Here is a 922,746-nt window from a genome sequence, read left to right as displayed (position 1 = left end):
CGAGGTGACCTCCTGGCGGCGGCTCCCCATGAACGCCGTCGACCGGCGGCCCGGGGCCGTGTCCCTGGACGGCGACTGGCGTTTCCAGCTGCTGCCCGCGCCGGACGCCCCGGTGGGCGAGGACTGGTCTTCGGCGTACGTCCCCGGTGTCTGGACCATGCAGGGCACGGACGATCTGCCGCGGTACCTCAACGTCCGTATGCCGTTCGCCGAGTTCCCGCCGGACGCGCCCACCGCCAACCCGACGGGTGTGTACGAGCGTGCGGTCGACGTGCCGGCCGAGTGGGCCGGGCGGCGGATCGTGCTCCAGGTCGGGGCGGCGGAGAGCGTGCTGCTGGTGCACGTGGACGGGCGGCCGGTCGGGATCTCCAAGGACTCCCACCTCGCCGCCGAGTTCGATCTGACGGACGTGGTACGCCCCGGGGAGCGGGCCGCCCTGCGCCTGACCGTCGTGAAGTGGTCGGACGCCTCGCACATCGAGGACCAGGACCAGTGGTGGCACGGCGGGATCACCCGCTCGGTGCTGCTGTACGCGCGGGATCCGCTGCATCTCGCGGACGTGACCGTGCGGGCCCGGAGGGACGGTGACCTGCGCGTGGACTGCCTCTTGCGGGACTCGGGCGGGGCCCTGCCCGAGGGCTGGTACGTCAGCGGGGAGCTAGACGGGCAGTTGCTCACGCAGGACACGGAGTTCGACCGGGCCAACGCCGAGGACGAGCGCGTCTCCGGCTTCCTCGGCGAGGCCCGGCTGCGGTCCGCCGTCCCGGACGTGCGCGCCTGGACCGCCGAGACGCCCGAGCTGTACGGGCTGACCGTCCGCCTCCACCGGGCCGACGGTACGGTCGCCGACACCTCCCGGCACCGGATCGGCTTCCGTGACGTCGAGATCACCGGCCGGGACCTGCTGGTCAACGGCGAGCGCGTGTTCATCCGGGGCGTCAACCGGCACGACTTCCATCCGCTGACCGGGCGGACGGTGTCGTACGACGACATGCGCGCCGACCTCGTGCTGCTGAAGCGGTTCGGCTTCAACGCGATCCGCACCGCGCACTACCCGAACGACCCGGCCCTGTACGACCTGGCCGACGAGCTCGGCTTCTACGTCGTCGACGAGGCCGACATCGAGTCGCACGACCACGCGCACGAGATCGCCGACGACCCGCGCTACCTGGGCGCCTTCGTCGACCGGGTCGCGCGGATGGTGCTGCGCGACAAGAACCATCCGTCCGTCATCATCTGGTCGCTGGGCAACGAGTCCGACTACGGCGCGAACCACGACGCGGCCGCCGGCTGGGTACGCCGGCACGACCCGACCCGGCCGGTGCAGTACGAGGGCGCGGCCAAGCGCGGCTGGGCCGATCCGGACCTGGCCTCCGACATCGCCTGCCCGATGTACGCGCCGCTCCAGGACTGCCTGGCGCACGCCATGTCCGGGCGGCAGACCAAGCCGCTCATCCAGTGCGAGTACTCGCACGCCATGGGCAACAGCAACGGCACGCTCGCGGACCATTGGGAGGCCATCGAGGCCACCCCGGGTCTTCAGGGCGGGTTCATCTGGGAGTTCTGGGACCACGGCATCCTCCAGCGTGTGAACGACGGCAGACCGGCCGGGCGTGGGGGCGCCGGGCTCTATGACAACGGTGTCGCCGCGCCCGGCCATCGCTGGGCGTACGGCGGCGACTTCGGGGAGACCGACCACGACGGCGCCTTCATCGCCGACGGGGTCGTCTTCCCCGACCGCACCCCCAAACCCGTGATGTTCGAGCACCGGGAGATCGCCGCTCCGCTGCGCATCGAGTGCTTCCGGCACGAGGGCGTCGTCCTGGGCAACCACCAGCACTTCCGGGGGCTGGACTGGCTGTCCGGCGAGTGGGAGCTGTCCCTCGCCGACGGCGGCACCCTGACCGCCCCCGCCGAACTGCCCGCTCTGCGGCCGGGCGAGACGGCCGCCGTACCGCTGCCGTTCGAGCTGCCGGAGGACGGCGGCGAGGCATGGCTGACGCTGCGGGTCACGACGGCCCGGGACGAGCCGTGGGCGCCGCGCGGCACGGTGGTGTGCCTGCCGCAGGCACGGTTGCGGCACGCGCCCCCGGAGCGGCACGCCCCCGTCACGCACCGCCCCGTGGAGGTCGGCGAGGACGGGCTGCTGGTCCATCCGCTGCTGACGGCCGGGCCCACGCTGTCGCTGTGGCGGGCGCCCACCGACAACGACGAACTGGGCGGCATGGCGGCCCGCTGGCGCGAGTGGGGGCTCGACGCGCTCACCCGCGAGGTCGTCGCCGTACGCCGTGACCCGGGACGGGTGGCGGTGGTCTGCGACTACCTCGGCCCGGGCGGGACCGTCCGGCACGAGCAGGTGTTCACGGCGGTCGAGGGCGGGCTGCTGGTGGAGGAGTGCGCCGAGCTGCCCGAGGCGCTGGACGACGTGGCCAGGGTCGGGTCGGTCTTCGAGACGGCGGCCGGGCTGAACCTCCTCGAGTGGTTCGGGCAGGGCCCCTGGGAGTCGTATCCGGACCGGGGCGCGGGCGCGCCCGTCGGCCACCACTCGCTGCCGGTGGACGAGTTGTTCACCCCGTATCTGCGGCCCCAGGAGAGCGGCGGGCGGCACGGCGTACGGCGGTTCACGCTGTCCGCGCCGGACGCGACCGGGCTCGCGGTGCGGCTGGACCGGCCGCACCAGGTCTCCGTGACCCGCCATCGCGCGAACGACCTCGCCTCGGCCGCGCACCACGACGAACTGGTGCCGCGGGCCGGGTGCGTGGTGCACATCGATGCGGCGCACCGCGGTCTCGGCACGGCCTCCTGCGGGCCCGACACCTTCGCCACCTATCTCGTCCCGGCCGGCGTCCATCGCTGGAGCTGGACGCTGCGCGTTCTCTGAGTTCTCCCCCTCCCCTCCCTGTCGCCTTCGCCGAGTTCTCCGGCACTCCCTCCCCGTCACCCTTCATGGAGCCCCCGTGTGCACTTCACATGATCACGACCTGGGCGAGGCCCCCCAGGCCGATGCCGGAAGACGCGGTTTCCTGCGCGCCACCGCGCTGCTCGGCGCGACCGCCACGGCGGTGGCCGCGCTGCCGGCCGTCACCGCCCGGGCGGCACCGGCGAGTTGGCGACCCGACCCGCGCAGCCGCCGCTTCACGCTCGCCGTGATGCCGGACACCCAGTACCTCTTCGACGGGCCGAGCATCGACAAGGCGCCGGTCGAGGCGTCGCTGCGCTATCTGCTGGAGCACGGCGGGGAGGAGAACCTCGTCTTCCTGTCCCACCTGGGGGACCTCACGCAGAACGGCGCGAAGGAGGAGTTCGCGGCGATCGGCGAGGCGTTCTCGCTGCTGGACCGGCGGGGCGTCGGCTACAGCGTCCTGGCAGGCAACCACGACGTGAAGTCGTCGACGACCGACCAGCGCGGTGCCACGCCGTATCTGGACGTCTTCGGGCCGCAGCGGTTCAAGGGACAGCGGACCTTCGGCGGTGCCTCCCCGGACGGCTACAACACCTTCCACCTGTTCACCGCGGGCGGCCGGGAGTGGATGGTGCTCGCGCTGGACTGGCGGCTGTCGCCGCAGGGTTACGCGTGGGCGAAGGAGGTCATGGCGCGGCTTCCGAAGACGCCCGTCATCCTCACGACGCACGAACTGGTCGTCGAGGACGACTCGTTGTCGGACTACGGCCAGCAGCTCTGGGACCAGCTGGTCGAGCACCACGACCAGATCTTCCTCACCCTCAACGGCCACTACTGGCCCGCCGCCCGCGCGACGCGCAAGAACGCGGCCGGGCATGACGTCCATCTGCATCTGACGAACTACCAGAACCGCTATTTCGGCGGCGCGGCGATGATCCGCCTCTACCGGTTCGACCTGGACCGGAACGTCATCGACGTGGAGACGGTCTCCCCGTGGAACCTGGGCCGGGCCGGGAAGGGGCTCAACGAGCTGGAGCGGCAGGAGATGGAGCTGAGCGGCGACGCCGACCGGTTCTCCGTCGAGATCGACTTCGAGGAGCGCTTCTCCGGCTTCGCGCCCGTGCCCGCCCGTCCGGCGCGGCCCGCCTCGAAGATGCTTCTCCCGGGCACGGTGGCGTACTGGCGCTTCGAGAAGCCCGTGGCGGGAACGGTCCGGGACCTGTCCGGGCGCGGCAACGACCTCGCGCTCGTCACGGTGGGCGGCGGCGCGCTGGACTGGTCGGCGGACCACCACCCCGACCAGCCGGGCCACGGCAGCCTGGAGTTCCAGGGCTTCAAGTCCCCGCTGAAGGGCGCCTACCTGCGCACGGTCGACGGCGCCCCGCTCAACTCGGCCACGTTCAAGGACGGCTACACCATCGAGGCGTTCTACCGGCTGCCCGCCGACTGGGACCCGGACCACCACGCCTGGTCGGGCCTGGTCGGCCGCACGGGCACGGGCGGCGCCGCCGGGAAGACCGCCGACGACCCGGACGAGCCGCTGGCCACGCTGTCCCTGTCCAACGACCGCGAACCGCAGTGGGCGATGCGCCCGCTCAACCAGCAGGGCATCGCCACCAACTGGGGCCAGGAGACCCCGCTGGAGACCTGGTGGCACCTCGCGGTCGTCAACGACGGCAGGCACACCACGCTGTACGTCGAGGGCTGCCCGGTGCTCCGCAACCCCAAGGCGACCTCCGTCGGCATCACCTCCGTCGGACTGCCGTGGCTGCTCGGCGGCTACGAGTACGGCGGCAAGATCGACCAGATCTTCCACGGCCGGCTCGGCGATGTCCGGATCGTCGCGCGGGCGCTGCCCGTCACCTCCTTCATGAACCACTGAACTTCCAGGGAACCCTCATGACAGAGCAACAACTGCCCGCGTGGGCCGACCCGTCCGTCTCCCCCGCCGCCCTCGACCCCCAGGGCGTCTCCCGCCGCGGGCTCCTGCGCCGCGCGGGCCTGTTCGGCGCCGCGTTCGCCCTGGGCCCGGCGGCGACCCCGGCCCTGGCCGCCGGCGGCGACGACAGACGGCTGGGCGGCGAGGATCCCCGCCTCGCCTACCTCGTCGGTGACCATCACATCCACTCCGTCTACAGCCACGACGCCAAGTACACGTTCTCCCAGCTGGCCGCCGCGGGCGCGAAGTACGGCCTGGACTGGATGGTGTTCACCGAGCACTCCAATTTCGGGCACGCCGACTTCGGGGCAGCGCTGGAGCACAAGGAGATCCTCGAGGCACGCGCCGAGAACCCGCGTCAGCTGATCTTCCAGGGCCTGGAGTGGTACATCCCGGCGGCCGAGCACTGCACGGTGTTCACCGCGCCCGGACCGCACGAGGTCGACGTACTGACCCGGTTCGAGCGCGCCCACGACGGCAAACTCCTCGGCTACGACAAGGGCGGCCCCGCCGACGCGGACACCGCCCGCAACGAGGCGCACGCCGTCAAGGCGCTCAAGTGGCTGGCACAGCAGCGCCGTTCGGGTTACGTGGACGACGTGCTGGTCCTCGCCAACCACCCCCTGCGCCTGGGCATCGACTCCCCGCACGAGATGCGCAACTGGCGGGACGCGGCGCCCGGGATCATGATCGGCATGGAGGGCGCGCCGGGCGCCCAGGGCGCTGCCATCCCCGGCTGGCGCGGGGCGACCTCGATCCGCGGCGAGTACGAGAACAAGCCGTCCGCGCAGTCCTGGCCGGGCTACCCGGCGGACGCCTACCTGACGTACGGCGGCTTCGACTGGGCGACCGCCACCGTCGGCGGCCTGTGGGACTCGATGCTCGCCGAGGGCCGGCTGTTCTCGGTCACCACCAACTCCGACGCCCACCGGATCGTCTTCGACACCTGGAAGAACGGCGACTGGCAGCCCGGCCAGACCTTCGACGGCACCGGGAAGCTGCCCGACCCGGTGAACACGGACACCCCGCAGCCGGGCAGCGACTTCTGGCCCGGGCAGTTCAGCCGTACCCATGTGGGCGTGACCCGCTACGGCTACCGCGCGGTCATGGCGGGCCTGCGCGCGGGCCGGGTCTGGCTCGACCACGGGCATCTACTCGACGGGCTCGACGTGCGGCTGAAGGGGGACCTCGACCGGGGCCGGGGGGTGACGCTCGGCGGCCGGCTGCGGGTCCGCAAGGGCGAGAAGCTCACCCTGGACGTCACCGTGACGACCGCCTCACGGCCCAACCCGCAGGGCATCCTGCCCGAGTTGGCGCACGTGGACGTCATCCGCGGCGCGGTGCGCGGCCCGGTCGCCGACCGCGACACCTGGCAGGCCCCCGACACGCGCGTCGTCCGCTCGCAGGACGTCTCCGGCCGCACGGGCACCTACACCCTGCGCGTTCCGCTGACCGCGGGCGAGGAGTCCTTCTACGTCCGGCTGCGCGGCAGCGACGGCAACCGCAACGGCACCGGCTACCTCGGCGCCTCGGTCGATCCGCACGGGCCCGTTCCGCACGCGCCCGGGGACGGTGACCCGTGGGCCGATACGTGGTTCTATTCGAACCCGGTATTCGTCGACGTGGAAGGTGCCTGACCTGATGAGACGTCAACTGCTCGCCGCGACCGCGTTATTAGGCGCCTTCACGCTGGGCACCGGCACGGCCTCGGCCGCCGGTGCCCCGCAGTGGACCCAGACCGGCACGGCGTACACCGACACCCTCGGCGGCGGGCAGGGCCTGGCCAGCCGCGCGGACGGCTCCCTGCTGTACCGCGGGCTGGCCTCCATCCCGCTGGACCTGCGGGTCAAGGGCTGGAACCACATAGGCGACCCGGACATCGCGCGCGGGCATGTCTTCGACGCCTACCAGGGCGCGGACACGGCCACGTCCAAGATGTTCGCGGTCACCACCCCGGCCGGGAAGCGCTACGAGTACGTCCACCCGCTGAACCCCGGCGAGAAGCTGAACAACTCCTTCGCCACCGTCTCGCCCGACGGTCAGTGGCTGGTCTCGGGCGAGTGGGGCACGCAGAACCGGCTCCAGGTCTTCCCGGCTCCCCTGCTGAACCCCTCCACGCCGCCCGCCGGCGGTGAGCTGAAGGAGGCCGGGCAGATCACCCTGGACAAGCCGGTGCGTGACATCCAGGGCTGTGACTTCGTCACGGGCACCCGCCTGCTGTGCGCCTCGAACGACGCCTCGGGCACCCTCTTCCCGGAGATCCGGCCGCTGCTCCAGGTCGACCTGCCCCGCGAGCTGGACGGGCAGCCGGTCACCGGCACGGTGACGAGTCTCTTCGCGCTGCCGCAGCGCAGCGTGTGCACGGGCACCTTCGAGACGGAGGGCGTCGACTACGACACGAACAGCGGCACCCTGAGGACGCAGATGATCCCGCCGGGCGTGTGCGCGGTGACGACGGCCGTCCACGCGTACCAGCAGGTCACCGACTGATCGGGCGGAGGTACGGTGGGCCGCGTGACCGGTGAAGAGTCGCTGCGGCCCCAGTCCCTCATGCTGACGTTCCTGGGCGACCAGGTGCTCGGGCGCGACGTGTGCGTGTACTCGGGCAGCGTCATCGACGTGTTCGCCCGCGCCGGGATCGGCGAGCAGGCGACCCGTTCGACGCTGACCCGCATGGTGGGCCGTGACCTGCTGCGCCGCCAGCGCGAGGGCCGCCGGATGTACTTCGGGCTGACCGAGCGCTCGGAGGCCGTGCTGCGCGACGGCGAGCGGCGCATCTGGCAGACCGGTGCCGTCAACCGGCACTGGGACGGCACCTGGACCCTGCTCGGCTTCTCCCTGCCCGAGTCCTGGCAGCGCCAGCGCCACGACCTGCGCTCCCAGCTGACCTGGAGCGGCTTCGGCCCGCTGTTCAACGGCCTGTGGATCGCGCCGGGCGAGGTCGACGTGTCGGCGCTGGTGGCCGAGCTCGGCCTGTCCGCCCACGTGAAGGTCTTCCGCGCGCACGCCGACGCCGGGATGGACATCGGCCAGATGATCGAGGAGACGTGGGAGCTGTCCGACCTGGCCGGGCGCTACGAGGCGTTCGTACGGCGCTGGCAGCCGTGGGAGGACGAGCTGCCGCACCCCGACGACGGGCTCGTGCTGCGGCTGCGGCTGCAGACCGAGTGGCTGCGGATCGTCCGGCGCGATCCGCGCCTGCCCGTCAAGCACCTGCCGGACGACTGGCCGGCGGAGCAGGCCGAGAAGACGTTCCGGGCGGTGCACGACCGGCTCTCACCGCTCGCGCGTGACGCCTCGGAACGTCTGCTCGACCTGGTGCCCGCGCGGCCTCAGGCGTAGCACGCCGTCTCAGTGTGTTCAGGCGTAGAACCGCGACAGGCTCTGGAGCACCGCGGCCGGCTTGCCGCCGCCCTCGATCTCGACTGCGCCGTCGACCGTGATCTGCACGCCGCCCGGCACCTCCTCGACCTCGGCGAGCTTCGCCGTCAGCCGGATGCGGGAGCCGACCTTCACCGGGGAGGGGAAACGCACCTTGTTGAGGCCGTAGTTGACCTTCGTCGTCACGCCCTGGACGTCCAGGAGCTCGGTGAACAGCGGGATGAAGAGGGAGAGCGTGAGGTAGCCGTGCGCGATGGGGGCGCCGAAGGGACCCTCCTTGGCCTTCTCCGGGTCGACGTGGATCCACTGGTGGTCCCCGGTCGCGTCGGCGAAGGTGTCGATCCGCTCCTGCGTGACCTCGATCCACTCACTGGTGCCGAGGTCGCTGCCAGCGAGCTTCTTCAGTTCGTCGAGGCCGTTGACGGTGATGCTCATGGAGCCGTCCTTCACTGGGAGTCGGTGCCGTAGCGCTTGCGCACACGGGATTTCAGGAGCTTCCCGGAGGCGGTGCGGGGCAGTTCGTCCGCCACCACGACCGACTTCGGGATCTTGTACTTGGCGAGGCGGCCGGCGAGCGACGCGAGCACCTCGTCGGGGTCGAGCGCGGCGCCCTCGCGGGGCACGACGACCGCGCGGGGCACCTCGCCCCACTTGTCGTCCGGCACCCCGATCACCGCGCACTCGACGATGTCCGGGTGGGCGAGGAGCTGGTCCTCGATCTCGGCGGGGTAGATGTTCTCGCCGCCGGAGATGATCATGTCCTTGAGGCGGTCGACGATGTGGACGTAGCCGTCCTCGTCGACCTGGGCCGCGTCGCCGCTGCGAAACCAGCCGTCCGCGAAGGACGCGGCCGTCTCCTCGGGCAGCCCCCAGTAGCCGGGCATCACGTGCGGCCCGCGCACCACGACCTCGCCCACCTCGCCGACGTCGACCGGCGCGAGGTCGGGCCGTACGACGCGTACGTCGCTGAAGAAGTGCGGCACGCCCGCCGACCCCGCCTTGCTGACGGCGTGCTCGGCGTCCAGGAACAGCGTGCCGGGAGCGGCCTCGGTCATGCCGTAGCCCTGGAGGAAGGTCAGTCCGCGCCGCTGGTACGCCGCGATCAGCGGGGTCGGGACCGGGGAGCCGCCGCAGGTCAGGATGCGCAGCGACGACAGGTCGGCGTCCTGCCAGCGCGGGTGCCGGGCCACCTGGTCGAACATGGTGGGCACGCCGAACATGAAGGTGATCCGGTGCCGTTCGATCAGGTCGAAGGTGGCGTCCGGGTCGAAGGCCTCGACCAGGACGCACGTGCCGCCCTTCAGCAGGACCGGGAGCGTCAGCATGTTCAGGCCCGCGGTGTGGAACAGCGGGGCGGAGACCAGGGCGCGTTCGTCGGCGATCAGGTCGTGGTCGACGAGGACGTTGATCGCGTTCCAGGTGAGGTTGCCGTGGGTGAGCATCGCGCCCTTGGGGCGGCCGGTCGTCCCCGAGGTGTACATGATGATGCAGGTGTCGTCCGGGGTGACCGGTGTGTCGATGGGCTCCCGGGAGGCCGAAGCCAGCGCCTCCTCGTACTCGGCGCCCACTTCGACATACGTGCGGACGTCCGTGCTGCCCGGCAGTCCCGCGACCAGACCGGCGTGCGAGGGGCCGTAGACGAGGGCCTTGGCTCCGGAGTCGGCGAGCTGGTAGGCGATCTCGGGGCCGGCCAGCCGGATGTTGAGCGGGACGAAGACCGCGCCGAGGGTGCCGGCGGCGAACATGGTCTCCAGGTAGGCCGGGTGGTTCGGGCCGAGGTAGGCGACGCGGTCGCCGCGGCGGACGCCCCTCTCGCGCAGTGCGTGGGCGAGGCGGGTGGTGCGGTCGTACAGGCCGGCGTAGGTGCGGGTCGTGTCGCCGTGGATCAGGGCGGTGCGGTGCGGGGTCTTGCGGGCCCGGCGTGCGGGCCATGACCCCAGTCCCTCGTTGCGCATGTCACGCCCCTTACGGTTTCGTCAGCCCGAGCAGACGGGCGGCGTTCTCCTTGAGGATCTTCGGCCGGACCTCTTCCTTGATCGTCAGCTTGTCGAAGTCGGCGAGCCAGCGGTCGGGGGTGAGGACGGGGAAGTCGGAGCCGAAGAGGACCTTGTCCTTCAGCAGCGTGTTCGCGTACTGCACGAGCTGCGGCGGGAAGTACTTCGGCGACCAGCCGGACAGGTCGATGTGCACGCCCGGCTTGTGCGTGGCGACGGCCAGGGCCTCGTCCTGCCAGGGGAAGGACGGGTGCGCCAGAATGATCTTCAGGTGCGGGAAGTCGGCGGCCACGTCGTCCACGTGCAGCGGGTTGGAGTACTTGAGCCTGATCCCGCCCCCGCCGGGCACGCCGGCGCCGATGCCGGTCTGGCCGGTGTGGAACAGGGCGATCGTGCCGGTCTCCTCGATCACCTCGTACAGGTCGTAGGCCACCGACCGGTCGTTGGGGAAGAAGCCCTGGATGCTGGGGTGGAACTTGAAGCCCTTCACCCCGTACTCCTCGACCAGGCGCCGGGCCTGCTTCACCCCCGCCTTCCCGCGGAAGGGGTCGATGGAGGCGAAGGGGATGAGGACGTCTGCGTTGGCGGCGGCGGCCTCGGCGACCTCCTCGTTGGGGACGGGCGCCGTGCCGGTGGCGGACTCGGCGTCGACCGTGAAGATCACGGCGGCCATCTTCCGCTCGCGGTAGTACGCGGCGGTCTCCTCCAGGGTCGGCTTCCGCTTGCCCTCGACCTTGAAGTAGGCCGAGGAGGCGTCGTGCAGGTCGTCGTCCAGGGAGGAGTGGCCCTTGGAGGAGACCTCCGCGTGGGTGTGGACGTCGATCGCGACGAGGTCGTTGAGGTCCATCACGCCTCCGGGAACTTCGGCGCCGGGATGCCGACCGACTGGGGTTCGGCACCGACCGAGGTGGGCCAGGCGTCCGCCAGCGCGCCGGGGGTCCAGCCGCCGTCGGCGTACGCCGCCCTGATCTCCTGCGGGTGCGACCAGAGTGCCACCTTGTCACCGCCGATGCCGATGCACTGACCGGTCACGCCGCGCGCGGCCTCGGAGGCCAGGAACGGGACCAGGGCGGCACAGTCCTCGGGGGTGCCGAAGCCCTCGCCCTTGCGCAGGAAGTCCGGCAGCGGCTCGCCGCTGCGCATGGCCTCGATGTACGGGGCGAACGCCGGGATGGTCTCGGTCATCGCGGTCGCGGCGACCGGCACGATCGCGTTGACGGTGATGTTCGCGCGGCCCAGCTCCATGGACCAGGTGCGGGCCATCGCCGCGATGCCGGCCTTGGCGGCGGCGTAGTTCGTCTGGCCGAAGTTGCCGCGCTGGCCGGCCGGGGAGCCGACCAGGATCAGCGAGCCGCCCTCGCCCTGCTCGCGCATCCGGACGGCGGCGGCGCGGGCGCAGGTGAAGGTGCCCTTGAGATGGGTGGTGATCACCGCGTCGAAGTCCTCGTCGGTCATCTTCCACAGCACCTTGTCGCGGAGGATGCCCGCGTTGGTGACGAGGACGTCCAGCCGGCCGAACTCCTCGACCGCGCGGGCGACCAGCCGGTCCGCCGCCTCGGCCGTACCGACCGGGACGACCTCCGCCACGGCCTTGCCGCCCGCCTCGGTGATGGACTTCACGGCCGCCTCGGCCACCGCCTCGTCGACGTCGTTGACGACCACGGAGGCGCCGTGGGCGGCCAGGGCGTGGGCGTAGGCGAGGCCGAGGCCCCGGCCGCTTCCGGTGACGACGGCGGCCTTGCCGGTGAGATCGATGGTGGGCACGGGTGAGTCCCTTCGCATGGGTGCGGCTACGAGTCGCATGGGGTGGGGCTGCAAGTTGCACGGGGTGCGGCTACGAGATCGAAGCTAAGAGCAATAATTGTTGACGTCAATAGTTGTTGATGACCCACGGGTGCGAGATGCTGGAATCCTCAGGCAGCACCGAGCACAGGGAGCCCGTCATCACACGCCAGAACGTCACCCCGGAACCCATCGACGCCCAGGAGCCGTGGATGCGCGGGCTGCACGCCGACACGGGCTACCTGCTGTACCGCCTGGGCCTGCGCTCGGGACAGCTCTTCAACGCCTGCCTCCAGGAGTCGGGCCTGCGCCTGCGCCACTACGCGGTGCTGCGCTTCCTCGCCACCTCGGAGGGCGCCCTCCAGCGCGAGCTGAGCACCCGCCTCGGCTACGACCCGAGCGCGATCGTCGGCCTGGTCGACGACCTGGAGAAGCAGGGCTTCGCCGAGCGCCGCCCCTCCCCCGACGACCGCCGCAGCCGGATCGTCGTGCTGACCGAGAAGGGCCGCGCGTTCCTCCGCGACACCGACGAGGCCGGCCAGCGGGTGACGAACGAACTCCTGGGCCCGCTGGACCCTGCCGACCGGGAGGCGCTGCACGGGCTGCTGCTGCGGATCGCCGAGGACGGACTGAACTGATGTTGTGCAAATGATTGACGGCTGCACGATGGATGCATAACTTCATCGGCCAACCGAGACCCGTCCCCAGGGAGCTCCCGTGCAGCCATCCCCTTCTCCCGCTCAACCCGCCCCCGATTCGCGGCAGTTGCGCCGCGTGGCCGTCTCCGGCCTGCTCGGAACGGCCGTCGAGTTCTACGACTTCCTCGTCTACGGAACGGTCGCCGCGCTCGTCTTCGGCGAGCTGTTCTTCCCCCGGGCCGACCCGGCGGTCGGCACCATCGCGGCGTTCGGCACCTTCGCCGCCGGCTATCTCGCCCGCCCGCTCGGCGGCATCCTCTTCGGCCACTTCGGCGACCGGATCGGCCGCAAGTCGATGATGCTGCTGACCATGGTCCTGATGGGCTGCGGCAGCTTCCTCATCGGCCTGCTGCCGACGTACGACACGATCGGCGTCTGGGCCCCGATCCTGCTGGTCGCCCTGCGCGTGGTGCAGGGCATCGCGATCGGCGGCGAGTGGGGCGGCGCGATGCTCATGGTCGTCGAGCACGCCGAGCACACGCAGGGTTCCCGGCGCGGCCTGTGGTCCAGCTTCACCCAGCTCGGCGCCCCGCTCGGTTCCGTGCTGTCGGCCGGTGTCGTCACCATCGTCGCCGGCCTGCCCGACGACGAGTTCCGCTCCTGGGGCTGGCGGGTGCCCTTCCTGCTGAGCATCGTGCTGCTGGCCGTCGGGCTGTTCGTGCGCCTCAAGGTCGCCGAGAGCCCGCTGTTCGCCCAGGTCAAGCGGCAACCGGTGGACAAGCCGCCGATCGTCGAGGTGCTGCGCCGTCCGAAGCCCGTGCTGCTCGCCGCGTGCGTCGGCATCGGCGCCTTCACCGCCCAGTCGCTGCTGACCAGCTTCATGATCTCCTACGCCGTCGACGAGGGGTACACCCGCCCGCAGGTGCTGACCGCGGTGACCGTCGCCTCTTGCGTGGCCCTCGTCGTCCTGCCCGCCGCGTCCGCGCTGTCGGACCGGGTCGGCCGCCGGCCCGTCGTGCTCGCCGGAGCGGTCGCCTCGGCCGCGCTCGCCTTCCCCGTCCTGGCACTGGTCGACTCCGGCTCGCCCGGACTGCTGATCCTCGCCCTCGCCCTCGGTCACGGTGTCGCCCAGTCCACGATGTACGGCCCGCTCGGCGCCCTGCTCACCGAGATGTTCGGCACCCGCGTCCGCTACACCGGCGCATCCCTCGGCTACCAGGCGGCCACCCTGGTCGGTGCCGGGTTCTCCCCGCTCATCGCCGGCAGCCTCCTCGCCTCGTACGGGGGCGGGAGCACGCCCGTCTCGCTGCTGCTGTGCGCGGGCGCGGCGATCACCGCCGTCACCGTGTGGCGCCTGCGCGAGACGCACACCGACGCCCTGGACTCCCCCGCCACCACCACCCCCACCCTGGAAGGGACCCCGCGTTGAGGATCCGCCTCGCTTTACTGACCGCCTGCCTGTCCGTGGCGACCGCACTGCCGGCGCAGTCCGCCGCCACGGACACGCACCTGGAGGGCCGGCTCCCCTCCGGCGCCGCGTACGTGATGGACGTCCCCGCGTCCTGGAACGGCACGGTGCTGCTATACAGCCACGGCTACGCCCCGGCCGGAGCTCCCAACCCGGCCCAGAACACCCCGGGTGCGGCCGCCCGGGACAAGCTGCTGGCCGAGGGCTACGCCCTGATCGGCTCCTCGTACGCGACGAACGGCTGGGCCGTCACCGAGGCGGTGCCCGACCAGCTCGCCACGCTGGACCTGTTCACCGAGAAGTTCGGGGCGGCCCGGCGGACCCTCGCCTGGGGCACCTCGTACGGCGGCTTCGTCACCACGATGCTCGCCGAGCGGCACTCCGGCCGGTTCGACGGCTCGCTGTCGATGTGCGGGCTGGTGCAGGGCGGCGTCGCCAACTGGAACAGCACCCTGGACCCGGTGTTCGCGCTGCGCACGCTCCTCGCGCCGGACTCCGGGATCCGGCTCGCGGGCTTCGCCGGCCAGACGGAGGCGGTCGCCGCAGGGAAGGCGCTCACCTCGAAGGTCGACGCCGCCCAGCAGACCCCCGAGGGCCGGGCCCGGATCGCCCTCGCCGCCGCCCTGCACGACATCCCCGGTTACAACGACGCCTCGCAGACCGAGCCGGGCCCCACGGACTGGGAAACCCAGCAGGCCAACCAGTACACCGCCGTCCGGGGCCTGCTCCAGATGCCCGCGTTCAGCTGGCGGCAGGAGGCCGAGAGCCGGGCGGGCGGCAACCCGTCGTGGAACACCGGTGTCGACTACACCGCCATGCTCGGCCGCTCCCCGCTGTACAAAGAGGTGAAGGAGCTCTACAAGGAGGCGGGACTGTCCTTGCGTACCGACCTCTCGGCCCTGGGCCGGGCACCCCGGATATCCGCCGATCAGCCGGCCGTGCGGTGGATGCGGAACACCAGCGTGCTCTCCGGCCGGCTGGCCGACCCCCAGCTGAACATCCACACGACCGGCGACGCGCTGATACCGGTGCAGGCGGAGAGCGCCTACCGGCGGGCGGCCGGCGCGGCCGGCTCCGCACCGCTGTTCCGCCAGGCCTACGTCGACGCCCCCGGCCACTGCACGTTCACTCCCGGCGAGACGCTGGCCGCCCTGCGCACCCTGGAGAACCGCCTGGACACAGGCCGCTGGGACACCTCGCCCGCCGCCCTCAACGCCCGTGCGACAGCGGCCGAACCGACGGCCGAGCCCCGCTACGTCCGGTACCGGCCGGCCGCCTACCCCCGCCCCTACGACCTCGCCCACCCGGGAGACACCCGGCCATGACCGCTCTGCCCCGAGCCCTCGGCTCCACCGGCACAGGGGGCGCCCCCACCGCGACCGACCGGTTGCTGTCCGTCCTCGCGGCCTTCGACCACGAGCATCCGGCCCTGTGCCTGACGGACATCAGCCGGCGGGCCGGGCTGAGCCTGACCACCGCGCACCGGCTGGTGGGCGCGCTCACCGAGTGGGGTGCCCTGGAACGGGACGAGTCCGGCGTCTACCACGTCGGGCTCCGGCTGTGGGAGATCGCCGCGCTGGCGCCGCGCGGCCTCGCCCTGCGGCAGATCGCACTGCCGTACCTGGAGGACCTGTACGAGGCGACGCACGAGAACGTGCAGCTTGCGGTGCGGGACGGCTCGGACGTCGTCTACATCGAGTGGCTGTCGGGGCGCTCCGCGGTCGGCGTGCACATCCGCGTCGGCGCGCGCTGGCCACTGCACGCCACCGGGGTGGGGCTCGCCCTGCTGGCCCACGGGGACCCGGAGTTCCGGGAGGCGTACTGCGCGGGTGAACTCGCCTCCTTCACACCGCACACGATCACCGACCCGGCGCGACTGCGGCGGGAACTCGCCGAAGTGCGCCGGACCGGCGTCGCGGTGAGCGACCGTCAGATCACGGAGGACGCCCTGTCGGTGGCCGCGCCGGTGCGCACGGCGGACGGTTCGGTGGCCGCCGCCGTGTCCATCGTGGTGCCGCACGCCGACGCCCAGGTGCCGGTGCTGGTCCCGGCGGTACGGGTGGCGGCGCGCGGCATCTCGCGGGCCCTGGGGTGGCTGCCGGAGCGGGCCTGAGGCGGCGAACTCAGGGCGAGGAGAATTCCCCTAGCCCACGCAGAACTCGTTGCCCTCCGGGTCCCGCAGCACGACGCCGTAGTAGTCCATGTCCGGCTCGTCCATGACCCGAAGCACCGTCGCGCCGGCCGCGGTCAGCCGGTCCACCTTGCCCCTGACTCTCCGGGTGCGCTCCGGCAGGGGAACACCTCTCCCACCGCCGACCTTCAGGTCGAGATGCACCCGGTTCTTGACGGTCTTGCCCTCCGGCACCCGCTGGAACCAGACGCGGGGCCCCTGCCCGTCCGGGTCGACGATCGACTCGGGGGTCTCCCCCGCCCCCTCGGTCAGTTCCCCCTCGGGCACCCCCATGTCCGCCCAGTAGGCCCGCCAGGTGGGGTGCCCGCCCGGGGCCGGTTCGGGCACGTAGCCGAGGGCCTCGGTCCAGAAGGTCACGAGTTTCGCCGGGTCGGCACAGTCGATGGTCAGCTGCAAGGTGACGTCCATGCCGTGAGCATCGCAGGAGGGTCTGACAACGGCCCCCAACCCCCCGGTCGGCAGCGCCCGTTCAGAACCTGCACTCATCGGCCGCCCCGCACTTTTCCCGGTTTCACCTCTTGACGACCCGCGTGGCGTGGAGCACATTGACGGCACTTTGAGAGCGCTCTCAGGGGCGTCCTCACCCTCCCGCACCCGTACCCGAGAGGCATCCCCACATGAGTGACACCTCCGGCAGACTCCGCGCACGGCGCCCCTTGCGGCGGGCGTTCGTCGCCGTGGTCAGCACACTCGGCCTCGCCGCGGTCGCCGCCACCGCCGCGACTCCCTCCGCGAGCGCCTCCGCGCCGCCGCCCCCGTCGGGCTGGAACCAGGTCTTCCTCGACGACTTCAACGGCCCGGCCGGCAGCGGCGTCAACACGGCCGACTGGCAGTACGCGACAGGCAAGGGCTACCCCGGCGGCCCCGCCAACTGGGGCACCGGCGAGATCGAGACGATGACGAGCAGCACCGACAACGTCTCCCTCGACGGCAACGGCAACCTCCGCATCACCCCCCGGCGCGACGGCGCCGGCAACTGGACCTCCGGTCGTATCGAGACCAACCGCACCGACTTCCAGCCCCCGGCCGGCGGCAAGCTCCGCGTGGAGTCGCGCATCCAGGTGCCGAACGTCACCGGGGCCGCGGCCAAGGGCTACTGGCCCGCGTTCTGGATGCTCGGCGCCCCGTACCGCGGCAACTACTGGAACTGGCCGGGCGTCGGCGAGCTGGACATCATGGAGAACACCCAGGGCATGAACACGGTGTTCGCGACGATGCACTGCGGCACCTCGCCGGGCGGCCCCTGCAACGAGACCAGCGGCATCGGCAGTTCGACCACCTGCCAGGGCACCACCTGCCAGGCCGGCTTCCACACCTACCGGATGGAGTGGGACCGCTCGACGAGCGTCGAGGAGATCCGCTTCTACCTCGACGGCGTCAACTTCCACACGGTGCGCGCCAACCAGGTCGACGCGACGACCTGGCGGAACGCCACGGACCACGGCTTCTTCATCATCCTGAACGTCGCGATGGGCGGCGGCTTCCCGGACGCGTTCGGCGGCGGCCCGGACGCCGGGACGCAGCCCGGCCACCCGATGGTCGTCGACTACGTCCAGGTGCTGTCGTCCGGCGGTGGCACCACACCTCCCCCGACCGGCAACCGCGACGCCTACTCCACCATCCAGGCCGAGTCCTACGACGGCCAGTCCGGTGCGATGACCGAGACGACGTCCGACTCCGGCGGCGGTCAGAACGTCGGCTCGCTGGCCAACGGTGACTGGCTGCACTTCAAGGGCGTCGACTTCGGCTCCACGGCGGCCCGGCAGTTCAGCGCCCGGGTCGCGAGCGGTGCGGCGGGCGGCGTCAGCGGACTGGTCGAGGTGCGGCTGGACAGCCGGAGCAACGCGCCCGTCGGGAGTTTCGCGGTGGGCGGCACCGGCGGCTGGCAGTCGTGGCGGACCGTTCCGGCGAACATCAGCTCTGTGACGGGCACGCACGACGTGTATCTGACCTTCACCAGCGGACAGCCGGCGGACTTCGTGAACGTCAACTGGTTCACCTTCGGGCGCTGACCAACCTCGGCAGGGGGCTCCACGCGCGCGTGGAGCCCCCTTTCGCTGCCGGTTTTCACGGCCTCAGCGCAGTTCCGCCCGGAACGCCGCCGGTGTCAGGTCCGTGTGCTGGTGGAAGAACTTGGAGAAGTTCGCGGCGTCGGGGAAGCCGACCGCCGCGCCGACGCGGCCGATCGGCAGATCGGTGTGGGCGAGGAGGCGTTTGGCCTCCAGGACCACGCGCTTGTCGATGAAGGCCTTGGGGGTGTCGCCGGTCGCGGCGCGGACCGCGCGGACCAGGGTGCGGCGGGAGTAGCCGAGCGCGTCGGCGTAGGCGCTGACGCTGTGGTTGGTGGCGAAGTCCTTCTCCACGGCCTCCCGGAAGAGGGTGAAGGTGGAGTCGGACTGCTGTCGTACCGACTCCGCCGAACTGGCGGCGAGATGGGCGAGCCGGAGCAGGAACGCCGTCAGCGAGTGCTGGAGGACGGCGGTGTGCAGGCTCAGCGGCAGCGTGGCCGTGTCCTCGTACTCGCGTCGCAACTGGCCGAGCGCGTTGCGCAGACCGGTGAGTTGGGCCGCGTCGGGGCGCAGCAGCGGCGGCAGGTCGTAGCGGTAGAGGCCGGTGGCTTCCACGGTCGCGCGGGGCAGGAAGCCGGGCTGCATGGTGAGCACGGTTCCGCGGTACTCGCTCGTGCGGGAGAAGCGGTGGACCTGCCCCGGGCGGATCCACAGCAGGTCCCCGGCCGCGGCCTCGTACTCGGTGAAGTCGACCATGTGCCGGACCGGGCCCTCGCCGAACAGCAGCACGACGTGGAAGTCGATGCGGTGCACGCGCTCCAGGGGCGCGTCGGCGTGCCAGGTGCGGCCGGTGCCCATCGGGCCGACCTGCATGCCGACGCCGCCGACACTCAGCTCGACCGGGAAGGGGAACGTTCTGATCCCGTCGCCGCCTTGGATGGTTCTGTCCGCCATGTCCGCCTCGTACCGCCCCGTTCGTGTGCCGCGCTGCCGCCGCGTGTCCCAGTTTCACCACAGGCTGGCACACGGCGACCTTCCCTCGAAAAAGTCAGACTTTTAGTTTTGAACACGTCAGACCAGCCCACTCGCTCCTATCGAGGATTTCTTGAAGATGAGCACGCAGACAGCGGACCGCTTCGAATGGACCGAACTCGACCGGCGTGCCGTCGACACCGCCCGTCTGCTGGCGGCCGATGCCGTCCAGCGGGTCGGAAACGGCCATCCCGGCACCGCGATGAGTCTGGCGCCGGCCGCCTACACGATCTTTCAGAAGGTGATGCGGCACGACCCGGCCGATCCGGAGTGGACCGGACGTGACCGCTTCGTCCTGTCCCCCGGTCACACGTCGCTGACCCTCTACACCCAGCTGTACCTCGCGGGCTACGAGCTGGAGCTGGACGACCTGAAGGCGTTCCGCACGCACGGCTCGAAGACGCCCGGGCACCCCGAGTACGGGCACACCGCGGGTGTGGAGACCACCACCGGCCCGCTCGGCCAGGGCGTCGCGAACGCGGTCGGCATGGCGATGGCGGCCCGCTACGAGCGCGGCCTGTTCGACCCGGACGCCCCTGAGGGCGAGTCCCCCTTCGACCACACCGTCTGGGCCATCGTCTCCGACGGCGACCTCCAGGAGGGCGTCTCCGCCGAGGCCTCCTCGCTGGCCGGCCACCAGAAGCTCGGCAACCTGGTCTTCCTCTACGACGACAACCACATCTCCATCGAGGGCGACACCGCGACCGCGTTCTCCGAGGACGTGCTGAAGCGGTACGAGGCGTACGGCTGGCACGTGCAGCGGATCGAGCCGCGGGAGGACGGCGACGTCGACGTGCACGCGCTGTACGCGGCGCTGAAGGAGGCTCAGGCAGAGACCGGGCGCCCGTCGATCATCGCGATGCGCACCATCATCGCCTGGCCCGCCCCGAACGCGCGGAACACCGAGGCCTCCCACGGCTCGGCGCTCGGCGAGGACGAGGTCGCTGCCACCAAGCGCCTCCTCGGCTTCGACCCGGAGAAGACCTTCGAGGTCGCCGACGAGGTGCTGGCGCACACCCGCAAGGCCTTGGACCGGGGCGCCGAGGCGCACACCGCCTGGGACAAGCGGATCGCCGCCTGGCGCGGCGAGAACCCGGAGCGCGCCGCCACCTTCGACCGGGTCAGCAAGGGCGAGCTGCCCGCGGGATGGGAGGACACCCTGCCGGTGTTCGAGCCGGGCAAGGCGGTCGCCACCCGTGCCGCGTCCGGCAAGGTGCTCCAGGCCCTCGGCGCCGTCGTCCCCGAGCTGTGGGGCGGCTCGGCCGACCTGGCCGGCTCCAACAACACCACGATCGACAAGACGTCGTCCTTCCTGCCGCGGGGCAACCCGCTGCCGGAGGCCGACCCGTACGGCCGGACGATCCACTTCGGCATCCGCGAGTTCTCCATGGCCGCGGAGATGAACGGCATCGCCCTGCACGGCAACACGCGCATCTACGGCGGCACCTTCCTGGTGTTCTCCGACTACATGCGCAATGCCGTCCGGATGTCGGCCCTGATGCAGCTGCCCGTGACGTACGTGTGGACGCACGACTCCATCGGCCTCGGCGAGGACGGCCCGACCCACCAGCCGGTCGAGCACCTGGCCGCGCTGCGAGCCATCCCCGGCCTGAACGTCGTACGCCCGGCCGACGCCAACGAGACCGCGCTCGCCTGGGCCGAGATCCTCAGGCGGCACACGAGCGACCCGGCCCCGCACGGTCTCGCGCTCACCCGCCAGGGTGTCCCCACGTACGAGCCGAATCCGGACGTGGTGCGCGGCGGTTACGTGAGGGCCGAGGCGGAAGGCGGCGAGCCGCAGGTGATCCTCATCGCCACCGGCTCCGAGGTGCACATCGCCGTCGAGGCGCGTGAGCAGCTCCAGGCGGCGGGCGTGCCCACGCGGGTCGTGTCGATGCCGTCCGTGGAGTGGTTCGAGGAGCAGCCCCGCGCGTACCGCGACAGCGTCCTGCCGCCGTCCGTGAAGGCCCGGGTCGCGGTGGAGGCCGGTATCGGCCTGACCTGGCACCGGTTCGTGGGGGACGCGGGACGCATCGTCTCCCTGGAGCACTTCGGCGCCTCCGCCGACGCGAAGACGCTGTTCGCCGAGTACGGCTTCACCCCCGAGAACGTCGTCGCCGCAGCCCGCGAGTCCCTGACCGCGGCTCGTGGCTGATCCGACCGCCCGAAAGAAGATGATCATTGTGACCGAAGCGACCGCGAACGCGGGAGCACTCAAGCGCCTGTCCGACGAGGGCGTGTCGATCTGGCTGGACGACCTGTCCCGCCGGCGGATCGAGTCCGGCGACCTGGCCGGTCTCGTGGCGACGGGGAACGTCGTCGGCGTCACCACCAACCCGTCCATCTTCCAGGCCGCCATCGGCTCCGGCGAGGGTTACGAGGAACAGCTCGCCGACCTGGCGGTGCGGGGCGTCACCGTCGAGGAGGCCGTCCGGATGATGACGACGGCCGACGTCCGGGCCGCCGCCGACGTCCTGCGGCCGGTGTACGACGCCACCGGCGGGCGGGACGGCCGGGTGTCCATCGAGGTCGACCCGCGGCTGGCCCACGACACGGCGGCGACCGTCGCCGAGGCCCGGCAGCTCGCCTGGCTGGTGGACCGCCCCAACGTGATGATCAAGATCCCGGCGACGAAGGCCGGTCTGCCGGCGATCACCGAGGTGATCGGCGCGGGCATCAGCGTGAACGTCACGCTGATCTTCTCGCTCGAGCGCTACCGCGAGGTGATGGACGCCTACATCGCCGGCCTGGATGAGGCGCAGGCGGCCGGTCTCGACCTGTCGGCCATCCACTCGGTCGCGTCCTTCTTCGTCTCCCGTGTCGACTCCGAGATCGACAAGCGGCTGACGCTGCTGGGCACGGACGAGGCCCTCGCCCTGAAGGGCAGGGCGGCCCTGGCCAACGCGCGGCTGGCCTACGAGGCGTACGAACAGGTATTCGCCGGGCCGCGCTGGCAGGCCCTGGGCGGCGCCCGTGCGAACCGGCAGCGCCCCCTTTGGGCCTCCACCGGTGTGAAGGACCCCGCTTACAAGGACACCCTGTACGTGGACGAACTGGTCGCCCCCGGCACGGTCAACACCATGCCGGAGGCCACGCTGAACGCCGTCGCCGACCACGGTGACGTCCAGGGCGACACCGTCACCGGCGGTTACGCCCAGGCGCGCGCCGACCTGGCGGCCGTCGAGCGGCTCGGCATTTCGTACGACGAGGTGGTGCGGCAACTGGAGGACGAAGGCGTCGCCAAGTTCGAGGTGGCCTGGCAGGACCTGCTGGACGCGGTCACCAAGTCCTTGAACAGCAAGGGAGTTGACGCGGAATGACTGAGAGCATCCCCCAGACGGCCGAGCAGGAGACCATAGGAACCAAGGAGGACAAGGAGGCCCGGGCGGCGCAGGAGGCCGCCGGGGTCGAGCAGACGGGGGTGAGCGGCCGGGCCGCACCTCGTCCGGAGTACGCCGGCACCGACTTCGCCAACCCGCTGCGCGACCCGCGCGACCGCCGTCTGCCCAGGATCGCGGGCCCGTCCGGGCTCGTCATCTTCGGCGTGACCGGCGACCTGTCCCGCAAGAAGCTGATGCCGGCCGTGTACGACCTGGCCAACCGCGGCCTGCTGCCGCCGGGCTTCTCGCTGGTGGGTTTCGCCCGCCGGGACTGGGAGGACCAGGACTTCGCGCAGGTGGTGCACGACGCGGTCCGGGAGCACGCGCGCACCCCGTTCCGCGAGGAGGTCTGGCAGCAGCTCGCCGAGGGCATGCGGTTCATCCCGGGCGACTTCGACGACGACACTGCGTTCAAGCAGCTCCGCTCCGCCGTCGAGGAGCTGGACGCCTCCCGGGGCACCAGCGGCAACTACGCCTTCTACCTCTCGGTGCCGCCGAAGTTCTTTCCCAAGGTCGTCCAGCAGCTGAAGAAGCACAAGCTGGCCGACGCCCAGGAGGGTTCCTGGCGCCGCGCGGTCATCGAGAAGCCGTTCGGCCACGACCTCGACAGCGCCTGCGAGCTGAACGCGATCGTGCACGACGTGTTCGACCCGGAGCAGGTCTTCCGTATCGACCACTACCTCGGCAAGGAGACCGTCCAGAACATCCTGGCGCTGCGCTTCGCCAACCAGATGTTCGAGCCGATCTGGAACCGGTCGTACGTCGACCATGTGCAGATCACGATGGCCGAGGACATCGGCATCGGCGGCCGCGCGGGGTACTACGACGGCATCGGCGCCGCCCGTGACGTCATCCAGAACCACCTCCTGCAGCTGATGGCGCTCACCGCGATGGAGGAACCCGCCGCATTCGACGCGGCGTCACTGCTCACCGAGAAGCTGAAGGTGCTGCGGGCCGTGCGGCTGCCGGAGGACCTGGGCAGGCACACCGTGCGCGGGCAGTACGCGGCGGCCTGGCAGGGCGGCACGAAGGTCCGCGGCTATCTGGAGGAGGAGGGCATCGACCAGGCCTCCTCGACCGACACCTACGCCGCGATCAAGCTCCAGGTGGACAACCGCCGCTGGGCGGGTGTGCCGTTCTACCTGCGCACCGGCAAGCGGCTGGGCCGCCGGGTGACGGAGATCGCGGTGGTGTTCCAGCGGGCCCCGCACTCCCCCTTCGACTCCACCGCCACCGAGGAGCTGGGCTCCAACGCGATCGTCATCCGCGTCCAGCCGGACGAGGGCATGACGGTGCGGTTCGGCTCCAAGGTGCCGGGTACGTCGATGGAGATCCGGGACGTGACGATGGACTTCGCCTACGGCGAGTCGTTCACCGAATCGAGCCCCGAGGCGTACGAACGGCTGATCCTGGACGTCCTCCTGGGCGACGCCAACCTGTTCCCCCGTCACCAGGAAGTGGAAGAGTCCTGGAAGATCCTCGACCCGATCGAGCAGTACTGGGCCACGCACGGCCGGCCCGCGCAGTACGTCTCGGGCAGTTGGGGACCCGCGGAAGCCGACGAGATGCTCGCACGAGACGGACGGAGCTGGCGCAGGCCATGAAGATCGACCTGACCGACACCACGGCAAGCAAGATCAACAAGGCGCTGGTGCAGGGCCGCCGCGCCATCGGCACGCCCGCCGTGGGCATGGTCCTGACGATGGTGATCGTCACGGACGAGGAGAACGCCTACGACGCGATCAAGGCGGCCGAGGAGGCATCGCACGAGCACCCCTCGCGCACCCTGGTCGTCATCAAGCGGCACGCCCGCACCCCGCGCGACCGCACCCAGTCCCGGCTGGACGCCGAGGTCCGGGTCGGCGCCGACGCCGGCACCGGCGAGACGGTGATCCTGCGAACCTACGGCGAGGTGTCCGACCACGCCGACTCGGTGGTGCTGCCGCTGCTGCTGCCGGACGCGCCGGTGGTGGTGTGGTGGCCGATGGAGGCGCCGGAGGTGCCCTCGAAGGATCCGCTCGGGGCGCTGGCCCAGCGGCGCATCACCGACCTGTACGCGGTGGAGAACCCCCTGGAGATGCTGGAGAGCCGGGTCCGCTCCTACGCGCCCGGCGACACCGACCTCGCCTGGACCCGGCTGACGCCCTGGCGTTCGATGCTGGCGGCGGCGCTGGACCAGGCCCGGGCGAAGGTGATCTCCGCGGCCGTCGAGGCCGAGGCCGAGAACCCGGCCGCCGAGCTGCTGGCCCGCTGGCTGGAGGCGCGGCTGCACGTCCGGGTCGACCGGGTGGTCACCGCCGGGCCGGTGGTGACGGCGGTCCGCCTGGGCACGGAGAACGGCGAGATCGTCATCGACCGCCCCGAGGGACCGCTGGCCACGCTGACCCTGCCGGGCCAGCCCTCCCGCACCCTCGCCCTGAAGGTCCGTGCCACCTCCGAACTCATCGCCGAGGAGCTGCGGCGCCTCGACGCGGACGAGATGTACGCCATCGCCCTGAACGGCGAGGCAACCGAGGAGACCCCTGCTCATGTCTGACTCCCCCTCCGGCTCCCCCGGCCTCACGCGGCGGCCCGAATGGACCGCCCTGGAGGACCACCGCGCGGACGCCCTGCCGCAGCCGGACCTGCGCGAGCTGTTCGCGGCGGACCCGGGGCGCGCCGAGCGCTACGTCGTGCACGTCGGCGACCTGCGCATCGACTACTCCAAGCACCTGGTCACCGACGAGACGCTGGCCCTGCTCCAGGAGCTGGCCACCGCCACCGACGTGTTCGGGCAGCGCGACGCCATGTTCCGCGGCGAGAAGATCAACACCACCGAGAACCGGGCCGTGCTGCACACCGCGCTGCGCGCCCCCCGGGACGCGGTGGTCGAGGTCGGCGGCGAGAACGTCGTCCCGGGCGTGCACGCCGTGCTCGACAAGATGTCCGGCTTCGCGAACCGGGTGCGCTCCGGGGAGTGGACCGGACACACCGGCAAGCGGATCCGGAACGTCGTCAACATCGGCATCGGCGGCTCGGACCTGGGCCCGGCGATGGCCTACGACGCGCTGCGGCCGTTCACCGCCCGGGAGCTGACGTTCCGCTTCGTGTCGAACGTGGACGGCTCTGACCTCCACGAGGCCACCCGCGACCTGGACCCGGCCGAGACGCTGTTCATCGTCGCGTCCAAGACCTTCACCACGATCGAGACCATCACGAACGCGACCTCGGCGCGCTCCTGGCTGCTGGACGGCCTCGGAGGCGACGAAAAGGCGGTCGCCCGGCACTTCGTGGCGCTGTCCACGAACGCCGAGAAGGTCGCCGGCTTCGGTATCGACGTCGACAACATGTTCGAGTTCTGGGACTGGGTCGGCGGCCGCTACTCGTACGACTCCGCGATCGGCCTGTCCCTGATGATCGCGATCGGCCCGGACCGCTTCCGCGAGATGCTCGACGGCTTCCGCATCGTCGACGAGCACTTCCGCAACGCCCCCGCCGAGGCCAACGCCCCGCTCCTCATGGGCCTGCTCGGCATCTGGTACGGCAACTTCCACGACGCCCAGTCGCACGCCGTCCTGCCGTACAGCCACTACCTGTCGAAGTTCACCGCCTACCTCCAGCAGCTCGACATGGAGTCCAACGGCAAGTCGGTGGACCGCGACGGCCGTCCCGTGGAGTGGCAGACGGGGCCGGTGGTGTGGGGCACGCCCGGCACCAACGGGCAGCACGCCTACTACCAGTTGATCCACCAGGGCACCAAGCTCATCCCCGCCGACCTGATCGGCTTCGCGCGGCCCGTCGCCGAGCTGAGCGACGAACTGAAGGCGCAGCACGACCTGCTGATGGCCAACCTGTTCGCGCAGGGGCAGGCGCTCGCCTTCGGCAAGACCGCCGAGGAGGTGCGGGCCGAGGGCGTACCCGAGGAGCAGGTGCCGCACCGCACGTTCCAGGGAAACCACCCCACCACGACGATCCTGGCCACCGAACTGACCCCGTCGGTCCTCGGCCAGCTGGTCGCCCTCTACGAGCACAAGGTGTTCGTGCAGGGCGCGGTCTGGAACATCGACTCCTTCGACCAGTGGGGCGTCGAGCTCGGCAAGGTGCTCGCCAAGCGCGTCGAGCCCGCCCTGACCGAGGGCGCCGACGTCCCCGGTCTCGATCCGTCCACGGCCGCGCTGGTGGCCGCCTACCGCAATCTTCGGGAAGTGAACTGACATGCAGATCGGTCTTGTGGGTCTCGGCAAGATGGGCGGCAACATGCGCGAGCGCCTGCGCAACGCCGGCCACACCGTCATCGGCTACGACACCAACCCGGACAAGTCCGACGTCGCCAGCCTGGCCGACCTCGTCAACCAGCTCGAGGCGCCGCGCACGGTCTGGGTCATGGTCCCGGCCGGCGACCCCACCCAGCACGTCATCGACCGTCTGGCGGACCTCCTCAAGCCGTACGACACGGTGGTCGACGGCGGCAACTCCCGCTGGACGGACGACGAGAAGCACGCCGAGGAACTGAGCAAGCGCGGCATCGGCTTCGTCGACGCGGGCGTCTCCGGCGGCGTGTGGGGCCTGAAGAACGGCTACGCCCTGATGGTCGGCGGCGAGAAGGAGTACGTCGACCGGCTGCGGCCGATCTTCGAGGCGCTCAAGCCGGAGGGCCCGTACGGCTTCGTCCACGCGGGCAGTGTGGGCGCCGGGCACTTCGCCAAGATGGTCCACAACGGCATCGAGTACGCGATGATGCAGGCCTACGCCGAGGGCTGGGAGCTGCTGGAGGCCGTGGACTCGGTGGACAACGTCCGCGAGGTGTTCCGCTCCTGGCAGGACGGCACCGTCATCCGCTCCTGGCTGCTGGACCTCGCGGTCAACGCCCTCGACGAGGACGAGCACTTGGAGGGCCTGCGGGGCTACGCCCAGGACTCCGGCGAGGGACGCTGGACCGTGGAGGCCGCGATCGACAACTCCGTGCCGCTGCCGGCCATCACCGCCTCCCTGTTCTCCCGGTTCGCCTCCCGGCAGGACGACTCGCCGCAGATGAAGATGATCGCGGCGCTGCGCAACCAGTTCGGCGGCCACGCCGTCGAGTCCGCGAAGAAGGCGTAGGACGTGGGAGATCTGCTGCTGGTCCGCCACGGCGAGACGGAGTGGAGCCGGAGCGGACAGCACACCAGCTTCACCGACCTGCCCCTCACCCCGAACGGCGAGGAGCAGGCCAAGTCGCTGGCTCCGCTGCTGGCGGGCCGTTCCTTCGCACTGGTCCTCACCAGCCCGCTCGGCCGCGCGGTGCGCACCGCCGAACTCGCGGGCCTGACGGGGACCGAGCGGGACGCGGACCTGCACGAGTGGTACTACGGCGCCTACGAGGGCATCACCAGCGAGGAGATACACCGCACCCGCCCCGATTGGGACCTGTGGACCGACGGAGGTCCGCCCGGCCCCGACGGCAAGCCGGGCGAGTCCCCCGAAGAGGTCGGCGAGCGCGCCGACCGGGTGCTGTCCCGGGTGGCCGGCGCGCTGCCCGAGGGCGATGTGCTGCTGGTGGCGCACGGCCACTTCCTCCGCGTCCTGACGGCCCGCCGGCTGGGCCTGCCGCCCTCAATGGGTCGGCTGTTCCGGCTGGAGACGGGCACGGTCTGCCGGCTCTCGACCGAGCACGGGCGGCCCGTGATCGCGGAGTGGAACACCAGGGCGTGAACACCACCGTGTAACCGGCCCCGGCCGGAGGTGAGTTGACAGCCTCCGGCCGGGCCCGTCAGAGTCCCCGCTGATGGAGATCGAGGACATGACACCCGCCGAGGAGCGGGTGTGGCGCGCCTTTCCGCGTGGGGACGACGTGGACTTCCGGGGGTCGACGGACGAGGACCCGGCGCGGGGCGCGGACTGGGGACCCGAACGGACCGTGCGGGCGGCCGTGGTGCGGGCCCTGCTGCTGAGCGCCCCGCAGGAGGACGGGGAGACGGCCGCTCTCCGGCTGGCGGGCGCGCGGATCACGGGCGTGCTGGACCTCAAGTACGGAGAGGTCGACCGCGCCGTGCGTCTCAGCGGCTGCCACTTCGAGGATGTCCCCGTCCTGTACGGGGCGCGGCTGCGGCAGCTCAACCTGCGCGAATCCGCCCTGCCCGGGCTGGACGCCGCCACCCTCCGCGTGGACGGCGTGCTGCGCATGTCGGACTGCCTGTTCGAGGGGCCCGTCCGGCTCGGCGGGGCGCAGATCTCCGGGGCGCTCTTCATGGACAGGGCCGAGATCGACGAACGGCCCACCGATCAGCCCGCGCTCCAGCTCAACCACGTGACCATCGGCGACGGCCTGTCGGCGCAGGAACTCCGCACCCGCGGCGAGGTACGCCTGACGGGTGCCTCGGTCGCCGGGACGATCGACCTCAACCGGGCGCGGCTGGAGGCCGGTACCGGTGAGGCCGCCCTAGACGCGGAGACGCTCACGGTGGAGGGTGACGTGCTGCTGCGCGACATGGACGTCCTCGGCTGGATCGGCCTGCGCGGCGCCCGGATCGCGGGCCGCCTCGACCTCTCCCACGCCCGCCTGGCGAACCCCGGTGACACGGCACTGCGCGCCAGCAGCTGCACCGTCGGGGAACTCTGGCTGCGCAGGAGCCCGCCCATGACAGGCGCCCTCAACCTGCGCCGCGCCCAGCTGGACGTCCTGTTCCTCGAACCGGACGTGGTCCCCGGGGAGGTCCTGCTCAACAGCCTCGTCTACGCCTCCCTCACCCCGCACGAACCCGCCGAGCGGCGCCTGGCGATGCTGGAACGGGACCGCGAGGGCTACGTCCCGCACGCCTACGAGCAGTTGACCGCCGCCTACCGCCGGATCGGCGACGACGACGCCGCCCGCGTCGTCCAGCTCGCCAAGCAGCGCCGCCGCCGCGGCACCCTGCCGTGGTACGGCCGGTTGTGGGGCTACGTCCAGGACGCGGCCGTCGGCTACGGCTTCCGGCCCCTGCGCGCCGCCGGCTGGCTGGTGTCGCTGCTGGTGATCGGCTCTGTGGCCTACGCGCTGCACCACCCACAGCCGCTGAAGGCGGACGAGGCCCCGCAGTTCAACCCGGTCTTCTACACGCTCGACCTGCTGCTGCCGGTGATCTCCTTCGGCCAGGAGGGCGCGTTCGCCCCCACCGGCGGATACCAGTGGCTCTCCTACACCCTGGTGCTCACGGGCTGGATCCTGGCCACGACGGTCGTCACCGGCATCACCCGGTCGGTCAGCCGCCAGTGAGTGCCCGCACCGCGTGCTGTGCCGCCAGCCGGACGGGGGCGTTGGGGGCTCCGTAACCCCGGTAGCCGTCGTCGCGCTGGACCAGTTCGAAGAAGACGCGGCCGACGGTGCGGGTGTAGCAGTGGCGGAAGACGCCGTGGGCGTCGCGGTCGTAGAGGATGCCGAGGTCGCGGTAGGTCTCCAGCTCACCGTCGGCGAACTCGAAGCGGGCGGCGAGATCGTCGTAGTAGTTCGCCGGGACGGGCAGCAGACCGCCGCCGGCGTCCCGGAAGCGGCGGGCCGAGGCGACCACGTCGTCGGTGGCCAGGGCGATGTGCTGGGCGTGGACGGTGTCGTCCATGGGTGCGGGGCCGACGGTGAGGGCGATCCGGACGCTGCCGTCGGTGTTGGTGACGGCACGGCTGCGGAGCAGGCCGTAGGGGTCGGCGACGTCCACGCTCTCCTGGGCTTGGAGGCCGAGCACACCGCGGTGGAAGAGGGCTGCCTCGTCGAAGTGGTGCCAGGGCTGGACGAGGGCGAGATGGTCGATGCGGCGGACGGTCGCGGGGACGGGTGCCGAGTCGGTGTCCTCGAAGTCGGCCCGCCAGTCGGGCAGGCCAGGGCGGCCGGTGGCGCAGAAGAAGAGTTCCGTGCCGTCGGGGGCGGCGACCGCGTCGAGCGGGGCGTCCCCGGGTGCGCGGCGGCGCGGCAGGACGGGCGCCAGCAGCGCCTCCGCACGCCGGGCCGCCTCGGCAGGGTCCGGTGACTCCAGCCCGATGGCGGCGAGCTGGGTGCCGTCGCGGCGGACGGCCGGCCCGGTGTTGACGAGGATCCGGGCGTCCCCCTGCTCCCACAGGGCGACGGGCTTGCCGCGGTGGCGGGCGGTGCGGGCGAAGCCGAGGGCGCCGAGCAGGGCGGTGAGGGGTTCGGCGTCGGGCGTGACCAGCTCGGCGAAGGCGACGCCGGTGGGGACGACGGGCTCGGGCAGGGCGGCCCGGCCCACCGTCTCCTGGAGGACCAGCAGGGAACGCCGGGCGTCGACGGCGGTCGGACCTGCTTCGGCCTGCCGGAAGACGTCGTTGAAGACCTCCAGGGAGAGCGGTCCTTCGTAGCCGGTGCGCAGCACGTGGCGCACGAGGCCGGCGATGTCGAAGCCGCCCTGGCCGGGGAAGCAGCGGTAGTGGCGGCTCCACTGGAGGACGTCCATGGCGAGCAGCGGGGCGTCGGCGAGCTGGAGGAAGAAGATCTTCTCGCCGGGGATGTCCTCGATGCCCTTGGGGTCCGAGCCGCGCGAGAGGATGTGGAAGCTGTCGAGGCAGGTCCCGAGCGCCGGGTGCCCTGCCGCCTCGACGATGTGCCAGGCGTGGTCGTACGTACTGACGTGCCGCCCCCAGGCGAGCGCCTCGTAGGCCACCCGGATGCCGGAGTCCCGGGCGAGGTCTGCGAGCCGGCTCAGCTGTTCGGCGGCGAGGGCGTCGTCGTCCACCGCATGCGGGGAGACGCTGGAGCAGACGAGGACCGTGTCGGCGCCGAGCCTGCGCATCAGCTCGAACTTGTGGCGGGCCCGCCGCAGGTTGCGGGCGAACTCGTCCTCGGGGACGGCTTCGATGTCCCGCATCGGCTGGTACAGGTCGATGGAGAGGCCGAGGTCGGCGCAGCGGGCGCGGATCTCCTCGGGGGTGAGGGGGCTGGCCAGCAGGTCGTTCTCGAAGATCTCCACTCCGTCGAAGCCGGCCCGGGCGGCGGCCGTGAGCTTCTCGGTGAGGGATCCGCTGAGGGAGACGGTGGCGATGGACGTACGCACGTCGGTACCTCTCTTCAGTTCGATGCCCCTACGGCTCCGGCCAGTTCGGTCAGGTCCGCCAGCATCCGCGCGGCGTCGGGTTCCCGTCCGGTGAACAGGCGGAACGCGTCGGCGGCCTGGAAGGCGGCCATGCCGCCGCCGTCGAGGGTGGCGCAGCCCAGCGCGCGGGCGGTGCGCAGCAGTTCGGTCTCCAGCGGTCGGTAGACCACCTCGGCGACCCACAGCCCGGGGCGGAGCAGCTCGGCGGGCAGCGGCAGGCCGGGGTGGGCCGCCATGCCGGTGGGTGTGGCGTGGACGATGCCGTCGGCCTGCGCGAGCAGCCGCGCCTGCCGGTCCGGGGCCGCGGCGGCGGCACGGTCCTGGCCGAAGGCGCGGTTGAGGGATCCGGCCAGAGCGGCGGCCCGTTCGGGCAGGGCGTCGACGACGGTGACCCGCTCGGCGCCGAGGGTGAGCATGGCGTGCGCGACGGCCGCGCCCGCGCCACCGGCGCCCAGCTGCACGACCCGCTCCAGCGGCGCGTCGGGCAGTCCGCGCGCGAAGGACGCGGCGAAGCCGGTGACGTCCGTGTTGTGGCCGACGGCCCGGCCGTCCTCGAAGACGACGGTGTTGACCGCGCCCAGCGCCTCGGCCTGCGGCGCGAGCGCGTCCAGGTGCTCGATGACGAGCTGCTTGCAGGGGTGGGTGATGTTGAGCCCGTCGAACCCGAGGTCGCGGGCGGCCCGCACCAGATCGCCCACCGCCTCGGGCGGCACCCCGAGCGGGTCGATGTCGATCAGCCGGTACAGCAGGCGCAGGCCCTGCCGGTCGCCCTCCCGCTCGTGCAGTGCCGGGCTGAGCGACGGGCCGATACCGGAACCGATCAGTCCGACGAGATACGAGTCCTTGGGCACACGGGCCTCCCGAGCGGCTCACTAATGTACGAACTAGTACGTTAGCTATATCAGCCGAGCTCGACCACGGGAAGGCCCCGGTGGGATCCGGCCCCTGCTCCTAGAATCACCGGCACCGGCCCCTCCGCCCGAAGGAACCTGATGACCAGCGTCGAAGAACCGGCACGTCCTGGCGAGCGCGAGCGCGTCCGTGACGCCGCCCGCACCCAGGCCGAGATCCTCGACGTCGCCACGCAGGAGTTCGCCCGGGCCGGCTACGACGGGGCCCGCGTGGACGAGATCGCCGCCCGCACCCGCACCACCAAGCGGATGATCTACTACTACTTCGGCGGCAAGGAACAGCTGTTCACGGCCGTGCTGGAACGGGCCTACGGCGTGATCCGGGAGGCCGAGCAGCAGCTCGACGTCGAGCACCTGGACCCGGTGGCGGCCATCCGCCGCCTGGCCGAGGTGACCTTCGACCACCACGAGCAGCACCCGGACTTCATCCGTCTGGTCAGCATCGAGAACATCCACGAGGCGCAGCACATCGCCGCCTCCGGGAAGCTGGCGAGGATCGGCTCCCCCGCCCTGGACGTGATCGGTCGCATCCTGGAGGAAGGCCGCAGGTCAGGGCTGTTCACGGCGGACGTCGACGCCGTCGACCTGCACGCGATGATCTCTTCCTTCTGCTTCTTCCGGGTCTCCAACCGGCACACCTTCGGCGCGCTGTTCGGCCGCGACCTGGTCGCCCCGGCGCAGCGCGCGCACTACCGCGCCATGCTGGGCGACATGGTGATCGCGTACCTCACGGCGGAGCGCGCGGCGGACTGACCGTCCGGCGCCGAACACCGGGCGCACGACCCCTTGACACCGGCGGCACTCGGGCGCAGCATCCCTAGCCATCCCCTACTAACTACCCAGTGGGTTAATTAGCCGCGATCCGGCACTTCCCCCTTCGCTCGTCCTTCGCTCGTCCTTCTGTTCACTCCGCCTATGGTGGAGCCGCCAAAGGAGCCGCCGTGTCCGTCCCCGCCACGCCCCGAGGGGCCGCAGCCCCGCCCGGTCAGCCCAGGAAAGCCGCGACCGCCGCCTGGATCGGCAGCGCGCTGGAGTACTACGACTTCTTCATCTACGGCAGCGCCGCCGCGCTGATCTTTCCGGAGGTGTTCTTCGACGAGTCGGACCCGGCCACCGCGACCCTGCTGTCGCTGGCCACGTTCGGCGTCGCGTACGCCGCCCGCCCGGTCGGCGCGCTGGTCCTCGGCCACTTCGGCGACAAGCTCGGCCGCAAGAAGATCATGGTCTTCACGCTGATGCTGATGGGCCTGTCGACGTTCCTGATCGGCTGTCTGCCGACCCGGGACCAGGTCGGCACGCTCGCCCCGGTCCTGCTGGTGCTGTGCCGGGTGCTCCAGGGCATCTCGGCGGCGGGTGAGCAGGCCAGCGCCAACTCCATGACGCTGGAACACGCGCCGCCGGGCCGGCGCGGCTTCTTCACCAGCTTCACCCTCAGCGGCACGCAGGGCGGCCAGCTGCTGGCCACGCTGGTCTTCATCCCGGTCGCCGCGATGCCCGAGGACCAGTTGCTGTCCTGGGGCTGGCGGGTGCCGTTCTGGCTGAGCGTCGCGGTCGCCGTCGTCGGCTGGGTCATCCGCCGCAAGCTGGACGAGACCCCGGCCTTCGCCCAGCAGGCCGCCGAGCAGGGCGTCGTCAAAATGCCGCTGGTGGTGCTGCTGCGCGAGCACTGGGCGGATGTGCTGCGGGTGATCGGGGGCGCGCTCATCGCCTCGGTCAGCACCATCTTCACGGTGTGGGCGCTGGCGTACGCCACGAGCGACGCGGTCGGCATGTCGCGCACCGCCATGCTGTGGGTGGGCGCCCTGGCCAACCTCGTCGCACTCGCCGCGATCCCGCTCTGGGCCACCCTGTCCGACCGGATCGGCCGCCGCCCGGTGTACCTGATCGGTGCGGTCGGCAGCGCGGTGACGATGTTCCTGTACCTGTGGGCCGTGTCCACAGGCTCGTACCCGCTGACGTTCCTCCTCGGCATCCTCTGCTTCGGCGTGGTCTACAGCGCCGCGAACGGCGTGTGGCCCGCCTTCTACGGCGAGATGTTCACGACCCGGGTCCGGCTGTCCGGCGTGGCCATCGGGACGCAGATCGGTTTCGCGGCGGCCGGCTTCGCGGTGACGTTCGCCGCGCAGATCGCGGGGCCGGGCGGCGACGACTGGTCGGCGGTGGCCCTGTTCACGGCGGCCCTGTGCGTGCCGCCCGTCATCGCCGCGCTGTCGGCTCGCGAGACGCACCGGGTTCCGACGGAGGCGCTGGGCGTACGCCCGGCCCGGGCGACCACGGAGCCGGAGAAGGTGACGGCCTGAGCCCTTGACCGCTCCCGCCGGGTCCTCGCGGGCCCGGCGGGGTCTCGTCAGCCGTTGGACCAGGCCCGGCGGCACAGCACCAGGCGATAGCCGTCCGGGTCCTCGACGGTGACGCCCCACTCGTTCCAGTAGGGGTTGGGGGATTCGACCCGCTTGCCGCCGTGCCGCTCCAAGCGGGCGATCAGGTCCGCCGGGACCGGGCCGTCGGCGTAGACGACCAGCAGATCCTCCTCGGTGGGGCGGGGATCCACCGGCCGGGCGGACTCGTACACGAGCTCCAGATGCCAGTCGGCGTCCGGCCAGCCGAGCATCAGCAGGTCGTGGTGACCCGGTTCGGATCCGCCCTCGGACCGCCACACGACACTCAGCCCGAGCCCCTCACGCCAGAACCGCTCGGCCGCCGCGAGGTCGCGGGAGGGGCGGGCGATCCGGATGTGGCTGCGACCGTTCACGGGCATGGCGACCTCTTCTCGTGGCGTCCTGATCTGCGGCGGCGATGCGCCTCGCAGCCTAGGAGGCCGGCCGCCGCCTGACATCGGCCGTCGGTCCTGCGCCCCGGAACCTAGGACTTGGCGTGCAGAGCTGGATCAGGTTGCCGTTCTCGCGTGATCACGCATGGTTCCTGCACGAGGATGGGGTCTGAGGCGGTCCGGGCGGGGTATGCCGGATCTCACCTCGACGAGCGCGACGGAGGATGAGCGATGGCACAGCTGCGACAAGAGGTCGACCCGGATGAGGCCGGGCTGGATCCAAAGGCGCTGGGCCGCCTGGACCGGCACTTCGCCGGTCTCGTCGACGAGGGCCGGCTGCCGGGCTTCCTCGTGTCCGTCGCCCGCGCCGGACGCGTCGCCCACCTCACGACGCGCGGCCTGCGCGACATCGCGGCCGGGCGGCCCGTCGAGCCGGACACGCTGTGGCGGGTCTACTCCATGACGAAACCGGTCACCGCGGTCGCCGCGCTGCTGCTCGTGGAGGAGGGCCGGCTGTCGCTGGACGACCCGGTCGCCGACCACCTGCCGGCCTTCGCCGACCCGCGGGTCTACGTCGACGGCTCCGGTGCCGACATCAGAACCCGCCCGGCCACCGGCCCGATACTCGTCCGGCACCTGATGACCCACACCTCGGGCCTGACCTTCGGCTTCTACCACACCCACCCGGTGGACGCCCTGTACCGCGAGGCCGGCCTGGAGTCGTCGGTGCGGCCGGGCTCGGACCTGGCCGAGACGATCGAGGTGTACGCGAGTCTGCCGTTGCAGTTCGAGCCCGGCACGCAGTGGAACTACTCGGTGGCGAGCAACGTCCTGGGCCGGGTCGTCGAGGTCGTGTCGGGGCAGCCGCTCGACGTGTTCTGCGCCGAGCGGGTCTTCGGGCCGCTCGGCATGACGGACGCCGGGTTCCACGTCACGGACGAGCAGGCGCCACGGCTGTCCGAGATGTACGGGGAGAAGGAGGGCGGCGGCATCGAGCGGATCCCCGGACTGCCGCTGCGCGGCGGCCGGCCGCGGTTCCTGTCCGGCAGTGGCGGCATGGTGGCCTCCGCCCACGACTACCACCGCTTCATGGAGTTCCTGCGCCGCCGGGGCGAGCTCGACGGCGTCCGGCTGCTCGCCCCTCGGACGGTGGACCTGATGACCCGCAACCACCTGCCCGGCGGCGCGGATCTGCGGGCATTCGGCAGCCGCCCGGCCCATGACGAGTCCGGCAACGAGGGGGTCGGCTTCGGGCTCAACGTCTCCGTGGTGATCGACCCGTCCCGCACCCAGGCGCCGTCCGGGCTCGGTGCCTACGGCTGGAGCGGGGTGGCCACGACGACGTTCTGGGTCGACCCGGGACGCGACCTGACGGTGCAGTTCATGACGCAGGTGCGGCCCAAGACCTCGCACACGGTCTTCCGGGACCTCAAGAAGTTCGTCCACGAGGCCGTGTCGGGCTGACCCCCGCCACTGGTCGACGCGGAGTGTGAACCCGACGCCGTCCCGGGTGAGTTCACTCAGCCACTGCTCGGACCGTGCCGCTCGCCGGGACCAGGTCAGTGGTCAAGTTTCTCCCCCGTGCCGAGGCCGTGTTCGCGGCATGCCTGACGGAACCGGTCCAGACAGCGGCCCCAGGCCCCGGAGACACCGAAGTCGAGCAGGTGGGGCAGGAGGGCGGCGGAGAAGTCGGCGCTGGACTCCAGCGGCAGCAGGGAGGGCAGGTTGTCGATCGCGATCAGGTCGAGCGGGGGGTCTTCGCGCAGCCGGCGGACCGGCTCGTCCCAGTCGGTGGTCTCGTCGTACACCGGAAGGACGTTGAGCGGGGAGCCGACGTCGCACGTGACGTCGCACAGGGTGCGCAGGCGGCGCTCCGGGGTGTCGAGGTCCTGCTCGCGGAGGAAGGGCGGGACCGGGCTGGTGGCGAGTACCGCGTTCACCATCACGTCGTGCGCCAGCAGGGCGCGGCGGTCCAGGTCGCGGGTCTCGGCGAGGTCCCAGCACGTCGGGTCCGCACCGGCGGTGGCGAAGGCCGTGCGGGCACCGCGGCCGCTGCGTCCCAGGGCGCCGATGACCAGGCCGGTGAACTCGGTGTCGTCCGGGTCGGGCTTCAGCGTCTCGTCCAGGGCCTCCTTCGTCGTGGGCGTGAGCGGCGCCCGCAGCCGGCCGCGGTGCTGGAGCACCGCCAGGGCCGCGCCCAGGTAACCGGCCCAGAACCCGAAGGCGGCGAGGCGCCGCCCGGTGTCGTCCACCAGGTACTCCAGGTCGAACAGCGCCCCTCCCCCGGCGGCGAACCGGCGCAGGAGGCCGGCCGCTCCCGGCTGGCCCTTGTAGGCGTGGCCGAAGAAGATGTGCCGGTGCGTCAGTCCCGCCGTATCGTCGGGCAGTTCCTTCAGACCGAGCACGACGGCGTCCCGCGGGGCCGACACCCAGGAGCCCGCGGGGGCGACGCGGCAGCCGGCCGCCTCGTACTCCTCGGTCGGGAAGACCCGCTGCGGGGAGTCCTCGACGGTCAGTGCCACTCCGTGCTCGACGAGCCGCCGGGCGTCGTCGGGCACGACCGGTGTGCGTCGCTCGGTCGTTCGGGCCTCGTGGCGCAGCCACAGATGGAGCTCGGTCATACCAGGTGGGCCTCCGGACGTGAGGCGCCGGCCACGAAGGGCCGGCGCTCAAGGGTCGGACGTCCACGAAGCGTACGCGGCCCGCACGGGGGTCGCGCACGAATGCGCCCAGGTCACGTCGAGGGGCTCCGGATCTGCCCCGGCGTCGTCTCAGGAGGAGCTGACCACCGCGTCGAGGTGGGGCAGGTGGTGGTCGAGGCGCTCCCGCTTGGTCCGCAGATAGGTGATGTTGTTCTCGCACGGCGGGATCAGCAGCGGCACCTGCTCGGCGACCTCGATGCCGTGGTTCACCAGCGCCTCACGCTTGCGCGGGTTGTTGGACATCAGGCGGACGGACTTGACGCCCAGGTCGTCGAGGATCCGGGCGGCCACGCCGTAGTCGCGGGCGTCCACCGGCAGGCCGAGGGCGAGGTTGGCCTCGACGGTGTCCAGGCCCTCCGCCTGGAGGGCCATCGCGCGCAGCTTGGCGAGCAGGCCGATGCCACGGCCTTCATGCCCTCTGAGGTAGACCACGACACCGGCGCCCTCGGCGACGACCGCGCGCAGGGCGGCGTCGAGCTGGTCGCCGCACTCGCAGTGCTGGGAGCCGAAGGCGTCGCCGGTCAGGCACTCCGAGTGCAGCCGGATGAGCACGTCGTCGGTGCCGAGGTCGCCGTAGACCAGCGCCACCTGTTCGTCACCGCGGTCGTGGTCCAGGTAGCCGACCGCCTGGAATTTCCCGTACACAGTGGGCAAGGGCGCATTCACGACGCGTTCCACGCCGGTCCGCTGCGGTGACTTCTTGCCGAGTACGCCAATTTTTTCTGTCATGATTCTCGAGTTCCTAAGCAGAGACGAAAGGCCGTGACGTTATGAGTGACTTGGTGCCGGCGGACACCACGGAAGACGTACGGACGCGGGGCGCCGGTGTCTCACGGCAGGTCGCGGTGCTTCCCGTGGGGAGCTTCGAGCAGCACGGTCCGTATCTCCCGCTGGCGACCGACACGCTCGTCGCCTGTGCCGTCGCGCGGGAGATAGCCGGCGCGTACCCGGTGCACCTCCTTCCTCCGGTGACGATCTCGTGCTCGCACGAGCACGCGGCCTGGCCGGGGACCGTGAGCATCTCCTCGGTGACCCTTCATGCGGTGGTACGGGACATAGCGGCTTCGCTCCGCCGGTCGGGCGTCGACGCCCTGGTGGTGGTCAACGGGCACGGCGGAAACTACGTACTGGGCAACGTCGTTCAGGAATCCTCCGCCCGCGGCGAGCGGATGGCGCTGTTCCCGGCCCCGGAGGACTGGGAGGCGGCGCGGGAGCGGGCGGGTGTGGTCGCCTCGCTGCTCACCGACATGCACGCGGGGGAAATAGAGACCTCCATCCTTCTGCACGCTCATCCCGAAATGCTCCGACCCGGTTATGAGACTTCCGATTTTGTCGCTGACGACCGGCGTCATCTGCTCACCCTCGGCATGTCCGGTTATACCGATTCCGGTGTCATCGGCCGTCCTTCGCTGGGTTCGGCGGAAAAGGGGAAGGAACTCCTGGCGAGCCTGGCGGATTCCTTCGGGGCGTATTTCTCGCTGCTGACCTCCGACGCGTAGTCAGGCACGGTCGCGGGGCCGGGTCCGGGGGCCGGTGAGGCGGACTCGGACCCGGCGCGCAGGCCCGCGTACCAGCGGGCGACGAGCACGACCAGGCCGGGCAGGCTCGCCACGAGGCTCAGCACCCCGTAGACGACCGCGACGGCGAGTCCCCGGCCGGCGCCCAGGCCCGCGGCGCCGAACGCCCAGGCGGTGACGCCTTCCCTCGGTCCCCAGCCGCCGACGTTCAGCGGCAGGCCCATGGCCAGCAGCGCGAGTACGGCGAGCGGCACCAGTACGGCCACCGAGGCGGCGGCTCCGGCGACGCGGGCGGCGAGGACGAACATGGCGACGTAACCCGCCAGGACGACCACCGAGGAGACGACGACTCCGGGCCCGTTGCGGCGGGACAGCAGCCCCTCGCGTGCCTCGGTGAGCATGGCGCGCAGCGCCCGGCCCCGGCGGGAGGGTGCCGGGCGGTTCATGCGCAGGGCGAGGACGACGGCGAGTGCCCCGAGTGCGGCCAGGACCGCGAGCGGGGCGATGTGCCGGGCCTGGGCCAGCACCGGGGACGGCATGGTCAGCAGGACCACGGCCCCGAGGGCGAACAACGCGATCTGCCCGGCGGCCCGTTCGAGGACGACGGCCTTCACGCCCCGCCGCACGTCCCCCTCGCTCTGCCCGTGCCGCACCGCCCGGTGCACGTCGCCGAGCACACCGCCGGGCAGCGCCGCGTTCAGGAACAGCGCCCGGTAGTAGTCGGCGACGGCCGGCCCGAACGGCAGCCGGATCCTCAGGCTCCGGGCCACGAGCGCCCATCGCCACGCGCTGAACACGGTGGTGACGAGCCCGATCCCGAGCGCCAGCACCAGGGTCGTCGCGTCGATGCGGCGCAGCCCGTCCAGGAAGACCCCGGTGCCCAGCCGCCACAGCAGCACCCCGAGGATGACGACTCCGGCGAAGGTGCCGAGGTGGGTACGGACCTTGCGGGAGCCGAGCCGGGCGAGGGCGGAGCGGACGGGGCCGGGCCGGGAGGGCGCCGGGCCGGTCATGGGCGTCGGGGTCCCGGCGTCGGCGACGGGGTGTGCGGAGAGGGCCGGCTCGCCGGGTCGGCGCACGCCCGTGTCGTCGGCGACCGGGCACGGCACCTCCGGATCGGCCAGGGGCGCGACGGCGACCCCGGTCCCGGCGGGCGAACGCCGGCCGCTGCCGGTCACCGACGGCTCGGCCGCGGCCGAGGACGGCGCCGGAACTCCGGTTCCGTCGAGCCGGCCCCCGTCGGCGGTCTCGGCGCTCTCCGGCAGCCGGGCGGCGTCAGCGGGCTTCACCCGCACACGCGCCTCCGCCACCGCGCCCCGAGGCGCGACGTCCGTCCCCGCCCTCGGACTCATGACGCTCCGCCCTCCGGGCGGCACAGGGCCAGGAGGTCGGTGTGGTGGACGGTGACGCGCAACCGGCCGGCGGCGCAGTCGGCCAGGCGTTCGGCCAGGTAGGCGTCGGCACGGGCGCGCAGGTCGGGGCGCTGCTCGACGGCGGCGCCGACCCAGCCGCGCAGCCACTGCTCGGTGAGCGCGGCCTGCTCGGGGCCGAGCCGCCACGGGCTCGGATGCAGCCGTACCGTCGCGCCGTGCTCGGAGAACGCCTCGGCCGCCGCCGTCACCGCGTCGGGACCGAGCAGACCGTCGCGCCGCTGATGATCGTTGAACGCCTGGGCGATCTCCGAGTCCAGCGGATGGGACGGCGTCAGCTCCACGCGGCCGGCGACGGACAGCGTCAGCAGGGCGGGGCAGCCGGCTCCGGCGCAGGCGGCGGCGAGGGTCTCGATCTCCTCGCGGGTGAGGACGTCCAGCAGGGCGGACGCCGTCACCAGGGAGGCGCCGCGCAGGGCGTCCGCGGTGAGGCGGGCGACGTCACCGCGCCGCGTCTCCACGGTGACCCGGCTGCCGTCGGCGGCGGTGCGCGGGGAGGCGACGGCGGCGAAGTGCAGCAGATAGGGGTCGCGGTCGTGCAGGACCCAATGCTGCGCGCCGTCCAGACAAGGGGCGAGCCAGCGGCCCATCGAGCCGGTACCGCACCCGAGGTCGTGGATGACGACACCGCCCGGCTTGCCCGGCAGGTTGGCGAGCCGGATGCGCAACGGGTCGAGCAGATCGTGCGCCCGCGCGGCGGCGTCGGCCGGCTCCCGCAGCTCCAGCCACTCGGGCGCGTAACGGGGCGGATCCTCGGGATCGGCCTCACGCAGCTTCACGGTGGGCCGCGCGCCGGGTGTGCCGGAGGGGCCCGCGCCCGGGATGACGGCGTCCGCGGACTCCGCGGCCCGCCACGCCCCGGGACTCCCGCCCGGAATCAATCCGTCCATCGACTCGGCAGCCTCCCTCGGCCCGGGCTGGGCCGGTATCGTCCCGCTCTGCTGGGTCGTCACCGGGTTCGTCATGCGGCCCTCCGGGGGTCGTTCGGGAGCCGGCGCAGTACCGCCGCCAGGCTCTGTGCGGTCGCCGCCCAGCCGCCGAGGGCGGCGCGGCGGCTGCGGGCGGCGGCCTTGAGGCGACGGCGTACGTCCGCTTCACCGAACCAGCAGCGCAGTTCGGCGGCGATGGCGGCGGAGTTCTCCGGCGGGACGAGGATGCCGGGCACACCGCCGTCGGGAGCGCGGCCGACCGCCTCGGGGAGCCCGCCGACGTCCGTGGCCATGACCGGGATGCCGCGCGCCAGTGCCTCGGTCACGGCCATGCCGTACGTCTCGGCGTAGGAGGTGAGGACCATCAGGTCGGCGGTGGCGTAACTGGCGTCGAGCGCGGCGCCGGACTGCGCACCCGCCAGCTCCAGCCGGTCCTGGAGGCCGTGCTCGGCTATGAGGGATCGCAGATGGGCGACGTACTCCGGGTCCTGGGTGAGACTGCCGACGAAGACGCAGCTCCACGGCAGGTCGGTCACCGTGGCCAGTGCCTCCACCAGCCGGTGCTGTCCCTTGCGCGGGGTCACGGCGGCCACGCACAGGAGTCGTGAGACGCCGTCGGTGCCGGGCGCGAGCGGCGCGATGTCGGCGCCGGGCGCCGCGACGTGCACCCGCTCCGGGGGAAGGCCGTGGTGGGCGACCAGCCGGCGGACCGCCCAGTCGCTGGTGGCGATCACCGCCGGCACCGCCCGCAGCACCGCCCGTTCCTTGGCGTCGAGTTCGGCGGCCACGGCCGGGTCGAGCCCGGTCTCGTCGCCGAGCGGGAGGTGGACGAGGACGGCCATGCGCAGTCGATCCGCCTCCGGCACGACGATTTCCGGGACGCCGCAGGCGACCAGCCCGTCGAGCAGGACGACGGCACCGTCGGGCAAGCCGCTCAGGGCGCGGGCGAGTTCCGTACGGGCCGCCGCCCCCGGCCGGGGCCAGTCACCGGCCACGGCGTGCTTGGTCACCTGCCAGCCGAAGCCGGGCAGGTCCAGGCACACGCGCCGGTCGTAGGCGTTGCCGCCGCTGGGCGCGGCCGGGTCGTCGACGCCGCCCGGCAGCACGAAGTGCACGGTGCGCAGGGACATGGGGATGATCTCGGCGTTCTTCAGGGTGGCGTGCTGCACGGGAACGTAATTCAGCCGTGCGGGTACCGGTCCGCTCTGCCCGGGCCGTTCGATCGTCGTGTCGGTCACAGCGCACGCTCGTAACTCGCCCACGCGATGTGTGATTCATGCAGGGTGACGGTCAGGCCCGCGATGCCCTTGGCGCCTTCGCCCAGCGCGCCCTTGTGGATGCGCTCGGCGAGCCGGTCGGCGATGACCTTGGCGAGGAACTCCGTAGAGGTGTTGACACCGGCGAAGTCGGGCTCGTTGTCGAGGTTGCGGTAGTTCAGCTCGCTGACCACCGCCCCGAGTTCCTGGGTCGCCAGCCCGATGTCGACGACGATGTTGTCCTCGTCCAGCTGCTCGCGCCGGAACGTGGCGTCCACGAGGAACGTGGCCCCGTGCAGGCGCTGCGCCGGTCCGAAGACCTCGCCGCGGAAGCTGTGGGCGATCATGATGTGATCGCGGACGGTGATGCTGAACAACGGACGACCCTCCAGGTGCGGCGCGTCTGCTCCCCCGCCATGGCTGCCGGGGATGCCGTGTATTACGGCTCCTTGCCTTCCCCTGTTCAGTCTCCGGTACGTCTTTTCTCAGGTCAGGCGCTTTCGCCGTATCCACCCGGCACTGAAGTCGTACGGAAGCCGTACCGGATGGAACGATTCGTCAGTCGATGCGTCAATCGCTCTCGCCGTAGCGGACCCGGTGACACAGCGCGGGGATCTCGCCGGAGGCGAGCTTCGGCAGCACGTCCGGCAGGTCCTCGAAGGCGGATTCGCCGGTGACGAGGGCGTCGAGGGCCGGGTCGGCGAGCAGGTCGAGGGCGAGCGCGAGCCGGTCGGCGTAGGTGCGGTTCGGGCGGGCCGGGGAGACGGTGCCGACCTGGCTGGAGCGGATGACGAGCCGCCGGGAGTGGAAGGCCTCGCCGAGCGGCAGGCTCACCTGCCGGTCGCCGTACCAGCTCAGTTCGAGCACGGTCCCTTCGGCGGTGAGGAGTTCCAGGGACCGGGCCAGGCCCTGCTCGGTGGCGCTGGCGTGGACGACCAGGTCGCACTCGCCGAGGGCGTCCTCGGGGGACGCGAAGCCGACACCCAGGGCCTTGGCGATGCCGGCCCGGCCCGGGTCGGCGTCGACCAACTGGACGCGCACACCGGGGAACCGGGCGAGCAGGGCGGCCACCGAGCAGCCGACCATGCCCCCGCCGACCACGGCGATCCGGTCTCCGACCAGGGGCGCGGCGTCCCACAGGGCGTTGACGGCGGTCTCCACGGTCCCCGCGAGCACGGCCCGTTCGGCCGGGACGGTGCCGGGTACGGGTGTGACGGCGCTCACCGGGACGACGTACCGGGTCTGGTGCGGGTAGAGGCAGAACACCGTACGTCCGGCGAGCGCCTCGGGCCCCTCCTCCACCACGCCGACGTTGAGGTAGCCGTACTTCACCGGGCCCGGGAAGTCGCCTTCCTGGAACGGCGCCCGCATGGCCGTGTGCTGGCTGGCGGGCACACCGCCGCGGAAGACCAGCGTCTCCGTGCCGCGGCTGACGCCGGAGTACAGCGTGCGGACCAGCACTTCGCCCTCGCCGGGCTCCGGCAGGGCGACGTCCCGGATTCCACCCCGCCCAGGCGAGTCGATCCAGAACGCACGTCCGGTGTGCTTCATCGAAGTCCTCCTGAACGATCGGGAAGCTGCTTGCGTACCGAGGGGTGCACAGGCCGCGCACAAGGTAGCGGCGTTGATCGACTCTGTCACACGGCCGGAGGGTGTTCGGTGGCCCTGAACAACACTTACGACGCGAGGCTCCAGCAGGAGACCGCCCTGGGGGCGGGAGTGCAGATCCTGCTGCTGGCCCTGATCGGAACGGCGATCGGGATGGGGCCGGCGGGCTGGCTGACGGGCCTCGCGTTCGCGATCGCCACCTGGGCGGTGCTCTCCCGGGCCCTGCACCGTTCCCGGCTGCGCTCGTTCGGCGCGGCGAACCGGGTCACCCTCGGCCGGGCCACCCTCGTCGGCGGGGTCACCGCGCTGGTCGCGGACTCCTTCCAGAGCTCGCCGCCCGTGTCGCTGTTCGTCGGTCTGACGGCGGTGGCCCTGATCCTCGACGGTGTCGACGGCAAGGTGGCCCGCCGCACCGGCACCTCGACCCCGCTGGGCGCGCGCTTCGACATGGAGGTCGACGCGTTCCTGATCCTGGTGCTGAGCGTGTACGTGTCGATGCAACTGGGCCTGTGGGTGCTGCTGATCGGCGGGATGCGGTACGTCTTCGTCGGCGCCGCCCGCGTCTGGCCCTGGCTGACCGCCGCACTCCCGCCGAGCACGGCCCGCAAGACGGTCGCGGCGCTCCAGGGCGTGCTTCTGCTGCTGGCGGGTGCCGATCTGCTGCCGTACGCCGCCAACTTCGGGGTCGCTGCCCTGGCTCTGGGCCTGCTGGTCTGGTCGTTCGGACGTGATGTGCTGTGGCTGTACCGGACCTCGCGGGTCGAGAAGGCCCCGGCCCGGCGGCAGGTGCGGGAACTGGTCGCGAGCTGACGCCCCGGCCGGTCAGGCGTCGAACCGGTCGCGCGCCGACTCGATGTGCCCGAGGTACTCATGGGTCCAGCCGCAGATCAGGTCGACCGTGGCGCGCAGGGCCCGGCCCGGTTCGGTGAGGGTGTACTCGACCTTCGGCGGCACGGTGGGATGCACCTTCCGGTCGACCAGGCCGTTGCGCTCCAGCATCCGCAGGTTCTGCGTGAGCATCTTGTGGCTGACGCCCTCGACCTCGTCGCGCAACTCACTGAAGCGCAGGGTGCGTTCACCGAGGGCCTCGATGATGAGCAGCGCCCACTTGTTGGCCACGTCCGAGAAGATCTCCCGCGCCAGGGAGTCGGCCCGCCGCAGGTCCGCGTTCTCCGGCAGGTCCCTCAACTGCTTGGTCACCATCTGGTTCCCCAGTCACTGAAAAGTGCGTTCTTCCAGGTCGGTCCTCACTCTCCTACGGTTTCCGAGTAACCACAAGAGAGCGCGGTGCGCGCTCGACGGAAGGACGGGCACCATGACCACGATCGATGTCTACGACCACGCCATACCGGCCGAGACCCACTTCGGTTACGCGCAGGCGATCAGGTCCGGCGATCTGATCCATGTCTCCGGACAGCTCTCGTTCGACGAGGCGGGCGGCTTCCGCCCGGAGGACGACATCGCCGCTCAGCTGGAGGGGACCTACCGCAACATCGACAAGGTGCTGGCCCACTACGGCGTCACACGCAACCAGATCGTCTCGCAGACGCTGTACGTGGTGGACCTGGTGAAGAACGCCGACGTGATCGCGCAGGGCAACCGCGCGTACTTCGGTACCCACCGCCCGGTCAGCACGGCCCTGGGCGTCACCGAACTCACCTTCCCCGGGCAGGCGGTAGAGATCAGCTGCGTGATCGACACGAAGCTGCCGGCGTGATCCGGGGCGGCGGCCCCTGGCGGGAGCCGGTCAGCGGCGCGTCCCGGTGCCCACCAGGGCCCGCTCGTACGGGTCGAGGACGACGCCCCTGACCTTGGTGGAGACACCGGCGATGATCTGCTGATGGGCCAGCGGCACGACCGCGTCCGTGCCGAGGATCGCTGCCTCGGCGGCCATGGCCGCGTCCTGCCGCTCGCCCGTACCGTCGGTTCCGTCAGCCTTCTCGACGGCCCGGTCGACGTCCTTGTCGCACAGCAGGGCCAGGTTGTAGCCGCCGTCGCAGGTGTAGTCACCGGCGAGGATGCCGACGGGGTCGCCGGTGTCCAGCAGGCTGTTGCGGGCACCGATGAACGCGTCGAACTTCCCGGCCAGCGCATCGCTCTCCAGCCGGGAGTACTCGCGCACCTCCAGGTTCACCGTGAAGCCGGCCTTTTCGAGCTGCTGTTGCACGACCTGGGCGACCTCGGGCAGTTCGGGCCGGTTGTCGTAGGTGGCGAGGGTGATCCGCGTGCCGTCGGGCCGGGCGGCGTCCGCGCGTCCCGACGGCTTCTCGCGCTTGCTCTCGGCCCAGGTGACGGCGGGACCGTAGATGCCCGCGCCCGGGTCGGCGTATCCCTCGAAGACGCCCCTGACGATGACGGAGGAGTCGACCGCCGCGCGCGCGGCGGCGCGCAGCTTCGGGTCCTTGAAGGGACCGCGCCTGGTGTTGAGCTGGAGGCTGGTCGTCCGGGTGGTGCCGGCTTCCTTGAGAGTCGCCTTGTCGAGGGTGGCGGCCTGGGCGACGGGGATCGCCTCGGCGATGTCGACGTCGCCGGTGCGCACCGCGTTGGCGCGCGCGGTGCCGTCCTTGACGAAGCGCGCGTCGATGCCCGAGGCGTGGGCGCGTCCGCCCCAGTAGTCGTCGAAGCGGTCGAGCGTGGCGGAGCCGGAGCTGTTGACCTCCGTGATCTCGAAGGGCCCGGTGGCGGTGCCGACGGGCGTGGGGGTGCCCTTCTTCTCGTACGCCTTCGGGGAGAGGATCGCCAGGCTCGGGCTGGACAGGCGCATGGGCAGGACGGGGTCGGCGGCTGCGGTGGTGACACGGATGCCGCGGCTGCCGTCGGCCTCGGCGTCGAGGCCGACGCCGGCGAGGGCGGCGGGGACGGGCTTCGCCTTCGTGGCGCGGGTGAGCGCGTCGGCCACGGCGGACGGGGTGACGTCCGTGCCGTCCTGGAAGGTGGCCTCGCGCAGGGTGAACCGCCAGGTGCGGTCGCTCTCGCGGCGCCAGGACTCGGCGAGCGCGGGGGCCGCGGCACCGTTGGCGTCCAGGGCGGTCAGCCCCTCGGTGACCCCGAGCCGGCTGAGGAGCGTGGCGTCGGAGCCGTACGGCGAGAAGTTCTCCGCGGGCGGGAAGGCGAGGGCGACACGCAGCCGCGAGCCCGACGGCCCGCCGTCCGACGACGACTCCCCGCCGGGAGAGGCGAAGCAGCCCGCCAGGCCCGGGACGAGGACGAGGGCGGCGAGGAACCGGAACGAACTCTTGATGCTCACTTCACGCACTTGCACAGCATATGCATCAAGGTCGAAGTGCCGGCCGGCCGGGGGTGCGCCACCCGGACGCCACGCAAATCACGTACGGAGCAAGCGATTTGACAGCGGCGACGATCACTCCCTAAACCTAACCACATGACATTCATTTTCAAAACGGTGGAGCGGTCGTGAGGGTCGCGTTCGTCGGCAAGGGCGGCAGCGGCAAGACCACGCTGTCGGCCCTCTTCTCCCGCCACCTGGCGCGCTCCGGCGCCCCGGTCCTCGCCATCGACGGCGACATCAACCAGCACCTGGCCGAGGCGCTCTGCGAGGAGGAGCAGTCCGCCCCTCCCCTGGGTGAGCGCCTGGGGGAGATCAAGGACTTCCTGCGCGGCACGAACCCCCGCATCACCTCCCGCGAGGCGATGATCAAGACAACTCCCCCGGGACGCGGCTCCCGCCTCCTGCGCCCGCTCGGCGACGACGAACTGCACGCCCGGCACGTCGGCCGGGCGGGCGGCGTCCCGCTGATGGTCACGGGCGAGTTCGAGGAGTCCGACCTGGGCGTGGCCTGCTACCACTCCAAGCTGGGCGCGGTCGAGCTGTACCTCGGCCACCTGGCCGACGGCCCCGGCGAATACGTCGTGGTCGACATGACGGCGGGCGCGGACGCCTTCGCCTCCGGCCTGTTCACCCGCTTCGACATCACCTTCCTGGTGGCGGAACCCACCCGCAAGGGCGTCTCGGTCTACCGCCAGTACCGCGACCACGCGGAACAGTTCGGTATCCGCATCGCGGTCGTCGGCAACAAGGTGACCTGCGAGGACGACCTCCTCTTCCTCAAGGAACAGGTAGGCGACGACCTCCTGGCCTACCTGGTCCAGTCCCCCTGGGTCCGCGCGGCCGAACAGGGCCGTGCCGAGGGCGGCCTGGACGCGCTGGACTCCCTGGAACCGCACAACCGCCACGCCCTCACGATCCTCCGCGAGGCCGTCGACTCCCACCCCCGCGACTGGGACCGGCTCCACCGCCACGCCGTCGAGTTCCACCTGCGCAACGCCCGAGCGTGGGCGGACGCCCGCACGGGCGAGGACCTGGCCGCCCAGATCGACCCGGACTACGTCCCGGGCGGCACCTCGCTGAACACCTGACTCCTCCGCCCTCACCGCCAACCAGACAGGACGACACTCCCCCATGTCTCTCGACGTCTCCCCGAAGCTCCTCGCCGAAGCCGAGCAGGGTGACATCCGCGAGGAGGACTTCGTGGACACGGTCCGCACGTCCCTCCCCTACGCCTACGACCTGATCGCCTCCCTCGCCACCGAACTCCGCGACGGCCGAGCCGACTTCACCGACAACCAGACCCCTCCTCCGTCGGAACAGGAGCGCGGCCAACTCCTGCGCGCCCTCGCCAGCGACGCGATCCGCACCAGCCTGGAACGCCACTTCGGCATCACCCTGGCCTTCCAGAACTGCCACCGCGTGGCGGCGTTCCGCCCGGAGTCGCGGGACGGGGAGACGTACGCGCGCTTCACGTCCGTGCGGTCCCAGATCCTGAACCAGTCGCCGGAGTTCAGGGACTGCTGACCCACCGCACCGGCTACTCGATCCCCGTGGCGTCGAGTAGCCGGACCACGTCCTTGCGCCCGTATCCGAGCAGTCGGGCGCGGTCGGCGGCCATCAGCACCAAGTGCGCGACGATCTTCGCCGCGTATCCGTTCTTGTTGTCCGCGTCGAACCATTCCTGGGGCTTCTCGACACCCAGGCTGTTCATCACCAGCCCGTGTTGCCGGCGGACCTCCGCGACGGTACCGGCGACCGCGTCCATAAGCGTCTTCCCCGGCCGCTCGCACTCCAGGGCGAAGCACCCCCAGTCGGCCGGCACGCACCCCTCCGGCGGACGCGCCCGCAGCCCCGCATACCTCTCGTCCCCGAACCCGGAGGCCCGGAACTCGTCGTGCACCAAGGAGAACCGATGGAACCCGGGCGGAACCGGAGGCGGTGGAGGCGTGTACTCCCACCCGGCGTCCTCGTACAACTGCCGCTTCACCTCTTCTTCTTCGGCATGTGTCACGGTGAAGCCGTTGGCCTCGTTGCGCCCGGTCGTCGTGCCGTCGGGGTTGCGGTGGAAGTGCAGGCCCATGGTGTGCTCCCGCTGCTGTGATGACAATGGACGAGAAGGTCCCGTCACCAGCTCGAACGGCCCGCGAAGCCAGCCCGTGCCCGCTGCCCCGCAGCATCACCCGATCGCGTGGAAACAGGCGGCGTGGGAACTGGCCGACCAAGCGGGGTCGGCGGTTGTTACGCTCCCCCGGTGAGGATTCCGAGCCCCGCAGAGATCCAAGCGCTGCACGAGAAGCACGCCCCCACCGCCGAAGCGTTCACGCTCGTCCACACGCACTGCGAGATCGTCTGGGGAATCGCCGAGCAACTCCTCTCCGCGCCCCACCTCGCTCACCTCGATGCCGAACTGGTCCGCGCCGGCTGCCTCCTTCACGACATCGGCGTCTACCGCCTCTACGGGGACGACGGACGGCTGGACCACGAGAATTACATCCGACACGGACTACTCGGCCACGAGATCCTCGAAGCGGAGGGCTTCCCCAAAACCCTCCGCCGCTTCTGCTCCCACCACACCGGAGTGGGACTCACGCGGCACGACATCGTGAGCCAGGGGCTGCCCCTCCCGCCCGCCGACTACCTGGCGGTCACCGAGGAGGAAAGGCTGGTGATGTACGCGGACAAGTTCCACACCAAGTCCAGGCCGTCGGCGTACCTCTCCCCCGACGAGTACGCCACCCACGTCCGCCGCTTCGGCGAGGACAAGGTGACCGCCTTCCAGGACCTGCGTGCGGAGTTCGGCGACCCGGACCTCGACCGGCCGGTGCCGTGCGGCGGCAGCCGCATCCAGCGGGTGGCCGGTCCGTAGGTGACTCACGGCGCCGGCTGGGGCGAGCTGACCGAGGCCTGGTCCAGGAAGGCGGCCAGGGCCGTCACGAACCGCTTCGGATCGTCCTTCCACGGAAAGTGCCCGGCCCCGTACTGCACGACCAGTTCGGCGCCCGGGAACAGCCCCGCGTACTCCTTCATCACGCGCGCGGGCCCCGCCACGTCGTACTCCCCGGCGAGGACGAGGACCGGTGAGGGAAACGCGGCGAGGGAACTCCGGGTGACGTGGGGGTCGAAGGCACCGTCGGAGGCATAGAGAGCGGCGGCTTCCTCGTTGCGCTGTCGCTGCTCCGCCGCACGGAAGGCCCGGGCATCGTCGTCCCAGCGGGCGAACCAGAAGGGGGCGACGGCGTCCCAGTCTGCGGCCGTCGCCCGGCCGGCCGTGATGGCCTCCAGGGACGCGTACGCCGGGGCGAACCACGGTTCGTCCCGGCGCAGGCGTGCCGCCGCCAGGCGGTCCTCGGCGGCGATGTCGAGGCCGACGGCGAAGACGCTGGGCGTGATCAGGGCGAGCCGGCCCACGCGGTCCGGATGGCGGGCCGTGTACAGCGCGGCCAGGTTGGCACCGGCGCTGTGCGCGAGCAGTTCCAGCCGCTCCAGACCCAGCTCCTCGCGCAGCGCCTCTACATCGGCGACCTGCCGGTCACAGCGGTACGACGCCGTGTCCGTCGGCACAGCCGAACTGCCGGTGCCCCTGAGATCCAGCCGGATCAGGGTGCGGTGGGCGGTCAGACCGCCCAGGTCTCCCAGGTAGACCGAGTCCTGCATCGGGCCACCCGGGAGGCAGACCAGAGGCGGGCCGTCCCCCGTCGCATGGTAGGCGAGGGTGGTGCCGTCGGGGGCGGTGAAGGTGGGCATGGGCGCGAGGGTGGCAGGAGGCGGAGGCCGGGGCAATCGGATATCCGCCGGGTGTCAGTCGTCCGCAGTGGCGTGGCGTGGCGGTGGTGTCCTACCCGTCAGCGGGTCGGCCCCTCCTCTTCCGGGGAGGGGCCGACCGCCGTTCCGCTACCGCGCCGGCGTCGCGACCGGCGCCGGCGCGTAGCCGGTGGGCCGGGTCGTGAAGGTGCCGCGGCCCTGGGTGCGGCTGCGCAGGCGGGTCGCGTAGCCGAAGAGTTCGGCCAGCGGCACGGTGGCCGTGACGACCGCCGCGCCCGAGCGGGTGGCCGAGCCGGTGACGCGGCCGCGCCGGGCGGCGAGGTCGCCGAGCACGCCGCCCACCGCGTCCTCGGGCACGGTGACCGTGACCTCGACGACCGGCTCCAGCAGGACCATCGCGCAGGCGCGCAGGGCCTCGCGGAGGCCGAGGCGGCCGGCCGTGCGGAACGCCGTGTCCGAGGAGTCCTTCACATGGGTCGCCCCGTCGGTCAGCGTGACGCGCAGCCCGGTCACCGGGTGTCCGCCGAGCGGCCCTTCGGCGAGGGCGTCGCGGCAGCCCGCCTCGACCGCCCGGACGTACTCCTGCGGCACGCGCCCGCCGACGACGGCCGACCGGAAGGCGAACCCGCCCTCCTCGTACGGCTCCACGTCGAGGACGACATGGGCGAACTGGCCCGCTCCGCCGTCCTGTTTGACGTGCCGGTAGACGAGACCGGACACGCCCCGGGCGACCGTTTCGCGGTAACTGACCCTGGGGCGGCCGACGTTGACCTCCAGTCCCAGCTCGCGCCGGAGCTTCTCCACCGCCACCTCCAGGTGCAGTTCACCCATGCCCGACAGTACGGTCTGCCCGGTCTCCGGGTCGGTCCGCACGACGAGCGAGGGATCCTCCTCGGTCAGCCGGGCCAGCCCGGACGCCAGACGGTCGGTGTCGCCTGCCCTGCGGGACTCGACCGCGGCCGAGACCACCGGCTCGGGAACGCCCGGCGGTTCCAGGATGAGCGGGGCGTCCGGCGCGCACAGAGTCGAGCCGGCGCGGGCCGACTTGAGCCCGACGACGGCGACGATGTCCCCGGCGACCGCCCGGTCCAGCGGTGCGTGCCGGTCGGCCCGGACGCGCAGGATGCGGCCGATCCGCTCGGTGCGGCGCGCGCTCGCGTCCCACAGGGTGTCTCCCTTCTCGATCGTTCCGGAGTAGATCCGCAGGTAGGTCAGCCGTCCTGTCGGGGTGGCGTGCACCTTGAAGGCGAGGGCGGCCGGTGGTGCCGCCGGATCCGCGGGCCGCTCCTGTTCGTCACCGTCGTACGTGCCCCTGACCGGCGGCACGTCCAGCGGTGACGGCAGATAGGCCACGACCGCGTCGAGCAGCGGCTCGACACCGCGGTTGCGGTACGCGGAACCGCACAGCACGACCACGCCGTCACCGTCCCGGGTCAGGTCCCGCAGCGCCGCGGAAAGGGTCCGCTCGGTGAGCGTGCCCGTGTCGCAGAACTCCTCCAGGGCGCCCGGATGGAGTTCCGCCACGGCCTCCTCCAGCGCCCTGCGGCGTGCGAGGGCCTCGTCCCGGAGGTCGTCCGGTACCGGTGCCACCGCGAAGGCGTCGCCCTCGGCCCACCGCAGGGCGCGCATGCGTACGAGGTCGACGACGCCGGTGAAGGTGTCCTCCGAGCCGATCGGCCACTGCACGACCAGCGGGGCCGGGTGCAGCCGATCCCTGATCGACGCGACGGCCGCGTCCAGGTCGGCACCTGCGCGGTCCATCTTGTTGACGAACGCGATCCTCGGTACGCCGTGCCGGTCGGCCTGCCGCCACACCGACTCGCTCTGCGGTTCCACCCCGGCCACCGCGTCGAACACGGCCACCGCCCCGTCGAGGACCCGCAACGCGCGCTCCACCTCGTCGGCGAAGTCGACGTGCCCCGGGGTGTCGATCAGGTTGATCCGGTGACCGTCCCAGGCGCAGCTCACCGCCGCGGCGAAGATGGTGATGCCCCGGTCCCGCTCCTGCGGGTCGAAGTCGGTGACGGTCGTGCCGTCGTGGACCTCACCACGCTTGTGCGTGGTTCCGGTGGCGAACAGGATCCGTTCGGTGACGGTGGTCTTGCCGGCGTCGACGTGGGCGAGGATGCCGAGGTTGCGGACGACGGCGAGCGGGTTGTGGTTGATGCGCACGGCCCAGGGCCTTTCGAAAGGTTCAGGAAAGGGGCAGCGCGATTACCGGGCGAGGCGGAGGTGGCGACAAGCGTGCGCAGCCTGCCGACTTCACGTCGGCAAGCTGTGCGCGGGCCTTCTCAGACGTTCGTCCCGGTCATCCGGTGCCGCCGCGCAGCGGGCACCGGAGCGACGAGGACACGAGGATCACCTCGTAGCGCGGCAGGGGGACGGTGGCAGCGGTGCGGTCACGCATGGCCGTCTCCCTTCGTTCGTCACGTCGGTGCGCCGCCGCTCACGTCGTGGGCGGCGCCGGGTACTCGGTGAGTGTAGGGAGGGCGGAGGGGAGCGGGCCAGGGATTATTCCGGCGGGGTCGGGGTGTCGTGGGTCCGGTACATCGCCTGGACGTCCAGCTCCAGTTGCACCGTCGGACCGACGACCGCGATGCCCCGGGCCAGCATCGAACGCCAGTTGAGCGTGAAGTCCTCGCGGTGCAGCTCCGCCGTCGCCAGGGCCGCGCAGCGCAGTTCCTGCCCGTAGCCGCCGTTCACCGTGCCGAGGTACGTGGTGTCCAGCGAGATCGAGCGGCTGACGCCGTGCATCGTGAGGGAGCCCAGCAGCGTCCACTTGCTGCCGCCCCGGTAGGCGAAGCGGGCGCTGGTGAAGTCGATGTACGGGAAGCGTTCGACGTCCAGGAAGTCGGCGGACCGCAGGTGGTTGTCGCGGGTGGTGTTGCCGGTCGTGATGCTGGAGGCGTCGATGCGGACGTGCACCCGGGAGTCGGTCATGTCCGGGGCGATCCGGATCCCGCCCTCGAAGCGTTCGAAACGGCCGTGGACGTGGGCCATGCCGACGTGCTTGGCGATGAACCGGATCGCGGTGTGCGGCGGGTCGAAGAGCCAGGTCCCGGGCGTCGGCAGCTGGAGGGACTCGGCCGGACGCAGCCAGACCCGCTCGGTGGGCGTGGACGTGCCCACCTCGATCTCGATGGTCTCGCGGTGCGGCTGAAGGCCCTCAGCCGCGATGAGCAGGCTGTACCGGCCGGGCGGCAGCGCGGCGAGGAAGTAGCCGTACGGGTCGGTCGTCCCGCGGGCCGCCACCCGGTGGGTGTCCAGCGCGGTGACGGTGACGTCCGCGGCCGCCAGGGGCGAGCCCATCGGGTCGACGACCTCGCGGGCCACGGCACCCGCGCCGGCGGGTAGGGGGAGGGCGAGGCCCGCCGCTCGGGCGGAGGCGCCCTTGAGTCGCCGGCGCCGGAGCAGTGCGAGGGCCATGTGGTTCACCTTTCTTCGGGGTGGCACGGCCGTACGAGCGGCGGTTTCAGCGCACGCCGACGGCCGCACCATGCTGCGGTCACACCCCCTTGTCGATCTTGCGGGACCGGCCTCCGGGACGGGTGTCTCATTACGAGACAGCCGGAGACGGCCGGAAACAGCCTGCGGCGGCCGGAGACAGCCGGAGACGGCCGGAGACGGCTTGCGATGCCCGGAGACGGCCGCCCGGTGCCGCCTACGCCTTGAACGCGTCCGCGTGTTCCGCCGCCCACTGGGTGAAGGTGCGGGCCGGGCGGCCGGTGACCTTCTCGACGGTGCTCGCGACCGTGCGGCCCACCTCGGGAGTGTTGCCGTACGCCTCGAGCAGGAAGCCGACGACGTCCTCGGGGAGGCCCGCCGCCCGCCACTGCTCGACGGCCTGTTCCTCGGTCAGCTCGACCAGCGCGATCTCGCGGCCGACGGCGGCGGCGATCGTCGCCACCTTGTCGCCGACGGTGAGCAGTTCGGGGCCGGTGATGACGTACTCCTGGCCCGCGTGCCCCTCCTCCGTGAGCGCGACCGCGGCGACGGCGCCGATGTCGCCCTCGTGGACCATGGCACTCAACCGGGAGACGAACGGTTCCCGCACCTCACCCGAGGCCGCGATCCCGTCCGCCCACTCCAGGGCGTTGGCCATGAACTCGACCGGCATGAGCACGGTCCACTCCACACCGTCGCCGGCGCGCACCGCGTCCTCCAGCGGGGTGGGTCCGCCGCCGTGCAGCACGGTGATCCGGCGGACGCCGGCCGAGCGGGCCAGCTCCAGGATGCGCGGGCCGGTCTCCAGCGGGGTGAAGGCGGCCCCGCCGAAGGTGATCAGGTGGAGGCCGGTGATCCCCTCCAACGCCGGGGCCAGACCGTCGGGTTGCGTCAGGTCACCCTCTACCACCTCCACACCGGCCGGGAAAGCGGCCTTCGAGGCGTCCCGGGTGAGCGCGCGGACCTCGTGGCCCCGGGCGAGCAGTTCGGCGACGACCTGGCGGCCGACGGTTCCGGTGGCGCCGGTGACAAGGATCTTCTGCGTCTGTGTCATGGCACGACCGTAGAGAGCCTTGCGGTCACTTTCTGTCCGCAAGTGCGCGTCAAGTACGCGTCGTCAGAGGGGGGTTCCCTCGGCCGGCTCCGGCGGGCCTCCCTCGTACGCCGCTCGCAGCACGGCCCGGACCTCGTCCGCCGTCACCGGGCGCGGGTTGGCGTACGGCTCGCCCGCGACCCGGTCCGCCGCCGGTGTCACGTCGCCTTCCGCGAGGCCGAGTGCGGCGAGGGACCGCGGTGCACCGAGGCGGCCGGCCAGCTCCCACAGGGCGCGGGGCGCGTCGTCGGCGCCGAGGGCCCGTCGCAGTACGGCCAGCGCGTGCGGGGCGGCGGGGGCGTTGTGGGCGAGGACGTACGGGAGGACGACGGTGTGCGTCTCGGCGTGCGGCAGTTGGAAGGTGCCGCCCAGCACGTGGCACACCTTGTGGTGCAGCCCCATCGTGGTCGCGCCGAGACACGTGCCGCACAGCCACGCCGCGTACAGCGCCCGGCTGCGCGCGTCCAGGTCCTCCGGGTCGGCGGCCAGTCGCGGCAGTGCCTCGGCCATGGCCCGCACGCCCTCCTCGGCCATGACCGAGATCAGCGGCGAGGTGTCCGGGGCGTACAGCGCCTCGACGGCGTGCGCGAGCGCGTTGACGCCGCTGGTCACGGTCAGCGGCACGGGGAGGGAGAGGGTGAGCCGGGGGTCGTAGACGACGCTGCGGGGCTGGACGACCGGGTCGCGGCCGGTGCGCTTGGTGCCGTGCTCGGTCAGGCCCCACACGGGGGTCATCTCGGAACCCGAGTAGGTCGACGGCACGGCGATCAGCGGCAGTCCGGTGCGCAGGGCGATCGCCTTGCCGAGTCCGATCGCGGAGCCGCCGCCGACGGCCACGCAGCCGTCCGCCCCGGCCGCCCGTACCGCCGCGACGGCCCGGTCGGCGTCCTCGACGGGTACGTGCATCCGGGCCTCGGCGTGCACTCCCACGCAGGTGTCGCCGAGCGCGTCCGCGACCGCCCGGGCGACGGCTTCGCCCCGGCTGCCGCACACCACGAGCAGCCGCCGCAGGCCCAGCTGTGCGGCCTCGCCCGGGGTCGCGGTGACGGCCGCGCCGGGCCGGAACACGACCCGCACGGGCCGGGTCTCGTACGAGAACTCGTTCCGGAACGTCATGCGGCACACTCCAGGACGAGATCGAAGCGGGCGTGCCGGAACGGGTTCGCCACGCCGAACTCCCGCGCCAGGGACGGGTCGTCGGTCTCCGTGAAGTCCTGGACCAGGCTCTCCTTCACGGCGAAGACCGCGTCGGAGTCGAGGTAGTCGCCGCCGGCCACGAAGATGTGCGTGGTGACGGGCGCGTGTCCCTCGGCCGTGGCGATGAAGTGGATGTGCGCGGGGCGGTAGGGGTGCCGCCCGGTCGCGCGCAGCAGCCCGCCGACCGGGCCGTCGGTGGGGATCGGGTACGGCGCCGGGACGCAGGTGCGGAACCAGAAGCGGCCCTCGGAGTCGGCGGTGAACAGTCCGCGTCCGTTGCCCGCGGGCTGCACACCGGGCTGCTGGACGTCGTAGTAGCCCTTGTCGTCGGCCTGCCAGACGTCGACGACGGCGCCGGCCAGCGGTGTGCCGTCCTCGGACAGCACCCGGCCGCTGACCACGCACGGCTCACCGCCGGCTGCCAAGTCGATGTCGTCGCCGAGCGCGCGGACCGGCGACTCGGTCATGTGGAAGGGCCCGAGCACGGTCGACTCGGTGGCACCGGGCGCGCGGTGGCCGTGGACGGTCTCCACGAGCATGGACAGTCCGAGCACGTCCGACAGCAGGATGAACTCCTGCCGGGTGTCGGTGCAGGCCTGCCCGGTCGCCGTGAGAAAGGCGATCGCCCGCTCCCACTCCTGCTGGGTCAGCCGAGTCTCGCGCGCGAAGTCGTGCAGATGGCGGACGAGGCCGGTGAGCAGCTCGCGCAGCCGCGGGTCGGCGGCCCCCTGGAGGCTGGCGAGGGCCTGCTCGGTGACGCCGGTCCCGGTCGCGTCGGTGGTCATCCCGGCTCCTCGTCGTCGACGTTCACTGCTGCCCTTGCTTCCATGATTGCTCGCTCAGGCGTGTCCGAGGACGGTCCGCAACGCGTCCGTGAGCAGTTCGCCGGCGTCCGGTGCGGCGGACGCGTGCCGGAAGGCGACGAAACCGTCGGGGCGCACGAGCAGAGCGCCGTCGTCGGAGATCTCCCTCAGGCGCGCCCAGTCGCCGTACGGGTCCTCGTACTCCTGCCCGGGGCCGATCACCACCGTGGCGACCGGGAGGTCCTGGGCCGAGGCGGCCCGCAGCCAGTCCTCTCCCCCGATGCCGGTGAGCAGGGTGAAGCGGCCCCGGCCGACCGTGTCGAGGGTGGAGAGCGTGCGGGAGCCCGAGGTGATCCAGGCGTGCGGGAGCCGGGCGCCGGGGCGGGAGGACGGCTGGTGGTGCAGCTCGGGGTCGCGGGCGAAGCCGGGGTCGGGCGTGCCGTCCGGGACGATCGCGCCGGAGGCGTAGCGCTGGTTGAGGTCGACTCCGTGCGCGTTGAACTCGTACGCCTTGAAGGCGATCGCCTCGCGCAGTTCGGCGCGCTGCTTCCCGGCGGCCTCGGTGCTGTCCTTGCGGGCGGCGATGTTGGCCCACAGCTGCTCGGGGGTCTGGGGGGAGAGACCGTCGAGGGCCTGGAAGACCGGGGCGGTCTCGCGGATGGACTGGTTGGCGCGGGTGACGACCTGCCGGCCGATGGGCGCGCGTTCGGCGGTGTAGCTGTCGAGCAGCCTGGGGTGCGCGGTGCCGTCGAGGACGAGTTTGAGCTTCCAGGCCAGGTTGTAGGCGTCCTGGACGGAGGTGTTGGAGCCGAGGCCGTTGGACGGGGGATGCCGGTGCACGGCGTCGCCGGCGCAGAAGACGCGGCCGTTCGCGTAGCGCTCCGCGTACATCTCGTTGACGGTCCACGCGGAGGACGACTTGATGGTGACGGGGATGTCGTCGTCGCCGACGAGCTGGCGCACGACGGATTCGGCGTACTCGGTGGTCAGGTCGGGGGCGCCCGCGGTGACGTCGTAGCCCCACACGATCAGCCACTCGGTCCAGGGGCGGACGCAGCGCACCAGGCCCGCTCCGATGCCGCCGACCGTGGCGCCGGGCGCGAGGACCCAGTAGAGGGTGGAGGGGCGGTGCGCGGTGTACTTGGCCAGGTCCGCCTCGAAGACGATGTTGATGCTGCCTGCCACGCCCATCTGGCCGCCCATCGGCAGCCCGGCGTCCGCGGCGACCTTGGACCGTCCGCCGTCGGCGCCGATCAGGTACTCGGCGCGGATCTCGTAGGTGTCCCCGCGCAGCCGGTCGCGGACGGTGGCCGTGACGCCGTCGGCGTTCTGGGTGTGGGAGAGGTACTCGGTCTCGAAGCGCAACCGGGTGCCGCGGGCGACGGCCGCGTTCACGAGGACCGGTTCCATGAGGTGCTGCGGCATGTCGCACATGCGGGTGGGGCTGGCGAGTTCGTGTTCCGCCTGCACGAGCGGGTCGTTGCCCCAGGAGCGCACCCGGCCCAGTTCCTCGCCCGCCAGGCTGGTGCAGAACGTCGTGTTGCCCATCAGGTGCTGCGGGGTGGCCTGTGCGACGACCTCCTGTTCCACGCCGAGGTCGCGCAGCACCTCCATGGTGCGCTGGTTGGTGATGTGCGCGCGGGGCGTGTCGGCGAGGCTCGCGTAGCGGGTCACCACGATGTTGGGCACGCCGTAGGTGCTCAGGGCGAGCGCGGCCGAGGCTCCGGCGGGGCCGCTGCCCACGATCAGGACGTCGGTCTCGACGACGGTGGACACGGGGCTCTCCTACCGGGGCGGGGGACACGGGGGGCGGACATCGAGTGTCCAAGATCATGGAGCGGTCCGGCCGGTCGCGGGTGTCTCATTACGAGACACCGGGCGGGTCCGTGAGGGGGCGCCGGTCGGCGGGGGACGGCAGCTGCCGCCCGTTGTGGTCCGTTGTGGCCCGTTGTTGCTCGTTCAACCGAACCCGTTACGGTGGTGCGTGCCGTGACCACGACCAACTCCTCCCCCGCAGCCACCGCCCCGCCCTCGCTGCGTCTCGCCCGCGAGCGGTTCCTGTCGGGGCGTCCGCTGCCCTGCGGCGTTCCGGAGGAGGTCGTCGCGGCGTGGCGGCGGGCGCGGTTCTTCGGTGTGCCGCACGACTTGGAGGAGCCGGCCGTCGCTCCCCCGCGGCCAGTGGAGTCGGCGCTGCTCGGTGCGGCCCGGCCGGTGCTCGACCGGATCGTCCCGGCCCTGGGCGCCGACCGGTCGCTCCTCGTCCTGACCGACGAGCGGCTGCGCGTGCTGTGGACCGCGGGGAGCTTGCCCGGGCTCGATCCGTGTCCCGTCCTGTCGGAGCAGGAGGTCGGCAACAACAGCGCGGCCCTCGCCCTGCGCATGCGGCGCCGGGCCGAGGTGCACGGGCCCGAGCACTTCCTCGACCGGTGGCAGGACGTGTCCGCCGTGAGTGTCCCGGTGCTCGCCCCGGAGGGCGGCCGGGTCGTCGGCACGCTGACCGTCGCGTCCCCCGCGTCGCGGCTGGGCACCGCGCGCTCGCCGCACCCGCAGGCGGCACTCGCCGAGGCCGCCGCCGCGGCGGTCGAGACGGAGCTGCGCGCGCGGGCGGGGCGGGCTGAGCGGGTGCTGCTGGACGCGTATGTGCGGGCGGCGGGGGGATCGGGCCGGGCCGTGGCCGACGACGCTGCGGCCGACCGGGCCGTGGCCGACCGGGCCGTGGTGGCGCTGGACGGTCGTAACCGCCTGATCAGCGACTCCGCGCAGCAGTTGCTGACGCCCGAGGTGCTCGAGGCGCTGGAGCGTACGGCGGTGAGCGCGCGGCAGACGGATGCCGTGCGTGAGGTGGGGCAGCCCGAGGGCACGGGCGTGCCCGAGCCGCCCATGGTGCCCGAGCTGCCGGAGGGCGCCGGGTCGGTCGCGCGGATCGATCCGGTACGACTGGACGGCGTGGTCATCGGGATCGTCGCCGTCCTGGAGCCGCTCGCCGGACCCGTGCCGTCGGTCCCGGCCGTGCCGCGTCCGCCCTGTTCGCTGACCGGCTCGTCGGTCTCCTGGCGCCATGCCGTCGGGCGTGCCGTCGAACTGGCCCGCTCACCAGAGCCGTTGCTGCTGACCGGTGAACGCGGAACCGGCAAGTCCGCCCTGGCTCTGGAACTGCTCGGCACGGCGGCACGGGCGGCCGTCGAGATCGCCGACGCGGCGCAGGACCCCGGGCTCGAAAGGGCCCTGCCCACCTGGCCGGCCGGCCGCCCGCTCCTGCTCCGGCACGCCGAGCGCCTCGCGCAGCCCGGCGTGGCCGCCCTCAACTCCCTGCTCGACACGCACCCGGACACCCGGCTGCTGATCACCTACACCCCCGGCGCGCCGGTCGGCCCCTGCCTCCAGCGCCTGCTGGACAAACTGTCCGCCCGCTCGGTGCCCCTCCCCCCGCTGCGGGAACGCACCGAGGACATCCGGGAGCTGCTGCCGGCCCTGGCGCCGCGGCCGGCCCCCGGGCAGCCACCGCTGACCTGGACACTGGACGCCCTGCGCGCGCTCGAACGGTACCCGTGGCCCGGCAACGTCACCGAGCTGGCCCATGTCGTCCGGGCCCTAGCGGAGCACCGTCGGATGTCGGGGCCGGTCCGCCGGGCGGAGCTGCCGGACGCCGTGCGGGAAGGCCCGGCCGCGCGGCCCCTCAGCCCGATGGAGCATGCCGAGCGCGCCGCGATACTCGAGGCGCTGCGCCGCCACGGCGGCAACAAGGCGCGCGCGGCGGCGGCGCTGGGCATCGGCCGGGCGACGCTGTACCGCAAACTGCGGGGCTACCGAGTCTGAGGGCCGCACCACGCAGCGCCCTGCACGATCGGGGACGTGGAACACAGAAAAGGTGCCGACCAGAACTGGTCGGCACCTCTCGTGGAGCAAGTGTCCGAGGGGGGACTTGAACCCCCACGCCCGATAAAGGGCACTAGCACCTCAAGCTAGCGCGTCTGCCATTCCGCCACCCGGACCAGGTGTCTGCCGCCCTGCCGGGGCTCTGCCCGGCGGCGACATGGACAACCATACCAAGGTTTCGCAGTGCCTTTCACCTGCGTTTCCTTCCCCAGGGCGGGGGTCCGGGACCTCGCGCCCCGATGCCCCTAGGGTCACACCATGAGTGAGTGGATGGTTACGCAGGGCTCCACGGCGAGGCGTCGCGCCCGTCCGCTGTCGCCGCTCAGGGAGTATCTGCGGGACACGTTCTGGTTCGCCCCCATGGCCGCGATGGTGAGCGTCTTCGTAGTCTGGGTGGGGGCCCAGGCGCTGGACACGGCCATCGTCGAAGCGCTCCGGGACGAGGGTGACTACGACACGCTCGCCGAGCTGCTGCGGTTCGCGGAGGACGCGAAGGCGGTGGTGAGCGCGGTCGGCTCGGCGATGATGACGTTCATCGGTGTGGTCTTCAGCATCTCGCTGGTGGCCGTGCAGATGGCGAGCGGGCAGTTCACCCCGCGCGTGGTGCGGATCTTCGTCCGGAGCCGGATCACCAAGGCGACCTTCGCGGTCTTCCTGGCGACCTTCGTGCTGACCCTGCTGGTTCTGGCCTCCTTCGACAGCGTCGACGACCCGCGTGCCGTCACCACGGTGCCCCTGGTGCAGTCGGCCCTCACCCTCTGCATGGTCGCGCTGAGCCTGTTGCTCTTCGTGCTGTACGTGAACACCACCCTGCGGCTGATGCGGATCAGCCATGTGATCGCGCGGATCGCCACGGAGTCGTTCCGGGTGGCGGCCTCGATGCCCGTGTCGACGGGCGGGCAGGACGACGCCGCCCGCCTCGGTCCCGCGACCGCGTGGGTGCCGCACGAGGGCCGGGCGGGCGTCCTGCGGGACGTGCACATCGCGCGGCTGGTGCGCGTGGCTCGCAGGCACGGGGTCGTGCTGCGGCTGATCCCGCGGATCGGGGACTTCGTGGTGCCCGGGATGCCCGTGCTGGCCGTCCACGGCGGACCGGTACCGCCGCGCAGGGCGCTGCGTTACGCGGTCTCGGTGGGGGTGGAGCGGACCTACCACCAGGATCTCGGCTTCGGGCTGCGGCAGTTGTCCGACATCGCGCTGCGCGCCCTGTCGTCCGCGATCAACGATCCGACGACGGCTGTCCAGGCGCTGGACCGCGTCGTCCAGTTCCTGGCCGCGCTGAGCCGGCGACCGCTGGACGCCGCCCTGCACCGGGACCGGGGCGGGGCCGTGCGGCTGGTGCAACCCGTGCCGGGGTGGACCGAGCTGGTGGATCTGGGGTTCACCGAGGTGCGGATGTGCGCCATCGGGAGCCCGCAGGTCTGCCGGCGCATGCTGGCCGGACTGGACGACCTGCTCCTGCTCGCGCCGCCGGAACGGCGGCAGGCGCTGCTCCGCCATCGCGAACTGCTCCGGCAGGCGGTCGACCGGTCTGAGCCGGCCCCCGCAGACCGCGCGTTCGCGCTGCACCCGGACCGGCAGGGCATCGGCTGACCGATGCCCTGCCCTTACGGCAGCACCTGGCACTGGCGGTCCTCACGGCAGCAACCGGTACTCCGGGAAGTTCCCCGGCAGCCGCTCCCCCGCCGGCCCCCGTGTCACCGCGCGCACCAACAGCTCGCCGCCGACGAACGCGCCGTGCCAGGACGCGCCGAGCCCGCCGAACAGCTCGTCTCGGTCGCCACGGGAACGGGGCCGGCCGTGGCCGGTCTTGAACGCGCGGATCTGCGGGGCGAGCCGCTCATAGGTGGCCCGGTCGTCCGTGGACAGCGTGGCCACCAGCGCGCCGTTCGAGGCGTTCATCGCGGCCAGCAGCTCCGCCTCCGTGTCGACCAGGACGATCGTGTCGACCGGGCCGAACGGCTCCGCGTGGTGCAGCGGGGAGGACGGGGGCGGGTTGAGGAGCGTGACCGGCTGGACGTAGGCCGAGGTGTCCTGGCCGGGCAGGAAGCGGGCGTCGGACGGACTGCCGCGGTGCAGCGGCACGGCGCCCCGCTCGATCGCCTCGGCGACCTGGTCCTGGAGTTCCTTCGCCTTGGCCGCGTTGATGACCGGCCCGAAGTCCAGCTCGGGGTACGGGTCGTCCGGCTGCTCCACGGCGAGCGGGTGGCCGACCCTGAGCGTGCGGACCGCAGGGAGGTACGCCGCCAGGAACGCGTCGAACAGGTGCCGCTGGACGACGAAGCGCGGGTACGCCGTGCAGCGCTGCTTGCCGTAGTCGAAGAGCTTGGGGATGACCGCGGTGAGCGCGTCCCAGTCCGAGTAGTTCCAGATGCCCCAGGTGTTGAGTCCCTCCTGTTCGAGTACGTGTCGTTTGCCGAGGTCGGCGACGGCCGTGGCCACCGCGGCGCCGGTGTCGCGGCCGCCGACGAAGGAGACGCAGCCGATCTCGGGCGCGCGCACCAGCGCCTGGGACAGCTCGCCCCCGCTGCCGCTGACGAGGGTCACGGGGATCCCCTCACGCGCGGCGAGGGCGCAGGCCAGGGTCAGGCAGGCGACACCGCCGTCGGTCGGGGTCTTGGCGATGACCGCGTTGCCTGCCAGTGCCTGTACCAGCACCGCGTGAACGAGCACGCTCATCGGGTAGTTCCAGCTGGCGATGTTGGACACCGGGCCGTCCAGCGGGGCCCGGCCGTCGACCATCTCCTCGATGCCGTCGACGTACCAGCGGACCCCGTCGATGGCCCGGTCGACGTCCGCCAGGGCGAGCCGCCAGGGTTTGCCGATCTCCCAGACCAGCAGGAGGGCGAGCAGCCGGCGGTGTTCGGCGAGGGCGTCGAGGGTGGCCGCGACGCGGGCCCGGCGCTCGGGCAGGGGGAGGTGACGCCAGGCGCGGTGCTGGTCGAGGGCGGCGCGCACGGCCCGGCGGGCAGTGGCTTCGTCCAGGCGCGGCGGGCCGGCGATGGGGCTGCCGTCGACGGGGCTGACGGCGGGCAGGACCCGGCCGTCAGCCTGCCAGGCGGCGTTCCAGAGGTTGAGGACGCGGTCGTCACGGAAGGCCTCGGGCGCGGCGGTGAGGCAGCGCTGCCACGCGTCGGTCCAGGTCGTGCCGGATTTGAGGGTGAGGGTGGGTGGCATGGGGTTGCTCCGCTCTCGGTGCACGGTCGGGGGCGGGACCTGGCTCACTGCCGTTGTTCTCCGAGGCGCGCTTCGAGACGCGCCAGCACGAGCTTCGCCGTCTCGGTCGGGGTGCTGCCCACGCTCACCCCGGCCGCCTCCAGCGCCTGCTTCTTCGCCTGTGCCGTGCCGGACGAGCCGGACACGATGGCGCCCGCGTGCCCCATGGTCTTGCCCTCGGGTGCGGTGAACCCGGCGATGTAGCCGACGACCGGCTTGGTGACGTGCTCGCGGACGTAGGCCGCCGCCCGTTCCTCCGCGTCGCCGCCGATCTCGCCGATGAGGACGATGAGTTCGGTGTCGGGGTCGTCCTGGAAGGCGGCGAGGCAGTCGATGTGTGTGGTGCCGACGACCGGGTCGCCGCCGATGCCGACGCAGGTCGAGAAGCCGATGTCGCGGAGCTCGTACATGAGCTGGTACGTCAGCGTGCCCGATTTGGAGACCAGGCCGATGCGACCCGGTTTGGTGATGTCGGCCGGGATGATGCCCGCGTTGGACTGGCCGGGAGTGATGAGGCCCGGGCAGTTGGGGCCGACGACCCGTGTGCCCTTTTCCCTGGCGTACGTGGTGAAGGCGACGGAGTCGTGGACGGGGATGCCCTCGGTGATGACGACCGCGAGGCCGATGCCGGCGTCGGCGGCTTCGACGGCGGCCGCCTTGGCGAAGGCGGGCGGCACGAAGACGACGGTGACGTCCGCCCCGGTCGCGCGCATCCCGTCGGCGACCGTGCCGAAGACGGGTACGGCCATGGGGGCACCTCCCAGGCCCTTGAGGCACTGGGGGACGTCGAAGTCGACGGTGCGGCCCGCCTTGCGCGGGTTGACGCCGCCGACGACGTTCGTGCCGGCCGCCAGCATGCGCCGGGTGTGCTTCATGCCCTCGCTGCCGGTCATGCCCTGGACGAGGACCTTGCTCTCCTTGGTGAGGTAGATGGCCATGACGTCCCCTCAGGCTGTGGTGGCGAGTTCGGCGGCACGGCGGGCGGCGCCGTCCATGGTGGTGACCTGCTGGACCAGCGGATGCGCGTGCTCGTCGAGGATGGCGCGGCCCCGGGGCGCGTTGTTGCCGTCGAGGCGCACGACGAGCGGCTTGGTGAGGCGGACGGTGCCCAGGGCCTGGACGATGCCGTCGGCGACCGCGTCGCACGCGGTGATCCCGCCGAATACGTTGACGAGGACGGACTTCACGGCCGGGTCGGAGAGGATGACCGACAGTCCGTCCGCCATGATCCGCGCGCTCGCTCCGCCGCCGATGTCGAGGAAGTTGGCGGGGCGCGCGCCGCAGCCGGCGACCACGTCGAGTGTCGACATGACGAGGCCGGCGCCGTTGCCGATGATGCCGACCTCTCCGTCGAGCTTGACGTAGTCGATGCCCTTGGCGGCGGCCGCCGCCTCCAGCGGGTCGTCGTGCTCGGTGTCGTCGGCGCCCCAGCGTGCCTGCCGGAAGCGGGCGTTGTCGTCGAGGGTGATCTTGCCGTCGAGGGCGAGGATCTGCCCCTGTCCGGTGCGGACGAGCGGGTTCACTTCGACGAGGAGGGCGTCCTCGCGGACCAGGACGTCCCAGAGCCGTACGAGGACGTCGACGGTCTGCGGTGGCAGTCCGGCCGCCTCGGCGATCTCGCCGGCCTTCGCGGAGGTGACGCCCTCGGCGGGATCGACCGGGATGCGGGCCACGGCCTCGGGACGGGTGGCGGCCACCTCCTCGATCTCCATACCGCCTTCGGCCGAGGCGATCGCGAGGAAGCGGCCCGCCGCGCGGTCGAGTACGTAGGACATGTAGAACTCGGTTGCGATGTCCACGGGCTGGGCCAGCATCACCTTGCCGACCCGGTGGCCCTTGATGTCCATGCCGAGGATCTGACGGGCGGTGAGCTCGGCGGCGGCCGGGTCGGCGGCGAGCTTCACCCCGCCTGCCTTGCCGCGGCCACCGGTCTTCACCTGGGCCTTCACCACGACCCGGCCGCCGAGCCGGCGTGCGATCTCACGGGCCTCCTTGGGCGAGTCCGTCACCTCGGCCCGCGGCACCAAGATGCCGTGTTCTTCGAAGAGTTCCCTTGCCTGATGTTCGTACAGGTCCATTTCCGGCTCCTGCCTGCTGTGTCTTCTGGGGAGCGACCCCCAGACCCCCGAAAATGCCGCACGCCCCCTGGACACCACCCACCGGATGCGGGATAACAAGCTTCATACAGTATTCGTCGACTGTATGCAATGTACCGTGAGTCGTTCCAACCCCCTACGAAGGGACAGGACTTCGCCATGCCCGACGACACCCAGGACGTGATCTCCGGTGGTCATCTCGTAGCCAAGGCACTGAAGGCCGAGGGGGTCGAGCGCATCTACACGCTGTGCGGCGGCCACATCATCGACATATACGACGGCTGCGTCGACGAGGGCATCGAAGTCGTCGACGTACGCCACGAACAGGTCGCCGCCCACGCCGCCGACGGGTACGCGCGCATCACCGGCAAGCCCGGCTGCGCCGTGGTCACCGCCGGCCCGGGGACGACCGACGCCGTCACCGGTGTCGCCAACGCCTTCCGCGCGGAGTCCCCCATGCTGCTGATCGGCGGTCAGGGAGCCCTCACCCAGCACAAGATGGGGTCACTCCAGGACCTGCCGCACGTCGACATGATGAACCCCATCACCAAGTTCGCGGCGACCGTGCCGGACACGGCACGCGCGGCCGACATGGTCTCCATGGCGTTCCGCGAGTGCTTCCACGGCGCGCCGGGCCCCTCCTTCCTGGAGATCCCGCGCGACGTGCTGGACGCCAAGGTGCCGACCGCCAAGGCACGCGTGCCCCAGGCCGGTGCCTACCGCGCGTCGACCCGCTCGGCCGGCGACCCGGAGTCGATCGAGAAGCTCGCCGACCTGCTGGTGCACGCCGAGAAGCCGGCCATCCTGCTCGGCAGTCAGGTGTGGACGACCCGGGGCACCGAGGCGGCCACCGAGCTGGTGCGCACGCTGAACATCCCGGCATACATGAACGGCGCCGGCCGTGGCACCCTCCCGCCCGGCGACCCGCACCACTTCCAGCTCTCCCGGCGGTACGCCTTCTCCAACGCCGACGTCATCGTGATCGTCGGCACGCCCTTCGACTTCCGCATGGGCTACGGCAAGCGGCTGTCGCCGGACGCGACCGTCGTGCAGATCGACCTCGACTACCGCACGGTCGGCAAGAACCGCGACATCGACCTCGGCATCGTGGGCGACGCGGGGCTCGTGCTGAAGTCGGTGACCGAGGCGGCCTCCGGGCGCGTCAACGGCGGGGCGTCCATGCGCAAGGAGTGGCTGGACGAACTGCGGGCGGCCGAGCAGACCGCTCTGGAGAAGCGGCTGCCCAGCCTGAAGTCGGACGCCTCGCCCATCCACCCGTACCGGCTGGTCAGCGAGATCAACGACTTCCTCACCGAGGACTCGATCTACATCGGCGACGGCGGCGACATCGTCACCTTCTCCGGGCAGGTCGTGCAGCCCAAGTCGCCCGGGCACTGGATGGACCCGGGCCCCCTGGGCACGCTCGGCGTCGGCGTCCCCTTCGTGCTCGCGGCCAAGCAGGCACGGCCCGACAAGGAAGTGGTGGCCCTCTTCGGTGACGGCGCGTTCTCCCTCACCGGCTGGGACTTCGAGACTCTGGTCCGCTACGACCTCCCCTTCGTCGGCATCGTCGGCAACAACTCCTCCATGAACCAGATCCGCTACGGCCAGGCCGCCAAGTACGGCAAGGACCGCGAGCGGATCGGCAACACCCTCGGCGACGTCCACTACGACAAGTTCGCCCAGATGCTGGGCGGTTACGGCGAGGAGGTCCGCGACCCCGCCGACATCGGCCCGGCCCTGCGGCGCGCCCGCGAGTCCGGCAAGCCTTCCCTGATCAACGTCTGGGTCGACCCCGACGCGTACGCCCCCGGAACCATGAACCAGACCATGTACAAGTGAGGTGCCCCCGATGACTGCTCCGTCCACCAAGGCCCTCGAAGGCATCCGCGTCCTGGACATGACCCACGTCCAGTCCGGGCCCTCCGCGACCCAGCTGCTCGCCTGGCTCGGCGCGGACGTCGTCAAGCTGGAGGCGCCGACCGGCGACATCACGCGCAAGCAGCTGCGTGACCTGCCGGACGTCGACTCCCTCTACTTCACGATGCTCAACTGCAACAAGCGGAGCATCACCCTCAACACCAAGACCGAGCGCGGCAAGGAGATCCTCACCGAGCTGATCCGGCGCTCGGACGTCATGGTCGAGAACTTCGGACCGGGCGCGGTCGACCGGATGGGCTTCACCTGGGACCGCATCCAGGAGATCAATCCACGTATCGTCTACGCCTCCATCAAGGGGTTCGGCGAGGGCCCGTACACCAACTTCAAGGCGTACGAGGTCGTCGCGCAGGCCATGGGCGGGTCGATGTCGACCACCGGTTTCGAGGACGGGCCGCCGCTGGCGACGGGGGCCCAGATCGGGGACTCGGGGACGGGCGTGCACGCCGTGGCGGGCATCCTCGCCGCGCTCTACCAACGGGAGCGCACCGGGCGCGGGCAGCGGGTCAACGTGGCCATGCAGCACGCTGTACTGAACCTGTGCCGGGTGAAGCTGCGGGACCAGCAGCGCCTGGCACACGGGCCGCTCGCTGAATATCCCAACGAGGACTTCGGCGACGAGGTTCCCAGGTCCGGAAACGCGTCCGGCGGCGGCCAGCCCGGCTGGGCGGTCAAGTGCGCGCCGGGCGGCCCGAACGACTACGTGTACGTCATCGTGCAGCCCGTCGGCTGGCGGCCGATCAGCGAGCTCATCGGCCGGCCGGAGCTGGCCGACGACCCCGAGTGGGCGACGCCGGAGGCGCGGCTTCCCAAGCTCAACAAGATGTTCCAGCTGATCGAGGAGTGGTCCTCGACGCTGCCCAAGTGGGAGGTGCTGGAGCGGCTCAACGCGCACAACATCCCGTGCGGGCCGATCCTGTCCACCAGGGAGATCATCGAAGACCGGTCGCTGGTGGCCAACGAGATGGTCGTCACCGTCCCGCACCCGCAGCGCGGCGAGTTCGTCACCGTCGGCAGCCCGCTCAAGCTGTCCGACTCTCCCGTCGAGGTGACCGGCTCACCTCTCCTCGGCGAGCACAACGAAGAGGTCTACGTCGGCGAACTCGGCCTCGGCGACGAGGAAGTGCGCCTGCTCAAGTCGAACGGAGTGATCTGACGTGATGGCCGAAGACCGGGTCCTGCGGGTGCGCGGCCTCCTCGACTCCGTGCGGGCCGAGGGGCGGACCGCGCTCACCGCGCCCGAGGGCAAGGTGATCGCCGACGCGTACGGGATCGCCGTACCCGGCGAGGAACTGGCGACCGACGTCGACGAGGCCGTGGCGTTCGCGGCACGCTTCGGCGGGCCCGTCGTGATGAAGATCGTCTCACCGGACATCCTGCACAAGACCGACGCCGGCGGGGTGATCGTCGGCGTCGAGGGCGCGACCGACGTACGGGCCGCGTTCCGCACCATCGTCGACAACGCGCGTGCCTACGACCCGCAGGCCCGTATCTCGGGTGTGCAGGTGCAGGAGCTGCTGCCCAAGGGGCAGGAGGTCATCGTCGGGGCGGTCACGGACCCGACGTTCGGGAAGGTGGTCGCCTTCGGGCTCGGCGGGGTGCTCGTCGAGGTGCTGAAGGACGTCACCTTCCGGCTCGCACCGGTGGACGCGGACGAGGCGCTGTCGATGCTGGACTCGATCCGGTCGGCGGAGATCCTGCGCGGGGTGCGCGGCCAGGCGGGCGTGGACCGGTGGGCCGTCGCCGAGCAGATCCGTCGGGTGTCGGAACTCGTCGCCGACTTCCCGGAGATCGCGGAGGTCGACCTCAACCCGGTGATCGCCACCGCGGAGGGGGCGGTGGCGGCCGACATCCGGGTCATCCTCGCCGAGTCGCAGCCCGCACCGCGCCGGAAGTACTCGCGGGACGAGATCCTCACGTCGATGCGCCGTCTGATGCAGCCGGGTTCGGTCGCCGTCATCGGTGCCTCCAACGAACTGGGCAAGATCGGCAATTCCGTGATGCGCAACCTCGTCGACGGAGGTTTCGCGGGCGACATCCACCCGGTGAACCCCAAGGCCGATGACATTCTGGGCCGCAAGGCGTACAAGAGTGTCACCGACGTTCCCGGTGAGGTGGATGTGGCGGTCTTCGCGATCCCCGCCAAGTTCGTGGCCTCGGCCCTGGAGGAGGTGGGACGCAAGGGCATCCCGAACGCCGTACTGATCCCCTCCGGGTTCGCGGAGACCGGTGAACACGAACTCCAGGCGGAGATCGTCGCGATCGCCGAGCGGCACGGCGTCCGGCTGCTGGGGCCGAACATCTACGGCTACTACTCGACCTGGCACGACCTGTGCGCCACGTTCTGCACGCCGTACGACGTCAGGGGCGGGGTGGCGCTGACCTCGCAGTCGGGCGGCATCGGGATGGCCATCCTGGGTTTCGCCCGCACCACCAAGACGGGTGTGTCGGCGATCGTCGGGCTCGGCAACAAGTCGGACCTGGACGAGGACGACCTGCTGACCTGGTTCGGGGAGGACCCGCACACCGAGTGCATCGCGATGCACCTGGAGGACCTCAAGGACGGGCGCGCCTTCGTGGAGGCCGCGCGGGCCACCGTGCCGAAGAAGCCGGTGGTGGTGCTCAAGGCGGGCCGTACGGCGGCTGGCGCGAAGGCGGCCGGTTCGCACACCGGGGCCCTGGCGGGCGACGACGCCGTGTACGACGACATCCTGCGGCAGGCCGGCGTCATCCGGGCGCCGGGGCTGAACGACATGCTGGAGTACGCGCGCGCGTTGCCGGTGCTCCCCGCCCCCAAGGGCGACAACGTCGTGATCATCACGGGCGCCGGCGGCAGCGGTGTGCTGCTCTCGGACGCGGTGACGGACAACGGCCTGTCGCTGATGGAGATCCCGCCGGACCTGGACGAGGCGTTCCGGAAGTTCATCCCGCCCTTCGGGGCCGCCGGCAACCCGGTGGACATCACCGGGGGCGAGCCGCCGTCGACGTACGAGGCGACGATCCGGCTGGGGCTCGAGGATCCGCGCATCCACGCGCTGGTCCTCGGCTACTGGCACACCATCGTCACCCCTCCCATGGTCTTCGCGGAGCTCACCGCGCGCGTGGTGGCCGAGTTCCGGGAGCGCGGGATCGAGAAGCCGGTCGTGGCGTCGCTCGCGGGCGACGTGGAGGTCGAGGAGGCCTGCCAGTACCTCTTCGAGCGCGGGGTCGTCGCATACCCGTACACGACCGAGAAGCCGGTGGCCGTGCTCGGCGCGAAGTACCGCTGGGCGCGGGAGGCGGGGCTGCTGGGGGGCGGTACATGAGGTGAGGCAGCGGGGGGCCGGCCGACGGTGCGCGTCGGCCGGCCCCGGGACCCGCACGCGCACGAAAGGCATGGGACAGGGGGCGCTGGCCAGATCTTTCGACGCAAGGGGTGCGACACGACATGACAACGACCGATCTGCCCACCACGGTTCCCTACCGGGAGGTCACCGACGCGAACGGACGCGTCTACCGCCTCGGTGAGACCGACATCGACATCATGGGGCGCAAACGCAAGTGGATGGTGATCCTGCCCTGGATCGGCATGATGGGCATCTCCTCCGCCGAGTACGCGTTCGCGTCCGCCGAGGAGACCCTGCACACGGCACACGCGTGGGACAGCATGCACATCTTCTGGATGATGACCGTGTGGGTCTTCTTCCAGGCCGCGGTGGCCTTCCCCGCGGGCAAGCTGCGGGAGAGCGGAAGGCTTCCGGCCCGCTGGGCGATGTTGTGCGGCGCGGCGGGCACGCTGCTGGGCTATCTGTCGCTGGCCTTCGCACCGCACGTCGTCTTCGCCTACATCGGCTTCAGCATGTTCAGTGGCATGGGCGCGGGCATGGTGTACGCGACCTGCGTCAACATGGTCGGCAAGTGGTACCCGGAGCGCAAGGGCGGCAAGACCGGCTTCGTCAACGGCGGTTTCGCCTACGGCTCGGTGCCCTTCGTCTTCCTCTTCAACGGCTACATGGACCTGACCAACTTCCGCTGGGTGCTGGTCTCGGTGGGTGTGTTCCTGGCCGGGGTGGTCGCGTGTTCCGGCTACTTCTTCAAGGACCCGCCGAAGAACTGGTGGCCCGCCTCGATCGACCCGCTCAACCCGCCCGAGGACCCGCGCGCGGCCCGCTCCCTGCGCATGAACCCGCCGGCGGTGCGCCAGTACTCCCCCAAGGAGGCGTGGAAGACCGGCCGGGTGGCCCTGATGTGGTTCTGCCTGGCGTGCACGTCCGGCGTGAACATCTTCGGTATCGCCTTCCAGGTGGAGATCGGCGAGGAGGCCGGGTTCGCGGGCGGGATCGTCGCCACGGCCATGTCGCTGAAGGCGATCGTCAACGGTACCGGCCGCGGTGTCATCGGCTGGCTCTCCGACCTGTACGGCCGCAAACGGTGCCTGCTCGTCGTGTGCGTCATCCTGGGCCTCTCCCAGTACGGCATCCTCTGGTCGGCGGAGGCCGAGAACCTTCCGCTGTTCCTGATCTTCTCCTCGATCTCCGGCTTCGGCGGCGGTGCCATCTTCCCGATGTTCGCGGCCCTCACCGCCGACTACTTCGGTGAGAACAACAACGCGTCCAACTACGGCATGGTCTACAGCGCCAAGCTCGTCTCCGGTCTGGGCGCGGGCATGGGGGCCGTGGTCGTCGGTGCCTGGGGACACTCCGGCGCGTTCGTCCTGGCCGGCTCCATCTCGCTCTTCGCCGGCTGTGTGGCCGTGTTCCTCAGCCCGCCGGGACGCGACAAGGACACGCGCCGCATCGCTCCCAACCCGCAACCGCTCGGCGAGGACACCACCTGACAGGACCGCGGAGCCGTCCGCGGCAAGCAGCCCGCACGCACCGTCCGGCGCCGCACACCGTCCCCTCCGCGACAACGATGGTCGACCGTCCCACACGTGAGGAGGCCCCTCCCCGGCCGGGGAGGGGCCTCCTCACGTTCCTACGGCGTCAGCACTTCTCCCTCAGGGAGTGCAGGTGCGCGCTGGAGCGGCGCGCGAACGTGAAGGACTCGGCCGGGTTGTCGTGCTCGGCCTGCCAGTGGTGGGCCATGCGGTGGCCGCGCAGCCGGGTCACGGCGGAGATGAACCGCTGGTAGTCGATGTCGCCGTCGCCCACGTCTGTCATGCGGTAGCCGTACGGGTTCGACGGGTCGCTCTCCCCGTCCTTGACGTGGAACAGCGGGTAGCGGTCGGGCTGCCTGAGAACGTAGTTGAGCGGTTCGAACGGCGCGGGCGTGCCGTCGGGCCGCTTGGAGAAGCGGAACTGGCCGACGTACGCCCAGTAGATGTCCATCTCCAGGTAGACGAGGTCCGGGTCGGTCTCCTTGAGCAGGACGTCGTAGAGGCGGACCTTGGGGTTGTCGGTGGCGAAGGAGAACTCCTCGGAGTGGTTGTGCTGGTAGAACTTCATGCCCCTGGCCTTCGCCGCGGCGCCGTAGGTGTTGAAGTCCTCGGCGGCGCGCTTCCAGGCGTCGACGGTCGAGCCGTAGCGGAACGGGCCGGCGGCCGTGCCGACGTGCTTGAGGCCGAGGGCCTGGGCGTCGTCGAGGACCTTGGTGAGGTTCTGGGCGAAGGTGTAGGCGTTCGGGTCGCTGGAGTAGTAGCCGACGTGGCTGCCGATGGGGTTCAGGCCGTGGTTCCGGGCCAGCCGCTTGAGCTGGGCGAGCGTGATGGGGCCGGCCGAGCCCTGGGTGTAGCCGGCGAACTCGACCTCGTCGTAGCCGTACCTCTCCAGTTCGGCGAAGACGGGGCCGAAGCCGAGGGTGGAGACCTTGTCGCGGAGGCTGTAGAGCTGGATGCCGAGGCGGCCGGGCGGCAGGACGGGACGGCCTCGGCCCTTGGCGCCGGAGGCCGTGCCGGTGGTGGCGGCCGCGTTGCCGGTGGCGGCGGTCGCGGGGGCGGCGGCACCGAGCAGGGCGGCGGCGGTGGCGCCCGCGGCCACGCCGAGCATGCCTCGTCTGCTGAGGCGCTGGGTGAGTTCGGGGTCGGGCTGGGAGAAGCGGCTCATGCGTGGAACTCCTCGTGATCTCGGGGCGTTGTCAGTGGTGAGTGCTTCACTTGTGACCAGTCGGGACTGAGGGTCCGTCCTCAGCGAGACCGGCGAGTCGGAGCAGCAGTGACTTCACATCGGTGGCCGCGACGCGGTCGCCGACAGCGCGGGGGGTGGAGCAGATGAGGAGCGGACCGTCGTCGTCGCTCGCCGGGAGGCGGCCGTGGCTGCCGCGAATAGGTGAGGGGTCCAGCGGCACGACCGCCATGCGGTAGCGCATGCCGAGTTTCTTGCGCGCCAGCGCGGTGGCCGCCTTGACCTTGACGTAGGGGTCGAGGGGATCCATGAAGAGCTCGACCGGGTCGTAGCCGGGTTTGCGGTGGATCTCGACGAGCTGCGCGAAGTCGGGCGCGCGGGCGTCGTCGAGCCAGTAGTAGTACGTGAACCAGGCGTCGGGTTCCGCCACGGCGACGAGTTCACCGGCGCGCGGATGGTCGAGGTGGTGGGCCTTCTTGCCCTCGTCGTCGAGGAGTTGCTCGATGCCGGGCAGGCCGTCGAGGACGGCCCGGGTGGCGTCGAGATCCTCGGGGCGGCGGACATAGACGTGGGCGATCTGGTGGTCGGCGACCGCGAAGGCACGGGACGCCATCGGGTCGAGGTACTCCATGCCGTCCTGGGTGTGCACCTCCAGCAGGCCGGCGCGGCGCAGGGCGCGGTTGATGTCGACGGGGCGGTTCACCCGGGTGATGCCGTACTCGGACAGCGCGACGACCGTGCGGCCCTCGGCGCGGGCGTCGTCCAGGAGCGGTGCCATGGCGGCGTCCAGGTCGGCGGCTGCCTCCAGGGAGCGCGGGTCGTCGGGTCCGAAGCGCTGGAGGTCGTAGTCCAGGTGAGGGAGGTAGCAGAGCGCCAGGTCGGGGTGCCGGGTGCGGATGATGTGACGGGTCGCGTCGATGATCCACCGGCTGGAGACGAGATCCGCTCCCGGGCCCCAGAAGTGGAAGAGGGGGAACGTGCCGAGTTTGCCGGTGAGTTCGTCGTGAAGCGCGGCCGGCCTGGTGTAGCAGTCGGGTTCCTTGCGGCCGTCGGCGTAGTAGACCGGACGGGGGGTGACGGTGATGTCGGTGTCGGCGCCCATGGCGTACCACCAGCAGATGTTCGCCACGGTGTAGCCGGGGTGGGCGCGGCGGGCGGCGTCCCAGAGTTTGTCGCCGGCGACGAGGCCGTTGTGCTGGCGCCACAGGAGGACGTCGCCGAGTTCGCGGAAGTACCAGCCGTTGCCGACGATGCCGTGCTCTGAGGGCATGGTGCCGGTGAGGAAGGTGGACTGGGCGGCGCAGGTGACGGCGGGGAGCACGGTGCCCAGCGGGGCGCGGGAGCCGGACTGGCCGAGCGCCTTGAGGCGGGGCATGTGGTCGAGGAGACGGGGGGTGAGGCCGACGACGTCGAGGACGAGGAGCGGTGTGGGGCCTGTTCGGGCCGGGTGTGCGCCCGGGGCGGACGGGTGGGTGCTCACGGCAGCTCCTTCAGTCCGAGGTCCGTCAACAGGTCGCGGGCGAGGGTGAGTTCGGCGGCGATGCCCTCGGCGAGCTGGCTGCGGCCGCGCGGGCGCAGCTCGGGTGGGAGGGCCTGCCAGGTGTAGGTCTCGACCTCCAGGTGGCGGGTGAGCGGGGCCGGGCCGCCGACGAGCCGGGTGAGCGCGGTCTTCAGGACCGGGAGTGTGGAGGTGAGGGGTGCGGCGGGGGCCGCGTGCAGGGGGACGTGGAAGTGGGCGCGCCAGGGTGCGCCGTCGGGCAGAGCGTGGCCCGCGATGGCCTCGCCGAGGTCGTCGGTGGCGCGCAGGCCGGCGGCGGTGGCCGTGCGGGTCTGGTGCAGGAAACGGGGTTCGGCGAAGGCGGCGAGGGCCTCGCGGACCTCGGGCAGATGGGGGTGCTCGGCGTGCAGAGCGGCGGAGAGCTGGGATTTGACGACGGGGACGCGGGCCTCGGTGAGCGCGTCCAGGGCGGTGTGCGGATCTTCGAAGGAGGTGGCGAGGTGGCAGGTGTCGACGCAGATGCCGATGCGGTCGTGGCCGATCGCGGTGAGCGGGGCGATGGCGTCGCGGGTGGTCTCGACGACGCAGCCGGGTTCCGGTTCCAGCCCGACGCGGATGGAGCGCCCGGTCAGTTCCTCGATGGCGTCGAGGCGTTCGGCGAGGATGAGCAGGGCGGTGCGGGCGCTCTCCGCGCGTTCGTCGTCGTACGCGGTGCGCCAGGCGAGGGGCAGGGTGGAGATGGTGCCGTCGCCGACGTCGTCGGGGAGGAGCCCGGCGAGGACACGGGCCAGGGCGGTGGTGTGGTCGAGGCGTTCCGGGTCGGCCCAGTCCGGCTTGTAGACCCGGTACTTGACCTCTTCGGCGCCGAAGCCCTCGTACGGGAAGCCGTTGAGGGTGACGACCTCGAGGCCGCGCCGGTCGAGCTCGGTGCGCAGGCCGCGCAGCGCGGACGGGTCGGTGTCGAGGGCGAGGGCGGCGTCCCTGGCGAGCCACAGCCCGATGCCGAGCCGGTCGCGGCCCAGGCGGCGACGGACGGGTTCGCAGTGGTCGCGGAGCTGGGCGAGGACACCGTCGAGGGTTTCGGCGGGGTGGACGTTGGTGCAGTAGGCGAGGTGGACGGTGGAGCCGTCGGGGTGGCGGAAGCGCATGGTTCACGCCTCCGTGGCGGGGACGCGGGCCGGCTCGCCGCCGTCTCCCGGGCCGGGGTCCGGCTCGTGCGGGTCCTTCGGTACGCCGCGGAGGATGGAGTTGCCCTCGTGGGTGGCCTCCGTGCCGGTGACGTCGAGGTTCAGGCGGCCGCTGAGCCCGTAGAAGGCGACGGGGTTGCGCCACAGCACCTGGTCGACGTCCTCCTCGCCGAACCCCTCGGCCAGCATCAGGTCGCCGACCTTGCGGGTCTTCAGGGGGTCACTCTTCCCCCAGTCGGCGGCGGAGTTGACCAGGACCTGTTCGGTGCCGTAGGCGCGCAGGATCGCGATCATCCGCTCCTCGTCCATCTTGGTGTCCGGATAGACGGAGAAGCCCAGCCAGCAGCCGCTGTCCTTCGCCTCCTTGACGGTTGTCTCGTTGAGGTGGTCGACCAGGACGCGTTCCGGGGGCAGTGCGGACTCCCGGACGACGTCGATGGTGCGGCGCAGCCCGACGAGCTTGTCGCGGTGCGGGGTGTGTACGAGAGCGGGCAGGCCGTGGTCGGCGGCGAGCTGGAGCTGGGCGGCCAGGGCGGTGTCCTCGGCCGGGGTCATGGAGTCGTAGCCGATCTCGCCGACAGCTACGACGTTGTCCTTGACGAGATACCGGGGCAGCGCGTCGAGGACGGGCACACAGCGCGGGTCGTTCGCCTCCTTGGGGTTGAGCGCCAGCGTGCAGTGGTGGGCGATGCCGTACTGAGCGGCGCGGAACGGCTCCCAGCCGAGGAGCGAGTCGAAGTAGTCGAGGAAGGAGGCGGGCGAGGTGCGGGGCTGGCCGAGCCAGAAGGAGGGCTCGACGACGGCGCGGACACCGGCGGCGTACATGGCCTCGTAGTCGTCCGTGGTCCGGGACGTCATGTGGATGTGGGGGTCGAAGATGCGCATCAGGACTCCTTGCCGTGGGGGTGGTCCGTGCCGGGAGCCGGGCCGGCGGACTCGGTCAGGTCCAGGACGCGGTACAGGTCCTCGGGTACGGTGCGGCCGGCCGCGGTGCGTTCGGCGGCGTAGTCGCCCAGCATGCGGGCGAGTTCGCCGTCGCCGCGGGCCCGCCGGGGCAGGTCCGCCACTCGGTCGACGGGGACGCCGGTGAACAGGCACTTCAGTACGGCGTGGCGCCAGTCGTGGGGGGCCAGGTGCCGGGCGGCGTAAGGGCCGACGGCGGCGGTGAGGAGCCGGGTGTCGTTGGTGCGCAGGGCGTCCTCGACGAGCGGGAGGGCGCCGGGGCCGGACACGAGGTGGGGCAGGGCGTGCAGGACGGCGCGGCGCTCGTCGGCGGTGCCCTGGAAGTACACCCGCGTCAGGGCGTCGGTCCCGGCACGAGCCGCGTCGAGGATGAGGACGCGTGCGGCGTCGGCGTACGCGGCACCGCAGCGGCGGCCGGCCTCGGCGAGGCGCAGTTCCCACGGGGAGATGGGCCCGTGGATGCCGGGGTGGGCGGCGGCCTCGTCGAGGGCGTGCTCGAGCCAGGCGAGGGCGGCGGGATCGAGGTGGGTGGTCAGGTGGCGGCGGAGGCCGGCCGGCGAGGAGGTGAGGGCGGTGTCGAGGGTGGGTTGGGTGGTGTGGGTGGTGTGGGTGCTGGGGGTGTTGGGAGTGCTGGGGGTGTCCGTGGTCGCCAGGGGGTTGGCGTCTTCGGGAGCTTGGGCGTCCCGTGCGGCGGCGGACTCGGCGCCCTGGGCGTCCCGTGCGGCGGTGTCCCCGTGGGCTGGGGTGTCGTCCTGGGGGCCGTCGGTTCTCGCCGCCCGTGTGCTGCGGGGGTGGGTCATGGGGTGCTGCTCCCTTCAGGGGTGGTGGAGGGAGCGCCGTGGGGTGGCGCGGCCTGCTGGAGGGCCGGAGCAGGGGGCGGCGAGACGGTGGCCGCGGTCTGCTCGGCGTCGCGGAGGAACGGGAGGGAGTGTCCGGCGTAGCGGGGGCCGGCGTGGGAGTGGCGAGGCAGTTCGACGACGGTCAGTCCCTGGTAGCCGGTGGCGGCGAGGGCCGCCAGGACCGGCGGGAAGTCGATCTCCCCGTCCCCGAAGGGGAGGTGCTCGTGGACACCGCGTCGCATGTCCTCGATCTGGACATGGCGCAGCCAGGGTGCGGCGGCGCGCACGCAGTCGGCGGGAGGGAGGGGTTCGAGGCACTGACAGTGGCCGATGTCGAGGGTGAGACCGAGAGGTCCGGGGTCGGCGAGCATGCGGCGGAGGTGGTGGAAGTCGGCCAGGGTGGCGAGGAGGTGACCCGGTTCGGGCTCGACGGCGAGCGGAACGCCGGCGGACGCGGCGGCGTCCAGGACGGGCATGAGGGTCTCGGTGAGGCGCTTCCACGCGGTGTCCGTGTCGGTGCCGTCCGGGACGATCCCGCTGAAGCAGTGGACCGCGTGGGCGCCGAGGTCGGCCGCGACGCGTACGGCCCGGAGGAGGAGGTCGACGCGGCGGGCCCGGTCGCCGGGGTCCGGGTCCAGCAGGGACGGGCCGTGCTTGCGGCGCGGGTCGAGCACATAGCGGGCACCCGTCTCCACGGTGACACCCAGTCCGAGCGCGTCCAGCCGGTGCGCGACCCGGCGGGTGCGGGCGGCGAGGTCCGGGGCGAGCGGGTCGAGGTGCATGTGGTCGAGGGTCAGTCCGACGCCGTCGTATCCGAGGTCGGCGAGAAGGGAGAGCGCGTCGTCGAGCCGGAGGTCGGCGAGGCCGTTGGTGCCGTAGCCGAAGCGGAGGGGCCGGCGGGCGTCGAGGGGAGAGGTCCCTGCATTCACGTCACACTCACCTTCTTCGCGAACCGCGCTCCCAGCGGGGCCAGGGCCGCGATGAGGAGGGCCGTGGCCGTGCCCTTGGAGCGGGCGGTCAGGGTGGCCTGGAGGGGGATCGTGGCGCGGATGCCGGCACCGACGGCTCGTTGGGTGAGCGGAGGTGAGGGGTTGAGCGTGGCGTGGAAGTAGGGGCGGGCGGTGGCCGCGACGTAAGCGGCCGCGAGGGCGGTGGTGAGGTGTGCCGTGGGTTTCCGGCCGAGCGCAGCTCCTGGAGGCGGAGTCGCTCGTGGCCCGAGAAGGCCATGAGCGGCTGCCCCTCGGTGGTCCGACGGGCGGTGCGTGACCACGCGGGTCAGCAGGGCCGTCGTCGCAAGCGCCGCCAAGGGGGCCAGGGATGAGCCGCCCCGGGCCTCCTGACGGGAGACCGTCGTGACGGCCAGGGTGTGGGTGCCGAGGAGAGCGGCGGAGGACAGCGCCGGGCGGGTACGGCCGGTGGTGGCCGCGGCTCCCAGGAGCAGGTCCAGTCCGCGGGCGGCGCCCATGGCCACGGGCCCGGCCGGGGTGTGTTTCAGAGTGAGGTCGTACGCCCACACGGTCGCCGCCAGGGGCGCGGCGACGGCCAGGGCCGGGCGGCCGGCGCGGGCGGCCAGGGCCAGTCCGGCTCCGGTGAGGGCACAGGCCGCCGTGAGCGCGGCGGCGGGGCGGATGCGGCCGGAGGGCAGGGGGCGGTGCGGGCGTTCGACGGCGTCCACCTCGCGGTCCGCCCAGTCGTTGAGGGCCATGCCGGCCTCGTACAGGCAGAGGGAGGAGCCGATGGCGAGCAGAGTGCGGGCGTTGGGCGGCGCGCCGGCCGCGGCCGTGCCGGCGAGTGCGTCGCCGGGCACGCTGAACAGGGCCGGGAGACGGAGGAGTTCGGCCCAGGCGCGTCCCCGTGCGGGGCGGTCGGCGCGTCCGCAGGGCGGAGTGGACGACGCCGTGCCGCCGACATGCCCTTCGTTGCAGGTTTCACCCGTACCGCCCGAGCCTCCACAACGGCGCTCGCGCCGCCTCACCGGAGGTCCCCCATCCCGTTGGTCCGCTCCTCGAGGCCGAGCTCGCGGCCCTCTCCGGCGCCCTGCCGGAGGCCCGTGCCCTCCCCCGGCCCCGCCTCCCGAAGGCTCCGGGCGAAGCCGGTCAGTGCCTCGTACTGGTCGGCCAGGCCCGAGGGCGCGTCCCCCACCGGGTCCTTGAAGTAGAAGGCGAGGGCGTCGAGCGGGCCGGACAGGCCCGACTCGTGGGCACGGGCGGTCAGCCGGGCGAGGTCGAGGACGAGGGGTGCGGCCAGGGCGGAGTCGCAGCCCTGCCAGGTGGTCTGGAGGATCATGCGGGTGCCGAGGAAGCCGTCGAAGGCGATGTGGTCCCAGGCGGTCTTCCAGTCGCCGAGGGCGGGGACGTCGTCGATGTGGGTCTCGCCCTGGGGGGTGGTGCCGAGGGTGTCGGTGAGGACCCGTTCCTTGCCGGCGTTCTTGGCCGCCGCGGCGGCCGGGTCGGCCAGGGCGGCGCCGTCGCCGCCGCCGAGCAGGTTCGTGCCGGACCAGGCGCGGACGGTCAGCGCCCGCTGGGCGAACATGGGGCCGAGCACCGAGCGCAGGAGGGTCTGGCCGGTCTTGCCGTCGCGGCCGGCGTACGGCAGGCCGCTCCGTTCGGCCTCGCGGGCGGCGGCGGGGTGGTGCATGCCCTCGGAGGGGGTGAAGTTGACGTAGGGGCAGCCCGCGCGCAGGGCCGCCAGCGCGTACAGGGTGCTGGCCGGCAGCGGTGCGTCGGGCCCCTGGGAGGTGGGTTCGGTGGAGGCGACGTTCACCACCACGGCCCGTTCCAGCTCATGGCGGTGGACGAAGTCGCGGATGTCGTCGGCGAAGGCCGTGATCAGTTCGGCCTCGCTCCGGGTGTCCCCGGGAGTGGGGCCACCGGGCCTGATCTCCCGCTCGGCCGCGGCGAGTTCGGAGGCGACGGCCGTGGCGATGCCCGGCGGGAGGACGCCGCCGGCGGTCAGGGTCTCGGCGCGTTTGGGCAGGGGGCAGTCGACGGTGTCATGGCCGCCGAAGACGAGGTCGGACAGCGCGGGCAGACCGCTGTCGGTGAACGCCGGTGTCTCGGTCACCATGCCGGTGGGCGGGTGCAGTCCCGCGGCGACGGCGGCGCACCCCGTGACGACGGTGGTGGCGACGGAGCCGCGGGCTCCGATCAGCCACACCCCCACACGCGGTCGGGAGAGGGACGCGGACATGTGCAGCCTCCTGAACGTGCGCTAACCCCGGGGGGAGGGACAGGAGACGGCGGGCGGGGGTCCGGCGTCCCCCGCCCGCCGTCGTTCAGTCGCCCTTGACGGGCAGTTCCTTCAACTGGATGTTGCGGAAGGAGACCTGGTCATCGGCGCCATGGTTCTGGAGGCCGATGTAGCCGTCGGTCAGGCTCCGCTGGGGGTCCTTGTTGGTGAAGTCGTTGATCTTGACTCCGTTGAGGAACACCTGGAGGCGTTCGCCCTGGACCTTGATCTCGTAGGAGTTCCATTGGCCGGGCGGCCGCAGGACCTGGTCACGGGCCTTGATGTTCGCCGACTTGAACGAGTAGACGGAGCCCGTGGTGCGGTCGGCCGCGTCCGTGGCGTCGATCTGGATCTCGTAGCCCTTGTTCACCGCGGACCAGGGGTCGTCGGAGGCGGGGAAGCCCACGAAGATCCCGGAGTTGTCGTCGCCCCGCATCTTCCAGTCGAGCTTGAGCGAGTACGACTTCAGTTCCTTGGCCTGGTACCAGAGCAGACCCATGCCGCCCTCGGACTCCATCACGCCGTCCTTGACGGCGAACTTGCCGGGTCCGGCCTGCTTCCAGCCGTCCAGGGTCTGGCCGTTGAAGATCTTCCGGTAGTCCTTGCTCGGCTTGCAGTCCGCCTTCACCTGACCGGTGGCGTACTGCAGGCCGCCGAGCAGGTGGGCGCGGAAGGCCTCGTCGGCGTAGGACTCCTTGGTGTGGCCGCCGCCGGTGTAGAAGGACCGGCCGCCGCCGTAGCTCTGGCACCAGGCGATCGGGTGGTCGCCCTTCATGGTGCCGCCCTGGTAGGTGGTCTCGTCCAGGGTGGCGAGGACCTTGGCCTGCTCGCGCGGGTTGGTGCGGTAGTTGTACCACTCGTCGGTGCGCTCCCAGGCGTCGCCCAGGTGCGCGGTCGACGGGTGGTCGTGGTCCTCGACGCGGACGGTGGCCTTCTGGATGGCCGGGTGCGAGTCGAAGTAGGCGCCGACGAGGCCGCCGTAGAACTCCCAGTCGTACTCGGTGTCGGCGGCGGCGTGGATGCCCATGTAGCCGCCGCCGTTCTTCACGTAGTTCTCGAACGCCTTCTGCTGCTCGGCGTCGAGGACGTCACCGGTGGTGGACAGGAAGGCCACCGCGTCGTACTTGGCGAGGTTGGCCGTCGTGAACTGCTTCGCCTCCTCGGTGGCGTCGACCGTGATGCCGGCCGGTCCGCCGAGCTCCTTCAGCGCGGCGATGCCGGCCGGGATGGAGTCGTGGCGGAAGCCCGCGGTCCTGGAGAAGACCAGGACCTTCTTGCCGCCCTTGAACGGCTCCTTGGAGAACTCGAAGTCGTCCACGTCGTACAGCGCGCCCTCCCCGCCCTTGAAGACCAGGTAGATGTCCGTGGTCTTCTTGGGGAGCGACCGCAGCGGCACGTCGACGTTCTGGAAGGTCTCCCAGCCGCCGGTCGGCGGGATGTACGCCGATCCGTGCAGCGGACCGTCGGGCGAGCCGGTGCGCAGCTCGATGAAGCCGCCCGCGCCGCCGGAGGAGGCCCGCACGGTCATCTTCTTCTGTCCGTCGAACCGGTAGGGGCTGAAGGAGATCCAGTCGCCGTCGTTGATGTCACCGACGGTCTTGCCGCCGTTGGCGCCGGTCTTCTCGATCACCGACACGCCCGACTGGGTGGTGAAGTGCTCGCCCTGGCGGTGCAGCGGCTGGAGGACGGTGCGGGCGGTGCCGGTCAGGGCCTCCTGGCCGTTCGCCCCGCCGTCGGTGTAGCTGGCGCCGACGACGCCGTAGATGTCGGCGTTGGGGTCGTGGCCGCCGTCACCGGGGGGCGGCTTCAGGGTGCCCTCGCAGCCCATCTCGCTGGTCAGCTCGTGGGCGTGGGAGTCGTGGCCGAGGCTGTAGACGACCTTGACCTTGGAGCAGTCGATGGTCTCCTCAGGGTCGGTGACGGTCACCTTGAACGGGACTGGCTTGCCGAATTCGGCCAGGGTGCCGTTGCCGGGGACGTCGATCCGCACCTTGGGCTCGGTGTTGCCGACCACGATCCGGACGCTGGCGTTGCCGGTGTTGCCCTCGGGGTCCTTCGCGGTGAAGGTGGCGCTGTAGGTGCCGACCTTCTTGTACTTGTGGGTGGGGTTGAGGCCCTCGCCCTTGGTGCCGTCGCCGAAGTCCCAGCTGTAGGTGAGGTCCGGGGAGTCGGCGTCCTTGGCGGAGCCGGTGAACTTGACCTTCAGGCCGGCCGCCCCGGACGTCTTGTCGGCGCTCACCTCGGCGATCGGCGAGAAGCCGTCCTCGGCGTTCTCGATCCGGTACAGCGCGGAGTTCTCGTCGCCCTGGAACCAGGAGACGCCGTAGTCGAGGACGTAGAGCGCGCCGTCGGGGCCGAACTCCATGTCCATGATCTGGGTGCCGGTCCACGGGAAGTCGTTGATCTTCGCCACGGAGCCGTCGTCGTTCTGCTCGATCCGCTTGATCCAGCGGCGGCCGAACTCACCCGCGAAGAAGTCGCCGTCGTACGCCTCGGGGAACTTCACACTGGAGTCGAGCTCGGGGTCGTAGCGGTAGACCGGGCCGGCCATCGGGGACTCGGAGCCGTCGCCGAACTCGGGCAGGGAGCCGCCGTCGTACGGGATCCAGGCGGCCTGCGCGGGCGGCAGGTCGACCAGGCCCGTGTTGTACGGCGAGGTGTTCTTCGGGGCGTCACAGTCGAACTTCTCGCCGGATTCCTTGGTGGCGAAGTCGTAGTCGACGTAGGCGTCGTTGTTGCCCGTGCAGAACGGCCAGCCGAAGTTGGCCGCCTTGGTCACCTTGGCGAACTCGACCTGCCCTGCCGGGCCGCGCTTGGGGTCGGCGGCGCCCGCGTCGGGGCCGTAGTCGCCGACGTACACGATGCCGGTCTTGTCGTCGACGCTCATCCGGAACGGGTTGCGGAAGCCCATCGCGTAGATCTCGGGACGGGTCTTCTCGGTGCCGGGGGCGAAGAGGTTGCCCTCCGGGACGGTGTACGAGCCGTCCTCGGCGACCTTGATGCGGAGGATCTTGCCGCGCAGGTCGTTGGTGTTGGCGGAGCTGCGGCGGGCGTCGAAGGCCGGGTTGCGGCCCTCACGGTCGTCGATCGGCGTGTAGCCGTCGGAGGCGAAGGGGTTGGTGTCGTCGCCGGTCGACAGGTAGAGGTTCCCGTCCGCGTCGAAGTCGATGTCGCCGCCGACGTGGCAGCAGGTGCCGCGGGAGGCCGCTACGTCGAGGACCTTCTTCTCGCTGGCCATGTCCAGCGTGCCGTTGGCCTTGAGGACGAAGCGGGAGAGGCGGTTGACGCCGTCGAACTTCTTGAAGTCCTCGGCGGTGCCGGTCTCCGGGGCGTCGCCCGCGGGGGTGTCGAGCGGCGGGGCGTAGTAGAGGTAGATCGCCCGGTTGTTCTTGAAGTCCGGGTCGATGCCGACGCCCTGGAGGCCTTCCTCGTCGTGGCTGTAGACCGGGATCTTGCCGGCGACCTTGGTGACGCCGCCCTGGTCGGTGAGGCGCAGCGTGCCGTCGCGCGAGGTGTGCAGGACGCTGCGGTCCGGGAGCACGGCGAGCGACATCGGCTCGCCCGTCTCGGGTTCGCCCTTGGCGAGCGGCACCTGCTGGAACTGGCCTTCTGCGGCTGCCGGTTCGTCCTGTTCCGCTAGGCCGGGTTGGGCTCCGGCGACGGTGGCCGGGGTGCCCACGGCCAGGAGCAGGCCGGTGAACAGGGCGACGGCGGTGCGAAGCCTGGGGCCTCTGGGGGTGCGGGTGCTTCTTGGTCCGGTTCTGTGCACGAAGTCCCTCCGGGAACGGGATGGGCCGTACGGAATGGGTGCGAAGACGTGCGGTGCGGGCGCCGGGGTGCGCCGTCACCCCGGAGGTGCGTGTGTCCTGAACGCTTCAAGGAAGGTAACCACGTCCGTCCGGGGCGAACACCCCTTGTATCAGGATCGGTTGAGCTTTCTCCCAGCACAGGACAAAGCAGGATCCGGGCAGGTCGGAGAGGGGACCGGCCGGTGGAACCGGTCCCCGTCCCGACCAGCGCCGGGTGCCTGGTTCAGCTGTTGAACGCGGCGTCGAAGGACGCGCTGGGCGGCTCGAAGTCGAAGGCCTTGAGGCGGGTCAGCGCCTCGGGCGCCCCCTGGAGCCGGTCCATGCCGGCGTCCTCCCACTCGACGGAGATCGGGCCCTGGTAGTCGATGGAGCGCAGCATCCGGAAGACGTCCTCCCAGGGGACGTCCCCGTGCCCGGCGGAGACGAAGTCCCAGCCGCGCCGGGGGTCGCCCCAGGGCAGGTGGGAGCCGAGCCGGCCGTTGCGTCCGTCGAGGCGCTTGCGGGCCTCCTTGCAGTCGACGTGGTAGATCCGGTCGCGGAAGTCCCAGAGGAAGCCGACGGGGTCGAGGTCCTGCCACACGAAGTGGCTCGGGTCGAAGTTGAGGCCGAAGGCGGGGCGCCGGCCGACGGCTTCGAGGGCCCTCTGAGTGGTCCAGTAGTCGTAGGCGATCTCGCTGGGGTGGACCTCGTGCGCGAACCGCACGCCCTCCGCGTCGAAGACGTCCAGGATCGGGTTCCAGCGGTCGGCGAAGTCCTGGTAGCCGCGTTCGATCATGGCGTCGGGGGCGGGCGGGAACATGGCGACCAGGTGCCAGATGGCGGAGCCGGTGAAGCCGATGACGGTGTCGACGCCGAAGGCGGCCGCGGCGCGCGCGGTGTCCCTGACGCGGTCCGCCGCCCGCTGCCGGACCCCTTCCGGGTCTCCGTCGCCCCACACTTCTCCCGGCACGATCGCCTGGTGGCGTTCGTCGATGATGGCGTCGCAGACGGCCTGTCCGACCAGGTGGTTGGAGATGGCCCAGCACTTGAGGCCGTACTTGTCGAGCAGCGCCCGGCGGCCGTCGAGGTACCCCGGGTCGGAGAGCGCCTTGTCGACTTCGAAGTGGTCGCCCCAGCAGGCGAGTTCCAGCCCGTCGTAGCCGAAGTCGCGGGCGAGCCGGCAGACCTCTTCCAGCGGCAGGTCCGCCCACTGGCCGGTGAACAGCGTGAACGTACGCGGCATGCGCGTCAGCCTCCTCAGACCGCGATCGGCGTGTAGACGGAGTTCTTCTCGGCGCTCTCCTCCACCGCCGCGAGCACGCACTGCACCTGGAGCCCGTCGGCGAAGGAGGGTTCGGGGCGGCGGCCCTCGGCGATGGCGTGGACGAGGTCGCGGGCCTGGTGGACGAAGGTGTGCTCGTAGCCGAGACCGTGGCCCGGCGGCCACCAGGCGTCCAGGTAGGGGTGGTCGGGTTCGGTGACGAGGATGCGGCGGAAGCCCGCCTCCGCCCCGGGCGCGGTGCCGTCGTGGAAGGACAGCTCGTTGAGCCGCTCCAGGTCGAAGGCGAGCGACCCGCGCTCCCCGTTGAGTTCGATGCGCAGGGCGTTCTTGCGGCCGGTGGCGTAGCGGGTGGCCTCGAAGGAGGCGAGGGCGCCGGAGGGGAAGCGGGCCGTGAACAGGGCGGCGTCGTCCACGGTGACCTCCCCCGTGCCGGCGGCCGAGACGGCGGAGAGGCCGCTGGACGCGCCGGTGGGCAGGGGCCGCTGACGTACGAAGGTCTCCGTCAGTGCGGAGACGCCCGCCAGCCGCTCCCCGACCAGGTACTGCGCGAGGTCGATGATGTGCGCGCCCAGATCGCCGAGCGAGCCGGAGCCGGCCTGTTCCTTGCGCAGCCGCCAGGTCAGCGGGAACTCGGGGTCCACCAGCCAGTCCTGGAGGTATGTCACGCGGACGTGCCGGAGCCTGCCCAGGCGGCCCTCGGCGACCATGCGGCGGGCCAGGGCGGTGGCCGGCACCCGGCGGTAGTTGAAGCCGACCATCGCCACCTGGCCGCGCCGGTAGGCCTCTTCGGCGGCCCGCACCATCGTGGTGGCTTCCTCGACGGTGTTGGCGAGGGGCTTCTCGCACAGGACGTGCTTGCCGGCCGCGAGGGCGGCGAGGGCGATCTCGGCGTGGCTGTCGCCGGGGGTGCAGATGTCGACGAGGTCGACGTCGTCGCGTTCGACGAGGGCGCGCCAGTCGGTCTCGGTGGACGCCCAGCCGTGGCGGTCGGCCGCCGCCCGCACGGCGGTGGCGTCCCGGCCGCAGATCGCGGTCTGCACGGGGTTCAGCGGCAGGTCGAAGACACGGCCCGCGGTGCGCCAGCCCTGGGAGTGGGCGGCGCCCATGAAGGCGTAGCCCACCATCCCGACGCGCAGGGGTGGCTTGCCTGCCTCGGTCCCATCTGACTGCTGCTGCGGCTGTCCCATACGGGTGTCCTCCTCGTCCTGGTCGGGGTGGCGCACGTGGGGGGTGCGGGCGGAACCGGTCACCGGAAGCCGGTGGGCATGTACTGGTCGACGTTGGTCTTGTCGACGACGGCCGAGTAGAGCGTGATGGACGCCGGGATCTCGAACTCGGCCATGCCGCCGATGCCCTTGCCCTGGCCGAGGGCGCGGGCGAGGTCGATCGCGGAGGCGGCCATGGTCGGCGGGTAGAGGACGGTCGCCTTCAGCACGCCGTTGTCCTGCTTGATGGCCTGGAAGGCGGACAGGGCGCCCGCGCCGCCGACCATCAGGAAGTCGTCGCGCCCGGCCTGCTCGATGGCGCGCAGCGCGCCCACGCCCTGGTCGTCGTCGTGGTTCCACAGCGCGTCGAACTTCGACTGGGCCTGGAGCAGCTGGGCCATCTTGGCCTGCCCGGATTCGACGGTGAACTCGGCGGCCTGCCGGGCGACCTTCTTGATGTTGGGGTAGTTCTTCAGGGCGTCGTCGAAGCCCTGGGTGCGCTGCTTGGTCAGCTCCAGGTTGTCCAGGCCGGCGAGTTCGATGACGCGGGCGTTCGACTTGCCCTTGAGCTTCTCGCCGATGTAGTGGCCGGCGTTGAGGCCCATGCCGTAGTTGTCGCCGCCGATCCAGCAGCGGTACGCCTGCGGGGTGTTGAAGATGCGGTCGAGGTTGACGACCGGGATGCCCGCGCGCATCGCCTTCAGCCCGACCTGGGTGAGGGCCTTGCCGTCGGCGGGGAGCACGACCAGGACGTCGACCTTCTTGTTGATGAGGGTCTCGATCTGGCCGATCTGCTGGGCGGTGTCGTTGGAGCCCTCGGTGATCTCCAGGGTGACGTCGGAGTACTTCTCGGCCCGCTTCTTCGCGTTGTCGTTGATGGCGTTCAGCCAGCCGTGGTCGGCCTGCGGTCCGGCGAAGCCGATGGTGACCTGCTTGCCGGGCTTGTCGTCGGCGGCCGGCTGGTTGTCGCCCGCCGGCTCGTCCTTCGATTCGGACGGCTCGTTGCTCGTGCACCCCGTGAGGAGGGCACCGGCGGAGACGGCGGCGGCTCCGAAGAGCAGTCCTCTGCGGCTCGTGATCTCGGTCATGGCGGTGAACCCTTTCCTCAGGTCGTGCTCGCGGTACGGCGCTGGACCAGCACGGCGGCGACGATGATCGCGCCCTTGGCGATCTGCTGGACGTCGCTCTGCAGGTTGTTCAGGGCGAAGATGTTGGTGATCGTGAAGAAGATCAGGACGCCGAGGACGGAGCCTGTGATGGTGCCGCGGCCGCCGGTGAGCAGGGTGCCGCCGATGATCGCGGCGGCGATGGCGTCGAGTTCGTAGAGGTTGCCGTTGGTGTTCTGTCCGGAGCCGGACAGGACGATCAGCAGGAAGGCGGCGATGCCGCAGCACAGCCCGGACAGCAGGTAGAGGTAGAGCCGCTGGCGGCGGACGTCGATGCCGGCGAGGCGGGCGGCCTCCGGGTTGCCGCCGACGGCGACCGTGCGGCGGCCGAAGGTGGTGCGGTTGAGCACCAGCCAGCCGATGACGGTCACGACCGCGAAGACCAGGACCAGGGGCGGGATGCCGAGGACGTAGGCATCGCGTTCGCCCAGGTCGAGAACGGACGGCACGGTCACGATCTGCGTCTTGCCGTCGGTGATCTGGAGCGCGAGGCCGCGGGCGGAGGCCAGCATGGCGAGGGTGGCGATGAACGGCACCATCGCGCCGTAGGCGATGAGCACCCCGTTGACCAGGCCGCAGCCGACTCCGACGATCAGCGCCGTGAAGAGGATGCCGGCGAAGCCGTACTCCTGGGTGGCGACCGTGGTCGCCCACACCGAGGCGAGCGCGACGATCGCGCCGACCGACAGGTCGATGCCGCCGGAGATGATGACGAAGGTCATGCCGACGGTGACGACGCCGACCACGGAGGCCTGGGTGAGGACCAGTTGCAGGTTGCGGGTGTCGAGGAACTCGTCGGGCTTGGTGATGCCGCCGACGAGGATCAGCACGGCGAGCACGCCGAGCAGGGAGAGGGTGCGGACGTCGGCGCGGGCCATCAGGCCGCGCCAGGCGGGGGGCTGGGCCTCGGGCACCTTGTCGGTGCTGTCCCGCGGCGGGGAGACGGGCTGCGTCATGACGCCGGGCTTCCTTCCATGACCAGGTCGAGTACGCGGTGTTCGTCGAGTTCGCGCGCGGGTGCCGTGTGGACCACACGGCCCTCCCGCAGCACCAGGACGCGGTCGGCGAGGCCGAGCACCTCGGGCACCTCGCTGGAGACCAGCAGCACGGCCAGGCCTTCGTCGGCCAGCCGGCGGACGACCGCGTACAGTTCGGCGCGGGCGCCGACGTCGACGCCGCGGGTGGGTTCGTCGAGCAGCAGCACCCGGCAGCCGCGCAGCAGCCAGCGGGCCAGGACGGCCTTTTGCTGGTTGCCGCCGGACAGGGTGCGCACGGGTACCGACGGGTTGTCGGGCCTGAGCGACAACTCGCGGGTCGCGGCCCGGGCGGCGCCGAGTTCGGCGCCCCGGTCGATCCAGCCGCCGCGCGAGAAGCGGGACATGGAGGAGACCGACACGTTGCGGGTGACGGACTCCAGCATCAGCAGGGCCTGCGCCTTGCGTTCCTCGGGGGCGAGCCCCAGTCCGGCCCGGACGGCGGCCCGGACGCTGCCCGGCTTCAACGGCTTGCCGTCGACCAGCACCTGACCGGACGTCGGTTTCCTGGCTCCGTATACGGTCTCCAGGATCTCGGAGCGGCCCGAGCCGACGAGTCCGGCCAGGCCGACGATCTCGCCCGGCCGTACCTCCAGGTCGAGGGGTTCGAACTCCCCGGCGCGGGACAGGCCCCGGACGGTGAGCACCGGTTCGCCGGGCGGCGGGGAGACGGGCCGGTCGGGAAAGACGTACTCGACGTTGCGGCCCGTCATCAGCGCGACGACTTCGCGGGTGGGGGTCGTCTTCGCCGGCAGTCCGTTCGCCACGGCCCGACCGTCCTTGAGCACGGTCACCCGGTCGCCGATGCGCCGGATCTCCTCCAGGCGGTGCGAGATGTAGACGACGGCGACACCGGTGGCGGTCAGGTCGCCGACGATGCGGAAGAGGTTGTCGACTTCGTCCGGGTCGAGGGCGGCGGACGGTTCGTCCATCACGATGAGCCGCACGTCGTGGGAGAGTGCCCGGGCCATGGACACGATCTGCTGCTGGGCCGCGGACAGCTCCCCGACGAGCCGGGCCGGATCGATCTCCGCGTGCCCAAGTCGCTTGAGCAGGGCGGACGTCGACTCCTTCGCGGCCTTCCCCCGGACGACGAACCCGGCGGTGGTCGGCTCGTGGCCCAGGTGGACGTTCTCTGCGACCGACAGGTGCTCCACCAGGTCGAGTTCCTGGTAGATGGTGGCGATGCCGAGGCGCATGGCGGCGATCGGCGAGCGGAGTGTGACCGCCTCGCCGCGCCAGCGGATCTCGCCGGTGCCGGGCTGGTGGGCGCCGGCGAGCACCTTGATGAGGGTGGATTTCCCGGCGCCGTTCTGGCCGAGCAGGCAGTGCACCTCTCCGGCCTGGACGTCGAGGTCGACGCCGTCGAGGGCCCGGACTCCGGGGAACGACTTGGTGATGCCGGACATGCTGAGCAGCGGTGGTTCTGGTGCCATGCGGATTCCCCTTGGCGGGCGTGCGGGCCGGTTGCAGGGCGCTTTTCGGGCAGGCGTGTGCTAGGCAGGGCGGAGCAGGGAGCTGTGCTGGTGAGCCGTGCTGTGAGCCGTGCTGTCGAGAAGGACTACGCGGGTGAGAACAGATGGTCGCTGATGAGCCGGGCCGCGCCGATGACTCCGGCAGCGGGTCCCAACTCGCCCAGGACGATGGGCAGGTTGCCGGTCGCGAGGGGCAGCGACTGGCGGTAGACCTGGGTGCGGATCGCGGCGAGCAGGGTGTGGCCGAGGCCGGTCACCCCGCCGCCGATCACCACCAGGCCCGGGTTGAAGAAGCTGACCAGGCCGGCGATGACCTGGCCGGTGCGGTTGCCGCCCTCGCGGATCAGGTCGAGCGCGGTGGCGTCGCCGGCGGCGGCCGCGGCGGCGACGTCGACGGCGCTGAGGCCGCCGTTGGTCTCCAGCCGCGAGGCCAGTTCGGCGGAGAGCCCCTGCTGGGCGGCCTCCGTGGCGTCACGGGCGAGGGCCGCCCCGCTGAAGTGGGCCTCCAGGCAGCCCCGGTTGCCGCAGGCGCACGGACGGCCGTCGGGCACGGCCTGGATGTGCCCGATGTCGCCGGCGCTGCCCGTCGTACCGCGGTAGACCTCACCGCCGACGACGATGCCGCAGCCGATGCCCGTGCCGATCTTGACGCAGAGGAAGTCGGCGACGGTGCGGGCGACGCCCGCGTGCTGCTCCCCCATCGCCATGAGGTTCACGTCGTTGTCGACCATGACAGGGCAGCCGAGTTCCTGGCTGAGCGCCTCCCGCACGGGGAAGCCGTCCCAGCCCGGCATGATCGGCGGGGCCACCGGGATGCCCTCGGGGAAGCGGACCGGGCCCGGGACGCCGATGCCGGCGCCGTCGAATCCCTCCGCGAGCCCCGAGGCCTTCAGCTTGGCGGCCATGGCCAGGACCTGCTCGAAGACCGCGACCGGGCCCTCGCGCACGTCCATGGGGTGGTTGATGTGCCCGAGCGTCTCCAGTTCGGCGTTGGTGACGGCGACGTCGACCGAGGTCGCGCCGATGTCGACGCCGAGGAAGCGCAGCCCGGGGTTGAGCCGGATGTTGTGGGAGCGGCGGCCGCCGCGCGAGGCGGCGAGTCCGTCGGCCACGACCAGCCCCGTCTCCAGCAGCCGGTCCACCTCCACGGCGAGCTTGGACCGCGAGAGGTCGACCTGGTCGCCCAGCTGGGCACGGGAGTTGGGGCCGCCGTCGCGCAGCAGCTTGAGCAGTCGGGCCTGGTGGGCGTTCCCGGGTCGTGCGGTCATACGTCTCACGAGCCCCTCCCCGCCTCAATCGGCCTGTGCGCGCCGGTTTTCCGCCACATCAGTGGCTTGCTTTCGGAGGGAACGTAGCAGCGGCTGCCGAAGGTGGGAAGAAGTCGCGCAGGAATTGCCCCCTACTTTTTCCACTCAGAGGACAAAGGCGCGGTGCTGTCTGCCTTACCTCCCAGGTAATGGACCGTCAGAGCGGCCGGGGTCAGGCCGGCATCAGTCCTGGTCACCCCAGAGGGAGGTCCCGCATGACCGGCACCCCTGCTCCCGAAGCACTGCTGAAGGCGGTGCCCTTCGCCGACGGGCTGGGCATCGCGCTGACACGCCGTGCGGTCGGGCACCGTCCACGCCGAGGCACGACCCGTGCACGTGGGGCGCTCCCACATCGCCGTGCGGACGGACCTGCGTGAAGAGGACGGCACCCTGGTGGGTGAGACGACGCAGACCCAGGCGGTGCTGACGGCCGGCTGAGGCCTACGAACGCGCCCGCGCGTGGTACGAGCGCCTCGTGTGCTCCGTGTGTTCGCGCATCAGGCGGGTGGCCCGCTGTTCGTCGCGGTCGGTGATCGCGGCGATGAGCGCGCGGTGTTCGATCCAGGACTGGTGGCCCCGCTGTCGGGCGACCGGCGTGTAGTACCAGCGGACGCGGCGGTCGACCTGGGCGGCCAGTTCGGCGAGGACGGCGTTGCCGGCGAGCTCCATGACCTTCGCGTGGAAGCGGGCGTTCATGGCGACGGCCCCGTCGACGTCGTCCGCCTCGACGGCCTTCTCGCCCTCCGCGCACAGCGCTTCCAGCGCGGCGATGCCGGCGCTGTCCGCGCCCGCCGCGGCGAGCCGGGCCGCCTCGGCCTCCAGGAGCGTACGGACCGTGAGGAGCTGGTCGGCCTCCTCCTCCGTCGGCTCGTGCACGAACGCGCCCTGGGCGGGCCGCAGATCGACCCACCCCTCGGTGTTGAGGCGCTGCAACGCCTCGCGCACCGGCTGCCGGGAGACCCCCAGATGCCCCGCGAGTTCGCTCTCCACGAGGTGCTGGCCGGGCTGGAGGGCACGGGTGGTGATGAGTTCGAGCAGTGCCTCGTAGACGCGGTCGCGCAGCGGACCCGGGCGTTCCAGCTTGGGTACCGCCCCCTGGGGCAATCCTGTCGACAGCATCGCGGTCCCCCTCCTCGGCAGGGCCGTGCACAGCGCGGCGGAAGCCGGTGTCGCCACAGACTCAGTATCGATTGTCTTTCGTCTACAGTCTACGGCGCACAAGAGCCAGGGCTTCAGGGAGTTGACCGCGTCACACCGCAACGGGGCTCACGGGCAGCGGACGACCTGCCCGGCGTACGACAGGTTCCCGCCGAAGCCGAACAGCAGGACCGGGTCACCCGCGGCGACCGCACCCTGCTCGACCAGCTTGGACAGGGCGAGCGGGATGCTCGCGGCCGACGTGTTGCCGGACTCCGTGACATCGCGCGCGACGACCGCGTTCACGGCGCCGATCTTCTCCGCGAGGGGTTCGATGATGCGCAGGTTGGCCTGATGCAGTACGACCGCCGCGAGGTCGGCCGGCTCCAGCCCGGCCCGCTCGCACGCCCGCCGCGCGATGGGCGGCAGCTGGGTCGTCGCCCAGCGGTAGACGCTCTGCCCCTCCTGCGCGAAACGCGGCGGCGTGCCCTCGATCCGCACCGCGTTCCCCATCTCGGGCACCGAGCCCCACAGCACCGGCCCGATGCCGGGCTCGTCGGCGGCCTCCACGACCGCGGCCCCGGCCCCGTCGCCGACGAGCACGCAGGTCGTGCGGTCGCTCCAGTCGGTCACCTCGGACATCTTGTCGGCCCCGATGACCAGGGCCCGGCTCGAGCCCCCGGCGCGGACGGCGTGGTCGGCGGTGGCCAGGGCGTGGGTGAAGCCGGCGCACACGACGTTGAGGTCCATCGTGGCGGCCTGCGGGATGCCGAGGCGGGCCGCGACCCGGGCGGCCGTGTTGGGCGAGCGGTCGACGGCGGTGGAGGTGGCGACCAGCACCAGGTCGATGTCGGCGGGGGTCAGCCCGGCCGCCGCGAGGGCCTTGGCGGCGGCGTGGGCGGCCAGCTCGTCGACGGGTTCGTCGGGGCCGGCGATGTGGCGCGTGCTGATGCCCACCCGGCTCCTGATCCACTCGTCACTGGTGTCGACCATGCCCGCCAGGTCCTCGTTGGTGAGTACCTTGGCGGGCTGGTAGTGGCCGACGGCGGCGATGCGCGAGCCGTTCATGTGGGCGGTCCCCCTCGTGGAAACTTGGGTAGCGGGATCCACCAGTCTGATCAGTGACTCGCGGGTACGGCGGCAGCCAAGGCGACAGGAAACAGGTGCCCGCGTTGTCAGCTTCGGTCAGGACCTCGGACGACCGAGCACCTGTCACACGGCTAGCCGGTGAACAGCTGGGTCGCCTTGCGGACCAGCTCGTACAGCCCGTAGGCGAGCGGTACGCCCACCCACACCCAGGCGAAGGCGATCAGCCCCCGCCGGTCCGGGCTAGGCGGACTCTGACTGGTGCCGCTGGACATGCGCGGCCTCCTTCGGTGCCGGGACGTGATGACGCGGGTGGACGGGCCGCACGAGTTCGTTGGCGACGAAGCCGACGACGAGCAGCCCGATCATGATGACGAACGACATTCCGTACAGGGCCGCGCCGTGCCGGCCGGCCTCCTCCTGCCGGTCGGCGATCCAGTTCACGATCAGCGGTCCGAGCACTCCGGCCGTGGACCAGGCGGTGAGCAGCCGCCCGTGGATGGCGCCGACCTGGTACGTGCCGAACAGGTCCTTCAGATACGCCGGAACGGTCGCGAAGCCACCGCCGTAGAAGGACAGGATCACCAGTGCGCACAGGACGAACAGGGGCTTGGAGGAGTCGCCGAACAGGGCGATGAGCGCGTACATCAGCGCGCCGACGCCCAGGTAGACGCGGTAGATGTTCTTGCGGCCGATCAGGTCGGACGTCGAGGACCAGGCGATGCGTCCCGCCATGTTCGCCGCCGACAGCAGCGCGACGAAGCCGGCGGCGGCCGTCACCGACACGGGCGTGGAGGTGTCCGCGAAGAAGTCCGTGATCATCGGGGCGGCCTTCTCCAGGATCCCGATGCCGGCGGTGACGTTCATGCAGAGCACGATCCACAGGCACCAGAACTGCGGGGTGCGGATGGCCTGGTTCGCGGAGACCTGCGGGCCGGCGAGGACGCTCGGCCCGCTGTCCACCGGCTTCTCCGTGCGCGGCACCCGCACCAGCAGCACGCCGAGCAGCATGAAGACCGCGTACGTCAGCCCGTGCACCAGGAAGGCCAGTGCGATCCCGGAGCTGTCGGCGCCGAACGACTCCAGCATCTGCGCCGACCACGGCGAGGCGATGAGCGCACCGCCCCCGAAGCCCATGATGGCGATGCCGGTGGCCATGCCGGGCCGGTCCGGGAACCACTTGATCAGGGTGGAGACCGGCGAGATGTAGCCGATGCCGAGGCCGATACCGCCGACGAAGCCGTAGCCGAGGACGATCAGCCAGTACTGCTCGGTGGCCGCGCCCAGCGCGGAGAGCAGGAAGCCGGACGAGAAGCAGACCAGGGCGACGGTCATCGCCCAGCGCGGCCCGTTGCACTCGACGAGGGTGCCGCCGAACGCGGCGGACAGGCCCAGCATGACGATGCCGAGCTGGAAGGGCAGCGCGCTCTGCGTGCCGCTGAGGCCGAGCGCTGACTCGAGGGGCGGCTTGAACACGCTCCAGGCGTAGGCCTGGCCGATGGAGAGATGTACGGAGAGAGCGGCGGGCGGAACGAGCCAGCGGCTCCAGCCCGGGGGCGCGACTGGGGGACTCATGAACCCGGAACGGTAGGCAGTCGCAGGGGAGTTGAGAAGGCGGCGCGTCGACCGTATGCGATGAGCGGTATCCAGCATGCGCCGAACGGTCATCGCACGGACCCTTGCTGACCCAACGTCCATACTGTAGACAATATTCCGTCGACACGAGCTGACACCGGCCGTGAGCCGGCCACTCGGCAGTCACCTCCGCGGTATCCCTCAAACCGAACGGAGTGTTCCCGTGAAAGTCGCAGTTCTCGGCGCCGGGGCCATCGGCGCCTACGTCGGCGCCGCGCTCCACCGCGCGGGCGCCGATGTGCATCTCATCGCCCGTGGACCGCATCTGGCGGCCATGAGGCGGCACGGAGTCCGGGTGCGCAGCCCGCGCGGCGACTTCACCGCGCACCCCCACGCGACCGACGACCCGGCCGAAGTCGGCCCGGCCGATTACGTCTTCCTCGGCCTGAAGGCCAACGCGTACGCGGCGTGCGGGCCGCTGATCGCACCGCTGCTGGGCGACACGACGGCGGTCGTGGCCGCCCAGAACGGCATCCCCTGGTGGTACTTCCACCGGCACGGCGGCCCGTACGACGGCCACCGCGTCGAGAGCGTGGACCCGGACGGCGCGGTCAGTGCGGTGCTCGCGCCCGAACGGGCCGTCGGGTGTGTCGTCTACGCGGCGACCGAGCTCGAAGGGCCGGGCGTCATACGGCATTTGGAGGGCACCCGGTTCTCCGTCGGCGAGCCCGACCGGAGCGTGTCCACGCGGTGCGTGGCGTTCAGCGAGGCCATGCAGGCGGGCGGCCTGAAGTGCCCGGTCGAACCGGACGTCCGCAACGACATCTGGCTCAAGCTGCTGGGCAACATCTCCTTCAATCCGATCAGCGCGCTGGCCCGCGCGACCATGCGGCAGATGTGCCTGCACGGCGGCACACGCAAGGTCATCGAGATCATGATGACCGAGACGCTCGCGGTCGCGAACGCCCTCGGCTGCGAGGTCGGCGTCTCCATCGAGCGCCGGCTCGCGGGCGCCGAGCGGGTCGGCGACCACCGGACCTCCACGCTTCAGGACCTGGAGCGCGGCAAACCGCTCGAACTCGACGTACTCCTCGCGGCGGTCGTCGAGTTGGCGGACATCACCGGCGTGGAGGTGCCCACCCTGCGCACCGTGCACGCCATCTCGGACCTGCTCGCGCTGAGGAGCGCCGCATGAGCAAACGCGACCGAAGCCCGAAGACCTACACCCGGCTCACCCACCCCCTGGTCAGGGACTCGCGCGACGAGCCCTTCCGCCGGGCGAGCTGGGAGGAGGCCCTGGACCGGGCGGCCCGGGGCCTGGCCCGCAACCGCGGCGCGTTCGGCATGTTCTCCTGCGCCCGGGCGACGAACGAGATGAACTACGTGGCCCAGAAGTTCGCCCGGGTCGTCATGGGCACCAACAACGTCGATTCCTGCAACCGCACCTGCCATGCCCCGAGCGTGGCGGGCCTGTCGGCGGCGTTCGGCTCGGGCGGCGGGACGTCGTCGTACGAGGAGATCGAGCACACCGACGTCATCGTGATGTGGGGCTCCAACGCCCGCTTCGCGCACCCGATCTTCTTCCAGCACGTGCTGAAGGGGATCCGGAACGGCGCCCGGATGTACGCGGTCGATCCGCGCCGGACCTCGACCGCCGAGTGGGCGGAGAGCTGGCTGGGCCTCAACGTCGGCACCGACATCCCGATGGCGCACGCGATCGGCCGCGAGATCATCCACGCGGGCCTCGCGAACGAGGCGTTCATCGCGCGGGCGACCATCGGCTTCGAGGAGTACAAGGCGCTGGTCGAGCCGTGGACGCTGTCGCTCGCCGAGAAGGTGACGGGCGTGCCGGCCGCCGCCATCCGCGAGCTGGCGCACGCCTACGCCCGCGCCGAGCGTGCCCAGCTGTGCTGGACCCTCGGCATCACCGAGCACCACAACGGCACCGACAACGTGCGCGCCCTGATCAACCTGTCCCTGCTCACCGGGCACGTCGGCCGCTACGGCGCCGGCCTGCAACCCCTGCGCGGACAGAACAACGTGCAGGGCGGCGGCGACATGGGCGCGATCCCCAACCGCCTGCCCGGATTCCAGGACATCCTCGACCCGGACACCCGGCTGAAGTTCGAGTCCGCCTGGGACACCGTCATCCAGCCCCACTACGGGCTGAACCTCACGGAGATGTTCGAGGCCATGGAGGACGGCACCCTCAAGGCCGTCTACTGCATCGGCGAGAACCCGGCCCAGTCGGAGGCCGACAGCGAGCAGGCCGTACGGCGTCTGAAAGCCCTCGACTTCCTCGTCGTGCAGGACATCTTCCTCACGAAGACGGCCGAGCTCGCGGACGTCGTCCTGCCGGCCACGGCCGGCTGGGCGGAGACCGACGGCACGACCACCAACAGCGAGCGGCGCGTGCAGCGCGTCCGCAAGGCCGTCACGCCGCCCGGCGAGGCCCGCGAGGACATCGACATCATCTGCGACCTCGCGGCCCGCCTCGGCCACGACTGGAAGTACGCCGACGCCGAGACCGTGTGGAACGAGCTCAGGTCGGTCTCGCCCGACCACTACGGCATGACGTACGAGCGCCTGGAGGAGCACCAGGGCATCCAGTGGCCGTGCCCGGGCACGGACCGGCTCGAACCGACGTACCTGCACGGCCGGTTGTGGGAGCGGGAGCCCGAACGGCGCGGTCGCCCGGCGCCCTTCGGGATCGTGCAGCACGACCCGCCCGTGGACCTCACCGACGAGGAGTACCCGATCCGGCTCACCACCGGTCGGCGGCTCGACTCGTACAACACCGGTGTGCAGAGCGGCGGTTACGCCTCGCCGCTGCGGCGCGGCGAGTACATCGAACTGTGCCCGGAGGACGCCGAGCGCTACGGGGTGGTGGTCGGCGAGCAGGTCCAGGTCACCTCGCGGCGCGGGTCGGTGACCGCACCCGTGTGGGTGGACACCGCGCTGCGGCCCGGGCTCGCCTTCATGACCATGCACTTCCCGGACGAGGTGGACACCAACGCACTGACGATCGAGGCGAACTGCCCGATCGCGGGGACGGCGGAGTTCAAGGCGTCGGCGATCCGGATCGAGAAGCTGCCCGTCGCGACCATCGTGAGGTGACGTAAGTGGACCTGCACTTCGGCGACAGCAAACCGACGGACGACGAACGGGCGGCCGTCGACGCCCTGCTCGGGCCTCCGGAGTCCTCCTGGGAGGGCGCCGACCGCTCCGACGCGGATCTGAGGTGGGCCCGTGGCGGACGCGAGGCCCGGGACCGCCGCGACCTGCTGTTGCCGGGGCTGCACGCGATCAACGACCGGGTCGGCTGGATCAGCGACGGCGCCCTCGACTACCTGTGCCGGCGGCTGACGGTGCCGCCGGCGGAGGCGTACGGGGTCGCCACCTTCTACGCCATGTTCTCCGTCAAGCCGCGTCCGGCTACCGTGCTGCACGTCTGCACCGACCTGGCGTGCGCGGCGGCCGGGGCGCCGGAGCTGTGCTCGGGGATCGAGGAGCGGCTGGGCCCGGGCAGCGGGGTCGCGGTCGAGCGCAGCCCCTGCCTCGGCCTGTGCGAACGCGCCCCGGCCGCGCTCGCGATCAGGGCCGGGGACCCGGTGCGGACGGCGGTGTCCGCACCGGCGACCGTCGAGGAAGCCGTGCTCGCCGCGAGCGCCCCCGACTCGGCGCCGGAGGAGCCCCCGGCCGCGCTCGCGGTGCCCCAGGCCGGACAGGACGGCCTGATGCTGCTGCCCCGCGTCGGCGTGGTCGACCCGGCGTCCCTGGACGACTACCGCGCCCACGGCGGCTACACCGCCCTGCGCCGGGCCTTCGAGCTGGGCCCCGCCGGGGTCATCCGCGAGGTCACCGACTCGGGCCTGGCCGGGCGCGGCGGCGCCGCCTTCCCGACCGGCCGCAAGTGGCAGGCCACGGCGTCCCAGCCGGACCACCCGCACTACCTCGTCTGCAACGCCGACGAGTCCGAGCCGGGCACCTTCAAGGACCGCGTGCTCATGGAGGGCGACCCGTACGCACTGGTCGAGGCCATGACGATCGCCGGGTACGCGACGGGCGCCCACAAGGGCTACCTCTACCTGCGCGGCGAGTACCCGCGCTCCCTGCATCGCCTCGAACACGCGATCGCGCAGGCACGCGCGCGTGGACTGCTCGGCGACGACGTCCTCGGCCAGGGCCACGCCTTCGACATCGAGATCCGGCGCGGTGCGGGCGCCTACATCTGCGGCGAGGAGACGGCCCTGTTCAACTCCATCGAGGGCTACCGGGGCGAGCCCCGCTCGAAGCCGCCGTTCCCCGTGGAGAAGGGCCTGTTCGGCAAGCCGACGGTCGAGAACAACGTCGAGACGCTGGTCAATGTGCTGCCGATCCTCACCATGGGCGCTCCGGCGTACGCGGCGATCGGCACGGGCAGGTCCACCGGGCCGAAGCTGTTCTGCGTGTCCGGGAGTGTGGAGCGGCCGGGGGTTTACGAGCTGCCGTTCGGTGCAACGCTGGGCGACCTGCTCACCCTCGCCGGGGTGCGGGACGGGCTGCGGGCGGTGCTGCTCGGCGGGGCGGCGGGCGGCTTCGTACGGGCCGACGAGCTGGACATCCCCCTCACCTTCGAAGGGACACGGGAGGCGGGCACGACGCTCGGCTCGGGCGTCGTCATGGCCTTCGACGACAGCGTGCCCCTCCCCCGGCTCCTGCTGCGCATCGCGGAGTTCTTCCGCGACGAGTCGTGCGGGCAGTGCGTGCCCTGCCGGGTCGGGACCGTGCGGCAGGAGGAGGCGCTGCACCGGATCGTGGAGCGCACCGGCACCGACGCCGCCGGGGACATCGCCCTGCTGAGGGAGGTCGGCCGCGCGATGCGGGACGCCTCGATCTGCGGTCTGGGGCAGACCGCGTGGAACGCCGTGGAATCCGCCATCGACCGTCTGGGGGCGTACGAATGACCGTCACACCGCTGGGGATCCCGCGCCGCGTGCTGGAGCTCACGATCGACGGCGAGGAGGCCAGGGTCCCCGAGGGCTCGACGATCCTCGACGCCTGCCGGGCGGCCGGGAAGGACATCCCGACCCTGTGCGAGGGCGACACCCTGCGCCCGAAGAACGCCTGCCGGGTCTGCGTCGTCGAGGTCGAGGGGGCCCGCACCCTCGTCCCGGCCTGCTCCCGCAAGGCCGAGCCGGGCATGGAGGTCCGCACCGACACCGAGCGGGCCCGGCACAGCCGGAAGATCGTCCTCGAACTGCTCGCGTCGTCCGTCGATCTGTCGACGACACCCCGCGTCGCCGAGTGGCTCAAGGAGTACGAGGCGAAGCCGGACCGCTTCGGCCCGGACGCGGCCCGGCTCAACGAGGAGCCGAAGATCGACAACGACCTGTACGTGCGGGACTACGACAAGTGCATCCTCTGCTACAAGTGCGTCGACGCCTGCGGCGACCAGTGGCAGAACACCTTCGCGATCTCGGTCGCCGGGCGCGGTTTCGACGCCCGGATCGCCGTGGAGCACGACGCCCCGCTGACCGACTCGGCGTGCGTGTACTGCGGGAACTGCATCGAGGTGTGCCCGACGGGCGCACTGTCCTTCAAGTCCGAGTTCGACATGCGCGCGGCGGGTACGTGGGACGAGTCGCGGCAGACGGAGACGACCACGGTGTGCGCGTACTGCGGAGTGGGCTGCAACCTGACGCTGCACGTGCAGGACAATGAGATCGTGAAGGTCACCTCGCCGCACGACAACCCGGTGACCCACGGCAACCTCTGCATCAAGGGCCGCTTCGGCTACCAGCACGTACAGAACCGGGGCTGATCAGGACATGGGACGAGTCACGGAACGACGCAAGGTGCTCCGCATCCGCGACGGGGCGGTCTCCAGCCGCCCGGACACGCTCGTCGCCGAGGAGCCCCTGGAGATCCGGCTGAACGGCAGGCCCCTGGCGATCACCATGCGCACGCCGGGCGACGACTTCGCGCTGGCGGCGGGCTTCCTGGTGAGCGAGGGGGTGCTCGGCGGGCAGCGTGACCTGCGGAACATCGTCTACTGCGCGGGGGCCACGGCCGACGGGTCGAACACGTACAACGTGGTCGACGTGCAGACGGCCCCGGACGTGGTGATCCCCGACATCACGCTGGAACGGAACGTCTACACCACGTCCTCCTGCGGTCTGTGCGGCAAGGCCTCGCTGGACGCGGTGCGCACCACGGCCCGCTGGCCCATCGCCGACATGCCCCCGGTCCGGGTCACTCCCGAGCTGCTCGCGAGTCTGCCCGACCGGCTGCGCGCGGCCCAGCGGGTCTTCGACCGGACCGGGGGCCTGCACGCGGCGGCCCTCTTCTCGGAGGAGGGCGAGCTGCTGGACGTCCGGGAGGACGTGGGCCGGCACAACGCGGTCGACAAGCTGGTCGGCCGCGCCCTTCAGAACGGGGACCTGCCGCTGTCGCGGACGATCCTGCTCGTCTCGGGCCGGGCCTCCTTCGAGCTGGCGCAGAAGGCCGTGATGGCCGGCATGCCGGTCCTGGCGGCGGTGTCGGCCCCGTCCTCGCTGGCGGTGGACCTGGCCGCCGAGACGGGCCTGACGCTGGTGGGCTTCCTGCGGGGCAGCTCCATGAACGTGTACGCGGGTGAGGACCGTATCGCCCTGCGGGCCGCGGCCGCCCAGGGCTGAGCAGGTTCCCCCGCGACACGGCGGCGGGGCCCCGACCGGCGGGGAGCGCCCCCTGCGCCGCAGGGGCCCCGTCTCGGCCCGGCCCCGGCGGAGCAGCCGTCAGTCGCCCGTGCCGGATATGCGCCGCAGCATGCCCGTGAACTGCTCGCGTTCGGCCTCCGACAGCGGGGCGAGCAGCTCGTCGTTGGCCGCGCGGGCCGCCTTCTCGCAGCGCGTCAGCAGCCGGGCTCCCCGGGCGGTGAGGGACACCGCGTTCTTCCGCCGGTCCTTCGGGTCCGGCTCGCGCACCACCAGGCCCGCCGCCTGGAGGTCGTTCAGGATGCCGACCAGGTCCTTGGGGTCCAGCCCGACCCCGCGCCCGAGGTCGGCCTGGGCGACGGGGGCCAGGTCGCGGACGGCGGACAGCACCACGTGGTGCCACATCCGCATGTCCTGCTCGGCCAGCGCCTCGGCCACCAGGGCCCGGCCACGGGCGGCGGCACGGCCGAGCAGCCAGCTCGGCAGGGAGCGGATCGCGGGGAGGGGAGCTTCCGACATGGCCGCAGCCTAACCAAGAAATCGTTGGTTCTCCCTATGATCCTCCTATACCGTTGGGCGCCCCAACGATTTCGTGGGGATGTCCGACGACGTCCGGAGGTGCGATGCGCCGCGTCCGCTACGAATCCCGAGGCGGCCCCCTGTTCACGGAGGAGGCACCGGTCCCCGAGCCCGGCCCCGGAGAACTGCTCGTGCGCGCGGAGGCGATCGGCGTCACGCTCCCGGTCGTCCGCAAGGTCACCGAGGCCCCGGAGCCGGTCCCGCTCGGCGGCGAGATCGCCGGGGAGGTCACCGCCGTCGGCGAGGGCGTCACCCGCTTCGGCACCGGCGACCGCGTGACAGGGCTCTGCTTCGGCCATGGCTACGCCGACTTCGCGCTCCTGCACGAGGCCATGGCCTCCCCGGTCCCGGCGGACGCCGGCGCCGTCACAGCCGTCGCCCTGGTCCGCAGCGGCCTGGTCGCCCTCGGCGCCCTGGAGGCGGCGCGCCCCGAGCCGGGCGAGGCGGCCCTGCTCACCGCCGCGGCGAGCGGCGTCGGGCACCTGGCCGTGCAACTGGCCAGGACGCGGGGCGCCGGACGGGTCGTGGGAGCCGTCTCCGATCCGGCCAAGGCCGACTTCGTCCGCGGCCTCGGCGCCGACCACGTCGTCAGCTACGGCGACGGCACCTGGGGCGCTCCGGTCGACTACGCCCTGGACGCGGTCGGCGGCGAGCTCGGGCCCTCGCCGCACTCGCCCCGGAGGGACGGCTGGTGGCGTACAGCTCGGGCGGCGGCACCGTCCAGGCGTACGACCTGCTCGCCGGCGCCAAGTCGGTGATCGGGTTCCAGATGGCCCGCGTCGCGCGCGGGAAGCCGGAGGTGTACGAGCAGTGGCGCGAGGAACTGTGGCGGCTGTTCGCGGCCGGAACGGTCAGACCCGTCGTGCACGGGGAGTTCGCCCTTCAGGACGCGGCGAAGGCACACGGGGAGATCGAGGCGAGGGCCAACCTCGGCAAGGTCGTCCTGATCCCCTGACGCACGCTCCTTGTGGGGGGTCTGTGAAGCCAAGTACCGTCTGTGGCCCCAAACATGGGACGTGGGATGTCCGATTGACCGAATGTCCGTTCCCCGGATGTCCGTTCCCATGCCTCGGTGGTCCAGCCGACAGACGCATGAAGGGCAGGTCGCACCATGCCGTCAAGTCTTCGCGCACGTCTGAGATCCACCCTGACAGCCGTCCTCACCGCCGCGGCGCTGCTCGCGCCCGCGAGCCCGGCCCATGCCCAACCCTCCCCATCGTTATCGGAGTTCGACCAGCAGGTCCTCTTCAAGGCCTCCCAGGACCCCGGTTACGCGTGCTTCCGGATCCCGGCGATCGTGCGGACCACGGCCGGCACGCTGCTCGCCTTCGCCGAGGGCCGCGTCCTCAACTGCGGTGACGCGGCCGACATCGACATCGTCCTCAAACGCTCCACCGACGGCGGCCGCACCTGGGGACCGCTCCAGGTCGTCAACGAGGGCGCGGGCGACACGCACGGCAACCCGGCGCCCGTCGTGGACCGCAGGACCGGCCGGATCCTGCTGGCCGAGACGTACAACACGGGCCGTACGGACGCCGGCAACTGCACCGTCCCCTGCGACCGCACCCCGCACCTCCAGTACAGCGACGACGACGGCCGGACCTGGTCCGAGCCGCGCGACCTGAGCGACGAGATCCTGCCCGAGCACTGGAACTCCTGGTACGCCACCGGGCCCGTGCACGGCATCCAGCTCACCCGCGGCAAGCACGCCGGGCGGCTGGTGTTCGGCGTCAACACCGAGACGTGGGACGGCAGCAGGGTCACAGCGAACCACGCCGCGCTCATCGTCAGCGACGACGGCGGCGACCACTGGCGGATCGGCGCCACCGACTCCTGGCCGATACCGCAGGACGGCATGTTCCGGCAGAAGCCGTCCGAGGTGACGCTCACCGAACGGGCCGACGGGGCCGTCCTCGTCAGCGGCCGCGAACAGGACGGCACCGATCCGGGGCACCGCTCCCAGACCTTCAGCCTGGACGGCGGCGACAGCTTCGCCACGCCCTTCCGTGCTCTCCCGGACCTCTACACCCCGCAGGTCCAGGGCGCGACGCTGCGCCTCGGCGGCCGAATGCTGCTGTCCGCCCCGGCCGATCCCGACCGCCGCCGGACGATGATGGTCCGCTCCTCCTACGACGGCGGGCGCACCTGGGACAGCGTGGACCGGGGCACGGTCGTCACCACGGACTGGTCCGGCTACTCCGACATGGCGGCGGTCGACTCCTCGACGGTGGGCCTGCTGTACGAGGGCGGCGCGGTCGACGCCCGTGACGAGATCCGTTTCGCCCGTTTCACCGAGGACTGGCTGAAACCGCGCCGTGGCGCCGACCCGACCACCCGCGACGCGGCGCCGGGCGCGCGGCCCGCGGCCGTCCTCGGCGATGCCGGGCGGACTGCGGGTGTCCGCGGCGGCGCGCTGTCCTTCGACGGCATCGACGACGCCGTACGCCTGCCGTACCGGTCCCGACTGCAGCTCGGCGAGGGCGACTTCACGGCCTCTCTGTTCTTCCGCTACACCGCTACGACCGGCGAACAGCCCTTCCTGTGGATGGGCGGCATCGGCAGCACGCAGCCGCAGGTCTGGCTGCGCGGAGAGCCGGCGAGCGACCGGGTCCGGGCGCTCATCACCACCCGGTCGGGCGCGGCGACCGTCAGGACGGCCTCCGTGTGGACCGACGGCGCCCGCAACGACGGCCGCTGGCACCACCTGGTCCTGCGCCGGGGCGGTGGGCAACTGACCCTCTTCCTCGACGGCACGCCGATCAGCACCCCGGACGTGCCGGGCTCGGTCAGCCGCAACTCCCCGTTCGGCGTGCACATCGGCCAGCGCATGGACAGCCGGGCGTTCCTCACGGGGGCGGTCGACGACGTCCGCGTCTGGAACCGGGCCCTCACCGACAGGGAGTTGGGCGCCGGCACCAAGAGCGCGGCCGCCAGGGGCACGGTGCTGTGGCTCCCCATGGACCAGGTGAGCGGCAGCAACTAACGTCACGGCACGTGCCCGACGACGCAGAAACAGCACGAGCACGACAGCGCACGGGAACCGGGATCGGCCTGCTGCTGGTCCTGGTTCTCGGAGCCGCGCTGCTCATCGCCCTCCCGGACGACGAGAGCCCGGACGACGACACCGCCTGCCGGGCGCGCACCGTCCGCTCCTGGCAGGCGGACGACGGCCTCACCGCCGAGTTCGCCCGCTACGGCGACGACACGACCCGCACCGACGACTGGACGGGCGGCGACGGCACCCACTCGGTGCGGCTGCCGGACGGCCGGGTGCTGTGGCTGTTCTCGGACACCTACCTGGGCCGGGTGTACGGCCCGCCCAACCCGGCCGGCGAGTCCCACGCCTGGCGGGACACCACCGCGCCGCTGGTGCGCAACTCGGCCGTGCTGATGCGCGACGGCCGGCTGGAGACCACCCTCCCCGCCCCGCTGTTCGCCGACCCGGCTCCCAACCAGTGGCGCTGGCCGGTCGCCGCCCGCGTCGAACCCCGCTCCCCCGGCTCCTCGGAGCAGGTCGTCCGGGTGCTGCTGTGGGTGCGCACGGCCGGCCAGGCCCCGTGGATCTACGGCGTGCCCACCGCGACCGAGGTGGCCACGCTGTCGCTGCCCGATCTGCGCCTGGAGTCGGTCGTCAAGGTCCTCGACCAGCAACTGGTCCCGGACCCGTCCCGGCGGGTGCTGTTCGGCACGACGCTGGTCGAGGAGGACGGCTGGACGTACGTCTACGGCGGAGACGACGGCCAGGCCGCCTCCCGCCCGGCCTCGCACGCGTACGTGGCGCGGGTACCGGAGGGCAGGCTCGGGGATCCGGCGGCCTGGCGGTACTGGACCGGCTCGTCCTGGGCGGCCGCCGCCCGCCCCCGGCCGGTGCTCGGGGACGGGCAGCGCAGGGGGGTGGGCAGCGCGTTCTCGGTCGTCCGGGACGGCGGGACGTACGTGCTGTTCACGATGGCCGCGGGCACGAAGGGCCTGACCACCGTGGCGTCGTACTGGGCGTGCTCCCCGGCCGGGCCGTGGCACGGGCCCGCGAAGGAGTTCAGCCCGTCGCTGCCGCAGGGCCAGGTGGCCGCCTACAACCCGCAGGCGCACCCGGTGCTGAGCGGCGCCGGGCGTCTGGTGCTGAGCTACGACGTCAACTGGCTGGAGACGACGGGCGCCGCCGCCCAGCTCAGCCGGAACGTGTCCCTGTACCGACCGCGGTTCGTGACGCTGCGGCTGGCTCCGGCCCGGTGACCTCCGGGCGGGGGTCGTGCGAGCGGCGCTTGGCGATCACCGCGCAGACCATGAGCTGCATCTGGTGGAAGAGCATCAGCGGCAGCACGGCCAGCGAGGCCTGCGGGCCGAACAGGACGCTCGCCATGGGCAGTCCGGCGGCCAGGGACTTCTTCGAGCCGGCGAACTGGAGGGTGATCCGGTCCTCCCGGCCGAAGCCCAGCGCCTTGCCGCCGTACCAGGTCAGCAGCAGCATCGAGGCGAGGATCACGGCCTCGACGACGAGCAGCCCGCCCAGCCGTAGGGGGCTGACCTGGTGCCAGATGCCCTGGACCATGCCCTGGCTGAACGCGGTGTAGACGACGAGCAGGATCGAGCCGCGGTCCACCAGCGCGAGGACCTTCTTGTGGCGGGTGACGAAGCGGCCGATCCAGCGGCGCAGCAGCTGCCCGGCGAGGAACGGCACCAGCAGTTGCAGCACGATCTTCAGCAGCGAGTCGGCGGAGAACCCGCCCCCGCTGCCGCCGAGCAGCGAGGCCGCGAGCAGAGGGGTAGCGATGATGCCGACGAGCGAGGAGAAGGAGCCCGCGCAGATCGCGGCGGGCACGTTGCCGCGGGCCATCGAGGTGAAGGCGATCGAGGACTGCACGGTCGACGGGACGAGCGTGAGGAAGAGCAGGCCCTGGTACAGCGGGTGCGTCAGGATCACCGGCACCAGCCCGCGAGCCGCCAGACCGAGCAGCGGGAAGACGACGAAGGTGCAGGCCAGGACGGTGAGGTGGAGCCGCCAGTGGCGCAGTCCGTCCAGCGCCTCACGGGTGGACAGCCGGGCGCCGTAGAGGAAGAACAGCAGGGCGATCGCCGCGGTTGAGGCACCGGACGCGACATCGGCGACCGTCCCGCGCGCCGGGAACAGGGCGGCGACGCCCACCGTCGCGAGGAGGAGAAGGATGTACGGGTCGATCGGCATCCGACGCGGCCGGCGCAGGCGTTTCACGGTGCTCCACTTGCTAGGGACTTACGGGCGGTACATACGTGCGGTACTCACGTGCGGTACAGGGCCGGTACGGCCCCCTTCCATCCTGCTCCCCGCGTCGGCGATCGGGAATCCCGCATACCGCTCTCACTGTCATCACGTTCCGCGATAGCCTGACAGGCATGTACGACCCCTCCCATCTGCGCACCTTCCTCTCGGTGGCACAGACGCTGAGCTTCACGCAGGCCGCCCGGCGGCTCGGGCTGCGGCAGTCCACCGTCAGCCAGCACGTGCGGCGGCTGGAGGACGCCACCGGCCGGACGCTGTTCACCCGGGACACGCACTCGGTGGAGCTCACGGAGGACGGCGAGGCCATGCTCGGGTTCGCGCGCCGGATCCTGGAGGTGCACGAGCAGGCGACGGCGTTCTTCACGGGCACCCGGCTGCGCGGCCGGCTGCGCTTCGGCGCGTCGGAGGACTTCGTGCTGACCCGGCTGCCCGAGATCCTCGAGGGCTTCCGGCACGACCACCCGGAGGTCGACCTGGAGCTCACGGTCGAGCTGTCGGGCACGCTGCACGAGCAGCTCGCCGCCGGGAAGCTGGACCTCGTCCTGGCCAAGCGGCGGCCGGAGGACCCGCACGGCGAGCTGGTCCGGCACGACAGGCTGGTGTGGATCGGCGCGGAGCGCCTCCGGCTCGACCCGGACCGTCCCGTGCCGCTCATCGTCTATCCGCCGCCGGGCATCACCCGCGCGCTCGCCCTGGAGGCGCTGGAGCGGCAGGGCCGCGAGTGGCGCGTGGTGTGCACGAGCGGCTCTCTCAACGGCCTCGTCGCCGCGGCCCGGGCGGGGCTCGGCGTGATGGCCCACTCCCGCGGCCTCATCCCGCCCGGCCTGGTCCGCGTCCCGGACCGGGCGGGGCTGCCGGAACTCGGGCAGGTGGACTTCGTCGTGGTCCACGGCCGGCGGAGCCCCGCCGCCCGGGGCGCGGCGGATGCCCTGGCCGCGGCGATCCTGTCGGGCGGCGACCGACTGAACCGGAGTGACGAAATCCGCCCCCGGGGCGCTGACAGAAGAGACGGCCGGGCACCGCGCACAACGAGCCTCGGGCCGTAGGGGGTCGTACAGATTCGGTGGAGATTACGGCTCCGAAACTTACTCAACCGTCAGGATTCTGTCCGACCCTTCCCCATGTGAGCGCATTTTCCCGCCCTGACCAGTGCGGACAAGACCGCTGCTCGTCTTCGCCACCCCTCCCGCCCTCTGCCCGGTTGGGGTAGCTTTCACGGCGCTGTGCGGAGCGTCACTCGACAAGAGCGCTGAGGAGCGGGGAGCGGGGTTTGCGCGAGTTCACCAACCCTCCGTTGGCGTTGGCACCTCCGGTGGGCGGTCTGGCCGACGTGGTCTTCGAGCATGCCCAGGAGGACCCGCTGCACATCGCGCTGGGCCGCAAGGACGAGTCCGGGCAGTGGCGGGACGTCACCAGCGCCGAGTTCCGTGACGAGGTGCTCGCCCTGGCCAAGGGCCTGCTGGCGAGCGGCATCCGGTTCGGCGACCGCGTCGCGATCATGTCCCGTACGCGCTACGAGTGGACGCTGTTCGACTACGCGCTGTGGACCATCGGCGCCCAGGTCGTGCCGGTCTATCCGACGTCCTCGGCCGAGCAGTGCTTCTGGATGCTGTACGACGCCGAGGTGACGGCCGCGGTCGTGGAGCACGAGGACCACGCGATGACGATCGCCACCGTCATCGACCGGCTGCCGCAGCTTCGCCGCCTGTGGCAGCTCGACTCCGGCGCCGTGCACGAGCTGTACGACGCCGGCGCGAGCCTCGACGACGAGGTGGTGCACCGCCACCGGCAGGCCGTCACCCCCGACTCGGTCGCCACGATCATCTACACCTCGGGCACCACCGGCCGCCCCAAGGGCTGTGTCATCTCGCACGGCAACTTCATGTACGAGGCGGACACCGTCATCGAGCGCTGGGAGCCGGTGTTCCACTCCAAGCGGGGCGACGAGGCCGCCACCCTGCTGTTCCTGCCGCTCGCCCATGTCTTCGGGCGGATGGTCCAGGTCGCCGGGATCCGCGGCAAGGTGAAGTTCGGCCATCAGCCGCAGCTCAACGCGGCGGCCCTGCTGCCCGACCTGGCCGCGTTCAAGCCGACGTTCTTCCTGGCCGTGCCGTACATCTTCGAGAAGGTGTTCAACGCGGCCCGCCGCAAGGCCGAGAAGGAGGGGCGCTCCGGCCCGTTCGAGAAGGCCGTCGACATCGCCATCAAGTACGCGGACGCGATCGAGGCCAAGGCCTGGGGCATCGGCCCCGGCCCCTCCGCCGGCCTGCGCATGCAGCACCAGCTCTTCGACAAGCTCGTCTACGCCAAGATCCGCGCCGCGATGGGCGGGCGCATCAAGCACGCCATGTCGGGCGGTTCCGCCATGGACCGGCGGCTCGGCCTGTTCTTCGCCGGGGCGGGCGTGCACATCTACGAGGGCTACGGCCTGACCGAGTCCACGGCCGCCGCGACCGCCAACCCGCCCGGACGCACCCGGTTCGGCACGGTCGGGCAGCCCATCCCGGGCATGACCGTGCACATCGCGGACGACGGCGAGATCTGGCTGCACGGCCAGAACGTCTTCCAGGGCTACCTCAACAACCCCAAGGCCACCGACGAGACCCTGCACGACGGCTGGCTGGCCACCGGCGACCTCGGCGCGCTCGACGAGGACGGCTACCTCACCATCACCGGCCGCAAAAAGGAGATCCTGGTCACATCGGGCGGCAAGAGTGTTTCGCCCGGCGTGCTGGAGGAACGCGTCCGTGACCATCCACTGGTCAACCAGTGCATCCTCGTCGGCAACGACCGCCCGTACATCGCCGCCCTCGTGACCCTCGACCAGGAGGCCGTGGAGCACTGGCTGACGATGCGGGGCAAGCCGCGGATGTCCGCGGCGGAGCTGGTGCGGGACGCGGATCTGGAGACGGAGGTGCGGCGCGCGGTGGTCGCGGCCAACACCCTTGTCTCGCAGGCCGAGTCGATCCGCACCTTCCGCATCCTGGCCCAGCCGTTCACCGAGGAACACGGGTTGCTGACCCCGTCCCTGAAGCTGAAGCGCAAGGCGATCGAAAAGGCGTACGAGAAAGAGGTCGAGGCGCTGTACCGGGCGTGAATTGCCAGGTGACAGATGAATCGCGCGCCTGAATTCTCCCGTCAGGAATGCATCACGGCTCGTGATCGTTGACGATGGGACGTACACCTGACCACAAACCGAAGGATCGAGAGCTCGTGAGCAAGGTCCCCCCGATCATCCTGAACAACGGCGTCGAGATGCCCCAGCTGGGCTTCGGCGTCTGGCAGGTGCCGGACGACGAGGCCGCGTCGGCCGTCGCGACGGCGCTGGAGGCCGGGTACCGCAGCATCGACACCGCGGCGATCTACGGCAACGAGGAGGGCACGGGCAAGGCCATCGCCGAGTCCGGTCTTCCGCGCGAGGAGCTCTTCGTCACGACGAAGCTCTGGAACGCCGACCAGGGGTACGACTCCACGCTGCGCGCCTTCGACACGTCGCTGGAGAAGCTCGGCCTGGACTTCGTCGACCTGTACCTGATCCACTGGCCGCTGCCGGCCCGGGACACCTACGTCGACACGTACAAGGCGTTCGAGAAGCTGCACGCCGACGGCCGGATCCGGGCCATCGGTGTCTCCAACTTCCTTCCCGAGCACCTGGAGCGGCTGATCGGCGAGACGTCGGTCGTCCCGGCCGTGAACCAGATCGAGCTGCACCCGCACCTCCAGCAGAACGCCGCCCGTGAGTACCACGCGGAGCAGGGCATCGCCACGGAGGCCTGGTCGCCGCTCGGCCAGGGCAAGGGCCTGCTGGAGGTCCCGGCGATCGTGGCCATCGCCCGGAAGCACAACCGCACTCCGGCCCAGGTCGTCCTGCGCTGGCACATCCAGCTGGGCAACGTGGTCATCCCGAAGTCCGTGACGCCGGCACGGATCAAGGAGAACATCGAGGTCTTCGACTTCAGCCTGGACACGGAGGACCTGGCGGCCATCAGCGCCCTCAACGAGGACCGCCGCCTGGGCCCGGACCCGGCGACGTTCGACGGCGCCTGAGAGGTAACCCCCCTCACCTCTACGACTGCCCGCAGCTCACTTAGCTGCGGGCAGTCGTGCCTCCCCCAGTGCCTTAAGGGCGTGGGAGGTACCCCCCTCGTATCAACCGGCAGCCCCACTACCCCGCCCGCACCGCCGTGTGCACCGTATGCGCCTCCAGCACGAACACGTCCGCCCGCCGGTGCAGACTCGCCTCGTCGTCGGGGTCGAGCAGCCGATCAAGAGTCGCGAGATCCTCCACGTCGAGCACGCCCCCGAGCCTCTCGCGCATGTGTGACAGAGACGCCACGACATAGGCCCGGGCCCGCTCCGAGGCAGGCGCGGGCAGGTCGAGCAGGAACGTGTGCGTCCTGGTGTGCTTCAGCCCCGCGGCGGCCAGCAGCCCCGGCCAGTCCTCCGTCTCCGCGACATGGCCCGGCAGCTCCGCCCGCATCCGCGTGAACCACTCCGCCTCCACCGCGTCGATCCGCGCCTGGAGCCCGGGCCTGCCGATGCCGATGTCGCGCGGCAGGTACCGCGGGGGCAGACCGCCCTCCATCAGGGCCAGCGTGCCGCCGGGCGCAAGCCGCGCCGCGAAGGCGGTGAGCCCGGCCCTCTGGTCGCCGAGGTGGTGCAGGCTGCGGCTCGCCCAGAGCAGGTCGGCGGGGTAGTCCAACTCGTCCAGTACGTCGGGGAGTTCACCGACGATGGTGCTGAAACGGTCGGCGACCCCCAGCCGCTCGGCGCGTGCCCGCGCCCGTTCCAACAGCGACTCGGAGCCGTCCACCGCGACGATCCGCGCGCCCGGGAACGTCTCGGCGAACAGACACGACACGACGCCCGGCCCGCTGCCCGCGTCGACGATCAGGCCCGGCTCGGTCACCTCCCGCGCCAGCCAGGCCATGGCCCGCTCATACAGGGACGCGAACAGCTCCGCCTGTGACTCCAGCCTCGGGCCCATCTCGGCCCAGTCGATGTCCGTATGGCCGTGGTGGTGGCCGTGCGCGTGGTTGTGGTTGTGGTCGTGGTCGTGGTCGTGCGCCATGGTGGTCAGCCTCTCCCTCGGATGCCGCCAGCCTGCGCCGACGCACCGGGAGAAGGCCACTGCTCTTGCCGCTCCCGCAAAAGGGATCCGCCGGGGCCGGAGCCCCGGCGGATCCGTGGGGACGGGGTGTCAGCCGGTCAGGACAGCGGCGGGTACGCGTTCTGCATCAGCTGCCGGAACTGGGCGGAGAACCAGTGCCCGGACAGCGGCGCGTCCGGCAGAGCACCCGACGGGTTGTTGCCGTTGCGCGGGTTGCCCTCGTACGTCGGGTCGCACATCCGGTCGAAGCCCTTGCCCTCCGGGTTCGGGATCTCCTTGCTCGCCCCGTCGGACTCGCCCGGCGGCTTCATCCACACGTACGCGTCGATCCCGGCGGCCGGGCTGGCCTTCGGGCGTTCGCCGAGGCCGGCTCCGGACTGGTTGCACCAGTTGCCGGGGTTGATGCGGCGGTCGTAGCGGCCGCCGTCGACGTAGGTGTCGACGGTGGTCTGGGCGCCGGGGCCGGTGGGCCGGGCGGTGCCGCCCCAGCCATTGCGGGAGGTGTCGATCAGCATGCCGATGCCGGAGTTGAAGCCGACCGAGACCAGCTGGTTGCGGAAGGCCTGGGCGAAGGACAGCTCGTCGACGTAGCGGTTCCAGTCGACCCAATTCGACTCGCGGACGGACTTGCCGGCCACGTTGTCGTTGATGGAGAAGTGGTCCTCCTTCAGGGCGCTGTAGTTCGCCGTGTTGGTGATGAAGCCGTGGACGTCGTTGACGGTCGCGCCCTCGGCGGACGCCGCCTCCTTGAACAGGGTCGCGGAGGGAGCGAAGTTGTCGTCCCAGCCGATCCAGCCGTGGTGGCCGGCGTCGACGTAGTTGTAGACGTTCGGCACGTCGCCGAGCTTGTTCAGCGCGTAGCCGACGCCCTTGATGTAGTTGCCGTTGGCCTTCATCACGTCGCACTGCGGGGTGGCCGTCGGGCGGCTGCCGGTGTTGGTGACGAGGTTCGGCAGCGAGTCGATCTCGACGGTCGTGACGATCCGCAGCGAGGAGTACTTCGAGTCGGCGAGGATCGCCTTGATCGGGTCGATGTACTCCGTCTTGTACCGGCCGATCTCGTCGGGCTTCAACTCTCCGTTGGAGGCGAGGGCGGCGCAGTCACGGCCGGGCAGGTTGTAGATGACGAGCTGGACGACGAGCTCGCCGGAGCCCTTCTGGCGCAGCGCCTCGTCGAGGTGGGCGCGCAGGCCCATCTTGCCGCCGGTGCCGTTGATCGCCGCGATCCGGTCCAGCCAGACACCGGTCGGCTGGTTGGCGATACGGCTGCCGCCCGGCTCGGCGGCGGCGTTCGCGGACCACTCGGGGTTCACGTACACCTTGGCGCCGTCGTAGGGGTTGTTGACCCGGTTGGCGGGGCCGCCCGGGTCCGGCGGATCCGTGGGGCCGCCGGGACCGCCGCTGTCGACGTTGCAGGTCACGCCGTCGAGGGTGAAGGTGGCCGGGATCGCGTTGCTGCCGCTGTAGGAGCCCTGGAAGCCGAAGCTGACCGAACCGCCCGTCGCGAGCTGGGCGTTGTAGCTCTCGTTGGCCACGGTGACGTCGGCGCCGCTCTGGCTGATCTTGGCGTTCCAGCCGCTGGTGACCTTCTGGTTGCCGGCGTACGACCACTTCAGCGACCAGGACGACTTCGCGGCACTGTTGTTGGTGATGGTCACGGCGGCGGTGAAGCCGGTGTTCCACTGGTTCTGCACCTTGTAGTCGACGGTGCAGGGGACGGCGGCGGTGCCGATGCCGTCCGGGTCGACGGCGAACGCCGTGCCGGTCGCTCCGGCGACCAGGGCCATGGCGGCCAGTAACGCTGTTCTCGTACGGCTCATGAGTGCGGGTTTCCCTTTCGGTGGTGGGGGTGTCAGCCGTTCAGGGCGCGCTCCGACAAGGACATGAGGAACCCGGCACCGGCACTCGCGCAGCCGGGGACGACCGCGAGGGCGGCGGCTATAAGTACTGAACGCGAGGGGTGTCGCATGAGCGACTCCGTGCAGGTCGGGCCCGCCGTGACGGACGCGTCGACTGATGGAACCGCTCCCACTGGTGTCAAGGAAGGTAGCGCCAAGTGTCGGCAAAGAACAGGGGAGTCACTGACTTTCGCTCAACACACGGCGTCGAATCTTTTCGACTCTTCAAGGACCTTGACCGATACCAGACCCGTCCTCACTATGGGAGCGCTCCCACTGGTTCAAGCCTTGACTTCTCCGAGCCGCAAGGAGGAACCAGCACCATGCATCCCCCACCCCGGAAACGGAGAGCCGTGCGGCGTCTGTGGACCGCCGCGCTCGCGGCTCTCGCGCTTCCGTTGACGATGCTCTCCTCAGGGTCGACCACCGCGCAGGCGGCCGCACTTCAGTGCAGTGTCGATTACAAGACGAACGACTGGGGCTCCGGCTTCACCGCGGACCTGACCCTCACCAACCGCGGCACGGACGCCATCGACGGCTGGACGCTGACCTACGCCTACTCCGGCAACCAGAAGCTGGGCAACGGCTGGAACGGCACGTGGTCGCAGTCCGGCCAGAACATCACCGTCAAGAACGCCGCCCACAACGCGCGGGTCGCCGCGGGTGCCGCCGTCTCCACCGGTGCCCAGTTCAGCTACAGCGGCAACAACACCGCGCCCACGTCCTTCGCGGTCAACGGCACCCCCTGCACCGGCGCTCACCAGCCGCCGATCGCCGTGCTGACCAGCCCGGCCGCCGGCGCCGTCTACACCCAGGGCGAGGCGGTCCCGCTGGCGGCCACCGCGGCCGCCGCGGACAACGCCACGATCAGCAAGGTGGAGTTCTACGACGACACCAAGCTGCTGGGCACGGACACGAGTGCGCCCTACGCGCTGTCCGTCTCGAATCTGACCGTGGGCAGTCATTCCCTGGTGGCGAAGGCCTACGACAGCATGGGCGCCTCCGCCGATTCCACGCCGGTCGGCATCACCGTGGCCTCCGGCCCCACCGTCGTCGCCTCGCCGGTCCAACTGGGCGTCCAGTCGGGCAAGTCGGGCACGTACGAGGTGAAGCTGTCCAAGCAGCCGTCCTCCAATGTGACGGTGACGTCGGCCAGGGCGAGCGGCAACTCGGGCCTGTCGGTCACGGGCGGCGCCTCGCTCACCTTCACCCCGCAGAACTGGAACACCGCGCAGAAGGTGACCGTCAGCGCGGCCGACTCCGGCAGCGGCTCGGCCGTGTTCGAGTCGACGGCAGCGGGTCACGCCAAGGCCTCGGTCACCGTCACCCAGCTGGCGGCGAGCAAGGCGTACGACGCCCGCTTCCTCGAGCTGTACGGGAAGATCACCAACCCGGCGAACGGCTACTTCTCCCCCGAGGGCATTCCCTACCACTCGGTCGAGACGCTGATCGTCGAGGCGCCGGACCACGGCCACGAGACCACCTCGGAGGCGTACAGCTACCTCCTGTGGCTCCAGGCCATGTACGGCAAGGTGACGGGTGACTGGTCCAAGTTCAACGGCGCGTGGGATCTCATGGAGAAGTACATGATCCCCACCAAGGCCGACCAGCCGACCAACTCCTTCTACAACGCCTCCAAGCCGGCGACCTACGCGCCCGAGCTGGACACGCCGAACGAGTACCCGGCCAAGCTCGACACCGGCGTCTCGGTCGGCCCGGATCCGATCGCGGCCGAGCTGAAGAGCGCGTACGGCACGGACGACGTCTACGGCATGCACTGGCTCCAGGACGTCGACAACGTCTACGGCTACGGCAACTCGCCCGGCAAGTGCGAGGCGGGACCCTCGGACACCGGCCCGTCGTACATCAACACCTTCCAGCGCGGCTCGCAGGAGTCGGTGTGGGAGACGGTGCCGCAGCCGACCTGCGACGCCTTCAAGTACGGCGGCAAGAACGGCTATCTGGACCTGTTCACCGGTGACGCCTCCTACGCCAAGCAGTGGAAGTTCACCAACGCGCCGGACGCCGACGCGCGCGCCGTGCAGGCCGCCTACTGGGCGGACCTGTGGGCGAAGGAGCAGGGCAAGGGCGGGCAGGTCTCCGGGACCGTCGCCAAGGCGGCCAAGATGGGCGACTACCTGCGCTACTCCATGTTCGACAAGTACTTCAAGAAGATCGGCAACTGCGTCGGACCCTCCACCTGCCCGGCGGGCACCGGCAAGGACGCCTCGATGTACCTGATGTCCTGGTACTACGCCTGGGGCGGCGCCACCGACACCTCGGCCGGCTGGTCCTGGCGCATCGGCTCCAGCCACGCCCACGGCGGCTACCAGAACCCGCTGGCCGCCTACGCGCTGAGCAACTACGCCCCGCTGAAGCCCAAGTCGGCGACGGGCGCGGCCGACTGGGCCAAGTCCATGGACCGGCAGCTGGAGTTCTACCGCTGGCTCCAGTCGGACGAGGGCGCCATCGCCGGCGGCGCGACCAACAGCTGGGCGGGCCGGTACGCGACCCCGCCCGCCGGGAAGTCGACGTTCTACGGCATGTACTACGACGAGAAGCCCGTGTACCACGACCCGCCGTCCAACCAGTGGTTCGGCTTCCAGGCGTGGTCCATGGAGCGGGTCGCCGAGCTGTACCAGCAGACGGGGAACGCGCAGGCCAAGACGGTCCTCGACAAGTGGGTCGACTGGGCGCTGTCCAAGACCACGTTCAACCCGGACGGCACGTTCCGTATCCCGTCGACGCTCCAGTGGTCGGGCCAGCCCGACACCTGGAACGCCTCCAGCCCCGGCTCCAACAGCGGGCTGCACGTCACCGTCGCCGACTACACCAACGACGTCGGTGTGGCGGCCGCGTACGCCAAGACCCTGACGTACTACGCCGACCGCTCCGGTGACACGGAGGCCGCGGCGGCGGCGAAGAAGCTGCTGGACGGTATGTGGGCGAACCACCAGGACGACCTCGGGGTCGCCGTCCCGGAGAACCGCGCGGACTACAACCGGTTCGACGACCCGGTGCCCGTCCCCAGCGGCTGGACGGGGACGATGCCGAACGGTGACGCGATCAACTCGTCGTCGACGTTCGACTCGATCCGGTCCTTCTACGAGGACGATCCCGCCTGGTCGAAGATCGAGAGTTATCTCGCCGGCGGTGCGGTGCCGTCGTTCACGTACCACCGGTTCTGGGCTCAGGCGGATATCGCGCTGGCCATGGGCTCGTACGCGGAGCTTCTCGAATAGCCCCCGCCGGGCGCTCCGCGGGTGGCGCGGGGACTTCGGCTGCCGGTCCGTTGTGGCTGGTCGCGCAGTTCCCCGCGCCCCCGAACAGCGTCCGAAGCTCTGCGTACATGGCCCCGCACCTGACGCGGGGCCACGGTCGGGCGGCTCCACCCGCATGGGAGCCGCCCGGCCCTCGCACGTTCTCCCCCCTCACGGAAGGACCCCCACCGTGCGAAGAACCCGCATACTCACGGCCGTGCTGGCGCTGGCGGCCGGGCTGTTGTCGGGCGCTCCCGCCGCCCTGGCCGCCGATCCGCCGTCGGTGAAGATCGCTGCCGACACCTACTCCTGGAAGAACGCGCGGATCGACGGGGGCGGATTTGTCCCCGGGATCGTCTTCAACCGGTCCGAGAAGAACCTCGCCTACGCCCGTACCGACATCGGCGGTGCCTACCGGTGGCAGGAGGCCTCGAAGACCTGGACGCCGCTGCTGGACTCCGTCGGCTGGGACGACTGGGGGCACACGGGGGTCGTCAGCATCGCGTCCGACTCCGTCGATCCGGACAAGGTGTACGCGGCGGTCGGTACGTACACCAACAGCTGGGATCCGAAGAACGGTGCGGTCATGCGCTCCGCCAACCGGGGGGCGAGCTGGCAGAAGGCGAACCTGCCGTTCAAGCTGGGCGGCAACATGCCGGGGCGGGGCATGGGCGAGCGGCTGGCCGTCGACCCGAACCGCAACAGCGTGCTGTATCTGGGGGCTCCCAGCGGCAAGGGGCTGTGGCGGTCGACGGACTCGGGCGTGACCTGGTCGCAGGTGACGAACTTCCCCAACGTCGGCAACTACGTGCAGGACCCGAGTGACACCAGCGGCTACGCGTCCGACAACCAGGGCATCGTCTGGGTCACCTTCGACGAGTCCACGGGCACGTCGGGCAATGCCACGAAGACGATCTACGTGGGGGTCGCCGACAAGGACAACGCGGTGTACCGCTCGACGGACGCGGGCGCGACCTGGCAGCGGCTGGCCGGGCAGCCCACCGGCTACCTCGCTCACAAGGGCGTCCTGGACGCGAAGAACGGCCATCTCTACCTCGCCTACAGCGACAAGGGCGGCCCGTACGACGGCGGCAAGGGCCAGCTGTGGCGGTACGCGACCGGGACCGGTACCTGGACGGACATCAGCCCGGTGGCGGAGGCCGACACGTTCTACGGCTTCAGCGGGCTGACGGTGGACCGGCAGAAGCCCGGCACGGTGATGGCGACCGCGTACAGCGCCTGGTGGCCGGACACGCAGATCTTCCGCTCCACGGACAGCGGCGCGACCTGGACCAAGGCGTGGGACTACACGTCGTACCCCAACCGCGAGAACCGCTACACGATGGACGTCTCGTCCTCGCCGTGGCTGACCTGGGGCGCCAACCCGCAGCCGCCCGAGCAGACGCCGAAGCTGGGGTGGATGACGGAAGCCCTGGAGATCGACCCGTTCAACTCGAACCGCATGATGTACGGGACGGGCGCGACGATCTACGGCACCGAGAACCTCACGAACTGGGACGGCGGCGGGAAGTTCGCCGTCAAGCCGATGGTGCAGGGGCTGGAGGAGACGGCGGTCAACGACCTCGCCTCTCCCCCGTCCGGTGCCCCGCTGCTCAGCGCGCTCGGCGACGTCGGCGGTTTCCGCCACACGGATCTGACGAAGGTCCCGTCGATGATGTTCACGCAGCCGAACTTCACGACGACCACGAGCCTGGACTTCGCCGAGTCGAACCCGAACACGGTCGTCCGGGTCGGCAACCTCGACTCCGGTCCGCACATCTCGTTCTCGACGGACAACGGCGCCAACTGGTTCGCGGGGACCGACCCCTCGGGCGTGAGCGGCGGCGGCACGGTCGCGGCGGCGGCCGACGGCAGCCGGTTCGTGTGGAGCCCGCAGGGCGCCGGCGTGCACCACACGACGGGCTTCGGCACCTCGTGGCAGGCGTCCGGCGGGATCCCCGCCGGGGCGATCGTCGAGTCGGACCGCGTCGATCCGAAGACCTTCTACGGCTTCAAGTCGGGGAAGTTCTACGTCAGTACGGACGGCGGCGCGACGTTCAAGGAGTCACCGGCCACGGGCCTGCCCGGCGGTGACAGTGTCCGCTTCAAGGCGCTGCCCGGCGGGAAGGGCGACGTCTGGCTGGCGGGCGGCGCGAGCGACGGGGCGTACGGCCTGTGGCACTCGACGGACGGCGGCACGAGCTTCACGAAGCTGCCGAACGTAGAGCAGGCCGACACCATCGGGTTCGGCAAGGCGGCACCCGGGGCCTCCTACCAGACGCTCTACACCAGCGCGAAGATCGGCGGCGTGCGCGGCGTCTTCCGCTCCACGGACAAGGGCGCGAGCTGGACACGCATCAACGACGACGCCCACCAGTGGGGCTGGACGGGTGCGGCCATCACCGGTGACCCGAGGGTGTACGGCCGGGTGTACGTGGCGACCAACGGCCGTGGCGTCGTCTACGGCGACAGCTCCGACGGCGGCACCACGGGCCCCGGGCCCGGCCCCGACCCGGCCGGTGCCTGCAAGGTGACGTACAAGGTCACCAGCCAGTGGTCGGGCGGCTTCCAGGCGGACGTGCAGGTCACCAACACCGGCACCAGCCCGTGGAACGGCTGGTCCCTGGCCTGGTCCTTCACCGACGGCCAGAAGCTGACCCAGGCGTGGAACGCCGAGGCAGCGCAGTCGGGTTCGGCGGTGACGGCGAAGAACGTCGGCTGGAACGGCAACGTGGCGGCGGGCTCGTCCGTGAGCTTCGGCTTCACGGCGAACTCGTCGGGGACGAACGCGAAACCGACCGCGTTCAAGCTGGGTGACCAGAGCTGCACGGTGGCCTGACCCCGCTTCCGAGGGCGTATGCCGGAGACGGCATACGCCCTCGGCTTTCTCACGGGGTGTAGACGGTGGGGCGGGGAGCCGTCGGCATGTTGTTGCCGATGAAGAAGCTCGGGTGCGGGGGCTGGTTGTAGGCGGTGTTCTGCCATGAAAGGGCCGTGCGGTACTGCGTGTCGTGGAGCAGGGTCGTGATCTTCGTGCTGGTCTCGTGCGGGGTCGAGTAGATGCGCAGGGCCTTGTTGTCGCTGGTGCGCCAGACGACCTCCTCGCGCCAGTCGCCGAGGATGTCGCCGGAGAGCGCCGGTGTGGACTTGGTGCCGTTGTTGGAGGAGACGCCGGACCCGGTCAACAGGCGGGTGTCGCCGGAGGTGCCGTACTTGTCGATGCGGGTGCCGTCGAGGAGTTCGCGGACGGGGTCGCCGTCCCACCAGGACAGGAAGTTGATGCTGGACGGCTCCCGGCCGAGGGACGCGCCGGTCGCCGAGCGCAGGGTCGTGTCCGCGGCGGACCAGGCCTCGGCGCCCGCGCTGCCGGCGTAGACGTCGGCGGCGACTCCGCGGCCGTTGTCGGAGCCCGACGCCGTCTGCCACAGGACCTGGCCGGTGCGGGCGTCGGCCATCCAGGAGCCGGGTTTGCTGGAGTCCTCGGAGACCTTGAAGTACTCCAGACCCGCGCGGGACGGGTTGAGGTCCCCGACATGACCGGCGTCGCCGTGGCCCAGCTTCGTGGTCCACAGGCCGTTGCCGTTGTCGTCGACGGTCATGGCGCCGTAGACGATCTCGTCCTTGCCGTCGTTGTCGACGTCGGCGACGGACAGGCTGTGGTTGCCCTGGCCGTCGTAGCCCTTGCCGCTGTTGGTGGAGGAGCTGGTGTCGAAGGTCCAGCGGCGGGTGAAGGAGCCGTTGCGCCAGTCCCAGGCGGCGATCACCGTGCGGGTGTAGTAGCCGCGCGCCATGATCAGGGACGGGCGGGAGCCGTCGAGGTAGGCGGTGCCGGCGAGGAAGCGGTCGACGCGGTTGCCGTAGTTGTCGCCCCAGGAGGAGACGTTGCCCCGGGCCGGGACGTAGTCGACGCTCTGCATCGCCTTGCCGGTCTGGCCGTTGAACATGGTCAGGAACTCGGGGCCGGAGAGCACGTAGCCGCTGGAGTTGCGGTGGTCGGCCGTGGAGCTGCCGATGACCGCGCCGGTGCCGTCGCGGGTGCCGTCGGCGGTCTTCATGGCGACCTCGGCCTTGCCGTCGCCGTCGTAGTCGTAGACCTGGAACTGGGTGTAGTGGGCGCCGGAGCGGATGTTGCGGCCCAGGTCGATGCGCCACAGCCGGGTGCCGTCGAGCTTGATGCCGTCGACGATGGTGTTGCCGGTGTAGCCGGACTGGGAGTTGTCCTTGGCGTTGGTCGGCTGCCACTTCAGGACGATGTCCAGGGCGCCGTCGCCGTCCAGGTCACCCAGGGAGGCGTCGTTGGCCTCGTAGGTGTACGCCGAGTTGCCCGGGGCGGTGCCACCGGCCGGCGGGGAGAGGGGGACGTCCTTGTAGCCGGTGCGGAACTGGACCGCGTGCACCGAGTCGCCCTGCTCCACGCCGTTCACGATCGCGCGGACGGTGTAGTCGGCGTGCGAGGAGGCGCCGGAGTGGAAGTAGTTCGTGGAGCCGGTGACCGGGGTCGGGTTGACCTTCGTACCGGCCCGGTAGACGTTGAACGACACGTCGTTCGGGTCGGTTGCCAGCCAGCGCCAGCTCACCAGGTTGCCGCTGCCGGTGTGGACGCTGACCACACCCCGGTCCAGCTTCTCGACCTGGCGGGCGGTGGCGGCCGCGGCCGTGTCGTCGGTGGCGAACGTGGTCAGGCCTGCGCCGACGAGCGCCGCCGTGGCTGCGGCGACGGGGAGGAGCAGACGGCGTCTGCGGTGCCTGTGCGGGTGCTTCACGGGACGGACCTCCTGGAAGGACGGGCGGGTTCCGCCTCTCAGTCGCCGCCGGGTGCGCGGGAGTTGCCGTACCGCTGCGCCAGTTCGGCCACGGTCCGGGCGATCCTCGACCGCAGTTCGTCCGGAGCCAGCACCTCGATGGCCGTGCCCAGGCGCAGGAACTCGGCGTGGGCGTGGTCGACGGACTCGATGGGGACCGTGGCACGTGTCCAGCCGTCGTCGTCCGTACGTCCGTCGCGCCGTACGGCCTCCCCCGCCGGGCCGGTGAGCGTCGTTCCCGGGGCCAGCCGCACCACCGCCTCGCCGCGGTGGAGCCGGTCGTGGAAGCCGCGCTGGTACGCCGCCCAGTACGCGGCCAGGTCGAAGCCCTCGGGGCGGGCGAACACCTCTTCACGAGTGGTGAGTTCGAGAATCTGGTCGACCCGGTAGGTACGTGGTCCGGGCCCCGCGACGACGTACCAGCGGCCCGCCTTCAGCACCAGCCCGTACGGCTCCAGACGACGCTCCACATCGGTGGGCTCGCGCCAGCGGCGGTACAGGACGTGCAGCACGCGGCTGCTCCAGACGGCGTCCGCGACGGCCGGGAGGTGAGGGGCGTCGTCGGCGTCCGCGTACCAGCCGGGGGCGTCCAGGTGGAAGCGGCCACTGATCCGGTCGGCGTGCGCGCGCAGCTCCGCCGGCAGGGCGGCGCGCACCTTGAGCTGGGCCGCGGCGAGCACGGAGCCGAGACCGAGCTGGGCGGCGGGGCCGGGGGCGCCCGCGAGGAAGAGGGCCTCGGCCTCGTCGGCGGTGAGGCCCGTCAGCCGCGTGCGGTAGCCGTCGAGCAGGCGGTATCCGCCGGCGTGGCCCGCGTCGCCGTACAGCGGAACCCCGGCGGCACCGAGGGCCTCCACGTCCCGGTAGACGGTACGGACCGAGACCTCCAGCTCCTCGGCGAGCTGCGCGGCGGTCATCCGGCCGCGGGTCTGGAGCAGCAGGAGGATCGAGACGAGTCGGCTGGACTTCACTGACACAGGATGTCAGGGAAGCGGCTCTAACGTCCCGCCATGCCTTTCACGGAGAAACTGCTGACCGCGCCACCGCCGATCGAGGTGGCGGGCCGGTGGATCAAGCGCTACCACGTCACCGCCGATCCGGCGGGGATCGCGCCCGAGGTGGAGAAGGCGGCGTACGCGCTCCTGCCCGAGCTGCTGCCGGAGCCGGACGGCACCTCGCCGGCGACGTTCCTCGTGCTGCACCGGGGCGGTGACGACGGCGCCTATCTCAACGCGTACAGCTGGGTGTGGGACAACGTGCTGCACTTCGGCGGCGCGGCGGCGGGCCAGCCGGTCCTCGGCTGCCCGGACCGCGACCCCACGCACTTCGTCAGGCCCGGCCCGCCGTGGATCGGCTGCGTCTGGGAGCTGCCGCCGATCCTGCACGAACGCGACGCCTGGGTGCGGCACATGCTCACCCCGGACGTCCCCGACCTCGACGCCTATCTGGCCGACCGTCTGCCCGAGGGAACCACAGGAGACCGCTCATGAGCAGCCCGCACGACTTCGACTTCTTCCACGGCGCCTGGAACGTCCAGCACCGCCGCCGCACCGATTTCCTCGACCCCGGCAGCGACTGGGAGGAGTTCCCGGGCCGGAGCGAGTGCCGGCCGCTGTTCGACGGGGCCGCCAACATCGACGAGATCGACATGCCGCACCTGGGCGCGAAGGGGCTGACGCTGCGGCTGTTCGACCCGGTCCGTGAGGAGTGGTCGCTGAACTGGGCGTCCAGCCGCAGCGGGACCCTCTTCCCTCCGGTCTTCGGCCGTTTCAAGGGCCTTAGGGGCGAGTTCCAGGGCGACGACACCTACGACGGCAAGGACGTGCGGGTGCGATTCGTCTGGTCCGGGATCTCCCCGGCCACCGCCCGATGGGAACAGGCGTTCTCCGTGGACGGCGGAGAGACCTGGGTGACCAACTGGATCATGGAGTTCACCCGGGCTCGAGAGCCCCGCACGGCTTCCGGAACGCCCGGAGCGTGAAGAACGGGTCGGGGCGGGGTCTGTCCTGGTCGGGGAGTTCCGCCAGCCGGGCGGCGAAGCCGTCGGCGAACGGGTGGCCGGGCGGCAGGGTGACGAACCAGCCGCGGCGCAGGTCGGCGACCGTACGGCGCGGGCTGCGGCCCTGACCGTGGCCGCGGAAGCGGGCCTGCCCGGCCGGGACCAGGCCGTGGCCGGCGGCGTAGGACTCCACGTCCGCCGCCGCGTCCCGGACCGGGCTGGGCGGGCGCGAGGACAGGACGACATCGATGTCACTGCCCACGTTGTGGGAGGCGGCCTTGTCGACCGTGGTGACCCAGACGCCGCCGGGCCGCAGCACCCGCGCGCACTCGCCGACGATGGTCCGGACGTCGGCGGGCCCGGCGGCCAGGTGCAGCAGCCACACGCTGCACACGGCGTCGAACTCGCCGTCCCGGAAGGGCAACCGGCGGCTGTCGCCGAGCACCACGGCCCCCGGCAGCCGGGCGGTGGCCTGCCGGGCCATCGCCGGGGCGAGGTCCACGCCGGTCACCCGCATGCCCTCGCGCGCGGCCGCGAGCCGGCGGGTCACGATGCCGGTGCCGCAGGCGACGTCGAGCAGGCTGCGCGCGTCCGGCGGCACGAGGCTCAGCACCGCCGCCGCGGCGGCGGCCGCCCTGGGCTCGCCGCCGCGGGAGGCGTCGTACCGCTCCGCTTCCTTGTCGTAGTCGAGCACCCGGTCAGTGTGCCCCGTGCCCGGGCGCCAGGTCCTCCACCCTGCGGGCGAGCTCGAAGTCCTTCTCGGTGACGGCGCCGCCCGCGCTGTGCGTGTGCACGGCCAGGGACACCGAGTTGTAACCGAGCGTGAGGTCGGAGTGGTGGTCGAGCTCCTCCTGGACCTGGGCGATGTGCACGACCATCGCCGTCGCCGCGAAGTGCGAGCCGAGCCGGTAGGAGCGGGTCAGGCGGTCCCCGTCGAGCGACCAGCCCGGCAGCTCGGCCAGCCGGTCCTCGACCTCCTTCTGCGACAGCGGTTCGACGGGCATGGGCAGCGCTCCTTCCCTGGCTCCGGTGTCCTCTTCTCCCTCCTCAGCCTGCCACAGCGGGGCGTGCGAGGCCCTGGTCGGAGCGGTGTGCCTGTCCGGCGCCACCGGTTCTCGATTACGGTCCCGGCATGACCACTCATCCGTCCACCACCGACCAGGGCGTGGGGCCGCTGCTGCGGGCCTGGCGGGAGCAGCGCCGGGTCAGCCAGCTGGAGCTGGCGCTGCGCGCGGACTCCTCGGCCCGGCACATCAGCTTCATCGAGACCGGCCGCTCCCGGCCCAGCGAGGAGATGGTGCTGCGGCTGGCCGAGCACCTGGACGTGCCCATGCGCGAGCGCAACGCGCTGCTGCTGGCGGCCGGTTACGCCCCGCGCTATCCCGAGACGCCCCTGGGCGACCCGGCGCTGGGCGCGCTGCGTGAGGGCATCGAACGGCTGATCGGAGGCTACGAGCCGTATCCGGCGCTGGTGGTGGACGCGCTGTACGACGTCGTGGCGGCCAACCGGGGGATCATGACGCTGATCGACGGCGTCTGCGAGACGCTGCTCGAACCACCGCTGAACGCGATGCGGCTCGCCCTGCACCCGCGGGGCCTGGCGCCGCGCATCCGCAACCTGCGCGCCTGGCGCGGGCACCTGCTGGAGCAGATGGAGCGGCAGATCGCGCTGCACCGCTCCGAGCCGCTGCGGGCGCTGTACGAGGAGGTGGCGGCGTATCCGGTGCCCGCCGCGGATCCGGCGGAGGAGCCCTCGGAGCCGGTGCCGTACTTCGCGCTGCCGCTGCGGATCGAGCACGAGGGGCGGACGCTGTCGTTCATCTCCTCGATCTCCACGTTCAACACCCCGATGGACGTGACCGTCGCCGAGCTGGCCATCGAGACGCTTCTCCCGGCCGACCCGGCGACGGTCAAGTACCTTCAGTCGCTTCTGCCCTGACGGGCCCTCAGGGCCATGTACTGGAGGGCGGCGAACCCGGCCACGGTCAGGGACTGGAGCACCGTCCACACAGCGCCCGCCGTGCTCGGCGTCAGCCACAGCGCCAGGGCCACGAGGCTCACGGCCGTCCAGGCGAGGTTGGCCTCCACGACAGCCCGCACGCCGAGCGCCGGCGGCTGCCGGCGGGAGGCCAGCAGGCCCACGCCCGCCGCGTAGGCGGTGAGGAACGCGCCCAGTGCGAGCAGCAGCGTGGAGTCCACTCCGAGGAAACGGCCGAGCGGGCCGGAGAACGCGAGGTAGGCGAGCGCGTTGGCGCCGGTCACCACCGCGTCCAGGGCGAGGAAGCGGCGCAGCGCCGACTGCGGCGCACTGGTCCGGGCGAGTGTGGCGAGCTGGGTCGCGGACATGGTGAGTCACCCTCCGTCGGGTCGTGGTGCGCGAGCCGGTACCCGGGTCCCGGGCCGGAGTGCGCCGGCCCGGGACCCGGTGCGTTCACGATCCCGTCCCGGGCGCGCCCGGTCGATTACCCCCGGGGTAATGCCCCGGCGACACGTCCGTTTTCCCGCGATCTTCTCGCCCGCGGCCCTGTGAGACCGACGTCGGAACGTGACAGACTGATCGCAGGCTTGGGCACGTTGGGGAGGCGTGGCGTGAGTGAACGGCGGGCCGCACCGACCGTGGGCCAGGTGGTGCTGGGCAAGAGGTTGCAGGAGCTGCGCGAGGCCGCGGGCCTCAGTCGTGACGAGGCCGCCCGGGTGCTGCGCGTCGCCCCCGCGACGGTCCGGCGGATGGAGACCGCCGACGTGGCGCTCAAGATCCCGTACGTGCAGATCCTGCTGACCGCCTACGGCGTGCCCGAGGACGAGGTGACCGCGTTCGTCGAGCTCGCCGAGGAGGCGAACCGGCCGGGCTGGTGGCAGCGGTTCCACGACGTGCTGCCGGAGTGGTTCAGCCTGTACGTGAGCCTGGAGGGCGCCGCCCGGATCATCCGGTCCTACGAGCCGCACTTCGTGCCGGGGCTGTTGCAGACCGAGGGGTACGCGCGTGCGGTCCTGAAGGCCGGCACGATCGGCAACTCCGGGCCGGAGGCCGTGGAACGGCATGTGTCGCTGCGCATGGAGCGGCAGCGGCTGCTGGAGCGGCCCAACCCGCCGCACCTGTGGGTGATCATGGACGAAACGGTGCTGCGGCGCCCGGTGAGCGTCGACGGCCAGGTGATGCGGGACCAGCTCGACAAGCTGCTGGAGTACTCCGAGCGGGATCGCGTCACGCTCCAGATCGCCGAGTTCAAGGACGGCCCGCACCCGGGGACGTACGCGCCGTTCTCCCTGTTCCGCTTCGCCGAGCCCGAACTGCCCGACATGGTCTTCACCGAGTACCTGACCGGCGCGCTCTACCTCGACTCCCGCAAGGAGGTCTCCGCCCATCTGGAGGTCCTCGACCACATGACGGCGGGCGCCGCCTCCACGCAGCGCACCGACAAGCTCCTGCGGGAGTACCGCGAGACCTACTGAGCGAGGCCCCTCGCGCGCGGGCCGTGACCCGTACGGGCGTCGCCGACGGGTGCGCTCCCCCGCCCGCCCCTAGCGTCGTCTGCACGGGGCGCGGCACAGAGCGCACGCCAAGGAGGTCAGATGCCCGGCTTCGAGCTGCTGTACCAGGCGGCCGCGCTGTGCCTGACGTATCCCGGCGACGAGTTCCGCGCCCGGCTGCCGCTGCTGCGCGAAGCCGCCCCGCAGCTAAGGGAGTTCGCCGACCACGCGGCCGTCACCGAGCCGCGGGAACTGGCCGCCCACTACCTCCAGGTCTTCGAGAGCGCGGACGGCCACAGTCTGTACCTCAGCCGCTGGCGCGAGTTCTCACCGGCCCGCTTCCAGGAGCTCTACAGCTCCCACGGCCTGGAGCTCACCGGCGAGGAGCTGCCCGACTTCCTGCCCGCGGTACTGGAGTTCACCGCCCGCACCGGCAACACCGTCTTGCTGACGGAGCACCGGGCCGGACTGGAGCGACTGCGCTCCGGACTGGCCGACTCCGGCACTCCGTACGCGTCCGTCGTCGACGCCGTGTACGCGACGCTACCGCCCGCGCAAAACCGAGCCACGCCTGCGGGAAACTAGGCCGCCCCGCCCTTCTTGTCTCCCTGCTCCTTCTCCTCGTCCACGATCTCCGCGTCGACGACTCCCTCTTCCTCCCCTTCTTCGCGCCGGGCGCCGGAGGATTCCTCGGTGGGTGTCTGCTGGGCCTGGGCGTACATGGCCTGGCCCATCTTCTGGCTGACCGAGGCGAGTTTCTCGACGGCGGCGCGCAGGGCGGCGGTGTCCGCCTGCTGTTCGAGCTGTCCCTTCACCTCGGTGATGGCCGACTCGACCTCGCTCTTGGTGTCGGCCGGGATCTTGTCGCCGTTGTCGCGGAGGAACTTCTCGGTCTGGTAGACGAGTTGCTCGGCCTGGTTGCGGGTCTCGGCGGCCTCGCGGCGCTTGCGGTCCTCCTCCGCGTACTGCTCGGCCTCGCGCATCATGCGGTCGATGTCGTCCTTGGGCAGGGCCGAGCCGCCGGTGACGGTCATCTTCTGCTCTCGGCCGGTCGCCAGGTCCTTGGCGGAGACGTGCATGATGCCGTTGGCGTCGATGTCGAAGGCCACCTCGATCTGCGGCACGCCGCGCGGCGCCGGCGGCAGGCCCGTCAGGTCGAAGACGCCGAGCTTCTTGTTGTACGCGGCGATCTCCCGCTCGCCCTGGTAGACCTGGATGCCGACCGAGGGCTGGTTGTCGGCGGCGGTGGTGAAGATCTCCGAACGCCGCGTGGGAATCGTCGTGTTGCGTTCGATGAGCTTCGTCATGATGCCGCCCTTGGTCTCGATGCCCAGGGACAGCGGGGTGACGTCGAGCAGCAGCACGTCCTTGACGTCGCCGCGCATGACACCCGCCTGGAGCGCGGCACCGAGGGCCACGACCTCGTCCGGGTTGACGCCCTTGTGCGGTTCCTTGCCGGTGAGTTCCTTGACCAGGTCGGTCACCGCGGGCATCCGTGTGGAGCCGCCGACGAGGATCACGTGGTCGACCGCCGAGAGCTTCACACCGGCGTCCTGGACCGCCTGGTGGAAGGGCGCCTTGCAGCGGTCGAGCAGGTCGGCGGTGAGCTCCTGGAACTGGGCCCGGGTCAGCTTCTCGTCGAGGTGCAGCGGCCCCTCGGCGGAGGCCGTGATGTAGGGCAGGTTGATCGTCGTCTCGGTGGAACTGGACAGCTCGATCTTGGCCTTCTCGGCGCCCTCGCGCAGCCGCTGCACCGCCATCTTGTCGTTGCCCAGGTCGACGCCGTACTGCCCCTTGAAGCGCTTGACCAGGTACTCGACGACCCGCTGGTCCCAGTCGTCGCCGCCGAGGTGGGTGTCGCCGTTGGTGGCCTTCACCTCGATGACGCCCTCGCCCATCTCCAGCAGCGACACGTCGAAGGTGCCGCCGCCGAGGTCGAAGACGAGGACGGTCTGGTCGTTCTCCTTGTCCAGGCCGTAGGCCAGCGCCGCCGCCGTCGGCTCGTTGATGATCCGCAGCACCTTCAGGCCCGCGATCTCACCGGCCTCCTTGGTGGCCTGCCGCTGGTTGTCGTCGAAGTACGCCGGGACGGTGATCACCGCGTCGGTGACGTCCTCGCCGAGGTAGGACTCCGCGTCCCGCTTCAGTTTCTGGAGCACGCGCGCGGACAGCTCCTGCGCCCGGTAGCGGGTGCCGTCGATGTCGCCCTGGTCGGGGAAGCGCCAGTGCGCGTCACCCATGTGGCGCTTGACCGAGCGGGCGGTGCGATCCACGTTCGTCACGGCCTGCCGCTTGGCCACCTCCCCGACCAGCACCTCTCCGTTCTTGGCGAACGCCACGACCGAGGGTGTGGTTCTGGCTCCTTCCGCGTTGGCGATGACAGTGGGCTCGCCGCCTTCCAGCACGGCGACCACCGAGTTCGTGGTTCCGAGGTCGATCCCGACCGCACGTCCCATCGCTGTCCCCTTCCGCCAGGGCGCTCTCACAATCCAGCACAAAACTTGAGTGCGCTGTTGTCAATGGCGCGAGGGGGTGAGGGGCCCGCGGAGCGCCACGGCCCGCCGGGGCCGGTCGGTGACGAGGACGTCCACGCGCGGGTGGGTGAGGAAGGCCCGCATCAGGGTGTCGTCGTTGACGGTCCACACCATGGTGAACAGGCCGTGCCGGGTCGCCTCCCGCAGCACGGTGGTCCTGGCCAGCCGCTGGTGCACGGCGACGCCGTGGGCCCCGCAGGCCCGGATGCGCCGGGCCGGGAACAGCTCGCTCAGCCGGGTCCCGGGCAGCCGGGCCAGGGCCAGCTCCCTGCGGTCGCGCCCCAGGGACAGCGCGGTACGCACCCTGGGGAAGGCCTGCGTGACCGCGGCCACGGAACAGTCCTCCAGCGTCGTCACGACGAGCCCGTCCGCGCCGAGCAGGGCCACCGCCCGGTCGATCACCTCCCGCTCGTAGCCCACCTCCTTCAGGTCCAGGTGCGCCACGAGCTTCCCGGCGATCAGCGCCATGACCTCGTCCACCACCGGGACGTCGTATCCGGCCCGCTCGCTCAGCTCGGCGTGTGTGAGCGCGGCCAGCGGCGGCCCGGTGTGCCCGGCCCGGGCGTCGTGGTAGACGACGAGGACGCCGTCCCCCGTGCGGCGGATGTCGAACTCGACGTACTCCGCGCCGGACGCCAGCGCGTCCTCGTACGCCTGCCAGGTGGCGGGTCCGGCGCGCTCGGAGCCGCCCCGGTGGGCGGAGACGGCGGGGCGTGGCGTCATGGTCGTCGGCTCCCGGAGGGCGAGCGTGGCGGCGGGGGCGAAGCGGCCGTAGTCGTGGCGGTCGACGAGGGCGCCGAGGGGGTGTCCGTACAGTCCCGTCGTCCGCCCGGAGGGCGGGCCCGGCGGAGTGCCTGCCGGGCGTCGCCGGGCAGGCGGGACTGTGCGGACATCCCCTCGGGCGGTGTCGCGGGGGCACAGCCGGCCGGAGAGGCTGAACAGCAGGAGGACGCGGGTCCGGTCGCGGGTGGCGGAGTCGAGCACCGTCGCGCTGGTGGACGTTCCCGGCGGCATCGCGTTCCTTCCGGACCGACGGCGTCAGAGCGTCTGGTTCATACCCCCGGCGCGGTGGGCGAATCGACGACGTCGCGCGGGCCGCGCCCCTGGTGGGCGGGCCCGCGCGACGCGGGTGGGGCTGTTTCAGGCGAGCTTGGCGGTCAGGGTGATGGGCGTGGCCTTGAGGGCCTGGCTGACCGGGCAGCCGACCTTGGCCTCCTCGGCGGCGGCGAGGAAGGCCGCCTCGTCCATGCCGGGGACGGTGCCCTCGACGGTGAGGTGGATGCCGGTGATGCCCTCGCCGGGCTGGAAGGTGACGTCGGCGGAGGTCACCAGCTTGGTCGGCGGGGTGCCGGCCTTGTCGAGGATGTTGGAGAAGGCCATCGAGAAACAGCTGGAGTGGGCGGCGGCGATCAGCTCCTCCGGGCTGGTCTTCCCGCCCGGCTCCTCGGTACGGGCCGCCCAGGAGACCGGCTGCTCGGCGAGGATGCCGGAGGAGTCGAAGGTGACAACGCCGTTGCCCTTGAAGAGGTTGCCTTCCCAAACGGTGTGTGCGGAGCGCGTGGCTGCCATGTCGCATCCTTTCGATGAGTATCCGGAAACCGTGACCGGGTTCCTGGCCACTATCCGATCACACTCCGGTTCAACTCACGCGGAAGACCGGCCCTCTGGCACTGAACGGCAGCCGCGCCCCCTGGGGGATCAGGTACGCGTGCTCGCGCCGCACGCGCAGGACGTCGCACCAGCCGTCGGTGATGACCAGGATCGGTGCCCCGGGCGGGAAGTCGTCCGCGCGGTGCAGCAGGTCGATGCCGGGTTGCAGGACGGTGCCGCCGCGGCCGTGCACGCGCACCCGGCCGGCGATCTCGGTGACCGGCAGGTAGCCGGCGTCGTGCGGGGCCGCGTCGCAGAACACGACCCGGGCGGCCGGTACGTCCCGGGCCTCGGCGTAGGAGGCGATGGCGCCCAGTGCCTTGCCGAGCAGGACGCGGTCCATGGAGCCGGAGGTGTCCAGGACCACGCCGAAGGTGCAGCGGGCGACCTCCTCGGGCGGGAAGTACCGCCCGGCGCGCGGAATGCCGGGCGTGGCCGCCTGGCGGCGTGAGGGGCGGGCGAAGGACCGTACGGGCTCGGGGCGGGGCACGAACTCGTCGAACCAGCGGGCGAGCCGCGCGTCCCACGGCAGCGGCGGGTGGCTGAGCGTGCGGATCTCCTCGACCAGGCCGCCCGGCAGGAAGCCGCGCTCCTGCCGCTGGTGCAGGTCGAGGCCCTGGGCGAGGCCGCGGCGGTAGAAGCCGTCCAGGTCGACGTAGTCGCGGGGCGGGCCGAGCGGCGCGCCGAGGACGTCACCGACGCCCTTGCCGCGCGGGGTGGCCAGGCGGCGCATGCGGCGCAGGTCGCCGGCGATGCGGTCGTAGACCTCCTCGGCGGACAGGCCGGAGAGCTCCGGGTCGTGCAGCAGCCCCTCGGGCATGGTGCCGACCTGCATGTCGGTCAGCCAGCCGTTGATCACGTAGTCGCAGGCGATGTTGAACAGGTAGGGGTCGCGGGTGCCGCAGCGGTCGCCGTGGCGCAGGGCGGCGTGCAGCATCTCGTGGGCCAGGACGAACCGCCACTCCTCGTCGTCGAACTGCCGCAGCGGGTTGACGTAGATCTCGCCGGCCTCGGCGTTGACGGCGGCGATCGCGATGCCGTGGGCGCGGGCGAGTTCGGCGTCGGCGACCAGCTTGATGCCGGACGCGATGCCGCCGAGCAGCGGGTAGGAGGAGATGAACCAGCTCAGCGCCCGCTGCCAGGGCCGTAGCAGGGGCGCCTCGCCGTCCAGGCTGTCGCGGCGGCCGCCCGCCATGTCCATCGCGGCGGACACGGTCCGGGTCAGGGCGCCGGCGAAGGCCAGCTGCCAGTCGGGCGGCCGGGACCAGCCCACCCAGGGCACCAGCACCTGGTCGGGCGCGTCGCCGGCCGTACCGCAGCGCTCGTACACGGGGGGCAGTCCGTCGCGCCGCCAGCGGGCGGCGAGCTGCTCCTCGTCGCCGTCCGGGTAGGAGGCGGGCAGGTGCTCCGGGGTCTCGCCGACGGTGAAGCCGAGCAGGAAGCGGTTGACGACGACGCAGCGGGCGGCGAGGTCGTGGCGGTCGGGCTGGACGCGGTCGCCCTTCACCGCCGGGACGTGCCCGAAACCGAGGTGGAGGACGGCGTGGGCGAGCGCCCAGGCCCAGGCGGCGGGCTCGGCGAGCCGGTCCGGGTGGGCGTGCAGGTCGCCGTCGGAGTCGACGACCACGAGTCCGTGGCGGGACGCGAGGCGGCACTCCTCCTGGCGGCAGACGTCGAACTCCACGGCGGCGAGGGCGGGGTTGGTCCGCATCAGCCGCATTCCCTCGGCGAAGGCCTCGCCCGCGAGGTCCCGCTTCTTCTTGCGCTGGTCCTTGCCGCGGCCGCGGCTCACCGGCGGGCCTCCACCAGCCGGGGCATGTCGCGCGCCGCCTCGACGAGGAACCAGGAGGGCAGCACGGGGTTGCCGTCGTTGTCGGAGGCGATGACGGTCTGGGCGACCTCGACGGATATCTCGGCGAGCTGCACCAGCAGCGACTTGGCGCGGTAGGCGGTCTGGCGGCCGTTCGCGGACATGTGGTCCTTGCTCGCGGGCAGTTCCTTGATCAGGCGGCCGCGGAAGGAGTCGGCGAGATAGAAGAGCAGGTCGCGGTCCTCCGGGCGGTTCGGCCAGCGGGCGTCGCCCTTGAGGATCGCCTCGATGCCGAACCGGCTGCGCACGATCTTGACGTAGCCGCAGAAGGCCTGCGCGTGCGCGGGCGTCAGCGTGCCGTGCGCGAGGACCCGCAGCGTCTCCTCGTCGAGGTCGCGGCCGAAGGAGTGCAGGGCGTCGGAGAGCATGTGCCAGGAACGGGGCGTGGAGAACGGCTCCTCCGTCTTCGGCGGCTTGGACCACAGGTGGTCGGGCCGGTCGGTGAGGTGGTCCACGATCCAGGGGTGGATGCCGTTGCCGCCGGCCCAGGTCAGCCAGTCCTTGGCGGAGGCCTCCAGGTGCACGTGGGTGAGGCGGTTGACGAGCGCGGAGGCGATGGGCCGGGCGAGCGCGTTGTCGGTGGCACGGTTTCCGGCGCCGATGACGATCGAGCCCTTGGGCAGCTCGTAGGTGCCGATACGGCGGTCGAGGATCAGCGAGTAGAACGCCTTCTGCACGTCCGGCGTGGCCGCGTTGAGCTCGTCGAGGAAGAGGCAGTACGGCTCGTCCCGGGCGATCGCCTCCGGCGGGCAGAACACCGAGCGGCCGTCGCGGATCTGCGGTACGCCGATGAGGTCCTCGGGCGCCAGCTGGGTGCCGAGCAGGCTCACGCACTCCAGCCCGAGCGACTCGGCGAACGCCCGTACCAGGGAGGACTTCCCGATGCCCGGTGCGCCCCAGATGAAGACCGGCCGGACGGTGGCGAGACCGAGCAGCAGCTCCGGGATGCGGGCGGGAGTGACGGTGACGGCGGCCTGCAACGCAGGTTCTCCTCGAAAAGGGGTGCGGGAAGACGAACCGCACCAGTGTGTGCGTACGGCTCCCCGGACGCAGCCCAATTTCAGGCGGCGCGTTCCTCGCTGCTCTCCAGCGGCACCTGGGGGCCGTCCGACTCGCGCATCCAGCGGCGCAGTACGCGGTGGACGTGTTCGGCGCCGACGAGTTCCTCCCCCTCGTCGACCGGCGGGGAGAAGCCGAGCGGCGACAGCAGGAAGGGCTTGCCCTGTTCGCCGCCGAGGCCGCCGTGGGAGCCGATCTGCTCCTCGAAGGCGAGGACTTCGCCGTCGGCCGGGTCGTGGAAGGAGTTGACCATGATGTCGGCGGTGTGCGGGAAGGAGTGTGTACGGCGTACCGCGTCGGCGGCGCCCGGCCCGAACGCGGCGAGCGGGCCCGGGTTGTCGTCGAGGTCGGCCAGCGGTATCTCGGCGCCGTACGCGCCGAGGACGACCCCGCCGTGCTCGTCGCTGCGGACCAGCAGGAAGCCGATGCCGGGGTGGTTGGCGAGGGTCGGCAGCAGCGCGGGGTGGCGGGCGTCGATCTCCTCCTTGCTCATGCGGTGCGTGACGTCCGGGAAGGAGACCAGGCCGAGGTTGCCGGAGGCCAGCACGATGGGCTCCGAGCGGCGCGTGGGTCGGTGCCGCTCGCCGCTCTCCTCGACCGGGATGCGCAGGGCGGCGCGCACGGCGGCGCGGGCCTCCGCCCCGCTGCGGGTGCGCTCCGCCCGGCGCGGCACGGGCAGTCCGCAGCCGGCCCGCACCAGGTCGCCGAGGGTGAGGCCGTAGCGGGAGCGGAAGGTCTCACCGGGGCTCTGGCCGTGGTCGGACAGCACGACGATCCGGTACGGGCGCGGGGCGTGCTCGGCGACGTTCTCGATCAGGGCGAGGGAGCGGTCGAGGCGTTCGAGGACCTTCCGCGCGTCGCGGCTCGCCGGGCCGGAGTGGTGGGCGACCTCGTCGTAGGCCACGAGGTCGGCGTAGACGGCGGTGCGGCCGGCGAGCATGTCGCCCGTCACGGCGGCCACGACGACGTCCCGCTCGACGACGGTCGCGAAGGCCCTCACGAGCGGGTAGAGGCCGCCGCGGGAGACGCGCGGGCGTTGTTTGCCGAGGCGGGCCCGGGTGGACTGGCCGATCTCCCGGCCCACCTCGGCGACGAAGGACAGGGCCGTGCGCACGGCGTTGGCCGGGTCGGAGAAGTAGGCGAAGTAGCCCGCCCGGGAGCGGTTCTCCCGGCTGCGGCGGCCGGCGATGGACAGCACGAGGGCCTGTTGTCCGGCGCCGCCGCTGAACAGGTTGCCGCGGCTGGCGCCGTCGACGGCGAGCAGGCCGTCGTGCCCCGCGTATCCGGCGGCGCGGCGCTGGAGCTCGGCGGCGCTGGTCGGGCGGTTGCAGACGACGACCTCGCGGGTGTCCTTCTCGTACCAGCGGAACGCGGGGACGTCGTGGTTGCTGCCGTGCAGGATGCCGAGCTGGCTGGCGCCGGTCTGGCTGGACCAGTCGGTGCGCCACGGGGTGAGCCGGTGGGTGGGGCGGGCGCCGGCGCCGATGCCGAGCCAGCCGGCGACGGTGGGCATCAGGCCCTTGGCGACCGCGTCCAGCAGGACGTCGTGGCCGACTCCGTCGAGTTGCAGGAAGACCGTGCCGGGGGTGGACGGGCAGGGCGGTCCGGATCTGCGGCGGCGGTCCGAGAGGCGGTACAGCCTGCGGCGGTAGGCGTCGTCGTCGCGCACGGCCAGGGCGGCGCCGGTGGCGGACGCCACGGCGGACATCACGGCGGCGACCACGACGGCGGTCTCCGGGGCGGCGGTGCCGCGCTCCCCGGGGTCGAGGCGCAGGGCGAGCAGCAGCAGCGCGCCGTTGAGGAAGAACACCAGCAGCCCGAGCACGAGCGCCGGTACGAGGAGCAGGAGCCGGACGAGCAGGGGCCAGACCAGGGCCGACAGCAGACCGAAGGCGCCGGCGCCGAAGGCCGCCTTGACGGCGATGTCGGTCGCGCTGTCGCCGTCGGCCGAGCGGAGCCGGAAGTCGGGCAGGATCCCGGCGAGCACGAGCATGGTGAGGGTGGAGACCGCCCACACGGCGACGCTCCGCCCCACCTGACTGGCGACCCGCCGCCATCGCACGCCCCGCACGCCCAGCCACCTCACGTCCCGGCCCGTCGCGACCACGGACCCTCACCCACAGTGCCACAACGCACCGGGGACGCCCCGTGCCCCCGGACCGTCGCGTCAGCGCCCGTCGTAGCCGGCGGTCGGCATCGACAGCCTGCGGTGCACGCACGCCTTCATCGCCGCGTCGTACGCCGGCTCCGCGTGCCCCACCGTCTCGACCCGCACCCCGCGCCGCACGCACTCCGCGGTGAACTCCTCGACGGAGGAGAGCGCGCTCTCCAGCACTCTGCGGCTGGGTGCCACGAACAGGTCGAGGCCGGGCCGGACGCCGTCCCACAGCGCGCCGTGGTCGGGACGCAGCCCCCGGACCAGTAACTCGCGGCTGATCACATAGCCCCGCTCGGCGGCCCAGCGGGCGCACATCGCGTGCTGGCTGCGGGAGTCGACCAGGAACGGATCGTCGTCGAGCTCCTCCAGCGGCGTCAGACTCGCGATCGCCGTGACCCGGACCGGCACCATGGCGTCCCCCCTCACCTCCGGTTTTCGTCGCCGACCCTACTCCTGCACGTAGGCTTCGGGGAGTCGCGCGAAGGAGGCAAAGAAGTGCCGGTGGAGATCACCTGGTGGGGTCACGCCACTTGCACGGTCGAGGACTCGAACGTACGCGTGCTCACCGATCCGCTGTTCGCGCGCCGGCTCGCGCACCTGCGCCGCCGGCGCGGGGACCTGCCGCCCCCCGGCGCCCACCAGGCGGATGTCGCGCTGGTCTCGCACCTGCACGCCGACCACCTGCATGTGCCGTCGCTGATGCGGCTCGCTCCGGGCACGCGCCTGCTCGTGCCCCGGGGCGCACACCGGGCGGTGCCGGGACTGCGCCGGCTCGCGCACCTGCGGGTCAGCGAGGTGGCGCCCGGGGACGAGACCCCGGTCGGCGACATCGTCGTACGGGCCGTGCCCGCGCGGCACGACGGACGCCGGCTGCCGCTCGGACCGCACCGCTCCCCCGCGCTCGGCTACGTCGTCGCCGGTGAGGCCCGGACGTACTTCGCCGGGGACACCGGGCTGTTCGACGACATGGCCGAGGAGGTCGGGCCGGTCGAGGTGGCGCTGCTGCCGGTGGGCGGCTGGGGGCCGTACCTGGGCGAGGGACACCTGGACGCGGGCCGGGCGGCCCAGGCGCTGGCGCGGCTGGCGCCGCGCAGTGCGGTGCCGGTGCACTACGGCACGTACTGGCCGATCGGGATGGACGCCGTGCGCCCCCACGAATTCCACGCGCCGGGTGACGAGTTCGTGCGGCTCGCGGCGCGGCACGCGCCCGGCGTGGCGGTGCACCGGCTCGGGCACGGGGAGAGCGTGCGCCTCGAGGTCGCGCGGTGATCCCGACCGCGCCCGTGGCGCAGACCGCGATACCCCTGCTCGCGGCGTCGGCCGTCACCCCGGTGTCCATCGTGCCGGAGTCCACGCAGCAGGCGGTCGGCTATCCGTCGCTCTTCCTGCTGGTGCTGATCGGGGCGCTGGTGCCGGTGATCCCGACGGGCGCGCTGGTGAGTTCGGCGGCGGTGGTCGCCGTCCACCAGACCGCGCCGTTCTCGCTGGCGATGGTGTTCGTGACGGCGTCGCTGGCGGCGTTCCTCGGGGACGCGGCGCTGTACTGGCTGGGGCGGCGCGGGATGAAGTCGAAGAACGGCTCGCGCTGGCTGGCGGCGATCCGGGCGCGGGCCCCCGAGGACCGGCTGGAGCAGGCGCAGACGAAACTCGCCGAGCACGGTGTGGCGGTGCTGGTGCTGTCCCGGCTGGTGCCGGCGGGCCGTATCCCGGTGATGCTGGCCTGTCTGATGGCGAAGTGGCCGATGCGGCGCTTCTGGCGCGGGAACCTGCCGGCCTGTCTGGCCTGGGCGGTGACGTACCAGTTGATCGGGATCCTGGGCGGGTCGCTGTTCGATGAGCCGTGGGAGGGCGTGGTCGCGGCGATCGCGCTGACCTTGCTGATCAGCGCGGTGCCGAGTGTGGTGCGGCGGGTTCGGTAGCGCCGTACTGGATTGCGGTTGTTCCCGGGGTGCGGGTTGTGGGGGTTGATCGCGCAGTTCCCCGCGCCCCTTGTATACCTACAGCACCTTTGAAGCGCCGACCGGCATGTCCCAGAGGTTTTCTCGAGGGAGGCCTGTCTTCTCCCAGGCGGCGCGGACCCGCGTGAGGGGTTCCAGGACCGGCTCCGCCGACAGGACGAAGGTCGCCCAGTGCATGGGGGCCATCCTGGTCGCTCCCAGGTCCTGGGCCGCGCGGACCGCCTCCTCCGGGTCGCAGTGGACGTCGCTGAGCCACCAGCGGGGGTCGTAGGCGCCGATGGGGAGGAGGGCGAGGTCGATGCCCGGGTAGCGGCGGCCGATGCGGGAGAACCAGTGGCCGTAGCCGGTGTCGCCCGCGAAGTAGACGCGCTGCCCGTCCTGGTCGGTGAGGACCCAGCCGCCCCACAGGCTGCGGCAGGTGTCGGTGAGGGTGCGCTTGGACCAGTGGTGGGACGGGACGAAGTCGAAGCGGACGCCGTCGAGTTCGGCCGCCTCCCACCAGTCGAGCTCCGTGACCCGGGTGAAGCGGCGGCGGTGGAACCAGCGGGCGAGACCGGCCGGGACGAACACGGGCGTGTCGCGCGGGAGCCTGCGCAGCGTGGGGGCGTCCAGGTGGTCGTAGTGGTTGTGGCTGATGACGACGGCGTCGACGCGCGGCAGCGCCTCCCAGGGGACGCCCACGGGGGTGATGCGGGCTGGGGTGCCGAGGATCCGGCGGGACCAGACCGGGTCGGTGAGGACGGTCAGTCCGCCGATCCGCAGGACCCAACTGGCGTGGCCCGCCCAGGTGACGGCGACCGTGCGGGCGTCGACGCGGGGCAGCGGGCCGGGTGCGTAAGGGAGCCGGGGGATGTCGGCGAGGCCTTCCGGGCCCGGTCGCACGGCGCCCTCGCGGGCGAAGCGGGCCATGGCCCTCAGGCCGGGGAGCGGGGCGGTCAGCCGGTCGTGGAAGGTGCGCGGCCACACCCGGCGTTCGGCCAGCGGTCTCGGCTCGGCCGGCGGCGGGTACGGGGGCGCCAGGGGGGACGGGAGGGCCGCGTCGCCGGCTTCCCGAGTGGTCGTGCTCGCGGTCGACTCGGACTGCTGCGTCATCGAGGAGGCTCCCATCGCTGAGCTTCGTCGCGGAGATCGTCGAAGGCCGACTTCAGTTGGATCAACGAGCCTTGCACGTGCGGCAGTTCCAACGGCGTGGGTGAGGTGAGGCATTCCGCGCGTTCCGTGTCGGAGCCGGCCAGCAGTGCGCCGGTCGAAAGCCGCACGCGCGGGGCTTCGAGCTCGTCACCGAAGCGGTGGCCGCCCGGCGCGGGCATGCCGAGCCGGGCGGTGAGGAAGTCCTCCAGTTCCTGGGCGTCGCCGACGTCGTGCGCGGTCAGCGCGGGGCGCAGCGGCGAGAGGTCGACGTACAGATGGCGGCCGGCCTGCGGGGGCCGGGCGAGGGCGCCGGCCGCGACGACGGCGGCGTGCGCCTCGGCGGCCAGGCGCGCGTGCAGGCGCACGGCGGTGGCGACGCGCGCCGTGACCGCTTCCGGTTCCTCCAGGGCGTAAGCGGCCGCCGCGGCGATGGGAGCGGCGACCCGGGCGTCGAGCGCGGTGAGCACGTCGAGCACGCGCGCGTGGAGGCCGTCGGCGTCCTCGCCGGCCGGGAAGCGGACCGCCGCGGCCGGCCAGCCGGGCGGGAGCAGGGCACCGGCCAGGTCGGTCACGACGGTGACCCGGTCGGGCAGCATCTCGGCGGGGCTGAGCAGCACGGTGTCGTGCGGGTCGTGCAGGGTGTCGCGCCAGGTCTCGTCGCTGACCAGGTGCAGGCCCTCCCCCTGGGCGGCCTCGACGGTCTCGTGCAGCAGCTCGGGAGGGGCGACGGTGGCCGTGGGGTCGTCGGCGACGGACAGCACGAGCAGGCGGGGATCACCGCCTTCGGCGCGGACCCGGCGCACGGTCTCCAGCAGGGCGTACGGGTCGGGCACCCCGCCGCTCTCCGGCGGGGTCGGCACGTGGAAGGCGGGGCGTCCCAGCAGGCGGGCGTATGGCGCCCACCAGGCGGCGCAGGGTCTCGGCACCAGGACGTCACCGCCGAGGGCGGCGGTCAGGGCCAGCAGCAGCGCGGGCGCGCCGGGCCCGGCGGCCACCCGGCCGGGGTCGCAGTGCAGTCCGCGCCGGTCCCAGTAGCCGCAGGCGGCCTCTCGCAGGGCCGGTCCCCCGCCGACCGGCTCGTGGTCGCCCCGGGACGCCGCGGATGCGAGCACGGCGGACAGCTCCGGCAGCACGGGCAGTCCGTCGTCGGGGAGCGGCGGCCCGAACCGGACGGGGCCGTGACCTTCCGGGGCCGTCCGCCGCATCCGTACCTCCGCAGTGCCTGGTGCCATGTCCTGCCGGCCTCGCCCGTACCCTCGGCCACTGAGTACCCACGGTGCCGCCGCCCCATGGGCGCCCGGCCGGTTGTGACGGTCACAGCATGAGCGGGCCGGGCCGGGGAACATGGGGGCTTCCGAAGCGGTGGTGCGCGCCGGGCGTCAGCGGTACGGGTCGCTCTCCCGGTTGCGCAGGCGGTGCACGGCGGCGCCGAACGCGCCCGCGATCAGCACCCCGCCCGCGACCAGGGCGGGCACGGAGTCGGTGAAGGCACCGCCGTCGCCGGCGCGTACCCCGCGCGGTACGACCGCTTCGCCGCACTCGGTGTGGTGGTGGCGCGGTTCGTCGAGCGGTTCCTCGGGGCAGGGCTCGTGGGTGGGCCGGTGAGGGGGCTTGTGCGTCGGCTTGTGAGTGGGCTGGTGGTGGCCACCGCCGTGGGCCACCGTGAACGTCGCGCTCCACTCCTTGCCCTCCCCGCCGGGAGCGGCCGGGCAGGTGCCGTCGACGGTCCACGCCGAGTCCTCGCCGAGGGCGTCCGGATCGCCCTCGAAGTTCTCCGCGGGAGCGATACGGGCCGTCCCCCGGTAGGCCGGGCCGGACACCTCGTCGTCGTTGCCGGTCACCTTGCGCAGCGGGACCGTGCCCTCGTCGAAGGCCTGCGAGGTCGCGTCGATGCTGTCGGGCGGTGGCCCCCCGGTCGGATCACAGCTCACCGAGATGGTGAGCGTCCCCCCGGGCTCCACGGTGGCCGGGCTGACCTCGGCGGCGGGTTCGGCGGCCACGACCGGCGCGAAGGCCACCAGGGCGGAGCCGGCCAGGACGGCGAGGGAGAGTGCGTGGCGGGTGCGGCGCATGGAGCGAGCTCCTTCGGGCGACGGCAGAAAAGCCCTCCTGCCATCACAGCCAGTCCGCTACGACGCCGCGCGCGGCCGTGCCCCATTCGCGGGACAGTGCCACCCCATCAGGTGAATGGGAGCAACTCGGCGTTACGCCACATCCCGCATGACCTGTTCCCGGACCCGACCGCAGCACCGGCTGATCAGCCGGGACACATGCATCTGCGAGATCCCCAGCTCCTCGGCGATCCGGCTCTGCGTCATGTCCCCGAAGAACCGCATGTACAGGATCGCCCGCTCCCGCTCCGGCAGCGCCGCCAGCCGCGACTTCACCGCCTCACGGTCCACGACCGTGTCCAGCGCCGGATCCGGCGACCCGAGGGCGTCGCTCAGGGAGTACCCGTCCTCGCTGCCGGGCAGCTCCGCGTCCAGGGACAGGGCGGTGAAGCTCTCCAGGGCCTCCAGGCCGGTCTTGACGTCCTCCTCGCTCAGCTTCGCGTGCTCGGCGATCTCCGCCACGGTGGGCCGCCGGCCGGAGATGGTCTGGGACAGGTCCTGGGAGGCGAACCGGACACGGTTGCGCAGGTCCTGGACCCGGCGGGGTACGTGCAGGGTCCACATGTGGTCCCGGAAGTGGCGCTTGATCTCGCCGGTGATGGTGGGCACGGCGTAGCTCTCGAAGGCGTTGCCGAGCTCGGGGTCGTACCGGTCGACGGCCTTGACCAGGCCGAGGGCCGCGACCTGGCGCAGGTCCTCGAAGCTCTCGCCGCGGCTGCGGAAGCGTCCGGCGAGGCGGTCGGCCATGGGCAGCCAGGCCTCGACGATCTCGTCGCGGAGCGCGTCGCGCTCGGGTCCGGCGGGGAGTGTGGCGAGCCTGCGGAAGGCGTCGGCGGTGTCGGGGGCGTCGTCGTGGGGGTGCGGCTTCGCGCTGGTGTGGATCGGCATGATGCGTCGCAATTCCCTTGAAGGTGCTCTGGGTTGGACGGTCACCGTGGGAGCGCATCACCTGAGCGGACCAGGAGCGCCGGTGGCGGCGCGATCGGCCGCTCCCACGGACGTGCCTCCTGTCCGAAGCACTGGGGTGCGCCTGCCCCCGGCCCCCGCCCGCAAACCCGGAGAGGTTTTCCGCCGTCGCGCAGGGTGACTCGTACCGATGGCTCTGTCCCCATACGTCCGGGAGGTCGTACATGAGCACCAAGGTCTCCGACCACGTCCTCGAGCGGTTGCGCGAATGGGGGGTCGAGCAGGTCTTCGGCTATCCGGGCGACGGCATCAACGGCCTGCTCGCCGCATGGGGGCGGGCCGAGAACGAGCCCCGTTTCGTGCAGTCGCGGCACGAGGAGATGTCGGCGTTCCAGGCGGTCGGGTACGCCAAGTTCAGCGGCCGTCTCGGGGTGTGCACGGCCACGTCCGGGCCGGGCGCGATCCATCTCCTGAACGGCCTGTACGACGCGAAGCTGGACCATGTCCCGGTGCTGGCGATCGTCGGCCAGACGCACCGCACCGCGATGGGCGGCTCCTACCAGCAGGAAGTGGATCTGCACACGCTGTACAAGGACGTCGCCTCCGACTTCGTGGAGACGGTGACGGTGCCGGAGCAGCTGCCCAACGTGCTGGACCGGGCGATCCGCACCGCGTACGCGCGGCGCTGCCCCACCGCGATCATCATCCCCGGTGACGTGCAGGAACTCGACTACTCGCCGCCGACGCACGAGTTCAAGATGGTGCCCTCCAGCCTGGACCGCAGTTCGTGGACGGCGATTCCCTCAGACGACTCGGTGCGGCGGGCCGCCGAGATCCTCAACTCCGGTGACAAGGTGGCGATCCTGGCCGGCCAGGGCGCGGCCGGCGCGCGGGCCGAGGTGGAGCGGATCGCCGAACTGCTCGGCGCCGGTGTCGCCAAGGCGCTGCTCGGCAAGGACGTCCTCAGCGACGAACTGCCGTACGTCACCGGCTCGATCGGCCTGCTGGGCACGCGTCCGTCGTACGAGCTGATGCGGGACTGCGACACGCTGCTGACGATCGGGTCGTCGTTCCCGTACACCCAGTTCATGCCGGAGTTCGGCAAGGCGCGGGGCGTGCAGATCGACATCGATCCGCACATGGTCGGGATGCGCTACCCGTACGAGGTGAACCTGGTCGGCGACGCGAAGGCCACGCTGGAGCGGCTGATCCCGCTGATCGAGGAGGGCCGCGGGCGCGAGTGGTACGACACGGTGTGCGCCAACGTGACGCGGTGGCGGGACGTCATGGAGCGCCGGGCCGGACTCGACGCCGACCCGATCAACCCGGAGTACGTGGCCCGCGCTCTGGACCCGTTGCTTCCGGACAACGCGATCGTCGCCTCCGACTCGGGTTCGACGGCCAACTGGTACGCGCGGCACCTGACCATGCGGCCGGGCATGCGGGGCTCGCTCTCCGGCACGCTGGCGACGATGGGCTGCGGGGTGCCGTACGTGATCGGCGCGAAGTTCGCGCACCCGGACCGGCCCGCGATCGCGCTGGTGGGCGACGGGGCGATGCAGATGAACGGGATGGCGGAGCTGATCACGGCGGCGAAGTACCGCCATCAGTGGGAGGATCCGCGGCTGGTGGTCGCCGTGTGGAACAACCAGGACCTGAATCAGGTCACGTGGGAGATGCGGGCCATGGAGGGCGCGCCGCAGTTCCTGCCGTCGCAGCAGCTCCCGGACGTGCAGTACGCCGCGTTCGCGCGTTCCCTGGGGCTGACCGGGATCCGGGTGGAGAAGCCGGAGGACGTCGAGGCGGGCTGGCGTGCCGCGCTGGAGGCGGACGGCCCCGCGGTGGTCGAGTTCCTGACCGATCCGGCCGTCCCACCGATCCCGCCGCACGCCACCTGGGAGCAGATGGAGGCGACCGCCGCGTCGATCCTGAAGGGCGACTCGGACCGGGGATCGGTGGTCAAGCAGGGCTTCAAGGCGAAGATGCAGGAGTTCCTGCCGGGGCGTGAGAGGAAGTAGCGGTCGCCGCTGTTGAACCGCAGTGAGTAGTTCAGTTGCCCACGAAACAGTTCAGTGGGTAGTTCAGTAGCGCACTGAACTGTTCAGTGCCGTCTGTCGATTCTGTCCCTTCACATCGAACCGTGGCTTGCCGCACGGATCTGTGCACCGAGCTTGCGGTGCGAGGGCCGGGGCAAGTTCGAATGAGGCGGTGTCCCACCTTGGGGCGGCTCTTGCCTCAGTTTGCCCAATCAGCGGACATCGCCCCCGGTGGGGGCGCATAGACTCAACATCACGCCCCCACCTGCTTCCGCTGCGTGAGATGGTCGTGCCCATGCGAAAAGGTGCGGTGATCTCACTCCCTGCCTGTCAGTAGTGATCGCCATCGCGGGATATGACCAACCCGAAACTGACCACCGGCAGTATTTGGCGGCTCTACCCACGCTCGGGGGGCCGCATCCGAACATGCGTGTGGGCCGCTTGAGGTACTCGGACTTTGACGGGTGGAAGTAGAGGATCTGCCCGCGCACGGGGCTACATCTCGCATCAATGTGTCTTGGCACGTGCCCAGGACGGTGATGCCGTGGGCGGTGGCGACTTTGGTGATCGCGCTGAGCACTTCGCGGCGGTGTTCTTGACCCAAGGAGTCGCCTAGTTCTGGACCCCTTAGCATGTCGGGCTGCTTGGCGAGTGTCCGTTGACGGACTGCATCTGCGTTGCGATAGAACGCAGACGGTCGGCAAGTTCTGGCTGGTCGTACCGGGTGAAGATCTGGGCGAGGCTGTCGACGAGGTTTGTGCGGGCGGGCGTGTCGAGGTCCTGCACGAAGGTCTGGAGCAGGTGGGCGACTTGGACCCAAGCGGTGTGCGGGGCGTAGGTGGTGATTTCGCGCGTCAGCCGGCTCAGGGCTTCGATGGTGTTCGGGTCGGCGGCTTGTGGCTGGTGGATGAGCCAGTGGGCGAGAGCCAGTGTGGGTGTTGTGGACAAGGCGCGGTGCAGTTCCTCCGCCTGGTGCTGGCGTTGGCGGTTGGTTTGTTCGTTCAGTGCCTCGTCGTGTATCCGGCGTTGGAGGCAGACGACTGTCTCGATGTCTGTGATGTCAGCGGTCAGTTGTACTCGGGCCCATAGGAGGCGGACGGGAGCATCGACGAGGTCGTGTGAGGTGCCGAGTCGGCTGTTGATGTGGGCTTGAGCGGCCTGGTGTTCAGTAAGGGGATACAGGCGTGCCACGGCGCGGGCTGTTTCAAGAGCGTGGTGGGCGGCTGCCGTGCGGGGGTCGTGGTGTTGTCGGGCTGCGGGTGTTTCCTCCCAGCGTCCGATCAGGTGTGCGTGGAAGTTGTAGCCGAGGGCGTTGCTGGGCAGGGCGTACGTGGTGTCGTTGTCGGTGAGGTGGCCGGCCCGCGGGGCGGGCCAGCCGGCTCGGTCACGGTTGCGGCGCATGTGGGTCCGGGGGTGCGGCGGGGTCTTCGGCCCTCAGGCGGGTCAGGAGCTGGTCGCGCAGGTGGGTGGCGTCGCTGGGTACTTGCGAGGGCGGTGCGGGGGCCCAGCTGAAGAGGAGGTTCTGCATGGCGAGCAGTCGTGGCGCGCTGTAGTGGGGGTCGGTGGGGCGGTGTACGGCGTTCAGGAAGATCTGCTGAATGGTGGGGCTGAGGTCGGGTGTGTCGAGGGCGGTCTGCATCCAGTAGGCGAACGCCTGCGCTACGACCGGGGACCAGGTGGTCGTCGGCAGGGCGTTGCGCCACATGTCGGCCAGCCACGGGGTCGTGGTTCGCTTGTCTGTCAGGAGAGCGGGTCCGTTAGGCGTGCCGCGGGTGGCGAGGTGAGCGAACGTGCTTTGCGCTGCCGCCTGCTGGGCTTTGCGGTGGTCAGCAGCCCATTGGGTGAGCTGCTTGTGGATGGCTGATCGTTGGTCGTCCTGGTCCCACAGGGCGTTGAGGGCCTGGCTGATGGCAGCGGTGACTTTGTCACTGTGGACAGCGTTCTGCTGTGCAGGGGTGGCCAGTTCAGCGATTCTGCTCAGCATGCTGGTCGGGTAGATAGCGGCGAGACGCTGGACGGCCCGGATGAGGACGACTTTGAAGTCGGTGCTGAGCGTGTCCGTCTCGTTGGCCCATCGCCGGTAGGCGTTGCGGGCCAGTGCGCCGGCGTGGTCGTCGATTGCGGCGAGGACCAGCAGGTCGCATGCGGCGTCGGCGTGCGAGGAGGACCATTGCTCGGCCAGGGAGCGCAGGAGGCTCGTCCTGCGGTGGCGTGCGGTGTAGTGCACGGTCCAGTGGCTGACACGCTGGGCCAGTGGTGCGGTCAGGTCTGCTTCGCCCAGGGTGGTGACTTGGGCAGCGGTCCAGCGGGTGAACTCTTCGAGGAGGTGGGGTCGGTCGTCGAGGAAGTAGTCGACGACCGCTTCGGCGTAGTTGTGGTACCGGAAGCGGATGGTGCCGTCGGGCTGCAGATCGGCGTTGGCTGTGTGTGTCAGCGCGACGACGCCCAGCCCCTGTTGGCCACTGCGGGGCTCGGACTTCTCGTTGAGCGCCGTGGCCAGGCTGCCGGATGCCTTGTAGATCTTGTCCGAGCTCGCTCCCTCCAGTACAGCGGCCGCCAAGAGGTAGTTGCGGTAGGCGCTGTCGCTGTGGGTGTTGTGCCAGTTGAGAAGCTCGGTGCGCCAGTCTTCTGCAGCCTTGACTACTTCCCGGACCAGGGCTTTGAAGTAGTCAGTGTCGGGCGATCCGTCGGATGCGGGGCGGCCTTTGCGGCGTTCGATGTCCTCGGTGGTGATGATGGCGTTCGCCCAGGCGGCCACTTGCGCCGGCAGGAGGGAGGCGATGCCTCCGCTGATGGGCTCGGATGAGAGCCAGTCGTTGATGTCAATGGCGAAGGGCGCCTGTTTGAGTTGCCTGCCCAGGATGTCCTTGCGTGGTGGTCCTTCCAGGGGCCTGGCGATTTCCGCTGCTCCTCGTCCGCATGTGGCCCAGGCTGTGGTGCTCATCAGGACGACGAGACAGGATCCCTCTGGCAGCTTGTCTGCGTCCTCGACCAGTTCACGGCCGAAGCCGGCCGGGGGCTGTTCCGCGCGCAGGTCCAGGATCCATCCGGTATGGGGCTCTTGCAGTCCTGCCATGTCGAACGGCGCATCTGGTTCCCGGCGCACTTGGCGGATGGTGTCGCCAACGCGACGGCGCAGTACGTCCAGGGCGGTGCTGAAGCGGCCGGTGCCGTCTTGTCCCGTCAGGACGACGACCGGCCTTTGGTCCAGGATCTTGTGAATGGCCTGGTCGTCGTCTTCGTGGCGGACGTAGGTCTTCAACTGCGCGGCGACTTCCGCAGGGGGCAGTGGAATACCCCGTAGCCGGCGGAATCCTTGCTCGATGAGAGTGCCGATGACGGTGCCGCGGTTCGTGCCGATGCGTTGGCTGACCTGTCCGGCCCAGCCGGGCTCGGTGATCTCATCGTGGAGGTCGGCGTCCTGGGAACTGCCGTGGTCTTCAGGGGTTTCTTGTTCTGCGGGAGCGTCCGCTTCCTCCGGAGTGTGTGGTGTTGAGGCGTCATCAGGGAAGTCGGGGGTGGGCGGGGCTTCCCGCCAGCTGGGTTCGGGCGGGTTGGATGACGCCGTCGGTGCGTCGGAAGCGGGCTCCGTGAGGGGATGTGCTACGGGGGACGGGGCAGTGGTCGGGAGGGCGTCCGGTGTTTGCGGCGTTGGGGCGCTGGAGGTCACAGGCGGTCCTTCTTGAGGCTGTCGGGGCAGTGAGGTTCAGCGCTGGGGCCGCTTGGGCGGGCTGCCGATGTTCCGGGCGCGCATGCCGGTGACTGTGGCGCCTTCGGCGACAGTGGTGATGTCCTGGTCTGTCTCCGCGTGTCCGCTGATGGTGTCGTCGGCATGCATGCCGGTGACGTGGCCGCGCACAGTGCGGATCTTCTGTCGCGAGAAGGGACCGGAAGGCTGCCGGTCCTCCTCCCCCTGGAATGTCAGCCGCTGCCCATAGAGGTCCTCGAGCCTGCCGCGCAGCCGCCCCAGCATTCGTAGGAGCTCGGGATTGTCCGCGTCGACGGGTGCTGCACCGCGGTGGTACGCGCCAAGAGCGTCGCGCAGTAGCTCCAGCTCTCCCTGATGCGCCGCGAGTTGCTCCTCACCGACGGTCAGCGGCAGCGCCAACTCTCCCCGCAGCGGCACGGGTAACGCCAAGTCGGCTTCAGGAGCGCCTCGCCGTTCCAGCAGGTTCTCAAGGCGCTGGTAGAGAAACGTGAAGGTGGCCGGCAGCCCGGCACCGAGCAGTGCGGACAGAGCACTGAAGTCAGACATGAACTCCCCCTGGCTCGCGTCGATTCATGTCAGGAATTCTCACTCGCACACCGACTGCGAAATCACCCCATTGAAAACATGACCGAAAGGCATACATTCCCTTCTGTCGCACATGTTTCTCCTGTATCAGGGGCCACTTTCCGCGCACGGCTATGGCTTCACTTCTCGTATTCGCGGCCTGGTTCTGCGCCCGGTTGTCCGTGTACAGGTCCCGTGTCACGTCCGGCTTCTGGACCCTGTGGCGGGAGGTGTCCGTGGAGGCGGTAGACCAGCTCATCAGGGTGTCTGGCCAGGCGTTCTCGGCGCCATGCTGCATCGAAGGAAAGCTGGCCACGGCTCCTGGCTGCCGCCCAGGCGGCACGGCTGCTGGTGACAGGAGACAGCAGTAATCGCGCGAGAGTCAGACGCATACCGTTCAGCGTGACCGCTCAGATTCCGGTCGGCCGATGCTTTTCCCGCGCTCTTGGGACGCGGGACGTTCCGGCATCACGAACCAGACATAGCGATATTGGCGAGCAATGTCCTTTCCTCTTACCCCCCGCACTCTCCCGTTCGTTCGTGGCAGACTTGCAACCCCCAAAAACGCACCCGAAGCGAATGTCTGATCGGGCTTTCCGAGGGGCACAAGGGCGTATTTCGGCCCGTCCCGGCCCGCGAGGGCGGCGGCTCCGTGCCGTGGCCACCTGCCTGGCCTGGCGGTGCAGCAAGTAGTCCCTCAGTGGACGTGGATGTCGTGGACGGACCAGCCGCGAGCAGTGATCGCCTCGATGTACGGTTCGGCTCGTGTGCGGTGCGCGGCGAAGGCGAGCAGGTGGGTGGGTCGGGTGGCGCCCACGAAGACGAGTTGTGCCGCGCGCTGGATCGTGACCAAGGCTTTGGAGGCGTCCTGTTGCCGGCTCAGGAGTCCGAGGACCTCGTGTACGTCGTGCTTCTTGCCGCTGCGTTCCAGGCATTCGAGGATGAGTGTGGCCGCGTGGGTTTCGCCCTTGGCGCTCTGGATCGATCCTGCAACCGATGCCACTACACCGTGGTCGGCATCAGCCGAGGCATCGAGCACGGGCGCTGGCTGGGCGATGTACGGGATGTGGGCAAGGGGATCTGCGAGACGGGAGACACCTTTCATGGGGCTGTGAGTCAGGTCCGGCAGCAGCCGCAGAAGCCGGGCGGTGAGGACTGCCCATTCGACGTGGCTATTGAGAGGGCTCGTCAGCAGATCGTGCAGAAGCAGGCGTGCCCTGCCTCCGGCGGTGGCCGGGTCTCGGTCCAGTCGCCTCAGTGGGGGCAGACCGCCGACACTGGCGAGTCGGGCTACGTCACGGATTGCGTTCCACAGGAGTGTGATCGCTGCGTGGTTGTCGCCGGATTGCCGCTGGGCCTGGGCGGCGCGTGCCGTCGTGATGAGACTGCCGGTTGTCTGGACCGGTGTGCTGGTGAAGCCGGGTACGTAGCAGGAGAGGGATTGTGGAAAGGCCTTGGCGCTTCCCCGCGTGAGGCGGGCGCCCAGGACGCGGGGCGGGTTGTCCAGCAGCAGCTGGCGGGGGACCGCGGCCGCTGCCATCCGTTCGAAGGCCGGTACCACTTCCGCGACGGTGTCGTCGTCGAAGAGCAGGAGGGCGACGGTCCCGTCGTGGCCGGCGCCGTCGATGCGTTGGCGGCGGTGGACCGTGAGGTCGCTGGCGAGTGCTGCGATCTTGCTGCCGAACCTGCGGCTGACGGGGAGTTGGGCGGCGTGCGGCAGGGGGAACGACGAGGGCTGTGCGGCATCCGGTGCGTCGGCGAAGATGCGCTGGTTGATGTCACCCACGCGCTGGACGACCGTGCCCGGCGGGCCGAAGACCTTGTCGAGCAGGCGTTGCTGGAGGTCGCTGGTGTCCTGCATTTCGTCCAGGAGGACGAAGGGGAAGCGGTGGGCGGCGGCCAGCGCGAGCTGGGGGTGATGAAAGAGGTGGTGCTCGGCGAGGGCGAACATGTCGTGATAGCGGAAGACGCCTCGCTCGGTGAGCACTTCCTTGAGCGCGGCGAATTGTTGGCCGCTGTCACTGGATGCTTTGAAGGGAGGAGTGCCGTCAGGTCCTGTCGCGATCAGGTGTCCGCCGTCGCAGACGTAGCGGGCCTCAGCGACGAGTGCGGGGCCGTTCGTGCGGTGCCCGAGTGCGGTGCTGAGCTTCCGGAACCGCGGGTGACGTTCGAGAAGCCGGAGGGCTTCGTCCGCGTAGGCCTGGTCGTCGACGGTCTGGACTTCAATGCCCCGGGACCGTAGGGCGGGCAGGGCGAGGAAGGTGTTGGTGAAGGCCTGGATTGTGCCGATGAAGTGCGGGTACTGCAGCAGGCGGCGTCCCGCCGGTGTGGCGGTGAGCCGGTGGGTGATCTCGTCCTTGGCTGTGTTGGTGTGGGACAGGACGCAGATGCCGCGTGTGGGCGAAGCCCATGCCTGGCCCAGGAGGGCTAGCTTCAGACCGATCAGGCTGGTCTTTCCCGAGCCGGGAGCTGCCTGGAGGTCCAGGGATTCCAGGCTCTGGATGAAGTTCCACTGTCCCTGGTGGGGCAGGTCGAGGCCGAGTTGTTGAGCGAGGGCTTCGACCTTGTCCTTGATGAAGGCGTCGGGGGCGTAGAGGGATGTCATCGCTCAGACCTCGCTGCACAGGTATGTGAAGGCGGCCACGAGGTAGGGCGGCAGGTCTTCATCGGTCACGGGCGTGCTCTGCAGCAGCCGGGCCGCGTGATGGGCGGCGATCGGCTTACTGCCCCGACCCATGCGCAGCGGCTCATAAATGTCCAAGGCCGCCTTTTCCAGGGGAACGTTGCTCTCTCGCCACTTCTTGACCTCCTCCTGCGCCAGTCGGTCCAGGTCGGCGAGTCTGTCCGCGGTGGGCCAGGCAGTCTTGGAGGCGACAGCGGCACGAACGGCCTGGTGCATCAGGGTCGCCATGGCCCAGGAGCCGGCGGCCAGGTCGTACTCCAGCGTCCAGTGGTCGGAGACGAAGGTGCGTACGTGGCCGCTGTCCTCCTCTTTCAACCCTGCGACGTGCTTTTCGATCTCTTGCTTGGTCATCTCCACCGAGCACTTCAGCTTCTTGCGCATCTCCGCGGAGGTACCGGCGGGAACCAGGTCCCGGTCCCGGATGCAGGCCACGGCGACCGGTATCTGCTCGCCCTCGCGTTGGAAGATCCGGCTGTAGCGGAAGAGGCCGACGCCGCCGACATTGACGACGCTGACGCCGCATTCGCTGAACGACCGGCCGACCGCCTGTGCGAGAGCGGGCAGGACGATGGCTTCGGCGTCGCCCTCGACGATGGCGACGCTGCGGGCGAAGAACAGATTGGCCTTGGTCACGTCGAGGAAGCGGGTGAGGAAGGCGTAGTCGCCCTCATCGAGCTTGGTTAGTCCCGGTGCCAGGCGGAAGGTGGATCCGCGGGCGACGAGGGTGAGATGTTCGACCGGAATGGCCGAGGCCAGGTTGGGGCTGTGGGTAGTGAGGATGACCTGGACCGGCGGCGTCTCCACTGTGTTCGCGGTCTCGGCGCGATCCCGCAGGAGGTCCATGATGCGGGTCTGGAGCTGCGGGTGGAGGTGGGCTTCGGGTTCCTCGATCAGCAGCAGGGGCGCGATGACGCTGTTGCCGAGCAGGAGCAGTTCGGCCGCCATGAACAGGGCGTTTGTTGTAACCCAAACCGTGTCTGGTCCACTCCCCCGTACCCGCGAACAGCGTGAGCTCCAACCGCTCCAGCGCGCGGGCGAGCGTCGCATCACCCGCAACGCCGATCTCACCGCGCAGGACGTCGGAGCCGATGGAGAACTTCTGCAGGTAACCGGTGTTGATGTCGTCCCGGGCCGTCTTGATGGCCTCGTTGTCGCTGATGTGCCGTTCCGCGCGGCGCAGGATGCCGACCAACGTGGAGGCGCTGCCGCTCTCCTCGTCGAAGTCGTCCTCACCTTGTGCGCGCATGGCCGGGTAGCCGGCCAAGATTTGCGACAGCCGTGATCCGCGGCCGGAGCGCAACTCCGCCTCCGCGTCCCGCAGGGGCCGCAGGTAGGTGGCCTTCAGCAGTTCACGTGCGGCACCGTCCAGGGCTGGCCCCTCCCCATCGCGGCCGGTGCGGGTGGTCATCGCGACGCGGTGGGGACGCAGCGGGTCCATCAACTCCGCTTTGACGGTGACGTAGAGGGCGACGTTGCCCTCCTCGTCCGTGGTGAGCAACTCAAGGAAGACGGCCTGTTCTTCCGTTGTGAGGTCCTTGAACCCGCAGGTGATCTTGAAAGTGCCCGCGCGGCCGCCGGGTCCGACGTGGAAGTCGTCGCGTGTGATGCGGTAGAAGTCAGCCGCGGTCGTCAGCAGGCACAGGCGGATCGCGTCGATGATGGCCGTCTTGCCGCTGTCGTTCTCGCCGACGAGGACGTTCGTGGCGGGACCGAAGTCCAGGCTCAGGCTGGCATCCTTGTCGCCTTCCTTCTGCGGCGCCGCGCCGAAGATCCGGAAGTTCTCCGCAAACAGACAGGCAAGGTACACCGACATCCCCCGAGCGATGAGGCCCGCGCCCTCGACGACACAGGCGGCTGTAACCGCCTCAAGTACCCCACCCGCATGCGGTTCTGACGCATCATACGATTCACCGCGACACTGGTGCCTCGTTTGACGAATCCCTCCCCATGGCTGGAAATGGACACGTCAGGTCGCCCAACTTCAGACAGCAGTGCGCGACCGTCATTGCGGCACAGCGGCGGGGGGAGATGGACCCTCACGACTGGTAGGTGCCACAGCAGGGCGCCTCCTACGCACAGGGCGCGTCGACACCGCGCGGAGTGAGCGCCTCTGCGGGTTCGTGCGCACCTCCTGCGTGGGGCCGGCCCGATCAGCAAATCCGGCGGACCAGGCCAGGATGATCCGAAGACCGTCCAGGCGCTCTCACGGCACGCCCGCTTCACCGAAACATGGGATACCCATGCGCGCCCACCGAGGGCGACAGAAGGCCTGCGCGTAACCGCGTTCAGCGATGCCTTCCGCTCAATGCACCAGAGCGGGGGCCGAGTTGCAGCACGGTCACCAGTGTGCCGGAAGAACCCGGATTACCACGTCGACGCCGCTATGCGCGAGCTGATCGGCAAACGGCCCTGGCTGACGGTCTTCCGCTTCCCGACCTACACCCCGACCTCAATCCGGCCGGGGGTGGTCTGGGCGCACCGAAGAAGAGCCTGCGCCCAGACCACCGGACTGATTAGGCCGTAAGGCCCGGCGCCCTCTCACATGCGCTGGCTTTCCGCTTTCGAGTAGTTCAGGGTCACAGCCATTCCTGGTTGGCCGGTCGCACTTTGTCCAGTGCCTCGCGGATCTTCTGGCCGATTGTGATGAGGCGTGATTCCGGGAGGCGGCTGGTGGGCCCGGCGACGGCGATCGCGGCGCGTGGGGTGACCGCGACGGCGACACACGAGATGCCTGCCTGCTGGCTGTCGAGGTCGAGGGCGAAGCCGTGGTGCTTGGCGTCGGCGATTTCCTGTGCGTGGCGTTCCCATCGGTCCGGGTCTTCGGCGCGGACCAAGTGGGCGAGGTCGGCGTCGGCTGCGAGCAGGGCGTGGCCGAGCGCCTCGCCGATCAGTGACTTTCGCTCGCCGGGTCTGACTGCGAGGTGCAGGGGCTGGTCCGATTGCACGGCGTCCACGCACAGGTAGTCGGTGCCGGTGGCGAACGCGAGGAAGGTGGACTCGCCCGATGCCTGGCTCACGTTCTTGAGCACGGGCCTGATGCGGGCGCGGAGGGCGTGTTCTGCCTCGGCGTCCAGGCGCAGCAGGCGGTTGAGCTTGCCGGTCAGCCGGTAGGCGGCGCCCTTCTTGTCCTGGGTGATGTAGCCGAGCCCTTCGAGGGAGGCGAGCAGATTGTGTGCGGTGCTGCGGTTGAGGCCGGCGCCGTCGGCAAGTTCGCTCAATCGCGCGCCTTCGGGATGCGTCGCGATGCGTTCCAGCAGATCGAAGGCCCGCTGCACGGACTGGAGCACGCGGCCGGATGACGTCTCGGATTCCATAATGTTGAACTCTAGCAGATTTCTGGACCTGATTGTTTGACATTGTGCTCTCGCGGAACCAAGGTGGTGATCGAGGGCGCGTCCGTAGTGGGCGCCGCATCAGCGGCCGTACCGGCCGGCCCCCACCCAATACCCCCCGCCAGGAAAGAGACACAGTCATGTCACGCGTCATCCTCATCACCGGCGCGAACCGCGGCATCGGCCGCGAGCTCGCCGCCCAGTTCGCCGCGGACGGCGACACCGTGCTGCTCAGCGCCCGCAACGGCGATGCCGCAGTTCAGGCAGCCGCAGAGATCGGCGGCGACACCCACCCGGTCCAGCTCGACGCCTCGGACCCGGCGAGCGTCAAGGCCGCGGCGCAGAAGGTTGAGGCCGAGCACGGTCGTCTTGACGTGCTGGTCAACAACGTCGGCGGCATCTTCGACTACGCCCAGCAGGCGTCCACCGCCGATCTCGGTGTGGTGCAGGACGCGCTGGAGATCAACCTCTTCAGCACCTGGCGTGTCACTCAGGCCATGCTGCCGCTGCTGCGCAAGGCGCAGGGTGCCCGCATCGTCAACGTGTCCAGCGAGGCGGCGTCGCTGGCGCGCATGGGGGCGGCCACTCCTGCCTACGGTGCGTCCAAGGCGGCTCTGAACGCGCTGACCCGTTCGCTGGCCGCGGAGCTCGCCGAGGACGGGATCACCGTCCACGCCGCGAGCCCGGGCTGGACGGCCAGCGACCTCGGTGGTGAGGGCGGCCGTCCCCTCGCGGAGGGCGCGGCCAGCATCAAGCACGTCGTCAACCTGCCCGCCGATGCGGGCACCGGCGCCTTCTACCAGGACGAGCAGATCCTGCCCTGGTAACACCCGATGCGCAGGGTCAGCACCGAGAATGCGGTCCTGGCCCTGCCGCCCTTTCAAGGGCGGGGGCGCCGGCGGTTGGCGACCGGACAAGCCCCCGCCCGCACCCCGAAGGCGCGGAGACCATGACGGACAACTCACCCGCACATTCACACACGTCCAGCCAGAGCCCCGCGCTGGAGCTCTCCCGGCCACTGGTGCCGGTGTTGTGGCTCGTGCTCATGGCGTCGCCGGTGGCCGCCGCGAACAACGCGACGGTGCTCATCCTCGACGACATCGGCACCGCGCTGGACACGACCGCCGCGACCGCTTCCTGGCTCGCCACCGTGTTCGCGCTCGTCCTGGCGGTTTCGACACCGCTGCAAGCCGCGCTCATGAGGCATCGCGGCAGGCACACGGTGCTCTTCACGAGCGCCGCGCTCGTCGCCGCCGGCACGGTCATCGTCCTGTTCTCGACCTGGCTGCCCCTGGCCGTGGCCGGACGGGCCGCCCAGGCCGTCGGCGGAGCCGGCCTGAACGTGCTCGCCATCGCCCTGGCCGGCAGCGCCCGCAGGATCGGCGCCATCAGCGCCGGGATGGGGCTGTTCGGTGCGGTCAGTCCGCTGATCGGCACCCAGCTCACCGACGTCCTGTCGTGGCGCGTCGCGCTCTCCATGCTGGCGATCACGCTGATCGCCGTACCCGTCGTCAGCCGCCGCCTGGCACCAGACACAGCCGGCATCGGCCGTTTCGACGCCGGGGGCGCGCTGCTGGTCGCGGTGCTCTCCGGAAGCGTCGTGATGTTCGCCTCGAACCCGCTGCCGGCCCTGGCAGCGACGGCGATATCGATCACCCTGCTCATCATCCATACGCGCCGCCGCCCCGACGGTTATGTGCCGGTGGCCACGATCCGGTCGGCGAGGTTCCAGACCGCCACCTGCCTGACACTCGCTCTCTCCGCGGGGTACTTCACCCTGCTGTTCGTCATCCCCCAGCTGCTCATCACCCGCGCCCACTGGACCAAAGACACCGCCGCCACCGGACAGCTCATGGCGATGGTCCTGGCCTCGCTCACCACCCTCGGATTCACCTCCATCGCCGCCCGCCTCTCCCGCACGAACGTACGGATCGCCCTCGTCGCAGCCGGGACCGCCGCCGTACTCGCCGCGGTCCTCGCGAGTGCGCCGGTTCTCCTACTGGCCGGGATCTTCCTGGCGCTGTTCGCCGCGACCTCGGCCAACGCCACCCAGGTCATCGCGGCCACAGCCTCCATGCCCGAACAGGACAAGCCGACAGCGATCGGGCTGTTCACCCTGCTCTACCTCCTCGGCGGCGCGATCGGCCCCGCGCTCGCCTCCGCACTGGTGCTCTAACACGAACCGCAACCGACATTGCACGTCACGGGCCCGTCCGCCACGGCGCCGGCACACACACCCGATGCCACCCCGCAGGGGCGCATCCGCGCCCCACCTGACAGGTGGGGCCAGGCCTCACCCGAACTCACACGACAGGAAAATCGCATGCGCGCAATCCTCTGGAAGCGTTCGTCCGCCCGGGTCCTGAAGGGCGTACCCGTCACGTTCCTCGCAGCGGGACTGCTCGTCGCCGGTTCCCACACGGCAACCTCCGCTGTCGCCGCCACCGCCACCGCCCACCACTCGGCCGTACAGAACAAGGTGATCACGCTGCCCGGCGCCACTTCCGCCGAGGGCATCGCCGCAGGCAAGGGCACGACCTTCTACGCCGGCGACCTCTACGCCGGAGACATCTACCGCGGCGACATCCGCACCGGCACCGCCGAACGCTTCATCGACGCCCCCGCCGGCCGGGCAGCAGTGGGCATGAAGGCCGACACACGCCACGGCCTGCTCTTCGTCGCCGGCGACAAGAGCGGCCAGGCCTACGTGTACAGCACCTCCACCGGTGCGGAGGTCGCCACCCTCCAACTCGCCGTCCCCGGCACCACCAGCCTCATCAACGACGTGGTCCTCACCGCGGGCGGCGCCTGGTTCACCGACTCCGCGCAGGCCAAGCTCCACTTCGTGCCCGTCAGCAAGCAGGGCACCCTGGGACAGGTCCGCACCCTCGACGTCACCGGCCCGGCCGCCGAGCTCAGCGGCGAGTACAACCTCAACGGGATCGAGGCCACGCCCGACGGCAAGACGCTGATCGTCGGTCACTTCGCGAACCAGCGGATCTACACGGTCGACCCGGACACCGGGGCCTCCGCGGTGATCAAGGGCGTCAAGGCACCCAACGCCGACGGCCTCGTGCTCCACGGCCGAGACCTGTGGGTGGTGCAGGGCTTCGACAACAAGATCTCCCGCTTCAAGCTCAGCGGCGACCTGCGCAGCGGCACCCTCGAGAAGGAGATCACCAGCCCGGCCTACGGCGTCCCGGCCACGGCGGCGCGCTTCGGCCACCTGCTCGCCGCCGTGAACGCCCACTTCGACACCCGCCCCACGCCGCAGGACCCGCCCGCCTCACCCACCTACGAAGTGGTCGTCACCAAGTCCTGACCCCGACCACTGCACATGAGGCCGCCGCCGCGCAGCAGAGTGCCGCGCGGCGGCGACCGCCGCTGTCGGTCACCCGGTCGAACTTTCCCGCGACGCAATGACGGTGGAGCGGTCGACGCCGACAGCAGACCGGGAACCGCGTGCGGGAGATCGCGCTGCAGATGGGCAAGCCCAGCATCGGCCGATGCGAAACGGCGTCCCTCGGCACCGCCCACCACGGCTCCGCCAACTCGGCATCAGTCCTGGCCTCGCTCGCGACCCTCGGATCTACCTCCATGACCGCCCGGATCTCCGGCGGATCGTCCGCGTAGCAGCCCGGACCCTTGCGGTACTCGCCGAGACCTCCTCCAACGCCACCCAGGTCATCGGGGCCACAGCCTCTGTGCCCGAGCAGTGTTCACCCCTTTCTGCCCCCTCGGCACAGCGATCAGCCCCGCGTCGGCCTCCGCACTGGTGTTCTGCTCGCTGCACAGCCCGAAATCAGCGCCCTGAACTCACGGTGATCCCCGAAAGGAACTCAGCATGAAAGCAGCAGTCATCGTCCGCACCGGACCAGCGGACGAACTCACCTACGCCGACGTGGAGCTCCCGCAGACCGGGCCGCACGACATCCGGGTGAAGACGGCCTTCGCCGCGGTCAACCCGGTGGACATCTGGACTCGACGAGGCATCCCCGGACTCGATCTCACCTTCCCCGCCGTGCTCGGCTGGGATGTCGCGGGAACCGTCGACGCCGTCGGCTCAGAGGTTTCCCGGTTCCGGGTGGGCGACCGGGTGATGGGCATGGTCAAGCAGATGACCCGCCTCCACGGAACCTACGCGGAATTCGTCAGCGCACCGCAAGAGCTCTTCGCCCCGGTACCCGCCGGGCTCAGTCTGGAGACAGCGGCGGCAGCTCCCCTGACCGTGCTGACCTCGGCCAAGCTCCTGAGCAACCTGCACCTGCCTGAGCGGGCGAAGGTGCTCGTCGCGGGGGCCGCCGGCGCGGTGGGACGGGTCACCGTCCAGTGGCTCGTCCAGGCCGGGCACGAGGTCTCGGGCCTCGCCCGAGCCACGGACGAGGACGATCTCACCTCGCTCGGCGTTCGCACGGTGTATCCGCCCGGTGCAGACGTTCCTCAGCAGGCGTTCGACGCCGTCATCGACACCGCGGGGCTCCCGCAGACGATCTCGACCGTGCGCGACGGCGGCGAATTCCTCTCGATCACGGATAACGAACAGCCCGGCCCGCAGCGCGAGATCACGCCCCGCAAATGCTACGTCGAGGAGGACGGAGACCAACTGGCCGTGATCGCCGAGCAACTGGCCGACGGCACGCTGTCAGTGCCGCTCTGCCGCACCTACCCGCTGTCGAACGCCGCAGCGGCGCACACGGCGTTCGAGCAGGGAGGCTTGCGAGGAAAGCTTTTGCTGGCCCCGTAAGAACATGCGGGTCACTCCGACGACGTGTTGCGCCAGCACCACGTCCATGCCCAACGCTGCGGCGATGACGTTGGCTCCGTCGACGACCATCGACAGGAGAATGACGTCGCGCTGGTCTCCCTGGAACTGCTCGGGTGTGCCGACCAGGATGCTGTGACGTTCGCGGGCCGACACATCGATGCGCTGGTCAACGAGGTTCTGTACCAGTCGCGTCAGGTCGCCGTGGCGCGGGATGATCACGCCGATACTACGGTCCGCGTAGTCGGAGTCCTGGGTGAGGCGGTGCAGTTCGTGGACGACGGCCTCTGCCTCCGGCCGGATCACTTCGGTGAAGCGGGACTGCAGCAGTTCGCAGGTTGGACTAGGGATCGAAGCCTTCGCGCTGCCAGGGTTCGAGGCCGGCCATGCGCTCGTCAAAAAATCCGAGTGGTCCGGTCATGCCTACTGTCGCTGTAGAACGGGGCGCACTGGCGGTCGTCCCCGACGACGATGATGGGCCTCCTACGCACGCGGCACGACGATGCCGCGCGGAGTGGCGCCTCGACGGGTTCCTGCCCACCACACGGGACCGTACTTCTACCCCGACTCGAACTCGAAAGCGCAGTACGCGACTTGGTAACCTCGGCCGCATCCGACGGACTTCAGCAACGGCCAGAGTTCAGGCTCGTGCTCAATTCCCGTGAACCCAGTATTCCGAAGGACACGATCCGCACATGTTCCCGGCTCTGTGCCGTCAGCTGGTCATGCGGTTGAGTTTGCGGACGCTCTTGTCGAAGGCCCGGGCCGGGACGATGCGCCGCAGCACGCTCACGCGTGCGGCGATCGAGCCGGCGGGATAGCTCAGCTTCGGCTTCGGGTCGGTCGCTGCCGCGACGACCACCTTGGCGACGACGGCGGGATCGTCGCCACTTCTCATCTGCTCCTCCATCAACTCATCGAATACGGCCCGTTGCCGCGCGTATATCGGCAGGGGGGTGTCGGCCTGCATCATGTTGACGTCGAACGGAGTGTTGATGGGCCCCGGCTGGACGCGCAGGACTCGAATGCCCTGCTCACGGACCTCGTGGTCCACGGACTCGGAGTAGCCTTCCACCGCGTGCTTCGTCGCGACGTAGACGGCCATGAACGGGTTGGGCACGAATCCGATCACCGAGGAGATGTTGATGATGCGTCCCCTCCCCTGGCGGCGCATGTGTGGCAGGACGGCCTTGGTCATGCGCATCAGGCCGAAGACGTTCACCTCGAAGATGCGCTGTGCCTGGGCTGCGGAGATTTCCTCGGCGGCTCCGTTGGCACCGATCCCGGCGTTGTTGACCAGGACGTCGATACGCCCGAACTTCTCGATCACCTGCTGAACGACGCTCTCGACCGAGTCATCGCGGGTGACATCGAGACTCAGGAACGTCACGCCGCCGCGCGAATCTCCCGCGGTCACCTTGCGACTCGTCCCGACCACGTCGAACCCTGCCTCGGCGAGCGCGTGCGCTGTCGCCTTGCCGATACCTGAGGACGCGCCGGTCACGAGCGCAAGCGGTCTGTCTGCTGTCATGGCCAGCTCCCTGAACGTTTTGAATTACGATGATAATGCAATAGCAGGATGGTCGGCCCCGGACAATCTCCGATCGCGATCGCCGGCATCCCTGGCATCCGGAGGTGGGCGTGGTCTTCGTGCAGCCTTGACCGATGGCGCCTATGGAATCGGTCGACGTTGCGTGCCTTCTGCGAGCAGCCTCGCTGGCGACAAGCGCCCCTCTTCCAACCAGGGCGCGAGGGGCGCCCGAGCAGCTGGCGACGGTTACCGGCACCACTGCCACCCGGCCAAAGCCCTGCCCGATCAGAGACCGGCGAGGAAGGCGAGGAGCTCCCTGTTGACCTCCTCTGGCTGCTCCTGCTGGATCCAGTGCCCGCAGTCGGCCAGGATCACCGCTCCCCGCAGGTCTTTGACCTTCTCGCCGATCCGGGCGATCGCTTCCTGACTCCAGATCGTCGTCACGTCCCGGTCGCCCCCGATGAAGAGCGCGGGCACGGTCACCGGCCTGTCCTTGTACTCTCCAAGGGCTTCCCAGTTCAGATCAGTGGTCCGGTAATGGTTCAGTGGCCCAGTGAACCCCGTGTGCTCGAGCTCGGCCACGAGGAAGTCCACGTCACCCTGGTCGAGCCAGTCGGGCAGCTTCTCCGGCAGTTCCAGCCGTGCGCCGAAGCCTTCCGTCCGCGGTACGCACATGGCACTCCGCACGAAGTCCCGCAGGATGTCCGGCGGGAGCGCTGTGAGGTCGACGCCGACGAGCTCGGGCGGCAGGGGGTGGTCGGCGGAGAGGGTGTAGAGGCCGCTGATGAGCCACGACCGCACGTCCGCTTCGATCTCCTGCTCCGCAACGCCCCCCGGAAGGGAGAAGTACTCCTGATAGAACAGCATGTCGGGGCCCGCCAGCTCGCGGGCGACCTCACTCGGGCGCCGCTCGCCGAACGGGTTGCCCGGCAGCCCTGCCAGGCCTCGTCCCCCGAACGGCTGGCTCAGCGCCACGACACCGCTGAAGATGTCGGGCCTGGTCCATGCCGATACCCATGCCACCGGGGCCCCGTAGTCGTGGCCGACGATCACGGCACTCGACTCGCCCAGTGCCTCGACCACGCCGACACAGTCCGCGACCGACTCGGTGATCCGGTATGCGGCCACCTCTGCGGGCTTGGACGATCGGCCGTATCCCCGCAGGTCCATCGCCACGGCGCGATAGCCGGCACCGGACAGCGCGTCCATCTGGTGCCGCCACGAGTACCAGCACTGGGGGAAGCCGTGGACCATCAGGACCATGGGGCCGGATGTACCGGCGATCCGCAGGTGGATGCGCTGTCCGTCGACCCGGACGGTGCACTCTTCCCATTCGGAGAGGGGCATTGGCGGCCTCCATGTCGCTCTTGCGTGCGAAACACTTTCCTTCGGGGGCGACTCGGTCCCGTCGCACCGCCCCCGGGCGGAGGTGGTGCGCGGACGTCGGTCGCCGCTGTGGCTCGCTGCCCGCACCGCCGTGCCTTGTTACGCGTCGCTGAACTTCGCCGTGCCACCGGTCAGGTAGGTGATGGCGCCGAGGCCCTGGGCGCGTGCGCAGTCCTCGGTCAGCTTCCGGACGGTGACGGCGTCGAGGACCGAGTGGAACTGGCCCTCGTCGGTGAAGCCGACGTTGGCGCCGTACACGATGAACAGCACGACGGTGGGCTCGGTGGTCGTCTCCGGCACCTTGAAGGTGTGGACCGAGGAGGCCGGCTCGTAGAAATAGGACCCGGCGGTCTGCGGCTGGTCCGGGTACTCCTTGTAGATCCACTCTCCCTTCAGGGTGTAACCGTGCACCGGACCGGTGTGGAGGTGGATGGGCAGCTCCACACCGGGGGCGAAGGTGCCGATAATCACCCACACTCCGAGTTCGGGGTCGAGGAACAGCGGCTGGAAGTCGATGCCGGGGCCCAGGGAGTCCTTCAGGACGGGGATCTCGTTCACGTTGACCGTGAGCAGCTCGGTCTGCGGGAGTGAGAGGACGGGGACCTTGTGTGCGTTCAGTTCGGCGGTCATGACGGGTGCCTGCTTTCTTCTCAGGTGCCGCGGTCAGTCGGCGGGAGAGCGGCTCGGCTCGGATCAGGTCACGGAAGGACGATGATCTTGGCGTCCTTCTCGGGATCGGCCAGCCTCGCGAAGGCCTCGGGCACGTCGTCGAGTGCGACACGGCTGGTGATGAACGCCTCGACCTGCAGCTCCCCGGAGGAGATGTGCCCCAATGCCTGGGCGAACTCCTCGGGCGTATAGGAGAGGCAGAAGGCCAGGTCGATCTCCTTCATGATCGCGAAGCTCGGGTAGAAGGAGTCCTGCACCATGCACAGGCCCGCGACCACGACCTTGGAGCAGGCCGCGGCTCCGGCCAGGATCTGCTGGATGATGCCGGGGACACCGACGCACTCGAAGACGACGGACGGACGCAGACCCCCGCCGGGGAACATCGAGGTCTGGCGGCCCCACCGCGTCGCGTCGGAGGAGGCGGCGGCCTCCTGCCAGGACTCATAGGGCGACGTCTCACGCGGGTCGACCACGACGTCGGCGCCGAGGGCGGCGGCCATCGCCCTGCGCGACGGCGAGAAGTCCGACGCCACGATCGGCCCGATGCCCCGCATCTTCAGGACCGCGATCACCGCGAGACCGATGGGACCGCAGCCGATCACGACCGGCACGTCGTCGGGCCCCAAGCCGCCGCGGTTGACCGCGTGCAGGGCGACCGCGAGGGGTTCGGCGAGGGTGGCGATGTCGTCGGGGACGTGGTCCGGCACCTGAACCAGGAGGTCTTCCGACAGGAGCATGTACTCGGCGTACGCACCGGGAGTACCTGGTCCCCCGAAGCCGAGGGTGACGGGTTCCGGCCGCAGGAGGAACGGTACCGAGACGACGCGGCTGCCGGGGGCGAGTGTCTCCCGGCAGCCGGGGCCGTACTCAACGATCTCGGCGCAGAACTCGTGGCCGAGGACGACCGGTTCGTCCAGCTTGAACAGCTCGACTCCCGCTGCCTCCCTGGCGCTGTCCAGCAGCTGGGCGCCATGGGTGACGCAGTGCAGGTCACTGCCGCAGATTCCGGCCGCCAGGACCTTGACGAGGGCCTCGCCGGGGCCGGGCTGCGGGAGCGGCGCCTCGACGACCTCAAGGCCGCTGTTGACCATGACGACTGCCTTCATCGACATGAACTGCTCCTCGCGCCGGCGTCGCAGCGATCGCCGGCGACAAGGGTTTGTCCTGCATGAACGTGGTTTTGCATGGCTCTGTCTGCTTCCTCGAAGCCGGAGATCGTCACGCTGACGAGGTGACGTCGATGAGGATGCTGGCACCGAGCAAGACTCCAGAACTTGTCTTGATGCGACTATTAGTTGACACTTGGCGACTGTGGCCGACCTGATCCGTGGTCTCGCGCTCCTCAACGTCGCCGATCTGGTGTCCAGTCTCGGCGGCGACCCCGACGCCCTGATGCGCGCGCATGGCGTCGACCCCAGGGCCGCCGGTGACTACGACACGTTCCTCCCGTACTCCTCGGTTGCCGCCGTGATCGGGGACGCGGCCCAGGAACTCGGCTGCCCCGATTTCGGGATGCGCCTGGCCCGTAGGCAGGGCATCCAACTGCTGGGTCCCGTCGCGGTCATCATCCGCAACGCGGAAACTGTGGAGGCGGCCATCGACGGGGTCTCGCGCTGCCTGCATCACCTCGCGCCTCCCGACTCCACCGAGTTGATCCGCGAACCGGACGCGGCGATTTTCACGTTCTCGACGAACCTGCGACGACTCGCTCATCGCGACCAGATGATCGAGAAGGGCCTCGGTATCGCGATGGACGCGTTCCGGCTGATGCTCGGGGAGAGCTTCGTTCCGCTCCGGGTCACACTGCAGCACCGCCGTATAGCGCCCATGGCGAGCTATCGCGAGATGTTCGGATCTCCCGTCGAGTTCGAGCGGGAGGTGAACTCCATTCACCTGCCCCCTTACGCGTTGACCCAGTCGATCCGCGGCCGGGACGCGGCAGCACTGGCCCTGGCCGAGAACTACCTCGCCGGCATGCGGCCCGACCTGGCAGTCGCCGATCACGTGCGCGGTGTGACTCAGCGGCTTCTGGTCGTCAACCACGCCGACTTGGTCGCGGTCGCGAGGGCCATGTCCCTGCACCCGCGGGTGCTCCAGCGCAGGCTCGCCGAGTCGGGCACGTCCTTCGAGGAGATCCTCGACGACGTGCGGCGCGACATGGCCTGGGACCTCTCCGCCACCGGCATGCAGATCTCCCGGATCGCGACCATGCTCGGCTACTCGGAGACCAGCAGTTACACGCGGGCCTGCCGACGGTGGTACGGCGAATCCCCCCGGCAACTGCGTGCGCGACGTCGAAGCGCCTGATCAACCAGATCCGTCGAAGGACCGCACGGGATGATCCACTCGTGTGTGTGGGGCTTTCACTGAGTGCCTGGCACTGATCAACTACTGTTTACGGCACGCCGCGAGCCTGCTGATGTTCCTACGAATGCGCTGCGTTCCTCCGCCAGGCGCGCAACGGCCCTGTAGAGGGCAAGCCGGTCGGCCCCGGGGGCGGGCCCGTTCTGGCGCGCGGCCGCGGCCCCAGAGTCAAGACCATGGTTCTCGGTGCACACCTCCTTCCGGGCCGCCCGCAAGGAGAACCCGAAGGGAACACACGTCGGACACAACTGGCGTCGCCGTCAGGCGAGTTCACGCTTCAGGATCTTGCCGGTGGACGCCCCCGGCCACCGTGGCAGATGGCGCGGGCCAGGCCGTGGCAAGATTTTGCGGCGATGCATCGTCGCCACTGGGCCTCGTGGAAGCAGTCGCGGTTCGTTGTCGCTCAGCGCTCGTCCGCGCCCGGTTCGGTACTCCTCCAGTAAGGACGCCGTCCGCCCGAGGCGCCTGCACCAATTGGGCCGCTCTCGGACATGGTGGCGGCCTGGCCGAGGCGTCGGTGTGCTGCGCCTTCCTCGCTACGACACACGCCCCGCGGGGTGGGGGGTCGAGCTTGTACCCCCTATAAATGCGACCTGCCACGCCTGGCGCAGAAGCGGTTTCCTGAAATCGCGCCTCGGTCACGAGATCACCGACCGTTGCGCCCTTTCCTCCACCGATCGAGTATGAGGTCGCCTCCATGGAACGTCGTAAAGCGCTCGGACTGATCGCCTCTACCGGCGCCGCCACCGCCGCCGCCTCCGTCGCGGCTGTGCCCTCCTTCGGTGCGGAGACGAGCCGCGCCGCGGGCGCTACAGGACAGGGCAAGGCCACGGACAAGGGCGGCTACACCTTCGCGCTGGACAAGAACGTCAAGCGGTCCTCCGTGCGGTTCAAGAACCGCTACGGCATCGAGGTCGCTGCGGACCTCTACGTGCCGAAGAACGCCAGGGGCAAGCTGCCCGCCCTGGTGGTCAGCGGCCCGATCGGCGCGGTCAAGGAACAGTCCTCGGGGCTCTACGCCAACGAGTTCGCCCGTCGCGGCTACGTCGCCCTTGCCTTCGACCCCTCCTTCTCCGGGGAGAGCGGCGGCACGGTGCGCGACGTGGCCTCGCCAGACATCTACACCGAGGACTACAGCGCCGCCGTCGACTTCCTCGGCCTGCAGAAGATCGTCGACCGCAAGCGGATCGGCGCGCAGGCCGTCTGCGGCTTGAGTGCTATGGCGCTCACCGCGGCGGCTGCAGACAGCCGTATCAAGGCGGTCGCCACGGCCTCGATGTACGACATGTCGCGCAGCATGTCCCGCGGCCACAAGGACTACTACACACGTGAGCAGCGCCAGAAGGTCGTGGACCACCTCAGCCGGCAGCGCTGGATCGACGCCGAGAACGGCACCTACGCGCGACTCTCACACGAGGTCCCCTTCGACGACCACGGCAACGTCGCCCCCACAAACCGCGTCCTTCCCGAGACCCTCCCGGCAGACGCCGACCCGATCACGGCGATCTTCTTCGACTACTACCGCACCGAGCGCGGCTACCACCCGCGCTCGATCAACTCCACCACCGCATTCACCGGCACCACGCCGATGTCATTCTTCGCTTTCCAGCTGGCGACGAACCTCGACATGCTGGCACCCCGCAAGGCCCTCCTGGTGGCAGGCGCCGAGGCGCACTCCCGTTATTACTCCGAGGACATCCAGGCCAAGGCACCCGACAGCATCGACCTCGTAATCGTCCCAGGCGCGGACCACGTCGACCTGTACGACCGCAAAGACCTCATCCCCTTCGACAGGTTCGACGAGTTCTTCACCAAGAACCTCGCCTGACCGAAAGCGCCCCCGACAGGCCGGTACCACCACCGGCCTGTCGGATGAGCCCCCATGACGGAAGCGGCCCCTCGGAAACGGATACAGGGCCCCTGCCCATCGACCGGCCCGGGTGGAAGCGGTCGCGGGATCCCTCTCGGTGGTCCGGGCCTTCGCACCCCAGATCGTGGCGGGCGGCGGTGGCGCGATCCTGAACATCCTGTCCGGCCTGTCATGGGTCAGCTTCCCGGAGGCCGGCGCCTACTGCGCCGCCAAGTCCGCACAGTGGGTGCTCTCCGGAAGCGTCGTGATGGTCGCCTCGAACCCGCTGCCGGCCCTGACAGCAACGGCCATCTCGATCACCGTGCTCATCATCCATACGCGCCGCCGCCCCGACGGCTATGTGCCGATGACGACAATCCGGTCCACGCGGTTCCAGACCGCCACCTGCCTGACACTCGCTCTCTCCGCGGGGTACTTCACCCTGCTGTTCGTTATCCCCCAGCTGCTCATCACCCGCGCCCACTGGACCAAAGACACCGCCGCCACCGGACAGCTCATGGCGATGGTCCTGGCCTCGCTCACCACCCTCGGATTCACCTCCATCGCCGCCCGCCTCTCCCGCACGAACGTACGGATCGCCCTCGTCGCAGCCGGGACCGCCGCCGTACTCGCCGCGGTCCTCGCGAGTGCGCCGGTTCTCCTACTGGCCGGGATCTTCCTGGCGCTGTTCGCCGCGACCTCGGCCAACGCCACCCAGGTCATCGCGGCCACAGCCTCCATGCCCGAACAGGACAAGCCGACAGCGATCGGGCTGTTCACCCTGCTCTACCTCCTCGGCGGCGCGATCGGCCCCGCGCTCGCCTCCGCACTGGTGCTCTAACACGAACCGCAACCGACATTGCACGTCACGGGAGCGCGGTGACTCGCGCGGTGTTACGAGCGGTTCCGATCACCTCGAAGCCCGACACGACGAGGGCGCGGGCCGCCTCCTTGTCTTGCGGTCACCGGGTCTATAGAATTATGATCGTAATTTAATTGCTCGAGGGAGCCCATCAGCAGGCGCAGCCCATGCGCCGCCACAGCGCCCTTCCCACATCGCGAGGAGCTTTTCATGGACCTCTCCACCAGCACCGCCCTCGTCACCGGAGCCAACCGGGGCCTGGGCCGGGCCCTCGCCACCGAGTTGCTCAGCCGCGGCGCCACGGTCTACGCCGGCGCCCGCAACCCCGACCAAGTCGACCTGCCCGGCGCCAAGCCAATCGCGATCGACATCACCGACCCCGCCTCCGTCGCGGCCGCCGCCCAAGCCACCGGCGACGTGACCGTCCTGATCAACAACGCAGGGTCCTCCACCGGGGCCGATCTACTGGCCGCCGGCCTGAACGACATCCGCCTGGAGATGGACACCCACTACTTCGGCACTCTCTCGGTGGTCCGGGCCTTCGCACCCCAGATCGCAGCAAGCGGCGGTGGCGCGATCCTGAACATCCTCTCGGGCCTGTCCTGGTTCAGCTTCCCAGAGGCCGGCGCCTACTGCGCCGCCAAGTCCGCACAGTGGTCACTCACCAACACCCTGCGCCTCCAACTCGCCGACCAGGGCATCCGCGTCGCCGGCCTGCACGTCGGCTACATGGACACCGACATGGCCCGGGCCGTCGACGCGCCCAAGTCCGACCCCGCCGACATCGCCCGCATCGCCATCGACGGCATCGCCGCCGGCGCCTACGAGATCCTCGCGGACGACGCCGCCCACCAGGCACAGGCCGCACTGTCGGGGGGCGTCTCGACGCTCTACCCCCAGCTTCCCTGAAAACCAGCGGCCAGGAATCCACCCACTCCACTGAGCACCAGAACCAACGGCACAGACCGAGGGCGTGCACTCAAAGCAGGCCGGGCTCGCGGCGTGGTGACACCGCTACAAAATTTCCCAACCGTCCTCTTCGCCGTCCTGCCCACGCTCCCCAGCGACGCCTCGCCCCCTGGCAGCCCTCGCCGCCACGGCCCCTCTCCTGAAACACCGCACCAATGAGACACCGCACCAAGTAGTCCATCACTCAAGGGAATCACCGAAATGAACCGCTTCACCGGCAAGACCGTCCTCGTCACCGGCGCAGGCTCCGGCCTCGGCCGCGCGATCGCGCTCGCCTTCGCCGCCGAGGGCGCATCCGTGGTCGCCGCGGGACGCACCGCGGCGTCCCTGGACGAGACGGTCGGCCTCATCGAGGCCGCGCACGGCAAGGCCGCCGCCGTCACCGCCGATGTCACCGACTCCGGCCAGCTCCAGAACCTCGTACGCGAGAGCGTCACCCGCTTCGGTGGACTGGACATCGCGGTCAACAACGCCGGGATACTCCGCGGCACCGTACCCGTCGGCGAGGTCAGCGAGGAGGACTGGGAAGCGGTGCTGCGGACCAATGTCACCGGCGTCTGGCTGGCCATGAAGCACGAGATCGCCCACATGAAGGAGAACGGCGGCGGCGCCATCGTCAACATCTCCTCGATCCTGGGCGCCCACCTGCGGATCCCGAACGGCGCCGCGTACATCACCTCCAAGGCAGCGGTCTCCGCGCTGACCCGCGCCGCCGCTCTCGACCACATCCACCAGGGCATCCGCATCAACGCGGTCAGCCCCGGCGCCTCCGCCGCTCCCATGTCGCTGCTGCCCGGCGAGACCGAGGCCGACCGTGCCGAGCGGGTTAAGACAGGCAACCCGCTCGGCCGGGTCGCGGAGGCCGAAGAAGTGGCGGCCGCGGTGCTCTACCTCGCCTCGCCTGTGGCCGGCGCGGTAGTAGGCGCCGACCTGGTCATCGACAGCGGATCCTCGGCCTGACGACTCGTAGGTGTCTGCGGCCCCCTGCCCTGGCAAAACTCCGCCACGACAGGCTGAACGCGAGCCGCATCCCGACCAGAGCGGCCGCACCGCGGTGCCGCCGACGCCAACAGCGGCCTCTGGTCCTCATCGACGTCGACGAACCCGGCCTGGCCGACACCGCCACACGGCCGTCCGACACCGGAGCCAAGGCCACCGTCTTCCGCGCCGATCTGAGGAACGCCCGCTCTCTGGGCGACGTGGCCCGGCAGATCGCGCTGGCGGTCGGCCCTCCGGCAGTGCTTGCCAACGTCGCGGGCATCGGCCTCGCCGCCGACGTGCTGGAGACCAGCGACGAGAACGGGGACCGGATCATCGGCGTCAACCAGCGAACTATCCATGGTGGCCGCTGAGTTGGCATGAGCCGGAACTACATCGTGAGTCGCTCGTGGTGGGTGCGGCCTCTTGATACCCCGATGCGGCGCAGCGTGCGTTGGGTGGCCAGCACGGCCGGGTTGGGCCCGACGACGAAGAACGCCCCACGCGCGACCTCCTCCTCGGACAGGGCATGCGCCAGATCGTCTCGGGTGAACCGCCCGGTCCGGACAGTGACGGTGAGGCGACCGCCGCTGAGGTTTTCGTACTCCTTCAGAAGGGTGCCGTAGTAGGCGTCCTCGGGACGGCGGACCGACCAGAGCAGGTGGATGCGCCGATCCCCGCGATGGGCTGAGATCAGACCTAGCAGCGGTGCGACACCTGCGCCCATGCCCACGAGCACGAGCGGTGCACCCGCAGGGTGTTGCCGGACAGTCTGGTCGAACTGTCCGAACGGCCCTTCCAGGCGTACTGGTGTTCCGGGCGCGACGCCGCCGGCCTTGCGGGTGTAGTCGCCAGTCTGCCGGATCGTGAACGTCAGGGTGTCGTGACGGTCGTCGGTCGCGGAGAAGGGGTGCCATTCCCGGCCGATGCCCGCGTCCTCGAACCGGAGGAAGTAGAAGTCACCGGGCCGTGACGTCGTCGACGTACGGTCGAGTGTGACCGCCAGCCTGCGGGTCGCCCGGTTCAGTGCGACGTTGTCCTGCACTCTTCCCGTGAGATAGCTGTCTGGTGCGACCCACTTCTTCCAGACGTAGATACCGAGCACCGCCACCGTGCAAAAGTCGAAGAGGACCATGAACGCGAAGTGCTGGGCCACCCGGTCGATCAGGTGGACGTGCAGCCAGATCAGGAGGACGGCGGCCAGGTTGAGCCGATGTATCCAGACCGAGATCTGGTGCCGGAAGACAAGTTCGAGCCGGCTCTTCACCTTCAGCAGGAGAGGCGACCTGTCGGTCAGCCATCCGCTCATGAACAGGAGCGAATAGCACAGCACCGCGAACGCCGCCCAGAACGCCCAGTCACCGAGGTCCCTGGCCCAGGTGCTCGGGGCGAAAGTGTTTTCGCGGTGCAGATATGCCGGGATGAGGGCGAGGATGCCGAGCACACCGTGCAGCGCGTAGATGTGCCGCAGCCCTACGGCCCGGTCCAGCCAGGACGGGCGCACACTGAGCAGGATCGCCAGCAGCCACCAGCAGTACGCGACCAGCCCCAGGGATATGTAGAGCCGCATGCTCGTCACGTCCGTGAGCTGGGCGTTCAGCGTGAGCACGAGGGGCAGCGGGAACACCGCGGCAAGGCCCCACAGCAGTAGCGTCCTGGCCATCAGAACCCCAGTCCTTCCAGCCAGGAGTTGACCTGGGTCCGGGTGCCGTCAGGATCGCGGTAGACCTGCTGGCCCTGCCGGGCATAGCCGTCCAGGACGTCTGCCTGGGGGTAGTAGCGCTCGAGAATTTCGAGTGAGTTGCCGAACTGCGAGCCTTCGTGGGTGACGAAGGGCACGATCCTGGCGCCGTTCAGATTGTGATCCCGCATGAAGGTCTGCATCGCCATCGGCTGTTCGCCCCACCAGACCGGGAAGCCGAGGAAGACTGTGCCGTATTGGTCGGTGTCGGGTGTGCCGGGCTTGATGGGACGGTAGAGGCGCTCACTCGCCTCCCGTTGCGCCATCCTGTCGGTCTCGTCGTAGTCGGCCGGGTACGGCTCGGCCGGGACGACCTCGTATCTGTCCCCGCCGACCCGGTCGTGGATGAATCCGGCGACCTGGGCGGTGTTGCCGACTTCGAGGTTGAGGTCGGGGAAGTTCCTGCCGGTCTTGGAGTAGAAGACGACCAGGGTCTTGTCGCCCCGCCTTGGTGGTGTGCCCCCGGCGTTGACCGGGGAGATGCCCGGCCAGCCGGGTCCGGACGCGTTCTGCCAGTTCACGGCCAGGAGCCCCGCTGCGGCAGCGGAGCCGGCGGTGATCAGTCCCAGCAGTTTGCGGCGGCTGACGCCGTGCGGATTCATGGCCGACCCCCTCGACGACACCGACGTACTGGGTCCCATGGGGTGGGGCCGTCGATCACCTCGACGCCGCGGTTGGGCCAGAGGTTCGAGCCGCAGACGCAGGCGACGGTGGCCAGCGCGGTGGGACGAGCTTCGCGGCACCAACGGTTCTGCGCCTCCGCGATGTTCAGCATGGGTGGATTTCTCCGTGTGGGTCGAGGGGATCGGAGCGACAGGCGGGCCGCCGCCGCGCCCGACGAGGCGGGTACGCGACGGCAGCCCCCCGAGGAAGTCCGACAGCCGGACGGGGGACCGACTGCCGGACGAGCATGGAGCGCCCCGGGCGACCGGGCCGCTCCTCAGTGGCCCGGGGCGCTCCGGTTCAGAGCAACGCCTCGGCGGTGATGGGCAGTTCGCGGATTCGTCGGCCGGTGGCGTTGAAGACGGCGTTGGCGATGGCGGACGCTACCCCGACCTGGACGATCTCTCCGACTCCCTTGACGCCGAGCGGGTCGGCCTGCATGTCCTCGCCCTCCAGGTAGATCGCTTTGATCTCGGGGATGTCGGCGTTGACCGGGACCAGGTAGCCGGCAAGGTCGGCGTTGACGATCCGGCCGTCACGGTGGTCGGTGACCGTGTGCTCAAGGAGCGCCTGGCCGATGCCGCCGACCATGCCGCCCAGTGCCTGGCTGTCGGCAAGCTTGGGGCTGACGATGCGGCCGCAGTCGTACACGCCGAGCATCCGCCGCACCCGCACCAGGCCCAGCGCCGCGTCCACTCCGACCTCGGTGAAGACCGCGCCGTAGGAGTAATACGAGTGCCGCTCGGGATCCTGTGGCCCGGACCACGAGCCGTCGGCTTCGAGGTGGGTGAGGTTGTTGCGGGTCAGCAGCCGCTGGTAGGTCTCGCCGCGGGCCGGGTTGCCCTGCACGTGCAGGCGCCCGCTGCGCACGACGATGTCCTCGGCCTTGGCGCCGTACAGGGGTGATGCCTCGTCCTCGACGGCCAGTTTGATCGCTTGTCGGCGGATCTTGTTGCAGGCGTCGAGGTTGGCGGAGCCGACGCACATCATGGTCATGGAGCCGCCGTGCGGCGGGGTCTGCGGATACAGGGAGTCGCCGAGCCGGAAGGTCACCGCGCGCATGGTCAGCCCGAGGGCGTCGGCGGCGACCTGGGTCTGGGAGGTGTAGGTACCCGGGCCCATGTCGCTGGCGGCGGCCTCGACCACCGCGGTGCCGTCCGCGTTCAGGCGGGCCCGTGCGTGCGCCTCCATGTTGTTGGGGTCGTACACGGCCGCGGCCATGCCCAGACCGACCAGCCAGTCGCCGTCACGCCTCGCGCGGGGTTTCGGGTTGTGCCGGTGCCAGCCGAACTCCCGGGCGCCGACGGTGTAGCACTCGCGCAGCCGGCGGGTGGACCAGGGCAGGTTGTTCGACTCGTCCTCGGCCGGTTCGTTGCGCAGGCGCAGTTCGATCGGGTCGACGCGGAGGCGGTGCGCGAGTTCGTCCATGGCCGACTCGATGGCGAAGGAGGCGTTCGCGAAGCCCGGACCGCGCATCCAGATCGGGCTGTTCACATCCAGGGGCACCTTGCGGTACGCCTGGCTGACGTTCGGTGTGCTGTAGAACATCTGGCCGGCGAGCATGATGGCCTCTTCGAACGTCTCGTACGACGACGTCTCCGCGTCTATCTCGTGGACCGTGGCCTTCAGACGGCCCCGCCGGTCGCTGCCCAGGCTCAGCCGGTACTCGTACCTGGGCCTGAAGCCGGTGCCGAAGTACATCTGTTTGCGGGTCAGGACCACCTTGACCGGACGTTTCATCTCGCGGGCGGCCAGCGCGGCGACGACCGTGTGCGGCCAGCAGCGCAGTCCGCTGCCGAAGGCGCCGCCGACGAAGGGGTTGATGACCCGCACGGAGTCCAGCGGCACATCGAACACCGTGGAGAGTTCCGTCTGGGTGCCCACCACCCACTGGGTCTTGTCCCATACGGTGAGCTTGTTCCCGTCCCAGCGGGCGATGGTGGCGTGGGTCTCCATCGGGTTGTGGTGGTTGCGTGCCATGCGGTAGGTCAGGTCCATCCGCACCGCCGAGTCGCGCAGGCCGGCTTCGGCGTCACCGCGCGCGTACTCGGTCGGCTCGCCCGCCTTGGCCTCGGCCAGGTCGGTCGAGGGCTGCTCGGCTTCATAGCGGACCTTCACCAGGCTCGCGCCGTGCTGCGCGGCCTCCAGCGTGGTGGCCACCACGACGGCGACCGGCTGGCCGTGGAAGAGGACCTTGTCGTCCTGGAAGACCCGCAGTCTGCGGCCGGGAAGGTTGTTCGAACCGGGATTGTCGCGGTACGGCAGCTTCGGCGCGTTGCCGTGGTGGATCACGCGCAGCACGCCCGGATGGGCTTCGGCATCACGCGTGTCGACGCCGGTGATACGGCCGCGTCCGATGCTCGCGTCGACGATGACCGCGTGCACCACCCCGTCGACGTCGAACTCGGCGGCGTACCGCGCCTTGCCGGTGACCTTCAGCCGCCCGTCCACCCGGGACAGCGGCACACCCACGGCTGCCTGGGGCTGGGGGCTCACTTGGTACCTCCTACGATGCGCAGCTGACGTTCGACGGTCCGCTTGAGCAGCGCGACCTTGAACCGGTTGTGGTCAAGGGGACGTGCCCCGTCGGCGGCTCGCTCGGCGGCGGCTGCCCACAACGACTCCGAGGGACGCTCACCGACCAGGTGCTTCTCGACGGCGGGCAGCTTCCACGGCACCGTGCCCACGCCCCCGGCGGCGACCTTCGCCTCCCGGATCACCCCGCTGCGGATGTGCAGCGCCACGGCGGCGGAGGTGAGGGCGAACTCGTACGACTGCCGGTCACGCACCTTCAGGTAACCGGACTTCAACGGGCGCGGCAGGGCGGGGATCTCCACTGCCGTGATCAACTCACCCTTACGCAGGGCCTGTTCACGGTTGGGGGTGTTGCCGGGCCGCAGCAGGAAGTCGGCGAAAGGCACGGTGCGCTCCCCGTCCGGGCCCAGCAGGTGCACGGTCGCCTCCAGCGCCGCGAAGGCCACCGCCACGTCGGACGGGTGCGTGGCCACACACACGTCGGAGGCGCCCAGGATCGCGTGCATGCGGTTGAAGCCATGCAACGCTGCACAGCCCGAGCCGGGCTCACGCTTGTTGCAGTCGGCGGTCACGTCCCGGAAGTACGTGCAGCGGGTGCGCTGCATGATGTTGCCGCCGATGGTCGCCATGTTCCGCAGCTGGGCCGACGCGCTCAGCTCCAGTGCCTCGGAGACGACGGGAAAGAGGGAGCGCACTTTGGGGTGGGCGGCGCTCTCGGCCATGCTCACCAGGGCGCCGATGCGCAAGCCTCCGCGCTCGGTGACGCTGACCTCGCGCAGTGGCAGGTCGCTGATGTCGACCAGGGTTTCGGGCCGCTCGACGGTCTCGCGCATCAGGTCGACGAGGGTGGTGCCGCCGGCAATGTAACGGCCGCCTTTGCGGCCCGCGTTGAGGGCCTCGCGGGTGTTCGCGGCCTTCGTGAGGGAGAAGGGATGCATGTCAGCGGCTCCTTACTTCCTGGCGGCGGTCTGCTCGACTGCGCGCACGATCTTCACGTAGCAGCCGCAGCGGCAGATGTTGCCGCTCATCCACTCGCGGATCTCCTCCGGCGAGCCGGTGTGGCCCTCCTGGATGCAGCCCACCCCGGACATGATCTGTCCGGGCGTGCAATAGCCGCACTGGAAGGCGTCCTCGTCGACGAACGCCTGCTGGAGCGGGTGCAGTTCGTCGCCCTCGGCCAGGCCCTCGATCGTGGTGACCTCGGCGCCCTCCAACCGCACCGCCAGCGTCAGACAGGAGTTCACCCGACGCCCGTCGACGAAAACCGTGCACGCCCCACAAGCTCCGGCGTTGCACCCCTTCTTCGAGCCGGTCAGGCCGAACTGTTCGCGCAGTAGATCCAGCAGCGAGGTGCGGTTGTCCACGGTCACGGTCCGCCGGGTGCCGTTGACCGTAAGGGAGACGCGACTCTCAGGTGGGGCCCCGGCGGCGGCCACCTCGTCGTCGACGAGCAGAGTGCCTCCGATCACACCGCCCGCAACGACGGCACCGACCGCGGTGGTGGTGGCGATGAAGGTACGCCGGGTGGGGGCCGAGGAGGGCTCGTCGACTCCGGTGGGGGGAGGAACGGAGGACTGAGGGAGTTCAGTGGACATACGTACGCCTTCACATCACGGACGGATCAGCCGCGCACAGGGCGCCGCGGCAGGTCAAGCGGGAAGTCGTGCAGTACGGGATACGGGACGTGATTTGAGCTGCGGTGCTTCAGGAAACCGGCTCAGCCGCGCATGAGGAAGGTCGTGTCTATAGGGGGCACAAACTCAACCCCCCTCCTGAGCAGGCTCACGACTACCGTCTGGGGCTATGAAGCCGTGACCCCGGCGGCCAAGCCGACAACCACTCGGAGATGGCACGCGTACTGGCGTACCGGGTGCGACGCGGCCGACGTTGCGGGTGAAGTCGCGGTGCCACTCGTGCCCAATGCCGGCGGCTTCGAAGCGGAGGAAGTAGTAGTCGCCGTGGCGTGCGGCCGTCGCTGGCCGGTCGAGCGCCACGGACAGCCGACAAGTCACCTCGTTCAGGACGGTGTTGCCATACACGTGACCCGCGAGGTAGCTGTCCGGTGCGACCCACTACTTCCGTCGCGTGGAGCGCCGCCTCGGCAAGCACTCAACGCCCGGCTCACTTCATGGCAGCTCGTTCTCTCACGGCCGGCCGGTGGATCGGGCCGCTGGTCACCGACAGAGGCAGCCCGGTGCCCCGATTGGTGTGGGCGATGATCTCCGCTGTGATGGAGACGGCGGTCTCCTGCGGAGTGCGGGCGCCCAGGTCGAGACCGATGGGGGATCGCAGCCGGGCCAGTTGGTCCTCGGCCAGGCCGGCCTGCCTCAGCAGGTGCAGGCGCTTGTGGTGGGTGCGCCGCGAGCCCATCGCGCCGATGTAGGCGGCAGAAGTGCCGAGCGCCAGGCGTAGCAGAGGGATGTCGAACTTGGCGTCGTGGGTGAGGACACAGATGGCGGTGCGTTCGTCCACCTCGGTGCGTTCCAGATAGCGGTGAGGCCAGTCGGTCACGACCTCGTCCGCGTGCGGGAAGCGGGCCGCGGTGGCGAAGACGGGCCGGGCGTCGCACACGGTGACCCGGTAGCCGAGGAAGGCCCCGGCCTGGCTGAGGGCGGCGGCGAAGTCGACCGCTCCGAAGATCAGCATGCGCGGGCGGGCGGCGTGGACGTGCACCAGCACGGATAGCGGGCCGGGACAGTCGTCTCCCCCACCGCCGGCCGCCGCGCTTCCGGTGCGCCCCATTCGCATCAGGGCACGCGCCTGGTCCGCCACGGCCCGGTACGTCGGTCCGCTGTCCATGGTCCCGTGGGCGACGCGGTCGTCACCGAGGATGCTCACAGTCGCACCGAGGAGGCGGTCAGGGCCGTCCACGATCTGTGCCACCGCGGCCGGTCGGCCCTCGGCGACCTCGGCAAAGGCGGCGGTCAGGTGGGGCTGCCGTGTGGGGTCGATCCGCTGGACGAGGACATTGAGTTCGCCGCCGCAGGTCAGGCCGACGGCGAAGGCGTCGTCGTCGGAGTAGCCGAACCAGGCGCGTTGTGGGGCGCCCCGGTCGTGGAGCACCTGTTGGCACAGCTCGTACACCGCGCCCTCGACGCAGCCGCCGGAGATGCTGCCGACCGCGGTGCCGTCCTCGTCCACCGCGACCGACGTACCGATGGGCAGGGGTGCACTGCCGGTGACGTCGACGACGGTGGCCAGGGCGAAGGGGCGGGCTGTGCGGCACCAGCGGTGCAGTACGTCTGCGATGTTGAGCATGGACTGCCTCCGGCGTGTGCTTCTTCGTGTGGTGGGGCGGGCCGCCGCCGCACCCTCCGGGGAGTGGGAAGCGGCGGCGGCCCTGGATGGCCCGGCAGCCGGACGGGGGGGCGGCGGCCAGGCCGGCCTGGACGGTCCTTGACGGCTCCGGGGTCAGAGCAACACGTCGGCACGCGATGGGGGTGACAGAGCGGCTGAGGAGACGAGTTCCTCGGCCGGCGCTGTCTGCTGCGATGGTGTGGAGGAGCGGACAAGGACGCGAAATGCGGGTCAGAAGGTGAGGATCACCTTGGTGGCGCGCCGCTCGTCCATCGCCTTGTAGCCCTCGGGGGCCTGCTCCAGCGGCAGGGTGAGGTCGAAGACCTTCCCGGGGTCGATCTTGCGGTCCCAGATGAGCTGGATCAGGTCCGGCAGGAAGCGGCGCACGGGGGCCGGGCCGCCGAGGGTGTGGATACCGGCGAAGAACAGCTCGATCCCGGGGATCTTCACGTCGTAGTTGACGCCCACATAGCCCAGGTGCCCACCACCGCGCGTGGCGCCGACGGCCTGCATGAAGGACTCCTGGGTGCCGACCGCCTCGACCACCGAGTGCGCGCCGAGGCCGCCCGTGAGTTCCTTGATCTTCGCGACGCCCTCCTCGCCGCGTTCTTCGACGATGTCGGTGGCGCCGTAGTAGCGGGCCAGCTTCTGCCGCTCGGGGTGACGCGACATCGCGATGATGCGTTCCGCACCCAGCTGCTTGGCTGCGAGGACGGCCATCAGTCCGACCGCGCCGTCGCCGACGACCGCGACGGTCTTGCCGGGCCCGGCCTCGGCGGCGACGGCGGCGTACCAGCCGGTGCCGAGCACGTCGGAGGCGGCCAGCAGGGAAGGGATCAGCTCGGGGTCGGGCTGTCCCGGAGTGGCGACGAGAGTGCCGTCGGCGTGCGGAATGCGGGCCTTCTCGGCCTGGGTGCCGATCGTCTGCGCGACGAACTCGGCGTGCACGCACTTGGACTGGAAACCGGCCTGGCAGATCTCGCAGGTGTTGTCGGAGATGACGAACGACCCGACGACGAAGTCGCCGACCTTGACGTTCTTGACCTCGGAGCCGACCTCCTCGACGACGCCGACGTACTCGTGCCCCATGACCTGGTGATCGGCGGGCTCGATGCCGCGATACGGCCACAGGTCCGAGCCGCAGATACAGGTCGCGGTCAGCTTCACGATGGCGTCGGTCGGCTCGACGATCTTCGGATCGTCGCGCTCCTCCACCCGGACGTCGCCGGCCGTGTACATCACTACTCCACGCATGGTGGTACTCCTTGCTCTGTTGTGCTGGCGCCTACGGCGCCGGTTCGTGTTGCGGAAGGCACGGCAGTGCCGCGACCTGCTGGGTTGATGGGACTCATGTCGCCAAGCGACGGCGCTGGATGAGTGCGATGGCGATCGTGGGGATCAGGGTCAATGCGGCAATAACGGTGCCGATGACGGCGGGGCCCGTAGTGCCCAAGGAGGATTCGAGGGCGAGTCCGGCGATCCAGGACCCGATGGCGGTGCCGAGGTTGAACGCCGACACGGTCAGTGCTGACCCCAGGGTGGGCGCCTTCCCTGCGAAGCGCACGCCCAGGGAAATGAGGACCGGGTTGGCGCCCAGCCCGAAGAGTCCCAGCAGGGCGATCAGTGCGACCGTGGGCACGGCGTGGGTGGACAGCAGGCAGATCGCCAGCAGCAGGGCCGTGGTCACCGCGGGGGCCACGATCGTCGTCGCGTGCGGACGACGGTCCCCCAGGCGGCCTCCCACCAGGAAACCTGCCAGGGCACCGACGCCGAAGCCGACCAGCACCAGCGGCACGAGGCCGGCGGCCAGACCCGCCCGGTCGGTCAGCAGCGGTGAGATGTAGGTGTACGTCGACAGCACGCCGCCGGTGGTGGTCGTGCAGGCCGCGAGTGCCAGCCACAGGCGTCCCGAGCGCAGAGCGGACAGCTCGGAGCGCACGGAGATCGTCTGGCCGCCGTCGGTGTCGTGCGGAACCTGGCGAGCGATTAGTGCCATGGCGGCCGCTCCGAAAACGGCCAGGGCCCAGAACGGTCCCCGCCAGCCCATGAGCTGTCCGGCGAAAGCACCCAGCGGCACACCGACGACGTTGGCGAGCATCGCGCCGGCGCCCACGACACCCAGAGCGCGGGAACTCGCGGCAGGGCCGGCAGCGCGGGTGGCCACCACGTTGGCCACCGCCCAGAACGCCCCGGTCGCCAGCGCCGTCAGGAACCGGGCGCCCAGCAGCAGCGTGAAGCTGGAGCCGAGCGCGACGATGACGTGTCCGGCCGCGAAAACGCCCAGGGCGAGAATCAGCGTCAGCCGCTGGGGCAACCGCAGCGTCAGCATCCCCATCAACGGCGCGCCGACGATCATCCCGATGGCGAAGACCGTGATCAGCAGCCCGGCCCGGGCCACACTGACCTGCACATCACCCGCGATCTCCGGCAGCAGGCCCGCCACCACGAACTCGGTCGTACCCATCAGGAACGTGCCCAGCGCCAGCACATACACGACGAGCGGAAGCCGGGCAGGCGGACGCCCGCGGTCACCGGCGCTTACATCGGCAGGGGCGTGGAGGGCTCCTCCTCGCGTGGTCATGCATCATCTCCGCAGCGATCGAGATCGAGGTGCGCATGCCACGAAACCGCTCCTGCCGCCCTCGCGGGAGGCTGCGTTTATAGGGGGCACAAGCTCAACCCCCCTTGTCCCGATCGCGGGCCGTAGCGTGGGAAGCATGGAAAGCCGCTCCGACAACCGCGCCGACATCCGTGACTTCCTCGCTCGCCGACGCGCTCAGCTCACGCCCGAACAGGTCGGCCTGCCCACCAGCGGCCGGCGCCGCGTGCCCGGGCTGCGCCGGGAGGAGGTCGCCGTCCTCGCCGGGGTGAGCACCGAGTGGTACACACGGCTGGAGAAAGGCCACATCAGCGGCGTGTCCGAGGATGTCCTCGACGCGGTGGCCCGCACCCTGCAGCTGAGCGAGGACGAACGCATCTACCTGTTCGACCTCGCCAAAGCCGCCCACCCCAGCCCCGCACCCCGGCGCCGCCGCAAGGCCATCGACGTCCCACCCCGCGTCCAGTGGCTGCTCGACTCCATGACACTGTCCGCGGCCTTCGTCAGCAACGGCCGCCTGGACATCGTGGCCACCAACGCACTCGCCCGCGCCCTGTTCGCGCCGATGTTCGACAGTCGCACCAGCAGTGAGCGCGGCCTCCCCAACTTCGCCCGGTACTACTTCCTCGACGACACCGCCCACGACTTCGTCGACGACTGGGACCGCGCAGCCAACACCACCGTCGCCCTGCTGCGCGCCGAAGCCGGCCGCTATCCCCACGACAAGGCACTGCGCCAACTCGTCGGCGAGCTGTCCACCATCAGCACCGAATTCCGCACCCGGTGGGCCGCCCACAACGTGCGCATCCACCACGGCGGCGTCAAACACTTCCACCACCCCGACGCCGGCCCCCTGGAACTCACCTACCAGCCACTGGACCTGCCCATCTCCGCTCACGAGGCACATTCCCTGACCATCTACACCGCCCAGCCGGGCACCCCCGACGAAGAACGACTCAGACTCCTCGCCAGCTGGACGGCCACCCCCGGACCCGCCAGCTCGCTGCGCCGACGGCCGTGAGCCGGGCGAGCTGGAACCGCTGCGGTGCAGGAGTTCGGAGATGATGACGCCCGCCAGCCGTGAGATTGCGGTCGCGGGTCGGCCGTCAGCAGATCTGACTGCAGGGCGGCGGGCAGACGGCGAACGAGCTTGTGCTCGCTGAACCTGGCGATCGACTCGAAAGCCGCAGCACAGAGGGCGCAGGTGCGGCACTCGATCGGCAGCCCAGTGAGCAGAATTCCGTCGCCGCGGCGGCGCAGGTGAGGGTCATGGAGTTCTTCCGGCGTGCGGTCTACCCGAGGGAAAGTTGCTGTTCCATCCGCACCGGGAGAGCGGTCAGAAGACGGCTGCACGGTCAGCGCCGCACACGACAGGGCGGGAGGAAGGAGCTGACCATGCGCGTCGCCCCGTACGACGATGGTGCGTTCTATGTCCGAACTGCCCCCTCACCTGCCGCGGCGCCGGGTGAATCCTGCCCACCTAGACCGGTAAAGACATGGGCAGGGCGGCGCCCCGCTGCCTTCGTGTCGTGTGCACACAGCGCTGTGCGCTCCTGCCGCACGGTCGGTCAGCGGGTGGTGAGGCCGGTGAGCAGGAGGGCGAGCCATCGGGTGCGGGCGGTGGGCGGCTGGTCGGCGGGGAGGCTGGAGAGCATCAGGTACAGGTCGTCGAGGGTGAAGTCGGCGCGCAGGGCGCCCTGAGCCTGTGCGCTGCGGATGAGCCCGCCGAGGGCCTGGGTGACGCGGGTTTCCACGGCCTGCATGGCGGGGTGGGCGGTGTGGTCGGCGCTGAGCGCGTAAGCGGCTGCTTTGACGGCGCGGTTGCTGCCCGTGCCCGGCTCCCGGGTGGTCACCGTCAGCAGCGTCGGCCACCGCATCCGGGCCGACATCCACTTCGACGACCTGCAGTTCGACCGCTCCTACAACCGGGTTGTCGCCTACGGGCAGTCCAAGCTGGCCAACCTGATGTTCACCTACGAACTCCAGCGCCGCCTCGCCCCGCACCACAGCACCATCGCCGCCGCCGCACATCCCGGCACCGCGGACACCGAACTCTCGCAGAACCTGAGCGGCCTGATGCGCAAGGGAGCAGACCTGCTCCAGCCCCTGTTCAGCCAGCCGGCCTCCATGGGAGCGCTGCCCACCCTGATGGCGGCCACCGATCCCGCCGTCACCGGCGGCCAGTACTACGGGCCCGACGGCATGGGCGAAACCCGTGGATACCCCAAGGTGGTCGCCTCCAGCAAGAAGTCCCACGACACCGCCGTCCAGCAGCGCCTGTGGGCCGTGTCCCAGCAGCTCACCGACGTCACGTTCCCCGTCTGAGACCTCCACCCGCGATCCGGCCGACCAAGAGGAGGGAGCCGGCCTGCGCTGCTACTCGCGGACCCCGGATGACCTTGGCCGACTATGCCCCTGGCGGCATGGGCGCCGGGACGGCGGTAGGGCACACCGGTGACGGCAGGGTCAGCGGCGCGCGTCGCCGGGTGCGAGCAGGCTGGTGACCTCGGCGATCGCTTCCGCCGACGGGTGGAAGTAGCGCCGTACGTTCTCCGGCTTCTTGTGTCGGGACTTGGCCATCAGCATCGGCAGGCTGGCCCCGGCCTCGCCGAGGTGGGTGAGCCCGGAATGCCGGTATTCGTGCAGGTCCCAGCCCGTGCCCGGTACGCCGCCGATGGCCGTGTGCGCATCCAGCAGGGCGCGGGCCTGGCCGTACGACGGCCGAACCAGCCCGGTGTCCGGGCACACGTCACGCGGCGCGATGACCTTGCCGGGACCCGGCTTGCGGTGGGTGACGAACACCCGCCCCCGCGTACGGCCCTTGATCAGCCGGGGCAGCAGGCGGGCGGTGCCGGCGCCCGCGATCATCGCAGCCTGGCCCTGCTGGTCATGGTCACTCCCGCTGATGCCCAGGACTCCCTGGTCGCGCGGGAGTTGCTGTTCCGCCTCGCCCTGCTGCACCCCGAGATCGCCGTCGTCTGGGCCGATGCCGCCTACGCCAAGAACGGCCTCATCGAGTGGGCCAAGAAGTACCCCGACATCACCGTCAAGGTCGTACGACGCCCTCCGAAAACCAAGGGCTTCATCATCCTGCCGCGCCGCTGGGCAGTGGAACGATCTTGGTCGTGGATCATGCGGGCCCGCCGACACTGCCGTGATGACCACGAACGGCTCCCCGAGATGAGCGAAGCGCTCATCACCTGGCCCTGCATCACCCTGATGACCAGACGGCTCACCCGCCGCACCGCCGGTCCCGCCGAACGCCGCGATGTCGCCCACGGCTACCTGATGTCCGACGCCGCCTGACCTCGCGCACGACCGCAACCCAGCGCCTGACTCACGCAGGCCTCCCGCCCGGCCCTTCCTGCTCAAGACGTGTGCGCAAGGAGTCGACGCCGGCCGAGAGCTGTGACACGGACAACCCCGTCATCTCCCGCACATGCTGCCGCGTGAGGTACCCCTCCGGGTGTCCCAACACCGCGCCGGCGACGCGCCGGGTGTCAGCTCTCCGCCGGCCGGGACTGTGCGGTCAGCCCGGGGGTGACGAGGGCGAGCCAACGGGTGCGGGCGGCTGGCGGCAGGTCGGCGGGGGCGGTGGAGAACAGCAGGTAGATGTCGTTGACGGTGACGTCCGTGCGGATGTCACCGTCGACCTGCCCAGCGTGGATGAGGCCTGCGACGGCCGCGCCTGCACGGTCCTCGTCAGCACGGTTGCCCAGTGCTGCTCCGAGGGTCTGCGCGGCGGCCTTCACCGCGCGGTCGGTGGCGGACTGCTCGACGACGCGGCCGAGGAACGCGGTGAGCTCATCGAGGGCGCGGCCTTCGCCGTCGGCGACGCGGGCGAGCGCGGCCTCGGCGTCGTCCGCGACGCGGGCGAGGTACTCGGCGACGACGGCAGCGACCAGGTCGGTCTTGGTGGGGAAGTGTCGGTACAGGGTGCCTACGGCCACGCCCGCGGCGGCGGCCATCTCGTCCATCCCCACGTCGGGGCCGTAGACGGTGATCTGCTTGCCGGCGGCGGTGAGGATCTTCTTGCGGTTGCGGACCGCGTCTGCGCGCGGTGCCTTGGCCTGGGTCATGGAGGTGTCTGCGGCCTGGGTCATGGAGGTGTCTGCCCTTCCACTTGCATCAAGGTGAACTATGGTTCATGATAGATAGTGAACTTGAATTCATCTTAATCGTGAGGACCCCCCCATGCCCACCAAGACCGCCCTCGTCACCGGTGCCTCCTCCGGCATCGGTGAAGCCACCGCTCTCAAGCTGCAGAAACTCGGCTACACCGTCTACGGGGCCGCCCGCCGCACCGACCGCCTCGAAGGGCTCGCCGAGCACGACGTCCGCCCGCTGGCCATGGACGTCACGGATGAGGACTCCATGCGGGCCGGTATCGAGAAGATCGTTGCCGAGACCGGCCGGATCGACGTGCTCGTCAACAACGCCGGATACGGTTCCTACGGCGCCCTGGAAGACGTCTCCCTGGACGAGGCCCGCTACCAGTTCGAGGTCAACGTTTTCGGCGCGATCCGCCTGGCCCAGCTCGCCCTGCCCCACATGCGCACCCAGCGCGCCGGCACCGTCATCAACGTCACCTCCATGGGCGGCAAGATCTACACCCCGCTCGGCGGCTGGTACCACGGCACCAAGTTCGCCCTCGAAGCCCTCAGCGACTGCCTGCGCCTGGAGACCAAGTCCTTCGGCATCGACGTCGTCGTCATCGAGCCCGGCAGCATCGCCACCGAGTGGGGCGCCATCGCCGCCGACAAGCTGGAGAAGTCCTCCAACAGCGGTGCCTACACCGCGCACGCCGCAGCCGTCGTCTCCACCATCCGCTCGGAGGCCACCACCAAGCGCAGCTCCCCGCCCTCCGTCATCGCCGACGCCATCGGCAAGGCCGTCACCGCCCGCCGCCCCAAGACCCGCTACATCGCCGGCTCCGGAGCCCGCCCCCTGCTCGTCCTGCGCCGGATCCTGCCCGACCGCGCCTTCGACACCGTCATGTCCCGCGCCGTCGGCCTGCCCCGCTGAACCCCGCCCGGGAGGCGCAGGGTGCTGACGGCCTTCCTGAGCTGCTCGATCCGCCCCCAACCGCCAGGTGCCTCCCGCGCTCGCCCGCACGCGCTGTCCCAACCCGCGGTTCCAGCCAGAAAGCTACTACGAGGTCGGCCACTCACCGAATCAGCCTGCGCAGTCACCCGCCCCACTGGGCGTCGCGGTGTTCCCGAAGGACATCCGGCCCATCCGCGCTCTCGCGGAACGCTCCTCCAACATGGCGCTGGACCGAGTTCGACCGCGGCGGCCACTTCGCCGCCATGGAACAACCCGAACTTCTCGTCGGCGACATCCGCGCCTTCTTTCGCGAACTGACCCGCCAATAAGGCCGGAAGGCATAGTCCAACCGAAGGCTGCTCGTTTCCCTGCCTTCACGGGACAGCCGGGAACACGTTGGTAAACCAGTTTAGGTGATGCCACAAAGCTGACTGAAGACATTTTACACGAGTCGCCGATGTTCACGACGACGGAAGCAATCCCCTGAACCAGCGAAGGGGAAAGGTGTCAAGAAAACCGAACGGTACGTCAGAAACGCGTCAACGCACGGTCGGTGGCGCTTACCAGTGTCCTCGTGAACGGAGCGGGCCGCCAGGCCGGGAGCAGGGGGATGCGCCCCTGGCGGCTCATCGGGGAACAGAGCGCTGTGCACGCCGACCCCACCTGGAATTGTCCACGCCGAAATCGAGGTATGCGGCCAAATGAAGCTGCCCGGACTGACATTCACACCCGCGGAGGAAGATCCGTGCGATTGGCTGAACGCCATTCGTCAGCGGAATGACGATGGCACGTTGATGGCTGATCTCCGCGTCGATCAGACCGACCCGTTCTTTTTCGACCATCCGCTCGACCACGTTCCCGGCACCCTGCTGGTCTGCGCGATGGTGGAGTTGGCACGGCAGAGGATCAGGACCCCGCATGACCACCGGGTCAAGGGGGCGATGACCTTTCGTGCCATAGGCGAACTCAAACCGGCGCCGGTGCTGCATGTGGGCCCGCCGCAGGCGGGGCGGCGGAACATGTTCGTCACCCAGGAATCCTCGGTCGTGGCCGACGGCTGGTTCGAGTTCACCTCCGAGGCCGGGCCCGCATGGATACGTCAGGAGAGCGCTGACGAGCGGCTGCCCGCCCAGGCCGCGCTTGTGCACCGGACCCGTCCGGAGAACGTGATGATCGGCGAGCCGTCGCTGACCGACCGCCAGCTCACCGGCGGGGTGGTGTCACCACCGGACGGTCATGCGCTGAGCGGTCACCGTGCCGGCGTCCGTCCGATCGAGGCGGTCATCGAGGCGGGTCGGCAGTTGTCCACCTGGCTGTCGCACCGATTCGGCGGGTGGCCGCTGGATACCCAGATCTTGTGGGTCGGGGTGACCGCGGACCTGCCTGTCGCGCTGCCGCGCTCCCTTCCGGTTTCGTTGAGGTGGAAAACTGCGCCGATCTCGCCGAACAAGGCCAAGTTCCATTTCGACGTGGTCGCCGACGACGCACGGGAGTCCGTGCTCGGCTCTTTGGTCTATGCGAGCAAAGCGGTCAGGCCGGATGTGTACGCCCGCTTTCGCGCGAACCGAAGTGCGACATGAACCAGCGTGCCGTCGTTGCGTCCCTGCGCGCTCTGCTGCCGGCCACGGTCACAGCGGTACTGGCCGGGACCGTCCTGCTCGTCTCCTCGGGCCACCGGCCGACACACCTCGTCGCGGCGGGACTGGCCTGCGCGTATCTGGTCTGGATGCTGGCTGAGGCCCGGATCACCGTGCAACATCCGTCGCAGGCGGCCGCCGAGAACAACACGCTGCTGCCCTACGCGCTCAGCCGGGCCGGGACCGCCATCTCCGCGGTGCTGTGGCCGCTGAGTTGGGAGCGGTGGTCGGCGTGGATGATCGCGCCGATCGTGGTGTTCGCCGGCGCCGTCACGCTCCGGCTGGTGGCGATCCGGACGCTGGGCCGGTTCTACTCCCACCACGTGGTCCGCTATTCCGACCATTCGATCGTGGGCGACGGGCCGTACCGTTTCGTACGGCATCCGGCCTACTCCGGAATGGTGCTGGCCAACGCCGCCTTTGTGGCGTTCTTCCTCAATCCGTTGAGCGTGCTGTTCTTCGTTGTGTTGCTGTCGGTGGTGATATGGCGGATCCGCGTCGAGGAACGGGTGTTGTGGCTGATTCCCGCCTACCCGGCCTATGCCGGTGGTCGGGCACGTCTGATCCCGGGGGTCTGGTGACCATGGAACTCATTCTGGATGGACCCGAGCTGGGAGATCCGACGCTCGTTGGCCACAAGTTCGCCCGGCAGGACGTGATGCGCCGCGCCGGCCTGCCGGTGCCTGCGTTCTTCTGCCTGACCGGCGCCGCGTTCCAGGCGTCGGTGCCGGCCGTGACAGGGTTTCCCGGCGACGACGCGGGCTCCGCGGAGCTGATCGCATGGGCGAGCGCGGCCCGCGACAGCATCCGCGCCGGCTGTGTGCCGCCCTCGCTGGCGGACCGGGTGCTGACCGCGTTCGACGCACTGACGGATGCCGATGGCCTGGTCGCCGTGCGGGCGTGTGTCGTGGCGGACGCGGACGGCAGCGGCGAGGACGGTGCCGATGACCCCTTCGCCGGCTTGTCCGACAGTTTCCTGTACGTGGACCGTGACGCTGTACTGGCCAGGATCGTGGACTGCTGGGCCTCCGCATACAACCCCGAGGCCGTGCTCTACCGGGTACGTCGCGGAGTGGACGCGACCGCGGCCCGGATCGCGGTCGGGGTGCAGCGCATGGTGCCGGGTGTGCGGTCCTTCGTGGTGTTCACCAGGGACCCGCGCACTGGCGCCGACCGAAAGGTGATCGCCGCCGCGCACGGTATCGGGGAAGGGATCGTCCAGGAGAAGGCGGACATCGACCACTTCTTCGTGGAGGGCCGGACCGGCGCGATCGAAGTGGATCGCGTGTCCAAAACCTTGATGGTGGGCCTTGATCCGGCCCGGCCCGCAGCGGGCGTGACCACACTTCCGGTGCCCGCCGATCTCGCCGAGACACCGGTACTCACGGACGGGGAGGTAAGTCGCATCTGCGCTCTCGCCGCCAGGGCCGAGGATCTCCTGGGCGGGCCGCAGGACATCGAGGGCACCCTGACGGAAGACGGAACCGTCCACCTGGTGCAGGCCAGACCCGTGGTGGTGAGCAGGCCTGCGGCCACCGGTCCGGATGTGCCATGGACCAACCACAACCTCACCGAGAGCTTCCCAGGCCTGACCAGCGCGCTGACCTACTCCCAGGCGCAGGTCTTCTACCGGATGGGGTTCTCCGACTTCTACCGGCGGATGGGTGTGAGCGAACGCTCGCTCCGCCAGAACCGGCACCACCTGAGCCGGATGGTCGGCTACCTGGACGGCCGCGTGTACTACCGCCTGGACGCGTGGTTCACCCTGCACGGCAACATTCCCGGGTTCGAGCTCATGCGCCCGCTGTGGGAACGTTCGCTCGGGCTCACCGAACGAACAGGCATGCCCGGCGTGTCGCCTCGCCGGCCGCTGGCCCTGATGCGCAACATGCCACGACTGGCATGGATGTGCGCCAGGCAGCCACGACAGTTGCGCTTGTTCCTGCGCTGGTGGGACGCGCTGGTGGCCGATTCCGTGTCGATCGGGGACCGCCCGGCCGACGAGCTGATCGCCCGGTACCGCCACATGTGGGCCGAGGCCGAACAGCGCTGGGGCATCACGATGGTGACCAGCTATTTCGGGCTGGCCGGCCTTGCGGTCACCGGAGCTCTGCTGAAGCGCTGGGTTCCGGGGGGTGACGCGCTGCTGCCACGGTTGCTGGCCGGAGGCAGAACCAACCGCACGATCGAGTCGCTCCGGTCCGCGATCGCCTTGGCGGAGCTGGTCAATGAGCGGCCGTCGTTGCGCGAGGCCGTTCTGCGGGAACCGGAACGCCAGGTGTGGGACGAGATCTCCGCGGGCCGTCACGGCGCCGGTGTCGCCGGGGCCTTCAGCCGGCATGTGGCCACCTACGGCGACCGCGCTGTGCACGACCTGAAACTGGAAGTGCTCACCCCTCGCCAGCAGCCATGGATGATCCTGCCCACCCTGCGGCCGTTCATCGCCCAGCGCCTGACCGTGGCCGGCAACATGGCCGACGAGGCGCGCACCAGGGCGGAAGCACGGCGGGTCCTGCGCGACACCTGCCCGAACCCGCTGCGCAGAATTGTGCTGGGCGCGGCGCTGGCATTCCTGCGGTTCGCCGTCAAGGCCCGCGAGGACACCCGGTTCTGCCGCAGCCAGCTGTACGGCGTCTCACGCGAGGTGCTCTGGCAGCTCGCCGACCGGCTGGTCGCGTCGGGAATGCTGGACGACGCCGCCGACGTGGTGCATCTGCAGGTGGACGAGGTGCTGGGCGCCTTCGACGGTACGCTGCCCGGCCGTGACCTGCGCGCCCTGGTACGGGTGCGCAGGGAAGGGATGGCCCGGGCGGCCGACAGACCTGATCCCCCGGCGTACTTCACCACGCCGGCCGGCCCTCCGGTCCCCATCGCACTGGAGTCACGCCAGGACCCCGAGGTGCTCGCCGGTATGACGGAGGACGGCGTACTGCGCGGCCTGGCGTCCAGCAGCGGCAGGGTGCGGGCCCGCGCGAAGGTCGTTCAGGACACGTCCGTGTCCCCGGAGTCCTGCACGGACCGCATCCTCGTCGCGAAGGAGACCGACCCTGGCTGGTTGGCCCTGATGATGGCGGCCAAGGGCATCGTCGTCGAACGCGGCAGCCTGATCTCGCACACCGCGATCAGCGGGCGGCTGCTGGGAATCCCCACCGTGGTGGCGGTGCCGGGGGCCATGACCGTCATCCCGGACGGTGCCTGGCTGGAGATCGACGGGGACACCGGCCAAGTACGTCTGCTGTCCGAGCCCGAGTCCAAACAATCCGCGGAGTAGACGTGCGTGTGGAGAACCTGCATATAGCCGGGCTGAGCAGCTACCTGCCCGAGCCATTCCCAGCGGACCGCGCGGTCGCCTTGGGCCTGTACGACGAGCAGACGTGGAAGAAGGACGGCTGGACCAGTGCCGCAGTGGCCGGGGACATCTCCGCGCCCGAGATGGCCGTCGTCGCGGCGAACAGGGCTCTGGCCCGGTCGGGACACTCCAACGGCGAGGTCGGGCTGCTGCTGCACGCATCGACCTTCGACCAGGGACCGGAAGCGTGGACACCCCACCACTACATACTCCGGCACACCCTCGGCAGCCAGGTACCGGCCATGGAGGTGCGGCAAGGCTGCAATGGTGTCCTGGCCGCCATGGAACTCGCCCACGGCTATCTGAGCGTCGGCTCGGGCCGCGTCGCGGCACTGGTCACCGGCGCCGACAAGTTCGGTACACCACGTGTGGACCGCTGGCGGTACCAGGCGGGAGCCAACACCCCACGGGGCTCCATCCTCGGTGACGCGGCGACCGCGGCCGTCCTGTCCACTCGGGAGGGATTCGCCCGGGTCAAGGCGATCAACTCGGCGTCCCTGCCGGACCTGGAGGAGATGAACCGCCCTGAAGGCCCGCTGTTCCCACCCGCGATCACCTCCGACGGCCCGATAGAACTCGGCGCCAGGCTGGCCGACTTCGTCCGGCGATTCCCGGACAGGGCAGCAGCGGCCAATCGAGCGGTGTACCTCGCCCGTACCGAACTCGGTCTGCGCTCGATCGAGGAAGCCGACCTCACCCCGGCCGACATCAGCCGGGTCACCCATGTGTTCTCCGGCGGAGAGGCCTACCTCGGCACCATCATGCGGCCCCTGGGCATCGATCCCGCGCGCGGCATGCTCGAACTCGGCCGTCCGCTCGGTCATCTGACGGTCAATGACCACTTCGTCGCCCTGACACATCTGGTCGAGACCCGGCAACTGGCCGAGGGAGACCACGTACTGATGATCAGCAACGGGGTGGGCGTCTCCCTCACCGCCGCCGTCATCGAGATCACCCACCTACCTGCCTGGGCCACCGGACGCCCGCAGCCGTACGAGGAGAAGAAATGAACGTCCAGGATTGGATCGACCAGCTCCAGGCCCGGTGGAAGGAACGGGATCCGGAAGCGATCGCCGCACTGTTCACCGATGACGCGTCCTACCACCAGGGGCCGTTCGGCACACCTCATGTCGGCCACGACGCGATCGCCGAGCACTGGACGGCCACTTTGTCGCGCCAGAAGGACCCGGCCGTCTGGTTCGGCACCCCGATCGTGTCCGCCGATCGCGCCTCGGTGGAGTGGTGGTGCATTCTCTACGACCCCGCCACCGGGACCCCGCGAAGCGCCGCGGGCTGCCTCGCCCTGAGGTTCGCCGAGGACGGGCGCTGCGCGCAGTTCAAGGAGTACTGGCACCGGGCGCCTGAAGCCGCGCTCGAGCCGGCCGAAGGATGGCTGCGGTGACGGACATCAGCGATGCCGGCCCCCGAGGCGAGAAGGCCCCGGCGGCGACATGCCCGCATTTCCCCTTCGCCGACCGACCGGGCGTCAGCCTGGACTCCGGGTATCTGAACGTCTTCCGCGACCAGCCGCTGGTACCGGTCACCCTGAACGGCGGCCGGAGCGCGTTGCTGGTCACCCGGTACGCGGACGTCAGGACGGTGCTGTCCGATCCGCGTTTCAGCCGCGAGGCCTGGGCCAACGGAACGCTGTTCGCCCGGAAGTCCAGCGCGCTGGCCCTGGCCACCAGCGACGCGCCCGTCCACACCCGGCGCCGCAGCGCGGTCCAGTCCTGGTTCACCTACCGCAAGGCGGAGCAGGCCCGCCCCCACATCGCCGCCCTCGCCGAGCGGCTGCTGGACCGGATCGAAGCCACCGGTCCTCCCGTGGACCTGATCGCCGAGTTCAGCGCCCTCTTCCCCTATCAGGTGATCGGCGACATGCTCGGCCTCCCGGTTTCGGACCTGGACCCGTTGCGGCCCTGGATGACGGTGATGATGTCCGCCGGGCGGTTCTCCGCCGAGGAGGTCACCACCGCGCACGAGAGCATGTACGGATACTTCTTCGACCAGTTGGCGGACAGGCGACGCACAATAGCGGCCGGAGAGCCCGGTGACGACCTGCTCACCGCACTGCTGACCGCCCCGGAGGACGACCGCCTCAGCGACGAGGAGATCGCGGTCCTCGGATTCGGCCTGTTGATGGCCGGCGGCGAAACCACCGCCTCACATCTGGCGATGTGCGTCCTGCAAGTGCTGAGAACGCCAGGACTGGCCGAGTCGCTCCGTCAGGACCCCTCGGCGATCCCCACCGTGGTCGAGGAGCTGCTGCGCTGGGTGTGGTTCGCCGGGACCGGCGGCCAGCCTCATGTCACCGTCGAGGACGTGGAACTGGCCGGAACGCTCATACCCGCCGGACAGGTCGTCATCCCCCTCACCGACGCGGCCAACCGCGACGAGGAGGTGTTCACAGATCCCGACGAGTTCCGTCCCGGCCGCTTCGACAATCCGCACCTGGGGTTCGGACACGGTCGGCACATGTGCCTCGGTGCTGCCCACGCCCGCGTGGAACTCCAGGTCGGGCTGGCGGCGATCCTGCGCAGGCTGGACGGTCTGGAGCTGGCTGTGAACGAGACGTCACTGACGTGGCGTGACCAGATGTTCATACGCGGGGTGTGGACCCTGCCGGTGCGGTGGCGCGTGCGGGGAGACACGGCGTGATCGGTCGCTGGGCCCGTTTCGTGGCCGGAAGCTATCCGCCGCTTATCTCGGTACTGTTCGCGTGCGCCTGGGCCTACGGCGTGACCGGGCTGTTCGCCGCCATCCAGCCGCCATACGCTGCGGCCTGGCGGCCCGACACCGGTACGGCCGTGGCCGCAGTCACCCTCGTCATCACCCTGTTGCTGATGCGTGCGGTGGACGACATCCGGGACCTCGACTACGACCGTCGTCACAACCCGAAACGCCCCCTGGCAAGGGGAGCCGTGAGCATCCGGGACCTCCTCATGCTGTGCGCGTCGGGCTCCGTGGTGTTGCTGGCCATCAACGCGGACAGCCCGACGGCCCTGGCGGTTCTCGCCGGGCAGCTCGGCTACTGCCTGCTCGTCCTCGCCGTCCACCACTGGCTGCGCTGGCCGTCCGGCGACAAGCTCGTGCTCAGCCTGCTCGTCAGTTTCCCGGCCCAGTTGCTTCTGCACCTGTATCTGTACGCCAGATACCTGCACAGCACGTCGCTCGGCACGAGTGAAGACGCGGTGCTCGCCATCGTCATCGTCGTGCTCGCCTCGGTCCATCCGGAGCTGGCGAAGAAGATCACCCGTCGCCCGCAGCCGGGCGAGCGCAGCTATGTCGACGTCTTCGGCCTCGCCGGCACCACGGTCATCGCGCTGGCCGCTCCCGCCCTCTCGGCCGTGCTGCTCATCGCCGGCGCGCGGGCCACAGCGGTGCTGGTGCCGCTCGCCGTCCTTCCCCTGGCACTGCCGGCCCTCGCCGGCTGGCGCTTTCGGAGATCGGCGGCCCTCCGCTGGCCTGCGGCGGCACCAGCTCTGTACTTGCTGGTGACGTTCGCCGGCTACTTCGTGATCGGCCTGAGTTCCGGGTGAACGACCCAGCGGTGCGTCCGCCCGGTCCCGGCTCCGACCGGCGGCGTGCGTCACCGCACCACGCCGGCAGGCACTACTCACGTATCAAGGAAAAATTGTGATCATGGTGACGGGAGCCAGCGGGACGGTCGGCCGTGAGGTCGTGGCCAGACTTGTCCCGCTGGCATCGGTGCGGTTGCTCACCCGGTCGCCGGCGTGCCTGGCGCCACCGGCCCCGGGGGTCGAGGTGGTCGTCGGCGACTTCTCGGACCCTGTGCGGCTCGCGACCGCGTTCGCCGGGGTCCGAGCGGTCTTCGTCGTCACGGCCGATCCGCTCCGCCCCGACCACGACGCCAACATCATCGACGTGGCACTGGCCTGTGGAGTGCGGCACGTCGTCAAGCTCTCCGCTCTGGCGGTGGCCGACCCCGCGGCCGATGACCTGATCACCAGGTGGCAGCGGGCCAACGAGGAGCGGTTGCTGGCCTCCGGCCTGGACTGGACTCTGCTGAGGCCCCGGGCGTTCATGTCCAATACGCTCGCCTGGGCCGGACAGATCAGGGAGTCCGGAGTGGTCCGCGGCCTCGGTCGTGACGGCCGCAACAGCTGTGTCGATCCGCGGGACATCGCACAGGTCGCGGTGCGCGCTCTGACCCGGACGGGACACGAGGGGAAGACCTACGCGCTCACGGGGCCGCAGGGGCTCAGCCCGGCCGATCAAGTCGCCGAGATCAGCGCCGTGTTGGGCCGGGAGATCCGGTTCGAGGAAGTCTCCCAGGACCAGGCACGGCAGGCGCTGCTCGTGCGGTACCCCGCGCCGGTGGCCGACGCCCTGATGGAGAGCGCTCGCCGTACGGCCGCCGGTGCCAAGTCCGGGATCGAGTCGGGCGTGGCCGAGGTGCTCGGCCGGCCGGCGGGTACGTTCCGGCAGTGGGCCGAGGATCACCGGCATGCCTTCACCGGAGGACAGGCTGTCCTGCCGGGTGGCGCCTTGGGTAACAGAGTCGGTCCTGTGTAGGGGAATTGCGTACACCTGACGAGGACTTGCTCTGACGCGCGGGTTGTGTTCGACCCGTCAGTGACCAGGTGAGGGGAATGAGTGAAGGCCGACATTAACGACCCACGCCCACACAGGACACGGTCTTGGTTTGTCGCACCCAGGTCCTCGCGGATGCCCAGAAAAGCGGCGAGATCATCGCGAGCAACCCCGAGGACCTGAAGCTCGTCATGAGCTCCGCCCTCCACGGCATGGCCGCCTTCATCGCCAGCTGCATGCTGCCCCCGGAGCGGCCCTGGCAGGCGTGGACACCCTGGTCCACCACCTGCTCCACGGCATGAAACCCCGCTGACGCCTTTTCGCGAGGGGGCGGTACCGATCATCACGGATACCGGGCTTCCGGTCCCCGAGGTTGCGGAGGACCGGGGGATCAACGAGACGACCCGGGCCAACTGGGCCTCGCGCGACGCGGGCCGAGAGGGCCGCGCCGGAGGACCGGCATGTGTTGATCGCCCCGCTGATGACGGAGAACGCGCGAGCAAGACCAGCGGCAAGCTGATGGGCGTAGTCGCCGCGGAAGATGTCTCGCAGCCGGTCGGCCTCGGCTTCGATGCCGCGCTTGCGGCCGGCCGCCTGAGTGCGGCCTGGATCTGGGCTCGGGTCAGTCGCGCGGCCTTGGCAGGCGTCGGTGCGGACTTGAGCAGTTCCCGGGCCTCTGGTCGGCACAGGCCGTGGGCCCAGGTGGCGACGGCGTCCAGGGCTGCGGGGTAGAACTCCCGCAGGAGGGATCGGAGCTGGTTGGCGATCTGCTGCCGGTTCCAGGTGGCGTCCTGCTGGGCGCGCGCCAGGACGGCGATCGCGCGGGCCAGGTCGCTGTCTTCGGGCAACGGCCGGTGGGCGTGCATGTCGGTGCGCAGGATATTCGCGAGCACGAGTGCATCGCCGGGGTCGGACTTCTTGCGCGAGACGGCGTGCCGGTCGCGGTAGCGGGCGGCCGCCATCGGGTTGATCGCGAAGACCTTGCGCGTGCCGGTCCGCAGGACGGCGACCAGCAGGCCGAGGGAGGTCTCGATCGCTACCCGGATGGGATTCTCCTCGCTGTCGCCGTGCTCGGCGAGCAGGTCCAGGAGGATCTTGTAGCCGGACGCGTCGTCGGTAATGTGCCGCTTGGCGACGAGCTGGCCGGTGTCGTCGACCAGGGCGACGTCGTGTGTCTTCTCGGCCCAGTCGATACCGCAATAGATCAAGGGTGCCCTCCCAGGGGAACGGATGCTTGCGCTGGTCACGAGCGCATGCGGAGCCACGCGTCGCACTAATCCCAGGCCTCGACCAGGCGCGGGTCGGGCCGACACCTCACGAGCCGTTCGTGGCACCAGCGCACCGCGCGGGTCTCGGTCTGCGCAGGAGCTGAAAGGCTCGCGTGCTGAAAGAGATCACCGTGCGGTGGGCTCGTACCACAAGTGACAACGAGGATGCGGAAGTTGAGGTTCCATGGGTGGCGCCGGAGGTGCCGATCTACGTTTGGGCCCGACCGGCCGGTGACTCCAAAGGCATACCTCCGACGCCAGGGGCAGCCGGACGGGCGTGCAGATCCTGGCGGCCTTAACAACGGATTAGTGACTCAAGCAAGCGAAGTAGGTCAGGCCGGGCCAAGGCCACCGGGCACCCCCTTGGACCGAACTGGCAGTTCACCAGGACAGTTGCACGGTGGCCTGCCCCGTTCTCAGGGAGCGTTCACCGGCAGTCGATGCACGCGAGGGCACGGAAATGGCGCACTTCCCAGCCTCGCCCCGGGCACCCACCAGAGCCGTTCGCAAACCCTCCGGCCCCCACCCTGTCCGGCACCCATCCGACCGCAGGTTGACAGCAACCCGGCACTCGCAATATGGTTGACATTGTCACTGAGTGAGGATCTCAATGATTGACAATAGCGCCCATGTTGCGGAACTCGTCCCGGCGCTGATGCGGCTCGTGGCCGAGTTGACGAGAAAGACACGCGCACTCTTCGGGGCCGGCGGTCTGGATTTGACGCCGGATCAGTTCGCGGTGCTCCAAGCCCTCGCAGAGCACACCGACCTGATCACCCAGGCTCAGCTCGCCGCCGAGCTCGCCAGGGAGAAGACCGTCGTGCTGCGGCAGATCGACTCGCTCGAGAAGCGAGGACTACTCGAACGGGTTGCCGACCCGGACGACCGGCGCAAGAGAGGCCTGGTCCTGACCGATGAAGGCCGTCGCGTCCACGCCGCAGCCAAGATCATCGTCGAGCAGCTGATGACGGAGCTGGTCGGTGACATGCCGGCCGAAGAACTCAGGGGCGTAGTCAAGTCTCTCGACGAGATTCGCGCCAAAACCCAGTCGCTCTGAACCGAATCCCAATCGGCCAGTGCCGGCAACGGCGTCGCCGGGCTCGACTCCACCTTGCTCTGTTTCCAGGGAGGTTCACGATGGAAGGAACGCCGAACCATGCCAGAAAACTTAGTTGTGGTCGGGGCCGGACAGGCCGGCAGTGAACTCGCAACGACGTTGCGCCAGCGCGGCTGGAGCGGCGGCATCACCCTCGTCGGAGACGAGTTGAGCCCGCCGTACCAGCGCCCGCCACTCTCGAAGGGCTTCCTCCTCGGAAAACTCTCCCGGCAACAGCTTTACCTCAAGCCTGCCGCGACGTACGAACGCTTCAACATCGCACTGCGGCTGGGCACATGGGCGGAAGCGATCGACCGGGCGGTGAAAGAACTCGTCGTCAGCGACGGCAGTCGCCTGCCGTACGACAGACTCGTCCTGGCGACAGGAGGCCGCGCGCGGCGCCTGACACTGCCAGGCGTGGACATGGACCAGCTCGACAACCTCTTCACGCTGCGCCGGATCGACGACGTCGACGCGCTGCGTCCGCAGTTCGTCCCGGGCCGCAAGCTCGTCCTCATCGGCGGTGGCTACGTCGGCCTGGAGATCGCTGCGGTGGCCACACAGCTTGGCCTCGAAGTCACCGTCGTCGAGGCGGCTGAGCGGCTGCTGGCGCGCGTGACCGGGCAGGAGGTGAGCGGCTTTCTTGAGGACGTTCACCGCTCCCACGGTGTCCGCTTCCGACTCGCTGCCACGGTGACCGACGTGGCCGTGGACGCGTCAGGACGCCGGGTGACCGGGGTGGAGGTGTCGGCCTCCGGGGTCATGGACCGGCTCGACGCCGACCTCGTACTCGTGGGGATCGGCATGGAGCCGAACACCGGCCTGGCTTCCGCAGCAGGTCTGCAGGTCGACAACGGCATCGTCGTCGACGAGTTCGCACGTACGAGCGGCGCGGACATCCTCGCCATCGGCGACTGTGCCAACCAGCCCAGTGTCTACGCCGGCAGGCGCATCCGGCTGGAGTCGGCGCCCAATGCCATCGAGCACGCCAAGGTCGCCGCAGCGACCATCCTCGGCCAGCCACAGGCGTCCACGGCGACGCCGTGGTTCTGGTCGGAACAGTACGACCTGAAGCTCCAGATGGTGGGCCTGTCAGCCGGCCACGACCGGTGTATCACCCGCGGTGGTACGGGCACGACGTTGTCTGCCTTCTACCTCACGGGCGACAGGGTTGTCGCCGCCGACGTCATCAGCCGACCGGGCGACTTCGCCACCGCGCGGCAGCTCGTCACCAGTGGCCGTCCCGTCGACCCCGAGCGACTGGCCGACTGCGAGATCCCCCTGGCTCAGGCCGCACTCTGATCCCGGCCGCCCCCATGGGGCGGCGACTGCTCCTGGGCCCGCCGAGGCGGCCAAAAGGGCCGCCTGTTCATGAAACACACCCACGCGAGGAGGGGAGTTCACCATGCCCAAGATCACCTTCATCGAGGACGACGGCACCGAGCACGCCGTCGAGGCAGGCGCCGACGCGTCTGTCATGCAGGCCGCGATGGACAACCTCGTCCCCGGCATCGTCGCCGAGTGCGGCGGTTACGCCAACTGCGCCACCTGTCACGTCTACATCGACCCGGCATGGGCCGACAAGCTGCCTGCGCCCGAGGAGGCCGAGGAAGTCATGATCGAGGCCGCCTTCGACGTCCGGCCCACAAGCCGACTGTCCTGCCAGGTCCAGGTGACCGAGGACACCGACGGCCTGATCGTGAGGCTCCCTGCCTCCCAGACCGGCGCCTGACTCGCCCTTTCCGCCCAGCGCCCGACCACCCTGACGAGAGAGGTGACACGATGACCACAAGCTCCACGATGGACATCCCCGCGCACGTACCGGAAGACCGCGTCGTCGATTTCGACTACCTCCGGCCGGCAGGCATCAACGAGGACCTGCACGTGGCCTGGAAGAACGCGCAGGACACCCTGCCCGACATCTTCTGGACCCCCCGCAACGGCGGCCACTGGGTCGTCACACGCGCCGACGCCATCAAGGCGATCCAGCTCGACCACAAGCGCTTCTCGCACGCGCGCCTCTCGATCGGAGGCCCGTACGCGCGCGAGGGATCCGTCGTCCAGATGGACCCGCCACGGCACGGCTCGTACCGGATGCTCGTGTCCCCCACTTTCTCCCCCAAGGCCGTAGCGGCCCTGGAGCCGATCGTGCGGGAGACCACCGTTTCGATCGTCGAGGAGCTGCGCCCCAAGGGTGAGTGCGAGTTCGTCGGCGATTTCGCCCAGATCGTGCCCGTCGTCGTCTTCCTCGGCACCGTCGACCTTCCGGCGGAAGACCGCGACTACCTCCTGCCGCTCGCGGAGAAGGTCATTCGCCCGCGGGATCGGCAGGAGCATCATGAAGGCCACACCGCTCTGGACGAGTACGTCGCCCGAGCCCTGGCCGCACGTGCCAAGCAGCCGGGCAGCGACCTCCTGAGCAAGATCGTGACGGCGAGGATCGGTGGCGAGCCCATCGCCTTCGAGGCGGCCGTGGCGCTGTCCCAAGTCGTCCTGGCCGCCGGTCTGGACACCGTCGCCTCGATCCTCGGCTTCGTCGTACGGTTCCTCGCGCTGAACCCGGGACACCGGCAGCAGCTGATCGACGACGCCTCCCTCGTGCCCAACGCCGTCGAGGAACTCATCCGCCGCCACGGGCTCGTCAACAGCGCACGGCTGATCACGCAGGACACCGAGTTCCAGGGTATGCGACTCAAGGAGGGGGAGCAGATCCTCGTCCCCAACCACCTCTACGGCCTCGACGAGCGGCAGGTCGACAACCCGCTCGTCGTCGACTTCACCCGGCCCCATCCCGAGCAGCACTACGCGGCCTTCGGCAACGGCCCCCACCGGTGTCCTGGCTCCTTCCTCGCCAAGCTCGAACTCACGGTGTTTCTCCAGGAGTGGCTCGCCCGGATCCCGGACTTCGCCATCAAGCCCGGCACGACGCCCCGCATAGCATCCGGTCCCGTCAACACCATCCAAGAACTCCACCTCGCGTGGGACACCGATCCCCGCTGATCTACCCGCTCAGCGAACCCGGCCGGCAGGTCAGCACCATCACACCGGTCCTCCGGCGCCAAGACAGACCCAGAAGCATCCATGTCCCAGATCACCTTCACCGATCGTGTTGTCGCGATCACGGGCGCCGGCCGAGGACCGGGAACACGCCCTGGACTTCGCCCGCCGGGGAGCGGCGGTCGACTGGCCCCCGTAGAGCACCGCGCGCACCGCACCGGACACCACGACGGGCACGGCTACGACGGAGCGGATCCCCTCCCTCAGCACGGGGGCGGTCGTAGTCGTGCGTGATCGAGCGGGCCGACCTGTAGTCGGTCACCTTGGTCGGCCGCCCCGTGGTGAGAACCCGGCCGCCCAGCCCGGCCTCGGCGCGCACCCTGAGGCCGCGCAGACCCGCCGTCCGCACACCGATGAACTGCGACAGGCTCAGCCGTGTGTTCTCCACCTGTCCGCCGAACAGGACGGGGATGCCGGAGTGGCCGTGGAGCTGGCGAAGCACCTGCCGGAGCGCGTCGCCGTCGTCGGACCGCAGAGGCGCACAGGGCTGTGCGCTCCTGCCGCACGGTCGGTCAGCGTGCGGTGAGGCCGGTGAGCAGGAGGGCGAGCCATCGGGTGCGGGCGGTGGGCGGCTGGTCGGCGGGGAGGCTGGAGAGCATCAGGTACAGGTCGTCGAGGGTGAAGTCGGCGCGCAGGGCGCCCTGAGCCTGTGCGCTGCGGATGAGCCCGCCGAGGGCCTGGGTGACGCGGGTTTCCACGGCCTGCATGGCGGGGTGGGTGGTGTGGTCGGCGCTGAGCGCGTAAGCGGCTGCTTTGACGGCGCGATTGCGGGCGACGGTGTCCATCACACGGCTGAGGAAGCCGGTGAGCTCCGCCATGGCGGGTGAACCCTGGACCTCGCGTCGCAGGCACTCTTCGGCGTCATCGGCGAGCGTTTCGAACGAGGCGGCGACCACGGATGCGACCAGGTCGTTCTTGTTCGGGAAGTGCTTGTACAGGGTGCCCACCGCGACGCCCGCGGCAGCGGCGATCTGCTCCATCGACACCTCGGGCCCGTGCTCGGTGATCTGCTCATGCGCCGCCGTCATGATCCGGGCGCGGTTGCGCGCCGCGTCGGCACGCAGCGGTCGGGGTGAGGTCATGAGGGCGGCCCTCCGGCATCATTTGACGAAAGATGAATGATACTTCACCATACAACATGAAGCACCATTCACGTTATGGAGGTTGATCATCATGGCCAGCACGACCGACCGATGGACCGAACAGAACATCCCCGCCCAGGACGGCAGGGTCGCCGTCGTCACCGGCGCCAACAGCGGCATCGGGCTGCAGACCGCGCGGGCCCTGGCCGAGCACGGCGCGCACGTCGTCCTCGCCGTGCGCAACCTCGACAAGGGCAGCGAGGCCCTCGCCCGCATCAGGGAAAGCGCCCCGGGCGCCAAGCTCAGCCTCCAGCGCCTGGACCTCGCCAGCCTCAAGTCGGTACGCGCGGCCGCCGATGAGCTGCACACCACGCACCCGAAGATCGACCTGCTCATCAACAACGCGGGCGTGTGTTACACGCCCCGGCAGAAGACCGAGGACGGGTTCGACTTGCAGTTCGGGGTCAACCACCTCGGGCACTTCGCGCTCACCGGACTGTTGCTGGACCTGATGCTGCCCGTGCCCGGCTCCCGGGTGGTCACCGTCAGCAGCGTCGGCCACCGCATCCGGGCCGACATCCACTTCGACGACCTGCAGTTCGACCGCTCCTACAACCGGCTTGTCGCCTACGGGCAGTCCAAGCTGGCCAACCTGATGTTCACCTACGAACTCCAGCGCCGCCTCGCCCCGCACCACAGCACCATCGCCGCCGCCGCACATCCCGGCACCGCGGACACCGAACTCTCGCAGAACCTGAGCGGCCTGATGCGCAAGGGAGCAGACCTGCTCAACCCCCTGTTCAGCCAGCCGGCCTCCATGGGAGCGCTGCCCACCCTGAGGGCGGCCACCGATCCCGCCGTCACCGGCGGCCAGTACTACGGGCCCGACGGCAGGGGCGAAACCCGCGGATACCCCAAGGTGGTCACCTCCAGCAAGAAGTCCCACGACACCGCCGTCCAGCAGCGCCTGTGGGCCGTGTCCCAGCAGCTCACCGACGTCACGTTCCCCGTCTGAGACCTCCACCCGCGATCCGGCCGACCAAGCCGTATGACAGAACAGGATCACCGTGCGCATCATCATCTTCGGGGCCACCGGCGTGGTTGGCCAGGGGGCTCTGGAAGCCTGCCTACGTGACGAGGAGGTCACCGACGTCCTCGTCGTCGGCCGCACCCCCACCGACCGCACCCACCCCAAGCTCCACGAGCTCCGCCACGAGGACTTCACCGACTTCACCACCGTCCAAGACCGGCTGACCGGCTACGACGCCTGCTTCTACTGCCTGGGCACCTCGGCCATCGGCATGAGCCAGGCCGACTACCGGGTCGTCTCCTACGATTACCCGCTCGCCGCCGCCCGCGCCCTGCTGGCCGTCAGCCCCGGCCTCGCCTTCGCTTACGTCTCCGGCGTCGGCACCGACAGGACCGGCAAGAGCCGCATGATGTGGGCGCGTGTGAAGGGCGAGACGGAGAACGCCCTGCTGGAGCTGTCACCGCGGGCCCACATGTTCCGCCCTGCGTTCGTCCTGCCCCTGCCGGGTACCAAGGCGAAGGCCAGGGTCCACGTCCTGATGTACCGGCTGCTCACTCCGCTGTACCCGGTGCTGCGGCGCATCGCGCCGCGCTACGTCACCACCAGTGTGCAGCTGGGCCGGGCCATGATCCAGACGGCCCGTAGCGGCGGGAGGCGCCGCGTCCTGACCCCGGCCGACATCAACGAAGCAGCCGCAGCCGCAACGCCATGACCGCCAAGGACACGCGCGCCGCGACTACTCGCAGCGGGTGCGGGGCCGTTGAACTGAGGTCGGTGACCGGTTCGGCCCGAGTCGTCTGCAGGGGTCCCGCTCGCTCGTGTGGCCGACCCCCGGCCCGTCCATCGGACGCCTCGCACCTTCGAGGTCACGGCACCGGCGGCCGTGATCGCACTCGCCTGAAACCCTCACCGCCTGTCACCGGTACCAGTTAACAATGCCGGTGGGAATCAGTAGCCAGCGTTGCCCGACCGGTTCGAACCAGCGGCGCCCTGACGCACCGAGGAGGCCTGCGTCAGGGCGCCGAGCCGATCGAAGACACCCCGAGCGGCGTCCGCGTAGCTGAGCCCCGCAGCGGTGGCGTTGCGCTGGAAGAGACGGATCAGGGCCATTGTCGTGGAGCTCCACACCTTGGCGTCCAACTCGTCGAGGTCCGGGTACCGCACACGCAGAGCTTCGGCGAAGGCCACGGCCCCATCCCCCTGCACAAGATCGACGCCCAGGCGAAGCCCGTCTACGTCGTCACCGGCGAGTACGACCCCGCCAGCGACGACGACGTGAACGGCGGCCCGGCCGTCGAGAAAGTTCATCCTGGGCGCCAAGTTCGTCAAGGCCGAAGGGCTCGGGCACTTCGCCCCCTGCGACGACCCGATCGGGTTCGGCGACGCCATCGTCGCGATCCTCGACGAAGTGATCAACAAGGCCTCAGCCGTCACCTCCCGATGACGTCCCCGTACCGAACGGCCCGTGCGGCATAAGTGCCACCGACGACCTCGTCCGACGGTCGGTTACCGGCAGGCCGATCATCGAGTTCGATCACAAACTCACCCGCCTGTCGCGACACCTGGAAGGAACTCGCCGCTCGCTTCCACGCGATCGGCAACCCGATCGCCCGGACCGAACGCCACGACGGGTACTGGGTGGTCGCCTCCGGGGAGGAGGTGCAGCGCATCGGCTCCGACTGGGAGACCTTCACCCGAGGATCTTGCCCGCATCCCTCTCGTCCGACCTGCGCCGCGCCGATCCGTGGTCCCGCCGGCCACTACCTCGGCACCCAACTCCGGCGGACGGCTCAAGGGTCCGAACTGGTCGACGAGGTCTGCCGAGCCGAGAACCGTTCCACGACCTGACCGTGCTCCCTCCCCCGCAACCACCGTGGAGAAGACACCATGACCCCTCTCACGTCAGAGAAGGACCCCGCGCCCTGGCCGACCGACACCACCCCCGACCTGCTGGCCCGGATCAGCCAGGCACGGGCCAAAGGGGTGACCTGGCTGCGGGACCGTATCGCCGACGACGGCCGCCCCGAAGGCGCCGAGACGGCCAACTCGTGGTGGCGCGCCCCCTGGGCGCTGTGCGTCGGCGGAGCCCCGGAGGCCGCCGCGGCGATGATGGGCTGGGCGGAACGCGAGGCCCTCACCGACGAAGGCGACCTCCGCCCCGGCCCGCACGACGTCCCCGGCGGCAGCAGCCCGGTCTACCACCTGTCCGCCCTGGCGATCTGCGCCTGGCTGCTCGCCCGCTACGACACCGCGACCGCGATCGACACCACACTGCGTCGCTTCCAGAACCCCGACACCGGCGGAGCCTACGACCTGCGCGACTTCGCGGAGGATCCGCTGGAGGACAACCTCAAGACCGCCCAGCTGGGTTTCTCCGCGCTGGTCACCGGCGACCGTCACACGGCTGGCGGCGTCCACCGGTGGCTCAAGCGCAACCTCGCCGAGCAACCCGAACTGCCCAAGCGCCTGTTCACCGGCCGTCGCGGCCACACCCTGGTCACCGACTTCCCGCCGGAGACGGCCTTCCAACGAGTGGTCGACTTCCAGTCCCCCGGCAGGCGTACTTCCACCCCGGCATCGCCGCCGCATTCCTCGCCGGATACGCACAGCAGAACAGCGACCCGTCCGCGCTCCAACTCGGCCGCGACTACCTCGCCCTTAGGGCCAGCGGCGCCGAGGAGCAGTACGGCGACCCGACGTCGGTGCAGATCTGCAAGTTCGGCTGGGGCGCCGCCATGCTCTCCGCCGACCCGGACGGTGGACATCTCCCATGGGTGGCGAGGATGGGCGAGTGGTCCGTACGACGGCAGCGTCCCGACGGGGCATGGGCGCCGTCCTCGTTCGTAACACCGCAGCCCGGAATCCTCGACCTCTACTGGAAGACGGCCGAGCACACAATGGAACTGTCCTACGTGGAACAGGCTTTGGCGGCTCACGCCACCCGCTGACCGAGCCAGATCGAACGTCTACACAGCGCGCACGGCACTCCGCCAGGGCCGCGACCGCGAAGGCGGCGCCGACGCCGCGGCGGCTGTGATGTGCCCGGCGCCGACGTCCCGAGGCCAGCGTCTCGGACCCCGGCGCCGAAACACGCCGACACGTGGACGAGCGCACAAATTGCCTGACTGCCTAAGCGGCGAACTCGCGCGCCAAGCCTACAAATGTCGCCGCTCGCGCGCGGGTTGAAGTGGGAACACATCCGGGAACCCGCGAATCGCAGGGATACGAGGACGCCGAGGCCCAGCTCCTCGCGCTCCGAGCGCCGGTGCCGCGGGCCAACTGCTGGACGGCGCACGGTCACGCTCATCGATGCGGCGGACGCCTGGTGCCTACCGCGACCACCGGCTATGCCTTCACGGACCTGGACAGCGCGAGACACCGGTCACGGGGCCAGCCACCCGCCGAGGCCACCAGCCTGACCGTGCACGGCTCGGGTGTGTGAGAGCCACGACATCGAGCGCTCCCACCCGCGTCCTGCCGCTGGCGGGAGATCCCGAAGCGTCCTGGAGCTGGTCGTTGGCTCGCGAGGCTGACCGTCCACTCCTTCGGCATGTGCGCCCTCATAATCGTCGGCCTAGCCGTTGCGTGTGTTGCCACCCGAGCGCGACCCACGCCCGCCGACCCGGCCTCCGCGGCCAGGTGTAGGTCCGTCTCGCCTCGAAGGGGGGCGGCCTGCATCAGGCGCTGCAGGACCCCTCCCTCGCCCCATCAGCCTCAGTCCGTCCTCGGCGGTCCTTTCGGCCGCCAGCGCGGCCAGTTCTTCCAGCAGCTCGCTGGACTGCCCATTCGCGGATACCGGCATCGATTTCACGTCCGCACCCTCGACGCCCTCGGCGACACCGGCAAGCGACACGCCGCTCCCCGTCCCGATCAGGTGATCCGTCGTCGTTCTTATCAGGTGGACACCTACGTGGAGGCTCACATCTGATTCATGACACTCCCGCCGTGGGGTGCGGAGCGGGCACGCTCAGGCCTGGCGGGGAGGGCGTGTTACTTGATGCGGATCTCCGCCAACTGCAGGCGGTACTTGCTGGTCTCGTCGGAGGCGGGCCTGCCAAACCTGGTTGCGCGCAGGCGCAGGTAGCGGCCGTTGGCGGAGGTGAGGACGTAGGTCTGAGCGGCTCCGTTCGGGTTGGGCTCACCGGTGATGGTGCGGGCAGTGGTGTACGTGGTGCCGCCGTCGGTGCGGGTCTGGAAGGTGAAGTCGACGGGGAAGCCCGCCGAGCCGCCGCCGGCCCCGCCGACGTCGGTGCGCGGGTGAAGGGTGACAGAGCCGATGGCCCGGTCGGCGCCGAGGTCGATCTCGATCCACACGGGGGTGTCACTGACGTCGACGGAGGCGAAGTCGATGCTGGTGAAACCCTTGGCGCCGGCCACGCTGGTGGTGGTGCCGTCCAGGACCCGGGTCTTCCCCCAGTCACCGTTCTCCAGCGTGTAGTTGGCGGTGACGGTGGTCCCGGCGGTGGGGATGGTGAGCTCGGCCAACTGGAGGCGGTACTTGGTCGTCTCATCGGAGGCGGGCGTACCCAGGCGCGTGGCCTGCAGGCGGACGTAGCGGGCGGTGCTGGTCTTGAAGCCGTACGTCTGCACCAGCCCGTCGGGGTTCGCCTGCCCGGTGACGGTGCGGACGGTGGTGTAGGTGCTGGATCCGTCGGGCCGGGTCTGGATGGTGAAGTCGACGGGGAAGCCCGCCGTGCCGCCGCCGGCGGCGGGAGTGTCGGTGCGAGGGAAGAGGCGTACGGCGTCGAGGTCGGTGTCGGTGCCGAGATCGACCTCCACCCAGACGGGGGTGGCACTGACGTCGGCGGAGGCGAAGTCGTTACTGGTGTAGCCCTTGGCGCCGGTCACGCTGGTAAGCGTGCCGTCGGTCAGGCGGCTGCGGCCCCAGTTGCTGTTCTCCAGGCTGTTGTTGCTGGTGACCGGCCGGCCCAGGGCGAGGTTGTCGAGACGGCCCACGCCGGTCGCAGTGAAAGTCCATGTGCCAGGCTGAACGACCAAGTACACGTACGAGGAGTCCTTGCCGTCGTAGCTCAGTCCGCCGACACTGCCGGTGGGCGAACCGCCGGTGAAGACGGTGGTGTCGTTCGCCTTGATGACCGGCTGACCTCCGCCGTAGGTGGGCACGCCCACTCGCGCAGTCGTTCCGCTCGGGGAGGTGAGGGTCAGCGTCACCTTTGTTCCGTCGCGGCTGATACCGAAGCGGATGTCACCCTCGACGGTGGACGTCACGGTGTTGATCTTTGTGAGGGTGCCGGTCTGCGGGATCACCTCGTATGTCTGCCAGCCCGGCTTGGTCGGGCGGACACCGGCGGCGTAGGCGGACAGGGCGTACAGCGGGCCGCCGTTCCAGGCGTGGTTGTCGGTACCGTCCGCCTTGGTCCACAGCTCCCACAGCGTGTGGCAGGCGGGGTCGGCGACCTGGGCGGCGAAGCGGTTACGCATCCGCTCCTCGGCGACCGTGGCCGCGCCCATCAGATACAAGGCCTCCAGGACGTAGAACTCCATGTAGGGGCTGGCGTTGAGATGGGTGCGCAGCACCTCGGTGATCGCCCGGTACCGGGAAGCGGGGGCCAGGCCCGCGACGACGGCGAGGCCGTTGGCGCGGTCGTCGGTGTCGCGGGTGTAGCCGGGTGAGCGATACTCGTTCCGCGCGGAGTTCCACAGGACGCGGTCGAAGTTGGCCTTGATGCTGTCGCGCTGGGCCTTCCATCCGGCGACATCGCCGCTGTTACCGCTGAGGTCGGCGAGCTTTGCGGCGGTGTCCAGGGCCAGGTAGTACCAGCAGTTGTCCAGGACGCGGGCATCGATGTCGGAGCCCCAGTCCTCCCAGTCCCAGTCCCCGGCACGGTGGTTGACCAGGCCGTCGGCGTCCAGGCTCCACAGGTTCAGATACTTCTTCACCGCCGGATAGGCGCCCGTGACGGCATCCGCGTTGCCGGTGTAGAGGTAATACGTCCAGAACGACCACACCGAGGCGAGCATCTGGACAGGCAGTTCGTTGGTCCAGATGCTCGTGGGGATCGGGGAGTACAGCACCCCGCCGGACTCCTGCCAGGAGGTCAGCTGGGCGATGGCCTTCTTGCCCAGCGCGTGGGAGCGGGTGTCGAAGGTGTAGAAGCCTTCCTTCAGCTGGTTGACCACATCGCCCCACCACTGGGCCCGCTCGCGGGTGGGGCAGTCCATGTAGTTGTCCCGCATGTTGACGTACATGGTGCGGGCTGCCTTGGTCCACAGGGTGTCGAGAAAGGGATCGCTACTGCTGAAGGACCCGGCGAAGTCAGTGTCGTAGCCGGACTCGCGGTATTTCAGCTCCAGGATCGTCACGCCCGCCGGGATCGTGTACCGCACGGCCGTCCCGCTCATCCAGGCCAGCGACTCGAACTCCTGGACTCCGCCGGAGCAGACGTAGGTGGCGCGCATGTTGTACTGCGTTCCGGGCTCGATGCCCACCAGGCCCGCTCCGTCGTCGTAGTGGTCGGTCTGGATGCCGATCACCGCCCCGGCCGGGGCGTCCACCTTCAGGTACGGGGTCACTTGGAGGTTGGACGGCAGGGTGCCCGAGATCGCGGTGGAACCCCGCCCGGTGCTCGGCAGGGACGCGGCGTTGGTGTAGGACTTCAGACCGGAGTAGCGGAACTGCGGGATCGGCCGCTCGACCAGGGCGTTCCAAGGTGCCGCACCCGTGGCGCCGAAGTCGGTCGGTGCCGTCCAGCCACTGTCGTCGAACCCGGGGGACTGCCAGCCGGCCATACCCGTTGCGTTGCGGGCGTCGTAGTAGACGTTCGACTCCGGCAGCCGGAAGTTGACCTGTGTTCCGCTCGTGTTGTTCGAGTAGCCCGGGTGAACGATGTGCTTCCAACTGGTGTCGCTGACGAGCCGGCTCCCGGTGGAGCCGGTCGTGATGTCCGACTGGAACAGCAACCCACCCTTGCCACTGCTGTGGTGCGAGAAGCCCTGCTTGCCGAAGTACCACACCAGCAGCGCGACCGTGTTGCCACCGGCCTGCAGGTACGGGGCGAGGTCGATCTCGTCGTAGTAGGTGTCCGTACGGTTGGGGCCCCGCTTGAGCCCACCCTCGAACACCACCAGCGTGCCGTTCACCCACAGCCAGTACTTCGAGTCCGCGGCGATCTGTGTGACCGCCTTCGACGGAGCCGAACCCAAGGTGAACGATCTACGAAACGCCACCCACTGGTTCGTCGCGCTGGACGGCGCCCAGATCCACCTCGCCGACCAGGAAACCGCTGCGGACGCCGTGGACGCGAGCCCCGGAAGGGCAAGGGAACCCAGAGTGGGCGTGAGAGCCACGGCTATGGCCGAGCGCAGGGCGGACCGGCGCGATACATGGTTCATCGTGGGCTCCTGCTTTCGCTGTGCGGAGTGCAGTGTGAAGGGGGCGGCATCCGGCGCTGAACGGCACCCAAACGAACTGAATCGATTCAATCGGGTGTTCGTAGGCGAGATACTCGACGCTCTCGCCACGGGGTGTCAACACTCCCGCAACATGTGTTTGCACCTAGGAGGGGTCATGCCGCCGCGGGGAGCGACAGGGCTCCCCGCGGCGGCATGCGCTTCAGATCTCCGGATGTCAGAGTTTTCAGCCAGCTGAACGGCACACGATCGATGAACCAAGCCGGTCGGATTGATCATCAAGCGTGATTCGGAGACCGCAACCTCGGGCTTATCGTCAGTCAACGGCCGACGACGGGAGCGATCGCTACGGGGCCACCCGTTGTCGACAAGCTCTACGAACGGCTGGAGATCTCGGCCGGCGGGGGTCGCACTCCGCACAGTCCTGCAACTCTCCCATGAGGCAAAGAGACCCAGTTCAGGACCGGAGGCGCACCGACCGCCCTTCCGGTCTCCGACGACGAACGCCCGTGTGAGTGTGCGCTCCACCTCGAGTCAGAGCCACTCGACACCCGGCTTCCGACTGCCTCATGACCTCGACCATGGCACCACTGTTGGTGCAGAACATCACTTCGCCCGAACACTGACGAGACCGACCTTCGTCAAAATAGTGTCGACGCCGGTCAGCCGAGTCGGTGCGTCGGTGCGTCGGTGCGTCGGTGCGTCGGTGAACGCAACCCACCGGTGAGTTCATTCGGCAAGGAGCGGGCCGAAGCGGGAGGCGCAGCCCCTTCCCCGCCGTACTGGGGAGCAGTCCGGCGTATCCCAACGCCCCCCTGAAGGCACCATCGACGGCTGTCTCGATATGCCGAGCGAGCAATGCCACTCTTCCCGGCCCAGGCACGGCTCACCAGAGGACGCACCATCGGTGCTCAAATTCAGCCAGAGCAGGTCGACATGAGGACACCTCGCATATGTACTTCCGACGCATCAGAATCCGAGATGTCTGCTGCAGAGCGACCTAGGACCGCATTTGGCACCCTAAATGTCCGGTTATGCCACATGGGCAACAGACAGAAACGACGATACCTGCGGTTGAATTCGCCCCGGATTCGACCCCGAGGGTTTATTCAGCTAGCAAACATGGCCTCTGACCAGCAGAAAAGTGAAGCGGCAGACGAGTCGGGCTGTACGCCGGGTTCTGTACGGAGATGGATTCCTGCTTGCTGGTGGCAACCGCGTGGAGCCCTCCATCTGAATTGCGGGTCCGCCAATACGTCGGTTTGTCAGCCTCTACCAGCGGGAGCTGGTTGGCTCTCGATCCATGCGAGGCCCCCGAGGTCCAGTTGGTGACGGGCGCGAGTGACGGCGACGTAGGCGAGGCGGGCGTCTGTTTCGCTAACTGGTTCCGGGATTGGGCAGCCGTTATGGTCTAGTTGGCCGCTGTCCGGCGGCGGAGGAAAGTCGTCGGAGATTCTGACCCCGGGCCACTCGCGGCCTTTTGCCTTGTGAGCGGTGGAGACCGTGACCTCGGCCTTGTCTTCGTCGGTCAGAGCGTCAACAGCGGCGATGATGGCATCGGGTCCGTGGGTGTCGACGAGTTCGACGAACGGCTGGAGATCTCGGCCGGCGGGATCGAATTCCGCGTACTCCTGCAACTCGCCCCAGGAGGCGAAGAGAACCAGTTCGGGGTGGGATGTGCGTCGGCCGTCTTTGAGGTCTCGGGCGGCGAGCGCCAATGCGATGAGTGTCTGTCCGCCCCGAGTGAGCGCCACCCGGCGGCCCGCCTCCAGCAGTCTCATGACCTCAGTCATGGCGCCGATATTGGTGCGGCACAGCACCGCGTCTGGGCTTGCGACCAGGCCGACCTTCGTTGGAATGGTGTCGGAACCTGTCAGCCGGATCGGTGCGTCGGTGAACGCGAGCCACCGGTTGGCTTGTTCGGCGAGGAGCGGGCCGAAGCGGAAGGAGCAGGTCAAGGTGAGGTGGGTGGCGTCGAAGCCTGTCATCACGTCCCGGGCCCCGCGCCACCCGTAGATGGCTTGGGCGGAGTCGCCGACCATGACCAGCTGGGCGTGCCCACGTTGGGCGGCAAAGACCTGCTCCAGGACAGGGTTGGTGTCCTGAGCCTCGTCGAGGAGGAGGAAGTCGGCTTCGATCTTCGGCTCGGTCAGTGCCCACATCTTCAGGTAGTGGTCGTGCTCGAAGCGGACTACGCCGTCTTCAGGATCCTGTAGGTCCTTCCAAGCCTTTCCGACGAACGGCATGACGACGTCAGCGAGTTGAGCACGCTCGTTCGGCGTGACCAGCCTGCGCAGAGCTGGCACGTGGTGGGGAGCCGGGGTTTTGTCGGCGGACTGGCAGAAGCGGGTGACGGTGCGCAGCACCGTGTGGGACAGGGTCCGGTGGCTGATCTCGTGATCACCGATACGGACGGGTGATCCGATGCCCAGGGCGTGCCCGATCCGCCAGGCGGGTTGGCGCGGGCTGCTGAGCCGACGAGCGAACCGGTGGCCGACGGCTGCGTACGCCGTGGCGTGAGCCGTCCTGCACTGCACGGAGCGCGGGAACCGGCTGGCGGCGGCGTCGGCAATGTCCTTGTTGAACGCCAGGTAGCGGCCTCGGCGTCCAGTAGTGGCGGCCAGCAGAGCCAGTGTGCTGGTCTTGCCGGTACCGGCGCCGGCTTGCAGCACCAAGTGGTGGCCGTCCCGGAAGGTGTCGACGGCATGGGTCTGTTCGTCTGTGGGCGTATGCAACAACAGCTCCGCGGTGTTGAGGGGTCAGGGGGTCGTGTGCGCGGCGCTTCGGCGCTGGTCGTCGGCGACACCCGAGGGACCCGACGGTGGGCGCCGGTGGTCGAGCAGGACGCGTGCCGCGCAGGCGAGGACGTCTTCGGGAGTGTGCTCGGGGAGGAGGTCTTGCAGCTGCACGGTCAGTTGCCGGGTGCGAGTCCGTGCTGCCCGTTCAACTGCTTCCACGACGGCTCGGGCGAGAAAATCTGCGGGCCTCTGCCCCCGAGCTGCTGCGGCCTGGTCGAGTACAGAGCGCATGGCGCGGGTGAACGCGACGTTGAGCAGGACCTGGCCCGCGGTGTCGGGGTAGTGGGTCGTCAAGACGTCGATGGGCAGGAGCCGATCGAGTTCGTTGCGGAGGGATCGCAGCGCGCGTCCCGGTGACTTTGCCCCGTGCACGGCCATCAGGCGGGTGCGGTCCGTGTTCGTCGCCAGCGGCACCCTTCGACAGGCTCTGTGCAGCTCGGCCGAGGTTACCGGCCTGGTCAGGATGATCTCTACGGCGTGCTGTCTTCTCATCGCCGGACCGCTTTCTGCGCACCGCCGCCAGGATGCGGCCGACGGCTGCGGGTGGGGAGGCGTCGGTGTACGTAGGCATGATGGACGAGCGGGTCGAAGGGTTCCCAGTCCGTCAGGGCCAAGTCCGCAGCTGTGGGCGTGGCCGCGTGCTCAGGACAGCGCTGCGTTCGCCAGCGAACCTGTTCGGCGTACGGCACAGAGCTCAGGTCATACACGGCCATCACCTCGGCGGGCAGAGCCAGCTGTCCTTGGGTTGCCGTTGCGGGAACCAGTCTCCAGACACCCGCCGGGCCGTCGGAGGCGAGCATCCTGAAGGTGCATCGGTCACGTCGTCGGGTCTGGGCCACGCACTGGATCTCATCCAGAGGGCGTGCGGCGAGGTATCGGACGAACAGGATCTGGACGACGGGTCTGGCGGGTCGGCAGGGGGCCTCTGACTGCCGGGACGCTGGGTCCCCGGGTGCCGCTGGTGTGAAGCTTCCAGCGTCCACCAGGCGACGTGTGTTCACGGCCAACGCCCGACGGAGCCTCGTCAGTTCGGGGGCTGCAACGGTGTCGGCGTTGCGGGCCGGGCAGATGCTGGCGTGGGGTAGTCGGCACCAGGCGCTGCCGTCCCCGGAGGAATACGCAAGGCCGGAGCTGACGTGCCAGCGGTGGTGGGCGGGCACCGCGGCCGCGGACAACTCCTGGGGGTGCAGGCGGACGGGGCGGTCCCGGACTCGCTGGTACCACTCGACGGGATTGCCGCATTCGCGGCAGCGGTCGCGTTGGGCACAACGCAGAAGCCTGGTGGGGCTGTCAGGATCGACGCACAGTGAGCGTCGCGGGTGGGCAGGGGCCAAGCTGCTGTCCCGGCGTCGGGGTACGGGTGAGAGGCGCATGGGGGCGAAGGTGCCAGCCCACACGCCGTTGAGCGACGCCCGGGCCGTAGACGTCCACCGAACAGCCCCATCAAGCGCAACACACGTTTGAATTAACGCTCAGGTGTTCGCATTGAGATGCTCGATCGACTGAACAGTCGGCAGACCCCAGATGGCTCGTTAGCCGCTCATCGGTTGCGGGGGTTCATGCCCGTGACATAGGGCGCCGAAGAGTTCATCGAGCGGCGTGCCCAGTGCGTGAGCGAGCGCGTGCCATGACTTGAGGGTGCCGATCGTGCGGCCCTGCTCGATCTCGATGAGGGTCCTTCTGGCCAGGCCACTGCGGGCGGCAAGCTCGTCGTAGGTCCATCCCCGCTCCGCGCGCAGCCGGGCCAGCTCCAGACGCAGAGCCTCGAAGTCCGGGTCGGGCGGGAAGATCGTCACCCACCCATCGGAAGGTGCAGACACCTCCCCTGTCAGTGCAGACCTCTGCCCTATTTCGGCTCGTCAGGAACGAGAGCGAAGGGCAGAGGTCTGCACTAGCGTGTGCGCCTGACTCCAGTCCGGCAGAGAGCCGGCGCAGTGAACGACGGGAGAAAGACGCGCGCCATGAGGCTCTGCTTCGCACGTCCGGGAGTCCGGCGCACCTGGACAGTCGAACTGCGCCCGCAGCCCGGCGGGCCGTTCCTCGTGTGCCGACAGTGCCCGTACGGTGGGCGGCCGCTCGTCGGCTCCACCGCTCGAGCCGACCTCTTGGCCCACCTGGCCGCTCACGCTCGTCAAGAGCCTCTCCCTGCACACCTGCGGATCTGCCAGTGCCACGAGCGAGGCTGTCGCCAGCATCCCCGCCACCGCGGGTGCAACGGCCCGATCCGACTCCTCCTCGTCCGTGAACGCGGCGGACGCCGCTGGCGCCTCTCCGACGCCTGTACAGCGTGTGCGGCGGCCACTTCTCAGGCCGCTGTTGTCCCTGAAACAACCCTGCTCAGCACGACTACACCATCCGGACAGACGCGCGCTCGACGCCGACGATGCCCAAGAGGACCAGACAGTCAGACCCGGGTGCGCGAGATGCTCACCTATCTGGCCACAGCCTTGCCCGGGGAAATTGGAGCTGACGCCCGCATGATCGCCCTTCAGTGCGCACTACGCATGAACGACTCGGCTCAAGTCAGGCTGCCCTACGGGGTGCTACGGAGCCTTCGCCTCGAGTCTGCCGTAAGCGCCTGGCGCGAACTCGACCAGACAGGACTGATGCGCACATACCCAACTACCCGTCGAGCAGTGGCAGTTCAGCTCCTCGACGCCGGTCTGCTCACCCAGCACCCGGCGCGGCCCGACCGGCTCCGCGCCGCCGACTGGGCGTTGCGCGGCGCCTGTCCTGCTCACGCCTCTACTCCGCTGCTACGACTTGCCGCCCTGTCACTCGTCGTCCGCACTGCTCGTACTAGCGATCACCATGCGGCGGAGGCGGAGCATGTGGCGCGAGAGTGCGGGGTGCCTGCTGCGGCTCTTCCCTCGCTACTGGAGCAGTTGGTAACCGCAGGGGTTCTCCTGAACTGGCAAGCGGTACTGGACACAGGAGAAGTGTCATGGAGGCTGGGCCCTAACGCGCTGCGTCCCTATCCCACCATCGAGGACGCCAACTGAAACGCTCGGGCCCGTCTGATCCGCAGCTTGGGCCGCCCGAGGAAAAAGCATTGCCATCGGACCACACCACATAGTGCGGCGGCTCAAGGACGCCGGGGAGAGCCCGTCGGCTTTCGTCCAAGGCTCGCGGCAGGCGACTGCGGCATCAGGCGCCCTCCCCAGGTGCACTGCCCCCCAAGGCCTCAGGACGCCACCTCGCCACCCAGATGCTCGGATGGACGATCAGCGACTGCAGACGGGTGGAGAGAGCGTTTCAACTAGCCGATCGCCCCCGACGGGCGTTAGCACCGCTCATATTCATGCGCCAGGTCAGCATGCTCCTGCTGACTCCGTATTCGACCATCGCCATCTCAGGGCTGATCCCCTTCCTGGCGATGGACCACGCCGCCTCGTTGGTGATGAGGAGATTTCCCGCCAGCCAATCCGCTTCCCCTTCGATCTCACCGTCCCAGTGCCGACAACCGAGAACGTCAAGCGCCGGGCCGGGTGGATGCATCAAGAGCGCATGGGCGATCTCATGATCGGCTGAACTGTTCTGGCGTCCCGGATCATGGGAGTCGTTCACCCAGATCTCGCGGCGTGGTCCTGCGTGCACGGTCAGGGCACTCAAGGATTCCCGCTCGGTCGTGAGCAGTCGCTCAAGGCGAGCGTCATGCGCGATTGCCGAGCTGAAGGTCTTGATGGGGATCGCCAAGTGTTCAGCGAGTTGCGCAGGCGCAAGCGGTGCGGCGGGATGGAGCCCCAACTCCCTCCGCATCTGCACCGCCAAGCGGTTGGCTTCAGCCTTGAAGCCATGACGCAACGACATAGGGAGCTCCCCTACTCCGGCTGATCGGTCACCAACTGGTTGTAGGCGACGGTGATCAGAGCTTCGAGGGCTTCAGCGGCCTCAGGAGTGAGGTTGCGATCGCCCCGCAGATGCGTAGCCACTTTGGTCAATGTGTCTTGACTGCGCGGTTCGTCGGTCCGGCGAACAAAATCATCCGCGCTCAGATTGGCCCATGTGACAAGAGCCGCGAGCCCGTCCACGTCGGGCCGCCGCCCCTGAGCCAATCTCGTCAGCGTCGAGGCACTGACACCTGCCTGCTGGGCCACGTCTTTCCAGAGAAGGCTGCGCTCCTGACGCGTGCGATCCAGGGCTGTGTGAAACGCGACCGCATCAAACCGTCCTGCTGCAATCCGCTCGTTCACGATCTCCTCCTCTCTCTCCCGCGCATGGTTACACATCAGGTACCGCTTGCGAAAGTCGAACCGCACTCCTTACACTCCTGATTGCAAGATCGGTACTGATGTCGATCTTGCAATCGACTGGGCCTCAACGACGAAGGGTGGTGGCCATATGGCTACGAACACTGGCAAGGGATTCCGTCGCGGCAGTCTCTCCCGGCGGAGCCAGGTCCTCAATCCCCGGACCGCCACGTGGACAAAGCGAGGTGAGAACGGCCGCTTCATGGACGGGAAGACAGGGAGCATGCCGTTCAAGGGTGTCCGCCGCGAAAAGTAGGAACGTCTCGCGCTGGTGGGAGGCCGAAGTCTCGTCTCCCAGCGTGCAAGGAGGTATCGATGGTTCGCAAAGAGAACCTTGCGCAGCTCCTCGAGGAGGGGCGCCGCAAGATCCAGGTGACCGACGAGGAACTCGCCGAGGCCAAGCGCCGCCGCCAGCTACTGGCCGCGTCCGCACGCCGGGCTTTCCCCGGCTCCACCACCTACTACAACGGCAGCGTCGCCCACGGCGACGCCAACACCCCCCTCACCGACGTGGACCTCGGCGTCGTCCTCACCAATCAGGACGCCAAGCCGTACGGCCCGGACAAGAAGAGCGCCCTGGACCTCATGGAGAAGGTTCGCGAGGTGATCCACGAGGACCTCGACGACGAGTTCGACAAGCTCACCATCGAGGTCGAGGGCCGCCGCCGCGCCGTGCTCGTACGCTTCGGCGACCCGGTCACGCCGGGACAGGCCGACTTCACGGCGGACGTGATGACCGCGCTCCCGCACCCCTCGGGCCGCGGGCTGTACATCCCGAACACCAAGATCGCAGACCAATGGGACCGCGCCGACCCGATCACCCACACCCGGATGGTGCTCCAGGCCATCGAGGACACGAAGGTCGTCTTCGCGCGTACGGTCCGGCTCCTGAAGCACTGGAACTGCACGCACAGCAAGCCCATGTGCAGCTGGAACATCAAAGCCCTGTGCCTCGACTGCCTCGACGAGCCCATGCCGCTGATCAACGCGCTGCAGGTCTTCTTCACGTGCGCGGCGGACGAGATCGACAAGGGCCCGACGCCCGACCCGGCCGGTGTGGCCGGCCCGATCCCACTCAACATGCCGCGCCGCGAGGTGCGCAAGCGGCTGCGCACCGCCAAGGAGTACATCGACCTCGCGATCGAGCACGAGAAGGCCAGGCGCCCACGCAGCGCGCAGCACGCGCTGCACCAGGTCCTTCCGGAGCTCGTGGCGAACGCGGACGGCACGCAGGAGGAGGCCAGGCGCCTCGCACAGACCGTCCTCGCGGGCGGTACGGCCGCATCGGGACTCGGGCTCGCCACCCGGCTCGTCACGCCGACCATGCCCCGGGCCTGGGGAGACTGATACCCATGCCCCTCTGGTACGGGGCCCAGCCAGCATGGTGGGCCCCGCTCGAACGGGACGCCAGGCGGCACTTCGGCGACTCACTCCAACACACGTACGACCGAGGGACGTTGATCTACAGGCTCACCGGACTCGATGTCATAGGCGAGCCCGACCCCATCGACGTCCGGATCCGCTTCTATGCGGACCCGCCCTACTCCACCTACGGTCAGCGACCCGAGGACTTTCCGCGCGTCCACGCCAAGCCGGGAGTCCCGTCGAAGCACCGGTACAAGTTCGACGACGCCCTCTGCCTCTGGTACCCGCTCGACCCAGAAGAGCGACGCTGGACGAGTTCGAAAGGGCTGCTGGACCTCATCGAGATAGTCCGCACACACTTGTTCCTCGAACACTACTGGCGGCTCACCGGCGGTGAGCAAGGCGGCCAGTGGCTCGTAGAGGATGCGCCTCACGGCATACCGGAGAGTGGTGCGTGGCGGTCATCGCGGCGGCACAAACGACGGACGGCGGCTGGACCTGGGCCCAGACCGCCGCGCTGATCGTCCCCTGCATCGCTCTCTTCGGCGCCTATTTCACGTACACCCTCAACCAGCGGGCCGTACGCAGGGAACGCCGTGCCAAGACCTTCGCCGAAGCCCTGACGGCGGTCGAGGAGTACCTGGAGATGCCGTACCGCATACGGCGACGCCCCAAATCCTCCTCCGCCGTACGACAACAGCTCACCGACGAAGTCAGCGGCCTATTGGCCCAGATGGCCTTCCATCAGGCGTGGCTCCAGATCGAGGCATCCGCCGTCGCGGGCCCCTACGCGACGCTCGTGGCCACGGCCCGAGCGGAGGCCGGCGCGCAGATGAGCCTCGCCTGGGACCAGCCGCCGATCACCACCGACGGTGGCATGAATCTCGGTTCGCCGTATCCCCGAGATCGGTCAACAGCAGCCCGAGCCGATTGCATCGAGGTAATGCGGCGTCACTTGTGACAATCGATCTTGATGCCAGTCCTCTCAAGCCGCGCGGGTGGCAGAGGCACAACGCGGATTCAGAGATCTACTTGTCTGTGCGGTCGCGGAATGGTGATGACCATGGGGCGAAGGTGTACTGAATCCGTCTGAGAAAGACGCAGCGCCTGTCCTTTCAGATCAGACACCAGCGTGTCGAAGTCCAGCTTTTTCGCGCGTGCCCTTCGGTTGTCACTCGGATCGTCCCAGAGTTCGACCGGGTACCAGCCGACGAGGTAGATGCCGACGTCCGTCATTGCCTCCGGCAGGTACCTGCCTGCCAACTGCTCCTCCTGGGATGTTGCGACCCCCCGGTTCCAGGATCCCTTGACCTCGATTACGAGTTTCACATGTCCGTCCGCGGCGGTGCCGAACTCGTCGCTGGATGAAGGTGCGGCGTCGATCAGGATGTCAGTGCGATCGCCTGCGCCGTATGCGTCGGTGGGGTAGATCATCACCTCTCGGTTCACTGCGACGCGGTGGCCAGCCAGTCGCAGAGTCAGTTCGTGGGCGAGGTAGGCACACAGAGCAGCTTCAAGCTTGGGGCGCCAGGTTTCAGGGACAGACTCGGCAACCGTGGTCGAGGCGGACTTCGACCGAGGACGCCTACCTGGTGTTCGGTCCCACAAAAGCTCGCCATGCGGGGGAAGCTCGTTGCCCACGTGTTCCAGGACCTCATGCACGACGTCAAGAAGGTCCGTGCTCGTACGGATGACGCGCCGCGATGGGTCCTGCAGAACTCGTACCACGTCGTCTAGACCTACCCGGCTCCAGATCGCTGCGGCATGGTGCTTGGTTGCTGCACCGAGGGCCGCTGCCAGGGACAGCCGGTGGGGATACTGGTCCGACAGGCGGCGCAACTGGCGAACTGCTTCTGCAGTCGCTCGCCGGCTCAGCTCGCGAGGCAGGCCGTCTCTCCACTGGCATGCCTCTTCCGAGGCACTCACCCAGTGAACTCCGAGGCGCGGGCCCTCCGCTTCGTCGGGGTACAAGTCACTGAGCCACACATACAGATCAGCAAGCTGCGCCTCGTTCAATGCGCCCTGGATCTGACTGTGGATCTCGGTCTGGGTACAGGCTTCCGCCAATTGACGACCGAGATCCGCATCGGTTGCCGTGAGCGTCTTCACTCGGGACCAGTTCCGCTCGGCATCAATTCCCAGCAGGGCTTGGGCCGCGCGCACAAAGAGATTCGCGGCGCCCGGACTCTCTGAGCGCCCCCGGAGCGCGGCGTCGATGAGGCCATCCGCGATCTTGCTGCCGCTGGCCAGGAGAGACCTGAGCAAGTCGTACCAGGTACGCAGAGCCGCCTCACGCGCTTCGTCGCCATCGGGCAAAGTCCACGTTCCGCCCTCGCTCGCCCGTCTGCTCTGCCCTGCAGCATCCACCTCGATCTGCGCGAGCCCGAGGCAGGCCGAGAGTTGCATGGCCAGGGCCTCCATGGCTGTCTGCAGTTCTCTGGCCCAACGTGGGTCAAGCGGGTGGAGTTCGATCGGCTGGCGGGCGTGCGCAAGGGCATCCGGGACCAGCTGGGTGATACGTCGGCTTAGGGACTCGGGTGCGTGGCTGGCTGCCTGCCACAGCAAATCGCGGCGAGCGGCTTCGGTGTAGCTGGTCGAAGTGCCCAAATACTCGGTGAGGATGGCGGCGGTCCAAGAACTCCACGCCGGGCTGGGCAGCTCGCTGAGGTTGTGCTCGCTGTGAATCTCTAGCAGGAGGACGTACCCGGCCCAAGAGCGCTTGTCATGCCGGGACTGGGCGAGCCAGGAATCAGCATGGTCGTGTTCTGTGGTGAGATAGCGCAGTGCGAGTTCCGGCAGGTCTGCCAGATCGTCGGCGAGGGCTGTGGCACCCGGCCAGGACCTGATCGGGCCAGTCGGGCTTTCCAGCAGACCAGTTCGCGGATCGGCGCGCAGGCGCCATAGGAGTTGCCACAGGCTGTCGTTGTCGCCTTCTCTGGCAGCGGTGAGAAGCCGCACCTGCTCGACTGCGAACTCTGGTGCTTCCGGCCAACTCTTGTTCTTGACACGATGGCTGCGACGGAGCGCAGTGGCCAGTTCGCTGCGGAGGTCGATCGGGTCATAGTAGGGGCGCAGATACGGCCAGGCCGGGTGGTCCTCGTCGTAGGCCAACTCGAATGCCTCATGATCATTATGAGGGAACAACCGCGCGGCCAGTTCACCGTACGCGGCGACGAGACCTGTATCTCCGGACGCCGCTGCCCGGCTCGTCTGCTCCAGTGCCCAGGCAAAGTCCGCTCCGTCCACCAACTGGTGTCGGATGAGCGTGTCAGGAACCGAGGCGGCGTTCCATCGCAGCGACGCGGGTAGTTCCCAATCGTCGACGATGAGCCAGGCTGCTTCACGTGGATGGACTTCCAAGCGGACGGCCTCGCCGACCAACGCCTCGGTCAACAGCCGACGCGTTGACTGTGTGTCGGCCGGTTCATCGCCGTGCTCGTCGGGTTGCAGGCAATCTGGAATACGGACCTTGTTATGGCCGCGAAGGAGACAAAAGATGATCTTCGCCAGGGTTTCGAGATGCTGCGCCGAGTCCTGACTACCGAGGACCCGATCGATCAGAGAATCAATCAACCTCGTCTCAATACGATGGGATGCGAAGACGAAGCCCGATTTCGAGGATCGAGGCTGGAGGACGGTGGCCTGGGCCCAGGCCAAAACTTGCGGCAGCTGATCATCTGGGCACTCGACCGGCATCGTCCTCAAGAAATCGGCGTTCATGCCGTACAGATGAGGAGACGGAGGGCGCAGCGCGGCCAGCATTGTTGCCACGTCCAGGTACTGCGGCCACAGCAATGCCAGCACAGTCCCACGGAGATCGTGGTCGGCATCCACCCTCTTCGCGTAGGACGGCTGCGCCAGCGAGGCGAGAACTCGCTTGAGCACAGGTACTGCCCGATCGGCATCACATGCGAACGCCGCGCGCGCAGCCAAACGACGCTCGACCTGGTGCCAGGTGTCGTCCTCGACTAGTCCCAGGAGCTCTCCTGCCAGCCTGGAATTCGCCGAACCAGCTTCCTGGGCCAACCGGACAGCGAGGCGAACTCGTGCCCTGACCTGCCAATCAGTGGCGTTGTCGCTTGCAACGTTCTCCAGCACATCGGCGAGTTGATCCGCCAGCAGTGGATGCCGGAGGTCCCAACGGGAAAGCTCCCAGCGCGTGTCTCCGAGTTCCACCTCAGGCGCACGCTCGAGCAGCCTCGTCACGGTCAGACGGCGTACCTCGTCGGAGCGCACCAGTGCGCTGTGCACAGCAAGGCTCTCGGGGTCGGCGTCAGCCAACCATTCGGTGGCTGTGGGGTTCAGGGCCACCAGCCACGCGGCTGTCTCCCGCAACGGAGGCGGGATACTCGCCGCACCGCCTGCCGGTGCACCAACGAGGAAGAGATTTTCCAACTGCCGCTGTGTGGTGTCCCGATCGGTGAGATAGCGGGCGGCAAGGAACGCGGCTACTGAGGAGTGCCGGAACGCTGTCCGATTGTCGTCCGGTGCGGTGAACAGGGCTGTCGCGAGCGTCTCTTCCAGCACCTTGGGCGTGATCTCGTAGGATCCTGCGGCGGTTCGCTCTTCGCCACCCGCCAGAAGGCCGCCTGGCAGATCGAAGGCGCCGGCGCTGAAGGCGGGGCCTCGCCACACGCTGCGACGCCCAGAGAGCAACATCCAAGCGGCGATACGCCCCGCCGCCCGCAAACGCTGCGGAGGGGTGGTGAACACGGCTCCGTTGAGGCGATCAGGATCGGGGTCGTCCGCGAGCCACTCCACACCGCGGGCGAAGAGTTCCTCAGGCGTGCCGTGCAGTTGGCCGTCGGCCCTGTATGTGAGGACCAGCAGTTCCAAGGTCAGCGGAACGCTGGCCAGCACGGCAGCCCCCGCTGTCTCGGCCGCCGTCACCAGCTCCTCTCCGGGGACCTGGGCGCTGTCCGCCAATGCCACGGCCTCTCTCCGGCTCAACGGCGCAAGATCGACACATTGGCACACCCGAAAGGCTTCGGACAGCACAGGCGTCATGGCTCCTGGATAGTCAGCGGTGCGGCAGGCCATGAGAAGACGGATCCGACTTGTGTCCCGGTTGCGGAGCGACTTCTGCAACCGCCTCGGCAGGTACGGACGAAGTGAGCTCTCGTCGGTCTGGTCCAGGACCACCGTCAGCACGCCGGCATCGTCGGCGGCCTCCCCGGCCGACGGCAATGCGTCGAGATGGCGGCCCAGCTCGTCCTGGTAGGAGGCCTCCGTCAGGTCAGCGCCCGATACCCATAGGCAGGCGTCGGCGTTCCGTTCCCACGAGTCCAGGACCCTCGGCAGTCCGGTGGTGAGGGCCTCCAGCATGAAGGTCTTTCCGGCCCCCGGTTCGCCCAGCACGACCATTGCGCCAGCGGCCGCAACCGCGGAGGGCAGCGCCAGCACTCCCTCGCGCACAGCAGCAGGCTCCGTGATCACATCCTCGTCGTCGACGCGAAAGGCCTCGGTAGCCAACGGAATCAAATCCTCCGCGGTGGTGCTGGCGCCGCGGACTCTGCACACACGAGGTACATGGAACCCAAATACGTCACTCGACATGACGTGATTCTCTCAGCGCCCACTGCCAAGCGGCGTCTTGGACCGCGTTGGTTGACCGCCTCGCCCGCCACACCGAATCGTCTCCCTCAAAGGCGACGGCCACCGCGTGCGAGGCCAACAGCTCAGACGGGTTCTCGCCGGGAACATCGGGGAAGGAATAACGTCAAGTGGCCTACCGGGGTCGGCGTTCACTGACGAACGCTTTCGTCAGGAGAGATCGTCGAAAGTGCCTGAGACGGACGCGCAAATGGAGGGCGGCATTGGCGGCAGCGCACGTGCTTGCGAGACGCACGAACACACAAGTACCTGCGCAAAGTCCTGTTGTCGTACCCCGTGCCCGCCGGCTTCCTGTCGTGCCGAAGCCGGTTAGCGGCGAGGCTTTCTCCTCCTGGGTAGATCGTGTGGCGGGCACGCTGAACGTTCCTCCCGGCCGGGCTGCCCACGCACTGGGGTTGGAGTGTTCCGAAGGCGCGGCAATCACTCGGCCCGTGTTTTTCGGAGTCATTCTCACTGCTCAGAGCCTCAGCGGCCTGCGCGATGCGACAGGGTTGCCAGTCCGAACGCTTCAGGCCATGCAGCTCGCCCGGTATGACGGAACCGCACTCGACTTCGCGGGCCTGGAGCCGAGCGACCGGACGTCGATGCGGCTTGTCGCTCTTCGTGAATGGATGTTGACCACGTCAAGCCGTGCCTGCCCGTACTGCCTTGCGGAGACACCGGTATGGCCGCTGTGGTGGCGCCTTGGGATCGCGGCGGTGTGCCCCGTCCACCGTTGCCTGCTGATCGATCTCTGCCCCGCGTGCAGCATCCGGCTCAGGCGCGGCAACCACAGCAACCAACGTGGTCTGCTCTCGCGGCCTCCGCTGCCTGGTCCTGGTGAATGCGGCAATCGTCCGCCTGGCGGACCGTCAGCCCGTGGCGGCCGCCGCGGCGGACTGTGCCCGCAGCAGTACAAGGACATGCCGACAGTAGCCGTGAACGACTCCTTAGCTGTTCTCCAGCTGCAGGTTCTCGCCATCGCAGACGGAGCCGAGGGGTCCGTGGCGGGTACGTCTGTCTCCTCGAGCGATTGGTTTGCTTCCCTACGACTGCTGACAGCCATGGCCCGTCTCGCCTCTGATGAGACCGATGTCTCCGTCTTCCCGGGCTACATGGCCCAAGCGGTGGCTGAAGACCGTCAACGGCGCCAGGCCATCCGCAGTGGTAGCGCGAGTCACCTCGGAGCAATGCCTGCAACAGCCGCTCACGCCATGGCCTATTTGGCGCTCGCTTCCGCGGTCCTCGATGCCCCGAACTTCGAGAGCGGTGCACAAGTACTGGCTCCTTGGGCCCGGCGCCTGGCGGACCTGCAACGGGTCGCCGGTGTCGGAGACCGGCTTCGCAAGATGCGCCGCCCCGCTGTCATCGACGAAATGATGGCTGCCGTTGCTCCTCGTTCCTCACGTGTTGTCGGCGCCCTCGCAGCCGTCAGACCAGTGGGAATCAGCCCCTGTCACGTTCCTCATCTCGCTGATGCTGCGGACTACAGCGAGCTCGTTGCCGCGCATCTGCCCGGAACCAGTCCGTTGTGGGGAAGGCGGTTCACCGCCCTGGCCCTGGCCCGCCTGGCGGGCGCGTCCAGTTGGCCGCTCGCCGCCGAGGTATTGGGCATGGACGGAGGCAAGGCCATACGTGCCGCCACCAAGGTTGTCCGGCGAATCTCCGACGCGGACGCGTTCTGGGAGAGGGTGACGCTGGTGGCGGAACGTCTTCAGGAACGCGGGCTGGTCGATTATGCCGCCCGCAGAGCTGGTCTTGCCGACCTATGTGAGCTCCCTGAGGGCGCACTCGCGCCCGTCTTCCGCCCTCTTGGGATGTCCGTCACTCCTCAACGACGGCGCCACGCTGCGGCCTGGATCTGGCAGCGCTTCACCAGCGGTGATCCGCACGAGGCGCCCGCCTACGTGCAGGAGTGGGGCAACGCTACGGCGGAATCGATACGCGTGGGCTGGTGGCGCTTCCAGACCCGTCTGCCCGTGCCGGCCGCGGCTGCTCTCGATGCCTGGGGGACTGCCCACCTTTCCGGGAAAGGGATCTCATGAGCCCACCGCGAACACGCACGCTTCGACCGGTGCGCGCCGCTCGCGACCGAAATTTCCTCCAGTACTACGACCCCTGCGGGACGGAACGCCTCGTCCCTGCCTCTCAGGCTGCCGCAGTCACCTTCGAGAACGCACTCCCCGCCCGCAAGATCCCTTCTCACGCAGGACAGCACCACACCCCCGGTCACTACTGGTCGGCTACAACTGACCGGATGATCGACTACGAGTCGTACCTGGAGTCGAAATGGATGAAGCTGCTCGACTTCGACCCTGAGGTGGTTTCATTCAGCGCCCAGCCCTTCACCATTGACGGCCACGATACCGAGGGCGCCTGGCGACACACCCCAGATCTTTTCGCTCGTCGGCGCGATGGCTCGGTGCTGCTGCTGGACGTGAAGGAAGACGGGCGTATGACAGTGCCCGCCGTTATCTCCCAGGCCCGTCGCACGGCCGAGCTTTGCCAGTGGATCGGCTGGGACTACGCCATGGTGGGCGAACCCGATGCACTGCGCTGGGCCAACGTTTCCTGGCTCGCCGGATACCGCCGCCCCCTGTTAGCCGGAAAGACTCTCGTCGATCGCCTGCTAATGCTCGCCCAAAGAGCCGTGCCCATTGGCGACTTGGTGAGCTTCCAGCCCGTTCCCGAACTCGCGCGGTCCGTGATTTACCACCTCATGTGGCACCACCAGCTTGCCTTCGACCAGACCCGTCCTCTGCGAGATCACACCCATGTGCAAGCCGCAGACCCACGGAGTCCCGCATGAGCAGCCACCGGCTCGCCGTCACCGACTGGATCGAGTTCGAGGAGGAACGGCACCAGGTCGCCGGGCTCGACGGTGCCACCGTGCGCCTGCGCTCGGAGAACGGCCGCGTGCAGACCATCATGCTGTCGGTCCTGCTCGCCGACAGCAGCTTCCGTGCGGCGGTCGAACCGCCGCCCACGGCACTGATGGATTCCGATGCCCACCCCGATCCAGCCGGCGTCCTGGCAAGCCTGGACAAAGCTGTGAAGGACGCTGCGCTGAAACTAGAGGCCCATCTACTGGAGGCCATGACGGGCTACCGCTCCGGCGACCCGCTCAGCGCGGCCGCGGACGAGCCTCGCCCGCAATACGATCCTGCGCTCCCCCAAGTCGTCCGTGTTCAGGCCAAGGCACAGGAGCTGGGCGTGACGGAACGGTGGATGTGGAAGCTGTGGGCACGGCGCGCGGAGAACGGTCTGTGGGGGCTCGTGGACAAACGCAAGACCCGCGTGCCAAACCCCTTGAGAAACCTCGATCCACGTGTGGTCCAAGCCATCCGTGATCAGGCGGCCGCCGAACGCGCCGACAGCTCCGCGACCATCGGCAACCGCTTCTACCGGCGTACCCAGAACCGTCTCAATGCCGACCACGGCGCCGGTGCCGTTCCGCTGCCGAGCCGGGACATCTTCCGACGGGCGGTCACCCACTTGCTGGACATCAGCCCCTCTGCCCCGGCCTACCAGCGGTCTTCAGCCGCGAACCAGCCCGACCGGCCCTTCGGCAACGTCATCGCCACCCGCCCCGGCGAAGTGGTCATGCTCGACACCACCCCGCTCGACGTCCTCGCCTACGACCCCGGCACCACGAGCACGATCCGCGTGGAACTCACCATCGCCCTCGACGTGGCCACCCGCTCCCTCCTGGCTTGGCGGCTCACGCCCGAAGGGACCAAGGCCATCGACATCGGTCTGTTGCTGGCCGACGTCATGACGCCGGAGATGATGCGCCCCGGTTGGTCTGACGCCCTGCGCTACCAGATGCTCCGCGTTCCATACGAGCGGCTGCTGACCGTGGACGAGCGCCTGGCCGAGGCCGCCGCTCGGCCGGTCATCTACCCCGAGACGCTGCTCTACGACCACGGAAAGCCCTACAAGTCCGACGTAGTCTGGCGCGCCTGCACCCTCTGGAAGATCGACCTTCAGGACGCGCGCAAGCTCAAACCCACCGACAAGCCGCAGGTGGAAAGACTCTTCAAGACCATCCGCGAGCAATTCGCCGAACACGTCGCCGGCTACAAGGGCTTCAACGTCGCACACCGCGGCCGCACTGCCGAAGAGCAGGCCCGGTGGACCATCGACGAACTCACAGAGTTCTTTGCCGAGTACGTCATCGGTGTCTACCAGCGCAAACATCATCGCGGTCTTACTCTGCACGGATTCCCCGATCTGCGGGTCTCCCCGAACGAGGCATACGCCATGGCGCTCGGCTCGGCTGGCTACGTGGACTGCCCCCGCGAAACCAACGTGTACTTCGAGCTGCTGCCGATTGCCAAGCGCGTAATCCACCCCTACGGCGTTGAGCTGAACCACCTGACGTACAACGCCGACGTCCTGTACCGCTACCGCAAGGCCAAGGCTCCCTACCCCGACGAACTGTGGCCCATCCGCTATGACCCGCGGAACCTGCTGCACGCCTACTTTCTTGATCCCTCCGACGGTCGGTGGCACGTCCTGCGCTGGACGCATGCGCTCGGAGAGCACCAGCCGTTCACCGACATCACGCTGCGGGAGGCGAAACGGCTCATCACCCTGCGCGGCTGTGCACCCGAGGACCAAGAAGCGGTAGCTCAGGCTCTGACCGACCTACAGAACCGCACAGACGCACCTGAGACCTGGACCGCCGCCGACCGCAAGCGTCACACGCGGGACGAACACCGAGGTGCGGCGCAGAGCCGCGACATGCAGCGCAACGACGCACCCGTCAACAGCCACCCTCCGCTGACCGCCGTGCCCGACGCTACGGACGAGGAAACAGAGCCCGGCGAATGGGGCGACCTCGACTTGAGCAAGGTCAGGGCCGCAGAGGTCTGGGACCCCGACGCGATCTAGGAGCCCGTGTGAGCACCTTCCGACACCCCGGCCTGGCCGAACCCCGCAACAAGGAGGAATGGCGCCGCTACCGCGATAGTCGCGCGCCCGAGCAGCCCGTCATGCCGCCGTACGAGGAGTACTTGAAGCTGTCGGATGACGACAAGGACGACCTCAATGAGGATCGCGACAACTATCACAGCGCGCTCGCGATTATCGACACTTCCCAGGTCAAGCGTCTGCACTACCTGATGGAGCGCAGGATGAAGGCCAACGCCCGGCGGGCTGCGGGGGCCAGAGCCGGCCTTGTCTTCGACGGTCCTCCCACTGTCGGCAAGTCCACCCTCGTCAAGTTGTTTGCCGCCCGCTATGAAAGGCGGCTGCGCCGCAAGCACCCGGAGAGGTTTCAGGACGGCTATGAATCCAACGGAATGATCATCGACTACACACCCGTCGTCTACCTCAGCATTCCGGCCAGAGCCACGCCCAAGGACCTCTCGGTACTGCTGGCCGACTACCTCGGCATGGTGCAACGCGGCCGGGATACCCAGACCGACATCACCAACCACGTGCTCTCCGTCCTGTCGGACGTCGGCACGGAACTCGTGATCATTGATGATGTGCACTTCTTGGACATGTCCGCAAAAGAGGGCCGAGTCGTCAACGATCACTTGAAGTACATCGCCAACGAGACTGCGGCAACGTTCGTCTACACCGGCGTCGACCTCGAGAAATCCGGACTCTTTCTCGAAGGCCAGGCGGCCTCGCGGGCCACCCAAACCTCAGGACGAAACACCCGCTACCCGGTCCGCAAGTTCGGATGCAAAACTTCTCAGGAAAAACTCGAATGGGCGGAGACCGTCAAAGCGCTGGAGGACACCCTAGTGCTCTACAGGCACAGGCCCGGCAAACTCGTGAAGCTCTGTTCCTACTTCTACGACCGCACCGACGGCAGCATTTGCGCCCTTACCGATCTGTTCCGTGAATCCGCAATCGAAGCCGTCATGAGCGGGGAGGAAGCGATCACACGCAAGCTCATGGACCGCATCGAGATTAGCGAATACGCCCAGGCCACGTACCGGAAAGTCGTACAGCAGCGCCGCCAGAAATCCGCAGCAGGATCGAAGGTGGCGGCAAGTTAAACATGAGCAACGAGCACTTGGCGGAACCCACCGCTGCCCGACGGCGGGGCGTCGTCCACCCCCAGCTGTCAGCTCACGCAACGCGGCTCCGCCGCCTTCCCGTTGTGCCCGCCCCTGTGGAAGGCGAAGCGTTCCACTCCTGGGTGGAGCGCACTGCGATCAAATTGGACGTGCCGCTTGGTATCGCAGCCCGGGCACTGGGACTTGAATTCAGCTCGGCAGGAAAAATGAGGCGACCGCTGTTCTTCGGCGTCACCCTCACACCGGCCAGCCTGGCTGGCCTGCAGCTGACGACCGGGCTGACCACCAAAACACTGCGGCAGATGCAACTCGCTCGCTATGACGGAACTGCCCTCAATTTTTCGCGTCTTGACCTAAACGACGTAACAACCCTGCCTCGTCTGACTCGCCACCAGTGGTTCCTGGCCTACGACAGCCGCGCCTGCCCACATTGCCTTTCACGGAATGCGGTATGGCCGGTGTGGTGGCGCCTGGGCATCGCAGCCGTCTGTCCCGTCCATCGGCGCCTTCTCGTCGACAAATGCCCTGCCTGCGGCGTCAGACTGCGGCGCGGAGGCGGGAACAAGAAGCCTTCAGGTCTACCTACAGGGACCCACTACGCACGGGACCCGCAGGAATGCGGCAACCGCTCGCCGAACCCGGTGGCAGCGAGCCAGCCGGAAGTATGCCGACAGCGGATCACAGAGATCCCCACCCTCTCGGTCCCACATGCGTTGGTTGATCTGCAAGTGCGCGCGCTCGCCATTGCCGACGGCGGTACGGCCCGGCTGGCAGGCGAGCCTGTCTCCGGCGCCGAATGGTTCGATGCTCTGCGCTACCTGACGGCAGCTGCGCGGCTGGTCGTCCACGATGACGAACTCGCTGAACTTCCCGGGTTCGCCGCGGACGCGCTCGCCGCCGTCCGCACACAGCGCGCACTGAGCCCTCGCGCGGTACCTGGTGGGGCCGGCGTGATGCCGGGCACCGCGTCCGAAGCTGCCGCCGCCCTTGCAATCACGGAACCCATCCTGAATGCCTCCGACTGGGGTGCTGGCGCACGCCATCTTGCTCCTTGGGCGCGCAGGTTGGCCGCAGAACGGCAAACCAGGCACAGTGGCCGCAACCCGCTGCGCGGCATCCAGCACCCGGCGGGACTGCATCGCATGATGACGGCGATCGTTCCCCACCATTACCGAATCGCTGGCGCCGTTACCACTGGATCATCCGTCGCCCTGGAGTTCCGGCATATTCCGAATCTGATAGACGCTGATGACTACCGCAACGTCATGGCCATTCACCTTCCTGGAACCACACCTGTCGTCGGCAGGAACTTCTGCTCCCTCGCACTCGCTCGCCTGGCCGGGGCAGAGACTTGGGCCCAAGCCGAAGACTCGCTCGACACCCCACGGCGCCGCAAGGGAAATTGGGGGAAAACGACCCAGAGAATCCCCGACTCTCAGGCTTTCTGGAACGGCATTCGAACTTTGGCCGATCTATTGCAGAAACGAGGATCCATTGATTACGCCGCTCGCCGGAGAGCACTTTCCGAACTTCTCGAGGTCCCTTATGACAGCCTGTTCTCGATCTTCCGTCCGGTACGGATGGGCGTTACTCGCCAGCGGCAACGCCACGCCGCAGCGTGGATTTGGCAAGCCCTCACCGGCAGCCCAGCCCACGACTCCCCTGTCTACGCCGGAGGTTGGGAGGGACTGAGCGCGGCCTCGGTGACCGAAGCCCGGCGAAAGTTCCACGAACGCGTTCCGGAATCCGCCGCCAGGGCATTGACGCTGTGGGGGCTGGAATGGCTGTACGAGCAGGGCACTGGACCCCAGCCTGACTCGGGAGCCGCTGGTGCCGTGGGCGGCCCGGCGCGATCGTGGTCTGCGCACTGAACTGTTCCGCGCGAGGGTCGCTACTTCCTTCCATGCAGAGAAGAGTTCAGCACATAGTTCAGCAGCGCAGTGAACTGTTCAGCGACATACGGTACATCAGCTGATGTTACGAGGTGTAGACGAGTCCGCTGATGTTGCCTTTCCGCAGTAGGTCGATTCGGGTTTTGCGGAGCGCCTCGCCTACTGAGGCGTTCTCCGGGCCAGCGAACCTGCGGTAGAAGCCGAGTGCGACTTCCGCTGCTACTGCCTGTGAGACAGGGATTTCTGTTCCAACGACTCCGGCGGCGTGCAGGGAGGCGAAGCGCCCAGCGTCGTTGGGGTCGCAACTGGCTGTCCGGCAGGCGAGGTTGCCCCGGCCTGCCAAGGTTGCGGCAACTCAGTGCCGCGCTGGGTGCGCGGCGAGCGGGTTCACGGCCCGACCGTAGGCGGTGAGGCAGCCCAGGTTGTGGGTCTCTCGCTCGCTGGTCGTGGCCCTTGCCGGCTTGCACCAGGGCGACGGCTCGACGAGAGCGTGGCGCTCCTGAAAAAGACGGTCAGGCGGGGCGAGCGGCGAGGAGGCCTGGGCGGCGGCGTCGGCGCGGTCGGCGGCTGCCTTAACGCGCTCGACGGCACGGGGCGGGATGCTGCTCCAGTCCGCAAGGTCCGTCCCTGCAGCCGCCATGTGTCCAGTCACCACCCGCAGCATCACGCGATCAACGGGGACCGATCCCCCAACGACGCCGACCTGGCCGTCAGCCAGAGCAGAGCGGCGCCAGGCTGGCCAGGTCGATGGGTGCCACGATGGACAGAGGAGGCAGCCCGCCGCCGCTCCGTACGGAGCTGAGCAGTCCCGGACCAGGCTGTTGGAGCCACAGCAGGGAGAGCGCCGTCCCCGCGTCTGCTAGGAGAAGCAGACCTCCGCCGAGGTGAGCGCAGTGAAGCACGACAGCTTCCGGCGGACAACATGCCCCCTCTGAGCAATAAGGGCATCACATGAGTGATACTGGCAAAGAAGCAATAACCCCGAAGTTCGAGCGGACTAAGCCGCACGTCAACATCGGCACCATCGGTCACATCAACCACGGTAAGACGACCCTCACGGCCGCCATTACCAAGGTGCTGCACGACGCGTACCCGGACCTGAACGAGGCCTCGGCCTTCGACCAGATCGACAAGGCTCCTGAGGAGCGCCAGCGCGGTATCACGATCTCGATCGCGCACGTCGAGTACCAGACCGAGACGCGTCACTACGCCCACGTCGACTGCCCCGGTCACGCGGACTACATCAAGAACATGATCACGGGTGCGGCGCAGATGGACGGCGCCATCCTCGTTGTTGCCGCCACGGACGGCCCGATGCCGCAGACCAAGGAGCACGTGCTCCTGGCCCGCCAGGTCGGCGTTCCGTACATCGTCGTCGCGCTGAACAAGGCCGACATGGTGGACGACGAGGAGATCCTGGAGCTCGTCGAGCTCGAGGTTCGTGAGCTGCTCTCCGAGTACGAGTTCCCGGGCGACGACCTGCCGGTCGTCAAGGTCTCGGCGCTCAAGGCCCTTGAGGGCGACAGGGAGTGGGGCCAGTCCGTCCTCGACCTGATGAAGGCCGTCGACGAGTCGATCCCGCAGCCCGAGCGTGACGTCGACAAGCCGTTCCTGATGCCGATCGAGGACGTCTTCACGATCACCGGTCGTGGCACGGTCGTCACCGGTCGTATCGAGCGTGGTGTCCTCGAAGTCAACGAGACCGTTGACATCGTGGGCATCAAGCAGGAGAAGACCACCACGGTCACCGGCATCGAGATGTTCCGCAAGCTGCTCGACGAGGGCCAGGCCGGTGAGAACGTCGGTCTGCTCCTCCGTGGCATCAAGCGCGAGGACGTCGAGCGCGGCCAGGTCATCATCAAGCCGGGCTCGGTCACGCTGAACACCGAGTTCGAGGCCCAAGCCTACATCCTGTCGAAGGACGAGGGTGGCCGCCACACGCCGTTCTTCAACAACTACCGTCCGCAGTTCTACTTCCGTACGACTGACGTGACCGGTGTTGTGACCCTCCCCGAGGGCACGGAGATGGTCATGCCGGGCGACAACACTGAGATGAAGGTCAAGCTCATCCAGCCCGTCGCCATGGAGGAGGGCCTGAAGTTCGCCATTCGTGAGGGTGGCCGCACCGTCGGCGCCGGCCAAGTCACCAAAATCCTCGATGACGCAACTACTTTCGGCACGGAGGCGCGGCACGACGTCCGGCGCGGGATGTCGGACTCCCATGTCACGAGCCCGATAGTTCAGGGTCGCGACTTTGGCAACAGCGTGCTCGGCTGGACCGGAGATAGGGCAGTAGAGAACCCACCCGGACGTGGTACTTCCCGCGCTGGTGAAGGACATGGCGGAGGCGCGTTCGGGCCGCCTGAACCCCCGCCATTCCCCGAAGAGCCGCCTGCTCGTCACGGAAGTACATTTATCGGCGCCGCACCCTCGGACTTCGTGCAGCAACCGCTGACCGCGGCGCCGCGCGTGCTGAATGTCGCCCTGACAGACGATCGGCACAACACGCTGCCGGCATCCGATGCGCTGGTGACCAACACGGCGTACGCGGTGCGAATCGACATCGGACCGGTCCTCGAGGACACGGTCATCGTCACTCCCATGCCCATCCGCGAGGAGAACCTCCGCCCCTCGGGCGACGGCTACCCGTTCGAAGTGATCGTCAGCAGCCCGGACGTGCAGGTCGAACCCGAACTGCACCGAATGTGGCTCCCGCTGGTGGGCCGTAGCCAGAACTTGCACGTCCCGTTCCAGTCCGGCCATCGCAACGGGCCCGCGAGTTTGAGGGTCACGCTCTACCACCGCAACAACGTCATCCAGTCAGCCGTGGTGGACTTCACCGTCGGCACGACCGGGGCGGCAGGCATCCAGGGCCGAATCGACTACGCGCTGGCCGACGACGCAGCCCAAGCAGACCGCCTGCCAGAACGCCGAGCCAACATCCTCACGAACGAGGGACCAAGCGGCACACACAAGATCGTGGTCAACGACGGCAAACATCCGATCATCGCGAGCCTGAGCGACGCCAGAGCAGCCAAGGCGCTGACTGCGGCGCGCACACGCATGACCGTGCTCACTCTGGGATCGAGGGGAAAGCGGTCCCAGTACGACAGTCGGAACGCGAAGAAGACCTCGGCCTTCCGCCAGGACCTCAAAAAGCTGGCCTACAGCGGAACGGCGATGTGGCAAACGCTCGTCCCGGACGTCGCCGACCGCGATTACCTTCGCGCGCAACTCAGCGGGCAAGCGAAGATCCAGATCAGCCGCACCACAGCAGCGACGTTTCCCTGGAGCCTCGTCTACGACATCGAGCGTGACCCGGACGAGGACGCGACATTTTGCCCTCTGGTGAAGGACTGGGACACCAACCGGGGGCTGCTCGACAAGTACCCGCCGACATGCCCGTTCGATGACCAGAGCAAGCATCGATTGAACGTCCTTTGCCCATACGGTTTCTGGGGATTCCGTCACCTCATCGAACAGCCGTTGCCCGTGCGCAGTGGATTGCTCAGACAGGAAATCCGAGTCGCTCAGCAAGCACAGGCGGCCGCGTCCGGGTCCGGCACCCTCGCCGACCCCGCATTGGCGCAGAGGCACTTCACGGCACTGAACGAATGCCTCGCCGAACGCTTCAAGATGGTGCGCTGCGACACCAGACAGGCGCTAAAGCGGGCCTTCTCCGACCCGCACCTCCCATTGGCGTACTTCTACTGCCATGGCAAGTCGGAGCTTAAGGCCGACATACTGACGCCGTACCTGGAGATCGGCGACGGCGTCAAGATATCGCCCGGAGCGTTCGCAGCCTGGCACACAGCCGGCGGCTGGGGCCCCGAACACTGGCGCGACACGGCGCCGCTAATCTTCCTCAACGGCTGCGGGACGGCCGACCTCCTGCCGGCGGACATGCTGACCTTCGTCGACGCCTTCGCCGGCCTGCACGCCGCCGGAGTCGTTGGAACAGAAATCCCTGTTTCACAGGCAGTAGCAGCGGAAGTCGCACTCGGCTTCTACCGCAGGTTCGCTGGCCCGGAGAACGCCTCAGTAGGCGAGGCGCTCCGCAAAACTCGAATCGACCTACTGCGGAAAGGCAACATCAGCGGACTCGTCTACACCTCGTTCTGCTCCATGGATCTGGCCCTCGCACCGTAGTGAGAGGAGAACCGTCATGACGATCGAAGAGGTCGGCGCCCTCTGCTTCGGAATCGTGATCGGATGGATCACCTACCGCACGCTGATCCGCAAAGCCAGCGGAGCCGCAGTGTCAGACATCGCCAGCGTGATCGGAGCCGTCGGAGGAGCGGCGGTCACCGGGCTGTTCGCCAATCCGCGCGTCTTCGCGTGGTACTGCATCGGACTGGCCGCGGGGTTCCTGATGTACTTCATCCTCTATTGGATCCTCGCCGGCAACGAAGAGGTCGGCGATGTCATGGGCGACCATGAGAGCACCGATCCGGGGCGAGACGATTGACCTACTGCCAGCGGGCCCGCTCGCGGCCCAGGGTCTCGGCAAAGCGGTGGGATGCCCGTTGCGATCACGTGAGCCCGAAGAGGGCAAGCGGGCGCTTCGGGTCGCGGGCGTTGCGTCGCAAGGCGGCGACGATGCCGTGGATCCCTGCGAGGCTGATCGAGCCGATGGTGAGGTTGCGCCAGGTGGCCATCGCTCGGGGTGCGTGCCGGTGCGGAGCTGGGCGGCGTCCCCGTTGAAGGTCCCGTCGCGGATGTGGTGAAGTGCCTCGATGGACCAGTGGCCGCGGATCAGGGCGGCGAGCTGGGTGGGGGTGGCGCGGTCGGCGGGCAGGCTGGTGACCGCGTAGACCTTCTTGATCGTGACCTTGCCGGTTCTGCGGTTCACGCGGCGGTGTTTGATCTGGATCGCCTGGCGGACGTGTGAGAAGAGCAGGTTGTTCACGGTAGCGACCTTGACCCGGCGGATCTCGCCCCGTCCGTGACCGCTCTCGGGTGCGGCCCTGTAGCGGGATCTGCCGCCACGGAAGGGACTTGAGCTGCTGGCGGAGCTTCTTCTGGTTGCCCTTACGATCACGATGTAGTGCGCGGACCGGTCGGTGACCACGTAGTCGGCGTGCTCGCGCTGGGTGTGCATCGCGTCGCTGGTCACCACCGCGCCCGCGAGGCCGGCGATGGTGTCGAGCAGGGGCTGGAAGCAGCTGATCTCATTCGTCTTCTCTCCGACATCCAGCTGGGCGAGGACGCTGCTCGTGGTGTGGTCGAGGGCGGCGAGCAGGTGGATCTTCCAGCCGTTCGCGCGGGCGACGCAGCGCAGGCTCTTCCCGTCGACCGCGACCGCGCACCGTCCCTTGGCCGGGAGGGCCTTCGGCCGCCGGTCGGCGAGCCAGCGTCCCACCGCGCGGTCGAGCGCATCACCGTCGACCCGGGCCAGGACCCGGCGGATGATCGCTTCGTCCGCCGCCGGATGGCATCCGGCCAGCGGATCACGCCGGGCTCCGAGCGTGCCGAGGACATCGGGCGGAACGTCGGCGGCACACTCGCTGATCGCCAGCAGCGAGGTCGCTCCGGCCAGTACGGCGGTGGCAGCCAGGGCAAGCACGTACGACAGAGCGTGGCGCACCCCGCGCGGATCAGGAGGGTCGGGTACCTCGGTGAGTCGTTCCAGCAGGCCAGGGTGCTCGCCTGGCCCGGTCGGCGGCTGATCGCGGCATTGGTTAAGGGCGGGTGGGATCGGAGATGGTGCAGCGGCAGGCACGGTCTTTCAGCGGGATCACGGGGCGTAGAGAACTCCGTGATCGTGGAAGCGGTGCCCGCTTCACACCTGGACGGCCTGCACCGCAGAGCCGGACAAACCGGTCAAATCCAAACCTTGCCGAGGCCCTGTGTACGTACGGAGCACGAAGCCGGTGCCGTCCGCGTGGGCGGGATACCCCGGGATGGCCGGGTGCACCCCGAGCCGCTTCGCCTTCCAGGACCAGACCGGAACTTTCCACAGGCCGGATTGTCGGCTGCGCCCCGGAAAGCACCCACCAGGGTCTGCGCACTGAACAGATCAGTGCGTATTTCCCCGATTCCAGCTGCGCAGAAAAGAGTTCAGTGGCCAGGTCAGAGCCCCAGCCCCTGAACTCTTTTCTCTCGTCCGACAGCCGCGGCCGTGTGGGGCACGCCGGCCGGTTCGCGCCGGTCGGTGTCGTCCTGCGGCAGCAGCAGTTCCTCGTAACGGCCCAGCACCAGCACCACTCCGAGCATGAGCAGCGGAATGAGCACAGCGAGCAACGCCATGGCGTGTCCTTCCCCAGAGATGAGTGGGGGGTGTGATCCGGGTCTCCCGCAGGCCGTGGCGCAAACCAGTGTGCACGGCACCGATCCGGGGCGGCGAACCCGTGTCGGCTCCCGGTGTTCGGGTACGCGGTGCGGACCCCCGACCGTCTGGAGGGAGACATGCAGCGAGGCAGCGACCGGCTGAGCGTCCACCGAGACGACGAGATGAAGCACGAACTCCAGGGGCTGCTCAGGTCCGGGCACCCCACCCGCAGTGAGGAGTGGCACGACCCGGAGCCGGCCGCCGAGGACGACCCCGAGGTCGCGTACGGGCCGGTGACGCCGAGCCGTGCGCCGACGTCCCTGGAGTCGGTGCGCCTGGAGCTGGCCCGGATCCTGGGCCGCCGGGTGTTCCCCGCGAGCGCGCGCGACCTGGCCCGCGAGCTGCGCGGTCACCAGGCGCCCGACGCCCTCGTCGAGGCCCTGGAGCGGCTGCCGCGCCAGGAACGCTACGGCAATGTCCAGGAGCTGGCCCAGGCCCTGATCCGGGCCCGGGAGACCGGACCGGAGGAGTACGCGTAAGGACCGCACCGGGGGCGCCGCGGGCGGCAGGCCCGCCCGCGGCGCCCCCGCCGGAGGGGGAACAGAGGGAGGGCCTTCAGTGATGGCCGAGCTGGTGAAGGACGTGATGACCCCGGGTGTGGTCGCCGTACGCCCGGACGCCTCGCTCGTCGAGGCGGCGCAGTTGATGCGCACCCAGAACATCGGCGACGTGGTGGTCGCGGACGGGCAGGACGTGGTCGGCGTGCTCACCGACCGTGACATCACGGTGCGGGCGGTGGCCGACGGCGCCGACCCGATGACGGTGAGCGCGCAGTCGGTGTGCACGCCGGACCCGGTGACGGTGACGCCGGACGACCCGGTGACGACCGCGGTCACGCTGATGCGGGAGCACGCGGTGCGCCGGCTGCCGGTGGTGGAGAACGGACTGCCGGTGGGGATGGTGAGCCTCGGCGACCTGGCCGAGGCCGAGGACCCCGCGTCGGCGCTCGCCGACATCAGCCGCGCCGATCCGGACGCCCGGGGAGGTGCGTGAGCATCGACCGGGCGAAGGAGATCAGTGCCACCGGCGTCACCGGCGTCACCGTCGACGTCGGTGACGCCACGACCCGCTACCTGCTGTACGGGCTGCTGCCCAGCTGGTTCGTGCCCGGGGTGGCCGACTGGGTGATGCACCGGCGGACCCGTATCGAGGAGACCGCGGGCACCAAGGAGTCGTTGATCCACTCGCTGATGATGGCCGAGGTCGGCATCCCGATCGCGCTGACGCTGCGCTACGAGGTCAACCCGCTGCTGCTGAGCGTGCAGCTGGGCGGGGCCGCGGTGCACGAGGCGACGGCACTGTGGGACGTCCGTACGGCCGTCGAGAGCGAGCGGGAGGTCAAGCCCATAGAGCAGCACATCCACAGCTTTCTGGAGTCGCTGCCGTTCGCGGCGCTGGCCTCCCTGATGTGCCTGCACGCCGACCAGGTGAAGTCGCTGCTGCGCGGCGGCCGCGGGGACCCCGACGCGTGGCGGCTGGTGCCGCGCCGGCGGCCGCTGTCGCGCGGCTACCTGGCGGGCATCGCCGCGGCGATCGGCACCTGCGTGCTGCTGCCGTACGGCGAGGAGTTGCTGCGGTGCGTGCGCACGGGCCGCAGGAACCGCAAGAACGACAAGAACGCGAGGAGCGACGCGGCGCGCTGGAGCGCCGCGCGCTCCGGGAAAGGACGTTGAGCATCATGCGTATCGCATTTCTGGTGGCACCCGAGGGCGTCGAGCAGGTCGAGCTGACCGATCCGTGGCAGGCCGCGAAGGACGCCGGTCACGAGCCCGTGCTGGTGTCGACGAAGGAGGGGGAGATCCAGGCCTTCAACCACCTCGACAAGGCGGACACCTTCCCCGTGGACGAGGTCGTGGGCGAGAGCGCGCCGGGCTCGTTCGGCGCTCTGGTGCTGCCGGGCGGCGTGGCCAACCCGGACTTCCTGCGGATGGACGACAAGGCCGTCGCGTTCGTCCGGGACTTCTTCGAGCAGGGCCGCCCTGTCGCCGCGATCTGCCACGCGCCGTGGACGCTGGTCGAGGCCGACGTCGTACGCGGCCGGACGCTGACCTCGTGGCCGAGCCTTCAGACCGACATCCGCAACGCGGGCGGCACCTGGGTCGACGAGCAGGTGCAGGTCTGTGACCACGGCGCCAACAAGCTGGTGACCAGCCGTAAGCCGGACGACCTGAAGGCGTTCTGCGAGACCTTCCTCGACGTCTTCGCCGAGGAGGCCGCCTGATGGCCTCTCCCGCCGACCGGAAACAGGAACAGCGCGAAGCCTTCAAGGCGGACGATCCGGCCGGCGGGCCGCTCACCACCGACCAGGGAGTCGAGGTCGACCACACCGACGACTCCCTGGCCGCGGGCGAGCGCGGTCCGACGCTGATGGAGGACTTCCACTTCCGGGAGAAGCTCACCCGCTTCGACCACGAGCGGATCCCGGAGCGGGTGGTGCACGCGCGGGGCGCGGGCGCGTACGGCTATTTCGAACCGTACGAGTCCTGCGCGGAGTTCACCCGTGCGGCGTTCCTCCAGGACCCGGCCGTGCGCACGCCCGTGTTCGTACGGTTCTCGACCGTGCAGGGCCCGAAGGGCTCGGCGGACACCGTGCGGGACGTGCGCGGCTTCGCGACCAAGTTCTACACGTCGGAGGGGAACTACGACCTCGTCGGGAACAACTTCCCGGTCTTCTTCATCCAGGACGGCGTCAAGTTCCCCGACTTCGTGCACGCGGTGAAGCCGGAGCCGCACAACGACATCCCGACGGGCGCGTCCGCGCACGACACCCTGTGGGACTTCGTGTCGCTCCAGCCCGAGACGCTGCACGCGATCATGTGGCTGATGTCGGACCGGGCGATCCCGCGCAGCTACCGCATGATGCAGGGCTTCGGCGTGCACACCTTCCGGTTCGTCAACGCGGACGGCAAGGGCACGTTCGTGAAGTTCCACTGGAAGCCGCGGCTCGGCGTGCACTCGCTGGTGTGGGACGAGGCGCAGGAGTGCCAGGGCCGCGACCCGGACTTCAACCGGCGTGACCTGTGGGACGCGATCGAGGCGGGCGAGTACCCCGAGTGGGAGCTGGGCGTGCAACTCGTGCCGGAGGAGGACGAGTTCGCGTTCGACTTCGATCTGCTCGACCCGACGAAGATCATCCCGGAGGAGCAGGTGCCGGTGCGGCCGATCGGCCGGATGGTGCTGGACCGCAACCCGGAGAACTTCTTCGCGGAGACCGAGCAGGTCGCCTTCCACACGGCGAACGTCGTCCCCGGCATCGACTTCACCAACGACCCGCTGCTCCAGGCGCGGAACTTCTCCTACCTGGACACCCAGCTGATCCGGCTCGGCGGGCCCAACTTCTCGCAGCTGCCGGTGAACCGGCCGGTCGCGCCGGTGCGCAACAACCAGCGCGACGGCTATCACCAGAGCGCGATCCACTCCGGCACGAACTACTTCCCGAACTCGCTCGGCGGGGGCTGCCCGGCCCACGCGGGCGCCGGCACAGGCGCCTACACGCATTACGCCGAACGGGTGGACGGCCACAAGATCCGGCGCCGCAGTCCCAGTTTCCAGGACCACTACAGCCAGCCGGCGATGTTCTGGAACAGCATGGCCGACTGGGAGAAGCAGCACATCGTCGAGGCGTTCCGGTTCGAGCTCGGCAAGGTGGGCGCGAGGACCGTGCGGGCACGTACGGTCGAGCACCTGGCCAAGGTCGACGGGGAGCTGGCGACGCAGGTGGCACGGGGTGTCGGGGTGCCGGTGCCGTCCGCTGCGGAGGCGGCGTCCAAGTCGGCTGCCTCCCCCGCGCTCAGCCTGGAGTCGCTGCGCGGGGACGGTTCGATCCGGACCCGGCAGATCGCGGTGCTGGTCACGGACGGGGTGGACGCCGAGCAGATCACCTCCGTGCGGGAGCGGCTGGCCGCCGAGGGGGCGATCGTCGAGGCGCTGGCCGCGACGGACGGGACGATCACCGGGTCCGACGGCGAGACCTACGCCGTCGACCGTGCGCTGCCGACCGTGGCGTCCGTGCTGTACGACGCCGCGCTGCTGCCCGGCGGGCCCGTCGGCACCCCGCCGACGGCGGCCGACCCGGACGCGGTGCGGTTCGTGCGGGACGCCTTCCGGCACGGCAAGCCGGTGGGCGCGCTCGGCTCGGGCGTGGGCGTCCTGTCGGCGCTGGAGCCCGAGGGGCTGACGCTGTCGACGGAGTTCCAGCGCGTGGTCGCCGACCAGGGCGTGGTGACGGACACCTCGCCGGGTCCGGCGAGCGAGGAGTTCCTGACCGCGTTCGTGGACACGATCGCGGCGCACCGGCATTGGGGGCGGGGGCCGGTGCGGCACTGACCGGGGCCGGGGCCGGGGACTGGGCCGGGCCGCGCTTGTGGGGGCGCGGCCCGGCCTGCTTCGTGCCGCGCGGGGGCGTGTCGTGGTGTGCCGGGCGTGTCGTGGTGTGCCGGTCGGGGGCGGCTCGGGTTGTGCCGGTGCCGACCCGCTCGCGAACCGCCGGTGCGGGCCGGATCACGGCTGGTGCGGTGCAGGCCCGGCGTCTTGCGCTTGTGCGGTGCGGGCCGGGTCTCGCTGTGCCGGTGCGGACCCCCACGCGCGATGCGCCGGTACGGGGCGGGGCGCGCCTGTGCAGTGCGGACCAGGCCGGGTTGCGCCGGTGCCGGAGGGCTCGCGTTGTGCCGGGGCGGACCCGGTCGTGACGGCCGGTGGGACCCGTACGCGAGGCGTCGCCGGGGCCGGGCCACGTCTGAGTGGTGCGGATCAGGCCGGGTGGCGGCAGTGCGGAGCAGCTCGCCTCATGCCGACGCGAACCCGGTCGTGACGGGCGGTGACGGTCCGCGCGCGAAGCACCTGCGGGGCCGAGGCCGCTTGTGCGCTGCGGATCAGGCCGGGTGGCGGCAGTGCGGAGCAGCTCGCCTCATGCCGACGCGAACCCGGTCGTGACGGGCGATGCCGGCCCGCGCGGGAAGCGACTGGGGGGCCGGCCGGGGTCCGCTCGTGCGCTGCGGGCCAGGTCGGGCTGTGGCGGCGTGGGCCGGGATCCGGTGTGCCGGTGCCGGCCCGGGGCGCGTCATGCCGCTGCCGGCCGGGGCGCGTCGCTTCCGAGCTGGTCCGGCAGGGCTCAGGTGCCGGGGGTCGTGGGAGTCGTCGACTCCCCGCTCCCCCGCTCCCGGGCCCCTTCGCGTGTGCGGCCCGCGGCCACCGGGCGGCGCGGGTTGCGGCGCAGGAACTCGCCCTCGAGCTGCGCCATGCGTTCGTTGTGGGCCCGCAGCGCGTCGTTCGAGCCGTACAGCAGCGTGTCGTGGCGTGTGCGGTGGATGGTCTCCAGCTCTTTCATGAGCTGCTGGTCGTCCAGCCGGTCAGGGTCCACTCCGGTCATGGTGTTGCCCCGCTCGTCGTGTTCGTTCATGCGGTCCGGGTACCCGCCCCGGGAGCAACTGAGCACTACCCCCGAGCGGCATCCGGGAGGGAGCCATGGATCTCGCCTTTCTGCACCCACTCTACGAACACCCCGGGCCTTGGGCCTCGGTGTACGTCGACACCTCCCGGCATACGGAGGACACCCCCCACGAGCGTCAGCTCACGGCCCAGGCGATGGCCAGGCAGCTCTCCGAGCAGGGCGCGGACGAGGCGACCTGCCGGGCCGTACAGAGCGCCATCGAGGACCTGAAGCACTCCTCCGACCTGCACGGCCGGGCGCTGTTCGCCCACGCCGGCGAGGTGATCCTCGACCCGCCGCTGGCCCGTCCCCCGCAGGGGGGCGACTGGGCCGAATGGGCCCCGCTGCCGCGTGTCACGCCGCTGCTGGAGCTGGTCGGCGAGGACCCGGTGTGCGTGGTGGCGTACGTGGACCGCAAGGGCGCGGACTTCGAGCTGCGCAGCGGACTGGGCCGCGAGGGCGCCGGCAGCGTCACCGGGCGGCAGTGGCCGGTGCACCGGACGAGCTCCGTGGACTGGTCCGAGCGGCATTTCCAGCTCCGGGTGGAGAACACCTGGGAGCACAACGCCGCGGAGATCGCCGACGCGCTCGCCGTGTGCCAGGAGGAGACCCGCGCCGACCTGCTGATTCTCGTCGGTGACGACCGTGAGCGGCGGTCCGTGCACGAGCGGCTGCCCAAGCGGCTGCACGACCTCGTCGTCGAGGCGCCGCACGGCAGCGGCAGCCGGCTCCTCGACGCGGACGTGGAGCGGGCCCGCGCCGAGCATGTGGCGCGGCAGGCCGAGGCGGAGCTGGAGCGGTTCCGGGCTGCCCGGAACCCGGACGACGAGGGCCGGGCAGGCGCCGTGGAGGGCGTGCCCGCGCTGGTCGAGGCGGCACGTGAGCGCCGTATCGACGAGCTGCTGATCAGGCTGGACGGGCCGGACGCGCACCGCGAGGTGTGGATCGGCGAGGACCCGGACCAGCTGGCGGTGCGGCGTACGGACCTGAAGATCCTCGGCGAGCAGCACTCCTGGCCGGCCCGGGCGGACGACGCGCTGATCCGGTCGGCCGTGGCTACGGACGCGGCGGCACTGGCCGTTGCGGAGCGCGAGGTTCCGGTCGGCGGTCTCGGGGCGCTGCTCCGCTGGAAGTGAGCCGGGAGCCGGGCCCCTAACGGGCCCGTTCCACCCGGCGTTCGTCCCAGACCGGGTCCGGGGTCTCCCGGACCCGGCCGTCGCTGCCGAAGACGAGGTAGCGGTCGAAGGAGCGGGCGAACCAGCGGTCGTGCGTGACCGCGAGGACCGTGCCGTCGAAGGACTCCAGGCCCTCCTGGAGCGCCTCCGCGGAGTCCAGGTCCAGGTTGTCGGTCGGCTCGTCGAGCAGCAGCGCCGTCACGCCCTGGAGCTCCAGCAGGAGGATCTGGAAGCGGGCCTGCTGGCCGCCGGACAGGCGCTGGAACGTCTGCTCGGCCTGGTTCGTCAGCTCGTAGCGGCGCAGCCTCGACATCGCCGCGCCGCGGTCCTGTGCGTACTCCTTCCACAGGATGTCGAGCAGCGTGCGGTCCTCCAGCTCCGGGTGCGCGTGCGTCTGCGCGAAGTGGCCGGGTACGACCCGGGCCCCCAGCTTCCAGTTCCCCGTGTGCGCCACGTCGTCGCCGGCGAGCAGGCGCAGGAAGTGCGACTTGCCGGAGCCGTTGGAGCCGAGGACGGCGACGCGTTCGCCGTAGAAGACCTCCAGGTCGAAGGGCTTCATCAGGCCCGTCAGCTCCAGGCGCTCGCAGGTGACGGCCCGGACGCCGGTGCGGCCGCCCTTGATCCGCATCCTGATGTCCTGCTCGCGCGGCGGCTCCGGCGGCGGGCCGGCCTCCTCGAACTTGCGCAGACGGGTCTGTGCGGCGGCGTATCGCGAGGACATGTCATCACTGACGGCAGCGGCCTGACGGAGCGTCAGCACCAGCTTCTTCAACTGGGCGTGTTTCTCGTCCCAGCGCCTGCGCAGTTCCTCGAAGCGCTCGAACCGCTGCCGGCGGGCCTCGTGGTACGTGTCGAAACCGCCGCCGTGCACCCAGGCCTCGGCGCCTGCCGGCCCCGGCTCCACGCTCACGATCCTCTCGGCGGCGCGGGCCAGCAGCTCCCGGTCGTGCGACACGAACAGCACGGTCTTGCGCGTCTCCTTGAGCCGCTCCTCCAGCCAGCGCTTGCCGGGGACGTCGAGGTAGTTGTCCGGCTCGTCGAGCAGCAGCACCTCGTCGGTACCGCGCAGCAGCGCCTCCAGGACGAGCCGCTTCTGCTCACCGCCGGAGAGAGTGCGCACGAGTCGCCACTGCGCCTTGTCATACGGGATGCCCAGGGCGGCCGTGGTGCACATGTCCCACAGCGTCTCGGCCTCGTACCCGCGGGCCTCCGCCCAGTCGGCGAGGGCCTGGGCGTATTTCAGCTGGGCGGCCTCGTCGTCGACGGTCATGATGGCGTGCTCGGCGGTGTCCACGGCGTGGGCCGCCTCGCGGATGCGGGGGGTGGCGACGGAGACGAGCAGGTCCCGTACGGTCGTCTCGTCCCGTACGGATCCGACGAACTGCCGCATCACGCCGAGTCCACCGCCGACGGTGACGGTTCCGCCGTGCGGCTTGATCTCACCGGCGAGCATCCGGAGCAGGGTCGTCTTCCCGGCCCCGTTGGGTCCCACGAGGGCGACGACGGCCCCCTCCCCCACCCGGAACGAGACATCACCCAGCAGCGTCCTTCCGTCGGGCAGGTAGTACTCAAGGTGCGCGGCTTCGAGGTGACCCATGGGCGCGATTCTGTGGCCGCGAAGGCGCGCTGGGCAAACGCATTTCTGAGACGACGCCGCAGACGGGAAGCACCGGGCAGCGTCTCAGACCCGGTCCAGGGGCCGATGCGGACCGGTGGGGAGTTCCGCCTCGATCGTGTCCCCGGGGCGCACCACGCCCCCTTCCCGCACCACGCTCATGATCCCGGCCCTGCGGACGACGTTCCCCGCCTCGTCGCGGCCGACGACCCGCTTCAGCAGCCCGTCCTGGAAGTTGTCGATCTGGATGCAGGGATTGCGCAGACCGGTCACCTCCAGGACCGCCGTGCCGCCGATGCGCAGCAACGTGCCGGTCGGCAGACCGAGCAGGTCGATGCCCCGCGTGGTGATGTTCTCGCCGAGTTCGCCGGGCGCCACCTCGAACCCCTCTTCACCGACCTCGGCGAAGAGTTCCTCGTGCATGAGGTGCACCTGACGCAGGTTCGGCTGGGTGGGATCCTGTGCGACGCGCGAACGGTGTTTGACCGTCACACCGGCATGCACGTCGCCCTCCACCCCGAGACCTGCGAGCAGCGTGATGCTGTCCCGGTTCGGCTTGGTGAACGAGTACTCCCCGTTGCTGCTGACCGCCGTCACTACCCCGCTCATACCTCGGATCCCCCTCTTCGGTCACGATGATCAACCCGAGCCTGCCCGTGGACGGCCGGTGTGTCCACCCCCTTGGGGTACCCGCATCCCATGACGCCCGCCGTCCCGTACCCCGTCCTGCCCCGACTGAGCCGAAGCGCGAACCACGGCGTCCTGTGGTTCGCGGCCGCCGCCGCCCTCGCCTCGACCCGCACTCCCCGTGCCCGCCGCGCGGCGACCCGAGGGCTGGCCTCACTCGGCGTCGCCTCACTCACCGTCAACGCCCTCGGCAAGCGCACGCTCCGCCACGCCCGCCCGGCCCCGGTCCCGCTGATCGGGCGGCTGAAGCGGCGGCCGACCACCACCTCGTTCCCCTCCGGGCAGGCCGCGGCCGCCGCCGCCTTCGTGACCGGTGTCGCCCTGGAGTCCCCCACCTGGGGCACGGTCGTCGCCCCGGCGGCCGCCTCCGTCGCCCTCTCCCGCGGCCACAGCGGCGCGCGCCTCCCGAGCGACGTCCTGACGGGCGCCGCCCTGGGCGTGGGTGCCGCGTTCGCCGTGCGGGGCATGGTGCCGACGCGCGGCCAGGTCGCCCCGCCGGCCCGCCCCCGCGCCGAGGTCCCGGCGCTGCCGGACGGCGAGGGACTCGTGCTGGTCGCGAACACCGCCGCGGGGAGCGCGGAGCGTGCCCGCGCCCTGCGGGACGCCCTCCCCGGGGCCGAGGTCGTCGAGTGTGAGCCGGGGGACGTGCCCGCCGAGTTGGAGAAGGCGGCCGCCCGCGCCCGGGTCCTCGGCGTGTGCGGCGGCGACGGCACGGTGAACGCCGCCGCCCGCGTAGCGCTCCGCTTCCGCCTGCCCCTGGCGGTGCTGCCGGGCGGGACGCTGAACCACTTCGCCTACGACCTGGGCATCGAGGACGTACGCGATCTCGCCCGCGCATTGCGTGAGGGCGACGCCGTGCGGGTGGACGTGGGCCGGTACTCCTGCGGCGGGAAGCACGGCGTCTTCCTCAACACGTGCAGTGTCGGCGTCTACCCGGAGCTCGTGCGCGAGCGGGAGCGCTGGTCGCACCGGATCGGCGGCTGGCCCGCCGGCGTGCTCGCGGCCCTGCGCGTACTGCGGGCCGACCGGCACCCGCTGGAGGCCGAGTTCCAGGGCCGTACTCGGCCCCTCTGGCTGCTGTTCGCCGGGAACGGCACCTACCACCGCATGGGGCTGGCGTCCGGACGCCGGAAGGACCTCGCGGACGGGCAACTCGACGTGCGGGTCGTGCACGGTGGACGCCGGCCGGCGGTCCGGCTGCTCGCCGCCGCCCTCGCGGGGCCGCTGACCCGCTCCCCCGCCCACGCCGCCGTCCAGGTGGGGCGGCTGCGGCTGGACCACGTGGCGCCCGGCACGCTCCTCGCCTACGACGGTGAAGTCATCGAGGTGGAGGGCCTCGTGACCCTGGAGAAGCTGCCCGAGGCGCTGACCGTCTACCGGACGATCCGTTCCGACTGACGAACCGTCAGTCCATATAGCGGGAATAGGATCTCACCATTCGGCCGGACTGCGTACGGTGATCCCCTGCCGACCCGAACGGAAGAGGGGGAATCCGCCATGCCGGAACCACGGGAGACCGCTGTCTACACGCACGGGCACCACGAATCGGTGCTGCGTTCGCACACCTGGCGCACCGCCGCCAACTCGGCCGCGTATCTGGTGCCGTCGCTCCGCCCCCACATGAAGATCCTGGACGTCGGGTGCGGACCGGGCACCATCACCGCCGACCTGGCCGCGCTCGTGCCCGACGGACATGTCACCGGCGTCGACCGTGAGCCGGAGATCCTGGAGCGGGCGCGTGACACGGCTGCCGAACGGGAACTTGCCAACGTCGGCTTCGCGGTCGCCGACGTGCACGCCCTGGACTACCCGGACGACACGTTCTGCGTCGTGCACGCCCACCAGGTGCTTCAGCACGTGGGCGACCCGGTGCGGGCGCTGAGCGAGATGAGGCGGGTCGTGAAGCCCGGGGGCCTCGTCGCCGTGCGGGACGCCGACTACGAGGCCATGACCTGGTTCCCGGCATCCGAGGGGCTCGACGACTGGCTGGACCTCTATCGCCGGGTCGCCCGGGCCAACGGCGGTGAGCCGGACGCCGGGCGCCGGCTGAAGGCGTGGGCGCTGCGAGCCGGGTTCACCGACGTCACGGCGACCTCAGGCACCTGGACCTTCGCCACACGGGAGGAGCGGGCCTGGTGGAGCGGGCTGTGGGCCGACCGGACACTGGCGTCGGCGTACGCGGACCGGGCCCGGCTGGGCGGGCACGCGAGCGAGGCGCAGCTGCGGGCCGTGGCCGACGCCTGGCGGCAGTGGGGGGAGCGTGAGGACGGCTGGTTCAGCGTGCTGCACGGAGAAATTCTCTGCCGAAAGGACGCCTGAAATACGGATTCGGGGACACCCTGAAAGCAGGAGGTTCGAATTATGGTTCCCATCCTGCTGGTACTGCTTCTGGCTTTGATCCTTTTCGGTGCCGGATTCGCAGTAAAGGTACTCTGGTGGATCGCGTTGGCGGTTCTCGTTCTGTGGCTGCTGGGATTCTTCGTCCGTGGTACGTCGGCGACCGGAGGCAGGGGCCGGTGGTACAGGTGGTGAATTAGCCCCCGTCCCGGGGAAGCAGCGGTCCGAGCGGCCCGAGGTCCAGATTGAGGTCCTCGGGCCGCAGTCCGTAGCGGTCGCGCAGTTCCGCCATCCGCTCCTCCAGCAGCATGAGGGTGAGCCCGATCCGCTCCTCCTGGTCCTCGCTGAGGTCCCCCACGTCGAACCGGCGCAGCGCCTGGCGCTCCATGAGCTGGCGCAGCAGTTCCACCACCGTGAGCACGAGTTTGACCAGGTCACGCTCGACGGTGTCGGGTTCCAGATCCAGCCGGTTGCGGCGCGGCCGCGGATCCTGCTCGGGCTGGTCGGACGACGTCACAGCAACTCCTCGAACGGGGAGGGCACCTGGGCGTTCACCGAGCTGATGAGCGCGTTGAGGTCGATACGGACGAGGTCGACGTCGGCGATGCGCAGGGTGATGTCCCCCGTGATCACGACGCCGCCGGCGAGCAGCCGGTCGAGCAGGTCCACGAGGGCGACCTCACGGCGTTCCACTACGGTCACGGCTTCTTCCCGTCGGTCATGTGGCCTCCCCGGCGAATGAATAGGCCGCCCAGGGGCCGGTGAGTTCGACACGCATTCCGGGCACCTCGCCCTTCGTACGGTCCACCAATTCCACGAATTCCTCGGAATGCGCGCGCGGTACGAGATACGCGGCGTTCAGCACGTTCCGCCCGGTCGCTTTGGAAAGCGCCGGGTTCTGCGGGGGATGCAGCCGGGAATCCTCCGCGAAGGCGGAAAGCTCCTCGTGCAGCCGGTTCGAGAAGCTTTCCGCCTTCTGCCACATTTCCTCGTGCGACCTGGTCTGCATACGCCGCTGCCGCAGGTAGTCGCGGCCCGACGCGGCTTTCTGCGCGGGCCGGGCGCTCTCCTGCGGTTCGGACTCGGCGTACACCTTCACGCCCCACTCGACCCGGCCCTCCAGCCGTTCGAGGGTGCGCCGGAAGTCCTCCTCGCGGGCCTCGATCATCATCCGTACGCCGCTGTCGTCCCTGAAGACGGTGCCGAGCCGCAGCGGCAGCGGGGTCGTGACGGTGGTGAGCGCGTCGATGACCCCCTGGTGGGCGCGGGCGGTCTCGGTGAGCCAGTCGAGGTCCTCCAGATGGGCGCGGAGCGGTTCCTCGGCGAAGTCCCGCTCCGGCACGTGGCTGACCACGGCGACGAGGCCGTGGTGGTTCAGCGCTCTGGGCGGATCACCCGCCACCCCCGACAGCTGGGACTGGAGCGGCGTGCCGAAGGGGCGGCAGACGGCGTAGACGTACCGCAGTCCGGTCACGGTGCCTCCTTCTTCTGCGCACGGCCGGGCTCCAGTTCCTCCAGCCGGGCCAGCCTCTCGCGCAACTCGGCGTTCTCACGGGTCAGTTCATCACGGCGGGCCCGCGAGCTCAGTGCCGGGTCGGTCTCCCACCAGTCGATGCCCATCTCCTTCGCCTTGTCCACCGAGGCGACGATCAAACGCAGCTTGATGGTGAGGAGTTCGATGTCGAGCAGGTTGATGCGGATATCGCCAGCGATGACGATGCCCTTGTCGAGCACCCGTTCCAGGATGTCGGCGAGGTTGGCGCCGCTTCCATGGCCGTAGGGTTCGGGCATCCTGCTGGGCGTTGTCATCGACGGCTCCCGCCTTCGGCGTACTCGGCCTCGTCGGCCTCCGCCTCCTCGTACTCGCCTTCAGGCTCTTCTTCGGCTTCTTCCTCGGGCTCTTCCTCGTCGTACTCCGACTCGGCTTCGTCCTCGTACTCGCCCTCGGGTTCCTCCTCGTCTTCCTCTTCCTCGTCCTCGGCGTACTCGCCCTCGGGTTCCTCGTCCTCGGGTTCCTCGCCCTCGGGTTCCTCGCCCTCGGGGCGCTCCTCCTCGGACTCCTCCTCGGACTCCTCCTCGGCGAGCGCGTCCTCGTGGCTGCGGACGACCTCGCCGTCGCGGATCTCGCCGCGCCAGCCGTCCTCCGCCTCGCCCTTGATCGTGATGAAGCGGACGTAGTTCTTCAGGTCGAGCCGGGCGCGGCGGCCCTGGGCGCGCCAGATGTTGCCGGTCTTCTCGAACAGGCCCGTGGGGTAGTACTCGATGACGAGCAGGACCCGGGTGAGGTTGTCGGCGAGGCGATGGAAGGAGACCACGCCCTTCGTCGTGCCCTTGGCACCTTCCGACGTCCAGGCGATGCGGTCGTCGGGCACCTGCTCCGTCGTCTGCGCCTTCCAGCTCCGGTTGGACCAGAAGACCTTCAACTGCCAGTCCGAGGTGGTGTCGTCGGCCTTGCTCGCGGCCTTGACACCTTTCGCGAAGGTGCTGAAGTCCTGGTACTGGGTCCACTGGTCGTACGCCGTACGCAGCGGCACGCCGACGTCGATGTGCTCGATGATGACGGTCGGCTTGTTGCCGGAACGGCCCTTGCCCTTGCCCTTGCCGCCACCGAGGTTCTTGACGGCTCCTGTGACCTTGTCCTTGATGCGTGACCCGCCCGTCTCCAGTGCGGCGCGCACCGGGCCCTTGCCCTCGGCGAGCTTGCGACCGCCGTCGAGGGCGAGCTTGGCGAAGCCGGGGCTGTTGCCCTCGGCGATGTCGTTCAGCTTGCCGGTGGTCTCGCCGAGCTTGCGGCCCACACCGGTCAGCATGCGTGTGGCCTGAGCGGCGACGTACTCCTGCAGCTCGGCCTTCAGCCGGTCGGCGGCCTCGCTGTGGGCCACGTCGGTGAGCGGGTTCTTCTTCGCTCCGTTCGCGGCGGAGGTCGCTGATCCGAGGGTGTCGGTCATCACTCGCCGCCTCCCTTCGGCAGCCGGGCCCGGGCGCTGCCGCCTCTGTTCCCGGCCGTGGTCTTCTTCGCCGCCGCCTTCTTGCCCGCGGTCTTCTTGGCGGGGGCCTTCTTCGCCGGGGCCTTGCGCGCCGTCTTCCCGGGCGCCTTCTTGGCCGGGGCCTTCTTCGCCGCCTCCTTCGGGGCCGGCTCCGGTTCCTCGTCCTTCTCCGGCCCGGAGCCCTCGGGCTCCTCGTCCTCGGTGTCCTCGGGCTCCTCGTCCTCGGCGTCCTCGGCGTCGCCCTCAGGCCCTCCGGGAACCACGCCCGACAGCTGGTCGCGCACCTGTGCCGTACGGCCGTGCAGCCGGTCGGCGATGGCGTCGATCTGCCGCTCGACCATGGCGCCGGAGGCGGCCTTGCCGACACCGCGCAGGTCCTGCCGCAGCTGGTCCCCGATCTCCTTGAACTGCGGGTTGTTCCGCAGCTGCTGCTGAACCACGTCCGCGACCATGCGCGGGCTCAGGTTCATCTTCTTCCCGGCCACCAGGCCGCCGACGGCCACCGCCATCTTCAGTTTCTTGGTCCGTCCCAGGAGGTATCCGGCCCCCACGGCGAGACCCAGTCCCACTCGGTTCATTGTGTTGTCCCGTTGCCCGTTCCCGCGCTCCCGCGCGAAGCGATCTCCAACCGGTCGAGGAGTTCGTCCTCGAGGCTGTCGAACTCCTCCTCCGTGATCTCACCGGCCTCCAACTGCTCCTCCAGCCGGGCCAGTTCGGCCCGGATGGTGGCGGGGTCGTAGTAGATCCGCTCGGCCTCCTGGAGCACCTGTCTGATGGCCCAGGCGCTGCCGCGCACCGGTGCGAACGGCAGCAGCAGCACCTCTGAGATCAGGCCCACGTCGTCACCCCACTCCGGTGTCCGTGCCGCTCGCCACGGTGCCCGCCGGCTCGGTCGGACCGGGTTCGACGAAGCTGTACGGCGGCAGCGGCCCGTTGATCCGCACCTCCAGGTGCGGCAGTTCCTTGCGGGCCTCTTCCACGGCCGCCAGGAAGTTCTCGGCGGACTCCCGGTCCACCAGGAACGACACGTTGGCCAGCCAGCCGGTGGACTCGGGGCCCACGCTGACGGCATCGGCGGACGGTTCCAGGAGGCGCTGGAGCGCGGGGGCGTCCTCACTCTCCCGGGCCTTGACCGCGGCCGCGACCATCTCGCCCAGCCGGATCTTGTCGTCGTAACTGCCGCCGCCGGCCTGCCGGTTGGCCTCCGCGAGACCGCGGATGTCCGGGTTCTCGGCCATCACCTGGTGCAGTACGGCCTCTTCGACGTGGTTGGCCTTGACGTTGTACTCGACCCGGCCGTCCAGGGCCCGCAGGCGCTCCTTGTAGTGCTCGGCACGCTCGGCGAGGACCGCGGTGATCGAGTTGTCGTCCGGGGCGACGCTGCCGAACCGCATGGGCAGCACACACCCGGCCGCGCCCGCCTCGCTGAGCACGTTCTGGTGGGCGAGCAGGTCCTTGCGCTTGGGCCGCAGCCCTTCGGGCGCCTCGCTGACGACGGCCGCCAGGTCGCCCTCGCGCAGGATGCGCACCGGGCGTGGCGGATCGCCGACACCGCCCATACCCTCGGGGAGCCCGGGGTGCGAGCTCGCCGCGATGCCGTAGACGTAGGTGCTCACTCCTGCTCCTCCTTCCGGCGGGCGGACGTGCTCTTACGGGCTCGCGGACGGGACTCGGTCTCCTGCTCGGAGCCTTCGGAACGCGCCTGCTTGAAGGCGTCGGAGATGGTTTCGGCGGCGCCGGACAGCGCCCCCTTGGACTTGCCGCGCGCGCCGGACTCGGTCATCTCCCCGACCAGGTCGGGCAGGCCCGGGTCCTTGCGCGGCCCGGCCTCCAGGTCGAGCCGGTTGCACGCCTCGGCGAAGCGCAGATAGGTGTCGACGCTGGCGACGACGACGCGAACGTCGATCTTGAGGATCTCGATGCCGACCAGGGAGACTCGCACGAATGCGTCGATGACGAGCCCCCTGTCCAGAACAAGTTCAAGCACGTCGTAGAGACCGCTGCTGCCGCCTCCGCCGCCGGTCTGCTGTGCCGGTACGACTGTCATGCCGGATGTCCCTCCTTGTCTGTGGGTGCGGGTCCGGTCGGGCGGTCTAGTGACCGCCGGTCCTTCGCGGGTCGGACCGCCCCCGCTCGTAGCGGCGGACGCGGCGATAACCCGTGAGCTGTCCCTGGGCGTCGAGCTCCACCTGATAGCTCGCCATCAGGCTCATCGTGTCGGGCACGCGCTCGAGTTCGAGGACCTCGACCTCCAGCGCCCAGCCCTGGTCGGTCTGCTCGAAGGACGACACGGACTCGGCGGTCATGCCGGTGAGCTCCGCGAGCTGGCCGCGCGCCTGGCGCAGCACCTCCATGGGGCTCGGCCGGTCGGCCGCATTGTCAGTGGGTTTGCGTGAATTCTCAGAGGTTTGGGACTTCTGTGAATCCTGTGACTCTTGCGTGTTTCTTGTGTTCGACATGGCCACCTCCCCCTCCGTGTGGCCGCAAGAGTGTTCGCCAAACCTCTACGGGCGCATGCATCTGCCACCCGCCGGCGGCCACGGGGGGTGGCTCAGCCGCGCAGGGCGTTCAGCCGCCGCCGGGCCGGGCCCAGCGCCCGGCCGCGGTTCAGCAGGCCCGACCAGGGGTTGGTGCGGGCCTGTTCCACGGCGTCGGCGATGGTCCAGCGGCGGGCGTGCAGCTCCGGGTCGTCCAGCCGGTCCCAGGTGATCGGGGTCGCCACGGGGGCACCCGGCCGGGGCCGGACCGTGAAGGGCGCGACGGCGGTCTGCGCGTAGGCGTTGCGCTGCACGTCGAGGTAGAGCCGCTCCCCGCGGTCCTTCTTGCGGGCGGCGGTGGTCAGCCGGTCGGGGTGGGCGTCGGCGAGGGTGTCGGCCACGTCCCGGGCGAAGGAGCGCACCTCGTCGAAGTCGTGCCGGCCGTTCAACGGCACGATCACGTGCAGCCCGCGTGATCCGGTGGTCATCAGCGCCGAGGGCAGCTCCAGCTCGTCCAGCAGCTCCCCCAGCAGCCGGGCGGCCTCGCGCACGGCGTCGAAGTCGTCCTCCGCCGGATCCAGGTCGAAGACCAGCCGGTCGGGGTGGTCGACGCTGTCGGCGCGGGAGAGCCAGCGGTGCAGCGTGATGCCGGCCTGGTCGGCCAGATAGAGGAGGGTGGCGGTGTCGTCGCAGACGACGTGGCGGACGGTGCCGCCCTCCTTGGCCACCTCGACGCGGGTGATCCACTCCGGGTAGTGGTCCGGGGTGTTCTTCTGCATGAACCGCGGGCCGTCGAGCCCGTCCGGGTACCGCTCCAGCATCAGTGGACGGCCGCGCAGGTGCGGCAGCATGAAGGGCGCGACGGCCCGGTGGTAGTCCACCAGATCGCCCTTGGTGTACTCCTTGGCGTCCCCACCGCCGGGGAAGAGCACCTTGTCCGGCCGGTGGACCTCCACGGTGCGGCGGCCCGCCCGCACCCTGCGCGTGCCGTCGCCGCCGCTCACGGCACGACCGCCTCCTCCACCAGCAGCCGCCCGGCCGCCGCGATCGACTCGGCGTCGATGCCCGCGGCGTGCAGCTGCTCGTCCGGGGAGGCCGAGCCCGGCATGCTCCGCACGGCCAGCCGTACCAGGCGCGGTACGGGGCGTCCGTCGCCGAAGGCCTCCAGGACCGCGTCGCCGATGCCGCCCTCCGGGTGGTGGTCCTCCACAGTCACGAGGCAGCCGGTCTCCTCGGCGGCCTTGCGCAGGGCGGCCCGGTCGACGGGCTTGACCGAGTACAGGTCGATCACCCGGGCCCTGATGCCCTCCCGCTCCAGGGCGTCGGCGGCGGCCAGTGCCTCGTGCACCGTGACGCCCGCCGCGACGAGGGTCAGCCGGTCGCCGTCGGAGGAGCGCAGCACCTTGCTCCCGCCGACCGGGAAGTCCTCCTCCGGGCCGTAGATCACCGGACTCTCGCCGCGCGAGGTGCGCAGGTAGCGGACGCCCTCCAGACCGGCCATCGCGCCGACGAGACGCGCGGTCTGGTTGGCGTCGCAGGGATACAGCACGGTCGAGCCGTGCACCGCCCGCATCATCGCCAGATCCTCCAGGCCCATCTGGCTGGGCCCGTCCTCACCGATGGCGACGCCCGCGTGCGAGCCGACGAGGTTGATGCCGGAGCCGCTGACGGACGCCATCCGGACGAAGTCGTACGCCCGGGTCAGGAAGGCGGCGAAGGTGGCGGCGTACGGCACCCAGCCGCGGGCCGCGAGCCCGACCGCCGAGGCGACGAGCTGCTGCTCGGCGATGTAGCACTCGAAGTAGCGGTCGGGGTGCTCCTTGGCGAAGAACTCGGCACGGGTGGAGTCGCCGACCTCGCCGTCCAGGGCGACGATGTCGCCGCGGCCCGTGCCGAGCGCGGCCAGCGCCTGCCCGAAGGCGTTGCGGGTGGCGACCTCCTCGCCCTTGTCCCACGCCGGCAGGTCGAAGTTCCCGGTGTGGACCGAGTGCAGCATGCGGGCGGCGGGCGGCTCCTGCACCCGGACGCGGATGTCACGCGGCCCGCCGAGTTCGGCGATCGCCTCGTCGGCCTCGGGCAGCGGCTTGCCGTGCAGGCCCTCGCGGTCCTGGACGCCTTCGACGCCCTTGCCCTTGAGGGTGCGGGCCAGGATCGCGGTGGGCTGGCCCTTGGTGGACGCGGCCTCTCCGCAGGCGCGGTCGATCGCGTCCACGTCGTGCCCGTCGACCTCGATGGTGTGCCAGTCGAAGGCCTGGAAGCGGCGGGCGTAGGCGTCCAGGTCGTGGCCGTGCCGGGTCGGGCCGCGCTGGCCGAGCCGGTTGACGTCGACGATCACGGTCAGGTTGTCCAGGTGCTCGTACCCGGCGTGCTCGGCGGCCTCCCACACGGATCCCTCGGCCAGTTCGCTGTCGCCGCACAGCACCCACACGCGGTAGCCGGTGCGGTCCAGCCGCTTGCCGGCCAGCGCGATGCCGACACCGACCGGCAGGCCCTGCCCGAGCGAGCCGGTGGCCGTCTCGACCCAGGGCAGACGCTGGGGCGTGGGGTGCCCTTCGAGGCGGCTGCCCAGCTTGCGGAAGGTGAGCAGTTCCTCGTCGTCGATGGCGCCGGCCGCCTTGTACGCGGAGTACAGCAGCGGCGAGGCGTGTCCCTTGGAGAGGACGAAGCGGTCGTTGCCGGGGTGGGCGGGGCGGTCGAAGTCGTAGCGGAAGTGGCGCGCGAGGAAGACGGCCATCAGGTCCGCGGCGGACATGGAGGACGTCGGGTGCCCGGAGCCCGCGGCGGCGGCAGCGCGGACACTGTCCACGCGCAGCTGCTGTCCGAGGTCGGTGAGTTCACCGGTGTTCATGAGTCTCCTTTCGCGGAGTCGTCCGGGGCGTCGGATCGCTTGACGGGGCCGGGGGCGGTGTCGGGACCCGGGGGCGGCTGGCCGGGCGGGGGCTGCGGGGTGGACCCGGGCTGGTTCTTGGCGGGCTCGCCGCCGGGCTGGTTCCTGGCCGGTTCGCCGCCGGGCTGCCCCTTCGCGGGCTCACCGCCGGGCTGGTTCTTGGCGGACTCGCCGCCGGGTCGGTTCTTGGCTGCCGGCTCTCCACCGGGCTGGTTCCTGGCGGGTACGCCGCCGGGCTGCCCCTTCGCGGGCTCACCGCCGGGCTGGTTCTTGGCGGACTCGCCGCCGGGTCGGTTCTTGGCGGGCTCGCCGCCGGGTCGGTTCTTGGCTGCCGGTTCGCCACCGGGCTGCCCCTTCGCCGATTCACCCCCGGCCTGGCTCCTGGCCGATTCCCCACCGGAGCGCCCCTTCGCGGACTCACCACCCGGTTGCCCCTTCGCGGACCCGCCCCCGACCGGTCCCTTGGCAGGCTCGTCTGTCGGCCAGTTCCTGGCCGGTTCGGCGCCGGGGCGGCCCTTGGCCAGCTCCTCTTCCGATCGGCGCTGTGCGGTCCCGGATCCGGGCCGGTCCTGCGTCGCCCTGGATCCGGGGTGCCCCTTCGCGGGTTCTTCTCCGGCCCGGCCCTGCGAGGATCCGGCGCCGGTCCCCCCGTCGTGGGTGTCGGCCGCGATCGCCGCCCCGGGCCCCGACCGGGCGCTCTCCTCCTGCCGCCGCTCCGGCCCGCCCGGCACCCGGGCGAGTTCCGGCGAGGACGTGTCCAGCGGCACGGACCAGGACCGGACGAGTCCCAACTGCACGGCCTGGCGCGGCAGTACCGCGTCCAGCAGCCAGTCGGCGGCGACCCGGACGCGGTTGCCGGGCATCGCGGCGAGGTGGTAGCCCCGCGTCACCGCACCCGCCGGCACCCCGGACAGGGGCACGCCGAGCGGGTTGGCGGCGGCCTTCGCACCGCCCAGGTCGACGACGAAGCCCAGGTCGCGATGGCGGTAGGGCTTGCGCGCGCCGCCGAGGCCGAGGGAGGCGGCGACGTTCTCCGCCGCGACCTTGCCGTGCCGCCAGGCGTGCTGCGCGGTCATCGGCGTGTAGCTCCCGGGCTTGTCCAGATCCGGCACGGCGGCCACGTCACCGCAGGCGAACAGCTCGGGCCGGCCCGGCACCTGGAGGTGCGGGTCGACGAGCAGCCGCCCCTTCTCCATCGGCAGCCCGAGGGACTCGACCAGCGGGTCGGGCCGTACGCCCACGCACCACACCAGGGTCCGGGTCTCGACGAACTCGCCGTCGGTCAGTACGACCCCGTCGGGCGTGGCCTCCTTCACGGAGGTGCCCATCCGCACGTCCACGCCCCGCTGCCGCAGCACCCGGTCGGCGGTGGTGGACAGCTTCTCGTCCATCTCGGGCAGCACCCGCGGCGCCACGTCCAGCAGCATCCAGCGCGGCCGCATGCCCTGCCGCAACGGGTGCTTGCGGACCTGCGCGTCGGTGAACATCTGCCCGTGCGCGGCGACCTCGGTGCCGGTGTAGCCGGCGCCGACCACGACGAACGTGCACCGGGCGGCGCAGCTCTTGGGGTCGTCGGCGGCGGCTGCCAGCTCCACCTGCCGGGTCACGTGGTCGCGCAGGTACAGCGCCTCCGGCAGCCCCCGGAAGCCGTGCGCGTACTCGGCGACGCCGGGGATCGGCAGCAGCTTGTTGACGCTGCCGGCGGCGAGCACCAGCCGGTCGTAGGCGAGTGTGCCGCCCTCGCCCTCGGGGCCGGTGTAATGCAGGGTCTGTCCGTCGAGGTCGATCCGGTCGGCCTCGCCCAGCACCAGCCGTACATTCGGCAGCGTGTCCGAGAGGGAGACCGTGACCCGGCGCGGCTCCAGGACACCGGCGGCGACCTGGGGAAGCAGGGGCAGGTACAGGAAGTAGTCGGTCGGGTTCAGCAGGGTGATGTGCGCCCGGCCCCGGGTCGTCCGGGACAGGGTGCGTGCCGTGCGGTACCCGGCGAAGCCGGCACCGACGATCACGATGCGGGGTCGACTCACGGTTGGCTCGCCTCCGGCGCTGTCGCGTAGCTCGGGAGCCTTCCGCGTCCCCCTGGCCAGGGCACCCAAACGTGCGCCGGGGCCCTCTCGGCCCAACGCCGCCGGTTTCCGGACCCGCGCCCGGGTACCCGGTGCGGGATACGGACCGCCGATGTCGCGGAGGCACTCCCCCATGCCCGAGTACGGTTACTTCCTCTCGTGCGAGCAGTACGGACCCGCCGAGCTGATCGAGCAGGCGCGGATGGCCGAGCAGGCCGGATTCCAGGCGCTGTGGATCTCGGACCACTACCACCCGTGGAACGACGAGCAGGGCCAGAGCCCCTTCGTGTGGTCGGTGATCGGCGCGCTGTCCGAGGCGGTGTCCCTGCCGGTCGAGACGGCGGTGACCTGCCCGACCGTGCGGATGCACCCGGCGGTGGTGGCACAGGCCGCGGCGACCAGCGCGGTGATGACGGAGAACCGCTTCCGGCTGGGTGTCGGATCCGGCGAGGCGCTCAACGAGCACATCCTGGGTGACCACTGGCCGCCGGCCCACGTCCGTCTGGACATGCTGGAGGAGGCCATCCAGGTGATGCGCCGGCTGTTCACGGGCGAGGAGGTCAACCACCACGGCCCGCACTACACGGTGGAGAACGCCCGTCTGTACACGGTCCCGGACGAGCCGATCCCGATCGACATCTCCGGCTTCGGCCCGGCGGCCACGCAGCTCGCGTCCCGCGTCGGCGACGGCTACATCACCATCCAGCCGGACGAGGCGATGGTGGAGCAGTACCGCAAGGGCGGAGGCGGCGGAAAGCTCGTCAGCGGCGGGACCAAGGTCTGCTACGACACCGACAAGGACGCGGCCGTGAAGACCGTCCACCGGCTCTGGGCGAACGAGCAGCTGCCCGGCGAGCTGGGCCAGGTGCTGCCGTCCCCGAAGCACTTCGAGCAGGCGCAGCAGCTGGTCACCGAGGACATGGTGCGTGAGAACCGGGTGTGCGGCGACGACGTGGACGAGCACGTGGCCGAGCTGAAGCAGTTCGCCGACGCGGGCTTCGACCGGGTCTACGTCAACCAGATCGGCCCGGACCTGCGTGGCTTCTTCGACTTCTACCGCACGAAGGTGCTGCCGCAGCTCCAGCAGGCCGTCTGACGGAGGGCCGGTCAAGGCGTGGACACCCCCCCCCACTGCCCTAAGGCGTGGGGGGGGATTCCTACCGGCGGGCCTGCCCGGCCAGTTTGCGTGCGGCCAGGACCCCCGCCGCCCCCACGGTCAGGGCCGCGCCCATCCGCCGCCGGTTCCGTGAGACCCACTGCTGCGGGCTGTCGTGCACGGCCTCGTCGTCGAACCGGCCGTGCGCGCCGAAGTCGTGGCCCTGCGGCCCGTCCGCCGGAGCCCACAGGTTGGCTGGCTCATCGTGCCGCTCCTCGTCCTGCTGTGACGAGAAGCCCGTGCGCGCCAGGTAACGGTCCAGCAGCCCGGGGACGACGGCGTTGGCGAGGAGCGTGGCGGCCGTGGAGGCGCCCACCCAGTACTCGCGGCGCCCCGCATGCGACGCCGCGTACACGATCGCGCGGGCCGCGACCTCCGGCTGGTACACGGGCGCGACCGGCCGGGCCCGGCCCTTCATGCGGTTCAGCACCCACTCGAACTGCGGGGTGTTGACGGCGGGGAGCTGCACCATCGTCGTACACACCCCACTGCGCGCGTGCAGCAGTTCGCACCGCAGGGACTCGTTGAACCCCTGGATGGCGTGCTTGGCGCCGCAGTACGCCGACTGGAGCGGGATGCCCCGGTAGGCGAGCGCGGAGCCGACCTGCACGATCGTGCCGCGGTCGCGCGGCAGCATGTGGCGCAGGGCCGCCCGGGTGCCGAACACGTAACCCAGGTAGGTCACTTCGGTCACGCGGCGGAACTCGTCGGGGCCGATCTCCGTGAAGGGCGCGAAGACCCCGGTGAAGGCGTTGTTGACCCAGACGTCGATGGGCCCGAACGTGTCGACGACCTGCTGGGCGGCGTCGTCGACGGCCTTGGCGTCGGAGACGTCCACGCCGATGACGAGGGGCTCGCCGCCGGCGCTGCGCACCTCGTCGGCCGCGGCGGCGAGCCCTTCACTTCCCCGGGCCAGCAGGGCGACCCGGTCGCCCCCGGCGGCGAAGGCCCGGGCCGTGGCCCGTCCCACGCCGCCGCTGGCCCCGGTCACCACGACGACACGGCCGTGCGGTGTTGCTGTCGTGCTCACTTCGGATCACGCCCCGCGGGGAGGCACGTCGGGTTCGTCGGTCGGCCGCGGGGGCACCACGCCGGGGGCGGGCCCGCCGGCGGCTCCGGCGACCGGCCCGGCGGTGGGCGGGGCCGGCGGCACGGGCGGCACACCGCCGGGCACTCCGGTGCCCGGTGCGGTGGTGCTCTCCTGTCCCGGCGTCATACCGGCCGCGTGCGCGGGGCCCGGCGGGGACGCGGCCGGCCGGGCCATGCCGCGCAGCACGTACGCCGCGACACCCAGGATCGCGGCGGTGATCAGCGCGGCGGCCCAGTCGGGCAGGCCGAGGGCGAGGGCCAGTCCCACGGCGAGCGCGAGGGCCGCGCCCGCGTACAGGGCGAGGGCGCCGGACGCGGCGTACAGCGCGGCCTTGCGGCGCTGCTTGCGCGTCTGCTCGCGCAGTTCGTCCCGGACGGTCTCGCGCGCCACCTGTGCCAGCTCGTCGACCAGATGCTTGTCCAGATGCTCCAGGTGATCCAGCGGCTTCATGCCCGGCCGGGTACCCTCGCCCCCTCGCGCGTAACTAGGCTCCTCCCCATGGAGATTCTGGGTGCCACACTGCGCGTCTGCGTCGACGACCTCGAGACCGCGATTCCCTTCTACGAGCGGCTGGCGGGCGGCAGAGCCCAGCGCTTCGAACGGGGCGGTGTCCAGGTGGCCGCGATCGGCTGCTTCCTGCTGATGAGCGGGCCCCCGGCCGAACTGGAGGTGCTGCGCAAGGTGGCCGCGACGATCGCCGTGACGGACGTCGAGGAGACCCACAAGGTGCTGACCGAGGTGGGCGCCCACATCATCGCGGGCCCCATCGCCTCACCGGCCGGACGCAACCTGATCGCCCTGCATCCGGACGGATCGGTCTACGAGTACGTGGACCGCCAGGCGTGATCCGGGCCGGGGCCCGGCTCAGCGCCGCCGCCCCGGCTCTGTGACCATCTCGGCGGTGATCGCCCAGCGCTCGTGGTCGCGCCAGTCGCCGTCGACGAAGAGCATCCTCGGCGAGAAGCCCTCCAGGCGGAATCCGCAGCTGCGGGCCAGGGCGATCGACGCGGCGTTCAAGGGCTGGACGTTGATCTCCAGCCGGTGCAGCCGCATCGGGCCGAACGCGTACCGCACGACGAGGTCCAGCCCCTCGCGCATCAGCCCGCGCCCGGCGGCGTGCGCGAAGGCGCCGTAGCCCAGCGTCCCGGACTGGAAGCCGCCCTCGACGATGTTGTTGACGTTGATGAAGCCGCCGATGGCCCCGTCGCTCTTCTCGCAGACCAGGAACCCGGCCTTGGAGTGATCCTCGATCAGCCGCCCGGCGTACGCGGTGTACGCCGGGGTGGTGTCGGGCGGGAAGAGCCACGGGTGGTGCAGGTCCTTGCTCTCCCGCGCGCGGGCGGTGAACTCGGCGGCGTCCTCGTAGGTGAAGTGGCGTATGCCCACCCGGAGGCCTTCGGCGAGGTAGCGGGATGCGTGGTGCGGCATCCCGCCACAATAACCGCGCCGGCTGTGTCTCCTCAGGCCCCGGAGACAGGGCCCGGCGACAGGACCCGGCGACTCAGGACCCGGCGACCGGCAGCCGGAGCACCCCGGGCTCGCGCGGCCCGCCGACCACGGTCACCGGCTTGATCCCCCGGTTGCCGAAGTACGCGTCGTCGCTCGCCGCGATCACGAACCGCAGCCGGTGCCCGGTCTCGTACCGGTGCACGATGCCGGGCAGCGTGACGGTGAAGCTCTTCGTCACGTCCGGCACCCGGACCGGCGCGACCAGGCGGCGCACGAGGGTACGGGTGCCGTCGGGGGCGACGTCGTAGATCTTGGCGAAGAGGACCAGCTTGTCGGCCGCGTCCCCGGAGTTCTGCGTGCGTTCGGCCTTCGGGGAGTGCACCTTGAGCGTGGCGCGGGGTGCGCCCACGACGTCGAGGGGGTGGTCCAGCGGTTTGCTGGTCCAGTCGAGGTAGGTGCCCTTCGTGTCGTGTGGCGGTGAGTCCCGCAGCCCGATGAGTCCGGCCAGCGAGCTCTCCGAGTGGCTCGTGGGGATCAGCCGGTTGGTGTAACCGCGCGTGCCGCGGGCGACCTTGTTGCGGTTGTCGACGAGCTTGCCGTCCCCGGAGAGGTAGAGCGTGCGGTTGAGCGCGGGGAGGCGGTCGGCGGTGGCGTAGGTGCGGTTCGGGTCCGTCACCCAGTCGCGGTAGTAGGCGAAGGCCGGGCCGGTGTCGGCGTGCGTCCGCTTGCGCAGGTGGCGGTCGAACCAGGCGAGGACGCGCCGGCCGACATAGCTGGTCTCCAGGTTGCCCTTGGACAGGTCGAATTCACCGGTGGCGGGGCCGGTGGGCCCGCCGCTGTGACCCCAGGACTGCCAGATCATCTTCACGGGGGTGCCCTGGGCCCGGAGCGTCCGGTACGTCGCCGTGGCCTCGTTGAGGTTGAAGAGGGTGTCGGCCTGCCCCTGGACGAGCAGGGTGGGCGTCCTGACGCGGCGCAGGTACGACACCGGGGAGACGCGGCGGGCGAAGGCGAGCAGCTCGGCGGTCCGGTCGGCGGGGTAGGTGCCGGAGTTGAGGGTGTGGATGGTCCGGCAGGCCTGGGTGACGAAGTGCAGACAGGTCAGGGAGTTGATGCGGGAGGGGTCGAGGCTGGGCTGGAGCAGGGGCTGGCCTTCGCCGATGAGGTAGAAGCCGTTGGTCCACTGCCATTTGAAGACGCCGGGGACGCCGCTGCCGCCGACGGCGTTGTTGGGGTCCAGCGAGTACGCCAGGTCGTGCCAGGTGATCATGGGGACGAGCGCGTCGAGGCGGTGGTCGACGGCGGCCGTCGCGAGCTGGACTGCGCCGCCGTAGGAGCCGCCGATCATGCCGACGCGTGGGTCGCCGGGGCCGTCGAGGGTGACGAAGTCGGCGGTGGTGCCGTCGTCGGCGGCGCGCTTGCCGCCCAGGAAGTCGACGAGCTGCGCGGCGGCCGCGCCGTCGATGTCCGGGTCGTCGAGGGAGATCAGGCAGCCGCTGCGGCCGAAGCCGAGCCCGGAGTAGACGAGGGAGACGTAGCCGCGCTGGGCGAAGGCCTTGCCGATGCTGTCCGTCGAACCGTCCGACTTGCTGCCGCCGAAGCCGTTCGTGCCGAGCACGGCGGGTGCCGGGTGTTCCCGGTTCACGCCCGCGGGGCGGTACAGGTCGGCGTCGACCGTGCAGGAGCGGCCGCCGGCCTGGACGGTGAATTTCAGCGGGGTGACGGTGTAGGGGTCGGCCGCGGAGGCGGGTGGGCCGATGGCGAGGGGGGCGGCCAGGGCGGCGCCCAGAGCGAGAGCGAGGGGAGCGCGGGATCTGGGCACACGTCGGGACACACGGACCTCCACGGTGAGGGGCGACGACAACCTGGACAACCCGGATACCGACCAGTAGGCACAGGCCGGTAGCCATGTTGTGACACGTGTCAGGGCCCGTCAATCACCGAAACGAGTGTTCTTGACAGGGTTTCAGTAGCGGCGTGCTCAGCTCAGGGCCGGCGCGTCGAACGTCAACGTGCCCGTGGAGGCGTCCAGTTCGGCCGGGATCCCGAGGGGTATCGTCAGCGCGCCCTCGCAGTGCCCGAACCCGAACTCCTCCACGACCGGGACGCCGAGGCCGCCGAGCCGGTCGGCGAGCACCGCGCGCAGCTCCTCGTACGGGCCGCATGCCGCCCAGGACCCGAGCACGATCCCGGCGACCCCGTCCAGCCAGCCGGTGCGCAGGAGCTGGGTCAGATACCGGTCGACGCGGTACGGGCTCTCGCCCACGTCCTCGATCAGCAGCAGCCCGCCCCGGGCACCGGCGAGGGCGTGCGGGGTGCCGAGGTCGCTCGCGAGCAGGCTGAGGCAGCCGCCCAGCGTGACGCCACGGGCCCGTCCGGGCACCAGCGCGGAGCCGCCCGGGGTCAGGGCGGTGACGGTCCGCACGGACTGGGGCTCGAAGAGGGTCGCCCGGAGGTGTTCCTGCGTCCGGGCGTTCTTGATGAAGTCGACACCGGCCGCCGCCGGGCCGTACAGGGTGACCAGTCCCAGGCGGGTGGCGAACGCCTGGTGCAGGACGGTGATGTCGCTGAACCCGGCGAACACCTTGGGGCCCGCCGCCCGCATCGCCTCCCAGTCGAGCAGGTCGGCCATGCGCTGCGCCCCGTACCCGCCCCGGGCGCACAGCACCGCGGCGACGGCCGGGTCGCACCAGGCGTTCTGGAGGTCGGCGGCCCGCTGGGCGTCCGTGCCGGCCAGGTAGTCGAACTCCCGGTGGCGGCCGAGCACATGGGGCGCCACCACGGGGTCGAGGTCCCAGCCGCGCAGGACGTCGAGCCCGGCCTGGAGCCGCTCCTCGGGCACGGGCCCGCTGGGCGCGACGACGGCCACGCGGGCGCCGGGGGCGAGCCGGGGTGGTCGCAGCAGCGGTCTCACTTGGCGAGCTCCAGGATCGGGACGCCGGGCGGGTTCAGTCCGAACACCTGGGCGTACAGGGAGAACTCGGCTTCCAGGGCGCGCACCATGGTCTCCGCCCTCCGGAACCCGTGTCCCTCCCCCTCGAAGGCGAGGTAGGCGTGCGGCACCGGCCGGTCCCCGAGCCGGGCCAGGAACCGCTCGCACTGGACGGGCGGGCAGATCACGTCGTCCAGGCCTTGGAGCAGCAGGAACGGCACGTCGAGGCGGTCGGCGTGGGTGGCGGGTGAGCGCTCCGTGTAGCGCGCGGGCACGTCGGCGAGCGGCCCGATCAGGCTCTCCAGGTAGTGCGATTCAAAGTCGTGGGTCTCCCCCGTGCCCCAGCCGGTGAGGTCCAGGATGGGGTACTTGATCGTGCCGCAGGCGTAGACGTCGGTCGTGGTGAGCGAGGCGGCCGCGGTCCAGCCGCCCGCGCTGCCGCCCCGGACGGCGAGCCGGCCGCGGTCGGCGGTGCCCTCGTCGGCGAGGGCCAGGGCGACGGCGGCGCAGTCCTCGACGTCCACCACGCCCCACTGCTCGCGCAGCCGCTCGCGGTACGCGCGGCCGTATCCGGTGGAGCCGCCGTAGTCGACCTCGGCGACGCCGATGCCGCGCGAGGTGAAGTAGGCGATCTCCAGGTCGAGCACGAGCGGCGCGCGTCCGGTGGGCCCGCCGTGCGCCCAGACGACGTAGGGCGGCAGCTCGTCGCCGGGCGCGACGCAGCCGGGGTGGTGCGGCGGGTAGATGTGGGCGTGGATGTCGCGTCCGTCGGGGCCGGTGAAGGTGCGGATCTGTGGCTCGGGGTAGTACGCGGGATCCACGGCGTCGTCGTGCTCGGCGCCGATGACGCGGGCGTGGCCCGTGCGGGCGTCAAGCTCGACGACCTCGTAGGCGCTGCGCGGACTGGCGCCGACGGCGACGATCCGATCTCCGTGCGCCGCGAGGGTGGGGGCGAACTCGGTCCAGGGCCCGGCCGCGTCGACGACCTCACCGGTCTCGGGGTCCAGGATGCCGAGGGCGGTGGCGCCCCGGCCGTGGACGACGGCGATCAGGCCGCTGTCGAGCGGCGCGAACCATCGCATGCCCAGTTTCCACAGCGCCCCGCCGAACTCCTCCTCGCGCGGGCACAGGGGCTCCCCGTCGAGGTACAGGTTCCACCAGCCGCTGCGGTCGCTCGCGTGCAGCAGGCGGCCGTCCTGGGTCCAGTCGGCCTGGGCGACGGACTCGCCGGGCCCGCCGGCGACGGTCCGGGCGCCGTGCAGGGTGCCGTCGGGGCCGACGTCGGCGAGGAGCAGTTCGGTGCCGTCCCACGGCATGCGCGGATGGTCCCAGGCGAGCCAGGCCGCCCGCCGCCCGTCGGGCGACAGCCGCGCTCCGGTCACGAACCGGTGCCGGTCGTCGGTGAGTTCCCGTACGGCGTCCCGGTCCCGGGCGGCGGAGCCGTCCAGCGGTACGGCGGCCAGGACACGGCGCACATCGGTGGGCCCGGCGCCGGTGAACTCCTCCAGGACGCACCAGACCTCGCCCCGCTCGGGCCGCAGGTGCGGCTCGGCCCAGCGCAGTCCCGCGCCGACGTCGGACACGGGCGTGAGCGGACGCGGCTCGCCGCCCGGCTCGTACCGGTACAGCCGCTGGTCGGCGAAGTTCACGAACACCACCAGCGGGCCGTTCTCCTGTGGGAGGGCGGTCCAGGGATGTCCGCCGTACTCGATGACCCGGCTGCGCACGTTCCACGGCGCGGGCAGCAGCGACTCCTCCGTACCGTCGGCGTGCCGCCGCACCAGGGTGCGCCGGCCCGCCTCGGCGGGGCGCGGTTCGGTCCACCACACCTCGTCGCCGGCGAACCCCACGTAGTCCGGGTGCCCGTCGTGCGCGGCGGCCAGGGCCGCGTCGATGGGCGAGGGCCAGGCCCCGTACGCCAGTGTCCGCACCGTCTCCCCCGCTCGCCTAGGCCGTCCGCAGGAACCGGTCGAGCACGCGGACACCGAAGTGCAGCGCCTCGACCGGGACCCGCTCGTCGACGCCGTGGAACATGGCGTTGTAGTCGTAGCCCTCCGGCAGCTTCAGCGGTGTGAAGCCGTAGCCGGTGATGCCGAGGCGGGAGAACTGCTTGGCGTCCGTGCCGCCGGACATGCAGTACGGCACCACGTGTCCCTCCGGGGCGAACTCCTCGACGGCGGCCCGCATCCGGGCGAACGTCGCCGAGTCCACCGGCGCCTGGAGGGCCACCTCGTGGTGGTGGAACTCCCACTCCACGTCCGGCCCCGTGAGCAGGTCGAGGGTGTCGCGGAACTCGTCCTCCCCGCCGGGCAGATACCGGCCGTCCACGTGCGCCACGGCCTCACCGGGAATCACGTTGATCTTGTAACCGGCGTCCAGCATGGTCGGGTTGGCGCTGTTGCGGACGGTCGACTCGACGAGCCGGGCGGCCGGTCCGAGCTTGTCGAGCAGCCGGTCCACGTCGGTGAGGTCGGGCTCGATGCCGTACAGCGCGGCGAGTTCGGTGAGCGCGGCGCGCACGGTCGGGGTCAGCCGCGGCGGCCACTCGTGCTCGCCGATCCGGGTGATCGCGGCCGCGAGCCGGGTGACCGCGTTGTCCTTGTTCACCTTGGAGCCGTGCCCGGCCCGGCCGCGCGCGGTGAGCTTCAGCCAGGCGGTGCCCCGCTCACCGGCCGACAGGGGGTAGATCTGCCGTCCGGCGCCGTCGTGGAAGGTGAAGGCGCCCGACTCGCTGACGCCCTCGGTGCAGCCCTCGAACAGCGCGGCGTGCCGGTCGGCGAGGAACCCGGAGCCGTCCTCGGCGCTGGCCTCCTCGTCCGCGGTGAACGCGATGACGATGTCCCGCCGTGGGCGGACGCCCTGGCGCGCCCAGGCGCGGACCACGGCCAGGATCATCGCGTCCATGTTCTTCATGTCGACGGCGCCTCGCCCCCAGACGACCCCGTCGCGGATCTCCCCGGAGAACGGGTGCACGCTCCAGTCGGCGGCCGCGGCGGGTACGACGTCCAGGTGGCCGTGGAGCAGCAGCGCGTCGGCCGAAGGGTCGGTGCCCTCGATGCGGGCGACGACGTTGGTGCGGCCCTTGGTGCGCTCCAGGAGCGTCGGCTCGATGCCGGCCTCGGCGAGCCGCGCGGCGGCGTACTCGGCGGCGGGCCGCTCCTGGCAGTCGCCCCCGCCCCGGTTGGTGGTGTCGATCCGGATCAGGTCGGACGTGAACGTCACGACCTCGTCCAGCGCCTGCCCGTCCGCCTGCTCAGCCATACTGCTCCTCCACCGCGGCCGCGACGATCGTGGTGACCGCCTTGAAGGCGCGGATGCCCTCGTACATGTTCTCGCTCGTGTAGGCCACCTTCCGCTCCCCGATGCGGTCCACCCCCGGCACGACGGTGGCGGCCATGGCCAGGTGCTCGGCGTCGAACTCCACGGCGACGGTGAACGGGCCGCCGCGCACGGGTTCGTGACGCACCGCCAGCGACGCCGCCTCCTTGGCCGCCGCCCGGATGTCGGCCGCGGTCCTGGCGGGCGTACGGCACACGGCGGCGTACCGCGAGACGTGGTCCTTCACGGCGACCTTCAGCGCCTCGGGCGCGTACCCGAGCGCGTCCTCACAGGCGACGTCGTCCCCGGTGACCAGCACGACCGGAACCCCGAACTCGGCGACGACATGGGCGTTGAGCAGCCCCTCGCTCGCGGGTACGTCGTTCAGCCACACGCCCGTGATCTGGTTCGCGAGGTAGGTGTGCGCGAGGACGCCCTCCATGCCGGCGCCCGCGTGGTACCCGACGAACGCGATGCCGTCCACGTCGCCGTGCTGCACACCCTCCACCATGGACAGCGCCTTGTGCCGGCCGGTGAGCAGCTGGGCCCGTTCGTCCAGTTGCTCCAGCAGCAGGTTGCGCATGGTCGAGTGCGCCTCGTTGACGATCACCTCGTCCGCGCCGCCGTCGTAGAAGCCGAGCACGGCGGCGTTGACGTCCGAGGTGAAGAGCGAGCGGCAGCGCTCCCACTGCGAGGCGCCCGGCAGCACGTCGTCGGGCCAGGTGACGCCGGTGGCGCCCTCCATGTCGGCGCTGATGAGGATTCTCATGACGAGCCGTCCCCCCGGGTGGAGATCTTCATGGTTCGTCACGTTACGCGCTGCGGGCGTAACCGGCTACGACATGTCACCACCGTATCGGCAGGTCGGTGATGAACGCGGTGAGCCGGTCGGCGAGCAGGCGGTTGTCACGGGCCGAGTAGTGCCAGTGGCAGCCCGTGTGGTCCAGGCCCGTGTCGTCGACGCGCCAGTAGCGGACCCGGCGATCGCCGGCGGCGGTGCGTTCCTTGACTACCTGCTCGACGTGTCCGGCGAACGGCCCGGCGCCGACGGCCACCACGGTCGTCCCGGCTCCGTAGCGCGCCCGCAGCTTCTGGATGAAGTCGCCGTAAGCGCTCCGGTAGGCGGCGGCGAGGCTTTCGTCCGTCCATGGCTCGCCCGGGTTGACGGGCGTCGAGAAGTCGTTGGTGCCCAGGTGGACCACGACGAGCTTCGGCCGCCAGGTGCCCGGGTTCTGCCAGACGTCGCCGGGCACGTTCAGCAGCGCGCGATCGTAGAAGGTGCGGTAGTTCACCTCCGGCGTCCCGCCGTTGTAATTGCGCACCATGCCCAGGCCCGAATACGCGTTGATCTGGTAGTCGGCGCGCAGCCGCCGGGCGGTGAGGGCGCCGTAACTCACGTCGGCGTTGGTGGTGCGCTGGACCTGCTCGCCGGTGCAGTCGCGGGAGGTCGAGAGGTTGCCGTAGCCCGCCGTGAGGGAGTCGCCGACGAACTCGATCTGGCGGCTGCGCGCGGCCGGTCCGCCGAGGACGGCACCACCGGGCGCGGCGACGAAGCCGCCGAACGAGCTGGTGCTCCAGGGGGTGTCGTTGCGCTTGACGAGCCGGACGGTGTGCACCCCGTCGCGCAGACCGTCGATCCAGTGGGTGGTTCTTCCCGGCGTGACGAGGGTCGCGGCGGTGGTTCCGTCGATCTGGACGTCGTAGTCGGCGGCCGGGTCGTCGAGCACGACGCCCACGCCGGTGCCGCGGAACCGTCCCTCGAAGTACACGCCGGGCCAGCTGTACTGGAGCACGCCTCCGGCGTCCTTGACCCGCCCGGCGGTGTGCACGCTTGCGCGCACACCGTCCTGGTCCGGTGGGGCGGCGGTGGCGACCGCGGTCGGGCCGGCCAGTGCCATCGCCGCCGTCGACGCGACCAGCATCCGTAACCAGGGCATCGGCATGACTGTCCTCCGGGGGACGAGGCAGGTGCACGGAACGGGACGACATGACCGTACACCGACAAAAACCCCGCCCACCAGACCGCGTCGCGCTCAGCTCCGCAGCCGGTCGAAGCCGAAGGGCACGAGGGCCTCGGGCCGCCGCCCGGTGACGACGTACTCGGCGAGCCGGTGCCCGGTGACCGGGCCCAGGGTGACCCCGAGCATGCCGTGGCCGGTCGCCGCGAAGGCGTTGTCGTGCCCCGGGACGCGGTCGATCACCGGAAGCCCGTCGGGCAGGAACGGCCGCCCGCCGACCCAGGGGTCCCGGATCAGGCCGACCAGGTCGTCGGGGTCGTCGAACCAGCGGCCCAGGTAGTGCCGGCTCGCGAGGGCGACCGCGACGATACGGCGCCAGTCGAGACGGTTGTTGTTGCCGCTGAGCTCCATCGTGCCGCCGATCCGCGTGGTGCCGCCGATCGGTGAGGCGACGGCCCGGCGCTCGCCGAAGTACAGCGTGTGCCGGGGCGCCGGATCCAGGTCCACGGAGAAGCTGTAACCCTTGCCGGCCTGGAGGGGCAGATGGTGCCCCAGGAACCCGAGCAGATCCGGCGAGCGCATGCCGGCGGCGACGACGACCGCCGCACAGGGCAGTTCGGTGTCGGCGGTGCGCAGGGCGGTGACCCGGCCGCCCGCCGACCGGAACCCGGTGACCTCGGCGTTCTCGTGGATCTTCACACCCGCGGCGGCCAGCGCCTCGCCGAGGGCACGCGCGAACGCCTCCGGGTCGACGACCCCCTCCCCCGCCACGAGGTAGGCCGCGCGCACGGCCGGTGACAGCGCCTCGTCCAGCAGGTGCGCCTCGGTGCCCGTGACGATGTCGTCGGGCACGGGGTAGTGCCCGTCCGCCATCTCCCGCTGGAGCGCGAGGTGGTGCCGGGCCTCCGCCGGCGACAGGAAGGCGTGCACCATCCCGGGCCGGGTCAGCGTCGTGTCCACCCCGGCCTCGCGCATGCCGTCGAACAGGCCGAAGGTCTCGCGGTTCAGCTCGGCGACCGCCGCGTAGCCGCGCCTGAAGACGGCCGGTGTGCTGCTGCGCCAGAACCGCCACAGCCACCGTACGAACGCCGGGTCCGGAAGCGGCCGCAGATAGAGCGGGGAGTCCGGGCGGCCCAGCGAGCGCAGGGCGTAGCGCACCACGCCCGGGGCCGGCACCGGCGTCGAATGGCTGAGGCACACCCAGCCCGCGTTGCCCCGGGACGCCCCGGACCCGAGCCGGCGCCGCTCGACCACCTCCACCGGCAGCCCCGCGGCGGCCAGGTAGTAGGCCGTGCACAGCCCCACCACACCGCCGCCCACGACGACGACCGGGTCCGCCGTACCCGCCACGGCGCTCACGACGCGTTCCCGTACGACGCGAGGAACTCCCTGGTACGGGCCTCGGCGGGAGTGTCCAGGACGTCCTCGGGCCGGCCCTCCTCCACGATCCGGCCGCCGTCGACGAACACGACGTGGTCGGACACCTCCCGGGCGAAGGGCAGCTCGTGGGTGACGAGCAGCATCGTCATCCCGTCGGCGGCCAGTTCGCGCATCACGCTCAGCACCTCCCGGGTCGCCTCGGGGTCCAGGGAGGAGGTGGGCTCGTCGAAGAGCAGCACCTCGGGCCTCAGGGCGAGGGCCCGCGCGATGGCGACGCGCTGCTGCTCGCCGCCGGAGAGCTGCTCGGGCTGGGCGAGGGCGCGGTGGGCCACCCCGACCCGGCGCAGCAGCGCCACGGCCCGCTCCAGGGCCTGCGCTTCGGGCACTCCCGCCTTGCGCTGCGCGAGCACCACGTTCTCCACGGCGGTCAGGTGCGGGAACAGGTGGAACCGCTGGAAGACCATGCCGACCGTGCGGCGCAGCCGGGGCAGGTCGCGGCAGACCATGCGGCCGCCCTGGTGAACGGTCTCCCCGGCGACCTCGACGGTGCCCTGGTCCGGGCGTTCCAGCAGGTTCACGCAGCGCATCAGGGTCGTCTTCCCGCCCCCGCTCTGCCCGATGACGCTGACGATGCTGCCCCGGCCGACCTCCAGGTTCACCCGGTCGAGCACGAGCCGGCCGTCGAAGGACTTGCACAGCCCCTCGATCCGTATGACGGCCTGGGAGGAGCCCCGGGCGGCGGGCGTCGCCGAGGCCACTGACTCGGTCATGCGGAAACCTCCTTCACGGGAACGGCGGCGGCCGGCTCGGCGGCCAGCAGGGCGCGGGCCGCCCGCAGCCGCCGCCGTCGCCACGGCGACAGGGGCACTCCCGACCGGACCTTCCGCTCCAGGAGCAGCAGCAGCTGGGACAGCGGGTAGCACAGGGCGAAGTAGATCGCCGCGATGACCAGGTACACCTCCAGGGCCCGGAAGGTGGCCGAGGTGATGAGCCGCCCCTCGGACATCAGCTCCGCGGCGGAGACGGTGACCAGCAGCGAGGTGGACTTGAGCAGGTCGACGAGCATGGTGTTGGTGCCGGGCAGGGCCAGGCGGAGGGCCTGCGGGAGGACGATGTGGCCGAAGATGCCGGTCCTGCCGACACCCAGGGCCTCACCGGCCTCGGTCTGCCCGGCGTGCACGCCGCTGATCGCGGCGCGGAAGATCTCGGACAGGTAGGCGGCGTAGAAGACGACCAGGCTGAGGCAGCCGGCCGTGAAGACGTCCAGCCGGATCCCGGCCGAGGCGAGGCCGAAGTAGGTCAGGAAGATGATGGCGAGCAGCGGGACGTTCTTGAACACCTCGGTGTAGACGGCGGCGAGGGCGCGCGCCGGCCAGGCCCTGCTGAGCCGGAGCAGCGCCACGGCCAGGCCCAGCAGCACCGCTCCCGAGAAGCTGACGACGGTGTACGACACAGTGCGCCCGAGCGCGTCGATGAGATCGGGCCGGTAGTCGGACCAGGGGACCTCGAAGAGACCGGACATGGCGGCTGCTTTCACTGGGCGATGGACGGGGGCGTCCAGTCCTGGGGCCGGTCCACGCCGCGGCGGGCCGTGGCGACGTCGGCGGCGGGCACGAGGAACTGCTTCGGGTCGCCGCCGTACTTGCGGACGAGCTTGTCCAGCTCGCCGTTCTTGTACATGGCGTCGATCTGCGCGGAGATCGCCCGCTCCAGCTTCGTGGCCTTCTTCGGCAGGTAGAAGCCGGTCTGGTACGGCTGGAAATACGCGTAGGCGGGCTTGGCCTTCACCTGCGCGGCGGTCGGCGGCGTCAGGTACTGGGTGTCGATCTTCAGCTCCGGGCGCTGCTTCTGCGCCGCGATGATGATCAGCGGGTCGAGGAAGCCGACGTCGACCCGGCCCGCGCCCAGGTCGTCGAAGACACCGTTGGCGTCGGGGTAGGCGTGCAGCTTGCCACCCGGCACGGCCTGGATGGACTTGACCCAGACGTAGCCCTCGACGGTGCCCAGGTTCAGGCCCTCCAGGTCACCGACCGTCTTGTACGTCCTGCCGCTGCGGACGGCCATCGCCGGGGGCGAGTAGTAGGGCGGATCGGTGAACAGCCCCTGCTTCTGCCGGTCGGCGGACCAGGCGACGCCGCCGATGGTGATGTCGACCCGGCGGGACTGCACCCCGGCGAGCATGCCGGCGAAGTCCGCCACCTCGGGCTCGACCTTCAGGCCCAGCTTCTTGGCGGCGTAGGCGAGGATGTCGCCGTCGAGTCCGACGATTCTGCCGCCCTGGACGCTGGTGTAGGGCGCGTAGGGCTGGACGGCCACCTTGATGACGCCGGGCGTGAGCGTGCCCAGCGCGGCGGTCTCGGCGGACACGTTCTTCGGGGCGTCGTCCCCGCCCGAGCCGCAGGCGGTGGTGGACATCAGGAGCATCGCGGACAAAGCGAGAGCAAGCGAGCGCACACGGATCATCGGCTCGGGCCTTCCGTCTCGGTGCTGAAGGATCCCGCCGATTCACCGGGCACCGGTGCCCCCCGGCGGGGAGGTGATTGGGCCCATACGCTAGGCACAGGCCCGCCGCGCGTCACCGTTCACTTCGTACGAACTTGTCGCCGGAATCCCTGCCTCCCCTGTACGGTGCGTCCAACCCGGACCGCCCCTGGCGGGAGGAATCGCCCATGCTGAGCCCGTCACTCGCGCAGGAGATCGCCGGGGACACCTCCGCGGTCATCGGCTTCAACGTGCTGATCACCGACGCGGAGGGCATGGTCATCGGCAGCGGCGACAGCAGCCGCGTCGGCACCTTCCACGAGGCGTCCGTCGAGGTCGTCCGCACCAAGGAACCCGCCACGCACAACGCCTCTCAGGCCCAGTCGCTGCGCGGGGTCCGGCCCGGGATCACCCTGCCCCTGGTCACGGACGGGCGGGCGGTGGGAACCGTGGGGATCACCGGCACCCCCGCGCAGGTGGGCCGCTTCGGTCTGCTGGTGAAGCGGCAGACGGAGATCCTGATCCGGGAGTCCGTGATGCTGCGCTCCCGGCTGCTCGCCGAGCGTGCGGCCGAGAAACTGCTCACCGACATCGCCTCCTACGACCCGCTGGTCGTGGAGGGCGACCTCCTGCAGTTCCGGGCCGCCGACCTCGGCTTCGACCTGCGGCTGCGCCGGGTCGCGGTGGCGTTCGAGGTGACGGTGCCCGACCCTGGCGCCCGCCGCGGCACCCGGGCCCGGGACGTGGCGCTGGTCCGCTCCGAGCTGCTGCGTACGGTCCGGGACGTCTTCGCCGACCCGCAGGACATCGTCGCCGGGACGGCTCCCGGCTGGATCGGCGTCCTGCACCGGCTCCCGGCCCGGGCCCCGGCGGACGCGCCGGCCGCCGACTGCCGCCGGGTCACGGACGTCATCGCCGCCCAGGACGGGCTCACCGCCCGCGCGGGCATCGGCGAACCGGCCACGTCCGTCGGCGGCCTGCACGACTCCTACCAGGACGCGTGCGACGCGCTGCGCCTGGGCGCCCGGATGGACGGCGGCTCCACCGTCCACTCGATCGGCGATCTGCGGGTCCACCAGCTCCTGACGGCGGTGAGCCAGTCCGCCCGCACCCGGCTGCTCGACCTGACCGCCGCGCGGCTGCGGGAGCAGCCGGACTGGCCGGCCCTCCGGGACACGATCACCGCGTGGTGCGAGAGCGGATTCAACCTCGTACGGGCGTCCGCGGCGCTGCACATCCACCGCAATACCGTCGTCTACCGCATGAACAAGATCGAGCAGCTCACCGGCCGCCCGCTGCGCGAGCACCGGACGGCCATGGCGCTGTACCTGGCGTGTCTGGCCGACCGGCTGGGCGGCCCGGACCGCTGACCGTCCGTCTCGTCCCTCTCAAGGACCTCCAAGCCGTACGCCCCGCCACCAGCCATGTGGAGGGCAGCTCGATCCTCGTACCGTCGGGGTGGAACTCCGTGGTGACGAGGGGCGGTTCGCCGCTCGCCATGCGGCTTCAGTCCTCGTGTCCCAGCTGGAGGTCCCGCTCGGTGCGGCCGCCCCCGGCCACCTGGAGCACGGTGGCGACGGGCGGGTAACCGGCGGCGATGACGGTGTACTCGCCGGAGGACAGGTCGACGAACCGGAACGTGCCGTCGGGGCCGGTGGTGAGCGTGTCGACGACGTTGCCGGCGACGTCCAGCAGGGTGACGCGCGCGTCCTCGACGGGCCGGCCGCCGCCCGCCCGGACGGTGCCGCGCAGGACTGCGCCGCCGGCCAGTTCGATGTCCCGGCGGGTCTCGCGGGCGGCCTGGACGGTGACGGGGAGCGCGGCCGGGCGGAAGGCGGGGGCGCTGGCGGCGAGGGTGTACTCGCCGGCCACCAGATCGGTGATGACGTAACCGCCCTCGCGGCCGCTGCGGGTGGTGGCCACGACCTCGCCGTGCACATTGGTGAGCGTGACGCCGGCGTCCCGTACGGGGGTGCCGTCGGCGGTGACCACGCTGCCGACCAGGCTCCCCGCACCGCCCAGGACGATGTCCAGTTCGACGGGGCGTTCGCCGACGGTCACGGAGACCGCCTGCGGCTGGTGGCCGCCCGCGGCGGCGATCAGCACGTACGCGCCGGGGCCCGGGGTGGCCAGCGCGTAGCGCCCGTCCTCGCCGCTGGCGCCCCGCCCGGTCTGCTGACCGGTGACGTCGATGAGCGTGAGCGCCGCGCGGGGCACGACGGTCCCGTCGTGGTGCTGCACCGAGCCGCAGACGGGAACCCCGGCGCTGTGGGCAGCGCGGGCCTGCGGGATCGGGGTGCTCCCGGGCGCCGTGTCCGGGTCGGTGACGGATGCGTGGTGGGACACCAGGGGTTTCTCCTTGAGGAAGAGGGCGATGACCAGCCCGAGGGCCAGCACCGGCACCAGGTAGAGGAAGATCCGCGGCATGGCGTCGGCGTACGCCCCGATGTAGCCCTCGCGCAGCGCCGGGGGCAGGCCGTGCACGAGCTGCGGGGTGATGGACGCGGGGTCGGGGAGCCGGTCGTCCGCACGCGTGGGCAGGTCGCGGGCCAGGGCGTCGGCGAGCCGGCCGGCGAGGAGGGTGCCGAGGACGGCGGCTGACACGCTGCCGCCGATCTGCCGGAAGTAGTTGTTGGCGCTCGTGGCGGTGCCGAGGTCGGCCGGGCGCACCGAGTTCTGCACGGCGAGGATCAGTACCGGCATCACCATGCCGATGCCGGCACCGAGGACGGCCATCCAGATGCTGTAGTGCAGCCGGGGCGTGTCGGCGTCGAGGCGGGACAGCAGCCACATGCCGGCGACGGAGAGGGCGCCGCCGAGGATCGGGTAGGCCTTGTAGCGGCCGGTGTGGCTGATGAGCTGTCCGGCGATGATCGAGGCGCCGACGATGCCGGCCATCATGGGCAGCATGAGCAGGCCCGACTCGGTGGCGGAGGCCCCGTCGACCATCTGGAGGTAGGTCGGCAGATAGCTGGCGGCGCCGAACAGCCCGGCCCCGGCCACCAGGCCGATCAGACCGGTGACGTTGAAGACGGAGTCCCTGAACAGCCGCAGCGGGATGAGGGGTTCGGCCGCGAAGCGCTCGGCGACGAGGAAGAGGAGGATCGCCACGGCCGCTCCCGCGCCGAGACCGAGGATCATCCGCGAGTCCCAGGCGTACGTGGTGCCGCCCCAACTGGTCAGCAGGACCAGGCAGGTGGAGGCCGCGGTGAGCAGCAACGCGCCGAGGATGTCCAGCCGGGCCTTGCCGGCCGGTTTCGGGAGCTTCAGCGCGACGGCGACGACGACCAGCGTGGCCAGGCCGACGGGCACGTTGACGTAGAAGCACCAGCGCCAGGAGAGGTGGTCGGTGAAGTAGCCGCCGAGCAGGGGTCCGGCCACGGAGGCGAGTCCGAAGGCGGCGCCGATCAGGCCCATGTAGCGGCCGCGCCGCTGGGCGGGCACGATGTCCGCGATGATCGTCTGGACACCGATCATGAGCCCGCCCGCACCGACGCCTTGGAGGGCCCGGAAGGCGATCAACTGGTCCATGGTCTGCGCCCGGCCCGCGAGCGCCGATCCGGCCACGAAGACGACGATCGCGAACTGGAAGACGCCCTTGCGGCCGAGGAGGTCGCCCAGTTTGCCGTAGATCGGCAGTCCGACGGTGGCGGTGAGCAGGTAGGCGGTGATCGCCCAGGACATCCGGTCCAGGCCGTGCAGCTCACCGACGATCTTCGGGAGCGCCGTGGCGACGATCATCTGCTCCAGGGCGGCGAGGAGCAGGGCCGGCATGAGTGCGACGAAGACCAACCGCACCCTGCGCGGGCTCAGTTCGGCGGTCGGGGCCGGTGGCGGGGAGGGAGGTTCGGGAGGTGCCACCGCCGGTTCGTCCTGCGCCAGAGTGATCCCGCCCACCTACCGCTCCCCTCGTCGCGCTGCCGCACAATTCCCGCGTAAAAGCGACAACTACGAGCAAGCGCGACGAGTTACGGCACACGTCGGAGCCGAACGGAGATCACCCGAACCGGTGAGGGCCACAACGGCCCCTGGAAATTCCCGGTTTGAGGGAGGCTACTTCTCGACCTCGGCGGCGAGCCGGGCGAGCAGCGCGTCGTAGATCCGGCCGAGACCCTTGGGCGCGAAGGTCTTCTCGAAGAAGCCGCCGATACCCCCTGCGCCGGTCCAGGTGGTGGTCACGACGACCCGGGACTTGCCGTCACCGGCCGGGGTGACGCGCCAGGTGGTGACCATGGAGGAGTTGCGGTCCTTCTCGACCAGCTCGCCGTCGGTGGGCTCGCTGACCTCCAGGAGGCAGTCGCGCACGCGCTTGCTGGTGGCCTGGAGCTTCCAGTGGACGAGGGTGCCCTCGCCGTCACCGCCCTCCCGGACCTCGTACTCGCTGAACTGCTCGGGCAGCAGCTTCGCGCGCGTGCCGCTGTAGTCGGCGAGGGCGTCGAACACCGTCTCCGCGTCCGCCGCGACGATCCGCTCCGTAGTGGCCTCGACCTGCGCCATCGCTTTCCTCCAGGACATGGTTTCTCGGGGGTTGGGGGCAAGCCAACCACCCCGCTGCCCGGCCACCCAAATCGGGGTCGCCCAACCCGGTCGAACACGTTCGGAAAACACCCTCGCACGATCAAGGGAACATGTGTTCTATTCTGTGGGCAGTGCTACCGAGGAGGCGTCATGCGCTGGGACAACCTCACAGAGGACTCCGAACACAGCCGGGCCGACTCCGCGCTGTTCGGCGTGGACGCAGTCACAACAGTCCAGTTCGACACGCCTGAGTTCCGTGGAATCACCTTCCACGAGATCCGGGCCCGCTCGATCATCAACCGGGTGCCGGCGGTCTCCCGGATGTCGTTCCAGTGGACGGTCAATCCCTATCGCGGCTGCTCACACGCGTGTGTGTACTGCTTCGCGCGCAAGACGCACAGCTACCTCGACCTCGACACGGGCCTCGGCTTCGACTCCCAGATCGTGGTCAAGATCAACGCGCCGGAGCTGCTGCGCCGCCAGCTCGGCTCACGCCGCTGGCAGGGCGAGCACATCGCGATGGGAACGAACGTGGACTGCTACCAGCGTGCCGAGGGCCGCTACCGCCTGATGCCGGGCATCATCTCGGCCCTGCGCGATCACGCGAACCCCTTCTCGATCCTGACCAAGGGCACGCTCATCCTGCGCGACCTGGACCTGATCAAGCAGGCCGCGGAGGTGACCGACGTGGGCATCTCCGTCTCGGTCGGCTTCACCGACCAGGAGCTGTGGCGCACCGTCGAACCGGGCACGCCCGCGCCGGAGCGGCGCCTGGAGGTCGTACGGACCTTCGGCGAGCACGGCATCGGCTGCGGTGTGCTGATGGCGCCGGTGATCCCGTTCCTCAGCGACCAGCCGGCTCAACTCCGGGCGACCGTGCGGGCGATAGCGGCCTCCGGCGCCACGTCCGTCACCCCGCTGGTGCTGCATCTGCGGCCCGGTGCCCGCGAGTGGTTCATGACCTGGCTGGAACAGCACCATCCGCACCTGGTGGCGCGCTACCAGCGGCTCTACGCGGAGGGCTCCTACGCCCCGAAGTGGTACCAGCGCCGGATCACCCGTCAGGTGCACGAGCTGGCCGAGGAGTACGGCATCGGGCCCACGCGCGCGGGGATGCCGCGCCGGATCCGGCCCCCCGAGCCGGCCGGGGAGCCGCCGGTGTCCGGGCCGACTCAGCTCTCGCTCATCTAGGGCAGAGCGCCCGCACACCCCTGGAATTCTCCACGAGCCCCCCCGTGCGGCGGCTTGACCTTGCGCGTCGAAAACCGATCGGTTTACAGTGAGGCGAAACCGACCGGTTTCTCGCCCTGGAGGCGAGCCGCAACGAGGTCTACCAGGGAGTGGCGGATGACTACCGCGCGCGGCGTCGAGGGGCAGTCGGCGGAACTCAGGCTTCCGGCGAAGCTGGCCGCACATCCGTCGGTGCGGGCCCTGCTCGCCCGGCGTGCGGCCGGTGACGTCGCGCGCCCGCCGGCGGTGATCGACGCGGCCTGGCTGCGCGAACTGTGCCTGGCGGCCGGTGCGGACGACGCGGCCGCCGTCAGCCTGGACCACCCCGACCTGGCCGGCGAGCGCGAGCACGCGCAGTCCGCACTGCCCGGCACCCGCACCCTGATCGCGATGGCGTTCCGGATGAACCGCGACAACTGCCGCTCCCCCGCCCGCAGCGTGGCCAACCAGGAGTTCCACCAGACCGACGAACAGGCCAACCACGCCGCCCGCAGCGTGACCCAGGCACTCCAGGACGCCGGATACCGCGCGCTCAATCCCTCGGTCGGCTTCCCCCAGGAGATGGACCACTTCCCCAGCGAGCGGATCTGGGTGGTGGCGCACAAGACGGTCGCGGTGGCCGGGGGGCTCGGCGTGATGGGCCTGCACCGCAACGTCATCCACCCGAAGTTCGGCAACTTCATCCTGCTGGCGACCGTCCTGGTGGACGCCGAGGTGAGCGAGTACGGGCAGGCGCTGGACTACAACCCCTGCATCGACTGCAAGCTGTGCGTCGCCGCCTGCCCGGTCGGCGCCATCAGCAAGGACGGGGCGTTCGACGCGCTGGCCTGCACCACGCACAACTACCGCGAGTTCATGAGCGGGTTCACCGACTGGGCGCAGACCGTGGCCGACAGCGAGGACGCCGCCGACTACCGCTCCCGGGTCACCGACTCCGAGAGCGCCTCCATGTGGCAGAGCCTGACCTCGCCCCCCGGCTACAAGTCCGGCTACTGCATGGCGGTCTGCCCCGGCGGCGAGGACGTCCTGGGCCCGTACCTGGAGGACCGCAAGACGTTCATGGACACCGTGCTGCGACCGCTCCAGGACAAGAAGGAGACCCTCTACGTCCTGCCGGGCTCACCCGCTCAGGAATACGCCCAGCGCCGCTTCCCCCACAAGCCCGTCAAGGAAGTCACCGGCGGCTGGCAGCCCCCGGCGAAGCGAACGCCCTGATCCGCCGGAGTAAGTCATGAGCGGCATTCACCCCTTCCGCGTCCTGCGCGCCAGACCCCTTGGTCATGGCGGGCGCGATCGGCATCATGGGCATGCACGCCGCCCATCTGCCGCTGCTGTGGCTGTACTCGGTGTGCGCCATCGCGGTGTGCGGGATCGGCGCGCTCGCCCTCCTCGCCGTCTTCGGCACGCCCGGCATGCTGGTGGTCACGCTGGTCTTCATCGGGATGGCGGTGCCGACGGCCGGCGCCACCACCCCCATCGAGGCGCTCCCCGGCTTCTACCGCTTCCTCGCGGAGTTCGAGCCGCTGCGGCAGATCACCGGCGGCCTCCGCTCGATCCTCTACTACGACGCCCAGGCCGACGCGGGCCTGACCCGGGGCTGGGTGATGATGGGCGCCGGCCTCGCGGTGGCCGCACTGTTCGGTTTCGGCGTGACCGCCTGGTACGACCGCAAGGGGATGCACCGCATCCCGGTCGAGACCAAGCCCGCGAAGACCGCCGTCCCGGCCTAGGAGGCGTCCGCCCCGGCACACTGTGAAACCGATCGGTTTTCATTTCCTCCACATCGAGTTAACCTCGCAGCATGACCACCGAGGTGAAGGCAAGTACCAGAGAGCGGCTGCTGGAGGCGGCGGCCACGCTCACCTACCGGGACGGTGTCGGCATCGGCGTCGAGGCGCTGTGCAAGGCGGCGGGGGTGTCGAAGCGCTCCCTGTACCAGCTCTTCGAGAGCAAGGACGAGCTGCTGGCAGTGAGCCTGGAGGAGCGCGCCTCCGCCTTCGTGGCGACCCTCCTGCCCGCGGCGGACGACGGCCGGTCACCCCGCGAGCGGATCCTGCACGTCTTCGAGCAGGTCGAGTCGCAGGCGGGGACACCAGAGTTCCGAGGCTGCCCGTACCTGGCTGTTCAGATCGAGCTGAAGAACCAGAACCACCCCGCGAGCCGGGTGGCCCACCGGATCAAGGCGAACCTGACGGAGTTCTTCCGTTCCGAGGCCGAACTGGGCGGGGCGGGCGACGCCGACCTGCTGGCCCGGCAGCTCAGCCTGGTGTTCGACGGCGCCAGTGCCCGCGCGGGAATCGGGGCCGACAGGCTGGCCGGGCTCGTCGCGCCCACCGTGAACACCCTGCTCGACGCGGCAGGCATGCGCTGATCCACGCCGGAGGCCCACACGGCGACCCGGCACGACTTGCAGAAGGAAACCGATCGGTTTACGGTGGTGAAACCGATCGGTTTTCCATGTTCTGGAGGTAGTCGTGACAGCGATCAAGGGCGCCGTCGTCTTCGTCACCGGAGGCAGCCGGGGTATCGGCAAGGTGCTGGTCGAGGAGCTCTACGCGCGCGGTGCCGGCAAGGTCTACGCCACGGCCCGCGACCCGCGCTCGGTGACGCACCCCGACGCCGTCGCGCTGGCGCTCGACGTCACCGACCCGGCATCCGTGGCAGCCGCCGCCGAGCAGGCCCAGGACGTCACCATCCTGATCAACAACGCCGGCGCCTCCGTCGGCGCTTCGTACCTCGGCTCCCCGATGGACGAGGTGCGCCGGGACCTGGAGACCAACTTCTACGGCCCGTTGCTGGTCACCCGGGCCTTCGCGCCGGTCATCGAGCGCAGGGGCGGCGGTCACATCCTCAACGTCCACTCCGCCCTGTCATGGCTGGCCGACGGCACGCCCTACAGCGCCTCCAAGGCCGCCCTGTGGTCGCAGACCAACTCCCTGCGCCTGGAGTTGCAGCCGCGCGGCATCGCGGTGACCGGGCTCCATGTCGCCTACGTGGACACCGACATGACGTCGGGCATCGACGCGCCCAAGGCCGACCCCCGCGACGTCGCCGTGGCCGCGCTCGACGGCATCGAGGCAGGAGCGCACGAGGTACTGGCCGACGACACCTCCCGGTGGATCAAGTCGCAGCTGTCCGCAGACCTGGAAGCCATGTACGCCCAGCTGAAGCGCTAGGCCTTTGCAAGGAACCGGTCCCGGGAGCCGGCGGCGGCCGGTTCTGAGCACACACGTCGGTGCCATGGTCCACGATGGACCGATGAGTGAGCTGACCAGGATTCCCGCGCCCGACGGCGTCGCCGCCGCGGCCCAGTACAGCCATGTCGTCATGGGCACCGGCCGTTTCGTGGCGATCGCGGGGCAGCTCGCCCTCGACGAGCAGGGCCGGCCGGTCGGAGAGGGCGACCCGGTGGCGCAGGCCCGTCAGGTCTTCGAGAACCTCCGGCGCTGCCTGGCCGCCGCCGGGGCGACCTTCGACGACGTCGTCAAACTCACCTACTTCGTCACGGACATGGCCCATATGCCCGCCATCCGGGCGGCCCGTGCCGAGCACATACCCGACGACCGGCTGCCGGCCGCGTCGGCGGTGCGGGTCACTGGGCTGGTCCGGCCCGAATTCCTGCTGGAGGTCGAGGCTTTCGCGGTGGTGGCGGAGTGAACTCCTCGACAAGGGCGCTTCCGATACGGGAGATGACGCTCGCCGACTGCGACCGCGTCGCGGAGATCCGCATCCGCGGCTGGCAGACCGCGTACCGGGGGCTGATACCGCAGTCGTACCTGGACGGGCTCAGCGTCGAGGAGGACGCCGAGCGTCGTCGCGGGCGCCTGGCGCAGGCCGACGGCAGCGTGGTGAACCTGGTCGCCGAGGACACCGGCGGCGAGGTCGTGGGCTGGGCCTGCCACGGACCGTACCGGGGCGGCGAAGTCGTCACCGGCGACGCCGAGTTGTACGCCATCTACGTCCATCCGGAACACCTGGGACGGGGCACGGGGCAGGCCCTGCTCGCGGAGGCCGTCGCGCGCTGCGCCGCCGCGGGCCACGGCCGTCTGCTCCTGTGGGTCCTCAAGGAGAACGGCCGGGCCCGCCGGTTCTACGAACGGGCCGGCTTCGAGGCGGACGGCGCGGAGGAGCCCTTCGAGGTGGACGGTGTCACGGTCCCTGAGGTGCGGTACGCACGCGCACTCCCCCGCTGATCTCACCTCTGCTTCGGAATCCGCCCCAGTGCCCGCACCGCCGCCTCCGCCAGCACCGGATGCGCGAGGGCCTCGTTCAGCACGGGTCTGGCCCGGGTGTCGCCCAGCGTGCCGAGCCCGTCCACGCAGGCGAGGGCCACGCGGCGGTACGGGTCGTGCGGGCGCAGCCGTCGCTGGAGAGTGGTGATCAGGGCGGGCACCGCCTCCGGGGCGCGCAGTTCGACCAGCAGCCGGACGGGGTGGAGGGCGTAGGCGACGCGCAGTTCGTTGGTGGCGAGGGCGGCGGCCGCGCGGGCGGTACGCGGGTCGCCCAGGCGGGCGAGGGCGTAGGCGGCGGAAGCGCAGCGCGGCGGGTCACGGTGGTTGAGCAGCAGCACCAGGGACTCGAAGGCCCGCCGGTCCTCGGCGAGTCCCAGCCGGAAGGCGGCGAGCTCCCTCGCCCACAAGGGCTGCCCGGGTTCGGTCAGCACCGCGGCCAGGGCGTCGAGGTCGTCGGTCGCCACGAGCCGCTCGAAGGCGGGCGACGCCCCCGACTCCTGCCGTAAGCGCTCCGTGAGTGATCGCAACTCTTCGTCCATGACTGAGAGATTAGAGGCGCCGCGAGCTGCTCGGGACGTACATCACAAACACGAGGGCTGGCGCGCTCGTTACCCGCGAGTTAAGCTCAGACGAGCGAGTTACCCACTCGTATTCCTCGCGGCGGTCTGGTGACGCGGCCGTCGTGAGAGCAGTCGGTTCGGTACTTCAGGTACCGCAGTACGGCTCGGCCCCGGGACAGGGCCGGTCGGACCCGCCGTTCCCCGGGCGTGTGCACGCCCGCGGCGACGGCACCGGGCGTGTGCGCTCGCAGCCCGGCCAACACCCGCATTCCTCACGTACCCGGTGCGCCCGGGGCCCGGCTCACGCCGGTCCGTCTTCGGCGCACCCGGGCGCGTTCCGAAGTCGTCACCCTCATTCCAGGAGTCCCGCGATGGCCACTCCCCTTTCCGACCCGTCCCTGTCCCCGCTGCGCACCATCGCAGTCGTCGGCCTCGGCACGATGGGCACCGGCATCGCCGAGGTCCTCGCCAAGGCCGGCCGCGAGGTCGTCGGCATCGACATCAGCGAGGCCCAGGCGGCGAAGTGCGTCGCCGCCCTGGAGTCCTCCACCGCCCGTGGCGTCGAGCGCGGGCGGCTGACCGAGCAGGACCGCGCGGAGATCCTGGACCGCGTCCGCACCTCCACCGACCTGCGGGCCGCGGCCGACGCCGACCTCGTCATCGAGGTCGCGCCGGAGTCGTACGAGATCAAGCAGCAGATCTTCCGGGAGCTGGACGGGATCGTGCGGCCCGAGACGATCATGGCGACCGGCACCAACGCCCTGTCCGTCACGCGGCTCGCCGCCGACTCGGCCCGTCCGGAGCGGGTGCTGGGCCTGCACTTCTTCAACCCGGCCCCGGCGATGCGCCTGGTCGAGATCGTCTCCTCGGTGCTGACCGCGCCGGCGGCCGTCACGGCCGTCACCGATCTCGCCCTCGACCTGGGCAAGGAGCCCGTCGCGGTCGGCGACCGCCCCGGGTTCGTCGCCGACGGGCTGCTGTTCGGCTACCTCAACCAGGCCGCCGCGATGTACGAGGCGAAGTACGCCTCCCGCGAGGACATCGACGCCGCGATGCGGCTGGGCTGCGGCCTGCCCATGGGCCCGCTGGCACTGCTCGACATGATCGGGGTCGACACCGCGCGCACCGTCCTGGAGGCGATGTACGCCGCGTCCCGCGACCGGTTGCACGCCCCGGCGCCGATCCTCAAGCAGCTGAGCGAGGCGGGCCTGACCGGCCGCAAGGCGGGACGCGGGTTCTACACGTACGAGACGCCGGGCAGCGGCACCGTCGTCCGGGACGCGCTGACCCCGCTGGAGGGCGGCAACCCCGTCCCCGGCCGGGAGGTCCGTTCCGTCGGCGTCGCGGGCTCGGGCACCATGGCCTCCGGTATCGCCGAGGTCTTCGCCAAGGCCGGGTATGAGGTCGTCCTCGCCGCCCGCAGCGAGGAGAAGGCCCAGACCGCGAAGGCCCGCATCGGCAAGTCCCTGTCCCGCTCGGTCGACAAGGGCCGGATGACCGCCGAGGCCGCAGCGCAGACCCTGGACCGGATCACTCCGGCGGGCTCGTACGACGCCTTCGCCGACGTCGACCTGGCCGTGGAGGCCGTCGCCGAGGACCTGGAGGTCAAGCGGCAGCTGTTCGCCGCGCTGGACAAGGTCTGCAAGCCGGGCGCGGTGCTGGCCACCACCACCTCGTCCCTGCCGGTCGTGGCCTGCGCCCGGGCCACCTCGCGCCCGCAGGACGTGATCGGCATGCACTTCTTCAACCCGGCCCCGGCCATGAAGCTGGTCGAGGTCGTCCGCACGGTGCTGACGGCCGACGACGTCCACGCGACGGTCCGCGAGGTCTGCGGCCGGATCAGGAAGCACGCGGTCGACTGCGGAGACCGGGCGGGCTTCATCGTGAACGCGCTGCTCTTCCCGTACCTGAACAACGCGATCAAGATGGTGCAGGAGCACTACGCGTCGCTCGACGACATCGACGCGGCGATGAAGCTGGGCGGGGGTTACCCGATGGGCCCGTTCGAGCTGCTGGACGTCGTCGGGCTCGACGTCTCGCTCGCCATCGAGAAGGTCCTGCACCGCGAGTTCCGCGACCCGGGGCTCGCCCCGGCACCGCTCCTGGAGCACCTGGTGGCCGCGGGCTGCCTCGGCCGCAAGACGGGCCGTGGCTTCCGCGAATATGCCAAGCGCTGAGGGTCCCGGCGACTGGTTCCGGTCCGGCGCGGAGTGGGGCGGCCTGCTCGGCCCGGACCGGTTCCACGAACCAGGTCACGCGCAGCGAGCTGCGCACATGCAGTACGTTCAGGGCATGTCCCAGCCCGCCAAGTCCTCACGTACAACGGTTACGACCGACCCGCCGGAAAGTGCCGCAGGCTCTCGCGCCGCCGCCCAGCGGCTCAAGATGCGCCGGGAACTGGCGGCCGCCGCGATGGAGCTGTTCGCGACCAAGGGGTACGAGGCGACCACCGTCGACGAGATCGCGGCCGCGGCCGGGGTCGCCCGCCGCACGTTCTTCCGCCACTTCCGCTCCAAGGAAGAGGCGATCTTCCCCGACCACGACGACACCCTGGTCCGGGCCGAGGCGGTGCTCAACGCCGCGCCCGCGCACGAGCATCCGCTCGACACGGTGTGCCGCGGCATCAAGGAAGTCATGAAGATGTACGCGGCCCGTCCGGAGATCTCGGTCGCCCGCTACAAGCTGACGCGCGAGGTGCCCACCCTGCGCGAGGCGGAGATCGCGTCGGTGGCCCGCTACGAGCGCCTGTTCACCCGCTACCTCCTCGGCCACTTCGACGAGCGCGCGCACGCCGACGACGCCAACGACGACCCGCTGCTGGCGGAGGTCGCCGCGTCCGCCGTGGTCACCGCCCACAACCACGTCCTGCGGCGCTGGCTGCGGGCGGGCGGACAGGGGGACGTGGAGGCGCAGCTGGACCACGCCTTCGCGATCGTGCGCAAGACGTTCGGCACGGGCATCGGGGCCGGGCGCTCCACGGAGCCGCAGCCGGCCGCGGCCACGGCCTCGGCGCAGGGCGAGGTGCTGGTGACCGTCGCCCGTACCGACGCCCCGCTGGACGAGGTCATGCGGACGATCGAGCAGGCCCTCAAGGAGCGCTGAGTCCCCTTCTCCGTGTGATCTCCCTGTGATGACGGCCACCCCTCGGGGTGGCCGTTTTGGCATGCCAGGAGCCGTTTTGAGGGCCCTCTGGGATACCGTTCGATCGATCATCGCTCATTTGTCAAGTAAAGATTTCATCTGAGAGAAACTTCTGGCACTCAGTGCCTTGCGGGGTGACACGCGGTGTCATACGTTGAAGAGGTCCGGGCGATGTCCCAGCCGGCCCAGCGCCTGCCCGTCCGGACGCCTGCGTCACAGGCAACCTCCCGCGCCACCAGCGCTGCCGAACAGCACCACCGCCGAACCGACGGCACACCCTCGACCCTCAGCAGCACCGACGTAACCATCGGCGCCCCTCCCTCAGGGCGCTCACCGCCGGAGGCAACACCGTGACCGTTAAGGACATCCTGGCCGCGATCCAGTCGCCCGACTCCACGTCGGAGGACTTCGCCGCCCTCCCGCTCCCCGAGTCGTACCGCGCGATCACCGTGCACAAGGACGAGACGGAGATGTTCGCCGGGCTCGCCACGCGCGACAAGGATCCCCGCAAGTCGATCCACCTGGACGAGGTGCCGCTGCCCGAGCTGGGCCCGGGCGAGGCCCTGGTGGCCGTCATGGCCTCCTCGGTCAACTACAACTCGGTGTGGACATCGATCTTCGAGCCGCTGTCGACGTTCGGCTTCCTGGAGCGCTACGGCCGCACCAGCGAGCTCGCCAAGCGCCACGACCTGCCGTACCACATCATCGGCTCCGACCTCGCGGGCGTCGTCCTGCGCACCGGCCCGGGCGTCAACGCCTGGCAGCCCGGTGACGAGGTCGTGGCGCACTGCCTGTCCGTCGAGCTGGAGTCCAGCGACGGCCACAACGACACGATGCTCGACCCCGAGCAGCGCATCTGGGGCTTCGAGACCAACTTCGGCGGCCTCGCCGAGATCGCGCTGGTCAAGTCCAACCAGCTGATGCCGAAGCCGGACCACCTGAGCTGGGAGGAGGCCGCCGCCCCGGGCCTGGTGAACTCCACCGCCTACCGCCAGCTGGTCTCCCGCAACGGCGCCGGCATGAAGCAGGGCGACAACGTGCTCATCTGGGGCGCGAGCGGCGGACTCGGCAGTTACGCCACCCAGTTCGCGCTGGCCGGCGGCGCCAACCCGATCTGTGTCGTCTCCAGCGAGCAGAAGGCGAACATCTGCCGGTCCATGGGCGCCGAGGCGATCATCGACCGCAACGCCGAGGGCTACAAGTTCTGGAAGGACGAGCACACACAGGACCCGAAGGAGTGGAAGCGCTTCGGCAAGCGCATCCGCGAGCTCACCGGCGGGGAGGACATCGACATCGTCTTCGAGCACCCCGGCCGCGAGACCTTCGGCGCGAGCGTCTTCGTCACCCGTAAGGGAGGCACCATCACCACCTGTGCCTCCACCTCGGGCTACATGCACGAGTACGACAACCGCTACCTGTGGATGTCGCTGAAGCGCATCATCGGCTCGCACTTCGCCAACTACCGCGAGGCCTGGGAGGCCAACCGGCTCATCGCGAAGGGCAAGATCCACCCCACTCTGTCGAAGGTGTACTCCCTGGAGGACACCGGCCAGGCCGCCTTCGACGTGCACCGCAACCTGCACCAGGGCAAGGTCGGCGTGCTGTGCATGGCCCCCGAGGAGGGCCTGGGCGTGCGCGACCAGGAGAAGCGCGCCCAGCACATCGACGCCATCAACCGCTTCCGGAACATCTGAGGGCTGCTGGATGACAGAGCGTCAGAAGGACCGTCCGTGGCTCATGCGGACCTACGCCGGTCACTCCACGGCCGAGGCGTCCAACGAGCTGTACCGGCGCAACCTCGCCAAGGGCCAGACGGGTCTGTCGGTGGCGTTCGACCTGCCGACGCAGACCGGCTACGACTCCGACCACATCCTCGCCCGCGGCGAGGTCGGCCGGGTCGGTGTGCCGATCGCCCACGTCGGTGACATGCGCCGGCTGTTCCAGGACATCCCCCTGGAGCAGATGAACACCTCGATGACCATCAACGCCACGGCCATGTGGCTGCTGGCGCTCTACCAGGTCGTCGCCGAGGAGCAGGGTGCGGACATCACCAAGCTCCAGGGCACGACACAGAACGACATCGTCAAGGAGTACCTGTCCCGCGGCACGCACGTGTTCCCGCCGGTGCCGTCGCTCCGGCTGACGACGGACATGATCGCGTACACGGTCTCCCACATGCCGAAGTGGAACCCGATCAACATCTGCAGCTACCACTTGCAGGAGGCGGGCGCCACACCGGTCCAGGAGATCGCGTACGCGATGTCCACCGCGATCGCCGTCCTCGACGCCGTGCGCGACTCGGGACAGGTGCCCCAGGAGCGCATGGGCGACGTCGTCGGCCGGATCTCCTTCTTCGTGAACGCGGGCGTCCGCTTCATCGAGGAGATGTGCAAGATGCGCGCCTTCGGCCGCATCTGGGACAGGATCACCCGCGAGCGGTACGGCATCGAGAACCCCAAGCACCGCCGCTTCCGCTACGGCGTCCAGGTCAACTCCCTGGGCCTGACGGAGGCGCAGCCGGAGAACAACGTCCAGCGGATCGTGCTCGAGATGCTGGCCGTGACCCTCTCCAAGGACGCACGCGCGCGTGCAGTGCAGCTCCCCGCCTGGAACGAGGCGCTCGGCCTGCCCCGCCCCTGGGACCAGCAGTGGTCGCTGCGCATCCAGCAGGTGCTGGCGTACGAGAGCGATCTGCTGGAGTACGAGGACATCTTCGAGGGCTCGAAAGTCATCGAGGCGAAGGTGGACGAACTGGTCGAGGCCTCGCTCGCGGAGATCGACCGCATCCAGGAGATGGGCGGCGCGATGGCGGCCGTCGAGTCCGGCTACCTCAAGTCGCAGCTGGTCGCCTCGCACGCGGAACGCCGGGGCCGGATCGAGTCCGGCCAGGAGAAGATCATCGGTGTCAACGCCTTCGAGGGCACCGAGCCGAACCCGCTGACCGCCGACCTGGACACCGCGATCCAGACGGTCGACCCGGAGGTCGAGGCCCGCGTCATCGCCGCGCTTCAGCAGTGGCGCGACAGCCGCTACCAGCCGCCCTTCAACCACCCGCGGCCCTGCAAGGCGCTGGAGCGGCTGAAGGAGGCCGCCCGGGGCACCGAGAACCTCATGGAGGCCACCCTGGAGTGCGCCCGCGCCGGGGTCACGACCGGCGAGTGGGCCGGGGCCCTGCGCGAGGTGTTCGGCGAGTTCAGGGCGCCCACGGGTGTCTCCTCGGCGCCGGTGGCCGTGCCCGCCGAGGAGGGCAGCACGCTGGCCCTGGTCCGCCGCAAGGTGGATCTGACGGCCAAGGACCTGGAGGTGGGCAAGCTGCGCTTCCTGGTCGGCAAGCCGGGCCTGGACGGCCACTCCAACGGCGCCGAGCAGATCGCCGTGCGCGCGCGTGACGCCGGCTTCGAGGTGGTCTACCAGGGCATCCGGCTCACCCCCGAGCAGATCGTGGACGCGGCCCTCGCCGAGGACGTGCACGCGGTCGGCCTGTCCATCCTGTCCGGCTCGCACGCCCAGCTCGTGCCGGACGTGCTCGAACGGCTGCGTGTGGCCGGTGCCACAGACATCCCGGTGATCGCCGGTGGCATCATCCCGAACGGGGATGCCGAGCAGCTCAGGGAAGCCGGAGTGGCCGCGGTCTTCACCCCGAAGGACTTCGACATCACCGGAATCATCGGCCGCATCGTCGACGAGATCCGGAAAGCGAACAAGCTCGACCCCCTGGAGGTCTCCGCATGACCACGGTCAACCGCCTTCGCCCCCGGCGTTCCTGCCTGGCGGTACCGGGCTCGAACCCCCGCTTCCTGGAGAAGGCGCAGGGCCTCCCCGCCGACCAGGTCTTCCTCGACCTGGAGGACGCGTGCGCCCCGCTCGCCAAGCCCGAGGCGCGGCACACCATCGTCAAGTTCCTCAACGAGGGTGACTGGACGGGCAAGACGCGGGTCGTGCGCGTCAACGACTGGACGACCGAGTGGACGTACCGCGACGTCGTGACGGTGGTCGAGGGCGCCGGCCAGAACCTCGACTGCATCATGCTGCCGAAGGTCCAGGACGCCCAGCAGATCGTCGCCCTCGACCTGCTGCTGACCCAGATCGAGAAGACCATGGGCTTCGAGGTCGGCAAGATCGGCATCGAGGCGCAGATCGAGAACGCCCAGGGCCTGAACAACGTCAACGAGATCGCGCAGGCTTCCCAGCGCGTCGAGACGATCATCTTCGGCCCGGCCGACTTCATGGCGTCCATCAACATGAAGTCGCTGGTCGTGGGCGAGCAGCCGCCCGGTTACCCGGCGGACGCCTACCACTACATCCTGATGAAGATCCTGATGGCCGCCCGCGCCAACAACCTCCAGGCGATCGACGGCCCCTACCTCCAGATCCGCAACATCGACGGCTACCGCGAGGTCGCCCAGCGCGCCGCCGCCCTCGGCTTCGACGGCAAGTGGGTGCTGCACCCGGGCCAGGTCGAGGCGTCCAACGAGATCTTCTCGCCGTCCCAGGAGGACTACGACCACGCCGAGCTGATCCTGGACGCGTACGACTACTACACGTCCGAGGCGGGCGGCAAGAAGGGCTCCGCGATGCTCGGCGACGAGATGATCGACGAGGCCAGCCGCAAGATGGCCCTGGTCATCGCGGGCAAGGGACGCGCCGCCGGCATGCAGCGCACCAGCAAGTTCGAGATCCCGGAGGCCTGAGCGCGATGCAGTTCGGACGCACGTACGAGGAGTTCGAGGTCGGGGCGACGTACAAGCACTGGCCGGGCAAGACGGTCACGGAGTACGACGACCACCTGTTCTGTCTCCTCACCATGAACCACCACCCGCTCCACATGGACACGAACTATGCGGAGAAGACGACGGATTTCGGCAGGAACGTCGTCGTCGGGAACTACGTCTACTCGCTCCTGCTCGGCATGTCCGTGCCGGACATCTCCGGCAAGGCGATCGCCAACCTGGAGATCGAGTCGCTCAAGCACGTGGCGCCGACCTTCCACGGCGACACCATCTACGGCCAGACGACCGTGCTCGACAAGTGGCCGTCGAAGTCGAAGAACGACCGCGGCATCGTCCACGTCGAGACCAAGGGCTACAAGCAGGACGGCACGCTGGTCTGTGTGTTCCGCCGCAAGGTGATGGTGCCGACCGAGACGTACATCAAGGAGCGCGGCGGCGAGCAGCCCGGCCGCCCCGAGCTCAAGGAGCAGGAGAAGTAGCCATGGCGCGACTCGCCCAGACCGCCGGTCTGACGGACATCCAGCAGGAGATCCTGTCCACCGTCCGGGACTTCGTGGACAAGGAGATCATCCCGGTCGCGACCGAGCTGGAGCACCGCGACGAGTACCCCCAGCAGATCGTCGACGGTCTGAAGGAATTGGGCCTGTTCGGTCTGATGATCCCCGAGGAGTACGGGGGTCTGGGCGAGTCGCTCCTGACCTACGCGCTGTGCGTGGAGGAGATCGCCCGCGGGTGGATGTCGGTGTCCGGCATCATCAACACGCACTTCATCGTGGCGTACATGCTCAAGCAGCACGGCACGCAGGAGCAGAAGGACCACTTCCTGCCGAGGATGGCGGCCGGCGACATCCGCGGCGCCTTCTCGATGTCGGAGCCGGCCCTCGGCTCGGACGTGTCGGCGATCACGTCGAAGGCGGTGAAGGACGGCGACGAGTACGTCCTGAACGGCCAGAAGATGTGGCTGACCAACGGCGGGACGTCGTCTCTGGTGGCCGTTCTGGTGCGAAGTGACGAAGGTCACCCCGAGGGCACCGCGCCCCACAAGTCGATGACGACCTTCCTGGTCGAGAAGGAGCCCGGTTTCGGCGAGGTCCGCCCCGGCCTCACCATTCCCGGCAAGATCGACAAGATGGGCTACAAGGGGGTCGACACCACCGAGCTCATCATGGATGGCCTGCGCATTCCCGCCGACCGCGTGCTCGGCGGCGTCACCGGCCGGGGCTTCTACCAGATGATGGACGGCGTGGAGGTCGGCCGCGTCAACGTGGCGGCGCGTGGCTGCGGCGTCGCTCAGCGTGCGTTCGAACTGGGCGTCCAGTACGCGCAGCAGCGTCACACCTTCGGGAAGCCGATCGCCCAGCACCAGGCGATCCAGTTCAAGCTGGCCGAGATGGCTACCAAGGTCGAGGCCGCGCATGCGATGATGGTGAACGCGGCACGCAAAAAGGACTCCGGAGAACGAAACGACCTTGAGGCTGGGATGGCGAAGTACCTCGCCTCCGAGTACTGCAAGGAGGTCGTGGAGGACGCCTTCCGGATCCACGGCGGCTACGGCTTCTCCAAGGAGTACGAGATCGAGCGCCTCTATCGTGAGGCACCGATGCTGCTGATCGGTGAAGGTACCGCCGAGATCCAGAAAATGATCATCGGTCGGCGATTGCTCGAGGAGTATCGATTCCAGGGCTAGATGTCCGGATACGGGGTGTTTTCTTGGAGAAGAAGATCACACCCCGTCAGCACTCTTCGGACGCCGACTCGGCTGCCTGGCTTACCCAGTTAGGGCCCCGAGCCGCTACGATCGCCGGAAAGCCGCCGTCCCCCGTCAGAGTGCGGCATCATCCGCTACGAAGGTCATCCATGCCCCACAGCCAAACCTCTGCATCTCGCGACAGCCGGGCCGGCGTACGCCTCGCGCGCGGAGCATCGCCGTGGCTCCTTCCGACCGTCGCCACCGCAGCCCTCAGCCTGGCCCGTGCCCGCCGCTCCGGCGCCGCCAGGGCCGTCGCCGTTCCCGCCACCGCCCTCGCGGCGGGAATGCTGTGGTTCTTCCGCGACCCCGAGCGCGAGATCGGCCAGGGCCGGGTCATCTCGCCCGCCGACGGTGTGGTGCAGAGCATCATGCCGTGGAAGGACGGCCGCACTCGCGTCGCCATCTTCATGAGCCCGCTCAACGTACACGTCAACCGCGCGCCGCTGGCCGGCACGGTGACGTCGGTCGAGCACGTGCCCGGTGGCTTCGTTCCCGCCTTCAACAAGGAGAGCGAGAACAACGAGCGTGTGGTGTGGCACTTCGACACCGAGCTCGGTGACATCGAGATGGTGCAGATCGCCGGCGCGGTCGCGCGGCGGATCGTCCCGTACGTCCCGCAGGGCACCAAGGTCGAGCAGGGCGACCGCATCGGCCTGATCCGCTTCGGATCGCGCGTTGACATCTACCTTCCGGAAGGTGTCGACGTCGCTGTCGAGGTTGGTCAGACCACGACTGCGGGGGTGACTCGAATTGACCGTGATTGATCCCGACACACAGGCCACGAACTGGGTCGCCGAGGACGAGGACGACGCGGAGGAACTGCCGCTGTCTCTCCGGCTGTCGATAGCGGACACGCTCACGCTCGGTAACGCGACGTGCGGCTTCATGGCGGTGTACTTCACCACCACCGGCATCCTCATCCCGCACCTCTCCGGCGACAATTCGGGCATGGCTCGCAACAGCGCGGCCACGGCCGTGATACTGATGCTGTGCGCCGCGGTCTTCGACCTGTTCGACGGCCTCGTCGCCCGCAAGCTGCGGTCGTCGCCGATGGGTGCGGAGCTGGACAATCTCTCCGACCTGATCAGCTTCGGTCTGGCGCCCGCGTACTTCGTGCTCGTGTACGGCATGGTCGCGAGCGACGCGCACGAGCGGGTCGCGGCGGTGGGCGCGATCGTTGTGCTGTTGGCGGTGGTGCTGCGGCTTGCCCGCTTCTCGTGCGTCACCGTGAAGGACGGCACGTTCCAGGGCATGCCCTCACCGTTCGGTGCGCTCACGGTCGTCTCGATCGTGCTGCTCGAGCTGCCGTTCGAGGCGACGCTGCTGGCGGTCGTCGGTACGGCATGGCTGATGGTGAGCCGGGTCGAATACCCGAAGCCGCGGGGCATCCTCGCGGTGGCCGTGCTCGCCTGGATCGTGTCGGCCATGGGGATGCTGGCGGCGTGGGCGTTCGACGCGCCGGGCGGCCAGGTACTGCTGCAGATGGGCTGCGCGCTGCAGATCGTGATGGCGGCGACGATCCCGCTGTTCGCCACGGCGCGCCGGGTGAACACCTTCCGCGACAACCGGAGGGAAGCGCGGGCGGCGCAGCTGCCCTGATCTCGTCCCTCCACTGACGGGTGTGGCCCGAGCCTCCGAGGCTCGGGCCACACCCGTTTTGCGTTCAAGGGCATCCCCTGCATTGCCCTTGACTGGTCAACTACCTCTGCTTTGGGCCGATTTGCAGGAGAAACGCAGGAAGAGGAGGGTGGAACAGGGGGGTTGTCAGAGAGTTCCTCCCCTTCCAGACCGGGAGACTGCCATGCCCGCACCTACCCTCAAAGAGCACCGGGTCACGCTCAAGTCCAAGATCCCCGCGAACTTCGACGACACGGTGACGCTGCCCGTCCGGGAGTACGACGGCACCAAGCCGAGCCATACGCCCAAGCCGGTGCTGATGCTGCACGGCAGAAGCGTGCCGGCGCTGGCGGCGTTCGATCTCGCCCCGGTGCCCGGCGGCTCCGCCACCCGCTACAGCTGGGCACAGGAACTCGCGGACGACGGCTACGACGTCTTCCTCATGGACCTGCAGGGCTCCGGCCGGTCGCCACGCCCCAGGATGGACGATCCGTGCAACGCCAACCCCGCGCAGCAGCCGGCCCTCGTCCCCAACCCCCTCCAGGAGCCCTGCCCTCCCCCGCCCCCGTACCCGTACCAGCTCGGGAATTCGGAGAGTGAGTGGGCGGAGCTGGACGCGGTCGTCAAGTTCATCAAGGGCCTGCCCGGCAGGAACAAGCCGATCCGTTTCATCGGCTATTCCCTGGGCGCGGCCATCATGGGCTCCTACACCCTCCAGAACCCCGGCAACGTCGAGAGCCTGCTCCTGCTCGCCCCCGTCTTCCCTCCCAAGGGACGGTGGTCGGGCAACCCCGCCGCCCCCTTCGGACGCCCGGCCGAGGCCCAGACGCTGCCCGTGTCCACGCCGGCCCTCACCTGGGGCTTCCCGATGCACGTCGGCACCAAGACAGGGTTCAGGACGGGGCTGGACGGCAACCCCGCCCTGCGGGAGCCCGACATCGTGGACCTCGCCTGGGAGGCCTGCATGGAGAACGACCCTCTCGGCAGCAAGTGGGGCCCCGAAGTGGCACCGGGTGAGTACGAGGGCATCCTGCGGTACCGGAACACCTACTGGTGGGGCTGGAACAACGAGACGGTGCCGCACCAGAACCCGGCGGGCACACCCGTCCTCGGTGAACGGGTTCCCGTGCTCATCGTCTACGGGGAGCAGGACCGGACCGCCAACAGCCCCGCCACCCTCCCCGACCCCGTCCGCTTCTCGGTGCCGGCCCTCTACGCGGCCGTCCCGGGGCCCGAGAAGCTGATGTTCTGCCTCGCCGGCTCGGGCCACACCCTGGTGTGGGAGCTCAATGCCAAGGTCGTGCACCGCATGTCGAAGCAGTGGTTCAAGAACGGCCAGGTGGAGGGTCTCGGCAGCGGCAGCTACTTCAGGGAGCCGGACGGTGACCTGATCCCCCTTCCGTGACGGGTCAGGTCAGGAAGTCCCGCCCGATCCGCTCCGCCACCCGTTCCAGGATGGGCCCGGCCTCGGCGATGCACGTCGCCACGTCCGGCTCCGCGTCCGTCAGGGGGTAGGCCCGGCGGATTCCGGCCCGGCCCAGGGCTTCCGGGGGGAGGGCGAGGCGGCCGCAGACCGCCACGACCTCCTTGCCGGCCGCGCGGGCCGCCGCGGCGACGCCCGCCGGGGCCTTGCCGTGGAGGGTCTGCTCGTCGAGGGAGCCCTCGCCGGTGATCACCAGGCCGGCGCGGTCCAGGGCGGGGGCGAAGCCCAGGACGTCGAGCATGACCTCGATGCCGGGGCGGAAACGGGCGCCGAGGAGCAGCGCGCCGTAGCCGATGCCGCCCGCCGCGCCCGCGCCGGGCGAGGCGGCGTACCGGGCGGCCTTCGGTCCGGCCGACTCCTCCAGCACCTTCGCGAAGTGCGCGAGGGCGGCGTCCAGGGCCGCCACGTCGTCCGGCGAGGCGCCCTTCTGCGGGCCGTAGACCGCGGGCGCGCCCTTCGGGCCGGTCAGCGGGTTGTCGACATCGCTCGCGAGGACCAGTTCGACGCCGGCGAGGCGGGGGTCGAGGCCGGACAGGTCGGCGGTGGCCAGACCGGCCAGGCCGCCGCCGCCCGGGGGTACCGGTTCGCCGTCCGGGTCCAGGAAGCGCGCGCCCAGCGCGGACAGCATTCCGGCGCCGCCGTCCGTGGTGGCGCTGCCGCCGACCCCGAAGACGATCGTGCGGGCACCCGCGTCCAGCGCGGCCCGCAGCAGCTCGCCGGAGCCGTACGTGGACGCCGTGAGCGGTGCGAAGACGCCGGCGGGCAGCCGCTGGAGGCCGCTCGCCTCGGCCATCTCCACGACCGCGGTGCCGTCGCGCAGCGCGAAGGCCGCCGTCACCTCGTCGCCGAGCGGACCGGCGACCCGTGCCTCCCGGCGCTCGAACCCGGCGGCGACCGCCGCGGCGACCGTTCCGTCACCGCCGTCGGCCACGGGCAGCGCCTCGACCTCCACGCCCGGTACGGCCCGGCGCAGCCCGGCCGTCACCCGTTCGGCGACCTCCACGGCCGTCAGCGACCCTTTGAACTTGTCCGCGGCGACGAGCACCCGCTGTGTCTTCCAGGCATCGCTCACTGCTGCGTCCGCCACTTGCACTCCCCTTGCTCTCCGGGCCCTCACGCACGTCAAGGCCAGTCGCGCCGCTGCGACCTTAACCGGAGGACGCCCCGGCCGTCAGCCTCTGCCCAACCTCTGGAACGACGCCCCAAGGGGCGCGGGGCTGTGTCATACACGCGGCAGCCGCCGCGCGGGCGCGACCGGCCACGACGCACCGGCAGCCGCGAAACACACGACAGCGCCCACCCCGGAGCATCCCGCCGAAACGGGTAGACGATAACCATGACCCTTGCGCGCACGGCGACAGAGCTCACCGACCGCATCCTCGGCGGCTGGCAGGGCCGCATCGCGGGCAACATGCTCGGCAAACCGGTCGAGCAGGGCGAGGTCTGGACGCGCGACCGCATCGACCGCTACCTCCGGCAGGCCGCCGCCCTGCCGCTGACCGACTACCTCCCCGAGCCGATCAGTGAGAGTGACGGCTTCGAGCTGCGGCCCGAGTGGCGCCAGTGCGTGCGCGGCCACATCCACGGCAGTTGCCGTGACGACGACGTCGACTACGCGATCCTCGGCCTGGACCTGCTGGAGACCCACGGCTTCGGATTCAGCACCGAGCAGGTCGGAGACCTGTGGCTGCTGCGGCTGCCGTATCTCCAGACGTTCACCGCCGAGCGGGCCGCGTACCGCAACCTCGCGAACGGGCTCAAGCCGCCGCTGACGGCGACGTACGACAACCCGTACCAGGAGTGGATCGGGGCGCTGATCAGGGCCGACATCTTCGGCTGGACCTGCCCGGGCGCACCGCGCCGGGCCGCCTCACTGGCCCGGCGGGACGCGGTGCTGTCACACACCGGCAACGGGGTCTACGGGGCGATGTGGGCGGCGGCGCTGATCGCGGCGGCGTTCACGGCGCCCACGGTGCGGCACGCGGTCGACGAGGCCCTGGCCGTGATCCCGGCGAGCAGCCGCCTGGCCCGCACGGTGCGCCGGGTCGTCGCCCTGCACGACACCCGGATGTCCTGGGAGGACACGCTCACCACGGTCACCGAGGAGACCACCGGGATGGGCTGGATCCACACCGTCCCGAACGCCGCCGTCCTCACCGCCGGCCTGCTCTACGGCGACGGCGACTTCACCCGCACCATCACCCTGACCGTCCGCGGTGGCCTGGACACCGACTCCAACGGTGCGACGGCGGGGTCGGTGGCCGGGGTGTTCGGCGGGGCGGCCGGCATCGCGGACCAGTGGACGGTACCGCTGGAGGACACGGTCCGCAGCGCGGTGTTCGGCTTCGACGGGGTGCGGATCAGCGAGCTGGCCGAGCGGACGCTGCGGCTGACGGAACAGGAGGCCTGAAGGCCGGCTGCGTCGTCCCCCGCGGCTGAGCCGTCATCGGGTGGTTACCCTGCCCCAATGACCACCTCTTCTGACTTCGCCGCCTACATCGCGTCCCTGCCCCGGGTGCTGGCCGGCGCCGCCGCGCTGTTCCGGGACGGCGAGGGCCGGGTGCTGCTCGTCGAGCCCAACTACCGGGAGGGCTGGGCGCTGCCCGGCGGCACGATCGAGTCCGACGACGGCGAGACCCCGCGGCAGGGGGCACGGCGCGAGACGGCCGAGGAGATCGGGCTGGACCGGGAGCTCGGCCGGCTGCTGGCGGTGGACTGGGTGCACGGCACGGGGCGTCCGCCGCTGGTGGCGTATCTGTACGACGGCGGGGTGCTCGGCGAGGACGAGTTCAAGGCGATCCGCCTCCAGGAGGAGGAACTGCTGTCCTGGCGGCTGGTCCCGCGCGAGGAGCTGACCGAGTACCTGCCGGGCGCCCTCGGCCGCCGTGTCCTGGCCTGCCTGGACGTCCTGGCGGACGGCTCGGGCACGGCGGAGCTGGAGAACGGGCACCGGGTGTACTGACCGGCTCCGGCCGATCACCCGTCGACGTCCCGTTCGTTAACCGCTCGCCGCTGTCGTACGGCCCGGCCTACCCTCGGTGCCATGGCCAAGCCCCTCGTCGCGCTCCTCACCGGTGCCGGTATCAGCACGGACTCCGGGATCCCGGACTACCGCGGGCCGAACGGGCTCTGGCGGCGGGATCCGGAGGCCGAGAAGCTCGTCACGTACGAGTACTACATGGGCGACCCGGAGATCCGCCGCCGCTCCTGGCGGATGCGGCGCGAGACCCGGACGCTCCAGGCGGAGCCCAACGCCGCGCACCGGGCGGTGGCCGAACTGGAGCGGTCCGGGGTGCCCGTCCGGGTGATCACGCAGAACGTGGACGGGCTGCATCAGCTCGCCGGGATGCCCGCCCGCAAGGTCCTCGAACTGCACGGCACGGCACGGAGTTTCGTGTGCACCGGCTGCCACGCCCGCGGCTCGATGGAGGACGCGCTCGCACGGGTCGAGGCCGGGGAGGACGACCCGCCGTGCCTGGAGTGCGGCGGCGTCCTGAAGCCGGCGACGGTGATGTTCGGCGAGCGGCTGGACCCGGTCGTCCTCGGCGAGGCGGCCGCCATCAGCAAGGCCTGCCAGGTGTTCGTCGCCGTCGGTACGAGTCTCCAGGTCCAGCCCGCCGCCGGCCTCGCCGGTGTCGCCGCAGACCACGGGGCCCGGCTCGTCATCGTCAACGCCGAGCCGACGCCGTACGACGACCGTGCCGACGAGATCGTCCGCGAACCCATCGGCACGGCGCTGCCGGAGCTGTTGCGCGGCCTCACGGCCGAGACGACGCCAGCAGATCCTCCAGGCGCGTGAGCGTGTCGCGGGCCCGGTCGCGTTCGGCTTCCGTGAGGTCGAGCGCGGCGGCCCGGGCGAGGGCGGTCGCCGTCGTCTGCTCGTCGCCGAGCCGCCCCGCGATGTCCGCGCGCAGGACGAGGAGCTGAAGCAGCTGTACGCGCGTCGGCGTCTCGTCGGTCAGGCGCATCACCCGGTCGACGACCTTGGCGGCGCCCTCCGCGTCCCCCTTGGAGTCCGCCAGGAGGGACGCGTGGTGCAGGGCCCGCGCGAACGTCTCCTCGGGGGCGGGCCCGTGGTGCCGCTCTCCGCCCGTGCGCTGACCGACCCGGACGCAGTTGCCGCCCGGGTCGGTCATGAGGAACTGCCGCACGCCGTACGACATGTCCTTGAGCGGCCCCACGCGCGGCAGGCCCCGGGTGGGGATCCTGCCGTACGCCGCCTTGAGCCCGGCCCGGAACGCCCGGTACAGGCCGTCGACGTCGTCGATCAGGACGTAGCAGGTGCTGATCGAGCCGGTCGGCTCGTAGTGCTTCATCGCGAAGAACTGCAGCTCGATGCCGCCGTGTTCGACGACCGCGTACGGGTTGGGGCTGCGCTGCTGGTACGTCACCTCGAAGCCGAGGGCGGTGTAGAACTCGAGGACGGGTGGGAGGGTCTGGCACGGCAGGATCGGGATCGTCTTCTCCGGCATGCGCCCACTCTAGTCAAATTTGACCAACCGGGTGCCTGGAAGAGCGGTGCCTAGAAGAGTGCGGCCCCGCGCTCGAAGTCCAGCAGGCGCTGCTTGCGCTCCAGACCGCCCCCGTAGCCCGTCAGGCTCCCGTTCGCGCCGATCACGCGGTGGCAGGGGACGATGATGCCGATGGGGTTGCGGCCGTTGGCGAGGCCGACGGCGCGCGAGGCGGCCGGGGCGCCGAGGGCGTCGGCGAGCTCGCCGTAGGTGCGGGTCTCGCCGTACGGGATGCGGCGCAGCCGGTCCCAGACCCGGTTCTGGAACGGCGTGCCGGTCAGGCGGAGTTCGACGGTGAACTCCTTGAGCTCGCCCGCGAAGTAGGCCTTCAGTTGTTCCTCCGTCTCCGCGAACAGGGTGTCGTCGCGGGTGCCGAAGGTCTCCTCCGGCGGGCGGTGGCGCTGGTCGGTCATGTAGAGGCCGCACAGGACGCCGTCGTCGGCGACGAGGGTGAGGGGGCCGTAGGGGCTGTCGGTCACGGTGTGGTGCTTCATCGAACGTCCCTATACCGGTAGGAAGTTGATCGGGTGGCTGTCGGTCGCCCAGAGGTACTGGACGGCGTAGGCACGCCAGGGGCGCCAGGCCGCCGCGCGAGCGGTGAGCGCGGCGGGCGTGGAGGGCAGGCCGAGTTCCTTGGCGGCGCGGCGGATGCCGAGGTCGGTGGGGAGGAAGGCGTCGGGGTCGCCGAGGGCGCGCATGGCGATGACGTCGGCCGTCCAGGGGCCGAAGCCGGGCAGGGCGAGGAGCTGGGCACGGGTGCGCGGCCAGTCGCTCTCCACGCCGAGGCGGAGGTCGCCGTCGGCGAGGGCGCTGACCAGGGTGGTGAAGGTCGTGCGGCGGGTGCGGGGCATCGCCAGGGTCTCCGGGTCGAGCGCCGCGAGGGCCTCGGGGGCCGGGAAGAGGTGGGTGAGGCCGCCCTCGGGGTCGTCGACCGGTTCGCCGTGCGCGGTGACCAGGCGGGCCGCGTGGGTGCGGGCGGCGGCGGTGGAGACCTGCTGGCCGAGCACGGCCCGGACGGCGAACTCCGCCTCGTCCACCGTGCGCGGGACGCGCCGGCCGGGCGCCTTGTCGATCAGCGGCGCCAGGACCGGATCCGTGCGCAGCTGGTCGTCGATCGCGACCGGGTCGGCGTCCAGGTCGAGCAGGCGGCGGCAGCGGCTGCCGGCGACGGTCAGATCGCGCAGGTCGCTGAGGGTGAGGCGGCAGGCGATGTGGTCGGGGGTGGGGGTGAGGGCCACGATGCCGTGGCCGTAGGGCAGGCGGAGCGTGCGCCGGTAGGAGCCGTCGCGCCACTCCTCCACGCCGGGTACGGCCGTGGCGGCGAGGTGGCCGAAGAGGTAGTCGGGGTTGAGCGGGGCGCGGAACGGCAGCCGCAGGGACAGCGCGCCGGGGGTGCTCGCGCCCTGCCGCTTGGGGGCTCGGGCGCGCAGCTCGCTCGGGGAGAGGGCGAAGACCTCGCGGACGGTGTCGTTGAACGTGCGGATCGAGGCGAAGCCCGCGGCGAAGGCGATCTGCGCCATCGGCAGGGCGGTCGTCTCGATGAGCAGCCGGGCCGTCTGGGCGCGCTGGGCGCGGGCGAGCGCGAGCGGCCCCGCGCCCAGTTCGGCGAGCAGCTGACGCTCGACCTGCCGGGCGCTGTAGCCGAGCCGGGTGGCGAGGCCGGGCACGCCCTCGCGGTCCACGACGCCGTCGGCGATCAGCCGCATGGCGCGTGCCACCAGGTCGGCGCGCTGGTTCCACTCCGGGGAGCCCGGGGTGGTGTCGGGCCGGCAGCGCTTGCAGGCCCGGAACCCGGCCTGCTGGCAGGCCGCCGCGCTCGGGTGGAAGACCATGTTCTCCGGCTTGGGCGGCACGACCGGGCAACTGGGACGGCAGTAGATGCGGGTCGTCAGGACGGCCGTGAAGAACCATCCGTCGAACCGGGCGTCCTTGGACTGGACGGCGCGTACGCAGCGCTCGGTGTCGGTGTGCATCCCCATCTGCATGCGTTCAGCATCGGGCACCGGGCGGGGCGGGTCTGGCGAGAATCCGACATCGACGTGCCCGTGCGGCGCCCCGGGGCGGCCGGCGACGACGAGACAGATGAAGATTCATTCATGTGTTCGTGCGTGACCGGTACGATGAGGTCATGGGTCATGGAGCCGTCATTCCCGCGCAGGACGCCACCGAGCGCGTACGCCTGGACGCGGACAACGTCACGAAGGTCGCCACCACGCTTCAGGCCCTGTCCACGCCCTCCCGTCTGCTGATCCTGGCGCGACTGCGGGAAGGCCCGCTGCCGGCCACCGAGTTGGCCGCCGAGGTGGGCATGGAGCAGTCGGCCTGCTCGCACCAGCTGCGGCTGCTGCGCAATCTGGGCCTGGTGGTGGGCGAGCGGCGGGGCCGTTCGGTCGTCTACGCGCTGCACGACCACCATGTCGCCGAGCTGCTCGACCAGGCCGTCTACCACGTGGAGCACCTGCGTCTGGGCATCAGCGACGCCGCCGACTGAGGCGGCGCCGCTGACGTACCAGCCCGGCTATTCCGTGGCCGTCGGCCGTCGCGAGGCCGCCATCGCCTCGCTCACGCGCGTCAGCGGACGCAGCCGGTAGGTGTACGCGTAGTCGCGGTCGGCGAAGAGCTTGAACTCGTCGTGGGGGTGTGCGCCCCAGCTGTTGTCGCCGCCCACGCCCGTCTGGCGGTGGTTGACCCGGAGGACCACCGCGTCCCTGGGGTCGAGCTGGTAGTCGTGGCGGGCCCCGACCGACAGGTCCTCGGGGGTGAAGTGCGAGGCGTTGACCTCCAGCAGCGGCTCACCGGACACGAGCAGTCCGCGTCCGCTGCCGTCGGTCAGCGCGGCCCAGCGGACGTCGGTCTTGTTGCCGTTCTCCTGGGGGCGCAGGTAGGAGGTCCACTGCCCGGAGACGGTGCCGGAGTACAGGCCCACGTCGGTGGCGTTGTTGCGGTCCCACATGTTCTCCTCCGGGCCCCGGCCGTAGTAGTGCAGCCGGTCCAGGCGGCGGGGCAGGAACAGCAGGGTGCCGACCTCGGGGATGTACGGCAGGTTCGGCGCTCCCGGGTGCAGGGTGTTGTCGACCTTGATCTCGCCGTTGCCGAAGACCGTGTACGTCGTGCTGTACGTGGACTCCGTGCTGGTGGGCAGCGTGCCGGTGAACGTGACCTCGACGGCCCGGTCGTCCAGCGGCCGCACCTGTACGTCCGCCACCTTCCGCTTCGCTCCGGCGTCGCGCCACGTCTGGTTGCGGGTGTGGTGGCCGTTGCCCCGGTCGTTGTCGGTGGGCGCCCGCCAGAAGTTCGGGGCGGGGCCGGAGGTGATGAGCCGGGTGCCGCCCGCCTCGTACGACGTGATGGTGCCGGTGCTCTTGTCGACGGTGACCGAGAAGCCCTTGCCCCTGACCGTGACGTCCTCGTCCCGGTCGGTGTACCGCAGGGCGGGGACGCTGCGCAGGGGCAGCGGCGTCACAGCCGGGCTGTCCGTGTCGAGGGCGAGCTGCTGCTTGGCCACCTCGAAGCCGGACTTCGCCCACTGGGTGGACTCCCTGGTGGTGAAGGAGAGCTGGAGGAAGTACTCCGCGCCCGGGGCGGGCTTCGCCGGCAGCCGCACCGGCACCTTGATGTCCTTGCTGGTCAGCGGCGCGAGATTCAGCTGGTCGCGGGTCAGCCGGCCGCGCTGGACGACCTTGCCGTCGGCGACGAGGGACCAACGGCCGTCGAACTCGCGGAGGTTGGTGAACAGGTACTCGTTGGTGAGGGTGACGGCGCCGGGGCCGCCGGAGGCCGGGGCGGCGTTGATCGCCTGGTAGATCTGCTTGACCTCGGCGGACTTGCCCGTGAGGGTGCGGTCGGGCAGGACGATGCCGTCACCGGCGAAGGCGCCGTCGTTGGGGTTGTCGCCCCAGTCGCCGCCGTAGGCGTAGAACGTCTTGTCGCGCGGGCGCTTCTCGCTGAAGCCGACGGTGGCGGCGTCGAACCAGAACCGCACGCCCTCGTCGCCGGGGCCGCGGCTGTCCGAGGCCAGCTCCGCGGCGCTCAGGGCACGGGCGTAGACGCGGGCCCGCCGGATGGTTCCGCTGAACTCCCGGGTCGGGTTGTCGACGTCGGTGGCGAGCGTGAGGGACGCGGTGTTGTTGCCGGGGCGCCGCGTGGTGGTCCGGGTGCCGCGCGCCTGGCCGTCGACGTACAGGGTGAGCGTCCCCGCGTCCGCGTCGAAGACGCCGGCGACGTGGTGCTCCTTGCCCGTCCAGCCCTCGGGCAGCGCCCAGCTCGCGGTGACCCACTGACCGCCGCCGTGGATGAAGAACTCCAGGTTCTTGTCGGTCTGTTTGAGGGCGTACTGGGTGTCGCCCTTGGCGATGAGGGGCTGGTGCCCGCCGGTCACGTGCGGGGTGACCCAGGCCTCCAGCGTGAGGGAGCCGGTGAGGTCGAGGCGGGCGTCGCGGGGGAAGACGGTGCCGCCGGAGACGCCCTTCGCGCGGTCGAAGCCGGCGGCGGGTGCGATGACCTCGCCGCGCAGTGCCCCCGGGCCGGACTCGGTCAGCAGCTTGCGGGTCGGGACCGGCCAGCTCAGGGCCTGGTCGACGAAGTCCCAGATCCAGCCGCCCTGGAGGACGTCGTAACGGCGGACGATGTCCCAGTACTTCTTGAAGTTGCCGTTGGAGTTCCCCATGCCGTGGGAGTACTCGATCATCACGTACGGCCGGGTGTCACCGGTGTCCTTGGCGCGCTGCTCGACCCGCTGCGGGCTGTCGTACATCTCGGAGCGGATGTCGCTGATGCCGGGGCGGTCGTCGCCCTCGTACTGGATGACGCGGGTGGGGTCGTAGGAGCGGATCCAGTCGTACATGGCGTTGAACGTCGTGCCGCCGCCCGCCTCGTTGCCGAGGGACCAGATGACCACCGAGGCGTGGTTCTTGTCGCGGTGGACCATGTTCTGGGCGCGGACCACGCACGCCTCGGTCCACTCGGGATGGCCGCTGCCGGGGAACTTGTCGCGGATGCCGTGGGTTTCGAGGTTGGTCTCGTCCACGAGGTACAGGCCGTACTCGTCGGCGAGTTCCAGCCACAGCGGGTTGTTGGGGTAGTGCGAGGTGCGGACGCTGTTGATGTTGAGCCGCTTGATGATCTCGATGTCCTCGATCATCTGCGCCCGGGTGAGCGCCGAGCCGGTGACGGGATGCATCTCGTGCCGGTTGGTGCCGCGGAAGGAGACCGGCTTGCCGTTGATGCGCATCAGGCCGTCCTTGAGCGCGAACTCGCGGAAGCCGACCCGGTGCGAGAGCGTCTCGACGACCTTGCCGGACGGGTCGCGCAGTCGCAGCACGGCGGTGTAGAGGTTCGGGTGCTCGGCCGACCAGAGCTTCGGCGAGGGGACGGCTCTGGACGCCTCGGCGGTGGCCTCGTCGCCGTCCGGCACGTCGACCGGCTGGTTCAGGGGCCGCGGCCAGACGGCGTGGCCGCGCGCGTCGTAGAGCTGGGTCTCGACCGTGTAGCGGCCCGCGCCCTTGCCTCCGTAGTCGCGCACGTGCGCGGTGACCTTGAGCTCGGCCGAGGTGTAGTCGTCGCCGAGCGGGGTGTCCAGTTTGAAGTCGCGCAGGTGCACGTTCGGCGTGGAGTACAGGTGGACCGAGCGGAAGATGCCGCTCAGCCGGATCATGTCCTGGTCCTCCAGCCACTCGGCGTCCGAGTAGCGGTACACCTCGACGGCGATCTGGTTGGTGCCCGGCTTGAGGTGGGGGGTGATGTCGTACTCGGCGGAGGTGTAGGAGTCCTCGTGGTAGCCGGCCAGCTCGCCGTTGATCCACACGTAGTGGGCGGACTTGACGCCCTCGAAGTGCAGGAAGGTGCGGCGGCCCGACCAGTTCCGGGGGACGGTGAACGTACGGCGGTACTGGCCGACGGGGTTGTAGCGGGTCGGGGCGGCCGGCGGCTGGGCGTCCTCGCCGCCGCCGTTGGGGCCCCACCAGGGGTAGGTGATGTTGATGTAGATCGGGAAGTCGTAGCCGTGCAGCTGCCAGGCCGAGGGCACGGGGATGGTGTCCCAGCCGGAGTCGTCGACGTCGGTGCGGTAGAAGTCGGCGTCCCGGTCGTCGGGTCGGTCGGCGTAGGCGAACTTCCACGTGCCGTCGAGGCTCAGCCGGTACGGCGAGCGCTCGCGGTCGCCGGCCAGGGCCTGCCCGAGGTTCGCGTACGGCATGAGCGTGGTGTGCGGCGGCTCGGTGCCCACGCGGTACACGGCCAGGCCGTCGTTCCACTCCGGAGGACCGTCCGCCGCCGGGCGCCGGCCGGCCGCGTGCGCGACGGCGGGCGACGCGGACAGGGCGAGCGCGCCGAGCACGGCGGCGCCCCCTTCGAGCAGACGGCGACGGCTGACGACGGGCCGGTCGGCGGGGGACGAGAGCGGGTGCGGCATGACCGTGGCCTTCCTCGGTTCGACAGGGTGCTGCACGGACTGAGGGCACGTCAGATGTGATCCCCAACTGCCGCGATGGGCGTTTCTGTTGGGACCCGTGCAACTGACGGTGACGGAGCAACTGCTGAGCAGGCACACCCTAGGACTCGAACACAACCGAAGCAATGACCCCGTCGGACTTTGTGCGGTCCTGATGGTTCTCTCGTGTCAGGCGCCTTCAGGCTCCGAGGAAGGTGAGCACCTCGCTCGTCAGCCGGGCGGGGGCGTCCAGGGGGACGAGGTGGCCGGACTCCGGGACGGGCGCCAGCCGCGCGCCCGGGATCAGGGCGGCCAGCTCCTGCCCCTTGGCGAAGGGGATCCAGGTGTCCTCGGTGCCCCAGCAGACCGTCACGGGCAGGTCGAGGGTGGGATAGAGCGGCTGGATGTCGTCGGTGTAGCGCTGGTCAGCCTGCGCGATCTGCCGGTAGAAGGCGGCCTGGCCCCGCTCCCCCGTCCAGGGCCGCACGAGCGCGTCCAGCGCGCCGGGCGGCAGGCCGATGTGGCTCGCGGACGTGACGTACTCGCGCACCAGGGCCTCGTGCAGCGCGGCCGGGAGCTGCTCGAAGACGTGGCTGTGCTCGCCGACCAGCCGGAAGAAGGAGGTGCCCCAGGGTTCCAGGGCGACCGCGTCGACCAGGGCGAGCCGCCGGTAGCGGGCCCCGTGCAGCAGATGGGCGCGCAGGGCCACGCACCCGCCGAAGTCGTGCGCGACGACGGACGGCTCCTCCAGGCCCCAGTGCGCCAGCAGCTCGGTGAAGATCCGGCCCTGGGCCGCCAGTGAGACGTCCTGGTCCGGGTGCATGTCGGAGGTGCCGTAGCCCGCCATGTCCCACACGTGCACGTGGTGCCCGGCGGCGGCGAGCGCGGGAGCGATCCCGTGCCACACGTACGAGGAGAAGGGCGTCCCGTGCAGCAGCACGACCGGCTCGCCGCCGGGCTCCCCGAGCCGGTCCCAGCGCACGGTCCCCGACGTGGTGGCCAGGCTCTCCCGCAAGGTCCAGTCAGCCAAGATTCCCGCTCCCTCTCTCCGTGTTCCGACCCACGGGTATTTGTCATTTCGGCGCGACAGTGTCGCTTCTCCGACCGTAATGTGACCTCATCGGACAGCCTGCGCAACAGATCTTGGCCGGACCTTTTGCCGCGCCGGAAGGAGCGGCTCGGATGAACGGGTATGCGACCCCGGATCACGACGCCGTCACGGCCGCGCCCGGGGGGCTGCTGGACCTGCTGAAGGTCGCGGCCGTGGTCCTGGACGGCGGCGGGCACATCGCCCTGTGGAGCCCCGAGATCGAGCAGCTCCTCGGCTACACCGCCGAGGAGGCCCTGCGGCAGCGCGCCGACACACTCCTGATCGCGCCCGAGAACCGCCACCGGGGCAGGGAACTGTTCGCCCAGGTCAGATCGGGCGACCGCTGGGCCGGTGTCTTCCCGCTGCGGCACCGCGACGGCACGGAACGCGCCGTGGAGTTCCGCACGATGCGGCTCCTCGACAGCGAGGGGCAGCCCCATCTGCTGGGACTCGCCACGGACGCGACGACGGTACGGAAGGTGGAGCGGGACCTCGCCCTCTCCCACAGTCTCGTCCACCAGACCCCGCTCGGCATCGCCGTCTTCGACAACGACCTGCGCTGGGTCGGGGTCAATCCCGCGCTGGAGCGGATCAACGGCGTGCCCGAGGAGGCGGTGCTGGGCCGCCGGCTCGGCGAGGTGCTGCCCGGCCTGGACGTCGAGGTCATCGAGGCCCGGATGCGGCACGTCCTCAAGACCGGCAGACCCCTGCTCGACCAGCAGACCATCGGCCGCACCGCGGGGGACGAAGAGGATCGCGCCTACTCGGAGTCGTACCACCGCATCGAGGACACCGACGGCCGGGTGCTCGGTCTCGCGATGGCCGTGCTGGACGTCACCGAGCGCCAGCAGGCCGCGGCCGAGGTCGCGCAGGCACGCCAGCACCTGTCGGTGATCGCCGACGCCGGGGTGCGGATCGGCACCACGCTCGACCTTCAGCAGACCGCCCGGGAGCTGGCCGACGTGGTGGTGTCGCACCTCGCGGACCTGGCCGCCGTGGACGTCCTGGAGTCGGTCGTGGCCCACGGCACCATCGCGCCGGTGTCGGGCGGCGCGCCCGCCGAGTTCCGGGCGCTGGCCGTCGCGGCGGGCTATCCGACCGACGCCATCCACGCCGCCGACCCGGTCGGCGAGCTGGCCACCTACGGTTCCTCACGGATCATCACGCAGTGCGTCCGCAGGGCCCGCCCGGTCCTGGTCGAGCGCGTGGACACGAAGATGATGCGCCGCATCGCCCGGGACGCGCGGGCCGCCCAGACCCTGCGCGAGGCCGGCGCGCACTCCTACATGGCGGTGCCGCTGATGGCCCGGGGCAAGGTGCTCGGCACCCTCACCCTGTACCGCACGGTCGACGAACGCGCCTTCGACGACCGGGACCAGGTGCTCGCCTCCGAGCTCGCCGCGCGCGCCGCGATCTGCATCGACAACGCCCGCCTCTACGGCCGGGAACGCGGCACCGCCCTGACGCTCCAGCGCAGTTTGCTCCCGGCCACGCCCGCCGAGCGGGAGGGGCTCGACATCGCCGCCCGCTACCGCCCGGCGCTCAGCGAGGTCGGCGGCGACTGGTACGACGTGCTGCCGCTGGGCCCGGGGCGCACCGGGCTCGTGGTGGGCGACGTCATGGGCAAGGGCGTCCAGGCCGCGGCGATCATGGGGCAGCTGAGCACGGCGACGCGGGCGCTGGCCCGGCTGGACCTGCCGCCCGCCGAGCTGCTGCGGCACCTCGACGACATCGCCGGTTCGCTCGGCGACGCGATCGCCACGTGCGTGTACGCGGTGTGCGACCTGCGGGCCGGCATCTGCTCGCTGTCCAGCGCCGGTCATCTGCCGCCCGTGCTCGCCGGGCCGGACGGCGGCGCGACACTCGTCGACGTGCCCGGCGGCGTGCCGCTGGGGGTGGGCGGCGTGGAGTTCGGCACCGTGGAACTGGAGCTCGCGCCGGGCTCCCTGCTCGCCCTGTACACCGATGGGCTGGTCGAGAAGCGCGGAGAGCCGATCGACACCGGCCTCACCATGCTGACCCGCCTCCTGGGGAACGCGGGGCCCAGCCTGCAACGGACCAGTGACAGCCTCCTCGGCGCGCTGAGTCCGGAGCCCGACGACGACGTCGCGCTGCTGCTGGTCCGCACTCGTCCCTGAGCGCGCGGCGGCAATTGTTAGCATGTTTGTGTGAGTTACGTTCACTACATCTGATCCGGGCCACCGGCTCCGCCCCTCGCATGCCTTGACGACCACGGGCCGAGGCGCCGGGAGCCGCGACGTCGCCCACGGCCCGCCCTGTTCCGGGCCGGCCGTCCGTCGGATCTGAAGGCCCGCTCCCATCCCCGCCCGAACCGGGGGTGAAGTGTGCCTCCTCAACGAGGAAGAGAACGTGACCACCCTTGATCTGCCTGCCCGCGACCGGGCGCAGCTGAACTGTGCCCGCGTCCGCGTCGACCGCGGTGGCCGCACCGTGCTGCACGACGTCGAGATGAAGGTCTCCCCCGGATCGCGCTGGGGCGTCGTCGGCGAGAACGGACGCGGCAAGTCGACCCTGTTGCACGTCCTGGCCGGCCTGCTGACCCCGGACGAGGGGACCGTGCACCGCGTGGGCACCCTCGCCCTGGCCGAGCAGGAGATGCCGGCCGAGGACGAGCGCACGGTCGGCGACTTCATCGACGAGTACCTGGCCGACGCCCGGGCCGCCCTGCGGGATCTGGACACCGCCGCGAAAGCCCTCGCGGCGGAACGCCCCCGTGCCGAACAGGCCTACGCCGACGCCCTGGAGGCGGCTCAGGCGCTCGACGCCTGGGACGCCGACCGCCGGGTGGACGTGGCCCTGGACGGACTGGGTGCGGTCAGCGACCGGGCCCGTCCCCTGGCCACGCTGTCGGTCGGCCAGCGCTACCGGATCCGGCTGGCCTGCCTGCTGGGCGCCGAGCACGACTTCCTGCTCCTGGACGAGCCCACCAACCACCTGGACCTGGCGGGGCTGGAGTACCTCACCGCCAGGCTGCGCGCCCACGCCGGCGGTGTCGTGGTGGTCAGCCACGACCGGGCGCTGCTCGCGGACGTGGCCACCACGATCCTCGACCTCGACCCGACCCGCGACGGCCGGCCGGGCGTGTACGGCGGCGGCTACGCCGGCTACCGGGAGGGCCGCGAGGCCGAACTGGCGCGCTGGGAGGAGGAGTACGAGCAGCAGCTGACCGAGCACGTCCGTCTCCAGCAGGCCCTGTCGGAGGCGCAGAACCGGCTGAGCACCGGCTGGCGACCGCCCAAGGGCACCGGCAAGCACCAACGCGCCACCCGCGCCGGTGCCCTGGTGCGCTCCGTCCACCGGCGCCGGGACGATTTGGACCGGCACCAGGTCACCGCGCCGGTGCCGCCGCGGCGTTTCTCGATGCCCGGCCTGCCCGCACGGCCGGGCATCGTCCTGCTGCGGGCGGAGGAGGTGACGGTCGGCGGACGGCTGCACCACCCGACGAGCCTGTCGTTGACGTCCGGCGACAGGCTGGCCGTCACCGGTCCGAACGGCGCGGGCAAGTCCACGCTCCTGTCCGTCCTCGCCGGGCGGCTCGCCCCGGACACGGGCCGGGTGCACCGGGCCCGCGGGGTGCGGCTGCGTCTGCTCGGGCAGGAGTCGCCGCGGGCGACGCACCGGCGGGCCCGTGACCTGTACGAGGCCCACGCCGCGCGCCTGGTCACGGCGGGCGTGCTGAAGGAGGGCGAGGTGGTGGGGCTGGGCTCGCTGGGTCTGCTCACTTCACGCGACGCCGGCAAGCCGGTGGCCGAGCTGTCGATGGGTCAGCAGCGGCGCCTCGACCTGGCCTTGGCGCTGGCCGCCCGCCCGCACGTCCTGCTGCTGGACGAGCCCACCAACCACCTGTCCATCGCCCTGGTCGACGAGCTGACGGAAGCGCTGCACAGCACGGACGCGGCCGTCGTCGTGGCGACCCACGACCGCCGGCTGCGACGCGACATCAGCGGCTGGCCGCACCTCGCGCCGGCGCGGCGCCGGTCAGCGGAGCAGGGAGCGGGTGCGGCGGCACCCTGACGGGGCGCCGGGGCGCGGCGCGCCTGGCGTCTCCGGGCGGGTTCGGCCACCCGGCGTGTCGCCGCCGGTGTGCGACGCTCGCTATCGATGTGTGGCCAGGGGATCGAGGAACGTCAGTACCGAGGCGTCCTCCTCGATCAACGGGGTGAGGGCGGCGTTGAACGGGGCGCCGTACGGGGCGTCCAGGTGTGCCTTGAAGGCGTCCTCGTCCCGGTAGACCTCGAAGATCCAGTAGGCGCGCGGGTCGGCCGCCTTGGTGTAGACGTCGAAGGCCAGGTTGCCTTCCTCTTCGCGTACCTTCACGGCGTAGTCCCGGATCAGGGCGGCGACCTCGTCCTCCGCTCCCTCTCGGGCGGTGAACTCGGCGAGCAGGGTTTTCGTCATGGTTCCCTGTCCTTTCAGTGGGTGGAGTCGAGGTGCCGGACGAGGGCCTCGTCCGGCGCCAACCGCGCCGGCTGGTCGTGCCACGGCGGGTTCGGGCCGGCAACCGAGCAAGTGCGGGCCGCGACTCGCGTGGCGAACAGACAGGCTGCTTCGACATCGCCGAGACACAGGTCCGTCAGCCTGCCGCCGAGGAGTCCGCGGGTGCCGAGGTGGTGCAGCAGTCCGGCGGTGAAGGAGTCCCCCGCACCGACCGTGTCGACGACCTGCGTCTCCACCGCGGGCACCTGCACCCGTTCTCCGTCGAGTGAGGCGAGAGCACCGTCGGCGCCGCGCGTGATCACGACGAGCCGCGCCCCCGCCGCATGCCAGGTGTCACACGCCTGCTCGGGCGACGTCCCGGGCAGCAGGAGCTCCAGGTCGTCCTCGCTCAGTCGCAGCACATCCGCGAGGCCGCACCAGTGCGCCAGCCGGGCGCGGTAGGCCTCGGGGCGCACCAGGAGAGGGCGGACGTTGGGGTCGATGCTGATGGTCGCGCGGGGTGCGGCCGCTGCCAGGAAGTCCTCCACCACGCTTGCTCCGGGGTCCTTGACCAGGGCAAGTGACCCGGTGTGGACGCAGGCGGTGCCGTCCAGATCCACCCCGGCCAGTTCCGCGCTCGTCCACTGCCAGTCCGCGGTGGCCTGCGCGTGGAAGGAGAACGTGGCCTGCCCCTGGGCGTCCAGCTCGGCCACGGCCAGTGTGCTGGGCTCGGCGGCCTCGACGGCGTGCGACAGGTCCACACCGGATGCCTCGAGGTGGGCCCGGAAGAGGCGGCCGAACACGTCACCCGACAGCCGTGCGAGGAAGCGGGCCGGGGTGCCCAGCCGCGCCAGGGCCACCGCCGTGTTGGCTGGTCCGCCGCCCGGCAGGACGCGCAGGGCGAGTTCGTTCCGGGCTCCTGCGGATTCGGTGAACGCGTCGGCGACGCACTCCCCCAGGACGGTGATCCGACGAGGGCACATGGGCGGCTCTTCTCTTGGGACGCGCCGGCGAAACGGGCACGATGCGGGCGGTCCCTGGACCGGTTCGGGCGGATGGCGGCCACGGCGTTGCCGATTTGTGACGGGTGCAAGGCATTGACGTTGCCTGGAGGCGGAGTCCATCATCCTCGCCAAGCAGTGTCAACGCTGACATGAGTCAACGATGACACCTCGGGCGGCATGCGCCCGATGCCGGCCGCTCGTCCGCAATCCCGCAGGAGTCGTTCATGTCACGTATCTCTCGTCTGCCTTCCTCCTTGCTCAGAGCCGCCGCGTGCACGGGCATCGCGGCCCTCACCCTGACCGCCTGTGGATCCGGATCCGGATCGGGCACGGCGAACGCCGGATCGGGCAGCGTCAAGGTCGGTCTGATCACCAAGACCGACACCAACCCGTTCTTCGTGAAGATGAAGGAAGGCGCGGAGAAGGCCGCCAAGGAGAACGGTGTCGAACTGTCCACCGCGGCGGGCAAGTTCGACGGGGACAATGCCGGTCAGGTCACCGCCATCGAGAACATGGTCGCCGCCGGCGTGAAGGGCATCCTGATCACGCCGAGCGACTCCAAGGCGATCGTGCCGGCGATCGAGAAGGCCAAGGCCAAGGGCGTTCTGGTCATCGCCCTGGACACCCCGACCGACCCGGAAAGCGCGGTCGACGCCCTCTTCGCCACCGACAACCTCAAGGCGGGCGAGCTGATCGGCCAGTACGCCAAGGCCGCGATGAAGGGCAAGACCGCGAAGATAGCCGCCCTCGACCTCGCGCCGGGTGTGTCCGTCGGCGTTCAGCGGCACAACGGTTTCCTCAAGGGCTTCGGCGCCACCGACAAGGACGTCGCCTGTGCTCAGGACACCGGCGGCGACCAGTCCAAGGGCCAGACGGCAATGGAGAACTGTCTCCAGAAGGAACCCGGCATCAACGTCGTCTACACCATCAACGAACCCGCCGCGCTGGGCGCGTACACCGCGCTGAAGGCCAAGGGCCGGGAGAAGGACGTGCTGATCGTCTCCGTCGACGGCGGCTGCACGGGCACCCAGGCCGTCAAGGACGGCAAGATCGCCGCGACCTCGCAGCAGTACCCGCTCAAGATGGCCGCCGAGGGCGTCAAGGCAGTGGCGACGTACGCCAAGGACGGCAAGAAGGCGTCGGGTTACACCGACACCGGCGTCACCCTGGTCACCGACAAGGCGCAGGACGGGGTCACGTCCAAGGACACCGCCTACGGCCTGGACAACTGCTGGGGCTGAGCCGCCGACACCCGGCAGGCACCGTAGCTGCCGCCGTTCGAGACCCCTCAGCGGGGCGGCCGGCCCCTCCTCCCCGACCGGGGACGGCCGCCCCCTCGTCCTCCTGCCGTCCGACAAGGACCGACAAGGACTTCTGTCTTCCGACAAGGACCTCGCATGACCGCCACGTCCACGCCTCCGTCCACTCCACCTTCCACGTCAACGCCGTACGCCGAGCTCAAAGCGCCGACCACGGTCCGCAGACTGCTCACGCAACCGACCACCGGCCCGCTGGCCGCCCTCCTCCTGGCCTGTGTCTTCTTCTCCGTCTCGACCGACCAGTTCCTCACCGGCGGGAACTTCTCGCTGATCGTGCAGCAGGTCATGGTCGTCGGCACCCTGGCCATCGGCCAGACGCTGATCATCCTCACGGCGGGCATCGACCTGTCCTGCGGAGCCGTGATGGCGTTCGGCAGCATCGTGATCGCCAGGATGGCGGCCGAGGGCTCCCTGCCGCCGCTCGCCGCGATCGCGCTGGGCCTGGTCGTCTGCGGAAGCTTCGGCCTGCTCAACGGCGCGCTGGTGCAGAAGATCCCGCTGCCGCCGTTCATCGTCACCCTCGGCATGCTCAACGTGGCATTCGCGCTGACCCACATCTACTCCGAGGAGCAGACGGTCACCAACCTGCCGGGCCCGCTGACGGCTCTCGGGCAGACGTTCCCGCTCGGGAACACCGACATCACGTACGGCTCGTTGGTCACCATCGCCCTGTTCCTGCTCCTCGCCTACGCGCTGAGCAGCACCGGCTGGGGCCGGCACGTCTACGCCCTGGGCAACAGCCCGGAAGCGGCCCGGCTGAACGGCATCCGCACCTCCCGCCTGACCATCGGCGTCTACACCGCGGCCGGGATCCTCTACGGCATCGCCGCCCTGCTGCTCATCTCCCGCACCGGCGTGGGCGACCCGCAGGCCGGCCAGACCGACAACCTGGACAGCATCACGGCCGTGGTCCTCGGCGGAACCAGCCTCTTCGGCGGACGCGGCTCGGTCCTGGGCACGTTCATCGGCGTCCTCATCGTCGGCGTCTTCCGCAACGGCCTTCAGCTGATGGGCGTCGCCTCCATCTACCAGACCCTCATCACCGGAGTCCTGGTGATCCTCGCGGTGACCGTGGACCAGATCTCCCGGAAGAAGGCCCGATGACCACCACCACTGCGACCCCCGTTCTGCAGGCCCGCGGTCTGGTCAAGCGCTACGGCCACGTCACCGCGATCGACGGGGCCGACTTCGACCTGCTGCCCGGCGAGGTCCTCGCCGTCATCGGCGACAACGGCGCCGGCAAGACCAGCCTCATCAAGGCGCTCACCGGCGCGGTGGTCCCCGACGCGGGCGAGATACGCCTGAACGGCGAACCCATCACCTTCTCCGGCCCGCAGAGCGCACGCGCCCACGGCATCGAGACGGTCTATCAGGACCTGGCCGTGGCCGCCTCCATGGACATCGCCTCCAACATGTTCCTCGGCCGCGAACTGCGCCGTCCCGGCATCCTCGGCAGCGCCTTCCGCATGCTCGACAAGAAGCGCATGCGTCAGGAGGCCGCCGAACACATGGCCGACCTGAAGATCGGCCTGCGCTCGCTGACCCAGTCGGTCGAGACGCTCTCCGGCGGGCAGCGGCAGGCCGTCGCGGTCGCCCGCGCCGTCGCCTGGGCCCGCAGTGTCGTCGTCATGGACGAACCCACCGCCGCTCTCGGTGTCAAGGAATCCGGACAGGTCCTCGACCTCATCCGCCGCGTCCGCGACAAGGGCATGCCGGTCGTCCTGATCAGCCACAACATGCCCCATGTCTTCGAGATCGCCGACCGGATCCACGTCCACCGGCTGGGCCGGCGCGCCGCCGTGATCAAGCCCTCCGACTACTCCATGGCCGAGGTCGTCGCCATCATGACCGGCGCGCTCACCGTCGACGAGGCCGGAGATACTGTCGTAGCGGATTCTGCGGCAGCGAAAGCCGCCGGAGTCCAGGCCACCTGACAGCTCAACCCCGCTCTCGCATGTTCCGGCCGAGGCCGCGGCCGGAGACCGGGAGCACTCAGGAGACGGTTTCCTCCATGGCAGCGAGCCGCCGCCCCACCCTTGCCGATGTCGCACGAGAAGTCGGCGTCAGCGCCAAGACAGTCTCGCGCGTCCTCAACGAGGACGGTCCCGTCTCGGCGCAGACGCGGGAACACGTACTCGCCGCGGTTGCCAAGCTGGGCTTCCAGCCGAACCTCATGGCACGCAACATGCGCGTCGGCGGCCCGGACACCACCATCGGACTGGTCATCCCCGACCTCGCGAACCCCTTCTTCGGAGCCGTGGCCCGCGCCATCGAGGACACGGTCCGCGAACGCGGACTGACCCTGCTCATGGGCTCGTCCGCGGACGACCCCGACCGCGAGCGCGCCCTGACGGACAAGTTCCTCGCCCGTCGCGTCAGCATCCTCATCGTCGTGCCGTCCGTCGGCGCCGACCACTCCCACCTCACATCCCACCGCACGGCGGGGCTGCCCATCGTCTTCCTCGACCGCCCGGGAGTCGGCCTGCCCACGGACAGCATCGTCAGTTCCAACCGTGCGGGGGCCCAAGAAGGCGTCGCCCACCTCATCGCCCACGGCCACCGCCGCATCGGGTTCGTCGGCGACCTGCCCGTCAAGCTGTACACCCGCCGCGAACGCCTCGCCGGATACCGCGCGGCCCTGCGGGCAGCCGGCCTTCCTCACGACCGCTCGCTCGTCGCCGACGCCCACGACCAGCCAGGGGCCGAGGCCGCGACCGCCCAACTCCTCGAACTGGCCGATCCCCCCACTGCCCTGTTCGCCGGAAACAACATCATGGCGCTCGGCATAGTCGCCGAACTCGCCCGCAGCAAGCGCAAGGACGTGGCAGTCGTCGCCTTCGACGACGTCTCACTCGCCGAGGCACTCGAACCGGCTCTGACCGTCATCGCGCAGAACCCCGAAGAGCTCGGCCGCAACGCTGCGGTCACCGCCCTGGCCCGCCTCGACGGCGACTGTTCCCGGGCTCGCACCATCACCGTTCCCACTCGGCTGATCGTCCGGGGTTCGGGGGAGCAACCTGCGCCCAAGCCGTAGGGCCGTTGGCGTCAGCGCAGTTGCCGGGCGAACGTCTCGTACGCCCGCTCGTCGAAGAGGACGAACCTGACCTCCTCGACGTCCGTCCGCGCCGCGCGCACCGTGTCCACCGCGATGCGCGCGGCGTCCTCCAGCGGATAGCGGTAGACGCCGGTGGAGATCGCCGGGAAGGCGACGGTCCGGGCGCCGAGTTCGTCGGCGACGCGGAGGGACTCGCGGTAGCAGGAGGCGAGGAGGGCGGAGCGGTCCTCGGTCGCGCTGAAGACGGGGCCGACCGTGTGGATGACCCAGCGGGCGTCCAGGTCGCCCGCGGTGGTGGCGACCGCCTGACCGGTGCGCAGGCCCTTGCCGTATTGAGAGGCGCGCAGCTTCCTGCACTCCTCCAGGATCGCGGGGCCGCCACGCCGGTGGATCGCTCCGTCGACCCCTCCCCCGCCCAGCAGCGAGGAGTTGGCCGCGTTGACGATGGCGTCGACGCTCTCGCGTGTGATGTCGCCCTGGACCAGTTCGATGGTGGTCATGTCTGCCTCAGTCGCTTCCAGACGGCCTTCGCCGCGTTGTGCCCCGACATGCCGTGCACGCCGGGGCCCGGCGGGGTCGCCGACGAGCAGATGAAGACGGCCGGGTGGGGGGTGTGGTACGGGAACAGGGTCGGTTTGGGGCGCAGCAGGATCTGGAGGCCGGAGACCGCACCGGAGGCGATGTCTCCGCCGACGTAGTTGGCGTTGCGGGCGGCGAGTTGGGGTGGCCCTGCGGTGGCGCGGGCCAGGACGCGGTCGCGGAACCCCGGGGCGAACCGCTCCAGTTGGCGCTCGATGGCGTCGGTGAGGTCGCCGGTCCAGCCGTGCGGGACGTGGCCGTAGGCCCAGAAGACGTGCTTGCCGGCCGGGGCCCGGGTGGGGTCGACGACGCTCGGCTGGACCGTGATCAGGAACGGTTTGTCGGGGGCCCGGCCCTCCCTGGACGCCGCGCGCAGGGCCGTGCCGATCTCCGCGCTGCTGGCGCCGATCTGCACCGTGCCGGCGACACGGGCCTCCTTCGCGGTCCACGGCACGGGGCCGTCCAGCGCGTAGTCGATCTTGAAGGCGCCCGGTCCGTAGCGGTAGTCCGCGTAGTGGCTGCCGAAGCCGGCGATGCGGGCCAGCGCGGTGGGTGAGGTGTCGAAGACGTACGCGCGGGCCGGCGGCAGGTCGTCGAGGCGCTTGACCTCGTAGTCGGTGTGGACGCTGCCGCCGAGGTCGCGCAGGTAGGCGGCGAGGGCGTCGGAGATGGCCTGGGAGCCGCCGCGGGCGACGGGCCAGCCGCGGGCGTGTGCCGCCAGGGCGAAGACCAGGCCGATGGCGCTGGTGGCGAAGCCGCCGAGCGGTGCCATGACATGCGCGACGAGCCCGGCGAACAGCGTCCGGGCCGGTTCGTCGCGGAAGCGGCGCATCAGCAGGGTCGACGGAGGCAGGCCGACCAGGCCGAAGCGGGCGAGGGTGACCGGGTCGCGGGGCAGCGCGGTGAGCGGCAGGGACATGAAGTCGCGGACCAGCGCGTCCCACCTGGGCAGGAAGGGCTCGACGAGCCTGCGGTACGCCCCGGCGTCGCGCGGCCCGAAGGAGGCGGCCGTCTCGCCCACCGACCGGGCCAGTACGGCCGCCGAGCCGTCCGGGAAGGGGTGTGCCATGGGGAGCTCGGCGTGCAGCCATTCCAGGCCGTAGCGCTCCAGCGGCAGGGCGCGGAACGCGGGTGAGTTGATGGCGAGCGGGTGCGCCGCGGAGCACGGGTCGTGCCGGAAGCCCGGCAGGGTGAGCTCCTCGGTGCGGGCGCCGCCGCCCACCGTTCCCTGGGCCTCGAACACGGCGACGGAGAAGCCGCGGCGGGCCAGCTCCACGGCCGCGGTCAGTCCGTTCGGCCCCGCACCCACTACGACGGCATCGAGCATCGACGGCACCTTCGGACCCCTTCGTCAGCCGACGGCCACTGAGGATCAGGATAGGCCCGGGGACTGACAGTCACCGGCCGCGGGTGGATTCGCGCAGGAAGGACGACCGGAGTGCCACTTGGGCAACCGGACGCACACGGTCCGTGACGGTCAGGCTCCGCCCGCCAGCAGCGCCACCACCCGACGGGCCGTGGCCGCGTCGCGGGCCGCGGTGAAGGGCAGGGCGTTGCCGCCCGTGATGCGGAAGGGCTCGCCCGCGAGGGTCAGGTGGGCGCCGCCCGCCTCCTCGACCAGGAGCAGACCTGCCGCGTGATCCCATGCGGCCTCCCATGAGAAGGCGGTGGCGTCGGACTCGCCCTGTGCGATGGCGAGGTACTCCAGCCCGGCCGAGCCGCACGAGCGCGGGGCCACGCCGTCGGTGCGCAGGCCGAGCAGGGCGTGCTTCTGCTCGTCCGTCGTGTAGTCCGGGTGGGAGGTGGCCACGCGCAGGTCACGGCCGGGCTCGGGCACGCCGGCGAACAGCCGCTCCCCGTCGAGGTGGGCGCCCTTGCCCCGCTGTGCGGTGGCGAGCCGGTCAGTGGCGGCGGCGTAGGTCCAGGACGCGAGCAGGGTGCCGCCGTGGGCCAGGGCGACCAGGGTGCAGAAGCCCGGCTCGCCGCGCACGAACTGCCGTGTCCCGTCGACCGGGTCGACGATCCAGACCGGGGCGTCGCCGCGCAGCGCCTCGTAGGACGCCGGGTTCGCGTGGACCGCCTCCTCGCCGACCACGACCGAGCCGGGCAGCAGGGCGACCAGTGCCTCGGTCAGGTACAGCTCGGCCTTGCGGTCGGCGTCCGTGACCAGGTCGTGCGGGCCGGCCTTCTGGTCCACCTCGTGTGCGGCGAGCCGGCGCCAGCGGGGCATGATCTCGGTGGCGGCCGCCCTGCGGATCTCCTCCTCGACGTCGGAGGCGTGCCGTGCGAGAAACTCTTCGATGGTTTCGGTGCTGTCGATCACCCCTCCATCACAACACGCGGCACTGACAATCCCTACCCACCCGGTGCACTCCGTGTGGCAGGGCGATGAACAGCGACGGGTCCGTGCGGTGCGAGGGGGCTACGGCGGGATGCGCAGTCAGGGGGATGCGGCGGGATCACCGCCCGACCGCGTACCCCTGCATTCCGCGCGGGTTCGCCGCCGCCGACAGGACGCCCGTCTCCGGGTCCCTCGCGACCGCGCACAGCCGGCCCTCCGACCAGGGGCCGCCGACGGTCACCTCGTGGCCGCGCCGCCGCAGCTCCTCGACGACGGCCGGGTCCGTGCGGGACTCCACGGTGACGCTCCCCGGGCGCATGCCGCGCGGGTAGAAGGAGCCAGGGAAGCTGTCGTTGTGCCAGTTCAGGGCGTCGATCGCGCCCTGGAGGTCCAGGCCGCCGCGCACCCGCGCGCGCAGCGCGACCGCCAGGAGGAAGTGCAGCTGCCACTGGTCCTGCTGGTCGCCGCCCGGTGTGCCGAACGCCATGACGGGCACGCCCTCGCGCAGGGCGATCGAGGGTGTCAGCGTGGTGCGGGGGCGGCGGCCGGGGGTGAGGGAGTTCGGCAGGCCCTCCTCCAGCCAGGCCATCTGGAGCCGGGTGCCGAGCGGGAAGCCGAGTTCGGGCACGACGGGGTTGGACTGGAGCCAGCCGCCGCTGGGCGTGGCCGAGACCATGTTGCCCCAGCGGTCGACGACGTCGAGGTGGCAGGTGTCGCCGCGGGTGCTCCCGTCGGCGGTGACCTCCGGTTCGCCCGGCACGGGGGACGTGGGGCTCTTGGCGACCGTCGGCTCACCGACGCCCAGGGCGTCGAAGCCCTCCTGGGCGGCGGCCGCCACACGCGCGTGCGCGCACAGTCGCGGGGTGCGTCCGCCCGGGCTGCCGGGCCGCAGGTCGTGGCTCGCCTTGTCGCCGACGAGGGCGCGGCGGGCCGTGTTGTACCCGTCGGACAGCAGGTCGTCGAGCGGCACGTCGGCGGCGTCCCCGTACCAGGCCTCCCGGTCGGCCATGGCGAGTTTGCAGCCCTCGACCAGCAGGTGGACGTAGTCGGCCGAACCGTACCGGGGCAGCTCGGGCGGGAGGAGGGCGAGCTGCTGGAGGAGGACCGGGCCCTGGCTCCAGGGGCCCGGCTTGCACACGGTCCAGCCGTTCCAGTCGTACGACACCGGTGTCTCGTAGGTCGCGGACCAGGCGGCGAGGTCGGCGGCCGTGAGGGTGCCGGCGTGGTGTTCGCCGCTGGTGTCCAGGGTGGGCTGCCCGGCCTGCCGTACCAGGGCCTCGGCTATGAAGCCGGAGCGCCACACCTCCCGCGCGGCCTCGATCCGCGCCTCCCGGCCCCCGGCCCCGGCGGTCTCGGCGAGCAGGCGCTTCCAGGTGGCGGCGAGCGCGGGGTTGCGCAGCAGCTCGCCGGGGCGCGGGGCCTTTCCGCCGGGCAGGTAGACCTCCGCCGACGAGGTCCACTGCGTCTCGAACAGCTCGCGTACGGTCTCGACCGTCTCGCCGACGCGCTCCACGGGCGCGTGCCCGTGCTCGGCGTATCCGATGGCGTACTTCAGGACGTCGGCGAGGGACTTGGTGCCGTGGTCGCGCAGCAGCACCATCCAGGCGTCGAACGCCCCCGGCACGGCGGCGGCGAGCGGCCCGGTGCCCGGGACGAGGTCGAGGCCGAGGCCCCGGTAGTGGGCGACCGTCGCCCCGGCCGGTGCGACGCCCTGCCCGCACAGCACCCCTACCTCGCCGCCGGACGGGGCGAGCAGGATCGGCACCTCGCCGGCCGGGCCGTTGAGGTGCGGCTCGACGACATGCAGCACGAACGCGCCCGCCACGGCCGCGTCGTAGGCGTTGCCGCCGCCCTCCAGGACGGCCATCGCCGACTGCGAGGCGAGCCAGTGGGTGGAGGACACCATGCCGAAGGTGCCCTGGAGGGTGGGGCGGGTCGTGAACATAGGACCTCTCGTCTCGTTCACCTGTTTGCCGGTGATCCCCCTTCCCTACCCTGGCTGACGGAGCGGATAGCGGGATGCTGGTGACACCATGCGGATGTTCTGTGTCCTCGCCGTCCTGGTGGCCGCGAACCTGCTCAACAACTGGCTCGCGCCCGGCGCCTACGTACCCACCTGCGTGGCCGCGGCTGCCGCGCTGCTGCTGATCGCCCGGTGGGACGGTCTCACCCGCGCCGATCTCGGGCTCGACAAGGCGGCCCTGTACCGGGGGCTCCGGTGGTCATCGGTCCTGGTGGGCGCGGTTCTCGCCGTTTTCCTGGCCGGGCTCGCCCTGCCGGTCACCAGGGAGGCCTTCGAGGACGAACGCGCCGCCGGCCTGACCGTGGGGGAACTGCTGTGGCGGGTGCTGATCCGGGTGCCGGTCGGCACCGTGCTGCTGGAGGAGATCGCCTTCCGCGGCGTCCTGTGGGCCATGGTGCGGCGTCGGCGCGGTACCGCCTGGGCCACCGCGGTGTCGTCATCGCTGTTCGGGCTCTGGCATGTGCTTCCCTCGCGCGGGCTGAGCCGGGCCAACGAGGCCGTGGCGGTCCTCGGCACCGGACCGGCGGGCACCGCGCTGTCGGTCGCGGCCGCCGTGGTCGCCACGACCGCCGCCGGGGTCGTCCTGTGCGAGCTGCGGCGCCGGTCCGGCAGTCTGCTGGCGCCCGCGTCGCTGCACTGGGCCCTCAACGGCTTCGGCTACGTGCTGGCCTGGGCCCTACCTCGATGGAGGGGCGTGGGGGACGTGCCGTGACAGCCCCGCGTCAGCCGTGGGATGTCGTGCCGCCGAGTACCTGCTCGCGGAGGATGTCGGCGTGGCCGCAGTGCTGGGCCAGTTCGCGCAGCGTGTGGAGGTAGACCCAACGCAGCGGCAGCGGGCCCCGGCGGTTGCCCGGGAGGAGGTCGTCCAGGGTCAGCTCCGCCGTGGCGCGACGGGATGCCGCGCATGCCTGCCGGTAGGCGTGCTGGACCGAGGCGACCGTGTCGTCGTCGTGGAGGTCGAAGGACTCGTCGGGCGAGCCGGGAATGCCGATCTCGGCACGGGACCGGCAGGTGATCCCCTCGTCGAACCAGACCTTCTCGACGAACGTGGCGTGCTTGACCAGGCCGAGCAGCGTGGTCTTGGACGTGACCAGTGACCGGCGTGCCTGCTCCTCGGTCAGCCCGTTCAGACTGTCGTGCAGCGCGGAGCGGTGCTCATCGAGGAACGTCTCGAACTGCTCGCGGAGCGTTGCGTGGAAGACGGCGGGTTCCGTCGACGGCTGGAAGACCATGTCCGCAACGATAGGCCGCCCGGTTCCTGCGCGACCCGGGCGATGACAAACCGCCCAGTGAACGCCGAACCGACCGAAACCACGACCGTCGACAGTGAGTCACCGTCACCACGCAGCCACGGAGCGAGTTCACACTTTCGCACCACGGAGAGTCATGTGAAACTGTCGTCCCGTCCGCCGTGCGGACCTGATCCGCACCGTCCGTCCCCCACGAGAAGGGCGCCGTGCGTTCCCTACCTCTGCCCCTGGCCCTGACCGCACGCCTGTCCCCGGTGGCCGTGCTCGCCGCGGCGGGCTGGGCACTGTCGTCCGGCCCGCTCGCCGCGCCGCAGGCCGCCGAGCACAAGCCGGCCGACGAGAAGACCGAGACCCAGTCCGCGTCCGCCCCGTCGACGTCGACGGCGCCGAAGACCTACTCGGCCGCGCCCGCGCCCTGCGACAGCGTCGCCAAGAAGACGGTCGAGTCGCTGGTGCCGGGTGCCAAGACGGCGGGGAAGGAGATCCCGTCCACGGACTCGGAGCTGCGCCGCACCTGCTCCTGGAACGCGCTCAAGGGGTACAACTACCGCTGGCTCGACGTGTCCTTCGAGGTGATGGAGTCGGACGAGGCGGCGGAGAAGGCCTACAAGGGGCGCACCGAGGAGAAGAGCGGCGGAGGCGCCGTCCCCGGTCTGGGTGACACCGCGTACTCCATCGTCAACCTCACCACCGAGGACAAGCAGGAGACCCGCGAGGGCCAGGTGTTCGTCCGCGCGTCCAACGCGCTGGTGGTCATCACGTACAACGGCAGCGACTTCGAGTCGAAGAAGGCGCCGAGCACGGACACGATCAACAAGGGCGCCATCAAGGCCGCGAAGGAAGCGGTGGCCGCGCTGGAGGGCGGCAAGGACTGACCGCCCTCCAGCGTCCGCGATCAGACGACGGTCCGGTCCCTGCCCCGTGCCGCCATCAGCACCAGGTACAGCAGCATCGACGTGCCCAGGCCCACCGCCCAGCCGTAGTCGGCCAGATCGGCCAGTGCCGGGACGGGGCGGCCGTCGATCAGCGGCTTGAAGCTGGCGCCGCCGACGGCGAGGACACCACCGACCGCGAAGGCGACGACGGCCCGCCAGTTCCAGCCGCCCTCGTACCAGTAGCGCCCGCCCGTGCGGTACAGGTCGGTCAGATCGAGCTTGGCGCGGCGCAGGATCCAGTAGTCGGCGATGAGGATGCCCGCGACGGTGCCGAGCAGACCGCCGACCAGGCCGAGCCAGGTGAAGATGTAGCCCTGCGGGTCGGAGTACAGCTTCCACGGGAAGATCAGTACGCCGAGGACACAGGTGGCGAGGGCTCCGGCGCGGAAACTGATCTTCCGGGGCGCGATGTTGGAGAAGTCGAACGCGGGCGAGACCAGGTTGGCCGCGACGTTGACGGACAGCGTCGCCACCAGGACGGTGACGAGGGCGAACAGCAGGCCCACGGTGTTGTCGGTCTTGGCCGCGAGCTGTACCGGGTCCCAGATCGCCTCGCCGTAGACCGCCTGCGAGCCGGAGGTGACCATCACGGAGAGGAACGCGAAGAGCGTCATCGTCGTCGGCAGACCGAGGGCCTGACCCCACGTCTGCGCCTTCTGGCTCTTGCCGTAGCGGGTGAAGTCGGGGATGTTCAGCGACAGCGTGGACCAGAAACCGATCATGCCCATGAGCGCCGGAGCGAACAGCTTCCAGAAGTCCGGGCCCCAGCCGAGCTTCGACGGCTGGTCGAGCAGCGGGCCGAAGCCGCCCGCCTTGTCGCTCATCCACCACAGCATCACGAACGCGCCGACGAGCACGAAGGGCGCCGCCCAGTTCTCGAAGCGGCGGATGGTCTCCATGCCCCGGTAGATGATGACCACCTGGAGCGCCCAGAAGATCGCGAACGACAGCCACATGGTCCAGGCGTAACCGCCGACCTTCGCCGCGTCCGTCCAGCCGCTGCCGACGAGCTTGCCGGCCAGGAAGTAGATGGCCTCGCCGCCGATCCAGGTCTGGATGCCGAACCAGCCGCACGCCACCAGCGCCCGTACGACGGCGGGCAGGTTGGCCCCGCGGATGCCGAAGGAGGCACGGGCGAAGACCGGGAAGGGGATGCCGTACTTGGGTCCGGCGTGCCCGGTGAGCAGCATCGGTATCAGCACGATCACGTTGGCCAGGGCGATGGTGAGCACCGCCTGTTTCCAGTCCATGCCGACGGCTATGAGTCCGGAGGCGAGGGTCCAGGAGGCCGTGTTGTGGGCCATGCCGACCCACAGCGCGGAGAAGTTGTACGTGGTCCAGGTGCGCTTCTCGACAGGAACCGGCAGCAGGTCCTCGTTGGCGTAGGGACCGGTCGGTGCCGGGGCGCCCGGGGCGATCTCCACCCGGCCGTCGGCGAGGGTGACTTGGGTGGGCGGCGGTGGGGCCGTGGGAGCGGTATCGGTCATGGGCCAGGCCAATCAGGGGAGGTGGGACGGGAAAGGCCGTGCGGGTGATGCCGATGGGGGGTGCGCTCGGGAGCGTCCGGGCCCCCCTTCCCGGGCCGAGGGAAGGGGGAGATCCGAGGGGTGCCGCGAGGGGGGTCAGCCGTTGACGGCCGGGATCACCCGTGAGCCGTACGCGTCGATCACGGCTTCCTTCGCGTCGTGCATGTCGTAGACGGCGAACTGGTCCACGCCGAGCGCGCGCAGCGCGTTCAGCTTCTCGACGTGCTTCTCGACCGGGCCGATCAGGCAGAACCGGTCGACGATCTCGTCGGGCACGAACTGGGTGTCGGGGTTGTCGGCGCGGCCGTGGTGGGAGTAGTCGTAGCCCTCCCGCGCCTTGATGTAGTCGGTGAGCTCGTCGGGGACGGCGGCGGAGTGCTCCCCGTACTTGGACACCAGGTCGGCCACGTGGTTGCCGACCATCCCGCCGAACCACCGGCACTGTTCGCGCGCGTGGGCGAGCGCCTCGGGCGAGTCGTCCTCGGTGACGTAGGCGGGGGCGGCCACGCAGACGGTCACCTCGGACGGGTCCCGGCCGGCGGCGACGGCCGCGTCCTTCACGGCCTTGACCATGTACTCGGTCAGATACAGATCGGCCAGCTGGAGGATGAACCCGTCGGCCTCCTCGCCGGTCATCTTCAGGGCCTTGGGGCCGTACGCGGCCATCCACACGGGGAGTTCGGCGCCCGGCCTGATCCACGGGAACCGGACGACCGTGCCGCCGCCGAGGTCGGCCTCCCGGCCGCTGCCGAGGGCCCGGATGACTTTCATGGCCCCGCTGATCCGGGCCAGCGTGTTGGGCTTGCGGCCGGCCACACGCATCGCCGAGTCGCCGCGGCCGATGCCGCAGACCGTGCGGTTGCCGTACATGTCGTTGAGGGTGGCGAAGGTGGAGGCGGTGACCTCCCAGGTGCGGGTGCCCGGGTTGGTCACCATCGGACCGACCTTCAGTTTCGTGGTGTTGGCCAGGATCTGGCTGTAGATCACGAACGGCTCCTGCCACAGCACGGCGGAGTCGAAGGTCCAGCCGTAGGAGAATCCGTTCCGTTCCGCGCGTTTCATCAGGCTGATCACCCGCGAGGCCGGCGGGTCGGTCTGCAGGACGAGTCCGAAGTCCATCCGCACCACTCCTAGTTGAGGTACTGACAGGTGGAACGCGGGGTGAAGACGCCGTGCCCGGCGTGCCCGGTGTACTCCCGCTCGGTGATGACTGGTTCGCCGCGCGAGAGGACCGTCTCCACCCGGCCGGTGACGTGCTTGCCCTCGTACGCCGAGTAGTCGACGTTCATGTGGTGCTCTGAAGCCGACATGACCTGCTCGGCGTGCGGGTCGTAGATGACGACGTCGGCGTCGGCGCCCGGCGCGATGGTGCCCTTCTTCGGGTAGAGGCCGAACATCCGGGCCGGGGTGGCGCAGGCGATCTCGATCCAGCGGCGGCGGGAGATGTGCCCGTCGAGCACCGCCTGGTGGAGCAGGTCCATACGGTTCTCGACGCCCGGGAGGCCGTTGGGGATCTTGGAGAAGTCGCCGCGGCCGAGTTCCTTCTGGCCGGTGAAGCAGAAGGGGCAGTGGTCGGTGGAGACGACCTGGAGGTCGTTCGTGCGCAGCCCCTGCCACAGCTTGGCCTGGTGCTCGCGGGGCCTGAGCGGGGTGCTGCACACGTACTTCGCGCCCTCGAAGTCCGGCTCGGCGAGGTTGTCGGTGGACAGGAACAGGTACTGCGGGCAGGTCTCGCCGAAGACGGGCAGTCCCTCGTCGCGGGCCCGGGCCAGTTCGGCGACCGCCTCCATCGCCGAGACGTGCACGACGTACAGGGGCGCGCCCGCGACCTGCGCGAGCTTGATGGCGCGGTGGGTGGCCTCGGCCTCCAGCAGCGCCTTGCGCACCTCGCCGTGGTAGCGCGGGTCGGTCTCGCCCCGGGCCAGCGCCTGCTCGACCAGGACGTCGATCGCGATGCCGTTCTCGGCGTGCATCATGATCAGGCCGCCGTTCTCGGCGGAGCGCTGCATGGCGCGCAGGATCTGGCCGTCGTCGCTGTAGAAGACGCCCGGGTAGGCCATGAACTGCTTGAAGGAGGTGACGCCCTCCTCGATCAGCAGGTCCATCTCCTTGAGCGTCTCCTGGTTCACGTCGGAGACGATCATGTGGAAGCCGTAGTCGACGGCGCAGTTGCCCTCGGCCTTGGCGTGCCAGGCGTCCAGGCCTTCGCGCAGGCTGTGCCCGACGCTCTGCACGGCGAAGTCGACGATCGTGGTCGTGCCGCCCCAGGCGGCGGCGCGGGTGCCGGTCTCGAAGGTGTCGGAGGCGAAGGTGCCGCCGAAGGGCAGCTCCATGTGGGTGTGGGCGTCGACGCCGCCGGGGATGACGTACTTTCCGGTGGCGTCGATCGTCCGCTCCGCGGTGAAGGCCTCGGCGGCGGGTGTGCCGGTGGTTGCCAGGGCGGCGATTCGGCCGTCCTCGATCAGGACGTCGGCGTGGATCTCGTCGGATGCGGTGATGACGAGGCCGCCGCGGATGACTGTACGGCTCATGTCGTGGTCGCTCCTCGCAGTCGGTACGTGCCGGTTGTGGGTTGTTGCTCGCGCAGTTCCCCGCGCCCCTGAGGGCACGTCCCCCCCGGACGTCTCAAGGTGCTGTCAGTGGCCCATACGCGCCCGGCGCCCTGTCCCTGTAGAACTGCCAGCGGTCGCGGACCTCTCGGAGTTTGGCCATGTCCAGGTCGCGGACGACCAACTCGGGCTCCTTGTCGCTGGCCACCTCGCCGACGAACTGGGCCTCCGGGTCGACGAAGTACGACGTCCCGTAGAAGTCGTTGTCGCCGTACTCCTCGACTCCGACCCGGTTGATCGCGCCCACGAAGTACTCGTTGGCGACGGCCGCCGCCGGCTGCTCCAGTTGCCAGAGGTAGCCGGACAGGCCTCGGGACGTGGCCGAGGGGTTGAAGACGATCTCGGCGCCCGCGAGGCCGAGCGCCCGCCAGCCCTCGGGGAAGTGGCGGTCGTAGCAGATGTAGACGCCGACCTTGCCCACGGCGGTCTCGAAGATCGGCCAGCCGCTGTTGCCCGGACGGAAGTAGAACTTCTCCCAGAAGCCCCTGACCTGCGGGATGTGTGTCTTGCGGTACTTGCCGAGGTAGGAGCCGTCCGCGTCGATCACGGCGGCGGTGTTGTAGAGGACGCCGGGCTGTTCCTCCTCGTACATCGGCAGGACCAGGACGATGCCCAGTTCCTTGGCGAGGGCCTGGAAGCGGCGGACGATCGGGCCCTCGGGGATCTGCTCGGCGTACTCGTAGAAGGCCGGGTCCTGGACCTGGCAGAAGTACGGCCCGTAGAACAGCTCCTGGAAGCACAGGACTTGGGCACCCTGCGCGGCCGCGTCGCGGGCCGCCTGCTCGTGGACCTGGATCATCGACTCCTTGTCGCCGGTCCAGGCGGTCTGGAAGACGGCGGCGCGGATCACTCGGCTCATCGGGACCTCCGGTCGCTCGGTGTGCCGTGAGCCTAGGAAGCCGGGAGGTCCTCTTTGAGTTGCACCGTGTCACGTCTGCGGGCGTGCGGCGTGTCACCGTGTCACTCTGCCGTGAGCCCATGTTTCACCGCCGTTTTCCCAGGTGGTCGGGTGTTTCACTGCTGTTGCGCGTCGTGCGCGAGGAGTGCGATGTGCACGGAGGCGGCCTGCTCGAAGTCGTCGAGGTCCACTCCGAGGCGGACCTGTATGGATTCCAGGCGGCGGTAGAGGGCGGGCCGCGAGACGTGGTGGAGCTGGGCGGTCCGGGACTTGTTGCGGCCGGTGGCGAGGTAGGTGCGCAGCACGGACAGCAGGTCCTCCTCGGTCTCGCACAGCAGCCCGTCCAGCTCCCGCTCGGCGAAGGACTGCACGTGCGGGTCGTCGCGCAGCAGGCGGATCAGGCCGCGCAGGTGGACGTCCCGCAGGCGGACGACCGGCGGGAGGTCGAGGGCGGCGGCGGAGTCGGCGACGGCGTCCGCCACGTGCCGGGCCTCGCGCAGACCGGCGGGGACGTCGTCCCAGGCGACCCGGGGGTCGGCCGCGGCGACGACCGTGCGGGCCCGGCCGGACTCGGTGCGCAGCCGGGCCGCGAAGTGCGCGGCGAGGGCGCCCGCGTCCTGGTCGCGGGGGAGGCTGAGCAGCACGGCGGTGGCTCCGTCGGCCAGTTCGGCGACCAGCCCGGGCAGGCCCAGCAGGCGCAGTAGCCGGTCGAGTCGCGGGGTGTCGCCGTCGCGGACGACCAGCGGAACGAACGTCCGCCGGTTGACCGGCAGCCCGGCCGCGCGCGCCCGGGGCAGCAGCTGCCGTGCCGGTACGACGCCGCTGACCAGGTCGGTGAGCAGGCTCTGCGCGGACTGCTCCTCCCAGGAGCACGCAGCGCCGCCGCCGAGCATGCGGTGCAGGACGAGGGCCTCGGCGGCACGGTCGGCCAGCAGCCGTCCGGTGGCGGTGTCCCCGCGGTAGCCGCACAGCACGATAAGGCCCCAGCGCTCCCCGCGTCCGCCCAGCTCGGCCCTGATCCAGCCGTCGCCCTCGGTGCCTCCCCCAGTGCCTGAACGGCCTGGGCGGTGCCCCCATGCCTGGCGGGCGATGCGCTCCCAGTCGCGCAGCACGTCGTCCACCGCCGGCCGCTCCCCCGCCGTGCCGAGGACCCGGTGGGCGAGGTTGGTGACGACGACCGGGCAGGCGCTGTGCCGGGCGACCTCGTCGAGCAGACGTTGCAGCGGGGCGCCCGCGGTGATGAGGGCGGTGAGTTCGGTGCGGACGGCCTCGGAGAGGCTGACGGCGGCGAACTTGCGCCGGACGAGCCGTGACTGGACCTCCTCGGTCAGCTCGGCGAAGGGGAAGGGCCGGTGCAGGACGACCATCGGCAGCCCGCACCGCTCGGCCGCCCGGCGCATCACGGCCGGTGCGGCGGGGAAGGCGCGGCCGAGTCCGAGGACGACGGCGGCGGCGTCCGCGCGGTGCAGCGACCGGACGTATTCGGCCTGTTTCTCCTCGTCGCCGGCGAGCAGCACGCCGGTGGTGAGGACCATCTCGCCGCCGCTGAGCATCACGCCGACGTCGGCGGCCTCGGCGACGTGCACCCAGCGCACCGGCCGGTCGAGATGGCTCGCGCCGGCCACCACCTCGGGCTCCCCGGCGAGCACCCGCTCAAGGGTGAGGACCTGGCGGACCGACAGGGCCGGTTCCAGGGGCTCCCAGATGTCCGGGGTGGTGGTCATGGCGGACTTCCCTTGTCTCAGGTCACTGCTACTGGATGCTCCTCAGAGCGTTCTCGAGGATCGCGGCGCCCTCCTCGGCCTCCGCGACGTTGAGGGACAGCGGCGGGGCGACGCGCAGCGAGCTGGTGTTGTGGCCACCGCCCTTGCCGATCAGCAGACCGCCCTCGCGGGCCGCCTCCAGGACGGCCGCGGCGGCCTGCGGGTCGGCCTCGTCGGTCCCCGGTTTGGTGATCTCGATGCCGATCATCAGCCCGCGGCCGCGCACCTCCCGTACGGCCGGCACCTGCGCGGCGGCGGCCCGCAGCCGCTCGATGAGCAGGCCGCCGACGCGCCGGGAGTTGCCCTGGAGGTCGTGTTCCAGCAGGTAGTTGAGATTGGCCAGGCCCGCCGCCATGGTGATCTGGGTGCCGCCGAAGGTGGAGATGCTGTTGGAGTCCAGGCAGTTCATGATCTCGGAGCGGGCGACGACACCGCCGATGGACATGCCGTTGCCGATGCCCTTGGCGAAGGTCATGATGTCGGGCGGCCCGTTCCGCCCGTGGGCCTGCCAGCCCCAGAAGTGCTCGCCGGTGCGGCCCCAGCCGGTCTGCACCTCGTCGGCGATCCACAGGATGCCGCGCTCGTGCAGCACCTCGCGGAAGGCGGCGTACAGCCCGTCCGGCGGTGAGGTGAAGCCGCCGACGCCCTGGATGGGTTCGGCGATCAGCGCGGCCGGCGCGCGGGTGTGCCCGAGCAGGTCCACCAGGTCCTCGACGCAGGCCGCGATGAAGTCGTCGTCGCCGAGGGAGGCGTACGGGCCGCGGGTGCGCACCCCGCCGTGGACGTAGAGCGTCTGGAGCGGGGACAGCGAGGTCGGGGACCAGCCGCGGTTGCCGGTGATGCCGACCGAGCTGAAGGAGCGGCCGTGGTAGCTGTTGCGCATGGCCAGGATCGTGTTGCTGCGCCGGTAGGCCGTGGCCAGCAGCAGGGCGGTGTCGTTGGCCTCGGTCCCGGAGGTGGTGAAGAAGACGCGGGCGTCCGGGATGCCGCTCAACTTGGCCACCCGCTCGGCGAGTTCGACCATCGGCCGGTTGAGGTAGAGGGTCGAGGAGTGGACGATCCGCCCGGCCTGCTCGCTCACCGCCTTGGTCACCTCGGGCAGGGCGTGCGCGGTCATCGTGGTGAGGATGCCGCCGAAGAAGTCGAGGTACCGGTTGCCGTGGGCGTCCCAGACGTGGCGGCCCTCGCCGTGGGTGATCTCGAGCGGGTCCTCGTAGTAGAGGGCGAGCCAGTCGGGGAGCACGGCCCGGTGGCGGCCCAGCAGGTCGTCGGTCACGGCTGCACCAGTCCTTCGTAGGCGTCGGGGCGGCGGTCGCGGTAGAAGGCCCACGTCTGCCGCACTTCTTCGATGAGGTCGAGGTCCAGGTCCCGGATCACGAGCTCCTCCTGGCCGTCGCTGGCGAGGTCCCCCACGAACTGCCCGCGGGGGTCGACGAAGTAGCTCGTCCCGTAGAAGTCGTTCTCGCCGTACTCCTCTTGGCCTACGCGGTTGATCGCGGCGATGTAGTACGCGTTGGCGACGGCCGCCGCGGGCTGCTCCAGCCGCCACAGGTGGGACGACAGGCTCCGGTGGGTGGCGGAGGGGTTGTAGACCAGCTGGGCGCCGGCCAGGCCGAGCTCCCGCCAGCCCTCCGGGAAGTGGCGGTCGTAGCAGATGTAGACGCCGACCTTGCCGGCCGCCGTGTCGAAGACGGGCCAGCCGAGGTTGCCGGGCTTGAAGTAGAACTTCTCGCGGAAGCCCTTGAGCTGCGGGATGTGGTGCTTGCGGTACTTGCCGAGGTAGGTGCCGTCGGCGTCGATCACGGCCGCGGTGTTGTAGTAGAAGCCGGGCTGCTCCGCCTCGAACACCGGCGCGACGATCACCATGCCGGTCTCGCGCGCGAGGGCCCGCATGCGCCGTACGGTCGGCCCGTCGGGGACGGGCTCGGCCCAGCGGTAGTGTTCCGGCTCCTCGACCTGACAGAAGTAGGGGCTGTTGAAGACTTCCTGGAAACCGATGATCTTCGCGCCCCGGCGGGCCGCCTCGCGGGCGTGCTCCTCGTGTTTCGCCACCATGGACTCGGTGTCGCCGGTCCAGGTGGCCTGGACCAGGGCGGCACGTACGACGTTGGCCATGAGCTGCTCCTTCGACGCGACGTCAGCGCCTCTACGCCCGTAGAAGCGAGCCGTAGAGCCACGAACGTAAGCCTCCCGCACGGGCTTGCCAAGACCATCGTCGCCAACCCGCGGTGCCGGGCGCGATTCGCACTCCTGTGGGTGAGTCGCCGGGGGCACGGCCTCCCCGGTCAGGCGGGGAATCCGGCGACCCGGAGGGCGTGCAGGAGGTCCCAGCGGCGCTCGTCCGACACGCCCTGCGCGGCCTCCAGCAGGAGCGGTACGAGGGTCTGCGGGCCGGGCTCGGCGCTGCGGGCCGCCTCCTCGGGGGTGCGGGCTCTGACGTACGCGTCGAGCAGCGCCCGCACCTCGCGGTGACGCCCCTCGGCGACGAGTCCGAGGACGGCCTGGCCGATCTCGCCCGGGGGCCGGGCGACTCCCTGCCGCAGGATCTGCCGCCCGTCTGCCGCGCGGCCTGCCGCGCCCAGCGCGTCCGCCGCGGCGACCAGCCGCCCGGCGGGCAGCGAGGCGGCCTCCCAGAGCAGGGTCTGCCAGTCCGCACCCAGTCCGGCCCGCTCCAGCTCGTGCGCGAGCAGCGGAAACCGGGCCGGGGCCCAGGTCGCGGCCTCGACCAGCAGGGCGTGCGCCTCGCCGCTGCGCCCCTCCTTCCGCAGCCGCGCGAGCGCCTCGACGGCTTGCACGACGTCCCTCCGCTCCGCCCCACCGTCGGCCGCGACCCGCGGCTCCGTCCGCTCCTCCCGCACCTCTTCGGCGGCCCCGGCGAACCGCGCACCGCGCGGCTTACGGCGGCCGGTCACGGGGGCGGGTTCGGGGAGCGGCGGCACGGCAGCGGGCGGCACGGCGACGGGTGCGGCGTCCTCCTCGACCATCCCGGCGAACCGGGCACCGCCGCGGCGGCGCTTGCGCTGCTTGGGGGTGACGGGCTGGGGGGCCGTGGGTTCGGAACCGACTGGGGGCGGGGCGGCGGGCGAGTTTCCAGTGGCGGCTTCCCATGAGGTGCGGTCGGTATGACCAGGGCCGCCCTGGAGGGCGTCGGCGGCGTGGCCGACCGCGGCCGGCCGGGAGACGGCCCCGCCCGCCGGATACGCACGGTCCTGGGCCTCGGCCCGGCCGCCCGGAGCCGTCGCGAAACCACCGGACGCGCCACCGGCCCCGGCTTCCCCAGAGGCAGCCCGGCCCGCTGCATACTCACCGCCACGGGCATCCGCCCGCCCACCCGGAGCCGCGAAGCCACCGGACGTCTCTTCCCGGGACGTGGTCCCGCCCGCCTGATACGCACGGCCCTGGTCATCGGCCCGGCGTTCCGTCTCCGCGCTCGTGTCCGCGTGCCGGGGGTCGTGACGACCGGCGGAACCCGTCACGGCTGACGGCGGCTCCTCGCGGTGCCCCGGCGTGGCAGGTGCCCCGGGGTCGTACGGGCCGCCAGGGGCTGATCGCATACGGCCCCGGTCCGATACCGGGCCGCCACCCTCATGGCCGCGGGTGCTGTCCGACGCCGGGCCACCACCCTCATAGCCACGACCACCGCCAAACGCCGGACCAGCATCAGCATGCTCACGACCACCGCCCGATACCGGCCAGTCATCCGTATACGCACGACCCCCTGCCGGCCGACCACCATCCGCCGCCGCACCGGGACTCGCCCCCGTGCCGGGCCCTGGTCGCGCATCCCCGTCCGCCGCCGCGAAGCCTCCGCCGTTCGGCCTGCGCCATGCGCCCGACCACGTGCCGTCGTCGTCCGAAGAGCCGCCGCGCGGGCCGCGCCGTCCGCCTGGGGCCGCGTCCTTCGCCGCGCCCGCGCCGCCGGACACACCCGCGGCGGCCCCCGGCACGCCGGCGTCCCGTCCGTCCCCGGAACCCCACGCCGAGTGGGGCACGTCCCGCTCGCGGCGGTCCAAGTCGGCCATCCGCGCCCGGAGTTCCGCGCAGCGCGCTGTCGCGCGCTCGTGGTCGTCGTGGGCCCAGGCGAAGTCGAGGCGGAGGGCGTCGGCCTCCTCGCGGGTGGCGGCGGTGGCGAGGAGGCGGATCAGGTCCGCCTGGCGTTCGGCGGCGTATTTCTGCTCGCGGAGCATGACGTCGAGCCGGTCCCGGAGGGCGTCGCGGCCGCCGGGCCCGGCGTCGTACGCGGCGAGCGCGGCGGCATGCAGGGACCGGGCGCGTTCCGTCTCCGGGCCCGCGCCCCCCGGGCCGTACTGCCCGGCGAGGTCCTGCAACAGCGCCTCGACCACGTCCCAGGGCGGCATCTCACGCCCGTCGAGACAGGCCCGCATGCCCTCGGGGTCACGCTGCCAGAAGACCGCGCACCAACCCCCGGACGGGTCCAGGCGTGCCAGCAGACCGTCCAGGTAATGCGCGAACTCCCGTACTACATCCGGGAGCCGATCCGCCGCCATCGCTCAACTCCCGCTAGACCGGAGCACTCCGGTCAGTAGGCAACACCAGTCGTGTTACAGCGGTGCTACGGGGAGTTTTCACACGGGGCGCAGGAGCCTCATCGCCGTCAGACCGGCACCAGCACGCACTGCCCGGCCAGTTCGTCCATCGACAGCCCGAGCGTGCCCGCCAGCGCGGCCACCGTGAAGAAGGCCGGGGTCGGAGCCCGCCCGGTCTCGATCTTCCGGAGCGTCTCCGGGGAGATGCCCGCACGCGCGGCGACCTCCGCCATGCTCCGGTCGCCACGCGCCGCACGCAGGAGCCGGCCGAGCCGCTCGCCGCGTTCGCGCTCTTCGGGGGTGAGAGGGGTGCGCACCATGCCCCCATTCTAATACCGGTATAGTAATTGGCATGGTTGAGCTGAAGACAGACACCTCCATCGACGCGATGTACGAGGCGGGCCAGGTCGTCGCCCGCGCCCTGACGGCCGCACAGAAGGCCGCTGACGTGGGCGTCTCCCTGTTGGAGCTGGACGAGGTGGCGCATGACGTGCTGCGCGAGGCGGGAGCGACCTCGCCCTTCCTCGGCTACCGGCCGTCCTTCGCACCCACCCCCTTCCCCGCCGTCCTCTGCGTCTCGGTCAACGACGCGATCGTGCACGGCATCCCGACCCGCTACCGGCTGCGCGACGGCGACCTGGTCTCCATCGACTTCGGCGCGGAACTGGGCGGCTGGGTCGGCGACTCCGCGCTCAGCTTCGTCGTGGGCACCCCGCGCGAGGCCGACCTGCGCCTGATCGAGACCGCCGAGCGGGCCCTCGCGGCCGGCATCGAGGCCGCCGTCGTCGGCAACCGCATCGGCGACATCGCCCACGCGATCGGCACCGTCTGCCGTGCCGCGGGTTACGGCATCCCCGACGGTTTCGGCGGCCACGGCATCGGCCGCCGGATGCACGAGGACCCAGGGGTGCCGAACGAGGGCCGCCCGCGGCGCGGCATGCGCCTGAGGCACGGCATGGCGCTGGCGATCGAACCCATGGTCATCGCGGGCGGCATCGACACCTTTCACCCGGCCCCCGACGGCTGGACCCTGATGACGGACGACGGCTCCCGCGCGGCCCACGCGGAGCACACGGTGGCGATCACGGACGCGGGGCCGAGGATCCTGACCGCACGCTGATTCCTGACCGCGCGCTGATTCCTGACCGCGCGCTGATTCCTGACCGCACGCTGATTCCTGACCGCACGCTGATTCCTGACCGCACGCCGAGATCCGCCGGGATTGCCCAGCTACGCCCCGAAGGTGCCCCTTGTCCACGATCGTGCGAAGGTGTTCTACGAGCGCGCCCCAGGTGTAACCGGCTGCCACCCGGGTTACCCGACCCCGGCACGTCGACCAGCGAGGGCGTCCCCCGCCCGCGCGCCGGGGACGCCGGGAACGGAAGGCCCATGAGCAGCGGCTTCACCAGCCCGGAGGGCTACGGCTCGGATCCCTTCGGAGAATTCCTCGCACGCTTCTTCGGCGGACCGCGTCCGGGTCCCCGGCAGATCGACATCGGCCGGCTGCTCAGCCAGCCGGCCCGGGAGCTCGTCCGCGGCGCCGCCCAGTACGCCGCCGAGCACGGCAGCCGGGACCTCGACACGGAACACCTGCTGCGGGCGGCGCTGGCCACCGAGCCCACCAGGACTCTGCTGACCAAGGCCGGCGCGAACCCCGACTCGCTGGCGTCGCAGATCGACGAGCGGTCGGGCCCGGCCCAGCACACCCCGGACGACGCACCGCCGCCGACCGCGCTCTCCCTCACCCCGGCCGCCAAGCGCGCCCTGCTGGACGCGCACGACATGGCCCGGGCCCGCGGCTACGGCTACATCGGGCCGGAACACGTGCTCAGCGCCCTGGCCTCGAACCCCGACTCGGCCGCCGGGCACATCCTGAACGCGGCCCGCTTCGCCCCCTCCAACCCGCCCGAGGCGCCGGAGGCCCCCCAGGCCGAGCGGCCGCGCCCGACGAACACGCCGACCCTCGACAAGTACGGCCGTGACCTCACCGAACTGGCCCGGCAGGGCCGTATCGACCCGGTGATCGGCCGGGACGAGGAGATCGAGCAGACCGTCGAGGTGCTCTCCCGCCGCGGCAAGAACAACCCGGTGCTGATCGGTGACGCGGGCGTCGGCAAGACCGCCATCGTGGAGGGGCTGGCGCAGCGCATCTCCGAGGGGGACGTGCCCGATGTGCTGACCGGGCGCCGTGTGGTCGCCCTGGACCTGACGGGCGTGGTCGCGGGCACCCGCTACCGGGGTGACTTCGAGGAGCGGATGAACAACATCGTCGGCGAGATCCGCGCCCACTCCGAGCAGTTGATCATCTTCATCGACGAGCTGCACACGGTCGTGGGCGCCGGTGCCGGTGGCGGCGACGGCAGCTCCATGGACGCCGGGAACATCCTCAAGCCGGCCCTCGCCCGCGGCGAGCTGCACATCGTGGGCGCCACCACGCTGGAGGAGTACCGCCGGATCGAGAAGGACGCGGCGCTGGCCCGCCGCTTCCAGCCGATCATGGTGCCGGAACCGACCGCGGCGGACGCGATCGAGATCCTGCGCGGCCTCCAGGACCGCTACGAGGCCCACCACCAGGTCCGCTACACGGACGAGGCGCTGGTCGCCGCCGTGGAGCTGTCCGACCGCTACCTCACCGACCGGCGGCTGCCCGACAAGGCGATCGACCTGATCGACCAGGCCGGTGCCCGGGTCCGGCTGCGCGCCCGCACCAAGGGCACCGACGTACGGGGCATGGAGCGGGAGCTGGAGCAGCTGATCCGGGACAAGGACCAGGCGGTCGCGGACGAGAGTTACGAGCAGGCCACCCAGTTGCGCGACCGGATCATGGACCTGAAGCTGCGGATCACCCAGGCGGGCGGCGACCACGAGATCGACGAGGGCCAGGACCTGGTGGTCGAGGCCGAGGCGATCGCCGAGGTGGTGTCCCGGCAGACCGGCATCCCGGTCAGCAGCCTCACCCAGGAGGAGAAGGACCGCCTGCTGCGCCTGGAGGAGCATCTGCACGAGCGGGTGGTCGGCCAGGACGAGGCCGTGCGGGTCGTCTCGGACGCGGTGCTGCGATCCCGCGCCGGGCTCGCCAGCCCCGACCGGCCGATCGGCAGCTTCCTGTTCCTCGGCCCGACCGGCGTCGGCAAGACCGAGCTGGCCCGGGCGCTCGCCGAGGCCTTGTTCGGCAGCGAGGACCGCATGGTCCGCCTCGACATGAGCGAGTACCAGGAGCGGCACACGGTCAGCCGTCTGGTCGGCGCCCCGCCCGGCTACGTCGGCCACGAGGAGGCCGGTCAGCTCACCGAGGTCGTACGGCGGCACCCGTACTCGCTGCTCCTGCTGGACGAGGTGGAGAAGGCCCACCCGGACGTCTTCAACATCCTGCTCCAGGTCCTCGACGACGGCCGCCTCACCGACTCCCAGGGCCGCACGGTCGACTTCACCAACACCGTCATCGTGATGACCAGCAACCTCGGCTCCGAGGCGATCACCCGCCGCGGCGCCTCCGTGGGCTTCGCGTCGGGCGGCGCGGACGCGGACGAGGAGGCCCGGCGCGAACAGATCCTGCGCCCCCTGCGCGAGCACTTCCGCCCCGAGTTCCTCAACCGCATCGACGAGATCGTCGTCTTCCGCCAGCTCAGCACGGAACAGCTCCGCCGGATCACCGACCTCCTGCTGGACCGCACCAGGTCCCTCGTGCAGAGCAAGGGCATCTCGGTGACCTTCACCGACCGAGCGGTGGAATGGCTGGCCGACCACGGCTACCAGCCGGAGTACGGCGCCCGCCCGCTGCGCCGCACGATCCAGCGCGAGGTGGACAACGAACTGTCCCGGCTCTTGCTGGACGGCAGGGTCGCGGAGGGCGGCCGGGTGACGGTGGACGTGGAGGACGGCCACTTGAGTTTCCAAACGCAGGCGAGTGCAACGCCCTGACAGGGGCGCGGGGAACTGCGCGACCAGCCCCCACGCACCTGTCAGGCGGAACTCAACGCACAGGCCGCACCACCATGGCCGATCCACCACCCCGCCGCACGGTCTCGGCCGCGGCCAGCCACTTCCCACCTGGCAGCCGCTGAACCCCCGTAGCCGCACCGATCTCCGGGTTCGACTTGAAGGAGTGCCCGATGGCCTCCAACTGCTTCCTCAACCCGGCGTTGTCGTACAGCCCCGGTTCCAGCTCGGTCTGCGCAGCATTCCGCTGACTGGCCCGCGGCGCCGCGATCGCGTCGACGAGCGGCAACCCCCGGTCGAGGAACCCGGTGAGCGTCTGCAGAACCGTCGTGATGATGGTCGCCCCACCCGGCGACCCCAGCGCCACCACGGGCTTGTCGTGCCGGTCGAGAACGATCGTCGGCGACATGGACGACCGCGGCCGCTTCCCCGGCCCCGGCAGGTTCGGGTCGTGCACCGCGGGGTTCGCCGGGGTGAAGGAGAAGTCCGTCAACTCGTTGTTAAGGATGAACCCCCGCCCCGGCACGGTGATCCCGCTGCCACCGGTCTGCTCGATCGTGAGGGTGTAGGCGACGACGTTCCCCCACTTGTCGGCCACCGTCAGGTGCGTCGTGCTGTCGCCTTCGTACGTCGTCGGAGCGGCCGTACCACCGGAGCCGCACGCCTTCGGGTCGCGCGGATCACCCGGCGCCACAGGGCTCGTGAGCACCGCGTCGTCCTTGATCAGGCATTCGCGTGAGTCGGCGAACCGCTGGGACAGCAGTTCCCTCGTCGGTACGTCCTCGAAGGCCGGGTCGCCCACCCAGCGGCCCCGGTCCGCGAAGGCGATCCGGCTGGCCTCGATGTAGCGGTGCAGATACTTCGCCTGGCTCACCTTCGACAGGTCGGTCCGCTCCAGGATGTTGAGCGCCTCGCCGACCGTCGTACCGCCGGAGGAGGACGGTGCCATGGAGTAGACGCCGAGGCCGCGGTACGAGGATCTGGTGGGTGCCTGGAGCTTGGTGCGGTAAGCGGCCAGGTCCCTCTCGGACAGGTCGCCGGGGCGGGCGTTCCAGCCGGAGGAGGGGTCGACGGGCGGTTTGTTGACCGTGTCGACGACGTCCCGGCCGATGTCCCCGCGGTAGAGGGCGCCTACGCCCTTGCGGGCCAGCTCCGCGTAGGTGCGGGCGAGGTCGGGGTTCTTGAAGGTGGAGCCGACGACGGGGAGCCGCCCGCCGGGCAGGAACAGCTCGGCGGTGTCGGGGAAGTAGCGGAAGCGGGTCTCGTTGGACGCCGTCTGCGAGCGGAAGGTCTCGTCGACCGTGAAACCGTCCCGGGCGAGCCGCTCGGCCGGCTTCAGGACGCTCGCGAGCCGTTTGCTGCCCCACCGGTCGAGCGCCGTCTGCCAGGTGGCGGGCGTGCCCGGGGTGCCGACGCTCAGGCCGCTGCTGACGGCCTGGGCGAAGGGGACGGGCTTGCCGTTCTCGACGAACAGGTTCTTGTCGGCGGTCAGCGGGGCGGTCTCCCGGCCGTCGATGGTGCGGACCGTACGGGACTTGGCGTCGTAGTAGACGAAGTAGCCGCCTCCGCCGATGCCGGCCGAGTAGGGCTCGGTGACGCCGAGCGCGGCGGCCGTGGCGACGGCCGCGTCGACGGCGTTGCCGCCCTTGCGCAGGACCTCGATCCCGGCCGCGGAGGCGTCCCGGTCGACGCTGGAGACGGCGCCGCCGTAGCCGACGGCCAGGGGCGTTTTCTCACCGCCGGTGCTCTGTGCGGCGGGCGGCGCCGCCCCTCCCACCGACACCACCACGGCGGCAGAAACCGCCAGGACCGTCAGATTCCGTGCGACAGGGCGACGCATCCGCACCTCCAGTCAAAGGCCGTCCGCGCAGCTTAATTCATAGCCATGGCCGCGTCAGGAATGCCTCGAACACCGGTGCGTCGGGCCCGCTACCATGCGCGCCCATGAATGACGACGTGCGCAACATCGTCCTGGGTGTGGTCGCGGCGGGCATCAGCGCAGCGCTCGGCTGGGTGGCCCGCACCTACCTGTGGAAGCGCAAGCTCCGCCGGAAGCAGGCCTTCTTCGGACTGCCCGACAACTCGGAATCGCTGCTGGTGGTGAACCGGGGCGCCGCGGGGCCCGAGTTCGCCGTGATGCGCTACGACGTGTTCGCGCTGCTCGAACTCGCCGCGCTGATCAAGGACTGCAACGCCCACGCCCAGATCCTGCCGCACGACACGGCACGTCAGGGCTTCGGGGAGCGCACCGAGTTCTGTGTGGGCGGACCGGCGTCCAACCGCCGTATGGCGGCCCACCTGTCTTCCCTGCTGCCCGGTGTGCGGGTGAACGTCGACGCCGAACCGAGCCCGGACCGGGGCTCGTTCCTGATCGGCTCCGAGCGCTACCGCGTGGAGAACGGCAGGGAGGAGTACGCGCTGCTCGCCCGGCTCACCGCGGAGCGGAGCCCGCACACCCGTCCCGTCTTCCTCTTCTGCGGCCAGACGTCGATCACCAACCAGGCCACCACCCGCTACCTCGCCCGCAACCACGAGCGGCTGTCCCGCAAGTACGGCAACAACTCGTTCGTGCTGCTGCTGAAGGTGATCAACTCGCAGGCGTACGGGCCGGACGTCGTCGAACTGGTGGAGGACGTGACGCGCGCGGCACAGACGCCGCTGCCCGCGCAGGCTCCACGCAACAGCCACCGGGCCTCCTGAAGTCCTCCACTTCTCAACAATCGTTACTGGCACGTAACTTACCGACGGGTTACCCCGGGTAAGGGGGTGAGGTTACCGTCTGGTCACTTTGCACTGACACGAGTGAGGAGTGACCCGTGGGACTCCACCGCAAGGCCCTGCGCACCACCGCCGTAGGCGCCGTCTCGGCGACCCTGGTCGCCGGCACAGCCCTCGGACTCGCCCCCACCGCCCAGGCGACGCCGAACCCGATCCGGTTCGTCGACATCACCGGCGACGGCGGCACCGTCCTGAAGGCAAACGTCGTCACCCCGGCCGGAGCCGACGGCACGCACCGCTACCCGCTGCTCGTCATGCCCACGAGCTGGGGGCTGCCCCAGGTGGAGTATCTGGCCCAGGCCCAGAAGCTCGCCGACTCCGGGTACGTCGTCGTCACCTACAACGTGCGCGGTTTCTGGCAGTCGGGCGGCGAGATAGAAGTCGCGGGCCCGCCCGACGTGGCCGACGCCTCGAAGGTCATCGACTGGGCGCTCGCCAACACCCCCTCGGACGCCGGGCACATCGGCATGGCGGGCGTCTCCTACGGCGCCGGCATCAGCCTGCTCACCGCCGCGCACGACAAGCGGGTCCGCGCGGTCGCCTCGCTGAGCGGCTGGGCGGACCTGATCGACTCGATCTACGCCGGCCGCACCCAGCACGTCCAGGCGTCCGCCCTACTGGACGGCGCGAGCCTGGTGACGGGCCGCCAGAGCGCCGAACTCCGGCAGACCTTCGACGACTTCTACGCCTCCAACCTGGCGAAGGAGCCGGAGCTCATCGCCTGGGGGAAGAAACGTTCCGCTGCGACCTACGTCGACCGGATCAACAACAACGGCACGGCGGTCATGCTCGCCAACGCCTGGGGCGACACGATCTTCCCGCCCAACCAGTACGCCGACTTCTACGAGAAGCTGACCGGCCCGAAGCGGCTGGAGATGCGCCCCGGGGACCACGCCACCGCCGAGCTGACCGGCCTGTTCGGACTGCCCAACGACGTATGGAAGGACACCGAGCGCTGGTTCGACCACCACCTCAGGGGCGAGGACAACGGCATCGACCGGGAGCAGCCCGTCCAGCTCAAGTCCCGCTCCACGGGCGGCTACGAGGGCTACCCCGACTGGAAGTCGGTCGCCGCGACGAACCGGAAGATCGACCTCGCGGGCACGACCACGATCCGCACCAACGTGAACTCGGGGGCCGACGGCGGGGTCGTCTTCCTGTCCAGCATCCTCGACCAGGTGGCCCAGCTTCCCCCGATCGCCTCCATCCCGCTGCTCCCCCGCCGCTGGGCCGCCGTGTGGCAGTCGGAGAAGTACGCCACGGCCCAACGGGTCCGCGGGACGGTGAAGTTGCACACGACCCTCACCCCGACCAAGGAGAGCGGCACCCTCGTCGCCCACCTGTACGACGTGGGGCCGCTCGGCCTCGGCAAGCTGGTCTCCCACGCGCCGTACACCTTCCACGGGCGCACCCCCGGAAAGCCGTTCGGCGTCGACCTGGAGCTGTACTCCACGGCCTACGACGTCCCGGCCGAGCACCGCCTCGCCCTGGTCGTCGACACGGTCGACCCGCTCTACATCGAGCACAACCCGTCCGGCGCGCAGCTGACCTTCTCCTCGCCGGCGAACGACCCGTCGTACGTGTCGGTTCCGCTGCGCGAGCAGTGATCTCCGGCTGCTGCCGGACGGGCCTGGCCGATGTGAACCGCCGCCCCCGTGGCCGACAGGGCCGTGGGGGCCGCACCCGGCGGGAGTGGCCCGCGGAGCGGGCGGGCGGTCTGCTCACCCCGGGCGGGATCGGCGGAATTCGGCGAAGTCCCCCTCTCCGACAGGGATGAAGGGCACATCGTAGTCGAGGTCCGACGCGATGAGCCGTCCGGAGCCCCGCCGTTCAGTGCTTGAGGATCTTGGAGAGGAAGTCCTTGGCACGGTCGCTGGTGGGGTTGGTGAAGAACTCGTCGGGGGTGCGGTCCTCGACGATCCGGCCGTCGGCCATGAAGACGACGCGGTTGGCGGCCGAGCGGGCGAAGCCCATCTCGTGCGTGACGACGATCATGGTCATGCCGTCGCGGGCCAGCTGCTTCATGACCTCCAGCACCTCGTTGATCATCTCCGGGTCGAGGGCCGAGGTCGGCTCGTCGAAGAGCATCGCCTTGGGCTCCATGGCCAGTGCGCGGGCGATGGCCACGCGCTGCTGCTGGCCGCCGGAGAGCTGCGCCGGGTACTTGTCCGCCTGGTCGGCGACGCCGACCCGGTCGAGCAGTTCACGGGAGCGCTTGTCGGCGTCCTCCTTCTTGCGCCCGCGCACCTTGACCTGCCCCAGGGAGAGGTTCTGCAGGACGGTCTTGTGGGCGAAGAGGTTGAACGCCTGGAAGACCATCCCGACGTCGGCGCGCAGCCGCGCGAGGGGCTTGCCCTCCTCCGGCAGCGGCTGCCCGTCGAGGATGATCTGTCCGGACTCGATGGTCTCCAGACGGTTGATCGCCCGGCACAGTGTCGACTTTCCCGACCCCGACGGGCCGATGACCACGACCACCTCCCCCCGGCCGACGGTGAGGTTGATGTCCTGGAGGACATGCAGCTCCCCGAAGTGCTTGTTGACGTCACGCAGCTCGATCAGCGGATCGACGGCCATGCTCAGCCCTACTCACTCTCAGCTGTGTGGTGGTTGCCGCAACGTATCCAGGCAAGATCGGACTTGAACGGCGACACGCACTTTTCGATCATTAGCCGTATTTACGGCGGACTTTGGGCCAAAGGTTCTGAGGATCAGCGGTTCTGAGGATCAAGGGTTCTGAAGACCAGTCTCACGCCTCCGCGACTTCTGCGTACAGCTGGGACAGCTCGGGCACGCCGTTCGCGGCCCATTCGTGACCGGAGTCCACGACGTCGAACTCCCGGCCGGAGGCGAGCCGCACGACGGGCTGCCCGTCGGACCGGATCTCCCAGGCCGCTCCGGGCACGGTGCGCACGATGACGGTGCCCAGGTAGAGCCCGGCGTCGTTGCCGAGCCAGGTCAGGGTCTCCTCGTCGTCCCGCCAGAGTGGCACGAGCTGGTCCAGCGCCTCCAGCGAGGCCGCCGAGTCGTCCAGCCGGACACCCGCCCGGGACGCCTGGGAGCGGAGCAGTTCACACTCGGCAAGGAGTTCCGCGATGCCTGCCGGATCGGGAACCCCGAGCTTCCGGCGCCGGTTGCCCAGGAAAGGGATGTTCATAAGCCCAGCGTGTCATTCGTACCGCCGTACGCACCACAGGCGCGCGGGCCCGCCGGTACCTGACAAGTTCACGCCGAGTTCGCGCAGGGCTCGTTGACGTGCCTCTGCCGTCTCCCTAGTTTCACCGTGCGTCGTGCCTCGTCCGTCTCGGCTTTTGCCGTGTCTTCTGTTCCGTCCCTGCGTTTCGTCTTGTTGCGTCGTGTGTCGATGAGGGGGAGGAGTCGGCCGTGCGCCGATGTGTCCGGGGGATCCTGATCGTCCTGGCCCTGTGCGGGTCCCTGGTGCCGGCGGTGCCTGCGCAGGCCGTCGAGGAGCGGCGGGCCGCGCCGGTGCCGCTTGAGCGGCTGTTCGACAACGTCGCCGTCAGCGACGATGGACAGCCCGAGCAGGCCGACTTCGACGGTGCCGGTGCCTCCCTGTCGGCGCGGGACCTCGCGGCCGCGGGCTGGACGCCGGGCCGCGGCCTCACCGTTCAGGGAGCCCGGCTGACCTGGCCGCGGCGGCAGCCCGGCGAGCCGGACAACGTCCGCGCGGCCGGCCAGGACGTACGCGTCACGGGGCGCGGGGACGCCCTCGCCTTCCTGGTGGCGGGCACCTCCGGCAATGAAGTGGGCGGCCCGGGCGTGATCACGTACGCGAACGGCACCCGCTCCGGGTACCGGCTGACCGCGCCCGACTGGCGCACCGGGCCGCTCGCCACGAAGGCGGTGGCCCTGCCGCACATCAACACGCCCGGCGGGCAACTCGCCGAGCGGGCTCGCCTGTACGTCGTGACGGTGCCGCTGGTGCCGGGGCGCCCGGTCGCCTCGGTCCGGCTGCCGCGCGCGGCCGGACTGCACGTCTTCGCGGTGTCGGTCCGGACCGCGACGCGGGGCTGGACGGGCAGCTGGACGACGTCCACGTCCGGCTACACCGCCGTCGGGCCCTGGACGGACCGGACGCTGCGGCTCGTGGTGCACACGTCGGCCGGTGGTCCCCGGGTGCGGGTGCGGTTCGACAACACCTTCGCGGCGGCGCCGGTACGGATCGGCAGCGCGACGGTGGCGGTGCAGGCGGCGGGCGCGGCGGCACGCGGGACGCCGGTGCCGCTGTCCTTCGGAGGCGCGGGGGGCGTGGAGCTCCCGGCCGGGGCCCAGGCGTACAGCGATCCGCTGGGCTTCGCCGTCCCGGCGGGCGCCGACCTGCTGGTGAGCTTCCACCTGCCCGGCACGGTGGCGGCGGCGCCCGTGCACCGGCTCGCGCAGCAGCGGTCCTACGTCAGCGGGCCGGGCGACCACGCGGCGGACGGCTCCGCGGACGCGTACACATCGGTGATCACCGGCTGGCCGCTGCTCGCCGGGGTCGACGTGAGCGGCGGACCCGGGTCCGTCGTGCTGCTCGGGGACTCCATCACCGACGGCGACAAGTCCACGGTGGACGCGAACCGGCGGTGGCCGGACGTGCTGGCCGGCCGGCTGCTGAAGCAGACCGAGGTCCCGCGCTACGGCGTACTGAACCAGGGCATCTCGGGCAACCGCGTGGTCACCGACCGGTATCCCGGCGACGGGGTGTCCACGGACGCGGCCGGGGTGAGCGCCCTGCACCGGTTCGACCGGGACGTCCTCGCCCAGCCGTCGGCCCGTACGGCCGTCGTCTTCGAAGGCATCAACGACCTGCGGTGGGACACTTCGGCGGAGCAGGTGATCGCGGGTCTGCGCGAGCTGGCGGCACGCGGGCACGCCCGGGGCCTCAGGATGCTCGCGGCGACGATCCTGCCGTGCGAGGGCGAGGCGCGCTGCACGGCCACCGTCGACGCCGAGCGGGTCGCGGTGAACGAGTGGATCCGGGACGGCGGGGTCTTCGACGGCGTACTCGACTTCGACGCGGTGGTCCGGGACCCGCAGCGGCCGTCCCGGATGCTGCCCGCGTACGACAGCGGGGACCATCTGCATCCGGGCGACGCGGGGCTGGCGGCCCTGGCGGACTCGGTCGACCTGCGGCTGCTCTAGGGGATGTCGCGTGGGTCAGGTATCAGGCAGTTCTAGACGTCGAGGTCCACCACGACCGGCGCGTGGTCCGACGCGCCCTTGCCCTTGCGCTCCTCGCGGTCCACGTACGCGTCCTTGACGGCCTTCGTGAACGGCTGGTTGGCGTACACCAAGTCAATGCGCATGCCGCGGTTCTTCGGGAAGCAGAGCTGGCGGTAGTCCCAGTACGTGAACGGGTGCTCGTACTTGAGGGGCCGCGGGACCACGTCGGACAGACCGGCCTCGCGCAGGGAGGCGAGGGCCGCTCGCTCGGCCGGGGTGACGTGGGTGGAGCCCTCGAAGGCCGCGCGGTCGTAGACGTCGTCGTCCGTCGGTGCCACGTTGTAGTCGCCCATCACCGCGAAGGGGCGGCTGCCGGACGCGTCACCGGCGACGGCGGCCTTGAGGGCCTCGAACCACTGGAGCTTGTAGGCGTAGTGGGGGTGGTCCACCTCACGGCCGTTGGGCACGTAGACCGACCAGACGCGGAGCGGGCCGCACGTCGCCGAGATGGCGCGGGGCTCCACCGAGCCGTCGAAACCGGGGTCGCCGGGCAGGCCCTTGACGACGTCCTCGATGCCGACGCGGGACAGCACCGCCACGCCGTTCCACCGGCCCGTCGCGTGGACCGCCGCCTCGTAGCCCAGCTCGCGCAGCTGCTCCGTCGGGAACTGGTCCTCGGCGACCTTGGCCTCCTGGAGACACAGCACGTCCGTGCCGCTGCTCTCCAGCCAGGCCAGGAGCCTCGGCAGGCGGGCGGTGATCGAGTTCACGTTCCAGGTCGCGATGCGCATGTCCCACAACCTACCCGGCGGGTCTGACAACGCGGCCCGGTGCCCCGGAGCCTCAGACCTCGGCGGAGTCTCCCGGCGTCAGCCGCAGGTGCTCCGAGCCGCCGAGCTGCCCGATCTGGCGGTCGTAGATGGGGCGGGCCAGGTCGGTGAGCAGGGCGTCGTGGATGTCGTAGGCGCGCTGCGGCCTGACCTCGCGGACGTAGTCGATGACCTCGGAGATCTTGCTCCAGGGGGCCATCACCGGGAGCATCAGCGTCTCGACCCGGTGGCCGGGGACGGTGAGGGCGTCGCCGGGGTGGAAGACCTTGCCGCCGTCGACGAGGAAGCCGACGTTGGTGATCCGCGGGATGTCCGGGTGGATCACCGCGTGGAGCTCGCCGTGGACCTGGACCTCGAAGCCGGCGGCGGTGAAGGTGTCGCCGTGGCCGACGGTGTGCACGCGGCCGGGGAACGCCGAGGAGATCTTCTCGGCGACGGACCTCAGGGTCCAGATCTGCGCGGCCGGGTTGTCCTCCATCGCGGCGCGCAGCCGGAACTCGTCGAAGTGGTCGGGGTGCTCGTGGGTGACGAGGATCGCGTCCGCGCCGAGCGCGGCGTCCTCCTCGCTGAACCCGCCGGGGTCGAGGACGAGGGTGCGGCCGTCCTTCTCGAGGCGGACGCAGGAGTGCGACTTCTTCGTGAGCTTCATGGTTCCATCCTGCCTCCGCGCTCCCCCGCGGACTCACTCACTCCTGGGGCGTGGTCTCCTCGCGGATGACCTGTTGGGCGACCTTGAACGCGCTGTTCGCCGCCGGGACGCCGCAGTAGACGGCCGCCTGGAGCAGCACCTCCTTGATCTCGCCCGGGGTGAGTCCGTTGCGCAGCGCCGCTCTGGTGTGGAAGGCCAGCTCGTCCAGGTGGCCGCCGGCGACCAGGGCGGTGAGGGTGACGCAGCTGCGGGTGCGGCGGTCGAGGCCGGGGCGGTCCCAGATCTCGCCCCAGGCGTAGCGGGTGATGAATTCCTGGAAGTCCCCGGAGAACTCGTCGGCCTGCGCCAGCGCCCGGTCGACGTGCGCGTCGCCCAGCACTTCGCGGCGGACCTTGAGCCCGGCGTCGTAGGGGTCGGGCCGTCCCTGGGGCTGCTGCGGTACGACCGGGGCGATCTCGGCGACGGGCCCGGTCTGGACGGGCTGGGCGGGGGCGGCGGACAGGACCGGCTTGACGGCGGCCGCGGGCAGGGCGGTCTGGCCGGTGGAGGTCTCGAAGGCGGGCTGCCAGGCGGTGGAGAAGTGCCGCACCAGCAGGTCCGTGACGGCCGCGGGCTGCTCCACCGGAACCAGGTGGGAGGCGCCGGGGACGACGGCGAGGCGGGCGTCCGGGATGCCGGCGACCAGGGTGCGGGCTTCGGCGGGGCCGGTGACCTGGTCGTCCGATCCGACGAGGACCAGGGTGGGCACGCCCACGCGTCCGAGCTCGGCCCGGACGTCGAACGAGGCGAGCGCTTCGCAGGCGGCGATGTAGCAGCCGGGGTCGGTGGTGCGCACCATCTGCACGGCCCACTCGGTGATCGCGGGCTGCGCGGCGGCGAACCCGCCGGTGAACCAGCGGTCGGGGGCCGTGCGGGCGATGGGGTCGAGCCCGTTCGTCCGGACGATCACCCCTCTCTGCCGGAACTCGTCGGCCGTGCCGAAGCGGGGCGAGGCGGCGATCAGCGCGAGGGACGCGAGCCGCTCGGGGTGGCGCAGGGCCAGCTCGATGCCGACCGCGCCGCCGAGGGCGCAGCCCGCGTAGCCGAAGCGCTGCACGCCGAGCGCTTCGAGGGTGGTCAGCAGCCGTGTGGTGAGGTCCGTGACCGAGCCCGCCGGGTACGCCGGGGCGCCGCCGTGTCCCGGCATGTCGAACCGGAAGACGCGCCACTGCTTGATCAGCTCGGGGATCTGGCGGTCCCACATGTGCCATGTGGTACCCAGTGAGGGACCCAGGATCAGGACGGGAGCCTCTTCTGGCCCGTCAAAGCGGTATTGCAGGGTGTTCGGTGGTGTCTCACTCACGCCTCAGACCCTCTCACGTATCACGGACGCCCCTATAACGGGGGGACGCTCGATTCCTGACCGGGTTGAAGACCTCTTGGGGCGGCATTTCGCTTGAGGCATCGGATGATCTCACGGCGGGTCTCCCCTCCTGGGCGCAGCGTTCGTAGTACGCCTGGGTGCGGGGATCGAAGCGCAGCCGGGTGAACACGATGCGGTGCAGGGCGGCGTTGGCCTGCCGGTCGCCGCCGCGGTTGAGCGGACGCGAGCTCCGACGGCCGGAGGAGTACTCGATGGGACTGACTCCGCACAAAGCAGCGAAGGACGCCTCGGTGTTCAGCCGTTCGGGGTTGTCTCCCATGGTGATCAGGAGCGGCGCGCGCAGGCGCGGAACAGCTGACGGTTACCCAGGCTGGACAGCGGTGTCACCCCCTGCGCACGGCGACAGAGGCTGCCGCTGAGTCGCCTCTGCGGTGCACAACCTCGAAGCCGACCTCAGGAGATTTTCGTTTCAGGCAGCTCGTCATGCGGGCGGCCGGCCTTATCCAGCGCATCAGACCGAGGAAGTGTCACACCCCCCGGCAAGTAACGCTGATCACATCACTTTTAAGCCACAGTGCCATGGGGGCACGCAAAGCCGGGAGGTGCATGGTTCGCGCACTGCACCGCTCCCGACGGCCTGCTACCCGGAGCACCCGCTGTGATCCATCCGACGTTTGGCACTGCACACTCCACTGCTGCCAAGCGCGCCTCCGAGCATGGCAGTTGACGCACGCGTGTGTCCTGAAATCAGCTTCATCGATATTGATCTTCCTTCCTAGGGTCCTGCCCGTCTGCGCGGTCTCGCACAGGCGTTTGAGCTGACCTATCAGGAAGGACACGGCACTTCGTGTATCCATCCAGACAACCGACCACGCCAAGACGCAGACGACGCAACCGGCTCGCGGCGGCCGCCGCGCTGCTGCTCATCGCTGAGGCCGGCATCGCCGCCACAAGCCACGCCGCTGCGGCTCCCGCTGCGGAGGGCACCGGCGAACCAGCCAAGGTTTCTCAGCCGTCCAAGGCAGACATCCTCAAGGCCGACATGGAATGGGCCGCCCAGCACGCCAAGGGATCGAAGGCGTGGGCGATCCTCGAGGCGAAGAAGACCGGCAAGAAGGTCGTCGCCTACGACGAGACGACGGCCACCTCGTACACCGTCGCCAACCCCGACGGATCGCTGACCACCGAGCTGACGTCCGGACCTGAGCGGGTCTGGCGCGGCGGCAAGTGGCGCAAGGTCGACGTCACCCTGACCAGGGCCGGCGACGGCACCGTGAAGGCGAAGGAGCACCCCAACGGGCTGCGCCTGGCGGGTAAGGGCGGTACCGCGCCGCGCTCGTTGGCCGCCGCGCAGGACGCCGCCCCGCGCGATCTCGTCACTCTCGGCAGTGGCGATCAGGCTGTGACGCTGCAGTGGAAGGGCGGTCTTCCCGCGCCGGAGCTGGACGGCACCACGGCCCGCTATCGCGAGGCCGTTCCCGGCGCTGACGTCATCGTCGAGGCCACACGGACCGGCTTCGAGCAGTTCGTGGAGATTGACAAGAAGCCCTCCGGTTCCTACTCCTACACGCTGCCGGTCAAGGCCAAGGGCCTCAAAGCCAAGGCGAACAAGGACGGATCGCTGACATTCATCGATGCCAGGACCGGTGACCGGCGCGCGACGATGCCGGCGCCGGTCATGTGGGACGCCTCGGTGGACAAGCAGTCCGGCGAGCACACGCGTCGGGCCCGCGTCGACATGAAGGTCGTGAACAAGGGCACCGGTCGCATCGACTTGGTCGTCACGCCCAGCGCGGACTTCCTCGCCGACCCGAAGACGAAGTACCCGGTCACAGTTGACCCCTCCACCTCTGCGCTGGCGTCCACGTTCGACACCTACGTGCAGCGCGGCGAGACCGTCGACTGGTCTGCCGACACCGAGCTCGACTTCGGCAACCCGGGCACCACCAACGCCGACGGCACGACACGCGTGGCGCGGTCGTTCATCCACTGGAACACCACGCCGATCCAGGACGCGTTGATCATCGACACGAACCTGGCATTGTGGAACTTCCACTCCGGCAACACAGAATGCACCGCACAGTCGTGGACCATCTGGGACACCACCGCGGCGTCCACGTCGTCGCGGTGGACCAACCAGCCCACCTGGAACCAGCAGTACCACTCCTCGACGCAGACCCGCGGCAACCCGAGCTGTACCAGCACCCAGCCCGACGGGTGGATCAACGCCGACGTCGACACGCTCGTCCAGGCCTGGGCTTCGGCGAAGGTCACACGCGGCTTCATGGGCCTGCGCGCTGCCACGGACGACACCCGCGACTGGAAGCGCGTCAACTCCGGCAACGCCACATCGAACCAGCCGAAGCTGACCGTGAACTACAACTACCGTCCCTCGGACGGTACCGACCGCCAGGCCGGGGCACCTTTCAAGTCGTATGCCGGTGTATGGGCGGTGAACACTACGACCCCGACACTGCGGGACACCTTCACCGACCCCGACGGCGACACTGTGAACGGCACCTTCCAGGTCTACGACGCAGCCACCAACACGCCCATCACCACCCCGGCCGGCGAGGGCCTGATCGTCTCCGACTTCGTCGCCTCGGGCGCACCGGCCAGTGTCACCGTCCCCGCAGGTCAGCTCCAAGACGGCAAGACCTACAAGTTCCGGACCAACGCCTACGACGGCACCCACTACAACCTCGGTTGGTCACCGTGGACGCAGTTCGTCGTCGACACCACGGAGCCCGGGGAGCCGTCCCCCGTGACGTCCGCCCAGTACCCCGAAGGCAGCTACAGTGGCGGCGCCGGACAAGCTGGAACGTGGACGGCAACCACCGTCAATGATGCGAACCGGCTCGAGTACCGAGTGGACGGTGAGGACCCCGATCCCGACGCGGGTGCAACCGGAAGCGGTACATGGCGGACGGTCAACACCACCTCGACGACCTCCGGTACGACCGGCTCGTTCGCGGTGACGCCCGCCACCGACGGCGCCCATCACGTCGAGACCCGGGCCATCGACCGCGCCGACAACGTCGGGACGACCAACGAGTACGGGTTCCTTGCGGGTACTGCGCCTGCGACCCGGGCCCACAAGGTCGACATCACCCTGAACAAGCCAGACCCGGCCGCAGCCGACCCGGCCGACTGGAACAACCCCTACCCGGCGTTCGGCTGGGACGGCTGGAACACAGTCACCAGCTCGGGCACCGTCCAGCAGGACGCGCCCGCCCTGCTTTCCCCGAAGCAGAGGACGACCAAGGCCGGCGACGCCACCATCACCATCACACCGTTGAAGAAGCGCACCGCCAGGGCAGCTGAGGCGATCAAGAAGCAGAAGGCTCGCGAGCAGAAGGCCGACACCGGCAAGACCAGTACGCAGACCGTCACCCCAATGGGCGCCGCTGCATACACCGGCCCCATCCTTGACAGCTCCTGGTGCGACACGACCCTCACCGCCCAGAAGTCCTTCATCCGCCGCAGTGAGGCGTGCCTGCTGTTCTCCTGGAACGTCAAAGGCAACAACGGCACGAAGGACTACTACCAGGACTTCGAGCTGATGTGGCAGTTCAAGCTCGATCCTACGGGCAATACGATCAAGCACTGGCTTCAGATGACGCCGCTCCCCAGCGGGATAACGGACCAGTGGCCGTCATCTCCCAAGGCCCTGGCGTTCAACATCCTGGCCTCATGTGTCAACGGCGGCTGCGCGGACAGCGACACGGGCTTCGACTGGGAGACAGGCCGCACTCCCACATGGACGTCCGGCGCGGATTCCCACATCGCCCAGGGCAACGCCGAAACGACATGGGACGGCAGCGTGGCCAACGCCTCCGGCTCCAAGGACAAGGACCTGTCCCGGGAGATTCCGCAGCTCATTCAAGGGATATTGACCACGGACACGCCGAACATGGTGGTGACGGACAATCACGGCACCTCTCCGGCGGCCATCCCCGCGCGCTGCGACAAGGTGTACGGGGCCGGCGGCTGCGTGATCAAGAACTACAGCCCCGGCTACTCGATGAACTCCAAGAGGTACCCGTCCGCCGCAGCACACGCCTGGCTGATCCAGAACAAACTGACACCAGAGTTCTTCGGGCAGACGCCGGTCACGCCGCTGCACTACATGCCATCCAAGACCCGCAACACGGCCGGTGCCACCGGGACCGGGCGCAGCGAGACCGCCAACCGCTACCGCGTATGCCGTGGTGCCACGGCGAACAGGATGGTCTACCACCCCAGGACGGTGCTGCACCCCGCTCTGGCCTCGTCCAACAGTGACATCCGTTCCTGCGACGAGTACACGTTCAACTCCACGTACGAGTCAGCGGGCATGCCGACATCTGAGGGGGGCCTGAACCCCAAGCCGGTGTCCGACGCGCTGCAGGGACGCGAGTGTGTGCAGACGTACGAGACCGAGCCGACCGCCGGAACGTACAAGCTCTACGACGATGAACGGTTCGCCGCACCGACATGGGGGGAGACGTGCGGCCGATCATCGATGTCCCGCAATGTCAACTCCGGCTCCATGTCCCACTGGGGAACCTTCGCATCCACCTTCCGGGTGCTCGACAAGGACACCTACTGGGTCGACATCGACGGCTTCCAGGACTGCGATGCGGCCGCCGATGTAGTCAGGTGCGCGCAGCGACCGTGACCGCCTGCCGATCGTGAACATCCCAGGCCCCCGGCCCGATCCCACCATCCCGGGCCGGGGGCCTGCCCCCAGTCAACCAGCGACCGGCATCCAACCGTCTTCCTCGGGCATGACGTCCTCCTCGTACCAACCGAGTCCGTCACCCGTCGGCGACAGGTAGGGCCGCAGCCCCAGGACACGCGTGGGGCGCCCTTCGGCCAAGGCGGCAACAGCGTCCTCCAGCCAGTCGGCCAGCCCCACGCCTTGCGGGCTCAGCTCCTGCGCGTCCGCCCACGTCCCCAGCACACCGGTTGCCGGATCGAGATATGTGCCGCTCAGCATCGCGTCGTTGGCGCTCGCTGTCACTGGCACATAAGGCACGCGCCCCCCGGCCATGATCTCCAGCGGCCCGCCGTGCACGCTGATCACATGCCTCAGCGGAAGCCACGCCTGGCCGGTGGGCATGAAGTCGACCGCGTTCGCCTGCCGATACCACGGATCATCATCTCCGCGGGGCGAGATGGGCTGCTCGCCGAACTCCTCCAACTCGACGCCGCGCACGCCGTCATGGATCCGGTACAACGCCCGCAGTTCCGCCGGGAACCGCACGCCGATGGCCTGCTCGGCACTGTCGATCTGAGCATCTGCCGCACCTGGTCGCAGCAGGCCGCACGAAACCGGCGCATGCTCGCCCAGCCACGTGCTGAACCTTTCCCACGCCCGCTCGAGTCGGTCATGGCCTGAACGGTCACTCATTATCGCTCTCCGAATCGGAACACAGGGAGCTGACAGCCACGACTTCGAACTCCCGATCACCGGGTCGGGCTTCCGTGACGGCCTCTCTCCCTGCCTCTGGCGACGGATGACAGGACGGTGACGGGCTCTGCACCGGTTCGGTCCACTCAGCCGCCCCACCTGGGTCCACAGACTGTTCGTGGGTGCCGGCGTTCAGCACCTCCGTGGCCACTCCCCCTGCGACAGCGACCACTGTGGAGGCCGCCACGAGCCAGCGACGCGCCCGCCTCACCCGAGTCCGGCCCCGGGCGTTGTCGTCGGTCACGCCGGTACCCTCCCCATGCTTGGAATCATGCAACTCAACACCGTACAAGCGTCGGGGATTCTTTCCAGGTGGAGTGGAGTGCCCCCGAAGTTCCGACACCTGAACACCGGATGTTTCCTCCTCTCCGAGAAGTGATCAAGGGGTGGCGACGGGGAAGCACGGACAGGACGAGGAGTAGGCGTAGTCGGTGTCCGACAGATCGCGGCGCTGGGACGCGGACTCGGTACCTCCTGCATGCCGGCCACCATGCAGGCGAAGCCGGTGCCCCGCCAACCGGCACACCACGTCATTCCGAAGGAAGGCGAAACTCGAATTCGGGACGGTCCCACGGCACGGCAGGCGGGTTCGCAAACGCGGTCCCGGTCCGCACCGCACCAACACGGTGGTAGAAGTCCTCGGCAAGCGAATGCGACACGACATGGACACGGTCGAGCCCGGCGGCACGAGCCTCGGACTGCATGTGCGCCACGAGCAGCCGTCCAATACCCCGTCCTTGCGCTTCGTCGGCGACGAACAGCAGATCGAGCTCCGGTGGCGCGAGGACGAGCGAGTAGAACCCGAGAACGCGGCCTCCATGCTCGTCAGCGCCGACGGCCACAAAGACGCGGTGGGCCTCGATGTAATCAGGACCGACCCGGTAGCCCGCCACTGCGGCTGCGTACTTACCCGCGTAGGCGCCTGAGCCACGCACGAGCCGCGTGAGCCGTTTGGCATCCCGCGCGACGGCCCTCCGTATCGTGATCGGCTGACTGATCGGGGAAGTGCGTGAACCCATCGGGAGAGTATTTCGCACCGGGGAGTGCCTTCCTGCGGCGGGTCGGCTCCGCGCGGAGGTCCCCGTCGGAACGGTTCCTGGCGGGCCTCGCCGTGTCACAAGCGATCACAGGCGTGTCACCAACCCCGCAGACATGCTCACGCCACAAGGCCCTGACCTGGACCCGGCATCGGAGGAAGGGACGCTACTTCTTCGTGTCGGAGGCTGTGTGCAGACGGCTGCGGATGGCCTCTGCGGCCTCAAGTGCCGCGGCTCGAAAGCGGGTCGAGAGCGCGAAGAAGCTGAGATAGCCGTGGACGAGGTCGGCTTCGCGGTGCAGGACCACCTCCGTGCCCGCCTGCCGTAGTTTCTCCGCGTAATGCTCGCCCTCATCGCGGAGCGGGTCGAATCCGCCGGTGGCGATGTAGGCAGGCGCGATCGACGCGTCCACCTCACCCAGAAGGGGGGAAAGGCGCGGATCGGACCGGTCGGCTGCTTGGGCGTACTGGTCCTGGAACCAGTCGATTTCGCGGTCGGTGAGCAGGAACCCTTCGCCGAACAGGTCCCGCGAAGGATGGCGCCCGGTGAAGTCGGTGGCGGGGTAGAACAGGAACTGGTGTGAGGGGCGCGGGCCCTCCCGGCGGGCGGCGAGCTGGGCGAGTACGGCCGAGAGGTGAGCGCCGGCGCTGTCGCCCCCGACGGCGATGCGCGCCCGGTCGACACCCAGGGCATCGGCCTGTCGGTGAGCGTGCTCGAACGCGGCCAGCGCGTCGTCGAGGGCTGCCGGGAAGGGATGTTCCGGGGCCAGACGGTACTCGACCGACATGATCTTCACCTGCGCGTGGTGCGCGAGGAAGGACACAAGGGAGTCGTAGGAGGTTCGGCTGCCGATGACCCACCCTCCGCCATGGAAGAACACCAGCAAGGGGGCCGGCGTACTGAGGTGGCTCGGCGTGTAGAGCGTCGCGTGAAGGTCGCCACCGGTGGTGTCGATGGCGAGGTCTTCGCTGATGACGTCTTTGAAGCGGGGCCCCTCCAGCGCGTGTCGGCCGCTCTCGAGGGCTGCGCGGGACTCCCCCGGCGAATCGTTGACGACGAGTGAGACGCCGCCGCGCCGGCTCATCTCGGCCATCAGCTGGGCGTCGAGGGCGAGTGTCTGACCGTCGAGACGGACAACAGGGCCTGCTATGCGTCTCTTGACAGTCTCGGGAATCCGGAACATGAGCCGCATGACGGTCCTCTGGATCCGCGCCGAAAGGGTGGGGCCGCTCGCATCGGTTCGGGGTGGGGGCATCTGAGTGGCCTCTGGTTCTGGCAGCGGTGACAGTGCTACGGCGTCTGTGGGGCGGTGCCGGCCCGTGCCTGGGGGGTGGGGAGGCCACGCAGGGCGAGCATGCCGCCGATTCCGGGGATGACGGCGAGTGCGACGGCCGCGGTGGTGCGCTGTCTGTCGCGTATGACGGCGCCGATGCTGAACAGGTAGGCGCAGCCGTGGACGGGGCCGGTCAATGACGCGACGGCTGGTACGTGCACGGTGAACAAGTTGGTCAACAGGACGATCAGCGAGACGAGTTCCACGGTGGCTGCCACGCGCAGAGGGTGACGGGCGGTGTTGTTCGGCATGGTCACGCTCCCGTCGTCGAACCGGGTCGGACGATCATGAGGACGGTGACGGTGGCCCACAGCAGGTTGAACAGGCCGGTGTACATACCCAGTTGTGCCGTGTGACTGCGGTCGACCACCTGGTGGCTGCCGAGTTGGCCGAGAAGCGCCTCCTGGCGGGGGAGGACGAGGGCGACGAGGATGCCGGCGGCCGCCGCGGTCAGGACCATGGACGTGATGAGCCAGGCACTGCCGAGGACGCCCATGACGGCTGCTGTGGCCATGCCGAGAACCGGCACGGCCAGCCCGAGAGTGGCGTAGCGGCGGCAGATCCGGTGGAGCAACCGGACGGTGGTCGCGGAGGGTGCTTCGGCTGCGGATTCCTGCGCTGCCTTGCGTACCGCGGGCGGGAACATGCTCGCGGCCACGGTCACCGGCCCGATGGCGATGATGGCGGCCAGGACGTGCAGGACGAGGAGGACTTTACTCATGGAAGTGCCTTTGACGTGACGAGGTGCGGTCGGTGCGGTCGATGCGGTCGGGGCTCGACGGCCGCATGGGTTGCCGGCCGGCGCGGATGTGGAGGGGGTTCATCGGCCGGTACTGCTGTGACGGCCTGTGCTGGAGGCGGAGCCCGGGGCCGGCCGGCGCGAACTGGTCAAGTCGGTGGCGAAGTCCCACAGGGCGGCGCCGAGCTGGCGGGAGGGCAGCTGAGGCGACGCCTTGGCGGGCCGTGTGCGGGTGTAGTAGGTGCCCGCCAGGGGGCCGGTACGCGAGGCGAGGTGCACCAGGCGGGCGGCGCCCTGGTCCGGAGTGTCGGTGAAGGGACGTGCCAGCACCTTCGTGACGGCACCGCGCTTGCCCAGGGAGCGGCCGAAGCCGGAGGCGATGATGCCAGGGTGGAAGTCGCCGACATCGATGCCGCGGTGGCGGCGGCCGTATTCACGCAGGAGGATTCCGGCTGCCAGCTTGGAGCGGGCGTAGGCGCGGTGCCCGGACACTCCCTGGCGGCCGCGGGCCAGGTCCTCGAGAGAGTGCAGTCCGATGACGGCGTTCTTGTGAGCGCGGGAGTTGGTGGCCAGGATGCGCCCGCCCCGCAGGTGGTCCGCGAGCAGCAGCATCAGCAGCCACGGGCTGAGCACGTTGACCTGGAAGGTGGCGTCGATGCCGTCGGCGGTGTGCCGGTCCGGCATGACGGCACCGGCGTTGGCGGCCAGCACGTCGATGTGGTGCGTGGCACGCATGAGCTCGTCGGCCAGGCGGTGAACGTCCGCCAGTTCTTCGAAGTCGGCCGTGTACCAGGGGGCGTCGAGGGCCTCGGCCACCTGCCGGGTGCGCCGTTCGTCGCGCCCCACCAGATGGACAAGGGCGCCTTGCGCGCGCAGGCGGACGGCGGCTTGTGCTCCGATCCCGGAACTGGCGCCGGTCAGGACGACGGTCTTGCCTCGCAGGTTCACGCCGCACGCCCCGTCCGCGCGCCGCTGACAGTGGCAGGCCCCTTGCGGCCCGCCCGCCACGGCGGATCACCCAGCGCGCGGATCGCCGCACCCTGTCCCGCCACGGCGCGGGATCCCGATGACAGGTCGTCGCCGGCCGCGCCTTCCCCCGTGCTCAGGCCGGTCGTGGTGGCGTCCCACGCTTCGGCCCGGCGGGCCTTTGCCGTCACCTGACGGCCACGGGCCGGAGCCTGGCTGACGACCTGGTACTCCAGACCCCTGTCGGCTCCGGCTACGAGCAGTCGCATGACCCCGCACACCTCCACGTTGGAATGGGCGAACCTCTCGCTGCGTCCCGGCCGGCCACGAGGCAGCATCTGCCGGGACTGGATTCCTGCCAGAGGTCGAAGGCGGGGCTGGCGCCGGTGGGTGCCCAGACGGTCCTGCTGTGCCGCCGGCAGCGCGATGTTCATGATCCGTCCGTATCTATCAGTTTCAGTCTGACTGAAACGCGGGGCGGGCAGGGGGTATGACGAAAGGAGGAGGGATGGGCCGCCGCCCACGTCGGGCGGCGTCCTTCATGTTGAGACCACGGATGAGTTACAGTCAAGCTGAAACTTCCGTCCCTGGTGGATCCAAGGTCTGACGATGACGAACCACACCCCGAGAGCGGAGACCGGCCCCATGCCGCCGACCAGCCCTGCCTTTCTCCTGGCGGCGCTGGGGCGACACATCCGCGACGACGTCGAGCAATCACTGAAGCCCACCGGGTACACGCTGCGTCACCTGGCGGCTCTGGGGCACCTCCGGCGCGAGCCGGGGATCTCCTACAGTGAACTCGCCCGCCGAGCCGGAGTGACCGCCCAGAGCGCACAGGCCACCGTCCGCCAGCTCGAGCAGCGCGGAGCCGTCGAACGCAGAAGCTTCCCCGGCCGCGGCCACACCGCGGAGCTCCACATCACCGACAGAGGGTACGACCTGCTCGAGGCGGGCAAACGCGCCTATGCGTCAGCGGACGAAGAGCTGAGCCTCGTCCTCGGTAGCGAGCAACTCACCGTTCTGACCCGCTCCTTGCTGACCGCGCTCTCCGCGCACCAGCCAGGCTCGTAGCCCACGGTCCGGGGAGCGACCGACCCGCACGCTGCCTCACGCCAGACATATCCGTCTTTCACTGGCAGGCGACGCTGCCGTGGTCTGACGGTCCCGGATCCGCCGACGCGGGCGAAGGTGCCCCGGGTGTTATTGAATGAGGTGTGCGGTCAGGGATCCGAGGACCCTGTCGCACGGGTTCTGGCCGGGCCCCGGCGCCGTGCCGGGGTTGGCGAGCGAGCCGAGAGAGTCGCATGGACGCCACACCCTCACCCTCGTCTTCGTCGCCGTTCGACATGGTCAGCAGCGCCCTGGGGCAGTACATCCCGCGCGGCGCAGCGGCGGAGGCCGCCGGTTCTGCCGTCTCGCAGGGCGACCGCGCCGCCCGCCAGCACGTACCCGCCAACCCGGCGCCCGGCCGTCAGGAGCAGATTCTCGGCGCGGTCAACCTGGACCGGGATCTGAGGATCACCCGCTGCAATCTGGACGCCCCCGTCTTCGCGGGGCTGGACGCCGCGACCGGGTGCTCTTTCGTCGATCTTCTGCCTCCCGGGGACGTACCGACGGTCACACGGCGGTTGCGGCAGGTCCTCGAGACCGGTGAGCCGCACGTCGCCCGGGTCCAGCGCCTTCGGCGCGGCGACGGGTCGGAGCTGGTGGTCTCGATGAGCATCCTGGCCGCCGCGGCGCCCCAGGAGGGCCTGACCGTCACCCTGATCGCCATGGCCAGGAGGCTGCACCTGTACGCCGCCGAGACCGCGATCGGCACCTCGCTGGACATCGGCGAGACCGCGCAGTCGCTGGCGGAGTCCCTGCTGGCCTGGGGAGACGTGGCGGCCATCGACCTCGACTTCGCCGTGTGGACGGGCGAGGGGGTCGCCGGGCAGCGGCACGGGCGCGTCCGGCTGCGGCGGGCGGCCCTGGTGCCGGACCGGGTGTGGCCGGACGGCTATGTGACCCCGGGCGACGATCTTCCCGGCGATGCGAGTCGCCTGCTGTCGCTGGCGATACGGCGGGACGACGCGGCTCAGGCCATCGTCATCCCCGACCGGGAGGCGATCGAGCGGGTGCTCGGCAGTCCGAGGCTGGTCCGTGCCCTGGTGCCCGGTGACGGCGCGGCGGCCGTGGCGTGCATACCACTGGTCCTGGACGGCACGCCGCCCGTCGTTCTGGGGGTGGCGGAGGTGTGGCGGAGGGCGGACCGCCCCTTCGGCGACAGCGAGCTGCTCGACCTTCAGGAACTGGTGGCCCGGACCTCTCATCACGTCGACCTGGCCCGTCAGCACCAGCGCGAGCACACGCAGGTACTGGCGTTGCAGCGCCGGCTGCTGCCACGGACCGGCGGCGACACCATCGAGACCGCCAGCGTCTACCAGCCCGCCACCCCCGACAGCGCGGGCGTCGGCGGTGACTGGGTGAACAGCTTTCCGCTGCCGGACGGCCGTACCGCGCTCGTGGTCGGTGACGTCGTCGGGCACGGCCTGGGAGCCGCCGCGACCATGGGACAGCTGAGCATGGAGGCCCGTGCGCTGCTGTCCGCCGGGCTGGCGCCCGACGAGGTGCTGGAGCACCTGGACGAGACCGTGACGCTGCTGGACGACGCGGATTCCGGGCTGGCGGCCGGCTACAGCGCCCTCGGGTCGACCTGCTGCATCGCCGTTTACGACCCGGTCAGCCACCGCGTGGCGCTGTCCAGCGCCGGCCACCTCCCCCCGGTCCTGGTGCCCCCGGGCGGGCCCGCCGGCCCGCTCGCAGTCCGCCCCCACCCCGGCCTGGGTACCGAGTTCGCGCTGCGGGAGCCGTTCGACGTGCAGGCGTTCGCCGCTCCCCCGGGCTCGCTGCTCGCCCTCTACACCGACGGCCTGGTGGAGGATCCCTCCGTATCGATTGACGAGGGCATCGGCAGGCTGGCGGACGCCGTGTCCGCGGTGCACCCCTGGGACGCCCTGCCGCAGGCCGCGCGGGGCCTGGTCTCCGCGCTGGCGCCCGTGCGCCGGCGCGACGACGTGACCCTGCTGCTCGCGCGCATGATCGGCTACCGCAAGGGGGACACCGCGACCTGGCGTCTGCCCGCCCGCGACGACGCGGCCGCCCGGGCCCGCACAGTGGTCTCCGCGCTGCTGGGGCGATGGCACACCAGAGCCGACACCCGGGACAAGGTGGTGCTGGTGGTCGACGAGCTGGTCGCCAACGCGGTCCGCTTCGCCGGCGGCCCCCTCACGGTACGGCTGATCAGGACGGGTCACGGGCTGCTGTGCGAGGTGGGCGACACCGGCAACGGCAGGCCGCGGCTGGGCCGCAGCGAGCTCCTCGACGACAGTGGTCGTGGCCTGCAGGTCGTGCACAGACTCACCACCCGGTGGGGGGTGCGGTGGACGGAGACCGGCAAAGTGGTCTGGGCGGCATTCGGGACGTGACGCGGTCGCGGACGTGACGCGGTCGCGGACGTGTCGGGCGGCGTGCGCTTGTCAGGCGGCACCACCGGCCGTACGGCCGGCACACCGGTGGTGGGGGCGGCACAGCCGGTGGCAGGGGCGGCACAGCCGGTGGTACGGGCGACCGGGCGGCCTAACCGGTGGTACGGGTGGCCCGCCCCCTGACATGGGCGGCCCGCCCCCTGGTACGGGTGGCGCGAGCTCGCACTACAGCCACTCCCCCTGGAGGGCCGTGGCCGTGAGGCCCGGGGCCGCCGCGTACAGGACGGCGCGGTCGCCCGGTTTCTGCCCGGCGTCGTGCGCCCTCCGCAGGATGTCGAACACGGCGGCGCCTCCGCGGTTGCCGCTGGTGTAGCTGTCCCGGCTGTAGTCCAGCAGCCCCGACGGCCACCCATCGGGCATCGTCTGCTCCATGTACTCCAGTACCCGCGTCCCGCCGGGGTGCGCGAGCAGAACGTCGGGGTGCCAGGAGTCGGGGTCGTCCTGGTAGCGGAGGTGCAGCCACTCCCACATCGCGGTGACCGTCTCCTGTACGGCGCGCGGCCCGCGCCGGTCCATCACGAAGTGGGTGCCGTCCGCCCGTGTCTCCAGGCGGTGCAGGTCCTGGGTGCCGGGCAGAGTGTGGTGCCAGGCGGCGTCCAGCCGCAGCACCGACTCGGGCCTCGGGCGGCCCGTGACCACGGCGGCGACCGCGGTGTCCGCGAACAGCAACCGGACGATCAGGGACTCCAGGGTGTCGTCCGAGGGCTGGTAGGTCGTGCTCAGCGCCTCCGCGATCACGACCAGGACCACCCGGTCGGGGTCCGCGGCCACGAGATCCGCCGCCAGCGCCAGGGAGCGGGTCCCGGCGATGCAGGCCCACTGCGTGGCAGGCAGCAGCATCACGTCGTTGCGAAGCGGGAGTTGGTTGGCCAGGGCGATGTCCAGCCCCGGCAGCGCCGGAGTGGTGGAGTGGCTGGTGATCAGGCAGTCGACGTCTGCGGCGTCCAGCCCGGCGATCTGCAGGGCCCCGCGTGCCGCGCGCTCCCCGTAGGACTGCACGGCCGCCCAGGCCGGCGCGGTGCGCTCCTGGACGGTCTGCGGTGCGGGTATCGCCTCGAGGGCCGCGATCACGCGGTCCACGTCCTGCTCGGTGAACCCGTCGCGGGTCAGCGCCTCTCGGGCCGGCCCGATGCCGGCAGTCCGCAGGGCGCTCCCGTCGCCAGGCGCGACGGCGGTCTCCAGCGGCAGCATCCACCCGCGGGTCTCGATGCCCGTACTGGCCGCGATGCCTTCGATCCGCGGCGCCCACGCGGCGTCCGGGTGCCGGCCGCTCACTTCCGCCACGATCTGGCTGGTTTCCACGGCGTGCTCGCCGTGTATCACGGCAGGAGGGCAGAGGTAAGCGGCCATAATTGGCACCTTTCCAAGGGGGATTAAGGGGGATCAGGGGGGAACATCACGAGTGCTGTGTCATGGATCACTTCGGCACTTCACATCCAATTCGATGACGGTTCGCTCCACTTCGGGCGCCGACATCCGCGTCGAGCATGGACGCCAAATGGACATTTCCGCTGTGATGCACGCAACTTAGACAGTCATCGGAGTGCGTGACCTGACACACACTGTTGTCAGTGGCAGGTGGCAGCATCGGGCGTATGACGGACACCACGGCATTCGACTGGCGGTCGTTCCTGCTCAGGTGGAGCGGGGAGTGGGCGGATTCCCTGCCGGACGACGAGACGCGGGGCGAGGACGACGAGACCGCGCGGCGGGCGCGGTGGCTGGGGTTCGCGCCCGCGTCCGAAGAGCGCATCGCAGCCATGGAAGAGCGCCTCGGCCGCCGGATGCCCCCGTCCTACCGGGAGTTCCTGAAGGTCAGCGACGGGTGGCGGCACGCGGGCGGGTTCGTGTGGCTGCTGGCGGGGACCGAGGACGCGCACTGGCACAACAACGAGTCGGAGCTGGCGGACCTGTTCGAGGAGTACCTGGACGAGGACGCCGGGCCCGAGGAGCGGCGGGAGGCGGACATCTGGCGGCGCGGGCTGCAACTCGACGTCGAGTCCGACGTCACCCACGTCCTCATGGATCCCGAGGACGTGGACGAGGACGGGGAGTGGGCTGTCTATTCGTGGGCGAGCTGGCGGGCCGAGCCACCCGAGCGGCACGCCAACTTCGTCGAGTTCATGCGGGACATGTACCGGGAGTTCCACGGCCTGCGCGCACACGGCAGTGACGAGGAGCCGGTGTTCGTCAACGACACGACGGAAAAGCTGGACTCCCTCGTGCGGGAGGCCCGGCTGGAGGCGCTGCGCGGCGGCTGGGAGCGGGCCGGGAAGGCGCTGGACGAGGCCAAGGAGTACGGCAGACCGCGGGCCGCCGGGCTGGGCGACCAGATACGCCGCCTGCTCGGACAGACCTACATGGTGTACTTCGAGGACCTGGTGACGGACCCGCGGTACGCGCCCGATCTGCTGCCGCCGCTGGTCGCCGAGCACGCGGCGCACTCGTACCGGGACGACTCCACGCTGATGTTCCATCTGCGGGGCGCCGGCGACGACGTGGTGTCACTGGCTCACACGACGCTGGATCAGGTGCGGAACGGAACGTACCGGTACACGGCGGCGGGACCGTTCGGTGAGGCGGTCGAGCGGGCGCGGGAGTTGGCGCGGTGGGGAGACACCGACGGGGCGTGGCGGACACTGCGGAGCGCCGTACCCCTGTGGGAGCCGCTGGGACCGGACCACCTGGCGCCGCTCGGGTGGGTCGCCGACCCCGTGCTCGGGCCGCTGCTGACGCCGGAGCGGGGCCGCGAGTTGCTGTCCACGCCAAGGGGCGGGCAGGCGGGTGAGGCGCCGAGTCCGACGGCCGGGCTCGACCCGGGCGGCCTCGCGTGGCTCGCGGAGCCGGACCCGGGCAACAACCGCACGTCGTACCGGTTCGTCCTGGTGGAGGGGGTGGAGCCGGAGGAACTGCCCGGGCGTCTCGCGGACGGGGACGGCACCCTGCTGAACGAACCCATGACCTTCTGGGAGGCGCGCGACAGATCGCTGCGCGACCGAAGCGAGTTCTCGTCCTACGACGACAGGGCTCTCATGGCGGTCGGCCGGGCCGGCACCGGCTGGAGCTTCGCCTTCGACGGCGCCCCCGCCCCGTTCCACCGGCAGCGGTTCGTCTCGCCGGCCGGGGCTGCCAGCGCGGGCACCCGCGCGGTGGTGGTGTGGAGCGGCCTGAGGACATCGCACCGGGAGCCTTTCTTCCACCTTTCGGTAGCGCGAGACGGCACCGAGCAGTACGCGTTCACCTACGCGGACGGAGAGGTCCGGTCAAGCGGGGAGATACCCCGGGCACTCGATCCGAGCCGGTTCTTCGGTGACGTGGAGAACGGCGCCGGGGCGGAACGGCCGTTGCTGGAAGCGGTGGCCGGGGAGTTCCGCGTCTGTCTGCCGCGACATGCCCTCGTTGGCGGGCGGCTGCACACGTTCGTCACCCGTTCATGGACGCGGCCGCCCGCGGACGGAGAGACGTACATGGTGATCCGTATGCACCCTGGAGCCCCACGCCCGACGGGCGGTGAGTGGTCGGGAGGCGACGGGCCGCACTGACGCCGAAACCGGCTGTCACGGTGATGAACGCGCTCCGGGACCTGACGGATGACTGGTGGGCTCGGCGTTCTCGGTCGCGGCCCAGGAGGCCAGGAGTCGCAGGGCGTCGTGCTCGGGTGTGCCGGAGGCGGCGGTGTAAGCGGTGAGGGTCAGGCCGGGCTGGGCGGGCAGTTCCATGGCGTCGAAGTCGAAGGTGAGGACGCCGACGGCCGGGTGGCGGAAGGATTTCCGGCCGGTGTGGTGCAGGCGCACGTTGTGCTTGGCCCAGGCGGTGCGGAACTCCTCGCTGCGGGTGACGAGTTCGCCGATGAGTCCGGTGAGGTCACGGTCGTGCGGTGCCCGTCCCGCCTCGGTGCGCAGCAGGGCGACGGTGGTGTTCACCGACTGATCCCAGTCGGGAAAGAAGTCGCGGCCGTCGGGATCGAGGAACTGGAAGCGGGCGATATTGGCCGTCGCGGTGGCGGGGTCGGGAAAGAGCGGGGAGTACAGGGCGCGGCCGAGGCGGTTGGCGGCGAGGATGTCCAGGCGGCCGTTGCGGATAAAGGCCGGGGAGTCGGTCATGGAGTGCAGAACGCGCAGGACGCTGTCGGGCAGCGGGCCGCGGGCTCGTGTGCGCCGGGTGGGGCGTTTGGCGGCGGCGCGGGCCAGGTCGTGGAGGTGGGCGCGTTCGGCGTCGTCGAGCTGGAGGGCGTTCGCGACGGCGTCGAGGACCTCTTCCGAGGCACCCGCCAGGCGGCCGCGCTCCAGGCGGATGTAGTAGTCGATGCTGACGCCGGCGAGCATGGCGACCTCTTCGCGGCGCAGGCCCGGCACGCGCCGGTTGCCGCCGTAGGCGGGCAGGCCGGCCTGCTGGGGGGTGATCCTGGCGCGGCGGGTGGCCAGGAACTCGCGGATGTCGCCCTCGGTACTCACGCGGTCCAGGCTAGGGGGTGTCCGTAAAGTCCCGCCTGCCCCGCGGGCGGACGACGGGACTTTACGGACACCCCCTGGGCCGGACGGCGCAGGTGTGGGGGGTCCTGTCAGTACCGGTAACGGCAGACCCTTCTCCAGCCCATCGGGCTTCGGTTTCCTCGGTGATGAAGCGGTCGGCAAGACCCCCTACGCCCGAGAGAGACACCATGGAATTCGTCAAGCAGCAGGACACCGTCAAGGCCCCCACGGACTGGTTCACCGGCGACGTCTGGTTCGACGTGATCCACGCGGGCAAGGAGCCGTCCCGGATGCGTGCCAACCTGGTCCGCTTCTCCCCCGGCGCCCGTACCCACTGGCACTCGCACGTGCTGGGCCAGACCCTGCACGTCGTCTCCGGCACCGCCCTGATCGGCACCCGTGACGGCACGGTCTTCGAAGCGCACCCGGGCGAGACGGTCACCTGCCCTCCGAACGAGGAGCACTGGCACGGCGCCACCCCCGGTCGCTTCATGGAGCACATCGCCATGTGGGAGGGCAAGGGCGACGGCAGCGAGGAAACCACCTGGAACGAGCCGGTCACCGACGAGCAGTACAACCGCCCCCGCAGCCGCTGACCACACAGCATTAAGGACATACGATGACCGACCAGCCCCGGCAGATCGGCGGCGGACGCCGCACGATCGGCGACGTCGCTCCGAAGCTCGCCGAACTGACCGACGACGTCCTGTTCGAGGACGTGTGGAATCGCACCGAACTGGCCGCCCGCGACCGCAGCCTGATCACCGTGGCCGTCCTCATCGCGGGCGGCGACACCGACCAGTTGCGCTTCCACCTCGGACGAGCCAAGGAGAACGGCGTCACCGAGACCGAGCTCATCGAGGCCATCACGCACCTCGCCTTCTACGCCGGCTGGCCCAAGGCCATGACGGCGGTCACGGTCGCGAAGCAGGTCTTCTCGGACTGAGCACCGGGGAGAACCGAGCAGTCAGAAACGTTGGTGGCCGTCCCCGCACCGGCTCAGAGATCGCTCGCCATGCCCAGCCCCGTCAGGGCCCCGACCGGGTCCAGGTCGGGGGTGCCCCGGGGCCACCAGTCCTCCTGGCCCGGCTCGGACTCGTAGGCGTACCACAGGCCGTCGCGGCCCAGGCGGAGCTGGACGTGGCCGTGAGGGTGGGTGAGGTGGTTGCGCCAGGGGCGGAAGGCGGGCATGTCGGCGGCGAGGAGCAGCGGACGGGCCCGGTCGAACCGGCCGGCCGGCGGGTCCCACGGCTCCTCCAGTACGGCCAGGCCCTCCGGTCCGCCCTGGCGCCAGGCGGCGACCGCACGGGCCAGCTCGGACGGGGTGCGGCCCGCCGCGGTGGCCAGGGAGGAGTAGAGCGCCCGGGTGCCCGCGGTGAGTCCCGAGCCGGGGCGGGCCGCGGCCAGGCGGACCGCGTCTTCCCAGAGCGTCAGCTGCCCGACCGGGTCGCGGCCCGTCGTGAGCAGGGCGTGGGCCCGCGCGGCGGCGTCCGTGGCCAGCTGGTCCAGCGCGAACGGGTCCGGGCCGCCGGGGGACGCCGGGTAGGCCGGGGGCTGTTCGGGGTGCGGGGGCGGCGGCAGCGGTGCCGGCAGGGGCGGGAGGGCGCGCGGTGTGAGAACGTCACTGGCCCGCACTCCGGGGAGAGGCGCCGGCCCCTTGTCCTGGGCGGCGCGCGCCGCGCGGGTGGCACTCAGCCGGGACAGCGCGTCGAGCAGCTCGCGTTCGCCCCGGCCGCGCAGCAGGAGCAGGACGAAGGGGTCGGCGTCGAGCAGCCGCGCGGTCTGGTAGCAGAGGGCTGCGGCGTGCTTGCAGGGGTGGCCCCGGTCGGGGCAGCTGCACCGCGGCTCCAGATCGCCCGGGCCCGGCAGGAGGGGCACACCGCAGTCCGCGAGGGACTGGGGCATCTCCTTGTCGAGGAGTGCCGCGATGTGCCCGGGCCGGTCGGCGGCGGCGTCCAGGAACCGCTCCCAGTCCTGGTCGTCGAGCGTGCGCAGCCGCACCTGCACGCGGTACGGGCGCGGACGGCTGCCCCGCACGTACGCCAGCACGAGGCCGGGCGTCACGGTGATGGCGTCGACATGCCCCTGCCCGGCATAACCCCGCCCGCGCTCCAGCCGCTTGACGTCCAGCGCGCCCTGCTCCAGCGCGGTGACCCACGCGTTCCCCCACCAGCTCTCGGCGAAGCCCTTGTCGTCCGGCTCCCGGGGCGGGAAGGCCGGGAAGGTGCGGCGGAGTTCGTTGTCGCGGTTGGGAGCGGCCATGGAGTGGGGGGCCAGGGGGCTGTGGAGGCTGCCAGGAGCCCGGGGGACCGGGGGCGGGGTGGTGGAAGGGGCGGGGGCATGGGGAGGCGCGGTGGCTGGGGCGGCGTCGGGGATGCCGGGGCCCGGTGAGGGCGCGTCCTCATGGCCGGTCTCGTCCGGGGCCTCGGGTGTCCCGCCGGGGTCCGTCGCGGGCATCCGGAAGGCGTCGGACAGCACCTGCCGTACGTCACGCGCTTCCCCGCCGACGGCGTTTCCGCGCGCCCGCCGGAGGGCCGCCGCCCGCTCGTCCACACGGCTCTGCCGTGTCCCCCGCCTGCGCCGGGCCCCTTCGCTCTCCGTCTCCTTCCGTGCCCGCCGCGCGTCCTCCCGAGCGGCGCGCAGCGCCTCGCGTGCGACGTCCGCCGCGCGGGGGGCCGGCCGGTCGGTGCCGCCTGAGGGAGCGGTCACCGTGCTCTCGGGTGGGGCGGAAGACCGGTCCTGCTCGCCGCTGGGAGCACCGGCCGAGTCCGTCGGGGCCGGGGCCTCCCCGATCTCCCCCCGGTGGTCGGAGCCGCCCGGCCCCGCGGGTCCCGGCGTGCCCCGCGAGGTGTCTCCCGGCTGATCGGCGAGCGCCTCGGCATCTGCGTCCGGCAGCGCGCCCATGTCCCTCGCCGGGCCCGCGCCGCCCCGGTGTTCGGACACCGCCCTCCGCAGCGCCTCACGGGCGACGTCTGCCGGTTGGGGTGCCTCCTGCCCGACGGGGGCCGGGGCAGGAGAGGGCGCGGGACGGGAAGCCGGTGCCGGGTCGGACGCCGTCCGCTCGCGGGCCGCCCGCAGGGCCCGGCGCGCCTCGTCGGCCGGGCGGGGCGTCATGGCGTGCTCCGCAGGGAGACCAGGTCGGACAGCTCGCGGTCCGTCAGTTCGGTGAGGGCCGACTCGCCGGAGCCGAGGATCGCGTCGGCGAGGGCGCGCTTGGCCTGGAGCATCTCGGCGATGCGGTCCTCGATCGTGCCCTCGGTGATGAGGCGGTGGACCTGCACGGGCTGGGTCTGGCCGATGCGGTAGGCACGGTCGGTGGCCTGTTCCTCGACGGCCGGGTTCCACCAGCGGTCGAAGTGGACGACGTGACCCGCGCGGGTGAGGTTGAGGCCGGTGCCCGCCGCCTTGAGGGACAGCACCAGGACCGGGGTCGAGCCGGCCTGGAAGCGGTCCACCATGCGCTCCCGCTCCGGTACCGGCGTGCCGCCGTGGAGAAGGTCGACCGGGACCGCCCGGGTGGCCAGGTGGGAGGTGATCAGGCGGGCCATCCCGACGTACTGGGTGAAGACCAGAGCTGAGCCGTCTTCGGCGAGCAGGGTGTCCAACAGCTCGTCCAGCAGCGCGAGTTTGCCGGAGCGGGCGGCGAGCCGGTCGCCGCCGGCCCGGGGCTCCTCCTTCAGGTACAGCGCCGGGTGGTTGCAGATCTGCTTCAGCGACGTCAGGAGCTTCAGCACCAGGCCGCGGCGTGCCATGCCCTCGGCGGTCTCGATGGCGAGCATCGACTCGCGGACCACCGCCTCGTACAGCGCGCCCTGTTCACGGGTGAGCGGCACCGGGTGGTCGGTCTCCGTCTTGGGCGGCAGCTCGGGGACGATGCCCGGGTCGGACTTCTTCCGGCGCAGCAGGAAGGGCCGTACCAGGCGGGCCAGGCGCTCCACCGCTTCCTCGTCCTCGCCGGTCTCCACGGCACGGGCGTGCCGGGCGCGGAAGGACTTCAGCGGGCCGAGGAGGCCCGGGGTGGTCCAGTCGAGCAGCGCCCACAGCTCCGACAGGTTGTTCTCGACGGGCGTGCCGGTCAGGGCCACACGCGCGGGGGACGGGATCGTGCGCAGCGCCCTGGCGGTGGCCGAGTAGGGGTTCTTGACGTGCTGCGCCTCGTCGGCGACGACCATGCCCCACACCTGCCCGGCCAGCGCGGGGGCCGCGGAACGCATCGTGCCGTACGTGGTGAGGACGAAGCCGCCGTCCAGGTCGTCCAGGCTGCGGTCCGGGCCGTGGAAGCGGCGGACGGGGACGCCGGGTGCGAAGCGGGTGATCTCCCGCTGCCAGTTGCCCAGCAGCGAGGCCGGGCAGACCACCAGGGTCGGCTCGCGGCGGGCCCGCTTCAGGTGCAGGGCGATGAGGGTGACGGTCTTGCCGAGGCCCATGTCGTCGGCGAGGCAGCCGCCGAGGCCGAGGGAGGTCATCAGGTCGAGCCAGGCCAGGCCCCGGAGCTGGTAGTCCCGGAGGGTGGCGTGCAGGCCGGGCGGCGGTGCGGCCGGGCGTACTCCCGCGGTGAGGCGGTCGCGCAGGGCGGCCAGCGCGCCGGCCGGTACGGCCTCGACCGTCTCGCCGTCCACGTCGGCGGTGCCGGTGAGGGCGACGGACAGCGCGTCGACCGGGTCGAGCAGCCCCAGGTCCCGCTTGCGGGCCTTGCGGACGAGGGCCGGGTCGACCAGGACCCACTGGTCGCGCAGCCGGACGACCGGGCGGTGGGCCTCGGCGAGGGCGTCCATCTCGCTCTCGCTGAGCGGGTCACCGCCGAGCGCCAGCTGCCAGCGGAACTGGAGCAGGTCCTCGCTCTCGAAGAAGCCGGTGCCGTCGGTCGCCGAGCCGGGGGCCGGCCGGACCACCGCGGCGGCCGAGAGGTCCTGGGCCAGGTCCCTGGGCCAGTGCACGGCGACGCCGGCCGCGGCGAGCCGGGTGGCCGCGACGCCGAGCAGGTCGCTCAGCTCCTCCTCGGTCAGTGCCAGCACGTCGGGCACGTCCTGGTCGGAGAGCCGGTCGAGCGGAGGCCAGACCCGGGCCGCGCGGCGGACGGCGAGGGCCGCGTCCACCCGGGCGCGCGGGCCGAAGGCCTCGTCCGCCTCGCCCGCCCACAGCGCCGCCGCGTCGGCGACGAGGGTGGGGTCGGCGAGGCTGTGCACCTGGACGATCGCGGCGCCGGCGCCGCGCGCGCCGCCGTCGAAGGCGTTGTCGAACAGGTCGTACGCCGAGAGGTCCAGCCGGAGCGAGACCCGCACGCCGGCGTCCATGCCGGCGGCGACCTCGGCGGCCCAGTCGTGGGCGTCGGGCAGGTGCTGGGCTTCGCGGGCCGCGAAGGGCCTGCCGGTGGTGTGGGGTGCGGCCGGGGTGCGCGGCAGGGTGTCGGCGACCGCGTCGAGGAAGGCGCGTACCAGCGCTTCCGGTTCGGGCAGGCTGATCGGGCCCGGGCCGGGCAGCGGGACGGCGTGTCCCTCGTACGGCAGGGCGGCGGCGACCGCGCGCAGGTGCGCGATGTCGTCCGGGTCCAGCGGGCCGGCGCGCCAGGCGTCGTGGCCCGTGGGGGTCAGGCCGGGCAGCAGCCGGCCGCGCGCGGTCAGCCGCAGGGCGTGCAGGGCGGCGGCGCCCCAGCAGGCGGTGGCGGGATGGGCCGCGGGGTCGTGCCGGGCGCGCACCAGGAGCGGCAGGGCCTCGTCCAGCGGGAGGGTCAGCGCCGGGGCGGTCCGCCGGCGGACTCCGGCGCCGTGCCGCCGTACGACGGTGAGCTCGGTGTTCTCGGTGAGCTCTGTGGCCTCTGCGGGCAGGGGCTCCCCTTCGGGGTCCCAGAAGGCCATGCGCCCGTCGCGCGGGACAGGCGCGGGCAGGAAGACGGCCGGGAGCCGGACCGGGACCGTCCGCTCCCCCCGCTCGGCTGTCACAGCCGTGTCGCCCATACGTCCTGCCACCTCCCGCCCGCGTTTCGGATCAGCTGTCTCCGACTCTACGGGCGGGGTCTGACAATCGGCCCCGGCGGCCGCGCCGGCCGAGCCGGGCTTCGGATCAGGGCACCGTCCGGGACACCACGTACACCCAGGGGTACGCCGGGTTGGACAGGTCCACCACCACGTCGTGCGTGGGCGCGGGGTTCTTCTGCCGGTGGACGAAGCCGTACCACGAGTCGCCCTCGGGGAACTTCCAGCCGGTGACCTTGCGGTCGCGGGCGCCGATGGTGATGTGGTCCTTCTTCAGGTCCTTCCGGGTCACGCCCAGGCCCGTCAGATAGGCGTCCAGACCGGCCGCGTTGGTCTCGAACTGGGCGTACAGGCGGCTGGTCTTCCAGTTGTTGGTCTCGTAGTACGCCACGTGCCAGGCCGGGTGCGGGACGGGCACCTGGTAGATCCGGCGCTGGAGTTTGGAGGGCCAGCCCTCGGTCAGGCCGGTCGCCGAGTACTTCGCCTCCTTGTCCTTGCCGCTGTCCCGGCTCTGGTTCGCGGAGATCACCAGGTAGCCCGCCGGGATGCCGATGAGCAGCACGATGATCAGCAGGGTGAGCGCCCTGCGGCGGATCATGTGGCGGCGGTCCTCGGCCGGGCGTTCCTCGCCGTCCGGCCAGGAGCCCTGGTGCGGCAGGGATGCGGTCACAGCGTCTCCTGGGTACTGCGGAGCGACTGCGTGTACCGCTCGTAGCGCTCGTACCGCTCCACCCGGCGGCGCTTGGCGCGCCGGAAGCGGCGGGCGACCAGCCGGGCGAGGTCGGCGGCGCCGACCATGCCGGCCTCGGGGCCGAGCTGGGCCCGGGCGATACGGGCCTCGGGGCGGTAGCCGCGGCCGGTCAGATGCCTGCGGAACGCGTCCCTGGCGGGGCCGATCAGCAGGTCGTCGGCGGCCGAGACGCCGCCGCCGATGACGAAGCAGGAGGGGTCGAGGGCGGCCGCGAGGTTGGCGATGCCGACGCCGAGCCACTGGCCGATGTCCTGGAGCAGCTCGATGCACATGGCGTCACCCTCGCGGGCCAGCTCGGTGATCATCGGGCCGGTGATGTCGCCGATGTTGCCCTTGACGTGCTCGATGATCCCGTACGCCACCGGCGAGTCGGCCGCGGCCAGCTCGCGCGCCTCGCGGACCAGGGCGTTTCCGGAGCTGTACTGCTCCCAGCAGCCGCGGTTGCCGCACGGGCAGCGGTGGCCGCCGGGCACGACCTGCATGTGGCCGAACTCGCCGGCGACGCCGTACTTGCCGCGCTTGACCTGGCCGTCCTCCAGGATCGCGCCGCCGATGCCGGTGCCGAGCGTGATCATCACGAGGTGGTCCTCGCCGCGGCCGGCGCCGAAACGCCACTCGGCCCAGGCGGCGGTGTTGGCGTCGTTGTCCACGAGGACCGGCACGGAGAGCCGGCCCGAGAGGCGGTCGCGCAGCGGTTCGTTGCGCCAGGACAGGTGGGGGGCGAACAGCACGCGGTTGCGGTCGGCGTCGACCCAGCCGGCGGCGCCGATGCCGACGGCGTGCACGTCGTGCCGGTCCGAGAGGTCCAGGACCAGCTCGGCGATGGTGTCCTCCACGACCTTGGGGCTCTTGGACTTGTCCGGCGTCTCCGTGCGGACCTTCTCCAGGATGTTGCCGTCGGCGTCCACGACGCCCGCCATCACCTTCGTACCGCCGATGTCGATGCCGACCGTCGGCACGCGGGGTGCCGTCAGGTGTGAGCGGCGCTCCCGGGTGCCGACGGTGCGGAGCACGGTGGCACGGCGGGAGCCGATGGGGGCGGTGAAGTCGCGGTAGGTGCTCATCGCCGCCGATTCTGCCTCACGGGGAGGCAGGGTGCGGAGCAGAGGGGTGGTGCGGATCGTCGCCGAGTGCGGGTTCGTGGGGGCTGGTCGCGCAGTTCCCCGCGCCCCTTAAGTACGCACCAGCAACTGGAATTCGAAGGAATAGCGCGTCGGGCGGTACGTATGCGTGCCGTACTCGACCGCGCGGCCCGTGTCGTCGAACGTGACGCGTTGCATGGTGAGCAGCGGGGCCCCCGTCTCCTCCGCCAGCCGTTCCGCCTCCACCGTCGTCGCCGCGCGGGCGCCGATCGACTGGCGGGCGCTGTGCAGGGTGATGCCGGCCGCGCGCATCAGGCGGTACAGGCCCGTGGTCTCCAGTTGGCCGGTGTCGAGGTCGATGAGGCCGGGGGGCAGGAAGTTGCAGAGGTAGGCCATGGGCTCGCCGTGGGCGAGGCGGAGGCGTTCCACGCGGTGGACGTCGCTGTCCTCGGCGACGCCGAGTGCGGCGGCGACCTCGGCGGAGGCGGGGACGAGCGTGTTGACGAGGACCTTGGTGGCCGGGCGCTGGCCCGCCGCCTCCAGGTCGTCGTAGAGGCTGCTGAGCTCCAGCGGGCGCTTGACCTGGCTGTGCACGACCTGGGTGCCCACACCGCGGCGGCGTACGAGGAGGCCCTTGTCGACGAGCGACTGGATGGCCTGGCGGACGGTCGGCCGGGACAGGCCGAGCCGGGCGGCGAGCTCGATCTCGTTGCCCAGCAGGCTGCCGGGGGTCAGCGTGCCGTGCTCGATCGCGGCCTCCAGCTGCTGGGACAGCTGGAAGTACAACGGCACGGGAGAGCTGCGGTCCACGCTCAGCTCGAGCTGCACGGTCGGGTCCACTTCTGGTTTCGGCACGGGCCGAGCGTAGCTCCGTGCGTTGTTGACGGGAAGTTGTGTAGTCAGATTGTCCGGACATTCAGATTGACAGGGGCGGGCTGGGCACGCACTTTGTTTTCATGCGCATCGGCGTCATCGGAACGGGCCGTATCGGCACAATCCACGCGAACACCCTCAGCCGGCACCGCGACGTCGGCTCCCTGATCCTCACGGACGCGGACGTCTCGCGGGCCCAGGACCTGGCGCACCGGCTGGGTGAGACGGCCGCGCCCGGCGTGGAGGAGATCTTCCGGTGGGGGGTCGACGCCGTGGTGATCACGACGGCGACGTCGGCCCACGCCGAACTGATCGGTCGGGCAGCTCGCTCGGGCCTGCCGGTGTTCTGTGAGAAGCCCATCGCGCTGGATCTGCCGGGGACACTGAGCGCGATCGCCGAGGTGGAGACGGCCGGGACGGTGCTCCAGATGGGCTTCCAGCGCCGCTTCGACGCCGGATACACGGGCGCCCGCGAGGCCGTGCGCTCCGGCAGGCTGGGGCGGCTGCACACCGTGCGGGCGCTGACCAGTGACCAGACCCCGCCGCCCGCGGCGTGGCTGCCGCTGTCCGGCGGGCTGTACCGGGACACGCTGATCCACGACTTCGACGTGCTGCGCTGGGTGACGGGCCGGGAGGTGGCGGACGTGTACGCGGCCGGATCCGACGCCGGGCCCGCGATGTTCCGCGCGGCGGGCGACGTCGACACCGGTGCCGCGCTCCTCACCCTCGACGACGGCACGCTCGCCACCATCACCGGCGCCCGCCTGAACGGGGCCGGCTACGACGTGCGCATGGAGCTGGCCGGGGAGCTCGACCAGATCGTGGTCGGCCTGGACGACCGTACGCCGATCGCGTCCACCGAGCCGACCGGGCCGCCGGCCGCGGACAAGCCCTGGACGGGCTTCCTGGAGCGCTTCGGCCCCGCCTACGAGGCGGAGCTGAACGCGTTCGTCGAGGTCGTTCGGGGCGAGCGGGCCAACCCCTGCGACGGGCGCGAGGCGCTTCAGGCGCTGCGCGTCGCCGAGGCGTGCGAGCTGTCGCGCCGGGAGCGCAGGCCGGTGCACCTCGCGGAGATCCCCGGCGGGGCCGCCGCCCCCTTCGTGTGACGGCGGGCCCGCGAGGCGGTCAGTGGCCGTGGCCCTCCTGTTCCTCCTCCAGGAGTCCCGCGTCGTACGCCAGCAGGGCGATCTGCACCCGGTTGTTGAGGTCGAGCTTGGCCAGGATGCGGGAGACGTGCGTCTTGACCGTGGCGACGCTCATGAACAGGCCCGTGGCGATCTCGGCGTTGGACAGGCCCCGGCCGACCGCGACGGCGACCTCGCGCTCGCGGTCGTTGAGGGCGGCCATGCGTGCACGCGCGCGTGTGCGGCGGGTGTCGGCGGCGGTGCCGACCGCGTGCAGCATCAGCTGGCGGGTCACGGTGGGCGACAGGACCGGGTCGCCGGCCGCGACCCGGCGTACCGCCGCGAGGATCTCGGTGGGCGGGGTGTCCTTGAGGACGAATCCGGCGGCGCCCGCGCGCAGCGCCCGCAGGACCTGTTCGTCGGCGTGGAAGGTGGTGAGGACCACCACCTGGGGAGCGTCCTTGCGGGCGCGCAGCCGCTCCGTGGCCGTGAGACCGTCCACCGTCGGCATCCGGATGTCCATGAGCACGACGTCCGGGCGGGTGCGGTCGACGAGCGCCTCCACCTCGCCGCCGTCGGCCGCCTCGCCGACGATCTCGATGTCGTCGGCCCCGCCCATCATGAAGGACAGTCCGGCCCGCACCAGCGGATCGTCGTCGACGAGGAGCAGTCTGATCGCAGTCATGGGCCATACGTAATCACGGCCGGGGCGGATGCGGGGCCGGACGGGCGCCGGTCCGCGCCAACGCCCTGGCCGGAACGCGGTGTTGACCGGCCGTGTGCTCAGGCGCGCAGCGTCACCCCGAACAGGGCGCGCAGGCGGCTGATCTCCCACCAGACCACCGCCGTCACCGAGGCGGGACCGCCGATGACGGCGAGGGCCTGGATCATCGGCGGTCCGGGCGGCAGGCCGCCGGCGAGCAGGCTGATGGCGGTGAACTCCCACACCAGCGTGCCGGTCAGCAGGGCGGGGAGCGCGGCGTGCACGGCCGCGGTGTTGAAGCCGGTGCGGATGGCCGGACCGGTGGCGAACCCCACGAAGAACAGCAGCCAGGCCAGGGGCAGGGCGGTCGCGAGGATCAGCCAGGGGGCGGCGCCCGCCGAACCGGAGGAGGGCGTCTGGTTCCGGTGCAGCAGCATGATCGCCCCGCCGAGCAGCGGGACGGCCGTCACGGCTCCGATGTACCAGCCGGCCGACCGCAGGGCGGCCCGCACCCGCACCCGCATGGCCGACCTGGTCTCCGCCGACGCCCACCGGAACAGCACGGCGATCACGACGGGTGCGCTCAGGAGCAGCAGGGGCGGGGTGACCGCCAGCCGCATCATGTACTGCTCCTGGGCCTCGGCGACGTCCTCCGGCTTGCCGTACATGGCGAGCAGCAGCAGGGACATGGCGGCCGCGGTCCAGGCCCGTACCTTCTGCACGCGCGTCACGTGCCGGTCGTCGACGGCTCGGTGCGTGTGCGGGAACAGCCGGTGGGCGAGGTTGCGGGCCGAGCGCGCGAACGAGTAGCCCAGCACGAGCGGCAGGAACGCGAACCAGGTGCACGGAGCGAGCAGCACCAGCCACATGCAGCCGGAGACCCGCGGCTGCCCCTGCCGCAACAGCTCGCGGACCGACGGCCATTCGCCACCGCGCAGACCGCCCCGGCCCGGGCCGCGGGTGCCCGGCGGCGGCTGGGGGACGTACGGGTACGGCTGCGGGTGCGGGTACGGCTGGGGGACGTACGGGTACGGCTGTGGGTGCGTGTGCGGGTGCGGGGGGTACGGCTGAGGGTGCGGGTAGCCGTACGGCGCCGGGCCCGGCTGAGGCGGCACGTAATGCGGCGGCATGTAGGGGCCGTTGGCCGGAGGCGGCGGATACGGTCCGCCGTTCGGCGGCCCGGGCGGCTGGTACGGATTGGTGGGTCCCCCGAAACTCACGTGCAAGTCCCTTCCGTTACTCACGGTGCTGAAGACGGCACAAACATCAGCCATCGTCACAGCCAAGTCAACTCGCTTTGGGACCTGGGGTCATGGGGTCGGCATGCGCGCGATCCCGAAGTGCCGAGGAGTCAGCAGGCCCACGGCAGCCACGCCCGGACCTCGAACCCGCCCTGCGGGGTGTGGCCGTGCTCCAAGCGGCCGCCCGTGAGGGTCGCTCGTTCCGTCAGGCCGATCAGGCCCTGGCCGGAGCCGGGGACGGGCGGCACCTCGCCCTCGGGGGGCGGGTTGTGCACGGAGACGGTGAGGCCGTCGCCCGGTGCGCCGGTGACGGACACCGTGACCTCCGTGCCGGGGGCGTGCTTGCGGGCGTTGGTCAGGCCCTCCTGGACGATCCGGTACGCGGTGCGGCCGACGGAGGACGGGACGGTGCCGGCGTCGTCGACGCGGTGGTCGAGGGCCACCTTCATGCCGGCCTCACGCGACTCGGCGACAAGGGTGTCCAGCGCGCCGAGCGTCGGCTGCGGCCGGCCCGTGTCGTCGGGCTCCCCCGCCCGCAGGACTCCGATGATCTCGCGCAGGTCCTGGAGGGCCTCGTGCGCGCTCTCCCGGATCACCCCCGCCGCCCGCGCCGTCTCCGCCGGGGGTGCGTCGGGCCGGAACTCCAGGGCGCCCGCGTGCACGCTGAGCAGGGTCAGCCGGTGGGCCAGCACGTCGTGCATCTCCCGCGCGATGGCCTCACGGGCGAGCCGCTGCGCCTGCTCGGCCCGCAGCCGCGCCTCCGTCTCGGCCCGCCGGGCCCGGTCCCTGAGGCTCACCATGAGCTGCCGCTTGGACCGTACGAACATGCCCCAGCCGACGATCGCCAGGGTGAGCACCATGGCGAAGGGCACGCTCACCAGGTAGGGGACGTCCGCGTCGGGGCGCGCCCAGTAGTACAGCGGGGCCAGGGCCGCGTTGATGCCGCCCACCCAGGCCACGTAGCGGAAGGGACGGTGCACGGCGAGGGTGAACAGGGCGATCAGACCCGCCCCGCCCGCCGTCTCCGAGAGGAAGGTGATGGGGACCATCGCCACGGCGAGCCCCAGCGGCCAGCGGCGGCGCAGCCAGACGGCCGCGCAGGCCAGCGCCCCGGTCAGCTGGTCGACGACGGCCAGCCATTCCGGGACATGGGGGTTGTTGTTGAGCGCCTCGATGGCGGCCGCGCCCACCAGCACGGCCACCACGAAGCAGGAGAAGTCGACGACCCAGTCGCGGGCGGTGCGCCGGGGCCGTTGCCCGGCCCGTGCGGCGTCGGGGTCGAGCTCGTGCAGCAGGGCGGAGGGGACGAACCATCTGCGCCCGGTGAACAACGCAGGTGTCTCGCCCGTCAGCACCGGGGAGGCCTGCCCCGCGTTGTCACCACTCACGGTCGGCAAATCTACGCAGGTCCGGGCGCGTTCACCTCACTCTGGCCGGAATCGTCGACCAAAGTCACCGCATCGCAGACTTTCGGCGCGGCCGACGGGGTCCGGACGGGGACTTCCGTCCAACGGACGCTCGCCCCGCGGCCGATGTGCGTGGGGGGTCCGCGGGGCGAGGCTCGTGCCATGAAGCAGGTGCTGGAGATTCTCGGCTTCCTCGCCCTCGTACAGGGCGTGGCGGGCCTGGTACACGAGTTCACCGACTGGAACTGGGGCCTCGTGCAACGACTTGGGTTCCTCGACGGCTACGAGATCTACGCGAGCGTCGTCCTGCTCGTGCTGGGTGTCGCCCTGTTCGCGGCGGCCGGGAGCCGGAAGTCCGTCTGAGCACGCGGGCGGACTTCCGGCCGGCGTTCACGGAGGTGACCGCCCGGCTCAGCAGCCGTAGTCGACCAGGTCGAACGACTCGTAGTGGTCGGCCGTGTAGTAGTCCTCCCGGTTCTCCTCACCGGTGACGATGCGCCGCGCACCGCGGGTGGAGGAGCCGGGGGTGATGACCGTGTACTCGTGGTAGTAGCCGGACGACTGGCTCGGCAGGATGCCCTCCCGGTTCTGGAAGACGGTGCCGTCCTGCTCGAACGGGAAGGGGCCGCCCTGTTCGATCAGGTCGAGCGTGTCGTGGGCCTGGGACGGCAGGTCGCCGTAGCAGATGCTGCCGACGGCGGTGGGGGCCGCGTCGGCCGTGGTGGCGGAGACGGTACCGCCGACGAGGAGGGCGGACAGGAGGGCGGCTGCTGCGCCGAGCCGCGAGGCGCGTGGGGGGAAATTCATGCGCACATGATGACGCGCGTAGACAGTGGCATGTCAATGACAAGCCCGGAGATTTTCCCGTCAAGTCCGATGAGTTAGCGGGAAGTTAACCTCCGCCCGGCGCCCGCACGCGCTGTTCACCAGGGCCGGTGAGGACGCCGGGGCGGGGCGGCTACGCGTCCTCCGGCAGCGCGTACTCGCCGTACTCCGGACGGCCCGCCACCTCGTACGTCTGGATCGAGACGCCCGTGCTGGTGACGCTCCCTCCGGCGTGCCGGAAGGCGGTCGGTACGGCGCCCTCCGGGAACAGCCGGAACCCGGCGCCGAGCACGACCGGGAAGGTCAGCAGATGCAGCGAGTCGACGAGGCCGTGCGCCAGCAGGGACCGGACGAGGGCGCCGCTGCCGTGCACCTGGATCTCGCCGTCGGTGCGCTCCTTCAGGGCCGTGACCTCCTTGGCGAGGTCGCCGGTGAGCACGGTGGTGCCCGCCCACTCGGGGTCCTTGAGCGTCGAGGACGGGACGTACTTCGGCAGGGCGTTGAGTTTCGAGGCGACCGGATCGGCGGGGTCGGTCACCTTCGGCCAGAACGTGTTGAAGATGTCGTACGTGCGGCGCCCGAGCAGGAAGGCGTGCGGCCGTGCGAAGACCTCGTCGATGAAGCGGCCGAAGTCCTCGTCGGCGTACGGGAAGCTCCAGCCGCCGTGGGTGAAGCCGCCCCGGGTGTCCTCGTGAGGGCCGCCCGGGGCCTGGTAGACGCCGTCGAGGGTGACGAAGAGGGTGGAGACGAGCTTGCCCATGGCGGGTGCCCTTCTTCTCGGAAACGGTCGGGTCTGTTGTCATCGGTTCAGACCCCGTGGGCGTCCGCAACTCATCGCTCGGCCGTACGGCTCCCGCGGCGCGGGAACCCGAGGAGCCCACCTCGACGTCCGTTCACCGCCAGCCCCGGTGTCGGCCGGCCGGTGGGATGGACCCATGACTTCTCAAGGAACTCTCGGAAATCTCGGAACTCTCAACGGCAAGGCGGCGCTCGTGACCGGCGCGAGCCGTGGCATCGGCGCGGCGACGGCCCTGCGGCTGGCCCGGGAGGGCGCGGACGTGGCGGTCGGCTACGTGAACGGCAAGGAGGCGGCCGAGGACGTCGTACGGGCCGTGGAGGAGCTGGGGCGCCGGGCGGTGGCGGTGCGCGCGGACGCGGCGGACGCCGCCGAGGCGGCCGGTGCCGTGACCGCCGCGGCCGAGGCGCTGGGCGGCCTCGACATCCTGGTGAACAACGCGGGCGTGGGGGTGCTCGGGCCACTGGAGACCCTGTCGCTCGCCGACGTGGACCGCGTCCTCGCCGTCAACGTGCGCGGGGTCTTCCTGACCTCCCAGGCCGCCGCCGCGCGCATGCCCGAGGGCGGGCGGATCATCACGATCGGCAGTTGCATGGCGCAGCGCGTGCCGGGGCCCGGCGGCACGCTCTACGCCACGAGCAAGGCGGCCCTGGCCGGTATGACCAAGGCGCTGGCCAGGGAGCTGGGCGGGCGCGGGATCACGGCGAACCTCGTCCACCCGGGGCCGATCGACACCGACATGAATCCGGCGGACGGGCCGTACGCGGCCGGCCAGGCGGCGATGACGGCGCTGGGGCGGTTCGGGACGGCGGACGAGGTGGCGTCGATGGTGGCGTATCTGGCCGGGGCGACGTACGTCACCGGTGCGGAGTTCGCCGTGGACGGCGGGCACGCGGCGTGAGGAAGGGGGCGCACCGGTACTGAGACAGGGGGCGCACCGGTGCTGTCGGGCCGGTGCGCCCCCTGGGGTGGGGCCGGCTCAGCCGCCCAGTTCCTGGTGACGCGCCGCGAGGCGCCGCGCACCGTCCTCCGTCAGGGAGCCGAACAGCCGCAGCCGGGAGATGCCGCCGTCCGGGAAGATGTCGACGCGCGCGTGGGTGCCGACGGCCGGGACCGGGAGTACGAAGCGGTGGTCGGTGTCGGGCTGGAGGCGCGTGCGGGGCAGGATCTCCCGCCACTGGCCGTCCTCGCCGTCGCGCACGGATACCGAGGCCCAGCCGGCGCTGTTGCCCTTGAGGTACGCGGTGTCGATCTCCAGGGCGCGGATCCGGGACTGGGCGGCCAGCCGGTAGCGGATCCAGTCGTGGCCCTGGTCACGGCGGCGCCGGGTCTCCCAGCCGTCGTCCATCTTGCGGGAGCGTCCCGGCTGGATGGTGTTGGTGGCGGGCGAGTAGAAGAGGTCGGAGGCGTCCTCGACCCGGCCGCCGTTCTCCAGGGCGACGACGTCGAAGGTACCGAGCACCTCCAGCCAGGCGGGGTCCGGGACGACCTCGCCGTGCACGCGCAGGCGGGCGATGCCGCCGTCGGGGTGCTGGTTGACCCGCAGGTGGGTGAAGCGCTGCTCGACCGCGACGGGGAAGCCGTTCGCCGCGTGGCCGCCGACCGGGGTGCGCGGAACGAGGGTCGTCCACTTCACGTCGTCCCCGAGGAGCTCCTCCGGCGACGGGGAGCCCGGCACGCAGGTGCCCTCGACGGACACGGCCTGCGGGTAGTTGCCGCGGAAGTGCGCCGTGTCGACGACGATCCCCCGGACCACGCCCGGGGCACCGAGGCGGACCAGCGCCCAGTCGTGGTCCTCCGCGGTCGGCCAGGGGTGCTCGGCGGAGGCGCCCCGGCGGCGGCGCGTCTCCCAGCCGTCCATGATCTTGCCCTTGTGCCCGAAGTGCTCGGGGTCGAACTCGGCGCGCCCGGGCACCAGCAGGTTCTCGCGCTGGGCGAAGAACTCGTCGTTGGCGGCGATGACACCGGCGCCGAGGCGCCGGTCGGCGAGGTCGGCGTACTGGGTGAAGGGGAAGTCGGCGGTGCGGTAGTCCGCGTACGGGTCGCCGCCTCCGTAGGGGTTCGCGTCGCCGGTGAAGCTGGGAATCGCCGTCACGGTGATCAGGTGCCTTTCTCGTCCGGAATGGGGATCAGTCGGTTCGGGTGAGGAGTCGCCCCTTCGGTTCGGTGAACTCGCCGTCCGCGACGATGCGCTGCCCGCGCAGCCAGGTGGACTTCACGACGCCGTACAGGGTCCTGCCCGCGTAGGCCGTGACGTGGTTGCGGTGCTGGAGGGCCACGGGGTCGACGGTGAAGGTCTCGTCGGGGGCGAGGACGGCGAAGTCGGCGTCGCGGCCGGCCGCGATGGCGCCCTTGCGGTCGTCGAGCCCGACGAGTTCGGACGTCCGCGCGGACATCCAGCGGACCACGTCCTCCAGGCCGTGCCCGCGCCTGCGGGCCTCGGTCCACACCGCCGACAGGCTCAGCTGGAGCCCGGAGATGCCGCCCCAGGCCGTAGCGAAGTCGTCGGTCTTCAGGTCGGCGGTGGACGGGGAGTGGTCGGTGACGACGCAGTCGATGGTGCCGTCGGCCAGCGCCTGCCAGAGCAGGTCCTGGTTGGCGGCCTCGCGGATCGGCGGGCAGCACTTGAACTCGCTGGCTCCGTCGGGGACTTCCTCGGCGGTGAGGGTGAGGTAGTGGGGGCAGGTCTCCACGGTGACGCGGACGCCCTCCGCCCGCGCCTCGGCGATCATCGGCAGGGCGTCGCTGGAGGACAGGTGGAGCACGTGCACGCGCGCGTCGAGGGCCTTCGCCTCGCGGATGAGCCGGGCGATGGCGGTGTCCTCGGCGTCCCGGGGGCGGGAGGCGAGGAAGTCGGCGTATCTGGGGCCGGGCCGCTGCGGGGCGGAGGCGAGGAGGTGGGGGTCCTCGGCGTGCACGATGAGCAGGCCGTCGAAGGCGGCGATCTCGGTCATGGTGCGGGCGAGCGGGTCCCGTTCGAGGTGCGGGAACTCGTCGACTCCGGACGGCGACAGGAACGCCTTGAAGCCGAAGACGCCGGCCTCGTGCAGCGGGCGCAGGTCGGTGGTGTTGTCGGGCAGGGCGCCGCCCCAGAAGCCGACGTCGATGTGCGCCTTGTCGGCGGCGACCTGCTGCTTGGTCCGCAGGTGCGCGACGGTCGTGGTCGGCGGGAGGGAGTTGAGGGGCATGTCGACGAGGGTCGTGATGCCGCCGGCCGCGGCGGCGCGGGTGGCGGTCCAGAAGCCCTCCCACTCGGTGCGTCCGGGATCGTTGACGTGCACGTGGGTGTCGACCAGGCCGGGCAGCAGGACGTGGTCGCCCAGGTCCTCCAGGCGGGCGGTCTCCGGTACGGGTGCGTCGTACGGGAGGACGGCAGTGATCTTGCCCGCGGCGACCGCGACCGATGCGGCGCGCGTCCCCTCGGGAGTGATGACACGCGTCGAGCGAAGCACCAGTTCAGCGTCGGACACCCGGACCCCTTTCTTCAACGTTCTGTTGAAGGAGTCTTCACTCCCGTTCCGGCCCCGTCAAGGGCACACTGCTACAGGACACACCAGCACCCCTCCCCTGGACTTTTCCACGAAGCGGAATTAATATCCCGGGAAGCGAAATGCTACCCGAAAGGAACGCGCCGTGCCGACGTCCAGCGCCAGCACCACCGACTCCCCCCGGTCCTCCGCCAACGGCGGGGTCCAGTCCCTGGAGCGCGCCTTCGACCTGCTCGAACGGATGGCGGACGCGGGCGGCGAGGTCGGTCTGAGCGAGCTGTCCGCGAGCAGCGGGCTGCCCCTGCCGACCATCCACCGCCTGATGCGCACGCTGGTGGCCTGCGGGTACGTACGGCAGCAGAGCAACCGCCGGTACGCTCTCGGCCCGCGCCTGATCCGTCTCGGCGAGTCCGCCTCCCGGCTGCTGGGCACCTGGGCGCGGCCGTATCTCGCCCGGCTGGTCGAGGAGACCGGCGAGACGGCGAACATGGCGCTGCTGGACGGGGACGAGATCGTCTACGTGGCGCAGGTGCCGTCGAAGCACTCGATGCGCATGTTCACGGAGGTCGGCCGGCGCGTGCTGCCGCACTCCACGGGCGTGGGCAAGGCCCTGCTCGCCGGTTTCCCGCCGGAGGAGGTGCGCGCCCTGCTGAACCGTACGGGCATGCCCGCCGCGACGGAGAAGACCATCACGACGCCCGACGGGTTCCTCGCGGCGCTGGAGGACGTGCGCCGCCAGGGCTACGCGATCGACGACAACGAGCAGGAGATCGGCGTCCGCTGCCTGGCGGTCTCGGTGCCCGACTCCCCCACCGCCGCGGCCATTTCCATCTCCGGCCCGGCGGGCCGGGTCACGGAGGCGGCGACGGAGAAGATCGTGCCGGTCCTCCAGCAGGTCGCCGGCGAACTGTCCGAGGCCCTGGCGACCCAGAACCCCGCCTGACGGGTCACGACGACCCGGTCACGAGTCCGTGGGACCGGCGGGGGCGAAGGCCGTGGCGAGTCGGTCGAGCAGGAGCGCCGCGGTGGGATGCGGGTCGCGGCGGGGTGTGATCGTGTAGACGCCCCGGGTGGGGGGATCCAGCAGGCTCACCGTGGTGACGTCGGTGCGCAGTGCGCACGTCAGCACGCCGGGTATCAGCGCGATCGCGTGACCGGTCGCGACCAGGGCCAGCTTGCCGGGCAGATCGGCCGCGGCGAGGTCGATGCGGGCACTGACTCCGGCGCGGGCGGCGTGCCGGCGCAGGAGCGCCGCCGAGCCGTCGTTGTCCTCGACCCAGGTCTGTTCGGCCAGCGTCCGCATGTGCACCGGGCCGCGTCCGGCCTGCGGATGGCCGAGGGGCAGCGCGACGACCATCTCGTCCAGCCCGAGGAAGCGGCGCTCGACCCTCGGGTCGTGGGGCAGTCCCGGCGGTGCGTCCGTGACGACGGCGAGGTCGAGATCGCCGGTGATCACGCGCTGGTGCAGGTCGGGGCTCAGACCGGGAAGCAGGCTCCAGCGGACCGCCCGGTCGCGCTCCAGCAGGGCCCGGATGGCCTCGGGCACGATCCCCGCGGCCAGTGAGGGTGTCGCACCGACGGCCAGGGGGCTGACCGCCCCGTCACGGGCGTCACGTACGGCGCGGACAGCGCGGTCGGCCTCGTTGAGGGTGGCGAGGGCGTGGCGCCGGAAGACCTCGCCGGCCGGCGTCGGACGCACACCGCGCGCATGACGCTCCATCAGAGGCACGCCGAGCTGCCGCTCCAGCCCGGCGATCTGCCGGGAGACCGCCGACTGCGTGTGGTGGAGCTCGGCGGCCGCCGCGGACAGCGACCCGAGCCGGCACACCGTCACGAAGGTTCGCCACACCGTCAGGTCCATGATCACAGTATGACCAGCCGGTATGCGCACCCCGCAGGGCGGGGCTGCGAGATCTGCGCTGTTCGCAGCCGCCGAAGTCCACCACTCTGGCGCCATGACCACACCGCACACGATCGCCGTCCTCGGCCTGGGGCGCATGGGCGACGCGATCGCGACCCGACTGGCCGCTCAGGGCCGCACCGTCATCGGCTGGACACGGTCCGGACGCACCTCGGGCGCCGTCAGGACGACCGGCGACCCGCGCGACGCCGTGGCGGAGGCCGGCCTGGCACTCCTGGCGCTGTTCGACGGTCCGGCCTGCCGGCAGGTCCTCGACGACGTCCGTGGCGCGCTGCGAGCCGACACGATCGTGGTCAACACCAGCACCATCTCCCCCGCCGAAGCGTCGGAACTGGCCCGGCGGCTCGGCCCGTTCTACGTCCACGCGCCCGTGCTCGGCTCGGTTCCGGCCGCCTCCGCCGGTGCCCTGCGCATTCTCGCCGCCGCCGAGGGAGACACCTTGGACGGGGCCCGGCCGGTGCTGGAAACGCTGGGCTCGGTGCTGACCGTCGGGGATGCCGCCACCGCCGCCGCGCTCAAGCTGATCGCCAACAACGGCCTCGCCGGCGCGGTCCTCGCGCTGCGCGACTCACTGCGGCAGGGCGACGCCCTCGGCCTGCCCCGCGACCAGGTACTGGACGTACTCGAACTCGGCCGGCTCGGCGGGCTTGTGGCGCACAAGCGGGCTTTTCTCACCGGCGAGCCCGTCACCGCCGCGGCCGAGTTCACGATCGGCGCACTGGCCAAGGACATGGCTCTGCTGGCCGCCGCGTCGAACACGCCGTTGCGCAGCGCGGCCGGCCTGGCGGACGTCCCCGCCGGCCCCGAGGCGGACATCGCCACCGCGGCCACCGCCCCCGCCGCCGATGACGCGGTGCTCGAACCGCTCCGCGCCTACGTCCGCGGGCACGCCACCGGCGACCCCGCCCACTTCCGTGACGCGTTCCTGCCCACCGCCCACGTCGAGGGGATCCGGGACGGCGCGTTCGTCTCATGGCCCCTGGAGGAGTACTGCGCTCTCTTCACGGGCCGGCCGGCCGCGGACGAGCCGGCCCGCTCCCGCCGCATCGACACCGTCGACGTCCACGGCACCGTCGCGACGGCGACCATGACGCTCCTGCACGGCGCGGACACCTTCACCGACGTCTTCCTGCTGGTCCGCGTCGGCGACAGGTGGCGGATCGCCAACAAGGCTTACCACCGGCATGGTTGACCGGCTCCGGCGTACCCTTCCGCCTGATCCGAAGAGAGCCTCAGCCCTGCCCCCGCACCGGCCCGCCGAAGAGGTCCACGGCCCGGCGGACCTCCGCCAGTTCCGGGGCCAGCGCGCTCACCGAGCCGATCGCGCCCGCGATCAGCAGGAGGGAGCGGCGCAGCCGTGGGATCTCGGGGGTGCCGTCGGCCGCCATGGCGTCCAGGGCGGCGAGTTCCTCCTCGGCGATGGTCCGGTCGGCGAACTCGCCGGGATGGGCGGCGAGCCGGCGGCGCAGCCGGGCGACGGCGGAGCGCAGCTCCGTCACGCGCGGATCCTCGTCGCCGCCGGTCACAGGCCCCTGCCGCCTCTGCTCAACGCTCCGCAACACAGTCCTCCCCCTCGCACTCCGTCGTGCGCGTGCCCTTCCGACGCGAAGTCCCCCACACCGGGCGCCGGTCGGCCGCCCGGCCGGTCGGTGCGGGCGACAGTAAACGACGTGGGCCACCGGGCGCCAGTCCGTTGCGTCATCGACTTGCTCCGCTGCGTGACTTCCCGGCCCGAGCTCGTGCGGTATGCAGGATCCATGACGACACGTAAGACGACGAAAAGGACGCGTGCGGTTGCGGGGGTACTGCTCGCCGCCGGGGGCGGGCGGCGGCTCGGCGGGCGCCCCAAGGCGCTGCTCACCCACCGGGGGCGGCCGCTCGTGGAGCACGCGGTGCGGGTGTTGCGCGAGGGCGGCTGCGAGCGGGTCCACGTGGTGCTGGGCGCCCGGGCGGACGAGGTCCGGGCGCGAGCCGCACTGCCGGGATGCGTCCTGGTCGGCAACCCCGACTGGGAAGAGGGCATGGGCACGTCCCTGCGGGCCGGGCTGGACTCGCTCGCCGGCACGGGTGCGGCGGCCGCCCTGGTCTCGCTCGTCGACCAGCCCGGTATCGGCCCGGAGGCGGTGGCCCGGGTCCTCGGGGCGTACGAGGACGAGGAGTCTCTGGTGTCGGCCGCGTACGACGGAGTGCGCGGGCATCCGGTCCTGTTCGGTGCGGCTCACTGGGCGGGCATCGCCGCGACTGCGACCGGGGACCGGGGGGCACGCGCCTATCTGAAGGAGCACGAGCCGGGGATCAGGCTCGTCGAGTGCGGGGACGTGGCCCGGCCCTTCGACATCGACACGGAAGCCGATCTGGCCCACCTTGAGTGAAGGGAGTGGCACGGAGAGCCACCTTGCCTCGACTCGGAGAATCTCGACATCAACAGATGATTGAACTTCCACCATGAGGAAACTAGTATCCACTGTTCAGAAGCGCCCGATGCCCCCGCGGGCGCCGAACGCCGTATCCGGGAAGACTGGCACCCGGTGCCGAACCGCCGGTTCGTCTTCGTAGCTCGCTGAAGGAAGTGACAGTTCATGTCCGCACCAGCGCCGTCCCCGCTGGCCGTCGTCGACGCCGAACCCCTGCCGCGGCAGGAGGAGGTCCTCACCGAAGCGGCGCTCGCCTTCGTGGCCGAGCTGCACCGGCGGTTCACGCCCCGCCGTGACGAACTCCTCGCCCGCCGCGCCGAGCGCCGCGCCGAGATCGCCCGCACCTCCTCCCTCGACTTCCTCCCGGAGACCGCCGCGATCCGCGCCGACGACTCCTGGAAGGTCGCCCCGGCCCCCGACGCCCTGAACGACCGGCGGGTCGAGATCACCGGCCCCACCGACCGGAAGATGACCATCAACGCCCTCAACTCGGGCGCGAAGGTGTGGCTCGCGGACTTCGAGGACGCCTCCGCACCGACCTGGGAGAACGTGGTCCTCGGCCAGCTCAACCTGATCGACGCCTACACCCGGAACATCGACTTCACTGACCCGAAGTCGGGCAAGTCGTACGCCCTGAAGGCGAACGAGGAACTCGCCACGGTCGTCATGCGCCCGCGCGGCTGGCACCTGAACGAGCGCCACCTCGCCGACGCGGACGGCACCCCGGTGCCCGGCGCGCTCGTCGACTTCGGCCTGTACTTCTTCCACAACGCCAAGCGCCTGCTGGGCCTGGGCAAGGGCCCGTACTTCTACCTGCCGAAGACGGAGTCGCACCTGGAGGCCCGCCTCTGGAACGAGGTCTTCGTCTTCGCGCAGGACTACGTCGGCATCCCGCAGGGCACCGTGCGCGCCACGGTCCTGATCGAGACCATCACGGCCGCGTACGAGATGGAGGAGATCCTCTACGAGCTGCGCGACCACGCCTCCGGGCTGAACGCGGGCCGCTGGGACTACCTGTTCTCCATCGTCAAGAACTTCCGGGACGGCGGCGCCAGGTTCGTCCTGCCGGACCGCAACGCGGTGACGATGACGGCCCCGTTCATGCGCGCGTACACCGAACTCCTCGTCCGTACCTGCCACAAGCGCGGCGCGCACGCGATCGGCGGCATGGCGGCGTTCATCCCGTCCCGCCGGGACGCGGAGGTCAACAAGGTCGCGTTCGAGAAGGTCCGCGCCGACAAGGACCGCGAGGCGAACGACGGTTTCGACGGCTCCTGGGTCGCCCACCCCGACCTGGTGCCGATCGCCATGGAGTCCTTCGACAAGGTCCTCGGCGACAAGCCCCACCAGAAGGACCGGCTGCGCGAGGACGTCGACGTCAAGGCGGCCGACCTGATCGCGATCGACTCGCTGGACGCCAAGCCGACGTACGCGGGTCTGGTGAACGCCGTGCAGGTCGGCATCCGCTACATCGAGGCCTGGCTGCGCGGACTCGGCGCGGTTGCGATCTTCAACCTGATGGAGGACGCCGCCACCGCCGAGATCTCCCGCTCCCAGATCTGGCAGTGGATCAACGCGGGCGTCGTCCTCGACAACGGCGAGCCGGTCACGGCCGACCTGGCCCGCAAGGTCGCCGCCGAGGAGCTGGCGAACATCAAGGCCGAGGTCGGCGAGGAGGCCTTCGCGGCCGGCAACTGGCAGCAGGCGCACGACCTGCTGCTGACGGTCTCCCTCGACGAGGACTACGCCGACTTCCTGACGCTCCCGGCGTACGAGCAGCTCAAGGGCTGACTCAGTCCGCGGAGGGCTCGGCGGACGGCTTGTCCGAGTGGCCCAGGGGCTTCCCCGGGGCCACTCGGTCGCGCACGGCCCGCTTCACTGCCGTCGGCTCGGGGAAGCCCTGCTCGCGCCGGTCCCAGACGACCTCGTCGCCGACGCGGACGACGAACACCCCGCCCTTGCCGGGCTTCAGCGCCAGTTCCGTCAGCTCGGACTCGAACGTCGTGAGCAGCTCCTGCGCCAGCCAGGCCGCACGCGGCAGCCAGCGGCACTGGGTGCAGTATTCGATCTCGACACGGCCACTCATCCGAGGTGCACCGACCAATCCTGTTCGGCCGCGGGCTTGCCGTGCAGGTCGGGGACCTGCCGGAGCCACGCGGGGCGTCCTTGCCGGCTGCGCGCCGCCCGGCGGGCCTCCTCGGCGGCGAGCTGCTCCCGGCCGGGGAAGTCGGTGGGCAGCCAGGCCTCGGAAGCCCGCACGCGCGCGTGGAGGTACGACACGTACGCCTCGCGTGCCTCCCGCGCGGTGGCGAAGCCCGGCTCGTCCGCGAGCCAGGCGTCCGGGACCTCGGCGAGGATCCGGCGCAGCAGCTCCTCGGTCACCCTGGGAGCCAGCTCGGCGTCGGCGGCCCGGACGTCGGGTCCGTAGTGGCCGAGGGCGTGGTGCCGGAAGTCGTACACCTTGGCGGGGTCGGTGCCGTCCCAGCGGTGGTGGAACACGAGCGCGGCACCGTGGTCGATCAGCCACAGGCGCGGCGGCGCCACGCCCAGGGTGGGCCAGACCATCAGGTTGGAGCTGTGGACCGTGCGGTCGACGTTCACGGTCAGGGCGTCGAGCCAGACGATCCTCCCCGCCTCCAGGGGATCGACGGGGAAGACCCGCGCGATGTCCGGCGTGAAGTCCCGGGCGCCCGGCAGGTAGTCCATGCCGAGGTTCACGCCCTCGCTGGCCGCGTGCAGGCCCCGCACCTCCTGGTGCGGCTCGTCCCGCGCGATCACCGGGTCGAAGTGCACCAGCACCAGCTCGGGGAAGCGCAGCCCGAGGGCGCGGGCCAGCTCCCCCACGATCACCTCGGCGACCAGTGCCTTGCGGCCCTGTGCGGAGCCGGTGAACTTCACGACGTAGGTGCCCAGGTCGTCGGCCTCGACGACTCCGGGTACGGATCCGCCGGACGTCAGGGGTGCGACGTAGCGGGTCGCGGTGACCTCTCTCAGCATGTCCTCGGGCCTTGCCTCCCCGGCAGTCCGTCCATGGCGGTCCGCTCCTTGCTGCCGGCCTCCGCCGGCATGAAGCGAGCATAGTAAGCGAGAGTGATCGCCGGTACACGGCTGGACGCCGAGCGCCTCCCGAGGCGTCGCAGGGCGGGCGTAGGCTGTGGATCATGCCGGACGACTCCCCTCTCATACAGAGTCTGCGCACCGCCGTCGCCGCCGCTCCCGCGGACGTACCCCTGCGGTTGCACCTGGCCCAACTCCTGCTGGAGGCGGGCCGTTCGGAGGCCGCCGTCGCCGAGGCGGCCGTGGCCCTTCAGCACGCGCCGGGCGACGCCCAGGCCCGTGACCTGATGGCCCGGGCGATGGGCGCGCCGGCCCCGGCGCCGGCGCAACCCCCGGACCGGCGGCCGGGGTTCGACTGGCGGGCCGCCGAGGAGCAGGTGGGGGACGTGGTGCCGCCGCGGTTCGTCGAGGCGCCGGTCCGCGCGGACGGACAGGACGATCCCGGCGGCGCCGAGGCGTGGGACGTGGAGACGCCCGGCGGGGTGCGGCTGGCCGACGTCGGCGGCATGCAGGAGGTCAAGGACCGCCTGGAGGCGGCGTTCCTGGCGCCGCTGCGCAACCCCGAGCTGCGCAAGCTGTACGGCAAGAGCCTGCGCGGCGGGCTGCTGCTGTACGGGCCGCCCGGCTGCGGGAAGACGTTCATCGCCCGCGCGGTCGCCGGGGAACTCGGCGCCGCGTTCCTGTCGGTGTCGGTCAACGACGTGCTCGACATGTGGATCGGCAACTCCGAGCGCAACATGCACGAGGTGTTCGAGACCGCCCGCCGCCAGGCGCCCTGCGTGGTCTTCCTGGACGAGCTGGACGCGCTCGGCGCCAAGCGCAGCCGCACCGCGCACAGCGGCATGCGCAACACGGTGAACCAGCTCCTCACCGAGCTGGACGGCATCGACTCGGCGGCGAACGAGGGCGTGTTCGTGCTGGCCGCCACGAACGTGCCCTGGGACGTGGACAACGCCCTGCGCCGTCCCGGCCGGCTGGACCGGACGATCCTGGTCCTGCCTCCCGACGGTCCGGCCCGGGAGGCGATCCTCCGCTACCACCTGCGGGACCGGCCCATCGAGAACGTCGACCTGGGCAAGCTGGTCAAGGCCACGGACGGCCTGTCGGGCGCGGACCTGGCGCATGTCTGCGAGGCGGCGGCCGAGCGGGCGCTGCTGGACTCGGCGCGCACCGGGACGGTCCGGATGATCGGCATGAAGGACTTGCTGGCCGCCGCGAAGGAGGTCGTCCCGTCGGCCGAGCCGTGGTTCGCCTCCGCGCGGAACGTGGCGATGTTCGCCAACGAGGGCGGGATGTACGACGACCTGGTGGCCTACCTGAAGAAGAGGCGCAAGCTGTGACCGCCACCGTGCACCCCGCCGTGGAGCGGGCCGACCTGCTCATCGACCTCAAGCGGTACGAGGAGGCCCGCGAGCTGCTGGCGCGGCGGCTCGCGGAGGACCCCGACGACGTCCGGGCCTGGGTCAAGCTCGCCCGCAGCCATCTCATGGACGAGGAGGACGGGCCGAAGGCCCTGGAGGCGACGGAGCGGGCACTGGCGCTGGACTCCGAGGACATCGGGGCGCTCGTCATGCACGCGCACGCCCTGCGTGCCGCGGGCCGCTTCCTGGAGACCGAGGGCGTGCTGCGCGAGGTGATCCGCCTCGCCCCCGAGAACTGGTACGGCTACGCGCTGCTCGCCAACTGGCTCTGGCGCATCAGGGCGATCCGCTCCGGGCGGGCCAACGGCGGCCAGGTCCGGCGCGAGGACCAGGACGCCGCCCTGCGGGAGGCCGGCGAACTCGCCCAGGAGGCCATGAGGTTGGGCCCGGAGGAGGTGTTCGCCTACGAGGTGGCGTGGCTGATCGCCGACATGGCGGGCAACCGGACCGTCGCCGGCCAATTGGACGAGGCCATCCTCCGGCTCGACCCGCAGCACGAGCAGGCACTGGCCCGGCGGACGAAGAAGGCGGCGACCGCTCCCGGCGTCAAGGCGGCGGAGGCCGCGACCCTGTACGCCGACGCGCTGGCCACCGCCCCGGACTCCGCCCCGATGCGCAGCGGCCTGGACGACGCCTCCTACCGTCTGCTGCGCGGCATCCGCTGGCCGGCCCTGCTCTGCCTGGCTCTCGCCGGTGTGGGCATCGACCTGTTCGCGACCGAGGGCGAGACCCAGCGGGAGCTGCCGCTGCCGCTGGGCCAGCGGCTCTGGGACCTCGTCCCCATGGCCGTGGTCTGGGCCCTGGGCGCCCTGCTGAGGTACCGGAGGCTGCGCGCCGGCGTCCAGGTCAATCTGCGCTCGCTGCTCCACCGACGCACCTGGCCCCGTGTCGCCCTGGCCCAGGCGGCGTGGGCCATGGTCTGCGCCCTGCTGATCACCCAGATCCCGTGGACGGAACGCACGGTCCCGCAGGTGCTGTTCTGGGCCGGTCTGCTGCCGACGGTGGCGACGATGTGGTTCGACCGGGGCAAGGACGGCTGAACGGGCATCCGCGATCATGATCGGTACGGACACTCGTTTCCTTGGCATACCAGAGCTCGTCGAAGCCCCGTCGGTGGCGGTCGTGGTCGACGTGATGCGTGCTTTCACCGTGGCGGCTTGGGCGTTCGGCCAGGGAGCGGAGAAGATCGTTCTCGCTGAGTCGCTGGACGATGCCCTGGCCCTCAAGGCTCGCCACCCGGACTGGGCGGCGCTCAAGGACGGTCCGCCCGCGCCCGGGTTCGACCTGGTCAACTCGCCGGGACTGCTGCGGTCTGCCGACCTCGGCGGACGGACCGTCGTGCAGAAGACCACGGCAGGCACGGTCGGCGCCCTCGCGGTCAAGGAGGCGTCGCTGGTGCTGTGCGCCGGCTTCGTGGTGGCGGAGGCGACGGCCCGGGTCCTGCGGACGCGCGAGAGCGACGGCGTCACGTTCGTGGTCACCGGCGAAGACGGGCAGGCCGACGAGGATCTGGCGTGTGCTCAGTACATCGCTCGCAGGACCACGGAGGACGCGACGGACGCCGCCGGGTTCGTCCGCCGCGCCGCCGCGTCGCGTGCCGCCGCCGAGTTGGCGCAGGGGGTGCGTCAAGGAGTCCATTCCGATGACGTCGCACTCTGTCTCGAGGTCGACCGGTTCCCTTTCGCCATGGTGGCGGCCTTGGAAGGCTCGCTCATGGTCCTGAGGCCTGCGCACCCCGCCGGGTGACGGTGCGGAACGATCACCCGTCGCCTTCCAGGTCCCCCTCCGTCTCCAGGTACACCTGCCGCAGACCCTCCAGCACGGCCGGGTCCGGCTTCTCCCACATGCCGCGGGACTCCGCCTCCAGCAGGCGTTCGGCGATGCCGTGCAGGGCCCAGGGGTTGGCCTCCTGGAGGAACTCGCGGTTGGCCGGGTCCAGGACGTAGGTCTCGGTGAGCTTGTCGTACATCCAGTCGGCGATCACGCCGGTGGTGGCGTCGTAGCCGAAGAGGTAGTCGACGGTGGCGGCGAGTTCGAAGGCGCCCTTGTAGCCGTGGCGGCGCATCGCCTCGATCCACTTGGGGTTGACCACGCGGGCCCGGAAGACCCGGGAGGTCTCCTCGACGAGGGTGCGGGTGCGGACCGTCTCGGGGCGCGTGGAGTCGCCGATGTACGCCTCGGGAGCCGTGCCGCGCAGCGCCCGGACCGTCGCCACCATGCCGCCGTGGTACTGGAAGTAGTCGTCGGAGTCGGCGATGTCGTGCTCGCGCGTGTCCGTGTTCTTCGCGGCGACCTCGATGCGCTTGTACGCGGTCTCCATCTCCTCGCGGGCCGGGCGGCCGTCGAGTTCACGGCCGTAGGCGTAGCCGCCCCAGACCGTGTAGACCTCGGCGAGGTCGGCGTCGGTGCGCCAGTCGCGGGAGTCGATGAGCTGGAGCAGGCCGGCGCCGTAGGTGCCGGGGCGCGAGCCGAAGATGCGCGTGGTGGCGCGGCGTTCGTCGCCGTGGGACGCCACGTCCGCCTGGACGTGGGCCCGTACGTGGTTGGCCTCGGCCGGCTCGTCCAGCGAGGCGGCCAGGCGTACGGCGTCGTCCAGCAGGCCGATGGTGTGCGGGAAGGCGTCCCGGAAGAAGCCCGAGATGCGGAGGGTGACGTCGATACGGGGGCGGCCCAGCTCCTCGTACGGGACGGGCTCCAGGCCCGTCACCCGGCGGGAGGCGTCGTCCCAGACGGGGCGGATGCCGAGCAGGGCGAGGGCTTCCGCCACGTCGTCGCCCGCCGTGCGCATGGCGCTGGTACCCCACAGGGAGAGGCCGACGGAGGTGGGCCAGTCGCCGTTGTCGGCGCGGTAGCGCTCCAGGAGGGAGTCGGCGAGCGCCTGGCCGGTCTCCCAGGCGAGGCGGGAGGGGACCGCCTTGGGGTCGACCGAGTAGAAGTTGCGGCCCGTCGGGAGGACGTTGACCAGGCCCCGCAGGGGTGACCCCGAGGGGCCCGCCGGGACGAAGCCGCCCGCCAGCGCGTGCACGGTGTGGTCGACCTCGGCGGTGGTCGCGGCGAGGCGGGGCACGACCTCGCGGGCCGCGAACCGAAGGATGGCGGCGACCTGTTCACCGTGTTCGGTGGGGACCGCGGCCGGGTCCCAGCCCGCGTCCTCCATGGCCTGGACCAGGGCGCGGGCCTGCTCCTCGGCCTCGTCGGCGGTCGTGCGGGTCGCGGCGGACTCGTCCAGGCCGAGCGCCTCGCGCAGGCCGGGCAGGGCCGTGGCGCCGCCCCAGATCTGGCGGGCGCGGAGGATGGCGAGGACGAGGTTGACGCGGTCCGCGCCCTGGGGCGGATTGCCGAGGACGTGCAGGCCGTCGCGGATCTGGGCGTCCTTGACCTCGCAGAGCCAGCCGTCGACGTGCAGGAGGAAGTCGTCGAAGCCGTCGTCGTCCGGGCGGTCCTCCAGGCCGAGGTCGTGGTCGAGCCGGGCGGCCTGGATGAGGGTCCAGATCTGGGCGCGGATCGCCGGGAGCTTGGCGGGGTCCATGGAGGAGATCTGGGCGTACTCGTCGAGGAGTTGCTCCAGGCGCGCGATGTCGCCGTAGGAGTCGGCGCGGGCCATGGGCGGGACGAGGTGGTCGACGAGGGTGGCGTGGACGCGGCGCTTGGCCTGGGTGCCCTCGCCGGGGTCGTTGACCAGGAACGGGTAGATCAGGGGGAGGTCGCCGAGGGCGGCGTCGGGGCCGCAGGCGGCGGACAGGCCGGCGTTCTTGCCGGGCAGCCACTCCAGGTTGCCGTGCTTGCCGAGGTGGATCATCGCGTCGGCGCCGAAGCCGCCGTCCTCGGTCCGGGCGGCGATCCAGCGGTAGGCGGCCAGGTAGTGGTGGGAGGGCGGCAGGTCCGGGTCGTGGTAGATCGCGATCGGGTTCTCGCCGAAGCCGCGCGGGGGCTGGATGAGGATCAGCAGGTTGCCGAAGCGCAGGGCCGCGAGGACGATGTCGCCCTCCGGGTCACGGCTGCGGTCGACGAACATCTCGCCGGGGGCCGGGCCCCAGTGCTCCTCCACCGCCGTGCGCAGTTCCCCGGGGAGCGTGGCGAACCAGCGGCGGTAGTCGGCCGCCGGGATCCGCACCGGGTTGCGGGCCAGTTGCTCCTCGGTGAGCCAGTCCTGGTCGTGGCCGCCCGCCTCGATCAGCGCGCGGATCAGCTCGTCCCCGTCACCGGAGGCCAGGCCGGGCACCTCCGCGTCCGTTCCGAAGTCGTAGCCCTCGTCGCGGAGCCGGCGCAGCAGGGCGATGGCGCTGGCGGGGGTGTCCAGGCCGACCGCGTTGCCGATGCGGGAGTGCTTGGTCGGGTAGGCGGAGAGGACCAGCGCGAGGCGCTTGTCGGCGGGCCGGATGTGGCGGAGCCGGGCGTGGCGTACGGCGATTCCGGCGACCCGGGCGGCGCGCTCGGGGTCGGCGACGTAGGCCGGGAGGCCGTCGGCGTCGATCTCCTTGAAGGAGAACGGGACGGTGATGAGGCGGCCGTCGAACTCGGGGACGGCGATCTGGCTGGCCGCGTCGAGCGGGGAGACGCCCTCGTCGTTGTCCGCCCAGTCGGTCCGTGAGCCGGTGAGGCACAGGGCCTGGAGGATCGGTACGTCGAGGGCCGTGAGCGCGCCCGCGTCCCAGGACTCGTCGTCGCCGCCGGCCGACGCTTCGGCGGGCTTGGTGCCGCCGGCGGCGAGGACGGTGGTGACGATGGCGTCGGCGGCGCGGAGTTCCTCGATCAGCTCGGGCTCGGGGGCGCGCAGGGAGGCCACGTACAGGGGCAGGGGCCGGCCGCCCGCGTCCTCGATCGCGTCGCACAGGGCGCCGGCGAAGGCGGTGTTGCCGCTCATGTGGTGGGCCCGGTAGTAGAGCACGGCGACGGTCGGGCCGTCGGTGTCCCGGCCCTCCCGGGGCAGCGGGCCCCAGGTGGGGGCGGCTTCCGGGGCCTCGAAGCCGTGGCCGGTGAGCAGGACCGTGTCGGAGAGGAAGCGGGCGAGCTGCTCCAGGTTGGCCGGGCCGCCGTGCGCGAGGTAGGCGTGTGCCTCGGCGGCGATGCCGATGGGGACCGTGGAGGACGCCATCAGCTGGGCGTCGGGGGCCTGTTCGCCGGTGAGGACGACGACCGGGCGGCCGTCGGCGAGGAGCAGGTCGAGTCCGTCCTGCCAGGCCCGGATGCCGCCGAGGAGGCGTACGACGACCAGGCCGACGCCGTCGAGGAGCGCGGGGAGGTCGTCGAGGGCGAGGCGGGAGGGGTTGGCGAAGCGGTACGGGACCGGGCCGGCGGCCGCGCGGGCGCTGAGCAGGTCGGTGTCGGAGGTCGACAGGAGCAGGATGCGGGGGTTCGGGAGTCGTTCCCCGGATGAGTGCAGCATGCGGCGGCTGGCCTTCCTCGGGGTGTCCGCGCCCCGGGCGGGTGGTGGGACGGCGGGAGTTCCTGGCTCGCCCGGCCCGTGTGGGCCGGGCTCACAGTGGCGGGACCGCGCCGGACTCGCACCGGGCTTCCTCCCCTGTCGCCGTCGTGGCGTCGGCGGACCGGATGATCCACCGAGGAGCATAGTAAGGGTCGGGGGAAAAGGGCGGGGCATACACCGGGTGTGATGGTAGGTATGCTCGCCGCCATGTCCACGCCTGCCCTCCGTTCATCGCCCCAGGCCACAGCGGTCTCCCGGGACCGCGGTGACGCATGCCCGGGGACGCTGCGGCTGCACGCGGCGGACGACGGCGCGCTGGCCCGTGTCCGGGTCCCCGGCGGGGTCCTGACCGTGCGGCAGGCGCGGGCGCTCGCCGACGTGGCGGAGCGGCTGGGCGACGGTGACCTGCATCTGACCTCGCGCGGCAACGTGCAGCTCCGGGGTCTGGACGGCGGCTGCGCCGGGGAGTTGGCCGGGCTGCTGGACGCCGCCGGGCTGCTGCCCTCGCGCGGGCACGAGCGGGTGCGCAACATCGTGGCCTCGCCGCTGTCCGGTCTCGACGGGCGGGGCGCGCTGGACGTACGCCCCTGGCTGACGGCCCTCGACGCGGCGCTGTGCGCGAGCGAGGCGGCACAGGCCCTCTCGGGGCGTTTCCTGTTCGCGCTCGACGACGGACGCGGGGACGTGGCCGGTCTCGGTGCCGATGTGACGGTACGGGCGACGGCGGACGGCGGTGCGCGGCTCGGCCTCGGAGCGGCCGGCGATGCGCTGCACGTCACCGCCGGGGAGGCGGCGCGGGCCGCGCTGCTGGCCGCGGAGACCTTCCTGGAGGCGGCCCGGGCGAGCGGGGCACAGGTCTGGCGCGTGGAGGAACTCGCCCTTGCTGACGGCGAGTTGCTCGATGCGGTCGGCCGGCGCCTGACCGCCGAGGGCATCCGCCACGAGCGGCGGGGCCGGGAGACCGGCCGCGCGGACGGACCGCCCCCGGGAGTCGTCGGTGACGGCCTCTCCGTGCACGTACCGCTGGGCCGGCTCTCGGTGCGCCAATGGCGGGAACTGACGCATGTCGCCGCCGGTGAGCTGCGTCTGACGCCGTGGCGCGGTGTGGTTCTTCCCACACCGCGGACCCGCGCCGACGAGTCCCTCGCCCGCCTCGCCGCCACCGGCCTCGTCACCGACCCGGGCTCCCCCTGGCTGCGCGTCGGCGCCTGCGTCGGCAGGCCGGGATGCGCCAAGTCGCAGGCGGACGTACGGACCGACGCGGCCGGAACCCTCGGCGCGATCGCCCCGCACGGCCTGCCCCTGTACTGGTCCGGCTGCGAACGCCGCTGCGGGCACCCCCGGGGCGACCGCGTGGACGTGGTCGCCGCTCCGGACGGCGGCTACCGGCTCTCCACCGCCGTACGCGGCGAGGAGCCCCGGACCAGCACGATGAACGACCCCGCCCGACTCGCCGCCGCCCTGGCGGAGATCACCTCATGACCACCCCTACGACGACCGAGAGCAGCGAGAAGACCACCGTGACCACGTACGACTACGAGAAGGACGGCGCGGCCATCTACCGCCAGTCCTTCGCCACCATCCGCGCGGAGGCGGACCTCGCGGCCCTGCCCGCCGACGTCAGCCAGGTCGCGGTCCGGATGATCCACGCCTGCGGGATGGTCGACCTCGTACGGGACCTGGCCTACACGCCGGCCGTGGTGGCCCGGGCCCGTGCGGCCCTGCGCGCGGGCGCGCCCATCTTCACCGATGTGCAGATGGTGGCCAGCGGGGTGACGCGCAAGCGGCTGCCGGCCGGCAACGACGTGCTCTGCACGCTCTCCGACCCGTCCGTGCCGGAGCTGGCCGCGAAGCTGGGCACCACGCGCAGCGCCGCCGCGATGGAGCTGTGGCGGGACCGGCTGGAGGGCTCGGTGGTGGCCGTCGGCAACGCGCCGACCGCGCTGTTCCGGCTGCTGGAGATGATCGAGGAGGGGGCTCCGCGCCCGGCCGCCGTGATCGGTGTGCCGGTCGGCTTCGTCGGGGCCGCCGAGTCCAAGGACGCCCTGGCCGCGCATCCGTCCGGCCTGGAGCACCTGGTCGTGCGCGGCCGTCGCGGGGGCAGCGCCATCGCCGCCGCCGCGCTCAACGCGATCGCGAGTGAGGAAGAGTGAGCGGCAAGCAGTCCACAACGGGGCGGCTGTACGGGGTCGGGCTCGGCCCCGGTGACCCGTCCCTGATGACCGTACGGGCCGTGGAGGTCATCGCCGAGGCGGACGTGATCGCGTACCACAGCGCCCGGCACGGCCGTTCCATCGCCCGCTCGATCGCGGCGAAGCACATCCGCGCCGACCACATCGAGGAGCGGCTGGTCTACCCGGTCACGACCGAGACCACCGACCATCCCGGCGGCTACCAGGGTGCGATGGAGGAGTTCTACGCCGAGGCGTCGGCCCGGCTCGCCGCGCACCTGGACGCGGGGCGGACGGTCGCGGTCCTCGCCGAGGGGGATCCGCTCTTCTACGGCTCCTACATGCACATGCACAAGCGGCTGGCCCACCGCTACGACACCGAGGTGATCCCCGGCGTCACGTCCGTCTCCGCCGCCGCCGCGCGGCTGGGCACGCCGCTCGCCGAGGGCGAGGAGGTGCTGACGATCCTCCCGGGCACCCTGCCCGAGGAGGAGCTGACCGCACGGCTCGCCTCGACCGACGCGGCCGTGGTGATGAAACTGGGGCGGACCTTCACCAAGGTGCGCGGCGCGCTGGAGGCTTCGGGACGGCTGGGCGACGCCCGGTACGTCGAGCGGGCAACGATGGCCGGGGAGCGGCTCGCCGAACTGGCCGAGGTGGACGCGGAGTCGGTGCCCTACTTCTCGGTGGCCGTGCTGCCGAGCCAGGTGGACACCGAGCGGCCTCAGGCCCGGGAGCGGGGCGAGGTCGTCGTGGTCGGGACCGGGCCGGCCGGTCCGCTGTGGCTGACGCCCGAGACCCGGGGTGCGCTCGCCGCCGCCGACGACCTGATCGGCTACACGACCTACCTCGACCGGGTGCCGCGGCGGCCCGGGCAGGTCCGGCACGGCTCGGACAACCGGGTCGAGTCGGAGCGCGCCGAGTTCGCCCTCGACCTGGCCCGGCGCGGGCGGCGGGTCGCGGTCGTCTCCGGCGGCGACCCGGGCGTCTTCGCCATGGCGACGGCCGTCCTGGAGGCCGCGTCCCACGAGGAGTACGCGGACGTCCCGGTGCGGGTGCTGCCGGGCGTGACCGCCGCCAACGCGGCAGCGGCCCGCGCGGGCGCCCCGCTCGGCCACGACTACGCCACCATCTCGCTCTCCGACCGGCTCAAGCCCTGGGAGGTCATCGCCGAACGGCTGCACGCGGCGGCCTCGGCGGACCTGGTCCTCGCCCTGTACAACCCCGGCTCCCGCAGCCGCACCTGGCAGGTGGGCAAGGCACGCGAGCTGCTGCTGGAGCACCGGGCGCCGGACACCCCGGTCGTGGTGGCCCGGGACGTGGGCGGCACCGGCGAACGCGTCCGGATCGTACGGCTGGCCGATCTGGACCCGGCCGAGGTCGACATGCGCACGATCCTGCTGGTCGGCTCCTCCCAGACCCGGGCCGTACGGCGCGGGGACGGCGAGGAGATCGTGTGGACTCCGCGGCGCTATCCGGAGGCGTGAGGGGGCGCGGCGGCGGGCTCGCCGCCGGCTCGCAGAACGGGGCCGGTCACGGACCCGGCGCGAGGCGAGACCGCGTACCGGGCAACCGCGGCCGGACAGCCCTGGGCAGGGACGCGGCGGGAGGCAGGGCCGCGCAGCGGACGACCGCGGCCGGCCCGGCCCCGGACCACGCCGGTTCTCAGCCGCCGGCCGGCAACCCGCGCCCCTGGAACCACTCGCCGACCCACCGGGCCGCTTCCTCAGGACCGGTCACGACCGGGACGCCCTCGGGGACCGGGGGGCGGCGGATCACGAGGACCGGCAGGCCGGCCTCCCGGGCCGCCGTGAGTTTCGGTGCGGTGGCCGCTCCCCCGCTGTCCTTGGTCACCACGACGTCGACGCGGTGCCGGCGCAGCAGTTCGCGCTCGCCGTCGAGTGTGAAGGGGCCTCGGTCGAGCAGCACCTCCATGCGGGCCGGGTGCGGGGCCTCGGGCGCGTCCACGGACCGGACGAGGAACCACAGGTCGTCCAGCCCGGCGAACGCGGCCAGGCCCATACGGCCGGTCGTGAGGAACACGCGCCTGCCGAGCGCGGGCAGCAGCCTCGCGGCCTCTTCGAGGGAGCCGGCGTCGTGCCAGTCGTCGCCCTCGACGGGGACCCAGCCGGGGCGCCGCAGGGCGAGCAGGGGAACATGGGCGGTGGCGGCGGCCCGCGCCGCGTGGAAACTGATCGTCCCGGCGAAAGGGTGGGTGGCGTCGATGAGCACGTCCACCCGGTGCTCGCGCAGCCACGCGGCCAGCCCCTCCGCCCCGCCGAAACCGCCGATCCGGACCTCCCCCGGCGGCAGGCGGGGGCTGGCCACCCGCCCGGCGAGGGAACTGGTCAAGGTCAGGCCGGGCGTGTCGTGGAGCAGTTCGGCAAGACGGCGGGCTTCCGTGGTGCCGCCGAGAATCAGTACGCGCATGGAAGTCCAGGTCCGTTCATGAGCAGCGAAGTGAAGGGCGGCCGCAGGGCCCAGCTGGAGCACACCGGCCTGCGGCCCGGCTGGACCACCGGCGCCTGTGCGACGGCGGCCACGACGGCGGCGTACACCGCCCTGCTGACCGGCGAGTTTCCCGACCCCGTGACGATCACCCTGCCGAAGGGGCAGACGCCGTCGTTCGCGCTGGCCGTCGAGGAGCTGGGCGACGGGCACGCGATGGCGGGGGTCGTGAAGGACGCCGGAGACGACCCGGACGTCACGCACGGCGCGCTGGTCCGGGTCACGGTACGGCGGCTGCCCGCCGGAACCGGGGTCGTGTTCAAGGCAGGCCCCGGGGTCGGCACCGTCACCCGCCCGGGCCTGCCCCTGCCCGTCGGCGAACCGGCCGTCAATCCGGTCCCCCGCCAGATGATGCGCGACCACGTCGCCGAGGTCGCCGCCCGGCACGGCGGCCCGGGCGACGTCGAGATCACCGTCTCCGTCGACCACGGCGAGGAGATCGCCCGCTCCACCTGGAACCCCCGGCTCGGCATCCTGGGCGGCCTGTCCATCCTGGGCACGACCGGCATCGTCGTCCCGTACTCCTGCTCGGCGTGGATCGACTCCATCCGGCGGGGCGTGGACGTCGCGCGGGCGGCGGGGCGTACCCATGTCGCCGGGTGCACCGGGTCGACGTCGGAGAAGACGGTCGTGGCCGAGTACGGGCTGCCCGAGGACGCGCTGCTCGACATGGGCGACTTCGCGGGCGCCGTGCTGAAGTACATCCGCCGCCACCCCGTCGAACGCCTGACGATCTGCGGCGGTTTCGCCAAGCTCTCCAAGCTCGCCGCCGGGCACCTCGACCTGCACTCGGCCCGTTCCCAGGTCGACAAGGGCTTCCTCGCCGAGCTGGCTCGGCGCGGCGGCGCGGACGAGGTGCTGGCCGCACAGGTGGCGGATGCCAACACCGGGCTCGCCGCGCTCCAGTCGTGCCTGGCCGCCGGGGTGCCGCTCGGCGACCTGGTCGCCACGACCGCCCGCGACGAGGCCCTGACCGTGCTGCGCGGGGCGCCGGTCGTGGTCGACGTGATCTGCATCGACCGGGCGGGGACGGTGGTCGGGCGCAGCGCGCCGGCCTGACGGCGCGGGCCGTACACGTTCACCGCTGTCAGCACACGTGGCGTTCCCGCTCCGGCGAGTACAGGTGGCTGTCCCGGAACTGTTCCGCCCCGAGCGTCCGCCCCACCATGATCACGGCCGTGCGCAGCACACCGGCCTCCTTCGTCTTCCCCCCGATCTCGTCGAGGGTGCCGCGGATGATCAGCTCGTCCGGGCGGGAGGCGTAGGCGACGACCGCGGCGGGGCAGTCGGCGCCGTAGTGCGGGAGGAGTTCCTCCACCACGCGGTCCACGTACTTGGCGGCCAGGTGCAGCACGATCAGCGCGCCGCTGCGGCCGAGGGTGGCCAGGTCCTCGCCCTCGGGCATGGCGGTGGCCCGGTTGGCGACGCGGGTGAGGATCACGGTCTGGCCGACGGTCGGTACGGTCAGTTCCCGCTTCAGGGAAGCGGCCGCGGCGGCGAAGGCGGGGACGCCCGGGACGACCTCGTAGGGCACCCCGGCCGCGTCCAGCCGCCGCATCTGCTCGGCGACCGCGCTGAACACGGCGGGGTCCCCGGAGTGCAGCCGGGCCACGTCGTGCCCCTCCTCGTGGGCGCGCAGCAGCTCGGCGGTGATCTGGTCCAGGTCGAGCTGCGCGGTGTCCACCAGCCGGGCGTCCGGCGGGCATTCGGCGAGCAGTTCCCGCGGGACCAGGCTGCCCGCGTACAGACAGACCCGGCAGGCGGCGAGCGTGCGGGCGCCGCGCACCGTGATCAGGTCGGCGGCGCCGGGGCCGGCACCGATGAAGTACACGGTCATCTGTCTGCTCCTGAAGAAGGTCCTGAAGAGGTGTCGGGCGTTTTCCGTACGGCCCACTGGGTCACCGGCATCGCCTGCCGCCACCCGGTGAAGCCTCCCACCGGCACGGCATGTGCCACGGCGAGCCGCACCAGTTCGCCGCCGTGGCGCCGGTGGGCGTCGGCGAGCAGCGCCTCGGACTCCAGCGTCACGGTGTTGGCGACCAGCCGCCCGCCGCCGGGCAGCGCCTCCCAGCACGCGTCGAGGAGGCCGGGCGCGGTGAGACCGCCGCCGATGAACACGGCGTGGGGTGGCGGGAGTTCGGCGAGGACGGCGGGCGCGGCGCCGGTGACGACGCGCAGTCCGGGCACGCCGAGCCGGTCGGCGTTGCGGGTGATCCGCTCGGCGCGCGCCGGGTCCCGCTCCACGGTGACCGCGCGGCACGAGGGGTGGGTGCGCATCCACTCGACGGCGATCGAGCCGGAGCCGCCGCCGATGTCCCACAGCAGTTCGCCGGGCGCGGGGGCGAGCACACCGAGCGTGGCCGCGCGGATGTGCCGTTTGGTGAGCTGCCCGTCGTGCTCATAGGCCTCGTCCGGGAGCCCGGGCACGGCGCCGAGCCGCAGGGCGTCCGGGGCGCGGCGGCACTCCACGGCGACGATGTTCAGCGGATCACCGGGCTGCCGGCCCCCGGGCCAGTCGTCGGCGGTGGCCTCGTCGGTCGTGCGTTCCCTGTCGCCGCCGAGCTGTTCGAGGACGCGCATCCGGCTGGGCCCGAAGCCCCGGTCGCGCAGCAGGGCGGCGACCTCGCCGGGAGTGGTGGCGTCCGCGCTGAGGACGAGCAGCCGCCGGCCGTCGTGCAGGGCGGCGGCCAGGCGGGCGGCGGGCCGGCCGACGAGCGTGACGACCTCCACGTCCTCCAGCGGCCAGCCGAGCCGGGCGGCGGCGTAGGAGACGGAGGAGGGGTGCGGCAGGACGCGCAGGGCGCCGGTCTCCTCGGCGAGGGCGCGGCCGATGCCGTAGAACATGGGGTCCCCGCTGGCCAGTACGGCGATCCGGCGCCCGGCGTGCGCGGCGAGCAGGCCGGGGACGGCGGGGCGCAGCGGCGAGGGCCAGGCGAGGCGCTGCCCGGTGCACTCCGGGGGCAGCAGGTCCAGCTGCCGGGGTCCGCCGATCACGACCTCGGCCTCGCGCAGCGCGGTGCGGGAGGCGTCGGGCAGTCCGGCCCAGCCGTCGGCCCCGAGCCCGACGACGGTCACGGCGGCGGTCGGTGCGTCAGGTGCGGGGGTCACTGCGCGGTACCTCGGGGTTCGGGGGCAACAGAGGCGCACTCTACTGGGCGCTGACCAGCGCGCCTGTGCTCGGGTACGCCATCGCGCCCGGTCCCGGCTGCCCGCCCGGCTCCCCGTGCTCGTGTGCCGGACCGGTCATGACCCGCCCGGGCGCCGTCTGCCAGGGGCTCGGTCCCGACAGGTTCGGATACCGTTCGGGCGGAATCCGGCGAGGCGGGGGGCACGATGGGGTCGGGCGGATGGCAAGGGCCGGGGAACGTGACGTGGCTCCTGATGGGTGTCGCGACGCTCGTCGTCGGAGTGGCCATGACGCTGGAGGTCCGCGGGGCGCTGGACCGGGAGCGGGAGTTCCGTGCCGCGCCGGCCTGTGCCTCCGTCCCCGTGAAGGCGTCGGGGTGCCGGTGGGAGCAGGAGTTCACCGTCCGGAAGGCCGACCTGAACCGCGGGCGGCGGAACGGCTCGCCGGAGGCGGAGCTGCTGCTGCCCTCCGGCAAGCCCTGGTACGTGACGTTCCGGCAGACCGATCCGGTCGTGTCGGAGCTGGAGCCGGGCGAGAGGGTCGTCGGCCTGATCTGGCACGGGCAGGTCGTCGGGGTACGGGACGCCGACGGGCGGCGGCAGCAGACGTCCCACGGGCCCGTGGGCTGGTCCGAGGACCGCCTCGGCGGTGCGCTCGCCTGTTTCGCGTTCGGTCTGTCCGCCCTGGTCGGCGGGGCGTGGCCGCTGTTCGCGCGGGGTGACCGGCGGCACGCGACGGCAGGAGGCGTGGTGCGGTGGCACGGCGTCTGCATGGGCGTCGCGGCCCTCTTCACCCTGTGGGCGCAGTCCGCCAACGGCTGGCCGTTCTGGGCGGTCCCGGCGATCTGGGGACCGCTCGCGCTGCTCGGCCTGGCCTCCATGACGGCCTTCGTCATCGCCGCCCTGCGCGGGGACATGGACGACGAGGCCCCGTCCGCGCACGAGCCGAGCCCGACGGCGACGGCGTGAACTGCCCTCAGGCGCCGCGCAGCGGGTTGGGCAGCGGCAGGTAGCGCGCGTCCGCGCCGTCCGCGCCCGTCCAGCGGAGCAGCAGGTTCGTCTTGCCGGGGAGGGTGGGTGAGGCGAGCAGGGCGGGAATCTCAGGGACGTCGTGGCGGGCGAGTTCGCGGCGGGCGGCGGGCCAGGGGTCGAGGCCGGGGTGGCGTTCCGCGAGGGCGCCGGCGATCTCGCCGAGGTGGTTGACGACCAGGCAGTACACGAGCCGCTCCCAGCCGGCTTCCCGCTCCACGTCCGGCAGGAGTTTCACGCCCTCGGCGTCCCGGTACAGCGCCTGCACGGGTGTGCCTTCGGCGTCCACGGCGACCAGGGTGTTCTGGAGGTGCGCCTCGATGACGACACCATGGCGGGCGAAGGCAGTCATGGCCGGGGGCACCACCTGCGCCAGGTACGCGGACCACCACGCCCCGGGGTCGGCGGCCCGGTCGAGCGGGCTGCCGTCGAAGCCCTCGACGAGACCGGCGGCGAGCAGCGGGGTCGCACCGGGCAGGAGACGGCCTCCGAAGCCGTCCCGGACGAGGACGGCCAGGGCCTCGAAGGCGAAGTCGGCGGTGCGGTATCCCCGGTCGCTGAGCCAGGCCGGGGGGCCTTCGAACGTCTCGAAGGCGGCGCGCACGGCCGCGTCGGTCCGGCGCAGGGCGAGCAGGTCGTGACGCCACAGCCGGCGGATGTCGTTGGTGATGCGTACGTCCAGGCTGAACTTCAGGAAGAGGTCGGGCCCGGGCGCGTAGAGCGTGCGGATGGCGGCCGTCGGCCAGGTGCCGAAGGCGGTCGTGCCGAGCCGGACGAGTCTGCCGTCCGCGAAGGCGTCGGCGAGCTCCGGACCGGCCAGGTCGAGCTGCCAGGGGTGGGCGGGCAGCAGCCGGTAGCCGGGCGGGGCCGTACCGAGGGCGTCGAGGGGCGAGGTGTCGCCCTCCTCGACGACGGTGTCCTCGCGCAGCCCGAGCAGGGTCAGCGGGAAACGGGCGTACGCCTCGGGCGCGTACGGCAGCCAGCCGGCGGCGGGGCCGCCGCCGCGTGCCTTGGGGGCCGGGTGGTGGGTGTGGCCGGTGAGGAGGCACTGCTCGGAGCGCAGATAGGGGTCGTCGGGCGGGGTGGCCCGTGCGCGGGCGGCCAGCAGCGCGGCCACGGCGTCCCGGCTGTCGATCATCTCGGCGGGCAGTTCGTGGTTGGACAGCCCGGTGTGCCGGCGCAGTTCCTCGGCGACGAGTTTGACCAGCTCGGTGTGGCCGACCCGGTGCCAGCCGCCGGCTACACGGACCTCCGGCTGGGCGGGCCGCCGCGTGCCGCGCACACGCAGCAGGCGGTCCCCGCCGGGCAGGTGGTGCACCCGGTGCTCGCCCGTCTCGCTCACCGGCCGCGCCACCTCCCGCAGCAGGCAGTTCAGCAGCGGCACGGCGGCGTACGCGTCGGCCCGTTCGGCGAGGCCGTCGGTGACCGGGTCGTCCTGGGCGGAGACACCGTGTGCGGAGTCACCATGGGCACAGTCACCGTGGGCGGAGTCGTCGCCGTCGGGCGGGGGCATGAGGTCCACGCTTCCACTCGTTCCCTGCGGTCCTTGAAGGATTTCCGGACTTCCGGGCGGAGATGATCAGTATGCGTGCCGTCGTCATCCCGCCGTGACGCCCTATTCGTACCCGAGGAGCCCGCCCGTGCACCGTTCCCCCACCGCCGAGGCCGAGGTCGCCGACGAACTGGCCGTCGTACGGCCCGGTCTCCTGCCGCGGTACGAGGCGGAAGTGCCCGGTGCCCGGGCGGCCGTGCTGTCCCGTCTGTGGCGCGGTCTCGCCCACGATCCGCTGCCCTGGGTCACCCGCCGTGAGCAGGGCGGGGACGGGCTGACGCTGCACCTGTCCGACGGCCGCCGGCTGCACGGCCCGCGGCCGGATCCGTACGCGACCGGCGCGTACGTCACCGTCCTGCGGCTCGACGAGGCGGAGTACGACGATCCGGCCCGGCTGGTGACGGACCTCGCCGTACCGCACTCCGCGTCCTTCGCCGCCGAACTCGCGCACAGCGGCGCCTCGTTGGCGCTGTCGAGGGCGGGGCAGGAGGGGCGCGTCACGGACGGGTGGCCGGAGCACGACTGGGAGTGGGAGCAGCGGATCGTCGACGGGCATCCGTTCCACCCCACCTGCCGGTCCCGGCCCGGTTTCTCGGTGGCCGAGCAGCTCGCCTACGGGCCCGAGCACCGGCCGGTGGTGGAGCTGGGGCTGGTGCCGGTGCGGGCGGAGGAGTGCCTGGTGACGGGCGCGTGGCCGCGGGATCTGCGGGACGGGGGGCGGGTGGTGCTGCCGGTGCACCCGTGGCAGGCGGCGCACGTGCTGAAGCGGGTGTGCGAGGAGCGGCGCGCCGGGCATCCCCTGATGGCGCTGCGGACGCTGGCGCTGCCCGGGGGGTCGCACGTCAAGACCTCGCTCAGTGCCCGGCTGACGTCGTCGGTGCGGGACATCTCGCTGGCCTCGGTCGCGGCGTCCGCGGTGCTGTCGGAGTTCGCCGAGACGCCGGCGGCACACACCGACGGGCTTCTGCACGTGACCCGCACCCTGGGCGCGGCGGCGGCCGGCTCCCCCGACTTCGCGGCCGTTCTGCGGGAGCCGCCGGAGGCCTACGCGAGGGACGGCGAACGGGTCCTGCCCGTGGCGGCGCTCGCCACCACCGAACTGCCCCGCTCCCCCGCCTGGCTGGCGGGCTTCGCGCGCCTCGCCCTCACCGTCGGTCTGCGGCTGCTGGAGCTGGGCGTGGCCCTGGAGGCGCACGGCCAGAACCTCCTGGTGATCCTGTCGCCCGCGGGCGATCCGCTGCGGCTGGTCTACCGCGACCTGGCCGACATCCGCGTCAGCCCGGCCCGTCTCGCCCGGCACGGCATCGCGGTGCCCGACCTGCCCGCCCGCATGGTCACGGACGACGAACGCACGCTCCGGCGCAAGCTGTTCGGCTCGCTGGTGGCGGGAGCGCTGGCCGGCACGGCGGGGTCGGGGGCGGCGCTCACGGCGGCGCTGGAGACGGCCGTACGGGAGCTGCCCCGCACTCCGGGCCTCGCGGCGCTGCGCGCGGACCCGCTGCCCACCAAGGCGCTGACGCTGATGCGGCTCTCGCCGCAGACGGCCGGGGACCAGTGGGCGGAACTGCCCAACCCCCTTTCCTGAGGCCCAAGTGCCCGATATGCCATCAGAAGGCTCGCGTCACACGGGCCTTCTCTCATGCCTCGCGGAGCGCCTTCGCCAGCGTGCCCTCGCCGCTCACCTCGACCCGGCCCTCCCGCACGGCCCGGGCCAGGCTCAGCTCCCCCCGGCTGAGCGCCGTGCACGTGCCGGTGTCCAGGACCAGCCGGGCGTCCGGCTCCCCGGGGGCGGGCCCGTCGCCGTACACGGGCCCCTCCTCGGCACCGGCGTGCAGATGGAACAGCCCCTCCTCCAGGCGGACTTCGACGAGCCCCTCCCCGTCCAGCAGGCGCAGCAGCGGCAGGGCGAACCAGTGCGCCCGTACCGCGTCCGTCGGCCGCCGGTCCCCGAGTTCCGCCCGGCCCCACTCCCCCAGCGCCTGGAGCACGGGCAGCAACTCGCGTCCCCGGGTGGTGAGTTCGTACACGAAGGCCGCGCCGGGCGGGGGCAGCCGGCGGCGGGTCGCGAGGCCGTCGCGCTCCATGTCCTTCAGCCGCGAGGCGAGTACGTCCGTGCTGACACCGGGCAGGTCCGCGTGCAGGTCGGTGTAGCGGCGGGGACCGGCGAGGAGCTCCCGGACGATCAGCAGGGTCCAGCGGTCGCCGACGACGTCGAGGGCGCGGGCGGCGGAACAGTACTGGTCGTAGCTTCGGCGAGGTGGCATGCGACGCAGTCTAGACAAGTTGTTGGACTTTCCAAGCGGCTACTTGGTAAAACCAAGCAACACAAGTCGGCGAGGGGAAGCGGCGCATGGAGTTCCGGCAGTCGAGCAAACTGAGCGAGGTCTGTTACGAGATCCGCGGCCCGGTGATAGAGCACGCCAACGCGCTGGAGGAGGCCGGTCACAGCGTGCTGCGCCTGAACACCGGCAACCCCGCGCTCTTCGGGTTCGAGGCGCCGGAGGAGATCCTCCAGGACATGATCCGGATGCTGCCGCAGGCGCACGGCTACACGGACTCGCGCGGCATCCTCCCCGCCCGCCGCGCGGTCGCCCAGCGCTACCAGACACTGGGCCTGGAGGTCGGGGTCGACGACGTCTTCCTCGGCAACGGCGTGTCCGAACTGGTGTCGATGGCGGTCCAGGCACTGATCGAGGACGGCGACGAGATCCTCATCCCCGCCCCGGACTTCCCCCTCTGGACGGCCGTGACGACCCTCGCGGGCGGCAAGGCGGTCCACTACCTCTGCGACGAGCAGGCGGACTGGTACCCGGACCTGGACGACATGGCGTCGAAGATCACGGACCGCACGAAGGCCGTGGTCATCATCAACCCCAACAACCCCACCGGCGCGGTCTACCCGAAGGAGATCGTCGAGGGCATCCTGGACCTCGCCCGGCGGCACGGCCTGATGGTGTTCGCCGACGAGATCTACGACCAGATCCTCTACGACGACGCCGTGCACCACTCGGCCGCCGCGCTCGCCCCCGACCTGGTGGTGCTCACCTTCTGCGGCCTGTCCAAGACGTACCGCGTGGCGGGCTTCCGTTCGGGCTGGCTGGTGGTCACCGGTCCGAGGCAGCACGCGAAGGACTACCTGGAGGGCCTCACGATGCTGGCCTCCATGCGGCTGTGCGCCAATGCCCCCGCCCAGTACGCCATCCAGGCCGCGCTCGGCGGCCGGCAGTCCATCCGCGACCTCACCCTGCCGGGCGGCCGCCTGCGCGAACAGCGCGACGTGGCCTGGGAGAAGCTGAACGAGATTCCCGGCGTGACCTGCGTGAAGCCGAAGGGGGCGCTGTACGCCTTCCCGCGCCTCGACCCCAAGGTGCACAAGATCCACGACGACGAGAAGTTCGTCCTGGACCTGCTGCTGCGGGAGAAGATCCAGGTGGTGCAGGGCACGGGCTTCAACTGGCCGGCCCCCGATCACTTCCGCATCCTGACCCTTCCCCACGCCGATGACCTGGAGGCGGCGATCGGGCGCATCGGGCGGTTCCTGGGCGGATACCGGCAGTAGGGGCGGATGTCAGAGGCGGGTCGTAGCGTTGCAGTGGGCCGTCCGAGGGGACCGGACGGCCGGGCTCGGAAAGGAGCACGCCGTGACGCGACCGCCGACCGCCGCGCAGCGGCGGGTCATCGACGCCGCCGATCCGGTGACAGGCCGGCTGCGGGGTACGGAGTCACAGCTCGCGGCGCTGGTGAAGCGGGGGCTCGCCTTCCGGCACCCCCGGCCGCCGCACGACCACTTCCTGACGCCGGAAGGCCACCGGGTGCGGCAGGGCGTCATGCAGGTGCCCGAGCCCGCGGCCGAGGCCCCCGCCACCGCCGGTGTGTTCGCCGCGAGCGTCGGCGGCGAGGAGGCGGCGCAAGAGACAGGGCCCGCCCGGCGCCGTGAGGTGCACAGCGCCTGGCAGGGGCTGCTGGAGCTGCGCCGGATGACCAACCCGGACGGTGCCGTGGAGCGGCCGTGCGGCTGGGAGCGCACGCATCTCGTGCAGGCCGCCGCACTGGCGCTGGAGGCGGCCGGACACCGCCCGGCCGGGCGGGACGACGGGGGCTACCGGGTGCGGGAGACCCCGCAGCCGGAGGCCGTCGCCGTGTACGAGCCGGACGGCGAGGCGCTGCGGACCTGCGCGGCCACCTTGGAGGGGGCAGGCTGGCAGGTGAGCGAGCACAGCGAGCCGCGCACCGGGACCCGTTACCTCCTGGCCTCGCCGCGCCGAGCGTGATGGGCATGCCAAGATCAGTGGATCGTTGCGTACGCCACGAGTGTCCGGTGCGAGAAGGGAAGCCCATGAGCGAGCCGTTTTCCGTCCCGGTGACCGTCCGCGGTTACGAGACCGACGTGCAGGGTCATCTCAACCAGAGCGTGTATCTGAACTACGCGGAACACGCCCGCTGGTCGTTACTGCGGGCCGCGGGGATCAGCCAGTCCGCCCTCATCGGCAGCGGCGTGGGCCCGGTCGCCCTGGAGACCACCATCCGCTACAAACGCGAGCTGCTCGCGGGCGACGAGGTCGAGGTGACCTGTGCCTTCGCCTGGGGCGAGGGCAAGACGTTCCGCATCGAGCAGACGGTCCGCAAGTCCGACGGCACGGTGGCGGCCGAGATCACGGCGGTCGGCGGCCTGCTGGACCTGAAGGCCCGCAAGCTGGTCCCGGGCCCCCAGGAGTACTTCAGGAAGCTGGCGTCGGAGCCGGGGGTGTTGGGACTCTAGGCCGCCTTCTTCCAGATGGTCATGTCCACCATGAGGGAGGCTGGTCGCGGCCGGGGTCGGACGGGACGCTTCCGGTGTCCCGCCACCCGCCCCCGACGCAGGCCCGGATGCCGAGGGCGCCCCCGTCGACGACTCCGGCGCGGACGACCGTCCGGACTTCTCCGGGCCGGGCGTCGAGGGTGCGCCCGCCACCCAGTCGCGGAATCTGTCCCCCGCGTCCGCGACCGTCCACGCCAGGCCGGTCAGCACCAGCGCCCCCGCCGTCACGGCCGCGGCCGTGATCAGTGCGCCACGCCGTCTGCGCGCCCGTCTCTCCTCCGGCCCCGGCGGTTGCGTCTGTGGCCGCGTGACGACCAGTGGCTGCCTCTGCACCCGCGTCGGGTCGAGGGTCGCCGGGGAGACCCGGGTGGCGTCGAGGTCCGCCGGGGAGGGAACCGTCACCTCCGGCCCCATGACGTCCCGCCAGACGGCCGGGCCCGCCCCCGCGTCGGCGTCCGCGCCCAGCCGCTGCCGGCACCACTCGACGATCTCGGCCAAGTCCGCCCGCTCCCGCGGGTCGGCGGCCAGACACCGGGCCATCAACGGACGGAGCTGCTCGGGCAGCGCGGTCAGGTCGGGTTCGTCGTGCACGATCCGGTACAGCACCCCGACCGCGGAGCCGTCCCCGTACAGCGGTCGGCCCAGCGCCGCGAACGCCGCCGTCTGGCCCAGCGCGAAGACGTCGGTCGCCACCGTGACCTCACCCCGAGCCGGGCGGCCAGGCGGTATCCGGCCACCGTGGGCGGATCGTCCGCCTGCAACGGCCGGAACACCTCGGACGCGTGGTTCATCGGTCCGTCTCCCCCTCGTCCCCTGTCCCCTGTCCCCCGGTCAACGGTGAGTTGACCGAGGCAGAAGCCTAAGCGGAGTTGGGAGCTGTTCTGGCCGATCTCATGGTGCTGCCGGGGTCCGGGGGACGCCCGTGATCTCCTCGCCCGCCTCCATCGGGTGGGTCACGTCGTGGGCGTCCCGGTCGCGCGGGCCCAGGTGGTTGAAGACCAGGTTCAGCAGGACCGCCGCGACACAGCCCGTCGAGATGCCCGAGTCCAGGACGATCCGCGCCGTCTCCGGGAAGGCGTGGTAGAACTCCGGCGCCGTGATGGGGATGATGCCGACGGCCAGGGAGACGGCCACGATCAGGACGTTGTTGTCCTTCTCCAGGCCGGCCCGGACCAGGGTCTGGATGCCGCTGGCCGCGACCGAGCCGAACAGGACCACGCCCGCCCCGCCGAGCACCGGGCGCGGTACGACGGCGATCAGCGAGGCGGCCATCGGGCACAGGCCCATCAGCACCAGGAAGCCGCCGCCGGCCGCGACGACGTACCGGCTGCGGATCTTCGTCATCGCGACCAGGCCGATGTTCTGTGCGAAGGCGCTGCACATGAAGCCGTTGAAGAGCGGGCTGATCGCGGAGCCGAGGGTGTCGGCGCGCAGGCCGGCCGCGATGGTCTTCTCGTCGGCCGGGCGGTCGACGATCTCACCCAGCGCCAGCATGTCGGCGGTCGACTCGGTCATCGACACCACCATCACCACGCACAGGGAGAGGATCGCGGCGAGCTGGAACTGCGGGGCGCCGAAGTGGAAGGGGGTCGGGAAGCCGATGACCGCGGCGTCGGCGACCGGGCCGAAGTCCGTGGCGCCGAACGGGATCGCGATCAGTGTGCCCGCGACCAGGCCGAGCAGCACCGCGATCTGCTTGACGAAGCCCCGGGTGAAGCGCCGCAGCAGCAGGACGACGACGAGGGTGCCGGCGGCCAGCCCGAGGTTGGTCGCCGAACCGTAGTCGTGCGCCGCCGGGTCGGGGCCCTGCGCCCAGCCGAAGGCGACCGGGAGCAACGAGATGCCGATCAGGGTGATGACCGTGCCCGTCACCACCGGCGGGAAGAAGCGGACCGCCTTGCAGAAGACGGGGGCGGCTATGAAGCCGAGGAGCCCGGCGACGATGACGGCGCCGAAGATGACCGGCAGGGCGTCGGACTTGTCCTCGGTGGAGGCGACGATCGCGGTCATCGGGGCGACACCGGCGAAGGTGACGCCGTTGACGAACGGCAGCCGGGCGCCGATCTTCCAGACGCCGATGGTCTGCAGGAACGTGGCGAGGCCCGCGGTGAACAGGCAGGCGCCGGTGAGGAAGGTCAGGTCGGTGGCGGTCAGGCCGATGGCCGCGCCGACGATCAGGGGTGGGGCGACGACTCCCGCGTACATCGCGGCCACATGCTGGAGGCCGGTCGTCGCCATCTTGAGCGCGGGGAGTTTTTCGTCAACGGGGTGGTCGGCCACGGCGGCTTCCCTCCGGTCGGTTACACGGCTGCGCCGGATGACGGCCGTGGGTGTCAAGGAGGTGGTGCGGGTGGTCGTGCGGGACCGGACGTGCGGGACGGGGGTGGCCGTTCCGGGGCGCACGCGTGTACGCGCGCCCCGGAGACGACCGCCGTGGACCCCGCTCGGGTCCGCGGCCACCGACCGGGAGCCGTCCCTCCCGGCCGGAGTCATCCGGGTGTTCAGCCCTGCGCGGCGATCCTCGCCAGCCGCTGGGCCTCGTCCCGCGTGGAGCGGGCGATGGCGTCCTCGTCGGCCGTGAGCAGCCGCCCGTCCTCGACGATCTGCCGGCCGTCCACGAAGGAGGCGGTGACCGGGGCCGCCGCGCCGAAGACCAGGGCGGTCACCGGGTCGGCGATGGAGGCGTGGGCGAGCGTGTCCAGCTTCCACAGGACCAGGTCGGCGAGCTTGCCCGGCTCCAGGGAGCCGGTCTCCGCCGCCCGGCCCAGCACCTGGGCGCCGCCGTACGTGCCGAGGCGCAGCGCCTGGCGGGCGTTCAGGGCGGCCTCCTTGTGCGCGCCGAGTCGGTTGATGAGGAGGGCGTTGCGCAGCTCGGTGTGGAGTTCGCCGGACTCGTTGGAGGCGGTGCCGTCGACGCCGAGGCCGACCGGGACGCCGGCCGCGAGCATGTCGGGGACGCGGGCGATACCGGCCGCGAGGCGGGCGTTGGACGACGGGCAGTGCGCGACGCCGGTCCTCGTGCGGGCGAAGGCGGCGATGTCGGAGTCGTTCATGTGGACGCAGTGCGCCATCCACACGTCCTCGCCGAGCCAGCCGGTGGACTCGAAGTAGTCGGTCGGTCCCATGCCGAACAGTTCGTGGCAGAACTTCTCCTCCTCCACGGTCTCCGAGCCGTGGGTGTGGAGCCGTACGCCGAGGCGGCGGGCGAGCTGGGCGCCGTCCCGCATCAGTTCGGTGGAGACGGAGAAGGGCGAGCAGGGCGCGACGGCGACCTGGGTCATGGCGTCGAAGGAGGAGTCGTGGTGCCGCCGGACGGTGTCCTCGGTGGCGGCCAGCGCCCCGTCGAGGGTCTCGACGGCGAAGTCCGGGGGCAGGCCGCCGTCCTTCTCGCTGCGGTCCATGGAGCCGCGGGCGAGGGTGAAGCGGACGCCCATGTCGCGGGCGGCGCCGATGATCGCGCCGGACAGGTCGCCGGAGCCCTGCGGGAAGACGTAGTGGTGGTCCATGGCGGTGGTGACGCCGCCGCGGGCCATCATCGCGAGCGAGCCCCGGGCCGCCGCGCGCACCATCGGCTCGTCGATGCGGGCCCAGACGGGATACAGCGCGACCAGCCAGTCGAAGAGGTTGTGGTCCGTGGCCAGACCCCGGGTGATCCACTGGTAGAAGTGGTGGTGGGTGTTGATCAGTCCGGGGGTGACGAGGTGACCGGAGGCGTCGATACGGCGTACGACGTTCTCCAGGCCCTCGGGGGCTTTGCCCGCGCCGACCGACTCGATGCGGTTGCCGGCGAGGACGACGTGCCCGGAGGCGTACTCGGTGTCGTCGGCGTCGACGGTCGCGATCGCACAGTTCTCGATGACGATGCGCCGGGCTGCTGCCATGGTTCGTCCTTTGCGCTGGGTTGGAGGGGGCACGGCAGGACCCTGGGAGTTTGAGTGCCGTGGCCGAGGAGAAGGGTTCCCCGGCCACGGGTGCCGAAAGAGGGAACGTCGGGAGGGGCGTCAGAGGTTGGTCAGGTCCACGGGGATCCTCGCCTCGCAGCCGTCCCGCAGGATCGTCGCCTCGATCAGGCCGTAGGGGCGGTCGGCGGCGTAGTACACCTCGTTGTCGTTCTTCAGCCCGAACGGCTCCAGGTCGACCAGGAAGTGGTGCTTGTTCGGGAGGGAGAAGCGGACCTCGTCGATCTCGCTGCGGTTGTCGATGATCCGCGCGCCCATCTGGTACATCGTCTGCTGGAGCGAGAGCGAGTACGTCTCGGCGAAGGCCTGGAGCATGTGCTTCTTCGTCTGCTCGTAGGACTTCTCCCACTTGGGCATGCGCTGGTCGTCGTCGGTCCAGTTGAACCGCCAGCGGCCGGAGACCTGGGTGGCCAGGATGCGGTCGTAGGCCTCCTTCAGCGTCGTGTACTTGTCCTTGACGTAGCCCCAGAACTCGGAGTTGGTCGAGTTCATCACGACGAGGTCCTTCAGACCCGAGATCACCTCCCACGACGAGCCGTCGTAGGTGATCTGGGTGAGCCGGGTCTCCTGGCCCTTGCGTACGAAGGAGTGCTTGACCTCGTCGGCGCCGATGAACCGCGAGTTGGCGTCGGAGGCCTCGATCCGCTCCCAGGCGTACTCCTCGATGCGGATCCGGGCCCGGTGGATCGGCTCCTGGCTGGTGACGAAGTGACGGGCGAGGTGGATGCCGAACTGCTCGGCGGACTCGATGCCGTGCTCCTTGGCGAACGCGTACACCGTGTTCTTGGTGGTGTCGGTGGGCAGGACGTTGGCGTTCGAGCCGGAGTAGTGGACCTCTTCCATGTCGCCGCTCAGCGACACGGAGACGTTCAGGTCCTTGATGTGGTGGGTGGCGCCGTCCCGCGTGATCTTGACGACTCGGTTCTCGGCCTTGCCGTACTGGTTCTGTCCCAGAATGGTGGGCATGAGTAGCTAGCTCCCTCGGTATACGGAGTAGCCGAACGGGTTGAGCAGCAGCGGTACGTGGTAGTGCTCGCCCGGTACGACGGCGAACGTGATCGCCACCTCCGGGAAGAACACCCCGGCGCCGCTGTCCCGATTCGCGGGGGCGTCCTGCTGCGCATCGGCTTGCTTCTTCTCGAAGTACGGCTCCACCGCGAAGTCGAGCCGTACCTGGGTGGTCCCCTCCGGCAGGGCCGGGAGGTCCTTGCACCGGCCGTCCGCGTCGGTCGCGGAGCCGCCGAGCGCCTGCCAGTGGGCCGCGCGCCCGCTGCGGGCGGAGAGCTGGACGGCGACGCCCTCGGCGGGGCGGCCGGCGCTGGTGTCCAGGATGTGCGTGGACACGGACGCGGTGGCGGAGGTGCTCATGCTGCTGTCAGTCCTCTTCGACGAGTCGGGCCAGGCGGATGCGGTTGATCTTCCCCAGTTCGGTGCGGACGATCTCCCGCTCCCGCTCCGGCGTGTTGCCGATCCGCTCCCTGACCGCGTCCCGCATCTGCTCGCCGGTCCGGCCGGTGGCGCAGATCAGGAAGACGTGGCCGAACTTCTCCTGGTAGGCGAGGTTCAGCTCCAGCATCTCGGCCTTGAGTGCGTCGGAGGCGCCGGCCATGCCGCGCTGCTCCCTGGCCGAGGTCGGGTCGCCGGGTTTCGGGCGGCCGATGGGCGGGTGGCCGGCCATCGCCTCCGCGAGGTCCTGCGCCGTCAGCTCCGCCATGGCGGCGTCGCTCGCGGCGTACAGCGCCTCGGGGGTGGCGTAGGGACGGGCGGCGAGCAGCCGCTTCGCCCACGCCGTGGAGGCGCACGCCTCGTGGAGCGCGGTGAAGGCCGCGTGCTCCTCGAGGGCGTTGAACCGGGCCAGGCCCGGCGGCGTGGAAGTGGAAGTCACGGGAGCCTCCGTGGCCGGGTACGGCCTTCGTGCTGAACGGGCGTGCCGATAGCTAACGCCCTCCCGCGACAGCACGTCAACAGTTTGTTGAAAATTCCGTGTGTCGAAACCCGGCGAGGCGGCGAAACCGGGCATGAGCCCGGTCAGGGCATGGGCCCGGTCAGGTGCCCTTCTCGCGGTTGAGGTAGTTGTAGACGGTGAAGCGGCTGACGCCCAGGGCGCTCGCCACGGTCTCCACCCCGTGCCGTACGGAGAAGGCGCCGCGCGCCTCGAGTATCCGTACGACCTCCTGCTTGGCCTTGCGGTCCAGGTCGGCCAGCGGCATGCCCTTGCGGCGCTCCATGGCGGCGAGGATGTGGTCGAGGGAGTCGGCGAGCTGCGGCAGCCGTACGGCGACGGCGTCGGTGCCCTCCCAGGACAGGACGACGTCGTCGGGGCCTGCCTCGTCGGGCGGGATCATCTCGCCGCCCATGGCGTCGACCAGGGGCTTCACCGCCGCGATGAACGGCTCGTCCCCGGCGCCGCTCATGCCTCGCCCTCCTCGATCACGTTGACCTGGAGCGAGACCCGGGTGGCGCCCGCCTCCAGGGTCTTGCGGAGCAGGGCGTCCACGGCGGTGAGCACCGCGTCGGCGCCGCCCTCGGCGGTGTTGCCGAACGGGCCCACGTCCACTGCGTCCAGTTCGGCGGCCTCCACGACCTCGCGGGCGACCACCGCGTGCGCGGGCGCCTCATCGAGGTCGAAGGGCTCGGTGGTGAACTCCACTCTCAGTCGCATACTGCCCCCAGAACCGTTGTGACCTGTGCGACCCTAGCCGACCCCGGGGCGGACCGGACCGGCTGCGCGGGCACTCCGCGTTCCGCGCGCGGGCACCCGTCCTCCATCGGTCTCCATCGTCCTCCACCGCCGGGAGTCGTGGCCGGGAAGGGGAGGGCTGGGCACACGGCGCCCAGCGCCCACCGCGGGCGGCGATGGGCGCCGTGTGTGACCGTTACCGGCGGGGTGAGCCTCGCTCACCTGCGGTTTCAGCCCCAGATGTCGTACTGCTGGAAACCGGTGCCGACCGAGACCCGAGGAGCGAAGATCTCGGAGGTCGCCTTCCCGGTGCCCTTGTAGAGGTAGAGCGTGCCGCCGGGGGTGCGGGCCAGGAAGTCGGCGTTGCCGTCACCGCTGATGTCGCCGACCGCGTCGAAGGCGTTGTAGCCGGTCCAGGCGCTGCGCACCTTGATCCGGGAGGAGAGGGCCTCGGAGCCGGCCTTGCCGGTGGCCTTGTACAGGTACAGGTCGCCGGTGCTGGACTGGCGGGCGAGCAGATCGGCTCTGCCGTCACCGGTGAAGTCGCCGTGGCCGCGCACGGAGTTGTACTGGTTCCAGCCGGTGCGGACCGAGAAGCGCGAGCCGAAGGTGCCGTTGCCCTTGCCCGGGTAGATCCACATGGTCCCGCCGGAGTCCACCGACAGCAGGTCGGGCAGGTAGTCGCCGGTGACGTCGCCCGGCACGATGATCCGGGTACGGGTCTTCCAGCCGGTGGCGATCTTCGTGTCGGTCCACGAGCCGCCCGTGCGGGCGCTGTTGAGCACGAAGTGTTCCCAGTACACGTCACCGGTGGAGCTGACCCGGTAGATCAGGTCCTGGTAGCCGTCCCGGTTGAGGTCCGTCTGAAGGACCAGGTTGACGCCGCTCCAGTTGCCCCAGGAGGCGCGGGCGCCGAAGGAGCTGCCGTTGGAGTCCTTCTCGTAGCCGGTCTTCGTGGCGGACTCCCGGACGAAGATGTCGGCCTTTCCGTCGGCCCTGCCGTTGAAGGTGCTCAGGTTCGTGTCGTCGATCTGCCTGCAGGCGGAGCCGGCGTAGGCACTCACTCTGGTGAAGACGCTGTAGTAGCCCTTCTCCACGCAGTTCCTGCCCCAGGAGACCACTCCGGCGATCCTGCCGCCCACCACGAGCGGGCCGCCGGAGTCTCCGTTGCACGCCGCGCTGGTACCGGTGTCGCTCCCGCTCTGCGTGCCCGCGCAGACCATGCGCCCCGGGACGTAGGCCACGTCGTAGACGCCGGCGCAGGTGCTGTCGGAGCGCAGGGTCAGCGTGGCCGTCCGCAGCGTCTGGGACAGGTCCTGGCTGGTGGAGCTGGTACGGCCCCAGCCGTAGACCTTGGCCTGGGTGCCGGCGGCGTACGAGGCGGTGTCGCCGTGGGCGACCATGCGGATCGGGGTGGCCTTGACCGGGACGGCCAGGGTGAGCATGCCGAGGTCGCTCTCGTACCTCCCCACCTCCCTGTCCACCGGGTCGTACCCCGATTGCCACCACTGGCGCAGCACGGCCGTGGCCTGGCCGCCGTGCAGGTCGGTGGTGCCGGTGGAGTCGGTGGTGGGCAGTTGAGCGGTACCCGTGACGACGGCGCCGTGGGCCTGCCAGTCGTAGTTCCTGTTGTCGTGCCTGAGGCAGTGGGCGGCGGTAAGGATCTTCGTCGGTGCCACGACCGCGCCACCGCAGAAGAAGCTCACGTCGTCGTCGGCCTCGGGGGTGCTCCTGTCGTCGTGGTACCAGAGCTGGGCCATCCACGGGGCCGTGCTGATGGTGGTCTCGCTGCCACCGATGATCTTCGGGTCGATGCCCGACGTGCTCGTGCCGGAGCTGAGCGACGACTTCTCGGTCGTCCGCCCCGGGGTGTCGTCGCCGGCGAGGGCGCCCGCGATGCGCTTTTCCAGGGTGGGGAGCGAGGGCGAGCCGATGACCGGCTCGACCGTCGGGTTCGGCACGGCGGTGGCCGCACCGGCGGATGAGGTCATCAGCGCGGCGGCGACGGCCGCGGCGACGCCGGCGGCGACGACGGGCAGGGCGATGCGTATCCGGCGTCTGTGACGGCCGCCGGACGGTGTCGTGATCAAAGGAGTCCCCCCCAGAGGAACATGAGACAGGAGGGACGCGAGTCGCGTCCCTCCTGCTCAGCGCCGAAAGGCCGGCCTCCGTCACTCTCCCGCCGAGCCGCGACCTCGCGCCGCCCAGGACGGTGGACCTCACACATGTCCAGGCCACGGGATCACGACCCAACGCAGCTCCCGCCCCTTGACAAGCCACGACGCCCGGCGGCAGTCTTCCGGTAAGCAGAAAGCAACTTCCATAATGCGAAACTAGCGGAAGGGAGCGCGGCCCGATGGGATTCGCAGACCAGCGCTTCAACGTCAACCTGTCGATCCTCTTCACGGAACTCCCGCTCCTGGAGCGTCCCGCGGCCGCCGCCGCGGCCGGCTTCACGGCGGTCGAGCTGTGGTGGCCCTGGGTCGACTCGCCCACCCCTGAACAGTCGGAGCTCGACGCGCTGAAGAAGGCCGTCGAGGACGCCGGCGTCCAGCTCACGGGCCTCAACTTCTACGCCGGTCAACTGCCCGGCCCCGACCGTGGCGCCCTGTCGATCCCGGGCGAGGAGTCGGAGAGGTTCCGCGCCAACATCGACGTGGCGGCCGGCTTCGCCGCCTCCCTGGGCTGCACGGCGCTCAACGCCCTGTACGGCAACCGCGTCGAGGGCACGGACCCGGCCGAGCAGGACGCGCTCGCGCTGGAGAACCTGGCGCTCGCGGCCCGGGCCGCCGACCGGATCGGCGCGATCCTGCTGATCGAGGCGCTGAACCAGATCGAGTCGCCGGCGTATCCGCTGGTGTCGGCACCGGCCGCCGTCGGCGTCGTCGACAAGGTCAACGACACGACGGGACTGGGCAACGCCCGCTTCCTCATGGACCTCTACCACCTGTCCATGAACGGCGAGGACCTGCCGCAGGTGATCGAGCGGTACGCCGCGAAGACCGGCCACGTCCAGATCGCCGACAACCCCGGCCGCGGCGCCCCCGGGACGGGCTCGCTGCCCCTCGAAGACCTCCTCGACCGGCTGAACAAGGCGGGTTACGACGGCTGGGTCGGCCTCGAGTACAAGCCGGGCGACCGCCCCAGCGCCGAGGCCTTCGACTGGCTGCCCCGCTGACCCCCGCACCGAAAGGCACACCATGAGCAACCCACTGCCCAAGATCGCCTGGATCGGCCTCGGCATCATGGGCTCCCCCATGTCCGAGAACCTGATCAAGGCGGGCTACGACGTCACCGGATTCACCCTGGAGCGGGAGAAGCTGGACCGCCTCGCCGCCGCCGGTGGCACGGCCGCCGGTTCGATCGCCGAGGCCGTGCGGGACGCCGACGTCGTCATCACGATGGTGCCCGCCTCCCCGCAGGTCGAGGCCATCGCCTACGGCCCCGACGGCATCCTGGAGAACGCCGGGTCCGGCGCCCTCCTGATCGACATGTCCTCGATCACCCCGCAGACCTCGGTCGACCTGGCGAAGGCGGCGAAGGACAAGGGCATCCGCGTCCTGGACGCCCCGGTGTCCGGCGGTGAGGCCGGTGCGATCGAGGCCGTGCTGTCGATCATGGTCGGCGGCGAGCAGGCCGACTTCGACCAGGCCGAGCCGATCTTCGAGGTGCTGGGCAAGACCATCGTGCTGTGCGGCCCGCACGGCTCCGGCCAGACCGTGAAGGCCGCCAACCAGCTGATCGTCGCCGTGAACATCCAGGCGTGCGCCGAGGCCGTGGTCTTCCTGGAGAAGTCCGGCGTGGACCTGAAGGCGGCCCTGGACGTCCTGGGCGGCGGCCTCGCGGGCTCGACCGTACTGACCCGCAAGAAGGACAACTTCCTCGGCCGGGACTTCAAGCCGGGCTTCCGGATCGACCTGCACCACAAGGACATGGGCATCGTCACGGACGCCGCCCGCAACGTCGGCGCGGCCCTGCCCGTCGGCGCCGTGGTCGCCCAGCTGGTCGCGTCCCTGCGCGCGCAGGGCGACGGAGGCCTGGACCACTCGGCGCTGCTGCGGGCCGTGGAGCGGCTCTCCGGCGCCCGGATCTGACCGTCGCAGACCCTCGTCGGCCCTCATGGCCCGAGGGTCCCTCCTACCCCGGGCGGCGCCGCCGCTGACACCTGTCCTGTCGCGCCCAAAGGGGCGGCGCCGCCCGGACCCACCCATGCCCACCGCTTCAACAAACTGTTGACGCTCCGATCGCCCCGACCCTAGGCTCCACAAAGCGGAAAGGTTTTTCCGCTGCCCTCTCGTACGGAAGGTCACGATGTCGCAGCGCGTGCTCACCACCGAGTCCGGCGCCCCCGTCGCCGACAACCAGAACTCCGCCACCGCCGGCGTCGGCGGCCCGCTCCTGCTCCAGGACCAGCACCTGCTGGAGAAGCTCGCGCGCTTCAACCGCGAGCGCATCCCGGAGCGTGTGGTGCACGCCCGGGGGTCCGGCGCCTACGGCCACTTCGAGGTGACCGACGACGTCACCGCCTTCACCCAGGCCGACTTTCTCGGCCAGGTCGGCAAGCGGACCGAGGTCTTCCTGCGCTTCTCGACCGTGGCCGACAGCCTCGGCGGCGCGGACGCGGTGCGCGACCCGCGCGGTTTCGCGGTCAAGTTCTATACGGCCGAGGGTAATTACGACCTCGTCGGCAACAACACCCCGGTGTTCTTCATCAAGGACCCGGTCAAGTTCCCGGACTTCATCCACTCGCAGAAGCGCGACCCGTTCACCGGCCGTCAGGAACCGGACAACGTCTGGGACTTCTGGGCGCACTCCCCCGAGGCCACGCACCAGGTGACCTGGCTGATGGGCGACCGCGGCATCCCGGCCTCGTACCGGCACATGAACGGCTACGGCTCGCACACCTACCAGTGGACGAACAGCCGGGGCGAGGCCTTCTTCGTCAAGTACCACTTCAAGACCAACCAGGGCATCCGCTGCCTGAGCAGCGAGCAGGCCGCCGAGCTCGCGGGCAAGGACCCGAACTCCCACCAGACGGACCTGCTCCAGGCCATCGAGCGGGGCGTGCACCCGTCCTGGACGCTCTACGTCCAGCTGATGCCGGCGGCCGAAGCGTCCGACTACCGCTTCAACCCGTTCGACGTGACCAAGGTCTGGCCGCACCAGGACTACCCGCTGCGGCGCGTGGGCCGGCTGGTGCTGGACCGCAACCCGGACAACGTCTTCGCCGAGGTCGAGCAGGCCGCGTTCTCCCCGAACAACTTCGTGCCGGGCATCGGCCCCTCCCCCGACAAGATGCTCCAGGGCCGCCTGTTCGCCTACGCGGACGCCCACCGCTACCGCCTGGGCGTCAACCACACGCAGCTCGCCGTCAACGCGCCGAGGGCCACGACCGCCGAGAACTACGGCCGGGACGGCCTCATGGCGTCCAACCCCCAGGGCCGGTACGCCAAGAACTACGAGCCGAACTCCTACGACGGCCCGGTGGAGACCGGCCGCCCGCTGTCGGCCCCGCTGGCGGTGACCGGCCACACGGGCACCCACGCGGCCCCGCTCCACACCAAGGACGACGACTTCTTCCAGGCCAGTGAGCTGTACCGGCTGATGTCCGCCGAGGAGAGGTCCCGGCTGGTCGCGAACATCGCCGGCGGCCTCTCGCAGGTCTCCCGCGACGACGTGATCGAGAAGAACCTCGCGCACTTCCACGCCGCCGACCCCGACTACGGGCGTCGCGTGGAGGAGGCGGTCCGCGCCCTGCGCGAGGACTGAACTCCCTGACCGCGTCCGACCGCCCGGGGCGACCCGGATGAGGGGTGGTCGCCCCGGGCACGGACGCGGGCAGGGCGCGGACCGCGGCGGAGTGTGAGCCAGTGCGGTGGTCAAGGACCCGGACGGGCTTCTCGACCTGAGGGAAGCCCGTTCCGGACTCCGTCACACCCGCCGCGGTCCCAGTACCGGTACCACCCCACCCCGCAGACCCCGTCCGGCGGCGCGAACGTCCTGTCGCGCCCAGCCTCGCGCCGTCGGACGGCCGGCCTGTCCCCCGGGGTGCGGAACCGCCCTCGCGGCAGCAGCCTGAAGGCATGGCACATCCAACCGAGCATCCGCACGTCGTGGTCCACGCTCCCGCCCTGGACGGATCGCGGCGGGTCACGCTGGGCGACGAACCCCTGGGCATCGCCACGCACGTCGACGACGTGGCGGAGATTCTGCGGCTGGCCGACCTCTACGTCACCGACGTCGAGGACAACGACCTCGTCGAGTGGCAGGGCGGTGGCCCGGACGACTGGCCGGGACTCTCGGAGCACCACGGCACATGAGCGCGTACGGCACCGGTCGTACATCCCGTACGGAACCCTCAAATGAACCTCTGAACCCGGCCCCGGGGGCTTCAACCGCCCCCGGGGCCGGGCACATTCTCGACACACGGGACCCGCCGGCACGGGGGCGGCGGGCCCCGGCACGGGGGTGAAGCCATGGGCGACGGTACGGCGGTCCGGCTGGAGCCGCACGAGATCGCACTGCTGGGGGACGGCCCGCGGGCCGCCGTCACCGTCGCCGTGGTGGACCTGTATCTGCGGGGCCTGGTGGAGGCGGACCGGCCGGGGACGATACGGGCGGGCATCGCGGACGCCGTGAGCGCGGAGCGGGCGCCGTCCCCCCTGGCCCAGGCGGTGCACGCCAGTCTCCACGAGCCCGCCGGTCTCCGGACGTTGGCCAAGGACCCGGACGTACGGCTCGCGCTGGCTCTCCTGCGCATCCCGCTCGCGGACGCGGGCCTGCTGCGCTACCCGCTGCTCGGCCCCACGCGCGGCGCCCGCCGCCATGTGCGGGACCTGCGCCGGCGCCACCCGCTGCCCGCGAGCAGGCGCGGCCTGACCGACCACGACCGGCTGCTGGCCGTCGCGCTGCACGGCGAGGCGGCCCTGCGGCTGCTGGTGCCGCGCTTCGCGCTGCGGGCGGGACTGATCCGCCGGGCAGAGGTGGGCGGCAAGGGCCTCCTCAAGCACGCGCCGCGCGGTACGGGCGGAGGCGGCGGGGGCTATTCGTACTGCGGCGGAGGCGGGGGTGGAGGTGGCGGGGACTGACCGGGGGGCCACGCACGCGTGAGGGGCGGTCCGTCCTCCCGGACGGGCCGCCCCTCACCTGCCCGCGCGTCAGACCTTCAGTGTCCTGATCGACGTCGGCGCGTGGCCCGGCTCCGTGGCGAGTTCCTCGAACTCCACGACGTTGCCGATGTCGTTGGTCGTCGACATGGAGATGTTGGTGACGCGCTCCAGGATCGCCTCGACGACGACCGGGACCCGGTACTCGGCGGCGAGCTTCTTGGCCTGCTCGAAGGCGGCGCCGAGTTCGGCCGGGTCGGTGACGCGGATCGCCTTGCAGCCGAGGCCCTCGGCGACCCTGACGTGGTCGACGCCGTAGACGCCGAGCTCGGGCGCGTTGATGTTCTCGAACTCCAGATTGACCTGGAAGTCGATGTCGAACGCGCGCTGCGCCTGGCGGATCAGGCCCAGGTAGGAGTTGTTGACGAGGACGTGCACGTACGGGATCTTGTGCTGCGCGCCGACGGCCAGTTCCTCGATCATGAACTGGAAGTCGTAGTCGCCGGAGAGCGCGACGACGGACGCCTCCGGGTCGGCCTTGGCGACGCCGAGCGCGGCCGGGATGGTCCAGCCGAGCGGGCCGGCCTGACCGCAGTTGATCCAGTGGCGGGGCCGGTAGACGTGCAGCATCTGGGCGCCGGCGATCTGCGAGAGGCCGATGGTGGAGACGTACCGGGTCTCCGGGCCGAAGGCCTTGTTCATCTCCTCGTAGACCCGCTGCGGCTTGATCGGGATGTCGTCGAAGTGCGTACGGCGCTGGAGGGTCGCCTTCCGCTCCTGCGCCGAGGCCGCCCAGGCCGAGCGGTCGGGCAGCTCGCCGGCGGCCTTCAGCTCGCGCGCCACCTCGACGAACAGCTCCAGCGCGGCCTTGGCGTCGGAGGCGATGCCGTAGTCGGGGGCGAAGATCCTGCCGATCTGGGTGGGTTCGATGTCGACGTGGACGAACTTCCGTCCGGCGGTGTAGACGTCGAGTTTGCCGGTGTGCCGGTTGGCCCAGCGGTTGCCGATGCCGAGGACGAAGTCGGACTCCAGGAAGGTCGCGTTGCCGTAGCGGTGCGAGGTCTGGAGACCGACCATGCCGGCGTTCAGCTCGTGGTCGTCGGGCAGGACGCCCCAGCCCATGAGAGTGGGGACGACCGGGGTGCCGGTCAACTCGGCGAACTCGACGAGCAGTTCGGCGGCGTCGGCGTTGATGACACCGCCGCCCGCGACGATCAGCGGCCGCTCGGAGGCGTTCAGCATCCCGATCGCCTTCTCGATCTGGGCGCGGGTCGCGGCGGGCTTGTAGACCGGGAGCGGCTCGTACGTCTCCGGGTCGAACTCGATCTCCGTCATCTGGACGTCGATCGGCAGGTCGATCAGGACCGGGCCGGGGCGGGCGGAGCGCATCAGGTGGAAGGCCTGCTGGAAGACGCCGGGGACCTGCGCGGCCTCCAGCACGGTCACGGCCATCTTGGTGACCGGCTTGGCGATCGAGGCGATGTCGACGGCCTGGAAGTCCTCTTTGTGGATCACGGCGGTCGGCGCCTGGCCGGTGATGCACAGGATCGGGATGGAGTCGCCGGTCGCGGAGTACAGGCCCGTGATCATGTCGGTGCCGGCCGGGCCGGAGGTGCCGATGCAGACGCCGATGTTGCCCGGGTGGGTGCGGGTGTAGCCCTCGGCCATGTGTGAGGCGCCCTCCACGTGGCGGGCGAGGGTGTGGTGGATGCCGCCGGAGGCCTTGAGCGCCGCGTAGAAGGGGTTGATCGCCGCGCCCGGGACACCGAACGCGTCGGTGACGCCCTCGCGCTTGAGGATCTCAACTGCCGCGCGGGCAGCGGTCATTCGAGCCATCGAGTACTCCTGCTTCGGCTGTCGGATTCGCACTCCCGTCGCGCCCCGCGGTGAGCTCTTCCGTATTGCGGAAATAAACTTCTACGATCTGGAATGAATGTATGTGGGGCGGACGAAGGGCGTCAAGAGAGGGGGCAAGCGGCGGACAGGCAGGGCCTCCCTGGAGCACGATGGACGCGCTGTCCCGATGTGACGCCGTACTGGAGTGGCCATGGCCGAGAGCGTGCCGGTGCGCTGTCCGTCCTGCCGACGAGAGCACCGCTTCACGGCACCGACGTACCCGTGCGTGTGCGGAGCGGCCGTCGCCCCGCGGCTCGACCCGGACGGGACGGTGACACCCGTCGCCCATCGCGTCTGGCAGGACGACTGGGTGACGGTGCGGTGCGCGTCCTGCGGCCTACGCGGGGAGTGGCCGCGGCCGGAGGTGGGATGCCCGTGCGGGGTGGTGCTGCGGGTGCCGGTCGTGGAGGGGCGGGAGGTGGCCGGCCGGGACGGTTCGACGGGCCAGGACACGGCAGCCGACGACGGGCTCGGGCCTGACCGGGACATCACCGTCGGCGCGGACGCCGAGGCCGTCGGCCGGGACCGCGCGCCGGGCGCGGGCGGTACGACCGGTCCCCGCGACGCCGCGGCCGCCGCCGAGCGGGCCGCCGCTTCTGCGGACGCCGACGGGGCCCCGGCCCCTGCCGCCGCCGGAGCCGCTGCCGACGCCGGTGCTGTCGGTGCCGCCGACGCCGCCGCCGGTGCCGGCTCTTCCACCGGCACTGCCGACACTGCCGCCCGGCCGCCCTTCCGCTCCGTCACGATCCGTACCGCCCTCGACGCCGTCACGGCCGCAGCCCTCTATCTGCGCTGGCTCGGCTACCGGCGTGTCCGGCGGGCGGACCAGCGGCCGCCGTCCGGGATCGGCCTCGCCGCCCGCGGCGTCGTCGCGCTGGTCGACCCGGCCGTGCGCCCGGCGACCCTGCGGGACGTGGAGTGCCTGTGGCTGACGGCCATGACGGAGTCGGCCGAGTGCCTGTACTTCTCCCTCGTCGGGTACGCGGACGACGCCCGGGCCCGCGCCGACGCCCTCGGCATCCCGCTGTTCGTCCTCGACCTCACCGGCACACCACGGCCGGTGAACTCCCCGGCCGACGCACTGGACGCCACCGGCACACAGAACCGGGCGCCCTGACACGCGGGAACAGTTCGCCGCGGGCCGGTCAGTCGGTGCCGGGTCTGCTGAACTCCTCGATCAGCACGGGGTACTGCTTGCCGCCGTTTCCGGCGGCGATCGAGCGGTCCGCCATCGCCTTGAACAGCTTCGGCAGTTCGGCGTTGACACCCACCGCCTCGCTCTCCTCGATCAGGTGCGCCATGGCCCGCGCGTCGGTCTCCAGGGCCGACACCTCGGCCGGAAAGGAGCCGCTGTCGATCTGCTCGGCGTATCCGGGCAGCCATTCGGCCACACCGGCGGCGATCCGCCGCGCGAACGGCGCGTACGTCGCGGCGTCGACACCGGCCGTCCTGAGCAGTGCGGTGCCCTGGAGCCACGCGTTCAGGACGCTCCACATCATGGCCAGTCCGGCAACGTCGTACAGGGACGCCAGGCCATGGTCCGCACCGAGGTGGGTGACGGTGCCGAGCGCGTCGAGGGCCGGCTTGTGCGCGTCGAAGTCCGCCTGCGGGCCGCTGTGCAGAATCACCGCCTCCGGAGTGCCGATGGCCGGCGGGACGGCCATGACGGCGCCGTCCAGGTAGCGGGCGCCGCGCTGCTCGGCCCATCGAGCGGTCTTCCTGGCCTGGGCCGAGTCGCCCGAGGTCAGATTGACCAGCGTCGTGCCGTCGAGTTCGACGTCGCTCGTGCCGAGCAGTTCCCGCACGGCCTGGTAGTCGGTGACGCAGATGACCGTCAGGGAGCCGGCCCGGACCGCATCGCCGACTGTCGGGGCGAGCGTTGCGCCTCGGGCCACCAGCCCGTCGGCCTTGGATGCCGTGCGGTTCCACACGGTTGTGGGGTGCCCGGCTTTCAGGAAGGCGCCGGCGAGTGCCTGGCCCATCAGTCCGAGTCCGATGACTGTCACGGGTGTGTCGGTGTTGTTCATGGCAGCATCGTCAACGTTGATACCGGTGTGAAGGTCAAGTGAGGTTTCGATGCGTATCGGGGAACTGAGTCGCCGGACGGGCGTCAACGCCCATCAGTTGCGCTACTACGAGGCCCAGGGCCTGCTGGAGGCGGACCGCGGCACGAACGGATACCGCGAGTACGACGAGAACGCCGTACTGCGGGTGAGACAGATCCGCCACCTGCTCGGCGCCGGCTTATCGTCCGAGGACATCGCCTATCTGCTGCCCTGCGCGGTCGGAGAGGCCCCGGAGCTGCTCGGGTGTCCCGAACTGCTGGCCGCGATGCGGTCGCGGCTGCGCCGGCTGGACGATCAGATGGCCGCGCTCGCCCGGTCCCGGAACGCTCTCGCCGACTACATCGACGCGGCCGAGCGCGTGAGCGACCGGACCTACCCGCCCTTCGACGGTGCCGACCCGGAGCGCGTGCCCGCCTGACGAGTTCGTGGAACGAGTGGAGCGAGCGGAAGGACTACATCGCCCGCCGGACGAACCGGGAGTCCGTGAGCGCCGCGGCGGTGGCGCGGGCGAAGGCCTCCGGATTGTCCAGCATGATGTTGTGTCCGCAGTCCGGGACCGCGACGACGGACACCCCGGCTGCGGTGAGTGCGTCGGTGCCCGGGAGCGGGCCGTCGGCCTCGGGCAGCAGGAAGGTCCGGGGAATCTTCAGGTCCAGCAGGAGTTCACGCATGGTGGGGACGGTGCCGCGGACGAGGTGGACCGCGCTGCGGTGCAGGGCTTCCCGGCCGGCCAGACGCATCGTGGACCACCAGTGGGGGCCGACGCGGTCGCGGACCTCTTCCCACCCGCCCGCCAGGAACTGCTGCTCGGTGTAGGCGGCGATCCCGCTGCTGCCCGACGATCCGGTGGCGCGCGGTACCGGGTCGAGGTTGGCGTCGACCAGGACCAGGCGGGAGACCAGGTGGGGATGCCGGGCGGCCAGGACGATGGCCACGGAGCCGCCCATGCTGTGCGCGATCAGCTCCGCCCCGGTGACGCCCGCCGTGGTGAGCGCCGCGGCGAGCGCGTCGGCGTGTGCTTCCAGGGTGTAGTCGAAGCCCGTCGGCCGGTCGCTGATGCCGTGCCCGAGCAGGTCGATCAGCAGCGAACGGTGGCCGGCCAGCAGGGGATGGACCGCTATCTCCGTGAAGTAGGCGGGCGATGTGGCGCCCAGGCCGTGCACGTAGACGCGTGGCGGTTCCTGTCCCGGCAGTTCGACCCAGCGGATCCGGTCGCCCTCGGGCGTCACGGCGGCGTTGCGCACGGTCTGCTCCCTCTTGCGGTTCAAGTCGGTTTGGAGGGACGAGAGTAGCCACAGGGACCCCATACGCACCGCGTCGCATACTCACCCCATGCGTATCCGCCCCGCGACCGCCGCCGAACTCCCCGCCCTCCAGGACATCGAACGTGCCGCCGGACTCCCCTTCCGCGACCTCGGCATGCCGGAGATCGCCGACGACGAACCGCCCGCGCTCGACGAGCTGGAACGCTTCCGCGGGGCGGGCCGCTGCTGGGTCGCCGTGGACGAGCGGGAGGACCCGGTGGCGTACCTCGTCGCCGAACCCGTGGACGGCGCCCTGCACATCGAGCAGGTCTCGGTCCACCCGCGCGCCGCGCGCCGGGGCGTGGGCCGTGTCCTCCTCGCGTACGCCGCAGAACGGGCCCGCGAGGAGGGCCTGGCAGCCCTGACGCTCACCCTTCACGGAGGTTCCGTGGAACGCCCCTTACTACGCCCGTCTCGGCTTCCGCACCCTCACGGAGGCCGAGCTCACCCCCGGCCTGCGCGAGATCCGCGCGACGGAGGCCGCACACGGCCTCGACCGCCGGCCTCGCGTGTGCATGCGCGCACCGCTGTGACCCAGCCGCGGTAATCCGCGCGCGGCCCGGCCCGCACTGCTGCCACGATGCGCCCCATGGGCGACATCGAATCCGGCAGGCTCGTCGTGCGCCACGCCGAGCCGTCGGACCACACGGCACTGACCGGGACCGACCCGATCGCGGCGGCGGGAGACCGGGCGCGCCGCGCGAGCATCCGGCGCTGGTGCGAGCAGGGCCGGGCCCTGCTGGCCGAAGACGCGCGCGGCCCCGTGGGCTACGCCGTGCTGGAGTACACCTTCTTCGAGCAGGGCTTCCTCACCCTGCTGACGGTCGCGCCCGCCGCCCGCCGGCAGGGAGTGGCCACACGGCTTCTCACGGCCGTCGAAGCCGCGTGCACCACGCCCAAGCTGTTCACCTCGACCAACGTCTCCAACCAGCCCATGCAGCACCTGCTCCTGAGGGCCGGCTGGCAACCCGCCGGTCTGGTCCACGGCCTCGACGACGGCGACCCCGAGCTCTTCTATCTCTGCCCGCCCGCGAACCTCTCCCGCAGCTCCACCTTGCGTACCTTCCCGGACACCGTCATCGGGAAGGAGTCGAGGAGCTGAAGTCTGCTCGGGATCTTGTAGTGGGCGAGGCGGCCCCGGCAGAACGCGTGGAGTTCGTCCAGGGTGAGCGGGTCGGCGGGGTCGTGGGGGATGACGCAGGCGAGGACCTCCTCGCCGTAGTGCTCGTGCGGGACACCCACGACCTGGACGTCCTGGATCTTGGGGTGGGCGTAGAGGAACTCCTCGATCTCGCGGGGGTAGATGTTCTCCCCGCCCCTGATGATCATGTCCTTGATGCGGCCGACGATCTCGACATAACCGTCCTCGCGCATCACCGCGAGGTCGCCGGTGTGCATCCAGCGGCCCGCGTCGACGGCCTCGGCGGTCTTCTCCGGCTCGTTCCAGTAGCCGAGCATCACGCTGTAGCCGCGGGTGCACAACTCGCCCGCCCTGCCGCGCGGTTGGGTGACGCCCGTCGCCGGGTCGACGACCTTCACCTCGATGTGCGGCAGCACGCGGCCGACCGTGCCGGTGCGGTGTTCCAGGTCGTCGTCGCGCCGGGTCTGCGTGGACACGGGCGAGGTCTCCGTCATGCCGTAGCAGATGGACACCTCGGCCATGTTCATCTCGTTGACCACCCGCTTCATCACCTCCACCGGGCAGGGCGAGCCCGCCATGATGCCGGTGCGCAGGGAGGAGAGGTCGTACGACGCGAAGCCGGGGAGGTTCAGCTCCGCGATGAACATGGTCGGGACGCCGTAGAGCGAGGTGCAGCGCTCCTGCTGGACCGCGTCCAGGGTGGCCTTCGGGTCGAAGGACGGGGCCGGGATGACGATGCAGGCGCCGTGGGACGTGGCGGCGAGGTTGCCCATGACCATGCCGAAGCAGTGGTAGAAGGGCACCGGGATGCAGATCCGGTCCTGCTCCGTGTAGGCGATCATCTCGCCCACGAAATAGCCGTTGTTGAGGATGTTGTGGTGGGAGAGGGTGGCCCCCTTGGGGAAGCCCGTCGTGCCCGACGTGTACTGGATGTTGATCGGGTCGTCGCAGGACAGGCCGTCGTCGTCCAACCGGGCGCCGGGAGTCCCCCGCCCGAGCAGCGCGTCCCAGCTCGGATCGCCGAAGTACACGACCTCGCGCAACCCGGCGCAGCGGCCCCGCACCTGTTCGACCATCGCCCGGTAGTCGCTCGTCTTGTGGCCGAGGGAGGCGAAGAGCAGGGAGATCCCGGCCTGGTTGAGGACGTACTCGACCTCGTGGGTGCGGTAGGCCGGGTTGATGTTCACCATGATCGCGCCGATGCGGGCGGTCGCGTACTGGACCAGGACCCACTCGGGGCAGTTGACCGCCCAGATGCCCACCCGGTCGCCCTTGGCGACTCCGGAGGCGAGGAGGGCGGAGGCCAGCTCGTCGACGGCCGCGCCGAACCGCGCGTACGTCCAGCGCCGCCCGGACGGCACGTCGACCAGCGCCTCACGGTCCGGCCAGGTGGCCACGGCGCGGTCCAGGCTGGCCCCGATGGTGTCGCCGAGCAGAGCCGTTCCGCTGGTTCCGTGGCTGTACGAGCTCACCGGAAGTCCTCCTCGCGGTACTCGGCGTCCGACCCGGCCGCCGTGGCCTCGCGCAGTTCGATGCGGCGGATCTTGCCCGAGACGGTCTTGGGCAGGTCGCCGAACTCCAGGCGGCGGATGCGCTTGTAGGGGGCCAGAGCCTCCCGGGAGTGCTCGAAGAGCACCTTCGCGGTGTCGGGGCCGGGCTCCCAGCCGGCCGCCAGGACGACGTACGCCTTCGGCACCGCGAGCCGCAGCTCGTCCGGCGCGGGCACGACGGCCGCCTCGGCCACCGCCTCGTGCTCCAGCAGCGCGCTCTCCACCTCGAAGGGGCTGATCTTGTAGTCGGACGCCTTGAAGACGTCGTCCGCGCGGCCGACGTAGGTGATGTAGCCGTCCGCGTCGCGCGCGCCGATGTCGCCCGTGCGGTAGTACCCGCCGGCCATCGCCTCCGCCGTGCGGTCCGCGTCGCCGTGGTAGCCCGTCATCAGGCCGACGGGGCGGTGCGACAGATCGAGCGCGATCTCGCCCTCGCTCGCGCCCGGCGCGCCCGAGACGGGGTCCAGCAGCTCGACGCGGTAGCCGGGGCTCGGCCGGCCCATCGAGCCGGTCTTGAGGGGCTGGCCGGGGCTGTTGGCGACCTGCACGGCCGTCTCGGTCTGGCCGAAGCCGTCCCGGACGGTGACGCCCCAGGAGCGGCGGACCTGCTCGATGACCTCCGGGTTGAGCGGCTCACCGGCGGCGGCGACCTCCCGCGGCGGGGTGCGCAGCTGCGTCAGGTCGGCCTGGATGAGCATGCGCCAGACGGTGGGCGGAGCGCAGAAGGCGGTGACCTGGGCCCGGTCCATCTCGGCCATGAGGCGGGCCGCGTCGAAGCGCGTGTAGTTGTGCAGGAAGACGGTCGCCTCGGCGTTCCAGGGGGCGAAGAGGTTGGACCAGGCGTGCTTGGCCCAGCCGGGCGAGGAGATGTTCAGATGCACGTCACCGGGCTTGAGGCCGATCCAGTACATGGTCGACAGGTGCCCGATCGGATACGACGTGTGGGTGTGCTCGACGAGTTTGGGCCGGGCGGTGGTTCCCGAGGTGAAGTACAGCATCAGCGGGTCGTCGGCACGGGTCGGGGCGTCGGGGGTGAAGTCGGCGGGGGCACCGTAGGCGTCGTCCAGCGGCAGCCAGCCCCCGGGCACGGCCCCCGCGTCGGTCGCGGCGATGCGGGTGTAGTCGCCGGGGACCTCGGCGAACTTGCCGGTGTCCTCGGGGCGCGCGATGACGTGCCGGACCCGGCCGCGGTCGACGCGGTCGCGCAGGTCGGCGGGGCCGAGCAGCGGGGTGGCCGGGATGACGACGGCCCGCAGCTTCATCGCGGCGAGCGCGGTGATCCACAGTTCGGCCTGGTTGCCGAGCATCACGAGGATCCGGTCCTCGGCGCGCACGCCCCGGGCGCGCAGCCAGTTGGCGAACTGGGCCGAGCGTACGGACATCTCCCCGAAGGAGAGCTGTGTCTCGCGGCCGTCCTCCTCGACGATGTGCAGCGCGGTGCGGGCGTTGCCGTCCGCGATCTCGTCGAACCAGTCGAGCGCCCAGTTGAAGCGGTCGGGACGGGGCCAGCGGAAGCCCTCGTAGGCCGTGCCGTAGTCCTCGCGGTGTTCCAGCAGGAAGTCCCGCGCGCTGCGGAACACCTCCGTCGCCGATGCCATTCGTCCTCCTTGGTGCCGGACCATTGCCGGGCGGCTCCGAACCATCGTGTAATCCGTGATGCAGGTCTCACTACCCCCGAACGGGGGTGTGCGCCCGCACAGGCGCCGTAGTGAAGGGGCGAACAGGTGACAGCAGACGCGACCGACGCGGTCGCGATACGGAACGCGCTGCTCCGTCTGCGGCGCGCCACCGGCCTTCCGGTCGCCTTCGGCGGCCTGATGGAGGCCGGGCGGCAGATGCGCATCAGCGAACTGAGCGGCACGGCGACGCACGCCCTGCGTTCGCTGGTGGTGACGTCCGGGAACGGGCTGGGCGGCAAGACGGTGGTGCTGGCCCGGCCGTGCGTGGTGACGGACTACTCGGCGTCGCGGCAGATCAGCCACGAGTACGACGCCCCGGTGGCGGTGGAGGGACTGCGCTCGGTGCTGGCCGTGCCGGTGGTCGTACGGCACTCGGTGCGCGGGGTGCTGTACGGGGCGCTGCGCACGGCCCTGCCGCTGGGCGGGCGCATGCTGGACGAGGCCGTCGAGGCGGCGCGGGACGTGGAGCGGGCGCTGGTCGTGCGCGAGGAGGCCCGCTCGCTCGCCGCCGGGGGCGGGGCCGGCGTGGGACGTGAGCAGGTGCGGGAGGCGCACGCGGCGCTGCGGGCACTGGCCCCGAAGATCGCCGATCCTGAGCTGCGGGCCGAGCTGCTCGACGCGTGCGCCCTGCTGACGGCCGATTCCGTCCCGTCGGACCGGGTCCGGCTCGCGCCGCGGGAGGTGGACGTGCTGGCCTGTGTCGCCGCGGGGGCCACGAACGCGGTCGCGGCCGAGCGGCTGGGCGTGACGCCCGAGACCGTCAAGGGGTATCTGCGGTCGGCCATGCGGAGGCTGCGGGCCCGGACCCGGGGCGAGGCCGTGGTCGCCGCGCGCCGGGCGGGATGGTTGCCGTAGTTTCCGATGTTTTCCGATACTCTTGCCCGTTCGATATGCCGACGGGTTACCGGCCGGGCGCCACCGGCCTGTTCCGCCGCATTCGGGAGCCCCATGAATTCGCGCCCGGACCTGCGCTGTTATTTCCCTCACCACGCCGTCCGTCCGAAATTCAAAGAGCTGTTGCCTAATATTGGCCAGGACACGACACACGGAGGGGAGCGGTGACCGTGCGACGGGACTTCCAGGAGCCTCCCAGGAGCCGCCCCGACGTGGTCATCGGCCGGGAGGACCTGTTCACGTCGGCACGCGAACAGCTCGGCCGGGGCGGAAGTGTGCTGCTCCACGGCCCCGCGGGAATTGGAAAGTCCACGGTCCTGCGGGCACTGGCCGCGGATTACGCCGGCGCGGCCCGGACCGTGTTGCGCTGCTCGGCCACCGAGTCCGAATCCCACCTGCCCTTCCTGGCGCTGGCCGACCTGTTCGGCCTGGTCCTGGACGAGGTGTCCGGCGCGCTGCCCGCAGCCCAGCGCACCGCCCTGGAGTCCGCCCTCACCGGGCGCGGCGAGTCCACCCTCCAGCGCGACGGGCTCGCCCTGCGCCTCGCCGTGCTGTCGGCGCTGCGCGCCCTCGCCGCCAAGGGCCCGGTGCTGGTCGTCGCCGACGACCTCCAGTGGCTGGACGCGGCCAGCGCCGAGCTGCTCGGTTTCGCCGCCCGCCGGCTGGGCGACACGCCCGTGCAGATGCTGTGCGCGGTGCGGACCGAGGGCCAGGAGTACGACCGCCATCTACGCGCGTCCCCGCCCGACACGCTCGCCGTCCGGCTGGGCCCGCTGACCCGTACGCAGGTCTCCGCGCTGCTCGACCACCGCGGCTACACCCCCCTGTCCCGCTCCACGGTCCGCGACATCCACCGCACCAGCGGCGGTAACCCGCTCTTCGCGCTGGAGCTGGGCCGCGCCCTGGCCGAGAGCCCGGCCCGGCCCCGGCCCGGCGAGCCGCTGCCCGTGCCCACCTCGCTGCGGGCGCTGGTGCTGAGTCGGCTGGAGATGCTGTCCGACGAGGCGCGCCGCACCCTGCTCGTGGCCAGTGCCGGTGCCCGTCCCACGCTGGCGCTGCTGCACGCGGCCGGCCGGGAGCACGCCGAGGCCGAGACCGCCCAGGCCGCCGCCCTGGGACTGCTGGCGACGGAGCCGGAGGGCCCCGCCGTACGGTTCGCGCATCCGCTGATCTCGGCCGCGCTGTACGCGGAGGCCCCGGCGCGGGAGCGGCGGGCCGTGCACGCCGCGCTGTCCACGGCGGCCTCCGACCCGATCGAGCGGGCCCGGCACCTGGCCCTGGCGACCACCGGCACCGACCCGGACGTGGCGGCCCGGCTCGCGGAGGCCGGTGCGCTGGCCCGGGACCGCGGGGCGCCGTCCGTGGCCGCCTCGCTCGGGCTGCTCGCAGCCCGGCACACCCCGGCGGACAGCACGCCCGGCCCGGACGAGCGGCGGCTCCAGGCCGCGGAGGACGCCATCACCGCCGGTGAGGCCGACCTCGCCCGGGACATCGCCCGGGACGTGCTGACCCGGGCCAGCGTGCCCGCGGAGCGGGTGCGCGCCTGGATGGTGGTCATCGAGGCGGCCGGGCAGGCGCTCGGCGACGTCGACGCCGTCTTCCCACAGGTCCTGGCCGACGCGGGCGACGACCCGGGGCTGCTCGCCCTGGTCCACTACCAGCTCGCCTGGCGCGGTCTGGTCGTGGAGGGCGATTTCGCCGAAGCCCGGCAGGAGGCCGCGCACGCGGCGGAGCTGGCCGCCCGCGGGGAGGACCGGCGCACCGAGCTGATGGCGCTGTCCTTCCAGGCCTCCACCGAGACGCTGATGGGCCACCCGGGCGCCCCCGAGACCGTCAAACGGGCGCTGAGGGAGCCGCAGGACCCGTATGTGGCCTGCCACCACAACGGCGCCGGCTCGGCCCGCTTCCGCTGGCTGATCATGAGCGACCAGCTTCCCGAGGCGCGGGCGACCATCACCGCGCTGCTGCGCGAGGTGCGCAGGCGCGGCATGGTCGAGAGCGAGGTGCACTTCCTGCGCTTCCTCGCCGACACGGAACTGCGCTCCGGGCACTGCGGCCGGGCCCTGGACCTGGCCCGCGAGAGCCTGCGGCTCGCCCGGGACGCCGGGATCGGCGAGGGCGCCTCGGCCATGCTCGCCTCCCTCGCGGAGGCCTCCGCCGGGGACGTCGACCGGGCGCTGGTCCTCGCCCGTGAGGCGGCCGACCACGCCGAGGTCGACGGCGACCAGATGTACCTGTCCCGCGCCCTGGCGGCGCTGGGCTACGCCCAGTCGGTGGCCGGGGACCCGGCGGGCGCGGTCCGTTCGCTGCGCCGGGTGCGCGAGCTGGAGCAGGGCCTCGGCATCAACGACCCGGCGCGCGGCCGCTGGCACGGCGACCTCGCCGAGGCCCTGGTGCGTATCGGCGAACCGGGCGAGGCCCAGGACGTCATCGACACGGCACGGGTGCACGCGCTGCGGCTGGGCCGGGAGAGCGTGCTGGCCGTCCTCGACCGGGCCGAGGCGCTGGTGCGGGCGGCCCGCGGCGAACACGAGGCCGCCCTGGTGCGGCTGACGTCCGTTCAGGACCGGCTCGGCAGGCTGGGCTACGGCCTGGAGGAGGCGCGGGCCGCCTTCGCACTGGCCCGGCTGCGCGCCCAGACCGCCGCTTTCCCCCGTGGCGGCGGGACTCCCCTGCCGGGGCCGGCGTCGTACGACGAGGCCGCCCGGCTGTTCCGGCGCTGCCGGGCGCTGCCCTGGCTGCGGCAGGTCGACGCGGCCGCCGCGGCCGGTCCCGCGGCGCTGGAGCCGGCCTCACCGGCACCGCCCGTCGCGCTCGACGCGCTGGAGGGCCTCGCGTCGATGGAGCGTCAGGTCGCCTCGCTGGTGATGGAGGGCGCCACCAACCGGGAGATCGCGGCCCGGCTGTTCATCAGCGTGAAGACCGTCGAGGCGACCCTGACCCGGGTCTACCGGAAGCTGGGAATCCGTTCGCGGGTGGACATCGTCCGGCTGGCGGCGGGCCGCCGCTCTACCTGACCCCGCCTGCGTCCCACCAGGTTCGACAACGCCCCACCGAGGGTTTTCCCTGCCCAACTCCCTTAGGGGGTTCCCTCATTGGGAGCCCGGCCTGCCGGGCTCTAGCTTTGTCGCGTGCCGCTCGCCGGGCACACGGAGATCCGAACAACGGAGTCAGGGTCACCGTGCACCACCCACCCGCGCGACCCCCCACCGGCAACTCCCCGAGGAGACCCATGTTCGGGTTCAACCGTGTCAAGAAGGCCGCCGCCGTCGCCACGGCGACCGCTGCCGCCGCCGCGACCGCGCTGCTCTCCGCCCCCGCCGCCGTCGCCGCGCCCCAGCCGATCGTCGGCGGTACCACGACCACGACGACCGCGTACCCGTTCGTCATGCAGATCACGGACGCCTCGCAGAACCAGTTCTGCGGCGGCACGCTCGTCTCGCCCACCAAGGTCGTCACCGCCGCCCACTGCATGGTCGGCGAGAGCGCCGGCAGCGTTCGGGTCGTCGGCGGACGCACCTACCTCAACGGCACCAACGGCACGGTCGGCAGAGTCAGCAAGATCTGGATCCACCCGAACTACACCAGCGTCACCGACGGCGAGGACGTGGCCGTGCTGACGCTGTCGACGTCGATGCCGTACACGCCGGCGAAGTACGTCTCCGCCTCACAGACTTCGGTGTACGCGGCCGGCACCACCGCCCGCATCCTCGGCTGGGGCACCACCTCCTCGAACGGCAGCTCCTCCAACCAGCTGCGCACCGCGACCGTACCGACCGTGTCCGACTCCAGCTGCGGCAGCTCCTACGGCGCCGACTTCGTGCGGAGCGACATGGTGTGCGCCGGATACACCTCCGGCGGCGTGGACACCTGCCAGGGCGACAGCGGCGGTCCCCTGCTCATCGGGGGCGTCCTGGCAGGCATCACTTCCTGGGGCGAGGGCTGCGCCCAGGCCGGTTACCCGGGTGTCTACACCCGGCTGACCACCTTCTCCAACCTGGTCACGACGCAGCTCAACTCGTGACCCAGCAGAACTCCTGAGTACCCCTCAGGTGACATACCAGGGGGCGTTGCGGGCCTCCACGAGCGGCCCGCAACGCCCCCTCTCCATGCCTGGGGCCGGCCTCGCGGTCATGCGGCGCGTACGGCGCCGAAGCGGATGTCGTACGACGTCTCCGGGTGCATCGTCCGCAGCATCCGCTCCCCCTCGGCGACGACCTCGTCCCGCTGGGCCCCGGTGAGCCGGCCGAAGGGCTCGATCACGAGCGCGTGCTCCTCCAGTCGCCACAGGCCCGCGAGGAACCCGTCGACCAGGAGCGTGCAGTAGGCGAAGTTGCCCTGCCAGGAGCGGCCCCGGTACTCGGGCGGGACGACGCGGGTGCGGTCGGCGTGGGAGAGCAGCAGGTTGTCGAACTCGGGCAGGAAGCGCGGCGGGGCCGGGGTGTCCGGGTCGGGGCGGGGGGCGTCCGGCAGGTCGAAGAGCTCGACGCCGCCCTCGTCCCGGAAGGTGACGAGTCGCGGACGGAGACGTTCGAAGGCGTCGCGCAGGCGGGTCAGTCCGGCCCAGGCCTGCATGTCCCGCACGGAGGCCGGGCCGAAGGCGGCGAGGTAGCGCAGGACGACCGCGTCGGGCGTGGCGGGCGGTCCGGCGGGACGGCCGAGCCAGTGCTCGGCGGTGGTCAGAGTGACCTGCCCGCTCCGGCCCCACAGACCGCGCGGGGTCACCTGCACGAGCGGCAGCCGGCACCGGGCGGCGACGGACAGGGCCTGCGGGTCGGCGTCGGGCCACTCCCGGAGCAGGGCCTCGCGCAGTTGCTTCATGGTGCGGGGCTCGGTCTCGACGAGCTCGCGGGCGAGAGCGGCGAGCCGGTCCAGGTCGACACCGGCGAGTCCCTTGCGGAACTGCGTCAGCTCCCGGTCCCGGGCGGGCTGCACCAGCGGACGCAGCGTGAGGCAGTCGTCCGCGGTGTGGGTGTGGATGGTGGAGCGCATCGTGACGATCCGGACGACCTCGCGGTCGGCCATCAGCCGGGACAGCGCCTCGGGGGTGAATCCGTCGAGGCGGGCGGCGAGCGCGTAGTACGGGGGCTTGACGTTCTGCGCCTGGAGACCGACCAGGTGCCCGACGGCCGCGGCGGCGGAGATCCGGGCCGGGCGCAGGAGCAACTGGCGGTCCAGGGTGGCGCGGTTGAGGGCCCGGGTACCGAGGAGGGGTGCCGTGCCGGCGACGCTCCGCTTGGTGTTCGTCATATGGGCACGGTAGCGAGGGTTGCGGACAGGTTCTGGCCGCGACGGCCGGGGACTCCCGGAGCCGGCCGTATTCCGGGCGCGGCGGGGTAATGGATCGTCGATCAGCCCCCAGTTGAGAAGGAGCCGAGGATGACCGATGACGCCTACCTGTTCCTGCTTGACGACGCGTCCGCGCGGCTCGGCGTGGCCCCCGCCGCCGTCGGGGAGCTCGCCTGCATGGAGACCCCCGCGGTACGCGCGTGGCTGGACGCTCAGGGAAGCACGCCGGCCTCACCGCACCTGCGCCTGCTGCCGCCGGAGGAGACGGCCGCCATTCCCGAGGGAGCGGAACGGCTGCCCGTCCCGCTGAGCGACGAGGAACTGAGCCGGGTCCGCCACCGGATGGCACCGGAGCCGCTCGCCCGGGTCGAGGAGGAGCTGCTCGCCTACCGCGACTGCGCGGACGGGCGGGACGGCCTGATCGGACGCGCGCTGGCCGCCGGCGTGCCACCGCACCGCATCGTCGAACTGACCGGGGTGGACCCCGCTACGGTGACCGCGGCGGCGAGCGGCTGAGGACGCCGCGGCTGCTCGGCTGACGTCCGGGCTCACGCGCCGGGTCCCGGGTCCGGCTGGACGGCTGACTCGATGCCGGCGCGGGCCGCCTCCAGCTGGGCGGCGAACGCGATGCCGAGGAAGAGCGCGACCGCGGTGAGGTTCGCCCACAGCAGCAGGGCGATGAAGGCGGTGAGCGGCCCGTAGACGGCGCCGAAGGCACCGCTTTCCTCGACGTACAGCGCGAGCAGCCACGTGGCCGACACCCACAGCAGCAGATGCACGGCCGAGCCGAAGGCGAGCCACGTGTAGCCGGGCTGGACGCGGCGGGGCGACCAGCGGAAGATCACGGCGGAGGCCACCCAGGCCAGCGCGAGCCCCACGGGGATGTCGAGCACACCCCACCACCGCGACCCGCTGGCCTCCCAGCCCGCCGAGTCCGCCAGGGCGTCGCCCACGGCCTCGCCTGCGACGAGAACGACGAACCCCAGCCCCAGGGGCAGGCCGGCGGCGAGCGCGAGAACGATCGCCCGCCCGTACTTGCGCGGGAAGGGACGGTCGCGCTCGATGCCGTAGATGCGGTTGGCGCCGCGCTCGATCTGGCCCATGGCCGAGGCGAGGTTCAGCAGCGCGAAGCCCAGACCGAGCCACAGGGCGAGCGTGCCCCAGACATCGCCGTGCGCGGTGCGCCGCGTCCCTTCGAAGGCGTCCTCGACGATCTGCGCGCTGGCCCCCGGCACGATCCGGCCGAGCGTCTGCTCGATGACCCGGCCCACGCCCTCCGTGTGCACCGACGTGGCCAGCCCGACGAGCGCCACGGTGCACGGGACCAGCCCGAGCACCACCTGGAAGGCGAGGGCCCGCGCGTTGGTGAAGCCGTCCGCGTACCGGAACCGTGCGAAGGCGTCGGCCAGCAGCCGCAGCCCTCCGTAGTGGCGCAGGGCGGTGAACGCCTCGTCTCCGGAGAGCTCTTCTCCGATCATGTCCCGGGTCTGCGGGACGTGGACGGCGGTACCCATGGCGTGCACGCTCCTTGTCGTAGGGCGGCTCCCTGGCGGAGGCTGCTCCCTGTCCGGTCCGGTTACCTTGTGAACGTCTCCCCTCAAGGGAGATCGGGATCACAGAAACGGCGAGGGAAAGGTCACAGCCTCGTCCACTGCTGCTCCTCTGTGTCCGTGTCCTAGCATCCGAGCATGACGGTCCTGCCTGACGACGGGCTCGAGCTGGCCGGCGACTTCCCTGATGTGCCCCATGAGCAGTGGCAGCGCCTTGTGGCGGGTGTGCTGCGCAAGTCGGGCAAGGAAGTGGAGGGCGCCGAGGCCGAGGAAGCCCTGTCCACCGCGCTGGAGGACGGGTTGCGCACCCGGCCTCTCTACACCGCGCACGACACCGCGCCCGAGCCGGGCCTGCCCGGATTCGCTCCCTTCGTGCGGGGCGGCCGGGCCGAGGGGAACACGCTCGGCGGCTGGGACGTACGGCAGCGGCACGCGGTGGCCGACGGCGGCGCGGTGCTCGCGGATCTCGAGAACGGCGTCACCTCCCTGTGGCTGGCAGCGGGGAAAGGCGGCATCCCGGTGCCGGAGCTCGGCCGGGTCCTCGACGGTGTCCATCTCGACCTCGCCCCCGTCGTCCTCGACGCGGGGCGTGAGACCGAGCCCGCCGCGCGGGAGCTGCTGCGGCTGTACGCGGAGCGGGGCGTCGCCCCGGAGGCGGCGCGCGGCAATCTGGGCGCCGACCCGCTGGGCCAGGAGGCCCGCAGCGGGCAGGAGGGCGACGTCGCTCCGGCGGCGGAGCTCGCGCGGCTGTGTGCCGAGGGGTACCCGGGGCTGCGGGCGCTGACCGTGGACGCGCTGCCGTACCACGAGGCCGGCGGTTCGGCCGCCCAGGAGCTGGGTTGCTCGCTGGCCACGGGCGTGGCGTATCTGCGGAACCTCACCGAGGCGGGGCTGAGCGTCGAACAGGCCTGTGCGCAGCTTGAGTTCCGGTACGCGGCGACCGCCGACCAGTTCCTGACGATCGCCAAGCTGCGGGCCGCGCGCCGGCTGTGGGCGCGGGTGGCCGAGGTCTGCGGGGCGCCGCGCGCGGGAGCGCAGCTCCAGCACGTCGTGACGTCGCCGGTGATGATGACGCGCCGCGACCCGTGGGTGAACATGCTGCGCACCACCATCGCCACGCTGGCCGCCGGGGCGGGCGGGGCCGACTCGGTCACCGTGCTGCCCTTCGACCACGCCCTCGGCCTGCCCGACGCGTTCGCGCGCCGTATCGCCCGCAACACCTCGACCATCCTCATCGAGGAGTCGCATCTGTCCCGGGTGATCGACCCGGCGGGCGGCTCCTGGTACGTGGAGCGGCTCACCGACGAACTCGCCCACGCGGGCTGGGAGTTCTTCCGGAGGATCGAGCGGCTCGGCGGCCAGGCGGCGGCCCTGCGGTCGGGGGACCTCGCGCAGGACCTGGCCGACACCTGGCAGGCCCGCCGTACGAAGCTGGCGAAGCGGCGCGAACCCGTCACGGGCGTCAGCGAGTTCCCGTATCTCGCGGAGAAGCCGGTGGTCCGCGAGAGCGCGCCCGAGCCGCTGTCCGGCGGGCTGCCGCGGGTGCGCCGCGACGAGGAGTTCGAGGCGCTGCGCGCCCGCTCCGACGCCCACCTCGCCGCGACGGGTTCCCGGCCCCGGATCTTCCTCGCCGCGATCGGCCCAGCCGCCGCGCACACAGCGCGCCTCACCTTCGCCTCGAACCTCTTCCAGGCGGGCGGCATCGAGCCCGTCACGGACGGCACCTTCGAGGACAGCGGCGCCACGGAGGCTGTGCTGTGCTCCAGCGACGCGCTGTACGAGGAGCAGGCCGAGGCCACCGCCCGGGCTCTGAAGGCCTCCGGCGCGCGGCATGTGTTCCTCGCGGGCCGTCCCGGGCAGTACGCCGGTGTCGACGCGTACGTCTTCGCGGGCTGCGACGCCGTGGCCGTGCTCTCCGCGACCCTCGACCGCATGGGAGTGTCCTGATGACCGCCCCCTCCGACCGTTCCGTCCCCGACTTCTCCGGGATCGAGCTGGGGACCCCGGCCTCCGACGGCGGCTCCGACGAATGGCGTACGGCGGTCAAGAACGCCTCCGGCGGTGACGACCTGCTCTGGGAGACCCCGGAGGGCATCGCGGTCAAGCCGCTGTACACCGGGCGTGACCTGGAGGGCCTGGACTTCCTGGACACGTACCCGGGCACGGCTCCGTATCTGCGCGGCCCGTACCCGACGATGTACGTCAACCAGCCCTGGACGATCCGCCAGTACGCCGGTTTCTCCACGGCCGAGGAGTCCAACGCGTTCTACCGGCGCAACCTCGCGGCCGGGCAGAAGGGCCTGTCGGTCGCCTTCGACCTGCCCACGCACCGGGGCTACGACAGCGACCACCCGCGCGTGACCGGTGACGTCGGCATGGCGGGCGTGGCGATCGACTCGATCTACGACATGCGGCAGCTGTTCGACGGGATCCCGCTGGACAAGATGACGGTGTCGATGACGATGAACGGCGCCGTGCTGCCGGTGCTGGCGCTGTACATCGTGGCCGCGGAGGAGCAGGGCGTACCGCCGGAGAAGCTGGCGGGGACCATCCAGAACGACATCCTCAAGGAGTTCATGGTCCGCAACACCTACATCTATCCGCCGAAGCCGTCGATGCGGATCATCTCCGACATCTTCGCCTTCACCTCGCAGCGGATGCCGCGCTACAACTCCATCTCCATCTCCGGCTACCACATCCAGGAGGCGGGCGCGACGGCCGACCTGGAGCTGGCGTACACGCTCGCGGACGGCGTGGAGTACATCCGGGCGGGCCGTGAAGCCGGCCTGGACGTGGACGCGTTCGCGCCCCGGCTGTCGTTCTTCTGGGCGATCGGCATGAACTTCTTCATGGAGGTCGCCAAGCTGCGGGCGGCGCGGCTGCTGTGGGCGAAGCTGGTGAGGCAGTTCGACCCGAAGAACGCCAAGTCCCTGTCCCTGCGCACCCATTCGCAGACCTCCGGCTGGTCGCTGACCGCGCAGGACGTGTTCAACAACGTGACGCGCACCTGCGTCGAGGCGATGGCGGCGACGCAGGGGCACACGCAGTCGCTGCACACCAACGCCCTCGACGAGGCGCTGGCCCTGCCCACCGACTTCTCGGCGCGCATCGCCCGCAACACGCAGCTGCTGCTCCAGCAGGAGTCCGGCACGACCCGGGTCATCGACCCCTGGGGCGGCAGCGCCTACGTCGAGCGGCTGACGTACGACCTCGCCCGGCGGGCCTGGCAGCACATCCAGGAGGTCGAGGCCGCGGGCGGCATGGCCAAGGCCATCGACGCGGGCATTCCGAAGCTGCGCATCGAGGAGGCGGCGGCCCGCACGCAGGCCCGGATCGACTCCGGGCGGCAGCCGGTCATCGGCGTCAACAAGTACCGCGTCGAGACCGACGAGCAGATCGACGTCCTCAAGGTCGACAACTCCTCCGTGCGCGCCCAGCAGATCGAGAAGCTGCGGCGGCTGCGGGCGGAGCGGGACGAGAGGGCGTGCCAGGACGCGCTGGAGGCGCTGACCCGGGCCGCCGCGGGCGAGGGCAACCTGCTGGAGCTGGCGGTGCACGCGGCCCGTGCGAAGGCGACCGTCGGCGAGATCTCCGACGCCCTGGAGAAGGTGTACGGCCGGCACGCGAGCCAGATCCGTACGATCTCCGGCGTGTATCGCAACGAAGCAGGGGAGTCCCCGTCCGTGGACCGCACCCGCGCCCTGGTCTCCGACTTCGAGGAGGCCGAGGGCCGTCGCCCGCGCATCCTGGTCGCGAAGATGGGCCAGGACGGCCACGACCGCGGCCAGAAGGTGATCGCGACCGCCTTCGCCGACCTCGGCTTCGACGTGGACGTCGGCCCGCTGTTCCAGACCCCGGCCGAGGTGGCCCGGCAGGCCGTCGAGGCGGACGTGCACATCGTCGGCGTCTCGTCGCTGGCGGCCGGTCACCTCACCCTCGTCCCGGCGCTGCGCGAGGCGCTGGCCGAGGAGGGGCGCGAGGACATCATGATCGTGGTCGGCGGGGTGATCCCGCCGCAGGACGTGCCGACGCTGCTGGAGATGGGCGCGGCGGCGGTCTTCCCGCCGGGGACGGTGATCCCGGACGCGGCGTACGACCTGGTGAAGCGGCTGTCGGACGGACTCGGGCACGACCTGTGATCGATGTCGACGCGTATGTGAAGGGCGTACTCGACGGGAAGCGGGCGATCATCGCCCGGGCCATCACGCTCGTCGAGTCGACCCGCCCTCAGCACCGGGTGCTGGCCCAGGAGTTGCTGACCGAGCTGCTCCCGCACAGCGGGCGGGCCCGGCGGATCGGCGTCAGCGGGGTGCCGGGCGTGGGCAAGTCGACGTTCATCGACGCGTTCGGCTCGATGCTGACGGGGCTCGGGCACCGGGTGGCGGTGCTCGCCGTCGACCCGTCCTCCAGCCGTACCGGCGGCTCGATCCTGGGCGACAAGACGCGCATGGAACGGCTGGCCGTGGACCCGGCGGCGTTCGTCCGCCCCTCCCCCACCGCGGGCACGCTGGGCGGGGTCGCCAAGGCGACGCGTGAGTCGATCGTGGTGATGGAGGCGGCGGGCTACGACGTGGTCCTGGTGGAGACGGTCGGCGTCGGGCAGTCCGAGACCGCGGTCGCGAACATGGTCGACTCCTTCCTGCTGCTCACCCTCGCCCGCACGGGCGACCAGCTCCAGGGCATCAAGAAGGGCGTCCTGGAACTGGCCGACGTGATCGCCGTGAACAAGGCGGACGGGCCGCACGAGCGCGACGCCCGTGCCGCCGCCAGGGAGCTGGCGGGGGCGCTGCGGCTGATGCACGGCAAGGACGCGTTCTGGACGCCGCCGGTGCTGCACTGCAGCGCCCGCGAGTCGTCCGGCCTGGACACGGTGTGGGAGCGCCTGGAGCAGCACCGCACCCTGCTGGACTCCACGGGCCGCCTCGCCGCCAAGCGCCGTGACCAGCAGGTCGACTGGACCTGGAGCATGGTCCGCGACGAACTCCTCGGCCGGCTGCAGGCCGACCCGGCGGTACGGGCTCTGGCGCCCGTGCTGGAGCAGCGGGTCCGGGAGGGTGAGCTCACCCCGACGCTGGCCGCCGAGCAGATCCTCGGAGCGCTCGGCGGTGGCTCCGAGGCGGCGGATTCCTAGACCGGAAGCTACCGGAACGGCGATTTCGCATACCCGGCTTGCATGACTATGCAAAGTGATACATACTCTTTCTATGTCCAAGGTCCTCACCTCCCTGCCCGCCGGCGAGCGCGTCGGCATCGCCTTCTCGGGCGGTCTCGACACCTCCGTCGCGGTCGCGTGGATGCGCGACAAGGGCGCCGTCCCGTGCACCTACACCGCCGACATCGGCCAGTACGACGAGCCCGACATCGCGTCGGTGCCCGGCCGTGCGAAGACCTACGGTGCCGAGATCGCGCGCCTGGTCGACTGCCGTGCCGCGCTGGTCGAGGAGGGCCTGGCGGCGCTGACCTGCGGCGCGTTCCACATCCGCTCGGGCGGGCGGGCGTACTTCAACACCACGCCGCTCGGCCGTGCCGTCACCGGCACGCTGCTGGTGCGCGCGATGCTCGAGGACGACGTCCAGATCTGGGGCGACGGCTCGACCTTCAAGGGCAACGACATCGAGCGGTTCTACCGCTACGGCCTGCTCGCCAACCCGCACCTGCGGATCTACAAGCCCTGGCTGGACGCGGCGTTCGTGACCGAGCTCGGCGGCCGCAAGGAGATGTCCGAGTGGCTGCTCGCCCACGGGCTGCCCTACCGCGACAGCACGGAGAAGGCGTACTCCACCGACGCCAACATCTGGGGCGCCACACACGAGGCGAAGACCCTGGAGCACCTGGACACCGGCGTCGAGACCGTCGAGCCGATCATGGGCGTGAGGTTCTGGGACCCCGAGGTCGACATCGCCACCGAGGACGTGACGATCGGCTTCGAACAGGGCCGCCCCGTGACGATCAACGGCAAGGAGTTCTCCTCCCCCGTCGACCTGGTCATGGAGGCCAACGCCATCGGCGGGCGGCACGGCCTGGGCATGTCGGACCAGATCGAGAACCGGATCATCGAGGCCAAGAGCCGCGGCATCTACGAGGCCCCGGGCATGGCCCTGCTGCACGCCGCGTACGAGCGCCTGGTCAACGCGATCCACAACGAGGACACCCTCGCCCAGTACCACACCGAGGGACGGCGGCTCGGCCGGCTGATGTACGAGGGCCGCTGGCTGGACCCGCAGGCGCTGATGATCCGCGAGTCGCTCCAGCGGTGGGTCGGCGCGGCCGTCACCGGCGAGGTGACGCTGCGGCTGCGGCGCGGTGAGGACTACTCGATCCTCGACACGACCGGCCCGGCGTTCAGCTACCACCCGGACAAGCTGTCCATGGAGCGCACCGAGGACTCCGCGTTCGGCCCGGTGGACCGGATCGGCCAGCTCACCATGCGCAACCTGGACATCGCCGACTCCCGCGCCAAGCTGGAGCAGTACGCCGGCATCGGCCTGATCGGCACCGGCAGCCCGACCATCGGCGCCTCCCAGGCCGCCGCGACCGGGCTGATCGGCACCATGCCGGAGCTGCCCCAGGGCGGCGCCGAGGCCATCGCCTCCCGGGGCGCGGTCTCCGAGGAGGACGCGTGGCTGGACCGCGCCGCGATGGACTCCGGCACGGACTGATCGGTTCGGGTGCCCCGTGCGACGGGGGCATCGAAGACAAGGCCGGCCCGGCACCCACAGTGCCGGGCCGGCCCTTTGTCTGCCCCGGGCCCCGTACGTCACCGTCGCGAGACGGCGCGTTCAGGTCACTTGCCGGTCAGCTTCTCGACGCGGCGCTGCACGATGGTGATCGCGGTGCGCGCGGCCTCCAGTTTGATGCCCTGGTTACGGGCGAGCGCGGTGTAGGCGTCGCCCGAACCGGGGTTGGCGGCGATCTGTGCGGTGTAGTCCTGCGGGAACGCGTTGTCCAGGTAGCCATTGATCTCGGTCACGATGACGCCGAACCCGATCTTCGGGGAGCGGCCGTCCGCGATCGCGAGGAGGCTGACGAGGTCCGGCAGCTTGTCCAGCTCGGCCGTGACGCCGGTGACCGCGGTCTTGGTCGCGAGCCTGTTCAGCAGCACCAGCGCGCTGCCGGCCGCGTCATAGCCGGGGGTGAGCGTCTTGGTCCGTGTGTCGCGGCGGCGGAACAACACGACGAGCAGGATGCCGACGGCCGCGACGATGACCCCGACGGCGCTCCAGGTCAGCACGGGCGACAGCCCCGCGCCGGTGGCCTCGGCGGCCGCCGCGAGGACGAGCGGCCGAGATGTATTCGTGTTGTTCACCGGCGGGAAGGAACTAAAGCAGGGCAGCATGGTGTTGTCCTTAGTGAGGATGGTGCTCACCGGCGTGACCTTGCCAGGGTCCGGTGAGCATGGATTCCGGCACCGTTCAGGCGGTGCGTTCAGCTGCGGCCTCGGGCTTTGCAGAGCCCGGGGCCGCAGCATGATCAGGACCGGATGGTCTTCTTGGCCGGCCGGTCGGGAGGTCTGCTCAGTCGGCGGTCGTCGACGGGGTGGAGGCGGCAGTTGCGCAGCCGGTCACGATCGCTGTGGGGGCGCCTTGGCTGGTGGATGAAGTAGATCTGCATGGGGTCCGCCTGATCTGCGAGGTTGTCGGTCACTGCGAAGCACTCGGTCGGATCGAGGACGCTCGGCGGCTCCGCGGTCAAGGGTTCCGGGCCCGCTCGGTCCGCTCCTTTCATTCACGGTCCAACGGGTGCTGACGAAAGAAGAACGCGGTGACCCGGTGTCGCGTACGCCAGTCGGGGTCGTCCTCGGTGATGGAGATGCGCACGTCGCTCATGACGCCGTACGCGGCAGCCATGGCGCCACCGACCTGCAGCGCGATCGCCGATGAGGTGCCCACGCTGAAAGCGGTGATCAGCGTGGCGGCCGCCGCCATGACGAACGCTCCCATCGGCATCGCGAACCGGGGAATCCTGGCGATCCTGGCGTGTGTGCGGGCGCGCTGAGCCTGCCTGGCAGTGCGGCATGCATGCATCGCGGACTCCTCGAAGGCGTGGCTGCGCGAGGACGAGCCGGTCTCCTCGTAGGTGAAGAACTTCGCAGTCACGGTGCCCTCCCTCTCGTCGTCCGTGATGGCGGTGGTGCTGGGTGGTGTCATCCCACAGTCCTCCTCGTGGCGTTGGTCCTTCTCGGTTTCGCCGTTCTCCGGCGGGAGCACCGGGACGGCTGCGTGGTCCTGGACGGCCGTCCGCGATCAAACGCTCTCGTTCTCCTCGATGGCCCCGGCCGGGACCGGCATCTGGACGTTCCTCGGCATCTCCTCCTTGACGCTCCTGACGGCCTTGGTGGGGAAGGTGCCGCCGATCGACTCGACGAACCACCGCATGACCAGGGGGTTCGCCCGGTGCTTGGGCAGCTCGAGCCATCCCGAGCTCAGGTGCGAACCAGCGCACTTGACGCCCACGTTCATGGCGCGAGCAGCTGTCCTCCGATCCACGCCGATCAAGGACTCCAGGTGGATGGCCTCCCGCTGACGGCGAGTGAGTTTGGTGTCCGCGAGGTGCAGGCCACCCTTGATGACCGCGATCGTCTCCCTGCGGTCCCACTTCGCCGGGAAGTCCTCGCCGTTCACCAAGTCCTCGATGACTTCCGCCATCACGTCGACGGCGGGCAGGAGATGCAGACGGTAGTCGCCCTCGTCATCGGCCCACCGTGCCTCCCGCTCGGCGTAGGCGGCCTTGGTCGTGTGCTGCCGGAACAACTTGGCGGAGTTCGGTACGCGGCTCTGGACGGACTGCGCGAACTTCACCGCCTTGCGCTGGACCCAGTCCTCGATGTCCCACAGCGGGGGCCCTGGCGGTACACCGCCTGCACGACGGAGAACAACTTCCAGTCGGGCGTGGTCGTGTGGTGCGCCACTTGGTCCTCCTGTGCCAGGCCGGGCGGGTGCGAATTCCGTACCTGGAAGGCTACGGAGGGGCCATGGCTCGAGGATTAGACGAGGTGACGGGCGCTCACCGGCCCGGGGCGGCAGCGGCTGAGGGTGCGGATGTGCCCGCCCCCCAACGCACAGATGAGGCACCACCCGTGTGCGAACAGCACGGATGGTGCCTCATCTGCGATCGTCGCCCGGTCGGCTACGGGCGTCGCCCTTCAGCGCGTGCTGCCGGCCATCTCCCGGACAGGCGCGTCGAGGGCGTCCAGGCTGCGCAGGATGTCCTCCACGCGCTGCTTGGCGTCGCCGAAGAGCATCTGGCTGTTCTCCCGGAAGAACAGCGGGTTCTGCACACCGGCGTACCCGGCGGCCATCGACCGCTTGAAGACGACCACGTTGGCCGCCTCCCACACGTGCAGCACCGGCATACCCGCGATGGGGCTGGCCGGGTTGTCGGTGGCGGCCGGGTTGACGGTGTCGTTGGCGCCGATGACCAGGACGACCGAGGTGGCGGCGAAGTCGTCGTTGATCTCGTCCATTTCCAGGACGATGTCGTACGGCACGTTCGCCTCGGCGAGCAGCACGTTCATGTGCCCGGGCAGCCGGCCGGCGACGGGGTGGATGCCGAAGCGCACCTCGACGCCCCGCTCGCGCAGCTTGCGCGCCAGCTCGGCGACCGGGTACTGGGCCTGGGCGACGGCCATGCCGTAGCCGGGCGTGATGATCACCGAGGAGGCGTCGCGCAGGAGTTCCGCGGTCTCCTCGGCGCTGATCTCGCGGTGCTCGCCCTGCTCGCCCTCGTCGGCCGCCGCGGCCGGGGTGCCGAAGCCGCCGGCGATCACCGAGATGAAGGACCGGTTCATCGCCTTGCACATGATGTACGACAGGTAGGCACCGGAGGAGCCGACCAGCGCGCCGGTGACGATGAGCAGGTTGTTGGCGAGCAGGAAGCCCGAGGCGGCGGCGGCCCAGCCGGAGTAGCTGTTGAGCATGGAGACGACCACCGGCATGTCACCGCCGCCGATGGAGGCGACCAGGTGCGCGCCCAGGGCGAGGGCGATGACGGTGACCGCGATGAGCAGACCGATGTGGGGGCGTGCCACGAACGCGACGGTCAGCGCGACGAACGCGACCAGGGCGCCCACGTTGAGGACGTGCTTGCCGGGCAGCGTGAGCGGGCGGGAGTTGATGCGCGCCGAGAGCTTCAGGTACGCGACGACGGAACCCGTGAAGGTGACGGCACCGATGAACACCCCGATGAACACCTCGGCGTGGTGGATGCCGAGCAGCGAACCGGTGAGCTCCTCACCGCCGTGGCTCCCGGCGTCGACGTCGAGGTAGCCGTTCCAGCCGACGAACGCGGCGGCGAGACCGACGAGGCTGTGCATGATGGCGATCAGCTCCGGCATGCCGGTCATCTCGACCACCCGGGCCCGCCACAGTCCGATGCCCGCGCCGACGGCCGTGGCGACGGCGATCAGTACGAGTCCGGTGGCGGTGATGCTCTTCGAGGCGAGACCGACGGTGGCCGCCAGGGCGACGACCATGCCCGCGATGCCCCAGACGACTCCCGAGCGGGAGGTCCGGTGCTGCGAGAGCCCGGCGAGGCTGAGGATGAACAGCAACGCGGCGACGACGTAGGCGGCTTCTGAGGCCGTGACTGTGGTCATCCGTGATCAGCCCTTCGAGAACATGCCGAGCATCCGGCGGGTGACGGCGAATCCGCCGAAGATGTTGATGCTCGCCAGCAGGATCGCGGCGAACGACAGCACGTTGACGGCGGTGTTCCCGTGCCCGATCTGGAGCAGCGCGCCGACCACGACGATCCCGGAGATGGCGTTGGTGACCGACATCAGCGGGGTGTGCAGCGCGTGGTGCACGTTGCCGATGACGTAGAAGCCGATGACGATCGCCAGCACGAACACCGTGAAGTGGCCGATGAGCTGGCTCGGCGAGAAGGCCGTCACCAGGAACAGCGCGAGCGCCCCGGCACCGACCAGGGCGTACGGGGACCACGCGGGGCGGGCGGGCTTCGCCGGCGGCGTGGAGGGCGCCGCCGGTTCCGTACCGCCGGCGGGTGCGGGGGCGGGCGCGGCGGACACCTGGACCGGGGGCGGCGGCCAGGTCTTCTCGCCGTCGCGGACCACGGTCATCGACCGCTGCACCACGTCGTCGAAGTCGAGGACCAGACGGCCGTCCTTGCCCGGGGTCAGCAGCTTCATCAGGTTGACGACGTTGGTGCCGTAGAGCTGCGAGGCCTGGGCCGGGAGCCTGCCGGGCAGGTCGGTGTAGCCGATGATCGTCACGTCGTTGTCGGTGACGACGGCCTTCCCGGCGACCGTGCCCTCGACGTTGCCGCCCTGGGCAGCCGCCATGTCGACGATCACGCTGCCGGACTTCATCCGCGCCACGTCCTCGGCGGTGATCAGCCTCGGCGCGGGGCGGCCCGGGATGAGCGCGGTGGTGATGATGATGTCGACGTCGGCGGCCTGCTCGGCGTAGAGCTGCGCGGCGAGCCGGTCGTAGTCCTCCGAGGTGGCCCTGGCGTAGCCGTCGGTACTCACCTCCTGCTCGACGCCCACCGTCAGGAACTCCCCGCCCAGCGAGCGGACCTGCTCGGCGACCTCGGGCCGGGGGTCGGTGGCGCGGACCACGGCACCGAGGCTGCGGGCGGCGCCGATCGCGGCGAGTCCGGCCACACCGGCACCGGCCACCAGCACCTTGGCGGGCGGCACCTTTCCGGCGGCGGTCACCTGGCCGGTGAAGAACCGGCCGAAGGCGTGCGCGGCCTCGACCACGGCCCGGTATCCGGCGATGTTCGCCATCGAGCTGAGCACGTCCAGGGACTGGGCGCGCGAGATGCGCGGCACGGCGTCCATGGCGAGCACGGTGATCGGCCGCCGCGCCAGCTCGTCGACCAGTTCCGGGTGCAGCGCGGGGCCGATGAGCGCGATCAGCGTCGCCCCGTCCCTCAGCCGGCCGATCTCCTCGCTGGAGGGGCCGTTCACCTTGAGCACGATCTCCGCCTGCCACGGGTCGCCGAGCCGGGCACCCGCCTCCTCGTAGGCCGCGTCGGAGAAGCGGGACGAGGCTCCCGCCCCCGGTTCGACCACCACCTCGTAGCCGAGCGCGGCAAGTCTCCCCACGGTGGCCGGCGTCGCCGCCACCCTGGTCTCGCCCGCAGTGGACTCGGCGGGTATGCCGATCCGCTGGGGTTCCGGTTCCGCTGGGACCATCGTCTGCCTCTCCGTCGTTCGGGTGCCTGTCCTCCTTGGTGCCCGCATCCTGCACCCTCGACGCGGCATAGGTGGCGGGCCGTGGTCACATGGCCGAGGAGGCCGTCCTCACACCGCCGGGGGCTTGCCGTGAGGCGCTTTCGGGGGTAACGCTGGGCCGCCAGGGACGGAAGGAAACTCGCGGGGCAGAAGGGTCTTGTGATGCGTCACGCCGCGGCCGGGCGCGGACGCAGAAGGGTCTTGTGACGCGTCACGCCGCGGCCGGGCGCGGACTGAGTGGCCCTACGCGGCCCTGGCCGGGGCGGTATCGGGGTGTGATCCGTCAGGTGAACAGGTCGGTCGTGCGCTGCTGGATCTCCTCAGGGGACAGCTCCTCGATCGTCTGGGAGATCATCCAGAGATGGCCGAACGGATCGGCGAGACGGCCGCCGCGCTGCCCGTAGTGCTGGTCGGCGACCGGATACACCACGCTCGCCCCGCCCCGCAGCATGGCCTCGGCCACGGCGTCGGCGTCGGACACGTCCAGGGCCATGATCACCGGGCTGCCGCCGAGCGAGTCCGGCGCCGGGTCGCTCTCGTCGGCGTCCTTGACCGCGATCACCGCGCCGCCGAGTCGCAGCATGGCGTGCACGATCTTCCCGTCGGGGTCGGTGTACCGCTCGATCTCCTCGGCGCCGAACGCGGTCCGGTAGAAGTCGATCGCCCGGGGCCCGTCGGAGACCACGAGGCGGGCGTAGAGCCGGGTGAGGGACGGCTTGTCGTCTGTGTTCGTCATGCCTTCACGATGGCCGGTCCGGGCGGCCGTGGATTGTAGAAAACGGTCGGGCGGGCAGGACCCGTCACCCGCCGAGCAGAACGTGGTTGCGTTCCAGGGACGAGCGCGGCGCGTACGCGGTCGGGGTGATCCCGGCGAGCGCGCGGAACTCGTGGATCAGATGTGCCTGGTCGTGGTAGCCGCACGCGGCGGCGAGGACCGCCCAGTCCGGTTCCCCGGACCCGGCGTTCACACGGCCCAGCAGCCGCTGGAAGCGCCGTACCCGCGCATACCGTTTCGGCGGGAGGCCCAGCTGTTCGGCGCACCTGCGGGCCAGCCGCCGGGAGGTCCAGCCGAGCCGGTCGGCGACCTCACCCACCGGCGTTCCGCGGTCGAGCAGCACCGCGGCGAGACGGACCGCCGGGTCGGGCTCCAGGGGACGTTCCGACCGCCGGAGCAGGACCGTTTCCAGCTCCCGCAGGCATGCCTGCGGGCCGCCGGCGGCCATGGCCTCCAGCAGCCGCTCGCGCAGCACCGCACCGTCCGTGCCCCACAGCTCGTCGAGCCCGGCGAGCCGGTCGCGGAGCGCGTTGACCGGCACGGAGAGGAACGGATACGCCCCCGCGGGACGGAACGCCACCCACACGACGGCGCGCTGCTGTGCCGGGTCGATCACCGCCGGCCCCGTGTACGGCCCCTGGAGAGCCGCTCCCCGGGTCCGCCTGTCCGAAGAGCCCAGGGCGTCCCCGTCGAGGTTCACCAGCAACTGCGCCCCGCCCGTCGGCAGGGACAGCTCGGCGGAGTGCGCGAACCGCCCTTCGGCATAACCGAGCGCACCGATCAGCGGCGCGAGTGCCGGCGCCGACGGCCGGACCGTGAGCGAGACGGGAAGCTGCTCCGCCGTGCGAGCCATACGCCCAGCCTAGGATCCCCGCTACACCGCCAGCCACACCGCCTGGTCGGGCCCCAGCAGGCCGTCCTCGAGCCGGCCGCCGGCCAGGAGGAGCCCGGAGTGTGCGGGCAACTCGTACGGCTCGGTGGAGAGGTTGACCACGCACACGAATCCGGGGTCGCGGCTGAAGGCCAGCACCCCCTCGGGGGTGTCCAGCCACGCCATCGTGCCGTCGCCGAGGGCGGGGTGGTCGCGGCGGACGCGCAGGGCCGTGCGGTAGAGCTCCAGCATGGACGCCGGGTCACCGGTCTGGGTCTCGACGCTCAGTCCGGCCCAGTCGGCGGGCTGCGGCAGCCAGGGGTCGGCGGTCGCACCGGCGGGGCTGAAGCCGTAGGGGGCCTTCTGGCCCGACCAGGGGATCGGGACGCGGCAGCCGTCGCGGCCGCGGTCGGTGTGGCCGGAGCGCTCCCAGATCGGGTCCTGGAGGGCGGACTCGGGCAGGTCCTCGACCTCGGGGAGGCCGAGTTCCTCGCCCTGGTAGACGTAGGCGCCGCCGGGCAGGGCGAGCATCAGCAGGGCGGCGGCCCGGGCACGCCGGGTGCCGAGCTCCGGGTCGAGGGAGCCGTCGGGCTCGAACCGGGCGTTGGCCATCCAGCTCCGCGCGGCGGTACGGCCGTATCGGCTGGGGTGGCGCATGACGTCGTGGTTGGAGAGGACCCAGGTGGCGGGTGCGCCCACCGCGCCGAGCATGGCCAGGGAGTCGTCGATGACCGCGCGCAGGTCCTTGGCGTCCCAGCCGCACATGAGGAAGTCGAAGTTGAAGGCGGTGTGGAGGCCGTCCCGGCGGACGTACGCCGCGAGCCGTTCCGGTGTGTCGGCCCAGGCCTCGGCGACGAAGGAACGGTCTCCGGGGAACTCGTCGGCGACCTTGCGCCAGCCCCGGTATATCTCGTGCACCTCGTCCCGGTCCCAGTGCGGGTGGTCGAGGTGCTGCCGGATCTCGTCCCGGCGGGTGAGCGGGCCCGTCACCGCGGGTTCGGCGCGGGGCGGCAGGTCGGGCAGCTCGGGGTGTTTGACCAGGCCGTGGGCGACGTCGATGCGGAAGCCGTCGACGCCCCGGCTGAACCAGAACCGCAGGATCGACTCGAACTCGGTGCGAACCTCGGGGTGTTGCCAGTTGAGGTCGGGCTGCTCGGGTGCGAACAGGTGGAGATACCAGTCGCCGTCGGGCAGCCGGGTCCAGGCCGGGCCGCCGAAGCAGGACACCCAGTCGTTCGGGGGTTCGGCGCCGTCGGGTCCGCGGCCGGGGCGGAAGACGTAGCGCTCGCGTTCCGGGCTGCCCGGTCCGGCCGTCAACGCCGCCTGGAACCAGGGGTGCTGGTCGGAGGTGTGGTTGGGCACGATGTCGGGGATGACGCGGATCCCGTGCGCGTGCGCTTCGGTGATGAGCCGCTCGGCGTCGGCCAGGGTGCCGAAGCGCGGGTCGATGGCGCGGAAGTCGGCGACGTCGTAGCCGTGGTCGGCCATGGGGGACTTGTACCAGGGGTTGATCCAGATGGCGTCCACGCCGAGGGACTTCAGATACGGCAGCCGGGAGCGGATGCCGGCGATGTCGCCGATGCCGTCGCCGTTGTCGTCGGCGAAGCTGCGGATGTAGACCTGGTAGATGACGGCACTGCGCCACCAGGGTGCGGTGAAAGACACCTGCTGTGACTCCTTCTGTGGGGGCGTGTCTACTTCGCGGCGCCGGCCGTGAGCCCGGCGACGATGCGGCGCTGGAACAGCAGCACCATCACGACCAGCGGAATGGTCACCACGACGCCCGCGGCCATCTGGCTGCCGAACGGCGTCTGGTACGTCGTCGCCCCCGAGAACTTCGAGATGGCGACGGTCGCCGTCTGCATGCTGGGCTTGTTGGTCATCGACAGGGCGATGAGGAACTCGTTCCAGGCGGCGATGAACGTGATGATCGCGGTGGTGAAGATGCCCGGCGCGGCGAGCGGGACGATGACCTTGCGGAAGGCCTGGCCGCGGGTGCAGCCGTCGACCATGGCGGCGTGTTCCAGCTCGTCCGGCATCTGCCGGAAGAACGTGGTCAGGTTCCACACCGCCAGCGGCAGCGTGAAGGACATGCTGGGCACGATCATGGACTGGTAGGTGTTGATCCAGCCGATGTCGGTGAACAGCTTCAGCAGCGGGACGACGATCGACACCACCGGGAACATCGAGGTGGCGATGATCAGCGTGAGGATCAGCCGCTTGAAGCGGAACTCCAGCCGGGCCATCGCGTACGCGGTGAACGTGGCCAGCAGCAGCGACAGCGCGGTCGTGACGCCGGCGACGACCAGGCTGTTGAGCAGCGCCCTGGTGAAGCCCTGGCCCGGGCTGAACACCGACCGGTAGTTCTCGAACGACACCGAGGAGGGGAACAGGGAGGTGCTGAAGATGTCGCCGGTGCTGCGGAGGCTGGAGACCAGCATCCAGTAGAAGGGGGCCAGGCAGTAGGCCACCACCAGGGCGATGCCCAGATGGGGCAGCCACTGCCGCCACTTGGCCGTGAGGGTCATGCCGTCACCTCCCGGACGCGGCGGCGCGGCGTCCTGACCGCGCGGCTCTTGCGCTTCTTCGTCCCGCCGGCGCCCCCGATGAGGTCGGCGCCGAGCAGCCGGACGAAGGCGAGCGCGATGAGGAAGACGTAGAGGAAGAGGAGGACCGCGTACGCGGAGGCGGGTCCGAAGCGGACGTTGGACGCCTCGTTCTGCGCGAGCATCGACAGCGTCTCGACGGAGCCCTTCTGGGCGCCGATGAGGATGTAGGGCAGGTCGAACATCCGCAGCGCGTCCAGGCAGCGGAACAGCACCGCCACCATCAGCGCGGGTTTCACCAGCGGCAGGGTGATGCGCCAGAACTGCTGGAGGGCGCTCGCCCCGTCGAGCCGGGCCGCCTCGTAGACCTCCTTCGGGATCACCTGGAGGCCGGCCAGCACCAGCAGGCCGATGAAGGGGGCGGTCTTCCACACGTCGGCGATGACGACCGCGATCTTGGCGGAGAAGCCGTCGGCGGTCCACAGCACCTGGTGGCCGAGGACGACGTTGGCGATTCCGTTCGCGTTGAAGATCCATTTCCAGAGCAGTCCCGAGATGGCCGTGGGGATCGCCCAGGGCACGAGGATGCCGGCCCGCACCACGGACCGGCCCCGGAAGGCCCGGTGCATGACGATCGCCATGGCGACGCCGATCAGGGTCTCCAGCGACACCGTGACGACGGTGAAGAAGGTGGTGTTCCAGAAGGCGTTCCAGAAGCGGTCGCCGGCCTGGGTGAAGATGTCGGTGTAGTTCTTCAGCCCGACGAACGGCTCGGTGTCGCTGATGAATCCGGTCTTCGGGTCCAGCCCCTTCGGCCCGTACAGGGACTCGTCGAGTGCCATGAGCGTCGGGTAGAGCACGACGACCGTCAGCACCAGCAGCGTCGGGGAGACCAGGAGCGCGGCCAGGCGGCCGGTGCCCGCGGTGGCCCGGGAGGGTGCACGACGCCGGGGGCGTTCGGGGGCCGGGAGCCGCCCGGGGCGGCGGCGGGCCGCCGTCCCGGGCGCGTGCGGGGCGGTGTCGGGCGGGATCGCGGTGTCGGCCATGACCCGCGGCCTCACTGTGCCGTCAGCTTCTGAAGGTCCCCCTGGAGGTCCTTCAGCGCCTGTGCGCTGCTCTTCTTACCGGTGAGCGCGGCGTAGACCTCGTTCTGGATCGCGGCGGTCACGTCGCCGTACTGCACGACGCGCGGGCGCGGCACGGCCTTCGTGATCGACTGCTTGAGGTCGGGCAGGTACGGATACTGCTTGTCCAGGGCCGCGTTGTCGTAGAGGTCGGCGTAGGGCGGGGCGAGGGAGGCGTTCTTGAGGAAGTAGGTCGCGCTCTCCTCGCTGGTGAAGAACTTCATGAAGTCCAGCGCCGTGGCCTTGTTCTTGGCGAAGGACGACAGGGCCAGGTTGGAGCCGCCGAGGCTGGAGGCGCCGGGGCCGTTCAGGCCGGGCAGGGGTGCGACGGCGAACTTGCCCTGGATGGCGCTCTTCTGGGCGAGGGAGTACACGTAGGGCCAGTTGTTCAGGAAGATCAGCTTGCCTGCCTGGAACGCCTGGCGGCCGTCCTCCTCCTGGTAGGTGATGGCCTCCTTGGGGATCGTCCTGTCCTTGAAGGCGTCGACGAGGAAGTCCAGGCCCTTCTTGGCCTGCGGGGTGTCGACATCGGGCTTGCCGTCGGCGTCGACGATCTGGCCGCCGGCGGAGTTGACGGCCTCGGCGAAGTTCACCGTGAGGCCCTCGTACTTCTGGAACTGCCCTGCGTAGCAGGACATGTCCTTGGCTTCGGGCAGCTTCCTCACCTTGGCGCAGGCGGCGGTCATCTGGGCCCAGGTGGTGGGGGGCCGGGTGACGCCGGCCTTCTTCAGCAGGTCGGTGCGGTAGAACAGCAGGCCGCCGTTGGAGCTGGCGGGGACGGCGTAGAGCTTGCCGCGGTACTTGGCCGTCTCCACCACCGGCTGGAGCATCTTGCCGAGCGGGAACCGGTTCGCGGGCAGCGGCTCGATCCACTGGTGGGCGGCGAACTCCGACGTCCACACGACGTCGGTGGCGAGCACCGTGTAGGCGTCGGACTTCGTCTCCGCGTTCTGGATCATCTGCTGGCGCTGCGAGTCGGCGTCCGTCGGCAGCTGGATGAAGGTGACCTTCTCCTTGGGGTGCGCCTTGTTCCAGCGGCCGATGATCGTCTGGACCGTGCCGGTGGTGTCCTTGCCGGCGACGTACGTGATGGGGCCGCGGCCCTTGAACGACGCCGCCGCGGCCGGCTCGGACTGTCCGGAGCCGCTGCCGCCGGACGAGCCGCAGGCGGTGAGGAGGAGTCCGGCGGCGGTGAGCGCTGCGGAACACTGAATCGCTCTGGCGGTGCTGGTCTTCACTGTCTCTCCTGGTCGTGACGTACCGAAGTCGTGTCTGTTCCCCCGGAAGGGCTTTGGTCATGAGATTGCGTTGCCACGGCATTCCGCTGATAAAAACCGCAGTTCACAGCAGGTATGAGGCGTCCCTCCGGGGCGACTTCGAACCTGTCGAGACAACGCTTGCACGCTAGAAGTGCTCCGCCGGGAAGTCAATGCGTTACGCCGTGGTAAGAAGGCAAGAAGTTGGTGAGACAGCGCTGTCATCAACTGCCGGTCACGGCAGTGCTCCTGTTAGCGTCCGGCGCATGTCACCAGGTCAGCGGCACCCCACGATGGCTGACGTCGCCGAGCGGGCCGGGGTCTCCACGTCCACGGTCTCGCGCACCCTGCGCGGCCTGTCCACGGTCTCGCCCGAGGTGCGCGCCCGCGTCGAACGGGCCGCCCGGGAGCTGAACTTCGCGGTCTCGCGCCACGCCGCCAGCCTCGTGACGGGCAGGACGTGCAGCGTCGCGGTGCTCGTGCCCACGCTCAGTTCGTGGTTCGTGGGCTCGGCCCTGTCGGGCCTCGCGCTCGTACTGCGCGCGGCCGGCATGGAACTGACGGTCTATGTGATCCCCGGCATGGCCGAGCGCACGGCGTTCTTCGAGCATCTCCCCGCGCGGCGCAACGCCGACGCGCTGCTGGTGTTCTCCTTCGACCTCACCGAGGAGGAGACCGCCCGGCTGGACAGCCTCGGCATGCCGGTCGTGTACGTCAGCCAGCATGTCGACGGACGCCCGAGCGTCTACGTCGACGACGTGGCCGGCGCCCTGCGCGGCACCCGGCACCTGCTCAACCTCGGGCACCGCCGGATCGCCTACGTGCGGACGGTGGGCACCGGCGGCTTCTCCTTCAGCTCGCAGGAGCGGCTGGTCGGTTACCGGCAGGCGCTGACCGAGGCGGGCCTGCCCCTGGACGACGAGCTCGTGGTCGCCACCCCGGCGGGCGACAAGCGCGGCGCCGCCGAGGCGGTCGGCAGGCTGCTGGGGCTGCGGGAGCCGCCCACGGCGGTCTTCGCCGAGCAGGACGAGGTGGCCGTCGCCGTCATCTGGACGCTGCGCGCGACGCGCGTCGAGGTGCCCGGGCAGGTGTCCGTCGCCGGCTTCGACGACCAGCCGGTGGCCCAGTGGTTCGATCTGACCACCGTGGCCCAGTCGCCCTCGGCCATCGGCCGGGAGGCCGGCGCGCTCGCGCTGGCGCTCGTCAACGACCCCGGCGGGGACCGCCGACGGCACGTCGTGCTGCCCACCCATGTGATCCCCCGGACCACCACCGCCCCGCCTCCGGCTCCACGGAGCGCACCCGAGGAGCCGGCCCGACTGCCGTAGGCCTGACGGAAATCGCCGTGCCCGCCGGGGGCCCCGAACCTAGACTCGGCCGGAATGACGAGGGGGCGGTTGCGTATGACCACGGGAGAGAACACCGTCGGGGACGTCTTCAGCGCGGGAGCGCAGGAGTTCCACAGCTGGTCCCGGATGCTGTGGGACCCGGTCGGCGAGGCGACGGCGGACGTGGCCGCCCCGGCCGGCGGGGAGTCGGTGCTGGACGCCTGCTGCGGGGCCGGGGCGTCGGCGCTGCCGGCCGCGCGGGCCGTGGGGGCGGCGGGCCGGGTGGACGCCGTGGACCTCGCGGACGGGCTGCTGGCGATCGGGGAGCGCCGGGCGCGCGAGGAGGGCCTGGCGAACATCCGCTTCCACCGCCACGAGGTCACCTCGTGGCCCGTGCCCGGCCCCGGCTACGACGTGGTGCAGTGCGGGCTCGGGGTGTTCTTCTTCCCGGACATGGACCGGGACTCGGCCGCGCTGACGCGGATGCTGCGCCCCGGGGGCCGGTTCGTCGTGACGGTCTGGGAGAAGGGCGCGCTCGGCGGCTGGCAGTCGGCGCTCCGGGGCGCGGTCCTGACCGAGCGCGATCTGCCCCGCCCGCCGCAGATGGAGCAGCTGGCCCGGATCGACACGGCCGGCACCCTCGCGGCCTGGCTGACGGACCTGGGCGGGAGCGAACCCCGGGTCGTCCAGCGGCACTTCGAGGCCCCGCTGTCCCCGGAGACGGGCTGGGAACTCGCCACCGGCAGTGGGGCGCGCCGGATGCTGGACGGGCTGTCACCGGCCGCCGTCGAGCGGGTACGCGCCGAGTTCACCACCCGGCTCACCGCGGACCCGGTCACCGACCTCGACGTACGCGTCCTGACGGGCACGGCCCGCTTCCCCGGCTGACCGGCCGGACGGACGGGGCGGCGGACACGAGGCCGCCGTCGGCCCGCGCCCGCAAGGGCCGCAGACTCCGCTCAGTTCGAGGGTGTGCTCCAGTTCCGTGAAGCCCGTGATCTCGGCGAGCCGGGCGGCCCACTCCTCGACGGCCTCCGCGTCCACGGGACGGCTGCGGCCGCAGCGGCGGCAGATGAGGTAGTGGCGGTGCTCGCCGGCCGGCCGCCCCAGGTAGAGCCGCTCGCCACCCTCGTCGCGCACGACGTCGACCAACCCGGCGCGGTCCAGCTCGCGCAGGGTGCGGTAGACGGTGGTGAGCCCGACGGTGCTGCCGGAGTCGGCCAGCAGCGCGTGCAGTTCCTGCGCGGAGACGAACTCGCGGCAGCGGCCCAGTGTGCCGAGCACCGCCCGGCGCTGCCACGTACTGCGCAGGCCCGGGGTGTGGATGCGCTCCACGGCCGGGCTCTCCTCCGCTTCGCCCACCACTGGACTCCTTGCTCGACCGGCGCGTTGTCGGCCCCCCATGCTAGATGAACATGGTTTTCACGTCGATGACCGACCCGAGCCGCCTCACGAACTGCGTTCGAGATTACGGACGCAGACTCGGACAGAGGCGGCGGCGACGGCGCGCCGGGCCGGCCGACTCGGCGGGCGTCTCCTACGAGTCGTACAACTACCCGGGGCGATACGTCCGCCACTGGGAGTACCTGCTGAACGTGCAGGCGGTGAGCACGGCGACCGACCGTGCGGACGCCACCTTCTACGCCGAGTGACCATGGTGCGGTCGCCCGTAATGCCCTGATTGTCTTGCCGGTGGGCGGGCACTCAGGGCGTGTGCACACACAAGACGGCATGCGACCGCGCAAGGTTCTGCTGACCGGGTGGTTCAGCTTCCGGGACGGGGAGGCGACCGCCGGGGACGTGCTGGCCCTGCGCCGGGTCGAGGACGTACTGCTGGGCACGGGCATCCCCTACGACGTCGCCTGGAGTCCCGGTTTCCGTCCGGAGGCACTGCATCTGGACCGGCTGTGGCCGGAGGACTACTCCCACCTGGTGTTCGTCTGCGGTCCGCTGCACGGGCCGCAGATCGAGGAGCTGCACCGGCGGTTCGCGCACTGTGTGCGGATCGCCGTCGGCACGTCGGTGATCGATCCCGCCAGCCGGGCCGTGACCGGCTTCCACCGGGTGCTGCCGCGGGACGCGCCGGACAGCGAGCCGGTGGAGGACCTCGCGGCCCGCGCCCCGGACGCGCCGGCCCGGCCGGTCGTCGGGGTGATCCTGACGCACGGGCAGCACGAGTACGGGGAGCTGCGGCGGCACGGGCAGGTCGCCGAGGAGGTGACGCGCTGGCTGGCCGGGAAGGACTGCGGCCGGCTGGAGCTGGAGACGCGGCTCGACACACACGACTGGCATCTCAGTGCCACGCCCGCGCAGCTCCAGTCCGTGCTGGCCCGGCTGGACCTCGTCGTCACCGACCGGCTGCACGGGCTGGTCATCGCGCTGCGGGTCGGCACCCCGGTGCTGGCCGTCGACCCGGTCGAAGGCGGAGCGAAGATGACCGCGCAGGCCCGGGCCTGCGGCTGGCCCGCGCTGGTGCCCGCCGAGCGGCTGGACGTGCGGCAACTGGACCGCTGGTGGGACTGGTGTCTGACCGGCGGCCGGGTGACCGCACGGCAGATCCGGGACGGGTTCCGTGAAGGAACCGTGCCAGACAGCGCGGACCGGCTCGTCGAGGCGCTGGCGCGGCCGGTCCCCGGTTAACTCCGGGACTTCACGGGGCACCCGCCTGTACATCCCCGCTGTAGTCCTCCGCCGCACGTCCCCCTCGGGGCGCAAGACGGTCCGGCCGCCCGGAAGGAGAAAGCGCGTGTCCATCGGCCGACTTCCCGAGAACGAGCAGCGCATCCTCGACGAGATGGAACGCGCGCTGCGCCGCGACCGCCGCCTGGACCGCCGGCTGCGCACCCTGCGACTGAGCCGCCGTCCCGACCCCGCCCGGCTCCTGGCCCGCCTCGGCTCCTACCGCCCCCGCGTCTGGACCGTGGCGGTCCTGCTCGCGGTGTCGGTCGGGCTGATGGTGGCCGGAATGGTCACCTCCGAGCCGGGGGTGATCTGGGCGTTCGCCGCCATATGGCCGCCGACGCTGTTCGCCGTGTTCCGGCTGATGTGCCGGTGGTGCGGGGGCTGAGCGTCCGCCGCTGGTCCGACGACCGGAACCCGCACCGGCCGGTGCGGGTTCAGCCCGTGTAGCGACGGGCCTTCGAGGCGCGCTGGGCCGGTTCCAGCAGGCGCAGGCGGGACTCGACCTCGTGCGGCAGGACGCGGCGTTCGCGCAGGACCCAGGGGAGGGCGGCGGCGGCCTCGGCGAAGGCGCGCAGGGAGGCGGTGTCGCGCGGCACCGTGCGGGCCAGGTCCACGGTCCGGCGCAGGGCGGGGCCGGCCGGGCGGCGCAGCCAGGTGAACCACAGGGTGTTGCGGATGCCGTGGGAGCGGCGCAGGGTGGCGTCCCGGGCCACGGACGGGTGGTGGTGCACGACCAGGTGGTCGGCGTACGTCAGCCACCATCCGTCGGCCGCCAGGTCCGCGGCGAGCAGTTCCTCCTCGCCGCCCAGCCACAGCCGCGGATGGAAACCGCCCGCCGCCCGGAAGGCGTCGGTGCGCAGCACGGTCGCGGCGGCCAGGAACGAGCCGAGAGCCGGTCCGGGCAGCCAACCGGGCCCGGGGACGGGCGAGTCGCGCAGTTCCTCGACGATCGGGTCGTCCGTGCCGTCCGGTTCGACGACGATCCGGGCCGTGACCGAGCCCAGCGCCGGATACCGGTCGAGCAGGTCGGCGGCCCCCGTCAGCGATCCCGGTGCCCACCAGGAGTCGTCGTCGCAGAAGGCGACGTAGGGCGTGCCGACCTGCCGGATCGCCAGGTTGCGGCCGACTGCGCCGAGGTTGCGGCCGGGCCGCAGCAGCCGCACCCACGGGTGATGGCGGGCGACGGCGTCGGCGGTGCCGTCCGTGGAGCCGTTGTCGGTGACGATCACCGGTGGGTTCTCCGGCAGTTCGGCGAGATGGCCGAGCGTGCGCAGCAGCTCCCGGCGCCGGTTGTGGGTGATGACGACGACGGTCGTACGGCTGTCGGTCATGCGGCGGCTCCCTCCAGCAGGCGCGCGGCCCGCTCCACGTGCGGCGGCAGCGGTTTGCGTGCGCGCAGGGCGGCGGGCAGCCGGGCGAGCGTCCCGCGCAGGGCCTGCCGGGCGTGGTCGTCGTGCCGGGCCTCGGCGGCGAGGGCGCCGGTGCGGGCGAGCGCGTAGGGCACGGGGCGGCGCAGCCAGGCGGTGAGGAGTTCGTTGCGGCGCTGGACGACCGGGCGGCCGGTGCGGGGCGAGGGCGCGGGGTGGTGGTGGGCGACGACGTCCGGGCAGTGGGTGACGCCCCAGCCGCGGGCGGCCATGTCGTAGGCGAGGAGGGTCTCCTCACCGCCGAAGAACAGCAGCCGGTGGAAGCCGCCCGCGTCGAGATAGGCGCTGCGGCGCACGACGGAGGCGCAGGCGAGGAAGCCCAGGACCTGGGTGCCGGGCAGGTCGGCGGCCCGCCCGAGGGGCGAGGCGGCGAGCACCTCGTTGAGCGGGTCGGGATCCGCGGTGGGGCCGACGAAGGTGCGCGCGGCGATGAGGCCGAGCCGCGGATGCTCCTCGAACAGGCCGGCCGCCCTGGTCAGGGCGCCGGGCGCCCACCAGGAGTCGTCGTCGCTGAACGCCACGTAGGGGGTGTCCAGGGCACGGGCACCGTGGTTGCGCGCCAGGGCGCCGTGGTTGAACGGCAGTGCCAGCACCTGGACCTGTGGGAAGTCGCGGGCGAGCATGGCGCGCGTGTCGTCGGTGGAGGCGTTGTCCGCGACGAGGATCCGGGGTCGTTCGGGGAGGGCGACGAGGTGGTGCAGGGCCTCGGCGAGGGCGGCGGCGCGGTTGCGGGTGGCGATGACGATGCCGACGGGAGTGGTGTCCGGGTACGGGATGGTCATCGTGCGGTGCCCCTCAGAGGTGTCGGGTGCCGGGCAGTTCGTCGACGGCGCGCAGGACGTCGTCGGGGGTGATGCGCAGGAGCGCGGGGTCGGGGCGGCGGCCGTGCGGGTCGCCCTCCGGGCCGTACCACAGCGCGCGGTGGCGGGGGCCGGCCGGCGGGCCCCAGCGGCTCGGCGCGACCGGGCCGAAGAGGGTGACGGAGCGTGTGGCGTGGGCGACCGCGAGGTGGGCGATGCCGGTGTCGCCGCTGATCACGGCGTACGCGTCGGCGACGAGGGCGGCCAGCCGGCCGAACGGGAGGCCGCCGCCGAACACGTCGGTGTCGGGCAGGCCGGCCTGCTTGGCGAGCCGGGCGACGAGGTCGCTCTCGTCGGCGCCGCCGGTCACGACGACCCGCAGGCCACGGGCGCGCAGCCGGTCCGCGACGGCCGCGTACCGCTCGACGGGCCAGCAGCGGGCGGGTGACCCGGCGCCGGGGTGCAGCACGACCGCGCCGGGTGCCGGGGAGGCGGTGCGCGGGCGGGGCAGGTGCAGGTCGCCCGGGTCGGCGTCGATGCCGTACGCCTGGAGCAGCCGGCACCAGCGGTCGCGTTCGTGTTCCTCCGCGTACCAGGGCGGGCCGTCGATCTCGGGCGTGTCCGGGTGGGCGAAGGCGAGCAACTTCAGCGGGCGCAGCTCCATGAGCAGCCGGTGGCTGGGCGGTCCGTTGCCGTGCAGGTCGACGGCGACGTCCGGGGGCGGACCGCTCCAGTCGAGCGAGCGCGGCACGCCCCGCCCCGGCGCGGAGGCGGGCAGCAGCCGGTCCACGGCCCCCGTCGCCTCGGCGACCGGCTCCAGCTCGGCGGGGGCGGCCAGCACGAGCTCGTGGTTGGGGTAGGCCCGCCGGAGCGCACGCAGCGCGGGGACCCCGGCGAGGAGGTCGCCGAGGCCCAGGGCCCGGAGGACCAGGAGGCGGGGTGTCGTCGGCTCGGGTGCCGCGTCCGGTGTCATGCCAGCAGACTGCCTTGTGGCCTGCGCGTCCGCCCCCGCGGTCCCGCTCATCGGGTGCGTCATCGTGCTCCTTCCGCCGCCCGTTCCATGAGGGCCGTCGAGGAGCGGCCGTCGAGGTAGGGCAGGAGGACCGCCTGACCGCCCCACTCCTGGAGGAGGGCGGCTTCCGGCAGGTCGGCGGCCGCGTAGTCGCCGCCCTTGACCCAGACGTCGGGGCGCAGGTCGGCCAGGAGCCGTTCGGGGGTGTCCTCGTCGAAGACGGCGACCGCGTCGACGCAGGCCAGGGCGCGCAGGACCCGGACCCGGTCGGCGAGCGGGTTGACCGGGCGGCCACCGCCCTTGCGGCGCCGTACCGACTCGTCCGAGTTGACGCACACCACGAGGCAGTCGCCGAGCCGCCGGGCGGCCTGGAGCAGGCCGACGTGTCCGGCGTGCAGCAGGTCGAAGCAGCCGCCGGCGGCGACGACCGTGCCGTGGGCGGCGCGGGTCCGGGCGGCCAGCGCGTGCGGGTCGTCATCACCGGGCGGCGGTGCCGGTTCGGCGTCCGCGCTCGGTACGGCGGCCGCGCCGCCTTGTGCGACGAATCCGCTCGCCGCGGCGACGGCGCCCTCGACGGCCTCGGCGACCAGGACCCCGTCGGCGAGCAGCCCGGCGGCCGTCGCGGCGAACCGGTCGCCGGCCCCGCAGCTGTCGCCGGGGTGTGCGGCGGGCGCGGGGACGAGCAGCGGGTGCTCCCCGTAGGACAGCAGGGCACCGCGGGCGCCGAGGGTGACCGCGACGGCGGCGGCCCGCCAGTGCCGTACGAGGGCTGCGGCGCTGTGGGCGGCGGCGTGCAGGTCACGGCGCGCGGTGCCGTCCTGCGGGGCGAGGCCGTGGGCCTCCTTCTCGGCCGGTGTCACCAGCCGGGTGCCGGGCACGGGCGGACCGCCCCGCGGGTGCGGGTCCCAGACCAGCGGCGGGCGGGCGGCGAGGACGTCGCGGAGGGCGTCGGCGGTGCCGCGGCCGTAGTCGGAGACCAGGACGGCGGGCGCGGAGCGGACGGCTTCGCGGGCGGCGTCGGTGGCCTCGCGGGTGCGGCCCGCGCCGCGGTCCAGACGGACCACCGGGCGGTCCTGCGCGAGGACGCGGGTCTTCTCGGACAGGGGGCCGGTCAGGGGCAGCGGGACGAGGGTGAGCCAGGGTTCCAGGAGGCGGCGCAGTGCGCGGCTGGCCGGGTCGTCGCCCACTCCCGCCACCAGCGTGACGTCGCGGCCGTCGCGGGCCGCGAGGTAGGCGGCGAGTGCCGCGCCGCCGGGCCGGGTCCGCTCCCCGCAGTCGTCGACGACCGGCACGGGCGCGTCGGGCGCGAGCCGTTCGGCGCGGCCGGTCACGTCCCGGTCGAGCAGCGCGTCACCGACGACGACGAGCGGTGCCTTGCCGTTCATGTCACCTCCTGCCGTCGCCGTCGCGCCGTGCACCGCGTTCCACCGCCGCGTCGAACGCCGCGCACACCATGTGCACCGCCACCAGGTGGAGTTCCTGAACGGTGGCCCCGGTCGGCGCCTCGACGCACAGGGACTCGTCGCTGCCCGCCATCAGCGGGTTGGGCGCGGGGCCGGTGAGGGCCCACACCCGCATGCCGGCCGCGCGGGCGGCGTCCGCGGCGGACAGCAGGTTGGCGCTGGCGCCGGACGTGGACAGCAGCATCAGGAGGTCGCCGGGGCGGCCGTGGGCGCGCACCTGGCGGGCGAACACCTCGTCCACGCCGTAGTCGTTGGCGATGGCGGTGGTGCTGGAGGTGTCGGCGTGCAGGGCGAGCGCGGAGAAGGCGGGCCGGTCGTCGCGGTAGCGGCCGACGAGTTCGGCGGTCAGGTGCTGGGCCTGGGCCGCGCTGCCGCCGTTGCCCGCGGCCAGCAGCCGGCCGCCGCCGGTGAGCACGGCCGCCAGGCGCTCGCCCCACCGCTCGGTGATGTGGGCCGAGGCGCGGAACGCGGTCAGGGCGTCCTGGAGTTCGTCGCAGTGCCCGGTGACGGGCGGGTGCACGGTCATCACGCCACCTCCTTCTGCTGTGCGTGTCCGGCGAGGACCTGGCGGTGGACCTGCTCGACGCCGTCGGCGACGCGCCGCCAGGTGTAGTGGGCGAGGACGCGTTCGCGGCCTGCGCCGCCGTAGCGGCGGCGCAGCGCGTCGTCGGTGAGGAGTTCGCGTACGGCGGCCGCGACCGACTCGGAGTCCTGCGGCGGGACGAGCCGGCCCGTGGTGCCCTCGGCGACGCTGTCGCGGTGGCCGCCGACGTCGGTGGCGACGACGGGCACGCCGCAGGCCATCGCCTCCAGCGGCACGATGCCGAACGGCTCGTAGACCGGGGTGCACAGCACCAGGTCGGCGCTGCCGATCAGGGCGGGCATGGCGGCCGGGTCGACCGCGCCGAGCAACCGGACCCGGTCGGCCACGCCGACGCTCCGCGCGAGCCGCCGCAGCCGCCGCGCCTCGGGGTCGTCGGCGAGCCGGTCGGCGGCCGGTCCGCCCGCGATGAGGAGTTCGGCGTCCGGGATCCCGGCGAGGGCCCGTACGGCCTGGTCGTAGCCCTTGCGCGGGACGAGGCGGCCGCAGGCGAGCAGCCGGTGCCGCTCGCGGCGTGCCGGGACGCCGTCGGGCGGTACCCCGGGGCGGAACTGCTCGGCGTCCACGCCGCAGGGCACCACGGACACCTGGCGGCGCGGCACGCCCAGCTCGGCCAGTTCGTGCACCTCGTCAGTGCAGGTGGCCAGGACGCGGGCGCAGCCGCGGCCGATCTGCCGCTCGATGCCGACGCGTTCGGGCGGGCTGGTGTCGAGCCGGCCCTGATGACGGCGCTTGACGGTGCCCAGGGCGTGGAAGGTCTGCACGACGGGCACGCCGTGCGGGTGGGCGCCGATCCGCGCGGCCATGCCGGACATCCAGAAGTGGGCGTGCACCACGTCCGGCGGCTCGTCGGTCCAGGCGCGCGCCAGCCAGGCGCCGAAGCCGGGCATGTACGGGAACAGTTCGTCCTTGGGGACGGGCTCGGCCGGTCCGGCGGGCACGTGCTCGACGACGGCGCCGCCGGGCAGCGGCACCCGGTCGGGCAGGTCGGCCGCGTCGCGGCGGGTGTAGACCGTCACGTCGTGGCCGCGCCGGGCCAGTTCCTCGCTCAGGCGGGCCACGTACACGTTCTGGCCGCCTGCGTCGACGCCGCCGAGCGCGGCGAGGGGGCTCGCGTGCTCGGAGACCATGGCGATCCTCATCGGGCCACCTCCTTCAGCAGCCGCTCCCAGTCGTCCAGGAAGCGGGACAGCCCGTAGCGGGCGAGCGCAGCCGCCCGTGCTCCCTCGCCGACCATGCGCGCGTGCAGCGGGTCTGCGACGAAGTCCCGTACGGCGCGGGTCAGTTCGTCGATCCGGTTGGAGACCACTCCGGCGCCGGGCGGTACGGCCTCGGTGACCTCCGTGGTGGCGAGCGCGACCACGGGCATGCCCAGGTGCATCGCCTCCAGCAGGGACAGCCCGAGGGAGGTCCAGCGGACGGGGTGGACGTAGACGCGTCGCCGCGCCATGGCCGAGTGGAGTTCGTCCTGGGTGAGTTCATGGGAGCGGCAGCGGTCGGCGGGGATGCCGAGGTGGCCGGCGAGGCCCTCGGTGCCCATGCCGAAGACGTCCAGCGGGGCCGCTTCGGCGAAGTGCGGCAGCAGGTCGGTGCCGGTGGTACGGCCGCGCCGCAGCGGCTCGTTGACGGCGACGGCGGCGCGTTCGAGCTCACCGGTCCACAGCGGCCCGGGATCGACGATGCCGTGCTCGATGACGGTGCTCGGCGTCGGACCCGCGTCCCACATCAGGCGGTTGAAGTGCGTGACGTGAACGAGGGTGACGCCGGGGATGTCCGCGGCCGGGTGGCGGGTGTCGGGCACGTCGCCGTGCGGGGCGTTGTGCTCCAGGTACACCAGCGGCGGGCGGCGGCCCAGCCACCGGTCGACCAGGGCGAGTTCGTGCGGGCGTTGCACCACGACGACGTCGATCTCCTCGTCCCGCAGCCGCTCCGGCGGCACTTCGACGACCGAGTCGGGCCAGTCCCAGGTGCGGGCGCGGCCGAGTCCGTCGGGGCCCCGGTCGGGGGTGACGGGGAGGATGTAGGTGTGCGGGCCCTGCACGAAGGCGGTGGTCCACGACCCGTGCACGTGCCAGAGCAGGATCCTCATGCCGCCTCCCCCATCAGCTTCTCGACGGCGTTCACGACGTCGTGCGCGGTGACCGTGTCCAGGCAGGGATGGCCCGGGACGGGGCATTCCCGTGCCCTGCTGCCGGCGCACGGGGCGTCCTGGTCGCCGAGCAGCACGTACGGGACGCCGTAGGGCCGCCAGCGCTCGGCGGGGACGACCGGGGCGAACAGGGACACGACCGGGGTGCCGACGGCGGCGGCGAGATGGGCGGGGCCGGTGTTGCCGGTGACGACGGCGCCGGCGCCCGCGAGGACGCCGGCCAGTTCCACGGCCCCGGTGCGGCCGCCGAGGTCGAGGGCGTGCGAGCCGACGACGTACGAGGTCAGGTCCCTCTCCCCCGCGCCGCCGGTGACCACCACGCGGTGCCCGGCGGCGGCCAGGTCGCGCGCCGCCCCGGCGCAGCGGTCGGGGCTCCAGGCGCGGGCGGGGACGCTGGCGCCGGGGTGCAGGACGACGTACGGCTCCGGGCCGGTGAGCCCGGCGGTGTCGGGCGGCGGGAGCACCCGGGGCCGGCCGTCGTCGGCCGGCGGGAACCCGGCGGCCTCGGCGAGGTCGAGCGCGGCCTCGACCTCGTGGGCGTGCGGCGCGCGGTGGTGGCGGACGTCGAGGAGGGAGCCGGGGTAGTCCTCGCTGTCGGCGGCGATGAAGTCCACGCCGGCCAGGCGCAGCAGCAGGGCGGTCGGCAGGGGCGACTGGTGGAAGGAGGTGAGGACGAGTGCGCTGTCCGCGTCGATGGTGTCGATGAGCAGCTCGACCTCGCCGCGGCCGACGGGCGGGGGCGTGAAGCCCACCCAGGGCGCGTCCCACACGAGGACGTCGTCGACACCCGGCAGCAGCCGGGCGGCGGGCGCGCCGCGCGGTCCGCACAGCAGGGTGACGGTGTCGGCGCGGGCGGCGACCGCGCGGATCGCGGGTCCGGCGAGCAGGACGTCGCCGAAGCTGTCGAGTCGGGTGACGAGTGCCTTCACGCGTCCCTCCCCTGCCCCGAGTCGGCGGTGTAGGCCTCCTGGATCGGGCGTTCGTCGGCGAGGACGCGGCCCTTGGGCGGTCCGTCCAGGACGGCGCGGACGGCGGTCAGCAGGTCCGGGGCCACGTGGTCCGCGTCCGCGGTCTCCTCGGGCCGGGTCTGCCCGTTGGGGACGAGGATGCCGTGGGCTCCGGCGCGGCGGGCGGCCTCCACGTCGGCGCCGATGTCGCCGATGACGACGAGGTCGGCGGGGTTGGTGCAGATCCGCCCGGCCGCCCACAGCACCATGCCGGGCTGAGGCTTGCGGCAGTGGCAGCCGTCGTCGGGGCCGTGCGGGCAGACGGCGAACACGTCGAACGGGCCGAGGAGTTCGTCGACGCGGTGGTTGACGCGGCGGACGTCGGTGTCGGTGAGCAGCCCGCGCGCGACACCGGACTGGTTGGTGACGACGCCGGTGCGGATGCCGCGTGCGCGCAGCAGGGCGAGCGCCTCGCGGGCGCCCTCGACGGGGTGTACGCGGTCGGGGTCGGCGTTGTAGGGGACGTCGTGGACGAGGGTGCCGTCGCGGTCGAACAGCACTGCCTTGACCGGGCTCATCGTGCCACCTCCTGCCAGGAGGGGGCATGGCGGTGGCGCAAGGCGCCGGTCAGCCGGTGCCAGGTCGCGGCGGGCGGGATGAGCACGCTGGTCGCCAGCATGGTCGTCACCTCGTCGCGGGTGCGCGGGCCGGGCGCGATGCGGGCCCGGGCGAACTCCGCGGTGCCGGCCGCCCAGCCGAGCGCGCAGGCCGCGGCGGCCCGGCCGTGTCCGGTGGCGGCGAGGGCGCACGCGGCGACGCCCGCGGTGGTGATCGCCGCGTGCTTGCGGATCCGGCCGCGCGGCGCGACGGCCTTGTCCCACCAGTCGGGTCCGTGGAGCTGCCGCATGAGGGCGTCGTCGGCGTTGCCGCGCTGCTGGCGCACGGACACCCAGCGGGAGGCGGGGCGCACGGGGTGGCGGGTGGTGCGGCGGCCCTGCCGGATGCGCCAGCCCGCGTCGAGGAGGCGCAGCGCGAGGTCGGCGTCCTCGCGGAAGGCGCGCCGGAAGCGTTCGTCGAAGCCGCCGGCCTGCTTGAGCGCGTCGGTGCGGTAGGCCATGTCGGCGGTGATCCAGTGGGCGCGGGCGAGTCCGGCGGTGCCGCGTTCCCAGTCGGTGGGGCGGCGTTCGCCGGGCAGGGGGACGGTGATGTCGCCCTGGACGCCGGCGATGTCGGGCGTCGTCTCGGCGAGGTCCTCGGCCAGTTGGCCGGCCCAGTGCGGTCCGACCTGGACGTCGTCGTCGAGGAACACGGTCCACGGCGCGGTCACGGCCCGCAGCCCGGTGTTGCGGGCGGCGGCGGGCCCGCGTCCGCCGCCGGTCAGCACGGTGGTGCGTTCCCGCAGGTCGCCGAGGACGCTCAACGGGTGGTCCAGCGTTCCGGGTTCGGGCTCGGGCCGGTCGTCGACGAGGACGATCTGCTCGGGGCGCGGCCCGGTCGCGGCGGCGAGCGCGGCGAGACAGTCGGCGAGGGTGTCCCGTACGAGGGTGGGGATGACGACGGCGTACGAGGTCATGCCGCTGCCCTCCCCGCGTCGAACATCCGCCCCCGGCGGACCGCGTACGGGCCGATGGCCAGCAGGTCGACGGGCGCGGAGCCGAAGCACTCCAGGGCGTCGCGCGGGTCGTCGACCATGGGCCGCCCGGCGGTGTTGAGGCTGGTGTTGACGACGACGGGCAGTCCGGTGCGCTGCTCGAAGGCCCGCAGCATCCGCGCCACCAGCGGTTCGCGCCGTTCCTCGACGGTCTGGATCCGGGCGGTGCCGTCGACGTGCACGACGGCGGGGACGCGATCCCGCCACTCCTGGGCGACGTCGTGCACGAACAGCATGTACGGGCTGGGCAGCGGGCCGCCGGAGAACAGGTCGGCGGCGCGGTCGGCGAGCACCATCGGGGCGACGGGCCGGAACTCCTCGCGGCCCTTGACGTGGTTGAGGCGTTCCAGGTTCTCGGCGCGGCCGGGGTGGGCGAGCAGGGAGCGGTGCCCGAGGGCGCGCGGCCCGTACTCGCTGCGGCCCTGGAACCAGGCGACGACACCGTCGCGGGCCAGTTCCTCGGCCACGGTCTCGGCGATGTCGTCGGGCTTCTCGTAGGGGATCGCCGCCGTGTCGAGCCAGGCGCGCAGTTCGTCGTCGCTCCAGCCGCGGCCGAGGGCGGCGCCGGGCATGGGGTCGAGCTGTTCGGTCTCCGTCGCAGCGAGGTGCAGCGCGCCGCCGAGCGCGGTGCCGGCGTCCCCGGCGGCGGGCTGCACCCACACGTCCCGGTACGGGCCCTTGGCCACGATCTTCGAGTTGGCGACGCAGTTGAGGGCGACGCCCCCGGCCATCGTGAGTGCCTCGCCCCCGGCCTCGCGGTGCAGCCAGTGCACGAGCTCCAGCAGGACCTCTTCCAGGACGGCCTGGGTGCTCGCGGCGAGGTCGGCGTGGTCCTGGTTCCAGGGTTCGCCCTTGGCGCGGGGCGGGGCGAAGGACACCCAGTCGACGCCGTGGGCGCGGAATCCGCCCTGGCCGGTGGGGTGGACGTACTGCCGCAGCTGCGGCAGGAAGCGCGGGGTGCCGTAGGAGGCGAGGGCCATCACCTTGTACTCGTCGCTGCTGCGCAGGAAGCCGAGGTGTTCGGTGAGGTCCTCGTAGACCAGGCCGAGTGAGTCGGGCAGTGCCTGCGTGGCGAGGGTGTCGAGCTTGCCGTCGCGGTAGCGGCCGGCCAGGTGGGAGGCGGCCTCGCCGCGGCCGTCCAGGACGAGGACGGCGCTGTCGGAGTGCGGGGAGGCGGGCCCGGCGGAGGCGGCGTGCGCGACGTGGTGGGGGACGAAGACGACCCGTTCGGGGTCGAGGCCGGGCAGGGCCTCGGCGAGGAACTCGGGAGCGCGGCGCGCGTACTCCAGGCGCAGCGGGTCCCAGGGGTCGTTCAGGCCCATGTCGCGGGCGGGCCGGGCGAGCTTCGGGTCGAAGGAGTAGGTGACGGCGTCCAGGTCGCCGGGCCGCAGGCCCGCCTGCTCCAGGCACCAGCGGGCGGACAGCTCGGGCAGTTCCCACGCGGAGAACGGCAGCGGGCGCTTGCCGTGCTTGCGCCGGCTGAAGCGCTCCTCCTCCGCGGCCGCCACCGTGTGGCCGTCGACGACGAGAGCTGCGGCCGGGTCGTGAAACAGGGCGTTGATACCAAGGATGCGCATGTGCTCCGTCCCGAGCTGTGTGGCGTACTCCGGCGCCTCGCCGGGTGCCGCACGGGCGGTTGTCTCAAACACTTGGAGACAGCTCACCGCTCAGTGGGCTGACTTTTCACCGTATGCAGTGCTAAAACACCGCACTGTGATCGCGCTCAGGCAGCCACGGAGCGCGAGAACCAGCCAATGGTCTGTTCGAGTCCTTCACTCCAGCCGACGCGGGGCTGCCAGCCGAGCCGTTCCCGGGCCAGCCGGGTGTCGGGGCGGCGCCGGGCGGGGTCGTCGACGGGGCGGTCCACGAACCGGATGCGGGAGGCGGAGCCGGTGATCTCCACGATCCGGCGGGCCAGCTCCAGCATCGTGATCTCGTCGCCGCCGCCGATGTTCACGGGCCCGGTCTCGGCGGAGGCGGCCAGGGCGAGCACGCCGTCCACGGTGTCGTCGACGTAGGCCAGCGAGCGCGTCTGCCCGCCGTCGCCGGCCACGGTCAGGGGCGTGCCGTCCAGGGCCTGCGCGATGAAGGTGGGGACGGCGCGGCCGTCGCCGGTGCGCATGCGGGGCCCGTAGGTGTTGAAGATGCGGACGATGGCGGTGTCGGTGCCGTGCACGCCCCGGTGGGCGGTGACCAGGGCCTCCGCGAAGCGCTTGGACTCGTCGTAGACGCTGCGCGGGCCGATCGGGTTGACGTTGCCCCAGTAGCCCTCGCGCTGGGGGTGCTCCAGCGGGTCGCCGTAGACCTCGGAGGTGGAGGCGAGGACGAACCGGGCGCCGTCGGCGTGGGCCCGCTCCAGCGCGAGGCGGGTGCCGGTACTGCCGACGTCGAGGGTCTCCAGCGGCAGCCGCAGGTAGTCGGCGGGCGAGGCGGGACACGCGAAGTGCAGGACGAGGTCGAACCGGCCGGGCAGCGCCTGCCAGGCCGCCGGGTCGGTGGCGTCACCGCGGACGAAGCGGAAGCCGGGCCGCTGCTCCAGGTCGACCACGTTGGCGCGGGAGCCGGTGGCCAGGTTGTCCAGGCACACGACCTCCGCACCGGCGTCGGTCAGCCGTGCGCACAGATGGGACCCCACGAATCCGGCGCCGCCGGTCACCAGTGCCCGGCGCCAGGCACGTCCGCTCACGGGACTCTCCTTCCACTGGCATTCACTTGCGTGTCGGCGCGAGTAACCAGGCGAGGAGTCAGAACACTATAAACCGGACGTATACACGGTGTGTATAGTCCCGGCATGCCTTCTCTGACCAAGAAGATGAAGAAAACGGGGATCGCGTTCCGCACGGCCGGAACGCTCGCGGCGACCGCCGCCCTCACACTGACCCTGAGCGGCTGCTCAGGGCACGACACCACGGCTCCCAGCGCCGTCCGCGCACGGGCGGCGACGGACGTCCAGGCAGCCCGCTTCGGCACCGTCGACTGCCGTGAGGTGAAGTGCATCGCGCTCACCTTCGACGCGGGGCCGAGCGAGCACTCCGCACGCCTGCTGGACATCCTGAAGGAGAAGCAGGTCCCGGCGACCTTCTTCCTCCTGGGCAAGCGCCACATCGAGAAGTACCCGGAGCTGGTGCGGCGGATGGCGGACGAGGGCCACGAAGTGGCCAGCCACACCTGGGAGCACAAGATCCTGACCCGGCTCAGACCCGAGGAGATACGCGAGGAGCTGGAACGCCCCAACCAGGAGATAGAACGCCTCACCGGCCGGCGCCCGACCCTGATGCGCCCGCCGCAGGGCCGCACCGACGACACCGTCCACGAGATCTGCCGCGAGCTGGGCCTCGCCGAGGTGCTGTGGACCGTGACGGCGAAGGACTACACGACGACCGACTCGGACCTGATCACCCGCCGCGTCCTAGCCCAGGCCTCCCGGGACGGGATCATCCTGCTGCACGACATCTACGACGGCACGGTGCCGGCCGTGCCGGGGATCATCGACGCGCTCAAGGAACGGGGCTATGTGTTCGTGACGGTGCCGCAGCTACTGGCACCCGGCACGGCGGAGCCGGGCAAGGTGTACCGATAACGCCCGGTGAGTTCCCTACGATCGTGCCGTGGCGAACATCCTGCTCGAACGCACGGTCCCGCTTCCCCTCGACGAGGCGTGGCGGCGGATCACGCTGTGGCCGCGGCACGGTGAGGTGGTGCCGCTGACGGCGGTCAGGGTGGATCCGCCCGGGCCCACCCGCGTGGGCACGCTGGTCGTGGCCCGCTCGGGTGCCGGGGCGCTGGCCTTCGACGACCCGATGGAGGTCACGGTGTGGCAGCCGCCGGAGGACGGGGCGCCGGGGATGTGCCGGCTGGAGAAGCGGGGCCGGGTGGTGCTGGGCTGGGCGGAGCTGGAAGTGCGGCCGGGGCCCGGGGGGCGTACCCGTGTGGTCTGGCGGGAGGAGATCCGGGTCCGGCTGCTGCCGTCGCTCTTCGACGGCGTAGTGCGGCGCTCGGCGCGGTACGTGTTCGGCCGCGCGCTGAACCGTTTGCTCCGACGTCCGTGACGCCCCGGGCGGCCGCCGGGGGCGGAACTTTTGTCCAAGACAGGAGCGGCCGGGTCGGCGACCGTGGAGGCATGCGCGGTTACGAAGCGGAGAGCGAGCCCGGCTGGGACGTCGTCCTCCCTGCTGACGGTATGACACTCGGCGGTGTCCGGATGGCCGGGTTCCGTGAACGGGCCGCCGCAGGGCTGGACTTGCGGGTGCTTCCGCGGCCCGCGGTGGTCGTCGTGATCGGGCTCGGGGAGAGTCCGTTCACGGTGGAAGGTGCCCGCGGGCACCAGGAGCTGCCGAGCTTCGCCGCCGCACTGTCGCCCGGCCCGGCCCGGATCCGCGGTGCGGGCGTCGAGTGCGTCGAGATGCGTCTGTCACCCCGGGCCGCCTATGCCCTGCTGGGCGTCTCCCCGCGCGAGCTGGACGGGTCCGTCCAGGGGCTCGACGACCTCTGGGGGCGGGCCGGATCACGGCTGCGGGAGCGGCTGGCCGAGGCCCCGGCCTGGGAGCAGCGCCTCACGCTCGTGGACCGGTTCCTCGCCGAACGGGCCGCGCGGGCACCGGCGATGACGCCCGAGGTCGCCGCCGCCTGGGACACCATCGTGGCCCGCCGGGGCCGGGTACGGGTCGGCGAACTGGCCGAGGCCTGCGGCTGGAGCCGCAAACGGCTGTGGTCCCGGTTCAGCGACCAGATCGGCCTCACCCCGAAACGCGCCGCCATGCTGGTCCGCTTCGACCACGCCGCCCGCGCCCTCACCGCGGGCGAGAGCGCCGCCGACGTCGCCCTGGCCTGCGGCTACGTCGACCAGCCCCATCTCCATCGCGACGTACTGGCGTTCGCGGGCTGCACGCCCACCGCCCTGGCCGCCAGGGCCACGTCCGCCGGCTGACCGGAAGAAACAACGTAGGAGGGGAAGACCTGTGGCGAACATCCGTGCCCTGGCACCGGACATGACCGACCGCGAGCTGCTCGTGCGGCTCGTCTTCGGCGGCATGGCCGCGCAGACCGTACGCGCGGCCGTCCGGCTGAGGATCGTCGAGCTGATCGGCGACACACCGCGCCCGGCAGCCGACGTGGCCGCCGACGCCGGAGCCGAGCCCCAGCCCATGACCCGGCTGCTGCGCGCCCTGGCGGGCCTCGGCCTGCTGAGGGAACACGGCTTCGGCACCTTCGCGGTGGCACCGGCGGGTTTACTCCTCGCCCCGGGCCGCCCCGACTCGCTCACCTCCTTCGTGCGGATGTTCACCGAGCCGGCGATCATCCGCGCCTGGGAGCACCTGGACGACAGCGTCCGCACCGGCGACGTCGCGTTCGACACCGTCTTCGGCACGGACTTCTTCAGCCACCTCGCCCGGCAGCCCGAACTGTCTGGCGAGTTCAACGCGGCGATGAGCCAGGCCACCGCGGAGACCGCAGCCGCGCTGCCGCACGCCTTCGACTTCGGCCGGTTCGGCTCGGTCACGGACGTCGGCGGCGGGGACGGCACGCTCCTGGCCGGCGTGCTCGTCGCGTTCCCCGGCCTCACCGGTGTCGTCCACGACACGAGCGAGGGGCTGGCCCAGGCGCCGGAGAACCTGCGGCGGCACGGGCTCACGGAACGCTGCTCCCTGATAGCCGGGGACTTCTTCCGGTCGGTGCCCGAGGGCTCGGACCTCTACCTGATGAAGAGCATCCTGCACGACTGGCCGGACGACCGGGCGGTCAGGATCCTGCGCCACTGCCGCGCGGCGCTGCCGCCCGGCGGGCGCGTCCTGATCCTGGAACCGGTGCTGCCCGAGATCGTCAGGGCCGACGACGACGGGAGCACGTATCTCAGCGACCTCAACATGCTGGTGAACGTGGGCGGCAGGGAACGCACCCGCAAGGACTTCGAGGCACTGTGCGAGGCCGCCGGCCTGTCCCTCACCTCCGTCACCCCGCTCCCGGAGGCGGAACCCTTCTCGCTCCTGGAGGCCGTGGCCCGCTGACCGGACCTCAGGCCACCGACCCGATCCGCCCCACCGCCCGCGACCCCGGCTCGTGGTGGATCGGCGTGTGGGCCCCGGTCAGCGAGACCCCGCTGCCGCCGCGCCGGGCCGCGACGATCTCCGAGGCGATCGACAGGGCCGTCTCCTCGGGCGTACGGGCCCCGAGGTCCAGGCCGATCGGGGAGTGCAGCCGGCTCAACTCCAGCTCCGTGACGCCGACTTCACGCAAACGGGCGTTGCGGTCCAGGTGGGTGCGCCGGGAGCCCATGGCACCGACGTACGCCACCGGCAGGCGCAGCGCCAGCTCCAGCAGGGGCACGTCGAACTTGGCGTCGTGGGTCAGCACGCACAGGACCGTGCGGGCGTCGACGTCCGTGCGCTCCAGGTAGCGGTGGGGCCACTCCACGACGATCTCGTCGGCCTCCGGGAAGCGCGCCCGGGTCGCGAAGACGGGGCGCGCGTCGCACACCGTGACGTGGTAGCCGAGGAACTTGCCGACGCGGACCAGGGCCGAGGCGAAGTCGATCGCGCCGAACACGATCAGGCGGGGCGCCGGGACCGAGGACTCGACCAGGACCGTGAGCGGTGCTCCGCAGCGTGAGCCCTGCTCTCCGATCTCCAGGGTGCCGGTGCGGCCGGCGTCCAGGAGGGCGCCGGCCTCGGCGGCGACCGTGCGGTCCAGTTCCGGATGGCCGCCGAAGCCGCCGTCGCGGGAGCCGTCGGGACGGACCAGCAGGGCCCGGCCCGTCAGTTCGCGCGGTCCCGACACGATCCGTGCCACCGCCGCCGCCTCCCCGGACGCGGCGGCGGTGAGCGCGGACGCGACCACCGGGCGGACCGGATCGCCGGCCCGGACCGGGGTGACCAGGATGTCGATGACACCGCCGCAGGTCAGGCCCACGGCGAAGGCGTCGTCGTCGCTGTAGCCGAAGCGCTCCAGGACGGTTTCGCCGTCCCGCAGCGCCTGCTCGCACAGCTCGTAGACCGCGCCCTCCACGCAGCCGCCGGAGACCGAGCCGATCGCCGTGCCCTCGGCGTCCACCGCGAGCGCGGCGCCGGGCTGCCGGGGCGCGCTGCCGCCGACGGCCACCACGGTGGCCACGGCGAAGTCACGGCCCTGCTCGACCCACCGGTTCAGCTCCTCGGCGATGTCCAGCATCTGTCTCGGTCTCCTTACGACTGTGAGCGACGGGGCTGCGACGGGTGTCAGTGGACGCCCAGCCAGCTCTCGATCGGGTTGAGGGCGAAGTAGACGAGGAAGACCGCCGTCAGGATCCACATGAAGGCGCCGATCTCGCGCACCTTGCCCTGGGCGGTCTTGATGGCGACGTAGGAGATGACGCCCGCGGCGACACCGGTGGTGATGGTGTACGTGAACGGCATCAGGACGACCGTCAGGAACACCGGGACGGCGGTGGCCCGGTCGGCCCAGTCCACGTGCCGGGCGTTCATCAGCATCATCGCGCCGATGACGACGAGGGCGGCGGACGCGACCTCCTGCGGCACGATGGCCGTGAGCGGCGTGAAGAACAGGCAGGCCGCGAAGAACGCACCGGTGACGACCGAGGCGAGGCCGGTGCGCGCGCCCTCGCCGACGCCCGTGGCGGACTCGATGAACACGGTCTGGCCGGAGCCGCCGGACACACCGCCGATCGCACCGCCGGCGCCGTCGATGAACAGCGCCTTGGACAGGCCCGGCATCCGGCCCTTGTCGTCGGCGAGCTTCGCCTCGGTGCCGACGCCGATGATGGTCGCCATCGCGTCGAAGAACCCGGCCAGCACCAGCGTGAAGACGATCATGCCGACGGTCATCGCGCCGACCTCGCCCCAGCCGCCGAACTCCACGTCCCCGAAGAGCGAGAAGTCCGGCATGGAAACCGCGCCGCCGTGCAACTCGGGCGCGCCGGCCGCCCACTGCTTGGGGTCGATGACGCCCGCGGCGTTCAGGATCGCGGCGACGACCGTGCCGCTGACGATGCCGATGAGGATGGCGCCCGGGATGTTCCGGGCCTGGAGCATGAAGATCAGCAGCAGGGTGCCGGCGAAGAGCAGCACCGGCCAGCCGGCCAGTTCGCCCGCCGGGCCGAGCGTGACGGGAGTGGCCTCCCCCTGGTGCACGAAGCCGGACTTGTAGAAGCCGATGAGGGCGATGAACAGGCCGATGCCCATGGTGATGCCGTGCTTGAGCGCGAGCGGGATCGCGTTCATGATCATCTCGCGCAGGCCGGTGACGACCAGCAGCATGATGACCACGCCGTACATCACGCACATGCCCATCGCCTGCGGCCAGGTCATCTCGGGCGCGACCTGGGAGGCGAGGACTCCGGAGACGGAGAGACCCGCGGCGAGGGCGAGCGGCACCTTGCCGACGAGACCCATCAGCAGGGTGGTGAGGGCCGCCGCGAACGCGGTCGCGGTGATCAGGCCCTGCTGGGCGAGGGTGTTCCCCGCCGCGTCCTTGCCGGACAGGATCAGGGGGTTGAGCAGGAGGATGTACGCCATCGCCATGAAGGTGGTGACGCCGCCGCGCACTTCGCGCGCGACCGTGGACCCTCTGTGGGATATGTGGAAGTACCGGTCGAGCCAGGACCGTCCGGCCGGGACGCGGGTGCCTTCGCCCGCGTCGTCGGCTGTGGTCCTCGGCTCTACTGACTGCTGGGTCATGTGGGCCTACTCCCAAGTTTCATAGGGGGTTGGGATGCACGACCCGGGGGACGGCCCGAGACGAACGAAGGGGGTCCGGGGGACGTGGTCCCCCGGACGGAACTCTCCTGCTCAGGCGTCGGAGAGTGACGTACCCGTCAGGTGCTCGGGCCGTACCGGAGTCCGGTTCAGCTCGAGCCCGGTCGCGTTCCGGATGGCCGCGAGGACCGCCGGGGTCGACGACAGGGTGGGGGCCTCGCCCATGCCGCGCAGCCCGTACGGGGCGTGCGCGTCGGCGAGTTCGAGGACGTCGACCGGGATGGTCGGCGTGTCGAGGATGGTCGGGATCAGGTAGTCCGTGAAGGAGGGGTTCTTCACCTTCGCCGTCTTCGGGTCGACGATGATCTCCTCCATGACGGCCACGCCCAGGCCCTGTACGGTGCCGCCCTGGATCTGGCCGAGCACGGACAGCGGGTTGAGCGCCTTGCCGACGTCCTGGGCGCAGGCCAGCTCGATGACCTTCACCAGGCCGAGCTCGGTGTCGACCTCGACGACGGCGCGGTGCGCGGCGAAGGAGTACTGGACGTGCCCGTTGCCCTGACCGGTGCGCAGGTCGAAGGGCTCGGTCGGCCGGTGCCGCCACTCCTCCTCGACCTCGACGGCGTCCTCGCCGAGGACGTCCACCAGGCCGGCCAGCACCTCGCCGCCGTCGGTGACGACCTTGCCGCCCTCCAGGAGCAGTTCGGCCGTGGCCCAGGCCGGGTGGTACGACCCGAACTTGCGGCGGCCGGTCTCCAGCACCTTCTCGCGGACCAGCTCACAGGCGTTCTTCACGGCACCGCCGGTGACGTACGTCTGCCGGGAGGCCGAGGTGGAACCCGCCGACCCCACCCGGGTGTTGGCCGGGTGGATCGTCACCTGGGTGACACCCAGCTCGGTGCGGGCGATCTGCGCGTGGACCGTGACACCGCCCTGACCGACCTCGGCCATGGCGGTGTGGACGGTGGCCACGGGCTCCCCGCCGACCACCTCCATCCGTACCCGCGCGGTCGAGTAGTCGTCGAACCCCTCGGAGAAGCCCACGTTCTTGATGCCGACCGCGTAGCCGACGCCGCGTACGACGCCTTCCCCGTGCGTGGTGTTGGACAGACCGCCCGGCAGCTCCCGTAGGTCGGCGCCCTCGCTGGACTCCCACTGGCGCTCCGGCGGCATCGGCATCGCCTTGACGCGGCGCAGGAGTTCGGCGACCGGGGCCGGCGAGTCGACCGGCTGCCCGGTCGGCATGAGCGTGCCCTGCTCCATGGCGTTGAGCTGCCGGAACTCCACCGGGTCCATGCCGAGCCGCTTCGCCAGCTTGTCCATCTGCGCCTCGTAGGCGAAGCACGCCTGGACCGCGCCGAAGCCGCGCATGGCGCCGCAGGGCGGGTTGTTGGTGTAGAGGGCGATGGCCTCGATGTCCACGTCGTCGATCACGTACGGGCCGACCGACAGGGAGGAGGCGTTGCCGACGACCGCCGGGGAGGCGGAGGCGTAGGCGCCGCCGTCCAGGACGATCCGGCACTTCATGTGCGTGAGCTTGCCGTCCTTGGTGGCCCCGTGCTCGTAGTAGAGCTTCGCCGGGTGGCGGTGGACGTGCCCGAAGAAGGACTCGAACCGGTTGTAGACGATCTTGACCGGCTTGCCCGTGCGCAGCGCCAGCAGGCAGGCGTGGATCTGCATGGAGAGGTCCTCGCGGCCGCCGAACGCGCCGCCGACGCCGGACAGCGTCATCCGCACCTTGTCCTCGGGCAGGCCGAGCACGGGCGCGATCTGGCGCAGGTCGCTGTGCAGCCACTGGGTGGCGATGTAGAGGTGGACGCCGCCGTCCTCCTCCGGTACGGCGAGGCCGGACTCGGGGCCGAGGAAGGCCTGGTCCTGCATGCCGAAGGTGTACTCGCCCTCGACGATCACGTCCGCCCGCTCGCGGGCCTGGGCCACGTCCCCGCGGACGATCGGCTGGCGGTGGACGATGTTCGGGTGGGGGACGTGACCGGCGTGGTGGTCGTCGCGGTTCTCGTGGACCAGGATCGCGTCCGGCGCGGTGGCCGACGCCTCGTCGGTGATGACGGGCAGTTCGCGGTAGTCGACCCTGATCTTGGCGGCGGCGCGGCGCGCGGTCTCCGGGTGGTCGGCGGCGACGATCGCGACCGGCTCGCCGTGGTGGCGGACCTTGCCGTGGGCGAGGACCGGGGTGTCCTGGATCTCCAGCCCGTAGTTCTTCACGTCGGTCGGCAGGTCGTCGTACGTCAGCACGGCGTAGACGCCCGGCGTGGCCAGGGCCTCGCCGGTGTCGATGGACACGATCTCGGCGTGGGCGACGGTCGAGCGGAGGATCTGGCCCCAGAGCATGTCCTCGTGCCACATGTCGGACGAGTACGCGAACTCGCCGGTGACCTTGAGGGTGCCGTCCGGGCGCAGCGTGGACTCGCCGATGCCGCCCTTGGTCTGGGACCCCTGGGTGATCTTGGTGGGCGTTCCGTTGGGGGAAGACATGATCAGACCGCCTCTCCCTGCCGGGCGGCCGCCAGGCGGACCGCGTCCATGATCTTCTCGTAGCCGGTGCAGCGGCACAGGTTGCCCGACAGCGCCTCGCGGATGTCCGCGTCGGTTGGAGTCGGATTGCGCTCCAGCATCTCGTCGGCGGCGACCAGCAGACCGGGCGTGCAGAAGCCGCACTGGACGGCGCCGGCGTCGATGAACGCCTGCTGGACCGGGGAGAGTTCGGTGCCCTCGCCGGTGTGCGAGTCGCCCTTGGCCTGCCACTGCTGGGCGTTCTGCAACGACGTACCGCACGCGTCACTCGCGCAGGCGCGCTGCTTGGCGTAGTCGGCGAGGCCCTCGACGGTGACGACCTCGCGGCCCTCCACCTGTCCGGCGGCGACCAGACAGGAACACACCGGCACGCCGTCCAGTCGGACCGTGCACGAGCCGCACTCGCCCTGCTCACAGGCGTTCTTCGAGCCCGGCAGGCCGAGCCGCTCCCGCAGCACGTACAGCAGGGACTCGCCCTCCCAGACGTCGTCGGCTTCCTGCGGACGGCCGTTGACCGTGAAGTTGACGCGCATTACGCAGCTCCCTCGGTGGTGCGGCGGGTGCCGCGGTAGGACTCCCAGGTCCAGGTCAGCGTGCGGCGGGCCATGACGCCGACCGCGTGGCGGCGGTAGCTCGCGGTGCCCCGGACGTCGTCGATCGGGTTGCAGGAGGCGGAGCACAGGTCCGCGAACTGCTTGGCGACCGACGGGGTGATGATCTTCCCGTTCTCCCAGAAGCCGCCCTCCTCCAGAGCGGCGTTCAGGAACTCCTCGGCGGCCTTGGCCCGAACGGGGGTCGGGGCGGCCGAACCGATGCCGGTCCGCACGGTCCGCGTCGCGGGGTGCAGTGCCAGCCCGAAGGCGCACACGGCGATGACCATCGCGTTCCGGGTCCCCACCTTGGAGAACTGCTGCGGCCCGTCGGCCTTCTTCACGTGCACGGCGCGGATCAGCTCGTCGGGGGCCAGCGCGTTGCGCTTGACGCCCTTGTAGAACTCGTCGATCGGGATGCGCCGAGCCCCGCGCACCGACTCGACCTCGACCTCGGCGCCCGCGGCGAGCAGGGCGGGGTGGGCGTCGCCGGCCGGGGAGGCGGTGCCGAGGTTGCCGCCGACACCGCCGCGGTTGCGGATCTGCGGGGAGGCGACCGTGTGCGAGGCCAGGGCGAGCCCCGGCAGTTCGGCGCGCAGGTTCTCCATGATCGCCGTGTAGGGCACGGAGGCGCCCAGCCGCACGCTCTCCTCGCCGACCTCCCACTCGGAGAGATCGCCGATGCGGTTCAGGTCCATGAGGTACTCGGGCCGGCGGTGGTCGAAGTTGATCTCGACCATCACGTCGGTGCCACCCGCGATCGGCACAGCGGTGGGATGCTCGGCTTTCGCGGCGAGCGCCTCCTCCCAGCTGGCGGGGCGAAGGAAGTCCATGACCGGCTCTCTTCTTCGTCTTCGTGTGGGGCGTTCAGATTGAGCCAATCCGTGTGCGGCGGTCCCGGCTCGTTCATGTGCTGTTAACGCGTAGTGATCCCAGTACACAGCGCGGTGCTCCGGCGGGGTCAGTCACGGAAACCATGAAGGAGTTGGCTGGCCAGGACGGGCATCTTGTAGATTCGTATGAACGGAGGCCATCAGAAACCTCCTCGTTTTCCTGTGGAAACGCGCGACACAGCCGCGTGACCTGGGACACAACCGGGACACGCCCGGAGGGCGACGAACCTCGCCCACCAGCCCACCGAACAGACGTTCATCGCGAACCCCACCAAGATCCACCATAGATTTCGAGACAAAGAACGGCGGCGACGAGAATGCGGCTGCGCGCACTGCTGGACACCGACGCGCTGGGCCTCAAGCTGCTCGGCGGCGAGGACGAGCTGGACCGCACCGTGCGCGGTGTGATGACCACCGACCTGCGCGACCCCAGCCGCTACCTCTCGGGGGGCGAGCTGGTGCTCACGGGCCTGGCCTGGCGCCGGGACGCCGCGGACTCGGAGCCGTTCGTCCGGATCCTGGTGCAGGAGGGGGTCACGGCCCTGGCCGCGGGCGAGGCCGAGCTCGGGGACGTACCGGAGGACCTGGTCGCGGCCTGCGCCCGCCACCGCCTCCCGCTCTTCGCGGTGCACGAGTCGGTGGCGTTCGCGACGATCACCGAGCACGTCGTACGGCAGGTCTCCGGGGAGCGCGCCGGGGACCTCGCGGCCGTGGTCGACCGGCACCGCCGGATGATGACGTCGGGCCCGGCGGGCGGCGGCCCGGACGTCGTCCTGGACCTGCTGGGCTCCGACCTCGACCTGCGCGCCTGGGTCCTCTCCCCCACCGGCCGCCTGATCGCGGGCCCGAAGGCGTCGGGCCCCGCCCTCCCCGCCGAGGCCTGCGGCCGGCTGGCGGCGGAACACCTCACGGCCACCCGCACGGGCCGCCGCGCCCCGCACCGCGTGCTCCTGGGCGGCACCACCTACTCCCTCTTCCCGATCCGCTCGACGGGCCGCTCCCCGCAGACCGCCCGGGACGCCCGCGAGACCGTGCTGTCCGACTGGCTGCTGGCCGTCGAGGCGGACGCCGGGGACTGGGCGGAGGAGCGCCTCGACCTGCTCTACGGCGTCACCCAGCTGATCGCGGTCGAGCGGGACCGCCGAGAGGCCGCCCGCACGGTCCGCCGCCGCCTCGCCCAGGAGGTCCTGGAACTGGTCCAGACGGGCGCCGCCCCCGGCGAGATCGCCGCCCGCCTCCGGGTGGCCGCCCCGGTCCTGCTGCCCGGCCTCGGGGCCGCGCCGCACTGGCAGGTGATCGTGGCCCGCGTCGACTGGGACGGCGCGGAGATCGAGGGCGGCCCGGTCGCCCAGGCCCTGCTGGAGGAGATCCTCGTCGACCCCCTGTCGGCCGGCCCCGAGCCGTCCGACCGCATCGCCGTGGCCCACACGGGCGACGAGGCCATCGCCCTCGTCCCGCTCCCGGCCGTCTCGACGGAGCACGACGGCTCGGAGACCGGCGTCCTCGCGGACGCGCTCCTGGAGTCCGTACGGGACCCCCTGACGGCCGGTCTGAACGACGACGGCCGCCTCACGCTGGGCGTCAGCGCGGCCGTGCACTCGGCGGAGGGCCTGCGCGGCGCACTGGAGGAGGCCCGGCACGCCCGCCGGGTGGCGGCGGCCCGCCCCGGCCGGGTCTGCGCGGCGGGCCACCAGGAACTGGCCTCCCACGTCCTCCTGCTGCCCTTCGTCCCGGACGACGTCCGCCGCGCCTTCACGGCCCGCCTCCTGGACCCCCTCCGCGACTACGACCGCCGCCACAGAGCCGAACTGATCCCCACCCTGGAGGCCTTCCTGGACTGCGACGGCTCCTGGACCCGCTGCGCCGCCCGGCTCCACCTCCACGTCAACACGCTGCGCTACCGGGTCGGCCGGATCGAGCAGTTGACGAGCCGCGACCTGTCGCGCCTGGAGGACAAGCTCGACTTCTTCCTGGCGCTGCGGATGAGCTGAGACACGGGGCGCCCCGGCGCGAGCACGGGGCGCCCAGGAGTCCCACGACTTTGTGAAATCCTTCACCCACCCTCTTGGCCCCGCGCCGCGATTCGTGCTGAGATGCCGCCACCACTCAACAGCTCGATGGCGTGCTCGGGGAGGGCAACGTGGCGCATACCGCCATGTCTGGTAACGGAACGACCGCCGGTGACGATCCCCTCCAGACCGCGGTATGGCGGCTGCGCTCACGCGCGTGCTGGGCCGACGCGGCCGCCCTGCTGCTACCGGACACCCCCGCGGCGGCGCTGCAACGCGCGTCGCTGCTGGTGGAACGGTGTCTGTACACGGAGCAGGGCTGGGAGGAGGCCGAGGACGCCCTGCGCACCGCCGAGGCGCTGGCCCACAGCGACGACGAGCGGGGCGCGGCCGCTTGTGAACGCGGGTACTTGGCCTACGCCGCGACGGTGCTCGCGGTGCGCGACCGGGCCGACGAGGCGCGGGCGGCGCTGGGGCGGGCGGCGGCGCTGATCCCTCCGGGGGCTCCGCAGCGGGCCCTGCTGGACTTCCGTCGCGGGTTGGTCGCGGAGAACCTGGCGCGTTCCCCGCAGGCGGCGCGGGCCGCGTACCGCCGTGCGCACGCGGGGGCGACGGCGCAGTCCGACCCGTTGCTGCTGTCCTTCACGTGGCGGCATCTGGCCGGACTCGCGTTGTGGGACGGGGAGTTGGCGGAGGCCCGGCACGGGTTCACGGAGTCGCTGCGGATCCGTGAGGAGCTGGGTTATCTCGTCGGTACGGCGCCGGCGCTGGTGTCGCTCGCCGACACGGAGACCGAGCCGGAGGCGTCCCGGCTGCGGGAGGAGGCCCGGCGGTTGTTCCGGTTGCTCGGGGGCGTGCCGACGTGGCTGGCACGGCAGTTGGCTCCGCCGGCGGCGACGGCTTGACGGCGCTGAAGGGTACCCGGCGTTGTCGCTGAGGCCGGGTGGGTCCGCGGCTCGGCGCGACGAGGTGCCGCTGCGCCCACCCGTGCCGCCCCAAGCGGCACGACTGCCCGCAGCCAGGGAAGCGGTTGGCGCGTCAACGCCGTAGGCGCAAGCGGCGCGCACCCCACTCAGCCCGCACCCGCGAAGTGCTCCCCCACCAGCGCCCGCACGACATCCAGATCACGGGCGATCAACGCGTCCAGCAACGCCGTGTGTTCATGCGCGTCCGCCACCAGATCGGCCCTCCCCCGCATCCCCGGCCCGCTCCCCACCAGCGGCCACTGCGCCCGCCGGTGCAAATCCTCCGCGATCTGGACCAGCTGCTGGTTCCCGGAGAGGGACAGCACGGCCCGGTGGAACCCCCGGTCGGACTCCGCGTAGGTCGCGCGGCAGCCGGAGGACGCCGCGCGGACCGTCGCCTCGGCGAGGGGACGCAGCTCGGCCCAGCGCTCCGCCGGCACCGTCCGGGCCAGCCGCACCATGACCGGCACCTCGATCAGCGCCCGCACCTCGGCCAGCTCCGCCAGCTCCCGCGCCCCCCGCTCGACCACCCGGAACCCACGGTTCGGCACGACCTCGACGGCACCCTCGATGGCCAGCTGCTGCATCGCTTCCCGCACCGGTGTCGCGGAGACCCCGAACCGCTCGCCCAGCACCGGAGCCGAGTACACCTCCCCGGGCCTGAGGTCCCCGGCCACCAGCGCGGCCCGCAGCGCGTCCACGATCTGCCCGCGCACCGAGGACCGCTGAACGACGGACCGGCCCCGCGGAGCGGACGGCTGGGCGGACGGCGCGGCGGGCTCACTGTGCGTGTGCTCCCCCCGGACCACCTCGGAAGCCCCGCCGCCCCCGGGCCTCACCCGGCCCGCATCGGCCACCCCGGGCTGCTGCGGCACCCGCACCTGCCCACCCTGCCCACCCGGCGCCCCCGCCCGCGGCACCTCCGCCCCGGCGGAGCCCTGCGCGCCCTGCTTCACGGCTCGGCTCCTCCTCCGGACGTATCGGTACTTGGGGTCATTACGGCGGGTTGTTACTCGTCCGTCAAGCACCATAAGCGCACCGGCCGCCAGTTCAAATCCCGGCGATCTTGGGTAAGGTAAGGCTTACCTTCAAGCGACCCGTTCAACAGACCGTTCAACAGACGCGGACCGGTGATCCCATGCCCTTGCCCCCTTCGGCCCTCTCCGGCGCGTACGCCCGTCTGGCCGAGGTCCTCCCGGGGCTGGCCATCACCGAACTGACCGCCGGGGACGAGGCCCCCCGGGGCGGCAACTGGACCACCGCCGCCGCGCTCGCGGAAGCCGGCCCCGGCCTCGACGCCTTCCTATCCTGGGACGACGCCCAGATCCGCCGGGACTACGACCGGCAGGCACGCCCCGACGTGATCGCCAGCTTCGGCCTGCACCGCTACGCCTGGCCGGCCTGCCTCCTGATCACCGTCCCCTGGTTCCTGCACCGCCGCGTGCCCCGCTACCCCGTGACGCACGTCTCGTACGACCGCACGGCGCCCGACCACCCCGTCGGCCACCTGGCCGTCCGCCCGGCCGGGTTCGCCTGCCTGCCCGGCGACGAGGCCGCCGCGCTGCCCGGCGCCCGGGTCGTCCCGGACGAGGAGGCACTGCGGGCCGAGGTGCGGTCGGCGGTCGCCGAGCACATGGAGCCGGTCCTGGCCGGTTTTGGCCCCAGGATGCGGCGCCGCGGCCGGGCCCTGTGGGGTATGGCGACGGACGAGATCGTCGAGGGGCTCTGGTACGTCGCCCAGCTGCTCGGCGAGATCGAGGAGCGGCGTGCGATGCGCGAGCTGGAGCTGCTCCTGCCGGGCGCGACCAAGCCGTACGTGGGCACGGCGGCCTTCCGCGAGCTGACCGGCCCCGGCGGCGAGCCGCTGCGCACCCGGGACCGCGCGAGCTGCTGCATGTTCTACACCCTGCGCCCCGAGGACACCTGCGCCACCTGCCCGCGCACCTGCGACGCCGACCGGGTCAACAAGCTGCTGGCCACGGCCGGTTGAGGCACCCCGGGCAGACGCGGACAGAGCAGCCCGCCGCCACCCCGTAAGATCATCACGCAACCGGCCACCCACATGCGCGCAGCCGATTCACAACTTCCTCACGCGTCACGGGAAACTTCCGGAGAACCACCCGCACGGGTTGTCTTTTTCGAACTCAACTCTCGCCCTTCAAGCGGCAGTTCGAGCAGAAAGCCGCCCTGGGCAATCCCTTGCACTTCCTTGGCGGCCTCTTGCCCCGAAACCCCCTGAGGGCCGGTGGGATTGGGCCACTATGGCGGGCGTTACGCCCTATCCCAATGCAAGGGACCACCCAGATGAGACTGACCGACATATCGCTGAACTGGCTGCTTCCGGGCGCCGTGCTTCTCCTGGGCATGCTGGCGGCGGTGGCGGTGCTCGCGCGCGGCAAGCGCTCCTCGGTCAAGGACACGAGCGCGGACGATTCCTGGGAGCGCAGCGAGGAACGCCGCAGACGTAAGGAAGCCGTCTACGGCACCCTCTCCTACCTCCTCCTGTTCTGCTGTGCGGCCGTCGCCGCCCTGCTCTCCTTCCACGGCCTGGTCGGCTTCGGCGAGCAGAACCTCGGACTGTCCGGCGGCTGGCAGTACCTCGTCCCGTTCGGCCTGGACGGCGCGGCGATGTTCTGTTCCGTCCTCGCGGTGCGCGAGGCCAGCCACGGTGACGCCGCGCTCGGCTCGCGGATACTGGTCTGGACGTTCGCCTTCGCCGCGGCCTGGTTCAACTGGGTGCACGCGCCCAGGGGCGTCGGCCACGACGGCGCCCCCCACTTCTTCGCCGGCATGTCCCTCTCGGCGGCGGTCCTCTTCGACCGCGCGCTGAAGCAGACCCGCCGGGCCGCCCTGCGGGAGCAGGGCCTGGTGCCCCGCCCGCTGCCGCAGATCCGTATGGTGCGCTGGCTGCGGGCCCCCCGGGAGACCTACCGCGCCTGGTCGCTGATGCTCCTGGAGGGTGTACGCAGCCTGGACGAGGCCGTCGACGAGGTGCGCGACGACAAGCGCAAGAAGGAAGAGGCCCGGCAGCGGCGGCGCGACCAGCAGCGGGTGGAGCGGGCCCAGCTGAAGGCGATCAGCCGCGGCCACCGCGGCCACTTCGGCCGTGGCGGCGGACGCCAGCTGGAGGTGCAGGTGGAGCGCGGCTCCTCGCAGGTCACCGCGGAGCCTGCCATATCCGCGCCGGAGCCCCTGCCCGTGCGCTCGCGTCCCTCCCTTCAGCCGGTGCGCAAAGGAGCTGACCCGGTGACCGTCGACCTCACCGCGGAGGACGACACCATGGCGCTGCCGCGTCTGGACTCCCTGGAGCGCAAGCTCAAGGACCTGGAGCAGCAGTTCGGCTGACCGAGCCGCACAGAACCGAGGAGGGGGCGTGGCCTGCGGGCCGCGTCCCTTCTCCGTTCACGCCGCCTCGGCCTCCAGCTCGAACCAGACGGCCTTGCCCACACCGTGCGCCCTGACGCCCCAGGCGTCCGCCAGGGACTGCACCAGGAACAGGCCCCTGCCGTTCGTACCGTCGTCGGCGACCGGTACACGCAGCCGCGGTCTGCGGGCCACGAAGTCCCGTACCTCCACCCGTAGTCCACGGGGTCCGACGGTGGCCGTCAGGACCGCGTCGTGGTCGGTGTGGACGATCGCGTTGGTGACGAGTTCGCTGGTCAGCAATTCCGCCACGTCCGATCGCGCGGACCTCCCCCACTGCCCGAGCAGCTCCCGGAGGGCCCTGCGGGCCTCCGGCACGGCCCGCAGGTCCGCCCGCCCGAGTCTGCGCCTCAACTGAGGCGCCGGCACCTGCTCCGTGACGTCTTCGGTCTTGTCCTCCACCGTCTTCGCGGAGAACGCCCCGATCGTTATGGGACCGCCTCCTCGTGCCTGCCTCTCCATGACCCCCGCCCGCGCGCCGATGTCGGTTCCCCTCCTGCTCGAACACGTTCACGGGGATCCATGCCCCGTCGGGCACGCGGCAGTCATGTCGAATCGTCAACGACCGGATGTTCGGCCATGTGGCCGGGACCGGCGGGCCGGGCGGAGGGGCCCTGAGCAGTACGACGGCAAAGGGGAGGGGGACAAGAGGGTAGCCGGAAGACGTCCCGCGGCGGATCCTGACCGCCGGAGATCGGACGAACTGCCCATGGCCGGCTGCCGATCCTTCCGTACGCGGCGAAGGGGTGGGGCGGCTGGTCCCGGGGCGTGGCGGTCCGGTGAAGTTGGCCGAAGTACGACGGTCTCCCCCGGGTTCCCGGGCGGTACGGGGCCGTCCTCCCGACCCCCGTGGCGGGAGGACGGCCCCGGTCCTTCTCCGGTGGCCGTCCGGTCAGTACAGCTTGTTGACGGCGGTGGTCGTCGTCTTCTTGAAGGCGGCCACGGGCGCGTCGTCGAAGTCACCCATCTGGCCCCACGACACGACGGTGACGGTCCTGCCGTCCCGTCCGACGGACAGCAGCGAGATGTCCGTGGCGCCCCAGGACGTCTCGGTGTGCAGTCCGCGGACGCGGGCGCCCTCCTCAACGGGCAGTGAACCGTAGTCCCGGCCCTCGGCCTCGACGTCCGGGGAGGATTCCTCGATGCGGTCGGCGCAGGTGCGGATCAGGTCGTCGTAGTGCTTCGCCAGGGCCTTGGCCAGGGCGGGTGTGCCCGTCACGACGGTCAACTGCACGGCGCTGGTTTCCAGGTCGGTCCGGAACTCCCGGTGCCGGTACTCGTAGTCGAGCACGCCCTCCGTACTCACGCAGGAGCCGAGTCCCTCCGGGAACCCGTCGGTGACCGGGCCGGCCGTCCAGGCCGAGGTCGGGTGCGGCGGCAGCTGGGACGCCGACAGGAACTTCGGTGCGGCGGCCTTCGGCGCGGCACCGGCGGCCGGTGCCGTGAGGACCGTGCCCGCCGCGAGGGCGGCGACGGTCAGGGCGGTGAGAGCGCTTGCTCGGATGCGCATGGGCATGGGTGTTCCCCCGTGGACGAGTGCGTGGATGTGGATGCCGCGGCGAGGCCGGCTGGTCGGCCCGGGCCTCGTCGGTGCGGCACCAAGAGCATCAGCGGTCCCACCGTCCGGATGCAACAGCTCGCATCCGATCCGGCACGGTGGAACCATCCCAGCCCGTCTGACGTGCAGGTACATGGGGCGCCTGGGATGCCGTTCCGGGACGGGCCGAGCCGGAAGGACGGGGGGGACGGTGTCGGTACAGGACGACGTCGACGACGTCGGGGAGTTCGCGGCGCTGCTGAGGACGCTGAAGGAGCGCACGGACCGCAGTTACGGTTCACTGGCCCGGCGCCTGGCCATGAACACCTCGACCCTGCACCGCTACTGCGCGGGCGAGGCGGTCCCGCTCGACTTCGCGCCCGTGGAGCGCTTCGCCGCCCTGTGCGGGGCGTCAGCGGAGGAACGTCTGGAGCTGCACCGCCGCTGGCTCCTCGCGGTGGCGGCGCGGCAGCGTCATCGGCCGGCGAGCGCTGCCGGTACGGCGGAGACGGGCACGGACACGGATGCGGACACCGACACCGACACGGTGGACGGCCCTGTCGAAAGCCCTGCGGAAGCGGACTCGCTCCCCGGCCTCCCCTGGTACCGCCGCAGGCGCGTCGCGGTCGGACTGGCCGCCGCCTGCGCGGTGCTGGCGGCGCTCGGGAGCCTCGCCGCGCTGCCGGACGGGCGGCGTGCGTCCGCCGGCGACCGGCCCGGCACCGCCGCTCCGGCCCCGTCCGGTACGGCGAAGACGGAAGCCCCGGACGGGAAGAGCCCCTCCCCTACCCCGAGCGGCACCTCCCCCGCTCCGCGGCGGTCTTCACCCTCCGCCACTCCGAAGCGGCTGAAGCCCTCCCCGTCACCCTCCGTCCGCACCACCCCGCCCGCCGGCGGAACCGCCTCCACCCCACCTCTCACCTGGTCCGCCGACTCCCAGGCGTGGAAGCTGGGCTGCGGTCACGACTACGTCGTCGCCGCGCCGCCCGAGCAGGTGCCACCGCCACCGGTCCCCCAGGACGCCGGGGTCTGGGCCGCGTCGGAGAACGCGGTGCACGGCGGCGAGACGCTCGTGCGGCTGTCCGTGCAGGGGCGGACCGACACGGCCGTCGTGCTGGAGGCGCTGCGCGTACGCGTGGTGGGGCGCTCGGCACCCGCGCCGGGCAATGCCTATGCCATGAACCAGGGCTGCGGCGGTTCGATCACCCCGCGCTCCTTCGACGTGAACCTGGACAAGGACCGCCCCATCGCCCGCGCGGTGGCCGGGAGCGACACGGGTACGCCGATCCCGGCGGTGCGCATGCCCTACCGGGTCTCCGCCCGCGACCCCGAGGTGCTACTGGTCAACGCCAGGACCCAGGGGTGCGACTGCCGCTGGTACCTGGAGCTCGACTGGTCCTCCCAGGGCCGCACGGGCACGGTCCGGATCGACGACGCCGGCCGCCCGTTCCGGACCAGCGGCATCAAGGGCCTGCCCCGCTACACGTACGACACCTCCGAACGCCGATGGGCGCCCTACAGCTAGAGCCGGGGCACATTGCGCAGGTTGGAGCGGGCCATCTGCACCATCCGGCCGACCCCGCCGTCCAGCACCATCTTGGAGGCGGACAGGGCGAACCCGGTCACCATCTCCGCCTTGATCTTCGGCGGGATGGACAGGGCGTTGGGGTCGGTGACGACGTCGACGAGGGCCGGGCCCTTGTGCTTGAAGGCGTCCTTCAGGGCCCCGGCGAGGTCCTTCGGCTTCTCGACGCGTACGCCGTAGGCACCGCAGGCCTGGGCGACGGCGGCGAAGTCGGGGTTCTTGTTGGTGGTGCCGTAGGACGGGAGTCCGGCGACCAGCATCTCCAACTCGACCATGCCGAGGGAGGAGTTGTTGAAGAGGACGACCTTGACCGGGAGGTCGTACTGCACCAGCGTCAGGAAGTCGCCCATCAGCATGGAGAATCCGCCGTCGCCGGACATCGACACGACCTGCCGCTTCCGGTCGGTGAACTGCGCGCCGATCGCCATGGGCAGCGCGTTGGCCATGGAGCCGTGGGAGAAGGAACCGATGACGCGGCGGCGGCCGTTGGGCGAGATGTAGCGGGCGGCCCAGACGTTGCACATGCCGGTGTCGACGGTGAACACGGCGTCGTCGGAGGCGACTTCGTCGAGTACGGACGCCACGTACTCGGGGTGGATCGGCGTGTGCTTCTCGACCTTGCGGGTGTAGGCCTTCACCACCCCCTCCAGCGCGTCCGCGTGCTTCTTCAGCATCCGTTCGAGGAAGCGGCTGTTCTTCTTCTCCTGCACCCGTGGGATGAGGCAGCGCAGCGTCTCCCGCACGTCGCCCCACACCGCGAGGTCCAGTTTCGAGCGCCGGCCGAGGTGTTCGGGCCGGACGTCGACCTGGGCGATCTTCACGTCGTCGGGGAGGAAGGCGTTGTACGGGAAGTCGGTACCGAGCAGGATCAGCAGGTCGCACTCGTGGGTGGCCTCGTAGGCGGCGCCATAGCCGAGCAACCCGCTCATGCCGACGTCGAACGGGTTGTCGTACTGGATCCACTCCTTGCCCCGCAGCGCGTGCCCCACCGGTGACTTGATCTTCCCCGCGAACTCCATGACCTCGGCGTGCGCGCCGGCCGTGCCGCTGCCGCAGAACAGGGTCACTTTGTCGGCGTCGTCGATCATCTCGACGAGCCGGTCGATCTCGGCGTCGCCCGGACGGACCGTCGGCCGGGACGTGACGAGGGCGGTCTCGGCGGCCTTTTCGGGGGCGGGCTCGGCGGCGATGTCGCCGGGCAGGGAGACGACGCTGACGCCGGAGCGGCCGACCGCGTTCTGGATGGCGGTCTGGAGCAGCCGGGGCATCTGCTTCGGGCTGGAGATCAGCTCGCTGTAGTGGCTGCACTCGGCGAACAGCCGGTCGGGGTGGGTCTCCTGGAAGTAGCCGAGGCCGATCTCGCTGGACGGGATGTGCGAGGCGAGGGCGAGTACCGGGGCCATGGAGCGGTGGGCGTCGTAGAGGCCGTTGATGAGGTGGAGGTTGCCGGGCCCGCAGGAGCCGGCGCAGGCGGCGAGGTTGCCGGTGATCTGCGCCTCCGCCCCGGCGGCGAAGGCGGCGGTCTCCTCGTGCCGGACGTGGATCCAGTCGATGGCTGAGTTGCGGCGGACGGCGTCGACGACGGGGTTGAGGCTGTCGCCGACGACCCCGTAGAGGCGTTTGACTCCGGCGCGGGTCAGGATGTCGACGAACTGTTCCGCGACGTTCTGTTTGGCCATGTCTCTCGTCTGCCCCTTCGGTCTCCTGGGATCCCTCCGGGTTCCATCAAGTCACACGAGACGCCGTCACGCCTCCCAAACGGCCGCGGCCGTACGGTCGTCCGCATAACCCTTGACCCGTACTTGGGAGTCCGCGAGGAACGCGGCGAGGCCGGGCGGCTCGGGGCGCGACCACCGCTCGGCGAGGTAGTCGCCCAGTTCGGGCTCGCCGCGCAGCGGGTCGGCGAGGCCGGCGCTGCACACCAGGAGCGTGTCACCCGGGCGGGCGACGGAGGTACGGAAGCGGAAGGGTTCGCGGGGTGGTTCCGGGGCCGGTTCGTAGGGGCTGGGCGGGGTCGGGATGCCCAGGTCCATGGTGAGCCGGTCGCCGTCGGGCGTCTCGGAGGGCGGCGATCCGAAGCCCACGACGGGTTCGCCCTTGATCTCGGCGACGTGGGGTTCTATGTCCTGCCACTCGCCGTCCCGCAGCCGGAACAGCCCGCCGGGCCCGACACCGAAGAAGACGCGCGTACGGCACTCGGGATCGGCCGGCAGCAGCAGACAGCGCAGGCCGGCCGCGTACTCCTCCGGGTCGACGCCCTGTTCTGCGGCGCTGGCGCGGAGCTTGCCGAGGCTGCGGTCGGTGAGGCGGTGCAGTCCGGACTTCAGGTCGCCGCGCCGCCCCGCCCTTATGTCCTCCACGAGCCGCGCGTGACTGCGTCCGACGGCCCGCCCGATCCAGTGACAGGCCTCGGCGGCGGCCCGGTGCGCCCCCGGCGTGGCCCGGGTCCCGGTCGCCATCGCCACCAGCAGCAGCGCCTGCTCGCCTGTGCCGAACCGCGCGGTCAGCAGCGAGTCCCGCCGCGGCTCGCCCCGGTACCGCGCGGAGTCCCCCCGCACGGACACGGCCCGCAATGTGCAGGCCCCGTACCGGGCCCCGTCGAGCACGGTGTCCGCGACGAGGTCGTCCAGATCGTCGGGATCGGCGAGCGGAAGCGCCGTGGGCTCGGCGTCGTAGGTGGGCGGCCGCGAGCCGACGTGACCACGGGGCCCCGGGGAGGACGCGGGGCGCTCGAAGGCGGCTTCGGGTGGGTCGGGCGGAGGGTCCGCGGGCGGTGGGGGCGTGGGCGGAGAGTCGGCGGAGGGGGGTGGCGTGGGCGGGGGGCCGACCGGGCGTGGTGGTGCGGGCGGATCGGCTGGGAGTGGCGGTGCGGGCGGCGGATCGGCCGGGCCGGGGGATGCGGTACCGCCGGGCCCGGGCTCGGCGGTGGGACCCCTGGGCGGGGCGCCCGCCGTGGTGGAACGGGCCGCCTCGGGGCCCGGCCAGAAGGGAGGCGCCGGGGGTGGCGGGGGACCGTCGGTGGGGCGGGGGGCGTCCGCTCCGGCCCCTGCCGTTTCGCCGCGGCCGGGAACGTCACCGGGCCCGTGGGGCGCGCGGGCGGTGGCTCCCAGGGTGCGCGCTGCGGTGACGGGTCCGAGGCGGGTGGGTCGTCCATGACGTCGTCGGCCCCGGACCGAGGCGCGGGAACCACCGGATCCGGGACGGCCCCCTCCCCCGACCCGGGTCCCGGGACACCCCGGCCGCCCACCGCCCCGGCCGCCGAGGCGAAGCGGTCGTCGAGGGAATCGGGCACGGGTGCGGGGCCAGTGTCGCCGGTGGAGTCGTCGTACAACTGCCCCCACCAGTCGTCCTCGGGACCGGTGGGCCTTCCCCCCTGCTGGCTCATGCCCCTGATTGTCCACCGCGAGGGCCGGATGCAAACGGGGCTTGGGGAAAAACCGGCCTTCCACGCCCCCGTGAACGGCACGTCGAGTGAGCCGTAGAACGGTCATGCGATATGCGGGCTCATGAGGGCGTATCGGCGGCCACGACCGGCTGACCTGCGGGTCTGGACCGCGCCCACGCTTCTGACCTGCGCCTTCTCCCGTATTCCGGCAGTCTGGTCAGATGGGAGTGTGGGACCTCCTGCTGGTCGGGCTGGTCATCCTGCTCGGTCTGTACGGAGTGCTGCTGCCCGCGGTGCCCGGATCATTGCTGGTGTGGGCCGCGGTCATGTGGTGGGCGCTGCAGGACCCGCAGCCCGTCGCCTGGTGGGTGCTGGTGGGAGCCACGGTCCTGATGTTCGTCTCCCAGGGCGTGCGCTGGGCCCTGCCACCCCGGCGGCTGCGGGCGGGCGGCGCCACCCACCGCATGCTGTCCTACGCCGGAGCGGGATCCACCCTCGGCTTCGTCCTGCTCCCGGTGCTCGGCGCGATCCCCGGCTTTCTGGCCGGTATCTACCTCGCCGAACGCCTCCGCCTCGGCCGCCACGCCGAGGCCGTCGCGGCCCTGCGCACGGCGATGCGCGCGGGCGGCTCCAGCGTGCTGGTGGAACTGTTCACGTGCCAGTTGATCGCGGCGGCATGGGTGGGTGCCGTTTTCGGGGCGTGAGAACCCGCCCGGGAACACACCTTGGAAGACCCCCGGCGCACACCTCGGCGTCTACAGCACACCCTCGTGCGTCAGCAGCCGCACCTTGCGCTCCAGGCCGCCCGCGTAGCCGGTCAGTGTCCCGTCGGCGCCGATCACCCGGTGGCAGGGGCGGACGACCAGCAGCGGATTGGCGCCGATCGCCCCGCCCACGGCCCGTACGGCCGCCCTGGGCGCTCCGATGCGCGCGGCGATCTCGCCGTAGGTCACGGTCGAGCCGTACGGGATGTCGTCCAGCGCGGCCCAGACCTTCTCCCGGAAGACGGAGCCGTCGGTGCGCCACGTCAGCCGGAACTCCTTCAGTTCCCCGGCGAAGTAGGCGGCGAGCTGCTCCCCGGCCTCGCGGAAGGGCCCCGGGTCCTGCCGCCAGTCGTCCCGCACCACGCGTCCGCCCTTCTGCCCGGGCACGGACAGCGAGGTCAGCGCGCCGTCCGGGGCGGCGGTCAGGAGCAGCGGCCCGAGCGGGGAGGCCACGTCGGTCCAGTACGTCGAGGTCATCGGAACTCCCACTTCCCTGCTGCGCGCAGGTGGTTCAGGGCGTACGAGCGCCAGGGGCGCCAGCTGTCGGGGACGTCGGCGCCGGGTGGGGCCACGTCCGGGTCGCCGAGGGCGCGGGTGCGGATCTCGGCGATGGTGCGGGCGCCCAGGCCGGGCACGGCGCGCAGGGCGTCCTGCGCGTCGTCCCGGTCGGCGCCGGGGTCCAGGCGTACGGCGTGGTCGGCGAGGGCGGCGGTGAGCGCGCCGAGGGTGCCGCCGGGTTCGGCGCCGGCGAGGACGGCCGGCTCGGGGAAGAGGTGGGTGAGGCTGCCGCAGGGGGCGTCCAGGGCCTTGCCGTAGCGCCGCACGAGCTGTTCCGCCTCCGCCCGGCCGACCAGTGCGCGTACCGCGAGTTCCTCCGGGTCGGCGGTGCCCGGCGAGCGCAGGCCGGGCCGGGCGGCGACCAGGGGGGCGAGCACCGGGTCGGTACCGAGGCGCTCGTCGACGGCGTAGGGGTCGGCGTCGAGGTCGAACTGCCGACGCAGCCGCTGCACGGCGGTGGTGAGGTCGCGGGGGTCGGTGAGGTGCAGCCGGGCGTCGAGCCAGCCGCCCGGGTGGGCGCCGGATCCGGTCCGGGCGGTGCCGGGGCGTTCGTCGACGGCGACGATGCCGGTGCCGTACGGGAGGCGGAGCGTGCGCCGGTAGGTGCGCGCGCCGGGCGGGCCGCCCACCTCTTCGACGCCGGGCACGGCCTCGCGTTGCAGCAGGTCGAAGACGGGGCCGGCCTGGTACGGGCCGCGGTGGGCGAGCCGTAGCGGGATCCCGGCGTTCGGCGTGGCCGTACGACGGGCCCGGCCGCTCTTCGTCGCCGCGGCGGCGCGCAGCTCGCTCGGGGTCGAGGCGTACACGGCCCGGATGGTGTCGTTGAACTGCCGGACGCTGGCGAAGCCCGACGCGAACGCGATCTCGGTGATCGGCAGGTCGGTGGTCTGCACGAGGACGCGCGCGGTATGAGCGCGCTGGGCCCGGGCGAGGGCGACCGGCCCGGCTCCGAGCTCCGCGGTGAGCTGCCGCTGCACCTGCCGTGCGCTGTAGCCGAGCCGTCCGGCGAGCCCGGCGACGCCCTCCCGGTCGACCACGCCGTCGGCGATCAGCCGCATGGCCCGGCCCACCACGTCCGCGCGGACGTTCCACTCGGCGGAGCCGGGCACGGCGTCCGGGCGGCACCGCCGGCAGGCCCGGAAGCCCGAGCCCTGCGCGGCGGCGGCCGTGGCGAAGAACCGTACGTTGGCCCGCTTCGGGGTGACGGCGGGGCAGCTCGGCCGGCAGTAGATGCCGGTCGTCTCGACGGCGAAGAAGAAGGCGCCGTCGAAACGCCCGTCACGACTGCGTACGGCTTCGTACCGGGGGTCTTCCCCCGTGTCCTCGTCCCTTGTGTCGTCGTCCCTCACGCTGTCCAGTCTCCGCCGTCGGCGGGTCTGCCGCTGGCGGAAATCGGACACGGCGTTGCGCGCACGGTGCTTCGGCCACCGTACGGCTACGAGCGCCAGTGCGGTCCGCGCTTCGCCTCCATCGCGGCCTTTCCGATCGCGCCCTTGCGCTTCCAGTCCTTGCGGATCTCCGCCCGGAGCCGGGCGTCCGTCTTGGCGACGATGCGCTGGTTCTCCCGCAGGAGCTTGCGGTAGCTGAGCAGCCGCCGCTCCGGCAGGTCACCGCCCTCGACGGCGGCCAGCACGGCACACCCCGGCTCCGCCTCGTGGGCGCAGTCGTGGAAGCGGCACCGCTCGGCCAGTTCCTCGATCTCGGAGAACACCTGCCCGACGCCGCTCTCGGCGTCCCACAGCCCGACGCCCCGCAGTCCGGGCGTGTCGATCAGGACGCCCCCGCCGGGCAGCGCGAGCAGATTGCGGGTGGTCGTGGTGTGCCGGCCCTTGCCGTCGACGTCCCGGGTGGCCTGGACGGCCATGACGTCCTCGCCGAGGAGCGCGTTGGCGAGCGTCGACTTGCCCGCGCCGGACTGCCCGAGCAGCACGGACGTACCACCGCCGACGATCGCCGCGACCACGTCGAGACCGGCCCCGTCCACAGCGCTGACCGGCACCACCGGCACGCCGGGCGCGCTGGTCTCCACGTCCTGGACGAGGTGGGCGACGGTGACGGCGTCCGGCACGAGGTCGGCCTTGGTGAGGACGACGACGGGCTGCGCCCCGGATTCCCAGGCGAGCGCGAGGAACCGTTCGACGCGGCCGAGGTCGAGCTCGACGGCCAGGGGCACGGCGACGATGGCGTGGTCGACGTTGGCCGCGAGGATCTGTCCCTCGGACCGCTTGGAGGAGGTGGAACGGACGAAGGCGGTGCGGCGCGGCAGGTACGCGCGGACGTAGCGCGGGTTCCCGCCGGGTTCGACGGCGACCCAGTCGCCGGTGCAGACGACCCGCAGCGGGTCATGCGGGGTGACGAACGCCGTGTCGGCGCGCAGCACCCCGTCGGCGGTGACGACGTCGCACTGCCCGCGGTCGACCCGGATCACGCGTCCGGGCAGCAGTCCTTCGGTGGTGTAGGGGGCGAACTCGTCCGCCCATGCGTCGTCCCAGCCGTACGGGGCGAGCGCGGAGGAAACAGATGAGGCAGAGCTGGAAGTCAAGGGTGACCCTTCCCAGGTCGGCCCCGGCCCGACAGTCGGTCGGATCAGCCGGCGGCCATGGAGGTGGACTTGATGAACTGGATGCGGGCAGCGCTCATCGCAATGACAGCCATCGGTCAACACCTCCTCGATCCTCGACTCTTGGTGGTACTCGGCTCTCGGTGGAACCGCCGTCACGGTATCCCGTCACGGCCGAGGCGCGTCAACTGCTTTTCGCGCAGTCCTGGCCGTTCAGCGTGAAGTCGTACGGCGGGGAGTTCTTGCCGCGCCAGGAGGCGAGGAAGCCGAAGGCCAGGTGGCCGCCCGCGGGGACCGACTTGTTGTAGTCGGCGGCGGTCGCGGTGACGCGGGAGCCGTCCTGGGAGACGGCGGCGTCCCACATCTGGCCGACGTGCTGGCCGTCGCGGAAGGACCAGGACACGCGCCAGGAGTCGAGGGACTTGCTGCTGGTGACGGTGACGGTGGCCTGGAAGCCGTCGGGCCACTGGTTGACCAGGTCGTATTCCACCCGGCAGGCGGGGCTCTCGCTCTCGTCGCCCTTCGTGGGAGAGGAGGTGCCCTGCGGTTCGGTGTGGCGGCTGCTGCTCTCCGGTTTGGAGGGCTTCTCCGACTTGCTGGTGTCCTGGGTTGTCTTGCCGGCCGGCTTCGAGGTCGCGGGCGGCAGGGTGGGGGCGGACGGCAGGGGCGGGTCGGGGTTGGGGTCGGCCACCGGCTGCCGGCCCACGTCGCCGCGCGCCCCGAGGTCGTCGCCGGAGCCGCCGAACGGCATCATCGAGACGCCGAGCGCGAGGACGGAGACCAGGACGGCGGCGACGAGGAGGCCGTTGCGGGCGACGCGCGCCTTCTGCTCCGCGTCCTCCGGTCCGTCGTTCGCCTTGTCCGACGGGCCGGGGCGGCCGGCGCCGAGCCGGACCTCCGCGGCGCGGCGGCGGCGCTCCAGGTAGGCGAGGCCGCCCCAGCCGATCACTCCGCCGGCCAGGGCCCCGGGCAGTCCCCCGCCGTGCAGGCGCAGACAGGCCGCGGCCTCGGCGCACTGGACGCAGGTGGCGAGGTGCCGGGAGAGGTCACCCGGCGTGTCGGCGGCGGCGGAGCGGGTGACGGCGTCCAGCAGCCGGGCGTAGCTGCGGCACTGGGCGTCCATCGGGGTGTCGAGGTGGTTGCGGTGGCAGCGGTCCCGGAACAGGGTGCGCACCTGCTGGAGTTCGTCGGCGGCGGTGGCCGGGTCGAGGCCCAGGCGGCGGGCGACCACGGACAGCGGCAGCGCCTCGACCTCGGCCAGCCACAGCAGTTCCGCGTCGGCCTGCTGGAGGTCGCGCAGGCCGCGCAGCGCGAGCGGGCGCGTCAGGGGCGGGCCGGTGTAGCGGTCGGCCTTGTCCGAGTTGAGCCACAGCCGCAGGTCGGGGTCGAGTTTGTGGCCCTGCCCCTCCTCTTCCCAGGCCGCGGCCGTGGTGCGTACGGCGGTCAGCAGCAGGGGTATCCGGGGCAGCCGGGCCGCGCGGCGGCCGGCGCTGCGCACCGGGCCGGTTTCGGCCGCGCGGGCCTCACGTGTGCCGTGTGCGAACGCCTCGCGGCCCAGCTGTGCGGCAGCGGTGGAGCCGGACGTGCACAGGTCGGCGTAGGCGAGCACCGCGTCCCAGCACTCGGAGAACAGCGCGGCCTCGGCGGCGTCCTGAGGGGTCGGCAGGTCGGGCATGGGTCTCCTGCATCCACAAGCGAGGTCAACTCGCCGTATTGGCAATGGAGTTGGGGGGAACCTCGAAGGCAGGGCAAGAGCTTTTCACGCCACCCACACAACTGACAAGCGCCCTGTTCAGATAAGCACGACAGGGCGGCGTGCCCCCACGGCTCCGCGTCTGTATGCCGTACGGGTACAACCGCCCTGTGACTCAACGCCGTACCGCAATGATGCACGACGTCATCGAAGCGTTATCAAACAGCGGTGGGTTCGTCCGCCGGCAGGCTGTCCATGAAGGAGCTGACCGAGAAGACCGCGCGTCCGGCACCGGGGGGACCGTAGCCGGGGGGCGAGGAGAGACCGAAGTCCTCCATGGTCTGCCGGTACGCCTGGAGCAGCCGGATGTGGTACTCCAGGGGCGCGCCCTGGGGGTTGGCCTTGCCGAGCGGCGTCGTGGGCTCCGGGCACCAGGTGGTGAAGCGGGGCGTGATGCCGTGCGACATGAAGAAGCGCAGGCCCTCGGTGGTGGAGGCGATGGCCTCGTCGACCGTGGTGAAACCGAACGGCTCGGCCATCTCCACGCCCGCCACGAAGTTGGGGATGACGTTACGAGCGCCGAAGATGTCCGCCGAGTCGAGGATGCGCTTGTGCCACTCGTCGCGGCCGACGTAGCGCTCCTTGCCGGGGCAGTACATCTTGAACAGGTACTCGTCCCACACCTCGTAGTTGGGGTGGTAGATCTGCACGCCGTAGTCCTTGAACCGCTGGACGTCGTCGCGCGGCAGCGCCTGGGCCACGACCTTGCCGATCCAGCGGCCGGGGAAGCGTTCCTCGATGGCCTTGGCGTAGTGGCCGTAGAAGTCGGCCTCGTCGCGGCCGGAGACCGTCTTGGTGATGGCGCCGCCGGTGAGGGTGTAGGCGGTGGAGGCCTTCGCCGTGTCGTAACGGTCGATGATCTCCAGGGCCTCCAGGACCTCCTCGACGTCCTTCACCCCGGTGTACGGGCGCCCGGCGGCCTTGTGCTGGCGCCAGTTGTGGTTGATGTCGCAGTACTGGCACTCCTCCTTGGCGCCGAAGTACTGGCAGACCCGGAAGACGGTCAGATAGATCAGGTAGCCCCACTGGATGGTCGGGGCCACCTCCATGACCGACTTCCCGCTGGCGAGGGTGTGCCGGTAGTACTCGGGCATCGGCGGCACGCCGACGTCGGAGATCCGCTTGCCGTCGAGGTAGAGACCCAGCACACCGTCCTCGTTCGCGGCGACGCGGTACGGCGAGGCCGGGTTCACGCGCACCGAGACGACGGTCCGGCGCAGGTCGTACGGGCCGCCGGTGAGGATGATCTCCTCGGGCGGCCGGCGCAGCGCGGCCTCGCCCAGCTCGGGCAGGGTGCCGTGGTCGAAGGAGAAGATGAAGTACGACTTCGGCTTGACCTCGCCGCCCTCGTTGTCGCTGAGCGCGGACGGGTCGAAGGCCACGCCGCCGCGGAGCAGGTCCTCCTTGAAGACGGCCTCCCGCGGAACATGCGGGAATCGCTCCATCAGATCCTCGACCAGCGCGGTACGGCTGCCGCTGCTCATCCCGTCTCTCCTCCCGGCTCGGACGTACGACTCCTCACGGTATGCCCATGGGTGTGCGAGGCCGGTACCGGGTCCCCCTGACTCGAATGTATGTCCCTTATGTCCGCGCGTTACCACCGGCTCGCGATCAGCGGTGTGACGCCCTGTAACGTGCCGGCTCGCGGCGGATCACAGCCGCGGGCACGAAGGAGCGGGGATGCCAGGAATACGCAGCAGCAGGATCACACCACTGAACAGGATGGGCGGGCGGGCCGTCGACCCGTGGAAGTCGGTGCGGCGAACGGCCGGGCTGGTGGCGTTCGGGTGGGCGTCCGCAGCGGGCACCACCGGCCTCGCGTACCTGACCTTGGGCTTGGAGGTGGTCCCCATCGCGGTCGGGGTGCTCCTGTGCCTCACCTTCGCCGTGCTGATGCTCCTTCTCCACCGAGCCGTGTGGCTGACCGTACTGTCCGCGGTGCCCGCGTTGTTCGTCCTCGTAGGGTCCGTCCAGTACGCGCCCGAGGCAGCCCTGGAACAGCGCGGCGTGCGCGAGAGCGTGGTGATCGTGGCCGACACCGCGGCCGGCACCTCGAGCAACAACCATCGCTTCACCCTCCGGGGCACGGACGGAAAGGAGCTGGAGGAGAAGCTGGGGTTCGACGGCGACGCCTGGGCTCCGGAGGTGGGTGACCGGCTCGACGTCATCCGCGACCCCGAGGGCGCCGTCCCGATGGAACAAGCGGATGACGTCGACGCCGCGGGCCGGCTGGGCGGCCTGATCGGCGGCACGGTGGCGTGGACGCTGATGGCGGTGCTGGCGGGCTGGCGTGGCCACGTCCGCCGCCGCCGGGACAGCGACTCCCTGGTGTACCAGCTCCTGTGATCCCACGGTTGCCGGCGGAACGAGCGGCGCCGGCGGGCGTTCCGCCACCGGCAGGCCGACGGCCTCGGTACGGGCATGCAGAGCCGGACCGTTGCTGTTCCGTCCGTACGAACAGCCGTAGCGGGCCGTACTCTTCGGCGTCGGCGAACAGCGGGGGCACGGTGGCGTAGTACGGCCCCACCCCCTCAGGCCGCGCGCTCCAGCGCCGCCAGGTCGACCGCGTACGCCAGTTTCCCCCCGGCCAGCAGCCGTTCCGCCTCCTCGGCGACCGTCAGCCCGAGGCGGGCCAGCTCGTTGCCCTGGGAACCCGCGAGGTGTGGGGTGACGAAGGCTCCGGGCAGGTCGTAGAGGGGTGAGTCGGCGGGGAGCGGCTCGGGGTCGGTGACGTCGAGGATCGCGGTCAGGCGCCCGGCGCGCAGTTCCGCCACGAGGGCGTCGTGGTCGACCAGGGCGCCGCGCGCGGTGTTGATCAGCACCGCCCCGTCGGGCATCAGGGCCAGCTCGCGGCGGCCGATCATGTGGTGGGTCTCGGGCGTCTCGGGGGCGTGGACGGTGACGATCTCGGACGTGCGCAGCAGGTCGTCCAGCGGCAGCAGGGGGACGCCGAGCGCGGCGGCCTCCTCCTCGCCGACGTACGGGTCGGTGAGGGCGGGCCGCAGATCGAAGGGGCGGAGCAGTTCGAGGACGCGGCGGCCGATGCGGGAGGCTCCGACGACGCCGACGCGGCGGCCGTAGTTGCCGATGCCGGGGACGACGCCCCAGCCGGAGGAGGTGCGGGTGGCGCGCATCCGGTCGCGGGCGACGAGGACGTCCTTCCCCGCGAGCAGGATCATGGCGAGGGTGTACTCCGCGACCGGCAGCGCGTTGGCTGCCGCGGCCGACGAGACGGCGATGCCGCGCCGCCAGATCCCGGGGGTGGCGAAGGACTTGACCGAGCCGGCCGAGTGCAGCACGGCGCGCAGCCGGGGAGCCGCGTCGAGGACCGCCTCGTCGAGCCGGGGACAGCCCCAGCCGGTCACCAGGATCTCGGTCCGGGCCAGCGCCTCGCGCACGCCCGGGTCGGCGAAGTCCCGCGCCACGAGCGCCGGATCGATGTCCACCGACGCGCGCAGCCGCGCCAGCACCTCCGGCGGGAAGACCTGCGGCACGTTCTCGGCGGTCATGGCGAACAGTGCCTGGGGGCGCTGGCTCAAGGAGGTGACCTTCCGGCTCGGTGGCGCGCTGAGGGACGGGTCAGCGCGACACGCGTGGATGGCGGCCCGGGACAGAAACCGCTCTCTACAACTTCTCCACGGTAGGCCGAGCCGGGCGGCAGGAGCAATGGACGGCAGGGGCATGGAACGGCACGGCGAGGTAGGTTCCGGCCGGGGGGCTCTCCCGGTCCCCGCTGTCTCGGGGAAGGACGACGTGATGAACGGGACCGTGACCAACTGGGCGGGGAACATCACCTACGCGGTCAAGGAACTGCACCGGCCGGGCTCGCTCACCGCGCTGCGCGCGCTCGTCGCGGACAGCGACCGCGTGCGGGTCCTGGGCAGCGGACACTCGTTCAACGAGATCGCCGAGCCGGGCGCCGAGGGCGTCCTGCTGTCGCTGGCGGACCTGCCCCCGGAGGTGGACGTCGACACGGTGGCCCGCACGGTCCGGGTCGGTGGCGGCGTGCGCTACGCGGAGCTGGCCCGCCGGGTGCACACCGAGGGCCTGGCCCTGCCCAACATGGCGTCGCTGCCGCACATCTCGGTGGCCGGGTCGGTCGCGACCGGCACCCACGGCTCGGGCGTGCTCAACGGCCCGCTGTCGGCGGTCGTGCGCGAGGTGGAGCTGGTCACGGCGGACGGCTCGACGGTGACCATAGGCCGGGACGAGGAGCGGTTCGGCGGAGCCGTCACCTCGCTCGGGGCACTGGGTGTCGTCACCGCGCTCACCCTCGACCTGGAGCCGGCGTACGAGGTGGAGCAGCACGTGTTCACCGAACTGTCCTTCCAGGGGCTGGACTCGGGGACGTTCGAGACGGTGATGGCGACGGGATACAGCGTCAGCCTGTTCACCGACTGGGGTGCGCCGGGCTTCCGGCAGGTGTGGCTCAAGCGGCGCTCCGACCAGGCGCTGCCCGCCTTCCCCTGGGCCGCTCCCGCCACCGAGAAGATGCATCCCGTGCCGGGTATGCCCGCGGTCAACTGCACCGAGCAGTTCGGCGTGCCGGGGCCGTGGCACGAGCGGCTGCCGCACTTCCGGGCGGAGTTCGTCCCGAGCAGCGGGGCGGAGTTGCAGTCGGAGTACCTGCTGCCGCGCGGGCACGCCGTCGAGATGCTGCACGCGCTCGACGCGATCCGGGAGACCATCGCCCCGGTCCTCCAGACCTGCGAGGTGCGCACGGTCGCCGGCGACGACCAGTGGCTGAGCCCCTGCTACGGCCGGGACACCGTGGCGGCGCACTTCACCTGGGTCGAGGACACTCCGGCGGTGCTGCCGGTGGTGCGGCGGGTCGAGGAGGCGCTGGCCCCGTTCGCGGCGCGGCCGCACTGGGGGAAGGTGTTCACCGTGCCCGCGTCCACCCTGCGCGGGCTGTATCCGCGGCTCGGCGATTTCCGCGCGCTGGCGCGGGACTTGGACCCGCGGGGGACGTTCGCCAACGCCTTCGTGCGGGACGTGCTGACGGACGCGTAGCGGGAGGGGCCCGGCCGTCCGGCGGTGGCGGACGGCCGAAGGGTCAGGTCGTGGCGTGCGGCCGGCCGGGTCCGCCGGTGGACGTGGCGCGGTCGGCCTCGTCCTCGGCGAGCAGGGAGAGCAGCGACGCCACGGTCAGACCGGCCTCGGCGGGATGCCGCAGCACCTTGCCGGGGTCGATCCGGTACGTGTTGGTGCGGCCCTCCCGGGTGTGGGAGAGATAACCGTCCTGCTCCAGGTCGGCGATGATCTTCTGGACGGCGCGTTCGGTGAGCCGGCAGTGAGCCGCGATGTCCCGGATACGGGCGTTGTGGTTGTCGGCGATGGCTGCCAGCACTCGGGCATGGTTGGTGAGAAACGTCCATCCGGTGTGTGGCTCGGGCACTCCATCCATGCTCCAACTCTACCGACCAGGCGTACACGTATTCAAAAACACGTACTGCGTTTCATGTATTGGTTGACGGGTGTGGGGTAGAGGCGCAACGCTGGAAAGTGGTGGAACGGCGAACAGACAAGGGAGAACGGGGCCATGCCGGACCCTGCGCACTCGGTGGCGGCGATCCCGCCTTGCATGGCGACCATGGACGTCATGCCGGACGGCGACCGGATGACCGTCACCGTGTGGGGCGAACTCGACCTGGGCAGCCGGCGGCTGCTGCCGGATCTGCACGACATCCTCACGCTGTCGGGCAACGGCATCGACCTGCGTCTGGACGCGGTCGGATTCTGCGACTGCTCCGGGCTCAACATGCTGCTCGACCTGCGGCTGCGTGCCCTCGACGAGGGCAAGACGGTCACCGTCCTCTCCTGCGGCCCCGCGGTCGAACGCCTGCTCGATCTGACCGGCACCCGGGAGCTGTTCGCGACCCCGGGCCCGCACCACGACGCCGTACGCCCGGCCACCGACGGGCCCGGTCCGCCCACGGGCGACGAGGACCAGGACCTCCGCGCCGAAGTCACCCAGCTTCGGCGGGCCATGCAGACCCGGCCGACCATAGACCTGGCCCGCGGCATCCTGATGGCCTCCTTCGGCCTGAGCCCCGAGGGGGCCTGGAGCGTGCTGGTCAGGACCTCCCAGAACACCAACACCAAGCTGCACCATCTGGCCCGGGACCTGGTGGGCACCGTGCACGGCGGCACGCTGCCCGAGCCGGTGCAGCAGCAACTCGCGGCGGCCGTCGCGAGCACGGCCCCCCGGAGCGAGGCATCGGTGAGCCCCGCGACGGGGCCACCACGCGAGGCGTCACGGGACATCACCTGAGGTATCACGGGACATCCCTGAGGCATCATGAACAGGCCGCGACCGGCCACCGCCGGCCCTCACGTGCCCTCACCTGGAGCGCACTTTATAAAGCCCCTTTCCTAACCCCTTGTCGAAAGTCCCGGCAGCCCATAGCCTTGCGCCGCGCCGGTGCCGAAGTCGACCCGGCCCGAGCCGGCCTGGGAAGGGATGGGCACCCCGGTGAAGCGCACATCACGTGACATCCGCACCGCGAACCGCTACGAGGTGCTGCGCCAGATCATCGCCGAGTCACCGACCTCCCGGCAGGAGCTGGCGGCCGCCACAGGCCTCAGTCTCGCCACGGTCGCCACACTCGTCGGCGAGCTGCTCGACCTCCGCATGATCACGGAGGTCGGCTTCGAGGACTCGGCCGGCGGTCGCCCCCGGGGCCTGGTCGCGGTCAACAGCTCGGGGGGCGCGCTGATCGGCGTCGACATCGCCGAGACGTACGTCCACGTCGAGCTGTTCGACCTGGGGCTGAACGTCCTGGCGCGCGCCGAGGAGGACGTCCGCGCCGGCGAGAGCCTGCCGGAGCAGGTGGTGGGCCATGTGGCCGCCGCGGTCGGCTCGGTGGTCACCCAGGCCGGCATCGAGGGCGCCCGGGTGCTCGGGGTCGGGGTGAGCGTGCCGGGACAGGTGGACCGCGCCACCGGCACCTCGGAGTACGCGCCCAACTGGGACTGGCACGACGTACCGTTGCTCGACCTGCTCACCGAGCACATCGCCTATCCCCTGTACCTGGACAACCCGCTGCGCGCCAGCGCGGTGGCCGAGCTGTGGTTCGGGGCCGCGCGCGGGCGGGGGAACGCCGTGGTGGTCAACCTCGGGACCGGGGTGGGCGCCGGGCTCGTCCTGGGCGGCGGGCTGCACCGCGGGGTGAGCAACAGCGCCGGCGAGTGGGGCCACACCACGATGGTCCTGGACGGACGCCTGTGCCGCTGCGGCAACCACGGCTGCGTGGAGACGTACGTCGGCGCGCGCGGCATCATGCTGAACCTGCGCGAGATCGGCCCCGACAGCGCGCTGCTGCACCCGGACGACCAGACGGCGACCATCGACGCGCTGGCCCGCGGGCTCGCGGCGGACGACCCGGTGGCACGCCGGGCCGTCCATGAGACCGCGCGCTATCTGGGCGCCGGCGTCGCCGACCTGGTGAACCTGTTCAACCCCGAGATCGTCGTGCTGAGCAGCTGGGTCGCCCGCACACTGGGCGAACCGCTGCTGCACGAGGTGCGCGAGGCCGTCGCCCGGCACGCGCTGCCGCGGCCGCTGGCCGCCACCGAGATCGTCCTCTCCCCGATCCCCACCGACCCGGTGTGCCTGGGCGCGGCGACGTTCGCGCTCGAAGGGGCGCTCCAGACCGTCGGGCAGAAGAACGGCAAACGCAGCACCCCCGCGAGAAGCACCACCCCCGCGCGGAGCCGCACCACCGCTCCACCCTCCTAGCGGCGGAAGCAACTCCTCCGCCACCCCCGCATGTTCGAAATCGCGAACCGGACACAACGCTTCGAACAGACTTCGTCCAACCCCTTGCCGAAGCCTTAGCCGAAGCTCTAGCGTCCCGCACCGCACCTCTCTTTGAGCCATCTGGCGCGAGGCCCCCGGGCCGTGAGCCATCAGGCAGTGAGCCGAAGAGCCGCAGCCGCACTCGAGACAAGGACGTCAGCATGTCGGCATCGAGCAACATGAACTGGGACCGCCGAAACGTACTGCGGGCCGCGATGGGCCTGGCCGCCGCCGGCGGACTGGCCGCGTGCGGCAGCAACACCGGCCGGAGCGGCGGAGGTTCGGGCGACGGCCTCGTCCAGTACTTCCACGCGTACGGCGAGGCAGGCGTCGAGCAGGCCGTCAAGCGGTACGCGAAGGCCTACAAGGACGCCAACGTGACCACGCAGTGGATCACCGGCAACAACTACGAGCAGAAGCTCTTCGCCGCGCTGCTCACCAAGAACGCGCCCGACGTCTTCGAGTTCCACCCGCAGATCCAGATGGTCAAGAGCGGTCAGGTGGCGGACCTGACCGACATCCTCGGCCCGGTCAAGGACGACTTCAACCCGGCCGACATCAAGTCGCACACGGTCGACGGCAAGATATACGGCGTCCGCATGATCGACGACCCGCAGTTCCTGTTCTACCGGCCCTCGATGTTCGAGAAGGCGGGGGTCGAGGTGCCGACCACGCTGGAAGAGCTGATCGAGGCCGCCGACAAGCTGACCACCAGCAAGGTCAAGGGCATCTTCCTCGGTAACGACCTGACCTCGGTGGACCGCCCGCTGATCTGGTCGGCCGGCGCCGACACGCTCACCGCGGACAACAAGCCCGCCTTCAACACCGACGCCGTCGCCGAGGGCCTCAAGCAGCTGCGCGGTCTGTTCACCAGCGGCAACCTGCTCCTCGACGCCCCCGCCGACTCCTGGGACCCGTCGGCCTTCATCCAGGGCCTCACCGCGATCCAGTGGTGCGGCATGTGGGCCATGCCGGCCATGCAGAAGGCGCTCGGCGACGACATCGGCATCTTCCCCTTCCCGAAGGTCGGCTCGGCCGGCAAGCAGTCGGTCTACAACGGCGGCTGGTCGATGTTCGTCAACGCCAAGAGCAAGAACGTCGAGGCGGCCAAGGAATACGTCAAGTGGCTGTGGATCGACCAGAAGCAGTACCAGGAGGACTTCGCCACCTCCTACGGCTTCCACATCCCGCCGCGCACCTCGCTCGCCGCGTCCGCGACCAAGTTGAAGTCCGGCCTGCCCGCCGAGGGGGTCAAGCTCTTCAACGAGTTCGGTCACTTCGACAACATCGGCTGGACGCAGGCCATGATCGCCGCGTTCTGGGACGTGATCGCCAACACCGTTCGCAAGGACGGTGACCCCAAGGCCCAGCTCGACGCCTGTGAGAAGAAGGTCAACGCCGAACTCAAGAAGCTCTTCGGATAGACCACCGGACGGATCTCGACATGTCGACCACCACCACACGCGGGGTCGCCCAGCCCGCCCCGGCCAAGGTCTCCGAGACCCGGCCGCGGCGGGGCCTGCGGGCGAGCAGCACCTTCAACTTCTGGCTCTTCACCGGCCCGTTCCTGATCGGCCTGGTGATCTTCGTCTTCGTGCCCATCGGCTGGAGCATCTGGCTCAGCTTCTTCGAGGCACGCTTCACCGTCACGCCGAGCGAGTTCGTCGGCTTCGACAACTACAAGCAGATCCTGACGGACACGAACTTCCGGAACTCCCTCGTCACGTTCACTGTGTTCGCCGCGTTCATCGTGCCCGCCACCTGGGCCATGTCGCTGGGACTCGCCCTGCTGGTGAACCGGCTGCGGTTCATGCGGGCGTTCTTCCGTTCGGTGTTCTTCCTGCCGACCGCGGTCAGCTATGTCGCCGCCGCGCTGATCTGGAAGATGTCCATCTTCAACGGCGTCCGCTTCGGCCTGGCCAACACCGTCCTCGGCTGGTTCGGCATCGACAACGTCGCGTGGCTCGCCAACCCCGACCCGCCCTGGTACTGGCTGGTCATCGTGACCGTCCGTCTCTGGCTCCAGTCGGGCTTCTACATGATCCTCTTCATCGCGGCACTGCAGAACATCCCGCGGGAGCTGTACGAGGCCGCCTCCATCGACGGCGCCAAGCCGGGCTGGCAGACCTTCCGGTACATCACGCTGCCGCAGCTGAGGGCCACGTCCACCGCGGTGATCCTGCTGCTGCTGATCGCCGCCTACCAGGCCTTCGACGAGTTCTTCAACCTGCTCGGCAAGGCCACCTGGGGCCAGCCGCCGCTGGTGGAGCTCTACAAGATGGCCCTCGGCCAGAACCAGAACTACGGCGCGGGCAGCGCGGGCGCGGTCGTCCTGACCCTGCTCATCTGCGTCGTGACCCTCTTCCAGGGCAAGATCATGGGCTTCGGAAGGGGTGAGGAGACCAAGTGACCACCACAGCACCCGACGTCAGGAAGACCGCCGAGCCGGGCAAGGTCAAGCGCGGCGGAGTCATCGGCAACACCGGCCTGTACATCGCGACCGGAGTCGCGGGCCTGCTCTTCCTCATCCCCTTCTACCTGATCGTCCGCAACGCGCTGATGACCGACCCGGAGATCACGGGCGAGGAGTGGAAGTGGTTCCCCACCTCCATCCAGTGGAGCAACTTCAGCGAGCCGTTCGACGACGTCACCGTCGACTTCGCCCGCTCCCTGTGGAACTCGGTGGTCGTCGCCGTCCTGCACACCTCGGGCATCCTGCTGATCTGCTCGATGGCCGGGTACGGACTCGCCCGGATCCCGTACAAGCACGCCAACAAGGTGTTCTACGCCGTCCTGGTCACCCTGATGGTTCCCACCGCGGTCACCTTCGTGCCGAGCTTCGTGCTGGTCTCGTCCCTCGGCTGGGTGGACAGTTACCGGGGTCTCATCATCCCGGGCCTCTTCAGTGGTTTCACGTGCTTCCTGTTCCGGCAGTACTTCCTGGGGTTCCCCAAGGAGCTGGAGGAGGCAGCGCGCGTGGACGGGCTCGGCTACTGGGGCGCCTACTGGCGGATCGTCGTGCCGAACTCGCTGAACTTCTTCGCGGCCATCGCGACGATCACCTTCATCAACGGCTGGAACGCCTTCCTGTGGCCCCTGGTCATCGGACAGGATCCGAGTGCCTGGACAGTCCAGGTGGCGCTGTCGTCGTACATGACGAACCAGACCGTCAACTACCACCTGATCTTCATGGCCACGGCCATCTCGATCCTGCCCCTGATCTTCGTCTTCCTCTTCCTCCAGCGCTGGCTGGTGCAGGGGATCGCACAGACCGGCATCAAGGGCTGAGCTAGGAGACCGATGTCTTTCCGCACCACCGCCGACTACGTCGAGGACGTCTCCCCGGGCCGCGGGGCCCTGCCGCCCCGCGCCTGGTACGCGTCCTCGGACGCGCGGTCCCTGTCCCTGAACGGCAGCTGGCGCTTCCGGCTGTCCGCGACGATCGACGCCGAGGACGACTCGTTCGCCGAGGAGGGCTACGAGGCCGGGGACTGGGCCGAGGTCACGGTCCCCGGGCACTGGGTCCTCCAGGGCGACGGGGCGTTCGGGTCCCCGATCTACACCAACCACCTCTACCCCTTCCCGGTGGACCCGCCGCATGTCCCGACGGAGAACCCGACCGGTGACCACCTGCGCGTCTTCGACCTGCCGGCGGACTGGCCGTCGGACGGCGGGGCGGTGCTGCGGTTCGACGGTGTCGAGTCCTGCGCCCGGGTCTGGCTGAACGGCACCGAGCTCGGCGAGTTCAAGGGCTCCCGGCTGCCGCACGAGTTCGCCGTCGGGCACCTGCTGAAGCCGGGCGAGAACGTGCTGGCCGTGCGCGTGCACCAGTGGTCGGCCGGGTCGTACCTGGAGGACCAGGACCAGTGGTGGCTGCCGGGCATCTTCCGTGACGTGACGCTGCTGCACCGCCCGGCCGACAGCGTCGGCGACTTCTTCGTGCACGCCTCCTACGACCACACCACCGGCGAGGGCACCCTGCGCGTCGACTCCGACGTCGACGGGCGGGTGACCGTCCCTGACCTGGACATCGATGTCGCCACCGGCGAGTCGGCGACGGTCGCGGTCGAGCCGTGGACGGCGGAGACGCCGAAGCTCTACGACGGTGTGCTGGCCACCGAGGGCGAGCGGGTGCCGCTGCGGATCGGCTTCCGCACGGTCGTCCTCGAGGACGGGCTCATCAAGGTCAACGGCAGGGCCGTCCTCTTCAAGGGCGTCAACCGGCACGAGTGGCACCCCGAGCAGGGCCGCGCGCTCGACCTGGAGACCATGCGCGAGGACGTGCTGCTGATGAAGCGGCACAACCTCAACGCCGTGCGCACCTCGCACTACCCGCCGCACCCGGCCTTCCTCGACCTGTGCGACGAGTACGGCCTGTGGGTCATCGACGAGTGCGACCTGGAGACCCACGGCTTCACCGAGCAGGACTGGCGGGACAACCCGGTCGACGACGAGCGCTGGACCCCGGCCCTGCTGGACCGTGCCGCGCGGATGGTCGAGCGGGACAAGAACCACCCGTCGGTGGTGTTCTGGTCGCTGGGCAACGAGGCCGGGACCGGGCGCGGACTCACCGCCATGGCCGAGTGGATCCACGACCGCGACCCCGAGCGGCTGGTGCACTACGAGGGCGACTGGAACTGCCGCGACACGGACGTCTACTCGCGGATGTACGCCTTCCACGACGAGGTCGACAAGATCGGGCAGCGGCTCGACGGCGGCACCCGCAAGCGCCGCGAGCTGCCGTTCATCCAGTGCGAGTACGGGCACGCCATGGGCAACGGCCCGGGCGGCCTGGCCGACTACCAGGAGCTGTTCGAGAAGCACGAGCGGCTCCAGGGCGGGTTCATCTGGGAGTGGATCGACCACGGCGTCAAGCACCCCGAGCTGGGCTACGCCTACGGCGGTGACTTCGGGGAGGAGCTGCACGACGGCAACTTCGTCTGCGACGGGCTGGTCTTCCCGGACCGGACGCCCTCGCCGGGCCTCATCGAGTACAAGAAGGTCATCGAGCCGGTCCACATCGAGGGCGACGGCGCGAACGGCATCGTGCGGATCACCAACAAGCAGGACTTCGCCGACCTGTCCGCCCTGGCCTTCGAGTGGTCGTGCCAGGTGGACGGCGAGACCGTCGAGTCGGGTTCGCTGTCGGTGCCGGCGCTGGCACCGGGCGAGAGCGCCGAGGTGAAGCTGCCGGAGCCGCCCGTGGACGGCCGGGGCGGCGAACGCCAGTGGACCGTGCGGGCGCTGCTCGCCGACGACACCCTGTGGGCCGCGAAGGACCACGTCGTGGCCTGGGGACAGCTCGCCGCGGGGGCACGGCCGCTGCCGACCTTCCCCGCGACCGACCGGCCCGCGCTCGACGACGGCCGGATCACGCTCGGCCCGGCCCGGTTCGACGCCCGCACCGGCGCGCTCCTCTCGATCGGTGGGGTGGAGGTCACCGCCGCGCCCCGGCTGGACGTGTGGCGGGCACCGACCGACAACGACGACGGCGCGGAGTGGCAGACCGACACCCGCTACGGGGTGCTGTGGCGCACGCTCGGCCTGCACCGCATGCGGCACCGCCTGGTCTCGGTCGAGGCGGGCGACGACGCGCTGACGGTCCGCACCCGGGTGGCGCCCGCCGCCCGCGAGGTGGGCCTGGACACGGTGTACCGCTGGACGTCCGACGGCGAGCGGCTGCGGCTGACCGTGTCCGTGACGCCGGAAGGCGACTGGACGCTGCCGCTGCCCCGGCTCGGCGTCCGCTTCGGGCTGTCGGAGGCCGACCGGGTCGAGTGGTTCGGCGGCGGTCCGGGCGAGGCGTACCCGGACACCCGGACGGCGTCCATGGTGGGCCGCTGGCAGTCGACCGTGGACCGGCTCCAGACGCCGTACGTCCGCCCGCAGGAGAACGGCGCCCGCGCCGACGTCCGCTGGGTGGAGCTCGGCGGTCTGCGGATCGAGGGCGACCCGGAGTTCTGGTTCACCGCGCGGCGCTGGACCACCGAGGAGCTGGACGCGGCCCGGCACCGCACCGACCTCACGCCCGGCGACACGGTGTGGGTCAACCTCGACCACGGGCAGCACGGCATCGGCTCGCAGTCGTGCGGCCCGGGTCCGCTGCCGCAGTACTTCCTGAAGGCCGAGCCGGCTCAGTTCGCGTTCGTGTTCTCGACCACCAGGTAAGAAATCGATGTAAGAACTCGATTAATCGATTGACCCATTGATCGACATTCCGACAGGGTCGGGACGTCATCCGCGGCCGGTCGGCCCTCGAAGCCGACCGGCCGCACCTGCTTTCCCCGCAAGGAAGTCGGTGAGCCGTTTGAGTGCCGCCATCGAGGTCCGGGGGCTGTCCCGCACCTTCCACACCACCGTCCGCCGCCCCGGTTTCCTGGGCGCCGTCAGATCACTGGTCAATCCCGAACGGGTGGCCAAGCACGCCGTCACCGACATCACCTTCGACGTGTCCCCGGGCGAACTGCTCGCCCTGCTCGGCCCGAACGGCGCCGGCAAGTCCACCACCATCAAGATGCTGACCGGCATCCTCACGCCCACGTCCGGCGAGGCCCGGGTCGCGGGTGTGGTGCCGTACCGGGAGCGGGAGCGCAACGCCCGTAACGTCGGGGCGGTGTTCGGGCAGCGCACGCAGCTGTGGTGGGACCTGCCGGTACGCGAGTCGTTCGCGATCCTGCGGGACATCTACGAGGTGCCGAAGGCCGAACACGCCGCCCGGCTGAAGGAGTTCGACGACATCCTGGACCTGTCGTCGTTCTGGGACACCCGGGTCCGCCATCTCTCCCTCGGCCAGCGGGTGCGCAGCGATCTGGCCGCCGCCCTGCTGCACGACCCGCCGGTGGTGTTCCTGGACGAGCCGACGATCGGCATGGACGTGGTGGTCAAGGAGCAGGTGCGGGAGTTCCTGCGCCACCAGGTCGAACAGCGCGGCCGTACGGTGCTGCTGACCACGCACGACATGACCGAGGTCGAGCGGCTCGCCGAGCGGGTGGTGCTGGTCAACCACGGCCGGCTGGTCCTGGACGGCACCCTCGGCGAGATCCGCCGCAAGTTCGGCTCGACCTGGCAGGTGCGGGCCACGCTCGCCGACGCGCACGCCGAGGTCGTGCCGCCGCCCGGCATCACGCTGCTGCGGCACAGCGGCGCGCAGGTCGTCTTCGGCCCCGACGGGGCGGACGCGCCCACCGTCCACCAGGCGCTGAAGGCGGTGATCGAGCGGTTCGAGGTGACGGACATCGCCCTGGACGAGGCGGACCTGGAAGACGTGATGCGGGCCGCCTACGTGCACGCCGGGGAGGTCTGACGTGGCCGCTCTGCACGCCTGGCGCGCCGCCCGCGTCACCCCGCTCGGCGAGCTGAACGCCCCGCCCCGGATGACTGCCGTCGCGCTCCGGCTGGCCGTTCAGGTGGTGCTGGTCTGGTCGCTGTGGCGGGGCCTGTACGCGCAGACCGGCACGACCGCCGGCCTGAGCCGCGACCAGGCGGTCACGTACGCCGTGCTGGCCGTACTGGCGTCCCGGCTGCGGGAGCTGGACCAGTACGCGGGCCGGGACACCGTCCTCCAGCACATGCACTTCGGCACCATCGTCTACTGGTACCTGCGTCCGCTGCCGCCGCAGCGCTACTACGCCCTGCGGGCCGCCGGCGAGCAGCTGTACGGGCTCGCGTGGGCGCTGACGGGATACGTCATCTGCCTGGCGGCGGGGGTCGTCGAGCCGCCCGGTTCGGCCGCGGTGGCCGGGGTGTTCGTGCTGAGCATGCTGCTGGGCCAGTGGGTCCTGTACTACGTCATGCTCGTGCTCGACCAGTTGTGCTTCTGGACGGTCCGCAACACCGCCGCGATGCTCATCCTGCTGTTCGCGCAGAACCTGCTGTCCGGGGTGTACGCGCCGCTGTGGTTCTTCCCGGACTGGTTCGTGACGATGAGCGCCTTCCTGCCCTTCCAGGCGACGCTGAGCGTGCCGCTGTCGCTGTACGTGGGGCGGATCCCCCTGTCCGACGCGGCCTTCCAGCTCTCCGTCCAGGCCGCGTGGGTCGTGGTGCTGGCGCTGTTCACCCGGCTGCTGTGGCGGCGGGCCGCCCGGCGCGTGATCTCGCAGGGAGGCTGAGATGTCGGTGAAGGCTCTGCGGATCGTGTGGCGCGTCACGGCGCTCAACTTCCGCGCGCAGATGGAGTACCGCACCGAGTTCCTGCTGATGATCGCAATCGGGGCGATCTGGCAGGTGTCGGTGATCGTGTTCGCCACGGTGCTGCTGTCCCGGTTCGCCGGGATGGGCGGCTGGGACAGCTCGGACGTGCTGCTGATCCCGGCGACCCGCATGCTGGCGCACGGTCTGTTCGTGCTGTTCCTGGGGCGGATGCACTGGGCCGGCCGGCAGATCCAGGAAGGCCGGGTCGACATCTACCTGATGCGCCCGATGCCGGTCCACCGGCAGATGCAGCTGGCCTTCTTCCCCACCAACGCCATCGGGGACCTCACGGTCGCGGCGGGCCTGATGGTGGGCGCGCTGTCCCGCAGCGACCTGGACTGGACGGCGGGCCGTACCACCTATCTGATCGCGGCCGTGCTCGGCGGCATGCTGCTGGAGGCGGCCCTGTTCACGGTCGTGGCCAGCGCGGCCCTGCGCTTCCCGGCCGCCGACTACTGGGGCCGCTGGCTGGAGGAGCTCCTCGGCACGTTCGGCAGCTACCCGCTGAACGTCCTCCCCAAGGCGGTGGGCGGCCTCCTGACCTACGGACTCCCGCTCGCGTTCGTCGCCTACTTCCCGGCGGCGGTCCTCACGGGCCACGGCCACACCACCGGCGTGCCGTACTGGCTGGCGGCGGCGTCACCGCTGCTCGGGCTGCTGGCGTACCTGGGAGCGCGGCTGCTGTGGCGGTGGAGTCTGCGGCACTACAGCGGGGTCAACGGGTGACCGGCCGGACCCGCGGATCGGGGTGAACAGGGCGGTCACGGCGAGCAGGACGCAGGTGGCTCCGGCGGCCAGGGCCACCGGGGTCGTGCCCTGTTCCTCGGCGGCCCAGGTCAGCACGGCCGCGCCGATCGGTGCCGCCGCGTACTGAAGCGTCCAGAAGGCGGAGGTGACGCGGCCCAGGAGGTGCTCGGGGGTGACCTCCTGGCGCAGCGACATCGAGCAGGTGCCCGCCATGCCGGCGCAGGCGAGGAACGCGGCGCTCAGGGCCGCGACGGCCGGCACGTCACGGGCCCAGCCGAGACCCGCGAAGGCCAGCCCGCACACGGCGACCGAGCCGGTCCACGTCGGGCCGAAGCCGAGGCGGCGACGCAACCGGGCCACGAGCAGGGCACCGGTGATGGTGCCGAGCGCGCCGACCGCCATGACGGTGCCGACCGTGCCGTCGTCATGGCCGAGATCGTGCTTGAGGTGGTAGATGACCAGGTCGTTCAGGCCGAGGGTGAGGAAGCTGAAGACGAACAGCAGGGCGGTGAGCGAGCGCAGCACGGGGTGGCCGTAGAGAAAGGCGACGCCGGTGCGCAGGTCCTGCCACAGGCCGGTGCGCTCTCCCTTGTGCCGTCCCGGCCCCTCGTCCGGTGTGCGCTTGCGGAACCGTACGAAGAACAGGCACGCGGCCGACACACCGAAGCTGGCCGCGTCCACTCCGACCGCCGCGGCCGGGCCCGACCAGGCGGCGACCACTCCCGCGCACAGCGGCCCGAGGACGCCCGCGGCGGCGGCCGTCGCGTTCAACCGGCCGTTGGCTTCGGTGAGTCGACCGGTGCCGACCAGGCCGCGCACGACCGTGACGTAGCCGACCGCGAACAGCATGCCGACGGCCTCGCACAGCGGCAGCACCACGTACAGCAGCCAGATCTGCGGGCCGAACAGCCACACCAGCGGGACCACCCCGTACAGCCCCATGCGCACGAGGTCGCAGGCGATGAGCAGCCGGCGCCGGTCCACCCGGTCCACCACGGCCCCGGCGAACACCGCGGCGACGACCGCCGCCGCCCCGCCCACGGCCGTCAGCAGGCCCATCCGCGCGACCGAACCCGTGGCCTCCAGCACGAGCAGGGGCAGGGCGATCAGCGCGAAGGAGTCGCCGAGCACGGAGAGGGTCTGCGCGGCCCAGAAGATGCCGAAGTCGCGCTGCCGCCACAGCGGGCGGGTGCCGGGTAAGCCCTCGTCGGCGACGTCCTCACGCCGCGCCGCGCCGTGCGTCATACCGCCGCCTCCCCCGTGTCCCCGCTGTCTGGCTCCCCGGCGACCTCACGGCTCGGGCTCAACCCGCAGGCCTGCGAAAAGCGATACCAGTGTGCGGTGAGGAAGGAGTAGCGTCCACACCATGAGGTCGCAGAGATCAACATGAACATCGTCCTGGGCGACACTCCTGACGACACCCTGGCCGCCTTCACCGAACGGGCGGCCGCCGATCCCGGCGTCGCCGGGCTGGTGCTCAGCGGTTCCCGGGTCCACGACGGCATGCCGACGGACTACTCCGACTACGACCTGCACGTGATCCTGCGGGATCAGCACGCCTCGCCGATCGCCGAGTTGGACTGGTTCCGCTCCGCCCACCTGGACCTCGTGGTCATTCCGCTGGCGGAGTTCCGCACACGCGGCATGCCCGGCCGCCCGGACAGCTTCGCGCGCTACTCCTACGTCCACGCCGAGGTACTGCTCGACCGGCTCGACGGGACCATCGCCCGGATCCTCGACGAGAAGCGGACGCTGGGCGAAACCGAGGCCCGGGCCGCCGTCGACGGCTGGCTCGACGCGTACGTCAACCAGACCTACCGCTCCCTGAAGAGCTACCGCGACGGCCGCCCCGCCATGGGCCACCTGGACGCCGCCGAGTCCGTCCCCTACGCCCTGGAGGTGCTCTTCGCCCTGCACCGCCGCGTCCGGCCCTACAACAAGTACCTCCAGTGGGAGCTGGAGCGGCAGCCGCTGGGCGAGCCCCGGTGGGAGGCGGGCCGGCTCCTGCCGGTGCTCCGTCGCATCCTGGCCGACGGCGACCCGCCCACCCAGCGCGCCCTCTTCACCGGCATCGAGGAAGGGGCGCGCCGGGCCGGTCACGGCCGGGTCCTCGACTCCTGGGGCGAGGACCTGATGCTGCTGCGGCAGTCCTGACCGGCCTCAGTGGTCCGCGCAGCACGGTGTCGGGTCGGGGACCTCGAAGGGCACGAGGGTCCCGCCCGCGGCGGGCATGGCGGTCAGGACGAGTGCGCCGTCCTGCCACTGCGGGCGCACGTGGTCCCGGGTCGCCAGCGGCGTGCCGGGGCCGGGCCGGTCCGCAGTGCCGAGGACGGTCACGCGGTCGATCGCGGACCTGGACAGCACGTCCGCGACCGTCAGCGTGCCGGTGAGCGAGGTGACGCCCGGGTAGAGCACCGCGCGCCCCACCGGGTCCGGTACGCCCGGCAGCACCTCGTGGCCCAGCCCCGTGAGCCGCTCCAGGGCGGTGCGCCGGAGCGGCTCCGAGGGCAGGGCGAGGGACAGGACGACGCGGGGCCGTTCGCCGCGCACCAGGTGGGTGCAGCCGAACGCGTCCTCGGGCAGGGCGAGTTCGGCTGCCAGGGCGTGCAGCAGGTGGTCGGCCGCGCGCAGCTCCCTGACCCCCGCGTCCACGGTGAGGGTGTACGGCGTCACGAGGGCAGGACCCACACGGGGTTGGAGTAGAACCACAGGTCGCGCCACGGGTCCGCGTCGCCGACGACGTCGAGGGCCGGGCCTGCCGGGTCGACGGCCGCGCCCATCGCGCCGACGGCGGACCGGTTGCCGTCGGTGCCGCGCAGCCGGAGGTACACGGGCCGTTCCACTCGGCCGAGTTCGAAGGTCAGGCGGATGACGCCGGTGGCCTTGCTGACGTCGTACGCCTTGACGACCTTCGCGGTCGGGGCGGTGAAGGTGTCCCGGTCGGCGACCGGGCCCGTCACATCGCCCTGGATGACGTCGACGCGGGCCAGCTCGGGGACGAATCCGGCCCAGTTGGGGCCGCCGGCCGGGGCCACGTCGACGGTCAGCGTGACCTTCGTGCCCTTCTTGACGTGGAGTGCGCCGCCGAGCGTGGCCCAGCGGCCGCCGCCCGTCACGCGCACGTCCAGGGCGCTGACGAGCTGCCCGTGGTCGACCCAGATGCGGCCGGCGCGGATGCCGTCCATGACGGCGGCGTACGAGAAGCCGTCGGCGCCCACGTGGGTACGGCTGTACTGGCCGGGCCAGTAGTCGCCCTGGGTGAGGTCGATCTTCCCGCCGTAGACCGGGTCGGTGTGCTTGCCGCCCGCCGCGTAGTCGCTGTCGGGGCCGCCGCGCACGGCTGTGTCGGCGTAGACCTGGTGGGAGTCGGAGTTGGCGGTGATCCACCAGGGCTTGCCCTCGGCGAGGAGGCTGTCCCACAGGCCGCCGACGGTGGCGGTCATCCAGTCGAACCCGCCCCAGGTGCGGTAGCTCTCCGGCGGGTAGCCGGGGAAGGAGTTGGCGCTGGGGTTGTTGTCGTAAATGCCGCGGGCGCGGGCCATACCGAGCGGGGCGGGCAGGCCGGCGGCCTGGTGGCCGGGGGCGCCCTCGAAGCCGACGGCGATCCGGCGCCGGGTCCCGGTGGCGTCGCGCCAGGCGCGGATCTCGTGCGGGGAGTCGACGCCGCGCCGCGCCGGGTGGTTGGCGAGCATCAGCGCGTCCTTGACCTTGCGCCGCCTGACCTGGTCGGCGAGGAAGTTCAGGCCGGCGACGGCGAGTGCCTCGTTGGCGGGCGTGGAGTCGGAGGCGCCCTTGACGCTGCCGTCGTAGTCGGTCTCGAACTGCTTGAGGACGGCGACCTCGTTCCTGCCGGGGTGCACGAAGACCGTGCCGTGCTCGGCGGCCGGGATGTTCCACTCCAGGCCCTGGAAGACGAGGGTGTCCTCGTGGGCGTCGCGCGCCTCACGGATGTCGGGGTTGACCTTCTCGACGCCGATCCTCGCGTGCGTGGCGTTGCCGTGGTCGGTGATGACCAGCCAGTCCATGCCGTGCCTGGCGCCCTGGCGGACCTGGTCGACGACGCGGTACTTGCCGTCGTTGCTGTACTGGGTGTGGATGTGGTGGTCGCCGGCGAGCCAGAGGAAGCCGTCCCTGCGGCGGCCGGTGGACGAGGCGGCGGCGGACGAGGCTGCGGCGGGCGCAGCCGGAGCGAGGACGCTCCCGGCCGCCAGGCCCGCGCCGAGCAGACCGGCGCGGCGCAGCAGCGAGCGGCGCGAGCGCTGCTCGGGGGTGAGGGCCTCGTCGGGTACGGAGGTGTCGAAGGCGGCGGGCAGGGCCGGAGCGGCCTCGTGTGCGTGGTCGTGCCCGTGGTGGTGATGGCCGTGTGCGTGCCCGTGTCCCATGAAGCGCCTCCTGTGTGCCGCTGCCGTCCGCGGCTGCCTTCCGCGGCGCGTGACCGCGCCGCGTGTGGAGGATCGGGGCACAATGTGAACGTTGAACGACCGAGGGGTGATCGGCGGGCGACCCCGGAGCGGCGGATCACCTCGTCTCTCACTGTTTCCCCAACTGGCCTTGTCAGCCACACTGGTTGAGATCAAATCTGAGCACCGTTCATGTTCCGCTCCGCTTCCCCCTGACCGGAGACACCCCCACCATGAGACGACTCCTCGGCGTCCTCGCCGCTGCCGCCCTGACCCTCACCGGACTGACCGCGACCTCCGCGACGCCCGCCGCCGCCGCCGCGGAATCCGGCTCCTTCGACGTGCTGACGTACAACATCGCGGGTCTCCCCCTCGGGCTCGGCGACAGCGACCCCGAGACCAACACCCCGCTGATCGGGCAGCGGCTCGGCCCGTACGACATCGTGAACGTGCAGGAGGACTTCAACTACCACGCCTCGCTGTACGCCAACGACAAGCACCCCCACCGCACGGCGACCAGTGGCGGCGCGGCCTTCGGCGACGGGCTCAACACCCTCTCGGACCGCCCCTTCGAGGACTTCCAGCGGGTGAAGTGGAACAACTGCACCGGCACCAACTGCCTGACCCCCAAGGGCTTTTCGCTGGCGCGGGTGAGGCTCGCGGAGGGCGTCTTCGTCGACCTGTACAACGTCCACACCAACGCCGACTCGACCGACGACGCGCTGGCCGCCCGCCGGGCCAACGTCGAGCAGCTCTCGGACTTCATCCAGGCCAACTCGGCCGGCAACGCGGTGATCGTCATGGGGGACACCAACACGCGGTACACCCGCACCGGCGACAACATCCGCACCCTGCTGTCCGAGAACGGCCTGACGGACGCGTGGGTGAAGCTCGTGAAGGGCGGTACGCCCCCGGCCCAGGGCAGCGACGCGCTGGTCTGTGACCAAGCGGCGCCGGCGGACGACTGCGAGGTCGTGGACAAGGTCCTCTACCGGGGCAGCGAGCTGCTGACGCTCACCGCGACCCGCTACGCCAACGACTGGAAGGCCTTCCTCCGCTCGGACGGCAAGCACCTCTCCGACCACTTCCCGCACGCGGTCGACTTCTCCTACACGCTCAACTCGTCCCTGCGCGCGAGCGACTTCTTCGGCGGCCCGCACGGCACGGCCTTCAACGACGCGGACGACCTGCCGGCGACCCCCGCTCCCCGCACCCTCACCCTGCGCGGCGCCACCCGCCTGGACGCGGTGTCCCTGACCCACGACGGCGGTACGACTCTGACGCACGGCGGCACGGGCGGCACGGCGGCCTCGCTGACACTGGCCCCGGGCGAGCACCTGACCTCGGTGAAGCTGACACAGGGCCAGAAGGACGGCCGTACCCGGATCTTCTCGGCGTCCTTCACGACGGACAAGAACCGCACCCTGTCCGTCGGCACGGCCACGTCCGCCGCGAAGACCTTCACGGCCCCGTCCGGCTGGCAGATCGTGGGCTTCACGGGCCGCGCGGGCGGGGAGATCGACAAGCTGGGGGTGATCTACGCGCCGATCCGCTGAGCCCGTACTACGCTCTTCCCTCATGCCCAGAGCCGGCCTCACCCCCGACCGCCTCGTCGCCGCCGCGGCCGACCTCGCCGACGAGGCCGGCCTGGACCACGTCACCCTCTCCGCCCTGGCCCGCCGCTTCGGGGTGAAGGACGCGAGCCTGTACACCCACGTGCGGAACCTCAAGGACCTGCGCACGCGGATGGCCCTCCTCGCGGGCGGCGAGATGATCGACCGGATCGCGGCGGCGGTCGAAGGGCGGGAGGCCGGCCGGGACACGCTCGGAGCCTTTGCCGGCGCCTACCGGGCCTACGCCCTGGAGCACCCCGGCCGGTACGCGGCGACACAGATCCCGATCGACCAGGACCTGGTCACGGACTCTCCCGCGATGCGCCGCACGGCCGACGTCACCTACGGCATGCTCCGCGCCTACGGCCTGGAGGAACCCGACCTCACGGACGCCGTGCGCCTGCTGCGCAGCACCTTCCACGGCTACTGCGCCCTGGAGTCCACCGGCGCCTTCGGCGCGCCCCGTGACGTACAGGCGTCCTGGGACAGGGCGATCGACGCCCTGCACGTACTGCTCCGGAACTGGCCCCGCGAACAGAGGACGACCGATGCGTGACACAGCCGACTCCATAGCGCGGACCTACGCCCTCGGCGCCGGGCCCTGGACCATGACGCCGGTCACCCGCGGGGCACTGGGCCAGATCTGGAAGCTCACCGGAAACGGGTCCTCGTGGGCCGTGAAGGAGCTCCTCTTCGGCTGCGACGAGGCACAGGTCCGCCGCGAGGCCGCGCTGCGGGACTCCGCCGCGGACCTGGGCATCGCCTCGCCCCGTCTCCACCCCGACCGCCAGGGCGCGCACGTCTCCCGCCCCGGCTCCCCGGCCGGGTCCTGGGTGAAGCTGTACGACTGGGTCGACGGCACCCGGGCGGACGCGTCCGACCCGGACGTCCTGGACTGGTTCGGCCGGACCATGGCGCTGCTGCACCAGGCCGGTGAGGGCGCCGCCGAGACGCCGGGCGACTGGTACGAGCGGTGTCCTGACGAGGCCGCCTGGGAGGACGTCCTCAAGAAGGTGCGGGACGCCGGCCTGCCGTGGGCGGACGAGCTGGGCCGGTTCGTCGCCACGTCCGCGCCCCGGCTGGCGCACTGGGTGACACCGTCGGCCCGCGACGGCCTCGTGACCTCGCACCTCGACCTCCAGCCCCAGAACGTCCTGATCGGCGCGGACGGGCCGGTCCTCCTCGACTGGGACAACGCCGGGCCGATCTCGGCGGAACGGGAGTTCGCGCGGGCCGTGTACGTGTGGTCGGGCCGCAACGAGGTGGACATCGCATCCGCCCGGCGTCTGGCCCGGGCCTACCGGGATGCCGGGGGCCGGGCCGTGGTCACGGGCCCGGAGTCGTTCTCGATGCTCTTCGCCACGGACCTGAACTACATCCATGTCCAGGCGGAGACGGCCGTCGATCCCGCCGTGACCGCCGAGCAGCGCGAGTTCGCGGGCGAGCAGGTCGTCACCTGCCTGCGCGACCTGCCGGACCTCGCTGCCGTGTCGCTGCTGGTCGCCGCGCTCGACACCTAGCCGCCCTCGACACCTGACGGAACGGCCTGCGGAGCGACCTGACGGGCCACTTCCCCGTACGACGGAGTCGGCCCCGCCGGCGTCCGGCCGGCCTGGATCTCCGCGGCCGCCTCCAGGGCCGCGCCCAGCGCCCGCCGGTACAGCAGCGAGCCGAGGCTGATCCGGCGTACGCCCGCCCCGGCGAGTTGGGGGACGGAGGGGCCGTCCGGTGAGTAGAGGACGTTGAGGGGGGCGTGGACGCGGCGCACCAAGGTGGCGATCTGCCGCAGGTCGGTGAGGCCGGGGACGAACAGGCCGTCCGCGCCCGCCTGTTGGTAGGCGTCGAGCCGTGCGAACGTGTCCGCGACGTCGCCGTCGCCGAGCCAGTGGGTGTCGGTGCGGGCGTTGACGAAGAGGCCGGGCACAGCCTCCTTCACCGCGGCGATCTTCGCCGCGTGCCGGCCGGCGGGCCCGAGTCCGTCCTCCAGGTTGATGCCGACGACTCCGACGGCATACAGCTCGCGCGCGAACTCCGCCACCTCGTCCGGGTCCTCGCTGAAGCCGCCCTCGGCGTCGACGGACACCAGGAACGGCTCCGAGCCGAGGGCGAAGGCCAGCCGGAGCGTCTCCTCCCGGGTCGCGGCCTCGCCGTCGGGCAGTCCCGCGGCCGCGGCGACGCCCAGGCTCGTCGTCGCGACCGCCCGGAACCCCTGCCCCGCGAGGGCCCGGGCGGACGCGCAGTCCCAGGCGTTGGGCAGCAGGAGGGGCTCGTCGGCATGGTGAAGGCCGGCGAAGGCGGTGGCCGCCCCGGCGTGCCGTGTCTGCTTCGGGTGAGCGGTCATGGGGCCACGCTAGGCGCGGATCACTTCGGCGCGGACCGAACTACGGCCGACGGAAGACCGCCTCGGCGCCCCCACCCGCCTCAAGCCGTGAGCGGCGCCACCTCGACTCCCGAACCGTCCAGCAGGACCCGCGCCCCGTCCCCGTCGCGCCAGCGGACCTCGACCGTCCCTGTCTCGTCCACGCGCACGGAGACCAGCTCCGCCAGCGGGACCGGGTCCGGCTCGCCCGTCAGCCGGGCCAGGGCGACGAACAGCGTGGCGCCGTCCCCGGTGACGCCGGTGAGGGTGTCGTCGAGGCCGGTCGCGGGCAGGAGTTCGGCCCGCAGGCCCTCCCCCGCCGGCCAGCCGGTGACCCGTACCGGCGTACCGGGCTCCGCGCCCGTCACCAGGTGCGCCCGTACCTCCGCCGCCCCGTGCGCCAGCACCACGCTCGTCACCCGGGCTCCTCCGCCCGCCGTGTGCCGCGAGGCCACCCAGCCCTCGCCGGCGCCCAGCGGTTCGATGCCGGTGCGGCTCGGGTCGTCGCCGACGAGCACGCTGTTGTCGTGGGAGGGGGACGGGGCCGTCACGGTCGAGTAGGCCAGGCGCGTGTAGTACGGGTCGTAGCGGACGTCCTCGCTGCCGTGGTTGTGGAGGCGGACCACACCGTCGGAACGGGTGGACTGGAGCAGCCAGTTGGGAGGGCCGACGGGGGTGACGGCGTCCGCGCGCTCGACCGGGGCGGGCTCCTCCGCCGCCGTCCACACCTCGTGATCGCGCGGCAGGAGCAGGCCGAGGAAGCCCTTGCTCGCCCAGTACGGGGAGGCCGGGCCCGAGTAGCCCTGGAGGACCGACTCGTCGGGGCCGTGCCAGCCGAGGGACAGCAGGCCCCGGTCGTCGACCGCGCCCCGGTCGAGGAAGTAGCGCAGTGCTCCCGAGGCCAGGCGCCGGGTCTCGCCCGGGGAGAGCGGCGTACGGCCGGTCAGGGCGCCCAGCCACAGCGGTGCCGTCGTCGCGAAGCGGTAGGTGAGGGAACGGCCCTGGTGCAGGGGGGCGCCGTCACCGCCGAACAGGCGGGCGTAGTCGGCCAGATGGCGCTCGAGACGTGTCCCGTACAGCTCCAGCAGGCCCTCGTCCCCTTCCAGCCAGGCGTGCAGCACCGGGTAGAGGTGCATGGCCCAGCCGTTGTAGTAGTCGAACTTGCGGCCGTCGCCGTCGGTGTACCAGCCGTCGCCCAGGTACCACTGCTCGATGCGCTCCAGGCCGCGGTCGATCGCCGCGCGGGACGCCTCCGGCTCGTGGCCGATCTCGGCCAGGAAGCCCCCAACCGTGACCGGGAACAGCTCCCAGTTGCAGGGCCAGGCCTCGGCGGTGAGCGCGTCGCCGAGCCAGGCGGCGGCCCGCTGCCGTACGCCGTCGTCCAGCCGGTCCCACAGCAGTTCGCGCGTCAGGCGCAGGGCGAGTGCGATCGACGCGGCCTCCACCAGGGGCTGGCTGCGGTCCTCGATGCGGGGCCAGACGCCCGAGACTCCGGCGGCCAGACCGTCGGCGTAGCGCTCCAGGGCCTTCTCGTCGCGGCGGAAGGCGGCCAGCAGCAGGGTGCGGGCGTAGCCCTCCAGACCGTCGGAGAGGCGGCCCGACCAGCTCGTCCGGTCGCCGGGCAGGTGGTACAGCGCGCGGTCCTCGGTCGCGTACGGCTCGACGGCGGTGAGCAGGGCGTCGGCCGCCGCCTCCCAGTGGGCGCGGGTGTAGCCGGTGTACGCGGAGGCCGTGCGGTCGGCGGGCGGAAGCTGCATCGTGTCTCTTTCGTGCTGGGACAGGTCGGAAACAGTTGAACCTGGAGCGCCCCGGTTCCGGTCGGGGCGCCCCAGGGGTTCATCCCACCCGCACCTTGCCCTTCGGCACCAGATGCCGGGTGACGAGTTCGTCGCGGACCAGGCCCGCGTAGGCCGTGGCACCGCGCACGGAGGTGTGCGTGTTGTCCCGCGCCTCGTTGGAGAGGTACAGGGCCTTGGAACCCTCCACGCCCAGGGACTCGACGAGCGCCTTCGTCTTCGCCGTGAGGTCGATCAGCGGGACGTTCCGCTCGGCCGCGACGGAGCGCGTGACCGCCGGGTGGTCGACGCCCAGGCCGTTGACCAGGAGCGCGGTTCCGTTGTTCAGCGTGCCGTCGGGATTGAACCAGCGCCGCACGATGGGAGTGACAAGGACCGGCTGTCCGCCCCGCTCCCGGATGCCCGCCACCAGGGTCTCCAGGTTGGCCCGGTAGGTGGCCTCGTCCGTGGTCTTGTCGTTGTGGGCGAGCTGGACGAGGACCAGGTCGCCGGGGCGGATCAGGGGCCGTACGGTGGCCCACAGCCGCGGGTTCCCCAGAAACGTGACCGTACTCTCGCCGGAATCGGCGTAGTTGGCGACGGACACGCCCTTGCCGAGGTACTGGGGCAACTGCTGGCCCCAGCCGGAGTACGGGTCGCCGGGCTGGTCGCAGACGGTGGAGTCGCCGATCAGGAAGATCTGGCGGGCGTGCCGGGCCGGGGTGACCTTGATGCCGGCCAGCGCTGGGGCGGAGCCGCCGATCCGCAGATCGAGGCCGGAGGTTCCGTCGGGCCCGGTGGGCTCGCCCTCGGGGGTGCGAACGTTCACGGTGAAGCTGCGGGTGACGCTCCCCCACTCTCGGCTTCGCTCGAGCGGGGGGACCCCCATGCCCGCCGGTGCGGCCGTCTCCGGCAGCAGGGACCGGCGGGTCTCGCCGCTGACGCTCGTGGCGGACGCGGTCTTCCCACCGAGCACGACCCGCACGTCGTACGTGCCGGGCGGGACGTCGAAGTGGCAGACACCGGCGGTGCACTGCGCGAGGCCCGGCCTTCCGCCGGCCTCGCCCGCGTGGGCGGGTACGGCGGACAGGGCGGTGCTCAGCGTCACGGCCGCCAGCACGGCCATGTTGAAACGTCTCACTGGCAGCTCCTCCGTCACGGCGACAAGACCTGGCGGCTGAACGTATCGCTTGCGGCAAGCGCTTTCTAGCCCTCAGCCCGATTTCACAAAGACGCTGCCTCCAAGCGCGTGAAAGCCCTTTCGCGAAATCGATTCAACTGTCACTCTCGCTCACACCCACAGCCCCCCACCACCTCCCGAAGGAGGCCCCCCATGTCCGGATCCTCGAAGAGACCGGTCGGCCGCCGCGCCTTCGTCCTCGGCGCCACCGCCGCCGCCGGCACGGCCCTCACCGGCACGGCGCACGCAGCCGGCTTCGGCTGGACCGACGACGGCTCGGACTACGTCGTCGACACCGGCGCCCAACTGGTCCTCAAAGTCAGCAAGTCCACCGGCGACCTGACCTCCCTGGTCTACCGGGGCACGGAGTACCAGGGCTACGGCGGCATGAACTCACACATCGAGTCCGGCCTCGGCGCCTCCACCGTGAGCATCAGGCAGTCCGGCTCGACGATCCTGGTCTCGGTCACGCACGGCACGCTCAGGCACTACTACGCGGCCCGCAACGGCGAGAACAACGTCTACCTGTGGACGAACAAGGCCGACACGTCCGTCTCCGCCACCCGGTACATCGTGCGCGTGAAGAAGGGCGCCTTCCTCAACGACGAGCCCGACTCGTACACATACGCCCCCACCGCCATCGAGGCCTCGGACGTGTTCCGGAAGTCCGACGGGCAGACCCGCTCCAAGCACTACTCCAAGCGGCGCGTCATGGACTACGACCACATCGGCTGGTCCGCGGGCGGCGTCGGCCTGTGGATGGTGCGCAGCAACCACGAGAAGGCCTCCGGCGGCCCCTTCTACCGCTCCCTGCTGCGCCACCAGAGCGCGGACGGCGGCGGCCTGTACGAGATCCTCTACTACGGCCAGAACCAGACCGAGGACCAGCGGTTCGGTCTCCAGGGCCCGTACGTCATCGCCTTCACGGACGGCGGGGCGCCCTCCTCCGCGCTGTTCCCGGGCACGCTGACCACACCGTGGGCCGACTCGCTCGGCATCCCCGGGTACGTGCCGGCGAGCGGCCGGGGCAAGGTCACGGGCGTCGGGATATCCGGGCGGAACACGGCGTACCCGTACACGGTCGGGCTGGCCAACGCGGCGGCACAGTACTGGGGTTCGGCGCGTTCCTCGGACGGCTACTTCTCCGTCCCGGGTGTGCTGCCGGGGACGTACACGCTGACCGTCTTCAAGGGCGAGCTGGCGGTGTACACCACGCCGGTGAGCGTGTCGGCGGGCGGCACGACCACCCTGAACACGATCGCCATCCCGGCCTCCAACGACCCGTCCCACGCGAGCGCGATCTGGCGGATCGGCGACTGGAACGGCACGCCGGGCGGGTTCAAGAACGCCGACTTGATGACGTACGCGCATCCGTCCGACGTGCGGGCCGCGTCCTGGACCGGGAACGTCGTCATCGGCGACGGCGAGACCGCGGCCTTCCCCTGTTACCTCTGGAAGGACGTCAACAGCGGGATCCTGGTGTACTTCCGGCTGACGGCGGCCCAGGCGGCCGCCGCGCACACCCTGCGGATCGGGGTGACGACGGCGTACGCCAACGGCCGCCCGCAGGTGACGGTGAACGATGCCTGGACCTCCGCCGCCCCCGCCCCGCCCACCCAGCCGAACACCCGGTCACTGACCAACGGTTCGTACCGCGGCAACAACCACACGTTCACGTACACCGTCCCGGCGTCCGCCTGGAAGACGGACCCGAGTCAGTACAACGTGCTCAGGATCGACGTGGTGAGCGGGTCGGGGGCGACCGGCTTCCTCAGTGCGGGGACGGCGGTCGACGCGATCGACCTGCTGGCCTAGGGACGGTCAGGATCGTCATGTCCCGCGCGTCCACTGCTGGTTGGTGCCTGAGTTGCACGTGTACGTGATGAGCGCGGCGCCGTTGGTGGTGGACGCGCCGTTCACGTCCAGGCACTCGCCGGTCGCACGGGACTTGACGTTCACGTACGAGCCGGTGGTGGTCAGCGACCACTGCTGGCTCGTCGCGGAGGCGTTGCAGTTCTCCTGCGTGACCGTGCTCGCGTTCTCCTGCACGCACAGCGAGCTGTTCCTGACCATGAGCTGGTAGGAGCCGCTGCCGACGGACTTGAACCAGTACTTCTGGTTGGTGCCGCCGTTGCAGTCGTACTGCTTGAGCTGCGCGCCCGCCCACAGCGACTGGCTGGTCACGTCCGCGCACTTGGACGAGTGGCGGGCGATGAGGGTGTTGTACGTGGCGCTCGTGCCGGAGACGGTCCCGGCGGCCGTGTCGAGGGTGACCTCCGGCGACCAGGACATGGACATCGTGGTCGAGTTGGAGAAGGTCAGCGGCAGCCACACGTACCGCGAGTCGTTGACGGTCCCGCCGAAGGAGTTGCCCCAGCGGTCGCCCAGGTAGAGGTACGAGGTGCCCGAACCGCCCTGTACCGGAAGGACGAAGGCGGTCTGCGAACCGAACGTCGTCGAGTCGCCGATGTTCTTCATGGCCGACCAGGGGCCGGCGATGCTGGTGGCCGTGGCGTACTGCTGCTGGTTGGGGTTCCAGCCCGTGGCGCCCGAGGTCAGCATGAAGTACACGCCGTTCCGCTTGAACAGTGCCGGGGCCTCGCGGTGGCCGCCGGGCCAGGGGTTGGCGACCAGGCTCGCGATGCCGGTGTAGTCGGCGGTGAGGCGGTAGATCTGGAGGTCGTAGTTCTCGCGGGCGGCGGAGATCATGTACCCGGCGCCGTCGGTGTCGACGAAGACCGTGATGTCGCGGGACATGTGCTGGCCGAGCGGACGGAAGCTGCCCTTCCAGGTGTAGTTTCCGTCCACGGTGTCGGAGACGGCGACGGCCGCGCGGGCCTCGCTGTAGTCGGTGCCGTTCTCCTTGTGCATCCACATCACGAACTTGCCGGTGGACGCGTTGTACATGACCTTCGGCCGCTCGATGTTGGCGGTCGCCAGCTCCGGGTCGCTGGCCTCGGTCAGGACGTGGTTGCGGAACTCCCAGTTCTTCAGGTCGGTCGAGCGGTAGGCGTCGACATACCGGAAGGTGTTGTCGGCGTTGCGGTGCTCGCCGAACCAGTAGTAGTACGAGCCGACCTTGAGGACCCCACCGCCGTGCGCGTGGACCGGGTTGCCGGAGGTGTCCTTGAACTGGGTGCCGTTGGTGATGGTCTGGGGCGCGGCCTGGGCGGGGCCCGCGGTGGCGAGAGCGCCGAACATGCCCAGGCACAGGGCGAGGAGGACGGCGTACACGCGTCTCATCTCAGCCACCCGCCTTCACGGTGTCGGCGACCGGGATGCCGAAGTCCGGGGTGCCGTCCGGCTTCCAGCCGAGCTTCTGGATGCGGGTGTGGCGGTTGGGGTCGTTCAGCGGGTCGCCGTTGATCTCCTTGTACTGGCGGGCGTGGTAGACGAGCACGTCGGTGCGGCCGTCCTCGGCGACGGTGAAGCAGTTGTGGCCGGGGCCGTACTGCTTGGTGGTGTCGTTGCTGGTGAAGACGGGCGTCGGCGACTTGGTCCAGCTGATGGGGTCCAGCAGGTGGCTGTCGGCGTCCGCGGTCAGCAGGCCCATGCAGTAGTTGAAGTCGGTGGCGCTGGCCGAGTACGTCATGAAGAGGCGGCCGTTGCGCTTGATGACGTACGGACCCTCGTTGACCTTGAAGCCGATGCGCTCCCAGTCGTACTCGGGGGTGGAGAGCCGCACCTGCGGGCCCTTCAGGGTCCAGGGGTTCGCCATCTCGGACAGGAAGATGCCGGTGTTGTTGTCCATTCCGGGCTCGTGCTGCGCCCAGGCGAGGTAGCGCTTGCCGCGGTGGGTGAAGGTGGTGGCGTCCAGGGAGAAGGTCTCCCAGGCCGTCTTCACCTGGCCCTTCTCCACCCAGGTGCCCTTGAACGGGTTGGGATGGGCGTTCTCCAGCACCCATATGCGGATCGCCCAGACGTCCTCCGCGGGCGCCGAGGCGAAGTAGATGTACCACTTGCCGCCGATGCGGTGCAGTTCCGGCGCCCAGATGTGCGCTCCCATGTCGCCCGTGGGGTGGGCGCGCCAGATCACGGACTCGTCGGCCGTGCCCAGGCCGTTCAGGGTGCGGGAGCGGCGCAGGATGATGCGGTCGTACTCGGGGGCGGTGGCGGTGAAGTAGTAGAAGCCGTCCTTGTGCCGGTTGATGTGCGGGTCGGCCCGGTTGCGGACGAGCGGGTTCACGAAGGGAGCCGGCTTGGGGGGCCTGGCCGGGGTGGCGGCCTGGGCCACACTCGGGACGGCGGGGACGGCGGCCAGGGCACCGGCGGCTGCGGCGCCCTTCAGCAGCAGCCTGCGGCTGGGGGGTTCGGGCAGAGCGTGGTCGCGGTCGCGGCTCATGCGGTGGGGCCTGCCTCTCACTGGGGACACACGGCGTTGTCTGATGCGCTGTCTGATACGTCGTCTGACATTTCGAACACCATCTGTCATTACGAACGCCGAAAAGGTAAGGGTGCGCCACGAGGAGGTCAACGGGTCTGACGGGACGAAGAGAACCGGGTGTGGGAAGAGGGGCAACCTTTCCGGCCCCGGCGACGACTGGTGGGTCGAAAGCGCGCATTCCCCTGAACCACGTAAGGACGCAACCGTGGCATCCCATTCCCGCCGCCGTCCCCTCCGCGAGCGGCGCACGGCCCTCGTCCTCGCCGTCGCCGTGGCGGCGGTGGGAGTTCTGCTGTCGCTGGTGATGGCCCTCCGCCCCGACAGCGAGCCGAACGCCGTGCGAGCCGCTGCCGAGCCCGCCGCCGGCAACCGGTCGAGTGCCCCGGCCGCGACTCCGGCCCAGAAGGCCAAACCGAGCCCGAAGCAGAAGCAGAAGCCGAAGCCGAAGCCGTCCAAGGCCTCCCCGACGCCGACCGCGACCACCCCGTCGGCGCGGCCCTCGCCCACCGGCCCCCCGCGGTCCTCACCGCGGCCGGCGTCCGGCACGGCACCACTGGCGGGACGTATCCAGCCCCAGGCCACCTACAAGGGGGTCGCCACCCACTACGACGCCGCGGACGGCGACGGCGCCTGCCTGTACGGCCCGAGCCCCGACCTCATGGTCGCGGCGATGAACCACACCGACTACGAGACGTCCAAGGCGTGCGGTGCGCACATCCTCGTCCGCGCGGCGAACGGCGCCTCGGTCACGGTCCGGATCACCAACGAATGCCCGCTGCCCTGCGCCCCCGGCCAGCTCGACCTCAGCAAAGAGGCCTTCGCCAAACTCGCCGGCCTCTCCGCCGGCCGGATCCCGATCACCTGGAGCCTGTTGAGCCCCAGCACGTCCGACACCGTATCGATCCGCTACAAGACCGGCTCCAGCCGCCACTGGTGCGGCATCCAGGCACTCGGCCACCGCAACCCGCTGGCCCGCCTGGAGGTGAAGACCGGCAGCGGATGGAGCCGGCTGACCCGCACCGAGTACAACTACTTCCTCTCCCCCGGCGGCACGGGCTGCGGCGGCGCCCTGAGGCTCACCGACATCTACGGCGAACAGCTCACCGTCGACGGCATCACGATCCGTCCGGACGCCGTACAGCCGACGCGTGTGCAGTTCGCCCGGCACTGAGCGGTGGAACGGCAGCCGTCGATTTTCTGTTATCGGCCCCCCGCCCCCCGCGTCTCCCCTCCCGTGCGCAGTCTCACCCACACCACAGCAGCGGCCGCCGGTGTCCTCGCGGCGGTCGCCTCCCTGCTCGCCGCTCCCCCGGCGGTGGCCGCCGGTCCACGGGACGTCACCGCCGACGTGCTGGCCGACCGGGACGTGACGCTCGGCGGTGACACGGTCGTCACCGTGCCGCCCGGGACGACGACGTACGACGGCGTGTTCCGCGGCGAGGGCACGCTCACGGTGCGCGGCAGCGGGACCCTGGTCCTCACCAAGGACAGCGACTTCACGCTCCCCGAGTCCCGGCAGCGGGTGCGGACGCTGGGCGGGAACCACCCGTACGTCACCGTCGCCAACCCGGACCCGCCGGCGGTCACGGTGGAGCGCGGTGCGACGCTCCAGTACGGCGACGGCGGTACGACGGGACTGATCGGCCACTTCCCGTACAACACCCCGGCGTTCCGCCTCAACCAGGACAACATCCGGGTCGACGGCACCCTGCGGCTGTCGCTGACGAGCGCGTACAACCTGGGCACCATCAGCGGTTCCGGGCTGATCACCCAGCCGAGGTTCCTGTGGGGCACCTGGGACGTGTCGGGCACGCACTCCTTCTCCGGGGTGATCGACAACGGTACCCAGCTGAACGCGGGCCGCCCGGAGTACGCGACCTCGCTCCCGAACGTCCGCAAGGTCCTCAACCAGGGCACCTGGACCGTCGACACGCCGCTCGGCCGGACCGTCACGATGGGCATGGACTTCTACCAGCGCGAGTACGGCAGCGACATCAACGTCCAGTCGCGGCCCGGCAGCAAGGTGATCCTCACCGGCCAGTACAGCTGGTCGGACCGGGGCGGCGACAGGGACCCGTCGCTCAGCGACCCGGCCCTGAACTGGACGCCGGCCCGCAAGAACGTCAACAAGCGCGGCACCAACATCAAGGGCGCGAACGTCCAGTGGGGCGACGGCACCACGAACAGGATCTTCATGCCGGGCACCGCCGAGACGGTCTACATCAACCTCCTGGCCGCCCGCTCCCGTTCCCGCCTCACCTTCGACTACGACGGCCCGGTGACGCTCGGCGCCCCCATCGGCGGCGGCGTGTTCCACGACACCCTCGCGGCCCCCGGCGCCGGCGACATCGTCATCGCCGGAACCCCCGGCAACGACGTGACCTTCGCGGCCGTCCAGTACTACGACGGCTCGACGACGGTCGAGAAGGGCGCAGTGCTCCGGCTGGGCAGCGGAAAGCGGGGCGGGGACGGCGGGCTGTACACGGCGGGCGGCCACTACAAGGTCGTCAACGACGGCTCGCTCGTCCTGCGCAACACGAACCGGCCTCTCACCCTCTCCCGCGTCGGCGGCAGCGGCTCGCTCACCCAGTCGGGAGCCGCCACGACGACACTGACGGGTGCCGCCGTCACGTACACCGGGACGACCACCGTCTCCAAGGGCACGCTCGCCCTGCGAAGGGGCGCCACGCTCACTCGCAGCAGGGCCATACGGCTCACGGCGGCCGGGGCACGGCTGGACACGGGCCCGGCGGGTCTGCACGTCGCGACCACGCTCACCGGCAAGGGCACGGTCGCGGGAGCGGTGACGAACGAAGGCGCCGTCACGACCGGCCTCACCGTGAACGGCCCCTACACGCAGAGCTCCAAGGGCACGCTGGTCCTGCGCGGCAAGCCGCTGAAAGTGACGGGGACGGTACGGCTGGCCGGGGACCTCGACGTCTCGGCCCTCGGAGGCCGGGGCCGGCCGGCTCGTGAGGTCACCGTCCTCGACCACAGGGGCGACGGCAGGATCTCGGGAACGTTCGAGGGGCTGCGGCAAGGCGCCCGTCTGAAGCTCGGCGACACCACCTACCGCATCGACTACCGGGCGGGAGACGGCAACGACGTCGCCCTGACGGCGAAGACCGCCCCGAGTCCCTCCCCGACCGCGCCCGAGGCGTCCGCGTCCGGCGCCGTGGCGCCCCGGAGCGCCGGAAGGTCGGAGGACGTCGGCTTCGGCTGGTGGCCGTACGCCCTCGGGCTGGCCCTCGTCGTCAGCCTCGCCGTACCGGTGGCGGCGCGACGCGGCCGGGGCAGCCGGCGTGCCGGCCGGCACGCGGCCCGCGCGCGGCAGTGAGGGCAGGCCGGTTCCCGTTCAGGTCGTCAGACGGTGAGGATCTTCATCAGGTGTGTGTCGGTGACCGCGTCCCTGGTGGGGCTGATTATTGGGTCGTGTGGGTGAGCCAGCGGTGCAGTGCCGTGTGGACATGGTCGGGCAGGGTGCTGAGGTGGTCGATGGCCTCGCGGTCGCCGGGCATGGGGGCGACGCCGGCAGTGGTCAGTGCCGCGTGGAGTTCCAGGCGGTGCACATCCCGCGCGGGGAGGGTGAGGTTGAGGCGCTGGGCGGGGTTGGGCGGCGGCAGCAGGAAGTCGTCGTGTGCCCAGGACGGCCGGCCAGGCGTGGTGGTGGTGTGGGCCATGGACAGGCTCCTCTCAACGCTTGGGTTGTCTTGTGGAGGGGGACTTCGCGTGAGGGGAAGCCGGTTGCGGCCGGCGTGAGGATCCACCCGGATGCAGCAGAGCGGCTTGGAATGGTGCTATGACCTGGTGAAACTGCTGACCGACGGGCGGCGGCTCGCTGCGGCTCACAGCTCGGACTCGCCCCACGCCGTGACGACCGCTTCGTCGCCGACGGACACCCTGCCGGGCCGCAGCACGGCGAACTTCGCGCCGAAGGCGATGCCGCCCTCGGACGCCCGCCGGTAGCCGGCGAGGGTGCGCAGCGGTTCCGGGCCCGCCCTGGCCCCGGATTCCTGCTCGACCAGGGTGACGGCGCAGCGGATGGCGAGCTTGGCGTAGCCCAGTTCGGTGTCGCCGATGCGGATGCGGCGGGCGCGGTCCTCGGCGTGCGGTTCGGCCCAGCCGTCGAGCACGATGTTGGGGCGGAAGCGGTTCACGGGCAGCGGGCTCGCGCCGCGTTCGCCCAGTTTCCGGTTGAGGAGTTCGAGGGTGGAGCGCGAGACGACGTGCAGGGCGCAGCTGTCGGCGTAGCCGGACGTGCCCGGCGTCATGCCGTCGGTCACCCGGTCGTGTTCCGGCGGTACGCGCACCAGCCGGCTCCGGGCGCGCAGCACCTCCGAGAGCCAGTCGGCTGCCGTGTCGCCTTGGTCGATGCCCTGGTAAGCGGTCCCGAACAGGTCCACTTTCTGCCGGGCGCCGGTGGTGTCCACCCGGAGGTGCAGGTCCTCGGTCCCTGGCGCGCTGAGCGTGAGGCGTTCGCCGTCGGCGGTGACGGCCGGCCGGATGACGGCCAGGCGGGGATCCCGGCGCTGGGTCCGGTACACGCCTTCGTCGCTGACGACCATGAAGCTGCGGTCGTGCGCCAGACCGGCGGGTGTCAGCGGCGCCTGGGCCGCCGAGATCCCGGCGCATCCCTTGACCGGGTAGTACAACAACTCGACGACGCGGGCCATGCTCTTCCCTTCTCCCGGCGGTGAGCCTCGCACATCCGCCGTCAGCGGCCGCTCGGCGCCTCCGGGAAGCCGAGCTGGGGAGCCAGCAGCCGGGCCTCGGCCGCCCAGTCGGCGAGGAAGGCGAGGGTCAGGCCGCGTTCGCGGTAGCGGAGTCCGGCGGGGACGGCGCCCTGGCCGCCGTAGGCCGGCTGCTCGTCGTCCGCCCGGGCGAGCATCAGTGCGGTGAGCCAGTCGTACTTCACGGCGGAGGCGCACACGCCGAGCCGTACGAGCCGTTCGTCGCCGCGCCAGCCGCTCTCGCGCAGGCCCTGCACGTACGCGTCGTAGGCCGCCTTGGCCAGGCCGGGGAGGTCGGCGGCGGGGAGGAACAGGTCGAAGACGGAGTCGGGGAGGTAGTTGCCGAGGTCCTCACCGAGCGCGCCGTCCCCGGCGAACGCCCAGTCGAGCAGGACACTGTCGCGGCCGTCGGAGCGGACGTTGGCCGGCCACTGGTCGAGATGGCAGAAGGCTCGCGGCAGGGACTCCATGACCGTGAGGAACCACTCGCGGTCGTGGCGGAGACGGACCATGTCCTCGCGCAGGCCCGCCGGGAAGTGCTCCCGGATCAGCGGGTGTCGCCAGGCCTCGTCGTCGTCGAGCAAGTGCCGGCCGGTCGTCTTGCCTGCCGTGTAGTCGCGCAGGAAGCGCTGCGACAGCCACGGTCGGTCCTCCCCGGCGCCCACCGCGCCCTGCGCGGCCCCGAGCCGGTGCGCGTGCTCGACGTGCCGGGCGAGCGGCCAGGCCGTCGCCGGTTCGCCCGGCACGTCCTCCAGCCACAACGCCAGGTCACCGTCGGGGCGTTCGACGCAGGCCAGCAGCCGGGGCGCGCGGATGCCGTGCCGCTGCCAGACCTGGGCGAGCCCGGACTGGTAGACGTACGCCTCCCGGCGCCAGAAGTTCCAGTGCCGGGGGTCGTTGGAGGCGGCCCACGTGGCGCTCGTCTCCTTCGTCCGCGTCAGCACCTTCAGGACGGCCGACCGGCCGCCACCCGTGACGCGCCACACGCCCGCGGTGACGCCGTTCAAAGGGTTGTGCGTGAGAGGTACGAGGGTGGTCCTTCCGGAGGCTGCGGAATCGAAAATCTCGCGAAACTCGGCTTCCGCCACGGCGACTTCAGGCATCCCGCAAGCTTACGGTGAGGTCCGTCCCGGACCGGCAGGAGGACACATGGAGCCCGCTCCGCTCGGCGAGTCGTGGCAGCGCGTGGAACGCTGGCTCGAGGAACGCGGAAGCGCCCGGGAGCTGGCTCCCGCGGCCACCCCTGCGGACCTCGCCCGGGCCGAGGAGCAGCTCGGCATGGGCCTCCACCCCGACCACGCCCTCCTGTTGCTGGGCCACAACGGCAGCGGCAACTTCTGCCTGCCGCCCTTGTACGAGATCCTGAGCACCGACGAGGTCGTGACCGTCTGGCGGTCCAAGACGAAGGTCTGGGGTGACGGGTCTCCCCCCGCCTACGCCCCGTCGTGGATCCCCTTCGCCTCCGACGGCGCGGGCGGTGTGCTCCACCTGGACGTCTCCCGGCCGCAGGAGCGCATCCACGAGCACGACAAGCTGGGCGCCGACCACTTGTCCTCCCATCCCATGTGGGTCTCCCTGCCCGCGCTGCTGCACTACACCGCCGACGCACTGGAGACCGGTCGGTACCTGGACGGTTACCGGCGTCCCGGTGACGACAGCTCGTTCCTGTTGTGGGAGGACTAAGAGCTGTCTGACACACGATCTTGGGGGGCACGGAGCCGGGGCACTGAGTACGCGTACTCAAGCGGAGCGAGTGGTGGTGGCCGGAGACTCTGCATATGACACACATCCGTGCCTCCATCAGCGCATTCGCCCATCACCGGCGCGGTCTCGCGGCTGCCGCTCTCGCCTCTCTGGCACTCACCGGCTGCGGAAGTGAGGTGAAGGGCAGTGGCCCACAGGGTGGGCCGGTCAGCAGCGTCGCCTCCAAGGCGAGACCCACCGCGCCATCCCCCGAGCAGGAGGCGTTCGCGGCGATGCTGGAGATGTACGCGCAGATGTGTCCCCCGTCCGACGGGGTCCCGCCGGCGCCGCCCGGAAAGTCGACCGGTCCGGAGCCGGTGCGGAGTCTTGCCCCTGGGGAAACGCCCCCGACTGACCCGATCGAGCCCGGCCCCCTCACAGGGCCTGCGGCCGAGTTGGACCGGCACGACTGGTGCACGAGCGTCCACCACGAACAGCGCATCATCGAGGCGCTGCAAAAGGTCGTGGAGCCCACCCCCGTCAAGGTCCGGAAGACCCTGAACAGCCTCGGTTACATCGACGAACGCATTCACGGCCTCAAGCAGGACGGCAAGACCACGCGCTTCTACCTCGACCTGCGCGAGAACGGCGGCCGGCTGTGCGAGGCGGGTCTGGCGGCGGGCGAGACAACGGACGTCACCGCGTGTGTAGCGCACGCCACCGGACCGTTCACCGTCAAGACAGAAGAGCAACCGTAACGGTGGTCCATTCCTGGGGTGGCGACGTTGCGGTGTGGCCCTAGGGGGTGTCCGCCTCCCGCCGCCCCCGCAGCCACACGTACACCGGAATCCCGGCGAACAGGAAGAGCACCCCCTGGTAGACGGCCGCGTACCCGGCGCCCGCGATCAGCCAGAACGAGAAGCCGAAGGAGAGGACGGCGACGATCAGGTCGCGGACCAGGCCCGCGGGGCGGACGCGTTCGCGGGTGCCGCGGGCCAGCCAGTAGAGCTGGGCGGCGGCCGACAGCAGGTACGGCACGCAGCCGGTGAACGTGGTGATCAGGACGAGGACGCGGAAGGTGGTGTCCGGGCCCGCCGTGTAGTTGAGGGCGATGAGGAGCGTGCCGAGGACCGCGCAGGCCCAGACGCCGAAGCCGGGGACGCCGCCCTTGCCGACCCGGGCGAAGGGTGCGGGGAAGAGACCGTCGCGGGCGGCGGCGTACGGCATCTGCGCGGCCATGAGGATCCAGCCGTTGAGGCAGCCGGTGATCGAGACGACGGCGACCAGGGCGATGGCGGTGCCGCCCCAGGAGCTGCCGGTGAGGGCGTTCACCGCGTCGGCGAACGGGGCGCCGGAGTCGACGAGCCGGCTGTGCGGGACGAGGCCGAAGACGGCGACCGTGCCGAGGATGTAGACCAGGGCCGAGGCCAGCGTGCCGAGGACGCTCGCCCGGGCGACCGTGCGCCCGGGGTCGCGGACCTCGCCCGCGCTGACCGCGGCCGACTCCACTCCGAGGAAGCTGTACAGCAGCAGCGCGGCGGAGGCGGCCAGCGCGCCGGAGACGCTCTGGCCGGAGGCGTTGAACGGGCCGAAGTTGTCCGTGTCGACGAAGAACAGGCCGATGGTCGCCAGCAGGAGCAACGGTACGAACTTCAGGACCGTGGAGACGACCTGCACCGTGCCGACCCACCGCGTGCCCGCGAAGTTCGCCGCGGCGGGCAGCCAGAGAGCGGCCATGGCGACGGCTGCCTGGAGGGCGTGGTTGCCGTGCAGGGGTATCAGGACGTCGACGTAGCCGACGACGGCGACGGCCAGGGCGGCGATGCTGACCCAGCACATCGTCCAGTACGACCAGGCCGACAGGAATCCGGCGAACTCGCCGAAGGCGTCCCGGGGGTAGACGTACAGCCCGCCGGTGACCGGGCTGCGCCGGGCCAGCCTGCCGAAGAGCAGGGCGAGGGCGACCGCGCCGACCGAGAGCACGACGAAGGCGAGCAGGCTGATCGTGCCGTAGGGGGCGACGGTGGCGGGGAGGGCGAAGATGCCGCCGCCGATGATGTTGCCCATGACGAGGGCCGTGGCGGCGGCGAGGCCGAAGGTGCGGCGGGGAGGGGGTGCCGGGGCCGGCTCGACGGGTTCGGCTGCCTCGGCGGGGCTGGGGACGGTCATGGGGGTTCCTGACGAGCGGAGGGGGGAGGGTCGTGATCGTAACCCGCTGTCCCACATGTTGGGCGACCTGTTCATGGACTGGACACAATCGGCTGGGGTCCGCCGCCGGGTCTCGACTACGGTCGTTCTTATGACCAGCACCCTCACCCTCGCCGAAGCCCTCGCCACCGGGACCGTCGTCCTCGACGGCGGCATGTCCAACCAGCTCGAGTCGGCCGGGCACGACCTGAGCGACGAGCTGTGGTCGGCGCGGCTGCTCGCGCAGCAGCCGGAGGCGATCACCGAGGCGCACCTCGCCTACTTCCGGGCGGGCGCGGACGTGGCGATCACGTCCAGCTACCAGGCCACGTTCGAGGGCTTCGCCAAGCGCGGGATCGACCACGATCAGGCGGCCGGACTCATGGCTCTCAGCGTCGAGTTGGCGCGTGACGCGGCCCGGCTCGCACACGTCTCCCGCCCCCTGTGGGTGGCGGCCTCGGCCGGCCCGTACGGGGCGATGCTCGCGGACGGCTCCGAGTACCGGGGGCGCTACGGCCTCACGGTCGACGAACTGGAGCGCTTCCACCGCCCCCGCCTGGAGGTGCTGGCCGCGGCCCGCCCCGACGTCCTCGCCCTGGAGACGGTCCCCGACGCCGACGAGGCCACCGCACTGCTGCGCGCGGTGCGCGGGCTCGGAGTGCCGGCCTGGCTGACGTACTCCGTCGCCGGTGGCCGCACGCGCGCCGGGCAGCCGCTGGAGGAGGCCTTCGCCCTGGCCGCCGACGCGGACGAGGTGATCGCGGTCGGCGTGAACTGCTGCGCGCCCGAGGACGCGGACACCGCCGCCGCGATCGCGGCCCGGGTCACCGGCAAGCCGGTCGTCGTCTACCCCAACAGCGGCGAGACCTGGGACGCCGACGCCCGCGCCTGGACCGGCCGCTCCACCTTCACCGCCGACCAGGTGAAGGGCTGGCAGCAGTCCGGCGCCCGCCTGATCGGCGGCTGCTGCCGGGTCGGCCCGGAGGCGATCTCGGACATCGCCGGGTTCAGCGGCTGACGGCGGTCTCCCGCGCCGCACGCGACAGCTTCTCGGAGTTGCGGACGTGGTAGGCGCCGGTGACGTCCGGCGATTGAGCCCTCCTCAGGTCCTCCCTCAGCGGGTGCGCCCTCATCCGCGGGGCGGATACGGTCCGCCGTAGCGGACGAGGCGTGGCCGCCGGGTCCAGGGCCAGCATGTACGTCATGACGACAGCGACCGCCCCTCTCCGCGCCACCGCACCCGCACCCGCACCCGTCTGGGCTCGCCGCGCCGCCCACGCCATCGCTTGGTGCGCAGTCCCGTCCGGCCTGTGGCGCATCGCCATGGCATCCGGTGTCCATGTGGGCTACAGCGACCAAGTGCTGCGCGACGTCTTCGACATCCCGGGCTGGGGCATCGCATACGTCGTCGGCCTCTCCGTCCTCACCGAGCTGGCCGCTCTGTTTCCGCTGCTGCTCGTCAGCGACCGGTGGAGGCCGCTGCGCCCCAGGGTCCTCACCCCGCTGGCCTGGACCGCCTCGGGCGCCCTGGTCCTGGTGGCACTGTGGCAACTCGTGGTCGCTTTCACCGTCGAGAGCCAGACGTACATGTCGAGCGGTACGGCACAGACCGTCTGGGCGTTCGCCTTCGCCCCGCTGTTCGCCGTCCCGGCCCTGATGACCGCGGTGACCTGGTCGTACGCAAAGCGGCACCAGGGCGCCTTGCGGCCTTGACCGTCATGGCGGCCGTTCACCCCGGAATGTCTGACACCGGTCCGCGCACAGCACTCCTCCCCCTCCCCTCCCCACTGCTAGCCTCCGTCCAGGGAACCGGTTGCCATGGTGTTGCCGCAGTTCCCGAGGGGTGGGTGCGGACCGGCGCCCGGAGAGACGAGGCAGTCATGACGAGGAAGAGCGGGGACGCGAGCCGCAGCACCATCCGGGACGTGGCGGCCCGCGCGGGGGTCTCGGCGTCGACGGTGTCCCGGGTGCTCGGCGGCGTGTACCCGGTGAGCGCGGCGACGCGCGGGCGCGTCATGCGGGCCGTCCGCGAGCTGGACTACGTGGCGGACGCGCGGGCGAAGGCGATCGCGGGCGTCGGCACGCCCACGCTCGCCTTCGTGCTGGAGGACATCACCGGTCCGTCGTTCGCGCACATGGCACACGGCGTCGAACGCGAGGCGACCCGCCTCGGCCACCTCTGCCTGGTGTGCAGCACGGAGGGCGACGTCCGGCACGAGCTGGAGTTCGTCGAGATGATGCGCGCCCAGCGCGCCGCCGCCGTGATCCTGGTCGGCGGCACGGCCGACACCCCCGAGTACCGCGAGCGCACCCACCGCATGGCCGACTCCCTCGCCTCGGCCGGTTCCCGCCTGGTCCTCTGCGGCAGACCGCCACTGGACCCCGGCGCCCCGGTGGCCGTCATCGAGTACGACAACGAGGGCGGCGCCTACACGCTGGTCGCCCACGTCCTCGCCCAGGGCCACCGCCGGGTGCTGTTCCTCGGCGGCCGGACGGACCACACCACGGCCCTGGGCCGCGAACGCGGTTATCTCGCGGCCCACCGGGCCCGGGGCCTGACCCCCGACCCGGCCCTCCTCCTGCACGGCGACTTCACCCGGGACGCGGGCCACCGCCTGATGCAGCAAGCCCTCAAGGACGGCCTCGACTTCACGGCCGTGGTGGCGTCCACCGACATGGTCGCGGCGGGTGCCCTCACCGCCCTGCACGAGGCGGGCCTGAGCGTCCCCGGCGACGTCTCCCTCGCCGGCTACGACGACATCCCCTTCGCCCGTGACCTGCACCCCGCCCTGACGACGGTCCACGTCCCCTACGAGGAACTCGGCCGCCTCGCCGTCCGCACGGCCCTCGAACACACGCCGGGTGCTCCGGACGAGCACCTGCTGCTGGGCACGCACGTCGTGGTGCGGGACTCGGTGGGGCCGCCGCCGGCCCACTGGAGTCGGTAGCGTCACCGATCGGAACGGGTGGGGACGGGCACTGCCTCCGGCTGGGGTTCCCGCGAACTACTGGGCTGCGTCGGGTCGTTGGCGCGCAGTCGGTGCACGGCTCGGCGCAGTGCGGCGACAAGCGGTGAGCTGTCGTCCGTGCGGGTGCACAGCGAGATCGGGCACGGCTCGGCCCCGGCAACCGGGACGAGCGTGACCTCGGGATGGCGGTGGCAGCCGTCGACGAACGCGCCGGTGATCGCGACGGCCTGCCCCGTGGCGACGACCTCCAGCAACTCGTCGATGGTGCGGACCGACGGGCCGTAGCGGACGGGAGCCCCGCTGGGGCGTGGATCGCAGGCGCCCCAGCGCACCCACGCGGGATCGGCCTCGTCGTAGGTGACGTGGACCTCGCCGTCCAGGTCGGTGAGCGAGACCTCCGCGTGAGCCGCGAGGCGGTGCGTAACGGGCAGTGCCACGACCCGGGCTTCGTGGCGCACCACATCCAGGCGCAGGCCGGCCGCTTCGGTGATCGGGGGCCGTACCAGCGCCGCGTCGACGACGCCGTCGCGTACGGCCGAGGCCTGCTGTGGCCAGGGCAGCTCCATCAACCGAACGGATACGTCCGGGACCTCGCGGCGCAACTCGTCGAACACGTGCGGGGTGAACCGGCCGACCGCACCGGTGATGAAACCGACCCGGAGCGTGGTGGCCAGCTCGTGGCGGTGGGCCTCCAGGGCGGCGACAGCCCGGTCGGCCGCGGCGAGCGCGTCACGCGCCTCGGCCAGGAAGCGTTCGCCGGCCGGGGTGGGGCGCACCGGGTGCGCGGAGCGGTCCACCAGCTCGACGCCGAGCGCACGCTCCAGTTTGCGGACCTGCTGGCTGAGCGAGGGTGCGCTGATGTAGAGCCGTTCCGCCGCGCGGCCGAAGTGGCCCTCGTCGATGACCGCGGCGAGGTAGCGCACGAGATGCAGGTTGAGGTCCACGGTGACTCCTACCCCGGCGGGCATGCGGTGATTGTGGTGGCCTGGCTCCGCCCGATGGTACGCGCTGATCAGCAGCGTTAGCCGATCGGTTCATGAAACGGGCGAAGTGCGTCATGGACCCGGATCAGTGGCGCGACCAAGGATGGAGCCCTCGGACCGACTCGATCAAGAGCCACCGCGAGCACATGGGTGACGTGTCAGCTACAGCGCTCCCGGTCGGTGGTCGCGAGAGCGCTGTGGCCATGAGGCTGCGGTGCTGGACGAATCCTTCGCAGGGAGAGCTTTGATGACCAAGCACTTCAGCCGCCGTGGTGTGATGGCTGCCACGGGTGGAGCCGCTGCCGCTGTGACCGCCTCGATGATTGCGCCACAGGCCGCTGCCGCAGCGTCCAAGGGCCGGGCGACGGGCGAGCTGTTCATGTACGACAACTCCGCGCTGGTGCTCATCGATTACCAGCCGGAGATGGTCGCCGGGGTCCACTCCATCGACACCAAGCTGATGATGCTCAACGCGAGAGTGCTGGCCCGCTTCGCGGTCAAGGCGGGGATCCCGGTCGTCCTGAGCACGGTCGGTGTGGAGTCGGGCGTCAACAGCCCCACGGCTGAGGAGCTGCGTCAGGAGATCCCGGACCTTCCCGAGATCGACCGCACCACGATGAACGCCTGGGACGACGACGCCTTCCGCCAGGCGGTCCTGAAGACCGGCCGCCGCCGTTTCGTCATGTGCGGCCTGTGGACCGAGATCTGCCTGGCCTACCCGATCGTAGACATGCAGGCCGACGGTCTCAGGACCGCGTTCGTCGCGGACGCGGTGGGCGGGCAGAACAAGTACGCGCACGATATCGCGGTCGATCGCATGGCCCACGCCGGCAGCGTGCCCAACACGGTGCTCGCCACTCTGGCCGAGTGGTCCCCCGACTGGGCGTTGCCCCAGGGGGCGATCCTCGCCGAGGTCGGCGCGTGGTACCAGGCGGAACTGGCGAAGCTCGAACAAGGCTGACGACGACCCCGCTCAAGCGCACCGAGACAAGGAACAGAACCCCATGCCTCCCTCCACCACGCTCTCCCCCGGCCGAGACACGGCGCTCGACCCACGGAGTGGACACAGCGCGCCCCCACACGCGTACGACGTCGGTCTTCTGCTGCTGCGTTTGGCCGTCGGCCTCACCATGGCGGCGCACGGCGCGCAGAAGCTGTTCGGATCGTTCGGCGGCGCGGGCCTGGACGGCACAGGCCAGTTCTTCTCAACGGTCGGTTACCCGCAGGGCAGGACGATGGCCGTCGTGGCCGGGCTCAGCGAGACCCTCGGGGGACTCGGTCTGGCGCACGGCCTGCTCACGCCACTCGCGGGGGCCGCGATCGTCGGCACCATGATCAACGCGATGGCCGTGAAGTGGGACGGCGGCTTCTTCGCACCCGAGGGCATCGAGTACGAGCTGCTCCTGACCGTGGCCTCCGCCTCGCTGGCCCTGACCGGCCCCGGCCGGTACGCCGCCGACCGCTTCCTCCCCTTCCTGCGCCACCACCGCCTCGCCCACGGCGTCGCCGCGGTGCTGTTCGCCACGGTGGTCGCAGGTGTGATGCTGTTGCTCCGCGCCTAGGAGGCGGCTTCAGGTGCCTGTGGTAGCGGTGGGTGCCGTATTTCGCTGCTGTACGTCCCGACCGCGGGCGCCCGTTGCTTCCCGCCTGGACAGCCGGGCGTACCACGGGGCCACGACGATCAGGCAGCAGATCAGCGCGAGCGACGTGGCGCTGAACCCGCCGTGGAAGACGGTCTCGGCGAGGTACGTGGCGCCGGGCAGGGTGGTCAGCAGCACCATGGCCACCATCGGGTCCGCGCGTTGCAGACCGGCCTGCAGCAGGAACAGCGGGACAGCCACCGCCAGCACGCCCAGCAGGAGCACGTCGGTCGGCTCGGCCACCCACCGGCGACTCGGGCCGCCGACCGCCACCAGGAGTGCCCCACCGCACAGGTAGGTGAGGTGGAAGCGGTGGGCGGTCACGTACACGGGGTCGATGCCGCGCCTCCCCAACTCGGCTGAGATCAGCGCCAGTACGGCGGCCCCGGTGCCGGCGCCGACCACCAGAGCCAGCCCGAGGGCCGTCCCGGCCGACGGCTGGATCCCGCCGGTGCCGGTGAAGCTCCAGGCGATGCCGAGGCCGAGCAGGAGCAACACGGCGGCGGCCGCCCAGCCCTGCCTGGTGGCGCGACGCCCGTACCCGGCCAGCCCGAGCAGGGCCAGGACGGCCGGCCCGATTGCCGTCTCGACCCCGGTGGCGAGCGCGGAGGGCACCCAGCTCAACGAGGCGTAGAAGCCCAGAAAGGTGACCGCTGTGACCACGTTCATCAGCGCGAGCAGCCCTGTGGCCTTCGGTGAAGCGGCGGCCGGTCCGCGCCGCGCCCGGCGCACGAGCAGCGCGGCGTTGAACAGCACGGCCGCGACTCCGAACCCTGTACAGGAAAGGGTCAGGCTCGCTGTGGCGTCCAGCCGTCCGGAGATGTAGCCGAACACCCCGGCTTGCAGCAGCACCGACGCCGCGATGCACACGATCGGCACAACGTACCTTCCCATCCATTCCATACGATCCGGCAGGAGACGCCCGACCAGCCGGCCTGCTGAAGCTACCCCCCACGGTGAAGCCGGTGTACAGCAACCCTGCCCCGACCAACCAGTGCCCCAGTTGCCTTCGAGGTCTTGCCGTCGCCACCGCAGCGGCCACGGCCTTCGAACTCACACCACACGATCTTGCCCGGGCACCTCGCCCCCACGCCCCACTTGTCCGCCAACTCCGAGACCAGCAACAGACCCCGTCCGCCCTCGCCGGGCTCATGGACGTCCTGCCGCGGCAACACCGGCACGCCGTCACCGCTGTCGTGCACCTCGACCCGTACGCCACCGTCCTCGTCGTACGGCACCAGCCTCAGCAGGAACCCACGGCCGGGCGGCACGCCGTGCACCAGCGCGTTCGTCGCCAGTTCGCTCACACAGAGCAGCACGTCGTCCGCCCGCGCGTACGCGCCCCAGTCCTGGAGCGCGTCGCGTGCGAACGCGCGTGCGGCCGGGACGGACTGGCGCTCCCGGCGGTAGAACCGCTCGCGTGGGGACGGAGGTTGGAACAGAAGTGGAGTTTCGTCATTCACGGGACGACGGTCACACTCCGTGGCCATCATGGAACAGAGCGCGCACTCGTACAGCCATGTTGTACGTGCGCGCAACAGTGCAAGTACGCGCGCGGGTGGGGAGTTCGCCGCCATGAGCACCACGACACGGTCACGACGGTCACGCAGGAACGCCTCGGCGATGAGGATGGTGGGCGCGTTGCTCGCCCTCTTCCGGGAGGCGGCCGGGTACACGCAGAAGTCCCTCGGGGAGATCTTCGTCGTCGGCGAGCAGCAGATCGCGTCCATCGAGCAGGGCAGACGGCCACTGAAGATGGATCTCGCGGAGCAGTTGGACCAACTCCTGGATACGAAGGGGGCGTTGGTGGCTGCGTTGTCGGAGATGCCGGAGGTGGATCTCATCCCGTTGTGGGCGGAGGAGTTCCTGGATCGGGAGCGAGAGGCGATCGCGATCTCGTCCTACGAGAACCAGGTGCTGCCGGGCCTGCTCCAGACGGAGCCGTATGCATGGGCGGTGTTCCGCAGCCGCGTGCCGTTCTACGACGAGGACACGATCGCCCAGTTGGTGGCGGCGCGCATCGAACGCCAGGGGATCCTGCAAGGCAAGAACCCGCCCATCACCTGCTTCGTGGTCTGGGAGCCGGTCTTACGAGCACCCATCGGCGGCAGGGAGGTCTGGATCGAGCAACTGCGGCACCTGCGCGCGTGCTCGGAACTGCCGGGTCTCATGTTCCAGGTCCTGCCGATGAATCGGACCAGTCACGCGGGCCTCAACGGTCCGTTTGTCCTGCTGGAAACGCCCGAACACCAGCGGCTCGCCTACGCGGAGAACCAGCGCGGCAGCCAGCTCATCGCCGACCCGGATGAGGTGGCGATCCTTACGCAGAAGTGTGCGATGCTGCGGTCACAGGCCCTCACCCCCGAGGACACGAGGGACCTGCTGGACCGTCTTCTGGGAGAGGCATGAGCAGCACCGCACCTGAGTGGTTCAAGTCCAGCTACAGCGGCGACGAGGGCGGCAACTGCGTCGAAGTGTCAGCTCAGTCCACCGCCGTCCACATCCGCGACAGCAAGACCCCCACCACGCCCCACCTCACCATCACCCCCGCCACCTGGACCGCCTTCCTGTCGGCACTGGCTCCTCAAGAGTGACGGCGGCGGCGTCGGTCGCCCACAGGGCGAGTTCGCGGTCGCGGGGCCCGTACGCCGTGTAGGCCACGCCGTTCTCGGCATCCGGTGCGCGGTCTCCGAAGACCCGCACCGGGTGGGCCGCGTCCCAGCGTTCCCAGCCCGGGTCGCCGTCCCTGGCGAAGCGCACCCACGCGGCGTGCATCGCGTCGGCCAGGTCCTGCGGGGCGCCCTCCCCGGCCAGTTTGCGGGACTCGGGGGCCTCGCCGGTGTCGAAGACGAAGCCGAGCTCCAGCGCGTGGCAGGAGCCGAGGTCGGGGAGGTTCGAGGGCCAGGCGAACTCGTAGACGTACGAGGGTTCCGTACGGGCGTCGGCCAGGTGGTGCAGGGGGATGCGGAGGAGATGGTCGGTGACGAGCTGGCCGACGATGTCCGCCGTGCGCGCCTCGGGGTGCAGGGCGCGGTAGCCGCGCGGGACCTCGCTGCCGCAGTGGCAGCGGGCCATGGCTGCCGCGAAGGCGACGGCTCCGAGGCGGTCGACGCGGTCCATGAGGCCGCCCGGGACCAGCCACAGCCGGTACTCGTCGCGGGTCCAGCCCATCATCAGCTCGACGCCGGCGGCGGCGCCGCCCTCGGTGAGGGCCTCCAGGGGGTCGCGCGGGACGGTGTCGCCGTCGATGACGATGCCGAAGGCGGGGCCGCCGACCACCGGGCTGCTGAGCTTGCCCACCTCGGCCTGGGTGTGCAGCAGCAGGTCGCGGTCGACGGCGGCGAAGGCCTCGGCGGTGGCGGGGATCTTCAGCCGGGAGGCCATACGGCGCACCATCCGCCGTACCTTGGCCCGCTCGGACGCCTCGGGCGGCCCGCTCTGGAGGACCGCCCGCCGGACCAGCCCCTGCGTCTGCGGGGCGGCGATGAGGGCGCCGATGCTGATCGCCCCGGCGGACTGACCGAAGAGGGTGATGCGGCCGGGGTCGCCGCCGAAGGCCTCGATGGCCTCGTGCACCCAGGTCAGGGCGGCGATCTGGTCGCGCAGGCCCGGGTTCGGGGGCGTGTCCGGGAACAGTCCGTAGCCCTCCACGCCCAGTCGGTAGTTGATCGAGACGCACACCACGCCGTCGCGGGCGAAGGCGTGGCCGTCGTAGACGGGGACGGCGGACGAGCCCCTGGTCAGGGCGCCGCCGTGCAGCCAGACGAGGACGGGGAGCCGGGCTCCGGGATCGGGCTCCGGGGTCCAGACGTTGAGGTTGAGGCAGTCGTCGCCCGGCACGACCGGATCGGACAGGTAGTGCGCGAAGGCCTCGGAGTACGGGGGTTTCGGCGGGGTGGGGCCGAAGGCGCCGGCGTCGTGGACGCCGTCCCAGGGCGGGAGGGGCACGGGCGGGCGGAAGCGGCGGGGGCCGAACGGGGGCGCCGCGTACGGGATGCCGCGGAAGACCGCGACTCCCCGCTCGTATCTGCCGCGTACGGCCCCGTACGGGCTCCTGACCACGGGATCCGTCTGGCCTGCCGTCATCTGCCCACCAGCCCTTCGCCGCGCTCGTGCACCGGTGCTACCAGAGCACCACATGGTCCACCGGTATTCCGGTGCACGAACCGGCTTGACGGCTATTTGGCGTACATCAGCGTGCCGAACCCGAGCTGGTCGAAGCCGCCGCTGGTGGTGCCGTAGTCACCTCCCCCGCCCTCGGGGGCGACGGAGAAGCACATCTGGGCGATGTACTTGTCGTCGAGGAGCAGGCGCCGGCCGTAGTGGTAGTGGAGCATCGCCCACACCGGGCGGACCTGGCCGCGGGATCCGGAGCCGATCACGGTCTGTGACTGCTGGGAGCAGGTCTGGCCGCTGCCCCAGGTGTAGGTGGTGTAGGGCACGTTCATGTTCAGGTTGTACTTGGCGACGTACTGGGCGGCCTTCATGAAGCGGCGGCCGTCGTAGGAGTACAGGTCGTCGCCCTGGTTCCAGGCCATCTCGCACAGGGCGCCCATCTGGCCCATGCCCATGACGGTGTGGCCCTGGTCGCGGCCGGACTCCTGCCACTGGCCGAGGTCGTAGCCCTCGACGCCCGGGTAGAGGAACGGCACGGCCCGCTGGATCTGGCCGTTGCCGCCGCCGCTCTTGAAGTAGGTGACCGCCTGGTCGTACTTGGCGCCGTCGTCGCACAGGATCCCGATGGCCATGATCGAGGCCATGTTGCACAGGTCCCAGTTGGCCCAGTAGTTGGTGATGCAGGCGTCGTTGTGCTCGCGGAGGAACCGGTCGTTCAGCGGGTAGAAGACGTTGAGCATCATCGTCTTGAAGCGGCCCAGGTCGAACCCGGCGTAGCCGCGCATGAGTTCGGCGACGTTGGCGAACTGCCAGCCGTAGATGCCGGCGGCCAGGTACCGGTCGGCGTTGCCGGTGATGCTGGTGAGCGTGGACGACCAGGCGTTGAGGATGCGCACCGCGCAGTCGGCGTTCGCGGCGGTGCCGCCGACGTGCCAGCGCAGCGCGTTCTGGTAGGCGGCGTGGATGTCGTTGTAGAGCTGGGGGTAGTTCTCGCCGGTGCCGCCGCGGATGATCGTGGCGGTGGGGCGGGGCGTCCAGCTGGACGCCGAGTGGGAGTTGGCGGTCAGTCTGCGCCAGCCGGAGGCCCAGGGGTCGTCGCCCGCGGCGACTCTGACCTTGGCGCGGTTGATGTCGCCGGCGTTGTGCAGCATGCCGGGGTGGGTGAAGGTCGCCGGGGCCGCGTTCGCCGTGGTGGCGGTGGCGGTGGCGCCGAGGGCGAGGGCCGCGGTGAGGCCGCCGGCGGTCTTGAGCAGACCGCGGCGGCTCACCTGGCCGCCCTCGTCGTGCGTGTGGGGGGAAGTGCGGCTCATGTGGGGTTCTCCGATCCGTGGAGGACTACATGGGGGTGATGCTCACCTCGTCGAACTCGGTGGTGCTGTGGGTCAGGGGGCTGCGGGAGCAGACCACGAGGCCCACGTAGTAGGGGGCGTCACCGAAGCCGGGGATGTCTCCCTCGGCGAGGGGGGTCCAGGTGGCGCCGTCGTCGGACGAGACCGACGCGGTGAAGCGCGTCCCGGTGCGCTTCAGCCGCAGCAGGCAGGGGGCGGTGACCGCCGCGTTGCCCGTGAAGGTGGACCGCGCGGCGACGGTCGTGCGCAGCATCAGCTGGGCGCTCGTGCCGCCGGTGACGATCGTCCCGGCCGCCTGGTCGAACGGCGACAGGGACTTGGCCATGAGCAGGCCGACCCGGTCGCCGGTGGCTCCGGCGCGGGAGAGCAGGCGGGCGGTGACCTCGCAGTCACCGGTGACGGGCCGTCGTACGAACTGGCCCGTCATGCCCTGGTTGTTGACCGTGAGGTCGGTCCCGGCGCCCCGCACCACGAAGGTCCCGTCCTGGTGGGCGGTGCTGCCGGGGGTGCGGACGGCGACCACGCCGAGGGTGCCGTAGGCGCGGTCGTCGAGGATGACGTCGCCCAGGTCGCCGTAGGTCCAGGGCGCGGGCGGCGGGGTGCCGACCGTGAGGGTGAGGGTGCCGGTGGCGTCGCCGGCGGCGTTGCCCGCGCTGGTGGTGACCTCGAACTCGCCCGTCTGCGTGGGTGTTCCGGAGATCAGGCCGGTGCGCCGGTCGACGCGCAGGCCGTCGGGCAGCCCGTCCGCGGTGAACCGGATCGGTTCGTGCGAGGCGCGCAGGAGGTGCTTGAAGGGCACGCCCTTGTTGGCGAACGCCTTGGTGGCGGAGGCAAGTTGCGGCTCGGCGGGTGTCGGCATCGTCGACGTGGCGGACTCCGACAGGGGGCCACGTCCGGCACAGTTGGTCTTGGCGACGGCGTAGTGGTACGTCGTGCCGGGTGTGCCGGTGGCGTCGGCGTACCGGACACGGGTGCCGAAGCCGACCGCGCCGATGCCGGTGGCGATCGTCTCGTAGGGGCCGTCGGCCGCGGCGGCGCGCAGCACCTTGTAGCGGGCCGAGAGGTCCGGGTCGGTCCAGGCCAGCTCGACCGCGTCGGCGCCCGCGGTGGCCCGCAGGTCGCCGGCGGCGGTGGCCGGGCGGGGCACGGACCAGACCTCGCCGGCGGTCCGGGAGACGACGCTGACGTTGTCGAAGGCGCCGGTGCCGGTCTCGGCGTACGACTCGTCGACGCCGAGGCAGGACGTGAGGGTGAGACCGACGTACGCGGTGACGCCCAACTCGACGTAACTGGACCCGACTTCGGTCCAGCGGATGCCGTCCGGGGAGATGGCGCCGGTGCAGCGGCCGCCCCGGCGGGTCACGCGGACCCAGTACGGCATGCGCATCCGGTAGCCGTCACCCGCGCCCTCGACGTACGGAGCCTGAAGCGGGGTCGCCGACTCGGGCAGCGTGCCGAAGGAGGAGATCGGGAAGCCCGCGCTCGTGGTGATCGCCTGCTGCTGGGTCGGCGGCACGGGTGTGCTTCCGGTGCCCTTGACCCCGGCCCCCGCCTTGGGCCGTACGGACCACACGCCACTCCAGGTGTGCAGCGGCAGGCCCTGGATCAGCATGGCGGCGTGCGCCGCGTCCGCGTCCAGGCCGGCCCGGACGGTGACGCCGATCCTGGAGTACTGGGAGCTGAGCGGATACACGATCCGCGCGGTGATCGTGCCGTCGCCGCGCAGCGGCAGGTACGCCAGGCGGTGGGTGTCGGCGGTGCCGGACACCTCCAGCACGAACCGCTCGCCGTCGAAGACGGCCGAGCCCGGGATCCTCACGTCCCCGACGTCCCGCGTCTCCCAGGGATCGGGCAGCCCGGGGACCGCCGCCGCCCAGGCCGAACGGGCGCTGACCCCCTGGGAGTTGGTCGCGGTGATCCGGTAGTAGGAGGGCCTGCCCGCGCGGGCGTCACGGTCGGTGTGGGCCGGCTTGTCGAGGCCGGTCGCGATCGTCTCGTACGGTCCGTCGGCACTGGTGGCGCGCAGGACCGTGTACGACTCGGCCCACGCCGACGGCACCCAGGTCACGGTGACGGACTTGTCGCCGCCCACCGCCGTGACACCGGCCGGAGCCGTGGGCCCGGCCGGGGACGGGCCCTTCGTCCCCGCGAAGGTGAGAGTGCCCCAGCTCGGCAGGTCGTCGTTGCTGCCCTCGACGACGCGGGCCCCGCCCGTGCCGCGGAAGACGGCCGCCTTGGTGTAGGGGGTGTCGAGGCCCCGGACTCCGGCGTAGTGCGCGTAGGCCATCTCGTAGATCGGCGGCAGGTTTCCGCGCCCGACGGCGGAGACGGACTTCTTGACGTACTTGCCGGTGCGGTCCAGGTCCGGGACGAACGGCACGTCGCCGCCGAGGTTGTAGCGGGCGGCGTACTCGACGTTCTTCAGCAGCCGGTTGCCGTCGAAGGCGTACAGGTCGACGCCCTGGTTCCAGGCGACCTGCGCGGCGTCCGCGAGCAGTCCGACGGCGAGCTGCTCGTGGCCCTGGTCGCGGCCGGACTCCTGGCCCTGTCCCGCGTCCGTGACGATGCGGTGCGGGACGCTGCCGTTGCCCGCGCCGGCGGCGGCGAAGCGCAGCGCGTCCTCGAAGAGGGTGGGCTCCTCGCAGAACACGCCGATGGCCAGGATCGACTGGACGGACGTCAGGTCCCAGTTGCCGTTGGCGTAGAGCATGTAGCCGGAGATCGCCGGATACCAGACGCGCAGGAAGGACTCCTCGCAGCGCGCGATGTCCTCCTTCGCCCAGCCGTCGTAGCCGCTGTGCCGCAGCAGTTCGGCGGCGTTGACGAACTTGAAGACCTGGAGGCCCGCGCCGAGCGGCCCGTCGGCGCCGGTGACGGCCGTCAGGGACGCCGACCAGGCGTTGAGGATGTCGCGGGACTTGTCGGCGTACGCCCGCTCGCCCGTGACGCACCACATCAGCGCGGTCTGGTAGGCGGCGGCCGAGTCGGCGACGGCCTGGTTCTGGAAGTTGGTGGGGCCGCGGCCCCAGGAGGTGATCTGGCCGGTGTTCTGGATGGCGTAGGTGGCCTTCGAGCGCGCGTGGGCCGCGAGCGCGAGATAGCCGTCGTGGATCGGGGATTCCTTCGCGGCGACCGCGGCCTTCATGCGGGCCAGGTCGTCGGCGCTGTGCAGCAGCCCGGGGTGCGTGAAGGCGCGGAGCCCGGTGGTGCCGTCCTGGGCGGCGGCCCGGGCGGTGCCGGACGCGAGCAGGCCGCTCGCGCCCGACACCAGCAGCAGGGCGGCCGCGCCGCCGAGGAAGCCCCGGCGGCTCGGTGCGGGGGTGCTCATGGGGACGCTCGCAGGAGTGCTTCTCACGGGGACGGTGGTCATGACGCGGCGGCCGCCGCGGCCTCGGCGGTGGTGAGGAACTTGAGGTTCGTCACGTGCTCGTTGACGAACATAGGCACGCCGTCCGAGGCCAGGTACCACTTCGGCTTGCCCGTGCTGTCGGCGATCACCCTGCCGTTGACGCGGAGGTTCTCGAAGGTGACGTCCTTGATCGCGTGCTCCGCGTCGAGGCCGGCGATGATCGAGAGGTCGGCGTTCTCGCCGTTGTAACTGAGGTCCTTGATGTAGACGGACTCGATGCCGCGGCCTGCCGACGTGTTGTACTTCGGGTTGTACTCGACCCGCATGTGGATGAGCTGGCCCCAGCGGAAGTCCTCCACGCGGATGTCGTCGAACCTGACGTCCCGGACGATGTTGCTGTCACCGACCATGAAGGCGATGGCGCCCTGGTAGGTCACCTGCGGCTCGCGGTGGTCGAGGATGTCGATGTTCTCGTAGCGCAGGTTCTCCAGCACCTCCGGGGTGTCGGAATTGCCGTGCACGCCGATGTTGATCGGGTGGGCGACGTCGGCCCAGAGGGAGCAGTTCTTGACGGTGATGTTGCGGGTGTCGCCGTAGAAGTCCCAGCGGTGGGTGTAGAGGGCGACGCAGTCGTCGGAGGTGCGCAGGAAGCAGCCGTCGATCGTGACGTTCTCGGAGCAGTAGAGCTGGATGCCGTCGCCCCAGCCCTGGTGACTGAAGGCACGCAGATTCCTGATGGTGAGGTTTCTGGACTCGGCGACTCTGATGTTCTCGTACCGGGGGTTGAGGATCGTGACGCCGTCGATCGTGACGTTCTCGCACTTGCGGACGAAGACCGCGCCGCCGGTCGTGTCGTAGACCACGCCGCGGCCGATCAGCCGGGAGTTCTCCACGCCCTCGAAGATCACACTGGAGGTGAGGACGGCGCCCGGGGCCAGGTAGACGGTGGTGCCGCTGGGCACCTTCAGGGTCCGGTCGGGGTGGGTGTGCAGACCGGGCCCGAAGTACATGACCTTCTTGTCGCCCTCGGTGGGCACGTCCTGCTCGATCGGGTTCGCGAACAGGTGCAGGCAGTCGAAGATCTTGTCGTCGATCTGGACGACGAGGTTGCGGGGCCGGTCCAGGGTGAAGCGCGCGGTGCTGCCGAGCACCTCGGGCTTGATGCCGTACGAGTCCGGGCGGATGCGGACCTTCTCGCCGCCGCCCGGGTTGTACGTGACCTCGACCTCGACGGTGCCGGAGAAGTCGAAGGCGGCCCAGGAGGAGCTCTGGGCTCTGTTGCTGCCGGTGTTCGCGTCGATCAGTGCGAGCTTGGCGAGGTAGACGCCGAGCTTCTGCCAGGTGCCGCCGAGCGGCCGGACCTTGACGGTGAAGGAGTTGTTGACAGGCACCTTCGGAAGCGTCGGGTGGATGACCACACTGTCGCCGGTGGTGCCGGTCTCATCCGCCGCGGCGGCCTGTGCGGTGCCCGCGATGCTACTGGCCAAGCCGGCGGCAGCGATGACACCGGCGGCCTGGAGGGTGGTTCGGCGTGACAGGGGCGCGTTCATGCGTAACTCCTTGCAAAAGGTTCGGTAAGAGGGATCACTTCAGTCCGGTCGTGGACATGCCGGCGACGAAGCCGCGCTGGGCGATCAGGAAGATCAGCAGGATCGGCACGACGTACATCACGGAGGCCGCGGCCTGGAGGTTGGCGACGGGTGTTCCGGCCGACGTCACGTAGGTGGTCATGACGGCGACGGCCAGCGTCGACTTGTCGGTCGACAGCAGCAGCTGCGGAGCGATGTAGTCGCCCCAGGACCAGGTGAAGGCGATCACGAAGCTCGCGGACAGCACCGGCCAGGACTGCGGCAGGAAGATCCGCCAGAAGATCATGCCGTAGCCGCAGCCGTCGACGATCGCGGCCTCCTCCAGCTCACGGGGCAGCCCGGCGAAGAACTGCCGGAAGAGGAAGACCAGATAGGGAGCGGCGGCCAGTCCCCAGAACACCCACGGCCAGTACGTGTCGACCATGCCGAGCTTGGCGAAGATCAGGTACGTCGGCAGCAGGGTGATCATCTGGGGCAGCATCATCGAGCCGATGAGAATGCCGAACAGCGTCTTCTTGCCGGGGGCTTCCAGACGGGCGAACCCGAAACCGACCCAGGCCGAGCTGAGCGTGACGAGCACGGCGTAGATCAGGGCGATGATCAGGGAGTTGCGGGCGTAGCCGAGGAAGTCGATCAGGTTGAAGGCGTCGGCGAAGTTCTGCCACTGGAAGTCGGTGGGCAGCCAGTGCACGGGCGAGGCGGCCAGTTCCGCCGGGGTCTTCAGACCGGAGAGGACCAGCCAGCCGAAGGGGCCGATGAACAGCCCGGTGAGGGCGACGAGGACCGTGTAGAGGACGAGGCGGTTGGCGCGCACCCGCACCCGGGGCGCGGAGTTCGGGGGCAGGCTGGTGGCGGTCACTTCTTCGCCTCCGGGTCGACGTTGTAGAACACCACGCCGGACGTGAACTTGAAGATGAGTCCGGTCACGATGAGGATCAGAACGAAGAGCACCCACAGCAGTGCGGAGGCGTAGCCGTAGCGGCCGAGCGCGAAGTACTGCGAGAAGACGTGCATCATGTACAGGTAGTTGGACTGCGGCAGGGCGGTGACGCCGGCCGTCGTGCCGTCCGGTGACAGCAGCAGCGGCATGATGGTCTGCACGGAGGCGATCACGCCGGTCACGGTCTGGAAGAGCAGCACCGGCGACAGCAGCGGCACGGTGATGCTGCGGAAGGTCCGCCAGGCACTCGCCCCGTCGATCCGGGCGGCCTCGTGGAGTTCCCGGGGCACGTCCTGGAGCCCCGCCAGCGAGATGATCATGATGTTTCCGGCCGCCCACAGCACGCTCATCAGCAGCACGTAGCGGGCGTAGGGGTCGGCGAGCCAGCCGAGCGCGTCGAGGCCGAACAGGGTGATGACGCCGTTGGCGGCACCGGAGTTCTGGTCGAAGAGCGCCTTGAAGGTGAGGCCGACACCCACCGGGGGCACGACGGCCGGCAGGTAGAGCAGGGTGCGGAACAGCCCGCGCGCCTTGACCGGCCGGTTGACCAGGACGGCGAGCCCGAGCCCGGCGATGATCGACAGCGGCACCGACGTGATCGCGAACAGGCCGGTGCGGCCCAGGGAGTTCCAGGTCGTCGGGTCGGAGAACAGCTCGGTGTAGTTGCCGAGGCCGACGTAGCGCCAGTGCGGCGAGATGCCGTCGTACGTGGTGAAGCTCAGCCACAGCGCGTACGCCATCGGCACGATCGTCAGCAGCAGGAAGCCGATGATCCAGGGCGCGGTGAACAGGTAGAAAGCGCGATGCCTGCGCGCGGTCATGGAGATCCGGGGCCGCTGGGCGGCCGGAGTGGCGCGGCCGGCACTCGCGGCCGGGCCGGTCCGCCCCGTGACGGGTAGCTGGTCGACCGTCATCCCACCTGCTCCTTACCGCGCTTGAGCTGCTCGTTCATGGCCGCATTCAGGCGGCCCGCCAGGGTGTCGACGGACATCCGGCCGTTCATCGCGGCCGGGGCCTCCTGGTTGAAGAGGGCGTAGAGCGAGTCCGCCGTGGCGTAGGGGGTGTAGGCGATCACCGAGAAGTGCTTCAGCTCGGCGTTCTGCACCTTCAGCACGCGCTTCTGGTAGTCCTCCTGGGCCGGCATCAGCGGGCGCAGGGACCTCAGCGTGGGGATGCCCCAGCCGCTGGAGGCGCGGGCCTTGGCCGGTCCCTCGCCGAAGAACCACTCGAAGACCCGCCAGGCGGCGTCCTTGTTCTTCGCCTTCTTCGGCATCCACAGTCCGGTGCCGGCCTGGCAGGGGCTGACCCGCTGGCCGCCCTCGAACATGGGAGCCGGGGCGAGGCGGGCGAGTGGCGCCAGCTTCTTGTCGGCGTTGATCAGGCCGCCGAGCCAGTAGCCGGAGTTGGACATGGCCATGCGGTTCGCCTGGAACGTGGGACCGTCCCAGGCGTTGGGGTCCGGCTGGATGATGCTGGGGCCGACCCTGGCCCGGCCGTACTCGATGTACCAGTTCAGCGCCTTGCGGGCCTCGGGGGTGGTGAAGTCCACCCGGGAGAAGTCGTCGCTGAACAGGCTCCCGCCCGCCGCGGCCGTCAGGCTCGCCAGGAGGTTGGGGGTGGACACGCCGTTGTAGCTGCCGCCGAAGACGGTCGTCTGGCCGCTCTTGCGCCGGGTGAGCCGCTCGGCGTTCTCCAGCCACTCCTCATAGGTGACCGGCTCGGTCTCGGGCGGGTAGTCGACGCCCGCCTTGTCGAAGAGGGCGGTGTTGTACCAGAACATGGAGTCCTGGGAGAAGTCCTTCGCCATGCCGTAGCGGGGGCCCTTGCCCTGGATACGGCCGTCGAAGCGCCACAGGTCGTTGACCGGGTCCAGGTCGTCGACCCTGAGGACACTGCTCCCGGCGAAGTAGGGGTCCAGGTCCTCCATCACGTCCCGCGCCGCGAAGTAGGGCGCGTCGGTGGCGCCGACACCGCGGACCAGATCGGGCGGGGTGCCGTTGGTCATCATGCCGATGAGCTTGGTGATGTCGTAGCGCACCGTGACGATCTTGACGCCGATGTCCTTCTGGGCCTGTCTGATCAGCTCCGGGGAGATGTCGTCGGGCTTGACCATCAGCGTGACCGTCTCGCCGCCGCCGCTGACGCCGCCGGAGACCCGCATCGCGCAGCCGTTCAGCGCCGCCGTGCCGGTCGCGGCGCCCGCCGCGGAGAGGGCGAGGAATCGGCGGCGGCTCAGGGAAGCACCAGCATGTGGGTGCATGAACGCACCACCTCCTTGCTTTTCCGGCCTGCCGTGGCAACCGGTTGTTGTGCGTGGGGCAGAGCTTCTTGCCGTCGGGATGGCGCGTCAAGAGCCTCGACGAATTTTCGAAAAGACTGCGTAACCTCGGTGTCATCAGCCAGAGCGCCGGTGAGTCCTGTTTTCGGCCGTCGCGATCAAGCCGCCGGCGGGTGGTGGGACGCCCCTGACCAGGGGCGAGTGGAACCTCGTTTCGGCAACAAGCTTGGGAACCGGTTGCCGAAGTGGCCGACCGGGGGCTCAGGTACCGATGGTGGCGCAGTCGGCCTCCACCTCCGCGCACTGAAACGTCAGTAACCGATTACCGGCACGGCTCATCCCGGGTCCAGAGGGGCGGAGGCCCCGGCCCCCTCACTTACTGACAGCTGTCGCCCCGGCCCTGCCGATTGACCACCGCTTCCCGGCAGATCTACGGTAGAAGGCGTTTTCTGAAACTGTTTCCATCCTCTGCTCCAGGAGTGTCATGCCCAGCCCTCAGCTGCCGCGGGCCGTGTTCGCGATGGACCCGGTTCACCTCCCGCTGCTCTTTCCTCCGCCGCTGATGGAGCGGCTGAGGCGCACGGCCGACATCGATCCCGGGTTGGTCGTGCGGGACTTCACGGATCCGGCCGCGGCCGGCGCACTGGCCTCCGCCGAGGTGCTGATCACCGGCTGGGGCTGCCCGCATCTGGACGCCGGTGCCCTCGCGGCGGCCCCGAAGCTGGACGCCGTCCTGCACGCGGCCGGGTCCGTGCGCTCCCTGGTCGGTGACGCCCTGTGGGAGCGCGGCGTGAAGGTGTCCAGCGCGGTGACGGGCAACGCCGTGCCCGTCGCGGAGTACACGCTCGCGATGATCCTGCTCGTGGGCAAGGACGCCTTCGACCACCGCGAGCGCTTCCGGCGCACGCACGCCTACCCGGGCCCCGCTCAGACCGCGGCCACCGGCAACCTCGGCCGCCGGGTCGGTGTCATCGGCGCGTCCCGGGTGGGCCGCCGACTGCTGGAACTGCTGCGGCCGTTCGACCTCACGGTCCTGCTGCACGACCCGTACGTGAGCCCCGCCGAGGCCGCCGCCCTCGGCGCCGAGTCGCTGTCGCTGGAGGACCTGCTCGGACAGAGCGACATCGTGAGTCTGCACGCCCCGGACATCCCCGAGACCCGCCACATGCTCGACCGCGACCGGCTCGCCCTGGTGCGGGACGGCGGGGTGCTCATCAACACCGCCCGCGGCGCGCTGGTCGACCACGAAGCACTCGCCGACGAGCTGGTCTCCGGCCGGCTCAGCGCGGTCCTCGACGTCACGGACCCGGAGCCGCTGCCGGCCGGTTCCCCGCTGTACCACCTGCCCAACGTGTTCCTCACCCCGCACATCGCCGGCTCCCTGGGCAACGAACTGGAGCGGCTCGGCCGCATCGTGGTGGAGGAACTGGAGCGCCTGGTGTCGGGCGCGTCGCCGGCCCACGAGGTGCTGCGGGCCGATCTGGCGCGGGTGGCGTGACGCCGTGGCGGTCGGACGGTCCGGAGTCAGGGCGGATCGAGCAAGACCGGCACCACCGTTCCCCGGCGGACACGCCATGACCGGCGGCCCTGCGGCCGGGCGATGCGGCCCTGGGATCGGGCGACGCGGCCCTGCAACCGGACGGCCCGGCCCTGCAACCGGACGACACGGCCCTGCCGGGGGCTTGAGGAACATCCATGTCAGATCGTGCGCTAAGCCTCTTGGCGTTGATTGACGCTTTGACCTGGGGTGATTGCGTGTCGGAGCCTTCGTGGGTCGCTGGTGTCGATCTTCGGAGAGTTGTTGTGGCAGTCGAGTTTCTGTCGGGTGAGCAGGCTGGGTACGGCGCGTTTGTCGGGGCGCCGTCCCGTACGGAGTTGGAGCGGTACTTCTTTCTGGACGACGCGGACCTGGAGGCGGTGCAGGCCAAGCGGCGTGCGCACAATCGGCTCGGGTACGCGGTCCAGCTCACGAGCGTGCGGTACTTGGGCCGGTTCATGCCGGACCCGCGGCAGGTGCCGGCGGAGGTGGCTGAGTATCTGGCCGAGCAGTTGGAGATCGCGGATCCGTCGTGCCTGAAGGAGTACGGGGAGCGGGACGGGACGGCCCGGAGCCACGCCGGGGAGATCCAGGAAGCCGGGGGCTGGCGGGACTTCGCCGAGGTCTCGGCCGAGCTGAGCCAGTGGCTGGACGCGCGGGCCTGGACGACCGGGGACGGGCCGAAGGCGTTGTTCGACGCGGCGGCCGGGTAACTGCGTGAGCGGCGGGTGCTCCTTCCTGGTGAAAGCCGTCTGGCGCGGTTGGTGGGCAATGTTCGGGAGACGGCGAACCAGCGGCTGTGGGACACGCTCTACGGGCTGCTGAACTCCGGCCAGCGGGCAGTGCTGGACTCACTGCTGACGGTGCCCGCCGGCTCGCGGGTCTCGGAGCTGGACCGGCTGCGACGCGGGCCGGTGCGGGTGTCGGGCCCGCAGATGAAGTGGTCCCTGGACCGGGCGGAGGAAATCGCCGACCTGGGCATGGGTGAGCTGGACGTGTCGGGCATACCGCCACGGCGCCTCGCGGAGCTGTCGCGGTACGGCGTGGACGGCAAAGCCACGCTGCTCAAGCGCCACAGCGACGCGCGGCGTCTGGCGACGCTGCTGGCCACAACGGTGCACCTGACGACCCGGACGGTCGATGACGCCCTGGACCTGCTGGAGGCACCGCCTCGTACTCCGACATTGTGTTCGGCCTCCTGACGTTGGCGGGGTTCACCTATGCGCCGCAGTTGGCGGACCTGCCGGACCAGAAGATGTGGCGCATCGACCGGGCGGCGGACTACGGCGCGTTCCAGGACGCGGCCCGCGGCTGGGTCGACCTGGTCCGGATCGAGCGGCACTGGGAGGACATCCTGCGGATCATCGGCTCAATCCACACCGGGGCCGTGCGCGCCTACGACGTGATCCGGATGCTGTCCCGGGACGGCCGACCCACCCCGCTGGGCGACGCGATCGCCCACTACGGGCGGATCGCCAAGACCCTGCACATCCTGCGCCTGGCCGACGAACCCGGTTACCGGCGGAAGATCAAAGTGCAGGCCAACCTCCAGGAAGGCCGCCACGCGCTCGCCCGGAAGATCTTCCACGGCAAGGCCGGACAGCTCTACCAGCGCTACCAGGACGGCATGGAAGACCAGATCGGCGCACTGGGCCTGATGCTGAACGCGCTGGTGCTGTTCAACACCCGGTACATGGACGCCGCCGTGCAGCAACTGCGCGAGCACGGGTTCGATGTCCGCGACGAGGATGTGGCCCGTCTCTCCCCGTTCGTCCGGCACCACATCAACATGCTCGGCCGGTACTCGTTCCAGCTTCCCGAACTGCCTGGCGGCCTGCGGCCGCTGCGCGATCCGGACGCTACCGACGACGAGTGAGGAGGGGTATCAGCATCTGGCGATGCGGTCGAGCCATTCCGTAAGCAGGCTGCGCTCGTTGGCACTCAGTGCGGAAGTCTGCGGGAGGACTGCACGGAGGGCGACCGCAGCGCCGGCCGGCCCGGGCGCGGCCGGGGCGGGGGCGTCTGTGATGATCGCGGCGATGACCGCTTCCCGTGCCAGGTCGGACACGGTGAGATCTCGTCGGTCTTCCGGAGTGGCGATCAGCCTGAGGACCGTGCCAACGCCGACGGCGTGGACGAGTTGCGCGGCGCGTTCCTCATCGACCCGAAGCCTGCCCACCGCGGCGATCCGGTGGATGCGGGCGGCGAGGACTTCGGCTGCGGCGAGCGCTGCCGGCGGACTCGCGTCGGGACGGGGCTCGCCGTACATGAGGGCGTACAGGGCTGGGTTGGCGAGGCCGAAGCCGATGTGCAGATCCCATGCGGCGCGCAGGTCCTCGACCGGGTCGCCGCTGGGCGTGAGGTCGGCCTTTTCGTCCAGGTACGCGGCGAACCCGTCGGCGGCCACCGCGTCGAGCAGGCCCTGCTTGTCGCCGAAGAGACGGTAGATGGTCGGGGCCTGGACGCCGACCGCAGCGCTCACTGCCCGGGTCGATACCGCTTCGCGGCCGCTTTCGGCGAGGAGCCGGGCTGCGGCGGTGATGATCCGGGCACGGTGGCTGTCCGCAGAGGCAGAGCGATCGGTCTCCATGTTTCCAATGTTAACGGAAGCTTGTTAGCGGTTTGCCGACTCGGTGATAACGTGTTTTCGTTATCAGTGGAAACGGTGTCGGCGGGCAACGATCCGAAGGCGCACTGTCACATCCTCGAAGCAATCCCTCCCGGAGGTTTCCATGATCGTCATCACCGCCCCCACTGGCCAGATCGGCCACCAGACCCTTGCCAGGCTCCTCGACAGCAGTCAGCCGATCCGCGTGATCGCCCGCGACCCCGCCCGCCTCCCCCCTCAGGTCCGCGAGCGCGTCGAGATCGTCCAGGGGTCGCACGGCCACAGCGACGTTGTCGCCGAGGCGTTCGCGGGCGCCGACAGCGTGCTGTGGTTGGTGCCCCCGAACCCCCAGGCCGACAACATCGAGGACTACTACCTGGACCTCACCCGGCCGGCGTGCGACGCGATCAAGAGCCAAGGAGTCAAGCGCGTCATCGGCGTCTCCAGCTTGGGCCGTGCGTACGGCAAGCCCGCCGGGCTTCTGTCACCCGCGTTCGCGATGGACGAGCTGTTCGAGAGCACCGGCGTGAACTACCGGTCGCTGGCCATGCCGTTCTTCATGGAGAACCTGCTCGGCCAGGTCGAGGTGATCAAGAGCCAGGGGATGTTCTTCCTGGCGAACTCCGCGGACCGCCCCCTCGCGACCGTCGCCACCCGCGACATCGCCGCGGCGGCTGCCGACCTGCTGCTCGACGACTCCTGGAGCGGACAGGGCAGCGTCCCGGTGATCGGCCCCGACGCGCTGTCCCCCAACGGCATGGCCGAGGTCCTGACCGAGGTCCTGGAACGACCGGTCCGCTTCCAGCAGGTCAGCAGCGAGGCACACAAGACGACGATGCTGCAGTACGGGATGACCGACGGATACGCACAGGGACTGGTCGACATGGCCACAGCCCAGAACGCCGGCATCTACGACGCCGAGCAGCGCACCCTGCAGACCGCCGGGCCGACCAGCTTCCGCCAGTGGTGCCAGGACGTACTCAAGCCGGCCCTGACGGCCTGACTCCGGCTGCCGGGTGACTCAGCGTCTGCTGTCACCCGGCGCAAGCAGGCTGGTGAGCTCGGGGATGGCCTCCGGGGAGGGCTTGAAGTAGCGGCGGACGTTCTCCGGTTTCTTGTGCCGGGACTTCGCCATCAGCATCAGCAGGGAAGCGCCCTGCTCGCCGAGGTGGGTCAGGGAGGAGTGGCGGTACTCGTGCAGGTCCCAGCCAGTACCCGGCCCGCGTACGGCGGTGTGCTCGTCGAGTAGGGCGCGGGCCTGCCCGTACGAGAGCCGGGCGAACCCGGTGTCCGGACACACGTCCCGGGGGCTGACGATCTTCCCTGGACCGGCGCGGCGGTGGGTGACGAACACCGGCCCCCGGTTGCGGCCCTTCAGCAGGCGGGGCAGCAGCCGGGCGGTGCCCGCGTCCCAGTAGACGGTCTCCAACGCGAAATCCTCGCGTGCCTGGCCCCGGCGGCGGGACTTCGCCTTCGTGCCCTTGGCCTTGACCTGACAGCGGCGCCCGGCGAAGTCCAGGTCCTCGATGTTGACGCCCAGGATCTCGTCCGCCCTCCCCGCAGTCTCGAAGAGCATCCGGTACGGCGTCTTCTCCCGCAGGTGCACCTCACGCCGCGCGATCAGCCGGTCGATGGCCATACGCGAGCGCGCCGGGGTCTCGGAGTCCGGAACCGCCATCCGCCTCGCCCACACCGGGACCGCCGGAGCCTCGTGACCACGCTCACGGCACCAGGACAGCACCGACGCCCGGCGGGCGTTCCAGGTGTTCACCGCGGCGGCGCCCCAAAACAGTTCGAGGGCCTCGCCGATCTCGTCGTCCGCCACGGACGCCAGCAGCCGTCCCTCGCCGAGCCGTTGGGCGGTCTTGCCCACCCCGGTTGCGTAGCTCCGCACGGTGTTGGGGTTGCCAAGCGAGTCAAGGAACACGTCGGCCGCCGTCCGGACGGTCAGCGCCTTACCGGTCGGCAGCTGTGCGACGGTGGGCACCGCTTCCCCTTTTGCCACAGATAACAGGGCCGCTTTACGTAGCGGCCGGAGAACTTCACCGCAGGTTACGCGTCCCTTTCCCGCAGATAACAGGGTGTTATCTGCGGGAAGACTTCAGGCGGGTCCGGACGCCGACGCTCCGTCAGCCGCCCACCAGGGCCGACGTCGGCTTAGCGCACGATCTGACATGGATGTTCCTCAACCCCCTGCCACGGGACGACGCGGCCCTGCGACCGGGCGACGAGGAAAGAGCGCGCAGTCGACTGACGTGCCCTCACTCGGGGGACGGCCTCGTCACTCCGAGGTCCTCGCGCATCGTGGTGCGCATCCTGGACAGGTCCTGCCAGCCCTGCTTGATCGCATCCCGCACGCCCTCGATGTCGTCGCCGTCGCGTGTGGTGCCGCGGGTGAGGCGGGCCAGGACGCCGTAGACGGAGTTCAGGTCGCTGTCGACCCGTCTCACCTCCGTCAGCACGATGTCCGGCACGATCATCTGGGCCTCGGCGTAGCGGCGGCGGTAGTCCACGCGGGCCGCCTCCACCGTGGCCAGCGACTCCTGCGGGTCGTACCCGGTGCGCAGCACATGGGAGTGGTCGTTGAGGGTCGCCAGATAGTGGCGGGCGGCGGCGTTGAACTCCGTGTACGCCGCTCTGCGGGCCTCACGCCCCGACTCCGCTCGCCGGGCGGCCGTCTCGGCGCGGCGTGTTCCTTCGAGTCGTTCCCACTCCTCGCGGCGGGACGCGTCTCCGCGGCGCTGGGTCAACCACGCCGAACCCAGCGTGCCGCCCACGCCCACCACCGCCGCGAGCAGGCCCGCCACAGTCGGGTCCATCGCGCCTCCCCCGTGCCGACAGCGCCTCCGTACCGCCACTCAGTGTGCCTGCCGCAGGCGCTCCGCCACAGAACGCGTTACGGCTCGGTGACCCACGGCCGGGGGATGCGACGCGGCTTGTCACGGCATGGAAGGCGATTCCGGCACAGGTCATGCCGCAGGTGCGTCCAGGCCCTGTCCACAGGCCCTCCGGCCCTGGAGTAACGATGGGATACGGTTTCCGCACGGCGCGGGCACGACCCCGGCAGCAGGCGCGGCCGGGCCCGCCACCGACCGGACGGCAACAGGCCGGGCCACTACCGCGAAGGAGCCGCAAGGGTGAGTCAGCGCAAGGCGACGAGCGACGCCGGACGGGCGACCATTCGCGACGTCGCGGAGCGGGCCGGCGTCTCCGTGGCCAGCGTCTCGCGGGTGCTGTCCGGCAACTACCCGGTGTCGGAGGAGCTGCGCCGCAGGGTGATGAAGGTGGTCCGGGACCTGGACTACGTCACCAACGCCCACGCCCGTTCGCTGGCCGGCGGCGGCACACCGACGGTGGCGATCCTCATCAACAACATCACCGGCGCCGCGTTCGCGCATGTCGCCAAGGGCGTCGAGGGCGCCGCCACCCTGCGCGGCTGGCTCTCCCTGGTCGGCACGACCGGCGACGACCCGGAGCGGGAGCTGGCCCTGGTGAATCTGATGCGCCAGCAGGGCGTGTCCGCGGTGATCCTGCTCGGCGGGGCCTACGACTACGACGAGTACCAACTGCGCATGGCCCGCTTCGCCCGCTCCCTGGACGCGGCCGGCTCGCACCTGGTCCTGGTGGGCAGGCCCCCGCTGGAGGGCGACGTCCCGGCGACGACCGTCGACTACGACAACGAGGGCGGCGCCTACGCGATGGCCAGCCACCTGCTGTCGGCCGGTCACCGGCGCGTCCTGGTCCTGCCGGGACATGCCGAACTGACCACCGCGCAGGGCAGGTTGAAGGGAGCGCAGCGGGCCTTCGAGGCGTACGGCGTGCCGTTCGACCCGGGCATGGTCCGGCACGGCCCGTACGACTACGAGCACGGCTACGAGGCCGTCGAGGCGGCCCTGCACGACACGCCGGACTTCACCGCCGTGCTCGCGGGGACGGACGTGGTCGCGGCGGGTGCCATGCAGGCCCTGCGCGCGGCGGGTCTGCGGGTGCCCGAGGACGTCTCGATCGTCGGCTACGACGACATCCCGCTCGCGTCCCAGCTCACTCCCCAACTGACCACCGTGCACGTGCCGTACGAGGAGATGGGCCGCGTCGCGCTGCGCGCGGTGGCCGACCGGCGTGAGGGCGGCGCGGGTCGCCGCAAGGGCGCCGACGGCGACCATCTGGTGCTGGGTACGCATGTCGTGGTCCGTAACTCGGTGCGGCCGCCGGGTCAGCACGGATAGCGACCAGATGTAGTTACGTAACCGGTTACCAGCGGCTACGCGGGCCGTTCGAGGTTTCGACGGCGTGACCGCCGAGGCCCTGGACCGGCGTGTCTCGCACCCCCACTGACCTGCACGTATATGAGCCCGTGCGCGAGCGGACGCCGCGTTTCCGGGGGCTACCCGGCAGACAATCCGCCGTAACAAATTTCCGCGCACCTCTTGCTAAGAGCCGAGCTACGCGCCTACCGTCCCAGCAACCGCTTACTACAGCTTCTGCTTACGCTTGGCCGAACCCCCCCCCCCCCCCCCCCCCCCCCCCCCCCCCCCCCCCCCCCCCGCAACCGCGAGCCGACGGTTTCCGGCCGCCGTTCCTGGCCAACACCACCGAGCCGCTGCCGTCCTCTCGTTCTGAGAACGCCTATTCCGAAGGATCACGGTCAGATGAACTTCACCAGCCCCCGGAGAAGGTTCACCTCCGCCGCAGTCGCGGGTATCGCGCTGACAGGTCTCCTCTCCGCCTGCGGCGGATCCGGCTCGGGTGACGACGCCGCGTCGAAGTCCGGCCCGGTCACCCTCCCCTTCTGGGGCTGGGCCAACGGCCAGGAGGCGGTCGTCAAGGCGTTCAACGCCTCGCACAAGGACATCCAGCTGAAGTACACCAAGGTCACCGACCAGCTGACCATGCAGAAGCAGCTCACCAACGCGGTGAAGGCCGGCAACGCCCCCTGCCTGGTGCAGAACACCGCGGAGTACGTGACGAGCTGGGTCTCGCATGGTGCGCTCGCCGACATCACGCAGTACGTCGACGGCGAGAAGGACAAGTTCAACACCGGCGCCTGGGCGAGCGCGCAGGTGCAGGGCAAGCTCTACGGCGTGCCCACCAGCTCGGCGCCCCAGTTCACGATCTACCGCACGGACATCTTCAAGAAGTACGGCCTGAAGCCCCCGGCGACCTGGGACGACTTCATCGCCGCGGGCAAGGAGCTGAAGAAGCACAACATCAAGATCACCAACTACGCCGGTGAGGACCCGAGCACCCTGGAGGTGCTCGCGATGCAGGCCGGTGCGCACTGGTACGCGATCGACGGCGACGCCTGGAAGGTGGACTTCCAGGACGAGGGCACCCTCAGGGCCGCGAAGGTGATCCAGGAGATCATCGACAACGACCTGAACGCCAAGCTGTCCTTCGCCGACTACGCGGCCGTGCAGCGCAGCTACGACACCGGCGCCACCGCCACCCGGCAGATCTCCACCTGGCAGATGGCCGGCATGGTGCAGAACTTCACCAAGTCCTTCGGCGACTGGGCCCTGGCCCCGTGGCCGACCTACAAGGGCGAGGCGCCCAAGACGCCGGCGGGTACGAACCTGACCGGCAGCGTGACCCTGGTGACCGAGCAGTGCAAGAACCAGGAGCAGGCCGCGCAGGCCGCGCTGTGGATGTCCACGAACCAGGACGCGGTCAAGACGATGGCGAGCCCGGAGACGGGCAACGGCGTGATGCCCGCACTGGCCGACAGCAAGACCTACGTCGGTGAGTCGATCTCACAGAAGCTGCTCGGCGAGAACTACGAGCCGGCACAGAAGGTCGTGACGGACAGCCTGGGCACCGTCACCACCGACTGGACCTTCGGCCCCAACTGGACCGCGATGTTCACCGAGCTCCAGGCGGGCTGGGCCAAGGTCGTCAACAAGGAGCAGAAGGTCACCGACCTGCTCGCGCACATGCAGGAGTGGACGGTCAAGGACCTGAAGTCCCGCGGTATCAGCGTCAAGGGCTGAGGCGTTCTCGATGATTCGCTCCATGCGCTGGAAGGGTGCCGCGTTCACGGTGCCCTTCCAGCTCGGCTTCGTCTTCCTGTATCTGCTCCCGATCGGCTACGCCGTCTACGAGTCGCTGTTCACGGAGAAGCAGTCCGGGCTCGGCCTCGGCGGCGCCACGACGGAGTTCGTCGGGCTCGACAACTACACGCAGGGCCTGACCGACTCGGCGTTCATGAACTCCATCCTGCGGGTGGTGCTCTTCGCCTGTGTGCAGATCCCGTTCATGCTGCTGATCAGCCTGCTGCTGGCGCTGTTCCTGGACGCGCTCACCTCCAGGGTGGCGAGCCGGTTCCGGATCCTGCTGCTGGTGCCGTACATGATCCCGGGCGTGGTCGCGGCGATCGTGTGGGTCAACCTCTACAGCCCGGACGTCGGCCCGCTCACGCCGATCGGCAAGGCCCTCGGCTTCGACTGGAACTTCTTCGCGCCGTCGATGGTGTGGCCGTCCATAGGCAACCTGCTGACCTGGCACGGCATCGGCTACAACATGGTGATCATCTACTCGGCGCTCCAGGGCGTGCCCCGCGAGCTGTTCGAGGCGGCCCGGCTGGACGGCGCCTCCGAGCTGCGGATCGCGCGCAGCATCAAGATCCCGTACGTGCGCGGGGCGCTGGTTCTGACGGGTCTGCTGTCGATCATCCAGATGCTCCAGATCTTCAACGAGCCGGCGCTGTTCCGGAACATCACTCCGCAGACGGTCAGCGACAGCTTCACCCCGATCATGATCATCTACAACCAGGCGTTCAACGCGGGCAACTACAACTACGCGGCCGCCCTGTCCGTGCTGCTCGCCCTGATCCTGGGCGTCGCCTCCTTCCTCTTCTACCGGCTCACCTCGAAGGAGGCCGACTGATGGTGCTGACCGAGCACACCACGGAGCGGCCCCCCGTCCGCAGCGTCCGGCGCCTGACCCGCCCGGACGCGGCCTCCCGCGGGCGGGGCGGTCAACGCTTCCTGCTGGTCGGGCTGATCCTGGCCAGTGTCTACAGCCTGTTCCCGGTGTGGTGGCTGATCGTCGCCGCGACCAAGGACCGCACGGCGCTGTACCAGAGCAACGGCCTGTGGTTCTCCGGCTGGCACCTGTGGGACAACCTGCAACAGGTGTTCACCTACCAGGACGGCATCTTCCTGCGGTGGACGGCCAACTCGTTCCTGTACGCCGGGGTCGGCTCGCTCGGCGGCACGCTGATCGCGCTCGCAACCGGTTACGGACTGGCGCGCTTCGACTTCCCCGGCCGTAACGCGATCTTCGCGTGTGTCGTGGGCTCGTTCCTGATCCCGATCGCCCTGCTCACGCTGCCGCTGTATCTGCTGTTCTCGGCGCTCGGCATGGTGGACACCCCGTGGGCGATGCTGATCCCCTGCCTGATCAACCCGTTCAGCGTGTACCTGGCCAAGGTGTACACCGAGGCCACGGTCCCCTACGAGCTGCTGGAGGCGGCCCGGATCGACGGTGCCGGTGAGCTGCGGATCTTCTTCAGCATCGTGCTGCGGATGATGACGACGGGCGGCGCGACGGTGTTCCTGCTGGCCTTCGTCAACACCTGGAACGCCTTCTTCCTGCCGCTGACCGTGCTGCGCGGCAAGGAGAACTGGACGCTCAACCTGGGCCTGTACAACTGGACCGGCACGCGCCTGGAGTCCGGCATCGATCTGACGGGCCTGGTGCTGACCGGCGCGCTGCTGTCCATCGTGCCGATGGCGATCATGATGGTCGCGATGCGCCGCTACTGGCGGTCGGGCGTGACGCTCGGCGCCCTCAAGTGATGGTCGCCCTCAAGTGACCGGCGCCCTCAGGTGATCCCCCTCGTCTCTCCCTGACTCCCGGGGGCCGCAGGTGACCCTGACTCCCCGCGGCCCCCGGGTGCCCGACCCTCCCGGAGCCCTCACGTGACCGTCCTGCACAACCCCGTCCTGCGCGGCTTCGCCCCTGACCCCTCCCTGATCCGGGTCGGCGACTGGTACTACGTGGCGACCAGCTCCTTCGAGTGGTTCCCGACGATCCCGGTCCACCGCTCCCGCGACCTGGCCCACTGGGAGTACGCGGGGCACGTCCGGGGCGCGGCCCCCGGCGGCTCGCTGGCCGGGGTGCCCGACTCGGGGGGCGTCTGGGCGCCGTCGCTGAGCTGGGACGGGGAACGGTTCTGGGTGACGTACACCGTCGTGCGCTCGGTCGGCACGCCGTACTTCGACCTGGACACGTACGTCTCGACGGCCACCGACGTGAGCGGCGAGTGGAGCGTGCCGCGCCGGGTCGCGAGCCACGGCTTCGACCCGGCCCTGTTCCACGAGGACGGCAGGCTGTGGCTGCTGAACCTCCAGAACGACCACCGGCCGGGCGGCCGGAGGTTCGCCGGGATCGTCGTCACGGAGCTGGACCGGGACACCCTGGCGCCCGTCGGGCCGACGCGTCTGCTGCTCCAGCACGACCGGCTCATCGAGGGACCGAAGCTGGTGCGCCGCGCCGGCTGGTACTACCTGGTCCTCGCGGAGGGCGGCACGGGCTGGGAGCACGGAGTGCGGGTGGCCCGCGGCCGGAAGCTGACCGGGCCGTACGAACTCGACGAACGGCCCTTGCTGACCACCCGGGACGACCCTGACGTGCCGTTGCAGAAGGCCGGGCACGGCGAGCTGGTCGAGACGCCGGACGGGCAGTGGCTCCTCAGTCATCTGACGGCCCGTCCGCTGCACACGCCGCAGGGCCGCCGCTGCCCGCTCGGCCGGGAGACCGCGATCCAGGCGGTGACCTGGGACGCGGAGGGCTGGCCCCGGCTGCGGCAGGGCGGTTGGCATCCAGCCGTGGAAGTCGACGTACCGACGCGTCCGCACCCGCTGGCTCCTGCCGCCCCGCCCGAGGGCTTGTCCTGGCCGTGGAGCTCCCTGCGCGAACCGCCGGACCCCTCCTGGGCCGACACGACGGCCCGGCCCGGCTGGATCCGGTTGCGCGGTCGGCACGGGCCGGAATCCCGCTGGGCGAGCAGCATGCTGGCCCAGCGCATCACCGAGCACCGCGCTCAGGCCGAGGTCACCGTCGAGGCGCGGCCGGTCACCTTCACCCAGGCCGCCGGGCTGGTGCTCTGGTACAACTCCGAGGCGTATCTGAGCCTGGACCTGACCTGGGCGGAGCCCGAGAGCGAGCCGCAGTGCGGACAGCAGTGGAGCGCCGCGGGAGACGGCCGCACGGTGCTCAGCCTCGTCGAGCGTGACGAGGGCGGGACACGGCAGCTCGCAGTCGTCGAGGTATCCGCGGGGGCACCGGTGACGCTCGGCGTGACGATCGAGGGAGCCGCCGCACGCTTCTGGCACGTACGGGACGGGGCGCGCACGGCGATCGGACCGGCCCTGGACTTCAGCCGGCTGTCCGACGACCACGGTTCCCGGCTGCGCTTCACCGGTGCGATGGCGGGCATCCACGCCCGGGACCTCGTCGACGCGGTGTTCACGGCGGACTTCGGGGGGTTCCGGCTGGCCTGCACACCCGGCTGAGGGCCTTGTTCGGGGTTTCGAAAGTTTTGACCGGCGAGAACCCGTGAATTCACTTGTCTTCCCGCCGTCCTGCGCCGCACCTAGAGTAGGAAGCGCTTTCTGTCGGCTCCGACTCCGGACCGCGGTGAGCAGCGCTGGTCGAAACTTTCCACGGCCCTCGGGCGGGCCGGAGAGGTGGGTTCCCGATGGTCCGTACGGCGAGTGCGAGCGCGGCGGCAGGTCCGACGCTGGCGGTCGTGGCGCGCGAGGCGGGGGTGTCGGTGCCGACCGCGTCGAAGGTGGTCAACGGCCGCGAGGACGTGGCGCCCGAGACCCGCCGCCGCGTCACCGAGGCGCTCGACCGGCTCGGCTATGTCCGCAGACCCCGGTTCGACGCGACGAAGGCGCCCCGGCTGGTCGACCTGGTCGTGCACTCGCTGGAGAGTTCCTGGTCGGGCGCGGTGCTGCACGGAGTGGAGGAGGCGGCGCACGACGCGGGCCTGGAGGTCGTGGTGTCGGCGGCCCTGACCCGCACCCGAGCCGGGCGCCCGGAGCGCGGCTGGCTGGACAAGCTGGTCGCCCGGGGTTCCTCCGGGGTCCTGTTCAACCTGGCCGAGCTGAGCGACTCCCAGTACGCCTGGCTGGAGCAGCACCGCATCCCGTTCGTGATGATCGACCCGGTCCAGGAACCGCCGGAGGGCGTGGCGTCGGTGGGCGCGGCGAACTGGCAGGGCGGCCTGACGGCCACGGAGCATCTGCTGTCCCTGGGACACGAGCGCATCGCCGTCATCGCCGGTCACCGGCGCACGCTGTGCAGCAGCGCCCGGGTCGCCGGTCACCGCTCGGCGCTCGCGTCGGCCGGGGTCCGGCACCGCGCCGAGTACGTCCGGCACGCCGGCTTCGACGAGAACATGGCCCGCCGCCGCATGCTGGAACTGCTCGACCTGCCCGAGCCGCCGACGGCCGTCTTCGTGTGCTCGGACCGGATGGCGCTGGGGGTGTACGAGGCCTTGGCCGAGCGGGGGTTGAGGGTCCCGGACGACGTCAGTGTGGTGGGCTTCGACGACCTGCCCGAGGCGCGCTGGGCCTCCCCCGCGCTGACCACGGTCCGCCAGCCGCTGTCGGAGATGGCCGCGACGGCCCTGCGGTCGCTGCTGCGCCTGATGGACGGCCACCACCCGGAGAGCACGCGGACGGAGTTGTCGACGCGGTTGGTGCTGCGGGCGAGTACGGCGGAGCCGCGGGTGTAGTGCGGGAGCCTTGACCTGTGCGCGGCGGGGCCGTCGCACGGGTGCGGGCCCCTCTCGCGCTGCACCCGAAGCTCCTTACGCCGACCGACCGTCACGTCGAACGCCCCGGCGCACCGTGCGCAGAGTGACGGTCGCCCGGTCGGCAGCCGCACACCCCTTGTGCGCGCCGCGCGCCCGTCGCGGTGGGGAACTGGCCGGAACCGACCGGCGTCGAACGATGCGGCGGGGAGGGGCCGTTGCCCGGGGCGGGGCGGCGGCGGGCAGTTGGGGGACGACCATGACACGCTGGCGGCCGCTTCCGGACGCACTGCCGAGGGAGGCACGGCACCTGGTCGGACAACTGCGGACCCTGAAGGACCGCACAGGCCTGAGCCTGGCCGAACTGGCGCGGCGGACGGCGTACAGCAAGTCGTCGTGGCAGCGGTACCTCAGCGGGGCCAAGCAGCCCCCGAGGGGAGCCGTACAGGCGCTGTGCCGGGTGGCGGGGGCGGACCAGGCGCGGCTGCTGGCGCTGTGGGACCTGGCGGACCAGACGTGGCCGCACGGCGCGGCGGTGCCGGCCGGGCCGGTGGTGGACACCGCGACGGCGCCGCCCGGCGCCGAGTACCGGCGGTGGCGGGCGGCGGCCCTGGTCTCCTTCGCGGTCATCGTGGTGCTGCTGGCCGGGCTGCTGTGGGTGCTGCCGACGGGGAGCGGGTGAGACCGTGGGTCCACCCGCTCCCCGGCGACACTGTTCTCAGCCGACGATGCGGTAGTGGGCGTTCTTCCAGGGCCCGACGTTCTTCAGCTTGACCTGGTACTTGCCGCCCACGCGCTTGAAGTTGACGTTCCGCGCGTCCCCCTTGTACTGGACGATGTTGCCTGGGAAGCTCTGCAACCGGGTCTGGGCGAGGTCCCAGCTCTCGCTGACGACGACACCGTCGGTCTCCGACAGGTTGTACCGGCTCTGCCACCACTGCGTCGCCGACTCGGTCTCCGGCCCGAACGAGCCGTCGATCTGGCTCTTCCTGAAGGGCCGCCACTCGCCCTCGTCGTCCTCCCACTGGGCGCCGTCCGCCCACAGGACGGTCTCCCACAGGGCGATGGCGTTGCCCTTGGCGTACGCCTCGACGCCGAGGTTCTCCTCGTCCTCCCAGTCGTTGCCGACGGCTCCGCCGCCGTCGACTCCGAAGTACGCGGGTGCGGCGCCGGCGGCCGGCGCCAGGGCGATTCCGGTGGCCCCGGCCCCCAGCATCACGGCCGTCACCATCGCCATGGCCCGATTGCGCATGCTCATGCGGTCTTCCTTTCCGAACCGCCGTCACCCGTGGGTTCCCCCTGGGGCGGCTCGTCTCATCTGGCACGGCACAGCCTCAGGGGCCGGGGGTGGCCGGAGCGAGCTTTCCCGCCGTACGCGGACCGCCCAGGGACGGTTCACGAGCGGGGCGGCGGCGTCCCGGCGGAGGATGGGACGACCGGGACCGGCATGGGCCGGCGGACCACTCAGCACATCTGGGGGGTGTCCGCAAAGTCCTGTTCCATCAGCCGTTTCAGGGCGGTGAGGTCGGCGGTCACCGCCTCCGCGTCGCGGTGGAACTCCTCGTCGCTCATCCAGGGCTGCCGGCGCAAGGTGAACACCACCTCGCAGCCGGGGCCGTCGGCGATCACCCGCATCGGATTGTGGACGGTCTCCCCGGAGGGGAGCGTGACGTCGTGGTCGAGCACGCCGAAGTCGTTCCTGGGCGTGAAGTCCACCACCACCCGCCCCATGGGCGACTCCCCCACCCACCGGCCGTCCACCAGCTCGATGGAACGGGCCAGTCCGGGGGCCCAGCCGGGGACGTTGGCGGGGTCCGAGACGTAGTCGTAGACCTCCCGTGCGGGTCGGTCGACGGTGATGCCGAGGTGCCGGGACTGCCGGGTCGTGGTCGTCATGGCGGCGACGTTACGAGCCCGCCGGAGGGCCGTCTTGAACGGATCGGACACGGATCGGACACCGGCCGGCGCGGGTGTCCGATTCCTTCAAGACCGGGCGTCGCGGGCCTGCCTACGGTGGGCCCATGACTGCACGATTCGATGCCATCGGCCTGGTCGTCTCCGACATGGCCGCGTCCGTCGCCTTCTACCGCCGGCTCGGGTTCGCCTTCCCGGACGGTGCCGAGAACCAGCCGCACGCCGAAGCGGAACTGCCCGGCGGGCTGCGGCTGATGTTCGACACCGAGGAGACGGTCCGCTCCTTCCTGCCCGAGTGGCAGCCGCCCTCCGACGGCGGCCGGGCCTCGCTGGCCCTGCGCTGCGACGGTCCGGCGGAAGTGGACGCGTTGTACGAGGAGTTGGTGAGCACCGGGTGCCACGGCGAGCTCAAGCCCTGGGACGCCTTCTGGGGACAGCGGTACGCCGTCGTACTCGACCCGGACGGCAACGGGGTGGACCTGTTCGCTCCGCTAGCCGCGGCGGGCGAGTAGCTCCCCCAGTGGGAGCCCCGCCAACTCCCTGACGTCCCGGGCCAGATGGGCCTGGTCGGCGTATCCGGTCCGGGCGGCCGTGTCCGCGAAGGGGACACCGTCCCGGGCTAGCGCGAGGGCGCGGCGCAGCCGCAGGATCCGGGCCAGGGTCTTGGGGCCGTAACCGAACGCGGCCAGCGAACGGCGGTGCAACTGGCGCGCCCCGACGCCGAGTTCGTCGGCGGTGGCGGCGACCGGGCGGCCCGCGTCGAGGGCGGTCACGACGTGTCGCAGCAGCGGATCCGGCGGATCGGCGCCGGCCGCCTGCCGCAGGGCGAGGTCCTCCAGTCCGCTCGCCGGGTCCGGGGCCGCGTTCACCCGGGCGGCCAGTCGCCGTACCTCCGCGGCCGGCCACAGATCCGCGAGCTCGACACGACGGTCACGCAGCTCGTGCGCCGGTACACCCAGCAGGGCCGGGGCGGTGCCCGGGTAGAAGCGGACGCCGGCCCAGGCGCCGTTCTCGCCGTCCGTGACATGGGCGTGGGTATCGGGCCCGGCGACCAGCAGCCGCCCTTCGTGCCACAGCAGATCCATGCACCCGTCGGGCAGCACCCGCGCCGCCCCGTCCCGCTCCGGGGCATTCCTCCACACGACCGCTCCGGCCAGCCGTGACGCCCGCTCCACGTACACGTAGGCCAGGCTACGCCGAGGGCGCCACGAGCGTCCCGGGCCGGGCCGCCCGGGACCTCACGGTCCTCCGGTGGGAGTGATGACGGCCGGGATCCGGAAGGTGTGACAGCCCCACCTCACATGCCGGCCGACCGCCCGGCCCCGGTCAGGCGGCACGTGAGGCGGCCGACGGCACGGGAAGCGGCCGACGGCACGGAAAGCCGCCGACGCCACCGGCAACAGCCGACGCCATGGAAAGCCGCCGACGCCACCGGCAACAGCCGACGCCACGGGACGCGGCCGACGGCACCGCAACGGCCGACGGCACCGGCAACGGCCGACGGCACGGGAAGCGGCCGGACACCCCGGACGGCGTGACAACGGCGGGCGGGCCGGTCGTCGGCGCGGGACGCCCCGGCGGACGGCACGGGCCACTGGCAGACCAGGGCCCGGAGGTGTGACAGCCGGGCAGCGGCCGGCGCCGGCGCGATGACCGCCCCCGGCGGGCGCGGCAGACCGCGCGTGACCGTTACTTCTCGGCGGGCGGCGGAGCCTCCCCGTTGGCCTGGCTCGCGTCCTTCGTGTGGGTGCTCTTCACGTGCGTGCGCAGCCGGGCCGTGACGTCCTCCGGGGGCAGGAAGCGGGACCAGCGTTCGGGGAACTCGGAGGGCATGTCGGGGTCGGACTCGCCCGCGGCGGCGGCGCGGGCCACGTACTCGGCGACCTGCGCCTGCCGCAGCCGCTCGTTGGCCTCGCGGGCCGCGGCCGTCGCGGCGGCCGGCCAGACCCGGTCGATGGCGGCGTTGACCGCGGCCCCGACGAGCACGGCGAACGCGGCCACACCGATCCACAGCAGCACGGCGACGGGCGCGGCCAGGGAGCCGTAGATCGTCGGGCCCTCGACCGTGCTGGTCAGGTAGATCCGCAGCAGGAAGCTGCCGAGGACCCACATGCCGAGGGCGACGAGCGCGCCGGGCACGTCCTCGATCCACGGGGAGCGGACGGGGACGGACACGTGGTAGAGCGTGGTCAGGAAGGCGATGGACAGCAGGATGACGACCGGCCAGTACAGGACCTGCACGACCGTCGTCGACCACGGGACGATGCGTACCACCGCGTCCGGCCCGGCCACCATCAGCGGCAGCGCGACCGAGCCGATCAGCAGGGCCACGATGAACAGCAGGAAGGCCATGAGGCGGGTCTTGACGATGCCCCGGACGCCGTCGAGGCCGTACATGACGGTGATGGTGTCGATGAAGACGTTCACGGCGCGGGAGCCGGACCACAGGGCGAACAGGAAGCCGATGGAGATGACGTCGGGCCGGCCGCCCTTCATCACGTCGTGCAGGATCGGCTCGGCGATCTGCCGCACGCCCCGGTCGGACAGCACCGTGCGGGCGGCCTCCAGGATGTTGGCCTGGAGGCTCTCGATGGTGTCGGCACCGGTCCAGGCGTCGACGTAGCCGAGCAGTCCGATCATGCTCAGAAGCAGCGGCGGCACCGACAGCAGCGTGAAGAACGCGGCCTCCGCCGCCAGGCCCAGGATGCGGTACTCGATGCAGGAGTTGACGGTGTCCTTGAGCAACAGCCAGGCGGTCCTGCGCTTGGAGACGTTCCGGTAGAGAGCCCGCGCCCGGTGGAGGCGCCCGGAGGGTGTGTCGGGGGTTTCACTTGCTGGCTGCACCCCCTAACGGTATCCGTCGCGCCCGGCCGTACTCACCCACAGGTGGGGCTCCGGCGCCCGGGTCCCGCCCCTTGGTGACCAAGGGGCCGTCCCGGGGTACGTTCGCAGCATGGCTGGCAGCACCCACTCCGTGAACAACCAGGTCCCGCCGCTGGTCGGGTACGACGTCTTCTCGGCCGACCGGGCCCTCACGGCGGCGGTCGAACGGCACCTCGATCCCGGCCTGCGCGACGAGGTGCTCGGCGAGCTGTCGGCGCTCGGGCGGACCTCCGGCTCGGCCCAGGTACAGGAGTGGGGGGCGCAGGCCAACGAGAACCCGCCCCGGCTGCGCACCCACGACCGGTACGGCCACCGGGTCGACGAGGTCGAGTTCCACCCGTCCTGGCACCGGCTGCTCGGCAAGGGCGTCTCCGCGGGTCTGACCGCGGCCTGGGACCGGCCGGCCGGGCATCTGCGGCGGGCCGCCGCCTTCCTGGTGTGGACGCAGGTCGAGGCCGGCAACGGCTGCCCGCTGTCGATGACGCACGCGGCGGTGCCCGCCCTGCGCACCGACCCGGACCTGGCCGCCGAGTGGGAGCCGCGGCTGACGTCCATGGTCTACGACCGTGAGCTCAGGCCCGCGCACCTCAAGGCCGGGGCGCTGTTCGGGATGGGCATGACGGAGAAGCAGGGCGGCAGCGACGTACGGGCCAACACGACGTCGGCGCGGCCGCTCGCGGAGGACGGGACGTACGAACTGACCGGGCACAAGTGGTTCTGCTCGGCGCCGATGTCCGACGGTTTCCTGGTGCTGGCGCAGGCGCCGGGCGGGCTCACCTGCTTCCTGGTGCCGCGGGTGCTGGCGGACGGCACGCGCAACGTGTTCCTGCTCCAGCGGCTCAAGGACAAGCTCGGCAACCGGTCGAACGCCTCGGCCGAGGTCGAGTTCGACGGGACCTGGGCCCGCCGGGTCGGCGAGGAGGGGCGGGGGGTGCGCACCATCATCGAGATGGTGGCGGCGACCCGGCTCGACTGTGTGCTGGGCTCGGCGGGGCTGATGCGGCAGGCGGTGGCGCAGGCGGTGCACCACTGCGCGTACCGGGAGGTGTTCGGCGGGAAGCTCGTCGACAAGCCGTTGATGCGCAACGTCCTCGCGGATCTCGCCATCGAGTCGGAGGCGGCGACGACGCTGGCGCTGCGGCTCGCGGCGGCCTGCGACGACGGCGGCGAGCAGGAGCGGGCGCTGCTGCGGATCGCGGTGCCGGCGGCCAAGTACTGGGTGACCAAGCGGTGCCCGCCGGTGGCGGTGGAGGCGGCCGAGTGCCTGGGCGGCAACGGCTACGTCGAGGAGTCCGGGCTGCCCCGGCTGGTGCGCGAGTCGCCGCTCAACTCGATCTGGGAGGGCGCGGGCAACGTCCAGGCCCTGGACGTGCTGCGGGCGTTGCAGCGGGAGCCCGGGGCGTTCGACGCGTATCTGCGGGAGGTCGGGCAGGCGCGCGGCGCCGATCACCGGCTCGACGCGGCCATCAAGAACCTGCTGACCGAACTCGCCGATCTGGAGGGCGTGGAGGGGCGGGCGCGGCGGCTGGCGGAGCGGCTGGCGCTGGTGCTCCAGGGGTCGCTGCTGGTCCGTTTCGCGCCACCGCAGGTCGCCGACGCGTTCTGCGCGGCGCGGCTGGGCGGCGACGGGGGCGCGGCGTTCGGGACGCTGCCGCCCAGTCTGGATCTGGCGTCGGTGGTGGAGCGGGCCCGGCCGGTGACATGAGCCGGGCACCCGAAGCGGAGGTGGTGCTGCGCCGACACGGCACCACCCCCGCCGCACTGGCCCGTTCGAGCCACTGAACGCCGCTCGGGACGGCGCAGCTCAATTTTCGGACACGGCCGGGCTGTCCACCAGGGTTGCAAGGGGTTGCAACTTGCTGCTGACTGTGTGCGGACTGTGCGCGTCCGCTCTGGGGCGGACGGCACTATGAGACGGACAGTCAGAGAAGACTCCGGGGGTCCCACGCCAATGGACGTCACGCAGCTCGCCGCCGTGGACACCTCGCGCGCGGCCCGGGTGCTCAGCGAGGTCCGTTCCGCCCGGCTGTCCGGGCAGCCCGCGCCCGTGCCTCCGCGCCGGGTGATCGAGCAGTCCTGGGAGCGCATGCTGCGCAGCGGTGTCGATCCGGACCACGACTTCCGGGCGGATCTGCTGTCCCGCGAGGAGGTGCAGCGGCGGCGCGAGACGTCGGTGCTGCGCCATGTGCTGCCGGTGCTGCGGGAGGGGCTGCTGGGATTCGCGGACGTCGCCCACCACATCATGGTGGTCGCCGACGAGGAGGGCCGGGTGCTGTGGCGGGAGGGCAGCGCGCCGGTGCTGCGCAAGGCCGACGGGCTCGGCTTCGAGCTCGGTGCGGACTGGCGTGAGGACGTCGTCGGCACGAACGGTCTGGGCACCCCGGCGGTGGTGCGCCGGCCCGTGCAGGTCTTCGCCTCCGAGCACTTCGTGCGCTCCCAGGCCGTCTGGACCTGTGCCGGCGCTCCGCTGACGGATCCGCGGGACGGCCGGCTGCTCGGCGTGGTGGACGTGAGCGGTCCGCTGGAGACGATGCATCCGGCCACGCTCGCGTGGGTCGACTCGGTGGCCAAACTCGCCGAGGCCCGGCTGCGGGAGCGGCACCTGGAGTCGCTGGAGCGGCTGCGCGCGGTGGCGGCGCCGGTGCTGGCCCGGCTCGGCGGACGTGCCCTGGTCGTCGACCGGGACGGCTGGACCGCCGCGGTCAGCGGGATGCCGTACACGCGGCGCGTGGCCCTGCCCAAGTCCCTGTCGCCGGGCCCGAAGCGGGTGCCGGCGCTCGGGCTGTGCTCGGTGGAGCCGCTGGCCGGGGGCTGGCTGCTGCGGGCGGCCGACGCCGAGCCGGTGCCGCGCGGGGCGACCAGCATCGTGCTGGACCTGAGACAGGCCCGCGGCTGCACGGTGGCGGTCTCCGGCGGCGCGGGCTCGTGGACGCGCGAACTGAGTCCGCGGCATGCCGAGTTGCTGTACCTCCTCGCCGTCCACCGCACCGGCCGCAGCGCCTCGGACCTGGCCGGCGACGTGTTCGGCGACCCGGCCCGCACGGTGACGGTACGCGCCGAGATGTCGCGGGTACGGCGTTACCTCGGCGCGTTCCTGGAACACCGGCCGTACCGCTTCGCCGAGGACGCCGAGGTCGAGGTGCTCCTCCCGGACGACCCGCAGGACGTGCTGCCGCACTCGACGGCACCGGCGGTGAGGCGGCTGCGCGCCCGCGCACCGGCCCCCTGAGGTTCACGGGACGTACCGTCCGGCCGTCCCCCGGGGTACGTCTTGCGCATATTTGCAAGGTCTTCGTCCCCCACCCCGCCCACCTGCCGTAGCATCCTCTACGGGCCACCCCACCTGCTCCTCCGTCAACGTACGGACCACAAGGCGCAGTTGGCCCGCCTCGGGAGGACGTTATGAAGCAACGCGGCAGACACCGGCGGCGCAGGCGGGGCAGGGCACTGCGTGGGGCCCTGGCCGGGACGGCTCTCGCACTCACCGCCGCCGCCACCCTGATCAGCGCCTCGCAGGCCACGGTCGCCGACGCGCCCGGGGCCCTGAAGCCCCTCTCCGTGTCCGCCGGGGCCGGCCGGCTGCCGCTGGCCGAGCACCGGGTGCCCGGGCGGTGGCTCGACCGGCTCGCCTCGAGGATGGGCCGGCCGGTCGGTGTGGGCACGGTGCTGGACAGCGCCGACCGCACGCTGCGGAACGCGGCCGACTGCCCGGCCGCCGAGAAGCGAACCCTGCCGGTCGAACCGGCGGCCACGCGCGCGTACTGCTTCGGCGGCGCCGACACCCGGGGCTGGCGGCCCGGCGCGGTCACCACCTCGGGCGACGCGGACGACGACGGCCGCTGGGGCGGGAACCGCGTGATCCTCTCCGGCTGGACCCGCGGCGGCGCCGAGGGCGGTTCCATGGACGGCCCGGCCCCCGAGCAGGGCCTGGCCAAGGTCGCCTTCGTCGACGCGAACGACCCGGACCGGCTCCGCTACACCTGGGCGCTGCTGGCCGTCCCGGTGGACGGCGGGCGGGACTACCGGGGGCTGGTCTCCCCGCTGTCCGGCATGGTCTGGTACCAGGACAAGCTGCTGGTGACGACCCGGGAGGGCGACCGGGACGCGCTGTACGTGTACGACATGGACCGCATCCAGCGCGCCACCGTCGACGCCGGCGCTGTCGGCCGGGTGCGGGGCGGCTGGGCGGCGTACGGCCACCGGTACGTGCTGCCCGCGGTCGCCTCGTACGCCCTGCCCGGCGGGGACGACGTGCCGCACCCGGCCGCCGTCTCCCTCGACCGCAGCACCTCCCCCGACAGTCTGGTGGCGAGCGAGTGGGTGCCGGCCGACGGCGACCGGCGCACCCGGCTGTGGCGCTACGCGCTGAGCCGGGACCCGGCCCGGTCCGGCCTGCTCGCCACCAACTCCTCGGGGCACGCGGACCCGGTCGAGGCGTACGAGTCGAAGACGACCGACGTGCGGGGCGTGCTGTCGTACCGCACGGGCTGGTACCTGGACCGCGCGGCGGGCACGCCCGGCGGGCACGGGACGCTGTGGCGCCAGGACACCGAGGGCGCCCGGGCGACGGAGTGCGCGACGGACGAGACGCGCCACTGCTGGAGCGGCCGGTCGGGTTCCCTGTCCTACTGGGAGGAGACCGGTGAGCTCTGGTCCCAGTCGGGGCGGACGCTGTTCGCGCTGCCGCTGGCGTCGGCCGACCGGGCGCTGGGCCGATCGACAGATGGGTAGGTCAGATGATTTTCTGGCCCGCATGACCACCCTCGCCGTGACCACCTGGTCCCTGGAGCAGACCGCCCCGACCGACCTGCTGCCGGCCGCCCCGCCGGACGGGGACGTCCGGGTCGTCCGTTCCGAGGTGCCCTCGCCCGAGTTCAGCCGGTTCCTGTACGCCTCGGTCGGCGGCGACATCCTGTGGACGGACCGGCTGAGCTGGTCGTACGCGCGGTGGCTGGAGCACCTGGAGCGGCCCGGCGTGGAGACGTGGGTGGCGTACGACCGTGGCACGCCCGCGGGGTACGTGGAGCTGGAGGCCCAGGACGACGCGGTCGTGGAGATCGTCTACTTCGGTCTGCTCCCCGCTTTCCGCGGCCGGCGCATCGGCGGACACCTGCTGTCGTACGGTGCGGCCCGCGCCTGGGACCTCGCGGACCGCTGGGCGGGACTGACGCCGACGAAGCGGGTCTGGCTGCACACGTGCAGCAAGGACGGCGAGCACGCGATGGACAACTACCAGCGCCGCGGCTTCAAGCTGTTCGACACCAAGGTCGAGGAGGAACCGGAGGTCACCGCTCCGGGACCGTGGCCTGGGGCGTTCCCCGTCTGACCTGGCCGGACACCTCGGGACGGCCCGATGTGACCAAGGACACGCATGTCTTGCATTTCGAGACAGGAGTGTCCGAATCTTGGACGAAGCTGGACTCTGTCCAGATCGCCGTGACACGCTTCCGTCATGCCTGGAACTGGGATTGCCTTGGTGAGTCGACGCCACGTCGACCTCGGCCGCATGTCCAGCGCCATCTGTCCGGCGCGCTGAGAGCACTCACGCAGCCCGACACCCCCCTTTCTCGCCTCATTCCCGCGCAATGACGCGCACGTATGCCCATGCGCCCGCACGCGCAGGTCAGAGCCGCTTTCACGCCTGTCCCGAAGGACGTATCAACCATGGCCGCCACCCCGCAGAAGCCTGCCGCCGCGACTCCCCGCCGCAAGGTGAGCCGTCACCGCGGTGAGGGTCAGTGGGCCGCGGGGCACCACACCCCGCTCAACGGCAACGAGCAGTTCAAGAAGGACGACGACGGTCTCAATGTGCGGACACGCATTGAGACGATCTACTCCAAGCGGGGCTTCGACTCGATCGACCCGAACGACCTGCGCGGCCGGATGCGCTGGTGGGGCCTGTACACCCAGCGCCGTCCCGGGATCGACGGCGGCAAGACGGCGGTCCTGGAGCCGGAGGAGCTGGACGACGAGTACTTCATGCTGCGCGTCCGCATCGACGGCGGGGCGCTGACCACCCGGCAGCTGAGGGTCATCGGCGAGATCTCGCAGGAGTTCGCCCGCGGCACCGCCGACATCACCGACCGGCAGAACGTGCAGTACCACTGGATCCGGATCGAGGACGTGCCCGAGATCTGGAACCGGCTGGAGGGCGTCGGCCTGTCCACGGTCACCGCCTGCGGCGACACTCCGCGCGTGATGATCGGCTCGCCCGTCGCCGGTATCGCCGAGGACGAGATCATCGACGGCACCCCGGCCCTGGAGGAGATGAAGCGCCGCGTCCTGAACAACCCGGCGTACTCGAACCTCCCCCGCAAGTTCAAGACCGCGATCTCGGGTTCGCCGGTGCTGGACGTGGTGCACGAGATCAACGACGTCGCGTTCGTCGGCGTCGTGCACCCCGAGCACGGCCCGGGCTTCGACGTGTGGGTCGGCGGCGGCCTGTCCACCAACCCCAAGCTGGGCGTGCGGCTGGGCACCTGGGTGTCGATCGACGAGGTCCCGGACGTCTACGAGGGCGTCATCTCGATCTTCCGCGACTACGGCTACCGCCGGCTGCGCACCCGCGCCCGGCTGAAGTTCCTCGTCGCCGACTGGGGCGCGGAGAAGTTCCGGCAGGTGCTGGAGGACGAGTACCTGAAGCGCAAGCTGGTCGACGGCCCGGCCCCCGAGCAGCCGTCCCAGCAGTGGCGCGACCACATCGGCGTGCACCGGCAGAAGGACGGCCGCTTCTACGTCGGCTTCGCCCCGCGCGTGGGACGCGTCGACGGCGCGACGCTCACGAAGATCGCCGACCTCGCGGAGGCCCACGGCTCGGGCCGGGTGCGCACCACCGTCGAGCAGAAGATGATCGTCCTCGACGTCGAGCAGGACAAGGTCGACTCGCTCGTCGAGGGCCTGGAGGCGCTCGACCTGACCGCCCGGCCGTCCTCCTTCCGGCGCGGCACCATGGCCTGCACCGGCATCGAGTTCTGCAAGCTGGCCATCGTCGAGACCAAGCAGCGCGGCTCGCAGCTCATCGACGAGCTGGAGCGGCGTCTGCCGGACTTCGAAGAGCCGATCACCATCAACCTCAACGGCTGCCCGAACGCCTGCGCCCGTATCCAGGTGGCGGACATCGGTCTCAAGGGCCAGCTCGTCGTCAACGACAAGGGCGAGCAGGTCGAGGGCTACCAGGTGCACCTGGGCGGCGCGCTCGGCCTGGAGGCGGGCTTCGGCCGCAAGGTGCGCGGCCTGAAGGTCACCTCCGAAGAGCTGCCCGACTACGTCGAGCGCGTCCTGAAGCGGTTCCAGGCGGAGCGCGAGGACGGCGAGCGGTTCGCCACGTGGGCGGCCCGGGCCAGCGAGGAGGCGCTGTCGTGAGCGAACGTGCGGCCCCCTTCTACTGCCCCTACTGCGGTGACGAGGACCTGCGTCCGCACGAGGAGGGCCACGGCGCGTGGGAATGCGCGGCGTGCAACCGAGCCTTTCAGCTGAAGTTCCTCGGGCTCCTGGCCCAGGGACTGAAGCGATCCGACACCGGAGGGGCGAAGATATGACCACGGTTCAGGAACAGCGCACGGCCGAGGAACTCAAGGCCCTCGCCGAGCAGGCGGGCCGCGACCTGGAGGACGCCTCCGCGCTGGAGATCCTCCAGTGGGCGGCCGAGACGTTCGGCAAGCGCTTCTGCGTGACGTCCTCCATGGAGGACGCGGTCGTCGCCCACCTGGCCTCCCGCGCGATGCCCGGCGTCGACGTCGTCTTCCTCGACACCGGCTACCACTTCGAGGAGACGATCGGCACCCGCGACGCGGTCGACGCCGTGATGGACGTCAACGTCATCACGCTCACGCCGCGCCAGACGGTCGCCGAGCAGGACGCGGAGTTCGGCCCGAAGCTGCACGACCGCAACCCCGACCTGTGCTGCGCCATGCGCAAGGTGGAGCCTCTGGAACGAGGCCTGAAGGACTACCAGGCCTGGGCGACCGGTCTGCGCCGCGACGAGTCCCCGACGCGGGCGAACACCCCGGTGGTCGGCTGGGACGACAAGCGCCAGAAGGTCAAGATCTCCCCGATCGCCCGCTGGACCCAGGACGACGTGGACGCCTACGTCACCGAACACGGCGTCCTGACGAACCCGCTGCTGATGGACGGCTACGCCTCCGTCGGCTGCGCCCCCTGCACCCGCCGCGTCCTGGAGGGCGAGGACGCGCGCGCCGGCCGCTGGGCCGGCCGCAGCAAGACCGAGTGCGGGCTGCACGGATGACCGCGCCTCAGACTCAGACTCCTCAGACGATTCAGGAGACCGACGTGACGACCGGAGCCACCGTCTGGCTCACGGGTCTGCCGAGTGCCGGCAAGACCACCATCGCCCACGAGCTGGCCGGCCGGCTCCGCGCCGAGGGCCACCGCGTCGAGGTGCTCGACGGCGACGAGATCCGCGAGTTCCTCTCGGCGGGCCTCGGCTTCAGCCGCGAGGACCGGCACACCAACGTGCAGCGCATCGGCTTCGTCGCCGAACTGCTCGCCCGCAACGGCGTGCTCGCCCTCGTCCCGGTGATCGCGCCGTACCAGGACAGCCGCGAGGCGGTGCGCAAGCGGCACCAGGCGAACGGCACCGCGTACGTGGAGATCCACGTGGCGACCCCGGTCGAGGTGTGCAGCGAGCGGGACGTGAAGGGCCTGTACGCCAAGCAGGCCGCGGGCGAGCTCACGGGGCTCACCGGAGTCGACGACCCGTACGAGGCGCCCGAGTCGCCCGACCTGCGCATCGAGTCGCAGAACCAGACCGTGCAGGAGTCCGCGGCGTCCGTGTACGCCCTGCTGAGCGAAAGGGGACTGGCATGACGACCGCCGCGACGGTTTCCGAGGAGACCGACAGCCCGTACGCGCTCTCCCACCTCGACGCTCTCGAGTCCGAGGCGGTGCACATCTTCCGTGAGGTGGCGGGTGAGTTCGAGCGGCCGGTGATTCTCTTCTCCGGCGGCAAGGACTCGATCGTCATGCTGCATCTGGCGCTGAAGGCCTTCCGGCCGGCGTCGGTGCCGTTCTCGCTGCTGCACGTGGACACCGGGCACAACTTCCCCGAGGTCATCGACTACCGGGACCGCACGGTGGCCCGGCACGGACTGCGGCTGCACGTCGCCTCGGTGCAGGACTACATCGACCGCGGTGTGCTCAAGGAGCGCCCGGACGGAACCCGCAACCCGCTCCAGACGGTGCCGCTGACGGAGAAGATCCAGCAGGAGCGTTTCGACGCCGTCTTCGGCGGCGGCCGCCGGGACGAGGAGAAGGCCCGGGCCAAGGAGCGGGTGTTCTCCCTGCGGGACGAGTTCTCGCAGTGGGACCCGCGCCGGCAGCGCCCGGAGCTGTGGAACCTCTACAACGGCCGGCACGCCCCGGGCGAGCACGTCCGCGTCTTCCCGCTGTCCAACTGGACCGAGCTGGACGTGTGGCAGTACATCGCCCGTGAGGGCATCGAGCTGCCGGAGATCTACTACGCGCACGAGCGTGAGGTGTTCCAGCGCGCCGGCATGTGGCTGACGGCCGGTGACTGGGGCGGACCGAAGGACGGCGAGACCGTGGAGAAGCGCCTGGTGCGCTACCGCACGGTCGGTGACATGTCGTGCACCGGCGCCGTCGACTCCGAGGCCGACACGATCGAGAAGGTGATCGTGGAGATCGCCGCTTCCCGGCTGACCGAGCGCGGCGCCACCCGCGCCGACGACAAGATGTCCGAGGCCGCGATGGAAGACCGCAAGCGCGAGGGGTACTTCTAGAGATGAGCACGATCACGACCGAGGAACTCTCGGCCACCACGCTGCTGCGGTTCGCCACCGCCGGTTCCGTCGACGACGGCAAGTCCACCCTCGTCGGGCGGCTGCTGCACGACTCCAAGTCGGTCCTCACCGACCAGCTGGAAGCCGTGGAGCGCGTCTCCGCCAGCCGGGGCCAGGAGGCGCCGGACCTCGCGCTGCTGACGGACGGTCTGCGGGCCGAGCGGGAGCAGGGCATCACCATCGACGTGGCGTACCGCTACTTCGCCACGCCCCGGCGCCGGTTCATCCTCGCCGACACCCCCGGCCACGTGCAGTACACCCGCAACATGGTCACCGGAGCCTCGACGGCCGAGCTGACGGTCATCCTGGTCGACGCCCGCAACGGGGTGGTCGAGCAGACCCGCCGGCACGCCGCGATCGCCGCCCTGCTGCGTGTCCCCCACGCGGTCCTGGCGGTGAACAAGATGGACCTCGTCGGCTACGACGAGAAGGTGTTCGCGGCGATCGCCGAGGAGTTCACGGCGTACGCGACCGAGCTGGGCGTCCCCGAGGTCACCGCGATCCCGATCTCCGCGCTCGTCGGCGACAACGTGGTGGAGCCTTCCGCGAACATGGACTGGTACGGCGGCCCGACCGTGCTGGAGCACCTGGAGACGGTCCCGGTCGCGCACGACCTGAGCCACTGCCACGCCCGGCTGCCCGTGCAGTACGTGATCCGGCCGCAGAGCGCCGACCACCCCGACTACCGGGGTTACGCCGGGCAGATCGCGGCCGGTTCCTTCCACGTGGGCGAGGCCGTCACCGTGCTGCCGTCGGGCCGCAGCTCGAAGATCTCCGGCATCGACCTGCTGGGCGAGCCGGTCGACGTGGCCTGGACGACGCAGTCGGTGACCCTCCTGCTGGAGGACGACATCGACATCTCGCGCGGCGACCTGATCGTGCCGTCCAAGGACGCGCCCCCGACCACGCAGGACATCGAGGCCACCGTCTGCCACGTCGCCGACGCCCCGCTGACCCTCGGCCACCGGGTCCTGCTGAAGCACGGCACCCGCACGGTCAAGGCGATCGTGAAGGACATCCCGTCCCGTCTCACGCTCGACGACCTGTCCCTGCACCCGCACCCGGGACAGCTCGTCGCCAACGACATCGGCCGGGTGAAGATCCGTACCGCCGAGCCGCTGCCGGTCGACTCCTACGCGGACTCGCGGCGCACCGGCTCGTTCATCCTGATCGACCCCAACGACGGCACGACGCTGACCGCGGGCATGGTCGGCGAGTCCTTCGCCGCCCCCGATCCGGTGAAGGACCAGTCCGAGGACGACGGGTGGGACTTCTGACATGAACTCCCCCGACTTCTACTCCATGTTCGCGAAGGAGGGCGGCCGCGTCGGCAGCGGTGATCTCGGCAGCGGGCAGGGCGGAGTCGCGCGATGTGTGCGCTGACGTACGCGCACCGCTCGCGCGCCCTCACCCCCCACCGCCGTAGACCTGCCGACCTCCCGGCCACGACCTGAGAGACCGTGACCGCCGGGCCTCCGAGAGGAAACCCTCCCGTGCCTGCATCATCCGTTCTGCGCCGATCCTTCGCGGTGCTGGCCGCACTGCCCCTGCTCACGCTGGCCGCCTGCGGCTACGGCTCCCAGGCCAAGGACGACGGGGCCGCCAAGGTCGCCGCCGGGGCGAAGAAGATCGAGGGTCTCGACACCGTCAAGATCGGTTACTTCGGCAATCTGACCCACGGCACCGCGCTCGTCGGCCGTGAGCAGGGCATCTTCCAGAAGGCGCTGGGCGCCACCGAGGCGGAGTACGCGACCTTCAACGCGGGCCCCTCCGAGATCGAGGCGTTGAACTCCGGCTCCATCGACATCGGCTGGATCGGCCCGTCCCCGGCGATCAACGGCTACACCAAGGCGAACGGGAAGAACCTGCGCATCATCGGCGGTTCGGCGTCCGGCGGTGTGAAGCTCGTCGTCAACCCGGAGAAGATCAAGTCCCTGAAGGACGTCAAGGGCAAGAAGATCGCCACCCCGCAGCACGGCAACACCCAGGACGTGGCGTTCCTGAACTGGGCCGCGGAGCAGGGCTGGAAGGTCGACGCCGAGAGCGGCAAGGGCGACGTCACGGTCGTCCGCAGTGACAACAAGGTCACCCCGGACGCCTTCAAGGCCGGGTCGGTCGACGGCGCCTGGGTGCCGGAGCCGACCGCGTCGAAGCTGGTCGCCGAGGGGGGCAAGGTCCTCCTCGACGAGGCGACTCTGTGGCCGGACAAGAAGTTCGTGATCACGAACATCATCGTGCGGCAGGAGTTTCTGAAGAAGTACCCGAAGGTTGTGGAGGCCGTGCTCAAGGGCTCGGTCGAGACCAACAAGTGGATCAAGGCCAATCCGGACGCGGCGAAGAAGGCGGCGAACGAGCAGCTGGAGCAGGATTCCGGCAAGGCGCTGCCCGCCGAGGTGCTGGACCCGGCGTGGAAGTCGATCCAGTTCACCGACGACCCGCTGGCCTCCACCCTCAACACCGAGGCCGAGCACGCCGTGAAGGCCGGGCTGCTGGAGAAGCCGAACCTGAACGGCATCTACGACCTCGCGCCGCTGAACAAGGTCCTCAAGGCCGAGGGCGAGCCCACGGTCGACGACGCCGGCCTCGGCGTCAAGTAAGCCCGCATCCCGCCCCGTTCCCAGGAGGTGACGACCATGGCCACGACCCTCGCCAAGGCCGCCGACGGCACCGAGACGGCCACCCACGCCGCCCGGATCGCCCATGTCTCGAAGTCGTTCCCGGGCCCCGCCGGACAGCAGCTCGTCCTGGACGACATCACTCTCGATGTCGCCCCCGGCGAGTTCGTCACCCTCCTGGGGGCCTCGGGCTGCGGCAAGTCCACCCTGCTCAACCTGGTCGCCGGGCTGGACCGGCCCTCGGCCGGCGACATCACCACCGACGGCCGCCCCGCGCTGATGTTCCAGGAGCACGCACTGTTCCCCTGGCTGACCGCGGGCAAGAACATCGAACTCGCCCTGAGGCTCAGGGGCGTGCCGAAGACGGAGCGCCGGGAGCGGGCCGAGGAGCTGCTCGAACTCGTCCGGCTCAAGGGCGCCCACCGCAAGCGGGTGCACGAACTGTCCGGCGGTATGCGCCAGCGCGTCGCGCTGGCCCGCGCGCTCGCCCAGGAGAGCAAGCTCCTGCTGATGGACGAGCCGTTCGCCGCGCTGGACGCCATCACCCGCGATGTGCTGCACGACGAGCTGACCCGCATCTGGCGCGAGACGCAGGTGTCCGTCCTGTTCGTCACGCACAACGTGCGCGAGGCCGTCCGCCTCGCCCAGCGCGTGGTGCTGCTGTCCTCCCGCCCGGGCCGCATCGCCCGCGAGTGGACCGTGGACATCGAGCACCCGCGCCGCATCGAGGACACCGCGGTGGCGGAGCTGTCCGTCGAGATCACCGAAGAACTGCGTGGGGAGATCCGCCGTCATGGCCAGCACTGATTCGACGACCGTCGCCAAGGACGGCAGCGATCTCGCCGGACTGGAAGCCGGCCTGGACGCGCTGGAGACGGTGCAGACCAGCCGCAAGCCGTTCCGGCAGACCTTCGTGGAGAAGATCCTGCCGCCCGTCATCGCCGTCGCCCTCGTCCTGGCGGTCTGGCAGGCCCTGGTCTCCTTCAAGGTCGTCGACGACCCCACCAAGCTGCCCGCGCCGTCGGCGGTGTGGGACGTCGTCCACACCGCGTGGCTCCAGGGCGAACTGCTCGGCTACATCTGGACCAGCGTCTCGCGCGGCCTGCTCGGCTTCTGCTTCGCCCTGATCATCGGCACCCCCCTGGGCCTGCTCGTGGCCCGCGTGAAGTTCGTCCGCGCGGCCCTCGGCCCGATCCTGTCCGGCCTGCAGTCCCTGCCGTCGGTCGCCTGGGTGCCCCCGGCGGTCATCTGGCTGGGCCTGAACAACTCGATGATGTACGCGGTGATCCTGCTCGGCGCGGTCCCCTCGATCGCCAACGGCCTCGTCTCGGGCGTCGACCAGGTGTCGCCGCTGTTCCTCCGCGCGGGCCGCACCCTCGGCGCGACCGGCCTGAAGCACACCTGGCACATCGTCCTCCCGGCCGCCCTGCCCGGCTACGTCGCCGGCCTGAAGCAGGGCTGGGCCTTCTCCTGGCGCTCCCTGATGGCCGCCGAGATCATCGCCTCCTTCCCCGACCTCGGCGTCGGCCTCGGCCAGCTCCTGGAGAACGGCCGCAACGCCAGCGACATGGCCATGGTCTTCGAAGCGATCCTCCTCATCCTCGTCGTCGGCATCGCCATCGACCTGCTCATCTTCAGCCCGCTGGAGCGGTGGGTGCTGCGCAACCGCGGTCTGCTGGTGAAGAGCTGAAGCCCCATGACCAACACGCCTGTTCTCCTCGTCATCGCCCACGGCAGCCGCGACCCGCGGCACGCCGCGACGGTGCACGCCCTGGTACGCCGGATCCGCTCCCTGCGCCCCGACGTACGCGTCGAGACAGGCTTCCTGGACTTCAACGTGCCCTCCGTGCAGGGGGTGCTGGAGTCCCTGGCCGTCCAGGGCGTCCGTGACGTCGTGGCCCTCCCCCTCCTGCTGACCCGGGCGTTCCACGCGAAGGCGGACATCCCGGCGGTCCTCGCGGACGCTCCCCCGCAGCTCCGTATCCGCCAGGCGGAGGTCCTGGGCCCGTCGCCCCTGTTGCTGTCCGCCCTGGAGCGGCGTCTGTACGAGGCGGGCCTGTCCCCCGCCGACAAGCCCTCGACCGGGGTCGTACTGGCCTCGGCGGGGTCCACCGACCCGGAGGCGATCGCAGTGATCGCAGAAATCGCGCGGGAGTGGCGGCACACCGGTTGGTGCGCCGTGCGACCTGCGTTCGCCTCCGCATCTCTGCCCCGCACGGAGGACGCCGTCCGGGAACTCCGCGCCCTCGGCTGCTCCCGGGTGGCCGTCGCCCCCTACGTCCTCGCCCCCGGCTTCCTCCCGGACCGCATCGCCCGGGGCGCGGCGGAGGCGGACGTCCTGGCGGATGTACTGGGGCCGGCGCCGGAGGTGGCCCGGGTGGTGCTGGAGCGGTACGAGGCGGCCCGGCTGCCGCAGTTGGCGGCTGTCAGCGCCTGAACGGCCCGGGCTCCCGGTCACCTCGGCTGCTTCGAGCCCCCGGCGTGCGCTTGTTCCGGTTCGTGGGTCCGCGGAAGGTCGTGTTCGCGGCGCATCGGGCTCATGACGAGGACGAGCCAGGAGAGCGCGACGACACCCGTCATGATCCCCATGGCCGTCCGGTACCCGACCGCGTCGCCGAGCACGCCGCCGAGCAGGGATCCGAGCGGGATGGTGCTGTGGTTGATCATCATGGCCGTCGCCACGACCCGGCCGAGCATCCGCGGCGGGCAGTAGGTCTGCCGGAAGCTGCCGACCACGATGTTGGCCACGGAGACGCCGACGCCGACGAGGAACGCGCCCGCGGCGAACAGCAGCAGCCCCGGCCCCGCCGTGGTCATGGGCAGCAGCAGCGCGAACGGCGCGGTGGCCACCTGGAGGAGCAGCAGCCCGCGCGCGGTGCCGAACCGCCGGCTGACCCTGCCGGCCACCAGCGCGCCGACGATGCCGCCCGTGCTGCCGCTGGTCAGCAACAGCCCGACCATGGCCGGGTTCAGTCCGACGGTGCGGACGAGGAACACGACCTGGACCGCCTGATAGCCCATCAACGCCATGTTGATCAGGGCGCCCCAGGTGACCATCGGCCGCAGGTACCGGTCCCGGCCCACGAAGCGGAGCCCTTCGATGATCTGCCGCCGGAGGGGGACGCGTGCCTCGTCGGGAGCACGGTCCGGCTCGACCGCCCTGATCCGCTTCAGGCAGACCGCTGAGACGAGGAACGTCACCGCGTCGGCCACGAGCGCGGTGACCGCGCCGAACGCCTGGGCGAGCAGCCCCGCCGCCCCCGGCCCGGCGACCTGGGTGGCGGCCTCGCTGCCCTGGAGCTTGGCGTTGCCTGCCAGGAGGTCGCGTCCGTCGAGCACGATCGGGATGTACGAGTGGTAGGCGGTGTTGAAGCACACCGCCGCGGTCCCGCAGATCAACGCGGCGGCGACCATGTGCGCGAAGGTGAGCGCGTCGAGCGAGGCCGCCAGTGGAATGCTCAGCAGCGTCGCGGCGGAGACCAGATCGCAGGTGATCATCAGTGGGCGTTTGCGCATCCGGTCCGCCCAGGCGCCCACCGGCAGACCCACCAGCAGCCAGGGCAGCCACACCGCCGCGGCGATCAGGCCGACGGCGGTGGAGCCGGCGTCCAGCTCCACGACCGCGATCAGTGGCAACGCCACCACGGTGATGCTGTTGCCCAACCCGCTCACGGTCTCGCCCGTCCAGAGCAGCCGGAAGTCCCGGCGGGTGGAGGGGACTTGCTGGGGTGGAGCCATCAGAGCAGGCTACTGGAGGGGCCCGGCACCGGTTCCGGCTGGAGTGCGAAGGAGTAGGGGGCCCAGGGCCCGGTGACTTCGACGCGGAGCCCGGGGATGCCCTCGGCGGCCGCCAGTACGCCGGTGCGGAAGGCGTCGACGCGGTCGGCGGGGACGAGGTACGCGTCGTTGCCGACGTTGGTACCGGGAGCCGGGCCGGCGAGGCTTCCGCGTTGCGGGGTGTGCGCGACGCGGTCGACGGCGAGAGTGCCGGCCGTCCGGGTGACGTGTACGGCGGCCTGGGCGACCGTGCGCCAGGCTTCCTCGTTTCTGCGCTCTCTGCGGCGGCGGATCGCCAGGTACGCGCGGCCCACGCCGACGCCGAGGCCGGTGGGCGTCGCCTGCCCGCTGCCGGTGTCCGGCTCGGGTGGGGTGATGTCGGGCGCGGCGTAGATCTTGACGCCGAGTTCGACGTGGCCCGTGAGGCGGTCCAGGAGGGACAGGAAGTACGCGCGGCGGGTGTCGAGGGCCTGCCGGGCGTGGTCCTCGTCGGGGTAGACGGTGGCCAGGCGGAGGGGCAGGACGGCGGTGCCGCAGGCGACGAGCGCGCCGACCACGGCGTGGTGGGACCGGACCGTGGACTCCAGCCAGTCCAGGTCGTCGAGGTGGGCCTTGAGGGGGGCCTCGTCGTAGTCGGCGGCCGGGACGGGGCCGACGGCGAAGGCCAGCGGTGAGGCGGGGTCCGTGGGCTCCAGCAGGTGGACCGGGTCGCCGGCGACGCCGCGCAGGTCCGCCACCGCCACGGCGGCCTCGGGGGTGCGGCGCAGGACCGCGTAGGCGTAGACGAGGTTCGGGTCGGTCATGGCTCCGGTCTCCTGTCGGCCGCCTTGAGGGCGGCGATCTCGGCGCGCAGGCGCTCGTTCTCGTCGGCCAGGGACCGCTCGGGGCGGGCGGCCCGGGAGGAGAGGGAGGGGTCGTGTTCCCACCAGTCGATGCCCATCTCCTTCGCCTTGTCGACGGAGGCGACGAGCAGGCGCAGTTTGATGGTGAGCAGTTCGATGTCGAGGAGGTTGATCCGGATGTCGCCGGCGATGACCACGCCCTTGTCGAGGACGCGTTCGAGGATGTCGGCGAGGTTGGCGCTCTGGGCGCCGGGCCCGTGGTCGTAGGGGGAGGGAAGACGGGGCGGTCCGGTGAGTCCGCCTGCTGCCGGATGGGTCATGGTCGGGGGGCTCGTCTCCGGGCGTTGATCTCGTCGAGTCGGTCCAGCAGTTCGTCCTCGCGGCGGTCGTACTCGTCCTCGTCGACGCGCCCCTCCAGCAGGGCCCGCTCCAGGTCGACGAGGGCCTGCCGGACGGGGGCCGGGTCGTAGTACTGCGCCTCGGCGGCTGCCTGTAGCTGCTCGGCGGCCCAGAGGGTGGTGCGCAGGGGCGCGAGCGGGAGGGTGAGGATGCCGGTGAGCAGGCCCATGGTCAGGCGGCGAAGCTGTAGGGGGGCAGTGGGCCGCGCAGCCGGAAGTCGTAGGCGTCGCCGTAGTCGTGGGCCAGGCGCCGGCCGGCGGTGGTGAACTCGTCGGCGCGGGCGTGTTCGACGAGGAACGACACGTTGAGGAAGTCGTCCTTGGACGGGTCCGCCACGACGCTGGATCTGGCCAGTGCGGACAGCCGCCCGACGATCTCGTCGGCCTGCCGCCGCTGCCGGGCGTCGACCTGCCGGGCGACCAGCTCGCCGAGGGCGAGGCGGTCCTCGTAGCTGCCGGTGCCGTCGCGGGTGGACCGGTTGAGCCGGCGGGCCTCCTCTGAGTCGTCGAGCACCTCGCGCAGCAGGTCGTCCTGGTCGCGGGCGGCCTTGAGGTTGTACTCGGCGGTGCCGTGCAGTTCGCCGAGCCTGCGGGTGTAGTCCTGGCCCCGCTCCTGAAGGGCCGTTCTGACGGCGGTGTCGTCGGGGGCGAGCAGGCCGAACCTCATGGGCAGGACCGATCCGTCGGCCATGAGCCGCTCCTGGAGTTCCTGGTGGGCGGCGAGGTCACGCCGTTTGGGACGCAGGTCGGGGGGTGCGGGGCTGACCACGGCGGCGAGCGGGCCGTGGACGACGACGCGCGGCGGGTCGTCGGTCCCGCCGACGGTGCGCAGGCCGTCGAGCCGCAGGGGGTGGTCGGAGCGGGTGACGGCGTAGACGTAGACGCCGCTCACCGCCCGTCCTCCCTCGTGTCCTTGTCATCGCGGTCGAAGATGTCGCCGATCGCGTCGATGGCGCCGCCGATCGCACCGCCGGCCTTGCCCCGGGCGCCGCTCTCGACGAGGTTGCCGACGATGTCGGTGAGCTTGTCGGGGGCCTTGCGGCCGGCCTCCAGATCGAGGCGGTTGCAGGCCTCCGCGAAGCGGAGGTAGGTGTCCACGCTGGCGATGACGATCCGTATGTCGATCTTCAGGATCTCGATGCCGACCAGGGAGACACGGACGAACACGTCGATCACGAGCCCGCGGTCCAGGATCAGTTCGAGGATGTCGAAGAGGCCGCCGGTCCCCGACCCGCTGGAAGTGGCGGCGGGTTGCATCCCGCCGGTCTGCGTCATGACGGTCACGGTGCGATTCCTCTCGCGAGACTCGTTCTCGTGCCGCCCGTAGGTACGGGGGTGGCGGCGGGCGTGTTCACGCAAACACCGAAACGGTCTCAGCGGGGGGGGAGCCGAGTGCTAGCGCCCCCGGTCGAGCTGGCCGCGGGCGTACCGGCGTACCCGTTCGTAGCCCAGGAGTCGGCCCTCCGGGTCGAGGGTGACCCGGTAGGTCGCCATGATGGTCATGGTGTCGGGGACCCGCTCCAGCTCCACGACCTCCACGTCGGCCGTCCAGCCGTCGGTCGTCGGGCGGACGGCGGTGACGGAGTCGGGGGCCGTGCCGAGCAGTTCGGCGAGCTGCGCCGCCGCGCCGCGCATGGCCTGGAGGGCCGTCGTACGACCGGAGGGGGTCGCCTGGTCATCGGTGCTCGTCATGGTCCCACCGTGCCAAGGCCCCGGTCCGCGTGGGGGTGATTCGGCCAAACGTCCGCTGCCGTTGACCTTGCCCCTGGGGCAGGGGCGAGAGTCCGGGGCATGGACACCTACCTGAGGCAGACGCCGTACAGCGACCCCGGTGACCTGGACACGAGCGGCCTGCCGCGTGACCCGGGGGAACTCGCCGGGCTGGTACGGAACGTGATCATCCATCGGGGTGAGGGAGAGCTGTTCGGATACTCCGTTCCCGAGGCGCGGCTGCACCACGACGCCGAGTCGCGCTACGTCACGGAGATCCTGAGGATCCTGCGGGAGCGCGGTGACGCGCCGCTCACCGAAGAGCGGGCGCCGCGGGAACGGTTCGTGGGCACGTGCCGGGATTTCTCGCTGCTGCTGTGCTCGCTGCTGCGGGCGACGGGGACGCCCGCGCGGCTGCGCTGCGGCTTCGCGACGTACTTCGTCGACGGTTTCCACGAGGACCACTGGGTGACCGAGTACCGCACGCCGCGGGGGCGGTGGCGCCTGGCCGACGCGCAGGTCCACCAGGGGTACGACGTGCCGTTCGACCCCATGGACGTGCCGAGGGACCGGTTCCTCGTGGCCGGGAAGGCCTGGCGGGCCTGCCGCGAGGGGCGGGCGGATCCGATGGACTTCGGGCTCAGCGGCGTCGACCGGCTGCGGGGGCTGTGGTTCGTGTGGGGCAACGTGGTGCGCGACCTGGCCGCCGTCAACGGCGTCGAACTGCTCCCCTGGGACGGCTGGGGTCCGCAGTTCCTCGGCCGGGCGCCGCTGAGCGAGCAGGAACTGGCGGCGGCCGACGCGGTCGGCTCCCAGGACCTGGCCCGGCCCTACGAGGATCCGCGACTGGCCGTCCCGGCCGAGATCACGTCGTACACGCCCTACCTCGGCGACCGGACGGTCACTCTTGCCGGTCGCTAGCCGGCGTGGTGTTCAGGCCCCGTGAGCTCCACCAGCTTGACGACGGTGTTCCAGTTGCGGGTCGTGGCGATGACGCCCTTGTTGATGCGCGGCTTCGCGAGGTGTTCGGCCAGCTTGGAGCGGCCCAGGCCGTTCGGCGCGTACAGGTACAGGGCGCGGTCGCCGAGGCGGAACTCCTCGGGGAGGTAGGCCGATCGGTCGATCTCCGCGAAGCGCTCGGGGGTGACGGGGGCGGAGAAATAGGTGACGTGGAGTTGCTTGGGCTCCAGGTCGGCGGCCGGGAAGGGGCAGGCGTCGGCGATCGCCTTCAGATAGGCGTGGTCGCGCACGATCACGTCGACGCCGAAACCGAAGTGCTTCTCGATGGCGTGCGTGATCTCGGCGGCCAGCGACTCCTCGTCGCCGTGGCCGGAGGCGAACACGGCCTGGCCGCTCTGGAGGTAGGTGCGTACGTCCTCGTAGCCCAGGCCTGTCAAGAGTGTGCGCAGGTCCGCCATGGGGACCTTTCTGCTGCCGCCCACGTTGATCCCGCGCAACAGTGCCGCATACGTCGTCGTCATTCGCTCACCCTAAGGCGGCCGTCGTGCCCCGTGGGGGTGGGCACGACGGCCGGGTGGGCGGCTGCCCGAGCCCCGTAAATTACTCACCGGTCACCGCGGGACACAACCTTCTGCTCAGGATCCACACACCCGAGGAGACCGATGGGTGTAAGGGACCACGGTCCTTTCCGGTCCTCCCCAGTGGGGAGAGTGCGAGCGCCATGGGGATGAGTTCCGGCCCCGCGACCTCACCGGGCAGCACGACGTGATGGCTTTATCCGGCCCATACCTTCGAGAGGAAAGGGGGCGGCAGGGGGCCGCCACCGCGTCTCGAGGGGGCAAGCCCGTCATGGGGAACGGAGAAGCACGGGTGCGGGGCCTGGCCGCCCGGGCCGGCGGATGGAGTGCCCGGCACCGATGGGCTGCCGTCGGGATCTGGGTGCTGTTCGTCGTCCTGGCGATGGGGCTCGGGTCGGCGGCGGGCCGGGTCGACGTCAAGGACAGCGACCAGTTGAAGGGCGAGACGCACACCGCCGCGAAGATCATCGAGGATGCCGGGATCGACGAACCGGCCAGTGAGACCGTGCTGATACAGGCCAGGGACTCCGGTCCGAAGGCCACGGACGCCGAGTTCCGGGACGCCGTCACGGCCGTGGTCCGGGCCGTCGAGGGGACCGGCCGCGTCACCGACGTGACCTCCCCGTACGACACGAAGACGATCTCGAAGGACGGGCGCAGCGCGCTCGTGCAGTTCGACATGCGCGGCGAGGCGGACACCGCCGGTGAGCGGGTCGAGCCGGTGCTGAAGGCCGTGGAGGGAGTCCAGAAGGACCACGCGTCGCTGCGGATCGAGGAGATCGGCGGCGCCAGCATGATGAAGACGTTCGACGACGCCGTCGGGGACGACTTCAAGAAGGCCGAGTACTCCGCGGTGCCGGTGGCTCTCGGGATTCTGCTCATCGCCTTCGGCGCGCTGGTGGCGGCGCTGCTGCCGGTGGCGCTGGCGATCACCGCGATCATGGCGACGATGGGCCTGATGGGCGTGGTCAGCCACGCGGTGCCGATGACGGACGCCGCGAACTCCGTGATGCTGCTCGTCGGTCTGGCCGTCGGCGTCGACTACTGCCTGTTCTACCTGCGCCGCGAGCGGGAGGAGCGTGCCGCGGGCCGGGACGCGCAGACGGCGCTGCGGATCGCCGCCGCGACCAGTGGCCGCGCGATCGTGGTCTCCGGTGTCACGGTGTGCGTGGCCATGGCGGGCATGCTGTTCACCGGGCTCGCCGAGTTCGAGGCGATGGGTCTGGCCTCACTGATGGTGGTGGCCGTGGCGATGGTGGGGTCCGTGACCGTGCTGCCCGCGCTGCTCTCGCTGCTGGGCGAGCGCGTGGAGAAGGGCCGTATCCCGTTCCTGCGCCGGCGCAAGCAGGGCGGCAACGGGGAGAGCCGGTTCTGGACGGCCGTCCTGCGGCGAGTGCTCGCCAGGCCGGTCGTGTCCGTCGCGGTGGCGGCCGGTGCGCTGCTCGCCATCGCCGCTCCCGCGGTCGGCATGAAGACCCAGAACCTCACGCTGGACCAGGAGTTCGGCGACTCGCTGCCGATCGTCCAGACGTACAACCGGCTCAACGAGGCCTTCCCGGGCGGCTCGGATCCGGCCGAGGTGGTCGTCAGGGCGGACGACATCAACGCGCCCGAGGTGCGGTCGGCGCTCGCCGACTTCCGTGAACGGGCGGTCAGTTCGGGAGCCTCGCGCGGCCCGGTGGAGATCAAGCTGCACGACGCGCAGAACCTCGCCTTCGTGTACGTCCCCCTGGTCGGCGGCTCCGACCTCGACAAGGCGGGCGCGAGCCTGGAGAAGCTGCGCGACGACGTGCGGCCCGCCACGCTCGGCAAGGTCGACGGCATCGAAGCCCCGATCACCGGGCAGGTGGCCGGCTCGAAGGACTTCAACGACCAGCTGGCGGGAGCCGTCGTCCCGGTCTTCGCGTTCGTCGTGGTCTTCGCCTTCGCGCTGATGCTGCTGTCGTTCCGCTCGCTGACCATCGCACTCACGTCGATCGTGCTGAACCTGCTGTCGGTGGGCGCGGCCTACGGCATCCTCGTCGCCGTGTTCCAACACGGCTGGGGCGCCTCGCTGGTGGGTGCGGAGGGCGTCGGCGCCATCATCACCTGGCTGCCGCTGTTCCTCTTCGTGATCCTGTTCGGCCTGTCGATGGACTACCACGTGTTCGTCGTCTCCCGGATCCGCGAGGCGCGACTGCGGGGTCTGGACACGAAGGACGCGATCCGGCACGGCGTGGTCACCACGGCCGGGGTCGTCACCAGCGCAGCGGTCATCATGGTCGCCGTGTTCGCGATCTTCGGGACGCTGTCCATGCAGTCCATGAAGCAGATGGGCGTCGGCCTCGCGGCCGCGGTGCTCATCGACGCGACGATCATCCGGGGCGTGCTGCTGCCAGCGGTGATGGCGCTGCTCGGGGAGCGCAACTGGTACCTGCCCAAGTGGCTGCACCGGCTGCCCGACCTCACGCACGACGAGGCGCCGCAGGCGGTCGCGGGACCGGCGGCGCGGGACGACAAGGGCGAGCCCATCAGGGTCTGATCACCCGTCCGTTGCATACAGGGCCCGTCGGTTCCGGGGGAACCGACGGGCCCTGTCAGCCGGTGAGCCGCCGCACGTGCAGCACGTCCTCGTCGCAGCGCAGGATCTCCAGCTCCCGGTCCGGGCGAGCACCCCCGAAGGTGAGCGCGATGTGACGGTCCGACACGAGCCGCCAGCGGCCGGGCACGGCGTCAGGGGCGTCACCGCGTCCCAGTGGGTGGTCGACGAAGGTGCCGTCGGGTGCGAACTCCATGCCGCGACGCCCGCGCGCCGGCGGGAACGGGTGGCCGTCCGGCCGGTACACCCGCACGTCCTCGTGGTCCTCCTCGTAGGAATGGACCCACGAGCGGAACAGGTCCGACGGGGGCTCACTCATGATCGGGCCACCTCACTCACCCACAGCCGTCCAAATTGCCGGTCTTGCACCTGAGTGGCTAGGATTATCAGTGTATGGGTTCGGAGGGAACGGGCAACCGACCGCTCCCGTCGGCGTCGCCGGGCCCCCGCAGCGCAGTCACACGCGCCCTTCCGCAGCCGCGTCCGCGGCACACCCCAGCTCCCCCGAGGGACAGTCATGTCCGATGCGCAGTCCTACCATCGCGTCACCTCCGCCGACTACAGCCGCTGGTGCGGTGCCATGGAGGTGCACCGCAGACTCCTCACCCTGAACCCCGAGTACGCCGAGAACCGGGCCCAGATCGAGAACGCCGCGTTCACCTACGAGCACGCGGAGACGGCCACCGCCCGGCAGAGCCTCGTCGACATCCCCGTGGTCGTGCACGTCGTGCACAACACCCCCGAGCAGAACGTCAGCGACGCCCAGATCCACAGTCAGATCGAGGTGCTCAACCAGGACTTCCGCGCGAGCAACCCGGACGTCGACAAGGTCCCCGGCGCCTGGCAGGACCTCGTGGCCGACGCGCGCATCCAGTTCCACCTCGCCCGGACCGACCCACTGGGGCGCCCCACGGACGGCATCACGCGGACGCCGACCTCGACTCGGGACTGGGACACGGACGACCTGGTCAAGTTCAGCCTGAGCGGCGGCCACGACGCCTGGCCCGCGGACGTCTACCTGAACCTGTGGGTCTGCCAGTTGCGTCGTGGGCTGCTGGGCTACGCCCAGTTCCCCGGCGGTGCCGCCTCCACGGACGGAGTGGTCGTCACGCACACCGGCTTCGGGACCACCGGCACCGCCGCCGCGCCCTTCGACGGCGGCCGCACGGCCGTGCACGAGATCGGGCACTGGCTGAACCTGCGGCACATCTGGGGCGACGACGACGAGGGGTGCAGCGGCAGCGACTTCGTGGCGGACACTCCCAACCAGGGCGGGCCGAACACGGGTTCACCCGGCTTCCCCCATGTGTCGTGCGGCAACGGGCCGAACGGCGACATGTTCATGAACTACATGGACTACACGGACGACGCCGCGATGTTCATGTTCACCAAGGGGCAGGCGGCGCGCATGGACGCCGCTCTCGACCACGCCCGCATGACCCTCACCCGCCAGGCCGTCGCGGTGTGACGGACGGGCGGGTGACGGCCGCCCCGGCTACCCCCGGCGAGCGGGCAGTTCGGCCTCGATGAGGTCGGCCGCACGCCGGGTGCCGCCCTCCCGGGCCGTCTGTGCCTGGATCTCCTTCAGGCGGCGGGTGACCTCCGGGTCGTCGACGAGGGCGAGGGCCGCCTCGCGCAGCGTCTCGCCGGTCGCCTCCTCCGTGGGGAGGTACCGGGCGACACCAAGGCCCTGGAGCATCTCCGCGTTGCCGAACTGGTCCACGGCCTGCGGTACGGCGATCATCGGCGTGGCCGTGGCCAGGCCCTCCTGGCTGCCGCCCGCGCCGGCGTGCGTGACGAACAGGTCGGCCTGCTTCAGGATCGCCAGCTGCGGCACCCAGGAGCGCACCTCGACGTTCGCGGGGACCTCCCCGAGCTCGGCCGGGTCGATGTGCTTGCCGACCGAGAGCACCAGGTGCCAGCCGGGCAGGCCGCCGAACGCCTTGACGCACTCCCGGTAGAAGCCGGGCTGCTTGGTGAAGGCGGACCCGAGCGAGACGAGCGCGACCTTCTCGGCGCCGGCCGGCCGCTGCCAGTCGCCCTCGGCACCCCGGTCGCCCTGGCAGGCGCCGACGAAGGAGTACACGCTCTCGTCGACCCGGTCCGCGTTCGGCTGGAGGGCCTTGGGGATCAGGACGATCGAGCGGTCGGGCCGGCCCCCGAACGCGTCGGGGTGCAGGGTGATCCCGTTCTCCTCCAGCCAGGCGTGGAAGCGGGCGTAGTAGGCGCGGCCCCGCTCGGTCTTCTTCGGCTCCTCCCACATGGGCTCGGCGACCTCCTTCTCGTACCCCTCCCAGGCGACCATGGCCGGTGACAGGGAGATGGCCGGCACGCCCCAGCGGTGGGCCAGGACGCGGGCCGGGTAGGAGGCGATGTCGTGCAGGACGAGGTCCGGCTCGTCGCCCTCGTACGCCTCGATCAGCTGCGGGAGGGCCTGGATCGCGTCGTCGAGGAACGGCTCCACGTTGTCCAGCAGGGTGCTCCCCCAGGCCTCCGGGTCGTCGTCGGGCGAGGGCAGCGTCGAGGTCCACGGCTTCACCTCGGCGCCGGTCTCCGCGACCTTCTCCGCGAAGACCGGCGGGATCGCGTACGTCACGCGGTGGCCGCGCGCCACGAGCTCGCGGATCACCTCCAGACTCGGGTTCACGTGGCCGTGGGCGGCGATGGAGAACATGGCGATATGAGCGCGACTGGTCATGCGCCGACCGTACGCGAGACGAGACGTCTCGTGCAACCATTTTGGTTCAGTGGGCCAGCACCTCGTGCAGCCGCAGCCACCGCTGAGGCGCCACCTCGCCCACCAGCACGCCCGGGTCCAGCCGCGCGGCCCGGAACGCCGCGTCCACCCGCCGCCTCGGGTAGGCCCGCCGCAGCGACGCGTGCAGGGAGCCGCCGACCCCCGAGAAGCCCAGCTCGACCAGATGGCGCCAGCTCCGGTACCCGGCGGCGTCGAGCAAAGGGGTGTCGCGCCGTTCCATGCGCAGCACCCCGGCGTCCACGCGCGGCACGGGACGGAAGCTGCGCCTGCCGACGCGGCCCAGCAGCCGCCACTCGTAGCGGGGCCAGGTCCGGACCGTCAGCAGCGTCCAGCCGCCGTAGTCGCCGGTGCGTTTGCGGGCGTACTCGAGCTGGGTGAGCAGCGTGGCGTCGGTCAGGGCGGGAGCGCGCAGACACCAGTCGACGACGGCCGCGGTACGGGAGAACGGCACGTTCCCGGCGACCGAGAAGGGCGTGCGCGGCGGGCGCGCGGCCAGGAAGTCCGCGCCGACGACACGCACCTGCGGTGTGCCGGAGAAGCGGCTGCGCAGGGCGGCCACGAGCCGCGGGTCGATCTCGTACGCGCGCAGCTCCCGGCAGCGTCGCGCCAGCGGGGCGGTCAACGCGCCTTTGCCCGCGCCGACTTCGAGCAGCAGGGGGACCGGCCGGGTCTGCGGGACGGCGAGCCGGGCGAAGCGTTCGGTGGCCGCGCGGTCGGCGAGGAAGTTCTGTGAGAGCGCGCGAGAAGTAGCGGTGGGGCGGGCCATGTCCTGCGGTCCTTGTCTTCCGTGAGGGATTGAGGGCAGCCGAAGGCCCCGACCGGAAGACAGAGGAGACAGAGGAGATGAGACGCCGGGCTCAGAGGCTCAGCGGGCGTGGCTCCCCGGGCCGGTCAGGGCTCCGGGGCCGCGGCGCACCCGTGCGGCGTGCGCGCAGCCCCGGCCGTGACCGGAGATGTAGATCGCGTTGATTCCCACGGGCAGCACGCTAGGCGCTGCCGGCGGTGACGCACAACGAGATTTCGCCGGGGCTCAGCGCTGGTAGCGCGCCAGCACCAGGTTGCCGTCCTCTTCCAGGCGTTGTCGCAGCTCACGGATGCCGATCGCCCCGCTGTAGTACTCCTGGAGGGCCGGGGTCGCCACCTTGTCCTTCCACTCGGGGTAGCCCCGTACGGTCTGCGCGGGCGCCGGGCGCAGGTGGGCGGCGAGCGCCGTGCCCGTGGACCAGCCGTGCTCGGGCGTGCGCAGGGCCGGGTCGTTCAGCGCCCGGTCGCCGGTCGGCAGCATCCAGTCGCCGAGGGCGAGGCGGACCATGTTCTGAGGCCTCAGCAGGAAGTCGATGAAGGCGGCGGCCTCCTTCTTGTGCGGGGAGTCCTCGGCGACGGACAGGGTCTGCGGGCTGACGCCCTGCGTGAGTCCTCCGGCGCCGGCCGGGGCGGGCAGCACCTGCCAGTCGAAGCCCTTCGGGGCCTGCTGCACGATCTGCTGGCGGTAGGAGAAGCCGAGCGGGACCATCGCGTATCTGCCGCCGAAGAAGCCGGGCAGGGTGTCGGAGCCGCCGCTGCCCAGGGTCGTGGGCGAGGCACTGCGGTCGGTGCCGGCCTGGGCGTGGATGGTGCGCGGCACCACCTGGTCGGCCGCCTCGAACCGGACCGTCACCTTGCCGTCGGCCCCGCGGTGGAAGAGCTGTCCGCCCGTCGACAGGGAGAGGTTGAGCGTGGCGGAGACCGGTTCCTTCAGGGGCCAGGCGATGCCGTACTTCCCCCGGCCGCTGAGCTGTTCGGTGATCCGGCGGAACTCGTCCCAGCTCCACGGCTTCTCAGGGGTCGGGATCCGTACTCCGGACCGCTTGAGCCACTTCGCGTTGGCGATCAGGACGCGCGGTTCCTGGAGGAACGGCACGCCGTAGATGCCGTCGCCGAAGGTGGTCGTCTCCCAACTGCGCTGCGGGACGTCCGACTTGAGCCGGGCGGGCAGCAGATCGGTGAGGTCGGCCAGGTAGCCGCCGTAGGCGAAGTCGGCGAGGTCGTCGGAGGCGTCGTGGATGATGTCGGGTGCCTCGCCGCCCTCGAAGGCGGTGAGGAGCTGGTCGTGGACGCTGTCCCAGCTGCCCTGGACGTACTCGACCCGGACGTCCGGGTGGGTGGCGTTCCACTCCCTCACCAGTGCCTTGTTGGCCTCGACCGACTCCTCCTGCCAGGCCAGGGACTGGAAGCGCAGGGTGATGCGGCCGTCGTCGCGGGTGCCGCCGGAGGAGCAGCCGGCGAGGAGCAGCAGGAGGGCGAGGGCCAGCAGGCGTGCGCGCATCAGCTCTTCACCGCCCCGGTGAGCATGCCGCCCGTGATCCGCCGCTGGATGAGCGCGAAGACGACCAGCGAGGGCAGCGTCGCGAGGAACGCGGCCGCCGCGAGCGGGCCGAGGTCGGCGACGCCCTCGGCGCCGATGAAGTGGGTGAGCACCACCGGAAGGGTCTGTTTCTCCGGCGTCTTGAGCAGCACGAGCGCGAAGAAGAACTCGTTCCACGCGGTGATGAACGCGAACAGCCCGGTCGCCACGATGCCCGGCGCGAGCAGCGGCGCCGTCACCGACACCAGCGTCCGCACCCGGCCCGCGCCGTCGACCGCGGCGGCCTCCTCCAACTCGGGTGGTACGGCCCGCACATACCCGGCGAGCATCCACAGCGCGAACGGCAGCGCCCACACCACGTACACCAGCACCAGCCCCGGCACGGAGTTGATCAAACGGAGGTTCTTCAGGACGAGGAACAGCGGGATGATCAGCAGCACGAACGGGAACGCCTGGCTGACCACCACCCAGCCCGTCACCGCCTTCGCGAGCCGGGTGCGGCGCCGGGCCACGACGTAGGCCATCGGTGTCGCGATCAGCACGGCGATCACGGCCGCCGCGAGCGCGGCGAGCAGGGAGTTGAGGGCGGCGTGCAGCAGCGGCTGTTCGTCGAAGGCCTGCCGGAAGTTGGCGAGGGTGGGGTCGTCCGGAATCCACGTCGGGTGGAGGCTGCCCAGCTCGCGCGGGGGCTTGAACGCGGTGGAGACCAGCCAGAGGAACGGGAAGGCGAGGAAGACGAGATACGCGAGCAGCGCGGTGTACTGGCCGGCGCGGGCCGGGCGGCTGGTCCTCATGCGTCGTCACCTCCCCTGAGCCGGCCGGCGAGGAAGACGGCCAGGGCGATCGAGATCACGGCCACCATCACGCAGCCCATCGCCGCCGCGTAGCCGAACTGCCCGTAGCGGAAGGCCTCTTCGTAGGCGAAGAGCATGGGCAGGCGGGTCCGGCCCCCTGGGCCGCCGCTGGTGAGGACGTAGACCAGGGCGAAGGAGTTGAAGTTCCAGATCAGGTTCAGTGCGGTGATGGCCAGGGCGATGGGCCTGAGGGCGGGCCAGGTGACCGTGCGGAAGCGGCGCCAGGCGCTCGCGCCGTCCACCGCCGCCGCCTCGTGCAGTTCGCGCGGGGTGTTCTGGAGTCCGGCGAGCAGCGCGACCGTCGTCTGGGGCATGCCTGCCCAGACGCCCACGACGATCACCGCGGGCAGCGCGGTGGCCAGCCCGCTCAGCCAGTCGCGGCCGCCGCCCAGGCCGATGTCGCGCAGGGTCTCGTTGAGGATGCCCGCGTCCGGGTTGTAGACGAGCCGCCACATGATGCCGACGACAACCTCCGGCATGGCCCAGGGGATGATCGCCAGGGCGCGTGCCAGCCAGCGCAGCCGCAGGTCCTGGTTGAGCAGCAGGGCCAGGCCCAGCGCGAGCAGGAACTGCGGCACGGTCACGCCGACCGCCCACACCAGCCCGATCCGGAACGATTCCCAGAACAGCGTGTCGTGCAGCAGGTCCCGGAAGTTGAGACCGCCGATCCACTGGGTGGGCTCGGTGCGGCCCGACTGGGCGTCGGTGAAGGCCAGCAGGATCCCGTACAGCAGCGGCCCGACGCTGAGGACGAGGATCGGGAGCAGGGCGGGCAGCACCAGGAACCAGGCGCCGTGGTCGACGGCCCGCCGGGGCCGGGCCCCGTCGGGCGTGCGGCCGGCCGGTCTCCTCGGCGGCGAAGCCTCGGTCACCGATGTCACGGAATCAGCCCCTTTGCACGGCTCGGCTGGCCACGTCATGGTCGTGAAGGCGGTCTGCCTCGTCAAGGCACCGCGCATGCCGCCCCACCTGTGCCGATGCGACACTGACCGGCAGATGGCCGGAACCCGACGGCGGAAGACGTGGACGACGGCGGAGAACGTGACGACGGAGGCGGACGATGGACGAGGCACGGGCCCGGGACGTACTGGCCGTGGCGGGAGTGCTGCCCGGCGCGGCCCGGGAGGCACGGCTGCTCGCGCTGGGCGAGAACGCGGTGTTCGCCGCCGGTGACCTGGTCGTCAAGGTGGGCCGCGACGCCGAACTCCTCGACCGGGCGCGACGCGAACTGGACATCGCGCTGTGGCTCGCGGAGGCGGGTGTTCCGGCGGTACGGGCGGCCGAACCCGAGCCCTTGCTGATCGACGGGCACCCGGTGACGGTGTGGCACCGGCTGCCTGAAGCCGTACGGCCCGCCGAGCCGCGGGATTTGGCCGAACTGCTACGGCTCGTGCACGCCCTGCCCGCGCCCGCCCTCGATCTGCCGCCCCGCGATCTGCTGGGCGGTGTGGAACGCTGGCTGCGGCTCGCCGGGGACGCGATCGATCCCGCGGACGCGGCGTATCTGCGGGAGCGGCGGGACGGGTTCGCGGCGGAGGCGGCGGCGCTGACGCCGCATCTGCCGCCGGGGCCGATCCACGGGGACGCGCTGCCGCGCAATGTGCACGTCGGGCCGGACGGGCCGGTGCTGGTCGACCTGGAGACGGTCTCGGCCGATCTGCGCGAGCACGACCTGGTGGTGATGGCGCTCTCCCACGACCGGTACGGGCTGCCGGACGAGGCGTACGAGTCCTTTACTGAGACGTACGGCTGGGACGTACGCGCGTGGGAGGGGTGCGGTGTGCTGCGCGGGGCACGCGAGACGGCCAGTTGTGCGTGGGTCGCTCAGCATGCGCCGAGCAATCCCAAGGCGTTGGCGGAGTTCCGGCGGCGGGTGGCCTCGCTGCGGGAGGGGGACGAGACGGTGCGGTGGTATCCGTTCTGAGCGCCTACGGTTCTCCGCCCTGGATGCTTCGGGCGGCCCGGCGCAGCTCCGTGAGGACCGTGCGGACCGCTGTGCGGGCCGTGCGCTCGGGGCGGTACAGGGCGTCGATGTGGCGTCGCGCCCGCACTCCGCTGAGCGGGCGGAGCACGAGCGCCGGATGCGGGCGCATGGTCCAGCGCGGCATCAGGGCGATACCGCCCCCGGCGGCCACGGCCTCGGCGACCACCGAGAACTCGTTGATGCGATGGGCGAGATGGAGCCTGCGGCCCGCCGCCGCGGCGATGGCCTCGATGGTCGCCAGGACCGGGAACCCTTCGTGCACGGTGATCCACGGCTCGTCGGCCACGTCGCGCGGGGTGACGCGGCGCTTGGCGGCCAGGTGGTGGCCGGCGGGCATGGCCACGTCCAGCGGCTCGCGCAGCAGCGTCGTCGTGGCCACCGTGTCCGGCCAGGGCGGGGCGTGGTCCAGCCGGTGGGCCAGGACGACGTCGTACTCCCGGGTGAGCCGGGGGAAGTCCTCCTGCGGCACGTCCTCGTCGGCCAGCCTCGGCACCGGCTTGCCCGGACCGGCCAGCGCGCGCAGCAGCGGCGGGAAGAACGCGGCGCCCGCGCTGTGGAAGGCCGCCACCGACACCTCGCCGTCAGGCCGTCCGACGAACTCCTCGACGGTGTGCCGTGCGCGTGCCAGCGCCGTCTCCACCTCCACGGCCGCGCCCGCCAGCGCCTGCCCGGCGTCGGTGAGCACCAGCCGTCGCCCCTGGCGCTCGGTGAGCGGCACGGGGATCGCGCGCTGGAGCAGCCGTAGCTGCTGGGAGATCGCCGACGGCGTCACCAGCAGCGCCTCGGCGACCGCCGTGACGCTGCCCAGTTCGCCGAGTTCCCGCAGGATCCGGAGCTGACGTTCGTCCATCGCCTCAGTGTAGGGACGATGTAGGACTGCTGAATGATCGTTTTAGAGACTGGTACTGGGCTTCACGATGGCTCCGGTGCACCGTAGGCGGGTGTCCGATGTCCGCCGTACCGATGCGGTACTCCTCCTTGTCGCGCTCGTCTGGGGTTCCAGTTACCTGTCCGCCCAGACGGCCACTGCCGCGCTCCCCGTCCTGCTGGTGCTGTTCGCCCGCTACGCCCTCTCCGCGCTCGCCTGCCTCGGCGTCGTCGCCACCCGGGATCGCGGGTCGCGCCGGTGGACACGGGACGAGTTGCGGGCCGGGGTGCCCCTGGGGCTGACCCAGGCCGCGGTCCTGGTCGTGGAGACGTACGGCGTCGCGCACACCAGTGCCGCCAACGCCGGGCTCATCATCAGTCTGACCATCGTCCTGACCCCGTTCCTCGACCGCGGCGGCCACCGCGGCGCGCTGCCTGTCTCCTTCTTCGCCGCGACCGGCGTGTGCGTCCTGGCCGTCGGGCTGCTGATGTCCGGCAACGGCTTCCACGCGCCACGCCTCGGCGACCTGCTGATGCTCGGCGCCGCGCTGATCCGGGCCGTGCATGTCGCGCTGGTCGGCCGCTTCACGACCGGGCGGGCCGTTCGGCCCCTGCATCTGACGACGGTGCAGACCCTCGTCGGCACGGCCCTGTTCCTGCCGGTCGCCGCCCACGACCTGCCGACCCTGGTCCGCACGGATCCGGCGACCTGGGCCCAGCTCGTCTATCTCGCCCTGTTCTGCAGTGTGTTCGCCTTCCTGGCCCAGACCTGGGCCGTGCAGCGCACCTCCGCCAGCCGGGCCAGCCTGCTGCTGGGCACCGAGCCGGTCTGGGCCGTCGCGGTGGGCACAGCCCTGGGCGGCGAACACCTGACGCCCCTCACCGGCCTCGGGGCAGCACTGATGGTGGCCGGTACGTATTGGGGGCAGGCGGTGGAGCGCGCGCACCGAAGCGCACCCGGCCTCCTGCCTCCCTCGTCCCACTCCCCCGACAAGGACTCGGCATGCCCGACGGCACCCACCGCGACACCGGCCCGCACGACATCGGCCCGCACGACATCGGCCCGCACGACACCGGCCGGCACGACACCTACGGCCACCTGATCTCCCTGCTCGACTCGGCCTGCGTCGATTACCGCCTCATCGACCACGATCCCGAAGGCGCCACCGAAGCCGTCTGCGCGTTGCGCGGGCATCCGGCCGGCGAGGCCGCGAAGTGCATCGTGCTGCGGGTCAAGGTGGACCGCCGCACCACACGTCACGTCCTCGCGGTCGTCCCCGGGGACCGGCGGGTGGACCTGGACGCCGTCAGGGCCCTCTTCGCCGCCCGCTACGTGGGCTTCAGCGACCCCGGGACCGCCGAACGGCTGGCCCGCGCCGTGCCCGGCACGGTCCTGCCGTTCAGCTTCGATCCCGCCCTGGAACTGGTCGCCGACCCGGACGTCGTGGCCCTGCCGAAGCTGTACTTCAACGCGGCCCGGCTCGACCGCTCGCTCCTTATCTCGGGCTCCGACTACGAGCGGCTGGCCAAGCCCCGCGTCGAACGCATCGCGACGCCCGCGCCGGTGTGACGGAGGGGAGCTCCGGGATTTCCCAACGGGTGGGCGGGGCTTATGCGTCCGCCGGCTCCCGCAACGGCCATGCCCCGTCCACCAGGGCCGTCGTGTCGCCCTTGCCGCGCAGGAAGTTCTGGAAGTCCGCCGCCCACTCCGCGTACCACTCGATCTGGCGGCGGTGGAGGTCGGCCGGGCCGAGGGAGGCGATCTTGGGGTGGCGGGCGGCTATCGCGCCGGCCAGGCGGGCCGCCGCGAGGGCGTCGGCCATGGCGTCGTGGGCGGAGTCGAGGACGACGCCGTACTCGGCGCAGACCGCTTCGAGGTTGCGCTTGCCGCGGCGGTAGCGGTCGACCCAGCGGTCGATGGTGTACGGGTCGATGACCGGGGCGGGGTCCACACCGCCCAGGCGCTCGCGCAGGGACGGCAGTCCGTAGCGGCGCAGCTCGGCGGAGAGCAGGGTCAGGTCGAAGGCGGCGTTGTAGGCGACGACCGGCACGCCCGTCTTCCAGTAGGACGTGAGGACGTCGGCGAGGGCGTCGGCCACCCGGTCGGCCGGTCTGCCCTCGGCCGCCGCCCGCTCGTTGCTGATGCCGTGCACCGCCACCGCGTCCTCGGGGATCGGCACCCCCGGGTCGGCCAGCCACTCCCGGCGCCCCATCGGCTCCCCGCCCTTGACCTCGATCACGGCTGCCGTGACGATGCGCGCCTCGCGCGGATCCGTGCCCGTCGTCTCCAGGTCGAAGCCGATCAGCAGCTCCCGGTGCCAGCCCATGGGCGGCCCCCCTTCTATGGTGCGTTCCCCCAGTGGTCTCCACCCTCCCATGCACCACTGACAATCAGAGGACCGCGCTCCGCTCAGCCCCCGCCGCGGCCGGGCGAACCACCACAACCACCGCACAGCGGGGCACGGTTCACGACACGGGCCGCGAATCCGCCCACATCACCTCGAACTCCTCGCGATAGGTGGGGAAGAGGCCGCTTTCGTCGATCTCGCCCGACTTGACCACCTTGCCGCTGTTGCGCAGCACGAACACCGGTGCCTCCATGCCGCGGGTCCGGCGCAGATAGTTCTGCACGACCGCGATGCCGTCCGCGCCGTCGCCGTCGACCAGGTACGCCGTGAAGCGGGGCGTCTCGTCGAAGACCTGGATCTCGAAGGCCCCCGGGTCGCGCAGCCGGGCCCGCACCCGGCGCATGTGCAGGATGTTCATCTCGACGGCCCGGCTGAGCTCGCCGCGCTTGATGCCCAGTTCGCGCTCGCGCCGCTTGACCGCGCTGGAGGCCGGGTTCAGGAACAGCAGCCGCACCCGGCAGCCGGACTCGGCCAGCCGGACCAGGCGGCGGCCGGAGAAGTTCTGCACGAGCAGGTTGAGGCCGATGCCGATGGCGTCGAGGCGGCGGGCACCGCCGAAGATGTCCTCGGCCGGGAACTGGCGCATCAGCCGCACCCGGTCCGGGTGGACGGCGACCACGTCGGCGTACCGGTCGCCGACCAGGTCCTCGACCGCGTCGATGGGCAGCCGGCGCGCGGAGGGCACGTCACCGCCCGCACCGAGCATCTCCAGCAGCCGGGCGGAGGCGCGCTCGGCCTGGTTCAGGACGGCCTCGGACAGGGCCCGGTTGCGGGAGACGACGTTCCGGGTGACCTCCAGCTCGTCCAGGGCGAGCTCGACGTCCCGGCGGTCGTCGAAGTAGGGCTCGAAGCAGGGCCAGTGCTGCACCATCAGCTCGCGGAGCTGCGGCAGTGTGAGGAAGGACAGGACGTTGTCGTCGGCCGGGTCGAGGAGGTAGCCCTTGCGGCGGCTGACCTCGCGTACGGCGACCGCGCGCTTCACCCACTCCTGCCCGGCGGGGCCGGCGGCGGCCACCACCCAGTCCTCGCCGTGGACGGGTTCGTAGACGGGGCGCAGGACGGCGGCGACGACCGCGCGCAGCCGCTGCTCGACGAGGTTCAGCCAGATGTAGGCCCGGCCGGCCCGCTGCGCGCGGGTGCGCACCTCGCGCCAGGCGTCGGCGTCCCAGTCCAGCTCCGGACCGATCGAGCCCGTCGCGTCCATCGGCCGCGCCAGGGACACGGCACCGGTCGGGACGTCTGCGGAGTTCCCCTCGTGACCTTCGTCACCAGGGGGCAGCTCCAGCCCTCCCGAGCCCACCCGCGCACCGCCTTCCGCTCCCCCGAGCACTCCCGAAGGGCCTGGTCCCACCCAACGATCAAGGAAGGGTACTCCGGGAGCGGTCGGCGGTGCAGCCGGATGGGCAGGGTAGTTCTCAACCGTGCGGCTGCCCGTGCCCGATCCGCCGGGCGGGCTCGGCCGGAGTGAGCGGATTCATAGCGGTCGGTCTTCTCGACCCGCCCCGTCTCGTCGCCGGCCGCTCGGCCGGTGGATCACGGCCGGTGGATCACGGCCGGTGGATCACGGCCGGTGGATCACGGCCGGTGCGGTCCGACCCGGCTCCCCGCCGGACGGACCGCCCCGAGCCGGTCCCCGTGTCACATCTTTCCCCTACTCCCCCAAACACCCCGGGAGTATCACTTGCCCCACTGGTTCGGCATAACGCGTATGCACTGGTCACTCGGTAAGAGGGACATAAGTCATAGGAGGTTCCCTCACTTTCGAGGAGACTCGAGGCCAAGGCGTCCCCACCGGCGCCGCTCACCTGAAAGAGTCGTATCCATGCAGGTCTGGCCTGGAGAGGCATATCCACTCGGTGCCACGTACGACGGCGCCGGCACGAACTTCGCGGTCTTCACGGAGGCCGCGGACCGAGTAGAGCTGTGTCTGCTGCACGACGACGGCTCGGAGACGGCGATCGAGCTCCGGGAGAGCGACGCGTTCGTACGGCACGCGTACCTGCCGGGCATCATGCCGGGGCAGCGGTACGGGTTCCGGGTGCACGGCCCGTACGCCCCGGAGCGCGGGGTGCGCTGCAACTCCGCGAAACTGCTGCTCGACCCGTACGCGCGTGCGATCAGCGGTTCGATCAGCTGGGGCGAGGAGGTCTACGGCTACCATTTCGACGATCCCGACCGTCGCAATGATCTCGACTCGGCGCCGCACACGATGACGTCGGTCGTGGTCAACCCGTACTTCGACTGGGGCGACGACCGTCTGCCGCGCACCGAGTACCACCACACGGTGATCTACGAGGCCCACGTCAAGGGCCTCACCATGCGGCACCCGGGCCTGCCGGAGGAGCTGCGCGGCACCTACGCGGCCCTCGCCCACCCGGCGATCATCGAGCACCTCACCGAGCTCGGCGTCACGGCCCTGGAGCTGATGCCCGTACACCAGTTCGTGAACGATCACCGCCTGGTCGACATGGGCCTGAACAACTACTGGGGCTACAACACGATCGGCTTCTTCGCCCCGCACAACGCCTACGCCTCCTGGGGCGACCGCGGCCAGCAGGTGCTGGAGTTCAAGTCGGCGGTGAAGGCGCTGCACGAGGCCGGGATCGAGGTGATCCTCGACGTGGTCTACAACCACACCGCCGAGGGAAACCACCTGGGCCCGACCCTGTCCTTCAAGGGCCTGGACAATTCTCGCTACTACCGGCTGACGGACGACCCCCGCTACTACATGGACACGACAGGGACCGGGAACTCCCTGCTCATGCGGTCCCCGCACGTGCTCCAGCTGATCATGGACTCGCTGCGGTACTGGGTCACGGAGATGCACGTCGACGGGTTCCGCTTCGACCTGGCGGCGACGCTCGCCCGGCAGTTCCACGAGGTGGACCGGCTGTCGTCGTTCTTCGACCTGGTGCAGCAGGACCCCGTGGTCTCGCAGGTCAAGCTGATCGCCGAGCCGTGGGACGTGGGCGAGGGCGGCTACCAGGTGGGCAATTTCCCGCCGCTGTGGACCGAGTGGAACGGCAAGTACCGGGACACCGTGCGGGACCTGTGGCGGGGCGAGCAGCGCACACTCGCGGAGTTCGCCTCGCGGCTGACCGGCTCGTCCGACCTGTACCAGGACGACGGGCGGCGCCCGCTGGCCTCCATCAACTTCGTGACCTGCCACGACGGCTTCACGCTGCACGACCTGGTGTCGTACAACGACAAGCGCAACGATGCCAACGGCGAGGACAACCGGGACGGCGAGAGCCACAACCGGTCCTGGAACTGCGGCGCCGAGGGCGAGACGGACGACCCGGACGTGCTGCGGCTGCGGGCGCGGCAGATGCGCAACTTCATCGCGACGCTGATGCTGTCCCAGGGCGTGCCCATGATCAGCCACGGGGACGAGTTCGCCCGCACCCAGCACGGCAACAACAACGCCTACTGCCAGGACAACGAACTGGCCTGGGTCGAGTGGCCCGCCGAGGGAGAGGGCGCCGAGGGGGGCCTGAGCAAGGAGCTGCTGGCCTTCACGCGCGCGATGGTGTGGCTGCGCCGGGACCACCCGGTCCTCCGCCGCCGGCGTTTCTTCCACGGCCGGCCCGTGGAGGGCACGCACGACGACCTGTCCGACATCGCCTGGTTCACCCCCGAGGGCCGGGAGATGACCCAGCGGGACTGGGACTCGGCTCGGGCCTCGGCGCTGACGGTGTTCCTCAACGGCAACGCGATCTCGGAGCCGGGCCCGCGCGGGGAGCGCATCACCGACGACTCGTTCCTGCTGATGTTCAACGCCTCGCCCAAGCCGCTGGAGTTCCTGGTTCCGGTCAACCACGGGCGGCAGTGGCAGGTGGTGGTCGACACGGCCCGCGCGGACGGTGTGCCGCCGGGGACGGGCCCGAAGGTGCAGGCCGGGGACCGGCTGACCCTGGCCGACCGGAGCATGACGGTGCTCCAGCGGCCCGTGTAGCGGCCCCGGCGGCCCGTACGGACGCCCTCGTCCACGCCGTCGCCGCGTCGCCCGGAAAGAGCCACTCGTCCGGGCGACGCGCGAGGCACCTGGCCGGACGATGACACGAACGGCGGCGGGGCGGGTACGTAGGTCTGCATGACACCTGAGCGACCTGACCCGGTGGTGCCCACGGCCACGTACCGGCTGCAACTGCAGCCCGAGTTCCCGTTCGGGGCCGCGGCGGCCATCGTGCCGTACCTGGCCTCGCTCGGCGTCTCGCACCTGCATCTGTCCCCCGTCCTGGAAGCCGTGCCGGGCTCGATGCACGGCTACGACGTCGTCGACCACGCGCGCGTGCGCGAGGAACTGGGCGGCGAGGAGGGACTGCGGGCGCTGGCGCGCACGGCGCGCGAGCACGGGCTCGGCCTGGTGGTAGACATCGTCCCGAACCACATGGCCATGGCCCCGCGCCACAACCGCGCCCTGTGGGAGGTGCTCCGCGAGGGCCCGAAGTCGCCGTACGCGCGCTGGTTCGACATCGACTGGGAGGCCCAGGACGGTCAGGTGCTGCTGCCGGTGCTCGGCGGGCCGCTGGGCGAGGTGCTCGGCGAGCTGCGCGTCGACGCTGACGTGCTGCGCTACTACGACCATGTCTTCCCGCTGCGCGAGGGCACCGAGGACCTGCCGCTGCCGCACCTGCTGGACGCGCAGTGGTACCGCCCGGTGTGGTGGCGGCTGGCCCGGACGGAGCTCAACTACCGGCGGTTCTTCAGCATCTCGGAGCTCATCGGGGTGCGGGTGGAGGACCCCGAGGTGTTCGAGGCCACCCACGACAAGATCCTCCAGCTGCTCCACGAGGGGGTGATCGACGGGCTGCGCGTCGATCACCCGGACGGGCTCGCCGACCCCGACGACTACCTCCGGCGGCTGCATGAGGCGACCGGGGGCCGCTGGACGGTCGTGGAGAAGATCCTCGCCGACGGTGAGCACCTGCCGGCCGCCTGGCCCGTCGCGGGCACCACCGGCTACGACGCCCTGCGGCACGTGGACGGGCTCTTCACGGACCCGGCCGGGTTCGGGGACCTCCTGGGCCGGTACCGGCGGTTCGCGGCGCCGCAGACGGACCGGGGCGGGCAGTGGGAGGCGACGGTGCGGCGGGCGGCGTACAAGGTCCTCACGCACGAGCTGGCCACCGAGACCGACCGGCTGGTGCGGGTGGCGGCCCGGCTGTGCGCCACCTCGCCGGAGCCGGCGCTGCGCGACCGCGCGCCCTGGGCGCTGCGCACCGCGCTCCAGGAGCTGCTGGTCCGGATGGAGGTCTACCGGCCGTACGAGTCCGTCGACGCGGCGTCCGTGGTCACCGAGGAGGCCGCCGCCGAGGCCCGGCTCGCCTTCACCGTGCCCGAGGAGGCCGGTGCGGTGGACGTCGTGCGGGACCTCGTGCTGGGGCGGTACGGCGACGGGCCCGCACAGGTGGAGTTCCGGACGCGGTTCGCGCAGACCTCGTCGGCGCTGCGGGCGAAGTCCGTGGAGGACACGGCGTTCTACCGGTACGTGCCGCTGCTGTCGGCGACCGAGGTGGGCGGGAATCCGGGCCGTCCCGCGCTGTCGCCGGAGGAGTTCCACGCGTACTGCGCGCGCGTGCAGCGCGACTGGCCGGTGACCGGGACGGTGGCCTCGACGCACGACACCAAGCGCAGTGCCGACGTCCGGGCGGCGCTGCACGTGCTCACCGAGTGCCCGGACCGCTGGGCCGACGTCCTCGCCGAGGTGACCCGCACCGGCGAGGGCGTACCGGACGCGCAACTGGCCTGGGCGGCCTGGCAGACGGTGTTCGGGCTGGGCCCGGCGCCGGGGGTCCTGGAGCGGGTGCAGGGGGCGCTGCTGAAGCATGTGCGCGAGGCGGGGCTGTACACCAGCTGGACCGAGCAGGAGCCGCCGTACGAGGAGGCGGTGGCGCGGTTCGTGGCGGCCGGGCCGTGCGGGGTGCCGAGTGAGCGGGTCGCCGCGTTCCGGGACTCTCTCGAGCCGCACATCCGGGCGAACGTGCTGGGCACGACCCTGGTCCAGCTCACGATGCCGGGCGTGCCGGACGTCTACCAGGGCACGGAGGCCGAGTCCCGGGCGCTGGTCGACCCCGACAACCGGCGGGCGGTGGGCTTCCCGCCCGAGGAGTCCGGCGGGACGTTCGGGGAGAAGATCGCGGTGACGCGGGCGGCGCTGGGGCTGCGGGCACGGCGCCCCGACGCCTTCGGTGACACGGCCACGTACATGCCGCTGCCGGCGCAGGGACCGGCGGCGGCCCACTGCCTGTCGTTCGCCCGCTCCGGTGCGGTGGTGACGGCCGTGACCCGGCTGTCGCTCCGGCTCGCGGAGGCGGGCGGCTGGCAGGACACCCGCCTGCCGCTGCCGCCGGGGCGCTGGGCGGACGTACTGGAACCGGGGCGGGAGTTCACGGGGCACGCGCGCGTGGCGGAACTGTTCGCACGGCGGCCGGTGGCGTTGCTGGAGCGGGTGGGCGACTGAGGCGGAGCCGATTTGCAGCCGGCGACACGCGAGCCCCGCAGGCCGGCAGGCGGATTGCCGGACGCGGAGCCGTCCGACGTCGCCCGGCACGTCCATCCGCACCCCGCCCTCTCGGAGGCGGTCGGCGAGGTGTTCCTGTCCCTGGCCGGACGCGGGCTGCACCAGCAGTGACACCGCGCCGGTGACGCCACACCGGCGGCGGAGTCGGCACACCGGCCAGGACGTCCCGCCCCGCACCCGCCCGGCAGTGCTTCCGGGCGCCCCCTGGAGCCTCCCCGGCCGCGCCCTTGACACCGCACCATGGCCGTGGGGTACTGCGATTGCGAACTCGGGCGGATGTGACGGGGGTGAGTGTCCTGCCGGAGCTGCGCTACCCGACGGTGGCCGAACAGGTCTCTGCTGCCCGGGCGTTGGCCGCTCACCGACCCGGGGTGTGCACCCTGCGGCAGGTGGGTCTCTCGCGCGCGGGCAGACCTTTGCACCTGCTGTCGGTCGGCCGCGCCCGCCATGCCGTGCTGGTGGTGGCCGGCGCCCACGCCAACGAGCCGACCGGCTCCTGCACGCTGCTCGCGCTCGCCCGACGGGTGCTGGTGGAGCCGGAGTTACGCGACGGCATCTCCTGGCACTTCCTGCTGTGCGCGGACCCCGACGGGGCGAGCCTGCATGTGACGCCGGCGCCGCGCAGCCTGTTCGACTACCACCTCGGCTTCTTCCGCCCCGCGGGCCCGGAGCAGCCGGAGTGGGCGCCGTCCGTGCTGCCGCCCGACCGGCTGCCGCCCGAGACCCGGGCCCTGACCGGCGTCATCGACGAGCTGCGCCCCTACCTCCAGGTGACCCTGCACGGCACGGACCTGGGCGGCAGCTGGGTGCAGTTGACGAAGGACGTGCCCGGGCTGGCCGAGCCGTTCGCCAAGTCCGCGGCCGAGCTGCACATCCCGGTGGAGACCGGCGCCTCGGACGCCGCGGGCTGGCCCGCGTCCGGGCCGGGGGTGCACGTCATGCCCGCGCCGGAGGCAGGACCGGCTTATCCGAGCCTGCCGGACGACGCGCGGCACAGCACCTGGTACCACGCCCACCGGTACGGCGGTCTGACCGCCGTGGTCGAGGTGCCGATGTGGGCGAGCGACCTGGTGGACGACCCTGCCCCGCATCCGGCTCCGGCGGCGGCCCTCGGACGGCTCGCGCGCCGGCTGCAACGGGACGCGCTGGAGGTGACGCGGGTGCTCGACGCCGCGCTGCCCCGGCTGGCGGACCTGGACGGGCCGTTGCTGCGGGCCGCGCGGTGGGGGCTGGAGCTGGTGCCGGGGCTGGCCGACGACCTGGTGAGCACGCCGCCCGCAGACGGCACCAGGGCATACGTCGGGAGTGTGGACGCGTTCGCGCGCCGCGTGCCGCTGCGGGCGGCGGCCATGCTGCGGCGGGTGCTGCGCGGGACCGACGACCGGGCGGCCGAGCAGCTGGAGGAGCTCGTGGCGACCTGGAGCGACGCCTTCGCGGAACGTTTCCGCGCCCGTTGGGTGCCGTTGGAGCACCAGGTCGAGCACCAGTCCCGCACGGTGGTGGCCGCGGCGCTGCACGCGCGCGAGGGGGCGTCGTAGGCGCCTGCGCGCCCGGATCCCCGGGGGTCCCTGGTGGCCGGGCCGAGCCGACGGCCGGGGCGAACGCGGGCCGGGGCGAACGCGGGCCGGGTCGGGCGCGTCCGGCATCAGCCTCCCGGAGCGTGCGCGGCCGGCAGCCGGCCAGCGCCCGGCTGCGGCATGGCGGTCGCCGCCGCAGAGCCTCGCCGGCGGCCGCGCCCAGCGGGTCGCCCCGGCGCCGCCAGTGCTGTGCCGGTTGGTGCCGCACACTTCGGTCTCGGCCGCGCCGTCACTCCCGCTGCATCGGCACCGCCGCCCCGGACTCCCACCCCGGTCCGCCCGAGCCGGAGCCCGCGCCCGTGGGCCGCGCGGCCAGTTCGAAGGCGGAGAGCACGACGCGCGCCTGGTACTCCGCCTGGCGTGCCACCGGGATCCAGCGCGCCCCGCAGCCGTCGCGGTAGTCGGCGCACCACTCGTCGATCAGCCGGTCCAGCTCCGGCAGGGCCCCGGCCGGGTCGTGCCCGGCGGCCCGCACGAGCTGGTGCAGGAGACCGGCGGTGCGCAGGGCCAGCCGTCGCCCGGAGATGCGCAGGGCGGCGAGGTGGGCGGTGCTCAGGGGCGGCAGGGGGTGCGCCGCGCCGTCGCCGGTGTCGGGGTCCCAGGCGTCGGCGAGGCCGGGGCAGACCAGTAAATAGTCGTCGACCGGGGCGAGCAGGCGCGCCGTGTCGGGCACGGCGGCGAGGTGCGGCCGGATGCGGGCCAGGAGGTGCCGCAGGAGCCCCGTGTCGTGGCGCAGGGTGCGGCTCACGGCCCGCAGCACCGCGTCCCGGTCGGCGGGCGGGGAGCCGTCCGAGACGGCCGCCACGCCCCACATGGGCGCCTCGACGACCGCGGTGAGCGTGCCGTGCCGGTGCGGATGGAACCACGTCGACTCGACGGCGGCCTCCGTTATGGCCGCGGCCAGGTCGGCCCGGCGCGGCGGCGGTATCCGGTAGACGGCGGGCCCGAGGCCGGGCCAGTACAGGGCGTCGTAGGCGCCCAGCTCGCGGGGGATGCCGAGCCGGGCCGCGGTGTGCGCGACACGCTGGGCGAGCCCGGGCAGATCGTCCGTGAGCTCGACGAAGCCGCCGCCGACGTCCACGCCGTGCAGGGAGCACTGGAGGAACGGCCGCAGTTCGTCCTGGACGCCGAGCAGGGCGCGGGTCTCCGGCAGGGCCGCGCCGGCCGCGCCGTCGGGCAGCCATTCGGGCTGTTCCAGGAAGCCGGGCCGGAAGAAGCTCCGGAAGTACCGGCCGAGGGTGTAAGGGCCGGTGAGCCAGCCCTCGTTGCGGCGCAGCCCGTCCGGGTCGAGGCACAGCAGCAGGTTCCAGGTGGCGTCGGCGCCCTCGGTGAGCCGCGGGTCGGCCAGCGCCCGCTCGGCCAGGCGCAGCACGGTGGCTCCGCCCACGGGTTCGTTGGCGTGGGGGCCGGCGACGACGAGGGCCTGGCGGCTGCCGTGCCCGACGGAGAGCAGCCACATGGGCGTGCCCGCGCGGGACGTGCCGATCCTGCGCAGCCGGGCCTCACGCGGGTGGCGGGCGACGAGGGCGGCGGCCCGGGCGCCCAGTTCGTCGACGGTCGGGTAGCGCGGGAGGGGCGGCAGGGCACACCTCCCCAATGCGGTGCCGTCGCTTCACCAGCTGTACATGGCGTACACACAGTCAGTCACGACTTCGGGGGTACGTCAACACCGCCGGGAGCAACGGGTTTTGAGCCACTCCCCGCGGATCGACAGCCGGTAAATCCAAGGCCAGAGCTAAGGCACGGCTCTGTTTCCGGTCAGTCGGCCGACAGCCGGAACGACATCCGCCCGAAGCCCACCTGGTCGCCCTCGCGGACGACGGCCGCGCCGACCACGCGCCGTCCGTTCACCGTCGTGCCGTTGGTGGAGCCGAGGTCCCGCAGCACCCACATGCCGCCCTGGTGACGGAGTTCGGCGTGGACGCGGGAGACGGTCTCGTGGTTGAGGCGCAGTCCGCTGGCGGGGTCGCGGCCTATGCGCAGCGGATGGCCGTGCGCCGGGTGGGGCAGCAGCAGCTTGGGCAGTTTCTCGGCCTGCCAGGCTCTGCGCAGCCGTACGGTGAACCCGGAGACCGCCTCGACGGTGCCGAACACCAGGCGGGAGAACCGGCTCTCCGTGGGCAGGTCGGCGGTGAGCACGGCGAGCTCGTCCGCGCGGCGGGCGGAGAGCGCCAGTTCCATGCGGCGGATGAACGTGTCATGGGAGAGGCGGCCCATGGCGACGCCGTCACGGAGCACCTTCAGCGCCCTGTCGCGCTCCACGTCGGAGAGCCGCGCGGGGTACGTGTTGAACTCGAAGGACGACGTCACGATCGTGATTGTCGGGCAGTGCGGCCGGGCTGTCCAGAAAACGGGAAAACGGCCGCCCCGCGCCCGCATCCGCCGAGACCCGCCGCAAATGGGTGGATGCACCAGCGGATTGATCGCGTTTGACGCACCATGGACGGGCTACATCACGGTGAGCAGACGAAGGGGAACCGTCCGTGCAGTTCGAGGTGTGGGCACCGCAGGCAGGCCGTGTGACGCTCCAGTGCGACGGCGTCACGCGCGCGTTGGAGCGCGATCCGGAGCGGGCGGGATGGTGGCGGGGCGAGGCGGACGCGCGCGACGGGTCCCGGTACGGCTTCGCGCTGGACGACGGTCCCGTACGGCCCGATCCGTGCTCGCGCCGGCAGCCGGACGGCCCGGACGGGCTGAGCGCGGTCGTCGACCACGAGCGGTACGAGTGGCGCGCCCGGTGGCGGGGGCGGCCGCTGCCCGGCGCGGTGCTGTACGAGATGCACGTCGGGACGTACACCCGCGAGGGCACCCTGGACGCGGCCGCCGAGCGGCTCGGCCATCTCGCCGAACTGGGCGTCACGCACGTGCAGCTGATGCCGCTGTGCCCCTTCCCGGGCACGCACGGCTGGGGGTACGAGGGCGTCTCGCTGTGGGCCGTCCACGAGCCGTACGGCGGGCCCGAGGCGCTGAAACGCTTCGTCGACCGGGCCCACGAACTCGGCCTGGGCGTGGTGCTCGACGTGGTGCACAACCACTTCGGTCCGTCCGGCAACTACCTGCCCGTCTTCGGGCCGTATCTCACGGACCGGCATCACACGCCCTGGGGCGCCGCGGTCAACCTGGACGCGCCCGGCTCGGACGAGGTGCGCGCGTTTCTCATCGGCAGCGCGCTGGCGTGGCTGCGCGACTACCGGATCGACGGGCTGCGCCTGGACGCGGTGCACGCGCTGGTGGACACGCGCGCGCTCCACTTCCTGGAGGAGCTGTCGACGGCCGTGGACGCCCTGGCCGCCGAGGTGGACCGGCCGCTGTTCCTGGTCGCCGAGACGGACCTGAACGACCCGCGGCTCATCACCTCCCGGGACAAGGGCGGGCTCGGGCTGCACGCGCAGTGGAACGACGACTTCCACCACGCCCTGCACACCACGCTGACCGGCGAGTCGCAGGGCTACTACGCCGACTTCGCGCGCGCTCCCCTCGCCGGGCTCGCCAAGACCCTGACCGGCGGCTACTTCCACGACGGGACGTACTCCAGCTTCCGGGAGCGGCACCACGGCCGCCCCCTGGACCGTACGCGGGTGGCCGGGCACCGGCTGCTCGGCTACAGCCAGACCCACGACCAGGTGGGCAACCGCGCCCAGGGGGACCGCCTTTCGTCCCTGGTCTCCCCCGGGCTGCTGGCCTGCGCGGCCACGCTGACCCTGACGGCGCCCTTCACACCGATGCTCTTCATGGGCGAGGAGTGGGCGGCCGGCACGCCCTGGCAGTTCTTCACCGACCACACCGACCCCGAGCTGGCGGACGCGGTACGGCGGGGCAGGCGGCGGGAGTTCGCCGCGCACGGCTGGAAGGAGGAGGACGTGCCCGACCCGCAGGACCCGGCGACCCGCGACCGCTCCTGCCTCGACTGGTCCGAGCCGGAACGCGAGCCCCACGCGCGCGTGCTGGCCTGGTACCGGCGGCTCCTCGCCCTGCGCCACGAGCAGCCCGACCTGACCGATCCCGACCTCGCCGACACCAAGGTCGCCTACGACGAGCAGCGCCGCTGGATCGCCTTCCGGCGCGGGGACGTCCTCGTGGCGGTGAACCTGGCGCCGGAACCGGCCGCGCTGTCGCTCGGCGTCCAGCACGCGCGCGTGCTGGCCGCGTGGGAGCCGGTGGAGACGCCCGGGGCGGACGGGGTGGTGCACGTGCCCGGGGAGTCGGGTGTGGTGCTGTTGCAGGAGTGAGGTCCCCTACGGCGCCCTGCTGCCGCCCGGTCCGTCAGAGGGCGTCGTCCGTGTCCCGCAGGTCCGTCACCCGTTCCAGCAGGATCGGCTCCCAGGCCCGGCGCACCTGCGTGCGCAGCAGGGTGAGCCGGCCCGCGTCCCGGCTCGTGAGGGCCCCGGCGAGGTGGACGACCGTGTCGCAGCGGGCGAGCCACAGGCCGCGCAGGCAGGGGCGGGCGCCGTAGCCGGCGAGGGTGGCGGCGCGTACGGCGGCGGGTGAGCCGACGGCGAGCGCGAGGCCCGCGATGTCCTCGGCGGGGTCGCCGACGACCGCGTCGGCCCAGCCGAGGACGCCGCGCACCCGTCCGTCGGCGCTGACCACGAGATGGCCGCCCGTGAGGGCGTGGTGGGTGAGGACCGCCGAGCCCGACTGGGCGGCGAGCTGCGCCGCGGCGGGCGCGGTGAGCTGGTTCAGGCGGGCGGCGTCGAACTCGTCGGCGTCGGCGAGGCGTTCGGCGGCCCGCACTGCGGCCCGGCGCAGCCCCTCCAGGGAGCGCGGCGCGGTACGCGGCACGCCGAGGGTCTCGGCCTGCCGGACCGGTACCTCGCGCAGCCCCGTGAGCAGTCCGGCGAGGTCGGCCTCGCCGACGGCGGACACGTCGTGGGCCTCTCCCGAGCCGCCGGGCACCTTGGTGTCCAGCGTGTAGGTCAGCCCGGGCGCCCACTCGCCGTGCGCCACGCTGACCGGCACCGCCACCGGGACGTGCGGGCGGACGAGGTCGCGCAGGCGCAGTTCGCGGCGCTGGCGCACGGTGGCCTCGCGGTCGGGGGCGAGGCGCAGCACATGGCGGTTGCCGACCCACCAGGTGGCCGGGTCGGCGCCCTCGGTGGCGGGCCGGATGTCGGGGCCGGCGGCGGAGCCCCTCCCCTGCCGGGCCTCCCTGCCGCCCTTGCCGTCCTTGCCCTGCTTGATGTCCTGGCCGTCCTGGCCGTCCTTGCCGTCCTTGCTGTCCTTGCCGTCCTTGAGCAGGGAACGGACCAATCGGCGGACGGTGTCCGCGGTGGGTGTCGGTGCCTGGGTCATGGTCGCGCCGTTGCCGTTCGGGAGGCGTGCGGGGGACATCGGTGGCGTCACTCCACTATGACCAGCTCGCGGGAGGTGGTGTTCAGACGCCGTCCGCCGTCCTCGGTGACGGTCACGATGTCCTCGATGCGCACGCCGAACCGGCCGGGCAGGTAGATGCCGGGTTCCACGGAGAAGCACATGCCGGGCACGAGGGGCCGCTCCTCGCCCTCGATCATGTACGGCGGCTCGTGGGTGGTGACGCCGATGCCGTGTCCGGTGCGGTGGATGAAGTACTCGCCGTAGCCGGCGTCGGCGATGACCGCACGGGCGGCCCGGTCGACGTCCTGGCAGGCGGCGCCCGGCCGTACGGCGCGGAACCCCGCTTCCTGGGCCTCGCGCACGGTGTCGTGCACGCGGCGCTCCTCGTCGGTGGGTTCACCGACGTGGACCGTGCGGGAGGTGTCGGAGCCGTAGCCGTCCTTCAGGCCGCCGAAGTCCAGGACGACCATGTCGCCGCGTTCGATGACGCGGTCGCCGGCCTCGTGGTGCGGATTGGCGCCGTTCGGGCCCGAGGCGACGATGGTGAAGTCGACCTGCTCGTGTCCGTACCGGCGCAGCAACCGGTCGAGGTCGGCGGCCACCTCCGCTTCCCGGCGGCCGGCGAAGGGGACGTTCCGGATCTTCTCGAACGTCGCGTCGGCGGCGGCTCCCGCGGCCGTCATGAGCTCCAGCTCCGCCGCGTCCTTGACGGCACGCAGCATCGGCAGGGCCTCGGTGAGCGAGGTGTAGGAGCTGCCGGGCACGGCCTGCTGCAACGCCAGCAGGTGCAGCGCCCAGGCGTTGTCGCTGATGCCGAACCGGCCCGAGGCGTCGAGCAGGGCGGCGGTGGCGGCGTAGGGGTCCTTGCCGTCGGTCCAGTCGCGCAGGGTCAGGGCGGGGGCGCCGGCCGCCTTCTGCGCGTCCGGGGCCTCCAGGGCGGGGACGACGAGGACGGGGTCCTGTCCGGCGGCGAGGACCAGCAGGGTGAGCCGTTCGGTCACCGCCGGGGGCGTGTAGCCGGTGAGCCACACCAGGTCCGGCCCCGGGGCCACCAGCAGGCCCGCGAGGCCGGCCTCGGCGGCCGTCCGCGCGGCGCGCTCCATACGGGCCCTGTAGTCGTCGGCGGTGAAGGACGCCGCCGTGCTTCCGGTCATCCGGGCCTCCCAGGGACGGACGAAGGGGCTACGGGCAGCATCCTGCCCGGCCGGAGGGGGCGGCGCGAGCCATCTGTGGACTTCGCCCGAAGATCGCCGCTAATGGCAGAGGATTGCTCAGGCGTTAGAAGTAATGCTTAGATGCTCGACATCCATTAGTCGTTCGATCGAGGGGCGTACGACCGTGCTCGTACTCGCACACATCAGCGATCTGCATCTGGACGGAAGCGCGCGGGCGACGGAACGCGCCGAGCGGGTGCGCGACCGGCTGTGGGAGCTGCCCGGCCAGGTGGACGCGCTGCTGGTGACCGGGGACATCGCCGACCACGGCACCGAGCCCGAGTACGAGGAGGCCGCCCGCATCCTGGGGCTGCGCGACGGCGACGTCCCGTTCCCCGTGCTGACCTGCCCCGGCAACCACGACAGCCGCGCGCCCTACCGCAAGGCGCTGCTGGGCCTGCCGGGAGCGGAGGGGCCCGTCAACAGCGTGCAGGTCTTCGACGACGGTGCCGTGCTGATGTGCGACTCCAGCGTCCCCGGTCGCGACGACGGGGAGCTGGACGAGGAGACGTACGACTGGATCGAGGCGACCCTCGACGAACTCGACGGCGGCCTGCCGGCCCTGCTCGCCTTCCACCACCCCCCGGTGGCGCTGCACCACCCGCTGCCCGACTCGTACCCGTTGCGGGAGTCCGGCCGGCTGGCCGGGCTGCTGGCCCGCCGGCCCGAGATCGCGGGGCTGATCACCGGCCACGCGCACACCCCCGCCGCGACGTCGTTCGCGGGGCGGCCGCTGGCGGTCGGCCCCGGTGTGACATGGACGCTGCGGCTGCCCTGGGAGGGCGAGCAGGTCGCCGACCGGGACGCGCCGCCCGGGATCGCCTTCCACGTCCTGGACGACTCGGGACGGCTCACGAGCCACTTCCGGGTGGTCACGTGACGACGGCCGGTACGACCGTGAGCTGCTGGTAGCCGCCGCTGCGGTGCCGCACCGTCAGTTTCACCTTCGCGCCGGGGCGGGCGCGGGCGACGGCCCGGGCCAGGTCGGCGGCCGTGTCGATGCGGGTCGTGCCGAAGGCGAGGAGCAGGTCGCCGCGCACCAGGCCCGCCTCCTGAGCCGGCCCCGGGACGTGGAGCCCGACGACCAGGGCGCCCGGCTTCCCGGCGTCCATGACCTGCACGCCGAGGGTCACGGCGGCGGGCGCTGACACGACGGCGGACGGCGAGGGGACGGGCGGTGACGGCGTATGCCGCCCTCGCGGATCGATGACGTCGATGACTCCGTCCTTGCCGATCACCGTGGCGCCCATCGCCCCGAGGCCGATTCCGGACAGGACCAGGACCGCGCCGGCGAACGCGGCGAACAGCACGTTGAGCAGCCGCCTCCCGCGGCGCCGGGGGGCGCGCGGTCGGGGCCGTGCGGGGCCGGCCCCCGTCGCCGACGCCGCCCCGTCGGGCTCCTGACCCGGCATCGGCTTGGGTCGCAGCGCGGTCTGTTCCATGGCTCGCCTCCGGATGGTGCGGATCGTCCCCGTCGGATGCGGAACGATCACGGCTGGTGCTCTACCCGGCGCTCCGGCATGCGATGAGCCACGAACGAGTGAGACTGATCCGGCGTCGGTGGGGCCGTGCGTGCCGCCGGACAGGCGGGAACGACGGCACGGCTCGCACCGCACCCGGCGTACCGGGCGCGGCGCGAGCCGTGGTCGCGGGCCCACTGCTCGTGGCACCACCGGGGGTTCCGTCATGTCCCGTTACGAGTAGATCCGGCCGGAAAGTTCTGCCTCATCGGAAGGCGGGTACGGGCACGGCCGGCGGCCGGTCCGGGAGGAAGCCGTGGGCACGCCGGGACAGCCACTCGTCCTTGTAGCGGTCCACCTCGCGATGCCAGTTGAGGATGCCGGCCATCCAGTTCCGCAGGTCCGTCACATACGTCCCCATGGCCGCGCGTGCTTCCTCCGTGAGCTGGAAGTCGTCGTACAGGATGGGCAGCTCGTGCTCGACGACGTGCTCGAACTGGCGCATGCGCTGGCTCATCAGGTCGTGGACGATGCCGAGCCCGGTCGGGTAGTCGCAGCCGAAGAAGTTCTGCACGACGAGGATCGCGTTGTGGATCTCACCCTCGAACTCGATCTCCTTCTGGTACGAGAAGACGTCGTTGAGAAGGCACGCGAAGTCCATCGCGGCGTTCTCCAGGGAGCGGACCGGGCCGCTGCGGTAGACCTCGGGCGGGACGGCCGGGCCGTGTCCCATCCGGCATAGGCTCAGCGTGAGGTCGGAGCCGAAGGTCGCGCGGCGCATCTCCAGGTAGTCGACCGGGTCGGGCACGCGGTTCTGGAGCTGGTTGGACAGCTCCCACACCCAGCTCTCGGTCATGACGTTGATCGCGTCCTTGAGGGTGCGCCGCGACTCGGGCGTCATCTCCGCGGTGGTGCGCAGCCACAGGTCGAGCAGGCCGCGCTCCATGGCGTTGACCGGGAGCAGCGGCTCATCGCCGTCGACGGGCATGCAGTCGGACAGGCGGGCCGTGGTCAGCCGGGCGGCGGCCAGGTCGCGGCGGTGGCCGTAGACGAGCGGGTAGTAGTCGTCGCCGTAGGTGCCCCAGGCGAGCCACTGCGCGCTGAGGTCGAGGGCCTCGGGGGTGGCGTCCGGGTCGAGGCCGGCCGAGCAGAGCGCGAGGTCGTAGGCCCGGAGCTTGTCCTCGTCCCAGACGCCCTCGGCGAGGATGCCCATCCGCTCCACCCAGTCGCGCAGACTCCGGCGGGAGTGGTCCAGGTGCGGGCTGAGCTCCAGGGGGAACGGCATGCGGATGTCGGGGATCCGCGCCGGTCCCACCTTCTGGTACGGCACGTGCGTGTAGGACCGCAGCCGCTCCGCCCCGGCCGTGGCGAGCAGGGCGCGGACGTCGGCGGCCGAGGTGCCGATGCCGGTGCATCCCGGCCATGGGCTGCCGCCGCGCACCGCGTTCTCGTTCATGTAGCGGCTGGAGCGCAGATGCCACTCGTGACCGCCGGACTGCCAGTCCTGGAGTCCCTTGGTGTACGCCGCCACGGCCGCGACCTCGCCGGGGGTGAGGCCGTTCTCCAGGGCGACCGCGGGCACTTCGGTGAACGCCGTGTGCTCGAACTGCTGGAGGCGGGAGGTGAGGATGTCGTTGACGGTGTCGGCGGCCTCCTGGGTGGTGCAGCCGAAGAAGGTCTCCAGGACGAGCACGCCGTTGCTGTTCTCGCCCTCGTCCTCGACCTCCCGCTGGTAGGAGAACAGGTCGTTGCGCAGGTGCACGGCGTCGGAGAACGTCTCCATCAGCACCCTGAGCGGCCTGGACTCCGCGACGGACGCGGGCACTTCGGCCGTCGCGTACTCCACGAGGCCCGCCGACCAGGGGGCGCCGCCCACCTTGCGGCGCATCTCGATGTACTCGACGGGGTTGGCGATCCGCCCCTCGTTGATGTTGGACAGCTCCCACAGGGACTCGTTCAGCAGGTGCTCGGTCGCCACGGCGAAGCGGCGGCGCCAGTCCTGCGACATCTTCGGCACCGTACGCGCCCACAGGTCGGCCAGGCCCGCCTCGACCGGGTTCTCCGGCTCCGGTACGGGAGTCGAGAGGTCCAGCGGCATGAACAGGGGCAGCCGGTCCAGATGGGCCTTGCCGGCGACGCGGTCCTGGCTGCGCTTGTACTTCTCCAGGAAGTGGTCGTCGAAGAAGAAGACCCACACGTACCAGTCGGTGATGAGGGAGAGGTCGGGGCCGTCGCAGTCGGGGTGGGTGTAGGCGCAGAGCAGGCCGTAGTCGTGCGCGTCGAGGTCGGCCTGCTCCCAGACTCCGGATCCCTCCAGCATGCCCATGTCGCGCGCCCACTCGCTCGAATGCGCCCTGGCCTCGTCGAGATGGGGGTTCAGCCGCGCGGGATGCGGCATGTAGAAGTGCGGGAGTTCGAACGGCTGCGTCATGGCCGGGCCCTACCCGGCGCCTCGCGGCGGCATCCGCGGGACCGGACATGATCACACCATCGCGTGAATCGGGGCTGAATGCCGGTGTTCTCGCGGGAGGTTGTGCGAGGTTGAGGGACCTCCTAGGGCGTCCGTAGCTGGATCAGCGCGTGCGTGCCGCCGGTGCGCCAGCGCTGGTCCTCCGCGGCGACCAGTTCGGCCTCGGTGCGGGCGTCGAGGCCGGTGATCACGTCGGACTTGAGGGTGCGCAGGGCGGCGACGGGGCCGGGGAAGTACGCGGTGACGTCCGCGAACGGCGTGGTCGGGGCCCAGAGGCGGTCGCCCACCAGGCGGCGGTAGTTGAGGTCGCCCTTGACGACGGTGAGCGTGGCCGAGGCGAAGTCGGCGCGCAGGTCGGCGGGCATCTCCTCGTACGGCAGCGGGGCGCAGGAGAAGGGGTGGGCGCGCAGCGTCAGGCGGCCGTCGGCCAGGGCGGACCACAGGCACTGTCCGTACTCGGCAGCGGCTCCCCCGGCACGGGTCAGCCGGCGCAGTGCGTCGACGACGTCGGCGGTGGTGGCGTCGGAGACGTAGTACGGGTAGGGCTTGACGTGCAGGACGGCCCGTCCGATGCGCCCGTGGGCCAGGAGATGGGCGATGAGGAGCAGGTCGGGGACGAGTTCACGGCCCGCGTTGTCGGCGACCAGGCACAGGGTGCCCGTGCCGGAGCCGCCGAGCAGGGCCCACAGCCGGTCGCTGTCGTCGGCCACCAGCCCGGGGGCGGCGTCGGCGGTCCGTGAGCCCTCGGCGGAGAGACGGAAGCCGAGGTCGGCGCGGTTGCCCCAGAGGGAGCCGTGCAGCAGGGCCTGGGCCTGTTCGGCTGCGGGCAGCCCTGCGAGGTCGTCGAGCGCGGCGAGTTCCTCGTCGGTCTCACGGGAGTCGAGTTCGGCCAGTTTGAAGGGGCGGAAGGGGTCGATGCCCTGCCAGGGGCCGGGACCGAAGTAGCCGACGGCCTGGAGCAGCCGGCGGTAGAACCAGCTCTCGGACCAGAGCCACGGCACGTCGAACCAGGACCGGCCGGTGTACTCCCGCAGCCCCCAGGTCTCCCAGAGGTCGCGGTCGTACGCGTCGGCGGGGAGCGGTTCGATCTCGCCCTTGGTGCAGTTCGCCAGCAGGTCGTCGAGCGCGCGGTGCTGGCCGGGTTCGTACGGGAAGGCCTCGCGCACCTGCCGGATGATGGCCGGGTGCCGCTCGGCGAGCACGCTGTGGGGGAAGGAGCCCGGCTGGTCGCCGAGGAGCACGGGTGCGGATGGGGTGTCGGGCATGCGGCTCACCGTAGCGCGCGGGCGCCGTGTCCCGGCCGGTCCGGTCGGGGCCGTGGGTCACCCGGGGCGCTTCGTCCCGCCCGGGGACCGTCAGACCGGTGCCAGTTCGCGTTCCAGGCGGGCCGCCAGGCTCAGGTAGCGGGCGCGGCGGGTCACCGGGACCAGGCCGCGGATGAGTATGTTCCACATCTCGGCGGTCCGGCGGGGCTGGCGCGCGACGGGCTCGCGGGAGCGGCCCACGACCCGGGTGCCGACGAAGAAGCAGACCAGGGAATGGGCCACGACGTCGACATCGACGTCCGGGTGGACGTCGGACTCCTTGACCGCGCCGACGAGCCGGGCCGTGACGATGTCCAGCCACTCCGTGAACGGATGGCTCAGCGGCGGACGGGGCCGGATCCCTCCGGTGGCGAGCCGCAGGCCGGCCCTGAGGACCGGGTCCTCGACGGACATGCGGGTGATGCCGAACGTGAGGCGCATCAGCGCCTCGAGGGACGTGTGGCCGCGATGGTCGGTCTCCGTCGCCAGCCGGCGGGCGGTGTGCGACTGGAGTTCGAGGATCGCGTGGGCGAGGTCCTCCTTCGCCGCGAAGTGGAAGTACAGGGCGCCCTTGGTGACCTGAGCGTGCTCCACGATGTCGCTGAGACTGGTCGATTCGTAGCCGCGACGGTCGAACAGGTCAGCGGCGGCCGTGATGATCGTCGAGCGGGTCTGCTCGGCTCGCAACTGCCTCGCCATCGACTGAACTCTCCCGGGACCGAAATGAACGGGTCATGCCGTTTGTTTTTACCCCGTGTACACGATAACTCACCCTCAGACGGTGTTCACCACACCAGTGTGCCGGAGTGTGGGTGCACATCCGGCAAAACAATCGCAACTGGTGAAAGAAAACAGCGCGTTCGGTATCTAACTGTGGGGGTTGTGCGGCCGCACGTAAAGGCGGGCCGGCCGGTGCCCCATCCGCACCGGCCGGCCCGCCCGCTTGTGAGCTGCCCGTTCAGCGTCCTCTTCGAGGGAGGACCAGGAGATTCAGAAGGATCAGAAGGTCAGCTTCCAGCCGTTGAGCGTGCCGGTGTCCTGCGCCGCGGTGTCCTGGACGCGCAGCTTCCAGGTGCCGTTGGCGCTCTCGCCGGAGGCGTTCACCGTGTAGGTGGTGTTCACGTTGTCGGCGGAGTCGGAGGCGGCGGACTTCAGACGGTACGCCGAACCGTCCGGCGCGACCAGGTCGATGACGAGGTCGCCGCGGTAGGTGTGGGTGATGTCGACGCCGACCTGGAGGGCCGACGGGGCGTTGCCGCTGCGGCCGGTGACGCTGATCGGCGACTCGATCGCCGCGCCGTTGTCCGGGATGGCGACGGCCGTGGTGCTGGAGAAGGTCGTGCCGGTGGACGTACCGCCCTTGACGGCCTGGACCGTCTTCGCGGCGTCCGCGAGACCGGCGCCGCAGCCGCCGGAGCAGGTGCCGGGCAGCGGACGGGCGTTGGCCTTGATGGCCGACTCGATCTGTGCCGGGGTGAGGGCGGAGTTGGCCGACTTCATCAGGGCGGCGAGGCCCGCGACGTGCGGCGTGGCCATGCTGGTGCCCTGGTAGTAGGCGTAGTTCTCGCTCGACGGCGTCTTCGTGCCGGAGTTCAGCGTGGACAGGATGCCGTTGGCGGTGGAGGTCCGGGTCTCGCCACCGGGGGCGGAGATGTCGACGAGCGAGCCGTAGTTGGAGTACGAGGCACGGCTGCCGGCGCGGTTGGTCGCGGCGACGGAGATGACGTTGTTGCAGTTCGCCGGGGAGGAGTTGGAGACGTTCTGGTTCTCGTTGCCGGCCGCGACGACGACCGAGGTGCCGCGGTTCACGGCGCCGTTGATGGCGCTCTGGGTGGCGGTGGAGCAGGCGCCGCCACCGCCGAGGCTCATGTTGATGACCTTGGCGACGTTGGTGTTGGCGGGGACGCCGGAGACGGTGCCGCCGGACGCCCAGGTGATGGCGTCGATGATGTCGGAGTCGTAGCCGCCGCACTTGCCGAGGACGCGGACCGGGGAGATCTTCGCGCCGTGGGCGATGCCGGCGATGCCCTTGCCGTTGCCGGTGGCGGCGGCGATGGTGCCGGCCACGTGCGTGCCGTGCCAGGAGGAGTTGGAGGCCGGGATGCCCGCACCGCACTCGTTCGCGTTGTACCAGTCGCCCGGGTCGGCCGGGTTGCTGTCACGGCCGTTGCCGTCGACGGAGACGGCGGTGTCGGAGATGAAGTCGTACCCGCCGACGATGTTCGCGGCCAGGTCGGAGTGGGTGACGTAGCCGGTGTCGATGACGGCGACGGTGACGCCGGTGCCGGTGGTGGTGTCCCAGGCGGCCGGGACGTTCATGCCCGCGGTGGACTCGAACAGGTCCCACTGCTTGCCGTAGTCGGTGTCGTTCGGCGTGACGGCCGTCGGCTTGTTCAGGCGGTCCGGCACGACGTAGGCGACCTGCGGGTCGGCCTCGTACTGGGCGACGACGTCGGCGACGTCCGCCCGCGCGGGGTTCGTGCCCAGGTCGACGAGGGCGGCGCCGGTGCCGAGGCGGCGCTGGAAGTCGACGTCCTCGCCGGTCTTCTCGGCCTTGGCCGCGGCGTCGGCGGCGGCGGCCTTGTCGGACTTCGCCTCGGTCGCGCCGGACTTGTAGCCGACGATGAGCCGCTCGGCCGGGGTGCCGGGGGCGGCCTCGGTCCGGGCGGCCGGAACGGGGGCCGGCCGGGGTGCGGTCTCCTGGGCGACGGCGACCGAGGCGGGGGCGGCGGTCAGCAGGGCGGCGGAGACGGCGGTGACGGATATCAGCTTCCGTCTGAACTCTGGGGAGATACGCACGGTCGTTGCCTTTCGTGGCCGGACTCCGGGCTGGGCGGAGCGGCGGTGGATGCGCTTCCTCGCTGAAGCGGAGGGGGGTGGTTCGAAAGAGCGACGCGGTGGCCGGCCAGGCGTGTGGGGAGCGGACCCGTCCGGGGTTACCTGTGGGTCAGCTGTGGTCGAACGATAGGCAAAGTGAAGGTCATCGGGATACGGGGGAAACCCTCGATCGAGCCGCAAACCAACCCTCTATGGCGGGCAGTTGGGCGCGAATGGCCCCCTTTTCGAACAGGTCGTGGCGCGGTGAACGCGCCGGGCCGGTTGCCCGTATTGCACTACCGACCGCACCGGTCCGGCCGAGGAGACGCAGACGGATGCCCCGTACCACCGCACACCGCGCCGCGCTCGCGGCCGCCCTCGTGACCCCGTTGCTGCTGCCGCTGTGGGCGGCGGGTCCGGCGCGGGCGCACGGTGCGCCGACGGATCCGGTGAGCCGGGTGGTGGCCTGTTCCCCCGAGGGCGGCGGGCGAGCGGGCTCGGGGGCGTGCCGCGCGGCCGTCGCGGCGAACGGCGCGCCTTTCACGGCGTGGGACAACCTGCGGGTGGCGAACGTGGACGGCCGGGACCGGCAGGTCGTCCCCGACGGGAAGCTGTGCAGCGGGGGCCTGCCCGGCTACAAGGGGCTCGACCTCGCCCGCGCCGACTGGCCGGCGACCCGGATGACGCCCGGCGAGACGCTGACCATGCGGTACGTCTCGACGATCCCGCACACCGGCACGTTCCGGATGTACCTGACGAAGCCCGGCTACGACCCGGCCGGGCCGCTGTCCTGGTCCGACCTGCCCGAGAAGCCGTTCGCCGAGGTGACGGACCCGGCCCTGACGGACGGCGCGTACCGCGTCGAGGCGACCCTGCCGTCCGACCGGACCGGGCGGCACGTGCTGTACACGGTCTGGCAGAACAGCAGTACGCCGGACACGTACTACTCCTGCTCGGACGTGGTGTTCCCGGAGGAGAAGAAGGACAGGGCGCTCCCGGAGAAGAAGCAGGAGAAGGAGGCGTCGCGGGAAGTGGAGAAGGAGAGCACCCCGTTGGCCTCGAACTCCGGGCCTGCCTCCGGACCCACCTCCGTGCCCACTTCCGGATCCACCTCCGGACCCGCCTCCGAGCCCGCTCCCGGACCCGCCTCCGAATCCGCCTCCGGCCCGTCCACCCCCATGCTGGCGGGCGGCGCCGCGGCGGTGCTGTTGCTCACCGGCGGCGCCGCCCTGGCGGTACGGCTGCGTCGGCGCTGAACCGACGCCTGTCAGCGGTCAGTTGACGTTGACGGCGACGCCTCCCTTGGTCACCGGCGAGTACTTGGCGGTGAAGAAGGCGTTGGCGAAGCACAGCGACGAGCCGGACGCCTTCGTGAACTGCTGGTTGGTGAAGGAGATGCTGTTGTCGGCGTTGCTCGCCGTGCCGGTCAGGCTGGGTGCCCGGTAGACGCAGTTGATGGTGCCGAGCAGGGTGCGCAGCCGGACCGTGGACTGGATGGCGGACCCCGCGCCCGGGGTCACGGAGACGGTGCCGTCCGAGGAGACGCTGGTGGTGTAGGGCAGGTTGTCGACGGTGATGCCGCTGACGCCGAGCACTCCGACGACGTTGGCGGTGCAGCCGCTGGTGTCGAAGCTGTGCGAGGTCAGGGACTCGGTGGCGGTGCCGGGAGCGGCCGGGTTGTCGGTGACGGTGGCCGCGAACGCCGACTTGCTGCAGGAGATGCCGCTGGTGCCGGTCGCGCTGGAGTAGAAGGTGGCGGCGGTGCCGCTCGCCAGGGACGCGTCGAGGACGTCGCCGACCGCGACGGCCGCGCCGTCGGCGGTGGTCAGGACGGGGGTGTCGGCCGCCGAGGCGGGGGCGGTGAGGCCCAGGGCGGCGACGGCGGCGGTGAGGGTGAGGAGGGTGCGCGTACGCATGCGGGTGTACCTCTTCTCTGAAGCGGGGTGAGGGTGCGGGGACGCGGTTCGGCGTCCGCCGTCGCCGGTCCGTTACGCCTTCTCCGTACGTGACGGACCGGCAACGGCAGACCGGTGACCGGCCGGAGGCGCGCACGGGGACAGGCCTCCGGCCGGGCCGGGCGGGGGGTGGCTGGTGGCACGGCGCTCTGGGGAAGGGCCCGTGCCGGTGCCGTGAAGGAGCGGACTCGGGCGATGGAAAGCCCGTGCGGACGCGCCGGGCGGCGAGCTGCCCGTACGGGACGAGCGGTCCGGGACACGCGGACAAGCGCCGCGCAGCGGATCCGGCGCCACGGATCCGGTGAGACGAGGAGAGTTGTAGACCTGGGCGTCAGCCAACGTCAAGGCCCTGCAAGGGAGTTGTGCGTTCGCTGCGACTTTCCGGAGGGCGATGACTCACATGCGGCGCACATCCCACACTCTTTGTTCACACTTCCCTTGACCCTTCATGTAACCCCCGGTAACTTCCGAGTCGGCTACTGCGGCGTACCGAGAAAGCCCTTGCAACCGCCGGGAGTTGCGGGGAGACGTGCGTACGCGGTCGATGTCCGCGCCAGGGCAACGTGCCACCGAAGTCCGAGCCGCACCGACACGCACCTGGAGCAGACATGACCTCCACCGCCGAGCACACCTCCGAAAGACCGGAAGGCCCCGCCACCGCCGACGTCGGTGACGTTCCCGCGCGACGCGGGCGGGTCCGGGGACGCCGGGCCGCGGTGATGGCGGTGCCGGCCGCCGTGGTCGCCGCCGGCCTCGCGGTCCTCACCGCCGAAGGGGCGCTGGGAGTGCAGTTCGCCATCTCCGGCATGCCGTTCACGGTCACCGCCACCGAGCTGAACGGCACCGGCTTCGCACAGTTCGGCGGCCTGGACGAGATGGCCGAGGGCAGCCCGAACGCGGGTGAGACCGGCGGTCAGGTGCTGGTCGTCACCTCCGTGATCAAGGACGCGACGCTCACCAAGCTGTGCCAGAGCGTGGACCTGGGCGGCACGAACCTGATCATCAGGGCGGGTGGCGGCGCACAGAAGGTCCGGGCCAGCGATCTGACCACCGACTCCACGGAGCTCTCGGGCGACGCGGCCTTCAAGAACATCGAGATCGGCAACGACGCCAGCACGCTCGACAAGGCCGGGCCGCTGGGCCGCGGGCCGAAGGGCGTGTTCAGCCAGCAGTCGGACACCGTGCGCATCGCCAACCTGCGGCAGACCAACTACGCCACGACGGCCGGCGTGTTCAAGCTGCCCGGGCTGAAACTGGGCTTCAGCGAGTCGGGTTGCTGATGTCCGGCGGACCGCGCGGGAAGATCCGGCCCGCCTTCCGCCGGTGGCGGGCGGGCCGTCCCTTCTGGGGCGGGCTGCTGCTCGCCCTGGGCGGGGCGGAGGTCCTGCTCACCCTCAAGGCGTCGCTGGACGTCATCCTGCACGTCGGCATGCAGGGCCTGGCCGGCTATCTGCTCCCGGCCGTGATGCTGCTGTGCGGCGTGCTGATCCTCTTCAACCCCTCCCAGCGCCTGTTCTACTCGGTCGTCGGGGTGCTGGTCTCCCTGGGGACCTGGCTGACCTCGAACCTGGGCGGCTTCTTCGTGGGCCTGCTCCTGGGCGTGGTCGGGAGCTGCCTCACCTTCGGGTGGCTGCCGGACCAGGAGCCGCGCGTCAGCCGGCGGCAGCGCAGGAAACAGGCACGGGCCGCCAAGGCGATGGCGCCGCCCCTGGAGCAGGAAGCCGGCCACGCCGCCTGAATCAGGCCAGTGATTCTCCACCCTCTGGCGCCGCCCGGCCGCGGCCACTTGGCTGGACGTGCCGCGCACGCCCACGAGGCGTCCGCGTGCCATGCGAACCGCCGCCAGACCAGGGAGAGACCGATGGAGTTCACACACCCGATAGTGATCGACCCGACCGGCCGCGACATCCACGGCGAGGCCGACCGGATCCGCGAGCGCGGCCCCGTCACCCCCGTCGAACTCCCCCACGGTGTCCCGGCCTGGGCGGTCAGCAGCGCCCCGCTGCTGAAGCGGCTGCTCACCGACCCACGGGTGTCGAAGGACGCGCGCCGGCACTGGCACCGCTGGCTCGACGGCGAGGTCTCACCGGACTGGCCGCTGTACACCTGGGTCTCGGTGCGGAACATGTTCACGGCCTACGGCACCGAGCACAAACGGCTGCGCACCCTCGTCTCCAAGGCGTTCACCGCCCGCCGCACCGCCGCGCTGCGGCCCCGGATCGAGGAGATCACCGCGACCCTGCTCGACCGGGTCGCCAAGGCCGGGGCGGGCGGTGGGGCGGACGGACACGCGGTCGATCTGCGCGAGGAGTTCTGCTATCCGCTGCCCATCCAGGTCATCGGCGAACTGCTCGGATTACCCGAGGAGCTGGGTCCCGAGCTGCGGGTCGTGGTGGACGGCGTCTTCCACACCTCGGCCGACGCCGCCGAAGTCGCCGACATCTACGCCCGGTTCTACGCCGTCCTCGGCGAGCTCGTCGCCGTCAAGCGGGCGGCGCCGGGCGACGACCTGACCAGCGCGCTGATCGCGGCCCGCGAGGAGGAGAGCGGCACCCGGCTCAGCGAGCAGGAGCTGCTCGACACGCTGATGCTGATGATCAGCGCAGGCCACGAGACGACGGTCAACCTGCTCGACAACGCCGTCCACGCCCTGCTCACCCACCCCGACCAGCTCGCGCACGTCCGCGGCGGCCGGGCCTCCTGGGACGACGTGATCGAGGAGACCCTGCGGGCCGAGGCTCCGGTGGCCAGCCTGCCGCTGCGGTACGCCGTCGAGGACCTGCCCCTCGGTGAACTGGGCGGCCCGGACGGCCAGGTGATCCGCAAGGGCGAGGCGATCCTCGCCGCGTACTCCGCCGCCGGACGCGACCCGGAGCAGCACGGCCCGGACGCCGGCGCCTTCGACGTCACCCGCGCCGTGAAGGACCACCTGGCCTTCGGATACGGCGCCCACCACTGCCTGGGCGCCCCGCTCGGCCGGCTGGAGGCGCGCGTGGCCCTGCCCGCCCTCTTCGAACGGTTCCCCGGACTCACCCTCGCCGTACCGGAGGACGAGCTGCGGCCGGTGGACTCGTTCATCTCCCACGGCCATCGGACGCTGCCGGTCCTCACGGGCTGACGGACTGCGCGGCGGGCCCGGCCGGATCACCGGAGGCCGGGCCCGCGGCGCTCTCCTCCTTCTTTCCGGACCGCACCATCACGCCGGCGCCCGAACCGCACGGACGGTACGGAAAACCAGGGGATGACCTCGGACGTTCGACCCGTCGGACAGATCATCACGATGCGGCAGCATCAACTCACTGCAAGTGGCTGCTCACTTGACGCCCGGTGGTCACACACGGTTGGCTCCGGGCCAGCGAGAGTCATCCGGCCCGTGCTCAGGCGCGGTCCGTGTGTGCTCTTCCCCCCTGCTCTTGCTCGGCCGCACAGCGAGGTCCGCCGCTCATGAACACTCCTCCCCCGCCGCACACCTCCGCGAGACTCACCCGTGTCGCGGCCCTGGTGTCCGCCGTGTGTCTGCTGGTGGCCGGCTGCTCCGTCCTCGGCGCGAGTGACGACGGGCCGGACGCGGACCCGGTGGGCGGGCCGGGCGGCGGGATGAAGGTCGCCCTGATCACGCACGGCGGCAAGGGCGACGCCTTCTGGGACCTGGTGCGCAGGGGCGCCGAGGCGGCAGCCGCCAAGGACGGCATCGACCTGACGTACGCCAGCGACTCCGACGCGGCCGCGCAGGCCGCGCTGGTGCGGGACGCGGTCGGCGACAAGGTCGACGGCATCGCGGTGACGCTGGCCAAGCCCGCGGCGATGCGGGGCCCGATCGCCCGGGCCAAGGCGGCCGGCATACCCGTCGTCGGGCTCAACTCCGGCATCGACGCCTGGCGGCCGGCGGGTCTGCTGGAGTACTTCGGCCAGGACGAGTCCGTCGCCGGCCAGGCCGTCGGCGACAAGCTGGACGAGGTCAGGGCCAAGCACGCCCTGTGCGTCGTGCACGAACGGGGCAACGTCGCGCTGGAGGCCCGCTGCGCCGGCGTACGGAAGACGTTCGACGGCGACACCGACAACCTGTACGTGGACGGCAGCGACATGAACGCGGTGACCGCCACGATCGCGTCCCGGCTGCGGCAGGACTCCAGCATCGACGAGGTCGTCACCCTGGGCGCCCAGTACGGGCTCAGCGCGGTCAAGGCCGTCGAGCAGGCCGGCAGCAGGGCCAAGGTCGCCACGTTCGACCTCGACAAGGACCTGGTCGAGGCGGTCAAGGGCGGCGACGTGCAGTTCGCCGTGGACCAGCAGCCCTACCTCCAGGGCTACCTCGCGGTGGACGCCCTGTGGCTGTACCGGACCAACGGCAACGTCAGCGGCGGCGGGACGGCTCCGGTGCTCACCGGCCCGGCGTTCGTGACCAGGTCCAACGTGTCCGCGGTGGCACGGTTCGCCGCCGCCGGGACCCGGTGACCGGGCACGTCCTGTGACGGTGTCGCCAAAGATTCGGTCAGGCCCGGCCCGTGCGGTCACTTGTACGGATAACATCCTGCGCATCCCATGTGCCGTAACCGGCACCCACACACCCCCGCGCCCGTCCCCCACCCCCCGCCTCCACCGATCCGCCTCCCCGCTCCTCCCTCCCCGCTGATCGCCCTAGGACGACGATGTCTCGACGGACAGGTGCCCGGCGCCGTCTCGGATCCATACGCCTCTCCCTGGTGCTTCTGGCCCTGGTGCCCAGCGTCACCCTCGCCGCCATGTGGGGCGTGACGACCATCCAGATGTTCTCGGAGGGGCTTCGGCTGCGTGACCAGACGGAGCTGAGCCGGTCGACGGGTGCCATGGGCACGGACGCGACGCTCGCCCTCCAGCGGGAACGCAGCCTGTCGGCGGCCTGGCTGGCCTCGCCGCACGGCTCCCGGGCCGCCCTCGACACGCAGCGCGAGGAGACCGACGCGGCGGTCGCGAAGCTGGTCGGGCAGGCGGACGCGATCGAGAAGGCGCCCTCCCGCGTCTCGGACCGGCTCTACTCGGTGCTGGGCTCGGTGGGCAGCCTGGAGTACTACCGGGACCAGGTCGACGACCCGACCGACATCACCGCGCAGCAGGCGCTGGACCAGTACTCCTCGATCATCGACGACCAGATCCACGCCTTCCAGGAGCTCTCCCAGGTCGACGACGGCGACCTGACCTCGCAGGCGGGGCCGCTGGTCGGGCTGGAGCACGCGGCGGAGCTGGTCTCCCGGGAGGACGCTCAGCTCACCCTGGCCTGGCCGTCCGGGCATCTGGACGACAACGCCTGGACGCAGTTCACGGAGCTGGTGAACACCCGGCGCTGGCTGGTCAAGGACCAGGTCGTGCCCCAGCTGACCGGACAGGCCAAGGCGCAGACCGAGCGGATCCTGGCGAGTCCGGAGTGGCAGACCCTCCAGGCGATCGAGGACCAGGTGCTGGCGGCCCGGAACGCAGGTGCCACCGCGGACCGGATCGCCCTGCCCGACGCCCGGAAGCGGTGGAACGCCGCCATGGACAAGCTCTCCGAGCAGTACGCGAGCCTGATCCAGCAGCAGACCACGGGCCTGCTCGAACGCAGTGCCGACAAGGCGGACGGGCTGCTGCTCAAGGCGGGGATCCTGAGCGCCGGCGGACTGCTCGCGCTGCTGGTGTGCGTCGGCATGTCCTGGCGGATCACCCGCTCGCTGTCCCGGCGGCTGCGCGGCCTGCGCCGGGCCGCCGTCAGCCTCGCGCAGGAGCGGCTGCCCGACGTGGTGGCGCGGCTGGAGCGGGGCGAGACGGTCGACCCGGAGTCCGCGACGCCCCCGCTGGACTACGGGCACGACGAACTCGGCCAGGTGGCCCAGGCGTTCAACACAGCCCAGCGCACGGCCGTGCACACCGCGGTCGAACTCGCCGACACCCGGCGCGGCTTCCAGAAGATCATCCTGGGCATCGCCCGGCAGAGCCAGAACCTGGTCAACCTCCAGCTCAGCAGGCTCGACACGCTGGAACGCGAGCACTCCGACCCGGACATCCTCAAGGGCCTGTACGAACTGGACTCCACGGCCAGTCAGTTGCGCCGCTACGAGGAGAACCTCGTCATCGTCAGCGGCGAGCGGCCCGGCCGGAGCTGGAGCGAGCCGGTCGCGCTGATCGACATCCTGCGCAGTGCGGTCGGCGAGGTCGCCGAGTACCAGCGGGTGGAGGTGCACACGGAGGAGGAGGTGTACCTCGCGCCGCCCGCGGTGGCCGACGTCATCCACCTGCTGGCCGAGCTCATCGACAACGCGACCGCGTACTCCCCCGCCCCGAGCGCCGTCACCGTGCGGGCCGGGATGGTCGCCAAGGGCCTGGCCGTCGAGGTCGAGGACCGCGGCCTCGGCATGTCGGAGGAGGACTACGCGTCCTTCAACGAACAGCTCGCGGTGCCCCCGCAGTTCGACGTGGTGGCGCTCGCCGACGACCTGCGGCTCGGCATGTTCGTGATCGCCCAGCTGGCCCACCGGCACGGCATCGCCGTCACTCTGCGCTCCTCGCCCTACGGCGGGACCACGGCGATCGTGCTGATACCGCACGACATCGTGGTGCGGGAGATCCTCCAGGCCGGTGCGCCGGGCGTGCGGGACGCCGGGGACGTGGCCGGCCCGAACGGCCCGGCCTCCTCCGTCGGTCCGAGGGGGGCGGGCGGCGGCCCGCAGACCGGTGGCGGTGGGGAGAACGGGCAGAGCCCGGCGGACGACGGGCGGAGTGCTGTGGACGTACCGGGTTCGGCCGGCGGGCGGAGCCCGGTGGACGCCGAGAACGCCGACAAGCCCGAGGACGCCGAGGAGCCGGACGGTGCCGCGGGCACCGCCGGGTCCGCGCGTGAGCCCCTGCCCGTCGCGTCGGCCCGGACCGCTCCCGGTGCCGGCACCGTCGTCCCCCGCCGGGACGGTCTCGCCCCGCTTCCCCGCCGGGTGCCGCAGACCAGCCTGGTGGAGGAACTGCGCGAGGAGCCCGCGTCCGCCGGCGGCGACGGCTCCCCCGACGACTTCACCGCGGAAGCGGCCGCCTCCTCCCTGGCCGGCTTCCAGCGCGGCACGCTCCGGGCCCGTGACGACGACGCCGAACCGCCGTACGACGAGGAGGCGGCCGCACCACCCCGGCAGGCCGCCCCCGTCCCCTCGACTCCGCCCGCCGACCGCTGACCGCTGACGAAGGACACCGCAATGACACGCCCCATCCCCGCCACCCACACCCAGCTCGACCAGCTGCTGACCGGACTCGTGGAGCGGGTCGCCGATGTGAACCAGGCCGTGGTGCTGTCCGAGGACGGCCTGGTGGTCAGCAAGTCCACCGGATTCCTGCGCGACGACGCCGAGCGGCTCGCGGCGACCGCGTCGGGGCTGATGAGCCTCAGCAAGGGCGTCAGCATGGACTTCCGCGGCGGTCCGGTGCGCCAGGCGCTCATCGAGATGGCCAACAGCTATCTGATCCTCACCTCCGCCGGCCCCGGCGCCCACCTGGTCGTGCTCACCGGTCCGGGCGCTGACGTCGGTGTGGTGGCGTACCAGATGAACATGCTGGTGAAGAAGATCGGCGAGCACCTCAGCGCGGCACCGCGGGGCATGGCCGGGCCCGTCGTCGACCCCGGCGTGTGAGGTGGGCGGAGGCGACTCGGCGGGGCGGCTCGTACGGCCGTTCGCGCTGACCGGTGGCCGGACCCGGCCGAGCCGCGCCGACTTCACGCTCATCGCGACGGTGACCGCGGTCGATCCGCAGCCCGATGCGGCGGCCCGGTGCCAGCCCGAGCACACCCGGATCCTCCGGTTGTGCGCCGAGCCGGTGGCCGTGGCGGAGCTGGCCGCCCGGCTCGACCTGCCGGTGAGCGTGGTCGCCATCCTGCTCTGCGACCTGCTGGAGGCGGGCCGGATCACCGTCCGTCCGCCGCGCCTCGTTTCCCGTACCGCTCCGGACCTGGACCTGCTGAAGAAAGTGAGGGACGGCCTTGGCCGGCTCTGACGTCGCCACCGACGCGTCCTCGGCACCCGACACGGTCAAGATCCTCATCGCCGGGGGCTTCGGCGTGGGCAAGACCACCATGGTCGGGTCGGTCAGCGAGATCGTCCCCCTGCGCACCGAGGAACCCCTGACCATGGCCGGTCTGGGCATCGACGACCTGGACGGTATCGAGGAGAAGCGGGCCACCACCGTGGCCCTGGACTTCGGCCGGATCACCATCAGCCGGGACCTGGTGCTGTACCTGTTCGGCACGCCGGGGCAGCAGCGGTTCTGGTTCATGTGGAACGACCTGGCCCTCGGCGCGCTCGGTGCCGTGGTCCTGGTCGACGTCCGCAGACCCGAGTCCAGCTTCGCCGCGATCGACTTCTTCGAACGCCGGGGCATCCCCTTCGTCGTCGGGGTCAACGGCTTCCACGGCGCACACCCGTATCCGCCCGAGGACATCAGGGACGCACTCGCGGTGCCGGAGCACGTGCAGGTGCTGCTGTGCGACGCGCGGGAGAGGCAGTCGTGCCGGGACGTGCTGATCGCCCTGATCGACCAGCTGATCGCGACGGCGGTGCAGGCCTGAACCAGGCGGTGCGAGGCTGAAACCAGCGGTGTCTCAGCTCCGGCCGGGTGCCGCCCCGGGCCACTCGGTGTACGGCACCGGACGGCCCGTGAACGCGTCCAGGACGACGCGGTCGCCGACCGGCCGGTCCAGCTTCACCGTCACCTTCTCGCCGCGCAGGTCACTCGTGCAGGGACCGTCGTCGGTGCCGGTCACGGAGGCGGACAGCACGACGCTGCCGCGCGTCTCCAGCGCCGTCACGACGGGGCCGTCGTCGCAGGATCCGTGGTGCGCCACCACGGTGACGGACCGGCCGTCCTCCGCCACCTTCGTCAGGCCGCCGAGCGGCGCGAGCACGTCCGTGGGTACGTCCTGCCCGAGCGGCGCGACAGGCGACTTGGGCACCTCCGAGGGGTTCACGGCGGCCGTCTTCAGAGGAGTGGCATAGCCCTCCAGAGTGAACAGCCAGGCCGGGACGGTCGCCGGCCCGCGGCTGGTGAGCACGGTCATGTCGCCCGACTCGGCCTTGGTGACGGTCAGTCGGGGACCGGGGGCGCTGTTGCCGTCCAGGGCCCGGTAGGCCCGCTCGGCCGCCACGAGGGGCCTGGTGAGCGAGCCCCCGTCCTTCCACGTCACCCGGCCGCTCTTTCCCCGGGCGGAGGGGAGCGGCGCCTTCAGGTCGAAGGTGCCGGTCGCGTACGCGCGCCGGTCGGCGTCGTCGCGGAGGCCGCCCGCGGGCAGTTGGACGACCGGTGCGACGGGGTGGTAGCCCGCGCGCCACTGGGCGGCCGCGCGGGAGCCGTCCCAGGCTTCCGCGACCCGATGGGCGCGGTCCTTCGAGCGCGGGGACGGGGCCGGTTCGGTGCGGCCGGCCTCCGCCGTGCCGCACCCCGCGGCGGCACCGGCTCCGGCGGCGGACAGGGCGAGGACGAGGAGCAGACGGGCGGTGCGGGTCATGTCGGTACGCATGACTCTCCCAGGGGTTCGCGGTGACCGGGGATGGTTCCGTCCCTGTGACGCCCCACCCCCGGCCCGCGTTCGATCCACTGGGGATCCGCCCGAACCGTTACCGCATCGTGCCGGGCAGCCGGCTCGGACTCAGACCAGGCCCGCCGACTTCAGCCACGCCTTGGCCACGTCCAGCGGGTCCTTCTTCTGGAGCTGCACCTGTGCGTCCAGGTCGAGCAGCGTCTTCGTGTCGAGCTTGGCCGAGACCGCGTCGAGCGCCTCGGCGCCCTCCTTGGACAGCTCGCCCTTGCGGACCAGCGGCTGCACGTTCTGGAAGCCGAAGAGGTTCTCCGGGTCCTTCAGGACGACGAACTTGTCCCGGGCGATGGTCGGGTCGGTGGTGAAGAGGTCCGCGGCCTGCACGGTGTTCTTCTTCAGCGCCGTCTGGGTCAGCGGCCCGCCCGCGTCGAGGGACTTGAAGGACTTGAACTCCAGCCCGTACACCGACTTCAGGCCCACCAGGCCCTGGTGCCGGGTCTGGAACTCCGGGGAGCCGCCGAACACCAGGTCCTTGGCGACGTCCTTGAGCTCCCCGATGGAGGAGTCGGAGGTGAGCTTGTACTTCTTCGCGGTCTCCGCGTTGAGGGTCACGGAGTCCTTGTTCTGCGCGGCCGACGGCTTCAGCAGTTCCAGCTTGGAGTCGAGCTTGCCGTTGATGGCGGTCGTGGTCTCCTCGACCGTCTTCGGCTTGGCCTTGGCGTCGAGGTACGCCAGCAGGGAGCCGTTGTACTCCGGCAGCAGGGTGATGGCGCCGTTCTTCATCAGGCCGTACGTGGTCTCGCGGCTGCCGATGTTGGGCTTGTAGGTGACCTTGATGCCCTTGGCCTTGAGGGCCTCGCCGTAGATGTCGGCGAGCAGGATGCTCTCGGCGAAGTTGTTGGAGCCGACCACGACGGTGCCGCTCTCCGCTCCGCCGCCCTTGAGCGGGTCGTCGGAGGTGCCGCCGGAGGAACAGCCTCCGAGAAGAGCCGCCGCCGCGGCGAGCGCGACCGCTGCCGCGGCGGGGTGCCTCGTGATGGACCGGGTGCTGCTCTTCGCCGTAGTAATCACCCACTGATCCAAGCCAGCCGCTCTTCGGTCAGTCAAGTGCAGCCTGGTTACAATCGGTGTCGATCTGCGGCAGATTGCGGCACTCCGTCTCTCATCTCCTGCGCACTCCGGGCGACACCGCGACCCGCGCGACCGCCCAGAACAGCGCGAGCGTGACCAGCGCCAGGACGGCGACCAGCGTCGCGCCGCCCACCACCTTCTCGTAGTTGCGCTGGTAGAGGCCGTCGACGATGTACCGGCCGAGACCGCCCAGGCTGACGTACGCGGCGATGGTCGCCGTCGACACGATCTGGATGGCCGCCGAGCGCAGACCGCTCAGGATCAGCGGCAGGGCGACCGGCAGTTCCACCTGCAACAGGATCCGGGACTCCTGCATGCCCATGCCGCGGGCGGCGTCCACCGGTGAGGGGTCGACCGACCGCATCGCCTCATAGGTGGTGACGAGGATCGGCGGGACGGCGAGGACGACCAGCGGGATCATCACGGGCAGCATCCCGAACCCCAGCAGGGTCGTCATCAGCACCAGCAGGCCGAAGCTGGGCAGGGCCCGCCCGGCGGTGGCGACCAGGGACAGGGCGTTCCCGCCGCGCCCGTAGTGACCGGTGACCAGGCCGACCGGCAGTCCGATCGCGGCGGCGAGGGCGAGCGCCTCCAGGGTGTACCGCACGTGTTCGCCGAGGCGGGTCGGGATGCCGTCGTAGCCGTGCCAGTGGGCACTGTCGCTGAAGAAGGCGTTGACGAAGTTCAGTACGTTCACCGGGCTGCGTCCTTGAGGGCGGGCGCCTGCTTGCGGCCGGCCGTGCCGCTGGGCATCCACGGCGTCAGCAGCACGCGCACGAGGACCAGCAGGGCGTCGACGAGGATCGCCAGGAGGGCCGTGGTGATCACGGAGTTCCAGGTCAGTTCGGGCCGGTTGTAGATCTGCGCGTCGTGGAGCAGGTTGCCGAGCGCGCCCTGGTTGCCGATCAGCATGCCGACGCTGACGAGGGAGATGCTCGACACGGTCGCCACCCGCAGACCCGCGATGATCGCCGGGACCGCGATCGGCAACTGCACCTGGAAGTACCGCCGTACGGGACCGAATCCCATGGCGGTGGCCGCGGACAGGGTCTCCGGGGGCACCGAGCGCACCCCGTCGACGATCGCCGGGACGAGCACCACCAGGCTGTACACGGCCAGCGGGATCATCACGGTGAGTTCGGTCTGCCCGGTGTAGTTGATGAGGACGACGAAGAACGCCAGCGACGGGACGGCGTACAGCACGGTCGTGATGCCGAGGACGGGCGGGTAGAGCCAGCGGAAGCGCACACAGAGCTGGGCGATCGGCAGTGCGAGGAGCAGTCCGGCCACGACCGGCAGCAAGGCCTCCCTCAAGTGCAGTCCGACCAGTCCGATCCAGCTGTGCTGGAGGTCGCTCGGCATGTCGAAGAAGTCGTGCAGGTAGTCGCTCATCCGGCGACCTTCTCGTCGTCGCGCCCGGCGGCGTGGGCGCTGCGGATCGCCTCGCCGATGGTCTGCTGCGAGACGACGCCGGTCACCCGCCCGCCGGTGTCGACGGCGACGGCCCAGCCGGCCGGCGACAGCACCGCGCAGTCCAGGGCGGCCCGCAGCGAGTCGGTGCCGGGCACGAACGGCCGCCCGTAGGAGAGCAGTCGCTCCGGCCGGATGTCCCCCGCGACCAGGTCCCGCGGCTCGCTCCAGCCGAGCGGCCGGCCGTTCGGGTCGGTCACCAGGAGGTAGGGGGCGTCGGGGGCGGCGATCTGCTCGGCGGTGGCGTCGAGCGGGATCACCGGGTCGCTCGTCAACTCCAGCCGCGCGGAGGGGAAGAAAGACAGGCGCCGGATGCCGCGGTCACCGCCGAGGAAGTCCTCGACGAAGGCGTCGGCGGGGCTGGACAGCAGCTCGGCCGGGGGCGCGTACTGGGCGAGGTGGCCGCCGGTGCGCATCACGGCGACCATCGTGCCGAGCTTGATCGCCTCGTCGATGTCGTGGGTGACGAAGATGATGGTCTTGCCCAACTCGTCCTGGATGCGCAGCAGTTCGTCCTGGAGTCCCTTGCGCACCACCGGGTCGACCGCCGAGAACGGCTCGTCCATGAGCAGCACGGGCGGGTCGGCGGCGAGCGCCCGGGCCACGCCGACGCGCTGCTGCTGGCCGCCGGAGAGCTGGTACGGGTACCGCTTGGCGAGCGCGGCGTCGAGCCCGACCCGCTCCATCAGCTCCGCGGCCCGCGCCCGGGCCTTCTGCTTGCCCCAGCCGAGCATGCGGGGCACGGTCGCGATGTTGTCGACGATGGTGCGGTGCTGGAAGAGGCCGGCGTTCTGGATGACGTAACCCATGGACCGGCGCAGGGTGGTGACGGGCTGTCGCTGGATGTCCTCGCCGTCGAGGAGGATGGTTCCCTCGCTCGGATCGACCATTCTGTTGATCATCCGCAGGGTGGTCGTCTTGCCGCAGCCCGACGGTCCGACGAGGACGGTGATCGAGCGGTCGGGTATCTCCAGCGAGAGCCGGTCGACCGCCACCGTGCCGTCCGGGTACCGCTTGGTGACTGAATCGATCCGTATCAAGACGCCGGGCCCTTCGGGTTGGCGGAGACTTTTGGCCATGGTCGTACGGGCTGTTGCCGGTCGAGTCTAGACGGCGGTCGTTTCCGGCCCCGGGGCGGCCGGGAGCGCCGCCCCGTCCAGCGGCAGGCGCACGGTGAACACCGTCGCCCCCGGTTCGCTGTCCAGCTCGATGCGGCCGCCGTGGGCCCGGACCAGGGAGTGGGCGACCGCCAGGCCGAGGCCGCTGCCGCCGCGGTCGCGGCTGCGGGCCTTGTCGACGCGGTAGAAGCGGTCGAAGACGCGCTCCTGGTCCTCGGGCGGGATGCCGGGGCCCGCGTCGGCGATCCGGACCAGGGCGGTGTGGGAGGCGACGGTGACGTCCACGGACACCGGGGTTCCGGGCGGGGTGTGCACGGCGGCGTTGGCGAGGAGGTTGTCCAGGACCTGCCGGACGCGCTGCGGGTCCAGGCGCACCTTGAGCGCCCCCGGGCCGGCGGCCACCGTCAGCGGGTGGTCCGGCCGGCTGGCCCGGAAGGCGTCGGCGGCCTGCTGGACCAGCTCCACCAGGTCGGCGTCCTCGCACCGCAGCGGCGCCTCCACCTCCGCCGCGTCCAGCCGGGCGAGCAGCAGCAGGTCGTCCAGGAGGATGCCCATGCGGGCGGCCTCGGCGCGCAGCCGGGCCAGGTGCCGGTCGCGTTCCTCGGGGGCGTTGGCGGCGGCGTACTGGAACAGGTCGGCGTAGCCGCGTACCGACATCAGCGGGGTGCGCAGTTCGTGCGAGGCGTCCGCGACGAACCGGCGCAGCCGCTGCTCGGCCTCCGCGCGCACGGCCAGGGAGTCGTCGATGTGCTCCAGCATCGTGTTGAAGGCGGTCCGCAGCTCGTCCACCTCCGGGCCGCCGTCCCGGCCGTCGGCGCGCAGCGGCAGCCGGGCCGCCGACTCGGTCAGGTCGTGCGAGGCGATGCCGTGCGCGGTGGACGCCATGTCGCTGAGCGGCTTCAGCCCGCGACGCAGCATGCGGCGGCCGAACACCACCAGGGCGAGCAGCGCGAGCGCGAAGGTGACGACCTGGATGGTGATCAGCTGCCCGACCGTGTCCTCGATGTCCTCCATGGGCGCGGCGCTCACCAGGATCACCCCGGGCTCGACCTCGCAGGCGCGCAGCCGGTAGGTGCCCGCGCCCCTGAGGTGCTCGGTGCGCAGCAGCTCGGTGTGCGCGGCGCTCTGCGCCGAGGCCAGGGCGGTGAAGTCGTCGACGTCCTCGGGCAGGTCGGCGGGGTCCTCTGGCCTGCGGAGCTCGGGCGTGCCGTCCGAGACGTCGTACACGGCGTAGAACCAGCTGTAGTACTTCTTGCCCGAGAGCGTGCCGTAGTCCGCGATGCTCTTGGACTGGGCGATCTGGGCCTGCGCCAGCTGGGTGTCGAGCTGGGCCGACAGGTAGTCGCGCATGTACGTGGTGAGGGCCGTGCCGACGACGGCGAAGACGACCAGCGACAGCGCGCCGAGGCCGAGGGCCAGCCGGGTGCCCAGGCGCATCCCGCGGTAGGCCCGCCGCAGCCGGGCGATCACTCGGAGGCCTGTCGCAGGACGTACCCGAATCCCCGCACGGTGTGGATCAGCGGCGCACCGCCGTCGTCCGTCTCGTCGAGCTTGCGGCGCAGCCGGCTGATGACCAGCTCGACGACGTTCGAGCGGCCGCCGAAGCCGTACTCCCACACGTGGTCGAGGATCTGCGCCTTGGTGAGCACGGTGGGCGACTTGCGCATCAGGTAGCGCAGCACCTCGTACTCGGTCGGGGTCAGCGACAGCAGTTTCTCGCCGCGCCGCACCTCGCGGGTGTCCTCGTCCATGGTCAGGTCGCCGACCTGGAGCACGGACCGCTGGAAGGCGGGGCCGGCGCTGCGCCGCAGCACGGTGCGCAGCCGGGCCATCAGCTCCTCCACGGCGAACGGCTTGACCAGGTAGTCGTCGCCGCCCCGAGTCAGGCCCGCGACCCGGTCGGCGACGCCGTCGCGCGCGGTGAGGAACACCACCGGCACCATCGTGCCCGAGGCGCGCAGCCGGTCCAGGACGCCGAAGCCGTCGACGCCGGGCAGCATCAGGTCGAGCACCACGATGTCCGGGTGGAACTCGGCGGCCCGCTTGAGCGCGTCCTCGCCGGAGTACGCCGTGACCGCTTCCCAGCCCTCGTAGCGGGCGACGGTCGCGACGAGGTCGGCGATGGGCGGGTCGTCGTCGACGACGAGGAGTCGTACTTTTTCCACCCGCTCATAGTGCTTCACCCGCCCCGTGCCGCCATAGCCGCCCGGGGCTTCGCCGCCGGATCGATAAACACTTGAAAGTCGGGCGACAGTATTCCGACAGCTCCCCCGCGACAAGCTCGGTGTCCCAGGATCCGATCAAGGAGCTGCCGATCGTGACGACCCTCCGAGAACCTCCCGCGGCGACCCGGCCGGGCGTGCGCCCCAGAGTGGTGGGCCGTAGCGGCCTGTACGCGTTGCTGCTCGCCAACGCGGTCGTGGTGACCGTCTTCTTCGTTCAAGCCGGTTTCGCCTCGAACACCCTGATCGTGCTGGGGCGGCTGGCGGGCCTGTACGGGGCGCTGCTCATGGCGTTCCAGCTGCTGCTGGTGGCACGGCTGCCGTGGTTCGACCGGCGGATCGGCATGGACCGGCTGACGTCCTGGCACCGCTGGACGGGTTTCTCGGTGCTGTGGCTGCTGCTGGCGCACGCCGTGTTCATCGTCTTCGGCTACGCCCAGTCCTCGTCCCTGGACCCGGTGAACCAGCTGGTGGACCTCGCGGAGACGGTGGAGGGCGTGCTGCGCGCGATCGCCGCCCTGGCGATCATCATCGTGGTCGGCGCGGTCTCGGCCCGCTACGCCCGGCGCCGGCTGGCGTACGAGACCTGGCACTTCATCCACCTGTACACCTACGTCGCGGTGGTGCTGGCGTTCACGCACCAGGTCGCGGCCGGTACGTCGTTCACCTCGTCGTCCGTGGCGCGGACGTACTGGTACGCCGTGTGGGGCGTGGCCCTCGCGTCCGTGTTCCTCGGCCGCCTGGTGCTGCCGCTGTGGCGCAACCTGCGCCACCAGCTGCGTGTGACGGCCGTGATCCCGGAGAACGACGACGTGGTCTCGGTCTACATCGCGGGCCGCGACCTGGACCGGCTGCCCGCCCGGGCCGGACAGTTCTTCCTGTGGCGGTTCCTGACGAAGGACCGCTGGTGGCAGGCCAACCCGTTCTCGCTGTCCGCCGCGCCGGACGGCCGCACCCTGCGCCTGACCGCCAAGCGGGCGGGCGACGGCAGCGCTGCCCTGCGGCACCTGAAGGTCGGCACGCGGGTGTTCGCCGAGGGTCCCTACGGCGCCTTCACCACCCTGCACCGCACCCGCCCGGACGCCCTGCTCATCGCCGGCGGCGTCGGTGTCACCCCGATCCGGGCCCTGCTGGAGGAACTGCACGGCCACGCGGTCGTGATCTACCGGGTGGCCACCGACCAGGACGCCGTCCTCTACGACGAGCTGCGCGAACTCGCGCTCGCCAAGGGTGCCGAGCTGCACCTGGTCACCGGGCCGGCCGTGCCCGACCGGCTGGCGCCGCGGGAGCTGGCGCGTCTGGTCCCGGACATCACGGGCCGGGACGTGTACCTGTGCGGCCCGCCGCCGATGATGAACGCGGTGCTCGGCAGCCTGCGCGAGCTGGGCGTGCCAAGGACGCAGACCCACTTCGAGCGCTTCAGCCTGGCCGGATGACGAGGAGAGATTCGTGAAGCGAGCCATACCCGTCCTCGTCCTGAGCATCGCGGGGCTGATCCCGCTCTGGCGGTACGCGCCGTCGCCCGACACCGGGCCGGCGTCGTCGTCCGCCGCCGGGGCCGCCGCGCCCGCGTCGACACCCTCGGTCTCCTCGTCGGGCGGCCCGACGACCACGGTCGTGTCCGGCTCGACCATCGACACCGAGAAGGGCCCGGTGCAGGTCGAGGTCACGTTCGACGGCGACGAGATCGCCTCGGTGCGGATGCTCCAGCAGCCGAACCACCCGCAGACCACGGCCGCCGTGCCCAAGCTGATCGAGGAGACGCTCCAGGCGCAGAGCGCCGGCATCGACACGGTGTCCGGTGCCACGATCACCAGCGACGGCTACAAGGAGTCGCTCCAGGCCGCCATCGACGCGAGGGGCTGAGAGCATGCGGCGCGTCGAGCACGTCATGGGGTTCCCGGTGTCGGTACGGATCGACGACGAGGGCTTCCCCGAGGCGCCGGTGGACGGCCTGTTCGCCTGGCTGCGCGAGGTCGACGCGCGGTTCAGCCCGTTCCGGCCGGACAGCGAGGTGTCACGGCTGGACCGGGGCGAGGTGCGCGACCCCGGCCCGGAGCTCCGCGAGGTCCTGGACCTGTGCGAGGAGTACCGGATCGCGACCGGCGGCGCCTTCGACGTCCGGCTGCCCGGCCGCGGCCTCGACCCCTGCGCCGTGGTGAAGGGCTGGTCGGTGCAGAAGGGGGCGGAGCTGCTGTGGGCGGCCGGTGCGCGGCGCTTCTGCCTCAACGCGGGCGGCGACGTGATCGCCTCCGGCGGCCCCTGGCGCGTCGGCGTACGCCACCCCGAACACGCCGACCGGCTCTGCACGGTCCTGGACCTCACGGACCGGGCCGTCGCGACCTCCGCCCGCTACGAACGCGGCGACCACATCCTCGACGCCCGCACGGGCCGCCCGGCGACGGGCCTGATCAGCATGACCGTCGTGGCCCCGACCCTGACCGAGGCGGACACGGTCGCGACGGCGGCGTTCGCCCTGGGCACGGAGGGCGTCGAGTGGGCGGCGGCCCGGGAGCACTGCGAGGTGTTCGCGGTGGACGCGGACAGGCGCGTGCTGCGGAGTCCGGGGTTTCCGGTGGCGGGGGCGGGGGCGGGGTCCGTCGCGGCGTAGACGCATCCCCTCACGGAACCGGCCGTGTCGTTCTCCCGCCCTTCTCGCTTCCGCTGCCCGACACCCCCGCGTCACACCGGCCGGGCACGTTTCCGGCGTCCCCCTGACTCGCCCTGCATCGTCCGCCCCGTCCCCGGGCGTGACGCGGAAGGACGACGTACGCCGTGTCCCGGCTCGAAACGCTCCCCGCCCCGCTCCCCGCCGCACCGCGCCGCCGCTTCCCCGCCGCCGCACGGCTCGTGCGGCCGGTCCTGGCCCTGCTGCCGCTGTTGCTGGTCGGGGGATGGGCCCTGGTCGACCGGCGTGCGGTGGACGAGGGGGCCGCCCGGCTGGCCTCGGCCGACCCCGGGTGGCTGCTCGTCGCGTTCGTCTGCACCTGCCTGACGTGGGTGGCCGCCGCCTGTGTCCGGCAGGGCGCCCTGCCGGAGCGGCTGCCGCCCGGGCTGCTGGTGGCCTCGCAGTTCGCCGCCGGTGCCGCGAACCAGGTGCTGCCGGCGGGCATCGGCGCGCACGCCGTCACCCTGCGCTTCCTTCAGCGCCGCGGCATCCCCCTGCCCCGGGCCACCGCCTCACTCGCCCTGTACTCCCTGGTCAAACCGGTCGCCAAGACGGTGGTGCTGCTGGCGTTCCTGGTGGCGTTCCCGGACGTCCTGCGGCTCGGTGCGCTCGTCCCGGACGACCGCACGCTGCTCCTCGCGGCGGGCGGTGCGCTGCTCGCGCTCGCCGCGAGCGCCGTGACGCTGGTGACCGTACGGGCTCTGCGCCGCCCGGTCCTCGGCTTCCTGCGCACGGCGCTGACCGACGCCCGCGAACTGCACACCCGGCCCTGCCGTGTGCTCGCCCTGTGGGGCGGGGCGGCCGCCACCCCGCTGCTCCAGGGCAGTGTGATCGCCACGGTCGGCTTCTCGCTGGGGCTGCCGCTGTCCTGGGCGCAGGTGGTCCTCGCGCTGCTGGTCGCCGGCACCGCGGTCGGGGCCGTTCCCGCGCCGGGCGGCATCGGCCCCGTGGACGCCGCGCTCGTCTTCACCATGGCCGCGTTCGGCGCCCCGGCGGCCACCGCCACGGCCACCGTCATCGGCTACCGCGTGCTGACCGTGTGGCTCCCCCTCCTGCCGGGAGCCCTCGTCCTGTCGGCCCTTCTGCACCGCAAGGTGCTCTGACGGCACCCCGAGGCGGTCAGCTGTCCGGCAAGGCCTCCAGGAACTCCGTCGGCGGCACGAAGAAGAGGCTGCCGGTGACGGCCCGCGAGTAGTCCAGCAGCGGGTCCGGGCCCGAGCCCGGACCACCGAGGAACATCTTGCGCAGCATCGTCTCGGGTATGTCCGGCGTACGCGCGTAGGCCACGAAGTACGTGCCGAACTCCCCGTGCCCGGGCCTGCCGAAGGGCATCGCCGCCCGCAGTATCTTCTGCTCCGAGCCGTCCGGGCCCAGGACGGTGTTGACGTCCTTGTGCGAGCCGGGCGCGTCGAGTTCGAGGTTGCTGAGCTTGCTGCGGCCTATCACCTTCTCCTGCGCCTCGACGGCGAGGGCCTCCCAGGCGTCCACGTCGTGCAGGTACTTCTGCACGAGCGCGTAACTGCCGCCGCGGAAGCCGGGATCCTCCGCGCCGACCAGCGCCGCGTCGGCCGCCGCCGGGCCGACGGGGTTCTCGGTGCCGTCGACGAAGCCGAGGAGGTTGCGCGAGTCGAAGTACGAGAACGCCTGTGTCTCGTCCCGCACGGTGATCGTGCCGCGCAGCCGCCGCACGAGCTCGGCGGCCAGCGCGAAGCACAGGTCGGTGCGGGCGGCCTTGATGTGGAAGAACAGGTCGCCGGGGGTGGCCGGGGCGTGGTGCCGGGGCCCGGCCAGTTCGCGGAACGGGTGCAGCCGGGCGGGCCGCGGGCCGCCGAACAGCCGGTCCCAGGCCCGGGATCCGATCCCGGCGACGCAGCCCAACCCGCCGTCGGGGCTGGGGAAGCCGACGGACCGCACCAGGCCCGCGAGGGACCCCAGCGCCTCCCGGACGACGGCTTCCCCGCCGGAGTCGATCGTGGCGACGAGGAACACCGCGACCGACGCCGGCGGGTTCAGCACCGGCTGCGACAGCGTCTCTCCCGGGGGCAGCGGTGACGTCATGGCTTCTCATCCCTTCGCCGGCCGAACGGCCCGCCCGCTCCCCCTCCGGGGCGGCGCGGCCCACGCCCCTGAGACGATGCCCAGCGAACGGGCGGCCGGAACTTTCCGGCCGGAAGCGACGGTTGCTAGCTCTGCTCCTCCAGCAGGACCTTCACGTCCCACGGCCCGAGCGGCACCGCGTCGCCGTACACGGTCTCCGACAGCGCGTCGCGCAGGGCGGTGGGCACCGGCACGGACACCTCCTCCCACGACCAGTTGTGCAGGAAGCGCACGCGGCGACCGTCCCGGGCGGTCGCCGAGGTGGCCGTGACGCTCGGGTGTGCGGGGTGCCAGGCACCCTCCGGCGCGTACCGGTCGAACAGGGCCCGGGCGAAGACGGGGTCGGGGACGGTACCGACGTAGGTGACGCGCCCGGCGCCGTGGCGGTGTGTGGTGACCGCGGGCCAGCGTCCGAAGTGCGGATGCGTGTACGCCGCGAGCGTCTCGGCGCCCTGTGGCCGCAGCCCGTCCGCCCAGTGCAGGGCGTGCGCGTCGGCCGGGAGGGGGAGGGAGTCCGTGCCGGTGACGGGCAGCGGGTCGGCCAGGTTGCTGAACTCGTCGTACGTCACCCCGGCCGCCTCGGCCAGTCGGCCCGGCTGGAGGTCGGTGCGGGCCCTGGCCTCGGTGTCGGCGTAGCCGGTGCGGGGGCCGAGCACGAGATGGCCGCCGGCCTCGGCGTGGGCGCGGAGCCGGTCCAGGACGGAGTCGTCGGCGGCGTAGTAGGCGGGGACGACCAGGAGCGGGGGCAGATCGGCGTCCGGGAGCTGCCCGGGGTGCAGGACGCGCGCCTGGAGGCCGGCGTCGAAGGCACCGTGGTAGAAGGCGTCGAAGATCCTCTCGTACGACCGCCCGTCCGGGCCTCCGTCGGGGCCGGCCAGCGGCGGCTGGCCCTGGAGCGCCCACTTGCTGGGCCCGTCGTAGAGGAAGGCGACGTCGGCGTCCGGGGTGAGGGACGCGACGAGGTCACCGGCCTTCTCCAACTCGCCTCCCAGCGCCGCCAGTTCGCGGTAGACGCGGCCGGGGCGCCCGTTGTGCGGGAGGATGCCGCCCCAGTAGGTCTCGGTGCCGAAGTGCAGGGTGTGCCAGTGCCAGTACTCGATCATCGAGGCACCGCGGGAGATCAGCGCCCAGGCCGCCTGCCGCCATTGGCCGTCGTAGGCGGGGCGGTTGTCCCACGGTCCGCTGATGGCCTGCGCGTTGGTCTCGGTGACCAGGAACGGCTCCTGGCGGGAGGAGTACATGCGGTCGGCGCTGCGGTACAGCGCCCAGGTGCCGTTGGTCGTCCAGTCCTGCCCGGCGGCGCCCGTGTCGGGCACGGCGAGGGCGTCCTGCATCGTGTAGTACGGGTTGCCCGCGGTGACGTCGAGGCGGTCGGTGAGCCGGTCGTCCTCGACGCCCTGGCGGTCGTAGGAGATGCAGGTCGTGACGAACTGGCCGGGCCGGGCGTACTCGCGGACGATGTCGGCCTGCCAGGCGATGAACTCGGTGGTGAGCCGGGCCTGGAAGCGCCGCCACGCGAGGTCGTACTGCGGCTGGGCGTTGCCGTCCGGGGTCCACAGGTCGGCCCAGGTGGACAGCCGGTGCGACCAGTAGACCAGGCCCCACTCGCGGTTGAGTGTCTCCACGTCGCCGTACCGCTCACGCAGTTCGTCGGTGAAGCGCTGGAAGACGCCGTGGTTGTGGAAGAGGTGGAGGCCCGGTTCGTTGTCGACCTGGTAGCCGATGACCGCCGGGTGGCCGGCGTACCGTTCGGTGATCCTGCGGATGATCCGCTCGGCGTGGAAGCGGAACGCGGGGTGGGTGAAGTCGACCTCCTGCCGGGCGCCCCAGCCGATGCGCTCGCCGGTGCGGGTCTCCCCCGTGATCTCCGGGTACTGCCGGGCCAGCCAGGGCGGTACCGCGTACGTGGGCGTCCCGAGGATGACCGAGATGCCCCGCTCGTGGGCGCCGTCCAGGACGGGCTGGAGCCAGTCGAGGTCGAAGCGGCCGTTCTCCGGCTCCCAGGTGGACCAGACGGACTCGCCGACCCGGATCACCGAGAAGCGGGCCTCGGCCATCAGGTCGAGGTCGTCCTTGAGGCGTTCGTACGGCTGGTACTCGTGGTAGTAGGCGGCACCGAACAGGACGCGTCGGGGCAGTTCGAACATGCTTCTCCTTCAACCGATGTGACGGGGGTTCAGCCTTTGACCGCGCCCGTGGACAGGCCTTCGAGGAGCTGTTTGCGCAGCAGCACGAAGAGGGCGACGGCCGGCAGGACGGCGAGGACGGCTCCGGCGAGCACGAGGTCGTACTGCCGTTGCTCCGACACGAACAGGGTCTGGAGGCCGAGCGGCAGGGTGTACTGGGAGCTGTCGGAGACCAGCACCAGCGGCCACAGGAAGCTGTTGTAGCTCTGGAGGAACTGCCAGACGGCCAGGGCGCCCAGTGAGGGCCGCAGCAGGGGCAGCACGATGGTCCGGAAGATGCCGAACTCGCTCGCCCCGTCGATCCTTGCGGCCTCCAGCACCGAGTCCGGGATGGACTGCACGATGTACTGCTGCATCATGAAGATCCCGAACGCGGGCGCCACCCAGGGCACGATCAGCGCGAACCACGGGCTGCCGAGCCCGGTCTTGACGAGGATCACGAACAGCGGCACGAGGATCACCGCGAACGGGACCGACAGCGAGCTGAACATGACGTCGAACAGCAGCCGCCTGCCCGCGAAACGGAACTTGGCGAAGCCGTAGCCGGCGAGCGCGCACACGAAGACCGAGACGGTGGTGGCGACGACGGCGACGACCGTGCTCATCAGGAACCAGCGGCCGAAGGGCTGGTCGGTGAGCAGGGTGCGGTAGTTGTCGAGGGTGAACGGGTCGGGGACGAGTTCCGGCGGGTAGCCGAAGATGTCGCCGCGCGGTTTGAACGAGCCGCTCAGCGCCCACACCAGCGGGGCGAGGAAGCCCGCGAGCAGCAGGACCAGTGCGCCGTAGAGGGGTATGCGGGTGCGGGTCATCAGGCGGCCCTCCCGATGCCGAGGAGACGGTTGAAGAGCCGGCTGAGGCCGAAGACGAGAACGAAGAGCACGACGGCCGCGGCGGCGGCGTAGCCGAACTGCTGGCGCTGGAAGGCCGCCCGGTAGATGAACATGGTCACGGACAGGGTGGACTCGGCCGGTCCGCCGCCGGTCAGCAGGTACGGCTCCTCGAAGATCTGGGCCGCGCCGATGAAGGACGTGACGACGACGAACGCCGTCACCGGCTTCAGCGCCGGCAGGGTGACGGTGGTGAAGGTGCGCAGCCGCCCGGCCCCGTCGAGGGCGGCGGCCTCGTACAGCTCCCGGGGCACGTTCTGGAGGCCGGCGAGGAAGAAGACGGTGAGGTAGCCGGTCCAGCGCCACAGCATCACCAGGGCGATGCTCACCTTGGCCAGGCTCGGATCGCCGAGCCAGTCGACCCCGCCGGTGCCGAAGAGGGCGCGCAGCACCGCGTTCGCGAGTCCGAACTGCCGGTCGAAGATCAGGCCGAAGACGAGGGCGACGAGGATGGGCGAGACCACGATCGGCACGAAGTAGGCGGTGCGCCACAGGTCCCGTACGCGCAGGCCGCGGGTGTTGAGGGCCTGGGCGATCAGCAGCGCCAGCGGGACGACGGCACACACCGCGACCAGCACGAACACGGCGGTGTTGCCGAGGGCCCGGTGGAAGCTGATGTCGGTGGCGAGCAGCCGGTAGTTGCGCAGCCCCACCCAGTGCGGGGTGCCGAGCCCCACCCACTCGGTGAGGCTCAGCCACACCGAGGCGCCGACCGGGATCAGCATGAACAGGACGTAGAGGAGATAGAAGGGGGAGATGAAGAGGTAGGGGGCCCAGGACGTGTGGGGGCCGTGTTTTTCCCGGCCCGGGGCGTCGTGCGTGCGTGCGGTGCCGGGTGGCCCGGCAACGGTCGTAGTCATGGTGGGTTACTCCTGATCCGCCGAGTTCGGCAGCGCCCTCAGGGGCGCGGGGAACTGCGCGACGAGCCACAGCGGCGATGCGGCCGCATTACCGCCCGGCCTGGTCATGGAAGTCCGCCGCGGTCTGCCGCAGCGCCTCCCGCGGCGACAGAGCCCCGCGGTACGCGCGCAGCAGGTTGCCGGCGAGGACGTCGTAGAGGATCGACTGGTCGGGGCTCTGGTGGAACGGCGGTACGTCCGGCAGCAGGGAGCGGTAGAGACGGAAGAGCCGCTGTCCGCCGCAGAAGTCGTCCTCGTAGCCGCCCAGGCGCGGATCGTCGTACACGGACCGGCGGGTGGGCAGATAGCCGGTCTCGGTGAAACGGCGGACCTGGCCGTCGTGGGTGAGCCAGGTCTTGAAGAGGAATTCCGTGGCCGCGCGGGTGTTGGCCTTGTCCTCGACGACGCCGAAGCCGGTGCCGCCGAGCGCGGCGGTCACCCCGCCTCCGTTGGTGAACCGGGGCAGGGCACGCACCCGCCACTTGCCCTTCTGTTCGGGCACGTTGGGCACCAGGCCGTAGTTCTTGTACCAGATGGCCATGGGCAGGCCGATGACCCGGCCCTGTTTCAGGGCGGTCTGCATGGCGGCCCCGTAGTAGTCGGAGACATCGACGACGAAGCCGTTGCGCAGACCCTCGCGCAGGAAACGCAGCACCTCCTCGGCCTCCGGCGAGTCGAGGAGCAGTTCCCCGTCGGCGTCGAAGAACGCGCCGCCGCGCTGGTAGAGGAGCATCTGGAAGGACTGCACGACCTGGGTCGGGTCACTGCCCGCCGTGGAGACGACGCACAGCGAGGCGCGGTGGTCCCGGTACACCCGGGCGCCGGCCTCGGCGAACTCCTCCCACGTGCCGACGTCAGCGGGGACGTCGTACTTGTCGAAGAGGTCGTCGCGGTAGAAGTAGACGACCATCGGGGTGTCCGAGTCGAAGGCGTAGACGCGGCCGTCCTTGCTGAAGGGGGCGGTGCGGGCCGGCAGCAGGTCGTCCTTCAGACCGGGTACGGCCTCGATGTCGGGGGTGAAGTCGTGCAGCAGCCGTTCGGAGATGTCGCCGCGCAGCATGCGCGGGAAGCTGCCGATCTCGAAGCCCACCAGGTCGGGTGTGCCGCGTCCGGCGACGGCCTGGGCGAGCAGCTTGGTGACGATGTCCGGGGGGCCGGAGCGGGTCACCTTCAGGTGGTAGCGGAAGTCGGTGGCGCGGTCGGCCTCCGGGACGCCCTTGACGAAGAAGTCCTCGTAGCCCGGGTCGTGGGTCCACAGGGAGAGGGTGACGTCGCCGGAGGTGCGGGGCGTGGTGCTGCCGCCGCCGCAGGCGGAGAGTGCGGCGGCCGTACCGAGGCCGAGGGCACCGCGCAGCAGGGCGCGGCGGGTCGGAGGGCTGGGGGGCATGGGGGTGGACACACGTGACTCCTCACGTGGTGCGGCTACGGGCGGGCGGGGCGTGCGGCGGCCGTCCCGGACAGCGCACGCGGGCAGGGCGGACCGCACCGGCCGGCGGGGGCGCCGTGTCGGCGGGAACGCTGACGGTCGTAGGGGCGGGGGCGGTCAGGGAGCAGGGGCGGGGTGGGGCACGGGGCCCTGGTCGCGTACCGGCCCGGTGGAGGCCCGTACGGTCAACTCGACTGCCTGGCCGGATGGTTCGGCCGGGGCGGGGCGGCCCTCGATCAGGGCGATCAGTACGTCGACGGCGCGGTCGGCGACGGCGGCGAAGTTCTGCCGGACGGTGGTCAGCGGCGGGGAGAGATAGGCGGCGGCGGGGATGTCGTCGTAGCCGACGACACTCACGTCACCGGGGACGGCGCGGCCCGCGTCGGCGAACGCGCGCAGGGCGCCGATGGCCATGTCGTCGTTGGCGGCGAACACGGCCGTGATGTCGGAGAGTTCGGCGAGCTGCCGTCCGGCTGCGTAGCCTGAGGCCGGGCTCCAGTCGCCCGGTGACGGCAGGGGCGGCTCGGGTGCGCCGGCGGCGGTGAGGGCCTCGCGCCAGCCGCGCAGGCGGTCGCGGGCGGCCCACCAGTCCTGCGGGCCCGGCAGGTGCCAGACGGTGCGGTGGCCCAGGGAGAGCAGGTGCTCGGTGGCCATCCGGGCGGCCGCGACACCGTCGCCGCCGACCACGGCACTCGTGCCCGGCGTCAGCTCGACACCCTCGCCGAGGCTGACCACCGGCACGTCGGCGCTCAGTCTGAGCGGCGTGCCGTCGTCGATGGGCTCGGACAGCACGATCCCGTCCACGCCCTGCTCCAGCAACGCGTCCACGGCGGCCGAGACCTTCTGCCCTTCCAGGGTGCTGGCCAGGGCGACGGAGTACCCGGCGCGCTGCATCGCCCGCTCCAGGGCGATGAGCAGGGTCGACGGGCCGTAGAGCGAACTGCCCAGCGAGACCACGCCGATCCGGCGGTAGCGGCCGAGGAGCAGGGCGCGGGCGGCGGTGTTGGGACGGTAGTCCAGTTCGCGGATGGCCCGCAGGACGCGGTCGCGCACCTCCGGGCTGACGTGCGGTTCGCCGTTGACGACCCGCGACACCGTCTTCTGCGACACGCCGGCGGCCCGCGCGACCTCGGTCATCCCGGGACCACGCCGGCGGCGCCCACCGGCGGCCGGGAGGCCTCCTTCGGCTCCGCTGACGGACATGCGCGCCTCCCGGGTTTCTGGCGATCTTGGACTACGTAGTCATCTGGGACCGCCTGGCGGGCGGACGGCTCATGACTACGTAGTCAGGCCAGTGTGTGAGTCCTCGGGGGTCGCGTCAATGGTCCGGACGGAAACGGTTCGCCGGCTGCCGGGCCGGGCTCCGCGGCGGCCGCTCGGTCACGCCCTGGGGGCGGAGCAGGCCGGTTCGGCTCAGCTCGCCGTGCGGCGGATCCGGCCCGCGTACTTCTTCTCCAGCTCCAGGTTGCCCTCGAAGCCGCCGGGCACATTGGCCGAGACGTAGACCGGAGGGCGCTCTCCGGCGGCGAGGAGACGGCCGGCCGCCTCGGCGACCGTCATCTGGACCAGCATCACGCCGGTGAGGGTGGACAGGGCGCAGACCGAGCCGCCGCCGGGCAGTTCGAGCAGGGAGTCGCCACGCGGGGCCGCGTTGTCGAGGACGACGTCGGCGATGTCGGCGAGCTTCCGGCCGCTGGGGTGGGCGGCGGGGACGGCCCGGGTGTGGGCCAGGGAGGTGAGGGCCAGGACACGGTGGCCGTGCTCCTTGGCGTGCAGGGCCATCTCCACGATGACGCTGTTGACGCCGGAGTTGGAGATGACGACGAACAGGTCCTGGGGGTTCGGGGCGGCCAGGTCGTAGAGCCGGGCGGCCACCCCGGCCCGGCGTTCGAGGAGCGGGTCGTCGAGCACGGCCGGGTCCTCACCGCCATAGAGGACGAGATCGGCGATGCTCAGCCGGTTGGTGGGGACCAGTCCGCCCGCGCGGCCGGCGAGTTCGAGGACGAGGGCCTGCGAATGGCCCGTGCCGAAGGCCTGGACGACACCGTCCGCGCGTACGCACTCGGCGACCAGGTCCGCGGCGGCGGCCACGTCGCCCCGGGCGGATTCGATGACCTGCTGGAGGACGGCGAGGCTCTTCCGCGCGTACCCCTGGGCGCTCACAGACTCGACGGACACGCGACACACTCCCCACTGATGGATTGAATCACCCTACACTTCCCCGTCGGTGAATCAATAAATCACACATCACTCAGGCTCTGTGCCGGGTCCTGGTATTCAATCCTCCCCCTCACGGGTGGCTGCTACCTTCTCCCCATGCCTCCCACGGACGTCACCACACTGATCCGCACCGAACTGCCCCGGCTGGCGGGGTCCCTGCGGAAGGTCGGCGAGCTGATCCTGGAGGATCCGGCCGCCGTCACCCACTGCTCGGCCGCCGAGCTGGGCCGCCGCACGGGCACGTCCCAGGCGACGGTGACCCGTTTCTGCCGGGCCGTCGGGCTGGACTCCTACCAGCACCTGCTGATCGAACTGGCCCAGGAGCGCGGCCGGGGCGAGGTGTCCGACTGGGGGACCGCCGAGATCGGCCCCGACATCTCCCCGGACGACAGCCTCGAACGGGTCGTCCAGGTCGTCGGCACGGCGGACCTGCGGGCCATCCAGCAGACCATCGACCGGATCGACCTCGACGCACTGGAGCGCGCGGCCCAGGCCCTGGCCCGCGCCCGGCGCATCGACGTCTACGGCGTCGGCGGCAGCGGCGCGGTGACCCAGGAGACCGAGACCCGGCTGTTCCGCATCGGCTGCGCGGTCCGCGGCTGGACCGAGGTGCACGCGGCCGCCACCTCCGCGGCCCTGCTCACCCCGGCGGACGTGGCCATCGGCATCTCCCACTCGGGGGCGACCCGCGAGACCCTCGAACCGTTCGAGATGGCCAAGGAGCGCGGCGCCACGACGATCGCCCTGACCACCGACCCGCGCTCGCCGCTGTCCAGGTCCGCCGACATCCGGCTCATCTCGTCCTCCTCGGAGACCAGCTTCCGGGCCGAGAGCATCAGCAGCCGGCACTCTGTCCTGATGCTCGTCGACTGCCTGTACGTCCGGGTCGCCCAGCTCACCTACCAGCGCGCGAGCGCGTCGCTGGCACTGACCGACCACATCACCCCGCAGCACGCGGTGAAGTCCCGGCGAGCCAGGTGACACGACCGGTCGTGCATGGATGAACCACCAAGTTGACGTGAGGATGGTTGTTTGAATCACTTTTGCCGTGCAGGATGGGGCTCCCCAGAGCACTCGTAGGAGCCCCATGCGCGTCACCTCTGTCGAGTCGACCGAGCTCTTCACCGGGACCACCGAGCAGCCGCGACAGGTGGTGGCCGTCGAGCTGAGCCACACTCCGGGACGGACCGTGCGGCTCACCGTCGAGGGCCCGGGCCTCACCGGCACCACGGAGACCGCCGTCGGCGCGGACGGCACCGTACGCGCCGAGATCCCCGTCACCGGCGAGGACCTGGTCCCCGGCGACCGCCGCGAGATCACGGTCACCGCGGCCGACGGCGACGAAGTCACCTCCCGCACCGGCGAGTTCACCGCGGCCGAGCCCGGCTGGACCATGTTCATGGTCAGCCACTTCCACTACGACCCGGTCTGGTGGAACACACAGGGCGCCTACACGGAGACCTGGGACGTCGCCGACGACCCGGCGGCCAGTGGACTGCCCGCCCGCACCTTCGACTCGCGCGGCCAGTCCGGCATGAGCCTGGTCCGGGCCCACTGCGACCTGGCCCGGCGCGACCCGGCGTACACGTTCGTGCTCGCGGAGGTCGACTACCTCAAGCCCTACTGGGACGCCTTCCCGGAGGAGCGCGCCTTCCTGCGGCAGCTGATCCGCACCGGCCGCGTCGAGATCATGGGCGGCACCTACAACGAGCCCAACACCAACCTCACCGGCGCCGAGGCGACGATCCGCAACGCCCTGTACGGCGACGGCTTCCAGCGCGGCATCATCGGCGCTTCCCCGGAGACGGCCTGGCAGCTGGACGCCTTCGGGCACGACCCGCAGTTCCCGGGGCTGATGGCGGACGCCGGGGTGAGCTCCAGTTCGTGGGCGCGCGGGCCGTTCCACCAGTGGGGGCCGACCCTGTCGGTGTTCGGCGAGGAACCGAGGGACCCGGGCCGGATGCAGTTCCCGGCCGAGTTCGACTGGATCGCCCCGTCGGGGCGCGGCCTGCTGACCGCGTACATGGTCAACCACTACGGAGCCGGCTGGGCCATCGACAACGCGCCCACCCTGCCCGAGGCGGAGGCCGCCGCGTACACGCTCTTCCAGCGGCTCAAGCAGGTCTCCCTCACCCGTAACGTGCTGCTCCCGGTGGGCGGGGACTACGCGCCGCCGTGCCGCTGGGTCATGGACATCCACCGCGACTGGAACGCCCGGTACGTCTGGCCCCGCTGCATCAGCGCGATCCCCCGGGACTTCTTCGCCGCCGTCCGCGCGGAACTGGAGACGGAGGGCCGCAGGGCATCGCCCCAGACCCGCGACATGAACCCGGTCTACACCGGCAAGGACGTCTCCTACATCGACACCAAGCAGGCCCAGCGGTACGGCGAGACCCTCCTCGCCGACGCCGAGGCCTGGGCGACGCTCGCCTCCCTCGTCACCGGCCGCCCCTATCCGGACGCGGCCCTGGACAAGGCCTGGCGGCAACTCGTCTACGGCGCCCACCACGACGCCATCACCGGCTCGGAGTCGGACCAGGTCTACATCGACCTGATGACCGGCTGGCGTGAGCTGCACGATCTGGCCGTGAGCGTGCACGCCGACGCGACCCAGGCCCTGGCCGACCAGGTCGCCCCGGGCGACGGCCCCGACCTGATCGTGTTCAACTCCGCGACCTGGGAGCGCCGTGACGTGCTGACGGTCGACGACCCGGGTCTCGTACCCCACGGGCTCCCCGCGGTCAGCGAGGACGGCCGGCTCCATGTCGTCGTGCCGGAGGTGCCCGGCATGGGCCTCACGGCGCTCCCGCTCACCGAGGGGTCCGCCCCTGGCTGGACACCTGGCGAAGGCCTCACCATTCGCAACGAGTTCTACGAGGTGACGGTCGACCCGGCGCGCGGTGGTGGCGTCAGCAGCCTGCGCGCACTGGCCGAGGGCGGCCGGGAGTTGCTGCGTCCCGGTGACATCGGCAACGAGATCGTCGTCCAGGAGGAGTACCCGAGGCATCCGCGCTTCGGCGAGGGTCCCTGGCACCTCACCCCGACCGGCACGACCGCGGCCCGCGGCCGGGACGTGACCGCCGAGGTACGCGTCGAGCACTCCCCCGCCGGTTCCCGTGTCACCGTCACCGCCGACCTCGGTCTCTTCCGCTGCACCCAGCGGCTGACGCTGTGGCAGGGCGTCGACCGGCTCGATCTCACCACGACCGTCGACGGGTACGACGGCGCCGACCGGCTGATCCGGGTGCGCTGGCCCTCGGACGTACGGGGCGGGCTGCCGGTGCACGAGGTCGCGGACGCGGTGATCGGGCGCGGGTTCGGCTTCGTGGAAGTGGACAGCGAACGGTTCCCCTGGACGCTGGACAACCCGGCCAACACCTGGTTCGGTCTCGGCTCCACCGCCCGCGTCGCCGTCCACGACGACTCCGGCGTCCTCCTCGGGCACCGCTCGATCGGGGTCGCCGAACTCATCTATGCCGACTGGGACATCGCGGGCGACCTCGGCACCCCGCTCGCGGCGGCCCTGGTCCGCGCCGGGGTCACGGCCACCTCGACGATCGCGGGCGGCCCGCGCTACGGCGACCTGGAGGTCGACTCCAACCTCCCGGACCTCCGGATCGCCGTCGGCGGCCCCGACCGCAACGCCGTGGTCGCCGAGGCGCTCGGCTGGGACCCGGCGGCCGGGCGGGAACTGAAGCGCCAGCTCGCCGAACGGGGCGTGGCCGCCGTCTGGGTCGCGCCGCGCGCCTGTCTGCGCGAGGAGTGGATCCCCGGGGCCGATCTGCGCGATCTGGAGCGTCTGCCGCTGCTGGTGGTGGCGGGCGCCCGCCCCGAGGACGACGCCGAGGCGGTCGGCGCGCTGATCGCCGACCTGGACGACTTCACGGTGAGCGCCACGGCCGCCGGCGGCGGCGAGGCACTGCCACCGGGTGACGCCTGGGACGGCCGCAGCTTCGCGATCCTCAACCGCGGCACGCCCGGTTGCGTGGTCACCGCCTCCGGCGACCTCTACATGTCCCTGATGCGCTCCTGCACCGGCTGGCCGTCCGGCGTCTGGATCGACCCACCGCGCCGCACGGCCCCCGACGGCTCGGGGTTCCAGCTCCAGCGCTGGTCGCACACCTTCGAGTACGCCGTCGTCGCGGGCACGGGCGACTGGCGCGCACTGCGGCTGCCGCAGGCGGGCCACGCGTACAACCGTCCGCTGACGGCACGGCTGCGGCAGTCCCCCGACGCCCAGGCCTCGGGCGCCCAGTCCTCGGGTGCCCTGCCGAGGAAGGCCACCCTGCTCGGTCTGGAACCCGCAGGCGAGGTGCTGCTCGACGCGCTCAAGCCGCTCGGCTCCCCGCTGGCCCGGGGCAGCGGGGCACCCGTGGATCCGGGACAGGGTCTCGTCGTCCGCGTGCACGAGGTCGACGGCCGGCCGGTCCGGGCGGGGGTGGCCGGGCCGGTGGCATGGGCGGCGGGCGCCCGCGCCGACGTCCTGGAGAGGCCCGGGGCGCCCCTAGCCCCGGACGAGACCGGCGGCCTCGGAGTCGACCTGACCGGCTTCGAGGTCGCCACCCTCCTCGCCACGCCCGCCCACGCGCCGGAAAGCGCGGTCGGCCCCGGCATCGGCGCCCACGAGCCCGCCCAGCCCGTCGCCACCCGCTACTGGCTGCACAACTCCGGTCCCGCGCCCCGCGGCAACATGCCGGTCGCCGTGTACCTCTCCCCCACCGCCCTCACCGCAGACGGCCCCGTCACCGCGACCGTCCGGGTCTCCTCGGAGCTCACCGACGCGCCGGTGTCGGGCACGGTGGCCTTCGAGGTGCCGCCCGGCTGGAGCACCGAGCCCGCCGAACTGCCGTACGCGCTCGGCCCCGGCGGCTTCACCCTCACGGACATCACGGTGACGCCCCCGCCGGACGCCGCCCCCGGCCGGCACTGGCTCGCCGCCCGGCTGTCGTACGGCGGCCAGACGTTCGAGGACGTGGTGGCCCTGGACGTCGCGGGCGGGCACAGGGGCCCGACTCTGGTGACGGAACTGGGGGTTGAGCGGGTGTCCGTGCGCCGGGGCGAGCGGACCCGGGTGCCCGTGACCCTGCGGAACCCCACCCGCGGCCCCGTCCACGGCACCCTGTGGGCCGTCTCCTCCTGGGGCACCTGGCCCGGCGTCACCCCGGGCTGCCAGGGTTTCACGGTGCCCGGCGGGGAGCAGCGGGAGTGCGCGATCGAGGTCGACGGCGACGCGATCCCACCGGGTTCGTACTGGCTGATGGCGAAGGCGGCCTGGCACGGCTGCGTGGCGTACACGCGGGCCGTCGAGCTGGAGGTGACGCCGTGAAGGATGAGTACGCGGCGACCGTCCGTGGCGACCCGATCCCCAAGCAGCACGTGGAAACATTCCTCGGCACTGACGCCCTCAGGGGCGCGGGGAACTGCGCGACCAGCCACGACGGCGCGGCAGCCGCACACGGACATGGCGCGGCACTCTCCGCCCGCGCAGCCCGCCAACGAAGACGCTGGGCGACCCAGGTCATCGTCACCGACGAACTCGCCCGCCGCGCCTGCGCGGAACGAGGGCTCGCCCCACCGAACGACGTCCTGCCGATGCAGTTGCTCACCGTCCCCGAACCCGACGTCGCCGACCTGGGCAGCATCATCGCCGCAGCCCTCGCCCACTCCCCCGCCGCCCGAGCCCTGCTCGCCGCCCTGGAACGCGAACAGCACATCCCCGAAACGGCCGTTCGGGACTACTACGACCGCAACCAGGACCGCTTCCTCACTCCCGAGGCGCTACGCCGCGGCGTCGACCCCTACGACGCCCCGGACCCCTCGGACATCCACCCCTACGAGCAAGTCCAAGACGGCATCGCACAGCAACTGCGGCACGCCGCAGCCCGGCGCGCGTTCTTCGACTGGCTCGACCGGGCAAGGGCGGACGTCGTGTACGCCGAAGGCCACGAACACCCCGGCGACCCCTCCCACCCGGACCACGAACACCGCCACTGAGCGCCGTACGCAACCGAACAGCAACACGGCAAACCATTGACCTCCGATGAATTCTGGTCCACCTTTTCATCAATCGAAGTCCAACTTGGTGATTTGATCCAGCATGACTGGTCCCAGGAGGGCAGCAATGCGCGCAAGAAGACTCACCGGATCCCTGACCTGTCTGGTCGTCCTGACGCTGACGGCCGCCGCCTGCGGCCTGGCCGGCGGCGGTTCGGACGGCGGCGACGCCACGGCCGGCGGCTGCAAGGTCGACAAGGGCAACGTCGGTTCCGGGAAGCTCTCCGGCGAAGTCAAGGGAAAGATCACTTTCCAGACCACCAACCTGAAGAAGGACTTCGGGAAGTACTTCAACGGCGTCATCGACGCCTTCGAGCAGGCCCACCCCGGCACCACGGTCAACTGGATCGACGACCCGGGCGACGCCACCTTCACCCAGCGCCTGGTCGCCGACGCGCAGGGCTGCACGCTGCCGGACGTGGTGAACATCAACGTCAACACGGCGGTGGCGCTGACGAAGAACGGCTACCTGCTGAACCTGGACGACAAGGCCCCGGACGCGGGCAAGCCGTTCACGCCCGCGCTGTGGAAGTCCAGCATGTACGCCGACGCGGACGGCAGGAAGGTGCACAGCGTGCTGCCCTGGTACTCCGGCGGCATCGTGCAGACCTTCAACACCGACCTGATGAAGAAGGCGGGCCTGGATCCCGCGAAACCTCCGACGACCGTCCTCGGCCTGTTCGACGACGCGGAGAAGATAGCCAAGGCCTCCGGCGGCGAGTACTACGCCTTCCTCGCCAACCCGCAGCTGCGCATCCCCGCCGACTGGCAGCAGATGGGCATCAAGATCCTCTCGCCGGACGGCAAGAAGTTCACCTTCGCCGACGACCCGAAGACGGCCCAGTGGGTCGAGGCCATGACGAAGCTCTACAAGGCCGGCGGCATGCCGAGGGACTCCCTGTCCTCCACGCAGGACCCGGCCAACGTCTACGGCCAGGGCAAGCTGGTCTACGGCCCCACCAACCCCAACTTCCTCCGGTTCATCCAGCAGAACAACCCGAGCGTCTACAAGAAGACCGGCGTGGCCCCCTTCATGCTGGACGCCCTCGGCCACACCGTCGGCGCCCCGCAGTACATCGGCACCGCGTCCACCAGCAAGAACGCCTCGACGGCGCTGGCCTTCGCGCGGTTCCTGACGAACGCCGAGAACCAGCTCGCCTGGGCCAAGGACCCGAACGTCGTCATCTTCCCGTCCACCACGGCCTCCCTGAACGACCCGTTCTTCCAGTCGGTCAAGGGCGACGACCCGTTCGCCGAGGCCCGCAAGATCGTCGCCAGTGACCGCAAGACCGCCACGGCCGACGAGATCGCGCTGACGCCCGGTGAGCTGAACGCCATCTCGGCCCAGATCCAGCTGGCCATGCAGGGCAAGAAGAGCGCCGAGGACGCTCTGAAGGAGGCCCAGTCCAAGGCGAACCGGCTGATCGAGCAGGGCAGTTGAGGATGACCCAACCGACCGTCCACAAGGCGCCCGTCCCCGCTCCCCCGGGTGCGGGCGCCCGCCGCCCCGGCGTTTCCCCCTCACGCGGCACACCGGGCCCCCTGCGCCGCGCCCTCCGCTTCGTCACGCCCGGCGCGAGCGCCGACGCGGGGGGCGCGGCGCTCTACCGCCGCTGGTGGCTGCCCTGGCTGTGGATGACCCCGGCGATCATCGGCGCGACCGTGTTCGGGGTCTTCCCGTTCCTCAACACGGTCGTCGTCTCCTTCACCGACGCCAAGCCGCTCGGCGGTGCCTACGACGTCGTCGGCCTGGAGAACTACCGCCGGATGCTGGGCGATCCGGACTTCTGGGTGGCCACCCGCAACAGCCTGCTGTACGCGCTGTTCGTCGTCCCGCTGATGGTGCTGCTGCCGCTGCTGCTCGCGATCCTCGTGGAGAAGAACCTGCCGGGCATCGGCTTCTTCCGCTCGGCGTTCTACACGCCGGTCCTGGCCTCCAGCGTGGTCGTCGGCCTGAGCTGGCAGTGGCTGCTGAGCGACCAGGGACTGGTCAACACCTGGCTGCAGAAGGCGCACCTCGTCCGCGAGGCCATCCCGTTCCTGTCGGACTCGTGGCTGATCCTGCTGTCGGCGATGGGCCTGACCCTGTGGAAGGGCCTCGGCTGGTACATGATCTTCTATCTGGCCGCCCTCGGTAACGTCCCCAGGGAGCTGCACGAGGCGGCGGCCGTGGACGGGGCGGGCGCCGCGCGCCGGTTCTGGCACATCACCGTGCCCGGCGTCCGCCAGTCGATGATGCTGGTCGGCACCCTGACCGGCATCGGCTCGCTGCGGGTCTTCACCGAGATCTACATGCTCGGCGGTGCCACCGGCGGCCCCGGCGGCGCCGACCGCACGCTGCCCTTCTACATCCGCGACGTCGGCCTCGACCCGCTCACCGGCAACGCCGGATACGGCGCGGCGGTCAGTGTCGCCCTGTTCGCACTCACCCTCGGCCTCACGCTGCTCGCCCAGCGCCTGACGAAGGAGGACGAGGCATGACGACGACCGCCGTCGACAAGCGCCGACGTCTGACGCCCCGCTGGCGCGACTACGGCCGCCCGCGCGAACTGGTCCTGCGCTACCTGCTGCTGGTGTTCGTCCTCTTCATCACCGTCGGCCCGCTGCTGTGGCAGCTGCTGTCGTCCCTCAAGGGCGCGGGCGAGGACGTCTTCGGCGCGGGCGCCTCCCTGATCCCCCGTCATCCGTCCCTGCGTGCGTACCGCGAGGTCTTCGACCAGGTGCCGGTGTGGACCTACATCAGGAACAGCGTGGTCATCGCCCTGCTGTCCATCACCAGCCAGCTCGTCTTCTCCACCATGGCCGGCTACATGCTGTCCAAGCCCGGCTGGAAGGGCCGCAAGCTGGTGTGGATCGTGCTGCTGGCGTCCATGATGTTCCCCTTCGAGTCGATCATGGTGTCGTTGTTCCTCAGCATCCGGGACATGGGCCTGGTGGACCACCTGGCCGGTGTCTGGCTGCCCGGCTTCGTCGCCGCGATCAACGTCCTCATCATGCGCGCCGCGTTCCTCGCCGTGCCGCGCGAGATCGAGGACGCGGCGATGCTCGACGGAGCGGGCGAGTGGAAACGCTTCCGGTACCTGTACCTGCCGTCCGCCTACGGCGCGATCCTCGTCGTCACCATCAACACCTTCATCAGCGCCTGGGACGACTTCCTGTGGCCCCTGATCGTGCTGCGCACCGAGGACCACTTCACGCTGACACTGGGCCTGGCAAGGCTTCAGACCTCGTCCTTCGGCTACGACCAGCGGATGGTGATGGCGGGCTCGGTGATCTCCGTGATCCCCGTGCTGGTGCTGTTCGTCATCACCCAGCGGTGGTTCTACAAGGGGGTTTCCTCGGGGGCCGTGAAGCTCTGAGTCGGTACGGCGGTCAGGGCGGCCCGCGCGGACGCGGCGACCCGGAACTCGACCACCGTGCCGGGCGGAACGGCCGTACGGAAGTCGGCGCCGAGCGGGAACGCGACCGTGCGGGTCTCGCCCGGCGCCAGGTCGACGGCCCGGAAACCGCACAGCTCCAGCGTGCGCGGCCAAACCGGGGTCCGTAGCCGGCGCAGGTAGAGCTGGGCGACGGAACGGCCCTGGCGCCGGCCCGTGTTGGTGATGTCGGCCTCGACGCCGTGCCCTGACAGGCGCGGCGGACCGTACGCGAAGCTCGTGTACGACAGTCCGTGCCCGAAGGAGTGGAGAGACTCGGCGCGGGAGTCCACGTAGCCGCCGTACTCGGTGTCCTTGTGGTTGTAGTGGACGGGGAGCTGGGCCGCGGAGCGGGGCACGGAGAGCGGCAGCCGGCCGACGGGCTCGGCGAGCCCGAGCAGCACCTCGGCGATCGCCTCACCGCCCCAGGGGCCGGGGTACCAGGCGGTGAGCAGCGCGGCCGCCGTGTCGGGCACGACGTGCGGGCGGCCCTGGATCAGCACGACCGCTGTCGGTGTGCCCGTCGCGACCACGGCGTCCAGGAGTGCGTACTGGGCGTCGCCCAGCCGCAGTCCGGCCAGATCGACGCCCTCTCCGCAGGTCATCTCGGACACGGCGGTGCGCGCGGCCCCGTTGGCGTCGAACCCGGTCCCGGCGGCACGCGCGCTGCTGCCGCCCAGCACCAGCACGGCGACATCCGAGGCGGCGGCGTGGGCGATCGCCTCGGGGATGCCCGACAGGTCGCCGCCGGTGAGGGCGCACCCCCGGGCGTGGCGTATGTCGATGCCGGGCGGGGCGAGCTCGCGCAGCCCGTCGAGGACGCTGGTGCCGGTGCCGGGCCGTTGCGGGGCGGTGTAGTCGCCCAGTTGGTGCGCGACGGTGCCGGAGTGCGGGCCCAGGACGGCGATACGGGAGACGGTCGCCGGGGACAGGGGCAGCAGGTCGTGGTCGTTGTGGAGGAGGGTGACGGCGGCGCGGGCGAGGGCGGTGCTCAGGTCGCGACCGACGGCGGGGGGTGGTGACGGGCAGGTGCTGTAGGGCTGTTCGAACAAGCCCAGGCGGAACTTCAACCGCAGGACGCGTGCCACGGCCTCGTCGAGAGCCGCCTCGCTCACCAGCCCCCGCTCGACCGCCGCCTCCAGATGCGTGAAGCCCTCGTCCCACAGGCTCAGATCAACACCCGCGTCGAGCGCGAGGGCTCCCGCGGAGACCTTGTCCCCGGTGATCCGGGCCAGCCGGTCCACGGCCAGTCCGTCCGCCATGACGAGACCCTGGAAACCCCAGCGCTCCCTCAGCAGTTCCTGGAGCAGGGCACGGTTCCCGGAACAGGGCAGACCGTCCACCTCGTTGTACGCGGCCATGACGGCGGCGGCCCCGGCGCGGACCCCGGCACGGGCGGCGGGGAGGTGGATGTCGTGCAGCTCCCGGAGCCCGAGCTCGGACTCGGCGGAGTTGCGGCCGCCTACGGTCGCGCCCTGCCCGGCGAAGTGCTTGAGGACGACGGGTGCCTTGTCGGCGGGGAAGTACTCGGCGGGTGCGCCCTGCATGCCGCGCACCAGCGCCTCCGTCAGCCGTGCGGCCAGGTACGGGTCCTCGCCGAAGCACTCCTCGGTCCGTCCCCAGCGCGGGTCGCGGGCGATGTCGAGGGCCGAGACCAGGGCGACGTGCCCGCCACGGGCTCGCAGTTCGGCGGCGGCGTGGGCGGCGGCCCGCTCGTACAGCCCCGGGTCCCACGTGGCGCCGACGGCCAGGTTGACGGGCATGACCGTGCCGTCGAGGGCCATGTGCCCGTGCGGCACCTCCTCGACGAACAGGGCGGGGATGCCGAGCCGGCTGCGCTCGACGACGTGGCGCTGGACGAGGTGCGCCAGTTCGGCGCCGTCCGACGCGCCCGATCCGGTGGCGTGGTCGACCCCCGACCAGGCGTCGGCGCGCAGCAGTCCGTACAGCGCGCCGAGTCCGGCGAAGCGCTCGGTCTCGGCGTACAGGGCGTCGGTGAGCTCGAAGGCGCCGTCGGGGGTGCGGCGGTAGGCGTCCCAGCCGTACATCCGCTGGTTGAGCTGTCCGGCCTTCTCGCGCAGGGTCATACGGGAGAGCAGGTCGCGGACGCGGGCGTCGACCGGGGCGGCGGGGTCGCGGTACCGGGGCGTGCCCTGCCGGGTGGCGGTCACGTACGGCCGCCGTGGGCGAGGCGGGCCAGGGCGACGGCGCCCCGGCAGCCGTCGGGGACCCAGTCGAGGGTGAGGCCGAGGGCACGGAGGCGGGTTTCGAGGCGGTCGGTGAGCGGCCCGTCGGGCCCGAGCAGTCCGCCGGTGGCGACCACCCGCTCCCCGGGGCCGGGATTCAACGCCCGTACTGTTTCCGCGAGTTGATCCGCCGCCTCGTCGAGGATCGCCAGGGCGACCGGATCCGCGGCGTCCCGGGCCGCCGCGACGACCAGCGGCGCGAGCCGTGCCAGGCGGATGGGGGGCTCGGCCATGACGGCGGGGAGCAGATGCCTGCGGTAGGCCTCGCGGTGGGGGCGGGACCAGGGGGTGTCGTCGTGGGGCGGGGCGGGGCGCCGGCCGACAGCCGGAGAACCGGCCACGCCTCCGATCGCGGCCCCGGCTCGTCCGGACTGCTCCGGTCCAACAGGCCCCCGCCCGCCCACGGCCCCAACTCCTCCGGACTGCCCCGAATCGGATGGCCGCCCACCCGCACCGGACTGGCCCGGGTCGAACGTGCGCCCGCCCGCGCCGGCCTGCTCAGGGCCGGATGCCCGCCCGCCCGCAACCCCAGCCCCTTCGGACTGCTCCGGACCCAACGACCGCCCGCCCACACCGGACTGCCCCGGGCCGGCCGACCACCCGCCCGCGCCGGCCTGCTCAGGGCCGGCCGACCGTCCGCTCCCGCCGGGCTGCACAGGATCGGCCGACCGCCCGCCCGCGGCCCCAGCCCCTCCGAACCGCTCCGAACCAGCCGACTCCCGCCTGCCCGCGCCGCTCGGCCCCGGGCCGGTCGGCCGACCACCCGCACCTCCAGCCCCTCCCGACTGCCCCGGCCCGGTCACCGGCGGCACCGCCTCGTGCCGCCCGTCGCCCGACGCGCCCTCCGCGCCGCCGGGGACCACGTCGGGGGACAGTCTGCGCACCGCGCCACCGGCTGCGGCACCGCCGGGCAGGGCGTCGCCCGGCACCCCGAGTTCCCGGCCCACCGTCTCCGCCAGCACGGTCGGCGCGCCCCTGCCGTCGGCCATGCGCAGTGCGGCCCGTACCGCCGCGCGGCCGATCCAGAAGCCGCTGCCGTCGTCGCCCAGGAGCCAGCCGTCGCCGTCCACGGTGACGGTGGCGCGGCGGTCGGTGATGCGCATGGCGACCGCGCCCGTGCCGGCCACCAGGGCGAGACCGTCGGCAGGGGTGCCCGGGGCGGAGGCGAAGGCCGCCTCGATGTCGCTGCCGATGACGGGCGGGCCGGCGTCGATTCCCAGCCGGCGCAGGGCGGCGGTGAGGGCCGCCAGGGCGTTGCGCCGCCCCGGCTCGTCGGCGGCGGCGCCGGTCGCGCCCGCGAAACCGCCGGCCACGGCCACGACCCGGTCACGGACCGCCTCCGGCACGGCCCGCCCGACGGCCTCGGCGAGGTGCTCGGTGAGCTGCGGCACGGGCACGGTCAGGGCGTTGCCGGGCCCGGCGGCGCCCTCACCCACCGGACGTCCGTCGTCCGCCGTCGCCAGAACCGCCCGGGTCCGCGTGCCGCCCGCGTCGAGACCGACCACCAAGTCTCGACACTCCTGGTTCAATTCATTACCCATCGCCGACTATGGTGATTGATGCATTCACCCAGGGCAAGACCCGACCCGAGGAGGATCCCATCCCTACGCTCCGCTTCGGCGTCAACTACACGCCCCGCCGCGGCTGGTTCCACTCCTGGCACGACTTCGATCCGAAGCACGCCCGCGAGGACCTGGACCAGATCGCCGCCCTCGGTCTCGACCACGTCCGGGTCTTCCACCTCTGGCCGCTCCTCCAGCCCAACCGCACGCTCATCCGCACCGCCGCCGTGGACCAGCTCGCGCACCTGGTCGACCTGGCGGCCGAGGCCGGTCTCGACGTCCTGGTGGACGGCGTGCAGGGCCATCTGTCCAGCTTCGACTTCTACCCGGAGTGGACCCGCGGCTGGCACCACCGCAACGTCTTCACCGACCCGGAGGCCGTCGCAGCGCAGGCCGGACTCATGCGGACCCTCGCCCGCGCCCTCGCCGGCCGCCCCAACCTCATCGGCCTCCAGCTCGGCAACGAACTCAACAACCTGGTCGAGCACAACCCCGTGACCCCGGACGAGGTGGACCACTACCTCGACACCCTGCTGGCCGCCACGCGCGAGCACCTGCCCCCGGGCCGGCTCGCGACCCACTCCGCCTACGACGCGGCCTGGTACGGCGACGACCACCCCTTCACCCCTCAGGCCTCGGCCCGCAAGGGCGACGTCACCACCGTCCACCCCTGGGTGTTCTCCGGCGACTGCGCCCGCCGCTACGGCCCCCGCTCCCCGCAGGTGCTGCACCTCGCCGAGTACGGCACGGAACTCGCCAAGGCCTACGCCGAGGATCCGGCACGCCCGGTCTGGGTCCAGGAGACGGGCGCCCCGGAACCGCACATCCCGGCGGCGGACGCGCCCGACTTCGCCCGGGCGACCGTACGGAACGCGGCCGGGTGCGAGGGCCTGTGGGGCGTGACGTGGTGGTGCTCGCACGACGTGGACCGCTCGCTGGCCGACTACCCGGAACTGGAGTACACCCTCGGCCTGTTCGACGCACGGGGCGTCGCCAAGCCGATCGCGACCGCCCTCGCCGAGACGGTCGCCGAGATCCGCGCGGGGCACCACCCGGCGCGCCCCCGCGAGACGGCCCTGGTCCTGGACTGCACGCCGTCCACGCGTTCCGTGTCCGGCCCGGGAGGCGCGTACTTCGACGCGTGGATGACCCTGCGCGCCAAGGGCGTCCGCCCGGCGGTGGTCCTGGCGGCCCGGGCGGACGACGCCGCATACCTGGCGGCGCGCGGCATCAAGGAGGTCGTACGGGTGCCGTAGACCCGCCGCAAGGGTGCCGCAGGGATGCCGTAAAGCTGCCGCAGGGAGGCCGCAGGGCTCAGCAGCCCGCCAGCACCTCCGCGACCGCCCGCAGATTCACCCGCCCCCGCCCGTAGGAGCACAGCGCTCCCCCCTCCGGCAGCCCGGTGTCGACCCGTACGGCATCGGGCCTCCGGGCCAGCAGGGCGGCCCGCAGCCGTTCCTGCCAGGGGTGCAGCCCGGCGTCGCAGGTCGCGACGACCAGCGGCGCGTCACCGGACGCGCCGAGGATGCCCGCCACCACGGCCGCCGGATCCGCGGGCTCCCCGGTGACCGCCGTCCCCGTGGCCGCGGGGTCGACGCCGCGCACCTCCGTCAGCAGGTCCTCCCCGCCCCAGTTGAGCGCGGGGTGCGGCGGCGGGTACAGGTCGACGACGTGGGCGCCCCGCACGCCGGCCGGCACCGCGCCGCCGCGGACGGCCCGGCGGGCCGCCTCCAGCCCGGCCCCCGCGTCCCAGCCGTCGACCGCCCCGAACGGAACCGCGTACCGCCCGGCGAGCCGCCGCACCCGCCCGGCGGCCTCCCACAGCCGCTCCTCGGCCAGCGCGCCGGAGCGCAGCGCGCCGAGCACCGCGTCCCGGCAGGCCAGGGTGACCTCCAGGTCCGGCACGGCCACGATGACCTGGTCGGCACCCGCCGCGAGGGCGATCCGCGCTCCGGCGGCCTCGCCGTAGCGGTCGGCTATGGCCTTCATCTCCAGCGCGTCACTGACCAGGACTCCGTCGAAGCCGAGCTCGTGGCGGAGCAGATCGCCCAGGATGCGGCGGCTCAGGGTGGCGGGCCGCTCGGGGTCCAGCGCCGGGAAGACGACGTGCGCGCTCATGAGCATCGGCACGCCGGCGTCGACGGCCGCGCGGAACGGTTCGAGGTCGGCGCGCAGTTCGTCGTACGACCGCGGGTCGACGGCGATGCCGTGATGGCTGTCGGTCTCGGTGCCGCCGTGGCCGGGGAAGTGCTTGGCACAGGAGGCGACACCCCGCCGCTCGGTGGCGGTGATCCAGGCCCGCAGATGCCGGGCGGCGAGCGCGGGCGCGGCACCGAAGGAGCGGGTGCGCACGATCGGGTTGCGCGGATGGTGCTGGAGGTCGGCCACGGGGGCGTAGGAGGCGGTGATGCCGAGCGTGGCCAGATGCCCGGCGAGCGCGTCGGCGCAGCGGGCGGTGAGCGCCGGGGCGTCGGCGACACCGAGAGCGTAGGAGCCGGGCACGTCCGGCGCGCCCGCGGCGACCAGGTGACCGATGCCGCCGCCCTCGTTGTCGATGCCCACGATGAGGTCGGGCCGCAGGGCCCGCAGGGCGTCGGTGAGCCGCCGTACCTGCTGGGCGTCGCGCACGTTCCGGGTGAAGAGGATGACCCCGCCGAGGCCCTGGTCGATGAGCCGCTTGAGGGTGTCGGGCACGGTCGTGGTGCCGGCGAAACCGGCGACGAGGCAGCGGTGGGCGGCCTCGTCGAGACCGGGGGGCAGGGGCGGCGCGGAGTGGGTCACCCCGGGAATCCTGTGGCTGGCTCAGCCAAAAGTCAACAAGCCAGTGGCTGACCCATTCAAGACCGTCCCTTCAAGACCTTTTGCCGAGCAGACCAGCCGAAACGTTCCTGAAGTTCGTCCGTCACCCACTCGCACCCCACTCGCAGCGGTTAGCCTCGTAAGTCACCGAAGGTGAACGGGGGTTGCCCATGGTGAACGCTGATCGCACGCCGCCGGACTGCCCTGGGGGACACGACGGTATGCCGGAGACCGGCGCCGCGGTCCACCTCCAGGATCAGCTCGAAATCCTCATCCAGGACTTCCGCACGAGCGCCGAGCCACCGATGCCGGTGTTCGTCGTGCACGCGCAGGACAGCGCGGACGACGACGCCGTGACCGGGCTGGTCCGGCAGCTGTACACGGGCCAGGATGCGCACGGCACGCGCTGCGCGGTGGCGCAGGACGCCTACGAGGGCACGACGGAGGTGCGCCGGGCCGCGGCCATGGTGCGGGCGCTGAGCGACCCGAAGAAGTGGGGCGGCCCGAAGGCGGTCTACCGGCGCTACGCGTTCCCGCGGCTGCGGCTGGTGCACGCCATCGACGACGCGGTCGCGGCACTCGGTGACACCTGGCCGGCGCCCGCCCCGGGCAGCCCCGAGGCCGGGCAGGACCAGCGGCAGCGGCTGCTCGACCAGCTGGCCCGGCAGCGCTGGCGCCCGAAGGGCACCGCGCGGTGGCGCTCGGGCCTGCCGCTGTTCGACATGGCGCACATCCTGCCCGCGAGCCTCGTGACCGTGCTCGCCGCGCTCCTCGCCCGCAGCGACTGGTTCGTGGCGGTGGCGGCCGGACTCGCCTTCCTGCTGCTGCTGACCGTCCTCAACTACGCCCTGCCGGGGCGGGCGCCGATCTTCCTGTGGCTGCGCCGGGAGAGCCGCTGGTTCATGACGACGACCTTCCTCAGGGCGGCGGACCAGGACGATCCGACCGAGGTGTCGCTGCTCCGGCCGGTGCGCTCCTGGAGGGCGATCGCGGCCCGGGCGTACGACGTGGCCGAGGCGCTCACGGCGGGCGGCGACTTCCACCTCCAGCTGTGCGTGCTGGCGCTGCGGGAGGACCTGCGGGACAACCACCGCCGCTGGAGCTGGGACCTGCGCGGCTTCAAACGGCCGCGCCCGCCCATGCTGTTCCTGCCGCACGCGGACGACCGCAACGGCGGCATCGAGCTGATCCGGGCCATCAGCGACGTCCGCAGCCGGCGCAGCGAGCTGGACCCGCTGCTGGTGGTCGCCGCGGTCCGCTCCCACGACGTGCCGCGCCTGGAGCGCGGCGTGGTCCGGACGGCGCCCGACCCCGAACCCGCACCGCCCCGGTTCGGCGAGCGGCTGCGCACCTGGTACCGGGAGTGGGCACGCGACCTGCGCGCCGAGCAGTCGCCCAGCCGGGAGCGGTCCGTCCTGCCCTGGGTGATGAGGATCCCGCTGCCGCACGACCAGCTCGGTCCCGTCGAGGAACGCCGCCGCCATCTGCGGGCCGCCACCCGGCCGACGCTCGCCCGGCTGGTGTGGGCCCTGCACACCCTGGTCCTGGTGACCGCCCTGCTAGCCGCCGCCACCGTCATGCGTGCCGACTCCCTCCAGGACCGGTACTGCTCGGCATCCGTACTGACCGCCAACCGCGACACCCGGCTCGAACGGACACCCGGCGGCGACACGGAGTGCATAGGCATAGCGACCGGCGGCGTCCGCTTCGCCGACTGGCTGCCCGCCCCCAAGCCCTCCGACGAGATCAGGACCCTGACCGCCGACGACGAAACGCCCTGGACCGTGGACGAACTGGAGGACCGCATCGCCGGGCAGAACGCGGACGTCCTCGCACGCCACTCCGGCAAGTACGTCACCGTCGTCTACGCCGGGCCGCTGAGCGCCGACCCGGCCGGCTCGTCGTTCGTGAAGGGCGCCGAGGAGCTGGCGGGTGTCCATCTGGCGCAGGCCGTAATCAACAAGAACTCCAGTGTGAAGCTGCGCGTCCTGGTCGCCAACGGCGGCGTGGACCTGGGCCACCAGAAGGAGATGGCCGAGGCCATCGCCGCGTACGCCGCCGAGGACCCGACCGTGGTGGGGGTCGTCGGCACCGGCCGCGACCTGGAGTCGAGCAGGGCGACGACGCGCACCCTGCTGGAGGCCGGCCTGCCGATTGTCTCCGGCACCAACTCCGCCACGTATCTGCCCCGCGAGTTCGCCAACTGGTTCAGCCTGGCCGCCACCGACGAGTGGCAGATCGAGAAACTCGGCCTTATCGCGGCCCAGTTGCGCAGACCGGACAGACGGCAGTACGGCCTCGTCCTCGCCCGCGACACGGCGAAGACCGACGACCTGTACACCGACGAACAGGCCCGCTACGGCCAGGAGATGCTGCGCCGGCAGGGCTTCGCCCGGCTCGAGCCGCGCCGCTACGTCCTCAGCGGCGGCAAGCCCGAACTCCGCTCGCACGCCCAGGAGATCTGCCGCGGCGGCCGGGTCCCGTCCGTGATCTACTTCGCGGGCCGGGTGGAGGACATCGATCCCCTGATGACCCAGCTGGGCACCGAGCCGGGCTGCGCCGGAAAGCCCCTGTCCATCCTCACGGGCGACGACCTGTCCAAGGCCGACTTCACCGCCGGCGGGCAGTCCGTCGCGCCGAAGGTCACGCTGTACCACGCGGCCCTGGCCGAGCTGGAGTCGGCCGCCACCAAGACGACCTTCTACCTCTCGGCCGCCGCGTACCTGCCCGGTCTGCAGGACCGGCGCGTGCGCTACGACAGCCCGGCCCTGGCCAGCGGCCAGACCGCCCTGGCCCACGACGCGACCCGCGCCCTGTACTGGGCGGCCACGCGCGACGACCGGCCGCAGAGCCGCGCCTCGACCTGGGTGAACCTGCGCAACGTCAAGATCGAGGGCATGGCCACCGGCACCATCGACTTCACCGGGGCCCCGCTGTACGGCGACCGCACCGGCCACAGCATCGTCCTCAAGCGGGTTCGCCGCGCGGCCGACGGCACCGCCGACACCCGCGTGCTGTGCAGCCGCACAGCGGGGGACACGAAACCCCTCACGGTGAAGGAGTGCCGGATCCGGTGACCGCGGCCCGCCTCAGCTGTCGACGGGCGTCAGCCGCAGCGCGATGCTGTTGATGCAGTACCGCTGGTCGGTCGGGGTCGGATACCCCTCACCCTCGAACACATGACCGAGGTGGGAGCCGCAGCGGGCGCAGCGCACCTCCGTGCGGACCATGCCGTGGGTACGGTCCTCGATCAGTTCCACCGCGTCGGTGTCCTTCGGGTCGAAGAAGGACGGCCAGCCGCAGTGGGACTCGAACTTCGTGTCCGAGGTGAACAGCTCCGCTCCGCAGGCGCGGCAGGAGTAGACGCCCCGCGTCTTGGTGTCGGTGTACTCACCGGTGAAGGCGGGCTCCGTGGCCGCCTGGCGCAGGACCGCGTACTCGCCCGGGGTCAGCTCCGCGCGCCACTGCTCGTCCGGCTTCTCGACGTCGTACGGCATGAGCCTCCAGCCCCTCAGTTCGACAGACGGTCCAGGATGTGCGGGCCGAGGTCGGTGACGTCGCCCGCTCCCATGGTGAGAACGAGATCCCCCGGCTTCGCCATTCCCGCGACCGCGGAGGGGACGTCCGCCTTGTCGTGCACCGGCGTCACGTCGGCGCCCGCCGCCCGGGCCGCCTCGATGATCAGCTCGCTGGTCACGCCGGGGATCGGGTCCTCACGGGCCGGGTAGATGTCCAGCACGACCGAGGCGTCCGCCAGGGCCAGGGACTGGCCCATCTCCTTGCCCAGCTCCTGCGTCCGCGAGAACAGGTGCGGCTGGAAGACGACCAGGATCCGGGCGTCGCCCGCCGCCGCGCGCATGGCCTCCAGGTCGGCGGTCATCTCGGTGGGGTGGTGCGCGTAGGAGTCGATGACCTGCACACCCGCGGCCTCGCCCTTGAGCTGGAGCCGCCGCTTCACGCCCGTGTACGCCGCCAGCGCCGCGGCCAGCTCGTCGGCGGGGACGCCGAGCGCCACGCCCGCCGCGAGCGCGGCCACCGCGTTGTGCGCGTAGTGCCGGCCGGGCACGGAGACCGTGAAGGTCAGCTCCTCGCCCTCCAGCACCACCGTGACCTCGCTCTTCAGCCCCTGCGGCACGACCGACAGGATGCGCACGCCGGCGTCCTCCGACTCGCCGTACGTCACCACCCGCACGCCGCGTCCCGCGACCCGGCGCGTCAGCTCCCGCGCGCCCTCGTGGTCGGCGGTGATCACCAGCGTGCCGCCCTCGGTGACGCGGTCCACGAACGTCTCGAACGACTCGTAGATCTCGTCCATCGACGCGTAGTTGGCGTGGTGGTCGAGCTCGACGTTGAGGACGATCGCGACCTCGGGCGCGTACTTGTGGAAGCTGCGGTCCGACTCGTCCGCCTCGGCGACGAAGATCTCGCCCTCGCCGTGCAGCGCGTTGGAGCCGGGCGCGTCCAGGTCCCCGCCGATCGCGTACGACGGCTTCAGGCCCAGCTCGCTCAGCGACACGGCCAGCATGGAGGTCGTGGTCGTCTTGCCGTGCGTACCGGCGACGGCGATCGGGCGCAGGCCCTCCATCAGGGCGGCGAGGGCGTCGGAGCGGTGCACGACGGGGATGCCGAGCTCGGCCGCGCGGGCCAGCTCGGGGTTGTCCTGCCGGATCGCCGAGGACACGACCACACAGCTGGCGTCGTCGGCCAGGTGCCGGGCCGCGTGCCCGATGTGCACCGTCACACCCAGCGCCCGCAGCGCCTCGGCCGTCGCCGACTCCTTGGCGTCACTGCCCGCCACGACGGCCCCGCGCTGCGCGAGGATCTTCGCGATCCCCGACATCCCGGCCCCGCCGATGCCGATGAAGTGCGGTCGGTCCATGGCGGTGGGAAGGCCGGGTGCCATGCGTGTCTCCCTGTGCGTGTGCGGAACGTTCAGCGGCACAGCCTATGCCGAAGCGTTCAGCGATGCCGCCACCGCCGGCGGCTACGCCTTGCTGTGCGAGAACAGCTTCAGCACCGGCACACCGACCTTGTGCCGCGCCCTCGACGCCCAGTCCCGGTGGAAGAACTCCTCTACGTAGTGGGGGTCGGTCAGCACGATGACCTCGTCGGCCCCGGCCTCCTCCACCAGGGACTTCAGCGCGTCCAGCGGATGGTCCTCGATCAGCCGTCCTCCTGCCTCGCTACCGGAAGCCCGCAACGCCGCGAGCGAGACCTCCAGGGCCCGCTGCCCGACGCTCAGCGCCTCCTCGCCCTCCGGTGTCTCCCCCTCGCGTACGGCCTCGTCGAGCTCGCCGAGCGCGACGTCGTCGATGGCCCGCAGCAGCCGGTCCGCCTGCTCGCCGCGCGGCTGGAGCAGCACCTGGAAGGAGACCTGCTCCTCCCCGTGCAACGTCGTGACGAACTCCACGTCGGCGGATGTCAGGGCCTTCTCGATCATCAATACGCTTGTGAACACCAGGCGCCCCTTCTGCTCCCGGGGGCCTGCGGCCCCACTCCTCCGTGGGCCGTGCCGGGCCCTGCGGAAACCATCCTGCCCCCGTGTTCGCACGGGTACTGCCGGGTCCAGTGTGCCCTCCGCAAAGCAAACGGAACGGCACATTCCGTCGATGACCGGACCGGCGGTGACCACCGTACCGATTCCGGGCCTACCGACCGGTTCGGCATCCCGGCCGCCGAGACCTGTACCCCGTGTCGCGCGGTTCAGTACGTCAGGACCGCCCGTACCGCGTGAACAGGAAGCCGTCCTCCTCCAGCATCGACACCAGCCTGAAGCGCTGCGGCACCGTGACGGCGGGCCCCCCGGCGATGCGCTGCGCGTCGCCCGCGGTCAGCATCGGGGAGACGGTCAGGCACAGCTCGTCGAGCACGCCGGCCGCCACCAGCTGCCCGAGCAGCCGCGGGCCGCCCTCGGTCAGCAGCCTGGTGTACCCGAGGCCGGCGAGGGCCTGGACGGCGCGGGCCGGGTCCACGCCGATGCCGTCCCCGGCGGTGACCACCCGGGCGCCCGCCTTCTCGGCGGCGGCGACGCGGTCCGGGGCGGCCGAGGCTCCCGTGAGGATGAGGGTGGGCACCAGGGGCGAGGTGAACAGCGGCAGCGAGAAGTCCAGGTCCAGACTGGCGGAGACCACCGCGATCGCGGGTGCGGGGCTCTGTCCGGCCGCCTCCCTCATCCCGGCGAACTCGGCACGCGCGCGTGCCGGCCGGTACCCCTCCTGGCGCACCGTCTGCGCGCCGACGACCACGACGTCCGCCAGCGCCCGCAGCGTGCCGAAGATCCGCATGTCGGTCTTGCTGGAGATGGGCTGCGAACGGCCGTCGTGCTGGGCGGCCCCGTCCAGCGTGGACACCATGTTGGCGCGCAGCCACGGCAGCGGCCCGCCGGGCCCCACCTCGGGATAGGCGTACGCGGCGGCGAGCTCGGCCAGACTCCACTCCCGCCCGGCCCCCTCACGCACGTCCTCCCCGGGCATCCCACCCGAGTCCGGAGCTGCTGTTTCATCGGTCACAGGGAACAGACGTCGCATGCCGTGCAGTGTTCCACGCCCCGTAGCATGGTGAACCGTGTCCTCCTCCCCTGCCCCCTCCGGATCCGGCCCCGTGACCGACCCGGCCCCGCTGTCCCTGTGCGCCCGTGAGCCGCGCGTTCCCGCGGACCGGCTGGTCGCCGAGATGGTGCCGCCGCCGCGGTTCGACTCGGTGCGCTTCAGCACGTACATACCGGACCCGAACCAGCCCAGCCAGACGGAGGCCGTCCAGGTCCTGGAGGGCTTCGCGGCGGGTCTCGGCCAAGAGGCGGGCGGTTCCGGCAAGCGGCGGCTGTTCGGATTCGGCAGGGCGCCCAGGAAGGCGACCCCGGCCGGCCCGCGCGGCGTCTACCTCGACGGCGGTTACGGCGTCGGCAAGACCCACCTGCTGGCGTCCCTGTGGCACGCCACCCCGGCCGAGCCCGCCCGCAAGGCGTTCGGCACGTTCGTGGAGCTGACCAACCTCGTCGGCGCCCTCGGGTTCCAGCAGACCGTCCAGACCCTGTCCGGCCACCGGCTGCTGTGCATCGACGAGTTCGAGCTCGACGACCCCGGCGACACGGTCCTGGTCTCCACCCTGCTCGGCAAGCTCGTCGACGCGGGCGTCGCGCTCGCCGCCACCTCCAACACGCTGCCCGGCAAGCTCGGTGAGGGCCGGTTCGCCGCGGCCGATTTCATGCGCGAGATCCAGGGCCTGTCGGCCCACTTCCGCGCCCTGCGCATCGACGGCGAGGACTACCGCCACCGCGGCCTGCCCGAGGCGCCGCCGCCGTACTCCGACGAAGAGGTGACCAAGGCGGCGCACGCCACCGAGGGCGCGTCCCTCGACGCGTTCTCGCCCCTCCTGGACCACCTGGCCCGCGTCCACCCCAGCCGGTACGGTGCCCTGACCGACGGAGTCAAGGCCGTCTGCCTCACCGGCGTGCGGCCGGTTCCCGACCAGTCGACGGCACTTCGGCTCGTCGTCCTCGCGGACCGGCTCTACGACCGCGAAGTGCCCGTGCTGGCCTCGGGCCTGCCCTTCGACCAGCTCTTCAGCGACGAGATGCTGAACGGCGGCTACCGCAAGAAGTACTTCCGGGCCATCTCCCGGCTCACCGCCCTGGCCCGCGACGCGGCCAAGTTGACGAACTCGCGGTAACCACAACCCCAATATCGTGCCAACCGCCGTACGGCAAGGCTGGGTTCAAGCCAAGCCACCTACGGTTTTCAGGCTCTCTTCAGCTTGAAACGTTAAGTTAACCCTGCAAATGACTTTGCAGGGTTAACGTGTTTCTTGACCAGCCATTGACTAAGTGTTGGTCAGCGCTAGATGTGCGAATCACCTGAAGGGGGGCGCATGTACCGAGGTACGACGGTACGGACCATGGTTTCGATCCTCGCCGCCGTCCTGCTCGCCCTCCAGTTCTTCGCACCGACGGCATCCTTCGCATCCGCGCACACACCCCGTGAAGTCGAGGCCAAGGCTCAGCCCGGAACTGAACCCTCCGGCACGTCTTCGCGCCCCGTGACCAAGTTCTCCGGGAAGGCTCTGCGCGACGAGATCGCGACCTGCCGCGCCGGACACCACGGGGGCCCGACCGGCCCCCTGCGGACCCGCGACCGGTTCCACAGCACCGAACCCGCGCCCTCGGCCGAGCGGCCGCTGCTGAGGCACATCCCGCCGACAGCACCGGAACGGGTCACACCCGGCGCCACACACGAACGCACGTCGAGATCCTCGGCGTCGCACACACCAGCAGCACTTCAGGTCTTCCGCTGCTGAGGAACAGAGCAGTTCCATCCCCCACCTCTGTCATGCCCGTCCGACGCGCCCCCACTGCGCGCCAGGAGGAGTCACCACACTCATGCAACCCCTCATCGACAACGCCCGCACGTTCGGACAGCGCCCTGAGGAGTTCGCCCGCCTCGCCGAGGGTCAGTCCCCCGACGTCCTGTTCATCACCTGCTCCGACTCCAGGGTCGTACCGGCCCTGATCACGGGCGCCCGGCCCGGCGAGCTCTTCGAGCTGCGCACCGCCGGCAACATCGTCCCCCCGCACGCCTTGGAACACCCCACGTCCGAGGCGGCCACCATCGAGTACGCCGTGGAAGTCCTCGGCGTCAAGGACATCGTGGTCTGCGGCCACTCGCACTGCGGTGCCGTGGGCGCGGTGGTACGGGGCGACGACCTCGCCGCCGTACCGGCGGTGCGCGACTGGCTCGCGCACGCCGCCGAGGAACCCAAGTGCGAGGACCCGGCGGACCCGACGGTCGCCGAAGCCGTGCAGAACCACGTCCTCGCCCAGGTGCTGCGACTGCGGTCGTACCCGTGCATCGAGCGCCGGCTGGCGGAGGGCCGACTCGGCCTGCACGCCTGGTTCTACGAGGTCCACACCGGAACCGTGCGGCAACACCACGCGGAGACCGACACCTTCGAGACCCTGTGAGGGACGCCATGACCAAGTTCCCTTACTTGAGGCAGGACTTCCTCGCCTCCATCGTCGTCTTCCTCGTCGCCGTGCCGCTCTGCATCGGCGTGGCCGTCGCCTCCGGCGTCCCTGCCGAACTCGGCCTGATCACCGGCATCGTGGGCGGCCTCGTCACCGGCCTCATGCGCGGCAGCAGCCTCCAGGTGTCCGGGCCCGCCGCCGGCATGACCGTGCTGGTCTTCGAAGCCGTCAGCGAGTTCGGCGTGGCCGCACTCGGCGTGATCGTGCTGATGGCCGGTCTGCTCCAGCTCGCCATGGGCTTCCTCGGCATCGGCCGCTGGTTCAGGGCCATTTCCGTCTCCGTCGTCGAGGGCATGCTCTGCGGCATCGGCCTGGTGATCATCGCCGGGCAGATCTACGCGGCGGCGGGCCTGAAGGCCCCGGAGACCGGCATAGGCAAGATCGCGGGGCTGCCGGGGGCGTTCACCGACGTCCTGGGCAGCACCGAGGCCCTGATCTCGCTCGCGATCGGCGCGGGCACCATCGCCGTCATAGTGCTGTGGAAGAAGCTGCCGAAGGCCGTGCAGTCCGTGCCGGGCGCCCTCGCGGCGGTGGTCCTGGCCACGGTCGCCACGCTCGCCTTCAGCCTCCCGGTCGCCACCGTCGAGGTGGAGGGCCTGCTCGGCGTCATCCAGCCGCCCGGGACCGAGGCCCTCAGCCAGCTCGCCGGCCCGGCCATCTGGGGCACGATCATCGCTTTCGCGCTGATCGCCTCCGCGGAGAGCCTGTTCAGCGCGGCGGCCGTGGACCGGCTGCACGACGGTCCGCGCACCCAGTACAACAAGGAGATGATCGCCCAGGGCGCGGGCAACACCGTGTGCGGTCTGCTCGGCGCGCTGCCCATGACCGCGGTGATCGTCCGCAGCTCCGCCAACGTCAACGCGGGTGCGAAGACCAAGGCGTCGCGTGTGCTGCACGGCGTGTGGCTGCTGCTGTTCGCGGCCGCGATGCCGTGGGCCCTGGCCCTGATCCCGCTTCCCGCCCTCGCCGGCATCCTGGTGCACGCGGGCTGGAAGCTGATCCCGTTCCGCCAGGTCGTGGCGCTGTGGCGGGCCCACAAGGGCGAGGCGCTGATCCTCGTGGTCACGGCCGTGTCGATCGTCGCGGTGAACATGTTCGAGGGCGTCCTGATCGGTCTGGCCCTGTCGGTCGTCAAGACCGCCTGGGAGGCCTCGCACGTGAAGCTCGAGGTCATAGACAAGGGCGCCGGTCCGATCCAGGCGTACCTGTCGGGCAACGCGACGTTCCTGCGGCTGCCGAAGATCCTCGACAGCCTGGAGAGCCTGCCCCAGGACCGCCCGGTCGAGCTGGACCTCTCGGGTCTGCACCACCTCGACCACGCCTGCCGCACGGCCCTGGAGAGCTGGGCCGAACGCCACAGCGCGACGGGCACCGAGCCGGTGAAGGTCACGGAGCCGGAGCTGTCGCCGGAGGCCGAGAAGGTCACGGTCGCGTAGCGACGTAGCCGGAACGCCGACACCCCCTGGTCCGGGGCGCGCCTGAGAAGGCGCGCCCCGGACCTTCGCGTGTATGACCCCCGGTCCCCCGGCCCCCGAGGCATGGCCCGGACCCCGATTCCAGGCATATCGTTACAGGGACAGATGAAACGGACCTCTGGACGGGGAGGTCGGCATGGTCGAAGAGCTGATCGGGGCGGCGGTGGCGGCCGGGACCGCGGGGCTGGTGTATCTGGCCACGGCGGCGCGGGTCGTCAAGCAGTACGAGCGCGGGGTCGTGTTCCGGCTCGGACGGCTGCACGGGGAGGTGCGGCGGCCCGGGTTCAACCTCATCGTCCCCGCGGTGGACCGGATGCGTAAGGTCAACCTGCAGATCGTGACCATGCCGGTGCCCGCCCAGGAGGGCATCACCCGCGACAACGTGACCGTGCGGGTCGACGCGGTCGTGTACTTCAAGGTCGTGGACCCGGCGGCCGCGGTCGTCAACGTCGAGGACTACCGCTTCGCCGTCTCCCAGATGGCACAGACCTCCCTGCGCTCGATCATCGGCAAGAGCGAACTGGACGACCTCCTGTCCAACCGGGAGAAGCTCAACCAGGGCCTGGAGCTGATGATCGACAGCCCGGCCGTGGAGTGGGGCGTGACCATCGACCGCGTGGAGATCAAGGACGTGTCCCTGCCGGACACGATGAAGCGCTCCATGGCCCGCCAGGCCGAGGCCGACCGCGAGCGGCGGGCCCGGCTGATCAACGCCGACGCGGAGTACCAGGCCTCCAAGAAGCTGTCCCAGGCCGCCCAGCAGATGGCCGACACTCCCTCGGCCCTCCAGCTCCGCCTGCTCCAGACCGTGATGGCCGTGGCGGCGGAGAAGAACTCCACGCTGGTGCTGCCCATCCCGGTGGAGCTCCTGCGGTTCCTGGAGAGGGGCCACCAGGAGGGGGGCCAGCAGGCTCCGGCTCCGGCGGAACGCTCCGTCGACACGGCGGAACGCTCCGTCGACACGGCAGAGCACCCCGTCGACACGACACAGCACCCCGTCGACACGACACAACAGGCCATCGACGAGCTGCGGCACGCGGTCGAGCAGTGACCCGCGCTACGCGCGTGGTTCCCGCGACCCGCACCAGGTGATAGACACAGCGGGATCACAGTTCCTGTCCGCCAGCAGGAAGGTTTCCCCATGACCAAAACCGGTCGATTCGCCACACGCCGTCAGATGCTCGCCGGGACGGGCGCCCTGGGCGTCGGGATCGCGTTCTCCGGTGCCCTGTCCGAACTCTTCGCCGGCACCGCCGCCGCCCGGACCCTCGGCCACGACGGCTACGGCCCGCTCGTCCCCGACCCGAAGGGCCTGCTCGACCTGCCGGAAGGTTTCAGCTACCGGGTCCTCTCCCGCGAGGGAGACCCGCTCCGCTCCGGCGAGGGCGAGGTCCCCTCCAACCACGACGGCATGTCGGCCTTCGGGGGCAGAGGCGGCCGGGTCCATCTCGTCCGCAACCACGAGAACCGGGCCGACGGCAAGGTCCCGGTCCCGGCGATCGACGGCCTCACCTACGACCCGGCCGGCAAGGGCGGCTGCACGGCCCTGACGCTGGACTCCCGCAACAGGGTCCTGTCGGAACGCGTGGCGATCGCCGGCACGGCCGTGAACTGCGCGGGCGGTCCCACCCCGTGGGGCACCTGGCTGACCTGCGAGGAGACCGAGGACAAGGCGGGCACCGCCGGGTACGCCAAGGACCACGGCTTCATCTTCGAGGTCGACCCGGTCGACCCGCGCCGCACGGGAGCCGTACCGCTGACCGCGATGGGCCGCTTCCAGCACGAGGCGATCGCCGTCGATCCCCGGCTGGGTGTGGTGTACGAGACCGAGGACGCCTTCCAGAAGCCCTTCGGCCTCTTCTACCGTTTCCTGCCGGACAGGCCGCTGGGCGGGCGGGGTTCGCTGCGCGCGGGCGGCCGGCTCCAGGCCATGCGCGTGCCCGGCGTGCCGGACCTGTCCTCGATCCAGGACATCGGCGCCGAGTTCGACCGCGTCGAGTGGGTGGACGTACCGGACCCGCAGGCCGCGCAGACGCCGATCCGGCTCCAGGACTTCGGCCCCAAGGGCATCACGCACGCGCAGAAGCTGGAGGGCTGCTACTGGGGCGGCCGGTCGGTGTACTTCGTGTCGTCGTTCGCCCGCAGCGCGGAGGGCTCGGCGGCCGACCACTTCGGGCAGGTGTGGCGCTACGACCCGGACCGGCGCCGGCTGACCCTGGTGATCGTCTTCGGCCCGGACACCGACATCCAGAAGCCGGGAGAGTCGCCGGACAACATCTGCCTGGCGCCCAGCGGCGGCCTGATGGTCTGCGAGGACGGTGAAGGCGCCCAGCACGTCTACGGCGTGACCCGGCGCGGCGAGGTGTACGCGATGGCCCGCAACCGGCAGAACATCGGCACCCTGGAGGAGCCCGAGTGGGGTGAGTTCGCCGGGGTGACCTTCTCGCCCGACGGCGAGACGATGTACGTCAACTGCTACCGGCCCGGCACCACGTTCGCGGTGACGGGCCCCTGGCGCCGGTAAGCGCGGCGCTGTTCCCGCCGGGCGCCGGGTGCGGAACCCGGCGCCCCGGCGGACGATCGAGGCTCGGGGAACGGAAGGAGCCCGGTGGCGAAGAAGGACGAACCGGAGAGGGACGGACCGGAGAAGGACACGGCGGCGGAGGACTCGGCGGTGAGGGGTTCCGCGGTGAAGGACAAGAAGGCCGGGCGCGGGACCTCGCTGCGGGAGCGGCTGCGCCTCCCCGGCGGCGAGCCGGTCGACCTGTCCCGGCACGACACCGCCGCCACTCCCGGCGGCCCGGACGGCAAGGCGGCGGGCAAGGCCGCGACGGCCCGGATCGGCGAGCAGCTCGCCGGCCTCCAGGAACGGCTGTGGGCGGCGAGCACCGCGGGCGACCGGCGCCGCGTCCTGCTGGTCCTCCAGGGCATGGACACCAGCGGCAAGGGCGGCACGGTCAAGCACGTCATCGGTCAGCTGAACCCGGCCGGCTGCCGGATCACGGCGTTCAAGGCACCGACGGCCGAGGAGCGCGCGCACCCGTTCCTGTGGCGCGTGGAGAAGGCGCTCCCGCTCCCCGGTGAACTGGGCATCTTCGACCGCTCGCACTACGAGGACGTCCTGGTCGCCCGCGTCCGGGACCTCGCGCCACGCGCCGTGATCGAAAGCCGCTACGAGCGGATCAACGATTTCGAGCGGTCCCTCGCCGACGACGGCGTGACCCTGGTCAAGTGCTTCCTGCACATCTCCAACGACGAGCAGCGCCGCCGCCTGCTCAGACGCCTCGACAGGCCGGAGAAGCGCTGGAAGTTCGCCCCGTCCGACATCGACGACCGCGCCCTGTGGCCCGCGTACCAGGAGGCCTACGAGGTGGCCCTGGAGCGCTGCGGCACCTCGTACGCGCCCTGGTACCTGGTCCCGGCCGACCACAAGTGGTACCGCAACTGGGCGGTCAGCGCGCTGCTCCTGGAGCATCTGCGGGAGCTGGATCCGCGGTATCCGGAGGCGGACTTCGACGTGGCGGCATGCCGGAAGCGGCTGCTGCGGGAGTCCTGACCGGGCGGCCGGGCCTGAACGGTCGGTCCTGATCCGGGCGGTCAGGCGGCCAGCAGGGCGTCGATCTGGCCGACGGCCTCCTTCAGGCCCTCCTCCATGCCCATGGTGATCAGCTGCTCCATCTGCTCACGGGAGTCGAACAGGGAGCGCATCTCCATGCGGGTGCCGCCGCTGTGTTCGCTCAGCCGCACCGCCACGGACATGGTCGGCATGTCGTCCTTGGGCTTTCCGTCGTCGTCAGCGAAGCCGTCGGTGAACTGCAGGGAGGTCGGCTCGGCGACCGAGGTGATCCGCCACCAGCCGCGGTGCCGGTCGCCCTCCGGGCCGGTCATGAAGTACGTGACCTCTCCGCCGGGGGTCAGGTCGTGCCGCTCCACGGTCGCCGGGTAGGTCGGCGGGCCCCACCAGCGCTCCAGCTGCCGGGGGTCGGCCCACAGCCGCCACACCCGCTCCACCGGGGCGGCGAAGTCGGCGATCAGGGTGAGGGTGAGGTTGTCGAGGTCCTTGTCGACACTGGTGACGCTCATCTCCGGGGTCCTTCCGGGGTGTCGTTCTCTTCGGTACCGGGGGCTTCCGGCTCTTCGGCAGTGGGGTCCTCCGCGAGCAGCCGGGCCATCCGGTCCACGCGTCCGCGCCATGCCGACTCGAGCTCGTCGAGGGCCTGGCGGGCGCGGCCCACCGCGTCGGGGTCGGTGCGCACGAGCTGCTCCCGTCCGCTGCGCTGCTTGCTGACGAGACCGGCCCGTTCCAGCACCGCGACGTGCTTCTGCACCGCCGCGAAGCTCATCGGATAGGCCTCGGCCAGCCGCGAGACCGACAGCTTCCCGCGCACGCAACGGCGCAGTATGTCCCGGCGCGTGGTGTCGGCCAGGGCGTGGAACAGCCGGTCCACCGTCTCGTCGCTCAACTCATCTACAACCATTTGGTTGTACGTTAGTCCTGCCGACTGCTTCTGTAAAGCGGCACGCCGGATGCTGAAGCCGGGCAGTCGGGGGTACTCGGTGGCTCATGAGCGAGAAGCAGCAGGTCAGCAGCTCGTACTGGATGGAGACCGCACCGGACGGCCGCCATCCGGCCCTGACGGAGGACCTGGACGTCGACGTGGCGGTGATCGGCGGCGGGATCGCCGGACTGAGCACGGCGTGGGAACTGACGCGGGCCGGGCGGAGCGTGGCGGTGCTGGAGGCCGGGCGGGTCGCGGCCGGGGTCACCGGGCACACCACTGCCAAGGTCACCGCCCTGCACACACTCGTCTACGACAAGCTGCGCCGCACCCGCGGCCCCGAGGGCGCGCGGCTGTACGCCCGCTCCCAGTCCGAGGCGATCGAGCGCGCGGCCGGGATCGCCGGGGAACTGGGCATCGACTGCGACTGGGAGACCAGGAGCGCCTACACCTACGCGTGCGACCCCGGCCGGGTCGACGAGCTGCGGGCCGAGGCGCGGGCGGCCGCCGAGGCCGGGCTGCCCGCCGAGTTCGTGGAGGAGACCGGGCTGCCCTTCCCCGTGGCGGGCGCGGTCAAGGTCACCGGCCAGGCCCAGTTCCACCCCCGCAAGTACCTGCTGGCCCTCGCCGCCGACCTCGTCGAGCACGGTGGGCGGATCTTCGAGGACACCACGGTCCTCGGCCTGGACGAGGGCGAGCCGTGCCGGCTGTCGACCAGGGCCGGGGCGACGGTGCGGGCCCGGGACGTCGTCGTCGCGACGCACTACCCGATCTTCGACCGGGCCCTGCTGTTCACCCGGCTCACGCCGAAGCGCGAACTGGTCGTCGCCGGGACGATCCCCGCGGACCAGGACCCGGACGGCATGTTCATCACGCCCGACGAGAACACCCGCTCGGTGCGCACGGCACCGTACGACGAGGGCCGGCGGCTGCTCATCGTCACCGGTGAGCACTTCACGCCGGGCACGGGCGACCCGCGGGCCGCTTTCGAGCGCCTCACCGCCTGGGCCGTCGAGCACTTCCCGGACTTGCATGTCACCAACCGGTGGGCCACGCAGGACAACACTCCGACCGACACCGTGCCGATGGTCGGCCCGCTGCACCCGGGCGCCCGGCACGCCTACGTGGCCACCGGCTTCGGCGGCTGGGGCATGACCGGCGGCATCATGGCGGGCAGCCTCCTCGCCGCGCAGATCACGGGCGAGGAGCGCGAGTGGAGCGGGCTGTACGACCCGCGCCGGCTGAAGCCCGCCGTGCGGGAGGCGCCGTCGTTCCTCAAGACCCAGGCCAAGGTCGCCGGCCACTTCCTCGGCGACCGGCTGCGGCCCTCGCCGCCGGTGGAGTCCCTGCCGCCCGGCGAGGGGGCCGTGGTCCGCGCCGACGGCCACCACCGCCTCGCGGTCTACCGGGACGAGGACGGCAACCTGCACTCCTTCTCCGCCCGCTGCACCCACCTGGGCTGCCTGGTCGCCTTCAACTCCGCCGAACGCGCCTGGGAGTGCCCCTGCCACGGCTCCCGCTTCGACACGGACGGCAAGGTGATCCAGGGCCCGGCGACCAAGCCCTTGGAGCAGCGGGACCTCTGACGGCCGGGTGACGCCCGCAGCCGACGCGCATAAGAGGACGATCCCGTTCATATCTTCATACGGTGATCATTCTCCTCCGCCGTGTCGCCGCCGTGTGCGCCCTGAGCGCGGTCCTCGCCGCCTGCGGGACCGGCCGGCCCCCGCGGGCGGCCCCGCCGGCGTCCGCACCACCCTCGCGCCCTCCGACCCTCGTGCCCGGCCCCGCCGGCCTGACCCCCGTCTTCGAACACGGTCCCCGCACCCGCGGCAGGACCGTCGCGCTCACCTTCGACGCCGACATGACCGCCGGGCAGGGGGCACGGGCGGCGGCGGGTGAGCGGTTCGACCATCCGCGCCTGATCTCCACGCTGCGCGCGCTGAAGGTGCCCGCCACCGTGTTCATGACCGGGCGGTGGGCCGAGCAGTACCCGGACCAGGCCCGTTCCATCGGCCGGGACCCGCTCTTCGAGGTCGCCAACCACTCCTACAGCCACTACGCCTACACACGGGACTGCTACGGCCTGCCGACCGTGCCCGAGGGGCGGATGCGGTCGGACGTGGAGCGGGCGTACGCCGCCTTCCGGAAGGCCGGCGTGACGGATCCGATGCCGTACTTCCGTTTCCCCGGAGGCTGTTACGACCGGCGGGCCCTGAAGGCGCTGACACCGGCCGGCGTGACCGCCGTGCAGTGGGACGTGGTCGGCGGCGACGCGTTCGAGTCGGACCCGGACGTGGTCGCCCGGCAGGTGCTGGACGGGGTGCGGCCGGGGTCCGTGGTGGTGCTGCACTGCACGCGCAGCGCCGCCCCGGCGACCGAACGGGCGGTACGCGCGATCGTGCCCGAGCTGCGCCGCGAGGGCTACAGGTTCGTGAAGGTGTCCGAGCTGATCGGGGCGGCGGACAGCGGTGCGCGGACCCGCCCGGAGGCACGCTGACCGGCCTACGCTGGAGGTATGAGCGAGAACGACTACTGCCTGATCGACGCGACCAGGCCGCCCCGGGCGGAGGGGCCGCCGTACGCGGAGTGCGTGCTGTGCCGGGAGCCGACGGAGTATCCGGAGTCGTACAAGGGCATCACCCTCTGCCCGGTCTGCGAGTGGCAGGAGGCGCAGCGCACCGCCTGCTCAGGGTGACCTGCGGGCGGCGAGCGCACCGGCCAGGGCCAGCGCGGCGGCCGTGAGCAGGGCTGCCGCGGCCAGGGGCAGCAGCGGCAGGGGGACGGTGCCCGACCGTGAGCCGGTCACCAGGCCCTGCACCGCCGCCTGCGCCGGGGAGCCCGTCGCGACGAGGGACAGCAGCGCCGCGAGCAGCATCGCCAGGACGGCACGGCCCCGCGACCGCAGCAGTGGCCGGCTGGTGAGCGCGCCGACGGCCGTGCCCAGCAGGGCGCAGGCCAGGGCGGCGAGCAGCCCGGCCCCGCAGGCGGGGGCGAGCGGCACCGGGGTGCGGTGGTCCGAGGCGACCGGAGCGCTCAGCAGCGTCACGCCGAGGGTCGCGACCGTGCCGAGCGCCGCCGCACCGGACAACGCCACCAGCAGGCAGGCCACATGGGCGCGCGCGGGCCCGACGGCCGCCGCCACGCAGCCGCGCGCGGCCTGCGGCTCGGCCGTGGCGCAGATCCGCGCCAGCCAGGCGGCGACGGGCAGCAGCGCGGCGGCGGAGTAGCCGAGCGAGTCGAGCACCGGCTGTCCGGCCTGGACGCTGACGGCGAGGAAGGCGGCGTACAGCAGGAACGGCGGCAGCCAGCGCTGGGAGCGCAGCAGCAGGGCGGCGTGGTAGCGCAGCAGGGCGGTCACCGGCGGCTCCCGGGGGCGTCAGCCTGCCGCTCCACACGCACCACGTGCCAGGGCGGGTGGGCCGTGAGCAGGGCGCGGAGCAGGACGTCGGAGTGCGGGGCGGGGACGGTGAGGCGGTGGCTGCCCGGCGCGGTCTCCTCGGCGGCGGTGACGGTCCGCCGCACGTCGTCGGGAAGCCGTCCGTCCGGCGGGCCCTGGACCTCGACCGTGACCTGTGGTCCGGACGGCAGCGGTCCCGGCCCGGCGCGCTCGGCGAGGCTCCCGTCGCGCACGGTGTACGTCGCGTCGGGCAGGCCCGCGAGGCGGCGCGGGTCGTGATCGACGAACACCACGGATCCGCCGGCCGCCGTACGCTCGGCGACCGCCCGCTCCAGCTCGGCACGGGCGTCGGTGTCCAGGCCGGTCCACGCCTCGTCCAGCACCAGCAGCTCCGGCTCCCCGAGCAGGGCCTGGGCGACCGCGACCTTCTGGCTGCTGCCCTTCGACAGCCGTGCCAGCGGCGTATCGGCGTAGGCGGCGGCGCCGAGGCGCTCCAGCCACTCGGCGGCGGCGCGGGTGGCCGCCGCGCGGGTCAGGCCGTGCACGGTGCCGAGGTGGGTGAGGTAGCCGGCGGCGGTGAACGGCAGGGCCGGCGGGAACCGCTCGGGGACGTACGCGGTGCGCGGGCGGCCGGTGATCCGGCCCTCGCTGGGGGCGTCGATGCCGGCGAGCAGCCGCAGGAGGGTGGACTTGCCGGTGCCGTTGCCGCCCTCGACGCGGACGAGCCGGCCGGGTGCCACGGTCAGGTCGACACCACGTAACACCCAGGGGCCGCGCAGGCCGTAGCGGCGGCCCGCGTTCTCCAGGCACAGGTCGGGTCGCATGGGCCCATCCTCCACGATCTTCCGGCTGGCACACTGGGATTCGTGAGCGAAGACCCGACGCCCGTGAGTGACAGCCCCTTCCGTTCCGAGCACTCGGACCGCGACACGGCACCGCAGTTCGTGCTGCCCCTGGTCGTGCGGATCGAGCGGGCGGACCCGCCGGCGCGTACGGACGCGCTGGAGACGGCCGCGCGGGCCGTGCTGACGATCCTCGGCGACGAGCGGTCGGCCGGCGACGGCGCGTGGGCCGAGGCGATGCGGGACTGGCAGGACACCCGGATCCGCAAGGTGGTGCGACGGGCCCGCGGCGCCGAATGGCGGCGGGCGGAGGCCCTGCCCGGCATCACGATCACCGGCAAGGCGGCCGAGGTGCGGGTCTTCCCGCCGGTCCCGCTGGACGGCTGGCCCAAGGACCTGGCCCGGCTCCAGGTCTCCGGCACCGACCTGGACGACCCGGAACCGCCGGTGGACGCGGACCCCACCGCCGCCGTGCTGTGGCTGAACCCCGACCTCGGCATGTCGGCCGGCAAGGCGATGGCGCAGGCCGGGCACGCCGCGCAACTGGCCTGGTGGGAGCTGCCCGACGAGGAGCGGGCCGCCTGGCAGGACGCGGGCTTCCCGCTCTCCGTACGCACGGCCGACCCGGCCCGCTGGCCCGGACTGACGCGCAGCGGCCTGCCGTTGGTCCGCGACGCGGGGTTCACGGAGATCGCGCCCGGCTCGTGCACGGTGGTCGCGGACCACCCGGCGCTGCGCCGGGAACCGTACGCGCCCGGCGGTCCGGCGCCCACCCGTTCGGAGTAGCCGCAGGCGCGCCGGTGGCGGGCGGGTGCTCCAGTGGGGTTACCAGACAACCCCGACCCAGGAGGCAGCCATGTCCAGCGCCGCGCCCCCTCCCCCCGCCCCGCCCGCCCCCGACGACCGGACGCCCGGCGGCCCCGGCGGTTCCGGCGACCCCCTGGCGACCGGGGGTCTCGCTCTCGGCGGCACCCTGATGGTCGTCTACGGCCTGTTCGCGGTGCTCCAGGGCATCACGGCCATCGCCGACGACGAGGTGTACACGAGCTTCGGCGAGTACGTCTTCGAGTTCGACCTGACCGCGTGGGGCTGGATCCACCTGATCGTCGGTGTGCTCGTGGTGGCGGCCGGGTTCGGCCTGTTCACCGGGGCCGGCTGGGCCCGGGTCGTGGGCGCGGTCGTGGTCGGACTGGCGCTGATCGCGAACTTCATGTGGCTGCCCTACCAGCCGTTCTGGTCGATCATCATGATCCTGACCGGCCTGTTCGTGCTGTGGTCGCTGTTCAACTACCGCTCCACCCGCTCGGCGTAGGCGCCGCGCCCTGCCGTCCCCGGCCGCCCCGGGTCAGGAGGGCGGCGGGCGCCGGTCGCGCGCGGCGACCACCGCGTGCAGCCGGCGCGACAGCGCGGTGGCCGCCGCCGTGAGGAAGACGAACGCGTAAAGGATCTGGGCGACGGCCACCAGGCGGGCCTCCTGCCCGCTCGGGGTGATGTCCCCGTAGCCGACGGTCGCGAGCGTGACGACGGTGAAGTACAGCGCGTCCACGCGGGTGTTCAGGCCGGTGAACTGGCCCGGCCGCTGGGCGAGGGCGTAGTACCCCGACGAGAAGACCAGCACGGCCAGGCACATCAGCAGCGGGATCATCACGCCCGGCCGGGTATGCGGCTTCTCCAGCACGACGTCGCGCACCTGGCGCAGCAGCAGCGCGGCCAGCAACCCCAGGCACAATGCGAACAACGGCCAGCCCAGCCAGGGGCGGTCGGCGCCGAGCCCCTCCAGCGGGAGCAGGAAATAGGCCGTGCCGACGACCACCACCAGTCCCCCGGCCCCGGCCCACAGCCGCCGCGTCGAGACCGGGGCCGCCTGTTCGCTGCCGTCGCTCATGCGTCCGGTCTACGACGCATCAGGGGGTGGCGCGACCCCGGCGCCTCCGACGGTGGAGCCGGAGATCCGTCAGTGATCCGTCGGTGATCCGTCGGTGGGCCGAACCTCAAATGTTCCTCTGAAGGTGCCCGTGGCGGGGTTCGGGGACGGGCGGCTGGGCCATACCCCCCTCACGTTCGAGGAACCGGCGGTGCGGAGGAGGGGACGATGGAGCGACTGGGGACGGGCATCGGGTGGCGACCGGAGATCGCGGACGCCATAGAGCGCATGCCGGGCATCGACTGGGTCGAGGCCGTGGCCGAGAACGTCTGCCCCGGCCATCTGCCCGACTCGCTGCGGCGGCTGCGCGAGCGCGGCGTCACCGTGGTGCCGCACGGCGTCTCGCTCGGCCTCGGAGGTGCGGACCGCCCCGACGAAGGCCGTCTGACCGCGCTGGCCGAACGGGCAGAGGCACTCGGCTCGCCGCTGGTCACCGAGCACATCGCGTTCGTACGGGCCGGCGGTGCTCTGACGGCGACCCCGCACCTGGAGGCGGGCCATCTGCTGCCCGTCCCCCGGACCCGGGACGCGCTCGACGTGCTGTGCGAGAACGTGCGCATCGCGCAGGAGGCGCTGCCGGTGCCGCTGGCCGTCGAGAACATCGCCGCGCTGTTCTCCTGGCCCGGCGAGGAGATGACGGAGGGCCAGTTCCTGTACGAGCTGGCCGACCGCACGGGCGTCCGGCTCCTCATCGACGTGGCCAACCTGCACACCAACCACGTCAACCGCGCCGAGGACCCGGCCAAGGCCCTCGCCGAGCTGCCCCTGGAGGCCATCGCCTACGTCCATGTCGCCGGCGGCTTCGAACGCGACGGCGTCTGGCACGACAGTCACGCCCACCCCGTCCCCCGTCCGGTCCTGGACGTCCTGACCGACCTCGCATCCCGCGTCTCCCCTCCGGGGGTCCTGCTGGAACGCGACGAGAACTTCCCGGAACCGGCGGAGCTGGAGGCCGAGCTGGCCTCGATCCGGCGGGCCGTGGAGGCGGGGGCCGTCGAGCGGGTGAAGGCGGAGGTGCGCGCGGCGGGCCATGCGGTCGCCGCGGGGCGACCGGAGGCGGCGGCCGGAGGCTGGAGCGAGGTCCGCGCCGACGTTCCCGCGCGCGGCTACGGGGCGACGCCGCAGGGCCATCAGACCGGGGCGGCCGGGGCGACACGGGGCGCCTCCGGCCGGCCCGAACACACGGGCGTCGACGAGGCCCGGCAGCGGCTCGGGCTCGCGCAGGCCGCACTGCTGTCCGCGCTGGTCGCGGGGACGCCCGTGCCCGAGGGGTTCGACCGGGCGCGGGTCGGCGTACAGGCGCGGGCCCTGGCCGCCAAGCGGGCGGATGTCGTGGCGAAGGTCGCGCCCGAACTGCCGGAGATCCTCGGGGTGGACTACCGTACGGCCTTCCTCGCGTACGCCCAGACCCAGCCGATGACCGGCGGCTACCGGCGCGACGCCCTCACCTTCGCCGAGCGCCTCCTGTCCGCCGGGCGGCCCGGGGACGTCGCGGCGCGCCGGGAACTCCGGGAGTGGTGGCTGGACCGGTCGGGACCGGCGCCGCGATCGCGACGCCCGGTCCGCCGGCTGGCCCGCGCCACCCGGAAGGTACTGCTGCGGCGTTGACGCGGGGACCGCCCGTCAGCCCTTCGACGCGGCCTCCTTCTCCTCCTTCGGCACCGCGTCACCGGCAAGTGCGTCGCCGCGGCCGTAGTGGTGAGTGGTGAACATGTACAGCACGCCGGTACCCACCACCACCGCTCCGCACAGCAGGACGATCCAGTTCTCCCACCAGGACTTCTCCGGGGTGCGGGCCCAGCAGATGTTGATGATGGCGAGGATGCCGTAGGCCAGCGCGGCGATGTTCACCGTGAGTCCCCAGCGGCCCAGGGTGAACTCCCCCGCCGGTTTCCAGCCCTTGAGCCGGGCGCGCAGCGCGGCCAGGACCACCATCTGGAACGAGCCGTAGATGCCGAGGATCGCGAACGAGACGATGTTGGTGAGGGCGTCCTCGGAGAGCAGCGAGGCGAAGGCGATGATCAGCGGCACCGCCGCGGACACGAACAGCGCCCAGCTCGGCACGGCGCGGGTGTGGACGAACCGCCGCAGCAGCCGGTACCCGACGATCATCTCGTCACGGGCGTAGGAGTAGATGAGCCGCCCGGCCGCGGCCTGGAGGCTGATCGTGCAGGACAGGAAGGAGATCAGCACCACGGCCATCACCAGCCGCGCCCCGGTCTCGCCCATGGCGTCGTACAGCACGTCCACCACCGGGTCGGCCTGCTCGCCTGAGATGATCGCGTTGAAGTCCGTGACCGACAGCAGCAGCGACATACAGGTGAACGTGGCCGCCGCGCCGCCGATGTAGATGGTGCGGCGCATCGCGCGGGGGATGACCCGGCCGGGGTGGGCGACCTCCTCGGCGGTGTCGCCGCACGCCTCGAAGCCGTAGTACTGGTAGAGGCCGATGATGGCGGCTGCCAGGAACGCCGGCAGGTAGGAGCCGTCTCCCCCGGTGCCGTAGGAGTCGAAGATGACGCCGAGGCCCTGGTGACGGTGGGTGGCCAGCAGGTAGACGCCGACGACGAGGGCGCCGATGAGCTCGCCGGCGAAACCGATGAGCGCCGCCACCGACAACGCCTTGGTGCCCAGGTAGTTGATGAGGATGGCGACGACGATGAGCACGGCGGTGCACAGCACGGTGGTGTGCACGGTGGCTCTGAAGCCGAAGAGGATGGCGATGTAGGGGCCGGCGCCGTAGGCGACGGAGGTGATGGTCACCAGCAGCGCCCACATGTACACCCAGCCGGTCATCCACGCCCAGCGCTTGCCCCACAGCCGCCGGGCCCAGGGGTAGACACCGCCCGCGATCGGGTACTGGGCGACGATCTCGCCGAAGATCAGCGCGACGAGGAACTGGCCGCAGCCGGCGACCAGGAACGCCCAGATCATCGGCGGTCCGCCGTCGGCGATCGCGATGCCGAAGAGGGTGTAGGTGCCCACCACCGGGGAGAGATAGGTGAAGCCGAGGGCGAAGTTGGCCCAGGGGCCCATGTCCTTGCGGAACTCCGAGCCGGGCTCGGCCGAGGGGGCCCCGGCCGCCGGTGCGGGGGGCTGTTGACCGGTCACTGGCGGGCCTCCTGTTTCGACTGTTCCGTGGGGCCGGGGCGGTCGCTGATCAGATCGGCGGCGCGTTCGGCGGCGAGCAGGACGGTCACCATCGGGTTGATGGTGGGCATCGTCGGGAACACCGACGCGTCGACGATCCGCACGCCCTCGACGCCGAGCAGTCTCAACTCCGCGTCGCACACGGCCATCGGGTCGTCCGGTGCGCCCATGCGGCAGGTGCCCGCCGGGTGGTAGACGGTGTGCGCCGCGCGGCGGCCGTACTCCGAGAGGTCGGCGTCGGAGACGACGTCCGGGCCGGGCGCCACCTCGCGGACGAGCCAGTCGCGCAGCGGGGCGGTGGCGGCGACCTCGCGGGCGACCTTCAGCCCCTCCACGATGGTGCGTTCGTCGTGCCCCTCGGGGTCGGTGAAGTACCGGAAGTCCAGGGCGGGATGCTCGGCGGGGTCGGAGCTGCGCAGCCACATGCGGCCGGTGGAGCGGGCGCGCGGCACGTTGGGCGTCATGCACACCCCGTACGGCGGCACGGGGTAGCCCAGGCGCTCGGTGTTGACGGTGAACGGCACCTGGTAGAAGTGGAACATCAGGTCGGGGCGCGGCTGGCCCTGGTCGCGGCGCAGGAACAGGCCGGCGTCGGAGTCCATCGCGGAGTTGGGCGGCAGCGGCCCCTCCGTCTCCCAGACGATCACGGACTCGGGGTGGTCCAGCAGGTTCTCGCCCACGCCGGGCAGGTCGGCCCGGACGTCGATGCCCAGGCCGCGCAGGTCGTCGGCCGGGCCGAGTCCGGAGAGCATCAGCAGGCGCGGGGTGTCGATGGCACCCGCGCACAGGAGGAGTTCACGCTCGGCGCGCACGGTGCCGGGTTCGCCGTCGGCGCCACGGACGGCGACGCGGGTCAGCCGGCCCGACTCGTCGGGGAGCAGCCGGTGCGCCCAGGTCTCCAGCAGGAGGGTGAGGTTGGGCCGGTCCAGGACGGGGTGGAGGTAGGCGACGGACGCGGAGGAGCGCAGGTTGCCCTCGGGCTGGTAGGCCAGGGAGAAGAAGCCGGTGCCGTCGGCGAAGGGCTCGGCGTTGAAGTCGTCGACGACGGGGACGCCGAGGGCGCGGGAGGCGGCGGTGACGAAGTCCTTGGCGATGGGATTGCGGTCGGCCTCGGCCACCGGGACGATCCGGGTGAGCAGCCGGTCGCGGTAGGGGAGGATCGTCGCCGGGTCCCAGCCGGTGCAGCCCCCGTTCACCCAGTCGTCGAGGTCCTGCGGCAGCGGCAGGAAGCTGATCAGGGTGTTGTGCGAGGAGCAGCCGCCGAGGACGCGGGCCCGTGAGTGCAGGATGTGGGAGTTGCCGCGCGGCTGCTCGACGGTGGTGTAGCCGTAGTCGAACTCCGAGCCCAGCAGGTTGATCCAGTTGCGCAGGCGCAGGATGCGCTCGTCGCCGACGTCGCTGGGGCCGCCCTCGACGACGCAGACGCGGCAGTCGGGGTCCTCGCTCAGGCGGGCGGCGAGCACGCAGCCGGCGGTGCCGCCGCCGACGATGACGTAGTCGTAGGCGGACTCGGCGCCGTGCGCGGTGGTGGGGGCCATGCGGTGCCCTGCTTTCTGTGTCGTTCAGCCCTTGAACCAGCCGGAGGGGGCGGGGGCGAGGTTCTGGTAGATGTGCTTGGCCTCCTGGTACTCGCGCAGCCCGGTGGGGCCGAGTTCGCGTCCGACGCCGGAGCGGCCGAAGCCGCCCCACTCCGCCTGCGGCACGTAGGGGTGGAAGTCGTTGATCCAGACGGTGCCGTGCCGCAGCCGCTGGGCGACGCGCTGGGCGCGGCTCGCGTCGGAGGTCCACACCCCGCCGGCCAGGCCGTAGCGCGTGTCGTTGGCCAGTTCCACCGCCTCGTCCTCGGTGCCGAAGCGCTCGACGGTGACCACCGGGCCGAAGACCTCCTCCTGGACGATCCGCATCGACCGGTCGCAGTCGGCGAAGATCGTCGGCAGCAGGAAGAAGCCGCGGCTCAGGGCGGGGTCGTCGGGGCGGGTGCCGCCGGTGACGAGGCGGGCGCCCTCCTCCTGGGCGATGGCGATGTAGCGCTCGACCTTCTCGCGGTGCTCGGCGGAGCTGAGCGGGCCGCTCTCGGTGCCCTCCGCCATGCCGTTGCCGAGCCGGATGGCCTGGGCGCGGCGGGCGAGGGCCTCGACGAACCCGTCGTGCAGCGAGTCCTGGACCAGCAGGCGCGAACCGGCCGAGCAGACCTGCCCGGAATGCAGGAAGGCGGCGTCCAGCGCGTAGTCCACGGCGGCGTCGAAGTCGGCGTCCGCGAAGACGATGTTGGGGTTCTTGCCGCCGAGTTCGAGCGCGATGTTGCGCGGGCCCTCGGCGGCGCCGGCCATGATGGACCGCCCGGTGGTCAGGCCGCCGGTGAAGGACACCAGGTCGACCTCGGGGTGGCTGATCAGGGCCGCGCCTACGGTCGCCCCGGAGCCCAGCACCAGGTTGGCGACGCCGGGCGGTGCGCCGGCCTCCTCGATGAGCCGGATCATGGCGATCGTGGTGAGCGGTGTGGTCTCGCTGGGCTTGAGGACGAAGGTGTTGCCGGCGGCCAGCGCCGGGGCGACCTTCCAGGAGGCCTGGAGCAGCGGGTAGTTCCAGGGGGCGATGAGCGCGCAGACGCCGACCGGCTGGTAGACGACGCGGCTGAGGACGTCCGGGCCGACGTCCACGACCCGGCCGCCGTCCTTGCCCGCGAGTTCGGCGTAGTAGCGGAAGGCGTTCGCCACGTCCTCCACGTCGATGCGGGCCTCGGCCAGCGTCTTGCCGGTGTCGAGGGTCTCGGTGCGGGCGATGTCCTCCTGGTCGCGCAGCAGCAGGTCGCGGACGCGCAGCAGGAGGTCGGCCCGGTGGCGGGAGGTGGCGTTCGCCCAGTCCTCCTCGTCGAAGGCGCGCCGGGCGGCGCGCACGGCGCGGTCCACGTCGGTGGCGTCGGCCTCGTCGACGGTGGTGACGACGGACGCGTCGTAGGGGTTGACCACCTCCCGCCGGCCACCGGCCGCCGCCTGGGTCCACTCGCCGTCGATGTACAGCTCGCCCACCGCGGGGCCTCCTTCGCATCCGGCCGGTGCCGATCGGCTCGACGGTCAGCAACATGGCCCATCGGGCGGGCGGCGGCCACGGGGCGCACCGCCCCGGCGGCGTCCCGGTGGCCCAGAGGACCCGGGTGGGCTAGTCACCCGGCCTCGCCCGTGCGCACGCGAGTGTGCCGGGGCTAACACCCGGGTCACGCCCGCCTGGAACCATGGAATGTTTTAAGCCTCTTTGCCCCGGCGAGTCCCCTGTTCCGCCTCCCCCAATCGTCCCGCCCTGCCCCCGATACAACCCTTCGCCCTCGTACGGCAGTTGACGTAGACCCCGCAGTAACATGTCAACTCCGGCCCCGAAGCGCACTAGCGTGCGGTGCCGTACCAGGAGGCACCACCATGCGACCGCGACCCCCCGTCAAGGGCCGAGGCATCGTCAGCGGCACGGGGCTCATCGTCACGTGTCTGGCGGCGACGTTCGCCGCGCTGGTCTTCTCCCTCTGGCCGTACACCGACCGGCCGGGGACGGGACCGGACGTGCTCAGCGCCCAGACCCTGCGCACGAGCTACGGCCCGTTGTCCGCGCTCGACCAGGACTTCCTCGTCAAGGTCCGGCTGGCCGGGCTGTGGGAACTGCCCGCCGGGCAGCAGGCGCGGGCCAAGGGGACCACACCGGCCGTCCGGACGGCGGGCCGGCATCTCGTCGAGGGACACAGGTTCCTCGACGAACGGGTCCGCGGTGTCGCCGCACGGCTGAACCTCACCCTGCCGGACGAGCCCGGTGACCAGCAGAAGCAGTGGCTGGAAACCCTGGACGAGGCACAGGGTGCCGAGTACGACCGCCAGTTCGCCACCATCCTGCGGCTGGCTCACGGCAGGGTCTTCTCGGTCGTCGCCCAGGTCCGCGCGAGCACCCGCAACTCGCTGGTGCGCGACCTCGCCGACGACGCCAACACGACCGTCCTCGACCACATCAAGGTCCTGGAGGCCACGGGCTACGTCGACTTCGACGCCGTGGCCCGCGACCTGGCCACCGGGAGCACTCCCCCGGCGGCGGGCCCGGCTCCGGCCTCGCCCACGACTCCGGCCCCGGCGCCGGACCCGGCCTTCACTCTTCCGCCGCCCACCTTCCGCCCGCCGCCGGAGCAGCGAAACGGAACGTCACATACCGACAACACTCCGTCCGGATCGTGAACAAGGCATGGTGTTTCCGAGACCGTGTCACATACAAACAACATATGCTCTGGGTTCTTTTCCTGCTGGCGGCCTGGGTCGTGGCCGGCACGGCGTGCACGCGCCTGTGCCTGGCCGCCGTACGCGCCGCGGCCGCCGACGCGGACACCGGCCGCGTCCATGAACTCACGCTCTACGAGGCCGCGTTCCTCTCCGGCGGACCCCGACGGGTCGCCGACGTGACGCTCGTCGCCATGGCACGCCAGCGCCGGCTGCTCCTGGCCCACACCGGCTGGGCGACGGTCGTCGATCCGCGCGGGCGCGACGAGATGGAGCGGTCGGTCATCGGGGCCATCGGCCCCGAGGGGCAGTCCCGGATAGCGCCGCTGCGGGCCACCGCCTCCACGGCGGACGCGGTGCGCGGCATCGCCGACCGGCTGGAGCGCGCGGGGCTCGCCGTGCCCGACAGTGCCCGTACGACGGTCGCGGCGGCCGTCCGGCAGGTGCGCTCGGCGGCCGTCGCCGTACTCGGCCTCGGCGCGGCCGCGCTGCTGACGCCCCCTCCGCCGGACTTGCCGCGGCATCTGGTGGCCCTGTGGTTCGCGCTGCCGCTCGCCCTGACCCTGAGCTGCCTCGGCATCGCCCGCATCGAGGTCCACCCGTACTCACGCTGGGCCTCCCCGGCCGGCCAGCGGCTGCTCGGCGCACTGACCCGGAACGCGGACGGAACCGCCGACGACCGCACGTACCTCACCTCCGTGGCCGTACGCGGCGTCCGCGCGATCGGCGAGCCGGACCTGCGCGCCGCCTTCACGCACCGCTGAGCACACGATTGACAGACCGGGGCGCGCGGAGGCATTGAGGCCGACACCGGCGGATGGTGCTTGCCTTCCCCAACCACCCCACGAAACATCCCTTTTGTCGCCACCGTGCACCGAAGGGATTCCCGATGAGAGCCGCCCTCCTCTACTCGGCAGCAGGGTCCTTGCTGCTGAGCGCCCTCACCGCCGCCCCGGACTCCGACGGCTCGCGGGCGACGGCCGAGCTGCGCGGCACCGCGGTGGCCGCGGCGCGGGCGAAGGCGGCCGGCATCGACTTCGGCCCGTGCCCCGACGCGGAGGACCTTCCCGGCAGCATGCGGTGCGGCACGGTCCCCGTCCCGCTGGACTACGCACACCCCGACGGCAGACAGATCGAGCTCGCCGTCGCTCGCGCCCGGGCCACACAAAAGGACCCGCACAACAGCAAGCGCAAGGTCCGCCGCCAGGGCGCCCTGGTCTACAACCCGGGCGGCCCGGGCGCCTCCGGCCTGCACTTCCCCCTCGTCGGCCTGCTGCCCGAGTGGAAGCGGCTCGCGGCGGCGTACGACCTCGTCGGCTACGCCCCGCGCGGGGTCGGCCGTTCCGCGCCGCTGTCCTGCAAGGACCCCAAGCAGTTCTTCAAGGGGCCCACCCAGTCGCCGACGCACCCCTCCGAGTCGTACAAGAAGGAGCGCATCGCGCAGGCCAAGGCGTACGCGCGCGGCTGCGCCGAGCGGGCCGGCGGAGCTCTGCGGCACTACCACTCGCTGAACAACGCCCGCGACCTCGACGTGCTGCGCGCCGCGCTCGGCGAGGAACGGCTGACCTTCATGGGCTCGTCGTACGGCACGTACTTCGGGGCCCTGTACGCGACGCTGTTCCCCACCCACGTACGGCGGATGGTGTTCGACTCGGCGGTCGATCCCGACCCGGCGGAGATCTGGTACCGCAACAACCTCGACCAGTCGGCGGCGTTCGAAGACCGCTGGAAGGACTTCCGCAAGTGGATCGCCCGGCACCACGACGTGTACGGGCTGGGCAGGACCGCGCGGGAGGTGCGGCGCAGCTACGAGCGGGCGAGGGCCCGGCTGGCCGCCGAGCCGGCCGGCGGGAAGGTCGGGCCCGGGCAGTTGCAGGAGGCGTTCCTCCAGGCCGGGTACTACGACGACCAGTGGCCGCACCGGGCGCACGCACTGTCGGCGTACCTCAAGGGCGATCCGGGGCCACTGGTCGAGCAGGCGGCACAGCACCCGGAGGCCGCCGCCGAGGCGGAGAACTCACGCGCCGTCTACGTGGCCGTCGAGTGCAACGACGCCCCCTGGCCGACGGACTGGGAGGTGTGGGACCGGGACAACACCCGGCTCGCGCGGGTGGCGCCCTTCGAGACCTGGGACAACGTGTGGACGAACCTGCCCTGCGCCTACTGGGAGGGGCCGCGGCAGCGCCCGCTCGACGTCGGCACCGGGCCGGGCGAACTGCCGCCGACGCTGATCCTGGCCGCCGAGCGGGACGCCGCCACGCCGTACGACGGCGCCCTCGAACTCCACCGCCGCCTCGCGGGCTCCGTCCTGGTGACGGAACGGGACACGGGCACGCACGGCCTGGCGGGCGGGTCGAACGCCTGCGTCAACGGCCACATGGAGGCGTATCTGCTGGAGGGCCGGCTGCCGGGACGGGCTGCGGACTGCGCCGCGCGTCCGGAACCGAAGCCGAAGCCGCGTTCGGCGGCCCCGGAGAAGCCCGGGGCCGGACGACCGCTCCGCTGATCAGGCCAGACCCGCGACGAGCTCCGCGATGTCCTTGCGGCGGCCCGTGAAGAACGGGACCTCCTCGCGGACGTGCCGACGGGCCTCCGAGGCGCGCAGGTGACGCATCAGGTCGACGATGCGGTACAGCTCGTCGGCCTCGAAGGCGAGGATCCACTCGTAGTCGCCGAGGGAGAACGAGGCGACCGTGTTGGCGCGCACGTCCGGGAAGCCGCGGGCCATCTTGCCGTGGTCGGCGAGCATGCGGCGGCGGTCCTCGTCGGGCAGCAGGTACCAGTCGTAGGAACGCACGAAGGGGTAGACGCTCACGTAGTTCCGGGGCGTCTCGTCGGCGAGGAACGCCGGGATGTGCGAGCGGTTGAACTCGGCGGGGCGGTGCAGCGCCATGTTCGACCACACCGGCGTGAGCGCCCGGCCCAGCTTCGTGCGGCGGAAGAGGTTGTACGCCTCCTGGAGCGCGTCGCTGGTCTCCGCGTGCCACCAGATCATGAGGTCTGCGTCGGCGCGCAGGCCCGAGACGTCGTACGTGCCGCGGATGGTCACGTCCTTGGCGGCGAGCTGGTCGAACAGCTCCTGGACCTCGTCGGCGTACCCGGCGCGGTCCTCGGGGAGGACGTCCTTCAGCTTGAAGACGGACCAGAGCGTGTAGCGGATGACCTCGTTGAGGTCCTTGGCCAGCTTGCCCTTGTTCGCGATGCGGTCGGGCGTGGCGCTGGAGGCCGTGGTGGAGGCGTCGTCACTCATGCTCCTCATTCTCCCGCTCCGCCGTGCAGGCTCTGCACCGGGTGGGCGGTGAGCTCCTGCACACCCCGCAGGTCGCCGTGGATCTGGTCGACGGCGGCGTACGCGCTCGCGATGCACGCCGGGATGCCGACGCCGTCGTACGGCGCGCCGCACACGGCGAGCCCCGGGAGCTTCGCCACGTGCGCGCGGATGCGGGCCACGCGCGCGTGGTGGCCGACGGGGTACTGCGGCAGGCCATCGTCCCAGCGGGTGACGCGGGTGGCGACGGGTGTGGCGTCCAGGCCGGTCGCCGCCTCCAGGTCGTGCCGGGAGACCGCCACGAGCTCGGTGTCGTCGCGCTGGAGGATCTCCGTCTCGCCGTACCGCCCGACGGAGGTGCGCAGGACGACCAGGTCCGGGTTCTCGTCGGCGATCCAGCCCCACTTCTGCGAGGCGAAGGTGGACGCCTTGATGGTGCGCCCGTCCACCGGCGGCACGAGGAAGCCGCTGCCCTCGGGCAGGCCCGCCTCGGCGCGGCGGTAGGCGAGGGTGACCAGGGCCATGGAGGCGTACTCGACGCCGCCGAGCTCGGCGGCGGCCTCGGGGGACTCGGTGCGCAGGAGCCGGGCGGCCGCGGGGGCGGGGACGGCGAGCACCACCGCGTCCGCCTGCAGCATCCGCCCGTCCGTGACCACGCGCCACCCGCCGCCGTCCGCCGCGCTGTGGCTCAGCTCCGTCACCGGCGCCCCCGTCAGGATCTCGCCCCCGCGCGCCCGCACCGATTCCGCCACCGCGAGGGGCAGCGTGCCGACACCGCCCTGGATGCCCATGAAGACCGGGCCGGTCTGCCGGCCGGCGGCCGCCTTCGCCTGGATCTCGCGGACCCCCTCCGTGAGGGAGGTGTGGCTCCGGGCGGCCTGGAAGAGCTGCGGGACGGCCGAGCGCATCGAGATGCGGTACGCGTCGCCCGCGTAGACGCCGCCCAGCAGGGGCTCCACCAGGCGGTCGACGACCTCGCGGCCGAGGCGCGCGGCCACGTACTCCCCGACGGCCACGTCGTCGCCGACCTCCGTGCGGGGCAGCTCGGCGTCGCGGTCGATGCGGGCGAGGCCCTCGTCGGACAGCACGCCGGACAGGGCCGCGGCGGTGCCGGGCACGCCCATCACGTGTCCCTTGGGCATCGGGCGCAGCGCGCCCCGGGTCCAGATCGAGGCCGTCGCCGTCGCGGGCGGCTGGAGCCGGTCGGCGAGGCCCACCTCCCGGGCGAGCGCCACCGCCTCGGGGCGGCGGGCCAGCATCGACTCGGCGCCGAGGTCCACGCGGGCGCCCGCGATCTCCCCGGGCAGCAGCTTGCCGCCGACCCGGTCGGAGGCCTCCAGCACGGTCACCCGCGCCCCGCGCTCCAGCAGCCGGTGCGCTGCGGCCAGTCCCGCGATGCCCGCCCCGATGACGACGACCTGCCCCATGCCCGCACTGGCTTGAACTTCGCGCATGCCCCCAGCCTCTCAGACCCCACTGACAGCGCCGCCGCGCCCCGGTGTCCTTCACGAGTCCCGACCGTGACCGCATCGGAACCGTCCGGGACCAAACGTCCGGCCCCGCCCGGGCGTCGAAGAAACGTCAGCCGAACCGATCCCCGGGGGAAGCCCACATGCGCACACGACGACCCGCCCGCCACCCCGTCCCGGCCCTCGCCGCGCTCCTGCTGGCCGCGGCCCTCGCGCTCACCGGATGCAGCGGCGCGGGCGAGGATTCCGCCGGCAGCAGCGCCGCCGACCGGGGAGTCGCCGCCCCGGACGCCGACGGCAAGGCCGGCGCGAACGAGGCCGCACCCGGCGGCGCCGGAAGCGGGGCCAGGGCGACCGCGCCCGCGAAGCTCCCCACGGCCCACATCATCCGCACGGCCTCACTGACCGTGCAGGTCAAGGACGTCCCGAAGGCCCTGGAGGAGGCCCGCGCCGGCACCGAGAACGCGGGCGGCTACGTCGGCAACGAGACCACCACCCGGGACGAGGAGGGCCACGAGCGCACCCGCGTCGTGCTGCGCGTGCCCGCCGAGAAGTACGACGAGGTCCTCACCGAGCTGGAGGGCGCGGGCAAGCTCCTCGACCGCAGCGCGAAGGCGGAGGACGTCACCGACCAGGTCGTGGACGTGGAGAGCCGCATCAAGTCGCAGCGCGCGAGTGTGGCCCGGATCCGCGAGCTGATGGACCAGGCCACCAAGCTCAGCGACGTGGTCACCCTGGAAGGCGAGCTGAGCACCCGCCAGGCCGACCTGGAGGCTCTCCTCGCGCGCCAGGAGACCCTGAAGGACCGCACGAGCCTGGCCACCATCACCCTGTCGCTGTCCGAGACGCCGGTGAAGAAGGAGGCGAAGGACGACGACCCGGGGTTCGTGGACGCGCTCGCGGGTGGCTGGAACGCCTTCGTGACGATGGTGCGCTGGCTCGCGGTGGCCCTCGGCGCGGTCCTGCCGTTCGCGGCGGTGGCCGCCCTGCTCGCGCTGCTGTGGCTGCGCGTCGTACGCCCCCGCCTCCCGCGCCGCCCGCGCCCCGCGCCCGCCACGAGCGCCCTGGGCCCGCTGCCGACGGCCCGTCCGGCCCCGCAGTCCCCGCCCGCGCGGACCCCTGACGAGCAGGACTGAAATGCCGTGCTCCCGTAGCGTGTTCGCATGAACATGAGCCGTACGCGCAGGGAGCGACTGGTCGTGATCGGCGGCGACGCCGCGGGGATGTCCGCGGCGTCGCAGGCACGCCGTCTGAAGGGCCCCGACGAGCTGGAGGTCGTGGCGTTCGAACGCGGCCACTTCACGTCGTACTCGGCGTGCGGCATCCCGTACTGGGTGGGCGGCGACGTCCCGGACCGGGACCGGCTCATCGCCCGCACACCCGAGGAGCACCGCGCGCGGGACATCGACCTGCGGCTGCGCACCGAGGTCACGGAGCTCGACCCCGACGGACAGCGGGTACGCGCGCGTGACCTCGAGTCGGGCACCGAGTCCTGGACGTCGTACGACAAACTCGTGATCGCGACCGGCGCCCGGCCGATCCGGCCGGACCTTCCCGGCATGGACGCCCCCGGGGTGCACGGCGTGCAGACACTGGACGACGGCCAGGCGCTGCTCGACACGCTGGCACGCACGCGTGGCCGCCGCGCGGTGGTCGTCGGGGCCGGCTACATCGGCGTGGAGATGGCCGAGGCGCTCATCAACCGCAGCTACGAGGTGACGGTCGTCAACCGCGGCAGCGAGCCCATGTCGACCCTCGACCCGGACATGGGCCGCCTGGTGCACAAGGCCATGGAGGGCCTGGGCATCACGATGGTGAACGACGCCGAGGTCACCGAGATCCTCACGGGTGACGACGGGCGGGTACGGGCGGTGGCCACCCAGGACCGCGACTTCCCGGCGGACGTCGTCGTGCTCGGCATCGGCGTGCGCCCCGAGACGACCCTCGCGCAGGCGGCCGGCCTCCCCCTCGGCGCCCACGACGGCCTCCTCACGGACCGCTCGATGCGGGTGCGCGGGCACGAGAACATCTGGGCGGGCGGCGACTGCGTCGAGGTCCTCGACCTGGTCTCCGGCCAGGAACGGCACATCGCGCTCGGCACCCACGCCAACAAGCACGGCCAGGTCATCGGCACCAACGCCGGGGGCGGCTACGCCACCTTCCCGGGCGTGGTCGGCACGGCGGTCAGCAAGGTCTGCGACCTGGAGATCGCGCGCACGGGACTGCGCGAGAAGGACGCCCACCGCGTGGGCCTGCGCTTCGAGGCGGTCACCATCGAGTCGACCAGCCGCGCGGGCTACTACCCGGACGCCTCCCCCATGACGGTCAAGATGCTCGCCGAACTCCGCACGGGCCGCCTGCTCGGCGTGCAGATCGTCGGCCGGGAGGGCGCGGGCAAGCGGGTCGACATCGCGGCGGTCGCCCTGACCGCGGGCATGACGGCGGAGCAGATGACGACCCTGGACCTGGGCTACGCCCCGCCGTTCTCCCCTGTCTGGGACCCGGTGTTGGTGGCGGCCCGCAAGGCGGCGGCAAAGGTGCGTAGTTCTCAGTAAGGGACGGTGTGGGGGTCAGGGGCGCGGGGCTGTACCGATCTGCGGCTCCGCCGCGTGGGCGCGACCAGCCACCACAAACCCGCACCCGGCAGCGAACCCGCACCCCTACGGCGAAGCCCTACGCGGTCCCAGCAGTGCCGTTGATCCGGTCAATCGCCTGCCGCGCCTGCTCCGCCGGCGGCCGGGACGGCAAGGACGACACCGACGCCGACGCCGCCGTCACCGCCGGCGGCGGCTGCTCCCCCGCCGGCTTCGCATGCGCGGCGATCCTGGACGAACGCAACCGGTGACTCACCGCCTCGTCCAGCGTCACGGGCCGCCGCATCTGGGTCGCCAGCCGCCCGGCCTCCTGGCCGAGGCGGGCCACGTCCTCCCACGGCAGCCGCACCACCAGCGTCAGCTCCGCCTCGCCGTCGGGCAGGGCGTGCATCGGAGGAGTAACTCGGTCGTTCATCGCCTGTTCCTCACGTCGGCCCCGCGACCCGCCTTCCCCGCGCCGCGGGCGGTTGCCGACACATACGCACGCCCGGACGGCTGCGTTCACCAGCGGTGCCGATTCACCGGCGGCGCCCCGGGCACACGTGTGGCGTGGTGGACGAGGGCAGCCTGGCCCAGTTGTGTCACCTCCAGGCGTTCCTGGACCAGTACGCGGCGGTGCCACGGGAGCTGATCCACCATCAGATGCCCCGGCTGGTACCCACGGGCGACATCGGGTGGGCCCGCAGGGACCCGGCTGCGTGGTCGGCCCGCCGCCCTACGACAAGTCGCCCGAACTGAGCGTCCTGACCGCGATGTTCCTGCACGGCGGCTGGGGTCCTCGTCCCGTTCCTGGTCTTCCTGCCGCTGCGGCTGCCCGCCTGGACCGTGCTGGGCCTGTGGTTCGTGCTCCAGGCGGTGTACTCCTCCGGCGGCGGCCTCTCCGACGCCGGCACGGTGGCGTACGCGGCGCACATCGCCGGCTTCCTCGCCGGCATGCTGATCGCCTGGCCGCTGCGCCCCGGCACACCGCCGCCGCCGGAGCCGCGCGGCATCCTCTTCGGCAGGCGGGCGCGGCCCCGGCACACCTGGTGAGTCAGCGGGCGGTGTGCGTGTGCACGTACTCCACGAGCCGCGTCAGCGCGTCCGGGTCCGTCGACGGCATGACGCCGTGGCCGAGGTTGAAGACGTGCCCCTCCAGCCCCGCCGCCGAGTCCAGGACCTCGCGGGTCTTCGCCTCGACGGCCTCCGTCGTGGCGAACAGCACCGTCGGGTCGAGATTGCCCTGGAGCGCCTTGCCGGGGCCCACGCGGCGGGCGGCCTCGTCCAGCGGGACGCGCCAGTCGACGCCGACGACGTCCGCGCCGGCCTCGCCCATGAGCCGCAGCAGCTCCCCGGTGCCGACGCCGAAGTGGATGCGCGGGACGCCGTAACCGGCCACGGCCTCGAAGACCTTCGCCGACGCCGGCAGCACCGAGCGCCGGTAGTCGCTGGGGGCGAGGGCGCCGGCCCAGGAGTCGAACAGCTGGACCGCCGAGGCGCCGGCCTCGATCTGCACCTTCAGGAAGGCGGCCGTGATCTCGGCGAGGCGGTCGAGGAGGTCGGCCCACAGCTCGGGGTCGCCGTACATCATCGCCTTGGCGTTCTCGTACGTGCGGGACGGGCCGCCCTCGACTAGGTAGCTGGCGAGGGTGAAGGGGGCACCGGCGAAGCCGATGAGGGGCGTGGCGCCGAGCTCGCGGGTGAGCAGGCCGATGGCCTCGGTGACGTAGGAGACGTCCTCGGGGGTCAGGTCGCGGAGCTGGGCGAGGTCCGCGCGGGTGCGGATCGGGCGCTCGACGACCGGGCCGACGCCGGGCTTGATGTCGAGGTCGACGCCGATGGCCTTGAGTGGGACGACGATGTCGCTGAAGTAGATCGCCGCGTCGACGCCGTGCCGGCGCACCGGCTGGAGCGTGATCTCGGTGACCAGCTCGGGCCGCATGCAGGACTCGAGCATCCCGATGCCCTCGCGCACCTTGCGGTACTCCGGAAGTGAGCGCCCGGCCTGCCGCATGAACCACACCGGCGTGTGCGGCACGGGCTCGCGCCGGCAGGCCTTGAGGAAGGCTGAGTCGTACGGGGCGGACGGCTGCTGGGCCCGGGGGGCGTCGTTGGCACTCACGGGCCAAGTTTCGCACGCCCCCGAGGGGCGGGATTCAGCCCCTGGAGAGGCGCGGGGTGTCTAGCCCGGCACCCGGGCTCCGGTCCCCGTAACCTTCCGGCATGGCTGCGGCTCAGGGACCACTGTCGGACGGCGCTGGCGGAATGGACGAAGCGAAGGACACCGAGAAAGACCGGCGGGAGGCGGACACCACCCCGCTGCCCTTCCGGGCCGCCGTCGACGCGCTCAGGGCGGCGCGGCTGCGGCCCCAGATCGAGGCCGAGCCGACGCGCCCGCCGCAGCGGCTCGCCCCCCACGCCTACGCGCTGGAGGCCGCGGTCGTCGACGGCGACCAGGACCTGGCGGACGGCCGGCTGGTGCTGCTGCACGACCCGGCGGGGCACGAGGCCTGGCAGGGCACGTTCCGGCTGGTGACGCTGGTGCGCGCGGAGCTGGAGCCGGAGATGGCCGCGGATCCGCTGCTGCCGGAGGTGTGCTGGTCCTGGCTGACCGGCGCGCTGCAGGCGCGCGGGCTGACGTACGGGGAGCCGAGCGGCACCGTCACGCGGGCGAGCTCGCACTACTTCGGCGGTCTGTCCGCGCGTCCGGCCGCCTCGCAGATCGAGATCCGTGCCTCGTGGACGCCGCGCGAGGGCCTGGGCGGGGTGCCGGACACGGCCGCGCACCTGGCGTCCTGGTGCGATCTGCTCGCCCAGGTCGCGGGGCTGCCGCCGGCCGGGCCGGGGGACGCGTCGGTGGTGACGCTGCCCCAGCGGCGGGGACCGCAGTCCCGCTGATCGAACCTGTTCCGACCCCGTACTGATCGAACTTGTACGGGGCGGTCAACCATGCCCTGTCGACGATCACACCTGCGTCCCCCTCTTGGCCGAATCACTTTGTCGATACGGCCACTTTCGACCGCGTACCGACGCAGACCGAAACCGTTCGACCTTCGAATGATCGACCGCATGTCCGAATTGTACGGATTGTTATCACCGATTCGTGATCATTCTCTAAAGGCGGACGGGTTGGGTGCCGAAGACGACTGTGACCTTGAAAGCACGGTTCGTCCCGGCTTCACCCCCACGAGCCGGCCCCGTCCCGCACCCCAGGAGGCCTGGTGTCCGTTCTCCTCGAGCAGCCCGCAAGCCTGGTCGCCTACCGCCCGAACAAGCCGACCGCCATGGTGGTCGTGGCCGACCCGCGCGTCCGCTCCACCGTCACCCGCCACCTGTGGGCGCTCGGTGTGCGCGATGTCATCGAGGCCTCGTCCATCGCGGAGGCTCGTCCCCGCATCGGCAACCCCCGCGACATCTGCGTCGCCGACGTCCACCTGCCCGACGGCTCCGGCCTCACCCTGCTGTCGGAGACCCGCGCCGCGGGCTGGCCCAACGGGCTCGCCCTCTCCGCCGCCGACGACATCAGCGCCGTTCGCAACGCCCTCGCGGGCGGCGTGAAGGGCTATGTCGTCACCGGCACCCGCACCAACGTCGGGCTCCCCACCCGCCCGGGCGCCGCCCCCATCGGCGCCGCCGCCGCCCGCCTGCACCGCCGCCCCCCGGGTGCCCCGAGTCACCCGGGCGGCTACCGCGAACTCTCCGGCCGCGAAGTCGAGGTGCTGCGACTGGTCGCGGAGGGCCAGTCGAACAAGGCGATCGGCGTCTCGATGGGCCTGTCCGCACTGACCGTCAAGAGCCACCTCGCCCGCATCGCCCGCAAGCTCGGCACGGGCGACCGCGCCGGGATGGTCGCGGTGGCGCTGCGGACCGGAATCATCCACTGAACCGCTCCATGGTGACCCTTTGTGATCATTCACTCACGTGAACGGGACCGGCCGCGCGTCTCGTGCATGTCACTCACGGTTCGTGAACCCGCCGCTTCCCCGACCTGACTGGTTTGCGACCCTCGGGCGCCCGCCGACGGAACGTTCCGTCGGCGGGCGCTGTCCATACATGGATACCCTTGACATGTGACCGACGCCCACGAGACCGCAGCAGACAGCTCACTGCGAACCACCGGAGGCGCTCCTCCGGACGACGACGGATCTTCTGCTACGGAGGCGCCGATCCCCTTGCTGGAACCGCGTGAGGGCATTCCGCCCGTGATCGCGGACGAGCCTGCCCTGGCCCGGATGATCGCCGCCTTCGAGGCGGGCTCCGGTCCGGTCGCCGTCGACGCCGAGCGCGCGTCCGGCTACCGCTACGGCCAGCGCGCCTATCTGGTCCAGCTGCGCCGCCAGGGCGCCGGGACCGCTCTGATCGACCCCGTCGCCTGCCCCGACCTGTCCGCCCTCGGCGAGGCCCTGTCCGGCGCCGAGTGGGTGCTGCACGCCGCCACCCAGGACCTGCCCTGCCTGCGCGAGATAGGCATGGTGCCGACGCGGCTGTTCGACACGGAGCTGGCCGGGCGGCTCGCCGGGTTCCCCCGGGTCGGCCTCGGCGCGATGGTCGAGGGCGTCCTCGGTTTTGTCCTGGAGAAGGGGCACTCCGCCGTCGACTGGTCGACCCGGCCGCTGCCGGAGCCCTGGCTGCGGTACGCGGCCCTGGACGTCGAGCTGCTCGTCGACCTGCGCGACGCGCTGGAGAAGGAACTGGACCGGCAGGGCAAGCTGGAGTGGGCCCGCCAGGAGTTCGACGCGATCGCCTCGGCCCCGCCGCCGGAGCCGCGCAAGGACCCCTGGCGGCGTACGTCCGGCATGCACAAGGTGCGCCGGCGGCGGCAGCTGGCCGTCGTACGGGAGCTGTGGCAGACCCGGGACCGGATCGCGCAGCGGCGGGACGTCTCCCCCGGCAAGGTGCTCGGGGACGCGGCGATCGTGGAGGCCGCGCTGGCGGTTCCGGCCAACGTGCACGCGCTGGCCGCGCTGAACGGTTTCGGACACCGGATGAGCAAGCGGCAGCTCGAGCAGTGGCAGGCGGCCGTGGACCGGGCCAAGGGGCTGAGCGAGGCGCAGTTGCCGCAGCCGGGGCAGCCGGTGACCGGGCCTCCGCCGCCGCGGGCCTGGGCCGACAAGGACCCTGTCGCCGCGGCCAGGTTGTCCGCGGCCCGGGCGGGGGTCTCGGCGCTGGCCGAGCAGCTCACCATGCCGCAGGAGAATCTGATCACGCCGGACACCGTGCGGCGGGTCTGCTGGGAGCCGCCGGCGGTGGTGGATGCCGAGTCCGTGGGGGCCGCGCTCGCCGGGTACGGTGCGCGGCCGTGGCAGGTGGAGCTGGTGACGCCTGTGTTGGTGGAGGCGTTGTCCGCGAAGGAGGCCTAGCCGCCGTAGAGCTTTTCGTCGTACGGCGGCTGCGGGCTGTTTGTGGTTGTTCGCGCCCACGCGGCGGAGCCGCACATCGACACAGCCCCGCGCCCCTGGGTCCGCTACTTCGTGGCGCCTCGCGTGAAACCGTTGTAGATGAACCGCTGGAGGAACAGGAAGACGATCAGCGTCGGGACGATGACGAGGATCGCGCCCGCCGAGATGGTCTCCCAGTGGGCTCCGAAGGGGCCCTTGAAGCGGAACAGGGACGTCGAGATCACGCCAAGATCTTCGGAGGGCATGTAGAGGAAGGGGATGTAGAAGTCGTTGTAGACATTGATCCCCTTCACGATCACGACCGTCGCGATGGCAGGCTTGAGCAGCGGAAAGATGATCTTCCGGTAGACCGTGAAGGCGTTGGCGCCGTCGATGCGGGCCGACTCGTCCAGTGAGACGGGGATGGCCCGTACGAACTGCAGGAAGATGTAGATCGACACGATGTCCGTGCCCATGTAGAGCGCGATCGGCGCCCAGAGGCTGTCGAACATCCCGAGGCTGTTGACGATCTGGAAGGTGGCCACCTGGGTGGTCACCCCGGGGACCAGCGCGGCGACCAGGAACAGGGCCAGGACCAGCTTCCGGAAGCGGAACCGGAAGCGGTCGATGGCGTACGCCGTCATCGAGCCGATGAGGACCGTGCCTCCGATGGCGACGACCAGGATCAGCGCCGTGTTGCCGAACGCGGAGAGCATCCGGCCGTCCTGGAACGCCGTCACGTAGTTGCCGAAGTTCAGCGGGTCGTCGGGCAGCGTGAGGGCGCCGCTGTCGTCCGCCATCTCCCCGGAGGTCTTCAGCGACGTCAGGAAGACCACGGTGAGCGGCAGGAGCACGACCAGCGTCGCGAGGACCAGGGACAGGTACACGAGGGCACGGGCCACGGCACGGCGCGTCATACGAGATCCACCTTGTCGTCCGGGACGAGGCGCCGCTGCACCCAGGTCACCGCCAGGATGATCAGCAGCAGCACGACGGCCGCCGCCGAGGCGAGGCCCGTCTTGTTGAACTGGAAGGCCAGCTTCACGGTCTGGATCACGAAGGTCTCGGTGCCGGTCGCGCCGCCGGTCATGATGTACGGGATCTCGAAGACGGACAGCGACCCCGAGACGGACAGGATCACCGACAGGCTCAGCACGGGCCGGATGCCGGGCGCGATGATGTGACGGAACTGCTGCCAGCGGTTCGCCCCGTCCAGTTCGGCCGCCTCGTACAGCTCCCCCGGGATGGACTGGATCGCGCCGAGGAAGAGGACGAAGTTCAGGCCCATGTATCGCCATACGGAGACGCCCGCGAGGGAGACGTTTGCCGAGGCGGGCGTGCCGAGCCAGGCACGGTCGCCGTCGTAGCCGAACAGGCTCAGGATCGCGTCGAGGGTGCCGCCGTCCTGGAAGAAGTACAGGAAGACGAAGCCGATCGCGACGCCGTTGATCAGGTACGGGAAGAAGAGCACGCCCTTGAAGAAGTTGCGGAAGCGGACGTTGAAGCTCAGGACCGTGGCGAAGTAGAGGGCGGCGGCGATCTGCACCACGGACGCGGCGAGGTAGTAGCCGCTGACGAGGAACACCTCGAACAGCTCGGGCCGGGTGAAGAGTTCGGCGTAGTTCTCGGCGCCCGTGTAGTGCAGCTCGGGGCTGACGCCGTCCCAGTCGGTGAAGCTGTACGCGACCATGTTGACGATCGGCGCGTAGGTGAAGGCGATCAGCAGGACGAGCGGGCCGATCAGGAACAGCCAGGGGGTCACGCCCCGCCACCGCCGCGTCCGGCGCGCGGCGGACGGCGGCGTCGGCCCGGCGGGCGCGGTCGGTGCCGCCGGCCGCGCCGCCTTCCGGGTGGTGTCGGTCATCAGGACCCCAGGTTCTTCTGCGCCTCGGTCCACTTCTCGCCCAGCCCGGTCAGGAAGTCGTCCAGGCTGCCCTTGCGGGCGCCGCGGGCCAGGTCGACGAGCTCCTGGCGGTAGTCGGGCTTGTAGATGCCGACCTCGGACTGGTTGTCGATGGACTTGACCTCGGCGCCCTTGGTGTCGTCGATGTCGAGGAGCTTCACGCCCGCCTCCTCGTACGGCTTGAGGACGTCGGGCAGCGGGCCGTCCTTGAGGGGCGAGAGGGCGAGGTTGGCGTCCGCGTAGCCGGACTTGTCGGTGAACCAGTCGATCCAGGCGCGGGCGGCGGCCTTGTGGTCGGAGTTGACGTTGACGGCCTGCTGGTAGTCGGGCGACGTCACCGCGCAGAACGTGCCGTTCTTCTGGGCGGGGAACGGCATGAAGCCGATGTCGGCCGGGTCGGTGCCCGCCTGCTTCGCCGCGTCCTGCATCTGCACGATCGCCCAGGAGCCGAGCCACATCGTGGCGATCTCGCCCTTCGCCAACTTGGGCTTGGACGCCTCCCAGTTGGTGGTCGTCGGGTCCTTCTCGATGAGCTGCCGGCGCACGATGTCGTGGAGCAGCGTGTCACCGACCCGCAGGTCGGCGCCCTGCGCCCAGGGGTTTGACTCGGCGAGCCTGGTGGTGGCCTGAGTGTCGCAGCCGACCGAGCCGTTGACGTTCGTCCACTGGGTCAGCGGCCACATGTCCTTGAAGTTGGTGTAGTACGGGACCGCGTCGGACTTGGACTTGATGGCCTCGAGGTCGTCGAGGAACTCGGCCGGGGTCGTGGGCCAGTCGGTGACGCCTGCCGCGTTCCACACCTTCTTGTTGTAGACGAAGCCCGGGACCACGCCGAGCGGGCTCTGGCCGTAGACCTTGCCGTCGACGGTGGTGTAGTCGGTGAAGCGGTACTTCTTGCCGCGCTCGGCCTGGGTCCCGAGGGAGGCGAAGAACTTCGGGTAGTCCTTCTTCTCGATCACGGCCGGGATCATCAGGACGTCGCCGTAGTTCTCCGTGTTCATACGGATCTTGACCTCGCCCTCGTAGTCGGTGAGGCCCTCGAACTCGACCTTCACCTTGGGATAGGTCTTGTTGAACTCGGCGGCGTACTTCTTCATCGTCCCGTCCTGCACGAGGTCGGTCCGATGGGTGAGGACGGTGATGGTCCCGTCGACCTTGGCGGGATCGTCGGGCGCGTCGGCGTCCGCGCCCTTCGAGGTGCCTCCGGTGCCGGTACAGCCCGAGGCCAGCAGGGCTGCGCCCACGGCGAGGGCGAGGACAGTACGGCGGTTCATGTGCATCAGCTCCGTTCGCGGAGAGGAACTCGGGACGGAAGAGCACGTGCGGTATGGCTGGTTCGGCACTCTGACAGCGCTTTCCTCAACCGGTAAAGTCCCATTCCCGCCAACGATGCGAAACCTGTACTCGACTCATCACTGAACCGGTTAAGGGAGTGCGCATGCTGGAGGCCACACCGCTCGGCGACGGATGGATCCTGCGGCACGAGCCGGACGCGCTCCCGGCCTCGGTGCCGGGCTGCGTGCACACCGACCTGATGGCGGCCGGGGTGATTCCGGACCCGTTCCTGGGCCTGGGCGAGTCCGAGGTGGCGTGGGTGGGGCGCCGGGACTGGACGTACGAGCGCGAGCTCACCGGGGCGTCCGCGCGGGAGCAGACCGACCTGGTCTTCGACGGGCTCGACACCGTCGCCGAGATCTCCCTGGACGGACGGCTGCTGGGCAAGGTGCGGAACATGCACCGCTCGTACCGGTTCGACGTGACGGGGCTGTCCGGGCGGCTGTCCGTGCGGTTCGTCTCCGCCTACGCCGAGGCCGAGGCCGTGCGGGGACGGCTGGGCGAGCGGCCCGCCGCCTACGCCGAGCCCTACCAGTACCTGCGCAAGATGGCCTGCTCCTTCGGCTGGGACTGGGGGCCGACCCTGGTGACGGCCGGGATCTGGCGGCCGGTGCGCCTGGAACACTGGTCGACGGCCCGGATCGCCCGGGTGCGTCCGCTGGTCACCGTCGACGGGGGCGTGGGGGTCGTCGAGTTGGCCGTGGACATCGAGAGGACCCGGGTCGAGGCGCCGCTCGCCCTGGAGGCGACGGTGGGCGGAGTGCGGGCCCGGGCGGAGATCGACGGGACGGGCGGGGTGGTACGGCTCCGCGTGCCGGACGTCCGGCTGTGGTGGCCGCGCGGTTACGGCGAACAGCCGTTGTACGACGTGGAGTTGCGGCTGCTGCACGGCGAGGACACGCTGGACGTGTGGCGCCGGCGGGTCGGCTTCCGGACCGTGGAACTGGATCAACGGTCCGACGCGCACGGCACCGGCTTCACGCTCGTCGTCAACGGCGAGCGGCTCTTCGCCCGGGGCGTCAACTGGATCCCCGACGACGTCTTCCCGTCCCGGATCACCCGCGAGCGCTACCGGGAGCGGCTGGAGCAGGCGGCCCGGGCGGGCGTGGACCTCGTACGGGTCTGGGGCGGCGGGATCTACGAGAGCGAGGACTTCTACGACGCCTGCGACGAACTCGGGCTCCTGGTCTGGCAGGACTTCCCGTTCGCGTGCGCGGCCTACCCGGAGGAACAGCCGCTGCGGGGTGAGGTGGAGGCCGAGGCGCGGGAGAACGTCGTACGGCTGATGCCGCATCCGTCGCTGGTGCTGTGGAACGGCAACAACGAGAACCTGTGGGGCTTCCGGGACTGGGGCTGGGAGCCGCGGCTGGCCGGGGACTCCTGGGGCGAGGGGTACTACCTGGGCGTACTGCCGCGCGTGGTGGCCGAGTTGGATCCGACGCGGCCGTACACGGCGGGGAGTCCCTGGTCCGGCTCGTGGGACCGGCATCCCAACGATCCGGCGCACGGCACGCACCACTCCTGGGAGGTGTGGAACCGTGAGGACTACGCCGACTACCGGTTGAGCGTGCCCCGGTTCGTCGCCGAGTTCGGCTGGCAGGCGCCGCCCGCGTACGCCACGCTGCGGCGTGCGCTGCCCGGGGAGGAGCTCGCGCCGGACTCCCCCGGCATGCTGCACCACCAGAAGGCCGACGACGGCAACGGGAAGCTGGAGCGGGGGCTGGCGCGGCATTTCGCCGTGCCGGACGGGGACTTCGACCGCTGGCACTACCTGATGCAGGTCAACCAGGCGCGTGCGGTCGCCGCCGGGATCGAGCACTGGCGGTCGCACTGGCCGGTGTGCGCGGGCACGGTCGTCTGGCAGCTCAACGACTGCTGGCCGGTGACCTCCTGGGCGGCGGTCGACGGGGACGGGCGGGAGAAGCCGCTGTACCACGAGCTGAAGCGGCTGTACGCGGACCGGCTGCTGACGCTCCAGGCGCGGGACGGCGGGCTGGTGCTGGCCGCCGTCAACCAGGCCGCCGGGGACTGGACGGCGACGGTGACCCTGCGGCGGATGTCCGTCGAGGGCGAGGTGCTGGGGCAGGTGGCGGTGGAGGTGACGGCCGGGGGGCGGAGCGTGGCACGTGTGAACGTCCCGCGCGAGCTGACGCCGGCCGGGCCGAAGGAGTTCCTCGTCGCGGATGCGGGCGGGAACGCGGGCGGGGCAGCGGGCGGGGGCGCGGATCCGGGCAGGTTGCGGGCCTTGTACTTCCCGGTGCCGGACCGTGAAGTCCTTTACCCCGCCCCCCGGTTCGACGTCGCGCTCGCCCCGGGCGGCATCATCGTCACCGCCCGCACCCTGGTCCGGGACCTGCTGCTCCAGGCCGACCGGCTGGATCCGGGGGCGCGGGCGGAGCGGGGGCTGGTCACGCTGCTGCCGGGCGAAGAGGTGACCATCGGGGTGCGCGGCTGGAAGACTCCGGACGTGGAGAGCGTCCGTTCGGCCCTGTACTGCGTGGAGCCCACCCGATGACGGCAGCGCCGACCCCCCGCGTCACCATCAAGGACGTCGCCGCGCGCGCCGGCGTGTCCAAGGGTGCCGTCTCGCTCGCCTTCAACCACAAGCCCGGCCTGTCGGAGTCGACCCGGGACCGGATCTTCCGGGCGGCGCGGGAGCTGGGCTGGGCGCCGAACCTCACGGCGCGGACGCTGGCCGGTTCGCGCGTGGACGTGGTGGGGCTGGCGGTGTGCCGGCCGGCCCGGGTGCTCGGGCTCGAACCCTGGTACATGGAGTTCGTCTCGGGCGTGGAGAGCGTCCTGGCCGAGCACTCCTGTTCCCTGCTGCTGAGACTCGTACGGAATCTGGACGAGGAGGTGGGGGTCCAGGCGTCCTGGTGGCGTGGGCGGCAGATCGGCGGGTCGATCCTGGTCGACTTCCGGGCCGACGATCCCCGGGTGGGCCTGGTGGAGCGGCTCGGGCTGCCGGTGGTCGCCGTGGGGCATCCCTCGCTGACCGGAGGGCTCACCTCCGTGTGGACCGACGACGCGACGGCCGTGACGGAGGCGGTGCGGTATCTGGCGGCGCTGGGGCACCGGCGGATCGCCCGGGTGGGCGGGGCGGCGGCCCTCGGGCACACGGCCATCCGGACGGCCGCGTTCGACGAGGCGGCGGGGGCGCTGGCGCTGGCCGGGGCGTGGCAGGTCGCGACCGACTTCTCGGGCGACGCGGGGGCGCGGGCGACGCGGTCGCTGCTGACGGCCGCGCCGCCGGACCGGCCGACGGCGATCGTGTACGACAACGACATCATGGCGGTGGCGGGGTTGTCGGTGGCGGCGGAGATGGGGTTGCGGGTGCCGGAGGACGTGTCGCTGCTGGCGTGGGACGACTCGCAGCTGTGCCGGCTGACGCATCCGACCTTGTCGGCGATGAGTCATGACGTGCACGGTTTTGGAGCGGAGGTGGCTCGGACGTTGTTCGGGGTGATCACCGGGGACGAAGCGGCCGGGTCGCATCCGGTGCCGACTCCGGTGCTGACGCCGAGAGGGTCCACAGCGCCACCTCGGTGAGATGTGACGTTCACCGCTCGCCATGTCAGGACTGGGCAGCTACGTTACTCATAAGTAGCATGGGATGAGCAAGCGCTCAGCGTCCTGGACCCTGGAGGAGAGCCATCGTGCCTCGTACCGTCAGGGACGTCGTCTTCGTAGACGGCGTCCGCACCCCGTTCGGCAAGGCGGGCCCGAAGGGCATCTACCACGAGACCCGTGCCGACGACCTCGTCGTGAAGGCGATCCGGGAGCTGCTGCGCCGCAACCCCGGTCTCGACCCGAAGAAGATCGACGAGGTCGCCATCGCCGCGACCACCCAGATCGGCGACCAGGGCCTCACCATCGGCCGTACCGCGGGGATCCTCGCCGGCCTGCCGCAGTCCGTCCCGGGTTACTCCATCGACCGCATGTGCGCGGGCGCCCTGACGGCCGTGACCACGGTCGCCGGTTCCGTCGCCTTCGGTGCCTACGACGTCGCCATCGCCGGCGGTGTCGAGCACATGGGCCGCCACCCCATGGGCGAGGGCGTCGACCCGAACCCGCGCTTCGTCAGCGAGAAGCTGGTCGACGAGTCGGCCCTGTTCATGGGCATGACCGCGGAGAACCTGCACGACCGTTACCCGCAGATCACCAAGCTGCGCGCCGACGAGTACGCCGTGCGCTCCCAGGAGAAGGCCGCCAAGGCGTACGCCAACGGCAAGATCCAGGCCGACCTGGTGCCGGTCTCGGTGCGCCGCACCTCCCCCGAGGCCGGTGAGACGGGCTGGGGCCTGGTCACCGCCGACGAGCCGATGCGCCCGGGCACGACGCTGGAGAACCTCCAGGGCCTGAAGACCCCGTTCCGTGTGCACGGCCGGGTCACCGCCGGTAACGCGGCCGGTCTGAACGACGGCGCCACGGCCTCGCTCATCGCCTCCGAGGACTTCGCGCGGGAGAACGACCTCCCCGTGAAGATGCGCCTGGTCTCCTACTCCTTCGCGGGCGTCGAGCCGGAGGTCATGGGCTACGGACCGATCCCGGCGACGGAGAAGGCGCTGGCCCAGGCCGGTCTGTCGATCTCCGACATCGGCCTGTTCGAGATCAACGAGGCCTTCGCCGTCCAGGTGCTGGCCTTCCTCGACCACTACGGCATCGCCGACGACGACGAGCGCGTCAACCAGTACGGTGGCGCCATCGCCTTCGGCCACCCGCTGGCCTCCTCCGGCGTCCGTCTGATGACGCAGCTGGCCCGCCAGTTCGAGGAGCAGCCGCACGTCCGCTACGGCCTGACCACCATGTGCGTCGGCTTCGGCATGGGCGCAACGGTCATCTGGGAGAACCCGCACTTCGAGGGGGACAAGTGAGCACCACCGCCGAGCTTCTGAAGCAGGCTTCCGAGCTGTTCCCGGACGAGGTCGTCACGCAGGCGCACGTACGCCACTTCGACCTCCCCGCGGGTGCCGGGCGCTTCGCCCTCATCACCCTCGACAACGGCCTGGACCACACCAAGCCGACCACCTTCGGCCCGGCCTCGCTGGCGAACCTCAACGCCGCCATCGACCAGGTCGAGAAGGAGGCCGCGGACAGCGAGATCGTCGGCGTCGGCATCACCGGCAAGCCGTTCATCTTCGCGGTCGGCGCCGACCTCAAGGGCGTGGAGATCCTCAAGGAGCACGAGCACGCCCTCGCCATCGGCAAGGGCGGCCACGAGGTCTTCAAGCGGCTGTCCAAGCTGGCCGTGCCGACCTTCGCGTACTACAACGGCGCCGCGATGGGCGGTGGCGTCGAGGTCGGTCTGCACTGCTCCTACCGGACCGTCTCCGCAGCCCTCCCGGCGTTCTCGCTCCCCGAGGTGTTCCTCGGCCTGGTCCCGGGCTGGGGCGGCTGCACGCTGCTGCCGAACCTGATCGGCGCCGACAAGGCCGTCTCGGTGATCATCGAGAACAGCCTCAACCAGAACAAGCAGCTCAAGGGCAAGCAGGTCTACGAGCTCGGGATCGCGGACGCGATCTTCGAGGGCGCGGACTTCCTGGAGCAGTCGCTGATCTGGACCGCGTCCGTCCTCAAGGGCGAGATCGAGGTCGAGCGCCCGGTGATCGACCGCGGCGAGGGCTGGGACCAGGCCGTCGCCAAGGGCCGTTTCATCGCGGACTCCAAGGTGCACGGCGCCGCTCCGGCCGCCTACCGCGCGCTGGACATCATCGCCGCGGCCAAGAACGGCGACCTCCAGCAGGGCTACGACGCCGAGGACAAGGCGCTCGCCGACCTGATCATGGGCGGCGAACTGCGGGCCGGCATCTACGCCTTCAACCTGGTGCAGAAGCGCGACAAGCGCCCGGCCGGTGCCCCGGACAAGAACCTGGCCCGCCCGGTCACCAAGGTGGGTGTCGTCGGCGCCGGTCTGATGGCCAGTCAGCTCGCGCTGCTGTTCCTGCGCCGCCTGGAGGTGCCGGTCGTGCTGACCGACATCGACCAGGAGCGCGTCGACAAGGGTGTGGGCTACGTCCACGCCGAGATCGACAAGCTGCTCGGCAAGGGCCGCATCAACCAGGACAAGGCCAACCGCCTCAAGGCGCTGGTGACCGGCGTCCTGGACAAGGCCGAGGGCTTCGCGGACGCGGACTTCATCATCGAGGCCGTGTTCGAGGAGATGGGCGTCAAGCAGAAGGTGTTCGCGGAGGTCGAGGCGGTCGCCCCGGCGCACGCCATCTTCGCGACGAACACCTCCTCCCTCTCCGTCTCGGAGATGGCGTCGAAGCTGAAGAACCCCGAGCGGGTCGTCGGCTTCCACTTCTTCAACCCGGTCGCGGTCCTCCCCCTGCTGGAGATCGTGCGCGGCGAGAAGACCGACGACGCCTCCCTGGCCACGGCCTTCGCCGTCGCCAAGAAGCTGAAGAAGACCGCGGTCCTCACCAAGGACGCCCCGGCGTTCGTCGTGAACCGCATCCTGACCCGCTTCATGGGCGAGATCCAGAACATCATCGACGAGGGCACCCCCGTCGAGGTCGCCGAAAAGGGCGTCGAGCCGCTCGGTCTGCCGATGTCCCCTCTGGTCCTGCTGGAGCTGGTCGGCCCGGCGATCGGCCTGCACGTCTCCGAGACGCTCAACAAGGCGTTCCCGGACCGCTTCACGGTCTCCCCGAACCTCAAGGCGGTCGTCGAGGCGGGCAAGCGCGGCTTCTACGTCTACGACAGCGGCAAGCCGGAGCTGGACCCGGAGGTCGCGGCGCTGCTGAAGCAGGGCGACAGCGTCCTGACGGAGGAGCAGGTCCGCGAGCGGGTGCTCGACGCGGTGGCGCAGGAGATCGGGCTCATGCTCGACGAGGGCGTCGTCGCCGAGGCGCAGGACATCGACCTGTGCCTGATCACGGGCGCCGGCTGGCCGTTCCACCTGGGCGGCATCACGCCGTACCTGGACCGCGAGGGTGTCTCCGAGCGGGTCAACGGCAAGAGGTTCCTGGCGCAGGGCGTGGCGAGCGTCCCCGCGTAACACGTAACCCCTGAGGGGGGTGGGGCGACCGGTAACGATCCGGATGCCCCGCCCCCCTTCTGCATGGGCCCACGGATAGGATCCTCACACAATCCGACCATTGTTTACCTGGCTCTGACGGTCTCCACCGGAGACCGCCGGGTGTCCTCGAAGGAGTCCTCCGTGGCGTCCTCCCGCCGCCGACCACCCCGACGCCGGGTTTGGCCCAAGGTCAGGCTCCTGCTCCTGGTGGCGGTGGTCGCCGCCGGCGGCACGGCGCTGTATCCCGTGTGGAAGGCGGCGAACCCGGACCCGCCCGAGCTCAAGGTCCGCTACCGGACCGGCACTCCGGCCACGGCCGCGGCGGCCAAGCCGTCGTTCGAGGTCTTCAACGACACCGAGAAGGCACTGCCGTTGAGCGATGTGACGCTCCGGTACTACTTCACGGCCGACGGCGCCCCGGGCCCCTCGTCGTACGCCTTCAACTGCGTCAACGCCGCCTTCGGCTGCTCGCACGTCGCCGGCCGGGTCGTCGCCATGGACAAGGCGACCGACACCGCCGACCACTACCTGGAGGTCAGGTTCACGGCCGGCGCGGGCAGCCTGAAGCCGGGCGCCAACAGCAAGGGCATCGACCTCCAGCTCTTCCGCACCGACCACAAGCGGCTGAAGCAGTCCGACGACCGCTCCTTCGACGCGGAGATGACGTCCTACAAGGAGGCGGAGAAGGTCACCGCGTACAAGCGGGGCGTCCTCGCCTGGGGTGAGGAGCCGGACGGCACCAAGGCGAGCGACGAGAAGAAGGCCTCGGCGAAGGCCGCACCCGACGCGGTGCCGGCGCCCCCGGCCGGGGTGCTGTTCGACGACTTCAGCTACCAGGGCCCCAAGGACCCGGCTCTGTTCAAGCACGGCTGGCTGGTCCGCACCAGCAAGGGCGGCCCCGGCATCGAGAACACCTGGGCGGCGGAGAACGTCAGTTTCCCCACCGCCCAGGGCGCCCTGCGCGACGGCCCGGTGCTCAACCTGCGGGCGAGCACGGACGGCACCAGGTCGGGCACGAAGCAGGCGAGTCTGGGCACCCGGAGCGGCGAGTTCCGCGACGGCACCTACGCGGCCCGTATCCACTTCAGCGACGATCCGGCGAAGGGCGAGGGCGGCGACCACGTCAACCAGACCTTCTACACGATCGGCGGCAGCGGCACGAAGTACAGCGAGCTCGACAACGAGTACATGCCGAACGGCGGCTGGGGCCGCCCCGGTCCCAAGCTCGACACCGTCTCCTGGTACGACCACGAGAGCAACGACCGCGTCTACAGGACGACCGGCAAGAGCCTCGACGGCTGGCACACCATGATGATCACCGTCGAGGGCGACCTCGTCACCTACCGCATGGACGGCGAGAAGCTCTTCTCCAGCGACGGCAAGTACGCCCCGCGCTCCGGAATGTCCGTGAACTTCAACCACTGGTTCGTGGATCTGCCGTTCAAGGGCGACCGCGCGTGGGACATGAAGATCGACTGGCTCTACTACAACGCGAACGAATCCCTGTCGGTGAAGGAAGTCCGGTCCGCGGTCGAGGACTTCACCGGCCAGGGAATGAACTACTTCGACACGGTTCGGGAGTCCCGGTGAGGAAAAGGCGGTCCAACGCCCACAGGCACGCTGCCGAGGCTGCGGAGAACAAGCCGGTGGTGAGCCGGCGTTCCGCGCTGCTGATGGGTGGCACAGGAGGCGTCGCGATGGCCGGCGGCGGCGCGTGGCTGGGCCAGGTGGTGGCACAGCCCGCCGCCGCGCCGGCCGCCGAGGGGGCCATCGGAGGCCTCTCCACGCCTCCCCTCTACGCCCCCTCCGGCCGCCGCCCCAAGTACCGCAGGGCGAGCTGGTCCCAGCAGTTCCAGGCCTCCCACGGCTGGACGCCGGGGGGCGCGGGCACCGCGTCGGCCGAGGCGAACGACAAGTCCGTCTTCGTGCGCGGCACCCAGTCGGTCCGGGTGACCACGAACGGCAGCGGCAAGCAGTCCTACGTCCGCAAGACCGGCATGCCCTCCGTGAGCATGAGCGGCAAGATGATCCGGCTCGTGTTCCGCGTCGACGACGTGACGAACCTGGCCAAGATGGTCTTCTACCTGGGCAGCGGCTCCCTCGCGAACCACTTCGCCTGGACCTTGCACACCCACTCCAAGACGGCGGCCAACTACGTCCAGTCCGGGGAGTGGGTGACGGTCCACCTCCAGTGGGCCGACGTCAACGCGGCGGCCGGCACGTACTCCATCGGCGCCGACGGCAAGCCGTCCACCAAGACCGGCTTCACCGACATGTCGTTCGCCGTGTACGACAACGCGGGCGGCCCGGTGACGTACCGGCTCCAGGCCGTCGAGCTGATACCGGACACCGTCTCGGTCTTCCCCAAGGGCGTCGTCTCGATCACCTTCGACGACTCCCACAAGTCGATCCACGACCTGGCCCGTCCGGTCATGGACCGCTACGGCTTCCCCGGCACGGTCTACAACATCGCCGACGCCATCGGCACGGGCAACTTCCTGACGCTCAACCAGATGCGCTCGATGCAGGACTTCTCCGGCTGGGAGATGGCGGGCCACTCGTACGCGAACGCCGTCCACACGGCGAGCTATCCCAAGCTCACCGCCGAGGAGGCCGACGACGACTTCCGGAAGCTGCGCGAGTGGCTGGTGTCCAACGGCTTCACCAGCGAGCACTTCGCCTATCCGCACGGCGCGTTCCAGAAGACGACCGACGGTGTCCCGGTCGACCAGATCGCGAGCCGGCACTTCACCACGGCCCGGTCGATCATCTCCGAGACGATCGAGTCGTTCGCCCCGGCGATGCCGTACCGTCTCAAGGCGCTGACCGGCATCAACGACGGCACCGGCATCGGCGGTACGGCGCTGTCGAAGCTGACGGGCGCGGGCGGCCGGCTCGACCGCTGTGTGAACAGCGGTGACTGGCTGATCCTCTGTCTGCACAAGGTCACCGAGGGCGCCCCGGCGACGAGCACCGAGATCGGCAAGGCGGGCCTGGAGACGCTGATGAAGGCGATCGACGACCGGGACATCCCGGTGCTGACGGTCGAGGAGGCGATGGCCTCGTACACCTGAGGCCCGGACACATGAGACCGGACACATGAGAGAGGGGCGGCCCCCCGGCCGCCCCTCTCTCATGCCCGTCTCACGGACACGGGCTACCAGCCGCCGCCCTGCCCGTATCCCTGTCCCTGGCCCGGGCCCTGCTGCCAGGAGGGGTCCGGGTGCGGGTATCCGCCCTGCCGGGGGTCGTGGCCCTGGCCCGGGTACTGCTGCTGGTACGGGTCGCGGTAACCGTCGTAGCCGCCCTGCCACTGCTGCTGACCGGCCGGTTCCGGCGTCCCCCAGCTCACGCGCTGCTGCGGGACGGCCGCGTGCTGCTCCTCGTCGTAGCCCGGGATGGGCTGCGGCTGGGCCGGGATGCCGCCGGACGGGCGGGGCCGGGTGCGCAGGGCCACGCCCTCCAGACGCATGAGCTGGAGCGTCTCGGTGACCTTCTTGTCGGAGTACGGGTCCTCTTCCTCGAAGATCTCCGTCACCTCGGACTCGTGGTCACCGGCCACGGACACCTCGACACCGCCCTGGCGGGTGCCCCAACTGCCCTTGTGCAGCGTGAACAGGGCGTAGAACCGCAGCGGGGTCAGCAGGGTCAGCTGGATCACGCCGTAGACCGGCGCGAGCAGGAACATGCCGAACCGCTTGACGAAGCCCATGCCCCGGCGCGGGAAGTCGAGGTAGCGCACATTGCGCAGATAGCCCATCAGCACCATGAAGATCAGGTAGTCGCCGATGTGGTGGACGAACTGCTCGGGCTTGATGATGGGCAGGACGACCATCGAGTAGAACATCGCCGAGCCGAAGACCAGCCACAGCGCGAGTTCCATGCAGGTCAGCCAGAAGGCGGGCCGGTACTTCTTCTGGTGCCGGAACGCCCACAGGGACTCGCGGAAGAAGGACTTGTTCCAGCGGACCTGCTGGCGCAGGAAGTGCGGCAGCTTCTCGGGGACGGCGGTGTAGCCGACGGCCGTCTCCTGGAAGACGACCTGGCCTTCCATCAGGCAGTAGTTGGTCATGCGGCGGTCGTCGCCGAAGACGGCCGGCTTGCCCAGGAACTGCTGGTTGAGGAAGTCCGGCAGGTACTTGCGCACCAGCGTGCCGCGGTACGCGGAGAGCGCGCCGCAGCAGCACAGGACCGACTTCAGCCGGGAGTAGGCGGCCCGCTCGAAGAGGAAGGAGTTGCCGTAGCGCAGGTCCTGGAGGCGGGTGAAGATGTTGCTGTCGTGGTTGAGCGCCAGCACCATGCCGGTGGAGGCCATGATCTTCTCGTCGGCCAGCGGCAGCAGCAGTTCGCGCACGGTGTCCCGGGACAGCACGGTGTCCGAGTCGACGCACAGGAAGATGTCGGAGTACGGCGCGGCCTCGAAGCCCAGCGCGAGCGCCTCGCGCTTGCCCTTGTTCTCGGGCTGCACGCTGACGGTGTACTTGACGCCCTTGGCCTCGAACTCGCGGCGCATCTTCTTCGCCGCGCGGATGCCGGAGGCGTCGGCGCTGGCGTCGTCGATGATGTGGATCTCGTTCGGCAGCCGGCTCTGCGCGAGGAGGCTGCGCATGCCCTGCTCGAACATCACCGGGTCCTCGTTGTAGATCGGGATGACCGCGGTGACCCAGGCGTTCTCCAGGTACTCCAGTTCCTCCCGCCCGGCCTTGGCCGGACGGTAGAAGAGGGCGCCGAACATCTTCAGGGACAGCAGGCCCATGGCACCCATGGAGTACAGGTGCAGCGAACCGGCGTCGAGCCGGGTCGCGATGAGCGCGGCCAGGCACAGGAAGACGAAGTACGAGACCTTCAGGTGCCGCCGTTTGCGGTGCGCGCGACGGCCGCCGGAGTCGACGGCCCCGGGTATGTACGTGTCCTCGGCTGTCACAGCTTGACCACCCGCGGGTGATCGGCGGACCTGCCCCGGGTGTCGAAGAGCGCCCGGGCCCGGTCGGCGAGCACGTCCAGGTCGATCTCGCGGTGCGGCTGGAGCAGGATGGTGAGGTCGGCGGCCTCGGCGGCGGCGAGGTAGTCGACGGCACGCTCGACGGGCACATCGCCGACGTGCCAGTCCTCGACCCGCGGATCGAAGTAGACGAGTTCGGCACCGCGCGCGAGCAGGTTCTCCGCGACGGGTGTCGCCGGGCTCTCGCGCTGGTCGGAGATGTCCGGCTTGTAGGTCACGCCGAGCAGCAGGACACGCGAGCCGCGCACGGCCTTGCCCTGGTCGTTGAGGAGGTCGGCCGCCCGGTTGACGACGTGCACGGGCATCCGCTGGTTGATCTCCTGTGCCAGTTCCACGAACCGGAACGGGATGCCCAGCGAACGGACCTTGTACGACAGGTAGTTGGGGTCGATCGGGATGCAGTGCCCGCCGACGCCGGGGCCGGGGTGGAAGGGCGCGAACCCGAACGGCTTCGTCGACGCGCACCGGATCGCGTCCCACAGGTCGACACCGATCTCCCGGCAGAACATCGACATCTCGTTGACGAGCGCGATGTTGACGTGCCGGTAGGTGTTCTCCAGCAGCTTGGCCATCTCGGCCTCGCGGGTGCCCTTGGCCTCGACGACCCGGTGCACGAAACGCTCGTAGAGGGCGCGGGCGGCCTTGGTGCAGTCGGCCGTGCTGCCGCCGACGACCTTGGGCGTGTTCTCCAGCCCGTAGGAGGCGTTGCCCGGGTCGATGCGCTCCGGGGAGAAGGCGAGGTGGAAGTCGACGCCGACGCGCAGCCCGCCGGCCTCCAGACGGGGCCTGACGACCTCGTCGGTGGTGCCCGGGTACGTCGTCGACTCCAGCACCACGAGCGTACCGGCCCGGAGATGGGCGGCGATGTCGTCCACGGCGGCGTGCACCGCGCCGAGGTCCGGAGCGCCGTGGTCGGTGAGCGGCGTCGGCACACACACCACGACCGCGGCGGCGTCGGCGATGACCGCGGCCCGGTCGGTGGCCTCGAAGCCCCGCTCCAGCATGCCGCGCACGTCGGAGTCGGTGATGTCGTCCACGTGCGAGCGGCCGGCGTTCAGATCGTCGACCACCCGTCGGCTGCGGTCGAGACCGACCACCTTCAGGCCCGCCGCGGCCGCGGACCGGGCCAACGGAAGCCCCACGTAACCGAGTCCGACAACGACAAGATCCACCGTGGAGGATCTGCTCACGACATCATTCCCCAACCCCGTTGCCGCGGCCCCGGCCAGACGCAGCGACAACCGGCCCCCCAGCAAATCGAACAGTGCGAGGAGGTTAACAAGACCTACACCTCTTGACCATGTTCACCCGAGGTGCATCTCGTCACGCACACATCCGGACAACCCTCGGCACACGTGCTGTCTCGAAAGCGACGAGAGCCTCATAAGGAACGGGATGTCAGATCTCCCGCCAGGCCTCCAGCGCGAGCCCCGGCTCGTCCTTGCGGCGGGTGAGCAGCAGCTTCCCGGTCGACGGGGAGAGGGAGGCCGCGACGACCTCGTCGTGCTCGTCGAGCGCCAGCGACACCGTGGCGTCGGCGGGCAGTTGGGGGCCTGACTCGGTCCACCAGGCCCCGGCGGACTCCAGTTCGGTCGGATAGGCGGCGAAGGCGACCCGGCCGCTCGACGACCGCTGGGCGAGCACGGTGCAGTCGTGCCCCTCGATCTCACAGCGCACGGCGGACACGGACCCCGGCCCGGCGGAGGCGATGAGCGTCACCGGCTTCTCCCCCGGGCGCCAGGCGCACAGGTCGCCGGAGACGTCCGTGAAGAAGAGGGTGGTGTGCTCGGCGGACGTGGAAAGGGCCCGGAGCGTCCCCGCCCGGACCGCCACCTCCACGCCCTCGGTCCGCACCGGCGTCTTTCCGTGTTCCTCCTGCCGCCAGTGCACGATCCCACCCGGCCCGGACGCGTACACCTCGACCATCCCCGACTCCCCCGTCACCGCGGCCAACTCCCCCTCGACGTCGTGCCCCTCCAGGTTCTGCCAGGGCCCCCAGCCGCCCTTCACCTTCTGGTTGCGCAGGCTCACCCCGCCGCCGTTGTTGCGGACGAAGACGTAGGCGCGCCCCGCGGAGTCCACGGCGACGGCCGGCGGGCCCGTCCGGTCGCCCTTCTTGTCAGGGTGGCCGATCGGGACCCAGTCCAGGGGCGCGAGCCGGGGCCGGAAGTGGGTGGAGTGCACGAGTCCCGACTCGCCCGGCACGGTGGGCCGCCAGGCGGCCAGATGGGCGTAGCCGTCGGCACCCTGGCCGACCGCGACACCCGGGTGCAGCTTCTGGGTGCCGCCGACGGTTCGGGGTGCGTCCCAGGAGCCGGCGGGGCCGCGTTCCGCACGGCACAGGACGGCGTCGCCGGAGGGCAGGTAGACGGTGAGGCGGCCGTCGCGGCCGCGGATGAGCCAGTCGCCGTTCACCAGTTCACTTTACGCGGGCGGGGTGGCCGGCCGCCGCGCCCGCCCCTGCCTGGCCGAGATCCGCCGTGCGACCCTGGCCACATGAACAGCAACGCTCCCCTGCTTGTCGTCGTCGACGCCGCGAACGTCGTCGGCTCGGTGCCCGACGGCTGGTGGCGCGACCGGAAGGGGGCGGCGGAGCGGTTGCGGGACCGGTTGGCGTCGGACGGGGTGCCGGGGGTGGACGGGCCGGTGGAGGTCGTGCTCGTGGTGGAGGGGGCGGCGCGGGGGGTGGAGTCCGTGGCCGGGGTGCGGGTGGAGTCGGCGGCGGGCAGTGGCGACGACCACATCGTGGACGTGGTCGCGGGGGCGGGTGCGCGTCCGGTTCTGGTGGTCACGGCGGACCGGGAGCTACGGAGGCGGGTCGGGGAGCTGGGGGCGGAGGTGACGGGACCGCGGTCGGTACGGCCGTAGGTGCGGGGGCGTTTCTGCCGGGGCGGGCTGTGTCGCAACCCGGCGTTGCGGGGTGCCGCCAACTCCTGCCGGGGCGGGGTGGGTCCGCAGCCCGGCGGAACGGGGTGCCGCTGCGCCCACCCGTGCCGCCCTGGGGGTACCTCCCAGGCCCTTAAGGCACTGGGGGAGGCACGACTGCCCGCAGCTCACCTACACGCACCCCCACCGAAGCCGCACAGGCCGCCGCAGGCACCCCGCCCGACCGCCGGCGGCTAGAGCGTCTGCTCGGGCCTTGTCTCCTCGCCCTTCGCGAGGCGGCTGTGTGTGCGGCCGTACAGGAAGTACACGACGAACCCGGCGGCCATCCAGATGCCGAACCGCACCCACGTCTCGGCGGGCAGGTTGATCATCAGCCACAGCGAGGCGCACACCGACAGGATCGGGATGACCGGCACCCAGGGGGTGCGGAAGGACCGGGGCAGGTCGGGACGGGTCCGACGCAGGATGACCACGCCGATCGCGACGACCACGAAGGCGAACAGCGTGCCGATGTTCACCAGGGCGGCGAGCTCCGTCAGCGGAGTGAAACCGGCCAGGATTGCGATGACCACGCCGAGCAGGATGGTCGGCCGGTGCGGGGTCTTGAACCGCGGGTGGACGCGGGAGAAGAAGCGGGGCAGCAGCCCGTCGCGGCTCATCGCGAAGAACACCCGGGTCTGCCCGAGCAGCAGGATCATGCACACCGTCGTCAGACCGACCGCGGCGCCGAAGCTGATGAATCCCGCGTACCAGGGATGCCCGGTGGCCTTGAACGCGTCGGCGAGCGGCGCGTCGACGGACAGCCGGCTGTAGTGCTGCATACCCGTGACGACGATCGACACGGCGACGTACAGCGCGGTGCAGATGAACAGCGAGCCGAGGATGCCGCGCGGCATGTCGCGCTGCGGGTTCCGGGTCTCCTCCGCCGCCGTGGCCACGACGTCGAAGCCGATGAACGCGAAGAACACGACCGACGCGGCGGTGAAGATGCCCATCACGCCGAAGTTGGAGGGCGCCCAGCCGAACATGAGCTGGATCAGCGGGGAGTCGAGACTCGCCCCGGCCTCCACGGGCTGCTCCTTCGGGATGAACGGGTCGTAGTTCTCGCCCTTGATCAGGAACGCGCCCGCAATGATCACGACGAGGACGACCGTCACCTTGATGGCGACGACGATCGACGTGATCCGCGCGGACAGCTTCATGCCGAGGACGAGGATGCCCGTGAGAACGAGGACGAGCGCGGCGGCGAGGAGGTCGAAGCCGAAGACGTCGGAGCCCTCTCTGCTGCCCAGGGCCGCGGGCATCGCCCAGCCCGCGTTGTCCATGAGCGACTGGATGTAGCCCGACCAGCCGACGGCCACCACCGCCGTACCGAGTGCGAACTCCAGAACCAGGTCCCAGCCGATGATCCAGGCGGACAGTTCACCGAGGGAGGCGTACGAGAACGTGTAGGCGGACCCGGCGACCGGGACCGTCGACGCGAACTCGGCGTAACAGAGAGCGGCCAGGGCGCAGGCGACGCCGGCCGCGACGAACGCCAGAGCCGTCGCGGGACCGGCGTTGTTCTTCGCGACCGTTCCGGTGAGGACGAAGATGCCGGTGCCGATGATCACGCCGACGCCGAAGACGGTCAGATCCAGCGCGGACAAGGATTTCTTGAGCGCGTGCTCTGGCTCCTCGGTGTCGAGGATGGACTGCTCGACCTTCTTCGTCCGGAAGAGGGTACTGCTCACGGGGTACCTCCCACGCTTGTCGTCCTCGACATGATCGAGAGGGGGCACCATCCGTATGCCCCGGCACGGACGCATTCACGCCAATGGGCCGGTTCCACCACCCTTCACGGTGGTCGAACCGGCCCATTCAGCGGTGTCAGTCGCGCGCGGGTTCCACGGAGTCGACGGCGTCGGCCGCGGAGTGCTCGGTGGGGGTCCCCCCGCTCGAGCGCAGCCGAGAGTGGGGGAGGCCGTCCAGCTTGGCGACCAGCCCGGTCACCTGCCGGGCGATGTCCGGTGCCGTGAGGCCGATCTCGGCCATGACCTCGGCGCGCGAGGCGTGGTCGAGGAAGCGCGGCGGGATGCCGAAGTCGCGCAGCGGCACGTCGACGCCCGCGTCACGCAGCGCCTGCGCGATCGCCGAACCGACACCACCGACCCGGCTGTTGTCCTCGACGGTGACGACCACGCGGTGCCGCTCGGCGAGCGGGGCCATGGCCTCGTCGACGGGTTTGACCCAGCGCGGGTCGACGACGGTGGTGGAGATGCCCTGCTTGTCGAGCAGACCGGCGATCTCCAGGCACATCGGCGCGAGGGCGCCGACGGAGACCAGCAGCACATCGGGCCGGTCGGTGCCGGGCTCGCGCAGCACGTCCATGCCGCCGACGCGGCCCACGGCGGGAACGGCGGGACCGACGGCGCCCTTGGAGAAGCGGACCACGGTCGGCGCGTCATCGACCGCGACGGCCTCGCGCAGTTGGGCACGGACCTGGTCGGCGTCACGCGGCGCGGCCAGCCGCAGCCCCGGCACGACCTGGAGGATCGACATGTCCCACATGCCGTTGTGGGACGCCCCGTCCGTGCCGGTGACACCGGCCCGGTCCAGGACGAAGGTCACCCCGCACTTGTGCAGGGCCACGTCCATCAGCACCTGGTCGAAGGCGCGGTTGAGGAACGTGGCGTACACCGCGAACACCGGGTGCACACCGCCCGTCGCCAGGCCCGCCGCGGACACGGCGCCGTGCTGCTCGGCGATGCCGACGTCGTAGACCCGTTCGGGGAAGCGCTTGGCGAACCTGTCCAGGCCCACCGGCTGGAGCATGGCGGCGGTGATGGCGACGATGTCCTCGCGCTCCTCGCCGAGCTTGACCATCTCCTCGCCGAACACGGACGTCCAGTCGGCGCCGGAGGAGGCGATCGGCAGGCCCGTGTCGGGGTGGATCTTGCCGACGGCGTGGAAGCGGTCGGCCTCGTCCTGGAGGGCGGGCTGGTAGCCGCGGCCCTTCTCGGTGAGGCAGTGCACGATGACCGGCCCGCCGAACCGCTTGGCCCGCGCGAGCGCGGACTCCAGGGCCTCCAGGTCGTGTCCGTCGATCGGGCCGACGTACTTCAGGCCGAGGTCCTCGAACATGCCCTGCGGGGCGATGAAGTCCTTCAGGCCCTTCTTGGCGCCGTGCAGGGTGCCGTAGAGCGGCCGTCCGACGACGGGGGTGCGCTCCAGCACCTCCTTGGTGCGGGCGAGGAACCGCTCGTAGCCGTCCGTCGTCCGCAGCGTCGCGAGGTGGTTGGCGAGACCGCCGATGGTCGGCGCGTAGGACCGCTCGTTGTCGTTGACGACGATGACGAGGGGCCGGTCCTTGGCGTCGGCGATGTTGTTCAGCGCCTCCCAGGCCATGCCGCCGGTCAGCGCGCCGTCACCGATCACGGCGACGACGTGGCTGTCGCGCTCGAGGAGCTCGTTGGCCTTGGCGATGCCGTCGGCCCAGCCGAGGACGGTCGAGGCGTGCGAGTTCTCGATGATGTCGTGCTCGGACTCGGCCTGCGAGGGGTAGCCGGACAGGCCGCCCTTCATCTTCAGCTTGGAGAAGTCCTGACGGCCGGTGAGGAGCTTGTGCACGTAGGACTGGTGTCCGGTGTCCCAGAGCACCTTGTCCTTGGGCGATTCGAAGACCCGGTGCAGGGCGATGGTGAGCTCCACCACGCCGAGGTTGGGGCCGAGGTGACCGCCGGTCTTGGAGACCGCTTCGACAAGGAAGGTCCGGATCTCCTCCGCCAGCTGGTTCAGCTCCTCCAGGCTGAGCCGGTCCAGATCGCGCGGTCCCCTGATACGGGTCAGCAGCGGCACCCGTGCCTCCTTGCAGTAGAGCTGTTGCCGGGCTTGTCGAGTCTAATGTTCCGCCTTCGCGGGCGACGCCGAGGCCATGCGTCGTACGTCACGCGTTCGGCTGTACCCAAGTTGTGCCACACCTACGACATGACTGTGCCCGGCACTCACGGTGCCGGGCACGGTCATGTTCTTCGGAGCTACGCGCGCCCTGCGGTCTTCTGCGTCTTGCGCGTCACCGCGTCGATCACCACCGTGGCCAACAGCACACCACCGGTGATCATGTACTGCACGGGAGAAGCGATGCCCTCCAGGGCGAGCCCGTACTGGATCGACACGATCACCAGCACACCGAGCAGCGCGTTCCACGTCCGCCCACGACCGCCGAACAGCGACGTACCGCCGATCACCGCGGCGGCGATCGCGTTCATCAGCAGGTCACCGCCACCGGCACCCTGGTTCGCCGCGGCGATCTTCGACGCGATGAACAGACCGCCGACCGCCGCGAACGTCCCGGAGATCGCGAAGACCGAGATCCGGACCATCTCCACGTTGATACCGGCCCGGCGCGACGCCTCGACGCTGCCACCGAGCGCGAACACCTTCCGGCCGTACGCCGTGCGCCGCAGCACGAAGTCCGTGACCAGCAACACCACGATGAAGATTACCACGGCCAGCGGCAGGCCCTTGTACTGGTTGAAGACGATGGCGACGGCGAACGCGACGACCGCCAGCAGCACCGTCCGCACGATGGTCTCGCTCAGCGGCCGCGACGGCACCCCCGCTGCCTCCCGGCGCCGGTTGCCCAGGAAGGAGCTGAGGAAGAACCCTGCGGTCACCACCGCGGCCAGCCCGTAGGCGGCGGCCACGTCCGAGAAGTAGTAGCTGGTCAGCTGGGCCACGACCCCGTCCGGGTCGAGGTTGATCGTGCCGTTGTCACCCAGGATCTGGAGCATGAAGCCGTTCCAGAACAGCAGTCCGGCCAGGGTGACGGCGAACGCGGGAACGCCGATCTTCGCGAAGAAGAAGCCGTGCAGCGCGCCGGCGACCGTGCCGGTGACGATGGCCAGCAGGAAGGCGAGCCACTCGTTCATGCCGTTGGTGACGTTCAGCACGGCGAAGCTCGCACCCGCCACACCGCTGACCGAGCCGACCGACAGGTCGATCTCGCCCAGCAGCAGCACGAACACGATGCCGACGGCGATCATGCCCGTGCCGACCATGGCGACGGACATGTCGGACAGGTTGCCCGCGGTGAGGAAGTTGGAGTTCAGGCTCGTGAAGATGATCCAGATGATCGCCAGGCCGATGACGACCGGGATGGAGCCCAGGTCTCCGGACTTCATCTTGCGCTTGAACTCGGTGACGTAGCCGGCGAGGCCCTGCTCGCGCACCAGCAGCCGGGGGTCGACGACCGTCACGGCCGCCTTGGCCGCCTCGGGGTTCTCCACGACGTGGTCTTCGGGGGCTCCCGTGGCCGCGGAGGTCTTGTCGATGCTCACTTGGAACCCTCCCCGTTCGTGCGCGCCGCACGGCGGGTCACGGCGTTGTCGGTGGCGCCGGTGATGGCGGAGATGATCTCTTCCTGCGAGGTCGACTTGACCTCGAAGATGCCGTTGTTGCGCCCGAGGCGCAGTACGGCGACCTTGTCCGCGACGGCCTTGACGTCAGCCATGTTGTGGCTGATGAGGATCACGGCGTGGCCGCGCTCGCGCAGCCGCTCGACCAGGTCGAGGACCTGCGCGGTCTGCTCGACGCCGAGGGCGGCGGTGGGCTCGTCGAGGATGACCAGCTTGGGCTCGCCGAGCATGGACCGGGCGATGGCCACGGTCTGGCGCTGGCCGCCGGACAGCGAGGCGATCGGGATGCGGACGCTGGGGATGCGGATCGACAGCGTGTCGAGGAGCTCGCGGGAGCGGCGCTCCATCTCCACCTCGTCCAGGACACCGCGCTTGCGGATCTCCCGGCCCAGGTAGAGGTTGCCGACGACGTCGATGTTGTCGCACAGCGCGAGGTCCTGGTAGACGGTCGCGATGCCCAGGTTCTGGGCGTCGTGCGGTTTGTTGATCTGGACGGACCTGCCGTCCCATTCGATGACGCCCTCATCGATGGGGTGCACGCCGGCGATCGTCTTGACCAGCGTGGACTTTCCGGCGCCGTTGTCGCCGACCAGGGCGACCACCTCACCGGCGTGGACCTCAAGCTCTACGTCGGTGAGCGCCTGTACGGCACCGAACCGCTTGGAGACCCCGCGCAACGCCAGCACGGGCGTAGCGGACACGTGAACCATCTCCTTCGCCGCCTGACCCGGCGGGAGGTTGTGCAGAAGTGTGGGAGGAGTGATCACTCCGGCGCCCCGCGTAGCTTGCGGGGCTGGTATGGCGGGGCGCCGGAGGAACTCGGGGCAGCGGGTCCCGTACGGGAGTGGCGGGAGTCCGGACACGGACTCCCGTACTCCCTCAGGGACCTGGCGACTGCCTGCCTGAGACCGATTGCCTACTTGAGGCCGATCCCGATCGCCTACTTGAGGCCGATCTTGTCGCAGGCGGCCTTGTACTTGCCGGAGCAGATCTCGCTCACGGTGTAGATGCCGTCCTTGATGACGGTGTCGTTGATGTTGTCCTTGGTCAGCGAGACGACCGGGACCAGGACGGACGGGATGGCCTTGGTGGTCGGGCTGTCGACCTTGTCCTTGGCGATCGAGTCGAGCGACTTGCCCTGGGCGAGGGCGACGGCCATCTCGGCCGCGACGTCCGCCTCCTGCGGGTAGGGCTTGTAGACGCTCATGTACTGCTCACCGGTGACGATGCGCTGCACGCCCGCGAGTTCGGCGTCCTGGCCGGTGACGGGGATGTCGGCGATGCCGGCCGCCTTCAGGGCGGTGATGATGCCGCCCGCCATGCCGTCGTTGGCGGAGTAGACGCCGACGATCTTGTCCTTGCCGAGGGCGGAGATGGCGCCCTCCATGTTGGAGTTGGCGTTCTCCGGCTTCCACTCCTTGGTGTCGTACTCGCGGCCGACCTTCACCTTGCCGTCGAGGACGGAGTGGGCGCCCTTCTTGAACTGGGCGGCGTTCGGGTCGGTGGACGACCCGTTCATCATGACGATCTGGCCGTCCTTGGCCTTGTCGCCCAGGGCCTTCAGCAGGGCCTCGCCCTGGGTCTTGCCGACGGTCTCGTTGTCGAACGAGGTGTAGGCGTCGATCGGGCCCTCGGCCAGGCGGTCGTAGGCGACGACGGGGATGCCCGCGTCCTTGGCCTTCTTCACCGAGCCGGCGATGGCCTTGGAGTCCACCGCGTCCACGATCAGCACGTCGACCTTGTTGGTCACCATCGTGTCGACCTGCTGGTTCTGCGTGCTGGCGTCCTGCTTGGCGTTGGCGTAGACGACCTCACCCTTGTCGTTGGTGAGTTCCTTGACCTTCTTCTCGATGAGCGGCCGGTCGAACTTCTCGTAACGGGCGGTCGCGTTCTCGGGAAGGAGCAGGCCGACCTTGATGTCGTCGCCCTTCTTGGCGGACCCGGTGGAGTCGGCGCTGTCGCCCGACTCCTTGGCGCTGCCACAGGCAGCAAGCGAAACGGCCATCGCACCGGCGGCAATCGCAACAGCGGCGCGACGCATACGCGTGTTCACTTCAGAAACCTCCCTGACGAGGCCGCGACATTGCGGCCGAGGTGGCTGGAAGTCAACTCGGCCACACGTGCGACGTCAAGAAGTAAATCCTTAACGAGATGGCAACGGTGCCATCCGTTCTCTAAGTGAAGGCAGGGGTCGCCGCTTGCAGCGCCCCGACGGCAGTGCCGTCCAAAAGTGTTGAATCGCCCATCTCGCTGAGGGCCAGCGCGAGCGCTCCGAGCACCTCCGCACGGCCGCCGAGAGCCCCGGGGAGAACGGAAAGCTGGCGTGCCGCACTGGGAATGGCGTAGCGGCCCACGGACTCCCGGATCGGCCCGAGCACCAGCTCACCGGCCTCGGCGAGATCACCGCCGAGGACCACTCGGCTCGGGTTCAGCAGGTTGCAGAGATTGGCGACTCCACTGCCGATGTGGCGGCCGACGTCGGCGATCACCCGACGGCAGCCCGGGTCTCCGTCCCGCGCGAGCCGTACGACGCCTTCCATCGTCAGGTCGGTGCCGTGGCTGGACTGGAGGAGCGGGAGCACGTAGCGCGCGGCCGCGAAGGTCTCCAGGCAGCCGCGGTTTCCGCAGCGGCAGACGGGGCCGGATTCGTCGAGTGTAATATGTCCGATTTCTCCGGCGGTACCGCCCGGGCCGCGGTAGATCTTGCCATTGATCACCAAGCCCGCGCCGACACCGCTGGCGACCTTGATGTACGCCAGGTCGCGCACGCCGCGGCCGCTGCCCCAGACCATCTCGCCGAGGGCGCCGAGGTTGGCGTCGTTGTCCACGTGCACGGGCACGCCGAGGCGGCCGTGGAGCTCCTCGGCGGGCTTCGTCCCCGTCCAGCCGGGGAGGATCGCGGTCGAGCCGAGGGTGCCGGACTCCACGTCGATCGGGCCGGGCACGCCGAGGCCGACGCCGGCGATCTTGGTCCGGTCGACGCCGGTGGCCTCGATCAAGCGGCTGACCAGCTGTTCCGCCCGGTCGAAGCCCTGGGTCGACGAGGCGTCGACGTCGAGTGGCTCGGACTCTTCGGCGAGCACCTGGTGGGCGAGGTTGCCGATGGCGACGCGCAGGTGGGTGTGGCCGAAGTCGACCCCTATGACGATGCCGGCGTCCCCGCTGAGGGACACGCTGCGGGCCCTGCGGCCGCCCGCCGAGGTGGGTGTGACCTCGACCGTGCCGCCTTCCTTCAACTCCCGGACGATGTTGGACACCGTCGCGGCGGACAGGCCCGTCGTCCGCGCGATCTCGGCCTGGGTGAGGGAGCCCGCCAGGCGCACGGCTCGTACGACCCGCTCCAGGTTGGCTCGGTGCAGCGACGACTGCGACCCCGGAGTCTCCACGACGACCTCCTGCGCGCGGGGCCGCTTCGATGAGGCCCCGTCAATGTCCAACTAGTGAACTCTAAGCTGAGCCGTTCGGGTCGCCTCCCGTCAAGAGGTTGAACCGATTCAGGGTGTGTGCATGTGGTTGCAGAGGGCGACGCGTACCTCCGGTGGTCGGGCGGGGTGCCTGCGGCGGCCTGGGGCTGCTTCGGTGGGGTGCGCGTAGCGCCTGCCGGGGTGTGGTGGGTCGGGGCCGGGCGCGTCGTGGCCGCTCTAGCTGCGGGCGATCGCGCCACTCCAGTGCCTTGAGGACCTGGGAGTGCCCGGGTACTGGGACCCGGCAGCCGTTACTTCAGCGCACCCGCCGTCAGCCCCTGCACCACCTGGCGCTGGAAGATGATGTACGCGGCGAGCACCGGCAGCATCGCCATCACCAGGCCCGCGAAGAGGCCCGACCAGTCGCCCTTGTAGCCCTGGCTGACCGCCAGCTGGACGAGGCCCTGGGTGAGGACGCGTTTGTCGGGGTCGGTGTTCAGGACCGTGGGGAGCATGTACTGGTTCCACTGGCCCAGGAAGTTGAAGATGCCGACGCTGATCAGGCCGGGTTTGGCCATAGGCAGCATGATCTGGAAGAACGTCCGGCTGTGCGAGGCGCCGTCGACGAAGGCCGCCTCGGCGATCGAGGTCGGCAGCGTGCGGAAGAACGCCGTCAGGAAGAACACCGTGAAGGGCAGCGAGTAGGCGATGTAGACGAGGATCAGGCCGTGGATGGTGTTCAGCAGGCCCATGTTGTTCACGACGTAGAACAGCGGGACCAGCGCCAGCATGATCGGGAAGCTCATGCCGCCGATGAACAGGTAGTAGATGAAGCGGTTGCCCGGGAAGTCGAAACGGGCCAGGACGTAGGCAGCCATGGAGCCGAGGACGAGCGTGCCGACGAGGGAACCGCCGACCACGAGGACCGTGTTGAGGAAGTAGTCGCTCATGTTGGCCTCGGTCCACGCCCGCGACCAGTTGTCGAAGTGCAGCGTGTCCGGCAGTGACCAGGGCGAGGAGAAGATCGATCGGTCGTCCTTGAAGGACGTCATGACCGCCCAGAGCAGCGGCATCACCACCATGAACGCCCAGATGACGAGGATGCCGTGGGAGAAGGCGTTGAGGACCGTGCCCTCCTTCTTCTCCTTCGGGGGCCGCGGCGGTGGCGTGTCCGTCTTGGTGATCGGCGCGCCGGACTCGGCCGGGAGGGGAGCGGGGGTTTCGGTCGTCTTCATCTGATCAGTACTCCAGCCGCTCGCGACGGCCCAGCCGCATCACCACGGCGGCGAAGGCCAGCGTGACGACGAGCAGGGCGACACCGATGGTGGTGGCGTAGGCGGCCTGCCCGTCACGGAACGCCTTCTGGTACACGTACAGGACCATGACGGTGGTCGAGTAGTCGGGACCGCCCGGCCCGGTCGTCATGATCTGCACGACCGCGAACGACTCGGCGCCCAGGGCGAGGATGCCCATGTAGACCCAGCCCGACTGCACGGTGTCCCAGAGCAGGGGCAGCGTGACGCGGAAGAACGTGGTGACCCGGTTCGCGCCGTCCAGGAGCGCCGCCTCGTACATCTCCGCCGGGATGGAGGCCATGCCGGCGGAGAAGAGGACCACGAAGAAGCCGACCGTGGACCAGACGAGCACCGCCATCACGGCCCACAGCGCCAGGTCGGGGTCGCCGAGCCACAGGGGCTGGACGTCGCCGAGGCCGATTCCGCGCAGGACCGAGTTGATCGCGCCGCTGTCCGGGTTGTACGCGAACGCGAACAGCAGCGCGACGATGGCGATCGAGAGGACCTGCGGGAAGAAGTAGACGATTTTGTAGAAGGAGGAGCCGCGGACGCCGGAAACGACCGGGCCGTTCTTCCTCTTTCTGCCGCCTACGTTGATCATGAAGGCGAAGAACAGTGCCAGGCCGATCGTCACGACCGGCAGCAGGAGCGCGAACAGCAGGCTGTGCTGCAACGACTTCCAGAAGATCTCGTCGTCGAGCATCCGGTTGTAGTTGTCGAAACCGACCATCTTGAATTCGGGACTCAGGCCGGTCCAGTCCGTGAACGAGTAGTAAATGGACTGGATGAACGGCCAGATCACGAAGAGCGCGTACAGTCCCAGGGGCAGCGCGAGGAAGCCCACGATGAACCGGTACTTGCCGTGCTGCATCGCCACTCCGGTGCCGTTGCGGAAATTGGGTTTCCGGTGCCGTTACTGGTGCTTGTAGTGCTTGATCGAGTCGTCCTTGGCGACCTCGTCGGCGTAGGCCTGGATCTTCTTGACGGCCTCGGCCGGGGTGAGGCGGCCGGCCATCATCTCGCCCAGGCCGGAGACGCCGATCTTTTCCTTCTGCAACTGGACGTACCAGTCCTGGAGGCGGGGATTCACCACGTTCTCGCCCGCCTTGTCCAGTGCCGCGACACCCGATTTCAGACCGGGGGTGAGGGCGATGCCGTCCGTGCCGCCGTTGTACGCGGTCAGCGACTTCACCTTGCCGGTGAAGTTCTTCGAGGACGCCTCACTGAGCATGATGCGCAGTTGCTCCATGCCGCCCTCGGCGTTCTTCGCCTTGGACGGGACGATGAAGGGCTCGCCGCCGGAGGCCCAGATGGTGCCGAAGGGCAGCTTGTCGGAGGAGTCGATGCCGGTGGGCGCGGAGACGGCCAGATCGAAGTCCTTCGGGATGACGTTGGCCGACTCGTTCTCCACCCAGGAGCCGTTCGGGATGAACAGCGCCTTGCCCTGGGCCCACGCGGTCTGCGACTGGATGTGGTCCAGGCCCGGGGTGCCCTTGAGGACGTAGCCCTTCTTGTAGAGCTCGTAGTACGCGTCGAAGCAGGCCTTGACGGCCGGGTGCTTCCAGGCGTTCGGCTCCAGGTTGTCGATGGCGTCGAGGACCTCGCGGCCGCCGACCTTGCCGATCATCGGGTAGAGCGAGAAGGGGAGGTAATACGGGTATTTGCCCGCGTATGTCCAGCCCGCCATGCCCTTCTTCTTGGCCTTCTCGCAGACGGCGAGCATCTGGTCCCAGGTCTCCGGGTACTGCTCGTCGAGCGAGTCCAGGGCCTTCTGCGAGTACCAGACGCCGTAGACCGTGTAGGCGTAGTAGAGGATCCAGACCTTCTCGCCGTCGAGCTGGCCCATCTCGACGATGCCGGGGCGCAGCGTGTCGCGGACCTTCTTGGCCGGGTCGTCGTAGGAGGGCGCGTCCAGCAGCGGGGTGAGGTCGGTGAGCTGGTTCTTGCCGGCCAGGACGCCCATGTCCATCTGCTCGGCGCCGGAGTTGTCGATGAGGTCCGGCGGGGTGCCCTGATTGAAGCGGGGCTGGAGGGTGGACTGGATCTTCTGGGTGGCGGAGAACTTCACCTTCGCCTGGGGGAAGTTCTTCTCGTAGATCTTCACGGCGTCCTCGGCGTACTCCTTGCCGAAACCGCCGTCGAACAGGACGAATTCCATGCCCGCGGTGTCGTTGACGCCGAGCGGGTTCTTCGCGGTCTTCTTGCCGGCTTTGGCCTTGTCCCCGCTGTCATCGCCGCCGCTGCTGGCGCAGGCGGACAGGAAGCTCATCGTGGGAACGGAGATCAGCCCGAGCGCGGCGGACCTTTTGATCAGATCACGGCGGCCGACACCCTCGGTGCCGCGGTTCTCGGCGGAAGTGGATCCCATGCTCAAGTCCTCGCCTTCTCCAGGACTCAGGCGGTGAACCGGATCCTTCCGGCACCGCGATCGGGTCAAGCTGGGTCGTGCAGGGAAGTGCGGGTGGTGACGTGCGGATCGTGTGAAGCGTGCGACAGGTATAGTCCACTTCCCGTCAGCGGATCAAGATCGAACACAGGGTTGGCCATGGGTCTTATCCGAGTTGAGACCTGGCGGAAAGTCAGGCGCTCCGTCTGTTTCTCGGCGGAAATATCCCGGTCACCACCCCCGAACGCCACAAGCAACACCCTTGACACCTCCGGGCACTTGGGCAACTACTGGTCCTTGCGCGTCGAAGTTGACAACGTTGTCCACTGCGCAGGGAGGGTACCCGTAGATGCAGCGGAAAGCTCGGCACAGATGGGGTTCGGCGGTCGTGTCGGCGACCGCCTTCGCTTTGGCCCTGGGATCCCAGGGCGTTGCGGTCGCACTGCCCGAAGCCCCCGAGAAGACCGACCGGAGGTTCGCTTCCTCGTTCGAGTCGGACGACCCGGTTCCGGACTGGTCGAACACCGTCGACACGGGCCCCGACGGCGGCAAACGCGCCTCGGGCGTCGACGGCGGCTACAGCAGCGGCATACCGGGCAATGTGACCGACCAGGTCACCGACGTGCGGGCCAGTGGCGAGAACACGGGCGGGGGCGAGGTGAAGGAGAACCTCGTCGACGGCGAGCCGAGCTCCAAGTGGCTCACCTTCGAACCCACCGGCTGGGTGGAGTTCGACCTGGACAAGCCGGTCAAACTAGTGCGATACGCACTGATATCGGCCAACGACCACGACGAGCGCGACCCGAAGGACTGGACCCTGAAGGGCTCCTCCGACGGCAAGGAGTGGAAGACGCTCGACACCCGCTCCGGGGAGTCCTTCTCCGAACGGTTCCAGACGAAGACGTACGACCTGGCGGAACCGGCCGAGTACCGGCACTTCCGGCTCGACGTCACGGGCAACAACGGCGGCGACATCCTCCAGCTCGCCGACGTCCAGTTCTCCACGGGCGGAAGCGACGGACCCGTCCCGCAGGACATGCTCTCCCTCGTCGACCGGGGCCCGACCGGATCCCCCACCGCCAAGGCGGGCGCAGGATTCACCGGAAAGCGCGCCCTGCGTTACGCCGGCCGGCACACCGCCGACGGACGGGCGTACTCGTACAACAAGGTCTTCGACGTGAACGTGGCCGTGGGCCGGGACACGCGGCTGGCCTATCGCGTCTTCCCGTCGATGGCGGACGGCGACCTCGACTACGACGCGACGAACGTCTCCGTCGACCTCGCCTTCACCGACGGCACCCACCTGAGCGACCTGAGGGCGACGGACCAGCACGGCTTCCCGCTGACCCCGCGGGGGCAGGGCGCGGCGAAGGTCCTCTACGTCAACCAGTGGAACAACGTGGTCGCGCGGATCGGGTCGGTGGCGGCCGGGAAGACCGTGGACCGGATCCTGGTGGCGTACGACTCCCCCAAGGGCCCGGCGAAGTTCCGGGGCTGGCTGGACGACGTGACCATCGAGTCCGTCGCCCCCGAGCGGCCGAAGGCGCATCTGTCCGACTACGCGGTCACGACGCGCGGCACCAACTCCAGCGGCGGCTTCTCTCGGGGCAACAACTTCCCGGCGACGGCGGTGCCGCACGGCTTCAACTTCTGGACGCCGGTGACCAACGCGGGCTCGCTGAGCTGGCTGTACGACTACGCACGTGCGAACAACGCGGACAACCTGCCGACGATCCAGGCGTTCAGCGCGAGCCACGAGCCGAGCCCCTGGATGGGCGACCGCCAGACGTTCCAGGTGATGCCGTCGGCCGCCTCCGGCACCCCGGACACCGGCCGGGAGGCCCGTGAGCTGGCCTTCCGGCACGAGAACGAGACCGCGCGGCCGTACTACTACGGGGTGCGGTTCGAGAACGGGCTGAAGGCCGAGATGGCGCCGACCGACCACGCGGCGGCCCTGCGCTTCACCTACCCGGGTGACGACGCGAGTGTCCTCTTCGACAACGTGACGGATCAGGCGGGGCTCACGCTCGACAAGGACAACGGGATCGTCACCGGCTACTCGGACGTGAAGTCCGGCCTGTCGACGGGCGCGACCCGGCTGTTCGTCTACGGCGAGTTCGACAAGCCGGTGACCGAGGGCTCGTCGTCCGGCGTCAAGGGCCACCTCCGCTTCAAGGCCGACGACCGGACCGTCACCCTGCGCCTGGCGACCTCGCTCATCAGCGTCGACCAGGCCAGGGACAACCTCCGCCAGGAGATCCCCGACGGCACCTCCTTCGAGGCGGTGAAGCGGAGCGCCCAGCGGCAGTGGGACCGGCTGCTCGGCAAGGTGGAGGTCGAGGGCGCCACCCCCGACCAGATGACGACGCTGTACTCCAGCCTGTACCGGCTGTACCTGTACCCGAACTCCGGTTTCGAGAAGGTCGGCGGGACGTACAAGTACGCCTCGCCCTTCTCCCCCATGCCGAACCCGGACACCCCGACGCACACCGGCGCGAAGATCGTCGACGGCAAGGTGTACGTCAACAACGGCTTCTGGGACACCTACCGGACGACCTGGCCGGCGTACTCGTTCCTCACGCCCGGCAGGGCGGGCGAGCTGGTCGACGGGTTCGTGCAGCAGTACAAGGACGGCGGCTGGACCTCGCGCTGGTCCTCCCCCGGCTACGCGGACCTCATGACCGGCACCTCCTCGGACGTGGCGTTCGCGGACGCGTACGTCAAGGGCGTCGACTTCGACGCGAAGGCGGCGTACGACGCGGCCGTGAAGAACGCCACGGTCGTACCCCCGAACTCGGGCGTCGGCCGCAAGGGCATGGCCACCTCCCCCTTCCTCGGCTACACGAGCACCGAGACCCACGAGGGCCTGTCCTGGGCGCTGGAGGGCTACCTCAACGACTACGGCATCTCCCGCATGGGACGGAAGCTCTACGAGGAGACCGGCGAGCGGCGCTACAAGGACGAGTCGGAGTACTTCCTGGACCGCGCCCGCGACTACGTGAACCTCTTCGACCCGAAGGCCGGTTTCTTCCAGGGCCGCGACGCCAAGGGCGACTGGCGGGTCGAGTCCTCGAAGTACGACCCGCGGGTGTGGGGTCACGACTACACCGAGACCAATGGCTGGGGGTACGCGTTCACCGCCCCGCAGGACAGCCGAGGCCTGGCCAATCTGTACGGCGGCCGGAAGGGTCTCGCCGACAAGCTCGACGCGTACTTCTCCACGCCGGAGACCGCCTCCCCCGAGTTCGTCGGCTCCTACGGCGGTGTCATCCACGAGATGACCGAGGCGCGGGACGTGCGGATGGGCATGTACGGGCACTCCAACCAGGTCGCCCACCACGCGATCTACATGTACGACGCGGCCGGGCAGCCCTGGAAGGCGCAGGAGAAGGTCCGCGAGGTGCTGTCCCGGCTCTACACCGGCAGCGAGATCGGGCAGGGGTACCACGGCGACGAGGACAACGGCGAGCAGTCGGCCTGGTACCTGTTCTCCGCGCTCGGCTTCTACCCGCTGGTGATGGGCAGCGGCGAGTACGCGATCGGCTCCCCGCTGTTCAGGAAGGCGACCGTCCATCTGGAGAACGGACGCGAGCTGGTGGTGAAGGCGCCGGAGAACAGCGCGCGGAACGTGTACGTGCAGGGGCTGAAGGTCAACGGCCGGACGTGGACGAAGACCTCGCTGCCCCACTCGCTGGTCGCCAAGGGCGGTGTCCTGGAGTTCGACATGGGTCCGCGGCCGTCGTCCTGGGGCACGGGCGGGCACGCGGCGCCGGTGTCGATCACCCAGGACGACGAGGTGCCGACGCCCCGGGCGGACGTGCTCGACGGTGAGGGCGCCCTGTTCGACGACACGTCGGCGACGGACGCGGCGGTGACGTCCGTGGACCTGCCCGTATCCGAGCGCGCCAGGGCGGTCCAGTACACGCTGACGTCGTCGGCGGACCGTGCGAAGGCGCCGAGCGGCTGGACGCTCCAGGGCTCCTCCGACGGCACCACCTGGCGGACGCTGGACCGGCGCTCCGGAGAGTCCTTCGTCTGGGACAGACAGACACGCGCGTTCAGCGTGAGGTCGCCGGGTACGTACGAGAAGTACCGCCTGGTCCTCGACGGCGAGGGCACGCTGGCGGAGGTCGAACTGCTCGCCTGAGCAGCCGAGTTGGGGGTCCCATGCCGCTTCCCGTGCCCGTCCCGCCCGAGGGTGTCGACCCGGCCTGGCTGCCGCCCGCCGCCTTCCGTGCGGTCGGCGGCCGGCGGACGCTGATCCGTGGCTCGGGGCCGCTGGCGGAGACGGTGCACGGGGAGGTGGCGGAGGCCTGCCGGCGGTTCGGGGGCCGGGTCGTGCGGGGTGCCGTAGCGGACGGCACCTACGACCTGGTCCTCGACCTCGGCGACGAGGGCCTCGGTGAAGAGGGCCTCGGTGAAGAGGGCTTCACCTGCGCGCGTGAGGGCGGCACGACGGCCGTCACCGCCTCCGGCGGGCGGGGGCTGCTGTACGGCCTGTTCCACGTCGTGCGCCTGGGCGAGGCGGCGTTCACCGGCGTGTGGGCGCGTCAGACGCATCGCCCCGCCCACGCCCTGCGCATGCTCGACCACTGGGACAACGTCGCCGTGCACCCGGTCATGGGCCAGGTGGAGCGCGGTTACGCGGGCGGCTCGCTGTTCTGGGAGGACGGGCGGGCGCGCGGCGACCTGGAGCGGGTGCGGGCGTACGGCAGGCTGCTCGCGGCATGCGGGGTCAACGCGGTCGCCGTCAACAACGTCAACGTGCACGAGACCGAGGCGCACCTGCTGACCGACCGGATCGGCGAAGTCGCCGCGATCGCCGACGCGTTGCGGCCCTACGGGGTCCGCACCCACCTGTCCGTGTCCTTCGCCGCGCCGGTGGTGCTCGGCGGACTCCCCACGGCCGATCCGCTGGACGAGGCGGTGCGGGGCTGGTGGGCCACGGCGACACGACGGGTGTACGAGGCGATCCCCGACTTCGGCGGGTACGTGGTGAAGGCCGACTCGGAGGGTCAGCCGGGCCCGTTCGCGTACGGCCGCACGCACGCGGACGGAGCGAACACGCTGGCCGCCGTGCTCGAACCGTACGGCGGCACCGTCCACTGGCGGGCGTTCGTCTACGACCACCGCCAGGACTGGCGGGACCGCACGACGGACCGGGCCCGGGCCGCCTACGACCACTTCGTGCCACTGGACGGCGAGTTCGCGCCGAACGCCGTGCTCCAGGTGAAGCACGGGCCGATGGACTTCCAGGTGCGCGAGCCGGTCTCACCGCTGATCGGCGCGATGCCGCGCACCCGGCTGGCGGTGGAGTTGCAGGTCACCCAGGAGTACACCGGACAGCAGCGGCACGTCTGCTGGCTGGGGCCGATGTGGAGCGAGGTGCTGCGCTTCCGGCACGAACCGGAGTCGTCCGTGGGGGAACGGGCGCGGGGCGGGCTGGTCGCGGTGTCCAACGCCGGCGACGACCCGTTCTGGACCGGGCACCCCCTCGCCCAGGCCAACCTGTACACCTTCGGACGGCTGGCGTGGCGGCCGGACGCCGAGCCGCGTGAGGTGCTCGACGAGTGGATCGGGCTGACCTTCCCGGAGGCCTCGGAGCGTCTGCCGGACGGGCTGCACGCGGTCCTCGACGGCTCCTGGCGGACGTACGAGAAGTACACCGCTCCCCTCGGCGTGGGCTGGATGGTGCAGCCGGGCCACCACTACGGGCCGAGCGTCGACGGGTACGAGTACAGCCCGTGGGGCACCTACCACTTCGCCGACCGGGACGGCGTCGGCGTCGACCGCAGCGTGGCGAGCGGGACCGGGTACGCCGGGCAGTACGCCATGCCGTGGGCCGAGCTGTACGAGTCGCCGGACACCTGCCCCGACGAGCTGCTGCTCTTCTTCCACCACGTGCCCTACGGCCATCCGCTGAAGAGCGGGAAGACCGTGATCCAGCACATCTACGACACGCACTTCGAGGGCGTGCAGGAAGTCGAGGAGGCCCGGGAGGTGTGGGCTTCGCTGGCCGGGCTGGTGGACCCGGCACGCCACGCGCGGGTGGCGGAGCGGTACGAGGAGCAGCTCCGCAGCGCCCGCGAGTGGCGCGACCAGATCAACAGCTACTTCTTCCGCAAGTCGGGGATGCCGGACGAGCGGGGGCGCCGGATCCACTGAGAGATCGCGACTCTACTGGAGGATCGCGACGCCCAGGGGGTCGAGGACCAGGGGTTCGCCCTGCTCCACCCGTTTGCCGGTGAGCAGGTCGGTGGCCGTGGTGTGGGCCGTCAGACGGGCCGGTTCGGGGGCGTGGTTGAGGAGGAAGAAGAGGGGGGTGCCGTCGGGGGTGACACGGGTGGCGGTCTCCACCGCGGGGTGGCCGGCGTAGGGGCCGAGCAGGTCGTGGCGGGCCAGGATCCGGCGGACGACCTGGTCGACACCCGGCTGGTCGAGGGCGGTGGCGACGTACCAGCCCTCGCCGTCGCCGAAGCGGTTGCGGGTGACGGCGGGGGTGCCGGCGTAGAAGTCGGTGCCATAGGTGGCGACCGGTTCGGCGCCGCGCGGCAGCACGAGCTCGAAGACGAGCCGCGCCTCGGCCGGCAGTTCGGGGACGGGCTGGGTGAACTCCGGTGGGCGGGCGTCCCATTCGTCCACGCGGATGCCCATCAGCGGGGCGAGCGGGCCGGGGACATCGGCGAGGAAGGCGCGGTCGTGCTCGTCTACACGGCCGGAGAGGAAGGTGGCCAGGACCGTGCCGCCGCGTGCGGCGACTTCTTCGAGGCGGGTGGCGAGGTCGCCCTTGACCATGTGGAGGGCGGGGGCGAGCACCACGTCGTAGGGCGTGAGGTCGGCGGTCTGCGGGATCACGTCCACGTCGGCACCGGCCTCGCGGGCGGCCCGGTAGTGGGCGTGGACCACGTCCGGGTACTTGACCAGCCGGGACGGGCCGTCGGAGATCTCCAGGGCCCACCAGCTGTCCCAGTCGAAGAGGAGGGCGGTGCGGGCCGGGGTGCGGGCGCCGAGTGTCCGGTCGCCCAGGGACTCCAACTCCCGTCCCAGTTCGGCCACTTCGCGGAAGACACGGGTGTCGTCGCGGCCCGCGTGGCCGATGACCGCCCCGTGGTACTTCTCGCAGGCGCCCCGTGAGGCGCGCATCTGGAAGTAGAGGGCCGCGTCCGCGCCGTGGGCGATGGCCTGGAAGGTGGCGAGGCGGAGCTCGCCGGGACGGCGCAACGGGTTGACGTCACGGCAGGCCGTCGTGGACGGGGTCTGCTCCATCAGCCAGAAGGGTGCGCCGTCCTTCAGGCCGCGCATCAGGTCGTGGGCGAGGGCGGGCCGGGTCGGCGGGGCGTCGAGGGGCGGGTAGTTGTCCCAGGAGGCGAAGTCGAGGTGGGGCGCCCAGCGGTGGTAGTCGAGGGGGCGAAAGGTGCCCATGAAATTGGTGGTGACGGGCGTGTCCTGGTCGTGGGCGCGGATCACCTCCTTCTCGGCCAGGAAGCAGCCGAGGAGGGCGTCGGTCGAGAAGCGGAAGTAATCGAGGGTGATGCCCTGGAAGGCGGTGTGGTCGGGGCCGCGCCAGTGTTCGGTGAGGGCGTTGGGCGGCTCGATCTGGTCCCAGTCGGTGTAGCGGTGCGACCAGAAGGTCGTCCACCAGGCGTCGTTCAGGGCGTCGAGGGTGCCGTGCCGGTCACGGAGCCACTCGCGGAACGCCTCGGCGCACAGCTCGCAGTAGCAGGCGCCGCCGTACTCGTTGTTGATGTGCCAGGCGAGCAGGGCGGGGTGGTCGGCGTACCGTTCGGCGAGGCGGGAGGCCAGCGCGGTGGCGTGTTCGCGGTACGCCGGTGAGCTGGGGCAGAAGTTGTGGCGCTGGCCGTAGCGGTGGCGGCGGCCCTCGAAGTCGGTGCGGTTGACCTCCGGGTGCCGCTTGGCCAGCCAGGGCGGGAGGGCGGCGGTGCCGGTGGCCAGGCAGACCTGGCGTCCCTCGGCGGCGGCCCGGTCGAGGATGTGGTCCAGGACCGTGAAGTCGTAGGTCCCCGGGTCCGGTTGGGTGAGGGACCAGGTGAACACGCCGACGGTGAGGGTGTCGATGCCGGCCCGGGTGAACAGGCGGTGGTCGTCGTCCCAGACGGTCTCGGGCCACTGCTCGGGGTTGTAGTCACCGCCGTACGGGATCTTCGGCGTGCGGGGCGCGGTCATGCCGTGAAGTCCTCCTGGGTCTCGGTGATCACCGTGCGGCTGCCGTGCAGCTGGGACAGCAGCAGCGGAGCGGCCAGCAGGGCCGGCAGGGCCTCGGTCAGCAGGGCCGTCATCGCTGCCGTCAGGACGAGCAGGGAGGCGGCGGCGAGGGTGGCGCGGCCGTGCCGGAACAGGAAGTACCCGGCGAGGCGGGCGGTGTCCCGGGCACGGAAGGCGAACAGCGAGGTGAGGACGAGGGCGTGCGCGCCCCAGAGGAGGGAGCCGGCGCCGATCGCCGCGAGCAGCAGCGCCCACCAGGCGGGCAGGCCGGTCGCGGAGAAGTGGGTGAGGGTGAAGGCGATGACCGTCAGCCAGGCCAGCAGGGGTGTCCACAGCTTGAGCGCCGGTACGGCGTTGAGCCGCCAGCCGCGCAGGTAGGCGCGGGCCGGGTGCAGTTCGGTGAGGTCGCGGCTGCGGTGGTGGAGGGCGTAGAGGGCGGCGGACAGGGCCGGTCCGAGGGGCAGCAGGCACAGGGCCGCGAGGGGCAGGTTGGCGGGGTCGGGGCCGAGCAGGAGCAGTCCGGCCAGGCCCGGCGATGCGGCGAGGAGCAGCAGTGCCTCGACGGTGAGGACGGTGTGGATCAGGGCGGAGGCGCGGGAGAGGGCACCGGTGCCGAAGTCGGAGGCGCGTGCGGTGCTCACGCCCCCTCCCGGGCGGGCAGGCGCCATCCGTCCCACCAGGGCGGGGTCTCGTCGGCGACCGGGGTGAGCCCGACGAGGGTGACCTCGTGGCGGCCCAGGGGCAGGGGCAGGGACAGATAGACGCGGCCGGCGTGGGCGGACAGTCGCCGGTGGGTGCGCGGGGGCTCGGCGGAGCCCTGGCCGTCGCGGCGCAGGGCCAGACCGACGCGGCCGGCGTCAGCGGTCGGCCGCCGATAGGTGCACGCGGGCTCAGCAGTGCCCTGGACCTCGCGACACAAGCCCACACCGACACGGCCGACGTCAGCGGCCGACCGCCGACAGGCAGACGCAGGCTCGGCGGAGTCCGGGACGTCGCGGTGCAGGGCGAGGTCGTGGCGGCCGCTGCCGGCGCGGTGTCGCCGGGCGCCGGGCAGCCGGCCGGTCGGCGCGTCGGGGACGCGGATCACCCGTTCTCCTTCTTGAACCGCTCGTACGCCTTGTTGTGCAGGTCGACGAGCTGCTGCATGTTCTTCGACTTCAGTTCGGCGAGGTAGGCGTTCCATTCGGACAGGGGCCGCTTGCCGAGGACGAACTGGAGGGTGTTCTGGATGACGTGGTCCTTGAGCGGGGTGTCCCAGAGGGTGGACTGTTCCTGCTCGAAGGACTGGAGCGGGTGAGCCGGGTCGATGGGCAGCTGCTCGCGCTGGGACATGGCGTCCTGGAACCGCTTCTCGTCCGGGCTGAACGAGGAGGAGACCAGGGCCCAGCTGCCGCCGTAGGTGAAGACGCCGTTGAAGAACCCGTAGTCCTTCTGGAGGTCCTTCGGGGCGTCCGCGTCGGAGCCCATCAGGGAGATGCCGGGCTTCAGCTGCGGACGGCCGCCGGACTCGGTGTAGGTGACGCCCTCGACGCCCCACTTGCAGAACTTCTGGCCCTCGTCGGAGTACCAGAGCCAGTCGAGGAACTGCATCATCGCGACGAAGCTGTCGCTCTTGAGGGCCTTGCTGGACACCATGACGCCGTTCTCCAGACGGGTGCCGCCGAGGACGACCGGGCCGGCCGGTCCGAGGGGCACGGGAACCATCTCGATCTTGGCTCCGTCGACTTGCTTCTCCAGGTTGTAGCGGTAGTTCTGCACCAGCTCCTGGGGGTTGGCGCTGATCGCGTAGGACTTCTCGGCGAGCAGCTTCTGCACGGCCTGGTCGTCGGTCTGGCTGAAGCTCTCGGGGTCCATGAGCTTCTCGGCGACGAGCCCCCGCAGGTACTCGACCATCCGGCGGTAGGCGTCCTGGGCGCCGGTGAAGACGAACTTCTGCGCCTTGTGGTCGAAGCTGATGTTGTCGTACGCCCATCCGGCCCGGACGCCGAAGGCTTGGCCGAGGTAGCCGAACAGGGCGCCGCAGGGGAACGGGGTGTTGGTGCTCCAGCGGTCGGAGAAGGGGTACGTGCGGGGGTATTCCTCCCTGAGCGCCTTGAGGACGTCGTGGACCTCGTCCCAGGTGGTGGGCAGGCTCAGGCCGTGCTTGTCGAGGACGTCCGTGCGGAAGGACAGCGAGTAGCCCGCCTTGGCCTTCTCGTGCAGTCCGGGCAGCAGGTAGTACTTGCCGTCGGACTGGCGGATCGAGTCGAGCTCGGGCTCCAGCTTCCACTTGCGCACCTTGTCGCGGAAGTTGGGCATCAGGTGCACGTAGTCGCTGACCGGGAGGATCGCGCCCGACGAGACGAAGGCGACCTCGGAGGGGTGATACGTCTTGGGGATCAGGAACGGGGCGTCGCCCGCGCCGATGAGGACGCTGCGCTTCTTCTCGTAGTCGGCCAGGGGAACGTCGACGGGCTTGAGGGTGACGCCGGTGCGCTTGGTGAGTTCCTTCCAGAACAGCCAGCCGTCCTTCATGGGGTAGACGGGGTTGTTGTTGTGCAGCACCGAGAAGGACAACGGCTTGGCCGCCTTGAACTGCTGTCCGGCCCGGTAGTTCTTCATCGCCCCGTTCTGCTTCTTCGACAGGTCCTTGCCGTCCCCGCCGTCGTCTCCGCTGCCGCATCCGGTGAGGGTGGCGAGGCCGATGAAGCCGGCGGCGGCGAGTATCTGACGCCGGGAGAGCTGTCCTGCGTTCTGCACGGAGACTCCTTTGTTCCGTAAGCGAGCTGATCCGTAGGCGAGTTGAGGAAGCGGCGTCAGCCCTTGACCGCGCCGAGCATCACGCCGGAGACGAAGTAGCGCTGGACGAACGGGTACACGCAGAGGATCGGCAGGGCGGTGAGGACGATGGTCACCGACTGGATGTTCGCGCCGACCTGGCTGAGCTGCTCCGTGCCCGCGCCGGCGTTGCCGCCGCCGGTGGCGCCCTGAATGAGGTTGCGCAGGTAGACGGTGACCGGCATCAGATCCGTCCGGTCCATGTAGAGGAAGGCGCTGAACCAGGAGTTCCAGAAGGACACCGAGTAGAACAGCACCATCGTCGCGACGACCGCCTTGGACAGCGGCAGCACGATCCTGAGCAGGGTGCCGTACGTGTTGAGGCCGTCGATCTGCGCGGCCTCCTCCAGTTCGGTCGGCAGGTTCTCGAAGAAGGCCTTCATGACCAGGAGGTTGAAGACGCTGATCGCGTTCGGCAGGGCGATCGCCCAGACGCTGTTCTTCAGGCCGAGGCTGGTGACCAGGATGTAGTTGGGGATCAGGCCACCGGTGAAGAACATGGTGAACACGGCGATCCCGACGAGCACGCCACGGCCCTTGAGGTGCTTCTTCGACAGCACGTAGGCGTAACAGGTCGTCAGCACCATGGCCACGGCCGTCGCCACGACCGTGTACAGCACGGTGTTGCCGTAGTTCCGCCAGAACATCGAGTCCTGGAACACGATCTCGTACGTGGTGAGGTTGAACCCCTTGGGCAGCAGGGTCACCTCACCGGCCCGGATCTGCCGCTCCCCGCTGAAGGACCGCGCGAGGATGTTGACGAAGGGGTACAGGGTGACCAGCACGACGAGGGTGAGGACCACCCCGTTGACGCCCTGGAAGACCCGGTAGGAACGACTCGGCTTCACCACAGGCTCGTCCCCACTGTGCGGCGCGAGAGCTGGTTGGCGGACGTGATCAGGATCAGGCCGATGACCGCCTCGAACAGGCCGATGGCGGCGGCGTAGCTGAAGCTGTTCGACTCCACACCGGACCGGTAGACGTACGTCGAGATCACGTCGGCGGTCGGATACGTCAGCGGGTTGTACAGCAGCAGGACCTTCTCGAAGCCGACCGCCATGAACGCGCCGACGTTGAGGATCAGCAGCGTGACCATGGTGGGCCGGATGCCGGGCAGGGTGACGTGCCAGATCTGCTGCCAGCGGTTGGCCCCGTCGATGCGCGCGGCCTCGTACAGGTCCTCGTCGATCGTGGTGAGCGCGGCGAGGTAGAGGATCGTGCCCCAGCCGGCGGTCTGCCAGATCTCCGAGCCGACGTAGATGGTGCGGAACCACTCGGGCTCCTGGATGAAGCGGATCGGTTCGTGGCCGAACCAGCCGAGGAGGTGGTTGACCGGGCCGTCGCTGGCCAGCATCTGCATCGTGATGCCCGCGACGATCACGATCGACAGGAAGTGCGGCAGGTACGACACCGACTGCACGAACCGCTTCAGGGAGCGCCGGCGCACCTCGTTGAGCAGCAGCGCCAGCACAATCGGGACCGGGAAGCAGAACAGCAGCGTGAGCCCGCCGATCCACAGGGTGTTGCGGAACACCTGCCAGAAGGTGGGGTCGTTGAGGAACATCTGCACATAGCGCAGCCCCACCCACTCCTCGCCGAAGATCGACCCGCCCGGCTCGAAACGCCGGAAGGCGATGACGTTGCCGATCATCGGCAGATAGCGGAAGACCAGGAAGAACAGCAGCGGCAGGATCGCCAGCGAGTACAACTGCCAGTCGCGGCGCAGGGCCCGCCGCCAGCCGGTCCGGGCGGGGTCGCGCTTGCCGCGTCGGGGTGCGGCTGGGGCCGGAGGCGGATCCTCGGTGCCCGGCGGGGCCGACGTGGTGGACGTGCTCATTGCTCGGGCCTCCCGGGGCATGGGACGCGGAACCGAAACTTTCGAGCTCTTACCGGTAACTTCGCGGCAACCTAAGGGCAGCAGAAAGCGCTGTCAATGGGGGCGGCGGCAGTCGGTGAGGCGTCTGTGCCGCGTTGGAATCGCGTCGAACCTGGGTAGACCGCAGAGATCTGCCACCCACGTCCACCGCAAGTTTCTGGATGACCACCGATTCCTGCGAGGTGCCGCCGTGCCCGCTTTCGACCTGCCGCTGACGGAACTGGAACGCCATCACCCGGACGTCGCGGAGCCCGCCGACTTCGACGCCTTCTGGCTGCGCACGCTGAAGGAGGCCGGCCAGGCGGACCCGCTGGTGTCGGTGCGGCCGGTGGAGACGGGCCTGAGGCTGACACGGACCTGGGACGTGACGTTCCGGGGTTTCGCGGGCGACCCGGTACGCGCGTGGTTCAGCAGGCCGGCCGGGATCGATGAACCCCTGCCCGCCGTCGTCGAGTTCGCCGGGTACGGACGCGGCCGGGGCCTGCCGCACGAGCGCCTCACCTGGGTCAACGCCGGGTACGCGCACCTGCTCATGGACAATCGCGGCCAGGGCGACGAGTACGGCTGCGGCGGCGATACGCCCGACCCGCACGCCACCGCCCCGGGCGGCCCCGGCCCGGCGGTACGCGGCCTGCTCGCTCCCGAGGACTACCACTACCGGCGCCTGATCACGGACGCGGTGCGCGCGATCACGGCGGTGCGGGAGCTGCCCGGCGTCGACCCCGCGCGCACCGTGGCCGCCGGCAACAGCCAGGGCGGTGGGCTGGCCCTGGCCGTCGCGGGGCTCGTCCCCGACCTGGCGGCGCTGCTCGTCACCGCCCCGCTGCTGTGCGGCATCCGCCGCGCGCTCGACCTCACGGACGCGGGGCCGTACGGCGAGATCGCCTCGTACCTCGCCGTCCACCGTGGCGCCGGACACGACGCCTACCGCACGCTCTCCTACGTCGAGGGCGTCTCCTTCGCCCGTCGCGCACAGGCCCCCGCTCACTTCGGCGTGGGGCTGCGGGACACGGTGTGCCCGCCGAGCGGGGCGTACGCCGCGTTCAACCGCTATGCCGAACTGACCGGCACGGACCCGCGCAAGGAGATCCACGCGTATCCGTTCAACGGGCACGAGGGGGGTGACGCGGTGCAGGTGCGGCGTCAACTTGGCTGGGTGCGGGAGGTGCTGGGCGGGCCGGAGTGATGCCCGCACGGTTCGCGGTCACCGTTCGGGGTTCGCCGACCTGAGGTCCGGCCGGGACTCGCTTCGTCGACCTGGGATCCGGCCGGAACTCAGGGTGCGGGACGCCGGCCCGCCCCAAGCCCCCGCGGTTCGGAGTTACTTCCCCACCGGGGACTCCGCGGTGCACCCGCCCGCGGTCACCAATCCATCGGCACTCTGCTCCTCGAGCACCTTGCCCTTGTGGATGATCTTGCAGGTGACCTGGGCGCCTTCGGGGTCAGCGGCGACCGGCATGACCGCCGCGGGCATGATGCCGCGCAGCGTGACCGTCTTCTTCCAGGGCAGTTCCGGCTTCGACACCGACTCGACCTTCGGCTCCATGGCCTTGCCACCGCCACCGTGGAACTCGATCGAGTCGACGTTCTTCCCCGTGACCTCGTAGGTGACTTCGTACGTCTCGTCCACTGCCTTGTCGACCTGGTCGACCGCCTCGGAACAGGAGCTGAGACCGAGTGCGAGACCGGCGGTGGCGACGGCGCAGACGGCTGCACGGATGGTGCGGTTCAAGGGATCCCCCCGGATCATGAAAGGTCGGATCCGCAGCCAACCGTGAAGGGGAAGTAAAGTCAACTTCACAAACTACGACGCCAGTTCGTCAGGCGGCGGTGAGGCCGGATGCGCCGACCCGGGCGCCCGTCCGTCCTGACCGGCGCTCTCGCGCCGCAGCCGTAGACAACTGCGCCGCCCGGCGCTAACTTCCGCAGCAGCGGGATGGGAGCGCTCCCATAACGGTGGACCGGAACCCGCCATCGAGTCGCTCCCATCCCGCGCATCCGCGCACACGCATCCACAGGCCCGTACCTCGAGGAACGGACGATGCTGTCATGATCCTGACAAGAAATACGGGGGGACCCCCCATGCCCCGATCAGCGCTCTCCACCCGGACCAGGGCCCTCTTCCTGGTCCTGCTCTCCCTCCTCGTCACCGTTCCGGCCCTCGGCCTGGTCATGACGGCCGGTGGTGAGGCGGAGGCACACGGCACCCCCATGAAGCCCGGCAGCCGCACCTTCCTGTGCTGGCAGGACGGTCTGACCGACACCGGTGAGATCAAGCCGGTCAACCCGGCGTGCCGGGGCGCGCAGCAGGTCAGCGGCACCACGCCGTTCTACAACTGGTTCTCGGTGCTGCGCTCGGACGGCGCCGGCCGCACCCGGGGCTTCGTCCCGGACGGCGAGCTGTGCAGCGGCGGCAACCCCAACTTCACCGGGTTCAACACGCCGAGCAAGGACTGGCCGCTCACCCACCTCACCTCGGGCGCGACGGTCGACTTCTCGTACAACGCCTGGGCGGCGCACCCGGGTTGGTTCTACGTCTACATCACCAAGGACGGCTTCGACCCGACGAAGACGCTCACCTGGAACGACATGGAGGAGCGGCCGTTCCTGAGCGTCGACCACCCGCCGCTGAACGGCTCCCCGGGCACGGTCGAGGCCAACTACTCCTGGACCGGCAAGCTCCCCGAGGGCAAGTCGGGCCGCCACATCATCTACATGGTCTGGCAGCGCTCCGACAGCCAGGAGACCTTCTACTCCTGCTCGGACGTCGTCTTCGACGGCGGCAACGGCGAGGTGACCGGCATCAAGCAGCCGGGCAACCCGTCCGAGCCCGTGCCCGGCACCTGCACGGCCACCCGCAAGACGACCGGCAGCTGGAACGGCGGCCACCAGTCCGAGGTGACCGTCACCAACACCGGCACCGTCCCGATGCTCGGCTGGATGGTCGACTGGACCCTGCCGTCCGGCCAGAGGATCGAGAGCCTGTGGAGCGGCAGCGCCACCTACAACGGCCAGTCGGTGATGGTCCACAACGCCGGCTGGAACGGCTCCCTCGATCCGGGCAAGAGCACGACGTTCGGGTACACCGTCTCCGGATCGGGCGGTGACAGTACGACGAGCCTGCCCTGCCGGGTGGGCTGAACGATCGCTTCGGACGGGCCCGGTGGGCTTCGGTCACCGGGCCCGTTCGGTCCCCGGCTTCGGTGTCCCTGCGGAACGCGGATCGGCAACGGCAGGTGTGGGGCGAGGGAAGCGAGCCAGGTGTGCCCCCATCGCAGCAGCGCGTCGGCGGACCGCACAACCCAGGGCACCGGACGGCCAGGTCGTCACCGAGGCGCCAGAGCCGGTTGTCCGAGCCGCGCGCGCCGGGCCGTACAGGGAGATCGGCCAGGTCGGGGCGCTGGTCGCGCGGCAGCCCCTTGATCAGTGCCGCCGTGGGCTCGGTTTCGGTGTGGGCCATGCGGCGCGACGTCAGCGGGCGGCGGCTCCTGAAAGACGCGCGTGGCCGGAGAACACCGGATCGACGGCCGAGCCGGTCCGCCCGTCCCATATGTCCCTGTTATCCAGGTGTGCGATTCTGATGTGTGGGTGCCCTGCCGCTCATGTGGGGCGTGGATCCGCCGCGTCGTCGTCGCCTGAGTTCCGGGGACTCCCACCTGCCGGTAGCTGCGGCATGGACGGGAGGTGGATGCGGACATGCCCCATTTCGGCGATGCCCGGGCCGCGGCCCCCGGCCTTCGGGTGCCGGGGCACGCGGGCACCGGTTCGCCTCGTCGCACGCCGGAGTCCGCCGCACGGGAGCGGGTCCTGGCGTTCGCCGGGGTGGCGCTGGCGGCGGTGTACGTACGGAGCGAGCACGGTGCGGAGCTCCGGCTGGTGGAGGCGGCCGGCGGCGAGCCGGAGCGGTACGGGTTGCCGAGTCGCGTCCGGCACGGCGGGGGCACCTCGCCCGCTCCGGAGCCGGGCTACGCGGCGGCGTCGGGAGACAGTGGGCCCGCCGTGGTCGAGGCCTTCCGGAGCGGGCGGCCGCTGTGGCTCGCGAGTCGGCAGGAAGGCGGAGTCGCCGGTGCGCCGCTCGGGGCGGTGCCGCTGGGGGCCGCCGGCGGGTGGCTGGGGTGTCTGGTCGTGGTGGGAGAGGCCGGGGAGGGGTTCGGGGCCGAGCAGCGGGAGTTTCTGGAGCGGTATGCGGAGGCGGTCGCCGGACGGCTCCGGGGCGAGGCCGACCGGTCCGCCCCCTCGCCCCTGCTGGACTCCGCCCTGCGTGCCCTGGGGGTCGGTTCCTTCGCCCTGACCCCTGGCACCGGGCTGGTCGAGACCGACCCGGCCCTGCTCGAACTGGTGGGCATTCCCGAGGGCGGCTTCGACGGCAAGACCGACTCCCTGCTCTCGTACAGCGTCCCGGAGGACGTCCCGGCCCTGATGTCGGTCATCGAACCGTCCGCGCAGACCCCCGGGCGCCGGGAACTGGAGTTCCGTACCCGCCGGGCCACCGGTGAACTGTGCTGGCTGCGCCTGAACTGCCGCGTGCTGAAGAGGCCCGACGGCTCCCCGGAGCGGGTGCTGGGTGTGGTGACCGCGGCACCGGTGCTGCGCCGGAGCGCCAGCGACGTCGCCCGGATCCAGTGGCTGACGGCCGCGCTCGACGACGCCACGACGGTCCGGGACGTCAGCCGCGTGGTGGTCGCCGCGCTGCGCGAGCCGCTGGGTGCCGACCGGGTGGCGCTCGCCGAGCTGCTGGAGGACCGGCTGGCGGTCACCGTGCTCGATCCGCCGGGGGCCGGTGCCTGGCCGGAGCTGTGGCGTTCCGAGTGGCGCTCGGAGTGGCCCGACGCGCCGGTCACCGCCCTGCCCACGCTCCAGGCGGCGCTGCGGGACGGGCGGATGAGCCTGTGGCCGGCGGGTGCCGTACTGGAACCCGGGCTCGCGGGGATCGGCCCCGGCGGGCTCGCGGTCCTGCCCCTGCCGGCGAAGGGCAGGGTCGCCGGGGTGTGCCTGGTCGGCTGGGACGCGCCGCACGAGTTCGCGCCCGAGGAGCGGGCCCTGCTGACGGCGACCGCGGGGCTGGTGGGGCAGGCCCTGATCCGCGCGCACGCCTACGACGCCGAGCAGGAACTCGCGACGATGCTCCAGCGCAGCCTGCTGCCGCGCCGCCTCCCCCAGTTGCCCGGGGGCACCGCCGTGGCCCGCTATCTGCCCGCCCGGCGCGGGCTCCAGGTGGGCGGCGACTGGTACGACGTGATCGCGCTGTCGGACAGGAAGGTGGCCCTGGTCATCGGTGACGTGCAGGGGCACAGCGCCGGAGCCGCGACGATCATGGGCCAGATGCGCACGGCGGTCCGGGCCTACGCCGTGGAGGGTCATCCGCCGGACGTGGTCGTCGCGCACGCCAATCGGCTGCTCGTCGGCATGGAGACCGACCTGTTCGCCACGTGCTGCTACGTCGAGCTGGACATGGAGGAGGGCAACGCGCTGTTCGTGCGGGCCGGGCATCTGTCCCCGCTGGTGCGTCATCCCGACGGCGGTACGGAGGAGATCGCGGTCGAGGGCGGGCTTCCGCTGGGCGTGCTGGAGGACGCGGACTTCCCGCTGACGGCGTTGGCGCTGGCGCCCGGCTCGGTGCTCGCGCTGGTGACGGACGGGCTGGTCGAGTCTGCCGAGCTGGACGTGGACGAAGGGATGCGGATCGTGCGCGAGGCGCTCGCCGCGGCCGATCCCTCCGACCCGGGGCGGATGGCCGACGAGCTGCTCGGCGAGGCCGGCCGCCGGGAGGACGACGTGGCGTTGCTGCTGCTGCGCTACGACGGGATGCGGGTGCGGCCGGTGCGGGCGGGCTGGGTGGTGTGGCGGCTGCCGGACGCGGTCATGCACGCCCGCCGGTTCAGCGCGCGCACGCTGCGTTCGTGGGACGTCGTGGACGAGGCCGACACCGTTCTGCTGGTGGTGTCGGAGCTGGTCACGAACGCGCTCGTGCACACGCAGGGTGCGCTCCGGCTGGACCTGACCCTGGCCGCGGACCGGCTGCGGGTGACCGTGAGCGACTCCTCGCCGCGGGCGCCGGCCAAGCCCGTGGTCGTGGACTGGGAGTCGACCGGCGGCCGGGGACTCTTCCTGGTCGAGGCGCTGTCGGCGGCCTGGGGATCGGTGCCGGTCGGCGGCGGCAAGCAGGTGTGGAGCGAGATCGTCGTCTCACGCCACGAGCCGGAAGCGGACCGGGAACCGGAAGCGGAGCCGACGCCGGAACCGGAACCGTGGGTCGAGCCCGAAGAGGAACGGGAGCCCGGCCGGAGCTGGGGCATCGGCCGCAACCGGAGCTGGGGCATCGGCCGCATCCGTGACCGCGACCGCAGCGGAGGCAAGGCATCCGGCCGAACCCGGAGCCGAAACCGGAACCCGGACCCGGACGAGGCCCAGGCCCCCGATACGAACAAGGCCCGGCCCCTCGACCCAACCCGGACCCCAGACCGGGACCCGGGCCCGGACGAGAACCAGACCCCGGACACCGACAAAACCCGGGCCCCCAGCCCGACCCGGAGCCGAAACCGGAACCCGGACCCGGACCCGGACGAGAGCCAAACACCCGGCACGAACACAACCCAAGGCTCAAGCCGGAGCCGGGACCGCGATCAGTCCCGGAGCCGAGCGCGGAACCCGGGTCCCAACCCGAGCGCGGGCGAAGGCCGAACCGGCCGGGCCCCGGAGCCGAACCCGGACGCGAGCGAGGGCCGAGCCCGGGCCGCCCCCGGGCGCCGCCACCGGAGCGGCCCCGGCAGCCGGGGCGTGCCCAGGAGGGAGGTCCCGGATGAGGAGCCGTAGGTGGGGGCTGGGCGCCGGGCTCGTCGCGGTCGTCATGGCGGTGTCCCTGGCCGGCTGTACCGAGGACGGCGGGCAGGGTGAGGACGGGTTCACCGTCGGGCTGCTCCTGCCGAGCCGGGCGGTGCCCCGCTGGGAGCAGTCCGACAAGCCCTTGATCGAGAAGCGGGTGAAGGAACTCTGCGCCGACTGCACGATCGCCTACGCCAACGCGGAGAACGACGCGGCGAGCCAGCGGCAGCAGATGAACTCCATGATCACCAGGGGTGTGTCCGTCCTGATCCTGGACGTCGTCGACCCCAAGGCGCTGCGCTCCTCGGTCCGCGCGGCGGACCGCGCGGGTATCCCGGTCGTCGCCTACGACCGGCTCGCCGAGGGCCCGATCTCGGGTTTCGTCAGTTTCGACGGCGGCCGGGTCGGCAGACTCCAGGGCGAGGCACTGCTGAAGGGCATGGGAGCCGGGGCCGACGACGGCGGTGTCGTGATGGTGAACGGCGATCCCTCCAGCCCCAACGCCGCCTGGTACGAGGACGGCTCCCGGTCCGTGCTCCAGGACAAGGTGCGGATCCTCAAGTCGTACAACACGATCGGCTGGCGCACGGAGAACGCGCACGACCACATGTCCGCCGCGATCAATGCCCTCGGCCCGAACCGGATCGACGGTGTGCTCGCGGCCAACGACTCGATCGCCTCCGGCGTCGTCGCGGCGCTCAAGAGCGCCCGCGTCTCGCCGCTGCCCCCGGTCACCGGCCAGGACGCCGACCTCGACGCCGTGCGGCGCATCGTCAAGGGCGAGCAGTACATGACCGTCTACAAGCCCTTCCGGCAGGAGACCGAGGCGGCCTCCGCCATGGCCGTCGCCCTGGCGCGCGGCAACGACCTCGACGCCCTCGTCACGACGACCGTGGACAGCCCCACCACGAAAGACGTCCCGGCGGTGCTGCTCGACCCGGTCTCCGTGACGGCCGGGACCATCGGCCGGACCCTCGTCCGGGACGGCATCTACACGATCGACCAGATCTGCACCCCGAAGCTCCGGTCGGCCTGCGACCGGGCCGGACTCACCCGGTGAGGGAGGTATCCCGTGGCCCATCCACCCGTCCTGGCGTTGCGCGGCATCTCCAAGCGGTTCGGCGGCGTGCAGGCACTCGTGGACGTCGACCTCCAGGTGCGGGCCGGTGAGGTCGTGGCCCTGGCGGGCGACAACGGCGCCGGAAAGTCCACGCTGATCAAGGTGATCTCGGGCGTGAGCCCCGCCGACCGGGGCGTCATCGAGTGGGAGGGGCGGCTCGTGCAGATCAAACGCCCGCACGACGCCCACTCCCTGGGCATCGCGACCGTCTACCAGGACCTCGCCATGTGCGACAACCTGGACGTCGTGGGCAATCTCTTCCTCGGCCGGGAGATCGACCGGGTGGGCATCCTCGACGAGGTGGAGATGGAGCGCCGCGCCCGCGACCTGATGCGGACCCTGTCGATCCGTATCCCCGACGTGCGCATGCCGGTCGCGGCGCTGTCCGCCGGGCAGCGGCAGGCCGTCGCGATCTCCCGCTCGCTCATGGGCGCGCCCAAGGTGCTGCTGCTCGACGAGCCCACCGCCGCCCTGGGCGTCGAGCAGACCAGCCATCTGCTCGACCTCATCGAGGAGGTGCGCGACCGCGGTATGGCGATCATCCTCATCAGTCACAACATGGGCGACATCAAGGCCGTCGCGGACCGGGTCGCCGTGCTGCGGCTGGGTCGCAACAACGGTCTGTTCGACGTCAGTACCGTGACGCAGGAGCAGATCATCTCGTCCGTCACGGGGGCGGCGGACAACGCCGTGGCGCATCGTACGAAGGGCGACGAGGAGGCGTGGCCGTGACCGGGGGCGGACCGCCCCGGGGCGGCGGCGCCGGGCCGGTCGCGCCGGGCCGCGGGCCGCGCACCCGCGGCTGGCCCGGCGGCCTGCGCGACTACGCCCTGGAGATGCGCGGCAGCGTGCGGGACGCCGAACGCGGGCCGCTGCTGGTGGTCGCCGGGCTGATCGTGATCTGGATCGTCTTCCAGGCGCTGGACGACAAGTTCCTCTCGCCGCGCAACCTGTCCAATCTGAGCGTGGACATCGTCGGGACCGGTCTGGTCGCCGTCGGCATCGTGTTCGTGCTGCTGATCCGGGAGATCGATCTGTCGGTCGGCTCGGTCAGCGGCCTGGCCGGCGCCGCGTTCGCCGTGCTGAACGTGAACCACGGGATGCCGGAGTGGCTCGCGGTGATCGTGGCGATCGCCGCCGGCATGGCGGTGGGCGCCTTCCACGGCGTGTTCTTCGCGTGGCTCGGCGTGCCCGCGTTCGTCGTGACCCTCGCGGGACTGCTGATCTGGAACGGCCTCACGCTCGACCTGCTGGGCGCGAGCGGCACCATCAACATCGACGAGGAGGGCCTGGTCGCCTCCCTGACCAGCCGGCACTTCGATGACGACGTGGCGGCGTACGCGGTGGCGGCGCTCGGCACGGCCGGGTACTTCCTGGCCGCCCGCCGCAAGCGCGCCCGGCACCGGGCCGCCGGGATGCCGTACCGGCCGACGGGCGAGATCGGGCTGCGCACCGGTCTCCTCGCGGTGCTGGCCTTCGCCGCGGCCCACACGCTCAACCGGTTCCAGGGGCTGCCGCTCGCGCTGCTGATCTTCCTGGTGGTCCTCGTCGTATCGGATTACGTGCTGCGCCGCACCCGCTACGGGCGGCGGGTGTACGCGCTCGGCGGCGGGGTCGAGGCGGCGCGGCGGGCGGGCATCAGCGTGGAGCGGGTGCGGGTCGCGATGTTCATGGTGTCGGGGACGCTGGCCGCGATCGGCGGGCTTTTCGTGGCCTCGGGCCTGACCTCGGCGAGCCCCACGACGGCCCGTGCCGCGGGCTCCGGGATGCTGCTGATCAACGCGATCGCCGCGGCCGTCATCGGCGGTACGAGCCTGTTCGGCGGGCGTGGCTCGCCCTGGTCCGTGCTGCTCGGCGTAGTGGTCATCCAGTCGATCGCCTCGGGCATGGGGCTGCTGGGTGTCGAGGACGCAGTGCAGTTCATGATCACGGGTGGGGTGCTGCTGGCCGCGGTCGCGGCCGACGCTCTCTCCAGACGCGCGGCGGCCCGGCGGGGTCGCCCATGAACAGCGCGTTTGTCCAGAAATGCCTAAAACCGGCCGAGATGGGTAGGGGCCGAAGTGCCATGAAACGCAGCCGCCTCGTCCGGTTGGCCGTGGCCGCCGCAGCCGTCACCGGCCTGGTCCTGTCGGGCTGCGGGGACACGGACCCGCAGCCGCCCGGCGGATCGAACGGCAGCATCAACGTGCTCAGCGTGGGCAATCCGCCGATGCAGGACCTCAAGAAGCTCACCAAGAAGTACTTCACCGCTGAGACCGGCATAGAGGTCAATTACACGCTGCTGCCGGAGAACGACGTCCGCAGGAGGATGGACCGCGAGTTCGCACGCCAGAGCGGGCACTATGACGTGGCGAGCGTGAGCGCGTACGAAGTGCCGATCTACTCGGAGCGCGGCTGGCTCGCCCCGCTGGACTCCTACGTGAGGGCGGACAAGGACTTCGACCAGGCCGACATATTCCCCAACCTCGTCGCATCGCTGACCGGGGCCGACGGCAGGCTCTACGCCCAGCCGTTTTACGGGGAGGGTTCCTTCCTGGCGTTTCGCAAGGACCTCTTCCGCCAGGCCGGCCTGTCCATGCCCGCGAACCCGACCTGGGAGCAGGTCGCCTCGCTCGCGGCCAGGATCGACGGCACGGACGGCACGAGCGGCATCTGCTTGCGCGGTCTGCCCGGATGGGGGCAGAACCTGACGCCGATCAACACCGTCGTGAACACGTTCGGCGGCGCCTGGTACGACATGGAGTGGAACGCCCGGCTCACCTCACCGGAGTTCCGCAATGCGGTGCGGTTCTACGTCGATCTGGTCCGCGAGCACGGTCAGCCCAACGCCCACCGCATGGGCTTCCTGGAGGTCCTCGACGCCTTCGTGGCGGGCAAGTGCGCCATGTGGTACGACGCCACCGTCCTGGCCTCGTCGGTCGAGGCCGACGGCTCGGCGGTCAAGGGCAAGGTCGGCTATGTCCCAGCGCCGCACGACAGGACGGAGAAGGCCGGCTGGCTGTGGACCTGGGCGTGGGGCATCCAGAAGGCCAGCAAGAACAGGGACACCGCCTGGAAGTTCATCTCCTGGGCCTCCTCCAAGGAGTACCAGGAGCTGGTCGGGCAGGAGGTGGGCTGGACCGCTGCGCCCGCCGGGAACCGCAGGTCGCTCTACGCCAATCCCGAGTACCAGCAGGCGGCCGGCGCCTGGTACCGGCAGGAGTACACGGCGGCGACCGACTCCGCCGACCCGAAGAACCCCGGCGTCGGCCCCCGTCCCTACCCCGGAATCGGCTTCGTGGGCATTCCCGAGTTCGCCGTGCTGGGTACCGCGGTCTCCGAGCAGATCGCCGCGGCCATCGCCGGGAAGCAGTCGGTGGACATGGCCCTGGCCAAGTCGCAGGACCTCGCCCAGGCCGCGGCGGCGAAGTACCGGGGCGAGTGACCCGGCGGTCACCGGGAGAGTGCCGGGACCCCGGCGTGCGACTTCCGGGCCCGCTGAGGGAATCCCGTGTTCAGCCTGAGCGTGGGCGACGACCCCGTGCGGTCGGCCTCCCGGCCCTGCCTGGCGCCAACGGCAGCGGGCCGCGCCCCCGGTCACCCGGGAACGCGGCCCTCGAACTGCCGTGAACGGTCTTGCCGGTCCGCCTACTTGCGGATCAGGCTGCGCAGCACGTACTGCATGATGCCGCCGTTGCGGTAGTAGTCCGCCTCACCGGGGGTGTCGATGCGGACGACCGCGTCGAACTCGACGCCGGTGTCGGTGGTGACCTTCACCGTGCGCGGGGTGGTGCCCTCGTTGAGCTCGGTGACGCCGGAGATGGAGAAGGCCTCCTCACCGGTCAGACCGAGGGACTCGGCGGACTGGCCCTCCGGGAACTGCAGCGGAAGGACGCCCATGCCGATGAGGTTCGAGCGGTGGATGCGCTCGTACGACTCGGCGATGACGGCCTTGACGCCGAGGAGCGCGGTGCCCTTGGCGGCCCAGTCGCGGGACGAGCCGGAGCCGTACTCCTTGCCGGCCAGGACGACCAGCGGGATGCCGGCGGCCTGGTAGTTCTGCGAGGCGTCGTAGATGAAGGAGACCGGGCCGCCGTCCTGCGTGAAGTCGCGCGTGTAGCCGCCCTCGGTGCCCGGCGCGATCTGGTTGCGCAGGCGGATGTTGGCGAACGTACCGCGGATCATGACCTCGTGGTTGCCTCGGCGGGAGCCGTAGGAGTTGAAGTCGCGACGCTCGACGCCGTGCTCGGTGAGGTACTTGCCGGCCGGGGTGTCGGCCTTGATCGCACCGGCCGGGGAGATGTGGTCGGTGGTGACCGAGTCGCCCAGCTTGGCCAGCACGCGGGCGCCGGAGATGTCGGAGACCGGGGTGGTCTCCATCGTCATGCCCTCGAAGTACGGGGGCTTGCGGACGTAGGTGGACTCGGAGTCCCACTCGAAGGTGTTGCCGGTCGGGATCGGCAGCGCCTGCCACTGGGCGTCGCCCGCGAAGACGTCCGAGTAGGACTTGGAGAACATGTCCTCGCCGATGGCGTTGGCGACGACCTCGTTCACCTCGGCCTCGGAGGGCCAGATGTCCTTCAGGAAGACGGGGTTGCCGTCCTGGTCGGTGCCCAGGGCGTCACGGGTGATGTCCACCTTCATGGAGCCGGCGAGCGCGTAGGCCACGACCAGCGGCGGGGACGCCAGGTAGTTCATCTTGACGTCGGGGTTGATACGGCCCTCGAAGTTCCGGTTGCCGGAGAGGACCGAGGTGACCGCGAGGTCGTGGTCGTTGACGGCCTTGGAGACCTCTTCCGGCAGCGGGCCGGAGTTGCCGATGCAGGTGGTGCAGCCGTAGCCGACGAGGTTGAAGCCGACCTTGTCGAGGTACGGGGTCAGGCCCGCCTTCTCGAAGTAGTCGGTGACGACCTTGGAGCCCGGGGCGAGGGTGGTCTTGACCCACGGCTTGCGGGTCAGGCCCTTCTCCACCGCCTTCTTGGCCACCAGCGCGGCGGCGACCATGACGTACGGGTTGGAGGTGTTGGTGCAGGAGGTGATGGCCGCGACCGTCACGGCGCCGTGGTCGATCTCGTAGGTCGAGCCGTCGGGGGCGGTGACGGTGACCGGGTTCGACGGGACGGCGGCACCGGTGCCGTCGGCGTGCTGCGGGGCGCCGGCGCCGTTCTCCTGGTTGCCGTAGGCCGGGGCGTCGGAGGCCGGGAAGGACTCGGCGCTCGCCTCGTCCACCGGGGAGGCCGAGGCGGCGGCCTGCTGGGCGACGGGGGCGTCGACGTAGTTGAGGACGTCCTTCGCGAACTGCTGGGCGGCCTCGGCCAGGACGATACGGTCCTGCGGGCGCTTCGGGCCGGCGATGGACGGCACGACCGTCGACAGGTCGAGCTCCAGCTTCTCGGAGAAGTCCGGCTCGGCCTTCGGGTCCAGCCAGAGGCCCTGCTCCTTGGCGTACGCCTCGACGAGCGCGAGCTGCTGCTCGGAGCGGCCGGTGAGCTTGAGGTACTTGATGGTCTCGTCGTCGATCGGGAAGATCGCGGCGGTGGAGCCGAACTCCGGCGACATGTTGCCGATGGTCGCGCGGTTGGCCAGGGAGGTGGCGGCGACGCCCTCGCCGTAGAACTCGACGAACTTGCCGACGACGCCGTGCTTGCGGAGCATCTCGGTGATGGTCAGCACGAGGTCGGTGGCGGTGGTGCCGGGGGTGAGCTCACCGGTGAGCTTGAAGCCGACGACGCGCGGGATGAGCATGGAGACCGGCTGGCCGAGCATGGCGGCCTCGGCCTCGATGCCGCCGACGCCCCAGCCCAGCACACCGAGGCCGTTGACCATGGTGGTGTGCGAGTCGGTGCCGACGAGGGTGTCGGGGTACGCCTGGCCGTTACGCACCATGACCGTGCGCGCCAGGTGCTCGATGTTCACCTGGTGGACGATGCCGGTGCCGGGCGGGACGACCTTGAAGTCGTCGAAGGCGGTCTGGCCCCAGCGCAGGAACTGGTAGCGCTCCTTGTTGCGGCCGTACTCCAGCTCGACGTTCTGCGCGAAGGCCTCGTTCGTGCCGAACTTGTCGGCGATGACGGAGTGGTCGATGACCAGCTCGGCCGGGGAGAGGGGGTTGACCTTCGCCGGGTCGCCGCCCAGCTCCTTCACGGCCTCACGCATGGTCGCGAGGTCCACGACGCAGGGAACGCCCGTGAAGTCCTGCATGATCACGCGGGCCGGCGTGAACTGGATCTCCTGCGACGGCTGGGCCTGCGAGTCCCAGCCGCCGAGGGCGCGGATGTGGTCGGCGGTGATGTTCGCGCCGTCCTCGGTGCGGAGGAGGTTCTCCAGCAGCACCTTCAGGCTGTAGGGGAGGCGCGCGGCGCCCTCGACCTTGTCCAGCCGGAAGATCTCGTACGACTCGTCGCCCACCTGCAGCGTGCTGCGGGCGTCGAAGCTGTTCGCCGACACGACAGTCTCCTTCATTGATGTGCGCGTACCACCACGATCCTGCCGCCACGGCCTCTCGACCGATCCGCTAAGGTAAGGCTAAGTTAGGTAACCCTTACCGTTGGACTCGTTGACGGCTTGCGTCTGCGGTGCTCCTCGGCAGATATCTCGATGTCGAGATAACTCTAGTACACCGGGCGCGGTTGGTCATGCCCCGGCGTCCGCCATGCGGTCATGCACGCCCCTCTCCGGGGTATCCGAACCAGGTATCCACGCCACGAACGGAGAGGAGACAGGCATGCCGCTCACGTTCCGCAAGAGTTTCCGGATCCTTCCGGGGGTGCGTCTGAACATCAACAAGCGCTCCTGGTCCATCACGACCGGCGGCGGGAAGAACGGCCCGCGTTACACGCGCAGCAGCACGGGACGTCGTACGACATCGATGGATTTGCCCGGACCTTTCGGATGGCGACGCACGCGCACGAGTCGCCGACCCTGAAGTCACCGGGGAGGATTGACTTCCCGTCACCCGAATGGACCCCCCGGTCGGGCGCCATCTCATATCTGAGATAACCTCAACCGCATGGCAGACGATTACCTCGTACGCATCGGCAAGCTCATCCGTGACGCCCGGCAGCACCGGGGCTGGACTCAGTCGCAGCTTGCCGAGGCGCTCGGAACCAGTCAGAGTGCCGTGAACCGGATCGAGCGCGGCAACCAGAACATCAGCCTTGAGATGATCGCGCGGATCGGGGAGGCCCTCGACAGCGAGATCGTGTCCCTCGGCTACGCCGGTCCGATGCACCTGCGGGTGGTCGGCGGGCGCCGTCTCTCCGGCGCCATCGACGTCAAGACGAGCAAGAACGCGTGTGTCGCGCTGCTGTGCGCCTCACTGCTCAACCAGGGGCGCACAGTGCTGCGTCGCGTCGCCCGCATCGAGGAGGTGTACCGCCTCCTGGAGGTGCTGGGCTCGATCGGCGTGCGCACCCGGTGGATCAACGACGGTGTCGACCTGGAGATCGTGCCGTCGGCCGAACTGGACCTGGCGTCGATCGACGCGGACGCGGCCCGCCGCACCCGCTCCATCATCATGTTCCTCGGTCCGCTGCTGCACCGCATGGACCACTTCAAGCTGCCCTACGCCGGCGGCTGCGACCTCGGTACGCGCACCGTCGAGCCGCACATGATCGCCCTGCGCCGGTTCGGTCTCGACATCGCCGCCACCGAGGGCCAGTACCACGCGATGGTCGACCGCTCGGTCCGCCCCGACCGCCCCATCGTGCTGACCGAGCGCGGCGACACGGTGACCGAGAACGCGCTGCTCGCCGCCGCCCGGCACGACGGCATCACCGTCATCCGCAACGCCTCCTCCAACTACATGGTCCAGGACCTGTGCTTCTTCCTGGAGGCCCTCGGCGTCAAGGTCGACGGCATCGGCACCACCACGCTCACCGTGCACGGCGTGCCGACCATCGACGTCGACGTGGACTACTCCCCCTCCGAGGACCCGGTCGAGGCGATGAGCCTGGTCGCGGCGGCCGTGGTCACCGAGTCGGAGCTGACGGTGCGCCGGGTGCCGATCGAGTTCCTGGAGATCGAGCTGGCGGTCCTGGAGGAGATGGGCCTCGACCACGACCGCACGCCCGAGTACTTCGCCGACAACGGCCGCACCCGGCTGGTGGACCTCACCGTCCGGCCCTCCAAGCTGGAGGCGCCGATCGACAAGATCCACCCCATGCCGTTCCCCGGCCTGAACATCGACAACGTCCCGTTCTTCGCGGCCATCGCGGCGGTCGCCCAGGGCAAGACCCTCATCCACGACTGGGTCTACGACAACCGGGCGATCTATCTGACGGACCTCAACCGCCTCGGCGGACGGCTGCAGTTGCTGGACCCCCACCGTGTCCTGGTGGAGGGCCCGACCCGCTGGCGCGCCGCCGAGATGATGTGCCCGCCCGCCCTGCGCCCCGCCGTGGTCGTCCTCCTGGCGATGATGGCGGCCGAGGGCACGTCGGTGCTGCGCAACGTGTATGTCATCAACCGGGGTTACGAGGACCTGGCGGAGCGGCTGAACTCGATCGGGGCGCAGATCGAGATCTTCCGGGACATCTGACAGGCGGACGCCGCCGCACCCCGTTTGACCTGTACGCATGCGGGTCAGGAGGGGGTGCGGCGGCACCTCTGGTCTTCGGGTCGGGGCGCTTCTTCAGCCAACGGTCTTCTCCTGTTCACGGACCCAGCAATCCCGGGCCCCGGGACCGCGCGCCCGCGATCCGTACACCAGTTGGGCTTGAGCGGTGCCGCCTAGGCTCCGGCGGCATGAAGGCTCTCGTCCTGTCCGGGGGGTCGGGCACGCGCCTGCGGCCCTTCACACACACGTCTCCCAAGCAGTTGGTGCCGGTAGCCAACAAGCCGGTCCTCTACTACGTCCTCGAGGACATCGCTCAGGCCGGCATCACCGAGGTCGGCATCGTCGTCGGGGAGACGTCCAACGAGATCCGCAAGGCCGTCGGGAGCGGCGACAGATTCGGGCTCCGCGTCACCTACCTTCCGCAGGAGGCGCCCCTGGGTCTGGCTCACGCTGTCCTCATCGCCCGCGACTATCTCGGCGACGAGGACTTCGTCATGTATCTCGGGGACAACTTCGTGGTCGGCGGCATCGCGGAACTCGTCGACAAGTTCCGCGCGGAGCGCCCCGACGCCCAGATCCTGCTCACCCGTGTCTCCGACCCGTCCAGCTTCGGCGTGGCGGAGATCGGCTGGGACGGCCGGGTCGTCGCGCTGGAGGAGAAGCCGAGGCACCCCCGCAGTGATCTCGCCGTGGTCGGGATCTACTTGTTCACGCCGGTCGTGCACGAGGCGGTGCGCGCCCTCACACCGTCAGGGCGGGGCGAGCTGGAAATCACGGACGCCCTCCAGTGGCTCCTCGACGGACCCTACGACGTACGGTCCATCACCATCTCCGGTTATTGGAAGGACACGGGAAACGTCGCCGACATGCTGGAAGTGAACCGCTCCGTGCTGGACGGGATCGAGCCGGGCATGGAGGGCCAGGTCGACGCGGCGAGCGAACTGGTGGGGCGGGTGCGGATCGAGGCGGGCGCGCAGATCCGGGCGTCGCGCATCGTGGGGCCCGCCGTCATCGGGGCCGGGACGGTGGTGACGGGATCGTACGTCGGGCCCTACACGTCGATCGCGGAGAACTGCTCGATCGAGGACAGCGAGATCGAGTTCTCCATCATGCTGGGCGACTCCCGGCTCACGGGCACGCGCCGGGTCCAGCACTCGCTCCTGGGGCGGAACGTGACCGTCGCTCCGGCCCCCCGCGTACCCGCAGGTTCCCGTCTCATCCTCGGTGACGACAGCAGGGTGGAGATCTCCTCATGACCACGAAGATCCTGGTGACAGGCGGTGCCGGTTTCATCGGCTCGCACTACGTCCGCACCCTGCTCGGCCCGCGCGGCGACGGCTCGGTCGGGGTCACTGTGCTGGACAGCCTGACCTATGCAGGCAATCCGGCCAACCTCGATCCCGTCCGCGGCGACGAGCGGTTCGCCTTCGTCCACGGTGACATCTGCGATGCCCCGCTCGTCGATCGACTGGTCGCCGAGCACGACCAGATCGTCCACTTCGCAGCCGAGTCACACGTCGACCGCTCGGTGCTCGGGGCCGCGGAGTTCGTGCGCACCAACGTGATGGGTACGCAAACGCTGCTGGACGCGGCCCTGCGCCACGCCCCCAGGACCTTCGTCCACATCTCCACGGACGAGGTGTACGGCTCCGTCGATGTCGGTGCCAGCACGGAGAGCGATCCGCTGCGCCCCAGTTCCGCGTACGCGGCGACGAAGGCGTCGAGCGATCTGCTGGCGCTGTCGTACCACCGCACGCACGGGCTGGATGTCCGGATCACCCGGTGCTCGAACAACTACGGCACCCATCAGCATCCGGAGAAGGTCATTCCGCGTTTTGTGACGGCCTTGCTGAGCGGTGGTCGGGTGCCGCTCTACGGTGACGGCGGCAACCTGCGGAACTGGCTGCACGTCGAGGACCACGTCGACGCGGTGGAACTGGTAAGGGAGGGAGGCTCCCCGGGCGAGATCTACAACATCGGCGGCGGCACGGAGCTGTCCAACAAGGAGCTGACGGCTCTCCTGCTGGACGCGGTGGGCGCCGGCTGGGACTCCGTGGAATTCGTCGCCGACCGCAAGGGACACGACCGGCGCTACGCCGTCGACCACGGGAAGATCACCGCGCTGCTCGGGTACCGGCCACGCCGGGACTTCCGGGACTCGCTCGCCGAGACAGTGGCCTGGTATCGCGACCGCCGCTCCTGGTGGGCACCGCTCACCGGATCCTGAGCCGACGGGCCGTCCGCCGCCAGTGACCGAGGGTCAGATCCAGCCGGACATACTGGCGATGCGTACCGCGTCGAGCCGGTTGCGCGCGTCCATCTTCCGGACGGTCGTCGCCAGATAGTTGCGGACCGTCCCCGGAGAGAGCGACAGCTTGACCGCGATTTCGTTGATGTCGTCCCCCGCGGCGGCGAGCTGGAGTATCTCCATCTCCCGCTCCGTGAGCGGGCATCCGGTGTTGCCCCAGGCGGCGAGCGTCAGTTCGGTGTCGAAGACGCGGCGGCCCTCGTGCACGCTGCGTATGGCATCGCTGAGGTGCGCCGGGGGGGAGCTCTTCAGCACCAGGCCGCCGAGGCCGGATGCCAGCGACTGGCGCACTGTGGCCAGCCGGGCGAATCGCGCGGTGAGCAGAGTGCGGCAGTCCGGGAGGTGCTCCTGAATCGCCATGGCGGAGAGAAGACCCTCCCGCTCGTGCATGTCGACATCGACGACCGTCACGTCGGGGCTGTACTCCAGAACCGTCCGGATCAACTCGCTGCCGACGCCTGTGGAAGCGACGACTTTGATGTCCGATTCACGCTCCACCAGTAGAACCAGCGCGGCACGGACCATTTCCAGCTCTTCAGCAATCACGACTCGGATGGTCATGAATTCCTTTCCCCCGTCGATGGAACTCCGCCCCTTCGCAATGCTATTTCGGCCAACCTGGCCGTATCGCGATTAGCGGATGCCGTGCAGCAATAGGGTCGGGGTGGCGCAGCGATCAGTCCTCGACCGGGTGCTACTCATCGACTCCCCCGTCTTCTCGGCAAGGAACTGGCGTGGTCTCCGCAAACCGAGCTTGCGTACGACTATAAGAGGTGATTCAGGGAGTGGCTATGGCCGCCTGTGTGGCTGGGGAAGGGACGGCGGGAATCGCGGCCACAGAGTGACCGCGATTCGTGCCACCCTGGAAGCATGACCGAGACGCCATCCCGCATGCTCCGTCTGCTGTCCCTCCTCCAGAACAGCCGGGACTGGCCGGGGCGCAAGCTGGCGGAGCGGCTCGGGGTCAGTCCGCGGACGCTGCGCCGAGACGTGGAACGGTTGCGGGATCTCGGCTACCCCGTTCAGGCCATACCGGGCGTCGGCGGGGGCTACCGGCTGGAGGCGGGCGCCAGTCTGCCGCCGTTGCTCCTCGACGACGACGAGGCGGTCGCCATCGCGGTCGGGTTGCGGACGGCCGCAGGGGGAAGCGTGGCGGACATCGAGGACACCTCGATCCGCGCGCTGGCCAAGCTGGAGCAGGTGCTGCCCAAGCGGCTGCGCAGCCGGGTCAACGCCCTTCAGATGTACACCGTTCCCATGTTCACGGTGACCCCGACCGTGAGCCCCGAACACCTCGCGTCAGTGGCCCAGGCGTGCCGCGACCAGCAGCGGCTGAGATTCACCTACCGCAAGCGCGACGGGGAGACGAGCAGCCGTCTGGTGGAGCCGTACCGTCTGGTCCATGTGAACCGTAAGTGGTACGTGCTGTCCTGGGACATGGGACGGCAGGACTGGCGCACCTTCCGCGTGGACCGCATGGAATCGCTGCTGTTGACGGGGGTGCGTTTCCAGCAGCGCGAGTTGCCTGCCGAGGACGCGGCGGCCTATGTGGCGCAGTCGATCACGTCCTCGCTGGCCGGCTACCGGGCGCTGGTCACCCTGCACGCGCCGGTCGAGGTGGTGGCGGAGCGGATCCGCCCGCGCGACGGAATCCTCACGGCGGTCGATCACCGGACATGCCGGCTGCGTTCGGCCGCCGACTCGCTGGAGTGGCTGGCGCTCACCATCGGGATGTTCGGCGTCGAGTTCGAGGTGCACGAGCCGCCTGAACTGATTCATTACATACAGGAGTTGTCGGAGCGGCTGGCCCGAGCCGCGTCGCCGGGTGCGGACCGCTCCTTGGCGGCGCCGCCGACGCGGGACGCTCCGGTCAGCGGGCCAGCAGCCGGGTGAGCAGGGTGCTCAGCTGGTCCTGGGCCTCCGCTCCCGGCGCTACCGCCGTACGCCAGGCGACCACGCCGTCCGGGCGCACCAAGCTGGCCCCCGCCCGGCCGATCCCGTAGGTCCGCGTCAGTTCGCCGGAGGGGGCGGCGACATCGCGGCCGACGAGATGGACGTCGAGGCGGACGCCCAGATCCGCGGCGGCGCGGGCGGCCGCCTGGCCCCAGGCGCCGCCCTCCGGTGCGGCCAGGAGCACCCAGCGATCGCCGAACAACTCGACGGTGGAACGCCGTGTGCCGTCCTGCTCGATCCAGACGTGGGGTGCGCGGAAGCCGGGGCGCCCGGACGGGCGTCGCGGGTCCTCGGTCGGCTCGGGGTCGTCGTCCTCGGCGGCGACGGCGGTGGAGCGGTAGCGGAAGCCCAGGACGACCTGCGCCGTGCCGCGTTCCTCGGGAACGCTGCCGAGCAGGTGGGGAGCCATGCGCTGGGCGTAGATGGCCAGTGACTCGTCGACGACGAGGCGGGACACGAGCGACCGCTCCGCCCCGTAGCTGTCGAGGAGCCGCTCGCCCGCCTCGCCGCGCAGCACGGCGGCCAGCTTCCAGGCCACGTCGAACCCGTCGCCGATGGCGGTGTTGCCGCCCATGCCCCCGGTGGGCGGGGTGACCTTGGCGGCATCGCCGACCAGCAGCACCGGCCCTTCGCGCCACCGGTCGGCGATGTACGCCGCCATGTCCCAGGCCTGGATGTCGAGGATGTCCGGGACGAGCCCGGGCGCGTCGACAGCCAGCCGGATCAGCTCGGTGCAGCGCTGCGGTGTGTAGTCCTCCGGCCTCTCGCCGCGTTCGGGGTCGTAGCGGACGTAGAAGGTGTGCCGGTTGGGCCGGTCGGTGGGGCCGAACGTGCCGGTGAAGTCCGGGTGCTGCAGGTAGTACCAGCCGGTGGACCCGGGCGGTACGACGGCGGTGAGGTCGGCCTCGAAGATGACGCCCATGAAGTGGGCCAGGGTGCCGTGACCGTGCCGGGTGATGCCCAGGCTCTCCCGGATCGCGCTGCGGGGTCCGTCGGCGGCGACCAGGTAGCGGGCGCCCACGGTGCTCTCCGCTCCGGTGCCCAGGTCGCGCAGGCGGGCCGTGACACCGTCGTCGCCCGCCTGGAAGGAGGTCAGTTCGGTGGCGAACCGGATCTCCGCGCCGTGCTTGGCGGCGTGGGCCACCAGGACGGGCTCCACCCGGTCCTGGGGAGCGAGCGCCCAGGGCATGGGCGTGCACTGTTCCGTCGCACCGACCAGCTCCTCGAAGCTCTCCGCGAAGCTGTGCAGGACGCGACCGCCCACGCGCTCCACGACCTTGATGGTGAAGTCGCCCTGGGCGCCGCGGATGTCGTCCGTGGCCAGGATCTCGTCGGCCACGCCGCCGAAGCGGAACAGTTCCATGGTGCGCGGGTTCTGGCCTGCCGCCTTGGGCAGGACCGAGGTGGTGGCGTGCCGCTCCACCAGCAGGACCCGCACCCCCCGGCGGGCGAGGAACAGGGCGGTGGACAGCCCCCCGAGACCGCCGCCCACCACGAGGACATCGACATCCGGCTTCGTCAAGGCCACCTCAAACCTCCAGAGTTCGCGGCGTCCGCCGCCGCACCCCCAGCGTCGGGCGCCCCACTCGAAAGGGTCACGAGGCGCGGTGGAGCCCCGTACGAAAAATGGCTCGGCGAACGAGGCCATCGCGGCCATGAAGTGTCCTCATTGGGGGCTACGGTACTCAACGTGAACCCGATTGACCGAAATAAATTAGAGTGCACGCTTTGTCTGCTCCATGTGACTACTGGGGGCGTTAGGTGAACACGCAGCCGACACGGGCCATCGAAACGTCCGGTCTCGTCAAGGTCTACAACGGGACGAGGGCGGTGGACGGCCTGGACCTCGACGTCCCGGCCGGTCTCGTCTACGGGATCCTGGGGCCGAACGGCGCCGGCAAGTCCACCACCATCCGCATGCTGGCGACGCTGCTGCGTCCCGACGGCGGTACGGCCCGGGTCTTCGGTCACGACGTGACGAGCGAACCCGATACGGTCCGCCGCAGGATCAGTGTCACCGGCCAGTACGCCTCCGTCGACGAGGGCCTGACCGGTACGGAGAACCTCGTCATGATGGGCCGGCTCCAGGGCTACTCCTGGGCCCGGGCCAGGGAGCGCGCCGCCGAACTGATCGACGGCTTCGGACTGGGCGACGCCCGCGACCGGCTCCTGAAGACCTACTCCGGTGGCATGCGGCGGCGGCTCGACATCGCCGCGAGCATCGTCGTCACCCCCGACCTGCTGTTCCTGGACGAACCGACCACCGGTCTCGACCCGCGCAGCCGGAACCAGGTCTGGGACATCGTGCGGGCTCTGGTGGACGCCGGCACGACGGTGCTGCTGACGACGCAGTATCTCGACGAGGCGGACCAACTGGCCGACCGCATCGCGGTCATCGACCACGGCCGGGTGATCGCGGAGGGCACCACCGGGGAGCTGAAGTCCTCGCTCGGGTCCAACGTCCTGCGGCTGCGCCTGCACGACGCCCAGTCGCGTGCCGAGGCGGAACGGCTGCTGAGCGCGGAACTGGGCGTCACGATCCACCGCGACTCCGATCCGACGGCGCTGAGCGCGCGGATCGACGACCCCCGGCAGGGCATGCGGGCCCTGGCCGAGCTGTCGCGCACGCAGTTGGAGGTGCGCAGTTTCTCCCTCGGCCAGTCCAGTCTCGACGAGGTCTTCCTGGCGCTGACCGGCCACCCGGCCGATGACCGGTCCACGGAAGAAGCGGCGGAAGAGGAGAAGGTGGCATGACGACGTCCCCCGGCACCGTGGAATCCACGACCCCTGTGAGCGGTCAGCTGCGGACGGTGCTGTCCGCGGGTGAACGGCCGGCCCGCGCGACGGCGGTGTCCGCCACCCTGACCCATCTGTGGCGGGCGATGATGGCGTTCAAGCACTTCCCGGTGCAGCTGATCGACATCGTCCTGATGCCGCTGATCTTCCTGCTGATGTTCACGTACCTGTTCGGCGGGGCGTTCGCGGACTCCACCGAGGAGTACCTGCAGTTCTACCTCCCGGGCGTGACGGTGCAGGCGGTCGTCATGATGACGGTCTACACCGGCACCTCGCTCAACACGGACATCCACAAGGGCGTCTTCGACCGTTTCCGGACGCTCCCCTTCTGGCAGCCGGCGACGCTCGCGGGCAGTCTCCTCGGTGACGTGCTCCGGTACGTCGTCGCCCTGGCGACCACGGTGTCCCTCGGGCTGCTGCTGGGCTTCCGCGCCGACGGCGGTTTCCTCGGCGTGGTCGGCGCGATGCTGGTGCTGATCGTCTTCGGGTTCAGCGTGAGCTGGATCTTCGCCGCCCTGGGCGTGGTGGCCAGCGAGCCCGAACGGGTCTCCGGGACCAGCATGATCGTGCTGTATCCGCTGCTGTTCATGAGCAACATCTTCGTCATGCCGGAGACGATGCCCGGCTGGATGCAGGCCATCGTCGACGCCAACCCGATGAGCCACGCGGCGACAGCCTCCCGCGAGCTCATGCACGGCACGGCCGGCTTCTGGGACGTGGGCCTGGTCCTGTGCGTGTCGGCAGGGCTGGTGGCCGTCTTCGCACCGCTGACCATGCGTCTGTACCGCAACAAGAACGCCCACTGACACAGGTACCGGAGTGCCGCTCGCACCGCGCTGGAGCGTCGTTGAGGGGGTGTGAGCGGCGCACCTACTGTCCCCGGAGACACATCCCGGAGATTTCACAGACACCTGGAAGGGGCGTCTCCCGTGGCCCGGTACCCACAGGCTCCCTCGGCACCGCACGCACAGGTCCGGCCGTCCTCCGTCGTCGGCCGGCACGATCCCCGTTACCCCGATCTGGTCGGCCGCGGCATCAACGCCCGCTTCACCCCCGACCCCGACACCGTCCGGGTGGTGTCCACCGCGGAGCAGGCCGTGCGGGCGGTGCAGGACAGCGTGCGCGACGGTACCCGGCTGGCGGTGCGCAGCGGGGGGCACTGCTTCGAGTCGCTCGTGGACGATCCCGCCGTCACCACGGTGATCGACGTGTCCGAGATGCGGTCGGTGTACTTCGACGAGGAACTGAACGCGTTCTCCGTCGACTCGGGGGCCACCCTCGGCACCATGTACCGGAGCCTGTACCTCGGGTGGGGTGTCACCGTCCCGGCCGGACGCTGCCCCGAGGTCGGGGTCGGCGGCCACATCGCGGGCGGCGGGGGCGGAGCGCTGTCGCGCACGTACGGACTGTCGGTCGACCATCTCCACGGAGTCGAGGTCGTGGTGGTGGACTCCGGCGGGCGGGCACGGCTGGTGCGGGCCACCCGGGAACCGTCGGACCCGCACCGTGACCTGTGGTGGGCGCACACCGGTGGGGGCGCAGGCAGCTTCGGTCTGGTCACGCGCTATCTGTTCCGCTCCCCCGGCACGGACGCGGGCTCCCGGCCCGCGGCCCCGGGCCGGCTGCTGCCCAGGCCGCCGGGCTCGGTGCTGCGCAAGACGGTGCGCTGGGACTGGGACAGCGTCGACGAGACCGCCTTCCTCACGCTCGTGCGGAACTTCGGCACGTGGCACGAGCGGCACGCGGCCCCCGGCGATCCGGGAGCCCGGCTCGACAACAGTCTCGCCCTGCCCCGTACGGGCGGCGGCCCCCTGACGCTGGAGACGGCCGTCGACGCCACGCGGCCCGACGCGGAGGAGCTCACCGACCGGTTCATCCGTGAGGTGTCGAGGAGCGTCGGCGCCCGCCCTGAGGTGTCGGTGACGACGCTGCCGTGGCTCGCCGCGACACTCGTCCCGGACGAGTTCGCCGGGATCAAGGGCCGGTTCAAGTCCAAGGCGGCCTTCCTGCGCACCGGCTGGAGCGAACGGCAAGCCCGGATGGTGTACCAGCGGCTCACCGACACGTCCGGCTACCACAACCCCGCCGCGACGGTCTACCTGCTCTCGCACGGGGGTGAGGTGAACCGGCCCGGCCCGGCGGACACGGCCATGGCCCACCGGGACGCGGTGCTCAAGACCTACTGGTCGGTGTTCTGGTTCGACGAGCGGGAGGACGCCCTCCATCTGGACTGGGTTCGGGCGTCCTACGCGGAGTTCTTCGGTGACGCCGGCGGAGTGCCCGATCCCCGCCGCGGCTACGGGGGCGCCTTCGTGAACTACGCCGACGCCGACCTGACCGACCCGGACCTCAACCGCAGTGGCGTGCCCTGGCACCGTCTCTACTTCCGGGACAACTACGCCGCGCTTCAGCGGGTCAAGGAGCGCTGGGATCCGGACGACGTCTTCCGGCACGCCCTCTCTGTCCGGCGGTCCGGGGACGACGCCACCGGGATCAGCTGATCCGGAACTCCGGGACGTAGAGGATCCAGCGGCCCCCCTGCTTCGTGAACTCCGCCTCTCGGGCCTGGACTTCGTCCAGGTGGTTCCAGGCGAAGAGCAGCGCATAGTCGGGGTAGGGGGCCCGGAACTCCTCGGCGGAGCGGATGGGGATGTGGGACCCGGGGAGCCGGCGGCCGATCTTGGCCGGCGTGGTGTCGTAGACGCACGGCAGCAGATCGGGGCCGATCCCCGCGTAGTTGAGCACGGTGGCGCTCTTGGCGGTCGCCCCGTACCCGACGACGTAGAAGCCGAGGTCGCGCAGCTCGCGCAGACGGGCCACCAGGTCCCAGCAGACCCGCTTGACCTGGGCGCCGAACTTTTCCAGCGTCGTCAGGTCGGCGAGCCCGCGCCGGCTCTCCTCGGCGATGAGCTCGCCGACCCGGGGGCTTGGCTGCCGCCGGCCCGCGCGGGCGATGGTGTAGCGGACCTCGCCGCCGTGCACCGGGAGCCGCTCCACGTCGACCAGTTCGAATCCGAAGCGCTGGGCGGTGGTGCTCACCGAGCGGGCGGTGAACAGGTAGAAGTGCTCGTCGTAGATCTGGTCGAAGGTGTTCTTCTCGACGATGTCGCCGAGGTAGGGGTCCTCGAAGACGAAGACGCCGTCCGGCGCGAGGAGGGCGTCGACACCGCGGAAGACGGAGTCGAGGTACGGGATGTGACAGATCGTGTTGGCCGCGTAGATGACGTTCGCGGGCCCGTGTTCCTGGGCGATCTCCCGGGCCGTGGACTCCTCGAAGAACGCGGTCCGCACCTGGATGCCCTCGGCCCGGGACACGTCGGCGACACCACCGGAAGGCTCCACGCCCAGGTGTCGGACACCGGCGTCGCGCACCGTGCGGAGCATCACTCCGTCGTTGCTGCCGATCTCCACGCAGAACGGGTCCCGCCCGGTCAGCTCGGTGCCGATCAGCCGGCGGGCGGTCGCCGCGAAGTGCTCACGCATCCGCTCCGACCCCGACGAGTGGTACGGGTAGTCGTAGCGGAACATGCGGTCCCTGGGCACCTCCTCCAGCAACTGGACCATGGTGCACGTGACGCACATCCCGACCGCGAGCCGGAAGAAGAACTCGTTGTCGAGCTCCTCCTCCGACGGGAAGTAGTCGGACAGCGGCTGGCGGCCGAAGTCGAAGAACTCCCGTACTCGGCCACCGCAGATACGACATGTCGATTCGTTCGGCTCCATGATCCCTCTCGATGCTGGGTGGCCGCCGGTCCGGGGCCACCGCCCGGAACGTTCATTCGTCGACGAAGGCGACGGCGCGGGTCCAGCCGGCCCCCGCGCCGGTGATCTTCACGGGGAAGCAGGCGACCTGGAAGCCGTCGCACCCCGGCAGCGCGGCCAGGTTCCCCAGCCGCTCGATCTGGCAGTACTCCCGGTGGCGGCCGGTGACATGCGCCGGCCAGAGCACCGACCGGTCACCCGTCTCCCGGTACCGGCGGATGACGGCGCCGAACGGCGCGTCCAGGCTGAACGCGTCGGTGCCGATGACCCGCACACCGTGGTCGAGCAGCAGGTTGACGGCGGGGCCGTCCAGACCGGTGAAGTCGGTGAAGTACTGCTCGGTCCCGGCCCGCTCGGAGGCGCCGGTGCGGAGCAGGACGATGGTGCCCGGCTCCGGCACCCGGCCGATGCGGGCCAGTTCCTTCTCCAGGTCCCCGGCGCCGGCCGTCGGTCCCTTGCAGCCGGTGAGGTCGAGCAGCAGCCCCGGGCCGTAGAACCAGTCGAGCGGCAGCTCGTCGATGTTCCGCGGCCTGCCGTCGCCGTAGTGCGCCCGTGAGCCGTAGTGGGAGGGAGCGTCGATGTGCGTGCCGGTGTGGGACGTGAGCGTGAGCCGGTCGAGCGACAGGAACTCGCCTTCGGGCAGCTCGTCGGGGTCGAACGCGACACCGAAGTGACGCCGCATCTCCTCGCTCATGTGGACGGCGCCCTCCCGGGGGCTGAGCACCTCGTGCCGCACTTCGTCCGGTTCCCATCCCGACGCGTCCACCGCGCTGGAGATGTCGATGATCCGCATGGTCGTCGCCTCCGCTCCTCTCGGGCCACCACAGCACACCGGCAGTCCCTCGAGCGGTGGCGGAACGCCGGTGGACCACGTGCCCGGAACCTTCGCTCCAGTGACGCTCGAAGGCCGATCGGCAGCCTGCTCTCCAGGAGTTGTCTCCGATCCTTACGAGGAGTCATGACAAAGCCATCTGTGCACGAACACCCCGGTGTCCTGGCCGACAACGGCCTCTGCGAACCCAAGACGCCGGCCGGGCGACGGCTGCTCGACCTTCTGGAGCGGTACCTGCCGGCCCTGGAGGCGGAGAGCCGGGACAACGACCGCGAGGCCACTCTGCCCGTCCACCTCTTCGACCGGATGCGCAAGGAGGGCGTGCTGGGGGCCACCGTCCCGGAGGACCTCGGAGGGCTCGGCGTCCACTCGTTGCACGACGTCGCGCTGGCCCTGGCCAGGATCGCCGGCCGGGACGCGGGCGTGGCGCTGGCTCTGCACATGCAGTTCAGCCGGGGTCTGACCCTGGACTTCGAGTGGCGGCACGGGGCACCGTCGACGCGGCCGCTCGCGGAGGACCTGCTCCGGCAGATGGGTGCGGGCGAGGCGGTGATCTGCGGAGCGGTGAAGGACGTGCGCGGCACCACCGTACTGACCCGCGCCGCGGACGGCTCCTACCGCCTGAACGGCCGCAAGACGCTGGTCAGCATGGCCGGGATCGCCACCCACTACGTGGTGTCGACCCGGCTGGAGGAGGCGGGCGCCCCCGTCCGGCTGGCCGCACCGGTGGTCGCGCGCACCACCCCGGGCCTGACCGTACTGGACAACTGGGACGGAATGGGCATGCGGTCGTCGGGCAGTGTGGACATCGTCTTCGACGGCTGTCCCGTGGAGCGGGACCGGGTGCTGCCGCGCGGCGAGCCGGGCGTCCGCGACGACGCGGCGCTCGCCGGGCAGACGGTCAGCTCGATCGCCATGCTGGGCATCTACGTCGGCATCGCCGAGGCCGCTCGCAGGATCGCCCTCACGGAACTGCGCAGGCGCGGCGGGGCGCCGGCCGGGGTGCGGACCACGGTGGCCGAGATAGACGCCCGGCTGTTCGCGCTGCACACGGCGGTGGCGAGCGCGTTGACCACCGCCGACCGGCTCGCCGACGACCTCAGCGGCGACCTCGCCGCCCGCGGCCGCGCCATGATGACGCCCTTCCAGTACGCCAAGCTGCTCGTCAACCGGCACTCGGTGGGCGTGGTGGACGACTGCCTGATGCTCGTGGGAGGGGCCGGATACAGCAACTCCCACCCGCTGGCGCGCCTGTACCGCGATGTCCGGGCGGGCGGGTTCATGCATCCGTACAACTTCACGGACGGCGTCGACTACCTGAGCGAAGTGGCGTTGGGCCGATGAGCGGCGGGCGACGCGGGACCGGGATCCCTGGAGTCGGAGGACGTGGATGAAGGCGCGGGAACTGGCGGTGCAGGGGGCGTACACGTTCGAGCCGGAGGTGTTTCCGGACGAGCGGGGGCTGTTCGTCTCACCGTTCCGGGAGGATGCGTTCACGGCCGCGGTCGGCCACCCGCTCTTCCCGGTGCGGCAGACGAATCACAGCCGGTCGCGGCGTGGGGTGGTGCGGGGCGTGCACTACACCGTGACGCCGCCGGGCTCGGCCAAGTACGTGTACTGCGCCCGTGGCAGGTCGCTGGACATCGTCGTCGACGTGCGGGTCGGCTCCCCGACGTACGGCCGGTGGGACGCCGTCGAGCTGGAGCCGCGTGAGTTCCGGGCGGTGTACTTCCCGGTCGGGGTGGGGCACGCCTTCGTGGCCCTGGAGGACGACACCGTCATGTCGTACATGCTGTCCGGGGAGTACGTGCAGGCCAACGAACTCGCCGTGTCGGTGCTGGACCCGGCCCTCGGGCTGCCCGTGCCGGGTGACCTGGAGCCTCTGCTGTCCGGCCGGGACCGGGCTGCACCGCCCCTGGAGCAGGCCCGGGCCGCCGGGACCCTTCCGGAGTACGCCGCGTGCCGGGCGGTCGAGTCGGAGCTGTGGCCGCCGGCCGGGTCACGCGGAGACGGGTGAGGCGGACATGCGGGTCGTGGTTCTGGGGGCGACGGGCAGCGTCGGCCGGCAGGTGTGTGCGGCGTACCAGGCGCACGGGTGGGACGTGCACGGGGTGGCCCGCCGCCCGGCGCCGCATCTGAGCGGGTGCGGGTTCACGGAGCTGGACCTCGCGGCCGCCGCGCCTGGGCGGATCGCCACGGTGCTGGGTGATCCCCCGGCGGACGTCGTGGTCAACGCGGCGGGCGGCTGGGGCGACACCGAGGAGGAGATGACGTACTCGCATCTGCGACTGGTGCGACGCCTGGTGGAGGCGCTCGCGCTGCTCCCGTCCCGGCCCCGGCTGGTCCATCTGGGATCGGTGCACGAGTACGGTCCCGTGCCGGCCGGCACGCTGCTGCACGAGGACCTGCTGCCGGAGCCGGTCACGCCGTACGCGCGCGCCAAACTGGAGACCTCGTCGGCCGTCCTGACCGCGGCGCGGGCCGGTGTCCTGGACGCGGTGGTGCTGCGCGCGGCGAACATGTCGGGCCCGCATCCGCCGCAGGAGAGTTTCCTGGCCGCCCTGATGGCGCGTATCAGCACGGCATTCGCGCACGGTGGGCGGCTGGAGTTGAGCGTCGCGGACGCACGGCGGGACTTCGTCGACGTGCGGGACGTCGCACAGGCGGTGGTGCGGGCCGGGCGGGCTCCGGCGGTCGGCGGGCTGGTCGTCAACATCGGGCGCGGGGACGCCGTGCCGATCGGTGATCTGGTCGGCTGGCTGCTGGAGGCCGCCGCCTTCCCGGAGGACCGGGTCGACCGCCGGGAGGCGCCGGTGCGGAGCAAGGGCGGCGACTGGACCCGGCTGGACATCGGGCGGGCCCGGCGGTTGCTGTCCTGGGCGCCGCGCATCGGCCTGCGGGACTCCGTCCACAGCATGTGGCGGACCGCGCACGGCGCCCCGGCCTAGCTCACAGGCTTCCGACGACCTCCCGCACCGCGTCGATCACCTTCTCCTGCGCGTCGGGACGCAGCGAGGGGTACATCGGCAGGGAGAAGATCTCGCCGGCCAGCCGTTCGGTCACCGGCAGGTCGCCGGGGCCGTAGCCGAGGTGGGCGAATCCGCTCATGGTGTGGACGGGCCAGGGGTAGCTGATGTTGAGATGGATGTCGTAGGCGGTGAGCGCCTCCAGGATGCGGTCGCGTTCGGGGTGACGCACCACGTACACGTAGTAGACGTGGTCGTTGCCCTCGGCGGTCGTGGGCAGCACCAGGCCGTCGAGGTCACCGAGTCCCTCCTCGTAGCGGCGGGCGACGGCCCGGCGGCCCTCGACATAGGCGTCGAGGCGGCGCAGTTTCCGGCGCAGGATCTCGGCCTGCACCTCGTCGAGCCTGCTGTTGTGCCCGGGGGTGTCCACGACGTAGTAGCGCTCCTCCATGCCGTAGTAGCGCAACCGCCGCAGCCGCCGGTCGACTTCCGCGTCCGGCGTGACGACGGCGCCGCCGTCACCGTAGGCACCGAGGACCTTGGTCGGGTAGAAGGAGAAGGCCGCCGCATGCCCCTGGGTGCCGACCAGCCGTCCGTGACGGCGGGCACCGTGGGCCTGGGCGCAGTCCTCCAGCACCTTCAGGTCGTGCTCGGCGGCGAGTTCGAGCACGGGGGTCATGTCCACGCTCTGTCCGTAGAGGTGGACGGGCAGCAGGCACCGGGTGCGCGGGCCGATCACCGACCGGAGCCGGCCGGTGTCCATGAGGTAGTTCTCCTCGTGCACGTCGACGAAGACGGGGGTGGCGCCCACGGCGTCGATGGCCACCACGGTGGGGGCCGCGGTGTTGGAGACCGTCACGACCTCGTCCCCCGGGCCGATGCCGAGCGCCCGCAGGCCGAGGACCAGCGCGTTGGTGCCGTTGTCGACGCCGGTGCAGTACGGCAGTCCGTGATAAGCGGCGAACTCCTCCTCGAAAGAGCGGACGCTGGTCCCGAGAATAAGCTGGCCGGACTCGAATACGGTTTCCACCGCATCGAGAATGTCGGCGCGTTCTTCCCGGTATTCATTGAGGTATTGCCAGACGTAGGTGGACACGTGACTCCTTGTCGGGGCGCGGTCAGGCAAGCGCGACGGACGCGGCTGCCGGGACTTCCGGACCGTTCCGGTCGATGCCGGGGTCGGCCCGCAGAATCGCGTGCTGGAGGTGCTGGAGACGGGCGGACGGTTCCACCCCCAGCTCGTTCACCAATGTCTTGCGGAGTTTGATGAAGGCTTCGAGGGCCTGGCTCGTGCGGCCCGAGCGATGGAGGGCGATCATGAATTGGGCCCACAGGTTCTCGTGCATGGGGTGGCGGGCGGTGAGCGCCGACAGCTCGGGCAGCAGGCCCGCGTGCCGGCCCAGCCTCAGGTCGGTCTCCATGCGGGCCTCCAGGACGCCGAGCCGGCTCTCCTCCAGGCGCGCCACCTCCATGCCGATCCGCATGCCGGCGTGCACGTCCACGAGCGCGTCTCCGCGCCATAGGTCGAGGGCCTGGCGGAAGCGTGCGGAGGCCAGGTCGAGCTCCCCCCGCTCGCACGCCCGCTTGCCCTCCTCGGCGAGACGCTCGAAGGCGTACACGTCGGTGTGGGTGGGGTCCACGTCGAGCAGGTAGCCGCCGTAGCAGGTGCGCAGCACGTCCTTGGCGGGTCCGTTGTGGCTCGCGCCGAGGGCCACGGTGATGCCCCGGCGCACTTGAAGGATGTAGGTCTGAAGGGTGGTCAGCGCGCTCGCCGGGGGTTGGGTTCCCCAGAGCTCCTCCATCAGCGCGGGCACCGGCACGACGGTTCCTGCCTGGAGAGCGAGCAGTGAGAATACTTGCCGGGGTTTTCTGGCTATCGGGGTCACCGACGTGCCATTGTGATGTGCGACGAGCGGGCCCAACATATTGATCTGCATTGCCGGTGTGCTCCCTCTGTGGCGTTCCGATCGCGTCAGCAGGTGGCATATTTCCGGCGGCCGAAGGATGTCCTCGGGCGGCCCCGTTTGCTCGCTCCATCCTCGCAAGTGAATGCCCGCCATGAAAGTGTGTGCGGCACTTGCTGGGATTAGTTCATCACGTCTCGATGTGAGAAAGTCACAGTGGGAGTGCCGGGGAGGGGTCCGCACCGGGTACACGGCACGGGACCGCCCACCGCGCGGTGGGCGGTGGGCGGTCCCGTGCCGGTCGCGGCCGGCGGATCAGCGCAGCCAGACGGGCAGTTCGGTGAGCCGCGCCGTCTGGGCCCCCTTCCGGGACCACCGCAACTCGTCGTACGGCACGGCCAGTCGGGCCTCGGGGAACCTGCTGCGCAGTACGCCGATCATCGTGCGCGACTCCAGCTGGGCGAGCTGCTCCCCGATGCAGTAGTGCGGCCCGTCGCCGAAGGTGAGCCGCCGCCACGAGGGACGGTCCGGGTGGAAGGCGTGCGGGGCGTCGTGATGGCGGCCGTCGGTGTTGGTGCCCTCGATGTCCACCAGCACCGGCGCTCCGCGGGGCAGCCGGACGCCGCCGATGGTCACCTCCGTGGCAGCGAACCTCCACAACGTGTAGGGCACCGGCGGGTGGTAGCGCAGCGCCTCCTCCACGAACCGGGAGACGGCGTCCTCGTCGGCGTCCGCCGCGAGGCGGCCCGCCAGGACCTCCGCGAGCAGGAAGCCCAGGAAGGAGCCGGTGGTGTCGTGGCCGGCGAAGATGAGCCCGGTGATCATGTAGACGAGCTGGTCGTCGGAGACCGAGCCGAACTCGGCCTGCGCGCGTTCGTACAGCACGCGGGTCATGGTCGGGGTGTCGTTCCGCCGGGCTGAGTGCACGGCTTCGAGGAGCAGGCTCTCCAGGGCCGAGGTGTCCGGCATGTCCCCGGCAGGGTCCGTGCCGTCACCCCCGCCGCTCTGCGGGCCGCCGAGGCCGAGTGCCTTGAGAACGCTGACGGCCTCGCGGGCCATCGCCGGATCGGTGACCGGCACGCCGAGCAGCTCGCAGATGACCAACAGCGGGAAGTGGTACGCGAAGCCGCCGATCAACTCGGCCGGTTTGCCCGACCGGCCGGAGGCGTCGGCGAGTTCGGTGAGCAGCCGGCCGGCGATGGCGGCGATGCGATCCGTCCGCTCGGCCAGCCGGCGCGGGTTGAACGCAGGTGCGTGGATGCGGCGCAGGCGCCGGTGGGCCTCGCCGTCCACGGCGATGAGCGTGAACGGACGCAGCTCCGGAACGGGGATGTCGAGACCGTCGTCCACCCCCCGCCAGGCGGCGGGGGCGAGGTCGGGGTCCTTCACGAACCGGGGATCGGCCAGCACCTCGCGGGCGAGGGCGTCATCGGTGATGACCCAGGCGGGTCCGCCCGCGGGGGCGTTCACCTCGACGACCGGGCCCGCCTCCCGGAAGGCGTCGTGCACCTCGGGCTTGCGCTGCATGGTCATCATGGGACACGCGAACGGGTCGACGGCCACCCGGGGCGCCTCGCCGCTCACGAGGCACCGCCCGCCGCCGCGGGGTACCCCTCCCGCAGTTCGACCACCGAGAAGCCGGCCCCGTGCGGGTCGAGCAGGTCCGCCCGCCGCCCCCTGGGCGTGTCGGCGGGCTCGTTCTCGACGGAGCCGCCGAGTTCAACGGCGCGCCGGACCGTCGCGTCGCAGTCGCGCACGGCGAACAGCACGGCCCAGTGCGGCCGTACCGCGCCGGTGACGCCCAGCTCCTGGGTGCCGGCGACCGGTGTGTCACCGATGTGCCAGACCGGGTCGGTGACGCCCTTCAGGCCGGTGTCGGCCGGAGCCAGGCCGAGGGTCGCCGGGTAGAAGTCCCGGGCGGCCCCGATGCCGTCGGTCACCAGCTCGACCCAGCCGACCGAGCCGGGCACGCCCGTCACCTCCGCGCCCTCCATGACTCCCTTGCGCCAGACCGCGAACGCGGCGCCGGCGGGGTCGGCGAAGACCGCCATCCGGCCGAGGCCGAGGACGTCCATCGGGGTCATGATGACCTCGCCGCCCGCCGTCTCGACCCGCTTGGTCAGTGCGTCGGCGTCGTCGGTGGCGAAGTACACGGTCCAGATGGCCGGCATGCCGTGCTGGTCGTTCCCGGGCCCGTACGGCCGGTGGTAGGGGGTGTCGATCTGGTGGCGGGCGACCGCGGCGACCAGCTTCCCGTCGGAGCTGAACGTCGTGTATCCCCCGGCGCCCGGGTCGCTGACCACGGTGGCGGTCCAGCCGAACAGGCCGGTGTAGAAGTCGGCCGAGGCGGCGACATCGGGCGAACCGAGGTCGAACCATGCGGGGGCGCCGGGCGCGAACCTGGTCACGAATCGTTCCTTTCGATGGATCGGCACACGAGCGTCTGCGCTCGCGGATGAGACGGACATGCGGGCGGGGCGGGCCGGCGCCGTCAGTGCGCGGTGTCGCCGACGGCGGCCGCGCCGGCCTCCCAGAGCTTCGCCGCGAGGCCGGCGTCGGCGGTCGGGCCGCTCACCGGGGACAGCCGCCGGTCGCTGTAGTAGCCGCCCGTGGTCAACTCCTCGGCCGGCGCGGACGCCAGCCACACGAGGGTGTCGGCGCCCTTCGCCGCGGAGCGCAGGAAGGGGTTGAACCGGAAGTAGGACGAGGCGACCGTGCCCCGTCCGATGCGGGTGCGGACCTCGCCGGGGTGATAGCTGACCGCCAGCACGTCCGGCCAGCGCCTGGCGGCCTCCGCCGCGGTCATGATGTTGGCCTGTTTGGACGTGCCGTACGCCTGGCCGGCGCTGTAGCGGTGACGGTCGCCGTTGAGGTCGTCCGGGTCGATCCGGCCCTGGGTGTACGCGTCGGACGAGGTGAGGATCAGCCGCCCGCCCGCGAGCCGCTCCCGCAGCAGCCGTGCCAGCAGGAAGCCCGCGAGATGATTGACCTGGATGGTGGCCTCGAACCCGTCCTGGGTCGCGGTGCGCGACCAGAACATGCCGCCGGCGTTGCTGGCCATGACATCGATGCGCGGGTACCGGTCCCGCAGCCGCTCCCCCAGGTCGCGTACCTGGCGCAGCTCGGCGAAGTCCGCGCGGAAGGCGTCCGGGGCCGGGCCGGCGGTCCGGGCCACCTCGTTCGTGACGGTCCGCAGACGCTCGGGATCCCGGCCGACGAGCACGACGCGGGCCCCCTGGCGGGCGACCGCGAGGGCCGCCGCCCGGCCGATGCCGGACGTGGCCCCGGTGACCAGCACCGTCCGGCCCGACAGGCCGCCGTGTGGTGTCCCGTGGTGCGGGGTGGAGGCCGTCATGCCGCCGCTCGCAGCCTCTCGTTGACGAAGATCAGCATGCTGTGCGGCGTCCTGACCTCCGCCAGTTCCTCCTCGGGCAGCTTCACGCCATAGGTCCGCTCGATGTGGTTGACGGTTTCCAGGACGGCCAGGGAGTCGAGCCCGAGGTCCTCGAAGGTCACGGTGTCCGCGTCCGCAAGGTCGGGGACCTCGTCCTCCCCCAGGCTCTGCCGCATGATCTCCCGCAGTTCCGCCAGGCTGAGCTCAGCCATCCCTGCTCCTCAGTACCGGTTGCTGCACGACGTGTACGGCCCGGTCGGGACCGCGGCGACCACCCTCGGTTCCGCACGTCCAGTCGTACTGGAGCGGCGGTGGACCGGCGGTTGTCCGCTCTGCCTCAAGACGCGCGGAACAGGTTGGGCACGGCGCCGGCCGGCAGGCGCACGCGGCCGGGCCAGGACCGGGCCACCCGAGGCCATCACACGACCCAAGGGGTAACCATGGACGCGCTCCCGGCGGACGACGCGCCGACGACCGAGTCGGCGGATTCTGCGGACCCCGGCATCTACCTCCAGGTACAGCGGTTCTACGCCCGGCAGATGCAACTCCTGGATGACGGCAGGGCCGAGGACTGGGCGCGCACGTTCGCGCGCGACGGCGTCTTCGAGGTGGGCGGCGAGGCCGTCCGCGGGGCCGCGGACATCGCGCGTGCGGCACGGCGGACCACGGACCGGTTCGCCGCCGAAGGGATCACCCGGCGGCACTGGATCGGCATGCTGACCGTCGACGGCAAGCCCGACGAGGTCACGGCCCGCAGCTACGCGGTGGTGCTGGAGACGCCGCGCGACGGCGACCCGGTGTTACGCCGCAGCACGGTGTGCACGGACATCCTGGTGCGGGAGGCGGGCGAGTGGCGCGTCAAACACCGCACCGTCACCCGGGACGGGCTGGACTGACCATGCGTGCTCTCCCGGCCCTCTCGGTGCGCCGGCACAGCGGCGCCGCGATGACCGCCCAGATCGCCCGGTCCGTCCTCGCCCGGGACGGCCTGGGCGGCGGCATGGACCGTTTCTGGGCGTGGTACGCCGACCGCTCGGCGCAGGTCGTGCACCGCACCGAGCGGATTCCGCTGGACGCCCTCAAGGGGTGGAGCCGCCACCCGGTCACCGGGACCGTCTCCCATCACACCGGGAGGTTCTTCAGCATCGAGGGACTGGACGTGCACATCCCGGGCGCCCCCGTGCCACGCTGGTCCCAGCCGATCGTGAACCAGCCCGAGGTGGGCATCCTCGGCTTCCTGGTGAAGGAGCGCCACGGGGTCCTGCACTGCCTCGTCCAGGCCAAGTTCGAGCCGGGCAACCCCGGCGGACTCCAGCTCTCCCCTACGGTCCAGGCCACCCGCAGCAACTACACGCGGGTGCACGGCGGCAAGGCCATCCCGTACCTGGAGCACTTCCGCGACACCGCCGAACGGCAGGTGGTCGCCGATGTGCTCCAGTCCGAACAGGGCTCCTGGTTCTACCGCAAGCGCAACCGCAACATGATCGTCCAGGTGTTCGACGAGGTCCCGCTGCACGAGGACTTCCACTGGCTGACGCTGGGTCAGCTGCACCGGTTGCTGGGGGTCGAGAACCTCGTGAACATGGACGCCAGGACGGTCCTGGCCTGCCTGCCGTTCGCGAGTGAGGGAGCACACCCGCTGGCCGACGCGGAGCCGGCCGGAGCCGACGGCCCCGGAGGTGGCCACCCGGTGGTCCCCGCTCGACCCGACGGCGGCGAGGGCCGGGTGGACGCCGGTTTCCACCACTCCCTCGTGCGGTCGTGCGCGGCGGCCGAGGGCAGCCTGCACAGCACCGTGGACATCGTCAGCTGGATCGCCGACCTGCGCAGCCGTACCGACGTGGTCACCCGCCCGGCCGCGCTGAACGCGCTGCCGCACTGGTACGAGCGGGACGGCGCGATCGCCCACGAGAGCGGGCGCTTCCTGGAGGTGATGGCCGTCGACGTGACGGCCGCCTCGCGGGAGGTGCCCGGCTGGAGCCAGCCGATGATCGAACCCAAGGACCAAGGGGTCGCGGCCTTCCTGGTCCGGCGGATCGACGGGGTTCTCCACGTCCTGGCGCACGCGCGCGTGGAGCCCGGCTACGTCGACGTGGTGGAGATCGCGCCCACCGTTCAGTGCACCCCCGGCAGTCTGCGCGCCCTGCCCGCCGAGGCCAGGCCCCGCTTCCTCGACGCCGTGCTGGAGGCTCCACCCGAGCGCGTGCGCTACGCGACCGCCCTCGCGGAGGAGGGAGGGCGCTTCTACCACGCGGTGAACACCTACGTGATCGTCGAAGCCGACCGTGACATCCCGGACGGTGGCGAATACCGCTGGCTGACGCTCCACCAACTGGTCGGGCTGCTGCGTCACTCCCACTACGTCAACGTCCAGGCCCGCACCCTGGTCGCCTGTCTGCACAGCCTGTCCGTGGGCTCGCCCGTCACCCGCTCGGCCGTGCCGTCCGCCCCGCCCCGGAGGTGAGTTCCCCGTGCGCGTCCTGTTCGCCACCATGGCCGCGCGGTCCCATGTCTACGCCCAGGTCACCCTGGCGTCGGCACTGCGGACCGCGGGGCACGAAGTGCTCGTGGCCAGCCAGCCCGACGTCCTCGACGACATCGTCCGGGCCGGTCTCACCGCCGTGCGGATCGGGGAGGACCTCAACATCGAGGAGGAGACCCGGGAGGCCAACGCCAGCTTCGAGGACGACCGCAACCTCGGCGGCCTCGCCATGAGCAACACCCGTGACGACCCCTTCCCGTGGGACCACGCGCTCGGCATGTTCACCGCGATGACCGCCATGGTCTTCCAGAACGTGTGCCCCGAGCCCATGGTCGACGACCTCGTCGGCCTCGCCCGCGACTGGCGGCCGGACCTCGTGGTCTGGGATCCGCTGACCCTGGCCGGGCCGGTGGCCGCCCGGCTCAGCGGGGCGGCGCACGCCCGGCTGTTGTTCGGCCCGGACCAGATGGGCCGGAACAGGACGGCGTTCCGCGCCCTGCTAGACCGGCAACCGCCCGAGCTGCGCGACGACCCGCTGGCCGAGTGGCTCACCTGGACGCTGGAGCGGTGCGGCGGCAGCGCCGGGGACATGAGCGAGGAGCTGGTCCTCGGGCAGTGGACGATCGACCCCACACCGCCGTCGATGCGCATCCCCCTGGACCTGCCCTGCGTGCCGGTGCGCTACGTGCCGTACAACGGGCCCTCCCTGCTCCCCGACTGGCTGCGCGAGCCGCCCCGCCACCCGCGGCGCCTGTGCCTGACGCTCGGTGTGTCCCTCGGCGAGGCGACGGGCGCCGGCACGGTCGCCGCCTCCGACGTCCTGGCGGCCGTGGACGGCCTGGACGTGGAGGTCGTCGCCACCCTGCCGCGGGAACTGCGCGAGGAGCTCGGCACCCTGCCGGCGAACGTGCGGGCCGTGGACTTCGTCCCGCTGAACGCCCTGCTGCCGTCCTGCTCGGGCATCATCCATCACGGCGGGTCCGGCACGTTCATGACGGCCCTGGTGCACGCGATACCGCAGCTGATCGTGCCCGACATGATGTGGGACGCCATGGAGAAGGCGCACGGCCTGGCCCGCAGCGGTGCGGGCAGTTACGTGGACGCGCGGGACGTCTCGCCGGAACTGCTGCGCGAGCGCGTCCTCGCCCTGCTCGACGATCCGTCCTACGCCGCCGGGGCACGCCGGGTGCGCGCCGAGATCGTCGGGACGCCGAGCCCGAACGACATCGTGCCCGTGCTGGAGCGGCTGACCGCCGAGCACCGGGCCGGCGGGGCGGAGGGGGGCCCGGCGCTCAAGTCGCCTTCCACCGGCGGTGCCTAGCCTCGCCGCATGGAGAACACACAGCGATCCGTGATCGTGACCGGCGGCGGCTCCGGCATCGGACGAGCCGTCGCCCGCGCCTTCGCCGCCCGGGGCGACCGCGTCCTCGTCGTGGGCAGGACCGCCGGTCCGCTGGCCGAGACGGTGGACGGCCACAAGGACGCGCACACGTTGGCCGTGGACATCACCGACCCCGCGGCGCCGGAGGCGGTCGTCCGGGAGGTGCGCGAGCGGCTCGGCGGCGTGGTCGACGTGCTCGTGAACAATGCCGCCACGGCCGCCTTCGGGCACCTGGGAGAGCTGGACCGCACCGCGGTGGAGGCACAGGTGGCCACGAACCTCGTGGCCCCCGTGCTGCTCACCCAGGCCCTGCTCGGCCCCCTGGAGACCGCTTCCGGCCTGGTGGTGAACATCGGTTCGGCGGGCGCACTCGGCCGGCGGGCCTGGCCGGGGAACGCGGTGTACGGGGCGGCCAAGGCCGGCCTGGACCTGCTGACGCGGTCCTGGGCCGTGGAACTCGGTCCCCGCGGCATTCGCGTGGTCGGTGTCGCCCCGGGAGTGATCGAGACGGGCGCGGGGGTCCGGGCGGGGATGTCCCAGGAGGCGTACGACGGGTTCCTGGAAGCCATGGGGCAGCGCGTCCCGCTCGGGCGTGTGGGCCGGCCTGAGGACGTCGCGTGGTGGGTGGTGCGGCTCGCCGAACCCGAAGCCGCGTACGCCAGCGGTGCCGTGCTGGCCGTGGACGGGGGTCTCTCGGTGACGTGAGGCTCGCCCGGCCGGACACCCGCAGGTCGCCCTCCGCTCGCCGGAGGGCGACCTGCGGGTGTCCGGCCGGGGACGCGGCGGGCCCCGCCCCGAGGGAGTCGGGACAGGGCCCGTGCGGGCTCGGGACGCTCGCCTCAGGCGCTGGACTCGGCGTACTGCCTGGCCGCTTCCAGGGTCAGCAGACTGTTGCGGCCCAGGGCCCGGCGGACGAAGTCCACGGCGTCCGTCTCACTCGCCCCCGCACCGAGGACGCCGGGGATCGCCGAGCGGGCCACGGACACGGTGTGGGCCGACGTGACGGCGATCCCGTCCCCGTCGTCGGCGGGACGGACCGACCAACGGCCGAGATGGAGCGCGAGCAGCGGCGGCGTGCGCAGCTGCTTGTAGACGATGACGCGGCGTTCGGGGAAGCACACGCGCACCGACGCGGTGGTGTGCACCGAGCCGTCCGCGGTGAGGGTGTCCATCTCCATGTGCTGGAGCCCCGGCTCCTCCTCCTTGACCGCGATCCGCGCGACGTGGGAGAGCCGCTTCTCCCAGAGGTCGCTGCGGTGGAGGAAGTCGTAGACGTCCTCGGCACGGCCGCGGACGACGACGGTGTCCTCGAAGGTCGTCGGCGCGGTGCCGTCGGGTCGTTCCAGCGCGGTGCGCAGGGACGCCAGTTCCGCTTCGCTGTTGCGGTCCACGGCCCGGTGGATCCAGCCGATCGTCTCCGGGTCGTCGTCCACGGCCCGGAAGTCGTGCGTCAGCCGCACCCGGGTGCCGCCGTCGCCGGCTTCCTCGACGATCCATTCGCCGCCCATGGCGGCGACGGGATGGGCGGACACCTCCTGCCGGAAACGGATGCGCCGGGCCCGCTCGTCGAGCTCACGCCGCGACGTCCAGGTGCGCAGCGAGCCGTTGGCGGTGGCCCAGATGCGGATGCGCTCGCTGGAGCCGGTGTGCTCGACCTGTTCGACGTGGACACTGGGCGGGAACACGGCGGGCCAGGCCCGTGCGTCGGCCAGCACGGCGAACACGGCGTCCGGCGCGGCGGAGGTGTGGATCTCGTGCTCGGTCTGCTGAAGCGGCGACTCGGACATCTGCCCTCCTGAGCTCGGGTCGCGGACGGTCAGTAACTGCCGAGGCCACCACAGACATTGATGGCCTGGGCCGTGATCGAGTCGGCGCTGTCGGAGGCCAGGTAGTGCACCATCCCGGCCACCTCCTCGGGCGTCGAGTAGCGTCCGAGGGGGATCTTCGCCTGGAACTTCTCCAGGACGTCGTCCTCGGTGATCCCCCAGAAGGCGGCGTAGCGCTGCCGCACGCCCTGTGCCATGGGCGTCTCGACGTACCCGGGGCAGACGGCGTTGACGGTGATGCCCGTCTTGGCCAGCTCCAGCGCGACGGCCTTCGTGAAGCCGATCAGGCCGCTCTTGGAGGCGGAGTAGGGGGCGCCGAGGGCCACTCCCTGCTTGCCGCCGGTGGAGGCGATGTTGATGATCCGGCCCCAGCCGTGCTCCTGCATGCCGCCGCCGGTGAGGACGGCGCGGGTGACCCGGAAGGCCCCGCTGAGGTTGGTGTCGACGACGTCGAGCCACAGGTCGTCCGTGAGCTCGGCGGTCACGCCTCCACCACCGCGGCCGGCGTTGTTGACGACGATGTCGATCGGCCCGAAGCGGTTCCGGGCCGTTTGGACCAGCCGGTCGACATCGGCGGTGCTCCGCACGTCGCAGGGCGCGCCCTCCACCTCCAGTCCCGATGCCTGAAGTTCCTTCACGGTGCCGGTGACGGCGCTCTCGTCGCGAGCGCACAGGAACACCCGGGTCCCGTCCCGGGCGAGCTTGCGCACCACCGCGAGACCGATGCCGCTGGTTCCCCCGGTGACGAGTGCGACCCGGTCGGCTGCGTCGGACATGGTCCTCCCTTCGACGGAGGGCCCACCCTCACACCTCGCGCTCGAGCCGCGCTTGACGACCCGGCTTCCAGAGGGGGTCGAGCGGCGCCGCAGAGCCTCGGAGTCCGGCGTGACCGCACCTGTGCGGACTCGGCCGCACCGTCTCACCGACGTCCACCCCACACCTGGACCAACGGACCCGTGGAGCAGCGATGCCTCTGCCAGAACCGAACGACGCCGGCTCCGGGTCGGTGACGTTCGTCAACCGATTCACCCTGAGCGGATCCGCCGAGGACTTCGAGGCGGCGTTCGCCGAAACGGCCGAGTTCCTGTGTCGCCGGCCCGGCTTCCGCTGGCACACCCTGCTGGTGCCGGCCGACACCGGTCCCGGCTCGGCGGACGGCCGCCCGCAGTACGTGAACATCGCGGTCTGGGACGACGAGGCCTCCTTCCGCGCCGCCGTGGCGCACCCGGAGTTCCCGGCCCACGCGGCCGCCCTCCGGGCCCTGAGCACCAGCGAACCGACCCTGTACCGGCACCGTCAGATCCGTGTCGCGCCGGACGTCCCGGCCGTGAGCGGGCCCGGAGGGCGGACGACGTGAACCGGCGGATCGTCATCACCGGGATCGGCGTGGTGGCTCCCGGCGCCATCGGGACCAAGCCGTTCTGGGAGCTGCTGCTGTCCGGAACCACCGCCACCCGCGCCATCAGCACGTTCGACGCCACGCCCTTCCGTTCCCGTATCGCCGCCGAGTGCGACTTCGATCCGGTGGCGGCGGGGCTGTCCGCGGAGCAGGCCCGGCGCCTCGACCGGGCCGGGCAGTTCGCGCTGGTCGCCGGTCAGGAGGCGCTCGCCGACAGCGGGCTGCGCATCGAGGAGGACTCCGCGCACCGGGTCGGGGTGTGCGTGGGCACCGCCGTCGGCTGCACGCAGAAACTGGAGTCCGAGTACGTCGCTCTCAGCGCGGGCGGAGCGCACTGGGTCGTCGACCCCGGCCGGGGGTCGCCCGAGCTGTACGACTACTTCGTGCCGAGTTCCCTCGCCGCCGAAGTGGCCTGGCTCGCCGGGGCGGAGGGGCCCGTGAACATCGTCTCGGCCGGGTGCACCTCGGGGATCGACTCCATCGGGTACGCCTGCGAGCTCATCCGCGAGGGGACGGTGGACGCCATGGTCGCGGGAGGCGTGGACGCCCCCATCGCGCCGATCACGGTGGCCTGCTTCGACGCCATCAGGGCGACCTCCGACCACAACGACACCCCCGAGACCGCCTCGCGTCCCTTCAGCCGCAGCCGCAACGGCTTTGTGCTGGGCGAGGGCGGTGCGATCGTGGTCCTGGAAGAGGCGGAGGCGGCCGTGCGCCGGGGCGCGCGGATCTACGCCGAGATCGGCGGGTACGCCTCACGCGGCAACGCGTACCACATGACCGGGCTCCGCGCAGACGGCGCCGAGATGGCGGCGGCGATCACCGCGGCCCTCGACGAGGCCCGCCGCGACCCCTCGGACGTGGACTACGTCAACGCCCACGGAACGGCGACGAAGCAGAACGACCGGCACGAGACCTCCGCGTTCAAGCGCTCCCTGGGGGAGCACGCGTACCGGGTGCCCATCAGCTCCATCAAGTCGATGATCGGTCACTCCCTGGGCGCTGTCGGCTCGCTCGAGGTGGCGGCGACCGCACTGGCCGTGGAGTACGGGGCGATCCCGCCGACCGCGAATCTGCACGACCCGGATCCCGAACTCGACCTGGACTACGTGCCGCTGACGGCACGAGAAAAGCAGGTGCGGCACGCGCTGACGGTGGGCAGCGGCTTCGGCGGCTTCCAGAGCGCCATGCTGCTGAGCCGTCTCGAGAGGTGAGCTCCATGACAGGTACCGCGGCACGGACCGCGTCTTCGCAGCTCCACGCATCGCCCGCGGGCCGACGGGGCCTCAGAGGCCGTGCGGTGGTGACGGGTCTCGGGATCGTCGCCCCCAACGGGCTGGGGGTGGGCGCGTACTGGGACGCCGTCCTGAACGGCCGCAACGGCATCGGACCCCTGCGGCGGTTCACCGGTGACGGCCGCCTGGGCCGGCTGGCCGGGGAGGTGAGCGACTTCGTCCCCGAGGACCATCTGCCGAAGCGGCTGCTGGCGCAGACCGATCCGATGACCCAGTACGCGCTGGCCGCCGCCGAGTGGGCCCTGCGGGAGGCCGGCTGCTCCCCGTCGTCGCCGCTGGAGGCGGGGGTGATCACGGCCAGCGCGTCCGGCGGCTTCGCCTTCGGCCAACGGGAGTTGCAGAATCTTTGGAGCAAGGGACCGGCCCACGTCAGCGCCTACATGTCGTTCGCCTGGTTCTACGCCGTCAACACCGGGCAGATCGCCATCCGGCACGATCTGCGCGGCCCGGTCGGCGTGGTGGTGGCCGAGCAGGCGGGCGGCCTCGACGCCCTCGCCCACGCTCGCCGCAAGGTCCGGGGCGGAGCCGAGCTGATCGTCTCGGGCGCCGTGGACTCGTCGCTGTGCCCGTACGGCATGGCGGCCCAGGTGAAGTCCGGCCGGCTGAGCGGCTCGGACAACCCGACGGCCGGGTATCTGCCGTTCGACCGGCGGGCGGCCGGACATGTGCCCGGCGAGGGAGGCGCGATCCTCACCGTCGAGGACGCGGAGCGGGCCGCCGAGCGGGGCGCGAAAGTGTACGGGTCGATCGCCGGGTACGGCGCGAGCTTCGACCCGCCGCCCGGCTCCGGCCGCCCCTCCGCCCTCGCCCGTGCCGTCGAGACGGCGCTGGCCGACGCCGGGCTGGACGGCTCCGACATAGCCGTGGTGTTCGCCGACGGCGCGGCCGTCCCCGAACTGGACGCAGCCGAGGCGGAGGCTCTGGCGTCGGTCTTCGGGCCGCGCCGGGTCCCGGTGACCGCCCCCAAGACGCTCACCGGCCGGCTGTACTCGGGCGCCGGGCCGCTGGACGTGGCGACCGCGCTGCTGGCGCTGCGGGACGAGGTGGTCCCGGCGACCGCCCACGTCGACCCCGACCCGGACCTGCCGCTCGACGTGGTGACCGGGCGGCCCCGGTCCCTGGCCGACGCCAGGGCGGCCCTCGTCGTCGCCCGCGGCTATGGGGGCTTCAACAGCGCTCTGGTGGTCCGGGGGGCGGAATGAGCGTGCCGCAGGGGGCGCCCGGGGACCTTTACGTGGCCGGTTGCGGCGTCTGGCTGCCCCCGCCGGTGACCACGGAACAGGCCCTGGCCGCCGGCCACTGCGACCGCAGGCTCGCCTCCTCGACGCGGATGCTGTCGGTGGCGGTCGCCGACAAGGAGACACCGGCGGAGATGGCGGCCTTGGCGGCCCAGACCGCTCTGGACCGCTCCGGCGTCGCACCGGCCCACGTCGACCTCGTCCTGCACGCCAGCCTGTACTTCCAGGGGCACCATCTGTGGGCTCCCGCCTCCTACGTCCAGCGGGTGGCCGTCGGGAACCGCTGCCCCGCCATGGAGGTGCGGCAGGTGTCCAACGGCGGCATGGCCGCCCTGGAACTGGCCCGCGCGTACCTGCTCGCCGCCCCGGACCGGGTGGCCGCTCTCATCACGACGGGCGACCGGATGCATCCGCCGGGCTTCGACCGCTGGAGCAGCGACCCCGGCACGGTGTACGCCGACGGTGGTACCGCCCTCGTGCTGTCCCGGCAGGGCGGCTTCGCCCGGCTGCGCAGCCTGGTGACGGTCTCCGAACCGGTGCTGGAGGGCATGCACCGGGGCGGGCACCCGTTCGGTCCGCCGTCTCCGGAGGAACAGCGGGCCGTGGACCTGGACGCGCACAAGCGGGCGTACGTGGCCGAGGCGGGAAGCTCGTTCAGCGTCGCCCGGGTCTCGGCGGGCCAGGAGGAGGCTCTGACCGGCGCGCTGGAGGCGGCCGGGGCCGGACTCGACGACATCAGCCGGGTCGTGCTGCCGCACATGGGGTGGCGCCGGCTGAGCGCCGCCTACTTCAACAAGTGGCACATCCAACCCGAGCGGACCACTTGGGAGTTCGGGCGGCGGACCGGCCACCTGGGGGGCGGTGACCCGATCGCCGGGTTCGACCACCTTGTGGGCTCCGGCCGCCTCGCCCCGGGGGAGCTGTGTCTGCTGGTCAGCGTCGGCGCCGGCTTCAGCTGGTCGTGCGCCGTCGTGGAGTTGCTGGAACGCCCGTCGTGGGCGGCCGCCCCGGCCGCCCGGTGAGGAGCCCGTCATGGATGTGCCCGCGATTCTCCTGATGTTCCCCGGGCAGGGGTCCCAGCACCCGCGGATGGCCGTCGGCCTGTACGGATCCGAACCGGCCTTCACGGCCGCCATGGACGAGGTCTTCGACGCGTACGACGCCGCCGGCGACAGTGAGGGCGGGCGGCTGCGTGCCGACTGGCTGAGCGACCATCCGGCCGTGCCACTGGACCACGTCACCCGGTCCCAGCCGTTGTTGTTCGCGGTGGACTACTCCCTCGGCCGGATGGTGATGGCCACGACGGGCCGGCCGTGGGCCCTGCTCGGGCACAGCGTCGGCGAAATGGCGGCGGCCGCGCTCGCCGGGGTGTTCACGCTGCGCGACGCGGCCGGCCTCCTGCTGGACCGCGTGCGACGGCTGGCTCAGGCACCGCCCGGGGGAATGCTGGCGGTCGCCGCGGGCGAGGACGTGCTGGGCCCGTATCTCGGGGATGGGGAGGTGGTGGTCGCGGCCGTCAACTCGCCCCGCCAGACCATCCTCGCCGGACCCGTCGCATCGCTCGCCGGGGTCGCCCGGGCGCTGCGGGAGGCAGGGCTCACGTGCCGTGAGGTGCCCTCGCTGACCGCCTTCCACAGTCCGATGCTGGCCCCGTACGCGGCGGGGGCGGCCGAGCGGTTCGCATCCACGCGCGTGGCGGCGCCGTCCATCCCCCTCCGCTCCGGGTACCGGCCGGGTGCGGTGACCGGGCAACTGGCCGCCGACCCGTCGTACTGGGCCGGGCATCCCGTGGAGACGGTCCGCTTCTGGCCGGCACTGGACGCGATGCTCGGCTCCCGCACGGGCGTTGTCTGCCTGGAGACGGGGCCGGGGCAGGGGCTGAGCACCATCGCCCGCCGCCATCCGACGGTGCGGTCCGGGAAGAACTCGGTGGTGCCGCTGCTGCCGCCGCGGGCCGGCACCGCCGAGGTGGACCGGGCGTCCGTGGCGGCGGCGCTGGCCGCGGTGCGCGAGCAGGGCACCGTGCTCAGTGGGCGACCCGGGCGGTGACGAAGCGGACGGGCACGTCGATGGCGAGGGCCCCGGTGGCGTCGCTCAGCTTGTCGAGTCCCTCGACGAGCCGTGCGCGCAGTTCCGTTCGCTGGGCCTGCGGGAGGTTCTGCCACAGCAGACGCATGCCCTGGGTGTGGGACCAGTCCACCCACGCCTCGCTGGACAGGGCCGTCATCCGCACCGGCTCGTCGGTGACGGCGACCGAGGTGTAGCCGCAATGTTCCAGGGTGCGGACGAGATCCTCGGCCCGCTCCAGCCAACTGTTGAACCGCCGGACCAGCGCCTCGGGCCGCCACTGCTCGGGCAGGTGCTCCAGCAGCGCCTGCGGGATGAGCGGGGTGAACTCCGGTGGCAGGAACGGGAACGTGCCGGCGCGGAAGACCGGGCTGGTGAACGCGATCCTGCCGCCGTGGTCCAGCATTCCGGCGTAGCGCGCCAGCGCCCCCACCGCGTCCGGCAGGAAGATGACGCTGTAGCTCCCCATGACCAGGTCGAAGGAGCGCGCCGGGAGTTCGGGCGTCTCCGCGTCCATCACATCGAGGGCGATATTCCGCAGACCGCGTTCGGCGGCTTCCTTGCGAGCTTCCTCGATCATTCCGGGAGCAATGTCGATTCCGTGGACGCGCCCCTGAGGACCGACCTTTTCCGCAGCCGAAAAAAGGCATGCGCCGCGCCCGCAGCCGATGTCGAGCACTCGTTCACCGGTGACCGGCTCCGAGATTTCCACCAGGCGGCGGCCCATGGGCGTAAAGAATTCCACTCCCAGTCGGTCGTAGGTCGACGACGACTGGTCGAAGGCCTGAGTTACCTGCTCTTTGTAGGACGAATCCTGCACCGTCGGCTCCTGCCTCTGCGATTCGGGCCCTTCCCCGCTTACCAGTGTTCGACCCGTACTTGAAGGGCGGTGGAGTGCGGTTCGAGGCGCCCCGGAAACACTTGTACGCCGCCGCAGGGGGAAACAACAATTGTGACGCGGTCGCCGCTGGTGTCACCGTTTCCGGTACGGGAGGGAAAACCATGAGCACGCAGATCGATCTGGTCCGCCGCATGGTGGAGGCATACAACACGGGAAAAACCGACGATGTCGCGGAGTTCATTCACCTCGAGTACCTGAACCCCGGCGCGCTGGAGCACAACCCGGAGCTGCGCGGCCCGGAGGCGTTCGCGGCCGCCGTCACCTGGCTCAAGTACGCCTTCTCCGAGGAGGCGCACCTGGAGGAGATCGGGTACGAGGAGAACGGCCCGTGGGTCCGGGCGAAGCTCGCCCTCTACGGGCGGCACGTCGGCAACCTCGTCGGCATGCCGGCAACCGGGCGCCGGTTCTCCGGTGAGCAGATCCACCTCATCCGCATCGTCGACGGCAAGATCCGCGATCACCGCGACTGGCCCGACTACCTCGGCACCTACCGCCAGCTCGGCGAGCCCTGGCCCACTCCCGAGGGCTGGCGCCCCTGACCTCCCATCACCCCGCCGACGCCACGACAGGAGCACGGACACACCATGACAGCCGAACCGACGGTCGCGGCCCGGCCGCAGCAGATCGACGCCCTCAGGACCCTGATCCGCCTCGGAAGCCTGCACACGCCCATGGTCGTCCGGACGGCCGCCACCCTGCGGCTCGTCGACCACATCCTGGCCGGGGCCCGCACCGTGGAGGCCCTGGCGGCCAGGACCGACACCCGGCCGGAAGCACTCCTGCGACTGATCCGCCACCTGGTGGCGATCGGACTGCTCGAGGAGGACGCACCGGGCGAGTTCGTCCCGACCGAGGTCGGCGAGCTGCTCGCCGACGACCACCCGGCCGCGCAGCGCGCCTGGCACGACCTGACGCAGGCCGTGGCGCGCGCCGACATCTCCTTCACCCGCCTCCCCGACGCCATCCGTACCGGCCGCCCCACGTACGAGTCCATCTACGGCAAGCCGTTCTACGAGGACCTGGCCGGCCGCCCCGACCTGCGCGCGTCCTTCGACTCGCTGCTCGCCTGCGACCAGGACGTCGCCTTCGACGCTCCGGCCGCCGCGTACGACTGGACGAACGTCCGGCATGTGCTCGACGTGGGTGGCGGCAAGGGTGGTTTCGCCGCGGCCATCGCGCGCCGGGCCCCGCACGTGTCGGCCACCGTGCTGGAGATGGCGGGCACCGTGGACACCGCCCGCTCCTACCTGAAGGACGAGGGCCTCTCCGACCGTGTCGACGTCGTCGAGGGGGACTTCTTCGAGCCGCTGCCCCGCAAGGCGGACGCGATCATCCTCTCTTTCGTCCTCCTCAACTGGCCGGACCACGACGCCGTCCGGATCCTCACCCGCTGCGCCGAGGCCCTGGAGCCCGGCGGGCGCATCCTGATCCACGAGCGCGACGACCTCCACGAGAACTCGTTCAACGAACAGTTCACAGAGCTCGATCTGCGGATGCTCGTCTTCCTCGGCGGTGCCCTGCGCACCCGCGAGAAGTGGGACGGCCTGGCCGCCTCGGCGGGCCTCGTGGTCGAGGAGGTGCGGCAACTGCCCTCGCCGACCATCCCGTACGACCTCTCGCTCCTCGTCCTTGCCCCCGCGGCCACCGGCGCCTGACACACGAGGTACGGGAAGGGTTCATCAGCAATGCCGACACGCATGATCACCAACGATGAGGTGACCCTGTGGAGCGAAGGGCTCGGCGATCCGGCCGACGCCCCGTTGCTCCTGATCGCCGGCGGCAACCTCTCGGCCAAATCGTGGCCGGACGAGTTCGTCGAACGCCTGGTCGCGGCCGGGCACTTCGTGATCCGCTACGACCACCGGGACACCGGGCGCTCCTCCCGGTGCGACTTCACGCTCCACCCCTACGGCTTCGACGAGCTGGCCACCGACGCGCTGGCCGTCCTGGACGGCTGGCAGGTCCGCGCCGCCCATGTGGTGGGCATGTCGCTGGGCCACACCATCGGCCAGCTGCTCGCCCTGGACGCTCCGGAGCGTCTCCTCACCCTCACCGTGATGCTGGGGGGCGCGCTCGACGTCGACTTCGACGCCGACCTGGAGGCGGCGCTCAAGGGTGAGCCTTCCGTCAGCGGACTGCCGGTGCCCAGCCAGCGGTTCCTCGACATGATGACGATGCTTCAGCAACCGGCCGAGACGGACGAGGAACTGCTGGAGCGCCGGGTGGAGAAGTGGCGCCTGCTCAACGGGGAGGGAGTGCCCTTCGACGCCGACGAGTTCCGGCGTCGTGAACTCCTGGCCGCCGGGCACGCGGGAACGTTCGACGAGCCGATCGTGCACCACATGATCCCGCAGCCGCCGGTGTCGCGGGGGGCGGAGTTGTCCCGCGTCTCCACACCGGTACTGGCGATCCAGGCGATGTGCGACCCCGCGGCCCCGCCGCCGCACGCCCGGCACCTCGCCGACCGGATTCCCGGCGCCCGGGTCGTGGAGATCGAGAACATGGGGCACGCCCTGCCCCTCGCGGTCCACGAGCCGCTGGCCGCCGCCATCTGCGCCCACACCCGGGCCGCGACAGTGTGAGGAGCACGACGATGCCCACACCCACGTCCGCGCCGCCGGCCGCCCCGACCGACAGCGAGCTGGGGCGCCATCTGCTGACCGTGCGCGGCTTCCACTTCGTCTTCGGCGCGCTGGGCGACCCCTATGCCCGGCGACTGCGCGGCGAGGCCGATCATCTGTCCCTCGGTGAGCTGGTCCGCGACCGGGGCCCGCTCCACCGCAGTGCGCTGGGCACGTGGGTGACGGCGGACGGCGGAATATCGGCCCGCCTGCTGGACGATCCGCTGCTGGGTCCCCGGCACCCCGCTTCAGAGGGCCCGCAGGAGCACGTTCTCGAGAACGTCTGGGAGACCTGGCGGACCTGTCACGTCACTCCGCTCGGCGAGGACCTGCTGACGCCGGCCGCCGCCGACTCCGACCGTCTCGCAGCCCTGCTCGGTCCGGTCCTCGGGCCCCGTACGTGCACCGCGTGGCAGGTCGACGCGGAGCGTGCGGTGCACCGGGTGCTGGACGGCCTGCCGCCGCACTTCGACGTGGTGTCGGATCTGGCCCGGCCTGCGATCGCGGGCTCGCTCGCCGCCGTCCTGGGTCTCCCGGACGAGGCACGGGCGGAACTGCCGGACCTGCTGGCCGCCTGCGGCCCGGTGCTCGACTCCGCCCTCTGCCCGCCGCGCCTCCCGGTGGCCCGGGCGATGACGCGGGCGCTGCGCCGCGTCCGGGAGCTGATGGCGGCGGCCGTGGCCAACCACCTCACCGCACCGGCCGACGGTGCGGTGAGCGCCCTGCTGGCCGTGGACCCCGACGGCGGACGCGATCCCGGGGACACCGTCACGGCCGCAGTGCTGAGCACGGTGGTCGGGGCCGAGACAGCGATCACCACCGTGGCGAACGCCGTCATGGCTCTGCTGGAGCACGACGAGCAGTGGTCGCTGCTACGGGCCGATCCCGGCAGGGCGGCGGACGCGGTCGAGGAGACCCTCCGCTGGGCACCGCCTGTGACGCTGCGCAGCCTGATCACCCAGGGAGAGGTTCAGATCGGTGGCGAGACGCTGGAGGCGGACCAGCACGTGGTGGTGCTGGTCGACGCCGCGCAGCGGGACCCGGCGCTGTACGAGGACCCGGACCGATTCCGTCTCGACCGCCCCCGTAGCCCCGGTTTCACGCACATGGCCCTGGCGGGCCGGGACCCTCTGGGGCTGGTCGCCCCGCTCGTCCGCGTGCAGTGCACCGCCGTCCTGCGGGCGGTGGCCGAACGGCTGCCCGGGCTGCGGGCCGAGGGCGAGCCGCTGCGGCGCGGGCGCTCCCCCGTGGTCCGCGCCCCGCTCTCGCTGCGGCTGGCCCAGAAGTGACCCAGGGAGGGTGACCCCATGAAGGTGCTCGTGACGGCGTTCGCCATGGACGCGCACTTCAATGGTGTGGTGCCGCTCGCCTGGGCGCTGCGGGCGGCCGGGCACGACGTCCGGGTGGCGAGCCAGCCCGCTCTCACCGACAGCATCACCCGCGCTGGACTCACGGCCGTACCGGTGGGTACGGACCACCAGGTGCAGGCGACGATGGGGGCCATGGCGCCCGGCGTGTTCGCGCTGCACCGGAACCCGGACTACCTGGAGAACCGGCCGGAGCTGCTCGACCTGGAGTTCCTCGAAGCGTCCACGTCCATGCTGACGGCGGCGTTCTACGCCCAGATCAACAACGACTCCATGATCGACGAGATGGTGGACTTCGCCGCATGGTGGCGTCCCGACCTGGTCGTCTGGGAGCCCTTCACCTTCGCCGGCGCGGTGGCGGCCCAGGTGACCGGCGCGGCGCAGGCCCGCCTGCTGTGGGGCCCGGACCTCTTCCTGCGGGTGCACGACCGGTTCCAGCAGGTGCTGCACGAGGTGCGGGCCGAGCGCCGGGACGACGCCCTGGAGGAGTGGCTGACGTGGACGCTGGAGCGGCACGGTGCGGCCTTCGGGCCCGAGGTGATCAGCGGCCACTGGACGATCGACCAGATGCCGCCGAGCGTGCGGTTCGCCACGGCCCGCCCGACGGTGCCGATGCGGTTCGTCCCGTACAACGGCCCGGTCCCGGCGGTGGTGCCGCCGTGGCTGCGGGCGGATCCGGGGCGCCCGAGGGTCCTGCTCACCCAGGGCATCACGGAGCGCTCGACGGGCTTCACCGGGCTGCCCCGGGCCGGTGAGCTGCTGGCCTCGATCGCGGAGCTGGACGCCGAGGTGGTCGCCACGGTCAAGGCCGAGGAGCGCGAGGGCCTGCCGCCTCTGCCCGGGAACGTGCGGGTGGTGGACAGCCTGTCCCTGCACGTCGTCCTGCCGAGCTGCGCGGCCGTCGTGCACCACGGCGGCGCCGGCACCTGGGCGACGGCGGCGCTGCACGGGGTGCCTCAGCTTGCCCTCGCCTGGCAGTGGGACGACGTCTTCCGGGCCGGGCAGCTGGAGAAGCTGGGCGCGGGGATCTTCCTCCCGCCGCACGGCGAGGGCGCCTCGGCCGGCCGGGTCAGGGACAGGCTGGCTCAGGTACTGGCCGAGCCGTCCTTCCGGCAGGGCGCGGCGCGGATCCGCGCGGAGATGCTGCGGACCCCGGCACCCGGTGCGGTGGTGCCGACGCTGGAACAGCTGACGGCCCGGCACCGTGCGCCGGCCGGGCAGGGCGTCCGGCACTAGGGCGTGTCCGTAGAGTCCCGTCGTCCGCCCGGAGGGCGGGCCCCGCGGCGTCCGGTGCGTGCTCTGGGGGTACCCCCGGCCGAAGGCTGGGGGAGTGCCGGGCGGACGCCCGCGTACTGGTTGTACGCGGGTGTTCGCCCGGTGCGGTGAGCGGGCGTCGCGAGGCAGGCGGGACTTTGCGGACGCCCCCCAGGTCCCGCCTCGACGATCACAGGGTCCCGGTACGAACCACGGCGGGTGTGCACGCGTCCCTCTCGAAGGGATCCGCGTGCCGCTCTCAGGGTCCGGCCGGGGCCGCGGCGTTCCCGGCCGGACGCGCACGTACGGGACGCCGCTCAGCACCCGGGGTCAAGGATCAGCGCCGGGCCCGGTGGTCGGCCTCGGAACCGGCGCCCGCCAGGGACGCGGCGAGGAACCGCCCGGTGACGGAGTGCTCGGCCTCCGCCAGGTCGGCGGGGGTGCCCTCAAAGATCACCCGGCCACCCTCGCTGCCGCCCCCGGGGCCGAGGTCGACGACCCAGTCCGCGTGCTTGACGACGTCGAGATTGTGCTCGATGACGATGACCGAGTTCCCCTTCTCGACGAGGCCGTCGACCAGGTGTACGAGGCTGTCGACGTCGGACATGTGGAGTCCGGTGGTGGGCTCGTCCATGACGTAGACGCTGCCCTTCTTCCCGAGCTCCGTGGCGAGCTTGATGCGCTGGCACTCGCCACCGGAGAGGGTGTTGAGCGGCTGCCCGAGCTGGAGATAGCCGAGGCCGACATGGTTGATGGAGCGGAGGGTCTTGGCAACCTTGGGTTCGGTGAAGAACTCGGCCGCCTCAGCGGCGCTCATCGACAGCACGTCGTGGATGTTCTGCCCGCGCAGGGTCAGGCGCAGGACGTCGTCGGTGAAACGCATCCCCGCGCAGACCTCGCAGGTCGTGATCATCGGATCCATGAAGGCGAGGTCGGTGTAGATGATGCCGTGTCCCTGGCAGGTGGGGCAGGCGCCCTCGGAGTTGAAGCTGAACAGTGAGGGGCTGACCCGGTTCTCGCGGGCGAACAGCCTGCGGATCTCGTCCATGATGCCGGTGTAGGTCGCCGGGTTCGAACGCCGGTTGGTGGTGACCGCGGACTGGTCGATGACGACCGCCGAGGGGTGCTGCCGCAGCAGTACGTCGTGGATGAGCGTGCTCTTGCCGGAGCCAGCTGGTCCGGTGACGGCGGTCAGTACGCCGAGCGGAATCCGTACGCTGATGTCCTTGAGGTTGTGGATCCGGGCTCCCGTCACCTCCAGGTGCCCCCTGGGCTCGCGGAATCGCTCCTTGATCGGGGTGATCCTGCGGAGGAACCGTCCGGTCGGCGTGTCCGCCTCGGTGAGGCCCCGGACGTCGCCCTGATAGACGATCTCGCCTCCGTGCCGCCCGGCCCCGGGCCCGATGTCGATGACGTGCTCGGCCATCTCGATGATGTCGCGGTCGTGTTCGACCACCAGCACGGTGTTGCCCTTCTCGGCCAGTTCCATCAGGAGCCGGCTGAGCCGCTGGACGTCGCTGGGGTGCAGGCCGATCGTGGGCTCGTCGAAGATGTAGACCATGTCGACGAGCGAACTGTTCAGGTGACGCACCATCTTGATGCGCTGCGACTCGCCGCCGGAGAGCGTGGAGGTCTCACGGTTGAGGCTGAGGTATCCCAGCCCCAGTTCGATGAGGTGCTGGAGCCGCTCGAGCAGACTGGCCGTCAGGGTGGAGACGGAGGACGTGTCGACCTTCTTGACCGCCTCCATCAGGTCGGCGATCTCCAGGGAGGCGAGTTCGGCGATGTTCCGGCCGTTGATGCGGCAGCCGAGCGCCCGCTGGCTGAGCCGTTGCCCCTTGCAGGTGTCGCAGGGCCCCCGGGTGACGACCTGCTCCAGCGCCACCCGGTTCTTGGCGCTCATCTCGTCCGGCTCCTTGCGCAGGTAGAGCCGGTTGAACTTGTCCATCAGCCCTTCGTACTTGGAGTTGATCTTGCCGCCCTGCCACTCCAGAGCGATCGATCCCTGGGCCCCGTACAGGAACGTCTGCCACTCGCTCTCGGTGTAGTCGCGGAGCTTCTTGTCGTTGTCGAAGAGGCCGGAATTGGCGTACAGCTTCCAGAACCAGCCACCAACATTGAAGGCGGGATGCCGGATGGCGCCCTCGTTGAGGGACTTGGACCTGTCGAGCAGCTTGTCGAGGTCGACCTGCACCCGGTGGCCGAGGCCCTCGCAATCGGGACACATTCCCGAGGGGTCGTTGAACGAGAAGGCGTTCGAATAACCAATCCAGGGCTTGCCCACCCGGGAATAGAGCAGCCGGAGCAAGGCGTAGATGTCGGTGATCGTCCCGACGGTGGACCGCGCGTTCCCCCCGATCCGCTTCTGATCGATGATCACCGCAGCCGAGAGGTTCGCGATGTCGTCCACGTCGGGCTGACCATATTTGGGCAGGCGATTGCGCACGAACGCGGTGAACGTCTCATTGAGCTGCCGTTGGGATTCCGCCGCGATTGTGTCGAACACCAAGGACGACTTTCCCGATCCCGATACCCCCGTGAACACGGTGACCATGTGTTTCGGCACCTCCACGGAGATGCCCTTGAGGTTGTTCTCACGGGCACCGATGATCTGAATAGCCTTCTGCTGCATGAGCATCCTCACATCGACGGAAGAGGGCCACTTCTCACGCTACCGGCGATTGCGGACAGATCCCGGCCGCAATATCGACGAGGCCCCGTCGTCAGATGACGGCACCGGTCCGACGGCCGGCTGTGTTTGCGCGGAGCAAGCCAGAGGTCGCCGCCCCGGGAGAGCCCTCACAGGCCAGGCGCACATCCGGGACACTGGGGTTTGCTCAGCGGTGATCACTTCCCAACTCCGTTGAGGACGACGGCGGCGCGGGCGATGTCGCCTCGGAGGCTGGAATCCGACCCTTTCTGCTGGCGGGTTTACACAGGCCAAACCTCTTTCAGTTCCGCCATTGCGGTTGCCCGGGTCGGGTGGAGGGTTCGCCAGTGGTCCTGCTGCAGGTGATAGGCGGGTTCGTGGACGCTGCGGGCCATGGGGCCGGCGTGCCCAGTAGCGACGCAGTACGTCAGAGTCCGCTCCGGTCCGACGGCCTTCCTCCCGCCCGAGCCTCCGTCAGGCGGCCGGGTAGTCGGCGCCGATGGTGACGTCCCGCCAGGTGTCGAAGCCGGCCCGGAGCGTGTCGAGTCGCGCGGTGGCGATGTCGTACGCGGCCTTCCCCAGCAGCAGACGCAAGGGGGGCTCGGGCGACTCGACGGCGTCGATGACGGCCGCGGCCGCCCGCAGCGGATCGCCCGGCTGGTGGCCGTAGGTGGCCAGGGTGGCGGCCCGCCGCGCGCCGGCCGTCGCCGCGTAGTCCTCGATCACGGTGGCCGACTGGCGCATGGAGGGGCCGGACCAGCCGGTGCGGAAGGCGGCGGGCTCGACGAGCGTCACCCCGATGCCGAGCGGGGCGACTTCGGCGGCGAGCGACTCGGACAGCCCCTCCACCGCGAACTTGGTGGCGTGGTAGTAACCGGTGGCACCGAAGGCTGCCAGGCCTCCGAGGGAGGAGATGTTCACGATGTGACCGGCCCGGCGGGCGCGCATGCCCGGCAGGACGGCCCGGGTGGTCTCGACGAGCCCGAAGACGTTGGTGTCGAACAGGGCCCGGATCTCCGCGTCCTGCCCTTCCTCGACGGCGGCGAGATAGCCGTAGCCGGCGTTGTTCACCAGGACGTCGATCCGCCCGAACTCCGCTTCCGCCCGCTCGACGGCTTCGGCGACCTGAGCGGGATCCGTGACGTCGAGGGCCAGGGCGAGGGCCCGGTCGCCGTGGTCGGCGGCCAGGCCGGCGACGGTGCGCGGATCGCGGGCGGTTACCGCCGCCCGGTAACCGCGTTCGAGGAGGGTGGTGGCCAGAGCTCGGCCGAGGCCGGTGGAACAGCCGGTGATGAACCAGACGGGTGTGCTGTCGTTCATGTGCGAAAGTCCTTGGTCGATTCAGTGGTCGATCCGGTGGAGTGCTGCTCGCCCGCGCCGAGGCTGCCCAGCAGGGTGAGCGCCTGTTCGGACGGGCTGCCCGGGGCCGCCTGGTAGACGACGAGTTGCTGGCCGGGGGCGCTGTTGACGGTGAGCGACTCGTAGTCCAGGGTCAGTTCACCGACCTGCGGGTGCCGGAACCGCTTGGTCTCACGGGTCTTCTGGCGGATGTCGTGGCGGGCCCAGAGTCGGCGGAACTCCTCGCTCTTCAATGACAGTTCGCCGACCGCCGCGATGAGCAGCGGGTCGTCGTGGCCGGTCCCGGCGGCGGCCCGCAGCCCGGCCACCGTGTTGACCGCCACGCGGTCCCAGTCCGGGTAGAAGTCCCGCGCGTCCGGGTCGAGGAAGACCAGTCGCAGCAGGTCCCCGCTGTGGGTGTGGCCGGCGAACAGCCCACGCCCCAGGGCGTTGTGGGCCAGCACGGTCAGGCAGCGGCCCAGGACCACCGCCGGAGTGCTGTGCCAGCCCTCCATCATGCGCAGCAGGACCGGGCTCACCGGCTCCGGCCGCGTACGGCCACGCGGGCGGGCGGCGACGGGGCGTGCCAGCCGGTGCAGGTGGTCGACCGCGTCGTCCTCCAGCCGCAGTGCCCGGGCCAGCGCGTCGACCACCTGCGCCGAGGGGTGCCGTTCCCTGCCCTGTTCCAGGCGGACGTAGTAGTCGGAGCTCACCCCCGCCAGCATCGCGACCTCTTCCCGGCGCAGGCCCGCCACCCGGCGCCGGCTCCCGGTCGGCAGCCCGGACTCCTCAGGGCTCACCAGGGCACGCCGGGCGCTCAGGAACCGGCCGAGCCGGTTGTCGCTGTCCATGTCGTCCACCGTAGGCCCGGCCGTGGGACGGCGGGAGCCCGCAAGGTGGCCGCGCCACTCCTACGATCCGCTCTCCTCGGGACGGTGCGGCCTGGTCACGGGTGCGCGGCGGACGCACGGTGGACGACATGACACACACCGCAAACTCCCTCCCCCACACCTCCGACTCCCTCCCCCTCACCGGCCGCGTCGCGGTCGTCACCGGCGCCTCCAGCGGGATCGGTGCCGCGACGGCGCGCCGCCTGGCGGACGGCGGTGCGAGCGTCGCGCTGCTGGGCCGCCGCGAAGACCGCCTCGAGGCGCTGGCCCGGGACCTGCGCCGTGACGCGCCCGGAGCCGTCCTGCCGGTCGCCGTCGATCTCACCGATGCCGAGGCCGTGCCGGAGGCCGCCCGCGCCGTCGCCGCGGCGCTCGGCGCCGTCGACCTGGTCGTCGCGAACGCCGGGGTCATGCTCGGCGCACCCTTCGAACGCGCCCGGTCCGACGAGTGGGACCGCATGATCGACGTCAATCTGCGGGGCCTGCTGCACACCTCCCGCGCCTTCGCCGACGACCTCCTCGCCGTGGGCGCCCGCGGCGGCCCGGCGGACCTCGTCCACGTCGGCTCCGTGGGCGGGCACGCCCTCTTTCCCGACTGGTCCGTCTACTGCGCCACCAAGGCGGCCGTCGCCCATCTCACCCGCAACCTGCGTGCCGAACTCGGGCCGCGTGGTGTCCGCGTGAAGAACATCGAGCCGGGCGTGACCGGCACCGAACTGGGGGCGGACATGCAGGACCCCGGGATGCGCGAGACCCTGTCCCGCCTGCGCTCCGGCGTGGGGCCCCTGGCCGCCGAGGACATCGCCGAGGCCATCGCCTTCGCGGTGTCGGCGCCGCCGCACGTCAATGTCGCGGAGATGGTCGTGGTACCGGTGCGGCAGGGATGATCCGCCGGGCATCGACCGGACGGGAGTGAGCCCCGCTCGTCAAGGGACCGCCCGGTCCTCGGTCAGTTCCCGGTGGCCGCTGTCGGCAGTGGGCCGGAGCCCAGGACTCTGGTGGTGAGGTTCGCCAGCTGCGCCCGCATGGTGTCGCGCGGCAGGCGCTCCCGGCCGGCCAGGTGCTCGACGAGGTCGGCCCGGGTGGCGGCGAGCAGGGCGTGGGCCAGGAAGTCGCTGTCGGTCAGACCGGGGACCTGCTCCAGAACGGACCGGAGCAGGTCGTGCCACAGCGTGTAGTGCTCCGCCTGGTAGGGACTGCCGCTTCCGCCCTCTTCCAGGGCCAGCGCGAGGCGGCGGTTGTCGAGTTTGAAGCACAGCACGGCGTCCAGCAGGGCGGGTACGCGCTGCTGCGGCGGGGCGTCGGGCCCCAAGGGCGGCGGACCGGCCTCGACGGCCTGCCTGACCGGTTCGAGCCGCGCCTCGTACAGCGCGCGGAGCAGCCCGGCACGGTCGCCGAAGGCACGGAAGAGCGTTCCCTTGCCGACGCCGGCCGCTGCCGCGATGTCGGCCATGGTGAGGTCCTCGGGACTAGGACATCGACGCGTGGGTCGGCCTGTGGGCCGAGGGCGGCGTCATGGAGTTCCCCTTCGCGCCCCCGGGCCGGCCCCGGCGCCTGGAGGGCAAGGGGGCCGTCGCCGCCTACATGCGCCCCTACCCCGACCACATCGACCTGCACGACTTCCCCGACCTGCGGATCCACCGGACCACCGACCCGGAGACCATCGTGGCCGAGATGCGCGGCGTCGGACGCCTGGTGAAGACCGGCAGCCCCTACGACATGACCTACATCGCCGTCGTCACCGTTCGGGACGGGCTCTTCGCCTCCTACCGCGATTACTGGAATCCCCTCGCCCTCGACGAGCCCGGCACCGACTTCGCCGGGAGCGGCTGATGACCGGCACCGGCACCACTCTGGTCATCGGCGCCACCGGCACCACCGGCAGCCGCACCGCCGCGCGGCTGACGGCCGCCGGTCACCGCGTCAGAGCCGCCAGCCGTCACGCCACCCCGGTCCCCGGCACGGAGCCGGTCGCCCTCGACTGGTACGACCCCGCCGGCCATGCCGCCGCCCTCGACGGAGTCGACCGCGTCTATCTCATCCCGCCGCTGGGCGACCCCGACCCGGCAGCGGTCATGCTGCCGTTCCTGCGCCGGGCCCGCACCGGTGGAACACGCCGCGCGGTGCTCCTCAGTTCCTCGGCCATCCCCGAGGGCGGCCCGGCGGTGGGGGCGGTGCACCAGGCTCTGCCCGAACTGTTCGACGAGTGGGCCGTGCTGCGGCCCTCCTGGTTCATGCAGAACTTCACCGGAACGCACGCGCACGCCCGCAGCATCCGCGAGGACGGCACCATCCTGACCGCGACCGGGAGCGGCCGGGTCGGCTTCGTCGACGCCGACGACATCGCGGCCGTCGCGTTCCACGCCCTGACCGACGGCCAGGCCCCCGGCACCGACGTCGTCGTCACCGGACCGGAGGCGCTCGGCTACGACGACATCGCCACACTCATCACCGAGGTCACCGGCCGGCCCGTGGTCCACCGGCCGATCTCCCACGAGCAGATGCGCGATCGCCTCTCGGCGCTGATGCCGGTGCAGTTCGCCGCCCTGCTGGCGGGCATGGAGCGTGCCATCGCCGAGGGGGCGGAGGACCGCGTCACCGACACCGTCCAGCGCCTCACGGGCCGGCCCGCGCGCACCTTCCGCGCGTTCCTGGAAAGGGAGGTGCGGCCAGGTCGCCGACATCGGGACGCTCCGTCAGGTGTGGGACCGCCCGAGCGGGAAAGTCCGGCGGTGTGGACGCGCTTCTGCTGACCTTCGGGCACAGCACCGCCGATCGGGACCGGATCGCCGATCTGCTGGGCGGCGCCGGTGTCACGGCCGTCGTGGACGTGCGGACCGCTCCCGGCAGCCGCCGCGACCCCGACCTGTCGCGGCGGCGGCTCGCCGAGTGGATGCCGGGCCGCGGCATCGCCTACCGGTGGGAACCCGCTCTCGGCGGGTTCCGCACACCTCCCGTGGACAGCCCGGACATCGTGTGGCGCAACACCTCCTTCCGGGGCTACGCCGCGCACACCCGCTCCCCCGAGTTCGTCACCGCGATGGACCGGGTGCTGCGCGAGGCCTCACACGGCCGCACCGCCGTGATGTGCAGCGAGGCGGTCTGGTGGCGCTGCCACCGCCGGCTGATCGCGGACTTCGCGGTACTCACCCGCGGCGTACCGGCTCACCACCTCATGCACGACGGGCGCGTCAGCCTGCATGCGCCGACGCCCGGCGCGCGACTGCGCGACGACGGGCTCCTCGTGTACGACGGTTACGACGGCAGCACAGGGCCGGGTCGCGGCTGAGCCCGTCAGTACAGCTTGTTGACCGCCGTGACGGTGGTGGCCTTGAAGTCGGACACCTGAGCGTGCTGGAAGTTGCCCATCTGGCCCCACAGGACCACCGTCACGGTCCTGCCGTCGCGGCCGACCGAGAACAGGCCGATGTCGGAGGAACCCCACGCCGAAGCGGTGTGGAGGCCGTACACGTGGGCGCCCTCCTCGACGTTCAGCCGGCCGTAGCTCTTCTGCGTCGCCGTGATGTCGGGGTCCTGCTCCATCAGCTTCTTCGCGCAGCCGGCGATGTCCTTGCGCAGCAGCGCCGCGAAGTCCTTGGCACGCTGCACGTCGCGCTCCACGACCGTGATCTGCTGGGCGTTGGTGTCGTACTCGGTCCCGTACGAGCGGTGGGTGGCGATGGACGGCAGGGCCTCGCCCACGCACACCGGCAGCGGGTCCGGCTGACCGGCGGTGACCGGGCCGGCGTACCAGGGCGAGGTCGGGTGCGGCGGCAGTTCGGCCGGCTCCAGGAACCGGGGCGTGTCGGCAGCCGGTGCGGTGGCGGCAGCGGCCGGGACGGCGACTGCGGCGACACCGGCGGCGGCCGCCAGCGCGGCCACGGTGGTACGGATGCCTCGAGTACGGACCTGCATGTTTCCCCCATGGTCTTCGTGTGAATGCGCGGGCTTCAGCCCTTGCACCCACTAAGACCCGTCACCCCCCGTACACGTTGCCCTGCACACCTGCTACGGGTTCGTCCCGAATATCACCGGCGCGCTACAGGGGTCCGCCCACCGAAGACCGGCGCATGCGTGCGGCTCATGGAGGCTCTGGGGAGACTGTGAGTAACCTCCCGTGTACGCAGTAGGTTCCCCTTACGCGCGCGTGGGTGGTGGCGCGCGTTCTGGGCCGATGCGAGGGGGAGAAGAACGTGCGTCCCGGAGACGAGTTCGCCGGCCGCTATGTCCTCAAGGAGGTCATCGGGGCAGGGCGCGGCGGCGACGTGTGGCTGGCCCACGACACGGTGGTGGGGCAGGACGTGGCGCTGAAGCCGGGGCAGGTCGAGGGCGACCGCGAGACCGCGGTGCGGCGGCTGCTGGGCGAGCCGCGCGCCCTGGCGAAGTTCCGTGATCACCCCCATGTCGTGACGCTGTTCGACGTCGTGACGGTGCCGTCGGACGGGGACACCGCCGGGGATGTGGGCGAGACGTACTGGTTCGTCATGGAGTACGTGCCCGGCGGCGGCCTCGACCGGCAACCGCCCATGAGCCCCGAGCGCGTGGCCCGGATCGGGGCCCAACTCGCCGACGCGCTGGCCGCGTTGCACGAGGCGGGCATCGTCCACTGCGACCTCAAGCCCGCCAACGTCGGCCTCACCCGGCGCGGTGCCGCCAAGCTGCTGGACTTCGGTGCCGCCTACCGGGCCGGCGGCAGCGAGACCATCACCGCCAACGGGCCCTACAGCTTCACTCCGGACTACGCCGCCCCCGAGCTGGCCCGGGGGAACGTCCCCCGGCCCGCCTCCGACGTGTTCTGCCTGGCCGCCACCCTCTACGCGCTGGTCACCGGTTCACCGCCGCGCGGCGGTGAGCCCGGGGCGGAGGGGGACGGGGCGGACGGTGACGGGGCGGGGGCCGCCGGGGAGGACCGGGACCGTCTGACGTACTGGAAGGCCGAGCAGGGCGTCGTCGAGATGGACGCCGAGGCCGTGGGCCCGCTCCTTCCCGTGCTCGGCGCCATGCTGCAACGCGACCCGCGGCAGCGCCCCGAGGCGGCCGAGGCCGGGCGGCTGCTGGCGGCCGTGGCGGAACACGGGGCGCCGGACCCGGACGGCCGGCCCGCCGCGCCCGGCGGCGGGCGCTCGCGGTGGCGACGTCGTGCCCTGTTCGCGACCGCTGCCCTCGGCGTCGGTGCCGCGATCGTCCTGAGTCTCGTCACCGTTCCCGGGAACGGTGACGAACAGGATGGCGGCGGGAACGACAGGCGTGGGTCCGCCGGGAGGCAGCTGCCGAAGGACACCTCGAACGGCGGGACGCGGGCGCTGATCGGCGATCCGCGTACCGCCGACGTGTGCGCACTGGCCGACCCCGACGCGCTGCACCGCTTCGGGGAGAGCGAAGTCGACGTCGACTACGGCAACTTCGACCGCTGCGACGTGCTCGTCCACCCGGACGACAGGTCCCGTATCGACGTGTCGGTGCAGTTGCGCAGGGGCTCGCCGCCCGAGGCGTCGGACCCCGTCAGGACCATCGGGGGCATCGCCGTCCGGGAGGCGCCGTCGAAGAAGGGCGAGTGCGGGCTCCTGCTGTCCCGGGACACCGCCGGCGGTGGCACCGGCAGTGGCCGCACCGGCGGCGACATGTTCGTGGGGGTCCGTGTCGACGTGGGCCACGGCACGGTGGCGGGCGGTGCGGCGGCGCTGTGCGCGGTCGCCGACACCGCCGCCCGCAGTGCGGCCGAGGTCCTGAACCGCGGCCCGCTCCCCCGCCGTTCCCCGCCCTACCCGGCCGCCTCGCTGGCCTGGAGGAGCGCCTGCGCGCTGCTCGACGCCGAGGCGTTGTCCGTCGTCCCCGGCATCAAGGCCGACGTGCCGGAGGCCGGGGTCGCGGACTGGGACTGCGAGTGGTTCAGCGACGTCGACGACCTGGAGGCGGAGATCGCCTTCTTCCGCGACGAGCCCAAGTCCGCGCGGGACGGCCGCGTCGTCCGGCTCAGCGGCTACGACGCCGTCGTCGAGCCGGAGGGCAACGGTGAGGACACCTGCACGGTCTTCGTCCCGTACCGCGAGTACGGCGGCCGTGACGCCGAGACGGCCGTCGAGATGCTGCGGCTGCACGTCGGCGGGCAGCGGCCGATCGGCGAACTGTGCCATCTGACCACCGAACTCGCCGCCTCCGCGGCCGCGGAACTGCGCGCCCGCTGACGCCCGCACTGCGGCGGCCGGCCGGCCACGGGGAGGGGTCCCGAGCAGGTCGGCCCATGCTGACGGACACGTCCGGCAGGGCCCGCCCGCGCCGGGGCCGTACCGCGTCGATTCCGCACGAGTCGCACGCCCACGCACCGAGGAGACCAGCGATGACCTTCTCCGCCAGCCTCGCGCGCGGCGTCGCGCCCACCGCGCCCGGAACCCTGCACGCGCGCACGGTCACCGGTGACCTGTGTGCCCCGCCGCGTCCGGGACTGACCGTCCGCTTCGGGCGGGGCGAGCGGCCCGACGTGGACCTGGAGGTGGGCGTGGACGACCTGCGGGTGAGCCGCCGGCACGGGGAACTGACGTACCTCCAGGGGCAGTGGTGGCTGCGCAACACCGGGCGGCAGCTCGTGCGGCTGCCGCGCGGCCGGATGATGCACACCACCACCGAGCCGGTCCCCCTCGCCACCGGCTACACCCCGCTGTTCGTGAAGGGCTCCGGCTACCGCGAGCACCTGATCGAGCTGTACGTGGCGGACCACGACGACCAGGGGCCGGTGTCGCGCCGCCGGGCCGCGACGCTGCGGCCGGAGACCTGGGCGCTCGACGACGACGAACGGCTGCTGCTGGTCGTCCTCGGCCAGCGGTACCTGCTGTACGAGGAGGACCCGCGGCCCCTGACGTACTCCATGGCCGCCCGGCAGCTCGTCCATCTGCGTCCGGACGGCAACTGGACGGAACGCAGGATCGAGCACCGTATCGAGGTCGTACGGCACCGGCTGCACGGCACCGGCTTCAAGTACCCGCTGGTGCACGACAAATCGGAGGAGCGGCGGCCCTACGACAACACCCTGCTGCACAACCTGCTCAAGGGGCTGGTCGAGTCGACGACGCTGGTGCCGCCGGACCTCGACCTGATGGACGACACCCCGGGCGCCGCAGACGCCGTAGAAGCCCCGGGCACGTCAGGCGGGTGAGATCAGGAGGGTGACCGTGCGGTTGCGGGCCGGGTCCGGGTACGGGGCGTCGCGCTGGTCCGCGCTGTCCGTGGTGAACGCCGTGAGGGGTTCGCCGCTCGCGGCGCTCAGTTCGCGGGCGGCGACCAGGGCGCGCCACAGCGCGACGACGGAACCGCCGCTGCGCGGGGCGCCGGGGACGGTGGCCGCGTGGCCGTGCACGGTGACGGACAGGTGCCGTCCGCCCAGCCGTTCACCGAGCAGGGCCAGTCGCCGGGCTCCCGCCGGGGTGAGTCGGGCGCCTTCGGAGAACAGCCCCTGAGTGAAGGCGACTTCGGCGGAGTCGCCGTGCACGGTGACGCGCAGTCCGGGGGCGCGCAGGTCCTGGGCGAGCGCGGCGGCACGCCGGGCGGCGGCCGGGTCCTTCTCCCGCCCGGCGCCGGCGGTGCCGGCATCTTCCTGGCCACTCCCAGGGGTGGCGCTCGCACCGGGGCTCTGCCGGCCCGCCGCACGGTCGGTGTCCGCCCGGGCGGTGCGTGGCCCGTCCAGGGTGGTGACCACGCCGGCGACGGCGGCGGTCACCACGCACGCCGCCGCGACCAGGGCCGTACGGGCGCGGTGACGGCCGAGCGCGGCCACCGGCCCCGTACGGCCGAGCCGGGCGAGCCCCGCCCTGGCCGACGGGTCCTCCGGGTGCCGCGCCAGGACCCGCTGCCAGCACTGCGCCGCCTCGGCCCTCTCCCCGCGCTGCGCGTGCAGCCGCGCCCGCAGGTCGAGCACGTCCCGATGCTCGCCGGTTTCCGTGCTCTCGGCCTCCCGCAAGAGCCTCAGGGCACCGTCCGGTTCCCCGGCCCGGGCGATTCCCCGGGCCCGCGACACGAGCAGCACGACGTCGAGCGCGGCGTCGCCGTCCGCGCCGGCCTGGTCTCTCATGCTGCCGGTCCGCCCGTCCGTGCCCGTTCCCCGCATGTCGCCTCCCCTCCGGCCCCGTTCCCTCGGTTCACCGGCTCTCCTGCACTCCGCCGATCCGCCGCTCCTCCGAGACCCCCGGAGGGAGCAGGCGGCGCAGCCGCTGGTTGATCGCGGACAGGGCCGTGCGGTCGCCCGCGGCGACGGCTCGGCGGCCGTCGGCGATCGCGGCGTCCGCCTGGGCGCGGGAGGTCATCTCGTCGCGCAGTTCGACGAGGGAGTGGAAGACGAGGAAGTCCCACTGGTCGCTGCGGCGCAGCAGATCGACCTGGAAGTCCCGCACCCGGTCGGCGAGCCTGCGCAGTCCGGCCGGGCCGCCGTCCTCGCCGGCGCTGGTCGCGCGGGTGCGGAGGTTCTCCAGTTCGCGGCGTTCGGCCGGTCCGCCGCCGGTCTGTTCGATGAGGTCCTCGCAGTTGTTGAGGAGGTCCCACAGCTCGTGCTGGAGGCCGGGGATGTCGATCGCCTCCTCGACGTCGTCGAGCTGGGCCTCCAGGTCGCGGATGCGCCGGTCGCTCGTACCGGCCGCGCCCGTGTCGACGGCCGCCGCGTCGACCTCCTTGCGCAGATGGACGAGGGCCTTCTCGTCGGACAGGTCGTCGAGCTGGGTCAGGGCCGGCTCGGAGTGCACCTCCTCGGCGCGTTCCCGCAGGGTGTGGGTGCGCTGCTCCAGGTCGTGCAGCCGGTCGACCAGCTCGTCGTGCGTGGGCGCCACGAGCTGGGAGCGGTCGATGCTCGCCTCGAACTGGGCGTCGGCGACGGGGATGTCGGCGGTGACGGTGACTTCCCGGTTCGTGGCGCTGATCTCGAAGGTCACCTCGACGGGCGTCTGCGCGGGCAGGTCGAAGCGGACGTCCCGGGGCCGGATCTCCAGCAGCCCGACCCGGGTGTTGCGGTCGGCGCGCCGGCGTTCGCCCTCCAGCAGCGGGATGCGGATGACGGCGTCCGGCTGGGAGCGGCGCAGCGGGATGGACGTCTCGAACGTCTTCGTGATGGAGGTCGGCAGGGCGGTGCCCTTGCGCAGCATCGGCGCGAAGGAGCCGTCGGCCTTGCCGATGCCGAGCGTGCTGGTGAGCACGGCGTCGCCGGGCAGCACCTGGGCGTGGGTGATCGACAGGGCGTCCGGGGCGAGCCGCTGGCGGGTGCCGGTGCTGTCGGAGAGTTCCACGGTGAAGCGGGACCGGGTGCCTGAGTCGATGGTCACCTCGGTGTAGAAGGCGCCGTCGGGGGTGAGTGTGGTCTGCGGTCCCCGGAAGGGCGGGTGGCCGTCGGGGTTGGTGAGGGTGACGGTGTACCGGGCCCAGTCGGGCACGGCGGTGCCGCCGCTGATCCGGCCGGAGACCGGGACGCCGGTGGTCTCCAACGACTGGGGTTCGTAGTGGAGTTCCACGGTGAACTCGCCCGGCGCCGCCGTGCGCGGCTTGCTCGGCATCCGCACCGTACGGGCGAAGAGGGCGGCGCCGCGCGCCACCACGGTGGTCGGGTCCTGGGTGTGGTCGAGCTGGATGCCCAGGCCTTCCACGGGGTCTGCCAGCAGGTCGCGCAGCCCCGGGGCGAGGGTCGCCCCGCCGACGAGCAGCAGCCGGTCGATGTGGTCGGGCCGCAGCGAGCTCTCCGCGAGGGCGTCCCGGCAGAGCTTGATCGCGCGGGTGTAGAAGGGCTGGGCGAGGTCTTCGAGAGCGCCCCGGGTGAGGGTGAACTCGAAGGGAACCGTGCCGCCTTCGCCATCGGAGAGGTCGACGGCGATGTCGTAGCTGCCGCGTCGGGACAGCGCGATCTTGGCGTCCTCCGCGGCCAGTTTGAGCTTGGCGAAGCCGGCCCGCCACCGGTTGTCGCGCCGGGCGAAGTCCGGCAGCCCGAGGTCGCGCCGGACGGCGGGGACGAGCAGGTCCTCCACGATGGCCCAGTCGATGAGTTTGCCGCCCAGGCGCGGGTCACCGGCGTGCTGGAGCAGTTGCAGTTCGCCGTCGCGCTTGCTCATCACGGCCGCGTCGAAGGTGCCGCCGCCCAGGTCGAACACCATCCAGTGGGTGGATTCGGAGGCGTCCTGCACGCCGTAGGCGATGGCCGCGGCGGTCGGTTCCTGGACCAGGGGGCAGTGCTCGCCGAGCCCGGCGAGGGCCGCGGCGGCGGACGTGGCGCTGTTCTGGTGCAGCGCGAAGGAGGCGGGCACGGTGATCACGGCCGCCTCCGGCGGGCTGCCGGTGTCGTGCGCGGCGTCCTGGCGCAGGGACTTGAGCACCTCGGCGGAGAGCTGCTCGGGGGTGAGGGACAGCCCCGCTCGGCCGAACCGCCGGTGGTATCCGGCCACGCCCATCTCCAGCTTGAACTCGGCGTGGGCGTCGTCGGGCTGGGTGTCGGTGCGCTCACGGGCGCGGCGGCCCACGTGGGTCACGTCCGGCTTGGGCATCCACACGGCGGACGGGGTGTAGTCCCAGCCGTCGTTGTTCTTGATGACGCGTACGCCGTCGTCGTCCGCCACCGCGATGGCGCTGTTGGTGGTGCCGAGGTCGATGCCGAAGTCGATGGTCTCGCGCATTGCGGTCGTCTCCTTGGTCGTTCACATGCCGTGGGTGGGGCCGGGTGCGGGCCGGCCGACGACGACCTGCCCCATCTGGATCCGCTCGCCGCGGTAGTAGACGCTGGGCCGGAGGGTCTCCAGCACCACCTCGTGGGTCAGGCCGGGTTCGTCCTGGAAGGCGAGGACTTCGAGGGACTGTCCCGGGTCGAAGGGCGCGCCGTCGTGCTCCTGGATCTCCAGTCCGCCGTCGGCGAGCGCCTGCCGGCCGGCCTGGACGTAGCGGCGCACCTGCCTGAGGTCCGCTGCCGACAGTTCGCCGGCGCGCTGGTTCAGCTTGCGCTGGGCGCGCCAGATGCCGGTGGCCGCGGCGAGCAGCGTGCCGGTGTCCGCGCCGCCCGGGGCGGGTTCCTCCGTGGCCGTCCCGACGTCGGCCAGTACGTGCGCGACCCAGTCGGCCTGACCGGTGTCGAGGAACGGCGGCGGGACGCGGAACTCGGGCGGGTGCCGCAACTGCCCGAGGGCGGCGCGCACCCGGCTGCCACGGCCGTCCCGGCGTGAGGGGATGCTCATTTTCTCCTCCGTACGCTGCGTACGCCGTCGGCGAGGGCCGCCACGATCCGCACGAGGTAGCCGAGTACGCCGATGCCGCCGAGCCCGATGATGAGCACGGGGACGATGCCGTAGATCTCGATCAGGGCGGAGAGCGAGCCGCCGATGACGGCGAGCACCAGGAGGAACCCGAACCAGGGGAACCGCCGGGTGGGCCGCGCGGGGCGGCGGCCGGTGCCCGTGAGGTGGTCGTAGATGAATTCCCAGTTCTCCTTCAGCCCGTCCGAGTCACGGTCCGGGCCGATCTCGTACGCCTTCTCCGCGAGCCAGATCATCTCCTCGCGCCGGGAGGCGCTCGGCGGGCGGTGGACGGAGACGCCGAGGAGTTCGACCGCGAGGTTGTTCAGCCCGACGGCGACGATGTGGGCGATCTCGTCGTGGCGCCAGTCGGAGACGAACGGTCTGAGCGGCGCCATGTCCTCGAAGCCGGGCACGACCCGGTCGCGCAGGAGCAGGAACGCCTCGCGGTAGTGGTGGGCCTCGCGCTCCCGCTCCGCCGTCAGCAGGTCGCCGTGGATCTTCTCGTACGCCTCTTCCGCCGCACGCTCGAACAGCTCGGAGAACAGTCCGGCGAAGGGCGGGAAACCAGCCCAGGCCGAGCAGACCGACGTCAGCCGGGTCGCGGTGGCCTGGTCGGCGAAGAGCTGGGGGAAGGGGGACACGAGCAGTCGCGGCAGCCGGGCCAGGAGGTCGTCGGCCGCGTCCTCGTCGAGCCGGGGGTCGCCGAGCGCCCGGATGCGGTGCCGGACGTGCTGCCGCAGCGCCCCGTCCGCCAGCAGGTGGCCCCAGGCGGACACCGCGTTCTCCCACAGGGACGCCCGCTGCTCGACGGGCAGCCCCGACCGCCCGGTCTCCGCCTCCAGCACCCGGGCGTGCAGCAGTACGGCGGCGTCGTGCCATTCGTGCACGTCCGGGTCGCAGTCGCAGGCGGAGTCGGATGGCCCCCACAGCCACAGCAGTTCGTCGACCATGCGGCGGCGCGGGTCCTGGAGGCCCTCGAAGGAGGCCCGTACCTCGTCCTTGCCGTAGCCGCCGGCCGGTGCCACTTCCGGGGCTCCGGGCCAGCTTTCCCCGACGGCCAGCCGTGCCTCCACCTTCTGCCGGTGCCGCCGCACGGCCGGTCCGCTCGCGCGGGTGGGCAGGCCGGTGACGGCGAAGACGTTCCTGCGGTACAGCTGTGTGCCCGCCAGTTCCTCGAAACGGTCGAACTCCCTTACCGGCGTGGTCACATGATCACCCCCCGGCGCCAGGTCATGAGCCGTGTCAGATGCCGCTCCCGCAGCAGCGGATAGCGGCTGATGGTCTCCTCCAGCAGGTCGGCGGCCTCGCCGAGCCTGCCGGGCACCCGGGAGAGCGAGGTGGCCTCCCGGACCAGTGCGCCGGCGGACTCGGCCGGCTCGGCCGTGCCGGCGGCTTCCGGGCCGGGCGCCGCGTGCAGGCCGGCCGCGCGGTCGGCGACGGCACGGGCGGTGGCGGGCCGCTCGGCCGGGTCGATCCGCAGCATGTCGGTGACCAGCCGGTCCAGTTCGGTGCCCACGTCGTCGTTGAAGGCGCGGGGCGGCTGCAACGGCCGGGTGAACCGCTCCAGGGAGAAGGACTGCACCGGGTCGCCGCCGTCGTAGGGGAAGTGCCCGGTGAGCAGGAAGTACACGATGGTGCCCAGGGCCCACACGTCCCCCGGGCATCCGTAGCCCTTGCCGCGCCGCAGTACCTCGGGCGGCATGTAGGCGACGGTGCCCTGGGCGCTGGCCGCCATGGTGCCCGGGTCGGTCTCCTTGGCCAGGCCGAAGTCGCTGACCTTCACGCGCAGCCCGGTCTCGTCGTAGGTGATGAGCACGTTGGCCAGGGACAGGTCGCGGTGGACGATGGGGTGCGGCCGCTCGTGGGCGACGGCGAGTCCCTCGGCGGCCTGCCGGAGCACGGCGGTCACCTCGCCGACGGGCACCACGCCCGAGTGGGACTCCATCAGCCGCTCCAGGCTGCCGCCCGCCACGTACTCCATGGTGATGTAGCCGCGCACGCCCTCGGAGGTCTGCACGGTGCCGGCGTCGAACACCCGGATGATGTTGGGGTGTCCCAGGGTGGACAGGATCCGGGCCTCGTCGAGCATCCGGGACGTCGCCTCCAGCGAGGCCACGTGCTTGAACAGCTTCAGGGCCTGCCAGCCGAGGATGTGGTGCCGCACCCGGTAGACCTCGGCGAAGGCGCCCTCCCCCAGCCGGCGGTCCACGACGAGCGCCGAGTTGATCCGCTGTCCCTGCCGGAGCAGGGCGCTGCCCACGCCCGTCGCCGTGTCCTGCGTGCGGTCGAGCACGGGCCCACGCACCTTCCCCACCGGTGAAACCACCCGCGACGTCGCCGGTCCACTCCTCCCCGTCCGCCCTGCGGCGGCGCGGGACGCCAGGGTAGGAAGCCCCTGTCGGGACCCCTCCCGGCCTCCTGGGGCGGGCGCGGGTCAGGCGGCGTCTTCAGGACAGCCTGAAGAAGATCATGGGGTTGTCGGTGCTGTTCTTGACGGGATGTCCGAGGGCGAGGCGCCGCTTGACGTCGTTCAGCCGGTCGTGGATCTCGGGCGCGTGCGCCCGGGACGCGGTGAAGTACCGGTTCCCCCGCTCGGCGAGCCAGTGCAGCACCACCGCTCCCTCGGTGAACGGCAGTGCCCGGCGCCCGTGGAACACGTCGTGGACGCACACGGGTATGCCGGGCCGCATGCGCGGCAGCAGGTGCCGGACGTACCAGCGGGCGAAGCGCGCCGAGTGCGCGGCGTCGATGAACAGGAAGTCCGCCGTGTCGGGGACCTTCTCCAGGTTCTCCCGCACGTCCCCCTGCGTGAACGTCCAGCGCCCCTCGGCGAGTCGGCCGGGCACCTCGCGCAGGACGTGGTCCACCACGTCGTACGAGTACAGATGGCCGGTGCCGTTGTCCCGCAGGGCGCGCAGGATCCAGGTGGTGGACCAGCCGTGGAACGTGCCGATCTCCACCACCGTCTCCGGCCGGGCCTCGCGCAGCAGCAGGTAGGTGATCTCCGCCTCGACGTCGTCGAGTTGGGCCTTCATCGCGTGGGGCGGTGCGAGCAGCACGCGCTGTTCCTCGCGGACCCGGTCGAGGTCGTCGGCGTAGGTGCGGTAGAGGCGGACGACGTGGTCGATGTCGAGGGGCTGGTGCATGTGGCGCTCCGTGCGTGCCGGTCCGTGGTCAGGGCGGGGTGACGGTAGGGCGCGGGAGGCGGGCCGCACGTCACACCCGGGTGCCAAGTGCGGTGTCGCACCTGGGTACGACTCGCACCGGCGTTTGCGGGCTCAGCCGGCCGAGCCGGGCACGACCAGCCCCGACTCGTAGGCGAGGACGACCAGTTGGGCCCGGTCCCTGGCACCCAGCTTGGCGATCAGCCGGGTCATGTGGGTCTTGACCGTCTGCTCGGCCACCACCAGCGTCCCGGCGATCTCCCTGTTGGACAGGCCCCGAGCGACCAGCCCGAGGACCTCCGTCTCCCGGGGCGTGAGGCCGTTCAGCCGCAGCCGGGCCCGCCGTCCGGCCTGAGGGCGGCGGCGGGTCACGTCCTCGATGAGGCGGCGCGTGACGGAGGGGGCGAGCAGGGCGTCACCGGCCGCGATCACCCGGACGGCCTGGACGAGTTCGGCGACCGGGGCGTCCTTGAGCAGGAAGCCGCTGGCGCCGGCCCGGAGGGTCTCGTAGACGTAGTCGTCGAGGTCGAAGGTGGTCAGCATCAGCACCTTGGGCCGGTGCGTCACGCCCGGCGGCGGGTCGAGCAGCCGCCGGGCCGCCTCGAGACCGTCCATCTCCGGCATCCGGATGTCCATCAGCACCACGTCGGGGTGGGTGCTGCGGCAGACCTCCACCCCGCGCCGGCCGTCGGGCGCCTCCCCCACGACGTCGATGTCGCTCTGCGCGGACAGCAGGGCGGCGAATCCCGAGCGCACCATGTCCTGGTCGTCGACGACGACCACCCGTACGACCATGCTCACTTCTCCCGTTCCGGCACGCGAACCCGTACGGCCCGCCCACCCGTTGCCGGGGGCACCGGACCGCACCCCACTCTGCGTCGCGGCCGAGGGCCGCCGCCTCGGCCGAACGGCCACGACCCACCAGCCCGACCTGCGAAGGCTCGGCCGAACGACGGATGCCGCGGCCCCGCGCCGGGCGCGCGCCACCCGGCCAAACCGTGATCCGCTTCACACCGGCGCGGGGACGGGCCCGGGCCTTACAGGGCGTAAAGCGACCGAAGAATGGATATGGGCTATACGGCGAAACGCGGGGAGTGTCGGACGTGCCCGGATGCCGGGCGCGTGCGCTACAGGGGAGGGAGCGCGCATGGACGGCCGGCCCTTGTATCTCGAACCCCGACTGGAACCACGGCTCAGGTCCCTCCTGGCGGCGGCGGGGACGCTGCACTCGCTCACCGACGGGCTCGGTTCACCCCTGCACGTCGTGGTGCCGGACCAGATCGCCGAGAACCTGGAGCGGTTCAGGTCCGTGTACCGGGCACACCACCTGTCCGGCCAGGTCTACTACGCCCACAAGGCGAACCGGTCCAGCGCGCTGCTGCGCCGGCTCGCCGCCACGGACGCGGGGGTGGACGTCGCGTCGCTGGGCGAGTTGCAGCACGCGCTGGGGGCCGGTTTCACCGCCGACCGGATCACGGCCACGGGGCCGAAGAACCCCGAGTTCCTGTGGCTCGCGGCCCGTACGGGCGTCACGGTCGGCGTCGACGGCGTCGCCGAGCTGGACCAGCTCGCCGCGCTGGTGCGTGGGCACGCGCTCGCCCCGGTGCGGGTGCTGCTGCGGCTGTCGGGGTTCGAGACGTCGGGGGTGAAGATGCTGAGCCGGCGCAGCCGGTTCGGCACCCCCGTACGGGAGTTGGATCCCCTGCTGAAGGCGGTCGAGCGGCACGGCGACGCGGTCGAGCTGACGGGGGTGGCCTACCACCTGGACACGACGAGCGTCGCGGAGAAGGCGACCGCCCTCGAAGGGTCCCTGGCGGCCCTGGAGGCGTGCCGGAGCCGGGGGCTGCGGCCCCGGGCCGTGGACATCGGGGGCGGGTTCGGCGTCAGTTACCTCGCCGAGCGGGAGCAGTGGGATGCGTACACGAGCGCGCTCACGGCCGCCGTCCTGGGCCGCCGCCCGCCGCTGACCTGGGGCGGGCACGGCTACGGGCTGCGGGGCGAGTCCGGCACCGTGCGCGGCGTGCTCGGCCTCTACCCGGCGCACCGGTCCGTCGCCGGCGCGGCCTATCTGGACGAGCTGCTGGCCCAGCCCGCCGCCTCCCTGGGCGGCCGTCCGCTGGCCGCGCTGCTGCTGGAGCACCTGTACGACCTGCACAGCGAGCCCGGCCGGGCGCTGCTCGACCAGTGCGGCCTGACCCTGGCGCGGGTGCTGGAGGTCCGTTCCCAGGAGGCGGGCGGCGCACTGCTCGTGCGGCTGGCCGCGAAGGCGGACGACATCGCCCTGGAGGACCACGGAGTGCTGATGGACCCGGTCGTCATCCCCAGAAGCGGAGCCGGGCCGGGCGAGGGGCCCGTCGCCGTGCACCTCTTCGGCGGCCTGTGCCTGGAGACCGATCTGATCACGCGGCGCACTGTCTTCCTGCCGCGCCGCCCGGTCCCCGGCGACCTGCTGGCCTTCGCCAACACCGCCGGTTACGCCATGGACTTCCACGCCACCCGCGCCCAGCACCAGCCCGCCGCCCGCAAGGTCGCCGCCTGGCAGGACGGCGACGTCTGGCGCTGGTGCCTGGACGACCAGTTCTGGCCGATCACGCCCTCGGGGGGAGCTCAGTGAGGTACGACAGCATCACCGATGCGATAGGCAACACCCCGTTGGTACGGATCGACCCGGCCGTGCACGGCCTGCGCAACATCGACCTGTTCGCGAAGCTGGAGATGCTCAACCCCTTCGGTTCGGTCAAGGACCGGGCGGCCTGGAACATGGCGCGCCCGCTGCTGGACGAGGCGGTCGAACACGGCAGCCAGGTCGTGGAGTTGTCCAGCGGCAACACGGCGAAGGCGCTGGCGGTCGTCGCGGGCATGCACGGCTTGGGCTTCAAGAGCGTCACCAACCGGATGCGGGTGCCGGAGATCAAGGACCTCCTGCTGCTGCTCGGCGCTCAGATCGAGGAGCTGCCGGGGCAGAGCGAGTGTCTGGACCCGACCGCGACGGACGACCCGCTGACCCTGTTCCACCGCACGCTGTCCGCTTCCGGCAGTACCTACCTCCACACCGACCAGTACTTCAACCCGCGCAACACCGAGGCGCATCTCACCGGTACCGGCCCGGAGATCGTCAAGGACCTGGACGGCCGGGTGCCGGACTGGTTCGTCGCCTGTGTGGGCACGGCCGGTTCCTCGACGGGCGTGGCCCGCGCGCTGCGGGAGGAGGATCCCTCGGTGCGGGTGGTCGGGCTGGTGGCGGCCAAGTCGGACTTCATCCCCGGGATCCGCACCATCGACGAGGTGCAGGAGGTCGGCCTGTTCGACCCGGAGACGTACGACACGATGGAGTCGGTGAGCTCCGACGAGGCGATCGAGGGAATGCTGACCCTGAACCGCCGCTGCGGCATCCTGGGCGGGCCCACCGGGGGCGCCGCCTACCACGGGGCCGTCCGTCATCTGCGCGCTCTCGACGAGGAGTTGACCGAGCGCCGGACCGCGGTGTTCATCGTCTGCGACCGCGTGGAGAGCTATCTGAGCTACGTCCGGCAGCGGCGGCCCGACCTGCTGGGCCGGCCGCCCCGGAAGAACTCGCCGGCCGACCTGACCGACGCCGAGGTCGGCGGGGCGCCGTCGGTCACGGTGGCCGAGGCCCGGCGGTGGATCGACACCGAGGGGCCGCTCGTGGTCGACCTGCGCAGCCCCTACGCGTACGCGGCGCTGCACATCGACGGTTCGGTCAACATCGTCGACGAGCTGTTCGCCGAACTCCTCCAGGGCGGCCTGCCGTTCAGCCGGAGCCGGCCGGTGCTGCTGGCGTGCCCGGTGGGCGAGCAGTCCGCCCGGTACGCGGCGCTGCTGACCCGGATGGGCCATCCCGACGTCCGCAGTCTGGCCGGCGGCATCATCGCCTGGCGGGACGCGGGCGCGCCCCTGGTACGGGACTGACCGCCATGACCGCACCCGCGATCCGCGACGATCTGCGCCAGTGGCAGCAGGCGCTGCGCGCCCAGTTCCCCATCGTCACCGGGCACCCGGAGCTGGCGTACCTGGACAGCGCGGCGACGGCCCAGAAGCCGCAGGCCGTCCTGGACGCCGTGCAGACGTACCTCACCACGAGCAACGCCAACGCGGCACGCGGTACCTACACGTGGGCCAACCGGACCACCGAGTTGGTCGAGCGCACCCGCGAGCGCGTCGCCCGGTTCCTCGGGGATCACCAGCCCGAGCGCTCCGCCGTCCACTTCACGAGCGGCACGACCGAGGGGCTGCGCACGATCGCCCGCGACTGGCTGCCGGGGTTCCTGCGCGACGGCGACGAGATCGTCGTACCGGACGCCGACCACCAGGCCAACATCGAGCCGTGGCGGGAGGCCCAGCGGCTGCTCGCCCGCGAGGGCGTGCACGTCCGGGTGGTGCCGATGCCGTACCAGAGCGGCTCCGGGGACTACGACCACCGCGCGCTGGCCGAACGGGCCGGGCCGCGCACCCGGTTCGTCGCCACCACCCATGTGCACCACGTCTACGGCGGCGACATGAACGTGCAGCGCATCCGCCGGGCGGTCGGCCCGGACGCGGTCATCTGTCTGGACGCGGCGCAGAGCGTCGGGCATCTGCCGGTGTCCGTGGCCGAGTTGGACGTCGACTTCGTCGTCTTCTCCGGGCACAAGGCGCTGGCCCTGCCCGGTACCGGGGCGGTGTGGGCCCGGCAGGAACGGGGCCCGGCGTTCACGCCCGGCGGGTGGAGCGGCACCCCGAACACCGTGGGCATCGCGTCCCTCGAAGCGGCCCTGGACTGGCTGGACGCCGCCGGTGTGGAGCGCGTCGAGCGCTGGACGGTCGCCCTGGCGGCCCGGCTCACCGAGGGGCTGCGCCGGCTGGACGCCTACGAGATCCTCGGCTGCCCGCTGAGCCTGGCCGCGGACTCGACCGTGCAGCGGCGCCAGGGCATCGTCACCCTGCGGCACCGCGCCATCGACTCGGGCGACCTGGGCTTCATCCTGTTCAGCCACGGTTTCATGGTCCGCTCGGACAACCACTGCCAGGGCGAAGCGGGCGAGAGGACCGGTTCGGTTCGGGTGAGTCTGCATGTGTACAACACCGTTGAGGAGATCGACCGGCTGCTGTCCGTCCTCGCTTCACTCCACTGACTCCCCCAACTAGGCATAATGGGAACCGTTTCCACCTGTAGGCTCGGGCCGGAAAGAGTCAGGTGCGAGACGGCAAGGTGGCGCGACCGGATGGGACTGAGTCTGGCGACGGCTGAGCGGTGGGTGGAGCGCTGGGAGCTCCAGCAGGAGCGGTACGCGGTCGACCGCGAGGAGCGGTTCACGGTGATCGCCGATGTCGTGGAGCACGTCACGGCCGGGCGGGGCTCCCGGCCCCTCGTCGTCGACCTGGGCTGCGGGCCCGGCTCCCTGGCGGCCCGGCTGGTCCGGCGGCTGCCGGACGCGGAGATCGTGGCCGTGGACCGGGATCCCGTGCTGCTGGAGCTGGGCCGGACCCACCACCCGGACGCGGCCCGCTACGTCGACGCCGAGATCGGCGCACCCGGCTGGACCTGGACCCTGGACCTGGACCGGCCCCTGGACGCGGCCGTCTCCACGACGGCCCTGCACTACCTGGACCGTGACACCCTGCTGCGCGTCTACCGGCAGCTCGCCGCGCTACTGCGGCCCGGTGGCGTCCTCGTCAACGGCGACCATCTCCCTCAGGACGACGCGGGCCCGGCCGGGATCGCCGCCCATGTCGGGCGGTGCCGGGCGGACCGGCAGCGGGTGTTCGCGCACGAGGACTGGGACTCCTGGTGGGCCGCCGTCGCCGACGACCCCGAGCTGACGGACCTGCTCGCCGAGCGCCGCCGCCGCGAGGCGCCCGCCGGCACCGGCCGCCCCGCGGAACTCCCTCTCTCCGCCCATCTGGAGCTGCTGCGGCAGGCGGGCTTCGCCACGGCGGGCCCGGTCTGGCAGTACGGCGAGAGTTGCGTGGTCGTCGCGGTTCGCTGACCCGGGCGTCACCCCTGCGCCGCACTCGGCTCGCGGGTGGCGCCGGTCGCCCGGACAATACATGCAGGAATCGCTATATGTTAATGTCGCCATGACATTCCCGGCCGAAGCGCCACGGGCAGCAGAGCAGACGCGAGGAGCCACCCCCATGACCACCGCCGAACACCTCACCCACGACAATCACGCGCACGCCCACGGCGACGACTGCGGTCACGTCGCCTTCACACACGGCGACCACACCGACTACGCCCACGACGGCCACATCCACCGGATGCACGAAGGCCACGTCGACGAGTGCGCGAACGGCGGCCACGCGGTGCACCAGAACCACGACCACCAGCACGGCGACAGCTGCGGCCATCTGGCCGTGCGGCACGACGACCACACCGACTACGTGCACGACGGTCACCGTCACGCCGCACACGAGGGACACTGGGACGATCACTGACAAGCCCGGCCCCAGGCGACCATCCGGGCAAACTGGAAATCGTTGTCATATGCTAATGTGTGCATATGACAACGACGCCCTCTCCTCCGACGGACGATCCGGACCAGACCTTGCAGGCGGCCAGCGAGCTGCTGCGCGCGCTGGCCTCGCCCGTACGGCTGGGCATCGTGCGGGAGCTGTCCGCCGGCGGGAAGTACGTCCATGAGCTGGTGACGGCTCTGGGGGTGAGTCAGCCGCTGGTCTCCCAGCATCTGCGGGTGCTGCGGACCTCCCGGATCGTCACCGCCCGGCGTCAGGCCCGCGAGACGCGGTACACCCTCACCGACGACCACGTGGCGCACATCGTGCTGGACGCCATCCGGCACGCACAGGAGTAGCGCACCGGCTGCCGCCCCTCGCTCGGTTACGGGACGAGGGGACGGACGTCCTCGGCCACGAAGCGGACGAAGCCCTCGGGGTCCGGCTCGTCGCCGGTGGGTTCGAGGACGACGGTGTCGGCACCGGCGGCGACCAGGCGCTGAACGGCCTCGGCCACCGCAGCGGCGTCGCCGGCGACTCCCAGGCCGGGGATCTTGTCGGTGCCGGAGGCGGTGCGCTCGGCCTGGAGACGGGCGGCGGCGTCCGGTCCGGTGGCGGTGAGGAGATAGACGACCACCCGGTGAGGGCCGGTGCGACCGGCCGCCGCGCGGCCCTCGTCGATGAGCCGGCGGGCCTCTCGCACGCCGTCCGGCGGGATGGCCTCACTGAGCAGCGTGCCGTCGGCGGCCTCGCCGGACAGGCGCAGCGAGCGGGGGCCGGTGACGCCGGCGAGCACCTCGGGAGCGGTGGGCGGGGGCCAGTCGAGGCCGACGTCGTCCAGTTTCACGTACCGCCCGTCAGTGGTGACCCGCTCGCCGCGCAGCAGCGCCCGGAGCGCGTCGAGGTACTCGCGCAGCAGCGTGACCGGCGACTCGGCCCGCGCTCCGACCTGCCCCATCCAGTCCTGTACGCCGTGCCCGACGGTCAGCGTGAAGCGCCCCGGGAAGAGCCGGTCGAGGGTGGCGGCCTCCATCGCGGTGAGGGCGACGTTCCGCAAGGGCACGGGCATGAGTCCGATGCCGACCCGCAGCCGTTCGGTCCAGGCGAGCGCGGCGGACGCGGTGGCGACCCCGCCCTCCAGGAAGCAGTCCTCCCAGAACCACAGCTCCTCCAGTCCCGCCGCCTCGGCGGTGCGGGCTATGTCACGCAGCTTCTCAGGGGGCAGCTGAGGCCGGAAAACAGCACCAAGAGCAGTCATGGAGCCTTACCTACCCTTGGTGCTCCCGGATGAACAACTGCTTTACGCTGCTTGGCTCTTGACGCCGTGAGACGCCTTGCCGGCGGCAGCGCACGTCACCGGCCCGGTGAGCGCCCCGCGAACCCGGGCCGCTCACCGGTCCGCTCACCGTGGTGCTCAGCCCTTGGCCAGGGTGACGGCCTGCTCCTGCACCGCGTGGAAGTGGGGCAGGAGCAGGACGCCGAAGGCGCGCAGCTCCATCAGGGTGGCCTCGACGTGGGCCGCGCCGGGCACGAGGGTGACGGGCATGGGGCGGCCCTTGTTCACCCAGCGGTGCTTCGCGCCGTCGCACACGGCCCGGGTGCCGCCGATGCCGTAGCTGCTGGTGGAGTCGCCCTGGCTCACGGAAGAGCTGACGAAGACCGGGCCGCTGGTGCTCTGGCAGCGGTAGGTGCCGGAGAGGGTGACGGTGCCGTCGGCGGCGATCTTGCCCACCTTGTCGACCGTCACGGCCTCGTGCGGGGTGGGTGCCGCGGTGGCGGGCGCGGCGGCGGTGCCGGTGAGCAGGAGCAGCGCGGCACCGGCCGCCGCGCCGAGAAGGGGACGTAGACGCATGGGGGAACCTCCCGAAAGGAGTGGAATGGAGGCTCCCACTCGTACCGGGCCTCCGGCCCGACACCGGTGACCCTCACTCCTTCGGTGGCGAGTCCGCCGCCTTCCTATGGCAGCACCGCGAAGCCGTCCAGTTCCACCAACGCCTCCTCGTCCCACAGCCGGACGACCTCGACGACCGCCATGGCCGGGTAGTCGCGGCCCGCCAGTTTCCGCCAGAGGCGGCCCAGTTCGGGGGCGTGGGCACGGTACGCGGCGACGTCCGTGGCGTAGACGGTGACGCGGGCCAGGTCGGAGGGCGTGCCGCCGGCCGCCGTGAGGGCGGCCAGCAGATTGGTGAGGGCCCTCTCGAACTGTTCCGGCAGGGTCGCCCCGGCCACCTTGCCGTCGCCGTCGAGAGCGGTCTGCCCCGCCAGGAACACCACCCTCGACCCGGAGGCCACGACGGCGTGCGAGAAGCCGGCCGGCGGGGCGAGGCCGGGCGGGTTGACGCGTTCGGTGGTCACCGGGCCTCCTCGTGGGCTGCGTACAACTCCTTGGCGATGATGCCGCGCTGGACCTCGCTGGCCCCTTCGTAGATGCGCGGGGCGCGCACCTCCCGGTAGAGGTGTTCGAGCAGGTGACCGCGTTGCAGCGCGCGGGCGCCGTGCAGCTGGACGGCCGTGTCGACGACGTACTGCGCGGTCTCGGTGGCGAGCAGTTTCGCCATGGCGGCGCGCCGGGGCACGTCCGGGGCGCCCTCGTCGTACGCCGTCGCCGCCGCGTAGACCATCAGGCGGGCCGCCTCCGTGCGCAGGGCCATCTCGGCGACCTGGTGGGAGACGGCCTGAAGGTCCCTCAGCTTGCCGCCGAAGGCGTCCCGCCCGGCGGTGTGCGCGAGGGTCGCGTCGAGCGCCGCCCGGGCCATACCGACCGCGAAGGCGCCGACACTGGGGCGGAACAGGTTGAGCGTGCCCATGGCGACCCGGAACCCCCGGTCGACCTCCCCGAGCACGTCGTCGGCCGTCACCGGTACGGCGTCGAAGTCGAGCGCGCCGATGGGGTGCGGGGACAGCATGTCGAGCCCGGCACCGGTCAGCCCCGGCCGGTCGGCCGGCACGAGGAAAGCCGTGACGCCGCGCGCCCCCGCCCCCGGGGTGGTCCGGGCGAAGACGGTGTAGAAATCGGCCTCGGGGGCGTTGGAGATCCAGCACTTCTCACCGGTGAGACGCCAGCGGGCGGAGCCGTCGGGGTCGGCGGCGAGTTCGACCGGAGCCGGTGCGTAGACCGCGCGCCCGGATCCCGGAGAGCCACCGGCAGGGGCCCGAGCCCCCCGGGCACTGCCGTCGGGTGCCGCCGGGCCCGACGAGCCACCGCCGGACGCCACCCCCGGTGAGCCGTCCCGCTCCGCCCGCAACCCCAGCGCCGCCGCGTCCGACCCCGCCCCCGGCTCACTCAGCGCGAACGCCGCCACCGCGCTGCCGTCGGCCACCCGGGGGAGCCAGCGGGCGCGTTGGCTCTCCGTGCCGTGGGCGTGGACCGGGTGGGCGCCCAGGCCCTGGAGGGCCAGGGCCGTTTCGGCTTCCGTGCAGGCGTAGGCCAGGGACTCGCGCATCAGGCACAGGTCGAGCGCGCCGGAGGTGAAGAGCCGGCCGAGCAGGCCGAGGCTGCCGAGTTCGGCGAGCAGGGCACGGTTCACCCGGCCCGGTTCGCCCTTGTCGGCCAGCGGGTGCAGCCGCTCCGCGGCGACGGCACGCAGCTCGGCGCACCAGGCGAGTTGTGCCGGTTCGAGCGAGAATGCGGTCATCGCCGGTCCCTTCTCCGCCACCCCTGCCTCCCGGCCGGACCACTCCGAGGTTATCGCGGACCGTTGACTGTCGTCACCAACACGATACGCTCCAGAGGCGAGCCCACCACGCCAAGGGGGCGAATCGTATGAATCCACGGGGTACGGCCCACGTCGACACCTTCGCCCGTGACCATCTGCCACCCCCGGACCAATGGCCCGAACTCCGTTTCGACCTGGCGGAGCTGCGCTACCCCGAACGGCTCAACTGCGCCGCCGAACTGCTCCACGGCCCGCCCGGCGACCGCCCGGCGTTCCTCACACCGGCCGGAGAGCCGTGGACGTACGCCGACCTGCGCGCCCGCGTCGACCGCATCGCGCACCTGCTCACCGGCGAACTCGGCGTCGTCCCCGGCAACCGGGTGCTGCTGCGCGGCCCCACCACACCGTGGCTCGCGGCCTGCTGGCTGGCCGTGCTGAAGGCGGGGGCCGTCGCGGTCACCGTGCTCGCCCAGCAGCGCCCGCACGAGCTGAGCACGATGTGCGAGATCGCCCGCGTCCGGCACGCGCTGTGCGACATCCGGGCCGTCGACGACCTCGCCAAGGCCGAGATCCCCCACCTGCGGATCACGACCTACGGCGGTGACGCCCCGGACGACCTCCTCAACCGCCCGGCGCCCGGCACACCGTACGAGGCCGTCGACACGGCGGCCGACGACGTCGCGCTGATCGCCTTCACCTCCGGCACCACCGGCCGCCCCAAGGGCTGCATGCACTTCCACCGGGACGTCCTGGCCATCGCCGACACCTTCTCCCGGCACGTCCTGAAGCCCGACGCGGACGACGTGTTCACGGGCAGTCCCCCGCTCGGCTTCACCTTCGGGCTCGGCGGGCTGGTGGTCTTCCCGCTGCGGGCCGGGGCGAGCGCACTCCTGCTGGAGCAGGCCGGTCCCAGGCAACTGCTGCCGGCCATCGCCCGCCACCGGGTGTCCGTGCTGTTCACGGCCCCTACGGCGTACCGCGCGATGCTCAACGAGCTCGACGGGCACGACGTCTCGTCCCTGCGCCGCTGCGTCTCGGCAGGCGAGAACCTGCCGGCGGCCACCTGGCAGGCCTGGCACGACCGCACCGGCCTGCGCGTCATCAACGGCATCGGCGCGACCGAGCTGCTGCACATCTTCATCTCCGCGGCCGACGAGCGGATCCGGCCCGGCGCGACGGGCGTGCCCGTGCCGGGCTGGCACGCGCGCGTGCAGGACGAGCACGGCGAGCCGGTGCCCGACGGGGAGCCGGGGCTGCTCGCGGTGCGCGGACCGGTCGGCTGCCGCTACCTCGCCGACCCGCGGCAGCGGGAGTACGTACGCGGCGGCTGGAACATCACCGGCGACACCTACGTCCGCGAGACCGACGGCTACTTCCGGTATGTCGCCCGCGCCGACGACATGATCATCTCGGCCGGGTACAACATCGCCGGGCCCGAGGTCGAGGACGCGCTGCTGCGGCACCCCGATGTGGTGGAGGCCGCGGTCGTGGGACGGCCCGACGAGGCCCGCGGGCAGGTCGTGGTGGCCTTCGCCGTCCTCAAGGAGGGCGCGGAACGGGACGCCGGAGCGCTGCGCGCCTTCGTGAAGAGCGAGCTGGCGCCGTACAAGTGCCCGCGCGAGATCGTCTTCCTGGACGCGCTGCCGCGCACGGCCACCGGCAAGCTCCAGCGGTTCAGGCTGCGCACGGGAGAGCTCCCGGACGGCGGCACCGAAAGCGACCGGGAGTGAGCCGTACGACCTAAGATGATCAACGTGTCCGACCAGCATGCACCACGGTCTCTCATCGTCACGCTCTACGGCGCGTACGGCCGCTTCGCGACGGGTCCCGTGCCCGTCGCCGAACTGATCCGGCTGCTCGCGGCGGTCGGGGTCGACGCCCCGTCCGTACGCTCCTCGGTGTCGCGGCTCAAGAGACGCGGACTGCTCGTGCCCGCCCGCACCGACCAGGGCGCGGCCGGGTACGAACTGTCCCCGGACGCCCGCCAGTTGCTCGACGACGGCGACCGGCGCATCTACGCCACGGCCCCTCCCGAGGACGAGGGGTGGGTGCTCGCCGTGTTCTCCGTGCCGGAGTCGGAGCGGCAGAAGCGGCACGTGCTGCGCTCCCGGCTGGCCGGTCTCGGTTTCGGCACGGCCGCACCCGGCGTGTGGATCGCGCCCGCGCGGCTGTACGAGGAGACCCGGCACACCCTCCAGCGGCTGCGGCTCGACGCGTACGTCGACTTCTTCCGCGGTGACCACCTCGGCTTCGCCCCGACCGCGGAGGCCGTCGCCCGCTGGTGGGACCTGGCCGCCATCGCCAAGGAGCACGAGGCGTTCCTCGACCGCCACGCGCGCGTGCTGCACGCCTGGGAGAAACGCGAGGACACCCCGCCGGAGGAGGCCTACCGCGACTACCTCCTCGCCCTGGACTCCTGGCGCCACCTCCCCTACACCGACCCCGGCCTGCCGTCCGAACTCCTCCCGGAAGACTGGCCGGGCACCCGCTCGGCGGCGGTGTTCCAGGGACTGCACGAGCGGCTGCGGGACGCGGGCGCCGAGTTCGTGGGGCTGCTCAGCTCCCCAGAGTGAGGCGCGGCTTGGGCGCGTCCGTACGGCCCGTCTGCGGGCGGCGGCTGCCCGCGCGGTACGGGGCCGGCCAGACGGCGCCAGGTCCCGTGTAGCCCTGTTCGGCCGCCGCGTGCAGCGTCCAGTGCGGGTCGTAGAGGTGGGGGCGGGCCAGGGCGCACAGGTCCGTACGGCCCCCCAGGATCAGGGAGTTGACGTCGTCCCAGGAGGAGATCGCGCCGACCGCGATCACCGGGATGCCGGTGGCGTTGCGGATCCGGTCCGCGAACGGAGTCTGGTACGACCGCCCGAACTCGGGCCGCTCGTCCGCCACGACCTGCCCCGTCGACACGTCGATCGCGTCGGCGCCGTGCGCGGCGAAAGCCCGGGCGATCTCGACGGCGTCCTCGGCCGTGGTCCCGCCCTCGGCCCAGTCGGTGGCGGAGATCCGTACGGTCATGGGCCGCTCCCCCGGCCAGACGTTCCGTACCGCGTCGAACACCTCCAGCGGGAAACGGAGACGCTTCTCCAGCGAGCCGCCGTAGGCGTCGGTGCGGCGGTTGGTCAGCGGGGAGAGGAAGCCGGAGAGCAGATAGCCGTGGGCGCAGTGCAGTTCGAGCAGGTCGAATCCGGCCCGGGCGGCGCGGCAGGCGGCGGCCGCGAACTGCTCCCGGATGTCGGTGAGTTGCGCGCGGGACAGCTCGCGCGGGGTCTGGCTGAACGGCTTGTACGGCAGCGCGGACGCGGCCACGAGCGGCCAGTTGCCCTCCGGAAGTGGCTCGTCCATGCCCTCCCACATCAGCTTCGTGGAGCCCTTGCGGCCGCTGTGGCCGAGCTGCACGCCGATCGCGGTGCCGGGCGCCCGGTCGTGCACGAAGTTCGTGATCCGCTTCCAGGCCTCGGCCTGCCGGCCGGTGTAGAGGCCGGCGCAGCCGGGCGTGATCCGGCCCTCCTCGCTGACGCACACCATCTCGGTCATCACCAGCCCGGCCCCGCCCATCGCCCGCGCGCCCAGATGGACGAGGTGGAAGTCGCCGGGGACGCCGTCGGCCGCCGAGTACATGTCCATGGGCGAGACGACGACCCGGTTGCGCAGGGTCAGGCCGCGCAGCCGGAACGGGGTGAACATCGGGGGCGTGCCGGGCGGGCCTCCGAAGTCGCGCTCCACCGCCTCGGTGAAGCGGGCGTCGCGCAGCCGCAGGTTGTCGTGGGTGACGCGGCGGCTGCGGGTGAGCAGGTTGAAGGCGAACTGGCGGGGCGGCTGGTCCAGGTACAGGGCGAGGTTCTCGAACCACTCCAGGCTGGCCCGGGCGGCGCGCTGCGTCGAGGCGACGACGGGCCGCCGCTCCGCCTCGTACGCGGACAGGGCCTCCTCCAGTGAGTCCTGTTCCTCCAGGCAGGCGGCCAGGGCCAGGGCGTCCTCGACGGCGAGCTTGGTGCCGGAGCCGATGGAGAAGTGGGCGGTGTGGGCGGCGTCGCCGAGGAGGACGACGTTGCCGTGCGACCAGCGGTCGTTGACGACCGTGCGGAAGGTCGTCCACGCCGAGTTGTTGGACTTCAGGGGGCGGCCGCGGAGGGCTTCCGCGAAGATCTTGGCGCAGCGTTCGACCGACTCGGCTTCGCCGAGCTCGTCGAAACCGGCCGCGTGCCAGACCTCTTCGCGCATCTCGATGATCACGGTGGAGGCGTCCGGCGAGTAAGGGTAGCCGTGGAGCTGCATCACGCCGTGTTCGGTTTCGGCGATCTCGAAGCGGAAGGAGTCGAAGGGGAAGTCGGCGGCGAGCCAGATGTAGCGGCAGCGGTGGGTGGTGACGTGGGGGCGGAAGACGTCCGCGTGGGCCTCGCGGGTGCTGCTGTGGATGCCGTCCGCGGCGATGACCAGGTCGTGGGTTCGCGGGAGGTCGTGCGGGGCCTCGGTGTGGAAGCGGAGGTCGACGCCGAGTTCGCGGCAGCGGGTGTGGAGGATCTCCAGGAGGCGTTTTCTGCCGAGTGCGGCGAATCCGTGGCCGCCCGAGGTGTGCCGTACGCCTCGGTGGACGATGTCGATGTCGTCCCAGCGGATGAAGTCCCTCTGGAGGGCCTCGTAGACCTGGGGGTCCGCGTGTTCTATGCCGCCGAGGGTTTCGTCGGAGAGGACGACTCCGAAGCCGAAGGTGTCGTCGGGGGCGTTTCGTTCCCAGACGGTGATGTCGCGGGTGGGGTCGAGGCGTTTGAGGAGGGCGGCGGCGTAGAGGCCGCCGGGGCCGCCACCGATGATCGCCACGCGTAGGGGGTGGCTCTTGTTGCTGGGCGGCTGCGGGTGCGTTGTGGCTTGTCGCGCAGTTCCCCGCGCCCCTGAGGGACGTGCACTCACCGTCCGCTCCATTTCGGGGGGCGCTTTTCCGTGAACGCCGCGTGGAACTCTGCGTAGTCCTCGCCTGTCATCAGGAGGGCCTGGGTCGAGGCGTCGAGTTCCACCGAGGCTGCCAGGGGCATGTCCAGTTCCGACGTCAGCAAAGCCTTCGTCTGGGCGTACGCCAGGGCCGGGCCCTGTGCCAGGCGGTGGGCCAGTTGTTGTGCTGTCTCGTCGGCCCGGCCCTCCTCCGTCAGTTCGCTGATCAGGCCGATGCGCTCGGCCTCGGGGGCTCGGACCGGGTCGCCCAGCATCAGGAGGCGGGTGGCGTGGCCGAGGCCCACGACCCTGGGCAGGAGGTAGGCCGCGCCCATGTCGCCGCCGGAGAGGCCGACCCGGGTGAAGAGGAAGGCGAAGCGGGCCGTGGGGTCGGCGACGCGGAAGTCGGCGGCCAGGGCGAGGACCGCTCCGGCACCGGCCGCCACGCCCTGCACCGCCGCGATCACGGGGAAGGGGCACTCCCGGATGGCGCGCACGACCTGGCCGGTCATCCGGTTGAAGTCGAGGAGCTGGGCGGTGTCCATGCCGAGGGTGGCGCCGATGATCTCGTCGACGTCGCCGCCGGAGCAGAAGCCGCGGCCCTCGCCGGCCAGCACCAGGGCCCGTACGGACCGCTCCCGGGACAGCTCCGCGAGCAGGTCGCGCAGGTCGGCGTAGGCGCCGAAGGTGAGCGCGTTGAGCTTCTCGGGGCGGGCCAGGGTGACGGTGGCGACGCCGTCGGCCACGTCGACGCGCAGGTGCTCCCAGCTCGGGGTGCGGGCGGCGGAGCCGGTGAAGGGACTCATGACGTGCGGCCTCCTCGGGCGGGCACTGCCTCACTGAGCTCTACCCCACGAAGTTATCACTCATTCGTGACTGTCGTCATGAGTGCGCAATAGGCCGTCCGGGTAGGACTTCACGGGGAGCCGGGTGTGAACCGGGCCGGTCACATCCGTCACAGATCGTCCACACCGGCGTAACGGCGGGAGCAGCTGTGCGCGGCACGGCGTTCACCTGGGTAAGCCGTGCGGCAAGGGGGCCGCAGGCCCCCGGCAGTGCCCCTCGGACGCCACGGAAGAGTGGCGCCGTACCATTCATAAGGTTGAAAGCAGGATGTCCTGCTCCATGAACGGACCCGCCTTGTACGAACTCCCCTCAGCCCCCGCCTCCTGGCGCATCGCGCTGCCGCACACCGCCGCGGCCGTGCCCGTGGCCCGTGCCCTGGTCCGTACGGCGCTGACCGAGCTGGAGCACGGGGCGGACCGCGACACGGCGGAGCTGCTCACGGCGGAGCTGGTGGCGAACGCCGTGGAGCACACCTCCGGCGAGACGCCGATAGAGCTGGTGGTGGAGCTGATGCCGTCGGGCTGCCAGGTCGAGGTGCACGACACCGACCCGCAGCCGCCCGGCGAGCTGACCTGTCCGTCCGGCGGGATGCCCGACCCCTGGCAGGAGCACGGGCGCGGCCTGCTGCTGATCCGCACCCTGAGCTCGTCGTGCGGGCACCGGCCGACCGAGTCCGGCAAGGCCGTGTGGTTCCGGCTGCCCGTGGTGCCTGCTCAGCGGCGGCCGTCGGCCTGACCCGGTTCAGCCGAGGGTCGCGACCAGCACCGCCTTGATCGTGTGCAGACGGTTCTCGGCCTCGTCGAAGACGACGGAGTGCGCCGACTCGAAGACCTCGTCCGACACCTCCAGGTACTCCAGGCCGTGGGCGGCGTGGATCTCCCGGCCGACCTTGGTGCCGAGGTCGTGGAAGGCGGGCAGGCAGTGCAGGAACTTCACGTCCGGGTTGCCTGTGGCGCGCAGGACGTCCATGGTCACGGCGTACGGGGCCAGGGCGGCGATGCGCTCGGCCCAGACCTCCTTCGGCTCACCCATGGAGACCCAGACGTCGGTGGCGACGAAGTCGGCGCCCCGGACGCCCTCGTCCAGGGTCTCGGTGAGGGTGATGCGGGCGCCGCTGGTTTCCGCGAGAGCACGGGCCCGGTCGACGACCTCCTCGGCCGGCCAGTAGTCCTTCGGGGCGACGAGACGTACGTCCATGCCGAGCAGGGCGCCGGTGACCAGGTAGGAGTTGCCCATGTTGAAGCGGGCGTCACCGAGGTAGGCCAAGGTCATCCCGGCCGGCGGCTTGGCGCAGTGCTCGGTCATGGTGAGCACGTCGGCGAGCATCTGGGTGGGGTGCCAGTCGTCGGTGAGCCCGTTGTAGACGGGCACACCGGCGTGCGCCGCCAGCTCCTCCACCTTCTCCTGGCTGTCGCCCCGGTACTCGATCCCGTCGTACATCCGGCCCAGCACCCGCGCGGTGTCCCGCACCGACTCCTTGTGGCCGATCTGCGAGCCGGAGGGGTCGAGGTACGTCGTCGAGGCGCCCTGGTCGGCGGCCGCCACCTCGAAGGCGCAGCGGGTGCGGGTGGAGGTCTTCTCGAAGATCAGCGCGATGTTCCGGCCCCGCAGGTACTGCGTCTCGGTCCCTGCCTTCTTGGCGGCCTTCAGCTCGGCGGCCAGCTCGACCAGACCACGGAACTCCTCCTCGGTGAAGTCCAGCTCCTTGAGGAAGTGGCGGCCGGCGAGGGCGGTCGGGACTGTCGCCATGGGGCGCTCCAGGGATACGGCGGTACGGGGACGGAAAACAGGACTCCTGGAATACTATACGAAACTCAGCATGCCTATACGTAGACGTGGGGTGCCTATACGGGCTCCCGTTCGACCGGGCAGCTCATGCATCGCGGCCCACCCCTCCCCCGCCCGAGTTCGCTGCCCGGGATCTCTATCACTTCGATGCCCTGTTTGCGCAGGTGGGTGTTGGTGGTGGCGTTCCGCTCGTAGGCGACCACGACGCCGGGTTCGACGGCCAGGACGTTGCAGCCGTCGTCCCACTGCTCGCGTTCGGCCGCGTGCACGTCCTGGGTCGCGGTCAGCACGCGGATCTCGTTCAGGCCGAGCGCGGCGGCGATCGCGCGGTGCATGTGCTCCGGCGGATGGTCGGTGACCTTGAGTTCCTTCTCGCCGACGCCCGGTTCGATGGTGTACGAGCGGAGCATGCCGAGCCCCGCGTACTGGGTGAAGGTGTCGCCGTCGACCATCGTCATCACGGTGTCGAGGTGCATGAAGGCACGCCGCTTGGGCATGTCGAGGGCCACGATCGTCTCGGCGGAACCGGCGGCGAACAGCTTGTGCGCGAGCATCTCGACGGCCTGGGGCGTGGTGCGCTCGCTCATGCCGATGAGCACCGCCCCGTTGCCGATGACCAGGACGTCCCCGCCCTCGATGGTGGACGGGTAGTCGGCCTGCCCCTCGGACCAGAGGTGGAAGGCCTCGTCGCGGAACAGCGGATGGTGCCGGTAGATCGCCTCGAAGTGCACGGTCTCGCGCTGCCGGGCGGGCCAGCGCATGGCGTTGATGGAGACGCCGTCGTAGATCCACGCGGAGGTGTCGCGGGTGAAGAGGTGGTTGGGCAGCGGGTCCAGCAGGAAGTCGTCCAGTTCCATGACGTGGAAGCGCACGGAGGTCGGCTCCGGGTGCACGTCGAGGAACTCGCGCTTGGTCATGCCGCCGACCAGGAGCTCGGCCAGCTCCGCCGCGGGCAGGTTCTCGAAGGCGGCTCTCAGATGGTCGGTGGCCAGCGGGCCGTACTCCTTCTCGTCGAAGACCCGGTCCAGGACGAGGGCCCTGGCCTCCGGGACCTCCAGGGCCTCGGCCAGCAGGTCACCGAAGAGATGCACGGTGACGCCCCGGTCGCGCAGCACGTCGGCGAACCCGTCGTGCTCGGCGCGGGCCCTGCGCACCCACAGCACGTCGTCGAAGAGCAGCGAGGTCTTGTTGCTGGGGGTGAGCCTTTTGAGCTCGAGATCGGGCCGGTGCAGGATGACGCGGCGCAGCCGCCCGGCCTCGGAGTTGACGTGGTAAGCCATGCCTCCATCCTGACCATCGGAGCGCCGGTTGACGCGCTGCTCGCGCGTTTCGGCGAACTCTTGTTTGCGTCTGCCTGACGACAATCAGCCCGGGCCGGGACGCCCCCGGTCAGCCGCTGGGCAGCGGCTGGAGCAGCTCCGGCCGGGCCAGCATGCGCCGCGTCTCCCGGCCCGGGTCGAGCACGGCCCGGGCGACGATCCAGCCGGCCAGGGCGTGCGGCTCGGCGGGGTCGGCGGCAAGCTGCCCGGCGTACCGGGCGAGCGCGGCGGCCGCGTCCCCGGCGGCGAGGTGCTCGTCGGCGGTGTGCGGGGCGACGGGGCGGGTGGCGAAGGCGTGGGTGCGGACGTCGGGCCAGGAGGTGCGGTCGGGGCGGAAGCGGGGGCCGTCCGACGGCTCCACCGCGGGGTCGACGTTGCGCAGCCGCCACTCGGTGCGGTGCAGCGCGGCGGCCGTGCGGGCCCGGGTGAGAGCGGCGTGCGGGACCGGCTCGCGCAGCCAGCCGTCCAGGGTGCGGGCGAGCCCCGACACGAGGGCGCGGCCCTGCGCGGTCAGCCGGCCGCTGGTCAGCAGGGTGCGCACGGCCAGGCGGCTCTGCAGGCGGCGCAGGGCGTAGAAGTAGGCGGCCCGCTCGGCGTCCTCGCCCTCCTCCGCACCGGCCAGCCGGTCCCGCCAGAAACCCGCGACGCCGGTGAAGGCGTAGGCGCCGTGCAGCAGGCCGGTGAGGTGGCGGGGGTCGGTGCGCCAGGGGGCGTAGTAGCGCTCGGCCCGGTCGTCCTCCAGCAGCGGGAACAGGTGCAGGAGGGCGGCCAGTTTGCTGTGCTGAAGCTCGTGCACGAGGGTTTCGGCGAGGGCGAGCGCGGAGGCCGGACGGACGATGAGCATGCCGCCGAAGGAGTCACCGCTGGAGGCCGACACCTGCACGAAGGGGGGCGGGGGCGGGCTGACGGCGGTGCGCCCGAAGGGCACGATCGCCCGGATCATGGCGGGGTCGACCCGCCCGGGGCCCGGTGTGCCCGGGCGTGCCAGGATCCGCGCGGCCTCGTCGAACAACCGCTGCCATTCCTGTGCCTCGTCCTCGTCGAGCCGGGTGGGGGGCAGGTGGTCGTCGAGATCGCGGTAGGGGTCGAGGTCTTCGAGTACGACGGTGAAGGGGGCCGTACCGGCGGGGCCGGTGTGGCTGAGGGTCCGCAGCGGGAGCCAGGTGCCCCCCGCCGCGTCGGCACGCTGCGTCAGCGGACGGCAGGTCACGCGCACCGAGCCGGTCGTGCGGCCCGGCCCGGTGACCGTCAGCTCTCCCCCGGCCGTCGTGGCCCTGCCGACCGCCAAGCCCTCTTGAGCGTCGGGGAGTCCGACCATGCCGAGACCGGGCAGGGGCAGCCGCCCGCTGGTGAGGGGTACGTCGAGGGTGGCCTCCGTGCCCGCGTGCAAGGAGGCCGAGAGGGCCAGTGCGCACAGGTGGCCCGCCTCCGCCCACAGCGGCGGGCCGGTCGCCGTGCCCCGCACCCGGCGCAGCATGTGGGAGATCCAGCCGCCGGTCGCCGGGGCCAGCAGCAGGCGTTCGACCGGCTCGGGCGACTTCTCGGCCGCCTCCTTGAGGACCCGCCAGGCTTCGGCGACCGGCGCGAGGGGGGTCGGCAGGGCGTCCAGGTGGTCGAGGAGGGTGCGCAGGAGCAGCAACCGCCGCGCGCGTTCTCCTCGTTCGAGGAAGGCGACGGCCGCCGCCGAGCCACCTCCGGCGGCCAGCTCCGCGAAGAGCCGGTCCGGCATGCGGAGTGGAGCGAGGTGCTGCTCGCTGGTCATCGTCGCGGGCCTCCGGTCGCTTGGCGGACATGCGCGGACCCCGGTGCGTGTGCGGGTGTCGCACCGGGGTTCTGCCGTCGGGACGGCGTCGGCGGCTAATCGGCTCGGGCGCCCCCCGGCCCCTCGCCGCTCCTCATGCTGCTGCGGGCGCGCAGCACCTCGGTCAGCAGGCGTGTGGTGGGGGGCAGGGCGGGGAGACCGTCCACGGCGCTCAGGGGCAGCGCCGTGAGGTCCGCCAGATCGGATTCCCACACACCGGTACCCGCGGCGGCGACGACCGGTTCAGGTGCGGTGGCGGCTCCGGCGCGGTGCAGAGCGGGCGGCTGGTCCAAGATGCTCCCCCTTCTCGCACGGTGGCACGCGATGCCCCGTGTCTTTCCATCATGGCCAATACCTCACGGAGCGAAAACCGTACGATCACGCCACTGATCACCGGTGATCAAGCCGACGCGCCGGCGAGGGCGCCAACACGGCCAAGGCGGCAGCGAGTTCGGCCTTCAGTTTGGGGTCGTCGTCGACGGACACGACGGCGTCGAACAGGTCCCACAATGCCTCCGGGCTCCGCCGGGCTAGCCCGCCGAGGATGCTGACGACGTCGGTGCGCGCCTTGCTGTGACGGCGCAGTACGGCTGTGACACGGGGGTTCAGCGCGGCCACGACCGTCTGCCGTTCGTCGGGGTCGTGCATCAAGGGGTAGGCGAGGAGGGCCTCCACGGCGCGCTGCAATGCCGTGAGGGACCGCGGCAGGGCCGGCGGCACGGCCGGCGGCAGGGTCTCGGTGCGGTCGGGTCCCTGGAGCCGGATCTCGGGATGCTGAAGAGTACGGCCCTCTTCCCTGAGGGCCGCGATGCGCGCTCGAACGGCCGGAAACAGTTCCTCCGGATCGGGCGGCGCGGGCAGAACGGCCGCCCGGTCGGCCAGCAGACCGAGCAGGACGTCGGAGAACAGGCCGGTGGCGCGGACCGGGTCGTTGGCCGCCGCCCTGCCCCGGCCGGCGGCGCGCAGCACGGTCTGCCGGTGCGCGTGGTTGGGCCGCCCCACCGGCAGGGCGTCGGCGGGCAGCGCCTCCTGGAAGGCGAGGTCCTCCTCGAACGTCTCGCAGGCGTCCACGATCCACATCTGCTCGCTCAGCCCGGGCACGGCGTCACCCGCGTACCGGGCGAGCGCGGAGTCCAGGTCGATGCCCACCTTGTCGGCGACGCCCGCGTCCGCGCAGAACAGCCTCAGCCGCCCGGCCCGGTCCAGCACCCCGTGCCCGCCCCACCACACCCACAGCATGTCGCCCTGGGCCGGGGACAGTTCGCGCACGAGGACCCGGCGCAGGGTCGCATGGTCCGCGGGTCCGTAAGGGACGTGCGGGTCGTACGGCGGCAAGGGGGCCAGATGCAGACGCACCTGCGACTCCGGCACCCCGGCGTCCCGCAGCAGCCGCCGGAACCGTACGGCGTCCCGGGCGGGCCCGGGCAGCCGCCAGGCGTCGCCGGCCTCGTACGTCTCGATCCCGACGACGAGGGCATGCACGCGGGCCGGGTCGATGGACGGCATTGGCCCGGTCACGGCAGGTGGCCCACGATGTGGCGGTACACGGTGGGGTTCGTCCAGTAGGCGCTGTGTGCGGCGGGGAACGGCTGGCCGCTGTCGACGGGGACGTCGGTGACGCGGCCCGGGAAGAGTTCAGCACCGAGATAGCCGAGCAGGTCGCGCGGGTCGTACAGGTTCAGCCAGGCGGGGACGTGCGGTGGCAGAGGCGCGGGGTGTTCGAGGGACGGCAGGGAGCCCGACTCGTAGAGGAAGGGCCCCTGGGAGCCGGCCGTCACCAGGAGGGCGACCTGCGGTATCGGAGCGGAGATCAGCGTGTCGAGGGCGATGATGCCGCCGAGACTGTGGCCGACGACGGCGACGGGCGGTTCCAGGCCCGCGACGAGGGCGCGCAGGCCGTCGCGGAAGGCCGCACCCCGGCTCAGATAGCGCAGGATGTCGCCGGCGGCGGGGTGGGCGGCCTCGGTGAGGGCACGCCGGCGACGCTCGACGGCCCGGGCGGCCATGGCTCCGGCCGACCGCAGCAGGTAGGAGCGCAGGCCCCGCTCCGAACCCCGGGGCGGTGCGCCGAGGGCCTCGGCGATCCGGTCGGTGACGGCGTCCCGCGTCACGCCGACGGGGACGAGCGGGGAGTCGGCGTCGAGGGCGTCGGCGATGAGGCGGGCGGTCAGGGAACGGGCGGCGAGGACCGCGAGGTCCGCCGGGTCGAGGGCGTCGGCGGCGGGGCCGAGCAGGGGGTGGGCGGCCAGGTCGGTGGCGGCGCGGGCAAGTCCGGGGCCCACCTCGGCTCCTGGTGCGTCGCCCCGGGCGGCGAGTGCGGTGAGCTGCGCCCGTATGCGCTGCTGGGGCGGTACGGTGCCGGGCGGGCGTTCGGCGGCCGGGCCGGATGCGGCGGCGGCCAAGGCCAGTTCGGCGTACGGGTCGTCGTAGAGGACGGCCCAGGCCGCGGTCGTCTCGTCGCCCGGGTCCACGCCCGCCGGTCCCCCACCGGGACCGCGTGTGGTGCCGGACCTGGGCGGGAGACTCGCCCCGCCGGCCGCGAGCGTGGCACCGTGTGCCGCTCCCCAGTCGTAGGGCACGACGTCCAGCCCGGCGCGCTGTGCGGCCAGTCCGGCCGTCACCCGCCCCACCAGGGTGGAGAAGGCCGGTTCCCGCACCCCGGTTCCGTGAACGAAGACGACCGCCGTCATGCGCCCCCCCGTGACACGAACACCCTCGCGGTGTCAACTCCTCACTATCGCAAGGAAGTTGCGGCCGGGCAAACGGGCGCGGCCCGTGTCACATGGGCATGGGGGCGATGTCGCACTCGATGCGGCGGCTCTGGCGGGCGGCCTTGAGCCAGGGGTGGTCGTTGCGCAGCACCGCGGCGAAGCCCTCCACCGCCTTGCGCTGGAGCACGTCCGCCTCGTCGGCCCGCCCGAGTCCCCTCAGATCCAGGGAGAGGTTGGCGGTGCAGGAGAGGGTGAGCGGATGATCGCCGCCCGCCACCTCGGTCAGCAGCGGCAGATTGGCGGAGTCGATCGCGTGCGCCTGCTCGAAGTCGAGCCGCGCGTACGCGGTGTTGGCCCGGCCGATGCCGACGGTGAGGGTGATGACGTGCTGCGCCCCGACCGTGTCGCCGAGCCGGCGCACCACGTCGTCCTCCAGTTCCTGCGCGATGTCCAGAGCGCCCAGGGCCCGCTCGGTGGCGGCCAGGTTCGCCCTGGTCACCAGCGTGTGCGCGTGGTCCGGCCCGAGGCGCCGCACCAGCCTGGCCACGGTGGACTCCGCGATGCGCCGGGAACCCTCCAGGTCCCCGGCCAGGCGCCGGTCGACGCAGACGTTGGTCGCCGTGGTCAGCGAGTCCAGGTGCTCGTCGCCGTAGCGGGACTTGAAGTTGCGCAGGGTCTCCTCGGCGAGCTTGGCGCCCTCGGCGAGGTCCCCGTCCCGGCGGCGGCAGACACTGAGGTCCCGGGCGATGCGCAGGGTCAGGGGGTGCTTCTCACCGAGCGCGGTGAACGCCCGGCGGTAGACGTCCTCCTGCCATTCGCGCGCCTTGGGGTACCCGCCCGCCTCGCGCATGTCGATGGCGACGCAGTGCAGGGTGTTGAGCGTGAAGAAGCTGGAGTCGCCGAGGAGCATGTCGCGCTGGCGGGCGGTCTCCTCGTCCAGTGGCAGCGCCTCCCTGAACTCCCCGCACAGTCTCAGGTCGACCCCCCAGCTGTGAGCGCCCCGCAGGGTGGCCTGGTCTTCGGGGCCGAACTGCAAACGGGCCAGTTCCGTGGCCTCCTTGCCCAGGTCCCGCGCCTCCTGGAATCGGCCCTGGTAGCGGCGGGCGTCGGACATCTCGCACAGGGAGTCGATGAGTTCCTCTGCCTCGACCTGCATCCGGCGGGAGACCTCCAGCGCCTTCTCGGTGAGCGGGATCGACTCGGCGATCTGGCCCACCTGGCGCAGCAGGAACGCGAGGCCCTTGGTCATGCGGATGACATAGATGTCCTCCTCACCGGAGGCGGCGAGCCAGGCGCTCCACGCCTGGCGGCCGAAGGCCGCGGCGCCTTCGTGGTCGCCCCAGTAGTAGAGGAACCACATGGTGTCGTAGACCAGGTCACGCACATAGGGGTCGGCACTGGTCACCGCCTGGGAGGCGAGCACGTGGGGCAGCAGGGCCTGGTAGTCGCGCCACTCCTGGGAGGATCCGTAGGGGCCCCGGTTCGCGGCGGACAGCAGCTGGTGGGCGGCGTCCCGCATCCGCTCGCGTTCCTCCTCGCTCAGCTTGGCGAGGAGCACGGTCTGGAGCAGGCGGTGCATCTGGAGGGTGCCCGCGCGCGGGTCGACCCTGATCAGGGAGAACTGGCTGAGGTCGCGGATGGCCCGGTTCAGTTTGATCGGCTCGCGCAGCATCGGGTCGATCTCGGGCGTGATGTTGACGCCTCGGCTGCTGCGCAGAATCGACCTCGGGATCGGCTCGGGAGCCATGCTGGCGCAGATGTCGAGAAGCTGACGGGCGCCCGGATTGTTCTCCCTGATCCGCTCCAGGGAGATGTCCCAGGCGGCGGCGACGGACACCGGGTAGTCGGGGCTCTGCTCGATCTCCAGGATCTCCGGGCTGCGCTGGGCGAGCAGTTCGAGGTACTCGTCGACCTCCATGCCGGTGACACCGAGCCAGGCGCCCGCCTGCTCCACGGCGAGCGGCAGGTCGCCGAGGGCCTCGGCCAGCCGGTCTGCGTCCTCCCGGGGCAGGTCCTGGGCGCGCTTCTGGAGCAGTTCGATGGACTCGTCGCGCTCGAAGACGTTCACCGGCAGTGAGGTGGCCACCCGTTCCCAGCCCCGGTTCCGGGAGGTCACGATGACCTTGCCCGGCCCGTTGTGGGGGAAGTAGCCGCGCACCGCCTCGATGTCCTCGGCGTTGTCGAAGACCAGCAGCCAGTTGTCGTACGGCGTCCCCGTGCGCAGCGCCTCCAGGACGGCGGGCACGGCGGTGTTGGCCGCGGCGGCGCCGAGGCTGTCCTGGCCGGCCGGTGCGACGCCCAGCTGGGAGGCGAGCGAGGAGAGCGCGGCCAGGATGAGACTCTCGCGTTCGGCGGGGATCCAGCAGATGATCCGGTAGTCGCGCTGGTGGGTGTAGATGTACTCCAGCGCGAGCTGGGACTTGCCCACACCACCGAGGCCGTGCAGGGCGTTGGGCAGCACGGCGGCGGTGTCCTGGGCGGCGAGCTGCTCCTCCACGGCCCTCAGCAGCGCCTGGCGGCCGACGAACGAGGTGTTGCGCATGGGCACGTTCACCAGTAGGGCCGGCGTTGCGGTCGTGGTGCGCTGCATGAGCGGCTCTGCCTCCGGGGTCTGTTGTCGGTGCGCCTCGGCCGTCTCCGACGGCGCGGATTCTCCAGTCGGATCGGAGATTCCCGAATCCGGGTTGATGCCCGCTGGGCTGGATGGAGTCGTTTCGCCCGGGATATTCACCTGTGGGGGTGGGTGGGCGGACGCGTTGCTCTCCACCTGTTCGGCCGCGGCGGGCGGGTTCCTGGACAGGTTCGGTTCGATGCGCCGTGCCCGGTCGGCGTAGGGTCCCGACAGGGCACGCATGACGGCCAGTTCGCTGCGCGCCCAGCCGCGTTCGGTGGGGTCGGGGAGCCTGGTCCGCAGCGGGTCGTGCAGGGCGGCGCGCAGGGCCACGCCCCGCTCCCCGGCGGCGGGCAGCTCGCCCACCAGGCTTACGGTGCGGGCGAGTTGACTGCGCGTGGTGGTCGCGAGCAAGGCTTCTCGGACGCCCTCGGCGAACTCGGGACGCCCCTCCCCCGCCCCCTCCCAGTCGATCAGTCCGCCCATGAGGATCTCGGCGAGGTGATCGGGACCGGTCTCCGGCATGACGCGTCGCCGCAACTGCTCGACGAGGTCGAAGTCGAAGGGAACGGCGGCGAGTTGGGCGGCGAGGCGGCGGGCGGAGGGGGTGGCCAGACTGAAGAAGCGCCGTACGGCGGCGGTGGCGGCCCGGGGCAGGCGTGGGGCGCGCAGGCCGGGAGCGGGCGCGCCCTTGCGCAGGGCGCCGGCCAGCACCACGGGCAGCGAACGCCTGACACCGCGCCCGCCGGTGACCAGATCGGACCAGGCGGCGAGGGAGGCTGGTTTCAGGGAGAGCACCGGGACGGCGACGGAGCCGTCGCCCGCTTCGGGCAGCGGCCGCATCGGATCGGGGCCGCCGGGCGGCGCCCAGTGCCCGAGGCTGCTGTTGGGGGCTCCGAACCCGCCGGCCTCCAGGACGGCCGGGTACGGGTAGAGCGAGGAGCGGTGGCGCAGATGCGGCGGCAGCAGGTGGACGAGGGCGGTGGGGCCGGCGTGGGCGAGCCGGCCGAGGAGTTCGTCGGCGGCGGGGGCGGCCCAGCCGTGGGCGAGTCCGTCGGTGACCACGAGGAAGATCCGGCTGCCCCGGCCGTCGAGCAGTTCGGCGGGGTCGGCGACGGCCCGTCCCGTGGACCAGCGCAGGGTGGCGGTGCCGGTACGCGGCACGGTCGCCCGGAGCGTGCGCACGCTCCGGAAGGCCCCGCTGTGTTCGGCGGCGCGGGCCAGGCGTGCGGCGCTCTCCTCCCAGATGCGCATCGTGGGCGCGTCGTCGAGCAGCAGCACCAGGTCGAAGGCGGAGACCCGGGCGGGCCGCAGAAACGGCATCCACAACCCGTCGACGAGACCCTGTTCGGCCGTGGTCTCCTCGTCCAGCTCCAGGCTGTCGCGGGACGGGACACGGCGGGCCAGCTGGTGCAGGGCGCGCGCGAGCAGGGCCGTGAAGCGGCCGGGTCCCGACGGGTCGGGCTCGGCCTGGGGCAGCAGCGGCGGCCCGAGGTGCAGGGTGAAGCGGCCTTCGGGGTGGGGTAAGACGCGGTCGCCGGCCCGGGTGGCCGGGCGGCCGCCGGGAGGGTCCGACGCGGCGGGGGTGCGGTGCGCGGGCGGGGGCTGAGCGGGGACGTCTTCGTCGGCCTCGGGGCGGCCGGGGAGTTCGCCGTCGTCCGCCGGCGGCCGGGACGGTGGTCCGGCCTCGGCATCCTGCAGGAGTCCGGCCTGCGCGGCGGGGGCCTGCGGGGCCGCTCCGCCGGGACCGCCGTACCGGCTCCGGTGCGCGGCGAGCCATACGGCGTCGGCGAACTCCTGCCAGCGCGGTACGAAGGGTTCGGGAGCGGCCGGGCCCCGGTCTCCGCGCTCGCTCGCGCGCGCGAGCGTCTCGGGGGACACCGAAGGAGGCGGCGACGATCCCGATGCGGGATCCCCGTCGCCTGGTCCGGATGCGCGCTCCCGGGTCATCAGCGGCCCTTCGCGAGGTCGCGGAGCAGCAGTTCGACGAGCTTACGCCCGTCACCGTCAGCCTGAAAACCACCCGCGGTAGTCATCTGGACAGCGTTGAGCAACTGGTCGAGGGAGTGGACGCCACCCGCCTGGACCCGCTGAACGAACAGGTCGACGAGGTCTTCGGTGCCTCGCGGCCTGAGTCCCAAGTGCCCTTCCACCATGGCCAGTAGTTGCTCCCGGGTGGGGGTGTGCATCTCCATCGGCAGGCAGCGGCGGCGGAAGGCGGCGGGGAACTCCCGCTCCCCGTTGCTGGTGATCACCACGACCGGGAACTCCCGGCACTCGACGCGTCCGTTGCGCACCACGGCCCGGCCTCCCGGATCGCTGGTGTGCACGCTCGCCGTGTCGGCGGCGTCACGCACCAGCTCGGGAACCTCATAACTTCCATTCTCCAGAACGTGCAACAGGTCGTTCGGCAGGTCGATGTCGCTCTTGTCGAGTTCGTCGACGAGAAGCACCCGGGGCCGTTCGTAGGGCAGCAGGGCGGTGCCCAGTGGTCCCAGTGTAATGAACTCGCCTATAACCGGCGCAAGTTGACGATCTTTTGACACGGTCGCGGGGTTGACGGCCTGTTCGCCTTCTTCGAACACCGGCTCCGCCCGTGCCGCGTCGCGCAGCCCCGCCTGCCAGGCGGCGATGGCCTGGGCGCGGCCCATGGCGTCGTGGACGTACAAGCCGTCACGCAGACTCGTACGGCTCACGATGTTCCATTCGAGTACCCGGCCGAGGCCCAGCTCACGCGAGATCAGGTAGGCGAGCGTCGACTTGCCGACGCCGGGAGGGCCGGTGATCAGCAGCGGGCGGCGCAGCAGCAGGGCGGCGTTGACCGTCTCGATCTGCTCCTCGTCGAGCTGGGGTGTGAGGCCGCCGGGTCCCAGGCGGCGCAGGGCGGCCTCGGCGTCGTCCGGGGGCGGGGTCTCGACGGGACCGCCGCGGAACCTCCGCCAGGGCGGCGGGTCCGGCAGCACGGGTGGGGCGTCCTGCGGGCGTCCGGTGGCGTGGAACACCTTCCAGTCGTCCGCTGCCGTCCGTTCCTGTGCGCTCATGCCGAAGCCTCCTAGCTCAGCTGGCGAGATCGCCGGGGTCGGTGGTCTGGATGTCGACGACTCGAGTGGGGTCGTCCCAAAGGAATCCGACGTTCCGGGCCAGATACTGGACCGCGTCCTCCGCGCCACTCTCGGCGTTCCGACGCATGCGGTGAATGACGGAAGGAAGCTGCACGGGCATCGTGACGGCCGCGAAGACCGCGGTCACCACTTCGCGCCTCTCCTCTATGAACACACCTCTGCGGTCCCAGACGGCCAGCCCGATCCCCTCCGCGATCGCCGCTTTGAGCGCCTCCAGGGCCGACGCCCCGGACGGCGCGTCCAACAGCACTGCCGTACTTCTTGATTCCCCGGCGAGCGCGATCTGCCACGCGCGCAGCCGCCGGGCGTCCGCTTCTCTCCAGGCGTGCACCGAGATCCCATGCTGCTTCAGAGCCGCCCAGCGCCGCTTCCACTGCTGCCGGACCACGGCGTTGTCCGTACGCATGCGTTCGAGGCTGCGTAGATGTACCCCGTACCGCAGGCCGAGCGGAGTGGGCTCACCGTCGCCGATGGCGAACGTCAACCCCGCCACATCGTGGTTCAGCAGATCGTACGGAAGGATGAACTCTATGTACGCAGGCGGCTCCTGGAGTCCGCCCGAGTCCGGTTCGCGCGGCACCAGCCAGAGCCGGGTGCCGCGCCGGAGCGCCTTGTCGACCGCTCGGCCGAGGTCGTCCAGGGGGATGGTGTCCGGTTCGCCGGGGCGTGGGTCCCACCGGCCCGGGGTGGCGTTCGTCCAGGTCCGCACGACCACGTCCGTGCTGCCGTCCCGGGCCGGTTCGACGGCGACGACGAGGGTGCGGGGGATGTCGGGCGACCACACCACCGCGACGCGTCTTTCCCGGCGCCTCGCCAACTCCGCGGTCAGGCCCTCGCGCCCGGCCCAGTCGTCGACCCATGCGCTCAGCACGAGGCGGTGTTCGACGGTCCGGGCGAGACGGGCCGCGTGATCGAGGAGGACGACGACGGGCGGCAGGCCGTCCTCCTGCGTGTTCCATTCGAGCAGGTGCGTGAAGAGCTGCTCGGGGGTGAGTCCGTCGGGGAGGTCGACACCGGCGAGTTCCTCGGCCAGACCGTCCCGTAACCGTGCGGCGGGCAGGTCGCCGCGGGTGAGCGCGACGCGGGCGCTCTTCTCGTCGTCTTTGGACAACGGCCCGGCCAGGACGGGAACAGGAGCGATCAGCCGTTCGAGTTCGTCTCCGGCCGGGGCTCCTTCGAGGATGCGGACCACTCCGACAAGTACGTGTTCCCCGCCCGCCACGCTCAGCGCGGCGGTCACCAGGCCGGCCACGTCCTCACGGAGCCTGACGCCGCGGATGTCGACCTGCCGGCCGAGCTGCCCTCCCAGCAGACCGGCGAACTGCACCCGGCTCGGCGCGTCTTCCACGCAGGCCAGCTCGCAGAGGACCTCGGTGAGCCGTAACAGCAGCTCGAAGTCCGGCTGATGTCCGCAATCGGCGCCGGACTCGCCGGGCGTCGCACCTGTCCGCACCGACTTTCCCCCTGAGTCGGTTCACCTGCCTGACCGACCAGCGAAGTTAGCACGGCAACCAACGGTTAACCAGGGACAGTTGGGGTCCGGATCACAACTTCCGGCCAGGTCCGCGCCGCCGTGGCGCACCCCGGCCGGAAGTCGGCTCCACGGGTCACAGCCGCGGGTCCACCGGCTCCGACTCCAGCGCCAGCACCCCGAACACCGCCTCGTGCACCCGCCACAGCGGCTCGCCCTCGGCCAGCCGGTCCAGGGCCTCCAGACCGAGCGCGTACTCGCGGATCGCCAGGGACCGCTTGTGGTTGAGGAACCGCGAGCGCAGGCGGGCCAGGTTCTCCGGGCGGGTGTACTCCGGGCCGTAGATGATCCGCAGGTACTCGCGGCCGCGGCACTTGATGCCGGGCTGCACCAGGCGCCCCTGGCCGTCGCGGACCAGTGCTCCGACCGGCTTGACGACCATGCCCTCGCCGCCGCGGCCGGTCATCTCCAGCCACCAGTCGACACCGGCCCGGACGGACTCGGGGTCGCCCGTGTCGACGTAGAGCCGACGGGTGGTCTGGAGCAGGCCGCTGCCGTCGTGCTCGACGAGCCGGTCGAGCAGGGCGAGCTGCTCGTCGTGCGGGAGTCCGGCGAGGCTGCGGCCCTGGACCGCGAGGATCTGGAACGGAGCCAGGCGGACGCCGTCCAGGCCGTCCGTGGTCCAGCAGTAGCGGCGATACGCCTCGGTGAACGCGACGGCGTCGGCGGACCGTTCCCGGGTGCGGGTCAGCAGTCCGGTCACGTCGACGCCCCGTGCCGCCGCGCCCTCCAGCGCGGCCAGCGCGCCCGGGAGCACCGCGCCGGACGCGGCACCGACGGCTGCGTACTGCGACCGCAGCAGCCCGGACGCCTTCAGCGACCAGGGCATCAGCTCGGCGTCCAGCAGCAGCCAGTCCGTCTCGAGGTGGTCCCAGAGGCCGGCCTCGCCGATCGCCGTGCGCACCCGGCCGAGGATCTCCTCGGTGAGGGCGTCGTCGTCGAGGAACGGGCGGCCGGTGCGGGTGTAGAGGGAGCCCGTCGGGCCGTCGACGCCGAAGCGCTTGCGGGCCGTCTCCGCGTCCCGGCACACCAGGGCCACCGCACGCGAGCCCATGTGCTTCTCCTCGCACACGACCCGGGCGACACCGTCCGCCGCGTACTGCGCGAAGGCCTCGGCCGGGTGCTCCAGGTAGCCGTCGACGTGCGAGGTCGCGGTCGGGGCCATCGTCGGCGGGAGGTAGGGCAGCAGCCGGGGGTCCACCGCGAAGCGGCTCATGACCTCCAGGGCCGCTGCCGCGTTCTCCTCTCGGATCGAGATCCGGCCCTGGTGCCGGGTCTCCACGACCCGGCGGCCCTGCACGTCCGCCAGATCCAGCGGGCGGCCGTCCTGCCCGCCGGGGGCCTCGGAGCGCAGCGGCTTCGCCGGCTCGTACCAGACCCGCTCGGCGGGGACGTCGACCAGCTCACGCTCCGGCCAGCGCAGCGCGGTGAGCTTGCCGCCGAAGACGGCGCCGGTGTCCAGGCAGATGGTGTTGTTGAGCCAGGTGGCCTCCGGGACCGGGGTGTGGCCGTACACGACTGCCGCGCGGCCCCGGTACTCCTCCGCCCACGGGTAGCGCACCGGCAGGCCGAACTCGTCGGTCTCCCCGGTCGTGTCGCCGTACAGGGCGTGGCTGCGGACCCGGCCGGAGGTGCGGCCGTGGTACCTCTCGGGCAGCCCGGCGTGGCAGACGACCAGCCGGCCGCCGTCGAGGACGTAGTGGCTGACGAGGCCGTCGATGAACTGCCGTACCTCGGCGGCGAACTCCTCGCTCTCGCCCGCCATCTGCTCGATGGTCTCGGCGAGGCCGTGGGTGTGCTGGACCTTGCGGCCGCGCAGGTACCGGCCGTACTTGTTCTCGTGGTTGCCGGGCACGCACAGGGCGTTGCCCGACTTCACCATCGCCATCACGCGGCGCAGCACGGCCGGGCTGTCGGGGCCGCGGTCGACCAGGTCGCCCACGAAGACGGCGGTCCGGCCCTCGGGGTGGACCCCGTCCGTGTAGCCCAGCTTGACGAGCAGCGACTCCAGTTCGGCGGAGCAGCCGTGGATGTCGCCGATGATGTCGAAGGGGCCGGTGAGGTGGGTCAGGTCGTTGAAGCGCTTCTCGGTGACGACGGTGGCCTGCTCGACGTCCTCCGCGCCCCGCAGGACGTGCACCTTGCGGAAGCCCTCGCGCTCCAGCTGCCTGAGGGAGCGGCGGAGTTCGCGGATGTGGCGCTGGATGACCCGGCGGGGCATGTCGGCACGGTCGGTGCGGGCCGCGTTGCGCTCGGCGCACACGTTCTCGGGCACGTCGAGCACGATGGCTATCGGCAGGACGTCGTACCGCCTGGCCAGCTCGACGAGCTGACGGCGCGCCTCGGGCTGCACGCTGGTCGCGTCCACGACGGTGCGGCGGCCCGCGGCGAGGCGCTTGCCCGCGATGTAGTGCAGGACGTCGAAGGCGTCCTTGGTGGCGCTCTGGTCGTTCTCGTCGTCCGAGACGAGACCGCGGCAGAAGTCGGACGAGATGATCTCGGTCGGCTTGAAGTGCCTGCGGGCGAACGTGGACTTGCCCGAGCCGGAGGCGCCGACGAGGACCACCAGGGAGAGGTCGGTGACGGGCAGGACGCGCCCTTCGCGTACGTCGGTCATGCCGCCTTCGCCTCCTTCGGGGTGGTCAGTGTGAACACGGCCATCTGGGTGGGCGGCCCCACCTCCGGGTCGTCCGGGCCGACGGGTATGAACTCGGCCCTATAGCCGTGCCGTTCGGCCACCGCCTCCGCCCAGGCCCGGAACTGCGCGCGGGTCCACTCGAAGCGGTGGTCGCCGTGCCGGACGTGGCCGGCCGGGAGGCTCTCCCAGCGCACGTTGTACTCGACGTTCGGGGTCGTCACGAGGACCGTCCTGGGCCGTGCGGCACCGAACACGGCGTACTCCAGGGCGGGCAGCCGGGGCAGGTCGAGGTGCTCGATCACCTCGCTGAGCACGGCGGCGTCGTACCCCTTGAGCCGGTTGTCGGTGTAGGCGAGCGAGCCCTGGAGGAGCTTGACGCGCGCGGCCTGCCGCTCCCCCATGCGGTCCAGCTTCAGCCGGCGGGAGGCGATGGTGAGCGCGCGCATCGACACGTCCAGTCCCACGATCTCCGTGAACGCCGGGTCCTTGAGGAGAGCCTGCACCAACTGGCCCTGGCCGCAGCCGAGATCGAGCACCCGGGCGGCCCCGGAGGCCTTGAGGGCGGCGGTGATGGCCTCCCGGCGCTGTACGGCCAGCGGGGTCGGCCGCTCCTCGGTCTCGGTCTCCGCCTCGACCGCGTTGTCGATCTCCTCGACCTCGCTGTCGTCGGCCTCGGCCAGCCGCACCAGCTCCAGCCGCTCCGTCGCCTGCCGGGTCAGCGACCAGCGGCGCGAGAGGTAGCGGCTGGTGATCAGCTTCTGCTCCGGGTGGCCGGGCAGCCAGCCCTCACCGGCGCGCAGCAGCTTGTCGACCTCGTCGGAGGAGACCCAGTAGTGCTTGGCGTCGTCCAGGACCGGGAGCAGGACGTAGAGGTGGCGCAGGGCCTCGGCGAGGGTGCGGTCCGCGGACTCCAGTTCGAGCCGGACGTAGCGCGAGTCGCCCCACTGCGGGAACTCGGTGTCCAGCGGCACGGGCTCGGCCGTGACCGTCCAGCCCAGCGGTTCGAAGAGCCGCCGCACGAGCCCCTCGCCGCCGCGGGCGGGCAGCGCCGGCACCTCGATGCGCAACGGCCGGGGTACGCCGGGCAGTTCGGGCCTCGCGTTGCAGACGCCCTTCATCGCGCTGGAGAACACGCCGCTCAGCGCCACGGCGAGGAGGGAGGAGGCGGCGTACGGGCGGTCGTTGACGTACTGCGCGAGTGCCGCGTCCGGGGCGCCGCCCCGGCCCTTGCCCTTGCCCTTGCCGCGCCGGACCAGGGCCACCGCGTCGACCTCCAGCAGCAGCGCCGCCGTGCAGCGCTCGGCGTCCGCCTCGGGGTAGAGGACGTGGGCCGTGCCGTAGGACGTGGAGAACGCCTGCGCCTTCTCGGGATGCTTGTGCAGCAGGAAGCCGAGTTCGGTGGCGGGACGCTCCGGGGTGCCGGTGGTCGTGATGGTCAGAAACACGGTGGGTCGACCTTTGATCAGTGGCCTGAACTGCGGATACGCCCACCGTACAGAGCCATCACCGGCAGCACCCGGGAATTTTCGCTAGCCTCACGATCGACCGGGCGTTCGAGGGGGATTCAGGAAGAGCGCCCACGCACGCGGAGATGCGGAGGCCTCACGTGACAGACGCCGGGACCAGCGGGGGACAGATCGACACCGGCAAACCCCACTCGGCACGCATGTACGACTACTACCTCGGCGGGAAGGACAACTACCCGGTCGACGTGGAAGCGGCCGAGCAGGTGATCTCCCTCTTCCCCGCCACCAGGGAATTGGCGCTGACCAACCGCCTGTTCATGCACCGCGCCTCCCGGCTGCTGGCCGGGCGAGGCGTCCGGCAGTTCCTCGACATCGGCACCGGCATTCCGACCGAGCCGAACCTCCACCAGATCGTCCAGGGGATCGTCCCGCAGGCCCGGGTGGTGTACGCGGACAACGATCCGATCGTCCTCCGGCACGCCCAGGCGCTGCTGCACAGCGCGCCGGAGGGAAAGACCGCCTACGTCCACGGCGACGTGCGGGAACCGGGGAAGATCATCGCGGCGGCGCGGGAGACCCTCGACTTCACCCAGCCGATCGCGCTGTCCCTGGTGGCCCTGCTGCACCTGGTGGGCGACGAGGACGAGCCCAGGCGGATCGTCCGCGAGCTGCTCGAACCCCTGCCGTCCGGAAGCTACTTGACGCTCTCGCACGCCACGGGCGACTTCGACCCGGAGACCTGGGAGCGGGTCGTCGAGGTGTACCGCAAGGGCGGGACGGCGGCGCAGGTGCGTACCCGCGACGAGTTCTCGGCGTTCTTCACGGGCCTTGAACTGGTGGAGCCCGGCGTGGTGCCGGCCGCTCGGTGGCATCCCGAGCTCGGTGAGCAGCGCGGGCGACGAGATGCCCCTCTATGCGGGGGTTGCCCGCAAGCCGTGACGGACGGCTGTCCTGCGGATCGCGCGGTCCGTCACGGCTTGCCCATACCGGGCCTTACCGGCCTTACGAGAGCTGGGACTGCACCTGCGAGGAGATCAGCTCCAGGTGGTCGAGGTCGTCCAGGTCGAGGATCTGGAGGTAGATGCGGCTCGCGCCGGCCTCGGCGTAGCGGCCGATCTTGTCGACGACCTCGGCCGGGGAGCCGGCCAGGCCGTTGAGCTTCAGCTCGTCGACCTCGCGGCCGATCGCGGCAGCCCGGCGGGCGACCTCCTGGTCGTCCCGGCCGACGCACACGACGAGGGCGTTGGAGTAGGTCAGGTCATCGCCCTTGCGGCCGGCCTCCTCGGCGGCGGCGCGCACCCGGCCGAACTGGCGCTCGCTGTCCTCGACGGAGGCGAACGGCATGTTGAACTCGTCGGCGTACTTGGCGGCCAGCCGCGGGGTGCGGGTCGGGCCGTGGCCGCCGACGAGCACGGGGACCTTCTCCTGCGCGGGCTTGGGCAGCGCGGGAGAGTCCGTGAGGTCGTAGTAGGTGCCGTGGAAGTCGTAGGTCTTGCCGGGGTCCGTCGACCACAGGCCGGTGACGATCTCCAGCTGTTCCTCGAGGCGGGCGAACTTCTCCTTGGGGAACGGGATGCCGTAGGCCTTGTGCTCCTCCTCGAACCAGCCCGTGCCCAGGCCGAGTTCGACCCGGCCACCGGACATCTGGTCGACCTGCGCGACCTGGATGGCGAGCACGCCGGGGAGGCGGAAGGTGCCGGCGGTCATCAGGGTGCCGAGCCGGATGCGCTTGGTCTCGCGGGCGAGTCCGGCCAGGGTGATCCAGGCGTCGGTGGGGCCGGGCAGGCCGTCCACGGAGCCCATGCGGAGGTAGTGGTCGGACCGGAAAAATGCGTCGAAGCCGAGCTCTTCCGTGGCCTTGGCCACGGTGAGCAGAGTGTCGTAGGTGGCCCCCTGCTGGGGCTCGGTGAAGATGCGAAGATCCATGCTTCCATCCTGCACGCCGGGGTGCGGGACGACGAGTTCGGACCCCCGTCCCGTCCGGTCCCCGGTCGGGTGAAATTACGTCCATACCGCGGGTCCCGCGTGACCGGGCCAGTGACCGGCCTCGTTGGTGATCGTTGGCTCGGGCGGAGCCGGAGCCCCCGGCTTCCGCACCGGCCTTGGGCGTCGGGGCGTCACCCGCGTCGGCCTCCCCGGGGGGCCAGGGGCCGAGGAGGCCGTCATGTCCGAAGAGACCGTGCCGCAGCAGGGCGGGACCGGGCAGCCGAAGGGGCTGTTGCAGCAGATGGAGGAGCTGATGGCGGCGTTGAACGCGGACTTGTCGGCGCTGGACGCGGATCTCCAGGCGGCGGGGGACGCCGACCGGAGGCCGGGCGAGGAGGAGCAGGTCGGCTGAGGTCCGCTTCGGGGGCGGGCCGGGGGCCGGGGGTCGGCCTGCGGCAGCCGCTACCCCGCCTCCCTCTCCGGTAACACCTGTTCCCGGTCCGCGAGTCTGCGGAGCATTTCCAGGACGCGGTCCCGGGACTCGTCCGCCGCGTCGATGGCCTCCATGCACTGCCAGTACGTGCCCTCGTCGTCCGCGGCGCAGGCGAGGCCCACGAGGGCGATGCCGACCTCGCCGAGGAGGCCGCCGAGGCACATCAGGGTGTGGCGGGCGTCGCCCAGCTCGGTGAGCTGGCCCGCCCGCAGCTCGCCGGGGGCCAGTTCGGGCGGGTCGAGGACACCGCAGCCGCGGCCCGCGAGCTCCGTCAAGCCCAGTGCCTCGCCGCGCAGTTCGGGCGGGCCCGCGACCGCGAGGCGACTCCCTATCGCCTGCGCCAGGGCCTGCGCCTGCCACACCTCGGCCAGGATCCCCGGCACGTCGCCGCCCGCGGCCAGGGATCGCCTGCTCGTCACGATGAGCCGCACCGCGTCCATGCGCTGCCCCCGTTCTGTCCGACGCGCTCCGCGCGTCCGTCCGCCCGAACTCCCTTGTTCACTACCCAGAGTGAAGGGGTGTGAGACGAAAAGCCAGAGGAAGACGGAAATCTGCGGACAACAATTCGGATTCGGGCCGCGTTTTGGTTACTTAGAGTACAAGTGGAGTGTGTGGCTCCTGGGGTGGGCTGAGCGACTCCTAGATCGGGAACCTCCGCTCGTTCCGGTCGATCTTCGCGTCCAGCGCCGCCAGTGGATCGATGCCGAGCACCTCGCAGAGCTGGAGCAGATACGCGAGCACGTCGGCGACCTCGTCCGTGACCCGGTGGGCGGTGTCCGGGTCGTTCATGACGCGGGCCGACTCCTCGGGCGTCAACCACTGGAAGATCTCGACCAGTTCGGACGCCTCCACGCTGAGCGCGGCGGCCAGGTTCTTGGGGGTGTGGTACGGCTGCCAGTTCCGCGCGGCCGCGAACTCGGCCAGCCGGCGTTGCAGTTTCGCCACGTCGAGAGGTTCTGTCACGGCTCCAGGTGTACCACCGTGACGCCGTCCGTCCCGGCGGCCCATGACGCGTCGCTCACCGCGCCGACCAGCCGGATGTGGCCGCGCTCGCACATCCGGGCCGCGAGCCGCAGGAGTTCGCCCCGCTGGCCGGGGTCGAGTCCCCGGTCCAGGCCGTCGGCGAGCACGGTGAGGGTCTGGAGGGCGGCGGGCACCTCACCGGCCGGGTCGACCTCCAGCACGCCGGGTCCGGTGAGCAGCACCAGCGCGAGCGCGACGTATCTCAACTCCCCGTCGCCCAGCCGGCCGAGCTCCGTCCGGATGCCGTCGCCCCGGTCGAGCGCCGCCCGCACCGTCCCGTCGGCCGACGGCTCGGCCGGCACGTCCGCCACCGGCCCGGCGCAGCCGGCGCGCACCGCCGCGACGAAGTGCGCGTGCCGCCGTGCGCACTCCGCGCGGGTGCGCCACAGGACGTCGGCGAGGTTGCCGCAGCCGCCGAGCAGCCGCCCGGAGCCGGCCGGTACGGGGCCGCGCATCCGGCCGGGGTCGGGGTCGCAGGCGAAGACGGAGCGCAGGGCGACCACCATCTGCTCGGCGGCGGCCAGCACCCTGCGCTGCCCGGGCGTCCGGCCGGCCACGCGCAGTGGCAGCAGGGCGGTGCCCAGCCGGTCGTCCGGCAGCGGGCCATGGGGCACCGGAGCCGGCCCGGCCGTGTGCCAGGCGGCCTGCACGGCGCGCTTGCCGGGGTCGCGCAGGGCGGTCTCCAGCAGGACCAGTCCTCCGGCCGTCAGACGCTCGCCCACGACGCGAAGACGGGGTTCGGCCTGCACGGCCACATCGAGCCGGACCGGACCGGCGGGCCCGTCGGCCGTGCAGCCGATACGGAAGCCGCGGCGGCGCTGCGCGTCGGGCCGGGCCCGCTCCGGGACACAGGCGACGGGGTCCGGGAACGCCTCGCCGAGCGCCGCGCCTCCCCCGAGCCGGGCGAGCGCCTCGTACGCGCGCAGCGCGCTGGACTTGCCGCAGCCGCTCGGACCGGCGAGGAGGGTGAGCGGCCCGAGCGGGAGTGCGGCGCGGCGGTGACCGGCGAAGGCGGACAGCCGCAGCTCGGTGATGCACGGCCGCACGAGTGAGGTGAGAGGAGCGGGGGGCTGGGTCATGTCCGGACCGTAGGACTCCGCTCACGGGACGAACCGTTCCGTCTCCCGGGGCTTCCTACGATCGGGCGACCCGGCCCCCAGGGGACGTCACACCCCGGCGACGTCACACCGAGGCCACATCACACCCCGGGAACCCCGATCCCCTCCATCAGTCCCGTCACCTCGGTCCCCGCCGGCGTCAGCAGGAACACGTTGCGGTCCACCCGGTGCATTCCGCTCGCCAGGCCGAAGACGACACCGGTGCTGAAGTCGAGGACGCGCTTGGCGACGTCCGTCTCCGCGCCGGTCAGGTCGAGCAGCACCGGCACGCCCGCCATCAGGGTTTCGGCGACGTCACGGGCGTCGGCGAAGACGTTCACACGCAGCACGACGAAGCGGCGCCGCGTCTCCGTCTCGGCCTCGGGTATGGACCGGTGGCCGACGGAGGACGGCCAGGCATCCCGGCCCCGCAGCGGCACGACCTGGGCGAGCCCCTCCCACTGTTCGTCGGTGACATCGTGGCTGTTCACCGGCATGCTCCGTCCTGGCTCGCGCTGGCTGTCTCCATCGGCCAATTCTTGCGCACGGTCACCCGTTCGGCCCAACTGCGACACGCTCCGCCACGTCGATGCACCTCACAACGGCCGGAACGCGGCTGTGTGACGGGCGTAACTGCCGGTGATCAAGCAATGTGACACCTGCGTAACGGGGAATTCGTACCGTCTACGGCATGACCACGACGCCACGGCCGCAGCAGGAGACGGAGCAGGTGCGCACCGTCTGCTCGTACTGCGGTGTGGGCTGCGGTCTCGTGCTGGACGTCGGCATGGGGCCGGACGGGCGGCGCACGGTCCTGAAGGCGTCCGGCGACAAAGCGCACCCGGCGAACGCGGGCCGGCTGTGCACCAAGGGCGCGACGACGGCCGACATGCTCGCCGCGCCCGGGCGGCTGACCACCGCGCTCGTCCGGGACGACCGGGGCGAGGAGCCGGTGCCCTCGCCCGTCGCCGACGCGATCGCCGAGACCGCCGCGCGGCTGCGGGCGATCGTCGACGCGCACGGGCCGGACGCGGTCGCCTTCTACGTGTCCGGGCAGATGAGCCTGGAGGCGCAGTACCTGGCGAACAAGCTGGCCAAGGGGTTCGTGCGGACGAACGCGATCGAGTCGAACTCGCGGCTGTGCATGGCGAGCGCGGGCACCGGCTACAAGCTGTCGCTGGGCGCGGACGGGCCGCCCGGCTCGTACGACGACTTCGATCAGGCGGACGTCTTCCTCGTCATCGGCTCCAACATGGCCGACTGCCATCCGATCCTCTTCCTGCGGATGATGGAGCGGGTCAAGGCGGGCGCCAAGCTGATCGTCGTCGATCCGCGGCGGACCGCGACCGCCGCCAAGGCCGATCTGTTCCTCCAGGTCAGGCCGGGTACCGACCTCGCGCTGCTGAACGGCCTGCTGCACCTGCTGCACGCGGACGGGCACACCGATCCAAAGTTCGTCGCGGCCCACACCGAGGGCTGGGAGGACCTGCCCGCCTTCCTCGCCGACTACGGCCCGGCGGCGGTCGCGGAGATCACCGGGCTCGCGGAGGACGACATCCGCCGGGCCGCCCGGCTGATCGGCGAGGCCGGCAAGCAGTGGATGAGCTGCTGGACCATGGGGCTGAACCAGTCCACGCACGGCACCTGGAACACCAACGCCCTGGTCAACCTGCATCTGGCGACGGGCGCGATCTGCCGTCCGGGCGCCGGGCCGTTCTCGCTCACCGGGCAGCCCAACGCCATGGGCGGGCGCGAGATGGGCTACATGGGCCCTGGGCTGCCGGGGCAGCGGTCGGTGCTCGTGGAGGACGAGCGGGCGTTCACCGAGGACGTGTGGGAGCTGCCGCCGGGGACGCTGCGGGCCGACGGGGCCGGGCAGGGCACCGTCGAGATGTTCCGGAAGATGGCCGACGGGGAGATCAAGGCCTGCTGGATCATCTGCACCAACCCCGTCGCCTCGGTCGCCAACCGCCGTACGGTCATCGAGGGCCTGGAGGCCGCCGAGTTCGTGGTCACGCAGGACGTGTTCGCGGACACCGAGACGAACGCGTACGCCGATGTCGTCCTGCCCGGCGCGATGTGGACCGAGGCGGAGGGCGTCTTCGTCAACAGCGAGCGCAACCTCACGCTGACCCGGGCCGCCGCGGATCCGCCCGGGGAGGCGATGGCCGACTGGCGGATCATCGCGGAGGTCGCGTGCGCGATGGGGTACGAGAAGGGGTTCTCGTACGACAGCGCCGAGCAGGTCTTCGAGGAGATCCGGCGGTTCCACAACCCGAAGACGCAGTGGGACCTGCGCGGTGTCTCCTACGAGCGGCTGCGCCGGACGCCCGTGCAGTGGCCGGCCGCGCGGGAGGACGGTCCGGAGCGCAATCCCGTCCGGTACGTGGGTGAGGACGGGCTGCGTTTTCCGACGGCGAGCGGTCGTGCCGTCTTCTTCGCCCGGCCGCATCTGCCCGCCGCCGAGATGCCGGACGACGACTATCCGTTCGTGCTCAACACCGGGCGGGTGCAGCACCAGTGGCACACGCTCACCAAGACCGGGAAGGTCGCCAAGCTCAACAAGCTGAACGCCGGGCCCTTCGTGGAACTCCATCCGCAGGACGCGGAGGCGCTCGGGGTCGCGGAGGGCGATCTGGTCGAGGTCGCCTCGCGGCGCGGGCGGGCCGTGCTGCCGGCGGCGGTGACGGACCGGGTGCGGCCGGGCTGCTGCTTCGCGCCCTTCCACTGGAACGACCTGTTCGGCGAGTACCTGAGCATCAACGCGGTGACGAGCGACGCGGTGGATCCGCTGTCGTTCCAGCCGGAGTTCAAGGTGTGCGCGGTGTCGCTGGCAAAGGTGGCGACGCCCTCGCGAGACGCTGCCCCGCAAGAGGCCGCGAGCGCCGTGGGCGAGGGACCGGCCGGGGCTCTGACGCCGACGGCCGTCACCCCCGCCGGGACCGACCCCTTCGGCCTCCGGCCCTCCCCTCCCCCGGTCCTGTCCGCCCAGGAACGCCAGTACCTCACCGGCTTCCTCGCCGGGCTCGGCTCGGGCGCCCCCGGCGTTCCGGTGCTCCCACCCGACGCGCCCTTCACCCCCGAGCACGCCCTGTGGGTCAACGGGGTCCTCGCCGGCATGTACTCGCGCTCGGCACCGCCGGCCGCCCCCGCGAGGGAGCCGTCCGGCCGTGAGGTCGTGGTGCTGTGGGCCTCGCAGACGGGCAACGCCGAGGAGTTCGCCACCGCCACGGCCGAGCGGCTGACCGCGACCGGGCACCGTACGACCCTCGTCGGCATGGACGAGGCGGACGTCACCGCGCTCGCCCGCACGGCGGACCTGCTCTTCATCACCAGCACCTTCGGGGACGGCGACGCGCCCGACAACGGCACCGGCCTGTGGGACGCGCTCTCCGGCGAAGGCGCCCCGCGGCTGGAGGGGGTGCGGTACGCCGTGCTCGCCTTCGGCGACTCCTCCTACGACGACTTCTGCGGGCACGGGCGCCGGCTGGACGCGCGGCTCGACGAACTGGGCGGGGTGCGGCTGGCCCCGCGTACGGACTGCGAGCCGGACTACGGGGACTCCGCGGGGGCCTGGCTCGACCACGTGCTCTCGGCGCTGGGCGGTCCGGCCGCCGCCCCCGCCGCCCCCGCCGCCCCCGCCGGCTCCCCGGCCTCGCGACCGGAACCGAAGCCGGAACCGAAGCCGAAGCCGCGGCCGAAGCCGGCCGCCACGGTCGTCCGGCTCGTCGGCAACCGGCTGCTCAGCCGGCCGGGCGCGGGCAAGGAGGTCCGGCGGTTCACCTTCGACACCAGCGGGACGGACCTGGCGTACGAGGCCGGGGACGCCCTCGGCGTGCGGCCGGTCAACGCGCCGGACCTCGTGGCGGAGTGGCTGGCGGTGACCGGGCTGGACGGCGGGACGGCCGTCGAGGTGGCCGGTGCCGGCGAGGTGCCGTTCGACGAGGCGCTGGCCCGGCACCTCGACATCACGAGAATCACGCCGGACCTGCTGCGGTTCGTCGCCGAACGCGCCCGCGACAAGCACGAGTTGCGCAGGCTGCTGCGGCCCGACAACAAGGACGGGCTGGCGCAGTGGTGCTGGGGGCGGCAGGCCGTGGACGTGATCGCCGAGTACACGGTGCGGGCGAGTGCCGAGGAGTGGGCCGGGGTGCTGCGGAAGCTCCAGCCGCGGCTGTACTCCATATCGTCCAGCCCGCTGGTCGATCCGCAGCGGGTGTCCCTGACGGTGTCGGTGGTGCGCTACGAGAACCTGCACGGGCGTCAGCGCGGCGGGGTGTGCTCCCCCTTCCTCGCCGACTCCGGGGCGGACACCGAGGTGCCGGTGTTCGTGCAGCGCTCGCCGCACTTCCGGCCCCCGGCCGACGCGTCGACGCCGATGGTCATGGTCGGCCCCGGCACCGGCGTCGCGCCGTTCATCGGCTTCCTCCAGGAGCGGCGGGCCCTCGGGCACCGGGCCCCCAACTGGCTGCTCTTCGGCGAGCAGCACCGCGCGACGGACTTCTACTACGAGGACGAGCTGACGGCTCTGCTCGACGAGGGCACCCTCACCCGTCTGGACACCGCCTTCTCCCGCGACCAGCGCAACAAGGTGTACGTACAGGACCGGATGCGCGAGCACGGGCCGGAGCTGTGGCACTGGCTGCACGACGGCGCCCGCTTCTACGTCTGCGGCGACGCCTCCCGCATGGCCAAGGACGTGGACCGGGCCCTGCGGGACATCGCGGTGGCACACGGCGGGCTGAGCGAGGCGGAGGCCGCCGCGTACGTGAAGCAACTGGCGGCGGACAAGCGGTACGTACGGGACGTGTACTGAGCGCCCGTCGGGTCCTTACTCGCCTCACACCCGGCTCTTCACCGCCGTCCGGGCCCCGCTCACCGGCGGCGATTAGCGTCCTTCGGCGTGTACTCGTCTCCAGTCGTCGAGGCGGAAACCACGCTGGTGGTGCCCGGCCCGCGCACGCAGTCGGCGGTGGCCGGGCCGCCGCCCCCGGTCCAGTGGCACCGCGTCCTGACCCTGCTCGCCGACATCAGCCTGCTGATCGGCACCCGTGCCGTGTGGGCGACGGCGGCCGGTCACCGGCCGGCCGTGGCCGTGGTGATCTCGGCGTGCTACGCCTCGGTCCTGGCATGCGGGGTGCTGGCCCTGGTCGTCCGCCGGGAGCGGTCGCTGGCCCGGGTGGACCTGTGCGTGCTGGTGACGGGCGTGACGCTCGCCCTGTGCGCCTGGACCGTGCTGCACCACGGCTCCGACGAGGCGCTGCTCACCACCCAGGCGGCACGGGAAGTGGCCGCGGGGCACCCGGTGTACGGGCAGGCGTGGCCCTGGCTCTTCGGCCACGGCGTGGCCCTCACCCCTGACGGTGACCGGGGGCTACGACCTCACGTATGGCTATCCGCCGCTGGCCCCGCTGCTGAGCGTGCCGCTGCTGTGGCTGGGCCACGGCGGTGCCCCGGCGACGGCGGTGAGCACGGGCGCGCTGGTCGCCGGCACGGTCGTGCTGTGGCGGATGCTGCCGGCGCCGTGGCGGTCGGCGGCGACCATGGTGTGCCTGGGCTTCGGGATGCTGCCGTCGTACGCGCGGCTCGGCTACCCGGCGATCGTGGCCCTGGCCCTGCTGGTGCCGGTGGTGGTGCGCTGGCCGCGTACCGGGGCGGGCGGGCGGCTCGGGGCGGCGGGGCTGGCACGGGCCGCGTGTCTGGGGGCGGCGTGCGCGGCACAGCAACTCCCCTGGTTCCTGGCGCCGTTCCTGCTGGCCGGGATCTACGCCGTGCGGCGCGGCGAGCTGGGCGGCCGGGCCGCGGCACTGGTGGTGCTGCGATTCACCGGGGCCGCGGCGACCGTGTGGCTCCTGGTCAACACCTACTTCGTCGTCAGCGAGCCGGGCCCCTGGCTGACGGGGATCGCCCTGCCGCTGACGCAGGGCGCGGTGCTGCACGGGCAGGGCGTGGTGGACATCTCGCTGTACCTGACCGACGGCAGTGACCGCCTCGACTGGTACTCCTCCGCGAGTCTGCTGCTGCTCGGCGGCCTGCTCGTGCTGTTCGTGCTGTTCGTCCGGCGGCTGGGTCCGGCCGCGACCGTCCTGCCCTGGTGCGCCTTCTACCTGGCGACCCGCTCGCAGGACGGTTACTACCTGCTGATGACGCCGCTGTGGCTGGCGGCGGCCGTCACCGCTCCCGCGTCGGCGTTCGCCGGGGCGTGGCAGCCCCGGGCGCGCCCGCTGTCCGGGCCGCGGCGCCGCCCGGCCCGGGTCGCCCTGACGGTGCTGCTGCTCATGCCCGCGCTGGTCAGTGCCGCCGTGGCGGCCACGGGTGCACCGCCCCTGCGCATGCGGGTCATCGGAGCCCGCCACCTCACCCCGGCGGCCGTCTCCCGCCTCACCCTCCAGGTCACCAACACGGACGCCATGGCCCTCACTCCGCACTTCACCCTGACGATGGGCCAGGGCATGGACCCGTACTGGCGGATCGTCCGGGGGCCGCGCACCCTGCCCGCGCACACCACCGCCCGCTATGAAATCCGGCCGCCCGAGGGCCGGTTCACCGTGCCCCGGCCGGGTGCCCGGATCCGCCTGCGCGCGTTCACGGCGTCGCCGCAGACCCTGTCGAGCACGGATGTGCAGCAGGCGGTGCGCCGGACGGGCTGACACCGCTGCGAGGCGTCAGCCGATGGCCCGGACGAAGCGCAGGTTCGCGGTGACGGTGGTCCGGCCGCGGATCATGCCGAGCTGGTTCCACCCCATGCCGAACTGGTCCCGGTCGACGCTGAACTCCGTCTCCAGTGTGAGTCCCGTGGCGTCCCCGTCCTTCAGGCGGGCGGTGAGGGACAGCGGCCTGCTGACGCCGCGCACGGTGAGCTGACCGACGACGTGCACCTGGTCGCCGTCACGGAGCTCGGCGCTGCGGGCCACGAAGGTGATATCGGGGTGGTGGTCGGCGTCGAAGAAGTCGGCGGACCTCAGGTGGGTGTCGCGCTTGGCGTTCTTGGTGTCGAGGGAGGCGACGTCGAAGGTCAGGGTGCCGGCGGCGGATCCGTCGGGCCGGACCTCGCCCGAGCCGCCGATCGCGCCGAAGGTGCCCTTCACGGTGACCAGGCCCCACATGGTCTTGTGCTGGATGCCGGCGGTCGAGGCGGTCGTGTCGAGCTGCCACAGTCCGGTTTCCACGGCGACGGTCATGATCCTTCTCCACTCTTGTCGTTCAAATTTGGATGACTGCACGCTAACGGATCGTCCAAAGTTGAACAACCCCCTGTTCCAAATTTGGACGACAGGTAGGCTGGGACGTATGGCCGACCACCAGGAGCACCCCGCCGACCTGCCTGAATGCCCGTCCGCGGAGGGCGGCGGACTGCTGCCGCCGGAGCTGCGCGCCTGGATGCTGCTGCTCGCCGCGACGGGGGCGGTGGAGCAGCGGCTGCGCGCGGTCGTCAAGGAGAAGCTGGACGTCTCGCACGACGAGTTCCTGATCCTGTGCCTGCTCGCGGAGCAGCCCGAGGGCGGCCTGCGCATGACGCGCGTCGCGGAGCTCCTGGGCCGCCCGAAGACCCGCCTCACCTACCAGATCGCCTGCCTCCAGCACGCCGGTCTCGTCACGCGCAGGTCGGTGTGCGGCGACAAGCGCGGCGTCGAGGTAGCCCTCACCGACAAGGCCCGCCGCCTGCTGACCGAGGCCTCCGGCCCGCTCGCCGAGACGGTGACGCGGTCCCTCGCCCGCTTCATGGGCCCGGACCAGCGGGAGGCGCTGTCCGCGCTGGTGCCGGACCTCACCGAGGAGTCCCGCGCGGACTGAGGGAGGCCGGCCCGGCGCCCCGGGCGACGTTCTCTACACCGTCGTAGAATCCGGGAACACGGGCGCGCCGACGGGCGTTGACCCGGAGACACACCACGTATAAGGAGCCACTTGTTGTCCGCCAGTTCGACGGACCCTCCGGGGCACAGTCCCCGACCATTCCGCCACGACATCAGTGATCGCGGCACACGGCGGGATGGTGTGGGATGAGTGCCGCGAACGCCCTCCTGGGCCTGCTCGCCGTGTTCGTGCTGACCGCCGGCACCGGCTACTTCGTCGCCCAGGAGTTCGCCTACGTCTCCGCGGACCGGCTCACCCTCGCGCGTGAGGCCGAGGCCGGGGACAAGAAGGCCGCCCGCGCCCTGCGGGTGCTGGAGCGGCTGTCCTTCATGCTGTCGGGCGCGCAGCTCGGCATCACCGTCACCGGACTGGTCGTCGGCTTCATCGCCGAGCCGTCGGTGTCCGCGCTGCTCAGGCCCGCCCTGTCCGGGCTCGGCCTGCCCGACGCGGCCGTCAGCGGCGTCTCCGTGACGCTGGCCTTCGTCCTGGCCACGGTCGTGCAGATGGTGCTGGGCGAGCTGGCCCCGAAGAACCTCGCGATCGCCGTGCCGGAGCGGCTGGCGAAGGCGCTGGCCCCGTCGACGCTGGCGTATCTGAAGGTCGTCGGCCCTGTCGTACGCGTCTTCGACAGCGCTGCGAACAAGCTGCTGCGCAAGGCCGGCATCGAGCCGGTGGAGGAGCTGCATCACGGCGCCACACTGGAGGAGCTGGGCCATCTGATCGGCGAGTCGCACGAGCGGGGCGCGCTGCCCAAGGACACCGCCGCGCTGCTGGACCACGCGCTGGAGTTCTCCGAACGCACCCTCGACGAGGTGATGGTGCCGCGCGCCGACGCCGTCTTCGTGCGCAAGGACGCCGGCGCCGACGAGGCGGTCGGCCTGATCGCCGAGCACGGCCACTCCAACTACCCCGTCCTCGGCGACCATCCGGACGACATCGCGGGCGTGCTGGGGGTGCGCGAGCTGATGGCGCTGCCCGCCGCCCGCCTCGCCGTCGCGAGCGCCGGTGAGGTGGCCCGGCGGCCGCTGCTGCTGCCGGACACGCTCGCGCTGCCGGACGCCGTGAACCGGATGCGGGAGCAGGACGACGAGTTCGCGGTCGTCCTCGACGAGCACGGCGGCGTGGCGGGCATCGTCACGTACGAGGACATCGCCGAGGAGCTGGTCGGCGACATCGCCGACGAGTCCGACAAGGTCACCGTCCTCGCCGTCGCGGACGGCGACGGCTGGCTGGTGGACGCCGGCCGCCGGCTGGACGAGGTGGCGGAGGCCACCGGTGTCGGGCTGCCGGAGGACGACGACTACGACACCGTGGCCGGCCTGGTCGTGGACCGGCTCGGCCGCTTCCCGACGGTCGGCGACCGGGTCACGGTCGAGCTGCCCGCAGGCGGGCGCGCCGTGATCGACGTCCGCACGCTCGACCGGCACGTGGCCGACCGGGTACGGATCAGCCCGCTCGTGGACGCCGAGGAAGCAGCGGAAGCCGAGGAGATGGCGTGAGTTTCCCGATGGCGGTCTTCGTGACCGTGCTGCTGCTGATCGGCAGCGGCTTCTTCGTGGCGGCCGAGTTCGCGCTGGTCGCCGCCAAACGGCACCGCATGGAGAAGGCGGCGGCCGAGGGCCGGCGCGGCGCCGGGGCGGCCCTGGCCGGTATGCGCGAGCTGTCGCTGATGCTGGCCGGCGCCCAGCTGGGCATCACCGTGTGCACCCTGGGCCTGGGCTCGGTGTCGAAGCCGGCGATCTCGCACGAACTCGACCCGCTGCTGCACAAGCTGGGCCTGCCCAGCGCCGTGAGTTACGGCGTGGCGTTCGCCGTGGCGATGGCCGTGGTGGTGTTCCTGCACATGGTGGTCGGCGAGATGGCCCCCAAGTCATGGGCGATCGCCCACCCCGAGCGCTCGGCGATGCTGCTCTCCCCACCGTTCCGGGCCGTGGTGCGGGCCGTACGGCCGCTGATCCGGCTGCTCAACGCGGCGAGCAACGCGCTGGTACGGCTGTGCCGGGTGGCCCCGCGCGACGAGCTGGCCTCGGTGCACAACCGGGAGCAGCTGACGCACCTGGTGGCGGAGTCCGAGCGGCTGGGCCTGATCAGCGCGACCGACTCGGAGCTGCTGACCCGCTCGCTGACCGAGCCGGAGACGCCGGTCGCGGCGCTGCGGATCCCGGCGGCGGAGCTCACCTGGGTCGAGGGCGGCACGGACGTCGAGGCGCTGCTGCGGCTGGCCGCCGGCCTCGACCGCACCCGGCTGCTCGTCCGGGAGAACGGCACCGTCCTGGGCTCGGTCCACGCCCGTGACGCCCTGGTCGCCCGGGCCCGGGGGCGGGCCACGACCGCCCGTGAACTGGCCCGTCCGGTGCCCGAGCTGACGGAGGCGACCACGGTCGCCGACGCGATCGAGGTGCTGCGCCGCCGCCGGTCCTCCCTGGCCGTGGTCCGTGACAGCGCCGGCCGGCTCACCGGCCTGGTCACCCTGGACGACCTGCTGGCCCGGCTGATGCAGCCGGCCGCGGCGGCCTGACGGAGCGGAACCCGAACCTCCAGCCAATCTGCACACCGTTCGCAAGGACGCCGGAGGACGGCACGCCGGGCGCCAAGTCCGTGACGGGACATGGGAACTTGGCGCCGAAGTGCCCGCTTCGGTAATCCGGGCGCAATACCCGCGCCTGCGCCAGGGCGACGGAATGTGTGAAGAAGTGGGCGCATTTCGTGTGCCCACGGTCATGGCGGTGAAGGCGGCCACCGAAAGGCGCGGTGCGGCACCGGGAGGCGGCTGGAACTTTTCTCCCGCCGAGTGCTTTGATCCTGCGCACGGCGGAGCCGTCGGTGCGGAATCTCGGTTCTGGATCCGGCGACCCCCCACGCGCGCCGCCATTGCGAGACATTCACGCGAAGGGAAACACCCCATGAACCTCACCCCTCAGGTCGACAGCGCCGAACTCACCGACGCCGACCTGGACAACGTCTCCGGCGGCATGGCGGGCGGCGCCTCCGTGAGCCTCGTGGGCAGCCTCTCCAGCGGCCTGGTCGAGCCCCTGACCGCAGGCGCCTGCGCCGACCTCCAGGCGACCCTGTCGCCGGAGGGCGGGGCGGCGTCCGGGAGCGCGGGCGTGCACACGACGTCGCTCTGACGGCATCCGCGTAAGGGCCCCGGGAAGCGATTCCCGGGGCCCTTCGCCGTACCCGGGACTTTCCCTCGCGGTCACAAAATTGGGGAATTCGCGGAGCTCGTGACGGAATTCTGGACAGGACGGGGGTGGGTAACACCGCGGCACGGGATGGCGCAGACTTACACGGGCCCCCCAGACCCGGCTGTAAAGCGATAGGACGAACCCGTGAAACCCGACTCGACCCGGACCGAAGAACTGCCGATCTACGAGAGCCTCATACGCGAACGTGGTGACGTCGTGGAGGAGGCCCGCGTGGTCGCCGAAGAGACGCAGCACCAGATGAGCCAGGCCCTGAACGGGGTCGCCGCGACCCCGCACGAGACCGGCGCGCCCTGACCCCGGGGGCCTTCGGACCTCCCGCCGCGCTGACGCTCCCGACCGGGGCCGGTCATCCGCCGAGCGGGTCGTGTCCCCAGTTCATCAGGGAGTGCCGCCACCGTGAGTCCCGTACGTCCCCGGAGGGCCGCTGGGCCAGGTGGCGGCGGACATAGCCGACGACCTTGCGCATGTGCTGGTAGTCGTCGTCCGTGAGGTCGCCCTTCTCGGCCCGCAGGATCGCCACGATCCGCCGGCCGGAGGCGTGTCCGATGGACTCTTCCCCGTCCTGGTGCTGACCGGCGCTCTGCGAGTCGTCGGACTCCAGCCATTTTTCCAGGTCGGCCGGTGTCATGTTCACCAGCTCACGGAAGTCGCTCCAGGTCTCTTCGCGCTCCTCGCCGTCCACGCCGCCTCACTTCTTCTTCTTGAGCGCGGACGGTTTGTGCACCGCGGTCCTGCCGGACTTGTCGCTGCGCACTTCGTACTGCGGGTCGTCCGGCGAGGCGTCGACGGTACGGCCCGACGCCTCGGTCCGCTCGGTGATCTCCCGCTCGACCTCGCCCTCGGTCCGGCTGCCGTGACTGCTCCAGGTGACCTTGTCGCCCTTCTTCGGTTTCCCGCCCTCGGTGCGCCCCTTCGTCATGCCGGTGCTCCCTCGTGGAGAAGTGTGCTGTTCTCTCCAGCGTGTGGGCTGAGCGGTCAGGGCGCAGCTCGACGGGCAGCGCGGGGCGGAGGGCCGAAGGCCCACGCCATCCCGGGTTCGGTGACACAGCGGAAGGTGCGCCGGACGGCGGGTGTGCACAGCGCGGTCATGACCAGGGCGGCCACCAGGGTGGCGGCGACAACTCCGGCGGACCCGCGGACCCAGGCCGGCTCGTACCAGCCCCAGTGCTTGGCGGCCTGCGCGACGAAACCGTGCAGCAGGTAGCCGTACAGCGTGCCCGCGCCCAGCGCGGTGAACCACGTCCGGCGCCCGGGCACCCAGGCGAGGAAGCAGGCGACCAGGACGAGGGAGCAGCCGAAGGCGGCCAGGGTCATCAGGGGCCCGTACCAGAGGGGGACGCCCAGTTCCCGGGCACTGTCGGCGTGGAAGAACCAGGCGTAGTCCATCCGCGGGACCGCCCAGTACGCCGTGCCCAGGGCGCAGAGGGCCACCGGCACGGCCAGGATCCGCACCGCGCGCCGTCGCACCAGCCGGAAGTGCTCGGGCCGCAGCAGCAGGCCGAACACGAAGTACGGCAGGAACTGCAGGATGCGCTGCAGATCGAGGTCGTGGCCGATGGACGGTGCGGTCGTCGCCAGAACGGCGATGGCCAGGGCGAGCGGGAGCGGCCACCGCACCAGCCGCCACAGCGGCGTGGTCAGCCGCCAGACGAACAACGCCGCGAGGAACCAGGTCAGATACAGGGGGTCCAGCAGGCTGACCGGACGGTCGGGGTCCTCGCTGGTCCACCGGGTGAACAGGGTGTACGCCGTCTCGAAGACCACGTACGGCACGACGACACCGGTGACCAGGCGCCTGAGGCGCCCCGGGCTCCCGTCGAAGGTGCGCGAGAAGTAGCCGGAGACGATGATGAACGCCGGCATGTGGAACGCGTAGACGAACATGTACAGGGCGGTGACGGCCCTGCTGCCCGGCCTCAGCGGCTCCCAGGCGTGTCCCACGGCCACCAGCACGATCGCCAGGTACTTGGCGTTGTCGAAGAACGCGTCCCGCCGGCGCTCCGGGCGGGCCGCCGCGCCCTGTTCCCCGCCCCGAGTCGCCCGGGCCGCTTCGGCCGCCGGGCGGACCGTCGTCACCGTGTCACTCACGGGCCCTCCCGCAGCGACTCGAAGCGGCTGTGCCTCTGCCTGCTCGGGATAAGGGGGTGGCGTCTGCGCAGAACATCGCCCGCACCCTAATCACAGGGCCGTGCCCCGGTTCAACTCGTAACGGGGGTGACTCGCTTCGGTTCATGCCCGGGTATACGTGTCCAGATGGGCGATCGTCTCCGTGAGGGAGACGGTGAAGGGGTGCCGCGGTTCGGTCAGGATCCGCCGGGACGGGCCCTGTTCGACGATCTCGCCGGCTTCCAGCACGGCGATGCGGTGGGCGACCGCCGCCGCGTCCAGGTCATGGGTGATGAGCACCAGGGCGAGGTCGTCGCGGTCGCGGACGAGTGCGGCGAGCAGGTCGAGGATGGTCCGGCGGGTGACGGTGTCGAGGCCGGAGGTGATCTCGTCGCAGACCAGAACGCGGGGGTGGGCGAGGAGGGCGCGGGCGAGGGCGGCGCGCTGGAGTTCGCCGCCGGACAGTTCGCCGGGGCGGCGGTGGGCGAGTTCCGCCGGCAGGCCGAGGCGGTCCAGGGTGGCCGACGCCTCGTCCGCCGCCGCCCGTTCGCCGGCATCCCGCAGCCGTACGGCCGTACGGGCCACCTGGGGCAGGACGGGCCGGTGCTCGTCGAAGGCCGCGCGGGCGTCCTGGAAGACGTACTGCACGGCGGCGAGCTGGTCGCGGCGGCGGTGGCGCAGGCTGCGCGGGAGCGGTGTGCCGTCGAGCAGGATCTCGCCGTCGTGGTCGCGGTGGAGGCCGGCGAGGCAGCGGGCGAGCGTGGTCTTGCCACCGCCCGAGCGGCCGACCACGGCCAGGCACTCGCCGGGTCGGAGCGCGAGATGCGGGACGCGCAGGACGGTGTGCTTGCGGTCGTGCACGGCGGTCAGGTCCCGTACCTCCAGGACGGGTTGCCGGTCGTCGCGGCTCGCCTCGTGCTGTGGTGCGGCCCGCTGTGAGTCGAGCAGCCGTCGGGTCCACTCGTGGCGGGGCGCCGCCCACAGCCGTGCCACGGGGCCCGATTCCACGACCCGTCCCGCGCGCATGACCAGGACCTCGTCGGCGAGGGCACGCACGACGTCCAGGTCGTGGCTGAGCAGGACGACCGCGATGCCGCGGGCAGCGACCGCCGCCAGCTGGTCGACGATACGGCTCTTGGTGAGCGCGTCCTGGCCGGTGGTGGGTGGGGCCTCGCGTCGAGGTGGCGGTGTCCCGGGTCCGCGCCTCGGGCACACCGGCCGAACGGCGCGGCATCCTGCTGGTCAACCCGGGCGGCCCGGGCGGCTCAGGGCTCCTCTACGCGGGTACCAAGCGGGCCGAGCTCCCCGAGAGCGTGCGGCGTGCGTACGACGTCGTCGGCTTCGACCCGCGCGGCGTCGGGCGGACCACCCCCGTCACGTGCGGCCCGATGGGCGGCCTCTTCGACAGTCCGGGCAGCGACCCGGTGCCCGCGGGAGCCGGGGCGGAACGCACGTACCTGGCGTCCCTGCGCGCCCTGGCCGACGACTGCGCCACACACGCGGGCCGCCTGCTGCCGTACCTGTCCACCAGGCAGACGGCGTACGACATGGAGGCGATACGCGCGGCCCTCGGCGAACCGCGGACGAGCTTCCTCGGTGTCTCCTACGGCAGCTACCTCGGCGCGGCCTACACCGCCCGCTTCCCGCACCGCGTCGGCCGGATGGTGCTCGACAGCGTGGTCGGCCCCGGGAGTTGGTACGACTTCGACGTGCTCCAGAGCCGGGCCCTGCTGCGGCAGCGCGACATCTTCTTCGCCTGGACGGCCGCCCGCGCCGGGCGCTTCGGCCTGGGCGGGACACCGGCCGCGGTGCGGGACTCGTATCTGCGCGTACGCCGGGAGCTCGCCGCGCGGCCGGTGGCGGGATTCGGTCCGGCGGAATTCGACCGCGCCGTGTACCGCGCCCTGGGCCGCACGGAACGCTGGGCGGGCCTCGCGGACGGGCTGCGCGGCCAGTTGACGGACGGCGACCCGGACGGCCTGCGTCCGGCCGGTGCCTTCGACAGCGCCGACTCCCGCAACTACGAGGCGGCCAACCGCGTCGCACTCCTCGTCGCCTCCGCGCACGACCCGGTCACGCCGATCGAGGGCGCCCGCCGCCTCCAGCGCCTGCTGCCCGGCTCACGCCTGGTCGCCCTCGACGACGACTACTCCCACGGCGTGTTCGCCAGCCGTGGCGACGCGTGCGTGGACGACACCGTGGCGGCCTGCCTGGTGCGCGGAGAAGTGCCGTCGGCGAACGTGCGCTGCACGGGCCCCGGCCTGCCGACGGCCCGGTAGAGCCCGGGGCTCAGGTCTCCTTCCACACCAGCACGGTCAGCACCGCGCTCGCCACGGTCACCGGGGCGGCGGCCTGGTTCAGCAGCCGTACCCGCATGCTCCGGCCCGACGGTAGCCGCTTCGTCAGGGGTACGACCGCGAAGGTGCCGCCGCCGGTCCCGACGATCTCGTGGATCGGGTGGTCCGCGCGGTGCTGGTCGCCCTGGTACTCCGACATGCGCGCCTGGACGACCGCACCCGCCGGCAGCCCGTCGATGTGGAGGCTGACGCTCCCGCTGAAACGGGCCGGGCCACGGGCGAAGACGCTCCCGCCGGTGGCGTGGTCGCCGGTCTCGTCGGCCCACTCCGTGGTGAACTCGACCGAGTCCCAGGCACCGGGCGCGAGCCGATACCCCTCGGGGACACCGAGGTTGACGTACTGGGGCATGGGGTCCTCTCCTTCCCACAGGCCCACCGGGAGGGCCAGGGCGTCGGCGACGTCACGGCGGAAGTCGGCCATGTCGAATCCGCGCGGATCGACCTTCCAGTCGCTCCACTCCAGGTGACCGATCGCGCTCTTGGCGCCCCAGCCGTGCGCGCGGCAGATCGCGGCGGTTGCCTTGACGATGGCGATGTACTGGACACTCGGCCACGGGTCCTTGCCGTCGCCCTTGTTCTCGCACTCCCAGCCGTAGAAACGGGCGTTGCCGTCGACGGCGCCGGCCGAGCCGTCGTGCTCGTGCGTCGCGGGCGGGTACGTGCCGTACGACTCGCCGATGACGGCATTGAGCACGTCACCGTCGCCGCCGCCGGCGTGGTTGGCCCGGCCGTTGCCGGTCAGGTGGACGACGCCGTCCTTGGTGATGCATCCGGTGGCGAGCGGACCGGGCAGGGCGCTGTGGCCGCGGTAGATCAGCCCGACGACGTCCGTGCCGGGCCCGGTGACGGTGTGATGGATCATCACGCCGTGCACGGGGCCCCACGGGCCCTTGTGATTACGGTTGTTGGTGCGCCATCCGCCGACCTCGTGAACGGCGCAGCCCTCGGCCTTCAGTGCGGCGACGAGCCGGGCGGCGGTGAGCGGAGTGGCCATGCGTCGATCCTCCGTTTCGGCTCGCTCGCGCCGGTCCGAAGACAGCGGTCGCGGTTGCGGAGCGTGCCTGGCGGCTCGTTTCGCCGAACCTGCCCTGGAACCTCGCCAGGCCCTCACCACCATTCTTCCGCCGCTTGCCTCATCGCTCACCTCGCCGTACACCCGCACACGAATTCGGCGAGATTACGACGCTGCCGCGTCAGGAAGGGCCCAGGCGCTGTCAGTGGCCCGGCGTAGGGTCCGCTGCCATGAGCATCCCCGCCGTCGAGGAGTCCTGGGACCGCGTCGACGCCTGGCTGACCCGGCACGCTCCCCTCACCCGCGCCACCCTGCGTCCACCCGCACCGCAGGGCGGCATCGAGGAAGCGGAGCGCACGCTCGGCGTGCCGTTCCACCCGGACCTCGTGGCCTCGCTGCGGTGCCACGACGGCGTGGAACCCGACGAAGACGCAGTTCAGTTGTCGTACTACGGACCGCTGTGCGGTGTCGCGGACATCGTGCGGAACACGACCTTCCTCCAGAGCCTCGGGATGGGTGAAGAGAGCCTGCCCATCACCCTGGGCATCGGCCGGCGGCCCTCGGACGGCCTTTTCATCGCCTGCCGTCCCGGACCCCGCCACGGACAGGTGGGCCGCCGCTTCGACGAGAGCATGGCCTCCTTCGCGCACTGGCCCTCGCTGCGTCATGTCCTGGCCGACCTCGCGGACGCCCTGGAGGGCACCCTCCCGTTCCTCGGCCGCCTCCCCCTCGCCGTGGCCGGAAAGCTGCTGTGGGAGGAGGAGCGGACCGTGCCCGCCGACGCGGTCTCCACGCTGGCACGGGCCGCCGCGCTCGCCGAGCCGGAGTCGGACCCGCCGGCCCTCCAGCGCCCGGTCTTCACGAACTTGGCCGGGAGCGCCCCGCCGCCACCCCGGCAGGAAGGGACGCAGCGGCTCTTCTTCGTCCGCACCGGCCGCCCGCGTCCCGCACCGCTCCCGGACCAGCCGGACGTCGCGTTCGCCGCCGGCCTGACCCCGGCCGAGATGCTGCGCAGGCTCGGCGCGATCCCCGACACCGTGCGGCCGCGCGACCGCCGCCAGGCCCAGCGGGCGGCGGAGTCCGCGTGGGCGGCGCAACGGCCCCTGGTGCGTGCGGGCGAGGCGGGCCGATGGGCGTACGCCACGCTGGAGGGCGGCGCCGCGCAGTTCGCCCGGCCGGAGGTGCTGCGCGCCCTGTCCGCCGGCACGCGTGTGGTGGTCCTGACCAGACAGGGCCCGGAGGTCCTCCTCACCTTCGCCGAGGACGGCGTGCCGTGTTCTGAGGAGGAGACCCGGCGCGTCATGTCGCCGCGGAAGGGCAACACCGCCGGCGGACCGGGGGAGCGGCGCCTCGGCGTGGATCTCTGGCCCGGCTCGACCGCCGCGTACACCCGCTTCCTTTCCGTGCTGCGACAGGACTTCGGCATCGTCTACGACCCGGACGAGGAGGGTCCGGCGGAGCTGGCCAGTGCCCTGCTGCTGCCCCTCCTGGACGACCTCCCCGCGTCGGGGTGCGGACTCCCGGAGCGCGTACGGCACCTGGACCTGGCCGGGCTCGTGGAGCGCACGCCGCCGCAGCGCCTGCGCGCCGCCATCGGGGCCCAACTGGCGCGCCTGGCAGCGGAGACGCACCTCGACACCTATCCGGAGGTGGCCGAGGCCCTCGACCGGATCCACCGCGGCCTGCCCGTCGACAGCGACCAGGACGGCCCCCTCGGCGTGCGCATGCGCACCCTGGCCGCGGAGGTCCACGCGACCCGTGAGCTGCTACGGGACGGCGACACCGGCCCCGTGTCCCACGAGGACCTCACCGCGTGGATCGCACGCGACCGGGCGGCCCACGCACTGCGCGAGTTCCTCGACCTCCCCCTCCCGGCCGCCGCGGCGACGATCCTCGAGCAGCGCTTCTCCCTCCACTGGCACGACGAACTCGCCGCCGACCTGGACAGCGCTGACGCCTAGACCGTCTCCGGCCGACCGGCCGAGGCGTGCGGCGGACGGTACTCGGCCATACTTCGGTGCAACCGACCACCTCCCTTTGATCGTCCCCGCGTGGGGAACCGCGACGGGCCGGTCTCCCGGACGCGCGCGGTTGAGGGAGGCGGAATGCTGCCGTTGGGCACGCAGGTCCTCACGGTCTGCCTGCTCCTGATCGGGCTGATTCCCTACAAGGTGTGGACGTCGAGCCGCGGTCCGTCCCGGGAGGTCCGCTGGACCGTGATCGGCCTGTGGGCGACGGCGCTCGGTTACGCCGGGGCCGTGGCCTACGGGTTCGCCTTCACCGCCCCCGTGTCGGTGTGCGGCTGGGGGACCCTCGACAACGACTTCCCGCTGGTGCGCGTGACCGTGGATCCGTTCCCTCCCGACGTCGCCTGCCACTGGTCCGACTCGACGTCGTACGGGCCGTCGCACCCCACCGCGCTGAGCAGCTGGCTCATGTGGGCGGGTCTCGCGGTTACGGCCGTGGCCCTCTCCGTCGTCCTGCTCAGGAGGCGGTCACGCGCCTCCCTCGCCGCACGGGCCGGCGCGATCTGGTCGCCGATGGTGGCCGTCGCGATCTGGGTCGCCGGCATCGACCCCGCGCTGGACCTCTCCCGCGGCGACCTCAACGACCAGTGCCTGTACGCGAAGACACTCCCCCCGGAAACCACACTGACCAGGATCGAGATCCTGGACGTCGACAGGACCGTCTTCCCGCCGTCCATCACCTGCACCTACCCCGACGGCACGACGAACCTCCTGGCGGACCAGTGGATCGCCCTGCTCGTCTGTGCCGCCGTGTCGGCTGCCTTCGCGGGAGTCGTCCTCCACCAGGTACGGCAAGCGGGCCGGCCCGGGCGCGGGGACGAGCAGCCGACGGGCTGACCCACGCGCCCCGACGCCCTGCGCGAGGCCCTGCCGGGGCGTGTGCAACCCCTGGACGCTCACCTCGCCCGGCTCACACGGCTCCCCTCTGTAACGCTTCTCGCGCCCGGGCCCAAGAACAAGTGAAGTGCCCTTTACGGGACTCCGGTACACCTCCGAGGAGGACCGGGGAGCCTCCGACGAGAAGGAGTCGTTTGTGGATGGCGCGGAACGGTTACGGGGCGGGCCCGCCGCGGCGGTACGTGACCCGCGGCTCTTCGAGGAGTTCTACCGGCGCCACGTGGACGCGGTCATGCGTTTCGTGGCCCGGCGTGTCGACGATCCGCACACCGCTGCCGACCTGACGGCGGAGATCTTCCTCGCCGTACTCGACTCGGCCCACTCCTATCGGCCCCGCCTCGGCAGCGAGACGGCGTGGCTGTACGGCATCGCCCGCAACGTCGTGTCGTCGGAGCGCCGCCGGGTGGCCCGCGAGGCGGAACGCGATCTGCGGTTCTCCGGGCGGCGGTTGCTGGAGGCCGACGACATCGCCCGTATCGAGGACAGACTCGACGCGGAGAGCCCGGGACGACGCGCCCTGGCCGCGCTGGCGAGCCTTCCCGAGGGCGAGCGGGCCGTCATGGAGCTGATCGCGGTCGACCAGCTCACGGTCACGGAGGCGGCGGCCGCACTGGGCATCCGCCAGGTCACGGCCCGGGTCCGGCTGCACCGGGCGCGCAAGGCGCTGCGGGACAAGGCGGACGTCAGGACACCGGAGACCGATCCCGCGGCACCACAGGCAAGGCCCGCGAGTCCCCCGGGGGCGGGGACCCCGGATCCGTCGCTGTTGCACGTCGCAAGGGGAGGTGCCCGAGCATGAGGGCGACGTTCGAGGACCGTCTTCTCGACGAGCTGAAGCAGGAGATCCGGCTGCGCGAGAGCGCCGAGACCGGGTCGGCTGACGTCACGGGCGAGCACGAGGCGAAGGCTCGCCTCGGCCGTTTCCTCGCTCCCGGACGGATCGCGGTCGTCGCGGCGGCCTGCGCGGCAGCCTGGCTCGCCACTGTGGTCGTGCCCGGTTCACCGGGCGACTCGAAGGCATACGCGATGGAGCCGGTGGGAGACGACAGCGTCAAGCTCACCGTGATCGAGCCGAGCATCGGTGTCGCCGCCCAGCAGGAACTCGCCAGGAGAGTCCGTCCGTGGGGCATCGAGGTGAGCATCGTCCTGCTCCCTGCCGGCTACGTCTGCGAGCGCAGCAAGGTCTCGCCGGTGACCGACATACATGGCCGCCCCCTGATCCCCGCGAAGGCCGGCTGGGACGTCACCCTGCGCCGGGGCAATGTGCTGGCCTTCGAGAACACCCGGGGCGACTCCCGGCCCCGCGCGGTCGAGCTCTACGCGACCAAGCGCGAGGCGGAACCCTGCGTTCCGAGGAAGGTCTCCCTGTCTGACGTCCGAAGCGGTCGGCGTCGGTGACGTCGCGGCTGGGCTGGCTGGACGCGTTGCGCGGCATCGCGGCACTCGTCGTGGTGTTCGACCACTCGTCGTACACCTTCATGCCGGAGTTCCGGCGGGAGCTGATGCCGGAGTTCAACACCAGCCGTTACGGCATCATGGTGTTCTTCCTGGTGAGCGGCTATATCGTGCCCGCGTCGCTGGAGCGCCGGGGGTGCGTCCGGGCGTTCTGGTTCGGACGGCTCTTCCGCGTGTACCCCCTGTGGGCGGCCGTCGTCGCGGCGGCCCTCGTCGCCGGCGTCCTGGGCATCGCGGAGCTGCCCGACTTCGGCCGGCAGGGCGCCGTGACCGTGGCTGTCGCCCACGTGACCATGCTCCAGGAGTTGCTGGGGACACCCAGTCTCCTGCTCGTCCTGTGGACCCTCTCGTACGAGATGGCCTTCTACCTGCTGGTCGTCGCTCTCTTCACGGTCCGCCTGCACCAGCGGTCGGCGGCGGTCGCCGTCACGCTGGCCGTGGCCGCCGCCGTGAGCGTGGCGGCAGGGGTGGTGCTGCCGGTCTCCGCCCTCTCGGACATGGTCGGCACCGGCCCGCTGGTCGCCGTCACCTCGGTCGCCATGGCGGTCGCCATCTGCTGTGCGAGTGCCACGTCATCCGTGCTGCGGATGTTCGGGGGCGTGCTGGGCGGCGTGGCGGCACTCGCCCTGATCCCCTTCAACGGCACGGTCCCCCTCTGGGAGGGCCTGGTGATCCTCGCCGTGATGTTCCTCGGCACCGCCGTCCACCGGGCCGAGCACGGTGGGAGCACCTGGCGGCGCACGGCCCGCGCAGGTGCCGTCGTGGTCGCCTGCGCCGTGGGCAGCGCGTACTGGCACGGCGACGTCTCCCACTTCACGCGACGCGGCTGGATCACGGCGTTTCTGCTGGCCGTGCTCACCTTCGGAGCCGGACTGGCGTGCCGCCGCCGGCGCATCCCGCGTCTGCTGACCGGGCTGGGAACGCTCAGCTACTCGGTCTACCTGCTGCATCCGCTCCTGCTGGCCGTGTTCGACCACACGATCGGCCGGCGGCGACAGGACCATCCCGTCCTGGAAGCGGCGTTCCTCGCCGTGCTCCTGCCCTTGTGTCTGCTGACCCACCGTTACATCGAAGCGCCGAGCCAGGCCTGGGGCCGAAAGCTCGCACACCGTACCGGCATCGCCGGAACACCACTCGTTCGCGTGGATCGCTCGGCCGTTCGGCCCAAGGAAGCCCCACTTCAGGCGGCTGTGCCGCATCAGCGGGACTAGCTTTCCGCCGAGTTGGACACGCACTGCCGATCGAGGGGCTCATGGCGACACATACCGAACCGGTTGCTCCGGTACCGGCGGCGGAACGCCGCGGCCCGGGCCAGGTGATCGTCTCCTGGCTGACGACGACGGACCACAAGAAGATCGGGCACCTGTACCTGATCACGTCGTTCGTCTTCTTCCTGATCGCCGGGGCGCTGGCGATGGCCATCCGGGCCGAGCTGGCCCGGCCGGGCATCCAGTGGCTGTCCAACGAGCAGTACAACCAGGCGTTCACCATGCACGGCACGATCATGCTGCTGCTGTTCGCGACGCCGACGTTCGCCGGGTTCGCCAACGCGGTCATGCCGTTGCAGATCGGTTCCCCGGACGTGGCCTTCCCCCGGCTGAACATGCTCTCGTACTGGCTGTTCCTCTTCGGCGGCGTGATCGTGCTCGGCAGTCTGCTCACCCCGCAGGGCGCCGCCGACTTCGGCTGGACCGCCTACACCCCGCTCAGCGGCGGGGAGCGCACTCCCCAGGTCGGCGGGGACCTGTGGATCATGGGCCTGGCCCTCTCCGGGTTCGGGACCATCCTCGGCTCCGTCAACTTCATCACCACGATCATCTGCATGCGCGCGCCCGGCATGACCATGTTCCGGATGCCGATCTTCACCTGGAACGTGCTGCTCACCTCGGTG

The 922,746-nt window shown here is 71.3% G+C and carries 777 protein-coding genes, 1 tRNA gene, 23 pseudogenes and 1 riboswitch (2 of these 802 cut by a window edge); of the genes and pseudogenes, 378 read left to right on the top strand and 423 right to left on the bottom strand.

Features of this window, described 5'->3' with window-relative positions; translation table 11 throughout:
* The 5 genes from CP976_RS36530 to CP976_RS36510 form a co-directional block, all read left to right on the top strand.
* Nucleotides 1–2,881, top strand: partial view of a glycoside hydrolase family 2 TIM barrel-domain containing protein gene (locus CP976_RS36530; RefSeq protein WP_150484168.1) — the 3' portion only. The gene continues 53 nt to the left of window position 1, outside the view; only the last 2,881 of its 2,934 coding nucleotides appear in the window; its start codon lies beyond the left edge, outside the window; its stop codon occupies nt 2,879–2,881.
* Between the two features lie 76 nt (nt 2,882–2,957).
* Nucleotides 2,958–4,784 carry a LamG-like jellyroll fold domain-containing protein gene (locus CP976_RS36525; protein WP_150484167.1) on the top strand — a complete coding sequence of 609 codons (1,827 nt, stop codon included), beginning with the start codon at nt 2,958–2,960 and terminating at the stop codon, nt 4,782–4,784.
* Between the two features lie 17 nt (nt 4,785–4,801).
* A complete protein-coding gene (locus CP976_RS36520; protein WP_150484166.1) occupies nt 4,802–6,478 on the top strand; it encodes a PHP domain-containing protein in 1,677 nt (558 codons plus the stop codon).
* Nucleotides 6,479–6,482: 4 nt separating this feature from the next.
* Nucleotides 6,483–7,331, top strand: a complete 849-nt coding sequence (locus CP976_RS36515; protein WP_150484165.1) for a hypothetical protein — start codon at nt 6,483–6,485, stop codon at nt 7,329–7,331.
* Between the two features lie 24 nt (nt 7,332–7,355).
* Nucleotides 7,356–8,183, top strand: a complete 828-nt coding sequence (locus tag CP976_RS36510) for a PaaX family transcriptional regulator (protein ID WP_150484164.1) — start codon at nt 7,356–7,358, stop codon at nt 8,181–8,183.
* A gap of 18 nt (nt 8,184–8,201) precedes the next feature.
* Here CP976_RS36510 and CP976_RS36505 read toward each other — a convergent pair whose 3' ends face one another.
* The 4 genes from CP976_RS36505 to CP976_RS36490 are packed head-to-tail and all read right to left on the bottom strand — an operon-like array spanning nt 8,202 to nt 11,980.
* Entirely contained in the window at nt 8,202–8,657 is a 456-nt protein-coding gene (locus tag CP976_RS36505) for a MaoC family dehydratase (protein ID WP_150484163.1), read from the bottom strand.
* 11 nt (nt 8,658–8,668) lie between these two features.
* Nucleotides 8,669–10,177 carry an acyl-CoA synthetase gene (locus CP976_RS36500; RefSeq protein WP_150484162.1) on the bottom strand — a complete coding sequence of 503 codons (1,509 nt, stop codon included), beginning with the start codon at nt 10,175–10,177 and terminating at the stop codon, nt 8,669–8,671.
* Nucleotides 10,178–10,187: 10 nt separating this feature from the next.
* Nucleotides 10,188–11,063 carry an amidohydrolase family protein gene (locus CP976_RS36495; protein WP_086601287.1) on the bottom strand — a complete coding sequence of 292 codons (876 nt, stop codon included), beginning with the start codon at nt 11,061–11,063 and terminating at the stop codon, nt 10,188–10,190.
* On the bottom strand, nt 11,063–11,980 hold the full coding sequence (locus tag CP976_RS36490; RefSeq protein WP_150484161.1) for an SDR family NAD(P)-dependent oxidoreductase: 918 nt from the start codon (nt 11,978–11,980) through the stop codon (nt 11,063–11,065). Before CP976_RS36490 ends, CP976_RS36495 begins: the two co-directional genes overlap by 1 nt.
* Nucleotides 11,981–12,210: 230 nt before the next feature.
* Here CP976_RS36490 and CP976_RS36485 point away from each other — a divergent pair, with 230 nt between their 5' ends.
* From CP976_RS36485 to CP976_RS36470, 4 genes are all read left to right on the top strand, one after another.
* Nucleotides 12,211–12,636 (top strand): MarR family winged helix-turn-helix transcriptional regulator, encoded by a 426-nt coding sequence (locus CP976_RS36485; RefSeq protein ID WP_086854650.1) that lies wholly within the window; start codon nt 12,211–12,213, stop codon nt 12,634–12,636.
* Between the two features lie 79 nt (nt 12,637–12,715).
* Entirely contained in the window at nt 12,716–14,065 is a 1,350-nt protein-coding gene (locus CP976_RS36480) for an MFS transporter (RefSeq protein WP_150484160.1), read from the top strand.
* Nucleotides 14,062–15,429, top strand: coding sequence for an alpha/beta hydrolase family protein (locus CP976_RS36475; RefSeq protein WP_150484159.1), 1,368 nt, complete (start codon nt 14,062–14,064; stop codon nt 15,427–15,429). The genes CP976_RS36480 and CP976_RS36475 overlap by 4 nt, the downstream gene beginning before the upstream one ends.
* Nucleotides 15,426–16,217, top strand: a complete 792-nt coding sequence (locus tag CP976_RS36470) for an IclR family transcriptional regulator (RefSeq protein ID WP_150484158.1) — start codon at nt 15,426–15,428, stop codon at nt 16,215–16,217. Before CP976_RS36475 ends, CP976_RS36470 begins: the two co-directional genes overlap by 4 nt.
* A gap of 30 nt (nt 16,218–16,247) precedes the next feature.
* Here the strand turns inward: CP976_RS36470 and CP976_RS36465 are convergent, their stop codons facing one another.
* Complete coding sequence (locus tag CP976_RS36465) at nt 16,248–16,703, bottom strand: VOC family protein (RefSeq protein ID WP_150484157.1); 456 nt, start codon at nt 16,701–16,703, stop codon at nt 16,248–16,250.
* A 209-nt stretch (nt 16,704–16,912) separates the two neighbouring features.
* On the opposite strand from CP976_RS36465, the gene CP976_RS36460 reads away from it, so the two are divergent.
* Entirely contained in the window at nt 16,913–18,307 is a 1,395-nt protein-coding gene (locus tag CP976_RS36460) for a glycoside hydrolase family 16 protein (RefSeq protein ID WP_150484156.1), read from the top strand.
* Between the two features lie 63 nt (nt 18,308–18,370).
* Here the strand turns inward: CP976_RS36460 and CP976_RS36455 are convergent, their stop codons facing one another.
* Nucleotides 18,371–19,258, bottom strand: a complete 888-nt coding sequence (locus CP976_RS36455) for a helix-turn-helix domain-containing protein (protein ID WP_150484155.1) — start codon at nt 19,256–19,258, stop codon at nt 18,371–18,373.
* Between the two features lie 157 nt (nt 19,259–19,415).
* Between CP976_RS36455 and tkt the strand changes: the two genes are divergently transcribed.
* The 8 genes from tkt (at nt 19,416) to CP976_RS36415 (ending at nt 29,926) form a co-directional block, all read left to right on the top strand.
* Nucleotides 19,416–21,491: a transketolase gene (tkt, locus tag CP976_RS36450; RefSeq protein ID WP_150484154.1), complete on the top strand. Its 2,076-nt coding sequence runs from the start codon at nt 19,416–19,418 to the stop codon at nt 21,489–21,491.
* Between the two features lie 19 nt (nt 21,492–21,510).
* Nucleotides 21,511–22,656, top strand: a complete 1,146-nt coding sequence (gene tal, locus CP976_RS36445; RefSeq protein WP_150484153.1) for a transaldolase — start codon at nt 21,511–21,513, stop codon at nt 22,654–22,656.
* Nucleotides 22,653–24,320, top strand: coding sequence for a glucose-6-phosphate dehydrogenase (gene zwf, locus CP976_RS36440; protein ID WP_150484152.1), 1,668 nt, complete (start codon nt 22,653–22,655; stop codon nt 24,318–24,320). The genes tal and zwf overlap by 4 nt, the downstream gene beginning before the upstream one ends.
* Nucleotides 24,317–25,252: a glucose-6-phosphate dehydrogenase assembly protein OpcA gene (opcA, locus tag CP976_RS36435; RefSeq protein WP_150484151.1), complete on the top strand. Its 936-nt coding sequence runs from the start codon at nt 24,317–24,319 to the stop codon at nt 25,250–25,252. The genes zwf and opcA overlap by 4 nt, the downstream gene beginning before the upstream one ends.
* Nucleotides 25,245–26,909: a glucose-6-phosphate isomerase gene (gene pgi / locus CP976_RS36430; protein ID WP_150484150.1), complete on the top strand. Its 1,665-nt coding sequence runs from the start codon at nt 25,245–25,247 to the stop codon at nt 26,907–26,909. Before opcA ends, pgi begins: the two co-directional genes overlap by 8 nt.
* 1 nt (nt 26,910) lies before the next feature.
* Nucleotides 26,911–27,795 (top strand): phosphogluconate dehydrogenase (NAD(+)-dependent, decarboxylating), encoded by an 885-nt coding sequence (gene gnd, locus CP976_RS36425; RefSeq protein WP_020277652.1) that lies wholly within the window; start codon nt 26,911–26,913, stop codon nt 27,793–27,795.
* Between the two features lie 3 nt (nt 27,796–27,798).
* Nucleotides 27,799–28,386: a histidine phosphatase family protein gene (locus CP976_RS36420; RefSeq protein ID WP_150484149.1), complete on the top strand. Its 588-nt coding sequence runs from the start codon at nt 27,799–27,801 to the stop codon at nt 28,384–28,386.
* 73 nt (nt 28,387–28,459) lie between these two features.
* Entirely contained in the window at nt 28,460–29,926 is a 1,467-nt protein-coding gene (locus CP976_RS36415) for a membrane-associated oxidoreductase (RefSeq protein WP_150484148.1), read from the top strand.
* On the opposite strand, the gene CP976_RS36410 is transcribed toward CP976_RS36415, so the two are convergent.
* Entirely contained in the window at nt 29,913–31,709 is a 1,797-nt protein-coding gene (locus CP976_RS36410; RefSeq protein WP_150484147.1) for a bifunctional sugar phosphate isomerase/epimerase/4-hydroxyphenylpyruvate dioxygenase family protein, read from the bottom strand. The genes CP976_RS36415 and CP976_RS36410 overlap by 14 nt on opposite strands.
* A 14-nt stretch (nt 31,710–31,723) precedes the next feature.
* Nucleotides 31,724–32,599, bottom strand: a complete 876-nt coding sequence (locus CP976_RS36405) for a shikimate dehydrogenase (RefSeq protein WP_150484146.1) — start codon at nt 32,597–32,599, stop codon at nt 31,724–31,726.
* A gap of 141 nt (nt 32,600–32,740) precedes the next feature.
* Here CP976_RS36405 and CP976_RS36400 point away from each other — a divergent pair, with 141 nt between their 5' ends.
* Both CP976_RS36400 and CP976_RS36395 read left to right on the top strand, forming a co-directional pair.
* Nucleotides 32,741–33,412, top strand: a complete 672-nt coding sequence (locus tag CP976_RS36400) for a TetR/AcrR family transcriptional regulator (RefSeq protein ID WP_150484145.1) — start codon at nt 32,741–32,743, stop codon at nt 33,410–33,412.
* A 188-nt stretch (nt 33,413–33,600) separates the two neighbouring features.
* On the top strand, nt 33,601–34,959 hold the full coding sequence (locus tag CP976_RS36395; protein ID WP_150484144.1) for an MFS transporter: 1,359 nt from the start codon (nt 33,601–33,603) through the stop codon (nt 34,957–34,959).
* A 47-nt stretch (nt 34,960–35,006) separates the two neighbouring features.
* On the opposite strand, the gene CP976_RS36390 is transcribed toward CP976_RS36395, so the two are convergent.
* Complete coding sequence (locus CP976_RS36390; protein ID WP_150484143.1) at nt 35,007–35,417, bottom strand: VOC family protein; 411 nt, start codon at nt 35,415–35,417, stop codon at nt 35,007–35,009.
* A gap of 243 nt (nt 35,418–35,660) precedes the next feature.
* Here CP976_RS36390 and CP976_RS36385 point away from each other — a divergent pair, with 243 nt between their 5' ends.
* Nucleotides 35,661–36,893: a serine hydrolase domain-containing protein gene (locus CP976_RS36385; protein WP_150484142.1), complete on the top strand. Its 1,233-nt coding sequence runs from the start codon at nt 35,661–35,663 to the stop codon at nt 36,891–36,893.
* Nucleotides 36,894–36,988: 95 nt separating this feature from the next.
* On the opposite strand, the gene CP976_RS36380 is transcribed toward CP976_RS36385, so the two are convergent.
* On the bottom strand, nt 36,989–38,050 hold the full coding sequence (locus CP976_RS36380; RefSeq protein ID WP_150484141.1) for a saccharopine dehydrogenase: 1,062 nt from the start codon (nt 38,048–38,050) through the stop codon (nt 36,989–36,991).
* A gap of 150 nt (nt 38,051–38,200) precedes the next feature.
* The gene (gene ribA / locus CP976_RS36375) at nt 38,201–38,860 is read right to left on the bottom strand and encodes a GTP cyclohydrolase II (protein WP_059421618.1); all 660 of its coding nucleotides are present in this window, start codon (nt 38,858–38,860) and stop codon (nt 38,201–38,203) included.
* A gap of 41 nt (nt 38,861–38,901) precedes the next feature.
* On the opposite strand from ribA, the gene CP976_RS36370 reads away from it, so the two are divergent.
* Nucleotides 38,902–39,630 carry a creatininase family protein gene (locus tag CP976_RS36370; RefSeq protein ID WP_086842063.1) on the top strand — a complete coding sequence of 243 codons (729 nt, stop codon included), beginning with the start codon at nt 38,902–38,904 and terminating at the stop codon, nt 39,628–39,630.
* A gap of 158 nt (nt 39,631–39,788) precedes the next feature.
* On the opposite strand, the pseudogene CP976_RS43985 reads toward CP976_RS36370, so the two are convergent.
* The 5 genes and pseudogenes from CP976_RS43985 to CP976_RS36345 form a co-directional block, all read right to left on the bottom strand.
* A pseudogene (locus tag CP976_RS43985) lies at nt 39,789–40,661 on the bottom strand (lysylphosphatidylglycerol synthase transmembrane domain-containing protein); the annotation flags it as partial.
* A 335-nt stretch (nt 40,662–40,996) separates the two neighbouring features.
* Complete coding sequence (locus CP976_RS36360) at nt 40,997–41,968, bottom strand: class I SAM-dependent methyltransferase (protein WP_373304875.1); 972 nt, start codon at nt 41,966–41,968, stop codon at nt 40,997–40,999.
* A 71-nt stretch (nt 41,969–42,039) separates the two neighbouring features.
* A complete protein-coding gene (locus CP976_RS36355) occupies nt 42,040–43,245 on the bottom strand; it encodes a glycosyltransferase family 4 protein (protein WP_150484138.1) in 1,206 nt (401 codons plus the stop codon).
* Nucleotides 43,242–43,640, bottom strand: a complete 399-nt coding sequence (locus CP976_RS36350) for a 6-pyruvoyl trahydropterin synthase family protein (protein WP_010043117.1) — start codon at nt 43,638–43,640, stop codon at nt 43,242–43,244. Before CP976_RS36350 ends, CP976_RS36355 begins: the two co-directional genes overlap by 4 nt.
* Nucleotides 43,641–43,833: 193 nt before the next feature.
* Nucleotides 43,834–44,814, bottom strand: a complete 981-nt coding sequence (locus CP976_RS36345; protein WP_150484137.1) for a zinc-dependent alcohol dehydrogenase — start codon at nt 44,812–44,814, stop codon at nt 43,834–43,836.
* A 108-nt stretch (nt 44,815–44,922) separates the two neighbouring features.
* Here CP976_RS36345 and CP976_RS36340 point away from each other — a divergent pair, with 108 nt between their 5' ends.
* Nucleotides 44,923–45,681, top strand: a complete 759-nt coding sequence (locus CP976_RS36340) for a CDP-alcohol phosphatidyltransferase family protein (protein ID WP_150484136.1) — start codon at nt 44,923–44,925, stop codon at nt 45,679–45,681.
* Nucleotides 45,682–45,693: 12 nt separating this feature from the next.
* Here the strand turns inward: CP976_RS36340 and CP976_RS36335 are convergent, their stop codons facing one another.
* The gene (locus CP976_RS36335; protein WP_059421625.1) at nt 45,694–46,074 is read right to left on the bottom strand and encodes a winged helix-turn-helix transcriptional regulator; all 381 of its coding nucleotides are present in this window, start codon (nt 46,072–46,074) and stop codon (nt 45,694–45,696) included.
* Nucleotides 46,075–46,186: 112 nt separating this feature from the next.
* On the opposite strand from CP976_RS36335, the gene CP976_RS36330 reads away from it, so the two are divergent.
* Nucleotides 46,187–46,588: a RidA family protein gene (locus CP976_RS36330; protein WP_150484135.1), complete on the top strand. Its 402-nt coding sequence runs from the start codon at nt 46,187–46,189 to the stop codon at nt 46,586–46,588.
* A 30-nt stretch (nt 46,589–46,618) separates the two neighbouring features.
* On the opposite strand, the gene CP976_RS36325 is transcribed toward CP976_RS36330, so the two are convergent.
* A complete protein-coding gene (locus CP976_RS36325) occupies nt 46,619–48,118 on the bottom strand; it encodes an ABC transporter substrate-binding protein (protein WP_150485652.1) in 1,500 nt (499 codons plus the stop codon).
* A gap of 167 nt (nt 48,119–48,285) precedes the next feature.
* On the opposite strand from CP976_RS36325, the gene CP976_RS36320 reads away from it, so the two are divergent.
* The gene (locus CP976_RS36320; protein WP_150484134.1) at nt 48,286–49,248 is read left to right on the top strand and encodes an ATP-binding protein; all 963 of its coding nucleotides are present in this window, start codon (nt 48,286–48,288) and stop codon (nt 49,246–49,248) included.
* A 43-nt stretch (nt 49,249–49,291) separates the two neighbouring features.
* Nucleotides 49,292–49,684: an SCO5389 family protein gene (locus CP976_RS36315; RefSeq protein ID WP_150484133.1), complete on the top strand. Its 393-nt coding sequence runs from the start codon at nt 49,292–49,294 to the stop codon at nt 49,682–49,684.
* A gap of 13 nt (nt 49,685–49,697) precedes the next feature.
* Here the strand turns inward: CP976_RS36315 and CP976_RS36310 are convergent, their stop codons facing one another.
* On the bottom strand, nt 49,698–50,240 hold the full coding sequence (locus CP976_RS36310) for a hypothetical protein (RefSeq protein ID WP_086842083.1): 543 nt from the start codon (nt 50,238–50,240) through the stop codon (nt 49,698–49,700).
* 171 nt (nt 50,241–50,411) lie between these two features.
* Here CP976_RS36310 and CP976_RS36305 point away from each other — a divergent pair, with 171 nt between their 5' ends.
* Entirely contained in the window at nt 50,412–51,026 is a 615-nt protein-coding gene (locus CP976_RS36305; RefSeq protein WP_150484132.1) for an HD domain-containing protein, read from the top strand.
* A 5-nt stretch (nt 51,027–51,031) separates the two neighbouring features.
* On the opposite strand, the gene CP976_RS36300 is transcribed toward CP976_RS36305, so the two are convergent.
* The 7 genes from CP976_RS36300 to CP976_RS36270 form a co-directional block, all read right to left on the bottom strand.
* Nucleotides 51,032–51,904 carry an alpha/beta fold hydrolase gene (locus tag CP976_RS36300; protein ID WP_150484131.1) on the bottom strand — a complete coding sequence of 291 codons (873 nt, stop codon included), beginning with the start codon at nt 51,902–51,904 and terminating at the stop codon, nt 51,032–51,034.
* Nucleotides 51,905–52,051: 147 nt separating this feature from the next.
* A complete protein-coding gene (gene fusA, locus CP976_RS36295; protein WP_190146903.1) occupies nt 52,052–54,094 on the bottom strand; it encodes an elongation factor G in 2,043 nt (680 codons plus the stop codon).
* A gap of 339 nt (nt 54,095–54,433) precedes the next feature.
* The gene (locus CP976_RS36290; protein WP_150484130.1) at nt 54,434–55,348 is read right to left on the bottom strand and encodes a YceI family protein; all 915 of its coding nucleotides are present in this window, start codon (nt 55,346–55,348) and stop codon (nt 54,434–54,436) included.
* Between the two features lie 235 nt (nt 55,349–55,583).
* Entirely contained in the window at nt 55,584–56,420 is an 837-nt protein-coding gene (locus CP976_RS36285) for an NmrA family NAD(P)-binding protein (protein ID WP_150484129.1), read from the bottom strand.
* A 63-nt stretch (nt 56,421–56,483) separates the two neighbouring features.
* On the bottom strand, nt 56,484–57,575 hold the full coding sequence (locus tag CP976_RS36280; RefSeq protein ID WP_150484128.1) for a maleylacetate reductase: 1,092 nt from the start codon (nt 57,573–57,575) through the stop codon (nt 56,484–56,486).
* On the bottom strand, nt 57,572–58,441 hold the full coding sequence (locus CP976_RS36275; protein ID WP_150484127.1) for an intradiol ring-cleavage dioxygenase: 870 nt from the start codon (nt 58,439–58,441) through the stop codon (nt 57,572–57,574). The genes CP976_RS36280 and CP976_RS36275 overlap by 4 nt, the downstream gene beginning before the upstream one ends.
* Before the next feature lie 54 nt (nt 58,442–58,495).
* Nucleotides 58,496–60,235 carry an FAD-dependent oxidoreductase gene (locus CP976_RS36270; protein ID WP_150484126.1) on the bottom strand — a complete coding sequence of 580 codons (1,740 nt, stop codon included), beginning with the start codon at nt 60,233–60,235 and terminating at the stop codon, nt 58,496–58,498.
* Nucleotides 60,236–60,448: 213 nt separating this feature from the next.
* On the opposite strand from CP976_RS36270, the gene CP976_RS36265 reads away from it, so the two are divergent.
* Nucleotides 60,449–62,275, top strand: coding sequence for a sigma-54-dependent Fis family transcriptional regulator (locus CP976_RS36265; RefSeq protein WP_150484125.1), 1,827 nt, complete (start codon nt 60,449–60,451; stop codon nt 62,273–62,275).
* 91 nt (nt 62,276–62,366) lie between these two features.
* On the opposite strand, the gene CP976_RS36260 is transcribed toward CP976_RS36265, so the two are convergent.
* Nucleotides 62,367–62,451: transfer RNA gene (locus tag CP976_RS36260), tRNA-Leu, on the bottom strand.
* Nucleotides 62,452–62,593: 142 nt separating this feature from the next.
* Between CP976_RS36260 and CP976_RS36255 the strand changes: the two genes are divergently transcribed.
* Nucleotides 62,594–63,928: a DUF2254 domain-containing protein gene (locus CP976_RS36255; protein ID WP_150484124.1), complete on the top strand. Its 1,335-nt coding sequence runs from the start codon at nt 62,594–62,596 to the stop codon at nt 63,926–63,928.
* Between the two features lie 42 nt (nt 63,929–63,970).
* On the opposite strand, the gene CP976_RS36250 is transcribed toward CP976_RS36255, so the two are convergent.
* From CP976_RS36250 to sucC, 3 genes are read right to left on the bottom strand one after another with little or no spacing between them, the layout of a single operon-like run.
* Nucleotides 63,971–65,512 (bottom strand): aldehyde dehydrogenase family protein, encoded by a 1,542-nt coding sequence (locus CP976_RS36250; RefSeq protein WP_150484123.1) that lies wholly within the window; start codon nt 65,510–65,512, stop codon nt 63,971–63,973.
* Nucleotides 65,513–65,556: 44 nt separating this feature from the next.
* Nucleotides 65,557–66,489, bottom strand: coding sequence for a succinate--CoA ligase subunit alpha (gene sucD / locus CP976_RS36245; protein WP_150484122.1), 933 nt, complete (start codon nt 66,487–66,489; stop codon nt 65,557–65,559).
* 9 nt (nt 66,490–66,498) lie between these two features.
* Entirely contained in the window at nt 66,499–67,629 is a 1,131-nt protein-coding gene (gene sucC, locus CP976_RS36240; RefSeq protein WP_150484121.1) for an ADP-forming succinate--CoA ligase subunit beta, read from the bottom strand.
* A 177-nt stretch (nt 67,630–67,806) separates the two neighbouring features.
* On the opposite strand from sucC, the gene CP976_RS36235 reads away from it, so the two are divergent.
* The 4 genes from CP976_RS36235 (at nt 67,807) to CP976_RS36220 (ending at nt 74,401) form a co-directional block, all read left to right on the top strand.
* Nucleotides 67,807–69,489 (top strand): thiamine pyrophosphate-binding protein, encoded by a 1,683-nt coding sequence (locus tag CP976_RS36235; protein WP_150484120.1) that lies wholly within the window; start codon nt 67,807–67,809, stop codon nt 69,487–69,489.
* A gap of 10 nt (nt 69,490–69,499) precedes the next feature.
* Nucleotides 69,500–70,741, top strand: a complete 1,242-nt coding sequence (gene frc, locus CP976_RS36230; RefSeq protein WP_150484119.1) for a formyl-CoA transferase — start codon at nt 69,500–69,502, stop codon at nt 70,739–70,741.
* 4 nt (nt 70,742–70,745) lie between these two features.
* A complete protein-coding gene (locus tag CP976_RS36225; RefSeq protein ID WP_150484118.1) occupies nt 70,746–72,890 on the top strand; it encodes an acetate--CoA ligase family protein in 2,145 nt (714 codons plus the stop codon).
* 122 nt (nt 72,891–73,012) lie between these two features.
* Nucleotides 73,013–74,401 carry an OFA family MFS transporter gene (locus tag CP976_RS36220; protein ID WP_150484117.1) on the top strand — a complete coding sequence of 463 codons (1,389 nt, stop codon included), beginning with the start codon at nt 73,013–73,015 and terminating at the stop codon, nt 74,399–74,401.
* Between the two features lie 148 nt (nt 74,402–74,549).
* Here the strand turns inward: CP976_RS36220 and CP976_RS36215 are convergent, their stop codons facing one another.
* The 15 genes from CP976_RS36215 to CP976_RS36145 all read right to left on the bottom strand — a co-directional run bounded on the left by CP976_RS36215 (nt 74,550) and on the right by CP976_RS36145 (nt 94,559).
* Nucleotides 74,550–75,608, bottom strand: coding sequence for a sugar phosphate isomerase/epimerase family protein (locus CP976_RS36215; protein ID WP_150484116.1), 1,059 nt, complete (start codon nt 75,606–75,608; stop codon nt 74,550–74,552).
* A 46-nt stretch (nt 75,609–75,654) separates the two neighbouring features.
* On the bottom strand, nt 75,655–77,106 hold the full coding sequence (locus CP976_RS36210; protein WP_150484115.1) for an alkaline phosphatase family protein: 1,452 nt from the start codon (nt 77,104–77,106) through the stop codon (nt 75,655–75,657).
* Nucleotides 77,103–78,272: a metabolite traffic protein EboE gene (eboE, locus tag CP976_RS36205; protein WP_150484114.1), complete on the bottom strand. Its 1,170-nt coding sequence runs from the start codon at nt 78,270–78,272 to the stop codon at nt 77,103–77,105. The genes CP976_RS36210 and eboE overlap by 4 nt, the downstream gene beginning before the upstream one ends.
* 3 nt (nt 78,273–78,275) lie before the next feature.
* Nucleotides 78,276–79,196: a TatD family hydrolase gene (locus CP976_RS36200; protein ID WP_150484113.1), complete on the bottom strand. Its 921-nt coding sequence runs from the start codon at nt 79,194–79,196 to the stop codon at nt 78,276–78,278.
* Nucleotides 79,196–80,074, bottom strand: coding sequence for an EboA domain-containing protein (locus CP976_RS36195; RefSeq protein ID WP_150484112.1), 879 nt, complete (start codon nt 80,072–80,074; stop codon nt 79,196–79,198). The genes CP976_RS36200 and CP976_RS36195 overlap by 1 nt, the downstream gene beginning before the upstream one ends.
* A complete protein-coding gene (locus tag CP976_RS36190) occupies nt 80,071–81,042 on the bottom strand; it encodes a sugar phosphate isomerase/epimerase family protein (RefSeq protein ID WP_150484111.1) in 972 nt (323 codons plus the stop codon). Before CP976_RS36190 ends, CP976_RS36195 begins: the two co-directional genes overlap by 4 nt.
* On the bottom strand, nt 81,039–82,088 hold the full coding sequence (locus CP976_RS36185; protein ID WP_150484110.1) for an SCO3242 family prenyltransferase: 1,050 nt from the start codon (nt 82,086–82,088) through the stop codon (nt 81,039–81,041). The genes CP976_RS36190 and CP976_RS36185 overlap by 4 nt, the downstream gene beginning before the upstream one ends.
* Nucleotides 82,085–83,302, bottom strand: a complete 1,218-nt coding sequence (locus tag CP976_RS36180; protein WP_150484109.1) for an inositol-3-phosphate synthase — start codon at nt 83,300–83,302, stop codon at nt 82,085–82,087. Before CP976_RS36180 ends, CP976_RS36185 begins: the two co-directional genes overlap by 4 nt.
* Before the next feature lie 85 nt (nt 83,303–83,387).
* Nucleotides 83,388–87,110 (bottom strand): ThuA domain-containing protein, encoded by a 3,723-nt coding sequence (locus CP976_RS36175; RefSeq protein WP_150484108.1) that lies wholly within the window; start codon nt 87,108–87,110, stop codon nt 83,388–83,390.
* 263 nt (nt 87,111–87,373) lie between these two features.
* Complete coding sequence (locus CP976_RS36170; protein WP_150484107.1) at nt 87,374–88,372, bottom strand: sugar phosphate isomerase/epimerase family protein; 999 nt, start codon at nt 88,370–88,372, stop codon at nt 87,374–87,376.
* A 14-nt stretch (nt 88,373–88,386) separates the two neighbouring features.
* On the bottom strand, nt 88,387–89,598 hold the full coding sequence (locus CP976_RS36165) for a Gfo/Idh/MocA family protein (RefSeq protein ID WP_150485650.1): 1,212 nt from the start codon (nt 89,596–89,598) through the stop codon (nt 88,387–88,389).
* A 59-nt stretch (nt 89,599–89,657) separates the two neighbouring features.
* The gene (locus tag CP976_RS36160; protein WP_150484106.1) at nt 89,658–90,704 is read right to left on the bottom strand and encodes a substrate-binding domain-containing protein; all 1,047 of its coding nucleotides are present in this window, start codon (nt 90,702–90,704) and stop codon (nt 89,658–89,660) included.
* A gap of 17 nt (nt 90,705–90,721) precedes the next feature.
* Nucleotides 90,722–91,738 carry an ABC transporter permease gene (locus CP976_RS36155; RefSeq protein ID WP_150484105.1) on the bottom strand — a complete coding sequence of 339 codons (1,017 nt, stop codon included), beginning with the start codon at nt 91,736–91,738 and terminating at the stop codon, nt 90,722–90,724.
* Nucleotides 91,735–93,252 (bottom strand): sugar ABC transporter ATP-binding protein, encoded by a 1,518-nt coding sequence (locus CP976_RS36150; protein ID WP_150484104.1) that lies wholly within the window; start codon nt 93,250–93,252, stop codon nt 91,735–91,737. Before CP976_RS36150 ends, CP976_RS36155 begins: the two co-directional genes overlap by 4 nt.
* A gap of 125 nt (nt 93,253–93,377) precedes the next feature.
* Nucleotides 93,378–94,559, bottom strand: coding sequence for an ROK family transcriptional regulator (locus CP976_RS36145; protein WP_150485649.1), 1,182 nt, complete (start codon nt 94,557–94,559; stop codon nt 93,378–93,380).
* A gap of 333 nt (nt 94,560–94,892) precedes the next feature.
* On the opposite strand from CP976_RS36145, the gene CP976_RS36140 reads away from it, so the two are divergent.
* Nucleotides 94,893–95,036, top strand: a complete 144-nt coding sequence (locus tag CP976_RS36140; RefSeq protein ID WP_150484103.1) for a hotdog family protein — start codon at nt 94,893–94,895, stop codon at nt 95,034–95,036.
* A gap of 3 nt (nt 95,037–95,039) precedes the next feature.
* On the opposite strand, the gene CP976_RS36135 is transcribed toward CP976_RS36140, so the two are convergent.
* From CP976_RS36135 to CP976_RS36125, 4 genes are all read right to left on the bottom strand, one after another.
* On the bottom strand, nt 95,040–95,717 hold the full coding sequence (locus tag CP976_RS36135; protein WP_150484102.1) for a GntR family transcriptional regulator: 678 nt from the start codon (nt 95,715–95,717) through the stop codon (nt 95,040–95,042).
* A 147-nt stretch (nt 95,718–95,864) separates the two neighbouring features.
* Entirely contained in the window at nt 95,865–96,803 is a 939-nt protein-coding gene (locus CP976_RS36130) for a beta-ketoacyl-ACP synthase III (RefSeq protein ID WP_150484101.1), read from the bottom strand.
* Nucleotides 96,804–96,955: 152 nt separating this feature from the next.
* Entirely contained in the window at nt 96,956–97,096 is a 141-nt protein-coding gene (locus tag CP976_RS43110) for an MFS transporter small subunit (protein WP_167537490.1), read from the bottom strand.
* Complete coding sequence (locus tag CP976_RS36125) at nt 97,065–98,396, bottom strand: OFA family MFS transporter (RefSeq protein WP_150484100.1); 1,332 nt, start codon at nt 98,394–98,396, stop codon at nt 97,065–97,067. Before CP976_RS36125 ends, CP976_RS43110 begins: the two co-directional genes overlap by 32 nt.
* A 223-nt stretch (nt 98,397–98,619) precedes the next feature.
* On the opposite strand from CP976_RS36125, the gene CP976_RS36120 reads away from it, so the two are divergent.
* From CP976_RS36120 to fdhD, 5 genes are read left to right on the top strand one after another with little or no spacing between them, the layout of a single operon-like run.
* Complete coding sequence (locus CP976_RS36120) at nt 98,620–99,591, top strand: 2-dehydropantoate 2-reductase (RefSeq protein WP_150484099.1); 972 nt, start codon at nt 98,620–98,622, stop codon at nt 99,589–99,591.
* Nucleotides 99,588–101,513, top strand: a complete 1,926-nt coding sequence (locus CP976_RS36115) for a molybdopterin oxidoreductase family protein (RefSeq protein ID WP_150484098.1) — start codon at nt 99,588–99,590, stop codon at nt 101,511–101,513. The genes CP976_RS36120 and CP976_RS36115 overlap by 4 nt, the downstream gene beginning before the upstream one ends.
* A gap of 5 nt (nt 101,514–101,518) precedes the next feature.
* Complete coding sequence (locus CP976_RS36110; protein ID WP_150484097.1) at nt 101,519–103,342, top strand: NAD(P)H-dependent oxidoreductase subunit E; 1,824 nt, start codon at nt 101,519–101,521, stop codon at nt 103,340–103,342.
* Nucleotides 103,339–104,199: a 2Fe-2S iron-sulfur cluster-binding protein gene (locus CP976_RS36105; protein WP_150484096.1), complete on the top strand. Its 861-nt coding sequence runs from the start codon at nt 103,339–103,341 to the stop codon at nt 104,197–104,199. Before CP976_RS36110 ends, CP976_RS36105 begins: the two co-directional genes overlap by 4 nt.
* Nucleotides 104,200–104,206: 7 nt before the next feature.
* Nucleotides 104,207–105,055: a formate dehydrogenase accessory sulfurtransferase FdhD gene (fdhD, locus tag CP976_RS36100; protein WP_150484095.1), complete on the top strand. Its 849-nt coding sequence runs from the start codon at nt 104,207–104,209 to the stop codon at nt 105,053–105,055.
* A gap of 99 nt (nt 105,056–105,154) precedes the next feature.
* On the opposite strand, the gene CP976_RS36095 is transcribed toward fdhD, so the two are convergent.
* A complete protein-coding gene (locus CP976_RS36095; RefSeq protein WP_150484094.1) occupies nt 105,155–105,592 on the bottom strand; it encodes a MarR family winged helix-turn-helix transcriptional regulator in 438 nt (145 codons plus the stop codon).
* 104 nt (nt 105,593–105,696) lie between these two features.
* Between CP976_RS36095 and CP976_RS36090 the strand changes: the two are divergent.
* The 3 genes and pseudogenes from CP976_RS36090 to CP976_RS36080 all read left to right on the top strand — a co-directional run bounded on the left by CP976_RS36090 (nt 105,697) and on the right by CP976_RS36080 (nt 109,885).
* A pseudogene (locus CP976_RS36090) lies at nt 105,697–106,607 on the top strand (quinone oxidoreductase family protein).
* 156 nt (nt 106,608–106,763) lie between these two features.
* Nucleotides 106,764–108,635 carry an exo-alpha-sialidase gene (locus tag CP976_RS36085; protein ID WP_150484093.1) on the top strand — a complete coding sequence of 624 codons (1,872 nt, stop codon included), beginning with the start codon at nt 106,764–106,766 and terminating at the stop codon, nt 108,633–108,635.
* Nucleotides 108,636–108,646: 11 nt separating this feature from the next.
* Complete coding sequence (locus tag CP976_RS36080; RefSeq protein WP_150484092.1) at nt 108,647–109,885, top strand: DUF4185 domain-containing protein; 1,239 nt, start codon at nt 108,647–108,649, stop codon at nt 109,883–109,885.
* Here the strand turns inward: CP976_RS36080 and CP976_RS36075 are convergent.
* Nucleotides 109,821–110,834, bottom strand: a complete 1,014-nt coding sequence (locus tag CP976_RS36075) for a bile acid:sodium symporter family protein (protein WP_167537593.1) — start codon at nt 110,832–110,834, stop codon at nt 109,821–109,823. The genes CP976_RS36080 and CP976_RS36075 overlap by 65 nt on opposite strands.
* Nucleotides 110,835–111,022: 188 nt before the next feature.
* On the opposite strand from CP976_RS36075, the gene CP976_RS36070 reads away from it, so the two are divergent.
* From CP976_RS36070 to CP976_RS36060, 3 genes are all read left to right on the top strand, one after another.
* Nucleotides 111,023–111,955 (top strand): LysR substrate-binding domain-containing protein, encoded by a 933-nt coding sequence (locus CP976_RS36070; RefSeq protein WP_150484090.1) that lies wholly within the window; start codon nt 111,023–111,025, stop codon nt 111,953–111,955.
* Between the two features lie 224 nt (nt 111,956–112,179).
* Entirely contained in the window at nt 112,180–114,006 is a 1,827-nt protein-coding gene (locus CP976_RS36065) for an AMP-dependent synthetase/ligase (RefSeq protein ID WP_150484089.1), read from the top strand.
* A gap of 158 nt (nt 114,007–114,164) precedes the next feature.
* Nucleotides 114,165–114,956, top strand: a complete 792-nt coding sequence (locus CP976_RS36060; RefSeq protein WP_208838978.1) for an aldo/keto reductase — start codon at nt 114,165–114,167, stop codon at nt 114,954–114,956.
* A 118-nt stretch (nt 114,957–115,074) separates the two neighbouring features.
* Here CP976_RS36060 and CP976_RS36055 read toward each other — a convergent pair whose 3' ends face one another.
* Complete coding sequence (locus tag CP976_RS36055; protein ID WP_150484087.1) at nt 115,075–115,980, bottom strand: class I SAM-dependent methyltransferase; 906 nt, start codon at nt 115,978–115,980, stop codon at nt 115,075–115,077.
* Between the two features lie 137 nt (nt 115,981–116,117).
* Entirely contained in the window at nt 116,118–117,839 is a 1,722-nt protein-coding gene (locus CP976_RS36050) for a glycoside hydrolase family 6 protein (protein WP_150484086.1), read from the bottom strand.
* A gap of 401 nt (nt 117,840–118,240) precedes the next feature.
* On the opposite strand from CP976_RS36050, the gene CP976_RS36045 reads away from it, so the two are divergent.
* Together CP976_RS36045 and CP976_RS36040 are read left to right on the top strand one after the other, a co-directional pair.
* Nucleotides 118,241–121,159, top strand: coding sequence for a glycoside hydrolase family 48 protein (locus CP976_RS36045; RefSeq protein ID WP_150484085.1), 2,919 nt, complete (start codon nt 118,241–118,243; stop codon nt 121,157–121,159).
* A gap of 208 nt (nt 121,160–121,367) precedes the next feature.
* Nucleotides 121,368–124,016 carry a cellulose binding domain-containing protein gene (locus CP976_RS36040; RefSeq protein ID WP_150484084.1) on the top strand — a complete coding sequence of 883 codons (2,649 nt, stop codon included), beginning with the start codon at nt 121,368–121,370 and terminating at the stop codon, nt 124,014–124,016.
* A 49-nt stretch (nt 124,017–124,065) separates the two neighbouring features.
* Here CP976_RS36040 and CP976_RS36035 read toward each other — a convergent pair whose 3' ends face one another.
* Nucleotides 124,066–125,940 (bottom strand): rhamnogalacturonan lyase, encoded by a 1,875-nt coding sequence (locus tag CP976_RS36035; RefSeq protein ID WP_150484083.1) that lies wholly within the window; start codon nt 125,938–125,940, stop codon nt 124,066–124,068.
* Nucleotides 125,941–125,978: 38 nt separating this feature from the next.
* Nucleotides 125,979–126,947, bottom strand: a complete 969-nt coding sequence (locus tag CP976_RS36030) for a helix-turn-helix transcriptional regulator (protein ID WP_150484082.1) — start codon at nt 126,945–126,947, stop codon at nt 125,979–125,981.
* Nucleotides 126,948–126,986: 39 nt separating this feature from the next.
* On the opposite strand from CP976_RS36030, the gene CP976_RS36025 reads away from it, so the two are divergent.
* Nucleotides 126,987–127,466, top strand: coding sequence for a hypothetical protein (locus CP976_RS36025; protein WP_150484081.1), 480 nt, complete (start codon nt 126,987–126,989; stop codon nt 127,464–127,466).
* A complete protein-coding gene (locus CP976_RS36020; protein WP_150484080.1) occupies nt 127,463–127,957 on the top strand; it encodes a hypothetical protein in 495 nt (164 codons plus the stop codon). Before CP976_RS36025 ends, CP976_RS36020 begins: the two co-directional genes overlap by 4 nt.
* Here the strand turns inward: CP976_RS36020 and CP976_RS36015 are convergent.
* Entirely contained in the window at nt 127,908–128,669 is a 762-nt protein-coding gene (locus CP976_RS36015; protein WP_150484079.1) for a class I SAM-dependent methyltransferase, read from the bottom strand. The genes CP976_RS36020 and CP976_RS36015 overlap by 50 nt on opposite strands.
* A gap of 4 nt (nt 128,670–128,673) precedes the next feature.
* The gene (locus tag CP976_RS36010) at nt 128,674–128,979 is read right to left on the bottom strand and encodes a 4a-hydroxytetrahydrobiopterin dehydratase (protein ID WP_150484078.1); all 306 of its coding nucleotides are present in this window, start codon (nt 128,977–128,979) and stop codon (nt 128,674–128,676) included.
* A 128-nt stretch (nt 128,980–129,107) separates the two neighbouring features.
* Between CP976_RS36010 and CP976_RS36005 the strand changes: the two genes are divergently transcribed.
* Complete coding sequence (locus CP976_RS36005; protein WP_150484077.1) at nt 129,108–129,914, top strand: helix-turn-helix domain-containing protein; 807 nt, start codon at nt 129,108–129,110, stop codon at nt 129,912–129,914.
* Here the strand turns inward: CP976_RS36005 and CP976_RS36000 are convergent.
* On the bottom strand, nt 129,896–130,321 hold the full coding sequence (locus CP976_RS36000) for a hypothetical protein (protein ID WP_150484076.1): 426 nt from the start codon (nt 130,319–130,321) through the stop codon (nt 129,896–129,898). The genes CP976_RS36005 and CP976_RS36000 overlap by 19 nt on opposite strands.
* A gap of 243 nt (nt 130,322–130,564) precedes the next feature.
* On the opposite strand from CP976_RS36000, the gene CP976_RS35995 reads away from it, so the two are divergent.
* Entirely contained in the window at nt 130,565–131,428 is an 864-nt protein-coding gene (locus CP976_RS35995; RefSeq protein ID WP_150484075.1) for a helix-turn-helix domain-containing protein, read from the top strand.
* Between the two features lie 120 nt (nt 131,429–131,548).
* A complete protein-coding gene (locus CP976_RS35990) occupies nt 131,549–132,031 on the top strand; it encodes a nitrate reductase molybdenum cofactor assembly chaperone (RefSeq protein ID WP_150484074.1) in 483 nt (160 codons plus the stop codon).
* On the opposite strand, the gene dnaK is transcribed toward CP976_RS35990, so the two are convergent.
* The 7 genes from dnaK to CP976_RS35955 form a co-directional block, all read right to left on the bottom strand.
* A complete protein-coding gene (gene dnaK / locus CP976_RS35985; protein ID WP_150484073.1) occupies nt 132,028–133,902 on the bottom strand; it encodes a molecular chaperone DnaK in 1,875 nt (624 codons plus the stop codon). The two genes, CP976_RS35990 and dnaK, sit on opposite strands and share 4 nt — an antisense overlap.
* Before the next feature lie 60 nt (nt 133,903–133,962).
* Nucleotides 133,963–134,994, bottom strand: a complete 1,032-nt coding sequence (locus tag CP976_RS35980; RefSeq protein WP_229875645.1) for a glycerophosphodiester phosphodiesterase family protein — start codon at nt 134,992–134,994, stop codon at nt 133,963–133,965.
* A 126-nt stretch (nt 134,995–135,120) separates the two neighbouring features.
* Nucleotides 135,121–135,549, bottom strand: coding sequence for an OsmC family peroxiredoxin (locus CP976_RS35975; protein WP_037668927.1), 429 nt, complete (start codon nt 135,547–135,549; stop codon nt 135,121–135,123).
* A gap of 70 nt (nt 135,550–135,619) precedes the next feature.
* Entirely contained in the window at nt 135,620–137,350 is a 1,731-nt protein-coding gene (locus CP976_RS35970; RefSeq protein WP_150485647.1) for a vWA domain-containing protein, read from the bottom strand.
* A 68-nt stretch (nt 137,351–137,418) separates the two neighbouring features.
* Entirely contained in the window at nt 137,419–138,480 is a 1,062-nt protein-coding gene (locus tag CP976_RS35965) for an ATP-binding protein (RefSeq protein ID WP_150484072.1), read from the bottom strand.
* An 80-nt stretch (nt 138,481–138,560) separates the two neighbouring features.
* Nucleotides 138,561–140,630 carry a phage holin family protein gene (locus CP976_RS35960; protein WP_150484071.1) on the bottom strand — a complete coding sequence of 690 codons (2,070 nt, stop codon included), beginning with the start codon at nt 140,628–140,630 and terminating at the stop codon, nt 138,561–138,563.
* A 96-nt stretch (nt 140,631–140,726) separates the two neighbouring features.
* Nucleotides 140,727–141,128, bottom strand: a complete 402-nt coding sequence (locus tag CP976_RS35955) for a hypothetical protein (protein ID WP_086853807.1) — start codon at nt 141,126–141,128, stop codon at nt 140,727–140,729.
* 84 nt (nt 141,129–141,212) lie between these two features.
* On the opposite strand from CP976_RS35955, the gene CP976_RS35950 reads away from it, so the two are divergent.
* Nucleotides 141,213–141,986, top strand: a complete 774-nt coding sequence (locus CP976_RS35950; RefSeq protein ID WP_150484070.1) for an MBL fold metallo-hydrolase — start codon at nt 141,213–141,215, stop codon at nt 141,984–141,986.
* 35 nt (nt 141,987–142,021) lie between these two features.
* Nucleotides 142,022–142,636: a DedA family protein gene (locus tag CP976_RS35945; RefSeq protein WP_373304874.1), complete on the top strand. Its 615-nt coding sequence runs from the start codon at nt 142,022–142,024 to the stop codon at nt 142,634–142,636.
* Nucleotides 142,637–142,714: 78 nt separating this feature from the next.
* Here CP976_RS35945 and CP976_RS35940 read toward each other — a convergent pair whose 3' ends face one another.
* The 4 genes from CP976_RS35940 to CP976_RS35925 all read right to left on the bottom strand — a co-directional run bounded on the left by CP976_RS35940 (nt 142,715) and on the right by CP976_RS35925 (nt 146,805).
* Complete coding sequence (locus CP976_RS35940) at nt 142,715–143,767, bottom strand: MBL fold metallo-hydrolase (RefSeq protein WP_150484069.1); 1,053 nt, start codon at nt 143,765–143,767, stop codon at nt 142,715–142,717.
* Nucleotides 143,764–145,011 (bottom strand): aminotransferase class I/II-fold pyridoxal phosphate-dependent enzyme, encoded by a 1,248-nt coding sequence (locus tag CP976_RS35935; protein ID WP_150485645.1) that lies wholly within the window; start codon nt 145,009–145,011, stop codon nt 143,764–143,766. The genes CP976_RS35940 and CP976_RS35935 overlap by 4 nt, the downstream gene beginning before the upstream one ends.
* Before the next feature lie 174 nt (nt 145,012–145,185).
* Complete coding sequence (locus CP976_RS35930; RefSeq protein WP_150484068.1) at nt 145,186–145,878, bottom strand: hypothetical protein; 693 nt, start codon at nt 145,876–145,878, stop codon at nt 145,186–145,188.
* Nucleotides 145,879–146,010: 132 nt separating this feature from the next.
* Complete coding sequence (locus CP976_RS35925; RefSeq protein ID WP_150484067.1) at nt 146,011–146,805, bottom strand: RNA polymerase sigma factor SigF; 795 nt, start codon at nt 146,803–146,805, stop codon at nt 146,011–146,013.
* Between the two features lie 242 nt (nt 146,806–147,047).
* Between CP976_RS35925 and CP976_RS35920 the strand changes: the two genes are divergently transcribed.
* The gene (locus CP976_RS35920; protein WP_150484066.1) at nt 147,048–148,841 is read left to right on the top strand and encodes a thiamine pyrophosphate-requiring protein; all 1,794 of its coding nucleotides are present in this window, start codon (nt 147,048–147,050) and stop codon (nt 148,839–148,841) included.
* A gap of 645 nt (nt 148,842–149,486) precedes the next feature.
* Here CP976_RS35920 and CP976_RS35915 read toward each other — a convergent pair.
* The 7 genes and pseudogenes from CP976_RS35915 to CP976_RS35880 form a co-directional block, all read right to left on the bottom strand.
* On the bottom strand, nt 149,487–150,260 hold the full coding sequence (locus CP976_RS35915) for a hypothetical protein (protein ID WP_150484065.1): 774 nt from the start codon (nt 150,258–150,260) through the stop codon (nt 149,487–149,489).
* A complete protein-coding gene (locus CP976_RS35910) occupies nt 150,244–152,529 on the bottom strand; it encodes a hypothetical protein (RefSeq protein ID WP_150484064.1) in 2,286 nt (761 codons plus the stop codon). The genes CP976_RS35915 and CP976_RS35910 overlap by 17 nt, the downstream gene beginning before the upstream one ends.
* A gap of 36 nt (nt 152,530–152,565) precedes the next feature.
* Nucleotides 152,566–153,114, bottom strand: a complete 549-nt coding sequence (locus CP976_RS35905) for a hypothetical protein (protein ID WP_150484063.1) — start codon at nt 153,112–153,114, stop codon at nt 152,566–152,568.
* Between the two features lie 715 nt (nt 153,115–153,829).
* The gene (locus CP976_RS35895; RefSeq protein WP_150484062.1) at nt 153,830–155,737 is read right to left on the bottom strand and encodes a UvrD-helicase domain-containing protein; all 1,908 of its coding nucleotides are present in this window, start codon (nt 155,735–155,737) and stop codon (nt 153,830–153,832) included.
* 3 nt (nt 155,738–155,740) lie between these two features.
* On the bottom strand, nt 155,741–156,760 hold the full coding sequence (locus tag CP976_RS43980; protein WP_229875644.1) for an ATP-dependent nuclease: 1,020 nt from the start codon (nt 156,758–156,760) through the stop codon (nt 155,741–155,743).
* A 601-nt stretch (nt 156,761–157,361) separates the two neighbouring features.
* A pseudogene (locus CP976_RS43975) lies at nt 157,362–157,628 on the bottom strand (AAA family ATPase); the annotation flags it as partial.
* 763 nt (nt 157,629–158,391) lie between these two features.
* On the bottom strand, nt 158,392–159,090 hold the full coding sequence (locus CP976_RS35880) for an IclR family transcriptional regulator (RefSeq protein ID WP_167537488.1): 699 nt from the start codon (nt 159,088–159,090) through the stop codon (nt 158,392–158,394).
* Nucleotides 159,091–159,287: 197 nt separating this feature from the next.
* Here CP976_RS35880 and CP976_RS35875 point away from each other — a divergent pair, with 197 nt between their 5' ends.
* The 5 genes from CP976_RS35875 to CP976_RS35860 all read left to right on the top strand — a co-directional run bounded on the left by CP976_RS35875 (nt 159,288) and on the right by CP976_RS35860 (nt 163,891).
* Nucleotides 159,288–159,974: an SDR family NAD(P)-dependent oxidoreductase gene (locus tag CP976_RS35875; RefSeq protein ID WP_150484058.1), complete on the top strand. Its 687-nt coding sequence runs from the start codon at nt 159,288–159,290 to the stop codon at nt 159,972–159,974.
* A 122-nt stretch (nt 159,975–160,096) separates the two neighbouring features.
* Complete coding sequence (locus CP976_RS35870; RefSeq protein WP_150484057.1) at nt 160,097–161,323, top strand: MFS transporter; 1,227 nt, start codon at nt 160,097–160,099, stop codon at nt 161,321–161,323.
* Nucleotides 161,324–161,470: 147 nt separating this feature from the next.
* Nucleotides 161,471–162,469: an SMP-30/gluconolactonase/LRE family protein gene (locus CP976_RS35865; RefSeq protein ID WP_150484056.1), complete on the top strand. Its 999-nt coding sequence runs from the start codon at nt 161,471–161,473 to the stop codon at nt 162,467–162,469.
* Nucleotides 162,470–162,609: 140 nt separating this feature from the next.
* Nucleotides 162,610–162,780: a hypothetical protein gene (locus CP976_RS43105; RefSeq protein ID WP_167537487.1), complete on the top strand. Its 171-nt coding sequence runs from the start codon at nt 162,610–162,612 to the stop codon at nt 162,778–162,780.
* Between the two features lie 211 nt (nt 162,781–162,991).
* Nucleotides 162,992–163,891 carry an NADP-dependent oxidoreductase gene (locus tag CP976_RS35860; protein WP_150484055.1) on the top strand — a complete coding sequence of 300 codons (900 nt, stop codon included), beginning with the start codon at nt 162,992–162,994 and terminating at the stop codon, nt 163,889–163,891.
* Here the strand turns inward: CP976_RS35860 and CP976_RS35855 are convergent.
* The 5 genes from CP976_RS35855 to CP976_RS35835 form a co-directional block, all read right to left on the bottom strand.
* Nucleotides 163,790–164,308 (bottom strand): AAA domain-containing protein, encoded by a 519-nt coding sequence (locus CP976_RS35855; RefSeq protein WP_150484054.1) that lies wholly within the window; start codon nt 164,306–164,308, stop codon nt 163,790–163,792. The genes CP976_RS35860 and CP976_RS35855 overlap by 102 nt on opposite strands.
* A 316-nt stretch (nt 164,309–164,624) precedes the next feature.
* Nucleotides 164,625–165,440, bottom strand: coding sequence for an oxidoreductase (locus tag CP976_RS35850; RefSeq protein ID WP_150484053.1), 816 nt, complete (start codon nt 165,438–165,440; stop codon nt 164,625–164,627).
* 285 nt (nt 165,441–165,725) lie between these two features.
* Entirely contained in the window at nt 165,726–166,787 is a 1,062-nt protein-coding gene (locus CP976_RS35845) for an alpha/beta fold hydrolase (RefSeq protein WP_208838952.1), read from the bottom strand.
* A 138-nt stretch (nt 166,788–166,925) separates the two neighbouring features.
* Nucleotides 166,926–167,456, bottom strand: coding sequence for a 2,4'-dihydroxyacetophenone dioxygenase family protein (locus CP976_RS35840; RefSeq protein WP_150484052.1), 531 nt, complete (start codon nt 167,454–167,456; stop codon nt 166,926–166,928).
* Nucleotides 167,457–167,524: 68 nt separating this feature from the next.
* Nucleotides 167,525–168,607 (bottom strand): zinc-binding dehydrogenase, encoded by a 1,083-nt coding sequence (locus CP976_RS35835; RefSeq protein ID WP_208838951.1) that lies wholly within the window; start codon nt 168,605–168,607, stop codon nt 167,525–167,527.
* 199 nt (nt 168,608–168,806) lie between these two features.
* Between CP976_RS35835 and CP976_RS35830 the strand changes: the two genes are divergently transcribed.
* From CP976_RS35830 to CP976_RS43100, 6 genes are all read left to right on the top strand, one after another.
* Complete coding sequence (locus CP976_RS35830) at nt 168,807–169,802, top strand: AraC family transcriptional regulator (RefSeq protein ID WP_150484051.1); 996 nt, start codon at nt 168,807–168,809, stop codon at nt 169,800–169,802.
* Between the two features lie 754 nt (nt 169,803–170,556).
* Complete coding sequence (locus CP976_RS35825; protein WP_150484050.1) at nt 170,557–171,687, top strand: alpha/beta hydrolase; 1,131 nt, start codon at nt 170,557–170,559, stop codon at nt 171,685–171,687.
* Between the two features lie 112 nt (nt 171,688–171,799).
* Nucleotides 171,800–172,549: an MFS transporter gene (locus CP976_RS35820; protein ID WP_150484049.1), complete on the top strand. Its 750-nt coding sequence runs from the start codon at nt 171,800–171,802 to the stop codon at nt 172,547–172,549.
* A 231-nt stretch (nt 172,550–172,780) separates the two neighbouring features.
* Nucleotides 172,781–173,479: an SDR family oxidoreductase gene (locus CP976_RS35815; RefSeq protein ID WP_150484048.1), complete on the top strand. Its 699-nt coding sequence runs from the start codon at nt 172,781–172,783 to the stop codon at nt 173,477–173,479.
* Nucleotides 173,480–173,740: 261 nt separating this feature from the next.
* A complete protein-coding gene (locus CP976_RS35810) occupies nt 173,741–174,499 on the top strand; it encodes an SDR family NAD(P)-dependent oxidoreductase (RefSeq protein ID WP_150484047.1) in 759 nt (252 codons plus the stop codon).
* Nucleotides 174,500–174,738: 239 nt separating this feature from the next.
* The gene (locus CP976_RS43100; protein ID WP_167537486.1) at nt 174,739–174,891 is read left to right on the top strand and encodes a hypothetical protein; all 153 of its coding nucleotides are present in this window, start codon (nt 174,739–174,741) and stop codon (nt 174,889–174,891) included.
* Between the two features lie 17 nt (nt 174,892–174,908).
* On the opposite strand, the gene CP976_RS35805 is transcribed toward CP976_RS43100, so the two are convergent.
* From CP976_RS35805 to CP976_RS35765, 8 genes are all read right to left on the bottom strand, one after another.
* Nucleotides 174,909–176,180 (bottom strand): ferric reductase-like transmembrane domain-containing protein, encoded by a 1,272-nt coding sequence (locus CP976_RS35805; RefSeq protein ID WP_229876713.1) that lies wholly within the window; start codon nt 176,178–176,180, stop codon nt 174,909–174,911.
* On the bottom strand, nt 176,180–176,860 hold the full coding sequence (locus CP976_RS35800; RefSeq protein WP_150484046.1) for a flavodoxin: 681 nt from the start codon (nt 176,858–176,860) through the stop codon (nt 176,180–176,182). The genes CP976_RS35805 and CP976_RS35800 overlap by 1 nt, the downstream gene beginning before the upstream one ends.
* A gap of 361 nt (nt 176,861–177,221) precedes the next feature.
* On the bottom strand, nt 177,222–179,417 hold the full coding sequence (locus tag CP976_RS35790; RefSeq protein WP_150484045.1) for a xanthine dehydrogenase family protein molybdopterin-binding subunit: 2,196 nt from the start codon (nt 179,415–179,417) through the stop codon (nt 177,222–177,224).
* Nucleotides 179,414–180,394 (bottom strand): FAD binding domain-containing protein, encoded by a 981-nt coding sequence (locus CP976_RS35785; protein WP_150484044.1) that lies wholly within the window; start codon nt 180,392–180,394, stop codon nt 179,414–179,416. The genes CP976_RS35790 and CP976_RS35785 overlap by 4 nt, the downstream gene beginning before the upstream one ends.
* A 12-nt stretch (nt 180,395–180,406) precedes the next feature.
* A complete protein-coding gene (locus tag CP976_RS35780; protein WP_150484043.1) occupies nt 180,407–181,051 on the bottom strand; it encodes a (2Fe-2S)-binding protein in 645 nt (214 codons plus the stop codon).
* A gap of 526 nt (nt 181,052–181,577) precedes the next feature.
* The gene (locus CP976_RS35775; protein WP_150484042.1) at nt 181,578–182,714 is read right to left on the bottom strand and encodes an XdhC family protein; all 1,137 of its coding nucleotides are present in this window, start codon (nt 182,712–182,714) and stop codon (nt 181,578–181,580) included.
* 270 nt (nt 182,715–182,984) lie between these two features.
* Complete coding sequence (locus CP976_RS35770; RefSeq protein ID WP_208838950.1) at nt 182,985–184,007, bottom strand: zinc-dependent alcohol dehydrogenase family protein; 1,023 nt, start codon at nt 184,005–184,007, stop codon at nt 182,985–182,987.
* A gap of 94 nt (nt 184,008–184,101) precedes the next feature.
* On the bottom strand, nt 184,102–185,334 hold the full coding sequence (locus CP976_RS35765) for an MFS transporter (protein WP_150484041.1): 1,233 nt from the start codon (nt 185,332–185,334) through the stop codon (nt 184,102–184,104).
* 136 nt (nt 185,335–185,470) lie between these two features.
* Here CP976_RS35765 and CP976_RS35760 point away from each other — a divergent pair, with 136 nt between their 5' ends.
* Nucleotides 185,471–186,373 (top strand): helix-turn-helix domain-containing protein, encoded by a 903-nt coding sequence (locus tag CP976_RS35760; protein WP_150484040.1) that lies wholly within the window; start codon nt 185,471–185,473, stop codon nt 186,371–186,373.
* Nucleotides 186,374–186,920: 547 nt separating this feature from the next.
* On the opposite strand, the gene CP976_RS35755 is transcribed toward CP976_RS35760, so the two are convergent.
* Nucleotides 186,921–187,229 (bottom strand): SbtR family transcriptional regulator, encoded by a 309-nt coding sequence (locus CP976_RS35755; protein ID WP_341874630.1) that lies wholly within the window; start codon nt 187,227–187,229, stop codon nt 186,921–186,923.
* On the opposite strand from CP976_RS35755, the pseudogene CP976_RS35750 reads away from it, so the two are divergent.
* Nucleotides 187,162–187,677: pseudogene (locus tag CP976_RS35750) on the top strand (oxidoreductase); the annotation flags it as partial. The gene CP976_RS35755 and the pseudogene CP976_RS35750 overlap by 68 nt on opposite strands.
* Before the next feature lie 141 nt (nt 187,678–187,818).
* Here CP976_RS35750 and CP976_RS43095 read toward each other — a convergent pair.
* Nucleotides 187,819–188,208: pseudogene (locus tag CP976_RS43095) on the bottom strand (site-specific integrase); the annotation flags it as partial.
* A gap of 6 nt (nt 188,209–188,214) precedes the next feature.
* On the opposite strand from CP976_RS43095, the pseudogene CP976_RS43090 reads away from it, so the two are divergent.
* Nucleotides 188,215–188,592 (top strand): annotated as a pseudogene (locus tag CP976_RS43090) (transposase); the annotation flags it as partial.
* A 260-nt stretch (nt 188,593–188,852) separates the two neighbouring features.
* Here the strand turns inward: CP976_RS43090 and CP976_RS35740 are convergent.
* On the bottom strand, nt 188,853–189,455 hold the full coding sequence (locus CP976_RS35740; protein WP_229876711.1) for a TetR/AcrR family transcriptional regulator: 603 nt from the start codon (nt 189,453–189,455) through the stop codon (nt 188,853–188,855).
* A gap of 91 nt (nt 189,456–189,546) precedes the next feature.
* Here CP976_RS35740 and CP976_RS35735 point away from each other — a divergent pair, with 91 nt between their 5' ends.
* From CP976_RS35735 to CP976_RS35690, 9 genes are all read left to right on the top strand, one after another.
* Nucleotides 189,547–190,377: an oxidoreductase gene (locus CP976_RS35735; protein ID WP_150484037.1), complete on the top strand. Its 831-nt coding sequence runs from the start codon at nt 189,547–189,549 to the stop codon at nt 190,375–190,377.
* Between the two features lie 722 nt (nt 190,378–191,099).
* Nucleotides 191,100–191,978: an AfsA-related hotdog domain-containing protein gene (locus tag CP976_RS35725; RefSeq protein ID WP_150484036.1), complete on the top strand. Its 879-nt coding sequence runs from the start codon at nt 191,100–191,102 to the stop codon at nt 191,976–191,978.
* Nucleotides 191,975–192,616 carry a methyltransferase family protein gene (locus CP976_RS35720; protein WP_150484035.1) on the top strand — a complete coding sequence of 214 codons (642 nt, stop codon included), beginning with the start codon at nt 191,975–191,977 and terminating at the stop codon, nt 192,614–192,616. Before CP976_RS35725 ends, CP976_RS35720 begins: the two co-directional genes overlap by 4 nt.
* 2 nt (nt 192,617–192,618) lie before the next feature.
* A complete protein-coding gene (locus CP976_RS35715) occupies nt 192,619–195,306 on the top strand; it encodes a PEP/pyruvate-binding domain-containing protein (RefSeq protein ID WP_167537482.1) in 2,688 nt (895 codons plus the stop codon).
* Nucleotides 195,307–195,308: 2 nt separating this feature from the next.
* Complete coding sequence (locus tag CP976_RS35710) at nt 195,309–196,394, top strand: ketoacyl-ACP synthase III family protein (protein ID WP_150484033.1); 1,086 nt, start codon at nt 195,309–195,311, stop codon at nt 196,392–196,394.
* Nucleotides 196,391–196,786, top strand: a complete 396-nt coding sequence (locus tag CP976_RS35705) for a nuclear transport factor 2 family protein (RefSeq protein WP_150484032.1) — start codon at nt 196,391–196,393, stop codon at nt 196,784–196,786. Before CP976_RS35710 ends, CP976_RS35705 begins: the two co-directional genes overlap by 4 nt.
* On the top strand, nt 196,783–198,042 hold the full coding sequence (locus CP976_RS35700; protein ID WP_167537481.1) for a cytochrome P450: 1,260 nt from the start codon (nt 196,783–196,785) through the stop codon (nt 198,040–198,042). Before CP976_RS35705 ends, CP976_RS35700 begins: the two co-directional genes overlap by 4 nt.
* Nucleotides 198,039–198,923, top strand: coding sequence for a UbiA prenyltransferase family protein (locus CP976_RS35695; RefSeq protein WP_150484030.1), 885 nt, complete (start codon nt 198,039–198,041; stop codon nt 198,921–198,923). Before CP976_RS35700 ends, CP976_RS35695 begins: the two co-directional genes overlap by 4 nt.
* Nucleotides 198,924–199,026: 103 nt before the next feature.
* On the top strand, nt 199,027–199,920 hold the full coding sequence (locus CP976_RS35690; protein WP_373304947.1) for an SDR family oxidoreductase: 894 nt from the start codon (nt 199,027–199,029) through the stop codon (nt 199,918–199,920).
* Nucleotides 199,921–200,445: 525 nt separating this feature from the next.
* Here the strand turns inward: CP976_RS35690 and CP976_RS35685 are convergent.
* A pseudogene (locus tag CP976_RS35685) lies at nt 200,446–201,146 on the bottom strand (IS110 family transposase); the annotation flags it as partial.
* A 670-nt stretch (nt 201,147–201,816) separates the two neighbouring features.
* Here CP976_RS35685 and CP976_RS35680 point away from each other — a divergent pair.
* The 4 genes from CP976_RS35680 to CP976_RS35665 all read left to right on the top strand — a co-directional run bounded on the left by CP976_RS35680 (nt 201,817) and on the right by CP976_RS35665 (nt 205,302).
* Complete coding sequence (locus CP976_RS35680; RefSeq protein ID WP_150484028.1) at nt 201,817–202,263, top strand: MarR family winged helix-turn-helix transcriptional regulator; 447 nt, start codon at nt 201,817–201,819, stop codon at nt 202,261–202,263.
* Between the two features lie 54 nt (nt 202,264–202,317).
* Nucleotides 202,318–203,604 (top strand): NAD(P)/FAD-dependent oxidoreductase, encoded by a 1,287-nt coding sequence (locus CP976_RS35675; RefSeq protein ID WP_208838948.1) that lies wholly within the window; start codon nt 202,318–202,320, stop codon nt 203,602–203,604.
* Nucleotides 203,605–203,707: 103 nt separating this feature from the next.
* The gene (locus CP976_RS35670; RefSeq protein WP_150484027.1) at nt 203,708–204,034 is read left to right on the top strand and encodes a 2Fe-2S iron-sulfur cluster-binding protein; all 327 of its coding nucleotides are present in this window, start codon (nt 203,708–203,710) and stop codon (nt 204,032–204,034) included.
* A gap of 50 nt (nt 204,035–204,084) precedes the next feature.
* Entirely contained in the window at nt 204,085–205,302 is a 1,218-nt protein-coding gene (locus CP976_RS35665; RefSeq protein WP_150484026.1) for a cytochrome P450, read from the top strand.
* A 118-nt stretch (nt 205,303–205,420) separates the two neighbouring features.
* Here the strand turns inward: CP976_RS35665 and CP976_RS35660 are convergent, their stop codons facing one another.
* Together CP976_RS35660 and CP976_RS35655 are read right to left on the bottom strand one after the other, a co-directional pair.
* Complete coding sequence (locus CP976_RS35660; protein WP_190147077.1) at nt 205,421–205,801, bottom strand: hypothetical protein; 381 nt, start codon at nt 205,799–205,801, stop codon at nt 205,421–205,423.
* A gap of 70 nt (nt 205,802–205,871) precedes the next feature.
* Nucleotides 205,872–206,441 (bottom strand): TetR/AcrR family transcriptional regulator, encoded by a 570-nt coding sequence (locus CP976_RS35655; RefSeq protein WP_150484025.1) that lies wholly within the window; start codon nt 206,439–206,441, stop codon nt 205,872–205,874.
* Between the two features lie 91 nt (nt 206,442–206,532).
* Between CP976_RS35655 and CP976_RS35650 the strand changes: the two genes are divergently transcribed.
* Nucleotides 206,533–207,456 (top strand): SDR family NAD(P)-dependent oxidoreductase, encoded by a 924-nt coding sequence (locus CP976_RS35650; RefSeq protein ID WP_150484024.1) that lies wholly within the window; start codon nt 206,533–206,535, stop codon nt 207,454–207,456.
* Between the two features lie 52 nt (nt 207,457–207,508).
* Nucleotides 207,509–208,183: a Rossmann-fold NAD(P)-binding domain-containing protein gene (locus CP976_RS35645; protein WP_150484023.1), complete on the top strand. Its 675-nt coding sequence runs from the start codon at nt 207,509–207,511 to the stop codon at nt 208,181–208,183.
* Between the two features lie 236 nt (nt 208,184–208,419).
* Here CP976_RS35645 and CP976_RS35640 read toward each other — a convergent pair whose 3' ends face one another.
* Entirely contained in the window at nt 208,420–208,860 is a 441-nt protein-coding gene (locus CP976_RS35640; RefSeq protein ID WP_150484022.1) for a hypothetical protein, read from the bottom strand.
* Nucleotides 208,861–209,358: 498 nt separating this feature from the next.
* Here CP976_RS35640 and CP976_RS35635 point away from each other — a divergent pair, with 498 nt between their 5' ends.
* A complete protein-coding gene (locus tag CP976_RS35635) occupies nt 209,359–210,318 on the top strand; it encodes a hypothetical protein (RefSeq protein ID WP_150484021.1) in 960 nt (319 codons plus the stop codon).
* Nucleotides 210,319–211,461: 1,143 nt separating this feature from the next.
* Here CP976_RS35635 and CP976_RS35630 read toward each other — a convergent pair.
* The 7 genes from CP976_RS35630 to CP976_RS35595 all read right to left on the bottom strand — a co-directional run bounded on the left by CP976_RS35630 (nt 211,462) and on the right by CP976_RS35595 (nt 221,833).
* A complete protein-coding gene (locus tag CP976_RS35630; RefSeq protein WP_229876692.1) occupies nt 211,462–214,635 on the bottom strand; it encodes an alpha-L-rhamnosidase-related protein in 3,174 nt (1,057 codons plus the stop codon).
* 1,472 nt (nt 214,636–216,107) lie between these two features.
* Nucleotides 216,108–217,577 (bottom strand): UvrD-helicase domain-containing protein, encoded by a 1,470-nt coding sequence (locus tag CP976_RS35625; protein WP_150484019.1) that lies wholly within the window; start codon nt 217,575–217,577, stop codon nt 216,108–216,110.
* 24 nt (nt 217,578–217,601) lie between these two features.
* Complete coding sequence (locus tag CP976_RS35620; protein ID WP_229876694.1) at nt 217,602–217,934, bottom strand: hypothetical protein; 333 nt, start codon at nt 217,932–217,934, stop codon at nt 217,602–217,604.
* 194 nt (nt 217,935–218,128) lie between these two features.
* Entirely contained in the window at nt 218,129–219,013 is an 885-nt protein-coding gene (locus CP976_RS43965; protein WP_229876697.1) for a DUF6083 domain-containing protein, read from the bottom strand.
* A gap of 159 nt (nt 219,014–219,172) precedes the next feature.
* Nucleotides 219,173–219,436 (bottom strand): helix-turn-helix transcriptional regulator, encoded by a 264-nt coding sequence (locus CP976_RS35610; protein ID WP_099918297.1) that lies wholly within the window; start codon nt 219,434–219,436, stop codon nt 219,173–219,175.
* 1,459 nt (nt 219,437–220,895) lie between these two features.
* The gene (locus tag CP976_RS35600; RefSeq protein ID WP_150484017.1) at nt 220,896–221,450 is read right to left on the bottom strand and encodes an ImmA/IrrE family metallo-endopeptidase; all 555 of its coding nucleotides are present in this window, start codon (nt 221,448–221,450) and stop codon (nt 220,896–220,898) included.
* An 11-nt stretch (nt 221,451–221,461) separates the two neighbouring features.
* Complete coding sequence (locus CP976_RS35595; protein WP_229876698.1) at nt 221,462–221,833, bottom strand: helix-turn-helix domain-containing protein; 372 nt, start codon at nt 221,831–221,833, stop codon at nt 221,462–221,464.
* Nucleotides 221,834–222,205: 372 nt separating this feature from the next.
* Between CP976_RS35595 and CP976_RS35590 the strand changes: the two genes are divergently transcribed.
* The 3 genes from CP976_RS35590 to CP976_RS35580 are packed head-to-tail and all read left to right on the top strand — an operon-like array spanning nt 222,206 to nt 224,216.
* On the top strand, nt 222,206–223,237 hold the full coding sequence (locus CP976_RS35590) for a nucleotidyltransferase family protein (protein WP_150484016.1): 1,032 nt from the start codon (nt 222,206–222,208) through the stop codon (nt 223,235–223,237).
* 5 nt (nt 223,238–223,242) lie between these two features.
* Nucleotides 223,243–223,776 carry a hypothetical protein gene (locus CP976_RS35585; protein ID WP_229876700.1) on the top strand — a complete coding sequence of 178 codons (534 nt, stop codon included), beginning with the start codon at nt 223,243–223,245 and terminating at the stop codon, nt 223,774–223,776.
* Nucleotides 223,710–224,216 carry a hypothetical protein gene (locus CP976_RS35580; protein ID WP_229876704.1) on the top strand — a complete coding sequence of 169 codons (507 nt, stop codon included), beginning with the start codon at nt 223,710–223,712 and terminating at the stop codon, nt 224,214–224,216. Before CP976_RS35585 ends, CP976_RS35580 begins: the two co-directional genes overlap by 67 nt.
* Nucleotides 224,217–224,275: 59 nt before the next feature.
* Here CP976_RS35580 and CP976_RS35575 read toward each other — a convergent pair whose 3' ends face one another.
* Complete coding sequence (locus tag CP976_RS35575) at nt 224,276–228,811, bottom strand: NACHT domain-containing protein (protein WP_150484014.1); 4,536 nt, start codon at nt 228,809–228,811, stop codon at nt 224,276–224,278.
* Between the two features lie 167 nt (nt 228,812–228,978).
* Between CP976_RS35575 and CP976_RS35570 the strand changes: the two genes are divergently transcribed.
* The 7 genes and pseudogenes from CP976_RS35570 (at nt 228,979) to CP976_RS44540 (ending at nt 240,926) form a co-directional block, all read left to right on the top strand.
* On the top strand, nt 228,979–230,892 hold the full coding sequence (locus CP976_RS35570) for a TniQ family protein (RefSeq protein WP_150484013.1): 1,914 nt from the start codon (nt 228,979–228,981) through the stop codon (nt 230,890–230,892).
* Nucleotides 230,889–231,656, top strand: a complete 768-nt coding sequence (locus CP976_RS35565) for a TnsA-like heteromeric transposase endonuclease subunit (protein ID WP_150484012.1) — start codon at nt 230,889–230,891, stop codon at nt 231,654–231,656. The genes CP976_RS35570 and CP976_RS35565 overlap by 4 nt, the downstream gene beginning before the upstream one ends.
* Complete coding sequence (locus CP976_RS35560) at nt 231,653–233,743, top strand: Mu transposase C-terminal domain-containing protein (protein WP_150484011.1); 2,091 nt, start codon at nt 231,653–231,655, stop codon at nt 233,741–233,743. Before CP976_RS35565 ends, CP976_RS35560 begins: the two co-directional genes overlap by 4 nt.
* Before the next feature lie 8 nt (nt 233,744–233,751).
* Nucleotides 233,752–234,864 carry a TniB family NTP-binding protein gene (locus CP976_RS35555; protein WP_229876706.1) on the top strand — a complete coding sequence of 371 codons (1,113 nt, stop codon included), beginning with the start codon at nt 233,752–233,754 and terminating at the stop codon, nt 234,862–234,864.
* A 2-nt stretch (nt 234,865–234,866) separates the two neighbouring features.
* Nucleotides 234,867–236,756 (top strand): TniQ family protein, encoded by a 1,890-nt coding sequence (locus CP976_RS35550; protein ID WP_150484009.1) that lies wholly within the window; start codon nt 234,867–234,869, stop codon nt 236,754–236,756.
* A 972-nt stretch (nt 236,757–237,728) separates the two neighbouring features.
* Nucleotides 237,729–238,931, top strand: a pseudogene (gene tuf, locus CP976_RS43955) (elongation factor Tu); the annotation flags it as partial.
* A gap of 54 nt (nt 238,932–238,985) precedes the next feature.
* Complete coding sequence (locus CP976_RS44540; RefSeq protein ID WP_341874647.1) at nt 238,986–240,926, top strand: CHAT domain-containing protein; 1,941 nt, start codon at nt 238,986–238,988, stop codon at nt 240,924–240,926.
* Nucleotides 240,927–241,038: 112 nt separating this feature from the next.
* On the opposite strand, the gene CP976_RS35535 is transcribed toward CP976_RS44540, so the two are convergent.
* Nucleotides 241,039–242,364, bottom strand: coding sequence for an ISAs1 family transposase (locus CP976_RS35535; RefSeq protein ID WP_229875276.1), 1,326 nt, complete (start codon nt 242,362–242,364; stop codon nt 241,039–241,041).
* Nucleotides 242,365–242,849: 485 nt separating this feature from the next.
* Entirely contained in the window at nt 242,850–243,026 is a 177-nt protein-coding gene (locus CP976_RS43085; RefSeq protein ID WP_167537479.1) for a hypothetical protein, read from the bottom strand.
* Between the two features lie 159 nt (nt 243,027–243,185).
* Between CP976_RS43085 and CP976_RS35530 the strand changes: the two genes are divergently transcribed.
* The 5 genes from CP976_RS35530 (at nt 243,186) to CP976_RS35510 (ending at nt 247,434) form a co-directional block, all read left to right on the top strand.
* Complete coding sequence (locus tag CP976_RS35530) at nt 243,186–243,587, top strand: DUF2795 domain-containing protein (protein ID WP_059420087.1); 402 nt, start codon at nt 243,186–243,188, stop codon at nt 243,585–243,587.
* A gap of 82 nt (nt 243,588–243,669) precedes the next feature.
* Nucleotides 243,670–244,101: a CBS domain-containing protein gene (locus tag CP976_RS35525; protein WP_150484006.1), complete on the top strand. Its 432-nt coding sequence runs from the start codon at nt 243,670–243,672 to the stop codon at nt 244,099–244,101.
* A complete protein-coding gene (locus CP976_RS35520; protein WP_190146820.1) occupies nt 244,098–244,781 on the top strand; it encodes a diguanylate cyclase in 684 nt (227 codons plus the stop codon). The genes CP976_RS35525 and CP976_RS35520 overlap by 4 nt, the downstream gene beginning before the upstream one ends.
* A gap of 5 nt (nt 244,782–244,786) precedes the next feature.
* A complete protein-coding gene (locus CP976_RS35515) occupies nt 244,787–245,329 on the top strand; it encodes a type 1 glutamine amidotransferase domain-containing protein (protein ID WP_150484005.1) in 543 nt (180 codons plus the stop codon).
* A complete protein-coding gene (locus CP976_RS35510) occupies nt 245,329–247,434 on the top strand; it encodes a catalase (RefSeq protein WP_150484004.1) in 2,106 nt (701 codons plus the stop codon). Before CP976_RS35515 ends, CP976_RS35510 begins: the two co-directional genes overlap by 1 nt.
* A gap of 784 nt (nt 247,435–248,218) precedes the next feature.
* Here CP976_RS35510 and CP976_RS35505 read toward each other — a convergent pair.
* Nucleotides 248,219–248,506 (bottom strand): DUF6158 family protein, encoded by a 288-nt coding sequence (locus CP976_RS35505; protein WP_010038687.1) that lies wholly within the window; start codon nt 248,504–248,506, stop codon nt 248,219–248,221.
* A 65-nt stretch (nt 248,507–248,571) separates the two neighbouring features.
* On the opposite strand from CP976_RS35505, the gene CP976_RS35500 reads away from it, so the two are divergent.
* Complete coding sequence (locus tag CP976_RS35500) at nt 248,572–249,672, top strand: baeRF2 domain-containing protein (protein ID WP_150484003.1); 1,101 nt, start codon at nt 248,572–248,574, stop codon at nt 249,670–249,672.
* A gap of 16 nt (nt 249,673–249,688) precedes the next feature.
* Here CP976_RS35500 and CP976_RS35495 read toward each other — a convergent pair whose 3' ends face one another.
* Both CP976_RS35495 and CP976_RS35490 read right to left on the bottom strand, forming a co-directional pair.
* Nucleotides 249,689–251,308: an ABC-F family ATP-binding cassette domain-containing protein gene (locus tag CP976_RS35495; protein ID WP_150484002.1), complete on the bottom strand. Its 1,620-nt coding sequence runs from the start codon at nt 251,306–251,308 to the stop codon at nt 249,689–249,691.
* Nucleotides 251,309–251,392: 84 nt separating this feature from the next.
* The gene (locus tag CP976_RS35490; protein WP_150484001.1) at nt 251,393–251,935 is read right to left on the bottom strand and encodes an MOSC domain-containing protein; all 543 of its coding nucleotides are present in this window, start codon (nt 251,933–251,935) and stop codon (nt 251,393–251,395) included.
* Between the two features lie 90 nt (nt 251,936–252,025).
* Here CP976_RS35490 and CP976_RS35485 point away from each other — a divergent pair, with 90 nt between their 5' ends.
* The 3 genes from CP976_RS35485 to CP976_RS35475 all read left to right on the top strand — a co-directional run bounded on the left by CP976_RS35485 (nt 252,026) and on the right by CP976_RS35475 (nt 254,545).
* Entirely contained in the window at nt 252,026–253,411 is a 1,386-nt protein-coding gene (locus CP976_RS35485) for a bifunctional phosphatase PAP2/diacylglycerol kinase family protein (protein ID WP_150484000.1), read from the top strand.
* A 99-nt stretch (nt 253,412–253,510) separates the two neighbouring features.
* Complete coding sequence (locus CP976_RS35480) at nt 253,511–254,332, top strand: class I SAM-dependent methyltransferase (RefSeq protein ID WP_150483999.1); 822 nt, start codon at nt 253,511–253,513, stop codon at nt 254,330–254,332.
* 42 nt (nt 254,333–254,374) lie between these two features.
* A complete protein-coding gene (locus CP976_RS35475; protein WP_059420075.1) occupies nt 254,375–254,545 on the top strand; it encodes a hypothetical protein in 171 nt (56 codons plus the stop codon).
* Between the two features lies 1 nt (nt 254,546).
* Here the strand turns inward: CP976_RS35475 and CP976_RS35470 are convergent, their stop codons facing one another.
* From CP976_RS35470 to CP976_RS35410, 13 genes are all read right to left on the bottom strand, one after another.
* Nucleotides 254,547–254,867 (bottom strand): gas vesicle protein K, encoded by a 321-nt coding sequence (locus CP976_RS35470; protein WP_150483998.1) that lies wholly within the window; start codon nt 254,865–254,867, stop codon nt 254,547–254,549.
* On the bottom strand, nt 254,864–255,052 hold the full coding sequence (locus CP976_RS35465; RefSeq protein ID WP_003994122.1) for a gas vesicle protein: 189 nt from the start codon (nt 255,050–255,052) through the stop codon (nt 254,864–254,866). The genes CP976_RS35470 and CP976_RS35465 overlap by 4 nt, the downstream gene beginning before the upstream one ends.
* Before the next feature lie 16 nt (nt 255,053–255,068).
* Nucleotides 255,069–255,824 carry a GvpL/GvpF family gas vesicle protein gene (locus CP976_RS35460; protein WP_150483997.1) on the bottom strand — a complete coding sequence of 252 codons (756 nt, stop codon included), beginning with the start codon at nt 255,822–255,824 and terminating at the stop codon, nt 255,069–255,071.
* Entirely contained in the window at nt 255,821–256,159 is a 339-nt protein-coding gene (locus tag CP976_RS35455) for a gas vesicle protein (RefSeq protein ID WP_086560744.1), read from the bottom strand. Before CP976_RS35455 ends, CP976_RS35460 begins: the two co-directional genes overlap by 4 nt.
* Nucleotides 256,156–257,298: an SRPBCC family protein gene (locus CP976_RS35450; protein WP_150483996.1), complete on the bottom strand. Its 1,143-nt coding sequence runs from the start codon at nt 257,296–257,298 to the stop codon at nt 256,156–256,158. The genes CP976_RS35455 and CP976_RS35450 overlap by 4 nt, the downstream gene beginning before the upstream one ends.
* A complete protein-coding gene (locus tag CP976_RS35445) occupies nt 257,298–257,915 on the bottom strand; it encodes a DNA primase (RefSeq protein ID WP_150483995.1) in 618 nt (205 codons plus the stop codon). The genes CP976_RS35450 and CP976_RS35445 overlap by 1 nt, the downstream gene beginning before the upstream one ends.
* Nucleotides 257,912–258,175: a gas vesicle protein GvpG gene (locus tag CP976_RS35440; RefSeq protein ID WP_150483994.1), complete on the bottom strand. Its 264-nt coding sequence runs from the start codon at nt 258,173–258,175 to the stop codon at nt 257,912–257,914. The genes CP976_RS35445 and CP976_RS35440 overlap by 4 nt, the downstream gene beginning before the upstream one ends.
* Before the next feature lie 4 nt (nt 258,176–258,179).
* Complete coding sequence (locus CP976_RS35435) at nt 258,180–258,953, bottom strand: GvpL/GvpF family gas vesicle protein (protein ID WP_150483993.1); 774 nt, start codon at nt 258,951–258,953, stop codon at nt 258,180–258,182.
* Complete coding sequence (locus tag CP976_RS35430; protein WP_010038714.1) at nt 258,950–259,384, bottom strand: gas vesicle structural protein GvpA; 435 nt, start codon at nt 259,382–259,384, stop codon at nt 258,950–258,952. The genes CP976_RS35435 and CP976_RS35430 overlap by 4 nt, the downstream gene beginning before the upstream one ends.
* A 46-nt stretch (nt 259,385–259,430) precedes the next feature.
* Nucleotides 259,431–259,796 carry a gas vesicle protein GvpO gene (locus CP976_RS35425; protein WP_150483992.1) on the bottom strand — a complete coding sequence of 122 codons (366 nt, stop codon included), beginning with the start codon at nt 259,794–259,796 and terminating at the stop codon, nt 259,431–259,433.
* 92 nt (nt 259,797–259,888) lie between these two features.
* Nucleotides 259,889–260,818 carry a non-homologous end-joining DNA ligase gene (gene ligD, locus CP976_RS35420; protein ID WP_150483991.1) on the bottom strand — a complete coding sequence of 310 codons (930 nt, stop codon included), beginning with the start codon at nt 260,816–260,818 and terminating at the stop codon, nt 259,889–259,891.
* Complete coding sequence (locus tag CP976_RS35415) at nt 260,815–262,662, bottom strand: transketolase (protein ID WP_150483990.1); 1,848 nt, start codon at nt 262,660–262,662, stop codon at nt 260,815–260,817. Before CP976_RS35415 ends, ligD begins: the two co-directional genes overlap by 4 nt.
* On the bottom strand, nt 262,659–264,710 hold the full coding sequence (locus CP976_RS35410) for an NAD(P)/FAD-dependent oxidoreductase (protein ID WP_483025175.1): 2,052 nt from the start codon (nt 264,708–264,710) through the stop codon (nt 262,659–262,661). Before CP976_RS35410 ends, CP976_RS35415 begins: the two co-directional genes overlap by 4 nt.
* 190 nt (nt 264,711–264,900) lie before the next feature.
* Between CP976_RS35410 and CP976_RS35405 the strand changes: the two genes are divergently transcribed.
* Nucleotides 264,901–265,863, top strand: coding sequence for an LLM class F420-dependent oxidoreductase (locus CP976_RS35405; protein WP_150483988.1), 963 nt, complete (start codon nt 264,901–264,903; stop codon nt 265,861–265,863).
* Nucleotides 265,864–265,924: 61 nt separating this feature from the next.
* Here the strand turns inward: CP976_RS35405 and CP976_RS35400 are convergent, their stop codons facing one another.
* Nucleotides 265,925–266,953, bottom strand: coding sequence for an SDR family oxidoreductase (locus CP976_RS35400; protein WP_150483987.1), 1,029 nt, complete (start codon nt 266,951–266,953; stop codon nt 265,925–265,927).
* Between the two features lie 6 nt (nt 266,954–266,959).
* A complete protein-coding gene (locus CP976_RS35395; RefSeq protein ID WP_150483986.1) occupies nt 266,960–267,463 on the bottom strand; it encodes a phage holin family protein in 504 nt (167 codons plus the stop codon).
* 48 nt (nt 267,464–267,511) lie between these two features.
* Between CP976_RS35395 and CP976_RS35390 the strand changes: the two genes are divergently transcribed.
* The gene (locus CP976_RS35390) at nt 267,512–267,859 is read left to right on the top strand and encodes a VOC family protein (protein WP_059420053.1); all 348 of its coding nucleotides are present in this window, start codon (nt 267,512–267,514) and stop codon (nt 267,857–267,859) included.
* Between the two features lie 18 nt (nt 267,860–267,877).
* On the opposite strand, the gene CP976_RS35385 is transcribed toward CP976_RS35390, so the two are convergent.
* The 11 genes from CP976_RS35385 to CP976_RS35335 form a co-directional block, all read right to left on the bottom strand.
* A complete protein-coding gene (locus CP976_RS35385) occupies nt 267,878–268,441 on the bottom strand; it encodes a GNAT family N-acetyltransferase (RefSeq protein WP_150483985.1) in 564 nt (187 codons plus the stop codon).
* A gap of 73 nt (nt 268,442–268,514) precedes the next feature.
* Nucleotides 268,515–270,296, bottom strand: a complete 1,782-nt coding sequence (locus CP976_RS35380) for a CocE/NonD family hydrolase (RefSeq protein WP_229875278.1) — start codon at nt 270,294–270,296, stop codon at nt 268,515–268,517.
* A gap of 147 nt (nt 270,297–270,443) precedes the next feature.
* On the bottom strand, nt 270,444–271,376 hold the full coding sequence (locus tag CP976_RS35375) for a S66 peptidase family protein (RefSeq protein WP_150483983.1): 933 nt from the start codon (nt 271,374–271,376) through the stop codon (nt 270,444–270,446).
* Nucleotides 271,373–273,325, bottom strand: coding sequence for an LpqB family beta-propeller domain-containing protein (locus CP976_RS35370; protein ID WP_167537478.1), 1,953 nt, complete (start codon nt 273,323–273,325; stop codon nt 271,373–271,375). The genes CP976_RS35375 and CP976_RS35370 overlap by 4 nt, the downstream gene beginning before the upstream one ends.
* A 16-nt stretch (nt 273,326–273,341) precedes the next feature.
* Nucleotides 273,342–274,655 (bottom strand): M20/M25/M40 family metallo-hydrolase, encoded by a 1,314-nt coding sequence (locus CP976_RS35365; RefSeq protein ID WP_150483981.1) that lies wholly within the window; start codon nt 274,653–274,655, stop codon nt 273,342–273,344.
* Nucleotides 274,648–275,481 (bottom strand): M55 family metallopeptidase, encoded by an 834-nt coding sequence (locus CP976_RS35360; RefSeq protein WP_150483980.1) that lies wholly within the window; start codon nt 275,479–275,481, stop codon nt 274,648–274,650. The genes CP976_RS35365 and CP976_RS35360 overlap by 8 nt, the downstream gene beginning before the upstream one ends.
* Before the next feature lie 76 nt (nt 275,482–275,557).
* Nucleotides 275,558–276,649 (bottom strand): SGNH/GDSL hydrolase family protein, encoded by a 1,092-nt coding sequence (locus tag CP976_RS35355; protein WP_229875280.1) that lies wholly within the window; start codon nt 276,647–276,649, stop codon nt 275,558–275,560.
* A gap of 96 nt (nt 276,650–276,745) precedes the next feature.
* Entirely contained in the window at nt 276,746–278,029 is a 1,284-nt protein-coding gene (locus tag CP976_RS35350) for an NAD(P)/FAD-dependent oxidoreductase (RefSeq protein WP_229875282.1), read from the bottom strand.
* Nucleotides 278,026–278,820: an amino acid ABC transporter ATP-binding protein gene (locus CP976_RS35345; RefSeq protein ID WP_150483979.1), complete on the bottom strand. Its 795-nt coding sequence runs from the start codon at nt 278,818–278,820 to the stop codon at nt 278,026–278,028. Before CP976_RS35345 ends, CP976_RS35350 begins: the two co-directional genes overlap by 4 nt.
* Entirely contained in the window at nt 278,817–279,572 is a 756-nt protein-coding gene (locus CP976_RS35340) for an amino acid ABC transporter permease (protein ID WP_150483978.1), read from the bottom strand. Before CP976_RS35340 ends, CP976_RS35345 begins: the two co-directional genes overlap by 4 nt.
* 11 nt (nt 279,573–279,583) lie before the next feature.
* Nucleotides 279,584–280,465 (bottom strand): substrate-binding periplasmic protein, encoded by an 882-nt coding sequence (locus tag CP976_RS35335; protein ID WP_229875283.1) that lies wholly within the window; start codon nt 280,463–280,465, stop codon nt 279,584–279,586.
* Between the two features lie 254 nt (nt 280,466–280,719).
* Here CP976_RS35335 and CP976_RS35330 point away from each other — a divergent pair, with 254 nt between their 5' ends.
* Nucleotides 280,720–281,901 (top strand): CdaR family transcriptional regulator, encoded by a 1,182-nt coding sequence (locus tag CP976_RS35330; RefSeq protein WP_150483976.1) that lies wholly within the window; start codon nt 280,720–280,722, stop codon nt 281,899–281,901.
* Between the two features lie 34 nt (nt 281,902–281,935).
* Here CP976_RS35330 and CP976_RS43945 read toward each other — a convergent pair.
* The 3 genes and pseudogenes from CP976_RS43945 to CP976_RS35315 form a co-directional block, all read right to left on the bottom strand.
* Nucleotides 281,936–282,031: pseudogene (locus CP976_RS43945) on the bottom strand (SAM-dependent methyltransferase); the annotation flags it as partial.
* A 6-nt stretch (nt 282,032–282,037) separates the two neighbouring features.
* Complete coding sequence (locus tag CP976_RS35320) at nt 282,038–284,428, bottom strand: MFS transporter (protein WP_150483975.1); 2,391 nt, start codon at nt 284,426–284,428, stop codon at nt 282,038–282,040.
* 156 nt (nt 284,429–284,584) lie between these two features.
* The gene (locus tag CP976_RS35315) at nt 284,585–285,028 is read right to left on the bottom strand and encodes an SRPBCC family protein (RefSeq protein WP_020276619.1); all 444 of its coding nucleotides are present in this window, start codon (nt 285,026–285,028) and stop codon (nt 284,585–284,587) included.
* A 171-nt stretch (nt 285,029–285,199) separates the two neighbouring features.
* On the opposite strand from CP976_RS35315, the gene CP976_RS35310 reads away from it, so the two are divergent.
* The 7 genes and pseudogenes from CP976_RS35310 to CP976_RS35280 all read left to right on the top strand — a co-directional run bounded on the left by CP976_RS35310 (nt 285,200) and on the right by CP976_RS35280 (nt 290,472).
* Nucleotides 285,200–286,240 carry an Rv2578c family radical SAM protein gene (locus CP976_RS35310; RefSeq protein WP_150483974.1) on the top strand — a complete coding sequence of 347 codons (1,041 nt, stop codon included), beginning with the start codon at nt 285,200–285,202 and terminating at the stop codon, nt 286,238–286,240.
* Nucleotides 286,241–286,396: 156 nt separating this feature from the next.
* Nucleotides 286,397–287,494, top strand: a complete 1,098-nt coding sequence (locus CP976_RS35305; RefSeq protein ID WP_150483973.1) for a 4Fe-4S binding protein — start codon at nt 286,397–286,399, stop codon at nt 287,492–287,494.
* A 59-nt stretch (nt 287,495–287,553) separates the two neighbouring features.
* A pseudogene (locus tag CP976_RS35300) lies at nt 287,554–288,009 on the top strand (DUF3533 domain-containing protein); the annotation flags it as partial.
* Nucleotides 288,010–288,080: 71 nt separating this feature from the next.
* Entirely contained in the window at nt 288,081–288,650 is a 570-nt protein-coding gene (locus tag CP976_RS35295; RefSeq protein ID WP_150483972.1) for a TetR/AcrR family transcriptional regulator, read from the top strand.
* 103 nt (nt 288,651–288,753) lie between these two features.
* Nucleotides 288,754–289,455 carry an SDR family oxidoreductase gene (locus tag CP976_RS35290; RefSeq protein ID WP_150483971.1) on the top strand — a complete coding sequence of 234 codons (702 nt, stop codon included), beginning with the start codon at nt 288,754–288,756 and terminating at the stop codon, nt 289,453–289,455.
* An 82-nt stretch (nt 289,456–289,537) separates the two neighbouring features.
* Nucleotides 289,538–289,936: a RidA family protein gene (locus CP976_RS35285; RefSeq protein WP_150483970.1), complete on the top strand. Its 399-nt coding sequence runs from the start codon at nt 289,538–289,540 to the stop codon at nt 289,934–289,936.
* Nucleotides 289,937–289,968: 32 nt separating this feature from the next.
* The gene (locus tag CP976_RS35280; protein WP_150483969.1) at nt 289,969–290,472 is read left to right on the top strand and encodes a GNAT family N-acetyltransferase; all 504 of its coding nucleotides are present in this window, start codon (nt 289,969–289,971) and stop codon (nt 290,470–290,472) included.
* A 2-nt stretch (nt 290,473–290,474) separates the two neighbouring features.
* Here the strand turns inward: CP976_RS35280 and CP976_RS35275 are convergent, their stop codons facing one another.
* On the bottom strand, nt 290,475–291,050 hold the full coding sequence (locus CP976_RS35275) for an adenylosuccinate lyase (RefSeq protein ID WP_150483968.1): 576 nt from the start codon (nt 291,048–291,050) through the stop codon (nt 290,475–290,477).
* 392 nt (nt 291,051–291,442) lie between these two features.
* Here CP976_RS35275 and CP976_RS35270 point away from each other — a divergent pair, with 392 nt between their 5' ends.
* The 10 genes from CP976_RS35270 to CP976_RS35225 all read left to right on the top strand — a co-directional run bounded on the left by CP976_RS35270 (nt 291,443) and on the right by CP976_RS35225 (nt 303,714).
* On the top strand, nt 291,443–293,248 hold the full coding sequence (locus tag CP976_RS35270) for a 3-hydroxyacyl-CoA dehydrogenase family protein (protein ID WP_150483967.1): 1,806 nt from the start codon (nt 291,443–291,445) through the stop codon (nt 293,246–293,248).
* Nucleotides 293,249–293,363: 115 nt separating this feature from the next.
* Nucleotides 293,364–294,173, top strand: coding sequence for a TetR family transcriptional regulator (locus CP976_RS35265; RefSeq protein WP_190146822.1), 810 nt, complete (start codon nt 293,364–293,366; stop codon nt 294,171–294,173).
* 389 nt (nt 294,174–294,562) lie between these two features.
* Nucleotides 294,563–295,906, top strand: coding sequence for a crotonyl-CoA carboxylase/reductase (ccrA, locus tag CP976_RS35260; protein WP_150483965.1), 1,344 nt, complete (start codon nt 294,563–294,565; stop codon nt 295,904–295,906).
* Nucleotides 295,907–295,916: 10 nt separating this feature from the next.
* The gene (locus tag CP976_RS35255) at nt 295,917–297,944 is read left to right on the top strand and encodes a protein meaA (protein ID WP_150483964.1); all 2,028 of its coding nucleotides are present in this window, start codon (nt 295,917–295,919) and stop codon (nt 297,942–297,944) included.
* Nucleotides 297,941–298,903, top strand: coding sequence for an HpcH/HpaI aldolase/citrate lyase family protein (locus CP976_RS35250; RefSeq protein ID WP_150483963.1), 963 nt, complete (start codon nt 297,941–297,943; stop codon nt 298,901–298,903). The genes CP976_RS35255 and CP976_RS35250 overlap by 4 nt, the downstream gene beginning before the upstream one ends.
* A gap of 5 nt (nt 298,904–298,908) precedes the next feature.
* The gene (locus CP976_RS35245) at nt 298,909–299,421 is read left to right on the top strand and encodes a MaoC family dehydratase (protein ID WP_150483962.1); all 513 of its coding nucleotides are present in this window, start codon (nt 298,909–298,911) and stop codon (nt 299,419–299,421) included.
* Nucleotides 299,422–299,423: 2 nt separating this feature from the next.
* The gene (locus tag CP976_RS35240; protein ID WP_030242417.1) at nt 299,424–300,629 is read left to right on the top strand and encodes an acyl-CoA dehydrogenase family protein; all 1,206 of its coding nucleotides are present in this window, start codon (nt 299,424–299,426) and stop codon (nt 300,627–300,629) included.
* Between the two features lie 170 nt (nt 300,630–300,799).
* A complete protein-coding gene (locus tag CP976_RS35235; protein WP_150483961.1) occupies nt 300,800–301,456 on the top strand; it encodes a phosphatidylserine decarboxylase in 657 nt (218 codons plus the stop codon).
* On the top strand, nt 301,443–302,291 hold the full coding sequence (gene pssA / locus CP976_RS35230; RefSeq protein WP_150483960.1) for a CDP-diacylglycerol--serine O-phosphatidyltransferase: 849 nt from the start codon (nt 301,443–301,445) through the stop codon (nt 302,289–302,291). The genes CP976_RS35235 and pssA overlap by 14 nt, the downstream gene beginning before the upstream one ends.
* Nucleotides 302,292–302,493: 202 nt before the next feature.
* Nucleotides 302,494–303,714 (top strand): alpha/beta fold hydrolase, encoded by a 1,221-nt coding sequence (locus CP976_RS35225; RefSeq protein ID WP_150483959.1) that lies wholly within the window; start codon nt 302,494–302,496, stop codon nt 303,712–303,714.
* Nucleotides 303,715–303,718: 4 nt separating this feature from the next.
* Here CP976_RS35225 and CP976_RS35220 read toward each other — a convergent pair whose 3' ends face one another.
* Complete coding sequence (locus tag CP976_RS35220) at nt 303,719–304,837, bottom strand: glycerate kinase (protein ID WP_150485632.1); 1,119 nt, start codon at nt 304,835–304,837, stop codon at nt 303,719–303,721.
* Nucleotides 304,838–305,128: 291 nt separating this feature from the next.
* Here CP976_RS35220 and CP976_RS35215 point away from each other — a divergent pair, with 291 nt between their 5' ends.
* The 3 genes from CP976_RS35215 (at nt 305,129) to CP976_RS35205 (ending at nt 307,591) form a co-directional block, all read left to right on the top strand.
* Complete coding sequence (locus CP976_RS35215) at nt 305,129–306,202, top strand: ADP-ribosylglycohydrolase family protein (protein WP_150483958.1); 1,074 nt, start codon at nt 305,129–305,131, stop codon at nt 306,200–306,202.
* 57 nt (nt 306,203–306,259) lie between these two features.
* On the top strand, nt 306,260–306,754 hold the full coding sequence (locus CP976_RS35210) for an NUDIX domain-containing protein (protein ID WP_150483957.1): 495 nt from the start codon (nt 306,260–306,262) through the stop codon (nt 306,752–306,754).
* 81 nt (nt 306,755–306,835) lie between these two features.
* On the top strand, nt 306,836–307,591 hold the full coding sequence (locus CP976_RS35205; protein WP_150483956.1) for an SIR2 family NAD-dependent protein deacylase: 756 nt from the start codon (nt 306,836–306,838) through the stop codon (nt 307,589–307,591).
* On the opposite strand, the gene CP976_RS35200 is transcribed toward CP976_RS35205, so the two are convergent.
* From CP976_RS35200 to CP976_RS35190, 3 genes are read right to left on the bottom strand one after another with little or no spacing between them, the layout of a single operon-like run.
* Nucleotides 307,551–308,264, bottom strand: coding sequence for a bleomycin resistance protein (locus CP976_RS35200; RefSeq protein WP_150483955.1), 714 nt, complete (start codon nt 308,262–308,264; stop codon nt 307,551–307,553). The two genes, CP976_RS35205 and CP976_RS35200, sit on opposite strands and share 41 nt — an antisense overlap.
* 50 nt (nt 308,265–308,314) lie before the next feature.
* Complete coding sequence (locus tag CP976_RS35195) at nt 308,315–308,797, bottom strand: methylated-DNA--[protein]-cysteine S-methyltransferase (protein ID WP_150483954.1); 483 nt, start codon at nt 308,795–308,797, stop codon at nt 308,315–308,317.
* Between the two features lie 9 nt (nt 308,798–308,806).
* Complete coding sequence (locus tag CP976_RS35190) at nt 308,807–310,288, bottom strand: AlkA N-terminal domain-containing protein (protein ID WP_280117531.1); 1,482 nt, start codon at nt 310,286–310,288, stop codon at nt 308,807–308,809.
* A 143-nt stretch (nt 310,289–310,431) separates the two neighbouring features.
* Between CP976_RS35190 and CP976_RS35185 the strand changes: the two genes are divergently transcribed.
* Nucleotides 310,432–310,794, top strand: a complete 363-nt coding sequence (locus CP976_RS35185; RefSeq protein ID WP_086851380.1) for an ArsR/SmtB family transcription factor — start codon at nt 310,432–310,434, stop codon at nt 310,792–310,794.
* A 27-nt stretch (nt 310,795–310,821) separates the two neighbouring features.
* Here CP976_RS35185 and CP976_RS35180 read toward each other — a convergent pair whose 3' ends face one another.
* Both CP976_RS35180 and CP976_RS35175 read right to left on the bottom strand, forming a co-directional pair.
* Nucleotides 310,822–314,712 (bottom strand): glycoside hydrolase family 2 TIM barrel-domain containing protein, encoded by a 3,891-nt coding sequence (locus tag CP976_RS35180; RefSeq protein WP_150483953.1) that lies wholly within the window; start codon nt 314,710–314,712, stop codon nt 310,822–310,824.
* A gap of 217 nt (nt 314,713–314,929) precedes the next feature.
* Nucleotides 314,930–315,760, bottom strand: coding sequence for an alpha/beta fold hydrolase (locus tag CP976_RS35175; protein ID WP_150483952.1), 831 nt, complete (start codon nt 315,758–315,760; stop codon nt 314,930–314,932).
* Nucleotides 315,761–315,912: 152 nt separating this feature from the next.
* Here CP976_RS35175 and CP976_RS35170 point away from each other — a divergent pair, with 152 nt between their 5' ends.
* Nucleotides 315,913–317,958, top strand: coding sequence for a SpoIIE family protein phosphatase (locus CP976_RS35170; protein ID WP_150483951.1), 2,046 nt, complete (start codon nt 315,913–315,915; stop codon nt 317,956–317,958).
* Nucleotides 317,959–318,190: 232 nt separating this feature from the next.
* On the top strand, nt 318,191–319,855 hold the full coding sequence (locus tag CP976_RS35165; protein ID WP_150483950.1) for an ABC-F family ATP-binding cassette domain-containing protein: 1,665 nt from the start codon (nt 318,191–318,193) through the stop codon (nt 319,853–319,855).
* 81 nt (nt 319,856–319,936) lie between these two features.
* Here the strand turns inward: CP976_RS35165 and CP976_RS35160 are convergent, their stop codons facing one another.
* Together CP976_RS35160 and CP976_RS35155 are read right to left on the bottom strand one after the other, a co-directional pair.
* Nucleotides 319,937–320,239, bottom strand: coding sequence for a putative quinol monooxygenase (locus tag CP976_RS35160; RefSeq protein ID WP_150483949.1), 303 nt, complete (start codon nt 320,237–320,239; stop codon nt 319,937–319,939).
* A gap of 14 nt (nt 320,240–320,253) precedes the next feature.
* A complete protein-coding gene (locus tag CP976_RS35155) occupies nt 320,254–321,240 on the bottom strand; it encodes a carbohydrate kinase family protein (RefSeq protein WP_150483948.1) in 987 nt (328 codons plus the stop codon).
* 245 nt (nt 321,241–321,485) lie between these two features.
* Here CP976_RS35155 and CP976_RS35150 point away from each other — a divergent pair, with 245 nt between their 5' ends.
* From CP976_RS35150 to CP976_RS35135, 4 genes are all read left to right on the top strand, one after another.
* Nucleotides 321,486–322,502: a sugar ABC transporter substrate-binding protein gene (locus CP976_RS35150; RefSeq protein WP_150483947.1), complete on the top strand. Its 1,017-nt coding sequence runs from the start codon at nt 321,486–321,488 to the stop codon at nt 322,500–322,502.
* 156 nt (nt 322,503–322,658) lie between these two features.
* Nucleotides 322,659–323,684: an ABC transporter permease gene (locus CP976_RS35145; protein WP_150483946.1), complete on the top strand. Its 1,026-nt coding sequence runs from the start codon at nt 322,659–322,661 to the stop codon at nt 323,682–323,684.
* Nucleotides 323,681–324,514, top strand: a complete 834-nt coding sequence (locus CP976_RS35140) for an ATP-binding cassette domain-containing protein (RefSeq protein ID WP_150483945.1) — start codon at nt 323,681–323,683, stop codon at nt 324,512–324,514. Before CP976_RS35145 ends, CP976_RS35140 begins: the two co-directional genes overlap by 4 nt.
* A 77-nt stretch (nt 324,515–324,591) precedes the next feature.
* Complete coding sequence (locus tag CP976_RS35135; RefSeq protein ID WP_150483944.1) at nt 324,592–325,614, top strand: LacI family DNA-binding transcriptional regulator; 1,023 nt, start codon at nt 324,592–324,594, stop codon at nt 325,612–325,614.
* A gap of 11 nt (nt 325,615–325,625) precedes the next feature.
* On the opposite strand, the gene CP976_RS35130 is transcribed toward CP976_RS35135, so the two are convergent.
* From CP976_RS35130 to CP976_RS35115, 4 genes are all read right to left on the bottom strand, one after another.
* The gene (locus CP976_RS35130) at nt 325,626–326,135 is read right to left on the bottom strand and encodes an O-acetyl-ADP-ribose deacetylase (protein ID WP_150483943.1); all 510 of its coding nucleotides are present in this window, start codon (nt 326,133–326,135) and stop codon (nt 325,626–325,628) included.
* Nucleotides 326,132–327,541 carry a phytoene desaturase family protein gene (locus CP976_RS35125; RefSeq protein ID WP_150483942.1) on the bottom strand — a complete coding sequence of 470 codons (1,410 nt, stop codon included), beginning with the start codon at nt 327,539–327,541 and terminating at the stop codon, nt 326,132–326,134. The genes CP976_RS35130 and CP976_RS35125 overlap by 4 nt, the downstream gene beginning before the upstream one ends.
* 150 nt (nt 327,542–327,691) lie before the next feature.
* The gene (locus tag CP976_RS35120; protein WP_150483941.1) at nt 327,692–328,537 is read right to left on the bottom strand and encodes an inositol monophosphatase family protein; all 846 of its coding nucleotides are present in this window, start codon (nt 328,535–328,537) and stop codon (nt 327,692–327,694) included.
* Nucleotides 328,538–328,673: 136 nt separating this feature from the next.
* Nucleotides 328,674–330,500, bottom strand: a complete 1,827-nt coding sequence (locus CP976_RS35115; protein ID WP_150483940.1) for a gamma-glutamyltransferase family protein — start codon at nt 330,498–330,500, stop codon at nt 328,674–328,676.
* Between the two features lie 88 nt (nt 330,501–330,588).
* Between CP976_RS35115 and CP976_RS35110 the strand changes: the two genes are divergently transcribed.
* Nucleotides 330,589–331,290 (top strand): CPBP family intramembrane glutamic endopeptidase, encoded by a 702-nt coding sequence (locus CP976_RS35110; protein ID WP_150483939.1) that lies wholly within the window; start codon nt 330,589–330,591, stop codon nt 331,288–331,290.
* A 10-nt stretch (nt 331,291–331,300) separates the two neighbouring features.
* Here the strand turns inward: CP976_RS35110 and CP976_RS35105 are convergent, their stop codons facing one another.
* Nucleotides 331,301–331,810: a DinB family protein gene (locus tag CP976_RS35105; RefSeq protein WP_150483938.1), complete on the bottom strand. Its 510-nt coding sequence runs from the start codon at nt 331,808–331,810 to the stop codon at nt 331,301–331,303.
* A gap of 224 nt (nt 331,811–332,034) precedes the next feature.
* Here CP976_RS35105 and CP976_RS35100 point away from each other — a divergent pair, with 224 nt between their 5' ends.
* Nucleotides 332,035–332,703: a hypothetical protein gene (locus tag CP976_RS35100; protein ID WP_150483937.1), complete on the top strand. Its 669-nt coding sequence runs from the start codon at nt 332,035–332,037 to the stop codon at nt 332,701–332,703.
* A gap of 20 nt (nt 332,704–332,723) precedes the next feature.
* Here the strand turns inward: CP976_RS35100 and CP976_RS35095 are convergent, their stop codons facing one another.
* The 9 genes from CP976_RS35095 to CP976_RS35055 all read right to left on the bottom strand — a co-directional run bounded on the left by CP976_RS35095 (nt 332,724) and on the right by CP976_RS35055 (nt 344,426).
* Entirely contained in the window at nt 332,724–334,250 is a 1,527-nt protein-coding gene (locus tag CP976_RS35095; protein ID WP_150483936.1) for an NCS1 family nucleobase:cation symporter-1, read from the bottom strand.
* A gap of 135 nt (nt 334,251–334,385) precedes the next feature.
* Nucleotides 334,386–335,408: a TIGR03842 family LLM class F420-dependent oxidoreductase gene (locus tag CP976_RS35090; protein ID WP_150483935.1), complete on the bottom strand. Its 1,023-nt coding sequence runs from the start codon at nt 335,406–335,408 to the stop codon at nt 334,386–334,388.
* Nucleotides 335,409–335,419: 11 nt separating this feature from the next.
* A complete protein-coding gene (gene hydA / locus CP976_RS35085) occupies nt 335,420–336,820 on the bottom strand; it encodes a dihydropyrimidinase (protein ID WP_150483934.1) in 1,401 nt (466 codons plus the stop codon).
* Between the two features lie 94 nt (nt 336,821–336,914).
* Nucleotides 336,915–337,757, bottom strand: coding sequence for a nitrilase-related carbon-nitrogen hydrolase (locus CP976_RS35080; RefSeq protein ID WP_150483933.1), 843 nt, complete (start codon nt 337,755–337,757; stop codon nt 336,915–336,917).
* 155 nt (nt 337,758–337,912) lie between these two features.
* A complete protein-coding gene (locus CP976_RS35075) occupies nt 337,913–339,520 on the bottom strand; it encodes a PucR family transcriptional regulator (RefSeq protein ID WP_150483932.1) in 1,608 nt (535 codons plus the stop codon).
* A 28-nt stretch (nt 339,521–339,548) separates the two neighbouring features.
* Complete coding sequence (locus tag CP976_RS35070; protein WP_150483931.1) at nt 339,549–340,835, bottom strand: aspartate aminotransferase family protein; 1,287 nt, start codon at nt 340,833–340,835, stop codon at nt 339,549–339,551.
* Nucleotides 340,832–341,674, bottom strand: coding sequence for a nitrilase-related carbon-nitrogen hydrolase (locus tag CP976_RS35065; RefSeq protein ID WP_150483930.1), 843 nt, complete (start codon nt 341,672–341,674; stop codon nt 340,832–340,834). Before CP976_RS35065 ends, CP976_RS35070 begins: the two co-directional genes overlap by 4 nt.
* A 170-nt stretch (nt 341,675–341,844) precedes the next feature.
* Nucleotides 341,845–344,067: a hypothetical protein gene (locus CP976_RS35060; RefSeq protein WP_150483929.1), complete on the bottom strand. Its 2,223-nt coding sequence runs from the start codon at nt 344,065–344,067 to the stop codon at nt 341,845–341,847.
* Between the two features lie 107 nt (nt 344,068–344,174).
* Nucleotides 344,175–344,426, bottom strand: coding sequence for a helix-turn-helix domain-containing protein (locus CP976_RS35055; protein WP_150483928.1), 252 nt, complete (start codon nt 344,424–344,426; stop codon nt 344,175–344,177).
* Nucleotides 344,427–344,458: 32 nt separating this feature from the next.
* Here CP976_RS35055 and map point away from each other — a divergent pair, with 32 nt between their 5' ends.
* Both map and CP976_RS35045 read left to right on the top strand, forming a co-directional pair.
* A complete protein-coding gene (gene map / locus CP976_RS35050) occupies nt 344,459–345,226 on the top strand; it encodes a type I methionyl aminopeptidase (protein WP_150483926.1) in 768 nt (255 codons plus the stop codon).
* Between the two features lie 269 nt (nt 345,227–345,495).
* Nucleotides 345,496–348,027: an ATP-dependent Clp protease ATP-binding subunit gene (locus tag CP976_RS35045; RefSeq protein ID WP_150483925.1), complete on the top strand. Its 2,532-nt coding sequence runs from the start codon at nt 345,496–345,498 to the stop codon at nt 348,025–348,027.
* 52 nt (nt 348,028–348,079) lie between these two features.
* Here CP976_RS35045 and ggt read toward each other — a convergent pair whose 3' ends face one another.
* Nucleotides 348,080–349,885, bottom strand: coding sequence for a gamma-glutamyltransferase (gene ggt / locus CP976_RS35040; protein WP_150483924.1), 1,806 nt, complete (start codon nt 349,883–349,885; stop codon nt 348,080–348,082).
* Between the two features lie 104 nt (nt 349,886–349,989).
* Here ggt and CP976_RS35035 point away from each other — a divergent pair, with 104 nt between their 5' ends.
* Both CP976_RS35035 and CP976_RS35030 read left to right on the top strand, forming a co-directional pair.
* Nucleotides 349,990–350,745: a hypothetical protein gene (locus tag CP976_RS35035; RefSeq protein ID WP_150483923.1), complete on the top strand. Its 756-nt coding sequence runs from the start codon at nt 349,990–349,992 to the stop codon at nt 350,743–350,745.
* 116 nt (nt 350,746–350,861) lie between these two features.
* On the top strand, nt 350,862–352,430 hold the full coding sequence (locus CP976_RS35030) for a CocE/NonD family hydrolase (RefSeq protein ID WP_150483922.1): 1,569 nt from the start codon (nt 350,862–350,864) through the stop codon (nt 352,428–352,430).
* 223 nt (nt 352,431–352,653) lie between these two features.
* On the opposite strand, the gene CP976_RS35025 is transcribed toward CP976_RS35030, so the two are convergent.
* Entirely contained in the window at nt 352,654–353,397 is a 744-nt protein-coding gene (locus CP976_RS35025) for an amino acid ABC transporter ATP-binding protein (protein WP_086599465.1), read from the bottom strand.
* A 172-nt stretch (nt 353,398–353,569) separates the two neighbouring features.
* Nucleotides 353,570–353,977, bottom strand: a complete 408-nt coding sequence (locus CP976_RS35020) for a DUF6278 family protein (protein WP_150483921.1) — start codon at nt 353,975–353,977, stop codon at nt 353,570–353,572.
* A 227-nt stretch (nt 353,978–354,204) separates the two neighbouring features.
* On the opposite strand from CP976_RS35020, the gene CP976_RS35015 reads away from it, so the two are divergent.
* Nucleotides 354,205–355,965 (top strand): SGNH/GDSL hydrolase family protein, encoded by a 1,761-nt coding sequence (locus tag CP976_RS35015; protein WP_150483920.1) that lies wholly within the window; start codon nt 354,205–354,207, stop codon nt 355,963–355,965.
* A gap of 32 nt (nt 355,966–355,997) precedes the next feature.
* Here CP976_RS35015 and CP976_RS35010 read toward each other — a convergent pair whose 3' ends face one another.
* From CP976_RS35010 to CP976_RS34995, 4 genes and pseudogenes are all read right to left on the bottom strand, one after another.
* A complete protein-coding gene (locus CP976_RS35010; RefSeq protein ID WP_150483919.1) occupies nt 355,998–356,777 on the bottom strand; it encodes an exodeoxyribonuclease III in 780 nt (259 codons plus the stop codon).
* Nucleotides 356,778–356,829: 52 nt separating this feature from the next.
* Nucleotides 356,830–357,465, bottom strand: coding sequence for an MBL fold metallo-hydrolase (locus tag CP976_RS35005; RefSeq protein WP_150483918.1), 636 nt, complete (start codon nt 357,463–357,465; stop codon nt 356,830–356,832).
* 37 nt (nt 357,466–357,502) lie between these two features.
* A complete protein-coding gene (pcaDC, locus tag CP976_RS35000) occupies nt 357,503–358,807 on the bottom strand; it encodes a bifunctional 3-oxoadipate enol-lactonase/4-carboxymuconolactone decarboxylase PcaDC (protein ID WP_150483917.1) in 1,305 nt (434 codons plus the stop codon).
* Between the two features lie 32 nt (nt 358,808–358,839).
* Nucleotides 358,840–359,165, bottom strand: a pseudogene (locus tag CP976_RS34995) (transposase); the annotation flags it as partial.
* A gap of 705 nt (nt 359,166–359,870) precedes the next feature.
* Here CP976_RS34995 and CP976_RS34990 point away from each other — a divergent pair.
* Nucleotides 359,871–363,488 carry a DNRLRE domain-containing protein gene (locus CP976_RS34990; RefSeq protein WP_150485630.1) on the top strand — a complete coding sequence of 1,206 codons (3,618 nt, stop codon included), beginning with the start codon at nt 359,871–359,873 and terminating at the stop codon, nt 363,486–363,488.
* Nucleotides 363,489–363,560: 72 nt separating this feature from the next.
* Here CP976_RS34990 and CP976_RS43080 read toward each other — a convergent pair whose 3' ends face one another.
* From CP976_RS43080 to CP976_RS34950, 7 genes are all read right to left on the bottom strand, one after another.
* Nucleotides 363,561–364,223, bottom strand: coding sequence for an SMI1/KNR4 family protein (locus CP976_RS43080; protein ID WP_167537477.1), 663 nt, complete (start codon nt 364,221–364,223; stop codon nt 363,561–363,563).
* A gap of 590 nt (nt 364,224–364,813) precedes the next feature.
* Nucleotides 364,814–365,302 (bottom strand): GNAT family N-acetyltransferase, encoded by a 489-nt coding sequence (locus CP976_RS34975; protein ID WP_167537476.1) that lies wholly within the window; start codon nt 365,300–365,302, stop codon nt 364,814–364,816.
* A gap of 184 nt (nt 365,303–365,486) precedes the next feature.
* Nucleotides 365,487–366,413 carry an alpha/beta hydrolase gene (locus CP976_RS34970; protein WP_229875287.1) on the bottom strand — a complete coding sequence of 309 codons (927 nt, stop codon included), beginning with the start codon at nt 366,411–366,413 and terminating at the stop codon, nt 365,487–365,489.
* A gap of 197 nt (nt 366,414–366,610) precedes the next feature.
* Nucleotides 366,611–366,871: a DUF3817 domain-containing protein gene (locus CP976_RS34965; RefSeq protein ID WP_308429994.1), complete on the bottom strand. Its 261-nt coding sequence runs from the start codon at nt 366,869–366,871 to the stop codon at nt 366,611–366,613.
* Nucleotides 366,872–366,906: 35 nt separating this feature from the next.
* The gene (locus CP976_RS34960) at nt 366,907–367,374 is read right to left on the bottom strand and encodes a hypothetical protein (protein WP_150483911.1); all 468 of its coding nucleotides are present in this window, start codon (nt 367,372–367,374) and stop codon (nt 366,907–366,909) included.
* A gap of 99 nt (nt 367,375–367,473) precedes the next feature.
* The gene (locus CP976_RS34955; RefSeq protein ID WP_167537475.1) at nt 367,474–368,340 is read right to left on the bottom strand and encodes an SDR family NAD(P)-dependent oxidoreductase; all 867 of its coding nucleotides are present in this window, start codon (nt 368,338–368,340) and stop codon (nt 367,474–367,476) included.
* Nucleotides 368,337–368,627: a hypothetical protein gene (locus tag CP976_RS34950; protein WP_150483909.1), complete on the bottom strand. Its 291-nt coding sequence runs from the start codon at nt 368,625–368,627 to the stop codon at nt 368,337–368,339. Before CP976_RS34950 ends, CP976_RS34955 begins: the two co-directional genes overlap by 4 nt.
* Nucleotides 368,628–368,967: 340 nt before the next feature.
* Here CP976_RS34950 and CP976_RS34945 point away from each other — a divergent pair, with 340 nt between their 5' ends.
* Nucleotides 368,968–369,429, top strand: coding sequence for a MarR family winged helix-turn-helix transcriptional regulator (locus CP976_RS34945; RefSeq protein WP_229875289.1), 462 nt, complete (start codon nt 368,968–368,970; stop codon nt 369,427–369,429).
* A 233-nt stretch (nt 369,430–369,662) separates the two neighbouring features.
* The gene (locus CP976_RS34940; protein WP_150483908.1) at nt 369,663–371,825 is read left to right on the top strand and encodes an ATP-binding SpoIIE family protein phosphatase; all 2,163 of its coding nucleotides are present in this window, start codon (nt 369,663–369,665) and stop codon (nt 371,823–371,825) included.
* A gap of 225 nt (nt 371,826–372,050) precedes the next feature.
* Here the strand turns inward: CP976_RS34940 and CP976_RS34935 are convergent, their stop codons facing one another.
* Nucleotides 372,051–373,235, bottom strand: coding sequence for a beta-ketoacyl-[acyl-carrier-protein] synthase family protein (locus CP976_RS34935; RefSeq protein ID WP_150483907.1), 1,185 nt, complete (start codon nt 373,233–373,235; stop codon nt 372,051–372,053).
* 245 nt (nt 373,236–373,480) lie between these two features.
* Between CP976_RS34935 and CP976_RS34930 the strand changes: the two genes are divergently transcribed.
* Nucleotides 373,481–375,427, top strand: coding sequence for an SMI1/KNR4 family protein (locus CP976_RS34930; RefSeq protein ID WP_150483906.1), 1,947 nt, complete (start codon nt 373,481–373,483; stop codon nt 375,425–375,427).
* Nucleotides 375,428–375,442: 15 nt separating this feature from the next.
* Here the strand turns inward: CP976_RS34930 and CP976_RS34925 are convergent, their stop codons facing one another.
* Nucleotides 375,443–376,339 (bottom strand): helix-turn-helix transcriptional regulator, encoded by an 897-nt coding sequence (locus tag CP976_RS34925; RefSeq protein ID WP_150483905.1) that lies wholly within the window; start codon nt 376,337–376,339, stop codon nt 375,443–375,445.
* Nucleotides 376,340–376,545: 206 nt separating this feature from the next.
* Between CP976_RS34925 and CP976_RS34920 the strand changes: the two genes are divergently transcribed.
* Complete coding sequence (locus CP976_RS34920) at nt 376,546–376,953, top strand: (R)-mandelonitrile lyase (protein WP_150483904.1); 408 nt, start codon at nt 376,546–376,548, stop codon at nt 376,951–376,953.
* Between the two features lie 23 nt (nt 376,954–376,976).
* Nucleotides 376,977–377,303 carry a carboxymuconolactone decarboxylase family protein gene (locus tag CP976_RS34915; protein ID WP_150483903.1) on the top strand — a complete coding sequence of 109 codons (327 nt, stop codon included), beginning with the start codon at nt 376,977–376,979 and terminating at the stop codon, nt 377,301–377,303.
* 53 nt (nt 377,304–377,356) lie between these two features.
* Here the strand turns inward: CP976_RS34915 and CP976_RS34910 are convergent, their stop codons facing one another.
* The 5 genes from CP976_RS34910 to CP976_RS34890 form a co-directional block, all read right to left on the bottom strand.
* Nucleotides 377,357–379,471 (bottom strand): SWIM zinc finger family protein, encoded by a 2,115-nt coding sequence (locus CP976_RS34910; RefSeq protein WP_150483902.1) that lies wholly within the window; start codon nt 379,469–379,471, stop codon nt 377,357–377,359.
* Nucleotides 379,468–382,311, bottom strand: a complete 2,844-nt coding sequence (locus CP976_RS34905) for a DEAD/DEAH box helicase (protein ID WP_150483901.1) — start codon at nt 382,309–382,311, stop codon at nt 379,468–379,470. Before CP976_RS34905 ends, CP976_RS34910 begins: the two co-directional genes overlap by 4 nt.
* Nucleotides 382,312–382,417: 106 nt before the next feature.
* Complete coding sequence (locus tag CP976_RS34900; RefSeq protein ID WP_150483900.1) at nt 382,418–382,999, bottom strand: sugar kinase; 582 nt, start codon at nt 382,997–382,999, stop codon at nt 382,418–382,420.
* Entirely contained in the window at nt 382,996–384,144 is a 1,149-nt protein-coding gene (locus tag CP976_RS34895) for an ROK family glucokinase (protein WP_150483899.1), read from the bottom strand. Before CP976_RS34895 ends, CP976_RS34900 begins: the two co-directional genes overlap by 4 nt.
* 108 nt (nt 384,145–384,252) lie before the next feature.
* Nucleotides 384,253–384,990: a GntR family transcriptional regulator gene (locus CP976_RS34890; RefSeq protein WP_184993911.1), complete on the bottom strand. Its 738-nt coding sequence runs from the start codon at nt 384,988–384,990 to the stop codon at nt 384,253–384,255.
* A gap of 128 nt (nt 384,991–385,118) precedes the next feature.
* On the opposite strand from CP976_RS34890, the gene CP976_RS34885 reads away from it, so the two are divergent.
* Nucleotides 385,119–386,141, top strand: a complete 1,023-nt coding sequence (locus tag CP976_RS34885) for a Gfo/Idh/MocA family protein (protein WP_150483898.1) — start codon at nt 385,119–385,121, stop codon at nt 386,139–386,141.
* A 19-nt stretch (nt 386,142–386,160) separates the two neighbouring features.
* Here CP976_RS34885 and CP976_RS34880 read toward each other — a convergent pair whose 3' ends face one another.
* The 3 genes from CP976_RS34880 to CP976_RS34870 form a co-directional block, all read right to left on the bottom strand.
* Entirely contained in the window at nt 386,161–386,844 is a 684-nt protein-coding gene (locus CP976_RS34880) for a response regulator transcription factor (protein ID WP_150483897.1), read from the bottom strand.
* 98 nt (nt 386,845–386,942) lie between these two features.
* A complete protein-coding gene (locus tag CP976_RS34875) occupies nt 386,943–388,082 on the bottom strand; it encodes a hypothetical protein (protein WP_229875291.1) in 1,140 nt (379 codons plus the stop codon).
* A 131-nt stretch (nt 388,083–388,213) separates the two neighbouring features.
* A complete protein-coding gene (locus tag CP976_RS34870; protein ID WP_373304849.1) occupies nt 388,214–389,491 on the bottom strand; it encodes a sensor histidine kinase in 1,278 nt (425 codons plus the stop codon).
* Nucleotides 389,492–389,671: 180 nt separating this feature from the next.
* Here CP976_RS34870 and CP976_RS34865 point away from each other — a divergent pair, with 180 nt between their 5' ends.
* Nucleotides 389,672–389,872, top strand: coding sequence for a hypothetical protein (locus tag CP976_RS34865; protein ID WP_086600016.1), 201 nt, complete (start codon nt 389,672–389,674; stop codon nt 389,870–389,872).
* 48 nt (nt 389,873–389,920) lie between these two features.
* On the opposite strand, the gene CP976_RS34860 is transcribed toward CP976_RS34865, so the two are convergent.
* The gene (locus CP976_RS34860) at nt 389,921–390,316 is read right to left on the bottom strand and encodes a guanyl-specific ribonuclease (protein ID WP_086849847.1); all 396 of its coding nucleotides are present in this window, start codon (nt 390,314–390,316) and stop codon (nt 389,921–389,923) included.
* Nucleotides 390,317–390,467: 151 nt separating this feature from the next.
* Nucleotides 390,468–391,094 (bottom strand): dihydrofolate reductase family protein, encoded by a 627-nt coding sequence (locus CP976_RS34855; protein WP_086849845.1) that lies wholly within the window; start codon nt 391,092–391,094, stop codon nt 390,468–390,470.
* Nucleotides 391,095–391,269: 175 nt separating this feature from the next.
* Here CP976_RS34855 and CP976_RS34850 point away from each other — a divergent pair, with 175 nt between their 5' ends.
* Nucleotides 391,270–392,031: an SDR family oxidoreductase gene (locus tag CP976_RS34850; RefSeq protein ID WP_150483896.1), complete on the top strand. Its 762-nt coding sequence runs from the start codon at nt 391,270–391,272 to the stop codon at nt 392,029–392,031.
* Between the two features lie 78 nt (nt 392,032–392,109).
* Here CP976_RS34850 and alc read toward each other — a convergent pair whose 3' ends face one another.
* Together alc and allB are read right to left on the bottom strand one after the other, a co-directional pair.
* On the bottom strand, nt 392,110–393,225 hold the full coding sequence (gene alc / locus CP976_RS34845) for an allantoicase (RefSeq protein WP_150483895.1): 1,116 nt from the start codon (nt 393,223–393,225) through the stop codon (nt 392,110–392,112).
* A 34-nt stretch (nt 393,226–393,259) separates the two neighbouring features.
* Nucleotides 393,260–394,600 (bottom strand): allantoinase AllB, encoded by a 1,341-nt coding sequence (gene allB / locus CP976_RS34840; RefSeq protein ID WP_150483894.1) that lies wholly within the window; start codon nt 394,598–394,600, stop codon nt 393,260–393,262.
* A gap of 163 nt (nt 394,601–394,763) precedes the next feature.
* Here allB and CP976_RS34835 point away from each other — a divergent pair, with 163 nt between their 5' ends.
* Nucleotides 394,764–395,561, top strand: coding sequence for an IclR family transcriptional regulator (locus CP976_RS34835; protein WP_150483893.1), 798 nt, complete (start codon nt 394,764–394,766; stop codon nt 395,559–395,561).
* Nucleotides 395,562–395,579: 18 nt separating this feature from the next.
* Here CP976_RS34835 and CP976_RS34830 read toward each other — a convergent pair whose 3' ends face one another.
* Nucleotides 395,580–396,479, bottom strand: a complete 900-nt coding sequence (locus CP976_RS34830) for a LysR family transcriptional regulator (RefSeq protein ID WP_150483892.1) — start codon at nt 396,477–396,479, stop codon at nt 395,580–395,582.
* Nucleotides 396,480–396,573: 94 nt separating this feature from the next.
* On the opposite strand from CP976_RS34830, the gene CP976_RS34825 reads away from it, so the two are divergent.
* On the top strand, nt 396,574–397,731 hold the full coding sequence (locus CP976_RS34825; protein WP_150483891.1) for a nuclear transport factor 2 family protein: 1,158 nt from the start codon (nt 396,574–396,576) through the stop codon (nt 397,729–397,731).
* Between the two features lie 40 nt (nt 397,732–397,771).
* Here the strand turns inward: CP976_RS34825 and CP976_RS34820 are convergent, their stop codons facing one another.
* Nucleotides 397,772–398,101 (bottom strand): DUF5955 family protein, encoded by a 330-nt coding sequence (locus CP976_RS34820; RefSeq protein ID WP_086600025.1) that lies wholly within the window; start codon nt 398,099–398,101, stop codon nt 397,772–397,774.
* A 195-nt stretch (nt 398,102–398,296) separates the two neighbouring features.
* Between CP976_RS34820 and CP976_RS34815 the strand changes: the two genes are divergently transcribed.
* Together CP976_RS34815 and aceB are read left to right on the top strand one after the other, a co-directional pair.
* On the top strand, nt 398,297–398,911 hold the full coding sequence (locus CP976_RS34815; RefSeq protein ID WP_150483890.1) for a nucleotidyltransferase family protein: 615 nt from the start codon (nt 398,297–398,299) through the stop codon (nt 398,909–398,911).
* 207 nt (nt 398,912–399,118) lie between these two features.
* Nucleotides 399,119–400,744 (top strand): malate synthase A, encoded by a 1,626-nt coding sequence (gene aceB / locus CP976_RS34810; RefSeq protein ID WP_150483889.1) that lies wholly within the window; start codon nt 399,119–399,121, stop codon nt 400,742–400,744.
* 1 nt (nt 400,745) lies between these two features.
* Here aceB and CP976_RS34805 read toward each other — a convergent pair whose 3' ends face one another.
* Both CP976_RS34805 and CP976_RS34800 read right to left on the bottom strand, forming a co-directional pair.
* On the bottom strand, nt 400,746–401,039 hold the full coding sequence (locus CP976_RS34805) for an Rdx family protein (RefSeq protein WP_150483888.1): 294 nt from the start codon (nt 401,037–401,039) through the stop codon (nt 400,746–400,748).
* Nucleotides 401,036–401,950, bottom strand: coding sequence for a HipA family kinase (locus CP976_RS34800; protein WP_150483887.1), 915 nt, complete (start codon nt 401,948–401,950; stop codon nt 401,036–401,038). Before CP976_RS34800 ends, CP976_RS34805 begins: the two co-directional genes overlap by 4 nt.
* Before the next feature lie 164 nt (nt 401,951–402,114).
* On the opposite strand from CP976_RS34800, the gene CP976_RS34790 reads away from it, so the two are divergent.
* Genes CP976_RS34790 through CP976_RS34780 form a run of 3 tightly spaced genes read left to right on the top strand, consistent with a single transcriptional unit; the run spans nt 402,115 to nt 405,177 of the window.
* Nucleotides 402,115–403,350, top strand: coding sequence for an ATP-binding protein (locus CP976_RS34790; RefSeq protein ID WP_150483885.1), 1,236 nt, complete (start codon nt 402,115–402,117; stop codon nt 403,348–403,350).
* Nucleotides 403,347–404,471, top strand: coding sequence for a tetratricopeptide repeat protein (locus CP976_RS34785; RefSeq protein WP_229875293.1), 1,125 nt, complete (start codon nt 403,347–403,349; stop codon nt 404,469–404,471). Before CP976_RS34790 ends, CP976_RS34785 begins: the two co-directional genes overlap by 4 nt.
* A gap of 16 nt (nt 404,472–404,487) precedes the next feature.
* Nucleotides 404,488–405,177, top strand: coding sequence for a 2-phosphosulfolactate phosphatase (locus tag CP976_RS34780; protein WP_150483883.1), 690 nt, complete (start codon nt 404,488–404,490; stop codon nt 405,175–405,177).
* Nucleotides 405,178–405,190: 13 nt separating this feature from the next.
* On the opposite strand, the gene cobN is transcribed toward CP976_RS34780, so the two are convergent.
* Nucleotides 405,191–408,817 (bottom strand): cobaltochelatase subunit CobN, encoded by a 3,627-nt coding sequence (cobN, locus tag CP976_RS34775; protein ID WP_150483882.1) that lies wholly within the window; start codon nt 408,815–408,817, stop codon nt 405,191–405,193.
* 56 nt (nt 408,818–408,873) lie between these two features.
* Nucleotides 408,874–408,950, bottom strand: a riboswitch (cobalamin riboswitch).
* A gap of 101 nt (nt 408,951–409,051) precedes the next feature.
* Here cobN and cobG point away from each other — a divergent pair.
* Genes cobG through CP976_RS34760 form a run of 3 tightly spaced genes read left to right on the top strand, consistent with a single transcriptional unit; the run spans nt 409,052 to nt 412,514 of the window.
* On the top strand, nt 409,052–410,338 hold the full coding sequence (gene cobG, locus CP976_RS34770; RefSeq protein WP_190146844.1) for a precorrin-3B synthase: 1,287 nt from the start codon (nt 409,052–409,054) through the stop codon (nt 410,336–410,338).
* Complete coding sequence (locus tag CP976_RS34765) at nt 410,335–411,009, top strand: precorrin-8X methylmutase (protein WP_190146823.1); 675 nt, start codon at nt 410,335–410,337, stop codon at nt 411,007–411,009. The genes cobG and CP976_RS34765 overlap by 4 nt, the downstream gene beginning before the upstream one ends.
* Nucleotides 411,006–412,514, top strand: a complete 1,509-nt coding sequence (locus CP976_RS34760; RefSeq protein WP_150483880.1) for a precorrin-2 C(20)-methyltransferase — start codon at nt 411,006–411,008, stop codon at nt 412,512–412,514. The genes CP976_RS34765 and CP976_RS34760 overlap by 4 nt, the downstream gene beginning before the upstream one ends.
* A gap of 178 nt (nt 412,515–412,692) precedes the next feature.
* Here CP976_RS34760 and CP976_RS34755 read toward each other — a convergent pair whose 3' ends face one another.
* Nucleotides 412,693–413,457, bottom strand: a complete 765-nt coding sequence (locus CP976_RS34755) for a cobalt-precorrin-6A reductase (RefSeq protein WP_150483879.1) — start codon at nt 413,455–413,457, stop codon at nt 412,693–412,695.
* 18 nt (nt 413,458–413,475) lie between these two features.
* Here CP976_RS34755 and CP976_RS34750 point away from each other — a divergent pair, with 18 nt between their 5' ends.
* The gene (locus tag CP976_RS34750) at nt 413,476–414,594 is read left to right on the top strand and encodes a cobalt-precorrin-5B (C(1))-methyltransferase (RefSeq protein ID WP_150483878.1); all 1,119 of its coding nucleotides are present in this window, start codon (nt 413,476–413,478) and stop codon (nt 414,592–414,594) included.
* 28 nt (nt 414,595–414,622) lie between these two features.
* Here the strand turns inward: CP976_RS34750 and cobM are convergent, their stop codons facing one another.
* Nucleotides 414,623–415,372: a precorrin-4 C(11)-methyltransferase gene (gene cobM / locus CP976_RS34745; protein WP_150483877.1), complete on the bottom strand. Its 750-nt coding sequence runs from the start codon at nt 415,370–415,372 to the stop codon at nt 414,623–414,625.
* Nucleotides 415,369–416,643 (bottom strand): precorrin-6y C5,15-methyltransferase (decarboxylating) subunit CbiE, encoded by a 1,275-nt coding sequence (gene cbiE / locus CP976_RS34740; protein ID WP_150483876.1) that lies wholly within the window; start codon nt 416,641–416,643, stop codon nt 415,369–415,371. The genes cobM and cbiE overlap by 4 nt, the downstream gene beginning before the upstream one ends.
* A gap of 258 nt (nt 416,644–416,901) precedes the next feature.
* On the opposite strand from cbiE, the gene CP976_RS34735 reads away from it, so the two are divergent.
* The gene (locus CP976_RS34735; RefSeq protein ID WP_150483875.1) at nt 416,902–417,630 is read left to right on the top strand and encodes a hypothetical protein; all 729 of its coding nucleotides are present in this window, start codon (nt 416,902–416,904) and stop codon (nt 417,628–417,630) included.
* 7 nt (nt 417,631–417,637) lie between these two features.
* On the opposite strand, the gene CP976_RS34730 is transcribed toward CP976_RS34735, so the two are convergent.
* Nucleotides 417,638–419,203, bottom strand: coding sequence for an IucA/IucC family protein (locus CP976_RS34730; protein ID WP_150485625.1), 1,566 nt, complete (start codon nt 419,201–419,203; stop codon nt 417,638–417,640).
* A 127-nt stretch (nt 419,204–419,330) separates the two neighbouring features.
* On the opposite strand from CP976_RS34730, the gene CP976_RS34725 reads away from it, so the two are divergent.
* A complete protein-coding gene (locus CP976_RS34725; RefSeq protein WP_150483874.1) occupies nt 419,331–420,827 on the top strand; it encodes an IucA/IucC family protein in 1,497 nt (498 codons plus the stop codon).
* 52 nt (nt 420,828–420,879) lie between these two features.
* Here the strand turns inward: CP976_RS34725 and CP976_RS34720 are convergent, their stop codons facing one another.
* On the bottom strand, nt 420,880–421,506 hold the full coding sequence (locus CP976_RS34720) for a winged helix-turn-helix transcriptional regulator (protein WP_150483873.1): 627 nt from the start codon (nt 421,504–421,506) through the stop codon (nt 420,880–420,882).
* An 86-nt stretch (nt 421,507–421,592) separates the two neighbouring features.
* Here CP976_RS34720 and CP976_RS34715 point away from each other — a divergent pair, with 86 nt between their 5' ends.
* The 3 genes from CP976_RS34715 to CP976_RS34705 all read left to right on the top strand — a co-directional run bounded on the left by CP976_RS34715 (nt 421,593) and on the right by CP976_RS34705 (nt 424,001).
* Nucleotides 421,593–422,801, top strand: coding sequence for a pyridoxal phosphate-dependent aminotransferase (locus CP976_RS34715; RefSeq protein ID WP_150483872.1), 1,209 nt, complete (start codon nt 421,593–421,595; stop codon nt 422,799–422,801).
* Nucleotides 422,802–422,883: 82 nt separating this feature from the next.
* On the top strand, nt 422,884–423,513 hold the full coding sequence (locus CP976_RS34710; protein ID WP_150483871.1) for a hypothetical protein: 630 nt from the start codon (nt 422,884–422,886) through the stop codon (nt 423,511–423,513).
* A gap of 65 nt (nt 423,514–423,578) precedes the next feature.
* Complete coding sequence (locus CP976_RS34705) at nt 423,579–424,001, top strand: acyl-CoA thioesterase (RefSeq protein ID WP_150483870.1); 423 nt, start codon at nt 423,579–423,581, stop codon at nt 423,999–424,001.
* A gap of 33 nt (nt 424,002–424,034) precedes the next feature.
* Here CP976_RS34705 and CP976_RS44810 read toward each other — a convergent pair.
* From CP976_RS44810 to CP976_RS34660, 9 genes and pseudogenes are all read right to left on the bottom strand, one after another.
* Nucleotides 424,035–424,763: pseudogene (locus CP976_RS44810) on the bottom strand (serine/threonine-protein kinase); the annotation flags it as partial.
* Between the two features lie 168 nt (nt 424,764–424,931).
* Entirely contained in the window at nt 424,932–426,320 is a 1,389-nt protein-coding gene (locus CP976_RS34695) for a nucleobase:cation symporter-2 family protein (protein WP_150483869.1), read from the bottom strand.
* A gap of 221 nt (nt 426,321–426,541) precedes the next feature.
* Complete coding sequence (locus CP976_RS34690; protein ID WP_150483868.1) at nt 426,542–427,921, bottom strand: 8-oxoguanine deaminase; 1,380 nt, start codon at nt 427,919–427,921, stop codon at nt 426,542–426,544.
* Nucleotides 427,922–428,041: 120 nt separating this feature from the next.
* Nucleotides 428,042–428,965: a factor-independent urate hydroxylase gene (pucL, locus tag CP976_RS34685; RefSeq protein WP_150483867.1), complete on the bottom strand. Its 924-nt coding sequence runs from the start codon at nt 428,963–428,965 to the stop codon at nt 428,042–428,044.
* A gap of 6 nt (nt 428,966–428,971) precedes the next feature.
* A complete protein-coding gene (gene uraH / locus CP976_RS34680; protein ID WP_150483866.1) occupies nt 428,972–429,367 on the bottom strand; it encodes a hydroxyisourate hydrolase in 396 nt (131 codons plus the stop codon).
* Nucleotides 429,368–429,374: 7 nt separating this feature from the next.
* Nucleotides 429,375–429,884 carry a 2-oxo-4-hydroxy-4-carboxy-5-ureidoimidazoline decarboxylase gene (uraD, locus tag CP976_RS34675; protein WP_150483865.1) on the bottom strand — a complete coding sequence of 170 codons (510 nt, stop codon included), beginning with the start codon at nt 429,882–429,884 and terminating at the stop codon, nt 429,375–429,377.
* Nucleotides 429,885–430,044: 160 nt separating this feature from the next.
* Nucleotides 430,045–430,413 (bottom strand): helix-turn-helix domain-containing protein, encoded by a 369-nt coding sequence (locus CP976_RS34670; protein WP_150483864.1) that lies wholly within the window; start codon nt 430,411–430,413, stop codon nt 430,045–430,047.
* On the bottom strand, nt 430,410–430,661 hold the full coding sequence (locus CP976_RS34665; protein WP_059419634.1) for a YkoF family thiamine-binding protein: 252 nt from the start codon (nt 430,659–430,661) through the stop codon (nt 430,410–430,412). Before CP976_RS34665 ends, CP976_RS34670 begins: the two co-directional genes overlap by 4 nt.
* A gap of 248 nt (nt 430,662–430,909) precedes the next feature.
* Nucleotides 430,910–432,670 (bottom strand): trypsin-like serine protease, encoded by a 1,761-nt coding sequence (locus tag CP976_RS34660; RefSeq protein WP_150485624.1) that lies wholly within the window; start codon nt 432,668–432,670, stop codon nt 430,910–430,912.
* A 365-nt stretch (nt 432,671–433,035) separates the two neighbouring features.
* On the opposite strand from CP976_RS34660, the gene CP976_RS34655 reads away from it, so the two are divergent.
* The 5 genes from CP976_RS34655 (at nt 433,036) to CP976_RS34635 (ending at nt 437,767) form a co-directional block, all read left to right on the top strand.
* Nucleotides 433,036–433,857, top strand: coding sequence for a TIM barrel protein (locus CP976_RS34655; protein ID WP_150483863.1), 822 nt, complete (start codon nt 433,036–433,038; stop codon nt 433,855–433,857).
* Nucleotides 433,858–433,879: 22 nt separating this feature from the next.
* On the top strand, nt 433,880–434,773 hold the full coding sequence (locus CP976_RS34650) for a 2-hydroxy-3-oxopropionate reductase (RefSeq protein WP_150483862.1): 894 nt from the start codon (nt 433,880–433,882) through the stop codon (nt 434,771–434,773).
* A 217-nt stretch (nt 434,774–434,990) separates the two neighbouring features.
* On the top strand, nt 434,991–436,448 hold the full coding sequence (locus CP976_RS34645) for a catalase (RefSeq protein ID WP_150483861.1): 1,458 nt from the start codon (nt 434,991–434,993) through the stop codon (nt 436,446–436,448).
* Nucleotides 436,449–436,762: 314 nt separating this feature from the next.
* Nucleotides 436,763–436,999, top strand: a complete 237-nt coding sequence (locus CP976_RS34640) for a hypothetical protein (protein ID WP_150483860.1) — start codon at nt 436,763–436,765, stop codon at nt 436,997–436,999.
* A gap of 156 nt (nt 437,000–437,155) precedes the next feature.
* The gene (locus CP976_RS34635; protein WP_150483859.1) at nt 437,156–437,767 is read left to right on the top strand and encodes a TIGR04222 domain-containing membrane protein; all 612 of its coding nucleotides are present in this window, start codon (nt 437,156–437,158) and stop codon (nt 437,765–437,767) included.
* Nucleotides 437,768–437,836: 69 nt separating this feature from the next.
* On the opposite strand, the gene gcl is transcribed toward CP976_RS34635, so the two are convergent.
* Complete coding sequence (gene gcl, locus CP976_RS34630; RefSeq protein ID WP_150483858.1) at nt 437,837–439,621, bottom strand: glyoxylate carboligase; 1,785 nt, start codon at nt 439,619–439,621, stop codon at nt 437,837–437,839.
* Nucleotides 439,622–439,832: 211 nt separating this feature from the next.
* Here gcl and CP976_RS34625 point away from each other — a divergent pair, with 211 nt between their 5' ends.
* Nucleotides 439,833–440,798, top strand: coding sequence for a hypothetical protein (locus CP976_RS34625; protein WP_150483857.1), 966 nt, complete (start codon nt 439,833–439,835; stop codon nt 440,796–440,798).
* Between the two features lie 28 nt (nt 440,799–440,826).
* On the opposite strand, the gene CP976_RS34620 is transcribed toward CP976_RS34625, so the two are convergent.
* On the bottom strand, nt 440,827–441,708 hold the full coding sequence (locus CP976_RS34620; RefSeq protein ID WP_150483856.1) for an NAD(P)-dependent oxidoreductase: 882 nt from the start codon (nt 441,706–441,708) through the stop codon (nt 440,827–440,829).
* A gap of 49 nt (nt 441,709–441,757) precedes the next feature.
* Here CP976_RS34620 and CP976_RS34615 point away from each other — a divergent pair, with 49 nt between their 5' ends.
* Nucleotides 441,758–442,165, top strand: coding sequence for a MerR family transcriptional regulator (locus CP976_RS34615; RefSeq protein WP_150483855.1), 408 nt, complete (start codon nt 441,758–441,760; stop codon nt 442,163–442,165).
* Between the two features lie 34 nt (nt 442,166–442,199).
* Here the strand turns inward: CP976_RS34615 and CP976_RS34610 are convergent, their stop codons facing one another.
* Nucleotides 442,200–442,991, bottom strand: a complete 792-nt coding sequence (locus CP976_RS34610) for an alpha/beta fold hydrolase (RefSeq protein ID WP_150483854.1) — start codon at nt 442,989–442,991, stop codon at nt 442,200–442,202.
* Nucleotides 442,992–443,079: 88 nt separating this feature from the next.
* Between CP976_RS34610 and CP976_RS34605 the strand changes: the two are divergent.
* Nucleotides 443,080–443,584 (top strand): annotated as a pseudogene (locus CP976_RS34605) (GNAT family N-acetyltransferase).
* A 56-nt stretch (nt 443,585–443,640) separates the two neighbouring features.
* Complete coding sequence (locus CP976_RS34600) at nt 443,641–444,153, top strand: GNAT family N-acetyltransferase (protein WP_229875297.1); 513 nt, start codon at nt 443,641–443,643, stop codon at nt 444,151–444,153.
* Here CP976_RS34600 and CP976_RS34595 read toward each other — a convergent pair.
* Nucleotides 444,066–445,664 (bottom strand): AMP-binding protein, encoded by a 1,599-nt coding sequence (locus CP976_RS34595; protein WP_150483852.1) that lies wholly within the window; start codon nt 445,662–445,664, stop codon nt 444,066–444,068. The two genes, CP976_RS34600 and CP976_RS34595, sit on opposite strands and share 88 nt — an antisense overlap.
* A complete protein-coding gene (locus tag CP976_RS34590) occupies nt 445,661–447,340 on the bottom strand; it encodes an AMP-binding protein (protein WP_150483851.1) in 1,680 nt (559 codons plus the stop codon). The genes CP976_RS34595 and CP976_RS34590 overlap by 4 nt, the downstream gene beginning before the upstream one ends.
* A 126-nt stretch (nt 447,341–447,466) precedes the next feature.
* On the opposite strand from CP976_RS34590, the gene CP976_RS34585 reads away from it, so the two are divergent.
* The 3 genes from CP976_RS34585 (at nt 447,467) to CP976_RS34575 (ending at nt 452,339) form a co-directional block, all read left to right on the top strand.
* Nucleotides 447,467–448,276: a helix-turn-helix transcriptional regulator gene (locus tag CP976_RS34585; protein ID WP_150483850.1), complete on the top strand. Its 810-nt coding sequence runs from the start codon at nt 447,467–447,469 to the stop codon at nt 448,274–448,276.
* Nucleotides 448,277–448,479: 203 nt separating this feature from the next.
* The gene (locus tag CP976_RS34580) at nt 448,480–451,332 is read left to right on the top strand and encodes a helix-turn-helix transcriptional regulator (protein ID WP_150483849.1); all 2,853 of its coding nucleotides are present in this window, start codon (nt 448,480–448,482) and stop codon (nt 451,330–451,332) included.
* 215 nt (nt 451,333–451,547) lie between these two features.
* Nucleotides 451,548–452,339 (top strand): S1 family peptidase, encoded by a 792-nt coding sequence (locus CP976_RS34575; RefSeq protein ID WP_150483848.1) that lies wholly within the window; start codon nt 451,548–451,550, stop codon nt 452,337–452,339.
* A gap of 107 nt (nt 452,340–452,446) precedes the next feature.
* On the opposite strand, the gene CP976_RS34570 is transcribed toward CP976_RS34575, so the two are convergent.
* A complete protein-coding gene (locus CP976_RS34570; protein ID WP_150483847.1) occupies nt 452,447–453,565 on the bottom strand; it encodes a winged helix DNA-binding domain-containing protein in 1,119 nt (372 codons plus the stop codon).
* Between the two features lie 129 nt (nt 453,566–453,694).
* Here CP976_RS34570 and CP976_RS34565 point away from each other — a divergent pair, with 129 nt between their 5' ends.
* Nucleotides 453,695–454,120 carry a DUF6003 family protein gene (locus tag CP976_RS34565; protein ID WP_150483846.1) on the top strand — a complete coding sequence of 142 codons (426 nt, stop codon included), beginning with the start codon at nt 453,695–453,697 and terminating at the stop codon, nt 454,118–454,120.
* A gap of 32 nt (nt 454,121–454,152) precedes the next feature.
* Here CP976_RS34565 and CP976_RS34560 read toward each other — a convergent pair whose 3' ends face one another.
* Nucleotides 454,153–455,118 (bottom strand): YihY/virulence factor BrkB family protein, encoded by a 966-nt coding sequence (locus CP976_RS34560; RefSeq protein WP_150483845.1) that lies wholly within the window; start codon nt 455,116–455,118, stop codon nt 454,153–454,155.
* Nucleotides 455,119–455,292: 174 nt separating this feature from the next.
* Between CP976_RS34560 and CP976_RS34555 the strand changes: the two genes are divergently transcribed.
* The 4 genes from CP976_RS34555 to argG all read left to right on the top strand — a co-directional run bounded on the left by CP976_RS34555 (nt 455,293) and on the right by argG (nt 461,813).
* Nucleotides 455,293–457,101 carry a methylmalonyl-CoA mutase subunit beta gene (locus tag CP976_RS34555; RefSeq protein ID WP_150483844.1) on the top strand — a complete coding sequence of 603 codons (1,809 nt, stop codon included), beginning with the start codon at nt 455,293–455,295 and terminating at the stop codon, nt 457,099–457,101.
* Nucleotides 457,101–459,293 carry a methylmalonyl-CoA mutase gene (gene scpA / locus CP976_RS34550; RefSeq protein WP_150483843.1) on the top strand — a complete coding sequence of 731 codons (2,193 nt, stop codon included), beginning with the start codon at nt 457,101–457,103 and terminating at the stop codon, nt 459,291–459,293. Before CP976_RS34555 ends, scpA begins: the two co-directional genes overlap by 1 nt.
* Entirely contained in the window at nt 459,290–460,285 is a 996-nt protein-coding gene (meaB, locus tag CP976_RS34545; RefSeq protein ID WP_150483842.1) for a methylmalonyl Co-A mutase-associated GTPase MeaB, read from the top strand. Before scpA ends, meaB begins: the two co-directional genes overlap by 4 nt.
* Before the next feature lie 73 nt (nt 460,286–460,358).
* Complete coding sequence (argG, locus tag CP976_RS34540; RefSeq protein WP_150483841.1) at nt 460,359–461,813, top strand: argininosuccinate synthase; 1,455 nt, start codon at nt 460,359–460,361, stop codon at nt 461,811–461,813.
* 125 nt (nt 461,814–461,938) lie between these two features.
* Here the strand turns inward: argG and CP976_RS34535 are convergent, their stop codons facing one another.
* The 12 genes from CP976_RS34535 to CP976_RS34485 form a co-directional block, all read right to left on the bottom strand.
* Nucleotides 461,939–462,520: a hypothetical protein gene (locus CP976_RS34535; RefSeq protein ID WP_150483840.1), complete on the bottom strand. Its 582-nt coding sequence runs from the start codon at nt 462,518–462,520 to the stop codon at nt 461,939–461,941.
* Between the two features lie 104 nt (nt 462,521–462,624).
* Nucleotides 462,625–462,765, bottom strand: a complete 141-nt coding sequence (locus CP976_RS43075) for a hypothetical protein (RefSeq protein ID WP_167537474.1) — start codon at nt 462,763–462,765, stop codon at nt 462,625–462,627.
* A 110-nt stretch (nt 462,766–462,875) separates the two neighbouring features.
* A complete protein-coding gene (locus tag CP976_RS34530) occupies nt 462,876–463,301 on the bottom strand; it encodes a hypothetical protein (RefSeq protein WP_150483839.1) in 426 nt (141 codons plus the stop codon).
* Between the two features lie 96 nt (nt 463,302–463,397).
* Complete coding sequence (locus CP976_RS34525) at nt 463,398–463,952, bottom strand: hypothetical protein (RefSeq protein WP_150483838.1); 555 nt, start codon at nt 463,950–463,952, stop codon at nt 463,398–463,400.
* A 344-nt stretch (nt 463,953–464,296) separates the two neighbouring features.
* The gene (gene pntB, locus CP976_RS34520) at nt 464,297–465,748 is read right to left on the bottom strand and encodes a Re/Si-specific NAD(P)(+) transhydrogenase subunit beta (RefSeq protein WP_150483837.1); all 1,452 of its coding nucleotides are present in this window, start codon (nt 465,746–465,748) and stop codon (nt 464,297–464,299) included.
* A gap of 6 nt (nt 465,749–465,754) precedes the next feature.
* Nucleotides 465,755–467,314, bottom strand: a complete 1,560-nt coding sequence (locus tag CP976_RS34515) for a Re/Si-specific NAD(P)(+) transhydrogenase subunit alpha (RefSeq protein WP_150483836.1) — start codon at nt 467,312–467,314, stop codon at nt 465,755–465,757.
* Nucleotides 467,315–467,636: 322 nt separating this feature from the next.
* Nucleotides 467,637–468,089, bottom strand: a complete 453-nt coding sequence (locus CP976_RS34510; protein ID WP_150483835.1) for a VOC family protein — start codon at nt 468,087–468,089, stop codon at nt 467,637–467,639.
* A gap of 64 nt (nt 468,090–468,153) precedes the next feature.
* The gene (locus CP976_RS34505; RefSeq protein ID WP_150483834.1) at nt 468,154–468,981 is read right to left on the bottom strand and encodes a helix-turn-helix domain-containing protein; all 828 of its coding nucleotides are present in this window, start codon (nt 468,979–468,981) and stop codon (nt 468,154–468,156) included.
* Nucleotides 468,982–469,002: 21 nt separating this feature from the next.
* Nucleotides 469,003–470,664, bottom strand: a complete 1,662-nt coding sequence (locus tag CP976_RS34500) for a glycoside hydrolase family 13 protein (RefSeq protein WP_150483833.1) — start codon at nt 470,662–470,664, stop codon at nt 469,003–469,005.
* A 29-nt stretch (nt 470,665–470,693) separates the two neighbouring features.
* The gene (locus tag CP976_RS34495; RefSeq protein WP_150483832.1) at nt 470,694–471,527 is read right to left on the bottom strand and encodes a carbohydrate ABC transporter permease; all 834 of its coding nucleotides are present in this window, start codon (nt 471,525–471,527) and stop codon (nt 470,694–470,696) included.
* Nucleotides 471,524–472,591 (bottom strand): carbohydrate ABC transporter permease, encoded by a 1,068-nt coding sequence (locus CP976_RS34490; RefSeq protein WP_150483831.1) that lies wholly within the window; start codon nt 472,589–472,591, stop codon nt 471,524–471,526. Before CP976_RS34490 ends, CP976_RS34495 begins: the two co-directional genes overlap by 4 nt.
* An 11-nt stretch (nt 472,592–472,602) precedes the next feature.
* A complete protein-coding gene (locus CP976_RS34485) occupies nt 472,603–473,907 on the bottom strand; it encodes an ABC transporter substrate-binding protein (RefSeq protein ID WP_150483830.1) in 1,305 nt (434 codons plus the stop codon).
* A gap of 311 nt (nt 473,908–474,218) precedes the next feature.
* On the opposite strand from CP976_RS34485, the gene CP976_RS34480 reads away from it, so the two are divergent.
* Nucleotides 474,219–475,253, top strand: coding sequence for a LacI family DNA-binding transcriptional regulator (locus tag CP976_RS34480; protein WP_150485623.1), 1,035 nt, complete (start codon nt 474,219–474,221; stop codon nt 475,251–475,253).
* 75 nt (nt 475,254–475,328) lie between these two features.
* Nucleotides 475,329–476,141: a class I SAM-dependent methyltransferase gene (locus tag CP976_RS34475; protein ID WP_229875298.1), complete on the top strand. Its 813-nt coding sequence runs from the start codon at nt 475,329–475,331 to the stop codon at nt 476,139–476,141.
* On the opposite strand, the gene CP976_RS44535 is transcribed toward CP976_RS34475, so the two are convergent.
* Nucleotides 476,028–476,615: a Fur family transcriptional regulator gene (locus CP976_RS44535; protein WP_150483829.1), complete on the bottom strand. Its 588-nt coding sequence runs from the start codon at nt 476,613–476,615 to the stop codon at nt 476,028–476,030. The two genes, CP976_RS34475 and CP976_RS44535, sit on opposite strands and share 114 nt — an antisense overlap.
* Before the next feature lie 143 nt (nt 476,616–476,758).
* Here CP976_RS44535 and CP976_RS34465 point away from each other — a divergent pair.
* The 3 genes and pseudogenes from CP976_RS34465 to CP976_RS34455 form a co-directional block, all read left to right on the top strand.
* Nucleotides 476,759–476,905: pseudogene (locus CP976_RS34465) on the top strand (AbfB domain-containing protein); the annotation flags it as partial.
* Nucleotides 476,906–476,984: 79 nt separating this feature from the next.
* Nucleotides 476,985–477,893: a polysaccharide pyruvyl transferase family protein gene (locus tag CP976_RS34460; protein WP_150483828.1), complete on the top strand. Its 909-nt coding sequence runs from the start codon at nt 476,985–476,987 to the stop codon at nt 477,891–477,893.
* A gap of 106 nt (nt 477,894–477,999) precedes the next feature.
* Nucleotides 478,000–478,320: a DUF3040 domain-containing protein gene (locus tag CP976_RS34455; RefSeq protein ID WP_150483827.1), complete on the top strand. Its 321-nt coding sequence runs from the start codon at nt 478,000–478,002 to the stop codon at nt 478,318–478,320.
* A 49-nt stretch (nt 478,321–478,369) separates the two neighbouring features.
* Here the strand turns inward: CP976_RS34455 and CP976_RS34450 are convergent, their stop codons facing one another.
* The 12 genes from CP976_RS34450 to CP976_RS34395 all read right to left on the bottom strand — a co-directional run bounded on the left by CP976_RS34450 (nt 478,370) and on the right by CP976_RS34395 (nt 490,671).
* The gene (locus CP976_RS34450) at nt 478,370–479,266 is read right to left on the bottom strand and encodes a glycosyltransferase family 2 protein (protein WP_150483826.1); all 897 of its coding nucleotides are present in this window, start codon (nt 479,264–479,266) and stop codon (nt 478,370–478,372) included.
* A complete protein-coding gene (locus CP976_RS34445; protein ID WP_150483825.1) occupies nt 479,263–480,144 on the bottom strand; it encodes a glycosyltransferase family 2 protein in 882 nt (293 codons plus the stop codon). Before CP976_RS34445 ends, CP976_RS34450 begins: the two co-directional genes overlap by 4 nt.
* 13 nt (nt 480,145–480,157) lie before the next feature.
* A complete protein-coding gene (locus tag CP976_RS34440; protein WP_150483824.1) occupies nt 480,158–481,135 on the bottom strand; it encodes a glycosyltransferase family 9 protein in 978 nt (325 codons plus the stop codon).
* A gap of 59 nt (nt 481,136–481,194) precedes the next feature.
* The gene (gene rfaE2 / locus CP976_RS34435) at nt 481,195–482,559 is read right to left on the bottom strand and encodes a D-glycero-beta-D-manno-heptose 1-phosphate adenylyltransferase (protein ID WP_150483823.1); all 1,365 of its coding nucleotides are present in this window, start codon (nt 482,557–482,559) and stop codon (nt 481,195–481,197) included.
* A 1-nt stretch (nt 482,560) separates the two neighbouring features.
* A complete protein-coding gene (locus CP976_RS34430; protein ID WP_150483822.1) occupies nt 482,561–483,163 on the bottom strand; it encodes a D-sedoheptulose-7-phosphate isomerase in 603 nt (200 codons plus the stop codon).
* Nucleotides 483,163–484,380, bottom strand: a complete 1,218-nt coding sequence (locus tag CP976_RS34425) for a glycosyltransferase (RefSeq protein ID WP_150483821.1) — start codon at nt 484,378–484,380, stop codon at nt 483,163–483,165. The genes CP976_RS34430 and CP976_RS34425 overlap by 1 nt, the downstream gene beginning before the upstream one ends.
* Nucleotides 484,377–485,327, bottom strand: a complete 951-nt coding sequence (locus tag CP976_RS34420) for a glycosyltransferase (protein WP_150483820.1) — start codon at nt 485,325–485,327, stop codon at nt 484,377–484,379. The genes CP976_RS34425 and CP976_RS34420 overlap by 4 nt, the downstream gene beginning before the upstream one ends.
* Nucleotides 485,324–486,316, bottom strand: a complete 993-nt coding sequence (locus CP976_RS34415; RefSeq protein ID WP_150483819.1) for a glycosyltransferase family 9 protein — start codon at nt 486,314–486,316, stop codon at nt 485,324–485,326. Before CP976_RS34415 ends, CP976_RS34420 begins: the two co-directional genes overlap by 4 nt.
* Nucleotides 486,313–486,912, bottom strand: a complete 600-nt coding sequence (locus CP976_RS34410) for a D-glycero-alpha-D-manno-heptose-1,7-bisphosphate 7-phosphatase (protein ID WP_150483818.1) — start codon at nt 486,910–486,912, stop codon at nt 486,313–486,315. The genes CP976_RS34415 and CP976_RS34410 overlap by 4 nt, the downstream gene beginning before the upstream one ends.
* The gene (locus CP976_RS34405; RefSeq protein ID WP_150483817.1) at nt 486,909–487,907 is read right to left on the bottom strand and encodes a glycosyltransferase family 2 protein; all 999 of its coding nucleotides are present in this window, start codon (nt 487,905–487,907) and stop codon (nt 486,909–486,911) included. The genes CP976_RS34410 and CP976_RS34405 overlap by 4 nt, the downstream gene beginning before the upstream one ends.
* A complete protein-coding gene (locus tag CP976_RS34400) occupies nt 487,904–489,562 on the bottom strand; it encodes a carbamoyltransferase family protein (protein WP_150483816.1) in 1,659 nt (552 codons plus the stop codon). Before CP976_RS34400 ends, CP976_RS34405 begins: the two co-directional genes overlap by 4 nt.
* A gap of 146 nt (nt 489,563–489,708) precedes the next feature.
* On the bottom strand, nt 489,709–490,671 hold the full coding sequence (locus tag CP976_RS34395; RefSeq protein ID WP_150483815.1) for an NAD-dependent epimerase/dehydratase family protein: 963 nt from the start codon (nt 490,669–490,671) through the stop codon (nt 489,709–489,711).
* Between the two features lie 126 nt (nt 490,672–490,797).
* On the opposite strand from CP976_RS34395, the gene CP976_RS34390 reads away from it, so the two are divergent.
* The 4 genes from CP976_RS34390 to CP976_RS34375 all read left to right on the top strand — a co-directional run bounded on the left by CP976_RS34390 (nt 490,798) and on the right by CP976_RS34375 (nt 493,990).
* On the top strand, nt 490,798–491,565 hold the full coding sequence (locus tag CP976_RS34390) for a polysaccharide deacetylase family protein (protein WP_150485621.1): 768 nt from the start codon (nt 490,798–490,800) through the stop codon (nt 491,563–491,565).
* A 28-nt stretch (nt 491,566–491,593) separates the two neighbouring features.
* The gene (locus tag CP976_RS34385; protein WP_150483814.1) at nt 491,594–492,034 is read left to right on the top strand and encodes an SRPBCC family protein; all 441 of its coding nucleotides are present in this window, start codon (nt 491,594–491,596) and stop codon (nt 492,032–492,034) included.
* Between the two features lie 71 nt (nt 492,035–492,105).
* A complete protein-coding gene (locus tag CP976_RS34380; protein ID WP_150483813.1) occupies nt 492,106–492,912 on the top strand; it encodes a helix-turn-helix domain-containing protein in 807 nt (268 codons plus the stop codon).
* Between the two features lie 61 nt (nt 492,913–492,973).
* The gene (locus CP976_RS34375) at nt 492,974–493,990 is read left to right on the top strand and encodes a methyltransferase (RefSeq protein WP_150485620.1); all 1,017 of its coding nucleotides are present in this window, start codon (nt 492,974–492,976) and stop codon (nt 493,988–493,990) included.
* Nucleotides 493,991–493,997: 7 nt separating this feature from the next.
* On the opposite strand, the gene CP976_RS34370 is transcribed toward CP976_RS34375, so the two are convergent.
* From CP976_RS34370 to CP976_RS34350, 5 genes are all read right to left on the bottom strand, one after another.
* A complete protein-coding gene (locus tag CP976_RS34370) occupies nt 493,998–495,149 on the bottom strand; it encodes an XdhC family protein (RefSeq protein ID WP_150483812.1) in 1,152 nt (383 codons plus the stop codon).
* A 47-nt stretch (nt 495,150–495,196) separates the two neighbouring features.
* The gene (locus tag CP976_RS34365) at nt 495,197–496,654 is read right to left on the bottom strand and encodes an NCS2 family permease (protein WP_150483811.1); all 1,458 of its coding nucleotides are present in this window, start codon (nt 496,652–496,654) and stop codon (nt 495,197–495,199) included.
* Between the two features lie 111 nt (nt 496,655–496,765).
* Nucleotides 496,766–499,165 (bottom strand): xanthine dehydrogenase family protein molybdopterin-binding subunit, encoded by a 2,400-nt coding sequence (locus CP976_RS34360; protein ID WP_150483810.1) that lies wholly within the window; start codon nt 499,163–499,165, stop codon nt 496,766–496,768.
* Between the two features lie 2 nt (nt 499,166–499,167).
* Nucleotides 499,168–499,737: a (2Fe-2S)-binding protein gene (locus CP976_RS34355; RefSeq protein WP_150483809.1), complete on the bottom strand. Its 570-nt coding sequence runs from the start codon at nt 499,735–499,737 to the stop codon at nt 499,168–499,170.
* On the bottom strand, nt 499,737–500,627 hold the full coding sequence (locus CP976_RS34350; protein WP_150483808.1) for an FAD binding domain-containing protein: 891 nt from the start codon (nt 500,625–500,627) through the stop codon (nt 499,737–499,739). The genes CP976_RS34355 and CP976_RS34350 overlap by 1 nt, the downstream gene beginning before the upstream one ends.
* A gap of 377 nt (nt 500,628–501,004) precedes the next feature.
* Between CP976_RS34350 and CP976_RS34340 the strand changes: the two genes are divergently transcribed.
* Together CP976_RS34340 and CP976_RS34335 are read left to right on the top strand one after the other, a co-directional pair.
* Nucleotides 501,005–502,678, top strand: coding sequence for a PucR family transcriptional regulator (locus CP976_RS34340; RefSeq protein ID WP_150483806.1), 1,674 nt, complete (start codon nt 501,005–501,007; stop codon nt 502,676–502,678).
* A gap of 149 nt (nt 502,679–502,827) precedes the next feature.
* Entirely contained in the window at nt 502,828–503,601 is a 774-nt protein-coding gene (locus CP976_RS34335; RefSeq protein ID WP_150483805.1) for a hypothetical protein, read from the top strand.
* Between the two features lie 167 nt (nt 503,602–503,768).
* Here CP976_RS34335 and CP976_RS34330 read toward each other — a convergent pair whose 3' ends face one another.
* Nucleotides 503,769–504,617 (bottom strand): GntR family transcriptional regulator, encoded by an 849-nt coding sequence (locus tag CP976_RS34330; RefSeq protein WP_150483804.1) that lies wholly within the window; start codon nt 504,615–504,617, stop codon nt 503,769–503,771.
* A 182-nt stretch (nt 504,618–504,799) separates the two neighbouring features.
* Between CP976_RS34330 and CP976_RS34325 the strand changes: the two genes are divergently transcribed.
* Both CP976_RS34325 and CP976_RS34320 read left to right on the top strand, forming a co-directional pair.
* Nucleotides 504,800–505,651: a (2Fe-2S)-binding protein gene (locus CP976_RS34325; RefSeq protein ID WP_150483803.1), complete on the top strand. Its 852-nt coding sequence runs from the start codon at nt 504,800–504,802 to the stop codon at nt 505,649–505,651.
* Nucleotides 505,652–505,965: 314 nt separating this feature from the next.
* Nucleotides 505,966–507,006 (top strand): DUF2637 domain-containing protein, encoded by a 1,041-nt coding sequence (locus CP976_RS34320; protein WP_150483802.1) that lies wholly within the window; start codon nt 505,966–505,968, stop codon nt 507,004–507,006.
* Between the two features lie 57 nt (nt 507,007–507,063).
* Here CP976_RS34320 and CP976_RS34315 read toward each other — a convergent pair whose 3' ends face one another.
* Both CP976_RS34315 and CP976_RS34310 read right to left on the bottom strand, forming a co-directional pair.
* Nucleotides 507,064–507,546: an ATP-binding protein gene (locus tag CP976_RS34315; protein WP_229875300.1), complete on the bottom strand. Its 483-nt coding sequence runs from the start codon at nt 507,544–507,546 to the stop codon at nt 507,064–507,066.
* 430 nt (nt 507,547–507,976) lie between these two features.
* Nucleotides 507,977–508,600 carry a hypothetical protein gene (locus tag CP976_RS34310; RefSeq protein ID WP_150483801.1) on the bottom strand — a complete coding sequence of 208 codons (624 nt, stop codon included), beginning with the start codon at nt 508,598–508,600 and terminating at the stop codon, nt 507,977–507,979.
* 232 nt (nt 508,601–508,832) lie between these two features.
* Here CP976_RS34310 and CP976_RS34305 point away from each other — a divergent pair, with 232 nt between their 5' ends.
* Complete coding sequence (locus CP976_RS34305; RefSeq protein ID WP_229875302.1) at nt 508,833–510,146, top strand: helix-turn-helix domain-containing protein; 1,314 nt, start codon at nt 508,833–508,835, stop codon at nt 510,144–510,146.
* Here the strand turns inward: CP976_RS34305 and CP976_RS34300 are convergent.
* Both CP976_RS34300 and CP976_RS44530 read right to left on the bottom strand, forming a co-directional pair.
* A complete protein-coding gene (locus CP976_RS34300) occupies nt 510,143–511,885 on the bottom strand; it encodes a pyruvate dehydrogenase (protein WP_150483799.1) in 1,743 nt (580 codons plus the stop codon). The two genes, CP976_RS34305 and CP976_RS34300, sit on opposite strands and share 4 nt — an antisense overlap.
* Before the next feature lie 66 nt (nt 511,886–511,951).
* The gene (locus CP976_RS44530; protein WP_208838976.1) at nt 511,952–513,316 is read right to left on the bottom strand and encodes a protein phosphatase 2C domain-containing protein; all 1,365 of its coding nucleotides are present in this window, start codon (nt 513,314–513,316) and stop codon (nt 511,952–511,954) included.
* Nucleotides 513,317–513,812: 496 nt separating this feature from the next.
* Here CP976_RS44530 and CP976_RS34290 point away from each other — a divergent pair, with 496 nt between their 5' ends.
* Nucleotides 513,813–514,295: a DUF456 domain-containing protein gene (locus tag CP976_RS34290; protein WP_150483798.1), complete on the top strand. Its 483-nt coding sequence runs from the start codon at nt 513,813–513,815 to the stop codon at nt 514,293–514,295.
* Between the two features lie 51 nt (nt 514,296–514,346).
* Here the strand turns inward: CP976_RS34290 and CP976_RS34285 are convergent, their stop codons facing one another.
* From CP976_RS34285 to CP976_RS34265, 5 genes are all read right to left on the bottom strand, one after another.
* The gene (locus CP976_RS34285) at nt 514,347–514,832 is read right to left on the bottom strand and encodes a methylated-DNA--[protein]-cysteine S-methyltransferase (protein ID WP_150483797.1); all 486 of its coding nucleotides are present in this window, start codon (nt 514,830–514,832) and stop codon (nt 514,347–514,349) included.
* Nucleotides 514,829–516,262, bottom strand: a complete 1,434-nt coding sequence (locus CP976_RS34280) for a DNA-3-methyladenine glycosylase 2 family protein (RefSeq protein ID WP_190146826.1) — start codon at nt 516,260–516,262, stop codon at nt 514,829–514,831. The genes CP976_RS34285 and CP976_RS34280 overlap by 4 nt, the downstream gene beginning before the upstream one ends.
* Nucleotides 516,263–516,348: 86 nt before the next feature.
* A complete protein-coding gene (rsgA, locus tag CP976_RS34275) occupies nt 516,349–517,455 on the bottom strand; it encodes a ribosome small subunit-dependent GTPase A (protein WP_150483796.1) in 1,107 nt (368 codons plus the stop codon).
* A gap of 202 nt (nt 517,456–517,657) precedes the next feature.
* On the bottom strand, nt 517,658–519,148 hold the full coding sequence (locus CP976_RS34270) for a cellulose-binding domain-containing protein (protein ID WP_150483795.1): 1,491 nt from the start codon (nt 519,146–519,148) through the stop codon (nt 517,658–517,660).
* A gap of 236 nt (nt 519,149–519,384) precedes the next feature.
* Nucleotides 519,385–520,710: a radical SAM protein gene (locus tag CP976_RS34265; RefSeq protein WP_150483794.1), complete on the bottom strand. Its 1,326-nt coding sequence runs from the start codon at nt 520,708–520,710 to the stop codon at nt 519,385–519,387.
* Between the two features lie 196 nt (nt 520,711–520,906).
* Between CP976_RS34265 and CP976_RS34260 the strand changes: the two genes are divergently transcribed.
* Nucleotides 520,907–521,572 (top strand): hypothetical protein, encoded by a 666-nt coding sequence (locus CP976_RS34260; protein ID WP_229875304.1) that lies wholly within the window; start codon nt 520,907–520,909, stop codon nt 521,570–521,572.
* Between the two features lie 185 nt (nt 521,573–521,757).
* On the opposite strand, the gene CP976_RS34255 is transcribed toward CP976_RS34260, so the two are convergent.
* Nucleotides 521,758–522,765, bottom strand: a complete 1,008-nt coding sequence (locus tag CP976_RS34255) for a hydroxyacid dehydrogenase (protein WP_150483793.1) — start codon at nt 522,763–522,765, stop codon at nt 521,758–521,760.
* 217 nt (nt 522,766–522,982) lie between these two features.
* Here CP976_RS34255 and CP976_RS34250 point away from each other — a divergent pair, with 217 nt between their 5' ends.
* Complete coding sequence (locus CP976_RS34250) at nt 522,983–524,239, top strand: D-arabinono-1,4-lactone oxidase (RefSeq protein ID WP_280117527.1); 1,257 nt, start codon at nt 522,983–522,985, stop codon at nt 524,237–524,239.
* A 43-nt stretch (nt 524,240–524,282) separates the two neighbouring features.
* On the opposite strand, the gene CP976_RS34245 is transcribed toward CP976_RS34250, so the two are convergent.
* Nucleotides 524,283–524,633 carry a helix-turn-helix transcriptional regulator gene (locus CP976_RS34245; RefSeq protein ID WP_150483791.1) on the bottom strand — a complete coding sequence of 117 codons (351 nt, stop codon included), beginning with the start codon at nt 524,631–524,633 and terminating at the stop codon, nt 524,283–524,285.
* Nucleotides 524,634–524,768: 135 nt separating this feature from the next.
* Between CP976_RS34245 and CP976_RS34240 the strand changes: the two genes are divergently transcribed.
* From CP976_RS34240 to CP976_RS34200, 9 genes are all read left to right on the top strand, one after another.
* Nucleotides 524,769–525,500, top strand: coding sequence for an ANTAR domain-containing protein (locus tag CP976_RS34240; protein WP_229875306.1), 732 nt, complete (start codon nt 524,769–524,771; stop codon nt 525,498–525,500).
* 201 nt (nt 525,501–525,701) lie between these two features.
* Entirely contained in the window at nt 525,702–526,967 is a 1,266-nt protein-coding gene (locus tag CP976_RS34235; RefSeq protein ID WP_150483790.1) for an ROK family transcriptional regulator, read from the top strand.
* 221 nt (nt 526,968–527,188) lie between these two features.
* Nucleotides 527,189–528,451 (top strand): ABC transporter substrate-binding protein, encoded by a 1,263-nt coding sequence (locus CP976_RS34230; RefSeq protein ID WP_150483789.1) that lies wholly within the window; start codon nt 527,189–527,191, stop codon nt 528,449–528,451.
* A 20-nt stretch (nt 528,452–528,471) separates the two neighbouring features.
* Nucleotides 528,472–529,437 carry a carbohydrate ABC transporter permease gene (locus CP976_RS34225; protein ID WP_150483788.1) on the top strand — a complete coding sequence of 322 codons (966 nt, stop codon included), beginning with the start codon at nt 528,472–528,474 and terminating at the stop codon, nt 529,435–529,437.
* Complete coding sequence (locus CP976_RS34220) at nt 529,434–530,315, top strand: carbohydrate ABC transporter permease (protein WP_086850743.1); 882 nt, start codon at nt 529,434–529,436, stop codon at nt 530,313–530,315. Before CP976_RS34225 ends, CP976_RS34220 begins: the two co-directional genes overlap by 4 nt.
* Before the next feature lie 12 nt (nt 530,316–530,327).
* Complete coding sequence (locus CP976_RS34215) at nt 530,328–533,195, top strand: glycoside hydrolase family 2 TIM barrel-domain containing protein (protein ID WP_150483787.1); 2,868 nt, start codon at nt 530,328–530,330, stop codon at nt 533,193–533,195.
* Nucleotides 533,196–533,334: 139 nt separating this feature from the next.
* Complete coding sequence (locus tag CP976_RS34210) at nt 533,335–534,330, top strand: ABC transporter ATP-binding protein (RefSeq protein WP_150485615.1); 996 nt, start codon at nt 533,335–533,337, stop codon at nt 534,328–534,330.
* Nucleotide 534,331: 1 nt separating this feature from the next.
* On the top strand, nt 534,332–535,135 hold the full coding sequence (locus CP976_RS34205; protein ID WP_150483786.1) for an ABC-2 family transporter protein: 804 nt from the start codon (nt 534,332–534,334) through the stop codon (nt 535,133–535,135).
* 1 nt (nt 535,136) lies between these two features.
* On the top strand, nt 535,137–535,943 hold the full coding sequence (locus tag CP976_RS34200; protein WP_190146827.1) for an ABC transporter permease: 807 nt from the start codon (nt 535,137–535,139) through the stop codon (nt 535,941–535,943).
* On the opposite strand, the gene CP976_RS34195 is transcribed toward CP976_RS34200, so the two are convergent.
* A complete protein-coding gene (locus CP976_RS34195; protein WP_150483785.1) occupies nt 535,857–537,209 on the bottom strand; it encodes an MFS transporter in 1,353 nt (450 codons plus the stop codon). The genes CP976_RS34200 and CP976_RS34195 overlap by 87 nt on opposite strands.
* A gap of 141 nt (nt 537,210–537,350) precedes the next feature.
* Between CP976_RS34195 and CP976_RS34190 the strand changes: the two genes are divergently transcribed.
* A complete protein-coding gene (locus CP976_RS34190) occupies nt 537,351–538,118 on the top strand; it encodes a hypothetical protein (RefSeq protein WP_150483784.1) in 768 nt (255 codons plus the stop codon).
* 6 nt (nt 538,119–538,124) lie between these two features.
* On the opposite strand, the gene CP976_RS34185 is transcribed toward CP976_RS34190, so the two are convergent.
* Nucleotides 538,125–538,637 carry a hypothetical protein gene (locus tag CP976_RS34185; protein WP_150483783.1) on the bottom strand — a complete coding sequence of 171 codons (513 nt, stop codon included), beginning with the start codon at nt 538,635–538,637 and terminating at the stop codon, nt 538,125–538,127.
* A complete protein-coding gene (locus tag CP976_RS34180) occupies nt 538,634–540,346 on the bottom strand; it encodes a PHP domain-containing protein (RefSeq protein ID WP_150483782.1) in 1,713 nt (570 codons plus the stop codon). The genes CP976_RS34185 and CP976_RS34180 overlap by 4 nt, the downstream gene beginning before the upstream one ends.
* 251 nt (nt 540,347–540,597) lie before the next feature.
* On the opposite strand from CP976_RS34180, the gene CP976_RS34175 reads away from it, so the two are divergent.
* From CP976_RS34175 to CP976_RS34165, 3 genes are read left to right on the top strand one after another with little or no spacing between them, the layout of a single operon-like run.
* On the top strand, nt 540,598–541,920 hold the full coding sequence (locus CP976_RS34175) for a jacalin-like lectin (RefSeq protein ID WP_150483781.1): 1,323 nt from the start codon (nt 540,598–540,600) through the stop codon (nt 541,918–541,920).
* A 22-nt stretch (nt 541,921–541,942) separates the two neighbouring features.
* On the top strand, nt 541,943–542,533 hold the full coding sequence (locus CP976_RS34170) for a TetR/AcrR family transcriptional regulator (protein ID WP_150483780.1): 591 nt from the start codon (nt 541,943–541,945) through the stop codon (nt 542,531–542,533).
* Nucleotides 542,526–543,497: a phosphotransferase enzyme family protein gene (locus tag CP976_RS34165; protein ID WP_150483779.1), complete on the top strand. Its 972-nt coding sequence runs from the start codon at nt 542,526–542,528 to the stop codon at nt 543,495–543,497. Before CP976_RS34170 ends, CP976_RS34165 begins: the two co-directional genes overlap by 8 nt.
* On the opposite strand, the gene CP976_RS34160 is transcribed toward CP976_RS34165, so the two are convergent.
* The 3 genes from CP976_RS34160 to CP976_RS34150 form a co-directional block, all read right to left on the bottom strand.
* The gene (locus tag CP976_RS34160) at nt 543,494–544,318 is read right to left on the bottom strand and encodes an isocitrate lyase/PEP mutase family protein (protein WP_150483778.1); all 825 of its coding nucleotides are present in this window, start codon (nt 544,316–544,318) and stop codon (nt 543,494–543,496) included. The genes CP976_RS34165 and CP976_RS34160 overlap by 4 nt on opposite strands.
* An 80-nt stretch (nt 544,319–544,398) precedes the next feature.
* Complete coding sequence (locus CP976_RS34155; RefSeq protein ID WP_150483777.1) at nt 544,399–546,093, bottom strand: DUF2264 domain-containing protein; 1,695 nt, start codon at nt 546,091–546,093, stop codon at nt 544,399–544,401.
* 79 nt (nt 546,094–546,172) lie between these two features.
* Entirely contained in the window at nt 546,173–547,252 is a 1,080-nt protein-coding gene (locus CP976_RS34150) for a rhamnogalacturonan acetylesterase (protein WP_150483776.1), read from the bottom strand.
* 192 nt (nt 547,253–547,444) lie between these two features.
* Between CP976_RS34150 and CP976_RS34145 the strand changes: the two genes are divergently transcribed.
* Complete coding sequence (locus tag CP976_RS34145; protein WP_150483775.1) at nt 547,445–549,106, top strand: rhamnogalacturonan lyase B N-terminal domain-containing protein; 1,662 nt, start codon at nt 547,445–547,447, stop codon at nt 549,104–549,106.
* Between the two features lie 15 nt (nt 549,107–549,121).
* Here CP976_RS34145 and CP976_RS34140 read toward each other — a convergent pair whose 3' ends face one another.
* Nucleotides 549,122–550,534 carry a family 43 glycosylhydrolase gene (locus CP976_RS34140; protein ID WP_150483774.1) on the bottom strand — a complete coding sequence of 471 codons (1,413 nt, stop codon included), beginning with the start codon at nt 550,532–550,534 and terminating at the stop codon, nt 549,122–549,124.
* Between the two features lies 1 nt (nt 550,535).
* Entirely contained in the window at nt 550,536–551,633 is a 1,098-nt protein-coding gene (locus CP976_RS34135; RefSeq protein WP_150483773.1) for a glycoside hydrolase family 43 protein, read from the bottom strand.
* Between the two features lie 247 nt (nt 551,634–551,880).
* Here CP976_RS34135 and CP976_RS34130 point away from each other — a divergent pair, with 247 nt between their 5' ends.
* Together CP976_RS34130 and CP976_RS34125 are read left to right on the top strand one after the other, a co-directional pair.
* On the top strand, nt 551,881–552,846 hold the full coding sequence (locus CP976_RS34130; protein WP_150483772.1) for an expansin EXLX1 family cellulose-binding protein: 966 nt from the start codon (nt 551,881–551,883) through the stop codon (nt 552,844–552,846).
* A 63-nt stretch (nt 552,847–552,909) separates the two neighbouring features.
* Nucleotides 552,910–555,012, top strand: coding sequence for an autotransporter (locus CP976_RS34125; RefSeq protein ID WP_150483771.1), 2,103 nt, complete (start codon nt 552,910–552,912; stop codon nt 555,010–555,012).
* An 85-nt stretch (nt 555,013–555,097) separates the two neighbouring features.
* Here CP976_RS34125 and CP976_RS34120 read toward each other — a convergent pair whose 3' ends face one another.
* From CP976_RS34120 to CP976_RS34110, 3 genes are all read right to left on the bottom strand, one after another.
* The gene (locus CP976_RS34120) at nt 555,098–555,355 is read right to left on the bottom strand and encodes a hypothetical protein (protein ID WP_150483770.1); all 258 of its coding nucleotides are present in this window, start codon (nt 555,353–555,355) and stop codon (nt 555,098–555,100) included.
* 165 nt (nt 555,356–555,520) lie between these two features.
* Nucleotides 555,521–556,348 (bottom strand): MOSC domain-containing protein, encoded by an 828-nt coding sequence (locus CP976_RS34115; RefSeq protein ID WP_150483769.1) that lies wholly within the window; start codon nt 556,346–556,348, stop codon nt 555,521–555,523.
* Nucleotides 556,349–556,389: 41 nt separating this feature from the next.
* Nucleotides 556,390–557,412, bottom strand: a complete 1,023-nt coding sequence (locus CP976_RS34110) for an aminoglycoside phosphotransferase family protein (RefSeq protein ID WP_229875307.1) — start codon at nt 557,410–557,412, stop codon at nt 556,390–556,392.
* Nucleotides 557,413–557,554: 142 nt separating this feature from the next.
* Between CP976_RS34110 and CP976_RS34105 the strand changes: the two genes are divergently transcribed.
* Together CP976_RS34105 and CP976_RS43930 are read left to right on the top strand one after the other, a co-directional pair.
* Nucleotides 557,555–558,088: an SMI1/KNR4 family protein gene (locus tag CP976_RS34105; protein ID WP_150483767.1), complete on the top strand. Its 534-nt coding sequence runs from the start codon at nt 557,555–557,557 to the stop codon at nt 558,086–558,088.
* 95 nt (nt 558,089–558,183) lie between these two features.
* Nucleotides 558,184–558,846 (top strand): hypothetical protein, encoded by a 663-nt coding sequence (locus tag CP976_RS43930; protein ID WP_150483766.1) that lies wholly within the window; start codon nt 558,184–558,186, stop codon nt 558,844–558,846.
* 40 nt (nt 558,847–558,886) lie between these two features.
* On the opposite strand, the gene CP976_RS34095 is transcribed toward CP976_RS43930, so the two are convergent.
* Complete coding sequence (locus CP976_RS34095) at nt 558,887–560,257, bottom strand: amino acid permease (RefSeq protein ID WP_150483765.1); 1,371 nt, start codon at nt 560,255–560,257, stop codon at nt 558,887–558,889.
* 130 nt (nt 560,258–560,387) lie between these two features.
* Here CP976_RS34095 and mmuM point away from each other — a divergent pair, with 130 nt between their 5' ends.
* Complete coding sequence (gene mmuM, locus CP976_RS34090) at nt 560,388–561,293, top strand: homocysteine S-methyltransferase (RefSeq protein ID WP_150483764.1); 906 nt, start codon at nt 560,388–560,390, stop codon at nt 561,291–561,293.
* Here mmuM and CP976_RS43320 read toward each other — a convergent pair.
* On the bottom strand, nt 561,283–561,480 hold the full coding sequence (locus CP976_RS43320; RefSeq protein WP_190146828.1) for a hypothetical protein: 198 nt from the start codon (nt 561,478–561,480) through the stop codon (nt 561,283–561,285). The two genes, mmuM and CP976_RS43320, sit on opposite strands and share 11 nt — an antisense overlap.
* Between CP976_RS43320 and CP976_RS34080 the strand changes: the two genes are divergently transcribed.
* Together CP976_RS34080 and CP976_RS34075 are read left to right on the top strand one after the other, a co-directional pair.
* Complete coding sequence (locus tag CP976_RS34080) at nt 561,470–561,988, top strand: hypothetical protein (protein ID WP_150483763.1); 519 nt, start codon at nt 561,470–561,472, stop codon at nt 561,986–561,988. The genes CP976_RS43320 and CP976_RS34080 overlap by 11 nt on opposite strands.
* Nucleotides 561,989–562,155: 167 nt before the next feature.
* Nucleotides 562,156–563,223, top strand: a complete 1,068-nt coding sequence (locus CP976_RS34075) for a LacI family DNA-binding transcriptional regulator (RefSeq protein WP_150483762.1) — start codon at nt 562,156–562,158, stop codon at nt 563,221–563,223.
* 2 nt (nt 563,224–563,225) lie between these two features.
* Here CP976_RS34075 and CP976_RS34070 read toward each other — a convergent pair whose 3' ends face one another.
* Entirely contained in the window at nt 563,226–564,212 is a 987-nt protein-coding gene (locus CP976_RS34070; protein WP_150483761.1) for a LysR family transcriptional regulator, read from the bottom strand.
* Nucleotides 564,213–564,474: 262 nt separating this feature from the next.
* Here CP976_RS34070 and CP976_RS34065 point away from each other — a divergent pair, with 262 nt between their 5' ends.
* The gene (locus CP976_RS34065) at nt 564,475–565,188 is read left to right on the top strand and encodes an isochorismatase family protein (RefSeq protein WP_150483760.1); all 714 of its coding nucleotides are present in this window, start codon (nt 564,475–564,477) and stop codon (nt 565,186–565,188) included.
* A 43-nt stretch (nt 565,189–565,231) separates the two neighbouring features.
* The gene (locus tag CP976_RS34060) at nt 565,232–565,789 is read left to right on the top strand and encodes a DoxX family protein (protein WP_150483759.1); all 558 of its coding nucleotides are present in this window, start codon (nt 565,232–565,234) and stop codon (nt 565,787–565,789) included.
* Between the two features lie 9 nt (nt 565,790–565,798).
* Here CP976_RS34060 and CP976_RS34055 read toward each other — a convergent pair whose 3' ends face one another.
* Nucleotides 565,799–566,761, bottom strand: a complete 963-nt coding sequence (locus CP976_RS34055) for a hypothetical protein (protein WP_150483758.1) — start codon at nt 566,759–566,761, stop codon at nt 565,799–565,801.
* A 155-nt stretch (nt 566,762–566,916) separates the two neighbouring features.
* Nucleotides 566,917–567,357, bottom strand: a pseudogene (locus CP976_RS34050) (ATP-binding protein); the annotation flags it as partial.
* A gap of 85 nt (nt 567,358–567,442) precedes the next feature.
* Between CP976_RS34050 and CP976_RS34045 the strand changes: the two are divergent.
* Both CP976_RS34045 and CP976_RS34040 read left to right on the top strand, forming a co-directional pair.
* Nucleotides 567,443–568,276, top strand: coding sequence for a helix-turn-helix domain-containing protein (locus CP976_RS34045; RefSeq protein WP_167537473.1), 834 nt, complete (start codon nt 567,443–567,445; stop codon nt 568,274–568,276).
* Nucleotides 568,273–568,461, top strand: a complete 189-nt coding sequence (locus CP976_RS34040; protein WP_150483757.1) for a DUF397 domain-containing protein — start codon at nt 568,273–568,275, stop codon at nt 568,459–568,461. The genes CP976_RS34045 and CP976_RS34040 overlap by 4 nt, the downstream gene beginning before the upstream one ends.
* On the opposite strand, the gene CP976_RS34035 is transcribed toward CP976_RS34040, so the two are convergent.
* The 7 genes from CP976_RS34035 to CP976_RS34005 form a co-directional block, all read right to left on the bottom strand.
* Complete coding sequence (locus CP976_RS34035) at nt 568,409–569,953, bottom strand: carboxylesterase/lipase family protein (protein ID WP_150483756.1); 1,545 nt, start codon at nt 569,951–569,953, stop codon at nt 568,409–568,411. The genes CP976_RS34040 and CP976_RS34035 overlap by 53 nt on opposite strands.
* A 92-nt stretch (nt 569,954–570,045) precedes the next feature.
* Nucleotides 570,046–571,293: an alginate lyase family protein gene (locus CP976_RS34030; RefSeq protein WP_150483755.1), complete on the bottom strand. Its 1,248-nt coding sequence runs from the start codon at nt 571,291–571,293 to the stop codon at nt 570,046–570,048.
* A gap of 25 nt (nt 571,294–571,318) precedes the next feature.
* A complete protein-coding gene (locus tag CP976_RS34025) occupies nt 571,319–574,660 on the bottom strand; it encodes an alginate lyase family protein (RefSeq protein WP_150483754.1) in 3,342 nt (1,113 codons plus the stop codon).
* Nucleotides 574,661–574,698: 38 nt separating this feature from the next.
* The gene (locus CP976_RS34020; RefSeq protein ID WP_150483753.1) at nt 574,699–576,231 is read right to left on the bottom strand and encodes a glycosyl hydrolase family 28 protein; all 1,533 of its coding nucleotides are present in this window, start codon (nt 576,229–576,231) and stop codon (nt 574,699–574,701) included.
* A gap of 34 nt (nt 576,232–576,265) precedes the next feature.
* Nucleotides 576,266–577,129: a carbohydrate ABC transporter permease gene (locus CP976_RS34015; RefSeq protein ID WP_150483752.1), complete on the bottom strand. Its 864-nt coding sequence runs from the start codon at nt 577,127–577,129 to the stop codon at nt 576,266–576,268.
* Nucleotides 577,126–578,124 carry a carbohydrate ABC transporter permease gene (locus CP976_RS34010; protein ID WP_150483751.1) on the bottom strand — a complete coding sequence of 333 codons (999 nt, stop codon included), beginning with the start codon at nt 578,122–578,124 and terminating at the stop codon, nt 577,126–577,128. The genes CP976_RS34015 and CP976_RS34010 overlap by 4 nt, the downstream gene beginning before the upstream one ends.
* A complete protein-coding gene (locus CP976_RS34005) occupies nt 578,121–579,470 on the bottom strand; it encodes an extracellular solute-binding protein (protein WP_150483750.1) in 1,350 nt (449 codons plus the stop codon). The genes CP976_RS34010 and CP976_RS34005 overlap by 4 nt, the downstream gene beginning before the upstream one ends.
* A gap of 502 nt (nt 579,471–579,972) precedes the next feature.
* Between CP976_RS34005 and CP976_RS34000 the strand changes: the two genes are divergently transcribed.
* Nucleotides 579,973–580,986 (top strand): hydroxyacid dehydrogenase, encoded by a 1,014-nt coding sequence (locus tag CP976_RS34000; RefSeq protein ID WP_190146829.1) that lies wholly within the window; start codon nt 579,973–579,975, stop codon nt 580,984–580,986.
* Between the two features lie 305 nt (nt 580,987–581,291).
* A pseudogene (locus CP976_RS33995) lies at nt 581,292–582,901 on the top strand (Tn3 family transposase).
* 9 nt (nt 582,902–582,910) lie between these two features.
* Here CP976_RS33995 and CP976_RS33990 read toward each other — a convergent pair.
* Complete coding sequence (locus tag CP976_RS33990) at nt 582,911–583,615, bottom strand: TetR/AcrR family transcriptional regulator (protein ID WP_150483749.1); 705 nt, start codon at nt 583,613–583,615, stop codon at nt 582,911–582,913.
* 142 nt (nt 583,616–583,757) lie between these two features.
* Between CP976_RS33990 and CP976_RS33985 the strand changes: the two genes are divergently transcribed.
* A complete protein-coding gene (locus CP976_RS33985; RefSeq protein ID WP_150483748.1) occupies nt 583,758–584,636 on the top strand; it encodes an NAD(P)H-binding protein in 879 nt (292 codons plus the stop codon).
* Nucleotides 584,637–584,654: 18 nt separating this feature from the next.
* Here the strand turns inward: CP976_RS33985 and CP976_RS33980 are convergent, their stop codons facing one another.
* Together CP976_RS33980 and CP976_RS33975 are read right to left on the bottom strand one after the other, a co-directional pair.
* A complete protein-coding gene (locus CP976_RS33980; RefSeq protein ID WP_150483747.1) occupies nt 584,655–585,620 on the bottom strand; it encodes a site-specific integrase in 966 nt (321 codons plus the stop codon).
* Nucleotides 585,621–585,894: 274 nt separating this feature from the next.
* Nucleotides 585,895–586,452, bottom strand: a complete 558-nt coding sequence (locus tag CP976_RS33975) for a hypothetical protein (protein WP_150483746.1) — start codon at nt 586,450–586,452, stop codon at nt 585,895–585,897.
* 318 nt (nt 586,453–586,770) lie between these two features.
* On the opposite strand from CP976_RS33975, the gene CP976_RS33970 reads away from it, so the two are divergent.
* The 7 genes from CP976_RS33970 to CP976_RS33940 all read left to right on the top strand — a co-directional run bounded on the left by CP976_RS33970 (nt 586,771) and on the right by CP976_RS33940 (nt 595,077).
* The gene (locus CP976_RS33970; RefSeq protein WP_150483745.1) at nt 586,771–587,859 is read left to right on the top strand and encodes a LacI family DNA-binding transcriptional regulator; all 1,089 of its coding nucleotides are present in this window, start codon (nt 586,771–586,773) and stop codon (nt 587,857–587,859) included.
* Between the two features lie 423 nt (nt 587,860–588,282).
* Nucleotides 588,283–589,620, top strand: coding sequence for an ABC transporter substrate-binding protein (locus CP976_RS33965; RefSeq protein ID WP_150483744.1), 1,338 nt, complete (start codon nt 588,283–588,285; stop codon nt 589,618–589,620).
* A gap of 10 nt (nt 589,621–589,630) precedes the next feature.
* A complete protein-coding gene (locus tag CP976_RS33960) occupies nt 589,631–590,515 on the top strand; it encodes a carbohydrate ABC transporter permease (protein WP_150483743.1) in 885 nt (294 codons plus the stop codon).
* Nucleotides 590,515–591,429, top strand: a complete 915-nt coding sequence (locus CP976_RS33955; protein WP_059416739.1) for a carbohydrate ABC transporter permease — start codon at nt 590,515–590,517, stop codon at nt 591,427–591,429. Before CP976_RS33960 ends, CP976_RS33955 begins: the two co-directional genes overlap by 1 nt.
* A 123-nt stretch (nt 591,430–591,552) precedes the next feature.
* Nucleotides 591,553–593,148, top strand: a complete 1,596-nt coding sequence (locus CP976_RS33950) for a glycoside hydrolase family 43 protein (RefSeq protein WP_150483742.1) — start codon at nt 591,553–591,555, stop codon at nt 593,146–593,148.
* A 185-nt stretch (nt 593,149–593,333) separates the two neighbouring features.
* Entirely contained in the window at nt 593,334–594,377 is a 1,044-nt protein-coding gene (locus CP976_RS33945) for a LacI family DNA-binding transcriptional regulator (protein ID WP_150483741.1), read from the top strand.
* A gap of 277 nt (nt 594,378–594,654) precedes the next feature.
* On the top strand, nt 594,655–595,077 hold the full coding sequence (locus CP976_RS33940; protein ID WP_150483740.1) for a helix-turn-helix domain-containing protein: 423 nt from the start codon (nt 594,655–594,657) through the stop codon (nt 595,075–595,077).
* Nucleotides 595,078–595,113: 36 nt separating this feature from the next.
* On the opposite strand, the gene CP976_RS33935 is transcribed toward CP976_RS33940, so the two are convergent.
* Nucleotides 595,114–595,653, bottom strand: a complete 540-nt coding sequence (locus CP976_RS33935) for a peptidoglycan-binding domain-containing protein (RefSeq protein WP_150483739.1) — start codon at nt 595,651–595,653, stop codon at nt 595,114–595,116.
* A gap of 206 nt (nt 595,654–595,859) precedes the next feature.
* Complete coding sequence (locus CP976_RS33930) at nt 595,860–596,291, bottom strand: SRPBCC family protein (RefSeq protein ID WP_150483738.1); 432 nt, start codon at nt 596,289–596,291, stop codon at nt 595,860–595,862.
* Nucleotides 596,292–596,416: 125 nt separating this feature from the next.
* On the opposite strand from CP976_RS33930, the gene CP976_RS33925 reads away from it, so the two are divergent.
* Complete coding sequence (locus CP976_RS33925) at nt 596,417–596,821, top strand: VOC family protein (RefSeq protein WP_150483737.1); 405 nt, start codon at nt 596,417–596,419, stop codon at nt 596,819–596,821.
* Here the strand turns inward: CP976_RS33925 and CP976_RS33920 are convergent.
* Nucleotides 596,801–597,490, bottom strand: coding sequence for a helix-turn-helix domain-containing protein (locus tag CP976_RS33920; RefSeq protein WP_150483736.1), 690 nt, complete (start codon nt 597,488–597,490; stop codon nt 596,801–596,803). The two genes, CP976_RS33925 and CP976_RS33920, sit on opposite strands and share 21 nt — an antisense overlap.
* A 230-nt stretch (nt 597,491–597,720) precedes the next feature.
* Here CP976_RS33920 and CP976_RS33915 point away from each other — a divergent pair, with 230 nt between their 5' ends.
* Entirely contained in the window at nt 597,721–597,930 is a 210-nt protein-coding gene (locus CP976_RS33915; RefSeq protein WP_150483735.1) for a hypothetical protein, read from the top strand.
* Between the two features lie 68 nt (nt 597,931–597,998).
* Here the strand turns inward: CP976_RS33915 and CP976_RS33910 are convergent, their stop codons facing one another.
* Nucleotides 597,999–599,153 (bottom strand): YihY/virulence factor BrkB family protein, encoded by a 1,155-nt coding sequence (locus CP976_RS33910; protein ID WP_150483734.1) that lies wholly within the window; start codon nt 599,151–599,153, stop codon nt 597,999–598,001.
* Nucleotides 599,154–599,262: 109 nt separating this feature from the next.
* On the opposite strand from CP976_RS33910, the gene CP976_RS33905 reads away from it, so the two are divergent.
* From CP976_RS33905 to CP976_RS33835, 15 genes are all read left to right on the top strand, one after another.
* The gene (locus tag CP976_RS33905; RefSeq protein ID WP_150483733.1) at nt 599,263–600,897 is read left to right on the top strand and encodes an acyl-CoA dehydrogenase family protein; all 1,635 of its coding nucleotides are present in this window, start codon (nt 599,263–599,265) and stop codon (nt 600,895–600,897) included.
* A gap of 246 nt (nt 600,898–601,143) precedes the next feature.
* Nucleotides 601,144–602,421 carry a GAF domain-containing protein gene (locus CP976_RS33900; RefSeq protein ID WP_150483732.1) on the top strand — a complete coding sequence of 426 codons (1,278 nt, stop codon included), beginning with the start codon at nt 601,144–601,146 and terminating at the stop codon, nt 602,419–602,421.
* A 173-nt stretch (nt 602,422–602,594) separates the two neighbouring features.
* Complete coding sequence (locus tag CP976_RS33895) at nt 602,595–603,923, top strand: hypothetical protein (RefSeq protein WP_150483731.1); 1,329 nt, start codon at nt 602,595–602,597, stop codon at nt 603,921–603,923.
* 22 nt (nt 603,924–603,945) lie between these two features.
* The gene (locus CP976_RS33890; RefSeq protein WP_150483730.1) at nt 603,946–604,518 is read left to right on the top strand and encodes a GNAT family N-acetyltransferase; all 573 of its coding nucleotides are present in this window, start codon (nt 603,946–603,948) and stop codon (nt 604,516–604,518) included.
* Nucleotides 604,519–604,644: 126 nt separating this feature from the next.
* Nucleotides 604,645–604,728, top strand: a complete 84-nt coding sequence (locus tag CP976_RS44525) for a putative leader peptide (RefSeq protein ID WP_310887545.1) — start codon at nt 604,645–604,647, stop codon at nt 604,726–604,728.
* A gap of 128 nt (nt 604,729–604,856) precedes the next feature.
* Nucleotides 604,857–606,554 carry a nitrite/sulfite reductase gene (locus CP976_RS33885; RefSeq protein WP_150483729.1) on the top strand — a complete coding sequence of 566 codons (1,698 nt, stop codon included), beginning with the start codon at nt 604,857–604,859 and terminating at the stop codon, nt 606,552–606,554.
* Nucleotides 606,551–606,730 carry a hypothetical protein gene (locus tag CP976_RS33880; protein ID WP_150483728.1) on the top strand — a complete coding sequence of 60 codons (180 nt, stop codon included), beginning with the start codon at nt 606,551–606,553 and terminating at the stop codon, nt 606,728–606,730. Before CP976_RS33885 ends, CP976_RS33880 begins: the two co-directional genes overlap by 4 nt.
* Nucleotides 606,727–607,437: a phosphoadenylyl-sulfate reductase gene (locus tag CP976_RS33875; protein WP_086851628.1), complete on the top strand. Its 711-nt coding sequence runs from the start codon at nt 606,727–606,729 to the stop codon at nt 607,435–607,437. Before CP976_RS33880 ends, CP976_RS33875 begins: the two co-directional genes overlap by 4 nt.
* Nucleotides 607,438–607,481: 44 nt before the next feature.
* Nucleotides 607,482–608,018: an adenylyl-sulfate kinase gene (gene cysC / locus CP976_RS33870; RefSeq protein WP_086851630.1), complete on the top strand. Its 537-nt coding sequence runs from the start codon at nt 607,482–607,484 to the stop codon at nt 608,016–608,018.
* Nucleotides 608,015–608,950, top strand: a complete 936-nt coding sequence (cysD, locus tag CP976_RS33865; RefSeq protein ID WP_150483726.1) for a sulfate adenylyltransferase subunit CysD — start codon at nt 608,015–608,017, stop codon at nt 608,948–608,950. Before cysC ends, cysD begins: the two co-directional genes overlap by 4 nt.
* A gap of 2 nt (nt 608,951–608,952) precedes the next feature.
* Entirely contained in the window at nt 608,953–610,287 is a 1,335-nt protein-coding gene (locus CP976_RS33860) for a sulfate adenylyltransferase subunit 1 (protein WP_150483725.1), read from the top strand.
* Between the two features lie 216 nt (nt 610,288–610,503).
* Nucleotides 610,504–611,607: an aliphatic sulfonate ABC transporter substrate-binding protein gene (locus CP976_RS33850; protein WP_150483724.1), complete on the top strand. Its 1,104-nt coding sequence runs from the start codon at nt 610,504–610,506 to the stop codon at nt 611,605–611,607.
* 36 nt (nt 611,608–611,643) lie between these two features.
* Nucleotides 611,644–612,432, top strand: a complete 789-nt coding sequence (locus tag CP976_RS33845; protein ID WP_150483723.1) for an ABC transporter ATP-binding protein — start codon at nt 611,644–611,646, stop codon at nt 612,430–612,432.
* Nucleotides 612,419–613,315 (top strand): ABC transporter permease, encoded by an 897-nt coding sequence (locus tag CP976_RS33840; protein ID WP_150483722.1) that lies wholly within the window; start codon nt 612,419–612,421, stop codon nt 613,313–613,315. Before CP976_RS33845 ends, CP976_RS33840 begins: the two co-directional genes overlap by 14 nt.
* Nucleotides 613,316–613,321: 6 nt before the next feature.
* Entirely contained in the window at nt 613,322–614,062 is a 741-nt protein-coding gene (locus tag CP976_RS33835) for a sirohydrochlorin chelatase (RefSeq protein ID WP_150483721.1), read from the top strand.
* Nucleotides 614,063–614,079: 17 nt separating this feature from the next.
* Here CP976_RS33835 and CP976_RS33830 read toward each other — a convergent pair whose 3' ends face one another.
* From CP976_RS33830 to CP976_RS33800, 7 genes are all read right to left on the bottom strand, one after another.
* Nucleotides 614,080–615,363 (bottom strand): MFS transporter, encoded by a 1,284-nt coding sequence (locus tag CP976_RS33830; RefSeq protein WP_150483720.1) that lies wholly within the window; start codon nt 615,361–615,363, stop codon nt 614,080–614,082.
* Complete coding sequence (locus CP976_RS33825; RefSeq protein ID WP_150483719.1) at nt 615,363–616,205, bottom strand: GvpL/GvpF family gas vesicle protein; 843 nt, start codon at nt 616,203–616,205, stop codon at nt 615,363–615,365. The genes CP976_RS33830 and CP976_RS33825 overlap by 1 nt, the downstream gene beginning before the upstream one ends.
* Entirely contained in the window at nt 616,202–616,564 is a 363-nt protein-coding gene (locus CP976_RS33820; protein ID WP_150483718.1) for a gas vesicle protein, read from the bottom strand. The genes CP976_RS33825 and CP976_RS33820 overlap by 4 nt, the downstream gene beginning before the upstream one ends.
* Nucleotides 616,561–616,812: a gas vesicle protein GvpG gene (locus tag CP976_RS33815; protein ID WP_150483717.1), complete on the bottom strand. Its 252-nt coding sequence runs from the start codon at nt 616,810–616,812 to the stop codon at nt 616,561–616,563. Before CP976_RS33815 ends, CP976_RS33820 begins: the two co-directional genes overlap by 4 nt.
* 2 nt (nt 616,813–616,814) lie before the next feature.
* Complete coding sequence (locus tag CP976_RS33810) at nt 616,815–617,534, bottom strand: GvpL/GvpF family gas vesicle protein (RefSeq protein ID WP_150483716.1); 720 nt, start codon at nt 617,532–617,534, stop codon at nt 616,815–616,817.
* A complete protein-coding gene (gene gvpJ, locus CP976_RS33805; protein WP_229875336.1) occupies nt 617,531–617,917 on the bottom strand; it encodes a gas vesicle protein GvpJ in 387 nt (128 codons plus the stop codon). Before gvpJ ends, CP976_RS33810 begins: the two co-directional genes overlap by 4 nt.
* A gap of 120 nt (nt 617,918–618,037) precedes the next feature.
* Nucleotides 618,038–618,334 (bottom strand): gas vesicle protein GvpO, encoded by a 297-nt coding sequence (locus CP976_RS33800; protein ID WP_150483715.1) that lies wholly within the window; start codon nt 618,332–618,334, stop codon nt 618,038–618,040.
* Nucleotides 618,335–618,433: 99 nt separating this feature from the next.
* Here CP976_RS33800 and CP976_RS33795 point away from each other — a divergent pair, with 99 nt between their 5' ends.
* A complete protein-coding gene (locus tag CP976_RS33795) occupies nt 618,434–619,273 on the top strand; it encodes a transglutaminase-like domain-containing protein (RefSeq protein ID WP_150483714.1) in 840 nt (279 codons plus the stop codon).
* On the opposite strand, the gene CP976_RS33790 is transcribed toward CP976_RS33795, so the two are convergent.
* A complete protein-coding gene (locus tag CP976_RS33790) occupies nt 619,270–619,833 on the bottom strand; it encodes a DUF1697 domain-containing protein (protein ID WP_150483713.1) in 564 nt (187 codons plus the stop codon). The genes CP976_RS33795 and CP976_RS33790 overlap by 4 nt on opposite strands.
* Before the next feature lie 328 nt (nt 619,834–620,161).
* On the opposite strand from CP976_RS33790, the gene CP976_RS33785 reads away from it, so the two are divergent.
* Nucleotides 620,162–622,411 (top strand): MMPL family transporter, encoded by a 2,250-nt coding sequence (locus CP976_RS33785; protein ID WP_150483712.1) that lies wholly within the window; start codon nt 620,162–620,164, stop codon nt 622,409–622,411.
* A 55-nt stretch (nt 622,412–622,466) separates the two neighbouring features.
* On the opposite strand, the gene CP976_RS33780 is transcribed toward CP976_RS33785, so the two are convergent.
* On the bottom strand, nt 622,467–622,787 hold the full coding sequence (locus CP976_RS33780) for a hypothetical protein (protein ID WP_150483711.1): 321 nt from the start codon (nt 622,785–622,787) through the stop codon (nt 622,467–622,469).
* A gap of 198 nt (nt 622,788–622,985) precedes the next feature.
* Between CP976_RS33780 and CP976_RS33775 the strand changes: the two genes are divergently transcribed.
* The gene (locus CP976_RS33775; protein ID WP_150483710.1) at nt 622,986–623,936 is read left to right on the top strand and encodes a zinc metalloprotease; all 951 of its coding nucleotides are present in this window, start codon (nt 622,986–622,988) and stop codon (nt 623,934–623,936) included.
* Nucleotides 623,937–623,963: 27 nt separating this feature from the next.
* On the opposite strand, the gene CP976_RS33770 is transcribed toward CP976_RS33775, so the two are convergent.
* The 5 genes from CP976_RS33770 to CP976_RS33750 form a co-directional block, all read right to left on the bottom strand.
* Nucleotides 623,964–625,166 carry a glycosyltransferase gene (locus CP976_RS33770; protein WP_150483709.1) on the bottom strand — a complete coding sequence of 401 codons (1,203 nt, stop codon included), beginning with the start codon at nt 625,164–625,166 and terminating at the stop codon, nt 623,964–623,966.
* A gap of 46 nt (nt 625,167–625,212) precedes the next feature.
* Nucleotides 625,213–625,992: a 23S rRNA (adenine(2058)-N(6))-methyltransferase Erm(O) gene (gene erm(O) / locus CP976_RS33765; RefSeq protein WP_150483708.1), complete on the bottom strand. Its 780-nt coding sequence runs from the start codon at nt 625,990–625,992 to the stop codon at nt 625,213–625,215.
* Nucleotides 625,993–626,256: 264 nt separating this feature from the next.
* Nucleotides 626,257–627,531 (bottom strand): ABC transporter substrate-binding protein, encoded by a 1,275-nt coding sequence (locus tag CP976_RS33760; protein ID WP_150483707.1) that lies wholly within the window; start codon nt 627,529–627,531, stop codon nt 626,257–626,259.
* On the bottom strand, nt 627,531–628,364 hold the full coding sequence (locus tag CP976_RS33755) for a carbohydrate ABC transporter permease (protein ID WP_150483706.1): 834 nt from the start codon (nt 628,362–628,364) through the stop codon (nt 627,531–627,533). The genes CP976_RS33760 and CP976_RS33755 overlap by 1 nt, the downstream gene beginning before the upstream one ends.
* The gene (locus tag CP976_RS33750) at nt 628,361–629,305 is read right to left on the bottom strand and encodes a carbohydrate ABC transporter permease (protein ID WP_150483705.1); all 945 of its coding nucleotides are present in this window, start codon (nt 629,303–629,305) and stop codon (nt 628,361–628,363) included. Before CP976_RS33750 ends, CP976_RS33755 begins: the two co-directional genes overlap by 4 nt.
* Nucleotides 629,306–629,484: 179 nt before the next feature.
* Between CP976_RS33750 and CP976_RS33745 the strand changes: the two genes are divergently transcribed.
* Nucleotides 629,485–630,348 carry a phosphotransferase enzyme family protein gene (locus CP976_RS33745; protein WP_150483704.1) on the top strand — a complete coding sequence of 288 codons (864 nt, stop codon included), beginning with the start codon at nt 629,485–629,487 and terminating at the stop codon, nt 630,346–630,348.
* A gap of 4 nt (nt 630,349–630,352) precedes the next feature.
* On the opposite strand, the gene CP976_RS33740 is transcribed toward CP976_RS33745, so the two are convergent.
* Nucleotides 630,353–631,258, bottom strand: coding sequence for a LysR family transcriptional regulator (locus tag CP976_RS33740; protein ID WP_150483703.1), 906 nt, complete (start codon nt 631,256–631,258; stop codon nt 630,353–630,355).
* A gap of 91 nt (nt 631,259–631,349) precedes the next feature.
* On the opposite strand from CP976_RS33740, the gene CP976_RS33735 reads away from it, so the two are divergent.
* Nucleotides 631,350–632,378: a DMT family transporter gene (locus CP976_RS33735; protein ID WP_150483702.1), complete on the top strand. Its 1,029-nt coding sequence runs from the start codon at nt 631,350–631,352 to the stop codon at nt 632,376–632,378.
* Entirely contained in the window at nt 632,279–632,845 is a 567-nt protein-coding gene (locus tag CP976_RS33730) for a YbaK/EbsC family protein (protein ID WP_150483701.1), read from the top strand. The genes CP976_RS33735 and CP976_RS33730 overlap by 100 nt, the downstream gene beginning before the upstream one ends.
* Before the next feature lie 40 nt (nt 632,846–632,885).
* Here the strand turns inward: CP976_RS33730 and CP976_RS33725 are convergent, their stop codons facing one another.
* Both CP976_RS33725 and CP976_RS33720 read right to left on the bottom strand, forming a co-directional pair.
* Entirely contained in the window at nt 632,886–633,602 is a 717-nt protein-coding gene (locus CP976_RS33725; protein WP_150483700.1) for a 3'-5' exonuclease, read from the bottom strand.
* 139 nt (nt 633,603–633,741) lie between these two features.
* Entirely contained in the window at nt 633,742–634,983 is a 1,242-nt protein-coding gene (locus CP976_RS33720) for an SAV2148 family HEPN domain-containing protein (protein ID WP_150483699.1), read from the bottom strand.
* A gap of 522 nt (nt 634,984–635,505) precedes the next feature.
* Between CP976_RS33720 and glgX the strand changes: the two genes are divergently transcribed.
* From glgX to CP976_RS33705, 3 genes are all read left to right on the top strand, one after another.
* Nucleotides 635,506–637,638 (top strand): glycogen debranching protein GlgX, encoded by a 2,133-nt coding sequence (glgX, locus tag CP976_RS33715; RefSeq protein ID WP_150483698.1) that lies wholly within the window; start codon nt 635,506–635,508, stop codon nt 637,636–637,638.
* 138 nt (nt 637,639–637,776) lie between these two features.
* Nucleotides 637,777–640,146, top strand: coding sequence for a malto-oligosyltrehalose synthase (gene treY / locus CP976_RS33710; RefSeq protein WP_150483697.1), 2,370 nt, complete (start codon nt 637,777–637,779; stop codon nt 640,144–640,146).
* A gap of 347 nt (nt 640,147–640,493) precedes the next feature.
* Nucleotides 640,494–641,744, top strand: a complete 1,251-nt coding sequence (locus CP976_RS33705) for a M14 family zinc carboxypeptidase (RefSeq protein WP_150483696.1) — start codon at nt 640,494–640,496, stop codon at nt 641,742–641,744.
* 268 nt (nt 641,745–642,012) lie between these two features.
* Here CP976_RS33705 and CP976_RS33700 read toward each other — a convergent pair whose 3' ends face one another.
* Together CP976_RS33700 and CP976_RS33695 are read right to left on the bottom strand one after the other, a co-directional pair.
* The gene (locus CP976_RS33700) at nt 642,013–643,380 is read right to left on the bottom strand and encodes a M14 family zinc carboxypeptidase (protein ID WP_150483695.1); all 1,368 of its coding nucleotides are present in this window, start codon (nt 643,378–643,380) and stop codon (nt 642,013–642,015) included.
* Nucleotides 643,381–643,541: 161 nt separating this feature from the next.
* On the bottom strand, nt 643,542–644,093 hold the full coding sequence (locus tag CP976_RS33695) for a DUF1707 and FHA domain-containing protein (protein WP_086854025.1): 552 nt from the start codon (nt 644,091–644,093) through the stop codon (nt 643,542–643,544).
* A 173-nt stretch (nt 644,094–644,266) separates the two neighbouring features.
* Here CP976_RS33695 and treZ point away from each other — a divergent pair, with 173 nt between their 5' ends.
* A complete protein-coding gene (treZ, locus tag CP976_RS33690; RefSeq protein ID WP_150483694.1) occupies nt 644,267–646,012 on the top strand; it encodes a malto-oligosyltrehalose trehalohydrolase in 1,746 nt (581 codons plus the stop codon).
* A 34-nt stretch (nt 646,013–646,046) separates the two neighbouring features.
* On the opposite strand, the gene CP976_RS33685 is transcribed toward treZ, so the two are convergent.
* Both CP976_RS33685 and CP976_RS33680 read right to left on the bottom strand, forming a co-directional pair.
* Nucleotides 646,047–647,075 carry an aminoglycoside phosphotransferase family protein gene (locus CP976_RS33685; RefSeq protein ID WP_150485609.1) on the bottom strand — a complete coding sequence of 343 codons (1,029 nt, stop codon included), beginning with the start codon at nt 647,073–647,075 and terminating at the stop codon, nt 646,047–646,049.
* 47 nt (nt 647,076–647,122) lie between these two features.
* Entirely contained in the window at nt 647,123–648,250 is a 1,128-nt protein-coding gene (locus CP976_RS33680) for an aminopeptidase P family protein (protein WP_150483693.1), read from the bottom strand.
* A 184-nt stretch (nt 648,251–648,434) separates the two neighbouring features.
* Here CP976_RS33680 and CP976_RS33675 point away from each other — a divergent pair, with 184 nt between their 5' ends.
* Nucleotides 648,435–649,190, top strand: coding sequence for a phosphodiesterase (locus CP976_RS33675; RefSeq protein WP_150483692.1), 756 nt, complete (start codon nt 648,435–648,437; stop codon nt 649,188–649,190).
* On the opposite strand, the gene CP976_RS33670 is transcribed toward CP976_RS33675, so the two are convergent.
* The 5 genes from CP976_RS33670 to CP976_RS33650 all read right to left on the bottom strand — a co-directional run bounded on the left by CP976_RS33670 (nt 649,183) and on the right by CP976_RS33650 (nt 656,343).
* Nucleotides 649,183–649,752: a PDZ domain-containing protein gene (locus CP976_RS33670; protein WP_150483691.1), complete on the bottom strand. Its 570-nt coding sequence runs from the start codon at nt 649,750–649,752 to the stop codon at nt 649,183–649,185. The genes CP976_RS33675 and CP976_RS33670 overlap by 8 nt on opposite strands.
* A 283-nt stretch (nt 649,753–650,035) precedes the next feature.
* Entirely contained in the window at nt 650,036–652,201 is a 2,166-nt protein-coding gene (gene cyc2 / locus CP976_RS33665) for a germacradienol/geosmin synthase Cyc2 (RefSeq protein WP_150483690.1), read from the bottom strand.
* Nucleotides 652,202–652,323: 122 nt separating this feature from the next.
* Nucleotides 652,324–653,505 (bottom strand): damage-control phosphatase ARMT1 family protein, encoded by a 1,182-nt coding sequence (locus tag CP976_RS33660; protein ID WP_150483689.1) that lies wholly within the window; start codon nt 653,503–653,505, stop codon nt 652,324–652,326.
* 90 nt (nt 653,506–653,595) lie between these two features.
* On the bottom strand, nt 653,596–654,243 hold the full coding sequence (locus CP976_RS33655) for a ScbR family autoregulator-binding transcription factor (RefSeq protein ID WP_150483688.1): 648 nt from the start codon (nt 654,241–654,243) through the stop codon (nt 653,596–653,598).
* A 300-nt stretch (nt 654,244–654,543) separates the two neighbouring features.
* Nucleotides 654,544–656,343 (bottom strand): S8 family peptidase, encoded by a 1,800-nt coding sequence (locus tag CP976_RS33650; RefSeq protein WP_150483687.1) that lies wholly within the window; start codon nt 656,341–656,343, stop codon nt 654,544–654,546.
* A 353-nt stretch (nt 656,344–656,696) separates the two neighbouring features.
* Between CP976_RS33650 and CP976_RS33645 the strand changes: the two genes are divergently transcribed.
* Nucleotides 656,697–657,617 carry a lytic polysaccharide monooxygenase gene (locus tag CP976_RS33645; RefSeq protein ID WP_150483686.1) on the top strand — a complete coding sequence of 307 codons (921 nt, stop codon included), beginning with the start codon at nt 656,697–656,699 and terminating at the stop codon, nt 657,615–657,617.
* An 18-nt stretch (nt 657,618–657,635) separates the two neighbouring features.
* Here the strand turns inward: CP976_RS33645 and CP976_RS33640 are convergent, their stop codons facing one another.
* Nucleotides 657,636–658,277, bottom strand: a complete 642-nt coding sequence (locus CP976_RS33640; protein WP_150483685.1) for a Tat pathway signal sequence domain protein — start codon at nt 658,275–658,277, stop codon at nt 657,636–657,638.
* A gap of 647 nt (nt 658,278–658,924) precedes the next feature.
* On the opposite strand from CP976_RS33640, the gene CP976_RS33635 reads away from it, so the two are divergent.
* From CP976_RS33635 to CP976_RS33595, 8 genes are all read left to right on the top strand, one after another.
* Nucleotides 658,925–659,596, top strand: a complete 672-nt coding sequence (locus CP976_RS33635) for a DUF6230 family protein (protein ID WP_150483684.1) — start codon at nt 658,925–658,927, stop codon at nt 659,594–659,596.
* On the top strand, nt 659,596–660,054 hold the full coding sequence (locus CP976_RS33630) for a DUF6114 domain-containing protein (protein WP_150483683.1): 459 nt from the start codon (nt 659,596–659,598) through the stop codon (nt 660,052–660,054). Before CP976_RS33635 ends, CP976_RS33630 begins: the two co-directional genes overlap by 1 nt.
* A gap of 123 nt (nt 660,055–660,177) precedes the next feature.
* On the top strand, nt 660,178–661,434 hold the full coding sequence (locus CP976_RS33625) for a cytochrome P450 family protein (RefSeq protein ID WP_150483682.1): 1,257 nt from the start codon (nt 660,178–660,180) through the stop codon (nt 661,432–661,434).
* Nucleotides 661,435–661,760: 326 nt separating this feature from the next.
* The gene (locus CP976_RS33615; RefSeq protein WP_150483681.1) at nt 661,761–662,771 is read left to right on the top strand and encodes a substrate-binding domain-containing protein; all 1,011 of its coding nucleotides are present in this window, start codon (nt 661,761–661,763) and stop codon (nt 662,769–662,771) included.
* 194 nt (nt 662,772–662,965) lie between these two features.
* Nucleotides 662,966–665,485 carry a sensor histidine kinase gene (locus CP976_RS33610; protein ID WP_150483680.1) on the top strand — a complete coding sequence of 840 codons (2,520 nt, stop codon included), beginning with the start codon at nt 662,966–662,968 and terminating at the stop codon, nt 665,483–665,485.
* A 21-nt stretch (nt 665,486–665,506) separates the two neighbouring features.
* Complete coding sequence (locus CP976_RS33605) at nt 665,507–665,938, top strand: roadblock/LC7 domain-containing protein (protein ID WP_020271575.1); 432 nt, start codon at nt 665,507–665,509, stop codon at nt 665,936–665,938.
* 1 nt (nt 665,939) lies between these two features.
* The gene (locus tag CP976_RS33600) at nt 665,940–666,299 is read left to right on the top strand and encodes a DUF742 domain-containing protein (protein ID WP_150483679.1); all 360 of its coding nucleotides are present in this window, start codon (nt 665,940–665,942) and stop codon (nt 666,297–666,299) included.
* Nucleotides 666,286–666,870, top strand: coding sequence for a GTP-binding protein (locus CP976_RS33595; RefSeq protein ID WP_150483678.1), 585 nt, complete (start codon nt 666,286–666,288; stop codon nt 666,868–666,870). The genes CP976_RS33600 and CP976_RS33595 overlap by 14 nt, the downstream gene beginning before the upstream one ends.
* Before the next feature lie 33 nt (nt 666,871–666,903).
* Here CP976_RS33595 and CP976_RS33590 read toward each other — a convergent pair whose 3' ends face one another.
* The 7 genes from CP976_RS33590 to CP976_RS33560 all read right to left on the bottom strand — a co-directional run bounded on the left by CP976_RS33590 (nt 666,904) and on the right by CP976_RS33560 (nt 673,720).
* Nucleotides 666,904–667,818: a hypothetical protein gene (locus CP976_RS33590; protein WP_150483677.1), complete on the bottom strand. Its 915-nt coding sequence runs from the start codon at nt 667,816–667,818 to the stop codon at nt 666,904–666,906.
* Nucleotides 667,819–667,947: 129 nt separating this feature from the next.
* Complete coding sequence (locus CP976_RS33585) at nt 667,948–668,919, bottom strand: ABC transporter substrate-binding protein (RefSeq protein ID WP_425282100.1); 972 nt, start codon at nt 668,917–668,919, stop codon at nt 667,948–667,950.
* Between the two features lie 79 nt (nt 668,920–668,998).
* Nucleotides 668,999–669,664, bottom strand: coding sequence for an ABC transporter permease (locus CP976_RS33580; protein WP_150483675.1), 666 nt, complete (start codon nt 669,662–669,664; stop codon nt 668,999–669,001).
* Complete coding sequence (locus CP976_RS33575; protein WP_150485608.1) at nt 669,661–670,347, bottom strand: ABC transporter permease; 687 nt, start codon at nt 670,345–670,347, stop codon at nt 669,661–669,663. The genes CP976_RS33580 and CP976_RS33575 overlap by 4 nt, the downstream gene beginning before the upstream one ends.
* A gap of 8 nt (nt 670,348–670,355) precedes the next feature.
* The gene (locus CP976_RS33570) at nt 670,356–671,477 is read right to left on the bottom strand and encodes an ABC transporter ATP-binding protein (protein WP_167537472.1); all 1,122 of its coding nucleotides are present in this window, start codon (nt 671,475–671,477) and stop codon (nt 670,356–670,358) included.
* A 66-nt stretch (nt 671,478–671,543) separates the two neighbouring features.
* The gene (locus tag CP976_RS33565) at nt 671,544–673,025 is read right to left on the bottom strand and encodes a sensor histidine kinase (RefSeq protein ID WP_150483674.1); all 1,482 of its coding nucleotides are present in this window, start codon (nt 673,023–673,025) and stop codon (nt 671,544–671,546) included.
* Nucleotides 673,022–673,720, bottom strand: a complete 699-nt coding sequence (locus CP976_RS33560) for a response regulator transcription factor (RefSeq protein ID WP_086850548.1) — start codon at nt 673,718–673,720, stop codon at nt 673,022–673,024. The genes CP976_RS33565 and CP976_RS33560 overlap by 4 nt, the downstream gene beginning before the upstream one ends.
* Before the next feature lie 206 nt (nt 673,721–673,926).
* Between CP976_RS33560 and CP976_RS33555 the strand changes: the two genes are divergently transcribed.
* The 4 genes from CP976_RS33555 (at nt 673,927) to CP976_RS33540 (ending at nt 677,548) form a co-directional block, all read left to right on the top strand.
* On the top strand, nt 673,927–675,213 hold the full coding sequence (locus CP976_RS33555) for a ferredoxin reductase family protein (RefSeq protein WP_150485606.1): 1,287 nt from the start codon (nt 673,927–673,929) through the stop codon (nt 675,211–675,213).
* A gap of 13 nt (nt 675,214–675,226) precedes the next feature.
* The gene (locus tag CP976_RS33550) at nt 675,227–675,643 is read left to right on the top strand and encodes an FMN-binding protein (RefSeq protein WP_150483673.1); all 417 of its coding nucleotides are present in this window, start codon (nt 675,227–675,229) and stop codon (nt 675,641–675,643) included.
* A gap of 4 nt (nt 675,644–675,647) precedes the next feature.
* Nucleotides 675,648–676,388, top strand: a complete 741-nt coding sequence (locus tag CP976_RS33545; protein ID WP_150483672.1) for an FAD:protein FMN transferase — start codon at nt 675,648–675,650, stop codon at nt 676,386–676,388.
* Between the two features lie 164 nt (nt 676,389–676,552).
* On the top strand, nt 676,553–677,548 hold the full coding sequence (locus CP976_RS33540; RefSeq protein WP_150483671.1) for a lysylphosphatidylglycerol synthase transmembrane domain-containing protein: 996 nt from the start codon (nt 676,553–676,555) through the stop codon (nt 677,546–677,548).
* Between the two features lie 16 nt (nt 677,549–677,564).
* Here CP976_RS33540 and CP976_RS33535 read toward each other — a convergent pair whose 3' ends face one another.
* The 7 genes from CP976_RS33535 to CP976_RS33505 all read right to left on the bottom strand — a co-directional run bounded on the left by CP976_RS33535 (nt 677,565) and on the right by CP976_RS33505 (nt 686,118).
* Complete coding sequence (locus CP976_RS33535) at nt 677,565–678,503, bottom strand: Dyp-type peroxidase (protein WP_150483670.1); 939 nt, start codon at nt 678,501–678,503, stop codon at nt 677,565–677,567.
* A 125-nt stretch (nt 678,504–678,628) separates the two neighbouring features.
* On the bottom strand, nt 678,629–680,689 hold the full coding sequence (locus CP976_RS33530) for a beta-galactosidase (protein ID WP_150483669.1): 2,061 nt from the start codon (nt 680,687–680,689) through the stop codon (nt 678,629–678,631).
* 29 nt (nt 680,690–680,718) lie between these two features.
* Nucleotides 680,719–681,537 carry a carbohydrate ABC transporter permease gene (locus tag CP976_RS33525; RefSeq protein WP_150483668.1) on the bottom strand — a complete coding sequence of 273 codons (819 nt, stop codon included), beginning with the start codon at nt 681,535–681,537 and terminating at the stop codon, nt 680,719–680,721.
* Entirely contained in the window at nt 681,537–682,475 is a 939-nt protein-coding gene (locus CP976_RS33520) for a carbohydrate ABC transporter permease (protein ID WP_150483667.1), read from the bottom strand. Before CP976_RS33520 ends, CP976_RS33525 begins: the two co-directional genes overlap by 1 nt.
* 88 nt (nt 682,476–682,563) lie before the next feature.
* The gene (locus tag CP976_RS33515; protein ID WP_150483666.1) at nt 682,564–683,913 is read right to left on the bottom strand and encodes an ABC transporter substrate-binding protein; all 1,350 of its coding nucleotides are present in this window, start codon (nt 683,911–683,913) and stop codon (nt 682,564–682,566) included.
* A 144-nt stretch (nt 683,914–684,057) separates the two neighbouring features.
* Entirely contained in the window at nt 684,058–685,077 is a 1,020-nt protein-coding gene (locus CP976_RS33510) for a LacI family DNA-binding transcriptional regulator (protein ID WP_150485605.1), read from the bottom strand.
* A 276-nt stretch (nt 685,078–685,353) separates the two neighbouring features.
* A complete protein-coding gene (locus CP976_RS33505) occupies nt 685,354–686,118 on the bottom strand; it encodes a sugar isomerase domain-containing protein (protein ID WP_150483665.1) in 765 nt (254 codons plus the stop codon).
* A gap of 138 nt (nt 686,119–686,256) precedes the next feature.
* On the opposite strand from CP976_RS33505, the gene CP976_RS33500 reads away from it, so the two are divergent.
* From CP976_RS33500 to CP976_RS33475, 6 genes are all read left to right on the top strand, one after another.
* Nucleotides 686,257–687,141 carry a MurR/RpiR family transcriptional regulator gene (locus tag CP976_RS33500; RefSeq protein WP_150483664.1) on the top strand — a complete coding sequence of 295 codons (885 nt, stop codon included), beginning with the start codon at nt 686,257–686,259 and terminating at the stop codon, nt 687,139–687,141.
* Nucleotides 687,142–687,247: 106 nt separating this feature from the next.
* Nucleotides 687,248–691,486: a glycoside hydrolase family 38 N-terminal domain-containing protein gene (locus tag CP976_RS33495; RefSeq protein ID WP_150483663.1), complete on the top strand. Its 4,239-nt coding sequence runs from the start codon at nt 687,248–687,250 to the stop codon at nt 691,484–691,486.
* A complete protein-coding gene (locus CP976_RS33490; RefSeq protein ID WP_150483662.1) occupies nt 691,483–692,154 on the top strand; it encodes a peptidyl-prolyl cis-trans isomerase in 672 nt (223 codons plus the stop codon). The genes CP976_RS33495 and CP976_RS33490 overlap by 4 nt, the downstream gene beginning before the upstream one ends.
* Nucleotides 692,155–692,281: 127 nt before the next feature.
* On the top strand, nt 692,282–693,655 hold the full coding sequence (locus CP976_RS33485; RefSeq protein WP_190146831.1) for an extracellular solute-binding protein: 1,374 nt from the start codon (nt 692,282–692,284) through the stop codon (nt 693,653–693,655).
* A 2-nt stretch (nt 693,656–693,657) separates the two neighbouring features.
* Nucleotides 693,658–694,695 (top strand): carbohydrate ABC transporter permease, encoded by a 1,038-nt coding sequence (locus CP976_RS33480; RefSeq protein WP_150483661.1) that lies wholly within the window; start codon nt 693,658–693,660, stop codon nt 694,693–694,695.
* Nucleotides 694,692–695,573: a carbohydrate ABC transporter permease gene (locus tag CP976_RS33475; protein WP_150483660.1), complete on the top strand. Its 882-nt coding sequence runs from the start codon at nt 694,692–694,694 to the stop codon at nt 695,571–695,573. Before CP976_RS33480 ends, CP976_RS33475 begins: the two co-directional genes overlap by 4 nt.
* On the opposite strand, the gene CP976_RS33470 is transcribed toward CP976_RS33475, so the two are convergent.
* Together CP976_RS33470 and CP976_RS43925 are read right to left on the bottom strand one after the other, a co-directional pair.
* Nucleotides 695,537–697,717, bottom strand: coding sequence for a glycoside hydrolase family 3 N-terminal domain-containing protein (locus CP976_RS33470; RefSeq protein ID WP_229875337.1), 2,181 nt, complete (start codon nt 697,715–697,717; stop codon nt 695,537–695,539). The two genes, CP976_RS33475 and CP976_RS33470, sit on opposite strands and share 37 nt — an antisense overlap.
* An 80-nt stretch (nt 697,718–697,797) precedes the next feature.
* A complete protein-coding gene (locus CP976_RS43925; protein ID WP_229875338.1) occupies nt 697,798–699,381 on the bottom strand; it encodes a BadF/BadG/BcrA/BcrD ATPase family protein in 1,584 nt (527 codons plus the stop codon).
* 44 nt (nt 699,382–699,425) lie between these two features.
* On the opposite strand from CP976_RS43925, the gene CP976_RS33455 reads away from it, so the two are divergent.
* Complete coding sequence (locus CP976_RS33455; RefSeq protein WP_150483658.1) at nt 699,426–700,694, top strand: glycoside hydrolase 5 family protein; 1,269 nt, start codon at nt 699,426–699,428, stop codon at nt 700,692–700,694.
* Nucleotides 700,695–700,752: 58 nt separating this feature from the next.
* Here CP976_RS33455 and CP976_RS33450 read toward each other — a convergent pair whose 3' ends face one another.
* Nucleotides 700,753–702,219 carry a glycoside hydrolase family 3 N-terminal domain-containing protein gene (locus CP976_RS33450; RefSeq protein WP_150483657.1) on the bottom strand — a complete coding sequence of 489 codons (1,467 nt, stop codon included), beginning with the start codon at nt 702,217–702,219 and terminating at the stop codon, nt 700,753–700,755.
* A 239-nt stretch (nt 702,220–702,458) separates the two neighbouring features.
* Between CP976_RS33450 and CP976_RS33445 the strand changes: the two genes are divergently transcribed.
* The gene (locus CP976_RS33445; RefSeq protein WP_167537471.1) at nt 702,459–705,314 is read left to right on the top strand and encodes an ABC transporter substrate-binding protein; all 2,856 of its coding nucleotides are present in this window, start codon (nt 702,459–702,461) and stop codon (nt 705,312–705,314) included.
* Nucleotides 705,315–705,326: 12 nt separating this feature from the next.
* Here CP976_RS33445 and msrB read toward each other — a convergent pair whose 3' ends face one another.
* The 4 genes from msrB to CP976_RS33425 all read right to left on the bottom strand — a co-directional run bounded on the left by msrB (nt 705,327) and on the right by CP976_RS33425 (nt 708,764).
* On the bottom strand, nt 705,327–705,734 hold the full coding sequence (msrB, locus tag CP976_RS33440; protein WP_150483655.1) for a peptide-methionine (R)-S-oxide reductase MsrB: 408 nt from the start codon (nt 705,732–705,734) through the stop codon (nt 705,327–705,329).
* A gap of 14 nt (nt 705,735–705,748) precedes the next feature.
* Nucleotides 705,749–707,140, bottom strand: a complete 1,392-nt coding sequence (gene murC, locus CP976_RS33435; RefSeq protein ID WP_086850721.1) for a UDP-N-acetylmuramate--L-alanine ligase — start codon at nt 707,138–707,140, stop codon at nt 705,749–705,751.
* An 81-nt stretch (nt 707,141–707,221) separates the two neighbouring features.
* On the bottom strand, nt 707,222–707,695 hold the full coding sequence (locus CP976_RS33430) for a beta/alpha barrel domain-containing protein (RefSeq protein ID WP_190146832.1): 474 nt from the start codon (nt 707,693–707,695) through the stop codon (nt 707,222–707,224).
* A gap of 253 nt (nt 707,696–707,948) precedes the next feature.
* Nucleotides 707,949–708,764, bottom strand: a complete 816-nt coding sequence (locus CP976_RS33425) for a pyrimidine reductase family protein (protein WP_150483654.1) — start codon at nt 708,762–708,764, stop codon at nt 707,949–707,951.
* Nucleotides 708,765–708,801: 37 nt separating this feature from the next.
* Between CP976_RS33425 and zapE the strand changes: the two genes are divergently transcribed.
* The 7 genes from zapE (at nt 708,802) to CP976_RS33390 (ending at nt 716,287) form a co-directional block, all read left to right on the top strand.
* Nucleotides 708,802–709,905 carry a cell division protein ZapE gene (gene zapE / locus CP976_RS33420; RefSeq protein ID WP_150483653.1) on the top strand — a complete coding sequence of 368 codons (1,104 nt, stop codon included), beginning with the start codon at nt 708,802–708,804 and terminating at the stop codon, nt 709,903–709,905.
* 225 nt (nt 709,906–710,130) lie between these two features.
* Nucleotides 710,131–710,529: a hypothetical protein gene (locus CP976_RS33415; protein WP_308429997.1), complete on the top strand. Its 399-nt coding sequence runs from the start codon at nt 710,131–710,133 to the stop codon at nt 710,527–710,529.
* 82 nt (nt 710,530–710,611) lie between these two features.
* A complete protein-coding gene (locus tag CP976_RS33410; RefSeq protein WP_150483651.1) occupies nt 710,612–711,193 on the top strand; it encodes a carbonic anhydrase in 582 nt (193 codons plus the stop codon).
* 8 nt (nt 711,194–711,201) lie between these two features.
* Nucleotides 711,202–712,692, top strand: coding sequence for a SulP family inorganic anion transporter (locus CP976_RS33405; RefSeq protein ID WP_150483650.1), 1,491 nt, complete (start codon nt 711,202–711,204; stop codon nt 712,690–712,692).
* A 175-nt stretch (nt 712,693–712,867) separates the two neighbouring features.
* Nucleotides 712,868–713,782, top strand: coding sequence for a slipin family protein (locus CP976_RS33400; RefSeq protein WP_150483649.1), 915 nt, complete (start codon nt 712,868–712,870; stop codon nt 713,780–713,782).
* Nucleotides 713,783–713,872: 90 nt separating this feature from the next.
* Nucleotides 713,873–715,255, top strand: a complete 1,383-nt coding sequence (locus tag CP976_RS33395; RefSeq protein WP_150483648.1) for a PhoX family protein — start codon at nt 713,873–713,875, stop codon at nt 715,253–715,255.
* A 150-nt stretch (nt 715,256–715,405) separates the two neighbouring features.
* Nucleotides 715,406–716,287, top strand: coding sequence for a PPK2 family polyphosphate kinase (locus CP976_RS33390; protein ID WP_373304852.1), 882 nt, complete (start codon nt 715,406–715,408; stop codon nt 716,285–716,287).
* Between the two features lie 41 nt (nt 716,288–716,328).
* Here CP976_RS33390 and CP976_RS33385 read toward each other — a convergent pair whose 3' ends face one another.
* Nucleotides 716,329–716,814, bottom strand: a complete 486-nt coding sequence (locus CP976_RS33385) for an SRPBCC family protein (RefSeq protein ID WP_150483647.1) — start codon at nt 716,812–716,814, stop codon at nt 716,329–716,331.
* Complete coding sequence (locus CP976_RS33380) at nt 716,811–717,209, bottom strand: ArsR/SmtB family transcription factor (RefSeq protein WP_150483646.1); 399 nt, start codon at nt 717,207–717,209, stop codon at nt 716,811–716,813. Before CP976_RS33380 ends, CP976_RS33385 begins: the two co-directional genes overlap by 4 nt.
* An 86-nt stretch (nt 717,210–717,295) precedes the next feature.
* Between CP976_RS33380 and CP976_RS33375 the strand changes: the two genes are divergently transcribed.
* The 3 genes from CP976_RS33375 to CP976_RS33365 all read left to right on the top strand — a co-directional run bounded on the left by CP976_RS33375 (nt 717,296) and on the right by CP976_RS33365 (nt 719,928).
* Nucleotides 717,296–718,816 carry an FAD-dependent oxidoreductase gene (locus tag CP976_RS33375; RefSeq protein ID WP_150483645.1) on the top strand — a complete coding sequence of 507 codons (1,521 nt, stop codon included), beginning with the start codon at nt 717,296–717,298 and terminating at the stop codon, nt 718,814–718,816.
* 62 nt (nt 718,817–718,878) lie between these two features.
* Nucleotides 718,879–719,730, top strand: coding sequence for a polysaccharide deacetylase family protein (locus CP976_RS33370; protein WP_150483644.1), 852 nt, complete (start codon nt 718,879–718,881; stop codon nt 719,728–719,730).
* Between the two features lie 18 nt (nt 719,731–719,748).
* Nucleotides 719,749–719,928, top strand: coding sequence for a hypothetical protein (locus tag CP976_RS33365; RefSeq protein WP_150483643.1), 180 nt, complete (start codon nt 719,749–719,751; stop codon nt 719,926–719,928).
* Here CP976_RS33365 and CP976_RS33360 read toward each other — a convergent pair.
* Nucleotides 719,920–720,591, bottom strand: coding sequence for an ABC transporter (locus CP976_RS33360; protein ID WP_150483642.1), 672 nt, complete (start codon nt 720,589–720,591; stop codon nt 719,920–719,922). The genes CP976_RS33365 and CP976_RS33360 overlap by 9 nt on opposite strands.
* A complete protein-coding gene (locus CP976_RS33355) occupies nt 720,588–721,454 on the bottom strand; it encodes an ABC transporter ATP-binding protein (RefSeq protein WP_150483641.1) in 867 nt (288 codons plus the stop codon). Before CP976_RS33355 ends, CP976_RS33360 begins: the two co-directional genes overlap by 4 nt.
* A 42-nt stretch (nt 721,455–721,496) precedes the next feature.
* Here CP976_RS33355 and CP976_RS33350 point away from each other — a divergent pair, with 42 nt between their 5' ends.
* Together CP976_RS33350 and CP976_RS33345 are read left to right on the top strand one after the other, a co-directional pair.
* Nucleotides 721,497–722,258 carry an aminoacyl-tRNA hydrolase gene (locus tag CP976_RS33350; RefSeq protein ID WP_167537470.1) on the top strand — a complete coding sequence of 254 codons (762 nt, stop codon included), beginning with the start codon at nt 721,497–721,499 and terminating at the stop codon, nt 722,256–722,258.
* 70 nt (nt 722,259–722,328) lie between these two features.
* Nucleotides 722,329–722,784, top strand: coding sequence for a DUF7144 family membrane protein (locus CP976_RS33345; RefSeq protein ID WP_150483639.1), 456 nt, complete (start codon nt 722,329–722,331; stop codon nt 722,782–722,784).
* Nucleotides 722,785–722,817: 33 nt separating this feature from the next.
* Here CP976_RS33345 and CP976_RS33340 read toward each other — a convergent pair whose 3' ends face one another.
* Nucleotides 722,818–723,357, bottom strand: a complete 540-nt coding sequence (locus tag CP976_RS33340; RefSeq protein ID WP_150483638.1) for a potassium channel family protein — start codon at nt 723,355–723,357, stop codon at nt 722,818–722,820.
* A gap of 207 nt (nt 723,358–723,564) precedes the next feature.
* Here CP976_RS33340 and CP976_RS33335 point away from each other — a divergent pair, with 207 nt between their 5' ends.
* Nucleotides 723,565–725,004 (top strand): MbnB/TglH/ChrH family RiPP precursor modification enzyme, encoded by a 1,440-nt coding sequence (locus CP976_RS33335; RefSeq protein ID WP_150483637.1) that lies wholly within the window; start codon nt 723,565–723,567, stop codon nt 725,002–725,004.
* Nucleotides 725,005–725,019: 15 nt separating this feature from the next.
* Here CP976_RS33335 and CP976_RS33330 read toward each other — a convergent pair whose 3' ends face one another.
* From CP976_RS33330 to CP976_RS33320, 3 genes are read right to left on the bottom strand one after another with little or no spacing between them, the layout of a single operon-like run.
* The gene (locus CP976_RS33330) at nt 725,020–726,507 is read right to left on the bottom strand and encodes an APC family permease (RefSeq protein ID WP_150483636.1); all 1,488 of its coding nucleotides are present in this window, start codon (nt 726,505–726,507) and stop codon (nt 725,020–725,022) included.
* A complete protein-coding gene (locus CP976_RS33325; RefSeq protein WP_150483635.1) occupies nt 726,504–728,084 on the bottom strand; it encodes a GMC family oxidoreductase in 1,581 nt (526 codons plus the stop codon). Before CP976_RS33325 ends, CP976_RS33330 begins: the two co-directional genes overlap by 4 nt.
* A gap of 24 nt (nt 728,085–728,108) precedes the next feature.
* Nucleotides 728,109–729,575: an aldehyde dehydrogenase family protein gene (locus CP976_RS33320; RefSeq protein ID WP_150483634.1), complete on the bottom strand. Its 1,467-nt coding sequence runs from the start codon at nt 729,573–729,575 to the stop codon at nt 728,109–728,111.
* Between the two features lie 384 nt (nt 729,576–729,959).
* Here CP976_RS33320 and CP976_RS33315 point away from each other — a divergent pair, with 384 nt between their 5' ends.
* The 3 genes from CP976_RS33315 (at nt 729,960) to CP976_RS33305 (ending at nt 733,299) form a co-directional block, all read left to right on the top strand.
* Nucleotides 729,960–730,754, top strand: a complete 795-nt coding sequence (locus CP976_RS33315; RefSeq protein ID WP_150483633.1) for a DUF4142 domain-containing protein — start codon at nt 729,960–729,962, stop codon at nt 730,752–730,754.
* A gap of 44 nt (nt 730,755–730,798) precedes the next feature.
* Nucleotides 730,799–731,557 (top strand): TIGR04222 domain-containing membrane protein, encoded by a 759-nt coding sequence (locus CP976_RS33310; protein ID WP_150483632.1) that lies wholly within the window; start codon nt 730,799–730,801, stop codon nt 731,555–731,557.
* A 125-nt stretch (nt 731,558–731,682) separates the two neighbouring features.
* Nucleotides 731,683–733,299: an alpha/beta hydrolase gene (locus tag CP976_RS33305; RefSeq protein WP_150483631.1), complete on the top strand. Its 1,617-nt coding sequence runs from the start codon at nt 731,683–731,685 to the stop codon at nt 733,297–733,299.
* On the opposite strand, the gene hemQ is transcribed toward CP976_RS33305, so the two are convergent.
* The gene (gene hemQ / locus CP976_RS33300; RefSeq protein WP_150483630.1) at nt 733,300–734,043 is read right to left on the bottom strand and encodes a hydrogen peroxide-dependent heme synthase; all 744 of its coding nucleotides are present in this window, start codon (nt 734,041–734,043) and stop codon (nt 733,300–733,302) included. It abuts the gene before it with no gap.
* Between the two features lie 5 nt (nt 734,044–734,048).
* Nucleotides 734,049–735,515, bottom strand: coding sequence for a protoporphyrinogen oxidase (hemG, locus tag CP976_RS33295; protein WP_150483629.1), 1,467 nt, complete (start codon nt 735,513–735,515; stop codon nt 734,049–734,051).
* A 158-nt stretch (nt 735,516–735,673) separates the two neighbouring features.
* Between hemG and CP976_RS33290 the strand changes: the two genes are divergently transcribed.
* Together CP976_RS33290 and CP976_RS33285 are read left to right on the top strand one after the other, a co-directional pair.
* Nucleotides 735,674–736,666: a DUF4349 domain-containing protein gene (locus CP976_RS33290; RefSeq protein WP_150483628.1), complete on the top strand. Its 993-nt coding sequence runs from the start codon at nt 735,674–735,676 to the stop codon at nt 736,664–736,666.
* A gap of 27 nt (nt 736,667–736,693) precedes the next feature.
* Entirely contained in the window at nt 736,694–738,085 is a 1,392-nt protein-coding gene (locus CP976_RS33285) for an FAD-dependent oxidoreductase (protein ID WP_150483627.1), read from the top strand.
* Between the two features lie 118 nt (nt 738,086–738,203).
* On the opposite strand, the gene CP976_RS33280 is transcribed toward CP976_RS33285, so the two are convergent.
* On the bottom strand, nt 738,204–738,539 hold the full coding sequence (locus CP976_RS33280) for a hypothetical protein (RefSeq protein WP_086855375.1): 336 nt from the start codon (nt 738,537–738,539) through the stop codon (nt 738,204–738,206).
* Nucleotides 738,540–738,601: 62 nt separating this feature from the next.
* On the opposite strand from CP976_RS33280, the pseudogene CP976_RS33275 reads away from it, so the two are divergent.
* A pseudogene (locus CP976_RS33275) lies at nt 738,602–739,156 on the top strand (rhomboid family intramembrane serine protease).
* 1 nt (nt 739,157) lies between these two features.
* Here CP976_RS33275 and hemE read toward each other — a convergent pair.
* Entirely contained in the window at nt 739,158–740,225 is a 1,068-nt protein-coding gene (gene hemE / locus CP976_RS33270) for a uroporphyrinogen decarboxylase (RefSeq protein WP_150483626.1), read from the bottom strand.
* Between the two features lie 101 nt (nt 740,226–740,326).
* Here hemE and CP976_RS33265 point away from each other — a divergent pair, with 101 nt between their 5' ends.
* From CP976_RS33265 to CP976_RS33255, 3 genes are all read left to right on the top strand, one after another.
* Nucleotides 740,327–741,001: a DUF3000 domain-containing protein gene (locus CP976_RS33265; protein ID WP_150483625.1), complete on the top strand. Its 675-nt coding sequence runs from the start codon at nt 740,327–740,329 to the stop codon at nt 740,999–741,001.
* Nucleotides 741,002–741,324: 323 nt separating this feature from the next.
* Complete coding sequence (locus CP976_RS33260) at nt 741,325–741,987, top strand: response regulator transcription factor (protein WP_150483624.1); 663 nt, start codon at nt 741,325–741,327, stop codon at nt 741,985–741,987.
* A gap of 186 nt (nt 741,988–742,173) precedes the next feature.
* Nucleotides 742,174–743,463, top strand: a complete 1,290-nt coding sequence (locus CP976_RS33255) for a ribonuclease D (protein WP_150483623.1) — start codon at nt 742,174–742,176, stop codon at nt 743,461–743,463.
* Nucleotides 743,464–743,567: 104 nt separating this feature from the next.
* Here CP976_RS33255 and CP976_RS33250 read toward each other — a convergent pair whose 3' ends face one another.
* From CP976_RS33250 to CP976_RS33240, 3 genes are read right to left on the bottom strand one after another with little or no spacing between them, the layout of a single operon-like run.
* Nucleotides 743,568–744,398, bottom strand: a complete 831-nt coding sequence (locus CP976_RS33250) for a carbohydrate ABC transporter permease (protein WP_150483622.1) — start codon at nt 744,396–744,398, stop codon at nt 743,568–743,570.
* Nucleotides 744,395–745,345 carry a carbohydrate ABC transporter permease gene (locus CP976_RS33245; RefSeq protein ID WP_150483621.1) on the bottom strand — a complete coding sequence of 317 codons (951 nt, stop codon included), beginning with the start codon at nt 745,343–745,345 and terminating at the stop codon, nt 744,395–744,397. The genes CP976_RS33250 and CP976_RS33245 overlap by 4 nt, the downstream gene beginning before the upstream one ends.
* Entirely contained in the window at nt 745,345–746,658 is a 1,314-nt protein-coding gene (locus CP976_RS33240) for an ABC transporter substrate-binding protein (protein ID WP_150483620.1), read from the bottom strand. Before CP976_RS33240 ends, CP976_RS33245 begins: the two co-directional genes overlap by 1 nt.
* 164 nt (nt 746,659–746,822) lie before the next feature.
* On the opposite strand from CP976_RS33240, the gene CP976_RS33235 reads away from it, so the two are divergent.
* From CP976_RS33235 to CP976_RS33210, 6 genes are all read left to right on the top strand, one after another.
* A complete protein-coding gene (locus CP976_RS33235; protein ID WP_150483619.1) occupies nt 746,823–749,234 on the top strand; it encodes a glycoside hydrolase family 2 protein in 2,412 nt (803 codons plus the stop codon).
* Nucleotides 749,231–750,268, top strand: a complete 1,038-nt coding sequence (locus tag CP976_RS33230) for a LacI family DNA-binding transcriptional regulator (RefSeq protein WP_150483618.1) — start codon at nt 749,231–749,233, stop codon at nt 750,266–750,268. The genes CP976_RS33235 and CP976_RS33230 overlap by 4 nt, the downstream gene beginning before the upstream one ends.
* A 107-nt stretch (nt 750,269–750,375) precedes the next feature.
* Nucleotides 750,376–751,593, top strand: coding sequence for a thiolase family protein (locus tag CP976_RS33225; RefSeq protein ID WP_150483617.1), 1,218 nt, complete (start codon nt 750,376–750,378; stop codon nt 751,591–751,593).
* Nucleotides 751,590–753,719, top strand: coding sequence for a 3-hydroxyacyl-CoA dehydrogenase NAD-binding domain-containing protein (locus CP976_RS33220; protein ID WP_150483616.1), 2,130 nt, complete (start codon nt 751,590–751,592; stop codon nt 753,717–753,719). Before CP976_RS33225 ends, CP976_RS33220 begins: the two co-directional genes overlap by 4 nt.
* 162 nt (nt 753,720–753,881) lie before the next feature.
* On the top strand, nt 753,882–755,330 hold the full coding sequence (locus CP976_RS33215; RefSeq protein WP_150483615.1) for a cellulose binding domain-containing protein: 1,449 nt from the start codon (nt 753,882–753,884) through the stop codon (nt 755,328–755,330).
* A 59-nt stretch (nt 755,331–755,389) separates the two neighbouring features.
* On the top strand, nt 755,390–756,814 hold the full coding sequence (locus tag CP976_RS33210) for a polysaccharide deacetylase family protein (protein ID WP_229875312.1): 1,425 nt from the start codon (nt 755,390–755,392) through the stop codon (nt 756,812–756,814).
* A gap of 83 nt (nt 756,815–756,897) precedes the next feature.
* Here CP976_RS33210 and CP976_RS33205 read toward each other — a convergent pair whose 3' ends face one another.
* The 3 genes from CP976_RS33205 to CP976_RS33195 all read right to left on the bottom strand — a co-directional run bounded on the left by CP976_RS33205 (nt 756,898) and on the right by CP976_RS33195 (nt 761,157).
* On the bottom strand, nt 756,898–758,664 hold the full coding sequence (locus tag CP976_RS33205) for a glycosyltransferase (RefSeq protein ID WP_150483614.1): 1,767 nt from the start codon (nt 758,662–758,664) through the stop codon (nt 756,898–756,900).
* The gene (locus CP976_RS33200; RefSeq protein WP_150483613.1) at nt 758,661–759,932 is read right to left on the bottom strand and encodes a nucleotide sugar dehydrogenase; all 1,272 of its coding nucleotides are present in this window, start codon (nt 759,930–759,932) and stop codon (nt 758,661–758,663) included. The genes CP976_RS33205 and CP976_RS33200 overlap by 4 nt, the downstream gene beginning before the upstream one ends.
* Before the next feature lie 208 nt (nt 759,933–760,140).
* On the bottom strand, nt 760,141–761,157 hold the full coding sequence (locus CP976_RS33195) for a PLL family lectin (protein ID WP_150483612.1): 1,017 nt from the start codon (nt 761,155–761,157) through the stop codon (nt 760,141–760,143).
* Nucleotides 761,158–761,238: 81 nt separating this feature from the next.
* Between CP976_RS33195 and CP976_RS33190 the strand changes: the two genes are divergently transcribed.
* Nucleotides 761,239–761,610 (top strand): PIN domain-containing protein, encoded by a 372-nt coding sequence (locus CP976_RS33190; RefSeq protein ID WP_150483611.1) that lies wholly within the window; start codon nt 761,239–761,241, stop codon nt 761,608–761,610.
* A gap of 251 nt (nt 761,611–761,861) precedes the next feature.
* Here the strand turns inward: CP976_RS33190 and CP976_RS33180 are convergent, their stop codons facing one another.
* The 9 genes from CP976_RS33180 to ngcE form a co-directional block, all read right to left on the bottom strand.
* Nucleotides 761,862–763,361 (bottom strand): amino acid permease, encoded by a 1,500-nt coding sequence (locus CP976_RS33180; RefSeq protein ID WP_150483609.1) that lies wholly within the window; start codon nt 763,359–763,361, stop codon nt 761,862–761,864.
* A 136-nt stretch (nt 763,362–763,497) separates the two neighbouring features.
* Nucleotides 763,498–765,465: a 1-deoxy-D-xylulose-5-phosphate synthase gene (gene dxs / locus CP976_RS33175; RefSeq protein ID WP_150483608.1), complete on the bottom strand. Its 1,968-nt coding sequence runs from the start codon at nt 765,463–765,465 to the stop codon at nt 763,498–763,500.
* A gap of 179 nt (nt 765,466–765,644) precedes the next feature.
* A complete protein-coding gene (locus CP976_RS33170) occupies nt 765,645–766,946 on the bottom strand; it encodes a sugar ABC transporter permease (RefSeq protein ID WP_086854988.1) in 1,302 nt (433 codons plus the stop codon).
* Nucleotides 766,943–767,734: an ATP-binding cassette domain-containing protein gene (locus tag CP976_RS33165; RefSeq protein WP_086854987.1), complete on the bottom strand. Its 792-nt coding sequence runs from the start codon at nt 767,732–767,734 to the stop codon at nt 766,943–766,945. Before CP976_RS33165 ends, CP976_RS33170 begins: the two co-directional genes overlap by 4 nt.
* 230 nt (nt 767,735–767,964) lie before the next feature.
* Nucleotides 767,965–769,065, bottom strand: a complete 1,101-nt coding sequence (locus CP976_RS33160; protein ID WP_167537590.1) for an ABC transporter substrate-binding protein — start codon at nt 769,063–769,065, stop codon at nt 767,965–767,967.
* 133 nt (nt 769,066–769,198) lie between these two features.
* Nucleotides 769,199–770,410, bottom strand: coding sequence for an ROK family transcriptional regulator (locus CP976_RS33155; RefSeq protein ID WP_150483606.1), 1,212 nt, complete (start codon nt 770,408–770,410; stop codon nt 769,199–769,201).
* A gap of 329 nt (nt 770,411–770,739) precedes the next feature.
* On the bottom strand, nt 770,740–771,663 hold the full coding sequence (locus tag CP976_RS33150; RefSeq protein ID WP_150483605.1) for a carbohydrate ABC transporter permease: 924 nt from the start codon (nt 771,661–771,663) through the stop codon (nt 770,740–770,742).
* Between the two features lie 4 nt (nt 771,664–771,667).
* Entirely contained in the window at nt 771,668–772,594 is a 927-nt protein-coding gene (locus CP976_RS33145) for a carbohydrate ABC transporter permease (RefSeq protein ID WP_150483604.1), read from the bottom strand.
* A gap of 42 nt (nt 772,595–772,636) precedes the next feature.
* Nucleotides 772,637–774,091, bottom strand: a complete 1,455-nt coding sequence (gene ngcE / locus CP976_RS33140) for an N-acetylglucosamine/diacetylchitobiose ABC transporter substrate-binding protein (protein WP_150483603.1) — start codon at nt 774,089–774,091, stop codon at nt 772,637–772,639.
* A 367-nt stretch (nt 774,092–774,458) separates the two neighbouring features.
* Here ngcE and CP976_RS33135 point away from each other — a divergent pair, with 367 nt between their 5' ends.
* Together CP976_RS33135 and CP976_RS33130 are read left to right on the top strand one after the other, a co-directional pair.
* The gene (locus CP976_RS33135; protein WP_190146833.1) at nt 774,459–778,256 is read left to right on the top strand and encodes a GH92 family glycosyl hydrolase; all 3,798 of its coding nucleotides are present in this window, start codon (nt 774,459–774,461) and stop codon (nt 778,254–778,256) included.
* A gap of 20 nt (nt 778,257–778,276) precedes the next feature.
* Complete coding sequence (locus tag CP976_RS33130) at nt 778,277–780,274, top strand: alpha-glucuronidase (protein WP_150483602.1); 1,998 nt, start codon at nt 778,277–778,279, stop codon at nt 780,272–780,274.
* A 12-nt stretch (nt 780,275–780,286) separates the two neighbouring features.
* Here CP976_RS33130 and CP976_RS33125 read toward each other — a convergent pair whose 3' ends face one another.
* From CP976_RS33125 to CP976_RS33100, 6 genes are read right to left on the bottom strand one after another with little or no spacing between them, the layout of a single operon-like run.
* A complete protein-coding gene (locus CP976_RS33125) occupies nt 780,287–782,293 on the bottom strand; it encodes a beta-galactosidase (RefSeq protein ID WP_150483601.1) in 2,007 nt (668 codons plus the stop codon).
* A complete protein-coding gene (locus CP976_RS33120; RefSeq protein ID WP_150483600.1) occupies nt 782,290–783,000 on the bottom strand; it encodes a hypothetical protein in 711 nt (236 codons plus the stop codon). Before CP976_RS33120 ends, CP976_RS33125 begins: the two co-directional genes overlap by 4 nt.
* Entirely contained in the window at nt 782,970–783,419 is a 450-nt protein-coding gene (locus tag CP976_RS33115) for a hypothetical protein (protein ID WP_150483599.1), read from the bottom strand. Before CP976_RS33115 ends, CP976_RS33120 begins: the two co-directional genes overlap by 31 nt.
* A complete protein-coding gene (locus tag CP976_RS33110; RefSeq protein WP_150483598.1) occupies nt 783,416–785,071 on the bottom strand; it encodes an ABC transporter substrate-binding protein in 1,656 nt (551 codons plus the stop codon). Before CP976_RS33110 ends, CP976_RS33115 begins: the two co-directional genes overlap by 4 nt.
* Before the next feature lie 56 nt (nt 785,072–785,127).
* Nucleotides 785,128–786,000 carry a carbohydrate ABC transporter permease gene (locus tag CP976_RS33105; RefSeq protein WP_150483597.1) on the bottom strand — a complete coding sequence of 291 codons (873 nt, stop codon included), beginning with the start codon at nt 785,998–786,000 and terminating at the stop codon, nt 785,128–785,130.
* Nucleotides 785,994–786,986, bottom strand: coding sequence for an ABC transporter permease (locus CP976_RS33100; RefSeq protein ID WP_150483596.1), 993 nt, complete (start codon nt 786,984–786,986; stop codon nt 785,994–785,996). Before CP976_RS33100 ends, CP976_RS33105 begins: the two co-directional genes overlap by 7 nt.
* A gap of 229 nt (nt 786,987–787,215) precedes the next feature.
* Here CP976_RS33100 and CP976_RS33095 point away from each other — a divergent pair, with 229 nt between their 5' ends.
* Nucleotides 787,216–788,211, top strand: coding sequence for an acetylxylan esterase (locus CP976_RS33095; RefSeq protein ID WP_150483595.1), 996 nt, complete (start codon nt 787,216–787,218; stop codon nt 788,209–788,211).
* Between the two features lie 135 nt (nt 788,212–788,346).
* On the opposite strand, the gene CP976_RS33090 is transcribed toward CP976_RS33095, so the two are convergent.
* A complete protein-coding gene (locus CP976_RS33090; RefSeq protein ID WP_150483594.1) occupies nt 788,347–788,757 on the bottom strand; it encodes an MmpS family transport accessory protein in 411 nt (136 codons plus the stop codon).
* 350 nt (nt 788,758–789,107) lie between these two features.
* Between CP976_RS33090 and CP976_RS33085 the strand changes: the two genes are divergently transcribed.
* From CP976_RS33085 to CP976_RS33055, 6 genes and pseudogenes are all read left to right on the top strand, one after another.
* Nucleotides 789,108–790,166 (top strand): lytic polysaccharide monooxygenase auxiliary activity family 9 protein, encoded by a 1,059-nt coding sequence (locus CP976_RS33085; RefSeq protein ID WP_150483593.1) that lies wholly within the window; start codon nt 789,108–789,110, stop codon nt 790,164–790,166.
* A gap of 555 nt (nt 790,167–790,721) precedes the next feature.
* Nucleotides 790,722–793,226: pseudogene (locus CP976_RS33075) on the top strand (SpoIIE family protein phosphatase); the annotation flags it as partial.
* A gap of 598 nt (nt 793,227–793,824) precedes the next feature.
* Nucleotides 793,825–794,907, top strand: a complete 1,083-nt coding sequence (locus CP976_RS33070) for a substrate-binding domain-containing protein (RefSeq protein ID WP_150483592.1) — start codon at nt 793,825–793,827, stop codon at nt 794,905–794,907.
* Between the two features lie 12 nt (nt 794,908–794,919).
* Nucleotides 794,920–795,699 carry an ATP-binding cassette domain-containing protein gene (locus tag CP976_RS33065; RefSeq protein ID WP_086843413.1) on the top strand — a complete coding sequence of 260 codons (780 nt, stop codon included), beginning with the start codon at nt 794,920–794,922 and terminating at the stop codon, nt 795,697–795,699.
* Nucleotides 795,690–796,973, top strand: a complete 1,284-nt coding sequence (locus tag CP976_RS33060; RefSeq protein ID WP_150483591.1) for a sugar ABC transporter permease — start codon at nt 795,690–795,692, stop codon at nt 796,971–796,973. The genes CP976_RS33065 and CP976_RS33060 overlap by 10 nt, the downstream gene beginning before the upstream one ends.
* Before the next feature lie 59 nt (nt 796,974–797,032).
* The gene (locus CP976_RS33055; RefSeq protein ID WP_150483590.1) at nt 797,033–798,391 is read left to right on the top strand and encodes an ABC transporter substrate-binding protein; all 1,359 of its coding nucleotides are present in this window, start codon (nt 797,033–797,035) and stop codon (nt 798,389–798,391) included.
* Nucleotides 798,392–798,594: 203 nt separating this feature from the next.
* Here CP976_RS33055 and CP976_RS33050 read toward each other — a convergent pair whose 3' ends face one another.
* The gene (locus tag CP976_RS33050; protein WP_150483589.1) at nt 798,595–801,393 is read right to left on the bottom strand and encodes an aconitate hydratase; all 2,799 of its coding nucleotides are present in this window, start codon (nt 801,391–801,393) and stop codon (nt 798,595–798,597) included.
* A 277-nt stretch (nt 801,394–801,670) separates the two neighbouring features.
* Here CP976_RS33050 and CP976_RS33045 point away from each other — a divergent pair, with 277 nt between their 5' ends.
* The 4 genes from CP976_RS33045 to rfbB all read left to right on the top strand — a co-directional run bounded on the left by CP976_RS33045 (nt 801,671) and on the right by rfbB (nt 805,730).
* On the top strand, nt 801,671–801,871 hold the full coding sequence (locus tag CP976_RS33045; RefSeq protein ID WP_086602445.1) for a DUF4236 domain-containing protein: 201 nt from the start codon (nt 801,671–801,673) through the stop codon (nt 801,869–801,871).
* Nucleotides 801,872–801,955: 84 nt separating this feature from the next.
* Complete coding sequence (locus tag CP976_RS33040; RefSeq protein WP_086843405.1) at nt 801,956–803,485, top strand: helix-turn-helix domain-containing protein; 1,530 nt, start codon at nt 801,956–801,958, stop codon at nt 803,483–803,485.
* A 206-nt stretch (nt 803,486–803,691) separates the two neighbouring features.
* Complete coding sequence (locus CP976_RS33035) at nt 803,692–804,759, top strand: glucose-1-phosphate thymidylyltransferase (RefSeq protein ID WP_150483588.1); 1,068 nt, start codon at nt 803,692–803,694, stop codon at nt 804,757–804,759.
* The gene (gene rfbB / locus CP976_RS33030) at nt 804,756–805,730 is read left to right on the top strand and encodes a dTDP-glucose 4,6-dehydratase (RefSeq protein ID WP_150483587.1); all 975 of its coding nucleotides are present in this window, start codon (nt 804,756–804,758) and stop codon (nt 805,728–805,730) included. Before CP976_RS33035 ends, rfbB begins: the two co-directional genes overlap by 4 nt.
* 33 nt (nt 805,731–805,763) lie before the next feature.
* Here the strand turns inward: rfbB and CP976_RS33025 are convergent, their stop codons facing one another.
* Nucleotides 805,764–806,372 carry a response regulator transcription factor gene (locus CP976_RS33025; protein ID WP_150483586.1) on the bottom strand — a complete coding sequence of 203 codons (609 nt, stop codon included), beginning with the start codon at nt 806,370–806,372 and terminating at the stop codon, nt 805,764–805,766.
* 309 nt (nt 806,373–806,681) lie between these two features.
* Between CP976_RS33025 and CP976_RS33020 the strand changes: the two genes are divergently transcribed.
* On the top strand, nt 806,682–807,704 hold the full coding sequence (locus CP976_RS33020) for a helix-turn-helix transcriptional regulator (RefSeq protein WP_150483585.1): 1,023 nt from the start codon (nt 806,682–806,684) through the stop codon (nt 807,702–807,704).
* On the opposite strand, the gene rdmE is transcribed toward CP976_RS33020, so the two are convergent.
* A complete protein-coding gene (rdmE, locus tag CP976_RS33015) occupies nt 807,682–809,292 on the bottom strand; it encodes an aklavinone 12-hydroxylase RdmE (RefSeq protein WP_244403670.1) in 1,611 nt (536 codons plus the stop codon). The two genes, CP976_RS33020 and rdmE, sit on opposite strands and share 23 nt — an antisense overlap.
* A 233-nt stretch (nt 809,293–809,525) precedes the next feature.
* Here rdmE and drrA point away from each other — a divergent pair, with 233 nt between their 5' ends.
* The 3 genes from drrA (at nt 809,526) to CP976_RS33000 (ending at nt 813,061) form a co-directional block, all read left to right on the top strand.
* On the top strand, nt 809,526–810,518 hold the full coding sequence (gene drrA / locus CP976_RS33010) for a daunorubicin/doxorubicin transporter ATP-binding protein DrrA (RefSeq protein ID WP_150483583.1): 993 nt from the start codon (nt 809,526–809,528) through the stop codon (nt 810,516–810,518).
* Nucleotides 810,515–811,366, top strand: a complete 852-nt coding sequence (drrB, locus tag CP976_RS33005; protein ID WP_100109121.1) for a daunorubicin/doxorubicin ABC transporter permease DrrB — start codon at nt 810,515–810,517, stop codon at nt 811,364–811,366. The genes drrA and drrB overlap by 4 nt, the downstream gene beginning before the upstream one ends.
* 123 nt (nt 811,367–811,489) lie before the next feature.
* Complete coding sequence (locus tag CP976_RS33000) at nt 811,490–813,061, top strand: FAD-binding oxidoreductase (RefSeq protein ID WP_150483582.1); 1,572 nt, start codon at nt 811,490–811,492, stop codon at nt 813,059–813,061.
* On the opposite strand, the gene CP976_RS32995 is transcribed toward CP976_RS33000, so the two are convergent.
* Both CP976_RS32995 and CP976_RS32990 read right to left on the bottom strand, forming a co-directional pair.
* A complete protein-coding gene (locus CP976_RS32995) occupies nt 813,054–814,283 on the bottom strand; it encodes a class I SAM-dependent methyltransferase (RefSeq protein ID WP_150483581.1) in 1,230 nt (409 codons plus the stop codon). The two genes, CP976_RS33000 and CP976_RS32995, sit on opposite strands and share 8 nt — an antisense overlap.
* 52 nt (nt 814,284–814,335) lie before the next feature.
* Entirely contained in the window at nt 814,336–815,115 is a 780-nt protein-coding gene (locus CP976_RS32990; protein WP_150483580.1) for a cyclase family protein, read from the bottom strand.
* Nucleotides 815,116–815,280: 165 nt separating this feature from the next.
* Here CP976_RS32990 and dnmZ point away from each other — a divergent pair, with 165 nt between their 5' ends.
* The 3 genes from dnmZ to CP976_RS32975 are packed head-to-tail and all read left to right on the top strand — an operon-like array spanning nt 815,281 to nt 818,102.
* Nucleotides 815,281–816,498 carry an amino sugar nitrososynthase DnmZ gene (gene dnmZ, locus CP976_RS32985; RefSeq protein WP_150483579.1) on the top strand — a complete coding sequence of 406 codons (1,218 nt, stop codon included), beginning with the start codon at nt 815,281–815,283 and terminating at the stop codon, nt 816,496–816,498.
* A gap of 46 nt (nt 816,499–816,544) precedes the next feature.
* A complete protein-coding gene (gene dnmU, locus CP976_RS32980) occupies nt 816,545–817,171 on the top strand; it encodes a dTDP-4-dehydrorhamnose 3,5-epimerase DnmU (protein ID WP_100109115.1) in 627 nt (208 codons plus the stop codon).
* A 7-nt stretch (nt 817,172–817,178) separates the two neighbouring features.
* Nucleotides 817,179–818,102 (top strand): NAD-dependent epimerase/dehydratase family protein, encoded by a 924-nt coding sequence (locus tag CP976_RS32975; protein ID WP_150483578.1) that lies wholly within the window; start codon nt 817,179–817,181, stop codon nt 818,100–818,102.
* A gap of 1 nt (nt 818,103) precedes the next feature.
* Here CP976_RS32975 and CP976_RS32970 read toward each other — a convergent pair whose 3' ends face one another.
* From CP976_RS32970 to CP976_RS32945, 6 genes are all read right to left on the bottom strand, one after another.
* A complete protein-coding gene (locus CP976_RS32970; RefSeq protein ID WP_150483577.1) occupies nt 818,104–819,216 on the bottom strand; it encodes a DegT/DnrJ/EryC1/StrS family aminotransferase in 1,113 nt (370 codons plus the stop codon).
* Between the two features lie 22 nt (nt 819,217–819,238).
* On the bottom strand, nt 819,239–820,057 hold the full coding sequence (locus CP976_RS32965) for an AfsR/SARP family transcriptional regulator (protein ID WP_150483576.1): 819 nt from the start codon (nt 820,055–820,057) through the stop codon (nt 819,239–819,241).
* 282 nt (nt 820,058–820,339) lie between these two features.
* Entirely contained in the window at nt 820,340–821,551 is a 1,212-nt protein-coding gene (locus CP976_RS32960) for a cytochrome P450 (protein ID WP_167537468.1), read from the bottom strand.
* A 53-nt stretch (nt 821,552–821,604) separates the two neighbouring features.
* On the bottom strand, nt 821,605–822,432 hold the full coding sequence (locus tag CP976_RS32955; RefSeq protein WP_167537467.1) for a VOC family protein: 828 nt from the start codon (nt 822,430–822,432) through the stop codon (nt 821,605–821,607).
* Between the two features lie 83 nt (nt 822,433–822,515).
* Nucleotides 822,516–823,379, bottom strand: a complete 864-nt coding sequence (locus CP976_RS32950) for an SDR family NAD(P)-dependent oxidoreductase (protein WP_167537466.1) — start codon at nt 823,377–823,379, stop codon at nt 822,516–822,518.
* Nucleotides 823,376–823,630, bottom strand: a complete 255-nt coding sequence (locus tag CP976_RS32945; protein ID WP_100109109.1) for an acyl carrier protein — start codon at nt 823,628–823,630, stop codon at nt 823,376–823,378. Before CP976_RS32945 ends, CP976_RS32950 begins: the two co-directional genes overlap by 4 nt.
* 228 nt (nt 823,631–823,858) lie before the next feature.
* Here CP976_RS32945 and CP976_RS32940 point away from each other — a divergent pair, with 228 nt between their 5' ends.
* From CP976_RS32940 to CP976_RS32925, 4 genes are read left to right on the top strand one after another with little or no spacing between them, the layout of a single operon-like run.
* On the top strand, nt 823,859–824,314 hold the full coding sequence (locus CP976_RS32940; protein ID WP_150483573.1) for a nuclear transport factor 2 family protein: 456 nt from the start codon (nt 823,859–823,861) through the stop codon (nt 824,312–824,314).
* A 2-nt stretch (nt 824,315–824,316) separates the two neighbouring features.
* Nucleotides 824,317–825,882 carry an NDP-hexose 2,3-dehydratase family protein gene (locus CP976_RS32935; RefSeq protein WP_150483572.1) on the top strand — a complete coding sequence of 522 codons (1,566 nt, stop codon included), beginning with the start codon at nt 824,317–824,319 and terminating at the stop codon, nt 825,880–825,882.
* Between the two features lie 7 nt (nt 825,883–825,889).
* Nucleotides 825,890–827,221, top strand: a complete 1,332-nt coding sequence (locus CP976_RS32930; RefSeq protein ID WP_150483571.1) for an activator-dependent family glycosyltransferase — start codon at nt 825,890–825,892, stop codon at nt 827,219–827,221.
* A 9-nt stretch (nt 827,222–827,230) separates the two neighbouring features.
* Nucleotides 827,231–827,986 (top strand): SDR family NAD(P)-dependent oxidoreductase, encoded by a 756-nt coding sequence (locus tag CP976_RS32925; RefSeq protein WP_190146834.1) that lies wholly within the window; start codon nt 827,231–827,233, stop codon nt 827,984–827,986.
* A 134-nt stretch (nt 827,987–828,120) separates the two neighbouring features.
* Here CP976_RS32925 and CP976_RS32920 read toward each other — a convergent pair whose 3' ends face one another.
* Nucleotides 828,121–829,068: an aromatase/cyclase gene (locus CP976_RS32920; protein WP_150483570.1), complete on the bottom strand. Its 948-nt coding sequence runs from the start codon at nt 829,066–829,068 to the stop codon at nt 828,121–828,123.
* Nucleotides 829,069–829,097: 29 nt separating this feature from the next.
* Nucleotides 829,098–829,883, bottom strand: coding sequence for a 3-oxoacyl-ACP reductase FabG (gene fabG / locus CP976_RS32915; RefSeq protein WP_150483569.1), 786 nt, complete (start codon nt 829,881–829,883; stop codon nt 829,098–829,100).
* Nucleotides 829,884–830,074: 191 nt separating this feature from the next.
* Between fabG and CP976_RS32910 the strand changes: the two genes are divergently transcribed.
* From CP976_RS32910 to CP976_RS32890, 5 genes are all read left to right on the top strand, one after another.
* Nucleotides 830,075–830,464, top strand: a complete 390-nt coding sequence (locus CP976_RS32910) for an antibiotic biosynthesis monooxygenase family protein (protein ID WP_150483568.1) — start codon at nt 830,075–830,077, stop codon at nt 830,462–830,464.
* A complete protein-coding gene (locus CP976_RS32905) occupies nt 830,461–831,720 on the top strand; it encodes a beta-ketoacyl-[acyl-carrier-protein] synthase family protein (RefSeq protein ID WP_150483567.1) in 1,260 nt (419 codons plus the stop codon). Before CP976_RS32910 ends, CP976_RS32905 begins: the two co-directional genes overlap by 4 nt.
* 86 nt (nt 831,721–831,806) lie before the next feature.
* Entirely contained in the window at nt 831,807–833,003 is a 1,197-nt protein-coding gene (locus CP976_RS32900; protein WP_229875313.1) for a ketosynthase chain-length factor, read from the top strand.
* A complete protein-coding gene (locus CP976_RS32895) occupies nt 833,000–834,061 on the top strand; it encodes a ketoacyl-ACP synthase III family protein (RefSeq protein WP_150483565.1) in 1,062 nt (353 codons plus the stop codon). Before CP976_RS32900 ends, CP976_RS32895 begins: the two co-directional genes overlap by 4 nt.
* A gap of 10 nt (nt 834,062–834,071) precedes the next feature.
* The gene (locus CP976_RS32890) at nt 834,072–835,088 is read left to right on the top strand and encodes an acyltransferase domain-containing protein (protein WP_150483564.1); all 1,017 of its coding nucleotides are present in this window, start codon (nt 834,072–834,074) and stop codon (nt 835,086–835,088) included.
* On the opposite strand, the gene CP976_RS32885 is transcribed toward CP976_RS32890, so the two are convergent.
* On the bottom strand, nt 835,066–835,926 hold the full coding sequence (locus CP976_RS32885) for a class I SAM-dependent methyltransferase (RefSeq protein WP_150483563.1): 861 nt from the start codon (nt 835,924–835,926) through the stop codon (nt 835,066–835,068). The genes CP976_RS32890 and CP976_RS32885 overlap by 23 nt on opposite strands.
* Before the next feature lie 182 nt (nt 835,927–836,108).
* On the opposite strand from CP976_RS32885, the gene CP976_RS32880 reads away from it, so the two are divergent.
* From CP976_RS32880 to CP976_RS32860, 5 genes are read left to right on the top strand one after another with little or no spacing between them, the layout of a single operon-like run.
* The gene (locus CP976_RS32880; protein ID WP_150483562.1) at nt 836,109–836,546 is read left to right on the top strand and encodes an ester cyclase; all 438 of its coding nucleotides are present in this window, start codon (nt 836,109–836,111) and stop codon (nt 836,544–836,546) included.
* Between the two features lie 45 nt (nt 836,547–836,591).
* Nucleotides 836,592–837,662 (top strand): methyltransferase, encoded by a 1,071-nt coding sequence (locus CP976_RS32875; protein ID WP_150483561.1) that lies wholly within the window; start codon nt 836,592–836,594, stop codon nt 837,660–837,662.
* 42 nt (nt 837,663–837,704) lie between these two features.
* Nucleotides 837,705–838,589 carry an alpha/beta fold hydrolase gene (locus CP976_RS32870; protein ID WP_229875316.1) on the top strand — a complete coding sequence of 295 codons (885 nt, stop codon included), beginning with the start codon at nt 837,705–837,707 and terminating at the stop codon, nt 838,587–838,589.
* Between the two features lie 11 nt (nt 838,590–838,600).
* The gene (locus CP976_RS32865; RefSeq protein ID WP_150483559.1) at nt 838,601–839,917 is read left to right on the top strand and encodes a cytochrome P450 family protein; all 1,317 of its coding nucleotides are present in this window, start codon (nt 838,601–838,603) and stop codon (nt 839,915–839,917) included.
* Between the two features lie 18 nt (nt 839,918–839,935).
* Complete coding sequence (locus CP976_RS32860; RefSeq protein ID WP_150483558.1) at nt 839,936–841,231, top strand: activator-dependent family glycosyltransferase; 1,296 nt, start codon at nt 839,936–839,938, stop codon at nt 841,229–841,231.
* Nucleotides 841,232–841,586: 355 nt separating this feature from the next.
* Here CP976_RS32860 and CP976_RS32855 read toward each other — a convergent pair whose 3' ends face one another.
* The 3 genes from CP976_RS32855 to CP976_RS32845 all read right to left on the bottom strand — a co-directional run bounded on the left by CP976_RS32855 (nt 841,587) and on the right by CP976_RS32845 (nt 846,088).
* Nucleotides 841,587–843,881, bottom strand: a complete 2,295-nt coding sequence (locus tag CP976_RS32855) for an ATP-binding cassette domain-containing protein (RefSeq protein WP_150483557.1) — start codon at nt 843,879–843,881, stop codon at nt 841,587–841,589.
* Nucleotides 843,882–844,373: 492 nt separating this feature from the next.
* A complete protein-coding gene (locus CP976_RS32850) occupies nt 844,374–845,219 on the bottom strand; it encodes an oxidoreductase (RefSeq protein WP_150483556.1) in 846 nt (281 codons plus the stop codon).
* Nucleotides 845,216–846,088 carry a helix-turn-helix transcriptional regulator gene (locus tag CP976_RS32845; RefSeq protein WP_150483555.1) on the bottom strand — a complete coding sequence of 291 codons (873 nt, stop codon included), beginning with the start codon at nt 846,086–846,088 and terminating at the stop codon, nt 845,216–845,218. Before CP976_RS32845 ends, CP976_RS32850 begins: the two co-directional genes overlap by 4 nt.
* Nucleotides 846,089–846,216: 128 nt before the next feature.
* Between CP976_RS32845 and CP976_RS32840 the strand changes: the two genes are divergently transcribed.
* Complete coding sequence (locus CP976_RS32840; RefSeq protein ID WP_150483554.1) at nt 846,217–847,014, top strand: SDR family oxidoreductase; 798 nt, start codon at nt 846,217–846,219, stop codon at nt 847,012–847,014.
* 62 nt (nt 847,015–847,076) lie between these two features.
* On the opposite strand, the pseudogene CP976_RS32835 reads toward CP976_RS32840, so the two are convergent.
* Nucleotides 847,077–847,607 (bottom strand): annotated as a pseudogene (locus tag CP976_RS32835) (TetR/AcrR family transcriptional regulator); the annotation flags it as partial.
* Between CP976_RS32835 and CP976_RS32830 the strand changes: the two are divergent.
* The 3 genes and pseudogenes from CP976_RS32830 to CP976_RS32820 all read left to right on the top strand — a co-directional run.
* Nucleotides 847,601–847,960, top strand: a pseudogene (locus tag CP976_RS32830) (nuclear transport factor 2 family protein); the annotation flags it as partial. The pseudogenes CP976_RS32835 and CP976_RS32830 overlap by 7 nt on opposite strands.
* Nucleotides 847,960–848,880 carry an NmrA family NAD(P)-binding protein gene (locus CP976_RS32825; protein WP_150483552.1) on the top strand — a complete coding sequence of 307 codons (921 nt, stop codon included), beginning with the start codon at nt 847,960–847,962 and terminating at the stop codon, nt 848,878–848,880. The pseudogene CP976_RS32830 and the gene CP976_RS32825, both read left to right, overlap by 1 nt.
* Nucleotides 848,862–849,416, top strand: coding sequence for a DUF488 domain-containing protein (locus CP976_RS32820; protein ID WP_150483551.1), 555 nt, complete (start codon nt 848,862–848,864; stop codon nt 849,414–849,416). The genes CP976_RS32825 and CP976_RS32820 overlap by 19 nt, the downstream gene beginning before the upstream one ends.
* A 5-nt stretch (nt 849,417–849,421) precedes the next feature.
* Here CP976_RS32820 and CP976_RS32815 read toward each other — a convergent pair whose 3' ends face one another.
* Nucleotides 849,422–850,042 carry a hypothetical protein gene (locus CP976_RS32815; protein ID WP_150483550.1) on the bottom strand — a complete coding sequence of 207 codons (621 nt, stop codon included), beginning with the start codon at nt 850,040–850,042 and terminating at the stop codon, nt 849,422–849,424.
* Between the two features lie 278 nt (nt 850,043–850,320).
* On the opposite strand from CP976_RS32815, the gene CP976_RS32810 reads away from it, so the two are divergent.
* Nucleotides 850,321–852,312, top strand: coding sequence for a serine/threonine-protein kinase (locus CP976_RS32810; RefSeq protein WP_150483549.1), 1,992 nt, complete (start codon nt 850,321–850,323; stop codon nt 852,310–852,312).
* A gap of 152 nt (nt 852,313–852,464) precedes the next feature.
* Nucleotides 852,465–853,277 (top strand): FHA domain-containing protein, encoded by an 813-nt coding sequence (locus tag CP976_RS32805; RefSeq protein ID WP_150483548.1) that lies wholly within the window; start codon nt 852,465–852,467, stop codon nt 853,275–853,277.
* Here CP976_RS32805 and CP976_RS32800 read toward each other — a convergent pair.
* From CP976_RS32800 to CP976_RS32770, 7 genes are all read right to left on the bottom strand, one after another.
* The gene (locus CP976_RS32800; protein WP_229875317.1) at nt 853,266–854,189 is read right to left on the bottom strand and encodes a tetratricopeptide repeat protein; all 924 of its coding nucleotides are present in this window, start codon (nt 854,187–854,189) and stop codon (nt 853,266–853,268) included. The two genes, CP976_RS32805 and CP976_RS32800, sit on opposite strands and share 12 nt — an antisense overlap.
* A gap of 67 nt (nt 854,190–854,256) precedes the next feature.
* On the bottom strand, nt 854,257–856,761 hold the full coding sequence (locus tag CP976_RS32795) for an Hsp70 family protein (protein ID WP_150483546.1): 2,505 nt from the start codon (nt 856,759–856,761) through the stop codon (nt 854,257–854,259).
* A gap of 21 nt (nt 856,762–856,782) precedes the next feature.
* A complete protein-coding gene (locus CP976_RS32790) occupies nt 856,783–857,313 on the bottom strand; it encodes a hypothetical protein (RefSeq protein ID WP_150483545.1) in 531 nt (176 codons plus the stop codon).
* Entirely contained in the window at nt 857,310–858,581 is a 1,272-nt protein-coding gene (locus CP976_RS32785; RefSeq protein WP_150483544.1) for a hypothetical protein, read from the bottom strand. The genes CP976_RS32790 and CP976_RS32785 overlap by 4 nt, the downstream gene beginning before the upstream one ends.
* A complete protein-coding gene (locus CP976_RS32780) occupies nt 858,578–859,666 on the bottom strand; it encodes a serine/threonine-protein kinase (RefSeq protein WP_167537465.1) in 1,089 nt (362 codons plus the stop codon). The genes CP976_RS32785 and CP976_RS32780 overlap by 4 nt, the downstream gene beginning before the upstream one ends.
* Before the next feature lie 154 nt (nt 859,667–859,820).
* Nucleotides 859,821–860,519 carry a class I SAM-dependent methyltransferase gene (locus tag CP976_RS32775; protein ID WP_150483542.1) on the bottom strand — a complete coding sequence of 233 codons (699 nt, stop codon included), beginning with the start codon at nt 860,517–860,519 and terminating at the stop codon, nt 859,821–859,823.
* A gap of 132 nt (nt 860,520–860,651) precedes the next feature.
* A complete protein-coding gene (locus CP976_RS32770) occupies nt 860,652–861,332 on the bottom strand; it encodes a response regulator (RefSeq protein ID WP_150483541.1) in 681 nt (226 codons plus the stop codon).
* A 352-nt stretch (nt 861,333–861,684) separates the two neighbouring features.
* Here CP976_RS32770 and CP976_RS32765 point away from each other — a divergent pair, with 352 nt between their 5' ends.
* From CP976_RS32765 to CP976_RS32740, 6 genes are all read left to right on the top strand, one after another.
* Nucleotides 861,685–863,151, top strand: coding sequence for a Y4yA family PLP-dependent enzyme (locus CP976_RS32765; RefSeq protein ID WP_150483540.1), 1,467 nt, complete (start codon nt 861,685–861,687; stop codon nt 863,149–863,151).
* A complete protein-coding gene (locus tag CP976_RS32760; protein WP_150483539.1) occupies nt 863,148–864,467 on the top strand; it encodes a pyridoxal-phosphate dependent enzyme in 1,320 nt (439 codons plus the stop codon). The genes CP976_RS32765 and CP976_RS32760 overlap by 4 nt, the downstream gene beginning before the upstream one ends.
* 5 nt (nt 864,468–864,472) lie before the next feature.
* Complete coding sequence (locus CP976_RS32755; protein ID WP_150483538.1) at nt 864,473–865,669, top strand: aminotransferase class V-fold PLP-dependent enzyme; 1,197 nt, start codon at nt 864,473–864,475, stop codon at nt 865,667–865,669.
* Nucleotides 865,670–865,759: 90 nt separating this feature from the next.
* Nucleotides 865,760–866,524: a class I SAM-dependent methyltransferase gene (locus CP976_RS32750; protein WP_150483537.1), complete on the top strand. Its 765-nt coding sequence runs from the start codon at nt 865,760–865,762 to the stop codon at nt 866,522–866,524.
* 148 nt (nt 866,525–866,672) lie between these two features.
* Nucleotides 866,673–866,972 (top strand): hypothetical protein, encoded by a 300-nt coding sequence (locus CP976_RS32745; RefSeq protein WP_150483536.1) that lies wholly within the window; start codon nt 866,673–866,675, stop codon nt 866,970–866,972.
* Between the two features lie 65 nt (nt 866,973–867,037).
* Complete coding sequence (locus CP976_RS32740) at nt 867,038–867,349, top strand: ArsR/SmtB family transcription factor (protein ID WP_059417859.1); 312 nt, start codon at nt 867,038–867,040, stop codon at nt 867,347–867,349.
* 26 nt (nt 867,350–867,375) lie between these two features.
* Here CP976_RS32740 and CP976_RS32735 read toward each other — a convergent pair whose 3' ends face one another.
* The 4 genes from CP976_RS32735 to CP976_RS32720 form a co-directional block, all read right to left on the bottom strand.
* Nucleotides 867,376–868,248, bottom strand: a complete 873-nt coding sequence (locus tag CP976_RS32735; RefSeq protein ID WP_150483535.1) for an LLM class flavin-dependent oxidoreductase — start codon at nt 868,246–868,248, stop codon at nt 867,376–867,378.
* Between the two features lie 156 nt (nt 868,249–868,404).
* A complete protein-coding gene (locus CP976_RS32730; protein WP_150483534.1) occupies nt 868,405–868,842 on the bottom strand; it encodes a DUF6299 family protein in 438 nt (145 codons plus the stop codon).
* 104 nt (nt 868,843–868,946) lie between these two features.
* The gene (locus tag CP976_RS32725) at nt 868,947–869,345 is read right to left on the bottom strand and encodes a RidA family protein (RefSeq protein ID WP_086843371.1); all 399 of its coding nucleotides are present in this window, start codon (nt 869,343–869,345) and stop codon (nt 868,947–868,949) included.
* Nucleotides 869,342–870,625, bottom strand: a complete 1,284-nt coding sequence (locus tag CP976_RS32720) for an acyl-CoA dehydrogenase family protein (protein WP_150483533.1) — start codon at nt 870,623–870,625, stop codon at nt 869,342–869,344. The genes CP976_RS32725 and CP976_RS32720 overlap by 4 nt, the downstream gene beginning before the upstream one ends.
* A gap of 128 nt (nt 870,626–870,753) precedes the next feature.
* Here CP976_RS32720 and CP976_RS32715 point away from each other — a divergent pair, with 128 nt between their 5' ends.
* Both CP976_RS32715 and CP976_RS32710 read left to right on the top strand, forming a co-directional pair.
* On the top strand, nt 870,754–872,376 hold the full coding sequence (locus tag CP976_RS32715) for an AMP-binding protein (RefSeq protein WP_150483532.1): 1,623 nt from the start codon (nt 870,754–870,756) through the stop codon (nt 872,374–872,376).
* A gap of 15 nt (nt 872,377–872,391) precedes the next feature.
* A complete protein-coding gene (locus CP976_RS32710; RefSeq protein WP_150483531.1) occupies nt 872,392–873,219 on the top strand; it encodes a PaaX family transcriptional regulator in 828 nt (275 codons plus the stop codon).
* Here the strand turns inward: CP976_RS32710 and CP976_RS32705 are convergent.
* Nucleotides 873,203–875,560: a bifunctional salicylyl-CoA 5-hydroxylase/oxidoreductase gene (locus CP976_RS32705; protein ID WP_229875318.1), complete on the bottom strand. Its 2,358-nt coding sequence runs from the start codon at nt 875,558–875,560 to the stop codon at nt 873,203–873,205. The genes CP976_RS32710 and CP976_RS32705 overlap by 17 nt on opposite strands.
* The gene (locus CP976_RS32700; protein WP_150483529.1) at nt 875,545–876,372 is read right to left on the bottom strand and encodes an enoyl-CoA hydratase family protein; all 828 of its coding nucleotides are present in this window, start codon (nt 876,370–876,372) and stop codon (nt 875,545–875,547) included. Before CP976_RS32700 ends, CP976_RS32705 begins: the two co-directional genes overlap by 16 nt.
* 307 nt (nt 876,373–876,679) lie before the next feature.
* On the opposite strand from CP976_RS32700, the gene CP976_RS32695 reads away from it, so the two are divergent.
* On the top strand, nt 876,680–877,147 hold the full coding sequence (locus CP976_RS32695) for an ATP-binding protein (protein ID WP_150483528.1): 468 nt from the start codon (nt 876,680–876,682) through the stop codon (nt 877,145–877,147).
* A 6-nt stretch (nt 877,148–877,153) separates the two neighbouring features.
* Here CP976_RS32695 and argF read toward each other — a convergent pair whose 3' ends face one another.
* From argF to CP976_RS32640, 11 genes are all read right to left on the bottom strand, one after another.
* Nucleotides 877,154–878,161 (bottom strand): ornithine carbamoyltransferase, encoded by a 1,008-nt coding sequence (argF, locus tag CP976_RS32690; RefSeq protein ID WP_150483527.1) that lies wholly within the window; start codon nt 878,159–878,161, stop codon nt 877,154–877,156.
* A gap of 95 nt (nt 878,162–878,256) precedes the next feature.
* A complete protein-coding gene (locus CP976_RS32685) occupies nt 878,257–879,480 on the bottom strand; it encodes an arginine deiminase (RefSeq protein WP_150483526.1) in 1,224 nt (407 codons plus the stop codon).
* 109 nt (nt 879,481–879,589) lie between these two features.
* A complete protein-coding gene (locus CP976_RS32680) occupies nt 879,590–881,281 on the bottom strand; it encodes an HEXXH motif domain-containing protein (protein ID WP_150483525.1) in 1,692 nt (563 codons plus the stop codon).
* 95 nt (nt 881,282–881,376) lie between these two features.
* Entirely contained in the window at nt 881,377–881,613 is a 237-nt protein-coding gene (locus CP976_RS32675) for a hypothetical protein (RefSeq protein ID WP_150483524.1), read from the bottom strand.
* A 97-nt stretch (nt 881,614–881,710) separates the two neighbouring features.
* A complete protein-coding gene (locus CP976_RS32670; protein ID WP_190146835.1) occupies nt 881,711–882,838 on the bottom strand; it encodes an effector-associated domain 2-containing protein in 1,128 nt (375 codons plus the stop codon).
* Nucleotides 882,835–884,010, bottom strand: a complete 1,176-nt coding sequence (locus CP976_RS32665; protein ID WP_150483522.1) for an alpha/beta fold hydrolase — start codon at nt 884,008–884,010, stop codon at nt 882,835–882,837. Before CP976_RS32665 ends, CP976_RS32670 begins: the two co-directional genes overlap by 4 nt.
* Before the next feature lie 88 nt (nt 884,011–884,098).
* Nucleotides 884,099–888,592: an FxSxx-COOH system tetratricopeptide repeat protein gene (fxsT, locus tag CP976_RS32660; RefSeq protein WP_167537464.1), complete on the bottom strand. Its 4,494-nt coding sequence runs from the start codon at nt 888,590–888,592 to the stop codon at nt 884,099–884,101.
* Nucleotides 888,592–889,683 carry an AAA family ATPase gene (locus CP976_RS32655; protein ID WP_150483521.1) on the bottom strand — a complete coding sequence of 364 codons (1,092 nt, stop codon included), beginning with the start codon at nt 889,681–889,683 and terminating at the stop codon, nt 888,592–888,594. Before CP976_RS32655 ends, fxsT begins: the two co-directional genes overlap by 1 nt.
* 16 nt (nt 889,684–889,699) lie before the next feature.
* Entirely contained in the window at nt 889,700–891,217 is a 1,518-nt protein-coding gene (locus CP976_RS32650) for a VMAP-C domain-containing protein (RefSeq protein WP_150483520.1), read from the bottom strand.
* 154 nt (nt 891,218–891,371) lie between these two features.
* Nucleotides 891,372–893,912, bottom strand: coding sequence for a polynucleotide kinase-phosphatase (locus tag CP976_RS32645; protein WP_150483519.1), 2,541 nt, complete (start codon nt 893,910–893,912; stop codon nt 891,372–891,374).
* Nucleotides 893,909–895,378 (bottom strand): 3' terminal RNA ribose 2'-O-methyltransferase Hen1, encoded by a 1,470-nt coding sequence (locus CP976_RS32640; protein WP_150483518.1) that lies wholly within the window; start codon nt 895,376–895,378, stop codon nt 893,909–893,911. The genes CP976_RS32645 and CP976_RS32640 overlap by 4 nt, the downstream gene beginning before the upstream one ends.
* A 146-nt stretch (nt 895,379–895,524) precedes the next feature.
* Here CP976_RS32640 and CP976_RS32635 point away from each other — a divergent pair.
* Nucleotides 895,525–896,338 (top strand): annotated as a pseudogene (locus CP976_RS32635) (SAM-dependent methyltransferase).
* Between the two features lie 63 nt (nt 896,339–896,401).
* Here the strand turns inward: CP976_RS32635 and CP976_RS32630 are convergent.
* The gene (locus tag CP976_RS32630) at nt 896,402–897,325 is read right to left on the bottom strand and encodes an LLM class F420-dependent oxidoreductase (RefSeq protein WP_150483517.1); all 924 of its coding nucleotides are present in this window, start codon (nt 897,323–897,325) and stop codon (nt 896,402–896,404) included.
* A 238-nt stretch (nt 897,326–897,563) separates the two neighbouring features.
* Between CP976_RS32630 and CP976_RS43070 the strand changes: the two genes are divergently transcribed.
* The gene (locus CP976_RS43070) at nt 897,564–897,737 is read left to right on the top strand and encodes a hypothetical protein (RefSeq protein WP_167537463.1); all 174 of its coding nucleotides are present in this window, start codon (nt 897,564–897,566) and stop codon (nt 897,735–897,737) included.
* Between the two features lie 50 nt (nt 897,738–897,787).
* Here CP976_RS43070 and CP976_RS32625 read toward each other — a convergent pair whose 3' ends face one another.
* The 4 genes from CP976_RS32625 to CP976_RS32610 form a co-directional block, all read right to left on the bottom strand.
* A complete protein-coding gene (locus CP976_RS32625; RefSeq protein WP_150483516.1) occupies nt 897,788–898,258 on the bottom strand; it encodes a DUF6099 family protein in 471 nt (156 codons plus the stop codon).
* A 199-nt stretch (nt 898,259–898,457) separates the two neighbouring features.
* Entirely contained in the window at nt 898,458–898,781 is a 324-nt protein-coding gene (locus CP976_RS32620) for a nucleotide pyrophosphohydrolase (protein WP_150483515.1), read from the bottom strand.
* The gene (locus CP976_RS32615) at nt 898,778–899,920 is read right to left on the bottom strand and encodes an AAA family ATPase (protein WP_150483514.1); all 1,143 of its coding nucleotides are present in this window, start codon (nt 899,918–899,920) and stop codon (nt 898,778–898,780) included. The genes CP976_RS32620 and CP976_RS32615 overlap by 4 nt, the downstream gene beginning before the upstream one ends.
* 119 nt (nt 899,921–900,039) lie before the next feature.
* Nucleotides 900,040–900,435, bottom strand: coding sequence for a cell division protein SepF (locus tag CP976_RS32610; RefSeq protein WP_086850051.1), 396 nt, complete (start codon nt 900,433–900,435; stop codon nt 900,040–900,042).
* A gap of 194 nt (nt 900,436–900,629) precedes the next feature.
* On the opposite strand from CP976_RS32610, the gene CP976_RS32605 reads away from it, so the two are divergent.
* Nucleotides 900,630–904,754 carry a bifunctional nitrate reductase/sulfite reductase flavoprotein subunit alpha gene (locus tag CP976_RS32605; RefSeq protein ID WP_150483513.1) on the top strand — a complete coding sequence of 1,375 codons (4,125 nt, stop codon included), beginning with the start codon at nt 900,630–900,632 and terminating at the stop codon, nt 904,752–904,754.
* A 126-nt stretch (nt 904,755–904,880) separates the two neighbouring features.
* Nucleotides 904,881–906,588, top strand: a pseudogene (locus CP976_RS32600) (hypothetical protein).
* A 15-nt stretch (nt 906,589–906,603) separates the two neighbouring features.
* Here the strand turns inward: CP976_RS32600 and CP976_RS32595 are convergent.
* Nucleotides 906,604–907,119, bottom strand: a complete 516-nt coding sequence (locus CP976_RS32595; RefSeq protein ID WP_150483512.1) for a YceI family protein — start codon at nt 907,117–907,119, stop codon at nt 906,604–906,606.
* A 109-nt stretch (nt 907,120–907,228) separates the two neighbouring features.
* Here CP976_RS32595 and CP976_RS32590 point away from each other — a divergent pair, with 109 nt between their 5' ends.
* From CP976_RS32590 to CP976_RS43065, 5 genes are all read left to right on the top strand, one after another.
* Nucleotides 907,229–907,732, top strand: coding sequence for a MarR family winged helix-turn-helix transcriptional regulator (locus CP976_RS32590; protein WP_150483511.1), 504 nt, complete (start codon nt 907,229–907,231; stop codon nt 907,730–907,732).
* 206 nt (nt 907,733–907,938) lie between these two features.
* Nucleotides 907,939–909,291 carry a hemolysin family protein gene (locus CP976_RS32585; RefSeq protein WP_150483510.1) on the top strand — a complete coding sequence of 451 codons (1,353 nt, stop codon included), beginning with the start codon at nt 907,939–907,941 and terminating at the stop codon, nt 909,289–909,291.
* The gene (locus CP976_RS32580) at nt 909,288–910,310 is read left to right on the top strand and encodes a hemolysin family protein (protein WP_150483509.1); all 1,023 of its coding nucleotides are present in this window, start codon (nt 909,288–909,290) and stop codon (nt 910,308–910,310) included. Before CP976_RS32585 ends, CP976_RS32580 begins: the two co-directional genes overlap by 4 nt.
* A gap of 385 nt (nt 910,311–910,695) precedes the next feature.
* Nucleotides 910,696–910,920 carry a hypothetical protein gene (locus CP976_RS32575; RefSeq protein ID WP_150483508.1) on the top strand — a complete coding sequence of 75 codons (225 nt, stop codon included), beginning with the start codon at nt 910,696–910,698 and terminating at the stop codon, nt 910,918–910,920.
* Nucleotides 910,921–911,124: 204 nt separating this feature from the next.
* Nucleotides 911,125–911,295 (top strand): hypothetical protein, encoded by a 171-nt coding sequence (locus CP976_RS43065; protein WP_167537233.1) that lies wholly within the window; start codon nt 911,125–911,127, stop codon nt 911,293–911,295.
* A 52-nt stretch (nt 911,296–911,347) separates the two neighbouring features.
* Here CP976_RS43065 and CP976_RS32570 read toward each other — a convergent pair whose 3' ends face one another.
* From CP976_RS32570 to CP976_RS32555, 4 genes and pseudogenes are all read right to left on the bottom strand, one after another.
* Entirely contained in the window at nt 911,348–911,683 is a 336-nt protein-coding gene (locus CP976_RS32570; protein WP_150483507.1) for a DUF3140 domain-containing protein, read from the bottom strand.
* A 6-nt stretch (nt 911,684–911,689) separates the two neighbouring features.
* Nucleotides 911,690–911,920 carry a hypervirulence associated TUDOR domain-containing protein gene (locus CP976_RS32565; RefSeq protein WP_150483506.1) on the bottom strand — a complete coding sequence of 77 codons (231 nt, stop codon included), beginning with the start codon at nt 911,918–911,920 and terminating at the stop codon, nt 911,690–911,692.
* A 56-nt stretch (nt 911,921–911,976) separates the two neighbouring features.
* Nucleotides 911,977–913,089 (bottom strand): acyltransferase family protein, encoded by a 1,113-nt coding sequence (locus CP976_RS32560; RefSeq protein WP_150483505.1) that lies wholly within the window; start codon nt 913,087–913,089, stop codon nt 911,977–911,979.
* A 141-nt stretch (nt 913,090–913,230) separates the two neighbouring features.
* Nucleotides 913,231–914,271: pseudogene (locus CP976_RS32555) on the bottom strand (ABC transporter ATP-binding protein); the annotation flags it as partial.
* A gap of 23 nt (nt 914,272–914,294) precedes the next feature.
* Here CP976_RS32555 and CP976_RS32550 point away from each other — a divergent pair.
* Nucleotides 914,295–915,386 carry an alpha/beta fold hydrolase gene (locus CP976_RS32550; protein ID WP_229875319.1) on the top strand — a complete coding sequence of 364 codons (1,092 nt, stop codon included), beginning with the start codon at nt 914,295–914,297 and terminating at the stop codon, nt 915,384–915,386.
* 10 nt (nt 915,387–915,396) lie between these two features.
* Here the strand turns inward: CP976_RS32550 and CP976_RS32545 are convergent, their stop codons facing one another.
* Entirely contained in the window at nt 915,397–916,458 is a 1,062-nt protein-coding gene (locus tag CP976_RS32545; protein WP_150483503.1) for a peptidoglycan recognition protein family protein, read from the bottom strand.
* Between the two features lie 248 nt (nt 916,459–916,706).
* Between CP976_RS32545 and CP976_RS32540 the strand changes: the two genes are divergently transcribed.
* The 6 genes from CP976_RS32540 to ctaD form a co-directional block, all read left to right on the top strand.
* Nucleotides 916,707–918,437 carry a hypothetical protein gene (locus CP976_RS32540; protein WP_150483502.1) on the top strand — a complete coding sequence of 577 codons (1,731 nt, stop codon included), beginning with the start codon at nt 916,707–916,709 and terminating at the stop codon, nt 918,435–918,437.
* Between the two features lie 144 nt (nt 918,438–918,581).
* Entirely contained in the window at nt 918,582–919,340 is a 759-nt protein-coding gene (locus CP976_RS32535) for a hypothetical protein (RefSeq protein ID WP_150483501.1), read from the top strand.
* Nucleotides 919,341–919,536: 196 nt separating this feature from the next.
* On the top strand, nt 919,537–920,199 hold the full coding sequence (locus tag CP976_RS32530; RefSeq protein WP_150483500.1) for an RNA polymerase sigma factor: 663 nt from the start codon (nt 919,537–919,539) through the stop codon (nt 920,197–920,199).
* Nucleotides 920,196–920,798 carry a hypothetical protein gene (locus CP976_RS32525; RefSeq protein WP_150483499.1) on the top strand — a complete coding sequence of 201 codons (603 nt, stop codon included), beginning with the start codon at nt 920,196–920,198 and terminating at the stop codon, nt 920,796–920,798. Before CP976_RS32530 ends, CP976_RS32525 begins: the two co-directional genes overlap by 4 nt.
* Nucleotides 920,795–922,066: an acyltransferase family protein gene (locus tag CP976_RS32520; protein ID WP_229875320.1), complete on the top strand. Its 1,272-nt coding sequence runs from the start codon at nt 920,795–920,797 to the stop codon at nt 922,064–922,066. The genes CP976_RS32525 and CP976_RS32520 overlap by 4 nt, the downstream gene beginning before the upstream one ends.
* A 41-nt stretch (nt 922,067–922,107) precedes the next feature.
* Nucleotides 922,108–922,746: the beginning of an aa3-type cytochrome oxidase subunit I gene (ctaD, locus tag CP976_RS32515; RefSeq protein WP_190146836.1), read on the top strand. 1,074 nt of this gene lie beyond the right edge of the window; the window shows 639 of its 1,713 coding nt (coding positions 1–639); it begins with the start codon at nt 922,108–922,110; its stop codon lies off the right edge, out of view.

The organism is Streptomyces coeruleorubidus (assembly GCF_008705135.1).
In the GTDB taxonomy this organism is placed as follows: Bacteria; Actinomycetota; Actinomycetes; order Streptomycetales; family Streptomycetaceae; genus Streptomyces; species Streptomyces coeruleofuscus.
Note: the sequence above shows the minus strand (reverse complement) of the source record. Positions and strands in the feature narration are given on the sequence as shown.

Excerpts from the sequence above, each read along its gene's own strand:
- CP976_RS36520 (WP_150484166.1), top strand. The coding sequence starts at position 4,802 with ATGACAGAGCAACAACTGCCCGCGTGGGCCGACCCGTCCGTCTCCCCC.
- CP976_RS36515 (WP_150484165.1), top strand. The coding sequence starts at position 6,483 with ATGAGACGTCAACTGCTCGCCGCGACCGCGTTATTAGGCGCCTTCACG.
- CP976_RS36505 (WP_150484163.1), bottom strand. The coding sequence starts at position 8,657 with ATGAGCATCACCGTCAACGGCCTCGACGAACTGAAGAAGCTCGCTGGC.
- CP976_RS36500 (WP_150484162.1), bottom strand. The coding sequence starts at position 10,177 with ATGCGCAACGAGGGACTGGGGTCATGGCCCGCACGCCGGGCCCGCAAG.
- CP976_RS36495 (WP_086601287.1), bottom strand. The coding sequence starts at position 11,063 with ATGGACCTCAACGACCTCGTCGCGATCGACGTCCACACCCACGCGGAG.
- CP976_RS36485 (WP_086854650.1), top strand. The coding sequence starts at position 12,211 with ATGCGCGGGCTGCACGCCGACACGGGCTACCTGCTGTACCGCCTGGGC.
- CP976_RS36470 (WP_150484158.1), top strand. The coding sequence starts at position 15,426 with ATGACCGCTCTGCCCCGAGCCCTCGGCTCCACCGGCACAGGGGGCGCC.
- CP976_RS36465 (WP_150484157.1), bottom strand. The coding sequence starts at position 16,703 with ATGGACGTCACCTTGCAGCTGACCATCGACTGTGCCGACCCGGCGAAA.
- CP976_RS36460 (WP_150484156.1), top strand. The coding sequence starts at position 16,913 with ATGAGTGACACCTCCGGCAGACTCCGCGCACGGCGCCCCTTGCGGCGG.
- CP976_RS36455 (WP_150484155.1), bottom strand. The coding sequence starts at position 19,258 with ATGGCGGACAGAACCATCCAAGGCGGCGACGGGATCAGAACGTTCCCC.
- tkt (WP_150484154.1), top strand. The coding sequence starts at position 19,416 with ATGAGCACGCAGACAGCGGACCGCTTCGAATGGACCGAACTCGACCGG.
- tal (WP_150484153.1), top strand. The coding sequence starts at position 21,511 with ATGATCATTGTGACCGAAGCGACCGCGAACGCGGGAGCACTCAAGCGC.
- zwf (WP_150484152.1), top strand. The coding sequence starts at position 22,653 with ATGACTGAGAGCATCCCCCAGACGGCCGAGCAGGAGACCATAGGAACC.
- opcA (WP_150484151.1), top strand. The coding sequence starts at position 24,317 with ATGAAGATCGACCTGACCGACACCACGGCAAGCAAGATCAACAAGGCG.
- pgi (WP_150484150.1), top strand. The coding sequence starts at position 25,245 with ATGTCTGACTCCCCCTCCGGCTCCCCCGGCCTCACGCGGCGGCCCGAA.
- gnd (WP_020277652.1), top strand. The coding sequence starts at position 26,911 with ATGCAGATCGGTCTTGTGGGTCTCGGCAAGATGGGCGGCAACATGCGC.
- CP976_RS36415 (WP_150484148.1), top strand. The coding sequence starts at position 28,460 with ATGGAGATCGAGGACATGACACCCGCCGAGGAGCGGGTGTGGCGCGCC.
- CP976_RS36400 (WP_150484145.1), top strand. The coding sequence starts at position 32,741 with ATGACCAGCGTCGAAGAACCGGCACGTCCTGGCGAGCGCGAGCGCGTC.
- CP976_RS36390 (WP_150484143.1), bottom strand. The coding sequence starts at position 35,417 with ATGCCCGTGAACGGTCGCAGCCACATCCGGATCGCCCGCCCCTCCCGC.
- CP976_RS36385 (WP_150484142.1), top strand. The coding sequence starts at position 35,661 with ATGGCACAGCTGCGACAAGAGGTCGACCCGGATGAGGCCGGGCTGGAT.
- CP976_RS36380 (WP_150484141.1), bottom strand. The coding sequence starts at position 38,050 with ATGACCGAGCTCCATCTGTGGCTGCGCCACGAGGCCCGAACGACCGAG.
- ribA (WP_059421618.1), bottom strand. The coding sequence starts at position 38,860 with ATGACAGAAAAAATTGGCGTACTCGGCAAGAAGTCACCGCAGCGGACC.
- CP976_RS36370 (WP_086842063.1), top strand. The coding sequence starts at position 38,902 with ATGAGTGACTTGGTGCCGGCGGACACCACGGAAGACGTACGGACGCGG.
- CP976_RS36360 (WP_373304875.1), bottom strand. The coding sequence starts at position 41,968 with ATGGACGGATTGATTCCGGGCGGGAGTCCCGGGGCGTGGCGGGCCGCG.
- CP976_RS36345 (WP_150484137.1), bottom strand. The coding sequence starts at position 44,814 with ATGAAGCACACCGGACGTGCGTTCTGGATCGACTCGCCTGGGCGGGGT.
- CP976_RS36335 (WP_059421625.1), bottom strand. The coding sequence starts at position 46,074 with ATGGTGACCAAGCAGTTGAGGGACCTGCCGGAGAACGCGGACCTGCGG.
- CP976_RS36330 (WP_150484135.1), top strand. The coding sequence starts at position 46,187 with ATGACCACGATCGATGTCTACGACCACGCCATACCGGCCGAGACCCAC.
- CP976_RS36315 (WP_150484133.1), top strand. The coding sequence starts at position 49,292 with ATGTCTCTCGACGTCTCCCCGAAGCTCCTCGCCGAAGCCGAGCAGGGT.
- CP976_RS36310 (WP_086842083.1), bottom strand. The coding sequence starts at position 50,240 with ATGGGCCTGCACTTCCACCGCAACCCCGACGGCACGACGACCGGGCGC.
- CP976_RS36300 (WP_150484131.1), bottom strand. The coding sequence starts at position 51,904 with ATGCCCACCTTCACCGCCCCCGACGGCACCACCCTCGCCTACCATGCG.
- CP976_RS36290 (WP_150484130.1), bottom strand. The coding sequence starts at position 55,348 with ATGGCCCTCGCACTGCTCCGGCGCCGGCGACTCAAGGGCGCCTCCGCC.
- CP976_RS36285 (WP_150484129.1), bottom strand. The coding sequence starts at position 56,420 with ATGACACAGACGCAGAAGATCCTTGTCACCGGCGCCACCGGAACCGTC.
- CP976_RS36280 (WP_150484128.1), bottom strand. The coding sequence starts at position 57,575 with ATGACGTTCCGGAACGAGTTCTCGTACGAGACCCGGCCCGTGCGGGTC.
- CP976_RS36275 (WP_150484127.1), bottom strand. The coding sequence starts at position 58,441 with ATGACCACCGACGCGACCGGGACCGGCGTCACCGAGCAGGCCCTCGCC.
- CP976_RS36255 (WP_150484124.1), top strand. The coding sequence starts at position 62,594 with ATGAGTGAGTGGATGGTTACGCAGGGCTCCACGGCGAGGCGTCGCGCC.
- CP976_RS36250 (WP_150484123.1), bottom strand. The coding sequence starts at position 65,512 with ATGCCACCCACCCTCACCCTCAAATCCGGCACGACCTGGACCGACGCG.
- sucD (WP_150484122.1), bottom strand. The coding sequence starts at position 66,489 with ATGGCCATCTACCTCACCAAGGAGAGCAAGGTCCTCGTCCAGGGCATG.
- sucC (WP_150484121.1), bottom strand. The coding sequence starts at position 67,629 with ATGGACCTGTACGAACATCAGGCAAGGGAACTCTTCGAAGAACACGGC.
- CP976_RS36235 (WP_150484120.1), top strand. The coding sequence starts at position 67,807 with ATGCCCGACGACACCCAGGACGTGATCTCCGGTGGTCATCTCGTAGCC.
- frc (WP_150484119.1), top strand. The coding sequence starts at position 69,500 with ATGACTGCTCCGTCCACCAAGGCCCTCGAAGGCATCCGCGTCCTGGAC.
- CP976_RS36225 (WP_150484118.1), top strand. The coding sequence starts at position 70,746 with ATGGCCGAAGACCGGGTCCTGCGGGTGCGCGGCCTCCTCGACTCCGTG.
- CP976_RS36220 (WP_150484117.1), top strand. The coding sequence starts at position 73,013 with ATGACAACGACCGATCTGCCCACCACGGTTCCCTACCGGGAGGTCACC.
- CP976_RS36215 (WP_150484116.1), bottom strand. The coding sequence starts at position 75,608 with ATGAGCCGCTTCTCCCAGCCCGACCCCGAACTCACCCAGCGCCTCAGC.
- eboE (WP_150484114.1), bottom strand. The coding sequence starts at position 78,272 with ATGCGCTTCCGCCACCCCGACGGCTCCACCGTCCACCTCGCCTACTGC.
- CP976_RS36200 (WP_150484113.1), bottom strand. The coding sequence starts at position 79,196 with ATGCGCATCTTCGACCCCCACATCCACATGACGTCCCGGACCACGGAC.
- CP976_RS36195 (WP_150484112.1), bottom strand. The coding sequence starts at position 80,074 with ATGACCCACCCCCGCAGCACACGGGCGGCGAGAACCGACGGCCCCCAG.
- CP976_RS36180 (WP_150484109.1), bottom strand. The coding sequence starts at position 83,302 with ATGTCCGCGTCCCTCTCCCGACCGCGTGTGGGGGTGTGGCTGATCGGA.
- CP976_RS36170 (WP_150484107.1), bottom strand. The coding sequence starts at position 88,372 with ATGCCGCGTACGTTCACGCTGTTCACCGGCCAGTGGGCGGACCTGCCG.
- CP976_RS36165 (WP_150485650.1), bottom strand. The coding sequence starts at position 89,598 with ATGGGACAGCCGCAGCAGCAGTCAGATGGGACCGAGGCAGGCAAGCCA.
- CP976_RS36160 (WP_150484106.1), bottom strand. The coding sequence starts at position 90,704 with ATGACCGAGATCACGAGCCGCAGAGGACTGCTCTTCGGAGCCGCCGCC.
- CP976_RS36155 (WP_150484105.1), bottom strand. The coding sequence starts at position 91,738 with ATGACGCAGCCCGTCTCCCCGCCGCGGGACAGCACCGACAAGGTGCCC.
- CP976_RS36150 (WP_150484104.1), bottom strand. The coding sequence starts at position 93,252 with ATGGCACCAGAACCACCGCTGCTCAGCATGTCCGGCATCACCAAGTCG.
- CP976_RS36145 (WP_150485649.1), bottom strand. The coding sequence starts at position 94,559 with ATGACCGCACGACCCGGGAACGCCCACCAGGCCCGACTGCTCAAGCTG.
- CP976_RS36135 (WP_150484102.1), bottom strand. The coding sequence starts at position 95,717 with ATGCTGTCGACAGGATTGCCCCAGGGGGCGGTACCCAAGCTGGAACGC.
- CP976_RS36130 (WP_150484101.1), bottom strand. The coding sequence starts at position 96,803 with ATGAACGGCTCGCGCATCGCCGCCGTCGGCCACTACCAGCCCGCCAAG.
- CP976_RS43110 (WP_167537490.1), bottom strand. The coding sequence starts at position 97,096 with ATGTCCAGCGGCACCAGTCAGAGTCCGCCTAGCCCGGACCGGCGGGGG.
- CP976_RS36125 (WP_150484100.1), bottom strand. The coding sequence starts at position 98,396 with ATGAGTCCCCCAGTCGCGCCCCCGGGCTGGAGCCGCTGGCTCGTTCCG.
- CP976_RS36115 (WP_150484098.1), top strand. The coding sequence starts at position 99,588 with ATGAGCAAACGCGACCGAAGCCCGAAGACCTACACCCGGCTCACCCAC.
- CP976_RS36105 (WP_150484096.1), top strand. The coding sequence starts at position 103,339 with ATGACCGTCACACCGCTGGGGATCCCGCGCCGCGTGCTGGAGCTCACG.
- fdhD (WP_150484095.1), top strand. The coding sequence starts at position 104,207 with ATGGGACGAGTCACGGAACGACGCAAGGTGCTCCGCATCCGCGACGGG.
- CP976_RS36095 (WP_150484094.1), bottom strand. The coding sequence starts at position 105,592 with ATGTCGGAAGCTCCCCTCCCCGCGATCCGCTCCCTGCCGAGCTGGCTG.
- CP976_RS36085 (WP_150484093.1), top strand. The coding sequence starts at position 106,764 with ATGCCGTCAAGTCTTCGCGCACGTCTGAGATCCACCCTGACAGCCGTC.
- CP976_RS36075 (WP_167537593.1), bottom strand. The coding sequence starts at position 110,834 with ATGCCGATCGACCCGTACATCCTTCTCCTCCTCGCGACGGTGGGCGTC.
- CP976_RS36070 (WP_150484090.1), top strand. The coding sequence starts at position 111,023 with ATGTACGACCCCTCCCATCTGCGCACCTTCCTCTCGGTGGCACAGACG.
- CP976_RS36060 (WP_208838978.1), top strand. The coding sequence starts at position 114,165 with ATGCCCCAGCTGGGCTTCGGCGTCTGGCAGGTGCCGGACGACGAGGCC.
- CP976_RS36055 (WP_150484087.1), bottom strand. The coding sequence starts at position 115,980 with ATGGCGCACGACCACGACCACGACCACAACCACAACCACGCGCACGGC.
- CP976_RS36050 (WP_150484086.1), bottom strand. The coding sequence starts at position 117,839 with ATGAGCCGTACGAGAACAGCGTTACTGGCCGCCATGGCCCTGGTCGCC.
- CP976_RS36045 (WP_150484085.1), top strand. The coding sequence starts at position 118,241 with ATGCATCCCCCACCCCGGAAACGGAGAGCCGTGCGGCGTCTGTGGACC.
- CP976_RS36025 (WP_150484081.1), top strand. The coding sequence starts at position 126,987 with ATGCCTTTCACGGAGAAACTGCTGACCGCGCCACCGCCGATCGAGGTG.
- CP976_RS36020 (WP_150484080.1), top strand. The coding sequence starts at position 127,463 with ATGAGCAGCCCGCACGACTTCGACTTCTTCCACGGCGCCTGGAACGTC.
- CP976_RS36010 (WP_150484078.1), bottom strand. The coding sequence starts at position 128,979 with ATGCCCGTCGAACCGCTGTCGCAGAAGGAGGTCGAGGACCGGCTGGCC.
- CP976_RS36005 (WP_150484077.1), top strand. The coding sequence starts at position 129,108 with ATGACCACTCATCCGTCCACCACCGACCAGGGCGTGGGGCCGCTGCTG.
- CP976_RS36000 (WP_150484076.1), bottom strand. The coding sequence starts at position 130,321 with ATGTCCGCGACCCAGCTCGCCACACTCGCCCGGACCAGTGCGCCGCAG.
- CP976_RS35990 (WP_150484074.1), top strand. The coding sequence starts at position 131,549 with ATGCCCGGCTTCGAGCTGCTGTACCAGGCGGCCGCGCTGTGCCTGACG.
- dnaK (WP_150484073.1), bottom strand. The coding sequence starts at position 133,902 with ATGGGACGTGCGGTCGGGATCGACCTCGGAACCACGAACTCGGTGGTC.
- CP976_RS35980 (WP_229875645.1), bottom strand. The coding sequence starts at position 134,994 with ATGCCGCCGGGAACGTCCACCAGCGCGACGGTGCTCGACTCCGCCACC.
- CP976_RS35975 (WP_037668927.1), bottom strand. The coding sequence starts at position 135,549 with ATGGCAGCCACGCGCTCCGCACACACCGTTTGGGAAGGCAACCTCTTC.
- CP976_RS35970 (WP_150485647.1), bottom strand. The coding sequence starts at position 137,350 with ATGCGGCTGATGCGGACCAACCCCGCCCTCGCCGCCGTGGAGTTCGAC.
- CP976_RS35955 (WP_086853807.1), bottom strand. The coding sequence starts at position 141,128 with ATGGTGCCGGTCCGGGTCACGGCGATCGCGAGTCTGACGCCGCTGGAG.
- CP976_RS35940 (WP_150484069.1), bottom strand. The coding sequence starts at position 143,767 with ATGACGCAGCAGTCCGAGTCGACCGCGAGCACGACCACTCGGGAAGCC.
- CP976_RS35935 (WP_150485645.1), bottom strand. The coding sequence starts at position 145,011 with ATGCGGCGGACGGCCCCGGAAGGTCACGGCCCCGTCCGGTTCGGGCCG.
- CP976_RS35930 (WP_150484068.1), bottom strand. The coding sequence starts at position 145,878 with ATGCGCCGCACCCGCCACGCACTCTCCCTCGCCGTCCTGGCCGGCTCC.
- CP976_RS35925 (WP_150484067.1), bottom strand. The coding sequence starts at position 146,805 with ATGCCGATCCACACCAGCGCGAAGCCGCACCCCCACGACGACGCCCCC.
- CP976_RS35920 (WP_150484066.1), top strand. The coding sequence starts at position 147,048 with ATGAGCACCAAGGTCTCCGACCACGTCCTCGAGCGGTTGCGCGAATGG.
- CP976_RS35915 (WP_150484065.1), bottom strand. The coding sequence starts at position 150,260 with ATGCGCCGCAACCGTGACCGAGCCGGCTGGCCCGCCCCGCGGGCCGGC.
- CP976_RS35905 (WP_150484063.1), bottom strand. The coding sequence starts at position 153,114 with ATGTCTGACTTCAGTGCTCTGTCCGCACTGCTCGGTGCCGGGCTGCCG.
- CP976_RS35895 (WP_150484062.1), bottom strand. The coding sequence starts at position 155,737 with ATGACATCCCTCTACGCCCCCGACGCCTTCATCAAGGACAAGGTCGAA.
- CP976_RS43980 (WP_229875644.1), bottom strand. The coding sequence starts at position 156,760 with ATGGCGGCCGAACTGCTCCTGCTCGGCAACAGCGTCATCGCGCCCCTG.
- CP976_RS35875 (WP_150484058.1), top strand. The coding sequence starts at position 159,288 with ATGTCACGCGTCATCCTCATCACCGGCGCGAACCGCGGCATCGGCCGC.
- CP976_RS35870 (WP_150484057.1), top strand. The coding sequence starts at position 160,097 with ATGACGGACAACTCACCCGCACATTCACACACGTCCAGCCAGAGCCCC.
- CP976_RS35865 (WP_150484056.1), top strand. The coding sequence starts at position 161,471 with ATGCGCGCAATCCTCTGGAAGCGTTCGTCCGCCCGGGTCCTGAAGGGC.
- CP976_RS35860 (WP_150484055.1), top strand. The coding sequence starts at position 162,992 with ATGAAAGCAGCAGTCATCGTCCGCACCGGACCAGCGGACGAACTCACC.
- CP976_RS35850 (WP_150484053.1), bottom strand. The coding sequence starts at position 165,440 with ATGACAGCAGACAGACCGCTTGCGCTCGTGACCGGCGCGTCCTCAGGT.
- CP976_RS35845 (WP_208838952.1), bottom strand. The coding sequence starts at position 166,787 with ATGCCCCTCTCCGAATGGGAAGAGTGCACCGTCCGGGTCGACGGACAG.
- CP976_RS35840 (WP_150484052.1), bottom strand. The coding sequence starts at position 167,456 with ATGACCGCCGAACTGAACGCACACAAGGTCCCCGTCCTCTCACTCCCG.
- CP976_RS35835 (WP_208838951.1), bottom strand. The coding sequence starts at position 168,607 with ATGTCGATGAAGGCAGTCGTCATGGTCAACAGCGGCCTTGAGGTCGTC.
- CP976_RS35825 (WP_150484050.1), top strand. The coding sequence starts at position 170,557 with ATGGAACGTCGTAAAGCGCTCGGACTGATCGCCTCTACCGGCGCCGCC.
- CP976_RS35815 (WP_150484048.1), top strand. The coding sequence starts at position 172,781 with ATGGACCTCTCCACCAGCACCGCCCTCGTCACCGGAGCCAACCGGGGC.
- CP976_RS35810 (WP_150484047.1), top strand. The coding sequence starts at position 173,741 with ATGAACCGCTTCACCGGCAAGACCGTCCTCGTCACCGGCGCAGGCTCC.
- CP976_RS35805 (WP_229876713.1), bottom strand. The coding sequence starts at position 176,180 with ATGGCCAGGACGCTACTGCTGTGGGGCCTTGCCGCGGTGTTCCCGCTG.
- CP976_RS35800 (WP_150484046.1), bottom strand. The coding sequence starts at position 176,860 with ATGAATCCGCACGGCGTCAGCCGCCGCAAACTGCTGGGACTGATCACC.
- CP976_RS35785 (WP_150484044.1), bottom strand. The coding sequence starts at position 180,394 with ATGCATCCCTTCTCCCTCACGAAGGCCGCGAACACCCGCGAGGCCCTC.
- CP976_RS35780 (WP_150484043.1), bottom strand. The coding sequence starts at position 181,051 with ATGTCCACTGAACTCCCTCAGTCCTCCGTTCCTCCCCCCACCGGAGTC.
- CP976_RS35775 (WP_150484042.1), bottom strand. The coding sequence starts at position 182,714 with ATGCTCAACATCGCAGACGTACTGCACCGCTGGTGCCGCACAGCCCGC.
- CP976_RS35770 (WP_208838950.1), bottom strand. The coding sequence starts at position 184,007 with ATGCGTGGAGTAGTGATGTACACGGCCGGCGACGTCCGGGTGGAGGAG.
- CP976_RS35765 (WP_150484041.1), bottom strand. The coding sequence starts at position 185,334 with ATGACCACGCGAGGAGGAGCCCTCCACGCCCCTGCCGATGTAAGCGCC.
- CP976_RS35760 (WP_150484040.1), top strand. The coding sequence starts at position 185,471 with ATGGAAAGCCGCTCCGACAACCGCGCCGACATCCGTGACTTCCTCGCT.
- CP976_RS35755 (WP_341874630.1), bottom strand. The coding sequence starts at position 187,229 with ATGCGGTGGCCGACGCTGCTGACGGTGACCACCCGGGAGCCGGGCACG.
- CP976_RS35740 (WP_229876711.1), bottom strand. The coding sequence starts at position 189,455 with ATGACCCAGGCCGCAGACACCTCCATGACCCAGGCCAAGGCACCGCGC.
- CP976_RS35735 (WP_150484037.1), top strand. The coding sequence starts at position 189,547 with ATGCCCACCAAGACCGCCCTCGTCACCGGTGCCTCCTCCGGCATCGGT.
- CP976_RS35725 (WP_150484036.1), top strand. The coding sequence starts at position 191,100 with ATGAAGCTGCCCGGACTGACATTCACACCCGCGGAGGAAGATCCGTGC.
- CP976_RS35720 (WP_150484035.1), top strand. The coding sequence starts at position 191,975 with ATGAACCAGCGTGCCGTCGTTGCGTCCCTGCGCGCTCTGCTGCCGGCC.
- CP976_RS35715 (WP_167537482.1), top strand. The coding sequence starts at position 192,619 with ATGGAACTCATTCTGGATGGACCCGAGCTGGGAGATCCGACGCTCGTT.
- CP976_RS35705 (WP_150484032.1), top strand. The coding sequence starts at position 196,391 with ATGAACGTCCAGGATTGGATCGACCAGCTCCAGGCCCGGTGGAAGGAA.
- CP976_RS35690 (WP_373304947.1), top strand. The coding sequence starts at position 199,027 with ATGGTGACGGGAGCCAGCGGGACGGTCGGCCGTGAGGTCGTGGCCAGA.
- CP976_RS35680 (WP_150484028.1), top strand. The coding sequence starts at position 201,817 with ATGATTGACAATAGCGCCCATGTTGCGGAACTCGTCCCGGCGCTGATG.
- CP976_RS35670 (WP_150484027.1), top strand. The coding sequence starts at position 203,708 with ATGCCCAAGATCACCTTCATCGAGGACGACGGCACCGAGCACGCCGTC.
- CP976_RS35665 (WP_150484026.1), top strand. The coding sequence starts at position 204,085 with ATGACCACAAGCTCCACGATGGACATCCCCGCGCACGTACCGGAAGAC.
- CP976_RS35655 (WP_150484025.1), bottom strand. The coding sequence starts at position 206,441 with ATGACCTCACCCCGACCGCTGCGTGCCGACGCGGCGCGCAACCGCGCC.
- CP976_RS35650 (WP_150484024.1), top strand. The coding sequence starts at position 206,533 with ATGGCCAGCACGACCGACCGATGGACCGAACAGAACATCCCCGCCCAG.
- CP976_RS35640 (WP_150484022.1), bottom strand. The coding sequence starts at position 208,860 with ATGGCGTCGCCGAACCCGATCGGGTCGTCGCAGGGGGCGAAGTGCCCG.
- CP976_RS35635 (WP_150484021.1), top strand. The coding sequence starts at position 209,359 with ATGACCCCTCTCACGTCAGAGAAGGACCCCGCGCCCTGGCCGACCGAC.
- CP976_RS43965 (WP_229876697.1), bottom strand. The coding sequence starts at position 219,013 with ATGCGCCTCTCACCCGTACCCCGACGCCGGGACAGCAGCTTGGCCCCT.
- CP976_RS35600 (WP_150484017.1), bottom strand. The coding sequence starts at position 221,450 with ATGTCGTTGCGTCATGGCTTCAAGGCTGAAGCCAACCGCTTGGCGGTG.
- CP976_RS35590 (WP_150484016.1), top strand. The coding sequence starts at position 222,206 with ATGGTTCGCAAAGAGAACCTTGCGCAGCTCCTCGAGGAGGGGCGCCGC.
- CP976_RS35585 (WP_229876700.1), top strand. The coding sequence starts at position 223,243 with ATGCCCCTCTGGTACGGGGCCCAGCCAGCATGGTGGGCCCCGCTCGAA.
- CP976_RS35575 (WP_150484014.1), bottom strand. The coding sequence starts at position 228,811 with ATGTCGAGTGACGTATTTGGGTTCCATGTACCTCGTGTGTGCAGAGTC.
- CP976_RS35565 (WP_150484012.1), top strand. The coding sequence starts at position 230,889 with ATGAGCCCACCGCGAACACGCACGCTTCGACCGGTGCGCGCCGCTCGC.
- CP976_RS35560 (WP_150484011.1), top strand. The coding sequence starts at position 231,653 with ATGAGCAGCCACCGGCTCGCCGTCACCGACTGGATCGAGTTCGAGGAG.
- CP976_RS35550 (WP_150484009.1), top strand. The coding sequence starts at position 234,867 with ATGAGCAACGAGCACTTGGCGGAACCCACCGCTGCCCGACGGCGGGGC.
- CP976_RS44540 (WP_341874647.1), top strand. The coding sequence starts at position 238,986 with ATGTCGGACTCCCATGTCACGAGCCCGATAGTTCAGGGTCGCGACTTT.
- CP976_RS43085 (WP_167537479.1), bottom strand. The coding sequence starts at position 243,026 with ATGGCGTTGCTCGCTGTGCTCATTCCGCTGCTCATGCTCGGAGTGGTG.
- CP976_RS35530 (WP_059420087.1), top strand. The coding sequence starts at position 243,186 with ATGCAGCGAGGCAGCGACCGGCTGAGCGTCCACCGAGACGACGAGATG.
- CP976_RS35525 (WP_150484006.1), top strand. The coding sequence starts at position 243,670 with ATGGCCGAGCTGGTGAAGGACGTGATGACCCCGGGTGTGGTCGCCGTA.
- CP976_RS35515 (WP_150484005.1), top strand. The coding sequence starts at position 244,787 with ATGCGTATCGCATTTCTGGTGGCACCCGAGGGCGTCGAGCAGGTCGAG.
- CP976_RS35510 (WP_150484004.1), top strand. The coding sequence starts at position 245,329 with ATGGCCTCTCCCGCCGACCGGAAACAGGAACAGCGCGAAGCCTTCAAG.
- CP976_RS35505 (WP_010038687.1), bottom strand. The coding sequence starts at position 248,506 with ATGAACGAACACGACGAGCGGGGCAACACCATGACCGGAGTGGACCCT.
- CP976_RS35500 (WP_150484003.1), top strand. The coding sequence starts at position 248,572 with ATGGATCTCGCCTTTCTGCACCCACTCTACGAACACCCCGGGCCTTGG.
- CP976_RS35495 (WP_150484002.1), bottom strand. The coding sequence starts at position 251,308 with ATGGGTCACCTCGAAGCCGCGCACCTTGAGTACTACCTGCCCGACGGA.
- CP976_RS35490 (WP_150484001.1), bottom strand. The coding sequence starts at position 251,935 with ATGAGCGGGGTAGTGACGGCGGTCAGCAGCAACGGGGAGTACTCGTTC.
- CP976_RS35485 (WP_150484000.1), top strand. The coding sequence starts at position 252,026 with ATGACGCCCGCCGTCCCGTACCCCGTCCTGCCCCGACTGAGCCGAAGC.
- CP976_RS35480 (WP_150483999.1), top strand. The coding sequence starts at position 253,511 with ATGCCGGAACCACGGGAGACCGCTGTCTACACGCACGGGCACCACGAA.
- CP976_RS35475 (WP_059420075.1), top strand. The coding sequence starts at position 254,375 with ATGGTTCCCATCCTGCTGGTACTGCTTCTGGCTTTGATCCTTTTCGGT.
- CP976_RS35455 (WP_086560744.1), bottom strand. The coding sequence starts at position 256,159 with ATGACAACGCCCAGCAGGATGCCCGAACCCTACGGCCATGGAAGCGGC.
- CP976_RS35450 (WP_150483996.1), bottom strand. The coding sequence starts at position 257,298 with ATGACCGACACCCTCGGATCAGCGACCTCCGCCGCGAACGGAGCGAAG.
- CP976_RS35445 (WP_150483995.1), bottom strand. The coding sequence starts at position 257,915 with ATGAACCGAGTGGGACTGGGTCTCGCCGTGGGGGCCGGATACCTCCTG.
- CP976_RS35430 (WP_010038714.1), bottom strand. The coding sequence starts at position 259,384 with ATGACAGTCGTACCGGCACAGCAGACCGGCGGCGGAGGCGGCAGCAGC.
- CP976_RS35425 (WP_150483992.1), bottom strand. The coding sequence starts at position 259,796 with ATGTCGAACACAAGAAACACGCAAGAGTCACAGGATTCACAGAAGTCC.
- CP976_RS35415 (WP_150483990.1), bottom strand. The coding sequence starts at position 262,662 with ATGAACACCGGTGAACTCACCGACCTCGGACAGCAGCTGCGCGTGGAC.
- CP976_RS35405 (WP_150483988.1), top strand. The coding sequence starts at position 264,901 with ATGCCCGAGTACGGTTACTTCCTCTCGTGCGAGCAGTACGGACCCGCC.
- CP976_RS35395 (WP_150483986.1), bottom strand. The coding sequence starts at position 267,463 with ATGAAGCCGCTGGATCACCTGGAGCATCTGGACAAGCATCTGGTCGAC.
- CP976_RS35390 (WP_059420053.1), top strand. The coding sequence starts at position 267,512 with ATGGAGATTCTGGGTGCCACACTGCGCGTCTGCGTCGACGACCTCGAG.
- CP976_RS35385 (WP_150483985.1), bottom strand. The coding sequence starts at position 268,441 with ATGCCGCACCACGCATCCCGCTACCTCGCCGAAGGCCTCCGGGTGGGC.
- CP976_RS35365 (WP_150483981.1), bottom strand. The coding sequence starts at position 274,655 with ATGGCTGAGCAGGCGGACGGGCAGGCGCTGGACGAGGTCGTGACGTTC.
- CP976_RS35360 (WP_150483980.1), bottom strand. The coding sequence starts at position 275,481 with ATGAGAATCCTCATCAGCGCCGACATGGAGGGCGCCACCGGCGTCACC.
- CP976_RS35355 (WP_229875280.1), bottom strand. The coding sequence starts at position 276,649 with ATGCCCTGGTTACGGATGCTGGTCGCGTCGACGGCGGCGATGGCACTG.
- CP976_RS35345 (WP_150483979.1), bottom strand. The coding sequence starts at position 278,820 with ATGACCGAGTCAGTGGCCTCGGCGACGCCCGCCGCCCGGGGCTCCTCC.
- CP976_RS35340 (WP_150483978.1), bottom strand. The coding sequence starts at position 279,572 with ATGTCCGGTCTCTTCGAGGTCCCCTGGTCCGACTACCGGCCCGATCTC.
- CP976_RS35335 (WP_229875283.1), bottom strand. The coding sequence starts at position 280,465 with ATGTCCACCACCGCCTGCGGCTCGGGCGGGGACGACGCCCCGAAGAAC.
- CP976_RS35330 (WP_150483976.1), top strand. The coding sequence starts at position 280,720 with ATGCTGAGCCCGTCACTCGCGCAGGAGATCGCCGGGGACACCTCCGCG.
- CP976_RS35315 (WP_020276619.1), bottom strand. The coding sequence starts at position 285,028 with ATGGCGCAGGTCGAGGCCACTACGGAGCGGATCGTCGCGGCGGACGCG.
- CP976_RS35310 (WP_150483974.1), top strand. The coding sequence starts at position 285,200 with ATGCGCTGGGACAACCTCACAGAGGACTCCGAACACAGCCGGGCCGAC.
- CP976_RS35305 (WP_150483973.1), top strand. The coding sequence starts at position 286,397 with ATGACTACCGCGCGCGGCGTCGAGGGGCAGTCGGCGGAACTCAGGCTT.
- CP976_RS35295 (WP_150483972.1), top strand. The coding sequence starts at position 288,081 with ATGACCACCGAGGTGAAGGCAAGTACCAGAGAGCGGCTGCTGGAGGCG.
- CP976_RS35285 (WP_150483970.1), top strand. The coding sequence starts at position 289,538 with ATGAGTGAGCTGACCAGGATTCCCGCGCCCGACGGCGTCGCCGCCGCG.
- CP976_RS35280 (WP_150483969.1), top strand. The coding sequence starts at position 289,969 with ATGACGCTCGCCGACTGCGACCGCGTCGCGGAGATCCGCATCCGCGGC.
- CP976_RS35275 (WP_150483968.1), bottom strand. The coding sequence starts at position 291,050 with ATGGACGAAGAGTTGCGATCACTCACGGAGCGCTTACGGCAGGAGTCG.
- CP976_RS35270 (WP_150483967.1), top strand. The coding sequence starts at position 291,443 with ATGGCCACTCCCCTTTCCGACCCGTCCCTGTCCCCGCTGCGCACCATC.
- CP976_RS35265 (WP_190146822.1), top strand. The coding sequence starts at position 293,364 with ATGTCCCAGCCCGCCAAGTCCTCACGTACAACGGTTACGACCGACCCG.
- CP976_RS35255 (WP_150483964.1), top strand. The coding sequence starts at position 295,917 with ATGACAGAGCGTCAGAAGGACCGTCCGTGGCTCATGCGGACCTACGCC.
- CP976_RS35250 (WP_150483963.1), top strand. The coding sequence starts at position 297,941 with ATGACCACGGTCAACCGCCTTCGCCCCCGGCGTTCCTGCCTGGCGGTA.
- CP976_RS35245 (WP_150483962.1), top strand. The coding sequence starts at position 298,909 with ATGCAGTTCGGACGCACGTACGAGGAGTTCGAGGTCGGGGCGACGTAC.
- CP976_RS35240 (WP_030242417.1), top strand. The coding sequence starts at position 299,424 with ATGGCGCGACTCGCCCAGACCGCCGGTCTGACGGACATCCAGCAGGAG.
- CP976_RS35235 (WP_150483961.1), top strand. The coding sequence starts at position 300,800 with ATGCCCCACAGCCAAACCTCTGCATCTCGCGACAGCCGGGCCGGCGTA.
- CP976_RS35225 (WP_150483959.1), top strand. The coding sequence starts at position 302,494 with ATGCCCGCACCTACCCTCAAAGAGCACCGGGTCACGCTCAAGTCCAAG.
- CP976_RS35215 (WP_150483958.1), top strand. The coding sequence starts at position 305,129 with ATGACCCTTGCGCGCACGGCGACAGAGCTCACCGACCGCATCCTCGGC.
- CP976_RS35210 (WP_150483957.1), top strand. The coding sequence starts at position 306,260 with ATGACCACCTCTTCTGACTTCGCCGCCTACATCGCGTCCCTGCCCCGG.
- CP976_RS35205 (WP_150483956.1), top strand. The coding sequence starts at position 306,836 with ATGGCCAAGCCCCTCGTCGCGCTCCTCACCGGTGCCGGTATCAGCACG.
- CP976_RS35200 (WP_150483955.1), bottom strand. The coding sequence starts at position 308,264 with ATGCCGGAGAAGACGATCCCGATCCTGCCGTGCCAGACCCTCCCACCC.
- CP976_RS35195 (WP_150483954.1), bottom strand. The coding sequence starts at position 308,797 with ATGAAGCACCACACCGTGACCGACAGCCCCTACGGCCCCCTCACCCTC.
- CP976_RS35190 (WP_280117531.1), bottom strand. The coding sequence starts at position 310,288 with ATGCAGATGGGGATGCACACCGACACCGAGCGCTGCGTACGCGCCGTC.
- CP976_RS35185 (WP_086851380.1), top strand. The coding sequence starts at position 310,432 with ATGGGTCATGGAGCCGTCATTCCCGCGCAGGACGCCACCGAGCGCGTA.
- CP976_RS35180 (WP_150483953.1), bottom strand. The coding sequence starts at position 314,712 with ATGCCGCACCCGCTCTCGTCCCCCGCCGACCGGCCCGTCGTCAGCCGT.
- CP976_RS35170 (WP_150483951.1), top strand. The coding sequence starts at position 315,913 with ATGAACGGGTATGCGACCCCGGATCACGACGCCGTCACGGCCGCGCCC.
- CP976_RS35160 (WP_150483949.1), bottom strand. The coding sequence starts at position 320,239 with ATGACGAAAACCCTGCTCGCCGAGTTCACCGCCCGAGAGGGAGCGGAG.
- CP976_RS35155 (WP_150483948.1), bottom strand. The coding sequence starts at position 321,240 with ATGTGCCCTCGTCGGATCACCGTCCTGGGGGAGTGCGTCGCCGACGCG.
- CP976_RS35150 (WP_150483947.1), top strand. The coding sequence starts at position 321,486 with ATGTCACGTATCTCTCGTCTGCCTTCCTCCTTGCTCAGAGCCGCCGCG.
- CP976_RS35145 (WP_150483946.1), top strand. The coding sequence starts at position 322,659 with ATGACCGCCACGTCCACGCCTCCGTCCACTCCACCTTCCACGTCAACG.
- CP976_RS35140 (WP_150483945.1), top strand. The coding sequence starts at position 323,681 with ATGACCACCACCACTGCGACCCCCGTTCTGCAGGCCCGCGGTCTGGTC.
- CP976_RS35135 (WP_150483944.1), top strand. The coding sequence starts at position 324,592 with ATGGCAGCGAGCCGCCGCCCCACCCTTGCCGATGTCGCACGAGAAGTC.
- CP976_RS35130 (WP_150483943.1), bottom strand. The coding sequence starts at position 326,135 with ATGACCACCATCGAACTGGTCCAGGGCGACATCACACGCGAGAGCGTC.
- CP976_RS35125 (WP_150483942.1), bottom strand. The coding sequence starts at position 327,541 with ATGCTCGATGCCGTCGTAGTGGGTGCGGGGCCGAACGGACTGACCGCG.
- CP976_RS35115 (WP_150483940.1), bottom strand. The coding sequence starts at position 330,500 with ATGTTCACGACCCGCCCCACCCTCCAGGGCACCTTCGGCATGGTGTCC.
- CP976_RS35110 (WP_150483939.1), top strand. The coding sequence starts at position 330,589 with ATGCGGATGTTCTGTGTCCTCGCCGTCCTGGTGGCCGCGAACCTGCTC.
- CP976_RS35105 (WP_150483938.1), bottom strand. The coding sequence starts at position 331,810 with ATGGTCTTCCAGCCGTCGACGGAACCCGCCGTCTTCCACGCAACGCTC.
- CP976_RS35095 (WP_150483936.1), bottom strand. The coding sequence starts at position 334,250 with ATGACCGATACCGCTCCCACGGCCCCACCGCCGCCCACCCAAGTCACC.
- CP976_RS35090 (WP_150483935.1), bottom strand. The coding sequence starts at position 335,408 with ATGGACTTCGGACTCGTCCTGCAGACCGACCCGCCGGCCTCGCGGGTG.
- hydA (WP_150483934.1), bottom strand. The coding sequence starts at position 336,820 with ATGAGCCGTACAGTCATCCGCGGCGGCCTCGTCATCACCGCATCCGAC.
- CP976_RS35080 (WP_150483933.1), bottom strand. The coding sequence starts at position 337,757 with ATGAGCCGAGTGATCCGCGCCGCCGTCTTCCAGACCGCCTGGACCGGC.
- CP976_RS35075 (WP_150483932.1), bottom strand. The coding sequence starts at position 339,520 with ATGACCACCACCCCGGACATCTGGGAGCCCCTGGAACCGGCCCTGTCG.
- CP976_RS35065 (WP_150483930.1), bottom strand. The coding sequence starts at position 341,674 with ATGGCCAACGTCGTACGTGCCGCCCTGGTCCAGGCCACCTGGACCGGC.
- CP976_RS35060 (WP_150483929.1), bottom strand. The coding sequence starts at position 344,067 with ATGGCGGCGGATCGGCTCCCGGATGTAGTACGGGAGTTCGCGCATTAC.
- CP976_RS35055 (WP_150483928.1), bottom strand. The coding sequence starts at position 344,426 with ATGGTGCGCACCCCTCTCACCCCCGAAGAGCGCGAACGCGGCGAGCGG.
- map (WP_150483926.1), top strand. The coding sequence starts at position 344,459 with ATGGTTGAGCTGAAGACAGACACCTCCATCGACGCGATGTACGAGGCG.
- CP976_RS35045 (WP_150483925.1), top strand. The coding sequence starts at position 345,496 with ATGAGCAGCGGCTTCACCAGCCCGGAGGGCTACGGCTCGGATCCCTTC.
- ggt (WP_150483924.1), bottom strand. The coding sequence starts at position 349,885 with ATGCGTCGCCCTGTCGCACGGAATCTGACGGTCCTGGCGGTTTCTGCC.
- CP976_RS35035 (WP_150483923.1), top strand. The coding sequence starts at position 349,990 with ATGAATGACGACGTGCGCAACATCGTCCTGGGTGTGGTCGCGGCGGGC.
- CP976_RS35025 (WP_086599465.1), bottom strand. The coding sequence starts at position 353,397 with ATGGCCGTCGATCCGCTGATCGAGCTGCGTGACGTCAACAAGCACTTC.
- CP976_RS35020 (WP_150483921.1), bottom strand. The coding sequence starts at position 353,977 with ATGAACATCCCTTTCCTGGGCAACCGGCGCCGGAAGCTCGGGGTTCCC.
- CP976_RS35010 (WP_150483919.1), bottom strand. The coding sequence starts at position 356,777 with ATGCGCATCGCGACCTGGAACGTGAACTCGATCACCGCCCGCCTGCCG.
- CP976_RS35005 (WP_150483918.1), bottom strand. The coding sequence starts at position 357,465 with ATGAAGCTCACGAAGAAGTCGCACTCCTGCGTCCGCCTCGAGAAGGAC.
- CP976_RS34990 (WP_150485630.1), top strand. The coding sequence starts at position 359,871 with ATGGAATGGGCCGCCCAGCACGCCAAGGGATCGAAGGCGTGGGCGATC.
- CP976_RS43080 (WP_167537477.1), bottom strand. The coding sequence starts at position 364,223 with ATGAGTGACCGTTCAGGCCATGACCGACTCGAGCGGGCGTGGGAAAGG.
- CP976_RS34975 (WP_167537476.1), bottom strand. The coding sequence starts at position 365,302 with ATGGGTTCACGCACTTCCCCGATCAGTCAGCCGATCACGATACGGAGG.
- CP976_RS34970 (WP_229875287.1), bottom strand. The coding sequence starts at position 366,413 with ATGGCCGAGATGAGCCGGCGCGGCGGCGTCTCACTCGTCGTCAACGAT.
- CP976_RS34960 (WP_150483911.1), bottom strand. The coding sequence starts at position 367,374 with ATGAGTAAAGTCCTCCTCGTCCTGCACGTCCTGGCCGCCATCATCGCC.
- CP976_RS34950 (WP_150483909.1), bottom strand. The coding sequence starts at position 368,627 with ATGCGACTGCTCGTAGCCGGAGCCGACAGGGGTCTGGAGTACCAGGTC.
- CP976_RS34945 (WP_229875289.1), top strand. The coding sequence starts at position 368,968 with ATGACGAACCACACCCCGAGAGCGGAGACCGGCCCCATGCCGCCGACC.
- CP976_RS34940 (WP_150483908.1), top strand. The coding sequence starts at position 369,663 with ATGGACGCCACACCCTCACCCTCGTCTTCGTCGCCGTTCGACATGGTC.
- CP976_RS34935 (WP_150483907.1), bottom strand. The coding sequence starts at position 373,235 with ATGGCCGCTTACCTCTGCCCTCCTGCCGTGATACACGGCGAGCACGCC.
- CP976_RS34930 (WP_150483906.1), top strand. The coding sequence starts at position 373,481 with ATGACGGACACCACGGCATTCGACTGGCGGTCGTTCCTGCTCAGGTGG.
- CP976_RS34920 (WP_150483904.1), top strand. The coding sequence starts at position 376,546 with ATGGAATTCGTCAAGCAGCAGGACACCGTCAAGGCCCCCACGGACTGG.
- CP976_RS34915 (WP_150483903.1), top strand. The coding sequence starts at position 376,977 with ATGACCGACCAGCCCCGGCAGATCGGCGGCGGACGCCGCACGATCGGC.
- CP976_RS34910 (WP_150483902.1), bottom strand. The coding sequence starts at position 379,471 with ATGACGCCCCGCCCGGCCGACGAGGCGCGCCGGGCCCTGCGGGCGGCC.
- CP976_RS34905 (WP_150483901.1), bottom strand. The coding sequence starts at position 382,311 with ATGGGCGACACGGCTGTGACAGCCGAGCGGGGGGAGCGGACGGTCCCG.
- CP976_RS34895 (WP_150483899.1), bottom strand. The coding sequence starts at position 384,144 with ATGAGCACCTACCGCGACTTCACCGCCCCCATCGGCTCCCGCCGTGCC.
- CP976_RS34885 (WP_150483898.1), top strand. The coding sequence starts at position 385,119 with ATGCGCATCGGCGTCATCGGAACGGGCCGTATCGGCACAATCCACGCG.
- CP976_RS34880 (WP_150483897.1), bottom strand. The coding sequence starts at position 386,844 with ATGACTGCGATCAGACTGCTCCTCGTCGACGACGATCCGCTGGTGCGG.
- CP976_RS34865 (WP_086600016.1), top strand. The coding sequence starts at position 389,672 with ATGAAGCAGGTGCTGGAGATTCTCGGCTTCCTCGCCCTCGTACAGGGC.
- CP976_RS34860 (WP_086849847.1), bottom strand. The coding sequence starts at position 390,316 with ATGAATTTCCCCCCACGCGCCTCGCGGCTCGGCGCAGCAGCCGCCCTC.
- CP976_RS34855 (WP_086849845.1), bottom strand. The coding sequence starts at position 391,094 with ATGGGCAAGCTCGTCTCCACCCTCTTCGTCACCCTCGACGGCGTCTAC.
- CP976_RS34850 (WP_150483896.1), top strand. The coding sequence starts at position 391,270 with ATGACTTCTCAAGGAACTCTCGGAAATCTCGGAACTCTCAACGGCAAG.
- CP976_RS34830 (WP_150483892.1), bottom strand. The coding sequence starts at position 396,479 with ATGGACCTGACGGTGTGGCGAACCTTCGTGACGGTGTGCCGGCTCGGG.
- CP976_RS34825 (WP_150483891.1), top strand. The coding sequence starts at position 396,574 with ATGACCACACCGCACACGATCGCCGTCCTCGGCCTGGGGCGCATGGGC.
- CP976_RS34815 (WP_150483890.1), top strand. The coding sequence starts at position 398,297 with ATGACGACACGTAAGACGACGAAAAGGACGCGTGCGGTTGCGGGGGTA.
- aceB (WP_150483889.1), top strand. The coding sequence starts at position 399,119 with ATGTCCGCACCAGCGCCGTCCCCGCTGGCCGTCGTCGACGCCGAACCC.
- CP976_RS34805 (WP_150483888.1), bottom strand. The coding sequence starts at position 401,039 with ATGAGTGGCCGTGTCGAGATCGAATACTGCACCCAGTGCCGCTGGCTG.
- CP976_RS34800 (WP_150483887.1), bottom strand. The coding sequence starts at position 401,950 with ATGCTGAGAGAGGTCACCGCGACCCGCTACGTCGCACCCCTGACGTCC.
- CP976_RS34790 (WP_150483885.1), top strand. The coding sequence starts at position 402,115 with ATGCCGGACGACTCCCCTCTCATACAGAGTCTGCGCACCGCCGTCGCC.
- CP976_RS34780 (WP_150483883.1), top strand. The coding sequence starts at position 404,488 with ATGATCGGTACGGACACTCGTTTCCTTGGCATACCAGAGCTCGTCGAA.
- cobN (WP_150483882.1), bottom strand. The coding sequence starts at position 408,817 with ATGCTGCACTCATCCGGGGAACGACTCCCGAACCCCCGCATCCTGCTC.
- cobG (WP_190146844.1), top strand. The coding sequence starts at position 409,052 with ATGCTCGCCGCCATGTCCACGCCTGCCCTCCGTTCATCGCCCCAGGCC.
- CP976_RS34765 (WP_190146823.1), top strand. The coding sequence starts at position 410,335 with ATGACCACCCCTACGACGACCGAGAGCAGCGAGAAGACCACCGTGACC.
- CP976_RS34755 (WP_150483879.1), bottom strand. The coding sequence starts at position 413,457 with ATGCGCGTACTGATTCTCGGCGGCACCACGGAAGCCCGCCGTCTTGCC.
- CP976_RS34750 (WP_150483878.1), top strand. The coding sequence starts at position 413,476 with ATGAGCAGCGAAGTGAAGGGCGGCCGCAGGGCCCAGCTGGAGCACACC.
- cobM (WP_150483877.1), bottom strand. The coding sequence starts at position 415,372 with ATGACCGTGTACTTCATCGGTGCCGGCCCCGGCGCCGCCGACCTGATC.
- CP976_RS34730 (WP_150485625.1), bottom strand. The coding sequence starts at position 419,203 with ATGCCCCCGCCCGACGGCGACGACTCCGCCCACGGTGACTGTGCCCAT.
- CP976_RS34720 (WP_150483873.1), bottom strand. The coding sequence starts at position 421,506 with ATGCCACCTCGCCGAAGCTACGACCAGTACTGTTCCGCCGCCCGCGCC.
- CP976_RS34715 (WP_150483872.1), top strand. The coding sequence starts at position 421,593 with ATGGAGTTCCGGCAGTCGAGCAAACTGAGCGAGGTCTGTTACGAGATC.
- CP976_RS34705 (WP_150483870.1), top strand. The coding sequence starts at position 423,579 with ATGAGCGAGCCGTTTTCCGTCCCGGTGACCGTCCGCGGTTACGAGACC.
- CP976_RS34690 (WP_150483868.1), bottom strand. The coding sequence starts at position 427,921 with ATGGCAGCAGCCCGGCGCATCGTCATCGAGAACTGTGCGATCGCGACC.
- pucL (WP_150483867.1), bottom strand. The coding sequence starts at position 428,965 with ATGCCCACCATTCTGGGACAGAACCAGTACGGCAAGGCCGAGAACCGA.
- uraH (WP_150483866.1), bottom strand. The coding sequence starts at position 429,367 with ATGAGCACCTCCGCCACCGCGTCCGTGTCCACGCACATCCTGGACACC.
- CP976_RS34670 (WP_150483864.1), bottom strand. The coding sequence starts at position 430,413 with ATGAGCGGCGCCGGGGACGAGCCGTTCATCGCGGCGGTGAAGCCCCTG.
- CP976_RS34665 (WP_059419634.1), bottom strand. The coding sequence starts at position 430,661 with ATGCGACTGAGAGTGGAGTTCACCACCGAGCCCTTCGACCTCGATGAG.
- CP976_RS34660 (WP_150485624.1), bottom strand. The coding sequence starts at position 432,670 with ATGACCTCATCCGCCGGTGCGGCCACCGCCGTGCCGAACCCGACGGTC.
- CP976_RS34655 (WP_150483863.1), top strand. The coding sequence starts at position 433,036 with ATGGGATTCGCAGACCAGCGCTTCAACGTCAACCTGTCGATCCTCTTC.
- CP976_RS34650 (WP_150483862.1), top strand. The coding sequence starts at position 433,880 with ATGAGCAACCCACTGCCCAAGATCGCCTGGATCGGCCTCGGCATCATG.
- CP976_RS34645 (WP_150483861.1), top strand. The coding sequence starts at position 434,991 with ATGTCGCAGCGCGTGCTCACCACCGAGTCCGGCGCCCCCGTCGCCGAC.
- CP976_RS34640 (WP_150483860.1), top strand. The coding sequence starts at position 436,763 with ATGGCACATCCAACCGAGCATCCGCACGTCGTGGTCCACGCTCCCGCC.
- CP976_RS34635 (WP_150483859.1), top strand. The coding sequence starts at position 437,156 with ATGGGCGACGGTACGGCGGTCCGGCTGGAGCCGCACGAGATCGCACTG.
- gcl (WP_150483858.1), bottom strand. The coding sequence starts at position 439,621 with ATGGCTCGAATGACCGCTGCCCGCGCGGCAGTTGAGATCCTCAAGCGC.
- CP976_RS34625 (WP_150483857.1), top strand. The coding sequence starts at position 439,833 with ATGGCCGAGAGCGTGCCGGTGCGCTGTCCGTCCTGCCGACGAGAGCAC.
- CP976_RS34620 (WP_150483856.1), bottom strand. The coding sequence starts at position 441,708 with ATGAACAACACCGACACACCCGTGACAGTCATCGGACTCGGACTGATG.
- CP976_RS34615 (WP_150483855.1), top strand. The coding sequence starts at position 441,758 with ATGCGTATCGGGGAACTGAGTCGCCGGACGGGCGTCAACGCCCATCAG.
- CP976_RS34600 (WP_229875297.1), top strand. The coding sequence starts at position 443,641 with ATGGGCGACATCGAATCCGGCAGGCTCGTCGTGCGCCACGCCGAGCCG.
- CP976_RS34590 (WP_150483851.1), bottom strand. The coding sequence starts at position 447,340 with ATGGCATCGGCGACGGAGGTGTTCCGCAGCGCGCGGGACTTCCTGCTG.
- CP976_RS34575 (WP_150483848.1), top strand. The coding sequence starts at position 451,548 with ATGTTCGGGTTCAACCGTGTCAAGAAGGCCGCCGCCGTCGCCACGGCG.
- CP976_RS34570 (WP_150483847.1), bottom strand. The coding sequence starts at position 453,565 with ATGACGAACACCAAGCGGAGCGTCGCCGGCACGGCACCCCTCCTCGGT.
- CP976_RS34565 (WP_150483846.1), top strand. The coding sequence starts at position 453,695 with ATGACCGATGACGCCTACCTGTTCCTGCTTGACGACGCGTCCGCGCGG.
- CP976_RS34560 (WP_150483845.1), bottom strand. The coding sequence starts at position 455,118 with ATGGGTACCGCCGTCCACGTCCCGCAGACCCGGGACATGATCGGAGAA.
- CP976_RS34555 (WP_150483844.1), top strand. The coding sequence starts at position 455,293 with ATGACGGTCCTGCCTGACGACGGGCTCGAGCTGGCCGGCGACTTCCCT.
- scpA (WP_150483843.1), top strand. The coding sequence starts at position 457,101 with ATGACCGCCCCCTCCGACCGTTCCGTCCCCGACTTCTCCGGGATCGAG.
- argG (WP_150483841.1), top strand. The coding sequence starts at position 460,359 with ATGTCCAAGGTCCTCACCTCCCTGCCCGCCGGCGAGCGCGTCGGCATC.
- CP976_RS43075 (WP_167537474.1), bottom strand. The coding sequence starts at position 462,765 with ATGCAGATCTACTTCATCCACCAGCCAAGGCGCCCCCACAGCGATCGT.
- CP976_RS34530 (WP_150483839.1), bottom strand. The coding sequence starts at position 463,301 with ATGACACCACCCAGCACCACCGCCATCACGGACGACGAGAGGGAGGGC.
- pntB (WP_150483837.1), bottom strand. The coding sequence starts at position 465,748 with ATGACCACAGTCACGGCCTCAGAAGCCGCCTACGTCGTCGCCGCGTTG.
- CP976_RS34515 (WP_150483836.1), bottom strand. The coding sequence starts at position 467,314 with ATGGTCCCAGCGGAACCGGAACCCCAGCGGATCGGCATACCCGCCGAG.
- CP976_RS34510 (WP_150483835.1), bottom strand. The coding sequence starts at position 468,089 with ATGACGAACACAGACGACAAGCCGTCCCTCACCCGGCTCTACGCCCGC.
- CP976_RS34505 (WP_150483834.1), bottom strand. The coding sequence starts at position 468,981 with ATGGCTCGCACGGCGGAGCAGCTTCCCGTCTCGCTCACGGTCCGGCCG.
- CP976_RS34495 (WP_150483832.1), bottom strand. The coding sequence starts at position 471,527 with ATGACCCTCACGGCCAAGTGGCGGCAGTGGCTGCCCCATCTGGGCATC.
- CP976_RS34490 (WP_150483831.1), bottom strand. The coding sequence starts at position 472,591 with ATGGCCGACACCGCGATCCCGCCCGACACCGCCCCGCACGCGCCCGGG.
- CP976_RS34480 (WP_150485623.1), top strand. The coding sequence starts at position 474,219 with ATGGCTGACGTCGCCGAGCGGGCCGGGGTCTCCACGTCCACGGTCTCG.
- CP976_RS34475 (WP_229875298.1), top strand. The coding sequence starts at position 475,329 with ATGACCACGGGAGAGAACACCGTCGGGGACGTCTTCAGCGCGGGAGCG.
- CP976_RS34460 (WP_150483828.1), top strand. The coding sequence starts at position 476,985 with ATGCGACCGCGCAAGGTTCTGCTGACCGGGTGGTTCAGCTTCCGGGAC.
- CP976_RS34450 (WP_150483826.1), bottom strand. The coding sequence starts at position 479,266 with ATGACCGACAGCCGTACGACCGTCGTCGTCATCACCCACAACCGGCGC.
- CP976_RS34445 (WP_150483825.1), bottom strand. The coding sequence starts at position 480,144 with ATGACCATCCCGTACCCGGACACCACTCCCGTCGGCATCGTCATCGCC.
- CP976_RS34440 (WP_150483824.1), bottom strand. The coding sequence starts at position 481,135 with ATGACACCGGACGCGGCACCCGAGCCGACGACACCCCGCCTCCTGGTC.
- rfaE2 (WP_150483823.1), bottom strand. The coding sequence starts at position 482,559 with ATGAACGGCAAGGCACCGCTCGTCGTCGTCGGTGACGCGCTGCTCGAC.
- CP976_RS34430 (WP_150483822.1), bottom strand. The coding sequence starts at position 483,163 with ATGACCGTGCACCCGCCCGTCACCGGGCACTGCGACGAACTCCAGGAC.
- CP976_RS34425 (WP_150483821.1), bottom strand. The coding sequence starts at position 484,380 with ATGAGGATCGCCATGGTCTCCGAGCACGCGAGCCCCCTCGCCGCGCTC.
- CP976_RS34420 (WP_150483820.1), bottom strand. The coding sequence starts at position 485,327 with ATGAGGATCCTGCTCTGGCACGTGCACGGGTCGTGGACCACCGCCTTC.
- CP976_RS34410 (WP_150483818.1), bottom strand. The coding sequence starts at position 486,912 with ATGAGCCCGGTCAAGGCAGTGCTGTTCGACCGCGACGGCACCCTCGTC.
- CP976_RS34405 (WP_150483817.1), bottom strand. The coding sequence starts at position 487,907 with ATGACCTCGTACGCCGTCGTCATCCCCACCCTCGTACGGGACACCCTC.
- CP976_RS34400 (WP_150483816.1), bottom strand. The coding sequence starts at position 489,562 with ATGCGCATCCTTGGTATCAACGCCCTGTTTCACGACCCGGCCGCAGCT.
- CP976_RS34390 (WP_150485621.1), top strand. The coding sequence starts at position 490,798 with ATGAAGAAAACGGGGATCGCGTTCCGCACGGCCGGAACGCTCGCGGCG.
- CP976_RS34380 (WP_150483813.1), top strand. The coding sequence starts at position 492,106 with ATGCGCGGTTACGAAGCGGAGAGCGAGCCCGGCTGGGACGTCGTCCTC.
- CP976_RS34375 (WP_150485620.1), top strand. The coding sequence starts at position 492,974 with ATGACCGACCGCGAGCTGCTCGTGCGGCTCGTCTTCGGCGGCATGGCC.
- CP976_RS34370 (WP_150483812.1), bottom strand. The coding sequence starts at position 495,149 with ATGCTGGACATCGCCGAGGAGCTGAACCGGTGGGTCGAGCAGGGCCGT.
- CP976_RS34365 (WP_150483811.1), bottom strand. The coding sequence starts at position 496,654 with ATGACCCAGCAGTCAGTAGAGCCGAGGACCACAGCCGACGACGCGGGC.
- CP976_RS34360 (WP_150483810.1), bottom strand. The coding sequence starts at position 499,165 with ATGTCTTCCCCCAACGGAACGCCCACCAAGATCACCCAGGGGTCCCAG.
- CP976_RS34355 (WP_150483809.1), bottom strand. The coding sequence starts at position 499,737 with ATGCGCGTCAACTTCACGGTCAACGGCCGTCCGCAGGAAGCCGACGAC.
- CP976_RS34350 (WP_150483808.1), bottom strand. The coding sequence starts at position 500,627 with ATGGACTTCCTTCGCCCCGCCAGCTGGGAGGAGGCGCTCGCCGCGAAA.
- CP976_RS34340 (WP_150483806.1), top strand. The coding sequence starts at position 501,005 with ATGCGGCTGCGCGCACTGCTGGACACCGACGCGCTGGGCCTCAAGCTG.
- CP976_RS34325 (WP_150483803.1), top strand. The coding sequence starts at position 504,800 with ATGCCCTTGCCCCCTTCGGCCCTCTCCGGCGCGTACGCCCGTCTGGCC.
- CP976_RS34320 (WP_150483802.1), top strand. The coding sequence starts at position 505,966 with ATGAGACTGACCGACATATCGCTGAACTGGCTGCTTCCGGGCGCCGTG.
- CP976_RS34315 (WP_229875300.1), bottom strand. The coding sequence starts at position 507,546 with ATGGAGAGGCAGGCACGAGGAGGCGGTCCCATAACGATCGGGGCGTTC.
- CP976_RS34310 (WP_150483801.1), bottom strand. The coding sequence starts at position 508,600 with ATGCCCATGCGCATCCGAGCAAGCGCTCTCACCGCCCTGACCGTCGCC.
- CP976_RS34300 (WP_150483799.1), bottom strand. The coding sequence starts at position 511,885 with ATGGCCAAACAGAACGTCGCGGAACAGTTCGTCGACATCCTGACCCGC.
- CP976_RS34290 (WP_150483798.1), top strand. The coding sequence starts at position 513,813 with ATGGGAGTGTGGGACCTCCTGCTGGTCGGGCTGGTCATCCTGCTCGGT.
- CP976_RS34285 (WP_150483797.1), bottom strand. The coding sequence starts at position 514,832 with ATGACCTCGACGTACTGGACCGACGTGGCCTCCCCGCTCGGGCCGCTG.
- CP976_RS34270 (WP_150483795.1), bottom strand. The coding sequence starts at position 519,148 with ATGCCCGACCTGCCGACCCCTCAGGACGCCGCCGAGGCCGCGCTGTTC.
- CP976_RS34265 (WP_150483794.1), bottom strand. The coding sequence starts at position 520,710 with ATGAGCAGCGGCAGCCGTACCGCGCTGGTCGAGGATCTGATGGAGCGA.
- CP976_RS34260 (WP_229875304.1), top strand. The coding sequence starts at position 520,907 with ATGCCAGGAATACGCAGCAGCAGGATCACACCACTGAACAGGATGGGC.
- CP976_RS34250 (WP_280117527.1), top strand. The coding sequence starts at position 522,983 with ATGAACGGGACCGTGACCAACTGGGCGGGGAACATCACCTACGCGGTC.
- CP976_RS34245 (WP_150483791.1), bottom strand. The coding sequence starts at position 524,633 with ATGGATGGAGTGCCCGAGCCACACACCGGATGGACGTTTCTCACCAAC.
- CP976_RS34240 (WP_229875306.1), top strand. The coding sequence starts at position 524,769 with ATGCCGGACCCTGCGCACTCGGTGGCGGCGATCCCGCCTTGCATGGCG.
- CP976_RS34230 (WP_150483789.1), top strand. The coding sequence starts at position 527,189 with ATGTCGGCATCGAGCAACATGAACTGGGACCGCCGAAACGTACTGCGG.
- CP976_RS34225 (WP_150483788.1), top strand. The coding sequence starts at position 528,472 with ATGTCGACCACCACCACACGCGGGGTCGCCCAGCCCGCCCCGGCCAAG.
- CP976_RS34215 (WP_150483787.1), top strand. The coding sequence starts at position 530,328 with ATGTCTTTCCGCACCACCGCCGACTACGTCGAGGACGTCTCCCCGGGC.
- CP976_RS34200 (WP_190146827.1), top strand. The coding sequence starts at position 535,137 with ATGTCGGTGAAGGCTCTGCGGATCGTGTGGCGCGTCACGGCGCTCAAC.
- CP976_RS34195 (WP_150483785.1), bottom strand. The coding sequence starts at position 537,209 with ATGACGCACGGCGCGGCGCGGCGTGAGGACGTCGCCGACGAGGGCTTA.
- CP976_RS34190 (WP_150483784.1), top strand. The coding sequence starts at position 537,351 with ATGAACATCGTCCTGGGCGACACTCCTGACGACACCCTGGCCGCCTTC.
- CP976_RS34180 (WP_150483782.1), bottom strand. The coding sequence starts at position 540,346 with ATGGGACACGGGCACGCACACGGCCATCACCACCACGGGCACGACCAC.
- CP976_RS34175 (WP_150483781.1), top strand. The coding sequence starts at position 540,598 with ATGAGACGACTCCTCGGCGTCCTCGCCGCTGCCGCCCTGACCCTCACC.
- CP976_RS34170 (WP_150483780.1), top strand. The coding sequence starts at position 541,943 with ATGCCCAGAGCCGGCCTCACCCCCGACCGCCTCGTCGCCGCCGCGGCC.
- CP976_RS34165 (WP_150483779.1), top strand. The coding sequence starts at position 542,526 with ATGCGTGACACAGCCGACTCCATAGCGCGGACCTACGCCCTCGGCGCC.
- CP976_RS34160 (WP_150483778.1), bottom strand. The coding sequence starts at position 544,318 with ATGACCGCTCACCCGAAGCAGACACGGCACGCCGGGGCGGCCACCGCC.
- CP976_RS34155 (WP_150483777.1), bottom strand. The coding sequence starts at position 546,093 with ATGCAGCTTCCGCCCGCCGACCGCACGGCCTCCGCGTACACCGGCTAC.
- CP976_RS34145 (WP_150483775.1), top strand. The coding sequence starts at position 547,445 with ATGTCCGGATCCTCGAAGAGACCGGTCGGCCGCCGCGCCTTCGTCCTC.
- CP976_RS34140 (WP_150483774.1), bottom strand. The coding sequence starts at position 550,534 with ATGAGACGCGTGTACGCCGTCCTCCTCGCCCTGTGCCTGGGCATGTTC.
- CP976_RS34135 (WP_150483773.1), bottom strand. The coding sequence starts at position 551,633 with ATGAGCCGCGACCGCGACCACGCTCTGCCCGAACCCCCCAGCCGCAGG.
- CP976_RS34120 (WP_150483770.1), bottom strand. The coding sequence starts at position 555,355 with ATGGCCCACACCACCACCACGCCTGGCCGGCCGTCCTGGGCACACGAC.
- CP976_RS34115 (WP_150483769.1), bottom strand. The coding sequence starts at position 556,348 with ATGGCCCGCGTCGTCGAGTTGTTGTACTACCCGGTCAAGGGATGCGCC.
- CP976_RS34105 (WP_150483767.1), top strand. The coding sequence starts at position 557,555 with ATGGAGCCCGCTCCGCTCGGCGAGTCGTGGCAGCGCGTGGAACGCTGG.
- CP976_RS43930 (WP_150483766.1), top strand. The coding sequence starts at position 558,184 with ATGACACACATCCGTGCCTCCATCAGCGCATTCGCCCATCACCGGCGC.
- CP976_RS34095 (WP_150483765.1), bottom strand. The coding sequence starts at position 560,257 with ATGACCGTCCCCAGCCCCGCCGAGGCAGCCGAACCCGTCGAGCCGGCC.
- mmuM (WP_150483764.1), top strand. The coding sequence starts at position 560,388 with ATGACCAGCACCCTCACCCTCGCCGAAGCCCTCGCCACCGGGACCGTC.
- CP976_RS34080 (WP_150483763.1), top strand. The coding sequence starts at position 561,470 with ATGTACGTCATGACGACAGCGACCGCCCCTCTCCGCGCCACCGCACCC.
- CP976_RS43320 (WP_190146828.1), bottom strand. The coding sequence starts at position 561,480 with ATGACGTACATGCTGGCCCTGGACCCGGCGGCCACGCCTCGTCCGCTA.
- CP976_RS34075 (WP_150483762.1), top strand. The coding sequence starts at position 562,156 with ATGACGAGGAAGAGCGGGGACGCGAGCCGCAGCACCATCCGGGACGTG.
- CP976_RS34070 (WP_150483761.1), bottom strand. The coding sequence starts at position 564,212 with ATGCCCGCCGGGGTAGGAGTCACCGTGGACCTCAACCTGCATCTCGTG.
- CP976_RS34065 (WP_150483760.1), top strand. The coding sequence starts at position 564,475 with ATGACCAAGCACTTCAGCCGCCGTGGTGTGATGGCTGCCACGGGTGGA.
- CP976_RS34060 (WP_150483759.1), top strand. The coding sequence starts at position 565,232 with ATGCCTCCCTCCACCACGCTCTCCCCCGGCCGAGACACGGCGCTCGAC.
- CP976_RS34055 (WP_150483758.1), bottom strand. The coding sequence starts at position 566,761 with ATGGGAAGGTACGTTGTGCCGATCGTGTGCATCGCGGCGTCGGTGCTG.
- CP976_RS34045 (WP_167537473.1), top strand. The coding sequence starts at position 567,443 with ATGAGCACCACGACACGGTCACGACGGTCACGCAGGAACGCCTCGGCG.
- CP976_RS34040 (WP_150483757.1), top strand. The coding sequence starts at position 568,273 with ATGAGCAGCACCGCACCTGAGTGGTTCAAGTCCAGCTACAGCGGCGAC.
- CP976_RS34035 (WP_150483756.1), bottom strand. The coding sequence starts at position 569,953 with ATGACGGCAGGCCAGACGGATCCCGTGGTCAGGAGCCCGTACGGGGCC.
- CP976_RS34030 (WP_150483755.1), bottom strand. The coding sequence starts at position 571,293 with ATGAGCCGCACTTCCCCCCACACGCACGACGAGGGCGGCCAGGTGAGC.
- CP976_RS34025 (WP_150483754.1), bottom strand. The coding sequence starts at position 574,660 with ATGAGCACCCCCGCACCGAGCCGCCGGGGCTTCCTCGGCGGCGCGGCC.
- CP976_RS34020 (WP_150483753.1), bottom strand. The coding sequence starts at position 576,231 with ATGAACGCGCCCCTGTCACGCCGAACCACCCTCCAGGCCGCCGGTGTC.
- CP976_RS34010 (WP_150483751.1), bottom strand. The coding sequence starts at position 578,124 with ATGACGGTCGACCAGCTACCCGTCACGGGGCGGACCGGCCCGGCCGCG.
- CP976_RS34005 (WP_150483750.1), bottom strand. The coding sequence starts at position 579,470 with ATGCACCCACATGCTGGTGCTTCCCTGAGCCGCCGCCGATTCCTCGCC.
- CP976_RS34000 (WP_190146829.1), top strand. The coding sequence starts at position 579,973 with ATGCCCAGCCCTCAGCTGCCGCGGGCCGTGTTCGCGATGGACCCGGTT.
- CP976_RS33990 (WP_150483749.1), bottom strand. The coding sequence starts at position 583,615 with ATGGAGACCGATCGCTCTGCCTCTGCGGACAGCCACCGTGCCCGGATC.
- CP976_RS33985 (WP_150483748.1), top strand. The coding sequence starts at position 583,758 with ATGATCGTCATCACCGCCCCCACTGGCCAGATCGGCCACCAGACCCTT.
- CP976_RS33975 (WP_150483746.1), bottom strand. The coding sequence starts at position 586,452 with ATGGACCCGACTGTGGCGGGCCTGCTCGCGGCGGTGGTGGGCGTGGGC.
- CP976_RS33965 (WP_150483744.1), top strand. The coding sequence starts at position 588,283 with ATGAACTTCACCAGCCCCCGGAGAAGGTTCACCTCCGCCGCAGTCGCG.
- CP976_RS33960 (WP_150483743.1), top strand. The coding sequence starts at position 589,631 with ATGATTCGCTCCATGCGCTGGAAGGGTGCCGCGTTCACGGTGCCCTTC.
- CP976_RS33955 (WP_059416739.1), top strand. The coding sequence starts at position 590,515 with ATGGTGCTGACCGAGCACACCACGGAGCGGCCCCCCGTCCGCAGCGTC.
- CP976_RS33945 (WP_150483741.1), top strand. The coding sequence starts at position 593,334 with ATGGTCCGTACGGCGAGTGCGAGCGCGGCGGCAGGTCCGACGCTGGCG.
- CP976_RS33940 (WP_150483740.1), top strand. The coding sequence starts at position 594,655 with ATGACACGCTGGCGGCCGCTTCCGGACGCACTGCCGAGGGAGGCACGG.
- CP976_RS33935 (WP_150483739.1), bottom strand. The coding sequence starts at position 595,653 with ATGAGCATGCGCAATCGGGCCATGGCGATGGTGACGGCCGTGATGCTG.
- CP976_RS33930 (WP_150483738.1), bottom strand. The coding sequence starts at position 596,291 with ATGACGACCACGACCCGGCAGTCCCGGCACCTCGGCATCACCGTCGAC.
- CP976_RS33925 (WP_150483737.1), top strand. The coding sequence starts at position 596,417 with ATGACTGCACGATTCGATGCCATCGGCCTGGTCGTCTCCGACATGGCC.
- CP976_RS33915 (WP_150483735.1), top strand. The coding sequence starts at position 597,721 with ATGGAAAGCCGCCGACGCCACCGGCAACAGCCGACGCCACGGGACGCG.
- CP976_RS33905 (WP_150483733.1), top strand. The coding sequence starts at position 599,263 with ATGGCTGGCAGCACCCACTCCGTGAACAACCAGGTCCCGCCGCTGGTC.
- CP976_RS33900 (WP_150483732.1), top strand. The coding sequence starts at position 601,144 with ATGGACGTCACGCAGCTCGCCGCCGTGGACACCTCGCGCGCGGCCCGG.
- CP976_RS33895 (WP_150483731.1), top strand. The coding sequence starts at position 602,595 with ATGAAGCAACGCGGCAGACACCGGCGGCGCAGGCGGGGCAGGGCACTG.
- CP976_RS33890 (WP_150483730.1), top strand. The coding sequence starts at position 603,946 with ATGACCACCCTCGCCGTGACCACCTGGTCCCTGGAGCAGACCGCCCCG.
- CP976_RS44525 (WP_310887545.1), top strand. The coding sequence starts at position 604,645 with ATGCCTGGAACTGGGATTGCCTTGGTGAGTCGACGCCACGTCGACCTC.
- CP976_RS33885 (WP_150483729.1), top strand. The coding sequence starts at position 604,857 with ATGGCCGCCACCCCGCAGAAGCCTGCCGCCGCGACTCCCCGCCGCAAG.
- CP976_RS33875 (WP_086851628.1), top strand. The coding sequence starts at position 606,727 with ATGACCACGGTTCAGGAACAGCGCACGGCCGAGGAACTCAAGGCCCTC.
- cysD (WP_150483726.1), top strand. The coding sequence starts at position 608,015 with ATGACGACCGCCGCGACGGTTTCCGAGGAGACCGACAGCCCGTACGCG.
- CP976_RS33860 (WP_150483725.1), top strand. The coding sequence starts at position 608,953 with ATGAGCACGATCACGACCGAGGAACTCTCGGCCACCACGCTGCTGCGG.
- CP976_RS33845 (WP_150483723.1), top strand. The coding sequence starts at position 611,644 with ATGGCCACGACCCTCGCCAAGGCCGCCGACGGCACCGAGACGGCCACC.
- CP976_RS33840 (WP_150483722.1), top strand. The coding sequence starts at position 612,419 with ATGGCCAGCACTGATTCGACGACCGTCGCCAAGGACGGCAGCGATCTC.
- CP976_RS33835 (WP_150483721.1), top strand. The coding sequence starts at position 613,322 with ATGACCAACACGCCTGTTCTCCTCGTCATCGCCCACGGCAGCCGCGAC.
- CP976_RS33830 (WP_150483720.1), bottom strand. The coding sequence starts at position 615,363 with ATGGCTCCACCCCAGCAAGTCCCCTCCACCCGCCGGGACTTCCGGCTG.
- CP976_RS33825 (WP_150483719.1), bottom strand. The coding sequence starts at position 616,205 with ATGACCGACCCGAACCTCGTCTACGCCTACGCGGTCCTGCGCCGCACC.
- CP976_RS33820 (WP_150483718.1), bottom strand. The coding sequence starts at position 616,564 with ATGACCCATCCGGCAGCAGGCGGACTCACCGGACCGCCCCGTCTTCCC.
- CP976_RS33815 (WP_150483717.1), bottom strand. The coding sequence starts at position 616,812 with ATGGGCCTGCTCACCGGCATCCTCACCCTCCCGCTCGCGCCCCTGCGC.
- gvpJ (WP_229875336.1), bottom strand. The coding sequence starts at position 617,917 with ATGACGCAGACCGGCGGGATGCAACCCGCCGCCACTTCCAGCGGGTCG.
- CP976_RS33800 (WP_150483715.1), bottom strand. The coding sequence starts at position 618,334 with ATGACGAGCACCGATGACCAGGCGACCCCCTCCGGTCGTACGACGGCC.
- CP976_RS33795 (WP_150483714.1), top strand. The coding sequence starts at position 618,434 with ATGGACACCTACCTGAGGCAGACGCCGTACAGCGACCCCGGTGACCTG.
- CP976_RS33790 (WP_150483713.1), bottom strand. The coding sequence starts at position 619,833 with ATGACGACGACGTATGCGGCACTGTTGCGCGGGATCAACGTGGGCGGC.
- CP976_RS33785 (WP_150483712.1), top strand. The coding sequence starts at position 620,162 with ATGGGGAACGGAGAAGCACGGGTGCGGGGCCTGGCCGCCCGGGCCGGC.
- CP976_RS33780 (WP_150483711.1), bottom strand. The coding sequence starts at position 622,787 with ATGAGTGAGCCCCCGTCGGACCTGTTCCGCTCGTGGGTCCATTCCTAC.
- CP976_RS33775 (WP_150483710.1), top strand. The coding sequence starts at position 622,986 with ATGTCCGATGCGCAGTCCTACCATCGCGTCACCTCCGCCGACTACAGC.
- CP976_RS33770 (WP_150483709.1), bottom strand. The coding sequence starts at position 625,166 with ATGACCAGTCGCGCTCATATCGCCATGTTCTCCATCGCCGCCCACGGC.
- CP976_RS33760 (WP_150483707.1), bottom strand. The coding sequence starts at position 627,531 with ATGCGCGCACGCCTGCTGGCCCTCGCCCTCCTGCTGCTCCTCGCCGGC.
- CP976_RS33755 (WP_150483706.1), bottom strand. The coding sequence starts at position 628,364 with ATGAGGACCAGCCGCCCGGCCCGCGCCGGCCAGTACACCGCGCTGCTC.
- CP976_RS33745 (WP_150483704.1), top strand. The coding sequence starts at position 629,485 with ATGGACGAGGCACGGGCCCGGGACGTACTGGCCGTGGCGGGAGTGCTG.
- CP976_RS33740 (WP_150483703.1), bottom strand. The coding sequence starts at position 631,258 with ATGGACGAACGTCAGCTCCGGATCCTGCGGGAACTCGGCGAACTGGGC.
- CP976_RS33730 (WP_150483701.1), top strand. The coding sequence starts at position 632,279 with ATGCCCGACGGCACCCACCGCGACACCGGCCCGCACGACATCGGCCCG.
- CP976_RS33725 (WP_150483700.1), bottom strand. The coding sequence starts at position 633,602 with ATGGGCTGGCACCGGGAGCTGCTGATCGGCTTCGACCTGGAGACGACG.
- glgX (WP_150483698.1), top strand. The coding sequence starts at position 635,506 with ATGCAGGTCTGGCCTGGAGAGGCATATCCACTCGGTGCCACGTACGAC.
- treY (WP_150483697.1), top strand. The coding sequence starts at position 637,777 with ATGACACCTGAGCGACCTGACCCGGTGGTGCCCACGGCCACGTACCGG.
- CP976_RS33685 (WP_150485609.1), bottom strand. The coding sequence starts at position 647,075 with ATGACCCAGGCACCGACACCCACCGCGGACACCGTCCGCCGATTGGTC.
- CP976_RS33680 (WP_150483693.1), bottom strand. The coding sequence starts at position 648,250 with ATGACCGGAAGCACGGCGGCGTCCTTCACCGCCGACGACTACAGGGCC.
- CP976_RS33670 (WP_150483691.1), bottom strand. The coding sequence starts at position 649,752 with ATGGAACAGACCGCGCTGCGACCCAAGCCGATGCCGGGTCAGGAGCCC.
- cyc2 (WP_150483690.1), bottom strand. The coding sequence starts at position 652,201 with ATGACGCAGCCGTTCGAACTCCCGCACTTCTACATGCCGCATCCCGCG.
- CP976_RS33660 (WP_150483689.1), bottom strand. The coding sequence starts at position 653,505 with ATGCCCGACACCCCATCCGCACCCGTGCTCCTCGGCGACCAGCCGGGC.
- CP976_RS33655 (WP_150483688.1), bottom strand. The coding sequence starts at position 654,243 with ATGGCGAGGCAGTTGCGAGCCGAGCAGACCCGCTCGACGATCATCACG.
- CP976_RS33645 (WP_150483686.1), top strand. The coding sequence starts at position 656,697 with ATGCCCCGTACCACCGCACACCGCGCCGCGCTCGCGGCCGCCCTCGTG.
- CP976_RS33640 (WP_150483685.1), bottom strand. The coding sequence starts at position 658,277 with ATGCGTACGCGCACCCTCCTCACCCTCACCGCCGCCGTCGCCGCCCTG.
- CP976_RS33635 (WP_150483684.1), top strand. The coding sequence starts at position 658,925 with ATGACCTCCACCGCCGAGCACACCTCCGAAAGACCGGAAGGCCCCGCC.
- CP976_RS33630 (WP_150483683.1), top strand. The coding sequence starts at position 659,596 with ATGTCCGGCGGACCGCGCGGGAAGATCCGGCCCGCCTTCCGCCGGTGG.
- CP976_RS33625 (WP_150483682.1), top strand. The coding sequence starts at position 660,178 with ATGGAGTTCACACACCCGATAGTGATCGACCCGACCGGCCGCGACATC.
- CP976_RS33615 (WP_150483681.1), top strand. The coding sequence starts at position 661,761 with ATGAACACTCCTCCCCCGCCGCACACCTCCGCGAGACTCACCCGTGTC.
- CP976_RS33610 (WP_150483680.1), top strand. The coding sequence starts at position 662,966 with ATGTCTCGACGGACAGGTGCCCGGCGCCGTCTCGGATCCATACGCCTC.
- CP976_RS33605 (WP_020271575.1), top strand. The coding sequence starts at position 665,507 with ATGACACGCCCCATCCCCGCCACCCACACCCAGCTCGACCAGCTGCTG.
- CP976_RS33590 (WP_150483677.1), bottom strand. The coding sequence starts at position 667,818 with ATGCGTACCGACATGACCCGCACCGCCCGTCTGCTCCTCGTCCTCGCC.
- CP976_RS33545 (WP_150483672.1), top strand. The coding sequence starts at position 675,648 with ATGCGGCGCGTCGAGCACGTCATGGGGTTCCCGGTGTCGGTACGGATC.
- CP976_RS33535 (WP_150483670.1), bottom strand. The coding sequence starts at position 678,503 with ATGACGTCACCGCTGCCCCCGGGAGAGACGCTGTCGCAGCCGGTGCTG.
- CP976_RS33530 (WP_150483669.1), bottom strand. The coding sequence starts at position 680,689 with ATGTTCGAACTGCCCCGACGCGTCCTGTTCGGTGCCGCCTACTACCAC.
- CP976_RS33525 (WP_150483668.1), bottom strand. The coding sequence starts at position 681,537 with ATGACCCGCACCCGCATACCCCTCTACGGCGCACTGGTCCTGCTGCTC.
- CP976_RS33520 (WP_150483667.1), bottom strand. The coding sequence starts at position 682,475 with ATGACTACGACCGTTGCCGGGCCACCCGGCACCGCACGCACGCACGAC.
- CP976_RS33510 (WP_150485605.1), bottom strand. The coding sequence starts at position 685,077 with ATGACCGAGGTCGCGCGGGCCGCCGGCGTGTCGCAGAAGACGGTGTCG.
- CP976_RS33500 (WP_150483664.1), top strand. The coding sequence starts at position 686,257 with ATGCCTCCCACGGACGTCACCACACTGATCCGCACCGAACTGCCCCGG.
- CP976_RS33495 (WP_150483663.1), top strand. The coding sequence starts at position 687,248 with ATGCGCGTCACCTCTGTCGAGTCGACCGAGCTCTTCACCGGGACCACC.
- CP976_RS33485 (WP_190146831.1), top strand. The coding sequence starts at position 692,282 with ATGCGCGCAAGAAGACTCACCGGATCCCTGACCTGTCTGGTCGTCCTG.
- CP976_RS33480 (WP_150483661.1), top strand. The coding sequence starts at position 693,658 with ATGACCCAACCGACCGTCCACAAGGCGCCCGTCCCCGCTCCCCCGGGT.
- CP976_RS33475 (WP_150483660.1), top strand. The coding sequence starts at position 694,692 with ATGACGACGACCGCCGTCGACAAGCGCCGACGTCTGACGCCCCGCTGG.
- CP976_RS33470 (WP_229875337.1), bottom strand. The coding sequence starts at position 697,717 with ATGACCCTGCGCGAGAAGGCCGGACAGCTCAACCAGCGGATGTACGGC.
- CP976_RS33455 (WP_150483658.1), top strand. The coding sequence starts at position 699,426 with ATGGTGATTGATGCATTCACCCAGGGCAAGACCCGACCCGAGGAGGAT.
- CP976_RS33445 (WP_167537471.1), top strand. The coding sequence starts at position 702,459 with ATGCCGGAGACCGGCGCCGCGGTCCACCTCCAGGATCAGCTCGAAATC.
- msrB (WP_150483655.1), bottom strand. The coding sequence starts at position 705,734 with ATGCCGTACGACGTCGAGAAGCCGGACGAGCAGTGGCGCGCGGAGCTG.
- murC (WP_086850721.1), bottom strand. The coding sequence starts at position 707,140 with ATGGCACCCGGCCTTCCCACCGCCATGGACCGACCGCACTTCATCGGC.
- CP976_RS33425 (WP_150483654.1), bottom strand. The coding sequence starts at position 708,764 with ATGCGACGTCTGTTCCCTGTGACCGATGAAACAGCAGCTCCGGACTCG.
- CP976_RS33415 (WP_308429997.1), top strand. The coding sequence starts at position 710,131 with ATGGTTTCGATCCTCGCCGCCGTCCTGCTCGCCCTCCAGTTCTTCGCA.
- CP976_RS33410 (WP_150483651.1), top strand. The coding sequence starts at position 710,612 with ATGCAACCCCTCATCGACAACGCCCGCACGTTCGGACAGCGCCCTGAG.
- CP976_RS33405 (WP_150483650.1), top strand. The coding sequence starts at position 711,202 with ATGACCAAGTTCCCTTACTTGAGGCAGGACTTCCTCGCCTCCATCGTC.
- CP976_RS33400 (WP_150483649.1), top strand. The coding sequence starts at position 712,868 with ATGGTCGAAGAGCTGATCGGGGCGGCGGTGGCGGCCGGGACCGCGGGG.
- CP976_RS33395 (WP_150483648.1), top strand. The coding sequence starts at position 713,873 with ATGACCAAAACCGGTCGATTCGCCACACGCCGTCAGATGCTCGCCGGG.
- CP976_RS33385 (WP_150483647.1), bottom strand. The coding sequence starts at position 716,814 with ATGAGCGTCACCAGTGTCGACAAGGACCTCGACAACCTCACCCTCACC.
- CP976_RS33380 (WP_150483646.1), bottom strand. The coding sequence starts at position 717,209 with ATGGTTGTAGATGAGTTGAGCGACGAGACGGTGGACCGGCTGTTCCAC.
- CP976_RS33375 (WP_150483645.1), top strand. The coding sequence starts at position 717,296 with ATGAGCGAGAAGCAGCAGGTCAGCAGCTCGTACTGGATGGAGACCGCA.
- CP976_RS33365 (WP_150483643.1), top strand. The coding sequence starts at position 719,749 with ATGAGCGAGAACGACTACTGCCTGATCGACGCGACCAGGCCGCCCCGG.
- CP976_RS33355 (WP_150483641.1), bottom strand. The coding sequence starts at position 721,454 with ATGCGACCCGACCTGTGCCTGGAGAACGCGGGCCGCCGCTACGGCCTG.
- CP976_RS33345 (WP_150483639.1), top strand. The coding sequence starts at position 722,329 with ATGTCCAGCGCCGCGCCCCCTCCCCCCGCCCCGCCCGCCCCCGACGAC.
- CP976_RS33340 (WP_150483638.1), bottom strand. The coding sequence starts at position 723,357 with ATGAGCGACGGCAGCGAACAGGCGGCCCCGGTCTCGACGCGGCGGCTG.
- CP976_RS33335 (WP_150483637.1), top strand. The coding sequence starts at position 723,565 with ATGGAGCGACTGGGGACGGGCATCGGGTGGCGACCGGAGATCGCGGAC.
- CP976_RS33325 (WP_150483635.1), bottom strand. The coding sequence starts at position 728,084 with ATGGCCCCCACCACCGCGCACGGCGCCGAGTCCGCCTACGACTACGTC.
- CP976_RS33315 (WP_150483633.1), top strand. The coding sequence starts at position 729,960 with ATGCGACCGCGACCCCCCGTCAAGGGCCGAGGCATCGTCAGCGGCACG.
- CP976_RS33310 (WP_150483632.1), top strand. The coding sequence starts at position 730,799 with ATGCTCTGGGTTCTTTTCCTGCTGGCGGCCTGGGTCGTGGCCGGCACG.
- CP976_RS33305 (WP_150483631.1), top strand. The coding sequence starts at position 731,683 with ATGAGAGCCGCCCTCCTCTACTCGGCAGCAGGGTCCTTGCTGCTGAGC.
- hemQ (WP_150483630.1), bottom strand. The coding sequence starts at position 734,043 with ATGAGTGACGACGCCTCCACCACGGCCTCCAGCGCCACGCCCGACCGC.
- hemG (WP_150483629.1), bottom strand. The coding sequence starts at position 735,515 with ATGCGCGAAGTTCAAGCCAGTGCGGGCATGGGGCAGGTCGTCGTCATC.
- CP976_RS33290 (WP_150483628.1), top strand. The coding sequence starts at position 735,674 with ATGCGCACACGACGACCCGCCCGCCACCCCGTCCCGGCCCTCGCCGCG.
- CP976_RS33285 (WP_150483627.1), top strand. The coding sequence starts at position 736,694 with ATGAACATGAGCCGTACGCGCAGGGAGCGACTGGTCGTGATCGGCGGC.
- CP976_RS33280 (WP_086855375.1), bottom strand. The coding sequence starts at position 738,539 with ATGAACGACCGAGTTACTCCTCCGATGCACGCCCTGCCCGACGGCGAG.
- CP976_RS33265 (WP_150483625.1), top strand. The coding sequence starts at position 740,327 with ATGGCTGCGGCTCAGGGACCACTGTCGGACGGCGCTGGCGGAATGGAC.
- CP976_RS33250 (WP_150483622.1), bottom strand. The coding sequence starts at position 744,398 with ATGACGCGCCGTGCCGTGGCCCGTGCCCTCGTGTACCTGTCCCTGGTC.
- CP976_RS33245 (WP_150483621.1), bottom strand. The coding sequence starts at position 745,345 with ATGACCGACACCACCCGGAAGGCGGCGCGGCCGGCGGCACCGACCGCG.
- CP976_RS33240 (WP_150483620.1), bottom strand. The coding sequence starts at position 746,658 with ATGAACCGCCGTACTGTCCTCGCCCTCGCCGTGGGCGCAGCCCTGCTG.
- CP976_RS33235 (WP_150483619.1), top strand. The coding sequence starts at position 746,823 with ATGCTGGAGGCCACACCGCTCGGCGACGGATGGATCCTGCGGCACGAG.
- CP976_RS33230 (WP_150483618.1), top strand. The coding sequence starts at position 749,231 with ATGACGGCAGCGCCGACCCCCCGCGTCACCATCAAGGACGTCGCCGCG.
- CP976_RS33190 (WP_150483611.1), top strand. The coding sequence starts at position 761,239 with ATGAACAGCAACGCTCCCCTGCTTGTCGTCGTCGACGCCGCGAACGTC.
- CP976_RS33165 (WP_086854987.1), bottom strand. The coding sequence starts at position 767,734 with ATGGTTCACGTGTCCGCTACGCCCGTGCTGGCGTTGCGCGGGGTCTCC.
- CP976_RS33160 (WP_167537590.1), bottom strand. The coding sequence starts at position 769,065 with ATGCGTCGCGCCGCTGTTGCGATTGCCGCCGGTGCGATGGCCGTTTCG.
- CP976_RS33150 (WP_150483605.1), bottom strand. The coding sequence starts at position 771,663 with ATGAAGACGACCGAAACCCCCGCTCCCCTCCCGGCCGAGTCCGGCGCG.
- CP976_RS33145 (WP_150483604.1), bottom strand. The coding sequence starts at position 772,594 with ATGCAGCACGGCAAGTACCGGTTCATCGTGGGCTTCCTCGCGCTGCCC.
- ngcE (WP_150483603.1), bottom strand. The coding sequence starts at position 774,091 with ATGGGATCCACTTCCGCCGAGAACCGCGGCACCGAGGGTGTCGGCCGC.
- CP976_RS33135 (WP_190146833.1), top strand. The coding sequence starts at position 774,459 with ATGCAGCGGAAAGCTCGGCACAGATGGGGTTCGGCGGTCGTGTCGGCG.
- CP976_RS33130 (WP_150483602.1), top strand. The coding sequence starts at position 778,277 with ATGCCGCTTCCCGTGCCCGTCCCGCCCGAGGGTGTCGACCCGGCCTGG.
- CP976_RS33125 (WP_150483601.1), bottom strand. The coding sequence starts at position 782,293 with ATGACCGCGCCCCGCACGCCGAAGATCCCGTACGGCGGTGACTACAAC.
- CP976_RS33120 (WP_150483600.1), bottom strand. The coding sequence starts at position 783,000 with ATGGCGCCTGCCCGCCCGGGAGGGGGCGTGAGCACCGCACGCGCCTCC.
- CP976_RS33100 (WP_150483596.1), bottom strand. The coding sequence starts at position 786,986 with ATGAGCACGTCCACCACGTCGGCCCCGCCGGGCACCGAGGATCCGCCT.
- CP976_RS33085 (WP_150483593.1), top strand. The coding sequence starts at position 789,108 with ATGCCCCGATCAGCGCTCTCCACCCGGACCAGGGCCCTCTTCCTGGTC.
- CP976_RS33070 (WP_150483592.1), top strand. The coding sequence starts at position 793,825 with ATGAGGAGCCGTAGGTGGGGGCTGGGCGCCGGGCTCGTCGCGGTCGTC.
- CP976_RS33055 (WP_150483590.1), top strand. The coding sequence starts at position 797,033 with ATGAAACGCAGCCGCCTCGTCCGGTTGGCCGTGGCCGCCGCAGCCGTC.
- CP976_RS33045 (WP_086602445.1), top strand. The coding sequence starts at position 801,671 with ATGCCGCTCACGTTCCGCAAGAGTTTCCGGATCCTTCCGGGGGTGCGT.
- CP976_RS33040 (WP_086843405.1), top strand. The coding sequence starts at position 801,956 with ATGGCAGACGATTACCTCGTACGCATCGGCAAGCTCATCCGTGACGCC.
- CP976_RS33035 (WP_150483588.1), top strand. The coding sequence starts at position 803,692 with ATGAAGGCTCTCGTCCTGTCCGGGGGGTCGGGCACGCGCCTGCGGCCC.
- rfbB (WP_150483587.1), top strand. The coding sequence starts at position 804,756 with ATGACCACGAAGATCCTGGTGACAGGCGGTGCCGGTTTCATCGGCTCG.
- CP976_RS33025 (WP_150483586.1), bottom strand. The coding sequence starts at position 806,372 with ATGACCATCCGAGTCGTGATTGCTGAAGAGCTGGAAATGGTCCGTGCC.
- CP976_RS33020 (WP_150483585.1), top strand. The coding sequence starts at position 806,682 with ATGACCGAGACGCCATCCCGCATGCTCCGTCTGCTGTCCCTCCTCCAG.
- drrB (WP_100109121.1), top strand. The coding sequence starts at position 810,515 with ATGACGACGTCCCCCGGCACCGTGGAATCCACGACCCCTGTGAGCGGT.
- CP976_RS32995 (WP_150483581.1), bottom strand. The coding sequence starts at position 814,283 with ATGGAGCCGAACGAATCGACATGTCGTATCTGCGGTGGCCGAGTACGG.
- CP976_RS32990 (WP_150483580.1), bottom strand. The coding sequence starts at position 815,115 with ATGCGGATCATCGACATCTCCAGCGCGGTGGACGCGTCGGGATGGGAA.
- dnmZ (WP_150483579.1), top strand. The coding sequence starts at position 815,281 with ATGACAAAGCCATCTGTGCACGAACACCCCGGTGTCCTGGCCGACAAC.
- dnmU (WP_100109115.1), top strand. The coding sequence starts at position 816,545 with ATGAAGGCGCGGGAACTGGCGGTGCAGGGGGCGTACACGTTCGAGCCG.
- CP976_RS32975 (WP_150483578.1), top strand. The coding sequence starts at position 817,179 with ATGCGGGTCGTGGTTCTGGGGGCGACGGGCAGCGTCGGCCGGCAGGTG.
- CP976_RS32965 (WP_150483576.1), bottom strand. The coding sequence starts at position 820,057 with ATGCAGATCAATATGTTGGGCCCGCTCGTCGCACATCACAATGGCACG.
- CP976_RS32960 (WP_167537468.1), bottom strand. The coding sequence starts at position 821,551 with ATGCAGCGCAAGCCCGAGGTGCACGACGCCTTCCGGGAGGCGGGCCCG.
- CP976_RS32950 (WP_167537466.1), bottom strand. The coding sequence starts at position 823,379 with ATGACGGCCTCCACCCCGCACCACGGGACACCACACGGCGGCCTGTCG.
- CP976_RS32945 (WP_100109109.1), bottom strand. The coding sequence starts at position 823,630 with ATGGCTGAGCTCAGCCTGGCGGAACTGCGGGAGATCATGCGGCAGAGC.
- CP976_RS32940 (WP_150483573.1), top strand. The coding sequence starts at position 823,859 with ATGGACGCGCTCCCGGCGGACGACGCGCCGACGACCGAGTCGGCGGAT.
- CP976_RS32935 (WP_150483572.1), top strand. The coding sequence starts at position 824,317 with ATGCGTGCTCTCCCGGCCCTCTCGGTGCGCCGGCACAGCGGCGCCGCG.
- CP976_RS32925 (WP_190146834.1), top strand. The coding sequence starts at position 827,231 with ATGGAGAACACACAGCGATCCGTGATCGTGACCGGCGGCGGCTCCGGC.
- CP976_RS32920 (WP_150483570.1), bottom strand. The coding sequence starts at position 829,068 with ATGTCCGAGTCGCCGCTTCAGCAGACCGAGCACGAGATCCACACCTCC.
- fabG (WP_150483569.1), bottom strand. The coding sequence starts at position 829,883 with ATGTCCGACGCAGCCGACCGGGTCGCACTCGTCACCGGGGGAACCAGC.
- CP976_RS32910 (WP_150483568.1), top strand. The coding sequence starts at position 830,075 with ATGCCTCTGCCAGAACCGAACGACGCCGGCTCCGGGTCGGTGACGTTC.
- CP976_RS32895 (WP_150483565.1), top strand. The coding sequence starts at position 833,000 with ATGAGCGTGCCGCAGGGGGCGCCCGGGGACCTTTACGTGGCCGGTTGC.
- CP976_RS32890 (WP_150483564.1), top strand. The coding sequence starts at position 834,072 with ATGGATGTGCCCGCGATTCTCCTGATGTTCCCCGGGCAGGGGTCCCAG.
- CP976_RS32880 (WP_150483562.1), top strand. The coding sequence starts at position 836,109 with ATGAGCACGCAGATCGATCTGGTCCGCCGCATGGTGGAGGCATACAAC.
- CP976_RS32875 (WP_150483561.1), top strand. The coding sequence starts at position 836,592 with ATGACAGCCGAACCGACGGTCGCGGCCCGGCCGCAGCAGATCGACGCC.
- CP976_RS32870 (WP_229875316.1), top strand. The coding sequence starts at position 837,705 with ATGATCACCAACGATGAGGTGACCCTGTGGAGCGAAGGGCTCGGCGAT.
- CP976_RS32865 (WP_150483559.1), top strand. The coding sequence starts at position 838,601 with ATGCCCACACCCACGTCCGCGCCGCCGGCCGCCCCGACCGACAGCGAG.
- CP976_RS32860 (WP_150483558.1), top strand. The coding sequence starts at position 839,936 with ATGAAGGTGCTCGTGACGGCGTTCGCCATGGACGCGCACTTCAATGGT.
- CP976_RS32855 (WP_150483557.1), bottom strand. The coding sequence starts at position 843,881 with ATGCAGCAGAAGGCTATTCAGATCATCGGTGCCCGTGAGAACAACCTC.
- CP976_RS32850 (WP_150483556.1), bottom strand. The coding sequence starts at position 845,219 with ATGAACGACAGCACACCCGTCTGGTTCATCACCGGCTGTTCCACCGGC.
- CP976_RS32845 (WP_150483555.1), bottom strand. The coding sequence starts at position 846,088 with ATGGACAGCGACAACCGGCTCGGCCGGTTCCTGAGCGCCCGGCGTGCC.
- CP976_RS32840 (WP_150483554.1), top strand. The coding sequence starts at position 846,217 with ATGACACACACCGCAAACTCCCTCCCCCACACCTCCGACTCCCTCCCC.
- CP976_RS32825 (WP_150483552.1), top strand. The coding sequence starts at position 847,960 with ATGACCGGCACCGGCACCACTCTGGTCATCGGCGCCACCGGCACCACC.
- CP976_RS32815 (WP_150483550.1), bottom strand. The coding sequence starts at position 850,042 with ATGCAGGTCCGTACTCGAGGCATCCGTACCACCGTGGCCGCGCTGGCG.
- CP976_RS32805 (WP_150483548.1), top strand. The coding sequence starts at position 852,465 with ATGACCTTCTCCGCCAGCCTCGCGCGCGGCGTCGCGCCCACCGCGCCC.
- CP976_RS32800 (WP_229875317.1), bottom strand. The coding sequence starts at position 854,189 with ATGAGAGACCAGGCCGGCGCGGACGGCGACGCCGCGCTCGACGTCGTG.
- CP976_RS32795 (WP_150483546.1), bottom strand. The coding sequence starts at position 856,761 with ATGCGCGAGACCATCGACTTCGGCATCGACCTCGGCACCACCAACAGC.
- CP976_RS32790 (WP_150483545.1), bottom strand. The coding sequence starts at position 857,313 with ATGAGCATCCCCTCACGCCGGGACGGCCGTGGCAGCCGGGTGCGCGCC.
- CP976_RS32775 (WP_150483542.1), bottom strand. The coding sequence starts at position 860,519 with ATGCACCAGCCCCTCGACATCGACCACGTCGTCCGCCTCTACCGCACC.
- CP976_RS32770 (WP_150483541.1), bottom strand. The coding sequence starts at position 861,332 with ATGGTCGTACGGGTGGTCGTCGTCGACGACCAGGACATGGTGCGCTCG.
- CP976_RS32765 (WP_150483540.1), top strand. The coding sequence starts at position 861,685 with ATGGACGGCCGGCCCTTGTATCTCGAACCCCGACTGGAACCACGGCTC.
- CP976_RS32755 (WP_150483538.1), top strand. The coding sequence starts at position 864,473 with ATGACCGCACCCGCGATCCGCGACGATCTGCGCCAGTGGCAGCAGGCG.
- CP976_RS32750 (WP_150483537.1), top strand. The coding sequence starts at position 865,760 with ATGGGACTGAGTCTGGCGACGGCTGAGCGGTGGGTGGAGCGCTGGGAG.
- CP976_RS32745 (WP_150483536.1), top strand. The coding sequence starts at position 866,673 with ATGACCACCGCCGAACACCTCACCCACGACAATCACGCGCACGCCCAC.
- CP976_RS32740 (WP_059417859.1), top strand. The coding sequence starts at position 867,038 with ATGACAACGACGCCCTCTCCTCCGACGGACGATCCGGACCAGACCTTG.
- CP976_RS32735 (WP_150483535.1), bottom strand. The coding sequence starts at position 868,248 with ATGACTGCTCTTGGTGCTGTTTTCCGGCCTCAGCTGCCCCCTGAGAAG.
- CP976_RS32730 (WP_150483534.1), bottom strand. The coding sequence starts at position 868,842 with ATGCGTCTACGTCCCCTTCTCGGCGCGGCGGCCGGTGCCGCGCTGCTC.
- CP976_RS32720 (WP_150483533.1), bottom strand. The coding sequence starts at position 870,625 with ATGACCGCATTCTCGCTCGAACCGGCACAACTCGCCTGGTGCGCCGAG.
- CP976_RS32715 (WP_150483532.1), top strand. The coding sequence starts at position 870,754 with ATGAATCCACGGGGTACGGCCCACGTCGACACCTTCGCCCGTGACCAT.
- CP976_RS32710 (WP_150483531.1), top strand. The coding sequence starts at position 872,392 with ATGATCAACGTGTCCGACCAGCATGCACCACGGTCTCTCATCGTCACG.
- CP976_RS32705 (WP_229875318.1), bottom strand. The coding sequence starts at position 875,560 with ATGGAGCGGACGGTGAGTGCACGTCCCTCAGGGGCGCGGGGAACTGCG.
- CP976_RS32700 (WP_150483529.1), bottom strand. The coding sequence starts at position 876,372 with ATGAGTCCCTTCACCGGCTCCGCCGCCCGCACCCCGAGCTGGGAGCAC.
- CP976_RS32695 (WP_150483528.1), top strand. The coding sequence starts at position 876,680 with ATGTCCTGCTCCATGAACGGACCCGCCTTGTACGAACTCCCCTCAGCC.
- argF (WP_150483527.1), bottom strand. The coding sequence starts at position 878,161 with ATGGCGACAGTCCCGACCGCCCTCGCCGGCCGCCACTTCCTCAAGGAG.
- CP976_RS32685 (WP_150483526.1), bottom strand. The coding sequence starts at position 879,480 with ATGGCTTACCACGTCAACTCCGAGGCCGGGCGGCTGCGCCGCGTCATC.
- CP976_RS32680 (WP_150483525.1), bottom strand. The coding sequence starts at position 881,281 with ATGACCAGCGAGCAGCACCTCGCTCCACTCCGCATGCCGGACCGGCTC.
- CP976_RS32665 (WP_150483522.1), bottom strand. The coding sequence starts at position 884,010 with ATGACGGCGGTCGTCTTCGTTCACGGAACCGGGGTGCGGGAACCGGCC.
- fxsT (WP_167537464.1), bottom strand. The coding sequence starts at position 888,592 with ATGACCCGGGAGCGCGCATCCGGACCAGGCGACGGGGATCCCGCATCG.
- CP976_RS32655 (WP_150483521.1), bottom strand. The coding sequence starts at position 889,683 with ATGAGCGCACAGGAACGGACGGCAGCGGACGACTGGAAGGTGTTCCAC.
- CP976_RS32645 (WP_150483519.1), bottom strand. The coding sequence starts at position 893,912 with ATGACCGACGTACGCGAAGGGCGCGTCCTGCCCGTCACCGACCTCTCC.
- CP976_RS32630 (WP_150483517.1), bottom strand. The coding sequence starts at position 897,325 with ATGGATCTTCGCATCTTCACCGAGCCCCAGCAGGGGGCCACCTACGAC.
- CP976_RS43070 (WP_167537463.1), top strand. The coding sequence starts at position 897,564 with ATGTCCGAAGAGACCGTGCCGCAGCAGGGCGGGACCGGGCAGCCGAAG.
- CP976_RS32625 (WP_150483516.1), bottom strand. The coding sequence starts at position 898,258 with ATGGACGCGGTGCGGCTCATCGTGACGAGCAGGCGATCCCTGGCCGCG.
- CP976_RS32615 (WP_150483514.1), bottom strand. The coding sequence starts at position 899,920 with ATGACCCAGCCCCCCGCTCCTCTCACCTCACTCGTGCGGCCGTGCATC.
- CP976_RS32610 (WP_086850051.1), bottom strand. The coding sequence starts at position 900,435 with ATGCCGGTGAACAGCCACGATGTCACCGACGAACAGTGGGAGGGGCTC.
- CP976_RS32605 (WP_150483513.1), top strand. The coding sequence starts at position 900,630 with ATGACCACGACGCCACGGCCGCAGCAGGAGACGGAGCAGGTGCGCACC.
- CP976_RS32595 (WP_150483512.1), bottom strand. The coding sequence starts at position 907,119 with ATGACCGTCGCCGTGGAAACCGGACTGTGGCAGCTCGACACGACCGCC.
- CP976_RS32590 (WP_150483511.1), top strand. The coding sequence starts at position 907,229 with ATGGCCGACCACCAGGAGCACCCCGCCGACCTGCCTGAATGCCCGTCC.
- CP976_RS32585 (WP_150483510.1), top strand. The coding sequence starts at position 907,939 with ATGAGTGCCGCGAACGCCCTCCTGGGCCTGCTCGCCGTGTTCGTGCTG.
- CP976_RS32575 (WP_150483508.1), top strand. The coding sequence starts at position 910,696 with ATGAACCTCACCCCTCAGGTCGACAGCGCCGAACTCACCGACGCCGAC.
- CP976_RS32565 (WP_150483506.1), bottom strand. The coding sequence starts at position 911,920 with ATGACGAAGGGGCGCACCGAGGGCGGGAAACCGAAGAAGGGCGACAAG.
- CP976_RS32545 (WP_150483503.1), bottom strand. The coding sequence starts at position 916,458 with ATGGCCACTCCGCTCACCGCCGCCCGGCTCGTCGCCGCACTGAAGGCC.
- CP976_RS32540 (WP_150483502.1), top strand. The coding sequence starts at position 916,707 with ATGAGCATCCCCGCCGTCGAGGAGTCCTGGGACCGCGTCGACGCCTGG.
- CP976_RS32535 (WP_150483501.1), top strand. The coding sequence starts at position 918,582 with ATGCTGCCGTTGGGCACGCAGGTCCTCACGGTCTGCCTGCTCCTGATC.
- CP976_RS32525 (WP_150483499.1), top strand. The coding sequence starts at position 920,196 with ATGAGGGCGACGTTCGAGGACCGTCTTCTCGACGAGCTGAAGCAGGAG.